Source organism: Maribacter chungangensis (assembly GCF_042676845.1).
Classification (GTDB): Bacteria; Bacteroidota; Bacteroidia; order Flavobacteriales; family Flavobacteriaceae; genus Maribacter; species Maribacter chungangensis.
This window is the reverse complement of the sequence record NZ_JBHTHY010000003.1, coordinates 519,043-1,441,788: the sequence shown is the minus strand read 5'-3', so window position 1 is coordinate 1,441,788 and position 922,746 is coordinate 519,043. Positions and strand designations below refer to the sequence as shown.

The following is a 922,746-nucleotide window of genomic DNA, read 5'->3' as shown; positions in this document are numbered from 1 at the left end:
CTATTGCAAAGGTATACGTAAGTATTTTCCCGAATGACAAGGCTGCCGAATTGTTGGAAGGCATCAAATCCAACCAACCCTTGATTAAGCATGAGCTTAGCCAACGTACCCGAAACCAACTGCGCCGTGTACCGGAATTACTGTTTTACCTGGACGATTCGCTTGACTATATAGAAAAGATTGAAAAGTCGCTGGAAGGGAAGGAAAACCCTATTGAGAACAGGGACTTGTTGGAAAAAAGAAAAAAATCCTAAGGGTTGAACTTTTCCCTCTACATAGCCAAACGCTACGTTCGCTCCAAGAGCAGCCAAAACGCTGTGAACATTATCAATTTTATTACATTTTTGGTTATTGTTATTGGTTCCGCCGCCCTGTTTATTGTATTATCCGGCTTTGCAGGGTTAAAAACCTTCAGTCTTTCCTTTACCAAATCCTTTGACCCTGAACTGAAGGCAATCCCAACGACCGGAAAATTTTTCTCCATAAGTCCTGAGCAGGAAGCCAAACTTGCATCCATAAAAGGCATCGCGTCCTACGCCAAAGAAATTGAAGAAAAAGTGTTACTGGAACACCGAGGTAAAAATCAAATCGCTTATCTAAAGGGAATAGATTCCAACTACACCAAAGTAACAGGGGTGGACAGCACCATTTATTATGGCGATTGGACCATAAACGAGGACCAGGCCGTTTCCGGTATCGGTATACTTAACAATCTGGGTGTCACTGTTAACCAGTTCAGGAGCCCTATGCGCATTTATGCCATTAAACCTGGAGAAGGTTCTCTTTCGTCCCAAAGCATGGGCAGTGCAAGTTCCATTTACAATCAACTCCCCATAGTTATCGGCGGTGTTTATGCCGTAGAGGCAGATCTGGACAATAAATATGTGTTTGCGCACTTACCCTTGGCTCAGGCACTTTTGGAGAAGGAACCCAATCAATACTCGGGCATCAATTTTAAATTGACGGAAGGAGCCAGCGAAACATCGGTTAGGGAGGCTATACTAACAAGTCTTGACGATATGGTCGTTCTCAAAAACAGACAGGAACTGAACGGTACCTTGTATAAAATGCTGAATACCGAAAATTTGGCTACCTACCTTGTGTTTACCTTAGTACTCATTATTGCCCTCTTCAACGTTGTGGGTGCTATAATTATGATGATTTTGGACAAACAGCAAAACTCAAAAACACTCTACAGCCTTGGCACCACAATAAAGGCGCTGCGCCGTATCTATTTTGTGCAAGGTATTTTGGTTACGGGTGTGGGCGGGGTCATAGGCGTACTGTTGGGTTCGTTATTGATCTGGTCCCAACTTGCCTTTGAATGGCTGAAAATTACTCCCACCTTGGCCTATCCGGTAGAATATCAGCTCATAAATGTGGCCATTGTTTTAGTGACTATTTTGGTTTTGGGCATTATAGCTTCCAAAATTGCGAGCAGCAGAATCAATAAAAAATTGGTGTCGCAGTAAGCTAACGGACTTCAACCTATTGAATTGGTGTATTCTAGTGGTGAATTTTAAATCCGATTCAACTTAGGTATAAAAAACATAACTTTGCAGCCAATCCAAATATAGCCTAATGGACATTGTTACTTCATCCTTATTGTCAGTCGTAGTACCTTTATACAACGAAGAAGACAATGCGGTGCTTTTGACCCAAAAAATCCATGAAAGCTTGGCCGGGTATAACTACCAGATCATATATATCGATGACTTTTCTACCGATCGCACTAAACAGGTGGTAAAGGAAATGCAGGACGACAAAGTACATCTTATCGAACTGAAAAAAAACTACGGACAAAGTTTGGCCTTAGCAGCGGGTATAGATTATGCGGAGGGCGAGTATATCATTACCATGGACGGTGACCTGCAAAACGATCCTAGCGATATTCCCGAAATGTTATCCTATGCCATGAGCGGGGAGTTTGACCTTATTACGGGCATACGCCAAAAACGAAAAGATTCGCTTGTAAAAAAAATACCTTCCAAAATCGCTAACTTTTTGGTACGAAGGGTCACCAAATTGGACATAAAAGATAACGGTTGTGCGCTAAAAGTATTTACGAAAGATATTGCAAAGGACCTGAACCTGTACGGAGAAATGCACCGTTTTATTACCCTGCTGGCACATTTGGAAGGTGCTCAGATCAAACAAGTACCGGTAAAGCACCATGCGAGGCATGCCGGTGTGTCCAAATACGGACTAGAAAGGGTCTTTAAGGTGGTGGCCGATATGATGCTGCTCCTTTTTATCCGTAAATATTTCCAGCGCCCCATACACCTTTTTGGAATTTTCGGTTTCTTGTTGATTCTCTTGGGTATCCTTATCAATGTTTACTTACTAGTAATAAAAATCGGTTTTGGAGAGGATATTGGAACCCGGCCTTTGCTAATGTTCGGAATGATGTTCATTTTGGCGGGAATACAATTGTTCACCATTGGCATTGTTATGGAGCTGTTGATCCGCACTTATTACGAGTCGCAGAACAAACGACCCTACAGAGTTAAAAAAGTTAGCATAGGTGGCACGGCCCAATAAAGCGATAGCTACCGCGATAAAGCTACTTGTAAGCGGAGTCCTCATCTATTTTATTTTCTCAAAGATAGATGTACGGGAGATAGGGAACACCCTTCGCAGCAGCAACCCTTATTATCTTGTTCTGGCATTGGCGCTATTTCTTTTCTCCAAAGTAATCGCTTCCTTTAGGCTTAATCTTTATTTTCATCAATTAGAGGTATTCCTTACCCAAAAAAGCAACCTAAAACTCTATGCCTTGGGCATGTTCTACAACCTCTTTTTACCCGGAGGTATTGGTGGTGATGCCTATAAAGGCTATGCGATAAAAAAGAAATTTGACGTACCTACCAAAAAAGTGGTGAGCATACTGGTACTTGATCGTTTGAGCGGTCTACTGCTCTTGTTCGTATACGCCTGCGGACTTTTGGCATACCTTGAAATCGAATCTATTGCCCCTTTAAAAACCTTGTTCATCTTGGCGGTTCCGCTGTCTGTTGGTGTCTTTTACCTGCTTAACCGGCAATTCTTCAGGTATGCCCTACCCGTCTTTTGGAAATCGGTAAGCTACTCTGCCATGGTACAGCTAACACAGCTTGTTGCCGTTTGGTTTATCATGAAATCGTTGGGAATTGCACTACATCAAGTTGCGTACTTGGTCATTTTTCTAATTTCTTCCATTGTATCGGTAATTCCATTGACCATTGGAGGTATTGGAAGCAGGGAAGCCACGTTCTTCTATGGCGCATCGTTTTTAGGACTAAATGAAAATATATCCGTAGGTATTAGCGTAATTTTTTTCTTGATTACCGCGCTGGTATCCCTTTTGGGCGTTTGGTATCACTTTAAAAAACTAGACTTAAAAACGACCCGGCCCTAATATCATAGTGGCCTGTGTCAAAAAACATGTTTAGGAGGACCTAGTAAACATGTATCAAGTACATCTTCTTTAATACCTTGTGCCGCGTATTCGGATTTAAAAACTTCGCTTGTAGGCGGGTGATACGAAAATGATCTACTGCATATTGCGTATCCCAATCCACACCGGAACTACGTAACTGCTCCAACTCTTTTTCATTGGCATAGACCCAGATATCGTGTTTCTTCTGAAGGTCTTTCAAGGTTGTGATCTTAACGGGTTGTTGATTATAAAAGTCCAGGGACCAAGTGTATTCTTGACCAATTTTGTAAATAGCATCTACCGGTATGTTCTGCTCCTCTACCACCTTGGCCATAGACGAACCGCCTTGATATTCCAATAAATTAGGATAAAAATGAAGATTGAGCACCGTATTCAACACCAAGGAAGCACATACCGAAACCGTAACCAACCTTGCAAACCTATCTTCGCCTTTGATACAGAAATACATGCCTATTCCAACCATCACGGCCAAGGCAACATATACGGAAATACTGTTCACTTGGAAAACGAAGAAGCAAATAAGTGCAGATGCAATGAATACGATACCTGCAATAAGATACTGACCCACCAAAAACCGTTTCATGGCTTTTTCTTTTTGATCTCGATATAAACCATGTATGTACGAAGCCGTAAGCACCGAGAACAAGGGGATGGTTACATTTAAGTAATGCGGCAACTTAAACTGGGCAAAACTGATGAGGATAAAAATTAGGACGATACCGCCCGTAGTCAGAAACTCGGTATTGGAGCGTTTTGCAAAATTTTGTTTGAAAAAATTACGAATCCTGGTACTTACCGCTGCGATGGCCAAGATAGTCCACGGTAAAAAGACCCAGAGGAAGGTATGGAAAAAGAAAAAATAATCGCTGCTGTTCTTGCCTATGCCCTCCCCGCTTAAACGTTCAAAGCTCTGTTCCCAAAAAATAAAGAAGATGCCGCTCCGGCCGGATTTTCCTCTGATTACCTTCTCCGGGTGCATATCAAACTGGTGGTAATAGGCATAAAGCATGGGCGATATGGTGATCCCGAAAATGAGGAGCGCGGCAAGCACTTTCCAGTTTAAAAATACCTTCCAATTTCTGGTGTAGGCCACGTGGCATAAAATAGGCAGACCTATGACCAATAAGGCTATCTGGCCTTTGGTAGAGAACGCGATACCTGCACCCAAAGCACCTAATAAAATTGCGCGTAGGCTCCCATTTTCTATATAGGTAACCAATTGCCATATCGCAAAAATGGTGAAACCAGTGAGCACGGCATCGGTTCGGACATCTATAGCGCCAAGCATAATGGTCTGGGCGGTCATAAAAATTAAGGCGGCTAGTTTTCCGGTTTGTTTGTTATACAAGATCTTTCCCAGTCCGTAACTGCTAAAAGCCCCCAACAGTGTAGCAAGTATACCGGGAATCCTGTACGCCCAATCGTGAATACCGAATATTTTATAGGAAAGCGCAGCCAGCCAATAATGCACATGGGGCTTGTCCAAATACTCATTTGGCCCCTTGAACAGATTTAAAAAATCGTTCTCCTGCACCATACGCATGGCCATAACGGCGAACTGTGCGGAATCGTTCTCCATTAGGGTTACGAACATTCCACCTATATACACTAGGATGACCAAGCCAATTAAAAACCAATATCTTAGGTTGGATATCATAGGGAGAATTTCCGGAGTGCAAATATAAATAACTTTGAAAACAACCAGCCAAAAAGGCTGCCGAGGAGTGCGCCCGTAAGGATATCCAAAGGAAAATGAACCCCGATATAGACCCTGCTATAGGCTACCAATGCGGCCCAAACCAGTAAGATATAGCTCACCTTCCTTAATTCGGTCCTTAGGGTATGCCAAAAGAAAACGGCTACGGCAAAAGAATTTGCCGCATGTGCGGAAAAGTATCCGTACTTACCGCCGCAACGGCTCTTGACCAAGCGCATGGCATCCATGAGCTCCGGGTCGTGGCAAGGTCTTAACCTAGCTACACCATACTTAAAAAAGTTACTGAGCTGATCGGTAACCGTTATTAACAAGGCAACGGAAACCACCAAAACGACCGTTCTTTTTAAACCGTATTTTATGTAGGATAACAGTAATAGGCAAAGGTAAATGGGAATTGCGCTGCGTTTATTGGACACAAACTGCCAAAAGAAATCCCAAGAAGGCGTTCCCAAACCGTTCAGATATAGGAAAAGTTCATGGTCCCATTGTATGAGTGAATCTAGCATGGCCGTTATTCTTCGTAACGGGAAACCTCTCGGTCATAAAATTCGGTAGCCATGGCGATCAGGTTTCCCATTTCCTCTTCCAAGTCCTTTTCGTCTTCCTTGGAGAACTCCTCAAACCAAACTACCTCATCGTTTTCCAAATTGATGATGAACCTGGGGTAGTCCGTGTGTACTACAAATATGGCATTGGGATGATCGGTATTATCGCCGAGAATAAATTTTGGTAGTTCCATAAAAGTGTAAATTATTTCATTCGATGCGTTGTTCTAAATTAAGAAGCTTTAGCCAATGCCTCTTGCACTATTAATTTTTTTGTGAGGTAATTGAATCGAATATACAACATAATGGCCGATGCCGTTAACCCCACAAAAAGTCCCAACCAAATACCAACACTGCCTAGATCTGTATGTAGTCCTGTATAATAGGAAACCGGAAAACCAATGAGCCAGTAGGCTATAAAGGTAATCAAGGTAGGAATCTTCACATCTTGTAAACCACGCAAAGCACCTAAGACCACCACTTGTACGCCATCTGTTATCTGAAAGAACGCCGCAACCAATAACAACTGTGCGGCCAGGGCTATTACTTCGGTATTGTCTACGAGGTTTAAGGCGTCATCCAAGTCCAAGTAAATGGTCGGAAACCAATTTCGACCTATAAGAAAAAGTATCGCGAATCCTGTAGCCACTAAAAAAGTAAGTAAAAATATAGATTGCGCTATTCTTCTGAGCTCGCTAAAGTTCTTAAGCCCTTTCTGGTTACCTACCCTGATCATGGCCGCTACACCCAGACCCATACTGAACATGAAGGTCATGCTACTAAGGTTCAAGGCAATTTGATTTGCCGCCTGGGGATTTTTACCAAGTACGCCGCTCAACCAGATCGCCGCCGTAAAAATGGCCACTTCAAAAAACATCTGTAAGGCAGATGGAAAACCCAGTGCTATGATTTTGTTCATCACCCGTTTTTCGATATGCTTAAAGTTAAAGCCAGTAACGAACGGGTGAAACTTTTCCTTGCTTCGTAGGAGCACCCAAATATAAATGACCATCACTGCCCTGGAAACCAAAGTACCGACGGCAGCACCTACGATGCCCATTTCGGGAAAACCAAAAGCCCCAAAAATCAGCAAATAATTAAGGACAATATTTACGATGTTGGCAATTATTGTGGCGTACATAGGGTACTTGGTCTGGGACAATCCTTCCGAAAACTGTTTAAAAGCCTGAAAAATAATCAAGGGCACCAAGGAAAACGCCACTAGATCCAAATACGGCAGGGCCAACTCTACCACCTCTAGGGGCTGCTTCATCATAAACATGAGGGGTTTGGCCAATAGAATTATACCGAATAATGATAATCCCAATAGCGTACAGAGTACCAATCCATGCTTTAAAGCACTTTTTGCATCCGCTGCCTTACCAGCTCCGTCCGCTTCTGCCACCAAGGGCGTAATTGCAGTTGAAAAACCGATACCCAGAGACATGGCTATAAAAACAAAACTGTTCCCCAAAGAGACCGCCGCGAGTTCAGCGGTTCCCAATTGGCCCACCATGATATTATCCGCAAACTGCACAAACGTATGCCCCAACATCCCCAAAATAACAGGGACGGACAGTTTTATGTTATATCTAAACTCTTTGGTGTAATTACTGAGCAACAGGTTGGATTTTTAACGGTGCAAATATACTTTTTTAATAGTTAGTTGAGCATATCACCACCTAGGAATGGAAATGAAATTTGGCGTGTAGACCAACAAGTAAAATTAGGCCTTAGCTCTTGGTTGATGGTTTTTGGCTTTTGGCACTTGGCCATTGGGTATTGTCTCTGGCTAAAATCGATAGTCACGGTCCCAACGGATTCTACCCCTGTTTTTTCGCCTCGTTCCAGTACACATCCATTTCATCCAAGCTCATTTCTTGGAGGGATTTTCCTTTATCACTGGCGGATTTTTCCAAGTATTGAAAACGTTTCGTGAATTTTTTATTGGTCCGTTCCAAAGCTGTTTCGGGATCAATCCCTAAAAACCGGGCATAATTGATCATGGAAAAGAGCACATCGCCAAACTCGGAGGCTATCTTATCTTTATCGCCCTCGCGCACTTCTTCCTGTAGTTCCCCAAGCTCCTCCTGTACTTTCTCAAAAACCTGCTGGGGCTGCTCCCAATCGAATCCCACTCCGGCTACTTTCTCCTGTATCCGACTCGCTTTTACCAAGGCAGGTAAACTTTTGGGAACGCCCTCAAGCACACTTTTCTTGCCTTCTTTCAGCTTTAAGAGCTCCCAGTTGCGTTTTACGTCTTCCTCATTGTTCACGGTAACATCGCCATATATATGTGGGTGCCTATGTATTAACTTTTCACAAATGGCATTGGCCACATCGGCGATATCAAAATCCCCGGTTTCCGAACCTATTTTTGAATAAAAAACAATGTGCAATAAAATATCGCCCAATTCATTTTTAACCTCCTCCAAATCATTATCCAAGATAGCATCGCCAAGCTCGTAGACTTCTTCTATGGTCAAATGGCGTAAGCTTGCTATGGTCTGCTTTTTATCCCAAGGACATTGCGCCCGAAGCTTGTCCATTACCGTTAATAACCTGTCCACCGCCTTTAATTGCTCCTGTCTTGAATGCATTACCTTATATTTTAAACAAAACTACGAATTGCACCAGTTATGGCTTCCAAAAACCAAGGATAAGATTTTAAATTAAGGAGCTAATCACGGCTTATGTGAAATTCTACTGTAAGTCACTTTCAACATCATTACTATATCCCGCAATGAAAAAAGTGCATCCTAACCATTCATAAGATGGTTAAAATACAATAAATAGTACTATAAATGGTTATTACAACTCCAACACAAAAAAACGTTAACATGAAACAGTACCTTTTAAGCATATCGCTCGTTCTCTTGGGATATGGCCTTCACGCACAATCCTATATTGGCTTCCTAACCGATAACTATAGTGGTGTGCATGGTGTAATAGACAACCCGGCCAATATTACAGATTCCAGGTTTAAAACGGATATTAACCTTTTAGGAGCCAGCGCGTTTTTTAGCAACGATTATTACGGTGTAAACATTAACGATGCTATTGGAAATTCGGATTTTGATTTTGACCTAGATGGAACCAAAACACCCACAGAAAACAACAACCTCTATGGGAATACAGATATTTTGGGACCGGCCGTTATGTTTAATCTTAGCCCAAAAAGTAGCATTGCTTTGTTCACGAGGGCCAGGATAGCCTTTAATGTAAACGAGATTAACGGAAATACTATTGATAATTTGGCCGATGGTTTTGATGAAAACCAAGATTTTTTGATCAATGAAGGAAATGCCTTTGCCACGGCAAATGGCTGGACGGAATATGGCTTTACCTATGCAAGAACCTTAGTAGTTAAGGACCAACATTTTTTAAAGGGAGGTATCTCCTTAAAATATTTGCAAGGTATTGGCAATACCTTTGCCAGTGGTACTGATGTAAACATTGCCTATGATGCTGATGGCACTTCTTTGCCCGGAGGCCAAACTACAGGGAGCTTAACCTCTACCGGGGAGGTTATGTATGGCAGCAGCGACAATATTAGCGATGATTTTGATGATTTTGACATTCAAAGTTTAAACAATGCCACCGGTTTTGGCGCAGATGTAGGTTTTGTGTATGAATGGAGACCGGACCATGCAGACTATAACGGAGTTGATCCCAACGGTAATTCCACGGCAAAGCACCTGAACAAATATAAATTAAAAATCGGGCTATCCATATCAGATATTGGTTCTATAAATTACAAGGACAGTACCCAAGAGACCTATGATATAAACGCAACCGTAAGTGAGGACGATATTGAAAACGAGGATAGCATAGAAGATATCCTAAACAATCTATACACACAAACAAGTACGGCTACCGCCTCCAAAGCCATACTGCCCACTGCTATGCGTTTATCTGCGGATTACAATTTGCACAAGAAATTCTACATAAACCTTAACACAAATCTACCACTGACCTCCGGCAATAAAATAAATGTAAACCGCATACCTGCCACACTTGGCCTAACACCACGCTTTGAAACCAAATGGTTTTCCTTTTACTTGCCGCTTAGCGTAATAAAAGATGCCGGCACACAACTTGGTGCAGGTTTACGCGCCGGGCCGTTATACATTGGTTCAGGTTCTATACTCTCAGCGCTTACAAGCAATACCAGTAGGGCGGCAGATGTCTACGCAGGAGTAAAAATACCCATTTACCAACCTACCCCCAAAGACAAGGATGGTGATGGCGTACTCAACAAGTTTGATGACTGCCCTAAAGAATTTGGTGATCCGGAAAACAACGGCTGCCCTTGGAAAGATACTGATGGCGATACCATACTAGATAAGGACGATGCATGCATAAACGAAGCAGGACCAACAGAAAATAATGGGTGCCCTTGGGGGGATGCAGATGGTGACGGTATCTTGGATAACGAAGACACCTGCCCTAACGAAAAAGGACCTTTGGAAAACAATGGCTGCCCATGGAAAGATACGGATGGTGACGGTATTTTGGACAAAGATGATGCCTGTATAAACGAAGCGGGTACGGTAGCGAACAAAGGATGCCCCGAACCCGAACCGATAGTCACCGAAGAAGTACAAAAAACGTTGAATGAATATGCAAAGACTATTTTGTTCACTACCGGAAAAAGTACCCTTAAAGAGGAGTCTACAGGTGTACTAACGGATATTATCATGATTCTGAATGAATACCCAACGGCCAATTTCACGGTTGAAGGCCATACGGATAGTATAGGCAGTAGGATAACGAACCAAAAATTATCCGAGGAACGGGCGAACGCAGTTAAAACATTTCTTATTGAAAACGGTATAGCCGCGACAAGACTTACATCGGTGGGCTATGGAGAAGACAAACCCATAGCAGATAATATGTACAAAGCCGGAAGAAGCCAAAATCGAAGGGTAGAAATTAATCTCGTAAAGTAACCATTTAGATTTCGCGACAGCGAAGAAACCAATGCATTAAAGGTATATTTAAAATAGTACAATACAAAAACTCCAAAACTCTAAAACGTTTTGGAGTTTTATGTTTATAGGCGTAATGGTAATAGTAGGTCTAGGTAAGGACTACAATTTAAGGCGTTAGAAAAAATCAAATATTTAGTGTACTTTTCTACTCACTTTAAAATGCTACGGTTATTATGAGATCTCCAATACCTTTCGCTTTCTTAATACTACTTTTTGTTTCTTGCAATTCACTCAAAAAACCTATTATTTCAAACAGTGCTACACCAATTTTAGTACAAGATGGCTATGCGTTTACGGAAGGCCCCGCATCGGACAAGGAAGGCAATGTTTATTTTACCGACCAACCCAACAACAGTATTTTAAAATGGGACGCAAAAACCAATACCGTTTCAACGTTTATGAAACCAGCTGGTCGTGCCAACGGACTGTATGTTGACAACCAAGGCAATCTTTTGGCTGCGGCCGATGAAAAAAATGAACTCTGGCAAATTGATATGGATAAAAAAGTGCGTATTTTGTTGCATCACTTCGAAAACAAAAAGCTCAACGGACCAAACGATATTTGGGTAGATAAAAAAGGAGGTATCTATTTTACCGATCCGTACTACCAAAGACCCTATTGGGAACGAAAAGAAGCGGAATTGGATGCGCAGCTGGTTTACTATATCGCCCCCAACAGTACAGAGGCAAAAGTAGTTGCGGACAATTTTGAGCGTCCCAACGGAATTATTGGAACAGCAGATGGCAAGACCCTGTATATTTCGGATATTGGCGATAAAAAAACCTATTCCTATACCATTGCAAATGACGGGAGCCTAACCAATCGAAAGCTTTTTACCAACATGGGATCGGACGGAATGACGATAGACAATAAAGGCAACGTATACCTAACCGGCGAGGGTGTCACCGTTTTTAATGCCCAAGGGAAACAGATAGAACACATCCCTATCGCAGCCGATTGGACTGCCAATGTCACTTTTGGAGGAGCAGAACAAAACATACTATTCATTACCGCTTCCAAAGCTATTTATACCTTAACAATGAGCGTAAATGGGGTTCGGTGGTAGGGAATATCGATTATTTAACGCCCCAAAAGAATCCTACAAATCAGATAAAAAGTAATGGAAATGGATAATCGGGAGCGGTTTAAGATCCAAAAGCTGGCCTATTTTTTTTATCTTCAACCACCTAAAACCAAACCAAATGACAGCTTTCATTTTTGAATTTATAGGAACGGCCATGCTTATCCTTATCGGTAATGGCGTAGTGGCCAATCTAGTGCTAAAGGGAACCAAGGGTGGAGATCTTGGGTGGGTAGGAATTGCACTTGCGTGGGGTATTGCCGTCTTTATCGGTGTTTTTGTTTCTGCAGACGCCAGTGGGGCGCACCTAAATCCTGCGGTGACCATAGGGTTGGCCACGGCAGGAAAATTCTCTTGGACATTGGTTCCGGGTTATATTGTTGCACAGGTTTTGGGTGCCATGATGGGTAATTTATTGGTATGGCTGAACCATAAAAAGCAATACGATGCAACCGAGGACCCAGCTGCCATCCTTGGCACTTTTTGCACCTCGCCCGCCATTAGAAATCCGTTTTGGAATTTGGTGACCGAAATTATTGGAACCTTTGCCTTGGTTTTCGGTATCTTTTTTATTGCAGGGGGCAGCGTTGGTTCCGAATCCATTTCCCTTGGGGCTTTGGATGCCCTGCCCGTGGCATTGTTGGTTATAGGTATCGGTTTTGGTCTGGGAGGGCCAACGGGATACGCCATTAATCCTGCGCGGGATTTAGGCCCACGCCTTCTGCATGCTATCCTGCCATTGAAAAACAAAGGAAACAGCGACTGGAACTATTCTTGGGTTCCTGTGATAGGACCTATTATCGGAGCAATGATCGCAGCATTCGTTTTCTCCTTGGTATCCTAAACCCAAAATAGGCATTAGAACTTCGTTACAAAGTTCCAATACATAATTTTTGAATTAAAAGAATATAATTATGAACTAATAAAGGGTGCTGTCCTCCCTTTGTGCGCCTAAACAGATCCTAGGTCGAAAATCATTTGACCTGACCAAAAATCGGTGGTTATTTGCAAACTGATATGCTTTTATAATGAAATTCCTCTTTTATATTCTTCTCCTATCAGGAATTTTGGCCTTTGGCCAAGATGCCGCACCATTTTCAGATGAAGTAAATGCGATATCAAAAAAGTACGATTCTATCTGGGACGCTAACAGCGAAAGCATCGTATTTACCGGCAGCTCCAGTATACGTATGTGGCATAGTCTTAAAGCCTTGTTTCCAGAGCATCAGATTATAAACACAGGATTCGGTGGCTCCCAGGCCGCGGATCTATTATATTACTTAGAGCCATTGGTGCTCCGTTACGCTCCTAAACAAGTATTTATTTACGAGGGCGATAATGATTTATCGGCCAAAAAAAGACCTAAGGAAATTATAGCCACTACCCACGAAATAATCCGAGAGATCCATAAGAACAAAGCCGACACCAAAATTGTACTAATGGCCGCAAAACCAAGTATAAGTCGTTGGAGTTTACGTAGTAAATACAAAAGACTCAATAGAAAATTCAAAAAAATGGGCGCTAAAAATCCGCTCTTAACCTATGCCGATGTTTGGTCTCCCATGCTTAATGGAAGAAAATTAAAAACAGACCTATTTCTAGAGGATGGCCTGCACATGAACGACAAGGGATACGCCCTTTGGCACGAAGCCATTAAATACCTAGTTACTAACCTATAATTAACAATAATGATAAAAAACACTCTTATCAGGACCACGTTCGTAGTTTTCCTTATTTGTGCGTTTTACGCGTGCACAGCGGAACGTAAACCAAGAATTAACATGCCTACCACAAATCTGGCCGCGGAAGGTTTAATTCCGAAACCCTTGAAAGTCATCTCTACCAATTCGGCCTTTGCGCTAGATAAGTTCACGGCCATTTACACGGCCAAAGGTGATACCGGTTTTCAGGAAGTAGCCGAGTTTCTGGCCAATAAACTGGCCCAAAAAACAAACCTCGAAATCCCGGTGAACGATGAATCGCTACAAACGTTAGAACGGGTTATTTACATCAACAAATCGGACAGTACGGATATTAACACACCGGAAGCCTATCAATTGTACATTAATCAAGATTCCATTATCATTAACGCAAACACTGCAGAAGGTGCCTTTAGGGGCATACAGACCCTAAGGCAACTCGTACCGCATACCAGTAACGATACCTTGGCACCACATACAATATGGCCGGTACCCACCGGAAAAATTACGGACAACCCCGCTTTTGAGTATAGAGGTTCCATGTTGGACGTGGCGCGTCATTTTTTTAGTGTAGAAGATGTGAAAAAGTACATCGATATCTTGGCTTACTACAAGATCAACGTACTGCACTTGCATTTATCCGATGATCAAGGTTGGCGAATTGAAATCAAATCCTGGCCCAAATTAACGGAAATCGGAGGCAGTACCGAAGTTGGTGGTGAAGCCGGTGGTTTTTACACCCAAGAAGATTACAAAGAAATTGTACGGTATGCCGCAGAACGCTATATGACCGTGGTTCCCGAAATAGATATGCCGGGACACACCAATGCTGCATCCGTTTCCTATCCTTTTTTAAACGGAAATGGCAAAACACCCGAACTATATGAGGGTATCGAGGTAGGTTTTAGCACCTTTGATACCAGAAAGGATACCGTTTATGCTTTTGTAGACGATGTAGTACGGGAAATTTCCGAAATTACCCCGGGGCCTTATTTCCATATTGGGGGAGACGAAAGCCATGTCACTAAAAAAGATGATTACATCTATTTTGTGAACCGGGTAGAAAAAATTGTCCAAAAATATGGCAAACGTATGATAGGCTGGGACGAAGTTGCCGTTGCCGATATTGATTCTACTTCTATCTCCCAATGGTGGGCCAGTGCGGAGAATGCCAAAAAAGCGGTTGAAAAAGGGATGCAAGTAATCGTATCTCCCGCAACAAGAACCTATTTGGACATGAAATACGATACACTTTCCAAATTTGGTCTGCATTGGGCAGCTTACATTCCGGTAGATTCCGCCTACATCTGGACACCTGAGGGCTACGGTGGTATTCCAAGGGAAAATATTCTTGGCATAGAAGCCCCATTATGGTCCGAGACCATAAGCAACATAGACGAACTGGAATACTTGGCCTTTCCTAGGGTCATAGGTCATTCCGAACTCAGCTGGAGCATTCCTGAAAACCGAAATTGGGAAGACTACAAAGTTCGTTTGGCCAACCAGGCTCCGTTTCTAGAACGCATGGACGTAAAATACTACCCATCTCCCCTCATAGATTGGAAAAAGAGCAAATACACCTATAAGACCATCGAAAAAGACTGATATTAGTCGGTAGTCGGTAGTTGGTAGTTGGTAGTTGGTAGTTGGTAGTTGGTAGTCGAAAAATAAAAAAGCCTCAATTGCAGCTGCAGTTGAGGCTTTTTTATACGATTAAACGAAACTATTCCTATTCCGTAGCGCTCTCTTTATCAGATTCTTTTTCAGACTCAGAATCTTTTTCAGGTTCCGAAAAGTCCGCTATGTCCTTATCGACCAAAATATTGTACCATTGAACTATTTTTTTAATGTCGCTGGCATATACCCTATCCTCGTCATAATTGGGGAGCACCTCAAAAAAGTACTCTTCCAACTTTATTTTATCCTCTTTATGGCCTACAGAAGTTTTACCTCCGTTTTCCTTTTCCTGTATTTTTAGAAACACCTCACGTAACGGCAATTCCGCTTCCAAGGTGTATATGGCTATTTCGGAAAGTACACTAACGTTACTTCTAAGTCCTACGCTAATTCTTTTTCCATCCAACAGAGACTCCGCTACAAATCCCGATCTGGTTTGTGTTATCAATTTGTACAATCCCGGTTTACCGGCAACCGATAGTATTTTCTCCAACCCCATAGGCTATTTTAAATTTTTTAAGGGCAAATATTATATTTTTAAACTGATTAAAAGAAGTATTTAACGACCTTTTTTCATATTTGGAAATCGCATGCGGTAATCTACGTTGATTTTTCCCTTGGATATATTGGAGAGCCTTCCCTTGATCATTCGTTTTTTTAATGACGACAATTTATCCGTAAACAGAATACCTTCTATGTGATCATACTCATGCTGTATTACCCGTGCTAAGAGTCCATCAAAAGTTTCTTGATGTTGTTTAAAGTTTTCATCAAGGTAAGTAATCTTAATGGTTCCCTTTCTACTGACATCCTCGCGCACATCCGGTATACTTAAACAACCTTCGTTAAAAGCCCATTCCTCACCGATTTCCTCTTCTATATAGGCATTTACAAATACCCGCTTAAAACCGTTCAACTGTTTTTGTTCACTCTCGGTAAGCTCCTCATCATCGGCAAAAGGACTAGTATCCACTAGGAACAAACGAATAGGCAGTCCTATTTGCGGGGCTGCAAGTCCAACTCCTTTAGCATTGTACATGGTCTCCCACATATTTTCCAAAAGCACTTTAAAGTCCGGGTAGTCGGGGCCAATATCGGCACCTACTTTTCTTAGCACGGTATCCCCGTAGGCTATAATTGGTAATATCATCGTAATTCTTTAAATCGTGTTCTTAAAATTTCTCCACTATTTAACCAGTGGACTATATCAAAGTATAAAAAAGTGAGTTTAAATCTCTTTTTTCCGTTAGGTATCCTATTTTTTTTATTGTGTTTACTAGTAAGAAAACGGATATGATTTGTTTTTTTTGTTGCCAAATCATAAAATGCAAAGGAAACCTTATTTTTAAAAGGAAGTTCATGAAATTTTGTTAAATCCTCGGTATTGATGCGCCTACGGTCACAAACCATAAAAAAATAGTTGTCCTTATTCCTGTTTTCGAGCATCCTATCCCTTCTGCGATTCCATTTTTCCAACGCCTCTGCTTCTGTTTCGTAATGCTGAAAATGGATTTCCACATCGTTTAAAAGTCCTATAGGGTAATTGTTCTTGGACTCCGGATATTTGGATACAGATAAAAAATCCATATCCATTTGCATATAGTCATCGAAATTGGCCAACAATTTCATATAACAAGGACCAAATAAAAATAATCCTACAAAAGGGGTATTGTAAGGCTTTTGCAAATATTGGTATACCTGGCCTCCCCAACAGTTCCTGCTAACGATTACAAAATCGGAATTTGTGAGTTTTTGAATATCCCTATGTGCAAAAAAAGATGTAAAATACTGCCGTATCTTTCTTTTGACCAATATTTCAAAATCGATTAAGGCGTCCATCTTAATTTCTTTCTAAATATGACTGCAATATTATTGTGGCACTTATCTCGTCTATCAAAGCTTTATCTCTACGTTGCTTCTTTTTCAAACCGCCATCCAGCATACTCTGAAAGGCCATCTTAGAAGTAAAGCGCTCGTCCTGTCTTTCGATAGAGATATCAGGAAAATGTTTGGAAAGTTCTACTAAAAATGGTTTTATATACTGCTCGGACTCCGAAGGATCATTGTTCATTTGCTTGGGTTCTCCAATGACAAAAACATCAACTTTTTCGTCATTTACATAGGTTTTTAAAAAAGCTATAAGCTCTTTGGTAGGAACCGTGGTGAGACCAGAAGCTATAAGACGTAACTCGTCCGTAACGGCAATACCCGTTCGTTTTTCTCCATAATCCAATGCCAATAATCTTCCCAAACTAAAATTTTATCAAAAGTAATGGATAATTTGTGATATGTGAACTTACCTACGGTGAATTACTTTACTTCGACCTATATTTGAAAAAATTTTGGAACAACATGACAGATTTAAGAAATATAATTGAACAGGCTTGGGAAAATAGGGCGCTCTTAACCGAAGACAAGACACAACAAACCATAAGGGAGGTGATCAACCTTATAGACTTGGGCAAACTTCGTTGTGCGGAACCTACTTCAACTGGCTGGCAAATAAACGAGTGGGTAAAAAAAGCCGTTGTCCTGTATTTCCCAATTCAAAAAATGGAAACCCTTGAAGCCGGAATTTTTGAATATCATGATAAGATGCCCTTAAAAACGGGCTATAAAGAAAAAGGAATACGTGTAGTACCGAACGCGGTAGCCAGACATGGTGCCTTCATTTCACCGGGTACCATTCTGATGCCAAGTTATGTGAACATAGGCGCCTACATAGACGAAGGTACCATGGTAGATACATGGGCCACCGTAGGAAGTTGCGCTCAAATAGGTAAAAACGTACATCTTAGCGGAGGTGTAGGCATAGGAGGCGTGTTAGAGCCGCTACAGGCTTCACCGGTTATAATAGAGGATAACGCCTTTATAGGTTCTAGATGTATTGTGGTCGAGGGTGTACATGTAGAAAAAGAAGCTGTACTTGGTGCGAATGTAGTGCTAACGGGCTCTACTAAAATAATTGATGTTACAGGGTCTTCCCCTGTAGAACTTAAAGGTAGGGTTCCTGCGCGTTCAGTTGTTATACCAGGGAGTTACACCAAAAAATTTCCGGCCGGAGAGTTTCAGGTTCCCTGCGCACTGATTATTGGGACAAGAAAAGAAAGTACGAATAAAAAAACCTCGCTTAACGATGCGCTAAGGGAACACAATGTAGCCGTATAATTTTGTATGGAAATATAGGTAAAAATATAATTTTTTCCCTTTTTTTCAGTTCTATACCCAGAACACTCCTTACTAACTTAACTATTAATCTTGGTTATGGAGCCTCAGCGTACTAAAATATCGGCACTTGTAATTACCTACAACGAACTAGGGTACATAGAAAAATGCTTGAAATCGGTGGAATTCGCAGATGAAATCATTGTGGTGGACTCCTACAGTACCGATGGTACGTATGAATACCTCCGTGCACACCCCAAAGTGAGAGTTATTCAACATCCGTTCAAAAATTACACGGCCCAAAAGGCGTTTACCTTATCACAAGCCTCCAACGACTGGGTACTGTTTGTAGATGCCGACGAAATTGTAACACCAGAATTGCGCCATGAAATTACAAACACCGTAAATTCCAACCAAGGACATGCAGCATATTGGTTTCGTAGAAAATTTATGTTCCAACAGAAACAGTTGCGCTTTAGCGGGTGGCAAACGGATAAAAATTACCGACTATTTAGAAAAAGCAAGGCACAGTTTTCGGATAAACGCATTGTACACGAAACATTGGAAATAAAAGGTAGTTCCGGGATTTTAAAAAACAAACTTACACACTATTGCTACCGTGATTACAGAAATTACAAAAATAAAATGTTGGTCTACGGAAGATTAAAGGCTAAAGAAGCCTTACAAAAAAACAAAGGCTTCAATCCCATTCTGTTAGTGGCAAAACCAACATTTACCTTCCTCTTTAATTATATTATTAGGCTTGGAATTCTTGACGGCTTCAAGGGAATTACCGTATGCTACCTAAATGCACTATGTGATTGGGAACGCTATCTAGAATTGAGAAGATTGGAGCATGAGCAAAAAGCGATCAGTCTTAAAACTATTTCCCAAAGAAGTAGCTGATTCAACCTAATTCTAGATGTATTACCTAAGATTTAAACTACGGAAATATTGCCGACCAATAACTAGTACCCGCTTTTAACTACCATAATTCTGCATTTTGACTTGTGACTTAATTTTAGTTATCCTTAAAATAATTTTACATTTGAAAAAATAAGGATTTCCTCCTTTTATTTGTGCGATTAGGCATAGAAGCAGTAAATGATTGGAATCACAGCTCTAATAAGCGATTAACACACTTACAAAGAGTACCTTAGACTAAAAAAAACACATAGTGAAAATTGTTATTCTTGCAGCAGGTATTGGTTCCCGTTTAGGCAACCCATTTCCCAAACCGCTAACACCCCTAAATAATGGTAAGACTATTATGGGAATGCAGGTAGACAACCTCGCCTCAAAATTTAATATTGACGATATTAACGTGGTAGTGGGTTTTAAAAAGGATTTGATTATGGAGCGATTCCCAAACCTGCTTTATATTTATAATCCATTTTTTGATTGTACCAATACCTCCAAAAGTCTATTGAAAGCACTTAAAAAAAGTAGAAACACCTCCGTTTTATGGTTAAATGGCGATGTTGTCTTCGATGGAGATTTACTCACCCTACTAGAAGGACATATAGATTCCGAAAATTCTTTTGTAGCTGTAAATACCAGCAAAGTAGCCGATGAAGAAGTTAAATACACGTTAAAGAACGGTTACATTGACGAACTCTCCAAAAATGTTAAAAATGGATTAGGAGAAGCCGTTGGTATTAACTTCATAGCGCAAAAAGACATCGACAGTTTTATAGCGAGATTAGAGGAATGTGATGATAACGACTATTTTGAGCGAGGCCTGGAAATGGCCATCGCGAAAGATGGAATAAAAATTTCTGCACTGGACATATCCAAATTTGATTGTATGGAGGTCGATTTTAGGGACGATTTAGAAAATGCAAACAAGATGTTTAAAAAATGAAATTTATCCTATTTTGCCAGAATGCATATGCTTTTGGCATTATGGCGTCCATTAGGGATGAAATCATTTCCCGCGGGGACGACTATTTGTGGTACGTGGCCCAAAAACTAATCCAAAAATTTCCTTTCCCGGAGGAGCCTCATACCGCCAGCATCCTGGACGCTCACTTATTTAAAAGTGATATCATATTTGTCCCGGGGAACGAAGTTCCGTATTACCTAAGAGGAGTTAAAGTTCAAATTTTCCACGGTCTCGCAGGTGAAAAAAAAGGACATTTTAGAATACGTCATTATTTTGACCTCTATCTTACCCAAGGCCCTTATTTTACGAACAGGTTTAATGAATTAAAAGCAAAATATAAAAACTTTGAAGTAGTGCAGACAGGTTGGCCTAAACTAGATGGCTATGGTTTGCAAAAAAACAAATACGATGCTCAAAAAAAATCGCTATTAAATCAATACCGTACCAAAAAAATAATACTGTATGCACCCACTTTTTCACCAAGTCTAACCTCGGCCCCGGATTTACTAAAAGAAATTAAGGAGCTAGCCATAGCTACCGGATATATCATAATGATCAAGTTCCATGATCTTATGGCAGCTGAATTAATAACTCCCTACAAAGAACTTTCTAAAAATCATGAGAACATTCTCTTTATAGAAGAAAAGAACATCGTAAAATTTTTAATTCTTGCGGACCTACTTATAAGTGACACCTCCTCTGTTATCTATGAATTTCTTTTATTGAACAAACCTGCCATTTCTTACAAGACCATAGCAACCAACATTCGGTGGGAGAATCTCACGAAAAAAGGCCATCTTAAAAAAAGCGTACTTAATAATTTGGAAACCGACTCTTTTGGACAACAGCGCTTGGAACTCAATGAACAGTACCATCCGTACCAAGATGGGAAGTCGGCCCAAAGAATGATTCAAGCTGCAGAAAAGTATATTGCCGAAAATGGGGTTCCCGAGAAAAGATTTTTGCCCTTAGATCGTAAAATTAAGATTGATGCACTTTTTAATAGACCCATCACGAATGTGTGGAACGGTAAGGTTAAAAACAAAATATCCGCAGTATTCATTACCTTAAACGAAGTAGTGAATATAGACGAAGTATTGACCAACGTCCAATTTGCAGATGAAATCATAGTAGTAGATTCCTTTAGCACCGATGGTACGGTAGAACGGATAAAGAAGAGACCTAAAGTCAGATTCATACAAAGGCCTTTTGTAAACTATACGGACCAAAAGGCCTTTGCAATGAACCAAGCCTCCAACGATTGGGTGTTGTTCATGGATGCGGATGAACGCCTTACGGACCGACTCAAAAATGAAATACTTACCACCATAAACGGAGAACCCAAGGCAGTAGCTTACTATTTTTACCGGACATTCATGTTCGGAAATAAAATTCTGAGATTTAGTGGCTGGCAAAGCGATAAGAACTTTAGGCTATTTAGAAAATCAAAGGTAGCCTTTACCAAGGAGCGTATTGTTCATGAGACATTAGTTGTGGACGGGGAAATTGACGTTCTAAAACATAAACTGATACACTACTCTTATAAGGATTATGAAGATTATAAGGGGAAAATGATCAAGTACGGACAGATGAAAGCCCAAGAAGAGCTAGCCAAAGACTATGCCCCAAACCTATATCATTTTATTTTTAGGCCTCTTTATAAATTTTTGAACCACTTTGTTTTTAGACTCGGTTTCCTAGATGGTAAAAAAGGCGTAATCATTAGTTATCTTAATGCTTTGGGTGTTTACAGCAGGTATAAGGAATTAAAAAGATTAAGAAGTCAAAAAGAAACTTAAAATCAGTTCTAATGGCATACGATATAACCTTGGAAGGAAATAACTTAAAAGAAGCAGAAAAACTTCTTCGGGAAATTACAGCCATTTTTGAGCAAAATAAGATAGCATATTGGTTGGAAGGCGGAACCCTATTAGGTATACGAAGAGAAAACAGGTTGCTACCATGGGATAACGATTTGGATATATCCATACATGCCACAGAAGCCAAAAAACTCACCACTTTAATAAAAGCATTAAAAAGTAAAGGTTATAGAGTAAGACTACGACACTTTAACACAACAAACGATACTTTTAAAAAAGGTAAGCTAAGAATGATAAAATTACGGAAGAAACGTTTTTTTGGTATTCTTAAAGGAAAGGTGTGTTTAGATGTTTTTATAAAATATACCAAAGATGAAAATACCTTTTGGGAAATAGACAATAAGACGAAAAGTGTTCCTAAAGAATTTTACTCGAGCTTTACAACTATCAATTTTCAAAACAAGGTATATTCTATTCCAGAAAATACAGATGGTTATTTGACCTATAGGTATGGTGATTGGCAAACCCCGGTCAAGGATTGGAACACTTCTGCGGATGACAAAGCACTTACCTAATCATTTATTACTTAAGCTGCAGGGTTTGTTTTAAAATAGTACTACTTACATTCGCGGTATATGGAAAGTACTCCATGGCGCAGCTAACCTTGGGATATCTTCCCTTCCAATCATCTCCTACAGAGATAGCGTCTATGCGATGTATATCTACAATACGCTGTTTATCTTTATCTATTTGGGGAATTACCTCGTCTACAAGTCCAATCGCTTGTACTACTTTCATTCGTTCTTCGAAGGGTATCACAGGTAGCTTCCCTTTCTCTTTAAGAATAAGTTCATCGGTAGAAACACCAACAATAAGATAATCGCAAAGCTCCTTTGATTTCGCCAATATATTAAGATGACCAAAATGGAATATATCAAAACAACCGGAAGTGTACATGCGGTTATATTTGGATTTTTCTTTAATCTGAGCTAATAATCTATCGTTCTCCAAATGGAAAATCCACTTTTTATTCGGCATCTGTTCGTACAAATAAGCAACTATTTTAGCACCATCTTCTTTACTTTTAACGGATACTGATTCTAATTCAAGACCGTGTTCACTTAATTCGACAAGTCTCCAACCAGGAAATTTATTTAATATTTCTTTATCATTTAGGGCTATCATAGGATACGTTCTCTAAGTTTTTTGGAAAATACAAAATCAGCTTTTAAATGATGGTATATCTTCTATTAATTTAAAAACAAGGTATGAACAAATAAATATAATGATCAACAAAAAAGTACTCAACAAACTGGAAGACTTACTTTTGCAGAGATTCTGATAAGAAGAAAAAATGACGGAAGAAATCAACAAAGCTATTGAAGTTTTACAAAAGGGAGGCCTCATCCTCTACCCCACGGACACCCTGTGGGCCATTGGCTGCGACGCCACAAAGGATAGTGCCGTACAAAAGCTCATCACCTTTTTACAGCGTAAACCAAATGACCCCATGGTTTGTTTGGTAGCTCATGAAGGTATGCTGGAAAAGTATGTAGAAAAGGTTCCCGATTTGGCATACGACATTTTAGATGTCGCCACAAGGCCCACTACCATTGTGTACGACAGTTCCAATGAGATTTCGCTAAAGGTCAAGGCACCGGACGGGTCACTGGCCGTTAGGGTCGCCTCAGACAAATTTTGCCAGTACCTCATCAACAAATTTAAAAAACCATTGGTAGCCACCATAGCAAAAATAGAAGGCAACAGTACCCCGAAAAGTTTTAAAGAAATAGATGCAGCCATTTTAAAAGGTGTAGACTATGTGGTAAATTTGCAACAGGAAAACGAAGGTTCCCGGGCATCTACTATTATAAAATTAAGTGGTGATCACATAGTAAAAGTGATACGGGAATAATGCAGGCGAAAGACCCATGAACTACAAACAGGCATTAACGCATAGTATTTTTAAAAGAATTCAAGAAAGTGCCGATGAAATGGGACTTGAAGCCTACGTCATAGGTGGTTTTGTGCGTGACTTTTTCCTAAAAAGAGGCACTCCAAAAGACATAGACATCGTGGCCGTAGGAAGTGGCATTGCCCTAGCCGAAAAAGTGGCATCGAAACTTAGCGGGGCACCCAAAGTATCCATATTTAAGAATTTCGGCACCGCCATGATCAAGCATGACGGAGTGGAACTAGAATTTGTAGGCGCCAGAAAGGAAAGCTACCACAGGGACAGCCGAAAACCGGTTGTTGAAGACGGCTCCTTGGAAGACGATCAAAAAAGACGGGATTTTACCATTAACGCCCTTGCGCTTTCCATTAACAAAGCTACTTTTGGAGATTTGCTAGACCCCTTTGAAGGCATAAAGGACTTGAAAAAACAGCTACTTAGAACCCCATTGGACCCCAACACCACCTACTCGGACGATCCACTTAGAATGATGCGAGCGGTCCGTTTTGCCACACAATTGGACTTTACCATAGAATTGCCTTCGTTACAAGCGATTACGGATAATAAGGAGCGACTAAAAATTATTTCTAACGAGCGTATCGTAGACGAGCTCCATAAGATAATGCAGACCGTAAAACCATCAAAAGGTTTCGCGCTTTTGCATAAAACCGGCCTATTGGAAATTATCCTGCCCGAACTTACCGCACTGCAAGGCGTGGAAGAAATAGAAGGGCAAAAACACAAGGATAATTTCTGGCATACCCTAGAGGTAGTAGACAATATCTGCGAAACAACCGATGACCTCTGGTTGCGCTGGGCAGCTTTATTGCACGATATCGGAAAGGCACCCACGAAACGGTTTCACAAGAAAATAGGATGGACATTTCATGGACACGAGTTTGTGGGTTCAAAAATGGTTTATAAAATTTTTAAACGTTTGCGAATGCCCCTGAACGACAAAATGAAATTCGTTCAAAAAATGGTACTCATGAGTTCTAGGCCTATTGTGCTATCGGAGGATTATGTGAGCGATTCTGCGGTAAGGCGACTGGTATTTGATGCCGGGGAGCATGTGGAGGACTTAATGACCTTATGCGAGGCGGACATCACCACAAAAAATCCAAAAAAACAGCGCAAGTACAAGAACAACTTCAAAATTGTACGCGAAAAAATTATCGAGGTAGAAGAACGGGATAGGGTAAGGGATTTTCAACCGCCTATTAGCGGAGAAGAAATCATGAAGGCATTTGATCTAAAACCTTCAAAGGAAATAGGTATTATAAAGGAGTACATTAAGGAAGCCATACTGGAAGGGGAAATACCCAACGAATTCGATGCCGCTAAAACCTTAATGCTAAAAAAGGGAAACGAACTGGGACTTAAAGCAAAACAGCTATGATATCATTTAGAAAATTAGCGAAAATTTCCTTGATATTGGTGTATTTGGTTATCGTCGCAGGAGCTGTAGTGCGCATGACAGGTAGCGGCATGGGCTGCCCCGATTGGCCAAAGTGTTTTGGTTATTATATTCCACCAACAGAGGCTTCAGAACTGGAATGGAAACCGAACAAAACATATAACAAAGGACAGGTTATCATCTTGAACGAGAGCTTACAGGTAGCTAAGGAAGACATCACCACCGGAACCGATTTTGATAGTGCCAATTGGGAGGCATATACCAAACATGACTACGCCATTTTTAACCCTTGGCATACCTGGATAGAATTCATCAATCGCTTATTCGGGGCGGTGGCGGGTCTGGCGACCTTGTTACTGGCGTTTGCATCTTTAAAATATTGGAAAAAACAAAAGGCGGTCACCCTTCTCTCTTGGATGGTGGTATTTGGTATGGGCTTTCAAGCCTGGTTAGGGGCTACGGTAGTATATTCGCTTCTACTACCGTTTAAAATTACCTTGCACATGCTCATGGCCTTGGTCATCGTTGCCTTTTTACTCTATATTATCTTTATTGTGAACAAGGAGAACAAGCGCATCACCTACGACAGAACCACCTTTGTTATCGCAGTCGTGGCATTGGGCCTCACCCTTATCCAAGTTGTTCTTGGAACACAGGTACGGGAATTTATAGACCATCAAATAGACCTCTTGGGGGCCGGTGCAAAACATCTTTGGCTACAAGACCCAACACTGGTGTTTTATGTTCACAGAAGCCTTTCCATAGCCATTATCCTGGTGAATGTACTTTTAGCCTATCGCATATTTAAGTTTGATCTTGGTCACCTTAAAATCTACTGGGTACTCTTTATCCTGGTCTTGGAAATATTTACGGGGGTTGCCATGAACTATATAGCATTTCCGTTCGGGAGCCAACCATTGCATTTAGTCCTAGCGGCCATTCTTTTTGGAGTTCAGTTCTATTTGGTTTTAGATGCATTAAAGCCGAAAACAAATCTTAAAACTTCGTAACTTTGCCTTCCCACAAAATATAGGTATGGTTTATAAAATTAGAATAATACTTGATGCCGAAGAGGATATCTTTCGCGACTTGGAAATTGAAGCAAACAATTCGTTGGAAGACTTTCACAATGCGATCACACAGGCGTTTGGCTTTTTAGGAAACGAGATGGCCTCTTTCTATACCTGCGACGAAGAATGGGTTCAAGATGAGGAAATCGCGCTTTTTGATATGAGCGAATCCGGTTCCGATGTTCGGTTGATGAACGAAACTTTTTTAGAGGATATCATAAGTGAAAAATCACCAAAACTTATTTACGTATACGATTTCCTTAGCATGTGGACCTTCTTTGTGGAATTGGCCGATGTGGTAGAAAAGGAAGATGGCCGTGCCTATCCCAATGTCCTTTTCAGTTTTGGAGAATTACCGGAGGCACCTCCGGAAAAGAAGTTTGAATCTGAAAACAGTGCCTTCGATTTCGATGATACTTTTGATAATTACGACGACCTTGATTTTGATGAAAATTGGAACTAAGTGACCACAGGTTTAGATGCTTACCACCAAAATCAAGCTAATTAAAAAATAACCGGAGTAGGATTTCCGCCTACGCGGAAATGAAAATAAAAACGATTCAATGATCAATCTATACGCCACACAAATAGAACATATCTCTATTCATAGAGTAGGAAACAAGAATAAAAACGAAGGTATTTTTTTATCTGAGGAACCCTTTTCGCTCAACGATGAAACTACAGGGCTATTAAAGGAGTATTTTTTTAAACCGTTCCGGGAGAAAGAGGAAAATTATTATAAATTGACCAATGAGGTCGATATAGAATTCAACGAACTCTTTAACATTGTAAGTGCTGTTTTTGATGATACCGCTACCAGCCATCAAAATTCCAAAAAAATTGCGATGCATTTGTTCGAGCAGTCCAACCACCCGCACATTAAAAGCGGAGAGGTCTATGTTTGTTACTTGACCGGTATCCTTTTGGATAACCAAAAAACGGATGCCATAGGTATTTTCAAAAGCGAGCTAAAACATGATTTTCTTCAGTTTCAAGAAAACAGTTCCAATTTGGATATCATCGTACAACAAGGTATAAATATCAACAAACTTGATAAAGGGTGCCTTATTTTCAATGTAGACAAGGAAGAAGGATATAAAGTACTTTCCGTTGATAGCAACAAGTATGACACCAAATATTGGCTAGAGCATTTCTTGGGTGTAGACGCATTAGCGGACGATAATTTTAAGACCAAGAACTACCTCAAGCTTTGTCAGAATTTTGCAAAAGATGTGGTATTACCGGCCGAGGACAAACAACAAGAAGTACTGTTCATGAACAGAGCGGTAAACCATTTTGCTAAAAATGACGCCTTTGAGGAAACCAATTTCCTTAACGATGTAATGGCAAACCCGGAACTTATCCCAGAGTTCAAACATTACAAAACCGAAAAAGGACCAAAATATAGCATTGAGGACGTCTCTAATTTTGACATCGCCAACAAAGCCGTTTCCGATGCCAGAAAAAAGATTAAGAACGTTATTAATCTCGATACCAACATTCAGATCAAAATGGATTTCATAAATCCGGAATCCGCTGAAAAATTTGTGGAGAAAGGCTGGGACGAAGAACGCCAAATGTACTATTACCTAGTCTATTTCAACAAAGAACAGAAAAGCTAACCAGTTAGCAAAAGAACATAAAGAAAGCCATACAAATAATTGATATGGCTTTTTTGCTATTCCTTCAGCGCTCTAGGCTTTTTGCAACGAAACAACATGAGCCTACAACTATAATTTATTTCCGGTCTGCCAGTAAGAAAATTGTCTTTTCAAAACTAGAAACCGTAATTACTTTTCTACTTTTCATTAACCCCTGTTTTGCAGAACAAGGGTTGTGGCATATATGACTTTAACTGCCACTGCCAACCGAATGCTTTTTACACAACCATCTAACGACTAAAGACTACCAACTACCAACTAAATTTTAATATTCTGTTCAATAATCTGCTTCATACTCACATCCTCATAATTTCTTCTAACGAAATTAAGAGCCAAATCCAGTATCTGCCCCATGGTTCTGCACTTTTTAAAGTCCATATCCAAGGTAAGTTCATAGATATGCTCCCTGAGCAGGGCTACGTTTTCTTTGGTAGAAATTTTGTCCGTCTTAATAACAGACCGTATTCTCTTTATACGCTTACTGGAACTTAAGATTCTTTTCGCTATTATGGAACGTTCCTCTAGTTTGTATTGATCTACGGAATCCGATAGCAGTTTTTTCTGAACCAGTTCTACCATTTTGAGGTTTTCTTTAAAAAATTGGGGTCTGTACACCTTTAACTTTCCTTCAAAACACTGTTGGTCAAAATCGATTGCACGTATTCTATAGACCACATGGTCAAAATCGTGTACCGGTACTATCACATAATTGTAGCTGCGCATATCGCCCAATAAACGAATCATACACCGTTCGTTAAATTTGACAAACTCCTTTGCCAACTGCGCCTTTTCGGATTCGGTACATGTTGGCAGCATATTCTTTATAAATTCATCCCCTGGTATTCCTGCAATATGCTCCTCTATCAATGTATCCTTATAGACCAAAAAATTTAAGTTATAAGGAGAGAGCATGTGCTCTAGTTCCAGCCCGTAAATACGGGAAGCGTCGGTCTTTTTAATATAGAAATACGTAAAATTATCGTTTAATATATTCCTGATCTTTATCCTAAACGGTTTGGAGTTTCCAAAGGTGCAAAAGTCAACTGCATCCACGTTCAAATATTGATTGATGTTATCGCTACCATCGGAATGCAGAATCGAATAGACTTTTTTTAAACTATCGTCTATTTCCTTTCGGTCATATTCGGAATAATATACCCGTATCCATAAGGTATCTTCATCATTCTTGTCATAAACAACAACGGAACCGGAAAATCGTAATAAATCTTCATAAAAGATAGGGATTTCGATTTTTCTATTGTAGGTAGACAAATAATCATCTAATCGTTTATTAACGGGATACGCAGGTTTTTTCTTGGACATTAATCGTTCTTCCATAGTCATTAATTTGCACCCTAAAGGTACGATTTAAGGAAGAACTAGGATTTAGAAGCCATATATCGATAAAGACCACGATAACGGGCAGTTCCAAATACGCTTCCCATAAAAAAAACCAAGTACACAACAGCTATACGTTGGTTGACAACAAATCGTTGCCTACAGGATTAAAATTTGGTTTTTTAGCGCCCAATAATCCTTATGAATAGCATTTAATGAAAAAATTACTTTTACTCTTGGCCGTTCTTTTTGCATTTGTTGGGCATGCACAGCTTAGTGACCTTCACTATTTACCGCCTCTGAAACAAGGACAAGATCGCCAAGGTATAGACCAGCAAACTATTCACCTTTCTACTCCTGAGCCCACTGCGTTCACGGTAAACGCCTATCGTGGCACCAACCCTACACCAATTGCAACGTTCAATATTTCCAATGTAGCACCAGCGGTGTATAACACTTTAGGGCGGGGAGATAATAATATAACCTTGGTAGACAATGCCAATACCGGAATTGTCCTAACCAATTCCGGACTACGTTTTGAATCACCTAGTGGTAATAGGTTTTATGTGAACTATAGAGGTAGTAGCGCGGCCCAATCTGCCTCACTTACCTCCAAAGGTAGGGTTGCCATGGGAACCCGTTTTAAATGGGGCGGTGTACCTAACTTGGGTAGGCACCCATCCAAATCGAATACCTTGGGAATTATGGCCACCGAGGATAACACTACAGTAACACTTTCCGGTTATGACCCGGATTGTAGCTTTAGACTGGGTAATAACGTAACGGGAATAACCGCTAACAGCTATACGATAACATTGGATGCGAACGAATCCTTTGTTTTTGAGAATTACGTAGGTAATAACGATACTGCGGCAAATAGTCAAGGTTGGATCGGGGCATCTGTAGTTTCGGACAAGGATATTGTGATCAGCAACGGTTCTATAAACTTTGGAAGGCAAGTGGGGGCCAGTAACCGTGATGCAGGCATTGACCAACCCGTGCCGGAAAACCGTTTAGGAAAGGATTATGTATTCGTAAGAGGTAATGGAAATGCCAACGGATGGACAGAATTTCCTTTAATTATCGCCACAGCGGACAACACCCAAATTACGGTAAACGGATCAGCTACGCCTATTGCAACCATAAACAATGGAGAGTACTTTCAAATTCCAAGTAACCTATATTCTTCAAACACGGTTGGAGCTAATATGTTCGTTCAAACGTCAAAAGACGCTTACGCCTACCAATGTATGGCAGGAGCGAGTACCGCATATACCCAAGGATTAAACTTCGTGGCACCGGTAAACTGTCTGTTACCGGATGTTATGGATAATATTCCGGACATTCGGAATATGGCAGGTACGGATGTTAGCGGTGGGCTGACCATTATTGCGGCGGTTAATACACCCGATGCCAACATTGTAGTTAGCAACGGTACAACAACGGTTCCTTTACCAGCCTCTAGACCGGTAGCTGGATCTAGCGACTGGAAAACCTTTTATCTGCCTAATCTTGATGGTAATATTAGTGTACAATCTACCGGACCAATGGCCATTGGTTTTTTTGGTTATAACGGAGCTAGAGGTGTGGCCGGTTATTTCTCAGGGTTTGATACCGTTCCAGAGGTAACCTTAGAAGTTAGGGGAGGCACCGGATGTTTTGTAGGTTCGGAAATCTATGAGGCTACCGGAAACTTTGACGCCTATCAATGGTACGAGGATGGCGTTGCCATACCGGGAGCAAACAGTCTTAGTTTTGCGGCCACAAGAGCCGGAGACTACTTTGTGAGGGGCACCAAAGGCCCATGTACTTATGATTCACAACCGATAACAGCCCTGTATTGCGATCCGGATATCATCGTAAACAAAACGGTAGACCAACCCGAAATAATGGAAGGGGAAACAGCAACCTTTACCATTCGCGTGCGAAACCTTGGTGTAGGCCCCGTAACCAACTTACAGATAACCGATAATATTCCCACAGGGCTTACGCTCGAATCCGCAACCACCATTACTGGAAACTGGAGCGGTAATACTTGGAATATTGGAACGTTGTTAGGTGGAGAAACTGCAACACTGGATCTGGAAGTTAGGGCAGATGAAATAGATACATTACCGCTATTAAGCCTCATAAATACGGTAACGAATTCCCAAGATCAAGTAGATAGTAACACTACTCCAGATAGCCCTACGGCCTATTTAACGGTTCATAACGATTATGACAATGATGGTATACGTGATGTTTCCGATGTAGATGATGACAATGATGGTATTTATGATACCGACGAATGTAATTCCTTAGGCGTGGATATCGCTAGTGGAAATGGTTTTAGCAGCACCCTATCAAGCACCCAAAACTATTTGGTTTATGACATTTATAGATTGGACAATTCCTTCAACCTTACTGTTAACGGAATTGATGTAGCCGGAGAACTACAGTTTAGTATTCCAAATAGCGGGAATGATGTAACCTTCTCGGACGGTTTTGGATATGGTCAAAATGGGATAGGCAACGTTTGGACTGTTTCGGGCGCGCCCGGAACTCCGCTTCTTCGTGTAGTCATAGATGAATCCGGACAGTTTAGCCTGTATGGTACACGTACAAGTAATGGCCCTCTAGAACCTATGACATTGAGCACCCCGGCCAATACAGTTAATTGGAACTCCACCGGAAACAATACGGTGGTAATTAACCAAATGGTAGTCGGACCTACCAACATGCGAGGTAACTTTTTGACCACCAATTGCGATACGGATGCCGATGGCATTCCAGACCATCTAGACTTGGATAGCGACGGTGACGGTTGTACGGACGCCAATGAATTTTATAAAGATGGAAATGCCGATGGAGGCGATGGCGGCGAGTTCGGTTCAGGAATACCTGTGGTAGATACCTCTGGAGCAGTAACCACTGCTTCTTACAACCAAGTTTTTGCTCCTGAAATCCTGCTCGGAAACACTACGGAAAACTTGGGCGGAACGGATATAAACGGTCAAGATGTAAGTCTTGGTCAAACCATACAATATGTACTGCGTTTCCAAAACACAGGAGATGATAATGCCCAAAACTTTACCATTAGAAATATACTTCCGGCAAATGTAAGCCTTGACAATGTTATCGTACCCGTTGGGAGTGGCATTACCAACTCGCACGATATAGCTACGAATACGATTAATTTTACCATACCAAATACCTTGGTTCAAGTAGGAAGACCTGAGTATATTATACGAATTACGGTTACCATAGCAGGTAACTGTACAGATTTTGTTGCTGCCTGTTCTTCCCTGTTGGAAAACAATGCATATGTAACATATACCGGTACCCAAAACACCAATACATTTTCAGATGAGCCCGGAAACGAACCTATCTCGGTATGTGCAACTGCACCTGAGGTAGCAAGTAACTCAATATTTAACGACCTATCGGATTGTAATGAATTTAGAATAGCACAATTGTGTAACAATAGTGTAATACTTACAGCAGGCTCAGGATTTACCACATATAACTGGGTATTGGACACCAACGGAAACGGACAAGTAGATGCCGGCGATACCGTCATGAACGACGGAGATCCGGATAACGACGCCAGCACATTATTTGTAACTGCAATCGGAGATTATATTGTTGAAAAATCATCTAATGGTAGCTGCCCAAATATGGTAGAGCGTATTCGGGTAGAACGTTTTGGTAGTACCCAGACCAATCCTATCATTGATTTCTTTAATCAGGTAAATTCCGACAATAATCCCGATAATGATTTACAGGGAGAACTGGTTACCTGTTCCGTTGACCAAGACGACTTACAGAAAATATTCTTATGTGGTGCAAACGATGAAACTACTATACAATTGGGTATAACGGATGCACAGAGTATTACTTGGGAAAAGCTTGTTGAAGGCAGCTGTACCTCTAGCGGTCCCGATTGCGCCAATAAAAACTTGAATTGTACCTGGAACCCTATAGCTACCAATAATAATTTTACCGTTACCGAAAGTGGTCAATACAGGGTAGTATTAAGATACCAAGGTGGTTGTCCAAGCACCTTTTATTTCAATGTATTCAAAAATGAATTGGTAATTGACACGCCAATTGTTGAAGATATCCTTTGCGATACCGATGGTTCTATACGGATTACGAACGTAGGTTCCGGATACGGATTCCAATTAGTGGACGCGGATAACAACGACACTGTTATCGTTCCTTTTTCGGCCAATAACGGACCCATATTCAGTATTGCCAACAGTGGCACTTATAAAGTACAAGTAACACAATTAGACCCATCAACAGGGACACCGATTCCTAATAGCTGTATTTTTGAGACTTCGGATATTGGCGTTCTTGAGCGTGATTTTAACGTTAATCTTACCAGTACACCGGCAGACTGTAATGACCTAGGGACAATCTCCATTCAAGCCTTAAACGTACTACCCAACTATAGTTATGAACTCAGATTGGATGATGGCTCTAACGGTGGTACTGGAACTTTTGTACGCGATCTATTAGCATCAAACGACAATACACACACCTTTACGGGAGTTGCGCCAGGAAATTATATCGTAGTTACAGGAACGGATAATGGCTGTGCCGATGCACAATCTATCGTTGTAGAACGTACGCCAAACCTCAGCCTATCAGCATCTTTACAGAGCAATATTACATGTACCGCAGGTGTCATTAACCTTACGCCGGGTGGTGGGATTCCAAATGCCAGTTACCAAATGGCAATATGGAGTAAAAATGGGGTGGATTTATATACGGATATAGCAGCGATACCAGCATCCGAAATACAAATAGGAAATGGTGCTAACTTCCTGTTTGGATATACTGGAAATCCAGCTACTTACGTGCCTGGTGAAGAAGGCACATACACCTTCATTGTTACCGATGGTAGCGGATGTTCCCAAATCTCCAATGCTGTTACTATCGAAGACTTGGGCAGCTTGTCCGTAACTGCAAGCCATACACAGATTACCTGTGCAGATACAGGTACTTCTTCTATGACCGTTGCGGTTACGGGAGGTACCGCTCCTTACAGATACAGTTTAGACGGTGGTATTACCTATCAAAGCACAGCCACCTTTGCTAATCTTTCAGCTGGTTTCTATGAAATTACCGTTGCCGATTCCAGCGGCGTAGGGACAGATGCATGTACGGAAACGATTACTTATGAAATAGACCAGCCCTTTCGCTTAACCGCCTCCCCTTCTATCATCGAAGATGCTTTTTGCGATCCTAACGGAGCGTTGGTTAAAATACTAAATCCAAACGGAGGCCAAGCACCTTATGAATTTAGCTTTGATGGCGGGAGTACTTTTGGACCCCAAGAATCCAGATTATTACCGGGATCACATCAGCTAGTGCTCAGAGATGCCATTGGATGTAGCATTACTATGGAAATTACGGTTCCCAACCCCATTGCCGATCCTAGTTTTGATCAGGCTGTAGCTTATGACTGTGATGGATCGGCTACGGTAACCATAAGCCCATCCAATACCACGGATTTTGAATATACCTACACCCTTAACGGAACCTTGAATACACCAGCGGAGAATAATATCTTCACAAATGTAGCTGCTGGCACCCAAACGGTCACCGTTGGATACACCGGCAGTATAACACCGGATCAAAGCACCTTGTTTTTCGAGAGCTTTGGAGCAGGACCAAACACCCAAATTGGGGAAATTGGCACTGGTTATTGCTACGAACCCCAAGACGGGAGTACAACAAATTGTAATCTTGGCCCGGCCGGAATATTGGTAGACGGGGAATATTCCGTAACCAACCGGGTAACAAACCCGATTCCGGCCTATAGAAACCCGAATGATCATACCGGATTAACGGACGGTCGCTTCTTGGCCATTAACCCTAGTAATAATTTAGTGGGCACCAATAGTATCATTTGGAGCAGAAACAACATAGAAGTATTGCCGAACAGAGATATAGATATATCGTTTTGGGCGTACAACTTAAGGCAGAACACATCCGCAGGTAATAATCCAGAAATTACCATAGAGTTGGTAGATGCAGGCGGTACTGTTATCAACAGTTTTTTAACGGCTGAAATTCCTAAAAATACGAACGCGGACGACTGGCATAATAGAACCTTTACGGTAAATCCAGGAGGCAATACGGTCGTAGGCATCGTTTTACGTAGCAGTCAGCCTAGCGAAGATGGCAATGAACTGATCTTGGATGACATTCAAGCCTCACAAACTCCTGAAATCTGCGAAAAAACTAACGATATTACGGTAGTTGTAGAAACAGGTCAAGCTTTTGAAGCTACTTTATTGAGTACCATTGACACCAGCTGTAGCACTAGTACAGATGGTGCTATCCGTTTTGAAGTATCAAATTTTGACTCGGCTACGGGCTTTGAGTATTCTACCGATGGCGGTACTACTTGGACAACTTCCTTAGTATCACCGGTAACCACCACGGCAAATTTAGCGGCAGGTGCGTATACCGTTGATGTACGAAAAGTAGCGGACAATTCATGTACTGGTTCGGTTTCAGCTTCAATTAGCGCTCCAGCGGTCATAGTGCCACAACTTACCCAAATTGCAGATTATACCTGCTTTAATACAGGTGGCACCTTAGAAGCATCTGCAACCGGCGGCAATCCCGCTTATGAATATAGAATCGAAGACCTTGGGGGGGCAGAAATAGCTGCATATCAATCCAGTCCTATATTCCCTAATATACCGGATGGCACCTATGTTGTGCGGGTTAGGGACGGCAATGGATGTGAAACGGTATCTACAACACAGGTACAGATCAACCCACCAACAACTATAGATTTTGATGTAACGCCAACCGCTTGTTATGATGGTCAAAACAACGCCTCACTAAATGTTTCCGTAAATACCGGCAATGGCGGGTATACCTTTAGAATCAATGGTGGTGCATGGATGACTCCTACGCCCGCTACGGCCTCAACTTATAGCTTTACCGGGTTATCAAATGGCTCCTACGATGTAGAAGTAACCGATAGTTTTGGATGTGTTTCTCCGGTGGAAACCCTAGTAATCTCACCTACGCTATTAGCACAAGTAGACGTCGTTGATGTAAGTGCCTGTGCAGATGGAAACATTACGGTAACGCCCACTGGCGGTCTAGGAGCATATTCCTATGCCTTTTTACCAACGGGAACAGCAGTACAGGACAGTGATTTTAGTGCTACCGACAACATTGTAATAACCAACGCAACTGTAGGGGATTATGACGTTTATGTAAGGGACAACGGTGCAACGGCACCCTATTGTCAGTTTTTGGAAACAGTAACGGTGGCAAGCTCACCCATACTTGCTTTTACTGCGGTACCTACAGATGCAATATGTTTTGGTGATACTGGTAGTATTGCCGTAAACATTACATCCGGTCTTGCTCCGTTCACCTACCAATTGGTAGATGTTGACAATGGAACATCAAATGCTACTCAAACCGGCGTCATGACCACTACAAGGACCTATTTTAATTTAACGCCAGGTGATTATAATGTGATCGTAACGGATGCAGCCGGTTGTTCGGTTGATGTAAACGGTATAACTGTTGCGGAACCAGATGAATTAACGGCAACAGTGGTAGGTGTAACCCCCGCTAGCTGTACCGGTAATATAAATGATTTTGGATTTGAATTCAGTGCATATCCTACAACACTTGGAACTATTGAATTTAGCGCCGATGGAGGAACTACTTGGACAGGCGATAATAGTAATCCCGGAGTTTCGGACCGGTTAACCGGCTACCTTTCAGGAGATACCGTATACCCGGCTATGAGAACGGTAGACGGTTTCGGAAATACAGTATGTGAAGTGGTATTGGACCCATTGATCGTTCCTTATCCTTTAGATGATTTAGATATTACTATATCCACAGTTGTAGTGAACTGTAATGAACTTCAGGTAACCGTTCAAGGTGATGAAGGAACAGCTCCTTACGAGTATGCTTTTTCAGAAAATCCAGGTAATTTTAATATTGCTACCGCAACATGGATATTTGGAAGTACTACGCGTATAGACGGTGCCACTGTACCAGTAGGAGAAGGATTACACCAATGGACAGGCTTAGTACCTGGAAGAACATACGTATTTTACGTACGGGACAATAACGGTTGTATTAGGCAGAGTAACGTAAATGTCAATGACATAACGGTCAACCCCATGGATATCACGGCAGATTTTGAACCATCATGTGCAGGAGCTAACAATGGTGAAATCACCTATACCATTACCGATACGGACGGGGTTACGGAACCCAGTATGGTATGGACCTTGTTCGATGTTGATGGTAATACCATACAATCAAGCGCAGGTACAGTGGGTTATTCAACTACCATTACCGTTAACGGTTTGGCACCGGATGAATACTATATACAAGTACAGCAAATTGATGGTGTAGGTACTCCGCAGTGTATCAGCGCGAGCGAAAATCTGCTCTTGGAAGAATTAGATCCTATAACGGCAAATGCACCTAATGCCATTCAACATATCAGTTGTGAAAATCCAGGTTTAATTTTGATAGAAAACATTCAAGGTGGTGGTGGCACCTATACCTATACCGTAAGTGGTCCTTCAGGATTTACGCTTACAGGAACGCCGGACAACCCTATAGAAATTCCGGCAAATTCCGATGCAGGCGCATACAATGTACAGGTTAGTGACCAGTTTGGCTGTTCTTACGACTTGGGCGATGTGAATATGACCTTGACCGCAAATCCGGCAATAACGAACATAGTGGTAGATAACTGTAGTGCCGCCGCATCTGTAACAATTACTGCAACGACCGGATCCGCATCTATGGTATACTCTTTGGATAACGGAACAACATACCTGAACAACGGAGGTGTTTTCAATAACGTGGCCCCAGGCCCCTATACCGTCTTTGTAAAAGATGCTAACGGCTGTACGGACTCACGTGCGATTACCGTAAACCCAAGCCTTCAGGCAACCGCTTCCCTGACTCAAAACCTGGGTTGTGGTGTTGGACAAGAAGCGGAATTGACCCTGAACGTTACCGCAGGCTCTACTAATTACGAGTATGAAATTACGAATACCGCAGGAACGGTAATTGCAAGACAAGCAATGGCCACCACTACCATATCGACGATGGTTTCCGTTGCGGATACCTATACTGTAAATGTTTATGATATAGGAACCAGCAGCCCTGAATGTAATCGTACATTTACCGTAGTGGTTCCACCTGCCGTACTACCTAGCTTCACTCCCAACCCAACAGATGTAAGCTGTAACGGTGGCAGTAATGGTACTATAGCAATTTCAGAGACCAATAATGGTAACAACCCGTTAACCTATGCCTTGGTTCCGAACCTTGCAACCTTTAACGCAACAACCAATGCTTTTGAAAACCTTCCTGCGGGAATCTATAGTGTAACGGCAACAGGACCTAACGGATGTACTACCGCCTTAAATAACATACAGGTAGATGAACCCGACCCGATTACCTTTGCAGCCCCAACAGTAAACTCTTTTACATGTAGCAGCGGCAATACCAAAGCCAATGCAACTATAGTATTGGATGTAAGCCCGGGCAATATCCTAGGTGGTTCGGGAACATATACGCGATTTGATTTCGTAAACAACGCTAATGGCAGCGTATTACAAAGCGGTACTTCGAACAGTTATACCTACACGGACAATAATGGCGGAGACGTTATAGTTCGCGTAATAGATGCAAATGGCTGTATAGGAGAACAATTGGTAAACGTGCCGGCGTACGATGCCTTAGGAACACCGACCATAGCAATTGACGACAACATTTCTTGTAGTAACTTGGGCGAGGATATTTCTATAGGTATTACTAGCACCGTAACGGATTTCGCAAGTAATCCTGGCAACTACCAATTTAGGATGTTGCCTACAGGTGCCTTCCAAGCATCTAATCAATTCACCGATTTACAACCTGGTAACTATACCTTTACCATTAGAAACGTTAGCACGGGCTGTGAGGTTACGGCAACACACTCCGTTGCGGATCCTAATACATTCGATGTAACCGTAAATAAACTTTCGGACGCGGTTTGTTTTGGTGATGATGGTAGTATTACACTTGCTATAACTGATGCAACCTATATGGGAGGATTTTCCTGGGAGATATTCAATAGCAATGGTACACCGGCAGACCGTTCTGACGATGGTGCCGCTATCCTTACCGGAAACTCTGCCAACATAGGGCCAACAGCGGCAATAAATATACCGGCCGGCAATTACATAGTAGAGGTTGTACAAGATGCCTTCCCGGATTGTACACAGATACGTTCCTTTAGCATTGCTACGCCAACTGCTCCTCTTACCTTGGATACCATTGCACGGACGGAAGTAGGTTGTAGTAATGACCAAGGAACTGCATTGATAAATCCTTTAGGGGGCATGGCACCGTACGATATTCAATTAACGAATACCGTAACAAGCGTGGTGGCCAACGCAACTAGAGTAAACTCTAACTTGTTCCAAGGCTTAACGGCAGGGCAGTATATGATATCCGTGACAGATGCTCTAGGGTGTACGCAAGTATTTGCAAATGCATTTGAGCTCCTGTTACCAGATCCAATTAACGGAACCCTAGCGGCGACGGATTTAGCGTGTCAGGATGATACCGATGCTACGATTAGCCTAACTTTAGGCGCAAGAAATGTAACCAGTACGTATCGATATATTTTGAATACCTATACAGATGCGACGGCAAGCAATCTTGTACGTAGCACGGCCAGTCAAGTAACAGGATCATTCAATAATCTTGGTTCCGGGTTCTATACGATTGAAGTGTTGGATACAATGGGATGTACTTTTGAATCCCCGATTACCGAAATTGTTAACCCAACAGAGGTAAGCGCCCAGTTATTGACCACGCAAGCTATAGGTTGCCAGCAAGGAGCTACCTTGTCGTTAACCGCCCAAGGCGGTACGGCACCTTACAGATGGAGTACAGATGGTGCAACATTTAACCCTATGAACGGTTTAAATGGAGCGGATTTACATGAATTCCAAAATGTTACACCGGGAAGCTATCAATATTTTGTAATCGATAGCGAAAACTGTGTTTCCGTAATTTCAAATGAAATTAATGTTAATGTCATTGAAGACTTAACCGTAGCCTTGGATACCTCAGCGGCATTGATCAACTGTAACGGTGAGAGCTCCGCTTTAATCGATGCAACCGCGGATGGCGGTCTTGGTAATTATCAATACGGATTGTTCTCCGATAGTGGTCTAACCAACGAAATTAGGCCTTACCAAGCTGATGGCCTATTCACGGATTTACCACAAGGCACATACTATGTTAGTGTATTAAGCGAAGATTGTCAGGTAACTTCCGAGGTCGTAACGATAACAGAACCGGATGTAATGGTGGCAACTCCAACTATTACAGATGTCCTTTGTAATGGCGATGATAATGGTAGTATTACGGTTGCCGTAGAAGGTGGCACAGCTCCTTATCAGTATGCCATATCCCCTAATCTAAATCAATTTGATGAGGCAAATACCTTCGAAGACCTTGCACCCGGTGACTATTCGGTTATCGTACAAGATAGTAAAGGTTGTTTTGAGCTTATAGAATTTTCGATTACAGAACCGGAAGTGCTGGAAATGGAAGTTATAGTAACTCCGGAATATTGTGTTGGTGAAGCCGATGGAACAATTACCATAAACCCAACGGGAGGCACGGCTCCGTACAGCACTAGTCTTAATTCGAACAGTGATGGTGACTTTACCGAGGATCAATTGACCTACGACAATCTTACCAGCGGTGATTATATTGTCTTTATCAAGGATGCCAACGGATGTGAAACCAATCAGACAGTGGTTGTTGAAGAAGGGGTGAACATAAATGCAACAGTAGAAGTCATCTATGATTGTCCTGATGGCACATTGGGCAATAGTATAGAAGTTACGCTCGAAGATAGGACGGAAAGATTGTATCTCCTATTTGCTTTGGACAGCACAGATCCAAGTGATCTGCAATTAGAACCGGATTTTACTAATATTGCGCCTGGTCCTCACACCTTAACTATAGCCCATGACAATGGCTGCACCAGAACTTTCGCTTTTGAAGTGGAGGCTTTTGAACCATTGGGAATAAGTCTAGAACAACGTAGTCTAAACGAGATAACCGTAGTTGCTACCGGAGGAAGGGAAGGATATACTTACTTATTTAACGGTATCGACAACGGAGATGACGAAACCTACTATATAAAGGAAACCGGAAACTACGAGGTAACCGTTTTAGATGAAAACGGCTGCGAAGCTACGGCGAGCATATTCATGGAATTCATAGATATCGAAATCCCTAATTTCTTTACCCCCGATGGTGACGGTCAGAACGACTTGTGGATACCAAGGAATATCGAACAATTCCCTAATTTCTTCATGAACATCTATGACCGTTACGGCCGTACTGTATTTAGGCTACAGGATAACCCCGAGGGTTGGGACGGTTTCTATCAGGAAAATACACTGCCAACAGGAGATTACTGGTACGTGATCAAACTAAATGGCGAAGATGACGATAGAGAATTTGTTGGAAACTTTACCTTGTACAGATAAAAGGACAATAACCAATACAACCACAGCTCCGATAGCTTCCATACGTGGAAATATCGGAGTTTTTTTTAAAACACTATGGTTAAACCATTCCTGTTTTCGAAGGATTAAGTACATACCACCGCTCAACAAATAAGTGCTTAACAGTAAAAAAACATCGATAAACAACGTATAGCTTACCTTTCACAACAATAAATTGCAATACCCTTTAAATCTCAGTTTCTTAGCAAAAAATACGGCACTAATGAGAAGACAGCATTGTCTTTTTTTATTATTGGTCATAGCCTGTTTTCAGGGCTATTCCCAATTGAGCGATCTACATTATTTGCCCCCTTTACGGCAAGGGGCCAATAATGCGGGTATTCGAGATCAAGCCATCTATCTATCAACTCCCGAAACCACCGCATTTACGGTTAATGCCTTTAGGGGAACCAATACAACGCCACTCGCCACTTTTTCAATATCCAATACGAGTCCGGCTACTTATACCCTTGCAGATGGCAATAATAATATCACCTTGGTGGATGATAACAATACCGGTGTTGTTCTGACCAATAGTGGACTTCGTTTTGAAGCTCCGGGAGGAGAACGATTTTATGTAAATTATCGTGGAAATTCCAATTCACAAGGCGCTTCCTTGACCTCAAAAGGACGAATAGCAATGGGAACGAGATTTAAATGGGGAGGTGTGCCCAACCTAGGTGCCGAAAATTCCAAATCGAATACCTTAGGTATAATGGCAACGGAGGACAATACCACAATTACCCTATCTGGATATGATCCTAATTGCGAATTTCGAGTAGGCACCAATAGAGCAGGGATTACGGCGAACAGTTATACCATAACCTTAGATGAAAACGAATCATTTGTTTTTGAAACCTATATCGGAACATCGCCCACCCTTGCACATGAACGGGGCTGGATCGGCGCCTCAATTGATGCGGACAAGGACATCGTAATAAGTAACGGCTCTATAAATTATGGCCGGCAGGTAGGAGCAAGTAATCGTGATGCTGGGATAGACCAACCCGTACCGGAAAATAGATTGGGAAAGGAGTATGTTTTCATTAGAGGAAACGGAAATGCAAACGGCTGGACAGAATTTCCGTTGATTATTGCTACCGAAAACAATACACAGGTTTTTATAAATGGCTCCGCAACAGCGGCGGCTACACTCAACGAAGGGGATTTCTTTGAAGTGCCAAGTAGTAATTTTTCATCGAATACGGTAGGAGCAAATATGTATGTGGAGACTTCAAAGGATGTTTATGCTTACCAATGTGTAGGTGGATCTACTAATCCCTATACGCAAGGATTAAACTTTGTTGCTCCCGTAAGTTGCCTTTTACCGGATACCATGGACAACATACCAAATATTACGGATGCTGCCGGCATTACTATTTCCGGAGGTGTTACCATTATAGCGGCAACCACTACGCCCGATGCCAATATAATAGTACGCGACGGTACCGGTATAAAAACCCTACCTCCTTCGTCAGCCGTAACAGGAACATCGGATTGGAAAACCTTTTATCTGCCCAGTTTAACAGGAAATGTCAGCGTACAATCCACAGGACCTGTAGCTGTAGGTTTCTTTGGTTTCAATGGTGCGAGAGGGGTTGCCGGGTATTTCTCTGGATTTGATACAGTTCCCAGTATAGATTTAGAGATTACAGGCAACAACTGCCTACCCGGAGGTGTTCTAGAAATTTCAAGTGGGGAGACCTTTGATGCCTATCAATGGTTTGGTGACGGTGTTTTAATACCAGGGGCAACCTCAGCAGCATATACCGCTACCATTGCAGGGGATTATTTCCTTAGGGTAACGCGCGGCCCGTGTACCTATGATTCAAATTCCATATCCGTTTACTACTGCAACCCGGATATTCAATTAATCAAAACAGTTGATAATAGTATTGTAAACGAAGGAAACACGGTAACATTTACCATTACAGTTCAAAACTTTGGCGTAGACTCAGCTACCAACTTGGTAGTTACGGATATACTACCTGCCGGACTATCACTGGTTTCTGCATCACCTTCTGTTGGTACATGGGCCTCGCCTAACTGGAACATAGGCACATTACCCAGTGGCACCTTGGAAAATATTGATATTGTTGCACTTGCAGATGCAAATAATATGACCGCCCCAGCGCAGTATCCGACCAATACGGCAAGCAACACCCAAGATCAAACCGACAGTAATATTACGGCTGACAGCCCGTCAGCGTCCGTAACCATCTTAAACGATTTTGATGGTGACGGTGTTATGGATATTACGGATCTGGACGATGATAACGATGGTATTTTAGACAGTGTAGAATGTGGATCAAGTATAGGCTCTGGAACAGTTTCCGACCCCTTCACCAATTTATATGGAGCCAATTTAGTAACAACTTCAGGAAGGTATTATTTTAATTTAGGGGCAGGGGTTTTTCAGGCAGATATAGATACATCTAACGGCGGCGGCTGGGTACTGATACTTCAATATGTGCATGCTGCGGGTACCAATCCTAGTCTTAATGTGCTGGCCGCAGGAGCGAACTTACCTGAATTCAGTACTGGAGTTTTAGGGGACGATGAATCAGGTTCCACAAGCACTTGGGGACATTTAGGTAATTCAGGGTTCTCGGATTTAGGCGCCGAGGAGTTACGATGGTACGGTGCAACAAGCGGCCATGAAAGGGAAATTCATTTCTTTTCGGATATTGGAATTAACTATGCAGGAACCGGATCCGGAAATTTCTCGGGAATCAATACCTCTAACACCAAACTTACTGGACATACGGCAAATGTACCCGATGTTGTAAACGGTCTTTATTCCAACCGAGGGGATTTTGCGCTAACGAATTTCCCATTTTACCGAGGCGCATCATATCACTGGGGTATAAGAGGCAACGGAAACCGTTGGGAAGTAGATGATTTTCCAAATAATGCTTCACGCTCTACCATTCACAAAGTTTGGGCTCGGGCCACAACCTCGCCATGTGATGACTCGGATTCCGATACTATTCCAGATAGTTATGAACTGGATTCCGACAATGACGGCTGTTCCGATGCCAACGAGGCCTACAACGATACCAATGCGGATGCAGGTGATGGTGCATCATACGGCACCGGAACGCCGCCACCAACAAATGGTAATGGAACCGTAACAGCGGCCTCCTACCCAACTCCTGCCGATATGAATACCAACGGCACATTCGACTTTCAAGAAATGGGCGTTGCACCTTCGATTTCAGTAGAACCCATAGATCAACGTGTCTTTATAGGAAATGATGGCACCGTGGAGGTGTCTTCATCAGATAGTGATACTTACCAATGGGAGGTAAGCACGGATGGGGGAACCACCTTCAATCCCATTAGTGATGGAAGCGAATATACTGGTACGCTAACCGATGAATTAAACATACTTTCCCCAGACTTGACCAAGAACGGATATATATACCGAGCACTACTTACAAGTAACACTTTTGTTTGCGGACAGACCTTAACCAATGAAATTGTACTATCCGTTGGACCACGAACTATTATTACCAATAGACGAATCACAATAAGGGTAAATAAAGATTGATTTAACGTTGTAACTGATCTATTAACCTTGTACTTAAATGCTAAAAAGATTAATAGAATCAAAGGTTCACAGATGTTAATTCACAACTAACAACTGCTATTTATCCTTTCACAACAATAAATTGCGATACCCCTTGGTTATTGGTTTATTTGATTGAAATTAATATGTTGATGGGAAAACAATTGTGGCTCTTTTTGATACTGCTTATAATGGCCTGCTTTCAGGGTTATTCCCAATTGAGCGATCTGCATTATTTGCCACCGTTAAAACAAGGAAGTAACGGTGGATCGGTAAGGGAACAGCGCATTTACCTATCCACACCCGAAACTACACCTTTTACCGTTAATGCCTATGTAGGAACAAGCACCACCCCTATCCCCTTTACCATCTCAAATACCAGTCCGGCAACTTATGATCCAGGAGACCGGAATAATGGTATTACCATGATAGGCGACTCGGATACGGGTGTGGTGATCAGTACGGCGGGCCTTCGTTTTGAAGCTCCTGGTGGACAAAGATTCTACGCCAACTATAGGGGAAGTAGTGGCGCGCAATCTACCTCTTTGACCGCAAAAGGAAGGCAAGCTTTGGGTACGGCCTTTAAATGGGGTGGCGTACCCAACTATGGAACCACAAATGAACAAGGAACATCTTTAGGTATCATGGCTTCCGAAAATAATACTACTGTAGATATTTTTGGATACGACCCCAACTGTGAATTTAGACTAGGAAACGATAGAGATGGTATTACCTCAAATACAATTCAAGTCGTTTTGGATGCTGGTGAAAGTTTTGTATTAGAAGCTCATATTGCAGAAAGTACGGCCAACGTAGAAGGGTGGTTAGGTGCCTCAATCGTGTCCGATAAACCTATCGCCATTAGTAACGGTGGTCTTAATTATGCCGTAGTAAACGGTTCCGGTGGTTCCAGAGATGCCGGTATTGACCAACCAGTTCCGGAAAACAACCTCGGAAAAGACTATATTTTTGTAAGGGGCGGAGGAATAACGGCAACCGAATTCCCTATTATCATTGCTACCCAGAACAATACACAAATATTTGTGAACGGATCAGCTACGCCTATTGCGACCATAAATAATGGAGACTATTTCATAGTCCCTGGAACCAATTATTCTAGTGGTTCGGCCGGTGCGAATATGTATGTAAGAACTTCAAAAGATGCGTACGCTTACCAAAATTTAGCAGGTACCAGTGGTAGACAAACCGTGGGGCTAAATTTTGTGGCCCCTTTAAACTGTTTGATTCCCGATACGGTAAACAACATACCCAATATTACGGACGCTGCCGGAACCACGTTAACAGGAGGCATCACCATTATTGCCGCTACCACTACCCCAGATGCCAATATCATTGTAACAGATGGCAGCGGAGTCGTTACAAAACCCTCGTCACAACCAGTGGCGGGAAACACGGATTGGAAAACATTCTACATTCCCAATCTTACGGGCAATGTGGATGTACAATCTACCGGTCCAATAGCGGTAGGTTTTTTTGGCGGAAATGGCAACCGAGGTATCGCTGGCTATTTTTCTGGGTTTGATGTTGCTCCTAATGTAGATTTACAAATTACAGGAACTCAATGTTTACCCGGTGCCAGCCTTGAAGTTATAGGTGAAGCATTTGATGCCTACCAATGGTTTTTCGATGGAAATCCAATTGCGGGTGAAACAGGTACTACGTATAACCCAACGGTAGCGGGAGACTATTTTGTAAGGGTTACAAAAGGTCCTTGTACCTACGACTCCAATAATTTGCAAGCCTATTACTGTAATCCGGATATTCAGCTTTTGAAGACTGCGGATGTTACGACCGTAAACGAGGGAGGCTTCATAACTTTTACCGTTACCGCTCAAAACTTTGGGGTTGATCCTGCTACTAATTTGGTAGTTACGGATGTACTGCCAGCTGGACTTTCATTGATCTCCGCAACTCCAAATATGGGGTCGTGGTCTTCTCCCAACTGGAGCATTGGTACCTTGACCAGCGGAACATTGGCAAGCATTGATATTGTAGCCTTGGCGGACCTAAATAATTTGACATGGCCAACACAATCATTAACAAATAACGTCACCAATGCACAAGATCAATCCGACAGTAATATTACGGCTGACTCTCCATCGGCAACCATTACCATTCTCAATGATTATGACAATGATGGGGTTCTGGACATTACGGACTTGGATGATGACAACGATGGTATACTGGATACAGTGGAATGTCCAGCAAGCACCGTAAATCTTGCACTATCCGGTACCGCTACCCTAAGTAGCACCTATCCCGCCGGGGATGCTTTTAAAGCAAACGACGGTAATACGGATGGTAACTGGGGAGGAGGTTCGGTAGTCCATACACAAGCCACCACCGGTACAGAGTGGTTAACCATTGATTTAGGAAATAGTGAAGTCATAGATGAAATACAGATTTGGAATCGTACGGACTGTTGTTCGGAACGACTTTCCAATGCCTATGTTATGGTTTCAAACACACCATTTCCAACCAACACCGATCTTAACCAATCCATAAACAATTCGGAGTTTACGACCCAACTTGGAAATACTTCGCTACAATCCCAAATTGTGATTCCCGTTGGGATCACCGGTAGGTATGTACGATTGCAACTATCTGGAAATAATGTAAGCGGTGGTTATATAAATGTCGGGGAGCTTCAAGTATTTGGACCTGAAAACTGTAATTCGGATACCGATTTTATTCCAAATAGCTACGACTTGGATTCTGACAATGACGGCTGTTCCGATGCCAACGAGGCCTACAACGATCCCAATGCGGATGCAGGTGATGGTGGATCATACGGCACCGGAACGCCGCCACCAACAAATGGTAATGGAACCGTAACAGCGGCCTCCTACCCAACTCCTGCCGATATGGATACCAACGGCACATTCGACTTTCAAGAAGTGGGCGTTGCACCTTCGATTTCAGTAGAACCTCTAAACCAAAAGGTATTTATAGGTAACGATGGCACCGTGGAAGTGTCTTCCTCAGATAGTGATACTTACCAATGGGAGGTAAGCACGGATGGGGGAACCACCTTCAATCCCATTAGTGATGGAAGCGAATATAGCGGTACTCAAACCGATGAATTAAACATAATTTCCCCAGACTTGACCAAGAACGGATATATCTACCGTGCACTACTTACAAGTAACACTTTTGTTTGCGGACAGACCTTAACCAATGAAATCGTACTATCCGTTGGACCACGAACCATTATTACCAATAGACGAATCACAATAAGGGTAAATAAAGATTAGAAACTTACGCTTTCATAATCTTTTGGGGAGAATTTGTAACAAATTCCCCTGTAGTTCGTCCTGTTAGTATATCAATCAAAACCAATCACATTTTGGAGCATATACTAACGGTAAATAATCTTACCAAAAAATTTGGTTACCTCACTGCTGTAAAAGATCTTTCTTTCACCATAGAAAAGGGAAACGTATATGGTATTCTAGGCCCTAACGGAAGCGGAAAATCTACCACCTTGGGTATTGTACTTAACGTTGTCAATAAAACACAAGGAGATTTTTCTTGGTTTGATGGGGACGTCTCTACACATAATGCGCTAAAAAAAGTAGGTGCTATTATAGAAAGGCCCAATTTCTACCCCTATATGACGGCAATACAAAACCTGAAACTGGTATGTAAAATCAAAGAGGTACCCTCGGATAAGATTGAAGAAAAGTTAGAACTGGTAGGGCTCCTAGAAAGAAAAGACAGTAAGTTCCGCACCTATTCTTTAGGAATGAAACAGCGTTTGGCCATCGCCTCTGCCCTGCTAAACGACCCGGAAATACTCATTTTAGACGAACCTACCAACGGTCTAGATCCGCAAGGTATTCATCAAATAAGGGAAATCATTAAAAAAATCGCCTCCCAAGGCACCACAATACTTTTGGCCTCACATTTATTGGACGAGGTAGAAAAAGTCTGCTCTCATGTGGTTATACTCAGAAAGGGAGAAAAACTATATTCCGGTCGTGTTTCGGACATGATGGCCACCCATGGTTTTTTTGAACTAAAGGCCACGAAAAATGATGCACTTATCGATCACTTAAAAGGTAATGTAAGTTTTGGCGAAATTAAATCCGAAAACGGACTCATTACCGCTTTCTTAAAAGAGGATATTAGTGCAGAAGATTTCAACAAGTCTTTGTTCGAAAAAGGAATTGTACTCTCCCATTTGGTAAAACGTAAGGAAAGTTTGGAAGAGCAATTCTTGGAACTCACCAAAAACCAATCCAACTAAGCCATGATACGATTACTACATATAGAATTTATAAAACTTTGGAACAACAGGGCTAGCAAGGTATTGATCATCTCCTATTTTGTTTTGCTCACCTCAATTGCATTGGTCGCAGCGATTAAATTTGACATTGGGCCTATAAAATTCCACTTGGCAGAAATCGGCATTTTCAATTTCCCGTACATCTGGCATTTCAATACTTTTATAACCGCCTTTTTTAAACTGTTCCTTGCTATCGTAATCGTTTCTATGATGGCCAACGAGTACAGTAACAAGACCATAAAACAGAACCTGATAGACGGTCTCTCCAAGAAAGAGTTCATCCTTTCGAAATTCCTCACGGTAGTGACCTTTTCATTGGTCTCTACCCTCTTTGTATTCGTTGTATCCTTAATCCTTGGCCTAGCCTATTCCGACTTTAACGAAGTTTCCATCATATTCTCCGATTTGGAGTTTATCGTAGCGTTTTTTGTAAAATTGATGGGGTTCTTTTCGTTTTGCTTATTCTTGGGCATTCTTGTAAAACGTTCTGCGTTTGCATTGGGGTTCTTAATTATTTGGCAAATTTTCGAAGGGATCGCAAGAGGACTGATGCGATGGAAATTGTTCGATGAGAACACTACGGATACCATTATGGGCTTCTTTCCATTACAATCCATGTTCAACCTAATAAAAGAACCTTTTACGCGTTTGGAAGCAGTGCAAACCGTAGCCGACCAAGTTGGCGAAACCTTCAATTTAAACTATCATGTGCAATGGTACGAAATACTGATCGTATTGGCTTGGACCTCAATTTTCGTTTACCTGTCGTATGCCTTATTGAAAAAGCGGGATCTATAACCTTTGTGAAATTAGAGGGTAGTCTTGAGAATATAGCAGATAGTCTAAATAAATTGCTGTAGCAGTTGACAGTTTTAAGTATGAAATAGTTAATTGAAAACGGTCAACGCTAATCAGGGAAGTTCATTTGGGGTTTTTTAATATGCCTTTTACGCTTTATTCATCTTTGTTTTTCTGAAGTATGTTCTTCTCGCTATTCTCCTGTCCAGCCTTTTTCCTCACGTTTTTTGACATTCACCCGTCGCTTTACTATGAAAAAGTCAATTACGGCACTTGTTATTGTGCGTTTATCTGCAGGTACTGGCACCATACGCCTATTTTAATTATATTGTAGGGCTTTGCACTGTGCTATGAAAAAATTAGGAACCTTAGTTTTGCTAATAGGTTTGTTGCTCCCTATGGCCCTATGGGCCCAAGGGGAAACCGCAAACTGGTATTTTGGGGAACAGGCCGGTTTAAAATTCAACAATGACGGCAGTGTAAACGCGCTTACCGATGGTCGGTTGAATACCTTTGAAGGCTGTGCCACCATTTCCAATGCCTTTGGGGATTTACTTTTCTATACCGATGGTATCATCGTCTACGACCGGAACCATAATATCATGGAAAATGGCAGTGGTTTGTTTGGTGATCCTTCCAGTACTCAATCGGCCATCATAGTTCCAAAACCGGAAGACCCCAATATCTACTTTATATTTACCGTAGACACCTCTATTGCCGAAAACGATCCGGATAGGGGACTTAACTATTCCACTGTTGATATTTCGCTGAACAATGGCAACGGAGCGGTCGTACAAAAAAATAGAAGGCTTCTACAAGATTGCTCCGAAAAAATAGCCGCAGTTCGCAAAAACTGTTTTGATCAATCGATCTGGGTGGTTACCCTTGCCTCTGAAAATGGTACACTACCCACATTCAATACCTACCACGCTTTTGAGGTAAACACCTTGGGCGTTGCGAACATATCGGTAAAAACAACATTTCCGGACTTGGCGATAGATGACCCAAGAGGTGCCTTAAAGTTCGCTCCAAGTGGTACTATGATGGCCAGTGCAAATATGTTCTTTGGTTTACAATTGTATGATTTTGATTCGGATACCGGTTTGTTTTCCAACCAAATACAATTGCCTATAAACGAGCCAGATCAGTTTCCTTACGGTATTGAGTTTTCATCGAAGGGGCAATACCTCTATACGCACTCCACACGCTACAATGAAAACGAAACCTACCTCTCCTTACTGTCACAATTCGATGTTTTGGCCCAGGACATCCCTAATTCGCAAGTCGTATTGGATCGCAGACCGATATTTAGAGGTGCGCTACAAATTGGTAGTAACGGCAAAATATACAGAACCTTAGCGGATGATTATTTTAATGGCATTCCCTTTTTGAGCGTCATTAACACACCGGATGCTAAAGGCGATGGCTCAAATTATGTACATAGGTCAATTTCCTTGGGAGGACGCATAGGAACACAGGGGCTACCGCCCTTTATACAATCCTTTTTTGACAAGACAGACCTTCTTGTAGACGAAAATGGAAACGCTAGTAATTTTTTGGAACTATGCGAGGGAGCACCTTTTACCTTGGAGACCGAAGCATTTCCGGGAGCGACCTACAATTGGTCAAAAGACGGTATCCCTTTCCATAATCCCGATGAAAATAGATTGGTGGTCGATAGTTCCGAACTGGTAGATGCCGGCAGGTACCAGTTAGAAATAGTATTTTCCGACCCTCAAGAATGTCCTATTCTTGGAGAAGCCTTAATAATGCTTCAACCACGACCCCAGGGTGGTGTTTTAAATCTTAAACAGTGCGATATAGACGCCAATAGTTCCGATGGGATAACTACGGTAAACTTAAATCAATTAACAACTGGCACAACAGATATTTATCGTTTTTATGAATCCGAAGAAAATCGGGAAAATAATCTTGCCATTGCGAATGTAGGGAACTATAGCAATAGGAATCCATTCGAACAAACACTTTATTATCAAGTTACTAACCCTTCGGGGTGTGTAAACATGGGTACCTTGGAACTAGAAATTTTACCGATACCCTTTAGGGATGATACCGTTATTAACTTATATGAATGCGATGTTGACCCCAACGATGGTGAGCTTTCGGCCATTTTTGACCTATCAGGTTTGGAAATGAATCAAATGCTAGGTTTTGAAGTTGCATTCTATGGCAACCTGACAGATGCCTCCTTGGAACAAAATCCACTTAACAAAAACATGGCATCCGCCACTACGCTCATTTATGCACGTTTAGAAAATAGTAATCAATGCGAAAACATAGTACGTATTAACTTAATCGTGAATCCTAGCCCAACGGTGCAGTTACAAGATAATTACCTGCTGTGCACCAATGACCCACAACTGGTGCTTGAAGCCCCAGCTGGGTTTGACCTCTACCGATGGACAAAAATTACTGGTGGCGCAGAAGAAACCATGGGAACAAACCTTACATTTAACGGTACTGAAATAGGTAGCTATACCCTAACTGTAGGTTTCAGCTATCCAGGACAAGGCACTAACCAAGTATGCGAGTACAGTTTTCCGTTTACGATCTCTCCTTCCAACCCGGCATCGATAAAAAAAATAATAGTAGAGGACTTGGCAGATAATAACACGATACAGGTATTCGCCGAGGGGGATGGAGATTACGAATATGCGATTGATGGTATGAGTTTTCAGAACGACAATCTGTTCGAGGATATGGCTCCAGGACGTTACGAAATTACCGTGCGCGATAAAAATGGTTGCGGCACTATTGTTCAAAAAACAGCGGTACTCGGCTATCCAAAATTCTTTACTCCGAATGGGGACGGCATAAACGATTATTGGCAACTCATTGGGCTAGAAGAGAATTTTAGTGCAAACGCGTCTATTTCTATTTTTGATAGGTATGGTAAACTAGTGGCTAATTTAACCAATAACAACCCAACATGGAACGGAACTTGGAACTCAAGTCCGTTACCAGCGGACGATTATTGGTTTATGATAGCTTTAGAGGGCGGCAGAGAGCTAAAAGGCCATTTTTCATTGAAACGATAGTACATGATCAGCTTTCGTAAAACATATCGGCTAATTATTGTGCTAGTTCTATTGGTATCCTCACAAGGTCTTAAAGCACAGGACTGCCCCCTACTAACCTTACCTTTAAACGGGAGCACGGACATTGCAATTACCTCGGCCATTAGTTGGAATGCGGTACCCGGAGTAACAGCCTATATAATATCCCTGGGTACCACTCCTGGCGGTACAGAAATTTTAAACGGCTTAAATGTTGGAAGCGCTAGTACGTATAACCCGTTGTTGGGTCTGCCTGACAATACCCAGATTTATGTAACCATTAGCCTTTTTATTTTTGGCAATGTAACCAACATTATCTGTGCTAGCGAGACCTTTAGGACCGTTAATGTGACAGTGCCCCCGGGTTGTACAACGTTTGATAATCCTTTAAACGGTGCAACGGACGTGAGTATTGAAACGGATATTAGTTGGAACTACGCGACCTTTGCCACGGGATATTTGGTGTCTATCGGAACAACGCCAAACGGCACCGATATTACAAATAACATAGATCTTGGAAACAATCTCAGCTATGATCCACCATCAGATTTACCGCCAAATACGACCATTTTTGTTCGTGTTACTCCTTACAACGAAAACAACCCTAGCCCAACATGCGCTGAAATATCGTTTACAACCGCAGAGTTGGCTCCAATACCCCTATGTACCTCGCTCATATCCCCGGCAAACGGAGCTATTAATGTTCCACTTACACCACGTATTGAATGGAATGCCGTACCGGACGCTACAGGGTACCGGGTATCTATTGGGAATTCAGCAGCGGAGCGAAACATACTGGACAACGCTCCATTTTCGACCAATGCTACTACGGTTATCGATTTTGAGCCTAACACAACCTTTTTTATCACCATAGTCCCTTTTAATGCTACCGGTGATGCGGTAGGGTGTATTCAAGAGTCATTCTCCACAATCCCTGGATGCGGCCCCTATATTGACGAAAGTACAGGGGCAGTAAGCTTCCTGAATCCAACAACGGTTGTACCCGATGTAATAGAAATCTGTCTGGATGCACCTTCTGCCTCCTATACCTCTCCAGATAGCGCAGAGGGATATCGTTGGACCAATATTAGAAGAGGAAGTATAATATCGACAACCGCTGAAGTTACTTTTTCGGAACCAGGACAATATAGATATGAGGTTTTTAATATATTTTCTGTAGCCGATATTTTCATAGAGTGCCCTACTGTAAAGACTGTTACGGTTTTAGCCTCGGAAGTACCTAAAATTAATGATATAAAAGTCTCGGAAACTTCATTAGGACTTACACTTGAAGCCTTCGTGGCCGGTTCTGGAAGCTATGAATATGCATTGGACGATATAAACGGCCCGTACCAAGATGATAACAGATTTACCGGAGTATCGCCAGGTGATCATACCATATACGCCAGAGATAAAAATGGATGCGGCATAGCCGAAAGAACCACAGAAAACGAACTGAACCCAAACAGCTTTCCAAAATTCTTTACGCCTAATGGCGATGGCGTCAACGATTTTTGGCAATACATACCGCTCTTGGATAAAGGCCAACTAAATGTTAGTACTATTTTTATATTCAATAGATTTGGTGTATTAATTGCACAAATAGACCCTACCTCTCAAGGGTGGAACGGTTTACATAACGGAAGACCAGCACCTGAATCTGATTATTGGTTTACGGCAATATCAACCGAGAATGAATATATCAACGGCCATTTTTCCTTAAAACGATAGTTAAGGAATATTATTAATTGAGTTTAACGGCATATCGTTTCAAATTAGAATTAAAAGCATTGGTATACGTTTCTGAAACGTCATTTTGTATTTTTACAATATGAAATTTAAAATTGTATCGGAATTCAAACCAACAGGTGACCAGCCCAATGCCATAAAAGAACTTACGAAAGGCTTGGACCAAGGGGAAAAGTACCAAACCCTACTTGGGGTAACCGGATCGGGAAAGACCTTTACGGTGGCCAACGTTATAGAGAAGGTACAAAAACCGACCTTACTTCTTGCACACAACAAAACGCTGGCAGCACAACTATATTCGGAGTTTAAACAGTTTTTTCCGAACAATGCCGTTGAATATTTCGTATCCTATTATGATTACTATCAGCCTGAAGCTTTTATTCCAACCAGTGGTGTCTATATAGAAAAAGATCTATCTATCAACGAGGATATAGAAAAACTTCGATTAAGTACTACCTCCTCCTTGTTATCCGGACGCCGCGATGTGCTTGTTGTCGCATCCGTATCTTGTCTTTATGGTATAGGAAACCCCGTTGAGTTTCAAAAAAATGTCATCACCATAGAAAAAGACCAAGTAGTTGCGCGCACTAAATTCTTGCATCAACTCGTCCAAAGCCTATATTCAAGAACTACGGCAGATTTCCGTAACGGTAACTTTAGGGTAAAGGGAGATGTAGTGGACGTTTTCCCCAGTTATGCAGACCATGCTTTTAGAATACATTTCTTTGGGGACGAAATAGAGGAAATAGAAGCTTTTGACCCGTTTAACAACAATGTGATAGAGGTTTACGAAACCCTTACCATTTATCCGGCGAACATGTTCGTGACTTCTCCGGATATACTGCAAGGGGCGATACATAATATTCAAGATGATCTTGTAAAGCAAATAGACTACTTTAAGGAAATAGGAAAACCCTTGGAAGCAAAACGTTTGGAAGAACGAACTAACTTTGATTTGGAAATGATCCGGGAACTTGGTTATTGTTCTGGAATCGAGAACTATTCTAGATACCTTGACGGCAGGGAACCGGGAACTAGACCCTTTTGCCTATTGGATTATTTTCCGGATGATTACTTAATGGTCATAGATGAAAGCCATGTAACTATTCCTCAAGTACATGCTATGTACGGTGGAGACCGATCACGAAAAGTAAATTTAGTGGATTATGGATTCCGTTTACCTGCAGCTATGGACAACAGACCTTTAAAATTTGAAGAGTTTGAAGCGCTACAAAACCAAGTACTATACGTAAGTGCAACACCGGCAGATTATGAGCTCCAATTAAGTCAGGGTGTTTTTGTAGAACAGGTTATAAGACCTACAGGACTTTTAGACCCTGTTATAGAGGTAAGGCCCAGTTTAAATCAAATCGATGATTTGGTAGAGGAAATACAAATTAGAGTTGAAAAAGACGAACGTACGTTGGTTACAACGTTGACCAAACGCATGGCGGAAGAGTTGGCAAAATACCTCGACAGGATCAGTGTGCGGTGCAGATACATTCATAGTGATGTAGATACCTTGGAACGCGTAGAAATTATGCAAGATTTGAGAAAAGGTATTTTTGACGTACTAATTGGTGTTAACCTTTTAAGAGAAGGATTAGATCTACCAGAGGTATCCTTGGTGGCAATTTTAGACGCCGATAAAGAAGGTTTTTTACGTAGCAATAGATCCCTGACACAAACTGTTGGGCGAGCCGCGAGAAACTTAAACGGTCTTGCCATCATGTACGCGGACAAGATTACGGCAAGTATGCAAAAGACCATAGATGAAACAACCTATAGAAGGGAAAAACAGATTGCCTACAATGTTAAAAACAATATTACGCCAACAGCGTTGAACAAAAGTTTGGACAGTGTACTATCTAAAAATTCGGTCTCTACCTACCACTTTGAAAAGGAAGAATTAAGAGCAGCAGAACCCGACTTGCAATACCTAACAAAAGATCAAATAGAAAAGATGATTCGCGAAAAAAGAAAGGCGATGGAAAAGGCGGCAAAAGAGTTGGATTTTATGCAAGCTGCAAAACTACGTGACGAAATAAAGGGACTTCAAGAGCAGGAAATATAGTGCCAAACCTACTTAAACCCCAAATTTACGAATACTTAATGTTTAGGATAAATCAAACCTATTTAAAAAATTGGAATACAGCATATTAAAATAATTTTTAGATAAGTCTAAAAATTATAAATCATTCAATAGTTGATATGAAAATAAGGATTTTTTAAAAAAATAGTGGATACTAAAAAACATTAAAAAAACACTTGTTCGATTTTAAGAAGAAGCTAACTACCAGAGAAAAACACTTCTACTTTATCGAATATACAACAATATTTTGGTTTAAAAATCAAATATTGACCGTCTTAAAAACGGCAGTTAATTCTGCTCCTAAAACTAACCTTTTTCAACCGGTACACACTTCAAATATCCAAATTAAAAAAAGTACCAAGCCCCTGCTCTATTTCTATAAAAAACCGCACACAACCCGCCTTAGGATTTTCAATTTAAAGAGCAACCAACCGTTCAAAAAAATAGTTCATCTTCGATGTACGAAATAGCGTATTCTATATTTTCTCTTTAAATCCAAACAAAAAAAGTGTCCTGATTTCTCAAGACACTTTCTCAACCAACCAACCAAACTAAAACTTAAAAACGATATTTCCCCGTTTCTAAATTTAATCACTTTTCAACCTAAGCCAACTCGATCATGCGTTTTGGTTTTGGCAAGGCTTCCTCTTTTTTAGGTAAGGTAAACTTCAAAATTCCGTTTACATAATCCGCCTTAATTTCATCTAGATTTATAGTTTCCGGAAGTGAAAAAACTCTTTTAAAGGATCTAAAAGCAAATTCCCTACGGGTAAATTTCACCCCTTCGGTTTCCTTTTCGGTATTCACCTCGGAAGAAACCGTAAGCTTATTATCATCAACTTCTATCTTAAATTGTTCTTTAGTCCTACCCGGAACCGAAAGTGCTAACTCAAAAGCCTTTTCATTTTCTATTATATTCACAGCTGGCACTACAGCCGTTGCATCGTTCATTCCTCCAAACCAATCCGGTTTGAATATTTCATTCATTAACGAAGGAAACAACATATCATTACTTTTAACTAAACTCATAATTATATTTTTTTAATACGGTTAAACATCTGTTACGCTCTTCATAGGTCAAATCCTATACCAGTTCAAAAATACTGCCTTTTTGTCGGTTACCTCTGCTAATAAACTGTCTTTATGTCATATACAACTACCATTAGAACGCCTTATCTAATTAATCGCAACAGAAATGGGTGTTTTGAGTTGGTTAAGGAGCATAAACGAGTCAATAGCAAAGACCGAATTAGGTAAGACAACTATATACGTGCAACCGATACAAGGGAAACGGACCAACCCTGTTTTAATTTAGGACAATAAAGAAATCACTAGGCTATGGAATAATTTGGACTGCTTCTCCAAAGAATTTGGGAGCGTATCATCTCTCTCGAAGTCCAGCTTAAACCTTAGCTACATATACCGGCGTTGGGTACTAAACAACTACAGCACTATGGGCATATATGGTAAATCTTAAGTAACAGGTGATATAGGATATACAAGCGCTAGTTGTAGTGCGCCTTAAATATGTTGATGATAGTCTCCGGAGGAACAACCTTATTGGGATACTTGTGCATTATGGACAATACTTGCTGAATAGCAGATGGCGGAAGCCCCATAGCGAGTCCAATATCATGTAAACGCCTTATTTCGTTCAGCTCCTGGCCATCATCCACGTTCATTAGTAAAATAAGACGATTAAACTGAACTAAACGCTCTGCCTGTGATTTGGGTATCACATGTTCCGCTTCGTTTTTAAAAAGATCATCGAACACGGTTTTACGTATCCCAAGTTGTTGGGAGACGTTAAAAAGAAAATCATACTCCGCTTGTTTAATGGTATTGTCCACCCTGGCAAAAGAAATCATTTCTGAAAGTATACTAAGTTTTTCCTTTTCCGTATTCATGGCTATCTTATCAACTAATCTACAGCTATTTAAATAACTCTTCAAAACCCATTATCGTATATAATAAGCGTAATTATTTATAGTGCTCTTCTTCTTTGTGTAATTTATAATACCTTGCAATAAACTAGATACTAATGACAAATAATGATGTTTTCAAAAAACTACGTGTCGCATTAAAATTCAGGGACGACGATATTATACACATTCTAACCCTTGTAGATTTCAAAATATCAAAGACCGAGCTGAGCGCCTTCTTTAGAAAGGAAGACCACCCTAATTATATGGAATGTGGCGACCAGGTCTTACGGAATTTCCTAAACGGCTTGGTCATTCATTTAAGAGGCACCAAGGAGAATCCAAAAAACCCGGGAGAGGTCCTTCTAAGCCAAGCGAGGGAAGAGAACAAACAACATATTGATAAGGATAAAAGTTTTAAAGCAAAACAATTAAAAAAGATAGATAGGGCCGTGCCGAGTGTAAGATATAAGAACAAAAAAAAATCCTAAGGTAATGTCCTTAGGATTTTTTAGCTAATTCAAATGCATTCAAGAGGTTACTCTTACGGGAACGGTATACAGTTTTCCTTCGACTACATTAGAAATTTTTACTTTTTTATAGTTCAACCTGTTTTTAACGAAACGCTCTAGATTTTCAGAGGCGGTCTCTACAGAGAGTACTACAATTTGCCCTTCTTCGTTTAGCGTAAACCGTACTTGTGCAGTTGAATCACATTCCCCCTCCGAAAAAGAATTATCGGATAATAGTTCGGTAATCTGTTCGGATAGACCTCTGGTAGGCTCGGGAAGTTCCGGGGTGTTTGCAAAAATTGCACTCGTGGACAATAGCATTGCAGCTACGATAACATAACTTAATTTTCTCATGACTTGTTTGTTTTTAGTTCCGTTCGATGATTGTCGAAGTTAATCGGAACTTGATTAATAATTGATTGATGATGAATTACTTAAAAGACGCTCCAAAATGAATACTGTTACAATAAAATCGTTTTTTAACATTTTTTTAAAACGAAGTTATTCTACTTCTCCCTGAATGAGAAGGCATACCAGTTGCTTTTACAAACGATTTTCAAGGGCGGAATAAAACCTATTACATAAACCGCAACGAGCACTAGGCATGAACAAGGCAGTGGGCAAAGAAAATTTTAAACTCAAAAAAGAAAACTGCCACAAACCAATTTGCGGTACAAAAAAAGGGCAGCGTTTAAAAACGCTGCCCTAATTCCATTAAAACTACTATAATTTACATTAGGCTAAAACTTCTTTAACCTTGTCCGCAGCCTCTTGAAACTGCACGGCCGAATGTACTGCGAGTCCCGAGTTATCTATGATTTCCTTTGCTATTTCCGCATTAGTACCTTGTAAACGAACTATAATTGGAACATTCATGGCGTCTCCCATATTTTTATAGGCCTCTACGATTCCGTTTGCCACCCTATCACAACGTACGATACCGCCAAAGATGTTTACCAAAATAGCCTTTACTCCAGGGTCTTTTAATATAATACGAAAAGCTTCTTCAACCCTCTTGGCATCTGCCGTACCACCTACATCCAAGAAGTTGGCAGGCTCTCCACCGGCCATCTTGATCAAGTCCATGGTCGCCATTGCAAGACCCGCCCCATTTACCATACAGCCAACATTACCGTCTAAATCAACATAATTAAGACCCAAAGCGCTTGCCTCTACTTCAATAGGATTCTCTTCACGTAAATCGCGCATTTCGGCATATTGCTTTCTGCGGTACAACGCATTATCATCAATGGAAACTTTGGCATCCACGGCCATAATTTTATCGTCCGAGGTCTTTAATACCGGATTGATCTCGAACATGCTGGAATCACTTTCAACGTAGGCCTTGTATAGCGAAGCAACAAACTTTGTCATTTCTTTAAAAGCCATTCCCGAAAGCCCTAGGTTAAAAGCAATTTTACGTGCCTGAAACCCCAATAATCCTGTTCCAGGATCTATTTCCTCGGTAAAGATCAGATGTGGCGTCTTTTCTGCAACCTCTTCTATATCCATCCCACCTTCGGTGGAGTACATGATCATATTTTTACCAGTTCCCCTATTCAAAAGCACCGACATGTAGAACTCACTGGTTTCACTATCCCCTGGATAGTAAACGTCCTCGCATACCAATACTTGGTGCACTCTTTTTCCTTGGGCAGACGTTTGAGGCGTAACCAAATCCATCCCAATAATAGTTCCGGCTATCTCTTCGACCTCCTTAACGTTTTTCGCAAGTTTTACCCCGCCACCCTTACCACGACCACCTGCATGCACCTGTGCTTTTATAACATGCCATCCGGTTCCAGTTTCTTCGGTTAACTTTTTTGCGGCATCTACAGCTTCTTTTGGGCTGTGGGCTACGATACCTCTTTGTATGCGTACGCCAAAACTGGCCAATATCTCTTTTCCTTGATATTCGTGAAGATCCATATATATTCGTGATTTTATTAGTTCTGCAAAAATAGGAAACGAGGGGTAATAATCGAAAAATTAAAATGAATAATTCACCGTTTGGGACCGATCTGCACACCATTTCGTTACTCTATTTCAATATCCTTAAAATCTAGAGGGTCAAAATTTTTAAAATGTCCATTTAATTCAATGGCCCGCCTAGTTCTTTCCACCTCGCTCAGTACCCCTATCGTTCTTATTAAATGCTCGTTTATAAAAATAAGACGATCCATTTCTTTTGGAATTTGCAACAATGCATATTCTTGTTCAAAAGAAAGTCCCATTTTATGTGCTAAGGTAAAACTATTGAACTTTTCTAAACTTGCGGAGGAAAAGGGCACTTCCATAATAGCGTACAAATCCCTAATATTGTTTAATACCTGGGTTTTGAAAGTTTCATCAGCTTCATAATCGTAGGCTAACAGCTCCACATCTCCGCCCGCATACAATTTACCGTTGAACTGCTGTTCAAAAGAGCGTAATTTAAATACCTGTCTGGCAACGCAAACCACATCCATCTCACCACTCTCGTAACGCGTGACCACCTCTACAAGCTGCACCTCAACACCATATTGCATACCATTATTAATGTATACCGGTATGCCAAAGGTTATGGCCTCGTCCTTACAATCATTTATCAATTGCTTGTAGCGCGGCTCAAAAATATGTAACGGTACGGTTTCGCCAGGAAAAAATATGGACTGTAATGGAAATAAAGGTAATCTCATCTTAAATATGTTTATCCAATTAATTAACAATAGTCTACACATGGTAGTATATGCCACGCTTCAGAAGAAACGTTGGCAAGTCTTTTCACTATTTAAAATTACGACCAGTAGACCGGTAAGACAAGCAATCTAAAATTTATATATTGTTTCAAATGTAACAAATTGTGATATTTAAACTTATTCTGTAATTTTTTTTGTGGAAACCAGTACAGTACTCTAGATTTGCCAAAAAGTTTTAGTTATGAGAAACACGGATTTATTAAAAATAGCAAAAACGTACGGTGATCCGGTTTACGTTTATGACTCCGCTAAAATAATTTCACAATTCAACAGACTTACCAATGCCTTTGGTTCTGTAAAACATCTGAAGTTGAACTATGCCGCAAAGGCCCTTTCAAACATCAGTATCCTTAAACTAATGAACAGTTTAGGAAGCGGTCTGGATACGGTATCCATACAAGAGGTACAGTTAGGACTTTTAGCAGGCTTTAAGCCAGAATCCATCATATTTACCCCTAACGGGGTTTCTCTTGAAGAGATAGAGGAGGCAGCTAAACTAGGTGTTCGCATCAATATAGACAACCTCTCCATTTTGGAGCAATTTGGGAGTAAGCATCCAAAAATTCCCGTTTGTATCCGTATCAATCCGCATGTCATGGCTGGTGGAAACTCTAATATTTCCGTGGGACATATCGATTCTAAATTCGGCATCAGCATACATCAAATTCCACACCTATTACGCATTGTGGAACTCACCCAAATGAATATTAACGGTATTCACATGCATACGGGGAGTGATATATTAGATATTGATGTGTTCTTGTACGCGTCGGAAATTTTATTTGAAACGGCCAAAAATTTCAAGAACCTGGATTTTATAGATTTTGGAAGTGGGTTTAAGGTACCTTATAAAGATGGGGATATAGAGACCAATATAGAGGAGCTGGGCAAAAAGTTGAGCACTCGGTTCAACGAATTCTGTGCCGAGTACGGCAAAGAACTAACACTAGCTTTTGAGCCGGGCAAGTTTTTGGTGAGCGAGGCAGGATTTTTCTTGGCCAAAGTAAACGTAGTAAAACAAACGACATCTACCGTATTCGCAAGTATAGATTCTGGTTTTAACCACCTTATACGCCCCATGCTTTATGGTTCTAGCCACGAAATTGAAAACATATCCAATCCTGAGGGCAGGGAACGGTATTACTCCGTGGTGGGTTATATATGTGAAACGGATACTTTTGCCAGTAACAGGAGGATCAACGAAATTACCGAAGGAGATATTCTTTCCTTTAAAAATGCAGGTGCGTACTGCTTTACCATGGCCAGTAATTATAATTCCAGATTTAGGCCACCGGAGGTATTGTGGCATGAAGGAAAAGCCATATTAATACGGGAACGTGAAACTTTTGATGATTTGGTCAAAAACCAAGTAGACACCAAAGACCTGTTCACCGTCAAGCAGATTGCATCGGTAAAATAAAAACAAAGAAAATTCGTTAGCTTTGGTATACTAATTGGACTAAGGCTCAAATGAATATCATGCAAACGAACTCTATAGATTATAAAAACATCGGGCTTACCGGGTTTCTACTACTTTTTACATCGTTTTTATTTGCTCAAGAAGTCAATTGGGTCTCCTTTTCGCAAGCGGTTGAACTGGCCGCCACCGAAGAAAATCCAAAAAAAGTTTTTATAGATGTCTACACCGACTGGTGCGGATGGTGCAAAAAAATGGATAAGGATACCTTTCAAAACCCGGAAGTTGCCAAATATATGGAAGCCAATTTCTATATGGTAAAGATGGACGGTGAAGGAAAAGACCCGATCGAGTTTAAAGGAAAGACCTATAAGTTCATCGCTTCTGGACGTAAGGGATATCATGAACTGGCCGCAGCGTTAATGCAGGGCAGACTAAGTTATCCCACTACTATCTTTCTAGACGAAGAATTGAATATGCTTTCACCGGTACCTGGATATCAAAAACCTGAACCTTTCCTAAATATCGCCAAATATTTTGGAGAAGATATTTATAAGGACAAGGATTGGAAAACATACGCTGGGGCAAAGTAGTACCACTGTTAAACTTTGCGACCGCAGGAACACAAAAATTAAAAAAGCCTAGCAGTCTTATAAGTGCTAGGCTCTTTTGATATATTTATTTGATACTCCTTACTATCTACTATAATTAGGACTCTCTTTGGTAATGGTCACATCATGTGGATGACTTTCATTTATACCACTAGCGGTTATTTTGACAAAGCGCCCTGTTTCCTTTAAGGTATCAACATCTTTTGCACCACAATACCCCATTCCTGCACGCAACCCTCCAACAAACTGGTGAATACTTTCATATAGATCGCCTTTGTAGGGAACACGGCCAACAATACCTTCTGGCACCAGCTTTTTGATATCGTCCTCGACATCTTGGAAGTAACGGTCTTTACTTCCCTGCTTCATTGCTTCCACGGAGCCCATACCGCGGTAAGACTTGAATTTTCTGCCCTCATATATAATGGTTTCTCCCGGCGATTCTTTTGTACCTGCCAAAAGCGAGCCCAACATTACGGTATCCGCTCCTGCCGCAATGGCTTTTGGAATATCACCTGTATATCGTATACCGCCGTCCGCAATTACCGGAACACCTGAACCTTTTATGGCCGCCGCTACTTCGAGCACTGCTGAAAACTGAGGAAAACCAACACCTGCAACTACCCTCGTCGTGCATATAGAACCCGGACCGATACCGACCTTTACCGCATCAGCACCAGCTTCCACTAAATACTTTGCCGCCTCGCCAGTTGCTATGTTACCAACAATAACGTCCAGGTCGGGGAATCTTTTTTTAACCGATTTCAAGACCGCGACCACTCCCTTGGTATGACCATGTGCCGTATCGATAACAACCGCATCTACGCCCGCTGCCACCAAGGCAGCTGCCCTGTCCGAAGCATCTGCAGTTACCCCTAAAGCTGCTGCAACACGTAACCTGCCGTACCGGTCTTTGTTTGCATTTGGTTTTTGGGTAAGCTTGGTAATATCCCTAAATGTAATTAAGCCGACCAACTTATTGTCACCATCGACTACGGGAAGTTTTTCTATTTTATGCTCTTGGAGAATATCCTCCGCTTCCGAAAGTGAAGTTCCTTCTGCGGCCGTAACCAAATTATCCGAGGTCATGACTTCGGCAATTGGTCTGTTATTATTTTTTTCAAAACGCAAGTCCCTATTGGTAACGATACCTATAAGCTTTCCGGCGTCGTCTACGATAGGAATACCTCCAATGCTGTGCTCCTTCATGTTGGCCTTAGCATCGCCTACTTTAGAATCCAAGGGCATGGTAACGGGGTCCAATATCATTCCGCTTTCCGCACGCTTTACCTTTCTCACCTTTATCGCTTGTTGCTCAATGGTCATATTCTTGTGAAGCACACCGATACCGCCTTCTTGCGCAATGGCTATTGCCATTCTACTTTCAGTCACTGTATCCATAGCCGCAGAAACTATAGGCACGTTTATGGTTATGTTACGGGTAAACTTGGATTTTATACTAACATCTCGAGGCAGTACCTCTGAATAAGCGGGCACTAAAAGTACGTCGTCGTACGTAAGGCCTTCTCCGAGAATTTTATTTAGGTGAGCTTCCATGCAATTAGGGATTTAATTGCGTGCAAATATAGTAATTAATATTGGTTTATTCGGAAATACCTAAAGAGCGCCGCGCTCCTAGTAACAAGAATCAAGACCATACGAAAACCAACAAGAGCAAAGGCCCAACTTACTTTGTAAGCGCCAACAGCAGATAAATTACCTTAAAATCCCTTACAACCTAAATTGCAAGGTAGTATAAAACGTTCTTGGTTCTGACGGAATTATACCAGGCCCGGGATATCCCGTTGCCCTACGGGTAAAATAACTATTGTCCAAGAGGTTGTTGATACCCGCTTCTAGCTTCCAATTTTTGTAGCTATAGGCCAAACTAAAATCTAAAATATCGTAGGCAGGTATCTGCCCTTCTATGCCTCTTTGATTGTCGTTTACGTCCTGTAAGGCATTCGTGGCATCGGTAAATTGATCGGCAAGATAGGTGTACTGTAAACTTCCCAACAAATTACCGTATCCAAAATTCACACCTGTTTTTAGATTCACGACCGGAATAAATTCCACTTGGTTCCCTTCTACTCCAACCTCCTCCGAAGATAGATATTCCGACTTGGTAAGTGCTAGGTTCATGAAATAATTCATCTTAAGTTTTTCGATATCGGGAAAAAACGTTTCCTTAACACTCCAATTACCAAAACTTTCCAAGCCGTACATAAAAGCTGTTCCTATATTACCGCGAAAACGAACGATACGGCCCGTTTCTACTAGTTCGCCAAGGGCATTTATACGGGTTTCGCTCTTTAAAACCTCGCCCAATCTATTGTCATATAGGAGACCAAACATACTAACATCGTAAGAAAACGCATTATCCAACCTACCCCTTACGCCAATATCCGCAGTAAAACCGTCTTCATCGGAGATATTCTCGTCTACCTGAAAAGAGGGGTTTACTACCCTGATATCGCTAAATGTAACCGACCTATAGTTTTGAGAAAAATTACCGTAGAGTTCTAAACCTGGCACAAATTTATAAGTAGCGCCCAAACCCATTAAAAGGAATGTACGGTCAAAAGTCCTGTTATCGGCAATCTCTTCATTTAAAAGGGGATTACCGGCCAAATCCAACACAATATTATTATAGCTGCCTATACTTTCAGTTTTTATGTGCTCCAGCCTAAAGCCAGGTGTTACTGTAAATTTAGTTGTAATATTGAAAATATTCTCTCCAAAAAATGCAAGATTGGCATTAGGAAAATCAAACTGTGATTGACGTTCGTAATTAGGAAAATCGGCATCGGCGAAATTAAAATCCGCATTACCGGTTACGGACCCTGGCCCTTGCCGCTGATCATTGGAAGTCCTGTAGATTTTTGAACCCAACAACAAGGCAGATTCCGATTCGCCAAGTTTATAGCGTGTCAACACCCGTGCTTCCGCACCCCAGTTTTGAAAATTATCAACGAGGAGTTCCCTGGGTTCTAAAACATCATCGGGTTGGGAAACGCGGTTTGTTCTAAAACCTACTGCGCTCCTGGAGGCATCCAGACCAAAAAGATGTAGACTAAAATCGGTTTTGTTTGAAAACTTATGATCTAAACGAAGGGAGTATAGTTTCCAGTCTACATCAAACCAGTTCCTTTCTCGGTTACTAAATGTTGGGTCCTCGATAAACTGGGCGTCCGTAAGTCCTCCTGCCTGTTTTGCCAAGTAGTTCAAAAAGGTAGTTTCCAAGGTCAGTTTAGTTTTGTCGGACATTTGATAGCCTACATGGGCAAAATAGTTCCGGCTATTAAAATTTGAATTTGGCCTAAACCCGTTCCCCTCTTTGTAATTCAAATAGGTATAATAGCTTAGTTTCCCCACCGTTCCGCTTAAGCTGTTAAAGCTAGTACGCAAATCAAAGGAGCCAAGAGTTTGTCTACTTAGCCATTCGACCTTTTTATCGGTAGCCGGTTTTTTAAATTTGAAGTTGACCAGGCCACCGAATTGCGTTCCGTACTGTAAGGACGCCGCTCCCCTTATGACCTGAATTTCTTCCAAAGCCTCGGCTGGTGGGGTATAATAACTTTCCGGATACCCAAGGACATCCGCACTAATGTCATAGCCATTTTGACGGGTATTAAAATTTGCCGTTCGGTTGGGATCCAGTCCCCTACCGCCAATGTTCAACTGCAATCCCGCATCGCCATTATCGTATATATTAAGCCCTACAACCTGACTGTATATTTGTCTGGGATTGTTGGCCGCCAAGTTTCCGGTAATGCCATCCAACAGCACTACCTCGGTCTTTTTTCCGGCGTATATGGCGGTACCTTCCACTTTTTTTAATTGTTTTAATGCAAAAACCTCTTGCCTTTTTTGGGTCATCACCACCTCCGATAGCTTTTCTGCCCGTAATTTTTGGAGCTGAAGGGTAAACTCAAAAGCAGTATCGAACAACAATTCCTTCTCCAAAACCTCATATTCATAAGCAAAAGCAACCACGGTGTATTTTCCGCCTGGCACGTTATCAAACTCAAAACGCCCATTATCATCGGTATTCTCCAACCGTTGTAATTGCTTCAAATAAACCTCTGCAAAAGCTATGGGAGTCCCTTGCGTATCGGTTACCGTGCCAGAAATGGTTACTTGGCCCCACAACGGGAACGCAAAAAGCAATAGTACAAAACCACTAAATTCCTTTAATCTCATCTTTAAATGGGGTTATCCAATTTTTATGCTCAAATGATTCCCTTTCCTGCGCTAAATCTATTTTAGGATCTATGAAGGTGGTACTTAACCTGCCATTGAGCGTAACTTGACAATCTACATACACCTGTACCGCTTTATGGCCGTCTTTTTCAAAATGCTCTTTTAAAATATGGGCATATTCCAAAATAAAATCGGGTTGAAATGCCATTTGTTTTTCTTGAAACGGTGTTAAAAAATCGGTATTATCTACATAGAACCACTTGCCCGTTTCCCCGTCTACGATCTTGAACTGGGCATAACCGGATTTCTCCATCAACATTACACGCCAGGAAAACCGATATCCTTCTTCTGTCCAAAACAGTTCTCCGGGGTACAGTAGATATCGAAAAGGAACCAAAAGCTGAAGGGCAAAAAACACGATGAGAACGTTATATTTTAGTTTTGTTACCGCATTATAATTAGACACCAACCTTTTTGCATTATCAAACCTAGTTTTGGCAATACCGAAGATACGGGCAAAAAAGCCTAAAATATTATGATGTAAGCCGGCATCAAAGAATATCAGTGTGGAAATAATCATGATATACGGAAACATACCGATAGGAAACAGCACACGTGTTAGCACATGAAATACGAGCACGAGCACAAAAGCATACGGTCTCGTTTTTTTGGACAATAAAAGAAACGGAATAGCCAAATCATAGAGAGCACCAGACCAACTAAAAAGGTACTGTGCCCACTCCTTACTTACCAAATCTCCCAATAAAGGAATATCGAACTTGGACGGGAGCCATATTTTCAGGGGCATGGCCTTAACCAACCAGTCGGAGTTAAGCTTGGCCAAACCTGCATAAAAATAAACGATCCCAAGTAACAGTTTTATGCAGTTGATCGTCCAAGCCGGTACGTATTGATGCGCTTTTTGCGGATTACGGGCCGCATCCATAGAAAAATAGGTGCTTGCAGGAAGAAAAATCATGACAAAACTCAACAGACTGATAAAATAGTAATGATTTAAATAGGTTGTTTTGTCCATGAGTTCTATGTACGTAAAACTCAAAAAGAAAATGATGATGGCCGCTTTATACTGATAACCGATGGCCACAAAAATGGCGGCAATAGCACAGATCAAAAAAACCACATAGGTGAATTCCCCAACAGGCTTGACCCACTCAAACCCGTAATATGAAAAAAAATATTCTGGTTGAATGTACAGCTTATCTATCCAACCGTAGCTCCAGAACCTTACAATACTCAAGAACATCATTACCCCAAATAAAATGCGAAAGACCGCCAAAGGGGCGGCCTCCACAGGAGCGTTTATATATCTTTTGATGAAGGATTTCATTTGTTCGGTACTAGATCAATGTATTTCTTGACGTTTAAATTCAGTTTATCGATTTCCAGATCTTTTTGCAACTTACTCTCACTTAACCTATAAGCTAAAATTCTAAAAATAGCTCTGGTGTAAATCTTTTATATAAAAGATAGAACAAACCTTCAAGGACAGACCTAATCACCATCGGCATCCACAAAATCTATACTAATACTCATAGCGGACACCATATCTACCTTTAACATAGGTACCGCTTTTTGAACGGCATCATAGGCCAACAACATATTTGTTGGCGTGGGATTATTCTCTATCTCAGATCTAAAAGATCCCAAACCGCTGACCGCGGTACGCGCGGCATTAAACTGATCATTTATGATCTTATTAAGGTCCTCCCCATCTTTTACCGTATTAAGGGCATCTAAATAAGATGCCAAACTTTCCCCAGTGGCATTACTGCCAAAATGGGTACCGTTAAAAAAATCCTGAACTGCATTTAGACCCTCAAGAAAAAGCTCGTTGGCAAGTTCTTGTTGGTAATAGGCCTCCACGTTCTCTGGTAATGTAGTACCGGAAAAAACACCTAAGGGTATTCCCATTTTACCAGCTCTTAAAAACTTTTCGTAATAAAAGATATAATCGTTGACAAAACGATCTACAGAAGCGGTTGCAGAAGCACCATCGTTTGCGACGAATGTATCGCGATACGATTGATCCCACTCCCCAACGACCTGGTTGGTTAACGCGGTCATATCGTCTATGACGGCACCGACATACATGAGGGTCGCTTCTTTATTTTCGCCGTTAAACTTGGCAACAATAGCAGTATCGTCTTCTGCAAAACCATTGATCAAATAATCCAAGGCCGGAAAACCTTTTGCATCCCTGTTGGAGGACAACGAGAGATCATACGCGCCAGAAGCTATAAAATCATTTATTTTTTCAATGTCTGTCGGATATATATTTATGTTTAGTCGCAAGCCAACGGTTTCCGCAGGCCCTATCTCGAACATGGAAACCCGTTGCCACATTTTATATGCCGATGTCCATGCCGTTCTAAAACTTTCTAGGTTTGAAACGCTTGCATCTGCCCTAAAGGTTTCAAAAGCGGTACTTAGATCATCCAACTCTGCCGAAAAGGCTCCATAAGATGGTAGTATGATATTGTCCGCCCAGTTTGTCAGCATTGTATTGCGCTCAAACTTTACCACCATACCAGGATTAATTACCGCATCGTCACTTTCATTATCGGATGAACATGCCCAAACTAGGGCAATTAAAACTAAACCTCCCAGTATCTTTTTCATCAATTTATTTTTATTTGTTCTAAATTAATTGCAAAAATAAAAAAAGCAACCCAAATCCTGAGGGAACGAGCTGCTTTTTTATCAACTTAACTCAACTTTAAATTATTCTGATGCCGCAGCAAGTGTAAAATCGAATCTTTCGGCAATATCCGTTGCCATACTTTCGAGTGTAGCAGGAGCAACATCCCACAAACCATTAACACCATCGTCCATAAGATCTTCCAATAAAGCATCTACCTCCGCTTTGCTAAAATAAGGGTCGTTGGAATTTGGCTTTCTTGTGAATTGAAGGCTATAAATAAATCCATATCCTTCGGATATATCGTGAAATGCACCTCCATAATCGGGTGTTTCCGTATCAATTAAGTTTTTAGCCTGCTGCAGGTAATACACCGCACGTATTCCAATAACCTCTGAAATCTTTTGTTTGATGATTTCGGCTTGGGCATCCCTAACAGCATAATCCTTTGCCACTATCGCTGCCCTTCCTAATTTAAATGCTTGGAAAATTTCATCTGCTATGCCTGCAAAATCATCATCACCTTCTACACGACCTATGTACTTGTTCAGGAAACTATCGGCTCCTAAATCCGCATTAGGATTGGCTGCATCTGCATTTAGGCCATAGACATAGCCAAAAGCTTCATCCCATTTGTGCTCCATTGTAGTGTAACTTTTACCCTCTGCAACCGTTCCGGCATCGTTATCGGCTTTGTTGGAACCGGCATCCAAAACCGCAGGACTAAGGTAATTGTTCAAGACTTGATCGGCTACCAAGGCTCCTATGAGGCCCTTTGTCCATAATTGGTCATATTCCAGACCTTTCGCATTAACATACCGGGTAGAAGATCCGTCGGCTATCTGTCCCGCTATACCTGGAGTTGCCGCAACCTGCCAGTTGGGAAACACCTCATCTACCTGTGCCGAAAGCCAAGCATCAAAATCAGCTCTAATCAAGGCCTGATCGGTAGCATTGGATGAAAAGAAATCTGCGGACGCGGCAGTTTTGCTTCGTATGTTCTTATCGGAACTGTTAAGATCTGCATCATCAAAATCCATATCGCCTTCTACATGTGCATACATAGCTGTCAGTTTTGCGGCCGTAGTGGTCGGGTCTTTTAATACCGATATGATTTCATCTCCCATTTCCAATCTAGTGGTCTGACCCGAAAAACTAACCGTATTGTCGCCATCCCGAGTGAAACTATATGTTGCAGGGTTTTCGATAGCTGTTTCACAAGGGGCGCAAGAACCTCCGCAATCTATACCAGTCTCATCTCCGTTCTGCACGTTATCATCACAGGTAGCGGCCTCAACTATTGGATCATTATTATCATCATCGGAATCGCAAGAGGTAAACAACAATCCTGAAAGCGCCATTACAGCAAAAATTGATTTTTTCATTTGTAAACTAAATTTATTTAGACTTGTTTTAAATAGAATGGCAAATCTAATGCAGTTCTTTTAGCTACACAAGATTATTCTTATCAATTCTAAATAAAATTAAAACTTTAACATTTGAATAAAATGGACGCGCCAAAAAACTTGAACCAAAAAAAACGGCTTCCGTTATCTGGAAGCCGTTTGCTCAATCTCGCTTTTGCCTTTTAAGCCATAGCCGCTTGTGGTGCCCAATGGTTACAGGACATTCCGGGCGCAGCCTTTTGTGGATTTGCGCAATCGCTAGTCTCAAACCGCACACAACTGACACAGTTCTGCTCGGATTTTAAGGCTGCTTTCATTTCAAAACTATCACAGGTATAGCTATTTCCAACTTTTACCCCATGAACCTTACACGTATTTCCTTCTACTAAATTTTCGCAATTCATGCAACTGTTTCCTAATCGTATCGACATAACTTTCTTTTTTTAAATTCAATACAAAGTTAAGCGGGCCTGTGCTTAGACACAATTTAAATAGCTGATTTACAGTTATATATATTTAGATTGTTTTAAAACAAAAAATCCTTTATCGGCACACAGTAATGTGCCGATAAAGGATTTTACCAGTTTCGAACCTGTTTTACGCCTCGCAGCTTGCGCAGTCTTTCTTCTGCTTAAACTTCTGGGCAGCGTTCATACTGTGCTGGTAGTACAGGGATTTTAAGCCCAACTTCCATGCCGTTACATGTATTTTGTTTATTTCCTTTACAGGCATATCCGGATGTACGATGATGTTTACGGATTGTCCTTGGTCAATATGATTTTGACGGTTTGCCGCTTGGTACACAATATCCAATTGGTCTATCTCCGAATAGGTCTTAAACACCTCTTTTTCTAAATCTGACAAGAACTCCAAGTGCTGCACGGAACCATCACGCTCACGGATACTTCTCCAAACCTCGGTTATGTTTTTTCCCTTTTCCTCCAATAATTCGACCAAGAAAGGATTCTTAATCGTTGTTTTTATCTTGGCAATATCCTTAACGTAAATATTTGACCAGATTGGCTCTATACCTTGCGATACCTGACCCAAAATAAAAGCGGACGACGTAGTTGGCGCAATAGCGTTCAAGGTTGTATTACGTCTACCATATCCTTTAAGTACTTCCGGTTCGCCAAATTTCTCTGCTAGCTCCTCAGATGCTTTATAGCTTCTTTCTTTAATCTCCCTAAAAATCTCAGAATTCAAGTCATACGCTTCCTTACTATTAAAAGGTAGCTTTTTGGACTGCAATAATGAGTGCCATCCTAAAACCCCAAGACCTAAGGCACGGTTTTCCTTCGCAAAGTTATAGGCACGTTCCATAAACAGGAACGTCTGGCGATCTTCTCTACTTTCAGAGTCCCTGTACGACTCTAACTTTTCCAAGAATTCTGTGATCACGGCGTCCAAGAAGCAAACCATCGTTTCTACGGCATCCGTATTTTTCCATTTATCATAATGCAATACGTTTACAGACGAAAGCACGCATACAAATGACCAGTTATCATTTGATGGCAACATAATTTCCGTACAAAGGTTACTCGCATAAATTGGCAAATTTTTATCTTGATACACGTTTGCCGCACCATTGTTTGCATTATCCTTAAAGAATATATACGGATAACCCATTTCCCCCCTACGTTGCAGAACCTTTGCCCAGACAGCTCTCTTTTTTGCATCGCCATCTACCATCTCCTGCATCCATTCATTGGTAACGGTTACGCCATGCGTTAGCTCTTGGATGGGATTTCCCTCGGTACCGATTTCCAGAAACTCCATAATATCCTCATGCTCTACGGGTAAATATGGGGAAAAACGTCCTCTTCTTACCGAACCTTGGCTAACTACATCTACCATAGATTCAAAAAGCTGCATGATATGTACCGCTCCGGAAGCTTGACCATTATTTTTTACCGCTGCGCCACGGTGCCTGATCTTACCAAAATATCCAGAGGTTCCACCACCTAATTTGGACATCATTCCAACTTCGGATTGGGTGTATAGAATATTTCCCATATCATCATCTATGTGCGAACCAAAACAGCTAATAGGCAAGCCTCTTTCCTTGCCGAAATTAGACCATACTGGTGAAGCTAACGAATAGAATCCTTCTGACATATAGCCATAGAATTTATCGGAAAATCCGGGCATTTTCAAAATATGCTCCGCTCTGTCGGCTATTTCCCGTATACGTTGTTCCGCAGACACGCCATCTGTTAGGTAACCTGAATCTAGGAAGTTTCGGCTATGCTCCGTTAACCATTCAAAGCCGCCTTCGGTTTTATGCTTTTGATTATCCAGCGCCTCTTTTCTTGCATTTATAAGCTGGGCAGCTTCGTTAATCGCTTCTGTTTTGTTCTCCTTGGTAGTGTTTATATCGTTCATCTAAAAAAGGTCGTCGCTAGTTATACTTTGTGTTCTTTTACTATAATTGATAGAGCGTTTTACGAAGAAATCGCCATGTTTGGTACCTATAATCTCATCATCGAACCATTCCGTCTCGGCCAATAAAGTTTCATTTATCTCAAAAATCTTGTCTATTCCTATGCTTTCCAACGAATTGTTGAATCGATTTTTAATAAACTCGTTCACTACCGCCTTTGGCAAAAAGTCGAGCTCTCCTTTTTCAAAAATCCAGTCAACTATAGTGCTTTCGGAAGCGAAAGCTTCTTCGCACATTAATTTGATATTGGCATGATGTTCCCCATCAAACCAATCTGGATTTTCATCCTTGATGATCTTGATCAAATCTATTCCAAAATCTCCATGAATCTGCTCTTCCTTAGATGTTGCCTCCACCACATTGGAAACACCCTTAAGCATATTCTTGTGCTTGTTAAAAGCCATGATTATCAAGAATTGCGAGAACAGGGAAACATGTTCGATAAAGAGTGAAAAAAGCAAAACAGATTCCGCATACTCTTTATTATCATCGCTCTTGGCATTCTTCAATGCAGTTTCTAAATACTGAACCCGCTTCATCATTACAGGTTTTTTCTTTAGTGTTTTAAACTCTTCGTTCAAACCCAATATTTCCAACAAATGGGAATAAGCATCTGCATGGCGCACTTCGCTTTCGGCAAATGTTGACCCGACCGATCCTATTTCCGGTTTTGGCATTTTTTGATAGATATCCCCCCAGAAACTTTTAACCGCTACCTCAATTTGGGAAATGGCCAACATCGTGTTTTTGATTGCACTACGTTCAGCGTCGTTCAGACGAGTTTTAAAATCCTGAATATCACTTGTGAAATTAAACTCGGTATGTATCCAATATGAATGCCTTATCGCGGGGACATACTCGTAGAGTTGTGGGTATTCGTAAGGCTTTAGATTGATGCGTTTCTCAAAGATATTTGGCTTACGTTTCGTAGCCTGTTCATTTCTATAAATGATGTAGGCCTTGGCTACATCAAAAAAGCCACCTTCCATCAATTTGGTTTCCACAAAATCCTGAACTTCCTCTACGGTAGGTACATAATTTTCATCTATTGCCTTGCGTTCCAACAACGATGCACTAACATTCTCGGATATACGTTCAGCATCTCCAAGATTTCCATGTTCTACGGCGGTCATTGCCTTTAAGATAGCGTTTGTAATTTTGTGTAACTGAAAGGGTTTTTTGGTAAAATCCCTTTTGATGAGATGGGTGATTTGCATGGTATATAAAACGGGTTTAAAAATGATGATTTAATGAGATATGTAAAGGTCAAAATTTAATCGCTTTACTTTCCAGCGAGGTGGTTTAGGTTTTCCACATTTTATCAACAATTAATCGGAACATCCCAAAACCCCTTATTTCAATGGCGTTAGCGAATTTTGTTAATTTACAACAAAAGCCGTAAAAAAATTTGTCCGTTTCAAAAACGCTTAACCGAAAGGCTTTCGCCACCTAGGACAAACAAAGGAAATAAGACCAAAATACCGACCATTAAAAGAGCAGTAAATCTGTTTTTTACAAGGGCCGGAACCAAGAATTAAGCAGCTATTTTTGTTCGGGTAAACCAACGAACGCATAAGAGATTAAGAACCAAATTATTAGTCCTAAAAAACGAACAATTATCCACATAAAACTATGAAAATGATCAAATATGAACATTCAATTATTACATAGATCACACAATTAAAATGTCTTACAATTAGCTTTTAATCAATTTAATTTTTCCTAAAATCGATATCCAAGGGATATTCCCGTCCTAGGCAAAAACTCTTCCGCTATATCTTCATTTCCCGTAATGATATTGCGTCCTACACCTCCATAAAATTCAAGAACAAAACCACCTTTACTCACCAACTTTCCACCCAGCGAAACCCCAAATGCAATGTTGTTACTCGTCTCGTCAGAATAGGTTACATTCTGAAAATTATTGTCCCATGTACCATCGAAATCACCTTGTACGTTGTACATTCCAAATACTTCAAAGAAGAAACCCCTTGCGTATTTATTGCTTATAAACCTTCTGTAATAGGGTGTAAACGCAAATTTCTCGTAATAGTAAGGCCCATCGATAAAGGAGCCATCCTCGGTATTTTCCAGATTAAACATCATGGACGCACCAATAGACGACTCTTCATTAATAAGATACTCATAGGAAAATTGAGGTGCCTTGAACACGACCAGATTAAAAACATCTGTCTTTATTTCGTGTTTATCACCGGCCCGCGCATCATCTTGCGAATAGGAATGCATGAAAAAGAACATTAAAAGTAGGAGGGGTAGATTTTTCATCGATTGTGAATTTATTAATTACATTGTTTTTTAAGCTGATATTAATGAATCTATTTATGGCTTTTAATACTGAATCAAAAGACCTAAGCACTTGCTTGAGGCATACCGGGCAGACCTAAAAGTACTAAAATGGTTCATACACACCATCCTGATTGTACTTTACTTTTCTACCGCACCCTTGCTCTTTTTTCTTTTAACACCTAGAACCATAACCCAAGGCCTACGTACAACGTTTCTGGACAACCCAGCCCCGTGCGAAAATCAAAAGGCCCAGTACTTCTGAGGTTTTGAATCCTATATCCGACGAAACCAGAGGGTTGTAGAAAGGTAGTAAATGGTTTGTTTTTCATAAAATCATTTACAATTCCAAGTCCGCATTCAAAATGATGTTTTCTACGACCAAAAACCAACCCAGCGTTCACCAAATATATCGCTACATCCTCGCCGTCCCCCAAATCAGCAACAAATTGTTTACCGTAACCCATCCCTAGGCATGGATTTAAAACTTTAGGATTCGTAAATAAAAAACGCAGATATGAAGTAGTAAGCGCACTGGTAAGTCCGATACAACCATAGACTACATCAATAATGTTTTTATGCTAATTGAAGGATTGTGTAGTGGGAGCTTTGTACCGACCAAAACAATTTTGAAAAGATGATACCAGGCCAAAGAGGACTAAGACTTTTGTAACTTGCATAAGGCAGGTCTTCAAGGGTAATTACGAGTTAAGAATCTTATAAAACACCCTAGTGGTTCTGCATAGGAGAACTTTTGTACGCTATAGGTGCCAATGCTCTAGAGATTAGGGCAGCGCTTACAATTTGTCTTTCCCTTTTTCTTATATTTTTTACAGCATTTTTTCTTTTTCCCTTCAGAAGAGCAACCACCGCAATCGGATGCCATAATGATGCAAGGACGTACAAGTAATGTTGAATTCATTATTTTTATTAAATCTAAATAATAACGAATTTAAACAAAAAAAAGATTCCGCAAAACGGAATCTATACTTTTTTAAGGAAATTATATGCTTTACTCCTCCATGTCTACCGATGTAGCTATGGCGTTGATGTCACGATCGAACATATAATGACCGGACTTATCATCACCAATTATATTTAATTTATCCAGCAAGGTTCTGGCAACAGCCTCTTCTTCTAACTGTTCCGTTACGTACCATTGCATAAAATTATGCACATTGTAGTCCTTTTTGTTCAAACATTCATATATAACGTGATTTATCTGCTCGGTCACGAACATTTCACTTTTTAGGAAATCTTCGAACAACTCGTTCAAGGAACTGTAACTATCTTTTGCCTTTTCAACAGCAGGTACAATTACCTTGCCTCCACGTTCGTTTACAAATTTAATTAATTTGGTCATGTGCTCCCGCTCTTCTTCCGACTGCGCATAGAAGAATTCAGCTATACCGTTATATCCCGCAGCATCTGCCCAACTGGCCATGCCCATGTAATGCATAGATGCGTTTGCTTCGTATTTTATCTGGTCGTTCAAAAGTGTTTCTATTGACTTGTTCATTGCTTTCATTTTATACAAAAATAGTTTAAAGTTATGTAGCTCCAAAAAAGCAAGGCAACTTAGTTCAAAGTTTAAATTCTTTCTAAACTAGGAGACTATACCAAACCACGGTTTTCGAAGAGACTAAGTTGACCTTGAAACCGCTAGTTTAGCCTATATTTAGCCAAGGTTGCATCCAGATCAAGTGTAAACTGCGTCCCCTTTATTACATCTTCCAATAATGCTAAAATTGTTTTATCGACCTTAAGACAGATATCTATCAAGGGATTAGAGCACCAAATTTTATTACAGGCATTACCGCCGCAATCCGCGCATGTACATGGTTCATCCGACCGCTGTACTATACCCATTAAATGCTCCAAATCTCCTCTAGAGACAAAAAGACCAACCGTATCTACCACCAATTGCATATCGCAGTCCTCGTGCGGACTATTCTGTACACGATAAACTGCGGCATAATCATTTCTATATATAAGTTCCATTATTTATGATTTTAAATTTAGCCCTTCGCTATACTTTTTTCAATTTTGTACACAAAAAGGTAATAACAGCCCATAATGAACAAAAGCCACCCGAAGGTAATAGTAGCGAAGGTGTTCATAGAAACGCTGTACCTATCATAGAGGATATAGTACATAAAGCCCATCATTATAGCATAAAACCCCCAATTGACAAAGCGCCATTTGCCCATCGTGGGCTTGTTGTCCTTCTTTCTTTTAATGGCCTTGCGCTTTACCGTTATCCAGATGCCCGTGAGCACCAGCCCAGAGATGCCCAGGCCAAAAATGAACCAGATGAACTTGGTGATCAAGCCGCCAAAGTTGCCAAAGTGCAGCGGATCGGCAATATCATTGAGATACAGCACCGCACCGATGTCCTTTGCATTCTGACTGGCGACCACCTGGTAGGTGGTTGGGTCTATGTACACCCTATTGGCACGTTGCCGCACCAAGGGCACATCACTTTTGCCCGTTAAGTAAATAAGTCCGGCCTCCCCTCTTTTGGGTGAAATATCGCCTACCACCAAGCCGGGAATTTCCTGCTTGGCCAAGGCCACGGCACGATCATAATCAATTTTAGCGGCATCACCCGTGGCTTGGACACCTTCTTCCAAAGACGCCACCACCGGTACAGGAGGGTTGCCCAAATCGCCCACCCCGGCCACATTGGCCCGCTCCATGAAATACCAGATACCGGTAATGGAGAACAGCAACGTAAAGGGAACGGACCAAACGCCCACCAATCGGTGCAGGCTCCTAAAGAACACCAAGGGGCCGTTGCCCATTTTCAGTTCAAACAGCTTTCGCCACCATTGTTTATAAAACACAAGGGCTGTAATGAGCGAAATGAGCAATAAAAAACCGAAAATGAGCACGGTAAAATGCCCTATTTGAAAGGGTACAAAAAGGAAGTAGTGCAAGTCCCTGAAAAAACGCTGAAAGGTGAGCTGTGCCTTACCTTGAATGGCACCGGTATAGGGGTTGGCGAATACGTAGGTACGTTGCCCGCCCTCTTCCTTGTAAATGATGTCGCAGAGGTAGGGCTCGTCCGTGCGCAACCAAAAAGTGACCTCGCCGCTGGGATGCGCCTTCCTGAAATTATCCATGATGAGGTTACGGGAAGCCAGTTCCGGTTGGGGCACGGCCCTTATGGCCGGGATGAACAACCAATCCATCTCATGGCTCAGGGTGGCCAGGGTACCGGAAAAGCATACTATAAAAAATAGTATGCTCAACCGGATGCCGATCCACCCATGAATCTTGAAAAAGATCTTTTTATTGACCTTCATCCCATTAGAAAATATAGGATACGGTGGTCATGATATTTCTTGGAGCCCCTGGAAAAGCACGGATAAAATCATACCCCCCCACCCAGTGTGTCTTGTTGAACACATTGTTGAAATTGAGCTGTATCTGCACCTTGTTCAAATTATAGTACAAGGCGGCATCGAAAAGACCGTAGGCGGGAAATTCGGTGGGGTTGGCGTTGCTGGCCACGATGGAGCCGAACCGCTCGGCCACATAATTGTAGCCCAGGCCAAAGCCCAGGCCTTTATAGCGTCCTTCACTCAAAATGTACTTGGTCCAGACATTGGCCATATGCCTCGGGGCGTTGGGCTTTTGCCTTCCGATCTCCGCTGGGTCATCGCTTTCCGTGAACTTTGCATCATTAAAGGCATAACCGGCCACCAGGCTCCAATTTTGGGTGATGCTCCCAGAGATATCCAATTCAAAGCCCTTGGCCTCCTCCTCGCCGATCTGCACCAGACGATCCGGGTTGGCGGCATCGTCCGCGTTATAAAGCTCTCCATTTTGGGTAAGCAGGTAAAAAGCCAGGGAGGCGTTGAGCCTGCCATTGAACCAATCGGATTTGGCTCCCGCTTCGAACAACTCGCTCACCAAGGGGTCAAAAGGACCCCCAGCATCGGGGTTGATGATATCCGCTGCGCTTTGGGGCTGATAGCCCTGTACCCAAGTTCCGTAGAGGTTCACGTTCTCGTTAAGGGTATAGACCAGGCCCAACCGGGGCAAGAAGGCCCGTTGTTCCAGGGTTTCCTCTGTTTCGCTGTTGTAGTTGATGAAATCCCTGAAAAATTCTTGGCGCAGCCCCACAAGGAATTTAAAGTCGCCAAACTCTGCCTGGTTCTGTAGATATACCCCATGGGAGCGTTGCAAAAACTGGCCAAAGGTTCGGGTGCGGTACACGTAGTCGCTCATATCCCTTAGGCCATTGGCGGTGGGAGACGTTAGGTTGAAATGCCCCACATTGGTGGCGGGGTTACCATTGGCATCCAAGACATAGTCATCTATATTGTCCGGGTTGAAGACATTGGTGGCACCACCGTTCTGCAACAGATAACTGCGCGCTTCCAATTGGGAGCCCCCAGGCTGTAACTCCTGTTGAAAATAATCATGGCCCACCAACAGTTTGTTGCTCACATCTCCCAAATCAAAATCAAAATTGAAATAATTATTGAAGCTGTTATTGTCCCAAGCCCTTTTACGGATGAACACCCGCATGGCCACGCTCTCCTCATCGATACCGCCATCCCCGAGAGCGGCAAAACGGTTGGAAGTTCGGTGCTCCAAAAGGTCTTCGTCATAGGAAGAGCGCATGTACACACTATTAAAGGTGATGTTGTCGGTAAAGTTATGCTGAAGGCTCACGGTGGCGGTCAAATTGATCTCGTCCAAGAAATCGTTTGCCGCGCTGAGCGATTTGGTAATGGGCGTAGAATTTAAATCGCCGTTGCCAAACACCGCCTGACCCCGATCCAGCCGCCCTTGTGAGTCCTGGTATACAATATCAAAATTAAGGCGGGTATCTTCGGTGGGCAAAAAGGAAAAGGATGGTGCCAGCACCAGATTACGACCAAATTGAAGGTCCCTAAAACCATCCGTGTTCTCGTAGCCTATGTTCAGGCGGTACAACAAGGTGTTGTCCTTGGTCATGGGCCCCGTAAAATCGGCCAGTGTCCGGAAGGTATTGAAACTGCCCACGGATGCGGTGATGGACTGCCGCTCTTCCCGCAAGGGCTTTTTGGTGACCCTATTGATCGTGCCCCCGGGGGATGCATTGCCAAACAGTGCCGAGGCGGGACCCTTTATCACCTCCACCCGCTCAATATGAGGAATTAATTGCGGACTCCAAAAACTGGTAAAAGCGCGCATACCGTTAACCAAATTACCCGAGTTACGCTGCCCGGCTACCCTGAATCCACGAATAGATATATCATTATAAAAACTGAACTGGTTTACACCGCTCACATTCTTTACAACATCGTTCAAGGTAAAGGCGGCCTGATCCAAGGCCAGTTCCTTGGTAACAAAATTGATGGTGGTGGGCACTTCCTTGACGGGAGCGGCCGACTTGGTGGCCGAGTAGGACACGGTGTTATTATATCCCGTTTCCCGCCTTCCAATAATCTCTACCGCTTGTAATTTTTCTGCATTTTGAGCCAAAACAAAGTCAATAGCCATGGTTTCCTGACCAGAAACCACTACATTTTTTGTTTGCGTTGCATACCCAATGAAAGACACTTTTAAAACATATTCACCATCGGCGACATAAGAAAAACTATACTTTCCATCAACATTTGTAGTGGTGCCTTTACCCTTGACCAACATAACGGTTGCACCGAGTAATGGTTCGTTACTTTCACTTAAAACAGTTCCGTTGATAGTAGTTTGTGCAATAGCTACTGCGCTAATGCACAGTGCAAAAATCAATAGGTAAAATCTTTTCATACTTCTTTGGTTTTTCGGTCTGGTTTCTTAAAAACCAGAAGTACCTTAGACCTCTGGTTTAAAACTAACACAAACTCAACTTTAGTTATTTTATTTATTAAGAATAGTTCTAAATAATTCTTAGGCAAATATATTAATTATTTTTAATCAATCTAAATAAGAATTAATTAAGATGTGTTAAAATTTCAACTCCAATAAAATGTACTGGATTCTATCATAACTCTATGGAAAGGCATACCTATATTTTAAATAACAGGCAGCCATCAAGAATCGGTAATTAGACTTTGTAAAAAGGATATGTCATATCTATTTATTTCCTTTAACAAGTACAAAACCGAACATATGCAATCCATGTTCGGTTTTGTATGTAGCTCAGTTTCTTTACCCTACTCCAATGAAGTCTCACCTTCATTTGGGTTATACACATAGTTAAAGGTGTAGAAACGTGATTCGTCTGCAAATCCGTCCGGATTTGCTGGTGCGTCTTTGTAGTAGCTCAATATCTCCACTTTGGCCACTTTGTCGTCATGCGTTCGGAATACCAAAATTTTTCCAGGAATCGGCACTACTAAATTGGTCATAAAATTGTAATTGTACCATCCATTATCGCTACCTGTAGGTATTGCAAAAGCTGTATCGGCATCCTGGGCGAACGTCATCCCTTCTACGGAAAGTACGTCTGCAAATATCCCGTCTACTATGGCAGCAGCTGCATTTCCGGTACGTGCAGGCTCCTCAGCTGTTCCAGTAACCGTTCCTCCGTTTACGGCAATAGTGGTACCCCTAAAAGCAATATCCCACTCGGTATCGCTGTCCGTTACGGCACCGGTCTCAAAACTAAATTTGGTAAATGGACCTCCTACAGGCTGACCTTGACCACCGGTTTGCGGAGCCGGAATATTCTCAGCTGTAGCGCTTATCAATTCCGATAGAACGGTAAAATTGGTAGCTGTCGTTTTTGCCGTACCGTCTACACTAACGCTTACCGCTCCACTAACCGCGCCTTGGGGAACCGTTGCCACAATCTGTGTACTGCTCAAGGAAGTGATGCTTGCCAAAGCTCCGCCAACCGTAAGTTCTACGCGAGAGGCATCCGTAGGAAAATCGGTTCCCGTAACGGTAATATCGCTACCCACTGTGGCCGATTCCGGAGAAATACTAACTACCGTAAAGTTTAGGGACGGGTCTTCATCATCGTCACTACAGCCAATAAAGGCGAAGAAAGCAAACAATAAGGCGAACATTTTAAGTGATGTTTTCATAATAATTGGGATTTAAAATTTAAAATTGAATGTTTAAACGTGTGAAAAATTGTATACCTGGGTTTACAAGTACCTCGGCATCTTGAGCGGCCAAGGGATTTTGCCCTCTAAAGTCCAACAGATTATTGGCACCAAACTGTACTTGATAGTTTTTGTAAAAGGTTTTCCCGAACGCGAGGTTTACCAATGCATAGCCATCCACAAAAGAATTGTCCAAGGTATCTAATAGATCGTTTCCATTACGATCGGTGAGACCAAACCTGCTGCGGTAAACCACGCGCAAGTTGGCATTCGCGGCCCATCTGGGAACCTCATAAAACAGTTTAAAATTGACAGTATGCCGTGAGCGATTTTCTAGTCCAAAATAATCTTTTCTGGTCAACCTTACCGTTTCCAAGGTTTCCGGATTACGACCAAAAACGGTACCGGCATCTATTGCTGCCTCCTTATCCTTATCAAAGGCATATAACAACTGATAACCACCGGAGATATTTAAATTTTCCAAAAGGCGGTACTTTAGGTCGAACTCCAGCCCTTGGGTATAGACGCTCTCCCTATTGATATAACCAAAGACATTTTGACCGTTGGTTCTAGACGCCAAAATCTGGGTATCAATAAGGTTATCAAAATCGTTCCTGAACAGGTTGATGTCCGAAGCAAGTTTTCCTTTTCTGTAAGCAAAGCCTACATTATAGCCTATGGAACTTTCCGCGTTGAGCCGTTGTCCCAGATTATTTTGATCTACGACCAGATTGGCTATTTCTCCATTATCCAAAAGCCGCTGTATTCCGGCCGCCTCTACTTCTTTTCCAAAAACGGAATAACCACCTCCGGCCGCATTGGTAAAATCCAGATATAACTGCCTAAAATCTGGTGCCTTAAAACCGCTACCCACGGATACCTTGACAGCAAAATTTTCATTAAAATCGTACCGCGCAGAAAGTTTGGGGCTCAATTGGGAATTGTATTCGCTGTGGTTATCGAACCTTGCGCCTGCAATAACATTCAGGTTTTCAAGCGGTTTAAAATCATACTGCGCAAATAGGTATTGCGAATCAAAGGCAACTGATTCTGCAAAAAGCGAGCGATCCAAAGACTCAAAATTGTAACCGACACCCAAGGTCATCGTATTATTGTCACTAAAGTTATGATTGTAGCGCACTTCTGGCCTCAACAACTGCTGATTGAAATCATTGGCGATCAAGAGCTCGTTATTTATGGGGTCCAAGATTTCCTCATCGGTTACATACCGGGTATAATACAACTCATATTGCCAATTGGTATTGTCGGAGGGATTGTGATCTATGCGGAGATGGGCATTGGCATCACTTTCCTCGCTAGTGCTGGGCGTGACATCAAATTCTTGGGTAAAATAACGTCCCGAGGCAAAAATTTTGAATTTTTCGAATGCATCATAAAACAGGCGACCGTTAAAGGTGTAGTTTAAAAACGGATTTACTGTTTGTCCGTCATCGCCGCTAGCAAGGTCATAGCCGTCCGTACCTAATCGATCTGCAAAAAAGGAATATCCAAATTTATCCTTACGCTGATTTAGACTAATATTGGAATTTTGGTTGTTGAAAGTAGCTGCCCGATGTCCTATTTGACCCGTTATAGTTTCAGAATTGGGTTTTTCGGTGATTATATTGATGACGCCACCCAGCGCCTCGGAACCGAAGAGACTTGAAGATGGACCCTTGACCACCTCTATTTGCCTAATATTGCCTATCGCAAACCGGCTTAGGTCCAAATTACCGGAACTACGGCCCACTACGGGCACACCATCTATAAGAACAAGGACATAATCCGAGGCGATACCTTGTATCTGAACCCCCTCACCGCCTCCGATGGTGGCATCGGGAGTCATGACGATACCGGTTTGTTCGTTTAAAATTTCGTTCAGGCGCGTTACGCCGGTGCGTTCTATCTGTTTTTTGGAAATTAAAGTAACAGGTAACGGCACGGAAGAAAGCTGACGAACGGTGCGTGTGGCCGTTACAATTACCTCATCCAAATCTTGGGTTAGGATAGAATCCGTTTTCATATTATTCTCCTGACCAAAAAAAGGCATCGCCAAACACACCATAAATACAAGGGGTACGACCCTATTTAGATTCATTACTAATAATTTTTTGACAAATATATATCTTATTTTTAATGAATCTAAATTAATTTTATATTTTTGGCCTGAAAATAAATAGAACCCTTTTAACATATCACACGATGAAAAAAACAATTTTATCCCTAATGATCTGTGCTGCATTAAGCACCCAGGCGTATGCTCAAAATGACAAAAAAGAACAAGATGCAAACGCCATCAAAGAAATGTGCGGCTGTTTTGAGGTCACCTTCAATTTTGCAGAAACCTTCAATTATAGTAACGACTCTTTGTACAAGCCATCAAAAGCCAAAGTGGACAAGGGTTTGGAATGGGCACAATTGGTTACAGACGATGAAAACAAGGTAGTGATCCAACACATTCTACAAGTAGGCAATCCTGCCAAGCCCATGATCGTAAAACACTGGCGACAAGATTGGATTTTTGAAAATACCGATCTGTACACCTACAATGGCGATAACCACTGGCGTTATGAAAAGAAAGACGCATCCGAAGTTGCAGGACAGTGGACACAAAAAGTGTTTCAGGTAGATGACAGCCCGCGTTACGAAGGCACCGCAACATGGGTACATGTTGATGGTAAAAGCTACTGGGAAAATACCACACCCGCACCATTACCGAGAAGGGAATATACCACCCGGGGCGATTATAACATTACCATGCGCGGGAATAGACAAGAAATTACCGAAAACGGTTGGATTCACGATCAGGACAACGCTAAAATCATTCGTAAAGAAGGCGATACCGATGTAGTTCTAGCCATGGAAAAGGGATACAATACCTATGTGAAAGTACCGGATGCACGTTGTAAAGCAGCAGCAGATTGGTGGACCAAGGAACAGGATAAGTGGGCGACCGTAAGGGGCACCTGGGACGAGGTTTTTGGACGGAACCAAGACCTAGTATTGGAAGAAAAAGTAGATAACAAAGTACTGTACAAGCATCTTTTAGCAGAAGAAATTCAAGAAGAAAAAGAGATTGCAGCTATTATCACATCCTTTGTAAAAAAGGAGAACCAACAAGAATCGAAAAGTAAATAATACTGGTATGAAAATTCTAAAATTCGCACTCAACCTTATACTGTTCTTGTCGTTATCAACAGGAATAGCCCAGGATAACATATTTCTTAAGCGGGACTTTTGGAAAGCAAACCCCACGATCGCAGAAGTAGAATCAGCAATTGAGGCGGGTAACGACGTTTCTGAATTGAACAGTAATATGTTCGATGCCGTTTGCTACGCACTCCTGGCAAAAACGGATAATGCCACCGTTAAGCATCTCTTGACCAAAAAGGGCAATGCCGTAGATAAACTTACCCACGATGGCAGAACCTATCTGTTCTGGGCAGCGTATCGCAATAACCTCGAGATCATGGAATATTTGGTAGCTAACGGTGCCAGAGCAGATATTAAGGACAGCCATGGGTACACTATTATCAACTTTGCCGCACGTGGCGGACAAACAAATACCGCTCTTTATGATTTTCTGTTGAAACATAATGCAGATATTAAGGATACGACCAACAGTGGAGCCAATGCCTTGTTACTTGTAGCGCCATCGGTAACCGACTTCAAGACCTTTGATTATTTTAAAAATAAAGGACTTGATCTGAACAGTACGGACCACAATGGTAATGGTTTGTTCCATTATACGGCAAAAGGTGGCGATATTAGGCTTCTTAAAAAGCTTAAGTCAAAAGGACTGGCTTACAACCAATTAAATAAGCTTAATGGGAACGCCATACTTATGGCAAGTGAAGGGGTTGACAAACACAAAGACGCATTGGCCACCTTTACCTATTTAGAAAGTTTGGGACTAGAACCGAACATCACGGACAAAGAAGGTCGTAATCCTTTACACGCCATTGCCTACAAAAGCGATGACCTATCTATTTTTAGGTTTTTTATTGAAAAAGGCGTTGCTATAAATCAAAAGGATAAAGGTGGCGATACTCCGTTTATGAACGCTGCAAATAGCAATGAACTTAGTGTTGTTCAATTTTTAATGCCGTATGTGAACAACATCAATTTAAAAGATGAAAACGGACGTTCAGCATTGGCAATGGCGGTAAACAAGAATACACCGGATGTAGTTGATTATTTACTACAAAACGGTGCAGACATCGCTACTATTGATGAGAAAGGAAATTCCTTGGCCTATTACCTTTTAAACACCTTTAATGAAAAATCCCCGGAAAAATTCGAATCCAAACTAAAGCTGCTACAAGCTCATGACCTTGACCTTACCGCAGCACAATACAACGGGAATTCACTCTTGCATTTGGCCGCCAGGGACAATAATATGGCCTTACTGAAACGTCTAGAGGAGTTTAAGTTTGATATCAACAAAAAAAACGAGGAAGGAAACACCGCCTTACATTTAGCTGCCATGACCTCCCGTAACGATGCTGTCCTTAAATATTTGATTTCCAAGGGTGCGGACAGAATGGTAAAAACGGATTTTAACGAAACTGTGTTCGATCTAGCAAATGAAAATGAACTATTGAAAGAACAGAAGATAGCGTTGGAATTTTTGAAATAAGGGCGTAGTGGGTAGTGGGTAGTAGATAGTGGATAGTGGATAGTGGATAGTGGATAGTGGATAGTGGATAGTGGATAGTGGATAGTGGATAGTGGATAGTGGATAGTAAAAAAACTGTAACTGATGATGAATTCACAAAATCAACCTTTACTTTTATCTTCTTCTCACTTTACACTTCTTACGAACTATTTTAGATACTGCCAACTACCGGCTATAGACTAAGCTCTGTAAACAACCTCTTAATCTGAGACTATAAAAAATAATACAATGAAAAAAAGATTTTTAGCCATTTTTACCACCGTCGGATTTTTGGTATTGGTCGGTTTTGTGAGACCGGTAGAAACCGTGAACTATAAATGCATGATCCAGCTGACCAACTATACTGGAGAAGGCGCCTACCTAGTAGTGTCTTTATTAAATAATGCAGGCGAATACGAAGAAACCTTATATGTGCAAGGCGATGATAACGAATGGTACAGGGACATTGAGGAATGGTGGAAAAATGTATATGGCATACGCAGACCGGAACTTGACGCCATTACCGGTGCAACAGTTTCCGGGGGTGAACGCAGTATGACGGTTTTAAAAATACCTGCCGCCAAAATAGATGCTGGATACACCATACGTTTTGAATCTGCGGTGGAAGACCAAGAATACCATAAGGACGATTTAGAATTTGAATTAACCACCGAAAACTTAAAGGCAAAAAAAGAAGGCAAAGGTTTCATTAGGTATATACGAATGATGCCGCAGTAGCTAGTTGGTAGCGAGTGTAGTCTCGTAGTGGGCAAAAAAATAAAAACGCCCTACCTATTTGGAAGACGGACTTGAGTTTAAACTTGTATCTTAACTCTAATGCTACCCGCAGGCTTGGCCCTTGAAGTTGACCATTGAACTTGAAATATGACCATCTCAATTTGGAGGTACAGTCACCTTGCGCTGGCGGTATGCTCTTCTTTATTTTTAATCGTTGCGTCCATCACCGGACTCATACTGTCATTTGAGCCTATTACAGATGCAACACGGGGGTATGCCGTAGAAGACCTTAGTGCCGTAAAAGTATCGCGGACCATGAGTGCCCTAGATGAACAATATGAAGAAACTTTGGAGCTAGAAGTAGATGTAAACGATTATGTGTTGGCATCCGTAATCACCAAAGAGGGGGAAAGCGAACGTATTTACATTCACCCTATCACCGGGGCAAAACTAGGGTACCCAAAAGAAAAATCCAGGCTATTTCAATGGACGACCAATTTGCATCGGTCGTTGTTCCTAAAGGGTATCGGTCGCTTTTTTGTTGGTTTGATTTCATTTTTACTTTGCTTGATTACTGTAACCGGAGTATTTCTTTTAGCAAAACGGCAAGGCGGTGTCAGCAAGCTTTTTACCAAAGTACAAAAAGACAGTTTTGAGCAACGCTATCATGTTGTTATCAGTCGATGGTTTATGCTACCTGTCCTAATCGTTGCGGCAACCGGGGTATTTCTATCCGCCGAAAAATTTTCCATCTTACCTTCGGGCAACGTAACACATTCCAAGCTTATTATTCAGGATGATGAAATTCCGGAGCGAGGACGCAGACAGCTGGCACTTTTTGAAACGTTTACCTTGGACAACGTCCGTAAACTGACCTTCCCTTTTTCAGAATTCCCTGAAGATTATTTTGAGCTGGCCCTAACCGATAAGGAACTCTATATTCACCAATACACCGGGGAGATTCTGAGCGAGGTACCCTACCCCTTTGTAACCTTGGCGGCACGTTTGAGTTTAACCCTGCATACAGGCCAAGGTAGTGTTTTATGGTCGGTTATACTTTTGGCTACCTGTGTATCGCTCTTATTTTTTATGTATACGGGTTTTGCAATGGCACTTAAACGCAGGAGAACAGTAAAAGCAACAACACCGGAACTAGACAAGGACAAATGCGAATTTATACTCCTGGTAGGTTCGGAAACCGGAACCACGAACTACTTTGCCACTTTATTTCAAAATGCACTACACAAGGCAGGAAAACGTGTTTACAAAGCAGAATTAAATCAATTCACGGACTATAAAAAAGCAGCACATATTATTGTATTTACAGCAACCTATGGTGAAGGGGAGGCTCCCACCAATGCACGTAAGTTCAGGGAAAAATTTACAACGACACAAAGCGATCAACTTATAAATTACAGTGTTGTTGGATTCGGTTCTTTAGTATACCCAGACTACTGTAAGTTCGCAACTGAGGTAGATACCGTTTTTAGAACAAGGTCTAATTTTACAGAGACTTTACCGCTGTACAAAATTAACAACCAATCTTTTGCCGCTTTTACCGATTGGAGTAGACAGTGGTGTAACACTACGGGTATACAACTCACTATCAAAGCACCAAAAGAGACTAAGAAAACTAGTAAAAAAAAGGCATTTAAAGTAGTCCACAGAACGCCTTTAAACGACGACAATACCTTCTTAGTGCGGCTACGCCCAGAAAAGAAAGTCAAATTTCAATCGGGAGATTTGTTATCGTATCAACCTAAAGAAGATGGAGTACCCAGGTTATATTCCATAGCAAAAATACAAGATGATATTCTTCTGAGCATTAAAAGACATGAATTTGGTCTTTGCTCCAATCACTTAAATAATTTAAAACATGATGATCTGGTGTATATGGGCATAAAACGAAACCCAAACTTTCATTTTCCTAAAAAGGCCAAGGAAATCATCTGTATTTCCAACGGTACAGGAATTGCGCCTTTTCTTGGTATTGTAGACGAAAACAAAGATTATATCCCTATATCTTTATTTTGGGGCGGCAGGAACAAAAGTGCTTTTACGGCGTATGAGGAAACCATCAATCAATACATCACCTCTGGAAAGTTAGCTGAAATAAGCATAGCCTACTCACAAGCAGATGACCAAAAACGCTATGTGCAGCATCTCATAGCTGAACAAAAAATAGCTCTTGCCCAAAAATTGAAATCCGGTGCTGCGATTATGATCTGCGGTTCCATAGCGATGCAAAATGAGGTGCTGACCATTCTAGAAGAAATAGCTACAATAGAATTACATAGTTCATTAAGTGATTTTGAACACAGGGAACAATTAAAAATGGATTGCTATTAAGTCAATATCGCACCAATCAAACCATAGATTGAAGATGGATAGTTTTAAACCAGCAATACAATGTCCGATAGATATTGGGTTATGCACTAGAAAACCCTTAATAGCACTATTATCAAGTATAAGATAAGCCTAATGGCTAAAACAAGTATAGAAACCAAGATAGATACACTAATATTTCAAGTTTTTACCCAGTAACCAAAAACTCAAAACAACCTACATACATCCCATAAACAGTAACGAATTTGGAATACCCTTTCAATGGTCCAATGAAAATACCAACAGGAAAAACAATTGGTGTTCTAGGGTACCGGTTTAACACTTTGTATTAGGAACTAGAGTAGTTCGCGACAAATAACAGCAGAACAAAACAACTCAGACCCCTTATTTGGGGATTGTAGTGAAAATGTAGCCTGCAAAGCCTTATTGGTCGATTTCCCTGAGCCACAAGTTTCTTTCGCCATTAATGTAAGGGAATCAAATACAATTGATGACTTAGTGAAGTGGACACTTTTTTAATGGAATCTGGAAAATTACTTGAACCTACTTTTAGGAAATCAATGATAGGTATTGAACAACTCCGAGGCCTTATTATAAGCTGCCTCAAAAACCAACCAATTCACCCCTGAATGCGCCTTTTGCTCGGTAAAAAAGGAAAGCATTTTTTCAGTAGGCATATTACCCGTGAGTTCGTCCTTTGCCATAGGGCAGCCGCCAAAACCTTGTACAGCTCCATCAAATCTTCGGCATCCCGCATTATAGGCGGCAGCCACCTTTTCGTGCCATTTTGTAGGCGTGGTATGTAAATGAGCTCCAAACTCTATTTGAGGATATTTGGGAATAAGATTGGAGAAAAGATAATCTATCGTTTCGGCATCGGACGTGCCCACCGTATCGGAAAGCGATAAAATCTTTGCGCCCATTCCTGCTAATTTTTCTGTCCACTCCCCTACAATTTCTACGTTCCACGGATCTCCGTAAGGATTACCGAATCCCATAGATATATAGGTTACCACCTCTTTACCTGCATTTTCCGCTACACTAAAAATCTCTTTCAAAGTAACCACGGATTCTGCAATGGTTTTGTGGGTATTCCGCATTTGAAAATTCTCGGATATCGAAAAAGGAAACCCTAAATAATCAATTTCTGGATGTGTAGCCGCTTCTTTGGCACCTCTTACATTGGCAACTATCGCCAGTAGTTTACTGTTGGTTTTGGATAAATCCAACTGGGCCAAAACCTTAGCGGTATCGACCATTTGAGGGATGGCCTTGGGCGAAACAAAGCTCCCAAAATCTATTGTATCAAAACCGCACCCCAGCAAAGATTGAATATAACGAACCTTGTCCTTGGTAGGAATAAAAGTTTTTATCCCCTGCATAGCATCGCGTGGGCATTCGATTATCTTTACTTGGTCGGACATGGCGTAAATGTACAAACTCAAGGTTCAAGTTTCAAGATAAATAGCCTATCCTGTAACCAGAAATATGGCGATACCGCTAAAAACCAGTATTTGTAACCATTTTAGCACTAAACCTGTATTTGTATTTTTTTTTGTGTAAACAGCTATCGTTCCGGCCAACAAAGCAAAGCCTCCAAAAACTAGGGATGACACACAGATAAATAGCAGACCCAAGACATAAAATTGAACTACGGTACTTAATTCATCAGAAAACAAAAAACCGGGAAAAAATGCTAAAAAGAAAATAGTAACCTTTGGATTAAGGACATTCATGATAAATCCTTGCCTAAAAAGGCGTAGTAGACTTTTCTTTTCAACACCTTCGGCATCCAACGCAATGCTATGATCGGCCCTAAAAACCGACCATGCCAAATAAAGAAGGTACAATGCACCGAAAATTTTAATCCCCGTAAAAATCATTGGATTATTCTTGATGACCGCCGAAACGCCAAAAGCCAATAAAGAGGTATGTATCAAACAGCCTGTCATGAGTCCGGCTATGGTGGAAAAACCATAACGTTTGCCATGAGTTACACTTTGTATCAAGACAAAAATATTATCTGGCCCCGGAGATAGCGCTAAAACTGCCGTTGCCAAAGAAAACGTAAAAAGGATTTCGTAGTTCAACTATTTGGATTTCTGCTCGAAAAATACAAATAATAGAGCGGTACAACTATTTTTAATATCTTTCCAAAAATCATTTTTATTCACAACTATGAAAAAAATTACATTTACGCTACTTATTCTAGCGTTAGCGATGACGAATCTTTCATTTAGTTCCTGTAAAACCGAAACATCAAAAAAATCCGAAAGCCTTAAAAATGAAACGGTAATGCAAAAAGATAGCGTTCTAAGACATGTAGTGCTTTTTAAATTCAAGGACGAAACTACCAAAGAGGATATACAAAAAGTAGCAGAAGCCTTTAGTGCACTTCCTAACAAAATACCACAGATCAAAGGATATGAATGGGGCACCAACAACAGTCCCGAAGGATTGGACAAGGGATTTACACACTGTTTTTTCTTAAGTTTTAAAAGTGAAGCAGATAGAGCTATTTATTTACCGCACCCGGACCATAAAGCCTTCGGAGATGTACTAGGCCCACATTTGGATGATGTATTGGTGCTGGATTATTGGACAAAGGGGTAGCATTTGGTTGTAAATATTTAGATGGTGGTAGCGGTATGCCGCCGCTGCGAGATTATAAAATACTACAAAACCTTCAATATTGGTAAGGATATAAAAATGGTAAGACAAGTGGTATAATCCTTTTATGGACCCTAGCGCAAGGCATCTTTTACCGCGAACTCATAATTTATTTAAAATTGCCTTGTTTATTTTTTTAACCAAGGCCGGACCTTCGTATACGAATCCCGTCCATAACTGAATTAAGTCCGCCCCCGCTTCTAATTTTTCTATGGCATCTTCGGCCGAGTGTATTCCGCCAACTCCTATGATAGGAAAGGCTTTATTGCTCTTTTCCGACAAGAAACGAATAACCTCGGTACTGCGATCTTTCAAGGGCATGCCACTGAGTCCGCCAGCTTCTTCCAATAGAATGGCATGTGATTTTAGGTTTTTTCGTTCTATAGTAGTGTTGGATGCGATAATACCATCGATTTTCGTATCGGCTACAATGGCAATGATATCCAGTAACTGACTATCGGTAAGGTCCGGCGCAATTTTAAGTAGAATAGGTTTGCGGTTTACCAGCTTCTTACGAGAAAACTTATCGTTCTCGCGTTGCAGCTCGTTGAGCAATGCGGTTAACGGCTCTTTATCCTGTAATTCGCGAAGTCCAGGGGTATTCGGGGAACTTACATTGACCACAAAATAATCAACATGGTCAAATAAAGCATCAAAACAGATGAGATAATCCTTAACGGCATCATCATTTGGTGTCACCTTGTTTTTACCAATATTACCACCTATAAGTACGCGGTGGTCTTTTTTAAGTTGCTCTACCGCATCAAAAACACCTAGATTATTAAAGCCCATACGGTTAACGATGGCCTTATCTTCCTTTAACCTAAAAAGTCTTGGTTTTGGGTTTCCGCTCTGTGGCTTTGGAGTCAAGGTACCTATTTCAACAAATCCAAATCCGAAATCGGACAATTCATTATACAGCAGGGCATTTTTATCAAAACCGGCGGCCAAGCCTACTGGATTTTTAAATTTTAGACCAAAAAGTTCTCTTTCCAACTTGGCATCGGCAACAACATATAGCGACCTAAAAAGACCTGAAAATCCTATCTTGGAAAAAAACTTGATCATCGAAAAAGAGAAGTAATGCACTTTTTCCGGATCAAATAGGAAAAGTATGGGTCTTATAAGTACTTTATACATTGCTTATACCGTATTTAAAACAAAAATACTAACTACAACGAATAGAACTTAATTCTTATCGTCTAAGTTATCAAGGAAAGAGGTGCGTTTCTTAACAACGGTGGTATCTCGGTAAACACTAGGCGTTACTAAAAATGGAGATCTAGACGCCTCCAAACATAAATTTCTGTAAAGGGTGTATTGTTTTTGATTAAAAAGGGTCAACAGTCTTTTTTCAATCATCGTTTGTACGGAGTGTATACTATCCATCATCACATTGTACTCTTTAGCCAGATCGGAAAGCTCTTGAACAGTGCTCTGAGGATGTCTCTTTCTAATATTGGCCAGTGTATTGTCCAATATTTCGTTCCTATATTTTAGCTCCGCGCTAAAGCTTGCCAACTTTTCACTTTGCTGTGGGTTTAGTTGAAATACAGCTGTTAATACCGAGTCATTTACCACTCCTACACCAAGTACACAATCTGCCTGAGCATTTGATTTATAAAGAAACAGCATTACAAAAAGTACTGTTAAAAAGGGATAAGTTTTTGTAAACATAGCGGGGGAAATTTTACAATAGGTTAAAATTACCATTTATAAGTTTAATTTTGGATAAAAACTAGTTTTCATGCAGCATATCATCGATAGATTTATCAGTTACATTACCATTGACACCCAAAGTGACCCTGAATCTCCTACCACACCTAGCACATTAAAGCAGTGGGACTTAGCCCATAAATTAGTTACGGAGCTAAAACAAATTGGCATGCACGAGGTAACTATTGACGAAAACGCATACATCATGGCGACCTTACCTAGCAATCTAGATTATGAGGTGCCCACCATAGGATTTATTGCTCATTTTGACACTACCCCCGATTTTACGGGAACCAATGTAAATCCGCAAATTATTAGAAATTATGACGGTAAGGACATTGTCTTGAACGCAAAAGAGAACATTGTACTTTCTCCCGATTATTTTGAGGATCTAAAACAGTATAAAGGACAGACCCTTATTACAACGGATGGTACTACACTCTTGGGTGCGGATGACAAAGCGGGCATTACAGAAATCATTACGGCAATGGAGTACTTAGTAAAACATCCAGAAATTAAACATGGTAAAATAAGGGTAGGCTTTACGCCCGATGAGGAAATAGGACGCGGGGCGCACAAGTTTAATGTTGCAAAATTTGGAGCCGAGTGGGCCTATACCATGGATGGTAGCCAAATAGGGGAACTGGAGTACGAAAACTTTAATGCAGCAGGGGCAAAAATTACCATAACCGGTAAAAGTGTGCATCCAGGCTATGCCAAAGGAAAAATGGTCAACTCCATTATCTTGGCAAATGAACTCATAAACCTACTTCCAAAAAATGAAATACCCGAAAAAACAGCGGACAGGGAAGGTTTTTATCATATCCATACGCTAAATGGTGGAATAGAGCACACCAGCATCGAATTGATCGTTCGTGATCACGATATGGAAAAATTTGAACAACGAAAACTGTTTTTAACAACCATAACGGATAAATTGAACGGTATTTATGGCGATTGTATCCAATTAGAACTAAGCGACCAGTACTTTAACATGAAAGAGAAAATAGCCCCCGTTATGCATATTGTGGATATTGCACGGCAAGCTATGGAAGAATTGGACATTGCACCTATCATAAAACCTATTCGTGGCGGTACGGACGGATCGCAGTTAAGTTTCATGGGCTTACCCTGCCCTAATATTTTTGCCGGGGGACATAATTTTCACGGCAAATACGAATATGTACCGGTAGAAAGTATGCAAAAGGCTACTGAATTGATTGTTAAGATTTGTGAACTTACGGCAACTAAATAATTATGGGAAAAAAGAAACCACATAAAAAAAAGGGTGAACTAAAACAGATGTTCGATGCTGTCCGAGAAAACAGCACTTTTATAAATAGCCACGGTCACGATTCCTACCAATTGATCAAAACAAAAAATGGTTTCACGGTAATAGTTAGCAGAGAACGAGCCGAGGACGAAACACATCATTTTGATGCGGAACAGAAAGTACGGGCATATATAAAAACTTTAAATTGAGCTGCCAGGACATACCAACCATTAACGTTTATTATATATATGGAACGAACTGAAAAAATTGAGGCCTACTTTTCAAAAGAGCATCTTTTTAAGGACGCTATAGCAGTTCTTAGACGGCTTTTAAAAGAAACAAAATTAGAGGAAACCTACAAATGGAACTTCCCTACGTATACGTTAAACAATAAAAATGTGATAGCCATTTGCAGGTTTAACCACCACTTTGGATTCTGGTTTTTTAACGGTGTTTTTTTAAAGGACCCACATAAGGTTTTGGTAAATGCGCAAGAAGGGAAAACCAAGGCCATGCGCCATTGGAAGTTTACCTCAAAAAAAGAAATAAACCCAGATCTTATCCTTACATATATCCAGGAGGCGATACAACTTGAAGAAAAGGGGTTGAAAACCCCTAGGCAATTAACAGATAATGATAATGTAAACATGCCAAAGATTTTATCCAGCGCTTTACAAACCAACAGCGAACTACATCAAGCGTATAATGCCCTTTCCCCCTATAAACAAAAAGAGTACAAGACTTATATTAATTCTGCCAAACAAGTGAAAACTAAAGCCTCTCGACTTAAAAAAATTATTCCTATGATTTTGCAGGGAAAAAGTCTAAACGATAGGTATCGATAGAAAAGAAAACTCAACATCTACAGCATAGGCAGTGTCCACCCATTATGGTAATTGGCCTTTATTATTTCATTTGCCTTTTCACTTTTAAACAGACCCGTTGTTTCATCCCAATATATACGATTTCCCGTTTTAAACGCTACATTTCCCATGTGGGACACCAATGCGGCATCATATCCTACTTGTATAGGTGCAGTAAGTTTGGAGGCGTCCCTATCCTTAACCGCTGTAATAAAGTTCTGCGTATGCAGGTCCAAACCGTTTTTAGTGCCTTTATCAAAAGTGGCAGCTTCCATTTTAGGTATACCGTCTTTATCCCAACCCTGAAACTCCTTCTCCGGTATGATTTCCCAACCTTGCCTATCCAACACCAGCGTGCCATTGTTACCAATAAAAGCAATCCCATGATTACGGCCATAATTACCACCATCTATTCCTGTAGCGTGCTCCCATAGTATAGAAAATCCATCGTATTCATATACGGTCTGCAAGGTATCCGGTGTTTCGGAAGCATCATTCGGGTAGGCGAATTTTCCTCCTAATGCCATAACTGATCTAGGCGTTCCTGCTTTCATTCCATAAAGCGCGTAATCAATTAAATGCACGCCCCAGTCTGTCATTAACCCACCTGCATAATCCCAAAACCACCTAAAGCTAAAATGGAACCTATTTTTATTAAAATCCCTTTTTGGTGCCGGGCCCAACCACATATTATAATCTACTCCTTTAGGTACCGCGGTATCAGGGGTAATGGGTACAGGTTTCATCCATCCTTGATACGCCCATGCTTTTGCCAAGCGTATCTCGCCCAACTTACCGGAATGCACGTAATCAATGGCGTCTACAAAATGTGGCTGACTCCTTTGCCATTGGCCAATCTGCACCATGCGATCGCTTGCCCCAACATAGTCCAACATAATTTTCGACTCTTGAATAGAATTCGCGATAGGTTTTTCACAATACACATCCTTACCTGCTTGCAGGGCATCTGTCAATTGCAGGCAATGCCAGTGATCTGGCGTGCCAATAACAACTACATCTATATCCTTGTTCTCTAAAAGACGTCTATAGTCGGTATACCATTTAGGTTTTTTGATGCCTGCCTTTTCCAAGTCCGCAGTTCTGGCTCGTAGGATATTTTCATCTACATCACATAAGGCGATTACATTGGTATCACTAATTTTTAAGATAGATGTAAGGTCGGAAAAACCCATTCCTTTGCAACCTATAAGACCTATATTAATTGTATCGTTAGGCCCAACCTTTTTACGTACTGCCGCCAAGAGTTCCATCGGAAACAAAAATGATGCTCCGGTAACGGCAAGTCCTGCGGTTCCTTTTCTCAAAAAACTTCTTCTATCTAAAGACATATTCAACTATTTTAAGCCATTAAGATACGTATTTTCAAACATAAAAAAAGCACCAATATTGCTATTGGTGCCTTTGCTATGCTATACTAAAGGTAGCCTATTTTTTTTCTAGTGCGGGAGCTGCTAATTTTTTGCTCATCTCCATAGAAATAGCTGAACGATCAAATTTAAGTTTGCCTGCCATGGTTTCCAAAACACATGAGGAGTCCTTATCATTAATATCTACCACTTTTCCGTGCAGACCACTTTTCGTTATAACGCGATCGCCACGTTTTAACTCAGCCGAAAACTTCTTCTCGTCTTTTTGCCTTTTCATTTGCGGTCGTATCATAAAAAAATACGCTACCACGAAAATCAATATCATCGGAAGAAATTGTCCTATATCGCCCATTTTTGGTGTTTATTTGAATTTAAAATTATTTTACCGGTCCAAGAGGCGCGGCACCTTTTGGGTTTACGAAGGCTTTTATCCTAAGTATTTCGGAACCTTTCTCCGTATTGGCCGTAACGGTAATCGTTTTTGTAACCTGATTTTGTCCGGCACCATTAAATTTTACCAGTAATTCACTGGATTCCCCAGGTGCTATAGGATCTTTTGGCGGGTTGGGTACAGTACAGCCACAGCTGCTTTTGGCATCGGTAATAATTAGCGGCGCATTACCTGTATTTGTAAATTTAAATCTAGTCTCTTGGGCAGCTCCCTGTTCAATAGTACCAAAATCATGTTCCGCTTTTTCAAAGGACATTACAGGAACTGCTTTTGCCGCCTCGTCCCTTACTGCCGCTTGCGCTACATTATCTGTCTTAATTTTTTCAGAAGCATTTTCCTTACAGGAAGTAAATGCCAACATCGATACCAAACCTACGGCTAAAACTATTTTTTTCATGATTAAAACTATTTGTTATTATATTAAAACGTAAAATTATAAAATTATTTTATAACAGTCCCCTACCCATTTTGTTAAGCTTTCCCTCGGCCTTGTATTCTTTTGTCAACTTATCCAAAATTCCATTGATAAAAATACTACTCTTGGGCGTTGAGTACTCTTTTGCGATTTCTAGATATTCGTTTATGGTTACACGTTCGGGAATAGATGAAAAGTGAAGCAGTTCGCAGATGGCCATCTTAAGCAAGATACTGTCTATATCTGCAATACGGTCTTTATCCCAGTTGGGCGTCTTGCCCTCTATCTCGTTTTCCAACGCCGTATTCTTTAACAGGGTCTTTGTTAAAAGATCATTCGCAAAAACCAAATCCTCCTGATCCTTAACCAACTTTGGCAGAAAGAACGACTCGTTATGCTGCTCCTTTGCTTTTTTAAATTGTTTAAGAATAAAGGTGTTTACGATCGGAATATCATCTATCCAAGTTAGTTTATCATCCTCAAAATATTCATAAATCTTTTCGTTAGGCGCTATAATTTCCTTAAACAAGTTCAAAATCAATTCCTTATCCATTGTAAAATCAGACTGAGGCTGCTTCATATAATCTTCGTACACCTTGCTTTCTATAATTTCCTTATAGATGAGTTTTACGTACTCTTCGTTCAAGTACCAATTATCCAATTTTCTATTGGATAAGGTTTCTTTTAAAAGCTGATTGTTTTTTAACTGCAGTAAAAGCGCATTATTTACAAACCTTGCCTTGTCCGCATAGCCGTTCTCGGCATCTGCTATGTATTTTTTTGAAGAAAGGGCAAGTTGTTCCGACGCCTTTTGCTGAATTTCTACAAAAAGACTTAACCATACCAGATATAGGGTATATGTATTCTCTATACTTACTTTTAAAAACTTTTCCTGTTTTGGCAGGGAATCATCCTTGGATTGAATCAGCGCGTAAATGCATTGCATCACCTTTACCCTGATATGCCTTCTTGTAAGCATTTTTAAGAACTTTTTTAAGATTTGTACTTTAATCGGCAAAAGTACGCATCTATTTATAGCGGCACAAAATCAATTGTATTTATTCTTAAGCAATATATAATTTATGGACTATAAAATAACGGTCCGCTGTCTCCCTTACCTACAAATGTAAGATCGAAGACCAACCAACGAACCAGATAAAACAAAGTAAATCGGTTTTACATGTAATGGTTTTTAAAATCGTAGGGCATCTTAACCCCCGTGCTCTAAAAACTATATAGAAACAACATCTTAAAAACCTGTAAACTCGACTAATATTAAGCCACTGGTATTTTAATATACCCTAGAATTTATGCCTACATACCCAAGGTCTAAGTTAGTTACCAGAATTAATTGGAGGCCAAAACACCTTAAATTAAAACCGTTCTCAAGATTAAACTCTAGGTCAAAAACCTATCTTTGAAAAATAAAAAAGTTACAATTTCCATTTAATTTAGTCGATGAAGGAACTTAAGCACCTCAACAAATACTTTAAAAAATACTGGCTTAAACTGTTAATAGGGATTGTAATCACCATTTTTGCCCGGCTTTTCCAATTGGTTATGCCCTCCTATGTGAACAAAATCATCACGGTGGTGGAACAGTATTTGAGTTCAGCGATAGCAAAGGAAGCTGCAAAGGAACAATTAAGCCTTTTCATACTAATTATTGTAGGAGCGGCATTACTTTCTGGTTTCTTAACTTTTCTTATGCGACAGACAATCATTTATGTCTCTCGTTATATAGAGTATGATCTTAAAAATGAGATTTTTGACCATTACCAAATCCTGAGCCTTAATTTCTATAAAAAAAATAGGACCGGGGATTTAATGAACCGTATCAGCGAAGACGTTAACCAAGTGCGCTTATATGCCGGACCTGCAATAATGTATGGAATTCAGACATTGACCCTGTTTGCCTGCCTTATTCCCTTAATGTTCATTAAGGCACCTACTTTGGCCGCTTACACCTTATTACCACTACCGATCCTATCTGTCCTTATCTACAAAATCAGTAAGATCATACATAAAAGGAGTACGGTCGTACAAGAATATCTTTCTTCTTTGTCCACATTTACACAAGAAGTATTCTCCGGTGTTTCCGTAATTAAGGCATACGCGCTAGAACCGCAGACCAACACCGAACTTGGCCAATTAGCCATAGAAGGAAAGGATAAAAGCATGAGTTTGGCAAAAGTAAATGCATGGTTTTTTCCGTTGATGGTGTTGCTTATCGGCATCAGTAACATCTTGGTAATCTACATTGGAGGTATGCAATACATAAATGGGGAAATTGGCGTTGGGCTAATAGCCGAATTTATTCTTTATGTAAATATGCTCACATGGCCGGTAGCCATTGTAGGCTGGTTAACTTCCATTGTTCAGCGTGCGGAGGCAAGTCAAAAAAGAATAAATGAATTTTTGAACGAGAAGCCCGAACTAGAGAACAGGGAATCCCGTTCGCTCCAAATCAAAGGCAAGATAACGTTCAAGAACGTTAATTTCACCTATGAGGACACCAATATACATGCAATAAAAGATTTATCCTTTACCATTAACCCCGGAGAAACGGTGGCCATCATAGGCAAAACCGGCTCCGGAAAATCTACGATATTAGATCTGGTAGCACGTTTGTACGATGTAAGCTCAGGAGAAATTACCATAGACGACGAACCCATTAAAAACATAAATCTAACAGACCTTAGAAAGTCTATTGGTGCGGTTCCCCAAGATGCGTTTCTATTTTCAGACACCATAAAGAACAATATCAAATTCGGAAAATTCGATGCAACCGATGCGGAAATCATTGCCATAGCCAAACAAGCGGTAGTCCATGATAATATTATGGGCTTTTCAAAACAATATGAAACCGTATTGGGAGAACGGGGCATTACGCTAAGCGGAGGACAAAAACAACGGATATCGATTGCGAGGGCATTGCTAAAAAGCCCAGAGATATATCTATTTGACGACTGCCTGTCCGCGGTAGACACGGAAACTGAAGAAGAAATACTGTCCAACCTTAAAAAAGCATCTACCCATAAGACAACGTTAATAGTTAGCCATAGAGTTTCCTCTGCCATAAACGCGGATAAAATTCTTGTACTGGAAAATGGTGAGCTATTGCAACAAGGTACCCACGAAGACCTAAATTCTATAGAAGGCTACTATAAGGCGCTTTACCAGAACCAACTTTCAAAGAAAGAAAACTAGTAAATTGTTGTCAGATAGCTTTTTTTTTTCCATTTTTGATAGTAAACAACACGTGATAACCATAAAGAAATGAGCGATAAAGATTTAATGGACCAAGAGGAAATTCACTCCAAGGTTTTAAGAGCCGGAAGAAGAACGTACTTTTTTGATGTACGAAGCACAAAGGCAGGTGATTACTATTTAACGATTACCGAAAGCAAAAAATTCACACATGACGATGGGTCTTTTCACTACAAAAAACATAAAATCTACCTTTATAAAGAGGATTTTGATGCCTTTAAGGAAAACGTAGCCGAGATGATGGACTTTATCGTTAACGAAAAAGGTACCGAGGTAATTTCCGAAAGACACCAAAAAGATTTTAAAAAGGAAGAGGACGAAATAACTGCAGATACCAAGGATACACCCCGAGGAAATTTTACCGATGTCAGCTTTGATGACATTTAACATTATTTCACTGAAATAAACCTATAACGACCCCAATTATTAAGGGTCGTTTTTTATTTTTATAGCCTAGCTAAATACATCAGACACATGAAAAATCTATTACTATCCGTTTTACTCGCTGTTTCCTTTACTTCCTTAGCGCAGGAAAAATTGGACCTCAATTATTACCTTCCACAAAACATTTCCTATGATGCATCCATTCCAACACCCAAGGACATTATTGGGCACGAAGTTGGAGAATGGCACGTAACCCATGACAAACTTATGTTCTACATGCAGGCCTTGGCCAAGGCAAGTAACCGCATCAGTATTGAAAATCGTGGCGAGACCTTTGAGGGTAGACCTATTTTATTATTAACGGTTACCACTCCTCAAAACCATCAAAACATAGAACAAATTAGAAAAGACCACGTAGCACTGACCGAAAGTGGCACAGATGCAAACACCTCATCTATGCCCATAATAGTCTACCAAGGCTTCTCCATACACGGCAATGAGCCCAGTGGCTCTAATGCAGCCCTGGCCTACGCCTATTATTTGGCCGCGGCACAAGGCCCTGAAATAGAAGCAATGCTAGACAAAATGGTCATTTTACTGGACCCTTCCTTTAATCCGGACGGACTGCAACGCTTTGCTTACTGGGCAAATACCAATAAAAGTATAACCCTAGTGGCCGATAACAACGAACGGGAATACCATGAAGTATGGCCCGGCGGCAGAACCAACCATTACTGGTTTGATATGAACCGTGATTGGCTACCCGTACAACTACCCGAAAGCAGGGCGCGTATCGAAAGTTTTCATAAATGGATGCCCAATATCTTAACCGACCATCATGAAATGGGTACGAACTCTACCTTTTTCTTTCAACCGGGAGAACCTATGAGAACACACCCGTTAACACCGGACATGAACCAAGAACTTACCCGTGAAATAGGAACATACCATGCCAAGGCCTTGGACAAAATTGGGTCCTTATATTATTCCGAAGAAGGCTATGACGACTACTACTATGGCAAAGGATCTACTTTTCCGGATGTGAACGGAAGCATAGGCATCCTATTTGAGCAAGGAAGCTCCAGAGGGCATATACAAGAAAGTGAAAACGGCCTATTGACTTTTCCGTTTACAGTTCGCAACCAGTTCACCACCGCACTTTCTACCATAGAAGCGGCAAAGAATATGCGGGAAAAAATCCTGAACTACCAGCAAAAGTATTACCAAGACATTAAGGCCGAAGCATCTAGGAGCAAAGTAAAAGGCATTGTTTTCGGCGACAGTAAGGACGGGGCCAAGGCGTGGCACCTGGCAGAGATTCTGCAACGACATAAAATCAAATTCCATGAATTGGCAAACGATGCTACCATAAACGGTAAATCGTATGCTAAAGGAAAAAGCTATGTAATTCCCATGAACCAGAAAAACCCTAGATTGATTAAGGGCATGTTCGAAAAGCGCACTACGTTCAAGGACAGCATTTTCTACGATGTTTCCGCTTGGACCTTCCCCTTAGCTTTTAATGTGGATTACACAGAAGTGAGCTCTTTAAACAACGCAGGGCCGGAAATCACCAGCTTGCCTCCCATGATCGGTTCCGTGAGCGCCAAGAGTAGCTATGCCTACCTTTTTGAATGGAACGAGTACTACACACCAAAAGCATTAAATACAATCACCCAAAAGGGAATTCGTGCCAAGGTGGCCACGTCGCCGTTTACCCTTGAGGGAAAAACCTATGGTTACGGAACCATTATGGTGCCTGTACAAAACCAAGATTTGAACGCTAACGAACTACATGAGTTTATGCAACAAGTAGCTACCGAAAGCAACTTGAGCATAACCTCTGTGGGCACGGGACTTACCAAAGGCATAGATTTAGGAAGTAACGACTTTGAACCTGTTAAAAAGCAGAAAGTGGCAATTATAGTAGGAAACGGCATTCGGTCCTATGATGCAGGGGAAATCTGGCATTTGTTCGATACGCGATACAACATAGAGTTAACAAAAATAGACCTTAGCTATCTGCGCTCCGTAGACCTTAGCAAGTACACGGACATTATTCTTCCAAGTGCTTACGGGAACGCCATCGATAAAGGTAATACGGATAAGATAAAGGAGTGGGTAAAAAGCGGGGGCACCTTGATAGGCTACCGGAACATAGCGGAATGGTTTAATAAAAATGAATTCATGAAGCTCGAATTTAAAAAAGACACCTTGGTAGGCAAGAATATCAATTTTGAGCAGAAAAGCGATTTTAGAGGTGCGCAAGTAACAGGAGGTGCTATTTTTGAAGCAGGGCTAGATCTCACCCACCCAATTAACTATGGTTACAAGAACACCAATATATCCCTTTTCCGTAATACCAATGTATACATAAAGCCAGATAAGAATAGTTATAACAACCCTATCGTGTATACCAACGACCCTCTATTGAGCGGTTATATTTCCGAAGAGAACTTAGAGATGCTTAAAAATTCCGTTCCTTTTCAAGTTCAAGGATTAGGAAAAGGAAAGGTAATAGCATTTACCGATAATACCAACTTCCGTGCTTTTTGGTACGGTACCAACAAGTTACTAATGAACGCTATCTTTTTTGGCGAGCTGATGTAGTCTACATAATAAATCAAGGTAGTTAACCAACTGGTTCTCGCCCGTAGAGCTACGGAATTTTACTGCCTATTGGTTGTACTATGATACAACCAATAGGCAGTCTTTAGTTCCAAATTAAAAGAAATGTTATTCAAAGACCCGCTTTATAACGTTGCGTAAGACATCTAGAAGCAAGTCCGCCATCTATTAAAAGCGAAGTTCACGTGCTTAAACAAACTTAGGCACAAATAAACCTCCATAAACAAGTAAAAGGGCAAACCCGTGCTGGGTAATCTTGGGTTTTCCAAAAGCGCCAAAACACCACAAGATCAAACCGTTACTGCCTCGGCTTCTTCATAAGCTATTTTTGTATTATGCTCAACCTCAGAATCGGATTCTGCGGATACAGGGATCCACTGCAAGCCTTTTCCGTACTTCTCTATCTTATTGTTGTTCATAGGATCCACAACCATCAAATAGATCCATTGATTATCTAAAAGCATGCGTAAATTCCCATTACGCTCCAATATGTCTACCAGCCGGGCCTTAGGTGCTTGTATCATCACGGATAATCTCAAAGGCTTATGGTACATTTCCGTATCCGAGGCACGTAAGGATTGTAAGGGAAGACCCATTTTAAGGTCGCCGCCATTACCTTGAACAACGCCGAACCTACCCGTAATATTATGGGTTATTTTAGAACCTCCTCCAAAGGTTTCATTAGCTACCATAGAGAAATAGTAATGGTTGTTGATCCATTGGGTAACCACCATAGGCCCTTGCATGATACCTTCTAAAGCAGCTCCAGTTTTATCCAATTTCCAATTGTAGGAATGTAAAAAACAGCGACCGTCCAAGTTTTCTGTCTTGGTAAGCGATCTAGGACCAACTATAAAACCTGCATTTTTCGCCAAGCCCCATTCCGGTCTTGTTTCGCTCCATTGGTTGGCCTTACCTTGCGCCACGGTTACACTATTTTTATCAACACCCAAGCGATCTTGTGTGGCAGTTTGTTGCGCCAATACCAAGTTTGATTTCAGAACTGCCAATTTTTCCTTGTGCGAAGTGGGAACTTCGGCATCGAAAATAACGATTTCGTCTGTAGTGGTATTATGTTCAGCTCCTATGAAGACAGTACTATCCGTGAGCCGTATACCATGTATTTCTGCCAATGCGGTTCTTACCTCCTTTTCATTGGCCAAACTCGCCAGCATACGGGCATTATGCCTTCCCGGACTGGCGGCACAGGCTCCGCAATCCAAACTTGATGCAAAGGCATTGTTGGCCGAATGACTGCCATGCCCTACGAAAAGAACCAAAGGAGCAAAGTGCTGCCAACCGGTAAGGTCAAAAGCAGATTTTACAATGCCCACTTTTTCATCTAAAGGAATATTGAGTTGTATAGCCTTGTCATCATTTGCACTCTGTATTTCCGGAGTACATAGGTTTTCATAAGCAGGTAAAGTTTTCTTTTTATATCGATAAAACCTGCCCGGGGCAAAGGTTCGGATTAATAGATAACAACCATAAAAGAATCCCGAACCCTCTACAAAGCCAAAAGCGGACGGTAACATATTCTTCATACGCTTAAAGAAATAGGCACCGAATTTTGATTTCTCGTTTTTCTTTTGGAACGTAATCAGTTCTTCTTCCTTATTAGGCCCTGCCTTTTCGGATACGAGATAAGCGGATGTAACGATGGGTGGGCAGGATTTTCGACTAAGTCCGTCCTGTAAATTGCTGTAATCCATGGCAATACCAAAGAAACCGGCATATCCAAAGGTTTCATAGTTGCCTTTGCTCTCCACGTGCCTTCGTATAAGTTCCGACCTGGTATCGATACAAAATGCCATTTGTGCATCCGGAATATTTTTTGACTCTTCCAAATCGGTTTCATCGGCTGTTTGTACTTCTAAGGAATTGACCAACTGCTGCTGCCACGTACTTTCCCAAGCTTTTAACCAAATATATGGGACTTCTGTCAAGGCCGCAGGAATAGTACCCACATGATCCTTGGGCAGTAGTTCCAAGTTCAAATGTTTAGCTATCCAAAGACGGACGGCCAAATAATCCTCCAATGTTATAGGATATGTTTGGTGCCAAAGCGAGTTGGATTCCACTCTATAATTTATATAACCCGTCCAACCTGGCAAGGCGGCCAAATGGTACGTAAAAATAGCAACATAATTATTTTCCGGCGTACCTTTCAATACCTCTTGTAAGGCCTCAGAACTGTTTTTTGGTATATCGTTTATATCATTTATTTTAAGCTCTTGGTCAAATTTGGCCAATTTACGCCAAGCTGCATAGAATCCGGCTTCCTTTCCGGGCATTTCCCATTCCGCAAGCCCTTCGTCCATAAAGGCAGAAAGCCACTTTGCCATAATATCATCTATCTTATGACTTTTGTTCTTTTCACTAGTTTCTTTCCGAGCTTCCATTTGTTCAAGGTAAAAATCCGGAGATTTATCATATCCCTTTTCCAACAACAGTTTCTCTACTTCCAGCTTGTTTATTTCCCCTTGTTCCCAAGCCTGTCTAAACAAGGACGCTTCGGGAAACATAGTGGTGTTTAAAATCGCTCCGGCATTATCAACTGCCGTTTTAAAGTCCGTTCCCTCATACCCAGATAAAGGATTGGAGGTAACAAATGAGTACAAAGGCCATGTCTTACCAATTACATTGGAAGCTTGGGTTATGCTTTTTAAAATATTCTGTGGCATCATTAGGATTTAGATTTATAAAATAAAATCGATTTTTTATACGGCTGTGAGATATTCATAAGTTTAACGTAGATCCAAGGAACGTTTCGATAAATTCCCAACTTCATCACAAAAAACCCGACAAGGAAAACCGCCCCAAAAATTACTTGAACCATAGTAAGCGGAAGTGAAACCTCAACCATGGGCATATCTGCCATTAACAGGGTTACACCATTATATATTAACGCGTAGACACCAACACCCGCGATGAACAAAATAGGTGGTAAAAATATTTTCTGTACTATGGATAAACTTTTTTCCTTTACAATGTTATAGGTTACCTGACCCACTGTTATGGCCACTATAAGCGTTAAAAAGATACTACTATCAATGGCAGTTCCTTTGCCCGTAAGCATTGTGAACAATAGCGCTCCCAATGCACCAAAGAACAAAACCGCCAAAGCCTGAAAAGGTTTTATAGTTATATGTGGTACTTTTTGGGGTTTACCATGTGCAATTTCCTCTCCCGAAGCCAAGAAGAGATAGGCCTTGTAAAAGCCATGGAGAATCAAATGCGCTACGGCGGCATTAAAAAAGCCTAGACCGCACTGCATGATCATAAAACCCATTTGGGCAATGGTGGAACAGGCTAACTTTTGTTTTACGTTTACCTGCAACAGTTTCGTAAACTGGGCTATGACAGCGGTTAGGCCACCAATTACAAACAACAGATCCAAAGTATTCGTCGCAAAGAGAAGTGTGGAGAACAGGGTCAACAAAATACCCGCGCCGTTCACAAAACCGGCATGCATAAGCGCCGAAGCCGGTGTAGGTGCGGTCATAGCGGAAAGCAACCAACGATGAAAAGGATATATGGCCGACTGTACGATAGCAGCTATAATGATGCAGGCAACTGCAGTAGATGTGATATAGACAGGAAGCCCGTCCAGTGAAGCAACTATCCCGCTCACCGTAAACTTACCGCTCTGAAAGGCTAAAAGTAAAACTCCCGTACCAAAAAAAATGGTGCCCGTTAAAAAGTACTTTTGGCTGAATTTAGATGCCTCCCGTGCCTCGCCCCATTGGGTATCCACACCAATCAGCCTAGACATAAAGACGCCCATTATCAACCAACTGAACAACAAGGGAGCTACATGATCGGACACTACAAAAAGCATAACCGACCCGGTAAAACCAAGACAAAGCATCATAAATTTTGAATGGTACCTAAACCCTTTAAGATAGTTGCCGGCATAGGTACTTACCAAAGCTCCGAAAAAGGTAACCGTAGTCCAGATTAAAACGGTAAATCCGTTTAGCCGAAAAATATTTTCATACTTCCATTCCGGAACATTGGGAAAAAAATAGATTAAACAAATGACATTGGCCACAAAAAGTGACCATAGCACCACAGTAGTTATTTTTGATACTGTAGCAGGTAAAATACTCTCCGGTTTTTCGGGTACGTACATGTTTTTGGTACCTTGTAAGGAATTTTCCACGTAATTATTTGATTTAATTGATTTGATTAACTAATAGTAATGATATTGTAGACAAATGACGTTTTTGGGTCGTAAGGCAGCGCTTGATCAAGGTCAAAAGATATGATTTCAAGCTGTTGATCTTGGTACAAGATTAATTTCAATGTTGCTATCAATTTTGAGCTCCATACCTTTCTTATGGGCAAGGACAACTAACTCTTCTACACGCTTTTTAGCCTGGCGCAAACGGGTGATTCGTACCGCCGAACCATTATCAGAATCATTATCGGCCTCTCGTAGGTTAAGCGATTTTACGGTATGAAATTTAATTTTGTCGTTGAGTAAGGAAAGAAGAACATCCGCTGCCTCGGCTGGACTAAAACGCCCTTCTATGAATGTGATATTTTCGTTCATTTATAAAATACCCTTTAGGTGTGATGCTTTTAAGATTTTCTGATACGCCGTAAAAATTTATAGTGCACTATCCGCATTTCTGTACTTCCTCTTAACGCATACTTCTAATTTGATGCGAAGATCGGACATTGAATCTATTAATTATTATCTATATTAATTATCTTTTGTATTAATAAAATTTATGAATTGTCTAAACACCCAATAAACTTTAAAGATTAGACACTCTCCCTTAGCTATCAAAAGTTGAAAAAAAATAGCACTATTATAAAGCAACACGTACATTGTTATGCTGCCAATTAAGGAAAAATGACCTGTATTGGAAGAAGAAAGGAGTATTTGACCATACTTTTAAGGAAGCAAGACTTTGGTAGATTATCAAGTCTAAACCACTTATGCCAAAGTGGGAAATCAAATATCGGGTCATGGGCTAAAAGGTTCTATACCAAGCCTAGAAATTTATAGGTAACGCTAAAACGCTTAGCGACCCTTTTTTTTCGCGACCTTGGCAACCTTCAATTTGATAAAAATTTAACATAGCCTACATTAAACATCCATAGAAAAAAGACTGTTCCAAGTGCCCACCAAAGATTCGCAGTGAACAAAAATAGTACGAACAAAAGACTAAAATAAAGCATAAAACCTACAAAGGACCAGGCAAACCTAAACGTTCCGATAAATTCCGTCTCGGGAACCCTAGGTCGTATCAGCAGCTTCCAAAATAAAATTACAGGAAAGTTTAAAAACAGGAACACACTCTTAAAAATATTGTTTTCATTAGTGTGGGCCCTAGTTTTTTCGACCTTAGGGGCAGTTAAAGGGAATCCTTCCCTTATTAAACGATTAGTTTTTTCTGGATCTAAAAAACTCACCTTTTGCGTTTCAAGGTAACTTGCAATTTCATTGTATTGTACTTCGGGTGAAATATGCGTGGTGAGCGTTTTTAAGCGAAATGCGACCGCTTCCTTAATATTGACCACGGAATTTGGCAGGTCTTCTTTATCGTATAGATCTTGGATCGCAATAGGTTTACCATAATAGACCGCGGCAGAACTGGGGAAATTCTCCGCGCACGTATAGTTCAAACCAACCGGAACGACCTGAATATCTAGCTCAGGAGACTGCTCCAAAGCACGAAATAGCACTCGCGTAAAGCCCTTGCTCAAAGGTCTAACCCTTCTTTTTAAATTGTGATTTCCTTCAGGAAACATAACTATGGCTTCCCCCTTGCTTAATACACGGGCACAACTATCGAAAACAGCATCGTTCTTGGACAGGGTATTCCTACCATCGCGCATGCGATAAATGGGAATCATTCTTACGTATTCGAAAAGTACATTTAATACACGTCCTCCAAAAATATCGGATCGAGCTAGAAAATAAGGTTTTCTGTTGCAATTAACGGCGACCAACAGTACATCGATCAAGGCGTTCTGATGGTTGGGCAAAAAAAGTACAGGTTTATTTTTAGGTATATTCTCAAGGCCATAAACGAGAATTCTGCTATGGTAGCAATAGAGGCCGATGTGAATGATATTTTTAAGCGCCCGGTACAACATTTACTTAAACCAGTTTTTGGGTTTTTACCGTTTTAGCATTCCATAAGCTAGCCAAGACCAGGCCTGAAACAATATGCCATATTCCCCAAAATGCGGCTAAAAGTGCCATTCCCCCAAGACCGTCGAAAAAAGTAAATATGAGCAGTAAACCCAGTCCGGAATTTTGGATTCCGGTCTCTATGGTTATAGACTTGGTGTCGGGCGTATGAAGTCCAAAAGCCTTGGCAAGTGAAAAGCCCGTAAAAAATGCCAAAATATTATGAACAAGTACAATCCAAAACACATAAAATATGTAGTCAAAAAACACCTCTCGATTGTTGTATAGCGCCAAAAACACCAAGGCAATAAAAAACAGTAAGGAAACTACCTTTAGAATTTTGGCCATTTTAAAAGCAAGCCTCGGTTTCCAGTAGTTTACGAACATCCCCAAAACCAACGGAAGCCCCAAAAGCAAACCAACCAATTTCACCATCTGCCATGGAGATATGGCCACTTCTTTTAAAATCACCGATGTTGGCCCATAAAAAGAACCCCAAAGCTGTAAATTTAAAGGTGTCATCACTACTGCCAATAAGGTAGCGATTGCAGTAAGACAAACAGAAAGTGCCGTATTACCGCCAGCCAAATGCGAAATAAAATTAGAGATATTACCACCGGGGCACGCGGCAACCATAAACATACCTAAGGCTATACTTGGATATGGATCTATACTCCAAACAAGCAAAAATGTGAAGGCAGGCAGCACCAAAAACTGACTCAATACCCCAACAAGGACCGGTTTGGGCTTGGACCACAATTGTTTAAAGTCTCCGACCGAAATTTCCAACGCTATCCCGAACATCACAAATGCCAGTACAACATTCATTGTCCACAGCGCTTCTCCATTATAGTTTATGTGTATGTTATCTAAAAGCGTATCGGTCAAAAAAACATATTTTTTTAAGGTGTATTCCTACTCATTTGTTATCCAAAAAACGCATTTATCTTTTCCGGAGCACCCAAGATACTACTTTAGCTGCTAAAATCGGTAATCCAACGCGCTACAAAACTTGGGCACAAACACTTTAGTACCCTCTTTTAAAACTATTGCATATACTATATTTATGCTTTCAAACATTAGGTCTTAGCATAGTACCAAGGAACAAGAAATACTATGTAACTTTATCGAATAACCTTAGAAAGCATGGCGAGAACAGAAAGTAAAATGTTGGCCTTGGGTACCAAGGCACCCAGTTTTAGCTTATGGGATACCGTAAGCGGCACCAAATTAGATTTACAACGTACAACCGGAACAAAAGGAACTGTAATCATGTTCATTTGCAATCATTGTCCGTTTGTAAAACACGTGAACCCTGAAATTTCTAAACTTGCAAAAGACTATCAAGCAAAGGGAATTGGTTTTATAGCCATTTCAAGCAACGACATTGTAAACTATCCGCAAGACAATCCAGAGCTCATGAAAATAACCGCAAGAGAGGCGGGCTATACTTTTCCTTATTTATATGATGATACTCAAGAAGTTGCCAGGGCCTACGACGCAGCTTGCACCCCGGATTTTTATCTTTTTGATGCAGCCTTGAAATTGGTATACCGTGGGCAATTGGACGATTCCAGACCTGAAAACGGCATACCGGTTACCGGAAAGGACCTAAGAGTAGCAATGGATGCACTATTAACCGGTAACCCTATTACTACCGATCAAAAACCAAGTATTGGCTGTAATATCAAATGGAAAACGAAATGAATTTTGACATCATGAAATCGATACCCGATTCAGAAGTTTTAGCTCAAAATTCCTTTGCTGGTCATAGCAAAACATACATGACCTTTGAACCAAGTTAAGGGCTAGGATGAACGACCTTATTTACATGGAACCGCTAAGCCCTAAAATGTTCGACAAATACATACAGGTGGGTACAAAGGCATATAATGAACATTATACCCATTTATGGGCCAATGCCGACACGTCTCCTTATGTACAGGAAAGTTTTACCCATACGGTACTAAAAGAAGAACATAGCGATGCAAACACGCAATTTTTCTTGATAAAAAAGCATGGGATATATGTAGGAATCGTAAAACTGATTATAGACTGTGCTATAGACGGATATTCCAAAAAAGAAGCATTGTATCTAGACAAAATATATATCATCAAGGAAGCCGTAGGCCAGGGGATCGGAACCAAAACACTCGAATTTATACTATTGAGGGCCAAGGAAGCAAATAAAAAATTGGTTTGGCTTGCCACCATGCAAAAAGGACCTGCCCTAAACTTCTATAAACAACACGGTTTTTACGTTCACAGCACTACGGAGGTAAAGTTTGAACACGTGTTGGATGAAGAAAAACCAATGTTCATAATGAAAAAGAAAATCCTATAAAAATTCTTTTACATCCAACCTTCACGTTGTTTTAGGTTTTGAATATGCGCTAGATGATGATTTCCGTGCCAAGCGTACTTGCCAATATTTTCCGCAAGGCTAACCTTACTGTTATCGGCTGGATGTATAAAGCATAACGTTAGCTGATCTTTGGAGAGTTTCTTTAAAACAAACACCAACTTTGTATGCAGTGCTTTAAGGTAGTTTACCGATATAGCTACAGGAGCAGTATGTGCATCAAGAAGATCGGCCCATGCCTTTTCCTTGTATGCCTTTATTACAGGATTATTTTCGGTTAGTGCCCATTTGAAACGTGTATAACTATGATGATGACTATCGGCAAGATGATGCACCAATTGTCTCACCGTCCAACCACCAGGCCTGTATGGCGTTTCTAACTGGTCTTGGGTCATGTTAGCGATCGTAGCTTCTAATCGGTCGGGAAAGGTTTCCAAAGAAAGAATCCACTCCTTAACTTTTGCTTCACTTATGTGTTCGGGACAGTTGAAACGTCCTATGGGGTAACGTAATTTTTCTAAATTTTCCATAGGTTAAATGTAACTAAAGATTCCAAAATTCAAAACACCGACACATCAGTTATTGGTCTCTCAACTTTTAGTTCTAATGATATAGAGTTAAAGCCTTATTTGATAAAGGGCAATTATTGTTCCTTGCTTAACTTGAATTTGGCTATTAAGGGCCGATATCTAATTTTAAAAGTTTTGCCCACGATTTGTATAGATAGTTAAGGAGAGTGGAAGGCACATGAAGGTTCCCAATCTAAATTACAATATTTTAAAACTATTTTAACCTTATAAAAACGATTCGCACCACATTAATCTACTAAATTTGTAGGATAATAATTTGTTAAAAACAAACAACAAAAATGGCAACATTAAGATTAGGCGATACAGCTCCAAATTTCACAGCGGAAAGCTCCATAGGTACGATTAACCTTTATGATTATCTAGGGAATAGCTGGGGTATCTTATTTTCGCACCCAGCAGACTTTACACCCGTATGCACGACCGAACTAGGTACGGCAGCAAAATTCAAAGACGAGTTCGATAAAAGGAACGTGAAAATGATAGCCTTGAGTGTAGACGGTGTAGCGTCCCATGCCGAATGGATCAAGGATATAAACGAAGTAGAGCACACCACGGTAAACTTCCCTATTATTGCAGACGAAGATAAGAAAGTGTCCGATTTATACGATATGATTCACCCAAACGCCGATAACAACTTAACCGTGCGTTCCGTATTCATAATAGCCCCGGACAAAAGTGTAAAACTAACGCTTACCTATCCTGCGTCAACAGGCCGTAATTTTTACGAATTGCTTCGTGTTATAGATTCCTTGCAACTTACTGCCAATCATAAGGTTGCTACTCCCGCAAACTGGGAACGGGGCCAAAAAGTTGTGGTTAGTCCGGCAATTAAAACAGCAGATGCCAAGGAAATTTTCACCAAAGGTATAGAGGAAATAAAGCCGTACTTAAGAATGACCCCTGACCCAACGAATTGATTTGGACCCATTACTATCCAAGACAATTGATTTCTAAACACTTACAGATACTATATTTATGTTAAATTATTATAATTTAAAAAAAATATGGTATCTTTGGTTTTTAATTAATATATAATTTTTTTTATTATGAGTAAAGGAACAGTAAAATTCTTCAATGATTCTAAAGGATATGGTTTCATCACTGAAGATGGTTCGAACGAAGATCACTTTGTACACATTTCTGGCTTAATCGACGAAGTTCGTGAAGGTGATGTTGTAGAATTTGAACTACAACAAGGTAAAAAAGGATTAAACGCCGTTAATGTAAAAGTAATTGACTAGGTAAAGATTTAACTTTTTTATAGTATAAACCCGATTCTGCTAGAATCGGGTTTTTTTATACCCTATTTTTTAAACCGGTAGTTTATAACTTTTTCCTAACCGTTTTGTTTAACCTTACGCAACCTTATTGATATAATTACATCTTAAAATTAAACAAAACTGTAGTTCTCCATATCAAATGGTTTGAACTGTTTGCGTTCAAACGAAAATTAGTGATTTTTTGAACCTTTGAAGACTTTTTTGAGTTGCATGGCATTGCTAGGGAAGTAAAAAAAACAGGGCCGAAACAAAAGCCGACAATTTGGCTTTTGAATGAGGAGCCAGCTGCAGCGCGCGGTGAAAAAAAGCAATTTTTTAGCGAACGTAGAAAGTTTAAACGACTTGTATAGTAAACATCTAATGAACACCTTTCTCCTAATCTTACTCTCCCTGATTATCATAAATTTGATTATGATCTTTGGGGACGTCATAAAAAATAAATAGTATTTTTTTGTGCTCCTGTTGGTAGGGGAATTTGCGCTTTAGTTGTTTAGTAACTATAATCGTTAAAACTTATGAAGGCATTTTTCACTATTATCCTTATACTCCTTCTGGTAAATCTTTTAATTTTTTTGTTTGGTTTACCTAAGGCTAAATAACAAAAAACACCTTGATCTAAGCGACCAAAGTGTTTTTAAGTATTAACTGCGCAGTAATTAGCTTACCCCCATCAACTCCACATCAAAAATAAGCGTTGCATCCGGAGGAATAACCCCACCGGCCCCTGCACTTCCATACGCCAAATCTGATGGAATTACAAAGCGTGCCTTATCACCTACCTTTAAAAGTGCGATACCTTCATCCCATCCTGGAATTACTTTACCTACCCCCAATTGAAAATCTATAGGCTCGCTTCGCTTGTAAGAAGAATCGAAAACCTGTCCGTTAAGCAAGGAACCTTCGTAGTGAACCGAAACTTGTTTTCCTTGTTCTGCTTGGGCTCCCTTTCCTTCTTGTATCATTTTATATCTAAGACCGGAGGGAGTTTCCTCAAAACCGGCCGCAACTTTATCAAGTTCTGCAGCTTGGGCGGCTTTTGCGGCGGCTATACGTTCCGCACCAGATCTAGAAAAAGCATCAAACGCTTCTAATGCGTCCCATGCCTGGGCATCGGAACCAACTCTAATAACTTCTACAGATTCTAGCGTATCGCCCTGAGCTATAGTATCAACAACTTCTTGCCCTGAAGCGACATGACCAAAAACGCTATGCTTATTGTCCAACCATGGGGTAGGAATGTGGGTGATAAAAAACTGGCTTCCATTGGTTCCAGGCCCTGCATTGGCCATGGAAAGAACTCCAGGTGCATCGTGCTTAAGCTCTGGATGAAACTCATCATCGAATTTATATCCGGCATCTCCCGTACCCGTCCCTAAAGGGCATCCTCCTTGAATCATAAAATCCGGGATTACACGGTGAAAGCTTAAACCATTGTAATAAGGTACTCCTTCGGCTTTTGCGGTATTCTGTTTTTTACCTTCGGCCAAGGCCACAAAATTACCCACCGTACCCGGGGTTTTGTCGTAGGTGAGCTTAACCAATATCTCTCCTTTTGTTGTATTGAATTTTGCGTAGATTCCGTCTTCCATTGTCCTATTTTTTAGTAAGGCGCAAAGGTATGGAAAATTGTTAGGATTTTTTGCAGGAAGCAACTACCTCATATAAGTTGGGCCGCAAACCCTACTCACCTGCCGTTTCTATGCCGTAGGTATCGAAAAGATAAACAAGGCTTGCCATAGCGGCAGCTCCTAATTCCAATTCTCGCTTATTCACATGTTCGAACCTATCGTTATCGGAATGATGGTGCTCAAAATACCGCTGTGAATCGGGCCTTAACCCTGCCAGTACTATCGTATCATTTTTTAGGGGACTTATATCGGCACCGCTAAATCCTTGAACTAACATCGTTACTTGGTAGGGCTCCAATAATGGTTTCCAACTTAGTGCACGTTTAAAGTTTGTGTCCGATGCATCAAAAGAAAAACCTCTTGGCGTAAATCCTCCGGCATCACTTTCCAAGGCAAAAATATGATTCTCATCGTTCTTTTTGGCAACTTCGGCATACTTTCTACCACCACGTAAGCCATTCTCCTCATTCATGAACAGCACCACCCTAAGCGTACGTTTAGGCTTATAATCCATCTCTTTAAAAATTCGTAACACCTCCATACTCTGTACACAGCCGGCACCGTCGTCATGGGAACCATCACCTAAATCCCAAGAATCCAAATGTGCGCCTACCACTATAATTTCATCGGGATGGGTGCTTCCCTTGATTTCACCAATGACGTTAAAGCTTTGTACATCATCCATCTGTTTGCAGTTTTGCTTGAAGTAAAAACTGATTTCCGGATTTAACTTTAAGGTTGCACTTAGCAACTCCGCAGCATTCGTACTTATAGCTGCCCCTGGAATTCTTTGATCTAGAGGGGTATCGCCATAATCCATGCCTCCCGTATGCGGAAAATCATCCAGTCTTAGGTTCATGGAACGCACAATAACACCCAAAGCTCCAAACTTAGCGGCTTCCCTGGCTCCCGAACTTCGTTGATCTACCGCACCGGAATAGGCATCGAACGTGTTAATTTGTCGTGGGTCCATCGGCCTATTGAAAAAAACGATCTTCCCAGCTATTTTATCGGCGCCCAAGGCATCAAGCTCCGCTATACTTTGTACCTCAATTAGTTTTGCCTTTATACCCTTTGGAGGTGTGGGCACAGAACCTCCTAAGGCTGTGATGGGTACATTGGTAGTGCTGCCTGGATCAGTTTCAAAATAAGCGAACTCAGGTGTACCCCTAACCCATTTGGGCACCATTACCGGCTGCAACCAGACTTGATCCAAACCAAGCGCATCCAATTCCGCCTTGGTATATTCGACCGCCTGTTGCGCCTGAATAGAGCCTGACAACCTACCACCAATTTGATTGGAAAGATAATTTAGCCAATCATAGGATTTTCCTTGGTCTAGTGCAACGTCGTAAATTTTGCGTAGCTGGACCTCATCATTCGTTTGGGAGAAGATAACCTGGGTAAAAATCAAAAATAAAGCCAGAAGGCCAATTTTACTCTTCGTTCTGTAGTTCCTTTTCATAGGTCTCTAAATTAGCCATTATTTTAGCATCCAAATGCGGCTCCTCTATATCTTTGTATTTTTTTAACCTTTCCAAAAGGATTGTAGCGACAATAACGCGTGCCGCTTTTTTGTTGTCCGCTGGAATAATGTCCCACGGAGCGTGTGCAGTAGATGTGTTATTGATGGCTTCCTCATAACATTCCTGATATCTTTCCCAGAGCTTGCGTTCCTTAAGATCGCTCGGAGAAAACTTCCAATGTTTTTCTTTTAGCGATAGCCTTCTTAGCAAGCGTTGGCGCTGCTCTTCTTTGGAAAGGTGCAAGAAGAACTTAAAGATAATAGTTCCGTTTTCTGCCAAATGCCGTTCAAAATTGTTGATCTGCTCAAAACGCCTGTCCCAAAACCGCTGGTCAATATCGGATACCGAATGGATACCTGGAACCCGTTCGTTCAAAATATACTCCGGATGAACCCTAGTAACGAGTACATTTTCATAATGCGTTCTGTTGAATACACCAAACTTGCCCTTTTCCGGCAGTACTATATAATGTCTCCAGAGGTAATTATGATCTAGTTCTAGCTCGGTTGGCACCTTAAAACTATGCACTTCTACCCCTCTCGCGTTAAAATCCTTGAACACCTCGCGCACAAGACTATCCTTGCCCGCTGTATCCATGCCCTGTAAACAAACCAGTACGCTGTATTTGTTGTGTGCATAAAGAGTATCTTGAAACTCTCCTAGTTTTCTACGTGTCTTTTTTAGGTCTTTTTTAAGCTGTTTGTCCGATAGACCAAAGTCCTGATGCGTGGCCACTTGGGCTATTTTAGTACTACTACCGGCCCGATATTGTTCTGTTTTTATATAATCCATACGGAAATATAAAAGTTTTAATCGATGAAATACACCCAAATGTTAAAAAAAATTGCGGTTCAACACACGATTTTAACTTTTTACCTAATTAAACGCGAACTAGGTGTTTTCCATCGAATAGTATATTTAAAATACACCATACCGAAGTAATTTTATACCTGTAAAAAGTCCCAAATTTTACAAGACCAAATTTTAAATAATGAACAAGACCTATATCTTCATCGGTGCTATGTCACTGGTACTGTTTTCTTCCTTTACCTCCAATATGGAATGCCAATATGCAGGTTCCAATATTGGCTTTGCCAAAACACAAACAGAGACCGCAATAGCTAAGGATGATATAAACCAAGCACGGTTTTATGCCTATAAAGCTCTAAACGCGATAGAAAAATCCAAGAAACAACTAGCTATTTGCGGTTGTGAATATGCCGAAACCGATTTGAAAGAAGGCTTGGAAAACCTTAAAATGGCAACCCAGGCTACCTCCCTAAGCGCCACACGCATATTTTTAGAACGTTCTTTAAAGTTTACCCTAAGCGGAATAGAAGCACTGGAATCGCACGATTTACATGAAAGTAAATATGGAAATGAACTACTCGCCGTTAATACGGTATCAGAAAACAAACCGGAACTTTTGAACAAAAAAGGGATGACTTCCTTGAACAAAAAAATTGATCTTTCCTTGGAGAAATATAAACTCTCCCTTGAAAAAATAGTGGAAACGGTAAGCTGTAAAGAGGCTCGTGCATTTGCCGAAAGAATCTTTGAGAATTGTGAAAAAGAACTTTTAAAGACCGATCTATCCGAAGGTAAGAAATATTACAATCTCAGAACCAAGGAGATTACAGCAGATGCACTACTAAGAATTCCCGATTGCCTTTGACCAAAAACAGTCAATTAAACCGACGATCGCCAGACAAAGCCATCGGGGAATTATTTGGAAAAAACACTACTTACTTGCGAACAACTTTACATCCGCCTCCGAAACCTCTGGTCCACCTAGTATAATAAGTCGCTCCACAACGTTTCGCAACTCCCTGATATTCCCGGTCCAATCATAAGCTTTTAACAGTTTAACAGCCTTATCACTAAAGGATTTAAGAGGAATACCTTGTTCACTGGTTACTTTTTTACAGAAATGTTCGATCAACAGTGGAATATCGTCCCTCCTGTCATTTAGAGAAGGTACCTGAATTAGTATTACGGCAAGCCTATGGTAGAGGTCTTCACGAAAATTTCCTTCTGCAATTTCATGCTTTAAGTCCTTGTTGGTGGCGGCCAAAACCCTTACATCTACTTTTATATCCTTGTCGGTTCCAACTCTAGAAATTTTACTTTCTTGCAAGGCCCTTAGAACTTTTGCCTGGGCGGACAAACTCATATCCCCGATTTCGTCCAAGAAAATGGTTCCTTTGTTCGCGGCTTCGAACTTGCCGGCACGGTCTTTAACAGCCGAGGTAAATGCTCCTTTTACATGACCGAACAACTCGCTTTCTATAAGCTCTGATGGTATAGCGGCACAGTTAACCTCAATAAAAGGTGCTGCACTTCTTTGACTTTTTTGATGAAGCCAGTGTGCAACCAATTCCTTTCCGGTTCCGTTAGCACCGGTAATAAGGACCCGGGCATCGGTAGGGGCTACTTTCTCTATCATATCCTTAATGTTGTGGATCGCTTTGCTATCGCCTATCATTTCATAGGTCTTGCTTACTTTCTTTTTGAGGATTTTGTTCTCCACAACTAGTTCCTTACGATCCAAAGCATTTCTGACCGTAGTTAACAATCTATTTAGATCCGGTGGCTTGGATATGTAGTCAAAAGCACCTAAGCGCATCGTATTTACGGCGGTATCCAAATCGCCATGCCCGGAAATCATAATAAAAGGAATTTCCGGTTTTATTTTTCTAGCAGCCTCCAACACCTCTACCCCATCCATTTTTGGCATTTTTATATCGCATAGCACAAGATCATAATCATTGTTCTTTATGGCCTCCAACCCCTTTAAACCATCCTCGGATTCCTCTACTGCATAGGCATCATTCTCCTCGGACAGTATTTTAACCAACACGCGCCTTATCGCCGCCTCGTCCTCGATCACTAAAATTTTTGACATATTATTTTTATTTATTTACAATCCTATTCTAAATCCTGTCCTTATATAAAAGCTAGGGTCGTCGTTCAGCGTAAAAATATCATTTCTATCGTCATCCCTCAAAACTCCGAGTTGAAAAATTGTATGCCCGAAAAACCCATAAAAAGACATTGCTTTGGTTATATTATAGGAATAGCCAAGGGTTACCACCGCAGCCGACGACGAAATTGACGATGCAAAGGTAGCATCCGGTAAGGCCGTGTTGTTCTGTAGGTTTACAAAATAACCATCTAAAATAAACTCTGTCTGCAACATCTGCTTTTCGTTAAAATGATGTTTAATACCCGTTTTTGGTACCCCAACGATATAAGACCAACTTGGATGGAACCGTTTTTCATAGTAGACAACGGGCAAGGGCACTCGTAAAGCAACGGCAGAATTATAAGCTATACCCAATACCAAACGTGTTGGTTTATCCAAATAGGGCCTATCCCTAAAAGCACCAATAGTTGCATTAATAGAAAAATCACCGTTTTCTAACGGGTTGGTCAACGTAGACGCTAGTCTTGGCGTAAGCACACCAATAAGCCTCCAATCTTTGGTATAACTATGAACATACCCTAAATTGATATCGACTACGTGAAAATAATTTAGGCCTTGCTGATTGATCGTAATATCATCCCTATCCAAGTCGTACGCCAATCGGTTATATTCGCCGCCCAATACAATAAGACTGGAATCTCCAACCTTAATAGGAACATTTGCGACCAACTTCATACGGGCCAAACGAGCCCCTGAATCGTTTCTAGGCAGTATCATATATTCTGCCCGGAACACATCTGGTGTTTGAGCCAACGTTATAAATAAAGGCATCAATAGCAATAGAATGCTCAATCCTCCCCTTTTCCCCATTCCTTTCCTGAGTTTTTAATAGTGCTTTGTTGAAAAGGTGTATGCTGAAAAATATGGACATCTCTTTGTGGGAAGGGTATGGCTATACTATTCTTTCTGAATTCGGCATCAATACGGTATCTTATCTCACTTTTTATTCGTGGGTCGGTAAAACTATCGTTGATAAAGAAATTAAGTGAAAAGAGCAAAGCAGAATCGCCAAAATCATCGAACAGGACAAAAGGTTTTGGGCTTTTTAACACCCCTTTTTGATCTTGCAAAACCTCCTCTAAAATCCTAGTCACCAACTGTATGTCGGTACCATAAGCAACTCCTATCTTCACGGTTTCCCTTGTTGTTTTATGATTCTGTGTGTAGTTATAAACAATATCGCTGATAAACTTATGGTTGGGTATAATTATGATCTTATCGTCCCTGGTGATGGCCCTTGTGGTTCTGAGCTTAATCTCAAAGACCTTTCCCACTTTTCCGTCTACTTCTACAATGTCACCTACACGGAGCGATTTGTCCAGAATAATAAAAATACCTCCTATAATATCTTGAAAAAGTTCCTGAAGTGCAAGACCCAAACCAACGAAAAGTGCTGCCGAGGCGGTAATGAGAATGGTGATATTTATGCCGGCCGCACTCATGGTAACCAAGATTACCACTATGTACACAAGATATTTAATAAACTGAAAAATACTGACAAACTTGAGCTTGTCCTCAGTTTCCATATTACGGGTAAAAAACCTTCGCACCCATTTCATAAAAAAACCGGTTACAATAAAAGCGAAAGTCAATAACAAGATGAGGCCAACAGTAATACTTATAGCTTTTTCACCGGTTCCGTAATGAATACCAAGTTCCAAGAATTCCTTTATGGAACCCCAGATATCATCCTCTATAATTTCCTTTAATTTTTCGGTCTTGTCCTGAACCATACTTAATATTTGAGCCATTTGAACAACTCTTTATAGCTTGGTTTTTTACCATACATGAGTATCCCTACCCTGTATATTTTAGCTGCCAACCAAACAATACCAATAAAGGTAACCATTAAAATTAGGATAGAGGTCACCAACTGCCATACAGGTACGCCACCCTCTCCAATACCACCGGGAAGACGCATCATCATAACAATGGGAGACGTTAACGGAAAAAGTGAAAAGCCTACGGCAATAGGTCCGTGAGGATTACTGAATACAGAGAAAAACCCAACATAAATAGCCAACATTAGAGGCAGGATAATTGGAAAAATAAATTGTTGTGTATCCGTTTCGTTATCTACCGCGGCGCCTATAGCCGCATAAATAGAACTATAGATCAAGTATCCTAGCACGAAATAAACAAGAAAAAACGAAATTAAAAGCCCCCAAGGGATATCAAAAAGCTCTTGGGCATACAGTTGCATGGTAAGATCGGCAGAAGGTATCCCAGGATTTGCACCTTGTCCCATAGCGGGCATGGCTCCCGAACCGGAAACAACAGAAGGATCAATATCAAAAATAGCCATCGCAATGATCAGTAAAACGGTACCCGAAAGTATCCAGATACCAAACTGGGTAATTCCGGCCAAGGAAGTGCCAATTATTTTGCCCAACATTAACTGAAATGGCTTTACGGATGAAATGATCACTTCTATTATACGACTGGTCTTCTCCTCTATAACGCTCCTCATAACAAAGCCACCATAAATAATTATAAACATCATAATCAGGTATCCGAATCCGCCGCCTATCAATGCTTTTATTTCATTAATGCCCTTTAAGTTTTGTTCGCCTTCGAACGTAGCTATGTTCATTTGATAGGAACGGTCCATTTCTGCATACTCCGAAGACGATATACCCAATTCCCTTAGTCTTTCCTGTCTTAATCGCTCCTTAAAAATACGCTCCAAACTTTCCAACACCGTTGTATTTGGCGCCTCTCCACTATAAAAGAAAGCACGTTGGGAAACCAACTCCAGCGTACTCTCGTTTGGCACATAGACCAAGCCATAATATCCCATATTTATGGTAGAATCCTTGGCTTCCTCTAGTGACACATCCCTATAATTTATGTAGGAGGTAGTTTCGTTGGAAAGAAATTCCGTAGCAAAAAAATCGCTTTCGTTCAACACTGCGATAACTCTTTTTTCGCTATCGTTCAACTTTGTAAGATAGGCGATAAGCAAAATCATGGCCACCATTAAAATAGGGCTTAAAAAGGTCATGATGACAAAGGATTTGTTCCTAACCTTGGCCAAATATTCCCTTTTTATGATCAACGGTAACTTATTCATGGGTATATCCTTTGTTTTGAATAGTCTGGATAAAAATGTCGTTGGCCGATGGAATGGACTCCACAAAACTATTTACGTTTGATTTTGAGCCGAGAAAGCCCAACAGGGCAGTAGAATCTTCGCTTGGTAGTTGCACGGAGAAATCCAATTGTTTTTCAGTAGCGCTATAATTGGAAGATAGTACTTGATACCGTGAACTTAACTCTGACAATATGGCTTCTGGAGTATGGGTCGTTACCCCTACCCCGAATATATTATTTTTGAACGCTTTTTTTATTTCGGATAGTTTACCGTCCAAAATCTTTTCTGACCGATGAATGAGTGCTATATATTCGCAGAGCTCTTCTACGGATTCCATCCTATGGGTAGAAAATATGATAGAGGTGCCATTCTCTTTTAGCTTCCAAATTTCCTCTTTAATAATATTTGCATTTATTGGGTCAAAACCGCTAAAAGGTTCGTCGAAAATAAGCAACTTAGGTTCGTGCAGGACGGTAACAATAAATTGTATTTTTTGCGCCATACCCTTAGAAAGCTCCTGAATTTTCTTTCCCCACCAATCTCCAATCTCCAACCGATCGAACCAAAATTTCAGTTTTTTCTTGGCATCGCTCTTGGAGAGCCCCTTTAATTGGGCCAAATACAAGGCTTGCTCCCCTACTTTCATGCTTTTGTACAATCCCCGTTCTTCTGGAAGGTATCCAATTTGAGAAATATGTTCGGCCTTTAGGGGGTCTCCGTCAAAAAATACGGTTCCCTCATCCGGATAAGTTATCTGGTTGATAATTCTGATCAAGGTAGTTTTCCCTGCCCCATTGGGGCCCAAAAGACCATAAATACTATTCTTAGGAATTTCAAGGGAAACACCCTTTAAAGCAGTGTAATCTCCAAACTGTTTGGTAACCTTGTCAACTACCAAAATATTGCTCATGTAATCGATTTGCTCAAAGATATTGAATTGTTTTAAACCATGATTTTTAAGGACACTTTAACTGGGTCTTTTTAACAGTGTTTTATTAATACCAATTTAAATTCTAGATGTCGCATAAAACAAGTTTCTTTTTTACTCATTTGTCGTCATAAAATAGAACCATAGCTAATGCTATGCTTAGATTTCATTCCTAAACTGAGAAAAAAATAATTCAAATTTTCAATACGACATTCAAAACTTAAATTGGTATAAGACCCTCATAAAGAAAGACAGCTTCATTTTTTTTTACAATACGATGTTTATTCTTTACAAAACCGCTATGGATTAAAAATCCATAGGTTTTATTGAAACAACGAAATTGTAAATGGTTATTGTGCTAATTAGGTTATTCAGTTATCTATTTCGAATTACAGCATAAGCCATTGATCAATAACTAAAATGGCTAAAGACACTTAAGTAGCTGCAATAAAATTGCAGGGTTATAACCTTTGACCAGAAAATAAACCCGTAGTCGTTTAAACCAAATATGTCTTAAAAACAAAACCCACCCTTAATTGCATTAAGGATGGGAAAAAAATTGCTATGAAAAAGAAAATTAATATTGGTTTCCCAATATCGACTCAAATATACGTTTTTTATTTAAAATCCAATACTTTTCCTCTAAGAGAACATATCTTTAACTTTTTCAAAGAAGGATTTGTCCGATTTTTGGGGCCTGGGCTCAAAATTTTCGGTGCCTTGCATACGCTCAAAAAAGTCTTTCTGCTCTTTGTTCAACTCTTTTGGTGTCCATACATTCACATGAACCAAAAGATCGCCACTACCATAGCCGTTTAAACTGGAAATACCTTTTCCGCGCAAACGCAAAATCTTACCGGACTGAATTCCAGATTCCAATTTTATTCGCACTTTACCGTTTACGGCATCAATTTCTTTTGATGTTCCCAATATCGCTTCTGAAATACTAATGTACAGATCGTAATGTAGGTTATCCCCTTCTCTCTTAAGTGTGCCGTGCTCATGGGTCTCTATGGCCACCAACAGGTCTCCAGGAACCCCGTTACCCGGTGCTTCGTTTCCTTTGTTCGGAAATTTCAGCTGCATTCCCTCTTCAACACCTGCAGGAATATTGATCGATACGGTCTCCTCTACAACTTTTAGACCTTGGGCATCCGCATCATTGGGCTTCCTATCCAACGTTTGCCCGGCACCGCCACAAGAACTACATGTAGCAGCCGTTTGCATCCTTCCTAAAATAGTATTCTGGATTTTGGTTACCTGCCCGCTACCGTTACAGGTAGCGCATGTTTTATAGGTAACACCGTCTGCTTGAACCTTTCTCCTGACCTTTACTTTTTTCTCGACCCCATTCGCTATTTCCTCTAAGGTAAGTTTTACCCGTATCCGTAGGTTACTTCCTTTGACCCTGCGTTGACCACCGCCGCCAAAACCACTAAAACCACCGAAACCGCCACCACCGAAACCGCCACCAAAGATATCACCGAACTGACTAAAGATATCATCCATATTCATTCCGCCGCCGCCAAAACCGCCGCCACCTTCAAAAGCTGCGTGTCCAAACTGGTCGTATCTGGCTTTTTTATCAGGATCGCTTAAAACCTCATAGGCCTCTGCCGCTTTTTTAAAGCTCTCTTCCGCACTTGCATCGCCAGGATTCTTGTCCGGATGAAATTCAATTGCTTTCTTTCTATATGCCTTTTTTACCTCTGCGGCAGAGGCGCCCTTGGTTATCCCCAGCACCTCATAATAATCTTGCTTCATAGCTTTGTTTTAATTCCCTACCACCACTTTTGGGTGACGTATAATTCTATCCCCTAGTTTAAATCCTTTTTCTATTACGTCTATAACCTTACCTTTCATTTTCTTGCTAGGGGCCGGTATCTGTGTTATGGCCTCATGGATATCCGCATCAAAAGCATCCCCGGCTTTTACCTGCAACTCTTCTAGACCTTTAGATTTCAACGTCTCCTTTAATTTGCCGTTAATTAGTTCCACGCCCTTGAACATCTCCTTATCTTCCGACTTGGAAAGCTCCTTTAAAGCACGGTCAAAATCATCCATTACCGGCAACAATGAGATAATCACCTCTTGCCCAGCCGTTTTAAAAAGATCCATTCTTTCCTTTGATGTTCTTTTCTTATAATTCTCGAACTCGGCAAAGAGTCTCAAAAACTTATCCTTCTCCTTCGCTACATCTTCCCGTAGGCGTTCTTCTTCAGACTGCTCAATTTCCTCGTTTAGCTGCTTCTCTTCCGCGGTGTCTATGTTTTCTTCCTGTGAAATAGCATCATCTATCTCATCCACTTTATCTTTATTGCTCATGTGATTTTTAGCTACGTTAATATGGTTTTACAAGGTGGCAAAAGTACTGCCAAATCTTTAAAAATGTCAAAATGTCACCAAACTTTACAAAAAAATCCGCCAAAAGCGGATTTCAAATTTAAACGGGGAAAATATCAAAAAAATTAGGGCGCAAACTCATTGCTTATATTATCCCCCGGAATGCTGCACATTCCGCTTTTTTCATAAATATTTTCCAAGGCGTTACATATATTCTGATGTTCAAAACCAAAGCCCTCCTTTTCAATTTTTTTACTACTTACCCGCTGACTGGCGAATAAAATATAGGACATTTCACCCAAAACGATCTCCATTACAAATTTTGGGATATTGGGAAGAAACAATGGTTTCTCCAAAATTTTAGCGATCTCCTTAACCAGCCTGTTGTTTGTAACAGGGTTTGGCGAAACGCCATTGAACACTCCTTTTAGGTCATTTTCCGCAATAAAAAGAAACATGCGTGCCAAATCCGAAATATGAATCCAGGATTGCCATTGCTCTCCGGAACCAAATGCCGCCCCTGCATAATACTTTATAGGTTTCGCTATTTCGGGCAAAGCGCCGCCCTTCGCAGACATTACCAATCCAATACGCACCTTGGCAACCTTTAGACCAAAGGATTTAAACTCATTTGCCTTATTCTCCCACGCCGCAACCACATCTCCTAGAAAACTATCATCTACACCAAGTTCATCTTCTTCGTAGTAATTGTCTAGGGAGTTTGGATAAATACCAATGGCCGAGGCCGAAACCAAGGAAGTGACCTTATGATCCGAAAACTCGCTTAACGCTGTATATAACGTATTTAAGGTATCTATGCGGCTATCTAAAACCTCTTTCTTGTAAGAGGCGGTCCATCTTTTGGAAATGCTGGCTCCTGCCAAATTTATGATGACGGTAACGTTTTTCAGGCAGTTTACGTCTATCTCCCCAATTTTTGGGTCCCAATAGAAACCTTGGTAGTTAGGGTCGGAAACCAACTTCTTCTTGCTAGTGGTAAGAAAATTTACCCCATACCCTTTAGCATGACATTGAGCCACCAACTCCTGACCAACCAGTCCTGTTGCACCTGTAATCAATACTTTCATATCCCAAAGGTATTGGTTTTAGTTAAAGCGAGGGCCAGCTTTAATTTGGATTTAACAGTGTTGTTCAAGGAAGTATGTTCAAAGATGGCAACAACCGGACAAAAAACTAGGTTCAAGATTTTGATCTCAAGGCTTTTGAGCGCGTAACATCTCTCTTTTTCCTGGAGGTCCCGGAAGGCGCTCTACTATAAAGCCAACTTCTTGCATAGCCCGTCTTACACTACCCTTCGCGGCATAGGTAACCAAATACCCTTTACTTCTTAAGGCTTCGTACATCTTTTTAAAGATGAAAACCGACCAAAGTTCCGGTTGTACCCTAGCCCCAAAAGCATCAAAATAAATAAGATCAAACAATTCTTGGTCTTCAACATCCTTAAAGTCCATTTTTCTTTTGGTAAGCTTGAAAAAAGGTGCTATTGCAATAGGAATTTCCCATGGAGCGCTGTGTAACTGCTTAAAATAAGGCTCCTTACCAAGGGCGTTTAGTTGCGTAACATAGTCTAACTGGTTAGCCTCCTCCCAAACGATAGGATAGGCCTCTACACCACAATAGTTAACCAAAAGACCTCCTTTTTTGGCTTCTAAAAAAGTTATGAACGCATTTAAAGCCGTACCGAAACCTATTTCGAGAATGTCCAGAGAAGTGTTCTTGAACAAATCTAGCCCGTTCCTTATAAATACGTGGTATGCCTCTTGTACGGCCCCGTGCTTGGAATGGTACTGCTCGTCCCAATCTTTGAGCTGAATGGTCTTTGACCCATCTCCGGTGATAATAATTTCCCGTTCCAAATTAGTCTTTTAACAAGACCCCGTTAGCCTCGAAACCATAAGTTTTTTTTGGAGCTGTAATCTTGGCCAATTCGTTGGCAGTAGCTCCGCCATCTTCGGCATAATGCTTCTGGTCTTCTATGCTCATGGACTCAACAAAGGCCAAACCATTGACTATAACCTCCTTACCTTCTATATCCATTGGCATAAAGAAGCCATAATCCTTAAAGCGCACCATAGCTTCTTGCCCCTCTGCCAATTCCAGCTTCATCCAACAGCCTTTTGACTTACAGACCTCTTTTACCTTGGCCACGAATTTTGTCCGAATGGTGTCATTTTTATCCATGTTGTTGTAATCGGCAAGCATACTTTTTACACTATTTGCATCTGCGGCTTCAATTTTATCCCCAAAAGAACGTAAGTTATCGGTTGCATCGACTTTATCCTCAGTATTATTTTGGCCTTTGCATGACAATACCATCGCAAAAACCACAAGTAAAATGTTAAAACTTTTCATAATCTCCAAAAATTAGATTTACCGCACAAAACTGGTCATTTTTAAACTAAAAAAGAAGTGACCATTGGGATATTTGATTAAATTTAATCTCTAAAATTAATGAATTAATGGGTATCGAAACAAAAAGCATCAGCATAGAAAAAGTTAAAACTTCTAGAATTGACCAAATAGATTTCAATAATTTAGCTTTTGGATCGGTATTTACCGACCACATGCTCGTCTGTGACTATAAGAACGGGGCATGGGAGCTACCTAAAATTGTACCTTACCAAAATATTAGCCTAGATCCTTCTTCAAAGATTTTCCACTATGGGCAATCCATTTTTGAAGGAATGAAAGCCTATAAGGACAAGAACGATGCTATTTTCCTTTTTAGACCACTGGACAATCACAAAAGGTTCAACATTTCTGCAAATAGAATGTGTATTCCGGAAATTCCTGAGGATTACTTCATGGACGGACTAACCACGCTCTTAAAACTTGACAGTGCCTTTATTCCAACAAATGCAGGGTCTTCCTTGTATATACGACCTTTTATGTTCGCTTCGGGAAAAGGATTTCATGCATCGCCTGCAGATGAGTACAAATTCATTATTGCATGCGCCCCGTCCGGAGCTTATTTTGCAGGTGAGGTAAAAGTACTGATCGAACAGACCTATTCGCGATCTGCGAACGGTGGTGTTGGTTTTGCCAAAGCGGGAGGTAACTATGCAGGGCAATTTTACCCTACACAGTTGGCCATTGCAAAAGGATATAACCAAGTAATCTGGACAGACGATACGGAACATGAATATATAGAGGAGGCGGGAGCAATGAATATTTTTGTTCGCATAAACGATACGCTTATTACCGGTCCTACGAGTGATAGAATCCTAGACGGCATTACCCGAAAAAGCATTATAGAAATTGCCAAAAAAGAAGGAATTCCGGTAGAAGTGAGAAAAATCACCGTAACCGAGGTAGTGAACGCCGCCAAAGCGGGCACGCTCAAGGAAATGTTCGGTGCCGGAACTGCGGCGGTCATTTCTCCTATATCGGCATTTGGGTTTAAGGATACCGATTACGCACTGCCCAAATTGGATACACCGTACGCGCAACGGATAAAGAAAATTATTACGGATATCCAATACAACAAGTCGGACGACCCATACGGCTGGAGGTATAAAGTAACCAACTAACCGAGACTTCTTGATACAAAACAAGCGGAATGGCATCACTGCCAATTCCGCTTGTTTAGCTTTACTACTTATTTTATGTATACATTAACTGTCCAAAATGAAGGCAATGTTGGGTTTAGAATAGTTTGGTCCTTTTAAAACCTTTCCGTCATCCCTATAAATAGGTTTGCCATCAATACCTAATTTACTCATATTACTGCGCTGTATCTCATAAAACACCTCCTCAATTTTATGTTGCATTCCGTGTTCTAAAATTGTACCACAGAGTATATAGAGCATATCTCCAAGTGCATCGGCCACCTCAACCATATCTTTATTGGTTGCCGCTTCTAGGTACTCCTTGTTTTCCTCGTCCATTAAATTAAATCGTAATAGATTTTTAGATGCCCCCAAATCGGGTTTCAATTCTTTGGAAACTCCGAGTCCAAAGGATTGGTGAAAAAGTTTGACACAATTGATTTTGTTTTTCATCCTTACTGTTATGGTTTTCTGTTAGCTTTGCGTAAAAATATAAAATATGTTCAGTAGCGGACAATTAATTTTTGGAGGTCTTTTTGCAGTGGTATTTTTTGTAATAATCATTATTTCCTATAAAAAAGACCTTAAGTTGCATCAAAAAAATTACAAGGGTGTTAAATGGGTAGGCGTATTCTTTATACTATTCTTAACAACGCTTTTCATTATTAAATTTTTCCTTAAAAATTAACTTATTTGTTATCTACACAACAAAAAACACCTCTTACACAACAAAAGATCCATTTTACTCGTATATGATAACAAATAGCGTAATTTTGCGTTATAGATATGTAAAGGGGCAAAAATATTATGATTACTTTTCTTACTATTTTTTTAATTTTAATTGGACTTAATGTCTTCATGCTTTTGGCAAGCTTGCCAATATGGAGCAAAAAAGCGGCAAAACAAACCTCAAATACCGCCAAAACATCCGGTTCCATTATTTATCCAATTAATTTACTTCCTTCCGAACTAAAAAAAGCGGTATAGTTTTTTACCTTTAACAGGTATGAAGCAGTTATTGCTAATTTTTATAGGAGGAGGCTTTGGGAGCCTATTACGATTTTTGATATCGAGATCCCTCAACGATCACTTTCCCAATTTTTATCTTGGAACATTTCTAGTAAATGGCATTGGGTGCCTACTTATCGGCTTTCTTTTAGGGTTATCCATGAAAACCAACATTCTTTCTCAAAATCAAACACTTTTGCTTACGACAGGCTTCTGCGGTGGCTTTACCACTTTTTCAACATTTGCCATGGAAGGTCACTACTTACTAAAAGATTCGAATCTACTCCATTTTTCTTTTTACACCATACTTAGTATTGCCGTTGGAATCATTGCCGTATCTCTAGGCCTATGGACATCTAAACTGTTGTAGACCGATCAAGTACCACCCATAGTTTAAGCATTACATTTTTTTCTTTCTTTTTACTAACATCTTGCGTATTTCTTACCCATAAACTCTTTTCTGAAACAAATTTTCATTTACTGGAGCACAACCACTTCACATCATAGTTATATTCATAAAAATATATTTATAATTGAGTTATACCCACAATATTATGGGGTTAAAAATCATATAAATATAAAAAAATAAGAATATACCCTAAAAATTATAGGGTCTACAAAATATTAACATACATTTGGCTATCACAAAACGAATATCAAAATGAAAAAAATCGAAGCTATTATCAGAAAATCAAAATTTGAGGATGTCAAAGAGGCGCTCCATCAAATTGAGGTTAATTTCTTTAGTTACTGGGATGTAACCGGAGTCGGGAACGAACAACAAGGCCATGTATATCGTGGTATTTCCTATAGCACCACGGACATTCAAAGAAGGTATCTATCCATAGTTATTTCCGATGAGTTTTTAGAAAAAACAGTACAAGCGATTTTGGAATCCGCGTATAGCGGCAATGTAGGTGACGGAAAAATATTTGTATCGGACGTCATTCAGGCATACCGCATTAGAACTAAAGAAAACGGCCAAGCAGGCATCAACTAAAACCAACCAATAAAACTTTAAAAATGGACGCAGGATTATTTACAGCGAATAATGTATGGATGATGGTAGCTACCGCTTTGGTATTCTTCATGCATACGGGTTTTGCCTTTTTAGAAATAGGCTTAACCAGACAAAAAAACACAATTAATATACTCTTCAAAAATATCTTTATTATAACAGGGGGGCTTCTTCTATACTATGCCTTCGGTTTTAACCTTATGTACCCTGGGTTTGAAGAAGGGGATTTAGGTATCTTAAAATTTTCAATGGAAAGCTTTGGCATTGGTGCGCCAGAAGGAGGCATGACCGCGGAATACGCAGATGGTGGATATACCTGGTGGACAGATTTTTTATTCCAAGGCATGTTTGCGGCAACAGCGGCGACCATAGTTTCGGGAGCAGTTGCAGAGCGCATTAAAATTGGCACATTCATGATATTCACGGTGTTATACGTAGGATTGGTTTATCCTATTGTAGGTGCCTGGAAATGGGGAGGTGGATTTTTGGAATCTTGGGGATTCTATGATTTTGCAGGTTCAACGCTAGTACATTCCGTTGGAGGCTGGGCGGCCTTGGTAGCCGTAACGTTATTAGGCTCCAGGCTAGGGAAGTTTGGAAAGGACGGGACATCAAAAGCAATACCGGGACATAACATTCCATTGGCAACAGCGGGTGTATTGGTGCTTTGGTTAGGATGGTTCGGTTTTAACGGGGGCTCGGTATTGTCGGCAGATCCAGAACTTACATCATTGGTCTTGGTCACTACAAGTTTAGCGGCAGCTTCTGGAGGATTTGGCGCTTTTATAACTTCAACTATTCTTTATAAAAATTTGGACCTGACTATGTTCCTAAATGGAATTCTTGGTGGTCTTGTTGGCATTACGGCAGGTGCAGACCTAATGTCCCCCAACGAGGCGGTCACAATAGGCTTTTTCGCAGGTATCATTATAGTGCTCGGAGTAGCTTTGGTGGATAAGCTTAAACTGGACGACCCAGTTGGGGCTATTGCGGTACATTTGATCTGCGGTATCTGGGGCACGCTTGCCGTTGGAATCTTTGGCGCCAAGGCCGGTGGGGCGCAGTTCCTGACCCAACTCTATGGCGTGCTAATTGTTGGAGCTTTTTGTATTATCACCTCCGGTATCATCCTAGGGGCATTAAAAGCAACATTAGGACTTAGGGTCTCCAGGGAAGAAGAGCTTGAAGGCTTGGACATTCATGAGCATGGAATGGATTCCTATGCCGACTTTAGAATGAACCAGCACTAATCACTACAAAGTTAAAACGGAGCGTTTTGCAGAACGCTCCGTTACATAACCTTTTCAAAAATTCAGTTTACGCAATTAAAACAATCCAATTAAGGATTCAACATAAGAACTTATGAACGAGATTACTTCAACAAAATTCGTAAAAAATTTATTTTCTACACTATTACTTGTCTTTTCTTTAACGTTAGGCATGGCTCAAGATAGGGATGAGAAAAATCCGCTCAGCTTTAGCGGCTCAATAGATACGTATTTTCAAACCAATTTAACCGCACCTGACGATACGCCACAATCCTTTGGAACTGCTTTTGCAGACCAGCTTGGTTTCGCACTAGGAATGGTCAATGTCATTGCAAATTACGATGGCCCAAAAACAGGAGCAGTTGCGGACCTTACCTTTGGACCTAGAGGAGAGGCCGCCACCAGTGGTTTTAATGTAAATCAATTATACGTATATTGGAACGTTACGGAAAAAACTAAACTTACATTAGGGAGATTCAACACCTACCTAGGCTATGAGGTAATTTCTCCTTTGGATAATTTCCACTACAGCACCTCTTATGAGTTCTCATTTGGCCCCTTTACGCATTTAGGGCTTCGGGCAGATTTTGAGTTATCGGAGGATTTTAGTCTCATGTTGGCATTAATGAACGTCACCGATGTCAACAACAACCTTACTGGAGCATACGCAGGTGGCGCCCAATTGGGATATAAGGGCCAATTTTTGAATTTTTATTACGACGGCGGCGAAGCTTTAGGCTTTGAAATAGATTATACCGGCGGATTTGAGGTCTCCGATTCCTTTTTTATGGGTATCAACGCATCTTACGATGAAAACAACGGAACCGGATTTTACGGAGGCTCTATTTACCCGGAATTAAAGGCATCTGATAATTTCAAGGTTGGTTTAAGGGCAGAGTATTTTGCACAAACTTCTGATATCCTAGCTACTGACCCTAATGTTTTCGCCACCACATTAACAGGCAGTTATACTATTGAAAACTTAATTATTAAGCCAGAAATAAGATTGGATTCTTGGTCCGATAATGAGCCATATCTAAATAGAGATGGCGCTGCCACGAAAAGCCTATCTTCTTTCTTAATTGCTGCCATCTATTCCTTTTAGGAGCAGATTTGAACTATTCATTGTTTAAAAAATACAACAGGGTACAAGAAAATAATCTAGGGGATACCATTGACATATTTTATGAAAATTTGAAAAACAACGGATCAACCATTCTTTCGGGATTAGTTAAAAGCACCTCCCTTTGTCAAAGAGAGGTGCCCAACTATGTTGGCATAAGAGATTACCAACAAACTAGTTCTTATACTATCCGGTCAAAAGTTCTGTTGGGCAAATGATTATGCGCTCAACCCCTTTGATTATTCTATCCGCCTTTGACGTAGAAAAACCTTCTTGAACTAAATTAAGGACATGCACTCCCCCAAGCCGAGGTAAGCACCTATCATTTAACATCTGTAAAAGTACCAGTGTGCGATAAGATCTTTCCTATCGCTTGGTTTTTTTTCTGGTCTCAAACTCGTGTTTTTCTTTAAATCGATATTTCCCGTACCAAAGAATGATTTATACGTACTAAAACTTAAGTTATTCATCAAACTATACCACAGCTACTTTTAGGAGTGGCCTTAAGTCTATTTTTTAAAATCCTTGACACCTGCCAAAATACTAGTTTCAAGTCTATTGACAGCGGGAACCAAAGGACAGGAGTATTTTGGATTGTAAGCGCAATATGGATTATACGCTTGATTAAAATCCAGGACAAGCGAATTACCCGGTGGGATCCTTAAGTCAAGATAACGCCCTCCACTGTAGGTTTCGTCCCCATTAGTATGGTCGGAAAAAGGAAGAAATAGGTAATCTTCATAGTCTTTGTCTTCAATTAATTCTGGATTTTGGTACACTTCCAACGAATACGCCTTACCCTTAAGATTAAATGTAACGACCCCATATACCACTTCTTCTGAAGTTCTACCTGTATTTGTAGGCATTAAAAAAGGAAGTGCCTCCGGGGTTCTCACCAACTTTGCAGTTACCACATAATTGGTGTCCGGTGCAAAAAACTCCAAACTTTCAAAATTAGAACGAAATCTATCCGGCAACGGCGATCGCTCCGGATGCTTAAATTCGGCATTAAGCGATTCTTGAAATTCCAATATCGCAGCGATTTTATCCGAGCTTGCCACTACTGAATTTTTAACCTTTTCATCATGGTATTTTTTACCTTCTTTACAACCAAAAGTCAAGATAACGAACAATATTAGAGTATTCCACTGAAAACGCATGGTATATTTATTTTTCACAAAAATACGATTTTAGCAGAAGTGCTTTTCATTTTCATTGTACTTTGCGAGCAGATCAACCACATTCAAATGAAACAACTAGCAACACTATTTCTATTATGTTCTATCCTAACAGGATGTATGGAAAAACACGATAAAAAAAGCACCGAAGCCCGCACGTTTCCGGAATTAAAAAGCGATAGATATAATGTGGCATTTTTAATAATGGACGGGGTGTACAATACCGAGTTCACAGCTCCTTATGATATATTTCAGCACACGGTGTACAGAAAGAACATAAAAGCAATGAATACATTTACTGTTGCCAACACACTAAAACCTGTAACCAGTTTTGAAGGGCTACGCTTCTTACCGGACTATGATTATTTAACAGACTCCATACCACCCATAGATATTTTGGTAGTACCTAGTGCCAAACATCATTTGGACAAAGACCTACAGGATGAAAATCTATTGAATTTTATAAAAAAAGTAGACAAGGAAGCCTTGTACGTAACCAGCCATTGCGATGGCGCTTTTATTCTTGCAAAGACCGGTATTTTAGATGGGGCAATCTCTACCACATTCCCCAGCGATATTGACGCTTACAGAAAAATGTTTCCCCAATTAATGGTTAAGGACAGTGTTTTATTTGTTCATGACGGAAAATACATAACCTCTGCCGGTGGGGCCAAAAGCTTTGAGGCAGCCTTGTATCTCTGCGAACTACTATATGGCAAAGAAGTGGCGGTTTCCCTCGCCAAAGGTTTGGTTATAGACTGGGATTTAGCATCCGTACCACATCTTAGTCTTCCATAATGCCATAACGTGCGGTGTTCAGATATTTTTCTACCAAAGCATTAAATTCCGGTGTAATTCTCAACAACGCAGTGTGCTCTACCGCATACAGCTCATCCTTGTTTTTATACCCGTTCTTTAACAATTCTTCTAGATAAAAAAGTGAGGTGCCATAATCCTCTACCTTAGCGCTATTGGAAATTACATTAAGATAATATGTGAAATTTTCCGGTTCGGAAATCGTCTTTAACATGTATAAAAATGTAAGTGCTTCCATATCCAACATCTTCTCACCGGCAACCATATCAATAGTATCCTCGATCAAAGCATTTAAATAGCCCCGTAGCCTATGCGACATTTGTTTTTCATATACATTAGAACTTTTGGCCAACTTATCCAACTCGTCCATCTGATAATTCCACCAACCTAAATTATTGTAGTTATAGGTCATAACATCCTCCTCTAAAAAATAGACATAGTCTTCTTTAGAAAAACTCTCTTTTACCATTACGTTATTCTGATTTCTTTTATTTGCCTTAAAAGACCCGCTCCTACGAAGCTGTTTCCTGATATCCCTTAACGAATCCATTTCTATCCAAGGTCCATAAACCCGTATCATTTCCGATAGCTTGTGTTCTGCCAACAACGGCTTTTTATCGGAAAAAAGTTTATTGGCCTCCGTAAGCGACTTTTTATAGGTAGCGGCCATCATTTCCTCATCTTTTGGCACTTCACCTTTGGCCATGGAGGACAAGGTCAATATTTCCAAAGCATTAGCGATTAAATCAGTGGTCGGCCAATCATGTCCCCCATCGAACAAAAGCAGCTGATTTGGAAATTTCAATCTATCCAAGACCTTACGGGTTGCCAACATATCAATGTAATTATAGTCTTCCCTACCTACGATCCCCACAAAATAAAAAGAATTCTTAGGGCTTAGTATATCCATGCTACCAACAGCAGCACCACAGGAAATTACACCCTTGATTCCCTTAATAAAATTTGGAATGATCGATGCAAACCTAGCCGCATCCGAAAATCCTGCAGTATAGGTGCGTTCTTTATGTAAAGGCAATAAGTCGTATGCCGCATTAAAAAATCTATTCGCAATAAGAATGTTCTTGGAAAGCGATAAGGAATCGCTTGTACTGTTGGAGGTGGCCAAAATGTAGCCTTGTTGCTCCGCGGCATCCCTAAACATCAATAGCGACTGTTTACTTTTCCCTTCCATATCCAGCACAAAAACTATAGGCCAATTCTTGGTCACATCAAAGTAGCTGGGAATATAAACGGAAAAGGATTCTTTTATGGAATCGTTTATAACGATGTTTTCGGTTATCCCGCCTTTAACAAGATTGACCTTTTGAGCCTGCAAGAAACAAGGCAACAAAAAAAGAAAGAGAATAATATTTTTTTTCATATCCTAAAAAGTAATCAAAAATCTAGCCAAATTTCACATTTAAAGTTAAGGAATTCATCCATCACATCGATTTAAGCAAAAAAAAAACAGCTGAAAATGATCATCTTAGTAAGGTTCGCTTCGAATGGGAGCATTGGCGACCACATGGGACAGGACGATACTGGTTTTGGTTTCACCGTACTGGATCAGTTTATCTATGAACCTTTCCAAATGAAACTGATCCTTAAGCACCACCTCCATAACAATATTCTCATTACCCGTAATCCTATAACAGTTTATCACCTCATCAAATGTTGGGACTAATACCAAAAAAGGTTTTAATTTCCCCATAAAAGCCCTCAAGGTAATGATGGCTTTTAATTGATGGCCTGTATGTGCATGGGACACCACGGCATTATAGCTTAAAAGGATTCCGGCATCCTCCATTTTCTTTACCCGTTCTCCCACCGCAGGTGCAGTTAGGCCAATATAACGGCCAATATTAGCAAAGGATTCCCTGGCATTCTCTTGCAAACGGTTCAATATTTTCCAATTAAGCGCATCTATTTTTACATTCGGCCCCATTTGACTTAATTTTATTATGATTGTAAAGTAAATTTACATAATTGCTTTGTAACAAAAAGCTCTCTATGTAATTTCCGTAGTAACTTTATGCTAATAAAGAACGTGTTCAAATCCTATGGCAAGGAAAAATCTACAACAAATACCAATCTACAGAAAAGCAATGGATCTCTGCATCATGAGCAGGGAAATAGCATCCTATGTGTCATTGAATAAAAACCTGTTAACCCTTTATGAATCAAATAGCCTAAGGGACAGCATTGCCAATTCATTATTAACGGATACCATCCTAATTCCCCAAAAAATTGTAGCAGCCGAATTTTCAACGTCGAGCAGCGAACGCATGCACAGCATTTCTTTTATAAACATCATGATTCGAAATATTAATTCGTACTGCCGTGGACTCGAAAAAGATGGCGTAAAAGAAATAGAATACCTTAATCTACTTCGCTCGGAATTACGAAGTTTTCGAAAACACTACAAGAAGTGGAAAATATCCATGAACTAGGACGGTTACTTTTTTGATATTGACAAAAAGCAGATAAACATCTGGTTATAGGTATTTCCCATTCCGCATAATACCTTACTTTTGATTACAAAAGAGGTTCAATTGAAAGTAATTATTCTCATCAACTGTCCGGACAAGTCCGGTATTATTAGTTCGGTTACACGGTTCATACATTCCCATTCCGGAAACGTTGTATACCTAGATCAACACGTAGATAAGTTTTCGAACGTATTTTTTATGCGCCTGGAGACGGATTTCAATTCCGAAAATTTTAATGCCGATAGTTTTAAAAACGCATTTGAAGCATCTATTGCGCTATCGTACCACATGCAGTGGCGTATGTATTCGGATACTGTAAGACCAAAAATGGCACTTTTCGTATCAAAGTACAATCATTGTTTATACGACCTCTTGGGCAGACATAATTCTGGAGAACTTAAAGTAGATATTCCTTTTATTTTAAGCAACCATCCGGACCTGAAATTTATTGCAGACCAATTTGGCATCCCCTTTTTTCATGTACCCTTCTCCAAGGAAAACCGGAAACAGGCCGAAGCCGAACAATTGACTCTATTGAAAGCGCACCATATAGATTTTATAGTTCTTGCTAGGTATATGCAAATTGTAAGCAATAGCTTAATCGATGTTTTTCCCAATCGTATCATTAACATACACCACTCCTTTTTGCCTGCTTTTGCAGGTGCCAAACCCTACCATGCGGCCTTTAAACGGGGTGTGAAGATTATTGGTGCTACCAGCCATTATGTTACGGAGGACCTGGATGAAGGACCTATAATAGAACAAGACGTTATTCCGGTATCGCACTCGCATAGCATTGCCGATTTTATAAGTAAGGGAAGGGATTTAGAGAAAATCGTGCTTGCGCGAGCCATTAAACTTCACGTGCTAAGAAAAACCATGGTCTATAACAATAAAACCGTTATTTTCTCGTAAAACCATAAACACTAAACATTATAGAAGAATATGAAAAAAATCGCACTACTTATCGGCATCACCTTGTTTTTATCCTGTACCGAGTTACAACAGGTCGTAAACCAACTTCCCGCGGGAACCACCGAACTTGGCAACGAAGAAATTGGTAGCGGATTACGAGCCGCCTTGGATAAAGGCATTACCAAACAAGTAAGCCAGCTTACTAAAACAGATGGGTTTTTTAAAAACGACCTCGTTAAAATTCTTATGCCGGAAGAACTTCAAAAAGTGGACAAGACCTTGCGGGACATTGGCTTGGGAAGTTTAGCGGACGAAGGATTAAAAGTTTTGAACAGGGCGGCCGAAGATGCAGTTTCCGAAGCCACTCCGATTTTCGTGAATGCGGTAAAGGAAATCTCATTCAACGATGCAAAAGGAATACTGCTTGGAAACGAAGATGCCGCTACCAATTATTTAAAGGAAAGGACAACAACGGAACTTTACGACAAATTTAATCCGGTGATAAAGTCTTCTTTCGAAAAAGTGGGAGCAGATAAGGTATGGGCGTCATTGATAAACAAATACAACTCCATTCCCTTAACGTCAAATGTAAATCCGGATTTAACGGATTACGTAACACAAGAAGCGTTAAAAGGAGTTTACACAATGATTGCCGTTGAGGAAAAGGAAATAAGAAGCAAAGCTTCGTCTAGAACAACCGACTTACTTAAGAAAGTATTTGCACTACAGGACTAAAAAAATAGACCAACAACAATATTTAACAGTTTACTGCGTTAAATTTATTGAGTTTCAAGTGTTAACATAAAAAATAAAATAGTTAAAGTTCATTTTTTTAGTTAATAGTTTTTGAGTTAGTTAGTTAGTTTAAAACCGGTGGGAGCACCGGTTTTTTTGTTTCTTCTTATTTTGTATTCATAGTTCAAACCTTTACCCTGTATGCAAAAAGGATAAGGCCTGCATGCTATGGCAACCAACTATTAAGCAAAAATTTGCGATTATTTGGGTAGTAACCGGCACTTTAAATTCACAAAACCTTGCGCAAATAATACCAAAGGAGAAAACCAAGAATGCATCAACGTAGCCGATAAAATCATTATAGGACAATATTTGGTTTCTTGTTTCCCATTCCTACCAGATAACCAATTACCATATTATTGAACAGCTGCGGCTGTTCTATATTTACTACGTGCCCGCAATCCTGAATTATAAACAGATTAGATGTGGTATGGGCCGTTGCTATCTTTTTTATTGTAGGCAAAAACAGGTAGTCTTCCTCGCCCATTACATATAAGGTAGGTATCTTGATATCGGCAGACCTAAAAAAACGCAACAACGGATTAATCTCAGAGGTAAGTTTAAACCAGCGGATAAATTCCTTTTGATATAGTTTTTTCGCCTCTCTAACGAAAAGCAACCTAGATTCCCTATGGTTCTTGTTTGGCATTATCACAAAGGCAAAAAATTTATAAAGCCATAGGTATGGCACAACCGATTTAAAGACTACGCCTAAACGCATTAAAATCTGGGACCGTAAATTCAATTTCATGATTGCCCCGCCCATAATCATACTTTCTACACGGTGCGGATGCTTCTCCGCCAAATTCCGAATTAAAATAGTACCCAAGGAAATACCTATAAAGTGCGACTTTTCAACTTTTTCAAAATCTATTACTTCCAGAATATCGTCGGTAATAGAATCAAAGGTATATTGATCGCTAAAAGCATTCTTTAAGTTGGGTTTGGAATCTCCATGACCACGTAAATCCAACAGCAGGATATTAAAGAATTTCCTAAATTCCCTCACCTGCTTGTACCAAATAGAAGAGCTTCCACCGGCACCATGAACAAAGGTTACCCAGGTAGAAGAATCTTTATGAATGTATTTCGTATAGTTTAACAATGTGTTTTAGGGCGTCTTTGAATAAAGCCAATCAGCAATGTAAATAATCTTTTTGAATTGAAGGACTTTTCGAAAGAAAATAACCTGAACAAGGTTGGATTTTATCGCATTCACATCTATTTCGTTAAATAAAAGACAAATTACCTGAATATTAGTTCTATAACACGTATGTCAACATCCAAAAGTAGATATCCTACGTATATTTGTAAGAACAAATACTAAACTATGGAAAAGCAATATTGTAAAGTAGGAACAGTTACGCCAATAGCCGCACAACCCAATGCTATTACCATGTTGGAATACCAATACCAGAATTTTATGGACAAGGCTTCCAACATACAGTATTCTAATACAAAACTTGGTGAATTTTTTGAGCTTAAAGCCATAAAAATACAAAAAGCCTTAAAAGAACTGATGTAAGGGATTATAGCTTAGCTAACTCTTGTTTCATTAAATCCTGTAATTCCTTTGCCTTTTGTTGGGCGGCGATGGCATAGTCCTCACCATTGGAAGCATACAGTATGCCCCGTGAAGAATTTATAAGCAAACCCACATCTGGGGTAATTCCATATTTACATACCTCCGAAAGACTTCCACCTTGCGCTCCAACTCCGGGTACCAATAAAAAACTGTTAGGCACAATCTTTCGAATGTCAGTAAGATAAGATGCTTTGGTGGCTCCCACAACATACATTAAATTTTCTGAACCATTATAGGTTTTAGACACTTCCAATACTTGCTTATAAAGTTCCAAACCCTCCAGTTCCTTGGTTTGAAAGTCATACGCACCAATATTCGAGGTCAAGGCCAATAAAATAGTATGTTTATCCTCAAATGCCAAGAATGGCTCTACAGAATCCTTTCCCATATAAGGTGCTATGGTGACGGAATCAAAATTTAAATCTTCGAAAAATGCCTTTGCGTATCTCGTGGATGTATTGCCGATATCTCCTCTTTTGGCATCTGCAATAGTAAAAATCTCTGGATATTCGGTATTTAAATATGTAATCGTTTTCTCCAAGGCCACCCAACCTTTTATCCCGTAGGCTTCATAAAACGCAGTATTGGGCTTGTAAGCAACGCAAAGGTGATGTGTAGCATCTATTATGGCCTTGTTAAAGGCAAAAACAGGGTCTTCTTCTTTTAACAAGTGCTCGGGAATTTTTTCTAGATCGGTATCCAAACCAATACATAAAAAGGATTCTTTTTTACGGATTTGTTGTATTAATGCTTTCGTGGTCATACGAGTACAGTTCTTTTGGTTGGCTTATATTTTGTCCAAAAAATAAGTCCAAAACGTTATTTCAATAAAATATGTAGTACTAATGAAGCGATTAGAATGTTTCGGAAGCCTCTTTTAGTTTCTCCGTGTTTTCCACAAGGCTCAATTCATCAATAATCCGTTGAATATCACCATCTATAATATTTGACAGATCATATAAAGTTAGGCCGATACGGTGATCGGTTACCCTTCCTTGTGGGTAGTTATACGTCCTGATCTTCGCAGAGCGATCACCACTACTTACTTGAGAATTTCGTTTTGCAGCATCTTCCTCCTGTTTTTTGGCAAGCTCTAGGTCGTATAGTCTAGAACGCAGTACACGGAAGGCCTTGTCCTTATTCTTGTGTTGTGATTTTTGATCTTGACATTGCGCTACAAGCCCCGTAGGAAGGTGGGTCAATCGCACGGCCGAATATGTCGTATTTACAGATTGACCCCCAGGACCGGAAGAACAAAAGAAATCTATGCGCACATCTTTAGGATCTATTTGCACATCAAAATCTTCTGCTTCGGGCAATACCATAACCGTGGCGGCACTGGTATGCACCCTGCCCTGTGTTTCTGTCTGGGGCACTCGCTGCACACGGTGTACGCCTGCTTCAAACTTCAAGGTTCCGTAAACGTCAGTTCCGGTAACCTCGAACTGAATTTCCTTGTAGCCCCCGCTCGTACCCTGGCTTAAATCTATAACATTGGTTTTCCAACCCTTACTTTCACAATATTTAGTGTACATACGAAACAGGTCGCCTGCAAAAATGCTTGCCTCGTCCCCACCCGTCCCGGCCCGGATTTCAACAACCACATCTTTGGCATCTTCAGGATCCTTAGGGATGAGCATCAACTTTATTTCCTCTTCCAGTTTTGGAAACTCTGATCTAGCGTCTTCCAACTGCATTTTTGCCATCTCTACCATTTCTTCATCACTGCCATCGGCTATAATTTCCTCTGCCTCCGCTATATTATTGGTCAGCTCCAAATAGTAGTCTCTTTTGGCCACTAACGCCTTAAGATCACTGTACTCCTTAGTAAGCTTCACATATCTTTTCTGATCCGTTATGACATCGGGCTGGATAATTAAATCGGAAACCTCATCAAAACGCTGTTTTACAATATTTAACTTGTCTATCATATTTATCCTTCACTAGTCCTGCGAATTTACGATAAATTTGTACATTTAAGGAAGTACTTGATACGATTGAACCCTTAATCCCTGGTTTGGAAAAATTGATTCTTGTTTGGAAATTTTACCGCCAATTTCTTTTTATATCCTTGCTCCTAACGATTTTTATTTTAGCCTTAAAAGCACCTTTTAGTGTGCTATTTGGCAGTAAAGCAGTACTGTTCTTATTATTGTTCGTTGTATATTTTGATTCGATACTCCAGAAAAGGATGATATTCTATCAAAATTTTGGACTTTCACATATTCAGCTATTTTTCGGTTGCTTTCTTGTGGATGCGCTATGGTCATCCGCTCTATACTATATCCTAAGCCTGTTTTGACGTTAGAATTAGACAACATAGAACTCAATTTTGACTCCAAGAAAATCCTTAGCGGCATTTACATGCATGCCGAAACCGGAACGGTTACGGGTGTCTTAGGTAGAAACGGTTGCGGAAAAACCTCTTTACTCCGCATTCTATTCGGAAACCTAGGGCCTAAATATGGCAATGTAAGGCTTAACGGATTACATCAAAAAAGGAAACTCTATAAAACAGGTAAAGCAGCATATCTCCCACAACACCGGTTGCTGCCGAGCTACATGACCGTTCAAGAAGCTTTTGAGACCTTTAAGACAGATCGAAAGGACTTCACAACGTTATTCCATTCTTTTGTGGCACCGCAAAAAGAAAAGATCAACAATCTTTCCACTGGTGAATTAAGACTACTGGAAACCTATTTGATATTGAACTCCAAGAAAGAGATTATTATACTGGACGAACCCTTTTCCTTTATTGCCCCTATATATATCGATATCCTGAAAAAAATCATCTGCCAAAAGAAAGAAAATAGTATTATTATTTTGACCGACCATTATTATGAAGATATTTTAGATATCAGCGATACCCTTTACCTGCTCAAGAACGGGTGCTCCAAAGCACTAAAATCCAAAGTGGAATTGAAACAAGAGGGATATTTAACCTAAGCATTAAATGCGAGCGAATGCGACACCATTAATATTACCACCCTATTGCTACTAAGACCAAGCATATAAGTGTTTTATAGGACTTAACCCATACCAACTTAGCAATCGATGATATACCGGCATAACCAAAAGACTCAAGGTGCTTTATCCAGAATTAGACCATTGCTCTTTACCAATGTATTGTCGGAATCTATAATTATCACTTCCGTACCCCCCAACTGATTTACCAGGGCCAGTCCCGCATCCCGACCCATAACCATTATGGCCGTAGCAAGGGCATCGCATAGTTCCGCACTTTTAGAAAACACGGAAACCCTGTTTATACCCGTGGCAGGATACCCGGTACGTGGATCTATAAGATCACCGAATCTCTGCCCGTTAATCGTCACAAATCGTTCGCTAGTACCAGCAGTAGCCACCGAAGATTCCAAAAGCGGAATCCATGAAAAAATGGTATCCTTGCTCAAGGGATTTGCGATACCTATGAGCCATTTCTCACCGCTTACCTTTTTGCCCCAAGCACTAATATCACCGGCAGCATTGATAACGCCCGCCACTACCTGTTTGGATACCAACAACTCTTTTGCCTTGTCCGCAGCGTACCCTTTGCCAATAGCGCCAAAAGAGATCTTCATTCCCTTTTGGGACAAAAAAACGGACTGCTCGGAAGCATCCAAAATAATCTTTTCGTAACCTACAGTTGTTTTAGCTTTTGCAATTTGAGATGCAGATGGCATACCGGTCATGGATCCATCGAACTTCCAAATGGTGTCCATTCCGGCAAAAGTGATATCAAAAGCACCATTGGTGATTTCCGAAATCTGTTTGGAACGCTCGATCAGTTTAAAAAGCTCTAGACTTACCTTTACCGGCTTAATACCGGCATTATCATTGATCAAGGAGGTTTCCGAATCGGCATCCCACGAGGATATAAGCTTTTCTATTCTTGTGATTTCGCCAACTGCTTCCTGTATGTTGATATATCCTAGTTCCTCATCTACAGAAACCACGGTAATATCAAAACGGGTTCCCATCAGTGTCGCGGCCTTCTTTACCGTTACATAATCCTTGTCCTGGGCAAAACCAACAAACAAGAAGAAAAAACACAAAATGGTCGTAATGTTACCCTTAGCACACTGTAGAAACACCCCATAACTAAATCCAACACCTAATAAGCATCGCCCAATGATGCCGATCATTATAGTGCGTAAACTATTCGTTACTAAAGGGGAACAAGTCATTAAAACAGATGAATTAGCTGTATGGAACGGACTTATTCAAAAACCCGCAAAAGGTTTCCATTAAGCTCGGTATTGTATACTTTTAAAGCTCTTGGCGTGCTGTTGGGAATGGTGTTTAAAGGGGTGCCGTCCTGCCCAAAACGTGATCCGTGCACATCGCAGAAAAAAGTTCCTCCGTTACGACTGTCAAATACCACTGCATCATACTGCTCATGGCTACAAACCTGGGAAGCAGCAACAAAGTTACCTTCCAAATTTCTAACAATAACTACTAAATTTTTACGAATAAAGCCACCATTATCTGATAGCTTAGCGGCTTCCGAAGCACTTAGATCTATGGTAAAATCTACATTTGTTGGTGGATCGACAATATTTCCATCGTTTTCATCATCCTTGGAACATCCTCCAAGACATGGAAAAGTAATAGCGAAAGCAGCACCGGCTCCCAATGTTCTTAAAAAATCCTTTCTTTCCATAGCAGTTATTTATAATAAAGAACGTAGGATTCCAAACAATCGTATACCTTAATACGTAAAGGTGCCGTATGTACTTTTGATTGTCAACCGCTTCGTTTCGGATGCCTCTACTTTCCCAATGACTTGGGCATCTACACCAAACGATTTTGAAATTTCGATTACATCATTGGCCAAAGCCGAATCCAGATAAATTTCCAATCTATGGCCACAGTTGAACACTTGGTACATTTCCTTCCAATCGGTTCCAGACTGCTGCTGTATCAACTTAAACAAAGGCGGAAGCTCAAAAAGAGTATCCTTTACAATGTGTAAGCTATCTACAAAATGAAGAATTTTTGTCTGGGCACCACCACTGCAATGTACCATCCCATGAATGTCCGTACTGTTGTATTTAGATAGTATTTTTTTTACGATCGGCGCGTATGTCCGTGTTGGCGATAAGACCAGTTTACCGGCATCCAAGGGAGAATTGGGAACAGCGTCCGTTAATTTGGTCTTACCTGAATAGACCAGATCTGCCGGAACTTCCGAATCAAAACTTTCCGGGTACTTCTCTGCCAAAGACTTGGAAAACACATCATGGCGCGCAGAGGTGAGTCCGTTACTGCCCATACCCCCATTGTACTCGGTTTCGTAGGTTGCTTGTCCAAAGGAAGCCAAACCAACTATTACATCTCCGGCCTTTATATTTGCGTTGTCGATTACATCGCTCCTTTTAAGCCTTGCCGTAACGGTAGAATCTACTATAATGGTACGAACCAAATCGCCCACATCTGCGGTCTCCCCACCTGTGGAGCGAATAGTTATACCATGCTCCGCCAAATCGGAAATTAACTCCTCGGTACCATTAATTATGGCCGAAAGCACTTCTCCCGGAATTTTATTTTTGTTTCTGCCAATGGTAGAGGATAACATGATATTATCCGTAGCACCCACACAGATCAAATCATCAATATTCATGATCAACGCATCTTGTGCAATACCCTTCCAAACGGACAGATCTCCCGTTTCTTTCCAATACATATAAGCAAGAGAGGATTTGGTTCCAGCGCCATCGGCATGCATCACTAAGCAATAGTCCTTGTCTCCGGTCAAATAATCGGGTACAATTTTGCAAAACGCCTTTGGAAACAAACCCTTATCTATATTTTTTATAGCATTATGAACGTCTTCTTTTGCCGCAGAAACCCCGCGTTGACTGTATCTTTCACTTGTAGATGATGACATATAACTGGTTTGAGGCAAAAATAAAGGATTTGCTTCAAACTCCAAGTTGAAAAACACCAGAGAAATGAAGCTAAACCCTTCCTTTATTTAACAAAAAGAAGCTCCCTATACTTTGTTAAGGGCCAAAGTTGGTCGTCAAGCAGCTTTTCCAGCTTGTCCGAATGCTTTCTTATCTCATCAAAGTAAGGCCTAACATTATGACAATAGGCTTCGGCCTTCCTTTTACCATCGCTAATAACGTTGGCTTTTCGCCTCGCATCGGTCATGGCATCCGTCATTTTTTTAATGGCATCCAAATGCTCTCCAATTTCTTCTATCATGGCCAATTGCCCTTCCGAAAACTTCTTATGGGCGGCACCATATATCTCCTTTAAGCCCGCAACATTGGAAATCAGTTTGTTTTGATAGGCAATACCAGCAGGAATAATATAGCCGTATACAAGTTCATTATACACACGCCCCTCTATCTGTATGTTCAAGATATAGGTATCAAGCTCTACCGCCAAACGGGCGCCGATCTCTACTTCGCTCATGACCTTGGTAGCTTTAAACAGCGCTAAACTTTCCTTGGATGTTAATACCTGTAGGGCATCGGGGGTGTTTTTATTATTACTTAACTTTCTCTTCTTTGCCTCGTTCTCCCATTCTTTGCTATATCCATCGCCATCGAACCGAATTCGCTTAGAAGTCTTGATATACTCCCGTAAAACATTAAAAACAGCTTCATCCTTTTTTAATCCTTTTTTATCTATGAGCGTGTCTACCTCCTTCTTAAATTCCTGCAACTGTTTTGCCACAATGGTATTTAATATGGTCATAGGTTTGGCAGAATTTGTCTTTGCCCCTACGCCGCGCATCTCGAATTTGTTACCGGTAAAGGCAAAGGGCGAGGTTCGGTTACGATCCGTGTTATCCAAGAGAATTTCCGGAATTTTACCGACAACGTTCAGTTTTAATTCAGTTTTTTCCTCTGGGGAGAGCTTTCCTTTGGATACCCCTTCGAGCTCATCCAATACATTACTAAGCTGCGAGCCTATAAAAATGGAAAAAATAGCCGGCGGTGCTTCGTTGGCACCCAGCCTATGGTCGTTACTTGCAGAAGCAATAGAGGAACGCAATAACTCCTCGTACGTATCTACCGCCTTAATGGTATTTATAAAAAAAGTAAGGAACTGAAGGTTTTTCATGGGTGTAGAACCTGGACTCAAAAGATTGACACCCGTATCCGTGGCCAAAGACCAATTGTTGTGTTTTCCAGAACCGTTGATACCCGCAAACGGTTTTTCATGGAACAACACCTTAAATTTATGCTTATCGGCAACTTTGTCCATTACGTCCATCAACAGTAGATTATGATCTACCGCAAGGTTAGCTTCCTCAAAAATAGCGGCCAACTCAAACTGGTTGGGCGCCACTTCGTTGTGTCTCGTTTTCAAAGGAATACCCAGTTTGGTACATTCCTTTTCCAGATCGCTCATAAAACTTAGAACCCTGTTGTGTATTACGCCAAAATAGTGATCATCCAATTGCTGGCCTTTTGCTGCGGAATTACCCACTAAGGTTCTGCCTGTTAGAACAATATCCGGTCTGGACTGGGCAAGTGCTTTATCGATCAAAAAATACTCTTGCTCCCAGCCTAGTGTGGCATGTACTTTTGTAACATTCTTATCAAAATACCTAGCTACGGCTGTAGCGGCATCATCTACGGCCGCCAAAGCCCTTAATAAAGGTGCCTTGTTATCCAAAGCTTCTCCCGTGTAGGATACGAATATGGTTGGGATACACAACGTGGTACCATAAACAAAGGCAGGAGATGTAGGGTCCCATGCCGTATAGCCCCTTGCCTCGAACGTATTTCTAATACCGCCACTGGGAAAACTTGATGCGTCCGGCTCCTGCTGTACCAATTGCCCACCACCAAATTTCTCCAAAGCCGTACCATCTGCTAGCAAATCAAAAAACGCATCGTGTTTCTCGGCGGTCGCACCCGTTAATGGTTGAAACCAATGGGTGTAATGGGTTGCTCCCATAGAAATAGCCCATCCCTTCATGGCCTCCGCTACTTGATCGGCTATTTTACGGTCTATTTTAGAGGCCGATGAAATAGCGTTTTTTACACTTTCCAAGGCATCCTTGGTAAGATACTGTAACATTTTTTTTTCGTTGAACACATTGTTGGCAAAGAAATCCGATCTTCTTCCATTCTCCGCAATGCCAATGGAAACCCTGTTACCGCTCTCTGTCAGTGCCTTAAATCTACTTAATGACATAGTTCTAAATTATTAATATGACAAAATTACGACCTTAAATTATAAATATCACAAAACACCCTATAAAAAATAGGGGTCTATCTATTTTTTTTACTTCTTATCGATTTACACCCCTTAAAAATTCATATTATTCAACAAAAAATCATATTTTTGCCTGTCTTTTATTTTTCATCAACTATAATTTAGTATACATTATGAGCAAAACAAAATTGGAGTACATCTGGCTAGACGGTCATGAACCGACCCAAAACATGAGAAGCAAGACTAAAGTAGAAAACGACTTTAGCGGCAAATTGGAAGACTGTCCCATTTGGTCTTTTGATGGCTCATCTACAGAGCAGGCATCCGGCGGGGCATCTGACTGCTTATTGAAACCTGTAGCTATTTTCCCAGATCCAGCAAGAAAAAATGGATTTTTGGTAATGTCAGAAGTATTAAGCGCCGATGGAACGCCACATCCTTCCAATGCAAGGGCTAAAATTGACGATGACGATGGTGACTTCTGGTTTGGTTTTGAGCAGGAGTATTTCTTGATGGATACAAAAACAGATCTGCCGTTAGGATTTCCGCGTGGTGGCTTTCCTGGACCACAGGGTAAATATTATTGTTCTGTAGGCGGTAGATATACATGGGGCAGGGATATAGTTGAAGAACATGCAGATTTATGCATAGCGGCCGGCTTGAATTTTGAAGGTATCAACCAAGAAGTTGCGCCAGGGCAGTGGGAATTCCAATTATTTGCTAAAGGTGCCAAAAAAGCAGGCGACGAAATTTGGGTTGCACGTTACTTATTGGATAGACTAACAGAGCAACATGGCTACTACATAGAATACCATCCTAAACCAGTAAAAGGTGACTGGAACGGATCGGGAATGCATGCCAACTTCTCAAATACCACCCTACGAACGTGCGGGTCAAAAGAGACTTACGAAAAAATATGCGAAGCCTTTAGACCGGTAACGGAAGAGCACATTGCCGTTTACGGTGAGTTTAACGATGAACGATTGACAGGAGAGCATGAAACGGCCCACGTATCCGATTTCTCTTATGGAGTTTCCGATAGAGGCGCCTCTATTAGAATTCCGATCATTACAGTTGAAAAAGGATGGAAAGGTTGGCTAGAGGATAGAAGACCTGCTTCTAACGGAGATCCTTACAAAATTGCGGGAAGAATAATTAAGACGGTGAAGAGCGCAAAGCTTTAACATTACGGATATTTAGTTTTAAACAAAACGCCTTGGAGATTCCAAGGCGTTTTTTGTTTTAACAATTAGCAACTACGAAATAGTAAAATACACAAACATGAGATAAACGCTTAGCAAAACAAGTCCATCTCGCCAGCCCAGTCTTAATCCTTTTGGTATAAATACCAGAGGTAGGATAAGAAAGGAAATCCCTAGCATCCACCAGATATCATTGGAAAGCAAGCCTTCGTCCATCACTTTAATGGGCGTAATAATAGCCGTAATACCAAGCACCGCAAGTAAATTGAAAATATTTGAACCAATAAGGTTACCTAAGGAAATTGCTTTTTCTTTATTAATGATGGCAATAATAGAAGCTGCCAGTTCGGGAATACTAGTACCTACGGATACTATCGTAATCGCAATGACACGTTCACTAACCCCAAAGCTCTGGGCAAGACCAACGGCACCAGTAATCAAAAGTTCTGAACCACCCCATAAAGCCACACCTCCCAAACCCAAAAATAGTGTGGTTTTCCATAGAGGCATCATAACCGCAGGCAGCTCCGGTTCCTCCTCCACTGCCTTTTTTTGAAATCGCAGCAAGTACACCAAAAAGGCGAACAAAAAGAGAACCATTATAACACCCTCATGGAATTCCAATACCCCATCAAAATAAATAAAAACAAAAAACAATAAAGAAGCTATCATCATAACGGGCCAATCCGTTGTATAAAAACTACGTTTAACATCTATACTACTTAACAAAATCGTAACGGCCAACACGAGTCCCAAATTCGCAATATTGGAGCCTACCACATTCCCCAAGGCCAAATCGGGAGAACCGTCCAAGGCAGCATTGACACTTACCATAAGTTCTGGTGCAGAGGTAGCAAAGGACACCACGGTCATACCGATAACTATTTTTGGAATATTCAATTTCAAAGACAGGTCTACAGCAGATTTCAATAGCCAATTACCTCCGGCAATCAACAGTACCAATCCAACCACCACGAACAAAAAATTCTGCATACACCTTTATTTTCAACAAATATAAAGTAAGAATCCGGGATTTGCCCAAGTACCCCAAGTAGCACAGACATTAAGATTCTAATTCATAATTCGATAGAACCAAAACAAAGGAATACTAAAGATAAACATAGCACAAATCCGGAAGAGTATTGCGTTCCCGAAAAACTCGGCATCATATTTTATCTTACCGGTCCCGAAATTCTGAGAGCCCAAAAAACAGTTCCGACCTGGGCATTCCGCTCCGCGCTATCTTTAAATTTAAAGAAGTGACTCATTGTCCTAAATAATATAACTTAAACCACGCATCCGATCTTACTGAAATTCCACGATACTAAAATCTTCTTCTACGGCTGTGATCAGTTTTATTATACCTTCTTAGAAAAAGCATTTGCGCAGCTTGCTAACATCATTATAAGATACAAACATCATCAACCATGGTAACAACAGAAACCGACCCAATTCGTCCTTTTCATAACGTAGTAAAATCACATTCACGACTCAAAGGTTCATCATATTTGACATTTAAATGGATTAACATACGTTTAGGGCAATAATCAACTAATGCGCGGTAATACCTAACGGAACTCCGTATTTTTAATTTTGTATTTTTGAACCACCAACAAACCCGCTTAAAACATGTATACCTTTTTGGCTAAATTGAACAAGGCATTACTTCCCTCCTACTCAAAACAGCGACTGGATCTCTCAAAAGCATCAAAACTGCAAATGGCCATAATAGGTTGGCGGTACTTTGTGACAACAAAAGCATTGGATCAATAGCGCAGTAAGGAATGCGTTGGGCAAGCAGCTATCTTGTCACGACCATTAAGGACGGTAAGTTCCAACAAAAAGTTAAACTGTACGATTTCGCCACCGGCACGTTCTACCAATTTTGCGACGGCACTAGCAGTACCTCCAGTTGCTAGTACATCATCATGTACCAATACCCTATCACCCTCGCTTATGGCGTCAGTATGCATTTCTAGAATATCAGTACCGTATTCCAAGGTAAATGGTTCGCTTAACTTGCTAAAGGGCAACTTTCCCGGCTTTCTAACGGGAACAAATCCTGCTTTTAGGCTATGGGCCAATAGCGGTCCAAAGATAAATCCCCTGCTTTCCATTCCTACTACCTTATCTATACGGGTATCCCCAATCATGGTCAATAGCCCAACTGTAGCAACTTGAAAGGCTTTTCGGTCTTGCAACAACGGCGTAATATCCTTGTAAAGAATACCCTTTTTAGGAAAATTTTCAATATCCCTTACATAGCGTTTTAAATCCATTCCTTTTGTACCTTGTTTATTTTGCGTTAAAAGTAAAAAGAAATATATTTGCAGCCCCTTAGGGGAAGCCTAAAAAGGCCCTGTGGCGCAACTGGATAGCGCATCTGACTACGAATCAGAAGGTTACAAGTTCGAATCTTGTCAGGGTCACTAAAACGGATATCATCCGAGACCAAAACCTTGCTAATCTTATGATTTACAGGCTTTTTTTATTTTAGGCCAATCATATAAAATGATGCTATATGGTTTTAAATGTTCACAAATCGTCAACATTTTTTTAAAACGTCAACATAAGTGTCAACAGTTTTATATATTGAGCTCAATTAAAGATAAGTATTGCTAAGTTGATTTGACTTTCGTCTCAATTATTGTTTAACACATTAAGACGAAAACTATGCGCACAGCAAAAACATTTTCAGTACTCTTTTGGGTTTACACCCAACGCTCCGACAAAAATAATTCTTCTAACATTTATGCTCGCATTACCCTAAATGGAAAAAAAGTTAACCTTAGTTTAAACCAAAAGGTCAATGTAGACTCTTGGGACCCAAAACGCCAAAAGTTAAAGGGCAATGGAAAAACATCGAGAGAGGTAAATTATTATTTAGATGAAGTAAAGGCAATTATTGTTCAAAGCTACAGAGATTTGGTCAACGAATCCAAGTTAGTAACTCCACAATTAATAAAAGCAAGGTATTTAGGAGAGGATACAAGAAACCACACTTTAAAAAACATATTTTCTTATCACAATGATAATTTAGGGGTGAACCTTGCACCAAAAACTTTATGCCACTATAAAACTAGCCAAAAATATCTGTTGAAATTTTTGGAAGCCGAGTATCGCAAGTCAGACATATTTCTTTGCGATCTGGACTATTCATTCATTTTAGGATTTGAACGTTTCTTGCGCTCATACTTCTTCAGCGAAATGCAGGGGAATGTGCTGAACGGGTTATGAAAACAGACTGTTCTCGTTAGGCAGAATGTTAAGCGGACTTGACTTTAAAGGTGGAGATTGGGAATGAAGCGCTACTGCCTTTTTTTTTGCAGGAGTAGCGGAATGGAAATCGCAAACTTTGAAGTTGTGTCCAAGACCTTGTTTAGTGAAGCGTGTTACTCGAAATGGAGCTTTTCGCAGAATTTAGAGGGATTGGCTAGAACGGTTAAAAAAATAGATTATTCCTTCCATGTAGTATGTTCAGTGAAGTTTATTTCTAAGTTGTAGAAGCAGATAATATCAATTAAGCATTTAGAAGACTTGCCACATCTTTATATTAAAAAGAATTTGTTTTATTTTTACGGAAATTAATATTTACTTACGATTGTGATGCTAATAGTCTTGAGCAATAATCAGTATAACCGTGCTCTCCGTGATTGTGAATAGAACCTTATCAATATACAATGTTAAGACTAATCCAAAAACAAATACCTTACTGTTCTAGTTTTGAAAAGCAATCGTTAATTGGTTTGATAATTGGAGGTATTATTGCCCTTATCATGATTTTATTACAACCTTTTGGCACTTATAGTTTTGAGTCCGATTACAAATATTTAATATTTTCGGGCTTTGGATTATTGGCAGGAACAATGTATTTATTCTGTGCAAGAATTGAAAATTTATGGTATCATTCTAAAAACAAACGATGGAAGGGCGGATATGAAATAGTTTCCTTTATCATTTTTATGCTTGTTTCTGGCATACCGATTCATTTCTACAATCAAGTCTTCTTGAATAATTTTTTTAGCCACACCTTTTATCCCTATGAATATCTAAAACACGGTATTTGGTTTTTCGGACACTCAGTGGTACCGGTTATGTTACTTCTACTTCCTTTCTATCTCTATTTACGAAATAAATTTGGCATCATAGTTACTAAAAAGTCTTTGAATGAAATCACTCTTTTAGGAGAAAACAATGGAGAAAAATTAGTGATTCAAAAAGAAACACTGCTTTTTGTCAAAGCATCTGAAAACTATGTCAAAATTTTTTACGTGAAAAATAACAGTATCCATCATAAGACATTTAGAAATACGTTAGCTGCCATAAAGGAACAAGTTCCCTTTTTACACAAATCCCATCGTTCCTATTTAGTGAATATTGCGACAATTAAAACTATCAGAGGAAATTCACAAAATGCAAAAATAGAGTTTCATCTTAAGGATGAAAATATACCGTTATCAAAGTCTTACTACAAAACCATAAAATTAGCACTAGGTATTAAGCCCACAAATTAGTAGTTCGTCATAAAAACTAACAACTAATCAATAAAAGTAGTAACGCGTCACAATTTCTTTTCATTTTTTAATCATTTAGTTTCCTTTGTTTCTTTCAAAAAACTAAACTAGAGAGATTCTAATGCTTAAAAATCAAAACGGTATATTCTTGCTCATCCTATTTCTTGGTCTATTCTCCTATAAGTCTTTTGGACAGAACACGATCCACCAAGAAATAGAAAAACACACAGCTAAAATTTTTGACAGCTTAGTCGAAATCAGAAGAGATTTACATGAACACCCTGAGCTGGCCGGAAATGAAAAAAGAACTTCTAAAGTTATTGCCAACTACCTCTCGAATTTAGGTTTGGAAGTTAAAACTGGAATTGCGGGAAACGGAGTTATCGGCATATTGAAAGGAAGTAAATTGGGAAAGGCCATAGGTTGGAGAGCCGATATGGATGCGATAAAGAGTGATTATACCGATGACGTACCTTATGCATCAACGGTCAAAGGAGTCCAGCACGGTTGTGGTCACGACGTACATATGGCAATTGGACTTGGGATAGCTGAGGTACTTTCTAAAAGCAAAGAATCTCTGAATGGTACAGTTTACTTTATTTTTCAACCGGAAGAAGAAACTTTTGTCGGAGCGAAAAAAATGATTTCCGACAATGTGTTTTCGCAATTGAATATGGACGAAATATATTCATTACACGTAACTGCATTGCCTATGGGGCAAGTAATGGTGAAACCAAACGAAATATATGCCTATCAAAAGCGAATACAGCTTACATTTGATAACGATCTTACAAAAGACGATGCCAAAATTCTATATAAAAGTATACGCAATGAGATTTTACGAACAAAAGATGAAGTCGATCACTGGAATTTTCCAAAAGTCTTTGATTCAATTAATACGTTAACCAACCCAAACACTATTTTCAATGACTATCTCTTTTTGGAAGAAAATTTCGTTGTGGAACAAGACAGTGATCAGGTTCGTATTAAATCATATTTATATGAAACCAACAAGTCTAATCTACCGAAAATATTACCAACAATTGAGCAAATTATAAACAATTCAGAAATAAATGACCATTTTGTTTCAACATCGTACATTCAGGAAAATCAAACGGTATTAAACGATGAAGGATTAACCGCCAAAGCCATAAATAGCATTAACAAAATCTACGGCCTGGGTGCAGTTTCAAAGAGTTATGGGCAATTACCATACTTCAATGACGACTTCTTTTACTTTCAACAAAAAATACCTGGCGTCTATTTTCTATTAGGAGGTTCAAATAGCGATAAAGGATTCGTCGCTATGAACCATGCCCCTAATTTTCGGGTAGATGAAGAATGCATGAAAATTGCTGTCCAAACGTTTTCATCATTAATTTTTGAAAGAACCAAGACGGAATAAAATACAATTCCGAATAATAACCATTACGAATACTTTTTATTAATTACTCATTAAACCATCAGTATTTGGTTTAAACATGAATAACACTATCAAGAATTTGAAATTATTACTTAATGTAAATAAAACATGAAAAGAATGAAATATGTCTTCCCAGATGTAAAAGAAGTAAATATGGCAAAAGGACTTTCAATTTTGCTTGTAACTCTTCTTTTATTCCTATCCAAAAATAAGGTAACTGCCCAGTCATTAGAAGAAGTAGAAACAAAAAATGTGACATTCGATAGTGAAGGAATTAAGTTGGCAGGTACAATCTATAGCCCCAAACAGCCTAATGCGGCACTTGTCATTGTGCATGGTTCCGACCCGGTTCCTAGAATGACCAAGTTTGCTGAAATACTAGCAAAAAATAATATTTTAGTGTTGACTTATGATAAACGTGGTGTAGGGGAATCAGGTGGCGTTTATGTTGGGCCCCAGGTAGGAACTAATAATATCAGTACGGATAATTTGAATCTATTAGCAAAAGATGCAAGTACCGCCGTTAATATTATGTTCAAAGAGAACATCAACATACCCATAGGTGTTATTGGTTTTAGCCAAGCAGGATGGATAATGCCAATAGCTGCAAATGAAAATCCATTAATAGAATTCATGGTCTTGTTTAGTTGTCCCACAATCACAACTCTTGAACAACTCAGGTTCCAGTTTTATACAAATGGGAGAGAAGATTTTTGGGACACACACACGGAAGAAGATGCACGAAAACACATCAAGAATGATCCTGATAGGTACCAATTTACCGGTACAGACCCAAAAACCACTCTAAGTAATCTTTCAACGCCAGGCCTATGGCTTTTTGGTGAAAAGGACATACAAATTCCTGCAAAAATGTGCATAGAGCATCTTAATACTTTAAAAGCACAGGGCAAACCATTTGAGTATACATTATTCCCAACATTAGGGCACAATACTGCTTTTGCCAATACCACGGAACCAATTGATATCTCTATACATTGGATTAAGCAAAAAGCCAAGGAACTCAGCAAGAAGAAAGTAACAAAGACGTATAAAAAACTATAATGGGTGACTACAATAATCAACTTAAAGCTTTACTTGGCTGCCACATTAAACCTGACTATGAATATAAAACAACAAACTCTTTTAGCAACAGTAATTCTCTTCATAGGAATTTCTGCTTTTAGCCAATCCAAAGATATCGCGATAAAGACATTTTTGGACCATTTAACTCCAGACGATTTTTCTGGAACAGTTCTGGTCGCACATAACGATAAAATAACTGAAAAACGAGCTTATGGACTTGCAAGTATAGAACACGAAATTAAGAACAGCGTAAACACAAAATTCAACATTGCGTCTATAGCTAAAATGTTTACTGCTGTTGCAATCTTGCAGCTGTACGAGCAAGGAATGTTGAAATTAAACATTCCAATTGGCGAATACCTCCCTGATTATCCTAATAAACTGGTAAGGGATTCGGTAACAATTCATCAATTATTATCACACACTTCTGGACTTAATAATTTCTATGTGGCAGACGAGGATAAAATGAGAAATTTGGAATACAAAAAAGTATCGGATTTTGTTCCTCTTTTCGTTCATGATACACTCTTATCACTACCAGGAACCAAATACAATTACAGTGCATCAGGTTTTGTTATTCTTGGTCTAATCATTGAAAAAATAAGCGGTAAAAATTATTATGAATATATCAAAGTCGCTATTTTAAAACCTACAGAAATGTTCAACACAAGCGAACTCGAAGTTGATTCTACCGTGAGTAATAAAGCAAGTGGATATACGTCAATGTTCGGGGAAAATAAAGTCCTTAAAAAAAATGACTATTACTTGACGAAAGCATCACCAGGAGGGTTTTATTATTCGACGATAACAGATTTATTTAATTTTTCAAAGGCTTTAGGAAACAATGAACTAATAAAAAAAGAAACAACCGAATTAATGTTCAAACCAAAAATCAAAGGCTACAATACGTATATAGGTTATGGTGGTAAAAAAGGAGCTTCTATAGTTACAGATTTTTTTAAAGAACTGATTGCAAACAAAAAATAGAAAATCAGAATAAATCTAAAGCGATGGATACGTTGTAGTAGAACCGTATTCTACCTAGTAACTAGCTAGATGAGTAATCAAAGGAAAAGTAGATTTAAAAAGGCGCCAATACCGAGAGCTATAATCGGTAGATTTAACCGTTTCCAATAAAAAAGACCTGTCTACCTGAAATCACACAGTAAATTAATGAAATTTTAAAATCTAGTTTGTGCTCAATCTCAAAATAATCACTTCATTTAAACGCCGGCTGCCAAATAAAATGCAGTTTCCACGCATGAGAGAGAAAACAACTACATATTTCCACTGTCTTTTTCTCTCTTTTCTCACAACTAGTCTTTCTGGCCAAGTAATATCACAAGAATTAGATAATGAAATTAAAAGACGAGTAAAACTTGAAATTAACCCAAGCTTTTCAATTGGTGTTCTCTTGCCTGATGGAACGGCCCAGTTTTATGGGTATGGCTTTTATAATAATAGAAAAAAAAAGCCTGATAGCTTAACCCTCTATGAAATTGGTTCTATTACAAAAACCTTTACAGCAAAGCTAGCTTCTATCTACCTAAAAGACTCTTTGAATAAACCTTTATCTGCTTTTTTTGGTGGAATTCAAAACCCTAAATTAGATAGTATAACGCCATACCAGTTGCAAAATCATATTGCTGGTGTTCCTCGATTGTCCAATCAATTTTCCCCTCAAAACTGGTCAGACCCTTTTAATGGTTACTCGAATAATATTTTAGGGAAAGAAATGCAAGAATTGAGTCTCGACAATTCTACCAGTTGGAGCTACTCTAACTTAGGATATGCAATGCTTGGACGAACAATTGAAATTGTTTCGGGTAAATCGTACGAAAGTTTAATGGGTAATTTAATAGAAGCCATAGGAATGAGAAATACAATCCATTCAGTTCCTAACCAAGAAAACCAAATTGTTGCTCAGCCTACCAACTTTGGTACTTCAAATAGCAATTGGAATTTCACCGGTCCAAGTAGATACGAAGGTGGTTTAATTAGTAATACTAGAGACCTTATAAAGTATTTAAAGTACCAAAAGCAAAACAATCTGTTATTTACTTCAGATTCTCTAAAAAATAAAATTCAGACAGGAGTTCCTAACCTTGGTAAGGATAAGCTTTTCTATAAAGATGGATGGTTTGTTTTAAAACCCGATAACACAACTAATATTCTCCTACATAATGGCGGCACCGGTGGCTTTATATCGTTTTTGGGTTACAATAGAAACACAGAGGTTGGAGTGGTGGTACTTTCTAATTCAGTAAATGTGGTTGATGATATTGGAATCAATATTCTTTATCCGTCTTTTACACTCAATCATCCTGAACGAACTATCGCATACGAATTAGCAAACCTTATAGATGCTGAAAATAGGGATAACTTAGTCAACAAGTTTTACATTTTAAAAAGCAAAGATTACCCTCATAACATAATAGATGTGTATTGGTTAGAGCGCTTTCATTTTGGAAAAGGCAACTATTCTGTAAGTGATCAGTTAAGTGAAATTATGGTTAAAGAATTACCTGAGGACTGGGAAGTACATGACATAAAAGGACAAAACCTGGAGCAGTTAAAAAACTATAAAAAAGCAATAACAGCTTATGAAAAAGCATTGAAGTTAAAGCCAGAAAACAAATTATTGAGAGATAAAATCAAAAGTTGCACAGCTTTACATAAGGGCACTACCAATCAAGGTTCTAAACCAGAGCAAGCTGATAATTAACAAACCTAAGCTTAATCAATGACCTTAGGCATTAGGACTTGGAACTACTGAAGACCATGCTAAAAAAAATGGACATTCATAACATCCAAATGATAAAAACAAATCAAATTATAATTTTCTTCCTTATCCTAAGCTTCACGTGTTGTATTTCCGAAAAGAAAAAGAATGAAAGCCTAAGCGAAGCTAAAACTATATCAACAGATTTACAAGTTGACCATTTCAATATTTGGGTTAAAAATCCAAAAACAGCAAAAAAACGATTAACAGATATTGGATTTACATCGCTCCAAGATTCACTATCACCAATTCACAAAAGGCAAGGAACGGCAGGACGCTATTTCTATTTTTTAAATAGCTACTTTGAATTGATTTTTGTGTATGACCAAACCGAGTTAGAGCAAAATAATACAATACATAAAGACTTAGATTTTATAGTAAGAGCAAACTTTCAAAAAAATGGTGCTTCCCCTTATAGCATAGCTTTAAAAATGAAAGAGTACGATGTCGACAAAATTCCATTCCAAAAGGTAAAATATCATCAAGAATGGATGAATCAAGATGAAAACATATATGCTGCTAAAAATTCAAAAACCCATCTAAAAGAACCATCAATTTTTGTGGTTCCCCCAAAAATGCAATCCGGAACATTTGATTCCACAACAGAATTGAAAAAATTCCAAACGGATGACCCAAGTTGGAAACTGCTTTTTAAGCATCCTAATGGTGCTGAAAAAATTACAAACATTGTTATAACATCAACCGACTTGGACCTTAATTCAGAAACAATAAAAGCACTTAATTTAATTGAAAATATTACCGTTAAAAACGGCTCAGAACATCTTATGGAACTCTATTTTGACGATACTATTCAAGGGAAATCTTTTGATTTAAGACCCGAACTACCCTTAATTATTCACTTATGATAACACTAAAAAACAAAACTCTAATACTCTTATTTGCTATTTGTACGCTAAGTTTTAGCTGCAAAAACTCCCCAGAGCAAACAGAAATTAAACCATCACAAATTGCTGTTGATAAATTTCAAACCATTATAAATTCAATGTACCAATCCAATCCAGAATCCATAGGAATTGCTGTACATATAGAATCACCAGAAAATGGCATATCATGGAGCGGAAGTGCTGGTTATTCAAATAGAGAGACAAAAGCAAAACTATTATCCTACCAACCAGCTTTAATAGCTAGTAATACAAAAACCTATATTTCTGCATCTATTTTAAGACTTCAGGAAGAAAACAAACTATCTATTGAAGATAACATCAGCAAGTATCTAACTCAAAAAACAACTGATTTATTTAAAAGTGATGGGTATGATGTTGATGCTATCGCCATAAAACACTTGCTTTCTCATACAAGCGGTATTGAAGAATATACTAATGATGACTATATTAACTTTATTGATAAAAACAAAGAATACAGATGGACAAGAGAGGAGCAACTACAACGCGCGGTAGCGGTTGGTAATCCTTTAGGTAAGCCACAAGAGCTGTTTAATTATGCCGATGGCAACTATTTACTTTGCACAGAAATTATTGAGGAAGTTACCAAAAAACCTTTTTACGAAGCCATAAGAAACTTGCTTAAATATGATGAACTTGTTTTGAACAATACGTGGTTCCCAACATTGGAGGCTCAACCAAAAGGAGCTAAAGAATTGGTTCATCAATATTGGACTGAAAAGGGATGGGATTCTAAAAACATGGACATATCTTTTGACCTCTATGGCGGTGGCGGCATTGCTACTACTACAAAAGAATTAGCCCAATTTTCTTATCATCTATTCAATCAAAATATAATTGAAGATAAGGATGTTTTAAAATTACTTTCATCAAAAGTGAAAACCGCTGATGGTAAAAATAATAGTTATGGGCTAGGGCTTTCTATAGGTAATACAAAAGGGTTTAAACGATATGGGCACGGCGGCTTTTGGGGTTCGCAAGTATTGTATTTTCCGAAATTGAGGACTTCAATTTCTGTTTTTGTGTTGGAAAAAGACATGAAAAGCACCATCATAAAAAACACCACACAAAAATTGGTAGCTGAGTTGACAAACCAACTCTACTTAGAAGACACCATAATGACTGAAAACTATCAGCTTTATAAGGCAAAAAACACTAAAGCGACTTTAGTATTATATCCTGGTGGTGGTACCACTTCCAAAGAAACAAAAAAAGAATTTGACATTATCAATCTTGCCAATGCCAACAACATTTCTGTTGCATTGATGAATTTTAATCGCCATTTATGGATTGATACACTTACAACCATACGGGTAGCAAATGAATTAGAACAATTATTTAAAGAAAATGAGCTAAATCCTGAGAATATATGCATTGGTGGGATGTCCATTGGTGGGAATGTAGCCTTAACACTTTCAAACTATTTACATCAAAGTCAAAGTATCATTAAGCCAGAAGGTACCTTTATTATTGATTCTCCAATTGATTTATATGCACTTTACAAGAGTTCGCTAAAAGATATTTTAAACCCTAATTTAGATGAAGAACGGCTTGCTGAACCTAAATTCATTATTGATTATTTTGAAGAAGCATTCAGTAAAGATTCGTTGCTGATGAATATTGCAAAAGTATCGCCTTTTACCCAAGAAAAGAACCATATAAATGTTTCAAATTTAAAAGATATTAAGCTTAGGTTTTATACTGAACCAGATAGCCTATGGCAAAAAATTAACAGACAAACAGACTTTGAAAGCACTAATGCTTATACTATTCAGCAAGTGGCTAAGGATTTAATAAAAGAAAATTGGAATCAATTTGAATTGATAGAAACTAAGAATAAGGGATATCGTTCTAATGGCGAACGTCATCCACATAGCTGGTCTATTGTAGACGCTAACGAGTTAATGAAATGGATAAAAAAATAACAAAAGACACTTATGATAAAAGGACTTTTTGAAACCCATTTGTTTGTTGAAAATCTGGAGCGCTCAATAGATTTCTACACCAATGTTTTAGGGCTTGAACAATTTCTTTACGAGGAAGAACGTAGAGCTGCCTTATTTTGGATAGGAGAAAAATCAAGACAGTCCTTCTTAGGTATTTGGGAAAAACCAAAAGATGAAATTGATTTGAGACATTTTGCTTTTGAGTGTGACTGGGAATGGATTTTGAATGAATCCCTTGATTTTCTTGAGTCACACAGCATTGGTTTTTGGAATTTCTTAGGTGATAATTCTAAAAAGCCGATGGTATTTGCCAATATTCCTGCTATAGCTATTTACTTTTCTGACCCTGATGGTCATTATTTAGAATTCATCGGAAAATTACCGGGAAAATACAGTCCTGAAAAAGGAAGTTTAGTTATGTCCTACGAAGAATGGTTAGAAACTAATAGCTAAACAACACTAGAATACAACACCGAAAACTTATAATAACAATTATAAATGAGATATTTAATCTTCATCCTGTCGACACTATTTTTCTCAGGCTGTACAACCGGTATGCAAAAACTCGTTACATTGAACGGACTGGCCTTTGGAACGACATATAGGATAGAATATTATGATTTTAAAGATACTATCAAAATTGAAGAAGGAATTGCCTCTGTTATTGACTCAATCAATAACTCTTTAAGCACATATCTACCAGAAAGTGAAATATCTAAGATTAATAGAGGTAATTCAAACATAGTCACAGATATATTATTCCAAGACGTATTTAAGCTATCTAAGGAAATACATAAAAAATCAAATGGATATTTTGATCCAACAGTTGGTATTTTAAGAAATGCTTATGGATTTGGGGATACTAAACCAATTAAATTAATAACAGACTTAAAATTGGATTCTATGATGAATTATGTAGGTTTCGATAAAGTACGTCTACTACCTAATGGAAAGGTTTACAAAACAAACAAAGCTATTTATCTTGACTTTAACTCAATAGCAAAAGGTTATGCAGTTGATAGGATTGTGTCATATATTAAAAGTAAAGGAATTAAAAACTTAAGAGTGGAAGTTGGTGGAGAAATTAGAACACATGGAAAACATTTGTTTTACGATATGAATTGGACAGTTGGAATTGAAGGCATTGAATCACAAATAAATAATAGAACTTCCGTGGCAAGAATAGAACTTATTAATAAATCCATCGCGGGTTCAGGTAACTATAGAAAGTATAGAGTGGATTCTTTAACAAATAAGAAATATGTGCATACCATTAATCCCTTAAACGGGAAAGCCGAACAAGGGGATGTTTTAAGTGCCTTCGTCATTGCGGAAACTTGTGCTATTGCAGATGGGTACGCTACCACATTTATGGCAATGGGAATTGATAACTCTAAAAAAATGATACCTAGTTTAGAGAATATAGAGGCTTACTTGGTCTATTTGGATTCTTTAGGGCAAACTAAAACATATATCACAGCTGGATTTAAAAAACTAATTATTGAATAAAACTGAGATAAATTACACTCCAAAACAAGTATATAAAAATTTGCTTAAAGGCAGTTAATCTAACACGCCACAAGGATTTGCAAAGGTTTTGGTTACAAATGAATTATTTAAGTTGCTGTTCAGCATAATGTATCCTGGATTTCTGTTCGAAAAAATAACTTTACTATTGAGTACTGCAAACCGCGTTGGTATTGTACACGATAATTATCAGCGTTCTATCCTGGAATTATGAATAAAGCGGATATAAGTTATCTGTAGCAAATTAATTGGGTTTCGTTTCAAATAAAATTGGTAAGCCAGAAAAAACATTTTCTTTGAGAAACATTTATAAAAGGTAAGATTGGGAAGAACCTTACTAAAAGACTTAAAAACAATCTGTCTAGTTTTGTTCTCATTGTGAAATTATTTGGATTAGCATCAATTTTTTCTCTCCCACTTACCTTTTTTACAATCGTTATGATTCAATGGTTCTTATACCAATTAAAATCATAGATTACTTGTAAGCTTCCTGAATACTATAAACCACTAATTATTGTAAAGCTTCCACTTTCTTAGTAAAAAAGTAGCTACAATAAGCAGAAAAACTGATGTAAAAAGCTTTAATGAATATATATCTGTTTGGAGATATCCACCAAAATAATCCAATAATGGAACCTTATTTAGGTTCGCATAAGTGAGTAAGAAAAACAGTATTTCAAAGAGTTTTTTACCCTTACTCAACAAACCTGAAATAGCGGCTAAAAGCACTATAAAAAAACCTCCTAAAACTACATTCATGAGTGCTTGAACATTCATAAATACTGCATATCGTATTAATAAAGGTAACGCAAGACACAGCATTAAGACAACAGCTGAGCTCAATTGAGCCATCAACAACCTACGCAGGGGCATATAAGACGAAAAGGCATAGTAGTGCATTCCATTCGTCGTCTCTTTAGTGGTAATATCAGAGAATCGATGTACTTGTAAAAACCACAATACAGGAAGTACTATTTGATGCGCAACATCAACTGAAAGTACTATTAACAAGACCATTCCTACTATATTAAACAGCCATAGCCAAAATTTTCCTTTTCGCATCAGCATCAAAAATTCTGTTTTAAACAATGGTAGAATGCTATAATTTTTACTCATAATAGCTAAATCACCTATACTTATATCTTGTACGATTGGCTGTTTTTCCAATAGGGTTTTCTTCTTTTTCATTACTTTTCTTTCTGATACATTAAAACGATGAAAGAAAGGAGACACTAAAAACAGAACTAAAAAACTCAATGCCACTAGCGCTAAACGACCTAAAACGTAATGCGTTGAAAAATCAACTCCATTAAATTGAAAATATTTTGTTTCTTGGTTACTACTTATTATGTATCCTATTCCTAACTCTTCGTTGTTGTCGGTATTTTTAATCTCCCTTACCGTTTGTTCCAATTGTTGAGTAACCAGCTTACTACCAAACACATCTAAGGTTTGCTGAACCTTCGTTTTTGGAGTATACAACATTATTGCGGAGAAAAGAAAAAAGAACAAAGCATTTTGAACTATAGTGTATTTTCCGAAAATCAGTTCAAAAATTAGTGCCAAAACCGAAATAAAAACCATAGTAGGAACTGCAATGATTAGGTAGGGCTGGACAAATTGCAATGGTTCAAACGAGAAGCTATCAGCATATAAAAAAAATAGGCCAATACTCATTAAAAAGATTATAGCCACAAGCGTAATTAGCAACAAGAAATTACTGCTGGTTTTCGCGAGTAGATAAATAAAATTTGTAATCGGTGTTGTAGAGATAATCTGCCCTACCCGTGTTTCATTGTCGGTTTTTATGCTCCCCGTTATCAAATAGAAGCCAAGTAGCGACAAAAAAACACTAGTTAAAATTGCGGTTATATACCCGACCCAAGAAGAATTATAATACCCAACATAATCTGAAATTCTAATGGTAGAATAACCGGCATCCGGTGCAGGCAAAAACGTGTAGGCGATTACCAAACTAGCACATAACGTAATCAAAAAGGAGTAGGTTCTTGTACGCTGGATATAATCATATTTTACAATAGCTAAAAAATGTTTCATCTTAATTGATTTTAGTTAGGTATAAATAGGCATCCTCTAAATTTGCTTCCTTAGGAACTGAATTGGCAATAGGTTCATCACTGAGATATCTGACGGCCAATTGCCCTTTTTTACGAGCTGTACTTACTACGGTATGTTCCAATTTAAACGCATTCAAATCTGGCTTTGGGATTATGGTTTCAAATACGTTTCCGCGTATCCGGTTTATTATATCTTCTTGATTCCCATGGGTAATTAAACTACCGTTTTTCATGATAGCCACTTTATCCGCAATGGTATCTATGTCCGATACGATATGGGAGGAAAGAATTACGATGCTATCATTTGCCAATTCTGAAATTAAATTCCGAAAACGAACCCGTTCTTCTGGATCTAGACCCACTGTGGGCTCGTCGAAAATTAACACTTTGGGATTGTTGAGAAGCGCCTGCACGATACCAACTCTTTGTTTCATACCTCCAGAATATGAACCAATTGGTTTCTTAGCAGCCTCCATAAGGTTTAACCCTTCTAAAAGTTTATTTATGCGCTCATTCATATTGACCCCTCCTACCCCTTTTATTGCCGCCATATATTTTAAAAATTCAATAGCGTTAAGGTTCGGATATACCCCAAAATCTTGAGGTAAAAATCCCAACTGCCGCCGCATATAATTGGGGTCTTTTATGATGTTATTTTTGTTCAAGCAGATAAGACCTTCGGTAGGGGTGCTCACGGTAGCTATCATCTTCAATAATGTCGATTTTCCTGCACCATTTGGACCCAGGAGTCCTAAGATTCCGCTTTGCATCGTTATAGAAAAATCTTTAAGCCCAATTGTTGAATTTCCGTATCGTTTTGACACATTGGTAATAGTAAGTTTCATAAGTAATGTATTTGGATGGTTACCTAAATTATTTCTGTTCCGAGTTAGTATTTTGAGAAGTTACTTTTACTATTTCTGTTGAAAATCCATTTTGCTCAAATTTTAAACGATCTTCAGCACCTTCGATAATGCTAAAAGTTGCACCGACCGATGTATCCATTAAGGTAGTTTTATTCTTTTGCGTTAGCTCACTTTTTGCATCTTGTGCAGGAACCAGTAAATACATTGTTTTGCCATCCAACTCGATTACGAATTCTAGATTCGCCTCCGCCAAAAGATAGGTGCCGGTGTAGTCTTTAAAGTTTTCAATATTTATTGCAGAAAATTGGACAATGGGCCTACCGTTTAAAAAAGTAATTAAGTCGAAGTTAATCACTTCACTTTTTGGAATTTTTCTCGAATTGGAGAAAATCATAAAAAGATTTTTCGTATCAGGATTATAACCGTTTCTAAAAGAATAGCCAATGTTGTTACCTCCATGCCCGTAGTAGTTTCCTTCATTAGGATTCGGTTTAAAAATTCCTAGACCATATACCTCATTACCGGATTCCATTAGCAGCGCCAACGTTTCCTTTTTTAGTAGTTTTTCTGTTTCAAAAAGGCTTGTATAAAACACTTCCATATCAAACAAGGTTGAAGCCACACTACCCGCAGCAAAAGCTATATTGGCAAAATATCTATAGTCCAAAAACTCTGTTACATCTTTATCATCGTGCATGGGTGTTGCCAAATTGGGCAAGTTTTTATGCACATAAGGGTAGGTGTGCTGCAATTGAAGTGGCTCAATAATACGCTCACGAACTGCATCAAAGTAATTTTGGTCGGTCAACTTTTCAATAATTCTACCCAATAAAAAATAATTGGTATTGCAATAGTCATATTTCCCGACCATATCAGGATTATTTTCTCCTACTTGCTGTAATAGTTCATCTTGATAAAGAACATCGTTTTTAGCATAAAAAATGTCTTCAATATTTCTACTTATAACTTCATCCAAACCAGTTTCATGTGCAAGTAACTGTTCTATGGAAAGGGTGCCATCTATATTGGGAATGGGGTCAAGATACGTACCTATAGTATCAGTAAGCTTAATGTTTCCCTTTTCAACTTCTTGTAAAATTAAAATAGCGGTAAACGTTTTTGTTGCACTACCAATATTGAAAACACTATGTTCAGTTAAATTATGGTTTCCAATACTAGCAGTATACACTTCGTTATCTCGTTTGACGAGTATTCCTACGCCCTGATTATTCTCTTTAAAGGAACTTTGGTATTTTGAGGCAATTGATTCTAGACTGGATTCTTGAGAAAAAAACACCGTTACATTAAGAAGTAGCGCTAAAAGGATGCTGATTGAATTTTTGGTTTTCATATCTATTGTTTTAAAGATTAGACTTCAAAAATGAGATGAAAGACCAGCTTTAAAAAATAAGAATGACCAACGTATGTACTAAAATGATAAGCGCAAAAATGTACGGATATCATGAAAACATGGCCATTGGTCATCTAATTTGAAGCACTTGCCATTTAAAAATGGGTAGTGTTTGGATAACAGCTACTTTTGAAACTTACAATACAGCCTAAAAATGTCTAAAATTGATACATTTATTGACCATAAAATAGCCCAGAACCTCTTTATTTGGCTTTTTCTGTTTCTCATCTTTATGACGGCGATACAGAATGATAATAGGGTGTTGGCTTCCTTATTCGCTATCGTTTTGTTGGCACCGCCAGTGTACGTCAATAACTTATATATCCTGCCCTTTTTTAAAAAATCACCGAGCATATTCGTTTCCTTATTTCTTTTTAACACCTTAGTATTTACCGGTATCTCTGTAGCAATACTAAACAATGTAAGCGAAGTTGCTTTTGCATGGAGCCGATACTTTAATTTTTTTGGCATTATGGTGTTGGCCCTTATTTTTGCATCGACGATAAAAATTGCACGAGACAGTTTTACAAGACGTCAACAAGAAAAAGAAGCAGAGCTGAAATTGTTGAAAGCACAATTGAATCCTCATTTTTTGTTCAATACCTTAAATAACCTCTATGGCCTTTCTGTAATAAAATCGGATAAATTACCTGGGCTAATGCTAAAATTATCGGATTTATTACGCTACAGCCTTTATGAAACAAAAGAAGTATTAGTGCCTTTTGAAAAGGAATTCACCTATCTGGAAAATTATATTGCATTAGAAAAAATACGTTTGGAAGATAAAACGGATATTAATTTGATTAAAAAAGGTGATTTTTCCGGAACCCAAATCGCGCCCATGTTGCTGATTGTGTTCGTAGAAAATGCTTTTAAACATTTAGGCGCTATCAGAGGAGAATATAGTAGCGTTGAAGTGAAGATAAAACAAGATAACGATGTATTGGAATTTAGCTGTTCCAATTCAATAGCTACAAATCCTAAATCAGAAGCTAATCTAGAAATGGTAAAAAGTGGTATTGGTCTTAAAAATGCAAAAAAAAGATTGGCGCTACTTTACCCTAATAAACATAACCTAAAAATAGAATCAACAAAAGGACATTATTCAGTTTCGTTAAGAATCTACAATACCAAAGAAAGATGAAAATCCTAATTAAATTTATAGTTCTATTATTAATTTCATCTTGTGCCAATTCTCAAAAAAAGGAAATTGAATGGCATCCTATTGTTCAGAAAGCAAAGGAAACATCACTATACACCAAACAGGTCGAGTGGAAAAAGGTAAATCAAGAATTCATTGCCTTAACAAAAGACAAAACCAATATAGAAAGTTTAAAAGAAGGACTGCAGTTTCTAATTAATAGCATAGGTGATAAACACGGTCAGTTTCGGTCAATAAAAAATCATGCTCTTGTTGTACGGTATACCGGAAGCGTTGAAAATGAACATCGTGAACGAGATGCTGAATTTATTAATACTGTTATTAATGATGTCTACGCTGAATTTTCATATCAGCTTTTAGAAAACAAGGTAGGTTGTTTGAGAATTGTTGGAATCGGACCGGGAGACGTAAAAGAACAGGCGAATTTCATTAGAAATGGACTCAGGACACTAAAAGATAAGGGGGTAAATAAATGGATTGTTGATTTACGATTTAATGGCGGGGGAAATATTGAACCTATGGTTTCAGGCATTGCACCCTTAATTGGGGAGGGTTTTGTTGGCGGAGCAATTAATGCACATAACGTAATTCGCGATTATACCATTAAACAAGGTCAGTTTTATAATTATGAAAGACTAGCTTGTGAAATGGATACGGAACCAAATATTCTTCCAAGTGAAAAAGTCGCTGTATTATTAAGTAGATATACCATTAGTTCTGGTGAGATGTTAGCCATTACTTTAAAAGGTAGGCCTAACACCAAATTTATAGGTGAAGAAACCGCAGGTTACACAACAGGTAATGGGTACGATATAGTAAGTGATGAATTAGCTTTGGTAATTTCGCAGGATATTTTCATTGACCGCAATAAAAATAGGTATGATAAAAATGTTGGGGTTGATGTTGCTATAGAATTCCAACATGATATTCCTACGGAGAATGACAATCAAATCAAATATGCAATAACTTGGCTTAACCAGTAATCTTTTCAACAAAACCATACTTAATGAAAACCCTAAATTGTATTATTGCGGACGATGAACCCATTGCCCGTCAAATATTGGAAAGCTATGTTGCCAATCTTCCATACTTGTCATTGGTGGCAAGCTGTGCCAATGCGTTTGAAGTTATGGAGGTTCTACAAAAAGACAGCATAGACGTTTTGTTCTTGGATATTAATATGCCCAAGCTTTCCGGGTTAAGTCTGTTAAAGACCATGCAGCAAAAACCATATGTAATTATCACCACGGCATATCCGGAATATGCTGTTGAGGGTTTTGAATTATCGGTGACCGATTACCTATTAAAGCCTTTTTCTTTGGAACGTTTTTTAAAGGCAATTTCAAAAGTACAGCAACTAGTTCAACCTAACCCTACACTACCTGAAACTACAAAAGAGGACACCACTAAGACGCTATTTGTAAAAAGCGACAAGAAAATCATTAAACTTAATTTAAAAGCGATTACCCATATAGAAGCGTATGGTAATTACATCAAAATTTTTACGGATGCTATGGTACTCACCCCACAAACGCTTACCGAGTTTTTGGAGAAACTACCAAGTAACTTTTTAAGAATTCATAAATCCTTTGCCATTAATTTTGACCAGCTTAAATTAATTGATGGCAATCAGGTGGTATTGCAAAACGAAACCAAATTACCTATTGGCAAGTCGTACCGAAAAATAATCCTAGATAGGATTTAAAACACAATTCCCCTTTTATTACATTAATTACGCAGTTAACTGGGTAATTAATCATATTTATTATACATTTAGGCTATGGAAGATGATTTAATTAGACAATTAGGCTATGCCAACCTTGATACACGTTTAAAACGCATCAGCGATAAAATGTCCCATAGCCTTCGCTCCATGTATCGTAATCTTGACATGGATACAGAACCTAATTGGTATTTGGTGTTATGGATTGTTAGGGAACAACCTAATATTTCTGTTATGGAAATAGCTAACAGATTAAAATTCACCCATCAATCTGTTATGACCATGACCGGTAAGATGATAGACAAAGGGTATCTGCAGAGTTTAAAAGACCCTTTTGATAAAAGGAAAACCATATTCAATCTAACAAAAAAAGCAGAGGACGCGATGCCTCTATTTGCGAAAATATGGGAAATAGGGAAAAAAGTGACCCTGGACCTTCTCAATGAAAATACGGAGATTATGCAGCATTTAGAACAGCTGGAGGCTAATCTAGAAAAAGCATCCTTTGGCGAGCGTATCGCCAACGAATTGATAAATGAAAAAAATGAAAAAACATCAGTATAAAACCGCGCTGGAATGGACAGGGAATAAAGGCCATGGTACAGCTAATTATCGTTCTTACGATAGAAACTATACAGTTCATGTAGACGGTAAAGCACACCCCATTATGGGTTTCTCTGACCCATCCTTTTTAGGCGATGCCTCCCGATACAATCCAGAGGAACTTTTTCTTTCATCTATAGCCTCGTGTCACATGTTATGGTATTTGCATCTATGTGCCATAAATCGGATTACGGTCACCGAATACTTAGATAAGGCGACAGGAGTCATGAGCGAAGATGAAAACGGAGGCGGTCGTTTTATTGCAGTTACACTAAACCCTCAAGTAAAAGTAAAGGATGCAAAAATGATCGCTAAAGCCACTGAACTTCATGAAGAGGCCAATACAATGTGCTTTATCGCGAATTCGTGTAATTTCAAAATAGGACATGTTCCAAAAACAACGGTTCATTAACAGCTTCAAATGATAGCAACATGGAGATTAAAAAAATAAACATTACACACAAATTCAGCAGCTTTGACGATTACTGGTCGCCAAAGATTGTAGGTGAATTGAACAATCAACTCGTGAAGCTGGCCAAGTTCAAAGGTGAGTTCGTAATGCACCATCATGAAAATGAAGATGAATTGTTCTATGTCATCGATGGAGAATTATATATCGAACTGAATAACAAAACGCTTTATCTACAAGCCGGGGAGTTTGTGGTTATCCCTAAGGGTGTATCACATAAGCCATACGCTCCTGAGGAAGTGCATGTACTACTTTTTGAACCCGCTGCTACCCTGAACACAGGAAATGTGAACAATAGTCTTACAGTTTCTGACCCAAACACCATTTAATAATACAGCGATGAGATTTGCCCATACCAATATTGTAAGTGTCAACTGGAAAAAGCTTGCAAATTTTTACATTTCAACTTTAGATTGTAAACTAGTCCCTCCTATCAGGAAACAATCAGGAGAATGGTTAGACAAGGGTACCGGTCTAAAAAACGCCAAGCTAGAGGGCGCTCACCTCTTGCTTCCCGGGTATTGTGAAAACGGGCCAACGCTTGAAATCTACGAATATCAAAACGGCATACCTCAGGAACCTATACTACCCAATAAAAGAGGTTTCGGGCATATAGCTTTCGAGGTTAAAGATGTGGCACAAATACTAGAGCGTATCATCCAAAATGGTGGCCAAACCCAAGGTATAATCACCAAAAAAGAAGTCAAAGGCGTTGGTGAAATTACTTTCGTTTATGCCAGAGACCCAGAAGGAAACTTAATTGAATTACAACAATGGAACTAACAAAAGAGATAAGGGCTTCAATTGACAAAAGCGTTCTATGCTGGCTGGCAACGATATCAACCAAAAACATTCCAAATGTCTCACCCAAAGAGATATTTACGTATTATCAGAAAGATAAAATCATCATTGCCAACATCGCATCCCCACAAACTGTTAAGAATATTAAAGCTCATAAAAGCGTATGTGTAAGTTTTATCGACATCCTAGTTCAAAAGGGATATCAGATAAAAGGACGTGCAGAAATTATAAATTCAAACGCTCCTGAATTCTTGGAGATAAAAAAAGTACTGACTAAAATGACAGCGGGCAGATATCCATTTAATACAGTTACAATAATTAATATAGAAAACGTAAAGCCCATAATTGCACCCAGATATCTGCTCTATCCAGAAACAACCGAGAATGAGCAAATTGAAAGCGCGAAAAAAGCATATCGTATATAAACGACCACAATATGAGCAACGGAATTAACCAAACATTTCATAAAAATGAAGTATGCCATAGAAACTTAAATAGTTGATTCTTTTACAGATAAGCCCTTCAAGGGTAATCCAGCTAGTGCTTGTTTATTAAATCAAACCCTGTCGGATGAACAAATGAAAACTATTGCCAAAGAATTAGGGCTTTTAGAAACAGCATTTATCACACAAATAAAAAATCAGGATAAATATTCTATCCGCTATTTTTCGCCAGTGATGGAAATTCCACTATGTGGGCACGCAACATTAGCTGCTTCAAAAGTTCTTTTTGAAATTAATCCAAAAATAAATACAGTACATTTTAAATATCCAAAATTTGGATTTAATGATTTGAAAGTGTGGAGTAAAAATTGAAATGGAATTCCCAATTTATGAAACTGCATCACAAAATGTACCTGATGAATTATTAAAAGCACTTGGTATTGAAACCATTATACATAGTGTGTTCAATAAAGAAACAAAAATCCTACTTCTTGAAATTGAAAGTGGTCAACAATTAGAAAATCTATCACCTGATTTTTAAAAACTAAAGCGCTCACATGATTCCATAAACGGAGTATTGATAACCGCGCCCTCTCAAAGAACAAATTTTGATTTTGAATCAAGACACTTTTGACCTTGGAGCGGCACAAATGAAGACCCTGTAACAGGAGGTACCCATACCTTCATAACAAAATATTGGAGTAATCGATTGAACAAAAAGAAAATGAATTCATTTCAATGCTCTAAAAGGACTGGATTTCTGGAAGTAGAGTTAATTAGTGCTTCTAAATTACTGATAAAAAGTGAGGCTCAAATAGTTTTAAAAGGAGAGCTAAGTATCTGAAGAAAAGTTAACGCTGATGAAAATAGAAATTCTAAACACAGAAGTACAATTAGAAAACGACTCGGTTCTACTGTTACCCTTTGAGTATCCAAGAAATGTGGAGCTTAAAGACATCATCTTTGAAAAAGAAATTTGGAGCTATATGGGCACGAACATGAATGCCGAGTCGGATTTCGAAATTATGTATTGAATACCATTTCCGATAAAAACAAGGGCATCTGCTATTCGTTTATCATTATCGATAAAGCAAATAGTAAAATCGCAGGCAGCACCAGATACGGTTATCTGAATGAATCCAGTCTAAAAAGCGAAATCGGCTGGACATGGTATGGAACGGATTTTCAAGGAACTGGATAAAAAAAGACTCGTAAATACGAGTTATTGAAATTCGGTTTTGAAACTATAGGGTTTCGGCGTATCCAATTTAGTGCTGACCAAGAAAATATAAGATCACAACGAGCGATTGAAAAGCTTGGCGCAACAAGGGAAGGTACTTTTAGAAACAATTATATAGTTGCAAACGGCCAGAGTAGAAATGATATTTACTTTAGCATCATTCGAGAAGAATGGGATAGTCTAAAAAATTGCATATTCACAGAGTTTCAATCCTACAATGTATGAACTACGATAAAAAAAGTATCAGGGCTATTCAAAATACAGAAAACGGTGAAACATCAGAAGAAACCATTTTCGAGTATCGGCAAAGCGGTGATATCCTAACTTCGGAGTACCGAGGTGGGCAAATAAGAAAAGGACATCTCGTTGGTTTAGTCAGCAAAGATGGAGCCATAGAAATGCGGTATCATCAAGTAAATACCAAAGGAGAACTAATGACGGGAATATGCTTTTCAAAACCTCTAATTATGGATAATGGTGCAATACAACTTCATGAAACTTGGCAATGGACCTCTGGGGGCAATTCAGGAGGAATATCTATTTTAGAAGAATTAATGCCAAATTAAATAAGAATAGGCATTGTACAAACATCCGCTAAAAAAGGAGCTATTTCCCTGAATATTAAGAACCATCTGAACTTAATTAAAAGTGCACTACCCTCAAAGCCCGATTTGATAGTGTTTCCTGAGCTATCCATTATAGGCTACGAACCGGAATTGGCCAAAAAACTGGCTTGTACTATAGACGATGAAAGATTCAATTCCTTTCAAGCAATAGCTAATACAAACAAACTCACAATCGGCATAGGAATGCCAACCCAATCTAAGGAGGGCATCAAGATAAGTATGCTATTATTTCCACCCCATAAAGCGCGATTGATCTACTCCAAACAGCTACTGCATGATGATGAATTACCCTATTTTGTTAGTAGTAACAATCAGGTTTTCTTAACTATAAAAGAAAAGAAAATCGCTTTTGGAATTTGTTATGAGGCACTACAATGGGAACACTTTATAAAAGCCGTAGAAAACAAGGTCATTATCTACATTGCTAGTGTAGCCAAGCCTGAAAGGGGAAACAAAAAGGCCTATGTACATTTACCATCAATAGCCAAAGAGTTTAAGATACCTATACTCATGTCAAACTGTGTAGGTTAATACGATAATTTTATGAGTAATGGAAAAAGTGCTGCATGGAATAAAGATGGAAAGTTAGTAGCCCAACTTGGGGAAAAAAATCAAGGTTTGCTGAATTACGAAACCGAAAATGAAGAGGCAACCATTTTACAAATCGATAATTAACAAACAGTGTTATGGAGATTAGATTAAACTGCGAGAATTGTGACCATCCACTACTGAATAATAGTAAGGAGGCTATGATCTGTACTTTTGATTGTACTTTTTGTAAGGATTGCGTTGACACTATTTTAAAAAATGTCTGTCCAAATTGTGGCGGTGGTTTTGAAAAAAGACCAACAAGACCAAAGGAACTTTTATACAAATACCCACCATCTAACAAGAAAATACTAAAACCGGTTAACATGAAGAAATTTCAACTTACGCTCAATAAGTTCAAAAAAATAAAGCCTTCCGATAGATAGAAAAACTAAATATTGACAATAAATCAAGCCATATGAGCATAGAAAACAGTAAACTGACAGATATAAATAACATATTTAACCTGTACAACTCCGCAACCCACTATATGAAATCAAAAAATCAAGTTCACTGGCCAGAATTTCCGAAAGATTTAATACTAAATAAAATAGAGGGAAATAGACAATGGAAGTTATTGATTGAAGATAAAATTCCATGCATATGAGCGACAACATTAAATGACGAATTAATTTGGGGAGACAAAAACAAAGATCCATCGATTTATATTCATCGAATTGCTACAAATCCAGATTTTAGAGGGCAAAACCTGGTTAAAAAATTAATTCATTGGGCGAACGAATATGGAAACAACAAAGGTCTAAAATATATCCGAATGGATACTGTTGGTCTAGATACTGGTTTAATTGGACATTATGAAAAACTTGGATTTGAATTTTTAGGAACCAAAAGGATTGAAGATGCAAATGGTTTGCCGGAACACAACCATTGGGGAGAGGTTTGTTATTTTCAAAAGGCAATTATATAACGAAGTCTTTGATTAGGTTTAATTAATAAAACTAAGAACAGAAAAATTTATGGATAAAATTCAAATTACCTCCAAATATCTAAATGAACTGGCCAATCATTTCATTTTAATAAGTGCTTTATTAACTGGTTTTTCTATAGCATATATTGCCAACATAGTAGTTTCAAAAAATAAAAACAGTATTTCGAATGCTTTATTAATCATAGCAACTTTAGCCGCTTGTTGTTTTCTTATTTCCGTATTTGGTTTGACAAAACTCTTACAGATGACGACGGAAGGTTATCCTTATGAAATTGAATAAAAGGACTTTGTACTACCAAGAAGGATTAGCGCAGCGGCATTTATGATTGGTATAACAGCTCTATCAGCACTTATCGGTCTTTCTGGATGGATGAAATCAAAAACTATTGGAATAATTACCACTATAATTGGCATTTTGACACTCATAATTGTATTAATGGTATCTTGACTTTACAGACAATTCAATGCAGAAGGAAATAGAAACGAATAAGCGGGTAATGGATGGTAAAGTGTCATGTATATGGATACATGAATTAACCTAGTGAGTAATTACAAGGAATCCTTATGCTATAATCTTGGAGTAGCTATTAATTTGGATTTTGGGAAAAATGCTAAGTAGATTTACTACTTCCAAAATGTAACGATTGTTATCTATTGTTCTATCGCTATTTTTTTTGCTGGCACGAAGGCGATTATGAGCCCTACCATTGTAATGATCAAATCCTTTTTCATGTCTTGTTAATTTATTAGGCTAAGCACCATAATTTTAGAAAAAAAAATTGAATATGAAAAGTAACCGACTAGGGTAAATATAGCATATACCCAAACAACTAAATATTGATTTTATAAAATGCTATTTGCTTCATTAATAGTTAAAAAAATAAAACGACTCTTTAAAAAAAGAGTCGTTTTTAAAAATTGAAATGAATAATGTTTACAAATTATCAGGACAAAAATCCAATACCTCACCTGCATCAGGCTCATCTCCTTCTGCTACCACATTGCCATTAGCAGATGTGATACTAAATTGTACCTCAGAATCAAAATCACCAGAAACAAACACTATAGAAATTGTTTGGGCTCCAGTAGGAACTTCAAACGTGAATTCTTGTGTGGATGCAGCAAAAGGCCGTGTACCATCGTCTACATTAGCAATAGAATTTACTGGTCCACCGTCAATACTCACGTCTAAGCTAGCTCCGTTCCAGCTGTCCCCAAATGTATCAGTAGTGCTTACCGTCCATGTACCAGCTGTAGGAACAGATGGGGCACAAACGATGTTTGCCGTATGCAAAAAACGCGCATTAAAGAAGGCTCCTGTTAATGTACCTGTATTCTGATCAAAGGAAAACCTTCTTCCGTCGGTCAATACCATTTCAAACCTCACGGTAAATTGATCCCCTCCAAATATTTCATCACCGGGTAAGCTCAACGCAGATTGTATGGCATCCGCAGTAGTAGTATACTCATATCTCGGCAAATTAAACGGTCCAGGAGTAAAAGCAGAAGCAGGAATGGTCTCTACCAACAACTCTTCACGGTCATTGTCCGCTCCCGCTTCGTCTGTATTGTCCCTAAATCCGAAGTAGACCTCAACTTCAGATAAGAGTGCACCATCTTCTTCGTCTTGCGCTTCAAGCAGGACCGTAAAATTACCTCCTACTAACTCACTCGTTGCTACATTAAATAAAATCTCATCTTCTAATATTTCTACCGTCCTAAGTGCTGCTCCACTTTGCACATCCTCAAAGATGCTATCTATGATTTCGTCTCCTTCTGAGCAGGAGGCAAATAATATAGCCAAACTTGCCAGAACAGTTTTCAAATGATTATCAACATTTTTTTTCATTTTTATTGTCTTTTATTATTAGTTAGCAGGTGGAAATGCAGGACTTGCAGGATTTGTATCCCAGAATACCTGAGTGTTAAGGTCTGTTCTTTGTGTCAAATTGGGATTGGTAATCACCTCGTTCTGTGGAAGCAATAAGGTTCTAGGGAACGGCCCAGGGTTAAGCTCCCAATTTGGTGTTAGTGTAGTGGGATATCCTGTTTTCCTGTAGTAATTGTAACTTTCCGTTGCACCACCGTAAAGTGTAACAAAGTATTGCTCCGCAAAGATGTTTTGTTTGTCGTCACCTGTTGCCGCATTGAATTCTGCCACGATACCATCAATGTAAGTTGTTACTTCAGCCTCCGTAGGAGCTAATGATAAATCTGCAGAGCCGTCCAAAACACCAAAACTCTGTACTTTTTCAATCGATTTTTCCAACCCGGACCGCAGGAACGTTGCCTTATCCTCATCGGATCCCATTTCCCCTCGCCAAAAATCTACATATGAAGATAGGATGATAGGCTCTATACCGGCTCCACCTCCGCCTTTTCCAAGCCCTACTCCATCTGTAAGCCCAGAATCTGCATCGAACGCACTGCTATCAAACAGCCCACCCGCAGGGTACACCCCTACAGCTGTTCTCTTAAAGCTATCCGGTGGGCCACCTTCATCGTTGCCATGAGATCTTCCCCAATATCCATTATTTACGCTACAATAGGTGAACCCTCCATCCAAATAATGTTGAGGTGGAACTTCTATAGAACAAGATAAATCTTCCTGATTTGGTGGAACAGGCACACCATCTATGTCCAAAGCACCTGGAGTACCGTTCGCTTGACGATAGAAATAGTATCGAATCCTTGGGTCATCATTTTCAAGCATGGTCTCCATTAACCAGTTGGATTGGTAAATATTAGCACCGGATGGTGTATAATCATCTGCGTAATCCGGATGTCTTGAATCCGGCTGCAGTTCACTAGTACCATAACGCAACTGGAAATCATCTTCCGAATCCGTGATAAAATTATCTGCTGCTATAACAGCATTAAAAGCCGAAACATTACCTGTGTTCTTGTACGATCGCAAACGAATAGTATTAATCAGCTTTACCCATTTGGTCGTATCCTCATTGTAAAAGATATCCACAGCACCTTGTGATTCCGGTGCAGCCTCCAACAAGACTTCCGCTTCATCCAACAGTTGGAAAGCTGCTGCGTAAACTGCTTCTCCACTATCCAGTCTAGGAGCTGGAAACTCTGTTGGCTGACCTGCTTCGCTAAAAGCGGCTAAGCCAATAAAATCGACCATTTGAAATAAGGAGTGCGCATATAAGGTTTTGGCAACCCCAATATGGAAAGAGTAGTCAACGTCAGTAGTTGCATCAATAGCCTCCAAAGCCTGTAAATTGGTAAGGATACCTATATCCACTAAATCGCCTACTCCATTGACATCAGAACTGTAGATTCTTCCCCAAGCACCATCAAGCGTTGAACTTGGTATTGCGTTAAAATAAACACGCCCATTAAAGTAATCTATCCTAGTATATTCTGCGGCCTCATCACTAAACGTATCTTGGTTTGTACCATACGCTAATTGAATGGCGTTCAGCAATAAATTAGGGTCGGCTTGATCGGTAGACAAGTCGTTTGGACTTACACGCTGATCTAAATCTGTTGTCTCACAAGAGGTAATAAATCCACCAACAAGGAGCGCTATTGTTATATTTTTAATTATTTTTTTCATTGTATTACTCATTAACAATTTTGTTAGAAACTTGCTTTTAGTGTGACACCGTATCTTCTTGCAGAAGGTCCGTTAGTCTGGTCGAAACCAAATCCGTTACCAATACCTACACCGGCTACATTGGGGTCAAAATTGGCACCGTCCGGGGTATTATATGCATCGTACCAAAGGTTAAACCCTTGAGCCGTTACAGTAAGGCTGCCGAATGGCGTACGGTCCAAATATTTGGCCGGGAAACTATAGCTTAAGGATACCTCCTGCAACCGAACAACCGAAGCATCGTAAATACGGGTTTCCGTGGGGCCGAACAACACATTGTTAAAGAAGTAGGTTGAGTTGTTTATCTGAAGGTCGTTGGGCTGTCCCGTACTTTGACGAATGCCAGGTAAAATATAGGTATTCAATCTATCCTCCGTTTCAGTAATCAAACCTCTTCCTAATAGTTGCGCGGTAGTATAAGAAAGAATATCGCCACCTTTGGTGTGGTTTATCTGAAAGTTAAGATTCCAATTCTTGTACTTGATGTTGTTAATAAAGTTCATGGTGTAATCCGCTACCGCGTCTCCAATAATAGGCACGTTACCGTCATTATCTTGATCTGCAACAACAAACCTACCAGCATCATTGATCAAAAAATTGCCATCATCATCCCTTGCTATTGCGGTACCTACGATAGTACGTAACGACTCCCCTTCGATCGCCGCATTAGATCCTCGAAAAAGCGCACCACCTTCTGCTAGGGAACCTGCATAGGCAATAAAATCCTGCTCTTGTTCCACAACGATTTCCTCATTGGTAAAAAAGTTTATGCTGGAATTCCAAGAGAAGTTCTCGCTTCTGATAACATCTACACCTAGTACGACCTCCCAACCTTTGTTACTTATCTCTCCAATATTACTTTGAGTGAAACTAAAACCTGTGGATGGTGCCAACGGCTCGGTCACGATAAGATCGTTCGTTCTACGATCGTAGTAGGTTAAATCAAGTGATACTCTGTTTTTCCATAATTTGGATTCGATACCTACTTCATATTCTTCCAATAACTCTGGACGAAGGTTTGGATTTGCTCTAAAGTTATCTACCTGGTTAGTAGTTAAAGCGCCACCATCAAACGGATCTACGAAAATTTGTGGATTCTGTTGTACCACGTTTACCGTCGGGTACGCAAACTCAGTGTCAAAGTTTGCAGATGTACCATAACTAGCTCTTACTTTCAAGAAGTTTAGTCCATTTTCGGATTTTAACCCATTCCATGCAGCTGTTGGTAAGAATGATAAACTGGCGCCTGGATAGGTCTGATTACGGTTTTCACGGGCAAAATTGGAAACCCAGTCAGATCTTGCCGAAACTGTTAAGAACAGCATATTATCATAATCTAAGGTGGCCTGGCCTAAAAGACCGGCTATATTTCTATTTCTAGAAAATTGAATCGGTAACTGGTTTTCAAAATTAAAGTGTCTTTTTACACCGAAAACAAGTTGTCCCGTGCTGGCAACACCGGAACGATCAAAATTATCTTGTCTGGAGTTTGCACCTACCGTAAAGGTCATGCCCATTTTTTCGGAAAGATCATAATTACCGTTTAATGACAAGAAGTGATCCCAAATTGTATTATTGTTATCAAAGGTATCATAGAAACCGAATATAGCATCTGGGAATTCTACCCCTCCTTTGTTAGATCCGTTGATGTTACGTTCGTTATAGAAGTCTAGCCCGGACCTCCAAGTAACGTTCAAGTTATCATTTATGGCATAGTCTAAGGAAAGATTCCAGTTGAATCTATTTGTTAATTGTCTGTACGTAACGTTTTTGGCTGTCCATCTAGGGTTGATGATGTCGTTACCATTACGGTAGTACACACTGGAGCCATCAATAGGATTTTCGAAAGGTAGACCCATCAAATCAACACTACGCGGCGTAAAGAATACATTTCCAAATACGGAAAGACCATCAGTACCGTTACCTCTACTGGACGCAACGGGCGGGCTTTTGAAATCCGTTCTTGCGAAGTTCATGGTTCCTCTAACTGTGAACTTGTTGGTCAGTTTAGAAACGCCACCTATAGATATGGTTGTTCTGTTAAGTCCATTGCCTGGGATAAAACCTTCTTCATCCAAATAACCTAGGTTGGCGTTGAAACTTGTATTACCATCCGCAGAACCGCCAGAAATATTTACCGAAGTGTTTGTTGAATATCCTGGTCTAAAGAATTCCTCCAAAGAATTGTAAGGCTTCCATTCATAACGAGCACCCTGAAGTTCAGGAAATGCATTTCGAGTAGATGCTACCGCAGTTGTTGAATAAGGATGTTCCAAAGTTCCGTTAGCATCTATTAGTGGTTGTCTTCCATAGCCAGCAATACCGCCTTCTTCAAAACTCGGTCCCCAGTTACTAAAGAACCATCCAAAATTTTGGTCAAAACCGTTACCAAAAGAATCTTGGTAATCAGGAATAGAGGCCATTTCAATTGCATTATAGGACTGACTAACAGAGATTTCCGTCTTCTTGGGACCTCCTACATTGGCGGCACCAGCCTTGGTAGTAATCAAGATAACACCGTTACGACCCTGGCTACCATACAGAGTGGCAGCAGCAAGTCCCTTAAGAACTTCGACGTTTTCGATGTTGTTCGGATCTAAATCCAAAAATCTTGAAGAACTAGGATTACCTTCTATAAAATCCCCAGGAGCGTTAGTATCATTAGAGAATGGAATCCCATCTACAATAAATAGCGCCTGGTTAGTACCGCTAAAAGAACTAAGCCCTCTTACAGTAATATTAGTAGCCGAACCGGATGAGCCCCCCGATGCTACTACTTGTACACCTGCGGCCTTACCTGATAACACCCTGGCAACATCACCTTCCGTTCTGCCTTCTAATTGATCTGCTCCAACGGATGTTGTTGCATAACCAAGCGCTTTTTTCTCTCGCTTGATACCTTGTGCAGTAACAACCACCTCTTCCAATGCTTGTGCATCTTCTTCCATTTGAACGTTTACCGTGTTGCCCGCTCCGACAGCTTGCCTTACAGCTTTCTGACCTATGTAGGTAAATAGAAGTGTTTGCCCCGCTGACGCGCTAATGGCATAATTACCATCAAAATCAGTTTGGGTACCATTGGTTGTTCCTTCAACAACTATGTTTACCCCGGGCAACGGCAACCCATCTTGGTCGGTAACCGTTCCGGATACCGTTTTCTCTTGTGCTAAGGTAATGTGCACAATTAACGCTAAAAATAGCGTTAGCATTCCATTTAGTTTTGTTCTCATTTTGTAAATAAAATTTAAAGAGTTAGTTATTACTCAACCTTTGAATCGACCTGCCAAAAAGGTTAATAAAAAGTTAAGAGACGCCGCAAGGAACTAAAAAATAGTAGACGTGAATTTTGTTTGAAACGAAATGCGAGAATTTTGCTATAAGATTCTATGAATTTCAAAGAAGAAAAAAGAAGAAAAAATAGGGTAACAACATTCAACCAATTGTACCGTTGTGGGAATAGTACTAAACTTTTGGGGGTAGATTATTAATATCAAAACGGAATACAAAGACCCTTTTATTGTTTATACATTTTCTCCTACCCTTTATCTTGTTATTTAACAGTAATATAATCTGTATACATTTTGCGTTTATTTCAACAAAGTATACTAGTATTCATTTTAATTGCTAATGAAAGCAAGCTCTCTGACTATTCCAAAGTTTCATTTATCGAAAAAGTGATTTCAAATGTTTTGAGAAATGGATAAGATAAAAATAGATATGATTTTCTAAATACCCACGCAATAAAAGTAAGTTGATTAGCTATTGTAAGAATTATACTATTATGATTATACCAATCTGTAAACTAACAATTTCTTCATATTTCAAGGAAGACAATCTAATTCATGAAATAATCTCCAATATTTGGGTTAGCCTTTTACTTAAGCAATATTCACTTGCAGTATTCCCTAAGTGTAGCTTAATTTAAATCAACATATGACACTATATACTAATTGCTAATACGAGTTTAATTACCTTTAACTATAAATTATATTAGAACTACGCAAACACATGCTTTAAAATAACTGGGATTATTTTTAATTTGTCAATTAAGAAAATGCGAGCAAGTGATGCTAACTAAAAATAAAAACTACTCAATTCTTTGTCCTGAACTCTTAACTCCGCTTCTCAATTCCACAATAAAGAAAGTGATTAAATGTTGTCACCATAAAAATTTGCTGCCAAAGGAATTAAATTTGCTACAAAATCGAATTTTTGTAATCTAAACAACATGATGAATGAAAATATGAACTGAAAATAATTCCCTAGAATAAATTAAAACTTGCTTACCCCATAACTAATAAAGCCATCAAGTAACGACACTAAATAAGCCCAAGTAAACGTATTAATCAACCTTACATAGTACTGAATCGATTTTACTCCATATGAATAAATCTTAAGTTGTGAATTGCCACCAGTAATTTACTACCCAAAAATTCTGATTCGCGGTAAAAAAAAATCATAACTATTCTGTTTAGTACAATGCTACAGCTAATAAGACCTAATTTCATACGAGCCCTTGTATTAGGATAAAAAAGCCTAAACCAATTTATAGTATTAATTACCAAATTATTTTTATTTATTCATTTAATGACATTAGTAAGCTTTTTAATCTTCAGTCAAGAATCAAACTATAACTTTAAAATAGGTGGCTTCATTACATTTGGCAATAATATAGTATCCTCTCGTATTGATACAGGTTTTGATGAAGATGATAATGTTGAATGTACTAAAACTAAGTACAGAATAGGTTTATAGCTGAGTATTTATTAAAAAAGGTAAGTCCTTGATTTTAGGAACAGTTTACAATAGTTGAATAGGAAAATATCATTCTGATGTAGGCTTCCCCTTTACGACTACGCCGACATAAAAATAGTTCTAACTTTTACGATATTTCGTAAATCACAGTTTTGTTGCAAATGATTCTCCATTAATTTTTGTTGCACCGATATGTCATTACGTTTCACATTTGTGATATTACATTTCAATTTTTATCAATGAAAGAAAATTATACTTCTTTTACACTAAAAGTGTATGAAAAGTATTACTTGACTATTAAGTTCCTCTTGGATAGCATGGATAATTTAAGAAAAACCAAATATAACTATTCAGCCAATTTTCCAACATAAAATCATATCAAATGTTATGGTAGTTTTATTAAAAATATATTAAAGTCACCCTATTAAAACTCAATATGAGCTACCTTAAAAGATATAAATTTATAAGAAATTCTCATTTGAAATATTTTAGAATCTTAAAAAACATCGTTTTCCTTTGTGTATTATTTCTAGTGCAGAACCTAGTTCAATCACAACAGGAAAAAAACGAACAATTATCTTACCCTGATTCAATTCGAAAATATTTTCCAACAGATAGCGCTAAAACAAAGATTTTGATTTCGGATTATATATCAAAATCTTTACAAGATAACAATCCAGAAGATCTTTTTGACAGCTACCATGCATTGGCATCTTTTTATCATAAACATAAAGATACTATCAGGTATATTGAATATACAGATAGCCTTTTCTCCGTTGCAAAAAATAACAACTTAAAAATAGAACTACTGAAAGGGTATCATTTGAAAAACCTTTACTTAAGACTTATATATGGACTTGATGACCCAAGAATATTCGATAATATCTATAACGCGTTACAAGTTTCCAAAGAAATTAATAGTAAAATATGGGAATGTAAGTTTAATAGAGATATTGCCGAATATTATCAACTAACAAGAGAGTATGATAAAGCACTATTATTCTATAAAAATAACCTCTCCATTTTAAAACAGATTACCAAATCACAGGATTACCACAAGTTTAAAATATGGGGTAGTAGCATAGAAACTACTAACTTGGAAATTTCTAAAATTTATATAGAGTTAAAGGAAATAGATTCTGCCAGATTATACAATAATATCGCCAAATCTGTTTTAGATACCACGGAGGGAAATTATCACGATGTATACCGATTTAGACAGAAAATACAAGAGCTTGAAATCAATTTACTTGAAAATGATGTCCAATTAGCTAAAGAACACTTTGATGAAGCGTATAAAATAGTACCTGATTTCTATCAAAAATCCGACATTGATTTTACGAAAGATTATTATTCCGGATTGATAAGTTACCAAGAAGGAAATTTTCAAGAAGCTATTGTTTTTTTCGAAGCCCTTGATACCGTTCGAATCAAGTCAAATGAACGTTTAGGTTTTTTTCATAACGACCTTTATAAGAAACTTTACAAGTCCTTTTTAAGAACTAATAATTTAACAAAAGCAGACTATTATTTTGAGAAGCATTTATCCTCTATAAGAGGCCAAATGGATGTCAACAATTCGGTAAACTCAAATTTCAAAAAAACTGAAATAGACCAATACAACATAGAGGTAGAAACGCTTAAAAAACAAAAAGCAAAACAATGGTATGTTTTACTGGCCAGCTTCATGGCGTCTACTTTAATAATTTGCTTGCTTATAGTACGTTTCAGAAAACAGCAAGCAAAAAGCAAAGAGAAATTAAGATTACTCTTGAATCAGATATCCAAAAATGAAACACAACTAAAACCCAAAGTAGCTCCTCTGAATATTAACGATGATGAAATGAAAAGGATTATTGAAAAAATAAACGAGTTGGAGGATAAAAAATACTATTTAAGAATGGATCTAACAGCTTCAAGCCTGGCCAAAAAACTTAAAACCAACACTACATATTTATCCAAGATTATCAATATCCACTATCAAAAAAAATTCACAACCTATATTAATGACTTAAGAATAGACTATGTCATTGATAGGTTGAAAAATGATAATCTTTACAGAAGATATACCATACATTCCCTTGCCAATGAGGTTGGTTTTAAAAGCAAAGAATCTTTTAATGCTGCGTTTAAAAAAAGAACAGGGGTACTGCCTTCTGCTTTAATTAAAGAACTTGCGAAAAAATCAAAACAATACCAGAGCTGATTATTTTGTCAGTTTGCTTGTTACTCTTCCCCTACACTAATTAAAATCCTCTTCTTTACTACAACCATTAGCACGTAATCTATTGAATTTCTATTATTTAAGCTACCATTTAATACCCTTTTTAAGGTATCTTAAGGTGCTTAATTTTATAAAATTAAGCACCTACCTTTTTTAAAACAGGGATATTTATTGGTTATTTATAAGAACAAACGGTAGCCACAATGAAAATAACAAAGTTAGATGGAGATGAATGGTTGTTCAGCCAACAGCTGAACCCATTGGAGGAAATAGAAAAAGGTAACCGCGGAGAGAAAATATTTATTTCCGATATTTTAGAAATGTACTCAGAAGACCATTTTTCTAGCAAACATACTTTTTAAAATTTTTGAGGTAATTGCGTAAAACACACCATTTAATATGTATTCAACAATTAACCTAGGCGAATAAATTTTAAAAAATGAATAATGGTTTTAATGTTTTATGAATCTCACGCTATTCATTTCTTAACTTAAGTGTATAAGCTTTTGTCCATACCCTTGCTAGTTTTGTGATGAACACCATTTTTGTTGGAAAGTGTAAGAAATAATAGAAATCTCAATATCAAAAAAAAATAATATGATAAATTTTCCTAACAAAATCATTGTACCTGAGGGAAACAAAAAACACCTATTTGAAATCAATGAAGTTAAATTTATTAAAGCGGACAGGTACTATGTGAACGTATGTTGTTTCAATAAAAAAGTATTGATAAGGATTACCATGAAAAAATTGGAAGAGCTTTTGCCTGATCTGTTTATACGTATTAGCAAATCAGTAATAATTAATGTTCGCCATGTTATTAGAATTGAAGAATCCAAATCTTCCTGCGGTGTTGTACTTTCTGGTGAGATAGAACAACAGGTATCTGAAAAATATAAACAAGCCTTTGACCACTATTTCTCTGAAAAAGTATAATCAGTTTTAGGTATCTCCCAAACCCAGATAAGGTAAGTCCAAAATGAACAAAAAGTGATTGATTAGCTTAAACTTCAAATAAAATATGTCCAGGTCCAAATGGTATTGCAACATTCAATCAACCATCAAGTGTAACTAGATAGCATCTTTAAATATAATTATACCCAGATACCAAAAGAATGACAAAAAGATTAAACGATAAAACTACTAAAGTGAGCATTACACAATCAAAACGTCATTTATTAATAGCCTTAATTCTATTTCATTTCAGCGGTCACATACTTGCTCAAAAGTTAGTGCCAAAAAAACGGACGATAGAGCCAGACCACATAGTCACTTCTAAAATAATGGGAAGGGATTATCAACTATACATGTCATTTCCCACAAGCTATTCAGCTACAGACACCATTTCATATCCTGTTCTATACGTTTTAGATGGTCAACTCTCCTATCACAAATTTAGTTCGTCGCATAAAAGTTTTGGCTTCGAAAATGAGCTGGAAGATGTCATAATCGTTGGTATTGGATCAGGCTTGGACATGGCATCTTGGTTTATCCATAGGAGTTTTGACTACACACCATCCGTTGACATTCGCTATCAAGATAAGATGGAGAAACAGTTTGGGATACCAAAAGGAACCATACAATCAGGGGGATCAGCCAAATACCTTAAAGTTTTAAAAACCGAAATTATTCCTTTTGTGGACAAACATTATAAAACTACAGAAGATAGAGGAATCAGCGGACATTCTTTGGGAGGTTTGTTTGCATCTTACTGTCTATTATACTCTGATGGATTTTTTACCCGATTTGGAATAAATAGTCCTTCGCTTATGTGGAACAATAATGAATTACTGACCCGTTTTATCGCTGAAATTGAAAATAAAACTAGATGGGGGTTACCACCGACCAGAATCTTTATTTCAGTCGGTGAATTAGAAGGCTCAAAAATGGTTCCTGCCATGATTACATTAAGTATGAATCTTGAAGATTTAAACGATGAGAATATAGATTTAGATTGGCAAATATTTGAAAAGGAAACGCATTTATCCGTGGATGCAGCTAGTATGAATCGTACGCTTTCAGTTCTATACGGAAACGAGTAGGGTTAATTTAAAATAGTTAAATAGATATTAAATGCCATAAAGATATATGCCGTCCTATTTTGACATAAAACAGTTAGAAATAATTAAATCAAAGCAATACTATCCACCCAATTGAAGGCTCAATTTATTTCAAAATTACACCAACAAATTATATGACAACATTATAAAAACCTGAAAAGAAAGCATACTAAGTTATCTTACTGGGTATATATTTTTAATTATGATAACAATGAGAACAACAACATTTATCTTCTTTTTACTAATGGTTTCAAATTCTTACACGCAGGCAAAAACCTTTACTGAGGAGGTAGCAACTGGATATACAGTTATTCAGTTACATTCTAAATTCTTCCAACAAAAGAGAACGATAAAAGTATCCTTACCCAAACAATATGATAGCTCAAAAAACTATCCAGTAATCTATACACTCGATGGAAATAGCTTATTTTATATCACATCAAACTATGTTGGTCAACTAAGTAAGTTAACCGTAGATGATGACGGTTTCGACTACGGTTCCGATGCCATACCCCAATCTATTGTGGTAGGAATATTTCATAATGACAGAGGATACGAAACACAGCCCAATTTTAGCCTAATAGAAAATATACACGAATCTGAATTTTTGGAAGGCCCTGAAAAATTGAAGAACTTTTTATTTGAAGAAGTTGTTCCTTACGTAGATTCAACTTACAACACCTCGGGGTATAATGCTATCATTGGACATTCCAATACTGCTCATTTTGTTATGTGCTTACCGTTTCAAAACAGAAATCCGTTCGAAGGGATAATTTCGATTTCACTAACTGGAGGAACAAAAAGGTTCAAGGAGCAAATACAAAGCTATCTAGAAAAAAATGAGAGCGCAACAATATTTTTAGGGTATGGCACCAAAGATATTGGTTTTAATGAATTGGCAAAAAGTCTAAAAGGAGCGGTCACCAACAAAAATTTGGAAATACGCGCCTATAATGGAAATCACAACGAAATGCCCGTATTGGCATTAGCAAACGGAATCAAGCATCTTTTTTATAAATATAGAAATGTAGACGACTTCACCGAAGCATCAGTTAAAAAAGACTTTGATATAGCACTTTACCTAAAACAATATCAAAGAAAAAACAAGGAAGCTTATGGTATTGAAACTGTAATGAAAGAGGATGACTTCTATACCTTACGTGATTTAAGTATTAAAACCAAGAATAAGCGGGTTATGAACCAAATCCTGGAATACGACTCAAAAGCCAATGGATTTGAACAACAGACCCATATGATGTTTATCTTCAATAAGCAAATTGCGGATTATGAAAAAGCCGAGCAGTATGCTAATCAAATGCTCAATAGCAGTGATGAGTTTGAAAATAGAATATTAAAGGCCAATCTTAACCACTATTATGAACTTTTTATTGATGACATGGGATATTTTGAGAAAGGTATGCGCTTTTTTGAAGAAGGAAAAAAAAGGTTTAAGGACAGACAATTGGAATTCAGTTATTTCGTAGCCAAAATATCCATTGAACATAATTTCAAAAAAACCAAGGGGTATTCTAATTTGAAATATTGCATGAAAAACTATCAAGAAAATAGGTACTTCAATGAACTTGATTTGGAGCGTTTAAGTGATTTTTAGGCTTTTTAACTCAAAACAATAATGAAATTACGCTGAATCTAAAATCAATTAACCTGATATTTTTTCCAACACCAATGTAGACTTTTCTAAAAAATAAAAAAAGTGATTAACAGTTACATTCGCTAAAACCTCTTTCTTTTCGACAATTCCAATTAAACCTTTCCAAATCATCTCTATACTATCTATCTGGGGTAGTATATTTTCTTCTCAAAATCTATGAGCATACTTACAAATTTGTGCTATAGCACATAAATAACAACTAACGAGAATGACTTTTTGAAATAAAATAAAAAAACTGTAACCTTCACGGATTGACAATAATCATATAGGCGTAACTTTTCTAAAACATTAAAGAATGAATGATTTTATTTTTGGACCTGGAATTGTATTAGTGGCATTATTTGTATCCGCGGGATACACAATTTACACTTTTATTAAAGCATCACATTTAGAGCGAATGGCTAAAATTGAAAAAGGCATTGATACCAGCCAGCCGTCAAATAGTCGATACTTGGAATTAAAACTAGGGATGTTAATGATAGGTATTTCTTTTGGTTTGCTTTTGGCCTACTTAATCGAAAAAATATCAAAAACTGACGAATTGGTTTTTTATCCCGCATTAATGCTCTTGTTTGGTGGAGGAAGTCTTATTGTATCATTTTTCTGGGCAAAACGATTACAGAAAAACAAATAACCCTTTATGGATACCCATTACATAAATGAGGTTTTAAAGGGAAACACCAATGCTTTTGGGTATTTCATAAGAACATATCAAAACAAAGCTTTTGGCTTGGCTATTTCTATAGTCAAACGTGAAGATGATGCAAAGGATGTTGTTCAGGATAGTTTTATTACCGCCTATTCTTCACTGACCAACTTTCGAAACGACTCAAAATTTTCCACTTGGTTTTACCGTATTGTGGTCAATACGGCCCTACAATTCATAAAACGGGAAAAGCGGAAACATGAGGTTACGGGAGAATATTCTATTACAAAAGATGAAAAAACCGCACTTAATAACGCCATTAGTCAATTAGAAAAACAAGATTTAAAGAAACTCATAAAAGGGATCTTTGAAATAATCTCAGCAAAAGAAGCTTTGGTTTTACAACTATATTATATCGATGAGCAGAATATTGCGGAGATTGAAGCTATCACTTCGCTTACCAAAGCTAATGTAAAAGTGCTACTATACCGCGGCAGAAAAAGTTTTTACAAAGTACTGAAGAATCAAAAACTTAAAGAACTCAATTAAAATGGACAAGGAAGATCGTTTAATGGAAATCTTGAGGGAAATAGATGCTGTTAATGGGCCTATTGACCTAGAAAATGCTGTTTTGAAGGCAATAATGGAACAGGAACACTCAAAGCAAAAAATAGCCAACTACAAAGCAAAAGGCATGAAGGCTTTGACAGTATCCGTTATTTTAATAATAGCCCTTGGAATCCTGTTCAGCATGTCGGGGTATGTTCGTACAGTCGAGCATTCCATTATAACATATACCTCGATAATAATAGTTCTCATTGTCCTTTTCATACAACTTGAAATGGGCGGAACAAACATTTTTAAAAACCACAAAAACATCACCTAATGAAAAATATATCAATATATATAATCTTAATATTCCTTTCCAGTTGCCAGGTAAGTCCAGAAAATCCATTTGACGAAAAAATTGTCAAAATTGACAATAACCTCGAAAAAATATCAAAAGAGGATGGTTATAGCGGTACAGTTTTAATAGCTAAAAACGAAGACGTACTTTTTGAAAAGGCCTATGGTTATGCGAATCTCGCACATCAAGTACCAAATAAAATAGATACAAAGTTTGGAATAGCATCAATGGGCAAAATGTTTACCGCCGTTGCAATAATGCAACTGATAGAGCAGGAAAAACTAAAACTTAACAGTAAAGTTGGTGAAACGCTACCCGATTATCCAAATACTGTTGTTAGAGACAGTGTTACCGTTGAACAGCTTTTAGTGCATACCTCTGGATTAACCGATTTTTTTAATGATAAATTCGAACATCGTGCCAAGCACAGCGTTAGAACAATTGCTGATTACTATAGCTTATTTGGAGATGATAACCTACTATTTTCTCCGGGTAGCCAATTTAGATACAGTAATGCTGGGTATATCGTTCTTGGAATGATAATAGAGCGTTTATCGGGAGATAATTACTATGACTATGTCAAAAAATACATTTTTAAAGCTGCAGGAATGGAGAATACGGACAATTACGAAACCGATAAGTCAATTGCGAATATTGCCGAGGGGTACATTATGAAGGATGAGCATGACATTTGGACAACAAGTACCTATATGAAAGGAGCCAGAGGTAGTTCAGCAGGGGGTGCTTACTCTACTGCGGAAGATTTATTAAAGTTTGCCCTTGCCTTAAAAAACAATACCCTAGTTTCGGAAGAAAGTCTGTCTTTGATGAATTCCAACAAGAATCAGAATGGCTACGGCTATGGTTTTAGTCTCAATAAATTCAATGATACTGAGGTGTATGGTCATAATGGTGGCGCACATGGAGTTTCTGCTGAAATTGATATTTATAAGAATCTTGATTATGTGGTAGTTACGTTATCCAATAGAGGAGCACTGGATGGATGGGTAGATGTTAGAAGTATGATACGTGAAGAACTTGCGGGCTCCACTAAGGAAACCAACAAATATTTAGGTACCAAAAAACTCATTGAAACCTATGAGACCGAGGGTTTCGATGCGGCAATTACCAAATTAAAAACTATGGAGGGGAATATTTCCGATAAATATTTAATGGATACTGCAAATAAATATCGCGAGGCAAAGGAGTTTGATAAAGCTATTGATTTGCTTGAGATACTCGCTACAGAAATACCAGACTCATGGTATATCTTTAGTATACTAGCCGATACCTATTTGGAAGCAGGAAATAAAGAGTTTGCCATCGAAAATTATCACAAGAGTTTAAAACTAGATGTAAAAAATGAGTGGGCGATTGAAAAATTAGAGACGCTGGAATAAGCGGAATACTCATATATAAGATTTGGGTGTCCTTAAAAATGCAACATTTGAGAATTTAATCAGTCTTTAGGGAAATATATAGTAGTCTATGAAAACAATGCTTTCTGTAATCATATCTTTAATGCTTACTTCTTACAGTTTTGGACAAAATAATTTTATACAAATAGAAACAAACAAAACGTTAGGTTTATTTAGTTTTTTGGAAACGAGTTCTGCTCAATTAGGAACATCTCGTTCATTTCGAGAACTTATACTTGACTTTTACAAACAAGACAAAAATTTCAATATATTAATAAATTCATACTCTAAGCTCAATCTAAATCATTCCATAACAAGAGAAGAGTTTCCTAAAAAAAGACCGGCTTCCACCACGGTAAAAGATTTGTTATGGATTGCGGCTTCAAACTCGACTAGTATTGAAGGTTTTAGCCAACGGATAATCGGACTTCTGCCACACCAAACACATACTCAATTAATAGAAATATTAAAAAATATTGAAAGGTATTATGACAATTTAATATGGAATAATGAGCAAGAAAACATTGATAGTATTGAAAACAAATTAGGTAAGTATAAAAGTAAAATAAGTGAGTTATACCAAAGTATAAGTCGTTTTTATAATACTTCTTGGAATATCAATATTCCTTTTAAAATAATGCTTTATCCCATTCCATTAAGAAATGGTGCTACAACCGCAATACCAAAAGGGAATGCACTTATCTGTGGATTTCTTTCACATAATGAGAACGAATATGAATATCTACTAGGTATAATAATTCACGAAATGTGTCATATTCTATACAAAGAACAAAGCCAAGAGTTTCAACTTGAAATTGACCAATGGTTCGCAAATTCAGATTCACCTCACGCCCCGCTTGCCTACTCATTCTTTAATGAATCTTTAGCCACTGTTTTAGGTAATGGATGGGCTTACAAGGAAATTCATAAAAGTTTAGATTCTAGGGATTGGTATAATAATCAACATATTAATGGTTTTGCACATTCTATATTTCCTGTTGTTGAGCAGTACTTAAATGAAGAAAAAAGCTTAGACCAACATTTCGTAAATAAATCAATTGAACTATTTGGACAAACTTTCCCTAAGGCTACAAAAGAAATAGCTATTTTGATGAATAGCTTACAATTATTTGCCAACACAGAAGAAGAAGCCCAAATAAGTAAAATAGCTAATGATATTCATAATTATTTCAATATTCGGTCAATGTGGGTTTCAACTCCTATGTTTTCATCAGAATTTAAAGAAACTATTGATCAAAAAGAGACAACTAAGCTATTTGTCATTCATTCGGACAACATAAATACTGTAAATAAATTACAGGAACATTTTCCTTCACTTAAAATTCAAACGCCAATTAATACCATTAACATATTTAAAGATGAGAAGTCTAAGAGTACTTTAGTGGTAATAAACATTGAAGGATTAGATAAATTGAATGAGGCTTACAAAGTATTGTCCAATACTGTATATTTTGTATATGAAATTAATTATGAAATAAAATAACACCACAGAACAAAAGTAAGCCTTGCATAGGTACTTAAGTTGGTCGTAGCTCATAGGGATATGGGCCTCACTATGGTTTTTTTTATTGACGGTGATTACTGCCAAGATAAATATAAATGCTTTGAATAAGCTGGGAACAGGTAATGAAAAATATCTTTAAGTTTTATTGGACACTCTCTCATCACCTCAATAAGTTAAAAGTAACAGGGGATTGACTTTAATTTTAATATACAGTTAAACCTTTTTTTCATAAATAATATAAATAGTCAGGAACTCTTTTAGGATTATGCTCTGGTACCTTGAGGGTATAAAACACTTTTTAATTGCTATTCAACAAACTGCACCGCAGTAGACTCCTATTTGTTAATTAACTGATTAAAGCAGGACGGGGAAATTATCTTTTCTTAAAAAAAAAGTCTAAAGAACATTAACCGTTTTATAGATTTTAGCGTCTTTAAATAAAACATAAGCAATTCGTAGTTTCAATCGGTGAAGATTAACCTTGGTCGTCTATATCACTCTTCTTAACTAGTTCCAATAGTTTTCATAAATAGGGTCGTTCTCAAAAGAATATTAATCCAAATTGTAACCTTCTTAGATTGAAAACAATCATAAGGACACATTTATTAAAATATACAACTATGACTGATTACATCTATGAATTTGGAATTATGACTCTAATACTGATTGTATTGGTTGTTTATAAGCAAGCTACTACTAAAAGAATTTTATCTACGAATCGGATGACCACATTTAAAAAAGTAATTAAAAATTATCGGGCTTTAATTTTGATTTGCACAGTGGCATTTATGCCTTCGGTATCGACATATGCCCAAATGAATGCAGAGCAAATTGACAGTATAGTTAAAAAGGCGATTACAACGATGGATAATACCGTAGGTTTTGCTATTGGTGTAGTCAAAGATGGCCAGATTGTACATGCGAAAGGTTATGGTATAAATTCAATTGATTCAAAAGAAGCGGTAACTACAAATACCCCATTTGGCATTGCCTCTAATTCTAAAGCTTTTACCACAGCTGCTTTAGCCATTTTAGTAGAACAAGGAAAAGTTAATTGGGAGGATAAGGTGATAGATTATATTCCTGAATTTAAAATGTATAACGATTATGTTACTGACAACTTTAACATTCAAGATCTTTTGACCCATCGCAGTGGTCTGGGCCTAGGAGCCGGCGACCTTATGATTTTTCCGGATGGTTCTAATTTTACAATAGATGATGTGCTATCCTCATTTCAATACTTTAAACCAACGACTCCTTTTAGGACAAAGTTCGATTATGACAATTTATTGTATTTGGTAGCAGGAGAACTTACGGCGAGAGTTGCTGGAAAATCCTGGGAAGCATTTATAAATGAAGAAATATTGAAGCCCTTGGGTATGGAGCATTCATATTCAAGTTATGATGAGGCCTTTAAAAATGATGAAATTGCCGTGGCACATTCATTTGATGGTAAATCGTTGAATGCAATACAAAATCCGAAACAAGATATAAATGCCAATACAAAACCTAAAATGAATGGAGCCGCAGGCGGAATTTGGGCTAGTGCCAACGATATGTGCAAATGGATGTTAGTTCAATTGAACAAAGGAAAATATGGTGAGGATTTGGACAAAACTTTATTTTCGGAACAACAGCAACGAGAAATGTGGCGTGTACATACTGCTATGAATAAACAATCAGACCCAAAGTCGCCTTTTAAATCCCACTTTTCTGGATATGGCTTAGGTTGGTTTCTGTCAGATTTTAACGGTTTTTACAAAGTGGAACACTCCGGGTTGATAGCGGGCATGTCTTCCGAGGTAACATTAATTCCCGAACTTGAGTTGGGAATCGTTGTTTTGAATAATTCGGAAGGTGCTGGTTTCTTAAACGGTTTGATAGGTTTTATTCTATTGGATGAATATTTAAAACTTGAAACGGGAATCAATTGGCTGCAAATGGCCAAAGGTATGCAACAGGGCGGGCCGCAAATGGAGGACCCTGACACCGAAAAAGTCTGGGGCCAAGTTAATGCGAACAAAGATTTTAAAATCAATAAGGAAAAGTATATTGGAATTTATGAAGATGACTGGTTTGGGAAGGTCGAAGTTTTTGATGAAAATGGGGATTTATGGTTCAAATCCTATAAGTCTCCAAGATTAAATGGTAAAATGTATTTCTACGAGGAACATACGTTTGCCATACAATGGGAGTATCAAGACATGAAAGCCGATGCCTTTGCCATGTTTTCGGTAGACGAAAACGGCGAAGGCCAAAATATTAAAATGAAAGGGATTTCTCGTTTCATTGATTTTAGTTTTGACTTTCAAGATTTAGATTTGAAGAGAGTTTTGAAAAATACTCCAGATACCGATAGAAAAAGATAAACGTTTATTTAAATTGAAAAGTCCCAAAAACACAGTTGTGTTATGGGACTTTTTTAAATTTAATAATATTTTTAGTTTTAATTACTGCTTCTATTTGTATCTTGACTCTTCATAATCCTTCCATTGGGGTGAATTGCGATATTGTTCATTTGCCTTACTCCAATAGATAAATTTTTCTTTTATAGTATCAGTTTCAAAATCTTTGAATCGCTCCACAAACTGTTCGCCATCAAATCCAAAATTGGGTGAAATGGCTGTCAAAATATCAAATATACTCGGGTTTTCAAGCAAACAATAGCTGAGGAAAGTACCTCCATTAGAATGCCCTAAACCAATTCGTTTCGGTAGTGTTCTATATTCATTTTCTATAAGTGGAAATACTTCGAGATTCAAAAATTTCATAAACTTTTCGGCTCCACCGACATATTTACCGTATTTTTTTTATTACTTCTGAAGTTTTAGGCTTAGGTAAAAGGTCTATGTTTCTATGTTGCAAAGGCTCTTCATTGAAGGGCGATTCAATACCTACTACGATAAATGCATATTCTTGACCGTCTAAGAATTGAATTGTGGAATGTACTACGTTAAACATTTCCCTGGCTTGCGCATCAAAAACGTATATGACATCGAATTTTTTCTGATTCGTAATCATATAGCTCAGGGGTATAAACCCAGATATTTCTTTCGGTACCAAAGATGGGAGAATTGATTTTCTTAGTTTCAACATTTTGACCAAAAGCCAGAAAAGAGAGAAGACAACATAAAACAACAGCGTTTTTCATACCACAATCTATTACATTATTTTATTTCAACTAATCCATAGCCTATAGGGAATACATTGGTTTTTACTTTCTTTTTGGCCGGTATAGATGGAATCATATTACTTTTAAAGAATCCCGTAATTTCTTCTTCTGAATAACTTTTTAGCTCTGCGAATTTCGGTAGCGTATACGCCACCCCTTCACCTCCAAAAAATGAACTACTCTTGGTTTCCAATTGAAAATGCAGATGGGGGCAATCAGAATTCCCACTATTACCTAATAAAGCCAATACTTGTCCTTTTTTTACTCTATCACCAATTTTAACTTTAAGACTATTTGGCATCAAATGCCCATAGGATGCGTAAGTGTTGTTCCCAATATCCAAAACAACATAATTTCCCCCAATTGTTTCTTTGTTCATTCTTACAGCCATTTTTTCAGAAAGTGGTTCATTTTCTTTTATATCATCTTTTAAATTCACTACCTCACCATCAGCCACGGCAATTATTTCTACTCCATAGGTTTTCCAATCGGCATTAGCCTTAATATTCCCTTTTGCAAAACTTCCATCGGTATTAATTAACATCCAATCTACTGCAAAGCGTTGAGGATACGTCACTTGGCCTTCGGTTATCTGTCTGGCACCTTGGTGGCTATCGGTTTCATACAGCCATTGACCTTTTTGTTTAAACGGAAGACCTAAGCTTAGTGTGGTTAATTCAGGAATTTCAACAATAGCCACCTCCATCGGGTGACTTGCAAACTCACCACTACTTTTTTGCCTTTCAAAATAGAGTTTATGAAATATTTTTTGGGGAATCATCGATTGTTCTGGAAAAATCAATTCAATATTTAGTACCCCGAAGTCATTTCCTTCTAGGAATTTTATGTCATCCAAGGTGGTACCGCCAGGTCTATCAAAATTCCGATTGATATAAGTACTATCAAGTTTAGAAATTGGAGTGTCCGTCTTTTCAAGATTGTAAATTTCTAGGCTCTTCAAAGTAAACGGCACTTTGAAATTATTCAGAATATTTAGCTCGTATCTAAACACTATTGATTTGTTCGTTATTACTGGGTTGCCAACAAATTTTACATCAACTTGAATAACTTCTGTTGGCAAATTAATCTTTTCTAACTTCTTTAAGGGTAGCGTCCCTATTTCATTAGAAGTTTGAGGAGCAGGTTTTTCTTTTTTACAGTTAAGCATTAGCATTATAAAGATTGAAGAAATAATTTGTTTCATTACGTTTATTTTGAAGTAGTCTATTTTTTTAGCTATTAGCTAACAGTTAACTTATTACATTAAGAATAGTGTATCTGAAAAATTTTGTTATTGAGTATTAGAACTCGATTACCATAATCACCAGCTATTCCGGTTTTGCTTCGCTCCCGGCTAGTATACCTCCATCGATGGTCAATTCAGTTCCGGTGATATATTTTGATTCATTGGAAGATAGATATAAGATGCCGTAGGCGACATCATCAGGCTCACCAAAGCATCCCATAGGTATGCCACGTTCCACGGATTTAATCATTTGCTCACGACTAGCTCCCTTTCCTAACATAATATCCCACATTGGAGTCATAATTGCTGCGGGATGAATACTATTACATCTGATATTGTATTTTTTTTCTGCGCAATACAGGGCTACACTTTTCGTATGGTTCCTTACCGAAGCCTTGCTAGAAGCATATGCCACTGCCATGGGTATACCGACCATTCCACTTCGAGAGGATATATTTACTATGGCACCTCCCTTTTCCTTCATAAGTTTTATGGCATATTTACAACCAAGCATCACTCCAGTTGAATTCACTTGGTGAACAAAATCCCAGGCTTCTATGTCAACATTCTCAGCATCAAAAGGTCCCTGGGTTTCAAGGAACCCAGATATTCCTGCATTATTGACCAAAATATCCAGCACACCATATTTTTGCTTTATGAATGTGGCGATTTTAACCCATTCCGCTTCATTTTTTACATCTAGATGATGGTATTCACTTTTATTCTTCAACAATAGTGAAAGTGCATTTCCTTCCTTGTCCAAAATATCCGTAATGATAACGGTAGCTCCTTCTGAGTGAAATAATTTCGCAGTGGCCTTACCAATACCTCTTGCCGCGCCCGTTATAAGTGCTACTTTGCCTTCTAATCTCCCTGCCATAAAACAACGATTTTAATATATTTATTCTATAGTTTTTAATTCCTATCACTCGGTATTACAGTGCCCTTCCATTTAAATGAAATTACAAGGATTATCAATAGTATACTTATCTCGACTACACTAAAAAAGAGATAGTGGAGATAGTTCTCATCGGTTAGGATACTTCCAACTTGAACGATTAATAAAAGTAGGCCTACGATTAAGTTAAGCCATTTATTAATTTTACGGTCAAGTACTTTTGATAAGATAATCATGAGCATCGGCATTTCCATAATAATTGAAAATACTAGTAAAAATTCTTGAGTGAATTTTATTCCTCCCATCCCACCTGCCATAAGTTTCTCTAGCGTCTCCGAAAGATACAAGGAGAACACATCGCAAAAAATATAGTTTACGGTAAGCACAATCCATAAGGTAGAGAGTAGCTCCCTGGTTTTTAAATTGGTCATTGATTGTTATTTTTTATTGATTTACAGACTAAAAAATATATCCGAAATGAAGGCCAGGCTCGCCAAAGAAAAATTTACTCCATTTATCATCTTGCCTATTAAAAGAATCTGGCATTTCGTTGTGAAATAGCCTAAGGGTTATAACGATAGAAGGCTCTATAAAAAAGAACCTTTGAATAATTTGAAATGATGGCCCAAACGATAGGTATTGAAGATTTGGAAGCCGTTATCGATTTTCACTTCCTCAGTACTTATGAAATCTTGTCAAGCGCTCATAACATGCACAGCGGTATATAGCCCTTGATACCAAAACCTTTGGTAAGCCAACGCAATTCCCTTTTCCCGAATAGATCCAGGAAAATTTTCTAGGGGACTTCCACGTGCCTCTCCATAAGGTATGCCCAGTGGTTCAAAATAGTGCCATGTTTTTAATTCCAAGGAAATCACATCTTTTTCAGTTAGGCGATACCCCAGATTAAGCTGAAGGAATTCAGGTTTTTCCTCCGGCAAAAGATTGCCAAGCATTGCTATTGTTGCACCTACAAAGCACCTCTTAGCTATAGGATTTACAAAATAAAACTGAGATTTAATATTTTGTGCAAATAAGATTGTAACGATCAGTAATATAATTTTCACTGTATATGAAATTAGCGATTGCGAATAATATGCAAAATTATATTACAGTTTTTACAATAACATTCACTTAAGTGAAGAAAGGTTTATTACATATTTTTTTCTTTATCAAGAATTCTCGATTTGATACGGCTTAAGGATTGCGGTTTGATACCTAAAAAACTTGCTAGTTGGTGCTGTGGTACACGCTGGGTAATACTTGGCCTTGTTGCCAACAAATGCAAGTAACGCTGTTCAGGTTTCATCGTCATGAACGAAGCCAATTCTTCTTGCTTTTCTCCCATCATTTTCTCCATTCCTGATATGCAGAACGCCTCGAACCTTGGATACTTTTTATAAAGAGCCAGTTCCTTTACTGAATTGCTAACGGTAACCGTAGTTTTTTCTAAACATACATAACTATAGTTGGAAGGCGTTTTATTTGAAAGGCTCTGAAAATTGGCAGCACATTGGCCTTCCGTAAGAAAGGCAATTGTTTTATCATTTCCGTCACTCAGCTCATAGGCCCTTATACAACCGCTGATGACGTAGTATGCATCTTTTGCGACATTACCTTGCTTTAGTAAATAAGTACCTTTTTCAAAAACCTTGATGGGAAAAGTTAGTCTAATATCCTCTTTCTCTTCTTCACTTAGTTCTGTTAATTCAGACATTATTTTGACAAAAATATGCTCCATATTATGTTATAACTATTTAGGTTATTTTTTAAAATTAAGACATTATTTTCAAAATTTTCTGGAAACGTTCACACATTGATATTATCCCAAGAGAAAGAGATTAGACAAATTGAACTGTATGATTTTTTTATCTCCTTTAACTGTTTGCCTAACCATTATTAATCTATTGCCAATTCATAAACATACTATTATTTTTGATTCGAACTGGGAACAATTTATACCCTTAGGGATTTCCATATTCATTTGGTAGTATATTATCCAAGGGTGAAATGAGATAATCCTGACATTAATCCTCATTTCGTTTTTTTAACACCTTTTTTTAAGGTAGTTGAACAAATATCAGTCGAACACGTCTTAACTGTAAAACCAGTTAACCTTACCATAAAACCACTTTGCATGAGCTTATAATGTTGAATTAAGTTTAAAACCACCTTTGCTTTATGAACCACTGTGGCAGTATCTTCATGCTTAACTTACAACCGTTCTGAATACTTATTTTTTATGGAGTATAGAGAGCCCTATTTCGTTAACCTGATATTCCAAGGTTCCTACAGTCTTTCTTTTAGCATGATTCACCCTACTCCCATGATTAATTCTTCCTGGCTGCCGTAGACCATGATGTTGAAGGTTCTAGCGTTTCATAGTTAGACCGGACATACATCGTAGTACATCTACTTTAACTCTAGCTTCTGATTATCCTTCTCAAGTTACTTCAACCTACTAATGTAAGCAAACTGCATACCCCGTATTTGTTGCACCAACAGTAACAAGATACCCTTGTGGTGTCCCGGTTAACTACAAACTTCACCGAGACTAAGGCTCAGTCAGTTCACTTACAATTCCTTCGGGATTTAGCACTCTGTAAGCTTCCAGTTTTTCATCTCACAATTAAATTTCAAGAATAGAAAAATCAAATTTAAAGTTGTTCGTTTTTATGAAAGGCTACAAACAGATCTTGTTCTAATCTTTAGAATCCATCCTTTGAAATTCAATAGGTTCTTTTTGTGAGTGCATTTCTAATCCGGAAATATTTCCATCTGTATCAAGTATGAATTGGATGGTATATTGAGGATTATAAACGTCCTTAAACGCCTTTGTAGCTTTAAAGAAGAACGAATTATAATTTAAGTGTTCTAATTGGAATTTATAAGTCGGCAAAATAGCGAATAGTGCATCTTTTTCTTTTACTATTATAATTTCTCCAAACCCTTTTGCAAAATAGGTCCCACAGAAAGAAACTATAGGATGGTTTGGCATTTTATTTTTGTTAAGCTCTTTGTGAGCTGCCCTAGGCTTAAAGATGTCTGATACTACAACGGGATATTCTTCTGGATATGGATTAAGTTTGAATAACCTCCTGGTAATATTATCGGTAATCATGTAGGGTAATTGAGAATTATCCTGATTTGTTAATACCACAACACCTATTTTTTCAAGAGGAAACATGACCAAATTCGAGCTAAAACCAAATGTATTTCCTCCATGATCTATTCTATAATGTCCGTATGAACTTCTTAAGCGCCATCCAAACCCATCTCCAAAAAGAAAAGCATCTTTCTCATAACGTCCTACTTTAACATTTTGAAGCCTTGTAGCTTCATTTACATAATTTGGTGGAATAACCTGTTTTTCATTGAAAACACCATTATTCAACCATGTTAACATCCAATTTGACAAATCATTAACCGTACTTTTGATTGCCCCAGCTGGGCTAATAGAATTGAATTCTTCAAATTTCACCTTTTCCGTCCTTCCCTCGAATAGACCATATGGCAAAGAATAATTATTTGATTTCTTCATTTCCTCAAGGGTGGTATATGAATTTTTCATTTCTAAAGGCTCGAATATTCTTTCTTCAAGGTTTGTGTCCCAGCTCTTGTTGGTTATTTGTTCAACTATGGCTCCAACAAGGGTATATCCCATATTGCTATACTCAAAGCTATTCTTAATTTCGCCCTCAGGTTTTAAATACCTAAGACGTTGTACAACTTTTAATTTGTCTTTTTCTGGAAAAAACACCTCTGAAGTTCCTTGATTTCCAATTCCGCTTCTATGACTTAATAAATCATCAATAGTAATTAAGTTATCCATTTTTTCATTATAAAACTGAAAATCGGGAAGATATGAAGCTGGTTTATCTTTTAGAGAAACTTGTTTTTTAGATTCTAAAATACCCAAAAGAGATCCAGTGAAAGCTTTTGTTGTTGAACCTATAGGAAAGACCGTATTGGTATTTACAGGTAACCTATTTTCTATATCCCGATAACCAAAACCATGGGAATAAATAACTTTATTCTCTTTCACTACGGCAAGGGCAAGACCCACTGCATTGTATTGTTTTACTAATTGGTTTATATCATTTTCAATCCCATTTAGTTCTGGAATATTCAGTTGCCCAAAACAGAGATGAATGTGTAATAAACATAAGAGTGTATAGGTAAATTTCATTTTTCAGTTTTTTAATACAAATTCCGGTAGTTAAAAGGTACCACCTAACTCATACGAGCACCATTTAATTTTGATGCAAATTTGAAGTTTTTTGATAGTTAAGAAGTCCGAGTAAAGAAAGTCGAACTAATTTTTTAAAGAGAGGGTCTCTTTCCGATACTGTGTTGGTGTTTTATTAGTAACTTTTTTAAAAGCAGTATAAAAAGAAGATTTTGAATTAAAACCAACTTGATATAGTATTTCTAAAACAGTTACGTCTTTTTTTGTTGGGTCTTTAAGAAGCATTTCGGCATCATTTATTCGGTACCCATTAATGAAGTCAAAAAAATGCTTCCCTAAATAATGGTTAATCAATAGTGATAATTCCTTTTCCGGGATATCAGTTTGTATAGCCAATTTCTGTAAAGTCAGGTCAAAATCTAAGTAGGGTCTTTCCTTTTTCATACAAAAGGTCAGTTTCTCCAGATGTTTACTGTTGAATCCATTTTTTTTAATATTTGTTTGCTTACCATTTTTTGAAACACTTGATCTTACCGGTTCCAAATTTTTGTTAACCCCTTTAAATAGCTCAGGTTGATATAAAGCCTTTAAAACAAAAAATACCGTTATCGAAAGAACACTAATACTGATTAAGATATTTATATTAATAATATATTCCTTATAACTAGTATTGGACAAATACCATCGAAATAGAACAAAGGAGTGAGCGACACATGAAAATAGACTAATTTGAAACAGCCATTTGTAGACAATATAATTGGCATTCGAATAATTCTCAAGGTAAACCGTTTTATATTTCTTAAGAACCAAAAACACCGCGATAATATAACCGAAGTATTGAAGCTCTCCAATAACCTCAAAGAACATAAGGCTTGTGCTGGATAAACTTGTTACTTTGAAAACAACAACAAATATCGCAAATAATAATACATGTAGAATGTGGGCTTTTTTAATTTTAAAATTAATATAACAAGCAGATAAGACGTAGAGATAAAACAAAGGAAGTTGCAAAAGACTAGAAGCAGTTTTTAAAATATGAATATTGGGATATGCTAAAGTCTTAACCGTAAAAAAGCCAATTAAATCAAAAGCTATTACCAAAAGATATGTGCCAAATAGCCTATTAGAGAGCTTATTTTTTGTTTTGACGGTAAAAAGAAAAACAGAAAGGAGTATCATTATAAAAACGATAATCTTACCGATACTCTGAATTAAGTCTAACTTGTTTTCCAATAGTCCTCAAAATTTAAGATTTGTCAACATCTTGTTAAAAGCACTAAAAAACAAATCTCATTTTGCAATAGTTGTTTTCTCAACAAACCAAACGATTCAAATAAAAATGATAAGACCAAGTCTTCTTGGTTGCAAAACTACGAAAGCATTAGGATTTTATGTTTATTTAATAATGTTCAGTCAGTAATTAAAATACAATTTTAATGAGACTGAGTTAAATTATTAAGCGTTTTTAGGATTCAAAAATATTCTCTTACTCATAATTTTAAATTTAGAAACATCTATATTCGTAAAACGAAAGTTTCTTTGACATATGTTTTCATAAGAGTTCACAAATCATCAACATCGATTGTAAAAAATAGCAAATATATTGGTATGGCAGGGTTTTGAACATTAGGTTCAATCCTTGTCAGGGTCACAACACATAACAAACCACGTTCTTTTTAAGAGCGTGGTTTTTTGTTTTTCCAAGGTGTTATAAACGCCAGGTTGGCATAAGCATGCGAAAATGCAAAACTTACATCCCCTTTATCGCATTACGTGGTTTGTAATTTGCACCTTTGGGCCTATATGACTGAACCGAAACCACCCTTGTTAGGGTCTTGACTATAATTAAAACCACCTTCTTCTACAGGAATGTGGTTTTCCTTTTTGAACAAAAGTTCAATAGGCGTACTATCGTCGTACTAAAATAAGATAGGCGTTTACCAAAGTTGTCCCCTACTTAGTTACCGAGCTTTTCGTTAACTTGCCGAACAGGTTTAACATTGATGCTTTTTTAATTTTTCGGAAAATGAAACACACCCTCCTTACCATCACCTTGTTCATCGCTTCCTTTCTACAGGGGCAAACACCTAAATTTCAAGGGCAGCCGCCCGTAGAACGCGTTGCTACGGAATCCAAACCAACCCAAATGCAATGGAAAGGAGATTTTACCTTTACCGACTCGGATGTTATTTTTTCCAACAACTTTGAAGGTGCCCGACTTAACGGTGTGCTAAAAAACAATGATAACACCTTTACTGCCTTGATTACCTCCGAAAACACCCCCGTAAACATGAGTCCTTGGTATTCCTTTAAAATATGGTCGGCCCAAGAACAATCCATAGAATTAATATTAACTTATCAAGAAACGGCGAAACATCGCTATTATCCAAAACTTAGTAAAGACGGTGTAAACTGGTCCTCGTTAGATTCTATTAATTATACCGAATATGAAAAAGGGGATGCCGACTTTGGACCGGGCTCACTCCCTGTTAAAATTAAGATGACATTGGACATTGGACCCGAGGTCCTCTGGGTATCCGGGCAAGAATTGGAGACCTCTACTCGGGTTTCCAGTTGGGCCGACACCCTATCGGCAAACACTTTTGTTCAAAAAACCAATATTGGAAAAAGCGAACAGGGCAGGGACCTCAACATGCTTACCATAGGCGACCCGGCATCCAAAAACATGCTCATAGTAATCTCAAGGCAGCATCCGCCTGAAGTTACTGGATACTTAGCAATGAAAGCTTTTGTAGAGAACCTTAGTTCCGACACCAAGCTCGCACGAAAATTTAGAAAAAAATTCACTGTTTACGTGGTACCCCTAATGAACCCCGACGGAGTGGACAATGGCCATTGGAGACACAATGCGGGAGGAATAGACCTAAACCGGGATTGGGCCAATTTTAACCAACCCGAAACAAGGGCCGTCAAATCCTTTATGGAAAGTAAAATCAAGGACACAAAAGGTAAATTTTATTTTGGCATAGACTTTCACTCTACCTGGGACGATATTTATTACACGGTAGATCCCAAGTTAAAAGGAAACATGCCTAACCTTGTTTACGATTGGCTGGATGAACTAAAAAAACAAATCGTTGGATACGACCCCAATATAAAACCAAATGACCAAATAGAACCTACAACAGTTTCTCGAAATTATTTTTTTGCAACCTACGGCGCTGAAGCCCTGGTCTTTGAAATTGGGGACAATACCCCTCGGGATTTCATTAAGGAAAAAGGTAAGATTAGCGCCAATGTATTAATGAAACAGATGTTAAAGAGGTTTAAATAACGTAACTTATTTATTTCTAAAACATACTGAAAAAACAATAAAATCCTTATTCCGGCATCACATTACCCTTAGGCATTTGAGCTCCCATCCCTTGTTGCAGATCATGTAGTTTTTTTTGAAGCTCCAAAACTTTCTCGGGGTATTTCAATGCAAGATCGTTTTGCTCGGACAGATCTTTGTTTAGATTATATAACGCTACCCTATCTTCCTCATAGAACTCGATGAGCTTCCAATCACCCTCCCTTATTGCGGCACCGGGTGTCCAACCACTGCCATGATAGTGCGGATAGTGCCAAAACAGCGCATCCCTATCCAATGTTGGTACACCTTTAAGCAAGGGAGACAAATCCTTCCCATCTATTTGATTGTTTGCAGGTAGCTCCACGCCCGCTTGCGCCAGAATTGTAGGGTAGAAATCATGGCCCACCACCGGTGTTTCAACAAGAACATCTTTTTTGTTGTAGTTTGCTGGTTTTATAAGTAATGGCACACGTATTCCCCCTTCGTACAGCCAACCCTTTCCTCCTCTTAAAGGAACTACAGCGGTAGGGGCTTCGAAACTATATATGGGTTCCAAGGTAGATAATCCACCGTTGTCGGAAGTGAAAATTATTGTGGTGTTTTCATACAGGTCCTCGGCTTTTAATTTATGTACTAGCTTACCTAAATTATCGTCCAATGCATAGACCATGGACGCATATTCTGGATTACGTTGTGCTAATTTCGTCATGGCTTTGCCTTCTTCACGCTCCATCAAGCCCAGGCTATCCAAGTTTTCCAGTTTGTCCTTGAACCTTTCAATATGCATGGTATTGGCCTGTATAGGGGTATGTACTGTGTAATAATTTAGATAAATAAAAAATGGATTCTCTCCAATACTATCCAAAAAGGTCATGGACTCCTGAGTCAATCTATCCGTTAGATATTCCCCTGCAGGGCCATCGGACAAATAAGGATTCTCATAGGGTGAATGGTATCCTCCCGGTGGCTGTCCTACATGATAGCCGCCAATGTTCTTATCGAACCCAAACTGTTCCGGTAAATGCCCCTCACCTCCTAAATGCCATTTCCCAACAAAAAGGGTACGATATCCGTTTTCCTTCAATACTTCTGCCAAGGTACCTTCTTGTACCGGTAGCGCATCCAAATCCGTTGGCCCTAATAAACTCCTATCCTTTGGGTCATCTCCAGGCAGCCAATCTGTAATATTCAAGCGCGCGGGATGTTTTCCGGTAACTATGGCCGCTCTGGAAGGAGAGCAGATCGAAGCGGACGCATAGGCATTGGTGAACTGAATACTGGCCCTACTGAACTCATCAATATTAGGAGTCTCATAAAAAGTACTGCCCGAGTATCCTAGGTCTGTCCACCCCAAATCATCGACCAGCACAAACACAAAATTTTGTTTTTTAGATTCGCTTAATTGTTTGCTAGACTTCTTACAAGAAAAGAAAAAAGGTATGATTAGCAAAACGGTATATTTCTTCAACATTTTAATCGTTCTTACTTGTTAAACACCTTCTAAACTAGTTAGAATTTTAAAAATGACCAGAATCTTCTTTGAAAAAGCTTTCATTTACTATCCAAAAACATAAACTACTTTCTTTCCCTAAACAATGGGCAAACGTATTACCTACATCAAAATGTTAGCTAAAACGGCCAAAAAACTCCAATTGGAACTTGCATAATGCGCCTCCGTAAGATTACCTAAATGATTTTGTTGCCCTATCACTAACGTTTAAACCACTTGTATTCCAATACCTTATCTATAATCTTCCCATCAAGATTATTTTATAACAACACACCTACCGTTCATCGATTAGCCAAGTCATACAAGGAGTTCAAGAATTTTATCACACTACGTATATTCCTACAAAATCTAAGTTGCCCATGTTATCAATAGACTATTTGAACCCTTTCATCGAATACTACCGGCATTCAAAAGAAAATGTTAACAAATGAACTCTCTTTACACTATAAAAGTAATAACCCGTTAACTAAATCTTATGAAAACAAACTACCTACATTACACATTTTTTAGTGCAATGCTATTATTTTCTTTTTGTATCCCCAATCAGCTTATGGGTAACGAAAAGTATGATACAAATAGTAGTAGCTTATCAACTAGTCAAACTACTTCTAGATTATCCTTCTTAACAAACAGTATTTCCTTTATGTCCAGTGCCGTGCATACGGACAAAGTAGGATTCATGGCAGAAGCAGATTCATTTAAATCCCTTGATGAGGATTTTGGCTGCTACGTAGAAATGCCAACCTTACATTTAGATGGTACTTGTGTGCAGGCCAACTCAACTCCCAATAGTTATGGGGACGAGGTGGAGTTTATGTGGTTGGAGCGCCGTAACGATCAGTTTATACCCTTAACGGATTGGTCTACCGATACGGCCCTGGATTATTGTCCGGACACACCTGGGTATTATAGAATGTGTGCGAGAACAGTAGGTTGTACCGATATTTATGAGTCAACGGAAATTCATGTTCCTAACGTGGCCTGCGGTTCTTTGGATGGCATCTATATATATGACCAGCAAAACGACCAAGCAGTTCTAGGTCCAATAACCAACGGACAGCATATTACCACAGATGAATTACCTGACAACTACTACCTAGTGGCCGAAACAAATGGGCATGTTGGAAGTGTTAGCATTGCGGTCAACAATCATCAAATTACCGAGAACGTTTCTCCTTTCACCTATCCAAGTGGCGGAGAAACAGGCAACAACTGGAATGCAGGAGTTGGCGAATATACTATTCATGCAGGAGCTTTTCGCAATAACAATGCTGCTGGCGCAAATTGTGATACCATCGACTTAAGTTTTGAGATTATTCAAAACTGCGAGATAACAGTACATGCTGGAGATGATATCGATACGTGTAGTTCTGATGACATTACCTTAACCGCTACGACTACAAATGAGAACACCTGCGAAGGAGGCTGCGTTTACCCTATTATTGAAAGTGATAGATGTAGTGGCGGCAACCCATCCGAAATATGGATGTCCAACAGCGGCAACAACTTTTTCAATACAACGATACATTCCAATTTTGAGATTTTGGCCGATGGTACCGCAGTCTACAACAGTAAAGTAGCCAACGGATCGGATACGTTAGACGTGCATATTACCTTTACCGGGAGAACAACGACACCTCCTACAGGTAGTCCAAAATTAGGTTGCGATACCAACGATACTTCCGATTACGTGTATTGGACCACTACAACGGGAACAATAGTGTCCCAAAACCATGGTACCTTTCAACTCTCAAGAATGGGTGAAGCATTCCAATTAGGTATTGGTGGTGATGTCACACGAACAGGTTTTGGTGCATCTGGCTGGTTTCATGTAACCGGCGGAGACGGGTTCTATACTCGTGGTGATGTAAACATTAAGTTAGGGGAATGTGTTCCTAATAGTGCAAGTAATCCCGTAGATTATGTATGGACAACTGTAGATGGTAATATCATTGGAGATGCGAACCAACAATCAATAACAGTTAATCAATCTGGAACATACCAAGTAAAGGCTAAAGATTGTGCTGATTGCGAGGCTATCGATGAAATCATAGTTACAATTACGGATGCACCAGAAGTACAAGCCAATAACCTCACAGAATCGGTAACTATTTCTCAAGGAGAAAGTTTCCCTGAAGTAACATTTACAAACGGAGAAGTGATTTCATATTCCGAAAACGACTCAGATTCACTTTGTGAAATTGAATTAAGCTCTCATGAGAATTTTAACACCAAGAATTTATGGTTCCACTCCTTCCCCGAACAGTACAACAAGAATTTCTTATGGAAAGATGGATATGTCCTAGTCAAAGAAGATGGAACAGCAGAAATATTCGGTACCATTACCAATGTGGATTTACCTGATTCCGGTTTTCATCTGCATTACTATTTTGAAGCACTAAAAGACTTTGATACATGGATAGCCGGTGGAGGTTACCAAAATACGGATAATGATGCGTCGGAACGATTGTACGCCAGAGTTGATTTCAACAAACCAAATTCCATAGTTGGATTTGGAGCATTCTCCGATTCTGATTTACGCTTAATTTCTAATGGAAACGTAGCCCACATGGATTACGGCCCAAGAGATGTTTATGGCGGATTTGGCGTTGGATTCTGGATCGATTATGAAGGAACCGTAAACGGTATGCCTGCTGGTAACTCCATGTCTACCAGTGGTGCAAACCATAACGATATGTATTCTGCTATTGGAGACTGTGTAGAATTACCCGATGCCACCTGTTCCGACCTTATTGTTAGACATTGGGTAGTAGAAGATGCTTGTGGTGTACGAACAACTTATGTACAAGCTGTAACCGTAAACAATGATGTAGAGGCAAATGCCGGAGACGATGTAACCATAAGCTCAGGAGCGTCCACAACATTAACAGCAACCGGAGGCGGAACCTATGTTTGGTCTACCGGGGAAACAACGCCATCCATTACGGTAACGCCGAACGAAACAACTACCTATTCGGTAATGGTCACCTCGGATAACGGAGAATGTACCGATGCAGATGCGGTAATAGTTAGCGTAGATTGTAGCCTAGAAGTAAACTTAGGAGAAGATGTATCCTTCTGTAGCGAAACCGAAACTATTTTAACGGCATCCATTAACAATACTACAAATACACCAAGAATCATATCGTCATACAACGTTACGGATGCGGACACCTCACAAGGTATCTGTGCAAATGTACATGGTAACGAGCAAGGTGTAATATTACAAAAAGGAAATCCAAATTTTCCTGTTACCGGCAATTACAATGCTTGGAAAGTCCATAACGAATTGATTTTGAACGAATACGACAACGATACTGCCAATATTACAGGAACCGTTATAGACGAACAAGGAAAGATCGGAACGGTAGATATGCTGTTGTTCGATAAACAAAATAATGGTAAAAGTTGGTCCGCCGACTGTTATTTGGACAATTTGGTAGGACCACAACTGTTTTATCAGTCCTTTTACGGTACCATTACAGTAGATGGTGTTTCATACACCGTGGAACCAAAAGTATCTAAACATCACTTTGTATTCGCCGAAGGCGCTAGTTTAGAATCAGGACAATTTGGTTTTGGAGCATGGACTTCCGGTACTTTTGGTAATGGTGGAGAATGGTTCGGTAATTTAGAGCCAAGGGAGTTCACCAACTGTGATGAAGTTACCTACCTGTGGTCAACCGGGGAAACTACGGAATCTATTACTGTTAGTCCGGAAAGTACTACTACGTACACGGTAACGGTACAAAACTGCGATAACTGTGAAGCAACCGACGAAGTAGTTATTGAGCTTGGTCCTGCATTGACAGTAAATGCCGGAGAAGATGTAGAAGTTTGTCAAGAAGAAACGGTTGAACTATCCGCGTTGGTCGAAAATGCCAAAGAGTGTGCAGGTGGTTGTGAATACCCTATTATCGAAGAAGATAGATGTGCAGGTGGGGATCCAGCGGAAATATGGATGATGAACGACGCACAGAACATGTTCAACACGACCATACATTCTTCATTTAAAGTATTTGACGATGGAACCGCCACCTATGTGAGCAGGGTTTCCAACGGAACGGATATCCTAGACATAAATATTCTATTTACTGGAAGAACAACGATAGCTCCAGTTGGCAGCCCAAAATTAGGTTGTGATACAGGAGACACCTCAGGATTTGTATATTATACCAATACTTCTGGTACAGTTATTTCTCAAAATCATGGAACGTTCGAAGTTTCAAGAATGGGTGAAGCTTTCCAGTTAGGTATTGGAGGTGATGTAGCTAGAACAGGTTTTGGCGCATCAGGATGGTTTTATCTGAACGGAGGCGATGGTTTCTACGACCATGGTGATGTAAATATAAAGCTAGGGGAATGTGTTACTTTCGCACCGAACAATGCCGTTGACTATGTTTGGACAACCGAAGATGGAAATATAGTAGGAGACGCCGATCAAGAGTCCATTACGGTAGATCAATCTGGCACCTATAAAATCGTTGCCAAAGATTGTAAAAACTGTGAAGCAGAAGATGAAGTAACGGTTACCATTACCAATCCACAAGCAGGGGAAATGACTGCTGATGCTGACATGGTTTGTCTAGAAAACAATACAGTAACAATTTCTGCAACCAGCAATGGAAACCAGAATATACCAGCAGATTACGTACAAGCATATGTTCTTACAGCTGGTGATGATTTAGTCATCCAAGATTTGAATACATCTCCACAATTTGAAGTTTCCCAGGCTGGAAAGTATACGATACATTCCTTTGTTTATCCTACTTCATTTGACCCGTTAAGTGTTGTTAACGTAGGGACTACCACCGGAGGCGACGTTAATGCCTTGTTGGTACAAGGCGGAGGAAGCTTATGTGCATCCTTGGATGTTGCAGGCGCCATGATACGAGTGAACGACAAATTAGTTCTTGGAGATTTTGTTTGGCTCGATGAAAACCAAAACGGACTTCAAGATACTGGTGAGATCGGTGTAAACGGAATAACCGCAACACTTTTTCAGAATGATGGTACCGAAATTGAAAGTACCACTACCACAAATAATGCGATTACCGGAGCACCTGGAGCCTACAAATTTGAAGTTTGTCCCAACTCAGGGGAATACTATATTGTATTCACCGGTATACCTAACGGATTTGAAATTACGTCCCAAAACGCAGGAAACGATGAATTGGACTCCGATAGCAATGAAAACGGACGTACAGATTCCTTTACCGTATTGGACGAATCTATTTTAACCATTGACGCCGGTATATTTTCACCATGCGTTATATCACCAGAAATTACAGCCATAGATAGTATTTGTGACGGTGAAGAGGTCCTATTAACGGCTTCTGGTGGAGATAGTTTCCAATGGAAAGAAAACGGAGTAGCTATTGAAGGAGCAACTACCGCTACCTTAAGTGTATCTCCAAGTTCAACAACAACATACAGTGTTGTGGTTACGGATACTGCACAATTCGATTGCAGCGGTGAGGTTAGTAAAGAAATCATCGTTTACGAACTTCCAACGGCAGATGCCGGTGAAGATGTGGCAATCTGTATTGGCGATGAAGTTACCTTGACGGCAACGGGCGGGGATTCCTACCTATGGTCTTCGGGTGAGACTTCCGCTACCATTACGGTTAGCCCACAGGCTACTCACGAGTACAGTGTAAGCGTTACCTCCGCACAAGGGTGTGAGGCTATAGATACCGTAATCGTTACGGTAAACGAACTTCCAACGGCAGATGCCGGTGAAGATGTGGCGATATGTATTGGTGATGAAGTTACCCTGATGGCAACGGGCGGGGATTCCTACCTATGGTCTACGGGGGAGACTTCCGCTACCATTACGGTTAGCCCACAGGCTACTCAAGAGTATAGCGTAACGGTTACCTCCGCACAAGGGTGTGAGGCTATAGATACCGTAATCGTTACGGTAAACGAACTTCCAACGGCAGATGCCGGTGAAGATGTGGCGATATGTATTGGCGATGAAGTTACCTTGACGGCAACGGGCGGGGATTCCTACCTATGGTCTACGGGTGAGACTTCCGCTACCATTACGGTTAGCCCACAGGCTACTCACGAGTACAGTGTAAGCGTTACCTCCGCACAAGGGTGTGAGGATACAGATACGGTAATCGTTACGGTAAACGAACTTCCAACGGCAGATGCCGGTGAAGATGTGGCGATATGTATTGGCGATGAAGTTACCTTGACGGCAACGGGCGGGGATTCCTACCTATGGTCTACGGGGGAGACTTCCGCTACCATTACGGTTAGCCCACAGGCTACTCAAGAGTATAGCGTAACGGTTACCTCCGCACAAGGGTGTGAGGATACAGATACGGTAATCGTTACGGTAAACGAACTTCCAACGGCAGATGCCGGTGAAGATGTGGCAATATGTATTGGCGATGAAGTTACCTTGACGGCAACGGGCGGGGATTCCTACCTATGGTCCACTGGGGAAACGACAGCAACTATCGAGGTTAGCCCAGAGATTACCACTGAATACGGCGTCATAGTTACTTCGGCAGCTGGTTGCGAGGCAACGGATGAAGTTATTGTTACAGTGAACCAAAAAGTAACCATAGGAGATTTTGTTTTTGAGGACAAGGACAACGATGGTATCCAAGATGGAGAAGATTTCGGTATCAATGGAATCACGGTTAAATTGTTCCAATGTGATCCATTTTACGGAAATGCCCATGGCGATCTAGTCGATACTTGTATAACTTCAAATAATCCTATTACAGGAGAAGCAGGATATTATAATTTCGATGTATGTATCGATAGTGGATCATATTATATGATATTCGAGGATATACCAACTGGATATAAGTTCACGACCCAAGAAATGGCCGCCGTAGATTTGGATTCAGATGTAAATAGGGACGGAGTAACGGCATGCTTTGATGTTACCGATACGGATAACACCACAATAGATGCCGGCTTGGTGGCCGAGACTTGTGGCATGGGAATTGGCAGCAAGGTGTTACCAAGAGATCCAGGCGGTGTATATACCGCTAGAAACTCGGATACGGCCTGTATAGGTGACGACTTCTATCTTTGGTTATTCTTGGATGAAGAAAACTTGGGCAACTTCTCCGGTTACCAAGGTGATGATCTACAAGGCTGGTCTTTCACTTATGAATTCCCTAACGGAAAAGTGTTTACGCAAGCTAACGCTGCCGACCAAAGCTATAGAACCCAAGAATACACCTTAACGGAGGAAGACTTTGGAACCTATAAAATATCTTGGACATCACCGGACGGTTGTCATGGTCTTACCTACTTTGACCTAACCAAAGCTCCGGAGTGTTTGCCAAGCGGACAAAGACCAACTTTTACACCTATGATCGCTATGGTATACCCTGTTCCAGCTTTAGCTAGTACAGACCTTAGCATTGTGATAAACACAGCGAACAAGTCCTTGGATTCAAATACCAACACCGATATAGTGGCTTACGGATTGCAGGCTTTCCTTCCTATTGAAAAGGAAACGGTTACAACGGTGCTGTTTGATACAAACGGTAAAAACGTAGGACCTACACGTACCTATGAGGTAGACAAGGGAAGAACCCTAGTGACCTATCCGTTAGGAAATCTGGCAACAGGAAGTTATATACTACTAGTTTCCGGTAAAGATTGGACCGATAGCAAACAGATTATTGTAGAATAGCTTATCGCTTTACTTATATAAGCGTCAATGGTACAACCCATTGACGCTTATTTTTTATGTTGTATATATTACTGGTAAAAAGCTAGGTCTATGTAAGGTGAACGTTAAAATATTCACAAATACGGTAATCTAATTAGGCTATAACAATATACAATTGACAAAGAATTGCGTAATTTAATTTTTATGTTAACTTTGAAAAAAAGATGTAAATGGATTTACTTGAGCACGCAGACGAGTTCGTAGGACGAAAAATGAGCAACATGTCAACTAGTGACAGAGTTGAGGCTTCTAGAGAGGCAAAAAAATTAATTTTAAGTATCAACGAAATTTATAAGGAAACTAAAGATTCTAATTTAATGGACGTAATGAAACGCGTTACGGAAAAGAAGAAGAAAATTGAAAAAAGGCTAAACGGTGTTCCGTTGGTGTAACCACACAATTGGCATACGTTGCTTAAATAGTTAGATAGCTATTTAATAATTAATTTATAATACATAAACCCTTCCTTGAGAGGGGTTTTATTTTTAGCCTCCCTTATTGCAAGGAAGGCATACCGCTGCGAATACAGTTGCACTTTCATAATACTTAAACATGTTTAAAAATTTCTGAATGGATGTTCTTTTAAAACCCTGGCCTTGGTATGTTTCCGGGCCACTAATTGCTATGGTACTTTTAGTACTATTATATTTTGGGAAAACCTTTGGCATGTCCTCCAACCTTAGAACACTTTGTACCATTTCCGGTGCCGGAAAATATTCTGATTTTTTTAAATTCGATTGGAAAGCCCAAAGATGGAATCTCACTATTGTTTTAGGTGCTGTCATAGGGGGTTTTATAGCAACACAATTTCTTTCGGACGGTACAGCGATTCAATTAAGTCCCGAAACGATCTCCGATCTTTCGGAAATGAACTTCACACAGGCAGGTGAAACCTTATTGCCCAATGAGTTATATGGGTGGGATGCAGTTTTCAGCTTTAAAGGCATGAGCATTTTGATTATAGCTGGGTTTTTGGTTGGTTTTGGAACTAGATACGCCGGCGGATGCACTTCTGGCCATGCCATCTCCGGCTTAAGCAACTTGCAGATCCCGTCTCTGATAGCTGTTATTGGATTTTTTATCGGTGGCCTAGTGATGACCAATTTTATTCTTCCCTTACTTTTTTAAATATGAAATTTTTAAAATTCCTTTTTGTAGGTATATTTTTCGGTATTGTTCTTGTAAAATCGGAAGCAGTATCTTGGTACCGGATTTATGAAATGTTCAAATTTCAATCTGTTCACATGTACGGGATTATCGGCTCTGCCGTACTCATTGGCATTTGCGGAATTTTTCTCATTAAAAAATACAGACTTAGAAGTATAAAAGGCACTCCTATTGTAGTGCAACCTAAAGAGAAAAGCTTTACAAGATATATACTGGGCGGCACTATTTTTGGATTAGGCTGGGCTCTTGCCGGGGCATGTCCAGGACCTATGTACATTTTACTTGGAGCTGGTATCTACCCTATCGCTATCGTTATTCTAGCAGCCATGGCAGGAACTTTTGTTTACGGCCTTTTAAAAAATAAGCTTCCACATTAAATGGGTATTACTATGTTGCGGGTAAGTCTTACGGGATATGACTCAGATAAAAAATTAAAACTAAGGTGCCCGTAAATTCAAAAATCGATAAACGAAATACTTAGATATTAAACGATCTCCGCACTTAACCCGGCATTTAAAAGACCTGTACAGCGTGGCTCCAAGTCTTTATATTCACCGGTCTTCACGGTACATTTTCCTTTGTAGTGGACTATAAGGCTGCATTGCTCTGCCTGTTCTGGCGTGTGATCACATATCGAAATCAACGTTTGAATAACATGGTCAAACGTATTTACATCGTCATTAAATACAACGATTTCATTTTGTCTAACCGTCTCCTCTTCTAATAGGAGCTCCTCCGAAATTTGTTCCTTAGTGCTCATCAGTACATTTTTACTATAAACTAAAATACATATTTTGCGGCAACCCAATTATTATTTTCAAGATTTTTTTCGAACCTTAAGCCCTCTTTTTCACATTTCTTAGTAATAATGTCCAAATCCTTATTGTAAAAACCACTTAACAGTAAAACGCCATTAGGTAGCAAACAGCTTACATATTTAGCAATATCCCCTAAAAGAATATTTCTATTGATATTTGCGATAATAACATCATACTGCTGTCCTTTTAAAAGACTTGCATCTCCTTCATATACAGATATACAATCAATTCCATTGCGCTCTACGTTCTCTTTTGCATTAAGATAGCACCAGTTATCTATATCTATGGCGTCAACCGCCGAGGCGCCGCGCATTGCTGCCAAAATAGCCAAAACCCCGGTTCCGGAACCCATATCCAAAACCGATTTGTCCTTTACATCCAAATCCAGAATATGTTGTAACATCATGTGGGTGGTCTCATGATGTCCGGTTCCAAAACTCATCTTTGGTTCTATTATAATGTCATAGACCACATTTTGCTTTTCGTGAAAAGGAGCACGGATCATACAAACACCGTCTACGATAATTGGCCTAAAGTTCTGTTCCCAAGTAGCGTTCCAATTCTCCTGCTCTATCTCTTTCCTATCAAAGGTGATTTTAAAATTAGGGTTTTCAAGAATAGCTATGGAATCCAGAATACTATCATTCCAATCCTTCTCTTGTATATAGGCCAAAACACCGCTTTCCTCCTCTACAAAACTCTCAAAACCGACTTCTCCAAGTTCGGCTATAAGAATATCCGAAGCAGGTTCCCGTGGGGTTACCGTGAAGTTGTACTCAATATAAATGGTATTGCTCATTGGTTTGGATAGATTCGTTCGGCAATGGACGTTATTCTTTAGAGAACAGCAAAGCAAAATCAATTTGTGATAATAAAACTTTAACCCGCTATGCTATTAAATTTAAAAATACTTTGAAAAACGTATTCCTTAAATAGCCTTGATGATAGCTACAAAATCGTCTGCAACCAAAGAAGCACCACCAATAAGACCGCCATCTACATCTGGTTTAGAGAAAATCTCTTTTGCATTTCCCGGTTTTACACTACCACCGTATAAAATAGATATGCCATTGGCTATAGCACTATTATAGGCATCACCTATGGTTTTTCTGATAAATGCATGCATTTCCTGTGCTTGTTCCGGAGAGGCGGTTTCCCCAGTTCCAATAGCCCAAACAGGCTCATAGGCCAATACTATTTTTGACCAAGCGGATGCCTCTAAAGAGAATAGGGCATTTTTAAGCTGACTTTCCACTACCTTAAAGTGGTTTCCAGATTTTCGGTCTTCCAATTCCTCGCCAAAACAAAATAGCACACGGATATTTTTATCCAGCGCGGTAACCACTTTCTTGGCCAATACTTCATCGGTCTCACCAAAATAGGCCCTTCTTTCCGAATGTCCTATGATCGCAGTATCTATACCTATATCCAAAAGCATATCGGCGGAGATTTCACCGGTATACGCGCCACTTTCCGCAAAATGCATATTCTGGGCTATAACCTCTATTTTAGAGTCTTCTAAACTATGTACGGCACCTACCAAATTAACATAAGCGGGAGCTACCATAACTTCCGCATCGGTGTCCGGGAGTTTTGCAGCAAGTTCGGACAACAGGGTTTCTGTTTGCGCTAAATTTTTATTCATTTTCCAATTTCCTGCTACTATTTTACTTCTCATAACCTTTATTTTTTATGCTATTTATGAAGTCGTTTAAACTTTTCCGTTCGCCAAAAAATTACTCTTTTTCGCCCATTTTTTGTCCTTATTTCCTTCCGTAGCGATGCTATGCTACTCAAAAAAGTCTTCAAATGTTCAAAAAATCACTAATTCTCGCTTTAACGCGAAAAAGCTTAGACCACTTCTATGTGAAATTTAAACCTACTGAAACGTTAATTCGTCCAAATCGTTATAATGAACTTTTTGTTGGACTGTCCCCTTTTCTAAAACAAGCACACCTGGATTAGACCTAACAATGGTCTTAAGGGTGGTCTCGTCCGTAAAGAAAAAATTAAAATCCAATCCAAATTTAGCCTCCAACGCATCTGTTTGCTCAGGGCCGGAAGCAGACATACCTATTACCTTATATCCGTTTACCATGGCCTCATCGGCGACTTTCTTTATTTCTGTGAACATCTGGGTATTGGATTTTCTTAAATCGTATGCAATTACCATAACCAGTTTGGGCTCCTGCAAAAGAGAAAGTGCAAAATCTTCTCCGTTCTGCTCTATTGTAAAATCATGAACCGGTGGTTCGTAGCCTTTTTGCACCTCCGTGGTCTCTACTCCAATGAATTCACCGTCTACCGTTGGATAATCCCCGTTAGTGACTATTACCTGTTTCTCTCCGTTCACCTTAAACTCCCAGGCATAATCATAAATCGCCTTTGGCGCGCCCTCAGGTACTCCCATCCCCTCCTCAATATTCTTTCCTATTTCATACGGTCTAAAATCGATAACGGGCAAATGATTCAATACATGATGTGCATAAACTGCGCATGTCACTAGCGACACGGCCATGACGATCTTTTTGACGTTAGGGGCAAACAATGGTGTAACATACCTTTTTCCAATGAACAGCAACAAGATTAACACTAAAAGCACAACATCTTTGGTAAACGATTCCCATGGGGTTAATTTAATGGCGTCCCCAAAACATCCACAATCCGTTACTTTATTAAAATAAGCGGAATAAAAGGTAAGGAACGTAAAGAAAATGATCATGCCCAATAGGCTCCATAACGTAAATTTGACTCTAAAGCCAATGAGGAGCATAACCCCAAGAATAACTTCTAAAATGACAACCAATATAGATATTGCCAACGCATAGGGCATAAAAAATCCTAAATCCAAAACACTGGGGCTAAAGTATTCCTCTAGTTTAAACGAAAATCCAACGGGATCATTTAACTTAATAAAGCCACTGATAATAAAAAGAACCCCAACAAAAATCCGAACCAACCCAATTATATACTTCATAGAATTACGCAATTTTAGTAGCTAAACCTAAATGTATCAAAGCGAATACGGCATAGTTGATCATATCTTGATAATTGGCCTCAATACCTTCACTGACCAAAGTTTTTCCCTTATTGTCCTCGATACTCTTTACCCTTAATAATTTCTGTAAAATTAAATCCGTTAAGGAACTCACACGCATATCGCGCCAAGCTTCTCCGTAATCATGATTTTTATTCAGCATTAGCTCTTTGGTTTCGGTACTGTGCTTTTGATAAAGAGCACTAGCTTTTTCGGGTTCCAAATCTGGCTGATCCACCACACCAAGCTCTAACTGGATCAATGCCATGATGGCATAATTTACGATGCCTATAAATTCGGACTTTTCATCCTCATCTATTTTACGCACTTCATTTTCCTGCAACCCTCTAATACGTTGTGCCTTTATGAAAATTTGATCCGTTAATGATGGTAAGCGCAGAATACGCCATGCACAGCCGTAATCCAATAGTTTTTTTTCGAATAAATCGCGACAAGTTTTGATGACCGCATCGTATTGTTCCGCTGTTGCTTGCATGTACTTCTTGTAATTTGTGTAAATTTCGCTTAAAATTTCGTAACCGTCAAGACCCTTGGTTTAAACTTCTGTTACATCTGCGGCTTAATACAACATATACATGACGATCAACTGTAAAGGAGTACTCATCGATTTAAAAACACCCAAGGTAATGGGTATTCTAAACGTTACCCCCGATTCGTTTTTCGACGGCGGAAAATTCAAGAATGAAAAAGACATATTAAACCAAGTTGAAAAAATGGTGTTGGAAGGTGCCAACTTCATAGACATTGGAGCCTACAGCTCAAAGCCTGGTGCCAATGATGTTTCCGAAACCCTTGAATTAAAACGCATAACACCCATTGTATCATTGGTGCTAAAGCATTTTCCAAATACCATTTTGTCTATAGATACCTTTAGGGGAAAAGTCGCCGAGGAATGTTTTGACCGGGGAGCGGCAATTATTAACGATATCTCCGCCGGTCTAAGGGACGACTCCCTATTGGACACTGTAGCCGCTTTAAAAGTTCCTTATATAATGATGCATAGCCGCGGTACTCCGAAAACCATGCAACAACAAACAGCATACCGACATCTAATCCAGGATATCCTGTTCTTCTTTTCACAAAGACTTGCATTGGCAAGAAAAAAAGGCATTACCGATATAATCGTAGATCCCGGTTTTGGATTTGCAAAAACATTGGAACAGAACTATGAACTCTTACACCAAATGGATAGCTTAAAGATTATGGAATTGCCCATTCTTGTTGGGATCAGTAGAAAGTCCATGATTTACAGACTTTTGGAGTCCGATGCCGCCCATGCCCTTAACGGCACCACCGCACTACATACAATCGCATTAACCAAAGGAGCTAACATTTTGCGCGTTCACGATGTAAAGGAAGCCGTAGAATGTGTAAAACTATACACGCAACTTACATCTTAAATGTTTACCCTGTGTGCTACTTCAAATTTTGTTAATTTTACAAAAAAGGCACTCCTTGGATTTTTTCAATTTTATCGATTTTAAAATTACCGACATCCTGGATATTGTCCTAGTGGCGGTGTTATTGTACTACGTTTACAAACTAGTCCGTGGTTCGGTGGCGATAAATATCTTTATCGGTATCGTTATTGTTTGGGCATTTTGGAAGCTCACAGAGCTTTTAGGGATGGAGATGATAAGTAGTATCGTTGGTGCCTTTATGCAAGTAGGCCTTATCGCCTTGATTATCGTATTTCAGCAAGAGATACGAAAATTCCTTCTAATGATAGGCTCTACCAACTTTGCGAACAAGCGAAATTTTATTAAACATTTTAAGTTCTTGAAACAGGAAGGGCTCACTACAACAGTAGATGTGGATGCCATCTTAAAAGCCTGTGATAAAATGGCAAGTACCAAAACAGGGGCTATTTTGGTGTTGGAGCGTAATAACTCACTCGATTTCATTAAAAGCTCGGGAGACCGAATGAACGTAGAAATAAACCAGCACATCATCGAAAGTATTTTTTATAAAAACAGTCCTTTACATGACGGTGCGGCCGTAATCGTTGACAACTATATTGTAGCAACTAGGGTTATTCTGCCCGTATCCAACGAACGTAATATTCCTTTACGATTTGGATTGCGACATCGCGCGGCCGTAGGAATTACCGAAAAAACCGATGCCCTTTGCCTTGTGGTAAGCGAAGAAACAGGTCTGATTTCCTATATAAAAAATGGAGAATTTGTTTTGTACGATTCGCTTATTGAGCTGGGTAAGCTAATGAAACAGGATTTAATATCTTAAATGAAAGTACATTAAGGACATACCAAAACTCATAATCATAATAGGTTATGGAATTTATTGGTAGCGTAATAAGGTTCTATAATTTCAACGGCTATATTGCTCCTATCAATTGTCAATTGGAACAAAATATATTTAACCGACTTTTTTCAGCGCAAAAAGTACCGCGCTAAGCCACCTCCTCCGCCAAGAACTGAGCTTCGTACAAATTGCTGTAGTACCCTCCCTTTTTAAGTAGTTCTTTATGGGTTCCTATTTCTACGATTTTACCTGCATCCATTACAATAATCTTGTCTGCCTTTTTAATGGTACCCAAACGATGCGCAATAACGATAGACGTTCTGCCTTGGGTAATTTTGTCGGTCGCCTTTTGAATGAGCTGTTCAGAATACGTATCCACGGAAGATGTAGCCTCGTCCAACACCAAAATACTGGGATTACTAACATAAGCCCGCAGAAAAGCAATTAATTGACGCTGACCACTGGAAAGCATGGTACCCCGTTCCTTTACGTTGTATTCATAGCCACCTGGGAGACTAGAAATAAATTCATCTACCCCAATAGCCTTAGCTGCTGTTTCTATTTCTGAAATCCCTATAGCGGAATCCTTCATAGAAATGTTGTTGGCAATCGTATCGGCAAACAGAAAAACATCTTGCAACACCACCGCGATATGGGACCGCAACGAAGCTAGTTTATAGTCCTTTACATCTACACCATCCACACTTATAAGGCCCGAGTTGATCTCATAAAACCGATTTAATAGGTTAATGATGGTAGACTTACCCGCTCCGGTAGCCCCAACTATAGCGATAGTTTCACCAGCGCTTACATCAAAGGAAATACCATGAAGCACTTCTTCGTCCTCCAAATATCCAAAGCGCACATCTTTAAATGTAATATCCCCTTTAATAGTGGATTTTTCTATGTGGCCCAAATCATCAATGGAACTGTCCGTATCCAAAATTTTAAACACCCTATTAGCGGCAACCATACCCATCTGTAGGGTATTGAACTTATCGGCAATCTGCCGTAACGGTCTAAAAAGAAGGTCTATCAACATAATAAAGGCAAAAACTGTGCCTGCAACATCATCCGTAATACCGGCAACATTCTGTAAACCTCCATACCACACAATAAGTCCTAAGGTAATAGAGGAAACTATTTCTGCTATTGGAAAGAAAATGGAGTTGTACCAAACGGTTTTCAACCAGGCATTTTTATGTTTTTCATTTATTTCCCTAAATTTTTCACTCTCTATCTTTTCCCTGGTGAATAGCTGAACAATCCGCATGCCCGTTATGCGCTCCTGCACAAAGGAATTAAGGTTGGAAACTTCTGCCCTTACCTCGGTAAAAGCAACCTTCATGGCTTTTTGGAATAAACGCGTGGCATATAAAATCAACGGTAATACAGCAAATACGATCAACGCCAATCGCCAATTTATATAGATCATGACCCCGGCCGCCACCAACATTTTCAACAAGTCTGCAACAATAACAAAAAAACCTTGACTGAATATTTCTCCTATACGTTGCATATCCGCCACCGCGCGGGTCACCAATACACCTAGGGACGAATTATCGAAATACTTCATTTTGAACCCTAGCATTTTCCGGAATAAATTGATGCGGACATCCCGAATAACGGATTCTCCCAACCAATTGGCATAATAGTTAAAGCTCAATTGGCTCAACACCTGTCCTAACAGCACCACTAACATCGTTATCGTTAGATGAAGCAATCGTTGCGCATCCGCACCCTTGACGGCATCGTCTATGATCTGTTTTAATATTATCGGGGTAAGTACGGCGAACAAGGACAGTAGGATCGCTGCCAAAGCAACTCCGTAAAACGTAATCCTATAAGGTTTGGTATGTGCTATCAACCGCTTAAAAAGACGCGTATCAAAGGCTTTTCCCGATTCTTTGCTCATTTTTTAAAAATAGTATTAGGATAGCTAACAGCCGTTAAATATAAGCCTTTTGCAGGTACGGAAACCCCAGCTTGTGTCCGATCTTTACTTTTTATTATGGTCTTAACAGTCTCCAAGTCAGTCTTACCAGTGCCAACATCCAAAAGTGTACCAACAATCGCCCTTACCATATTTCTAAGGAACCTGTCCGCAGAGATCCTAAAGGCAATGTACTCTCCCTCCCTACTCCATTTCGCGTTTTTTATAGAACAAAAATAATTGTTGACATCGGTCTTGGACTTAGAAAAACATTCAAAATCCTGTTTGCCCAAGAGCAACTCTGCCGCCTTGTTCATGAGCGAAATATCCAAGTGATGCTTTATATAATAGGCTGCGTCTTTCAAAAAAGGGTTCTTGGTATCGCAGATCCAATACTCATAGGAACGCTCCAAGGCATCAAAACGTGCATGGGCCTGATCGAGCATAACATATATGTTGTCTACCGCAATATCGCCGGGCAAAAAAGCATTCAGCCTATATATCAAATCTTCTTTATCCGTAAGACCGGTAAAATCAAAGTGGGCGTACATTTCACGGGCATGCACGCCTGCATCTGTTCTTCCCGCTCCCGTCAATAGTATTTCTTCTCGCAACAAAACCGAAAGTGCGTGTTCCAAAATTTCCTGTACCGTTATGGCATTGGGCTGTTTTTGCCAGCCATGATAGGCTTTTCCCAAGTATGAAAATTGAATGAAATATCTCAATAGGATGGCTTAGTTTTGCAAAGTGCAAAGATATGCATAGTTCCCCTGAATTCGGAAGGCTTTGTAGGTTTTGCAAACAAGAAATTAGAAAGCGTAATCAACATTATTACGTTTTAACAAGACAAGGGCGGTAACCCAAACATGTAATAAGACTAAAAAAACGGATATACGACCAAAGGAAATAGGCCGACCCTTAAACTTAAGATGAATATTACATAGAGCTAAAATGACCAAAATCCTACTCTTATCGGACACGCATTCCTACTTAGACAAAACGATACTTAAATATGCCAAACAAGCAGATGAAATTTGGCATGCCGGTGATATCGGTGATATTTCCGTTACCGATGAGTTGGCCAGAGTAAAACCCCTTAGGGCCGTTTTTGGAAATATAGATAACCACGTAATCCAAAAAGAGTTTCCGCTGAACAATCGGTTTATGTGCGAAGATGTGGATGTATTGATCACCCATATTGGCGGCTACCCACCCAAATATAACCCCAGAACACGATCAGAAATACTAAAAAACCCTCCCAAGCTTTTTATTTGTGGCCATTCCCATATCTTAAAAGTGATGATGGACCAAAAACTTAAAGTACTACACATGAACCCAGGTGCCTGCGGAAAACATGGTTTTCACCAGGTACGTACTATGCTTAGGTTCGTGGTCGATGGTGCTGATATTAAAGACTTAGAGGTAATCGAATTGGGAAAACGATAACTAAACCGCGATGGATTGAAAATCCATAGGTTTTATTGAAGCAAAGAAATTGCAAATGGTTATTGAGTTCTTTATTTGAAGTTACCGAATAACCCATGAATCAACAACACAAGAACTAAACTGGCTAAAATGTTTAAAGAAACTAAAGTAGCTGCAATAAAATTGCAGCATTTTAACCTTTTATTAGAAAACAAAGCACTTCACTATCTGTTAATACAAGCTTAAAGTCAGTAACAATTCCATTTATTTTTGTCATTTTGGAGGTTTGTTTCATCAAAACTAATCATAGACACAAAACATATCTTATTTCATTTTTTTTAATGGATATACAAAATCGCAGAAAAAAGCAGGCTAAAACCATTCGTATGTTCCGAAAAGCACATCGAATTACGGGTGCTACACTTTTTATCTTTTTCTTTATCATAGCGGGTACGGGACTTCTCCTAGGTTGGAAAAAGAATACCGGAGACCTTTTAGGTTCAAAAACGTACAACGGCACAACTACAGAACTTACGGAATGGCTGCCCTTATCTCAATTGCAGTTAAAGGCGGAAACCTATCTAAAAAATTCAGTTCCTGTAGGTTCGGAGTTACAACTGGACCGCATAGATATTAGGCAGAACAAAGGCGTAGCCAAATTCATTTATAATGATTACTACGGCATACAAATTGACGGTGCAACAGGAACTCTATTGCATGTAGACCGAAGACGCGCGGATTTTATAGAAAATATGCACGATGCATCCCTTTTGGATGATCATTTGAATACAGGCGGATATATAAAACTTGCCTATACGACGATTATGAGCCTTTCCTTGCTACTTTTTACCATCACAGGTTTTTGGTTGTGGTACGGTCCTAAACGCATGAGGAAAGGCGTACACCAGTAATAACTGGCATTATACCAGTTCTCTTTTGAAAACCTGGCAAAGAAATTGAATTGTTTTTTTGTCCTTCGAAAAAGAAAAACCGGGCATAGCAGGGTTATGGCTGATTTTAGTTTTTAAGTAGGGCGTAAAAAAAATTATCGGATGATTTTCAATTGGGAAATGGTATTATACCAATTTAACTTCTAGATGTCGCATAAAACAAGTTTCTTTTTTACTCATTTGTCGTCATAAAATAGAACCATAGCTAATGCTATGCTTAGATTTGATTCCTAAACTGAGAAAAAAATAATTCAAATTTTCAATACGACATTCAAAACTTAAATTGGTATTAGACCTACGAACAAGCATTAAACCCATTAAAAAGAACTTATTTTATAGTCCCGAAACCTGGTTACGAAAATTAAAGCACGCTCTCCGCTGGATAATGAAATAAACTAAGAAGGTATGCAGGTTTACGATCCATTATTGAATTTCACTACGCTATCTACTTACGTAATAAAAAACTACCGAATTTATGACCCACACAATAAAAAACCCGGGAACTACCCCGGGTTTAACGCACTAATACTACTAAGATGTTAGGTTCAACGTAAACGATCAACAGATTTTACAAGATCTTCATCCTTCTTAATAGCCCGGTTTGCAAGGACTAAAAAAACGATAGAAAATACAGGAATCAGCATCCCAATACCCTTCTCCGAGACCAAGGTCTCTCCGGATAGATTTAGCGATCGGTAAACGAAAAATCCCAGTAAAAAAAGATTCAATATCATATTCAGCCTGTTTGCCACAAACTGGTTCTTTCTATTTTTGAACAGGAAAACTGCCCACAAGGCCAAGGCACCAACAACATAAAAAACAATAGAAACGATTATTTCATTTTGGGCATAAACCTCCATCCCATTGGCATCTGACCAAAGGTTTACAAAAAATGGAAGTATCCCGGACACGAGTGCCACCAAAACCAAATAAAGGGTCTGTACTCTTTGAATCATAGTGCCAACTGTTCTTTAACGCTACAAAAATACAGGTCTTTTTAAAAAATATCAGGCTAATCATGAAAATAATTTGTATTATTGCTTCGTTATCAGTTCTAACACTTACCAAGGAAAAATCTTTTCCGCCACCATATCTAGCAGCTAATACACTTCTTACAATACAAATCACGTATAATTTATTCTACAATTAATGTTTGAGATTTCAGATTTAAAAACAAAAAAGCTACCTGAGCTTCAGGAAATAGCCAAAGGACTTAATGTCCCAAAATTCAAGACCCTAAAGAAATTGGACCTGGTCTATCAAATTCTAGACCTCCAAGCAGCAAACCCTAAAGCGGCTGCCGCTATACTTCCTACAAAAACGGAAGACACACCAAAACCAAAACCCAGGCCAAGGGTAAGAATAGCCAAAAAATCGACACCCAAGGAACCAATCGTTGTTAAATCGGAACCTCTTGCTGATGCTCCTACGGAAAAGGTGAAACAGAAGAAAGAACCAGAAACCAAAGAACCTACGGAAAATAGAAAGCCGAGGCCAAGGCCAAGACCTGCGGCAAATGAAAATAAACAAGAAAACCAAAAGAATACCCCGCACAATAAAGGTCAAAAAAGCAACCAGAACAAAAAACCAAACCCCAGGAGCAGCCACGACAAAAGCAATTTTGACAAGGACCTAAAAAATAGATACAAGGAACCGGAATTTGAATTCGATAGTATTATTGCCAGTGAAGGAGTTTTGGACATTATGCAAGACGGCTATGGCTTCCTAAGATCATCCGACTACAATTATCTATCATCACCTGATGATATTTACGTTTCGCAGTCGCAAATTCGCTTATTCGGACTCAAAACGGGAGATACGGTCTTAGGACAGGTAAGACCCCCAAAAGAAGGGGAGAAATATTTTCCTTTGATCAAGGTGAACAAGATAAACGGTATAGACCCACAAATCGTAAGGGACAGGGTTTCTTTTGAGCACCTTACTCCGCTTTTCCCACAAGAAAAATTCAATCTAGCAGAAAGACAAAGTACGATATCTACCCGTATTATTGATTTGTTCTCCCCAATTGGGAAAGGCCAAAGAGGTATGATCGTGTCGCAGCCCAAAACGGGTAAGACCATGCTACTAAAGGATATTGCAAATGGCATAGCCGCCAATCACCCGGAGGTGTACCAAATTATTCTTCTAATCGACGAACGCCCCGAGGAAGTAACGGATATGCAGCGCAATGTGAGAGGGGAAGTAGTTGCCTCTACTTTTGACAAGGAAGCAACGGAGCACGTAAGGGTAGCGAACATAGTTTTAGAAAAAGCCAAAAGACTGGTGGAGTGCGGACACGATGTGGTTATTCTATTGGACTCCATTACAAGGCTTGCAAGGGCATACAATACGGTACAACCGGCCTCGGGCAAGGTTCTAAGTGGTGGCGTAGATGCCAACGCGCTTCATAAACCAAAACGATTTTTCGGAGCGGCCCGTAACATCGAAAACGGAGGATCTTTGTCCATCATAGCTACCGCTCTTACAGAAACAGGTTCTAAAATGGACGAGGTTATCTTTGAGGAATTCAAAGGAACCGGTAACATGGAATTACAATTAGATCGTAAAATATCTAACCGTAGAATATTCCCGGCCATCGACCTCACTTCTTCAAGCACACGTAGAGATGATTTGTTATTGGACAAAGACACTATACAGCGTATGTGGATCATGCGTAAATACCTCGCGGACATGAACCCGGTTGAAGCTATGGAATTTATAGAACAGCGCTTTAAACAAACCAAAAATAACGAAGAATTCTTGCTGACCATGAATCAGTAAGGTTCACCTAAACCATATCTTAAATCCCGATTTCACCTTGAAATCGGGATTTTTTTTTACCGATCAAAAAAAACAATCTACAAACCTTATAATCAATCAAAATGAATATCTTTAGGCAGGTTTAAAGAATCTTCCCCCGATTACTAGCGTATTTTCCTATACCAAATAATTAAACTTAAAACTATCAACTATGAAAAATACAAAATACCTTTTGCGGCTGTTGCCCATTTTCGTAATCGCAATATGTATTGGATGCAAGGAAAACAACAAAACCAAGCACCAAACACCGGAACAAGAACAAAGTGAAGAAAAGCCGCAGCTTGTGGAAGCCCCAAAAAATATTATTACACTACAAGAAGCCGATGCCATTTACACCAATTACAGTAAGCATCGTATTCCTATGATTACGACCTATGAAACACAGGAACGGGCACCAGAAGAAGCGTTTGAACCAGCACGTTTCGTAGATTTCGATTACGACATGATAAAAAATTACATTGCTTATGTAGATCAAGAAGCCAAAAATGCCGGTGTAAAAAAAGTGACCAAATTACGGATGTATTTTGCAAATTATCCAAACGAAAAGACATTCAAGGATGGCAAAAAAGTGATTCACCCAAGACAGAATTCCCTTTTTATCCTCCCCACTTTAGAACAAAATGGAGAAAACTACAGTTTTTATATAGGAGATGACGGTAAGGCAAAATTGATTATAGATTGGAAAGACAGCGCGCTGGAAAAAGGTATGGGTACCGTGCTAGAACAATCACAAACAGCACGGGCAGGTATAGTTCCAAACTTCTTTTCGAATGCAACATCATACAATAGTAAAAGTCTTATCTTAAATCGAAGTGGATCAGGACCACCACCTAAAACTGAATTTTAGTCCTTATGTCACCAGAGCTTCTAGAGTTTATAAAAACCAATTTCATCATTGGTGTTTATTTCGTAACCCTATTGATTTCCATTGTTTCGTACATTAAGTATTTTGATACCGTTTTAAAATATTTTCCAATACTGATTGCCTACACACTTTTAAATGAGCTCTTAGGCCACTTAATTAGATATTCCGAAAATTTTGCTTTCCTTACGGATAAGTCATTTGCCAACGACATTATTTATAATATTTATGATATTTTCTACTACAGCTTTTTCTATCTTATTTTTTGGAAGTTAATTTCACGACAAACATTTAAAAAATGGATTAAAATACTATCTATCATCGTTTTAGGAAGTTACATAGTATCCTGTTTTTTTCAAAACCCGCTACAAATAAGTTTATATTACGCCACTTCCTTTGCCTCGGTAATTTTGGTCGTGATATGTATTTTATATCTAATTGATAAAGGCCCAAACTGGGAATGGCATAGGGAGAAATACAACCTAGTGTGGTGGGTTTCTGTTGGACTCATACTGTTCCACTCTATTTTTCCCATACTTTTTTTGTTAGGTTTTTTAGGGGGCGATGCATGGGAGCAATATGAGCTTCAGACCGTTTTAAGGTTTACGATTTTAATAATGTACATGCTATTCTGTATTGGGTTTATAAAGAGCAGAAAAAGAAATTTTAGTTAAAAGGTTTACGATATCAAGTATATTTAATCTTATAATATGACCGGCCAGGTAGGACTATTCATACTAGAAAACGCATTTATATTGGTGTATGTCCTGGTACTGGCACTATCCCTAATTAAATACAAATACTACTATGATACCAAATTAAAAGCATTGCCAATATTGCTCGCTTACATACTTCTGACCGAAATATTTGGTGGATTAATACGTAATATCGACGAAATTCAATTAATATTTGAAGAGGATTATCAAAATTACAATCACCTTATTTTTAATATTCTTGATATCGTCTTTTTTCTTTATTTTTTCCGGATTTACAGTGTAAGCACGACCAACCTAGAGCTAAAGAAATATGTGAAATGGGGTGCCGTACTATTTTGTCTGGCGAGTGCCGTTAATCCCTTTTTGAACAGTTTTATGTTGAAACCACAATTATTGGCCATACTTATTGGATCTATTGCTATGATAACATTTTCCTACATGTATCTAAAGGAAACCAAAAAAATGCGGGTAACGTTCTCAAATTACCACAAACTACTGCAATCGATAAGCAAAGGACTTTTAATTTTTTATCCGTTCTACCCGGTAATCCTTGGGATCGGGCAGACAAATGAAGCCTTATACTATAAGTTTTACCTACGAGAATTACTATTCCTATTGATTATAATACTCTACGGATATTTTATAATAGGGTTTGTTCGGCTTGGCAACATGAAGTCAAATACGGAAACAAAAAAAGCCTTCTAATTAGATTAGAAGACTTCTACATTGTTACCTAAATACTTTAAATTAAAGTGCTGCTACGTGTTTTGCCAGCTTTCCTTTAATATTTGCAGCTTTGTTAGCGTGTATGATGTTACGTTTGGCCAAACGGTCTATCATGCTAACAACACTCGGCAATAGAGCCTCAGCATCTTTCTTGCTTTCCTCGCTTCGCAATTTCTTGATTGCGTTACGCGTAGTTTTATGCTGATATCTGTTACGTAAACGTACAGCTTCGTTTCTTCTAATTCTCTTTAATGCCGACTTATGATTTGCCATTTTCTAACTAAATTATATTTTTATGGATTATTTATCCATTTTACCAAGTAGCCCGTAGGGGAATCGAACCCCTGTTACCAGGATGAAAACCTGGCGTCCTAACCCCTAGACGAACGGGCCAATAAACAATTAAGAACTTAATTTAAAGCGTTGCAAATGAATACAAAACTTACCTGTCCATTTTCAACTCTTCATTAAACCTTGTAGTCCGTAGGGGAATCGAACCCCTGTTACCAGGATGAAAACCTGGCGTCCTAACCCCTAGACGAACGGACCATATCTTTACGCAATTGCGGATGCAAAAATACAATTATTTTTTACTATCACAACACCAAGATATTATTTTTTTAATCTTTTAATATGCCTTGGCGAACAGCACCCTTTTTTCCGAAGGCTTACCACTTATCATACATACCCCTTTTTCCGTTTCAACATCGATAGGTATGCATCTGATGGTTGCTTTGGTCTCCTCTTTTATACGGTCCTCGGTTTCGATGGTACCATCCCAATGCGCTGAAATAAATCCACCCTTTTCTTCTAAGACCTCTTTGAACTCTGCGTAGGTATCGACCAAGGTTATATGCTCCTTTCTATAATCCGCCGCCTTCCGGTAGATATTATTTTGAATATCTACCATTAGAAACTCAATTTTGGCAACAACCTCATCCATAGGAATTGTCATTTTCTCCAAGGTATCCCTTCTTGCAAGCTCATAGGTTCCATTATCCATATCGCGTTGACCAATGGCCAACCGCACGGGAACCCCTTTAAGTTCATAAGCATTGAATTTAAAACCTGGTTTATGTGTATCCCTATCGTCATATTTTACGGATATCCCTTTGGACCTTAATTCCGCCACTAAAGGTTTTACACGTTCAGATATAACGTCCAATTGCTCTAGTCCTTTATAAATGGGAATAATTACTACTTGTATTGGTGCCAATTTTGGAGGAAGTACCAAACCGTTATCGTCACTATGAGTCATGACCAAAGCGCCCATAAGTCGTGTTGAAACACCCCATGAGGTAGCCCAAACATACTCTTTACCACCTTCTTTTGTTGCAAATTTCACATCAAAGGCCTTCGCAAAATTTTGACCCAAAAAATGTGAAGTTCCTGCCTGCAACGCTTTGCCATCTTGCATTAGTGCTTCTATACAATAGGTTTCCAATGCTCCCGCAAAACGCTCACTTTCTGTCTTTACCCCTTTTATAACGGGCATAGCCATGTGATTCTCGGCAAAATCGGCATACACGTTCATCATTTGTTCCGCTTCGTCCAAGGCTTCCTGTTCGGTTGCATGTGCCGTATGACCTTCTTGCCACAGAAACTCGGCCGTTCTTAAGAATAAACGTGTACGCATTTCCCAACGCACCACATTGGCCCATTGATTGATCAGTAAAGGCAAATCCCGGTACGACTGTATCCACTTTCTGTAGGTATCCCAAATAATGGTTTCGGATGTAGGTCTTACAATAAGCTCTTCCTCCAACTTGGCATCGGGGTCAACAATAATTCCACTACCGTCCTCTGCATTTTTGAGTCGGTAATGTGTAACCACGGCACATTCTTTTGCAAATCCCGCAACGTGGCTCGCTTCTTTACTTAAGTATGATTTTGGTATGAACAAAGGAAAATAAGCATTCTCGTGCCCCGTCTCCTTGAACATCCGATCCAATTCTGCCTGCATCTTCTCCCATATTGCAAAACCATAAGGCTTTATGACCATACAGCCACGTACACCGGAGTTCTCGGCCAAATCTGCTTTAACTACAAGCTCGTTGTACCATTTGGAATAATCCTCGCTTCTCTTGGTTAATTTTTTACTCATTATAGGTAGTTTGGCACAAAAGTTGTGATTTATTAACAAAATAATTCCGTAAAACTAGTTATTTTTAAGATGTTCAACAATAAAATTTAGAACGATGATATATTCACTACCCCTCAATAAACTGCGCAACATTACAATACTTTCCATTATAGCCCTAGTTGTTGCATCTTGCGGTTCTTACGAAGCTGCATCATACTATGATAATGATGGTATATATTCCGATGAAGCTCCACGGGTTGTAGAGCGCAGGCCGGAACAACGACTGCAGCAAAGACAACAACAGCAACAATATAGAACACAGCCGGAGTCCAACACCTATACCGATTACTTTGGCCAGAAAGCCGAACAATACGACCAAATGTTGGACGGCGAAATCTTTACGGATATAGATTCTTACGCAAGCAATCCAACAGATGCTGAACTCGATCAAGAACAGTTAACGGATTATTACAACAATCCGAACGACTATCAAGGTTTTGGAGGTTGGGGAGACAATGCAACGAACGTTAACATCAATTTTCACAACAATGGTTGGGGCATGGGCTTTTATGACCCTTGGCTATTTGGCGGAGGTTTTGGTTGGGGCGGTGGTTTCAACAATTTTGGCTGGGGCAACCCATGGGGCTGGGGCGGAGGTTTTGGCTGGAACAGATGGAACCGTTGGAACAATTGGGGCTGGGGCGGTGGTCTCGGCTGGGGCTGGGGCGGTGGCCTTGGATGGAACAACTGGGGTTGGGGCGGTGGTCTCGGCTGGGGTTGGGGCGGTGGCTTTGGATGGAACCGTTGGAACAACTGGGGTTGGGGCGGTGGCTTCAACCAATGGGGCCGCAACAACAGATACGCTGTAAACTCTTCAAGACGAGGTTATTACAATAGAAACAACGTAGCGAACAACACAAGAAGTACCGCTTTACGAGGAAGGTCCAATATAAATACGAGGGGGTCATCATCCAGGTATCGAAGCAACGCCACTCGGACCTCGAACGCAAGAAGCAATACAACGGCAAGAAATAGGGGCACCTCTAGGTCCTATAGAGACAATATGGCGAACAGAAGAACCGTAGGTGTTGACCAAAACCGTGCCTATAGGTCTAGTAGAAGCACCAGAACAGCACCAAGGAACTATAGTTCTTCAAGAAGTAACTCGGCCTATAACCGTGCAACTCCAAGATCGGGAACATACAGGTCTGGATCTTCTTCCAGGGCCACAACGCCCCGAACATCTACCTATCGCAATTCCAGAAGCGGATCCAGTAGCGGAAGAAGTTACAGCACAGGGCGTAGCAGCAGTTCTAGGAGCAGTGGAAGCTATAGGAGTTCGCGAAGTGGTAGCTCTAGAAGTAGTGGAACCATGAGAAGCTCCGGTGGAAGTTCTCGAAGCAGTGGAAGCATGAGAAGTTCCGGGGGCGGCTCCAGGTCTTCTGGCGGTAGGTCAGGTGGTGGCAGACGTAACTAATTACCAATGTGCAAAGATCCAAGATTTACCCTTACATTTAAAAATCAAGATAGCCGTTCTAAATATCATAATTATGGAGTGGCAATAGATGGCAATTATTTTTAGTTTACTTAAAATTTAAAAAAAAAGCAATGAAAAGGTATTTAACTTTCATTTTAGCATTCTTATGTGTTTTTGCGAGTGCACAAAATATAAATGACGTGTTGCGATACGGAACCGAAGAAATTCAAGGAACAGCACGTTTTCAGAGTATGGGAGGCGCCTTTGGGGCACTTGGAGGCGACTTGTCCGCATTGAATATCAACCCTGCAGGAGCTGCGGTATTCAACAATACCTTAGTTACCTTTTCCGGAACCTTCTTCGCCACGGACAACCAGGTAAATTATTTTGGCACCCAAACCAATAGCAACGTTAACGAAACCAATATCAACCAAGTAGGCGGGGTTTTTGTTTTCAACAATACAAATCAAAATTCTGATTGGAAGAAATTTTCCCTAGCATTGAACTATGATTTGGCACGTAATTTTGAAAACAGTTACTTGGTATCCGGTAGAAGTAATCAAGGAATCGATTCCTATTTCCTGAACTTTGCACAGGGGACTCCCCTTGGCGCTATTTTGCTTGACGATGGAGAACTAATTGAAAATGGATACTTGGATATAGGTGCTAATGGTGGATTTAGCGACCAACAGGCATTTCTAGGATATTACGGAGGGGTTCTTGATCCACTCGATGATGACCCGGAAACAGATCAGTACATCAGTAATGCTTCGTATGCCAACGTAGACCAGCAATTACAACGTAGTAGCATAGGATATAATTCCAAGTTTACGGCAAACATAGCCTCACAATATAAGGACAAATTATATTTGGGAGCATCCTTAAATTTTCATAGCATATTCAACGAGCGCTTAGACCGCCTAACGGAAACCGGTTATGACGCAAATTCCGAGATACAACGCACCACGTTTGACAACTTACTCCTTACCCAAGGAAACGGGTTTTCCTTTACGTTGGGCGCTATCGCAAAATTAAACGAGTCTGTTCGTATTGGCGGAAGCTACCAGTCCCCAACGTGGTATCGCTTGGATGATGAACTTTCTCAACGCATAAACTCCGACCTAGCGGATGAGGACATCAACTTTATAGATTTCAATATCATTAACCTGTTTGAAAGGTATACCATTCAAACGCCCAGTAAATTAACTGGGAGCCTGGCGGTTATCTTTGGTAAAAATGGACTGTTAAGTTTTGATTATGGATACCAAGATTTTTCGAATGCCCAATTACGTCCCCAAAGCGATCCAAGTTTCCAAACGGTTAATAGCGATATTACGAACCAATTAGGCGTCGTTTCTACCTACAGACTTGGAGGCGAGTACCGGATAGCCCAGGTTAGCCTTAGGGCTGGATACCGTTTTGAACAGAGTCCGTACGTAAATACGGATACTATCGGAGATTTAAACAGTATTTCTGGGGGTATTGGCTATAATTTTGGCGGAAGCAGATTGGACTTTTCCCTAAATAGGATAGATCAACAGGTAAATGAGCTATTATTGGATACCGGATTGATTACCCCCGCCACGATAGATCGCATACGCACCAATGCCACTCTTAGTTATACAATAAACTTTTAAGTATAATACCAATTTAAATTCCAGATGTCGCATAAAACAAGTTTCTTTTTTACTCATTTGGCGTCATAAAATAGAACCATAGCTAATGCTATGCTTAGATTTCATTCCTAAACTGAGAAAAAAATAATTCAAATTTTCAATACGACATTCAAAACTTAAATTGGTATAATCATTTGAAAACCAATTATTAAAAATTACATGATTCTCTTTGTAGTCGTAGCACATTAAAAAACTAATTCGCTATGATTAGATTAGAAATCCACAGGTTTTAATGAAGGAATGAAAATGTGAACGGTTATTGTGCAAATAGGTTATTCAGTTGTTTACTTCGAATTACGGAACAACACGTTAATCAATAACCAAAGTGCTAAAATGTTTATAGTAATTGAAGTAGCTGCACTAAATGCAGGGTTTAAACCTTTGACTAGAAAAGAAACCCTGAATCAATTAGAAATAACTTTAATTGGACTTAGTTCCTTCTGGATAGGTAATAAAATGACAAACCATAATACATACCTATCGCTACAATTTAAAATAGTTCCCGATAATAATAAGTAGCTGTAATTCTAGATACCATGGTATGTTTTATATCCCAAGAATACCTTAGCGCTTTAAGGTAAAGTGAGTCCTTCTTGTTTTAGCAACAATGGGGGCTATGTTGTCATTTTCGGAATACTCAAACCTGAACCAATAATCTGTTGATGGCATTTGGCTTCCGTTATACGTACCGTCCCAGGTATCGGCTACGCCCAGCTGCTTTAACAATTTGCCATAACGGTCAAAAATAAAGACAGCTACATCAGAAATACTAGTAGCGTCTATCCCTTGGATATTCCATTCATCGTTAATACCATCTCCATTGGGTGTGAAAAATTTTGGATAGGCAAATACCACAAAAGGTATAGGCTCGGTTATCCCGCATCCATTCTTATCGTTTATGATAACGGTATTCTCCCCAGGCGGAACATTCATAAAAATAGGATTATCCTGAAACTCTCCTCCATTTATGGCAAATTCATAAGAACTATCCCCGTCCATAATAAACGCCACATTATTTTGATCTGGGTCTATAGAAAGGTTGGTGTCCAAAATTTCTACCCGGTCTAAAATTGGGTCGCCATAAAATGTAATAAGAATACCACCAACGTCGGCGACAACAGGTGGTGTGCCTGAGTTTGTGGTTATTACCGCAAAATAGCGCCCCGAAGCTGGACTTGATACCACCAATTCTGCACCAAAGGGGCCTGAACCAGTCAGCGTAGCGTCCACCGTACCATCATCCTCATAATCTACAGTCCATTCTACGTTGGCAATGTCAGAGCCAGCGGGAGAACGTAATGCACTTAGTAAAATATCCGGGTCGCCCTCACATGCAACGATATCCAAGCCCAAAAACTCATCGCGCAGCGTACAATCCAAAGCGGTATCTTGGTCGGCCTGTACAGAGTTTCCCGTAAACGTTAGCATAAACGGCTCCGGGTCATCGTCAAAATTAGTGTTAAAATTATTTATCAATATATAATACAATTCACCCGGCTGTACGTCCAACCACTCGTCATACGTATTTTGGCTACCGATTAAAAATGGGGCACCTTCCTGACCGTTTTCAGGATTCACCCCTATTCCAGTAAATTCGGTATTGTTTACTTCATAGTTGCACCGAATAGGCTCGGAAGTACCGTCACCTATTATCGTACAATAATTCTGTCCATCGGCTTCGTCATAAGGACCGTAAACAGCAAAATCCCATTCCGCTGTTGGTGTTCCCGTTCCCCCATTGGTAGGCATCGCCTGGATATCAAAACCTACCTGGCCAGCTGTACCGGCACGAAACACATACCAAGATGTATTATTTTCAATATTGGCAGAACTAACACTACCCTTCTCCAGACAACCTGTTTGGGTAATTACGTCAGGATCAAAATCATCGATATCCCCGCCGCCATCGGCCAGACCAAAAATAGGCATGTCCGCACAAACAGGTATGGCGGTTCTACAATCGGGTGAATTTTGTGCCTGCAAGTTCCCAATACACAGGAACAAACTGCATAAAAATATAGGTAGTGTTCGCATAAAATAAATGGAGCTATTAGTATACTACAACATATATCATAACTGGTAGCTTTACCTTTTAGTATTTTACATCGATTTTTTACGCACTTAATCGATGAAATACAATCATAGGTGCAAGCGATTAGCAAAATCACTTTGATTGGACACGTTGGAAATGATGTGATACCACGTTCTACAAAACCAAGAACACGAAGCATAAACTACTTCTATAACCCAAGTACAAGTATTAGACCCTAAAAGCAGTTCGGCTTCACCTTTATTAATATGCAATACACCGCCTCCCGATATATAAAGTGGCATATAATGTATATCTTTGCGCCCTGTTAAAGCATTGTTTACATGAAAACCGAAGGTACATTGGAAGACCATTTTGAACAGCTAGGTGAAGACCATATTTCCTCATCGGAGGAAACGCCACTTCGCAAAGACGCCTTTGTCCTAAGTGATGAGGAAAAGATACAGCGAATAAACACGAACGTTAGGGACATAATGCTCACATTGGGACTGGACCTAGATGATGATAGTCTAAAGGGAACTCCCAACCGCGTCGCAAAAATGTTCGTCAAAGAGATTTTTGGTGGATTACATCCAGATAAAAAACCTAAATCCTCCACTTTTGACAATAAATACAAGTACGGGGAAATGTTGGTAGAGAAAAACATCACCCTTTACTCCACATGTGAACATCACCTGCTGCCCATTGTAGGTAGGGCACATGTTGCCTACATCTCAAAAGGAACGGTCGTAGGTCTTTCAAAGATGAACCGTATTGTTGATTATTTTGCAAAGAGGCCCCAAGTACAGGAAAGACTAAATATCCAAATTGTAAGAGAACTCCAAAAAGTGCTGGGCACCGATGATGTTGCATGTGTCATAGATGCAAAACACCTTTGTGTAAACTCTAGAGGCATTAGGGATATAGAAAGCAGTACCGTTACCGCGGAATATGGCGGAAAGTTCAAGGAAGAAGCCGTACGCAGAGAGTTTCTTAACTTTATTAACCTAGACACCACGTTCTAATTCTTTCCGAAAAGATGCAACTATACGAACAGCAGAAACTTAGGGTACACAATTCATTAACCGGCAAAAAAGAACTATTCGTTCCTTTAAATCCGGGTTATATTGGCATGTATGTCTGCGGACCTACCGTGTATAGTAATGTTCATCTTGGCAATTGCCGCACCTTTATGTCCTTTGATATGATATTCAGGTATTTTAAACATTTAGGATATAAGGTACGCTATGTGCGCAATATAACAGATGCAGGACACTTGGTAGACGATGCCGAAGATGGGGAAGATAAAATTGCCAAAAAGGCAAGACTGGAACAATTGGAACCCATGGAGGTCGTTCAGCGTTACACGGTTGATTTTCACAACATTCTTGAGAAATTCAATTTTCTGCCACCAAGCATAGAACCAACGGCCACGGGGCATATCATTGAGCAGATTGAAATTATAAAGGTTATTATTGAAAAAGGATACGCCTACGAAATTAATGGTTCTGTATATTTTGATGTCGTAAAATTCAACAAAACCAACGACTACGGAAAACTAAGCGGCCGAAAGTTGGAGGACATGATCGCGAACACTCGCGAGCTTGCCGCACAGGATGAGAAACGAAGCCCACAGGATTTTGCCCTTTGGAAAAAAGCAGAGCCAGCACATATTATGAGATGGCCCTCCCCGTGGGGCGATGGTTTTCCAGGGTGGCATTTGGAATGTACGGCAATGAGTACAAAATATTTGGGAGAAACATTTGATATACACGGTGGTGGAATGGATTTAAAATTCCCGCACCACGAATGCGAGATCGCCCAAGCAGAGGCCAGCAACGGCAAATCTCCCGTACAGTATTGGCTGCATACCAATATGCTTACCCTTAACGGCAAGAAAATGGCCAAATCTACAGGGAATAGCATTCTACCTGGTGAAATCTTTTCGGGGGACAATGAAATCCTAAGTAAGGCATTTTCTCCGTCCATGGTGCGCTTCTTTATGATGCAAGCACATTACACCAGTATTCTGGACATAAGTAATGATGCATTGCTTGCATCGGAAAAAGGATTCAACAAATTAATGGAGGCCATAAATACCGTGGACAGCCTAGCCGAAGGAAAGCAGACCCAATTTGACGTCCATGCATGGAAACAATCCTGTTATGATGCCATGAACGACGATTTTAACACCCCCATCTTAATCGCAAAACTGTTTGATGCCGTAAAGCACATAAATCTTATAAAAGAAGGTAAAGAATCAATAACCGCAGACGACAAAACGGTACTCAAAGAAACCATACAAGCTTTTGTTTTTGATGTATTGGGTCTGGAAAACAAAACAAACTCGGCAGCGGATACCGAAAAACTCAGTGGCACTGTAGAACTGTTGATTCAGCTTAGAAAAAACGCTAGGGAAAACAAGGACTTTGCAACATCGGATAGTATACGAGACCAGTTGGCAGCTTTGGGCATTCAACTTAAAGATGGGAAAGAGGGTACGACCTTTAGCCTCTGATCACCTTCGAAAGGCAGCATTTAGAATATTTGCCTTATAAGCACCGGGAGCTATTTTTTGTCTATTCTTAAAGACCCTATTGAAATAGGACCGACTCTCAAAACCACAATCCAGATACACGTCTTTGATGCTACGCTTTGTGTCCTGCAACAAACCCACCGCTAGTTTTATGCGCTCATTGTTTATAAATTCTACTGGCGAAATTCCTAATTCGGATTTGAACTTACGATAAAAATGTGACGGACTCATGCAGGCCATCCTACTCAAATCATCTACCTGCAAGCTACTGCTAAGGTTCTCACGAATATAGCGTATGACCCCTGCCAATCGGCTCTCATTTGTAAGGCTTAAGGTCTCGTTACTATAAATCCTACATTCGTTGGTCTGTAAAATCCGGATAATTAGTTCCCGCAACATATTATCCACAAAAAAATCCTTTGAAGGATGATTTTCGGAAAAAAGGAACAAAAGTCGTTTTAATATTTGAAAAATACCGGGATCATTTATAAAATGAAAATTGTAATTCATTAATTCCCACTCCCCTTTACCATCCTTTGGCATTTGTTCGTTCATAAACTGCATTACCCTTTTTATCTTATCCTCGGATATCGCCATTGCCAAACAACGTGTCGGATTTTTTGACATGGCTTCGGGGAAATCTATGCACATTTGTTCATGGGCAGGTAGCAACAAAGATTCTCCAGGTAAAAAATCAAAAGACTCAAAGTCCCGCAAGTGCATTACCTTTTTTCCCTCTATCATACTCGCCAATACGGGCTGCTCAAATTTTAAAAGCACTTGTTCTGCTTGCTCATGGGTTTCAAATACGTGCAAGGCAGCATTGTTCATGGTATAGGAAGTCTGGTTTTCAACCAAGGTTTCCAACCGTCTTTCGTTCAAAATTTTTTGAGATACCCGTAGCACAATAATTCTATTTTTAAGATTGTAAAAAGTACAAAAATTTAAGCTTAAAAAAATCATAAAATTAATAAATGATATTATTGTTCATATTATTCACAGAATACGTCAGATATATCAAGAATCTTATAATTACATTTAGATTCAATTTTTTGCAAATAATCGTCTCATCAAAATCGAATAGAAACCTTAACATATAAATACCATGAGTAATACAGCAACAGTAGAAAAGGATGTTTTAGAAAAACCGACGTTTAAAAATCAATATGAAAACTTTATCGGCGGCAAATGGGTAGCACCGACCAAGGGCGAATATTTTGAAAATACCAGCCCGGTAGATGGAAAATCCTTTACCAAAATTCCAAGATCAACGGCAGAGGATATCGAAAAAGCGATCGATGCCGCATGGGAGGCAGCTGCCACTTGGAATGTATCCTCCGCAACGGAACGCAGTAACATGCTGCTTAAAATTGCCGATAGAATGGAGCAGAACTTGGAAGTTTTGGCCAGGGCCGAAACTTGGGACAATGGAAAGGCCATACGGGAAACCAGGGCGGCAGACCTGCCATTGGCCATTGACCACTTTAGATATTTTGCAGGAGTGATAAGGGCAGAGGAAGGATCTGTAAGCGAACTTGATGCCAACACCGTAGCCCTTAACGTTACGGAGCCCTTAGGTGTTGTTGGACAGATTATACCATGGAATTTCCCCATATTAATGGCTACCTGGAAGTTGGCTCCTGCTTTGGCAGCGGGGAATTGCGTTATTCTTAAACCTGCGGAACAAACTCCTGTAGGCATTTTGGTGTTAATGGAAATGATTCAGGATATTTTACCTGCCGGAGTGCTAAACGTGGTAAACGGGTTTGGAGCGGAAGCAGGTAAACCTTTGGCTTCCAGTCCACGCATAAATAAAATAGCATTTACCGGGGAAACGACTACCGGGCAATTAATAATGCAGTATGCCTCTAAGAACATTACACCGGTGACGTTGGAGCTAGGTGGTAAATCACCCAATATCTTCTTTGAAAGTATAATGGATGCCGATGATGATTTTTTTGACAAGTGCATAGAAGGTGCCAATATGTTTGCCCTAAACCAAGGAGAGGTCTGTACGTGTCCGTCACGTATCCTTATTCAAGAAAATATCTACGATGCCTTTATTGCACGGGTGATCGAGCGAACCAAGGCAATTAAAATGGGCCATCCTTTAGACCCGAACACCATGATGGGAGCGCAGGCCTCCAATGACCAATTTGAAAAAATTCTAAGCTACATCAAAATAGGTAAAGAAGAAGGATGCGAAGTTTTAACAGGCGGCGAACAAGCATACAACGAAGGGCTAGAAGGTGGTTTTTACATACAGCCCACCCTTTTAAAGGGCAATAATAAAATGCGTGTTTTTCAAGAAGAGATTTTTGGCCCGGTAGCCTGCGTAACTACCTTTAAAGACGAAGCGGAGGCCATAGCCATAGCCAATGACACCTTATACGGACTAGGTGCCGGGGTATGGACCAGGGATACCCACCAAGCCTATACCATATCGCGGGCGATACAGGCCGGAAGGGTCTGGGTGAACTGCTATCACCTCTATCCCGCCCATGCCCCTTTTGGAGGATACAAAAAATCAGGTATTGGAAGGGAGAACCATAAAATGATGCTGGCACACTACCGCCAGACTAAGAATATGTTGATTTCTTATGACAAGAAAGCAATGGGGTTCTTCTAACACAAACAGTTTAGCACATGACAAAAACAGAAATGCCCCATTTTTATTTACATCTGTTTTTGTCATGTACTTGGCATAAACAAACAATATGACAATCAAAAGAGTATTGGTAACAGAAAAGGCAGCAGCCATTATCAACCAATTGAAGGACACCCACGGGGAGCTTATGTTCCACCAAAGTGGAGGCTGTTGCGATGGATCCGCACCTATGTGCTTTACAAAGGGAGACCTTCTGCTAGATGACAATGATGTTTGGCTAGGTACCATAGAAGGCTGCGATTTTCACATGTCAAAAGATCAGTTCGAGTATTGGAAGCATACCCAGCTCACTATTGATGTAACCCCTGGCAGGGGAGCCAGTTTCTCTTTGGAAATTCCCTTGGGGATTCGGTTTCTGATTCGCTCACGGCTTTATACCCCAGGGGAATCGGAACAACTGGAGCCCGTAAGGTTTGGAGCCTGACCGGATATAGTTGAAAAAGCCCGCATTGGTAATGCGGGCTTTTTAATTTTTGACCTACGTTTGCTTTACACTAACTTTGAATCCGTAATTAACTAAGTTTGAAGTTGTCCATTAAAAAAATCCTGATTGCCCCTTTCGTACTTCTTGTACGTTTCTACCAGTTGGCGATATCGCCCTACTTACCGGCAACCTGCCGCTACTCCCCTACATGCTCGCAGTATACGCTAGAAGCTTTAAAAAAGCATGGTCTGTTTAAGGGCGGTTGGCTCGCTATAAAACGAATAGGCAGCTGTAATCCTTGGGGCGGAAAAGGCTACGACCCGGTGCCTTAAAAAACATAAAATCAAATTTAAAAATTAGCTCAAATAACCGTTATAGACACCTCCAATCGATAGAAGCCTTTAAGGCCGTTATCTAATTGGCTATCTTAGCCAAAAACACATAAAATGTACTTTTTAGGTTTCAACTGGAATCCCGATGGAACGCTGTTCAACATCGGCTTCATTCAAATAAAATATTACAATTTATTTTGGATATTAACTTTTGTAGTAGGTTGGTACCTGATGAAAAAAATATTCAACAAGGAGCAGAAATCCATGGAAAAACTGGATTCTCTTTTTGTACATTGTGTGGTATCCATTATGCTTGGCGCACGGCTTGGACATGTGTTCTTTTATGATTGGGACTATTATAAAAATCATATCGTAGAAATACTATTGCCCGTTCGGGCAAACGAGAACGAAACTCTTTTTGGTTTTATTGAGGGTTATGAGTTTACAGGTTTTGCAGGTTTAGCTAGCCATGGTGCAATGATAGGAGCATTGATCGCCTTGTTTTTGTTTTCTAGAAAGCAGAGGGATATCAGTTTTTTATGGATACTGGACAGGGTGGCCGTTGTTTCGGCTATCGGCACCGCGTTTATACGTATCGGAAATTTTTTCAATTCAGAAATCAATGGGAATATTGTAGATAAATCGTTCGTATTCGCCACCCGCATGATTCGTGATTCCGATGATATGCCAGCATACAGGGCAATGCAATTGACAAAGGAACAAACGCCCAATGCCGCATATAAGGCAATCGAACATAAACCTGAATTCTTCCAAATACTCCAAGAAATACCCTATAGACATCCGGTGCAGTTATATGAAGCTTTTTTATATGTGTTGTTATTCGGATTATTGTGGCACACGTATTGGAAAACGAACAAAAGAGAAAAACAAGGGTTTTTATTCGGTTTGTTTATGGTAGGTCTTTGGTCGTCCAGGTTTGTGGCAGAATATTTCAAGAAAAGTCAAGGTGGCTTTGAGGATACATGGGGTACATTTTCAACCGGTCAATGGTTAAGCATCCCTATGATACTTATAGGGCTCTATTTTATATTGAGACCCATAACACCTATTGACAAAAAATAAAAGACCATTCTGCTTGGTTCCCGGTCTTTACGTATCGTTTTACATCAGCGGTACAAAAACACCAACTAAAACAAAAGCACTATACAATTTGGTCATTTTTATCTGTAACCTTAAGGGTTGTTTCTAAGTAAATACATAAATAATATAATGCCTTGCTTATATTATGATGATTTTAGAAGCCCAATTAGTTTTGAGTAGATGCAACTGTATTTACTCAAAAGGATTTTCTATTTTAGTATCTTAGCCGTTCCAAACAAACAACTATGCATTTTTTAGGTATTACGTGGAATCCGAACGAAACCTTGTTCAATATTGGTTTTGTTCAGATAAAATATTACAATCTTTTATGGATTATTTCCTTTGCTCTGGGTTGGTACCTAATGAAGCGAATTTTCGATAAAGAAAAAAAATCAGTAGAGCAATTGGATTCCCTGTTCATCCATACCGTTTTAGGTACCATGCTTGGTGCGCGATTGGGACATGTAATATTCTATGATTGGGACTATTATAAAGATCATCTGTTGGAAATTTTATTGCCGATCAGGGAAAGTAGTACGGGGAGCTTACTTTTTGGATTAATAGAGGGTTACGAGTTCACGGGCTTTACAGGTTTGGCAAGCCATGGCGCAACTATTGGCGTTATATTGGGTATGTATATTTACACCAGAAAATACCCTGAGTTTAAGCTGCTATGGATTTTGGACCGAATGGTGATTCCATTTTCCATTGGTGCTTTTTGCGTACGTTTGGGCAATTTTTTCAATTCGGAGATAAACGGAAAAATAGTGGACAAATCCTTTATTTTCGCCACGCGCTTTATACGTGATTCGGACGACCTACATCCTTCAAAAGCCTTGGCCGTCACAAAAGAAAAAACACTGAACGCAGCGTATGACGCTATTGAGAACAATCCCGAATTTGCTCAATACTTAGAAGAAATTCCATATCGTCATCCAGCGCAACTCTATGAAGGCATCTGCTATATCTTCATTTTTATACTATTATACTACTTGTATTGGAAAACCAATAAAAAAAATAAGCAAGGTTATCTGCTAGGGCTATTCCTAGTACTGTTATGGACGGTACGATTCTTTGTTGAGTTCGTTAAGAAAAGTCAAGGAGGTTTTGAAGAAACATGGGGATTGCTCTCCACCGGACAGTGGCTTAGCGTTCCGTTTATCATAGTTGGCCTCTATCTTATGTTTAGACCAGGCACTAAAAAGGCTTAGCTAATTTTAGCAGTATGCGTATAAAAAACAAGTTGTGGTTTATGTTGATTGTCCTCTTTATGTTCTCCTGTAAAGAAGAAAATAAGACCACCATTAAAACAGAAGAAGTTACGTTCACAAAGGAAGGCAATCTGGATATCTTCAAAAAAGAGTCGGATTCCTTAGCGATCAGGCTGGATATTGAAATTGCGGAGTCGGACTATGAGACCCAAACGGGACTAATGTACCGCAACGGTATGGAAAAAAACCAGGGTATGCTCTTTATCTTTCCAGATGTTGCCATGCATTCCTTTTATATGAAAAACACTGCATTTGCTTTGGATATTATTTTTATTGATGCGTCCTTGAAGATTGTAAGCTTCCAAGAAAATACAGAACCATTTAACCAAGACGGGCTTTCTTCCAAAGTCCCTGTAAAATATGTTTTGGAAGTAAACGCAGGGCTTGTGCAAGAATGGCAGTTGGAAATCGGCGACCGCATTGTATTCGAAAGAGACTGATCTTATGAAATATCTATTGGCAGGAGAAGAAAGCCAACGCCTTTTGTTTAGAACAATTCTTACTTCGGATTTCGATGCCTGGCTTCCTTTTCACCAAAACCCGTTAAGCTCCCAACATTGGACAGGACCGCCAAAGGACCCGGTTGAAGCTTGCCAACAACAATTCGATGCAATCTTCGAACGGTATATAAACAACAAAGGAGGCATGAATGCGCTCATCTGCAAAAAAACTACAGATCTTGTCGGTTTCTGTGGCCTTTTAATGCAAACAGTAAAAGGCAAGGACGAATTGGAAATTGGATATTCTATTCTACCCTCATATTGGGGTAATGGTTACGCCACGGAGGCCGCCATTAAATGCAAAGAAGTTGCCTTTGTAAATGCATGGGCCCCACATTTGATTTCCATTATTCATGTTGATAATTTACCATCCAAAAAAGTAGCACTTAAAATTGGTATGGAGTTACGTGAAACAACCAGCTACAAGCAAAACCCAGTAGAAATATTCGCTATAAATCATTGATATGACGACGCATTGGGCCATATATATTGATAACGATTCCCACAAATCCGGATTCATTGAAGAGGTGCTTAAACAAGGTCAAACAGTATTTAAGTTTCCTGTAAAAAAGAAAGGCGCGCTGTTTTCTCCTTTAGCGGTGACAAAGTTTATCAACAAAGAAGAGCAATATGGGCGTAGCGCACTAAAAAATTCACGACAGCCCTTAAAAACCATGTCAAGCGGTGAACAAAAGAAAGCACTGTTAAATTTCATAATCCAAGAACAACCAGACTATATCATTCTTGATAATCCGTTTGATAATCTGGACATTGATTCTCAAGCAGAACTAAAGCAATTGCTTATTCAAAAATCACAAGACATTAGTTTTATACAGCTTGCTAGCAGAAAATCTGATATACTGCCTTTTATCAACCGTTTCGGAACCCTTAAAGAAGGTGAATTCATACAGCTCGATGCTAAAAGCACTACCGATACGATTAACGCAACACCTGTATTCAATAAACAGCTTCCGAAACCGATACATACCCATGGTTCCGTAACGAACATTCTGATCGAGTTCCGTAATGTTTCTATTTTATACAAGGATAGGCCCATACTTAAAAATATCTCTTGGAAGGTGCAAAAAGGAGATTTCTGGCAGCTTATGGGCAAAAATGGATCGGGTAAAACCACCATGCTATCGATGATATTTGGGGACAACCCCAAGGCTTACGGACAAGACATCTACATCTTTGGAAAAAAGAAGGGAACTGGGGAAAGTGTTTGGGAAATCAAAGAACAGATAGGTTACTTTTCTTCCAACATGACAGATAAATACACCGGTAGACATTCGGTGGAACAAATGCTTATTTCAGGGTTTACGGACGCCGTAGGGCTCTATACACTGCCTACGGAAACACAAAAACAACGCAGCAAGGAATGGTTGGTACTGTTAGGTTTATGGGAAAAGCGAACCACCCTATTTAGATTCCTGTCCACCGGCCAGCAACGACTCCTAATGACCGCAAGGGCAATGGTCAAACACCCCCCGTTATTAATATTGGACGAACCTACCGCAGGTATGGATGATAACGCAGCTGCCCTTTTGGTAGCACTGGTGAACAAAATAGCGCAGGAGACCAACACCTCTATTATTTTTGTTTCCCACAGGATCGAGCCCGGACTACTACCTAAGTCTATCTACGAACTAGAGATGACCCCTAACGGCTCAACAGGAAGCACCGTACCAGCATAACCGAAGTACATTAGCTTGTGCGAAGTCTATAAGGCAATCAACAGCAGAATACTTTCAAGTTTCAAGGTAAGCGACTCGCTAGCCTTGGTTTGCATCGCTTGGTATACCGAGAAATACCAATTTAAGTTTTGAATGTCGTATTTAAAGCTTAAATTATTTTTCTCAGTTTAGGAATGAAATCTAAGCATAGCATTAGCTATGGTTCTATTTTATGACGACAAATGAGTAAAAAAGAAACTTGTTTTATGCGACATCTGGAATTTAAATTGGTATAAGAATCTCTAGCGACGAAAAACAACTAAAGGCTCATGGTACGGCACCAGTGGAAAACTGGCGATTACCAAGGGAAGTTGAAAAAAACTTAACGATTGTAAAAGCGTACCGTTCTGCGCGGCCAAAAAAAAAGCCGCTACTCCCTAAGGAATAGCGACTCTTTAGTTTGAGTTAGTCTACTTTATTCTTTAACCTCGGCACCGGAACGTATTTTATTACCCAGTGCATCGTACATTATCGGAGTTGCGATAAATACAGATGAATAGGTACCTACGATGACACCTACGATCATAGCGAACATAAACCCTCTTAGTGATTCCCCACCAAAAACAAATATGGTAAGTAATACGACCAATGTGGTTAATGAGGTATTCAATGTTCTACTTAATGTACTATTGATAGCGGTGTTTATATTTTGTCCACTTTTCCATCCGCGCTCTGCGATTATCTCACGAATACGGTCAAAAACAACCACGGTATCGTTCAAGGAATACCCAATAACCGTAAGTATGGCCGCTATGAAAGCTTGGTCTATTTCCATGTTAAACGGCATCAGTTTTCCGAAAATAGAGAACACACCGAGTACGATCAAAACATCATGGAAAACGGCAGCAACCGCTCCCAAAGAGAATTGCCATCTACGGAAACGCAACAAAATATAAAGGAACACCACGGCCAAAGACCCTAGAATTGCCAAGAAAGCATTATTCTTAATATCATCCGCAATGGTAGGCCCCACCTTAACGGACTGCATAATACCTATGGCCTTATCGGCACTACCGATCATAAAATCCTGCTTACCAATACCATCCGGTAAATATTTTTGCAAAGACGTATATAATTTGTCCTGTATCTCGTTATCAACGGCTATCCCCTCTACATCTACTTTATAAGGGGTGGTTATCTTAATCTGATTGGATTCTCCAAATGTTTTAACCTGTGTACCACTTCCAAAAACGTCATTAAGTTCAGATGCAATTTCAGAGGGGTTTACCTGCTGCTCAAAGCGAACTGTATAGGAACGCCCGCCAATAAAATCTACCCCTTGTTGTAAGCCAGGGCCTGCAAACAGTGAAAACAAGCCTACAGCCACCAATATTCCAGAAATCACATAAGCTATCTTTCTTTTGATCAAGAAATCGATATTCATGTTTTTAAACAATCCTTTGGTGATGGCCGTAGAGAAATCCAAGCTTCTGCCTTTACCGCCAAGATACCAATCCACCAAAAGTCTAGTGATAAAAATTGCCGTAAATAAAGAAGTTAGAATACCTATAAGTAAGGTAGTAGCAAATCCTTTTATGGGTCCGGAACCGAATACAAAGAGTATGATCGCCGTAAGACCAGTAGTAATGTTCGCGTCCAAAATAGAGGACAAGGCATTGCTAAAACCGTCGGATACGGCTTGTCCCCTACCTTTACCTTTAGCCAATTCTTCCTTAATACGCTCAAAGATAAGTACGTTCGCATCTACCGACATACCTATCGTAAGTACAATACCTGCGATACCGGGTAATGTTAGTACGGCATTTAAACTGGTGAGTACTCCGAATATCAACAGAATATTCAATAGGAGCGCCACATCTGCAAAAGAACCTGCCTTACCATAATAAAAAATCATCCACAACAATACGACCGCCATGGCAATCAAAAAAGACATAAAGCCACTATCGATCGCTTCTTGTCCCAATGAAGGACCTACAATTTCGGACTGAATGATTTCTGCCGAGGCAGGTAATTTACCCGCCCTTAAAACGTTAGCTATATCCTTGGTTTCATTTACCGTAAAATCTCCGGAAATTTCGGTTCTTCCTCCAGAAATACCACCAACAACGGAACAACCTGGCGCAGTATAGACCTTGTTATCCAATACCACCGCAATACCGGTTTGGTTTACGTTGGCATCACTAGTGAGTTTTTGCCATAATTTAGAACCTTTTGAGTTCATGCTCATGGTAACTACAGGCTTGCTGAATTGATCGAACTCTCCTCGCGCGTCACTTACCACATCTCCACTAATTCTAGGCTCTCCTTCACGATTGGATTTCAATGCATAAAGATTGATAATTTCAGTATCCTCCGTTGCCGGACGTTCCCAAACGAATTTTACGAACTGAATATCCGCAGGTAACAATCTTCTAATTTCCGGCATTCTTAAATACTCCCCTATCGTAGCGGTATCCTTAATAGCTGCTTGAAACATGGCATTACTTCCAGGGTTTGCCGGAATCAATAATTCGTAAAGCGGATTTACCTGGGTAGCCATATCCAAAGAATCGGATGCTACGTCCGATAATAAAGAATCCAATTCGGTTTCTTCTTTTATTTGCTGTGGCTCGTCAACCTTTACAAAATCCTTTAGTTTCTCGTTTGCCTGAATCAAAAAAGTACTAAAACTGGTATTGTTCTGCGGATAGGTTTCCCAGAATTCCAGTTGGGCCGTACTGGACAACAGATCCTGGGCACGTGCAATATCCCTAGCCCCTGGCAATTCTACTAGAATACGGCCAGAGTTTCCTTCTCTTTGAATATTGGGCTGTGTTACACCAAAACCATCGATACGTTCCCGTAGTACCTCGAATGCAGAAACGATAGATTCATCTATTTTTGTTCTTATAATTGGTCTAACCTGGTCATCCGACATCTGGAAATTAACCTCATCACTTAATCCTTTATTGGAAAATATTTCGGGCGAAGCTAATTTGGTCTCTCCCTTTATATTGTCAAAAGCATCAAAAAACAGGTCCAAATAAGTATCATCGCTACTTTTGGAAGCAACATCGGCATCGGCCAAGGCCTTATTAAAAACTGGATTTTTGGTATTATTCGCCAATCCTTTTAATATATCCTTAACGGATATCTGCAAGGTTACGTTAATACCTCCTTTTAAATCCAGACCCTTGTTCAGCTCCTTTTTCTTGGCTTCGGAATAAGTGGTATAGCCTAGAATAGGGTTCTCGCTTATAGAGTCCAAATAACGGGCTTCAACAGTTTCTCTTTTAGAGACATAATCGTCTTCCGATTCTGAAATACGGCTTATGGCGAATGCTTCTGCCTCGTTTTCTACTTTACTTGTGATAAAAGTATAGGATAGCTGGTAGATACTTACTAACCCGAATAATAAAGCGAAAAGCTTTATAAGTCCTTTATTTTGCATTTTAATAGTTATTTAATTTATGTTATTTAGGTGTAATAAAAACCAAGTCAAATAAACTTTTCGCAAAGTAATTGCGCTGCTTGGTATTCTATGTTATTGGAAGTTAACTGTTGCCATTCACATAAGGTCCTGCCCTTACCTCTGGTATTATTTGCGAAGTGTTATTAATTGATAATGCAATATTCCTATTAATCCTATAAGCTATCTCAACCGTAGGGTTTTGTTCAAAGCCTATTGTATTGCCAAATGTTATAAAGACAGGATTAGAAACTATTTTATCCGCTTGGTCGGGACTTAAAACAAGAGTCGCGTTTAAATTAACAATATCATCTGTTCGCTGGTGCAAATCAGATACGGTTAAACTATACTTTTCAGGAAGGTCTTCTTTTGGATACTCTGAAGGAAATTCTTCTTTGTTCGATATAGAAAATTGGTTTTCTTTGGAAAGAAACTCCTTAACACTAACGGCATCAATATCACTGTAATAACGAATACTTAACTGGGTGCCGTCATTTTCTATTATTTCAATATAAGCGATACCAAGTACCTCTAGTTTCTTGGCAATTACAGCCAAAATTTCATCATGAGCAGTTTCCGAGGCTAGTTCTACATCTGCAAATTTTAATAAAATTTGCTGGTTAGAAGTTCTCTTATGCTCTTGACTTAGCCCCAAAAAGGCTAGAATAATAAATAAAGTGCTAATGCACCATTTTGCATTCATGCGGCAAATATAAAAAGAAAGATTATTCTAGGTAGTATATTTTGTACATTATAAATTTTGAAAGCCCACGGTACACCAACCAACAATGCCTTTATAGTTAGACTATAAAGGCATTGTTTTAGCGCTAAAGGATTTAAACTACACGTCTAAAAGACCATTTGTTTTAGCAACTCCGGCCGCACTTTCCTGCATTTTGTTCTTTTCTGCATCGCTTAACGGAATATCAACGATTTCCTCTATACCATTTCTACCTAATATAACGGGCACCCCGATACAGATATCGTTCAATCCGTATTCCCCTTCCAAAAATGTAGAACATGGGAATAGTTTCTTTTGATCGCATGCAATTGCCTGTACCAAAGCAGAAACTGCCGCTCCCGGAGCGTACCATGCGCTTGTTCCCAACAACTTGGTCAACGTTGCCCCACCTACTTTCGTGTCATCGGCAACTTGCTGTAATCTATCTTCGGATAAAAATTCCGATACCCTAATACTATTTCTTGTAGCGTGCGAGGTCAATGGCACCATGCCCGTATCACTATGACCACCGATAACCATACCGTCTATATCGGAGATCGGAGCTTCCATCGCCTCGGCTAGTCTATATTTAAAACGTGCACTATCCAAAGCACCGCCCATACCTATAATCCTATGCTTTGGCAAGGCTGTGGTTTTATGTACTAAATACGTCATTGTATCCATAGGATTACTAACGACAATTAGAATAACATTTGGCGAATGCTCTATTAAACTGCTAGAAACCGCTTTAACGATACCTGCATTTATACCAATTAACTCCTCCCTGGTCATGCCTGGTTTTCTTGGAATTCCCGAGGTAATCACAGCAATATCGCTATTAGCTGTTTTAGAATAATCGCTGGTACTCCCGGTAATCTTAGTGTCAAAACCATTTAGGGAGGCGGTCTGCATCAGATCCATTGCCTTACCTTCTGCATATCCCTCTTTAATGTCCAAAAGAACAACTTCCGATGCAAAATCCTTTATTGCTATATATTCTGCACAACTTGCTCCTACCGCGCCTGCTCCTACTACTGTAACTTTCATTTTTAGATCAATTTATTTGGTTATCACTTAAGACGTATAGCGTCCTATTCTTGTTTCCATTTTAAGCTCAAAAATAGGTATAAATTGATAAAAAAATGGCTAGATGTCACCAATATTGTCCCACAATACGCCCAAATAAATATCGACGAACGGAGCAACACGTTAAAAAAAAGAGCGGTTCAACGAAGAAAACGGAATTTTGTTACCATACAACGAATTTTAGTAATAAGAGAATCTACATCCTCGTTATCATTTCTGGATACCCAAATCCAAAAACCTACTTTAATGATGAAAAAATTACTTTCATTAATGGCGATACTTGCCATTATATTTTCTAGTAATTGCTCTAGAATTGAACAAAACGACGATCCCATAATAGGGATTTGGATAGAGGCCACATCTTCTTCGGAAACTAGTACCGCAAAAAGTACTACACGAAAAGAATGGATCTTTAACGATGTTTTTCTAGGACGTTACCACGAAATTCAACAAGGACAAATTATTCTGCAAACAGACTTTAAATGGTCTCAGGTAGACGGGATCTACACCGTGGAATATAGAGGTCTTGAAAACAAACCCAACGACATCGTCACCATTAAAACTACTGAGGACGGCACATTGTTACAACAAACCGATGGTAGGATGTTCGCCGTTAGGGAATAAACAAAATTAACAGGGCCATGGGAAAGGGTCTGTCCGGAGCAATCTGGGCAGACTTTTTTAATTCTACATCCTTTCCATTCTGATGAAAACCAGTTAGACTACCATACACGTACAACCTGATGTTGCCATTAATACTGAAAAACTCGTCTTCGTATCAAAAATCCCGAAATAAACTGTAAAATGTTATCTAATTAGCTAACTTTGCACACAATTTAATTGTTAGCAGAATTAAGCGAATTTAATCGGAAAATCGAAATTTATAAAAATCACTTTTGGAATTTTTACAACAAACAAAATGTAAAAGTACAGGACAAAATCGACTGGACTGTAACTTTAATCCAAACAAATAAAATTGTACCTGAGAAGTTTTTTAAACATTTAACAAATACCGACGGATTTTGGGAAATTCGAGTTTCTGCCAACAATGGAATTTTTAGAATATTCTGCTTTTTTGACAAAGGAAACTTGGTTGTCTTGTTAAGCGGATTTAAAAAGAAAACGCAAAAGACACCAAAATCGGAAATTAAACGAGCTGAAAAACTTAAAAATGAGTATTATGAAAACAAAAAATAACGTTACGAATTGGGACGACCATTTAGACGCCAAATACGGAAAAAAAGGAACTGATACGAGAGAAAAGTTCCAAGAAGAATTTGAGGCGTTTAGAATTGGTGTTTTAATACAAGAGGCTAGAAAAAGTAAGAACTTAACTCAACAACAACTTGCAGACAGAGTTGGAACGACTAAAAGTTATATTTCTCGAATTGAAAATAACGCAAGTGATATTAGACTTTCAACTCTGATGCGAATTATCCGAGAAGGATTGGGCGGAAGTCTAAAATTATCGTTGAACGTCTAATTAGTGCGGAAAGTACTAATGGCAACAATGTATCCTATGAAAAATAGCGCGAGTCATTGCTAACACTAAGGTTTGTGCATTTTTGAAAAGTCGTCAAATTTTTATCCCGACACTTCGGGAGACGATTTCCAACAAAAAAGTTAAATAGTAAAATTTAAAAATTCGGCTTGTGTTTCATCCGAAAAGCAACCGCTTATTTTCAGCGCTACTTTTCATATACGGAGCCGATAATCAATACCGTAAAACCGTACCCCTATAATCGGCACTGGCTCCAGTATAGAAAAATACAGCATATCAAACCCTAAAACACCTAGATTAGAAATAACGAGAGATGCTACTCTTTTACTTCATATAAAGCCTGTTATCCCATAAAATAGTAAGGATATCCTTCAGCAATTATATAATGGACTATCGAAAACCAAAATTAACACCCAAAGTTGCGGTATTAAACACCCCTAAATTGTAATCGGCATTTATTCTAAAGAAACCAAGTTTTAGTTTGGCACCTACAGTTCCTGTTACAACGCTTACATTCTCAGCAATGGAAAAAGGATCTATGTATGTTTCAGATGCAAATGGCCCGGAAGTTACACGATATTCCCCTAAAAGATCAGTTTGTGACTTTCCGGTGATATAACCGACACCACCATAAAAATTAATTATCGGTAATTTGGTAGATAGCACGGCACTAAAGGCCCAAGAATTCATTTCTGCTTCAATTCTTTGGTTTGCGCCCTCTACTAAACCTATATCGGAGATGTCGTAGTCTCCGTTTAGTTTCGTATACCCTATTACCCCAGATATAGCGATGGGCAATAGCTTATCAGCAGGCAACCATTTGGTAAAATCGTGCTGTAACCCAAAGCCTATCAATCCAACGGATGCTCCATCATAGGCGATTTTCGGTAAAAATCTAGCTTTTATTTCTGTTCCTTTTAAAATACCAACACTAACTTGCAGATATCCAGAAGGTACAAAATCCAAACCTTCGGCAGAAATACCCGAGGGGAGTTCAAATTCCTGACGAACGTTTAAACCAGCCACCTGTCCTTCTACAAAAACACGGGTTCCCTCCAAACCTCCCAAAGCACTGGACACCGGTCTGGCCATACCAGGATTTTGCACGAAATTTAAATTCTGATATTCATTGGGGTCCAAGACAAAAGTTTGTTTATCCTCCTTGTTCTTATGACTCGTAACCGCTCCTACCAAAGAAATTTCAAATCCACCTAAAGGTTTGGCATCTGCGGTATTGTACCAACCACTAGAAAAACCATATACCGTACTTTCGGAAAAAGGCGCTAAATAGTCGGTCGTAAATCGTTCGGCGTCCTCTAGACCGGCCGCAAAAATTGAATTGATACTAGTTTGTGCGGTCAATAAAGAACAACTACAAATAAACAAACCTGAAATGATACGCTTCATACTGTACTATTTTAACTTTTGATCATTGAGCGATTTTCGCTTTTAAATCTTTCATATTCAACAATACCTGCTGACTATTAATTAGTTAAAACTAAAAAACCTGTACGATACGCACAGGTTTTTGTTGTGAAAGCGGTTATTTCTATGTGTCAATGTTAGCATAGACAGCATTCTTCTCTATAAATTCTCTGCGTGGTGGCACCTCATCTCCCATCAGCATAGAAAATACACGATCCGTTTCGGTCGCATTTTCAATTGTGATTTGACGCAAAGTCCTAAAATCAGGATTCATGGTAGTGTCCCACAGTTGCTCCGCGTTCATCTCCCCAAGACCTTTATACCTTTGAATACCAACACTGCCATTGTAACTATCGGCAATTTCGTCTCGCTCCTTATCACTCCAAGCGTATTGCTTCTTTTGGCCTTTCTTCACCAAATATAAAGGCGGTGTAGCTATATAAACATGACCACCTTCGATGAGCTCCCTCATGTAACGGAAGAAAAATGTTAGTATCAATGTTTCAATGTGGCTACCATCTACATCGGCATCACACATGATCACTACTTTATGGTAGCGCAGCTTATCCAAATTCAAGGCTTTGCTATCGTCCTCCGTTCCTATGGTAACCCCTAAGGCGGTATAAATATTCTTTATTTCCTCGTTTTCAAAAACACGGTGGGGCATTGCTTTCTCCACGTTCAAAATCTTACCACGAAGCGGTAAAATAGCTTGAAATTGTCTATCCCTACCCTGTTTGGCAGTACCCCCTGCCGAATCTCCCTCGACCAAGAATACTTCACAAAGCGCGGGATCCTGTTCGGAACAATCGGATAGTTTACCGGGCAAACCTCCTATGCTCATCACCGTTTTACGCTGTACCATTTCACGGGCCTTTGTAGCCGCGTGCCTTGCCGTAGCGGCCAACACAACCTTTTGGATAATTACCTTGGCATCATCGGGATGTTCTTCCAAATAATTAGTAAGCATCTCCGAAACCGCCTGACTAACGGCGGAGGAAACCTCCCTGTTACCCAATTTCGTTTTGGTCTGCCCTTCAAACTGAGGTTCCTGTACTTTTACGGAAACAATAGCTGTAAGCCCTTCACGGAAATCATCTCCCTGAATCTCGAACTTAAGTTTATCCAGCATTCCGGAAGCATCGGCATACTTCTTTAAGGTAGAGGTAAGCCCTCTTCTGAAACCGGACAGATGTGTTCCTCCTTCATGGGTATTTATATTGTTTACGTACGAATGAAGATTCTCCGTATAACTTGTATTATAGATCATGGCAACCTCAACGGGGATATCGTTTTTCTCCCCTTCCATTGAAATCACATTTTGTATGAGCGATTCTCGGTTGCCGTCCAAAAACTTAACAAACTCCTTTAAACCTTCGTCGGAATAGAATACTTCGGATACAAACTCGCCCTTATCATCCTTTTGACGCTTGTCCGTAATGGAAATCGTTACTCCTTTGTTCAAAAACGAAAGCTCGCGCATCCTATTGGACAAAGTCTCATAACTGTACTCTATGGTTTGGGTGAAAATGGTGGTATCCGGTAAAAAGGTCACTTCTGTACCTCTATCCTCGGGTTTACATTCTCCTATCGTTTTTACGGGATACATGGCTTTACCACGTTCGTATTCCTGCTCCCAAATCTTACCGTCCTTAAAAACGGTAGCCCTTAAATGACTGGACAATGCATTCACACAGGAGACACCAACACCATGAAGACCACCGGAAACCTTATAGGAATCCTTATCGAACTTGCCACCGGCACCAATTTTGGTCATGACAACCTGCAATGCGGAAACGCCTTCCTTTTTGTGCATCCCTACGGGAATACCCCTACCGTTATCCCTTGTAGTAACCGAATTGTCCTCGTTTATGGTAACGCTTATGGTATCGCAATGCCCCCCCATAGCCTCATCGATAGAGTTATCCACTACCTCGTAGACTAAATGGTGCAGTCCCCTAGTACCAACATCACCTATGTACATGGAAGGTCTCATACGCACATGCTCCATACCTTCCAAGGCCTGTATGCTATCTGCGGAATAATCCTTCATGGGTAATTCAGGTTTTTTCTTCAATGCGTCCCCCTTGTTTTCTTCGTCTTCGTTTTTTGCTGCTTCGCTCATAAATTTAAGGTTGTTTGTACTTCAAATTTTGCAATCCTACAAATATACGCAATACCCTATAAAATATGACATTCATCCCATTTCGGGATAGGTAAGTTATCAACAAAAATTGTGGAAAAACAGAACGGGTTTTATACGTTTAAAGCAGCTTTAAAAACTGATGAAAAAACCAGTTAAAGTAACTATATCGACACATCCAAGAAGCAACACTCACCCCAACTCATAATGGAAAGAAAGACAAAGTAAACTAGCTCGGGGCAAGCCCACGAGGCATTAAATTAGAAAACGATTTTTAATTTCGAGGCAAGCCTCTGAGTATCAAACCCTTTGGCGGTGCCAATGAAAAGAACCGGAAACTACTCCAAATCGGCCTGCGATAAAATGGTGCGCATTACGGGATAATCCTCATCCACATCCGCGTACTTTTTACGCTCCGCAACGAGCTGCTCCTTCATCTCTCCGATAATTGCGGCATAGGTATCGTCGTTTATCGCATTCCTCAACTCCTCGGGGTCTTCTTCGAGGTCATAAAACTCCCAGCTTGGAACAGTGGTTTCCCTGGAAGTTCCTTTTTTGCCTAAATCCTGACCATAAAAGAACGCCAATTTGTACCGCTCGTTACGGATACCAAAATGTGCCGGCCTATCTGGGTGGTGCAACCAATATCTGTAATACATTTGATTACGCCAATCCTTAACGGCCACTCCTTTAAGTTGATTTCTAAAACTTTCTCCTTGGATATAATCCGGTTTATCAATTCCTGCATAATCCGCTAATACAGCGGGGAAATCGATATTAAGGATGATATCGTCTATACGCTGTCCTCCTTTTATTTCTTTGGGATATCTGATTACAAAAGGCATCCGGAGCGACTCCTCATAAATTAGCCGCTTATCAAAAAAGCCATGTTCTCCCAGAAAATAACCCTGGTCGGCAGTGTAGATAACAATGGTATTGTCCGCAATTCCTTCTTCCTCCAAATAATCCAGCAACTTTCCAATGTTATCATCGATAGCCGCTCCGGAACGCATAAAATCCTTTACCAGTTTCTGATAAATCTTCTTGCGCTTACGAATACTGTCCAAACCGTCCAACGGATAAGGAAGACCGGGATAGGAGGTCCAAAAAGCATCTGACTCCGTAGCCTTTTGCCAACGTTTCCCTAAGTGCTCCAAAACTTGGCCTTTGAACGAACGTCCCGTTGTCTCTTTGCCAAAATCCAATAAGGACGCCGGCTCGGGAATGGTGTCGTTTTCGTAAAGCGACGCAAAGCGTTCGGGATAATCAAAAGGTTCGTGCGTTGCCTTAAAATTACAGAACATCATAAAAGGTTTGGTTATGTCCCGTTTTTTAAGGTGGTCTATAGTGAGGTCGGTAATAACGTCCGTGGAAAAACCTTCGTATTGTTTTCCTGCCGAACCATCATGCCCATCTCTCCAATTTTCTTTTGTTTTCAAAATAGGGTTCCAATACTTACCTTGGCCGGGCAACACATTAAAATAATCAAAACCTTCCGGCTGTTCCACCAAATGCCATTTTCCTATTACAGCGGTCTCGTAGCCATTATCCTGAAAAGTCTTGGCAATATTGGGATGCCCGCTAGGAATGGGTTCATTTAAGGTATACACCTGATTGATATGGCTATATTGCCCTGTTAAAATACTACCCCTGCTAGGGGTGCAAATACTATTGGTGCAAAACGCATTCATTAGCATTGCGCCTTCATCCGCAATCCGTCGAATATTTTTGTTCCGGACATAATTTTCCAAAACACCACCATAAAGCCCCCAAGCTTGGGACGTGTGATCATCCGATAGGATAAAAAGGATATTCGGTTTTTGAACCTCTTTCACCGTGCTTTCCGTACAGGACCCCAAAATCGTGGTTGTTAGGACAAACAGCAAAACAAAAAAATAATTCCAATTCATAACCTTCATGGTTGCTCGATTTTTCTGTTGGTCTAAATATATTCGATTAAGATAATAAGAAAAATTTTTACCCTGTTTCATTACCCCTGAAAACCCGGTATACTCTACAAATAAAAGAGGCGCCATCCAAAATGACACCTCTTTAAGACTAATTAAATAAAAAAACAAAACTGATCTGCTTCAAAGTCGCAGAAAACAGATTTATACAGACGATTATTTGCCGTAAGCATCGTCGTGGACGTTGGCAACGGCCCTTCCAGAGGGATCGTTCATATTTTTAAATGCCTCGTCCCATTCCAAAGCTATCTTTGTACTGCAGGCCACCGATGGCTCCTGCGGTACACAAAGCGCTGCTGCATCAGACGGAAAATGCTGTTCGAATATAGACCGGTAATAGAATTCCTCTTTGCTCGTTGGTGTCTGCAACGGAAACCTGAACTTTGCATTGGCCAACTGCTCATCCGTTACCTCTTCCGCTACAATTTTCTTAAGGGTATCTATCCAACTATAGCCCACACCATCGGAAAACTGTTCTTTTTGTCGCCAAGCAACGCTCTCGGGCAGCATATCCTCAAAAGCCTTTCTTAGCACCCATTTCTCCATGCGCTCGCCGTTGATCATTTTATCTTTTGGGTTGATGCGCATGGCCACATCCATAAACTCCTTATCCAAAAACGGCACACGACCTTCTATACCCCAAGCTGCCAATGATTTGTTGGCCCTAAGACAATCGTACATGTGCAACTTATCCAATTTTCTAACGGTTTCTTCATGAAAGTCTTTTGGACTTGGAGCTTTATGAAAGTAAAGATAGCCACCGAACAATTCATCTGCACCTTCGCCTGAAAGCACCATTTTAATTCCCATGGACTTTATGACCCTTGCCATCAAATACATAGGTGTAGAAGCCCTTATGGTAGTGATGTCATAGGTCTCCAAGTTGTAAACCACGTCCTTTATAGCATCCAATCCTTCTTGAATCGTAAATTTTATCTCGTGGTGTACGGTACCTATGTGGTCTGCGACTTTACGCGCCGCGGCCAGATCAGGAGAGCCTTCCAATCCCACCGAAAACGAGTGTAATTGTGGCCACCAGGCCTCTGTGGTATCATCCGACTCAATTCGTTTTTGGGCGTATTTTTTTGCAACGGCAGAGGTTATCGAAGAATCCAATCCGCCGGAAAGCAATACACCATAAGGCACATCGGACATTAACTGTCTATGAACGGCAGCTTCCAAGGCTTTTTTGATTTCTTGTATACTGGTCTCGTTTTCCTTAACGGCCTCGTAATCCATCCAATCACGGGAGTACCATCTTTTTAGTTCCCCATCGCTGCTATGCAAATAATGCCCTGGAGGGAATAGTTCTATTTTGGTACACGTACCTTCCAAGGCCTTTAGCTCCGACGCGACATAGAACGTTCCGTTCTGATCCCATCCCATGTATAAGGGAATAATGCCCGTGTGATCGCGAGCCACAAAGTATTCATCCTTTTCCGTGTCATAAATAGTGAACCCAAAAATACCGTTCATTTCATCCAAAAACGCTGCACCTTTTTCCTGATAAAGCGCCAAAATAACCTCACAATCGGATTCTGTCCTAAATTCATATTTACCTTCGAACTGCTTTCGCAACTCCCTATGGTTATAAATCTCACCATTTGCTGCCAAAACCAGCTTACCGTCCTTACTCAACAGCGGTTGTTTTCCGGATGCCGGATCTACGATAGCCAATCTTTCATGCGCTAAAACTGCTTTGTCATTACTGTAAATCCCACTCCAATCCGGACCCCTATGACGTATTTTTTTAGACATTTCCAACAATTGAGGCCTAAGTACTTCCGTACTTTCCTTAACATCAAATGCACATACTATTCCACACATAATTTTATCTTATTATATCAATTCGAATACAAATATTCATTTATTGTTTCATTTTAAAAACCATAATAGACAATATGATTTCATTTTTAAACTATATAACTTGTTATTAGCATGAATTGAAATGCGTTTATCAAAAAAGAATACAAATTGAATCTATCTGTAAGTATTCAAAAAATTAACGACATTTTAAGCAAATTTAATTCACGAACTAGTTAGCTTTGAAACACTTTAAAAACAAACACAGAAAATGAAAAAATTTAGTATCCTTACCCTATTTGTAGCGGCCTTGTTTTTTACGACGAACGCCAATGCCCAGAAGTTCTCAGGAATGGACAATAGCCCTTTAGACATGGCTTCTTTCCCTAGTGATTATAAAATTTCCGAAAAGGTCGTTCGAATAACTTATGGAAGACCGCAATTGAAAGGACGTTCCTTGTCCGAGCTAGCTCCAGCAGGCGAAGTGTGGAGAACCGGTGCCAATGAGGCGCCAGAAATCACCTTCTATAAAGATGTAACTTTTGGAGGAAAGGAAGTTAAAGCGGGAACTTATGCTTTATTGACCATACCGGGAGAAAAAGAGTGGACGGTTATCCTACACAACCAATTGAACCAATGGGGATCTTATTTTTATAAAGAAGCATCTGATGTGGTACGGGTTACTGGTGCAACAAGTACAGGAGAATCTTTGGAAGCGTTTTCTATCGCATTCAAAGACGTAGACGGCGGAGCACACATGGTCATGGGCTGGGACACCACCAGGGTGGCCGTACCGGTGATGTGGTAAACAAATAAAATTGATGCCCCCGCTTGGGAGTAGAGCTTATTAACCCGAAGAAAAAAGCTTCGGGTTTTTTATTTGAAGTAAAATCCCATACATCCAATAAACAGACTTGGGACAAGTCTGTTCAGCATTCACAAGGAAATGAATTGAGAAGCAGGAGGCAGGTATCTGACCATAAAAAGAAGGGAACTTTAGTCTATAGGGAGCACATGTTTTAGAAGAAAAACCACTAGTTTGAAATACCACACCACAGAAAACTCTTGGAGCTCATATCCACAATTAAAAACCCAGCCTTTATCCTGCTAATTTAGGACAATAGGGACTTTGTTTCGAAATTAATTTATTGCCAGAATACTTATGTTTAAAGCAAGAAAAAACTGTCAATTATAAAAAGAACTAATCACTACCATAGTTTTTAATGATAGTACTTTAACAGTCCCACATAACACGAATGGCTATCTTTAATTAAATCGATTGAAATAAATATATGACACTCCTCTCAGACTTTTTTGTTCGATTTACAGCATTTAAGAATAGTTTGGATGCTTACACTTCAAGGAGTTTAGGGAGTGGAATAGAGGACAATGTTCAAACTGCTTTTTTTGGTATTATAGGTGTATTGGGCCTTATACTTAGCGGTTATCTAATTCTAAGCTATCGAAGAAAAGAAACCTTCAATGTTTTTTTGGGAATTTTCACCTTAACCACTTCGCTTATACTAATAGAATTGACACTGGATTGGTGGGAAGCGATGCATTACGATCCCAAAGTACCATTTTACAAAAGTCTTGTTTTCTTATGGGGACCATCCCTTCATCTATATCTTAAAAGCAAAGCACGACCGGGTAATACGAACATTTCTTACACATCAACTTTACGGCATTATATAATCTTTACGGTATCCCTGCTACTACTTTCCATTATTGGGAATGTGGATATGGACTATGATTCCTCTAAGTACTCCCCCTCTTGGTTCATACTAACGTTTTTGACCAATAATTGGGTAAAAAGTATATACTCTTCGTTTTATCTTTTATTATTGATCCGGGAATACTATGGTTACGAGAAATCTGCCAATCAATTATCAAAAACATGGGCAAAACTATTGATAAGTTATTTTGCCTTTCTATTGGTAATCAAAATATTTAGAGCAGAGTTTGACACCGTGTTTGCTTATGATTTCCTTTCCAAATATTTGGCCGCTTATTGCTTTTCCTCGTTTATACTGATACTCGGCTCTTTAAACATTCTATTTCCCAAGAATGCTGCACCGCAGAGCACGACAGAAGAAAATAACGAAGAAAAATACAAGAATAGCGGTTTAACCAAGGACATGCTATTTTCCTTAAAGGAGCAGTTGGTTAAGGCTATGAAGGAGGACAAACTATTTTTAGACCACAAACTAACCCTTCAAACCCTTGCCGAAACCCTTAACACGGATAGGTACAGTCTATCGCAGGTCATAAACCAAGAATTTCATAAGAATTTTTATGAATTTATCAACGACTATCGAATAAATGAAAGTGTTAGGATAATAAAACGCAATCCAGATCGCGTACACCTTGTAGTGGACTTGATATATGAATCCGGTTTTAACAATAAGGTATCTTTCTACCGTGCGTTTAAAAAAAGAAAAGGTATGACGCCTGCGAAATACATAAAGGAGTTCTCTACCATTGCCTAATGCTAATCCAACACCTTAAACCTTCTTGGCTAGGCCAAAATCAGCATTACACATAGTATAATAGGCTTTTCCCATTATCTTACGAACCCTTAGTTATACATACCCAAGAACCTGTTTTAAACAAATAGACACAACGTACAATTAACGTTTCTATCCTAAAAACACCCGGAACAAGTCCAACCTCTGATCTAATTGTGATAGTATTCCCGATCAAAATCGCTTAAAATAGTTAATAAATTTAACTTATCTGAAGCCAAAAAAGGTCATTGATGCTAGATTATACATTCCTAAATAATCACGAAACCTTAATGACCTATACCACCTGCGACTATTTGTCTAAATTTTAACATCTGTGACTTTTTTGCCAAAATAGTCTTAATTCTATTTATTTATTACAAAGAACTATCATTCAAATAGATATAATCGAAGTAAACGTTACTTTAAATCGGTTTGAAATTAATCTAGGTCGGAAGTAATCATACAACGGCTCCTCTGAGATTACTTTTTCAGAATAAAGGTTTAGAGGAGTCGACATCATCAAAAACATTATCGGTTTTGGTGTTTCATTTTCGTTTTGGATTAGCTATCAAGAAATAAAAGGATGTCGGCTCTCACTAGACAGATTTCTAACTCAAATTAATACTAACACTCAAATGATTTACATGAGAACAAAAACAAGAGGGATTCTTACGCTATTATTAGCGTTTGTTGTTCACCTGTCCTTTGCGCAGGAAAAAACGGTCAACGGAACTGTGACGGATCAAAATAATATGCCACTACCTGGTGTTTCCGTTGTAATAGTAGGCACTACAAAAGGAACTCAGACAGACTTTGATGGCAACTATGCGATTAGTGTTGCAACGGGGCAGCAACTTCGGTATAGCTACATTGGTCAAAAATCTGTAACCCTTACCATTGGTGCCTCTAACACGGTCAACGTTCAAATGGAAGATGATGCAGAGACCCTAGCGGAAGTTGTCATCATGGGTTACAGAACCTCAACTAAAGAAAAATCAAGCATTGCATCACAGACAATTGCATCCGAAACCATTGAAAATAGACCCAATGCAAATGCATTACAAACATTAGCCGGACAGGTAGCTGGGGTCAATATTTTGGCATCAACAGGCCAACCAGGTGCCCCGCCATCAGTGAATATTCGTGGTCAGGCTTCCATTAACGGTAATACCGAGCCCTTATACGTTATTGACGACGTACCAACAGATGCCGGTGTTTTCAGAACTTTAAACCCTAACGATATTGCTTCTGTATCTGTATTGAAAGATGCCGGTGCAACCGCCATTTATGGTAATAGGGGTGCAAATGGGGTTATTTTGATTAAAACTCGTCAAGGAAACTTTAATGAAGGCCTTAAGATTTCCTATGCAGGTTTGCTTGGAGTTTCTACGCTTCAGGGCAATAACTATGATTTAATGAGCAGCCCTGAGCAGCTACGTTTAGAAAATTTAGTAGGTAGAGGCAGGGGTGCCGGTCTTACTGATGCGGAAATCGCAAACACCCCAACAACGGACTGGGCAGATTATTTCTTTAGCAGTAGTGTGGCCCAAAACCACACGGTAACACTTACAAGTGGCTCCGAGGATGTGAGTCAGTTTACTTCCTTTGGCTATTCTAATATAGATGGAATTCTCCTTAACAGTGATTTACAGCGATTTAATATTCGCAACAATACAAACGGTAAATCAAAAAATGAAAAATTCCGTTATGGAGTTAGTTTAGGTATTAATTTTGCCAAATCCAACGAACCAAATAACATTGGGGGGAGCGGTATAAACCGTAATCCTATATTAGGAGCCTTCCAAGCGGCACCCTACATATCTCCTGATGATTATGTGGATGGCGCTTCGTTACTTAGTCCTCTATCTTTCGTAAATACACCATTGTTTCTAATAGACGTACAAAAAAATAATTATAGAAGAGAGAACGAGTTACAGTTGTTGGGAAGTTTAAATCTTAGCTATGAACTGGCAAAAGGCCTAACCGCCAAAGTTGTAATGAGTGGTGACTACAGAGATGAAACCCGCACTCAATCCGAGCGACCAGAATCATTTAATGCACTTCTGTTCGCCCAAGGAAAAGATCCTTCGGGAACGCAGAACCAAGATGTCATTCGTCAGTTCACATACAACCAGACTACTTCGTTAAACTACAATACCGAATTTGGCAAGCATTCTTTGAACGTTGGTGCATTCATGGAATACTTTAAGGCACATTTCCAAACTTTTGGCTATACACAGCAAGGTTTAAATCCTTTGACATTTGCGCCTGGCGATGGTAGTGCATTTATTGGAGATAATCCAGACAACGATTTTTACGTAGATACGGTTAGAGCTAATATTTTGGATGCAGGCCTCTTTTCCTATTTTGGTGCTGCGGACTATGATTATGATGGAATTTATGGTGTTTCTGCCACTTTACGGCGTGATGCATCCTATCGCTTTTCGGATACCAATCGTTGGGGTACGTTCTACTCCGCATCAGGCCGCATCAACTTTCATAATATGGACTTTATGGAAGGTTCTGTGTTCAATCAGTTAAAATTAAGAGGGTCATACGGAACAACAGGAAACCAATATATCTCACAAGATTTTGGCACTCCAGGAATATATTTTGATTCTCCGGACTTAACCAAGGACCTATACGCTACTGGTTCTGGATATGGAGCTGCCAACTCATTGCTTTTAAATAGAATTGGCAACAATCAACTTACCTGGGAGACAACCGCCCAAGCCAATGTGGGTATAGATTTCGAAGTATTTGACCGCCGTTTGAGAGGTAGCGTAGATGCGTACGTAAGAACCACAACAGACTTATTTTTGGACACCCCTATTTCCGCAATCAATGCTCAGACCAACTTGAGCAGGAACACGGGAGAACTCGTTAATAGAGGATTCGAATTCAATGCCAATTATGATGTTGTGCGAGGCGGAAATGATGGTTTCAACCTAACCCTGAACGCCGTTGGAGCTTTCAACGAGCAAGAAATAATTGATTTACCAACAGAGGATGGTATAATCGATATTTCCGGAGCACCTCTTGGATATCGAGAAGGTGGTAGTATTTTCGAATACTATACATATAGGTACAATGGGGTTAATCCAGAAAACGGAAACCTCCAATTCTTGACCGCAGACGGAACAGTAACCGAACAGCCTAATGTAGATACAGACAGGGTATGGTTCTCTCAGAATATTTTTCCAGAGTTTCAAGGTAGTTTTGGTTTCAATGCAGATTACAAAGGTTTTTTCGTTGTAACTCAATTTAACTATGCAGTTGGTCTTGATCGCTTTGACTACGATTTGGCTGGATTTCAAAATCCTACGAATATTGGGCAATTTAGACACTCAAGGGATTTACAGAGAGCATGGACACCCGATAATACAAACACGGACATCCCATCCTTGGATGCTACCAATTTTGGTTTAAGTTTTGATTCATCCAGGTACTTAAGGAGTGCAGATTTCTTGAGATTGCGTTTTGCCCAATTTGGCTATAATTTTCCAACAAAACTTTTGAACGGTACCGGATTAACGAACCTTAAATTATTCTTTAACGGAGAAAATATCCTTACATTCTCCGATTGGAGAGGTTTTGACCCTGAGGTGAACAACCCAACAGATGTAACACAGTTTAGGTTATATCCAACACCTAAGACCTATAGTTTTGGTATTCAAGTTGGATTTTAATTCATAAAAGAACTAATAATAACAATATGAAAAATAGTAAATATTTACTGATAGGCTTGGCAATCGCCCTTTTTGGGTGCAACGATGCCATTGATATAGATCAACCCGGCAGATTAGACGCTGGTGCAGCTTTCACAACAGTCTCCGATTTAAATTTGGGGCTATTGGGTCTTTATAACGAATTTGATATAACCCCTGAAATTCAGTTCAATGCTGTTTTTACCGACGAGCTATCCATAGGTTTTGATAATGGCGGCCAAGGTATAGGAGACGGTACTTATGGATTTATACTTAATCCAAATAGCGCAATAGCGAGAGCCACTTGGTTTAATTATAATGACGCTATAAATGCAGCCAATCGTATTTTAGCTGCGGCGGAAACTATACCTGCCGAAGCTAATTATAATGATATTTTAGGGCAAACCTATGCGCTTCGTGCTTTTGCCTATTTTCAGCTGATTTCTTATTACAGCACGGATTATACAGATGATAGTGCATTAGCAACAATTTTGTACGATTTTGTTCCAACACCGGACCAACAACTACCAAGAAGCACCAATGCCGAAGTATTTGCATTTATAAACAGTGATTTGGAGCAAGCTCAAAATTTGTTGACAGAAGAAGCAAATGCAACCTTTGTTAGTCAAGATTTTGTAACAGCGCTTAGAGCTCGGATGGCCGCATACCGAGGCAACTACACACAAGCTTCCGAATTTGCATCGGAACTTTTGGAGAAATATCCTTTGGCAGATAAAGAAGCGTACAAAAACGTTTTTCAGGACGAAGACAATACCGGTGTAATCTTTAAACTAGAACGTACGATCAACGATGATTATGATGGACAGGGAACCACCGGCAGTGCTTTTGCAGGGGGTTGGGCTGGAGCTAATTTTGCATTTGTGAACTCAACTATTGAGGGTTCACCATATTTTGAAATTGGCCGCTCGTTATTCAACTTAATGGATGAAGATGATGTGCGCTATGAGGTTAATGTTGAACCCACTTCCGTTATAAGTGCAGATTACGTTAATGCCGAAGATTTTATTAACGATGATATTCTAATTGTTGGAAAATATCAGGGCAATGAAAAACCACTGCTTAACGATCTAAAAGTGTTTAGAATTGCGGAAATGCTTTTGATAAATGCCGAAGCCTTAGCGGATGCTGGTAATTTAACAGGTGCCGCCGAATTGATAAAGGAACTAAGGGATGCGAGATTTGGCACGGCACAGGCTTTACCCTCTTATGCAAACAGTCAAGAAGCTTTCAATGATATTCTAACCGAAAGACGCATAGAATTCGCCTTTGAAGGCCATAGATGGAAAGATATCAAAAGACTAGGGGAAAGAGCTGGTCAAGGCATTGTAAGAGATCCTTTAGACTGTGCGATTAACGATGCATGCTCGTTGTCACCACCGGATAGTAGGTTCACCCTACCAATTCCAATTGATGAAATTGCAGGAAACTCTAACATCCAACAAAATCCAGGGTATTAATAGCCGTTATTTTATGTAAAAAACCCTAACCTTCCTCGGTTAGGGTTTTTTAAAACCCAATATTCTGCATTTAAAATATAAAGAATAATCATCCCAACTTGAAAAGTAAATAATTACTTATAAAACCCTTCGCGTTTTATAATCGACTTAAGCACTTCGGGTTTTTATATTTTAATCGGACTAAAGTGCGAAAATGTATCACTAGTATTATCCCACTCCCCATATTCATAGAATCCATAACCTTGGTTTTGGATATTTTAAATTAGAAACATTCAACGGGAACCTCAATTAGCTCCGCCCCACCTCTAATTTTTGGCATCATGCTAAAATCAAAAACATCCGATGTGTAACCAACGGATGTTTTTAAAATGTATAAACTTGGGTAGTACCTTTATTCGGGCGGCATCTTTCTAGTTCCTTTAATCGTAAAACTACCTTGAGCAGAAGAGGCTTGGCCAAGTATGGTGTCGTCCTCTGCGTTCAAAACAACGGAAACCCGTTCTACACCATCAATATTTACAATAAACTTTAAGGTATCCCCTTTTAATTGTACATCCTGCCCATTAAGAACGCCATTGCCCAGATGCACCTCAACAATAGGCTTTCCGTCCTCCATCCGAACAAAAAGTACTCCTTTTCGATACGCGTCCTCCGTTCCTTCTACCTCATAATCCCAGACCCCTAAAGGTCCTTTATCATTGGTAATAGACTCCAAAACTACAACTTGATTGTCCGGTGCTGCAAATACACCTTGGTTCGTTCCAAAAAGAAAAACCAAAAATCCTAATAAAAATTGAAATCGTCCTATCATCTTGAAAATGTTTTACGTTTGTCCTTACAACGTGGAATTTATAAAATTATTCCGTGGTAATCGCGTTTACGAAAAAAAACTATTTAGGATTTTGAAGAGCGGCTATTCTTCTTCTCCTTTATACGAACGTAAATAAGTTTCTTGCGCCCTTTTGAATCTTCCCTGCGCTCAATTTCAAAATGTGGTATACTATTAATAAGCGGGGTCAGCTTTTGAAAACCATAGTTCCTAGCGTCAAAATTAGGTTGTTTCTTCTGGAGCAGGCTCCCTACATCGCCTAAAAATGCCCATCCGTCGTCATCGGCAACATCGTCAATGGTGTTGGCCATAAACCGTAAATCCTTTGCCGTAATTTTGTCTACCTTGCTCTTGGTCTTTGGTTTGGATTTATCGGTATCCGTAGCTTCTTCCTCTCCCTGATCTTTAAGAATTTCCAGATAAATAAATTTGTCACAGGCCACTATAAACGGATTTGGCGTCTTCCGCTCTCCAATGCCATATACCTGCATCCCCGCTTCTCTTAGCCTTGTTGCCAAACGTGTAAAGTCACTATCGCTGCTAACGATACAAAAACCATCTACCTTGCCCGAGTACAGCACGTCCATGGCATCAATGATCATTGCAGAATCCGTAGCGTTCTTACCCTGGGTATACCCGTATTGCTGTATGGGCGTTATCGCGTTCTCCAACAACACATTTTTCCATTTGCCCAAACGCGGGTTTGTCCAATCCCCATAAATACGTTTAATGGTGGGGTTGCCATACTTGGCAATTTCTTCCATCATTTCCTTTATATAGGCCGATGGGATGTTGTCCCCATCGATTAGTACGGCTAAATTCTTGTCCATTTTATCGCTTTTTGTAAAGGTAGGATGTTTTCCTACACAATACCGAAATGTACACTTCTGTTTTCGAATAATCAATTTATGTATACCTATTTAGTAACTTTGATTACTTACGTAAAACATATTGATTATCACTTATGAGATTTTTAAGTAGTACCGTCATATCAGCACTATTGTTTGCTTTCCTTTTTTCAACAAACCTAGTTGCGCAGGATAAAAGGGAATATTATCAACTAAAAACGTACACCCTAAAGAATGAAGCGCAAGAGCAACTGGTGGATTCTTACCTGGAGAAGGCCTTTTTACCTTCACTGAAGCGTTATGGAATCAATTCCGTTGGTGTGTTTAAACTGCACAACTCCAAGTATGTTAAAGCTGATAAGATCTATGTTCTTATTCCCTTCAATTCTTTGCTGCAGTTTGAAGCATTGGAAGATTTTTTACTTAGGGACAAAGCGCATTTAGCCGATGGCAAAACCTATTTGGAGGCAACGCACGATAATGCGCCTTATGAAAATATTACTTCTGTTTTAATGCGAGCGTTTACCGATATGCCTAAAATGATACCCTCTAATATCGAAGGGCCACGGGCAAGCAGAGTCTATGAACTCCGTAGCTATGAATCGCCCACGGAGGCGGCCTACAAAAACAAAGTACACATGTTCAACCAGGGTGGCGAAGTAGCACTTTTTGACAGCCTAGGCTTTAATGCGGTGTTCTATGCCGAAGTTATTTCCGGAGACCGTATGCCAAACCTGATGTATATGACCACATTTTCTTCTATGGATAAAAGAGATGAACTATGGAAGACGTTTTTTGAATCGGAGAAATGGACAGCCTTGAAAAATGATCCTTTTTACAAAAACAATATGAAAAAAGCGGATATCATGCTTCTTTACCCCACGCCCTATTCGGATTACTAAGCTCAGGTTGGCAAAGCTATTCCGTAATCCGGAATTCTACACGCCTGTTGCCCTGGCGACCTTTGGGTGTGCCATTTTGCATTACCGGTAGTTCACTTCCGTAGCCTTTATAAGATACCCGAGAACTATCAAGACCTTTTGCTATTAAATACGCTGCTACCGCCTTGGCCCTGTTTATAGATAGCAGCTTGTTATAACGGGCGGAGCCAATGGCATCGGTATGGCCGTTTATTTCTATTTTTAAATTGTTTCGCAGGGTCAAATAAGCTTCAATTTCATCGAGTTCCTTTTTGGAATCGGCCAAAAGCTCAAAGGTATCAAACCTGAACAGCAGATTTTTAAACCTATGGATGCTATCCAATTGAAAGGTTTTTTCACCTTTAATAACAGCTAAACGGCTATGCGCTTCAGGATTCTGCGGAAGAACGGCAACCATATCCACATAGTAGTAGGAACCCTTGGTAACATTTCGCTTTGTTCGAAACTTTTGGGTGCTCGCATTGTTCTTAAAATTGCCGAGAAGCAAATAATTTTCCGTACCGTTGGCAACAAACTCCTTTTCCACCTTTACCCAATCCTCTTTGTCAGAGTAGAAATCAGCATATATTATGTCAAAATAATTAGAGATATCTCCTTGTATTCTGGATAAATGCATTCTAGATAGGGTCTTTCTGGTATCCACATGAACTGGATTTTCTACAAATTGAACTCCAAACTCCCTGATAGCAAAATCCGACCGTTCTGCAAGGCTTACATAAAAGGATACGGTATAGGTCTCGCCCTTTACAAGGGTTTCGGTAAGTTGGGCTTGTATATATTCCCTGTAATCGTCGGGCGCATAAAAATAAAAGCCTAAATAGCCCACACCAAAATGCGCGGGTTGCTCCCCGTTGAAATTTTTGGGCGTACCCATGGCCTTGCTGCACCCATTAAAATAGTCCGTAGAGCCTGCGGTAGGGGTTGACCAATGTGCTACATCGCTATCTAAATTTCCCAATTTTTGAGGGCAATTTATAAATAGTTCAAAACTGGGGTTTTTAACCAGGTTTTGGGCCAGTCCATTTTGAACACCTCCGGTTAGAAGCATCGTACACAGGAAAAATAAATTAACGCTGGACTTCATTGGAGTACATTATACACCCCTAAAATAAGAAAATCCCCATTCCTTTACAGGTATGGGGATTTAAATCGTATTATTGAAATCGTTTAAAAATCAAACTTATAGGTTGCCCCACCCAACACCTGGAGTCCTTGCACTTGGAAATTGGCCCAACGCTGATAGTTGTTGTTGGCAATATTGGAAGCCTTTACAAATAGGGACAATTGGTCGTTTACGCGATAGCCAACATGCGCATTGGCATCAAAAAATCCTTCCAAGGTAATCCGTGTGGCAAGAAAATCCGATGGCAGTACATTTTCCGCAGCAATACTAGAAAAATCCTCACGCTCACCTACATAGAACAAATTGGCCCCGGCAAACCACTGCTCCCCGATATGATAATCCATAAACAGGGACGCTTGTATTTTAGGTAAGTTCCAAGCGGGGTTGTCCGTTTCGGTGGTATATTCGTTTAACTGTGCGTTCACGCCCAAGGTAAAGTTTCGGTTTACATCTACATTTAATTCGCCAAATATCCCAAAGGTCTTTATATCGTCGTAGAACACGTCAAACGAGTTGCCAAAATAATAGCCACGGTCATCGTTTCTAAACAAGTTTTGTGGATTTAAACGGAATAACGGACGATTATTTTCCGCACTATAGGATGCTTTTACGTTATAGCTTAAATTAGGCATCAACTGGCCTCTTGCACCTACATAGCCATTATACTGACTATCGGTGGGCGCAATGCTCAAGGTTGGCGATACAAAGGGATTCTCCGCTACAAAACCATGAAACGAATTCTGTCGCAGTTCTCCGGTAATACCGCCGTACGCAATCACGGTTTCCTCCAATAAACGGTACGAAGCGGTTACGGCCGGATAAATGTAAAAGTTAGCTTCGCTATTTTCCAAATCCATTCCATAAACCAAATTCACCCCTAGGTTCAAGGATAAATCGTCTCGCAACATCTGTAAACTGGGACGTATACCTACCTGTAATTGGCCGTAATCTATACCACCCTCGTTCACCGTACTGTTCAAACTCGTATTTGCAAAACTACCGCCAACGTAGTCCACATTTGCCCCAACTTCAAAAAGCTCATCATTTAGAGGAAACTCAAAGGCAGCATTTAGGATAGCGCGGTTCTCACCAGATTGCGCAGAATCCCAAAACCTGCGGTATTTTCCGTCTACCCCCTTAAAAAAAGAATCTTCCAGATTAAAATGCCCGGAAGCCTCTCCCATAAAATAATTTTGACCTTCATCTATGGTCGCAATGGTCGCATCGTCAAAAACGCCGTCGGGCAGACCGTACCAGTTGTAATATTTATGCTGCAATCCCACATCCGCACCCCAATCATAATCGCGATCACGCATTTTATAAGCGGCATCCAGTCTGGAACTGGCAAACCTATCGTTCAACTGCACCCCTTCTATACCGCCTTGGGTAGAATGGTGGTTAAGTCCTATGGTGAGGTCCTCGTCCCTACTTATGGTTCTATTGGTGTAAAAATCGGCATTTACATTCCCAAAATTCCCTGCTCCAACAGACGCGTACGAGTTAAAAAGTACAGGCGGTGGTGTTCGCTCCACTCTTGATGCGGTTCCTTTAGCCGGTGTAAAGGTCGATGCCACCGGCACAGAAAAGATGCTATACCTAATCGGCTTCTTTTGTAAAACGATAGAGTCGTTTAGATTAGGGACAGACTTTATTTTAAAAGCATCGGATACCGTTGGGGTGTATGCCTTGGTGACGGTAACCGTCTCCGTTCCTAGCCCCTCTTCCTCGTTCTTATCGTCCTGGGCACTTGCGGACAACAAACCTAAGAACAAGACACCTGTTGTTACGAGTATATTTTTGTACATACGTGTTCTATTACTTTGGTACATTAATCTTGATTTGGATTTACCGAGGAGTTGCGCTGGGCTTCCTTGGATTTTATAATGGCGAGCTCTCCCCTTGCATCGGCAACTATTTCCGGAAATTGTTCAAAATTAGTGATTACGCTCTCCAGGATATAGGTCGCTTGAAAGGCATCGTCCAAGGCATAAAAATTCTTGGCCATCAGTACCAGTCCCTTGCCGCCCCATTCCTTGTAGGAGGCGTAATCCTTGGCCAATCTCTGCACCGCAATATTGGAAGATTCCGCATCGCCCTCGGTATGCTTAAAGTAGGCATCGTAATAAAGTGCCTCCGCGGCCGTAGCTCCCGAAGCTATTTTTAAAACGTTCGCATAAGCGGATTTTGCCTTATCCATGTTGTTGGTGGCCATGGCAGATCTGGCGATCATAATTTGGGCATCGCTCTTAATACGGTCGTCTATACTTGGGGTTGCCAAAACTTTATCGGCATAGGCCAAGGTTTGATCGTAGTTTCCTTGCTCGTAATACCCTTTCATCAGGTTGCTTTGTGCAAAGGTCTTGTTCTGTTGTATGTTTGCCCTAGCCTCCAGTTTTAACAAATACGGCACCGCCGTCCTATAATCCTGTTGTCCAATATACACCTCGCATACCCGTGCCAAGGCCTGTTCCGCATATTCACCGGTATTTCTATCCGCAACATATTTGTAGTATGGAAGGGCCGCTTCCTTCTCGCCTTTTCCAAAGTACAATAGCGCCAGACTGAAATTAGCATCAATGGCATTAAGCCCGTTCGGGAACTGTTCGATATATTTTTTATACCCACGGATGGCGGCATCGGTGTTTCCGTCTCGCTGCTGTTTTTGGGCCGATTCAAAATTTGCATTGTCCAGTTCGGCATCCGTTACCTCAACAAAATCCAGATTTTCTACCCAAGCGGCATACTCGTTTACACGACCCAGGTCTACATACACCAGTTTGGCGGTGGCAACGGCCTGTATCGCTTCCTGACTTTTAGGATAGTCCCGAACCACGGTCTTAAACTTTGCAAGTGCCTCTTCGTTTCGGTTGCTGTTATAGTGCACCAAACCCTGTCTCATTAATGCCTGTGGCACCAAACTGCTCGCCCTAAATTCCTTTATCAATCGATCATAGGCCTGCAGTCCTTTGCTTTCCTCTCCTGCACTTACGTACGAATTACCGAGTTCATAAAGTGCATCGTCCCTAAGCCTGGAATTGGCATAGTCGGATACAAAGTTTTCAAGACCTTCTATCTTCGTTTCCCCCCTGCCCACAAAACCGTAGCTCATGGCCTTTTGGTAGGAAGCATAATCCTTTTCCGGGCCGCTGAGCGCCAAGGCCTTATTATAGGTTTCGATGGCCGGCCAATACTTACTTGTAGCAAAATAACTATCGCCTAGGCGAAGGTAGCCATCGTTCAATTTTTCTACGGCATCGCTCCCTTTTTCCGTAAATGCGGAAAAATAAGTAATTGCCTTGTCGTAATCCTTCTGTTTAAAATAAGCGTAGGCCAAACTATAATCTACGTCCGGCAATTCGGCCTGAAGCACTCCGGAAGCGTTCTGTCTAAAGGATGAAAATCCAGCGGCAGCGGCATCAAAACGATTTAATAAGTAATCTGCCTCCGCTTTCCAATACTGCGCTCGTGAACGAAATTTAGGATCTTCAGCACTTTTCAAGGACTTTTCCAAATTTTCCGATGCACCGGTATAATCGGTTTCCATAAAAAGCTCTATACCCCTGTAATAGGCCACTTTTTGATAGGTAGCCTTGCTGGCATAGCCCCTGTTCTTTTCCAAAAGTTCCATGGCCCCCGCAAAATTCTTGGAGGTTATATAGGAGTCTACCAAGAGGGTCTGCATTTCTTCTTGGTGCTCATCGTTGGGGTAGGTATCCAAATAAGTGGCAATCACCTGCGGTACCGGTTCGTAGGCATTTCCTACCTCGTAGCTTAAACGCGCATAGTTTAGAAAAGCATCTTTTTGAATTTCCGGACTAAAATCCATTTGGGATGCGTTTCTGAAGGCGTTTAGAGCTTCCTGCTTTTTATCCAGTTTCAAATAACATTCCGCCAAATGATAATAAGCGTTCTGGGATACACTATTGGTGCCATCAATAATTCTATTGAACTGCTGTACCGCATTGGCATAATCCTGTTGCATGTAATAGGCATAGCCCAATAAATAAAAATCGGTATTGTTCCATTTCCCCCCTTTACCTTTGTAGGCCTCCAAATAGGGAATGGCGTTGTTATACTGTTTTAGATTGAAATAGCTTTCGCCAATGATCTTGTTCAATTCCGATACCTCCTTACGATCAGATTTTGGCAATTGCTTTTTCGCTAGCGCGATGGCCTCCTCGAACTTACCTAGCTTAAAGTTCATATCTGCCTGATAATAACTTAGCTTCTCCTCTAAAAGGTCTTGATCGGTAATCTGGTCAAAACGTTCGTTGGCCTTTTCGTAATCATCTTGTTTATAAGAAATATAGCCTAAGTAATATTTGGCCTGAGAGCCATAAACGGGAGAATTTGCCACTTTGGAGAGATAGCGTTCCGCTTCTTTGGTTTTACGGGACGAAAACAGGGAGTACCCATAGTTGAAATTAAATTTCTCCATTTCGCCCCGGGAAAGGGCGCTCTGATCTACCTTATTGTACCATTTAAGCGCATAGGGATATTTACCGGTATCAAAATAATACTCCGCCACATCTGCAAAGGCGGAATTCCGTTTGGTAGACGTAGGATATTTTTCCACAAAATCCTCCATTAGACGGTCCGCACCCTGCTGATTTAAACGTACTGCGGCATTTGCGGCATAATAAGCACTGTTGGCGGCCACCTCCTCGTTCTCCGTACTGGATTTTACCTTTCGGAACAAGGTTTGCGCAGCTTGGTACTGTTCGTTGTTGTACAAGGCAAGGGCATCTTGGAATTCTTTTTGTTCGTGGGTATAGATTTTGGTTTCCTGTGCGCTGGAAGACCAAACAACCCCTACAAGTAAAGGAAAGTAAACTAGAATATTTTTAAGCATAGCGTTCTCTAACTATTTGGTGGCACTTTCGTATCACTAGGGATAACGGCAAATAATGTGCCTAAGTATGTGTGTTAAATAACAAAGGAAAAGAATTTGTAAAACAGTTCGTTACTATCATTAGGAACTTATTACTTTTATATCAACATTTGCACTATGGAAAACACTGTTCTAGAGTTAAAGGATGCCGCTATATTCCAAAAAGAAAGTCTTGTTCTGAACGAGGTAAACCTACATGTTGAAAAAGGCGAATTCGTATACCTTATTGGCAAGACCGGAAGCGGAAAAAGTAGTTTCATGAAAACCCTGTATGGTGACCTGCCCTTAAAACAAGGGGAAGGAAGCATCGTAGATTTCAACCTAAAAACTTTGAAAGAAAGCGATATTCCCTTTCTACGTAGAAAATTAGGCATCGTTTTTCAGGATTTTAAACTGTTGCCGGACCGGAACATCAATCAAAATATGTTATTTGTGTTGAAAGCCACCGGCTGGAAGGACAAAGCAAAAATGAATTCTCAAGTAGAAGCCGTATTGGAAAAGGTAGGTATGAAAACCAAAGGGTTTAAGTATCCGCATGAATTATCGGGAGGGGAACAACAACGGGTCGCCATAGCCAGGGCACTCCTAAACGACCCGGAACTTATTCTGGCGGACGAACCTACCGGAAACCTAGATCCCCAAACCAGTGTGGAAGTAATGAAAGTACTACAAGAAATAAACAAATCCGGACGCACCATATTAATGGCCACCCATGATTATGCGCTTATTTTAAAATACCCGTCCAAAACCATTAAATGCGATGCAAACCGTGTTTTTGAGGTAGTTCAGAAAGCGGTTTAAATCAGTTGGTAGTTTTTAGAGGGTAGACGGTAGAAAAACCGGAAACCGGAAAAAATATATAAATTGAACTAGATTTGAAAGCATAATCAAACTTTTACTTTTACTAATTACTTTTTACTCCTTTAAACTGCTCACTGAGACTACTAACTTAAAAATCCCTATTCCAATTTATGAGCATAAAAAACGAGGAAGCCAAACGACTTCAAGAGCAAGATACGGACAAAAAAGACTGGTTAAAATGGGGTCCCTACCTTAGCGAAAGACAATGGGGCACGGTTAGGGAAGACTATAGCGCACATGGAGACGCATGGAATTATTTCCCACACGAGCATGCCCGCAGCAGGGCGTATAGATGGGGAGAGGATGGTATCGCCGGCCTATCGGACCGGTATTCGAATATTTGTTTTGGCATAGGACTCTGGAACGGTAAGGACCCTATTTTAAAGGAACGCCTTTTTGGACTAACAGGCCCGCAAGGAAATCATGGCGAGGATGTAAAGGAACTCTACTACTATTTAGAAAGTACGCCCACCCATTCCTATATGAAACACTTGTACAAATACCCACAAGCGGCATTCCCCTACGAAAAGCTTGTTTCAGAAAACCAAAAAAGAAACCGGAACGAACTCGAATATGAATTATTGGATACGGGCGTATTTGAAGACAACGCCTATTTTGATGTTTTTACGGAATACGCCAAAGGCGATGAAAATGATATCCTGATAAAAATAACCGTACATAACAGAAACCAAGAAACAGCGGAAATCCATCTCCTTCCCACCGTAACGCTAAGAAATCATTGGACGTTCAAAGAAATGCCCAAAAAGCCCATTATAAAAAAAAGTGTACAAAACGGTTTGGTTTCAGCTATAATTGAGCATCCCTATGTGGGCGACTACCACTTGTATTTTCAGGAAGCGGACCAACTTTTATTTACCGAAAACGAAACCAACAGAGAGGCCATCTACCTACAAAAAAATAAACATCCGTTCAAAAAAGACCTGTTCCATAAAGCCGTCTGTAACAATGATTATACGCTAGCTACCAAAAATGACCAAGGCACCAAGTTTGCGCCTTTATACCAAAAAAATATAGCGGGCGGGGCATCGGTCTCCGTGCTGCTTCGTTTGAGCGACAAAGAATTGGAATCTCCTTTTGGAGCTGCGTTCGAGAACCTATTTTCTACCAGAAAAAAAGAATGTGATACATTTTACGAGCAATTTGGGCCGCATGCCAACGAGGATAAAAAACTGATCTTTAAACAGGCCATGGCCGGACTCTTATGGACAAAGCAATACTACAATTATGAAGTAGAACAATGGCTAAAGGGCGATTCTAAAAACTCCCAACCACCAAAAGAACGACTCACCGGACGTAACAGCTCTTGGAAAACGCTTAGGAACCACGATATCCTTTCCATGCCCGATGCTTGGGAATATCCGTGGTATGCGGCTTGGGACTCCGCCTTTCATTGTGCCTCTTTTGCCTTAATTGATCCCAGTTTTGCCAAAGAGCAATTGTTGCTTTTTACAAAAGAATGGTATATGGCACCCAACGGACAGATACCGGCATACGAATGGAATTTTAGCGATGTGAACCCTCCTGTACAAGCATGGGCCGCCTTGAGGATCTTTAAGACCGACAGAGAAAAAACAGGTGTCGGAGACATCAAGTTCCTTAAACGAATGTTCAACAAATTGGCCCTGAATTTTACCTGGTGGGTAAACCAATTGGACCGCAACCAAAAAAATGTATTCCAGGGAGGGTTTTTAGGATTGGACAATATTGGGGTCTTTGACCGTAGCCATGGCGTTCCTGGCAATGGTACTTTGGAACAGGTAGATGGTACCGCTTGGATGGCACTCTACTGTTTGAATATGCTAGAAATGAGCTTGGAAATCGCTAAAGTAGACGATGCCTACGAGGATATGGCTACCAAATATTTTGGCCATTTTGTATTCATTGCCGAAGCCCTTAACAAAATAGACACCGAGCACGAGGGAACATGGGACAACGAGGAAGGTTTCTTCTACGATAGATTAGTGCTGCCGGACGGACGCGCTACGCGTATTAAGATACGTTCCATTGCCGGCATGCTATCCCTTGCCGCTGTTCTTACCATAACCAAGGAAACCTTGGCCATGTTTCCAAAGTTTAAAGCGAGTATTCTTTGGTTTAAAAAGTACCGTATGGAAAATCTAAAATTCCCCATCATACAAGGGTTTGAAGACGGGGAAGACCTTCTTCTTTCCTTAGTTCCAAATGACCGCTTACAACTGTTGATATCAAGTTTACTGGACGAAAAAGAGTTTTTGAGTCCGTTTGGGATCCGTTCGCTATCCAAAATACATGAAGAACCCTATCGTGTAAATATAGAAGGTGTAGATTATTCCATTAACTATGAACCGGCGGAATCTACGGTATCCCTCTTTGGAGGTAATTCCAACTGGCGCGGCCCTGTATGGATGCCCATGAACTACTTGTTTATCCAATCGTTACGGGAATACTACACTTTTGGAGGAAAAGAGATGCTATTTGAATATCCAACGGGAAGCGGAATCAAAATGGACCTTCATCAGATAAGCAATGAAATCAGTAAACGGCTTATCAAAATGTTTGAAAAGGATGCCGCCGAAAAACGTCCGATAAACTTGTTGCACGAAAAGCAGTATACGGATCCTAATTTTAAAGATCTAGTTTTGTTCTACGAATATTTTCACGGTGAAAACGGACGTGGTTTGGGAGCTTCTCATCAAACGGGGTGGACAGCACTTGTTGCGAATTTAATTCAGGAGTTGGAAGATTAGCGCTGAGCGCATTTCGCTTTCCGTGATAAGCAGTAAGCTTTTGATAAATTAGCGAAGTTATTTGGATTCTCCCTTTTTTTTCCTAGCCTCCGACGAGCGAAGTATTAGAGAGAGAGAGAGAGAGAGAGAGGGAAAGAAAGGTATAGGTCCCGCTGAGCTATTTTTCCGAAGGTAAAATGAGCCAAAGTGACGGAGGGATGACCCCACGCTTCGGGGCTGCTTTGACGAACATTCAAATTCAAACACAAATACAAACACAAATTCAAAAATCAAATTGCAAGAGAAGTAAAACACTTGACCGCCTTAGCAATTAAAATCACAAAACACATTAGAAACATCCTAGCAAAAGCAACCAGCCCGCAGATCAAGAAATCTCCCCTTTCTTCCGCAAGCGGAATTCATTCCCCTCTTTGAAAAAGAGGGGAGCTTTTCCTGCGTTATATAATTCAAAATTATAGCAAACTAAAAAAAGCTCCTCCCTTTTTTTCAAAGGGAGGTGGTGGTGAGCAATTTAACGGGTCGAACCCCTCTTTCTTTCGCAAGCGAAATTCATTCTCCCCTTTATCAAAAGGGGAGAGCCGATAAAGTGAAAATTTACTGATCAACAACCATATAAATATCGCAACAATATTTATACTGAAGAAGTTATCCCCTTTCCTCCGCCATAGGCGGATTCATTCCCCTCTTTTTCAAAGAGGGGAGCTTTTCCTTAGTTCATAAATTCAAATTATAAAAAAAAGAAAACCCTAGCCATCATAGCCCAGACCGTATTTTTCAGTTGGAAATAAAATACCATTTTGTAAGGTGAAAATATCCTTGTACGGATCATTTACCAACTCTAAATGGCCATCTAAATCGGCATACATGATATTGGGTCTGGAAAGGGCAAAATGAAGACCGGCGGCGATGCCCAAACCGCATTCGTCTATGCAACCCACCATAGCTTGTAAATTTGCTGATTTTGCCACCGAATTAATATGCATACCCACCATGATTCCTCCTACTTTTTGAAGTTTTATGTTTACCATATTAATCCGTTTATGTTGTGCTAGCCTAAACGCATCTGCCAATGTTTTTAGGCTTTCGTCCGCCATTACGGGCGTAGTAACTTTGTTGGTCACCTGTCCTAAATGCTCCTCCGCTCCCACTATGGTAGGTTGCTCTAGCATTTCAAGATCAATAGCCTCTGTTTCCTTTATAAAACTAATAGAATCACTTACGGAATACCCCTGATTACCATCAAACCGCCAGGTAACGTTCGGATACATACTATGTAACGCGTTCATTTTGGCTACGTCCTCTTCCAAATCACTACCTCCCTTTATTTTCAAGATGGAAAAACCTTGATACACATATTCCTTTGCATGCTTCATAGTTTCCTCCAAGGACAAAATACCTATGGTGATGCTGGTAGGAATACTAGTTCTATATCCTCCTAGGAACTTATACAAAGGAACCTCTGCCTTTTTAGAGATTAAATCGAACAAGGCCAAATCTACCATCGCTAAAGAGGATGCCCTTTTGCCCAGTCGTTGTTTCAACTCCATTAACAAAAGCGCATAAGTAAATGGGTTTTTACCGATCAAATAATCCGTAATCTCATTTTCAATAGCACGCTCCACATCTTTTGGCGCTTCTCCCGTAACTACTGGGTCGGGTGCAGCACAACCATAACCTACCCATTTACCGTTGGTCTCTATTTTAAGGATAAAGTTCGTGGTCCTATCAATGGTTTCGTATGCAATGGTATAGGGAACGGCTAGTTTTAAATCTATTCTTTCGTAGGATATTTTGGTTATTCTCATTTTATTTTCTCCATTAGCAATGCCACCAATTCGGCCGCTCCGTATTCCAAAACATCGAAGGCAGGAAGATTCGTTTCCAAAGTAATCTGCCTACAGGCCTCGGGAATAGCATCCTTAGCCATTCCTTCATGGTTCACGGTAATGGCGATCACTTCCGTACCGGAAATCACCTGTATGGCGTTTATCTGTTCTTGTAGCGAATGCATTTTATAGCCCGGGAATCCGTCGTACTCAACACGAGTAGGAGCATGTTGTAAAATGACGTAGTCAGGTCTACCAGCAGCTAAAATTTCAAATCCGCCAGGATAGGCAGGGTTCATTAAACTACCTTGCCCTTCGATTACAATAACATCCGGGGTTTCATTTTCATAGGCACTTACCACGGCATGCTCTATTTCACCGGAAACAAAATCATTAATACAACTATCCATGACCATACTGTATTTAGCCCCTTGCATCCAAGCGGTCTGGCCAGTACCAACCATTTCGGCTTTTTTACCGGCCGCCCGGAACGCATGGACCAAGATCCAAGCAGTGGTACGTTTTCCGAGGGCGGAATCGGTTCCTAGAATCGCTAGTTTTAGACAGTCGACCTTCTCTATAGCTCCTGTAAAAAAATGTAACGTATCACGATCCGGTGTTTTTCTAATATCCCGTACCTGACAGTTATTTTTAGTTGCCACCTCCATTAAATCCGCGTCGTTGGTCAGAAAATCATGTAGGCCACTGTCTACGTTCCATCCGTACGCCAATGCCTTTTTGATCACATTTTTTGCAGTAGGCGGCAAGCGTCCGCCATCAGGGGCAAGCCCTACCACAAAATAGTTTGGCATAGTGCCTAAGGCCAACAATGCAGCTTCTGCGGTTTCGATATCCTTAAAAACAGGCATCCCGTTCGGTTTTCCGTCCAACACCTCGCCTGCATCTTGCCCTTGGTACTTGGAGTCCAAAACCCCGACCACCTCATACCGTTCCGTAAAACGAACAAGCCCGTGGGCCGTTTTTCCGTATGGTGTATTGAAAGCACCTTCACAATAGACCAATGCCCTACCATCTATAACTTTTTTGTTCATCATTTTATTTTTAGTGTTTTGCCGTAAGTACCGCAACAAAACGGTCCGGCTCCAAGTTTAATTTTTCGTCCAACTCCAATAATCCGATCAAGCCGGCGGTCGATGCCGGCAGTATCTTAAACCCTTCTTTTTTTGCCAAAAGAGCCGTCATTTCCCGTAGTTTTTTATCACTGATATTGTAGGCACTCCCATCGGATTCCTTTAAGGCGTACAACGCTTCTTCTCCATCAAAACTATGCCAATTGATAAGGGGTTCATTATAGACCGTCTCTTTTATTTTCTCCGGATTCAAATCCTTACAGTGTTCCAAACCTTGCAAAAAAGATTGTATGATCGGATTTTTATACGACGAGGAGGCCGCTATCATTTTTGGAACACGTGATGTTTTCCCCCGCTTGTACAAGCTAACAAAACCCCTGTAAATTCCTGCGAACAAAGTACCGTTGGACACGGGCACGGCACAATATTTAGGGGCATCTCCTAAATCCTCAAAAATTTCCTGTGCTATTTGGGCATAGGCCGAAATCTGTAATGGCGTGTTCGCACCACCGGGATTGGCATCGTACCAACCATTTTCGTTAGCATGTGCCGTACTGGCCCGGACAACATCTTCATAGCTGCCGGGCAGACGAATAATCTCGGCATTCAGGTTTTTCATTTCTTGAACCCTGTCCGTATGATAGGTTTCAGGAATATACACTTTACAGGCAATACCGGCCAAATCTGCCGCCAAGGCCATAGCAACACCATAGTTACCACAGGTGGCCAACGACACCACGGTATATTCCCGCCTAAGGGCATCATACAATTGGGCGAAGGCAATTCTATCCTTTTGTGTGCCCGTAGGGTTATCGCCCTCATATTTGATATAAAGTTGACGCAAATCAAATTCCCGCTCCAAAGCCTTGGCACGGTTTAATCCCGTATCCCCTACTTCCAAACTAATTATATCCTCGTAACACTCCAGTCTATCTACCAGTGTCTTACCAAGATCCTTTACCATCCCGCTAAGTCTTCTGGCCTCCGAGGATACTTTATTGTCCGAGGTCCTTACCCCGTCTTTAAGATTCATTGACCATAATTTTAAAAATGCAATGTAAATTCCCAAAACCGGTATTTGCAACCAGATATTGTAAACCAACGATCGTTAATTTGTCTTACAACCATACTTTCTGGTTAAATTCGCAGTGCCGTGGTATCTGTGGTCAGAATAGACAACCTTTTTTTAACTAATGCTCCCATTTATTTCGCATGTAGTAAAGGTAGCCTAGATACTTGTACGCTGCAACCTGTACCGCATAGTGATTTTTGTGTTTCCGCGAGCAATCACCTTTGTTTCCCATAACTTCATAATGCTAGGTTAAATGTAATCTGTTTTTTGAAACAAAAAGGATTTTATTTAAAAAATCTACCTAGGGACTAAATCTTTATAAACCACTTAAAAACAAACACTTAAACCTCATGGTTCAAGGTAAAAAAAATTCATGATAAAATAATTTTTGTATTCATTTATTTAGTTCATTTGCTCCGATAATTCCAAGCTAATCTAGAGGGCGGAATCCATTCAAAAAAATAAGTAAAACATAAAACAAACATCGTATGAAAACACTATTTATTTCTTTGTTGCTCGTAGTCTCCTCGCTGTCCAATAAGCTATCTCAAGAGACAGAAACCATTACCGCTACTTATGACGCTTATGAAGACGGTATTTTTTATTTTACGGATACGGATGGCTATACCAATGAATTTAGCCACTTTTCTAAAGATGCCAAGAAAATGTATGATCTTACCTCGGATGAATTTATTGGCAGCGACTTTCAAATTACCTACACCAGCGAAACTGAAATGGATGACCTGGATGAAGAAATTACCGTTAATACTATTATTGCCTTAAAGCTATTGAACTAGTTTTGGATCAAACAACGTTTCAAAGGGGCCATGGTGGCCCTTTTTTGTTCCTAGACCTTTTCTCCAAACCTCTTTGAATCTTAGACAAATTTCAAGTGCCAATTCTTTTTTGTTACTTTGCGCGTATTCAAAAAAAATAAAAATTACATGAAAGTTCTCGGTATTGATATAGGCGGCTCCGGTATTAAAGGAGCCTTGGTAGATTCTGAAACCGGAGAAATGTTGACCAAAAGGCACCGCATACCAACCCCTGAGGGAAGAAAACCCAAGGACATGGCCGCAGTGGTGGCAAAAATCGTAAAACACTTTGACTATAAAGGTCCTGTTGGAGTTGGTTTTCCTACCGTTATAAAGCATGGCATCTGTAAATCTCCTGGCAACCTGCACAAGAAATGGCTAGGGATGGATGTTAAATCGCTGTTCAGTAATGCTACTGGCTTACCGGTCACGGTTATTAACGATGCGGATGCGGCCGGATATGCCACTATGAACTACGGTATTGGAAAAGGAAAAACCGGACTAGTGGTGATGATTACCATTGGAACGGGATTGGGCAGTGGGGCATTTTGGAACGGCGAGTTGATCCCTAATTTTGAACTGGGACAGATTCCGTATAAAAAGTATAAAAAAATTGAACTATGGGCCGCGGATTCTGCCAAGGAGCGTGAGGGGCTAAGCTATGACCAGTGGGGCAAGCGCTTTAATAAATTCCTAAAATATGTTGAGCTCATCGTTGCACCGGAACTCATTATTTTAGGCGGTGGTTCTTCTAAAAACTTTAAGGAATTTAAACACCGTATTACTATTGAAACTCCTGTTGTTCCAGCAGAATTACGGAACTCTGCAGGAATAGTCGGTGCGGCGGCGGCGGCTTTGCACCAAGCACCCATAGACTAGTTGACCCGTATAGAAAAAGCATAAAAAACCCTGAACAAGTCAGGGTTTTTTTATACTTAAATACTTCGTAAAAATATGAACCTATGCAATCTTGTTACGTTTACGTTCATTTTCCGTCAAGAAAATTTTACGTAATCTTAAATGCTTAGGTGTTACCTCAACATACTCATCTTTCTGAATGTACTCCAGAGCCTCTTCTAAAGAGAATTTAATTGCCGGAACAATTTTGGCCTTGTCGTCCGCACCTGCAGAACGTACGTTGGACAACTTTTTGGTTTTGGTGATATTGATGGTCATATCATCTCCACGAGAATTTTCCCCAATCACCTGACCTTCGTAAATATCCTCTCCCGGATCCACAAAAAACTTACCCCTATCCTGTAATTTATCAATTGAATAAGGAATCGCTTTTCCCTTTTCCATAGATACCAAAGATCCGTTCTGGCGTTGTGGAATATCTCCTTTCATAGGTTGATATTCCAAGAAACGGTGCGCCATAATGGCCTCTCCGGCGGTGGCGGTCAACAACTGATTTCGTAACCCGATAATTCCTCTAGAAGGAATCAGGAATTCGCACACCATGCGATCGCCCTTTGCCTCCATACTGGTCATTTCTCCCTTACGGATAGAAACCATTTCAACCGCTTTACCAGAAACTGATTCGGGTAAATCGATAGTTAAGCTTTCGATAGGCTCACATTTAACGCCATCTATTTCTTTGATAATTACTTGTGGTTGTCCAATTTGCAATTCATACCCTTCGCGACGCATGGTTTCGATCAAAACGGAAAGGTGTAAAACCCCTCTACCAAAAACCAAAAACTTATCCGCACTATCCGTTTCGTTGACCCGTAAGGCCAAATTCTTTTCCAGCTCGCGTTTTAATCGATCATTAATGTGACGTGAAGTAACGAACTTACCGTCCTGTCCAAAAAACGGACTGTCATTAATGGTGAACAACATGCTCATGGTTGGCTCATCTATAGCAATAGTCTTTAATCCTTCCGGATTTTCAAGATCCGCTACCGTATCCCCAATTTCAAATCCTTCTACACCAACAAGCGCGCAAATATCTCCTGTTTCCACTTCTTGTACTTTCTTGCGCCCTAATCCTTCAAAAATAAAAAGTTCCTTGATTTTGGATTTCACGATACTACCATCCCTTTTCACCAAGGCAATCTGCTGCCCTTCTTTTAAAGAACCTCTTGTTAGCCTTCCAATGGCTATTCTACCCGTAAACGAGGAGAAATCCAAGGAGGTAATCAGCATTTGAGTATTTCCCTCGGTCGGTTTAAATGTTGGTATGTGTTCCACAACCATATCCAAAAGCGGTTCTATATTATCCGTTTCGTTTTTCCAATCCTCGCTCATCCAATTGTTCTTGGCAGAACCATAAACCGTGGGGAAATCCAGTTGCCACTCCTCTGCACCCAATTCGAACATCAAATCGAATACCTTTTCGTGTACCTCGTCCGGAGTACAGTTCTCTTTATCAACTTTATTGATAACCACACATGGCTTCAATCCAAGGTCAATTGCCTTTTGCAACACAAAACGTGTTTGTGGCATTGGGCCTTCAAAGGCATCTACCAGTAACAAAACACCATCCGCCATATTTAATACACGCTCTACTTCCCCACCAAAATCGGCGTGACCTGGCGTATCTATGATATTAATTTTGGTGTCCTTGTAAATTACGGAAACGTTCTTCGACGTTATCGTGATCCCGCGTTCGCGCTCCAAATCGTTGTTATCCAAGATAAGGTCGCCCGTATTTTCGTTTTCGCGAAAAAGGCTGCAGTGGTACATGATTTTATCGACCAAGGTGGTTTTACCGTGATCAACGTGGGCAATAATTGCGATGTTTTTTGTATTGGACATTAAGGTCTATTTTAGGCGTGCAAAGATACTTCATTTTTATACACGCACGCATAATCTTGTTGATTTTTTATCTTACTGATTTTGAGCGGGTTTAATGGCGAAATCCGTTACTTTTTCATCGGCCTATGACCCAGCCCAATCTCGCATCGACAAGTAAGCCCACATTTGTATCAAATTCATCTACAAAAATACCGGGCCCAAAAGCTAGGCCCCAATAGAATCCCTTAGGCCGTGTTCTTTGGATACCGTAGACCGCCGCAATATTGTAATAAAAATCGGAACTAAATTCCAAGTCTCCGACCAAAGGATCACCGAATTGGAACTGATTTAACAAACTCACATAATTTCCCGTGTTACCGGAAACGTTCTTTTTTTTACGAAGTCTCCTATCGAAGTTGATGTAGTTCCTGTACTCTGCCTGCACACTAGGGTAAACACCAAATTCAGTACTTCTACCCGAGCCGCCGTTTAGCGCAAACCCAATAACCGCATCAAAATTTAAGGTAGCCTTATCCGCTATACCCAGCTCGTAAGAGAGGCCCGGTAGCAGCGCATTGACTTTAAGTAGACCCTTCTCTACAGATTGGGCACGACCGTAAACTCCAGCGACAACTAAAACCAATAGTGTATATGTTCTTATCATTATCATCTTGTTTAAAAATGCGTGCAAATGTGATGAAAAAAGTAATCGATTTTACATTGGTATCCCGTAATTTTCTATCCTTTTAAATAGGCCATTAAATAATAGATTAGAGGTAAAGAAAAAGTCTTACCAAAACCCAATAAGCGGTAAGCAGAATTACCCTGATGCACCATAAATGAAACTTAATCAAAAACGGGGGTGCGCGCCTTCTTTTTCATGGGAACCCAACCTACCATAAAACTAAAAAGGCCTCCGTAACCACTTGGCAAAAACTCCGATCTATAATAGCCGACGCCTATTTCCGCATTAAAATTAAATCCACTTCTATACGTTCTTTGGATACCATAAACACCTCCAAAAAATTCCTTATCAAAACCATTGGGTGCATCAAAATTATTAGCCAATTGGAGTCCGCCAAAAAAGGCGCTCCTTGCCGGACCTATATAATTTGCCGAATTACCAACTACATTCTTATTGATATCCAGTCGCTCTTGAAAGTTATGATAGTACCGCATTCTAATGTTCCATGCCAAACCAAAAGTATAACCTTCGCTATACATCGCCAGAGCCGGTGCCAAACTTGTAGAAGCACTTACATTTCTAAACAAGCCTATCTCGTATCTAAACCCGGTCCCAAATGCGAATTGATGACGTTCTAAATTCACGATACCAACTCCTTTTTCAGAGATACGCTGCGATTGAAGCTGGGCAATAAAAAAACTTGAAATACAAAGGAATAGGAAGGCGGTTTTGGTCATTTTCAAAAATTTTATTCCCATTAAAAGTAAAGGATCAAGAAAAGACCAACTGCTGTTTTATAGAAATTTTATGAGTTCAAATTACAAGTTCAAGTGAAACAATACTATCGTGACATCGAGCATCTTGCATCGATTCAACAGATTACTTCGTCGTGCCTCTTCGTAAAGACGTTTTGGGAATCAACTGCGGTTACCGTAAGTATACGAAAATCCCATAGCATCCGCTTGAAAACAAATACAAATGTCAAATTCAAATATCCAACTCAAGTGCAAGCCTGCCCGACATAGGAGGTTTAAAATCAAGTGAAACAATACTATCGTTACATCGTGCATCGTGCATCGTGCATCAATTCCACAGATTACTTCGTCGTGCCTCCTCGTAATGACGTTTGGAAAAGTAGCTAAGGATATTGCAACTATGTGCCAATCCGTTAGTGCAGGTGTAAAGCCAAATACACCAACCAGAAACTCCTTCTACCCTCTATTTCTTTTTACTAGCAACTACCCACTACAAGCTACCCTCTACCAACTACCAACTAACTTATCTCCCCACACACCAGCGCTTCTCACTAAAAATCCACCCGATGCTTAGATTTACTACCGGATAAATGGATCCATCAAAATCACCTGTATAATAGGCCGCTCCTGCATCTACCGAAAAATTGAATCCGGAATCATAGCTTCGTTGCAGTCCGGTTACAACTCCGGCATACCCAAAGGCGCCTTTTACGATTTCATTGTTTATGGTACGGGTATCAGGGAAAAATGCCGCGACCGCCGGCGCGATGTAATTGGCGGAATTCCCGTAAATAGTTCTTCTGTTACGTTGGCGGGAATCAAAATTATAGTAGTATCGGTATTGTGCAGCTATGGCCGGAAAAATTGCCAATTCTTCATACACGTCCGGGAGCAATGGATCAAGAGCCACCTGCAGGCCTGCCTTTAGATCCAATGTCGTATTCACGCCTAGGGCCATTTCATATTCCAACCCCGGATTTATAAGGTTCACCTTAAACTGGCGAAGCTCACAGTTTTTGCCAAACTGGGCCATTGCATGGTTTACAATCAAGAGCAGCACCACCAGGCATAGGTTTCTTAGGGGTATCATTTGTAGTTTTGGGTTTCTTACAATAGTACCCCTATACAACAGAAAGAAGCTTAAAATAGTATCTTTGCTATCTTAAAATATAGCCAATATGAACCTTTCTCGAATCCCACAACTAAAATATACCGATTCCAACACCTTTTTTCTACTCTGTGGCCCTTGTGCCATAGAAGGGGAGGATATGGCCTTACGCATTGCGGAACATGTAGTTACCATTACAGACAAACTAAAAATTCCTTATGTTTTTAAAGGGAGTTTTAAAAAAGCGAATCGTAGCCGTTTGGATTCGTTTACGGGGATAGGCGATGAGAAAGCGCTTAAAATACTGCGTAAGGTATCGGAAACGTTTAAAGTCCCAACAGTAACAGATATTCATACAGAACAAGATGCGGCCATGGCAGCGGAATATGTTGATGTTCTACAAATTCCTGCGTTCTTGGCACGGCAGACCGATCTATTGGTAGCCGCAGCCAAAACTGGAAAAACCGTAAACATAAAAAAAGGACAATTTATGAGTCCGGAAAGTATGCAACATGCGGTGACGAAAATTACCGAAACAGGAAATGAACAGGCCATCATTACCGATCGCGGTACCATGTTCGGCTATCAAGATATGATCGTTGATTTTAGGGGAGTGCCTACCATGAAACAATTTGCGCCCGTTGTGTTGGACGTTACCCACTCCTTGCAACAACCGAACCAATCCTCCGGGGTTACGGGCGGCAGGCCGGCACTTATCGGCACCATGGCCAGGGCAGGGATTGCAGCGGGAGTTGACGGACTTTTCATAGAGACCCATTTTGACCCCGCGAACGCAAAAAGCGATGGCGCGAATATGCTAGATTTGAGCCTGCTTGAAAAATTATTGACCGATTTGGTAGCCATACAAACAACCATCAACAGTCTTTAAGCAAAGAAAAAATTCCAAAGAGGCCAACACGATGAAAAAATCACTCCCAATTCACGTAGCCATTATAGCTATCGTGCTCCTGTTTTCTTGTAGCGAACCTGCTCCCGAAAAAAAGGAAAAACGCCCCAATATCATCTTTATCATGTCGGACGACCATGCCTACCAGGCCATAAGCGCGTACGATACTACCTTGATCAGCACACCGAACATTGATCGCTTGGCACATGAAGGAATGTTGTTTACCAATGCATCGGTCACCAATTCTATCTGTGCGCCATCCAGAGCGGTCATCCTAACGGGAAAACATAGCCATGTCAATGGAAAGATTGACAATTTGAGTCCGTTCGACACCACCAATGTCACGTTCCCGATGCTGCTCCAAAAAGGAGGCTACCAGACCGCCATGTTCGGAAAACTGCATTTTGGCAACAATCCCAAAGGTTTTGATGAATTTAAGATCTTACCGGGGCAGGGCGATTATTACAATCCCAGATTCATTACCGCTACGGGAGATACTACGATCACAGGCTATGTAACCGATATTACAACCGACCTTACGCTGGATTGGATGGAAAAACGGCGCGATACCACAAAACCCTTTTTATTGATGTACCTGCACAAGGCTCCGCATCGCAGTTGGCTACCGGCAGCACGGCATTACCCTGAATTCACAAAGAACACCTATCCCCTACCTAAAACCCTGTTCGATAATTACGAGACACGAGGCGAGGCAGCGAAAACGGCCGAAATGGGCATCCTAAAAGATATGTTACTGCGGTACGACCTTAAAGTACCGAAAACAGTTTTGGACGCGATGGGCATTTCGGAACGCTTGGGCTCTGGCGGCGTGGACAGAATGAACCCTGAACAACGGGCGGCCTGGGATGCGGTCTATGACCCCATAGCCAGGGATTTTACGGAACAATTTCCGCAGATGAACGACAGTACCCTTACGGTTTGGAAGTTTCAACGCTACCTACAGGATTATTTGGGAACCATTGCCAGCGTTGACGAAAATGTAGGCCGATTATTGGATTACCTGGATGCCGAAAACCTTACGGAAAACACCCTGGTCGTTTATACTTCCGATCAAGGATTTTACCTTGGGGAACACGGCTGGTTCGATAAGCGGTTTATGTACAACGAATCCTTTAAAACCCCCTTGTTGATCCGCTGGCCCAATATCATTACCCCCAATACCACGGAAGACGAATTGGTCCAGAACTTGGATTTTGCACAGACATTTTTAGAAGCGGCAGGCATTGATGCACCAGATGATATGCAGGGCGAAAGCCTCCTATCCCTCTTTAAAGGGGAAAAGGATAGTTGGACCAGGGATGCCGTGTATTATCATTATTATGAATACCCTGCGGAACATACCGTAAAAAGACATTATGGCATTGCGACTAAAAAATACAAACTGATGCATTTTTATTATGACGTAGACCAGTGGGAATTGTACGACTTGGAAAAAGATGCTACCGAAACCAACAATGTCTATGAAGCTCCCGAGTATCAAGAAATCGTAAAAGAACTAAAAATGAAGCTCGCCGAGATACGGGAAAAGTACCGGGATTCGGATGCCCTTAGCAAGCAATATATCGACTTATACAAGGAAAAAGGATATATAGAATAACATCTATTTTCTGTAATGAAGAGCAACCTAAGATGTCGGTTCGATTGATTTTAAGGCACGAAAAATTAAATCCAGAACAGCGCTGTTGTTCAGAACCCTAATTACTCGTCACTTTCTTAACTCCAAAACTTTTTATCCCTTACAGCGTATGCATCTAGCAAAATTTCCTTCAACACCGTTTCATCTATTTCTTCCAAACAGGTGTACCGAAGGGATTTGATCATTTTTCTGCCTTTCGTCGTCATTTTATCAGCGTGCTTTGTTATGTGCGCAGAACGCCAGAAGCCCACATCTACATATCCCTTTTTAGCCGGAACGTTTAAATAACAAAACGGGCTATCCTTTAGATAATAACAAGGTATTTTCCATTTAAATTTTAATTGAGCATTGGGAACCGTGCGTTCTATGACAGCTTGTAAGTGCATCAACATATTCCTAAAAGGTTCAGGTTGATTTAGTATGTAATTTTCGGCAGGGTTCATTTGAAACGGTGCTAGCTTGCACTACAATGTACTATTTCTTAAAGCGTTAGACTACATTTGGAAAAAACAATACTTATACCTACCTTTAACGTTAGTAACGTAAAACAAGACTATGATTGTTTCATTTGGCTCAAAAGAAACCGAACAGATTTGGAACGGAATCCGAGTCAAAAAAATGCCGATTGAAATTCAGAACCTAGGACGTCGGAAATTAAGAATGTTGAATAACTCACAAAACATTGCCGATTTAAGAATTCCGCCCGCTAACCGACTTGAAAAACTGACTGGAAAATTGAACAATTTTTATAGTATTCGAATAAACAAACAATGGAGAATTATTTTTATTTGGGATACTGGAAATGCAAGTCAGGTAGAAATAATCGATTATCACTAAAAAAAGAAAAATGGAAAAGTTAGCAAATGTACACCCAGGAGAAATCTTGAATTACGAATTTCTTGAGCCATTGGAAATCACCGCATACCGACTTTCCAAAGACTTGAAAATTCCACAAACACGAATTTCGGAAATTGTAAAAGGAAATCGCAGAATTACTGCGGACACAGCTTTACGGTTGAGTAAATATTTTGGGAATTCGGCAAAGTTCTGGCTCGGACTTCAAGATGATTATGATATCGAAGAAGAAAAGAAATCGAAAGCATCCGAACTGAACAAAATAAAGCATTACGAAAATAAAAACGTTGCCTAACATTGCAACTTAATTATAACTAAGTCCTTGCTAAAACAAAAGTTTGGATGGTTGGCGGAAAGTCGCCTTTGCGAAGTTCGGGTGCGGCTTATATATAAACTGCAAGCAGGTCCGAGAAGCCATGGCTTATTTTCTGCTACGTTTTATTTACGGAGCCATTGCATGTACATTATAGCAGCTAATCGATTATATTTGAAGAAAAGCACAGCTCACGAACGGAGCCATAACGATTCTTGATGACATACGAATTGATTATTGGCGAATTACATCTGACCTATGAAAAACAATAAAACCGAACAGATGAAAACCTATCTTTTTGCCTTAGCCATTTTTACATCACTAACGCTACAAGCTCAAGACCATAGTCACGCTGGAGCACAGCCCTTTAATTATCCAAATATAGAAGGATATCAAACTTTAAAAACAGATTTGCACATTCATACTGTTTTTTCGGACGGGAAGGTATGGCCCAACATTCGGGTTCAAGAAGCGTTACGCGAAAATCTGGATGCCATTTCCCTTACGGAACACTTGGAATACCAACCGCATTTGGACGATATTCCACATCCAAACCGTAATCGCTCCTATGATATAGCCCTACAGGAGGCAAAAGACCATGACTTATTGATCATTCATGGCTCGGAAATTACGCGTTCCGAACCTGTAGGTCATAGCAATGCCGTATTTATAAAAGATGCAAATTCGCTACTGGTAGAAAAGGCCGAAAAAGCCTTTTCAGAAGCTAAGAAACAAAATGCCTTTGTATTCTGGAACCACCCTGCCTGGCATGCCCAAAATCCAAAGGGCAATCCCATATTGAGCGATTTCCAAAAGGAACGCATTAAAAAAGGGGAATTGCACGGTATCGAGGTCATCAACTCGGTGGATTATGCCGAAGAATCGCTCGCCTTGGCCTTGGAACAAAACTTGACCATTATGGGCACAAGTGATATTCACGGACTCATAGATTGGGACTATACCGAAAAAGGGAAGCAACGGCCCATTACCTTGGTTTTTGCCAAAGAAAGAAGTATCGAGAGTATGCAGGAAGCCTTATTTGCAGGAAGAACGGTTGCCGTTTACAATGACCTATTGGTAGGAAAGGCCGAGTTTTTAAATCCGTTGATCAGAGCCAGTATTGAGGTTAAATCTGCCAAATACATCAACAAAACACAAATTCTTGAAGTAGAACTGGAAAACGTATCGAGCAGTCCCCTGCTTTTTCAAAACGAAATGGACTTTAGTTTTTACAGCAGTTCCCCAGTTTTTGAAATTCCGGCAATGGGCTCCTATACCCTTCGTATTAAAACAATAGCGGTAAAACAGAGCATCGATCTAAAGTTAAAGGCCATAGGTACTTTTACCGCACCAAAGGTATCTCCGGTTATCCAGTGGAGTATTCCCGTTGAAAAGTAAGCCCTGAACTTTTTTACATCAAACGATACAAAATTGAAAAATTTAATTTAACTTTGAATTTCAAAGTACTTTTAAATGGATTCAAAAAAATATCTGGACGACCTTTCGAGCATTAAGGATTTAATGAGTCGTTCTTCCCGTTTTATTTCGCTAAGCGGACTATCCGGAATTATGGCCGGGCTTTATGCACTTGCCGGAGCCACGATTACTTACGTATTTCTACTCCCTAAAAACGGAGAATTCCTGACCTTGCACAGTTGGAATTTTAAAATCATCCTAGGTATTCTCATCGCCGTAGCTGCTCTGAGTGTGATTACCGCATTTCTATTGACCTCTAAAAAAGCAAAGAAAAACAAGGAAAAAATTTGGGATGCTACGACCAAACGATTGCTCGTAAGTTTTTTGGTGCCCTTGGTTGCCGGAGGCATTTATATTCTGATAAAACTGAGCAGTCAGCATTACGGACTCACAGGCTCCCTTATGCTTATTTTTTACGGACTGGCGTTGATCAATGCCTCTAAATATACCATAAGTAACATCCAATATTTGGGCTATGCAGAACTAATTTTAGGGTTGATATGTGCCGCGCTACCCGGTTACGGCTTTTGGTTTTGGATTCTAGGTTTTGGCGTATTTCATATTATCTACGGTAGCCTTATCTATTTTAAAGAGGAAAAAGCCTAGCATGGGGTTAATAGACAACATCAATAAGTTATTTGACCACCGCATCCGGTTGGGAATGATGTCGATTTTAATAGTGAACGACCAGGTAGATTTTACGCGATTAAAAGAGCTTTTGGACGTTACGGACGGCAACTTGGCCAGCCATACCAAAACCCTGGAAAAGGCCAATTATATACGTATCGAAAAATCCTTTATCGGCAAAAAACCGAATACAAAATATAGCATTACCAAAGAGGGGAAGTTAGCCTTTCAAAAACATATTGAAGCACTTGAAAACTTAATACGACAACAAACATAATTTTTTTATCATTTTACTTTGAATTTCAAAGTACTTTTAAATACGTAAATATGGAAACAATAAAAAAGAACAAAGGATTTGGACACTGGATCAGAACAAGTATCACCGCTAGAATGCTCATGGTAGGCTTTCTTATTTTGGTCTTGTTGATACCACTTGTGTACATTAAGGAACTCATCAAAGAACGCTCGGAGCGGCAAGAGGAAGTTGTTTCGGAGGTAGGGAATTTATGGGGAACGGAAGTGTTGCTCATGGGGCCAGTGTTAAAAGTTCCGTATAAGACCTACACGGAATCCACCACCTACGATACCGAAACAAAAAAAGGAATTACAAAACGGGTAGCGCATACCAACTACGCCTATTTTTTGCCCGATAACTTAAACATTGATGCCCATGTGGACGCTATTAAAAAGGAAAGAGGAATCTATGAAACATCTGTTTTTTCAAGTAAAATGGCTATTGAAGGTAGTTTTGGTATTCCCGATTTTAAACAGAAAGATGTACTACCTGAAGATGTGGTTTGGGAAAAAGCTACCATCCTCATAAGGAGTTCCAATCTTAAAGGCATAAAAAATCAGATAGAAATGCAATTGGGAACGGCCACCACCTCTTTTTTACCCAGATATAAGGACCAGCATGATCAGTCCTATCTGGCAGGTTTCGTACCTATGCACGAGTTGGAAAGTCCGTTTTTGGACAAAAGCGCACTTCCTATCTCACAGCCAATCGCCTTCAACACGGCCATTACGATAAACGGGAGTTCCAAAATCCGATTTGTTCCTGTGGGCAAACAGACCAAACTACACATGACCAGTAACTGGGCAGACCCTAGTTTTACCGGTAGTTTCCTCCCCGAAGAAGATGGTGAAAAAAGCGTTTCAGAAGATGGTTTTGTTGCCAATTGGAACATCTTACAAATAAACAGACAGTTTGAGCAATCCTTTTTTGGCACCCTACCCGATCTTAAGGAATTCTCCTTTGGAACGGAACTTTTTGTGCCTGTGGATGAATATCAAAAAAGCGAACGTTCCACAAAATATGGGTATTTGGTCATTGCCTTAACGTTTTTGGTTTTCTTCCTGATACAGACCATTAGTAAAATCAACATTCACGCATTTCAATATTTAATGATAGGTATAGCCCTGTTGATGTTCTACACCTTGCTCATCTCCATATCGGAACATCAGAATTTTCTAAAAGCGTACGCGATTGCCAGTACCGCGGTAATCGGTTTAATTACGCTGTATTCCAAAAGCATTTTAAAGATCAAAAAGTTTGTACTACTGATCTTTGGGTCGCTCACCACGCTATACGCGTTTATTTTTGTAATCATTCAGTTGGAAAGTTATTCGCTTTTAGTTGGTAGTATTGGCCTATTCTGTATTCTAGGACTCGTAATGTTCGCTTCGCGTAAAATTGATTGGGGTTCCGGTTGTTAGTGGGTACGGTAAAGGATTATAATGTCAGTCTGAGCGCACCTGCCTGCCAACGGGAAAGAAAACTTAAGGTTTTATTCGTTATTCCCCAAGAACGTCAGGAGCGCTCAATATAACATGCCCCTCTTATTTAATGCAAGTCGTGTACGAAAGCACCTTTATAAAATTAGAACAATGATACTATCCGAAAATACCTCACAACAACTGAGTAAAGGAGCCATTGCGATTACCTTGTTTTCCGCACTTATTGGCGGACACCTAACGGCAAGTTATTTTCTTTATACACCAAGTAACGACACCATGGTTTTCTTTATGAAAATAGTAGGAGGCATTGTGTCGCTAAACAGCTTTTATTTTCTAATCTGCAGTATTCTAATCATCGCGAACATCCCTAAACGTATGTTCCTGCTAAAAGCCATGTTGTTCATGCTTATTAATATACCGGTGGCAATTGGGTGTTTGTCACTAGTGATTGGTGCTACGTTTTAATTTCGTGTACACCGATGATAAAAATAAAAAAGAACAAACAAACCTTTACCATTTCTTGATTGTTGTCTCTTGCTATTATAAACCCCTTATTACTTGTAAACAAATTACTCCTTCCCATCTACATAATCTTGAAGATAGCTGTAGCGCTCTGTCAGTTTTCCGTTTTGGGTCATCCTTGCTCTGTGCAGGACTCCGTTTTTATCCCCATTAAAGAAGGCAGGAATTACATTCTTTAAAAAAGCATCCCCAAAACCAACACTGGCATCCCTTGGCAATTCACAAGGAAGATTATCCACCGCCATGACGGCGATGGCATTGGGATCGGCAAAATCGGTCTCGGATTCAGATACCGGGTCGTAACCGTAAATAGGGTCGGCAATGGTCGAAGGTTTTATGGTGGTTGCTACAGGGCCATCGATATCGCAACTGATATCGGCAACTACTTTTATTTTAAACTCGGGATGTTTGGCGTCTTCCCGAGTATACAGATAAGGTGCACCTTGGCCGTAAAAATGACCTGCGATGTAGAAATCGGTCACCTTGGCAAAACGGAAAAAGTTTGATTTGTACTCTTGAGGATTCGCAAAAAAGTCGGCCTTGTTTCCACGTACACCGTCTTTACGTTTGTTGTATTCCGAAGCGTCTATCTGGCAATAGACCGGCTCTTTAAAATCTTCTTCCAAATACTCGGTTACGTTTACACGGCGCATACCCATACCGTCCAGCATTTCCCTAGCGCCGTTGCCCACTCTTCCTCGTCCCGTCAATAAAACCTTGATATTGGGGAGTTTTAGTTGTTTTAACTCTGAAATTAGTTCCTGTTGGTCCGTTAGTTCCTCTGCTTTGGGCAATGCAAAACTGTTGTATTTTAATCCGTAGGCCCTAAAGCCATTATACGCCCCTACGATACCCGCATACCTACCAAAGGCTACCAAACGTTGTTCTTTCTCGTTGGTGATCACCTCATGATCGTACAACTCGATATTTTTAGCCAGTACGGCCTGCAACAAATCTCGATTATACGGTTGTTTTTTAATGGTATGTGAGAAGAAAAAGTACTTTTTATTAGCAATTAGATGCTTTACAGGCACTTCTTTTACCCCTAACAGAACATCACATTCTTCCATTTTTGGGGCTACGGTGAGCCCGGCTGTCTCATAATCGGCATCTGAAAATGTACGTATGGGCGAAGGTTCTACGATTATTTGGGCATCCTTATGGGTAGACAGGACTTTTTGACATGCCCCTGGCGATAGCACCACCCTGCGATCTGGGGGATTTTTGCGCTCTCTTATGATTCCGAACTTCATGTATGGTCTTTTGGTATAAATTTTGACCTAAATGTAGTGGGTTCTGCATAGGTTCGCAAGTTTTTGTTAGCTTTGCTGCCCGCGTTAGGGATAGAGGCAAATACCATGTATAGCCGAAAGCCCGACCCTTTTGTAAAAAAGGGGAACGCCCAACCTTAAAATACATCTTAAGGTTTAGTTCTTTTACATATTGGGGCCGACTGGTTTTGACAGCGAGACCAATGGCATTGTAAGCATGTCGAGCGCTGGGATACAGCTCGTTAATCTCATATTTCACACTTTTAATTGGCGAAAATAATTACGCTCTTGCCGCTTAATCTGAATTATAGTAGGATTTAGCCTCGTCCCTACCAGGTAGGGAAGCGAGATGTTCCTGGGTAGCCCTTGTTGATGGCGACCTATTTAGGAGCACCAGAAAAGTCAACATAAGGTTGTTGTTCGCTTTGGCAATAACACTAAAACTTCAAAAGCTAAGCGTTTGTTAGGCCGTTTCCGGCCGGGCCTGCGTCGAAAATTAAGCGGAAACTAAACATGTAGAAAGCACTGGCGTTGCTTGTTTGGACGAGGGTTCGAATCCCTCCGGCTCCACTTCTAAAACCACCTTCGGGTGGTTTTTCTCGTTACACCTGCGGGATTCGAAGGCCAGCGCATCAGCTCGCACCTTCGCTAAAAAGGTCTACTAGACATTTTCCTAACGCTGCGGTCGTCTCCGGCTCCACTTCTAAAACCACCTTCGGGTGGCTTTTTTTCGTTACACCTGCGGGATTAAAAGACCAACGCATCAAATTATTAAAAACAGAACCTAGAACATATCTTACCTAGAAGAAGCCCGTGATACTAACTAAATTCGTATGTGTTCCATTAAAACAACGATAGGCCTCATGCATCAAGGCTACCGATTTATGCAAAAAATACCTACTAGCAGGTATTTTTTGCACCATCTTATCGTATTACATTTATACCCAGTAAACAACCTCGGGGCAAGCCCGCGAGGCATTCGAAAGAAACGAACCTTTAATTTCTAGGCAAGCATCGGGGTATTATACCCTTTGGCGGTGCCAATAAAAAAGTTAAAACAACATACAAACAAAAGTAATTTGTGCAGAGCTACACGACAGACCCATCATTGTCTCTGAATGTGATAAACAAATAGTTCGGTTTTATTTTAATAGCGCTGGATGAAGGGAAATTTTAAATATCAGCGCTAAAAACTTAATAGCATAGTCTTGTAATCATCCCTTCTTGAAAATTATCATATTAGATTCGGGGGAACCCTAATAGGTGATGATAGAAGGGATTTTTTATGAGTCAACACTACTGGTAAAAAGTTATTAACAAACTGATTTGAAAACTTAAATGTGCATTTCATCGAAAAAATATAGCGTTTCGTCTGAAAATCAATTTTCTACTATATTTTTAGCAACCGCTAAGTAACGATATAGATATTTCAATAGTAATGCACGTATACAAACTACTCAAAACCAATTTTTCTTTTTTTTTAATCCTTATCGTAATCCTACTAAGTTCTTGTAGCAAAGAGCATGATCTTGTATCAGAGTTTGTAATAACAGAAAACGCGCTACTTCAAAAAGTTAAAGAAGATAGGCCTACTATTGAAAATTTACCTGCAGCGTCAATCCAAGCGACACAAATTGAAGAACGCGCTGACGTTCTTGGTAAATAAGAAGGCAAAGCATTTGTAATCCTACCGCTGGCAACCACGCCAAATTTGCTATATTTTATTTTTATCGTACGTTACCTTCGGTAACATTAACTAGCAAATAACCTACCACATATAGCGTAGTCAGACCAAAATATATTTCTTGGTAATATTCCAATTTCGTCACATTATTAATATCTTGGGTCAAAGACTTTCACGAATCCAAGCATGGCCAAAACAGTAAAACGAAATATATCCCTAACGGGCACCATAAACTTCACAGGTTTACAACTTACAGACCCAAAAACCTATGCGGCGGGACTACCGGGAATTAAGGTAGCACTAGAGCACAGCTTCAAGGAGATGGGTGGTTTGGAGGCATTAAAGACCCTTTCCAAAATGAACCAGAAAGAAGGATTTGATTGCCCAGGATGTGCCTGGCCAGACCCTGAAGAACCTTCCAAACTAGGGGAATATTGCGAGAATGGAGCAAAAGCATTGGCCGAGGAGGCCACCTACGAAAAAGCAGATGCCGATTTTTTCAAAAAATTCAGCGTAGAAGAAATCTCCACGTGGTCCGATTTTAAAATTGGAAAAAGCGGAAGACTTACGAGCCCTATGGTGTTAAGACCGGATAGCATTCATTATGAACCCATATCCTGGGATGCTGCTTTTGAACTCATCGCAGACGAGTTACACCTACTTGACCATCCTGATGAAGGTATATTTTACACCTCTGGCAGATCCAGTAACGAAGCAGCCTTTTTATATGGCCTCTTTGTACGCGCCTTTGGCACCAACAACATGCCGGACTGTTCCAATATGTGCCATGAAAGCAGTGGCGTTGGACTCTCGGAAACCCTAGGCATAGGTAAAGGTTCGGTTACCTTGGAAGACTTACACGAAGCTGAAGTAGTAATGGTGATGGGACAGAATCCAGGCACCAATCATCCTAGAATGCTATCGGCACTAGAGGCCTGTAAAAAGAACGGAGGGAAGATTATTAGTATAAATCCCTTGGCGGAAGCCGGCCTCATTCGGTTTAAAGACCCGCAATCTGTTAGCGGGATGCTAAAGGGCACGTCCCTGACCGACATTCATTTACAGGTTAAAATCAATCAAGATGTAGCACTGCTTAAACTGCTAATGAAAAAATTGGCGGTTCGTGACGCCAAGGGAGAAAAAGTTTTTGATCACGAGTTCATAAACACGTATACCGAAGGCTACGAATCTTTTTTAACCGATTTAAAGGAGCATAACGAAAGCCGATTACTGGAACTTTGTGGTATCAGAGAAGATTTGATCGACCAAACGGTGGACCTTTTGGCCGGTAAAGGCAAAATCATAATTTGCTGGGCCATGGGACTTACACAACATAAAAACGGAGTTGCCAATATTAAGGAATGTGTAAACCTGCTCCTTCTAAAGGGAAGCTTAGGAAAACCAGGGGCAGGAACTTGTCCCGTTCGTGGACACAGTAATGTACAAGGAGATCGTACGGTAGGTATTATGCACCATGTATCCACAGCATTGAACCAGAGCCTGGAAAAAGTATTCGGTTTTAACCCTCCAACGGAAGAAGGCTTGGATACCGTACATGCCATACAGGCCATGCACGAAGGAAAGGCCAAGGTTTTTGTTGCGCTTGGCGGGAATTTTGTCTCAGCAGTTGCGGACACGCAATATACCGCGGATGCCCTAAAAAACTGTACCCTAACGGTTCAGATCAGTACCAAATTGAACCGTAGTCACCTCGTAACCGGCAAAACAGCTTTGATACTGCCCACATTGGGTAGATCGGAAAAAGATGTTAAAAATGGAACCCAACGGTTTTTAACGGTTGAAAACAGTATGGGAAAAGTACATCGCACAAAAGGGGTGTTAACTCCAAAATCCGACCAGCTTAAGAGCGAACCGGAAATTGTTGCTGGCATAGCGGAGGGGTATTTTAAAGGAAACCATCCGGTAGATTGGGAATCCTTAGGATACGATTATAATGCTATCCGAGACAAAATCGCTGCCACCATAAGCGGATTTGAAGCCGTTACGGAAAAATCAAAAGGAAGCGGTTTTTACCTTCCCAATAACGTACGGAAACTGGATTTCAGCAAACTGTCCAATGGTAAAGCCCAGTTTAGTGTATGCAAGGTAGCAGAGCATAAAATGAAAGATAATGAATTGTTATTAATGACCATTCGCTCGCATGACCAATTCAACACTACCATATACGGACTAGACGATCGGTATCGCGGCGTGCATAACGAACGTAGGATTATCTTTATGAACGAAGCTGACATGAAAACTCAAAATTTAGAAAAACTGGAAGTGGTGGATTTAAGCAGCAATTATGACGAAACGAGAAGAGTGGCGGAACAATTCCTTATAGTCCCTTATGATATTCCAAAAGGGAATATTGCCGCCTATTTTCCAGAAACCAATATGATCATCCCCTACAACCACTTTGCGGATCATAGTAATACACCAATTAGCAAATCGGTTATTGTTCGGGTCGAAAAAAGAGCCTTATCCAGTTAGTCTAATACAGTTGTTAGAGCGCAGTACGTTCAATCTTTAAAAAGTAACTAAGTAAAAAAATTGTTGGACTTAAATGGAACATCTTTACGAGGGGGCACAAAGAAGTTATTCGATAGTTTGATGCGCCATGCATGGGGTTGGGCTATAGAAGTGGTTTAAACTTTTCGCGTTCAAGCGAAAATTAGAAATTTTATGACCATTTGAAGGCTTTTTTGAGTTGCATAGCATAGCTATGGAAAGAAAAAAAGACAAAAAATGGGCGAAAAAGAGCAATTTTTTAGGGAACGGAAAAAGTTTAAATGACTTCATAAACTTGTATTAGTGTTCGGGTTTGTGTTTGACGTTTGTATTTGAGCTTTAAACTTGAAAACCTATACTCAAAACCAAAGCGTAAATAATGTATTGTATCGTAGACATTGAAACCACAGGAAACGGAATTAAGGGAAACCGGATTACCGAAATCTCCATTTTCAAATATGATGGTCATGAGTTGGTAGACGAGTTTACGACCTTGGTAAATCCAGAATGTGAGATTCCCCATTTTATTACGGGCCTTACGGGTATAGATAATAATATGGTCCGTAACGCTCCTGTTTTGGAAGAAATAGCTTCCGAAATCCTAGAGATAACAAAGGATAGCATTTTCGTTGCGCACAGCGTAAATTTTGACTACAACGTCATCAAAAATGAGCTTAAAGGTATTGGTTTGGTATTTTCACGAAAGAAACTTTGTACCGTACGCCTTTCCAGAAAATTACTTCCTGGCTACAATTCCTACAGCCTTGGAAAGCTATGCTCGGCGATAGGTATACCGCTGACGGACAGGCACCGCGCCCGTGGAGACGCTCATGCCACTATGCTGCTTTTCCATAAATTATTACGTGCAAAAGGGGCGGACACGGTCTTTAAAAGCTTTTTAAACGCACGTTCGCAAGAATCTACACTACCACCGCACCTTCCTAAAGAAGAATTCGAAAAGCTACCACCAACCCCGGGCATCTATTATTTTAAAAATGCGAAGGGAGAAATCATATATGTAGGAAAGGCCATCAACATTAAAAAGAGGGTGCTAAGCCATTTCTACGACAAGGCCAACAAAGAATTGGCTTTGTGCAAGGATACCGGTTATTTGGATTTTGAAGAGACCGGCAATGAACTGGTAGCACTGCTACTTGAATCTGCTGAAATTAAAAAGCATTTCCCCAAGCACAACCGTGCCCAAAAAAAAACGATACAACAGTATGCCATTTTTAGCTATGAAGACCGCAACGGAATTATACATTTGGCTCATAATAAACTTAAGTTGGTCCCTAACCCAATGCGTATCTTCTATAGCCCAACCGATTGCCGGGCGTATATGGAAAGGTTGTGTGATGTATTCGGACTTTGCCCTAAGTATTGTCATTTGCAGGAAAACGTACTTCATTGCTCCCATTTCAGAATAAAAAAGTGTTGTGGTATCTGTACCGATATTTCTAAATTACAGTCGTACAACACTCAGGTACAGAAAGCAGTTACATTTTTGAAAAAACGTGCGAGCGATTATATGATTAAAGGTAACGGAAGAAACCATGGGGAGGAGACCATTGTATTGGTGAGAAATAATTTGTACGTAGGGTACGCTTTTATAGATAAACAAGAACAAATACGAACTTATAGTGATCTTGAACCCTTTCTAAATTTACACAAAAATACTGTGGAAAGTCAACGTATTCTAGCCTCTTATCTAGTTAAAAATCCTGCGGCCGTTATAGAAATCGAAAAAGAAGCATGGAACATAGATAGCTATTAATCGTTTAAATTACGGTACATGCGCATAACAAAAACAATCCATACCACAAATATGACACCTACAAATATGGAATACATGAGTACAAAATCCACTATTTTTTTTCCTTAAAATAATTCATAAACCCTAAAATGGTGGGAGCCCACAATGCTATAAAAATACCATCTAATCTTTTACCACTAAGAAAAAGCACCTCGGCCACAACTATAATGGACAATACCACCAGAAGAAGAATACAGTTCATTACTCCAACGCGTCTGACAAAATTTTTAATCATTACCGTAGTACAATCTCTATTTAAAGTTACAAATTATTTTAACACTTTAGCTAATTTTATTAGGTTTTCGTTAACAATTAATAAAACCATACCTAGTGAAGTCTAAATATAGCAAATTCTTAAAAAAATGAGATGTAAACTCATTTTTTAAAACCTGTTATTCTTATGCCAAACGATCACATTATGGCTTTAAACGGTTTTATACCAATTTAAATTCTAGATGTCGCATAAAACAAGTTTCTTTTTTACTCATTTGTCGTCATAAAATAGAACCATAGGTAATGCTATGCTTAGATTTCATTCCTAAACTGAGAAAAAAATAATTCAAATTATAAATACGATATTCAAAACTTTAATTGGTATTATTCCAACTGGAGGTACTCTCTTTTCTCAAAACTAGCTTCTTTTTGGCACCTAAAATTCATACCACCGGTGTGCAAGCCACACCTGACGACCTTTGGGAAACAATCTTACAATTTCGGAGATTCTAAGGAACAAAACCTATACAAACTTTGGGGTCGAGAACGTTCCTCTAGAGATTTAAGGTACGGTACTCTCGGTTTTTTTAAAAACCACTTTACCATAGCGCTCCCAGTAGCGCAAGCGGGTATTTAAATACCTTAGCCGGATTCCTATCAAATCCATGTATTTGGATAATCTTGTATCGCCCAATGCCTATAATTAAACGCCTAGTTTTCACCGCTGATATGATGCTATCGAACACGGGAAAGACCTCCTATATTGCAACCTTACATTACTACTTCTTCCTTTCGCTATTTATAAAACCAATCATGACCGCTACCAAAACAATACAGACCAAGGCAAAAACACCTATCATTATAATACCGTTATTCCAGTTGACCAAAGGATAAATTGTTTGCATAATAAAAAAATTAGATTAGTTATTCCAGATTATGGGTAGTTACACCAAAAATGCCATAAAGCGGACAGAAACCCACAATACTAGTAAGTACAAATATTCCAGCTACAGCTATAAGGACAAAGGAGGAAGAACCTTCAACCATTCCCAAATACACCATAAAACCACCAATTATCGCAATAATAGTTCGGATTGTTCTGTCTAAAACCCCCATGTTCTTTTTCATGCCCTATGTACTTTTGTGCTGCCAAGTCCCCAGTATTATCATTTTCTAAACAAATAATAGCACCGGTAATTCTAAATGATAGCTACTACCAACTACGGAGTAAATTTACATCGCCCTATACTTACAAAAAATGATAAATATCAGGTTTAAAGCGTTGTTGGGCACACATAATCGGTCATGGAAAGTCCTTCTTTTTTTAGCGCACCAAAACCTCCGGATACGTCTATAAGGTTATGGATCCCCCTACTCTTTAAGATAGATGCCGCAATAATGGAACGGTAACCGCCAGCACAGTGCAGAAAGAAATCTTCATCCTCCGGAAACTCGTCCAAATAGGTGTTTAAATCACTCAGCGGTGTGTGTTTGGCACCTACAAGATGTTCGGAAGCAAATTCACCTTCCTTGCGAACATCGAATACAGGCACCTTTTTTGTTTCCATTGTCGCTTTCACCACATCTGCGGTAACGGAGGTAATACTATCCGTTTCCTTACCGGCAGCTTGCCAAGCGGATAAGCCACCTTTTAAATAACCCACGGTACCATCGAAGCCCACCCTGGACAATCGTGTAATTGCTTCTTCTTCCTTGCCTTCGGGAATCACCAAAAGCAAAGGTTGTTCGATGTCTGCAACCAAGGCACCTACCCACGGTGCAAAATCACCATTAAGGCCTATAAAAACAGATCTTGGTATGTGCTGCTTTATAAACTCGTTTTGATGACGCACATCCAATACCAAGGCTTCTGTGGTGTTGGCCGCCAACTCAAATTCTTCCGGTGACATGGCCGTGGTCCCCCTATCCAATACCGTAGCGATATCCTCATAACCCTCCTTGTTCATTTTTACGTTAAGGGGAAAATATTTTGGCGGGGGCAAGAGTCCATCGGTCACTTCTTCAACAAATTCCTGCTTGGTCATATCTGCCCTCAGGGCATAATTCATTTTCTTTTGATTGCCCAAGGTATCCACCGTTTCCTTCATCATATTCTTACCACAGGCCGAACCTGCACCATGGGCGGGATATACGATGACATCGTCCGCAAGGGGCATAATTTTATTGCGCAGACTATCGAACAAGGTTTCCGCAAGTTGCTCCTGTGTTAAATCTGCGGCTTTTTGCGCCAGGTCCGGTCTCCCGACATCTCCTAAAAACAACGTGTCACCAGAAAAAATAGCATGGTCTTTTCCTGCGGCATCCTTTAAAAGGTAGGTGGTACTCTCCATGGTATGCCCAGGGGTATGTAATGCCTTTATCGTAAGGGCACCCAATTTAAATTCCTGACCGTCCGTAGCGATAATAGCCTCAAAGGACGGATTAGCGGTTGGACCAAATACAATTGGTGCACCGGTTTTTTGGGATAGGGTCACATGGCCACTCACAAAATCGGCATGAAAGTGGGTCTCAAAAATATACTTGATTCTAGCATTATCGGCCAACGCACGTTCCATATAAGGCCTTACCTCGCGCAACGGGTCTATGATCGCCACTTCCCCTTCACTTTCTATATAATAAGCACCTTGTGCCAAACAACCTGTGTATATCTGTTCTATTTTCATGCCTGTATTTTACTGGTTTAACGTATTGTGTATTCCTTTTTTTAAGATGTTGCGGTGTCCTTTTTACAACGATTTTCATAAGCTACCCGCGAACTGACCTCCGAAACTGCCCTTGGATCATCAAAAAAAGCAACTGCCTCATTTGTTTTCACGAACAAATACTCTTTATGCAGTTCCTTAATTATTCCGCTACTAAAGATAATATCCCTAGTGGGGCCAATGGCTCCGGCAATATAAAATTGCAAGTCCATCTCGTGTATCTCCCTAATGGTCTTCGTTAACATATCCGCGGCCGTAGAGTCTATATAGTTAATGGCCTCGGCGTTCAAGATAACCCCTTTTAGGGCTTCTCCCTTTTTGGCCACCTCTTTCATCAATTCCGTCTTAAAAAAAGTAGCGTTCCCAAAGTACAATTGCGCATCAAAACGCATAATCAGCAAATCCGGCCGATCGGTAACCTCATCGCCAAATCGTTTTAAATTTTTATAATATTCGGTATTCCTTACCTTTCCCAAAACCGCAAAATGAGGTTTTGAAGTCCTATATACCATCAACAATAAAGAACTGAGCATCCCCACAAAAATACCTTCTTTGATTCCTAAAAAAAGTGTGGACAAAAAAGTAATCAGCAAAACCACAAATTCGTCCCGTCTATATTGCCATAGCCTTTTGGCATAGCTAAAATCAATAAGTTTAAAAACGGACACCATTATAATACTGGCCAAAACGGCATTGGGCAAAAACTCGAAAACAGGAGTCAAGAACAACAAGGTCAACACCACCAACACCACGCTAAATAGTGCGGCCAGGTTTGTTTTTGCACCGGATTCATGATTGATGGCCGATCTGGAAAAACTTGCGGTAACCGGGTAGGCCTGAAAAAAAGAACCCAAAATATTTGATGAGCCCAAGGCCAATAATTCCTGGTTGGGGTCTATAGTTTCCTCCCCACTTTTTACCTCCAAGGACTTCCCAATAGAAATAGCTTCCAAATACCCCACCAAGGCCAGGGCCAGGGCAATAGGCCATAACTGCTCTATACTGTTCCATTTTAAATCCGGTATCACAAAACTGGGCAGGCCACTGGGAACCGTCCCTACCAGAGCAACTCCGTAATCGCCAAGTTTTAATAGATATGCGGCCACCGTGGCCAATACCGTAACGATCAAAATACCGGGAATGCGGGCGTTCCACTTTCTAAAAACTACAATCAAAAGAATCCCTATACCACCAACAAGTAAAGTATAGGTATTTATTTCGGACAGGTAGTTAAAAGTATCCATCACAAGGATATGAAAGGTACTGCTGTTGTTAGCGGAACCTGTGCCAAAAAGGTGTTTTAACTGACTCAACATAATAATAATGGCTGCACCTGAGGTAAAGCCGCTGATTACAGGTTTAGAGAGGAAATTCACCAAAAAACCCATCCGCATGAGCCCTAAAAGAAATTGAATGGCACCAACCAAAAAGGCCAACACCGCAACCATGGCGATATAGTGCTCGGGACCTGTAATGGAAAGTGTACCCAGACCTGCCGCAACCAGCAAGGAATCCATTGCAACAGGACCTACTCCTATCTTTCTTGAGGTACCTAGAAAAACATAAGTGAGTACCGGCAAAAAAGCGGCATACAGTCCATATACAGGAGGAAGACCGGCAATCATGGCATAGGCCATGGCCTGCGGTACCAAAACGATACCCACCGTAAGACCGGCCATCAAGTCTTTTGTAAAGTAGCTTTTTTTATAGGTAGCGACCCACTGTAAAAACGGAAAAAATTGGTTCACGCGACAAAGTTACATAATAATGCGCGACCACCTAAAAACCAAATTGAAAAGCGGTTGATGTGGCATAGCCCTATTAGTCATTGAGTTTTCCCAAAAACACATTTACTTTTGGGTTCATAGGATTACCGGAAGCCCTGCGCAGTACCACTACCTGCCCTGCATGCCAAACAGCATCTTCTATGGGGCCGTTTATCTGATTCCAAAAGGGAAATTCCGAGCTGCCGTTTTCTCGGATAAAGACAATGGTATGTTTTGATACATCCTTGGAACCTAAAAACAACGTACTTGCCTTTCTGAAATTTTCCAAGGTTGCAAAGCGTTTTTCGGCATCGCTCATCGGAACCTGCTCTTGGGTAAAATCCGTAGGTTGTTGTTGGGCGGAATTCAAAATGGTTCTGGATAATCCGTAAATATGACCTATAGTCTCCCTCAAGGTTCTCGCCTCCGGACTGGGTTTATAACTTAAATCCGTCTCGGTGAGTCCTTCCGTAGCCCAGTAATACCGAAACCCAAGACCATCTATCATTCTGGAAACAATAGCGCCAGGTAAATATTCGGTAGGCGCAGCAGGGATTTCGCTATAATAAGATGCTGTGGTGGGAGCCTTCTGGGCAGTGCCAAAGAAACCACACCACAACAATGAAAAAACAAGAATACGTTTCATACGCTGTTGGTATTAATTTTGCAAAGGATGTAAAAATACGCTGTACTCCTTTGCCTTTCCATTGAAGACCGTAAAACCTTGGTGTAGCTTCTCTTGTGCAACGGCATAAGGGTAAAAAGTGATTGGTTCTATGCAGACCATGTTGGGCACCTCGGTCCAGAGCATAAAATTCCCAAAGCCCTTGGTTCTTATTTCAAGGGATTTTTCATCCTTTAGCAGGATGCGCTCACAATTGGGCACATGAAGCGCACGGCTTCCAACGGACATCACCTTGGTAATCGTCCAGTTTTTGCTGCCTGTTTCTATTGATGCCTCCGTCGTCCTAAGTTTAAAAGCTGGGTGATAGCCCAACATGAAAGGCATTCCTTCTTCGCCATGAACCGTGAAGGATATTTGCAATCCTTGATCTGAAAGCAGAAAAGTTTTGGTAAACTCAAAATTGTAAGGCCAAGACAATTCCGCTTCACTGGATTTATGGGGGAACTTTGCGTTTTTAACTACCGAATTGGCCGTATACCGCTTCTTAAAAACAGCCTTTTTAGAGGTCTGCTCCAAACACTCATAGTCCAGTTCGCGTAACAGCCCGTGTTGGTCCTGCACGGCTTTTCCCTTTGGGGTGGTAACGCGAAAATTGGCTGCATCCGTTGGGCCGATAATCGGAAACATTTCGGTATCCGCATTACGCCATCCGGGACTGCCCTTTTGATGTATAAATTCATGACCGGCAATCGCATACCCTACCAGTTCCCCGGCATCGATTTGTACCTGTTGATTTCCTAGCGACAACACTATCTCTTTATCCATATAACTTCGTTTCTTTACCGCTATTCAGTTGATGAACCAAGCTCCAAAAATACTCCCTATCTACTACAAGCCCTCGATTTCAGCATCCATCCATAGCAATCTATCCTCTATCCAGTTGGTCAAATAATCCAGTTCTTCCGCGTAGGTATTACCCACAAAATTATTCGGCCAAATATAGGTTCCCAGAACCGGCCATTTGCGAAAGTTGTTTTCCGCCGCACCAGAGGTGTTCAACACCGTGGTATACGTATCCAGTTTTGATAAAATGGCACCGTTGGACAAACTACTGCCTCGCAATTGACCCCATCTCGCTTTTAACTTGCTTACGTAAGCCGGGTCCTGTAGCAAACGTTCCCACCAGAAAGGCACCTGCCAAAAATCCTCCGGACAGCGTTCATTAAATTTATAGGCCCACACATTCGTAGTTCCGCCCGAACAATAATCCGCATTGCCAAAGGCCAAATTAAAATCCCAAATAGGCCCCATTTTCAACTTTTCGTTTTTATCCTTGTGCATGTAGGTACTTAACCGATAGCCGTCCACGTTATTGGAAAGCTCGTTCAAAATAAAGAAATCGATAAAACTATCCACATCTATAAAAGCTGCGTATCCGGTTTCGGGGTCGGTAAAGCTGTCCGAGGCCAAAGCAGCTTCAAATTGTCCCACATAGTTGGTAATATAGGTTTTTTGTTCCGTGGTAATATCCTCGGCATCCGGATCTTCGTACATAAAATTTATTTCCTGTCCGTTCACGGCATTTGGCGGGGAAATAGTGGATGCGAAAGAATTTTGGTCGTTATAGCCTTCGCCCAAATTGCTGCCGGCGGTCTTGTCTATCTTTAAAATATATCCTCCGGTAAGGTCATCGCCGGAGTTTTCGTCCTCTTTTAGGTTATTGATATCAATACGACCGGAATCCCTTTTCAATTTTTCCATAAACACATACACCCCTTGGTAGGCTTCGTCTATGGTGACTTCCACAAATTTGGTCCTGCTAGCATATTGCCCAATGTCTCTGGATAGGTCATAAATCAGCATATTTCGCAGTAAAGATTTGTCGCTGTACGGGGCATATAAAATCCAGTCCTCTTCCTCCGGATACCCCAATAGCGATACGTCCAAATCCTCATTGGCAGCATCACGCGTCTCAAAACCAAAGGACTTTTTTGGAAAAAGCTGGGAGGAGGCACCACGAATCTCAATGCCCATTCTTCCCTCATGGCTTACCACATTGCCCTCGGTGACGGTAAATGTAGCATCGTTCTTTGGCTCGTCTACAATCTGATTGCCGTTAGTGGAAATAGCGAACATGGGCAGTTTGTCTTCTGGGGGAATTTCCGTGCTTTCCGTTTCCTCATCGTCTGGAGGAGGTATAGGCGGATCCTCCGAACTACAATTAATACATAATAGCACTAAAAATACAACCGTCAAATAACGGCCAACTAACACAATCAACGTTGATGCGATTTTCATAGTTCTAGTTTTTAACTAATATAGGCAAAGCAACAAACCCGAAGGGTGTACATATACGGCCTTGAAATTGTTCAAAAAAGACAATGGTTTATTTTTATTGATTTATCAACCTATAAATTAGCAGCGCCGTTCTTTTAGTAAGTGCCTCTATAGCGTTAAGGTTGACCGTTTCCTCCGGGGTATGCGCTCCTGTGCCCATAGTTCCGAGTCCGTCTAAACAAGCCACATAATCCGCCACAAAAGACGTGTCCGCTGCACCGCGTTTGCCCGGGTCGTAAGCCACGACCTCGCCCTGACCTAAATCTTGACTCACCTCATTCAACTCCTTCAACAAGTCCAAATTGGACGCTTTGGGCGCCATGGCCGGGTAGCTGTCCGTAAAGCTTATGGTAGCGGAAGTCTTTGGCAAATTGTCCGCCACAATGTTCCTCATTTTTTCCCTGGCACGTTCCTTTTGTTCCTCAGAGATAAAACGCAAGCCACCACGTACCTCAGCTGTTTGGGCCACAACGTTGGTTTTTCCAAAAACGCTGCCCTTACTGCTCAACTCATCATATTCCACAAAGGTGCCTCCCATCAAAGTTCCGGGATTAAAGGACAACAGATCCTCTCCCTTTACTTCGGTATAGAAACGATGCAGAATACGGGACATTTCAAAAATTGCTCCTGCCCCGACATTCTCGTTAAAAACTCCGGACGAGTGCGCCCGTTTACCGGTTACCTCAACCTTCCAACCAGAGGAGCCACGCCGCGCTACGGTAGCATAATTGAAGCCCGTAGAGGTTTCAAAGCCCAAGGCAATGTCGCTACGTTTTGCCGCATCTACCAAATCCTTTCTGCTAACGGACAAGGGTTTTCCAGCGCTTTCCTCATCTCCCGTAAAGGCCACTATAACCTGCGCATCCTTAAGTAGGCCGTGCTCTTGTAACGCCTTTAGGGCATACAAAATGATAACGTTTCCACCCTTCATGTCGTTTCCACCGGGAGCGTGGGCAATACTGTCATTGATTTTGGTAAAGGTCTGAAAGGGGCTGTCTTCCTCGAATACCGTATCCAAGTGCCCTATTAACAATAGTTTCTTTCCCTTTGTACCTTTTGTTTCCGCAAAGAGGTGGCCGGCACGGTTCATTTCCGCCGGCATGGGAGTCCATGTGGTTTCCATACCAATTTCCTCAAAAGCGTTTCCAAATACCTGACCTACCTTATCTACCCCGGGCAGATTTAACGTGCCACTATTTATATTAACGACCTCTTCTAAAAACCCTATGGCTTCGGCATTATTGGATTCTACGCTTTTACTAATTTTCTTCTCCGTTCTGGATAGTTTTTGCGCGGAAACCAATCCAACTATGAAAAAACCAAGAACCCCTAAAACAACTCTTACTACGGACATCATCTTTATTTTAAACATAATTAACTTCAATTTTCTACTCTAAAAACCCCTGTGCTTTCATCCAATCGTCATTGAACATCTTTCCTACGTACCTGCTGCCATGGTCATGAAACAAAACAACGACCACATCGTCCTTGTTAAAATGTTCCTTTAATTGCAGCAGTCCCTTGATAGCGGCCCCGGCAGAATTCCCCAGGAACATCGCTTCTTCTTTTGCCAACCGCTGTGTATATATGGCAGCATCCTTGTCCGTGACCTTGGTAAACCCATCGATGACACCAAAATTGACGTTCAAGGGCAGAATATCCTCTCCAATTCCCTCCGTGATGTACGGATAGATTTCCTTTTCGTCAAAAACTCCGGTTTCGTGGTACTTTTTAAAGACCGAACCATAGGTGTCCACACCCCAAATCTTCACCTTGGGATTCTTCATTTTTAAATAGGAACCTACGCCGGATATGGTACCACCCGTACCAACACCAACCACAAAATGGGTCACTTTCCCATCGGTCTGTTCCCAAATTTCGGGACCCGTACTCAAAAAATGTGCCTTGCAATTACTAGGATTATCATACTGGTTCACGTACCATGAATTAGGTATTTCGGTAGCCAAACGTTTTGCCGTACTATAGTAACTCCTGGGGTCTTCCGGAGCAACATCAGTGGGACATACATGCACTTCGCTACCGACCGCCCTTAGGATATCCATTTTCTCCTTGGATTGTTTGTCGCTTATCACACAGATCATCTTGTAACCTTTTATGGTGGCGGCAAGCGCTAGCCCCATCCCGGTATTCCCCGATGTTCCTTCGATAATGGTACCGCCCGGTTTTAACACTCCGGCTGCCTCAGCATCTTCTATCATTTGCAGCGCCATACGGTCCTTGACCGAATTTCCCGGATTAAAGGTCTCGTACTTTGCCAGCACCAAACACGGTAACTCCGCCGTTAGCTTGTTCATCTTTACCATAGGGGTGTTCCCGATGGTTCCCAATATATTTTCTACGTAATCCATATTCTTACTTCTTGTTTATGCTAGGGCAACACTAAGCCCGCATTTAAAATTTTAAATCCTATTTTCTAGGAAAATATCTAGGTGACCCTTAGTCCGCATCACTCAAAACGAATGGCCTTAACGGGCGTAATCTTCGTAATGGCATAGGATGGCACCAATAGCATTAAAAGGCAGAGTACCATTACACCCACGTTCAAGGCAAGCACCGTTAGAACATCCATGTACACGGGTATATACTCGATATAGTACTCCTTTGGGTTGGGGAATTTAAAAGGCTTAAAAACGGCTTGTATGTAAATGATGCCCAAACCTATTACATTTCCCCAAAATAGGCCCACACCGATCAGGTAGGCGGCGTTGTACAGAAATACTTTTCGTATGCTCCAGTTATTGGTCCCCAAAGCCTTTAAAATACCGATCATAGGTGTCCGTTCCAAAATCAAGACCAAGAGGGCGGTAATCATATTAAAGCCGCAGACTACGATCAAAATACCGATGATCAAAATGATATTAAAATCGAACAGCCCGATCCATTCAAAGATATTGCGGTATTTGTCCTTCAAGGTTTTTGTATCCAGATCGGACAAGGTTTTTCCGTAAATCTCCGCGCTTTTCTCGTCAATATCCTCAAAACTTTCTAAAAACACCTCAAAATTCCCCACTTCATCCTCGGCCCATTTGTTCATGCGCTGTATATGCCGTATATCTGTAAAAATAAAGAGTCCGTCTATTTCCTCAAATCCGCTATCGTAAATGCCCTTTATGGTAAATTTGCGTTGGTTGGGCAGGGCGTTGGTATCCTCATTTTTTAGAAAAAAAGCGAAAAATGAATCGCCTACGCCCATATTCAATCTGTTGGCCATGAGCTTGGACATGAGGATATCGCCGTTCAAGTCTTCATTATAATTTGGCAGCTCCCCGGCTACTAGATAGTCCCCCAATGCCTTCCAGTTGTAATCCTCCCCTACCCCTTTCGCAATAATGCCCTCAAAAGTTTCGGCAGTACGGATTATGCCTGCTTTCGTGGCTACGGCCTGTACGTGCACAACACCCTCGACACTGGTGAACTTGGGATAAAAGTCCTGATTTTTAGAAACGGGAACTACGGAAACCTCGGAGTTGTTGTTGTCGTAATTATAGATCTGTACATGCCCGTTAAAGGCCGTGACCTTTTCCCGTATCTTGTATTTAAGACCTACGCCGGTAGCAATGGCGATCAACATCATCACCAGACCTAAGGCAATAGCTGCAATAGCTATTTTTATTATCGGTGCAGAAATGCTAATTTTATGCTCCTTACCTGTAATAAGTCGTTTCGCAATAAAATACTCTAGGTTCAAATGATGCTATTTTTATCCAATATCAAAAATACAGTTTTATTATCGTTTTTAATATGTTGGGGCTGTGGAAACCAGGCGAAATCAACCAAAGAAAAAACCACTCTAGATTCTGAAACAGCAACACCTTTGGCCATAAAACCGATTACGGTCGCCGCCAACCGTACAGCTGCCTACTTACCGCTACTACAGGGTAAAAAAATAGCGATCGTAGCCAACCAAACGAGTGTTATCTTTACGGAAAACGGACACGCCCATTTGGTGGATTCCCTCTTAGCCCTAAACGTGAATATAAAAAAGGTGTTCGCCCCGGAACACGGATTTAGGGGCGATGTGGATGCCGGCGAAAAGGTATTGGATGGTACCGATCCCAAAACAGGCCTGCCACTTATCTCCCTTTATGGCAAAAACAGAAAACCTTCACAGGAGCATTTGGAAGATATAGATGCAGTGCTTTTTGATATACAGGATGTGGGCGTACGCTTTTACACCTATATCGCTACCCTGCAATTGGTGATGGAAGCCTGCGCAGAAAAAGGCATTCCCGTTATTGTTCTTGATAGGCCCAATCCAAACGCACATTATGTGGACGGCCCCAGCATGGACGCGGCACATACGGGATTTTTGGGGATGACGGAAATTCCGTTGGTCTACGGGATGACCATTGGGGAATACGCACAAATGATCAATGAAGAAGGATGGTTGGAAAACGGTTTAAAAGCCGACCTACAGGTAATTCCTTTGGAAAATTGGACACGCAACATGACTTACCACCTCCCTATACGGCCTTCCCCGAACCTGCCCAACGATACCGCCATTCATCTGTACCCAAGTTTGGGACTTTTTGAGGGCACCAATGTAAATGCAGGACGTGGAACGGAATTTCAATTTCAGCGCTACGGTGCCTCTTTTATGGATTCCGCCCAGTATGATTTCAGTTATGTTCCGCAACCTAATTTCGGCTCCAAAACGCCCAAGGAAAAAGGTAAAACATGTTATGGAAAAGATTTGTCGGCCATACCACGGATGAACGAGGTTTCCCTACAATGGCTCATGGACGCCTATGAAAACACAACGGACAAATCCAAATTTTTTCTTACCTCCGGCTTTACTAAACACGCCGGTACGGAAAAATTACAAAAACAGATTGAAGCCGGACTTTCCGAAGCCGAAATAAAAGCGACATGGCTGGCGGACTTGGAAGCATTTAAACTGATACGTGCCAAGTATTTGAGGTATGAATAAGATTAATATCAATTTATGGCAAGGACTGTTTTTTAGATTTTAAGTGCTAATGTCCTATAATCAAGATAGCCGCACTCACTACAATTCCTTATACACTTCAGGAACATTGATCAAAAAAAAGCAAAACTGAACCGGCAGTATTCCACGAGACTATTCTGTGCTGCATTTTTTGGTTTCCATACAGCGGCCACTTCCCAGTTTCCTTTCACAGCTCCGATCCAGTGGGCTTCCGATACTTATGAAAGGGCTGCTTCAACAACCCTTTGATACTGGAATTCTCTTTTTCATCTGGAAAGGTGTCCACTCCGTACACGATTTTGTCGCGATCAAGTTCCATATACGTACCGAACATACGGTCCCAGATAGAGAAAATATTGCCGTAATTGGAATCGGTATATGGGAGCTTGTAATGGTGATGTACTTTGTGCATGTCCGGTGAGATAATGAACCAACCGATCGCTTTATCCACTCTCAACGGCAATTTAATGTTCGCATGGTTAAATTGGGACAACACCACGGAGACACTTTGGTACAACATTATAATGCCTATTGGGGCTCCCACTAGAAAAACACCGACCACAGTGAAGATATATCGAACAACGCTCTCTAAAGGGTGATGCCTATTGGCCGTTGTGGTATCTACGTTATGGTCGGAATGATGCACCAAATGCACCATCCATAAGGGTTTTACTTTATGTTCTACCCAATGCGCGGTATAGGCACCGATCAAATCCAAAAGCATTACCCCAAGCAATACGTACAGCCAAAATGGCATTTCCGGTAACCAGTTGATGATGCCAAAATCGTTTGCCACCGTCCAATCAGACGTTTTTAGCAATAAAAAAGCCAAAGGAAGGTTGACCAAAATCGTGGTTAAGGTAAAAAACAGGTTGGGCAGTGCGTGTTTCCATTTTTTATAACCCGTGCCGAATAAGGGCATAATACCCTCTAAAATCCAAAAAAAAGTAATCCCGCCAATAAGTATGATTGTCCTATGCAAAGGCGGTATGGTTTCAAAATAAGCAACTACATGTTCCATGTTTTAAAGGTAAAAAAAATACAGGGAATAAAAACCTTCGGTCAAAGTTTAGGAAAGTTTCAGGTTTCTGTTAGTTGATGTAAAAGCTAAAAACTTGTGCGCCTTAAAATTATCGGCTGGTATGTAACTATTAAAACAATGAGGAGACCTGTCAGGTTTCAGAAACCCGGCAGGTCTTAATATTGGTTAAAAACATAGCCTACATTCCCCTATGAAATATATAAAAACCCAACTTAGAGCAGCCAATACTATTTGGGCATGAACAAACTTGAAACCTTGAACCTAAATCCCTATTCGCTTTTTCATTTCTTCTACAATATTGAAAGCCGCCGGACAGATTGCGACGTTTTTCATGGTAAGATGACTGATCTGCTGGAATTTTTTACGGTCTGTATGCGGAAACTCTTTGCACGCCTTGGGCCGCACATCATAAATGGAGCAAAAGTTATCCGTTCCCAAAAATGCGCAGGGTACCTGCTGTAATACGTAGTCGTTTTCCTCGTCCAGTCGTAAATACGTATCAATGAACTTCTGCGGTTTTAACCGAACGTGTTTTGCGATACGTTCAATATCGGCATTGGTAAAAAGTGGTCCCGTCGTTTTGCAGCAATTGGCACAGGTTAGGCAATCGGTGCGCTCAAATTCGTCTTCATGCAATTCCTGCATCAGGTAATCCAAGTTCTTGGGCGGCTTCTTTTTTAGTTTGGCAAAGAACTTCTTGTTTTCGGTGGCTTTCTCCTTGGCTTTTAAGGGTAATTCCGCTACTATTTTTTCCATTGGATAAAAGTTTCGGTCCAAAACTAGGGAAGTCGTTCTAAAAAAAGGGATTTTTGTAGCATAAAACCATCAACTTGGAAAAAGATATACTGGGTACCGCTTTATTGGATTTCCATAACGGAAACTACGCAGAGGATATCATCACGTATTCGTCCTTGGATGAAAAAGACACCCTACCCCTGCCCTACCTTTTTAGAGCGTACGCTCAAATGCCCGAACTTGAAAAAAAAGCGCTTGCACTTTGCAAAGGTACTGTTCTCGATATCGGTTGTGGTGCCGGTAGCCATGCTTTATACCTGCAAGAACAAGGATTTGATGTAACCTGTCTGGACCAATCCAAAGGAGCAATAGCGGTCTGTAAAGCCCGTGGCATCAAAAATTTACACGAAGGAAGCCTTTTAGAGGCAGACTTAGGCACTTTTGATACGCTTCTTTTACTTATGAACGGTATTGGTATTGCCGGACAGTTAAAGCATATCGACCTAGTTTTTAACCGATTAAAATCACTTTTAAACCAAAATGGACAAATTCTCTTAGACTCAAGCGATATTATGTATATGTTTGAACTGGACGATGATGGCGGTTATTGGATTCCTGAAGATACGCCCTACTACGGGGAAGTGCGCTTTACCATGGAATACAAAAAACAAAAAAGCAACGAATTTAGCTGGCTCTATTTGGATTTTAATACCTTACAGCGCGCGGCCGACTTTAACGGACTTTCTTGCGAACTGCTATTTGAAGGGAACCATTATGAGTATTTGGCCAGATTAAGCCTAAAAGGATAATACAGGGCATAGTTTTTGTGCCTTTCTGTTTTAAAAAAATGACTATGAAGAATTTCGAACGTTTGCTTCTTTTTGCTTTTTGCACCCTACTTCTGGCATGCTCTGCTACTGATACCAACGGAGAGGACGAGCCTAAAGTAGTTGACAGAACAGCAAACCTAAAAACCACAGGAGACTCTGCAAACGATATTCTTTCCAATGCCAATTTTGATAAAATGTTGATCGAGATCGGTTATGTTAGGGGTTTTAAACCTACCGAAACAGCTATTTCGCAGTTTACGGATTTCCTAAGGCAACACACCTTTAAACAAGATATAGAAATCAAGTACCTGGAACTAGATTCCCCTGAGGAAGAAGATTTGGAATTGCAGAAAATAGCAGATCTGGAAAAAGAGAACCGTACCGCCTACAACGATGGTAGGACTTTGGCCATTTACATCTATTTTGCCGATGCCCCATCGGAAGGGGACGACATGTCCGAAGGCCTGGTAACCGTAGGCGCCGTATACCGAAACACCTCCATGATCATCTACAAGGATACTATCATACGCCTGGCCGCACAAAGTTCCTTAATATCGGTTGCCGATGTAGAGTCGGCCACTTTGAACCACGAATTCGGCCATCTGTTCGGATTGGTAAATTTGGGTACGGAAATGGTAAATCCGCATGAATCGGAATCGGAAAACGAGGACGGAGAGTTGGTGGGCAACAGCCATTGCAGCATAGCCGGTTGCCTCATGCGTTCGGAGCTTCAATTGGGCAGAGCCACAGGAAAGAGCAAAGTGGTAAAAAACGGACCAAAAGCTATCTGTAATTTATCTGGCACTACAGTGGTTCGGATGTTACGATCCAAAAGCGGAAAAGGAAACACCGTTGCCCTGGGAGCAGAATGTGTTCGGGACCTTGGAGCCAACGGGGGTAGGTAGGGAAATAAAGAGATAAAGCTCACAGCTTTAAGAAATAAAGGCTCCTATACTTGGTGGATAACAAAGGGAATCCTGCGATTCGTATTCGAAAAGTGTACTAACGATACCCAAGGGTAACCAACCTCATCTTTTGCTATGGAACATCCATAAGGCTAGGGTCTTCCCGATTGGCAAAAGACAGCAACCCCGTTTCTAAGGAATATTCAAATATTTATGAGTCTGCAAGGACACCTTCCATTTTGGGTTTTTCATCACGTAGTCCACGATCATGGGCGTTACCTTATCTCGAACACTCCACTCCGGCTGTAGGTATAAAATACAATCCGCATTGGTTTGTGCGGCCTGTTCTTCGGCAAAAATGAAGTCGTGCTTGTTATAGACGATTACTTTAAGTTCGTGTGCCTCCTCATAAATTCTACCTTCGGGTAGTTTGTTCTTTTTTGGGGAAAGACATATCCAATCCCAAGTACCGCTTAATGTATACGCCCCCGAGGTCTCTATGTGCGTTTTTAGCTGCTTTGCTTTTAAGGCAGATGTCAAGGGCTCCATATCCCACATCAGGGGCTCTCCACCGGTTACTACAATAGTGTCCGAATACTTTGCCGCATTTTCTACAATCCTATCAATGTTAGTTGGCGGATGCGTATCGGCATTCCAACTTTCCTTTACATCACACCAATGGCATCCTACATCACATCCGCCAACACGTATAAAATAAGCAGCCGTTCCTTTATGAAAACCTTCGCCCTGTATGGTATAAAAATCTTCCATAAGCGGAAGCATTATCCCCTTATCCACTAGGGCAAGTACCTCTTGTTTTTCCATCGGGCAAAGATACGCATAACAATTTCTAAAACTCAAAATCTACCCATTGCTATTATATACGAAACAGTATTGAGCCCCAGGCATATAAAACCTACTGTTAATTACAATTTAATAACCCCTACAAAAATGTGAAGGCACATTGCCCAAAATCTTCTATTTTTATAGAAAATAAACCAAATGACTACCAAAGAGGATTTCTTTGCACATATTGAAAAAGGATACACTACAAAGGGTGATTATATAACTATGGGCGCCGCCATGTTGGATCAGGAAGCCGTTACCGATGCCCTGGTAAAAATACCTCTAAAAACCCTTAACCGCCATGGGCTTATTGCCGGAGCTACCGGAACAGGAAAGACAAAGACCTTACAAGTTTTGGCCGAAAACCTTTCCGACAAAGGGATTCCCGTACTCTTGATGGATTTGAAAGGAGATTTAAGCGGTTTGGCACAACCCAGTCCCGGTCATCCAAAGATTGATGAACGCCATGGGAAAATAGGGGTTCCTTTTGAAGCGAAAAGCTTTCCGGTAGAGATCCTTTCCCTTTCCGAACAGGACGGGGTAAAAATGCGTGCAACCGTTTCCGAGTTTGGCCCTACCCTACTATCCCGTATTTTGGACCTTACGGAAACCCAAGAAGGTATCGTTGCCGTTGTCTTTAAATATTGTGACGATAACAAGTTACCCTTATTGGATCTTAAGGATTTCAAAAAAGTGCTGCAGTACGCTACCGGTGCCGGAAAAGCGGAATTCACCAAGGATTACGGACGCATCTCTACCAGTTCTACCGGTACCATTCTCAGAAAAATAATTGAACTGGAACAACAAGGTGCCGACCTGTTCTTTGGAGAAAAGTCCTTTGACGTAGACGACCTTACCCGGATAGATGAAAATGGTAGAGGCTACATCAATATCTTGCGATTGACCGATATCCAAGATCGACCCAAATTGTTTTCGACCTTTATGCTAAGCCTATTGGCCGAAATCTATGATAGCTTTCCAGAACAAGGAGACAGCGACAGACCGGAACTTATTCTATTTATAGACGAGGCGCACCTCATTTTCAAAGAGGCGTCCAAAGCTTTGTTGGATCAAATAGAAAGCATTGTAAAACTGATACGTTCCAAAGGGATAGGGCTCTACTTTGTTACCCAAAACCCGACCGATGTGCCCAATGAAGTATTGGCCCAATTAGGTCTTAAAGTACAACACGCATTACGCGCATTTACCGCTAGGGATAGAAAGGCCATTAAACTAACCGCGGAAAACTACCCTATTTCGGAATTTTACAATACCAAAGAAGTGCTTACCTCTTTGGGTATAGGAGAGGCGCTAATTTCTGCCTTGGACGAAAAAGGGAGACCCACACCACTTGCGGCAACGCTATTACGAGCACCTATGAGCCGCATGGACGTTCTAACCGAAAAAGAACTCAACGAGGTCATCGGAAAATCGGTGCTCGTAAAAAAATACGGGGAGGTCATTGACCGTGAAAGTGCCTACGAAATCTTAAACGAAAAAATTGAAAAAGCGGAAGCCTTGGCCGAAAAGGAGAAAGCCAGACCTGCCAAACGAAGAACAAGCTCCCGTACCAGTACGCGAATGAATCCCGTTATAAAAGTACTTACCAGCGCCACGTTTATTAGAGGAGTATTAGGGGTACTTAAAAAAGTTATGCGCTAAGTAATAAACCAAAACATAGAATACGCTTAATGAAATCGATCAAAACAATCATCCTTGTTTTTTCTGCCCTAATTGCCACACAATGCCAAGAAGAAAAAGACCCTAATTTTTTAATAACCTCCAACAGTATCGGAAAACTTGAAAAGGAAAGCTTAGCCCGGGACCTTGAACTTATTTATGCCAATGACTCCTTGGTCATGGATACCGTAAAACTGAACTTTGGTGCCGGAGCAAGTAAAATAAAGGTATATGATAAAGGTGGCTCCCACTTATTAACCCTTACGCCCAACTCTGATAGTATTCCAACGGTTCAAAACGTACTAATAAACGATTCACGTTTTGCCACATCTAACGGAATCACCATCAATAGCACATTTAAAGACATCAAAGAAAAATTCAAGATCCGAAAAATAATTACATCAATAAACAACGTCGTTGTGCTTCTTAAGGACAGTGACATTTACTTTACCATAGATAAGGAGGAGCTACCTGCCAGCCTTCGGTATAGTGCCAATACCAGCGTAGAAGAGGTACAAATCCCCGATGCCGCTAAAATCAAGTACATGATGGTGGGCTGGGATTGATGTTGGATGTTGGATGTTAGCTTATTTAGTCTGGTGCAAACAGGGCTAAGCGCATCTTTAGGCGGAGGGGAACACATTTCAGATATTATGAATACAGCTTAACGAGACAAAGTATTCTTTTCCGTGTGAAAGCCATACGGAGTTAAATCCATATTTAACAAGTGGCGGAAAATTAGTTTTTACTGCGAAATATTGACCCATAGGCACACTATCATGTATTATTTTAACGCTTCTAAACCATGAGCAGAAACTACTACCTACAAAAATCCCCTTTTATCGTTCCAACCGATGACGACAAATATATTGCCGAACATGTGGGCAAGGCAACGGATGGCAACGACAAGCTTAGCATTGCACACATGGTGGCACCACCAGGATGGAGCGAACCCGCCCAAACTCCAGAATTTGACGAGTACACCTTGGTGGTCAAAGGAAGGAAAAAGGTGGTTGTAGATGGCGATACCATTATTCTAAATGCTGGCGAATCCATTAAAATCTGTAGGAGCACAACCGTACACTATTCTAATCCGTTCGGGGAACCTTGTGAGTATGTTTCCGTATGTACGCCCGCCTTTAGTTTGGAAAAGGCGCATAGGGAAGTTTAAGGGAATATGTACATTAGAAATACTACTGCCGCTCCAAGCTGAAAAAGAATACGATCTTTACACATCTTTTTTCTAGTTCACTGTAGCTATGCTGCTCAAAACTCAAGAAAAAGCCAGTACACCTTAGCCTTCAAATGACCTCTAAAAAAAAGTGAAAATTGCACTGTAGGGTCATTGCCACGGCTATATACAAGCCTTAAATTCACAAATACCAAGGGATTTTTAATTCGGTTCTTACGAATGAAAAGCTTTCAGTATTTTTGCGCCCATCGTACTATGAAAAAACAACTTACCAAAACCATCCCCAAACTTTATGGGCTCTACTTAAACGTATATGCCCTGTTCCTACCGCAGCAAGCGGCCAAAAAGGCCTTCCTTATTTTCTCCAAAGTAAGAAAAGGAAGGGTGTTGCCCCATCAAAAAGACTACTTGGATGCGGCAAAGGACAAACAGCTAAAGGTTGCGGGAAACACCATACAGACCTACCGTTGGCAAGGCAGCAAAGAAACGGTAGTCTTGGCACATGGCTGGGAAAGCAATGCTTGGCGTTGGCATAAACTTATAGACAAACTCCAAGCGCTAGACTTTAACGTCATCGCTTTTGATGCGCCCGCCCATGGCTATTCTACCGGAACACACATGAACGTTCCCGAATATGCACAAACGCTGCAAGCGGTACTAACCACCTACGGGCCCAAACATGTTGTAGGCCACTCCGTGGGCGGTATGACGGCCTTATACAATGAGTACCTTAATCCCTCACCAACATTACAAAAGATGGTAACCGTTGGTTCACCGTCCGAATATCATGAAATCATCACCCATTTTAAGGAATTACTTAGTTTCAACAACCGGGTTTCCCGTGCCCTAAGAAGTTATATTTTAAATCGCTTTGGTTTTACAGAAAAGGATTTTTCCTCCCCGAGATTTGTACGGACCAACACTAAAAAAGGCCTGCTGTTCCATGACCGTTTGGACACCATTACGCCCTATCATTCCTCTGAACAAGTGCATGCCGCTTGGCAGGGCAGTACTTTTATTACCACAGAGGGACTGGGGCACTCCATGCACCAAGATGAGGTAAACGATCAGATCGTTGCTTTTTTAGCATCTTAAAATGATGTAATTTTATAAAAAAGAAAAAACAATGTCTACCGTAACTCCGTTTCATATTGCCATACCCGTTCACAACCTTGCGGAATGTAGAACCTTTTACCGGGAAATCTTAAACTGCGAGGAAGGCCGTAGCAGCGACCATTGGGTCGATTTTAACTTGTTCGGCCATCAGTTGGTGATTCATTACAAACCAAAAGCCGAAGAAACAAACCTTCATAGCAATCCCGTAGACGGGAAGGATGTTCCCGTGCCCCATTACGGCGTTGTCCTCCCTTGGGACACCTTCGAAAATTTCTCGGCAGAACTTCGGGATAAGGGCGTCCAATTCGTTATTGAACCCTACGTTCGCTTTAAGGGTGAGGTTGGAGAGCAGGCTACGATGTTCTTTTTGGACCCTGCTGGAAATGCGCTCGAATTTAAGGCTTTTAGGGACATGGGACAGTTGTTTGCGAAGTAGCAACTTCCCTATAAGGTTCATAAGGCGATCTAGCAATCTTTATACCAAAACGCTGTAGCGCAGGGATGCGTCAGATGTGAAAGCCGCAGTCGTAATGACCAAACTCATCAACAAGGATTCATCGGATTGCCATGCTGCGTTCGCAATGACCAATTACTGCGACCATGAAGTTGGCACCCTATCCCAGCGGTGCTTTAACAGCTCCTCGTACAACTCCATTGACAAATGGTTACCATCGCTTGTTGCGGTATTGGCCAGTACATTACGTTGCTTTCGCATACCCGGTATGGTCGTACTCACATTATCGTTCATCAAAATAAATCGCAAGGCCATTTCTGCCATGGTCATCCCCTCTGGAATCAGTGGTCGTAAAGCGTCTGCATGTTCTACGGAGGAAATCAAGTTTTCCGGCACAAAATACGTGCCTCTCCAATCTCCTTCGGGAAAGGTAGTTTCTTTGGTTATCGTCCCTGTCAAGGTTCCTTCATCAAAAGGTACTCTGGCTATAGTGGCGATATCCATTTCTGCACATAAGGGGAAAAGCTTATCAATGGGCGCTTGGTCAAAGATGTTATAGATGACCTGTACGGCATCCAATACTCCCGTTTTTAGGGCTTTGATACCGTTTTCGGGCTCCCATCGGTTCATACTTATGCCCATGGCGGCAATTTTACCGGAGGTCTTTAGGTCTTCAACGGCGCGTTGCCACTCCTCCCTGTCGCTCCAGCCATCGTCCCAAGTATGAAACTGCATGAGGTCTAGTTGTTCGGCGCCTAAATTTTTTAAAGTCTTATGGGTAAATTCCATAATGTGTTCCGTTGGATAGGAATCTTCAAAGGCATACTCCGATTTTGCAGGCCACTGAAAATTTTTGGGCGGAATTTTACTGGCCGTGTAGAGTTTCTTTGACGGATGTCTTCGAACCAATTCGCCCAATAATTCTTCACTATGGCCTTCGCCATAACCCCAGGCGGTATCAAAAAAGTTGACACCATTTTCCACGGCCAAATCTAGGGATTTCGCGGATTGGACATCATCACTGGCGGTCCAACCGGCCATGCCCCACATGCCATATCCTATTTCACTTACCTGCCAATTCGTACGTCCAAATCTTCTGTATTTCATTTTACGATATTACGTATTAATTCTTCCTTTTAAACTTCAACCCAATTGCAAACCTTTTTTGCGAACCCAAAAATAGGCGAAAATCACGTTTGGTACCCAGCACAACCAAGCTACCACCCGGTAAGCGGAAACAAAATCACCGAACGCTATACTTAATAAGGGCAACCATATACGCAATGTTACCGCTGCAAAACACAGGGCATAGCTATAGACCATATACCCTTGATGCAACTCAATATCACCTTTTCGAACCGCTTGGTAGGCCATAATGGTAGTGAACAACCAGAATATGCCCAAAGCAATAAAACCAACGGACGAAACAAAACCCCCGGTAGCGTAGAATCCAATATAGACACCACAAATGCCACTTACGATTACAGACAACACATAAATTTTACCCACAAGCCGATGTGCATCCAAATAACGGGTTCTCAATTTCCTACTAAACTGTACCCAACCAACGAGCAAAGCGATACCCCCAAAAATAATATGACCGTAAAAACCTATATTCCAGAATACGTTGGACAGTAGGGATTCATCCTTTGACGCCAAAAGGCCAAATTCGCGGTCCACAAAAAGATACAGCAAAGGATACAGGCCAATGGCAATGGCCAAAGCGACAAAAACAAACCAAGCAACCTTATTCCTGTTGTTCATACGCTCCTATTTGTACCTCCAACTGGTTAAATCCGCTCCCTTTGGTGCACTTTCCGAGATGCGTTTCATAATCTTGGGTACATACATGCTGTTATACCTAAGTCGGGATATCGCATTAGGAAGTTCCGGGTCGCCGTTCCAACAATGTTCGGCCCTATCACCATATAAAACCTCGCCTCCATAATAGGGCTCGGTCGTATTTTCCAAAAAGTCCTCCATTAAGTACACGGCGTTGTTCAAATAAAAATTGTCCATATCACCGCAATAGATATGTATTTTACCTTCTAGGCTCTTCCCTAATTTCTCCCAATCCCGTTCCAAAATATGACGCAGATCGAAGTTTTCCTTCCAATACTCGGCCACGGAATGGTCTATGTCCCCGGTCATCTTGTCCCAAATCCGAACCGGATAGCCATCTTCACCTTGCGGTGAGTAGGTAGCCTCCCAAATATCCCATTGCTGACCAGAACGCGACTTATCTCCCAAAACCAATTCCAAATGATTGCCTTGGCGCAGGGTAGAACTTATGTTTCCCAAATAATCCCGGTGTGCAGGTACTTCTAATTTCTTGTGCGCACTATCGTAATAATAAGCATTGGCATCTTCATAAATATTGGTAAGTGTGTAAGCCCTAAAGTCTATAGGATCGGGACAAGCCGCAAAACAGCCATTGTATTCCTCCGGATATTTTACCTGTACCGCCAAGGCTTCCCAACCCCCGGTAGAGCCGCCGTACAAAAATCTCGCCCACCCTTCTCCAAGGCCTCTGAACTCTTTTTCTATATGTGGAATAAGTTCGTAGGTGATTGCATCGCCATAGGGCCCTTGATTCGCGGAATTTACCGCATACGAATCATCATAATACGGGGTTGGGTGCTGTATTTGAATAATGATCATCCTCGGAAAATCGGGTTCGTTCCACCGTTGATAAAAGTCATACGCCTCTTGCTGCTGAATGATATTATACCCTTCCAAATTGAAACGTTCGGAATATTCTGGCTCCATATTTGAATCTGGAGGCGTTGTTCTAAACCCACCAAAATCACTTGGGAAATGTCCGTGAAAGACCATTAACGGGTATTTCGCTACCGGATGTTCGTCAAATCCTTTAGGCAATAGCACATGTGCTCCTAAATACATATCCCTTCCCCAAAATTCGGATAGTTTTTCCGATTTTATCTTGATGTGTTTGACCCATTCCGTATCCTCAGGTTCTTCAATAGACGGAATTATTTGATCCATAACAACCTCAACATTGGCGATACCATTATCCGCCACCCTAATCTTAAATGGTTTGCTGTACAAATTTCCGGGAGACCGCTGCCATTGTTGTCCTTCGCCATTATCCATAGGCAATTTTACAGTGTGGCCGGTAGACAGGTTAAAGGTCTCGTATACATGTAAAAGGGCCTGTACATTATATTCGCCGGGCGGTACTTCTGCCAGACTGGCAAAGGGATAGCCAAACACGGAATCGTCAAAGGTAATAGCGGCCCCGGGTGCCATTGCATCTACATTCATTCCAAAAACCAATTGACCGTTTAGTCCGTCATTAATCTGAAAACGGGGCTCTTTTTCATCATTGTTGGAGAGCATCAGTAGGAGCCGGCCATCTTTGGGCACATTGCTAGCATCTACAGAAAAAGAAACATTGACGGAGCTAGCGGACTTCAATCTTTCTTTACAGGATTGCAATAGCCCTACAAAGAGGAACAATAAGAGGATTTTTTTCATGGTTGGTAATATTTCCAAAAAGATACACTATTGCCAAATAGAATCAAATACCAAAACAGCTCTTTTTTCGTTATGGTAAAAGTCTCAATCACAAAATAATAGCGCAATGAAAAGACTTATACTCTCCCTTCTTCTAACCATGGGTTTTATCGCCCTTAGCAGTTGTGACTACGATGATAGCAATGATATTGACTTCATAACACCAAACGACTCTACTGCAACAGGTATGGTTGAAACTGAATTACCAGAGTAATCAGGGGATTTCAGGATTTATTGGTTGACAACCTAGGGTTCATGACTAATGTATTGGCCTCATTATTAATACATGGCCCGAGCAGTTTCAGAGCTGTGCATTCGTACTAAACCCAGTTTTTGAAATCGAGGCTTGGGCTTTCAACCCCTCCGATTTTTCTACAATAAAGTAGAAAAACCACCTCCCCTCGTCTGAGGGGAGGAACCTTTGACTTTTTCAATATTTTCAGCTATCGTACCCCTTTTTTATTGTACGTTCGAGTATTATGTTCTCCGCCGCAGACGGATTAGGAGGTTTTTCTATTCGCGATTACGATGGCGCTCCCTTGCCAACAAGGTATTCTTTAACAACATGGCGATGGTCATAGGCCCTACCCCTCCAGGAACTGGTGTAATGAACGATGCTTTTTTACTTACATTTTCAAAGTCGACATCTCCCGTAATATAATACCCTTTAGGTTTGGAATCATCTGGAACCCTGGTAATACCTACATCGATGACCACGGCGTCATCCTTGACCATTTCTGCTTTTAGGAAATTAGGCACTCCTAGTGCGGAAATAACGATATCCGCTTGGGAAATAATCTGAGTTATATTTTTTGTGTGACTGTGGGTCAAGGTAACGGTGGAATTTCCGGGCCATCCTTTTCTACCCATCAAAATACTCATGGGCCGTCCTACGATATGGCTTCTACCGATAACCACGGTATGTTTTCCCTTGGTATCTACCTTATAACGCTCCAACAACTCCAAAATACCGAAGGGAGTAGCGGGAATAAATGTGCTCATATCCAAGGCCATTTTACCAAAGTTGGTAGGATGGAATCCGTCTACATCCTTATCCGGATGTACGGCCATGATCACTTTTTGGGTGTCTATTTGTTTAGGAAGCGGCAATTGAACAATAAAGCCATCTATGTTGCTGTCCTCGTTCAGCTCCTTTATTTTTTTTAACAGTTCTTGCTCGGATGTGGTGCTTGGCATTTGAACCAGGGTAGATTCGAACCCTACGCGTTCACAAGATCGGACCTTGCTGCCCACATAAGTTAAACTAGCACCATCGTTCCCAACGATAACCGCTGCCAAATGCGGTACCTTCTCCCCGTTCGCCTTCATCTTGGCCACCTCGGCGGCAATTTCTTCCTTTATTTGATTGGATACTTTTTTTCCGTCTAACAATTCCATGTTCAAGGTTTAAAGTTTAATGTTCAAGGTTTAAAGTTCAAAGGTTCAATGTTCAATAAAAACAGAAAAATGGGACGGACTCCTATAAAAAATGACGCTTGTTTACCATAAAAAATATAGCATGCCCTTTTCATTAATTCATCCATTTAATTTGGTAACCTCCCCCCTCTTTTTATGCTTTTCCGCATAAGGACTTTAACGGACATTAATCAAACTTTGACCCCTTATATTCTGATTTTTTAAGATAGTGCATGAATGAACTTATTTTTTTACTTTCTAATTGCAAGATTTTAATTTGAGCATTAAATGTGGACTTATCAATATAGCCTCTGTCGAGTGCCCTATAAAATTGAGACCTCAATTCACCGCAAGATCCTTTAGAGATACTTAAAAACTGTCTAAATTCCTTATTGCCACTTCTCTCAAAACCCTCAGCAATATTATCCATTATTGAGCCAGAAGATCTATCCATTTGATTTCTTAATGCATAATTACCGTTCAACTCCGTAGTCTCGATAATATGATAGACATTGACACAGATTTTGCGAGCTAATTGCCATATTTCCATGTCCTCAAATTTTTCGATTTTGGCCATTTTACTATATTCTCAATACGAACCTTGAACTTCCCTTCCTTCTTTCAGGAGAAAAACATTGAACCTTAAACTTGGAACCCGCACCTACTTCATATTCTGCATCATCTGCATCATTTTTTTACCGCCACCTCCTTGCATCATCTTCATCATTTTACTCATCTGGTCGAACTGTTTCAGCAATTGGTTTACATCCTTTACATCCCTTCCACTGCCTTTGGCGATACGCTTTTTCCTATTGGCGTTCAATTTTGAGGGATTGGAACGCTCGTCCGGCGTCATGCTGTAAATAATAGCCTCTATATGCTTAAAGGCATCATCATCTATATCCAAACCTTTTAATGCCTTTCCGGCACCGGGAATCATACCCATAAGGTCCTTCATGTTCCCCATTTTTTTGATCTGCTGTATCTGGCTCAGGAAATCGTCAAAACCGAATTTGTTCTTGGCGATCTTCTTTTGAATTTTACGGGCTTCCTCTTCATCGAACTGCTCTTGGGCACGCTCTACCAAGGAAATTACATCTCCCATGCCCAGAATACGGTCTGCCATACGGGATGGATAGAAGATATCTATGGCCTCCATCTTTTCGCCCGTACCAATGAACTTTATAGGCTTATCTACAACCGATTTTATGGAAATAGCGGCGCCACCACGGGTATCACCATCCAATTTGGTTAATATAACTCCATCAAAATTCAGAATATCGTTAAACGCTTTTGCGGTGTTTACCGCATCTTGTCCCGTCATGGCATCTACAACGAACAGGGTTTCCTGTGGGTCTATAGCCTTATGAATATCGGATATTTCCGTCATCATCCTTTCGTCTACGGCCAAACGACCGGCGGTATCTATGATCACCACATTATGACCATCCGATTTCGCCTTGGCAATACCTGCTTTTGCAATCGCGACCGGATCTGTATTTTCCCTATCGGAATACACGGGCACACCGATTTGTTCGCCCACTACATGTAATTGATCAATTGCCGCAGGGCGGTATACATCACAGGCGACCAACAAAGGATTCTTTGATTTTTTGGATTTTAAGAAATTTGCCAGTTTACCCGAAAACGTGGTCTTACCGGAACCCTGAAGTCCCGACATTAAAATGACCGAAGGATTGCCGGATAGATTTATTCCCTCGGATTCCCCACCCATAAGCTGGGTAAGCTCGTCCTTAACGATCTTGACCATTAACTGACCTGGCTGTAACGTCGTTAGTACATCCTGGCCCAATGCCTTTTCCTTTACCCTATTGGTAAACTCCTTGGCAATCTTAAAGTTGACATCGGCATCTAATAGTGCCCTACGAACCTCCTTCGTGGTCTCCGCTACATTGATTTCCGTGATTTGCCCGTGTCCTTTTAGGACATGAAGGGCTTTATCTAACTTTTCGCTTAAATTATCAAACATATATTTTGCAATTTTGAAGGGAATGCAAATTTAACAATATCAACGGTAAGTAGGTAAAATGAAGCTCAAAATCTAAAAAACAAAAGAGCACCCATAAAACATGAGCGCTCTTTCTACGGTTGTGGGGCAAAAAAGGTATTACAATTTCATAGCAATTTTTAGTTTTAAAACTCCATCACCACCGCCAACGAGGCCCAACTCTTTACTGTTGGCGGTGTATATTTGGATGTTTATCATCGTTCTAATATTAGTTTATCGTAGCCTCCACCATCGTTTTGATGTTTGAGTTCCAAGCGATTTTCAGCTATATCCAGTAGAACATAGTCATTGGCCAAGGGCAAGTAATTACTACCCGGAGAAAAGGCAATTATAAGTTCTAGCTTAAACTCAGCGTTTCTGTAGGCAAACCAGATTCCGGTACTGTATACTTCCCCGTTTAAACTTCTCACCTCCAAGCTGCCATTCCTATCCATATATAAAGCAACATCGTCGTACATCTGGGTGGTATCGTCACCATTTTCCTCTGCATAGGCAATTTTCCATTCGGTTTCGTTGAAAATAGTGGTCAAAAAACCTACGTCCTTGTCCTCCTCATCCTGGGCTTCACAATCCCTTACAAGTATTATCTCGTATCGCGTACCCTCTATGTTAAATTGCAACCGCCTATCTTCAAGATCACTGAGCAACCACTCGAAACTAACACTAGGCTCCTCTCCCATTACAATGGCCATGACCAAACGCCCTTCTTGGTTGGTGGTTATCTCCCAGGCCCCTTCGGAAACTGTTTCCCTATTGCTCAAAGTTACCACGCCATCTGGCTTGAATTGAAATTCGTACCCAAGCAACCTGTTGATCTGACTGCCATTGTTCTTTACCCGTTTTATAATCCAGCTACATTCTATTAACAATGCCCTAAGGTTATCCGGACTATTGGAATAAATATCACAAGCGCTATGCATTATGATTCGGTTTTCCGGACTTTCGTACAGTTTAATTTTTCCTTCACCTATGTCATAGATCAACCACTCTAGATTAAAATCAACCAAGGTATCAAAGTTAAGTTGTACCAAAATCCCTTTATCCGAAACGCTAGTTCCCCATGACCCGTTTAAGTCCGCATCGTCTCCGTTTCTGACCGTTACGGTTCCATCGGTAGCAAAATTCATCAGATACCCAACATACTGCTCGGTTTGCAACCGGCCATCTCTTTTCACTTCACGAACAAACCAAGGACATTCCGTTAAATAGTTGTTTAAACGTTCCTTATCAAAATCATCGTCGTTGTAATCGTCATCATCATCCTCGTCACAAGCATCCCTTGCGCCCTCTAGTGTTCTTGTTAGTTCTTCATTACTATTCACTTCAATAGAGGTACCATCGTACAGTTTTAAGGAAATGGGAAAGTCCACACTAGCCAAGTCACCTTCCTTTAAACCACTAAAAAATAGTCTTAAATCCTTATCGTTTTCCGCTACAATACTTCCTGTTTGTTCTAAGTCCACATCAAAAGTGAACAAGGTAATCGGATATATAAAGTCAATACATTCGATATCTTCATCGGCTCCGCCTTCGGTACATTCCGCCGCCAATTTTCTAAACTCTTCCAAGCCGTTTAACGCTATTTCCGTAAAATCGGCCTGGGTTATGGTAATGGGAAAAATGATTTCCAAAATATTCTCATCGTCTTGGGCAGCATCAAAAACCTGCTCGATCACTTGTAAATCCTCCAAACTATCTATAATAACATCCAAGCCGTTTACAGTTACCGTATAGGGGAATTTTATATCGATACAACTGGCGCCATCAACAATATTATCAAAAGAACCGTCTTTGGTGGCCGTATTTTTCATTAAGGTGGCCGTAACGGAACTTAAGGTGATGGCAGTGGTTTCCTCGCTAAGTGTAACTTCTTCAAACTCGTCTTGACAAGAAAGAAGTGTTATGGTTAAAAATAAAAACGGCAGATAGGTCGTAACACGTTGAAACTTTTTCATATCAATTTGGATATTTATCCGTTATTCGTTCTTAAAACAACGCATTTTAAAAATACCCTACTTTTTGTATTCCGTTTTTTTAAAATACCTTTAGTGGCAATCCAAGTTTTCTAAATGGCAGAACAAGAGCATGTGTGCGAGGAAAAGGTGTACGCAGGTATTTTCAAGACCAATTCCAAAACGATTTTCAACCATATTTTTTATAAGTATGGCAATGAGGAAAAGGCACACGATGCCGTACAGGAAGCTTTTATGAAGCTCTGGGAAAACTGTGCCAAGGTACCACCCACAAAAGCAAAGTCTTTTTTATATACCGTGGCAAACAACCTGTACTTGAATGTTTTAAAGGCCGAGAAAGTCCGCTTGAAGTATGCGGACAAAAGTTTAAAGACCACGAACGAGAATCCGGAGTTTCTAATGGAGGAGGGCCAGTTCAAGGAAAAACTGGATGCCGCTCTGAACAGCTTACCGGAAAACCAACGGGCTACATTTTTAATGAACAGAATAGACGGATTAAAGTATGCCGAAATTGCTCAACTAGAAGGTGTAAGCGTTAAAGCAATAGAAAAACGCATGCACTTGGCGCTAAAAAGTCTTAGGGAAAAAATTGATGGAATCTAAAAGTTGGTAGTTGAAAAAATGAAATTGGACAAAAGAAACAAGACACAGGACACAGGACACAGGACACAGGACCTTAGAAAAGGAAAAAACGATTGTTATTTTTGATTTTACGATTTAAAACAGGGAGCCTTTATCTGCGGGATACTTGTTTATCCTTTTCACAATGAAGTCATTTAAACTTTTTCCGTTAGCTAAAAAATTGCTCTTTTTCGCCCATTTTTTGTCTTTTTTTCTTTCCATAGCTATGCTATGCAACTCAAAAAAGCCTTCAAATGGTCATAAAATTTCTAATTTTCGCTTGAACGTGAAAAGTTTAAACCACTTCAATTACTGAATACTGAATACTGATTACTCAATACTCATTACTTTTTACTGATTACTGATTACTGATTACTGAACAAAGTAGGGTTTTTAGAAGAACAATTGTTATTAACGTATAAGACAAAAAGGAATGCAAGAAGATTACTTGGCAAAATGGCTCAATAATGAGCTAACGGAGGCAGAACTTTCGGAGTTTAAAAAGTCCGATACCTATGCTACGTATTTAAAAATAAAGGAAACTACGGCAACCATGGAGGCACCTGATTTTGATGCGGATGAGGCATGGAAACAACTAGAAACTAAGCGTACACAAGAGGAACCCAAACTACTTACGTTATCGCCGTTCAAATCCTTTCTTAGGGTTGCAGCCGCAGCGGTACTGGTTTTGGGAGCTGCTTTCATGTACTTGAACTCATTGGATACCACTGTTAGCACCCAGTACGCCGAAAATAAAGAAATTGTTTTACCCGATACGTCAGAAGTAAGATTAAATGCAGCATCTACCTTATCCTACGATGATAAAAACTGGGACGAAAACCGAACGCTTAGCCTACAGGGAGAAGCTTTTTTTAAAGTTGCCAAAGGAAAGACCTTTACCGTAACCACGGATCAGGGTACCGTTACCGTGCTAGGAACGCAGTTTAACGTAAAGAACAGGGAGAATTTTTTTGAAGTCACCTGCTACGAAGGCTTGGTCAGTGTCCTCTACCAGGGACAGGAAACCAAGGTACCTGCCGGAAACTCCATTATAGCGATCAACGGCAATCTATCAAAAAATAGCGCACCCATAAACGGAGAACCCTCATGGCTTCGAAACGAAAGTAGTTTTCAAAGTATTCCCCTAAAATATGTGTTGGCCGAGTTCGAAAGACAACATAATATCAATGTAGACAGTAAAGGTATAGACGCAAATATGCTGTTCACGGGAACATTTAGCAACACCGACACGGACCTTGCGCTTAAAAGCATTAGTATTCCGCTACAAATTAGCTTTACCTTAGAGGGGAATAATGTGCAATTCTATGAGGAAAACGCACCTGAATAAACTTTCTTTCTTTCTTTTATGCATAAGTCTTTTACTTCCGCTAGGAAAAGGCCTTGGTCAAGAACAGCCCAAGAAGACCATGGGCATTATTCAACTTATCAAAGAACTGGAAGAAAGCCATCGGATTAAATTTTCATATTTGGATACGGTGCTTTCAGGTATTGAACTGGAAAAACCTAATGAAGTTGATTTGGATGCCATATTGGCCCAGATTCAACAGCGTACCCCGCTTATTATTAAAAAAGTAAGCGATAGGTATTATAGTATATCCCAAAAGAACAGGATTACCATCTGTGCACGCGTCCTTGATAATTTCCAAAAGAATACGATACCCGGAGCTACGATACAGGTATTGGGGAGCTCCAAATCCATTATTACCGATTTGGAGGGTAATTTTTCCCTGTCGGATATACCAAGAACTGCCACCATACAGATCAACCATATCGGTTTTAAAACACGCTTTGTCCCTGCCGAAAAACTGATACAACAACCCTGTAGCGTGGTGGCAATGGTGCAAAGTTATCAGGAACTTGAGGAAGTCGTTGTTTATAAATTCCTTACCGAAGGACTAACCAAATTAACGGATGGCAGCATAGAACTTAACACGGGTGGTTTCGGAATCCTTCCCGGCCTTAGCGAACCGGATATCCTACAGACCATACAAGCCCTACCCGGTATAAAAAGCGTGGACGAAACGGTGTCCGATATCAACATAAGAGGAGGTACCAACGACCAAAACCTGATCTTATGGGACGGCATCAAAATGTACCAGTCCGGACATTTTTTTGGGTTGATATCGGCCTTCAACCCATACCTAACGGATAAGGTAACGGTCATAAAAAATGGATCCAGTGCGCGCTACGGAGACGGTGTTAGCGGTGTGCTGGATATGCGCACCAAAAACACCATAACGAACAATTTCTTTGGCGGTGCCGGATTTAACTTGATAAGTGGGGACGCCTACGGCCAGGTTGCACTAACCGATAATTTGGCCCTGCAGTTTTCCGGTAGGCGCTCCCACACGGATTTTATCGACACCCCTACGTATACTACCTTTTCCCAAAAAGCATTTCAGGATACCGATGTACAGGCAGATAGCGATTTTTACTTTTATGATTTTACCGGAAAGGTATTGTATGATTTCAACCCGTACCATCGCCTACGCATAAGCTTGATCCATATTAAAAACAATTTGGACTATGAGGAAAGTGATCTGGACGGCAGCCCAACCAACCTCAGCTATTTGGATCAAACCAACCTTTCTTTCGGTGGCATATTGGAAAGCGATTGGACTACAAATTTTTCTACCCGGCTAAGCGTGTACCACACCAAGTATCAATTAAACGCGTTGAGCATTTCCAATGAAGCCAGACAACGCCTTGTTCAAAACAATCTCGTTATTGAAAAAAGTGCCAAACTGAACACAACCCTACAACTAAGCGAGGACTTAAAATGGGATAATGGCTACCATCTTACAGAAACGGGAATAGCGAATAGAACCGAACTGAACGAACCGGAATTCCTGAGCAATAGTAAAGGGGTAATCTACAACCAGGCCCTCTATTCCGAACTAAGTTACCGATCTCCAAACCAAAAACTGGCGGCCAAGGCCGGTGGCCGATTGAACTACATACAAAACCCGGATACTTTTGATGAAGCGATTTTAGAGCCCAGACTAAATGTAAGCTACACCTTGGCGCCCTTTTTTAAAACCGAAATTTTGGGAGAGTTTAAAAGTCAGACCACGAACCAAATTATAGATCTGGAACAAAACTTTTTAGGTATAGAAAAACGGAGGTGGGTGCTGGCAGATGGCAACCGTTTGCCCATTACCAGAAGTAAGCAGGGCTCTTGGGGCGTAAACTATGATCAAAATAGTTTTTATGCCGGGATAGAGGCCTTTTACAAAGAGGTAGATGGCATTAATGTACGTACACAAGGCTTCCAGAACCAAAACCAATTTAACGGGGAAGTAGGAAGCTATGCCATAAAGGGCATCGAACTTCTTCTGAACAAAAAGACAGACACCTACAGTATCTGGCTCAGCTATACCTATAATCAGAACGACTATAGCTTCAACACACTGGTTCCAAGCTCTTTCCCCAACAATCTGGACGTGAGGCATACTGCTACCCTAGCAGGAAACTACACCTACAAACAGCTTAAATTGGGACTTGGTTTTAACTACCGTTCCGGACGACCGTTTACCCTACCAGATGCCATTAATCCTGTTGATAATACGGTCGTACCCAACCAAATCGTTTACCAGGCACCTAATACAGAAAGGCTAGCCGAATATTTTAGGGCAGATTTTTCGGCGATTTATGACTTTTCTATAACGGATAACATAAAAGCATCGGCAGGAGTATCGGTGCTTAACTTTACCAATAGAAGAAATAATCTGAATACCTTTTTTAGATTGAATGATGCCGATACACTAGAACGAGTGGAACGGCTTTCTTTAGGGGTAACCCCAAATGCGAGTTTTAGAATTCGCTTTTAACCTGTAGCCCCATATTCTCCAAAAAGCGAACCCTTGACCAACTGCGATTCCGTATATAGCCCTACCTAAAAAAGGTTAAAAAAAACCTTTTAGGGCAGTCTATAAAATCCCATATTAAGCATCGCTCTTACCATTTTGAACAGTTGTGGAAAATGATGTTCAAACGTCTTTGGGGTTTCAATGAAACTTTCTAACGCCACGGCAAAAAACTCGTGTACATTCGTTTTACCATAGGCCCTAAAATAGCCGCTTGCCTCCCATTTTGCCAGAAAATGGCCGTCGGACAATACCCGTTTCATTCTCTGCATTCCAAAAATAAAAAAGAAAGACCTCACATTTAATTTATTTACCACGTTAAAGCTTAGGGCATGGGCGAACTCGTGCACGGCTAAGTTGATATTATCATTAGGAATCCTGAATCCTTTTACCAACTGCTCGGCCGAAAAAATAATGGTCTTTAGTCCCCGGTTGTATTCACCGTAATGGTCCCGTTTGGTTATCGCAGAATAATATTTGGATGGATATACAATGATTTTTTCAATGGATAAAATTAAAAAATCTGCCATACCCAAAGTCAGCATAGCACCTGTGGCGGAAAGTAACAATCTAATTTTGGCTACTTCCTTTACATCGTTATGAAAGTGTATTTGCTTGCGATGCCTAAAACGAACTACCCTTTTCTCGAACTTTTTTTTAATTGGACCGTTAAGCGTATTATAAAACGGGGGGTACTCCTCAATTGTTCTTTTTTCTTTTTCCGTTAATGGTAGAATATGAACAAATGGATTAAGAAAGAATAAATCCAAGGTATAGTAAACGATGTACAAAAAGTATCCAAAAATGGAAACCAAGCAACCGATCGCAAAAATATCGACTAAAATTTCCATTTCTATCTTTCTATCCTACATCCGCTCAGGAACTGAAATTCCCAAGAGCCTAAGAGCGGTTTGGATGACCTCCCCAACCTTTTGGGACAATTGTACTCGAAGTACTTTCTTCTGTTCATCCGTTTCCCCCAAAATGGAAACCTGCTGGTACAGGGAGTTAAATTCGCGCACCAGGTCATAGGTATAGTTCGCGATTACGGCCGGACTATAATTCTCGGCCGCCAATTGAACGGTATCCGGAAAAATCTGTAATTGCTTGATCAGCTCCTTTTCCTTGGAATGTAATTCGCCTATGTTTACTTGGCTTTGCCATTGCACACCCGTGTCCTTGGCTTTTCTTAAAATGGATTGTATCCTTGCATAGGTATATTGAATAAATGGCCCGGTATTTCCCTGAAAATCTACCGATTCCTCTGGGTCAAATAAAATCCGCTTCTTCGGGTCTACTTTTAAGATATAGTATTTTAAGGCACCCAAACCTATCATCTTATAGAGCGATTGCTTCTCTTCATCGGAGTACCCCTCCAATTTTCCCAAATCCTCTGAAATAGCTTTAGCCGTCTGTGTCATTTCTTCCATAAGGTCATCGGCATCCACAACGGTTCCTTCCCTACTCTTCATTTTACCGCTAGGGAGGTCTACCATGCCATAGCTTAGGTGGTATAGCTTATCGGCCCATGAAAAACCTAGTTTCTTAAGAATCAGAAATAGCACTTTAAAATGGTAATCCTGTTCGTTGCCTACGGTATAGACCATCCCATTGATATCCGGATGATTTTTTACCCTTTGTATGGCCGTACCAATGTCTTGGGTCATGTAGACCGCGGTACCATCGGACCGTAAGACAATTTTTTCGTCCAGTCCATCCTCGGTCAAATCTATCCAAACACTACCATCTTCCTTTTTATAAAACACCCCCCGTTGCAATCCGTCCGCAACCACATCCTTTCCCAACAAATAGGTATCACTTTCGTAGAGATAGGAGTCAAAATCAACTCCCAGGTTCTTGTACGTAATATCAAAACCTTCGTACACCCAGCCGTTCATTTTTTTCCACAAGGTCACGACTTCTTCATCACCAGCCTCCCATTTTAAAAGCATTTGCTGGGCAGCTAACAGAATGGGGGCTTCTTTTTCGGCTATTTTTTTATCCACTCCTTCTTTGACCATGGCAGCAACCTCGTCCTTGTATGCCTTATCAAAAGCTACGTAGTAATTACCAACCAGTTTATCCCCTTTCAGCCCCGTACTTTCCGGGGTTTCCCCATTCCCAAAACGCTGCCACGCCAACATGCTTTTACAGATATGGATACCACGATCGTTAATGATCTGGGTTTTGTAGACCTTTTTCCCGGAGGCCTTTAAAATTTCGGCCACGGAATATCCTAACAAGTTATTCCGAATATGACCCAGATGTAAGGGCTTATTGGTATTAGGCGAGGAATACTCTACCAATACCGCATCATCGGAAGGTGGTACGAGTCCGTAAGAAGAGTTGCCTAGTATCGTATTAAAAAAATCGAGATAGTAAGCATCGGAAAAAACCAAGTTTAAAAACCCCTTGACCACGTTAAAATCCGTAATCATTTCCAGTTCCTTTTTTAAATAAGTGCCTACCTGTTCACCTATTTGCACCGGGTTACCCTTTACATGTCTAAGCATAGGAAAAACGACCACGGTAACATCGCCTTCAAAATCCTTTCTCGTAGGTTGAAACTCGACTGTAGGTAAGTTTACGTCATAGATATTGCCAATGGCCTCGATTACTTTTTTCTCTAGTACTTCCTGAATCTTCATACGTGGGTAATTAAGGGTGCAAAACTAATCATTTTTACACTTATCCCTCCACAACCCGCAGTTTCCATTTCCCTTTTATTAACTTTAAAGAAAAATGCCAAATGTTAGTAAACGTATCCTATAACAATAAAGCGATAACTGAAAAAGTCGATGAGGCGGTAGGGAAACCCTTCACTTTAAAAGAACGATGGAAAATGGGGGGTATTGGTTCGCCAAAGCTCATTATTACGGAAACCAGCGTAGAAATTAGAAACCTGCTTATTTTGGACAACAACAGGGATACCTGTAATATAGAAATTAGACCTAAAGGCATTATCGTTCGGTTCAGGTCTCTTTTAGAAACTTTTGCCCTTGTTATTCCCTATTACAAACTCACTATTTATAAAGGACAGGCATCGGTCTACTCCGTATACAGAGATAATTACTTTATAAAGGTGGAATCGGATACCAAAGCAGTACAAAAGTTCTTTTCTCGGATACTAGGATATAAGGCCGATAACGCCCCTACTTCTATTGATGATTTGTAAGAAGCTGGATGCTGGATGCTGGATGCTGGATGCTGGATGCTGGATGCTGGATGCTGGATGCTGGATGCTGGATGCTGGAAAAATAACTTTCATGTTTAGAAAACAACCCAAAATTGAGGTAAAACCTACTAAAACCGACCGTTTATTGATGCGGATCGGATGTATACTGGTTGGATTGCATTTTATCGTGATAGGTGTTTTTTACTTTGACTTACCGAACACCATACCTACCCACTTTAATTTAAAAGGTGAGGCCGATGGTTTTGGTAGTAAAATGAACCTCTGGGCGCTCCCAATTTTAAGCTTGGGAACGTTTTATGCGCTATGGTTGCTGACCATACGCATGAAACCATGGAATTATAACTACCCTACCCAAGTAACAGAAAAAAACGCAACGGCTCTTTATGCACTTTCTATCCGGATGCTGGTATGGCTAAATATGGGTACCGTACTGGTATTTCTAGTAATTAGCCTACATAGTATTTTAATAGCGCTAAGGGTACAATGGATCAACCTCAGCTGGTTTATTATATTCCTATTGATATTCCTAACACTTTACCCCTTTATCATAATAGTTAAAATGTTCCAAATCCCCAAAACATGAAGATTCTCCTTACCGGTGCCAATGGCTATATAGGAATGCGACTGCTGCCACAATTACTGGAGGCCGGACACGAAGTGGTGTGTGCGGTTAGGGATGCGGACCGACTCTCGGTAGATGCCGAAACACGAAAGCACATACAGGTTGTAGAAATAGACTTTTTAAAGGAAGTACAACCAAGCCTATTACCAAAAGATCTGGATGCCGCCTACTTCCTTATCCATTCCATGAGTACCTCCACCACGGATTTTGACGAACTAGAAGCCAAAACGGCTACCACTTTCAATGCTTATGTGGCAAAAACGAATATAAAACAGGTGATATACCTCAGCGGAATCGTCAACGATGCCAACCTATCCAAACACCTTTGGTCACGTAAAAACGTAGAAGAAATTCTATACAAGGGGGATTTTAGCTTGACCGTATTAAGAGCGGGGATTATCGTAGGTTCAGGAAGTTCCTCGTTTGAAATTATACGAGATCTGTGCGAAAAACTACCCTTTATGATTACCCCGAAATGGGTCCTCACCAAAACACAGCCCATCGCCATCCGAGATGTCATTCATTTTCTTACCGGTGTTCTAGGCAATGAAGCCACCTATAACGATTCGTTTGACATTGCGGGTCCGAATGTGCTTACCTACAAGGAAATGTTGCACCAATATGCTAGGGCGAGAGGTTTTAAAAACTGGATCTATACCGTTCCTGTAATGACTCCCAAACTATCCTCTTATTGGTTATACTTTGTTACGTCTACCTCCTATACCTTGGCGCTTAATCTTGTAGATAGCATGAGAATCGAGGTAGTTGCCAAAGACCAACGATTGGCTAAACTTTTAGGAATGACACCACATACCTACAGAGAAGCCTTGGACATGGCTTTTGTGAAAATAGAACAGAACCTTGTGGTAAGCAGTTGGAAGGACAGTATGATAAGCGGTCGTTTTAACAAAAATCTGGAAAAATACATACAGGTTCCAAAATTTGGCGTGCTACGGGACATACAGACCCTAAGCATAGAGGATCCCAAACAGGTTCTGGAAAATATTTGGAAAATTGGTGGGGAAAACGGCTGGTACTACGGGAATTGGTTGTGGAAAATACGTGGTTTTTTAGATAAATTGATCGGTGGTGTGGGGCTACGGCGCGGAAGAACCCATCCCAATAAAATATATGCCGGAGATGCCCTTGATTTTTGGCGCGTACTCTTAGCCGATAAAAAAGGAAGGCGATTGTTGCTTTTCGCCGAAATGAAACTTCCCGGAGAAGCTTGGCTGGAATTCCGTATCGATAATAACAACGTATTGCACCAAACCGCAACCTTTAGACCCAGAGGTTTACGAGGTAGGTTGTATTGGTACAGTATTGTACCTCTCCACTATTTTATTTTTGGCGGGATGATCCGGAATATTGCCAAGTCCAGAAACAAGGTCTAATAAGCCTTATACTCATGTCAATTGGAAGGGCATTTCCCTTAGTCGTTCTCCTGTAAGCCTAAACACGGCATTTGCAATAGCGGCACCTATAGGGCCAAGCGGCGGTTCACCAACGGCACCCGGTGTATCCGAACCTTGGAGCAATACCACATCGATCTCTTTGGGGGCATGTTTCATCAAGGCCATTTGGTACGGCCCGTAGTTCGTTGGCGTAAGTTCTCCATTTTCTACCTCCATCTTCTCGAACATGGCCGCACTCATTCCCATGATTATTGCTCCCTCACATTGGGCTCGTACCTGATCAGGGTTTACGGCAAGTCCAGGGTCCATCGCACAGGTAACCTTATGCACTTTTATCTCCTTGTTTTCTACGGAAACGGCCACAACTTGGGCACAAGGCGTATTGGCATCGGTTGAAACGGCAAGCCCCATAGCTCTTCCATTAATGATGGTATCGGTATAGCCTGCTTTTTCTACTACTGCTTTTATGACGGACTTTAAGCGTTTGCCCCTATCGTCATCCTGAATTTGGGACAATCTGAATTCAGCCGGATTTTTACCTGCGGTTACCGCGAGTTCATCCATAAAACTTTCGATCGCAAAGGTATTGGCCAAAAGACCTAAACTTCGCCACCAACTGGTAGCGAAAGGCAATTTCACCCGCCAGGAAACCGCTTGGTAATTAGGAATAGCCCCATACTGAATCATTCCCCCACGCCATGCACCTAAATCGGCACCCAAAACGGGTTCCAATATACCAGGTAGCATGGGAGAACCAAAGGCAACATCGCCGCTGGATACATTATGCTCCAAGGCTTCGATCATGCCGTCTGCATTCAATTTTCCTTTTAGCACATGGTGTGTGGGCGGGCGAAAGGTATCGTTCTGAAATTCTTCCTTTCTAGTAAAAAAGCATTTTACCGGCTTGCCTACTGCTTTTGACAACAGTGCCGCCTGAATGGCGTTGGGCGTATGCAATCTCCTTCCAAATCCGCCGCCTAAAAATGTAGGGATAATATTTACTTGTTCGGGTTCAAAACCTAGTCGCTCCGCAATTTCGTTACGAGTGAGGTTTATCACCTGTGTAGATAACATCACCAGAGCCTTATCCTCGGTTACATAGGCAAGGGAACCATTGGGCTCCAATTGGGCATGCGCGCCGATCGGACTCCAGTACTCGGATATAATAGTGGTATCATCTTCGCTCAAAACACCATCGGAATTCCCTTCTTTCTGTATTACAAAAGGCGTTCCCTTTCCTACGGTTACCATAGCTCTGATATCGGATGTCTGAATATCGCCTTGCGTTTCCCACTGAACCTCGATTGCCTCTTTGGCATTCTCGGCCTCTATTAACGACTTCGCCACAACACCTACAAAGTCGGTTTCTTTGACCACTTTGACCACACCAGGCATTCCTTCCGCTTTGGACGTATCCGCTCCCAGATAGGTCGACCCAATTCTTGAAGGTCGTACTACGGCACCATAAAGCATATCGGGCATGGTGGCATCCATGCCAAAAATAGGCGCCCCAAATACCTTATCTTCTAGATCTACCCTTGCAATGGGCTTTCCTATAAACTTGTAGTCGGCAATAGGTTTTAACTCCGGAGTATCCGGAATTACCCATTCCGAGACACCTTCCATTGCTTGGGCATACGTCATTCTTCTTTCCCCGTTCAAAATAACCCCATCCACTACGCTGAGGGTAGCGACATCGACCTGCAGTTTTTTAGCCGCTTCCAACTTTATCATTTCCCTCAATGTTGCTGCGAGTTCTCGTAACGGCATCCATAGTGCAGAGATCGAGGTACTGCCGCCTGTAGCAAAACCATCCATATTTCCAGAGGCAGAATTGGCATGCACCACACTGATTTGGCTCATGGAAACCTCCAATTCATCCGCGGCCATTTGTGCAAGACCTGTAAAAGTTCCTTGTCCCATTTCTACCTTGGGGCTGTGCAGAACCACGGTATTATCTTGGGTAATTTCAAACCAAACAATGGGCGTACCAGTATTGCCTTGATAGGGCGCATCCGCCGTATTTATGGCACCAGCTATTTTTCTGCGGATCGGATTTCTGAACAAGTAGGTGCCCACGGCAAGTACCCCTAGAGTTCCCAAACCACCTCTTACCAAAAATTTTCGCCTGGATACTTTTTTCCTTTCTGCCATACTTACGGATTTTCAGATTCGGTTACTTCTTTCGCAGTATTCAATGCGGCAGCTTTATGAATGGCTTTTCGCATACGGTAATAGGTGGCGCAACGGCATACATTGGTAATAGCGGAATCTATATCCTCATCGGTAGGTTGCGGAATCTTGTCCAATAGTGCAGCAGTTGCCATCATAAATCCGGGTTGGCAGTAACCACATTGGGGGACGATTTCTTCGATCCAAGCCTGCTGCACCGGATGCGGATTTTCCTTGGAACCCAGTCCCTCTATGGTCGTAATTTGTTTTCCTTGGGCCAATTTAACCGGGTACGAGCAGGAGCGCACCGCTTCCCCATCTACATGTAAGGTACAGGCGCCACAGGCCGCTTTTCCACAGCCGAACTTCGTCCCTTTTAACTCCAACATATCCCTAATAACCCAGAGCAAAGGCGTGTTTACGTCTTTAATGGTTAGCGTTCGGGGATTTCCGTTTACGTTAATGGTAATGTCCATATTTCCTATAGTTATTTGAATGGATAAAAAACCTTAAGCCTTGGGCAAAAACACCTCTGCCATCATACATCTTGCACTGCCACCACCGCAGGTCTCTATGGTCTCCAAAGAACTATGAATGATATCGCAGTGGCTTTCTATTGCTTTTATTTGAGCTGAATTTAAGGAATGGTAAGCAGCAGAACTCATGACCATAAAGCGTTTGTCGTCTGCTCCTATAACCTGTAACATATTGCCCGCAAAATGATGCATCTGTTGTTCCGATATGGCAATAATTTCCTTGCCGTCCTCTTTTAAATGTCGTACAACTTGCTTTCGCTCCTTTTTGTTGTCAATGGTATCAAGGCAAATTACCACAAAAGTTTCTGCCATGGCCATCATTACATTGGTATGATAAATGGGCAGCCGTTTGCCATCAACGGTCTGATTTGCCGTAAAAATGACCGGAAAGCATTCAAAATCCTCACAATATTCTATGAACAGTTCTTCATCGGCTCTTTCGGAAAGGGCACAATACGCCTTTTGGTTTACCCTATCCTTTAGAATACTACCTGTCCCTTCTAGATAAACACCGGCTTCCTCGGCCGATGTATAATCTACAATGTCCTTTATTACAAATCCTTTATCCTCTAAGATATCAAAAATATCGGCCCTTCTTTCCTTACGGCGGTTTTCGGCGAACATGGGATATACGACCACTGTACCCGATTTATGAAAAGAGACCCAATTATTTGGAAAAATAGAGTCCGGTGTGTCATTTTCCTTTTTATCGTCAACTACGATAACGTTAACCCCGTTCTGCCTTAGAATAGCTACAAAATCATCGAACTCTTTTTGTGCCCTCTCATTTATCGTTTGGCTCTTAATGGCCAAATCTTCCTGAAAATAGTTATTTACCGCAGTTTGTTCGTTCATGCGAAAGGCAACCGGGCGTATCATCAAAATTGTGTTGGTTATCTGCATAATATATGTTGATTATTCCCTGATCAAGGGCAATGTACTACATCTTAAAAGTCCTTCCTGTTTGGCTATTTCCGCATAGGGTATTTCCTCAACGGTAAACCCCTGATCTCTTAACCAGCTATTAAGTCGGGTAAAGTTCTTTTCGGAAACCACCACGTCCGGGGAAATGGAAAATACATTGCTGAACATGTGGTACATTTCATCTGCCGTGATTTCGAAAATGTTTTCAGGGCCAAAAAATTCTACTAACCATTCATATTCATCTTCTACCAAAAATCCGTTTTTATGAAGTATGGCTTTCCCTTTTCCTAAAGGTTGAAAACAACAATCCAAGTGCAGCGCATTTTCCCGGGCGTTTTTGGATTTTCTAAGCTCAAATGATTTAATGTTTTTGTTCGGAAATTGCCTGCTGATCCAATCTACTGCCTTTTTATTGGTTCTTGCAGTGATATGTTCCGCGTAATCCGCTGCCGAATAGGTGCCTATAAAAATATAGTCGTTCCAAGGCATTACATCTCCGCCCTCTACATGAACTTCTTCCGGTGGATGTAGTATATGCTTTTCATCGATCTTGTCCAAAACATGTAAAATTGCTTCCACCTCCTGTTCCCTATCCGGAAGAATATTCGCAATTATCAGTTTATTCTCTATTACAAAGGCAATGTCCCTAGAAAAAATCTGGTTACAATTCTCTAAAACTTCGGGCCTAAATACGGTAACACCGTATTTACGAAATACCGCTGCGAACGCTTCCATTTCTCTTATCATATCCGCTTCTAAGGGATAGGTACCGGCAAGAATATGTTCCAACGACTTTGGATCGTAGGCATCCTCTGGAGCAGGAGTTGGGCCACAGCTTTTGGCCGTGCCCAAAACAACTGCTTTCAAGGGAGCTATTTCATCTTTAATGTTCAGTTTAAGCATAACTATATCTAAGTTTACATCAGGTTTTTAACCAAAAAAAAGCTCCTTTACACTAAAAGAGCTTTTTTGTTTTTTTATAAGGTAGCAATCTACCTTTTGTCCAGTTTAACAAATGGTCTATGGGTTTCTCCAACATATATTTGTCTTGGTCTGCCAATAGGTTCTCCGTTCAAACGCATTTCTCTCCACTGGGCAATCCAGCCGGGCAATCTTCCTAAAGCGAACATCACCGTGAACATCTCCGTTGGAATACCTAAGGCTCTATAAATTATCCCGGAGTAGAAATCCACATTAGGATATAATTTACGATCTACAAAATAAGGATCTTCCAAGGCTTCTTTCGCCAGCCCTTTTGCTATTTCCAAAATAGGATCGTCTATTCCCAAATCTGCCAGCACTTCTTCCGCGGCTACTTTTATAATTTTCGCGCGTGGATCAAAATTCTTGTATACTCTATGTCCAAAGCCCATTAACCTAAAGGGATCGTTCTTATCCTTGGCCTTGGCCATATACTTTTTAGTATCGCCACCATCTTGCTGAATCGCTTCCAACATTTCTAGAACAGCCTGGTTTGCACCACCATGCAACGGACCCCACAAGGCGGAAATTCCTGCTGATAGTGAGGCGAAAAGTCCAGCATGGGAAGAACCAACGATACGTACGGTAGATGTAGAACAATTCTGCTCATGGTCCGCATGGAGAATCAACAGTTTATCCAGCGCATCGATAACAATCTTATTTCTTTTATATTCTTGAGAAGGTTTTTTGAACATCATTTTATGGATATTCTCCACATATCCAAGGGAATCATCACCATAATCCAATGGCAAGCCCTTTTTCTTTCTAAGTGTCCAAGCGACCAACACGGGAAACTTAGCTAAAATACGTACTATGGCCCCGTACATCTCATCTTTAGAGGTAACGTTTACAGAAATTGGGTTAAAAGCTATAAGTGCACTAGTTAAGGAAGACAGCACGCCCATTGGATGTGCCGATTTTGGAAAAGCGTCCAAAATCTTTTTCATTTCTTCGTCTACATGGGACTCGTTTTTTATATCAACATGAAAAGCCTCCAATTGTTCCTTATTCGGTAGCTCACCAAAAATCAATAAGTAGGCAACCTCTAGAAAATCTGCCTTCTCGGCCAATTCCTCTATAGAATAACCACGATATCTTAAAATACCTTTTTCCCCATCCAAAAAGGTGATTTCACTTTTACATGAACCGGTATTCTTATAACCCGGGTCTATCGTAATGATACCTTTTGTGGTGGATCGTAATGATTTAATATCTATAGCGAGCTCATCTTCCGTTCCTTTAATTACAGGAAACTCAAACCTCTTACCATTATACTCTAAAGTAGCTTTATCTGACATTCTTGTTTATATTATATGAAACAGTAAATTTACATAAAAGCACTCATTTTAACAATTAAGTAAATCGCTTTAGATCATAATTAACACGGCCTATAAAGCGGTTAAAAACTCCGGAAAAGACTTTACAGTAAATAAAGTGACCTGTAGTATTCATCCAAGGATTTTTCCCATGTAAACCTTGCCTTTTTAGCGTTTGCTTTTATCTTTTTCCATTTCGGTTGGTCGTGCTCCCAAATCGTTAAGGCTTCGTCAAAACTGCGAACCATGTTGTCTATTTTTTCATCATAGGTGTCCCCATCAAAAACAAATCCTGTTTTCATGTGATGCACGGTATCTTTTAAGCCTCCGGTGTGGTGCACCAGACATGGGTTCCCATTGCGCATGGCCAACATTTGACTTATGCCGCAAGGTTCAAATAAGCTAGGCATAAAATAAAGATCTGTTTCAAGATATATGGAATCAATCAAATCCTCGGACTGCCCGTTGGTAAAAATAAAATTTTTGTATTTGTAGCTCATCTTCCGAAAATGCTCTTCATAATCCGGATCACCTGTACCCAGTAACATAAAAATTCCGCCAATAGACTCCAACCTAGTAAGCATTAGTTCCAAAGCTTCTGGAGAACGTTTAAAAAAATAAAATTTTTGTTCGGTTAATCTAGCGACACTAGAAACAATAAACTTTGGTCTATTGCCAACATATTCCATTACTTTTTCACCTGTATGCGCCAAGAAATCGGCCTTGTACTTTTTAGATTCGTCTTGTAGCCATCTAAATAGAGCTTTGACTGTATTTCTGTATAGGAACCCTTTTTCCGCCTTTCTAATATTACCGTAATTAGAGGCGTTCAAAATTCCAAAAAGTCGGCCTTCATTATCCGCCTTTTGCAGATCTACTTCCAGACTTTCCCCTCCTATAAACTCGGGTTTTCTGCTGGGCAACAATACATCTTCCTTATAGGAAGGCGAAACGGTATGTACGGCATCCGCAAGTCGAATACCCACGGCCATAAGATTGATACAATCTTGGTAACGAGGATCCATTAGAGCCTTGTGGTCTAGATTTATTTCTGGAAACCAATTATGTACGGATGCATAATTATCATAAAATGGTCGAATACCCTGTATGGCCAGATTATGGATGCTGTACACATAGCGCATCTTTTTTAATTCGGTATAGTTTGGATGGTAGGTTTTCAAAAACAATATAGCACTGGAGTGCCAATCGTGCATGTGAACTATATCCAAGGGACCAAAAGCCTCTATTTTGATAGCCTGGGCCACGGCAGTATTAAAGATCATAAACTTTATGAAATCATTAAAAAAAGGCTCTGTTGGATCATCATGATAAATATGAGCTATACCTCCCTCCGTTATTTCCGGATGATGTATAGCGTAATGTGTAATATTGGGAAGTATCTTTTTTGGTACGACCTCATACAACTCGGCCTCATAGCTTTGTCCCCTAAGTTGAAATTCTAAACTAGCCTTAAAAACACCGTTCTTATGAAGTCTGGAATAGGACGGAACAACTACATGAACTTTATCACCTCGTTTCGATATTTCTCTTGGAACGTCTCTAACCACATCTCCCATACCTCCTGCTTTACAATTTGGAATAGCATCATTCTCGGCGGCAACAAAAAGAAAATTATTCATATCAAAGGAGTAGGTGATGATTCATTTTATATCTGAAAAAGATAGGTATCTTTTTTGGATTAAACCAAAAAAAAAGCCCTTCCGATAAAGAAAGGCTCTTAAATAACTACAAGTACGTAAATCAGTTGATCTTAAACGCTTTTTCCTGAGGGTAATAAGCCATACTTCCTAATTCTTCCTCAATTCTTAGCAACTGATTATATTTCGCCATACGATCCGATCTAGATGCCGAACCGGTTTTTATTTGTCCTGTATTCAATGCCACGGCCAGATCTGCAATGGTGTTATCTTCCGTTTCACCGGAACGATGGGACATTACCGAAGTATATCCTGCATTTTTTGCCATATTAACCGCCGCAATGGTTTCGGTAAGCGTTCCTATTTGGTTAACCTTGATCAATATAGAATTCGCAATTCCTTTTTCGATACCGGTAGACAATCTTTCTACATTGGTAACGAAGAGGTCATCTCCTACCAATTGTACTTTATCCCCAATTTTATCCGTCAAGGATTTCCAACCGTCCCAATCATTTTCATCCATGCCGTCCTCTATAGAGAGAATAGGGTATTTTGCGGAAAGATCGGCCAAATACTGCGCCTGCTCCTCCGATGTGCGAATAATTCCTTTGTCGCCTTCAAATTTCGTGTAATCATATTTACCATCAACAAAGAACTCTGCCGCGGCACAATCCAGAGCGATCATAACATCATCACCCAACTTATAACCTGCTTTTTCTACCGCTATAGCTATGGTATCCAAGGCATCTTCCGTACCACCAGCTAAATTTGGGGCAAAACCTCCCTCATCGCCTACCGCCGTGCTCAAACCCCTATCATGCAAGACCTTTTTTAGGTTGTGGAAAATCTCGGTTCCCATTTGCATGGCATGAGAAAAACTTTTCGCCTTCACCGGCATAACCATAAACTCCTGAAAAGCAATAGGTGCATCTGAATGCGAACCACCGTTTATAATGTTCATCATTGGGACCGGAAGCGTATTGGCGCTAACCCCTCCAACGTACCTAAACAAGGATAATCCCAGTTCGTTTGCGGCAGCTTTGGCAGCAGCCAATGAAACACCTAGGATAGCATTAGCCCCAAGTTTTGATTTGTTGGGCGTACCGTCCAAATCTATCATGGTTTGATCTAACAAATTCTGCTCAAAAACAGACATTCCCAAAATTTCTTCGGCGATTATGGTATTTACGTTAGAAACCGCCTTGGTAACGGCCTTGCCCATATAGGAACTACCGCCATCCCGAAGTTCAACAGCTTCGTGCTCACCGGTAGAAGCTCCAGAAGGAACAGCCGCTCTTCCCATTACACCATTTTCCGTAATTACATCTACCTCTACGGTAGGATTACCTCTAGAATCTAAAATCTGTCTCGCGTGAACACTTAATATAATACTCATTCTATGCTTTATTTTGTGATTATTATTGCGGGATAAAGGTACAAAACCCATGTTCCCATAGGAATGCTATCCCATCAAATATTTACTGTAATCCAATGATTTTTTAAACTTTTACCGTCTCTTTTGTGTTTTTCTGTATCAAACCAAAAAAATCGTCAAACAGATAATCCGCATCATGCGGCCCGGGACTTGCCTCCGGGTGATATTGTACAGAGAATACATCCCTATCCTTCATTTTAATACCGGCGACCGTATGATCGTTCAAATGCACATGCGTAATTTCCAAAAGGGCATTTGCCTCTGTTTCTTCCCTATTGATAGCAAAGCCATGATTTTGTGAGGTAATTTCGCCCTTACCGGTGACTTTATTCAATACAGGGTGATTAATTCCTCTGTGACCATTATGCATTTTATAGGTAGACACCCCGTTTGCAAGTGCAATTACCTGATGCCCTAAACATATACCGAATAACGGCTTGCCCGAAGCTATCATTCCCTTTGCCGCAGCAATAGCGTCCGTTAAAGGTTCTGGGTCACCGGGTCCGTTTGAGATAAAATAAGCATCAGGGTTCCAAGCGGACATTTCCTCAAAACTTGCATTGTACGGAAACACCTTAATATAGGCGTCTCTTTTAGCAAGATTTCTAAGTATATTTTTTTTGATTCCAATATCTAGTGCCGCTATTTTATACGTAGCATTTTCCTTTCCATAATAATAAGCTTCTTCTGTAGAGACCTTCGAGGCAAGTTCCAAACCTTCCATGCTTGGCACTTCTTTTAATTTTTTCTTCAGGCCTTCAATATTGTTGACATCAGTAGAAACAACAGCGTTCATTGCGCCGTTATCCCTTATATAACTGACCAACGCCCGGGTATCCACGTCAGAAATGGCAAACAACTTATTTTTCTCCAAAAATTCCTCTAAACTTAAATCGGCCAAAGGCCTTGAGTAATCATAACTAAAGTTCTTACATATTAACCCAGCTATCTTTACGGTTTCCGATTCGGATTCATGGATACTAGTGCCATAGTTTCCAATATGTGCATTGGTCGTGACCATTAATTGACCAAAATACGATGGGTCCGTGAAAATCTCTTGATACCCTGTCATACCGGTATTAAAACAAACCTCACCAAAGGCCGTACCCTCTTTATCCCCAACTGCCTTTCCATGAAAAATAGTTCCATCGGCTAACAATATCAGTGCTTTCTTCTTGGATTGATACTTCATACTGTATTTTACTAGATTAAAATTTAACAAAAAAACATAAAAAAAGGATAAGCATTGCTGCTTATCCTTTTAAAATTATCACTATTTATCGACATCCTATTTTTCAGAGTCATCGTTTTTAACTGTGTCATCCGTTTTGTCTTCTGTCTCTGCCTGCGCATCAACATTGGTAACAACTTCTGCTTCTTCGATTACCTCCGCAGGAGCGGTCTCGGTTTTAGACCCAGAACCTCTTCTACTTCTTCTTGTAGACTTCTTGGCAGGTTTACCAGCATTATAAATTTCATTGAAATCTACCAACTCTATCATTGCCATGTCTGCGTTATCCCCCAAACGTGAGCCTAACTTTATAATTCTTGTATACCCACCCGGTCTGTCCGCTACTTTTTCGGAAACCACACCGAACAATTCGGTTACAGCATGTTTGTCTCTTAAATTTTTGAAAACAACACGTCTATTATGTGTTCCTTTTTCAGCAGACTTATTATTATCAGCTTTAGATTTTGTAATCAAAGGCTCTATAAACTGTTTTAAGGCTTTGGCCTTGGCAACCGTGGTGTTTATTCTTTTATGTTCTATTAAGGAACAGGCCATGTTCGCTAACATTGCATGCCTATGCGCCTTTTTTCTGCCTAAATGATTTACTTTTTTACCGTGTCTCATGTTTTTATTTTATCATCTTGCTACCATATCCACCAACTGGCGGAGAGCAAAATATGATTATTTAATCCTTATCCAATTTATATTTTGACAAATCCATTCCAAAGCTAAGACCTTTGTTAATTACAAGCTCTTCCAACTCGGTCAAAGATTTCTTGCCAAAGTTTCTAAACTTCATCAAATCGTTTTTGTTAAAAGAAACCAAATCCCCAAGCGTATCGACCTCGGCCGCCTTTAAACAATTTAGTGCACGCACGGACAAGTCCATATCTACAAGTTTTGTTTTTAACAATTGTCGCATGTGCAGGGACTCCTCGTCATAGGTCTCCGTTTGTGCTATCTCATCGGCCTCTAAGGTTATACGTTCATCCGAAAACAACATAAAGTGATGTATCAAAACTTTGGCAGCTTCGGTAAGCGCATCTTTAGGGTGAATAGACCCATCTGACACAATTTCGAAAACTAGTTTCTCATAATCCGTCTTTTGTTCTACACGGAAATTCTCAATACTATACTTTACATTTTTTATTGGTGTAAAAATAGAATCGATAGCTATGGTACCAATCGGCGTGCCGGATTTTTTATTTTCCTCGGCTGGGACGTAGCCCCTTCCTTTCTCAATAGTAATCTCCATATTGATATTCACGTTGGAATCCATATTACAGATAACCAAATCGGAATTCAGTACTTGATAACCGGATATAAATTTCTGAAAATCACCTGCTGTTAACTGATCTTTACCGCTAACGGATATAGAAACTATCTCCGCTTCCGAATCCTCTATCTGCTTCTTAAAACGAACTTGTTTTAAATTTAAGATAATCTCGGTTACATCTTCAACAACTCCTGGGATTACGGAGAACTCGTGTTCTACCTTGTCGATCCTAACGGACGTAATGGCATGCCCCTCTAAGGAGGAAAGCAATACCCTTCTTAATGCATTCCCAACAGTTAATCCATAACCGGGTTCCAAAGGACGAAATTCAAACTTCCCTTCGAAATCCGAAGAATCGATCATTATTACTTTATCGGGCTTCTGAAAATTAAATAATGCCATAATTTGATCAGTGTTGTTTATTTAGAGTATAACTCGACGATTAGTTGTTCCTTGATATTTTCAGGAATCTGAATTCTTTCTGGAACGGCAACAAAATTACCCTGCATTGTGGCAGAGTTCCATGTCATCCATTCGTAGACCGAACTGTTCGCAGCTAAGGAATCCTGAATACTTTGTAAAGATTTTGACTTTTCACGAACACCGACTACATCACCGGGCTTTAGACTGTAGGAAGGTATATTGACCAACTCACCGTTTACGGTTATATGCCTGTGTGAAACTAACTGTCTTGCTCCGCTTCTCGTAGGTGATATACCCAAACGGTACACCACGTTATCTAACCGTGATTCACATAACTGAAGCAATACTTCACCGGTAACACCTTTGCTTCGGTTGGCTTTTGCAAAAAGATTTCTAAATTGTTTTTCCAATATGCCGTAGGAATACTTAGCTTTTTGCTTTTCCATTAGCTGAACGGAATACTCGGATTTCTTTCCTCTACGCCTTGCATTTCCATGCTGTCCTGGAGGGTAATTCTTTTTTTCAAAAGATTTATCGTCTCCGAATATCGCTTCTCCGAATTTACGGGCGATTTTTGATTTTGGTCCTGTATATCTTGCCATCTTCTTAAATTATGAAAGTGAGATTATGAATTAAGGCTTATCCTTCGATAATCGTAACTACACCTTCTATGAAATATATAAATTAATTAAACTCTTCTTCTTTTTGGTGGCCTACAACCATTGTGTGGCATAGGCGTAACATCGATGATTTCCGTTACCTCGATACCGGAATTGTGTAACGAACGAATGGCGGATTCCCTTCCATTCCCAGGTCCCTTAACATAAACCTTAACCTTTCTAAGCCCGGCCTCATGAGCAACCTTAGAACAATCTTCGGCCGCTACCTGGGCAGCATAAGGAGTATTCTTTTTAGAACCTCTAAATCCAAGCTTACCAGCAGAGGACCATGAAATAACATCTCCTTTTTTATTCGTCAACGAGATTATGATATTGTTAAATGAAGCGCTTATGTGAGCTTCACCAACAGAATCTACTATCACCTTACGTTTCTTGGTTGCCTTAGTATTTGACTTTGCCATACCTATCTATTATTTAGTAGCTTTCTTCTTGTTCGCCACTGTTTTACGCTTTCCTTTTCTGGTCCTAGAGTTATTTTTTGTACGCTGACCTCTTAACGGCAATCCTGATCTATGACGAATACCTCTATAACATCCAATATCCATTAATCGCTTAATGTTCAATTGCGTTTCCGAACGAAGCTCACCTTCAATTGTAAACGACGAAACAGCCTCCCTGATTCTACCAATTTCATCATCGTTCCAGTCGGAAACCTTAGTATCCTCACTTACCTGTGCTTTTTCTAAAATCTCTTTAGACCTACTTCTTCCGATTCCAAAAATATAAGTCAAGGCTATCACGCCTCTTTTTTGTTTTGGTATATCTATACCCGCGATTCTTGCCATAACTACCCTTGTCTTTGTTTAAATCTAGGATTCTTTTTGTTGATTACGTACAACCTCCCTTTTCTGCGAACAATCTTACAGTCCACACTTCTTTTCTTAACTGATGCTCTTACTTTCATCTTGTATCTTAATATCTATAAGTAATTCTTGCTTTTGTAAGGTCATAAGGGCTCATCTCCAACTTCACCTTATCCCCCGGTAACAACTTAATATAATGCATGCGCATCTTACCTGATATGTGCGCCGTTACCACATGACCATTTTCTAATTCTACCCGAAACATTGCATTTGACAATGCCTCAATAATAGCTCCATCTTGTTCTATTGCTGCCTGTTTAGCCATAAATTATGCTACTTTTCTATTTTTTCCAGATTTCATCAGCCCATCATAATGCCTGTTCAATAAATACGAATTCACTTGTTGAACCGTATCTATGGCCACACCCACCATAATTAACAATGATGTACCACCATAGAACAAAGCCCATCCGGCCTGAACATTTAGCAAAGATACAACCACTGCAGGAAGTATCGCTAATAATGCCAAGAATACTGAGCCTGGCAATGTTATCAACGACATAATCTTGTCGAGGAAATCACCTGTCTCTTTCCCTGGCCTAATTCCTGGTATAAAACCTCCGCTCCGTTTTAAATCATCGGCCATTTTATTGGTAGGAACGGTAATCGCCGTGTAGAAATAAGTGAAAATGATTATCAATACCGCGAACAAAATGTTATACGCCCATCCAAAGATATTGGAGAACTCAACTTGCATCCATTGTCCAAAAGCAGTGTCATCAAATGTACTTCCTATTAGACCGGGCACGAACATAATAGCTTGCGCGAATATAATAGGCATAACTCCTGAAGCGTTTAACTTTAACGGGATATACTGTCTAGATCCCATTACATTTTTCTCATATCCACCTGACGCTGTTCTTCTAGCGTACTGCACGGGAATCTGACGTGTTGCCATCACTAACAATACACATGCAAGTATAACCAAGAACCACAATATTACTTCAATAAGGATAAACATAAGACCCCCATTGTTATCGGTAGTCCTAGATATAAATTCCTGAACAAATGACTGTGGCATTGTTGCTATAATACCTATCATAATCAATAGGGATATACCATTACCAATACCTTTGTCCGTAATCTTTTCGCCCAACCACATGGCAAACACACAACCTGTAACCAAAATAATTACCGCCGGCACCATAAAATCAAGGCCTTTACCAAGCAAAAAAGCTGTATCTCTAACTCCGAACGCCTCTAAACCATATAAATAAGCAGGAGCTTGAACAATACAAATTGCGATAGTCAACCATCTTGTAATCTGATTGATTGTCTTACGACCACTTTCCCCTTCTTTCTGTAACTTTTGGAGATACGGTATTGCGATTCCCATAAGCTGAACAACGATAGAAGCCGATATGTAAGGCATAATACCCAAGGCAAAAATAGATGCGTTAGCAAAAGCTCCTCCTGTAAATGCATTCAACAAACCGAAAATACCCTGATCGGTGCTATCTGCCAATGCACCTAACTGGGTAGTATCAATTCCTGGAAGAACAATTTGGCAACCAAACCTATAGACCAACAAAAGACCTAAAGTAATAAGTATCCTATTTCTTAGCTCCTCTATCTTCCAAATATTGGATAATGTATCAATAAACTTCTTCATGTTCTCTTTGTATGCTTATAAAGATATTGCCTCACCACCAGCAGCCTCTATTGCAGCTTTTGCCGAAGCGCTAAACTTATGTGCCGAAACTTTAAGAGAAGCTTTCAATTCACCGCCACCTAAAATTTTAACCAACTCATTTTTACGCGCTAGCCTATTCTCGATCAAAGTATCCAAGGACACAACATCCTTAACACCCTTATCATCTACCAATTGCTGCAGAACGTCCAAGTTTATACCTTGATATTCCTTTCTGTTAATATTGGTAAAACCGAATTTTGGCACTCTACGCTGCAATGGCATTTGACCACCTTCGAAACCAATTTTCTTTGAATAACCGGACCTAGACTTCGCACCTTTATGACCCCTAGCGGCGGTACCTCCCTTGCCGGAACCTTGGCCTCTTCCTAAACGTTTTCCGTCCCTATTTACTGAACCTTCGGCAGGTTGTAGATTACTTAAATTCATTAGATCTTATATTTAAGCTTCTTCTGTAGAAACTAAATGTTCAACTTTATTTATCATTCCAAGGATGTTCGGTGTGTTATCATGTTCCACAACCTGTCCTATCCTTTTCAATCCTAGAGCTATTAAAGTCCTTTTCTGATTCTGGGGCTTTTTAATGCTACTCTTAACTAGCTTTACTTTAATCTTTGCCATAATTGCTTTCTTAGCCTTTAAAAACTTTCTCCAAAGAAACTCCTCTTTGTTTTGCTATTGTTCCTGCATCACGTAATTGTAACAGCGCATCAAAAGTCGCCTTTACAACGTTATGAGGATTGGATGAACCTTGTGATTTTGACAAAACATCATGCACCCCAACGGCCTCCAAGACCGCTCTCACGGCACCTCCTGCAATAACACCCGTACCCTGTGATGCAGGTTGGATGTACACACGCGCTCCACCAAACTTTCCCTTTTGCTCATGCGGCAGGGTTCCTTTGTTCAACGGAATACGAATTAAGTTCTTCTTTCCGTCCTCTATAGCCTTTGCAATTGCAGTAGCAACCTCTTTAGACTTACCAAGACCATGTCCTACAACGCCATTCTCATCACCAACCACAACAATAGCTGAAAAGCCAAAAGCCCTACCACCTTTGGTTACTTTGGTTACACGTTGTATTCCGACCAACCTATCTTTAAGATCTAAACCTCCTGGCTTAACGGTTTCTACGTTTTTGTATTTCTGAAACATACTGTTATATTAAAATTTAAGACCAGCCTCCCTTGCCCCTTCAGCCAAAGATTTAACCCTTCCGTGATATAAATTTCCGCCTCTATCGAAAGCAACCTTTTCCAATCCTGCCTTCAGTGCCTTTTCGGCAACAGACTTACCTACTATAGCCGCCATTTCACTTTTGCTACCCTTGGTACCCGCAATACCCTTATCTCGAGAAGATGCAGATGCCAAAGTAGTACCATTAACGTCGTCTATTAACTGCGCATAAATCTCGCTGTTACTTCTAAATACAGATAATCTAGGTCTAGCCGCAGTTCCAGAAGAGACCTTTCGGATCCTTCTTCGGATTCTATATTTCCTTTGTGTTTTTGATAATCTCATAATATTCTTATTAAGCTGACTTACCAGCCTTTCTTCTTAATATTTCACCAACAAACTTGATACCTTTTCCTTTATAAGGCTCAGGTCTTCTAAATGACCTGATTTTGGCAGCAATATGTCCCACAAGTTGCTTATCGTGAGAAGTTAATTTTACGATTGGATTTTTACCTTTCTCCGAGATTGTTTCCACTTTCACTTCTGGTGCAATATCAAAAACAATGTTATGGGAAAAACCTAACGCAAGATCCAGCTTTTGTCCTTGATTGCTGGCACGGTACCCAACACCTACCAATTCCAATTCCTTGGTCCATCCTTTAGATACACCTTCTATCATATTTAGCACCAACGAACGGTAAAGTCCGTGCATTGATTTATGTTCCTTTGAGTCCGACGGTCTTGTAACCCAAGCCTGCCCATCTTCTATTTTTACCGAAACACCTGAAAATTCTTGTGTCAACTCACCCAACTTACCTTTTACCGTAACTAAGTTCTCGCTAATTTCAACTGTAACTCCCTCAGGAATCGCTATCGGATTATTACCTATTCTAGACATCTTCTTAACTCTTTAATCGATTAATAAACGTAGCATAAGACCTCACCACCAACATTTTCAGCCTTTGCCTGCTTACTTGTCATTACGCCGTGCGAAGTAGATACAATCGCAATACCCAAACCATTTAATACCCTTGGCAGTTCTTGACTTGGAGCATACTTACGAAGACCAGGCTTACTGATACGCTGTATTTTTCTGATTACGGGCTCCTTGGTTATCTTGTCGTACTTCAAAGCAATTTTAATGCTCCCTTGTACCTTATCGGCCTCAAACTTATAACTTAAAATATATCCTTGATCGAATAGGATTTTAGTTATCTCCTTTTTTAGATTGGAAGCAGGGATTTCAACTACCCTGTGTCCCGCTCTACTTGCGTTTCTAACCCTAGTTAGATAATCTGCTATAGTATCTGTTACCATTTATATATAATTCGGTTATGGTTTTTAGCATTGCGCTAAACCTACAACCATTTAACTTTTTTCTACTTTTTTACCAGCTTGCTTTCCTAACTCCGGGAATCAAACCTTGATTGGCCATTTCCCTGAAGGTTACCCTAGAAATGCCAAAAGTTCTCATGTAACCTTTTGGTCTACCGGTTAACTTACATCTATTGTGCATTCTTACCGGTGAAGCATTTTTTGGCAATTTCTGTAACGCCTCATAATCTCCGGCCTCTTTCAAAGCCTTACGCTTTTCAGCATACTTAGCTACAGTTCTTGCCCTTTTTCTTTCACGGGCCTTCATTGATTCTTTAGCCATACTAGTTCTTTTTAAAAGGTAATCCCATTTCTGTTAATAATGATTTTGCTTCTTTATCCGTATTGGCGGATGTAACGAAAGTTATATCCATACCATTGATGCGATTGATTTTATCAATATTTATCTCAGGAAAAATAATCTGTTCGGTAATACCAAGATTGTAATTGCCACGACCATCAAAACCTGTGGCTCTAATTCCTTGAAAATCCCGTACCCTAGGCAAGGCCGAAGTAACCAACCTATCTAAAAATTCGTACATACGTTCCCCGCGCAAGGTAACTTTTGCACCGATGGGCATACCCTTTCTTAATTTGAAAGCGGCAACATCCTTTTTAGACATCGTAGCAATCGCCTTTTGCCCTGTTATCATCGTCATCTCATCAACGGCATGATCGATTAGCTTTTTATCGGCTACCGCTGCACCAACACCTCTGCTGACAACTATTTTTTCTAACTTAGGCACCTGCATTACATTTTTGTAACCAAATTCCTCAGTGAGCGCAGACACTATTCGCTCCTTATATTCTTTCTTTAATCTTGCAACGTAAGCCATAACTAAATTACTTCATTGGATTTCTTGGAAAATCTTACTTTTTTACCATCCCTTACATCATAACCAACTCTGGTAGTCTCACCAGTTTTAGAATCGATAAGTGCAAGATTTGATATATGTAATAACGCCTCTTTTTTAACAATACCACCTTGCGGGTTCTTTGCACTTGGCTTCTCATGTTTAGAGACCAAATTAACACCTTCAACAATGGCTTTGTTCTTTTCAAGATTTACTAATACAACTTTACCCTCGGAACCTTTATGGTCTCCAGCAGTAACCCTAACCGTATCTCCTGTTTTTATTTTTAACTTTCTCATCTTCTGAAATCTATTATAGTACCTCTGGGGCCAATGATACAATTTTCATAAACTGCTTATCCCTAAGCTCTCTGGCTACTGGTCCAAAAACCCTAGTACCCCGCATTTCCCCGGTAGGATTCAAAAGCACACACGCATTATCATCAAATCTGATATACGAACCATCTGGTCTTCTAACCTCCTTTTTGGTACGTACCACGACTGCGGTAGAAACCGCACCCTTTTTTATACCACCATTAGGAGTAGCTTCCTTTACAGTTACCACGATTTTGTCTCCAATAGAAGCATATCTTCTTTTGGTCCCACCTAGGACACGAATAGTTAAAACCTCTTTCGCTCCCGTATTATCCGCTACCTTTAATCTAGATTCTTGCTGTAACATAACTTATTTGGCTCTTTCTAGGATTTCTACTAACCTCCAACATTTGGTTTTACTCATAGGACGTGTCTCCATAATTTTTACCGTATCACCTTCTCTGCAGTCATTTTTCTCGTCGTGCGCAACGTATTTCTTCGTCTTTAAAACGAATTTACCGTACATAGGGTGCTTTACACGCTTTACCTCGGCAACAACTATGGACTTCTCCATTTTGTTGCTAGTTACAACCCCTACTCTTTCCTTTCTTAAATTTCTCTTTTCTTCCATAAAGCAGAACCAGTTATTGGTTTTCCCTATTTGTTAATTCCGTAGCCAATCTAGCAACAGTTCTTCTAACTTTCCTAATCTGAAGAGGATTCTCCAAAGGCGTTACAAAATGAGCCATTTTTAAATCCGCATGTTGTTTCTTATACTCGATAAGTTTTTCCGTAAGTCCTTCGACAGACAATTCTTTTACTTCTTGTTTTTTCATAATTTCTTACGATTAATTATCAAGTGAATAATCCCTTGCAACAATAAACTTTGTTTTAACGGGAAGTTTTTGAGCAGCCAACCGAAGTGCTTCCTTAGCAATATCCATAGACACCCCACCAACTTCAAACATTATTCTACCTGGCTTCACTACGGCTACAAAGTACTCCGGAGCTCCTTTACCTTTACCCATACGAACCTCCAAAGGCTTCTTGGTGATAGGCTTGTCCGGAAAAACCTTGATCCATAACTGACCTTCCCTTTTCATATATCTAGTAGCAGCGATACGTGCAGCTTCAATTTGTCGCGAGGTTAAAAAAGCTGCATCTCCAACAGACTTTATACCGAACATACCATTTGAAAGCTGATGGCCTCTTCCGGTGTTACCCTTCATACGGCCCTTCTGCATTTTACGAAACTTCGTTCTTTTCGGTTGTAACATTTCTTTACTTCTTTAAAAATTACTTTCTACGACGTGGCTTTCTTCCACCATCTTGATTACCTGACCCCTTAGACTGCCCTTTCTGCATTCCTACCAACGGAGACAATTCTCTTTTACCGTAGACCTCACCCTTCATGATCCATACTTTAATACCTAATTTTCCATAGGTAGTCTGAGCCTCATGCATTGCATAATCGATATCGGCCCTGAACGTAGACAAAGGAATTCTACCGTCCTTATAGGATTCCGAACGAGCCATTTCCGCGCCGTTCAACCTACCGGATATCTGCACCTTTATACCTTCGGCATTCATTCTCATGGCCGCGGTAATAGACATTTTGATCGCTCTTCTGAAAGAAATTCTACTTTCGATCTGACGCGCTATACTAGCAGCGACCAAGTTTGCATCTACTTCTGGACGCTTGATCTCATATATGTTGATCTGAACTTCCTTGCCGGTAATTTTCTTAAGCTCTTCTTTAAGCTTATCAACCTCTTGACCTCCCTTACCAATAATGATACCCGGCCTAGCGGTTGTAACCGTCACAGTGATCAACTTCAAGGTACGCTCAATGATTACCCTTGAAACACTAGCTTTAGAAAGTCTGGCATGAATATATTTTCTAATCTTACTATCCTCAGCAAGCTTGTCACCATAATCGTTGCCACCATACCAGTTGGATTCCCAACCTCTGATGATTCCAAGACGATTTCCTATTGGATTTGTTTTCTGTCCCATTCTAGCTTACTATATTATTGTTAGACCCCAAAACCAATGTTACATGGTTGGAACGTTTTCTAATTCTATGCGCTCTTCCTTGTGGTGCTGGTCTAAGCCTCTTCAACATCGTCCCACCATCCACTCTAATCTCTGCAACCACCAATTCCGCGTCTTCAACATTTGCGTCCTCATTCTTAGCTTGCCAATTAGCCAAAGCTGACAACAACAGCTTCTCCAACTTTCTTGAAGCCTCCTTACTATTGAAACGAAGTATGGCCAAGGCCTTTTCTACCTTCTCACCACGAATTAAATCCGCAACAAGTCTCATCTTTCTAGGGGAAGTTGGACAATTGTTCAACTTTGCAAAAGCAACTTTCTTCTTTTCTGCCTTTATTCTTTCGGCCATTTGTTTTTTACGAACTCCCATAGCTTACTTTTTTCCTTTGTTTTTTGCACCTGCATGACCTCTAAAAGATCTTGTTGGTGAAAATTCTCCCAATTTGTGACCAACCATATTTTCAGTAACGAAAACTGGTACAAATTGTCTTCCATTATGAACCGCTATCGTCATCCCTACAAAATCGGGTGTAATCATCGAAGCTCTTGACCATGTCTTGATAACCGACTTTTTACCCGAGGATGCGCTCTGTTGGATTTTCTTCTCCAAGCTGTAATGAACGTAAGGTCCTTTTTTTAGTGAACGTGCCATTTCTTTCTAGTTTTATTTCTTTCTACGTTCTATTATATACTTGTTTGTGCTCTTAGTCTTGGAACGCGTTCTAAAACCTTTCGCAGGAATACCGTTCCTAGATCTTGGATGACCACCCGATGCTCTTCCTTCTCCACCTCCCATTGGGTGATCCACAGGGTTCATAGCTACCGGCCTTGTTCTTGGCCTTCTTCCCAACCATCTGCTTCTACCGGCCTTACCGGAAACCAATAATTGATGGTCCGAGTTAGATATGGCTCCAATCGTCGCCATACAACCTGAAAGTATCAATCTTGTTTCACCCGAAGGCATCTTAACAGTAACAAACTTACCGTCCTTGGCCATCAACTGAGCAAAGGTTCCTGCACTACGCGCCATAACAGCACCCTGTCCAGGACGTAATTCTATACATGAAATTATAGTCCCTAAAGGAATATCGATCAAAGGCAACGCATTCCCGATTTCTGGAGTGGCATTGGAACCGGACATTACCTGCTGACCTACTTCTAGACCATTTTGAGCTATAATATATCGCTTTTCCCCATCAGCATACGACAATAAAGCGACAAACGCCGTTCTATTGGGATCATACTCGATAGAAGCGACCGTAGCAAGCACATCACGCCTGTCCCTTTTGAAATCGATAACACGATATCTTCTTTTATGACCACCACCTTTCTGGCGTATGGTCATCTTACCTTGACTGTTTCTACCTCCGGACTTTTTTAACGGAGCGAGCAAGCTCTTCTCCGGCTTATCAGTAGTAATGGCGTCAAATCCGTTAACTACTCTAAAACGCTGTCCAGGAGTGACTGGTTTTAATTTTCTAACTGACATTCTTTGTCTTTATAGATTACTGTAAAAATCGATGATATCACCCTCAACAACATCAACGACCGCTTTCTTAATAGCATTTGTCTTTCCATGCTGAACCCCGGTTTTGGTAAACCTGGATTTTCGGGAAGGCCCGTAATTCATTGTACGCACCTTTTTAACAGATACCCCATAAGTTGCCTCAACAGCATCCTTAATCTGAATTTTGTTAGCCCTAGGATCAACAATAAAACCGTAACGATTGTTTAGTTCGCTATCAGCTGTCATCTTCTCCGTTATGATGGGTTTTATTAACACACTCATGGTCCTACTTGTTTAAATTCAATTCAATTCCCTCCAAAGCGCTCTCCAACAACACAAGACTTTTTGCATTTAATATTTTGTAAGTGCTTAATTCTGAGCTTGTTATAACCTCTGAATGGGCTAAATTACGAGAAGACAAATATACACCTTTATTTGAATCGCCCAACACAAATAAAGACTTTTTACTTTCCAAGCCCAAAGACTTTAAAACCGCAACAAAATCTTTTGTTTTTGGAGCATCAAAATCGAAGTCCTCTACCACTAAAATCGACTTTTCCCGAGACTTTAAGGTCAAAGCTGATTTTCGTGCCAAACGCTTTAAGTTTTTGTTCAATTTTTGGGTGTAATCCTTTGGTCTAGGGCCAAAAATACGTCCACCACCTCTAAAAATTGGAGACTTTATACTACCCGCTCTAGCGGTACCCGTACCTTTTTGTTTCTTAATCTTTCTAGTACTACCAGCAATCTCTGCTCTTTCCTTAGCCTTGTGCGTTCCTTGCCTTTGATGAGCAAGGTACTGCTTAACATCTAAATAAACTGCATGATTATTGGGCTCTATACCGTACACCTGATCCGAAAGCTCTGCCTTCCTACCCGTGTCTTTTCCTTTAATATCTAAAACTGCTACCTTCATTACTTCTCAATAGTTACATAAGCGTTTTTATGACCAGGAACACAACCTTTAACAACTAAAAGATTTTTTTCCGGAACTACTTTCAACACCCTTAGGTTTTGAACCGTTACCCTATCGGTTCCCATTCTACCTGCCATTTTCATTCCTTTGAAAACTCTAGCAGGATACGAAGCCGCACCAATGGAACCTGGAGCCCTAAGCCTGTTATGTTGACCATGTGTCGCTTGTCCTACACCGGCAAAACCATGGCGCTTTACAACCCCTTGGAACCCCTTACCTTTTGAAGTACCTACGACATCAACAAATTCTCCTTCTACAAAAACATCGACACCCACGGTGTCCCCCAATTTGTAATCCCCATCAAAACCTGAAAACTCAACGACTTTTTTCTTTGGAGAAGCACCTGCTTTTTTAAAGTGACCGATCTCGGCCTTATTAGCACGTTTTTCTGCCTTGTCATCGAAACCAAGTTGAAGCGCATTATACCCATCAACTTCTTCGGTTCTGACTTGGGTAACAACACATGGCCCAGCTTGTATAACGGTACATGGAATATTTTTTCCATTCTCGTCAAAAAGACTGGTCATGCCTACTTTTTTTCCTATTAACCCAGACATACTATTTATATTAATTATTACTATTTAAATTCAATTCAAAAAAATAGGGCCAAAACAATTTAACCCTAAATTATTTTTATCCGTTTTTCCCTTGCACGCGGCTCGGGACATGTAAAACCTCTTTTTTACCAAAAGGTTTGCAAATTTACACTTTTATCTCCACTTCAACACCACTTGGCAGCTCTAATTTCATGAGCGCGTCAATAGTTTTTGAAGAAGAACTGTAAATATCCAGTAAACGCTTGTAAGAACTCAACTGAAACTGCTCCCTTGACTTCTTGTTTACGTGAGGAGACCTCAAAACAGTGAATATTTTCTTGTGTGTTGGCAAAGGAATTGGACCTGTAACAACAGCACCGGTAGTCTTTACCGTTTTTACGATCTTTTCCGCCGACTTGTCCACCAAGTTGTAATCGTAAGATTTTAATTTTATTCTAATTTTCTGACTCATTCCCTTAATTTATGCTGTTATACCTTTGGCCTTTTTAATCACTTCTTCAGATATATTTGAAGGTGTTTGGGCATAATGTGAAAATTCCATTGTTGACGTGGCTCTACCAGAAGATAATGTCCTTAGCGAGGTTACATAACCGAACATTTCGGACAAAGGAACTTCACCTCTTACGACCTTGGCACCTGCACGGTCACTCATATCGCTAATGGTTCCCCTTCTACGGTTTAAATCACCAACAATATCGCCCATGTTCTCTTCCGGCGTAATCACCTCAATCTTCATTATTGGCTCCATAATGACAGCACCTGCAGCTTTACCTGCGGCTTTGTACCCCATTTTTGCAGCCAACTCAAAGGAGAGTGCATCAGAATCCACGGCATGAAAAGAACCATCCTTTAATACCACTTTCATAGTATCCATTTCAAATCCGGCCAAAGGACCGTTCTGCATTGCAGCGGCGAAACCTTTTTCAACAGATGGTATAAATTCCTTAGGAATGCGACCACCTTTGATTTCATCGACGAACTGTAATCCTTCGCCTTCGAAATCTTCATCGGCAGGACTCATTTCAAAAACAATATCCCCGAACTTACCACGACCACCAGATTGTTTCTTGTACGTCTCTCGGTGCGCAGCCATTTTAGTAAGCGCTTCTTTATATTCAACCTGAGGCTCACCTTGGTTTACCTCAACCTTGAATTCTCTTCTTAAACGATCCACGATAATATCCAAGTGAAGCTCACCCATACCGGATATAATTGTTTGGCCAGAAGCTTCGTCCGTTTTCACTTGGAACGTCGGATCCTCTTCGGCCAACTTGGCCAAGGCCATTCCTAGTTTATCCACATCGACCTTGGTCTTGGGCTCCACTGCAATACCGATTACGGGATCAGGGAAATCCATACTTTCCAAAACAATAGGATGCTTTTCGGAGGACATAGTGTCCCCAGTCTTTATATCCTTAAAACCTACGGCAGCTCCAATATCACCTGCTTCAATAAAATCAATAGCATTTTGCTTGTTGGAATGCATCTGGTAGATACGTGAAATACGCTCTTTTTTTCCGGAACGGTTATTCAATATATAAGAACCGGCATCCAAACGCCCCGAGTATGCGCGGAAAAATGCCAAACGACCAACAAATGGATCTGTGGCAATTTTAAACGCCAAGGCCGCGAACGGCTCCTTTACACTAGGCTTACGCAACTCTTCTTTACCGGTATCCGGGTTTACACCAACAATATTATCCCTATCCAACGGAGAAGGCAAATACCTACAAACGGCGTCCAATAAGAACTGAACTCCTTTGTTTTTGAACGATGACCCACAGACCATAGGTATAATGGCCATATCCATAACCGCGGCCCTAAGAGCTGCATGGACCTCATCCTCTGTAATAGAGTCTTCGTCCTCCATGAATTTCTCTAGCAGATTCTCATCATAACTAGCAACTTCCTCAATCAACATAGCACGGTACTTGCGAACCTCAGCCTTCATGTCTTCTGGAATGTCGACGATATCAAAAGTAGACCCGTAATTATCCTCGTGCCATACAATCGCCCTATTCTTTACCAAATCCACAATTCCTTTGAAATCACCCTCATCACCAATATTCAATACAATTGGAACTGCATTTGACTTCAACATCTCCTTTACCTGGGTACAAACACCCAAGAAGTTAGATCCTTGACGGTCCATTTTATTAACAAAACCGATTCTAGGCACTTTGTAATTATCAGCCAGCCTCCAGTTAGTCTCGGATTGTGGCTCAACACCATCTACCGCACTAAAAAGAAAAACCAGCCCATCTAGAACCCGCAACGAACGATTTACCTCTACCGTAAAATCAACGTGTCCAGGGGTGTCTATAATATTGAAATGATAATCCTGCGCCTCTGCGGTCGGCTCTCCATTTTCTTTAGGAAATGTCCAATCACATGTAGTCGCCGCCGAAGTAATGGTAATACCACGCTCAGCTTCTTGCTCCATCCAGTCCATCGTTGAAGCGCCATCATGCACTTCACCTATCTTGTGCGAAACACCCGTGTAAAATAAAATACGCTCCGTTGTGGTCGTTTTACCTGCATCAATATGTGCAGCAATACCTATGTTTCTAGTAAGTTTTAAATCTCTTGCCATCTCTGTTTAAAATCTAAAATGAGAAAATGCTTTGTTAGCCTCGGCCATCTTGTGCGTATCTACTCGCTTTTTAACGGCAGCACCCTCTTCTTTTGAAGCGGCCAAAATCTCTCCCGCCAATTTTTGGGACATCCCTTTTTCATTTCGCTTTCGAGAATAGCTGATAAGCCATTTCATTGCGGTAGAAATTTTTCTATCCGGTCGTATTTGCATTGGTATTTGAAATGTAGCACCACCAACTCTCCTGCTTCTCACTTCAACGTGTGGCATTACATTGCTCAATGCGTCCTTCCACAGCTCTAAGGCTGTTTTTTCTTCGTCTGTCTTTTTGGCGTCCACGATATCGATAGCATCGTAAAATACACTAAATGCTACTGACTTTTTCCCATCCCACATCATCATATTAACGAATCTGGTAACTAACTGATCGTTAAATCTTGGGTCTGGTAAAAGTGGACGTTTTTTTGCCTGTCTTTTTCTCATTTCTTCTTTTTAAAAAGTGTTTATGACTTCTTAGGTCTTTTTGCACCGTACTTAGATCTACGCTGTGTTCTACCGGCCACACCTGCTGTGTCCAATGCCCCACGAACGATATGATATCTTACTCCCGGCAAATCTTTGACTCTCCCGCCCCTTACTAATACTATCGAGTGCTCTTGTAGATTATGCCCCTCTCCAGGTATGTATGCGTTTACTTCCTTACCATTTGTCAACCTAACCCTTGCAACTTTTCGCATTGCTGAATTTGGTTTTTTAGGTGTAGTTGTGTAAACACGGGTACATACCCCTCTTCTCTGAGGACACGAATCCAAAGCAGCCGATTTACTCTTCTTAGTAATTGTGGCTCTTCCTGTTCGTACTAATTGTGATATTGTTGGCATACTTTATAAATATGTAAAAATTTACCCCTTGTTTAAGGGTCGGCAAATGTAATAATAAATACCAAAACTTCAAACCCTGATCAATTTATTTTTGAAGTTTTTTTAAATCGCCAATTTGTAGCACCAATTCCAATCTAAGAGCACATAAACGAGCAGCAACACCTCCGATCAAATTTTGAGTTCCGAACAAACATTAAATATAGAAGCCATTGCAAAACAAAAAACTAAAGGCCAAGTGCCTTGCCACACCAAAACACTCAAGAAGAACGCAAGAAATCGGACCATTAACTACTAACAACCCGAACGCAATCTTTTTATTTTGGCCGTATACCATAATAATAAGTTGCCAACCAAGCGACTCTTTGTTCGCAAGACAACCAATAAGCGAAGGATACTAGGCCAATCTTTAATGACCTATTAAAAACTCAATACTTACTATAATCGTTTTTTTAAACCAATTTAAGCCTTCCCTATTTCAAACCAAGTCTTAGATACGATCACCAACACCAAACTTCGTGGACAATAAAAGCACTTAGGATCATTCATTACAAAAAACTAATGGGGATATACACACCAAGTTTTCAAATTAAAGTACATGATTACTCCAATACTCGAACCTTTAGAATCCTAACTATTGACAAAAAAGCAAGTGTTATATTATTAATCTTAAAATACAGGCCTTGTTTCACCTGTAACTTCTCATTATGATAGTTTAACTTAAACTTTTATTAAAATTAGTTTGGTTTATTAACACATTATTATGACTTTTGCGAATAGCTAATTCAAATAACTTAAAAATGAGAACAAAATTAAATGGATTGTTAACGCTATTTTTGGCGTTAGTTGTGCAGATTTCCTTTGCACAGGACAGGACGGTATCCGGGACGGTTACCGATCAGGACGGGCTCCCCTTGCCCGGGGTAAACATTGTCGTTGAAGGAACGACCACTGGTACCCAAACGGATTTTGATGGCAACTATGCGATCAGTGCATCCACAGGGCAAACACTTCTTTTTACCTATATTGGCCAAAAGGCCGTGCGACAAACCGTTGGTGCTGGCAGCACGGTGAACGTGCAAATGGAGGAGGATGCCCAGGCATTGGAAGAGGTTGTTGTAACAGCACAGGGTATTAAACGAGAGAAAAAGGCTCTTGGGTACGCTACAACATCTGTAGGCGCTGATCAACTTGAGGGTAGAACTGAAGGTGATGTTGCCAGAGTGCTTTCCGGTAAGGCAGCTGGGGTACAAGTAGTTGCCGCGGGTGGCTCTTCCGGTTCTGCAACGAATATTACCGTAAGGGGGCTTAGTTCCTTTAGCGGTTCTAACCAAGCCTTATTCATTGTGGATGGTATTCCGTTCTCTAACGACACAAACTCTCCAGGGGATTTTATTCAAGGTAACCCTACCTCTTCAAGATTTTTGGATTTAGATCCAAACAACATAGAAAATGTAGAAGTGTTAAAAGGTTTGGCAGCTGCCACGTTATATGGTAGCCAAGGACGAAACGGGGTTATCTTGATTACGACTAAAGCTGGCGCAGCCAATACCGGTCCTAAGAAAACGGAAATTACCGTAAGTCAATCGTACAACGCTATTGAAATGGCATCTGTTCCAGACTACCAAGACGAATTCGGTAACGGTTTTGACCAGAACTTTGGTTGGTTTTTTAGTAACTGGGGACCAAGCTTTGAAGAAGGCGGTGTAGCAGGATGGGGAAGACAGCCGTTGATCGATGCTAACGGAACATTGGAGCACCCCTATTCTTCTACAGCAGTAGCTTCTACACGTAACGCTTTTCCAGAACTTCAAGGAGCTCGCTACGACTGGAAGCCTTATGAGTCCCTAGAGGAATTATTCGCTCCCGGTAATGCATTGAACACCTCGGTAAACATATCAGGTGGTTCTGCCGATGGTAGCACTAGTTTTAACGCCAACCTTGGTTATCTCGATGAAACCGGATTTATTCCCGGTAACGGATTGAACCGTACAACAGTTTCCGTTGGTGGCGTATCTAAATTGACCAACAAGTTTACGGTTAGGGGTACGATGAATTTCGCTAGAACGGATTTTAAAAGCCCGCCAGTTGCATCGAGTAGAGGTAACGGTACAGACGGACTTTCCGTGTTTGGAAATGTGTTCTTTACACCACGTAGTGTTGATTTAATGGGGCTTCCTTTTGAGAATCCAATCGACGGATCAAGCGTCTATTATCGTAACGGTAACGACATTATCAACCCAAGGTGGACGGCTAAAAATGTTACTTACAGACAGCTTACAAATAGATTCAACTGGAATCTTTCTTTGGACTATGCCATTAACGATAATCTGAACGTTACTTGGAGGTCTGGTCTTGACTTCTATAACGAACGTAACATTAACGGATCCAACAAAGGAGGTGTTGAATTTCCTGATGCCATTTTCGGTTTCTATGATACTTTTGATAACAATAATACAATTTGGGATCACTTCTTGTCATTGAACGGTAATTATGACCTTTCAGAAAAAATGGGCATGACATTTACGGTAGGAGCCAACTCCAGGCAGGATAATTTTGATCGTTCCGGTGTTGCCAGTACAGGTCAACTTGTTTTTGGTGTAAAAAGACACTTTAATTTTGAAAACCAGTTGCCAATTCAATTTTCTAGAAATAGAAATATAGCAGGTCTTTTAGGACAAGCTACTTTGGATTATGACAACATGCTGTTCTTAACGGTATCCGCACGATCTGACTGGGTTTCGAACTTTGCACGTGAAAATCGCAATCAAACCTATCCAGGGGCTAGTTTGTCTTTCCTGCCAACAGCTACTTGGAGCGGACTAAAATCAGAAAACGGTTTAAACTTCTTAAAACTGAGAGCTAGTTACGGTACTTCTGCGAACTTTGATACTGATGCAGATTTCCCATATCCGACCGTAAATGTGGTGCAACAGGATCCCCAGCGATTTGTTGATCCATTTGATGGTGCTTCATTGACCACAAACCAAGTGGATAACTTTAGAGCAAACCCTAATTTACGCCCCGAGCTTTTAGAGGAGTATGAAGTAGGTCTTGAATCTAAGTTTTGGAAAAACCGAATCTCCCTTGATTTAACATATTATGATCGAAGAACAAACGACCTTATTGTCACGGAACCATTAGCTCCTTCTACAGGTTTTAGCTTTACACAAAGTAATATTGGACAAATTAGTAACAAAGGATGGGAAGCAGTTTTAGGTGTCGATGTGATTAGAAGCGATAATTTTTCTTGGAACTCCAGTGTTAACTTTTTTGCCAACGACGAGGTTGTTGTAGAACAAGAGCAGGATTTCATCGCTTATGCCGGATCTTTAGCTGAAGGTGGAGGTCTGTTTAGAGGATCTAACGCTGCGGTTGAAGGAGAATCCCTAAGATCCATTGTAGGGACGCAGATTGCACGAGATGCCGATGGAAATTTCCTAATCAATGACGCTGGTAACTATGTTATAGCTGAACAAGACGCTGATGGTAACGTTCCAATTATTGGTGACGCCGTAGCGGACTACTCCATGAACTTTATCAACAACATCCGATACAAGAACTGGAATTTAAATTTTCAAGTGAACCACACCAAAGGAGGTGATATTCTTTCGAGTACGACGGCTACCTTGTTAGGTAGGGGATTAATTACCGAAACGGCTGATAGATTGGATACTTTTATTTTACCTGGTGTTCGCCAGAGTACGGGGCAAGCAAATGATTTACAAATCAATAATTCCACGTACTATTTTACGAACGTACTTTTCGGCCCTACCGAAATGCGTATCTACGATGCATCGGTTATCAGATTACAAGAAGTATCCTTAAGCTACAGTTTCCCAGCTAAGTACTTAGACAGGACTCCTTTCGGAAGTCTTTCTATAACGGCACAGGGTTTCAACCTTTGGTATGACGCCTACAATATTCCAGATGGTGCTAATTTTGATCCTAACGTTGCGGGTGTCGGTATAGGTAACGGATTTGGTTTTGATTTCATCAACGGACCTTCCGCAAGAAGATACGGTATCACACTAAAAGCTAGTTTCTAATAAAATTGTTAATGAATCATACAATGAAAAAATTAATTAAAAACATAACGATAGCGCTCCTTGTAGGTGGATTTATTACCTCATGTGAGACCATAGACCTTGATCAGCGTGTAAGTCCCAACGACTTATCTACGGATCAAGCAGATCCAAATCTGTTATTGAACAGTGTACAATTGGCCTTTGCCAGTAACCAGGTATACTTAAGCGATCAATCGGCAAATTTGACCAGAATAGACGTATTCGGTAACCGTAATTATTTTAATGGGTTACCAGGAGACCAACTTAATGAAATTTGGGCCCGAACCTATAGTTCTGAATTTAACAGAGTAGGTGATCCTGTTGACATAGGGATTTTAACAAATCTACAAGCACTTGAGGAGATTGATGCTAACAGTGACATCGATTACTCCTTTCATGTAGGTGTAGCAAAGACCTTGTACGCTTACTCTCTGTTTCAATTGGTAGACTTCATAGGTGTTGCAGCATTTAGCCAAGCCGGACAGCCTTTAGAGTTTCCTGCTCCCACTCTAGACAGTGGTGAAGAAGTTTATGCAGGTGCATTTCAACTCTTAAATGAGGCAGAAGCTTTACTATCAACAGAACCTGAATCACAAGGCGCAGTAGATTTATTTTACAATGAAGATACAACTAAGTGGGTTAAACTAATTAACTCTATTCGTCTACGTTCTTACAAGAATACTGGAAACGTTTCTGCCTTTAATGCAGTAGTCGCAGCGGACAATTATATCTCCGATGCCGAAGATGATTTTGAATTACGCTATGGCACCAGTGAATTACAGCCAGATTCGAGACATCCAGATTATGCGACCGATTATACGCCCTCTGGAAACAACATTTACCATTCTAATTATTTAATGGAGTTGATGTTGAACAATAATGATCCAAGAATACGCTACTATTTCTACCGTCAATCCAATGGCACACCAGGTGCATTAGATGTAAACGGGGTAGCTGTACCACCAAATGAAGAAGATTTGGCATGCTCCTTAGTGGTACCGCCACAACACTATTTAGATGGAGGTTATACCTTTTGTAGCGTAAACAATGGGTATTGGGGTAGATCTCATGGTAACGACGAAGGTGCTCCGCCAGACAACTTTAAGAAAACAGCTGCGGGAGTGTATCCTGCAGGTGGACTGTTTGACAGTAGTGCCTTTGATCCGGAGACAGGACTTACAGAAGGTGTAGGTCTTGGCAAAGGTGGCGGAGGTGCAGGTATAGAACCAATTATCCTTTCCTCCTACGTAGAATTTTGGAAAGGTGAAATGGCTTCTGAAGCGGATAGAGCGGCTTTCCTACGTTCTGGCTTGGAAAAATCCATAGCAAAAGTACAAAGCTTTGGCGCCTTGGACGGATCGGCTGATTTATCCCTGGCACCAACAGCTGCGGAGGTGACCGCTTACATCGACGGAATTGTTGCAGAATATAATGCAGCTACCGGAGATGACAAGCAGAATGTATTCGCAGAACAGTATTTCACCACATTGTTCGGAGGAGCTACGGAGGCTTATAATTATTACAGAAAAACAGGTTTTCCAACTACGGTGTTCCCAAATTGGGAATTAGATCCTGGACCATTCCCAAGAACCTTCTTACTTCCTCAAAATGAAGTAATCACAAATCCTAACTTAACGCAAAGGACGGATTTGAACACGCAAGTATTTTGGGATACCAATCCTGCTGGGCCAGCTTTCCCACCTGCTAACTAAAATTTAAAATAAAAAAAGATGAAAAAATACTTATATAATTCTTTAAAACTAGCCTTGGCGGGTTCAGCGTTAATTCTCGGAGCCTGTGCAGAAGCTGATAAACCCATAGACGGTATCTTCTCGGATGTAGAACGTGGAGCCGTACTCCGCACGGTAGAAATCATTGACGATGAAGTATTGTTCGATGTAGCGACAAGCACATTGGTGGGAGGAAATTTCACCGTAGTGTTAGAGGCACAAGATGTTGAACAAGGTGCCCTCCTATCAGAGGTCGAAGTTTACTTTGGCTTTAGGGACAATACCGATGAAGCAGGTGCAGACAATGATAGGGATGAGGTTTTGGTAGAGACCATTCCTGCGTCCGCCTTCTCACCCGGGCCATTTGCTTTACCAAGATACCAGTACACTACTACGGCAGACGCAATACAAGCCGCATTGAACTTACCAGGTAGTGAGATTTTTGGTGGTGACCAATTCACGATTCGTTTTGAAATGGTACTTACTGATGGAAGAAGGTTTTCGTTTGCAAATAACACCGGAACATTGACCGGAGCATTTTATAACGCACGTTTCCTGCACACTGCCAATATCGTATGTGCACCATCCGTTCCTACAGCAGGAACTTGGACGGTAAGCACTACAGATACCTTTGGCGATGGATGGAACGGAGCTAGTCTGGACGTAAGTATAGACGGTGGCCCAGTAAATTCTATTGCAAATGTCGACGACGGTGTAAGACCGTTTGCTTCTTCCACACAGGGCTTCACATTTGAAGTGCCAACAGGAGCCCAAGCTATTTCAATAGTATTTGTATCCGGTGATTTTGATGAAGAAGTTCAATTCACTATCACCTCTGCTAACGGAAATGTTGTTGCTGAAGGCGATGAGCCCAATGCCGGCCAAGTATTGGATTTCTGCCCAGATAATCTCTAAGTAGAAAACCTTGATTTTTATAGAAAACGACCCTTCTTTGAGGGTCGTTTTTTGTTTCACCAAGTTGTTCTTATTTTTACAAAAACTAACTAGCTTCGATCTCTTAAAGACAAAAGATAATGCGCTTATCACCTATAACCATAAGTCTACTATGCTTACTGCACACAGGCTGCGGAACAGATTCTAGCCAGCAGCTAAAGGAAACATCGTCGGTTGAAGGCTCATCGACACAAGAAAAGAAAGCACCTATATTCGAAAAAATAGATGCCAATTATAGCGGTGTTTCATTTGCTAATCACGTTAAAGAAGATTTAAGCACGATCAGCAACCTGTTCGACTTTGATTATTTCTACAACGGTGCGGGTGTTGGATTGGAGGATATAAACAACGATGGTTTACTCGATATACTGTTTACAGGTAATCAAGTCGAAAATAGGCTTTACTTGAACAAAGGCAATTTCATTTTTGAAGATATAACCCTTACCTCCGGTATCAATAAAGGAAAAATATGGTCAAATGGTGTAACCTTCGTTGATATAAACAACGATGGCTGGATGGATGTTTACATTTCTCAAGGTGGTCCAAACACAAGATATTCTAGAAAAAATTTACTTTTCATCAATCAAAAAAACAACACGTTTGTTGAACAGGCCCAACTCTACGGCTTGGCCGATATGGGTGTAAGCACACAATCCGCATTTTTTGATTTTGACAAAGATGGTGACCTGGACTGTATTGTAATGAACGAGAATGAATACTATGGGGTAGACCCAAACTCACTTTACAACCTTGTTGCAAAGAACAAAGAAAGTCAGTTCTTCAACTCTTCCCATTTGTACGAGAATAAAGACGGAAGATTTATAGACATTACTAAACAAGCAGGCCTAGAACGTCCAATTTTTGGCTTAGGTCTAACAATTGGCGATATAAACAACGATAACTGGCCAGATATCTATATCGCTAGCGACTATTATATACCAGATGCGCTCTTTATCAATAAGGGAAACGGTACATTCGAAGACCAACTGAAACAAAGGACCAACCAAGTTTCTTTTTACGGTATGGGAATGGATATTGCAGATATAAATAATGATAACTTAGAGGATATTTTTGTTCTGGACATGTCCTCCAACGACCACAAACGATCGAAAACCTTAATGGCCTCTATGGATACCGATCGCTTCGATTATTTAACGAAGACTTTAGGTTTTCAACACCAGTACATGTACAACAGCCTACAACTTAATACCGGGGAAGGTTATTATAACAATGTTGCCCAGCTTACACAAACAGCAAGTACAGATTGGAGCTGGTCCGTTCTCATGTCCGATTTAGATTTAGATGGAGATACCGATATACACGTAACCAACGGGTACCGTCGCTACGCTCTGGACAACGACTCACAACAAAACGTGATCAAAGCGAAACAGCAATATGGCAGATCTGTTCCTTTAGAAATAAAAGAAGAGCTCTATTACAACCTACCTACAGAAAAGCTACCCAACTTACTCTTCGAACAAAAAGGCAATTTGACTTTTGAAAGTAATGCAGCTTCTTGGGGACTTGGAGATTACACCTTCAGCAACGGCGCTAGTTTAGGAGATTTGGACAACGACGGTGATCTGGACCTTGTTGTAAACAATATGGACGAAACAGCAATGCTATATAAAAATAATGCTGTTGAGCTGAAGAAAGGAAACTATCTAAAAGTTCAATTAAAAGGTACAAATTCCGAACAATCTGCCAAAGTAGAAATTAAATTTGACGGTAAAAGTCAGCTTCTAGTTCCGAGGCGTGTAAGAGGATACCGTTCTGCACAAGAAAACGCAGCCATATTTGGTCTTGGAAAACACAACAGAATAGATACACTGCGTGTTACTTGGGACAATGGCACCATAGAGGAAAGGTATGGTATAGCGGCCAATACCAAGCAACTTTTTACCATTTCAGATGCACCGCACCAATCAACACAACCCATAACGACCGCCTATTTTTCTCAAATCGTTAATCCACCAATTACATATAACCATATAGAAAATGACTACAATGATTTCGAAACAGAGATCCTACTGCCTTACAAACAATCCACTTTGGGTCCATTTATGAGCGTTGGAGATGTAAACGGTGATGGAAAAGATGATGTATTTATAGGATCTAGCAGCGGACATACCAGTCAATTGTTCCTTGCAAACGGGAACGGTTTTAACCTAAAAAAACAACCGGCATTTGAACTGGATAAACACCATGAGGACATGGAATCGGTCTTCTTTGACTTGGATGGGGATAAAGATCTAGACCTTTATGTTGTAAGCGGCGGAAACGAACATGATGAAAATGACCCCTATTATCTGGACCGGCTGTACATTAACGATGGAGCAGGAAATTTCTCCAAAAAAGACATAACGGCCTTACAGCCATCCCCAAAAAACGGCAAAACGGTGGCCGCGATAGATATAGACAATGATGGAGATAAAGATTTAATAGTAGGCAATAGAGTAATTCCTAAGAACTATCCCAAACATCAAGGTTCTACACTTTATGAAAACAGGAATGGTATTTTGATAGATGTTACTACGGAAAAAGCCCAGGAACTAGAGTCATTTGGTATAATCAATGCTGTAATAGTGACGGATTTTGATAACGACGGCTGGGAGGACTTCATTGCCGTAGGAGAATGGACCACCATTGGAATGTTCCGAAATGAAAAAGGACTGTTTAAAAATGATGCCACTAATATGCTAAACAAAGAGTCGAAAATCAAAGGATGGTGGTTTGAAATCGGTGAAACCGACATTAATAATGATGGATTAAAAGACTACATTATAGGTAACGTTGGACGTAATTTAAAATTCAATGCCAGCGAGGAAAAACCATTTAAAATATATGCTACGGATTTTGATGGTAACGGTAGCAACGATATCGTATTAAGTAAAAAATACGAGGGCCAATATGTTCCGGTTCGCGGAAAAGAGTGCTCTTCGCAACAAATGCCCTTTATAAACTCAAAATTTGGAACTTATGCAGCATTTGCAAACGCAAGCTTAGAAGATATTTATGGAGAAAACCTCAAAAACGCTTATTATGGTGAAGCAAATGAATTTGACTCCCTCCTATTATTAAATAATGGGAATGGTACTTTTACCATAGAAAGGCTACCCATTGAAGCGCAATCCTTACCTAATCTATCCTACGTATTTCTCGATGTAAACAAAGATGGTTTTGAAGATGTCATCATTGGCGGAAATATTTACAATACAGAAGTAGAAACACCACGACTCGATTCATTTTCTGGCATAGTGATGATGTCCAACCAAAAAGATGGGTACGAAATAGTTGCCAATAGCCAGACAGGGCTTAGGATTAATGGAAATATCAAGGACCTTGGCATACTTAAATCCGAAAAAAGCACTCTTCTGTTAGCTACTGAAAACAATGGAAAGCTTCAGTCCTATAAACTTATCAATTAAAAAACTAGTGTCGCGAAACAGTATCTTATCCTATACCGTTAAATTATTGTTAATGACTCACTCTTGTGCAAATGTTAACAATTTAAATTGGTGAATGGACTAGAGAATTTCCTATCTTTCGATTTAATAAACATTATAAAATGATGAAACATCTTATTTTAAGTATATTAATGCTATACAGTTTTAGTACTTATGCGCAAGCTACAGGACAAATAATGGCATACGGATCTGCTGGTGGTAGCGTAAACTCTTTAGGACAACTAGAAACGCTAATGGGCCCTATAGCCGAAAGAGCATCACGAACGGAGGATATGTTGGAAAACATGTCCGGATCCCCTTATACCTCCAATGCGTTTCAACTTGGCACCCTTTATTACAAAGAGGAAAACAGCGGCAAGATATACTACCGATACAACTCCTACAACGAAGAAATAGAAATAAAGAAAAATAATCTAGAAGGAGAACCTTTACAGTCTCTTTCTAGAGATAAGAATATTTCCTTGGTCGGTGCAACCGGGAAAGCATTACGTTTTAGTACTTTTATTGACCGCAAGGGTCTTACACAGAATGGATACTTAACGTTGTTGGTAGATGGGGATTACGCACTGTATTTGAGAAATACGGCTAAATTTACAGAGGGTCAAAAAGCACCTAATTCCTTTGTGAAGGCAACACCACCCAAGTTTTCGCAGTATGAGGAATATTATTTAGAGGTAAAAGGTCTTAAAAGGGTGGACGAAGTGCAGTTTAAGAACAAAAAGTTTTTGAAATTATTACCTGCTGATGTCCAAGAACGCACATCAATTTACTTAAAAGAAGAAGGTATCAAGATTAAAGATGTAGATGACGTAAAAAAAGTACTTGCATATCTCAACACAAATTAAAAAACTTTACTGAACTTAAAAAAACCCGCTAGCAATCCTAGCGGGTTTTTTATTTACTTTTGCCCTATGGAAAAAACGACCCAAATCTACGGTATTCGCGCAATTATAGAAGCTGTAAATTCTAATGAGGAAATAGACAAGGTCTTCATTCAAAAAGGACTAAAAGGTGATTTAATAAAGGAATTAGAGCGATTATTGCGTCAAAAGGATATTAGTGCCGTCTATGTGCCGGTAGAAAAGCTAAATAGACTTACCAAGAACAATCATCAAGGAGCAGTTGCGAACATCTCCCCCATTTCATTTGTTTCTTTAGATGATTTGATCGAAATAAGCAATACCAAGGACAAACCAGCTTTATTTCTGCTATTGGACCAACTATCCGATGTTCGAAATTTTGGTGCCATCATACGTACTGCGGAATGTACCGGCGTAGATGGTATCATCATCCAGAAAAAAGGCGCCGCTCCAGTAACCGCAGACACTATTAAAACATCGGCGGGTGCAGCTTTTAAAGTACCGATTGCGAAAGTAGACCATCTGAAGGATGCCGTTTTCTACCTTCAAGCCTCGGGAATCAAAATTGTATCGGCAACGGAAAAAACGAATACATCCGTTTACGACGTCTCCTATGCGGGTCCAATAGCTATTGTTATGGGTTCAGAAGATCGTGGCATTACGCCATCCATCATAAAGGTGTCAGACTACACCGCTAAAATACCATTACAGGGAGAAATCGCCTCTTTAAATGTTTCCGTGGCCTGCGCAGTTTTTCTATATGAGGCCGTAAGACAACGATTAGCCTTATAGGTTTTTACCTTTGTTGAAAAATACACGCTTTTTATTGGCAACAACCCTAAGGAAATGCCCACATCACTATGAGGGTATAGACCCGTCCAATGCTAGTTCAGGACAGCCTGGTTAGTACAGACAACGTAAAATTGAAAATTCAACCTTTGGAAAGAGAGGACTAAAGAATAGCATTACGTAGCCTACAATACCAATTTAAATTATAGATGTCGCATAAAATCAGTTTCTTTTTTACTCATTTGTTGTCATAAAATAGAACCATAGCTAATGCTATGCTTAGATTTCATTCCTAAACTGAGAAAAAAATAATTCAAACTTTCAATACGACATTCAAAACTTAAACTGGTATAACCCTTATCAGACACTGCCAACGTAAAGTTTTTTTTTAGTCTGTTCAACAGAACATCTACAATGTGATACCGACAAATTATCAGTCATTATCCGGATTCCTTTTATAGATATAGTTCACTTTAAAGGAGTCGTCTTCCTTCAGAGCTTCTTCTGGTTTGGTTTCTATAAAATTACCATTCGCATCAAAATGCTTTAGAAAAGGATCCCCGTCTTCATCATAATCTTCCTTTTCCCACTCAAACTTACTAGGTAAAGGAACATCTGCACGCACAACAGCAGCCAAAAATAATCCTGTAAGAAATCCACCCAAATGACCTTCCCAAGAAATTCCGTCCTTAACCGGAAAAATATACCATAACAAACTGCCATAAATGAAAACAACTACTAAGGACAATGCAATTAAACGATAGTGTTTTACGAAAACACCCTTAAAGAAGGTGAAACTGGCCAAGACATAAATTAAACCACTTGCGCCTATATGGTAAGACGGCCTTCCTATACACCAGGTTAAAAAGCCGGACAGCAAAATACCCCAAAAAACGACTTTTAAAGCAATCTTATTATAAAAGTAGAATAGCGCCGCTAATAGCACGGCCAGTGGAATGGTGTTATTATACAGATGTTCTAGGGACCCATGAATGAAAGGACTAAAAACAACACCACGTAACCCAGAAAAAGTTTGCGGATAAATTCCATAACTATTAAAATTGAGCTGTTGCGCCAATTCTATCCAATACACGCTCCAGATAGCCAGTACCGATACTATTGGCACTACCACTACGGAATGGGAAAACTTAAAATAAGGTGTACCGGACATGTAATCAATCTTTACTTAGAATAAGGCAAAATTTTAGCCAAAGAAGAAAATCGGACCTATTGTCATCTTTATTTTTAAACAGAAAATATAACCTCTTATTGCGCCTTTGGTTAAATTCACGTGAATAACTTTAGCTATTTTTATCCTATGAACGAACCTTTAGCCGAACGCGTACGACCAAAAACCCTAGAAGACTATATAAGTCAACATCACCTTGTAGGAGAAAAAGGGGCGTTGACGCATCAGATCAAAAAAGGGATTATTCCCTCCCTTATTTTGTGGGGGCCACCGGGAACCGGAAAAACAACCTTAGCAACTATTATTGCAGAAGAGAGCAAACGTCCCTTTTATGTGCTCAGTGCGATCAATAGTGGCGTAAAGGACATAAGAGAGGTCATAGACAAGGCCAAGCAAGCCGGTGGACTCTTTACAACGAAAAATCCTATTTTGTTTATCGATGAGATACATCGCTTTAGCAAATCGCAACAAGACAGTTTATTGGGTGCCGTTGAAAAAGGATGGGTAACACTAATCGGCGCTACCACCGAAAATCCTAGTTTTGAAGTAATACCAGCACTGTTATCTCGCTGCCAAGTATATATATTGAACGCTTTTGGCAAAGAGGATTTAATACATTTGTTGCAACGCGCCCTTGAAAAAGATACCTTTCTAAAATCAAAAAACATAACACTAACGGAGACCGAAGCCCTACTTAGATTATCAGGTGGGGACGGCAGAAAACTACTTAATATTTTTGAGCTCATCGTTAATTCCGAAGACTCGGATACTGTGGAGATTACAGATCAACTTGTGCTTCAAAAAATACAGAAGAATACCGTTTTATACGATAAGACCGGAGAACAGCATTATGATATTGTATCCGCTTTCATAAAATCTATCCGTGGTAGTGATCCAAATGGGGCCGTATACTGGCTGGCACGTATGATCGAAGGCGGGGAGGACGTAAAATTCATTGCCCGGAGGATGCTGATCGCCGCTTCGGAAGATATTGGCTTGGCGAACCCTACCGCACTGGTTATGGCCAATACCACCTTCCAAGCGGTAACTACGATCGGGTATCCGGAATCGAGGATAATCTTAAGTCAATGCGCGGTTTATTTGGCCACCTCGGCAAAAAGCAATGCCAGTTACATGGCCATAGGAAAAGCCCAGCAAACGGTAAAACAAACAGGCAACCTACCGGTTCCCTTAGCACTTAGAAATGCACCAACAAAATTAATGAAGGATTTAGGCTATGGTGAAGATTACAAATATGCGCACGATTTTGAAAACAATTTTGTGGCGGCCGAATTTCTACCTGAAGAGATTTCCGGTACTTCGTTCTATAAACCTGGCAAAAACCCAAGAGAAAGAGCCTTAAGTGATTTTCTGAAGAACAGATGGAAGGACAAATATGATTTCTAGAATTTGATCCTCAATTCTTCTTGAATCAATTCGGTTCCCGTATAATACTCAAAAACCCAAATCCCGTCTTTTTGAAAAACCATACCGCTTTTGTTATCGGCCTGTGCAATAAACACATTCTTTGTTGAACTGTTCAACAACTTCATAACTACTTTTGGAGCGCTATCTATCAACTGATAGCCGTTGGCAATAGGCTGGGCATACAACACTTCCCCGTCGTTTACCGCGCTTAATTTGGATTCAATTTTGCTCTTGGGAGCGGCTTGTCTGATGTCCGATGCAACGGGCTCCATACTTTTATAGCTTTGATCTTCCAAACTACTTGTTTGCTTTACTACTTTACTCCTGTTTTCTGTGTCCGTACTTAGTTTTGCGCTATCCGTCTCCAAGGTTTTTACGTCATTTTTAAAGCTTATGGTTATAGGCTTATCCGTTACCGCTTCTTCTTTATAACTATAATTTAAATCATTAAAAGAGGACATAGCATCTGTTATACCCTGTTTGTAAGACTCCTTATATTCCTTTATTTTGTTTGTTCCCTCAATAGAGCTAAATACCTTTTCGCCTTTACAGTTCTCGACCAAAATTTGAACTTTTGTCCTAAACATGGAAGAATTATCTATTAAACGAGCGGTAAGCCCTAGGCAACGGTCCAAATACAAATCTTCCGGAATCGCATCTTCATATACCGCCGTAAATCCCTTTTGAACAAAGAGGTGTTTGAGCAAGGTACTTGTCAAATACTGATTTTCTTCTTTAAAATCCCCCAGGGTTTTGGGAATTATGATGTACTTATATTCGTTTAAGTTTACCTGTCCAATACCGGAATAACCGATAAGCACAAAAACAATGGCAAAGATATTTTTCAAAATAGTTTAATTTAAGATTCAGTAAAGGATATGAAAAAAGCGTGCCAAACCCTAAGGTTTCCGGTTTATGGTTGAACTATCGCTTCCGGCCCCAAGATATGATATTTAATCCTAATTGAAAAGATGCGTAATTACTCGCAGCAATGTTTTGATAGGATAACAGATTATCGCCCATAAGATAAAAATTCAATGGGCCGGCTTGCAAGTTTATGCCCAGCCCCACATTGGTAGTGCTAAATTTATCTATAGTATAGGTGCCTTTTACTGCCATAAACCGTCCAAACCGCCTCAAATAAAACCCGGTTAACGCTACCTGTGGCCCTCTTGGCCTATTCATAGCAAATAGTTGTGCCCCAATAGCATTTCTGTAGCTAGAAAAACTGTTTGGTGTACCGGCGATACTACAGTCACAATCTTCTTGTGCACCTAGCGGCCTGCCAAAATTATGCCGTATAGAAGCATTCAATCTTGTGGGTCTAAAGGTTATATAGGCATTATTAGTTGTTTGGAACGGAATAAGCTCTTCTACCTCATCCACCAATTCTTGCCAAAAGTCCCTGTTAAGATCGGCAAGCTCCCGTAATACGTTAATTTCTATACCCTCTACAGTAGCATTTCCCCTTAGACTATACTTGTAAACGTTGCCACTATGATACATAAACCCTAAGTCCAAAACACTACCGGTTATAGCCGTACGCTCGTTCAAACGATATGTAAAGCCAAAATCCGTTCCTATGCCCAAATCTCCTCCGAAGACGGCCCTCTTTAAGAAGGTACTTGCAAGTGTGCCTTGGTTTTCTGCATTGTTCAAGGCTCCAAAACCTGAACTACGCAGTTGCAAATCGGTACTTAACGTTGTTGCAATACGATTGTTCCTGCCTTCGGTATTTACCAAATACCCCTTATTATTCGTAGCATTGTAATCGGCTATTCCAGAATATATTTTCCCCCTGACACCCGCAGTAAGCTTTTTGTTTATCTTTTTGTTGATGCCAAAATGATACACGGCGACCATACCTCCCCTTGTTTTTAAATCTCCAAGATCAAAACGCCTATCCAATTGGTTGGCATTCCCTTCAAAAGCAAGGAATGCGTAATCTTGGGGCCAGTAGAGAATATTATCCATTTCTAAATAAGCGCCAAAAGAATAAAAACGATCGGAATAGGGACTGCGGAAGCCTCCGCTAAATAATTCTATCTGAGACCCTAGGTTAAACTGATCTCTATTTGTTAGACCGGAGACCATACGATCACGGACCTTATCATTAATATCCAAACCGTCTTCGGCAAAAATATCGTTCACCGTAATCCCGTTTGTACCTGCATGACCAGAAACACCCGAAATCAACGGAACACCGGCAAACCACTGAAAGTCCGTTTCCATTCCTGGATTCAATAGTAAGGATTGTGGAATTTCGGTAAAGTCATACAACACCTGTTTGTTCTGTGCATACAAAAAGGCTGTCGCCAAGGCCATCAAAAAAGAAACGTTAAGGCGAATCGTCATTTTAACCTAAGCATAAATTGAGCACTGGACTTCAAAACTATAGATGCATCTGGAATACCGGAGGTACTCACATTATCGCCAAAATTTGCGGCATTAAGTCTTAAATTCGTTGTATTTCTTAGAATATCCAAGCTTTTTGCCGCGTTCCCATAGGCTACCTCGCGAATTAAGGTTGCAGTTGGGGCCGCCGGCATAACGAATAACTCCGTATCCAACAACAGCCCGTCCTCATCCAAAAATTCAATTTCGATTTGTATAGGCTTGTCCGTTGTATTCTCCAGCTCGTAGGTAATTACGCCCTCCAACACCCTCTCGGAAAAAAATGCTTCCTCAAAAGCGTCGAAATTAAAATCCTGGGTAAAAAAACTGACATCCACGACCCTGTTAATAAGACTCTCTTGGACCTTGACAAAAAATATACTGGTCTCTAAAGTTGGGGTAATGCTTAAATCTTGATACTGATTAAAATCCTGCTTTTCCGAACAAGAAAACAGTAGAAAGATAAATAGGGTACACAAAAGGCAATTTTGCAAACGTTTCATATTAGCTCTACTAATGCTACAACACAACCAGAAAAGTTACGCTATAGTAGTATTAACTCTATAAATAGGTTTTTATTTCCCGTAGCTCTCCAATCATTGGGCTATGCTCGTGCCTTGCCTCCCCATGGGCGTTGAAATGCAAGGCGTGCAGACCTGCCGCTTTGGCCCCAAGAATATCGGCCTCCAAGCTATCACCTATCATTAGGGACGTTTCCGGCCTTACGTTCGCTTTTTCCAATGCTAGGTTAAAAATAACGGGGTTAGGCTTTTTTACCCCTGCCATTTCCGAATCAATTACTTGTTTAAAATAAGTGTAGATTCCAGCGTTTCGTAGTTTCTTTTCCTGTATTTCCTGAAAACCATTGGTTATGATATGAAGTTGGTAATTTGGCTTTAAGTAATCAAGCACCTCCTGCGCATTAGGAAACAAATTAGTATGGGAGGACAGCTGATCAATATACGCTTCTGCGATACTATTTATGGTCCTATCCGACACCTGATACTCCAAACGGTCAAATACGGATTTGAGCCTTTGGTAGCGCAGTTCCGCTTTTGTTATCCGCTCTTCCCTGTACATTCTCCAAAACACCAAATTCGCCGGCACATAGACCTCGAGGAACTTTTTCAAGGGAACCGTGATATCGTGCTCCGGTAGAATACGCTCGAATGTGAGGGCCGAATTTTTTTCAAAATCCCACAAGGTATGGTCAAGGTCAAAAAAAACATCTGTGATTATTTCTTTAAACATTATAAGCAGTTATTACGTTCTTATATATTCTTTTCCAATCAAAATTCTCCTCACCTCCAAGGAGTTCATTTGAAAAAACCGTTACAAAAGCACCTTCTACATTCTTGATTTCCGTATAGATATCCTTTATTTTTTCTTCAATTTGTTTTTCGCTTTTAGCCGTTACCAAAGCATAATCATGAAGGGCAAAGGGATGCACCTTAACCGGCTGTTGCACTTCTAAAGGAATATCATAAAACTGAAACGGGGTACAGGTACCCGCCCTAAAGCCTATTTCGCTGGTATACCCCATTGTAAAATCATTCGTAAACTCTGCCGTTACCAGATTCCGATACGATTGTGGAACATCGACCCTATTATACCGCATCCTAGAATAAGTTACGGGCCTATTGATTACGTTTTCTAAATTATTCTTTTCTTTCTTTAATAGTTCTATATCACTAAATGAACTATAAGAAGCAGCTAGCGCCACCTTTGAATAATCCGCTATGTATTTAATGAGCGATTTAAAACGATTGCTATTTGTTGATACATTCTTATCGTATTTGGAATAATCGGCAAACTGAAAAAAGAAGATGCTTTTTACCCCATAGCTTTGATGCCATGCTATAAGTTGTTCGAAATTGTCATAAGGGTCTTTTCTCCGTTTAATCCCTACCATGATGCGCTCCCATACACGCTTTAATTTAAACGTACCCAAGTCCAATAAAAATCCTGCCAAGCCACGGAACAAGCCTCTGTTGGCGTAGGAATGCGATGTGGTAACATCCAAGACAGATAAAAAATTGTACTTTCTTTGTTTAGATAGGAGTTCGGGAAATTTTTCCTTTAGAAGTTCCAACAGCTTTAACGCCCAAATATCTATAACGGGACGATGTAAAAAATCGTTCTGATAGGCGATACTATCCTTTGGTGAAAACCTACCGTGGATATCCTTTACATGGGGCAAGTACTCTTCGTATCTACTTAACAAATAAAAACTTGCGGCAAAAACATCAAAAGGAACAGCACTGCGTTCCCCTGTAGGAAAAAAGCAAGGTGTACCTTCCCAATCATTAATCTGTATCTGAATGTCATTGATGCCCTGTTCAAAAAGAAGGTCGTTACTTCGTATAAAAAATTCGTTCTGTAACGGCTGTTTGGTGTAGGTTATCTTTTCATCGGTATGTTTTATAAAGTCTTCGATCGTTGTAGTAAAACCGATATCTATGCCCAAAATCTTCGTGAAGATTTGTTTCATAGTATAGGTAAACCTAGGGGTAATCTTATGGGTATATATGAGTAACATTTAGAGGAGTTGATTATCCGCAAAACTAAAATAGTCTTTCTGCGTTACTATGAGGTGGTCCAAAACCTTAATATCCAAAGATTCCGAAGCTGTCTTAATTTTCTGTGTAATCTGTTTATCGGCATTACTAGGTTTTAAGGTCCCACTTGGATGATTGTGTGCCAAAATAAGCCCTACCGCGCCCAACTCCAAACTTTGCTTCATAAGAATACGGACATCTACCAAGGTACCCGTAATGCCGCCCTTACTCAATTGCGCCTTATGCAGGATTTTGTTCGAATTATTTAGGTACATCACCCAGAACTCCTCATGTTCCAATTCTCCTATAATAGGTTGCAATACCTCAAAAGCATCCTTACTACTTCCAATTTTTGTTACCTGTAAAGCTTCTTCCCCTCTCCTTCGCCTACCAATTTCCAATGCTGCCGCTATGGTCACGGCCTTGGCCTCGCCAATACCTTTAAAAGTCATAAGCTGCTTGGTAGAAAGCTTTCCCAACTCGTTTAGGTTATTACCGGCGGATGCAAGAATGCGTTTGGATAGTTCCACGGCACTCTCGGACCTACTACCGGACCCAATAAGAATAGCGATCAGTTCTGCATCCGATAAGAAAGATCTTCCTTTAATTAGGAGTTTCTCCCTTGGTTTATCGTCGTCCGACCAGTGTTTTATGGAAAAAGAGGTAGGCTTTTCTTGCATTGGCTAAAGATAGCGAACTAATTATTTTATTGTAAATTTCATCATTAAATAAAAGTGTAAAAAAGATGAAATCCTTACTCACCACAGAAGGTCATAAAGAAATTACCGATCGTTTGTCAAAACTATCTGAAGACTCCGAACGTCAATGGGGCAAAATGACAGTAGGCCAAATGGCTTGGCACTGCCAATATCCCTTAAAATTGGCCATAGCGAACAAAGAGAATACCTCTAAAGGCAATTGGTTCATCAAGACCTTTTTTAAAAAGTCGCTCTATAATGATAAACCTTGGCGCAAAAATTTACCCACCGCGCCACAATTAAAAGCAACGGCACCGAAAGATTTTATTCATGAATCGACCATTCTTAAAAATCTAGTAGATGAATTTGCTGCGTTGCACAACAGGGATATATGGCATCCACATCCTGCTTTTGGTCCGTTTACCAAAGAGCAATGGGGACAGCTGCAGTACAAACATTTGGACCATCACCTAAAACAATTTGGAGTTTAAGTGCTATTCCATCAAGCTTTGAATACTTTTTAGGTCCAATCCGCCATAATTTCCAGAGCTCATCAACAGTAATGTTGCGTGCTTATAATCGGCTTTATTTACATAGGCATGGAAGGAAGCGGCGTCGGTAAAGACCTTTAAATCCTTTTTTTGGAACGCCTCCGCAATTTGATCAGGGGTAACTGCATCCAATTTCTTAATGGCCACGGATTCCGGTAAATAGAAGATTACGGCCTCATCGGCCGCATTCAGTGCTCCTTTGTATTCTTTTAAAAATTCCGGATTAAAACTACTGTAGGTATGCAGTTCCAAACAGGCGATAAACCTACGGTTTGGATATTGTTCCTTTACGGCCTTTGTAGTTGCGGCTACTTTACTGGGCGAGTGTGCAAAATCCTTATAAGCGACACTGGTTTTCCCTTCGGCTATTTTCTCCAATCGTTTGGATGCCCCTTTAAAGGTAGCAATGGCCTCATAAAAGTCATCTTCGTCTACGCCCATGTTCTGGCATATCCATTTGGCCCCTGCAAGGTTACTAAGATTATGTTCTCCAAAAACTTCAATAGGCATTGGACCTTCCGGTGTAGTTAACAGCGTCTGGCCATTTTCCACTTCGTAATCCGGTGTTTCGTAACCTAATTTTCGAATAGTATTCTCGGAAGTTTCAACAACCTTAACAACTTCGGCGTCCTCTAGGTTATAGGTAATGCTTCCGCCACTTACAATACTATCCACAAAAATCCGAAACTGTTCCACATAATTTTCAAAAGTGGGAAACACATTAATATGGTCCCAGGCAATACCGCTCAGCAAAGCAATATTGGGTTTATACAAGTGAAATTTTGGTCGGCGGTCTATTGGGGAGGACAAATATTCATCTCCCTCCAACACTATAAAATCGTTATCGTCCGTCAAATGCACCATACGATCAAAACCTTCTAACTGGGCACCCACCATATAATCTACCTCGCGATCATGAAAATCAAGTACATGAAGAATCATAGAGGTAATCGTTGTCTTACCGTGACTACCGCCTATAACCACGCGCGTTTTATTTTTGGATTGCTCATAAAGGAACTCGGGATAGGAATAAATAGTCAATCCCAATTCCTGAGCTTTCAACAATTCGGGATTATCGGCTTTTGCATGCATTCCCAAAACAATGGCATCTAATCCAGCGTGAATTTTCTCCGGAAACCATCCAAAAGCAGCCGGCAAAAGCCCTTTTTTTTCAAGTCTACTTTTTGAAGGTTCAAAAATAACATCGTCACTTCCTGTAATGGAATAACCTTTGTGTTCCAGGGCCAAGGCCAAATTATGCATGGCACTGCCGCCAATGGCGATAAAATGAATTTTCATGAAATCGGTTTAAGGAACAAAGATAGGGATTGAACTCAGCATCGAAAACCGAGACATTATAATTATCTTAGTCGATAAAAACAACTGATATGTCGTTGAACCTTTCTACCCTACCTTCCAAAGAGATAATGCCGGGTTATCATGGCAAACTGGTGCACTCGGAAACCATGTCCATAGCGTTCTGGACCGTAACCAAAAATGCGGAAGTCCCCGAACATTCACATGTAAACGAACAAATTATGCATGTGATGGAAGGGGAATTTGAATTTACCTTGGATGGCGTCACTAAAATTTACCGGCCTGGAGATATCGTGGTCATCTCCGCACATCAAAAACATAGTGGGAAAGCAATAACGGATTGTAAACTCATGGATGTATTTAGTCCCGCCAGGGAGGAGTATAAGTAAAAGCCCTAAAAAGCCCCCTAACCCCCGAAGGGGGAACTCTTACTCCATGTGTAAAAGTGTGCCTTATTGGCCTAAAATGCATGTTAGTTCGGAGAGCACATGACGATAATTTTAAAATGAAAAATGTAAGGAAATGAAAATATCTCTTTTAGGAAAAAAGGCTTTGGTTGGCGGTAGTAGTGGCGGAATCGGTAAAGCAATTGCAGAACAGTTAGCAGCGAGCGGAGCTAGTGTTACCCTAATGGCAAGAAATGAAAATAAACTAAAAACGGTCGTAGCTGGTTTAGCAACTTCAGAAGGGCAATTGCATCAATACCTCGTTGTAGATTTTTCTGATTTAGAGGGATACAAAAAACGTATCTCTACCTATTTTGAATCTAATTCCGTGGATATTCTGGTGAACAACACCCAAGGCCCGCCCGCAGGAAATGCACTGGAGAAAAAAGTGGAGGATTACCAAGATGCCTTTGACCTACTTTTTAAAACCGTTGTTCACACCACCGAATTGGCATTGGCAAATATGGTCAAAAATCAATGGGGCCGTATCATCAATGTTGCATCTGTTTCCGTAAAAGAACCTTTATCCTATTTGGCCTTATCCAATTCTATTCGGGCCAGTCTGGTCACTTGGGCAAAGTCCTTGGCCACCGATGTAGGAGCAGAACAAATTACCGTGAACAGTATTCTAACCGGGTATTTTGATACGGAGCGGATCGCGCAGCTGAACACAAAAAAAGCAGCGCAATTGGGTATCTCGCCAAACGACGTGTTGACCGATATGAAATCTAAAGTACCCTTAAAGCGTATTGGCGACCCAAAGGAATATGGCTATTTGGTTGCCTTTTTGGCGTCCGATAAGGCAGCCTACATTTCCGGCACACAAATCCCCATTGATGGAGGCCTGCTGAAAAGCCTTTAAGAGCCCTGTCCTTAACCACGTGTTTTTCTCGTTTTACCAATCTTTTGGAACGGAATTCACCGGTAACCATAATTACACACAGGAGTTTGATTATCCCTCAACGGAAGCACAGGAAGGCAAAACACTTAAAATTGGTGGTTCTCGTTAATGCTCATGCCATACTTGGTTTTGCCCCATGATATAAAGAAAACCATGCGTGGGCTTAAACCCAAACAATGTGTTGGAAAAAGGTTATAATACCATTTCTCAATTTAACCCAAATAATGTGTTGGAACTTCGTTATGAAGCATCGAGATACGCTTAATACAAAGATTACATCGACTTTTGGCATAACACCGCTATGGTTAAGCGGAGTATCGCTTAGGCCCGATCGAGAAAAGTAATACAACCACAACACTTAAATAAGCTTGGAGCTGCACCACAAATTCTACCATTTAATCTGGGTTAAAAGTACCGTTCATACACCCTTTTTATACATTCGTCCCTTAAATTAAACTCCGATGTAGAAATGCTCTAAGTTTGTTTACAGAATTAAGGATTTACAGCATGAAAATCGACCTTGTTATCGTAGATGATTCTACATTGTGGCTATCCATAGCAGAGAAATTGGCGAAAGCACACCCCCAAGTAGAAAGTGTGGCTACCTTCACAGATGCCATGGACGCTTGGATTTATTTACAGGTGAACAGTGCCAATGTCCTTATGACGGACATAGAAATGCCATGGATGAACGGACTTTCTTTTTTATCCATGTTCGGTCAAAAAATACATGTGATCTCCACATCTACCAAAATTGGGTTTAAACCGCTTACCGCCGAACGCGGGAGTATCGAATTCTTATCCAAACCATTCTCAAAAGTTGCCTTTAACCAAGCTCTGGAAAAGGTACACAAATTGATAGCGCATCCGCAATTGACCTAGACTGCAAGGACCAAAGCCTTCCACCCAACTTGGCCAATACTTCGTTTTAACACTTACCGGCAGCTTAGGCTTTTACTGTACTATTCCCTTACCCAAAAGTACCGTTCCCTCACTTTTCATTGTTTACAGGGAACTTTGGCTACATCTTTGTATGTAACTTTGTAACTGCATACGCAACTTGGCGGTACACCGTTCTCATTGAAGCGTATAGCCTAATCAATCCGTAATGAAACATATTGTAACACTTATAACGATACTCCTATTTTCTCAAATGGCACCATCGCAACAAAACAAAGAATCCTTTGAAACACTTTGGCAACAAGTCGAAAAGCTGGAGAGGGAGGCGCTAACAAAATCAGCTTTAAAGACTGTGAACTCCATTTCCGAAAAGGCCAAAAAAGAAAAGAATGCACCGCAGATCGTTAAGGCCTTACTGTATACGTCAAAGTATGCCATGATCCTGGAAGAAGATGCCCAATTGAACATCGTAAATGACTTTAAGAGGGAAATAGATCAAACCGAATTCCCTGCTAAAAATGTGCTGGAAAACTATTTGGCCAACTTATACTGGCAATTCTTTCAACAAAATAGATATCGATTTTACAACCGGTCCAAAACCGATGTAAAGGTTGATTCCGTGGATTTCAGGACCTGGGACTTAACGACCTTGTTCCAGGAAATCGACACCCATTTTGAGCGTTCTTTGGAAAATGAATCCCAATTAAAGACCGTTTCCGTATCCAGTTTTAATGCTATTTTACACCGGCAAAAAGGCTCGGAAGATTACCGCCCAACCCTCTTTGACCTCTTGGCACAAAATGCGCTTACCTTCTGTAGCACCAATGAAAATAGCATTACAAGACCTGCGGACAAGTTTGAAATTGACAATCCAGCGTTTTTAAGCCATGGAGATGCCTTCACACAATTGAATATTGAAACTGCCGACAACACCTCCTTACAGGCCAAAGCCTTGTGCATATTTCAGCAACTTTTGGCACTGCACCTACCATCAACACATCCATATCGCTTTGCGGAAGTCAATATCCAAAGGCTGAAGTTCGTATACCAACATGCTGTTTTTGAGAATAAGGACGAGCGGTATCTAGAGGAGCTTAAAAATGGGGCGTCGACTGTAAAGGGGAAACCTGCAGCCGGATTGTACCTATACGAGCAAGCCGTACTTCTAAATCAACAAGGAAATACCTACCAACCCAAGACTAACGAAGATAAGCGTTGGAAAACCAAAGCAGCACTAGAATTGTGTGAGCAGGTCATCAAAGAAATTCCCGAAAGTCGCGGCGCAGAAAAATGTAAAGCTTTAAAGACCCAGATACTTTCCCGTAGTGTACAATTGACTACGGAACGGCATATCCCCATTAATAAAACAGGGCGATTATTGGTGAACTACAAAAACTACAATGGCCTGCAATTAACCGCTCGCCGTATCACCGAAAAACAATGGAATATACTTGAAGATTTATATCCGAAGGAAAAGAAATTGGCCTTTATAAAAAAATTATCCATTGTAAAAACATGGGAGGGGACACTCAAAAATGAAAACGATTACCAATCCCACAGCACCGAGATATCCCTACCTCCTTTGGATAATGGGGAATACATCATCTTAGCGGAACCAAAGGACGAAACCGACAAGACCTTTGCCTACACCCAGGTGCAAGCCACTAATTTGGCATTGGTAGAAACACAGACCGAAACCCACCAGGAGTATCAAGTGGTGCATCGAAACAACGGAACACCAATCGCCGGGGCAACATTGACCTTTCGCTACCGTCTTAACTATGATGGCAAACGACTGAGAAAAACACTGGTTTCCGATAAAACGGGAATGGTCTCTATACAAAGAGCGGAGAAAGAATGGAGTGATGTTAGTATCACCGTCACACACGAAAAGGATACTGCTTTTTACAGCAATTATTACCTTTACAGAGGCTATGACCAAAACACGCCCAGCCCGTCCTACCCCTGTTTCCTGTTTACGGACAGGAGTGTTTACAGACCGGGACAAGCCTTATATTTTAAGGGAATTGCCCTAAAACGCGCCCAAGAAAGCTCCGCGATTTTAGCGAATACTACCGTTTCCGTTACCCTTAAGGACGTTAACGGACAAGCAGTGAATACCACCGATTTTAAAACTAACGAATACGGTTCCTTTTCCGGGGAATTTATCTTGCCCAGCAACGGACTTACAGGTCAGTTTTCGTTACAAGCGCGTTCCAAAGCATATAACCTAAACGGATATGCCAATTTTTCGGTTGAGGAATACAAACGGCCTAAATTCGAGACTTCTTTTGAACCAATTACCGAAAGTTATAAGGTTAACGACAGCGTTATCGTAACCGGAACCGCAACAGCGTATGCGGGAAGCAGTATTACCGATGCCAAGGTTTCCTATCGCGTAAAACGCTCGGTGTACTATCCCAGATGGTACTACTGGCGCTACTCCTACAGAAATACAACGCCCCAAGAAATCGCTTTTGGTGAAACAAAAACAGATGGTTCCGGCGCCTATTCCATAAACTTTAAGGCTTTACCGGACAATACCACCGACAAAAAGAACTTGCCCACGTTCAATTATGAGGTAACCGCAGATGTGACAGATATAAATGGGGAAACGCATAGTACCACTACCTTTGTTACTGTTGGCTATCATACTATGACCGCCAATATGATGCTTCCAAACCCATTGGACAAAGAAAATAAGGACCAGAAATTATTCATTGCAACGAACAACCTCAACGGTCAATTCACGCCCGCCAAAGGCACGGTTAAAATGTATAAACTAAAAGCGCCCGAGCAGGTATTACGACCGCGCAAGTGGGCGGCACCCGATTATGCCGGTTTTACAAAATCCGAGTTCGAGGAACTGTATCCCAATGACGCCTTTACCAATGAACATGACGCTTCAACCTGGGAAAAAGGAGCCCTTGTTTGGCAGTCAGACTTCGACACCGGAAAATCCAAAGAACTCACATTGGGGAATATCAGAAGATGGGTGTCCGGTAAATATATGCTGGAATTGGTAAGTAAGGATAAATTTGGTCAGGAAGTAAAGGATGTTTTGGAAACCACCCTATTTAGCCCTAACGATCAAAAACTAGCCGATAATCAGTTGTTCAAGATTACTACGGACAAAAACAGCTATACGCCCGGTGACAAAGCAAAAGTGACCCTGTTTTCCAATGCCGAAAACATAGCCGTAACCGTAGCCATTGAAAAGAACCATAAGATCTTGGACACAAAAATCATCAGGTTGAATAAAAATTCCGCCAGCTTTACCGTACCGGTACGAGCCGAGGATATGGGAGGGTTCGCCATTTCCTATAGCTATGCCGTTTACAACCATTTTGAATCTGGCACCTTGAACATTCAAGTGCCCTACCCCAGTACCGATCTACAGATCGAAACCCTAACATTTAGGGACAAACTACAGCCGGGTACGGATGAAACCTGGTCTTTTAAAATCAAAGGCCCAAAAGGAGATAAAGTTGCCGCCGAACTGTTGGCGAGCATGTACGATGCCTCTTTGGATGCCTTTAGAGGCCATTATTGGAGTTTTAACCCCTTGGTGAAACCTACCTATTATTCCTATAGACGCGTAAATGCGCGGCGTTGCTTTACGAACAGTTCCTTTACCGCCTATCAGGATAATGAATCCTTTGGTTACTCAAATCCAAGTTTTGATTCTTTTAATTGGTTTGGATTTTATTTTGGTAATACTGTACGAATTCGTGGTTATGCAAGTGGTGTTACTAGTAGAATGATGAAAAAAGGTGCTCCTGGAGCAACAACTGAGATGATGATGGATGATGTGGCACTTGAGGAGTCCGTTGCAGGCGCTCCCATAGAGGCCGACATATCTTTTAGACTCGAATCAAAAGCTAACCCACTCGGTCCAGAAAGACCAGAGGAACAAAATAAGAACAACAAAAAAGAAGAAATTCAAATTCGAAAGAACCTACAGGAAACCGCTTTCTTCTTCCCGCAATTACAGACCAATGCGGAAGGCAGCATCTCCTTTAGTTTTACAACACCGGAGGCCTTGACCAAATGGAATTTACAATTATTGGCGCATACCAAGAACCTAGAAAGTTCCTATCGCACCCTACAAACGGTAACACAAAAAGAGTTGATGGTAACCCCCAATGCACCTCGATTTTTGCGAGAGGGCGATGAAATTGTAATCAGCTCAAAAATTACAAATCTCACGGAAAAAACACTATCAGGAGTTGCGAGATTGCAATTGATAGATGCAATCACAGGAAAAGACATAAGCGGTGATCTCATGAGTTCTCCCCTTTCGGGGGAGTTAGAGGGGGCGTTCAAAGTCGACTCCATGGGCAACACCCAAGTATCATGGCGTTTGCAAATCCCGGAAAACATACAAGCCGTGCAATATACCGTAACGGCCAAAGCGGGTGGTTTTAGTGATGGGGAACAAAACCTGTTACCCGTATTGACCAATCGCATGTTGGTAACGGAGACCCTACCGATGTGGGTGCGAAGTAAGCAAACCAAAACCTTTACGCTGGATAAGTTAAAAACGACCCGGTCCACAACGCTAAAACATCACAAACTGACTTTAGAGGTAACCAGCAATCCTGCTTGGTATGCGGTACAGGCACTGCCCTATTTGATGGAATATCCCTACGAGTGCAACGAGCAGACCTTCTCCAAATACTATGCGAATGCCTTGGCCAGCCATATTGCCAATAGCAATCCTCGGATTCAGGCCGTATTTAAACAATGGGCAAATTCCGATGCACTGTTGAGCAATCTGGAGAAAAATGAAGAATTGAAATCCCTCTTGATACAGGAAACACTCTGGTTACGTGATGCGCAGTCCGAAACCGAGCAGAAAAAACGTATTGCTTTATTGTTCAACTTGGACAAAATGAAAAATGAGCAGACTACCGCTCTGAACAAGTTACGTCAGAACCAAAAAGGTTCGGGCGCTTGGGCGTGGTTCAATGGTGGTCCGGACAGCCGCTTTGTAACCCAACATATTATTGCCGGGATGGGACACTTAAAACAACTCAATGTCACGCTGAGCCCTTCTTCGGTGCTCAGGCCAGGCTCCGTTGAAGCGCTAAATGGCAATATGCTTCAAAAAGCCATTCAATATTTGGACGCCCAGTTTGTTGAAGAGTATCAGCAAATGAAAAAGTACGCTACGAATATCAATGACGACCATTTGAGCCAGACCCAGATTCATTATTTGTACATGCGTAGTTTTTTCAAGGACATTAAAACATCCAAAAAGGTTAACGACATCCAAGATTATTATAAAGGACAAGCGCGAAAATATTGGAAAAACAAAGGATTGTACGCTAAAGGGATGCTGGCCTTGATCATGCACCGCTCTGCCGACACTGAAACTTCCGAGAAAATACTTAGGGCTTTAGAGGAAAACAGCATTACTTCGGATGAGTTGGGCATGTACTGGAGAGAAAATACCAGCTCGTGGCATTGGTACCAAGCCCCGATAGAAACCCAAGCTTTATTGATAGAAGCCTTTGCCGAAATCCACCCTAACGACATAAAAACCATTGACAATCTGAAAATTTGGTTGTTGAAGAACAAACAGACCAACCAATGGAAAACAACCAAGGCCACCACCGAAGCGGTTTATGCCCTATTACTCCAAGGTAGTGATTGGTTATCCGTTACCGATGCCGTTGCTATTTTGGTAGGGGGCGAAAAAATAGAACCGGCCAAACTGGAAAACGTGAAAGTCGAGGCAGGAACGGGCTACTATAAAACCGCTTGGAACGGGTCGGAAGTACAGCCCAAAATGGCCGAGGTACAAATTTCCAAAAAAGGCGACGGCATTGCCTGGGGTGCGTTATACTGGCAATATTTTGAGGATTTGGACAAGATTACCTCCGCTGAAACCCCTTTGAAATTGAAAAAGAAACTGTTTTTAAAGAAAAATACGGCTACCGGAGAGGAAATCTCCGAAATCACCAATAATACAAGTTTAAACGTTGGCGATCTGGTCCGTGTCCGTATTGAGCTACGCGCCGACCGCCCCATGGAATTTGTTCACATGAAGGATATGCGAGCCGCCGGTTTTGAGCCCGTAAACGTCATTTCCAGATACAAATGGCAAGACGGCTTGGGTTATTACGAGGCCACAAAAGACGCCAGCACCAATTTCTTTTTTGATTACCTTCCCAAGGGCGTTTATGTCTTTGAATATGATGTTCGGGTAAACAATGCGGGGAATTTCAGCAATGGCATCACTACGATACAGAGTATGTATGCGCCGGAATTTAGTAGTCACTCCGAGGGGGTACGGGTACTAGTTGAGGAATAGTTTTGGGTTGCTATGGTTTTAGGTTGAAAAGAAATCCACGTTGATTTGCTTATGACCGAAAAAAGATAGACTGCGTACGCCAATAGAATCCCTTATTAACGGTAGGCTTTTATTTCTGTTAATATTATTTTCGCTTTTCTAATAGCAATCTTTTCAATGTCGGGAAATATTTTTGCTTTCAATATTTTATCTCTATTCAATTGTCTTATTTTACTTAAAACAATATTCCTAGCATCATAAAGCAATTCATCTGCATAATCCTTAAAGTCACATTTGCTCAATTCAACTAGTCCAGAAGTTGTTTTGGCTAAGTCTTCGTTTTTAATCCCATTTAAAAACTTTGGCTTATACAATTTTAAAAAATCTCTAATTTCCTTTTTGTATTTACTCTCTGTCAAATCTTCTATTCTTCGCAATGACTGAAATAGCGAAGAAATAGTCAAATTTTTGTTATTGGATACTTTTAGTTTTTTTAGAAAGTCATTTTCAAAATGTTTTAAAGCTATATCGAAGTCAATTTTTAAGGAAAAGTCAAAGGCTTTCAGAAAATCCCCAAAGTTTAATCTATTGTATTGGTAGGTATCTGCACGTTGGAACATTAAATACCTGTCTAATAAGTTAGCACAAAACTTTTTTGAGTTCAGGTCATTATCAATAATTGTATTGTTTTTTATGGTATATAAAGCATCAATAGATTGGCTGATATTAAGTTCCTTATGACACATTGAAGCACAAAATATATTTATATCTGAGTTATTTAGTGCTTGTATTGTTTTCTCTTTATCCACTCTGTTTAATACAAGAAACAAAGATTTGGTAACAGTAAATTTTGAACCACAAATAATCTTATTTAAAAGCTCAGTTGATATTTCATTTTTAATTCTGCTCTTAAGTTCAGGTAGGTTTAATGCTTTTGGATTAGATAGAATTGTAATATCGAAATCACAGTTTAAAACCTGCTGCTTAGTATTACTCAAAAGTTGATTAGATAAATCTTTAGTAATTTGAATTTGTCTCTTTTTTACTAATTCATAGAATATTAGAAGGCTATTGATATTGCTTTCATTTTTGATTAAAAGCTTGAATTTTTCAGAAGCTAAAAATTCATTAATAACCTTTAAAAAAGGCTCTTTGTTATCCTTAATTATGGTGTTTAACTCTAATATTCTTGCTGAGATATTACTTAAACTTTTTTCATTTTCAAGTAACTTATAGAAAGTTCCATTTTTATAACTCTTTTCAAGTTCCGTGTTAATCAAATCAGGTGCAATTGACGACAAGTCAGATAAGCTCTTTGCAAAATCAGAAAGAATCGATTGGGATAGGTTTAAACCATTCAATAATTTATTCAGAAGATTTTGAGCAATCATTGTTCCTAGCGATATATCAATTTTTTCAAGTTCTCTAATTGACTTTGCAATTTGAACGGCTTTTAAATTATTCCTTTTGTTAGCAAGTTGCTCAATGTTTAAATTGTTTATAATCCCTAAGAGCAATTTTTTAGATAATGGTGAGGTGTTTAACTCTGAAAGTGAATTTGTGATTCTGGATAGAGTGGGCAATTTTTCAATCATTAACAACCACTCAGTAAAATTAAATGAGTTTAGGATTCTACTAACTGTCTCAGGGTTGGCTTTCTTTTTACTAATCCGCATTGTTAATTCTGTAATGGAATTAGTATTTGCCTGCTCATTGATTCGGAGTGTTTTTACGATATCTGCAAGCTCCTTGTTTAATTGATTGGCAACCTGAAGTAAATTGCTATACACTGAATAGTCTTTATAGACATATAGCTCGAGTTTATGTATTGAATAGTATTTTGTAAATAAATTATAATACTGTAATTGATTGTTACTGTACAAAAAATCGAATGATTGAAAAAATATTTCCTGTAATTGGTAAACTTCGTATGTGCGAATATTGGTTTGGAATTTAATAAAAAGTAGCTCAATTACTTTCTCATAATTCATCAATTCTCTACCAATTTCAAATTGTTCATTAAAAAACAATTTTACTATTAGTTCTGTAATGTTTAATTCAGTTTCTGTTTTGTATTTATCAATGTAGTTTTTGAGTAGTACGATTAAAGGAGTTGTGCCTAAATCTTTCTCTCTTATTAAGGTTTTGTGAATTAAAGAGGCATAATCTTTATGAGGAAAATAATAGTAATCACTAGTTGAATAATTTAATATAATCCCCTTTTCCTTTAGCTTTTTAAATTCGTCAGATTTGTTTTTGATTCTTAAGAATGAAATATCAAGACTGAAAAGAAATGAATACAAAAACAGTAATTCTTCATCAAATTCATTTAATCTATGTTGTCTGTAGAAATACTCATAAATACGGTCATTATTAACTTGGTCAAATTTTAAAGCATTACCTTTTTTAGTAGACGAAATCCAAGTTTCAAGAGCAATATTTAGTTTTAATAAATTTCTATTCGTATTCTTTAATATTGTTTCAAAATCCCCTTTATACCAACTAAATTCGGAGAAGTCTCTTTTTAACTTATATATCCTGTTATCTATTATTCCTGATGCTTTTTCATTAAATTCTATATCAGTATTGTATCTGAATTGCTTAATGCCCTTAAAAACATTAAAAATCGAACTCATATCTTCTTCACGATATGAGTTGTGATACCTTGATAAATAAATGGCCTTTATCCATTCAAAAGGTTTAATCCTTTCTCGAATTCGGTTAAATAAGTTTACGTTTTCGTGAATATTATCAATAACTAGAGTGGAGCGATAAAAGGAAAGTTTACCTATCTCATCAAGTACATTATTGCTATTTATATTTGGGTCGGTTAGGTCTAAATAAAAAGTTCTATTTCTAAAATGTGGAATAAAGTTATTATATATAGCTTCTGCTAATGTAGTTTTTCCACTACACGGATTTCCAAGAATAGCGTATTCCTTCGTTTTGTTTTTATTGAAAAGTGAAGCTATTTCCCTAATCTTCTGTTTCTCAAAAGCTGAAAAATATATGGCTTCTTTTGGTGTTAAGTACTCTTGATTTGTATTTCTGTCACTAAACTTTTTGAAATGATAAACTGAGCCTAATCCGCTGAATTTAGGTGAGAGTTCTTGGCTTACAATCTCTTCAATTCTATATCTTTTTTCTGGAGAAGTTATTTTTTGGAAATCACCAATGATTTGCCTAGTTGTAGAGATTGTGATTTTATAGCCATACTGTTTTGATAGTTCTTTTTCGCTTATGTTTTTTAAACCTTTGTTATCTCTAATGAAGAAGCAAATAATCTCATTGATTGCTTTTGATTTATGGTATTCAACTGTCTTTTCAATCGTGTCTACGATTTTTCCTTTTTCTTTACTTTGAAGAGCAGTTATTTGAATAGCAATTCCCTTTCTAGTCTCAAACAAATCTATACCTGGGGAATTGGTTTTGCTATAGTTTAGGTTGATTAAGTTCTTCCAATCGTAAATCAGCTCAAATAGACGCATAAAGAAATCTTCCGCGTTTAGCTTTTCATCCTGCTTATTGAATACTCCTTCATCATCAATTTTTCTGACGTATTCACAAAGATTATGTTCAATTGAGGTGTTTATCATCCTAGGATACTGTTGATTTTTTCAGCTTTAAATTAACTGCGTCATAACGAACATAAGCAAAAAACACCAAACTCACCCAAGCCACTACTTTACCCATCAAAACAAGTACTTCACGCAAGACTCATTTTTTAGGAAGGCATAGCAACCTAGTTTAGCCCTATAATCCTAAAACCACAGCACTATGAAAAATGCAGTCAAGATTTCCATCAAAAAACCATGTTCGGAAAATTTTAGTAATTTTAGTACAACGGCAAGCGGAGGGTTCTGCGGTTCCTGTCAGGAAGAAGTCATCGATTTTACTTCGATGTCGCCCGAGGAAATCCTTGAACATTTCAAGAGTACCTCCACCAATTCCTGTGGGCGCTTTAAAGCCTCCCAGTTAACAACGTATGCACCGATGATGAAACATACTACACAGACCAACCTGGTATCCCGCGGAATGGCGATCTTGGGCTTTTCACTGTTATCCTTGTGCGCGGTTTCCCAAGTTCAGGCCCAAGATGTGGCCAACGACCAAAGCGTAAAAACGGAAGTGGGCAGCACCTACCAAAATACGGTTATGGGACGGATGGCCGTACAATCCTATACCGTAAAAGGCAGGGTGCTGGATGAGGACAACCTGCCCCTTGCAGGCGTGAACGTTATTCTAAAAGGAAGTACGGAAGGTGTGCAGACCGATTTTGACGGTAAATTTGAGTTCCCTAGGCCATTGAACGTAGATGACACCTTGGTATTTAGCTACATTGGATACGAGAAGAAAGAGTATACCATTACCTCAGCGGAATCCAATACCCTGGACATCACCATTAACTTTGACGCATCGGATATTTTTTTGATGGGGGAAGTAACGGTTGATGGAATTTACGAGTCCAAACCCAATATTTTCCAGAAGTTCATTTCCATATTCAACTAATGAAATGGATCGGGATTCTTCTATTTTGTACGAGTTCGCTTTCCCTTGCACAGCGTTCGGATTTTAGGCATATCGACTTTACAAAGGCGGATAGTATTGCCTACGAACATCAAAATGAAAGCTTAGAAAATTTACCTATACTGACCCATAACCTAACGGCACATTTAGCTACCGATGTAGAAAAATTCAGGGCAATTTACACATGGGTCGGTATAAGTATTGAAAACGATTATAGCTCCTACCTGACTACGAAGAAAAAGCGTAAAAAACTATCCGATAAACCAACAGCTTTACGGGAATGGAACAACAGTTTTACGCCCAAGGTATTTGAAAACCTGGTTAAACACAAAAAAACGGCCTGCACCGGCTATGCCTACCTAATTAGGGAACTAGCTGCTTTGGCAGGGATAAAAAGCAAAATTGTGGATGGCTACGGAAGAACCGCCACCTTGCTATTGGATGGGAACAGCATCCCCAACCACTCTTGGAATACGGTTCTACTAAACGGCAAATGGTACCTGTGCGATGCCACGTGGTCTGCCGGAAAAATCATTCTTGACGCGGACGGCCCACGTTTTGAGCAGGACTATTTTGATGGGTATTTCTTGGCATCACCGGAACTGTTTATCAAAAACCATTATCCTTTGGATATCAAATCGTCCTTACTGGACCAACCTCCAACTTTTGAGGCATTCTTAAAAGGACCAGTGGTTTACAAAGCCGCTTTTAGAGCGAACATTATACCTAAAGCTCCACAAGAAATGCAGCTTACTATCGTGAAGAATGAAGATATATCTTTCCGTTTCAGTTCGGAGGAGGCTATCGAAATCGCTGACCTATCCCTAGTTTTAAACAAAGGTGGCACAAGCAGAAACGTACTCCCAAAAATCATTGAAGACGGCAAAGAATATGTTTTAACCCACAATTTTAGCACACCCATTAGCTACGATGCGCATGTGAAACTTGGAGATGATTTTATTGCCAGTTATGTGGTGCGTGTAAAACGTAAGTAGCTACAGGCTCATCCTGTCTTTAAAAAGATAGGATTGGCGTCTGGACACCTCTACCTCGGCACCGTTACGCATGGTCAGCTTTAGTTTCCCATTGAACCAGGGCACCACATCGGCAATAAAATTGGTATTGATGATCTGTTGTCTATTGGCCCTAAAGAAATGCTGTTCGGGGAGTTTCTCCTCTACCTGGTTCAAGGATTTATAAAGCATTGGTTTTTCATCCTTAAAGAAAACCCGTGTGTAATTGCCAACGATTTCAAAGTGGGAGATATCCCCAATTTTAACAAGCCAGCACTTTTCCCCGTCCTTGATGAAAATTTGACTATTTCCTGTTAACTTTTCCTGTGGAGCCGAAGCCACTTCACTTTTTTCGGCCAATTTAACTTCTACCTTTTCTATAGCCAGGGCAAAACGTTTTTCGTTGATAGGCTTTAATAAATAGTCCAAGGCGTTGTACTCAAAAGACTTGATGGCGTACTCATCAAAGGCCGTAGTAAAAACGGTGATGGGCACCTCTTCCAACATTTCCAGTAATTCAAATCCGTCTTTTTCCGGCATATTAATGTCTAAAAAAAGTAAATCCGGTCTATGTTCTTGAATTAGTTTATATCCCTCATCAACGTTCTCCGCTTCTCCGGAAATAACAATTTGCGGGTATTTTTTTATTAGCTCCTTTAATTCGTTACGGGCCAAACGGGAGTCTTCGACTATGACGGCATTTATTATAACACTCATGGCAAGGGAATATTTATGGTAGCGACCACTTCTCCATCTACTTCCTCCAATAAGAAAGAAGCGTTGGCACCATATAACAAACGTAAACGCTGCCTTATGTTTTTAAGTCCCAAGTGAGTAGATGTATCGTTTATTATGAGTTTTCCGGTATTCATCACTTTTATACAAAGACTATTATCGGTTTTTTGTGTCATCAATTTTATAGTACCGCCAGACTTAAGATTGGATATACCGTGTTTTGCGGCATTTTCTACAAGTAGTTGTATAATCATGGGCGGAATTTGAAATGCAAGCGTTTCTTTATCCACTTCCTTTGTGAAAACGAGTCGGTCCTCAAACTGTATTTTGGATAGGGCTATATAATTATCTACCATCTCCAGTTCCTCTTCCAGTGCAATGGCGTTGACATTATTTTTGGTCAAGGAATACCTAAGCATTTCCGATAATTTAGTGAGCATGTCCCTAGATTTTTCGACATCCTCTAGCATTAGCCCTCTAATATTATTGAGACTATTGAACATAAAATGAGGGTTGACCTGTCCCTTTAATGTATTTAATTGTGCTTGTCTTAGCGTACTCGTAAGTTCTGCGCGCTCCAAACGATTGGCGTTTAATTTTACCGCAATTTTAACGGACAAATAGAAAACCGTCCAGCCAAGGATGATAATTAGAGAATTCACCAACATGAGGCCAATTCCCAAATCCCTGTACATCTCGGGAATCTTTACATCTTCGTCCGTATACTTGCCTACCAGGTATCCAAAGCCGTAGGATAGTCCAAAATAAACGAGAACTGCAATAGCAATACCCATTAAGATCTTAAAAAGCTGTTTGGAATCGAATTCGTCAAAATTTAAAATACGTTTCAAAAAATAACGCAACAACCCTGTAGCAGAAATCCCTATCACAAACGTAGCAATCAGTCCATAGTAGAATAGTTTACTTCCCTTATAACCTTCCATATCCGGAGTAAAGGCATAAGCGATAAACACCAGACCGCCCCACCCTAAAAGTTGAACCGACCAAAAATAAAAGTGCCATCTATGTCTTTTTATAAAAGAAGCCATATTATATTTTGCTGTTTTCCCTCAAATATAGGGGATACTAAAACATTAAGTGAATACACCGCACCCTAAAGAAAAAGTAATAGAAGGAGGGATAAAAGTAATTTTACAATTGTTACCATAATCTATATTTTTAAAAAATTAATAGTGCAGTGTAGTAACCTACACTAAATCCGATAGCCAAACCTGCTAGCACGAAGGCTAAAACCATCCATTTGTTTTTCTTCACCCTTTGCCCGGATATATTCAAAGGGAGTCCATTCCTGTGTAACTTAAATCCTATGCCCCAGATAGACGAAAAATCCAAACTAGGACGAATACTGTAATTATCCTCCCCTATGGTAAAGTAGTGCTCGGTTCCAAAAAAGGAGCGTTTTTCAGAAATTTTCTTACCATTCAGAACAACTGATTCCCTCCCGAGAATAGAATTATAAAATTCCAAAGTTTGATCTTCAATAGTGTACGTTATGTATTTCATATCAGTATGGTTATGTTATGGTTGTAAATATAAAAGTGGGACACTAGTATCTATAGACATTTATGAGGAGTGGTAAAATTCACTTTCTGTGCGGTTATTACTTACCTTATTACTTCCGTACTTGTCCCATTCGTTTTTGATTGTTCCTTGTGCAGTAACGATACGCCAACCAATGTTAGGCCCACATAAAGCGGAAAAACATAATTCAGTAAATTCAAACTTGATACGGCTCCAAATAGGGATACAATTACCGTTACCACGCCAATACTTAATACTACTGCTTTTGTTCTGTCCATTGTTTTCATGATGATTTATTTTTAATCGGTTATTAGATTCATATTTCAGACTACTACTATACTAATAAAGCCTTTAGTTGGTCCGATGATGTAAATCTAGTAGGGAAGCTGATGATATTAACATAAAATATGATGAACGGTAGAAAGAAACTACCGAACGGGTATTCTTCCTAACTAAAACGCAACATATTGAATATCAATTATTTATAAAGATAAAAAGTAAATAAAAACGCTCAAAACGCTAATAGAACGGAGGTTTTTACACGTTGTAGCGCATTAAAACCACACGAAGTTTTAAATGAAATTTTAGCCTTTAACCACGAGGTTTTGGAGGATATTTCTCAAATATTTTGACCACCAGTTCCTGTATTTTTTCCTCCTTTACCGCCGGTGGATCGTCCTCCCTAAATGGAGATTGACTTATCGCCTGCCAAATCAACACATCCTTTTTGGCATCAACAAGGTCAATTTTCAGTTCTCTGCGCAACTTTGGCCCGCCTACGGGTATCCCTACTGATATGCCGCCACCTACACCGCCCGTTCCACCTCCAAGGCCAACACCAACAGCATTGTTAGGCTTGCCCCTGAGGACTACACTTTGTATATTGATGAGTATATCGGGTTCTTCCGAAAACAACAAGCCTTTGGATTGCAGGGCAGCATCCATGGCGTTCATTAACCGTCTTTCGTCCAATTGACTTAGGCCTGTTTCAATATCCGTAAAGTAAGCATAAGTGGTATAGGCGGCAAAGTCCGTTTCTTTATCGTAATCGTAATTTACCCGAGTGGCACCACAGGAGACCATAAAAAGAAGCACAACTAAAAGACCAACATATTTCATAAACCTGATTTTGATACAAGTTACATAAAAATCAATCTTCCTCTTTCTTGTCCACGGACTTTGTAAGTGCAGAAGATATAATACCGGTAGGAATGGCTACGATTCCCAACCCTATCATTAAGATAAAAAAGGTAAATACCTTACCCCCTACCGTAATCGGATACACATCACCATAACCAACTGTAGTTAAGGTAATAATAGCCCACCAAAGACTATCGAAAATAGAAGAGAAATGCTCTGGTTGTGCTGCGTTCTCAAAATAATAAATACCTACCGCAGAAAAATAAATAAGTATCAAAGTGACGAACAGGAATAATAAAATTTCCTCTTTTGCCCTGTTAATGGCTCTGGAAAAATGAGCTAAGGCCCGGTTATACCGCATCAACTTAAAAATCCGGAACAGCCGCAAAAACCGCAAGGCCCGTAAGGATCTTAAGTCTATTCCCAATGCTAAATAAAAAGGCAGGATGGCCAAAAAGTCAATGATGCCATAAAAACTAAAAATAAAAGCACTTTTTTTATCCGAACAGTAGATTCTGAGGAGATACTCCAGGGTAAACACGATCACGCAAAAAACCTCAATGGCCCTCAATATTTTCCTAGTACCAGGCTCTAAATCTGGAACGGTCTCGTAAGAAAATGAGATGATGGAAACCAGGATCAGTACCTGTACGATATAGGCAAAAACCCTACTTTTAGGGTTGTCATTTAATTCAACAATACTTTTAATATACTGTCTCATACTACCCTTTTAATTTTTAAACACTGAGCATGGCCCAAAGTTTGTCCTTCAGTTCCGTAATGCCCAATTGGGCAACGGAGGAAATAAACATAAAAGGCACACCATTTAGATCCTTATCCAGTTCGGTTCGCATCTCGTTCATAAGTTCGTCATCTAGCATATCGCTTTTGGAAATGGCTATAAGTCGCTCTTTATCCAACAATTCGGGATTATACCTTCGGAGTTCGTCCAACAGAATCCGGTATTCCTTTCCTATATCTTTACTGTCTGCGGGAATAAGGAACAACAAGGTAGAATTACGCTCTATATGCCTTAGAAAATAGTGGCCAAGGCCTTTTCCTTCTGCAGCACCTTCTATAATACCCGGAATATCGGCCATGACAAAACTTTTGAAATCCCTGTATTCTACAATACCTAAATTAGGTTTCAGGGTTGTGAACTCATAATCCGCAATTTTAGGTTTTGCCGATGTGATTACGGACAACAAGGTAGATTTACCTGCGTTGGGAAAACCAACGAGACCTACATCTGCCAATACCTTAAGCTCTAAAATAAAATCCTTTTCCTGACCGTCTACACCTGGTTGCGCATATCTGGGCGTCTGGTTGGTAGATGACCTAAAGTGCCAATTCCCTCGACCGCCCATACCACCTTGCAACAGTATTTTCTCTTCTCCATGCTCGGTAATCTCTGCAACCACTTCTTGTGTCTCCCCGTCCTTTACGATAGTCCCCAAAGGCACCTCCAAATATACATCCTCACCATCCGCGCCCGAGCTTCTGTTCTTGCTGCCATGACCTCCATGACCGGCCTTAAAATGTTTTTTGAACTTAAAATTAATGAGTGTCCAAAGGTTTTGGTTTCCCCTAAGGATGATATGTCCGCCACGACCGCCGTCCCCACCATCGGGGCCACCTTTGGTTATGAATTTTTCCCTATGCAAATGTACAGAGCCTTTACCTCCCTTACCGGAGTTTAGAAACACTTTTACATAATCTACAAAATTACCTTCGGTCATGAAGTTTACTTTAGTTTATGGGCAGAATACCCTAATCGTGTTACAAAAATACAGAAAAGAGCAAGGGTGATAGCGAATCTAGGGTAAAATTAGCCCATTAGTAATTCTGCGGAAGGGAATCATCCAAGTAGAACACATAAATGAGGTAGCAAATAGAAACAATAATGAAAACCAGTAGCACAAAACCGCCCACGGTCAAACATCCTCTTAGGGCAACCTTTGGCCCTATTACTTCCTCGGCCATATTATTATATTTTTATACCTGTTTCGGAGTTATTACAGTCCGTCTACCACTTTGGTCAAGCGTTCTGTTATTTCCGTAATGGTTCCGATACCATTAACGCTATGAAACTTATGTTGTTCTTGGTAGTAATCCTGTAACGGGGCCGTTTTTTGATTGTATTCATCAAAGCGATTTCTAATCTTGTCTACGTCTTGGTCATCTGATCGGCCACTAACCTTTCCGCGCTCCAATAAACGCGCTATCAAGACCTCATCATTGGCATCAAGAGCTACCGTAGCATTAATTTTCATATCCTTGGATTCCAAAAAGTTATCCAAAGCTTCGGCCTGTGCAACGGTTCTTGGGAAACCATCAAAAATAAATCCGTCGGCTTCTGGGTTTTTATTCACCTCATCCTCCAACATCTTGATCGTTACTTCATCCGGCACCAAATCACCCTTATCGATATATGACTTGGCGAGCGTACCTAATTCCGTATTATTTTTGATATTATATCTAAAAACATCGCCCGTAGAAATATGCTTTAGGTTGTACTTTTCTTTCAAAAATTGCGCTTGTGTACCTTTTCCGGCACCTGGTTTCCCGAACAGAACAAGATTAATCATATATTTTTGGTTTAATTGGTATACTTCTTTAAGATTTCTACCAAGTTCATTATAATCCAAGCCATAACCCACGATAAAACGATCCGGAATATCCAGCCCAAAATAATCAATGGCATATTCCCCATTGTACACTTCAGATTTATAAAAAAGGCTGGCAATCTTAAATTCCTTTACGTTGGTATTCGCAAACAAATGCACAAGTTCCTTTAAGGTACGTCCCGTATCTATTATGTCCTCGAGGATAATTACACTTCGGCCCTCAATATTATCCGGTAAATCCAACAGTGTTTCCACGATACCGGTAGAGGTCAATCCTTGATAGGAACCTAATTTAACAAAGGATACCTCACATGGATGCTGATACGCCTTTAAAAAATCGGATACGAACATAAACGAACCATTAAGCACTCCTACAAAGATGGGAGTTTGGTCTTTATAATCCGCGGCTATTTTATCTGCAATGCCCTTAACGGCCTGCTGTATTTCCTTTTCATTAAGGAAAGGTTTAAAATATTTGTCGTGAAGCCGTATCAATTTTAAGCGATTATTTAAGATGGCAAATATAGCATTTTGACCCGTGTTTTTGGAGCTTAGGGAAACGGATTCTTAGATTTAACCGTATTTTTGTGCCAAACAAAGCATATTTCTATGCTAAAAAAGTCGATAATCAGATGGACTATTTTTCGTCACGTTTTAAATTAGGTATTTTAGGAGGCGGGCAATTGGGCAAAATGATGCTCTATGAAACCAGAAAATTCGACATCCATACCAAAGTATTGGAAGCTTCCAACGAAGCTCCATGCAAAATTTCCTGTAACGAATTTGTGTTGGGAAATCTTATGGATTTTGACGCTGTCTACAACTTTGGAAAACAGGTAGATGTACTCACCATTGAAATAGAAAACGTAAATCTAGATGCGCTGGAGAAGCTAGAAGATGAGGGATTAAAGGTATACCCACCTACTAAGGCGCTACGTATCATCCAGAACAAGGCAAAACAGAAATTATTCTATGTGGACCATGGTATCCCCACGGCGGAATTTTCAAGGTTTGCCTATGCCAGCGAAATCGAGGATAGTATAGAAAACGGCGGACTGGAATTCCCCTTTGTATGGAAAGCCGCCCAATTTGGGTATGACGGCCAAGGGGTAAAAGTGGTTAGAACCATGGAAGATGTAAAAAATCTACCTGCCGGAGAGTGCATTGCCGAAGACATGATACCGTTTAAAAACGAGCTGGCCGTTATCGTAGTCCGCAGTCCAAGCGGGGAGGTAGTTACCTACCCCGTTGTAGAGATGGAGTTTCATCCGGAAGCCAATCAGGTAGAATACGTAATTTGTCCGGCTAGAATAGACGACCAAGTAGCCAAAAAAGCACGGGAGGTGGCCTTAACCGTTTCCGAAAAGATACAGCATATTGGCATTCTGGCCGTAGAAATGTTCCAAACCAAGGACGATGAAATTCTGGTAAACGAAGTGGCGCCAAGACCCCATAATAGTGGACATTACAGTATAGAGGCCAGTTACACCAACCAGTTTGAGCAGCACATACGGGCTATTCTGGACTTACCCCTGGGAAAGACAGACAGTAAAGTTGCGGGTATCATGGTAAATCTTGTTGGCGCCGAAGGACATACAGGTGAGGTAGTCTATGAAAATATTGATAAAATTATGGCCATGGAAGGCGTTACACCACATATCTACGGCAAAAAGCAAACCCGACCGTTTCGTAAAATGGGGCATGTGACCATTGTGAATACGGATATTGATGAAGCACGAAGGGTTGCGCAACATGTTAAAGAAACAATACGGGTGGTTTCAAAATAACCAAGGTATACAAATTAGCCGCTTTTTAAATACTCGTTATGTATCGTTTTCGAGAGCAGTCTTCAACGTTGCGCCCAAAATAAACCGATTTATTTTTGAGGCAGGGCGAATAATACCAATTTATAGGCTGATTTTAAATCTGGAAAGGAACCTATTACTGAAGTGGTTTAAACTTTTCGCGTTCAAGCGAAAATTAGAAATTTTATGACCATTTGAAGGCTTTTTTGAGTTGCATAGCATAGCTATGGAAAGAAAAAAAGACAAAAAATGGGTTAAAAAGAGCAATTTTTTAGCTAACGGAAAAAGTTTTAATGACTTCACTTTAAACCTCCCGCATAACGATCCTTTCTGCGGTAATTATTATCTTTTTTATGATTTTAGGAGGGCAGCGCTAGGGGCAAATCGTGTGGACTGGCGCAATACAATAGTGTTTACCTTCATTTGCAATTATAACGGTACACTTAGTGCATGCTTTGGACAAAAACAAATCACGGTTTTCAGGGTGTACGCAGCTGGCCATTTAAAGTATTTTTGACAACATATAATTCGTTATGCAATACGCCTATCATCTAGAAGACCTCTTCCATGGTGCGGACATGGATATAAAAGAGGGAAAGCTTGAAGCTGCCGTAGAAAAGTTAGAACAGATCCTTAGTGAGGAACCTACCTTTGGGAAGGCTTACAACCATTTGGGTTGGTTAAACGAGACCAAGTTCAAAAATTTTGAGCAAGCCGAAAAATACTACAAATTAGCCCTGCAATATGCCCCTGAGTATGCGGCCGCTTACAAAAACTACGCTATATTGCTTTCTACCCTACAAAAATACGACACTTTAAAAGACCTATTGAAGCAGGCCTTACAGGTTCCCGGCATGGACAAGGCCACCATTTACAACGAGTACGGTATCCTTTACGAACAGCTAGAACAGTACGACACGGCCATAAAATACTACAAGGATGCGGCAAAGGCCACTATGAACGACAAAACGTTACAGACGGCATTGGACTCCATAAAGCGTTGCAACACTAAAATGTCCTTATAGCCCCTATTGCTATTTACGGCATTTGTAATAACTTGCAACTTTCCTAACATTTAGGTTCCATTTTTTTAGGAATCTCCCGTTCAATGGGAACCCAAAAGCATGGAATTTTTTAACCACAAAATGTCATTTTCATGAGTAAAGTAGCCGTAGTAATGGGAAGCACAAGCGACCTACCCGTAATGCAAGAAGCAATCGATATTTTAAAAGGTTTTGATATAGAAGTAGATGTGGACATTGTTTCTGCCCACCGCACACCCGAAAAACTATTTGATTTTAGTAAAAACGCACACAGCAATGGCTATAAGGTCATTATTGCCGGAGCAGGTGGCGCCGCACATTTACCGGGAATGGTAGCCTCCATGTCTCCCTTGCCCGTTATCGGTGTTCCGGTAAAAAGCAGCAACAGTATCGACGGTTGGGATTCCATACTTTCCATTCTTCAAATGCCCGGCGGTGTACCCGTAGCAACGGTAGCGCTGAACGGAGCTAAAAACGCAGGGATACTAGCGGCACAGATCATTGGTTCTTCGGATACATGCGTTTTGGATAAAATCATCCTTTACAAAGAAGGTTTGAAGCGGAAGGTTCTCGAGGGAGCAAAAAAAGTTAAGAGTTCGGAGTTATGAGTTAAGCACTCCATAACTCATAACTCTGCACTTATAACTTGTTAAAATATTCAATAACCCTATTTAAAGTTATTATTTCTAAATGATAAACCCACTTTTAAAACCTTTCGATACCGCCCCATTTTCAATCATAAAGAACGAACATTTTAAACCTGCTTTTTTACAGGCTATGGAAGATGCCCGTGCAGAAATAGATGCCATTACGATGAACAAGGATACGCCAAGCTTTGAAAATACCATAGAGGCCTTGGAGTTTTCCGGACAGCAACTGGATCGGGTATCCAGCGTGTTCTTTAACCTCAACTCAGCAGAAACAAACGAGGACATCCAGAAGATAGCCCAAGAGATCTCTCCCCTACTGTCAGAATTTGGTAACGACATCACCTTGAACCAAGAATTGTTTAAAAGGATAAAAGCGGTATACGAGCAAAGAGACACGCTACCGCTGTCCGTAGAGCAGCATACCCTCTTGGAAAAACGCTACAAAAGTTTTAGTCGCAATGGGGCCAACCTATCCGACGAGAAAAAGAAACGGTTACGGGAAATCGATGCCGAATCTTCCAAGCTCAAATTAAAATTCGGGGAAAACATTTTAGCCGAAACAAATAAGTACCAAAAGCATATTACCCATGTGAGCGACCTAGATGGCTTGCCAGAGGGCGCCAAAGAAGCTGCCGCCCAGTTGGCCAAGTCTAAAGGCAAGGAATCTGGCTGGATGCTCACCTTAGACTATCCTAGCTACATTCCATTTATGAAATATGCCAAAAATCGGGAACTCCGCAAGGAACTCTCCATGGCTTTTGGAAGTAAATCCTTTAAGGGCGATGAACTGGACAATCAAGAAAACGTTTTGAAAATAGCCAAGTTACGCCATGAACGGGCCAATTTGTTGGGATACAAGACACATGCACATTTTGTATTGGAGGAGCGTATGGCGGAAACGCCGGAGAAAGTACATTCTTTTTTGAATGAAATCTTGGAAAAAGCAAAACCGGCTGCAGAGCGCGAATTCAAACAACTGCAAGAATTTGCCAAAGCGTTGGACGGCATAGAACAATTACAAAAATGGGACGGTAGCTATTATTCCGAAAAACTGAAGCAAAAATTATTCAGTCTGGACGATGAGCAATTAAAACCCTATTTTAAACTGGAAAACGTAATCGAGGGGGTATTTAAAATCGCCGAGAAGCTATTTGGGCTCAAGTTTGAGGAAGTATTCGATATAGACAAATATCATGAGGAGGTGAAGACCTACCGTGTTTACGATCTGGACAAGAATTTCATTTCCATATTCTATGCAGATTTCCATCCTAGGGCCGGAAAACGAGGCGGTGCCTGGATGACCTCCTTTAAATCGCAATGGAAAAAAGATGGCGAGAACGTACGTCCGCACATATCCAACGTATGCAACTTTACCCCGTCTACACCTACAAAACCGTCTCTCTTGACCTTTAATGAAGTTACTACCCTATTTCACGAGTTTGGTCACGGGCTACACGGCATGTTGGCCAACACTACCTACCCTAGCCTATCGGGAACCTCGGTATACTGGGATTTTGTAGAACTACCGAGCCAGGTCATGGAAAATTGGTGTTACGAAAAAGAGGCACTGGAACTTTTCGCAAAACACTATGAAACAGGTGAAGTAATTCCCATGGAACTAGTTCAAAAAATAAGGGAATCCGCTACTTTTCAAGAAGGTATGCAAACCATGCGACAATTGAGTTTTGGTCTGTTGGATATGTCTTGGCACGGTGCGGACCCAACTGGGATTACAGATGTAAAAGCATTCGAAACCAAAGCCTTTGCAGGAACGAACCTGTATCCGGACACTCCGGAGACTTGCATGAGTACATCATTTGCCCATATTTTTCAAGGTGGATATTCCTCTGGCTATTACAGTTATAAATGGGCGGAAGTATTGGATGCCGATGCCTTTGCATACTTTAAGGAAGAAGGAATCTTCAACAATGAAGTGGCTTCAAAATTCAAGGAGCACGTACTTTCAAAAGGAGGAACCGAAAATCCAATGGTATTGTACAAACGTTTTAGAGGAGCGGAACCTAAGGTAGAGGCACTGTTGGAAAGAGCAGGGCTTTTGTAAGAAAGGTCTGTACACCACATATTTTGATTCCTTCACAACAACAAATTTTAGGTTTGGTATGTGTCCCCTATTTTGGCCATCTAAAAACATGTTCTATACTAGTTGGAACAACAATTAAGATAATTTAGATGAAAAAAATAACGCTACCCCTATTATCTGTTTTAATGTTCGCCTGCAGTACCGATTCCGATGGCTTGTCCGATGCGGCAAACGAAGAAACAACGAACAGTGCACCAAGCATTGCAAGTGAGTCCTTTCAGGTAGATGAACATTCTGCAACCGGAACTGTAATTGGTAACGTTCAGGCCTCCGACAGGGAAGATGACGTACTTACCTACACCATAGATTCTTCAGAAAATATTTTAATCAATGAAACAACGGGAGCCTTAAGCATCGGTGAAGGACTAAAACTGGATTTTGAGTCCACCAATAGCCTAAACTTTACCGTTTCCGTTTTTGACGGGACTGCGATATCAGATGCCGATATCACTTTAAATATAGAAGACATCAATGAATTCGACGCCCTGAATGCAAGTCAAAAGGAAGTTGTGAGCCATTTTAAACATTTGACACTGTTCCAAGACCCTACCTCACCTACCCAGACGATTATGCGCAAGTGGGACGAACCTATGAACTTGTACCTTGTGGGCAACTTCCCCGATGCAACACGCAGCATGGTCCAAGAAGTAATCGCCAACTATAATATGCTCACGGCATCCGGCAATTTCAGCATTTCACTGGTCGACACCGAATCTGAATCCAACGCACAAGTGTTCTACGGGACCAAAGAAGAAACAGAGAATGTTTTTCCTAACATGTACGAGCATATAAAGGACCTGACCTTAGATGGCTATGCCATTAGTTCGTTTGTAGGAAACTCGTACAGAAGCGCAGAGATATGGATTTCATCCCAAACCGCCGCACTGTTTACCCATGAGTTAGGCCACGCACTTGGACTAGGACACTCTAACCTATGTGATGGTGATAGCCCAAGTGCTATGTGTTCTACCATTGCACCTAACAACGAGCTTTTGGAAATCGAAAATAATGTAATATCCTTCTTTTATAACGAGAATATGCCCACCGGCCTAAATGCTCAGGAAATAGAGGATAACCTGTCCAACTTAATTTTGTTGGAAGACTAATTTATCGTTTTTCCCAAACCCTAAAAACGTCCAATTATGAGCTATAATTGGACGTTTTTAAGTTTACCTCTTTTTTAATACAAACGGTTTGGCCCTAAATAATCCATATAAATATCCAAACTTTGCATAAATACCGTTGCCGTACCAAAAGCTAGATCCTCTTCTGCGGTAAATAAGACCTTATCATTTTGTCCCATCAGTTTTACGTTAAGGGTATCGGGCTTTCTTGTTAAGATAATATACTCAGGGTTGCCCCTTACATTGCCACGGGTGAGCATTACGGCACCCTCTTTTAGTTTTCCACTTTCAAATAGGGCCTTGTACTGTTGTTTTCCATCCAAATCATACCTAATAACGGTACCGTCCAAGTTACTGCCCTTTACGCTATAAGTTAAACGTTTTTTATCGGTATCCCCATAATACGCGGTGGTCTCGGTTTCCATACCATCTACATAATTTGATATTCTTTTACCGTTATCGTCATAACTTATGCGTTTCACAAGCATTCCCGCAGCGTAAGTTTCGGTTATTGGTTCTTTACTGGAATATGTGGTCGTAATCCTGGTACCGCTAATGGGCGCCCCATCGGCATACATCATCTCCCCTAAGATAGCTTCGTTTTTATCATAATACCGTGCCATTCCATTAAGCTTCCCGTTAGTGTAATTTTCAGTCTTTACAAGTTCACCGTTATAACTGTAATAAGTAAAAAGACCCTCTTCTTTATCGCTTATAAAATTACCCTCTTCCATAATACTGCGGTCATAATCGTATTTTTTATAACTGCCATTTCGCTTCCCTTCTTTTATCGTATAGCTTGTGCTTTGCTTTACGTCATAGAACGAACCTTCCCAAGCTTGTCCGTCCTTAAAGATAACTTTACCAAGAAGCTCACCTTCACGAGAATAGAAGGAGGCACAACAACTGGTATCGACATCCTCAACTAAAACGGGATTAATTTGGCCAAAAGAAGTATCCGGACCATAGTCATAGCGTTTAAGCCTAAGTTGTTTCCCATTTTTTCGCGTTTCCATTTGTTTTACTTTATCCGAGTCGCCAAAAAACTCGTAAACTGTACCTTCTTTCGTTTCATAGTTATATTCGCCAATAACATTTTCACGGTCGTCATAAAATATACCTGCCGTCTCTTTGAAATCTTTAAATTCAATTTCACTTTGTTTGTTTCCATTACTGTAAAATCGAATCTCCTTGGTCCGTTTGTATCCATCGGGTTCAAAAAGCGCTACTTTCTTAAACGTTACCGTCTCATTCTGCCCTACCTGACGTTTTCTATAGCTAGTACGTTGGGTTATAAAACCATTTTCATAACGCTCAATAGCGTTTATGTCTCCTTCATAATCAATGGTGTAACGATCTCCGTTCATTGGTTTTGGGTACCCACGATCATCTATCATAGTTAAGGAACCTAATACCGAACCATCTTTGGCATAATACGTTTCCGTGGTCAACGTCTTTTTACTGAACATAACCTGGGTATTATAGTAATCATTGATTTCCACTATTAGTTTCCCATCTTTATACGTGGTTTTACGGTCTCCTATAATCTCCGTACCGTTCATTGGCATCCAATTTTCATAAACCATCCTGGCGATCTCCTCACCCTTTTCATTATAGCTAATTTGTAGTTCTTTAGCACCGGCCGAATAGCTAGTGCTACTCATTAAGTTTTGATTTTCGTAAAACTGTTCGTCTTTAACTAATTTTCCGCCGCTGTACTCACGTATGCTCTTAATAAGTTCTCCTTTGTACTCCTTGTGACTAGAATAAAATACGTATTCCTTACCATCTAATGGAATTAGATAATTATTGTCGTACGTATAGTTTATCTTTCCGATGATAGCTCCCTCGGGACTATAAAAAGTTTTGGAAAGTTCGTTTTCGGAACTGAATTCTTCGCGTACTTGATCTTTGCAATAGAAGAAAGTAGTGCCCATTCTTTTTCCGTTAGGATAGTATTGGATTTCCATGGGCCGCATGGGTGTTTTGTAATAAGAGACAACGAGTCCTTGAATTTCGCCATTGGGCAAGGATTCCCGCTGTCCTATAAATTCTCCGTCAACATCAAAATACTTTATCAATACATCATATTGCTTGCCAACACTATAGCGTTCGTAGCGCACCCCGTTTATATCTTTGTCATGGATAATGTTTACCGTGGTATCTCCCTTAATCTCGGTGTAATACTGCCTACCGTTATTGAACTTACCGTTTGTCTTGCCGGAAACCATTCTACCGTTCTCGAATTTGGCCTTTAACTTTTTCCCGGCCAGCGTTGAAATATATTCGCCATCCAATCTATTATTCTTGTACGTACCCTGTTGCAACATACTACCATCTTCGTTGTACCAAGTTACTTCACCCTCCCAGATATCATTATCTAAACTGGATGAGAGTCCACTCATTTGCAATGCACCGGACACATAAAAATCTTCGGTTTTATAAAATTCCCCTTGTTTTTTCGCTGGCGGTCGAAAAAAAGCGGCACTATCCTTTACCGTCGTTTTCCATTTGGCATCATAATATAATGTGTCTTTCTGAGCCATTAACTTGGTAGACGCAGTTACCAACAAAACCATAACCACGCAAACCTTTACTATACTTTTACACTTCTCCTGCGTCATACTTATTCTTCTATTTATCATAGCTTAAATATATACTTCTATTCTTTGACGAAATTACCATATCCATTGTACTACCGTATCCCTGTTTTCCGTTAAATTGATGCATAATTGCAATGCGGTTTATACATTGATATCTTGTTTTTACACTAACGGAAAATAAAGCTGTTCGTATTTGTTCCCTATCGGTTTACCCGACACAAAACTACCAAAGGTGCTTTCATGCTCCTCGGCCAACTTTATGATTTCCGTATTCTGGCCTATTCTATTGCCGATCAGTACTTTGACTTCCATTTCCGCAGAACCTATTCAAAAAAACAACAACAGCATAAAACCTGCAACTATCCGTATTAATTTCGACATCATAATTTTTTGCGTATTTGTCCCAAATAAGTTAGCAGCGTTGCGGCATCCAAAGGATTGGATTTTACAAAATATACCTTGTCATTTTCTAGATAGGGGTTTGTATTAGTAGTATGTTCATCAAATAGATAAAGGCTAAATTGCCGGTTACCCCAAATAACAAGTTCGTCATAATTTTCGCTAGGAAGAGATTTGGTATGATCTATTTGACGATGATCGGTAGATGCCAAATACACCCCAAAATCATCGAACCGATAATGCGGATTATTATTTTCAATGTTCCTAAAACTCTTACCGTCTCCTTTTTTTAGGATGAATTTCCGTAATTTCTTAAAGTCATTCACCGAGAAATCTTCCGTAACATCCACATATTTTGTGGCTTTTAGTGCTTTCCAATCGTCCAATAGGCCATATATCGTCTCTGGATAGGCTTGCTTAGCTTCCATTTTGAACTTTACGTCCTGTCCTTGGTCAAAACGCACATTTCTTCCGTTTATACGACCTGTTCGTAAATCATATTCAAAACTATCCATATATGGATAACTTAAATTTTCCTCCGGATCCGAATAAAAAGACATCTTGCGCAAATCTTTGACATCTTCGTATTGCAGGTACAGTACCGCATTTAATTTATCGTCCTCTTCATAGAAACTCGTATGGGTTAGGCGTAAAGGGGCCATATCTTCTCGAAGACTTTGCACCTGCATGAGCGAATCCAATCCCACTTTGGCCAGTTCACGGTACTGCTCCACACTGATCAAATCATATTGTTTTATGGTTACTTGCCTATTTGTTCTATCGATATGAATTTCTGCGGACTTTGCGGTAATGGGTATGTTTTCTTGTGATAAAAACGACACTAGGGCAACTATCAAAATTTTCACCTCTTCCATTACAGATATTTTTTAGCCTTTAAGAATTTTACCATTTTAGGATGTATTTCATATCTCGGGATCTTACGAATTGGTTTTATCCTCGCTCCGTTTTCGGCCAAAAATAAAACCATATTGGTATCCTTATTCTTTACTGCTGCACAAATGGGTGTTTTGTCAAGTTTAATGAGACCGGACTTTATTTCAATATCTCCTCCTGCCGCTAAAAGAGCTTCGACCACAGCAGTATTTTTGGTCAGTACGGCAACTTCTAAAACACTTTCACCGTTTCCGGCAACACGATTCACCTGAGCCCCCAAATCAATGAGGTAGTTTATCATCGTAATATCCTTGTTTTTGCAAGCCGCCATCAAGGGCAACGTGTCCGTCACGGTTTTAGGGTCGGAATAATTCAAGTCCGCACCATAATGCAATAAACAGTCTATCAGTTCTTTGCTACCAAGACTTACCGCAATAGTCAAGGGTGACCCACCAATGGTACTAAAGTTCGGAGATAGTCGTTTTTGGAGCAAAGCCTCCAACGTTTCAACATCAGCCTGGTAACACGCCACCTTAATTTCATGTTGCAATTGCGCTAACTCAAAAGAACTAAAGAGTGAACTTCCTTTATTTATTTCAATATGAGAATACTCCTTTTTTTGGTCGCTCGCTTTTTTCACTAACCAAAACTCTTGCTTTCCATCAAATTTTAAATACGCTAAACTTTGTTCAAAATACTTTCTTACCGAGCTATCGAGATATTCTTTATAATCGTGGTGGATTTCTTTTTTCTTTAGCGCTAAGGATGCCATCGCATAGGCACTAACTTGTTCAGGCAAATAACCTTGACTTTGCATTTTCCAACCAAATCCATTTCCTTTTCCCGAGCGGAACTGAAATTTTGTATTCGCAATAAAAATTCCGAAGCCGTAAGCAATTGCGGTTAAATCGGTGAGATATTCATGGTTTCGAACAATTCTATTCTCACCCAGTAATTTTTCGTGCGCCAGTTCATGGGCTATTGTAGCTACTAAACTATCCGGATGTTTCAACTGCCCTGTTTCAATTCGTATCGTAGCGTTTTCCCCATGTTTTTGATAGGTGCCGGCAGTACCCTTGGATTTTCCATAAATATCAGCAGTTGTGCTTAGCAATGTTCCATCGTCCAAATAGTTATTCTCCTCGGAATAGAATTCCAAAGTAATTTTATCTCTAGGAATATCCATTAAAGCCGTACAACGTTCTAAAATAAATTCTGCGTCCGTTTTGGAATTATCAAAATCACGATTAAAAAACTCTTTTGTTGGTGTTACGGTGGAAATGTCCAGTAATTTTTCCACACCCAAACTATCCTTCAAAAAAGATAAGGACTCCTCTACCCAGATTTGGTCATTGGGCGTTACGGGTAATTTTGGTTTTGTCTTCCAGAACATAACAATACTTGATCTATTATAAAACGTCTATATCTTAACGGCTTTGTATGCTTAATATTCTATCTATGCAATACACAACAAAAGAAATCACACTTATCCTTTGTAGGGCATCCATGCCTTGCAATTTAAGGGTTCAAACCAACATTAATCACCCCGTATTCAGTGATATCGACGCAATAGAAATTCCTATTTTTTTGTAGAACGATGTTAGTAAAACCTCATACCCATTGTAATAGGGACTGATAAATACTACCTTCTTCTCGGCACAAATCCCTATTTTCATCACCTATAAAAAAGGTGACGAATGGCTACTTCTTATGATAAAATAACCGCTTTCCACTACGCATCCTATCGCCCCTCGCTACACGAGCCTATTTTACGCGCTTGTCTTGACGAAAAAAAATTCAAACACGGTCTGGATATTGGCTGCGGTACCGGTGTATCTTCAATAGCGCTGAAAAAATTCTGTGATCGGGTAAGCGGTGTAGACCCTAACGAAAAAATGATAGCGCAAACGGTAACAAAGAACACTATCGATTACCAGTTAATGATGGATAAGAATTTACCTTTTCCGGACAGTACATTTGATATCTGCACCTATGCAGGATCTTGGTGGTACGGAAAAAGTCAGGCTTTGTTGGATGAAACGATACGGGTAAGCACCCCTGGTGCAACCATTTTACTTTATGATTTTGAACTGGACTTTAAGAATATACATGAGGTGCTAGGTCTTGTTACGCCAGATTTGGCAGGTTATGAACATGATTCAAACTTCAACAACCTGGACACAGCGGCAATCAACGCTATATCCCAGCAAAAAGGTAAACAATCCATGTTACTATCGCCAACCGAAATAGCCCACCTTTTATGTTCCGAAAAACCAATTTACGATCAATTAATCTTAACATATAATTACACTGATGTGTTTAGGAAATTGGTAGATGAGATTAAAACCCTCATAAGCCCTGTAGGTATAACCATTACAGCATTCAAATACTATAGCCTATATAGATTAGAACCTTAGGGATATATTGCTATCATTGCCCAAACCAATAATTAAGAACGTAATCAGGAGCGAGTTATCGTAGGGCTTCTTACCGAAAGTTAATGCTGTACAATTCGCTTAAAAAAAATACCCTCGTTTCTTTAAACTATCAGCTGAACATCATATCCCTCACGAATATAAATTTCTGGACCACCCTTCGCTATCCAACCTGTACTATTAGCATTAACGGGTTCCCTTACCCAGTTTGTATTGTATTCCAAACCTTTAACCAGAGTCGTACCCTTTAACCAGTTATCAACATCTTGGGTATCAATTTTAATTGCGAATGTATAGTCCCATGAAGAGGCACCGGGAAGAACAGTCCTACTATTTGAAAAACCGTTAACGTTAAAGAGTCGGAACTCCGCGTCCTGGATATCACTGTGGGATACGATTTCATTTTTTAAGGCCCGTATTCTTTAGGTTTTTATCGCATAGTCTTCACTTTTTAAATAGCTAGCGTTATTGGGTAGCCCGCATCCCACGGAAACTAGCAGCAAGATCATAAAACATAAGGATACATTTTTAATCGTTCTTGTGATTTTGGCGCTTTAAAGCCCCTTGTTCTTTTTAATCTTCCCAAAACCGATTCACTCGTGTTCAATTTCCTTCATCCACAAGGCATCATCAAAGAATACGGAACCCTTGGGAAAAATGGCCTCGTTTGCACCAAAACTAGATGTTACCTCGGACACTTCTAAAAGTGAGACTTTCCAGTTGTACCCGCTAATTTCCAACCCGTAAAAATGCTGATCATGGGTCAGATAGTTTTCAGAACTTCCTTATCCACTTGATAGTTGACAATATCCTAAAGTCTATTACACCTTTTATTCTGGGGATGTTCATATTAGTTCCCTTTTTGGTGTTCTGCCCTAATTGTCAATCGGACAAAACCCGGAATTTCCATAAGTCGTTAAAGTGAAAAACCATTACATAGCCCGCTACCAATACGCCCCCGACAAAAATGTCATCCGTATAAAACTGACCACACTTTTTTCAGTTAAGTTCAAAGGATGTTCCAAATCGGTGATTTCGTCATCATCTATAAAAACGAGATAAAGCCCCATATTTATGGGCCACCAAGGCGTTTTCTATGGCGGTTTCTTCCACGGCCAGGGTTTTGTTGGCCAAATCGCCAAAACCTATTTTACCGGTTTCACCTTGTTCCTGAATTTCGCCGGCGTTCAAAAAGGACAGCACGATCTCGCCCTCACGCTTTTCATTGTATTTTTTTACCTCGTAGCGCACGCAGGCCCCAATCAACTGTTTTAGAATCTTGGGCGTGGAATACAAATTAATTTCGAGGTTCTTTACTTTTTTTATTGCCTAGATGTTTCATGCACTGAGCGCGTTAAATTTGTTGTATTTTTTCACAAAACATTATTCTTTAAGGCAGTAGCTTATCCGAACACCGCCGTGGGTGGCATCCGTGATTTTTATATGGGCCTTATACTCTTGCCTGTTATAGAGCGATGGGAAACAGTCCTCTATTTCTTGATGATTTCCTCCTCCAAAAAACCTGTAAACTGATAGAAGTACCCCGCTACTTGAAAATCGTATTGCAGTGGCACGCTTTCTTCTTAGATGGTAAACGTCGTTGCCGTCACGGTATCCTGGCGCTACCTTTACATCGAAAACCAATTTTGAATTTGCCCTTAAACGAACCAAAACTTAGTTGAGATAAAACGGCAGGGGCTCCAAACCCTGGAAACCATACATTGGATGCTTTTAAAATCTGTTCCAAAAAATGGATACTCCTACAAAAAGGAGGACTGGTGAAAACATGGAAATTCCTGGGGCATTATAATCTTACCACTAATTGGGTCCAAATCGCTATGGACCATATCAAAATGAACAACGATCAGATTGCGTTCGTTATTTTCCAATTCATCACTACCAATAGATACCAGTCCTTGGTGAAACATGGTCTCTGTAGCTTCCAAAGGCATCACATAGGTCAAGGCTGTGGAAAGAGCAAGAAAACCATCACCGCTTTTATAGTCCAAGCTACGCCAATTTTCATCCAAAGTGCAGACACTGGTTACCGCACCAATGTTCAATGGTAAAGCGTAGGTTTTATGGTCAAGAATTAGGTTTAACATTATTTTTTTTGTTTACTCAAAATACGCATAAACACATCGCTGAAAGCCCAATTAAGGCACCTCAATAAAAAACTTTTTCTCAAGGGGTTTATCCAGCCAAAAGGTCTCGCCAAAAAACCAATAGGGCTGGTCTTGGGACAAAGAACGATATTCACCCCAGTTGTAAAATATATTGTAGCTTTTCTGCTTTTCTTCACTAAATACGGTGCCGAACAAATACGCCGAGGTAGTACCACTAACGCCCCCTGTAAGCAACGTTACCTTATCAAAGTTCACTTTTGTGCCTATGGGCAGTTCCGCCAAAACCTGTAAACTTTTATCCATTCCAAAACCACTACCATCTTCAAGATAATAGGCATAGTCTTCATCCGGTGGAACACTCGGGTATGTTATAATGATGGTCTCTTTAATAGTAGTTACGGGCTGGCTCATCAATTCAGCGAACGGAGCTATATTGGAAACATCACTTTGCTTTGGCGCTAAGACCATATAGACATACAGTATAAAAAGAGCTATACCAACAACAACCGCAATAACCAGACCTATAACCGCTTTTTTCATCATTAAACCATTTAATTTCAAGAATGTTCCAAGCCATAGCTGGCCTAACTGCTTTCCAAGGTCACAAACACATTACTAAAGTCCAGCTTGGCCAAATCGCTCTTATGGATCACATAAAAGATATCCCCGGCATCGCCCCATTGCATATCGCCGGCCGAGGTCACCACCAGCAGGGCCACCCAATCCTCGGGGTTTCCTTTTTTGGCCAGTGATGCCTGTAGTTCCGGGGCCTCGTGCTGGGTAAAGCCATGGGCATTTACGGCATAATCAAACGCAAACGAATCGTTCAGCGGTTTTTCAAAGCGATCGTAAAGCGTATCCAGCAGTTTGTCGTTTTCCAATAAAACCTCACTTTTTCCGGTAAAAAGATGTTTGTTCACGTAACTGGCGTACAAAGATGGAGCGCTGTTTATTTTTGTAGCATCGACCTTGAACCCTTCATAGCCGCTATCCATCATTTCAAAATAATCGTCCTCGGTAAACTGGAAACGTTGGCCGGATACCAGGGTGGTGTTATCCTCAACGTAAATGATCTTGCCAGGGTTTATGTCGCCTGCATAGATGTTGTGCATGGTTTCCAAAAAGAAGAACAAGGTGCCCGTTCTGGGCAAATAGTCTTGCAAATGGGCCACGGCCTCGCAATTGATCTGCCCTATGAATTCATAGATGTAATCTAACTTGCCCTTGCGCCAGTTCTCCCCAAATCTAGGGTAGGGAACGGTTTTGGGCAAATCTGGCATGCCGCCAAAACGATGGTTGCCCACCTGGGCATAATCTTCGGTGGCTTGGTGCTTAAAACCAATGGCCTTTTTCACCATGGGACGCAGGGCATCGGCAAATTCCTCCAGTTTGTTATTTTTAATTACTGCATCGACCTCAGCAACCAACTCTTCATCGTGTTGCGCCCAAAAGTGGGTATCGTCCCAATCCGTGAGCCCAGTGCCGTCCGCACCTTTATAACCAAAGTCCAACAGGCGCAGTTTGTCCTCTATGGACAAGTCGATTTCCTTGATGGCGTTGAAGGCATCTGGTAGGCTCGCCAAAGGATTCCCATTTAGTTTTATACGTTTTAATTGTGGCTGTTTGGCCAACGATTCGGGCAAGGTGGCCAAGTCATTCTTATCCAAGGAAATGTTCTGTAAACTAGGAAGATCGATGTTCTCCGGAATGCTCGTTAGTTTATTGGCGGACAACCAAAGGAATTTGAGCTTGGGCAGCTGCCAAATGGCATCCGGTATTTGCTCCACCAAGTTATTGTTGATGCTCAACTGCTCCAGTTGGGTAAGCTGTCCGATGCTTTCCGGCACTTGTTCCACGGAGGTGCCACTGATGTGGAGCTTTTTTAGCTTTGATAATTGCCCTAGTTCCGGTTGAAGCACTTTAAAAGGTAGTTTTTCTTCATCCCAGACATTGGCTTTTTGGTGCAGCGTAAGCTCCTCCAAATTGGTAAACCCGAACAGGGCCTCCGGCAATGCTGTGAAACTTGGATTTTGTAGCGTAAGAAAGCGCACGTCCGTTGGGTGGGCGGTGGCCGTTTCTTCCATGGATGAAAAGCGGTAGTCCGCCCAATTTAAGGCTGACATATCCAGCTTTTTGGCCACAAAAATCGGGAATGCCTTGTCGTGATAGCTCTTGGTCATTTCCCCCTTTAACAGCACCCAACCGTTATCAAAGGTCAGCGAACCACAGAAGGCCAAACGGTAATCGAACCCTTCGTTTCTGGCATTCAAAAACAAGGGGGCATTGGTCTTTTCCTCTTCAAAATACAATTGCCCTTGGGGCTGCCCATTCAGATGAAGGCCCTTTGCGGGAAAGGTCAAGGTGACCGTACCATCTCCCGGATAATCATCCAGCACTTTTGTTTTGATCGCTTGTTCAATTGCTTTGGTCTTGGCCTTGAGCGTTAACTGAATATCTCTAGACATTGCTCCGATACTGATTTTGGTTTCTTTAGGAACAAACTCAAAATCAAATATTCCCACCTTGAACACTTCTTTTTCGTCTTTGGGGATCTGCACCTGCCGGAAGCTGTTCTTTTTCTCCTCTGCCTGCTGCTCTTGCTTGGTTCGCTGGGCCTCCAATATTTTTTTGTAATCTACTTGCGTGTCCAGCACATGTTGTGAATATGCCTGCTTTCTGGTCGCTGTATCTCCCAAAATAACAAGGGATTCAAAAACCTGCATCACCCAGTTATCCAGTTCGTTGGAGGGGATTTTTTCATGAATGGTCTTGAACTCCAAAAAATAAGTGTCATCCAAAAACACCGCCGCTTGAAAATACTGCAATTTAAAATGCAGATCGTTCCAAGCGGCATCGGTATGGGAATGGACAATAAAACACGTATAACCTTTGAACTCCGTCTCCTCAAAACGGATAAGTTCGGATTTATAATTTAGGGAAATGCACCAATCTTCCCACTTCTCTGCCAATGTATCTCCTTTATAGGCGTCCGACTTTAAATCCGCACTCTCAAATAACCTTGCCTCTACATGTGGATGCTGAACCTTACAATCCGTTGTATCATCTTCTGCCCGCAACCCAATTTTACTTTCATAAGTAATTTTGAAGTCGTCCGGAAGCTGTAGTTCCAATATTGGGGTGGTCAATGTTTTCATCGCTAATTGTTTTCAATGTTAAGTGTGGCCGTAGCCGTAATCGCCGCAGCACTATTTTTATCCCATAACCTCACCGTCCAACGTAACGGACTGTTAAACCTACCATTATTTAGGGACAAGGTGGCCTTTAATACCTGATCGTTGGTGATGCCCTCTACATTAAAGTTGGGAAGTGCATCTTTATTTTCCGTTAAGACCCTACCACGGGAATCTACCAATTTTGTTGACATCCCAAGATGTATTCTTCCGTTCTTTTTTTGATACCCTTCCAAGAGTTGAAAATCCATGGAAATGTTACTGGCCTTTGGGGTATTGGAACCAAATAGTACGGAATTGGTATCCGAATTAAAGAGGTAGATTTCCTTGGCCATGAGACCATCGGGTGTTACAGTGATTTGACTATCGGGCAAGAGTTCAAAATCCATTTCTGTCTGTAGCTCATGGTCGCTTTTAGTGTCATAAAGGCGATACACCGCCTTATAACTCTGGCCAGAGAGGATGGGATTGGCCAAGGTTAGGGTCCCATACAAAACAGCATCTTCCGGTTGTGACAAACCGCCCAAGAGGCTTTCCTGCTTTAAAATAATTTCTCCAGAAGTGTTGAATACGGTAATATCCAAGTCCGGAAACATATCTCCCTGTTCCAAGGTGAACCCGGATACATTGGCAAATCTCACATCAAACCACTGGCCATACTGAAAGGTGTTAACGGCCAATGCCTTGGTATCTGAATGGACATTGACTTGTCCGGCGGACAAACCGTCCTCTAAGGTGATTAACTGGTGCTCCAGTTCCGGTTTGTGCTGCATCTTGCAAGACGCTAAAATCAGAAAACTTCCCAATAGTGCTATATAGGTTTTTTTCATGTTATCTATTTTAAACCGGGACCCCCGGTGGTAGTCTTCACAAAGTTGTGAAATTCCTTTACCACTGCTTTTTTGTTTAACCGATGCTGCACTGCGGTATACCCCAAATATCACATCATTTGGAAACTATAGAAGCCTTTGTCCGTACACTTTTAGCATACATCTGACCTTTGGAAGTCTTGGCGTTGTTCGCGATTTTCTTGAATGGGTTGGACATACTATGTTTTAATTACTGATGCAATCTAGAAATAGGCAAAAATCAACACTACCCCTTTTTCAGGGTTTTTAAGTACAACGCAAAAAAAAGGCGATTGCGTACTATTGAGATAAGTTTTATACCAATGCCTCACTTATTGACCGTACCTAAGCACCCCAACCTATATTAATTTGGTCTTTCAATCAACAATATGTTAAACTTTCAATAATTATTGAAAGTTTAAAAAATAAAGTGTATGTTTGTTTTATGGAATATCAAGAGGCAAAAAATAAATTCATTAGTACATGGGGAAGTTTGGGCACTTTATGGGGCATCAACAAGGCCATGGCGCAAATTCAAGCCCTGCTTTTTATATCCACCGAGGCGTTAACAACCGAAGAAATCATGGAAGAACTTCAAATTTCAAGAGGGAACACCAGTATGAACGTGAGGCAACTCATTGATTGGGGCATTGTGACCAAGGAACTAAGGCCGGGGGAACGAAAGGAATATTTTTCTACGGAGAAAGATGTGCAGGAGTTGGCGCGTATCATTGCCAAAGAACGCAGTAGAAGAGAAATTAAACCGGTCATTAAAACCTTGGAAGAAGTAAGTAGTATAAAAGACGATGGCAGTGCCGCAACCAAAGAGCTTATCAAACAGACCAAGGCATTACACGATTTGGCTCATACGGCAAACAGTATGTTAGAAAAAATAGTGAACCAAAAACAAAACTGGTTGACCAAATCTTTGCTAAAAATGATACAATAAAAAAATTTAAAATCAAATTTCAATACTTTCTGAAAATTCAAAAAACACAGATGAACTATAATTTAATAGGATATCTGTTATTTTTCCTGATCATGGGAACCATCATAGTCAAGGTAGGTTGGGGATGCTATAGAAACGGTACTACTTATGTATTACATATTATTCCCAACCAACAAGACTTTAGCCTGCGCATCAACAAAATGCTATTGTTGGGTTATTATTTGGTCAACATTGGTTACGTGGTGTATTCCATATCAACTTGGGAACCAATAGACGGTTTAATGCCAATGCTAGAGAACATAAGTTACAGAACGGCATGCATCGTACTCGTACTCTCCGGATTACATTACATGAACATTATAGCTCTAAATATTTTACTAAAACAAAATTCATATTCATCTTAAATTAAATCATTATGGAAACATCAAAAATTCTCATCGGTTATCTCATTTATTTACCCATTGTCATAGGGCTTACCTTTTTTGTGGCCAGAACCCTATTTAAGAACGGCAAAGTTTTTATGCTAGATATTTTTAAGGGACAGGAAGAAATTGCAAACGCAACCAATATGCTCTTTAAAGTTGGCTTTTACCTTCTTAACTTAGGCTACGCGCTACTTATTCTAAAAATTAGTAGTCATGGGTTTAACGAAAGCTATCAAAACTTAATTGAAGTACTTAGCTCAAAAATTGGCGGGTTTACCATCTATCTTGGCATTATGCTTTTCTTTAATTTATTTCTCTTTTTTAGAGGTCGAAAAAAATCCAGACAACAACATAACAGGAACCGGCAAACAGTAATCGTATGAAAAAGTTAATCATCGCAGGAGGCAGTGGATTCCTAGGAAATGCTATTGTTGACCACTTCAAAAACAAATTTGAGGACATCGTTATCCTTACACGCAACACGATTAAAAACACCGACACCGTGCGCTATGTGCTATGGGATGCCAAAACCTTGGGCGACTGGCAACAGGAATTAGATGGCTGCGAGGTACTGATAAATATGGCCGGGCGTTCGGTTGACTGTAGATATACCGAAAAAAACAAGCAAATAATAATGGATTCTCGTGTGGACAGCACCCATATCCTCAATGAGGCAGTCGCCAATGCTACTAACCCACCCAAAATATGGCTTAACTCATCCACCGCTACCATTTACAGACATGCTGTGGACAAAGAAATGGGCGAGGAAAACGGTGAAATTGGTACCGGGTTTTCGGTTTCGGTGGCGCAGGCTTGGGAAAAAACCTTTTTTGAAGGTGATACGCCAAATACAAGAAAGGTAGCCCTGAGAACAAGTATAGTTCTTGGTAAAAACGGTGGTGCGTTAACACCTATAAAAACCTTGGCAAAACTAGGTATGGGTGGAAAACAGGGCGATGGAAAACAAAAATTTAGCTGGATACATGTGGATGATTTTGTCAGGTCAATTGAGTATCTCATACGTAATACCGATTTACATGGGCCAATAAATATCGTAGCACCAAAACCGACCAATAATACCAAACTGATGCAAGAAGTCCGTAAAGCAGTAGGAATTGGATTCGGGTTACCATCACCAAAATGGTTATTGGAAATCGGGGCGGTACTCATACGCACGGAAACGGAACTAATTATAAAAAGTAGAAACGTAGTACCTAATAAACTTTTAAATGCTGGTTTTACGTTTCAATATCCGACACTAAAATCAGCACTCGCAGAGGCTATTGCTTAGTTCATTTTTTACTAGCCAATACGTCATCGTAACCACCTTCTAGGTTAATTACATTCTTATAGCCCATAGAAAGTAGTTTTTCTTGGGCTTTGGCACTTCTACCTCCTACCTTACAATAGACATATATGGTCTTGTCCTTATCGATAACTGAAAACTTATCAGCAAAGTCAGCATCGAACCAATTTATGTTCTGCGCATTTTCTAAATGACCTGAATGGTATTCTTGAGGTGTTCTGACATCAATCAAAATTACATCCTTTGGACTTTCCTTTAAAAATTCCGTGATATGCTGAGACTTGGTTTGGCCACAACTTAAGTTTATTATTAAAAGAAAAAAAATAAAACTATGTAACCGTTTCATACTGTTATTATTTTTTCAAAAGTAACAAATATACCTCAGGGCAGTTACTAATATTAGCATGAAAACATAAGGTTTTTTAAAACTAATTCCGCTATTTTTGAAACGTATAATCCTTATGACGCAACATACCTTACACCCAGACCTTTGGGTAGACAATTACGCAGATTACCTCTTTAACTTTGCCGTGGGCAGGGTGAGCGATGCCGAAGTGGCAAAAGATTTGGTATCCGAAACATTTTTGGCCGGACTAAAATCTGCCAAAAATTACAAGGGAGATGCTGCGGAACGCACTTGGTTGATCGCTATACTAAAACGAAAGGTCATTGACCATTATCGAAAAAGCAATTCCAAAAAAGGCAAAGCGGAAGTGCGAATGACCTATAGTAAAACAAGCGACGCAGAGGGCGATTGGTTAGAAGAACAAGTGGCGGACCCATTTAGCACGTTGGACAACACGGCGATGGAAAACGAAGAACTGGGGCTTGCCATACAGGAATGTATTGCCAAACTACCAAAAAAACAGGCACTCGTTTTTACCATGAAAACGATTCAAGGCATAAGTACGGAAGATATTTGTAATGAATTGGAAATTAATCCGTCTAATCTTTGGGTTATGATACACAGGGCGAGAACCGGCCTGATGGAGTGCCTGAACAAAAACTGGTTTTAACTATGATTTCTTGTGATAAAGCTGCAACAATTTGCAATAAAACCCAGTATAGGGAAGCTACTTTTTTCGAAATACTAAAATTGCGTTTTCATCTTTTTATGTGTAAAAACTGTTCCAAGGCCACCGAGCAGAACACGAAACTTACCACACTTTGTGAAAAGGCAAAATTGCAGAGCCTATCCGACCAAGAAAAACTGGCCATGAAGGAAAAACTCAACAAAAGCATCTAAAACCAATGCAACCCAACAAGCACCATATACCATGCTATTGGGATTAATTCTACCCAAAAAGAAGAAAAATACAGAGACTGATTTCTTTTTGTTGCGTACATTAATCCGCCAAGCAACAAAAAAAGCAAGCCTTTTGAGACCACATCAACAGTACTTAGGTCATCCTTTAAAAAGGTAGTAAAGAAAAACACAAGAACCATAAAAGAACCAAAAACCTTCGTATTCGCTACCCCATAGCGCTGTGGCAGCGTTTTCAGTTCCGGGTCGTCGTAGGTTAAATCCCTAATTTCAAACGGTATCAACAAAATCAGTACGAATACAAAACGCTGAAAAGCAATGACCTTCACATCCCAAGAAAATGGGTGACCCGCACTCAAAACAGGAAGTAACACGGTGGCTCCCATCCAAACAAGCGCCACGATAAAAATTTTAAATCCGCCCCAACTCCTTAAATTCTTTGCTTTTGGCAACACAGGAACCGCATATAATCCTGACACGAAAGCCAAAACTAGTATACCTATCCAAACAGACCGAGTTAAAAAATAGGCGTGATAGAACATAAAACCCACGGCAATAAAGCTAAAAAACTGTATGTTTTTATGGTAGCGATTCGCCACCAAAACGTACTTTTTCGCCTCTACACCGTATTTAACAAAATTATAGCATACCATAGTCCCAAAAAATAGAAACCAACTAAGGTGTTCATTCACGGAAATGTTTAAGGTAAGCACTGTAATGCCTACCAAAGCCAATACTCCAAAAGCAACGTGCACACTGGCATCTAGATAAAAATCAAAAACGCCTTTTAACGACTTCATTAAACAAAAGTAGCCAAACTGTTTATAACCCCGGTTTTTGGTTAAAAACTTTAGAGCTAGGCGCTATCCATAAGGGTGCCAGGCTGCAAATTAATTCTTAATTTCGCAACTCTAATACGAAGAAAACTATGAAGACCGACGTGTTCGCATCTCGCCATATCGGCATACGTGAAGAAGACCTTCAACGTATGCTAGAAACTGTAGCCGTAGAAAATTTGGAGCAACTCATTTATGAGACCATTCCATCCGAAATACGGTTAAAGAAACCATTGGAATTAGCAGCTCCTATGAGCGAACACGAGTTCCTTGGCCATATAGAGGAACTATCCAAAAAGAACAAAGTATTTAAGTCGTACATAGGCCTTGGGTACCACGAAAGTCTAACACCTTCGGTCATCAAAAGAAATATTCTGGAAAATCCGGGATGGTATACCGCCTACACGCCCTACCAAGCGGAAATTGCGCAGGGTAGACTTGAGGCACTTCTGAACTTTCAAACGGTGGTAACCGACCTTACAGGTATGGAACTTGCCAATGCTTCCTTGCTGGATGAAAGCACAGCGGCCGCAGAGGCCATGACCATGCTCTACGATGTACGCCCAAGAGATCAAAAGAAAAATGAGGTGCTCAAATTTTTCGTTTCCGAAGAAGTATTACCTCAAACCCTATCCTTACTTCAAACACGTTCTACCCCATTAGGTATTGAGCTGGTTATAGGAAATCACGAAGAATTCCAATTTGGGAACGACTTCTTTGGGGCCTTACTTCAATATCCGGGCAAACACGGACAGGTAAATGACTATAGGCAATTTGTAGCGCGTGCAAAAGAAAATAATATTACAGTGGCCGTTTCTGCGGATATATTAAGCCTTGTACTTCTTACACCTCCTGGTGAATTTGGCGTGGATGTGGTCGTTGGAACAACGCAACGCTTTGGAATTCCATTAGGTTATGGTGGGCCTCACGCTGCATTCTTTGCCACTAAAGAAGCATACAAACGAAATATTCCAGGACGTATCATTGGAGTCACCAAGGATACCGATGGTAAACCGGCCATGCGAATGGCACTGCAAACCCGCGAACAACACATCAAACGAGACAAAGCCACTTCCAATATATGTACGGCTCAAGTATTGTTGGCGGTTATGGCAGGTATGTATGCGGTATTTCACGGACCAAAAGGTTTAAAATATATTGCCGATAAAGTGCACTATTCCGCCACTACCTTGGCAGATGCGCTGGAGAAATTAGGTCTATACCAAACCAACTCGTCTTATTTTGATACCATTACCGTTAAGACGGATGCGAACAAGGTGAAGGCGATCGCAGAACAACACGAGATCAATTTCCTATATATTGACAAAGAAACCGTTTCCATTGCCGTAAACGAAGCGACCAGTATCGATAACTTAAATACCATTGTTTCCGTTTTCGCCAAGGCGTTGGAAAAAGAAAGCATCCAAATAAAAGAACTTGGCACAACATCTGCCATATTGGATTCCGTACAGCGTACGGCCACTTACATGGAAAACAAGGTGTTTAACTCCTATCATTCCGAAACGGAGCTCATGCGCTACATCAAAAAACTAGAACGTAAGGATTTGGCATTGAACCATAGTATGATTTCTTTGGGAAGCTGCACCATGAAGCTAAATGCCGCCAGTGAAATGCTACCGCTAAGTCATAGCAACTGGGGCAACATACACCCGTTCGTACCCATAGATCAAGCGGAGGGCTACCAAATTATGCTAAAGGAACTGGCAAAAGACCTTACTACCATAACCGGATTTGCGGATACTTCCTTACAACCCAATTCCGGGGCCCAAGGTGAATATGCCGGACTTATGGTAATACGAGCCTACCACGAGTCTCGTGGCGATATGAATAGAAACATTTGTATTATACCGGCATCCGCGCATGGAACCAATCCTGCATCCGCCGTCATGGCAGGGATGAAAGTTGTGGTCACCAAAACCGATGATAAAGGAAATATCGATGTTGCCGACCTAGAAGAAAAAGTACAACAACACTCGGAAAATTTAGCTGCGTTAATGGTTACCTATCCTTCCACCCATGGCGTCTTTGAATCTTCTATAAAACATATTACAAAACTTATCCACGATCATGGAGGTCAAGTCTATATGGACGGCGCCAATATGAACGCACAAGTTGGATTAACGCACCCGGGCAACATTGGTGCCGATGTATGCCACCTGAACTTGCACAAAACATTTGCCATCCCGCATGGAGGCGGCGGACCCGGTGTAGGTCCAATTTGCGTGGCATCTCAGTTAGTACCGTTCCTTCCAACCAATCCACTTGTAGAAACTGGTGGCAAAAAAGGAATTACGGCAATATCCGCGGCTCCTTGGGGTAGCGCATTGGCCTGTTTGATCTCCTATGGGTATATAAAAATGTTAGGTGAGTTTGGCCTTCGCCGTTCTACCGAAATTGCCATCTTAAACGCCAACTACATCAAACATAGATTAGACGGCAAGTACAATGTTCTGTATACCGGTGAAAAAGGAAGGGCAGCCCATGAAATGATTATAGATTGCAGGCCGTTTAAAGAGCACGGTATCGAAGTTACCGATATCGCAAAGCGATTGATGGATTACGGCTTTCACGCTCCTACGGTATCGTTTCCCGTAGCTGGCACCATGATGATAGAACCCACGGAAAGCGAATCTTTGGCTGAACTAGATCGTTTCTGCGACGCCATGATTTCCATTCGAGAAGAAATAGACAGCGCAAGGCAAGACGAACCCAACAATGTCTTAAAAAACGCCCCACACACTATGGATATGGTTACGAACGACTCTTGGGATTTTCCTTACAGCAGGGAAAAAGCAGCGTTTCCATTGTCATACGTTCGGGAGAACAAGTTCTGGCCTTCCGTAAGAAGGGTTGACGATGCCTATGGAGACCGTAATTTAATTTGTACCTGTGCTCCTATAGAAGCTTATGCAGAGGCGTAAGTATAACTAAAACGCAATAAAAAAGGGCTTTCAACTATATTGAAAGCCCTTTTTTCATCCCTAAGATTTCAAAAAAACCACATTGGACATCGTAATTTTTCTTATGCACGCATAGCAATCGGTATCTTTTCGGTTATCTTGGTTCATACTAACTAAATAGAACCAAAATGCATATCGGAATTACGGGAACAGGAAGCTATGTGCCGGCGAAAATCGTAACCAATAGAGATTTTGAAGAACACAAGTTCTTACATACGGACGGTACTCCATTAGCGTATGAAAATCCTGTTATCATTCAAAAATTCAAGGCGATTACAGGTATTTCGGAAAGACGATATGCCGAGCCCAATCTTAACACCTCCGATATCGCTTTCCTAGCTTCGGAAAAAGCTATTGCCGATGCCGATGTAGACAAGGAAGAACTGGATTACATCATATTTGCACATAATTTCGGAGATGTTTCGCACGGGCAATCCCAGAGCGATATGCTCCCTAGCTTAGCGTCTAGAGTAAAACATTTATTACGCATAAAAAATCCGAAGTGTGTTGCTTACGATATGCTTTTTGGTTGTCCCGGATGGATAGAAGGTGTCATACAGGCCAACGCATTCATTAAAAGCGGTATGGCCAAAAAATGTTTGGTTATCGGTGCCGAAACCCTTTCCCGCATCGTTGACCCCTACGACCGTGATTCTATGATATACTCCGATGGTGCAGGTGCAACTATTATTGAAAAAACCGAAGGCTCCGGTGAAATACTAGCACATGCAAGTGCTACTTATACTTATGAAGAAGCCTATTTTCTTTTTTACGGAAAATCATACGCTCCTAAGGCCCCTGATACAAAGTATATTAAAATGCATGGCCGTAAAATCTATGAATTTGCCGTAAGCCATGTACCTAGCGCCATGAAGAATTGTTTGGATGAAAGCGGTATTCCCATAACCGAAGTGAAAAAGATTCTTATTCACCAAGCAAACGAAAAAATGGACGAAGCCATTGTAAAACGTTTCTACAAAAGCTATGGCCTTTCAATGCCCAAAGACATCATGCCTATGAACATAGGCAAACTGGGCAACAGTTCGGTAGCTACGATCCCAACACTTTTAGATATGCTCCGTAAAGGAAAAATGCCAGGTCATCAACTAACAAAAGGTGATGTTGTTATCTTTGCAAGCGTTGGTGCCGGAATGAACATTAACGCCATTGTCTATAGGGTTTAATTAAGTTTCAAGTTTCTGTGGTTTCAGCCCCTATTAGGGTTAAATGTTCCTAGTATGTTTTACCCTATGAAATTAAGTTAAAAAGGAAAAGCGTTAAATTGCAGCTAGGTTCAAAGTAAAAGGTAAAGACAACGCAACAGCAACTCCGATCAACAGAAATTTGAAACCCAAAACATGTACGAAAAAACCTTTCCGAACAAACGTTTTGCCATTACCATGGCATTTCTCCAAAAGCATATAGCCAAGGAGGAATCTATTTTAGATTTAGGGGTACCCAATCCGCTCTCAAAACTAATGACAGATGCCGGTTACAAGGTGCAAAACACTAAAGGGGAGGATTTAGATAGGGATTTTAATTCCGTGCTGGGATTTAATGGTGAAGTGGTAACCGCTTTTGAAATATTCGAACATCTGTTAGCACCCTTGAATGTACTTTCAGAGATAAAGGCCAACAAGCTCGTCACAAGCATACCCTTAAGACTTTGGTTTTCTGAAGCGTACCAAAGTAAATTCGACCCTTGGGACCGACATTATCACGAGTTTGAAGACTGGCAGTTCGATTGGCTTTTGGAAAAATCCGGTTGGGAAATCAAAGACCGCTTAAAATGGACCCACCCTGTAAAAAAACTAGGTATCCGTCCAGTTTTAAGGTTGTTCACCCCAAGATATTATATCGTTTATGCCGAACGTAAAACCGGATTATCGCCTACAAAACAGTAACACTACGCATCATAATAGTAAAGGGTTTTTTAGGTTTTGTCGTAGCGTAACAGAAAGGGAAAGCAGCGCGCTACGGCCTTTCGTCTTTTAATGGCACACGGACACCCCCAACCTTAAGAGTAGTTACGATTTAAAGTACATTGAACCAACACATAAACAGTTTGTTTCTAAACTATAGTAGTACTAATTTGGCAGACCATGAATTACTATGTTATCATTCCCGCGCACAACGAAGCAGCATACATATCAAGTATGTTGGATTCACTAACAAGCCAAAGTCTAAGACCTAAAAAAATAGTGGTAGTGAATGATAATTCTACCGATGCCACAAAAGAAATCATAGAAAAATACAGTAGCAAAGACCCTATAATACAAGTCCTCAATATTAGCTCATCTGCAGAACATATACCCGGAAGTAAAGTTATCGAAGCCTTTAACAAAGGACTGGAGCTTGTAGACGACCATTACGATTTTATCGTAAAACTAGATGCGGATGTCATACTTCCAAAAGACTACTTTGAACATATAGCACTGGCATTTGAAAAAAATTCAAAAACAGGAATTGCAGGTGGCTTTATTTATGAGCAAAACGATGGGAAAGAGTGGCAGTTAAACCACCCTATGGATAAAGATCATGTAAGAGGTGCTTTCAAAGCCTACACCAAAGCCTGTTTTAAAGCTATTGGCGGACTTAAATGTGCCATGGGCTGGGACACGGTAGATGAACTGTTGGCAAGGTATCATGGGTTTAACACCCGAACGGATACTAGATTAAAAGTAAAACACCTGAGACCTACCGGGAAAGCGTACAACAAGAAGGCCAAAGGACTACAAGGACGTGCCATGTACACCATGCGCTATGGGTTTTGGATAAGTCTCATAGCATCTATTAAAATGGCATTGATGCAGGGTAAATGGGTCTCTTTACAGGACAATATGGATGGCTTTTTTAGCGCTAAAAAGAATAAGGCACCCTTTTTGGTATCCAAGCAAGAGGGTGCTTTTATAAGACGACTACGTTGGTCCAACATGAGAAAAAAAATGATTCCATAAAAAAACCGCCCAAGAGGCGGTTTTTGATTTATACAATTTTCAAGCTCAAGTATTAAAAGCCTAATTCTTTTTTAACATCGGCTAAAAGGTCTTTACCTCTTGCTACGATCAAGCCGGCACCCTGCTGGGCGTCTATCACATAGTCGAATCCTTGGGCAATGGCAACTTTTTCAATCGCTGCTTTCGCTTTATCTGAAATTGGAGCAAACAGCTCAGCCTGCTTTTTCTGGAATTCTTGCTGGGCAGCCTGGTTGGCCTCACCAATATTCTTTTCAAATCCCTGAAGCTCAAGCGCCCTCTTCTCGTTTTCCTCCTTTGTTTTGCTAGCTGCCTCGTTTTGGTACTGTGTAACTTTATTCCGAAGCTCCGTCATGGATGCTTGAATGTCCGCATTATACGTTTCCTGTAACTTCATTAACTCTGCCTCTGCCGCCTTCATTTCAGGCATGGCTCCCAATAATTGTGTTACGTCTATGTGCGCAACTTTACTTTGAGCATTTACAAAACTAGTGGTCGCTACAAACAACATTAATGCTACTGCTACTTTTTTTACGTGTTTCATGAGTTAAAATTTAATTCTTCTTTGAGTGTTAATTAATGGTTTCAAATTTAATAATATCCTACCGCTATCGTTTAATTTTCGGTATCTTTTACAGTTCCTTCTTCCTTTTCTTTTTTCTTTGCTTCCCTCTCTTCCAATAATTTCTTCCTGCGTTCCTCATAAGCCTTTTTTCGCTCCTCCCTTAGCCTTAATTGTTCCGCCCGTTTTTCATCTGCAGTTTTAGCCCTTGCCTCACTAGCTTCTTTCGCTTTATCCAATCGCTGCTGCAGTGCATCGCTCACTACTTCTTCCTCGCCTTGTTCTTCATCATCCTCAAAGTCGGCAATACTATTTCTATTACTGGCCTTTTTAGCCGGTTTACTGATCTTTCTGGTTCTTGCAATACCCCTTAAAACAAGATCACTTATATCGTGTCTTTTTTGGGAATACAACATTACAACATCCGCAGATCTATCAAAAATAAAATCATACTTTTTATTGACTCCCAGTTTTTGTACCTCGTTAAAAACTTGGTCTTGTATGGGCTGTATCAATCTTCGTTTCTGCAAAATCAAATCGCCCTGTGGCCCAAACCTGTCTTGCTGATACTCTATCATCTCCTTTTCAAGTATCTGAATATCCTCTTCGCGTTCCGCAATAAGTTCTGGTGTCAACAGCACCTTTTCCGCCATGAGGTCTTTCTTCATTTGAGCCACAACACTTTGCTTCTGCTCAATATCCACTTTCCATTTCTGCGCCTTGGTATTTAACTGCTCCGTGGCGTCCCTATACTCCTCTACATTCTCCAAAATATACTCCATATCTACATAGGCGATACGGATGCCTCTTTGGGCACTCATATAAAAGCTGACAACCAGTAACCCAAGAAATAAAAGAACCTTTGTTTTTGACTTCATTATTGATATCGTTTAATCCAATAGAAAATATCGTGCCAAATTTACTAAAACTTTTAAAATGAAGTTGTTAGCATGTAGCACAATGCTATAAAATTTAAAATTGCTGACCGATAATGAAGTGCGTTTGCCATCCGCTAGGACCGTTACCTATAGATTGCGGCCTTAAATCCTCATCGAACCCATAACCAAAGTCTATACCCAATAATCCAAATGCTGGCATAAAAATACGCAGCCCCACACCGGCCGACCGTCTTAATTGAAACGGATTAAAGTCCTGAAAATTGTTGAAGGAATTCCCTGCCTCTAAAAAGGCAAGCCCAAAAATAGATGCAGATGGCTTTAAGGTAAGTGGATATCTTAGTTCCATAGAAAATTTATTATAGATCAAAGCTCCTTCTTGTTGCCCCGTTAATGGATCTATTGCGGTTACAGATTGGTTTTCATAACCCCTTAACTGCACAATATCCCTACCGTCCAACGTAAAGTTATTTAGACCATCGCCCCCTACAAAGAAACGCTCAAAGGGCACATTGCCCACCGCACTGTTATAACCGCCCAAGAAACCAAATTCTGCATTTGTTCTTAACACCAATGACTTATCCGCACTTCCCAAAAGCGTGGTGTACCAATCTCCCTTAAACTTTACCTTGTAGTACTCCAATAAACGAAATCGCTCTTGATCGATCCGCTCCAACTCCTTGCTTTCCGGGGTAATTGCACCACCCTGTTGTTGCACTATAGGGGCAAGTTCCTCGCTACGTTCCTTTAAACCTCTAAAATCCTTATTGCTAAAAAGAGAATAAGGTGGGGTAAACTTTGCCGTAATCTCGAAGTTGGAACCACCCCTCGGAAAAATACGTCCACCTTGCATGGCGTTCCTGGACACCCCAAAGGTATAGGCTATAGAATTGGACTGCCCATTTCCGAAGTTGAAAAGGCCGGTATTATAATTCCTAAAATCATATAACTGATAGCTCAAGGAGTGGGATATCGTAAAGAAATCATCTGGCCATTGCACTCGCTTTGCCATACCTACAGTAACCCCAGTTATGGAAAACTGTCGATTCTTATCTACTTCTATCCCGTTCCTACCTCCAAAAGAAGCCAAAAACTGTTGAGTCCTTGAGAAACTCATATTAAATTGTACCGGCTTCTTGCCCCCAAGCCATGGCTCCACAAAGTTTAAACTATATACCCTAAATGTTCTACTCGCTTGTAGGCGCAGCGCAAAGGTCTGCCCATCACCCATGGGTACAGGTTTGTATTCCTCACCGTTGAACAAGTTCTTTACCGAGAAATTACTAAACGACAAACCCAATGTTCCTATGAAACCGCCACCACCATAACCACCTTGCAATTCTATTTGACTGGAACCGGACTCCACCAGACTCCAATCCAAATCTACGGTACCCGCATTGGGATCCGCGTTCAAAACATCAGGGGTAATCTGTTCCGCATCAAAAAAGCCAAGTTGGCCCAGTTCGCGAATACTTCTAATAATATCGGATTTATTATATTTCTGTCCCGGTCTTGTTCTTAGTTCCCTAAAGATAACATGGTCGTTTGTCCTATCGTTGCCATTCACGGTTACATGGTCCAAGAAGGTTTCCTTACCTTCTATGATACGTACTTCAAAATTAATGGTATCGTTAGCGGCAGAAACCTCTACGGGGTTTATACTAGAAAATAAATATCCATTATTCTGATAAAGGCTTGTTATGTCATTGGGATCCGGCTTACTATTGTCCGCAATGCGTTCCCTAAGCAATACACCATTGTAGGTAGCCCCTTTTTTTATGCCCAAAACCTGGGATAACTGGCGATCCGTATAGACGGTATTACCCACAAAATCAATGTCACCGAAATAATACTTATTACCCTCTTCGACCTTAATTTTCAATTGAATATTGTTTTCGTCGATCTTTGTTAAGGTATCGCTTATGACGCGGGCATCCCTAAAACCATTTTCGGCATACTTATCTACGAGAAGAACCAAATCTTCTTCATAATCCTTTTTAATGTATTTGGATTTTTTCCAAAACCGCCCTAACCTTTTTTTCTTGGTACTTTTTAAGGCTTTCCTCAGTTTTTTATCGGACAACTGCTCGTTCCCTTCAAAGATAATATCGCTTATTTTAACCTTATCGCCCTTGTTTATGCTCACCAACATACTACGGGCGTTCACCTGAGAGGTATCTACCTTGGTCGCTATCGCTACCTTAGCATTAAGGTATCCTTGTTTTTTATATTTATTAGCCAGGTAATTCTTGGTGTTGGCAATAAGGCTTTCGGTGATTTTCTTTCCTTTTTTCAAGTCGGTATCCTCTACCAATTCCTTTATCTTACGCTCTTTTACCCCGGTAAATTTAACAGTAGTTAGCGTAGGGCGTTCAATGATGTTGAGCTCCAAGAATACTTTTTCATCCTCTATGTTTACGATATAGAAGTCTATTGCGCTAAAAAGCTCCAAGCCCCATAGCTTATTGATAACAGCGCTAATTTGTTCGCCGGGCAAAACAATTGGTTGGCCAATTCGCAAACCGGTGTAGGTCTTTACCGTTTGCTCGTTATAACTTTGTAATCCCGTTACCTCTATACCTCCAAGGATATAGTTTTTCCCGTCCTCGTATGACACGTCTTGCGAGGCTACATTTAGTGTAATTAGAAGTAAAAGAGAGGTAATTAAGTAGTTAAAAGATATGAACTTTGTCATATCCTTAAGTGAGTTGTTCGCTAGTTTTTCCAAATCTTCGTTCTCTATTCTGGTAATTTTGTATGGCCTCAACTAAATGATGCTCACTAAAATCGGGCCAAAATACATTGATAAAATATAACTCGGCATAGGCAATTTGCCATAATAAAAAATTGCTGATCCGGTGTTCTCCACTAGTACGGATAAGCAAGTCTACATCTGGCAAATTGTGCGTGTAAAGATGGTTATTTATAATGGTTTCATCAATATTTTCAGGTGAAATTATATTATTTTTAACTTTGACGGCTATCGCTTTTACCGCAGATTGAAGCTCTTCCCTAGAGCCATAGCTCAAAGCTAAAGTAAGGGTCATCCCTGTATTAGCCTTGGTTTTGTCCATCACCTCTATCAGCTCTTTGTACGCCTTGGCAGGCAAGGCCGATATATTGCCAATAGTATTTAAGCGTATGTTATTCTTGTTAAAACTTTTAAGTTCTTTTCGCAGCGAAGAAACCAGTAGACGCATCAAGGTTTCTATTTCTAACTTGGGACGGTTCCAATTTTCGGTCGAGAAGGTGTATAAGGTAAGGTATTGGATTCCAACTTTTGCACAATGCTCAACTGTGGATTTTACGGTTTTTACTCCATTTTCATGTCCAAAAACCCTGTGTTTACCCTGTTCCTTTGCCCACCTACCATTACCGTCCATAATAATGGCCAGATGTTCAGGCAGGTTATTCCCTTCAATATCTTCTATTTTACTCATGTGGTGTTTTACTCAAAACTATCGCAGCACAGTTTTCTACCAAAGGTATAGGTTAAGGTAAGCCCGGAAAAAACATACCAATCATCACTGAAAATATTCCCAAAGCGGAATTCTTCAAAATTTGTCCCTACAGGATTACTGGCATCCAAATTATCCGTGAACGTATACCTTGCTCCGATTTCCGCCCCAAAAATAAGAAACTGATTGATACGATACTTCATACCTACGGTCATTGGTATGGCAAAAGCACCATCTTTTTGTGAAATATCCTGCAAAACACCACCGTTAAAATAGTTGAAATCATACCTAAAATAAGTAACCCCGGTGTATAGATAGGGTGTGAAAGCGGGACCCAACTCATGTAGGTTGTAATCTACAAAATTCACCTCCAAACCAACGGAGGCCTCTAAAACAGAGTTATCTACAACGTATCCCCTTTGTTGCCTTGCCGTGGTGTTGGATTTAGCATCATCTGCGGTAAACTCGCCATACAGCAAGGTACCTCGCCAAGCATATCGCTTACTCCTGTTCCACTTAAAAATACCTCCAAAAGCCGGGCCGGAAGGCAAAATATAATTGGTTCTACCTACGTCTCCAATGGTATTGGCACCTCCCGCAAAAACACCCACCTCATAGGTTTGGGCGCCAAGCATAAAAGATATCGAAAGAAAGCATACAAGAAGTATCTGTCTCATGCAATTCTACAAATTTATGTATCCAACACTATTTTACCACAAACACCGTGGTTTATCCATGTTGTTGTTCTCACAAGATAAACAGTATTTGAACGTATTTATTGTTCAACAAAAATGGTCAGTTACGTTTATCCTCTCCCCAGAGCAGTTTATTTCTGAGGGTTTTCAAAAAACTTTCGGAGGTGTATTCTATCATCTTTATGGTAAAGGGCGCTTTTTTGATGGTAATTTCCTGTCCGTTCTCCAAGGAAGCGATTCTAGAGTCTAATGAAACCAAGTGGTTCTCCTCCCTCCCCGATACTTTTAATCTAATTATGGTATCATCTGAAATAACCAATGGCCTGGCATTTAAGTTGTGTGGCGCAATTGGCGTCAAGACCAGGGATTTTGCGGTTGGAACGATTACAGGCCCACCACAACTAAGGGAGTACCCGGTTGATCCCGTCGGAGTAGAAATTATGAGTCCGTCTGCCCAATAAGAAGTTAGATATTCGTTATTAAGATAGGTTTCTACCGTAATCATGGATGTGGTATCCTTTCTGCTCACGGTAATTTCGTTCAATGCAAAATTTAAGTCCCCGAATTCAGCATCCAAGACCTTGTTGTTTAATTGCACAAGACTTCGTTCCACTATGGCGTAATCACCACTCACGAACTCACGTACCACCTTTCGCACATCCTCTTTTTTAAAGGTCGATAAAAATCCCAGTCTTCCTGTATTCACACCAACTATAGGTATGCCAAGGTTCTTTACAAAAGTGGTAGCCCTTAAAATAGTGCCATCACCTCCAAAACTAACGAACATATCAAACGATGCATCCAGACCGGTACTGGCAGTGAAGGTATCGTATTCCCATTCGCCCCCGGAATCTAAATAAAGTTTGTAGAAATCAGCCTCTATACATACCGTGGCAGCTTCTTTTTGAAGTTCCTCCAAGAGCTCGACCAAAAATTCAATAGCATTATCCTGGTAGGTTTGTCCGTAGATAGCAACCTTCATGTTATACGTTTAGGTAAGTATCCAAATAATCCGACCTTTCTTTTAACCCCTCCAAAAACTGATCATCACTTGTTCCTAGAAGAATATGATAATTGTAACGCCTAAACGTCTGCACCACTTCATTAAAATTAACGGTACTAATTTTTAGTGTCACCTGAACAATATCGTTTTGCACATCGGTTATAAAGGCACCGATCATTTTTGCGTTGTTACTCTCCACTATCTGGGCAATCTCACTAAACGAGTAGTCCTTTATACCGGTGGCTACGACTAAAATATTACCGGGATCGGTAAAAAATGGCGTATCGATAAACACGGCTACTATATCGGATAGGTCATAATACCCCAAGACCTCTTCTTCCGCTCCTAACACCGGCAACAGATTAGCTTCGTTGCGGGCAAAAGCTTCCAAAACATCTAGCCAGTTGGTTTCCTTTCGGGCAAAAAACGATCCCAGATCATATCTTACCGCGTCTATTTTTGACGTAGGCGCTAGTGTATCGATATCGTTCTCCGAAAAAACTCCCAGAAATCTTCCTTGTTCCGTAATGGCTACATGGGAATAGGTAGTATCCTTGAAAAAATCGAGCACGGCCCCAAAAGAATCTTCGACCGTAAAAACCGGAATAGCTGTAATGATATGTTCTTGTATCTGCATAAGCTTAATAATAACGCAAAATAGTAATTATTAATATCAAAAGGCATGCCTAATTTGTATTTTTGCAAGTACGTAAAAGAAATCCGACAATATGACAAAACTCAGTGTAAACGTTAATAAAATCGCTACGTTGCGCAACTCGCGAGGCGGAAACGTACCCAATTTGCTAACCGTAGCCCAAGACATAGAACGTTTTGGCGCGGAAGGAATTACCGTACACCCAAGACCGGACGAACGCCATATTCGATACCAGGACACCAGGGACCTTGCAAAAAGGGTTACGACAGAGTTCAATGTAGAGGGAAACCCAAACCCCAAATTCATTGCATTGGTATTGGAAACCAAGCCCACGCAAGTAACCTTGGTACCGGATGCCGTTGATGCCATTACCTCCAACGCAGGGTGGGACACGGTACAACATGCCGATTTTTTGACCAAGGTTATCGCTACATTTAAATCCGCAGGGATACGCACCTCTATCTTTGTAGACCCTGTGATTTCTATGGTAGAAGGAGCGAAAGCAACAGGCGCAGACCGCATAGAACTTTACACGGAAAGCTATGCAAAAGAATATACAATGAGCAAAGAAAAGGCTATAGCGCCATTTGTTTCTGCGGCACATCGCGCAAACGAACTTGGTATTGGCATAAATGCGGGCCACGATCTTAGCCTGGAAAACATCCAATACTTTAAAGCGAACATACCGGGACTTTTAGAAGTTTCCATTGGTCACGCATTGATCTGCGAATCGCTTTATCTTGGTTTGGAAAATGTGGTACAAATGTATTTAAACAAGTTAAAGTAGGGATGTATTGGGTTATTGGGTTATTGAGTTATTGGGTTATTGAGTTATTGGGTTATTGAGTTATTGAGTTACTGGGTTATTGAGTTATTGGGTTATTGGGTTATTGAGTTATGGGTTACTGGGTTGTTGGGTTACTGGGTTGTTGGGTTACTGGGGAATATAAGGGACAAAAGCAATTTTGCCCCAAACCATAACAATCGGGATTACCTGGAAGAGAACAGAGACTTTTAAGCATATACTTCAATAAAAAAACCGTGTTTTGAACACCTATTTATTCTAAATAAGTGATAAAATTGCAGATTGTGCTTAGGTTACCACCTTGTTTTAAAAAACGCATTATTAGCCGAATAATCTATAACTTAAAAAAAACTTGGCATCAATAACCACTAAATAAATTTAATTAGCTAGCATAGGCTGCAGGGTTTTGACCATTAACTAGAAAATAACAACATGAATTCAGTTTTACATTCCAAAATCGTAGGCAAAGGAAAACCACTATGTATTCTACACGGCTTTTTAGGCATGTCCGACAATTGGAAAACTTTAGGAACGGCTTATACCGAACAGGGATTTAACGTACATTTGATCGACCAAAGAAATCATGGTAGAAGTTTCCATAGCGAGGAATTTGATTATGACTTGCTGGCTAAGGACCTAAAAACATATCTCAATTTTCACAAAATTGCCAGTACCGCTATAATAGGGCATTCCATGGGCGGTAAAACGGCAATGCAATTTGCATGTAGTTATCCGGAAATGACAGAAAAATTATTGATAGCGGATATTGCCCCAAAATTCTATCCTCCCCACCATCATAATATCATCACCGCATTGCAAAGCGTGGATCTAGAGAGCAAAACCTCAAGAAATGAAGTTGATGCCGCGTTAAAAAAACACCTTAGCGATGTTGGCGTTCGGCAATTCCTGCTTAAAAATTTGCATAGAACCAAGGATAAAAAACTAGCATTTAGGTTCAATCTTGCCGTATTAAGCACCAAAATGGAAGAGGTCGGAGACACTATTAACAGTACGGACCACTTTTCCGGGCCTACCCTATTTCTAAGAGGCAGTAAATCGGAATACGTTACGGAGGGCGATGCCACTACGATACATAAACATTTTCCGTTAGCTACCTTGGACACCATATCCAATGCAGGCCACTGGCTACATGCAGAAAACCCAAAAGAATTTTTGGAGAAATCGCTTGCTTTTTTACTATAAGAGGCACCCGGAACAGATACAGTACGGACTTGAAAAATAGATCTTCCAAATACCAATATAAATAATTCATTACCTTTAAAACGAATCGATCTTTAACTCAATCCTTATAATCGCGAAAGCTTATGAAACTTATTCTTAGAACCCTTTTAAGCGCCCTAGCCGTAATTCTTTTGGCCAATATTCTACCCAGCGTATACGTAGATTCCTATATCACCGCTATCATTGTTGCCATTGTACTAAGTTTGTTGAACTTTTTGGTAAAACCCATTCTTGTTATCTTGACACTACCGGTTACGATTTTAACTTTAGGGCTTTTTCTGCTGATCATAAACGCTGTAATCATTCTTTTGGCAGACAACCTCATTGCCGGTTTTAGTGTTGACAACATCTGGTGGGCCCTACTTTTTAGCCTTTTACTTTCCTTTTTGCAATCCATTTTGTTTTCCTTCCTTAAAGAGGATAAGAAATAATGAAGTTAGCATCTGAAATTCAACAGTTTAAAAACTTGGCAAATAACCCAAAAAAGAGTAGTTTTGCACCCCATTTTATTTAAGAAAAAGATACGAAGGAATGAATATTACAAAAGAGCAGATAGACGATTTAAACGCTGTTGTTAAAGTAGCCATCACCAAAGAGGATTACCAAGACAAAGTGGACACTATTCTTAAGGACTACAAGAAGCAAGCGAATATCCCCGGTTTTAGAAAGGGACAAGTTCCTATGGGGCTTATTAAAAAACAATACGGCAAAGCAGTATTGGTAGACGAAGTTAATAAGTTGCTACAGGACAATCTTAACAAATACCTTACAGAGGAAAAACTAGACGTACTTGGCAATCCTTTACCAAAACAACAGGATAATTTTGATTGGGACAAAGAGGAATTAGCTTTTGAATTTGAACTTGGCCTTGCACCGGATTTTGAGGTCGCAGTTAAAACAAAAAAGGCAATCACCCATTACAAAATAGTTGCCGACAAGAAAATGATCTCCGAGCAGGTAACGCGTATCCAAAAACAATATGGGAAATTGATCAACAAAGATGTTGTTGGCAAAAACGACGAGGTTTCCGGTACGTTTACCAACGAAGCCGAAGAAATAGACCACCAGGCCCTATTAGAATTGGACAAAATCAAGAGCAAGAAAGCTATTGAAAGCCTAATAGGCAAAAAAGTAGGGGATGTTGTTACCTTAAAAACCAAAGGACTTTTAAAAGAAGACAACTTACTGGCAGGCACCTTAGGTATTCCTGCTGAAAAGGCCGACAAACTAAACATTGACGTAAGTTTTACCATTAGTGAAATAAATGAACGCGAACCTGCTCCTTTGGACCAAGATCTTTTTGATAAATTATTCGGAAAAGACGAGGTAAAAACAGAAAAAGAATTAAGAGCACGTATCGCAGAAGACTCTGAAAAGCAATTTGAACAGCAAGCAGATCAAAAACTATTAAACGATATCACCGAGTATTTTATTGAAAATACAAAATTTGAGCTTCCCGCAGGATTTCTTACCAAATGGATTCAGGTAACCGGAGAAAAGGAACTTTCGGAAGACGAGGCAACCGAGGAATATAAAAAATCGGAAAAGGGCTTACGCTACCAACTTATTGAAGGGAAAATCATTAATGAAAACAACCTTCAAGTCCAGTTTGACGAATTAAAGGAGTTCGCCAAAGGATTCATTAAATCTCAAATGGCGCAATTTGGACAACTAAATCCGCAAGAAGAAGAACTAGACAATATAGCGGCACGGGTTTTAGGCAACCAAGACGAGGTCAAGAGACTTTCCGAACAGTTGATGAGTCAAAAATTGTTGAACTTTTATAAGGAAAAAGCAAACCTTAAAACAAAGGAAGTCACCTATGAAAACTTTGTCAAAGAAGTTTACGGATAGTATTCGAATAATAAATTAAGTATCTTTACGGTGCCGGAAATTACTTTTTCGGCACCTTTTTTTGCCTCTGACAGTATTGAGAAAAGTGAGTATTAAACCTATTGGAGCACAAAATTGGAGTATGGAAACCGGCAGCGGTAATTATTCAGAAAAATCGAATTAAAAAATGGATTACGGAAAAGAGTTCAAAGATTACGCAATAAAACACCAAGGCATCAGCAGTACCTATTACGACCGTATCATGGGCAGTATGTACCCAACCAACATGACGCCCAATATTATAGAGGAAAGACAAATGAACGTAATCGCCATGGATGTGTATTCCAGGTTGATGATGGATCGAATTATATTTCTAGGTACAGGTATTAACGATCAGGTCGCGAATATTGTGCAAGCACAATTATTGTTCTTGGCCAGTGTCGATGCCAGCAAAGACATTCAAATATACATCAACTCCCCTGGAGGAAGCGTATATGCAGGTCTGGGCATATACGACACCATGCAATTTATAAATCCCGATGTAGCCACTATCTGCACAGGTATGGCAGCATCTATGGGAGCAGTGCTTCTTTGCGCCGGAGAAAAGGGGAAACGTAGCGGGCTCCAACATTCAAGAGTAATGATACACCAACCCATGGGCGGTGCCCAGGGACAAGCAAGCGATATTGAGATTACCGCAAAAGAGATCTTAACCCTAAAGGACGAACTGTACGAGATCATTGCAAATCACTCCGGACAAACCGTTGAAAAAGTTCATGATGATAGCGATAGGGATTATTGGATGAAAGCGGATGCAGCTTTAGAATACGGTATGATAGACGAGATTTTAGTAAGGGAAAAGAAATAATTTCGACCAACTACTAAAATATCTGTAGTTGTTATAAACCAAAACCGGATAACATCCGTTATAGTTTAGGTCTGAGGACAAATTATATGGCAAAAGAAAATTTAGAATGTTCGTTCTGCGGACGAAAAAAACCGGAAACCAATCTATTGATCGCGGGTCTAGACGCACACATCTGTGATAGGTGTATCGAACAGGCACATGGCATTGTTGCGGAAGAATCAAAGCAAACAAAGACCAATGACCTTTCTTCCGAGCTGGTCCTTAAAAAACCGCTTGAAATCAACAACTTTCTAGACACTTTTATTATCGGTCAGGAACGAACAAAAAAAGTAATGTCCGTTGCTGTGTACAATCACTACAAAAGGTTATTGCAACCATCTTCCAAAGAAGATGATATAGAGATACAAAAGAGCAACATAATTATGGTAGGGCAAACCGGAACAGGAAAAACCCTAATGGCCAAAACCATTGCAAAGATGCTGAACGTACCTTTGGCAATCGTTGACGCTACCGTTTTAACAGAAGCAGGATACGTTGGTGAAGATGTAGAGAGCATCTTAACAAGGCTATTACAGGCCGCGGACTATAATTTAGAGAAAGCGGAACGAGGCATCGTTTTTATAGATGAAATAGACAAAATAGCACGTAAAAGCGATAATCCTTCCATTACTCGAGATGTCTCCGGCGAGGGCGTGCAACAAGGTTTGCTTAAATTGTTGGAAGGTACCGTAGTAAACGTGCCACCTAAAGGAGGCCGTAAACACCCGGATCAAAAATTTATAGAAGTTAACACGGAGAATATACTTTTTATAGCCGGAGGTGCATTTGATGGAATAGAACGTGCCATTGCCAAAAGGTTGAATATGCAAGCCGTAGGCTACAATGCTTCAAAAGTAGACGACAAACTGGACGATGACAACATGCTACAGTACATTATACCAAAAGACCTAAAAGAATTTGGGCTTATTCCCGAAATTATTGGTCGCTTGCCGGTACTCACACACATGAACCCTTTGGACAAGAAAACGTTAAGAGCCATTTTAACGGAACCAAAAAATGCCATCATAAAGCAATATGAAAAGCTTTTCGCGATGGACGATATCACATTCACCATCACGGAACAGGCTTTGGACTATATAGTAGATAAAGCAATTGAATATAAATTAGGAGCAAGAGGGCTACGATCTTTATGTGAAGCCATTTTTACGGATGCCATGTTCGAAATGCCAAGTAATGAGGAAACAGAATTTAAAGTAACCAAACCCTATGCTGAGCAAAAATTATCGTACGAAACAGTTAAAAAACTAAAGGCAGTTTCTTAAACAAAATGAAATAACTCCGTTAGTTATCTGTACGAAAAGAGTCAAAAATAACCTCCACCACTGGAGGTTATTTTTGACTCTTTTTTCATTTATAACTTTTTCTTAAAACCCTGTTCAAATAGTTGACTTTAAGAAAAGTATGTAATCTTAAACCGCCTTTTTGGTCGAAGGGGCAATCTTGGTTACTTTATTCAACAAATCCAAACACACCTTTTTAATCACCATTTCGTCTGAATATAAGGTATGACCATAATTTGGCAGTACTTCCATTTCCAATCCTAACATATCGGCCCAGCTATCTTCTGGCTTAAAAGCATCGTTTTCACCATACAATAAACTTACCGGAACAGCGGGCTTATCATTTTCCATGCGTATCCTTGTAGAAGAAACATTATATAATGATTTTACCGGAAGCCCCTTTTTGGCTGCGTTCCATACAATAGTACCACCAGTACTAAATGCAAGATAATGACAAGGCTCTTGCTCCTTTTTTAACAAATGAGCTACAGCGGTGTCTATACCTCCATGTATGAAAGCATTATGTATGTTTTCTTCCGAATTAACGGCCAAATCTAAATTAGCCAACTGCTGACTATCATAAAATGTGATATCAAAATATTGTTGCAGGTACCCTAGATAAGAAGTTATCCAAAGACCCTTTCTTGAACCCCACATGTCTGAAACAATTACTAATTTTTCTGCCATAATGATTATTGTGTTTAGTTTTACGGTTAAGTATTGTTTGCCTAAAGTCTTTCATTAACGGCAAAAACCATTATTTATTTGTTCAGTAGGACAAAAACATCGGTATAAAACTTATTTTGAACAAATCACACTTAAAAAGCAGGTCTGTTATTAAGCGAATAACACTTAGAAGTCGACGGACAGCATCGCAAAAACCATTAACGGCTAAAATAATAAAATCTAAGCCATGTATCGCAACTGTAATAGCTTCTAAACAAAAGAACAGTTATCCCTGATCATTCTAGCTATAAATAAACTGCCCAGATGCAAGCATACGATGTATGAAGAGGAAGAAAGGTTTTTCAATGAAAACCTAAGCTTTTCAACCTTTGCTCTTCGTACGAGGCAAGCCTCGGGGAATTGAACCCTAAGAGATTAAAAAGCATACCCCCCTAGATGTTAACCATTCATTTTTAACAGTTCCTCTATATAATCCCTTTTATTGGAGAGTCGTGGTATTTTATGTTGCCCACCCAACTTATCCTTTACTTTTAACCAATCATAAAAAAGATTTTCTCGGGCCAGATGTACCGTTGGCATGTTTAATGTAGTGTTGTTATATCTCTTGGCCTCGTAATCAGAATTTAGGGATTTTAAGGCGTTATCCAGGAACTCGGTAAAATAATCCAGGTCTTTAGGAGGCTTTCTGAACTCTATCACCCATTCGTGCGCTCCTTTTTCTTTTCCGGCCATAAAAATAGGACCAGCGGTATAATCCTTAATTTCGGCCTCGGCCTTTATACAGACCGTTTTTAGGGCTTCCTCCGCATTTTCGATAATCAGTTCCTCCCCAAAAACATTAATATGGTGCTTGGTACGCCCTGTTACACGTATGCGATATGGGCTTTTAGAAGTGAAGCGCACCGTATCGCCAATTTTATAGCGCCATAGTCCTGCATTGGTCGTTATAATGATGGCATAGTTCTTCCCAATCTCCACCTCCCATAGGGGAATAGCTTTTGGGTCTAGCTCATCATAGGCATCCATGGGGATAAATTCATAGAAAATACCATAATCCAACATTAACAACAGGTCATCTGCATTGTTACGGTCCTGAATGGCAAAAAATCCTTCGGAGGCATTATAAATTTCGTAATACCTAAAACTTTTTCTTGGAAACAGGGCCTTGTATTGTTCCTTATAAGGACTAAAGCTTACCCCGCCATGAAAGTAGACCTCCAAATTTTCCCAAACTTGAAACAAATGCTCCTTGCCCGTTTCTTCCAACATGTTGTTCAACAGCACCAACATCCAAGAAGGCACGCCTGCTAAACTCGTAACGTTCTCCTGCACGCTTTCCTTAATAATGGCGTTTAGCTTGGTTTCCCATTCACTCATCAACGACACTTTATTACTGGGCGTGCTGCTATACTCTGCCCAAAGGGGCATATTGTCTATAAGAATTGCCGAAAGGTCTCCAAAAAAAGAACCATTGTCCTCGTAGAGTTCCTTACTACCACCTAGACGTAAACTTTTTCCCGTAAACAACTGCGAGTTCTCATTGTTATTCAAATAAAGACATAGCAAGTCCTTACCCGATTTAAAATGACAATCCTCCAAGGCTTCGGTACTTACGGGGATAAACTTACTTTTAGCATTTGTTGTTCCGCTGCTTTTGGCAAAAAGCTTTATCGTAGTGGGCCAAAAAAGATTCTGCTCACCTTTTCTGGTCCTTTCTATAATGGGTTCCATTTCCTCATAAGAAAGAATAGGCACACGCTCCCTAAATATCTCGTAGTTATGGATACTCTCAAAATCATAGGTACGGCCAATTTCGGTATCATCGGCTAATTCCAAAAGTTGCAATAGCACTTCTTCTTGCACCTCTTCGGGATATTTAAGAAACAGCTCTATTTGATGATAGCGTTTTTTTAGCAACCAAGATGCTATGGAATTGAACAGCGGAATGGGCATTTTTAGGTATCTTTATACGCCTAAAATAGGGTATATCCCTATCATTTTCAAATAGAAATAGCAATAAGATTTTAGATATGCAGTACGAAGGTGTTTTAAAAAAAATGCAGACCGAATTAGGAAGCCCAATACAATACTATCTTGTTTTTGAATCCGATTTCCTGAACATCAACCAGGTATTGGATAAGGAACTTTCAATTGACTTTCTAAAACACCAATGCCTAAATTGTGGCAACGATAGGCCCATATTTAGACAAGGCTTCTGTAAATCCTGTTTTTTTGAAATTCCGTCTGCAGGTGATTGGATCATGCGACCGGAACTAAGCACGGCGCATTTGGACCAAGAGGATCGCGACTTAGCTTATGAAAAGCGCGTGCAACTACAACCTCATATCGTATACTTAGCAAACTCCAGCAATGTAAAAGTTGGCGTTACCAGAAAGACCCAAGTGCCCACAAGATGGATAGACCAAGGTGCCCACGAAGCTATTGAAATCGTAGAAGTTCCCAACAGGTATCTCGCAGGAATAACAGAGGTTGCGCTAAAAGATCATGTGGGAGATAAAACCAATTGGCGTAAAATGCTCACAAACAACGTAGACGATGAAAACCTGGTAGCCTGGCGCAATAAACTAAAACAATATATCCCGGAGGAAGCCAGCCAATATTTTATAGAAAATAATGACGAAACACATTTACAGTTTCCGGTATTGCAGTATCCCGAAAAAGTAAAAAGCCTTAATTTGGACAAGACACCCAATTATAAAGGGATTCTAAAAGGGATAAAGGGGCAGTACCTCATCTTTGAGGACAATACCGTTTTTAATGTACGTAGTAATGAGGGGTATTATGTGGGGCTTACCGTTACTGGGTAAAAAGTTTAAAGTTCAAGGTTGAAAAAATATTACACCAACCTTATAAACCTTTAAACTTCCTTACTTTTTTTTGCGAATTGCAGGGCTGGTACTAGTAAATTATCCTAAATTGAGAATACCGATGGATACTTATATACTGGGCAAAAAGCTCAAAACCTTAATTAACAGAATCCTTTTTAGCTTCCGCCTTTTTCTTTTTTCCAAATAACCCACCTAGAATATCCTTTGCGGCATCCTTTACGGCATCGTCTTTTTTTGGAGGCATGCTGTCTGCAGCTGCTTTTGTGCTATCCGCTTTTTTAGTACCACCCAACAGGCCGCCCAATACTTCTTTTGCTCCCTTTTTAAGCGGGTCTTTGGTTTTTGTTGAATCTTCGGAACCATCCTGATTTCCGGATAGAATCCCACCAATTAGATCCTTGGCCTTGTCCTTGCCTTTCGCTAAAAGTTTTTGTTTCTCGATTTCAATCAACTGATTAGTTAGGTTTTTAACTCCGGAAGTTAAGTCGGTACTTACCTGCGGGCTGTTATACATTCCCGTAATATTGGCCGTAACCGGTATGGTAAGATTTTCCAAAGAAGCGTCATCTATTTTAGCGATCAAGGCATTGATTTCCTTTCCTAAGTATTTTGAAGGCACATCAATAGATGCCTTATAGTTCATTTTTTGGTCAAAGGTGTGATTACCATCCACATTAATGGCCATGTCCTTATACTTGATTGCAAACGGCTTTACCGTAACCAAACCATCTTTGAAGGACAGGTTGGTTTTCAGTTCCTTCAAGTCTAGATCCTTTAAATCAATAAAATTTAACTTGCTGTCCAAAGCGGAAAGTACGGGAGCATTTTCCGCACTGATTTCCTTAGCCATTAAATTGGCCAAAATATCCCCGCTAAGGGATAATAGATCTGGGGTAAAATCATCCGTTAAATTACCGGACAGTTGAATGTCCGAGCTAAACTTCCCCTGCAATACTTTGGCAACGGGCGCCAAGACCTTAAAAAGTTCCAAAGACTGAAAGGTTTCCGAAATCTGTAGTTGATCCATGTTCAATTCCATGGCAAACGTAGGTATCTCCTTTTTAGTGGAAACCTCCCCGTTGAAAGCTACTTTTCCGTCAAATAAGGAAGAAGTCATGTTGCTCAACACTGCCGTTTCGTCCTTGATCTTTAGATTTCCCTTTACGTCCTTTAATGTAATATTATCATAGATCACGGTATTTGCGGCGGCCGTAAAAGTGGCATCCAAAAACGATGGGATTTTAATTTTTTCGGTGGCCACCGTAGGAGCATCCTCCGTTTTAGTGTTAGGTACAGAGGCTCCTTCTGTTTCTGCCACCATAAAGTCGCCCAAATCAAAAGTGTTGGATTTTAGGTCAAAGTTTCCTTCTACTTTTTCATCGTTGAACAGATAGCCCAAAAAGTTGTTAATTGTACCGGCAACCCTAAAATCGGTCTTTCCTGTAGACCCGTTCAATTCATTTAAACCAACTGTCTTAGGATTAAAGGTCACCGCAGTAGATTTCAGCAGTACCGGGTTAGGGATTTCGTCCGATTTGTATTCAAAATCCGTCACTATCATTTTGCCTTCCGTGCGTGTTTTTTCATATTCCTTACGCTCTAGGGTTGCCATATCAAAAGCCGTAGAAATATCCACATCCATCATCCCTTTTAAACTAAGTCCGGCAGGAACGGGATAGGCTTTTTCCAAATTGGCCAAGTTCATCTTCCCTTGCATCTGGGCACTTACCTTGGTGTTACCCATCAATTCAGAAATTTTGGAGCTTAGGTTAAACCGATCTTGATCGATCATAAAGGAAGCCTTTTTTATATCTACAGAGGTATCTTCGGTGATTCCTGTTGTATTTGTTATGGCCATATCCAAATTGATGTTGGTAACCGATTTTGGCAGGTCCGGATATTTAAAGGAAGCGTTTTCAGAGTTGATATCAATATTGAATTTGGGAATATGCATATCATCTACAACACCCGTAAAATTTCCGGTCAACATAAAATTTCCGGTAGTCGTTACGCCTTCAATATTTTTAGAGTACTCTGCTGGCACAAGACCTAAAAAATTCTTAAAATCCGAGGAAGGTGTCTTAAAATTGATATCAACGTCTATATCATCCGCATTCAACTTTACAAATCCGTCAAAAACAAGCGGTAACTGATTTATCAGCGCCTCGTTCTGTAAAAAAGAGTACTTGTTTTCCTTAAGATCTATACCGATCAGGGCATCGAGTTTTACTTGGTTCTTATTCAGATAATTCGTGCTATCCATCTCAAAAGAGACCAAGGCACTTGTCTGCGTATCCAATTCGGATGTTGCCAAGGAGAGGTCACCGGAACCCTTATGGTTAAACTCCTTTAGGGCCAAGCGCATCCCCATTGCCATATCCGTATAAAAAATACGTGAATTGCTTATTTCGTAGGATTCCATGTTCAGTTTAAATCCGTTCGAATCCGTATTCGAGGAAGCAGTTTCTTCAGCACCGGTTTCCATAGCAATGTCATAATTGGCATTTTCAGCGGCATCGACCTTAACATTTACCAAGGCATTTTCCAAATTAAGGCTGGTTATTGCAATAGGTTCCTCCGGGCCATTGAACAACTGCATAATCCCCATGGTCAGGGAAACATTTTTGGCTGCAAATAAGGTATCGCCCTCAAAAGGTGCCTTGTTCAGCAAGTTTACATTCTCCAATTGTACTGCAGCATTGGGAAAACTACTGAACAGGCTTAAATCTGCCTTTGAAAAATCCAGAGTAGCATTTACGTTCTTATTTACGTTGTTCTTTATTATCTCTCCTATTTTGGCTTCTAGGAAGAAAGGTGCTGCCACCAGCACTCCTAAAATCAACAAAAACAAGATTGCGACTATTCGAATAATTTTCTTTTTCATCAGTACTTTTTTATCAAACTTGTTTGCTGGTCAGGGTCTGGGCATCCAAGTCTATTTCCTCACCTAGCACCAAATTAAATCGCTTGCGCATCGTATATACGGCCAGATACAGTAAAGGGGTGTCCAGAAATGCTATAATTATCTTAAAAATGAAGCCACTAATCACCAAACCCGTAAACTTGTCCCAAGGAATTTCCCCAAACGAACATAATAATGCCACAACGGTAAACGTGTCTATTAATTGTGATGAAAAGGTTGAAAAATTGTTCCGTAGCCATAAATATTTACCCTTGGTCAACCGTTTCCAAAAATGATAGATCTGTATATCTACGAATTGTGCCAATAGATAGGCCATCATTGAGGCAAAGACTGCAACTATGGTGTTGCCGAATACCGATGAAAACAAGTTGTCCTGCACCGGCGACCAAGCCGTTGCCGGCACTGCATTGGCGGTGTAAACGATCGCCAAGGAGAAAAACGATGCAAAGATACCCGCAACCACGATTTGGTTGGCTTTTTTTCTTCCAAAGATTTCGGAGATCAAATCCGTAATCAAAAACGTTACGGGGTAAGGCAGTATACCTGCGGATATCTCAAAAAGAGGTGCTCCGAAAACAGTCACCTTCCCAAACGGATTCCAATAAAAAAACTTTTGAAAAATAAGGTTGGAAACAACCAGGGAGGTAATGAACAGTGCACCAAGATATAGATAAATCCTGCGCGCCACCAAAGTATCCTTTTGCGTCATTCCCTATTTTATGTTCAGAATAAAAGGCATTCTGGCTTGCACTCCTTTTTGCTCCATACCCGATTTCATATCCTTTAAAATCCTATAGTTTTCCTCGCCTATTTCTTCGCTGATCCATTTCTGTTTCAGTTGTAGACCTGCACCGGCAAAGTCTTCCATAAAACGTTCAATACCCGATTTATACTTTGGATATTTTCGAATACGATAAGTGTCAATTTCAGCGAGTTCTGCCGCAGCGGCAATGGCATCGTCCAAGCTACCCAATTCATCTACCAGACCAATTCGTTTAGCATCTACACCGCTCCAAACCCTGCCCTGTGCCAAACTATCGGCTTGGGCCATAGAAATACCACGCCCTTGGGAAACCCTATCCAAAAATGTAGTGTATGTTTCTTCTATACTTTCCTGAACCTGATTCCGAAATGTGGCACTCATAGGCTCAAACAAGGAATAGTCTACGGAATTTGCGTTCGTGCCCACCTGATCCGCATTTATTCCTATATCCTTGGCCAGTTCACTTATGTTGGGAACTGTTCCAAACACGCCGATAGACCCTGTAATCGTAGTAGGTTCCGCAAAAATTTTGTTTGCACCGGCAGCAATATAATAGCCTCCGGAAGCCGCAACATTGCCCATGGACACAACCACAGGCTTTACCTTTTTGGCCAATACTACCTCCCGCCAAATAATATCTGATGTAAGGGCGCTGCCTCCCGGGGAGTTTACGCGCAGCACTATGGCCTTTACGCTCTTATCTTCCCTTGCCTTTATGAGCGCCTTGTTGATAATTCCCTGACCGATTATATCAGGACCACCTTCACCGTACAAAATTTCGCCCTGCGCAAAGATTACGGCAATTTTATCCGTTCCCGAGGTGTTAACTTTCTTATTGGAATAGGTGGCATAATCTTCCAAATCGATGTAATTGATGTCCTCACCTTCAGACAGCGATAGTGCGTTTGATAATTTCTTCTCGTACTGGTCATAAAAAATAACATCGTCCAACAATCCTGATTTCTTGGCATAGCCAGAAGATCTGCCGCCCAAGGTGTCCGCAATGCTATTTAAATCTTTTTCCGAAATACCTCTGCCCACGGCGATATCCGTTACCATAGCGTTCCACAAAGACTGGATCAGCTCTTTGATCTGAGTTCTGTTGGCAGCACTCATTTCGTTCTCCAAATAAGGTTCAACCGCACTTTTGTATTTTCCGTGACGGATAACCTCCATCTTTACACCCGTTTTTTCCTGCAAGTCCTTATAAAATAGAACTTCAGAGGACAAACCCTTAAAATCCAAAACCCCAACCGGATTCATAAAGATAGAGTCCGCAACAGAGGCTAGGTAATAATCCTTTTGGGTGTAGAAATCACCATAGGTATATATAAACTTTCCGGCAGACTTGAATTCTTCCAAGGTCTTTCTTATGGCTTGTGTCTGTGCGAGGCCTGCCATCAAAAAATTATTGTTTAGACTGATGCCCTTTATACGCTCATCATCTTTGGCGACCAAAATAGCTTGTATTATTTCGTCCAGACCTTGGGGACTCTCAAAAATTCCTGCAAACGGATTAAGTTCATCACTCCCTGTATAGTCCGCTATTGGGCGTTGTAACTGTAGTTCCAATACCGAATTTCCTTTGACCGTTACCGTATCCTCATCGCTACCCAACAAACTTACCAAAACAACGAACATGATAAAGACGACCCCAAAAGCGACCAAGCAGCCAATAATGGCCGCAAGAAGATTTCTTAGAAAATTCATGAAACAGCAATTTTTATTCGTGGGCAAAGATAACCAAAGTGAATTTGTTTTGTTTATTTTGCCATCACATTATGACTACAAAAGAATCAGTATACATCTCCATTGGCAGTAATTTGGGAAACCGAAATAACAACTTGCAACAGGCCGTTTTTTTAATGAACGAACAGCTTGGTCCCGTAACCGCTCTTTCATCTATTTACAACACACCCTCGTGGGGTTTTGACGGGGAGGATTTTCTAAACGCCTGTATTAGATTGGAAACATCATTAGCGGCGGAAGCCTGTTTGGCAATACTTTTACGGATAGAAAAAGAAATGGGCAGGGAACGGTCAAAAACATCCGGGTATGTGAGTAGGAGCATCGATTTGGATATCATTTATTACGGAAGCCAGGTTATACACCATGAAACACTGACCGTTCCACATCCGAGAATGGAAGACCGCAAATTTGTACTTAAACCCTTGGCGGATATTGCCCCTCAATTTTACCATCCTATCTTTAACAAGGACAGTAGAAACTTAGTACAACAATGCAAGGACAAAAGCAGACCAGAAAGAATAAAGGCTAAACTATACGCCAACAGAACGGCACTGTTCACGAGTCTACAGTTTATAACGATAGAAGGAAATATTGGTGCGGGAAAAACCAGCTTGGCCACTAAAATATCCGAGGATTTTAATGCCAAATTGATTTTGGAACGTTTTGCGGAAAATCCGTTTTTACCAAGTTTCTACGAAGACCAAGCGCGGTATGCCTTTCCATTGGAAATGTCATTTCTAGCGGATCGCTATCAACAATTTATGGACGACACCAACCAGTTTGACCTTTTCACAAACTTCATGATCAGTGATTATGATATTTTTAAATCGCTCATTTTCGCTAAAGTCACCTTGCAGAAACAAGAGTATGAACTGTATCGGAAGATCTTTAATTTTATGTACAAAGAGGTAAGGAAACCAAAAATATACGTTTACCTGTACCAGACCACGGAACGCTTATTGGAACAAATCAAAAAAAGAGGCCGGGAGTACGAGCAGGAAATCGAAACCGAATATCTAGAAAATATCAACAAGGGCTATATGGACTTCCTAAAGACCTATCCCAAAGAAAACCAGCTGATTATTGATGTATCACAATTGGATTTTGTAAGCAACAAGAACGACTATGAGTACATTTTAAAAACCATTGAAAACTTTGCTATATCACAACCGGATTAACAAAATTTTATGGAAATTCTTGCACAATAAAAATGTTATCACGTTATTGTACCCTCCTTAAAAGGAAAATTAACTAACTCAAACTATACGAAAAGCCCAACCTCGGTTGGGCTTTTTTATGCATTTAACTTGGCCCAAAAGTCCCAAACCACTACCCCAACGCTAACAGCTATGTTCAGCGAGTGCTTGGTTCCAAATTGTGGAATTTCCAATACCGTATCAGATGCAGCCACTACCTTTTCATCTACGCCTTTTACTTCGTTACCAAAAACCAGCACATACGAGTCTTTTGTTGTAGGCCCGAAATCCTGTAATTGTATAGACCCCTCCGCTTGCTCCACCGCAATAATAATAGCCCCTTGCTTTTTTAACTCATCCACCAAGGTCAACGTATCGGACGCATAGTTCCATTCCACACTTTCCGTAGCACCCAAAGCAGTTTTATGAATATCCTTGTGAGGCGGCTTGGCCGTAATGCCGCAGAGGTAAATCTTTTCAATAAGAAAGGCATCGGCGGTTCTAAATACCGACCCTATGTTATTAAGGCTTCTTATATTATCCAAAACAATACTTACTTTGGTTTTACTTGCCTTTTTGAACTGGGAAACATCCAATCTGTCCAATTCCTCGTTTTTTAGCTTTCTCATTGCAATACTTTTCAACTATACACCTTAAATATCAACAAAAATTAGAATCCCATGAAGAATGCTATATATTCGTTGGCAGGTAGCAAAAATAGGTAGAACTTAAGGAAGTGGCAGGAAAAGACAAGATAAAAAAGGTAACTCCTTTGATGAAGCAATACAATACCATCAAGACCAAATATCCTGATGCCATGTTGTTGTTTCGCGTTGGGGATTTCTATGAAACTTTCGGTGCAGATGCCGTAAAGGCCTCAAAAATATTAGGGATTATCCTTACCAATAGAAACAACGGTAGTGAACGGACCGAACTTGCAGGATTCCCCCACCATTCCTTGAACACTTACTTACCAAAACTTGTGAAAGCCGGGCAACGTGTTGCCATTTGCGATCAGTTAGAAGACCCAAAACTAACCAAATCTATCGTAAAAAGAGGTGTTACCGAATTGGTGACCCCGGGCGTTGCCATGAACGATGATATCCTTAACGCAAAGAGCAACAACTTTCTATGTGCGGTACATTTTGGTCGCAAGAAATTAGGAGTTTCCTTTGTTGATATCTCTACGGGCGAATTCCTAACCGCCGAAGGCAACGAAGAACAGATAGATAAACTCTTGCAGAATTTTGCCCCTAACGAGGTTCTTATATCAAAGGCGCATAAAAAAGAATTCAATGAAGTTTTTGGAGCACAGTTCCATACCTTCTTTCTAGAAGATTGGGTTTTTCAAGAAGATTATGCGCTAGAAAACCTAACCGGTCATTTTAAAACCAAAACCCTAAAAGGTTTTGGTGTTGACCATTTGTCCTACGGTATTGTAGCCGCCGGAGTAGTATTGCACTATTTGTCGGAAACACAGCACAGACAATTACAGCATATTAACACACTGCAACGTATTACCGAGGACGAATATATCTGGATGGACCGTTTCACCATAAGAAATCTAGAGCTGTACCATTCTACCAATGTTAACGCGGTAACACTTATCGATGTAATAGACAAGACAATTTCACCCATGGGCGGAAGAATGATCAAACGATGGTTGGCACTTCCGTTAAAGAACGTTCAGAAAATAAAGAGTAGGCACCAGGTGGTGAGCCATTTGATGGACAATGAGAACTTGCTGGAAAAATTTCAATCCAATATTTCCAAAATGGGCGATCTGGAACGGCTCATTTCCAAAATATCCACTGGAAAAGTGAACCCGAAAGAGGTCGTTCAGCTTAAAAACTCCATGGAAGCCATTGTGCCGGTAAAGCAGTTGGCCACAACCTCGGACAATGATGCTCTGGCTCTTATAGGAGACCAACTACAATCCTGCGATTTGCTGAGAGGAAAAATAAAAGAGATGCTTAACGAGGAGGCTCCTGTAAATATCCTAAAAGGAAATGCCATTGCAGCTGGCTATTCCGAGGAGCTGGACGAGCTAAGAGGTCTCGCATCTACCGGTAAGGGATACTTGGAGAATATGCTGCAAAGAGAGACGGAGGCCACAGGAATCACCTCCCTTAAAATAGCATCCAACAACGTTTTTGGCTACTATATAGAAGTGAGAAACACCCACAGGGACAAGGTGCCCGAGGACTGGATACGCAAACAAACCTTGGTAAACGCAGAGCGTTATATTACCGAGGAACTTAAAGAATATGAAGCCAAAATACTAGGAGCGGAAGAACGGATCATAAGTCTGGAGCAGCAATTATTTTCCCAACTCATACTTTGGATGCAAGAATACATTGCACCGGTGCAGAACAATGCACAACTCATTGCCCAACTGGACTGCCTTTGCGGTTTTGCCCAATTGGCAAAAGAAAACAAGTACGTAGTTCCGGAACTCAATGATTCTACCGACATAAATATTGTCAACGGAAGACATCCGGTCATAGAAAAACAACTGCCCCTGGGCGAGGTCTATATTGCGAACGATGTAGTTTTAAATAGGGACAACCAACAGATCATAATGATTACCGGACCCAATATGAGCGGTAAATCGGCCATACTAAGACAAACCGCTCTTATTGTCCTATTGGCACAGATGGGCAGTTTTGTTCCTGCCGAAGCGGCAACCATAGGGTATGTAGATAAAATTTTCACCCGTGTTGGCGCTAGCGATAATATCTCTATGGGAGAATCTACGTTTATGGTTGAAATGAACGAAACCGCTTCTATTTTGAACAACCTATCCGAAAGGAGCTTGGTACTGCTAGACGAAATAGGAAGAGGCACCAGCACCTACGATGGCATTTCCATTGCTTGGTCCATTTCCGAGTTTTTACATGAACATCCCGCAAGGGCCAAAACCCTTTTCGCCACCCATTACCACGAGCTCAATGAAATGTGTACCACCTTTGACCGTATTAAGAATTTCAACGTTTCCGTAAAGGAACTAAAGGACAATGTACTGTTCTTAAGAAAACTAACACCAGGAGGCAGTGAGCATAGTTTCGGTATCCATGTAGCCAAAATGGCCGGAATGCCGCAGCAAGTAATACAGAAGGCGAATAAAATCCTAAAGAAATTAGAAAGATCCCATTCTAATGAAGAACTCACCGAAAAACGTCATTCGGCCCAGAGTGCCCGCCTAACGGACGGGCAGGAAATGCAATTGAGCTTTTTTAATCTTGACGATCCACTTTTAGAAGAAATAAAAGAAGAAATTCTCCATTTGGACATCGATACGCTTACACCTGTTGAAGCGCTTATGAAATTGAACGAGATAAAACGGTTGCTCACAAAGAACAAGAAGGCAACGAGTTAGGTTTTATTTTTGATATCTTCTTTTATAAAACAAGATTTAGCATCAATTTTTAGAAGAAAATACTTTGGAATTTATAGAAATGTATTAAATTTGCTCCCGCATTCATAACGAATGATGTTCATTTAAATAGCTTACATACGCGAAAGTAGCTCAGGGGTAGAGCATCACCTTGCCAAGGTGGAGGTCGAGGGTTCGAATCCCTTTTTTCGCTCTAAAAACGCTGCTTGTCAGCGTTTTTTTTGTCCTTACCTTTTTTACAAGGTAATAGAAGACTCACCGATAGGTAGTCAGGCTCGAGTGGTGGAATTGGTAGACACGTTGGACTTAAAATCCAATGGACATTAGTCCGTATGGGTTCAAGTCCCATCTCGAGTACAAAGACCCTTGTTAATCGTTTGATTTTCAAGGGTTTTTACTTCTAACCAAAAGATTTTTATGACATAGTCTCCAAAATACTTCATCGATTATCTCTTTCTTTACCAGATGTATTGCATTAAATCGAGTCAAAATATCTAATCTTGGCTAATCACGAATTCCTATTCTAAATGGCAGAATATGCAGCCATAGTTCATTTATAAATCCATAAGTTTTAGGCCTTTCCGTAAGTTAAGCGTTATACTAGCATAGGCTTATTGTAACACATAGCGAATCGGAGAAACGTTTGAAGTAAACTGACTCAACCACAACTTTTTCAACTATTCTTAATTATTCGTATTTTTAATAGTTAAAGGCTGAAATTGCTATGCTTAAAACCACGTCTATTTTTCTCTTTATCTTTTTAGTATTTGCCCTTACCAATTGTGCTGAAAAACCAAAAGAAGAAAAAAAAGCTGCCGTAAAAACAAGTATTACAAAAAAAATAGCCGCACTCCCTAAAACTGTAAAAGCACCCCTGGACAATCCTGCTTCCAAGGCAAAAGAGACTTTAGGCAAACTACTTTTTTTTGACCCCGTTCTGTCGGGAAATAAAGATGTGGCCTGCGCTACCTGCCATCACCCACAAAATGGCTATACCGAATTTTTAGACCTTAGCATAGGCCCAAATGCCAGAGGCTTGGGCAGTAAACGTAAATTCAATGTTCCCAACGACATCCCTTTTGTAAAGCGAAATGCCCAAACCATAATCAACACTGCTTTTAACGGGATAGATGAGAACAACCGATACGAACCGGAAACAGCGACCATGTTTTGGGACGATAGAGCAAAAAGTTTAGAAGAGCAGGCCTTGGAACCCATTAAAGCATTTGAGGAAATGCGCGGGCATGGGATACCAGAAATTGAAATACTACAGAGCGTAATTGACCGATTGAACGCTATACCGGAATACCAACAACTCTTTGAGCAGGCCTTTGGTGGAAATGACGCGATAACGGTAGGGAATTTAGCAAAAGCTATCGCCGCGTTCGAACGTACTATCATTAGTAATAATTCGCGTTTTGACCAATACATGAGAGGGCAACGGAATGCCATTACCGCTTCCGAAAAGGAAGGAATGGAACTATTTAAAACAGTAGGCTGCATCAATTGCCATAGCGGTCCCATGTTCTCCGATTATAAATTACATGTGCTGGGAACGCCGGAAAACAGCAAGCTGCCCATTCCCGATGCCGGTGTAGTGGACACCTTCGCCTTCCGCACCCCAACCTTGCGTAACCTCAGGTTTACGGCGCCTTATATGCATAACGGCAGTTTACAAACGTTACGGCGTGTATTGGAGTTTTATGAGGACATCTCCAATGCAAAGGTTAGAAACAAAAACGTAGCACCGGAGCGATACGATCCGTTTGTTCGTGAGCTTGAACTTAGTGTAAAGGAAATGTCGCTCATCATTTCTTTTTTAAATACCTTAAACGATGACAGTTTCGACAAAGAAATTCCCGAAGCCGTTCCTAGCGGACTTCCCGTTGGCGGGAATATAGAATAGAAATTTCTATATAGCACATGCCTTATATAAAATTTTAGGATTAAAACGATAAATTTTCTTTTTGAAGTGGTTTAAACTTTTCGCGTTCAAACGAAAATTAGAAATTTTATGACCATTTGAAGGCTTTTTTGAGTTGCATAGCATAGCTATGGAAAGAAAAAAAGACAGGGCCGAAACAAAAGCCAACAATTTGGCTTTTGAATGAGGAGCCAGCTGCAGCCCGCGGCGAAAAAGAGCAATTTTTTAGCTAACGGAAAAAGTTTAAATGACTTCTTTAAGAACAACTCAAATAAAGGCAAGCATTTCACCTTTGTAGGCTAAAATACCCTCATGGTCTACCTGCAACCACTTACTTAGAATAGTAGCGTAAACAGAACGAAAGTCAACAGTGTATTTTAAATCCTTATTGGTATCCAAATTTGTTAGGTTTGGTGGCTCATTATAAAACCCAGGCGTTTTAAGATTTTTTCCGACAACGAAAACATTGTTTGCCGCGCCGTGATCGGTTCCGTTGGCGGCATTCTGTTCTACCCGCCTGCCAAATTCGGAAAAAGTCAATATTAAGGTATCCTCTAGTGTTCCTTGATCATCTAGATCGTTTACAAAGACCTCCATCGCCTTGGCGTAAACATCTAACAATCTTGCTTGGGCGTTATTCTGGTTGGCATGAGTATCAAACCCGCCCATAGCAACATAATAGACCTTGGTTTCCAAACCGGAATTAATAAACGATGCCGTTGTTTTCAACTGTTTACCAAATGGGTTTTGAGGATACTCTTTTTTGGTAGTAGCAGTTTTTGAAGTTTCGTAAATATATTTTGCTGATGATTTTGTTTCGATCATCGTTTTGTACAAATAACCAAGATTGTGTTCGCTTAAATGGGTATCCGTTTGTTGTTTTAAAAGGTTATTAAAGTAAGGCGTATTCATGTTGTTATGCAGCAGCTTTGGGTTTCTGGTCGCTATGCCGTTCATCTCTTTTCCCTTGAGCATAAGCGATAAACTATCGTCTATTTCAATGGCGGAAAAGGGTTTTTTAGCGTTCTGCTCTATAAACCGGCCCACCCATCCAGATGTTAAGTAATCATCACTGTCACTAGCGGTATGCCATATATCGGTTGATCTAAAATGAGAGCGGCTCGGATTTGGATAGCCCACATTATTGATAATGGAGAGATAACCTTTGTCATACAATCGTTGCATGGGCAATAGACCGGGATGAAATCCCAAGGTATCGTTTACCCGTAAAACATCGGCCGGACTAATGGCAATTTTAGACCTCTTGTTGTAATACACATCGTTCGTATAGGGCACTATGGTATTAAGCCCGTCATTACCCCCGGAAAGTTGTACGATCACCAACTTCCTAAAGCCGGTTTTTCCAAGAACCTTGCCCTCAAAAGCTTTGATAAAGTTAGGCACCATAAATAACCCACTGGCCAAACTACCCCGCTGAATAAAATCCCTTCTTTTCATAATGTTGGTTTTAACACAATTGATATTCCGGTAACGACATCAACTGCACCAGGTATTCTTTCTTATTTACTTTGGATAGGGTATTCATGAACCTTTTCGTGTCCTTATCCATCGCACTAACAATTAAAAACTCTCTTAACTGGGTGTCCGTAAGTCCTGCAAATTCCCTATCGAAAACACTCCAGTCCCTGCTTACTTTAATACGCCGGTTCGCTTTTTTTGTTTTCGCATAATACGCCTCGAACGAATCTTCAAACGCGCCCTTCTGGTCTATATTGATGACGGCATCGTTCAACAAAACCGACGGAAGTTTCATTCGAAACAAAAGCGTATTGCTATCTATCCAACTCTTATCCTGCAGCCAACCCGCCACATTGGGAGGGTTCAATAAAATTTGACCCATTACCTTTTGAAGGTAAAGCACCTGCTTTTTTTTCTCAAAATTCAAAGGTACGATGTGTAGCATACCTACTAAAAGCTCTATGGGAGATTTTATCTTGGCCCCAACATTTGATTCATCATAAAACCAATCGGAAAGGAATATATGACGCATAAGAGCGGTAATATCATAGTCTTTATAAAAGATATCGGCCAGTTCGGTAAGTCGGTTTTCATTTACCGTCGGATGCACAAAATAGGTGTATATTTTTGTACAGATGAAACGAGCACATTGCTTTTGCTCCAAAATAATATCGATAATATCATCGCCTCCAAAGTTTCCCGTTTTACCCAAAAAGGTTTTAAGACCGTAGTCATGTTTTTTCTTGCGCAAATAAAAATCCCCATTAGGTTTAAAAGACCATCCGGTAAAAGCACGGGCGGCCTCTTTGATATCTTTCTCGGTATAATTACCCACTCCCAAAGTAAAAAGCTCCAGTAATTCCCGGGCAAAGTTCTCGTTGGGCTTTTCTTTTACGTTTTGACGGTTATTAAGGTACTTACTCATGGCCGCCTCCTTGGCAATTGCTTTGACAAAATCCCTGAAGTTTCCCAAAGCATGATTTCTAAGGGTATTATTAAAGCGTTGAACGTGAAAAATATGGGTATCCCTACAAACAAATACATTGGCCCAAAAAAGGGTCATTTTTTCCCGTAGTACCTGGTTCGATGTTGCGAGCCTGTCTATCCATAAATAATTATAATCTTCCACCTTTTTACGACTGACTTTCTGTAGCTCCATCCGCATTTTCTTGTCCATGGATCGCATATTCTTATCGGCAATTATGAGTTCCAAATCGGACAGATCCATTTCTAGGGGCATCACTTCTTTGGATTGTTTAAATACGTCCGCTACCACCCTTTTCTTTTCAACATGTGAAAGCGAAGCAAGAACGCTGGGCAACATACCAAAACCTACTCTGCTGTATAAATGCTGTAGCTGTCTTGTTTTCATAACGGTTTGAAAATGAAGTAATAACTATAGGACAAGATAAGGGATAAATGGTTTAATCCAGAACCGGCATAAAATATTTGTTGAAATATCTTATAAGACATCAACAGTACAGTACAGGATGCTCTTCCTTAAAAACCCTGCTATACTTGTTACCTACGTTAGTGTTTTAAATGGATTATCTAGGATTTGATAGCATCAGGGTTTTACTGAAGAATTCAAAAGACAATAATCCATGAAAAACGCAATATCTAATTCACTCATATCCATGAAAAATAATAGCTTCACAATCCTGTCAGCGATAGCCTTACTTCTCATAGGTTCCTGCAAAGAGACACCTCCAGAACAAGCAAAAACACAAGAAACGATAAAACCGCCGAACATTGTCTTCATCTTATCGGATGATCAAGCGTGGACGGATTATGGTTTTATGGGACATGAACACATAGAGACCCCTAATCTAGACAAGCTGGCCAACGAAAGTTTGACATTTACCAGAGGATACGTTCCTACTTCGTTATGCGCTCCTTCCCTGGCCTCTATCATTACAGGGGTATATCCTAGAACTCACGGTGTACTGGCCAATGATAGGGTTTTACCCGGTGATGTAAAGGATAAGGGCGGAAAAAACCACTGGCGAACTTCTTGGAGACCCAAAAACTATGCTACTGTCATCGACAATTTCAACAAGCTGAAAACGACACTTCCCAAGCTATTAAAGGAAAAAGGATATCTCTCGTTCCAGACGGGCAAATGGTGGCTAGGAAACCACACCAATGGAGGTTTTGACGATGGTATGACCCATGGCGACCCGGAACGCGGCGGCAGGCATGGTGATTACGGTCTGGAAATCGGTAGGGAAGGTATGGACACCTTGTATCGTTACATAGACGTGGCCATGGAAAAAGAAAAACCCTTTTTTATGTGGTACGCTCCATTTTTACCTCATTCACCCCATAATCCCCCAGACAGCCTTTTACAAAAATACCTACCTAAGGCACCTACCGAGTATGTTGCAAAATATTGGGCCATGTGCGAATGGTTCGATATCACTTGTGGCCAGTTAATGGATTATATAGAGGACAAAGGCGAAACGGAAAATACCTTGTTCGTTTATGTCTGTGATAACGGCTGGGTACAAAACGAAACAAATTCCGCCTACAATGAAATATCCAAGCGATCTCCTTATGATTATGGTCTTAGAACACCTATTATGTATAAATGGAAAGGAAAAATTACCCCGTATCTGGACACCCTTTCCCTTACAAGTAGCCTGGACATGGTGCCAACTGTGTTAAGTTTATTGAACATGGAGTTACCCCAGGAATTAGACGGCATTAATATTCTAAATAAAAATGCATTAATGGAAAGAGATGCCCTTTTTGGAGAAATATATGCCCATGACTTTAATACCATAGAGGGCAGCCTGTATTACAGAATGGCAATGACCCATCCGTACAAACTGATCCTGCCGAATGAAACCAACAAACCTAATGAAAAAGTGCAACTGTTCAACATCTATGAAGATCCCTACGAACAAAAGGATATTTCTTTGGAACACCCCGAAATAGTGGAAAATTTGAAACAAAAAATAGAAAGTTCCTGGGTCGAAAGACCTCAAGACAATTGACAAAAATGAAATTTAGAATCCACTTCTACCTTATAATTTATGTACTGTTGGTTGTTGGCTGTAAGGATGAACATTCCAAAAAGGAACTAAGTAAACAACAGGCTCCCAATGTCCTTTTCATTGCCGTTGACGACCTCAATACCATGTTGGGCAATTTGGATGGCCCGGCAAAAACACCGAACATAGATAAATTGGCCGCCATGGGGGTTTCCTTTACGGATGCACATTGCCAAGCTCCATTATGCGGACCATCAAGAGCTTCTTTGATGACCGGATTACGACCATCCACAACGGGCATGTACGGCATGGTGCCAGATGACAAAATACGTTCCGAAAATACGGAGACCAAGGACATCATTATGCTCCCAGAGTACTTCAAACAACATGGATACCACACCATGGGTATCGGTAAATTATTCCACATCCATTCCCCGGAAGGGATGTTCGATGAATCGGGTGGACGCGTTAAAGGATTTGGCCCACTACCAGAGAAACGTTTCGTTTGGGACGGGTATGGCACATCCGACAGAAAAAAATACGGCAGAACCAGTACCGACTGGGGTGCTTTCCCGGAGGCAGATTCGCTAATGCCAGACCACCAATCCGTTAATTGGGCCATAGAACGGTTAAACCGAAAACAGGAAAAACCCTTTTTTATGGGCGTTGGTTTTCTAAGGGTTCATGTACCGCTATATGTACCTCAAAAATGGTTTGACCTCTACCCCTTGGACAGTATCAAAACCATGCCTTACCGACCTGACGATTTAGATGATGTTCCTCCAGTAGCCAAAATGATCAATGACCTGCCCATGATGCCCTCAACGGATTGGGCCATTGAAAGTGGGGAATGGCCAAAAATTATCCAGGCCTATTTGGCCTGTATTAGCTATGTGGATTATGAAATTGGCCGTCTTTTGGATGCTCTGGAAGAAAGTGCGCATGCAGATAATACCGTAATAGTCCTGTGGTCCGACCATGGTTACAGGTTGGGAGAAAAAAGCACCTTTGCCAAACATGCCCTTTGGAACGTAGCAACGAAGGTTCCGCTCATATTCGCCGCACCGCAACTACCTCAAGGAAAAGTCATAGACCAGCCGGCCGAGCTACTCTCCATTTACCCTACACTCTTAGAATTATCCGGTCTACCAGCTTATGAACGTAACGAGGGAATAAGTTTAGTCCCTACCATGATGGGAGGTGAAAACAAACCGTCAGTAGCGATAACCACTTTTGGAATGAACAATCACGCCATAAAGTCCGATCGTTACAGATACATAAGATACGAAGACGGTAAAGAGGAACTGTACGACCATAATCAAGACCCGCATGAGTTTAACAACATTGCAGCTAACAAAGAATACCTTCGTGTAATTGATCTATTAAAAACACATCTTCCACAAAAAAACGCTACTTGGGACAAACATTCCAAATATACATTTCAGCCTTACTTTGTAGAGCAGAAAGAACGGATGGCCAACCAAAAGACGCCGTAGAGGTAATCAAAGCGAACAGAGAGCAATAGGTTCATACCTGTTAGAAGCCTTGATTTCAGTGTAAAAAAATTAAGGTTTTACTTTAAACAACACCACAGCCCTAGGTTTTGTAATTCCTTTTCAATGCAACAATCAACACAACGGAAATGAATTGCAAATAACGTTTAATACCAATCAAATTACGCAATCCCTTACGCATACGATTTATCATATTCTTACTTCAATAACCAATAAAAAACGAACATGGCTATATAAAATCAAAAAAATAATTAAAATCTTAATTATTTAAGAAACCATTAAAAACAGGATTGTTTAACTGTTCCAAAACAAAAAATGCCATTCAGTACAGTACAGTACAGGATGACTTTCGACAACCTTAACAATAATTTAACCCCGTTGAAAAAAAAAATAGACAACTGATATGAAACAATAACCTTATGAAAAAAACTAAACTAAAATCTAAAAATCTAAAAACCGGAGCGCTAACATTGCTTTTCGCTCTTGGATCTCTGGTAGCATGGTCTCAACAAACCGTTACCGGGAATGTTTCTGACAATGAAGGTCCCTTACCGGGAGCCAGCATTGTAGTAAAAGGAACTACACAAGGAACTACGACTGATTTTGACGGAAACTATACCATATCCGTTGCTCCGGGAAGCACGTTAGTCTTTTCCTATATTGGCTATTCTGCAAAAGAAATAGCGGTAGGAAACCAAAGTACCGTCAACGCTATCCTCGAATCCGATAACAAGTTAGATGAGGTAGTTGTTATTGGTTATGGTACCACAACCAAAAAAGATCTTACCGGTTCTGTATCGTCCGTAAGTTCCGAAGATATTACACAGATACCTGCTTCAAGGGTTGACCAGGTATTACAAGGTAGGGCCGCGGGTGTTCAGGTAACCCAATCAAGTGGTGCACCTGGCGCAGGAACGGCCATTCGAGTAAGGGGTGGTAACTCTATTACCGGCAGTAACGAACCTCTTTTCGTTATTGATGGTATTGTGGTGGGAACCAATTTTAACTTGAACAATATCAACCCAAGCGATATCCAGTCCCTTGAAATTTTAAAGGATGCCTCTTCTATTGCCATATATGGTTCTAGGGGTGCAAATGGTGTGGTCTTGGTTACGACCAAAAGTGGACGTGGTACGGGAACCGGCAAACCTGAAGTGAGTGTTAATGTATTCACCAGTATGCAAATGATGCCCGAACTACCTGATGTACTTACACGAGAGGAACAAATCGCTTTTACCAATGAACATGCCGGCTTTAGAGGCGTGGCGTTACCATTCCCGGATGACCCATCTACTTACCCCAATAATGACTGGGTTGATTTAACAACAGGGCCCGCTCCAATTTATAATGCGGATGTATCCATTTCAGGAGCGTCAGAAAATGTGAACTACTATAACTCCATAAACTACTTTAACCAAGAGGGTATCGTGAAGAGCAGTGGTATCGAAAAATTCATTTTTCGATCAAATTTAGATATAAATCTAAGTGATAAATTGAAGGCAGGTTTCCGCATCAATTATTCCAGAATTAAAAATAACAATGGGCTTACCAATTTTGCCGGCAATTTGTTAGGTACATTGCGCACCCAACCTGCATTTAATGATGATGGCACCTTTAATGGATTTAATGATGTCGTTGGTTCGCCATTTAACAACCCACTTGCAAATTTTGAGCTGAATACCAATCAAACCTTTACCAATAACTTATTGGGTACGGTATACCTGGAATATAAGCCAGCACCGGCTTGGACCATTCGTTCTACTTTCAGCCCAGAGTTCAATAATATCAAACGAAATAGATTTAATTCCAGCCAGACACCTGGTAATCTTGCCGTAGGCGTAACCGATGGTGGAACTGCAAGTGTTAGAACCGTAGCAGCTGTAGGCTGGAACAATGAAAACACCATACAGTACAAAACGGATATTGGTGAAGATCATAGCTTAACCGTTCTTGGCGGTGCTTCTTTTCAAAAAGTAGAAACTGAAATTACGGAGGCAGAGGCATTAGGCATTACCAGTGACGCCACTGGTTTTAATAATTTAGGTAATTCAGACCCAATTAGATCTGTAGTAAGAAGTGACTATAACGGATTTCAAATCGCTTCGTTTTTTGGAAGGATAAACTATGATTACAAAGACAAGTACTTATTGACCTTGGTAGGAAGAACAGATGGTAGTTCTGTTTTCGCGCCGGGCAACAAGTATGAGTTCTACCCTTCCGTTGCAGGAGCCTGGAAAATCAGCGAAGAGGCATTTATGCAAGATCAAAATTTGTTCTCTGATTTGAAGTTAAGAGCTAGTTGGGGTAAATCTGGTAATCAAGCGATCGAACCTTACAGAACATTAGGTGTTCTAGCGGAGGCGAACACTACACTAAATGGTTCTGAAGTGCCCGGAAGAACATTGGGCAGACCATCAAATCCAAATTTGCAATGGGAAACTACCTCATCACTGGATATAGCTTTGGAAGCATCCCTGTTCGGTGGTAGAATCTTTACGGAATTCAACTATTACCAAAAAGAGACCAACGACCTGTTATTGGATGTTACTATACCTAGACAGACCGGTTTTACAAGTCAATTACAAAATGTTGGCGCACTTGCAAACAAAGGATGGGAATTATTGGTGAATTCAACCAATATAACGAATGACAATTTTAGCTGGAATACTACATTGACATTGGCGGCAAATAAGAATGAAATATTAGACCTTGGGGGTCAAGAATTTATTGATCTAGTCGTAGATCCCATCATAGGTTCTGGTAATACACGATTAATCGTGGGGGAATCGGTACCCGTTTTCACAGGAGTAAATTATTTAGGAACATGGAAAAGTCAAGAAGAAATAGATGCTTCGGGGCTTACCGCTCAAGTTGTCGGAGGATCAAGGTTTGAGGATTTAAATGGCGACGGTATTATTTCGACCGAAGACAATGTTGTTTTAGGGAGTCCGTTTCCTGACCTGATTTTCGGGTTCGAAAACTCATTTTCGTACAAGGATTTTGATTTTTCATTTTTCTTTCAAGGTACCACGGGTAATGAAGTATTTAATCTAAGCATGCGTAATCATTACTTTAATCGTGGCGAAACAGTGAAATTTGCCGATTTACGCGATCGTTGGACTCCAGAAAATCCAACTTCGAACGTTCCAAGGGCCGGTTCCGACTCTGTGACCAACACACCTATTAATTCAGAATATGTAGAGGATGGTTCGCACATACGTCTTAAAGCTGTACGTTTGGCCTATAATTTCCCTACCGATAAAATGGGCTTGGATGGAGTCAAAAATGCTACTATATACTTAAACGGTAGTAACTTATTGTTGTTCTCCAAGACTCGATTGATTGAACCAGAGGCCAATAATTTTAACGAAGGTAATAATCAATTTGGCAATATAGCGCTAGGGTTTTTAAGTGCACAATACCCCAATCCAAGAATTATCACCCTTGGTCTAAACGTAACTTTTTAAAAAAAAATAGATATGAAAACAAAGAACATATATTTATACGTCTTCCTGATTTTCTCATGTATCGGTTGTGAGAAGTTCTTGGAAGAAGATCCAAGAGCCATTGTTGCTCCAGAAACATTTTTTGCATCCGATAATGATGCTAGGCAGGCCATACAAGGAACATACGCCATATTAAAGAACAACTCTATTTACGGTCAGGTAGGCCTCGACCATTTTTATGACAATGGTGCCGATATTATAGAACCAAACCGTTCTGCTAATTTTGTACAGCCTATTGGTAATTACACATTGGATGAGGCGTTGGCCGATGTGTCCGTTCAAAAAATGAGTGTATCCGATACATGGAAAGACCTCTACAGGGTAGTCTTCAACTCAAATTTCATAATTGATAGGGTAACGGATAATGAATCTATAACTGAAGATGTGCGTACAGAGGTTATCGCAGAATCCAGGTTTTTACGCGCATTGGCCTATTGGCATATTACCAATCTTTGGGGTAATGCCCCTTATTATACAGAGGCCTTGACTCTTGATGAGGTAAGGGTTTTGGGCAGAACGGATGAAGCCATAATCTTAGATGGTGTAATAGCTGATCTGCAATCTGCACAATCGATTTTACCATCTTCATATCCGAACGACCAAAGGGGACGCGCTACCAAATGGGCAGCTGCTATTATTGAGGCCAAAATTTACATGAAACAACAAAACTGGCAAGCTGGTCTAACCAAGAGTCTTGAAATTATAAACCAGTCTCCCCATACCTTACTGCCCACCTACGAAGAGGTATTCGATCCAATGAACGAATATAATGCAGAAATCATTTGGTCATTGGATTTTGCCAGAGACATTACTGGTCAATTTGATCCCGCTTTTCCTGGTAGGTCATTTGCTGGTAATAGTAATTGGAGACCCAGTATGTTCAACCCTCGTTTACGAGATGAACCTGCCAATTCTGATGAAAGAAGTGCTCTAGGTGATGCACTAGCAGCAAGAGGCGAAGCTTTTAATGGTACAGGTTTACAGGTAGCCGCAAAAGACTTTGCAGAGAAATTTCCATTGAACGATTTAAGAAGACCACTTAACATAGTGGATAACTACCTAGGGTTCGAGCTTAATTTTCCCTATATGGCAAAATTCTGGAATTTAGACCTCGCCACATCACCACGTTTTAACCATGAAGACAATCGTATGGTATTTCGATTGGCTGACGTCTATTTGATGGCGGCTGAGTGCGAAAATGAACTAAACGGACCAGGAGGTGCTTTTCAATACCTAAACCCAATAAGACAACGTGCTTATGCTACACAAGCAGAATGGGATTTAACCGGTTTAGACCAACAAGGGTTCAGAGAGGCCATTTATGATGAACGCAAATGGGAACTGGCAGCCGAGGCGCACAGGAGATATGATTTGATTCGTTGGGGAATTCTATTGGATGTAGTTCAAAATTTGGAATATCGCTTCTGGGAACCAAACGTCAATATTCGTCCATGGCACGTTTTGTTACCAATTCCATTACAAGAATTGGAACAAAACCCAGCTTTATTGGAATCAGACCCAACCAATAACGGCTATCGTTAAAAGATAAAAACAGTTGTTTGAGTTAGTTTTAAAAATGGGGTAAGCGCTATGTTTACCTCATTTTTTTATTTTATGCTTTTCCAGAATGCAATACTTTTTATAGGGTTACCATTACAACACTTTTACCTAAAAAGCGTCACAACAAGAAATTATGAAAATCAACCTAATACTTTGTATAGTCTTACTGATCTCAATATCAGGACGGTCACAAATTAAACATGGCCTTAGGGATGCACAAGGACGCCATGTAGTGTCCAGAGGGTTTGTAGTAAACACCAATGACCACAAGGGAGAGGTATTCTTTAACTCGGACGATTATGCACGTATGGTTAGGCTGGGTGCCAATTCCCAAGTAATCAGATTAGAATTGGGAAAGCTAAGCAACTTTCCCGGGGGTAGCGTGGAGGAACGCTATCTTATGAAGTTGGACACCCTCGTGGCACACGGTAAAAACGCCGGCATGAAAACCGTTTTTAAAATGACCGTTTACGGTGTGGATAGTTTTGAATGGGAACCCTTTTGGCAGAACAAGAAGAACGAGTACAACACTTATATCGATGCCTGGAAAGTGATATGGAACCGATTTTCAGACGAAAGTTCCGTATTGGGCTATGATATAGTTAACGAACCACGGAAACTGACCATGGATATTTCGTATACCGACCTTACCACCAATTATCTGATTCCCTTGTACCAGAAAATCATAGACGAAAGCCATAAAATAAATCCAGATAAAAAGATTCTTCTTCAATCCATTTTTATGAATAAGGGAGAAGGAATAGACAACAATCAATATGCAGAGATTACCTCACCTGTAAATAGAAAGAACATCATTTTTGCGCCCCATATCTATCAAGATAAAATCGATTTCATCAAACCAGTGATGGATCGTTTTGACAAGGAATCCGAACTGTTACAAGCACCAATTTTTATAGGAGAATGGGGGGTTCCCCACATTTGCATCAACAGATACCCTAATCTCGGGCGACCTAGGACAGTTAAGGTATAGAGAACTTTATATCAGAACCGCAGAAGTCTTTGATAAAATGGGTGTGGGAAGTATTAAAGCTTGGTTCTTAGGGAATAGGACAATGCAGGACTTTCTACCAGGCGGACCTTCTACATGGGCAATATTTAGTGATGAAAAAGCGGCGGGCACCGTTGAACGAAAATACATCACCGACATTATTGCCAGACCGTATCCTCAGACCATTGCCGGGGATATTCACAGCTTTCTGTTCAACCACGCTACAAGGAGTTTGGATTTGAAGATTCGTCCAGACAACACAAAAGGAGCGTCTACCATTTTCATAGGTGCCAATAGGCATTATCCGGACGGGTTTTCTATTCTTATTGATGATGATGTGGTCATGTACCGTAACCCGCTTAAAAATGTAGGCCTAGAAATTTATAAACTTCCAAAAAATGTAAATCCAAAAGATTTTATCTGGGATGAGTACACACAGAGGCTAACCATTTTAAAATGGCCAGAGAACAGAACGGATCTACATATTCAAGTTGTGCCGGGAATTCGTGATTTCGACATCTCAGAAAACAATCCTGACTGAATTACTGATGTTCTACCAAGCTACTGGGCACAAATCCTATTCGGTGAGCTTTCGCGATTACCTTAGCTCCTTCTGGTAACTGAAATGGTTCATGATACACCGACCACGCCATTGGTGTTTTTTCATCTGCCAAGATAATCTTATACCCTATGGAGGCACCTACTGTTGCGCAAGCTAGAGAGACAGAAGTACCTTGTTTATTAATATTTGGAGTTGCCGTAATCGGTTGTTTTTCCGCGCCTTTCCATAATTGACTTAGCAGTTCCTTTTCAGGTAAATTGGGTTGGTCTCCTATTTCGGTAATCCAACGATCCATTTCATTTTGAAGTTCCTTAAGCTTCGTGGCATATTGTGGATCATTGGCCAAACTATGCAACTCGTGCGGGTCGTTCAGACAATCGAATAATTCCTCTGGATCCTTGGTCTTTCGAAACCACTGCATTTGAACACTATCCAGTTCGCCAGCATCGCGCAAACGCAATAACTCCTGCATGGTAGGTATTTTTTCCCGGTAATCAATAGGCAAATAATAGCCCTGCTCCGGCCTGTAATTTCGAATGTACTTAAAACGCTCATCACGAACGGCACGTATAGCATCGGTATACCCGTCAAAGCGGTCGGCAGCGGCATGAATATATTTTCGTTCATCAGTGGCTTTATACTTACCTAGAAAAGCTTGTCCTTGGATATGTGCCGGCGGATTGGTTCCTGTAAGGGATAATAATGTAGGTGCAAAATCAATAAAACTAAGCAGTTTCTCATCTTTTGTTCCTGCGTTAATTTTATGTGGAAATCTTACGATCATGGGCGTATTTAATCCAGAATCATAAATCAGCCGTTTCTGTCTTGGTAAAGGTCCGCCATGGTCTCCGTAAAAGAAAATGATGGTGTTTTCCAATAGTCCATCTTCTTCCAATTGCTTTAACACCGCTCCTATCTGGGCATCCATTTCGGCTATATTGTTGTACAACTTCCACATATCCCTGCGAACGACCTCGGTATCGGGCAAATAAGGAGGAATGGTAAACTTGCTATCCTTGGATAAATGTGTGGGCGTGTCTTCTTCAGGTAATCGACCTTCTTTCCATGTAAAATCGCGATTTCCGGATTGATGGTGCCGTTGCTCAATATATCGATGACCATAAGGCTCGAACAATCCCGACTCGTGGGTTTCCGTAAAATTCATCACCGAGAAAAAAGGTTGACCCTCTCCCCTATTACGCCAGTGCGCATACGGACTACTCTTGTCCCAGGCCGTCATGGGGGCTTTAAACTGATAATCCGTTTTGTAATTATTGGTACAATAGTATCCATCTGTTCGTAACAGTTCACTGATCATTCGCACTTCCGGTGGTGGTACTGCGCCATACTTGGGCAGTCCGGTCACCTCGGTATAGGAGGTAGTCCGCATGTGGTTGGCGCCTATACCGGACGGATACATTCCCGTGGCTATGGCCGCCCTACTAGGAGCGCAAACGCCAGAAGTAGAATAGAGGTTGGGATACACCACACCTTCCGCTGCCAAACGACTTAAATTGGGCGTAACGATGGTAGAATCACCAAATGAAGGCAAGTACGCTCCCATATCCTCGGTAACCAACCACAGAATATTGGGCCGTTCCGGGAGGGAACTTTCTAGAACATCCGTAGTATGTTCTTTATCAGGCACCTTATTCTTGCAGCCTCCTATAAACAGTAGAAAAACAAATGAAAAAACTGGATGTAACAACTTATAATTTAAAAAATTCATAACTGCAGAGGTATTGGAAAAGTCTTGTTTTTTTACAATAATACTGGTATCCGCACTAAAAACCATACGGTAGTATGGGCCAAGGCATAAAATAAATAATCCGACTTTTGCACTAGTGACTATATATATATATTCTGACCTGTTATTCGTATGTTAAGGCTCAGGACAGAACAGGATGGATAATATCCCCTCTAAACCTATGTTTGATTACACGAGAACAAGTATTGACATTGTCCTGAAAAGACGGGTCGATGCAATCCACTTTAAAATAGTTATTTTGATGAAAATGAGACTTTTAGCCATGCTTTTCCTCTGTTGCGCTACTTTGGTAACACGGGCACAGAAAACAACAAAAGAATCCAAAAAACCCAATATCATTTTTATACTTACCGATGATCAGCGTTTTGATGCCATAGGTTATGCCGGCAACAAACTGATTACCACTCCAGAAATGGACAAACTGGCCAAAGAGGGCACCTATTTTAAAAATGCCATGGTCACCACACCCATCTGTGCGGCGAGTAGGGCCAGCATATTAACGGGGCTTTACGAACGGACCCATAATTTCAACTTTCAAACGGGGAATATCCGGGAATCCTATATGGCGGATTCTTATCCCAGGATCTTAAAAGAAAATGGTTATAAAACCGGATTCTTTGGTAAATACGGGGTTCGTTATAATGATTTGGACAAACAGTTTGATGAATACGAATCTTATGACCGTAATAACGGATACAAGGACAGACGTGGATATTATTATAAAACCTTGGGTAAGGACACCGTACACCTTACCCGCTATACGGGTCAAAAAGCACTGGATTTTATAGCGAAGGCCGATGGTAACGAACCCTTTTGTCTCTCGCTTAGTTTTAGCGCCCCGCACGCGCATGACCCTGCAGAGGACCAATATTTCTGGCAGCAAGAGTCGGACGCATTATTACAGAACATGAGCATGCCCGGGCCCGCCCTAGGAGAGGACAAATATTTTGAGATGCAACCGAAAATTGTACGCGATGGCTTTAACCGCTTACGCTGGACATGGCGCTATGACACGCCCGAAAAATATCAGCATAGCGTAAAAGGATACTACAGAATGCTTTCAGGGATCGACCGTGAAATTGCAAAAATTAGGGCAGAACTAGAGAAAAAAGGATTAGCGGATAACACCGTCATCATCCTTATGGGAGATAACGGTTACTTTCTGGGAGAACGCCAACTGGCAGGTAAATGGTTATTATACGACAATTCCGTACGCGTACCACTAATCGTTTTTGACCCAAGACAAAAGAAACAAAAGGATAGCGATGTACTCGCTTTAAATATTGATGTACCATCAACAATTCTGGACCTAGCGAATATTGCCGCCCCTAAAACGTGGCAAGGAAAAAGTTTAATGCCCATAGCCAGTAACAAAACAAAAAACTTTGAGAGGGATACCGTTTTGATAGAGCATATCTGGGATTTTGAAAAGATTCCGCCAAGTGAAGGTGTGCGTACCAAAGACTGGAAATACTTCCGCTACGTAAACGACAAGACCATTGAGGAACTTTATGATTTAAGCAAAGACCCGCAGGAAATCAACAATCTTGCTAAAGACCCTGCATACGCAAACAAAATGGAATCTTTTAGAACCACTACGGATAAGTTGATTGCCATAAATAGCGATGCCTACAGAGCTGCTCCAACAGACCTTACCGTAGAATTGATCCGCTCGCCGGAAACCGAGGTGGAAATCTACGACCTACAGCCAGAGTTTGGATGGACGGTTCCCTTGGGGTCTAAGTTTCAATCGGGATATCAAATTTTACTAGCCTCCAGTAAAGCCAGTATCGATACCAATAACGGCGATATTTGGGACAGTCAACGTGTGGGCTCAAACGCGTCTACCAATGTGGAATATACCGGAACACCACTGGAAGTTGGAAAAACCTACTACTGGAAAGTCCGTATCTGGGACGAGGACAACCGCTTGGTGGACTATTCGGAAACCCAACAATTTACAACAGGCAAAAGTGATAGCTACATCGTATCCACAGAAAATAAATATGTAATTACAAAAGTAAAACCTGTTGCCCTTGAAAAAAGAGGCGATTTCTATTTTATCGATTTTGGAAAAGCCGCCTTTGCTACTATGGATTTCAACTACAGGGCAAAAACGCCGCATACATTAACCATAAGGGTTGGTGAAATGGTGGATGACAAGGGTAATGTAAATAGAACTCCGCCAGAAAAAAGCCATATCAGATATCAAGAAATTAAAGTGGACGTAAAACCGGGGCATACCAAATACCAAATTAAAGTCCAAGAAAACGAACGCAACACCAGAGCCAATAAGGCAGTTCCCTTACCGGACGGATTTCCACCATTGGTGCCTTTTAGATATGCCGAAGTAGAGGGAGCACAGGAACCTATTTCAGCTGAAGATTTTGAACAACTGGCCTTTCATACTTACTGGGATGAAGAGGCGAGTGATTTTGAAAGTAATAACGACATTCTGAACCAAGTTTGGGATTTGTGTAAATATTCCATTAAAGCAACTACATTCAACGGTTTGTATGTAGACGGGGACAGGGAACGTATTCCGTATGAAGCAGATGCCTACCTAAACCAGTTAAGCCACTATACCACCGATAGGGAATTTGCCATGGCAAGGCGCACGATAGAGTACTTTATGAAAAACCCGACTTGGCCTACAGAATGGCAGCAGCACGTTGCCTTACTTATACATGCAGATTATATGTATACGGGCAATACGGAACTTATTGAACGCTACTACGAGCCGTTAAAACACAAGACACTTTTTGAACTATCCAACGAAGATGGCTTAATAACCTCAACAAAGGTAGATGCAGAATTTATGCGTAAACTAGGTTTTGCTGACGGATATAAAAAACCGTTGACTGATATTGTAGATTGGCCGCCGGCCAATTTCAACCGCAGCACAACCCCTGGTGAACGAGATGGTTTTGTCTTTAAACCTTACAGCACCGTAATCAATTCTTTCTTTTATGAAAATATGAAGATTATGGCTCAATTTGCAGAAATACTGGGCAAAACTCAAGATGTATTAGATTTTGAACTGCGGGCCGCGAAAGCCAAAAAAGCGGTAAACGAACAAATGTTCGATGCCGAACGTGGTATCTATGTAGACGGTATAGGCACAGACCATGCCTCTTTACACGCTAATATGATGCCATTGGCTTTTGGTCTGGTTCCCGAGGAGCATTATGAATCCGTTGTAGAATTTGTAAAATCCAGGGGAATGGCCTGCAGTGTATACGGTTCTCAATTTCTAATGGACGGCCTGTACAATGCCGGGGAAGAAGATTATGCCTTGGATCTTTTAGTAGACACCAGTGATCGCAGTTGGTACAATATGATCCGTATCGGCTCTACCATTACCCTAGAGGCCTGGGATTTAAAATACAAGAACAATCTGGACTGGAACCATGCATGGGGCGCTGTGCCCGCCAATGTTATCCCAAGAGGATTATGGGGCATAAAACCTAAAACACCCGGATTTGGAATCGCTACCATCAAGCCGCAAATGAGTAAACTAAAATCTAGTAGTATTGAAGTGCCTACGGTAAGAGGTACCATCAAAGGAAGCTACACCTATAACGGACCTAGACTTCAGACCTATGAAATTGAGATACCGGGGAATATGGTGGCAGAATTTTCCTTGAACGATTTGGATGGAAAAGACTTCATCCATAACGGTAACAAAGTTCCCTCCGCTTTTGAGTACATTAGACTCTCTCCCGGAAAACACACCATTCAGCTGAAAATTAATTCCTTTTAGACACTAACCATTAACCATAATCTGCAGCACCTATGAAATCCATTAAAACTTTACTTCTAAACATTGTTTTCATCGGTGCTGCTTTGTCCATGGTAAATTGTGATAACAAGACCGCTCCGGTAATTGATGGGGAACTTAAAAAATGGCATCGCATCACCCTTAATTTTGAAGGTCCGGAAACCGATGAACTTTCGGAAGTGAATCCGTTTTTAGACTATAGGCTGGATGTTACCTTTACCAACGGTAATCAAACCTATGTTATCCCCGGCTTTTTTGCGGCAGATGGAAGGGCGGCGGAAAGTAGTGCTACCAAAGGAAATATTTGGCAGGTACGTTTTACACCTAATGCCGTAGGGCAATGGTCCTACAAATCATCCTTTAAAAAAGGTAACGAAGTTGCCGTTGCCGATGACATTGCGGATGCTGAATCCGCCGGATTTATGGACGGACAAACGGGAACTTTTACTATTGCAGCATCGGATAAGTCGGGGCGGGACAATAGGGCAAAAGGACGCCTACAATACATTGGGCAATCCTACTTGCAGTTTGAGGAAAGCAAAAATTATTTCATCAAACTTGGGGTAGATGCACCAGAGAATTTATTGGGCTATGCAGATTTTGATGCAGCCACCAACGCCCTCGATTTTTTAAAGGAATGGCAACCCCATGCCCAAGATTTTACAACGGATGCAGAACCCTTTGTATGGAAAGGAAATAAGGGAAAAAATCTTTTGGGTGCTATTAACTATCTAGCCGCTGAAGAACTGAACGTCTTTTCTTTTTTGACCTTTAACGTAGATGGTGATGACCGAAATATTTTTCCCTACCTCTTAAAAAAACCGATAGCCGAATACGAAACTTATGCCAGTAATAAAAAGAATTTGGAGGCCTGGGAAAACTTCTTCCATAAAACCCGGTTGGATGTTTCCAAGTTGGACCAATGGGAACGAATTTTTGAATATGCCGAGACCTTGGGCATGTTCCTTCATTTTAAGACCAATGAAACGGAAACCGACCATCTCATGGACAAAGGCGTTTTTGGAACCGAAGGAAAATTATACTACCGCGAATTAATAGCCCGTTTTGGCCACCATTTGTCCATGAACTGGAATTTAGGGGAAGAAAACGACCAACCGACCGAGGAGGTTTTAAAAGTGGCCAACTATATTAAAAAACTGGATGCCTACAGAAATCACTTGATCATGCACACCTTTCCCAACAAAGATGACCGATATAACGATTTTATAGGCGACCAATCTCCCTTGACAGGGGCGTCCTTACAGTTGAGCGACCCAGAATTTAAAGATGTAAACCCTAGGGTACTTAAATGGCGCGAGAAATCAAATGCATCAGGTAGAAAGTGGGCCTTATCCGTAGACGAGCCCGGCAAGGCCAATATTGCCCTGTTACCCGATGATGAAGATCCTGAGCATAATCTGGCACGCGGAAATGCCCTTTGGGGAACACTGTTAGCGGGTGGTTTTGGCGTTGAATGGTACTTCGGTTATGCTAGCCCAAATTCCGACCTTACTTGCGAAGATTTTAGAAGTAGGGACCTGTTCTGGGACCAAAATAAACATGCCCTACATTTCTTTGAAAACCATATTCCTTTTTGGGTAATGGAACCGGCCAACGAACTCATCGCCGCAGATAGCGGTTACTGTTTTGCCAAAAAAGGAGAAACCTACACCATCTATCTGTCTATGGAAAAAGAAACGACGACCCTGGACCTGGGCACCTCGGGTGATGAATTTTCCATCGCTTGGTACGACCCAAGAAATGGCGGCGATTTGCAAGAGGGTTCTGTACAACACATAAAAGCGGAAGGCTCGGTTGCTGTAGGATATCCGCCTTCGGATAAAAATAAGGACTGGGTAATCCTTGTAAAGAAAAAATACTAATGCCCCAACAATTACATTTTAACATGAAAACAGTACTCAGTTTAATCCTTATCCTAATTTTAAGCACCTGCCAGATACATGCCCAAGCATCAAAATTAAACCTGCCCATTATTGATGAGACCAATTTTTTTGAAGAGAAAAACGGTATCGTTGCGGTAGAGGCGGAATACTATTACAAACAGACCAAAACAGATGCCCGAACTTGGTATCGCGTAAACAAGCACGAAACTCCGGGTAATCTAGCGGATAAAGACCCAAACCACAGTACAGGTGCAAGCAATAACGGCTATCTTGAAATTCTCCCGGATACCAGGGTAACGCATGATGACAAACTCATTCACGGAGAAAATTTTTCAAACGAACCGGGCAACATTGCCATCTTGCATTACCGGGTAAAAATCAACACCCCAGGGCGCTACTACGTTTGGGTAAGGGCCTACAGCACGGGCAGTGAGGACAATGGGATTCATGTGGGGCTTAACGGAGCGTGGCCGGATAACGGTCAGCGGATGCAATGGTGCGACGGTAAAAACGAATGGACCTGGGCCAGTAAACAACGTACCAAGGAAATCCACTGTGGAGTGCCTCATCAAATTTATTTGGATATGGATACGAAAGGAGTGCACGACATTCAATTTAGCATGCGTGAAGATGGGTTTGAATTCGATAAGTTCCTATTGACCAACGACAAGAATTTCACCCCCAAGGATATGGGCGCCAGAGTAGCCATCACGTGGTCGGAACCATCCTATTACGAGACCATAAGTACCTCGGTAGTCGAAAATAAAACCTTGCCCGTAGCGGATTTTCCGGTAGAAGGAACTGGATATTACAAGGATGCGGGCGGGCGTTGGTTGGCCATCAATCCTAACCAAAGAAAAGAGGCCAGCACCACAACCGATTTCAATTTTAAAAGTGACAACTACGATGTGGTTTTTATTGGCGTGGGCGAAAATGACGGACAATCCACTTTTACCATACTTGTGAACGATACCGAGCTAGGTTCGTACCAGCCGGCACTCACCCAAAAGATGTTTGCCGAAGGCGAGCAATCGAACAAAGTATGGGAAAATATAGCTTTAAAAAAAGGGGATAAAATTACCGTACATGCTAAAATTGGTAGTGACGGTAAAGAATTTGCCAGGGCACGTTGGGCGGGACTTATTTTTGCCCCCGTAGGAAAGGGCAAATTGGTAAGCGCGGCATCAGGCATTCCCGCAGTAAAAAAAGCATCGGCGGCAGCGCCTAAAATAAACCCGCCAAAAGGGCGTATCGCCATAATTGCAGACGGCAATTCCCCCGATCCGGACGACCTGGGAGGAACAGCCGTGTCCATCTCGTTGCTAAGGGCCGCGGGATTAGCCGATAGATTGGTTCATTATTCCCACAGTTGTGATTTGGAACGGGTAGAACGCATATCGGAACGAGCCGAACGGGAACGTCATGCATTAATGCAAACCGCCTGCGATGTAACCGCAAGACGCTGGGGAGGATTTGACGACCTCACCTTCTTTGATGCCAAATGGCAACAGAAAGAAACCGTAGCAGATCTGGCCAAGGCCATCAACGCATCTAGTGGCAACGACCCCCTTTGGATTATTGAGGCCGGCGAACCGGATATCATTGGTCTCGCCTTAGATGCAAGCTCCAAAAGCAAACATCAATATGTAAAAGTGGTCACCCACCATTCCGCAAACGATGACGCCGGCGATTTCTACACCTGGCAGCAAATTTTGGATTTTGGAGTAGAAGAGGTTCGTATTCCGGACCAAAACGTGAACTTAAAAGTGAACCTCGAAAGATGGGATTGGGCCAAAAATCACCCGGACCCAAGAGTGCAATGGGTCTGGTTACAAGGGAAAATTGCAGAGGTAGATGATGTGGTGAAATTCCAAAAAGGAAAATGGGACTGCTCCGATGCCGGCATGGTCTTGTATTGGATAACGGGAGCTACAAACGGTGGACTCCGGGAGGGCGGTGTAGAAGATGTTAAAAAGTTGTTATTGGATTACATTGAAATGAAATGAGAATTTTAGAGATGGGTAGATAATGCATATATTTTGAACAGGTTAATATATTGAAAAGCAAAATATTAAATTAAAAAAAATGTTGTCAGTTCGAGCGCTCACGAATTGTCGGGAGAGAACGCTTGGCTAGCAAAATCGGACTTCGATTTTGATATATCTTGATCGAAGCCGATAGGTTCAGCCCGACATTTTTGCTGTTAATCCAGTTTAAAAAAAGTACCTAACAACAAGTCTGCAAAAAGAAAAATCCCCGAGCTAAAAACTCGGGGATTTGTTACTACATCATAAACTTAGATTCCCAAGACTTTTCGTAAGGCTTGCCCCAATGCTGCATCGCCTCCCTATTGTACATGATTCCCGTTTTGCTGTCAATCTCAAAGTTCTGGTTAATACGTGAAGATACATTCGCATAATGCACCATCGCCATAGAAATATTGGCATCGTCTATGGGTGCCATTGCTTTCTCCTTGCCTCTTATGGCTTCGAAAAAATTCATAACATGTGTGGTTGACATATTCCCACCGCCTCCCAGAGCAATACCGGCCTCTTGGCCATCACTTGATACCTCTTCTATCAGCTTACCTTTTCTATCGAATAATTTATAACCTTGTCGATTTACGAAAACGGTTCCTTCCGTTCCATAAACAAGAACTCCCCTCCCACTACCGTAGGTATTATAGCCGTTTCTACTTTTTCCGTCCCACTCAATTCGTTTATTCGTATCAAAAGTGAATTTCGCCATCATGGTATCGTACATTTCCCATCCATCGTTTACGAAATGTCTTTTTGAAGCATCTACTTCCACTTTATGGGGTAAATTTACATCGAGTGCCCAGCGTGCCACATCCAACTCATGGGTGGCGTTGTTCCCCATTTCCGCGGTACCATAATTCCATCCGTACCAATGCCAGTTGTAGTTCCAAGTTTCAGAGGTGTACTCCCTATGCACGGCAGGACCCTGCCACAAGTTCCAATCCAGACCTTCCGGTACCGCAGCCTTTTTTTGATTTGGTACTTCTCCACGCCTATTACTAAAAAAAGCAAGTGCTTTATAAGCATCGCCAATGGCACCTTCATGAATCTTATTAATTATCTGAATAGTGTGCGGGGAGGAACGCTGTTGGTTACCCATTTGAACCACCTTTCCGTATTGTTTGGCAGCATCTACGATCATCTCGTTTTCCTGCATCGTACAGCTACTTGGTTTCTCTACGTAAACATGCTTCCCCGCTTTCATGGCCATTATAGATCCGGGGGTGTGCCAATGGTCTGGCATAGCGTTAATAAGTACGTCTACCTTATCATCTGCCATCACCTTAAAAATGTCCTGCTCCAGTTTTGGTTTATAACTGATGTGTTTTTCAAAATTACTCGCCGCCTTGGTCATTTGACTCTGCTTGGCATCACATAAATACGCTAATCTAACATTGCTTTTCTTATGGGCGATAGGCGCATAGAACGCTCCCAGCCTACGTCCTAGTCCGGCAATGGCCACATGCAAACGGTCATTGGCTCCGATAATATTGCTATAACTCTTGGCGCTCATGGCCATGGAGGAAGATGCTGCTAAGCCAACGCCGCCCAAAGCTGTTTTCTTTATAAAATTTCTACGATTTGTCATTGCTCTTAGTTTTCTGTTTTTATTTTAATATTTCTGAAAGAGACGAGGTCGCCGTGGTCTTGGAGTAGTAAATTACCCTTTTCCAACAACCCAAAATTGGGCCAGTCCTTATACTTACTTTCACTGACCAAGGTTAGGAACTCCTCGCCACCACGCTCGTATTCCAAAATCTTAACACCGTTTAGCCAATGTTCCACTTGGTTGTTTTTGGATACGATATGTGCTGTATTCCATTCCCCTATCGGATGTATATGTTTACCGGTGTCCGCCTGAATTAAATCATAAAGGGACCCCACGGTTCTGCTTCCCACGTGACTTCCCAATTTCGCATCGGGGTGGCGTTCATCGTCCAGAATCTGAAATTCTAATCCTATGGATGAGCCTTCGCCCTTGTTCAGCTCCGTATCTACGTAGTATTTGATACCGCTATTGGCACCTTCGGTAATCTTAAAATCGACCTTCATCTCAAAATTATCGTACATTTTTTCGGTAACGATATCACCACCTGCGGTAGATTCGCCACCACCACTGGCAAGCACGCTTAGGACACCATCCTTAATTTCCCAGCCTTCTTCGGGGAAGGTCTCCAACTTGGCACCTCTCCAACCTTTGGTAGTCTCACCGTCCCAGAGCAGTTCCCAACCATCCTTCCTTTCTTGGTAGGTCAATTGATTTTTAGTGATAATCGGCGTTAGGGGGGATGCCATACTGTATTGGGCTACATTCTCGGTTATGAATTCAATGTTCCTCCATTTGATTTCCACGTCCGGCTTTCCGTTTTTCCCAATACTATGTACCTGCAGGGCTATAAAACCTTCTGCTGTCATATCGTCTATAACATAAGCTGCCGGCACCTCATTGATCCACGTTTTTAGGGTATCACCGATCGCCTCGATACGAAAATGATTCCAGTCATTGGGTTTGTAGGCTTTTTGCGCCGCAGGATTATCTGCAAGCGGATTTAACCACTTTCTTCTTTTCTCATCGTACAGACCACCACTCCATGATCTTTTGGAAGGGTCTATCTCTACCTGATAGCCGTGTACCATACCATCCCTGTACCAAGGCAAACTGTTACTGCGTATCTGCACGCCGGAATTGGACACGGAATCCGTCTTAAAATCGAGCTCCAATATAAAATCGGAATAATTTGAATCCGTTGCCAAAAAGGTATTGGGTGTATTGGCAACCGTAGTGCCAATAATTTCACCGTTTTCGACTTTGTAGGTAGCCTCCCCGCCGAGGGTATGCCAGCCGTCTAAGTTCTCTCCGTTGAATATGGGTGTAAGGTGGTCCTTACTGGTATAATCACAACTGGTTGACCCTAGTACTATTAAAAGTGCCGCGATAATCTTAAACCTTGCTAGTGAAGTAAAAAAGTGTCTTTTCATTTTATATCTAGTTAATGGATTAAAATTACAGTTTACATAGGTTAAACCGTCCTGTAGTGCCCCGTTACATTTTTAAGAATGCCGATTTAGATCAATTCTTGGCGATAATAAACTATAGCTGAACAAGAAGCTATAAGAATTGAACTTAAAACAGTAAACCATATAGTACAGGATGGCATATCTCCATGCTTGGTTTAGTTTTAGAGAGCAAATTTGGAATATCCAAATACAGATCACGAAAATGAAAAGACGCTCTTTCAATCAACTCGCGGCAATGGCCGGATTGGGTTTTATACTACCTCACTATGGGTGCAAGAATAGTGGTCGTAAATCACCTAGTCCTACGGAGCTCACTGCCTTTGGCGAATCCTCTTTACGCTTGTTGACCACTTGGTGCGATGCCATGATAAGGGATCAAGTAAACGACCCTGGCGATTCGGTTACGCATGGCTCCTTATACTGCCATGCCTGCGATTTAATTCACGGTAGATGTCCGGATGCGGTATATCCCTTTTTGTATATGGCCGACACAACCGGTGAACAGAAATATCTGGACGCCGCAATCCAGGTAATGGACTGGTCCGAAAATGTGGATAAGCCCGATGGTAGCTGGACAAACATGTTGGACCCAAAATCTTGGAACGGCACTACTGTTTTTGGCGCCATCGCTCTTGGAGAGGCACTACACCATCATGGTCATATTTTACCGAAGGACGTTAAGGAGAAATGGGAAAAACGTTTAAAACGTGCCATTGAATTCGTATACCAAAAATTTGATATGCACTTTAGCCATATCAATTACAGGTTCACCGCTATTTACGCCCTATACTTTTTAGGAAAGCACTTTAAGGAAGAGAAATACATTGCAAGAAGTAAAGAGTTTGCCGCAGAAATACCAAAATGGCTTACTGAACCCAATAAACTAATTTTTGGTGAGGACAAACCGGATAATGACAAAAGTGCAAAAGGTTTGTATCCGATTGATCTAGGCTATAATGTAGAGGAAAGTTTAAATGCAGTGGTACAATATGCGGTACTTGAAAAGGATGAGGAATTACTGGAATTATTGACCCAATCCATGAAAGGACATCTAGAATTTATGCTGCCGGATGGCGGTTGGGACAATAGCTTTGGAACGCGACAGAACAAATGGACCTATTGGGGCAGTAGAACCACGGATGGCTGCCAACCCGCCTATAGTTTAATGGCCGATAGGAATCCGGCTTTTGGAACGGCGGCCGTTATCAGCACGGAACTGTTGGAACGCTGCACCGTAAACGGACTTCTGGCAGGCGGGCTACATTATGCCTCACACGATGTAAAACCCTGTATGCACCACACCTTTGCACATGCTAAGAACTTGGCCTTTGTGCTGGATAATATGGAACAATTACAGCAGGTAGATAAAAAAACACCACTACCGAGGAGCACCCAAGATGGTGTAAAACATTTCCAGGAATTGGATGTTTGGTTGGGTGCCAGGGGCCCTTGGCGAAATACCGTTTCTTCTTACGATCAAATTTGGAAAAAACCCTACTCCGTAGCTGCAACAGGTGGTTCGCTTGCCGTTTTATGGCATGACAAAGTAGGCCCCTTATTTACGGCAAGTATGGTAGAATATATTGAAGTGGAACCCGCCAACCAACAACCGCAACCGGGTGAGGATTTTTGTCTTACGCCACGTGTGGAACGTTATGTAGACGGGGTACAGTTTACCAACGTACAGGATTTAAAAGCCAAGGTTTCGGTCACGGATACGGATGGTGTAATTGATTTCGCCATTTCTACCGCCCTTACTAACCGCGATAAGGAAACGATAAAAAAGGATGGCAATTTTCAGTTGAACTATAGGATAGATTCTGATACCACCACCATAAAGGCCTTGCGCTCGGGCACGGCCGAAAATGGGGACACCTTGGTATTACCTGTTATTTCCCCGACAGGGGAAAAAGTAGTCATAACCTCTGAAAACAAAGTTGAAATACATAAACCAGATGGCATTGCAGTGATCCGTTCAAATGTACCTCTTCAGATTAAAAAAATGGAGAAAGAACGCATTTTCAATCAAGTGCCCGGGATGGAGGTAGTACCTATAATGCTTAGTTTTCCTAAAGGGATAAAAGAAGTCGTTTGCACCATAACCATCATTTGATGGCGCAACCTAAAAGTTGCAATGTTTAAATTGATACACAACCGATACCGATAATAACTCATTATGAATTTTAAGTCGCTCATACGAAATAGCGTTCCCTTTCTAGCAATCTTATTCTTCACTTCTTGCGAACCGGAAGTCATTGAAAAACCAACAGCTTTGACCTTATCAGAAGGTTTTGAAAACCCGATGGGATTTTACGATGCTACGCCCACTTTTTCTTGGCAACTAACGGTTGCTAAGGACGTATCCAGTCAAACGGCCTATCGCATAGTAGCTGCTGGCAGTCCAGATTTGTTACCGGAAAATGCAGACCTATGGGATTCAAAAAAGCAAGAAACGAGTCGGTCTACGTGGATAAAATATGAAGGTGAGCCATTAAGCTCGCGTCAAAAAGTGTTTTGGCAAGTTCAATATTGGAATCAAGATGGCACACCTTCTGCATGGAGCGAAACGCAACATTTTGAATTGGGATTACTGAAAAATAGTGATTGGCAAGCCAAATGGGTAGGGCTAAATACCGCAAAGGACAGCATAAGGGGTCGCGAAAACGTATTGATTCACAAACCCCAATACCTAAGAAAAGGCTTTGAAGTATCCGATAAGGTTGCATCGGCCAGATTATACATCACTTCCAAAGGAGTTTTCGATGTTTCCTTGAACGGTAAAAATATTTCCGATGATGCCATGTCCCCTGGTTTTACCAGCTATGACAAACGCATTGAAACCTTAACCTATGACGTTACCGATCTGCTAACATCGGGACAAAATGTATTAGGTGTAGAATTGGCCTCCGGGTGGTATTCCGGGAGATTATTATGGGGTACTACGCCATGGGACAATACCATCTCGCCAAAGGTATTGGCCCAATTGGAAATCGTTAAGGGCGATGGCTCCAAGGAGCTTATCCTTTCGGACAGCAGCTGGAAGGGAATGACCAACGGCCCTTTGGAATTTGCAGAAATCTATGACGGCGAAATCTACAACGCTAACTTGGAGATGCCCAATTGGACTACTGCTGATTTTGATGATACCAACTGGACCACGGTCGAAATTTCAGAAATTAACGACTCTGTTGCCTTAGCACCCAAAAGACATACCGCGGTAAAGGACAAGATCAAATTAACGCCACAGGAAATCACCAAAAAAGATGGAGCGGTCATATTTGATTTAACACAAAATATGGTGGGCGTACCATTGGTAAACGTACCCATGAAAAAAGGGGATACACTCAAAATCAGGTTTGCGGAGATGCTTTCCCCGGACGGCACATTTTATACCGATAATTACAGAAGTGCACATTCCACTGATTATTATATTGCCGCTGAAGACGGAGACATTACCTATAAACCTAAGTTTACTTTTCACGGTTTTAGATATGTAGAATTGAGCGGTTTTGATTCCGCTAAAGAACCTTCAAAAGATTGGGTTACGGGAATTGTGCAGTATTCCGATTTTGAGGACAACGGAACCTTTAGCTCCTCGCACGATAAATTAAATCAGCTCCAAAGTAATATCGTTTGGGGCCTGCGCGGTAACTTTTTGGATATTCCTACGGACTGCCCCCAGCGTGACGAACGGTTGGGATGGACAGGTGATGCACAGGTATTTGGACCCACCTCCATGTTCAATGCGGATGTCTATAAGTTTTGGGCCAGTTGGCTACAAAGTGTCCGCGAGGCACAATTAGAAGATGGCGCCATCCCTTGGACGGTACCGGACTCTCGCGGCAATAAAATTGCCAGTTCGGGATGGGGAGATGTATGTACCATTATCCCTTGGAAAATATATAGGCGTACCGGGGATATTGGTTTCTTGGAAGATAATTTTGAAATGATGAAACAATGGGTGGCGCATCATGAACTAAAATCGGAAAACTATATTTCGGATATGATGTCCTTTTCGGATTGGTTACAACCCTATCCTGAAAATGACGATAATAAAGGCGATACCTCTAGAAATTTAATTGGTACTGCATTTTTTGCACACTCGGCCAAACTAACCGCCCAAACAGCTGCGGTATTAGGCAAAAATGAGGAGCAGGCTAGGTATGGGGCTTTATACCGGACCGTTGCCCAAGCCTTTGATGAAAAATACTTTGACGAGACCGGAAAAGTGAAGGAAGTACCAGAAACCCAAACCTCCTATTTGTTGGCATTGGCCTTTGATTTACTTCCCGAAAATAAACGAAAAAATGCCCAGGCCAATTTATTACGAAAACTAAACGATGCCGACAACCATTTACGCACCGGCTTTTTAGGAACACCGCTACTATCCGAAGTTTTAGATGAAATGGGCGAAATAGATCTGATGTACAAACTACTTTTTAATGAAAGTTATCCCTCGTGGTTTTATTCCATCAATCAAGGCGCTACCACTATTTGGGAGCGTTGGAACAGTTATAGCAAAGAAGAGGGATACAACCCTAAGAGCATGAATAGCCTAAACCATTATGCATACGGAGCCATTGGGGAGTGGATGTACGAGCGCATAGCGGGTATCGCCCCTTTGGAGGCAGGTTATAAAACCATTAGAATTGCCCCACAACCCAAGTCGCCCCTTACATCGGCATCTGCAACATATCAAACGCCTTATGGGGAGGTGGCATCCTCATGGAACTTGGAAAACAATGTATTTCAGTTAGAAACCAAAATACCGCCCAACACCACGGCAACCGTAGTTTTACCTGGAAATATAGAAAAAGAACTCCTTTTGGATGGCACCTCAATAAATGATAATAACAGCGTACAACTCACCAAAACAAGCATCGATTCCTTTGAACTATTAGTACAGCCCGGTACGTATAATTTTCAAACTATAATGAGGTAAGGTATGGAAGATATTTGGAAGAAAACCCGACGGTTTAAAATAGGTATAGCAGGTACGAAAAAGCTTGGAATGTGATATGAAGTACATCCAAATTGGCCCTATTTCACGGTTTACCGGATAGGTCAACAAAGAAATGGAACTGGAATACAGCAATCAATGAAAACTAGATAGGATTATGAACAAATGGAACAAAGCACTAATAGCGTTACTGCTACTGACCTTAACGGAACCGGTAGTTGCTCAGTCGTTACCCCATCCTATAATAGTTGCGACCGCTGATGAAAGACCCCAGCTATTACAAACTATAGCTACCTATGATTGGGCACGGTCCATGGTTGCCGAGTTGCACGGGCGAATAGACAGCATAGCAGATGTGCATAAAAAACGGCCCCAAGCCTTACTTACAACACTGCCCCCCTTTAGTTTTGACCATGGCGGTTATAGTGAGCAGGAGGCCGCGTTCTTGGCAAATGCCCATAATAGAATTCTAATGACAGCCTCTGAATCGGGCATGCTCTATTACCTCACAAAAAATGATAAGTACGCCCAACTATCCGCCGATATATTAACGGCATATATTGAGGAGCTCGCACCGAAAACCCCTCAGACGACCACCATTTGTGGCAATGAATTTTATGACCCTAGAACTACGTATCCCCATTTTGCCTTGGCCTATGATTTCGTGTACAACTTCTTAAAAAAAGAAAACACCAAGACCTTTAGCTCAAAACTGGAAAAACATATCCGTTTTGATAATGACTTGGCGCAAAAAGCATTAGGTAACATGATCGGCAATGTATTACAAGAATACGGTAAACCGGACAAGCACGGCCAAAGGGTCTCCAACCACCCCATACTTACGGCACCGGGAGCACTTTTTATGATACTGTGTGTGGAGGACGATACGGAGCGGGAACGTCTTTTTAAGATTTTCTGGGAAGAAGGTACTGCACATCAAAACTCCTTTAAAAATACGATTTTACCCCTATATTCCGATCAAGGACTATGGCCGGAATCCCTTAGTTATGGTTTTATGCCGATTGTTAGTATGGTACTGAACATCGTAGACCGCATTAAACCGGAAATGGAGGTTACCAAAACGGCAAAACATATTTTTAACGGCAATTTCCTATATGATTATTTACGGTATCCGGATAGGCGATTTGTACGCTATGGCGATTCTAAAAGAAACAATGACTTTACCGAAAATAATTATAGGTATGCCCTACATATTGCAGCACGCCATGGCTATACCGATATAGCGGAAAAGGCGCAATTGGCATTACATCGGGCGTATGAGGCAAAAGGCGGATACACCCCTAACCTAAAGAGCACATCACCATACGACCAATACCAACATTTACAATTGTTCTGGGGTATAGATGTTCCCCCACAACTGGATAGCAGCATCGATTTCAACAAAAAAACAGTAATTATAGAACATGCGGGTATTGCCTTACAACGAAATTACGCCAGAGAAAATAATACCCTTTACGGCCTATGCGGAATCATAGGAGGTGCCCATTATGTGCATTCCCATCTCACGGGAATTGGTATGGAACTCTACGGGGCAGGGTATGTAATGGCGCCCAATGCCGGACTTCCACCAACCGTTCCCGAGAGACGAATTCCCCTTCACGAACATTATTTTAGATTATATGCAGGCAACAATACGGTAGTGGTCAACGGTACCTCGCACGGTTTGGACGAAGGTTCTTGGAAAGGCAAGGCAAATGTATGGCAGAACACGGTGGTGAACATTGCCGCGGAGCCCAAACACTTGGAAGAAGGTATCGCGGAAGAATTCAGTTTTGCAACACAGTTTTTAAACGATACCGTGAACAATGCTACACAGGAACGCACATTAAGCACCATAAGAACCAGTGAGACCACAGGCTACTATTTAGATGTATTTCGTTCAAAATCCAATGGCGAAAACCTAATTCACGACTACATCTATCATAATATTGGGGATACCACCCATATCCTCGATGCAGATGGGCAACAATTAGCCTTGCAACCGACGCAGCGGTATCAGAATGATATCGGCGACACCGTCAAATCCCCGGGATGGCGCTTTTTTGAGGAAACCAAAACGACCGGCCCAACCAAGGAGGGCATAAAAGTCCGCTTTGATATTGAATATGACAGTACCTATATGCACCTATTTGTTCCCGCAGGCACCGAAAAAGAATATACCCAAGCCTTGGCGCCGCCCACACGGGAGGCCAAAAACGGATATGTGCACAAAAAGACCCAAGTGCTGGCGATAAGACAACAGGGCGAGGCATGGGATAATCCCTTCATCGCTATTTTTGAAACCTCAAAAAACCAAGGTGCAAGTGTACAAAAAGTAGCATCGTTAAAGGATGGAGCTAAAACCATAGGTGCCATAGTAAGCTCCAAAACGGATAACAGCCGCATAACCGATATCATTATTTCACAAGACAGCGACACCGCCTTATACAAGAATGACGAACTAGGATTGTCGTTCAAGGGTCGGTTTGGGGTAGTTCGTACGTTGGTTCGCGGAAATACCACAGAAATGGTGTTATATATTGGTAAGGGAGAGCAACTCATCTTTGAAAAAAAAGAGCTCAATGCAAATGCTGACCACACGGGGGTTTTACGCTACAACAAACAATACTAAATAGCCAAATGGGTACTACTACACATAGCTTTACGGTACTTTTAAGTATATGCCTAGGCCTATGGACTACCGGTTGCAGGTCACAAGAGGAGCAGCTTTCGGGAACTTTAGTGGAAGATTTCCACAATCCTCCAGCAGCCTATAAACCCATGCCCTTCTGGCACATTAATGGAGAACTGACAACTGAAGGCATACGCCAGCAAATGAAAGATGCCAAGGAATTGGGTGGTTTTAGCGGCATTAGCGTCTTACCCCTTGCGCCCAAAAAGAACGGACGGCCCGGTACAACACCTAAGTTTCTTTCCGAGGAGTACCTGGAACGATTCCAAGACGTTTTGGATACCGCCGAGGAATTGGAAATGGAAGTTATTTTGTACGACGATAACGATTTTCCCAGCGGCATGGCGGGTGGTAAACTTGGCGAGCTTTTCCCGGAACACACCATGAAACGGTTGGATAAAATTGAACATACGATTCAGGGGCCAAGGCAATTGAAGCAAAAACTTCCCGACGGACAGGTACTTTCCATAGTGGCCATGAATACCGAAACATTGGAAAGAATTGAACTTACTCCCTTTATAAAAAATAAGGTTTTGAGGTATGACCTGCCAGCAGGAAGTTGGAAGGTCATGAGCTTTGTTTTGGTGAAAGACAGCTACCACAAGGCCTACCCCGTAGTAGATTATTTAGATGCCACTGCGGTGCGTAAACTCATGGAACTAACCTATGGGGTACACCAAAAAAACTTTGGCGACTATTTTGGTAAGACCATTAAGAAAGTATTTTTTGACGATGTGGGTTTTTGGAAACACCCCCGTACTTGGACTGGAAGATTCAATGAAAAATTTGTAGAAATCAACGGTTATGACCCAAAACCATGGTATCCCGCCTTGTGGTATGATATTGGCCCAAAGACCGAATCGGTACGCCATGCTTTTTTTAAAACCAGAGCAGAATTATTAGCAGAAGGTTTTCCAAAATTGGTAGGGGAATGGGCCAAAGCAAACGGTTTAAAGGATACGGGACATCCGCCAGGAAATTATGACCCTACCCCAATTGATATGAATGCCGATATCTTTAAATTTTATCGGCATATGGCCATGCCCTTAACGGATGCCATTATCGGTTATCAGTTTGGTCAAAATGGGCATAAATTGATAAGTTCCGCAGCTGATTATTACGATAAACCAGTGGTATCCACAGAAATCTATGGGGCGTACAAAGAAAAATCCTTTGACTCTTTGATGTTATATCGCTCCGCAATGGACCTGTTTTCCCGTGGGGTAAATTTTGTGGTGCCGCATGGACTCTGGTACAATCCGGACCAAGTCTATATTTCCCCTTTGGTATCGCCTTACAGTGAAAAATTGGCCCCTGCATTACCTGAGTATTCAGAGTTTGTAGGCCGCGCTTGTATGTTGTTGCAAGGTGGTAAACGAGTTTCGGAAATAGGGGTTTTTTATCCGTTTGAAGAATTGGCGGGCTGGTACCGTTTTGAAGACCCAGCTAACCCGCGGCAGGGGTTCTTTATCTCTCCCGAGACCAATTATATGGAAATCAGTGGAATGTTGACCAACGACATCAGACAGGATTTTACGTTTATTCACCCCGAATTCTTTTTGGAGGACAAATATCAAATTAACAACGGTACCGTTACCTTAAACAATCTTGAAAACGAACAAAACTATAAAGCCCTTATCCTAACCGGTTGCAACGTGATATCGGTAAAGACACTGGAAAAGCTAAAAGCCTATTATGACCAAGGCGGCTTGGTGATTTCCACTGGACAACTGCCCTATAAATCCTCTGAAATGGGAGCTGACGAGCAGGTAAAAACCTTGATAAAGCAAATTTTCGGGGTGGATGCCAATGCCCCTTTGGACGGCAACCCGCATATACACCAGAACAACACTGGCGGAAAGGCCATTCACTTCGTTGATGCCAATCAGGACAATCTATCCGAGGCCTTGGCCATAGACCTCACGCCCGATGTGGCTTTTTCTCCCAATCCAACCCTGGCTTCGGATTTTGGCAAATTCAATTATATCCATAAAATAAAGGAAGGTAGGCATATCTACTTTTTCTCCAATTCCAGTGATGAAACCATCCAGACCGAAGTGACCCTCAAAGGTGATTTTAAGCTCTTTGAAGCGAATCCCCATACAGGGAATATCACACCAATTAAAAACTCAAAAAAGGTAAGTATAGAAAATCAATCCTATACAAAAGCCAGTCTGAACTTGCCTCCGGTGAGTGCTGTTTTTTGGATATCAAATGAAGACCTGAAATGAATATAATGAAGCGAACCCTTTTATTGACTACCCTGTTTATAAGCCTTTTTAGCTGCAAACCAGATGAAAAGAAAGAAACAAAAAAAGCGAACACAAAACCGAACATCGTTTACATCCTGACCGACCAATGGCGCGGTGATGCTTTGGGCTACGCGGGCGACCCCAATGTAAAAACACCAAATCTGGACCAGTTTGCCAAAGAGTCCGTCAACTTTACCAATGCCATATCCGTAGCACCCGTCTGTACACCGCACAGAGCGGCATTGTTGACCGGTAAATTCCCGACTACTACGGGCATGTTCGTCAATGACCTTTATCTACCCAAAGAAGAAGTGACCATGGCCGAAATTTTTAAGGGTGCAGGCTACAAAACAGGGTTTTGGGGAAAATGGCACTTAGATGGTCACGGCCGTTCTACCTATATCCCGGAAGAACGAAGACAAGGTTTTGAATATTGGAAGGGCTTGGAATGTTCTCATGCCTATAATAAAATGTCTTACTATGATAATAATGATACCATTTTAAGGTATTGGCCAGAATATTCGCCATTTGCCATCACGAAAGATGCCAACCAATATATGGCGGATAACGCCAATAGCGAACAGCCTTTTTTCATGCTGGTTTCCATAGCTACTCCGCACTACCCGCATAACAGTGCTCCCAAAAAATATAAGGAAATGTATCCGCAGGATAGCTTGGTGCTTCCTCCCAACATTCCAAAGTCACTGGAGCCAAGGGTTCGGAAAGAGCTACAGGGCTATTACGCTCATGCAACCGCGACCGATGAGGCTATTGGGGATATGCTCAATCAACTGAAAGAGTTGGATTTACTGGAAAATACCATCGTGGTCTTTTCTGCCGACCACGGAGAGATGATGGGAGCCCACGGGGTAAGACCTTTTGTAAAACAGCTGGCATGGGATGAAGCGCTTCGGGTACCATTTTTAATTCGATATTCTCAAATTGATGCCAACGCGGGAACGGTAGTAAATGCCCCATTGACCACACCCGATATCCTGCCCTCGCTCTTAGGTTTGACCGATATTCAGATTCCCAAAGACGTAGAAGGTGAAAATTTGGCCAATCTCATTAAAAATCCCAATCCAGATGTAGATAGAGCTGCACTGGCGATGGGCGTCGCTCCTTTTGGGGCCAATGTAAAAGACCCAGCCTACAGGGCCATAAAAACCAAGCAATACACCTACGTGAAAACCCCAGAAGGTGCCAGTCATTTATTCGATAATCTGGATGACCCGTTTCAAATGCAAAATTTGGTACATAAAAAGGAGTATGCTGAAGTCCAGCAAAAGTTGGATGATGAATTGGTCAATCAGCTCAATGAAATAGGTGACGAATTTGGTGATAGGGATTATTACCTTAAAAAATGGAATTACATTTTTGATGAAAAAAGGAAAGCCATTGATTGGTGGAGTTTTGATCAGGGAAAGGGTGTGGTGCAGTCGCCTAAACCTGGCCAATAGTTTTTAAGCCCCAACCTAAGGCACGAAGTAACTAATGAAAATAGTTAAAAACACATACAAACCCTTTATAAGTATTATTATGCTACTCTTGATGAGCAGCACAATCTTGTGGAGTCAAGAGGTGAAAAGGGCTGTTTCTGCGGATTTAGAAGTAGGTTTCCATAACCCACCCAATGAAGCCAAAGCCCGTACGTGGTGGCATTGGTTAAGCGGCCATGTGTCTAAAGAAGGCATTAGGGCCGATTTGGAAGCCATGAAGGCGGTGGGTATCCAAGAAGCACAATTATTCAATGTACACCTGGGCTTTCCGCAAGGGCCTGTGAAGTATCTTAGTGAAGAGTGGTTGGACTTATTTCATTTTTCGGCACAAGAAGCCAAGCGTTTGGGCTTAGAATTGGCCTTTCACAATGGTCCAGGCTGGTCGTCTTCGGGAGGGCCTTGGGTAACAGAAGAGCATGCCATGCAAACGGTGGTCTTTAGCGAACTTGAAGTTGCCGGTGGAAAAACAATAGCACAAGTATTACCCCGACCAGAAACCAAATCCCACTACTATAAAGACATAGCCGTTTTAGCCTTTCCAAAACCAAAGCAAGTTCGAAAAATAGATGGTTTGGATTATAAAAACCTTTCGGAACGCATCCGGAATCATTTATTGCCCGATACTAAAAGTATTCCTAAAGATGCCATAATTCCCAGAAAGTCTATTATCGATATAACTTCTAAACTGTCCGAAGACGGAATTTTGGAATGGAACGTTCCTGAGGGCGAATGGATTATTCTACGATTAGGGCACACCCCTATGGGTACAACCAACCGCCCGGCGCCGCCTGAGGCCAAGGGTTTGGAAGTGGATAAGATGAGTACCAAAGCCCTTGATGCGTATTGGGCAGCGGGGGTGCAACCCATACTCGATAAATTAGGAGATTTGGTAGGTACTACCGTAAACAATTGCCTAATTGATAGCTATGAGGTAGAAACTACCAACTGGACTTCAGGATTCGATACACAATTTGAAAGTTTAAGAGGATATAATTTAACCCCGTATTTGCCAACATTAGCAGGTTATTATGTGGAAAGTGGGGAAGTGTCCGAGCGTTTTCTTTGGGATTTTAGAAGAACCATTGGGGATTTAATTGCTAAAAACTACTACGCGCATTTTGCAAAATTATGTCATGAACACGGATTGAAATTCTCTGTTGAACCCTACTGGGGGCCATTTGACAATATGCAGGTAGGCGCCACCGGAGATATTGTCATGTGCGAGTTTTGGAGCGGTGGCTACCCGTTTTTTGATTCGCCCAAATTTGTATCCTCTATTGCCCATTTAAACGGTAGTGCTATAGTTGGAGCGGAGTCCTTTACCGGAATTGGCGGTTGGGACAAACACCCAGCAGATTTAAAAACCATTGGTGATAGGGCCTGGACAGAAGGCATCACCCGCTTTATCTTTCATACCTACGTGCATCAACCTTGGGATGTTGCTCCGGGCTTGGCCCTAAGTTACCACGGCTTCGATTTTAACCGACTAAATACCTGGTGGACGCAAAGCAAGGCGTATATGGACTACATAGCGCGTTCGCAACACCTATTGCAACAAGGTAAAAATGTAGCCGATGTGTTGGTGTTTACTGGGGAATCATCACCTAACACCGGGTTTATAAAACCTGAAATTAGGGAGTTGGGTTTTGATTACGATTTAATTGGTGCCAATAAATTAAAGGATTTGGTCGTAAAGAACGGAACCATCTATTCGTCCGTCGGAAACGCTTATGAACTTTTGGTGTTACCAGAATCCGATTTTATAAAACCGGAGACCTTGGAAAAAGTACAGGAGTTGGTAGATGGTGGTGCAAAAGTAATCGGTCGAAAGCCGCTACAATCGCCCAGCTTAACCAATTATCCTGCTTGCGACGATGAGGTTAAAACCTATGTTGATACCTTATGGGGAAGTGGGTCAGTAAAAGATGTGACTATTGAAAGTGTATTGCGAAAAAAAACGCCTGACTTTGAGGTGGAAAGTGCTGATGCCTCCGATATCAATTTTATCCATAGAAAAACAGACGAGGCCGATATCCATTTTATAGCAAACGCTAGAAAAGAAGCCAGGAAGATACTAGCACGCTTTCGAGTAACGGGAAAGCAGCCCGAATTCTGGAATGCCGAAACGGGTACAATCGAGGATGCTGTGGTTTTTAAGGATAATAAAGACGGCACAACCACCTTATCGTTACAGTTAGACGCGGAAGAATCGGTATTCGTTCTTTTTAAGAAGCCTGCAAAACCAACACATTTGTTGGAGGTTACCACAACCCTTGAACAACCCGAAGCATTACCACTTCCAGATTTAAAAATTGTAAAGGCAGAATATGGTACATTTTTGCAAGAAGGGCTTGTAGATATTACAGAAAAAGTAGCTGATGCCGTAAAGGACGGAGTGCTCGATTTTAAAATGACTCGTGCGTTTTGCGATTGCGACCCTGCCATGGGCTACAAGAAGGAGTTTAGAATGGCCTATGCCATAGGAACAACGGAAAAGCAATTGTATGCCGAAGAGCGTGAGCATATAAAAATAGATGCTGGGGATAAAAAGTTAAAGGTGTTAAAAGCCGTGTTCGGTAAATTTAAGGCAGAAACAAAAGGAGTGCCCCAAGCCTATAAAACCATAGATGTGACCAACTACATTCTAAGTCAAATAGAGAAAGGAAATTATAAAATACCGGTAACAGATAAATTAATCGACGATAAGGATATTGAAAGTCCAAAAACGGTTTTAAAAATAAGCTACATCACCGAGGGTGAAGAACGTACTTTGACCATTCCAAAAGGGCAAGTTTTAGATTTATCAAGAGATGTTCCAAAGCCAAAACTGGTGTATACAAATGATTCCATTTATTGGGTAACCCCCTATCCAGGAAATATCAAATACACCACCGCATCGGGAACGGTACAACGTAAACAGGTTATTTCAATACCTAAACCGATGGATTTATCAGGGGGTTGGGAGGTTACCTTCCCCATTAAAAATGAAACATCAAAAATCGTAAAATTCGATTCGCTTACCTCTTGGTCTAGCCATACCGAAAAAGACCTAAAATATTTCTCGGGAACAGCTACCTATAAAAAAACCTTTGGACTAACTGAGGATTTGCTTAAGAAGGACAAGCAGTTAGAACTGGATTTGGGAAGTGTGGCCGTAATAGCCGAAGTTTTGATAAATGGCAAAACAGTAAGAACCCTATGGAAAGCTCCATTTAGAACCGATATTACCACTTACCTGAAACTAGGTTGGAATACCCTTGAAATAAAAGTGACCAACCTTTGGCCAAACCGTTTAATAGGTGACGAACGCTTTGATTTGGATTATGAACTCAAGGGAAAACGACCGAAACAGTTACCTAATTGGTTACGAAATAACACACGGCGAGCCTCTGAACGAACAACTTTTGCATCGTGGAAGCATTGGGATGCAGATAGTCCGTTATTGCCTTCTGGTCTATTGGGTCCCATAGTCCTTAGAACGTATCAAAAAACGAGTTTGTAAATGATAAAGACCAAATATCTTTTAGGAGCCTTTGCCTTATTAACCATGGTTATATTCTGTAAAGGTCAGGGTAACAAAGCTAGAGCGGTTTTGGAGAAAAATGAAAAGGTCGATTTTTTTGCCGATAATGGCTATGGTAACGCTGTTGCCGTGGTGCAACATCCGGCGGGTATTTACCATGACGGCATCACCTACGTTTGTTATCAAGGCCCCCAAGAAGACCCATACGTGGCTTCCTATAATCACGAAACCAAAGAGTGGCAAGGCCCATTTAAAGTAGGTATTAGTGAAATGGGAAAAGACCCTACCCGTAAGAAAAAGATTGACAATCATGGCAAACCCTCCATACTGATTGATGACCAAGGCTATATTCACATTGCCTTTGGAGGTCATGGGGGAATGAGGAAACACGGAGAGAATCTTTTGGGAAACCATCACTACGGTAAAAATCTACATGCAGTCTCTAAAAGACCTTTGGACATTTCCAGCTGGGAGACCCTCAATACCATTTCTCCTTTTGGCACTTACAATCAATGGATAAAAATGGACAATGGGGATATTTATCTGTTTTACCGTCATGGTGCCCATCGCAGCAATTGGGTTTATCAACTGTCAACAGATAACGGCCGTAGCTTTTCTGAACCCATCTCATTTCTTAAGCATAAAAGGCGCAATGATATGGCGGCAGTAGATTCTTGGTATCCTTGGATAACCAAAGGCGACGGCAACGAATTGCATGTGGTATTTGACTATCATTTATGTCTAGATACCAAACCAAGCACCATTGGCCTTGGGCACATAGCCAAGAGATACAATGTGTACTATATGAAGTTCAATACCCAAACAGGGGAGTGGACCAATATCAACAATGATATACTTGAAACACCGGTTACGCGGGAGATTGCAGAAGCTAAAACTTTGGTAGCTGAAACTGATGATAATTGGACTTTTCAGGGAGTACTGGACCTAGACTCCAAGGGCTGGCCCCATATTGGTATGACGGTAGGTAAGGAGATACCCAATTCTAGACGTAGCGCACCCAAGAAAATGCACTATTTCTGGTGGGATGGTATACAATGGATACAAAATAGGAATACCAATATGCCTACTGGCAATGGTTTTATAAAGGTGACCGAAGCTGATGATGTTCAATTTTTTATTGATGAAGTTAATGAAAATGGCCAAGGAGCCATCGCCCGATACGATTCCAGAGTTAATGGAACCACTTTTAAAAAGGAAAAGACCTTCATCAAAAAAAGTAATGCTCGTTTTGCCATTTCAGCAAGTATTGAAAATGCCCATCCTGACGCCCTTTTGATTGTTGCCGAAATATCACCAAAATCAGACTACAGAAGAATGTATTTGTTGGGGGATAATGGCCCTATCCAAAGAAAGACTTCTGAGGCCAAGGTCCTTGCCGCCAAATCGGCTTTTGACCACCTCAAAAATGCCAAGGAATGGAACCTTGTCCTTAGTGACACCGGTACTCGGAATTGGAGAGAAAATTGGACTCTGGATGGCGAATTGGCGACAATCGAGAACACAGAAGCAGGTATGAATTTTTCTGCCGGGCCTGAGGCCAATAATGATGCCCATCACGCGGTTCTTTGGACGAAGGACACTTTTGCTGGCGATATAAGAATAGAATACGACTATGTACGGACGGATGAACAAAATAAATATGTAAACATTCTCTATATACAGGCCTCAGGTACTGCTACGGGCGAATATGCAACCGATATTGCACAATGGCAGCATTTACGAAAGGTTCCTGCTATGAGAAAATACTTTGAAAATATGAACGCCCTGCACATTAGCTATGCTGCTTTTGGCAATAAAGGCGATGGTCTGTTTTACACGCGTGCCCGAAGATATCCCAAGCCAGAAGTTAAAAGTTTTAAGATAACCCAAGTGGAACCTTCTTATGATTATAAGGGTTTTATTGAAACGGGCAAGAAGTACCATATAACTGCGATGAAATTGGGGGACTATCTCTATTTTGAGGTAAGCGGTGACAAGGATACGGAGTTATTTACGTGGGATTTGTCAAAAATTGACCCTATTCTGGAGGGCAGGATTGGCCTACGGCATATGTATACCCGTTCAGCACGCTACAGTAGTTTTAAGATTTATACGAAATAATTTCAGTAGAGATTTAGTTAGATGATTTTTTATAGATTCTTAATAATGAATTTTAGAACAACAATATTTAGGTTAAAAATCAAGTCTTTTGAGGCCCTTTCATCTCAAATTCACTGAGGTAACCCCTTGACTTTAGTATCGATTCTAAATTTACCTGGAGAAAATCCTGTTTTCTTTTTAAAAATTCGATTAAAATAAAAATCACTTTCAAAGCCAAGTTCAAAGGCAATTTCCTTTTGGGTTTTGTTGGTAGCCAAGAGGAGTTCCTTTGCCTTTTCAATTTTTAAGCTTAAAAAATACTGTAGTGGGGATACGTCGGTCTGTTTTTTAAAATCCAATCGAAATTTGGAATAACTTACCCCAAGCCTTTCGGCAATTTCTTTTAGTTCAATGGAGGAATCAATACGATTGTACATGATGGACTTTGTTCGGTTGACCATGGTATTCATATCTGCTACATTTGGACCCCCGGTCTTTAGATTATACAATTCGGCCATGAGCTGTAAACAGAGGGCGGAGGCTGTTCGTTGAAAACCAAAATCCTCCCTTTCAAATAGCAAAAAGAGCCTGTCAAATAGGGTTAAAATTTGAGCTTGGTTAGCGTTGGAAATTATTGGGTCTTCAGGGCTGAAAAACCCATTGGTTATGAACTGGGTTGCCAAGGTACCGGAAAAACCTATCCATCGTTCTGTCCAACCCTTATTTTCTCTGGGTCTATACCGGTGCCAAACCCCAGGAAATAGCAAGAACACATCCCCATCCATAAGTCTAATTTTTCCTGTAGGACTACTTTCAAACTCCCCCTCGCCCTGGGTGATCAATACCAGATGGAATTCATTCAAAACCCGACCGTTTTCCCAAGAAAATATATAAGAATCGGGGTGGTCTGTACTTGGATAATTGGAGTTTATTGGGATTTTGGTCCGTCCCAAATTGTTGATGTAGAATCCCCATGCCTTGTCCCGATCAAAGACCATCAAGTATTTTCTATAGCTATTTTTCATATCATTTTATGCAATAAAAATATCAAATTGTCAATTGGTATCCGTGCCATTATTCCAGAAATTGTATGAATTATGGAAGTAAATGATTTATTCATTGTCAAAAATCAAAACTAACTCTATTTTAAAGATTATTTTGTCAATAAATAAATTTATCGGAATCTTAAAACAGAGTAACAAAATATGCTATTTGTATCCGCTAAATACACTAAATTTCAACTATGGATGTCATGAAAATATTGAGACTTTCCTATCTTATCCTAATAGTACTCCTTGGCAGTTGTACGTCCGAATCTGACATTAACGTTACTGACTTAAGATGCGAGTACAGAAACAACCCTTTGGGCATAGACAACACCCAACCCAGATTGAGTTGGAAATTGGAAGCACCCCATTTTGAAAGAGGGCAACAACAAACGGCCTATCAGCTATTGGTGGCCAGTAGCCCTGCCCTTTTGGACGGGAACACGGGAGATGTCTGGGACTCGGGCAAGGTTTCCTCCAGCCAATCCGTCAATGCGGTGTATGCAGGGATTCCGTTGGAGTCCACCAAAACCTACTACTGGAAGGTGAAGGTATGGGATGCAGCGGGCCATCCTTCGGGTTGGAGCGCACCGGCCATATTCTCCATGGGGCTGCTGCAGCCAGAGGATTGGAAAGGCGAATGGATCTACAAAGAAGGTCAAAACAAAAAAGACCACAACTGGTACAGAAAGAACTTTACCTTGGATGCCGATCCAGAATCAGCCTACGTCCATGTGGCCTCCTTTGGGTATCATGAGGTGTACGTGAACGGTAAAAAAGTGAGCGATGCAGTAATGAATCCTGTGCTGTCCTATAAGAAAAAAAGGCTCCCGTACCTTACCTATGACATTAAGGAACACCTCACAAAAGGCAACAATGTCATTGGTATTTGGCATGCGGCTGGTTGGGCACGATGGGGCAGGATGAAAGAATACTATGACCCACCATTTGTGTTTAAGGCCCAAGCACATATTACAGGGGATACCACCAATGTGGTATTGGCAACCGACGCCAGCTGGAAATGTAAAAAAAGCTACAGCGCCTACATTGGCTCATGGGACATTTTGGATTTTGGCGGTGAAATCATAGATGAACGCTTACGTGAAGACGACTGGAACACCGCAGATTACGATGATGGCCATTGGGCCAATGCCGTGGTGTTCGATAATGAGAACGCCAAAGAAGTGGGCTTTGTAAACTTAAATTTAGGCCCTAAAGGAGCCATTCGGGGACCTAATACAGATGCCAATCCGCCCACTACCAAAATCACGGCCACGCTTAGCGCCCAAATGGTGGAGCCCCAGGTGAAGTTCAAAGAAATAAATCCCATTGGGGTAAAAGAGAAGGAAGACGGCAACTATATCATTGATATGGGTGAAAATTACACGGGCTTTTTTGAAATGAATCTGTTCCAGGGAAAAGAGGGCGATACCATCACCTTTGAAATTGCAGACCATAAAGAGGTCGTCTCCTCTTGGGAACAACGGAGCCAGTACGTTTTTGACAAAACCGGTGCGGGCCATTTCACCAATCGGTTTAATCTTGCCGGAGGGCGCTATGTTACCGTTTACGGCATTGATTACAAACCAGATCTAAAGGACATTAAAGGACATGTCATTACCAATGACAGAAAGCAGATCAGCAAATTTGAAAGCTCCAGTGAATTGATGAACAGGATCTATCAGATTAATCTAAACACCTATATTGCCAATACCATTGATGGCATTTTGGTAGATTGTCCCCATCGCGAACGTCGTGGTTGGGGCGAGGTGACCGTGGCGGCGATGTACGGTGATGCCCTGCCCAATTTTGAGAGCGGGGCCTATATGGCGCAATATGCCCAATTTATGCAAGACGCACAGGCCGATGATGGTAAAATGCGCGCCGTGATCAACGGAGACGATTTTGAGTTTTTAATGTGGATGGCCAACAGCCCCATTACCATTTGGGAAACCTACAGGATGTTGGGCGATGAACGTTTGCTAAACAACCATTATGACAGCATGAAAAAGTGGATGCACTGGCTGTACGAACATTCGGATTATGATAGTGGCGGTACCTTAAAAATTGGTGAGCGGGGCACTTTGGAATTTCCAGGATTGGGAGACTGGTGCACGCCAAGAGGTAATTTTTGGAGCTCAAGCAACTCTCCGGAATCGGCCCATTTCAATAATACGGTCTATGCCTTTATGTTGGAAAATGCCTTGAACATTGCCAAAACCCTGAACAAAACGGAAGATATTGCCCTCTTTTCAAAGCGATTGGAAGTACAGCGCAAGGCAACCCATGCCAATCTATACGACCCTGCCACGGGAAAATATGGCGAAGGACACCAAGTGAACCAGGCCTTTGCCCTGATTTCAGGGGTTACCCCGGAATCTGAAAGGCAAAAAGTGTACGACAACCTGGTAGATCAGGTGCTCTATAAATTTCCGTACTACGACACCGGCAGCTCGGGCCAGGCCCTCTACACCCGTTATTTTACGGAATACGGCGAACGGATGGATTTGATCTATGAACTCTTACAAGACAAACGGCACCCAAGCTACGGCTACTTTTTGGATCAAGACAAAACCGTATGGCCAGAGCGTTGGTCCGCTATTGGAAGTAGCCAGATACACACCTGTTACACGGGTATTGGGGGCTATTTCATTAAAGGGTTTGGCGGCATAAGGCCCCACCCAGAACATCCCGGCATGCAGAAAATGCTCATTAAGCCCGCGGTTGTGGGAGATTTGACCCATGCCAACACCGAATACCGATCCATGTACGGCAACGTAATCGTGAACTGGAAAAGGAAGGATGCGGGTGCCCATTTTCATATTGAGGTGCCCATAAACACCACGGCGCAGGTCTATCTGCCGGCAATGGGCAAAGATGGCATCAAAGAAAACGGTGTTTTGGCCGAAAAAGCGGAAGGTATCCAATATGTGGGCACCGAGAAAAATGATGCCGTTGGTACTTATGTGATATATGAGGTAACGTCTGGCAGCTACGATTTTCTGGTGGACCAACTACCGGAAACAACCTACCCCGACCCTTTGAACAAACCGGCCAATCTATCCAAGATAGGGCGTTTGAGCGCGTCGTCCATGGTCATAGAATCGGAAAAATTACCCGTTTATGAAGCCTTTAGGGCAAACGATGAAGATTCGGGAACCCGCTGGTGGGCCGCGGCGAGCAAGAACCAATATCTTGAAGTGGAATGGGTAAAACCGCAAACCTTCAACCAAATTATTGTAGATGAGCACGAGAACAATATCAGGGCGTATCAATTGCAATACTGGGAGAATGGGGCATGGCAAAACCTTGTGGAAGGCACCTCTTGTGGCCCGGATAAAGTCCATCAATTCAATGCCGTTAAAAGCACAAAGTGCAGACTGTACATTGTAGATGCAGAGCGGGCGGCCTCCATTACAGAACTGAAAATTTTACATAAGGAATGATAGCCCCGTTGGTATTCAAAAAGAGGCACTGGAAAATAACCTCTACTGGAAAAGGATCCCATTTGTGGTAAGGGCCGAAGCCTTAAAAAGTACTGAATATGCGCAAACTGATTTATTTTTTATGTATGGCCGTTTATGGCTGTGGCACAATGGCATCATTTGGCTTTCAAGCAAGGGACACCATTTACCCCATTTTTCAGTTCCCCCAACATAAGATGCCACAGATGGACGGCGATTTTTCCGATTGGAACCTGGTGCCGGATACCTACGCCATTGGCCTGGAGCAAATGAAGGAGAGCGTGAACGGCATTGGGTTTGATCTGGACCCGGCCGATCTGGATATAACCGTAAAGGTGGGATGGGTCAAAGACTTGAATAGGCTGTACTTCTATGTAGAGGTTTTTGATGATTTCTGGGAATTTGAGCGCTTGGACATCAAACAAGATATTTTTGAACTGGTGGTGGATGCAGATATGTCTGGCGGCAATTTCATTAAAAAGTGGAATGCCAATACCAGTAGGATGCCCATGGAGGAACTGCATTTTAGAGGACACGGGGCGCATGCGCAGAACTACCATGTCTTTATGCCCCCGAAAAATAAGGACTGGGCCATGGTTTGGGGAAATACCCCGTGGATCAAAGACTTTCCGTATGCCAATGCGGCCTACGACCACAACTTGGAACAGGGCAGACCCGGGTGGCTCAAAATGGAATTTTGGATCACCCCCTTTGATCATGCCGCCATTGAAGGCATCAATCGTTCCGCAGTTTCACAATTAAAGGAAAATGAACGTATTGCACTATCGTGGTGCGTACTGGATTATGACGATGATGATAAGGTACGAAAGGATTTTATCAATCTGGCGCATGACCTCAACATGATCCACGATGGCGATTATTTAAATGCATTCAGGTTGATGCCCCTATCGGAGGAGTTCACGGAGCTGCAAGCAAATTGGTCTTTTGTAGAGGTTGATCGGGACAGGCGCGTGTTTGCCTTTAAAGATGAGTCTTTGGGCACCGTTGAAAAGTGGTTGTGGGATTTTGGCGATGGAAGCACTTCCAAGGAACAACACCCTGTACATCAATATACCACCCCGGGCCATTGGACCGTTGTGCTCACGGTTGAAAACAAAGAGGGCAAATCCATAAGGTCCAAAGTGTGGGATGTGGTAACAAAGTAGGCTTTATGACCGGATACTGTTTAAAAAATATAATGATGGGAATTAAAAAAATGAGCCCCTTTTTTTATGCGATCTTATCCCTTTTGGTAACAACGAACTGTAAAAAAACAGAAGGTGCCAAAAAACCTAATGTGCTGCTCATCTGTGTGGATGACCTCCGTCCAGAGTTAAAGAGCTTTGGGGCAGGGCATATTAGCTCACCAAACATTGACGCTTTTGCGGAAACGGGAATTAGATTCCGGAAACATTTTGTGAATTCCCCAAGTTGTGGTCCATCGCGTTACACCCTATTGACAGGACAGTTTGGCCCCGCAGCAAACAGTGCTCTTTTCCAAAGAGCGGATAAAATGAACGAAGGCACACAAAAAGTGGATAAATCGATGCCAGAGTGGTTTAAATCACACGGCTATACCACGGTTTCCGTGGGGAAAGTGTCTCATCATCCAGGAGGTAGAGGCGGCAAGAATTGGAATGATAGCACAATAATTGAAATGCCAAATGCATGGGACAAACATCTTATGCCGGTAGGGCAATGGGAACATCCACGTGGAACGATGCACGGTTTGGCCAATGGAGAGATTAGGGTAAAGGCCGGTGAGATGGATGTGTTCCAGACAGTGGCAGGAGATGATGGTATCTATCCTGACGGCGCAATTACCAATGAAGCTGTCAGGGAACTGAACACACTGGCCCAGAATCCTAAAAACCCGTTTTTTATGGCAGTCGGAATCATTAAACCACATTTGCCATTTGGTGCACCAAAAAAGTATTATGACCGGTATGAAGGCGTTGCGTTTCCAGAGATAAAACATCCACAAAAACCAAAAGGAAAAACCACATGGCATGGCTCAGGTGAATTTATGAGATACAATCGCTGGGGCAAGAATCCCGATACCGATCCTGATTTCGCCGATGATATTCGCCGGCACTATGCGGCAAGCGTTAGCTATGCAGATGCCCAAGTGGGAAAAATACTTGCGGAACTGAAAAGGACAGGGGCAGATAAAAACACCATCGTGGTGCTTTGGGGAGATCATGGATGGCATTTAGGAGAACATGGCATTTGGGGAAAACACAGTTTGTTTGAGGAATCATTGCATGCACCTTTAATTATTCACCATCCAGAAATGAAAAACAAAGGAGCGAGTACAGATGCCATTGTTGAAACGGTCGATATCTTTCCTACCTTATGCGATCTGGCCGGAATTGAAATCCCTGGGTATGGCCTTGGGGTCTCATTAAAAAAAATAGTAGCGGACCCAAATACCACGGGTCATGATGCCATAGCGTATAACGGCAAGGCTTCAACCATTAGAACCCCGACCCATAGGATGATACTTCATAAAGATGGATTTGTGGAATTATATGACCATACGTCAACAGCAAAGGAAACAAAGAATGTGGCAGGGGAACAGGAAGAATTGGTGAAGAAGTTAACCTATAAACTAAAAACAAGGTTGGATTGATCTTGGAAAGTCACCTATGACCGTCTACCTATTGATAGTGCCAAATGCTTTTTGTAGACAAAGGTGTAAAGTTGTTCAATACAGTGTTTCACATAGATAAATGAAACGGTACAAGTTTTTTGATATAACACTAAAATAAATCAGACAATGATAAAAGTTGGATTGTTCGGTATTGGACTGGATACCTATTGGCCCCAGTTTAAAGGCCTGAAAGAACGCTTGGAGGGCTACCAAGACCATATTGCCAAAAAGATGGAATCCTTCAACGCCCAAGTGGTAAATGTGGGTTTGGTAGATTCGCCAGAAAAGGCCATCGTTACCGGCCAACAACTAAAAAAGGAAGATATAGACATGCTGTTCTTGTATGTGTCCACCTACGCCCTTTCGTCCACCGTGCTGCCCGTGGTGCAAAAGCTAAAATGCCCTGTGGTCATTTTGAACATACAGCCCGTGGCGGCCATAGATTACGAAAAATTCAATGCCCTTGGGGATCGGGGCAAAATGACGGGGGAATGGCTGGCCCATTGCCAAGCCTGCTCCGTGCCGGAACTGGCCAATGTGTTCAACCGAGCGGGAATAGGATATGACTTCGTCACCGGCTATTTGGATGAGGAAAGCGTTTGGACAGCACTACGGGATTGGATAGATGCCGCGCGCGTAAAACGGGTCATGAACAACAATCGCTTAGGGGTCTTGGGCCACTATTATGGGGGCATGCTGGATGTGTATTCCGATTTGACCAAGCAGGCCGCCGCTTTTGGAACGCACATAGAAATTGTTGAAATGTGCGAGCTCAAGAAATATCGTGATGCCGTTACGGACAACGAAGTGGAAACCAAATTGGAAGAGTTCAACAATACTTTTGAAGTCACAGAAAGCTGTGAAAAAAAAGAACTAGTTCGCGCTGCAAAAACTTCCCTGGCACTAGATGCGCTAGTCACGAATCATAAATTGGGTTCCTTGGCCTATTATTACGAAGGCGAATCGGGCAACGCCTACGAAAACATGGTTACCTCCGTCATTGCGGGAAATACCCTGTTAACCGGTAAAAATGTTCCCGTGGCGGGAGAATATGAAGTAAAAAACGCACAGGCCATGAAGATCATGGATGCCTTTGGTACAGGTGGGTCTTTTTCCGAATTCTATGCAATGGATTTCAATGATGATATAGTAATGCTCGGACATGATGGTCCCGCACATTTTGCCATTGCCGAGGGAAAGGTACAATTGGTTCCCTTGCCCGTATATCACGGTAAGCCCGGCAAAGGACTCTCCATACAAATGAGCGTAAAGCATGGCCCGGTTACCTTACTCTCCGTGGTAGAGGGCAAAGACGATGTGTTTTTGTTGGTGGCGGAAGGAGAATCTGTTGAAGGACCAGTTTTGCATATTGGCAATACCAACAGTAGGTATCGTTTTTCCATTGGGGCCAGGGCATTTATGAACCAATGGTCCAAACAGGGGCCCTCCCACCATTGCGCCATTGGCGTGGGGCATATTGCCAATAAAATTGAAAAACTGGGAAAATTGTTGAACTTGAGGGTCGTGCAAATATGTTAGGTTTTTTCTGTGGATACAACACTGGTCAATCAGTTAAGAATTAAGTTAGGATAAAATGAAACGAATACTACCACTACTCATAATTATACTTTCTTACGTATCATGCATTCACAAGCAAGAGGTTGGCGTTCCGAACATCGTAGTCATAAATGTTGATGATCTGGGATGGAAGGATGTGGGGTTTATGGGTAGTAAATACTATGAAACGCCCAACTTGGATTATCTTGCCAGTCAGGGCATGGTCTTTACCAATGGGTATGCGAGCGCATCCAACTGTGCTCCAAGTAGGGCAAGTTTAATGACGGGACAGTGGACACCGCGCCACGGCATATACACCGTATCGCCCTCCACCAGGGGAAGATCGGAGGATAGAAAACTGATTCCCACCAAGAACACCCACACCCTGGCCGCCCAACATAAGGTCCTACCAGAGGTGCTGCAGGAAAACGGCTATGCCACCTGCCATGCCGGCAAGTGGCATTTGAGCGACAACCCCTTGGAACATGGCTTTGATCTGAATATTGGAGGGGGGCACAATGGTCTTCCAAAAAGTTACCGTCCACCCTATAAAAATGTGACCATTGAAAAAGGGAAAGCCGAATACCTTACAGATTTAATTGTTGAAAAAGCCCTGATTTTTATTGACACTGTTCAAAAACCCTTTTATCTAAACTATGCCCCTTATGCGGTACATGTGCCCATCATGCCCGTGGACAGTATTGTTCCCAAATACGCAAAAAAGTCGCCCTGGGAAGGTCAGGGAAATGCGGAATACGCCTCTATGGTAGATAATCTGGATAGGAACATAGGATTGCTCATTGACAAATTGAAAGAAAGAGACCTACTGGACAATACGCTCATTGTATTTACCTCTGATAATGGAGGTCTGTATGGCATCACCAAACAAAAGCCTTTACGGGCAGGTAAGGGCAGTTATTATGAAGGTGGTATTCGTGAGCCTTTTTTCTTTGTGTACAAAAAGAGGATTCAGGCCCAAACAACAAGTGATGTTCCCATAACGAACATGGATATTTTTCCCACTGTTTTGGCCTACGCAGGTATTGAAAATGTTGTTTTGGAATTGGATGGTCAAAATCTGTCTTCCGTTTTAGAGAGAAAGACCAAAACCTTGGAACGTTCGCTATTTTGGCATTTTCCCATTTATTTACAGGCTTATAATGTAGATGACAATGAAAACAGGGACCCCTTGTTCAGAACCCGTCCGGGTTCAGTGATAAGAAAAGGGGATTGGAAACTACATTATTATTTTGAGGACAATGGGATGGAACTATATAACTTATCGGATGATATTGGTGAAACGAATAATCTTGTTGAAAAATATCCTGACAAAACCAACGAGCTATTCGGCCTATTAAAAGAATGGTGGAAAGCAACCGCTGCGCCGATTCCTGACCAGCTGAACCCTGAGTATATAGAAAAAATATAGTATTAACAGATTTTAGCCCAACAGATATGCAAGCAATTTTAGGAGTTTTGTTCCATTCGCTCGGGGGGATTGCCGCCGGTAGTTTTTATATGCCCTACAACAAGGTAAAGGGATGGGCATGGGAAAGTTATTGGATGGTAGGTGGCCTAGTATCATGGTTTATTGTGCCTCCAATTGCCGCTTGGTTGACCATACCCAATTCTATGGAAATTATTGGAACTGCTTCCAGTTCCATATTGTTTTTTACTTTTTTGATGGGCTTGCTTTGGGGTGTTGGCGGACTCTCCTATGGCTTGGGTATACGCTATTTGGGCATGTCTCTGGGCAATTCGGTAGTCCTTGGATTCTGCGCCGCTTTTGGGGCCTTGGTGCCTCCTATATATTACAATCTAGTTCCGACGGAGGGAAAGGTGACCTTTACCGAAATGTTGTCATCTACGGGTGGCCAAGTCGTGCTTTTGGGTGTAGCGGTTTGTATCCTAGGTATCGCTATTTGCGGCAAGGCGGGAATGCTAAAAGAAAAGCAACTTTCCGATGCAGAAAAAAAGAAAAGCGTGGCAGAGTTCAATCTTGTAAAGGGACTACTAGTGGCCATTCTTTCAGGTATTTTAAGTGCCTTTTTCAATTTCGGAATTGAATCGGGCAAGCCTTTGGCCGAGGCTGCGGTAGCATCGGGCCATGATGCCCTGTTTGCGAACAATGTCACTTTTGTGGTCATTCTTTGGGGCGGACTCACCACCAATCTGTTTTGGACGACTATGCTGAGCGTCAAAAATAAGTCCTACAACGATTTTAAAAACAAGCATACCCCTATCACCAAGAATATCCTATTTGCCTCTTTCGCTGGACTTATCTGGTTCTTACAATTTTTCTTTTACGGTATGGGCGAAAGCAAATTGGGCAACGGTGCCAGTTCATGGATTTTGCACATGTCCACCATTATTTTAACGGCCAACCTTTGGGGCATTTACAGAAAAGAATGGAAGGGAGTTGCAAGAAAAACCAAGATGACCATTATTGCTGGAATCGTCGTGATATTATTATCTGTTGTCTTGGTGGGGATTGGTAATTCGATTTAGACAAAGCCTTCGCTTTACTCATTTTCAAACTCCCGCTTAAAATCCATCAACATATTCTTGACAATTTCTTTTGGGTCACCATCGGATAGACTCTCAAAAGAAACATAGCCTTGAAATCCTTGTTTTTTAATCATACTAGCCATCTTGGCCATATCTGTTGTTTTCTGGACTTGGTTATGATATACATGCTCTTTGATGAACCAATAATCGGCATAAGGGGCCAATTTTTCCGCCTCGGCATAAGGGTCGTCCGTGGTACGCAGTCCGGAGATATCCAAGATAAGTCCAAACCACTCCGAGTCTACCTGTTTAAGAACATCGATAACTTCATCTGCCGTAAACAAAAACTCATTATGGTTTTGTAGCGCGGCAATAACGCCAACTTTTGCACCATACTGGGCACATAACTTATATTCTTCTACCAGCCACTCTTTTACTTGGTCTTTGGTGTAGCCTTCGGGAATATTCCTGCCCGTGAACATTCGTAAGATGGAGGAACCTATCTGAGAGGAAACGGCCAGCCAATCTTTGATCATTTGTCGGTCTTTTTCTCTTGCTGCTACGTCTGCGGTAACGAAATTATTTCGCACTCCGGTCCATGAGATGTTCAATCCCAATTCTAACGCACGTTTTTTTAAGGCAAAAATCTCAGCCGTATCGGGTAGGTTTGGATAGGATGAAAAATAGTAGGAAGTTAAATCCACCGCATGAAGCCCGATATCCGCAGCAAACTCCATCATATCGAACAGATCCATTTTCCCGCTTTTAAATTCATCATTGAACGAGTAGGCATTAGCGCTGTATTGCACACGTTGCTTCATGGAAACAGGTGCTACCCTTTTACTGCTTGAAGCCGCAAACAGGCCGGGAGCCACAGCAAGTGCGGGCACCATTGTTAATTTACGAAGGGCGTCTCTTCTGCTATTTTTCATGGTCTTGGTTCTTAGTTGTTCAAAAGGTGAATTACCCTATTCCAAATCTCTTCACTGACCTGCATCCCGTTTTTTTCGTTTTCAATTTTATTGGCTAGGGATTTTTCACCGGGATAGTAGGTTTTTCCACCCGGTTGGGTAGGTGTAATATCTTTGGTATATGAAATGATTTCTTCCAACAGTTGTTCCTGTAGCTCGCCATCTTGAAAAGTTACTGCATCCATACACAGAAAAATCTGTGAGACCCCATATTCGTGTTCTTCCAAGCCTAATTTATAGGTAGACCTTCCTGCGGAAAGCAATGTGGCGAGCATATCCAATACCATGGCCAGGGCCGACCCCTTCCAATAGCCAATGGGCAGTCCACTTTTAGTTTGCAAAATATCCTCCGGATTTTTGGTAAAATTTCCATCTGCATCAAATCCGCCATCGTATGGCAATGCATCGCCCCTTAACTTATATTCATTGATTTTGCCAAAGGAAAATTGGGTCATGGCCATATCCAAAACAATGTGTCCTTTCTCTCTTGGAATGGCAATAACCAAGGGGTTATTGCCAAGTCGCGCCTCCTTCCCGCCCCAAGCGGGCATATTGGGCTCCGTATTGGTGAAGAGGATACCGATACAATTGTGTTCCGCGGCCATCCAACCATAATAGCCAGCCCGCATCCAATGGTTGGTGTTGCGAAGTGCCACTAGTCCCATACCGTTCTCTTTGGCCATTGCGATAGCGCGATTCGTACATTGTATTGCATTTAGCACTCCAGAACCTAAACTGCCATCCCAGCGTTCTAGGCTACCAAAGCCTTCAAGCTTTTCAGCCTCAGCATCTTTTTTAACCAGACCACGTTGCAACTGTTCAATAAAAAAAGGCACCCGATTAATACCGTGCGAGTTTACCCCGTGAAGCGTATTTTCGATATGTACCTCTGCCAATAGTTTCGCTTTTTCCTCAGAAAATCCGTATTTGTTAAAGAGTGAAAACAGTACGGAATGCATTTCTTCGGAACGGATGGTTCTGGTCATTTTTTTCTTTTTAAAATATGGCTCAGCTTAAACCGGGTAGCATTTTTAGTGTAAAGAAGCCATACAAGGATTATAGAATTTAATCATTTTCCGCTTTTTCATAGGTAGTATTTGCCCATCTAATCTGAGCTCTACCACCTTTAACCCGGTACGCACCGTATCTAATGCCAGATTGGGTTCCCCTTTCCGGTTCGGGAATGTCCCAATTGAACGGGGTGCCGCCAATCACGGCATTGGCGTAGTGTATTTTTTTAGTGGCGTCATTGGGATCCTGGGCAAAACCAACTTCCAATGCTATTTCAGTAGGCACATTCTTTTCAATATTGGTCAGAAAAACGATGTCCCTTCCCTCTGCTCCAGAACCTCCCCTAAAGTTTATTTGTTCCCTAAAAATATCAAACGATTGTTGCACTTGATTTCCATTTCCATCATCACCATAAACCGGTTTAGCCAAATAGAGACAAATTGCAGGGTCGTTAGGGCCACCGCCACCCGTATGCTTTCCTTTTGCCTGCATGATATAGGTGCCATCCGAGCCTACATTATCGGTTTTACCAACTTCGAGTATGCGCACGGTACCGGTAAACTTGGCAAAACTACCCACACCTGTGGTCTGGGACCTTGACAGGGAACGTTCTATTCTGGGTTGTAGCGTATTTGGGTCGTCCATGTGGTTGGACTCGTGCGTGATGTTGTAAATGCCCCATACCGTGCCATCAATCGTTATTTCTTTATAGTCCGCGTAACAACTGCGGTCGTCAATGGCACCCACATTTACCGGATTCGGAATATCGGTCGCCCTATCGGGATTTGTTCCTGCCTCGGTACATCTGGTAATGGGTCCCGTTTCCTCATCCACAAGTTCTGATACTTCAATCTGGGGCTCCTTAACAATTTCTCCATCAACTTCTTTCGTTTCAACAATATCCTCTCCTGAATCGCAGGAAAAAAAAGCCATCGTTAGCATACAGAATATAACAAAAGTGCGTTTGTTCATCATCGTGATTTTTCCTGTTTTCAACGCTAGTATTCCTTATCCAAATAAAAGTCAAAAGAAAAAGAAACGTATCCTGTGCTTTCTTGCCTTTTTACTACCTCGGCTAACTTATCTTTTTTAATAACTACTTCTTTAGGATGAAATACTAAACCTTATAGTACAGGATACCCTCCCCCTTTCAAAACTGTATTTTAGTCCGTTAGGGACTATATACAATGAAAAAGATAATTTTAGGTGTTCTAACAGTGTTTACTGCGGTGCTCTTTTCCTGTGAGGAGAAAGGAGAAAATACCCGGAACCTTGCTCAAGAATTCATGGCCCCACCTGCTAGTGCCAAGCCCAAAACATGGTTCCATGCCATGAGCGGCAATATGACCAAAGAAGGGCTTACCAAGGATTTGGAATCTATGGCCGAGGTGGGTTTGGGTGGCTTATTATTGTTCAACGTCACCCAGGGCATTCCCAACGGACCCATAAAATACAACTCACCGCAACACCATGAAATGATTGCCCACGCCGCCAAAGAGGCAGAGCGCCTTGGCCTTTCTTTTGGGGTGCATAACTGCGATGGTTGGTCTGCCAGTGGCGGACCCTGGGTACTCCCGGAAGAATCCATGAAAATGGTGGTATGGAGCGAAACGGTTACCGAGGGTGGCGTCATCCACCTACCCTTAAAAGAGCCTACAAAACGTGAAGGATTTTATCAGGATATCGCGGTACTTGCCTACCCTGCGCTAGATTCAGAAATAGACGACACTACAAATACGCCAGTAATCACGGCATCGGATACATTGTTGGATACGGCCCTTATTTGTGATGGAAAAATAGATGCCGAATCTACTCTAACAGCACAGAAAAACGAATTCCCATGGATACAGTTTACCTACCAAAAGCCCAAAACCATACGCTCTGCCAACATCATTTTTAACGACCGCCATAGTACGGCCATATTACAAACGAGTAAGGACGGTAAAAAATTTACCGATGTTCGAGATTTGTACAAGGTGCGCACCGGAAAAGGAGAATGGGCCATAAACGACCATTTTGAGGGAGTAACATCAACATATTTTCGATTAAAATTCAATAGGTCCACCACCCTAAAGGAAGTACAGCTGACAGCAAATTATTATATAAACAACGCTTTGGGCAGAACGGCAATCGCCAGAACCGAGGACAAGAATTTAGCTGTTATAGGTTCTCCGGATAGTACTATGCTTATAGACCCTTGGCAAATAAGAAACCTTTCAGATCAGATGGATGCCCAAGGTGTACTAAAAACAAAACTGCCCAGTGGCAACTGGACCATCATACGCTTTGGTTACACCTCCACCGGTGCATTTAACAATCCCGCCTCCGACGAAGGTCGTGGCCTGGAAGTGGATAAACTGAGCAGGCCGCCTTTTAAGAAACATTACGATGCCTTTATCAAAAAGGTGGTGAACAAGGCAGGACCGGTTGCACCAAATGCTTTGCAGTACATTGAAATTGACAGTTATGAAATGGGCGGGCAAAACTGGACTGATGATTTTGCCAAAATCTTTGAGGACGAAAAAGGCTATGATTTTATTGAAATGCTACCCTTGGTGGCTGGACGGTTTATCGGAAATGCAGCATCTTCGGAGGCCGTACTCTCCGACTACAGAAAGGTGATTTCCGACCTCATGACCAAAAACTATTTTGAGTATTTTACGGAACTGTGCAATGCAGACGGACTCAAAAGTTACATAGAACCCTATGGTTTTGGGCCCTTGAACGATTTGGACATTGGTGGTGTCACCGATATTCCCATGGGGGAATTTTGGATGAACCGGCCCATTACCCAGACCGAATCGGCCGTTTCTGGGGCGCATATCTACGGTAAGCCCGTTATTTCCGCGGAATCGTTTACCTCCACACCACAAATTAATTGGAAAGGACATCCTGCCATGGCCAAGACCTCGGGCGATCTGGGGTGGACCTACGGCATCAACGAATTCATGTTCCACAGATTTGCGCACCAGGCCAATCCCAATGTTGCCCCGGGAATGACCATGAACCGCTGGGGCTTTCATTTGGACAGGACCCAAACCTGGTGGAAAAATGCCGGGAAAGCATGGTTCAAGTACATTGCCCGTGGTTCGCATATGCTTAGGCAAGGGGTTCCGGTATCGGATGTGTTGATCTTCGTGGGAGAAGGGGCACCAAATTCTGCCTACTACAGAGACGATATTTCTCCGGCCATACCAAAAAGCATCAATTTTGATAACGTAAACACCGATGTGCTTTTAAATAGAATCGCCATTGAAGACAAGGAATTAGTACTTCCAGAAGGCACATCGTATAAAATACTGCTACTCCAAAATAGCAAAACAATTTCCTTGGAAACCGCAAAACGTATACTGGCTATTGCCAAAAGCGGGGTTCCGGTTTATGGAGCAGTCCCCGAAAACTTAGCGGGCTATAAAAATCCGGAGGAAGAACTGAAGGCTTTTGACCTGATAGTTTCCGAATTAAAACCATTAATAAAGAAGCTATCCGATTGGGAAAAGGTGTTTACCGATTATAATCTTACCCCGGATATGCAGTTTCTGAACCAAGAAACCACCGATTACGCACACCGAAAAACCGCTACCGAGGACATTTATTTCTTCTTTAACCCAGATACGTTAGAAACAAAAACATTCCATGCCCGGTTCCGAGTAGGCAATAAAATTCCAGAACTGTGGAATCCCATGGATGGGAGCATCACCAAACAAGGGTTGTTTACAACAGAAAATGGCAACACTACTACACAGATTCGGTTAGATGCGGGAGCATCTATTTTTGTGGTGTTTCGGGAGGATGCCGATACCATCCATAGCGCAAAAGAACACAAGGAGCATCTCCACCTAAAACTATCCGAGAAAAATATGCTTAAAGCCACTGTTTTAGAAAACGGCAGTTATTCCGTACCGTTGACATCAAGGGAAAATTGGGACTTTACGGTGACCGATATCCCGGCATCCCAAGATATTTCCACCAATTGGCAAGTTACTTTTAAGAAAGAAGAAGGATATGGTGGTACTGTATCATTTGACTCCTTGGTAGATTGGAGCGCTCACCCTAAAGATTCCATTAACTATTACAGCGGAACCGCCAGCTATACCAAAACCATTGTCCTTAATGAAGAAGAAACAAAAAAAGACACTAGGATAGCGCTGGATTTAGGCCAGGTTTATATCGTAGGTGAAGTCCTTATTAACGGTAAACCAGTTACCGTTTCGTGGATGCCACCTTTTCAAGTAGACATTACGGATTATGTAAAAAACGGCGAGAACCAGTTAGCAGTTCTGCTCACCAACCAATGGAGCAATAGACTGATCGGTGATGAACGCTACCCTGCCAATGATGGAGGGTACAAATTAGGACCGCATCGCGCCACAGATTTAACCATGCCGGAATGGTATACCAACAATGAACCAAGGCCTAAAGGAAAAAGAACCACCTTTACTACGGCTCCTTTTTATAAAGCAAACGATGCCCTAATGCCTTCTGGATTATTAGGCCCGGTGCAACTCCATTTTTCTAAAACCATAACCCATAAATAATGACTTACAATCCTATAAAATCTAGTAAAAAGAACTTTTTGCGCTACATTGGAATACTGTTGTTAGCGATTACCGGTTCCTGTACTACTGAGAAACCGGAACCTAAGCTATCTTTTGAGCAACTCTTATGCAATCAAAAAGAATCTCCTAAGGCCATTGAAACCGAAAAGCCCGTTTTTTCGTGGATTGTTAATGCCGAAGGGTTCAATAAATCACAATCCGCCTATCATATTTTAGTGGCATCTTCTGAAGAAAAATTAAACGAGAACGATGCCGATATTTGGAATTCCAACAAAGTACAAAGCACAACATCTACATTTGTACCCTTTGCCGGCACTAACCTTAAAGCCATGCAGCGTTATTTTTGGAAAGTGAAAATTTGGGATGAAAACAACAAGGCATCCAACTGGTCCACTACCCAGCATTTTGAAATGGGCTTAATGAATCTTGACAATTGGGGTAACGCTAAATGGATTACCCTAACAGAAGATAAAAGGATCTCGCCACACCGTTACAGGGAATACAAAACCGGCAAAATGGCAAAACCACTTATGGTAGAGGGTTTTGCCGCCAGTTATTTTAGAAAGGAAGTAACCCTAGAAAAAGAAATAGAAAAGGTAAAGGCCTACATCTGCGGGTTAGGATACTACGAACTCTATTTGAACGGGAAAAAAGTAGGTGACCACGTGCTGGACCCTGCACCATCCAATTATGACAAGCAGGCCTACTATGTCACCTATGATATAACAGAGGCTATTAAAGAGGATAAAAATGCCTTTGGTATTCTTTTGGGCAATGGTTTTTACGGACAGAATATCTCATGGAAAAATGACCCAGAATCCGAAAAGGACTTGGCATACGGTGCGCCAACCGTAAAACTACTGGTAAAGACCATATATACCGATGGCACAACTTCTGATTTTTATACGGATAACACATGGAAAGAAAATACAGGCCCCATCGTATTCAACAACATTTATGGCGGCGACACCTATGATGCCCGCCATGAAATAAATGGATGGAACACCCTGGGCTACGAAGATGACGATTGGGGCACAGCTACGGAAACAACGCCGGAAATTACCAAAGTAAGTGCGCAGCAAATACCGCCTATTAAAAAACTAAAAACCTTGGAACCGCAAAAAGTGTTTAAAGGTTCGGATGGAGAATGGATCGTTGATTTTGGACAGAACATCGCAGGTTGGGTCAAACTAAATATCCAAGAAAAAGAGGGACAGCTTATAGAGATTACAAATACAGAGGCCTTATTGACGGACGGTAGTGATATTTTTCCGGGGTCTACGGGAGGCGGTGCCAACGGTATGCCCCAAATATACAAGTACATCGCTAAAAGCTCAGAGCCGGAATCTTGGGAACCAAAATTCAGCTATCATGGTTTTAGGTACGCCAAGATAAAAGGCATTTCCAAAAAGCCCGATGCCAACATGATCAAAGCGGTACTTGTTGCTACCGATATTGACAACACTGGAAGTTTTTCGTCCTCGGACGATATCTTGAACCAAATGCACAGCATTAGCAAATGGACCATAGAAGACAACCTTCACGGTATTCCAGAGGATTGCCCCGCAAGGGAAAAATGTGGTTGGTTGGGCGATGCCCATGCCTTTGCCGAGTATGCACTGTATAATTACGACATGTACGATTTCTATAAAAAATATATGGAAGACATCCGTACCCAAATGCGGCCTACCAAAGGACATAACGACCCGGATATTACATTTCAGGTGCCTACCATGATCGCACCGGGTAAGCGCACCTCTACCTACGCAAAAATAGATTGGGGCGTGGCCACCATGTACCTGCCCTGGTATAACTATTTATTTTATGGGGATGATGCCATCATCAAGGAGTACTACCCGGACATGAAAGAACTGACGCAATTTTACCTGAATTTTAAGGGAGAAAACGGTATTATGCAAGACGGCATGGGCGATTGGTGTCCGCCGAGTTGGGACAGACGAAAAAACCCGGGTGCTATGGAAACGGATCCCATCATTTCTGCCAATGCCTACTTCTATGATATTTTAGGGGTCATGGAAACTTTTGCAAAAATGACTAATGACAGTACGTTCGAATCTCAAATGAAAATGGAAAAAGAGGCCTTAAAAAAGGCTTTTAACCAGGAGTATTTAAAACCTATAGCTGGTACCGAACATAAATGGTACCTCAGTCAGACCGCAACGGTACAAGCTTTACAGTTTGGAATGGTACCAGAGGAGGATATTACAAGTGTGGTGAACGGCTTAGTTCATGATATTGTAGAAGTAAAAGGTGGACATCACGCTACAGGAATTCATGGAAATAGATATATCTACACTGTGTTGGCAAAGCACGGCAAAGCCGATCTGGCCCATGCCATATTAACAACGCCAGACTTCCCTAGTCAGGCCTACCAGATGAATTCCGGATTTACTACCTGGCCAGAACGTCAATTTGAATGGGAAAAGATGGAAGGGCCCACAAATTCCCTAAACCACCCCATGCACAGTGGTTTTGCGGCTTATTTTTATGAGACTTTAGGAGGTGTACGACCCATTGCGGAGCAACCTGGTTTTAAAGAATTTACCGTTGACCCCGTCTTTCCGAGTCATCTTAAGACCAATAACATCGATATCAGCACGCCTTACGGTACCATTAGTAACGCATGGAACGTAAACGGCACCGATTTTGAAATGAACCTTACCGTACCCTTTAATACAAAGGCACGGGTATACATGGATAAAAAACAAAAAGAGACCTTAAAAATTAATAATGAGGACTGGAAAACATTTGCTGTTAGTGATGCAACCAACGATACACTGACCTTAGGTTCCGGAACCTACACATTAACGTATACAAAATGATAAAAATCCATCGTATTAAAATATTCAGTTTCATCTGTTTTTTGACCTTAGGTTTCTCCTGCAGTTCAGATTCGGATACGGAAGAACCCATGGATGAAATGATGGAAGAAATGGAAGAGCCGGAAGAAGAAAGTATGGACAATCCCATGGAACCCGATACCAATTTAAATGTTATCAGCTACACGGAAAGTGACGGAATCGTAAGTGTGGAATTTGAAACTGTGGAAGGAGATTTGGAATGGGAAAGCGGTAACACCCTTGATGCTTTTGATGGCACCGGATATTTACGTTGGAACAAGGAAGACAATTTTAATATGCCTGGAGTAGGGATTTTAGTGTATAAATTAAACATATCCACTCCAGGAACCTACCAGTTTGTTTGGCGGTCCAGAATTTCAGAAGGCGATAGTCAATCCGAAGGAAATGACTCCTGGCTCCGCTTTTCCGATGCAAGTGATTTTTTTGGTCGGCGAGACGGCAGTACGGTATTCCCAAAGGGACTGGATAAAACCCCTAATCCGGAAGGCAGCAGCTCGGACGGTTGGTTTAAAATTTATATGAATCGAGTAGGAGAATGGTTTTGGCGTTCCAATACCAGCGATAACGACCCACACAATGTTTTTGTAAAATTTGACACCCCTGGAATCTACACCATGGAGGTATCCGGACGTTCTAAATTTCATGCACTGGACCGATTTGTTTTGTTTATAGAAGGAAAAACATTGACCGAGGCACAGAATGCAGAACGCAGTGTAATTGTACAACCCTAAAAAAGTATGGTACAAGCCTTAAAATAACATTTAGAATCAAACACTTATGACATCAATGAAATATACCATCATATTTTTCCTTTCACTCCTAACCATTGGCCTATCGGCACAAAAAAAGAACATGCTCTACAAAGACGCTTCACTTTCTATAGAAGAACGGGTAGAAGATTTACTACCCAGGCTATCGCTAGAAGAAAAAGTGGCGCAAATGCGAATTTTTCATGCCAATATCGGGGTAGAATCCGATAAAAAAGGCAGGTTAAAATTGTCTGATAGGGTCATCGAAAAATTAAAACTCGGTATCGCAGGCATCAAGAATCCAGGAGAGCATATTTCGCCCTTGGCAGCCGCCAAACTGAACAACGAACTACAGAAATATATCATAGAAAATAACCGTTGGGGAATACCTGCCTTATTTGTAACCGAGTCCTACAATGGCGTAGACGCGGAAGGCTGTACCAAGTTTGGTAGGCCCATTACCTCGGCCGCCTCCTTTAATCCTGAATTGGTGAACCGTATTTGGGACGTGGTAGGTATTGAGGCGAGATTAAGAGGAATGCACATGTGCCATTCGCCGGAGGCGGATATTGTGCGCGACCCTCGTTTTGGCCGTATGTCAGAAGCCTTTGGTGAAGATACCTATCTTACCACACAGATGGTGGTCAACGCCATAAAAGGCGTGCAGGGCGATTATACCGGACTTGGAGCAGGAACCCATATTGGAGCGGTTGCAAAACACTTTGCAGGCTACGGACAAGTCTTGGGAGGTTCTAATTTTGCGGCAGTTGAAATATCGCCCAGAACCTTGATAGACGATATATACCCTCCTTTTGAGGCGGCGGTAAAAGAAGCTAGAACTTTAGGCATTATGGCCTCCCATGGCGATTTAAACGGTGTAGCCAGTCACGGAAATCCTGAATTATTAACCGGGGTTCTGCGGGACCAATGGGGATTTGATGGGTATGTAGTTTCTGACTCCAATGATATTGCGCGTTTGTACTACTTTATGAAAGTTGCCGAAAGTCCGGAGGCTGCCGCCCTACTGGGGCTTGTTGCCGGTATCGATATCGATTTATATGCCGAGGATTCCTATGCCTACTTGCCGGAAATGGTGAAAAAAGACCCCTCCATAGAAAAAATGATAGACCGTTCCGTGCGACGTGTACTGCGGACTAAAATGATATTAGGCCTTTTTGACAACCCCTATGTTGACATAAAAAAGGTAGAGAAAACCGTCCGTTCGAAGGCCTCTTTGGCCTTGGCGCAAGAAGCCGATCTAGAATCCATTATACTATTGAAAAACGAGGCAAATACCCTACCCTTAAAAAAAGAGAAACAGCAAATTGCCCTATTGGGTCCTATCTTGAATGAAACCACCAAAGCTGCCTTTGAGTCGGTTGTGGGAGACCAAGTCACTTTTGTCGCAGCACAAGGTTTTGAACTAACGGACCAGAACAAAGGCGTACCGAAATTACTGCCAACAGGTCCCGAGCAGCTAAACAAACTTGTGGATATCGCCAAAGCCTCGGACGCCGTTGTCCTGTTTTTAGGCGGTGATGAGTTTACCTCAAAAGAAGCATATTTCAATAATGCGTTGGGAGACCGAGCTACCATTGAGCCCGTTGGTGCCCAAGACGAACTGCTCACTAAAATCAAAGCCCTTGGAAAACCGGTCATCGTTGTTTTAAAACACAGAAGAACCCTATCCATCAATACCATATCGGAACAAGCAGATGCCATTTTGGACGCTTGGGATTTAAGTGAACTTGGCGATACCTCCTTGGCTAAGATCATTTTTGGAGAGGTATCTCCGTCCGGGAAATCTCCCGTAACCGTTCCTAGGTCCATAGGCCAACTCCCTTTTCATTACAGCATGAAGGAAATCAATAACAAAAAAGGCTATTTGTTTTTGGAAGATGGTCCTTTATATCCCTTTGGCTACGGACTAAGCTATGGAACATTTGAATATAAAAACCTTAAAATATCGGACAGTACCATTACCCCTACTTCCGAGATTACCGTTAGCGTTGACGTTTCCAATACCGGAAAGATGAAAGCCAAGGAAGTGGTCCAACTCTACGTAAAAGATAATATTGGCTCCGTAACCAGGCCGGACAAGGAGCTAAAAGGCTTTGAAAAAATTGAATTGGCCCCAGGGGAATCCAAAACCGTTTCCTTCACCATCAACCCGAAAATGCTCGAATTTACCGGATTGACCATGGAGAAAATACTGGAAACAGGAGATTATACGGTTATGGTAGGCACTTCTTCCCAAGAAGGGGTGACGGGAAAATTTAGACTGGAAAAATAACAACGCACTAAAACGAAAACGATGAAAACGATGAAAAGATTACTGCTTATTCTACTAGTATTTGCGACAACCAAGAACATGGGGCAGCAGATGGACAACAAAGCTATAGAAACCGCCATGGTCAAAGCGATGGAGTGGCAGGAAGCGCATCCTATTTTTGCGCTTGCCCCGACGGACTGGACCAATGGTGCCTATTACGTGGGTGTATCCAAAGCCCATGAGACGACCAAAAACCCTATCTTCCTAGCGGCTCTTAAAACGCAGGGGTATAGAAACCATTGGAAACCATTATATAGAACCTATCACGCAGATGATGTAGCGATTTCTTATTCGTATTTATATGCGAACTCCACCAGAAAAAATTTAGTGGATTTAGGTCCAACAAAAGAATTTTTGGATACTCATCTGTATGAACCCAACAAATGGAAAGATGGTACCGACAAAAACAAGGAGAAAAAAATTCTTTGGTGGTGGTGCGATGCGCTGTTTATGGCTCCACCCGTAATCACCGTATATACCAAACAGACCGGTGAAGAAAAATATCTAGACGCCATGCACAAATACTATATGGAAACCTACGACCTTTTGTTCGATCAAGAAGAACATCTTTTTGCCCGTGATACGCGCTACCAATGGGGCGTAAACGAAAAGGACCTTAAGGAACCTAACGGCAAAAAAATATTTTGGGCCCGTGGAAACGGATGGGTTCTTGGCGGGTTGGCTTTGGTTTTAACAGATCTGCCAAAAGACTACGAGCACTACGATTTTTATCTAAACCTGTACAAGAAAATCGCAGCTAGAATTAAATCACTACAACATGAGGACGGACTTTGGAGAACAAGCCTGCTTTCACCGGAATCATGGAACCACGGCGAAGTCAGTGCAAGTGGCTTTTATACCTACGCGCTAGCTTGGGGCGTAAACAATGGTATACTTGACAAAGCGACCTATGTTCCCGCCGTAACCAAAGCGTGGAATGCCTTGGCAGCCTGCCAACATGAAAATGGTATGGTAGGATGGGTGCAGGATATTGGTGCCGACCCACAGCCTGCCACGGCAGATAGCTGGCAGAACTATGGTACGGGTGCTTTTTTATTGGCCGGCAGCGAGCTGCTAAAATTGGAACGATAAAATGCATACCGGCATCAAAAGCCTTTCGGTGTCATTTTTTTTCTTACTGATACTGTTCAGCTGTCCCTGTTATGGTCAAGAAAAGGAATCCTTCATAAGCGATACCTTTACCATGCTAGATTTTAATAAACTCCAGAAGGTAAAACTCGAAATCAACAGTAGATCTGACCGTTTTTTACCTGCGTATCAAAAACTGATGGCGGATGCAAAAAATGCTTTAGATGCAAAACCTACATCAGTCGTTGAAAAAAGCAGAACGGCAGCGAGTGGTGATAAGCATGATTATTTAAGTCTGGCCCCATATTGGTGGCCAGACCTGGATAAAGAGGACGGCCTACCGTGGATACGCAAGGACGGGGAAGTAAACCCGATGACCCGGGGTGAAAATGTAGATACCGATGCAAAAAATCACTTATTCTATCATGTTAAAACACTTTCCTTGGCATTCTTTTTTTCGGGCGAAAAACAATATGCCGACAAAACCAAAGAATTATTGCAGGTTTGGTTTATAGACGAAACCACCAAAATGAACCCCAACTTAGATTATGCACAGGGCATCCCGGGAAGAAACACCGGCAGGGGATTCGGTATCATCGATTTTCATGGCATCCTTAACATCGTAACCGCTCTGGAAATTTTGAAGTCGGGTAATGCATTGGAACCTAGCGTTGAAACCCCAATGAGAAAATGGTTGGAAGACTATCTGAATTGGTTGCAGACCAGCAAATTCGGAATCTTTGAAAAGACCCGTAAAAACAATCATGGGACGCTGTACGATGTGCAACTCGTCTGCCTGCTTTTGTTTTTAGATAAAACCGATGCCGCAAGAACTGTCCTAGAATCTGTAACTGAAAATAGAATTCGGCATCAAATTGAAGCTGATGGGCGACAGCCACACGAACTGGACAGAACCAAGGGCATGACCTATAGCATCCTAAATCTGTCCGGTCTCACCAAATTGGCCTTCCTAGGAAGAAAAGAACGAATACAAATCGATTTATGGAAAGATGAATCTGCGTCAGGAACCCTAAAAAAAGGGCATGACTTTCTATATCCCTATGTAGGTAACGACAAGACTTGGCCCTACCAACAATTGGGCAGTATGGACAAAGCGGTAGAAAGACTTCAAAAAATGTTCGCAGCCACGGGTAGTATGTTGAATATACCTTCCTACTGTGGTGAGGAAAAAGCTTTGATAAAAAAGGATGATGTACAACACTTACTTTATCCCTGCTTTCTCTAAAAATTCCTAACTTTAAGAACAAAAGTCAATTGCTGTAATAACATGAAAGAGGACGTATCACCCCATAGTAATTCCAGAAGAAAATTTATAAAGAACACGGCACTTGCTGCCGGACTCATAACTATTGTACCCCGTCATGTTTTGGGGAGAGGTTTTATGGCTCCCAGCGATAAAATTAATTTGGGTTATATCGGATTAGGGAAACAAGGCGGTATTTTGGCCAATAAATTTTTGACCCATACGGAAGCACAAATTGTTGCAGGTGCCGAGGTTTGGACTTCAAAACAAACTTGGTTCAAGCAACTGGTAGAAGGTTATTATGCCGAAAAAAGGAATATAACCAACTACAAGGGGATCACTACCTATTTAGAATACGGTGAACTTTTGGAACGAAAGGATATTGATGCCGTAGTCATTGCCACTCCGGACCATTGGCATGCCAAGCAAGCCATAGACGCTATGAGATCGGGTAAGGACGTGTATTGTGAAAAACCCATGACCAACACCATCAAAGATGGTCGGGATATGGTAAATGCCAAAGAAAAATATGGCCGCGTAGTTCAAATAGGCAGTATGCAACGGTCTTGGGAAAAATTCAAGACAGCACAGGAAATCGTAAGTTCCGGTAAGCTGGGTGAGATTAAAAAAGTACTGGTCAATGTTGGAGGTCCCTACCGTGCTTATGACCTGCCCGCCCAGCCTTTGCCAAAAGGTATAGACTGGAACCTTTGGTGCGGTCCCGCTCCCCTGCTTGGTTATCATGAAAGTATTGCTCCTGAAATCGTAAAATCCTATCCCGCGTGGCGCGACTTTAAGGAAACCGGTGGTGGGCGCATCGCCGATTGGGGAACGCACATGTTCGATATTGCGCAATGGTGCTTGGGTATGGACAAAACCGGACCAGTATCCTTTATTCCGCCAAAAGACCCGAATGCCGTTCGCGGCCTTCGAATGTTCTATGAAAACGGAATTGAAATGGTGCATGAGGACTTTGGCCGTGGATGGGCGGTACGTTTTATAGGTACCGAAGGGGAATTGGACGTAAGCCGTGGATTTTTGGAAACACGACCCGATACTATTCTTTTACCAAACGGAGGTGACTCAAAAGAACTGTTCAAAGACCAAGGCAACCATTATCAAAATTGGTTGGATGCCATTAGAACACGACAAGAACCTATTTGCAGCGTAGAAACCGGGCATCGTTCCGCGACTATCTGTAATGTTGCGAATATTGCCTATGAACTTCGTAGACCTTTGGAATGGAACCCTGAAAAGGAAAAATTCAAAGGAGATCCCGAGGCCAACAAAATGAGGAAGAGAAAAAAACGTAAGTATGAGTAAGAGTATGACATTAAAACGGCATAGAATGGTTAAGCCCAAAAATTGCTTTACAGGACTAATTTTATTCCTACTTGTGCTCTCCTGCTCTGGCGTGAATAACAACGCGGATGTCACAGAAAAAAGTTCTGGCATATCAAATGAAAATACAGATCCGCTTTTTGCAAATTCCATAGTATCAACGAATATTGATTTTATTACGGAAAATGATGAAGATTCCTTCGTTAATATAACCTACTTAGGGCAATATGATAAAGAAATGCCAGACAGTAGAAATGATATGCTTTTTGATACAAACACGTATGTCTTTCAAGCAAACTTCTCTTTAGGTACAAGTGTGGAAATTTGGGCGCATAGCGATTTTGAATCTGAAGCAACGGCAAAATCCTTTGTAGACAAACTGGCCGGTCCATTGGGCAAGCTCCCAACTTTAATGAGAAATAAACTTTCTCATGTAGTATTGCACAAAGGTGATGCGGGAGCTTTTGCCGAGGCAGAGGCGAATTTTTTTGTTGTCTATTCCGATAACATTGATTTACGTATCTCAAACAACGATTTTGAAGAGACCGTATTCCACGAAAGTGTCCACGCGTCTTTGGACAGCGATTATTTAAATAGCACGGAATGGCTTTCAGCGCAACAAAACGATAAGACATTTATTACGCAGTATGCCAAGGAAAATTCCGATAAAGAGGATTTAGCGGAATCTGCATTGTTCGTATACACGATATTAAAACACCCGGGGCGACTATCTTCAAATACAGAAAATTGGGTAAAGCAACATATTCCCAATAGACTCAAGTTTATTGTTGCACTATTTGAATGAAAACTGAACCTTATTTTAATAACCTTAGAATAATCAAGAATGTATATATCACGATTATTTTATTGTAATAGCTTAAATATCATTGCTTTGAACATATTAGATTAAGTATTACGATTCTGCCAAAAAAGTACCCTATGCAAAGATTAGCCTTTAAAATGAAATTGAATCCAGGTCAGAAAGAGGCGTATACCAAACGCCATAATGAAATCTGGCCGGAGCTTAAAAAACTATTAAAGGAAGCTGGTGTTAGTGACTATTCCATCTTCTTTGATAAGCATACCCAAACCCTTTTTGCTTTTCAAAAAGTATCGGGCAATGGCGGTTCCCAGGATTTGGCGAACAACCCCATTGTACAGAAATGGTGGGCCTTTATGGCAGATATTATGGAAACCAATCCGGATAATTCTCCGGTTTCAACAGTCTTGGAAGAAGTGTTCTACATGGAATAACGCTCTAGGTTTCTCCACAATCTAGAGGTATAATGCCGCAATTCTTACTTCGTAATTATTGTTGGCTTTACTTCTAGGACTACTTAGGCTTGCCCCTAGGTGATTTACGTTCAGGTATTTCTCGACTACAATCGTTTTAACTAAGGCAGCTAAGAACAATTTGCTAACCAGTATAGTACAGGATGTCCTATTCCTAAAATAAGGCTAGTATTATGCTCGCTTTAGATTGCGAAAAATAAATCACAAATATTTTAATATTTAACTAGGTAGTACGATGGGTAAACAATACAAAATCGCAGTAGTAAATGGAGACGGAATAGGAAACGAAATTGTTCCGGCAGGGGTATCGGTATTGAGAGCGGTTGCCAAAAAATACAATTTTGACATTACAACAGAAGATTTTTCTTGGGGTGCGGGACATTATGTGAAGCATGGCGAATTTATGCCGAAAGACGGTCTGGAGACCCTAAAAAAATTCGATGCTATTTACTTTGGTGCCGTAGGACTTCCCGAAGTGGACGATACGCTGCCCGCAAAAGACTATACCTTTAAAGTACGCACAGAACTGGAACAATATGTAAACTACAGACCGGTAAAACTGTTTTCGGGGGTGCAGAGTCCATTGCGGGACAAAACGGAAGAAGATATCGATTTCGTCATATTAAGGGAAAACAATGAAGGGGAGTTTGTACAAAACGGTAAAATATTCTATCCTGACACACCCAACGGTTGTGCGGTAGACACCAGTATGGTTACACGTTTAGGCGTAGAGCGCATTGCACACTATGCCTTTAAATTGGCACGGAAAAGAAGAAAAAAAGTAACCAACGTCACCAAATCCAACACCCTTATTTATACCCTAGGATTTTGGGACAAGGTGATCGCCGAAGTGGCTGCACAGTATCCTGATGTGGAATACGGCAAAATGTATATTGATAATGCCTCCGCTAGTTTTGTACTGAAACCCGAATTTTTTGATGTCATCGTAACTACGAATATGATGGGCGATATCCTATCGGACCTTGGTGGTGCCATCATGGGAAGCTTAGGTTTGGGCGGTAGTGGAAACATAAATCCAGAAGGGGATTACCCGTCCATGTTCGAGCCTATTCATGGTTCCGCGCCGGATATTGCCGGTCAGAACATTGCAAACCCCATTGGCCAAATTTGGTCGGCCGCCATAATGTTGGAACATTTGGGGGAACAGGAAGCTGCCGATGCCATAGTCGCAGGCATTGAACACGCCACCGCACAAGGTAATCTGACCAAAGACCTAAAAGGCAGCGCATCTACCTCCGAGATTGCGGAACGCATCGTTAGTTTCATTAATTCATAACTAGTGTTGCCAGCTAAAAACAAAAGAATAATAGACCTTACCCACTCCCTCTCCAATAGCATGGAGGGAGTGGATATTTTGCCCGCCAAAACCATAGCAAAAGATGGTTGGAACGCCACTACCTTGCAGTTGTATTCACATGTGGGCACGCACATGGACGCCCCATTACATTTTAATGTAACGGACCGGACCATTGATACCATTCCGCCAGAGCGTCTTATTACCAAAGCTTGGGTGGTTCAAGTAAAAGATGTGCACCCCAGTTGCTTGATTACCATTTCGGACATGGAACCGATAGCGGATAAAATTCAGAAAGGAGACAGCGTACTATTACATACCGGATGGAGTAAAAAACTGCACACTACCGCTTACAGAGATGAATTGCCCAGAATAAGTGAAGCCCTGGCCCATTGGTTGGGAGAAAAGCAGGTTGGATTATTGGGTGTGGAACCACCCTCCGTTGCAGATGTAAATAATCTAGAAGAGGTAACCAAAATCCACACCATACTGATGAAGAACGATATTATTATTGTAGAGGGACTTACCAATCTGGACCAGTTGACCAAGGATCAGGTTACCTTAATAAGCCTGCCCTTAAAGGTAGAAAACGGGGATGGCGCACCAGCACGAATTTTAGCCATAGAATAACAACCATGTCCGATCACGTCATTTTAAAATCGATAGCAAATGGAAACCAGCTGAAAGGATATCAAAAAGAAATACAAGAACTTTTAGCGCGTACCCAAAAAACCATTGTGATTCTGGATGATGATCCTACGGGTACACAGACCGTAAGGGATATTCCGGTAGTGACACAATGGACGGAAACCGTGCTAGAAAAAGAATTGGCACGTAGCCCTGTATTTTTTATTCTCACTAATTCTAGAAGCCTACAAGTAAAAGAAGCAGAAAATTTGGCATTCCGTTTAGGGAAACGGTTGCAAAAAATAGCCGCAAAACATCAAAAACAACTCTTGGTGATAAGCCGAGGAGATTCTACCCTTAGGGGACATTATCCTGGCGAGGTTCTTTCCTTGGCAGAAGGCTTAGGACAACCGGATGCAAAGCATGTACTGATTCCTGCTTTTTTTGAAGGAGGACGCTATACCTACCAAGACGTACATTATGTACAAGAGGGAGACCGTTTTGTTCCCGCTGGGGAAACCTCCTTCGCCAAGGACAGTACCTTTGGCTATACGGCATCAAACCTTAAAAAATATATTGTAGAAAAGTACGAAAACAACATTGAGGAATTACAGATACAAGCCATTTCGTTAGATGATGTAAGAAACGCTCCTGCAGCACAAATTACGGCTCAAGTTAAAGAAGGAACACATAGCCACATCCTTGTAAACGCAACCGCACAAGCCGACCTTGAAAAATTTGCTTTGGCCACTTTACGGTCCAAGAAACCTTTAATGTATAGAACTGCCGCATCTTTCGTAAACGCGATTATCGGTCAGCGACCTTCGCCCCTTTTAACAAAAAAAGACCTTGTAAAAGAAAACATAACACATGGGGCTCTGGTGATTGTTGGCTCCTATGTTCCTAAAACCACGGCACAACTTAACTATCTCAAAAAACAGTACAAGGCCCAATATGTGGAGCTAGATGTACAGCAATTATTTGAAGATGATACATTGGAAAATACGTTAAACGCACTAGCGACTAAATTGGACAACCAATTGAGAAATGGTATGAACGTGGTATTATACACCAGTCGCAAACTAAAAAAAGGGAACTCAAAAGAAGAAAGTCTAAAAATTGTAAATCTGGTGTCCAATGCGTTGACAACTATCGCGAGCCTAGTGCAAGTAAGGCCCAAATTCATCTTGGCCAAAGGCGGTATTACCTCAAGCGATATCGCGGTAAAATCCCTTGGGATTTCCAGGGCCATGGTCCTTGGTCAGGTACATAAAGGCGTACCCGTTTGGCAGGCCGACGAACACTCACGTTTTCCCAGCTTACCCTACATCGTTTTCCCAGGAAATGTAGGAGATGATAGTGCTTTACTTACCGTTTTAAAATTGATGGAATGAACAAAAAAACAATATTTCCAAAACGTTATTTTATGGTTGCCGGCACCTTTTTGCTAGCACTATTACTATACGTAGACCGTATCTGTATTTCCGTAGCCAAAGAACCCATATCGGAGGCGATGGGGCTAAGCGACAAACAAATGGGATGGGTACTGGCGGCCTTTTCTTTGGGCTATGCTTTTTTTCAAACCCCATCCGGAATTTTGGCCGACCGTTTTGGCCCAAGAAAAATACTTGCCGTAATCGTTTCTATTTGGTCGCTTTTCACCGCTTTGACGGGTCTTGCATTTAATTTCATATCCTTATTGATCGTACGATTTCTGTTCGGTGCCGGAGAGGCGGGTGCCTTCCCAGGAATGAGCAGGGCCATTTACAGCTGGATACCTCTGAAAGAAAGGGGTATTGTTACCGGAATCAATTTTTCGGGCTCTCGTTTGGGAGCCGCATTTGCCCTTCCAGCGGTAGCATGGATGATCGATAGTTTTGGTTGGCGCACCACCTTCTTTATCCTAGGTGCAATTGGCGTGCTTTGGGCAATAGCCTGGTTTGTATTTTTTAGGGACAACCCCGAGGACCATAAGGGAATTTCCGAAGTTGAGAAGGAATTTATTCTATCCACGCGCCAAGATAGAGAAACCGCTATATCCAAAGAAAAAATACATTTTGGCAGCTTGTTGAAATCCAAAAATATGTGGCTGGCTATGGGACAGTATTTCTGCAGCAATTTCACCTTCTTTTTTGCCCTTACCTGGTTATTCCCACACATTAAAAGTGAATATGGGCTCACCACGGTAGAAGCCGGATTTTATACCGCGTTACCGCTGGTATTCGGCGCTTTTGGCAACTGGTTTTCAGGTTGGCTCATAGATTCCATTTTCAAAAAAGGACATTGGAACAAATCCCGTATTTTTCCCGCATCGCTCGGATTTCTCTTCGCTGCTATTGGCTTGTTCGGAAGTATTTACATGGATAATGCCATAGGCGCCATACTATTTTTAAGTTTGGCCATTTTTGGAGCGGATATGACCCTACCACCTTCCTGGGCGTTTTGTGTAGATATTGGCAAAAAACATGCGGGTGCCGTATCCGGAACCATGAATATGGCGGGTAATATCGGTGCTTTTATAACTGCACTTTTATTTCCATATTTGTTGGCGTGGACAGGTACTACAACCCTATTCTTTATCATCGGTGCCGCGCTGAACCTTTTAGCCATTGTCCTTTGGTACAATATGAAACCTGAAAAACATTTCTCTGAATATTGATGTATTATCATTTTTATGAATAAAATAAAAGGAGTTTGTATTGGTCTTGGATATTTTAGCCGGTTTCACTTGGAGGCTTGGCTACGCATGGAAAAGGTAGAGATTACCGCATTATGCGATAGCAACATGGAACTTGCACAACAAACCGCCGAAGATTTGGGGATTGCATCAGCATATTCCGATTTTAACGAAATGTTGCAACAGGAAAAACCGGATTTTATAGATATCATTACCCCACCCAATAGCCACAAAAGACTTTGTGTTGCTGCTGCGGAAAAAGGAATTCATATTATTTGTCAAAAACCATTGGCTCCAAGCTTGGCGGAATCCGAAGAAATTGCTACCGCTATTTCAAAGTATGGGGTTCGTATGATGGTGCATGAAAATTTTCGGTTTCAGCCTTGGCATCGGGAAATCAAAAAACTGCTTGAACAACATACTATTGGAAACCAATTTCACGGCATCCACTGGCGTATGCGCATGGGAGACGGATGGCAGGAAGACGCCTATATGAACCGACAGCCCTATTTTAGGGAAATGAAACAATTACTGATGTACGAAACAGGGATTCATCTCATTGATGTACTTCGCTTTTTTGGAGGGGACATCAATCAGGTTTTTGCCAAGTTACAGCGATTCAATCCCAACATTAAAGGAGAGGATTCCGCTCTTGTTATCTGTGATTTTACAAATGGAGGCACGGCTATTTTAGATGCCAATCGATACAACGAAAGTAGGTCTCAAAATCCAAGATTGACTTTTGGAGAAGTACGGATAGAGTGTGACAAAGGAAGCATACATCTTCACGAGGATGGTCGTATTAGTATCAAAAAATTAGGCAGGCCGGAAGTCGAACATGAATATACTTTTGAGGATAACAATTTTGCAGGGGATTGTGTCTATTACACCCAACAACATTTTATCAGACAATTAGATTCTGGAGAGCCTTTTGAAACCGATGTACAGGACTACCTTGATAATATCAAGGTGCTGGAAAAAGTGTATGCATCTCACGAGAAGCGTATTCCTATCAAAATCCTATAAGCCATGATACAGAAACTATACTACTCGCTACTCATTATAGTGCTTTTTTCTCCTCCCATCGTATCACAATCAAATGCTGCCCCAAAATGGGAAAACATTCAAACAGCAACAGCTCCGATTGCACGACATGAAAACAGCTTTGTAGCCATCGGAAAGAATTTTTATCTGATAGGCGGTAGGGGAATAAAACCCATATCCATTTACAATATAGATAGCCATACATGGACGACGGGTGCCGCTCCAGAAACTGAAATCCATCATTTTCAAGGGGTTACTTATAATAACAAAGTATATGTCATAGGAGCCATGACGGGCAAATATCCGTATGAAACCCCGTTGGCAACGATGCTTATTTATAATCCTGAGACCAACATTTGGGAAACAGGCCCTGAAATTCCTAAAGAAAGAAGAAGAGGTTCTTGTGGGGTTGTGGTCGATGGAGATAGTGTATATATGGTAAGTGGCATTGTAGACGGACATAACAGCACCCATGTTCCGTGGGTAGACCGTTATGATTTTAAGACTGGGAAATGGACGGTTTTAGCCGATGCACCAAGAGCACGGGACCATTTTCAAGCAGCTATAGGCGATGGTAAAATCTACGCCGCAGGGGGAAGAAATTCATCCTTTGCCACCAAACAGACCTTTGAACTTACCGTCCCAGAAGTCGATATTTACGATATAGAAAATGACACGTGGGCAACCTTAGCAAAAAATAAGAACATCCCGACACAGCGAGCGGGTACTACCACTGTTTTGTTCCAAAACCAACTTATAGTTATTGGCGGGGAAAGCAGTGGCCAACAAAGCGCACACGACCAAGTAGAGGTGCTACATCTTAAAACTATGGAATGGACTCCATTACCATCCTTAAATAGAGGTAGGCATGGCACCCAAGGCGTTATATATGATGAGGCTATCTATATAGCGGCGGGTAGTGGCAATAGAGGTGGAAAACCGGAATTGGCCAGCTTGGAAAAATTACTCCTTAAAAAGTGACTTGTGCCTTTTGTAGGTATACATTTGAAGGCTGGACGGGTTATCAAATGGTAACTCCTTTGCCAATTTAGTGAGTTCGCCCGTTATCGAATCCCGTTTAAATACCACGATATTATCGAAAAACTGATTGGCCACCAATAAGAATTTCCCTGATGGGTCTAAACAAAAAATTCTGTGGTGTTTGCCATAGGTGGGTTTATGGCCCACTAAAGTTAATTCGCCGGTTTGTTCATTGATGGAAAAGATAGAAATAGAATCTTCCTTAGGCCCGCGATTAGCAGCGTAAAAGAATTTACCATCAGGAGAAATGTGGATATCCGCCGCCCTGTAGATTTCCTGTTTTGTGGCGTAGGATTGGTAGTCCTCCAAGAAAATCAATTCGCCATTAATATAGCTGTAGGCCGTAATTTTTCCGCTCAATTCCGAGATTCCGTAACCGAATTTACTGTTAGGGTGAAATGTAAAATGCCGTGGTCCGCTACCCGGCGCCACGGCAACAAAACCGAGGTTCGTTAATCGTAACGTATTCGTATTAAGCGTATTCACTTTTAAGGTTCTTATTTTATCCGCACCTAAATCTTGACCGAACAAAAAATCCCCATCTGGGGAAAAATTAGTGGAATACAGGTGCGCTGCATCCCGCCTTCCTTTTACGATACTACTATCCTTAAACTCTTCCAATTGATGATAGGGCGCTAAACTACCGTCAGGTTGAATTTGAAATACCGAAATACCGGCATCGGTATAATTGGAATTCACCACATCTTTTCCGCTGGGATGAATGGAAAGATGCGCAGGATTTCGTCAGCCAGCGTCTTGGATGTTCAGTAATTTTAACGAACCGCTAATAGAGTCTACGGCAAATGCAGCCACTTTTCCGTCTGTAGGTAACTGACTTTCCAATACGCAATATAAAAACTTACCGTCAGGACTAATTTTTAAAAAGGATGGATTGATCAATGAATCGACTTTAGAGAGCAAAAAAGTTCTCCAGATGTATCGGCAACCTCGTACACATAAATACCATCGCAAGGTTCCCCTTCGGTAAAGCTACCTACGAAAAGGAGTGTTTTTGTGGGGATTTCTAAACAACTATAGAAGAAACAACCAATAAATAAAAGCTTAATTCTCATAAGCTAAGCTAACTATTACTGTTCTACATTCATGCCGTAATTCCTTTTTTACACCTTACGACACCTAACATGATTATGAAAGGATTAGGCAAACTAAAGCAACTTATTACTTGGGATAATAATGTAGAGACAAGATACTACAGGACACATTTAAATAAGGTATAAACTAGTTTTAACACTACTAAAATGGACGTTTTTACCCCTTATTTGCACTATTGTTTGCGTGTGCCATTAGTTCTTTTAAATTAAAAGCTTGAAATTTGAAAAGAGAGGATAGTGTATTATCCCTATCCATAAGCGTAATAACAGAATCAAAGCATGAATAAAAAAGTAGTTGTGTTAACCGGTGCCGGTGGTGTTCTTTGCAGCACCTTAGCATTGGCCCTATCAAAGGAAGGGCATAAAATTGCAGTTTTAGATCTTAAAAAAGAAGCAGCGGATAAAGTAGCCAATGAAATAAACAACGCTGGGGGCACAGCCATAGGCGTTGTGGTCAATGTGTTGGAAAAAGAATCCCTTTTGGCCGCTAAAGAAGAAATCAATTCAAAATTAGGACCTTGTGATATTCTTGTAAACGGTGCAGGCGGAAATCACCCGCTAGGTACTACCAGCAATCCGCATTTAGAAAAGGAAGACCTCACGAACACGACCGAAGGTTTTAAAACATTCTTTGATCTGGATAGCTCCGGCATCCAATTCACATTTAACCTTAATTTCATAGGAACACTTTTACCAACGCAAGTGTTTGCCCAGGACATGATCGGTAGGGCGGGGTGTAGTATTTTAAACATATCTTCCATGAACGCCTTTACTCCCTTGACCAAAATTCCAGCGTATAGCGGTGCAAAAGCAGCGGTGTCCAATTTCACTCAATGGTTAGCGGTACATTTTTCAAAAGTGGGCATACGTGTTAATGCATTGGCACCAGGTTTTTTCCTAACCGACCAGAACAGGGCATTATTAACGGAAAATGATGGTTCGCTAACTCCAAGGGGTAATACCATTATAGGTCAAACGCCAATGGGCAGGTTTGGAACACCGGAGGATCTCATAGGCACAACGCTTTGGTTATGTGGTGACGGGGCAGCTTTTGTAACGGGAGTTGTAGTACCTGTAGATGGTGGATTTAGCGCTTTTAGCGGGGTTTAATCAGAAAAGAAAATATATACATGAGTTCAACTTTAGAACAAACTTGGAGATGGTACGGGCCTAACGACCCTGTTTCTCTAGCGGATATTAGACAAGCCGGTGCCACTGGCATCGTATCTGCCTTACATCATATTCCAAATGGAGAAGTTTGGCCGGTGTCAGAAATAAAAAAAAGAAAAGATACTATTGAAGCTGCAGGACTCACTTGGTCCGTTGTGGAGAGCGTACCCATTCACGAAGCTATCAAAACACAATCGGATGGCTACCCGAGCTATATTGAAAATTATAAACAAACCCTTTCTAATTTAGGGGAGTGTGGTATTGATATTGTCTGCTATAACTTTATGCCGGTGCTGGACTGGACACGGACCAATTTGGACTATGAAATGGAAGATGGATCTACCGCCCTAAGATTTGAGGCCGCTGCATTCGCCGCCTTTGAGCTGTTCTTATTGAAAAGACCGGGTGCAGAAGACTCTTATTCAAAAGCTCAAAAAGCAAAGGCAAAAACCTATTTTGATAGTTTGGACGATACTCAAAAACAACAACTTTCCAACAATATTATTGCTGGACTACCCGGAGCGGAGGAAGGTTATTCCTTGGAGGAATTCAATACCATTCTAGCTACCTACGACACCATTGATGCTTCAAAACTAAAAAAACATCTCTTTGAATTTTTAACACAAATTATCCCGGTTGCGGAAAAAGCGGGCGTACTTATGTGCATTCACCCAGATGATCCACCTTATCCTATTCTCGGCTTGCCGAGAGTGGTTAGCACCGAACAAGATATTCTTGACCTTTATAATGCGGTAGACAGTCCAAATAACGGACTTACTTTTTGTACGGGTTCTTTTGGAGTGCGTGATGATAATGATCTAGCGGGAATGGTGAGCCGATTGGGACATCGAATCCATTTTATCCATTTAAGAAGCACAAAGCGGGATGCAGACGGTAATTTTCATGAAGCCAACCATTTAGAAGGCGATGTGGATATGTACGCGGTAATGAAAGCCCTTGTGCAAGAACAGGAAAAAAGAAAGAAAGCGGGTCGTAAAGATATGCGAATGCCCATGCGACCGGATCACGGTCATAAAATGCTGGACGACCTTCGCAAAAAAACCAACCCGGGCTATTCCGGTATTGGCCGTTTAAGAGGTCTTGCCGAACTGCGTGGACTTGAACTTGGAATTAGAAAGTCGGCCAACTCGTGGTAAATTCAAGAACCATTAGAAAAGAAACAACTTTAAGGTTTCGATACAAGCCTCGAAACATACATCTCGATTATCGAGTCACTATTTAATTAATTATAAAATAAACTATACAATGTCCGTATCCTACGAAACACGATATGCCTCCAGTCCGGAAGCCGTTAAAAAATATGACACTACAGAACTGCGAAACGAATTCCTGATCGACAACCTCATGCAAAAAGGTAAAATCAATCTTACCTATACCCATTACGACCGCTATATAGCAGGCTCGGCAGTGCCGGACAGTCCTTTAAAACTAGAGGCTATCGATCCTCTAAAAGCAGGATTCTTTTTAGAGAGAAGAGAACTTGGGATTATAAATGTAGGTGATTATGGTACGGTAGATGTAGATGGCACCAGCTACAGCCTTGCCCATAAGGATGCCCTGTATATTGGCAGTGGTGCTAAAGAGGTTATCTTTAAAAGTGACGACCCAAAAAACCCGGCCAAGTTCTATTTAAACTCGGCACCGGCACATACCTCTTACCCTACTAAAAAAGTAAGTTTGGCAGAAGCCAATAAACTAGAACTAGGTTCTTTGGAAACCGCAAACCATCGTACGGTAAACCAAATGATCATTGGAGGCGTTGTTACCACCTGCCAACTACAGATGGGTATGACCGAATTAAAAACAGGTAGTGTTTGGAACACCATGCCTGCCCACGTTCACGACAGACGAATGGAAGTATATTTCTATTTAGATGTTCCCGAAGGACAATCGGTTTGTCATTTTATGGGACAACCCCAAGAAACCAGACATATTTGGATGCAAAACCATGAGGCGGTCATTTCCCCTCCATGGTCCATCCACTGTGGTTCCGGCACGTCAAATTATACCTTTATTTGGGGTATGGCCGGCGAGAATTTAGATTATGGCGATATGGATGTTGCCAAAATAACCGATTTAAGATAGTTTCATGAGTATAGAGCTTTTTAACCTCAGCGGAAAAATAGCCTTGGTAACCGGCAGCACCCATGGTCTGGGAATGGCCATGGCCAAAGGACTAGGTAAAGCGGGAGCGACCATCGTCGTCAACGGAAATTCATCGCAACAAAAGATTGATGATGCCATCAAATTGTATGAAAGTGAAGGTATCAAGGCAATAGGGTATAAATTTAACGTTACCGACGAAGCGCAAGTGATTGACGCCATCAATAAGATTCAAAGCGAAGTGGGACCTATTGATATTCTGGTAAACAATGCCGGGATTATCAAAAGAACACCTTTGGAAGAGATGGAGGTCGCAGATTTTAAACAGGTGATCGATGTAGATTTGGTGAGTCCGTTTATAGTTTCCAAGCATGTTGTCAAAGGCATGATTGCCAGAAAACAAGGAAAAATTATAAATATTTGCTCCATGATGAGCGAGTTGGGCAGAAATACAGTAGGTGCCTATGCCGCTGCCAAAGGCGGACTCAAAATGCTAACGCAAAATATGGCTACGGAATGGGCAAAGCATAATATACAGACCAATGGCATTGGCCCTGGTTATTTTGCTACCTCACAAACCGCACCTATCCGCGTAGACGGTCATCCGTTCAACGAATTCATCATCAATAGAACACCTGCGGCAAAATGGGGCGACCCGGACGATTTAGCGGGAGCGGCTATTTTTCTTGCCTCTAGAGCCAGTGATTTTGTCAACGGCCATGTGGTCTATGTAGATGGTGGCATATTGGCGACCATAGGAAAACCGTCCAACGAAAACTAAACATCATGAAAGCACTCCAATTTTTAGCGTCTTTATCCATTCTAATCGCATGCTCCTCTTGTGAAGAGGCAAAGGAACCGCTCCAACAAATTAATATAAAGAACACCTTGAACAGCGATCGTTCGTTTGAAACCGTTTCGGTGGATTTATTAGCGATACGCAAGGAAGGCAAAAAGGGGAGAATTGCCTTATTGGATGCCGAAACTAAAGCCGAAATCCTTTCCCAACAAATAGATACCAATGGTGACGGCACCATGGATGCTATTATATTTCAACCCGAAATTTCTGCGAATAGTGAAAGGGTATTCGAAGTCGGATTTTCCGAAAATTCAGCAAACACCGATAGTATTCCCGCGTGTTATTCCAGATTCGTTCCGGAACGCACAGATGATTACGCATGGGAAAACAATCGCGTTGCGTTTAGAACCTATGGCCCCGTAGCTCAAAAAATGGTTGAAGACGGCGTTAAAGGGGGAACACTATCAAGTGGAATAGATGCTTGGTTAAAGCGTGTGGACTATCCTATCATCAATAAATGGTACAATAAGGAGTTGAATACGGACGGAAGTTATCATAAGGATGATGGTGAAGGTCTGGACAATTTCCACGTAGGTATAAGCAGAGGGGTTGGCGGAATTGCTAAAAAAGTGGATACCAGTTACCATATATCCAAGAACTTTATTTCTTGGAAAACCCTGAATACGGGCCCTATAAGAACTAGTTTTATCTTAACCTATGCCGATTGGGATGCGGCAGGAAACAACATTTCAGAAGAAAAAATGATATCCTTGGATTATGGTCAAAATTTATCCCGGTTTGAAATTACCCTTAAAGGGACCGATACGATATCCGCCGGACTCACCCTTCATAAAAAAGAAGGCGAAATTGGCGTGGATGAACCCAACGGTTGGATCAGCTATTGGGAACCCCATTTTGACTCGGAACTTGGAATGGGAATCATAGTTCCAGGAAATGGATTGGTGGGCTATGACCACTATGAAACCAACAGAAAAGATGAAAGCAATCTTTTTGCCCATATCAAAACCAAAGACAACAAAGCGGTCTACTATGCCGGGTTTAGTTGGAAAAAAAGTGGACAATTTACAAGCAAAAGTGAATGGGAGGAGTATCTGAACTCCTTTTCGGAACAACTCAAAAATCCGTTGCAAGTCACCGTGAAATAAAAGCAAAATGAAACTAAAAAACAGTTTACTTCTTCTCCTTGGTACTGCATTGATCATTTCCTGTGCCAAAACCGATGATACCAAAACCCTACGTCTAGGTCATGGTTTGGATGTGAGCCATAGCGTGCATAAGGCCATGGTGAAAATGGGGGAGGATTTAAGCACGCTTTCCGATGGAAAATTAAAGCTGGAAATCTATCCGAGTCAACAACTGGGAACGGAACGGCAGTGTTTAGAGTTGCTACAAATTGGCAGCTTGGACATGACCAAAGTTTCCGTAGGGGTTTTAGAGAATTTTGCACCAAAAATGAAGGTATTGGGATTGCCTTTTTTGTTCCGTGATAGGGAACATTCTTTTACTGTTTTAGACGGCCCCATAGGGCAACAGCTCCTTAATGAAGGAGAACAATATTGGCTTAAAGGACTGGGCTACTACGATGCCGGGAGCCGTAGTTTTTACACCAAGGACAAACCCGTAAATACACCCGAAGATTTAGAGGGCCAAAAAATTAGGGTAATGGAAAGCGTAACCGCCATGGATATGGTTCGTGGCTTGGGCGGTTCCCCTACTCCAATTTCTTGGGGGGAACTTTACACAGCATTACAACAAGGTGTGGTAGACGGGGCGGAGAACAATCCACCGAGTTTTTACCTATCCAGACACTACGAAGTGGCAAAGTACTACACCCTTGACGAACACACAGTACTCCCAGATGTACTTCTGGCCGGAACCTATTTATGGGATAAATTGACCCCTGAAGAGCAAGGTTGGCTGAAACAAGCGGTAGAAACCTCGGTAGTATACCAACGTAAACTCTGGCTGGAGGCGGAAAACGAGGCATTGGAGGCGGTTGAAAAGGCAGGCGTACAAATTATCCGACCGGATAAAACCTTATTTTCCGATAAGATAAAAGACTCCTTTGACAAGTACAAAGAGGATAAGGAATTTTACCAACTGATAAAAGATATTCAAGCAACCAACTAAATTACCAGCGTATGCAATTGCGAAAAACCATTGATAAGATACTTGCCAATTTTCTGGTCATCATTATGGCCGTTATGGTACTGAATGTGCTTTGGCAGGTGGCCAGTCGTTTTATTCTGGGCTCACCCAGTTCCTTTACCGATGAGCTGGCGCGTTATCTAATGATTTGGGTAGGTATCCTTGGTGCCGCATATATATCTGGCAGGAACATGCATGTGGCCATCGATGTTTTACCAACTAGGCTAAGTCCGCCTGTACAAAAACGTTTGATGTTGATCGTACGCCTGTTGATTATTCTGTTCTGCCTACTGGCCATGGTCATCGGTGGTTCTAGACTGGTCTATATCACCTACGTTCTTGGCCAGAACTCACCTGCATTACAAGTGCCTTTGGCAGTAGTATATGGGGTAATTCCTATCAGCGGATTACTTATAATCTATTACAAGCTTTCGGACATACTTAAAAAACAATAAACCATGGAATACGCACCTATACTCGTATTAGTTATCAGTTTTATATGTCTTTTGGCCATTGGCACCCCGGTCGCCTGGAGCATCGCTATTTCGTCGCTATTGACCCTTTTGGTAAGCATACCGGTATTACCGGCGGCCACTACCGTATCGCAGCGTATAGGTACCGGACTGGATAGTTTTGCACTCTTGGCCATACCCCTATTTATTCTATCGGGAGAATTGATGAACAAGGGAGGTATAGCGCATCGACTTATTGCATTTGCAAAAACCTTGGTGGGCGCACTCCCAGGCGGACTTGCATTAATAAATATCATTTCGGCCATGCTTATGGGCGCTATCGCCGGTTCGGCCATGGCCGCTGCATCTGCCATGGGAAGTATTCTAGGGCCCGAAATGGAAAAGGAGGGCTACTCTAGGGAATTTGGTGCTGCCGTAAATATTACCGCTGCCACCACAGGGTTGATTATTCCACCTAGTAATGTATTAATTGTTTATTCCTTGGCAAGTGGCGGTGCGTCTATTGCAGCATTATTTTTGGCAGGCTATATTCCTGGTATATTAACAGGGCTCTTTTTAATGATCGTAGCCTCATTTTGGGCAAAGAAAAAAGGCTATAAAGTTGGCAAGCGAAGTACGTTAAAAGCCGTTCTTAAAACTTTTGTAGACGCCTTGCCAAGTCTGTTTATGCTCGTCGTAGTCATTGGTGGTATCGTTACGGGTATTTTCACGGCTACCGAGGCCTCTGCCATTGCCGTGCTCTATAGTTTTGTATTAGGAATGATCTATCGCGAAATCACCTTACCCATAATGCCCCGGATTCTTTTGGACTCTGCGGGAACTACTGCCATAGTCATGCTACTTATTGGAGCGTCCATGAGCATGTCGTGGGCCTTGAGTTATGAGAACATACCACAGGAGATAAGTACGGGACTTTTAGCGCTAAGCGATAATCCCATTGTTATTCTATTGATAATAAACCTATTATTACTCTTTGTTGGGATATTTATGGATATGACCCCCGCGGTACTTATTTTTACCCCTATTTTTTTACCTGTGGTCACGGCGCTTGGCTTGGACCCGGTTCATTTTGGAATCATCATGGTGTTAAATCTTTGTATAGGACTGTGTACACCACCCGTTGGCTCCGTACTCTTTGTTGGTGTCGGCATTGCCAAAACCTCTATTGAAAAAGTGGTTAAACCACTACTACCCTTGTTTATTGCGATGATTATTGCCTTGTTTCTGGTGACCTATTTTCCAGAGTTGAGCCTTTGGTTGCCAAGACAATTTGGATTCTAAGACTCTCTAGTGATAGCATTGAACACCTAACACTACAGGACACCTACAATAGTGATAATCCTTACTTTTAAATACTTTCAAAACTTAAAAAATGCCGTCAAAATCCTCAGAAACAGAATATGATGCTATCGTAGTAGGAACAGGGATAAGCGGGGGTTGGGCCGCAAAGGAACTCTGTGAAAAAGGGCTAAAAACCCTTGTTCTGGAACGCGGGAGAATGGTGAATCATGTCCTCGATTACCCCACCATGCACCAAGACCCGTGGGATATACCTAATGCTGGCGAATTAACTGCAGAACAAAAAAAAGACTATACCAAACAGCTACGATGGCGATTGGACAATACAACCAAGCATTTTTTCAATAAGGATTCCGATCATGACTATGACGAAGTAAAGCGCTTTGATTGGATCCGGGGCACACAAGTTGGTGGCCGTTCGTTGATATGGGGAAAACAGACCTATCGTTGGTCCGACCTGGATTTTGAGGCGAACGCAAAAGAAGGTATCGGGGTTGATTGGCCTATTCGTTACAAAGACATAGAACCGTGGTACTCCTACGTAGAAAAACATGTTGGCATTAGCGGAGAGGCTTTAGGTTTACCCCATCTACCCGACAGCGTATTTCTAAAACCTATGGAGCTCAACTGCGTAGAGGAGCATTTTAGAAAAGGGATAGCAAACCATTATGAAGATCGTGTCTTAACGATTGGCAGGGTGGCCCATATTACCGAAGGCACAAAACCCGGTTCGGGAAGAGGAACGTGTCAATACAGAAATAGATGTAAAAGGGGATGCCCCTACGGCGCTTATTTCAGTTCCAATTCCTCTACGATTCCTATGGCGGAGGCTACCGGTAATATGACGTTACGACCAGACTCCATTGTTTGTGAAGTGCGCTACGATAAAGACCAAAAGAAAGCCAAGGGCGTAAAAGTAATAGACGCGAATACAAAAGAAGTGCTTGAATTTAAAGCTAAGGTAATTTTCCTTTGCGCATCTTCCATGGCATCTACGGCTATTTTAATGCAATCCAAATCCGATGCATTTCCTAACGGAATGGGCAACGCCAGTGGGGAGTTGGGCCATAACATTATGGACCATCAACTAGGAGCTGGAGCCTCGGCTAAAATAGATGGTTACGACGATAAATACTATAAAGGAAAAAGACCAAACGGCTTTTATATCCCAAGGTTCAGAAACCTCAACGCCTCGTCCGAAAAAGTAGATTTTATCCGTGGATATGGCTATCAAGGAGGTGCCGGTAGAAGTGATTACAGTACCGTAATTCCGGAGTACGGGTATGGCAAAGAATATAAAGAGGCCATGCTGAAACCTGGCGGATGGAGAATAAACCTGGGCGGATTTGGAGAAGTATTGCCCTATCATGAAAATCAGATGTCCTTAAATTATGACAAGCTAGATCAGTACGGTTTGCCTACCATAGTCTTTGATGCGGAGTTTAAGGAGAACGAGAAAAAAATGAAGAAAGATTGGATTGTTCAAGCACAAGAGATGCTAGAGAATTCAGGTTTCAAAGACGTTAGAGCCACTAAGAGAGACTCCTATATGGGTGGCGGCATCCATGAAATGGGAACGGCTCGTATGGGGCATAACCCAAAAACATCAGTTTTGAACAAGTATAATCAAATCCACGAAGTTCCCAACGTCTATGTTACGGACGGCGCATGTATGACCTCTTCCGGAAATCAGAACCCTTCGTTGACCTATATGGCATTGACGGCAAGAGCGGCTAACCATGCGGTAAATGAACTAAAAAAGAGGAATATATAAATTGTAGCGTTCGTTTTTAAAACTATATACGAAATCAAGACTTAATTTCAAGACCAGCGTCCACAGAGTTGTTCCATGGTCTGCATAACTACTAGACCGTCTTCTACTGGACAAGGATTTTCTGCTTTGTCCAAAAAGTAATCGACCACAGCGGCTATCATAGGTTGCTGCACATGATCTGGGTTTTTAAAGGAAAAAACTTCGGTTCCGTTGTTATGCTGCAGTTGTACTTCTTCGCCATAAAATGAGAAACGGATACTCCCTTCCGCACCATAGATTACACACTCCTCTTTTTTGTTGACCCCGGAGGCCGTAAAATTCCAAATTCCCCTAAACTGTACACCACTCTCAAAATGGATGATTCCGTTGACTAGGTCATCGACCAATTCGATAGTATTATCGGAACTAGAAAAGCCCGCTACTCCTTTAATCACACCAAAATAATGATACATTAAATCGATTTGATGGGGTGCAATGTCATAAAAGTACCCACCTCCGGAAACTTCAGGTCGTAGGCGCCAGTTATCATCCGTATCCGCTATTAGTTCGGATTTTCTTGGTTGTAGGATTTGAATATCGGCGCATTGTACTTTTCCAATAGCCCCTTCGCCTAAAAGCTGTTTGACCTTCTCAAACGCGGGCAGTTTTCTTCTGTAATGTGCAACCGTGAGCTTGCCTGAGGTATTCTTTAAGGCCTCGGCGATTATCTTGCCCTCTATAAAATTTAAGGTCATCGGTTTTTCCAAATACACATCTTTACCGGCATCTAAAGCCATAAGGGTATACTTCAAATGCGTAGAAGGTGGTGTGGCTATATAAACTGCGTTGATACCCTTGTGACCTAATAAAGCCGCTGCGGTATCATAGTGAAAAGGAACCTTATGACGTTTTGCAAAATCCTCGGCTTTTGATTTGTTACGGCGCATGACCGCAATCAATTCCGACTGTTTTACTTTTTGAAAAGCAGGGCCACTTTTTACCTCGGCAACATCTCCACATCCGATGATACCCCATTTTACCGTTTTCATTGTCTTACAATTTTGTTATCGACTACAACATCGATCAGAGTCCGAAATAGTCCTTAGCGTTATGGTAACAGATATCGCCAACTATTTTACCCAGCCACTTTTCGTCTGCGGGCAACTCCCCGTTGGCCACATCCCTTCCAATTAGATTGCAAAGAATCCTCCTGAAATATTCGTGCCTTGGAAAAGAAAGGAAACTCCTGGAATCGGTAAGCATTCCTACAAAACAACTTAATAACCCCATATTTGAGAGGGTGTTGATTTGCTTTTCCATACCATCTTTCTGGTCCAAGAACCACCAAGCGGAACCAAATTGTACTTTTCCCTTTATAGTACCATCATTAAAATTACCCGCCATGGTGGCGAAAACTTCGTTATCGGACGGGTTCAGGTTATACAATATTGTCTTGGTCAACTGATCCGTGCGGTCCAAATCATTTAGAAAACCACTCAGGGTTTTGGCTTGGGAATAATCTCCCATGGAATCGAACCCGGTATCCGGCCCCAAACTCGTTAACAGTCGTTTGTTGTTATTTCTTATGGCTCCTAGGTGAAATTGCTGTATCCATCCGCGTTTGTGGTATTCCCGACTCAGAAACAAGAGTGTTTTTGCCTTGAAAAAATCCACCTCCTGCATCGTAAGGCTTTTCTGCGATATGGCTTTTTTAAAGAGTGTATCGCAATTAAAATTCTCGTGGTCCGCATAATACATTTGTCCTAAACCATGATCGGCAAGCCTACCCCCTACGTTATGGAAATAGTTGATTCTTTGGGCTAAAGCGGATAATAAATCGTCATAATTCTTTATTTCACTTCCTACAACTGCCCCTAACTTTTCAACATATTGAATGTATGAGACACTGTCCTCAATCGCAAAGGCCTTATCCGGTCTAAATGTAGGCAATACTTTAGGTAAGATTTGTTGATTTCCAATGCTTTTATGATGTTCCAAAGCATCAATGGGGTCATCTGTGGTGCATAAATATTCTACGTTCTTTCCCTGTAGTAATCCAACAGTATGATGCGATGGTTGCTGTAGCATGAACGCAGTACGATCATATATTTCCTCGGCATTTTCTGGAGACAGTAAAGTATCAATATCAAAATAACGCTGTAGCTCTAGATGGGTCCAATGATACAAAGGATTTCGCACCGTATACGGAACAGTTTCCGCCCATTTTAGAAATTTATCCCTGTCCGACGCAGCTCCCGTAATATACTTCTCATCGATACCTAAGGCACGCATGGCGCGCCACTTGTAATGGTCGCCCGCTAACCACACCTGCGAGATATTCTCAAAGACCCTGTTTTCAGCAATTTCATTTGGAGGCAAGTGGTTGTGGTAGTCGATAATCGGTAAATCCGCGGCAAAACCATGATACAGTTTTTTTGAAAATTCGTTCTGCAACAAAAAATCATCGGTAATAAATGTCTTCATAATTAGGAGTTACGCACGTAGTTTTTTAATTAGCTCCAAGGCATGGGATACTTTTTGCTCTAATCCATTATAATCTTTATTTGCCAATATATCCTTGCTAATTAATTGCGAACCCATTCCTACACAAGTGACACCCGCATCAAACCAACCTTTTAAATTAGCCTCCTCAGTAGTAACGCCACCTGTAGGCATAATGCTGGTCCATGGTTGTGGCCCGCGAATGGCCTTTACGAATCCGGGACCGTATGTAGATCCGGGAAACAGCTTTATTATTTCGCAGCCCATTTCCTCTGCCCTGTTAATTTCCGTCAAGGAGCCACAGCCCGGCGACCATAATACCTTACGACGGTTACATGCTATGGCAATATCCTCTCTCAAGGAAGGTGTTACTATGAAATTAGCTCCCATTTGCATGAACAGGCTAGCGGCGGCGGCATCCGTTATAGAACCGACCCCCATGATCATTCCCGGTAATGCTTTGATGGCGTATTTGTTCAATTCAGAAAAAACCTCAAAAGCAAAATCGCCGCGAGCAGTGAACTCCATTAACCTTGAACCACCGTCGTAACAAGCTTTTAAAACATTTTTTCCCAATTCAATATCAGGATGATAAAATAAAGGTACCATTCCGTTTTCCTTCATTACCGAAGCCACTTCGATTCTTGAATATTGTGCCATAAATTTGTGTTTAAAAATACAGGGGCAGTTTGCTGCCCCTGTAATTATGCTATTAAAATACTAATTCTTTCTCGTTTTATCTAGCTACGCGACCAGAGGCATCTCCGCCCATCAATTTTTCGACCTCGGCTACAGTTGCTAAGTTAGCATCTCCTTTGATCGTATGTTTTAAACATGAGGCCGCTACCGCAAAGTTAAGCGCGTTTTGGTCATCCTGCGGGTACTTTAGCAAACCGTAAATCAACCCTCCCATAAAACTATCGCCACCACCTACGCGATCAACGATGTCGGTAATTTGATATTCCGGGGATTTAAACATAGTATTGCCGTCATACAGGACACCGGCCCAACTATTGTGTGATGCAGAAATAGAACCTCTTAAAGTGGTAATTACTTTTTTAGCACGAGGAAATTTTTTCATCATTTGCTCACAAACGGACAAAAATGCCTCTGCTTTTACATGTTCGCCTTGGGTAGTGATATCCAAGCCCTCTGGTTTAATACCAAAATGTTTTTCGGCATCTTCTTCATTACCGAGAATAATATCGCAATACGAAGTCAGTTTGGTCATAATAGCCTCTCTATCCCCACCATAGTTCCAAAGTTTAGCGCGATAGTTCAAATCGGTAGAAATGGTAACACCCATATCACTGGCCACTTTTACCGCCTCTAAGCAGGCATCTGCAGCACCTTTGGATATGGCCGGGGTAATCCCCGTCCAATGAAACCATTCCACGCCTTTAAAGACGGTTTTCCAATCTATCATTCCCGCCTCTATCTCCGCGATAGCGGAATGGGCACGGTCATAGACCACCTTACTACCACGGCTTACCGCTCCGGTTTCCAAAAAATAGATACCCAAACGGTCGCCCCCATATATGATGTTATTTGTTCCTACATTGCGTTTACGCATTTCCATTAGGGCACACTCACCAATATCGTTTTTTGGTAAACGGGTCACGAATTCCACAGGCACCCCATAATTGGCCAAGGAAACTGCAACATTGGATTCCCCACCACCGTATACCACATCAAAACTGTTGGTCTGTGAAAACCTTAAAAATCCCGGAGGGGATAAACGGAGCATAATTTCTCCAAAAGTCACTACTTTTTTCATGTATCTATATGTATTAGAACCAGCGGTTCATTATAAAGGTCCAAAACTACTTATTCTATATTTTTATCGAATTCACAATAGGGTCTAAAAAAGTACATTCAACGAGCTTAGCCATAAACAGCTACGAAAAGCTCTTTTGAAATCGTTTGCTGAACACTAAAAATAGTATACCACATAAGAGCCAAGCGGGTAAGGTTACAAATGAAAGGAACACATTAAACTGGATGGATATAAAATAAAACAATCCAAAACTGATGGCCCAAGCAAAGAAAACGGAATTATTGAACTTGATACTAGCTACTTCTGCATAATTCTTAACGATACCTGCCTGTTTATGAAAGAAATGTTCAAAAACGATAATAGCACCAAAAGGCGCTAAAATAAAACCGTACAATGCAACAAAACCAAGAAGTTTCATAGCAAAAGCCGGGAACAGTCCCGCAATAGTGGCAACGGTTCCGGCAATTATCGTTACCCAAAAAGTGGACACTTTTGGAATAATGGCCTGGAAGGCCAAACCTGCCCTGTAAATGGTGGGATTGGCCGTTGTCCAACCTGCCAATACCACGGCAATGATTCCAAAAATTCCGATCGCGTTGTTCGCCAAAGGTCCGGGTGCAACCGGTGGTGCCTCGCCATTGGACAAAAATGCCTGTGCCTCTGGGGATTTTAGATAAACCGCATAAAGCAAGGCTGCGGCAATCCATGCCATATAATGGCCTACGTACATACCGGCAGCGGTGGTCCAACCAGAATCCGCTTTTTTTGCAAATCGGAATACGGATAGATCCGACATCCCGATATGCATGGCAGCATTAGCGAACCAAGACCAAATGACCACATGCCAAAAGGTATATTTCAACTGTCCTGGAAAAGGTTCCGAGCCTTCTCCCCATATATTCCAAAAATCCGAAAAACTCTTTACCCCCAATTGATTCAATGCCACGACACCACAGGCAACGAAGGCCAGAACAATAACGGGCGACATCCAGTTTGCGGCTTTGGACACCGTATCATAACCCTTAGAGGCAATCAACGAAATAACCGCCCCAATGACAATAACGATAATAACCCAAGTCATACCATTGGGCATGGTATCTGTAAGTTTGGGCATTTCCATATCAAAAGGAATTCCTACGGCCGTGGCCGATACCGTTATCATGGATCCTGCCAGAAAACAGAATAAAATACCATTGGCCAGGTTATACCCGGTAACCAATTTTTTTCCACATATTTTCTCCAATTGATAATAAAGCGTCAATCTATTTTCAACCGCAATCTTTGCCGTTAAAAACCGCCAGCTGAGTACGGCCAAAAGATTGCCTATCAAGAGTCCAACAATCAAATCAAAGGCACTTACCCCGGCCGTTAAGAACAAAGGACCGATCATAAATTCGGTTCCAGCTGCGTGTTCGCCGGCATACATGCCCAAAAAACTTTTCCAACTCTTTAATTTCGATCGGGGAACAGGTTCTCTCTCAAATTCACCTCCCGCGATTTCTTCGATTTCCTCTTCAATATTGTGTTGGCTCATTATTGGTTGGTTTTTAGTTGTTGATGAGATGTTTTGGCAAATCTTCTACCCGTTCGCAGCACAATTGGTCCATGACCTGTTTGAACTGGGTTTTTAGCATAGATATGGTATGATCACCTCCTTGGTTACCAAGAGCACCACAACCATAGAGAAAGGACCTTCCCATAAAGGTAAATTTGGCTCCTGAAGCCATTGTTCTAGCGATATCCGGACCGGAACGCAGACCACTGTCCATCATCACTTCTATTTGATCACCATACTTGGCGGCAATCCCCGAAAGTGAATTTATGGTCGATTCCGCTGCATCTAGCTGTCTACCACCATGATTGGAAACAATGATACCGTCAAAACCGAGTCGGATGGCATCTTGGGTATCCTGTTCGGAGGCAACACCTTTCAATACCAATTTTCCTTTCCATTTTTCCCGTATAGGCTTAATTCTTTCCTCGTTCAATCTGCCGGAAAAGGTTTTGTCCATAAACTGACCTAATTGTTTTAGGTTCAATCCTTCCGGAGTATAAGGTTTTAGTGTTTCAAACGTTGGTTGCCCATATTTTAGGGTATTAAATGCCCAAGTGGGCTTGCCCATTATCTGCATTATATTGGTGATAGACATTTTTGGCGGCAGGGCCAATCCGTTTCTAATGTCCCTTGGGCGATAGCCAAATGTAGGCACATCGCAAAGCAGTACCAGCACGGGGCATTCTGCCGCAGCCGCCCTGTTGATAATATCGTCCCGTAAAGCATCTTCTGCCGGGTTATATAATTGAAACCATGCATTCCCTTCTGTAAGTTCGCTCGCACGTTCAATGCTCATTGTAGTCACCGTACTTAAAATGAACGGAATGTTATTTTTAAAAGCCGATTTCGCCAAAATTTCTGGAGAATTGGGCCACATTAATCCTTGCAAACCAACTGGCGCAATACCAAAAGGAGCATCGAACTCCATCCCCAAAACTTTGGTTTTAGTAGAATTTATACCTTTGTTCCTCAGATATCTAGGTTGCAATTGAACCTCTCTTATTTCTGCCGTGTTCCTGGAAATACTTACATCTTCGTTACATCCGCCATCCAAGTATTCGAAGGCGAACCTAGGAATACGCCGCATGGCTTTGTTCCGTAAATCGTCCATAGACGGGTAATCTGGGTTAAATTCCTTGGCCATAGTATTAAACTTATTTTATGATGAAGGGCACATGTTTTTTTAGCGCGTAATTTTTTTTAAGAAATTTGGAATTAAGCTTTACATCGGAAATAGCGATGGCGGCACCCAATGCAGAACCTAGAGAAGAATCCGTAGTGCGCAATTCCATATTTCTCAAATAATGCGATACCAATTTTATATATACATCATTGTCACTAAAACCGCCATCTATATACAACTTTTCTATCTGGTCATCACCCGTGGCAGTTTTGATACTTTCAACTTGTAATAAAACCAACTCTACCATTAATTGATGGTAGGCGTGCTCGAAACGATCAAAACTAAAGGTGGTTTCAGATGGCATGTTTTCATCCATAATACTATGCCATTTAAAACAATAGGTAAAATCCTTGATGAGTTCGAAAAATATATCATAGTCAAAACTTACAGACTTGTGGAAATCCTTTGAGACCTTAAAATGTTCAGCGAGCTGTTTCACTTGGTAACTATATTCATTTCCTAAAAATATACGACTAGCCTTGGCCGGCTTACCGTTTATTCTCATGTAATTTATACAATCTTTTTTAATATCCTCTTGAGACAATAGTTTTTCGGAAAATGGATTTAATGCAATACTCCAAGTACCGGTGGAAACTAGAATAAATTTCTTTTTGATACTTCGTACATAGGGCAGTAGCGCAGCCGAACTGTCGTGTATACCTACCCCTAGTTTAATCCGTTTGCCATTATAATTCATGTTAATACTGGTCTCCGTAGAAACGATTGGGGGCAGAATACGATGAATACCTTCGGAATATACCCAAGAGTGATAATCTTTTTTCCCATAATCCCACAAACCGGTATGGCATCCAATACTCGTATATTCACTAAGCGGGATACCGGTAAAAATATAACTGATATATTGCGGCAAATGGAGCGAAAAAGCAATTTTTTTAAATAGCTCCGGCTTGCTATACTTTAACCAATACAACTGCATTCCGGAATTTAACATTCCTGCATCCGACGAACCTGTTTCCTTTGCAAATTTTTCTCTTGGCCCATAGGTTTCATAAAACTTATCTACCACTTTTTTATCCAAGGGCTTTGTATAATTATACAATGGCGTAAGCACCTCTCCGTGTTCATCTAAATGAACAAAACTAGCTCCGTAGGTAGAGAAGTTAATAGCTGTAATAGTATACTTTTTAGAATTTAGAATACGGTCAAAAACCTCCTTTAACCAAATTTGCAAGGATGCTAAGTCTTCGGTAGGGTAACCATCTTCGTCCTTTATGGTATCGAACCTAGTATATTCCCTATATACTTCTTGATAATCCCTATCAAAAAGAAAGAATTTCTTGTTCGTTTTTCCAATATCGAATATGGCGGTTACCTTGGTCTTCATTCTTTTGAGCTTATAGTCCGGTTGCTATGGAGTTTGCACCCCTCTCCTGTATTAATTTCTTCCTTATTTCCAGTTCCCTGTAAGCGGCGACAGGATTTATTGCCCCTCCGGCATTAAGCCTTGCTTTTTCCAGCAACGGCCTAACATCGGTGCGGTAGGCATTCTGTAAAATTTCTTGACACGTAACAACGTCATGATTCGCCTGTGCATCCCTTAGTTTGGTCTGATCCACCAAAAGGGCTTTTGCATAGGCTTCCTGTATGGCTTCCAAAGATTGCATCAAATCCTCTAAAGGATCTTTGATATTATGACTGGCATCAATCATCCAAGCCGGGTATGGGTTTTGTGGGTTGTTTTCCATTCCGTACACCAAGGCATTGAATATTAGAAATAGTGCATAAGGCTTTACACTGCCTACGGTAAGGTCGTCGTCCCCGTATTTACTATCGTTAAAATGAAACCCACCTAATTTCCCTTTTAGCATTAGGGTAGAAACAATCTGCTCGATATTCGTATTTGGTAAGTGATGTCCTAAATCTACCAGTGTATATGCTTTGTCCCCACAGGCATTGGCCAACATAAACGATGTTCCCCAATCCTGAATTACCGTACTGTAAAAATTAGGCTCATAGGGCTTGTACTCAATAAACAACTTCCAATCTTCCGGAAGCCCTTTGTAAATTTCCTTTAAACTGTCCTCTGTATGTTGTAACGCATCCTGGAAGTTGCTCTGACCGGGAAAATTAGAACCATCGGCCAACCATACGGTAAGACTTTTGGACCCTAACTTATCACCAATTTTAACAACATCAAGATTATGTGCTATTGCCTGGTCCCTAGACACCTTACTTATATTGGACAAGGACCCGAATTTATAGCTATGTTTCGCATTGGCTTGATCTTGAAACGTATTGGAGTTTACAGCATCAAAAAGAATATTGTGTGAAGATGCCAGCTCTTTTATTGCCATATAGTCCTCGGGCACGTCCCATGGAATATGCAATGAAACGGCCCCCGCGGTCCGGGTCAACTGATGCAACATTCCAATATCATCTATTTTTTGCCCTAAATTACTCGGTTCCCCTTGAAAACCAAAGCGGCCAAAACGTGTGCCTCCGGCACCTAACGCCCAACTAGGAATCGCAACCTGAAATTCTGCCAGGCTATTTACTATTGCGGTCACATCTTTATTTTGGGCGGTTAACGCCTCGGATAAAAAATTAAAGTTTTTATTGTGACCGGCCTCTTTGGCCTTGTTCAAATCGCCTAACTGTTCTACCTCTATTTTCATATCATGAATTTATGGACCTGTACCAGTTCACATACTATTGCAAATACTTAGTGTACCGATCCTGTTTTATTGAAATAAACCTACAAAGTATATAAAAGTTCACTTTTATCGAAAAAAGCAATCTTCATAATACTTGTAGGTTTTTCAAACCAACTCAACAACTATCGTACAAATGCATTGGCCATACCGCCGTCTACATTTATTATATTTCCTGTGGTCTTATCCAAAATCCCAACGCAAGCGAAAACCCCATTGGCAATGTCTTCCGGATAAATGATTTCGTTCAATAGATTTCTTTTGGCATAATGAGCCGGCAGTTCATCCACGGTAATTCCGTAGGCTTTGGCACGACCTTCTGCCCACTCACCTTCCCAAATTTTACTTCCTACGATTACACCATCCGGGTTTACGACATTTACCCTGATTTTATCACCCCCGAGTTCGGCAGCCAATAATCTGGCCATGTGCTGCTGTGCTGCCTTCGCCGTACCGTACCCAACATTGTTTGGGCCGGAGACCAGTCCGTTTTTACTGGCAATACTGATAAAATTACCGCCTAAACCTTGACTTCTCATTACGGCTACCGCTTGTTTTGCAAGCTCAAATTGACCTTTAACCAATACGTTCTGAAGAATATCCCAATCTTTCTGGGTGGTTTCTTCCAATGGTTTGGAAATAGCCAGTCCGGCACTGTGCACCACTATGTCCACGCCACCAAATTCCAAACAAGCTTTTTTATATGAATCGGCTATAGACGCACTACTGGTAACGTCGCATACCGCGTAGCTGGCCGTATCCCTTGGATAGGTATCCACAGCTTCTTTTAATCTATCTTCCGCAATATCCGTGAGTACCACGTTTGCACCTTCTGCCGCCAGTTTATCCGCAATGGCCTTACCAATACCGCCACCGGCACCAGTTACCAAAGCGATCTTTCTGGACAAGGGTTTCTCCTTTGGCATACGTTGCAGTTTCGCCTCTTCCAACAACCAATATTCAATATCAAAAGCTTCTTGTCTTGGTAATGACGTATATTCCGTAATTGCCTCGGCCCCACGCATTACATTAATAGCATTTACGTAAAATTCGTTGGCGACCCGCGTAGTTTGCTTGTTTTTCGCAAAGCTGAACATCCCCACACCCGGATAAATGATAATTACTGGATTCGCGTCCCTTACGGCAGGACTGTTCGACCGCTTATGATTATCGTAATATTCCTGATATTCCTTTCTATATTGCTCAAATGCGGGCTGCAACAAGCCTAAGACGGCTTTGGTGTCGCTTAAATCTTGGTGGGTACTTAATTGCAGCACCAATGGCTGTATCTTGGTACGTAAAAAGTGATCAGGACACGAGGTTCCCATGGGTGCCAAACGTTCCAGATCATTACTATTTATGTACCCCAGGACAACATCGCTATCGTTAAAATGACCTATCATTCCATTCTCAGAGGAGCAAAGTCCCCTTAATAACGGCATTAGTTGTGCCGCTTTTCCCAAACGTTCTTCCTTAGGTAAACTTTCTATTTTTTGTCCTCCGAAGACACTACCGTTTTCCTTTATTTTTTTCTCTATAAACTCCGATGCCATTTCTATGACCTCAAGACTATTTAGATAGCATTCATAGGAAGTATCCCCCCAGGTAAACAAACCATGGCTGCCGAGCACAATACCCCTGATTCCGGGGTTATCGTTCAAACACTTTTCCAGCTGTAATCCCAGGTCAAAACCAGGTCGTTGCCAAGGCACCCATCCCATAGTGTCTCCCCATATTTCCTTGGTCACTTTTTCGCTATCCTTTGCGGCAGCGACCGCTATAAGCGCATCCGGATGCAAGTGATCTATATGCTTAAATGGCAATAGTCCGTGTAAAGGGGTGTCTATGGAAGGAGCCTTACTGTCCAAATCATAAATACAATGATTAAAAAGGCCTACCATCCTATCCTCATCGGCCAAACCACCGTAGACATTTTTCAAATTTCGTAACCGATCCGTGTAGAGACCTGCAATCCCGGCTTTCGTTAACGTACCTATGTCACCACCTGATCCTTTGATCCACATGACCTCAACATCTTCGTTGGTCAATGGGTCTTTTTCAATGGTCTTACAACTGGTATTCCCGCCCCCATAATTAGTGATTCTTAGGTCTGCCCCTAAAATATTCGATCTATAAAGAAACAATGCTACTTGGTCGTCACCTAATTGTGCGGCTTTGGATGTTTCCCAGAGATAATCTACGTGTTTGTATGTCTTAACCTGCATTCATCTGTGTTTTAATATGCTTGTCAACGAAATTAGAATATGATAAAAAACAAAGCATCCTGTACTATGCTGTTAGGTTATTTTCAGAAAAAAAACAAAAAAGCTGAAAGAAATACATAAGTTTGAACGGTTATTTGTTATTTTGATAGATAAAAATAGAATGTTTAAAATTAAACGAGCTTGAATAGATTGGATTATATACATGTAGACACCGAATCCCGAATCCCAAAATACAAACAGGTAATGGACTCTGTCATAAGCAGTATCCACAAAGGAAAGTTAACCATGGGCCAAAAAATACCATCCATAAATGAGGTTAGCGAGGAATATCTATTATCTAGGGACACTGTTGAAAAAGCCTATGGGCTGCTAAAAGAACAAAACATTATAATCTCCGTGAAAGGTAAGGGGTATTATATTGCTAAAACGGATTTATCCGTAAAAATCAAAGTGCTTTTCTTAATCAATAAGTTAAGCACCTATAAGATGCGTATTTTTAATTCCTTTGTGAAGAGCCTTGGAACCAATGCACATGTGGATTTGGATATTTATCATTGCGAGCCCCTTGTTTTCAGTACCATTTTGGACAATAAAAAACATCTATACGACCACTACGTGATTATGCCTCATTTTAAAAATGAAAATTTACAGCATATGGGATGTACCGATGATATCCTTAAAGCCATACATTCCATTCCCAAGGGAAAGTTGATCATTATGGACCGTAACCTTAAAAGCCTGTCCAAAGAAGCGGGAAGAATATACCAAGACTTTACCCAAGATATTTACAACGCACTAACGGCCGGTCTTGAAAAATTGAACAAGTATAAAAAAATAATTTTGGTGTATCCCAACAAGGGCGTATATCCCTATCCGCAAGGTATTGTTACCGGTTTTAAAAGATTCTGTATACAGTACGACATGGATTACGAAATTCTTGATGAGATTTATGAAAGTATGGAGTTACAGCTGAAGGACCTGTACATTACCATTGAAGAGGCAGATTTGGTCAATCTCGTAAAACAAAGCAGGGACAGACATTACAAGCTGGGAGAGGATATTGGAATTATCTCGTATAATGACACCCCGTTAAAAGAATTATTGGGAATTACCGTAATCAGTACCGATTTTAAAAAGATGGGAGAGGAAGCGGCAAAAATGATCCTGAACAACAATCACGTAGAAATTAAAAACGATTTTAATTTTATAGATCGGTATTCCGTCTAAACGACCGATTCAGAATCAATGTTATATTTTTTTTGACGAATCGCGAACAATAAGCTCCGGTTGCAGGACGATAGTTTTATTTTCAGGTTTTTCCTTTTTGGACTGTATGCTATCCAATAAGAGTTCACAAGAGATAGTACCGATCTGAAAGCCGAATTGGTCCAAGGTCGTTAGCGAGGGTTCCATCATTTCGGAAATAGGTTCATTACTAAAACCTACCAATGCGATATCCTGAGGTATTCTTTTTCCAATTCCCTTTAAATACTTCATAGCCCCTATTGCCGCTAAATCGTTTGCAGCAAAAATGGCATCGATATCAGGATGTGCGTTCATAAGTTTTTGGGCCATTTGCATCCCATCGTTTTGGAGGAGATTAGAAACGAGAACTAATTCGTCATTAAAAGCAATCCTGTTATCTTTCAACGCTTTTTTGTATCCTGCAAGTCTATTTTTATATATTTCCAAGGTTTGTGGGCCAGAAAAATGTACTATTTTTTTACAGTTATTTTGTATAAGATGATGTACGGCTTTGTAAGCACCGGCAAAATCATCTACCAAAACCTTGTTACTGTTAACCAGGTCCGCACAATGACGATCAAAAAATACTAAAGGTAACCCAGCTTGTTCGAGGTGGTTTAAATGTAGGCCAATTTCAGTTTCCATGGATACTGAGATTAAAATACCATCTACCCTATTGGAAAAAAGTTTGTTCACAATTTCCCTTTCTCGTTTAAGCTGCTCTAAAGATTGTGAAATAAGCACATTAAACCCCCTGCTATAGGCCATTTCCTCTATGCCGGAAATAGTTGAGGAAAAGAAATGTCTGGAAATCCGAGGTACCACTACGGCAATGGTATTGCTCCTATTTTGCCTTAGGTTAGAAGCGAGAAGATTAGGCCTGTAACCAAGTTCCTTTGCTTTTTCCAAAACTCTTTTTTTGGTTTTTGGACTTACACGGTTACTATCCTGCAATGCCCTAGACACGGTAGAACTATCAATCTTTAAAATCTTGGCGATTTCATGAATAGTGATTTTTTTCATGCTTTAATTTCATTACCTTTTTTAAGGTTAATCGGGATTTGCCGGCATAGTTCTATGTTGGTTTAATAGTAGCGACAAATCATTAAATTATTTGGTAAACATAAAAGAAATTAGCGACATGCTGCACTATTGTAAAATAATGCGGACTTAAGATTAAACCAATTTTGTGTGCACCTTAAAGAAAAATTGTCAATAATTGAATAGTAATTTTAGCAAATCCTTAAGATAACAGGATGGAGCAGGATAGTTAAGCTTTTATATTCTATAATTTTGAGTGTCCTGAGCAATCCTGAAAATAAAAATCCAATCGATTGGATTTATAAAGGATTATCATCTTTATTCCAAAAAGTAGGGATTCAAACTAAACTATTTTCTAAAACTAAACTTGAAATGAAAAAAAAATGTAACAAAAGAACAAGGTTACCTTCGTTTACAATTTTCGCCGTGATCGTTTTTATGATGTTCTCCGTGCAAGCTGTTGTTGCACAGGTACAAACCGTATCCGGCACCGTAACGGATGTTAACGGGGAACCACTCCCTGGTGTAAACGTTTTACAAAAAAACACTACTAACGGTATTTCGACAGATTTCGATGGCAACTACACACTTGTACTGGTTCCCGGCTCTAGGGTCTTGGTCTTGTCCTATCTTGGGTTCGTAACAAAAGAAGTTACCGTAAACGCTACACGCATAGACGTTAGGTTGGATGAGGATACAGAAAATTTGGATGAGGTTGTGGTTATTGGTTATGCAACGGTTGCCAGGGAAAAGGTACTAGGGGCTTTATCTACGGTGAAAGCCGAAAAAATTGCCCAAGTAACACCCACCAATGCTTTTGAAGGTATTCAAGGCCGTTTGGCAGGTGTACAAATTGCTACTAATGGCGGTCCAGGCGCAGGATTTGACATTCAGGTACGTGGAACAACAACCTTTGGTGCCGGCGGAAACAGTCCACTTTATGTAGTTGATGGGCAACAATTGGACAACATAGACAACATTGACCCTAACGACATTGCATCTTTGGAGGTCCTTAAAGATGGTGCCACCACAGCGATATATGGAACCAGAGGAGCAAACGGGGTGGTATTGATTACCACCAAATCAGGGAAGTCTGGAGAGGTAAACCTAGATGTTAACATCGTAACTGGGATCAATACCTTAAATGGGGCAATTCCAGTAGCTAATACCAGACAACGTTTGTTTTATGAAGATGTAAGAAGGAATCCCAATCAAAGATTGAATCCAACAGGTAATGACCGGGACTCCTTAAATCTATTATTAAGAAATTCATTTGATTTACAGGATATAATTACACAGGCCGGTATCAGAAACCAAGTAAACGTCTCTCTTAGTGCGGGTAGCGAAAAAGTGAAGGCGTATTGGAACACTGGTTTTTTAAATGAAGACGGGATTGTAGTGAACAGCAATTTCAGAAGAATTAACACCCGTTTTAAGCTGGATTTTACGCCCAACAAAAAATTGGCAGTAAGTACTTCTTTCAATGCTTCCTTTGAAGAAGCCAACGGTTTGAACGAAAATCAGGTTTTTCAGCAATTGGTAGAACGTATTGCCTACTTTCCCGTGTTTGAACCAAACGGTACTTTAACCCCTGAAATTGCAGGAAGACAGAACCCTTTGGCCGAAGCAAAGTTTCGTACCCAAAGACAAAGAACATTCATCGGTCAAAGTTTCAGTTCCGTTCAATATAGGATAACACCTTCCTTCTCTATTAAATCTACCTTTGGTTTGAATTTTAGATTACGAAAAAATAATACGTTTGATCCTTTATTAGTTCTAAATCCAAGAAACACCAATCCATTATCTAGTCTAAGAGATCGCATAAATTATGACATACAGCAAGAAAACTTTATAAACTATAACAATGTCTTTGGCAAACACAGTGTATCTTCCTTCGCAGGTATGCAGATACAGCGCAGATTTGACGAAAATTTTGGAATAGGGAATGTACCTTTTGTATCCGAGGATATAAGCACTTTCAACAATGCGGTACCCGGACAAGTTGCTATAAACAGCGGCCAAACCTTTGATACCCGTAGCAGACTTTTTAGTTTATTCGGTGGTTTCAATTATGATTTTGACAACCGTTATTTGGTAAGTGCCACCCTTCGTCGAGACGGTTCCTCACGTTTTGGTGAGAACAACGAATTTGGATACTTCCCGGCCGCGTCATTAGGATGGAAAGTAAGCAACGAACCCTTTCTAAAAGAGAATACGGCAATAAGCAAACTATTACTCCGAGCTAGCTACGGTGTAACCGGTAATGATCGTGTTGGTGATTATGACTTTACCTCCTCTTTCTTACCAGGGGCAATTTATAACGGTATTAGTGGTGTAGCTCCAGATAGATTGGGAAATCCCGATTTAAGTTGGGAAAGTACGGCAGCAACAAATTTAGGCTTGGATCTAGGTTTGTTCAGAAACCGTTTAAATCTTAATCTAGAATTTTATAGGCAGGAAACCGAAGATCTTTTAGCAACTGTACCGTTGCCGGAAGAATCAGGGTTCGGTGGGGTACGTCAAAATGTGGGAGCCATACGCAATGAAGGTGTAGAAATCAATCTAAACGGTACGGTCCTACAAACCAAGGATTTTAGCTGGAACAGTAATTTCAACATTACTTTCCAAAGAAATGAAGTTACCCGATTAGCTGGAGGAACTTCTTTTCCCAGTGGGAATTACCTTATAGAGGAAGGACAGCCTCTTGGTAATATTTTCGGATTTGAAAATTTAGGAGTGTTTCAATATGATGAATCCAATGCTTTCACCAACGACGGCATACAATTAACACCAACTTTTGATGCAGGAGGCGAATTCGTAAATTACACACTAAACGGTGCTGAATTTACCGGAGATGTAAATCAGCTCAGGGCCAATAACCAAACTTTAGTGGGTGGCGATATTATATGGGAAGATTTGGATGGTGATTTTGTCATTACCAACGAGGACAGGCAGACGATCGGTAACGGTGTACCAACGGCATTTGGTGGATTTGCAAACGACTTTCAGTACAAGGATATCAGCCTTAGTTTTCTTTTTGATTTTACCCTAGGCAACGACACTTGGAGAAGGTGGGACGAAGCTCGAAACGATCTTAACTCCAGTAATGAAACTCCTGGCGCAGATCGTATAGAAGGTGCTTGGCTCAACCCTGGAGATGTGACAGTTTATCCAAGACTTAATAGGGTTCCACAAAACAGGAACAGACCTAATAGTTTCTTTGTTACCGATGGTAGTTTTATAAAACTACGTTTTGTACGTCTAGGCTACGAACTGCCAAAATCTGTTCTGGACAAAATGAATGTTTTCAAAAAATGTTCCTTTTTTCTGTCAGGAAACAACTTATTGACTTGGACAAACTATCCTGGTTTCAATCCAGAATTGGGAACAAGAGGCAACCCGCTACAACCTGGGGTAGATAACTTAAGGTTCCCTAATGACCGGGAAGTAATTTTAGGAATGAATCTGAAATTTTAAAATTTAACATCATGAAAATTATACGTACAACAAAATATTTGAGCAGCTTAGGTATCGCACTTATGCTAGTTCTTTTTAGCGTATCCTGTGAGGACTTGGTAGACGAGTCTCCCATAAGCGAAATAGACCCGGATAACTTTTTTAGAAACAATGCGGACGCACAAGCATCGGTTATTGGCATCTATGATGCCATGCAGGCCGCGTTCCGTCTAAAGCATTACTATTGGGGAGAATTTAGAGGAGATAGCTATGTCAATGGTAACGAAGGTGCAAATGCCAACAATATAGAATTGACCGTGAACAATGTAACATCGGGTAATGGCGGAGTCCTGAGATGGAACGACTTTTATGACATGGTAAACCGCGCCAATTTTGCAATTACAAACATTCCTAACATACCAGGTTTTGACGCCAACCTTCTAGGGGAGGCGCAAGCGTTAAGGGCATATGCATACTTTCAAGCCATAAGGGTATGGGGTAGCGTACCATTGTTTACAGAACCTGTTGAAGCTGCCGGTCCGGAATTGTTCAGGCCAAGAACCGATGCCAATACCATTATCAACGAAATCATCATTCCAGATATGTTGGCGGCGGAAGAGAACATGGGTCTAGTAAGAGATCCTTATAGATTTACGCTAACCAGTATTTGGGCTTTACAAGCAGACGTTTATGGTTTTTTAGGTGATGACGAAAATGCAAGAGAAGCACTGTTAAAGGTGGTCAATAGTGGTGAATTTAGCTTGGTGACCGATGCAGAAGCATGGCAAAATCTTTTTCTAAATGATGATGGTGAAGGAGGAGGTCCAATGAAAATGCAAACTGGACCAGAATTGATTATGTCCATAGGATATAGCTTGGATGATGTTCCCGGGTCGGGGAATAGAAATAGGGCGGGTATTTTTAATCTTTTCTTCGCCGGTATCCCTTCTTTTACGCTTTCCCCTACACTTGAAAATAAATGGCGGGAGAAATTCCCTTTAGATTCTCTTGGATGGGTTACCAAATATCCCGATACCGATCCAGTCTTGACCCAAGAGATAGTATTTTTGGATGAGAACGGTGTTGAACAGGATTCTATTGCACCTATTTACGGAGATTACCGTTTCTTTTTTAGTAGAGAAGGCGGCACCAATTTAGATGAGCGGTTAATTGGAGAAGCTCGTTTGGCCAAATACAACAAAAATAATTACAACCAAATTTTTGATGATAGCGATATGGTACTTTACCGTTATGCAGGTATATTGTTATACTTAGCCGAGGTAGAAAACAGATTGAACAATGCGCCTAGAGCCTTGGAGATACTTAACGAATTTAGGACCGCAAGACAATTACCATTGGTCACAGAAGCTGAATTTGGTGCTACCGAGGATGAGCGCGAAATCTTTATTCTTGACGAACGACAACTGGAACTGATAGGGGAAGGCCAAAGATGGTGGGATTTAAGAAGAACGAATAGGGCCATTGAAATATTAAATCCAATACTTAACGACCTAGATGGTGGAGTTCCTTTAACACAGGAACGTTTATTATTTCCGATTTTTGACGAGCATCTAATAGATAATCCCGAGTTAACCCAAACACCTGGTTATTAAATCTAAGAACTAAAAAATTACTTAAAATGAGAACAACAACAAAAATTAATATTTTACTCTTAGGTGCAACCATTCTTATGTTTGGCTGCGACCTACCAGTACAAGAGCGTTTCTTTTTTGAGCCAGATGTAGACCTAAGCGACCCTTATGCAGAAATAACCGCTTGGCAGTTCATTAACACACCACAGGCCAATGCCCTTAACGAGGATGGTGAGTTGATAGGAGATAACTTCAATTATCTGAAAGAGGCCATTCAAGCAGCCGGTATGGTAGATGCATATAATACCCCAAATAGCGGTAGAACTTTTCTAATGCTAAATAACAATGCTTTCACAGGCGGAGGTGATGTTATACAATTGGTTACCGGTTCCGCAGATGTTGAGGAAGGTGAAACCCCTGCAGAAGTAATGGCCAGAGCTGATGTTGACGTCCTACGTATAATTCTGAACTACCATATGGTGAGTACCTATATTACTCAATTAGATCCTTTATTGGAGTTTGATGTTAACTATGAATTCCAGACTATGATACCAGGTGAAGAGGGAAGGATTATTTTTAGACGGGATAATAGGTATCGTGTGGATATCAATAGAAGTCCTGCTCCTCTACCAAGCTCTGCTACCTCACAGTTTGAAAGAGTTAGAAATTATAACTACGTTTTTAATAATGGAATAGGACATAGCTTAAACGACCCGGTTAGAAATCAACCCTATCCTTCTCCAAACTAAAAAATAATTGTGTTAGTTTTAAGTCCTCTATTGTAACGTTGTACAATAGGGGATTTATTTGCTATACGGTGCTTACAGGACATCAGTGGTGCTTTTTAGACCTACTTGGCAAGTCTGTTCAATATCCCGAAAAGATACTTTGGAACCTACAAAGTATGACTATCTCATTTGTAAACACCATGGCCTAACTTTCTGCGTTTGCCCATAGTATGGAACCAACGATAGCCATGAGAAAAATACCGCATGAAAACTAGGGCGAGGGTATCAAGCTAAATTCGGTGCATTAAACATTCTAATCCTTAAATTACAACCATAGCTAAGGCTACTACCCGACTCAATTAAAATTCTTTTTTCCTTCTCTAAAACCAAAACATTGGTTTCCCGGCAAAACTTAGGTTTGTATATCTTTGATATCGTAAAGCAATAGCAATTAATTAGCAGAGAGCCGATGGATCCGGATGTTTTTAAGAACATTAGAAAAAAGGTGTTATCCTATACCCATGTAGACCAGCCGCAATTGGAGGATGCCTTGCGTTTTTACGATGTTATTACTTTATCGAAAGGAGAGCGATTAATTTCCGAGGGTGATATGGTCAACTTTTTCTATTACCTAGATAGCGGTTGTATCTCCTATTACAAGATGGAAGAAGGGGAACAAAAAGTATTGGAATTTTATACGCAGGATGTTTTCTTTACCGATTTAATAGCATACGTAAAAGGTGTTCCCTCACAGTGCTACTTAGAAGCTTTGGAGCCTAGCGTGATATTGGCCGTACGGAAAGATAGGGCAGAAAAATCCTTTGAGACATCGCACCAACTGGAACGCTTTGGCAGGTTATCCATGCAAGAAGCCTTCCTTAAACTATTTCACAGGGTAGACCGCACTAACAATAGAAGCAACGAAGAACGCTATCTAAGGATCCTGCACAAAAGGCCCGATCTATTGCAACGCGTACCGCAATATCTCATCGCCTCGTATTTAGGCATTACACCGGTTGGCCTTTCTAAATTACGGAAGCGTTTGGGAAAAGGCTAGGCAAATGTTTCAGGTTCAAAGCTCAAAGTTTCAGGTTCAAAGTTTCAGGCCTGAAAATCTTTGTAGGGTTCAAATTCTAAATTGCTACACGCTGTTCGCCTTGCGTACTGCGCCCTTAAATTCCTAAACCTGAAACCCCATCTCACTTGAGACCTTTTTTGCACCCTCTAAAACTATCTTCTACCCCCGTTTAAACAGATTACATCGGCGCGTCAAACCTATATAAAAAGTTCAAACTTCGTTTCACTTCTCGTAAAGACATGCTGGAAAACTGGGACAGACGGACAGGACAACGTTTATTCAATTTGACCAACACCCAAAAACTACCGACTGTTCACCTACTCCTTTACTACCCTCCACGCACTACCAACTACCCACTTATGTAACATGAGTTTAGAGTTTAGAGTTTAGAGTTTAGAGTTTAGAGTTTAGAGTTTAGAGTTTAGAGTTTAGAGTTTAGAAAAAATAATCGGTATGATGCCAAATTCCAAAAGAATTATCAGCACTTTTTACTAATTACTTTTTACTGCCAACTGCTACTGCCTACTTTCTTACCACACTCGACAACCAACTAGCGTCTACCGTCTACGCACTAAAAACTACCCTCTACAAACTACCGGATAAAGCCTACCCAATACCCTCCAAAAATCTACCCTCTTTTCAATCGTTGGTTACTCCAAAAAATAAATAGGCCGGCCGTCAAAAACATGATAATCCCATAAACGGCGGGAGCTATGGCGTAGGCGGTATTATTCAAGAGAATAGTAGCAATACTAATGCCCAACGTTCCATTTTGGATACCTCCTTCTATGGTAATCGAAATTCGTTGTTTTAAGGACAATTTAAAGAGGTAGCCCAAGCCAAAACCTATGGCCATGGTCAACAAGTTTAAGGCAAGGGAAACCAATCCGGCCTCATCCAAGCTTGTCAACAACAACTCCCTTTCTTTTATAATAACCGCTAAAAGCACTACCACAAAAAAGATACCCGATGCCCGCTTAACCGGTTTTTGCATCCGTAGGGAAAACTTGGGGCGTTTTGAATTCAAGAACATTCCGAAAGCAACTGGTATTATCACCACTACAAATACTTGCAAAATGGTCTGTAGCACGTTCAATTGAATCAAAGTCCCCTCACCTAATACGTTTTGCAATCCTAAGTTGATGATAAAAGGGATGGTTAGCAAGGTGATGAAACTACAGGCCGCCGTCAAGGAAACCGAAAGTGCGGTATCTCCGTTTGCCAGGTGGGTGATCAGATTAGACGTAGGCCCTCCCGGACAAGCGGCCAAAATGATGATGCCAATGGCTATATCGGGCTTTAGGGTAAAGAGCTCTATTAATGAAAAACCCACAATAGGCAACAAAATCAGCTGACAAATGAGGCCTAAAATAATAGCTTTCGGTTTTAAGAAAACAGTGGCAAAGTCCCTAAGGCTCAACGAAAGCCCCATACCAAACATGATAATGATCAACGAAAAGGCTAAAATAGCATTGGAAACAGCATCCATAGGCACTAAACTTCGGTTCTAGAGTTCTTGGCTAAATATAAGGGATTTTAAATAGTATCGGAGTTAATTTCGGGTGCTAAAGAAGATACCTCATTGTAGAACGAATGCTACTGTAAAAACATCTAAGCAGCATCCATTTTTGTTTATTAAACCAGTTTAATGGAATTGGCGGGAATTTAAATTACCTTGAGGTGGAATATTTTAAACGAACCCCATCATGGCGAATGAATATATAGACATAGAAACCCTTAAATTTTTGCTCTATCGCGTAAACCGACTTCAAGATGTCTTGGAAATGCCTAATTATGAGGAATATGACAAAGATTCCATTGACATGTTGCTCAATTCGGCAAAAGCGTTTTCGGACAAGGAACTTTACCCGTATTATAGAGAAATGGACGAAAACCCTGCCCATTTTAAGGATGGGGAAATCGTTGTACATCCGCAAGTAAACAACTACATGAAAGTGGCTGGCGAAATGGGCTTTATTGCAGGGGCTTTTCCTTATGATAATGGTGGACTTCAACTACCATCCATGGTAATGAACGCTTTGGGATATATTCAAGAAGCGGCAAATAATCACCTACCGGGCTATATAGGACTTACTATTGGTGCTGCCGAATTGATTACCCATTTTGGAAATCAACACCTAAACGATACCTATGTTCCTAAAATGCTGGAAGGTGCTTGGGGAGGAACGATGTGCCTAACGGAACCCCAGGCAGGTAGCTCCCTGTCGGACATCATTACCACGGCTACGCCGGACGGGAATTCCTATAAAATACACGGACAGAAAATATTTATCTCCGGGGGCGATTACCAAGGTGCCGAAAATATCGTTCACTTAGTTCTTGCGCGGATCAAAGGAGCTCCTGCCGGCACCAAGGGAATTTCACTTTTTGTCGTACCTAAAAACAGGCCTAATGAAGATGGCAGTTTAACACCAAATGATGTGCAGACCGTGGCCGATTTTGAAAAAATGGGTCAGAAAGGCTATTGCACGACACATCTATTTTTTGGCGACAAAGAGGATTGCCAAGGTTGGCTGGTGGGAGAAGCCCATAAAGGCCTTAAATATATGTTCTTGATGATGAACGGGGCACGTATTGCTGTTGGACGGGGTGCAGCGGCCATAGCTACAGCGGCCTACCATGCTTCTTTGAACTATGCCCATGAACGCGCCCAGGGTAGAAAATTGGCAAGTACAGGTAAAAAAGATGTCAACCAGGAACAGACCTTGATCATAAATCATCCGGATGTCCGTAGGATGCTGCTATTGCAAAAGGCGGTTACGGAGGGATCTTTAAGCTTGGTGTTTTTAACTGCCAAATACCACGATTATTCCGTTTCGCATACCGATGCGGAACAACGCGAAAAATACAAACTGCTTTTAGAAATTTTAACCCCCGTTGTAAAAACCTACCCTTCTGAAATGGGCAAGGTTGCAGTCGATAACGGCCTACAGGTTTTGGGCGGATACGGCTTCTGCTCAGACTATATCTTACAACAATACTTACGGGACATTCGTATTTTTTCCATTTATGAAGGCACTACCGGCATACAGTCACAAGATTTGTTAGGCCGAAAAATAACCATGGAAAATGGCAAGGCACTGCAACTCTTATCGGAAGAAATCACCAAAAGCATAAAGGCGGGCATGGCGCATGAAACCCTATCACCGTATGCTAAAAAATTGGGCGAAAAACTCGAATTGACCCAAAAAGTATTGCAGTCTGCAATAGGCTATGCCATGAAAGGGGATTATGAACGCTTTCTGGCCGATGCTACGCCGTTTATGGAATTTTTCTCCAATATACTCGTCGGATGGCTTTGGTTGGATATGGCTCGCGAAGCACAACAAGCGCTTGCAAACGGAGCTACCGAACACAGCACCGAATTTTACGAAAGTAAAACACATACCATGGAGTTTTACTACACATACGAATTACCCAAAACAACCGGACTAGCAGAAATTATAATGAATCGAAAAAGCTTGACCGTTGGTTCGGATAAAAAGGTGTTTGGGTGAGAAGTGAGAAGTGAGAAGTGAGAAGTGAGAAGTGAGAAGTGAGAAGTGAGAAAAAATTGGGAACGATGACAAATTCAAAAAAATCGACCGTTACTTTTTACTTATTACTAACTACTATTGAACTACCCTCTAACTTAACAAGCGAGAAGACGTTTAAAGTAGGAATATTGATTTAATATCATAAACACAAGAATTTTTCCTTCCGGAAAGGCATTCCCTCCCCTTGGGGGAGGGTTAGGGAGGGGTCAGTTTATAGGAAAGAAAAAAGCATAAATAAATGAGCATAAAACAAAGATTTGACCTTACTGGCAAAGTGGCAATCGTAACAGGTTCCAGTAAGGGTATAGGAAAATCCATCGCCCAAGGTTTAGCGGAGCATGGGGCAAAAGTGGTGATCAGCAGTAGAAAGCAGAATGCCGTAGCTGCCGTTGCAAAAGATTTCAAAGAAATGGGCTTGGAAGCCATAGGCATCGCCTGTCATATCGGGGACACATCGCAATGCGAAAACTTGATTTCGCAAACCATGGCTACCTATGGCCGTATTGATATCTTGGTGAATAACGCCGCTATCAATCCGTACTATGGCCCTTTGGAAGGCTCTGATGAAGCCGTATTTGACAAAATCATGAACGTGAACGTAAAGGCACCTTGGTTACTTTCCAATTTGGCACAGGCACACATGAAAGAAAAAGGGGGTAGTATCATCAATATTGCATCCGTGGAGGGCATTCATCCAGGTTTCCGATTGGGACTGTATAGCATGACCAAAGCTGCCCTCATTATGATGACCAAAAACCAAGCAAAGGAATGGGGCCGTTATGGCATCCGATCCAATGCGGTATGTCCGGGGCTCATTAAGACCAAGTTTAGCGAAAGCCTTTGGTCCAATGAAAAATTAGTCGCCGGGTATAATCAAATGGTACCCCTACAACGTATGGCGGAACCCGATGAAATGGCGGGACTAGTGATGTTGCTGGCCTCTGATGCAGGCTCTTACATGACCGGAGGCGTTTATGCGGCCGATGGGGGATATTTAATTTCGGGATAAATCAGAACTATGAATTTTGACTACAGTAAAAAATCAATAGCACTCCAAGAAAAACTAAAGGCTTTCATTGCCGAACATCTCCTTCCGGTAGAGCATGAGGTCGATGCCTATAACCTTGACCCAAAAAACGTATGGACCAAATGGCCCGGATTGGAAAATCTAAAAGCGAAGGCCAAAGCAGAAGGCCTGTGGAACCTTTTTCTTCCAACGAGTTATGGAGATTATAGCGCAGGACTCACCAATTTGGAATACGCACCATTGGCTGAACTAATGGGTCGCATCCTGTGGGCCTCGGAAGTCTTTAATTGTAGTCCACCGGATACCGGCAATATGGAAGTCTTGGCGAAGTACGGAACTCCAGAGCAGCAAAAAAAATGGCTACAGCCCTTACTGGATGGGAACATTCGTTCGGCTTTCTTAATGACCGAGCCAGATGTAGCCTCCTCCGACGCCACCAACATTGAAACAGCTATCGTTGCCGATGAAGACGCATATGTGATCAACGGAAAAAAGTGGTGGTCATCAGGAGCGATGGACCCAGAATGCAAAATAGCCATTGTCATGGGAAAGACGGATATTGACGCCCCACGGCATGTACAACAAAGTATGATTCTGGTTCCCATGGACACACCGGGATTAACCATCGTTAGACATCTACCTGTATTTGGCTACAGTGATTCTCCCGAAGGGCATGCCGAAATTCTTTTGGACAACGTACGGGTTCCAAAATCAAATATATTGGTAGGGGAAGGAAAAGGATTTGAAATTGCCCAAGGCCGACTAGGGCCTGGTCGGATACACCATTGCATGCGACTTATAGGTATGGCGCAGCGGTCCTTGGAATTAATGTCCGAAAGAACGGTAGCCCGCAAACCCTTTGGACGTACCCTGGATACCTACAGCAGCATCCGGCAGGACATTGCAAAATCGGTCTGTGAAATTCAGCAAGCACGCCTATTGACCCTCTCCGCAGCGGATAAAATGGATAAGCAAGGAAACAAGGAGGCGAAAGACCTCATAGCCATGATCAAAATTGTGGCACCCAATATGGCCCTTAAGGTCATTGACCGCGCCATGCAGATCATGGGCGGCAAAGGCGTAAGTGATGACACGCCCTTGGCACACTTTTATGCGGCGGCACGGACCCTCCGTTTGGCCGATGGCCCGGATGAGGTGCACATGAGTCAACTGGGCAAGAACACCATCAAAAAATACACAAAGGGGTAATCATGGCAATAATCCAAACCACAAAACCGGTAAGAAAAGGGGAAGAACTTCCAGAAGAAAAAATAAAACAGTTTCTTTTGGAACGGCAGCTATTGAATTCCGTACAGAGTGAATTAAAGGTAAGTCAGTTTGCCAATGGCTATTCCAATCTCACTTATTCGTTACAGATTGAAGACAAGGAGCTCGTACTCCGTAGACCCCCATTTTCGGCCCCAAAACGGGGTCATGATATGGGTCGCGAATACAAGGTACTAAAACACTTGAACCCCGTTTTTAACAAAGCGCCTAAAGCTTACGCCTTTTGCGAGGATACCAGCCGCATTGGTGCGCCATTTTACATCATGGAAAAGGTAAACGGTATCATTTTGACCGCCAAAAGTGCCCGCCAAAAAAAGGTAACACCAAAGGCGTTTAAAACGATTGCCAATACTTGGCTGGACACCTTTGTAGCGTTCCATCAAATTGATTACAAGGCAGCAGGCCTGGCCGATTTAGGAAGACCGGAAGGCTATGTGGAACGCCAAGTCCGTAATTGGGGCAAGCAATATCTGGCAGCTGCCACCGATGACGTACCCGTAGCAGCAAAAGTGATGGCCTGGATGCAAGAAGAGCAACCAAAGCACTATGATCATTCCCTCATTCACAACGATTTTAAATACGACAATGTCGTTTTTAAAGACGATAGCTGGTCAGAAATTGCCGCCATCTTGGATTGGGAGATGTGTACGCTAGGAGACCCGTTAATGGACTTGGGCACGTCTCTGGGGTATTGGACCACTGCAACCGACCCTGACATCATGAAACAAGGCCTGCCCTCCCCTACCGTTATGGAAGGCAATCCCAGTAGAACGGACATCGTGCAGGAGTATGCGCTAAAGAGTGGAAGACGTATGGACAAGCTTGTTTTTTATTATGTATACGGACTGTTTAAAATTGCCGTTATCGCCCAGCAGATCTATTACCGTTACAAACATGGCCATACACAAGACCCGAAATTTGCACATCTGAACAAAGCGTCGGAACTATGTTGCCATACGGCGTGGCAAGCCATTCAAAAAAATAAGATCGACGATTTATATTGAACTGGCGAATCCTAAGAAAGACAAAAAGATATTGGTATTCAAACTAAAACAAGCACGATAAACAGTCGAGAATAAATGTACTAAATCAGAGCTTTCCGCCAGAGCGAGAAAGAATAACACACACGATTCATGAATTTAAAAAATAAAATAGTCATTATCACCGGTGCCGGTAGCGGCATTGGAGCGGCAACGGCCAAACTCTTTGGGACACATGGCGCTACGATCATCGTTTCGGACATCCATCTGGAAAACGCCAAAAAGACGGTTAGCGAAATACGAACGGTGGGCGGAAAAGCAGAAGCGATGGAAACAGATGTGACACATTTTAAGGCCGTGGAAGATTTGATTGCAGAAACCGTAGCAAAACATGGTCACTTGGATGTTATGGTGAACAACGCCGGTATAGGTGGCAAGAAGCAGCTCAAAACCGCCGAGCACTCGCACGAGGATTGGCACAATGTTATTGCCGTAAACCAAACGGGTGTTTTTTACTGTATGCAGGTAGCGTTAAAACAGATGACCGATCAGGGCTTTGGCAATATCGTAAATGTGGCTTCTTTGGCAGGACTAAAAGCTTCCGGAAACAATCTTTCCTACAGTGCAAGCAAATACGCGGTTGTAGGGATGACGAAATCCGCCGCCTTGGAATACGGCAGAAAAAAGATTCGCATCAATGCGGTGTGTCCCGGTTTTACCCGATCGGCCTTACTTGATCAATTACTCACCTCTAGTCCCACTATAGAAGATAAATTAAAACGTATGATTCCCATGGGCCGTTTTGGCGAGGCAGGGGAAATTGCCGAAGCTATATGTTGGCTAGCTTCCGATAATTCTAAATTTATAACAGGACAAACCATAACCTTGGACGGGGGAACATCGCTTTAGATACGTTGATTTTAAGCTAAAACGATATATTCAAAAGAGAAACCTATACATGACATTTTAGAACGTTGGTAGTGCGCGGTAGCAGTGGTCAGTGATAGTGGTAGCTTTGAACATATAATCTAGCAAGGAGTTTAAAAAAAACCTCCTTTAGTAGGATAGAAAAGACGATACTTAAAATGGAGACAAGTAAAATGAAAAACCTTATACTAACGAAAAAAAAAGGCTTTACACTAGTTCAAATGAACCGTGGTAAAGTGAACGCCATCAACCATGAAATGGTCAACGAATTGCGCAAAACATTTGCCGATCTGGAAAAAGACCCAGAAGTAAAAGGTGTCATACTTACGGGACAGCCACACTATTTTTCTGCGGGACTGGATTTGATTGCGCTTATGGAATACGACAAAAGTCAGATTTCAGATTTTTTTGATGACTTTGGAAGTTTGTATGCGGAATTGGTACGATTCAAAAAACCGTTTATCTCCGCTATTACCGGTCATGCACCGGCCGGTGGGTCCGTACTTGCCGTTACCAGTGACAACCGCTATATGGCCGATGGAGACAACTATGTTATCGGGCTCAATGAAGTGGCGGTCAACATTCAAATTAGTCAAAACTTGACTGAAATCTATGCCTTTTGGATGGGAGATGGTCTGGCTAGTCGCTATCTTTTAGAGGGTAAATTATTATCCGGAAAAGAAGCGGTAGCAGCCGGCTTGGTAGATGAGCTCCTTCCCTTGGAACATGTATTGGACAGAGCTGAGCAACGGATGAAAAAATACTTAGAGGCAGATGAAGAGATTCTGCTTAATACCAAACAAAAAGTGAGGAAACACCTGTTGGCCAAAGTGGATGCCAAAGCCGGAAGCGCATTAAAAGAAGCCGCCAGACTTTGGTGGAAACCAGCCATTAGGGCAAAAATGGAAGCGTATGTGGCTAGCTTTTCCGGTAAAAAGAAGTGAAATCACAAGATGTACAAATACTAGAAATCATCTCATTTCGAGCACAGTGGAGAACTTGAACCACTAAACTTCTAACGTATTTCGACCGCGCTCAATATGATATAGTTTTCAAAAGAAAACGTCTTAAATAAAAAAACAGATTACTCATGAACAAACAACTATTATTCGTAAAAAGACCAGTTGGTGCAGCGGATGCTTCCACTTGGGAGTTGGTAAGCAATCCCATCCCAGAAATAGAGGAAGGGCAAATCTTGATCAAACAACATTATGTATCCTTAGATCCGGCCATGCGCGGATGGATGAACAATGTAAAATCCTATATCGCCCCAATGGAAATTGGCTCGGTGATGCGCGCGGGATCTGTTGGTGAAATTATCCAATCGAAAAATCCAAAATTCGAGGTCGGTCAATATGTGGCCGGCACGGGAGGCGTTCAGCAATATGCCGTTACGGACGGTGAAGGCTACTACCTTGTCGATCCCAAAATGGCACCTTTGCCCACCTACATAGGCACCTTGGGAATGACGGGGATGACCGCCTATTTTGGTATCACCGAAGTCGGGAAAATAAAAGAAGGAGACGTGGTATTGGTTTCCGGTGCTGCTGGTGCGGTAGGAAGCGTCGTGGGACAAGTGGCAAAAATAAAGGGCTGTACCGTAGTGGGTATTGCTGGCGGAGCTGATAAGTGCACCTATGTTGTAGAAGAATTGGGTTTTGATGCCTGTATCGATTACAAAAATGAAAACGTAGCTACAAAACTAAAGGAACATTGCCCCAAAGGCATCGATGTTTATTTTGACAATGTAGGGGGCGAGATTTTGGATATTGCCCTAACCCGCTTACGTCGTCATGCGCGCATCGTTATTTGTGGCGCCATTTCGCAGTACAATAACAAAACGGCAATTAAAGGCCCTAGTAATTACCTTTCACTTTTGGTCAACCGAGCCAGTATGCAAGGTATGGTAGTCTTTGATTACGCAGATCGCTACCGAGAAGGAGCGATGCAATTGGGCCAATGGATGGCGGAAGGCAAGCTTAAGAGCAGAGAAGCGATTTATGAAGGTATCGAAAATTTCCCTGAGACGTATAACCGACTATTTAGCGGGGATAAAAAAGGAAAGTTGGTCTTAAAGGTAATCGAGTGATTGCGGTTAGATGTTAGAAAACTATATTGTTTGACAGACTTAAAAAAAAATAGTTTGAAATACTATTTTCAGTTACCGAACAGCTCCTTACCCATGCAGGGGAAGGCGTATTGTATTCGGACTTTTTCGTCGGAATACAATACGAAAGGGGTAGAACCCAAACTCCGGCTCGAAACGCCTAGTGGTAGATTTTAGATGCAAATAATAAAAGTAAAAGGCGCAGCGCTTAAAACCAGATAGATACTGATCTAAATTCAGCATAAATGAAAGCAATACGATGTAAGACCTATGGACCTCCTTCCATGCTAGTGCTAGAGGATGTAGCAAACTTAAAACCGGGAAAGCGTGAAGTGCTTGTCAACGTAAAAGCATGTGGGGTAAATTTTCCGGATACCTTGATTATCCAGGGACTATATCAGTTTAAACCGCAGCTTCCATTCACACCTGGGAGTGATGTATCAGGGGTGGTAAAAGCCGTAGGTGAAGAGATAGAACAGCTACATGTAGGGGATGAAGTTTTTGGTTTTGTCGCCCATGGCGCCATGGCCGAAGAGGTTTTGATTCCCGCAAACGCGTGTTTCCCAAAACCACCACAAATGGACTTTCCCATAGCGGCATCTTTTATGATGGCCTATGGCACCTCCTTCCATGCACTTAAAGATCGGGCAAAACTTCAAAAAGGAGAAACCCTTTTGGTATTAGGCGCTTCAGGCGGTGTTGGGTTGGCCGCAGTGGAATTAGGTAAACGTATGGGTGCCCATGTAATTGCCGCAGCTTCTTCGGATGAAAAATTAGAACTATGCAGGCAGTATGGCGCGGACGAAACCATTAATTATAGCACGGAAGATCTTAAATCGACCATAAAAGCATTGACCCATAAGAAAGGGGTCGATGTTATTTATGATCCCGTAGGTGGAGATTATAGTGAATCCGCCTTTAGAGGTATGGCTTGGAATGGCAGGTATTTGGTCGTAGGATTTGCATCGGGCCATATTCCTAAACTTCCGCTAAACCTACCTTTGTTGAAAGGCGCTTCGGTGGTGGGTGTTTTTTGGGGTGGTTTTGCCATGGGACAACCCAAGGAAAATATGCGCAATACGAAAATCTTAATGCAATGGTATGCCGAGGGAAAATTAAGACCACATATAGACAAGTTATACGAACTTAAAGACGCCCCAAAAGCGCTTAAAGCTATGATGCAAAGAAAGGTGAAAGGGAAACTAGTAATAGATGTGAGACATGAGATTTGAGATTTGAGATAGCGTTACGCAAGAGACTTTTTCACCCATTAGGTTTTTAGGAGAAGCGAAACAAATTTCAAGTAGTTAAAAGGCTAAACGTGACGAAGTAATCGGGTTAAAAAGTGGGTAGTGGGTAGTTTTTAGAGGGTAGTAAAATTGATGTGTTAGGCCTTATAATTTAAAACGTCTTTACGAGAAGCGAAACAAATTTTCAAGTATCGAAAAGGTTTATCGCGACGAAGTAATCTGTTTGAAAAGCGGGTAGTTTTTGGTGTGGTTTAAAACTGTTTCATGTTTCATGGGTTTAAGGTTAATGACTTCTGATAGCTCATAGCGTAAGGCGCACAGCGAACAGCCATTTTCAAACTTGAACTTGAACCCTCCTGCTTCGGCGGACAGATCCTGCGGCGGGTAGGCTTGATACTTGTATTTGAACTTGTATTTGTAATTGTAATTGAACTTAATATAAAAACTATGAGATTAAAAGATAAAGTAGCCATCGTAACCGGCGGCGCCAGGGGCATTGGAGAAGCTATTGCAACACTGTTCGCCAAGGAAGGAGCCCGTGTTATACTAATTGATTTGTTGCCCGAAGGACAAGACGTTGCAGATCGTATCATCGCCGATGGCGGCATTGCCGAATATCATTGTGTTTCCGTAACGGATAAAAGCACCATTGCTACACTATTTGAAAATGTCCACAAAACTTATGGTAAAATTGATATCCTCATCAATAATGCCGGCATCACCCGTGACCGTACCTTAGAAAAAATGAGTTTGGAGGAGTGGGATGCGGTTATCGATGTAAACCTAAAAGGGGTATTTATTTGCACACAGGCGGTTGCACCTTATATGAAAGCAAACAACTATGGCCGTATTGTTAGTGCAGCTTCCAACGTGGGACTACGCGGTAATTTTGGCCAGACGAATTATGCAGCTACTAAAGCAGGCGTTATTGCCATGTCAAAAACGTGGACTATGGAACTGGGCAAATATGGCATTACCGCAAACGCAGTTGCACCTGGTTTTACGCTTACGGACATGGTCGCAGACATTCCAACCGCGCATTTAGATGCCATCAAGGCAAGTATTCCCCTGAAAACCGCCGCAGCACCCATTGATATCGCCTATGGCTATTTATACCTTGCCTCCGACGAAGCACGATTCGTTTCCGGTATTTGTTTGACTATTGATGGCGGAACCGCTAGGTAAAACAACGTTACTGGACGAACGTAGCTTCATTTGCAGAAGAAACAAAATTTTTTCGCATAACCATTTTTAGTTTCCAGTAGCGGTTCACAGTTCGTAAAGCATTTACGTCCTATTTTAAACTGCCGATTCAACCTAAGGGACTGGTTGTTTTCAGCTAACATGTAAAACTCATTCTAAGATAAATATAAACTATGGCACAAATACACATATCAGATTTCATAGAATTCAAAACAATAGTAGGCAAAGAACTTCCGGCTGGGGCATGGTTGACCATTACACAGGAGATGATCAACGATTTCGCCAAAGCCACTCAGGATTTTCAATGGGTACATGTCGATCTTGAAAAAATAAAGAAACACTCCCCGTTTAAAAAACCCATTGCCCATGGTTTTCTATCCGTCTCCCTTTTGTCCAAACTACTGACCGAGCTTATTACGGTTGATTCGGCCACTATGGGCGTAAATTATGGATTAAACAAAGTGCGCTTTCCTAGTCCGGTTCCGGTCAATAGCCAAATTCGCTTGCACACCATCATTTCGGCCGCAGAAGATTATGGTGACAATGGACTAAAAATCACCTGGAACTGTAGCGTTGAGATCAAAGACGTGGAAAAACCGGCTTGCGTGGCCGAATTCATCAGTTTACTATTCGCGTAAACCCTAAACTTAAAAATTTACATTTACATGTCGTTCTACCAACAACTAGCCGCAATAGGCTCTCGCTTCGTTAGTAAACATATCCTATTTAAACATGGTTTCAATTGGTCGCCCATGTATCGCAGAAGCTCTGCAAAAATCATCGATATTTCTAAAGATTTCTTACAAATTCGTATCAAACTGGCCTACAGTTATACGAACAAAAACTTTGTAGGCTCCATTTTTGGCGGCAGTATGTTCGCAGCCGTAGACCCCATACCCATGACCCAATTGATGCAAATCCTTGGTGAAGACTATGTGGTTTGGGACAAGTCTGCCGAAATCTATTTCAAACGCCCTGCCCGCGAGGTTTTGTTTGCCGATTTTCATTTTCGTACCGATGAACTGGAGGCCATAAGGAAGAAGGTATCCGCAGAAAAAGAAATTGATATCATAAAGACAACCCATCTAACCAATAAAGACAAGAACACCGTGTTCTGCGAAATCCGGAAAACCATTTATATCGCTGACAAAACCTTTTATAAACAAAAACGAAAACTAAAAAAACAGGCTGTTTAAACCAGTTAAATTATTTGTACATTATACTGTTTTACATTGACTTATACTCTATAACATACCGCGCCATGACCAGACTATTTGACCTTTTGCACCACCAAGTTGCCCAATTCCCTATGGATAATGCCTTAAATGCAAGGGCAGCCAATGGCGGGTGGACATCCTATAGCTCCAAAAAAGTATTGGAAATGTCAGAAAAAGCGGCTTCAGGATTATTAAATTTAGGTTTTAAGCCTGGTGATAAAATTGCCATATCTTCTTACAAGAACAGACCGGAATGGGTGATTATGGACTTTGCCATACAAATGGCCGGAATGATCAGTATTCCCTTGTACCCCACCATAAGTCCAAACGAATACGAATACATTTTGAACGAAGCTGAGGTCAAAGCAGCCTTTTGCGGTGGATTGGATCTGTTCGATAAACTAAGTCAAGCACAAAAGAACTGTACAACCCTTACCCATATTTACACCTTTGACCAAGATGCTACAGGTACGTTTTGGGAAACAATTTTAGATTCTTCAAAACAACATGAAGTAGAAAGGATAAAGGCAGATATAAAAGCGGAAGACTTGGCGACCATTATTTATACCTCGGGTACTACAGGTAACCCAAAAGGGGTGATGCTGTCACATAGTAACATCATGCATGTTATTTTAGAAACCTCAAAATTTCTTCCACTAAAACCAGGCGAAAAATCCATTAGCTTTTTGCCTTTATGCCATGTCTACGAGCGTGCAGTCTCCTTTGCCTATTGTTACAAAGGAGCCGCGGTGTACTTTTGTGGAACCGACAATCTTAGTGGACCCGAAGGCGATTTGGCAAGCGTACGTCCTGTAGTGTTCTCCACCGTACCCAGATTGTTGGAAAAGGTGTACGAAGCCATTTACAATAAGGGACTTGCTTTGGAAGGTGTAAAGAAAAAACTCTTTTTTTGGGCCTTGGGCCTAACGGAAGATTTTGAACTGGATCAAAAACTTTCGTTTACCAAAAAGTTAAAATGGAAGGTGGCGGATAAACTGATTTTTAGCAAATGGCGCGATGCCCTAGGAGGTAATATACGAATGATCGTTACAGGCGCGGCTCCTTGTCCGTCAAAAATACTTAGCGTTTTCTGTGCTGCAGGAATTCCCGTTCGAGAGGCCTATGGCCTTACGGAAACTTCTCCTACCCTTACGATAAACAGTTTGGAGGCCGATGGTACATTAATCGGTACCGTTGGCTATGCGATTCCAGGGGTTTCATTAAAGATAGATGCCTCGGACGGTAATTATGCCGAGAATGAAGGTGAAATATTGGCACACGGCCCCAATGTAATGCAAGGCTACTACAAGAAGTCGGAGATCAACGCCCAAGTCTTTAAAGAGATTGATGGCAAACGATATTTCTGTACCGGGGATATTGGTAAACTGGTGAAAGGAAAATCGGGACAGGAATTCCTGAAAATCACCGACCGTAAAAAAGAATTGTTAAAAACATCCGGAGGAAAATATGTGGCCCCTTCCCCTATCGAGAATAAAATGAAAGAAGACTTTTTAATAGAACAGATGATGGTGGTAGGCGACAAGCAAAAATTTGTAACGGCACTCATTGTTCCTGCCGAAGCCGCGCTGCAAAACTGGTGCGAACACAAAAAAATTGATTGGACCAGCTTGGAGGATATGATTACCATTGAAGCAGTTATCGCCAAATATGAGAAAGTAATCGGGCTTTACAACCCTCAATTCAGCCATATAGAACAAGTAAAAAAGTTCAAGCTTATCAGTTCGTCTTGGCTACCGGTGCACGAAGATGGTGCAGCAGCGGAACTAACACCCACCCTTAAACTAAAACGCAGAGTGATACGGGAGAAGTTTAAAAAGGAAATTGAGGAAATGTATGCGTAATTGCTTCGGCATCAACTAACCAAAACTATGCTTCTCGGCAAATGTAAATTGACGTAGCAACAGCGCTATCCATGGTCTAATTTGCAGTAGGATTATCGGTAACGCTAAAGGTTTTCGTCATGGTTATGGGCTTACCGTAAGATGTAAATCCGTTCAACATAATTTCATATTCACCGGTAATATCCGATGTAAAGAACTCAAATTCATAGGTATTTTTGTCAATGACAATATGGGGTTTCCAAAAAAGAATACTGCGATAGTCGGGAATGCGCGAATATCGATCATCCCCCTCATCGTACCGTTGGTTATAATAATTCTTTACCGGTTCCGGCTTTTTAAAATCGATTACCGAACTGTTCTCATACCCATGAGTTTCCAAATAATTACCATCAAAGGTCTCTACGGAAACAATACCTTGGTAATCGACCCCTCCTAACCTAAACTTATCACGGATCAAACTTATCTTTTCAATATTTCTGGCATCATACGTTCTGATCCTTTCATGGTTGGGTATAAAAACACCGTCGATAACTATAATGGATGAAAAATCATTGAACTCTTCATCATAAGTCTCATAGTCCTGTGCAACTTTGACAAAATCATTTGCCTTACCTCCATTTCTGTATCCGGCATTGGGAATAATCTCGACCATCGTCTCCTCAAAAGTTGGAAAACGAGTATAGTCGTCCAAAAACACGGTTTCCGGAGTTCCGCCATCAAACGGATCAATAGGATCGCCCTGTAAAACAGAGTCCGGTTTTACTTGAAAAAAATGATTTTCGATTTGATTTTGAACGCTGCGCGCCAGTATCGTTTCTTTATCCTTTTCGGATAAGGTGTAATTACTAAAACCTATAGTAGATATGTCCAAGTTCCCTGCGGCTCCCTTCTTAATGTTGTACCTGGCAGATTCGTCCTCTACCTGTACTACCGCTGTAGCGACTTTATAATCTTTCCTTAGATAGGAATAAAAATTACCATCGTCATCGGTTCTTGAAAATTTAAGTAAAAACTCCTTTCCCGGTATGGATATGACTACGGGTTTATCTACAACTGGGCTGCCATCCGCTGCGGTAACCGTACCAAAGAAAAGTTCTCCACGTTGCTCCGGCAGAAAGAGACTATCGCCTACCCGCTGTTTAATTTGTTTCTCCACATTAAAATAAGCATCGGCGTAACTTGTGGCATCCATGAACGAATCTCTGCCCAGTTGTTCCTTGCTCCTTACTTTGAGCGTGTACGCTCCATTTCCTAAATAACCTTTGTAATTTTTTAGGCTCAGTTTTACCTTTTCCCTTTTAGCATACCTTGTTTTATCAATGGAAAATGAAACCGTGGAAGAATCGATGACCCTACTTTCCCCACTTTTTGAATCTTTGTCAATGGCAACATTATCATCGGCCTTAGCCCATAATTTGGATTGATCGGCCAAGTAGGGGTTTATGATCACGATATCGTCCTTAAAGACTTGGGCAATGCCATTGTTCTTCATCCATTGGGTATAACCCAGAAGTTTGTAGTTCCCGGAGGGCACATCGGTTGAAATAAAGAAATCGCCTTGCCCCAGGCCGCCGTCCATTTTTAACTTGTGCTCAAAAACAAATTCCTTTTCATCGTTTACCAAAGCTACATAGGCTAGCCTACTTATATTCGTACGTTTGTTAGTTTGGGCATTGAAACAGTAGAGTGCATAGTAGAGATACTCACCAGCGAACAGCACCGGGCCCGTATGGTCTATATATACTTTTTCTTGGGGCAATTTTTTCAGACTTTCCAGTTCGGTAGGGCTTTTTACCACATATTGCGACCATACACCCAAGGAATACACTAGAAAAAGTAAACTAAAAATGACTTGTTTCTTCATAACTATTAGATTATTCTGTCCAAAAATCGGGGACTATATTACTTCCTAAAACGGTACAATCACCGCAAGCCCTACGGGCGGTCAAATAGGGGCCGGCAGGTGGAGCTACCTCTCCGTTATTATTTCTTACATAAACAAAAAAACCGCTATCGATCGCGTCCTTTAATGGTGATGTTCCTGCAGGTGTTAGCTCTGATGGTGCTCCCAAAAAACTACAACGTATGGCATAAGGCGGCAAATCTTCATCAGGAAAAAACGCTTCATAATTAAAGAACAATCGTTCTTGACTCACATTGGCCACTTCAAAATACCCCAATACTTTTTCGTTGGGATTGCCTGTATTTGACACATTGCCCTCAATAAAACCGGGTTGAATTTCCGTAAAAAGACTCTGGTTGCCCGATTGTTCGTTTAACGTACGATAAAAAGAATAGGCATCCGCAGACTGAACAAGTTGCCGCACCAATATGCTATACCGATGACTGATAATAAAATCATCGCTTGGAATAAAACGCACCAAATTTCGGTTGACTTGATTCCCCGTCCTACCAAGGTTGGAAATCTGTATGATCGTATTGCTCAACCGGGTGCCATAACAAACCCGTTCTTCTTGCTCCCTTGCCACCAAATCAAATCCATAGGGTGGATTGGGATCGGTGACCACCATGTCAAAAGGCGACCATAGCGGCGCTATGATTTTATAGGTTTCCTCATATTGATACCGTAAAAAAGGCGCTTCACCCGGCATAACCTCTGAATCTACGTAGATGGCGATACCTTCCACACCCAAGTCATTGATAATACGTTCCGCATAAACTGCCGCTATCGTGGCGGTCTCGGGCAAAGAAACCAATTTGGATGTATAGGAACTGCCCTGCGCGGTCTGTATGTTCAATTGATAAGTGGTATTGGGCAAAGCTTGGAACATTTGATCGGAAACGTAGCGCCCAGGTTCCGTTTCAGTAAATGAAAAGCGGTTGCCGTTACCATCAACAACGGACACGTTTGCGTTTTGGGTAACGGGCTGTAGGGAATCATTGGCAAAACTCCTACCCCTTCCCAATACCACCACCTGTTGCTTTAGTTCATTGGTGACCGTAGCTTCCACCACCAAAAAATTTTCAATGTTTTCACCTGTTTCGACTTCACCGGAAATGTCAAAAGGTTCCACACAGCTTGCTAAAACCGATACTATACCCAATATGTAAACTAATTTTCTCATTCTTCCGTCCAAAATTCAGGTACTATGTTACTGCCCACTATATTACAATCACCACATATCGTAGGGGTCACTTGATATGGCCCCTCGCAAACTCCAGGGTCATTACTACCTAGCCATTCAACGAGCCCAAGTTTGATTCTAGGCACCAAAGGTTGGGGACATTGTTCATTTGGTGGAGGAGGAGGGCCATCACGCTCCGGGTCTCCTAAAATTGGTGCTAAAAACCGATCACAGGTCACGGTGCCAAAATAAGGTGGTAAGGGTTCTCCGGGATAAAAATCTTCATAGTTAAAATAGAGGCGTTGCTTAGCAACACTACTTACATCAAAAAAACCAATTACTTTATTCTGTGAGGATTCGCTTGCGATATTCCCTTCTAATGGGCCTGGTTGTATTTGACTGAATACTAGCTCGCTTTGGGTAAAATTTCTGAGATTTTCATAGAATTGATAGGACTCAAAGGCTACGGCCATCTGCTTGACCATAATACTATATCGGTGCGATAAAATGGGGTTATTACTGTTAATAAAACGCAGTTGGTTCCTGATTACCGTATTATTATCCAGCCCGGAAACATCCGCAACCAAAATATCCTGAGAAGGGTCGGTCTTAAAACAAACCCGCTCTTCCCGCTTCTTCTCTATCAATCGTACTGCCGGAACTGTAAATCCAATTAAATCTCCGGTGTCCTCATCCAAAATGGGTTCCCCTCCCTCCTCGATGATTTCAAATTCAAAAGGTCTCCAATTCGGGGCAATAATTTTATAGGTTTCCTCAAAAGCATATCTAAAATAAGATGTTTCGTTTGTGGGGTCTGTCGTATCCACAAAAATGCCCATTCCGTCCACACCGGTATCGGAGGTGACACGTTCTGCATACAGGTCATTTATCCGGGAACTCCCTATTATACGCATTTCCGTAGAGGCATATCTTGCCCCGTCCGCTGTGGTAATGTTTAAGACATACCCAGTATCACGTTCCGCAAAAAAGGTATCCGGTGCTTTATAGATGCCCGGTTCACTTTCGGTAAATACGATAAGATTGCCAGCGCTGGTTTGTGCCTCTACCGTTGCGTTTTGCTCTGGGGCCACATCCAGTCCCCTTGGGGAAATAAAAGGTGTATTCGGGTTAAACAATACATCATCTTCAACGTTAACGGTGCTATCGCTTTCTATGCGTCTAGACCTGCTCAACAAAACTTGCTGCACGGTACCTTGCTCATCGGTGAGATTGGCCTCCACTACCAGAATGCCGGAACTATCGGCAGTGGAATTCACTGCCGGACTTACATCAATAGGTTCGATACAGCTTGATAAAGCCATAATGCTAAGTAGTAGTATGTAAGTTCGTTTTCTCATTCTTCTGTCCAAAATTCCGGTACGATGTTACTTCCTAGGGCCGTGCAATCTCCGCAAAGTTTAAAAACATACACATAGGGGCCTGGGCAAATACCAACCGCCAAGCCATCATTATTACGAACATAAGTGTACAAATCCAAGTTTACTCCTTCAATAATCGATAACGGGCAACCTCCTCCACTTAAACCGGTAGCGCAACGAGATACATGAGATTCGGGTGAGGACTGCTCAAAACAAGGAGAGGGATAATCCGGCAATTCTTCATTGGGATAAAAGTCGGTATAATTAAAAAACAGTCGCTTTTTAGATACCGAAACCACGTCAAAGAAACCAAGCACCGTTCCTTGGCTACCGTCATCGGCCACGATATTACCCTCTAGAAAACCCGGTTGTATTTGGGTGAAAATATTCCCTGTTTGGCTAAAATTATTCAGTAAGTCATAGAAACCATAAGACTCTTGACTCGTTACCATTTCCGTTACCTCGATACTGTACCGATGGGATAGAATGAAATCATTTCGGTCAATAAACCGGACCATAAAGCGATTTAAACCAGTACTCTCAGGATTTGTTTGCTGCGCCTGTATAATGGTATTGGAACTTTTACTTCCATAACAAACTCGTTGCTCTGTTTCTCGTGGTACTATTTCTAGATCATAGGTTACTACAGGAAGGGCACAGGGGTCGTAATTACTTAGTTTAAAAGCAAGTTCATCCCAAAAAGGAGCAATTATCTTATAGGTTTCGTCATACGTGTATCTTAAGTTTCTAACATCACCACTCTGAGCCGTATTATCTATAAAAATCCCAATACCTTCCTCGCCATTATCGTTCACTATTTTTTCAGCATATAATTCCTCTATTGCCGATATTCCTCCTATCTGCGTAGGAACAGAAGAAAAACTCCTATTGTCCGTGGTCATAACGTTTAGTTGGTATAAAACACCTACTTCTGCACTAAACGGTATTTCGGATCGGTAATTACCGGGACTTGTTTCTTCAAAATCAAACCTGTTGCCTATATCGTCCGTTACTAAAACGGTGGCATTTTCCTCATACCGCACTAAATCCCTATTGATATCAAATGTTGGTAAAAAAGGGTTTATGAGCGTATCTACTTCCAAATCTGTAATGGTATCCATCCTTGTAATCCGTATCCGTTGGTTTTTAAATTCATTGGTCAACGTCCCTTCAATAATCACGATATCCCTTGTCGTATCAATGGAACCAATAGCCAAATCTACCTCCTCTATACAGGAGATAACTGAAAACAAAAGCGCTATTGAAAGGATTATTTTTTTCATTCTTCTGTCCAAAATTCAGGTACGACCGTACTCCCAAACTCCCTGCAATCGACACAGCCCAAAGGCTTCACCAAAAAGGGCGCGGCACCCCCTACTCCTCCTTCCCTAGCTATATAATCCTCATAGTCCTCGTTATCTGCATGATAGGCATACAGGCCTGTTAATATACCATCGATCAAAGGGGATCCATTGGTGCCGTCTATTATAAATCCATCCCCATCCGGTGCCGGTGTAATATGGAAACCTTCTGGGTACAGCGGAGGGGCTCCTGTAAAACAGTTTGTTAAATACGGAGGCAAGGGTTCGTTTGGGAAAAAATCATCATAATCAAAAAATAGTCGTTTCTCACTGTAAGAGCTCAATTCAAAATAACCGAACACCAGGGATTTACCAGAATTCTGAACGGTTATGTTGCCTTCTAAGCCTCCGGTCTGAACGTTACTAAAAATACTTTCCGCACTTGAAAAATCCTTCAACAAACTAAAAAAGGAATTTGCATTGACATCATGATGGTACTGCTTTACCAAAATACTGTACCTGTGGGAAATCGCATACGTATCGCTGTGCAAAAATCGCACCTCAAAATCATCTACACTATTGGCGTTTAGTCCGGCAGTCGATGCTAAAATTATATCCTTAGAACTGTTGGTGCCGTAACAAATATTAACCAATTTATCACGTGCAGCAACAGTTACCTCCCAGCCATCGCCGTCGTTAATATCATAGTCAATCTCGTCCCAATCAAAAGGATTGGGGTCAGGGGCAAGAATTTTATAGGTCTCCTCATATTCGTAACGGTAGTAATTCTGGCCACTGAACCTATCTGTGTTATCAACCAAAATCGCAATGCCCTCTTTTTCGAAACCGTTGATTCTTTTTTCTGCACTAAGGTTTGTTATTTCAACTTTGTTAGGTAATGCGGCCTCGTCCGAAATATACCTTACCCCATCAACAGTTATAATTTCTAATGTATAGGACCTACCCTGCTCCAATGCAACAGCACTGTTTGTACTATAGGCTCCTGGAACCATTTCAGAAAAATCGATACGGGTACCGGTTTCGTTAATAATACTGACCTGTGCCCCGTTTTCGGGTAATGGCTCGGAATCTTGTAATGAAAAGGTTCGGGACAGAAAAATTGTTTGTCGAATGTTCTGATCGGAAATTCTAGCGTCTATAACAAGGGTACCCTCCAATACATCGGTAATATCCTCCGCCTCAAACTCTTCAATGCAACCGGCTAACCCACAGCATAAACCTAAGGTAAAAATCCACATCGCTATTTTAATCCGTTGACTTGCAGACACTTCTTAAAATTTAAAATTATAGGTAATCGATGGAATCGGTATCGCAAAAATGGAACTCTGCAATGCCTTTACCTCTCCGTTCTCTGTTACAAAAAACACCGAGTAGGGATTGTTCCTGCCCAACACATTATACACCGAAATCGTCACAAAACTATGGGCAAGCTTGTTCTTTTTGTGGTTGCCCTCGATATTGAAACCGAGGTCCAAACGGTAAAAATCCGGAATTCGAAATTCGTTACGGTTGCTAAAGGCAACAAAATCGGCATTATTGAACCGAAACGTACCGATCGGGTAGGTCACCGGCCTCCCTGTTTGGTATACAAAATTGGCCGATAGACTGTACCGTCTACTGAACTTGTAATTGGTAATAAGGCTTACATCATGGGGCTTATCGAAATTGGAGGCGAAAAAATCCCCGTTGTTGATCCGTTCCTCACTGAATTCACTATCAAATCGATATAAACTCCTGGAATACGTGTAACTCAACCAACCATTAAAATCGCCCCTGTTCTTTTTCAGCAACAGCTCTACCCCGTACGCCGTACCATCTCCCTGTAGCACCTCGGTCTCCACGTTTTCGTTCAAGAAGAGGTTGGCACCGGTCTTAAAATCGAGCACATTGTCCATTTTTTTGTAGTAGCCTTCCACGCTAAATTCGTATTCGTTTTCCTTGAAATTTTTATACAGCCCCAAGGAAGCCTGGTAGCCTTGTTGGGGCGCTATGTTCAGGTCCGATAATTTCCAAGTATCTATTGGCGATACCGTGGTGTTATTGGACAAGGTGTGCAGAAATTGGTAGGAATTGTTGAAACTTGCCTTAATGGACAGGTCCGGCTTCAGTAAATACCGTGCCGATACCCTGGCTTCGGGTCCGCCATAGGTCTTTACCACCTCCCCGTTGCCATAACTTATGGTATCCAGAACAGTGGACTCGTTTCGTGGTAATCCATCTTGGTACGTACGTTGTGTCCCGGAGCCCAGGGCCGCAAAAAAGGCGTACCTGAGTCCCAAATTCAACAACAGTTTTTCTCCTACATTAATTTCGTCCCCAACAAAAAGGGCGCCTTCCAAGGCTTGTTCTTGGTCTATAAAAACAGGGTTCACGTTGGATTCACCTCCCCTAGGCACGATACTGCCCGGATTTACCGAATACAGCTTTGCCGCCACGCCATAGTCCAAGGTATGCTTTTCGTTCAACAAGCTGCGGAGTTTGTACTTTACACCGGTTTCGGAAATGGTATAGTCCAGATCAAAATCTATGTTGGCCTCCCCGTCAAAATCAATCCCGAATCCGTAGCGGCTATTATCCACTACAAGGGCGCCATTGGTCTTTTCATTGTAACGATGGTCCCATCTCACCGAGAACAGTCTGTTGTCATAATTGTACAAAGAATCGGACGTGATGCTAAAGGCGTCTCGACTGTAATACGCAGTGGCCTTTACCTCATTATTGTCATCTATCCTATTATGATATTTAAGGATACCATCAAAGAAAGAAGCTTGACTATTTTTCAGGGCCTCGTCATCGAGGGAACGCAAAATCCAATCTGCATAAGCTCCTCTACCTCCCACCACCAATGAGGATTTATTTTTTTGCAAGGGAATCTCCAAAGCTAGGTTTCCGGTAACAGGACCAATGGACCCTTCACCGGAAATCTCCTCTACGTTTCCGTTTTTCGTACGGATATCAAAAACTGAGGATAAACGACCTCCGAACTCTACCGGCACAGCGCCTTTGTAAATATCCACGCCTTTTGTGGTAAAGGGATTCAGGGCCTGAAAAATACCGAAAAAATGCTGTGGGTTGTAGATGACGGCATCGTCCAAAAGCACCAAGTTCTGGTCTGTTTTTCCACCTCTTACATTGAGTCCGGTCGCCCCTTCGCCTGCCGATGAGATACCGGGCAGTGCCTTTGCCACTTGCAGAATATCGCGTTCCCCAAGTACTAAGGGTATATTCTTGGATTCTTCGGAATCTATCTGTTCGCTTCCCGTAATGGCATCTTCTACATTTTTCGCGGCATCGGCTTCAACGACTACCTCATCCAATTGTTGCAACCCTTCTTCCAATTGAAACGTAAGACTACCATCGCTGTACATGATTACTTCACGTTCCGTGGCAGCTATTCCCATGGCCCTTATACTGAGTACGTTGTACCCGGCGGGCAGTTCCATTTTAAAAGTACCATTGGCATCGGTTACACTCAATAGATTGGTTCCTTTCACTCGAATAGCCAGATCTTCTATGGCTTCTCCCGTGCGCGCATTGACCGCAGTACCGTTGAGCATGTAGGCCTGTTTTAGTTTGGTGGCATCGGCCTTACCAACCTTGGAAACCCCATATTTTTTTCGTGTTTGACGGATATCCTCGTTAAAAAATGTGGGTGGAGGCATATTTCTTGCTCCCCTTACCGTTCCGCTGTTAACATCGGAACTATCCCTGCCAAAAAAATAAAGAGGCAGTTCGTCATAGACTATCGTATTTTCCAATAGAAAAATCCGTTTTTCTTGCTCCAAAAGATAATGGTTCAGCGCAGTGCCTTCCAAGACTTGATCCAAAACCGAGGAAATGGGCTGCTCATTAAATGTTACCGTGATGGTATCTTTGGAAACCCAATCGGGCAAGAAAAAAAAGGCATAGCCACTTTGTTTCTCCAAATCCAAAATGATGTCCTTCAAAGGAGCCTTGGAATAAGATCCGGATACCACTTCTGATTCCTGACCAAAAGCTGTTGTGACAGCGAAAATCAAATAAAAGCCTAAAACAAGATTTTTTACATTAATACCGGTGTTGGGGAATCGTAAACTTAAACACGTAGTTTTTGAACTTTGAGTACGAGAAAAAAAAATCATTTGGCTTATTTCTAGTTGATTTACTAAAAATACAATAGCTAGCGTTATAAAACCGTTAAAGAAGGTATCTTTTTTTGGTTTTTCTTAACAGTATTCACTAGATTTTTCTCATTTATTTCAGGGATTAATTACCGATTTGACATGCATTCATAAAATTATATCGATTTTATGTCTTTTAACCACAATACATCTGACTAGTGACAGCAGTACACGATAGCCCCTAATACGTTCAACTTTATAAATGCATAATGAACGATTTTGTGTTTTTCCTTCTTAAAAGGGAGTCAATAGGTTTAGACAAGGTTGTGTATAGACCTTAAATATAAACTTGGACTCCATTTGTTTTCATTATATTCATCTAACAGAAATCATGAAAAAATTAAATAGACAGTGTATAGGGTCTCCTGAAAAACCCCCGATCAAAATAATCCAATTCGGGGAAGGCAACTTTCTGCGTGCCTTTGTGGGAAACGCCATCCAAGAACTCAACAAAGAAACAGGGTTCAACGCAGGTATTGCGGTAGTACAGCCGATACCCAAAGGGATGGTTCAGCAGTTAAAGGACCAAGACGGATGTTACACCCTATTTTGTAAGGGAATCAAAAACGGGGAAGTCATAGCCAAAAAAGAAATCATTGCGAACATAGTAACCACGGTAAACCCATATACGGCATTTGAGAACTACCTGGCACTTGCCAAGGAACCCGAGCTACAATTTATCATTTCCAATACCACGGAGGCAGGTATTGCGTTTGATGCTGCCGATACCGCAAACATGTGTCCGCCCAATTCCTTTCCTGCAAAGCTTACCTTACTACTATACCAGCGTTTTATATATTTTAAAGGGGCCATGGATAAAGGCCCTAACATTATCCCCTGTGAACTCATTAACCACAATGCAGATACCTTAAAAAAGTATGTATTAAAATACACGGCGCTCTGGAACCTAGGTGATGCCTTTGTAACTTGGCTACACGATGCCTGTTCGTTTCATAATAGTCTGGTAGACCGTATTGTCACAGGCTATCCTAAAGACGACCTTGAATCCTACACTTCTCAGCTAGATTATGTGGACAAACTTATCGTTTCCGCAGAAACCTTTTTTCTTTGGGTCATTGAAGGGAATGCAGCACTAAAGTCAAAACTGCCTTTTCATAAAACAAGCTTGGATGTTAACATCGTCGAGGACATGCAGCCCTACCGAACCCGAAAAGTACGCATCCTAAATGGCGCCCATACGGCTATGGTTCCTTTTAGCATCCTTCATGGGAACGAGACGGTAAAGGAAAGTGTTGACAACGTCTTTACAGGGTCTTTTATCCGAACTTTGGTTTTCGAAGAGATTATACCCACCTTATCCATGGACAAAACCGCATTAAAAACCTTCGCTAACGATGTTTTTGATCGTTTCAGGAATCCGTTTATTAAACATCGGTTGGCAAGTATCGCGCTCAACTCCGTTTCCAAATTTAAGGTACGTGTACTTCCCGGTATTTTGGAATACATCAATCTAAAAAAGGAATTACCCCTTCGCAGTGTTTTTGCATTTGCCTGCCTCCTCCTATTTTACAAAGGGACGTGGCGCGGAAAAAAATTACCGGTACAAGATGATGAAAAGGTAATTTTGGAACTTTCCAAGATTTGGCAGTCTTACAATTTTGAAGAAGTAGCCTCGCGGATTTTATCGAAAACCGATTTCTGGGGCCAAGATTTAAACGGTATTCCCGGTTTAGCACAAGCCCTAACAACAGCAATACAATATATTGAAGAAGAAGGCATTGAAACCGGGTGGGTGAATTTCCTTAACCTTTATAAAACCCAAAACCATGCGTCATAAGCTGATAAAAATACACCCAAAAGATAACGTAGCCATCGCCTTGGTACATTTAACCAAAGGAGAGCTTATTTCCTTTGAAGGAGAGAAGATCCTAATCCTTAGCGATACCAAAGCGAAACATAAAATAGCTCTAGATGCTGTGCAGGTCGACGGTGAAATTTTCATGTACGGTATTTTGGTAGGCAAGGCCGTTACGGAAATAAAAAAAGGGGAAGTGCTGACCATCGAAAATGTGAAACACCGGACCCAAGCCGTTACAAAGAAAACCGAAATTGCCCCATGGAGTCGGCCTAACCTATCCCACTGGAAAAATAGAACCTTCATGGGGTACCACCGACCGGACGGACAAGTAGGCACCCGGAATATTTGGTTGTTCTTTCCCCTGGTTTTTTGTGAAAACAGAAATATCGAAGTACTAAAAGAAGTTTTTGAAAAAGAGTTGAATGTTGGAGCTATTAGTTCACAACGTCTTTTGTTACGACAGTTGATAAACGGGGAAACTGCTGCGAAGATCGAAGAAAGTCCACCTAAAAATGCATCCACCTTTGATAATATACACGTAAAATTTATCACCCATCAAGGGGGTTGCGGCGGTATACGCCAAGATTCCGAAAGTCTTGCGCTACTCCTTTCCGGTTACGTAAACAACCCCAATGTGGCAGGTGCTACGGTGCTAAGCCTAGGTTGCCAGAACTTACAGATCGAGATTTTTAAAAATGCCTTGACCCAATTAAATCCAGAGTTACAAAAACCAGTGCTTACCTACGAGCAACAACAATTGGGGACGGTAGACACCATGCTCAACACCATCATTACGGACGCTTTTGAAGGGATTAAGAAAGCCAACGGAATTCCCAGAAAACCAGCACCCCTATCCAAACTGAAAATGGGCTTGGAATGTGGCGGTTCGGACGGATTTTCAGGTATTTCGGCAAATCCGGCTTTGGGCTATGCATCCGATGTATTAGCGGCATTGGGTGGCTCTCCCATTCTTTCGGAATTTCCAGAGCTGTGCGGGGTGGAGCAAGAACTCGTGAACCGATGTGTTAACGATGCGGATGCAGAACGCTTTATGCGCCTAATGAAAGCTTATGAAGCATCTGCCCAAGTAGCTGGATCTGGATTTGATATGAATCCGTCTCCGGGAAACATTAAAGACGGTCTCATTACCGATGCCATGAAATCTGCCGGTGCGGCAAAAAAAGGAGGTAACTCGCCTATCACTGCCGTCCTGGACTACGGCGAATATGTGACCAAACCGGGTCTGAACCTCTTATGCACTCCAGGAAACGACGTAGAAAGCACCACGGCCATGGTGGGTTCGGGAGCAAACATCGTCGTTTTTACAACGGGTCTGGGAACACCTACCGGAAATCCTATCGCACCGGTTATAAAAGTATCATCCAACCATAAGCTGGCCCAACACATGCCCGACATTATAGATGTGGATACGGGAGCCGTCATCACCGGCGAAAAAACCATAAAAGAAATGGGGGAACTACTCTTGGAGTACATTATCAAAGTGGCCAGCGGAGAAGTCATTGCCAAGGCCGATCTGTTGGGACAGGACGATTTTATTCCTTGGAAACGGGGGATTTCCTTATAACGTCCCCTAGTGCTATTTAATAGCTCTTAAAAAGCAACGATACGGTATTTTACGCACTACATTCCCTATTTTACACACATTTATAAGTTACTGAAACTAAGAATGTATTGCGCGGCAGAGCAGACTTTAGCACCCATACATAAATAAATCCTGATGAAAATTTCTATCTTTAGAACTATTAAAATTATAAAAATGAAAAAAACAATGAGTACCCTTGCCGGTTTAAAATTCCGTAGCATCATCCTTATTTTTATGCTTTCTATTGTGTTCTTTTCTTGCGAGGAGGAGAAAAGAGATAACACCCCCTGGATATCACTATTTGACAACGAAACTTTAAACGGGTGGACACAGAAAGGTGGTGAAGCTACGTATACCGTTCGAGAAGGTGCTATTGTAGGAACAACCGTATCCAACACGCCAAACTCCTTTTTAACCTCTGATAAAATGTATGGAGATTTCATTCTAGAGCTGGACTACAAAGTGGACCCTAGCATGAATTCTGGTATTCAGATTAGAAGCAATAGCTATCCCTATTACAGGGATGGACAGGTACATGGCTATCAAATTGAAATAGACCCGTCCGATCGGGCATGGAGTGCAGGCATCTATGACGAAGGCAGAAGGGGATGGCTGCATCCCATAGCCGATGAGAATACAGCGGCAAAAAAGGCGTTTAAGCAAAACGAATGGAACCACTATCGCATAGAAGCAATAGGAGATACGCTTAAAACATGGATCAATGGAATTCCTGCTTCTCATTTAATGGATGACCAAACTGCAAAGGGTTTCATTGGGCTACAGGTGCATAGTATTGGAAAAGATCAAAAGCCCGGTACCGAAATCATTTGGAAAAACATCCGTATCCTAACGGACAGCCTAGAAAATTATAGTCAAAAAAGCCCTTTACCATTGGTAAACAAAACCAATCAGCTCACCAAAAATGAAGCTGACCAAGGTTGGAAAATGCTTTGGGACGGTAAAACTACCAATGGCTGGAGAGGTGCCAAATCGGATAGTTTTCCGGATAAAGGCTGGGTAATAAAAGATGGTGTGCTTACCGTACTTTCCTCCGGAGGCGAGGAATCTGCCGAAGGTGGCGACATCGTGACGATAGAAAAATATGCGGATTTTGAATTGATGCTGGATTTTAAACTTACGGATGGCGCCAACAGTGGTATTAAGTATTATGTGGATACTGAACTGAACAAGGGCCCTGGTTCGTCAATTGGTCTGGAATATCAATTATTGGACGATGCAAAACATCCTGATGCGAAACTAGGAAACCATGAAGGAAGCAGAACGTTAGCTTCACTCTACGACCTTATACAAGCTGATGTCGATAAACCGGTTAATCCCATTGGCGAATGGAACCGCGCGCATATTGTTTCCAAGGACAATCAAGTAACACATTACCTTAACGGGGCCAAAGTATTGGAATACGAACGAAAAAGTGATTCGTACAGAAAACTGGTAGCCAACAGCAAATATGTTACCTGGCCCAATTTTGGCGAATTGGACAGTGGCCAAATCCTATTACAGGACCACGGAGACCATGTAAGTTTCAAGAACATAAAGATTAAGCCCATAACCAATAAGTAGAACATGATGAACAATAGACGAGATTTTATCAAAAAGACAACCGCAGGATCGGTAGCGTTAACGCTGGGCGGACTACCATTTACCGCTTTGGGCAATACAAGAATAGTTGGTGCCAATGACCATATTAATTGTGCCGTAATTGGGGTTCGCAGTAGAGCAAAAGCTCATGTTAGGGCCATACATGCCCTTGATAACGCAAAAATCCTGTACAACTGTGATGTGGACGACCTTATTATAAAAGAGCATAATATTTGGTGCCAAAAGACCATAGGTTATGTCCCTAAGGTTGAAAAAGACTTTAGAAAAATATTGGAGGACAAAGATGTAGACGCTGTATTCATAGCTACACCGGAACACTGGCATGCCCCCATGGCTATTATGGCCATGCAGGCGGGCAAACATGTATATATAGAAAAACCTTGTAGTCATAACCCGCACGAAAACGAGCTTCTGGTAGCCGCCCAGAACAAATACGGAAAAAAAGTCCAAATGGGGAACCAACAGCGTTCGGCTAAAACCTCGATACAAGCCATAAAGGATATCCGTGCCGGTGAAATTGGGGAAGTCTATAAAGGGGAGGCCTACTATTCCAACAACCGGGGCTCTATTGGCAAGGGTAAGGAAATTGCCGTTCCAAAAACATTGGATTGGGATTTATGGCAAGGCCCGGCACCACGCGAAAAATATAGGGACAATGTACATCCATACAACTGGCATTGGTTCAAAACATGGGGTACGGGAGAAATGCATAACAATGGAACCCACGAAGTAGATATCTGCCGCTGGGCATTGGGAGTGGATCTACCGGAAAGTGTGACTTCCTTTGGCGGAAAATACGCCTATGACGACGATTGGGAATTTGTAGATAATCAGCAGGTGACCTTCAAGTACCCAAATAATAAATTTATTACATGGACAGGACACAGCCGTGGCGTAATAATGCCAGAACAACCTGGTCGCGGAGTAACCATTTATGGCAGTACCGGCATCATACAACTAGATCGAAATTTTTACAAACAGTTCGATTTACAGGGAAATCCGGTAAAGATGGAGTTTGAAAAAGCCCAAAGCGCCACCACCAATACCCGTGGCGAAGGAAATTTAGATGTGGATCATGTTGGCAACTTTTTTGATGCCATCCGTAGTGATACTTCCTTACATGCCGAAATCAACGATGCCAGTATTTCTACGATGCTATGTCATCTTGGAAATATGGCACAAGACGCGGGAGAAACCTTGAAAGTTGACCAAAAGACAGGAAAGGTACTCAACAACGAAAATGCAATGAAAAGCTGGAAAAGGGAGTATGCCAAAGGTTGGGAGCCGAAACTGTAAATCTAGTTTGGAATTTTTTAGGAGCGTTGATATATGGCCAGCAGCATCTATTTATTTTGTGATTGGACAAGTGTTTGAGTTGATGATTACCAGGTATTAATTAGATTAAAAAAACTCGCCAAGTTCCCCCTTTGGGGGCTAGGGTCTTTTACATATTTCTACGATACTGCCCGCCTACCTCAAATAGTGCGCTTGTTATCTGACCTAAAGAGCAACGTTTACCTACTTCCATAAGGGTTTCAAAGATATTTCCGTTCGTCATAGCTGTTTTTCTAAGCTCATCTAGCAAAATATCTTGGTTTGCGTTTTGGTGCAGATGTTCCAAAGTTTTTATTTGATGTTCTTTCTCCTCCGTTGTGGCCCTAATCACCTCGTCCGGAAGAATCGTAGGAGAACCTTTTGAGCTTAAAAACGTATTTACGCCAATGATCGGAAAGCTACCGTTATGCTTTAAGGTTTCGTAATGCAGACTTTCTTCTTGAATCTTGTTCCGCTGGTACATGGTTTCCATAGCGCCTAGCACTCCCCCGCGTTCCGTAATCCTATCAAACTCTAGCAAAACAGCTTCTTCCACCAAATCCGTCAGCTCCTCAATGATAAAAGAACCTTGTAAAGGGTTTTCGTTTTGGGTAAGTCCCAATTCCTTGTTGATGATCAATTGAATGGCCATCGCCCTTCGTACCGAATCCTCCGTGGGCGTCGTAATGGCCTCGTCATAGGCATTCGTATGTAGGGAATTGCAGTTGTCGTATATAGCATATAAGGCCTGTAAGGTAGTACGGATGTCATTAAAATCTATTTCCTGGGCATGCAAACTCCTACCCGAGGTCTGGATATGATATTTAAGCATCTGTGCACGTTCGTTGGCCCCGTATTTAAGCTTCATAGCCTTTGCCCATATCTTTCTTGCTACACGGCCAATGACAGCGTATTCCGGATCTATGCCGTTGGAAAAGAAAAAAGATAAATTTGGTCCAAAAGCATTGATATCCATTCCTCTGGAAAGGTAGTACTCCACATAAGTGAATCCGTTGGACAGGGTCAATGCCAGTTGGGTTATAGGGTTGGCGCCCGCTTCCGCGATATGATATCCGGAAATGGATACGGAATAAAAGTTACGCACGGCATTCGCAATGAAGTACTCCTGTACATCGCCCATAAGACGCAATGCAAATTCGGTAGAAAAAATACAGGTATTCTGTGCTTGATCTTCCTTTAGGATATCCGCCTGCACCGTACCCCTGATTTCCGACAGGGTTTTTAGCTTTATTTGTTGATATACGGCCAAAGGCAATACCTCATCTCCCGTAACGCCCAACAAAAATAAACCCAAGCCATTGTTCCCTTCGGGGAGTTCGCCGTGGTATTTTGGTCGCTCTTTGTCCTTGTACATCCGATTTATTTTTTTCGTGACTTCCTCCTCTAAACCGTTTTCCTTGATGTACAACTCGCACTGCTGGTCTATGGCGGCGTTCATAAAAAAGGCCAAAAGCATGGGGGCGGGTCCGTTTATGGTCATACTTACGGAGGTCATTGGATCTGTTAGGTTAAATCCTGAATAGAGCTTTTTGGCATCGTCCAAACAGCAGACACTTACGCCGGCATTTCCTATTTTACCATAGATATCCGGTCTGTAATCCGGGTCGTTCCCGTACAGCGTAACACTATCGAATGCGGTGGACAATCGTTTTGCGGGAAGCCCCATACTTACATAGTGAAACCTCCGGTTAGTGCGCTCCGGCCCTCCTTCCCCGGCGAACATACGTGTAGGATCTTCCGCTGTTCTCTTAAAGGGATACAATCCTGCCGCGAACGGAAATTCCCCAGGTACATTTTCCTGTAAGATCCACCGCAGCAAATCTCCCCAAGCTTCGTATTTTGGCAATGCGATCTTTGGTATTTGGGAGTGGGAAAGCGATGTGGTGTGCGTGTCGATTTTTAATTCCCTGTTACGAACTTTAAAGGTGTATACCGGATTTTTATAGCGGGCAACTTTATCTTGCCACTCCAAAATCACCTTCCAATTGTAGGGGTCAAGATCTAGTTTCACCCTATCGAACTCGGCCAATAACAGCCTGCATAAATCCGCACTTTCTTTTGTGCGGGTGCTATCGCTTGCTACCTCCAGACCTTGTGTTTCAAGTTTTACCGTAGCGCCACTCACGGATTCCAGGGTCTTGTATATACCGAATAACTTTTGTGCCGTTTTGGATTGTTCCAGAACACTTGCATCATACCCTCTATTACTTTCGGCTATTTCAGAAAGGTAGCGTGTTCTTGCTGGGGGTATTACATAAATCTTCTCACTGGAGCCAGCTACAAAATCAAAGGAAGTTTTTAAAGGTGCCTTAGTTTTTTCAACCAACTCTTGCAGCACCGAACCGTACAAACGATTCATACCTGGGTCGTTGAACTGGGATGCTATGGTTCCAAAAACAGGTAAATCGGCTGGTTCGGCATCCCAAAGATTATGGTTGCGCATGTATTGCTTTTTCACATCGCGCAAGGCATCCAAAGCCCCTCTTTTATCAAACTTGTTTATGGCCACTAGATCTGCAAAATCGAGCATATCAATTTTCTCCAATTGGGTTGCGGCGCCAAACTCCGGAGTCATTACATAGAGGGATACATCGCTATGTTCGATTATTTCGGTATCCGATTGGCCAATGCCCGAAGTTTCCAGAATAATCAAATCAAACTGGGCCGCCTTTAAAATATCGACGGCTTTGTTCACATGCTTGGACAAGGCAAGGTTGGATTGCCGCGTGGCCAGACTCCGCATATACACTCTTGGGTTATTGATGGCGTTCATCCGTATTCTATCGCCCAACAAAGCTCCTCCGGTTTTTCGTTTTGAAGGATCTACAGAGATAATTCCCAGGGTTTTCTCCGGAAAATCCATTAAAAAACGCCGTACCAATTCATCTACAAGTGAAGATTTGCCCGATCCCCCTGTGCCGGTTATTCCTAAGACTGGTGTTTGTGATGCCGCCGCTAACTTGGTCGCTTTATCCAATGATTTTTTAGCGGGCTCCGGAAAATTCTCCGCTGCGGAGATAAGCCTGGCAATGGCCTTATGTTGTCTTTGGGAAAGTACATTCACTTCATCCTTGATGTTATCACCTGTAGCATAATCGGATTTCTTGACCAAATCGTTGATCATTCCTTGTAAGCCCATTTCCCTACCGTCGTCCGGGGAATACAGACGACAAATACCATAATCCATCAATTCCTTTATTTCCTGTGGAAGAATAACGCCTCCACCACCACCAAAAATTTTGATATGTTCACTGCCCCGTTCCTTGAGCAAATCGTACATGTACTTAAAATACTCGTTATGCCCTCCTTGGTAGGAGGTAATACATATTGCATTCACATCTTCTTGTATAGCGGTATTAACGACTTCCTCTACGCTACGGTCATGTCCTAAATGAATTACCTCAACCCCTGTAGCCTGAATAATTCTCCGCATGATATTGATGGAAGCGTCATGGCCATCGAACAAAGAAGCCGCCGTAACAATTCGTATTTTATTCAAAGGCTTATATGGAGGTACGTTTTTCATTATTAAGGGTTTAGAATTATCGGACACTCTCAAATTTAAGCCTTTTTCCGATGATTCATAAAGGCCATTCCTTATGAATAACAGCCTATTATTTTCCAAATCGATATACATTTTGAGCCGATTTCCCGATTTGGCAAAAAGAACCTTAAGATTTTAGTAAAAACAGTAGCGTTACTTCAATTTTATAAGGGCAATTATTTCTTAAAAAAACAAAACAATGGTATTATTGTATTCGGCTGTGGAAAGAGTCCATTTTCCTACCTTTAGATTTAGAACGAATGCTTTATGCGCAAAAAATTAGTTAGAATCGGGTTTGTTCTATTTTTGGTTCCACTTTTTGCCTTGTTAACCTGTAATTACCTCATCAACTCGTTTGCGGAGGGAAAAACCTACAGCAATACCGCCCATATCCCTAAAAACAAGGTTGGGCTAATACTAGGGACTTCAAAAAAGCTAATTGGCGGGCAACCAAATCCATATTATGAAAATAGAATTTCTGCTACCGTAAGGCTATATACTGCAGGTAAAATAGACTTTGTACTTGTAAGTGGAGATAACGGAAGTATTTATTATAACGAACCCACGACCATGAAAAAAGATCTGGTCGACAAAGGAATACCGGATAACCATATTTTTTTGGACTATGCCGGTTTTAGAACCTTAGACTCCATGGTGCGTGCCAAAGAAGTCTTTGGACTTACGGAAGTTACCGTAATATCCCAAAAATTTCACAACGAAAGAGCTATCTATATTGCAGAAAAAAACGGGTTAAAGGCCATTGGTTTCAATGCAGCCGACATTTCTTTGGAATCTGGCCTAAGCGTTCAATTAAGGGAATACTTTGCACGCGTTAAGGTGTTTTTAGATCTAGTAATGAAAGTTCAACCCCGTTTTTATGGTGACAAGATCAGTATTGAGTAACTATTTAAAGAACCAGCAAACAACTACCGATGTCAAAAATTAGAACACTTGTAAAAAACCTAGGGCCCGGTTTGCTCTTCGCCAGTATGGCTATTGGAACCTCACATTTGGTACTTTCTACAAAAGCGGGTGCGCAGTACGGGTGGCTTATGGTCATCCCTATTATACTTGCGAATGTCCTCAAATACCCTTTTTTTGAATTTGGAGTGCGTTATACCAGTGTTACCAACAAAACCCTAATAGAAGGGTATTTGAACCGAGGAAAAGGATATCTGTGGTTCTACGCAGCCATTACCCTACTTACTACCTTTACTATCCTGGCCGCATTATATACCGTCACCGCAGGCTTGTTCATTAATCTTTTTAAGATTACAGATTTATCTATCGGTTCCGTTGCCTTGGGACTTTTTGTCTTTATAAGTGGGCTATTGATTATAGGTAAATATAAATTTTTAGAGGTTAGCTTAAAGTTCGTGGTGAGTATTTTGTTCATTGCCCTGATCGTTACCACAGCTTTAGTGGTTTTTCAGGGACAAGTAGAACCTGTAGCCGATTTTAAACCCGCACCAATCTTTAACGAAGTAGGCATCCTATTTCTGATAGGCCTTATGGGTTGGATGCCTACAACGGTCGAAGCCTCCAGTTGGGTAAGCCTGTGGAGTATAGAAAAATGGAAGAGTCAGGAAAAGCCCTCGTTGCGGGAGTCGCTGCAAGAGTTCAATATAGGCTATATATTAACCGGTGTATTGGCCCTGTTTTTTATGACCATCGGGTGGTTTACACTCTATGGCACCAATACCGTACTTAGCGACAATGCCGTTAGTTTTGCGGATCAAGTGGTTCAATTGTTCACTACGCATATTGGCGCCTGGGCCTACCTTTTTATTGCTGTTGCGGCTTTCGCTACCATGTTCAGTACCTGTATGACCGCCCACGATGCGGTTACACGGGTAAGCTTGGATATCATTGGGCTATTGAGGTCTAGTAAAGAGTCTGCACATTCTAAAGTCAAATTCGCCATTGGCGTACTCCTTTTAGCCACTGTTAACTTTATCGTAATTGCGGCATTTGGAGCTAATATGGGAAATCTTGTAGCACTGGCTACCTTTGTTTCTTTTGTGGTAGCTCCTATTATAGGGTATATGAATCTAAAAAATGTGATGAGCAATGAAGTTCCGCTGGAACATCGGCCAAAAAAAAAGCTAAGGATATTAACCTATTTGGGCATTGTGGTATTATCCTGTTTTTCCCTGTATTATTTTTATGAAGTGATTTTTTAATTTCTTGCAGTCTTACCTCATCACTTTTATCAAGGTACGCTCATTTTGTTTGTGTAAAAATTCCAGGCAATAAGCTCCGTTAACACACTTGTTCGTCAGTTTTTCCTCGCCATAACCTAAAGCTTCGATAATATTGGTTTGGGAAACCCCCTGTTTAAGGAGGTAGGCCAGTATCGCATTGGACCTATCTTGGGAAAGTTTTAGATTCGTTGATGAGCCTCCCCTACTATCTGTATGGCTGGCTATTGCCAAACGTATTTCCGGAAACTTACGTACCGTTTCTACTACTTTGTCCAACTCGGCCGCTATAGCGGTATTCACTATACTTTTACCTTTATCAAAATAAAATTTATTTAATTTCAACACTGTTTGTTCCTCTCTTTCCTCCACAAGGTCATCTAACAACACAAAACCAATCTCGAAAGGCGATTCCTGAACGTTTTTCATTTCATCGGGCGTTAAGGCCATAAAAAACACAGAATGCTTTTCTTTGGAAGCGGTTATGGTCACACCTTCCTGCCAAGGAATTTCTAGAGAAAAAGAACCGTCTGCCTTGGAATATGATTCTATAATTACGGCCCCTGTTGTATCCTGAATCGTAATCTGAGCCTGACCAATTCCCGTACCAGAGGTAGAATTAAAGGCTTTTCCCCTTAACGCAAACGTTTTTAAACCAGGAATACCGTTAATAGTAAAACCGTAAATATCATCTCCTCCTTTACCCCCAGCTCTATTTGAGGCCAAATATCCCGAATACGTATCGTTTCCACGCTCCTTGATGATAAACCCAAAATCATCTTTCTCGGTATTAATACCTTCTCCTAAATTCACTGGAATACTGTGGCCACCATCTGCCATTACGGTGGATTTATATACATCCATACCTCCCAAACCATAAAAAACGTCCGACGAAAAATAAAAATCCCCATTGAACAGAAACGGTGAGATTTCATTTCCAGGAGAGTTTATTCTTGGCCCTAAATTTGTTGGGGCGGACATAACCTGACCGTTGTTGGTTGTTACATAATAAATATCCGTACCTCCATAGCTATCGTCAAAATTAGCTGCAAAATATAAACGTTCGGATTCCGCATCAAAAAAAGGATAATAAAAAGAGGTACTTAAATCTTTCAACAAAAATCTAAACTGTCCGCTAGAGCTTACGACACCAATTGCCAAGGCATTTTTCCAGTTGTCGTCAAATGCCATTTCCCCATCATTGGTATTGGAAAGAATGTAAAAAATATTATTCAACTTTTCCGAATAGAACGGGGTTGACTTATGGAAGTTAGAGGATGGAATCTTAGAAAAAGTAGTAGCGTTACTTACACCACCGTTCTCGTCTATTGGCGCAGTATAAATATCCAAATACGCTTCACCGGTAGGCACATAGGTGTTTTTGTTATCTTGATGGCGACTGCTACTAAACAGTAATTGATCCTTGTAGAATGCAGGAGATGTATCCGCTTGCGGACTATTAATAGATAGATTGAAAAGATCAAAACTTAGGTTAGCCTCTCCACCGGACATTAATTCGTAGTTGAACGTTGCATTCTCCAATAGCTCCGAGGTCAATGATGACGACTTTGTCTTTAAAAAAGTTACTACGCGCTCCCGATCCGATGTTTTGGAAAGGCTCTGTAACATTTTGTTAAATCTATGGACAGACATGATAGTGTCTTTTTTATTACTGTCCATATAAATTTTTGAAGCGTTCTCATAGGCACCCATCTTAAAATAGGCATCTGCTAGATTCAATCGCTGGGCGTCGCTCAAGGGTTTTTTCTTTGCCTCCTTTATATACGCCTCAATTGCCTTTTGGTACTCATATCCGTAAAAGTAATTATCCGCTTTGGACCTGTTCTCTTGAGCAAAACAAAAGTTTGCCACCGTTAAAAACATAATAAGGAATATATTCCATTTCATCGTATACTGTATATATTATTAAAGGTCAGATGTATATCGCCAATCAATACATTTATTTACCATTCTATTTGTTGTGGCTCATTTCATTTACCGGCAATTTAAAAGAACCTAGGAGAATCTATTTGTTTCGCTTTTCCTTTTGAATTTCCACTTTTGTCTTTTGAAGCGTTTGCGTTGTTCCCACCTCTACCCAAATAAAATTTAAGAATTACCTCATGTGAACCCTGATTAAATTCCCCTAGGGCATTTGTATTATAATCGTAGGAATATCCTATAAACGTACTGTTTGAAATTTGGAACCCTGCCAAACCGCTGAATGCATTCTCGACCCTATAGGAAACACCTGCGGTTACTATATCGGAAATTAAAAAGTTGGTGGAAAGATTGATATTAAGAGGTGCCCCACCTAGTGAATTAATCATGAACGCAGGTTTAAACTTTAATTGGTCCGATAGATTAAAAACGTAACCACCTATAAAATTAAATTGGATCCTATCCTCTACAACCGAGGCGACCTCGTCGTTATAAACACCTTCTGTTAAGAAATTAGGAATAGAAGCCCCGAGATACCATTGCTCCCCGTACATAAACAGGCCTGCCCCTACCGTAGGATAAAATTTGTTGATGCGTTCCAAACTTAACGGTTCTCCCGGATTTTCAAACGTACCCTTGCTAAAATCAACATTTAAAAAAGAACCGCCCAAGTCCATGCCAAAAGACAGTTTGGTATTGTCCGTAACCTTTACCTGATAGGAATAGGATACGTCTGCGTATGTTTGGGACAACGGCCCCAATTGATCATTTACTATATTGATTCCCAGCCCCATGGTTTCGTTGCTTAGTGGAAGATTTGCTCCAAACCTCAAGGTTCTGGGTGCTCCCGGTATATCTATCCATTGCGCCCTGTAGAGGGCCGCTAGTTCGGTGGTTTCCACGGTTCCTACGTAGGCAGGGTTAAAACTGCCAATATTATACATATACTGGGTATATTGTGGCTCCTTTTGCCCATGCACGGCAGATGTAGCCAAACAAAGAAACAAAAGCAAAAAAGGTATAAAAGTATATTTTAATTTACTGTATCTATTATGCATAACCACTTTTATCTGATCAATTGAATCCAACCTTTCTCGGTAACCTCTTCTCCATTATCTATTCGATACTTCATCACATAGAAATAAGTTCCCTTGGGTGCTTCCTTACCGTCCCAAGTACCATCCCAAACATCGCCACTACTCGCATTTTGCACCTCGAATATTTGGCTGCCGTATCGATCAAAAATAACGATACTGTAACGGATAGAAACATCGATTCCCGTTCGTGGATCCGTTAAATTGATGCGCAATATATCATTTTGCCCATTTCCGTTAGGAGAGAATTGATTGTATAAAAACCCTGGTGATGCTTCCGTTTTCTCAATAACCTCAACACGCACGGTCTCCGAATTGTTGGAAACCTCACCATCTCTGGGCGATGAAGAAATATAGGAAGCAGTATTCTCAAAACTACCGAGCACCGATGCCCTGGCTGTTATAAGTAGAACGGCCTCTTCGTTCAATTGTAGTTCCGGTATGCTCCATTCACCAGTTGCTTCGTCATACGCCCCATAATCGGTTTCAAAAGAAACAAAGGTAAAATTGGCATCGAGTACATCAGAGATTCTAATATTGCTCACAATGTTCGATAGCGATTGATTAGTAACCTTTATTTCAAAAATCACATTATCTCCAACAAGCACCGTATTGGGAATTGCCCGTTTTTCAATCAATAGGTCCACTCCTTCCACAATGGTCGTTTCTATTACCACAGGCTCGGAGACATCATTGCTGGCATTGTCATCAATGGGGGTAGACTCCAATAATTGCGCCGTATTGGTATAGTTGTCGCCATCGACGATAGTAACAACGATATTCAACGTTGCACTACCTAGGGCAGGAAAATTTTCTATACCCCATTCTCCGGTAACCTGATCATAGGTTCCGATGGAAGCGGTGTGGGAAACATATTCAAAACCAGTTTCCAATAAATCGCCGATTATTGCTGTGTCAACCATCTTATCGGTGAGGTTGTTAACCGTAACAGTAAAAGTTACCGTATCCCCAATAAGGGCCTCTAATATGTCGGCAGTTTTGGTTATTTCTAAATCAATTGGGCAATCTATGCTCGAATTGTCGGGGATACAGGGATTATCGTTGGCGGGATCCTGTTGGTCATTGACCCCGTCGTTATCCGTATCCAAAATGTTGGAATCCAAGGCGTCTATGATGCCGTCATTATCTTCATCTAGCGGCGTATTAAAATCCGGGCCCACTTCCAAACCATCGTCCAGACCGTCACCGTCCGTATCCGCATTGTTCGGATCCGTACCCAAAACCACCTCTTGACCGGTTACCAGTCCATCCAAATCATCATCCGTATTACAATCGCTTACCGAAATAATCACATCAACTGTTTCCGCTATACAAGGCGCAGTAAAGCCAGTAGTAGTAAAGGTAAATACATAATCACCGGAAATAAGCCCTGCAAAGTTTATTTCATTTTCACTTGTAATGGTTATGGAATTGGATATATCCGTTTTTACGCTCCAGACACCGGCACTAGCTCCAGTCAACCTATCGTCCAAATCAACCAGTGAGGGGCCGTTGGTAGAGATATTACAAGCAGCGCCATTTGTGGCTATGCCCGTAGTGGTAGCCTCGCCGACCAACGCAACGACGGCTTGTCTTGGAGAAGTACAATTATTTTCCAATGCCTCTACATAATACGTGGTCGTAGTCGTTAGTATCGGTGTATTAAAATTTTCACCTGTGAACAGGGGCGTATCAGAATCGGCCGAAGCATACCACACCAAAGAGGATGCGCCACTTCCCTGAGCGGAAAGGGCTACGGAACCCGAGCCACAACGCTCTCCATCCGTAAATCCTAATAACGTTGGACTCGTATTAAGTATCAGTTCTACCTCCATAACACCACTGGCACAGTCATCTGTAAAATCTGTGGGTGTACCATTGGTGTCCAAGAAAAAACCAAAATATGAACCATCGTTGGGTGGATTAGCTACCTGCCCGGGATCTAAGTAAGCATTTTCGTTCAAAGGGTCGGATAGCGTACTCCAGGTCAAAACCGTTCCCGGCGGTGCCGGAGTAGCCGTATAGTCGTTTAAATTCACATCTATAACATCGCAAAAATTCCTTGAAACGCTGGTATCCAAAATAGGTGCGGGTGCACAATTATCATCATCGTTTATACTACCTGTAGCGGTTCCTCCACCAGCTAATGTAACGGCCGGGATGCTTGGAATTCCCAATTGCACGGTAAAATCCTCGGTCTGTTCCAGTATTTGGTCATTAACAATAGGAACGGTTATGTTCTGTACCTCACCAGCATCACCTGTAAAGGTTAAAATACCCGGAGTACCTGTAAAGTCGGTTCCACCACCGGTTGCGGTACCATTGGCAAAGGTATAACCAACGGTAAAACCACCTACGACCTCAATATCCAAGGTTGCATCGAACACCAACTCGCCAGAGGCAACATCCTCGTTTTCGGCCTTATCGGAAAGGGTAAGAACAGCGACATTGTTATCTGCGTTGGTTACCGCTACGAGTTGATCCGCCAACGCTTGAAAATTAATATCACTAGTAGCATCAACAACACTTAAAGTAACATCATACGTAATATCCCCGTCTACAACAAGGTCCGTTACGGGTTCAACTGTAATTGTTTGAGGTACGTTGTAATTAGCGGGAGTAAAGGTTAGGTTTGCCGGAGAAACTATCCCCTCGGTGGCATCACCAGAGGTTGCTGAAATAACCACATTACTTAATGGTTCCGCGTCCAATACAACGGTAAATGTTTCATTTGGCCCGTTCTCGGTTGTTGCCAAGGTTGCCGGAACCACCGTAAAGCCGGCCGTATCGTTATCCACAATATTTACAGTAGCATTTATAGGTGTTCCCAAGGTATATCCGGCACCAGAAGCTAAGGTCAGTATTACGGTTTCTTGCCCCTCAACCACAGGGTCATCTACCGGATTTATCGTTATTGTATTTGCCTGTTGGTTATTTGGGATAGTTACGGAAGTGCCAATATTTGCATAATCCACTATGTGCGAAGCCGAACCGGACCTTGTGAAATTCACCACTATCGCCGAACCTGTTTGGTTTAAAGCTCCAAGGTCTACCGTAAATTGTCCGTTATTTCCAGATCCCGCTTCCGTAGCAGTGTCATCAGAAGCCGATATGGTAGCGGTAAACGCATCATTATCCACAATGTTTACCGTAGCACTGTTTGCAGCACCTATGGTATACAAAGGATCAGCAGCCAAACTCAAGGTAACAGTTTCTGGGCCCTCCACAGCAGCGTCATCTACCGGATTTATGGTTATTGTAGCTGTCTGAAGATTATTTGGCACTGAAACAGTTGTGCCTATACCAGCATAATCCGCTATATGGGTAGCCGAACCTGAACGCGTAAAAGATACGACCACTGGAGCACCGGTTGCATTCTGGGACCCAAGATCTACCGTAAAGGTGCCATTATTTCCGGTTCCGGCTTCCGTAGCTGTAACATCTGTAGCGGTAATGGTTGCAGTAAATGTATCATTGTCCTCATTGGTTACCTGAAAGTTGGGAATGGCACCACCTCCCAAACTATTATAGTTTACATCCGGTGAAGTTATGTTTCCGGTAATTATATTATAGTTAACGTCACCGTCTACAACCAAATCGTCTACCCCGATAACGGTTACAACAACCCCTGTGTTCCATGCCGCCGCCGGAACGGTTACACTGGCCGGTACTGTTCCCTCGTTTAAGTTGTTACTAGTTAACGCCATTGTTACCGGCGCCGTAGGTTCGCTATCCAAGGTAACCGTAAACGTTGCCGTTCCGCCAGCCTCTGTCGTATTGCCGCTTATGGCAGAAACATTGACTCCTGCCGCATCATTGTCATTGTTCGTAACAGAAACAAACTGATTTGCCAATGGGTCAAAAGCATCGTCACTCGTTGCATCTGCAACCCGTAAACGAACATTATATACCTGAGGCCCGTCTATAATTACATCGTCTTGACCTGTTACCGTTACGGTTTGAGGCGTGTTCCAATTTAGATTGGTGAAGGTTAAATTTGCAGGAGAAACCGCACCTTCGGCGGGGTTAAGCGATGTTACTTGAATCACTACGTTAGTAAGAGGCTGAGCGTCCAACACTACGGTAAACTGGTCTGTGGTACCAGATTCCGAGGTTATTGTATTGCCTCCGGATTCTGCAAAAGAGAACCCTGCGACGTCGTCATCTTGAATTTCAATATCGGCAAAGTTGTCCGTTGGGGATATGGAATAATTTAAGGTTGGACTTGGGGCTATCACCCAACGAACCACCTCATCGCCCTCTACCAATAAATCGGGTAAGACAGTTAAGGGAACGGTAGCATTTCCTACCCCCGCGATTACAGGTACGGTAACGGCCACCGGAAGGGTAACGTAATCCACTCCGGCATCAGCGGTGCTGCCAACAGCTACGTTCAAAAACACGTCCAACGGAAAAGAAAAAGGTCCGGGCCCTACAACCCTGATAGTAAATTCCCCAGCTACAGGCCCAGCTTCACTAGCCGATGCTTGCGTGGCTATTATAGATACCTGTTGCCCAAAGACCTTGGTTGAAGCCAAAGCGGATACAATGATCATAACGACCAAGTATTTCAATGTTGATACCAAAGGTACTTTTTTACTAAAATTTAATGAATTTTTGATTTTCATAGTAGTTCCTTGTACACAAATGACCCTGATAAGAAAAGACTCTCAAAAGGGTACCAATATTACTAAAAAAAAGCACCTAAACCATTACATATCAGGTTAAAAAACGGTAATTGGGTTGAAATGCAAGATTTAAGAAAAAGGTGTTATTCCAAGATGGGCATTTGTGTATGTACCGTAGGCTCTATTTTTTTCACCAAGCCCTGCAATACCTTTCCAGGACCAATTTCAGTGAACGAAGTAGCACCATCGGCTACCATATTGCGAACGCTCTGCATCCATTTAACGGGTGCGGTAAGTTGTAAAATGAGGTTTTCCTTTATCTCATCCGCATTGGTTACACCGGTTGTAGTCACATTCTGATAGATAGGACAGGTGGGAGCACCAAAGGTCGTAGCTTCTATTGCAGCGGCCAGCTCCTCTCGTGCAGGTTCCATTAACGGAGAGTGAAAAGCGCCACCAACAGGCAACAACAATGCTCTTTTCGCTCCTGCGTCCTTCATTTTTTCGCAAGCGAGGTTAACGGCCTTGACTTCTCCTGAAATAACCAATTGTCCTGGACAGTTGTAATTAGCTGCAACCACGACTCCCGGAGTATCCTTGCACAACTGCTCCACCACTTCATATCCTAATGCCAAAACGGCGGCCATAGCACCGGCCTGGCCTTCACAAGCCTTTTGCATTGCCAGAGCCCTTTGGGATACTAGCCTTAAGCCATCTTCAAAAGTCAAAACTCCATTTGCGACCAAGGCCGAAAATTCTCCCAGCGAATGTCCGGCAACCATATCTGGCTTAAAAGAAGCTCCCATGACCTTACTTAACACTACGGAATGTAAAAATACAGCCGGCTGGGTAACTTTGGTTTCTTTCAAACCTTCGGCAGTTCCGTTGAACATGATATCCGTGATAGCGAAGTCCAGAATACTATTGGCCCGATCAAACAACTCCTTGGCAGCTGGATAGTTGTCATAAAGATCTTTACCCATTCCTACAAACTGGGCTCCTTGCCCAGGAAATATATATGCATTCATATTTTTAAATTTTGTAGGGCAAAAATAAGCATATATTATTGACGGTCAACTTTGGATAAACACCTAGTTTTTCGTTAGAACAGCCGTTACGTTAGTAAGAACATTAGGGAGAATCGTCTTACTTAAACCAGCCCGAGTACATAATATAAGCTTCCGCTATTCGATTTATTTCGCCAGAACTTAATTCGGGACTTATATCTTTTATCTTTTTTGCCGGCATTCCGGCAAAAACACTCCCCGATGGTACATGGGTACCTTTTGTCAATACCGCTCCTGCGGCAATAATACTATTGCTTTCTACGATACAATCGTCCATGATTATACCTCCCATTCCAACCAGTACGTTATCCTTTATGGTGCATCCATGGACAATGGCGTTATGACCAATGGAAACGTTATTTCCTATGACCGTAGGTGCTTTCTTATAAGTACAATGGATTACCGCACCATCCTGTACGTTGACCTTGTTACCTATTTTTATGTAATGGACATCACCTCTAAGCACGGCATTAAACCAAATACTGCACTGATCGCCAATGCTTACCTCGCCAACAATGGTCGCATTTTCAGCAATAAAACAATCTTTACCCATAACCGGCGACTTACCTCGTACCGCTTTTATCATATTCTAAATTTTTATCTTCAATATCACCTAAAGGATCACCTACACTTTTGAGCCGAAACATCATATTATCAATCATAAAAAGACAAAAAAGCTTTCTTTTTAGATGCGGAAACCAGCAGTTCCTTGCCATTGGAAACTACCACACTGCCCCCTTTACCCTTTCTGTACTTTACTACTTCGTTCACGTTTACCAAATAGGATTTATGAATACGTGCGAAAGGAAAATCTACTAGGGCGTCCTCAAAATACTTTAAGGTTTTGCTTACGAGTATCTTTTTGTTTTCCAGGAATATTTCCGTGTAATTATCATCCGCCTTGCAATACAATATATCATTTACGTTCAATACCTGAAAACCATCTTGTTGCGGTAATGTTAACTTTCCTTCTATTCCCTTTGTCCTGGCATTCAAGACTCCTTCATGTAGGTTCATTTCTTTTTGCTTTACCTCAAACACATAATCTACCGCCTTGATCAACTCATCTATATTAATGGGTTTCATGAGGTAATAGGCGGCATGTTCGTTAACCGCGTCCTTGGCATAATGGTCGTAAGCGGTTACAAAAACAGTTTCAAAGGTTCTATTCGGCACTTGTTCCAATAGATCAAAAGCATTTCCAAAAGGCATTTCCACATCCAAAAAAATTAAGTCTAGCGTGTTGTTATGTATCAATTGCAAACCTTCCTGTATAGAGGAAGCCTCCCCTACCAAATTAACCTTGGGACAATATTTACCAATATAATTACGCAGGATTTCCCTACTATTGGCTTCATCCTCTACAAGTATCGCGTTTAGACTCATGTATCTTTTTTTAAGGTGAAAACTACTTTTGTTCCAGAGCCGTCCTTCTGCAAATCGCTTATCGTAACGGCTACTTTGTTATTATGCATATCATTTAATATCGCAACACGCTGCCTTATGTTGCCCATACCTTTGGATCGCTGTTTTTTCTGATGCTGGGTTTTTAACTCCGCAGAACGCTTTCTTCCAATACCATTGTCCAAAATACTTATTTCTAAGATGTTCTGTGCTTTTGAACGTACGTGAAGCTCCAGCGTCCCTTTTTCTTCTTTATACCGCAGTCCATGCCAAATTGCATTTTCGATATAAGGTTGAAGCAACATGGGCGGAATTTGAAAACTGGGAATGTCCACATCTTTATCTACGATAATCTGGTAATCGAACTTATCGGGAAAACGGGAATGTTCCAGTTTCATATATAATTCCAAAAGATTCAGTTCCTTTGAAAGTGGAATAAAATCCTCCTCCGAATTTTCTAGCACGGAACGCATTAGGGTCGAGAACTCGCTCAAATACCTATTGGCACTTCGTTCATCACTTTTAGCAATAAAATTATTGACGGAGTTGAGCGCGTTAAAGATAAAATGCGGGTTCATTTGGGAACGCAAAGACTTTAACGCCAACAGGTTATTTGCCAATTTTTGTTGTTGATTGCTCCGATAAAAAAAGAATGCTGCCAAAGCCGTAAGTACAAGTCCAAATACCAAAGAATAGATAATCCATCTCTGATTCTTGTAACTTTCCTCGGACAATTCCCTCTGCGTCAATGCCAGATCATATTTACTTTGGGAAAGCTCCCGCTCCTGCTCCAACCCTGTAATCCTGCTTTGGGTCGATGCAATTTCCCTGTTAAAGCGTGCGGCCCTGGAAATCTCCTGTTCCTTGCGCACATATAAGGTATCTACCAATGCTACATAATCTTGATAGGTCTCCAACGCTAAATTAAAGTCACCTTTATACTCATAGACTTCTGACAATTTTCGTGTGGCATCTTTTTGCACTACTAGGTCATCTTCCGAGCCCGCCTCTACAATACTTCTTTCCAAAAACGGAATTGCCTCGGTGTATTTGTCCTGCGAAATATAGGCGTTGGCAATTTTATAATTGATGCGTTGGGTCGTGATCGAATCTCCCAATACTGCCGCTGACGTCCTCTGCTTGGACTCCGGTGACGTATTTAATTTTTCCAGTGTCGCCAAACTATTTTTTCGCATGGCGATTTCTTCTGTAAACTGACTTTTCTTATTATAAAAATCGGCTACCTTTTCCTCTTCTTGTAAGGCGCGCTTAGGAGCTAATTTATTGGCCAACTGCAAAGAATTCCCATAATATGCTTCCGCTTCTATAAGTTGATTTCCCTGGGCGTAAGCGTCGGCTATTTTAGACGTAAGATCGGTCATTTTAGGCGTAATCTGATTTTTGGTCGCAATGACCAAACCTTCATTATAGAACACTACTGCTTTTTCAATTTCATTAAGTCCTTTTTTTGCGTCTCCCAACAGTTCGTACATCGTAACGCGCCGGTAGGGCAAAATACCCTTGATTTCCCTTAGTGGCGCAATAATTTTTTCGACTTCTTTATATTGCTTGGTAATCGCGTATGTTCTTCCCAACAACAAGGAAGTTGCTATTGTTTTGTTGGCGGCCAGGGCGTCCTGAAAATTATCGATGGCCAGGTCGTACTGTTTATGAAAAAGGTAAATTTCCCCTAAGGTGGTCAAGGATTTCGCCAGTTCTTTTTTATTCCCCAAGGTTCCTAGCTCCGCTATGGACCGTGCCACAAAATCGATACTTTTGGCAATATCCGTTTTTTTATAGGTAATTGCGGAATCCAAATACTTTTGATGCCTTGAAGTGGATGACTTTGACCTATTAAACTCAGACTCTTTTTCTTGGCTAGGGATATAATCTTCTACCTGCACCAAGATATCGTCCTTGCTTTTAATGCGAAGTCGTACCGTTTCAAAACCAAGGTCCTCTATCGTAAGAAGTTCACCAATAGTGGTATTTATCTCAAATTCCCCCAAGCCGTTCGTAAACGCCTGCATACCCGAAGATGTCGTAACCATGACACCGGAAATTGGAGAACGGTCGTCTTTCATCTGCACACTGCCCTTTACCTTAAATTGTGTACCTGAGGCCCTATTTTGGGAAAGACCCGAATACGTTCCTAAAAAGAAGACTATTGCAACGAGGTGTATATAATGTTTCATTCTAACAAAGTTCGCCTACCTATTAAAGTAGATACTAGCGCACAACTTAATCGTTTATCTAATAATTATTGTAAACATAGCGGATTTACACGGTACAAAAAAATACCGAAACCGCACTATTCGCATGTTAAAAGCATAAATAAAGCCTTTTACGAACCTATCTCGGCACTTTACTCATTCAAAGGAACCCTTAGCTCATTTCCAATATTTTACAAGCTAGTTTGCCACTAGCTTTACCCTTGTAATTTTAAAGCAAAAAAATGAAAAAGCACAGAAAAATACTAACTACCAGCTTCCTATGTCTATCCCTAACCATGGGCTATAGTTGTGAGTTGAAACCAAAAAACGGGAACGCAACTATTATTGCACAAGCCGTGGCACCGATAGCCGAAAATACGAAAAGCAATACCGTTAAAATAGCCTTGCTTTTGGATACCAGCAATAGCATGGACGGACTCATTAACCAAGCGAAGTCGCAGCTTTGGGACATCGTAAACGAATTCACTCATGCAAAATGTGGCAATGACGGGAGACCGGAATTGCAAATTGCCATTTATCAATATGGAAACGATGACCTATCCTCCAGGGAAGGATACATTCAACAAGTACTTAACTTCAGTAGTGATTTGGACGAAATATCGGAAAAACTGTTTTCGTTGCGCACCAATGGGGGCGAGGAGTACTGCGGAGAGGTAATCCAGACTTCCTTAAGGCAATTGGAATGGGGCAAAAACCCCGACAATCTCAAAATGATATTCATTGCCGGCAACGAACCCTTTACCCAAGGAAAGTTAAACTATAAAGACGCAGCAAGTAATGCCAAGGAAAAAGATATCATTATAAATACCATATACTGCGGTAATTATCAGCAAGGCGTGCAGAGCGATTGGAAGTCCGGTGCCTTGCTTACCGGTGGCGAATATATGGCGATAGACCACAACCGAGAAATTGTACATATAAAAACCCCGTATGACGACGTTATCCTAAAATTAAATACAAAACTGAACGGAACTTACATCTCCTATGGCGCACTCGGAATTTCTAAAATGGAAATGCAAACGTCACAAGATAACAATGCCATGGAATTGGAGGAAGCTGTGGCCGTGAAAAGAGCGGTTAGCAAAAGTTCTAGATTGTATAATAACAAAAACTGGGATTTGGTAGATGCTTATGAAGACAAAGATTTTGACGTAAACGGTATTAAAGAAAGTGAGCTGCCCGAAGTACTACAGGGGAAATCCAAAAAGGAAATAGCTAGCTACATTGAATCCAAAAAAATAGAAAGGAAAAAAATACAAAAAGAAATCCAAGATTTACATGCAAAAAGGGAAACCTATATCGTTACTAATGCAAAAGACAATAGTAGTGGGGAATTGGAAAACGCAATGCTTAGGGCTATTAAAAAACAGGCCAAAGTAAAAAATTATAACTGGGAATAACGGTCAACTTAAAAAATCACAAAGCCTTTTTCATTTTGAGAAGGGCTTTTTTATTGTGCCGCCGGGCAATAACAGTCATATCTACGTTCTTTTTGCCCAAAGTCGTACCCTAGGGTAATCTGATGAAAACCACCGTTAGCAAAACGGATATCGCCCATTTGATATGAGTAATTGTACGAAACCATAAAGTTCTTGATGTTCGCACCTACGATCGGTGTTATCAACTGTAACCTTTGTTCTCCAAAACCGGTTGCGGTTTGAAACTGGGCACCATCAAAACTTCTTCTGTAGGAGAGTCCGCCCCATACCCTGCCAAAATCTACATCCTTGTATACTTTCGCATTTATATCGATCGTTTTTTCTTTTGTAAAATCCGTCATCTGAAAAAGTATCGAAGGCTCCACTTGCCACTCGCTCCTGCCAAAAATATATCCCGCAGCAACTAAGTACCTTCTTATGTTATCTATAACCAATTGGTTTGGGTCATCGGCCCTGTCCCTGTAATACAGATTTCGCTTACTCCCCAAAGCATTAATTATAGCTATGTGGGAATAAAATTCCTGAAAACTGTAAGACATACCCAAATCTACATTGAAATAAGATGCACTTAATCTTATCCCCGCTATAGATGGATCAGGAATTACAGACCTAAACTCGGACTCGTCCAAACTACTTTGTAACAAAGTGCCGCTTAGCCCAAAAGAGAGTTGATTTAACATCCTAACATCGTCCCCACCCATTCTCAAGTGGTGGGCGTAGGTCAATTTCATACCCGTTTGGGAATGGTAGCCGTTGGCGTCATTGAACACTATGGCCCCCACTCCGCTTGGTCCGTCCCCCAATCTAAAGTGTGCGTTTATAGTCTGTAAGCTTGGGGCATCGTCAACATCGAACCATTGCTTTCTTGCGGTGGCACGTATTTTACCTCCTTGGCCAATACCGGCCATAGAAGGAAATACCAAATAATAATTATCCGATAGATAATCAAAATATACAGGAATTCCTTCTTGAGCCATGGACTTGAGCCCAAAAACCAAGAAAGAAACTATGACGATGATTTTATATCTCATTTAGAAAGATAAGGGGCTTTGCTATTAGATTTGGGTCGAATATAATGTATAACGATATAACCATAACAATATTATGTAGGCATTAACTTAGATTTCCTTTGTACTTTTGTGTAAAATTAATTTCATATTAAAACGGGTCGGCCAATTTCAGTAATTCACTAAAAAAACAAGACTTACCGCACCATTTCCGAATTAAAAAAGCAATACATGAAAGAGTACTCTATAACCGTATCGGGAACCAAGAACCCCAGCATCATAAAATTTGAGGCCAATCATATTTTAGCACAACGCAAAAACTATGAATTTAAGAATATAGACGATGCAAAAAACTCGCCCCTGGCACAACAATTATTTCATCTGCCCTTTGTAAAAACCGTGTATATCTCCGGTAATTTTATTGGTTTAGAACGATATGACATCGTGCAATGGGAAGATGTAAAAGATGAAGTGGCCCAACAATTGGTAGAGTACTTAAACGCCGGTGAACCCGTTGTGATCGAAGAGGATAACGGCAAGCCCATACCCGTTACCGTATATGCAGAGGTAACCCCTAACCCTTCTACCATGAAATTCGTGGCTAGCAAGAAAATCGTAGCTAGAGCCTTTGAATTCAAAAACATAGATGAAGCAAGGGATTCTCCTTTGGCAATGGACTTGTTCCAATTTCCGTTCGTTAAACAAGTATTTTTAGATGACAATTACGTATCCGTTTCTAAATATGAAGTAGCGGAATGGGAAGATATCACCATTGAACTAAGAGAGCTGATACGAAACTTTATTGCCGATGGAAAACAAATAGTTACCGACCGGGCAAAATCGGTTAATGCGGTCGAACCTCAAAACGCCGCAACCAATGAGCAAGCTGTAGACCTGGACGATACTTCATTGGAAATAATCGACATATTGGAAGAGTATGTAAAACCGGCCGTTGCCAGCGATGGCGGCAATATACTTTTTAAGTCCTATGAACCGGACACGAAAAAAGTAAACGTGGTGCTACAAGGTGCCTGTAGCGGTTGTCCTTCCTCTACGTTTACCTTGAAAAACGGAATAGAGACCATGCTAAAAAATATGATGGGCGACAAAGTAAACGAAGTCGTTGCGATAAACGGATAATAGCTTTCAAAACTTCGGTTTTACCCTATTTTTTTGTAAATTGTTAGAAACACTAAATAATACAGATTATGGCAGTTTTAAAAGTAATAGAAGTTTTGGCCAATTCCGATAAGAGCTGGGAAGACGCTACTAAAAAGGCGGTTGAACACGCATCAAAATCGGTAAAAAATATACGTTCCGTATATATCAACGAGCAAAGTGCATCGGTAGATGATGGTAAAATAACCGAATTTAGGGTAAACGTTAAAATTACCTTTGAGGTCAAATAATACCTTGTTTCAACGTATAAGATAGCGCCTAAATGGCGCTATCTTTTTTAGCAAAAAACAAACAGACATGAAGGATATTTTTTCGAGGTTAGGCTGCGCTAATAGCTAGTTTATACCATTTCCCAATTAAAAATAGGCCGCTAAATCGTTTCTTTTTACGCCCTACTTCAAAATAAAAACATGCCGTAGCTTGGCTATGCCCTATTTTTCTTTTTCGAAGGCAAAAAAAACAATTCAATTTCTTTGGCTGAATTTAAAAAGAGAACCGGTATTAATTAAATCAAACAAAGTAAACTTTCCTATAATTATACTTTACAGAACCAGGCTGTTAATGGAACCGTTATTATAGTTTTGGCAGAACACGACAACTCTTATAGGTTATTCTTTACCTTTAAGCAAGGTAAGGCCCTTGAAAAAAGACCATTGGAAGTATCGGACATAATAGCAAGCATTAAATTCTGCAACTACCATAAATCCAATTAACCGCTCGAAGATCTATTTGGGTTTCAACCATAGAACTAGCAGAAAAAATGTTTTGACGTATAGTCCCAAAAGTAAAAGAAGGTCCAGAAAATCAAAATAAGTAATCATCATGGCGACCGAAGTAAAGAGCCATTTTTAAAAAATCCTGTTACGTATCGATGTTCTTCTAAAATAGAGATTTCAAGCAACTACCTACTACTTCATAAATTTGTTCTTGGATATGGAGAATTCTTCCATTAATGCCAATCCGCTACCAAAAGAAAGTACTTAGGCAATAAGTGTCCACCAACTCCTTTTTAACCCAAAGCAAAGAAGAGTTAACGCTATAACTAAATCAACACAAGGATTAACATTAGTTTAAACTATATTTCTTGAAATAAACCCGTTAATTAAGTAATTTATAATAAACGACAAAAACAAGTACCACTATTTATGGAAAAATTCACAAGTTACGAAGAACATTTAGACAACTTTATCAATTGGTTCTGGAGTGCCCTGCCCAATCTTATAATGGCAATTGTGCTACTGGTCGTTGGGACCTACCTAATACGCTTTATCAATAGAATGGTTCGGAAGTTCTTTAAGGCCAAGGACTACGATGCTTCCTTAGAAACATTTACACAAAGCTTAATTTCCATAGGTCTTAAAATTGTACTTTTTGTACTTGTCATTACCCAACTAGGCGTACAATCTTCTTCTTTGGTAGCCATTATTGGTGCCGCAGGTTTAGCCATTGGCCTTGCACTCCAAGGTTCGTTGTCCAATTTTGCGGGAGGTGTACTTATTTTGCTGTTCAAGCCGTTTAAGATCGGAGATTTTATTTCAGCCCAAGGCGTTGACGGCACTGTTAAGGAAATTTCGATATTCACCACGAAACTTACCACCTTCGGCAATCAACTAGCGATTATTCCCAATGGGCAGCTTTCAAATAATAACATCATAAATTACAATGCAGAGGATACCAGACGCGATAAAATAGACGTTGGAATAGGTTATGGCTCCAATATTAAGAAAGCGAAGGATATTATGCTGGCTATTTGCACAGAAAACGAGAACATTCTTAAAGATCCAATCCCAGAGGTTTATGTTGGGGAATTAGGTGACAGCTCGGTAGACCTTACGCTACGCTTTTGGGCAAAAAATGACGTTTTCTGGGCGGCGCATTTTCATGTGATGGAAGAAATTAAACATAGATTCGATGCCGAAGGTATAGAAATTCCTTTCCCGCAACGTGTTATGCATCAAGTTAGAGAAGATTAAGAAATGATAGTAGCAGTAGGCGATTTACAGTAACTGTATCAAATAAAGCGTACGACATAGGGTTCAGTTGTACTTTTTACTGTTCACTGCCCACTTATTTTTTCTTCGTCTGCAGCATAAAATCCTTGAGGTAGTAGGGTTCAAAATAAGCTACATCTTCAAAGTCCCTTTCCAAATATTTTTGATGCGATAATAGTGCCATTTCTTTTGAAGATGGCACAGATGTAGTATCGAACGAAATTAGTTCACCGGAAAGGGTTTCCTTTATTTTTTGGGCACCGCTTCCCAAGATATGAACGGTTTTATCCTGTATATACGACTCAAACGAACGCTCATCTATAATTTCCGCTCGGGTATCCCTAATTTGGTTTAGACCACCATCAAAAACGGCCGAATAGACTTCCATTCTTCTAGCATCCAAAACAGGAATAATATAGTCGTACGGTTCAGTAACCTGACCGGCCATACTGGTTAAGGTAGCAATCGAAATTAAAGGTATATCCAAAGAAAAGCACAATCCTTTTGCGGCGGAAACACCTATGCGCAGGCCCGTGTAGGAACCCGGTCCTTTACTGACGGCAACAGCATCCAAACGGTTTAGGGAAACCTTGGCTTCTTCCATGCATTCCGCTATAAAGACATGTAGTTGCTCCGCATGGGAATAATTGGGTGTATTATTCTCCTTAAGCGCCAAAAGCTGACCGTCCTTTGCCAAACTTACGGAGCAGTTGGTGGTAGCGGTTTCTAAATTTAAGATGATTCCCATACGTGCTAATATAAGAAGACCTGTCAGGTTTCAAAAACCTGACAGGTCTGTATTAAATCAATTTTGTATTAATCCAATGTCATTGGTACTCCAAAATAGAATTCCAATATCTTTAATCTGAATATATAATCGTACTTGGTGCGCACTACGTCGGCCTCTGCATTATCTACCCTCGCCTGTGTCTGTGTAAAGTCGAAGGCATTCAACAGACCGGCATCAAAACGTTCTTTTGCATATTGATAGGCCAACCGCCTAGCTTCCAAGGTTTTTTCAGCGGCTTCGTAGGATTTAAAAAATGTATTCACATCTACATAAGCCTGATTTATGGTGTTTTCCAAATCCAATTTTTCCTGCTCAAACTGCAACTTCCGTTGTTCGACTGCTATTTCCGATCTTTGGATATTGTTTCGAACACTAAACCCGTTAAAAATTGGAATATTCATTTGTACTCCATACGATATACCATCAAAAATCCAGAGCTGATCTTTAAAAGTTGGTGTAAAAAAAACTGGAGGACCACCCTCGGAAACAGGTGGACCGGGTATTTGGGCAACATCGGAATATCTCGTATTGTAATTGAAGAAGGCTCCAATAGTTGGCATTAAAGCTCCTTTGCTAATGGCCAAATCCTTTTCAGCCAATTCAATATTGGATTTTGACAGTTTGATATCGTTCCTGAATTCCAGTGCCTTAGCAAAAATAGTACTAGGAGAATTGTTCAAAATATCCGAAATAGGAATTTCAAAAGTATCGTCGGACACATCAAAATTTTCATAATCCCTAATTTGAAGCAATTGCGCCAAACTAATTTTTGAGATAAGCACATTACCCTCGGTATTCACGATCTGTTGTTGTTGCGTGGCTGCCGTTGCCTGTATATCAAGAAGATCACCCTTTGGCACCACTCCCGCGTCTACCAGTTCCTTAATCCGGTTTAAATCCTGTTCTGTAGCGGCATATTGCGCCTTGGCCACTTTTAGCGCCTCCTTATTGGAAAGCACCTGTAAATAAGAGTTGGCAACCGTAAGACGTATATCGTCCTTCAAATCATCTAACCGGTACTGGTTTGCAATGGCATTTATTTTTGCCCTGTTCAACCGGTGCACGTTACGTAGACCATCGAATAGGGTTACCGCTGTAGTTGCTCCGGCACTAACATTGTTCTGCGTACTATTTGTTGGAAGGTTGTTCGTAGGGTTAATGGAAAAACCAGTATTACTAGAAAACGAAGTATTCGCATTCAACGAAGGTATAAAATCACCTATAGCATCCGACCGATCTATTTGCGCGTTTTCCAAGTCCAGTTCAAATTGTTCTACCGTTAAATTATTCTCCACCGCATATTCCACACACTCCTGTAAAGTCCATTTCTTAGCTTGTGCGGTTGTCACAGTTATCGCAAAAAGTAGCAATACAGTGCTTAAAAAATATTTCATTTTCTGATGTTTTGATTATTGATTTGATTGATGTTTATTCTTCTGTTTCCTCGCCGTCAGCTCCTTCTTCCTCTTCTCCTTTTTTTATCGGCTCGGTCTTGTTCCACTGCTTTACCTTGTCCTCCTCTGTAAGACCGGATAGGATTTCAACGTTTACCCCATCGGAAATACCTATTTCTATGTCCTTACGCTCAAATTTTTGGTCGGCCTCTGCCCCAACGGCCAACTCCACATAAGGTTTATTGGTAGATTTATCAAACTGCAATAAGGCTTCCGGTATTACTAAGACGTCCTCTTTTTTCTCCAACACTATGGAGGCGTTTGCACTGTATCCGGCACGTATAAAGACATCATCGGTGACCTCTACATCGCCCTCTATCTTAAACTGTACCGCTCCGGTTTCCTCTATCCCCTTTGGTGCTATGAACTTTAGTTTGGCATCTAACTCGGTACCCTCCAAAGCACCCAAGGTGATTTTTAACGGCGTTCCTACTTGCAATTTCCCTACCTCACCTTCATCTACCATGCCCTCAAAAATCATTTTACCCAAATCCGCTATCGTTGCAATGGTAGTACCATCGTTAAAGTTGTTCGCCTGTATCACCTGATCACCTTCCTTTACCGGTATCTCCAAAATAGTTCCGGATACGGTAGCACGGATATTGGTATTCGCTGCAGCCGACCCCCCTATGGATCCCCTGCGAATGATCTGGTAATCCGCATTCGCGTTCTTAAGCTCTTGTTCTGCTTGATTATAGCTTAACTGTAAATTGTTAAAATCCTGACTGGAAATCACCCCTTTATCGAACAAGGTCTTGTTTCTTTCGTATTCTATTTTGGTGTTGTTTACCGCAAGTTGTGCGTTTTTTACCCTTCCTTGTGCTTGGTACAGCGATTGCTCATTGGGAACCACCTTTATTACCGCAATAAGATCACCGGCTTTTACCTTTACACCTTCTTCCAAGAGTATTTCATCTATAATACCCGAAATCTGAGGTTTGATTTCTACTTCGTCCTGCGGAATCACCTTGCCCGTAGCCACGGTCTTTTTTTCAATATCCGCCATAAAGGGCTGCTGCGTTTCATAGGTTACAGCGGATTTGCTATTGCTTTTGATAAAAAACAAGGCTGCCCACAAAGCACCTATGACCAAAACTCCGATGAGTATGTATTTTACAATTTTGTTCATTTGATTATGTATATTAATATATTGGTTTAGTTTATTATTCTTCTCTTAGGGCATCTATGGGCTTTATACTTACCGCCCTTTGCGCAGGTATCAATCCTATAAGCACCCCTAAAATCACCATGAGCAACAAGGATCCGATTACATAAGGTATAGGTACGGTAGGATTGGTATACGGTAAATCTACATCTTGCGTAAAGGTATCGATGCCTTTTAAAGTCAATGCTCCCACAATTATCCCTATAATACCTGCCAATAAGGTCAAAAAGAGGGACTCTATTAGAATTTGATTGCGCACTTCAGCAGGAGTTGCCCCTAGGGCGCGCCTTACCCCTAACTCTTTCGTACGTTCCTTAACGGAAATCAACAGAATGTTTCCGATGCCGATAACACCGGCGAGAATTGTTGCAATGCCAACAATTAATGATAAAAAGGTAAGGCCATTGGAAAAGCCAAAAATCTTTTTGAAAACCTCTCCTAAATTAAAAGAACCTATAGCCTTTTCGTCTGTTGGGTCTACTTTATGTATTCGCCTTAAATTGGCCTTTATATCTTGTTCGACCTTTACCACATCCGCATCGTCATAAGCGGCCACGGTGAACCAGGCCACATTATCGCCCGTATTATATATTTTTCTATACGTGGTAAAAGGAATGAAAATATCGCTATCGTTATCAAAAGGACCACCACCCGCAAATTTATGTACCCCTACGACCTGAAAACTTACATCTTCAATTTCCAGGTACCCTCCAATAGGATTTTCGTCCAGATCAAAAAGCTCTTTTTGAGTGCGCTCTCCAATAACGCAAACTTTTCGTTCCTGCTTAATATCCTCATCGTTAATAAAGCGTCCGCCGTCATAAATATTTTTCGTGGCGATCTTGGTAAACTCAGGAAAATCCCCGAACACAGAATAGTTCCCCGATTTTATTCCCCTTGTTATAACCCCGGGGCTTGATCCAAAGACACCGCTTACATTTCTTGGAGCCAAGGTTTCGATTTCCGGTACCTGCCTACGAAGTTCCTCGGCATCCTGCAACTTTAGCTGTATCCTACGACCGGTCTTAAATCCGCCATAAGGTTTACTGGTACTTTGTGCCCAAATAAACATACTATTCCTGGCCACGGTCTCAAATTCTTTTTCAAATCCATTGTCCAATCCCTTGGCAGCTCCCGAAAGCGCTATATAAATGTAGATACCGATAAAAACACCGAGCATGGTAAGGAAGGTCCGCAATCGGTTCTTTCCAATAGATTGAAAAATTTCACGCCAGGTATCCGAATCAAATAATTGTCTCATATTACTCGTCTCTTAGTGCTACAATGGGTTTAATCTGCGCTGCTCTTTTGGCAGGGACATAGGCCGCTAAGGCTCCGGCAATAATCAATAGAATGGTCACAAAAATGGCCGTTCCCGAATTGATAGAGGGGTTGGTGATAAAATAATCGTCTTCCAATACTTTCCCTCCAATGGAATTAAGTGTAATAATACCGAGCACCATTCCAATAAAACCAAAAATGGCCGTAATGAATATAGATTCCAACAAAATAGTACTAATAATTATTTTAGGTGTTGCCCCCATGGCCTTACGAATACCAATTTCCTTGGTACGTTCCTTTACGACAAAAACCATGATATTACTTATGCCCAGTATGCCCGAAATAATCACAGCAAATGCTATTCCCGAAATTATAATCTTCAATACACTTGCAAACTGTTGATTCTGTTTTAGATTATCGGCAACGTTCTCTATGTAAATACCTCTTGGGTCATTGGGGCTTATCACTTTCTTTTTCCGAATAAACTCATCTAAATTCCTTTGAAACTTCATGGCACCCGAATAACCGATAGCTTCGTTAAAGGCCAAGGTAATTTGGCCAATTTTGTCGTTGTTACCTTCTATAAGTTGCCGTGTTGTAAATGGAATATAAATAAACCGCTCTTCGTTATCGCCACCATCGTCCTGAAAAACACCTATGACCTTAAAAGCACTACCACCAACATCAATGTATTCTCCAAGGGATTCCCTTCCTTGAAACAAATCTTTTTCCACCATTCTACCAATTACGGCATATTTGGTTCGATCTCTAATATCTTTGGAATTGATGTATCGCCCTTTCATCATAATGGTCTTTTCGGCAAACTGCATTCCGGGAGAAATGCCCCTGGTCGTATAATTATCCGACTTCTCTTTGAAGGTGACAAATACGCTCCTTTGTATCTGGGGCGTTATATAATCCATTAAAGGTTCAAATTCCTTTGCAATATCATCTAAATCGCTATTCCTGAACTCAATTTGTCGTTTGGCCTTGTACCCCCCAAAAGGTAGTGTGGTTTGCGATGGATAGATCCTAAAAATATTGGTGGCATCATCTCCAAAAAATTTCATAAAGGTATTGTTAAGTCCGTTACCCATGCCATAAAGCGTAACATAGATAAAAATACCCAAGGCTACCGTAAACCCTGTAAGAAACGTACGAAGCTTGTTCTTCTGTATGGTCTTTAATATTTCCTTCCAAGTATCAATGCTAAACATACTGGGACGCCCTTACCTGTTCTACTTTTTTATCCTCTACGATAACACCGTCCTTTAAATGAACGATGCGTTTGCACATCTGCGCAATATCCTCTTCATGTGTTACCACTAATATGGTATTCCCGGCATCGTTGATCTTCTGTATCAGATCCATAACCTCATAAGAGGTTTTACTGTCCAAGGCACCTGTTGGCTCATCGGCCAGGAGTACTTTTGGCTCCGCTGCCATGGCCCTTGCGATCGCCACACGTTGCTTTTGCCCACCGGAAAGCTCACTGGGCAAATGCGTGGCCCATTCCTTAAGTCCTACTTGCTCCAAATATTTTAAGGCCTTTTCTTGCCGTTCCTTTCTCCCTACACGCTGATAATACAAAGGTAAGGCTACGTTCTCGAGGGCACTTTTATAGTTTATAAGATTAAAGGATTGAAAAATAAACCCTAAAAATTTATTGCGGTATTGCGCCGCTTTGGTCTCGTTCAAATCCTTTATGGGCACATTGTCCAAGGTATAGGAGCCTTCGTCCAACTCGTCCAACATTCCTAAAATATTCAATAAGGTAGATTTCCCAGAACCGGAAGACCCCATTATAGCCACCAACTCTCCATCTTCTACGGAGAAATTTATTCCTTTCAGGACATGTAAGGAATTACTGCCCATTTTATAAGATTTATGAAGATCCTTAATTTCTATCATACTGGTTCTGTTTGTAGTTTGGAAGCTTTTAATACCGACATCCGCTCATAGGACATCAGACTTGAGAAAATGTTACAAGAAAAGCTTTATTTTTTTTGTTTTTTAATTCTGGGCAACTTCATCCGGCCGTTCTTCGTTCCACACCTTTATTTTTTCTCCTTCGGTAATACCTGATTTTATTTCTACATGGATGCCATCGCTAACACCTAGTTCAATATCCCTTCTTTCAAACTCTTGGTCTCCGGTCTCAATTTCAACAAAGGGCTTTTTAGTTTTATCATCAAACTGAACCAAGGCTTCCTTTACCGCCAAAACACTATCGGCCTTCGCCAAAATTATGGAAGCGTTAGCACTTAGTCCCGCACGGATAAAAATGGAATCCTGTTTCTTTAATGTTCCCTTAATTTCAAACTGTATGGCACCGTTTTCCTCTTTTCCTTTGGGAGCAATATAATCGAGCACTGCATCAAAAGTAACGTTTTCCAAGGCTCCTACCGTAATTTCCAAGGGCAGGTCCTCTTTTATTTTTCCCACCTCGGATTCGTCTACCTTGCCTTCAAAGATCATTTTCTCCACATCTGCAATAGCTGCAATAGTAGTACCCTCGTTAAAATTATTGGCCTCGATAACCTGATTTCCGACCTCTACCGGGACTTCTAGCACCATACCGCTTACCGTAGCCCTGATCTGCGTATTGGCAGCATTACCGTAACCTGCCGTGGTACCGGTATTGACGATTTCAAAACGTTTGTTAGCGGCCCTGTAAGACTGTTTTGCCTGATCATAGGCTACTTGTGCCCGATCTAAATCCGCCTGGGAGATTACACCCTTGTTAAAGATAGTCAATTGCCTGTCATAATTCCTCTTTTGATCATCAAGATCGATCTTGGCATTGTCTATTTGATTGCGCGCATCTATGAGCGCATTTAAATTGGGTACCACTTTTATTTTCACCAATAAATCACCAGACTTTACATAATCGCCGCCTTCCACGAATACTTCTTCTATAACACCGGAAATATTGGGTTTTATAAGCACTTCTTCCAAAGGTAGGATACTACCGGTAGCCACTGTTTTTTTAATGATGGTCTGTACCGATGGTTCCTGCGTCTCATACACCACCGGATTTTCTGCGTTTTTTTGATAGAGGTAATACATAGCACCTCCGAAGGACATTACTATGAGCAATAAAATAATTCTGGTTACCGACTTCTTCATTTTCTAGGTTGATTTTTTAATTATAAGATTGATGATTCTAGGAAGCTCCGACTGGTACGGAACAAGCGCCAAAAAGATTTTCAAAGTTCAATTTATAGCTTTCATAACACATAATATATTCAAATTATTCGGTTCGCAAGGCTTCGATGGGGCGTACCTTTATGGCGCTTTGTGCAGGTATAAATCCTGCCAAAAGACCGGACACGATCAAAATGAACAAAGCACCTAATACGACTCCTAAACTAACACTAGGGTTTAGGAACATATCTACAGGGCCAACAGCTTCCAACACCAAATTGATTGCATAAATAGCCAAAGCACCAAAGACAATCCCTACCATACCGGAGATGATGGTCAAAAAAACGGACTCCATCAAAATCTGCAGCTTAATGGACCACGGATCTTCTCCCAAGGCCCTACGAATTCCAATTTCCTTGGTACGTTCCTTGATTACGATCAGCATGATATTACTTACGCCAATGATACCGGAGATCAACACCAGAATACCGACAAAGTAGGCAATAAACCTAAGCGCCCCGAACAAACTCTCCACCCTATTAAACTGCTCGTACAAATCAAAATACCCTATGGCACGGTCATCTTCTGGGTGTACTTTTCGGCTTTGTTTTACCGTCTGTACTATTTTGTCGTTCAGTTCACTTACAGAACTGCCATCTTGTGCCGTAATGGCCATCCAACCTACATTATCGGATCGGTTATAGGCTTGGGAAAAGGTGGTGAAGGGCATAAATATTTCGCGTTCGCTATTCTGTCCTCCTCCATCGCTGGACTTCTCCTTATAGGTGCCAACGACCATAAAGTTGATACCGCTTATCTTAATATAGGTACCCAAAAACTCTTCATCATCTTCATACAGATCGTCTCGGATACCGTCACCTATAACCACTACCTTCCTTTTTTCCCGAATGTCCTTGTAGTTAAAAAATCTACCGTTTGCGACATAAATCGGGTTTTGTTGTATGATTTCCGGGTAATCCCCAAAGACACGATACCGGCCACTTTCCGTACCCCGTATAACGTTGTCGCCCTCGCTTGGCCTTAAGCTATTTCTCGGTGAAACAATGCGCAACTGGGGCACCTCCCGTTTTAGGAGCTCTACGTCTGTCAACTTAAAGTTAAAGTTTCTCCCTTCCGGCAGTCCCTGGAAGGCCATTGTTGTTGTTTGCGTCCACATGAACATAGTATTCGTTGCCACGCCGTTAAAATCCTGTCGTATGCCATTTTCCAATCCCTTACCGGCAGCCAACAATACGATAAGAATAAAGATACCCCACCCTACACCAAAAGCGGTAGCAACGGTACGTAGCATATTACTGGAAAGTACTTCCAATATTTCTTTCCAACGGTCTTTACTGAACATGCTTCATTTTTAAATATCCTATTTCCCAATACTTTGAACTACACTCTTTTGTACTATTCATCCCGAAGTGCTTCTATGACCTGAACCCGTACTGCTTTCCAAGCCGGAAAAAAACCGGCTATAGTTCCTGCTATTACCAATAGAACTACGGTTGAAAAGGCTACACTAAAATTTACAGAGGGGTTTAGCACATAATCGACCTCTACATGTGGCCCTACCAACTCTAACAGTCCCATACTAAAGATAAGGCCGGTAAAGCCAGAGATCGCGGTAACAAAAATAGCCTCGTGCATGATCATGCCAATAATGGACCAGGGCTTTGCACCCAGTGCTTTACGGATTCCTATTTCGCGGGTGCGCTCCTTAACTACGATAAGCATAATATTGCTCACGCTTACTACCCCGGCAATAATGGTAAAGAACCCCACTACCCAGAAAAACATTTTTATCCCGCCCATTAATGCGTAGTAGCGCTTTGCTTCCTGCAGGGGATTCCATATACGAATAGCTCTATCATCCTCCGGAGCTATGTTATGCTTTTTCTTTAAATAACGGGTAAGCTGATCCGTGAACAAGGTGTTTTTGGCCACCATCTCATCAAAAGAATTTAGTTCTGGCAGCATAAAGTTCATATTGTTGATCTTATCCCCTCCGTTGAAGCTCAACTGTGCCGTGGTTATAGGAATGAACATGCGCTCTTCCTCATCCTCGTTTTTACCATATTCCCCAAATACACCTACGATCTTAAACCCAGCGCCTGAAATTGTTAGGTATTCACCGATAGGGGTATCCAAATCCTTAAAAACCTCGTTCTTGATCTTGTTACTGATAACAACGACTTTGGCATTTTGTTCCACATCGGTTTGATTGATGTACCTGCCCTCGGACAAAAACTCGTTTTCTATGGTCTGCAGATCCCCGTTGGTCCCTACTACAGAGTACACTAAAAGATCATTTTTGTAGACCACCTGCACATCCACCGGAAAATACAATAGCGATGCCTTTTCATAGTCATTTTCCATAGCGGCGGTAATAGCTTCGAAATTCTCGTTCCTAAGTTGTATTTGCCTACCGGGATTAAGCCCATTATATTCTATAGTGGTGCGTCTGGGCCAGACCCAAAGACTGGTGGCCGCGTCTTCCTTAAACTCTGCAGCGACGCCGTTTTGCATGCCTTGGCCAAAACCTAATAAAATAACCAAGATAAATATGCCCGATGCTACGGACAAACCGGTAAGAAAGGTTCGCAATTTGTTTTTTCGAATGGTATCGAAAATTTCTTGCCATCGTTCTAAATCGAACATGTAGATTGGTTTTGATTGATGAGTGTACTATTGCTACTACACATGTATAAGACTACAAATGCACAACATTGTTACACAATCAAATAAAAAAAATTGTTAAAATAGATAAATTAAGCTATGACCTCATTTTACGGTAGACAAAGTAAAATAGTCCGGCCACAAGGATATACGGTATTGCCATCAAATAAACGATTCCGTTATTAATTCCCTCAGCCGTTCTACCAGACTCCTCACTTTCCAATACAGCCCTACACATGGCACATTGCGCATCAACGGTTTCGGGCAGGAAAAACGCTAAAACCAATACTGTTATAAGAAAACCCTTTCGCATCGTTAATAGTTATAGTAGGGAGAAATCATTAGATAGACTACAACCCCGGTTACCGCTACATAAAGCCAGATGGGAAATGTATATTTTGCCAAGGCCCTATGCCCTTCATAATCTTTCAAATATGCTTTGGCGTACGTTCTAAGCACTAACGGAACGATGGCAATGGACAGTATAATATGAGTGATCAATATAAAATAATAAACATAGCGTACTATGCCTTCCCCGCCGTAAGAGGTAGAATCCGAAGTCATGTGATATGCTATGTACATAATCAAAAACAACAAGGATAGGGCAATGTTCAGGGTCATTACATTTTGATGCAATTTCCGGTTTCCCTTTTTAATGGCCAATACCGCAACAACTAACAAAACCGCTGTTAATCCGTTAATACTAGCATAAATAGGTGGCAAAAACGATAATGGCTCCACATTTGGTAGCTTCACTCCAAAAAGCAATGCTACCACCACTGGTATCACAATGGACACGACGGCTATTAATCTATTAAAGCGTTTTTCTTTTGCACTTGTCCTCTCCATACTACTCATTTAACAACTTAGCAATGTCTTCCTGTAAAATACTTATCTGCTCTTTTTCGCCATGGTCGTTCTCTCCCATTTCCCTAGTAATAGCTCCGCGGTAATACACGATAGGATTACCGAATTTATCCAACCTAGACCTTATGTATCCCTGCCGATCTATAAGTGCGAACAAACCAGAATGCTCAAAACCTCCGGGGGCATCGGGCATTTCGGCGGCAAATATATTAAATCCACTGTTTGCAAGGTCGTAAACCGCCTCTTTGTTACCGGTTAACAAATGCCAGTCCATATCGGTAATACCATATTTCTCGGCATATCGTTTCAATACCTTTGGCGTGTCATAGTCCGGTGTAATGGTAAAGGAAGCCACACCAAAATCCGGTTCGTCCTTAAAATGATTTTGAAGTTCTACGAGGTTCTCTGTCATCAACGGACAAATACTGGGGCACGATGTAAAAAAAAACTCGGCGACATACACCTTACCAATGTAATCTTTATCCGAAATAAGTAAGCTATCTTGATTTATAAACTGAAATGAAGGCACTTTACGCTTCACATCGTTCAACAGCACATAGCTTAGTCCTTTTTCTTGTGGCACGGTATCCATCCTGTCCATATCAACGATAGTACCCGATTTTAGCCTATCTACAATAATAGGAACAACAATGATCCCAAAAATGAGTACAATCAAGGAGACCCAAACGTATGTATATTTCTTATTCACTATTTTGATCGGTTTGAGTTGTTTTTTTTAAGTGCAAGCCTATACTCTGCAAGGATGATCTTTACATCGTCCTCCATCTTATTATTTAAATCTGCTACAGAATTGGTATTAAAACCATATTTAGTCCCTTCCTCTTCATCGTCGGACCGTCCTCTTAAGTTCCTATCCTTATCGATTATAAAAACATACGGGGTACTTAAATCGTCGTCCAACCGGGTGTCGGTCCCAAGATTTGCGAACAAGGTTTTGATCGTCTGTGCATCTGTAAAAACGAACTTCCATTTAGAAACATCCGCCAGAATGGATAATTCCTCCTTTAACTCGTTTACTTTTTCCTCAGTACCATAAGGCAACACCATCACAAACTGAAAATCGTTGAACTCATGAAAACGTTTGTAAATTTTTTGATTGAGGTTAAAGGCGTTACCCTTTTTGTTTTCTACTTCATTGCCCAAAAACCCCAACACTGTAATCTTCTGACCAAACTTTATCGAATTATTATCAAAAGTAAGCTCCGGAATGTTCTCCGTAAGCACCGCTAACTTACCAAAGTTGTTTACGCCCGAAGCAAAAAAAAGGTAGGCAACTATGGGCAGTATGAACAATACAATAAGTACGAAGGTCTTTTTCATCTGCTACTTTCTAATTGATGCCATACACATGACATGGAAACATGTATTAATTATTATTTTTTTCCAAATTCCAAGCTTCTGCAGCTCCCTAACATCAAACTCTAAACCAACATGAAAAGCCATCGAACCTTCTGCCAAAGCAAACCAAAACGTGATGATACAAAAATAAAAAAGACGGTGCTTACACCGTCTTTTTATTCTGTTAATAATATCTTAGAAATTCCAAGTTACAAAACCGTCCCTGTAAATATTATGGATATAGTCTGCCTCTACCAATAAGATAAAAACCAAATAGATAACCAAGAAAATAGGTGTCCAAACGATTGCTCTTCTCAAAGAACTTTTCTCGTCCCTAAGGTGCATAAAGTCCCATGCGATATAATAGGCCTTCACCAAGGTAAGGATAATAAAAATCCAGTTCAGCAGTTTCATTCCAAGAAAGTAATTTCCTGTTAAGGAGGCCGGTTTAATAATACCTAAAACCACCTCTATTATGGTTACTACGGACAAAAATATAAGTACGCCCCAAATTTTTGCAACGTTGGACTTAAACTTTAGCAATCCCCTAAAAATCTCTAATTTATGCTCGTGTGCCATTTTCTATCGATAACTATTATACTTTAAAAACTTGTCTTTTTAACCAAAATCCTTTAAACCAAGTAGAAGAAGGTAAATACAAATACCCAAACCAAATCTACAAAGTGCCAATAAAGCCCTACTTTCTCTACCATTTCATAGTGACCCCTTCGCTCGTAGGTCCCGATAATTACATTAAAGAAAATAATGACGTTTATCAATACCCCTGTAAGTACGTGAAAACCGTGAAAACCTGTTATAAAGAAAAAGAAATCTCCAAATAATCTGGCACCATACTCATTATGCACCAGGTTAGCACCCTCAACCACCTGGGTGGCACTTTTAAGCTTTTCCAGAGATTCGTCCCTTGTCAAGACCGTTTTGTGCCCTTCATCATTAATCACCTCGGTTCTAATGAGAATGTTCGGGTTTGATTTAAATCCTGCTGTAACTTCAGCAAGTGAAAAACTAGGAAGTGCTTTTTCTTCGTAATACCAAACCCCGTTCTTTCTTTCATGTTCACGTCTTTCACCTGGAATAACCGTGGCAAAATCGGCCAAAGCAGCCCGTTCTCCGGTATCTGCCTTTACAAACTGTAAAATCCTACCACCTTTAGTCTCTAAAGCACCATAATCACCTTTTATAAAAGTTGCCCATTCCCAAGCCTGGGATCCAACAAAAACGGCACCTCCTATAATCGTAGCGAACATATACCAGATCACTGCATTTTTCTTCATATTATGACCCGCATCTACCGCCAAAACCATGGTAACGGAGGACATAATCAAAATAAAGGTCATGAATGCTACATAGTACATAGGATAGATACCATGAAAAAACGGAACGTGCGTAAATACTTCGTCCGCAATGGGCCAAGTTTCCATAAATTTAAACCTTGTAAAGCCGTAAGCGGCCAAAAACCCGGAAAAAGTAAGGGCATCCGATACTAGGAAAAACCACATCATTAATTTTCCGTAGCTTGCCCCTAAAGGCCTATTGCCACCACCCCAAACGTTTTGTTCTTCTCCCGTTGTAACCGTAGTATCCATAGATTAATTTATCGTTTTAATAAAACTTTAGCAAATTTACATTTTTTTCAACTATTTAAAAGCTGAATTCTATTCAAAACTATTTTTGTTTAAAAATATTATTTCATAAAGGTCATAAATAACACCAAATACACCCATAACAGGTCCAAGAAGTGCCAAAACGTTGCCCCAAGGGAAATTCCCAAATACTCCTGTGAAGAATACCTTCCCTTCATCTGTTTATAAAGTACGATCAACAAGGATATGATACCTGCCACAACATGAACAATGTGCACCATTGCTATTAAAAACATATAGGACATTTTTATACTGCTGGTAGGCCCTGTAAAATAATAGCCTTGCGCAACCATCTCCGAAAACCCCACAAACTGCAACGTGATAAACGAAATACCCAAACCAAGGGTTACCAACAACCAAACAGTAGCCCCTTTTTGATTGTCCTTTTTTACGGCCGTTTTTGCCAAAATATACGTAACACTACTAAGTACGAGTATAACCGTGCTTATATAAAAAGCATCTGGAAGACTTAGATCACTTGCCCAATCTTCACGGGCACTACTAACGATGTATGCACTGGTCCAACCCGCAAAACCCATGAGCAGACTTACTATACCGAACCACAACATCATCTGCTGTGCCCTATCCTTCTTCTCTTTTGAAGTACCTTGAGTTAAATCCATCCTACCCTATATATTTATCGATTACATAAACTATCTGCATCAACGTGATGTAGCTTACACTTGCCAGCATTAACCTTTTGGCAGAACCATTATCCCTTTTCGTATATAACCGAAGTGCAAAAAAGAGCATTACACCTCCCATAATAAATATTAAAATAGCCGCAGGAACAGATAGTTGCAGGTCACCTGTTATACCAAAAGCGGGAATAACGGATATCACCATCATCCAGATCGTATACATAATGATCTGCAAGGCCGTACTGGCATCTTTTTTTCCTGTAGGCAACATTTTAAAACCTCCTTTTTTATAATCCTCGTCCAACATCCAACCTAAGGCCCAAAAGTGTGGGAACTGCCAAAAAAACTGAATCATGAACAAGGTTCCGGGCTCAATTCCAAACTCATTAGTGGCCGCAACCCAACCCAACATAAAAGGTATGGCACCAGGAAAGGCCCCAACGAATACCGCAAGTGGCGTCTTTGTTTTCAAAGGTGTATACACACTAGTGTAAAGAAAGATCGAAATAGCGCCGAACATGGCCGTTTTGGCATTTAAAAAATAAAGGGAGGCCACGCCTATAAGGGTTAACACGATGGCAATGGCCATAGCCGCACCCACTGTCATTCTTCCTGCAGGAATAGGTCTATTGGCCGTTCGGTTCATTAACGCATCTAAATCGCGCTCTATAATCTGATTATAGGCATTACTTGCCCCAACCATACAATAGCCTCCAAAAGCCAACAAAAGAATAGCGGACAGGCTTAACTGGTCCGCCCCAAGAAAATAACCCGCGACCGAAGAAAAAACCACACTGACCGCGAGCCTTGCCTTGGTAATTTCCTTAAAATCGGCAAAAAGCAATGCAAATGACTTGCTTTTGGCTTGACCTACAACGGTTTTCATCTTCTTTTAAATAGGGCTACAAAGATAACCTCCAAGGAATATTCCTGCAACCAAATATTGCTATTTCTGTTTTATTTAAGAACTTATGGATTATGGACTACATTAACTTAAAACGATTGTTCCTATAAAGCAAGTCGTTTTGTGCAAGCTTAAAAATTGAGCATAAAAAAATCCCGAGACAATAACCTCGGGATTTTCTAGTCTGTAAACGTATTTTTATTGTAATTTGAAGGTAATCGGAATACTGAACGGTACGCGCACCGCTCTACCCCTTTGCTTACCTGGTGTCATTTTTGGCAACTTATCTATAATTCTCGCCGCTTCTTTTTCTAGGTTTTTATCCGGGCCACGCATTCTAACACCTCCGATACTACCGTCTTTTTGTATTACGAACATTACGTTCACCCTACCCTGAACACCCATCTCTTGGGCAATTTCCGGGTAACGGAAATTTTTGGCAATGTGCTTTTGTATCATTTTATTGAAACATGCTCTTTTATCACTTTCATTTTCACAACCGGGAAAAACAGGCACATCTTCAATTACCGAGAAAGGCACATCCAAATCTTCTTCTATCTCGTCTACAACAACGTCCTCCACTTCGATAATTTCCTCGTCTTGGCTTGTTTCCGTAGATTCTATGATGGTTTCCTCCACTTCTTCCTCATCCTCTACAACCTCAATAATTTCAGGAGCTTGTGGCGGTGGCGGTGGCGGTGGCGTTTTAATCTGCTCCGTCATTGGAACTTCTTCGTCCAACAGATCGTCCACGTTCATAGAGGTGTCGTATTCGTTGATCTTATCATACGTTTTCCACTCAAATGCTACATAAGTAAGTAGCATTACCGCAGCCAGACCCATAACAAAATAGAGACTACTATTTTTTGTCAAGTCGGCCTTTGGATTCTTTTTAGGTTCCATATCTATTCAATTTAGTGTTTGCTAATTTAACTAATTAATTACTAAAAATACAATTAAAATTTTCATTTTAACCCCCAATCCTTGGAAACTAGGCGCTTAACCAGAAAAACACCCACCAAAGCACCTGCAGAATTCGCGAAAACATCTAAAATATCCCCGTGTCGGTCTTGTGTAAATCCATATTGTAAAAGCTCAATAAGTATGCCATAAACAACTGCAAAAAGAAAAGAACACCAAAGAACTTTCTTAAGGGCAAATTCCGTTCTAGTTATTTCACTTACGGCTTTAACCCCTAGAACCACTAAAACAAAATAAAATGTAAAATGCACGATCTTATCTATATGCGGTATATTGATTCTTGGCGCCGCCATGGTTCCGGTAAAAGAAAATAAGCTGGCAAATGTTATAAACACCAACCAACTTACAAATAAAATTCTAAAAAGAAAGGTATTAGCCACCAATCAACTCTTTGTAATCGGCGTCGCTCAAAAGCTCGCTTACCTCATCTGGATTGTTTATTTTTATTTTAATCATCCATCCTTTTCCGTAAGGGTCCGAGTTCACTACTTCTGGCTCGTCTTCCAAATCTTCGTTGAACGCTATGACCTCTCCTGACAAAGGCAAAAACAAATCAGAAACTGTTTTCACTGCTTCAACCGTTCCAAAAACTGCATCTTTTTCCAATACTTCGTCAAGTGTATCCACCTCAACATAAACAATATCCCCTAACTCGCCCTGTGCAAAGTCGGTGATACCTACTATGGCAATATCTCCATCGATTTTAATCCATTCGTGATCCTTGGTGTACTTTAATTCTGCCGGTATATTCATTATTTTGCGTGTTTGATATGTAGCAAATGTAAATGATTCTATATAGGTTTTCAAAAAAATAAAGGCACTTACCCGACTATTTTGATTAAATGGTGCGACAAGAGGGTAAAAAAGCCACTGTGAAACAGAAACGTATCCTACGAATACTTTATCCTACAGCCTCTATTTTTATTAACGACGGCACTAACTTAATTTCCGAAATTATACCTAAGCGTAAAGCCAGCATTGATCGTGGTCTGCGGAAAAGCTGTAGATACAGCGAACTGCGAAAAGGAATGGTCATAGAAAAACAGTGCGTTCAATTGTTTGCTCAACGCATAGTCTGCCGTAAACTTAAAGGACAACAGATTCTGACCCGAAGTAATTTGATTATTATCGATATCCAGATTTCTTATAATGGTAATATTATCCCGCAAGGTAAGATCCGCTTTTAAATTCAAATCTCCTTTTAAACGCGTTTTGTTTCCGCCAATATTCGTAACCAATTTCACATCTTTGATACGATAGCCCAGACCAACCGTATAATCGGTTCCGTTGATCTCGGTCATTAGGTTATTATCAAAACTTAAGGACAAAGCCCTATCGGTACGTACCTCGGCCAACACACTTACCGAATTTTTCATCTCAAAATCCACCCGTACCAAAGGATTAAAACCATCTACCATAACCACATTATTTATAATATTGTCCGGTAAAACATCTAGGGTCTCAGGGTCAATGGCGCTATTCTGTTTTTCCAAATTCGTTTGAAAAGAGTTGATGCTATAGGAAGAACGATATCCATGTTGCAATGAGAACCGTTTGAACTTCTTTTTAAAGAACTTACTTTTCATTAATCCGGTATACTTTATATTCCAATTGGGAATGGGAATATCTCTAAAGGCGTCCAAGTTTACGCGGTCTGCATCTTGACCAGAATAAGCCGCAAAAAATGCTGGTAAAAGGACCTCTTGCTGCGTTTTTCCGTAACCTGCAGGAAATACACCGTCTTCGGAAGAAGCACCATCGGGGATACCTCTATCTGCCACCAAACGATTAGCAATAGTCAATCTATTTTCCTTAAACTGCTCAAAAGTGCTAGAGTCAAATTCATCGCTTTTACTAAATGCCGTACCAATCATCACGGTAGAAATACTGAAACTTCCAAAGTTATTGCCCAATTGCAAGTTGTAGGGGATTTCAGCACCCGGCTCCACGTTAAAGTTTTCCTGATAACTTTCGGAAAACTGCCGATCAGCAACTAAGTCTATCGTCAAATCCCTTGTAGGCTGTGCCGTTGCGGTAATATTCAACTGCGTGTTGGACCTTCTAATAAACTGTTCGTTAAACTCCGGAAAGGTAGTTAGCCAACCGTTTCTGGCCGCTTCAAAACGAATATCGGACTGGCTACCGAAAACAAAGCCTAAAGACGGTCTTGACGTTCCTATAAAACCAATAGACTGTGTATAACCGGGCAGTACGGTACCATTGCTCTCGTTATAGTTGATGTTAAGTCGTTTTACCATAGTCACTACATCTACGACAGTATTGAATAAAGCACTGGTTTTTTTCTTTTCTTTTTCTTCTTCACCTGCCGCCAAACCAAGATTCCCTTTACTAGGTTTGGATGAAACGCCTTCCCTTTTCTTAAGTCCAATAAGATCGTAGAACTTCTGCATGGTCAACGATGCGGTAAGATTATGGGTGTTAGCGTTCTGTATCGTATTCAATTGTGCGTTGGGATCATCTAGCGCTGTTTGCACCACTTCTGCAATGGCATCACCACCGCGTTGCCAGTCAAAATTTCCGATATAACTATATTGCGCACTTATAAAATCCAATGCCGGTATCTTGGCAAAAGGAATCTCGTAATTCAACTGTAATTCCTGGGCATGCCTATTTGGCTCGCCGATATCAAAAAAGCCGTCCCAGAGCCCCAATGTTTGACCTACCCTGTCCCTAGAATCTACAGGCTCGTTTTCGTTGAAATAATTTCGTACGATATTGTTATTGGAAGCCGTTAAGTTCAACCGAAGCGATTTGGTTAGATTATAATTTACGGCATACTGCCAATTAAACAAGTAGTTACGTTGTTGCAGTTCGGGAAGCTCCAAGCGGTCTACACCTTCTTCGCGTACATCCCTAAAACGTTGTGCATTGAACTGCCTGTTTATATTGGAATTCAAGGAAACGCTGGCGGGCAACAAGTTTAGGTTCAAATCCTTTAACCATTTCCAATAGGCCCCTGTAAACAGTGAGTCCTTTTTTGCAAAGGGCGCTACCTCTACCGGATCAAAGCTATGGGCATATACAAAACCGGTATTCACGCTCTGATCACGTAGTTTGGCAATCTCAAAATCCCTGTGATCGGTATCGTTATAGGAATAGTTAAATGTGAAGTTTTCTATATCGTAAAAATTGGCATCGGCTTCCTCTCCCCTATCCTTTCGAACACCGATTAAATTGATGCTCGTTCTTTTGGTGTAGTCTTCTGCCTGCTCCCTAATTTCATCCGCAGCTTCCTGATCTGGTGCCGCATTTATTAAGTCGTCCAATTTTAAATCGTCGTAAACCGGGTCAAATTCCGGAGTAATGATCTGCTCGGATATCCCATAGTTAAAAGGTAATTGTATGCCCCATTTTTTAGGCAGCAACTGCCCTACGTTTACATTGGTTACCAAGTCATAGGAAACTGCATCTTCCCGTGCGCGTTCATTTGGCATTTGATCAATAGTACCAAAACCGGAGGTACTGGTACTGCCCGTTGCGGTCATATTCGCAAAATCCGCAATATTGGCATCTACCGCAGCTACTGCCGCCCAACCACCATTATTATCCAAGCCTGCCAAACGTAATTCGTTAAACCAAACCTCGCCTCTTGCCGGTAGGTTATCCTGGTTCTTAATACCCACCATTATACTTCGGATACTTCCCAAAGACGGATTTCCCCGTATTCCTATACGCAGTCTCCCCGGGGTTCTAATATCAAATTCGTTTACGGGAAATACTTCGCCGTTCTCCACTTCAAAGAAACGTACCTGGCTCAAATCCCCACTTTGGATCCATAACGATTTTACCTTGTTCAAATCGCTTAGACTAATGTTCATCTCGTTCACCTCTGGCCAAATCTCGCTTTCCGAGGCAGACCCAAAAGGAGTAAACTGCAACGGAAGTTCTACCTGGTAAAAATTTTGTGAAAAATCCGTTCCAAAACGCAAGAAACCAACCAATGGCGTAGAGCTATCGGCATAATCACTGTCCACCACTTTTTCTGCGTGCATGAACATTTTAAGATTTTTATACTGACGGATATCAATATTCAAATTCTTGAACACTCCCCTCGAATCCCTTGGCTCCAAACCTTCGACCAATAAGGAAAGAGACTGCTCGTTCTGACGGATTATGGTATTATTGTTGTTCAATTGCTCTCTTGCAACACCTGGAGGTAACACATAAGGTATGGGAAGCCTACTGTTGTTCTCCTCTATATTTACCGTGTTCACATCTAAGGTAGTACCGTCATCTGCGGGGTTATCGTCTATAGTGATATCCTGTAAGGTCTTGGTATACGTACGCCAATCGCCACGCACTAAATCCAACGTTGCAAAACGCAACACCGTAGGATCGCTGAAACCAGTCATGTACATACGCATGAAACTAATAGATCTAAAATCCGTAATACCGCCTACGGCATCCGTAAAATCGCTTAACGGAATTTTGTACTGTATCCATCTTCTGTTAAGTTGATCTCCGTTTGGCAGTTCGGGTGTAGTACCCTCTTTAATATCGGTTACGTACTTATCGTTTATGGTTGTGTTCGGTTTAATTTCAATACGGTATTCGTAGTAACTATTTACCGTATTCATTGTCAGATCCCGATCTATATCCTCTACGTCGGGCAAGGTCGTAGAACCCCTATTTGTATTGGTAACCGCTACCGGCGAATTCCCATCAGGATTGTTAAAATCAAAATAACGTTCTAAAATACTACCCTCACGGTTCAAATAATATTGAAAATTGTCCAGTGCCGGATCGGGACCAGGGTTACTATCATAAATTGCCTGTTCCGCCTCGTCGTTAAGACCGTCCAGACCAATATCCTGCAAGGCACGGTTGGCTTCACTGGCATCAAAAGCATAGACCAAGGATTGTGTAGCAGGTACCTCCCCCCATGATGTAGGCGCCACAAAGTCATTGCTCTCCACACCTGGAAGTCCGTTCTCGTACTGTTTTTTTCCGTCCCGTAAAATATCCTCGGAAATATTACCCAGGTTCAACACTAATTCACCGGAGCTGGTAGCTTCCCCATCTACGTAGGGATCCAAGACCCAAAACTGAACAAACTCTACATTGGTCTGTTCAAAGTTCGTACTGCTCAAAGACCGCATAATACCGCCCCACTTTTCGTTAGGGGCCGCCGAATCAAAATTGGCGTTGTTATTGTACGGTCCTTTAGCGTTGGGGTAATAGGCCATATCCAAAGTACCTTGCACAGTGGTCTGCCCTTGGGCAATATCTACCTGTGGAAAGACCTCGTCTATAAAAACCCTTCTTGTAGCATTGGTAGAAATATCGTTATCACTAATTTCGGCCGGTCTTTGATTGGTGTAAAAAATAGGATCAATAGTATACCAAGCCATTTTGGCCCTACCGAAACCATTTTCCAAATTGGCATCGTCTTCTGGCGAACTTCCGGACAATTGGCCGCCCGGGGCAAATTCCAAAGGCGTACTGGCCAAGTTCCAGGCTAGGAAGCCCCTAATGTCCAGTAGGGTCTGCGCCCCTTCAAAATCATCTAGATACGTGGTAGTTTCCCCTCTAAAATCGGCATTCTTCGGAGAACTTGGTTTCAACCAAGCTACCTCTGCCCGTACCGATACATTGGAGGGTACATCCGTATCTATATTTGGAAGCTTGTTCACCATTCTGGTCAAAAAAGGCACCTCGGTCGAGAAGTTGGAGTTTAATCCAAAAATGGTATTGTTTACCGGCTCTATACCAAAATTGGATTTCTGGGTTAGCGGTCGCTCGTTCAAATTTAATAGGGTACCGCCCAATACAAAATTCTTGCTGAACTGATGTTCCACGTTGATTCCCGTAAAACGGCGTGTCTGTTGTCCAAAAACAGCATTGTTTTCTACGGAAATGTTTATTGGAGTATTACTGGCTTCCAGACTTGGGTCCAATAGTTGTACCGTACCCGCTTGATAGTTTACGGTGTAATCGATTCCTTCTTGCAATTGCCTACCACCGGCTGTTACGGTTACCGAACCTCTTGGCACGTTAAACGCCCCAATTGGAATACCGTTACTACCTTCTGCCTTAAACTGCCCTTTTAAAATAAACTTGTTTTTTTCCGGGTCTTGCAAAGCTGCCGCCTTGGTAAGCTCATACATATCCCTGAAAACATATTGATCCTGATTGGGGTTATAGGCAGATGGGGTGTTATATTGCCCAGCATTACCGTTTTCCAAGGTCTCGAACAAGTACTCCCCAAAAGGCTCTACTTTGGTAAAGATGATACGTCCGCCTTGGGTATCTACCGTAATACCGGGATAAAAATCAAAAAAACCATCACCTCCCGGCTGTAGATCGTTATAGATATTTAACCTATCCAGGTTGAATACATCCAACAAGATACGTTCCTCCAAACCATCTGGCCATCCGGAACTGGGTCCTTCATCTATTGGGGTAATGTAATTTCTTGGTGTGGGATCGGAATATAATATATTGAGCTTAAAATCATCCTGACTCAAACGAAATGCCCCGGTCGCATAGATATTCTTCATCATCAAATCCCAAATAGGATCACTGACGTTTGTAATATTACTTTTTAATAATTTAAGAATCAAGGTATTGTTCTCAATGATAGGATTTGCACCTTGGGAAACCGTAGTGGCATCCAAACCGCCGTTGGCAAATTCACCTACTTGAAACACTTCTCCACCAAAAGTATATTGAAAGGCCACGGCCAGCACCTCATCGTTACTTAAGCGTTGGTTCAAGGAAATATAACCCAATTGTGAATTAAACGTATAATCTCGTGTAAGCTCCAATTTGCGTGCATTTTCCAATATGGCGTAATCGAAACCTTGGTTAGGGCGGTATCCCGCTGCAAAACTGGCAGGATTAAACGCATTTTCTACCGTTGCAATATCCCTTATATTGCTGGTCAAGGCACCATTAGGGCCAATAAGCCCCGGATCATAGTCGTTAGCATTGTTTCTTGGCCTAACATCTGCTGGATTATTAAAAAAACCGTCAGCATCCGCACCATTTTGTCCTACCCTGGTTTTCTCTGGAAATACTTCCCCTAAATCCTGCAAAGCGACTACATTCCTCACATTTAAGGTCTGCTGGCTCCTGTTCGTAACCCAAACTTCCAATCTCGTAATCTGAACTTGACTTTGAATATACGGGTAGGTTTCCAAGGCCCTGTCGTAATTGTCCCTAAAATAATGTGCCAAGAAAAAGTGTTTGTCCTCATCATAATCCAAGGCCGTAATATTAAACTCGTTCAAAGTTCCACCGCCTTGCGCCACTACCGTATTGTTCTGGGAACGCTGTTCGGAAAAAACTGCGGTGACCGTGGTTTTCCCAAATTGTAACTGTGTTTTTACCCCAAATAGACTTTGTGCGCCCTTTATGAGTGAACTGTTCAAGGGCATATTTACGTTACCAACCTCAATTTTTTGAAGAATATCATCTTCGGTAGGGGTATAATCCAGTTTTACAATGTTCTGAAAATCAAAGGTAGCCTCGGTATCATAATTCGCGTTTACCTGCAAACGCTCCCCAATTTTACCCAGCATGCTTAAACTGATGCGTTGATCAAAATCAAAGGACAGGTTGGTTCTATTGCGAGGGGAAAGCGATGGGTTATCGTTCTTTTGCCAAATAACACCTAAATCCATGGCTACAGAACCTTGTGGGATGACCTCTATAGTGTTTCCTCCAAACACAGATTGAAAGAAATCGTTGTTGACATAAAAGTTAGGCAGTAAATTTTTTCTTGCTTCCTCACTCCCTTCCTTCTTACCAGAGTAGGCATCCGATTTTTCCTTGAAGTAGGATTTTATACCCTCCTTTTTTATGAGGTCGTAATATTGCTCAGGCGTTAGAATAATAGGATAGCCTATATCAAAATCCCCTATTTTTTCATTATAGACATAACGATCCAACTTGGGATCATACAAGTATCTAGAAACGATACTCTCCGGGTTTTCCAGAACAATACGCCCTAGGTCAAATCCGGTTTTGACAGAATCTATTTGTTGTTCGTCCGTTTCCTGCGCCGTTGCTACTGCCACGCTACCGAAAACAAATAAGAATAAAAATAGATACTTAAAAGATGTTTTAAGATTATTGATTGCCCCTAATTTCAAACTTGTTACAAATTTTTGAGCGCGAGTTTTATGATGTTCTCAACGCTTAGCGAAGTATCTTGGGAAATTACTTTGTCAACTACCTTTTCGGCCTGTCGCCTAGCGAATCCTAGAACCTCTAAAGCAGATAACGCTTCATCTTTATTTGTATTGTTTGAAGTTGTGGAAAGTTCGTCTATATCGTATACTTTCAATATTTTGTCCCTGAGGTCTAAAATGACCCTTTGGGCGGTCTTGGCCCCAATACCTTTTATGGACTGGATGGCAGGAACATCACCATTGGCGATAGCGTCCCTGATTTGAGCAGGAGACAATGAGGATAACATAGTCCTGGCGGTACTTGATCCAATACCAGACACCGACAACAGCAACCTGAATATCTCACGTTCAGATTTCTCTACAAAACCAAATAAGGTATGGGAGTCTTCCTTTACTTGTAAATGCGTAAAAAGATGTATCAACTCACCATCTAAAATCTTGGAGAAGGTATGTAGGGATATATTCACAAAATATCCTACACCACCACATTCTATAATAACATAGGTGGGGTTTTTCTCTACTAATTTTCCTTTAAGGTGATGTATCATTTTGTAAAATAAGGTTCAAGCGTCAAGTTCAAATTCAAGTGCAAATTCAAACACAAATTCAAATTGCGAAGGTGTTCCGAGTTTAAGCAAACTACTGTTTACGTTTCACTTTGCCTATTGCCCTATCCGGGCGGATATTAATTGTTTTTGATCAATTACCAGCCTTGGCCTTCTTTCTTTTTTCCCTTTCCTGAGCATCGATAACCGCTACGGCGCTCATATTCACGATTTCGTCTACACTGGCTCCAAGCTGCATGATATGAACCGATTTTCTTAATCCTACCATGATAGGGCCAATAGAATCCGACTTGTTAAGTTCCTTCAACAGTTTGTACGTTATGTTGGCCGATTCCAGATTAGGGAATATTAGTGTATTCACTTTTCTGCCGGCAAGTTTGGAGAACGGAAATTTACTTTCGAGCAACGCTCTATTTAAGGCAAAATCTGTTTGTATTTCACCATCGACTACCAAACTTGGGTTTTTTTCATGTAAAATTTTTACTGCCTCCCGTACTTTCTTAGCATTTGGATGTGAGGAAGAACCAAAGTTAGCATAGCTTAATAGTGCCATTACCGGTTCAAAACCAAAGGTACTGGCAACGTTTGCTGTCATCTGGGCAATTTCTGCAATTTCCTCGGCATTGGGATCTATATTAATAGAAGTATCCGCCAAGAACAATGGTCCCCTATCCGTAATCATAATATTGACCGTAGATACTTTTTTTACGTTTGCAGCTCTACCAATAACCTCTAAAATTGGCTTTACAACTGTTGGATACGCTCTTGAATAGCCGGAAATCATTCCATCTGCATCGCCCTCCAGCACCATCATGGCCCCAAAATAATTACGCTCCTTCATTCTTATTTTTGCGCTATACAGCGTAGTTCCACTGCGCCGTCTACTTTCCCAAAACTTAGTGGCGTATCTAATATGCTGCTCTTCAAACTCTTTGTCGAACGGGTCTACAATAAGTACATCCGCATCAAATTCCAATTCTTTTTTAAGCTCTAGAATAATATCCTTTCTACCCAAAAGAATAGGTTCTGCTATACCTTCCTCATGCACTATTTGCGCAGCTTTTAGGACATCTAAATGATCTGCCTCCGTAAATACAATACGTTTTGCATTGGATTTTGCACGGCTATGAAGCAAGCGCACCACTTTATTATCGTTCCCGGAACGTTGCAACAACTCTTCTTCATATTTTACCCAATCCTCTATTGGTGCTTTTGCAACGCCACTTTCCATAGCTGCCTTTGCTACCGCTGGTGGTATTTTTGCAATAAGCCGCTGATCAAAAGGTTTTGGGATAATGTACTCTTTCCCAAAGGTCAAACGTGTTTCTCCATAGGCAATGTTCACTTGTTCGGGAACCGGTTCCTTGGTCAATTCGGCCAAGGCCTTTACCGCGGCCATTTTCATTGCTTCGTTTATGGAGGTAGCCCTTACATCCAAAGCACCTCTAAAAATGAATGGAAAACCCAAAACATTATTAACTTGATTAGGATGATCGGACCGTCCTGTGGCCATGATTATATCCTTTCTGGTTGCTACAGCTAAATCATATTTTATTTCCGGATCTGGATTCGCCATGGCAAAAACGATGGGATTATCCGCCATGGACAATAACATTTCCGGGGAGACGATATCCGCAATGGACAGTCCCACAAAAACATCGGCATCAACCATGGCCTCTTCGAGTGTGTCTATTTTTCTATCAGAGGCAAATTCCAATTTTTCTTTGGACAAACCATCTCGGTCACTGCGTATAACACCTTTACTGTCCAACATCACTATATTTTCCGGACGTGCACCAAAGGCTTTATATAATCGTGTACAGGATACCGCTGCCGCACCCGCACCGCTGATTACAATTCTTACCTCCTCCATCTTCTTATCGGTAAGTTCCAACGCGTTCAACAAAGCGGCCGCCGAAATAATTGCCGTACCATGTTGATCGTCGTGCATTACCGGAATATCCAATTCCTCTTTTAATCGTCTTTCAATTTCAAAAGCTTCCGGTGCCTTAATATCTTCCAAATTAATTCCACCAAAAGTCGGTGCAATCATTTTTACGGTTTCTACAAATTTATCTACGTCCTCCGTATCTACTTCTATATCAATACCGTCTATATCCGCAAAGATTTTAAAAAGCAGGCTTTTGCCCTCCATTACCGGCTTGGAAGCTTCCGGGCCTATATTGCCTAGGCCTAAAACGGCCGTACCGTTGGAAATAACGGCAACAATATTACCTTTTGCAGTGTATTTATATACATTCTCTACATCCTTTGCAATTTCCAAACAAGGTTCCGCAACTCCTGGCGAATAGGCCAAGGCCAAATCCCGTTGTGTTGCATACGGTTTTGTAGGTACGATCTTTATTTTACCCGGTTGAGGCTTCGCGTGATAGATCAGCGCTTCCCTTCTTTGTTTTTGTTTGCTCATAGTGTAACTTTAAAACACAAATTTAGGTGTAATCTTTGGAAAAGAGCAAGCGCTTCCAATTTTATAAGAAAAAATAGAATTTTACTTTGAAGTTGAAAACAAAAGTTTCCTTACTCTTGGTTCTTTTGCACATTTAAACGCATCGCTAAAATAGCCGAAATTATAAAAAAGCCCCCGGCGAAGAGTATGGCATTGATAGCACTACCTCCCAATAGATATTTGTAAATAGGACCAAAGGTCAAAGTTTCTATGCCCATTGGAATCACGATCATCATATTCAAAATTCCCATATAAACACCACGTCTTTCCTGTGGTACCACTTTCGAGACCATGGTATATGGGATACCCATCATGGCTGCCCAACCAATACCGAACAGTACCATTGGCGCCAATACAAGAACAGGGTCGTCTATAAACGGAATAGCAAATAACGCTACTCCCGTTCCAACCAAACTTAAGGCGTATATTTTTTTACCACCATACTTTAGGGTCAACGGTACCAGGGCCAAGGCAACCACCATGGTAACAATATTATAGGTTAGACTCATTTGAGCAGATTGCGATGCCGCTTCTGATATCCCGTACCCCATGGTTTTCATAAATAAAGGGGTAATGTACTGCCAATAGACAAAGAGCGCATACCACTGAAATAGATAGACGGCACCCAACTTCCACATAAATATTGGCATATCTTTTATGGCAGCACCGATTTCGGTAAAGGGCTTTACCATCCTTTGACCTATTGAAAGTGCTTTGATTTTATTGATCTCTACCATTTCATCTTCCGAAGGCGGTATCTCGGGTGTCTTAAAAACAGACCACAAAACAGTTGTTATAGAAAGAACACACCCCAAATAAAAAGAGTAATACATCCACGTTGGCACAACATTACCACCTTCAACAGTTTCGGCACCAAAGAATTTTTGAAACAAGACTATAGAACCCATTGCCAATAAAATTCCGGCCCCTACAAACAAACTTTGCATCTGGTACCCCAAACTTAGTTGTGTGTCCGGAAGCTTATCCCCTATAAAAGCCCGGTAAGGTTCCATTGCCATGTTATTACCTACGTCTAAAATCCAAAGTAATCCTACTGCAAACCACAACAGGGGACTGTGGGGAAATGCAAACAGGCACAAACTACCGATGATGGCACCAATGAGAAAATAAGGTTTACGCCTACCCCATTTTGGAGACCAGGTTTTATCGGAGATGGCGCCAATTATAGGCTGAACAACAAAGCCCGTAACAGGCCCGGCAAGATTAAGAATAGGAAGCATTTCCTCCGATGCACCAAGATATAGAAATAAAGGATTGACAGCGGTTTGTTGCAGACCAAAACTATATTGAATTCCTAAAAACCCAACATTCATATTAAATATCTGCCAAAAACTTAAACTTGGTTTACCTATTTTCATGCTTTTCAATTTTGGTTTGGTTGCCAACCCAATTGCACGCGTTTAGAAATTAATTGAGTTGCTAACTACGTATCCAGCTGGTTTTATTAGCTTCCAAGATAGTATTTTTAATACTTGGATGATACCCGCTACGAAAAAAAAGAGCTCATTGAACTTACGAAAACGATAGCGTAACTGAATTACTACTTTAAAAAGTTGATGTTCCGTTGTAATCCAGAGAATTTTGTACGCTTCACTGCAGATTTTTGAAATACTTTTCTGAATACTTCTTCCGTAATCTCCTCCCAGTCCTTTTTGGACATGGAAAGTAACTCCGGGTGCGGATTGAACAGGGGTTCGTTATGCGGTTTGGAGAACCTGTTCCAAGGGCAAACGTCTTGGCATACATCACAGCCAAAGGCCCAATCGTCAAACTGCCCTTTAAATTCGTTCGGAATTTCGTTCCTCAACTCAATGGTGACATAGGATATGCATTTGCTGCCATCAACAACATAAGGTTCAACAATTGCCTGGGTAGGGCAGGCATCGATACATGCGGTGCAGGTGCCGCAATGGTCGGTTACCGGGGTATCGTACTCCAAATCCAGATCTACGATGAGCTCCGCAATAAAATAAAAAGAACCGACTTGCTGTGTGAGCAGATTGCTATGTTTTCCGATCCAGCCCAATCCCGCTTTGGCGGCCCAAGCTTTGTCCAAGACCGGAGCGGAATCTACAAAAGCCCGTCCGTTTACCTCGCCAATTTCTTCGGATATGAATTCTTGTAATTGCCGTAATTTCGATTTTATGACGTGATGATAATCGTGACCATAAGCGTACTTGGAAATTTTATAGGTATTCGGCACCTGCTTTTCTTCGGGATAATAGTTCAGCAACAGCGATATGACCGATTTTGAACCTTCTACCAGAAGTCTGGGATCCAAGCGTTTGTCGAAATGATTTTCCATATACGACATTTCGCCATGCCTATTGTTCTTTAGCCAACGCTCCAAGCGTGGTGCTTCCTCTTCCAAAAAATCCGCTTTAGAAATACCACAGGAAAGAAATCCCAGACGCTTGGCCTCGGCCTTTATCACTTTGGATGTCTTTGCTTTGTTCATCGAAGTTGAAAGTGAAGATTAACGGCCAATGGTTTTAAAGAAATAAGCGGGTCGATGGGGATTTTATTCACATCCGACGACAACTTGTACATACGTAATATCTCCGCAACGGTCAATATCATTTCCTGCATCGCAAAATTGTTTCCTACGCACATTCGTGGGCCGGCACCAAAAGGAAAGTAATAATCGGAGTAATCTTTTTTATTACTAGGGTCAAAACGTTCTGGAATAAAGTTTTCTGGGGCATCCCAAAAACGCTCATCCCTGTGCAGTTCGTAAATAGCGAGTAAAAGCATTGTATTCTTTGGAATCCGGTACCCTTCTATCTCGTCTTCTTCAATAGCCTCCCGGTCTATATAGTATGCCGGTGGGTACAAGCGCATGCCTTCCTCAATACTCTGTTTTACATACGGCAGTTTCCTTAGACTTTCCATCTCAAAATCCTGTTCCCAATCTATCTTTAATACTTCTTGATAGGCCTTCTCCTGCACTTCTGGGTGTGTAGCCAACAGATGTAAGGTAAAACCGAGGGCATTGGCCGTAGTCTCATGACCGGCAGCGAATAAAATCAATACTTCATCTATCAACTGTTTTTCGGACATGGAACCCCCGTCTTCATACCGAGCTTTTAGAAGCATATCCAATAAATCGTCCTTATCGGAACCGTCAGCAATTCTTTCACTAATAATTTGGCTCAGAATTGATCGAGCGTTTTTGGATATTTTCAAATGATGCGCAATTTTTCCAGAAAGCTTGTACCACCAATTTAAATAAGGCTGCCGCATTTCTTTAATCAGCATCCTTTGGTTGGCTTCCGTTATGTCCTTAAGGTCCGACATTTGTTTTTGAATGTCATCCCTGCTGAACAAGGAAGTAGCTACCACTTGAAAAGCAAGATCTCCCATTAAGGGGTATATATTCTGCCGTTCATTGGGACGTATTTTTGCCAATTCGCCTTTAATGGCCCTGTGCATTATAGTAATGAGGCCCTGTAATTTTTTCTTGTGAAATGCGGGCTGCACCATGCGCCGATGCGTACGCCAATGTTCTCCGTTGGAGGTCAATAAACCATGACCAATATATTTTGCCAAGTCAACGGTTTGTAAGGAAGATTTTTGATATTTTTTTTGCTGGGTCTGTAGTACTTGCTTTATGAATTTGGCATGTCTTGTAAATACGATACGTTTATGAAAACCTACCTCGACCTCAAAAATATCGCCCAACCTATTGAAATTATCGTGGTGAAAAGGGAGCGGATTACTTAGAATCTGTTTTCTGTTCTTAAAAACATGCGAGCGTGTAACACGGGGGAGTTTTTTCATTAAAATAGCCCTCCTTGAATATTGTTTTTAATCCTACCTAGATGGGAGTAGGCCAATTCTGTCACCTCGCGACCCCTTGGTGTTCGCATAATGAAACCTTGCTGTATCAAAAACGGTTCGTAAACTTCTTCTATGGTTTCCGAACTTTCCGATACCGCGGTGGCCAAGGTAGTGATACCTACCGGACCTCCCTTGAACTTATCTATAATGGTCGTGAGTATTTTATTGTCCATTTCGTCCAGGCCGTGCGCATCTACGTTCAATGCCTTCAGGCTAAACTTGGATATATCCATATCTATACTTCCGTTCCCTTTTATCTGGGCAAAATCCCGCACCCTGCGCAACAAGGCATTACAGATTCTTGGTGTTCCCCTACTACGACCCGCAATTTCTATAGCCGCCTCCTGGGTAATGGGTACTTTTAAAATCTCGGCACTGCGCTCCACGATTGTTGATAATAATTCGGTAGAGTAGTATTGTAACCGACTTTGGATGCCAAAACGAGCCCGCATGGGGGCTGTAAGCAATCCGGAACGCGTAGTGGCGCCTATAAGGGTAAAGGGACTCAAATTAATTTGCACCGATCGGGCATTTGGCCCACTTTCGATCATAATATCTATTCTGTAATCTTCCATGGCAGAATACAAATACTCCTCTACAATAGGGCTTAGCCGGTGTATCTCGTCAATGAACAAAACATCGCGCTCATCTAAATTGGTCAATAGCCCGGCCAAATCGCCCGGCTTGTCCAACACAGGACCAGAGGTAATCTTGATACCTACGCCCAGTTCGTTTGCCAAAATATTGGCCAAAGTGGTCTTTCCCAAACCCGGAGGGCCATGAAATAAAGTATGGTCCAAGGCTTCACCACGTTGGTTGGCCGCTTCTACAAAAACCTTCAGATTCTCCAAAACCTGATCCTGGCCTGTAAAATCATCAAAATTAACAGGTCTTAAGGCCTTTTCTATGTCCAGTTCCGCATCGGAAAAACCCTCCGAGGAGGGATCTAAATACTCGTTCATATCCCAACAAAGATACGTAAACCGTAAAGAAGTTTTTTCACGAAACCCCGCCTTTATTTAGGACACTTTAAGACAGAAATTTGTAATTTCAGGCCATGGAAAAGAAACTATACACCCCCGGAATCCTTCAATATATTCCTTTTTTTTATGTCATCTGGTCGGATGATCTGGTATCCGCATCGGAAATAAACGTTGTTGAGAACTCCATCAATAACGATGTAAGTTTGGACCAAATCGAAAAGCGCACCTTGCTTTCGTGGTTAATCAAGGATAAGCCGCCTACGGACCATACCTTCAAACAATGGAAACATACGATTTCTAGTTCGCAGGTTCTATTGATCGAAAGTGAGACCTATCCCTTGGCTACTTTTAGCCAGAAGGTCGTGTGCCATTACTATGACACCTGCCCTTTCAATATGAGTCTAAAGGATATTGAAATCAATTTAGGCATACAGCCCAACCATTACAACCATCTTTTTGATGTAAAAGTAGTTGAGGAGATTTCTTCCGATTTTTATGACGCCACTAAAATCGATGCAATCCTAAAAGGGCAAAATGCGGCCGTAGTAGATGATTTCAGAACTGCCTTAAACCATCCAATTTTCAAATGGGAGGTCCATAGGGACAAGGAAAAATTTAGGGCCAGAGTATTAGACCAGGTGGTTTACCTGGCCGAGCAAGGATATGGCGCCATGGCCTTTTCAGAAGCTTATGGCGGCACGGGAGACATGGAAGGCTATGCCACCATTTTTGAAAACATGATGTATGTAGATGGAAGCCTTACGATTAAATTCGGGGTTCAATTTGGACTTTTTGGAGGAAGCATCCAAAAACTAGGGACCAAAAAGCACCACGATGCCTATTTACAGCAAACCGGAAAAGCAGAATTACTGGGCTGTTTTGCAATGACCGAAACGGGTCATGGCTCCAACGTTAGGGGCATAAAAACAACCGCTACGTACGATAAAATAACGGATAGTATTATTATACATACGCCGGGAAAGAATGACAATAAGGAATATATTGGCAATGCCCTACATTCCACTATGGCCTCGGTTTTCGCACAATTGATCGTAAACGGCAAAAACGAAGGAGTACATGCTATTTTAGTTCCCATAAGAGGTGAAAACCACAACCTTTTACCAGGAGTCAGAATAGAGGACAACGGATATAAGCTGGGACTAAACGGCGTCGACAACGGAAAAATTTGGTTCCATCAAGTAAGCGTACCTAGAGAAAATCTTTTGAACAAATATGGGAATATAACACCGGAGGGAACTTACGAATCCGAAATCAAAAACCCGAACAAACGATTTTTCACCATGCTGGGAACACTTGTCGGAGGTCGGATATGTGTGGCCAGAGCCGGTCTCGGCGGTGCTAAAATGGCCTTGACCATAGCCATTAAGCACGCGTTAAAACGAAGGCAGTTCAATGATAGCGTAAAGATTCAAGAAGATTTACTGATGGACTACCCCAGCCACCAATTACGTCTTACACCATTAGTAGCAAGTGCATACATATACCATGTTACGCTTGACAAAATGATGGAAATCTATTGCGATGAAAGCCAACCGGACAAACGTAAGGTAGAAACCCAGGTTGCAGGATTAAAATCTATTATTACATGGTACGCCAACAGCGCCATACAAGAATGTAGGGAAGCCTGCGGCGGCAAAGGCTATCTCTTGGAGAACAGGATTGCGGACCTTAAGGGCGATGTGGATATTTTTACCACTTTTGAGGGCGACAACAATGTGTTGCTGCAATTGGCCGCAAAAGGCGTGTTATCGGATTTTAAGGCAGAATTCAATAGCGCAGGGTTCACAACGGTACTTAAACTGTTGAGCCAACAATTGAGCGATAAATTAGCCACGGTGAACCCTATGTACACCAACAAAACGGATAAGGAACATTTACTCAATCCTAAATTTCACCAACACGCCTTCAACCATAGAACCAGAAGGCTCACCTATACTGTGGCCATGCGAATAAGGGATTACATAAAAAAAGGAATCCCTTCGTACCAAGCGTTTCTAAAAGTACAGACCCATTTATTAGCCTTGGGAAAAGCATATAGCACTGAGTTGGCCTATGATACCTTTCATACTTTTACCGAAACTATCGCCGATGAAAAGAATAAGGAGCTATTTCAAAAATTAGGTAGTTTATATGCCCTTTCAGAACTTCGAAAGGATGCCTCATGGTATTTGGAACAAGGGTATATCGGAAGCACAAAATCAAAAGCGATTCGCCAACGCCAAGAACGGCTGTGTACGGAGCTTAGACCTCATTTAAACAGTTTGGTAGACGGTTTTGGCATTCCAGATCACTGTATTTCGGCACCAATAGCAAATTAAATCCGGACTATGCACTTGACTTTCCTAATGAGGATGTAAAGTTCAATAAAATCAAGACTTTTGCGATTGAAGCATAGCTAGCGTTACGGTGATTGAGCGCGAGACGGCGCAGCGATCGACATCACAGGGATTTACAGCCGTAATAGAATTTGTAATTCAATATCCGGGTAAACCCTTATGAACTAATAACACTCGGGTGTATTGCAACAATGAATGTGGAAATAAGTATTGAGCTCCTACGATATCTGTTGCAAGTATCGAACATTAGTTGTTTTCCTTATGTAACTGAGACGTATCCAAAAATTCTAGTATGGTGATTTTTGGATTACCGTAGAGACTGGTTTTAGAAGCGCCTTTAGCGCTAAGCTCAAAATCATCCATCGCAAATACCCTGGCGTTTGGCGAATCTTCCGAGAAAAGTCGTGTTGTTTTGGACCTAAACTCTTCCCCATTAAGCTTACTATTACCATATAATTTAGCGGTAAAGAAATCGGTGTTGCCCTCCATCTTTACAGAAGCATTTTTATACATAAACAACGAATTACTCTGCCCGGTCGCGTATACTTTTGCATCTATTCTATCTCTAAATATTAGATTTAAGGAATCACTTGCCACATTGAAATCTCCAGAACTGTTTCCCTCCATCTGTATAGTTATAACATCGGCAGATGCATTTAAAACTACCCTAGCGGCACCAGATGTCCTTAGATCAAAATTATCAGTAGTTATGACATCTTTCATAGTTATCAGGCCATTATTAACCGTCAAAGCATCAAGTTCGGTATAATACACCGTAATGTTCAATTTTTTCTTGGCTGTAATATTGTAAAAGGAAGAAATATTTAGAACTCCATCCGAAACGTTAAACTTTAAGACATCGATCAAATTGTCGTCTGCCTCCAAGGTGATACTTTCTAACGATGCCTTTTCGATCATTACCTCAATGTCATCACTTAGTGTTATCGCCCTAAAAGCAGGTAGATTCTCGGAAACTACAACTACATTCCTACTGCCCTTAATCTTAGGCTTTCTTTGAGCAAAGGCTTGAAAACCCATGCAAAAAACAAACACAATCAATACTATTCTTTTCATATCACTATTTTAAACATTCCGTTAAATTATGATTCTAAAGGTATTATAAATATTACAACTTTTATGCCAAGCCCTACAGAGCAAAAAAAATGCCCAACTTCATAAGTCGGGCATTTTAAAGTACTAATTACCATTATTAATGGTTCAATTCTTCCTCGTCTTGTTGGAGCGGTATGTGTTGTGGAACAAAATCCTGCCCTGGGATAATGTACTCTCCATCTGCATCTACCTTACTATAATCGTACGCCCAACGGTGTACTTCTGGGATAGCACCTGGCCAGTTTCCATGAATGTGTTTCTGAGAAGCGGTCCATTCCAAGGTGTTGGAATCCCATGGGTTCTGTGGTCCTTTTTTACCATAAAACATACTGTATACAAAGTTCGCTACAAAAATTAATTGAGCAGCCCCTGCAATTAATGCAAATACCGTCATGAGAACCTGAACGTCCGCCAATTCATCGAACATCGGAAAAGCAGTATTTTCGTAATACCGTCTTGGTACACCGGCCATACCTACAAAGTGCATTGGAAAGAAAACACCATAAGCACAAACCGCAGTAATCCAGAAATGAACATATCCCATATTCTTATTTAACATCCTTCCTTCGAACATTATAGGGAACCAGTGGTAAACACCGGCAAACAGCCCGTAAAGTGCGGATATACCCATTACCAAATGAAAGTGTGCCACTACAAAATAAGTATCATGAACATTGATATCCAATGTACTGTCACCCAAGATAATACCCGTAAGTCCACCAGTAATAAAGGTAGACACCAAACCAATGGAGAATAACATCGCAGGATTAAGCTGGAGGTTACCCTTCCATAAGGTGGTTATATAGTTAAAGGCCTTTACAGCTGATGGAATTGCGATCAGCAGTGTGGTAAAGGTAAACACGGAACCCAAGAACGGATTCATCCCTGAGATGAACATGTGATGGCCCCAAACAATCGTGGACAAAAAGGCTATCGCTAAAATTGATGCAACCATTGCCCGGTAACCAAAAATCGGTTTTCTAGCGTTAGTTGACATTACCTCGGAAGTAATACCCAATGCCGGCAATAATACGATATACACTTCAGGGTGTCCTAAGAACCAAAACAAGTGTTCATATAACACCGGTGATCCGCCTTGATAATGTAACACTTCCCCTTGAATAAAAATATCAGAAAGAAAGAACGAGGTTCCGAAGCTCCTGTCCATAATTAACATTAATGCCGCCGAAAGCAGAACCGGAAAGGACACCACACCAATAATGGCCGTAACAAAAAACGCCCATATCGTTAGCGGCAACCTTGTCATGGACATACCTTTTGTTCTTAAATTGATAACCGTAACGATATAATTTAAAGATCCTAATAACGAGGAAGCGATGAATATGGCCATAGATGACAACCACAAGGTCATCCCCATACCTGAACCAGGTTGGGCCATAGGTAGCGCACTTAATGGTGGATAAATTGTCCATCCCGCGGCAGCTGGACCGGCTTCGACAAAAAGTGATATAATCATTATCACACTCGCAAGAAAAAACAACCAGAAGGAAACCATGTTCAGAAAGCCTGAAGCCATATCTCGTGCTCCTATCTGAAGTGGTATCAACAGATTACTAAAGGTACCGCTTAATCCGGCAGTTAAAACGAAAAACACCATTATGGTACCATGCATCGTTACGAGTGCAAGATATACATCGGCATCCATTATCCCGTCTGGAGCCCATTTCCCCAAAAAGGTATCAAAGACTAAAAATGCTTCTCCTGGCCAAGCCAACTGCATCCTCATTAAGAGGGACATGGCAATACCGATAAAACCCATCACCAAAACACCTAAAATAAGGTATTGTTTGGCAATCATTTTGTGGTCCTGACTAAATATATACTTTGTTACGAACGTTTCCTTATGATGATGCCCATGGTCGTCATGAGCATGATCATCGGCATGTGCTGTTACTGCTGACATAATCGAATAAATTTTTATTTAACTTCCTTTTTATAGCCTAATCTTATTGTGTCACAGAAGCCATCGTCTCCTGAAATGTTTGCTGAGTCGCCAACCACGCATTATAATCCTCCTCCGACTCTACAACAATCTTCATTTGCATGTTATAGTGTGATTTACCACAAATCTTATTACATAGCAATACATAATCAAACTCCCAAGGGTCGATAATCTCCCCAGTTTCTGCGGACTTTTCCGCTCTAATAATATTTGTTCTTTTAACCTTATCCACTACATCGGGATCCTGTCTCATCTGCTCCGTAGTGTAAACGGGAGTGAAAGAAAACTCCGTTATCATACCTGGTACGCAATTCATTTGTGCCCTAAAATGCGGCATATAAGCAGAATGTAACACATCTTGTGAACGCATTTTAAAGTTTACCTTTCGCCCTACGGGCAAATGAAGTTCCTTAACGATAATATCGTCCGCAGCATACGAATCTGCCTCGTCGAGTCCTAAAATGTTAGCCCTATCGATATCGATCATTCTAACATTGGCACCACCTAGTACATTGTCGCTACCGGCATACCTTGCTGTCCAACCAAACTGCTGTGCATAAAGTTCAACTATCAAAGGATCATCGTCATCGTTAATATCCATAATGTTTGTCCAAGTATACAAACCCCATAGTATTAAACCGGCCAATACTATCACAGGAATAATAGTCCAAATAAACTCTAACCTATCGTTATCTGCATAGAACAGTGCTTTCTTTCCCTTTTCACCACGGTACTTATACCCAAAGTAATGCAACAACGCCTGAGTAATAGTTTGTACAATGAAAATAATGACCATGGAGACAAACATTAATTGATCTACCTCCGCACCATGTTCAGAAGCTGCGGTAGGCAACAAGAATTTTGCATACTTTGCGAAACTGAATATGGTTATGCCATAAATAAATATTAAAAAAGCAAACAGCATATAGCCGTTATACTTGTTGTCCTTATCCGTGGCTATTTCCGTGCTTGCTGTTTTGAGCTGAGACAGCTCAAAAATCTTGGTCATTTGCCAAACAGCAATTGCCACGAGTGCTAAAACAACTAAAATTAATAATGTCGTCATTGTATGATTTAATATTATACTTTAAACTTACTTACTAATAATGAAAGTGTTTACTTTCTTTTATAAACGGATTTCTTTTGGGCTGCAATGGTGCTTTTGTAAGCGCTCTAAAAACCCAAAATATAAAGAATCCGGCAAAAAACAATATGGAACTAATTTCAGGAATTCCAATATACCATTGATCTCCTACGGTACCAGGCATAATAGCAACAAAGATATCTAAATAATGTCCTGCCAATATTACAACACCTGCCATTACTACAAACCAATTAACACGTTTAAAATCGCTATTCATAAGCAGCAGTAGTGGAAATAAAAAGTTCATCGCCACCATGCCAAAGAATGGCAATTTATAATCCTCTATCCTTGTTACATAATACGTAACCTCCTCTGGTATGTTACTGTACCAGATAAGCATGAATTGGGAAAACCATAGATACGTCCAAAAAACACTAATACCGAACATAAACTTTGCCAAGTCATGAATATGACTATCGTTGACTTCCGATAGATGGCCTTTTGACTTCAAGTAAATCGTAATCAATGCAATCACCGTAATTCCGGAAACGAACATACTTGCGAAAACATACCATCCAAACAGGGTGCTGAACCAATGCGGATCAACGCTCATAATCCAATCCCATGACATGATAGACTCCGTAATCAAATAAAACACCAAGAAAGCGGCCGAAACTCTAAAATTCATTTTGAAGTTAGCATCGTCATCCGATTCATCCTGTCTTATGGATAGTTTTCTTGAATATTCTCGGTAGGCAATCCAACCAACCAGGAAAAATGCAGCCCTAATAAGAAAGAACGTGGGATTCAAATACCCGGACTTAGCCTGTATAATTTCATCATGTGCCACCACATCAGCGTCCATCCAAACAAATAAATGGTTCATGTGCAATGCGGAAAGCAGCAAAATAACAAAAACCACAATACCACCCGGAACCAAATAAGCCGTAATGCCCTCCATGACCCTAAACAACAGTGGAGACCAACCTGCCTGTGCGGCTCGTTGTATAGCATAGAACGCTAAAACCCCAAGTGAAATCATCATAAAGAAAAACGCTGCAACATATAGTGCCGCCCAAGGTTTGTTTTGAAGTTGGTGCAACAAGTGCTCATCATGCGATGCATCATGAGCCTCACCGTGTGTTCCAGAAGCGTGCGACGCAGCTTCAGAATGGCCCTCGTCGTGCATTGCAACCATCGCCTTTGCCTCTTCTACCGTGGCGGGTGCCATAACAAAGCCGCCAACTATTCCAAGTAAGCCTACAACCATTAGAATTACGGAACCTATTTTAAGTCTATTCGAAAACGTATACATAGTTTTGCTTACCTGTTATTTGGTTAAATCTTCTTTCAATTTCATTACATACTCCGAAACCTGCCACATTTCCGTTGTATTCATTTGTGAGGCGTACGAGCCCATAGAGTTGAGTCCGTAATAGATTACATGGTATGTAGAACCTACATTAATATTTCTACCTGCATCTGCATAACTTGGAACTCCTAGTATCTTCTCCCGTTTCACCAAGGTACCCTGACCTTTTCCTTTTGGCCCATGGCAAATTGCACAATACACATCGTACATTTCCTTACCTCGGGCTAAATTATCCACTGCGTTGGCAGAATCCAAGGGGCTTTCGTTCAATCTAGCCAATTCTCTGCCCTCCAGTGAATTTTCTATACCATACGGCAACCAACCCCTATTTATGGTATTTGCAGGTGGCAACATCGCTTGTGAACCGTTTGGAAGAAAGTCCACTTCCTGATATGTTTCATAACCCACGGGATATTGCATATTAGGCATGTATTGGTAGTTAGGCTTAGCATTGTCCTGACAGGCAATAAAAGCGAACATTAAACATGCTATAATTCCTATTTTCTTAAAACTGTTCATATTTAATGACTGTTTTTTTCTGATATATTTATTTCTACAGCTCCCGTATTCGCAAGTACATCCTTAAGCTCTTGCTCATTGTCATGGATTTCTATTTCCATTAGAAAATGATCATCTGTCGTCCTTACATCCGGATTTTCAGCTTTTTTAAACGGCCACAACCTACTTCTCAAATAAAAAGTAATTACCATTAAATGAGCTGCAAAAAAAATGGTAAGCTCAAACATAATAGGAACGAAGGCAGGCATATTCTCAATGTAACTAAAACTAGGTTTACCACCAATATCCTGCGGCCAATCTTCGATCATGATATAATTCATCATGACCGTTGCAACAGTGAGGCCAACACATCCGTAAAGGAAGGATGTTATTGCAAGCCTTGTTGGTGCCAGTCCCATTGCCTTATCAAGACCATGAACAGGAAATGGACAATACACTTCGTCTATATGTAGTTTAGCTGCTTTCACCTTCTTAACGGCAAGCATTAACACATCATCATCGTCGTAATAAGCGTGTATAACTTTAGATGCCATATTTATTTCTTGTTATTTAATAATAGTGTCGCCTGACCTGCCCAATCGTCACGTTGTGCCCTTCCTGGAAAGGAACCGGTAATCGAGTCCAATAAATTGTACTCCTTCTCCGTCATCCTTGCAACTTGGGCAAACGTATAAATACCGATTTGATTTAAGGTCGATTCCATTTGTGGACCAATACCCTTAACCTTTTTCAAGTCGTCTGCCGTGTCTTTCGCCGCATCAAATTTTCCGATGCTACTCAACAACTCCGATACCCCAGCAGTATCCTCCGCACTTGGTACCGCCTCACCCATCACCACATCATCTGTGATAGACTCCTTGACCACCACATTGTCCGCTGCTATTTGATATGTTGGCCTACCTGAATCCCTAAGTGTCTTATACTTTTCTCCAGAGGATTTTAATATTGATTTCACCTCGGCCTGTGCAATTACAGGGAAGGTTCTGGCGTACAATAAAAACAGTACAAAGAAAAATCCTATCGTACCAATAAAAATCCCGATATCCACGAATGTAGGAGAAAACATTGTCCAAGAAGACGGTAAGTAATCCCTATGCAATGAAGTAACGATAATTACAAAACGTTCGAACCACATTCCTATGTTCACCACAATGGAGATAAAGAAGGAGAACATTATACTGGTACGCAATTTTTTGAACCACATAAACTGTGGAGAGAACACATTACAGGTCATCATGGACCAATATGCCCACCAATAAGGACCGGTCGCCCTGTTCAAGAAGGCATACTGTTCGTATTCCACTCCAGAATACCAGGCCATAAACAGCTCGGTGATGTAAGCACAACCTACAATAGAACCCGTAAGCATGATTACAATATTCATCAACTCTATATGTTGCACCGTAATATAAGCCTCTAAATGACACACCTTACGCATGATGATCAATAAGGTATTTACCATGGCGAAACCAGAGAAAATAGCACCAGCGACAAAGTACGGCGGAAAGATAGTCGTGTGCCAACCTGGTATAACCGAGGTAGCAAAGTCAAAAGATACGATCGTATGCACAGAAAGTACCAAAGGCGTAGCCAAACCAGCCAATACCAATGACACCTCTTCAAATCGTTGCCAATCCTTGGCCCTGCCACTCCATCCAAAGCTCAATAAGCTATAGATTTTCTTTTGGAAAGGCAATACCGCCCTATCCCTTAACATGGCAAAATCAGGTAACAATCCCGTCCACCAGAATACCAATGAAACCGATAAATATGTGGAGATCGCAAACACATCCCAAAGGAGGGGCGAATTAAAGTTTACCCATAAAGAGCCAAATTGATTAGGAATGGGAAGTACCCAATACGCCAACCATGGTCTACCCATGTGAATAATCGGGAACAGTCCTGCTTGGATAACTGAAAATATGGTCATTGCTTCCGCTGAACGGTTGATCGCCATTCTCCATTTCTGACGGAACAATAACAGCACTGCAGAAATCAACGTACCGGCATGGCCGATACCTACCCACCATACAAAGTTGGTAATATCCCAGGCCCAATTCACTGTTTTGTTCAATCCCCAAGTACCTATACCTGTAGATATTGTATAAATAATACACCCTACTCCCCATAAAAACGCAACCAATGCAATGGAAAAGACAATCCACCAATGTTTGTTCGCCCTTCCCTCAACGGGAGCGGCAATATCCACGGTTACATCATGGTAGCCTTTGTTACCGAGTACAAGTGGTTTTCGTATAGGAGCTTCGTAATGCGACGCCATAGACTTCTGTTATAATTACTTTCTAGTATTGTTATGCTTCGTTGGTATTTCTAACTTTTACGTGATAGAATACGTTGGGCTGCGTTCCCACATACTCCAAAAGATGGTACATCCTATCACTCTCCTTAAGCTCGGCAACTTCACTTTGCTTGTCATTGATATCCCCAAAGACAATAGCACCATTGCTACATGCCATAGAACAAGCAGTTTGAAATTCACCGTCCTCAATAACGCGTCCGTCGCGCTTGGCATCCAAAATAGTCTTTTGTGTTTTTTGAATACACATAGAACATTTTTCTATAACACCTCTAGAACGTACGTTCACATCTGGATTCAAGACCATTTTGCCCAAATCGTTGTTCATGTGGAAATCGAACTCGTCGTTGTTATTATACAAGAACCAGTTAAAACGTCTTACTTTGTAGGGGCAGTTATTTGCACAATATCTGGTACCTACACATCTGTTGTAGGCCATTTGATTTTGTCCCTGCCTACCATGAGAAGTTGCCGCTACGGGACATACTGTTTCGCAAGGTGCGTGGTTACAATGCTGGCACATCACCGGCTGAAAGACCACCTGAGGATTATTGGAAGGATCTTCCAATTCTCCGAAGCCCCCTAAAGATCCGTTATCTCCAGAAAGGCCATCAAAGGCCTGCTTCTTGTCGATATCGTCTTTAAACGTTTCCTCGGAAGAATAATATCTATCGATACGCAACCAGTGCATATCGCGACTTTTTCTTACTTCTGCCTTACCTACAACAGGAACATTGTTTTCCGCGTGGCAGGCTATAACACAGGCACCACAACCGGTACAAGCGTTCAAATCAATAGACATATTAAAATGATGCCCTATAGACCTGTCGAAACTATCCCAAAGATCCACCGAGCTCGCCGGCACCTCTTGATGGTTTAATGACACTTGCGGGATGTGGTTCCATTCCGCACTGTCTTTTGTATTAAAAATTTCAAGCGTAGTTTCCTTTATAATATCCTCTCTACCCATTAGGGTTTTGTGCAATTGAATACAGGCAAATTCATGAACACCCGAGGCTTTCTCAATTTTCACGGATTGATTCGCCGTAAACCCATCATAAAGACGGTAAGCATTTACGCCCGTCATCATTTCATCCTTCAATCCTACCGATTTTCCGTAACCGAAAGAAAGACCAACAGAGCCTTTAGCCTGACCTGGCTGCACAATTACCGGTACATTTTCTAAGGTAGTGCCGTTCACCGTTAAGTTAACATAACTACCGTTCATACCGCCATCGGCAACATTTACATTTTCTAATCCCATGGCCTCCGCATCCGATTTAGAAACCGTAACGTAATTATCCCATGAAACCCTGGTAATAGGATCCGGAAACTCTTGAAGCCAAGGATTGCTTGCCTGTTGTCCATCACCCATACCTACCTTGGAGTACAAGGTAAGCTCCATCCCGTCACTCGTTGCATTTGCCAAACTCCGCAATGCACCAGTCATAGGCACCGTCTCAGCACCCTGAGCATTCTCCTCTTCGCTCACCAATGCGACCAGCTCATCCTCCAACGCAAGGGCAGATGTACTAAAAACACCATCCTGTAGGGTTTGACCCCAATCAGCGCCATTTAAAATGGAAGTTGTCCACGTCTCTTTTATATAATCGTAGTATGACTTATCACTTCCCATCCAGCCCAGTATGGCCGTTTGCAACTGTTTCGTATCGAAAAGTTCCTGTATGGTTGGCTGCATTAAGGTATAATGACCCTTTTTTATCTCAACATCACCCCAAGACTCGAGATAATGGTTAGAGGCCCCAACATACTGAACAGCCTCTGTAGTTTCGTTCCAATTCTTAGAAAATGCCAATGTAAGGTCTACCTTATCCAGACCCTCTTTAAATTCGGCTACATTAGGCAAGGAATACATGGGATTCACCCCATCCATGATAAGGGCTCCAACCCTTCCCGCTTTCATATCGGCAATAAGGGCATTTACGGCATTATTATTCCCCAATCTGACATATCTAGGGGCAGTAGCGTCAAAGGCCGTGCTACCCAACATTTTATTAATTGCCAGAACCACCATCTGAGCATTTACATCGTCCAGTCCGGTCACTACCACCGCATTGGAACCAGCTTTTTTAACCTCTGCTGCAAGCTGATCCACAATCGCTTCATACTCCGAGGTGTTCCCACCTACGGATACGCCACTTAGTTTTCCATACAGCTTAGCCAGAACAACTTTTTGGGCAGTTGGAGTTAACGGTACTCTCTTGTCCGCATTAGCACCTGTTAAGCTCATATTGGCCTCTAACTGCACGTGACGTGACATCTTTCCCTTTTTAGGCACCCGTCCTCTTGAATACCCACTATCAAAACCTCCACCTTGCCAATCGGAAAGGAAATCCGCTCCAAAAGACACAATAAGGTGTGCTTTTTCAAAATCATAATCGGCCAGCGCACGCTCCCCGTAAGCATTCTCAAATGCAGTTAAGGCAGCGTCTTCCGAAATTGCATCATACGTTACGTGACTAACATTTTCGTTAGCAGCCATCAACTCGGCCATTAACCTATTCGTAGATGGACTGGCATAGGTCTGTGTTAAAAAGACCAATCTTTTACCTGCACTAAGGCTACCCATTTTGTTTTTCACAGCAGCATCCAAAACCTCCCAGTCCACAGGCTCTCCATTGGCCATTGGCCCTTGCAATCTTGTACTGTCGTACAACGAAAGCACGGATGCCTGCACTCTTGCATTTGCCCCACCATTAACCTTGGCCAGTGTGTTGTTCTCTACCTTGATAGGACGGCCTTCCCTTGTTTTAATTAGAATACTAGCAAAGTCAAAACCGTTAGCTATGGACGTGGCATAATAATTTGACACCCCTGGTACAATATTTTCTGGCTGTACAACATAAGGTATAGATTTGACCACAGGTCCCTCACAAGCCGCCAAAGAAGCAGCAGCAGTACTGAAACCAACGTATTTCAGAAAATCCCTACGATTAGTATTGGTTGTAGACAAGGTCTCTTTGTCTCCCAAAAAATCTCCGACAGGAATTTCTTCAACAAACTCGTTTTGTCTTAGCGCCTCAACAATGGAATCGTTAGGATTTAACTCCGCTTCGCTTTTCCAGTACTTTTTGTTTGATGACATACGTATATAAGTAATTTAGCTTCTTAAATTTATTAATAGTGGCACTTTCCACATTCCAGACCACCCATTTGGGCCGCCGTTAAACTCTCAACACCATACTTTTTGGAAAGCTCCGCATGAATCTTTTCGTAATATTCATTACCCTCAACCTTTACATCGGTTTCTCGATGACAATCTATACACCACCCCATGGTCAAAGGAGAATACTGGTACATGATCTCCATCTCCTCTACAGGACCGTGACACGTTGTACAATCCACACCTGCAACCGAAACATGCTGCGAGTGATTAAAATATGCAAAATCGGGAAGGTTGTGGATACGAACCCATTCTACTGGTTGACTTTCACCAGTGTATCTTTGGTTCTCTTCGTCCCATCCTACGGCCTTATATAATTTCTTTATCTCATTGGTATAAAACTCGTTCGTATACCCATTCGCCAAATCCTCGGCAGTAGGACCCTCCGGGTTTCCTTTGTATTCGTAGATAGATTTATGACAATTCATACAAACGTTCAACGAAGGTATCCCCGAATGCTTGGAGACCCTTGCAGAGGAGTGGCAATATTGACACTCTATCTTGTTGTCACCAGCGTGAATTTTATGGGAATAATGTATGGGCTGTATCGGGGCATACCCTTGATCAACACCTACCTGCATCATCCATCCGTATGCAAAGTAAGCACTGCCCAATAGCAAAATTACCGTTGTAACCAACACCAAAAACTGATTTTGAGCAAACGCCTTCCAAATAGGAGTTCTTTTCTCAGCCTTCTCTTTCTCCAAAACCACACCATTCGCATCTGCGATTCTTCTGAGCGTCATGTTAACCAAAACCAACATTACCACCAACAGGGCAAAAACAAGAACCAAGGCACCAAGTATAACCTCATTCGTAATACCACCAGAAGATGCGCCGGAACTAACTGAAACAGCAGCATCAGCAGCAGGAACAACAGGCGCCGGGGGCGGAGCGGCCGTGTATGCCAAAATATTATCTATATCCGCATCGGAAAGCGTAGGAAAAGCGGTCATTGCAGCTTGGTTGTACTTCTCGTAGATCTTAACCGCATACGCATCACCGGATTTGATCAATCCTTGACTGTTGCGAATCCAAGCATACATCCATTCCTTATCCAAACCTTCCTCTCCGTACAGCCTTTCCTCTACATTTGCCAACGCCGGCCCCGTCATATTGCGATTTAGCGCATGACAAGCGGCACAATTCTGATTAAACAAAGCTTTCCCGGCTACAGGATCCCCAGAACCCTCAGCAACTTCTTCTTGCGCACTTAACGCAGTAGAAAAAAATAGGAAAAACACTATGCCCAAGGCAAAAGCCTTAGAAAACTGATTTAGGTATGTAACCTTTTTCATATATAAAATGTTTCAATCGGATACTTGGCACGGTTGTGGACATGAATTGATGTAACAACCGATCAAATGCCTGAACTGGATGCAAAAATACGACATAGACTTTATTTGAAAAAACGTTAATCTATTTATAATTTATAATTTATAATTGTTCTAAATAGGCGTGTAAACGCTTCACCTAAACTGCAAAAAATTTACCTTTGCAACTTGCACAAAACCAAAATATTACCCCTATGAATAAATTACTTTACGCTTTTTTTTGTTTGGCGATCAGTCAATTAACATACGCCCAAGAAGGCCAAATACGTATAGAGCAAGATCAGGATATTTCGGAGTTATTGACTTTGTATAAAGATGCACTTAAAACGTCACAATATTATAGAATACAAGTTGGATTTGGTACCCATGCCCAAGCAGAACGCATTAAGGCGGATGTTGAAGTGGATTTTCCAAATCTTCCGTCCAACATAGATTTTGACTCGCCCACTTACCGTGTAAGGGTCGGGAAATTCAAAACCAAAATGGAGGCAGAACGAAAATTTAATGAAGTACGGGAGAAATACCCGAACGCCATGTTGTTAAAACCAAAAAAATCGGCCTAATAGGCCGATTTTTTTATCCTTGTTTATTTCCGTCCGCTTACTTGGACTTAAGCTTTTTCTTTACCGCTACTTCTTGGAATCCTTCGATAACATCTCCTATTTGTATGTCATTATAATTCTTTATTTGGATTCCACAATCATATCCTTTCGCCACTTCCTTAACATCATCCTTAAATCGTTTTAAAGAAGCGAATTCACCGGTGTAAATAACCACTCCATCCCTAATTAGACGAATATTTGTATTCCTAAACAGCTTACCGGTTGTTACCATACAACCAGCAATAGTTCCTACCTTGGATATTTTAAAAGTTTCACGTATTTCAGCCGTTCCAGTAATCTCCTCCTTCATTTCAGGAGAAAGCATTCCTTCCATCGCGTCCTTAAGATCATTAATCGCATCGTAAATAATAGAATACATACGGATATCTATCTCTTCCTTCTCTGCAATAGATTTGGCGTTACCCATTGGCCTAACATTAAATCCGATGATAACAGCGTCTGAAGCCGATGCAAGTAAAACGTCCGATTCTGTGATCGGTCCTACCGCCTTGTAAATAATATTTACTTGAATCTCATCGGTAGACAACTTCTGGAACGAATCTGTCAATGCCTCCACGGAACCATCTACATCGCCTTTAAGTATAATATTCAATTCCTTGAACTCACCTAGCGCAATTCTTCTTCCAATTTCGTCCAAGGTTATATGCCGCTGTGTTCTAACAGATTGCTCGCGCTGCAACTGCGATCTCCTGGAAGCAATCTGCTTTGCTTCGCGTTCATCTGCCAAAACATAGAATTTATCCCCTGCCTGCGGTGCACTATCCAAACCTAAAATCGAAATAGGTCTCGAGGGCCCAACTGCGGATACATTCTTTCCGCGTTCATCCTGCATTGCCTTGACCTTACCACTCGTAGTACCGGCCAAAACATAATCTCCAATTTTCAAGGTTCCAGCCTGCACCAAGATAGTTGACACATACCCTTTACCCTTGTCCAAAAATGCCTCGACCACTGTACCTGTCGCAGCCTTGTTCGGATTCGCTTTCAATTCCAATAATTCAGCCTCCAAAAGCACTTTTTCCAATAACTCTTTAACGCCAGCGCCGGTCTTAGCAGAAATATCATGGGATTGAATTTTTCCGCCCCAATCCTCTACCAACAAGTTCATTTGCGCAAGACCTTCTTTAATTTTATCGGGATTGGCAGTTGGCCTGTCTATTTTATTTATAGCAAAAACAATAGGAACCCCGGCTGCCTGTGCGTGACTAATTGCTTCCTTGGTTTGAGGCATAATATCATCATCGGCCGCCACAACGATAATAGCTATATCCGTTACTTGGGCTCCCCTAGCACGCATTGCGGTAAACGCTTCGTGGCCAGGCGTATCCAAAAATGATATGCTTTCACCGTTTTCCAAGGTAACGCCGTAAGCACCTATATGCTGGGTAATACCTCCGCTTTCACCGGCAATAACATTCTCCTTTCTAATGTAATCCAACAAAGAGGTCTTACCGTGGTCAACATGACCCATAACGGTAACGATTGGAGCTCTTGGTTTTAAATCTTCTGGAGCATCTTCTTCTTCAACGATACTTTCTTCAATATCCGCGGTAACGAAATCTACCTCATAGCCAAACTCCTCTGCAACAATGGCCAAGGTCTCAGCATCCAAACGCTGGTTCATGGTCACCATAATACCCAAGGACATACAAGCAGAAATGATCTCCGTAGTAGAGACTTCCATCATCGTAGCTACCTCACTCGCCGTAACGAACTCGGTTACCTTAAGCACTTTGCTTTGTAATTCTTGCTGTTCTAAATCCTTTTCTGTCTGCTCTCTATGCTGATCCCTTTTGCTTCTTCTATACTTTGCACCTTTGCCTTTCTTGGATTTGCCCTGCAACTTCTCCAAAGTCTCCCGTACCTGCTTTTGCACATCCTCTTCCGTAGGCTCTACTTTACTTACCGGTACTAATCGCCTAACATCGCCTCTTCTTGTGCTGCCGCCTCCGGAAGATCTGGCCCCTGAACCGGAACCGGTATTTTTACTAATAATACGTTTTCTGCGTTTTTTACGATCCGTATTATCGCTTTTCTTTTCTTCCTTTTTCTTAGGTTTCTGAAATTTGGACAGGTCTATCTTATCACCGGTTATCTTTGGGCCGGATAATTTTTGATATTGTGTTTCAATTGTTTTGGGCTCCTCTGGCTTTTCTTCGGTGCTCGCCTCATTTTCATCCTTAGCCACCGAAGTGGAATCCTTATCCTCTGCAGCAACAGTGCTTTCTTTTGCAACGGACTCTGCGGTTTCAAGCTTATCCTCTGCTACGGGTACTGCTTTCTTTGCAGCCGATTCCTTTTCTGCGACTATCTCCTTTTTAGTTGAAAGTTCTTCCTTAACAACCGTTTTCTTTTCCGCGTCGGGAACGATTACTTCTTCGTTTAAAACCTCATGCTTTTGTTTTTTGGCTTCGATTTTGTCTTTGGGAGCAACATCGGCTTTTTTCTTTTTTGCATCCAGATCGATTTTTCCTACCATTTTAGGGCCGGCGAGCTCTACTTTGGTGTTGATTACCCGTTCGGACTCCGCATTTCGTTTTTCACGGACAAGCCTTCGGGCTTCCTGCTCCTGTTCTAGCTGAATCCTAATGGCCTCCTTCTCCTTACGCTTTTCTTCTCCGACTTCTTTTGACGCTACTTTCTTGCTCATATCGGTTTGAAACCCATCGAGCAACACCTGATATACCTCATCGGATATCTTGGTCGTAGGCCTAGCATCGACCTCGTGTCCTTTGCTGCTAAGAAAGTCCACGGCCCTATCCAAGGAAATATTAAGTTCGCGTAAAACTTTATTAAGTCTTATTGTTGCATTGTCTGCCATAAATACTGATTCCCGTTCTTTAATCTTGTGCTAATATATAGCTAATCTTCTAATTCTTCTTTGAGGATACGAACAACTTCTACTATCGTCTCCTCCTCTAAATCGGTACGTTTTACCAAATCGCTCACATCTTGCTCCAAGACACTTCTCGCCGTGTCCATCCCAATTTTTTTGAACTCTTCTATGATCCAAGCATCGATTTCATCTTTAAACTCGGTCAATTCCACATCTTCCTCTACGCCTTCCCTAAATACATCTATCTCGTATCCTGTAAGCTGCCCTGCCAATCTAATATTATGGCCTCCCCTTCCTATAGCCTTAGAAACCTCTTCTGGTTTAAGATATACCTGAGCTGTCATTTTCTCATCGTTCAACTTTACAGAGGAAACCCTTGCAGGGCTCAATGCCCTAGTTACCAACAGCTGTGGGTTGGCCGTCCAGTTGATTACATCTATATTTTCATTTCCCAATTCTCTAACGATACCGTGTATTCGTGAACCTTTCATTCCAACACAGGCACCTACGGGATCAATGCGATCATCATAGGAATCTACGGCCACCTTGGCTTTCTCACCGGGAATTCGTACTACTTTTTTAACCGTAATCAAACCGTCGAAAACCTCCGGTATTTCTTGAAAAAACAATTGCTCCAAAAACTTAGGGGCGCTCCTGGACATTATTATCGACGGTTTGGCACCTTTAAGCTCAACACTTTCTATAATTCCCCGAACATTATCTCCTTTACGGAAAAAGTCGGAGGGAATTTGCCTGTCTTTAGGCAAGATAATCTCATTTCCTTCATCGTCCAATAGAATAACTGCTTTATGCCTTATATGATGTACTTCCGCGGTATAAATCTCACCTTCCAGCTCTTTAAAGTGCTTGTAGATGGTAGTATTATCGTGCTCATGTATCTTAGAAATCAAATTTTGACGTAGCGCCAAGATTGCCCGTCTTCCTAAATCTATCAGCTTCACCTCTTCCGAAACATCCTCTCCAACTTCAAAATCAGGCTCTATTTTTCTTGCTTCCGTTAAAGAAATTTCTTCGTTCTCGTCTTCAACTTCACCGTCTTCAACTACGATCCGATTACGCCAAATTTCCAAATCCCCTTTATCCGGATTTATAATGATATCAAAATTATCGTCCGAACCAAACTTCTTTTTTAACGCATTTCTGAAAACATCTTCCAAAATCGCCATAAGCGTTACCCGATCTATAAACTTATCATCCTTAAATTCCGAGAAAGATTCTATTAACGCAATATTTTCCATTTCTACTATAAAATTAAAATTTTAATACAACTTTTGCTTTCCTAATGTCAGAAAAATCAATTTCCTGCCTTTTTTGAACGGTAACCTTGCCTTTACCTATGGGCTTAGGCTCCCTTGCCTTCCATTCCAGAACAATATGCTCTTCTTCTACGGCAGTTAAATTGCCTTCGTAAGAAGCGGTCAATGTTTCTACCTCTAATTTTCTGCCAATATTCTTTTTATATTGCCTTGGCAAAACAATAGGAGACGCGGCACCCGAAGAGGCCACTTCTAAGGAAAAATCTTCTTCTTCCCTATCTAAATTATGCTCAATAGCTCTACTTATTTTTATACAATCCGCCACGGTTACCCCATGATCGCCGTCTATGACGACTTTTATCTTATTGTCCGAACCGATAGAAAAATCGATTAAAAAAAGTGAATCATCGGCTTCCAATCCGGCATCCAATAACTCCTTGACCTTACTCTGCAACATAATAACAGTTTCAATACCAACCAATGGATATATCAATAAAGTAATTTCTTGCTAATAAAAGAGGGGACAAATTGTCCCCTCATGAATACTCAAATATCCTTTCAGTGATGCAAATATACAATAATTTTAATTTCTACAATACTGCAGACCCTTACAATTAAACGATTTACTTATATGATGTGCCCCTATCTTAATTTTTAAACGTAATGCTCACCATATTTTAATGTTTTGGACCTATTTTTAAGCACAACGACCAACAAGACCAAAACTAACCACATGGATATCCTTTCGTCTTAACAACCCTATCATTGAAGCTTCTGTAATTTTCATACTTTTGTTCCAATTCAACGGCATTTCAAAGAGAACTAATATTCCGTTGGTGCTAATGTTCATCGTTTTAGGTATCACTTTACAATAGGTACTGAAGTATTTTGTTCCGGAAGCACTGAATTTTTCAGGCGGATTAAATCTCTTAAGAATTATTGGATTAATAATGATTGTATTGGAGACAGCTTTAGAACTTGAACTCAAGCGCTAAAAGCTATTACACATACTAAAATCCATGGCCGTGGCACTTTCAGGGCTTTTGGGTTCTGCTTACGCATCGGCGCTCATTCTATACTAGTTCATACCGGACATGACCATGCAATCCGCGTGGCTGTATGCCGCGCCATTATCCATTCTTTCGAGCGCGATCATTATACCAAGCGTAAGTGGATTATCAAATAACAAAAAGGATTTTCATATTTACGAAAGCACCTTTTCCGATATTCTGGGAATTATGATGTTCTACTATCCTGATTGGCGGTTTAAATCCTGCAAAAGACGGCGGCATGGCAGGTTTTGCAGGCAACCTAGTCTTGACTATAGTTATAGGTCTTATTGCTAGCTACGCTATAATCTTAACATTCCAGCAAATAAAAAGCAAGGCAAAACTCTTCCTCTTAATTGCCGTATTGCTTCTGCCCTAAGCTATAGGGAAGAAATTCCACCTCTCCTCTTTAATCATCATATTACTATTTGGTTTGGTAATCGCAAATGTCAGATTATTTTTTCCTGGGAAAACAGCCGTACTCCTTGCGCATGAAAAAATAAATCAGATTTATCACGAACTACACATCATCACCTTGGAAACAGCGCTCGTAGTGCGTACTTTTTTCTTTGTCGTTTTTGGACCAAGTATTGTTATTACATCGCTCCTCAACCTTAAGGTATCTTTGATCAGCCTACGCATTATTAATTCTATCTATACCATTAGATTTGTGATATGGAAAGTGTTTGAAGTAAACGATATTTTACCCCGGTTATTCGTAGCGCCAAGGGGGTTACTTACCGTGTTATTGTTCTACGCCATCCGGGAAGAAGCACAAATCGTAAATTTTGAATCTGGATTTTTACTCTTTATTATTATTTCCACAAGCTTAATTATGACCTGGGCAATGTTAAAGGATAAAAAGAAAATAAATCCGCCAACAGAGGAAATTGCTAAGGAATATACTGGGCAAAACAGCCAGCAAGAAACGCTACCAACGCAACAGTAACTAGAAGATAATACCGACAAGCATGATTTGGACAATGAAGCATCCAATCTTACTACCGGACACTTAGGAACACTTCTGCTAATTTATTCTACAGATGCTGAAATGACACCAGCGTTTTGCGCCATACGTTCCTTGTTCGTTTGCAAACTATCAAACTCTTTTCTAAACCTAAGAATCATTAAGGTATCTAGCTCTGCTTCGATACTATCCCGCATAAATCTCCAATTTGTGGAATTCATGGATTCATTAAATTCAGTAATCTTATTGAACCGCTCCAAGTTATATCGGTTGGCCTTCCAAGCGTGCTGCGTACTTTTCTGATGTTCTTTGTCCTGTAGATAAATGCCAACACAAAAGCCCACAATAACCAATACAAGTACTATTTTAAGATGCTTTGCGGTTAAATTCATAATTAAGTGCGTTTAAAAGCTGGTTAAAATTAGCTCCTCTTTATATGAGAAGAATACAGCTATTGCAATACATTTTTTGTCATTTAGGGACCACAATATACAAAATATCTCATCCGGCCGACAAGGTTAGCGATAAGGCGACCTATTTTGTCGTTAAAAACCTACAGCAATTAGATAGACAAACCCTTGCCACAATTATAAACCATGTTCATAGCTGCCATACGTTTTGATCGGGGCAATACTTTTAGGGCAGCTTTGAGTGCTTCACTAGCTTTAAAAGAAAAATCCCGATATCATAACAATATCGGGATTAAGTGTGAACTATGGTTGGCCCACAAGGACTCGAACCTTGAATGACGGTACCAAAAACCGGAGTGTTGCCAATTACACCATGGGCCAATCTCTAGATACAAAACATAAGTTTTGCATTCGAGCGTGCAAATTTAAAACAAAGTTTGGTTTGCACAAACATTTTTTGACACATTAATCAAAAAAAACACATATACACGCCTGTTAAAGGTTTATGAAAATTGTAGTCCGTTATCTATTTTAATTAGTAAATTCGCCCTTAGCTTTAATAAAAGGTTACATGTTTTCAAAGAACTTCCAGAAATGGGACACCATACTTGGCTGGTCCGTATTTTTTATCGCTTTCATTACCTATTATATTACCGTTGAACCTACGAACAGTTTTTGGGATGCCGGTGAATATATTTCAACCGCCGCCAAATTACAAGTAGGTCACCCACCGGGCGCTCCTTTATTACAAATGATAGGTGCCTTTTTTGCCATGTTTGCGCTAGAACCCAACCAAGTTGCCATGATGGTGAATTTGGTATCTGGTATATCTAGCGCCTTCACCATCTTGTTCATGTTTTGGACCATTACCAACATCGCCCAAAAATTAATGGACAAGGGGGAAGAACTTACCAATAGCAAAGCTATAGCTATCTTGGGCAGCGGCGTTATTGGATGCCTGGCATTTACATATTCCGATAGTTTTTGGTTTAATGCCACGGAAACAGAGGTATATGCCATGGCAAGCTTCATTATGGCCTTGTTACTTTGGCTGGGACTAAAATGGACGGATAACTTAGAGGACCCAAGAGGCAATAGATGGCTTATTTTAATCTGTTTTGTTGTGGGATTGACATTTGGAGTTCAGTTCATGGGTTTTTTAGCGATCCCATCCGTTGGTCTGCTTTACTACTTCAAAAAATATAAAGAGACCACGGTACAGAATTTTTTACTGGCGAATGTAATCGTGATAGGGCTTTTGATGCTCGTCTACAAGTTTTCCTTGACATACGTATTAGTCCTGTTTGGATGGGGCGAGGTGTTTTTTGTCAACACATTTGGTCTTCCCTTTAACTCGGGCTCCGTTATAATAGGTATTTTGTTTATCGTAGCATTCTACTTTGGCCTACGCTACACTAGAAAGAACAACTTTAGAACTGGCAATACCATTGTATTATGCCTCATGTTTCTATTTCTCGGATTCTCCTCTTGGATCATGTTGCCCATACGCGCAAACGCCAAGGTTGTAATCAATGAAAACGACCCCTCGGATGCAAGAGCACTTTTGGCCTATTATAACCGGGAACAATACCCGGGCGTAGATAGTCCAATTTACGGCAGCTACTATTCGGAGATGTTTGCCTCCCAAGGCGAATCGCGGGATGCAAAACCCAAATACGAAAAAGATTACACACTTGGCAAATACATCATCGTAAACAAATATATCGATGCCGATGTAGGACCCAATCCGGAACACCAGGGTATTCTCCCAAGAATGTGGAGTTCGCAGCATGCCGAAAATTACATGCGACACTTTGGCCCTCTGGACTTTAGGATAACAAAACCAAATGAAGAATTACGCAAAGCGGTAGACCAAGTAAAAACAGGTTTTGCCAATGGAGAGATAGATGCCGATCAATACATTGGTTTCCTTAAGCGTTTTGATGAATATATTGAAGTTGAACCACCTTCTGTATGGGACAATGTAAAATACATGGTAGAGTTTCAGTTCAATTATATGTACCTACGTTATTTCATGTGGAATTTTGTTGGTAAGCAAAACGATGTTCAAGGAAGATATAATAATAACGGAAACTGGCTTAGCGGCATTAAGGTTATAGACAGCTGGCGCTTAGGCAGCCAACACAACCTCCCCAGCGACGTTGAAAACAACAAAGGAAGAAACACTTATTTCTTTTTACCGTTACTATTGGGCATCATCGGCTTGGTTTTCCAGATTTCCAAGAATCCAAAGCAGTTTTGGGTGTTGTTTGTTTTCTTTTTGTTTACGGGGCTTGCCATTCAGTTCTACACGAATCCCTATATTTTTCAACCTCGGGAGCGCGACTATTCTTTGGTAGGTTCTTTTTATGTGTTCGCCTTATGGATCGGCTTAGGCGTCTACGGACTTTTTGACGGATTCAAGGATTGGCTAAAACCTAAAGTTTTAGCTCCTGTCGTTGTTATCATTTGTCTGCTAGCGGTACCCACCGTAATGGCAGTGCAAAACTGGGACGACCATGACCGTTCCGGTCGCTACACGGCAAACGCCTCTGCAAAGGCCTATTTGGATTCTTGCCAAGAAGATGCAGGCGCTATTCTGTTTACGATTGGTGACAACGATACTTTTCCACTCTGGTATGCCCAAGAAATAGAGGGCTATCGGACCGATGTGCGTATTGTCTGTACCAGTTTATTTGAAACGGATTGGTACGTAGACCAAATGAAACACAAAGCCTATGAAAGCGATCCCATTCCTTCACAGATAACGCACGAGAAATACCGCCAAGGAAATAGAGATGTACTTTACTTTCAAAAAGCGACGGACAACAGATGGTCCGTTAAGGACTTTATCAATTGGATAGATAGCGATAAGCCAAGAACCAAGCTGAAATATCTATTTGAACAGAACGGACAAGACCCCAACAACTACGATGAAAACACACAGAACATGGTCTATTACCCAACGGACAAAATTCGGGTACCTGTGAACAAGCAAAACGTTCTGGAAAGCGGACTGGTAAAAGCTAAAGATTCTGCCCTGATCGTAGATTTTATAGATATTGAATTGCCAGGAGCCATTACCAAAAAAAATATGATGATGTTGGATATCCTTGCCAATAATGATTGGAAAAGGCCTCTTTATTTCTCCGGCGGAAGTTTCGATGATGCTGAATTTCTATGGATGAAGGACTATTTACAACTAGATGGCATGGCCTATAAACTCGTTCCCATTAGAACGGAACGTCCCAACTCCTTTGAAATGGGTAGGATAGATACCGAATTGATGTACGATATCGTTACCAAGTGGGACTGGGGCAATTCTGGTAGTCCAGACATCTATCATGACACACAAACACGAATCCAAAGTGTATCCTACAGAGCTAATCTTGCACGTTTAATGGAAGCCCTTATTGCAGAGAACAAGATGGATAAGGCCAAGGAAATTATAGAAATCTCTTTGAACAATATGCCTGTAGACCAATTCGGATATTATACGCTGGTAGAGCCTTTTGTAGACGGCTATTACAAGGTAGGCGAAACGGAAAAGGCAAGAGCCTTGTTCGATCAATTAAAGACCATATACCAAGAACGCTTGGAGTACTATGCAGGAACCAATTTGGACGAGCAATACAGCAACATCGATGAAATTATTGCCGATATGGAAGCCTATAGGCGTAATATAGACAATCTAATAAACAACAACGATCGGGAGATGGCCGAAAAAGAAACCCTCATATTCAATGAGTATATTGATAAGTTCCAGCACTTTTACACGGACGAGGACGACTTTGAAATTCCAGAAACAACACCGGGTACCGATCCAGATATGCAACAGGACACCATTCAATTGGACAATACTAAAACAGATGTGTTAGAAGATACGATTGCAACACCACCTACCGTAAACTAAAGTTCTGCGGCTATGCTTACCAAAGGTCATTTCTAAGGTATTACCTAAATTAAGGGAACTTGTGGTTTTGACCTGTTATGTTGCAGTGGTACATCTGTTAATGCTCAGGACAGCACCGTAAAAACTATTTGGCCTTTGTCTTGCATTATCTATCCTCCTTGAGTGCGCTATTCTAAGCTGTCAAAAACTAATAAGTAGGCTTAAAACCAAACTTATTGGAGAACCATTAAGAACCTAGTAGTCCAAAATATAAGATTGAACACCCGGTATCGTTAAGCGTATTCGCTTAAAATACCTACAAGTGTATTTGCATCCTGTTCCCCACTTTGGCGCCATACCATTTCACCCTTTTTGTAAATCATCAAGGTTGGGAGTCCTTTGACCCGTAAGGCTTGGGAAAGCTCCTTGTTTTTGTCAACATCTATCTTTATGACCTTGGCTTTATCACCCAAAGCTGCGGCAACATCCCTTAAAACCGGATGCATTGCGGTAGACTGCTCGTTCCATTCGGCATAAAAATCCAATAGAACCGGAATATTCAAATCTATAAGTTCACCAAATTTAGACATATAACAGGCTTTACTTTGAAAGTCAAATGTAGTAAAAAATGTTAAAATACAGGAGGTTGCGCCGTTTTTGTAGCGAAGCAAGGGGTTAAAATCATGTTAAGGACTTCTTTTTTAAGGTAATCACGGTAATTTCTGGCCAAATACCTACCCTGCCAGGGTATCCCAAAAAGCCAAAACCTCGGTTTACATTTATAAATTGTCCTTTCTCTTTATAAATACCAGCCCAGTGTTTGTAACGCCATTTTACCGGGCTCCATTTGATCCAACCGGGTATTTCTATACCAAACTGCATACCGTGGGTATGTCCGCTCAATGTTAAATGAAAATGTTTCTCGTCCGGGACTACTTCCAGTTCCCAATGGGATGGGTCATGGCTCATTAATATCTTAAAATCGGCATCCGTTATTCCAGACACGGCCTTTTGCAGGTCACCCGCTTTTTTAAAGCCGCCTTTACCCCAATTCTCTACCCCAACAAGTGCAATTTTGTCATCACCTTTGGTAAGGTATCGGTGCTCGTTCAGCAATAGGTCAAAACCCATTTCTTTTTGCAGGTCCTTTAAGTCCTGTAAATTTTGTCGTTTTAGAGCCTCCGTTTCCCATGGTATGTAATCCCCATAATCATGATTTCCCAAAACAGAAAATTTGCCGTCTTTCGCCTGCAAGGTTGCAAACAAGTCTGCCCAAGGTTCCATTTCCTCGGTCTTGTTGTTCACCATATCCCCCGTAAAAAGAATAGTATCGCTTTTCTGTTTATTAATTAGGGATATACCGTATTCTATCATCTTTCGATTATCAAAACTACCACTATGGATATCGGATATCTGTGTAATGCGATACCCATCAAATGCATCGGGCAGGTCATCAAACTCCAAAGTGTATTTTAAGACCTTAAAATTATATTTACCCCTATACATTCCGTACAACAGCGCTCCGAAAGGGATAGCGGCCAAACCAAGGGCAATAGAACTTAAAAAACGTCTACGCTGCGGCATTGAAAACTCACGGGAAGCACCAAATAGCTTTTCATATCCACCGGAAAAAAAACGGAACAAATCTTCCGAAAACAGAAAAAGAATCGTAATCAATTTAAACGTAAGCATTGTTAACAAAAAACCAAAGGCGTAACTTTTAGCAACACTGAGCACCCTTCCATCGGCCTCGCCAATCGTAAATTGATAAATGAAATTAACCGCTACTAGAGCAGCAAGGAACATGTATACGTAGTAGACCCATGGCTGCCTCGCAGCCGTTTTTAGAGCCTGCAGGACATAAATGCTCAAAACAACATAAACTATAACGAATAAAACCCAACGTAGCATAACCAATTTTTTACAAAGATATTTTTACCGACCCAAACCGATGCCTTTTTAGGTTTTATTTTACAGTTTTAACTACAGCTTTTAAGATATCCAAATTGGAAACCGCAATACCGTCATCATATAAAAACGAAGCGGAATTCATAGGCACCTTAGGATTTTCCTTTAAGGTTTTACAGAACCTGGCAGCGGATAAATGCACCGCTTTGAATCCTTTTTCTTTAAACTGATGTACGTTATGCTGGTTTACACCGGAACCGGGCATAATGACGCAATTTTTGGCTTGCTGATGCAAATTTTCCAACAAAGCTAACCCCATAGGTGCGGAGGTTTGTTGTCCGGAAGTTAAAATGGAATGTACGCCAAGTGACTCCAATACTTCAAGAACTCCATGAGGATCAGTGACCCAATCAAAGGCCCTATGAAAAGTGAAGTTCAAGTCGCCCGTAGCTGCTATCAACTCCTTGGTTCGTTCTACATCCAAGGAACAATCGGGATGTAGCGCGCCGGAAACGATACCGTTAAAACCCATTTCCCTGCACAAGGCAATATTAGTTTTCATAATATCAAACTCCTCATCGGAAAAGGTAAAATCCCCACTTCTGGGGCGTATCAATACGTTCACAGGAATTGATATTTTTTCACCAACGGCCTTGAGCAAGCCATAAGATGGTGTAATGCCACCAACGGCAAGTTCTGAACAGAGTTCAATTCTATCAGCTCCGGCCTCTTGGGCAATTAAAGCAGATTGTAAGGAATTGGCACAAACTTCTACAAGCATATTGTTATATTTAGACCCCTAAAAGTAAACAACCCTGACTATGGAAAGAAGAAAGTTTCTTAAAAATTCCAGTACCGCAACCGCAGCTTTGGTCGCTACGCCATTTTTAACATCCTGTAAAGAAGATGCAAAACCTGCTAAAACAGTAAAAAACACAAAAGCCCTATATCCTATTGTTATCTGTACCTGGAATTTTATGAACGCCTCTGCCAAAGCATGGGAGGTGTTAAATTCCGGCGGCACGGCTCTGGACGCCGTTGAACAAGGGGTTAAAGTAGAGGAAGACGATGTAAACAACCAGACCGTGGGTACTGGCGGGAGACCGGACAGGGACGGAAACGTAACTTTGGATGCCTGTATCATGGACAAGGACGGCAACTGCGGTGCGGTACTGGCCATGCAAAACATAGCCAATCCCATTTCTGTAGCGCGTAAGGTGATGGAAGATACTCCCCACGTAATGCTCGCCGGACAAGGAGCGGAACAGTTTGCATACGAAAAGGGTTTTGAAAAGGTAAACCTCCTGACGGAACAATCCAGATTGGAATGGTTGGAGTGGAAAAAAACATCGGAATACAAACCCATTATCAATATAGAGAACCATGATACCATTGGCATGCTTGCCATTGATAAAAACGGGGATATTGCAGGAGGGTGTACCACCAGCGGTATGGGCTATAAAATGGCCGGGCGCGTGGGAGATTCACCCATAATAGGGGCCGGACTTTTTGTTGATAACGAAGTGGGCGGTGCCACCGCTACAGGCGTTGGAGAAGAAGTGGTTCGCACAGTAGGCAGTTTTTTGATTGTTGAATTGATGCGACAGGGAAAGTCTCCCCAAGAGGCTTGCGAAGAAGGTGTAAAACGGATTATGGCAAAAAATGAGGGTCGGAACGATTTTCAGATCGGTTTTATCGCCATTAATAAACAAGGGGAAACCGGTGGGTATTGTATTCAAGCTGGGTTTTCCTATCGCACGTATTCCGAGGAGGGACACATAGATAATCCGTCGGAGAGTTATATTTCTTAAGCTAGATTTCAGATGTTTGATGTTTGATGTTTGATGTTTGATGTTTGATGTTTGATGTTTGATGTTTGATGTTTGATGTTTGATGTTTGATGTTTGATGTTTGAAAAATAAGAGAATTTTTTTCAATCAAAAGTTTTAGGCTCCTATTGCCTGTCTAAAGTGAAGCGGCTTCAAGTTCTTTTATGCCACCAAGTGAATCTGAATTTCTGTCAGCGGCATCTCCGGTAAATCAAGGGCAATCCATGACAGAAGATCATATTTCCTTGCCTAATTTAAACGAGCACCTACCCGAACTTTTAAAAAATCCCTATCTTTTGACCTTATTCTCATTACACCGACCATCTATATGAACGAAGTGAATTCCGAACTTTCCGAAAAGAAAACAAATTGGCTACAACGCCTAAAGGATGAAAGTTGGGAGGCGGAGCTGTTGGTGTCGGCTGTGGCGATTTATGCTATTTTACAGTCCTTTTCGATGTTGGATTGGCTCATCATACAATTCTTGGACTATTTAAACCCAAGTCAATATGAGATTGGCTATTTCGTGGACGTTTTTGGATTTTTGGCCGTAGGTGTTCTTGCCGCAATGTTCGCCATACATTTTGCATTCCGCGCCTATTGGATCGGACTTGTGGGATTAAACTCTGTATTTCCCGACTATAGTTTGGAAGATAGCGCCTATTCTCCTATTTACACAAAAAAACTCTTGGGGATATTACCAAAACTAACCACGAGCATCTCAAAGGTAGATGAATTGTGCAGTGTTATTTTCTCTGCTGCATTTGGGCTTATGCTGCTTTATGGCTACGTTACCATTATAACGATTCTTTACCTTATCCTGTTCAACGTCCTAGAAGGGCTTTTACCAGAAAATCTCACTTGGATTTTATGGATTCCATTACTGTTATTTGGCCTGATATTCATACTGGGTTTTTTGATTTCCATACCTGCCAACATAAAAAAGTTTCGGGAAAATGAAACCGTTCAAAATCTCTATTTTCTGTTCTCCAAGTGGACCTCGTATGTATTCTATGGCCCTCTCCACAAAAGCATATTACAGATCACCATGATCTTTGGCTCAAATTTTAAACGTAAAAAAGGCTTGGTGAAAATGATACTACTTATGCTTTCAATCGGTGTTGGTTTTGCGTCGATGAAATTAGTCAATTCCGATTATCGATATCTGTTAAATTATGACAGAAAGCAAGATACGACCACCATGCAATTGTCTTTCTACAGGGAGAACAACCTAAATAATCGCTTTTTACTGAATCCAGAAATCAATAACGCTGTGATCACCAAAAGCCCTCTATCCATTTTTATACCCATTTTAGAACATGAGGTAAGAATATTACGCGAAGAGTGTAAGCTCCAAAGCATGTTTACCATGGAAGATAAAGATGGAACCCTAAGAGCGAAAAAAAACAAAGCATATTTAGATTGTTACGCCCAATCTCATTTGTTGTTCTTAAACGGGGTGGCCGTAAAAACGGACTTTCTAAAAACAACACACCCGCATACCGGGCAATTTGGTATCGTAGCATATCTTGATGTCTCAGGACTACAAAAAGGCAACAACAGTGTAAAGGTCAGAAAAAACCTCACATCAGAAAATACAAAAGAATGGAAAATCCCTTTCTATTATTCCCCTAACCAATAATCCTTCATAAAAAACCTAGCAATTTCAATTTCGTACCGCTAAATTCGTATTTCTAATTTCCTATCATGGCAGAACAAAAAAGACTATTTCTACTAGACGCGTACGCACTCATTTTTAGAGGCTATTACGCGCTGATAAAAAATCCGAGAATTAACTCCAAGGGCATGGACACTAGTGCCATCATGGGCTTTATGAACTCCCTGTTCGATGTTATAAAACGAGAAAAACCGGACCACTTGGCGGTTTGTTTTGACAAAGGCGGAAGTACGGAACGTACCGAACTTTTCCCCGAGTACAAAGCAAATAGGGACGAAACACCGGACGCCATACGAATTGCCGTTCCTTACATACAGGACATTCTTAAAGCCATGCATATTCCGTGCGTGGTTTTAGAAGGCTGGGAAGCGGACGACATTATCGGCACGCTTGCCAAACAGGCCGAAAAGGAAGATTACAAAGTATTCATGGTAACGCCGGACAAGGATTTTGGACAACTGGTTTCCGAAAATATTTTCATGTACCGCCCGGCACGTATGGGCAATGGGATAGAAATTTGGGGAATACCAGAAATACAAAAACGGTTTGGCGTAGAACGTCCGGAACAAGTAATAGATTACTTAGGCATGATGGGCGATGCCAGCGACAATATTCCTGGTCTGCCAGGTGTAGGCGACAAAACAGCAAAAAAGTTCATTGAGCAGTTCAATTCTATGGAAGGACTTTTAGCTAACACAGACCAGTTAAAAGGAAAGATGAAAGAGAAAATTGAAGCCAATAAGGAACTAGGCCTGCTCTCCAAAAAACTGGCTACCATTTCCTTGGAGGTTGATGTGACCTTTAATGCCAAGGACTATGAAATGTCGGTTCCGGATAACGAAAAAGTACAGGAAATCTTTGAAGAGCTCGAATTTAGAAGGTTAAAAGACCAGTTCATCAAAATATTTTCGGGCGAGGAAGAAGGAACAACAGCTCACAATACGGGTACAGAAACAGGGAAAAAAGTAGCTTCCTCGGCAGGAAGTGGTCAATTCTCATTATTCGGCGGGGACGGCGCCTCACCTGCCACCATAAAAGACAGCTCCAGCAGAAAAACGATTGCAGATGTACCGCATTCCTACCAAAGCGTAGCACCGGGCATGGCCATGAAATTATTTTTACAGAATCTCATGAAGCAGACCTCGGTCTGTTTTGACACCGAAACTACGGGATTAAATCCGCTTACGGCAGAATTGGTAGGTATTGCCTTTAGCTGGGAGGCCACCAAGGGTTTTTACATTCCGTTTCCAGAAGAGAAAGAGGCGGCCCAAAAACTGATCGAGGAATTACGTCCGTTCTTCGAATCAGAAAACATTGAAAAAGTGGGGCAAAACCTTAAATACGACATTAAGGTCTTGGATAAGTACAACATAAAAGTAAAGGGCAGTTATTTTGATACCATGTTGGCACACTACCTTATTAATCCGGATATGCGCCATAGTATGGATGTACTAGCGGAAACCTACTTGAACTACACGCCGGTTTCCATAACGGAACTTATTGGCAAAAAAGGAAAGAACCAATTGTCCATGCGTGATGTTCCCTTGGAAAAAATAACGGAATACGCGGTTGAGGATGCGGACATCACCTTTCAATTGGCACAACAGTTTAGACCCGAATTAGCAGAGGCCAAAACGGACGGACTCTTTAAGGACATTGAAATTCCTTTGTTACGTGTACTGGCGGATATGGAGCTTGAAGGCATCAACCTAGATGAACGATTTCTTAATTCGCTTTCCGAAGATCTGAACAACGATATTGCCGACTTAGAAAAAAAGATATACGTGGCCGCTGGCACCGAATTCAACATCGGCTCGCCCAAACAACTGGGAGAGGTCCTTTTTGATAAGATGAAATTGGTAGACAAGCCCAAGAAGACCAAAACAGGTCAATATTCCACCGCGGAAGACGTGCTATCCTATCTGGCAAAAGACCATGAAATCGTACAACACGTATTGGATTACCGTGGCCTCGCCAAACTCAAAAGCACGTATGTAGACGCACTGCCATTGCAAGTAGAGGAAAGCACAAAAAGAGTACATACGGACTATATGCAAACCGTAGCCGCAACAGGCCGGCTAAGTAGCAATAATCCAAACCTACAGAACATTCCCATTAGAACAGAACGTGGGCGACAAGTACGCAAGGCCTTCGTTCCCCGTAACGAAGACTATATTTTATTGGCAGCGGATTACTCCCAGATAGAACTGCGCATTATTGCGGCCTTGAGCGAAGAAACTACCATGATCGAAGCCTTTAAAAACGGCGAGGACATTCACGCCTCCACGGCATCAAAAGTATTCAATGTCCCTCTAAATGAAGTCACTAGAGAACAACGAAGCAATGCCAAAACGGTCAACTTTGGAATCATCTATGGGGTATCGGCCTTTGGGCTTAGCAACCAGACAGATTTGTCCAGATCAGAAGCAAAAGAACTCATAGACACCTATTACAAAACCTACCCAAAACTTAGGAACTACATGAGCGAGCAGGTAGATTTTGCCCGTGACCATGGTTACGTGCAAACAGTGCTGGGCCGTCGCAGGTATTTGAAGGATATTAACGGGAGTAATGCCATAGTTCGCGGTGCAGCGGAACGTAACGCCGTTAATGCTCCCATACAAGGTTCCGCAGCGGACATCATTAAAATAGCAATGATCAACATCCATAAGAAACTGGAAGAAGGTAATTATAAATCGAAAATGCTCTTACAAGTGCATGATGAACTGGTTTTCGACGTCTACAAACCGGAATTGGAGGAACTAAAGACCATGATAAAGTCTGAAATGGAGCAGGCCTATACTTTGGCCGTTCCACTGGATGTTGAAGTCGGCTTGGGGCAGAACTGGTTGGAGGCCCATTAAGAGACACTAAACCACCTTTAGCTGCACTACTGATCGTACTTCAGTTTAACACAAAAACAGCAACAACATGGGTTGGAAACAATACGTCCATAGCAACGTAAACAACACTATATACGGTGCTTGCAGGCAAGAATACAAACGAAAGTTTTAAGCCTCCGGTCTTTATAAATCAGAAACTCGGATACAATACGATTTGGGCTAACGAATTGACTGTCAACTTGTACCACCCTATTCCCTCAGGGCTGTTTGCCTCCATGTTAAACATTTCAAAAAGACACAAGAGAACAACTAATCAAACGTTAGGTATAAGAGGCGTATCCTTAAGTAGCCTTAAAATCTATTAAAATGAAAAAGCACCTATGGTTTATTTTGATTGTATTTGGCTGTCTAGGTCATGGTTTGGCACAATCGGATCAAAACAGGAAAATCGTCCAAAAAGAAATCAAGGTTAAAATTTTCCCTAACCCAGCTACAAGCGTCATTACTATTTTAGACTTAGTCGATACTGAAAAAGCAGACATCGCAGTTACGGACATTTATGGAAATTTAATACTTAAACACGAGTGGACAATAAAAAACCGTGCGCTAAATATTCCGGTTGCCCATTTGGAGAAAGGAATGTACCTATTAACCATTCGATCGCCCGAACAAAGCGTGCATAGCAAATTTTATAAACAGTAGGCGAACGCAATTACATGGAAGAACAATCTTATGGCAAAAATTCTGCGAATGTACATAGCTTTTAAGCCATAATTATGACACTTACTTATCTCCTTATAAAAACAAGTTCCCCAGGCTCATCTACCTCTGGCAGCTGCAAACTTTGAGCATCAACGGTCATGGTATCCCCATTAATACTAACCGCTACATTTACCGTTTCACCATCATCATTTAAAAAACTTATGGTTCCGTTACTAAACGTGTAGGAATTCGATACTACCTCAAAATCCGTAGGACATGGAACATCCAACCCACCAGCTCCAAAAGTAGCAGTTGAAATTGCCTCGGTAATACTGTTTCTTGCTTCAGCGGTGAGGTCTTCATTAAACTTCAAGGTTATGATATAACAATCGTCATTGGACAACAGCTTAAGTATCTGACTACCAATAACCGCCTCGTCGCTGGCAGTATCTTCATTAATTATCAATTCGGTAGCATCCCAAGTCCCAACTATACTATTATTACCAGATGTACCTCCATTATCATCCGAACTACAAGACCAAATGGAAAAACAAACCATAACTATACAAACTGCCTTTACCTTCATTCTATAAATTTTAACTGGTTAAAGGGTTCAAACGTATTTTTGTCATAATTATTTTACCCTTACCTATCCTATGTTATCGAATATTAAACCGCTTGTAAAACAAAAGCAAAATAAATTCTATTTTTATCGAAGTCAATCAATAGACTTAACAAAAATGAATATAGGTTAACACCACAACCCAATAAAACCAATTATTTAGCCCTTGTTAAACCACTTTTCCCCAACATTATCAAAAGCACAAAATAAAAAGAAACAACTATTTGCAATTCAAGTTTATAATTGTACATTTGCACCCCATTTATCGGGAGTGATAAAGATTAATAGTTAAAAATATTTGTAGTGGATACATTAAGTTATAAGACCATATCTGCCAATAAAGCAACTGTGAACAAAGAGTGGTTGTTGGTTGATGCCGAGGGAGAAACGCTAGGTCGTTTATCCTCCAAAGTAGCTAATTTATTGAGAGGTAAGCACAAACCAAGCTTTACCCCACATGTAGATTGTGGTGACAACGTTGTCATTATCAATGCTGAAAAAGTTGCGCTTAGCGGAAACAAATGGGCAGAAAAAACGTACTTGCGCTATACTGGTTATCCAGGTGGCCAACGTTCGACCACTGCAATACAGTTATTGGAAAAAAATCCTGCAAGTATCGTTGAGAGAGCTGTGAAAGGAATGTTGCCTAAGAATCGTTTGGGCGCAGCGCTTTTCAGAAACTTAAAGGTATATGCCGGTTCGGAACACGGACAGGAAGCCCAAAAACCAAAAGTAGTAAACGTAAAAGACCTTAAGTAATGGAGACAGTTCACAAAATAGGTAGAAGAAAAACGGCGGTAGCACGTTTATATCTATCCTCAGGAGATGGCAAGGTAACGATAAACAACAAAGATTTGTCGGTTTATTTTCCTACAGCTACACTACAATATAAAGTTAATCAACCTTTTGCCTTAACAGGGACAGAAGGTACTTATGATGTTAAGGTAAACGTTTACGGTGGTGGAATTACCGGGCAAGCGGAAGCCATACGCTTGGCAATATCAAGAGCACTTTGTGAAATAGATGTGGAAAATAGAGGTACTTTAAAGCCCGAAGGCCTTCTTACCAGAGACCCAAGAATGGTGGAACGTAAGAAATTCGGTCAGAAGAAAGCACGTAAGAAATTCCAGTTCTCCAAACGTTAATATCCAGTACAGAATTTTCAAGGCGCTCATTATTAAATGGGCGCCTTAAATTATATTTTTTCTAACTAGTTCATTGAAAGTCCCTAAAGGGACAATTAAAAGTCTCTTAATCGCCCTCTAAAGCGACAAGAGCGTACATTTCGAACATTAGATTCGAAGTACATTAGTTTAGCATCTAAACAGTGGAGGCTTTTCGCATTGCGAAATACCACTTCATTGTTGCTAATTCATAAGAACGTAAACTAACATTAAACATGGCGAAAGTCGAAGTAAAACAATTATTAGAGGCAGGTGTGCATTTTGGACACCTTACCAGAAAGTGGAATCCGAACATGGCTCCTTACATCTACATGGAGCGTAATGGGATACACGTTATCAATCTTTACAAAACAGTTGCAAAAATGGATGAAGCCAATGAGGCTTTGAGCAAAATTGCAGCATCCGGAAGAAAAATTCTTTTCGTAGCTACCAAAAAACAAGCGAAGGACATTGTTGCCGAAAAAGCAGCGAATGTAAACATGCCGTACATTACAGAAAGATGGCCCGGTGGTATGCTTACCAATTTCGTAACGATCCGTAAGGCAGTTAAGAAAATGGCAATGATCGATAGGATGAAGAAAGACGGAACTTTTCTTACACTATCCAAAAAAGAACGTTTGCAAGTAGACCGTTTACGGTCAAAATTAGAAAAGAACCTAGGTTCTATTTCTGAAATGACCCGTTTACCAGGTGCTCTTTTCGTCGTAGACACCATGCGCGAGCACATCGCTGTTAAAGAGGCCCAAAAATTGAACATTCCTATTTTTGCGATGGTCGATACCAACTGCGACCCAAGGGATGTTGACTACCTTATACCATCCAACGATGATGCCTCTAAGTCCATTGACATTATCATGACACAAGTAACCAATGCCGTTGCGGAAGGTCTTGCAGAACGTAAATCGGAAAAAAGTGCCGGTGACGATGCAAAAAAGGCAAAAGAAACTAAAAAAGAGGCAGTAAAGGAAGCTCCTAAGGCAACATTGGAACCAGCTCCAGCGGAGACCGACACAACACCAGCTCCTGTAGTTGAAAATGCGCCAGAGCCAAAAGTAGCAGTTGAGGCCACTAAAGATGCCGTCAAAGAAGAAGCCCCTAAGAAAGCTAAAGCTGACGACCTTACTAAAATTGAGGGAATAGGGCCAAAAGCGGCAGAAGCGTTGACCAACGCAGGTATGGGAAGTTTTACGGACCTTGCCAAAGGAGATGCCGATAAAATCAAGGAAATCCTAACAGAAGCCAGCTCCAGAATGGCGCACTTAGACCCAACTTCCTGGCCAAAGCAAGCGCAAATGGCTGCCGATGGTAAATGGGACGAACTTAAGGAGTGGCAAGACAACGTTAAAGGCGGTGTTGAATAACCCCTTTTACAATTTAAAAGAATACTAAAAAACAAATTCCCGTCGCTAGGCGGGAACGACAACAAAAAAATTAATTATGGCAAAAATTACCGCCGCAGAAGTAAATAAATTAAGAAAAGCGACAGGTGCCGGAATGATGGATTGTAAAAATGCTTTGGTAGAAGCCGAAGGTGATTTTGACAAGGCGATCGAGGTACTGCGCAAAAAAGGTCAAAAAGTTGCAGCAAAAAGAGCTGACAGGGAATCTTCCGAAGGAGCTGCTATAGCAAAAGTAAACGCAGAAAAAACCGCAGGTGTAGCTATCGTGTTAGGATGTGAAACCGATTTCGTGGGCAAAAACGAAAAGTTCGTTGCCCTTGCTAATGAACTTGCAGAAATAGCTCTAAACCATGATACCAAGGATGCTTTTTTAGCAGCCGATTTTGGAGGCATGACGGTTTCCGACAAGCTTATTGAACAAACTGGGGTTATCGGAGAAAAATTAGAGATTACCGCTTTTGACAAATTGGAAGCACCTTACGTTGGCTCCTATGTACATATTAATAAAATAGCAGCTTTGGTGGGACTGTCCGCAAAAGTGGATAATGCCGAGGTCTTGGTTAAAGACTTGGCCATGCAAGTAGCTTCCATGGGGGCAACTACCCTTTCTTACAAGGATTTTGACGCTGCTTTTGTAGCCTCTGAAACCGAAGCAAGAATCGCGGTGATAGAAAAGGAAAACGAAGAGTTGGTACGTTTAGGGAAAACACTAAAAAATGTTCCCCAATATATTTCCATGGCTCAATTGACCCCTGCGGTTATGGCCAAGGCCGAAGAAGATGCCAAAGCACAATTAAAGGCCGAAGGTAAACCGGAACAGATATGGGACAAAATTCTTCCTGGAAAAATGGACAGATTCGTTTCTGACAACACTACTTTGGATCAAGAGCAATGTCTTTTGGACCAAAACTTTATCAAGGATGAGAAAATGAGCGTTGCAGCTTATGTTGAATCCTATGGTGATGTTTCCGTTACCGGATTTAAACGTGCGAGTGTAGGTTAATCCTTTTTTTACCGCATTAGATAAAAATCCCCCTTACGCTTTTCGCTTAAGGGGGATTTTCTTTGCAACCAATGGGATGATACCAATTTAACTTCTAGATGTCGCATAAAACAAGTTTCTTTTTTACTCATTTGTCGTCATAAAATAGAACCATAGCTAATGCTATGCTTAGATTTCATTCCTAAACTGAGAAAAAAATAATTCAAATTTTCAATATGACAGTCAAAACTTAAATCGGTATTTTATTGTTTTAGCCATGCGTTCCTTAATGCATAGAAATCATCCGAAACACCATCAACCGAAATAATCCTATCCACTTCCAATTCCGGTGTCCCCACTACACCACTTAAGCTGACTAGCTTACCATTTCGTAGTACATCCATTGAAATTTTAGTGTCTGGCGTCCAATTGAAACTTGCAGCTATAATAGGTCGTATAGACTCCAAGCTAATATCGGTACCGTTAATACGCTGTATTACATCTCCATTTTGAACCCCAAGTCCGGTAAAGAAGGTATTTAACCCAATATTCTCCCGAACAAAAATAGTGTTCCCATTTTCTTGGTCTACATCTATGAAAGGTATTTCTCCATCCAAGAAATAACCGGTCTGCTCTTTGACCTTTACGATTGCCAAACCTACTTTGGCCAGGTAAACGGAATAATCTATGGGTACTTTTCCAATTACATGGGTTTCAAAGAACAAACCGACTTCCGGATAGGTCATCGCCACAATTTCCGGAATAAGCATATCATCCTCAAATGGAATATCCTTGCCATATTTCTTAGAGAGTTCCTTCATAAGCCAAAGCACCCCTTTTTCTCCACCACTCTTTTCTCTTATCAAAATATCCAAGGACATATTGATCAAGGTTCCTTTCTCATAAACGTTCCCAAAATTATCATCGTAGGGAGGTTCTAGAATATTCTGGCTCATAACGGTAAAGGACATATCCTCTTCGTAAGTTCTTGCATTAGCCACCTTGTCCATAATACGCTCATAGAACGCTGCTTCATCGATAAGACCCTGCTGAATTTGAAAAAGATTGGCAAAGTATTCGGTAGTACCCTCGTACATCCATAAGTGTTTGGACATTTTAGGGTCGTTGAAATCGAAAAACTGTATCTCCTTGGAATGTATGCTCAAGGGTGTTACGATATGAAAAAATTCATGGGATACCACATCTACCATAGCTTGCTCCAAGCGTTCTTTGGACATGCTTTCTGGCAATACCACAACGGTAGATGTATGATGCTCCAAAGCTCCGAAACCTTGGGCATCGGCCTTGTCCAGCTCTGATAAATACAATAAAATAGCATACTCTTTGGTACTGTCCACCTCCCCAAGAAACGTTTTTTGCGCCATCATCATCTCCTGCATTCGTTCCTTTAGGTCCGATGCCCTATACACTCCGTTAGGCGAATAAACGCTCAGCGTAACCTCGATATCATTGATCTTGAATACTTCGATATTTTCCCTGGCGTATAAAATAGGGTTGTCGATAACCTCAAAATACCGATTGGCTACAAATCCGTCCCACCCAGCATCCGGCTTTCTATCGGGCTCTTGTGCCAATGTAGTGGCAGCAACCAGACCAACCGGTTTCTGCACCAAAATGGAATATGGAATCTCCTTATACCCATCAAAATACCCCACAAAACCGTGCAAATTCAGTAAAAAATTTTCACCTTCAAGAATGTTGGTTCCTGCCGGAGAAAAGACAGGATCTTCCATATCCTTTTCCGTATCGTAGGTATCATTTACCCAATACGTAATTTTATCCAAACTCTTGGCATTGGCAATACGCCAAGTATTTACATCCTCTTTTACCACTTCCATAAGTTTGCCGTTGTAGTCCAAAGCAACCAAATCCTGAATATAAGTACCATAGTCATCCGAACTATAGGTGCCGGGTACAGTTTTTGGAATTCTAAAAGAAACAACATCACTTGTAAAAGCTCCTGGATCTATAGATACGGCCACTTTGTCATTTTTGATATTGACCAAATCCAGAGAAGCAATTATGGGAACGGTATCTATAGTCACCAGAAACTTACCTGAACCACAACTGTACAGTACACCTACAACCGCCAACAAAACCCATACTTTTCTCATAAAAACTCCTTTTAAAACCCTGTTCTTTCCAGTTAATTGCCAATACTACAAAAGAATATCAAAACATAAACCCGTGTGTTTGAATATTAGGAAATAATTATGTTTTGAACGGCTGTGATCACCTAACGCTCCCATAGATTATTTTCATTATTTTTGTTTTGAAATTATTATAACCATGCAATACAAAAGAATACTTCTTAAATTAAGTGGCGAGGCGCTAATGGGCGAGAAGCAATACGGAATAGACTCCGATCGCCTTAATGAATATGCAACCGAAATAAAGGAAGTGGTAAATCAAGGAATACAGGTTGCCATTGTAATCGGTGGCGGTAACATTTTTAGGGGACTGGCCGGGGCAGCCACCGGTATGGACCGCGTGCAAGGAGACCACATGGGAATGTTAGCTACCGTCATTAACGGACTTGCACTACAAAGTGCCCTTGAAATGCAGGAAGTACAGACCAGACTGCAATCTGCCATACAAATAAACGAGGTAGCAGAACCTTTTATTAGAAGAAGGGCAATGCGCCATCTGGAAAAGGGACGCGTGGTTATTTTTGGCGGAGGCACCGGAAATCCATATTTCACTACAGATTCTGCCGCGGTATTGCGCGCCATCGAAATAGAGGCGGATGTGATTCTTAAGGGAACCCGTGTAGACGGAATTTACACCTCCGACCCGGAAAAAGACAAATCGGCTACAAAATTTGACACCATAACCTTCCAAGACGTACTTAACAAAGGCTTGAAGATAATGGATACGACCGCCTTTACCCTAAGTCAGGAAAATGAACTGCCAATTGTGGTTTTTGACATGAACAAAAAGGGAAACTTACTTAAAATCGTGAATGGAGAACATATTGGTACCACGGTGAATATGTAATTTTGGTATAATTTATGATCATACTTTAGAAATTTGTATTATGAACGAAGAGATAGATTTTATTTTAGATGCAGCCAAAGAAGGCATGGAGGCCGCAATTTCACACCTAGAACGCGAGTTTCTAAAAATACGCGCAGGAAAGGCAAGCCCCGCCATGCTGTCCTCTGTATTGGTAGACTATTATGGTTCTCAAACCCCATTATCGCAGGTAGCCAACGTAAATACTCCGGACGGTCGTACAATATCGGTTCAGCCTTGGGAGAAAAATATGCTACAGGAAATCGAAAAAGCGATCATGAACTCAAATCTTGGCTTTAATCCGATGAACAACGGAGATATGATCATCATAAATGTACCGCCCTTAACAGAGGAACGCCGTATACAACTGACCAAACAGGCAAAAGCGGAGGCCGAACATGCCAAAGTAGGTGTAAGAAGTGCACGACAAGATGCCAATAAGGACATTAAGGATGCAGACGTATCCGAAGACCTACAAAAAAACGCAACTGCCGATGTTCAAGAACTTACGGACAAATATGTTAAAAAAATCGATGACTTCCTAGGAATGAAAGAAGCCGAAATCATGAAGGTATAAACTACTAGGATTTCAAAAAATAAAAAACGGCCTAGGCCGTTTTTTATTTTTTACAAAGGAACTGATTATTTTAAATCCTTCAATCTAGGAACACTTGTACACATTAGTTACCTTTGCATCCTGCTAAAAAAGCTATGGTAGCAAAACTCACAAAAGGATTTTGGGCAAAGACCGCAAGGATTATTCTAAGGAATAGAATTCTCATTCTATTAGGTGTTGCCGCCGTCACGGTTTTTTTAGGGATGCAATGGAAGAACATGCAGTTTTCCAATTCTCCGGCAAACTTGTTACCGGACGACCATCCGGTAAACCAAGAGTACCGCTCTTTTCTAAGTCAGTTCGGAGAAGAGGGCAATGCGGTGGTTTTTGCCGTGCGAGACAGCGCCTTGTTCAGCCCTACAAATTTTAACCGATGGAACAAGTTCAGTAAGCAGTTAGGGGCATTCCCCGAAGTGGACTTTGTGCTCTCCGTAGACAATCTCCAGGAACTTATAAAGGATAGTGACAAACAGGAGTTTGTTATGCAACCTTTACTAAAGAAACAACCGGAAACACTACAAGAAGTAGACAGTATCGTACAATACCTGTTCAACAACCTTCCTTTTTACGATAACCTTATTTACAATAAAAAAAGCAGTACCATACGTACCGTAATGTATATGGACAAGGATATTATAAACACGAGCGTTCGAAAGGATTTTGTGCTTAAGGATATGATGCGTTTGGTGAATAGTTTTGAAAAAGAAACCGGTTTGGATGTCCGTATATCTGGAATGCCTTATGTGCGAACGATGAATTCCCAGAACATTATAGACGAAATCGGAAAATTTATTTTAGCAGCTTTAGGAGTTACATCGATTATATTCTTCTTCTTCTTTAGAAGCGTGCGTGCCACTTTTATATCAATGTTCGTTGTAATTATAGGAGTAATGTGGGCTTTTGGTGTTCTTGGTCTACTACAGTACGAAATTACCGTTCTTACCGCCCTAATTCCGCCATTGATTATTGTTATTGGGATTCCGAATTGTATTTTTCTCATAAACAAATACCAACAAGAGGTAAAGAAGCACGGTAATCAGGCACTTTCCTTACAACGTGTCATTTCCAAAATTGGAAATGCAACCCTCATGACCAATGTTACCACGGCTTCCGGCTTCGCTACTTTTATTATTACGGACAGTAAACTATTGAAGGAGTTTGGTATTGTCGCATCTATCAATATCATCGGTATTTTTATTCTATCCCTACTTATTATTCCTATCGTATATAGTTTTATGTCACTTCCCAAGACGAAGCACTTAAAACATTTAAACAAAAAATGGATCGACGCCTTTGTCAGCTGGATGGAAGGGATTGTTAGAAAACAAAGAATATCGGTTTATATTATCTCTATAGCCCTACTCGTGCTTAGCATCATCGGCATATATCAAATCGATATTTCCGGTAGTCCGATCGAGGACATGCCAAAAAATGCAGATTTTTTTAAGGACATCCGATTTTTTGAAGAGGAATTCGATGGTATTATGCCAGTCGAGATCGTCATAGATACCAAAAACCCAAAAGGCGTGCTTAAGCCCGCTACCCTCAAACGCATGGACCGCCTTGGCCAAGTGGTAGACGAAACACCGGAGCTTTCCAAACCGGTTTCCATAGTGAACCTGGTAAAATATTCAAAACAAGCCTTTTACAACGGTATTCCAAAATACTACCAACTCCCCACCAGTCAGGAAAATACTTTTATTATGGATGTTGCACGAAAGTCATCGGACAATGGCGACCTTCTTAAAAGTTTTGTAGACAGCACGGGGCAAACCGCAAGAATGACCACCTTTATGCGCGATGTAAAAACCGAGCGTATGGAAGAAATAGAGCGCAGCCTACTTGAAAACATTACGAAAATATTCCCAGAAGAACGCTATAACGTATACATGACGGGTAGTGCGCTTATATTTCTAAAGGGAACCAAGTATCTGGTAAAAAACCTGGTGATGTCCTTGGCGTTGGCCATTGGTCTTATAGCCTTGTTCATGGCCTATTTGTTTCGCTCCTTTAGAATGATCATCATATCCTTGATTCCCAATTTGCTTCCGCTTTTGGTAACGGCAGGAGTTATGGGTTTTGTAGGCGTTCCTATTAAACCGTCCACGATATTGGTATTCAGTATCGCTTTTGGAATTTCCGTAGACGACACCATACACTTTCTGGCCAAATACCGTCAAGAGCTGACGGCTAGTAAATGGCGCATAGAAAAATCTGTTTATGCAGCCCTAAGAGAAACGGGCGTAAGCATGTTCTATACTTCTATCGTGTTGTTTTTCGGCTTCTCGGTATTTGTTATCTCCAACTTTGGCGGTACGGTAGCTTTAGGTGCTCTGGTCTCCGCTACCCTACTATTTGCCATGTTGGCCAACCTTATCCTCTTACCTTCACTGTTGATTTCTTTGGAGCGGAGTATATCGAACAAAACGGTACTCAAAAAACCACAGATAGATATACTTCCCAAAGAAGAGGACCTAGACTAAAATAACTTATAAAACCCCAAACGGTTTTTAGGGGTGTATAGATTCATTCTTTTTTGTCAAAAAGCTATCTTTGGACTTTTAATTTTCAATTGATCGAACATGCACCCAATAACCATAAAAGAAGTACTCAAAGGAAAGCTACTGCTACAGGACATAACCATAAATGGATGGGTACGAACCTTTAGAAGCAATAGGTTTATTGCCTTGAACGACGGGTCTACCATAAATACCATACAATGTGTTGTAGACTTCGAAAAATTTGACGAAGAAGTTCTAAAACAAATTAGTACAGGAGCCGCGCTTAAAATTAGCGGAACTTTAGTTGAGAGCCAAGGCCGTGGACAATCTGTTGAAATTCAGGTTAATGACATTCATGTTCATGGTACCGCGGACCCAGAGACCTATCCGATACAGCCAAAAAAACACTCCCTGGAATTCTTAAGGGAAAAAGCACATTTGAGGATACGGACAAATACGTTTTCCGCGGTGATGCGCGTAAAATCCAGCTTAGCTTTTGCGATTCATAAATATTTTACGGAAAATGGTTTTTACTATTTTCATGCACCCATTATTACCGGTTCCGATGCTGAAGGTGCAGGGGAGATGTTTCGCGTAACTACACTAGATGACAAAAACCCACCATTGACAGAGGAAGGCACCGTTGACTACAAGCAAGATTTTTTTGGCAAAGAGACCAACTTAACAGTTTCCGGCCAACTAGAAGCTGAGGCTTACGCGATGGCCTTAGGCAAGGTATATACATTTGGCCCCACGTTCAGGGCCGAAAATTCAAATACCGCCAGACACTTGGCAGAATTCTGGATGATAGAGCCGGAAATGGCCTTCTATGACCTAAATGACAATATGGACCTGGCAGAGGATTTCATAAAAAACGTTATCCGTTATGTACTGGAACACTGTAAAGAAGATCTGGAGTTTTTGGAAAAACGTCTTTTGGACGAAGAAAAAAGCAAACCCCAAGCCGAAAGAAGCGAGATGCCCTTGTTAGAAAAATTAAAGTTCGTTACGGAAAACAACTTTAAAAGAGTAAGCTACACAGAAGCTATAGATATTTTAAAGAACAGTAAGCCCAACAAAAAGAAGAAATTCCAATATCCTATAGAAGAATGGGGTACCGATCTTCAAAGCGAACACGAGCGCTACCTTGTAGAAAAACACTTTAAATGTCCTGTGATACTGTTCGATTATCCTGCAAAGATAAAGGCCTTTTATATGCGTTTGAACGAAGACGGTAAAACGGTACGTGCCATGGATATCCTGTTTCCGGGCATTGGGGAAATCGTAGGTGGATCACAACGAGAAGAGCGCCTAGATATACTTAAACAAAAGATGGCGGCACTGGATATAGACGAAAAAGAACTGTGGTGGTACCTAGATCTACGAAAGTTCGGAACGGCAGAACATAGCGGTTTTGGTCTAGGTTTTGAAAGGCTTGTCCTTTTTACCACCGGTATGGGTAATATACGCGATGTTATTCCGTTTCCCAGAACACCGCAAAATGCCGAGTTTTAAATGCATTTCGTTACATTTATAGTCAGTAGAAAGAATCGATGCTAAAACAACACTTACAGTTTAAACTATCGCAAAAGCTATCGCCGCAGCAAATACAGTTGATGAAACTGATACAATTGCCTACGCAAGCCTTTGAACAGCGCCTAAAACAAGAGCTGGAAGAAAACCCTGCGTTAGAAAGTGGCAAGGAGGAATTGGAGAACATAGACGAGTTTGAAGATGATTATGAGGTAAACGACAATGAAACCATAGAGGCGGAGGATATAAACGTAGATGATTACCTGAGCGATGATGAAATACCGGACTATCGCACCCAAGCCAACAATTACAGTTCGGATGATGAAGAAAAAAGTGTTCCTTATGCCGCTGGCACGTCTTTTAATCAGTACCTATTAAACCAAATGAACACGGTTTATCTAAATGATGAAGAGTGGGCGATTGCGGAATTCTTGATCGGAAGTATTGATGAAAGCGGTTATATACGAAGGCCCATAAGCGATATTTTAGATGACCTTGCGTTTACCCAAAATATATATACCGAGGAAAAGACCATAGCTCGCGTGCTTTCTATTGTTCAAGAATTGGACCCACCTGGTGTAGGGGCGCGTTCCTTGGAAGAATCGCTTATGATACAATTAAAACGAAAGGAGCTGACCCCGTCTATTGAACTTGCCATTGAAATCTTAAAAAAATCTTTTGACCAGTTTTCTAAAAAACATTATCAAAAACTGATACAAAAACATAATATTGATGAAGAAGAGCTTAAAGCAGCTATTTCCGAAATAGAAAAACTAAACCCCAAACCGGGAGGTTCCTACTCCGGCAACAATAGGATTGTAGAACATGTGGTGCCAGACTTCTCGATACGCATTGTAGACGGGGAACTGGAACTGAGCCTTAATGGCAGAAACGCCCCCGAACTCCACGTGTCCAGAGAATACAATAACATGTTGAAAGGGTATAAGGAATCTCAGGAAAAATCAAAAGCACAGAAGGATACCGTAATGTTCATAAAACAGAAACTGGATGCCGCAAAATGGTTCATAGACGCCATTAGACAACGACAACAGACCTTGTTTGTAACCATGAACGCTATCATGCAATATCAAAAAGAATATTTTCTTTCCGGTGACGAACGCAATTTAAGACCCATGATCTTAAAGGATATTGCAGACGAAATAAAAATGGACGTTTCTACCGTATCTAGAGTAGCCAACAGTAAGTACGTAGACACACCTTATGGAACTAAACTCATAAAGGAATACTTCTCGGAATCGATGAAGAACGAACAAGGAGAGGATGTTTCTACAAAAGAAATAAAAAAAATACTGGAAACGGTCATAAAAAACGAAGTCAAACGAAAACCCCTGACCGACGACAAACTTGCAGCAATCCTAAAAGAGAAAGGCTATCCTATTGCCAGAAGAACAGTAGCAAAATACCGCGAACAACTCGGTATCCCCGTTGCTCGCTTGCGCAAAGAAATTTAATGAGAATATTCCTTACCATTGTTTCCTACCTTTTCCACCCTATATTTATTCCGGTCGGCGGTGCGGTTGCGTATTTTCTTATCACACCAAAACATACACCTATAGAATTGCAGGCCGGCAATATATTGCCCATATTTATCTTAACCGTTATCATTCCAATAATCACCTATCTTATATTGAAGAATATTGGCGTTGTAAACTCTATTTTTATGCCGACCACGAGCGAAAGGAAATACCCTATTGTGATTCACATAGTGCTCCTGTTAATGATACTTTACAAGGTAATACCCAATAACTACATTATTGAACTCTATTTTTATTTTGTCGGATTGATAGGAGCGTCCTTTACGTGTCTTCTATTACTCTTTTTCAACATAAAGGCAAGCTTGCACCTAGTAGGCGTTGGAGGGCTCCTAATGTACCTTATTGGCCTTAGTGTTCACTTTGAAATGAACATTATAATCGGCATCAGTATTTTTATATGCATTACCGGAGTCGTGGCCTCTTCTAGATTATATCTAAAAGCACATACCAAACCAGAGATAGCCATAGGACTCTTTATTGGTATTCTTTCCCAGCTAATGACCTTACATTACTGGCTATAAAATATAGAAAATTACACCGATCCGTAACGGACTAAATCCAATGATTTGATTATTTACCGTAACCCCTTCGCTGAACAAATCGTTTAGCGCATGATACACGTGTATATTAAAGGTGTTATAGCCCACATTTAACATAAGGCCATATTGAAACCTTTCAACATCGGTGTTATTAAACCCAGTTCTGGCACCGTCTATTATGGCAGTGGATCTGGCGCCAAAAAGATAAGCTGCTTTTATTCCGGCGTATAGTCTCCAAAATTTATACTCTTCCAACGTGGAATTTCGCCATCGAAATTCTAACGGAAACTCCACCGAATGTGTTTCCAGTTTACTACGTTTAAAGCCCGTAGTACTATCTCCCAACGAATAGGATATGCCATTTTGACCTTCTGCGGCTAGCAAATTGGAATAATACGTGTTTAGCCCTAAACCTAAACCAATACCCAAAGCTCTTGTTCCACGGCCGTTTAACGGGAGGTCTTTGATGAACCCAACTTGTAAACCATAGGACAAGTTTTGTTGTGCCACCCCATCTGGCCTATTACGAACAATATTATACGTGACCCCTAGATAAAACTGGTCTTCAAAATAACGACTATCCTCATTGATCGAATCTACCTGAACTTGCCCTACAACATGTAGAACACTGAACAGCACAAAAAATAGCAACCACTTTCCCATACCTTACAAAGTTAGTAAAATAAAAAACGCTCCAATTTTCATTGGAGCGTCCTAATAAGTTTGAAAACATAACCTACTTACTGAAGATTTCTAAAAGCATCTCCCTCGTATGTTGTATAGTTTACTTTTAAGGCATTTACCTTTCTTAGCTCTTGCTTAATGTCGGAAACGATACCCATATTGGCGTTCTTATCTACTTTAAGCGCGGTAGTTAAAACGTTTTGAAGCTCTTGTGACTTCTTTGCCCGCTCCATTAATATATAATCACCAACCTCGGAAGGATTGGAAAACTTATCGTTTAATTGAATTTTAGGTTCGGTACCAAAAGTCTTCTCATATTCTCTAGTAGGTTTACCAACATAGATATAAATAACCCTATCCTTTTTCTCCAATTTTTTTATCTCACTGGCGTTGGGAAGAATATTTTCCACCTTTAAAGAACTATCCTTCATTACCGTTACGGTCATAAAGAAAAACAAGAGCATAAATACAATGTCCGGAAGTGATGCGGTTGATACCGCGGGCACATCTCCATCTTTTTTCTTTGCAAATTTTGACATAGTGTTTAATTTATCTTTATTAATTTGAAGAAGTCTCCGCCTCTGATAACTTCTGTGGAAACAACTCTTGAATACGTTTCACCTTCTCCTTCAACTCTTCCTTTACTTCATCCGAGGTTTCAGGATTAAGGTACTCCGCTTCCATGTCCACAAAGTTCTTCTTGAACAATCGCATGGCCTCTCTGTTCCTTAACTCGTTATATGCCCCTACCAATTCATTTTGAACGGTTATGTAGGTGCTGTACTGTGTTTCTCGGTCGTTTTTCAAAGAAATAATCGCTTTTGTAGGATTATCGGATGAAGTTGCATCCCTGGAGCCTTGACAGTAGTTACAGTATTCCGGACTTCCCGACGGTGCTCCACCATTATCAAGAAAAGCTATTGCTTTTTCTCTCAAATCCTTTATTTCAATTATTTCGTCCTCCACCAAAAGCTGTCCATTCCTGTTGATATTAACAGTAAATATATTCTTCTGTTTGATAATTGGAGGATCCTCGGTTGGCGGCTCCCAAGGTGGCAACATACGATCTAAACCTGCATCAGTTTCTATGGTAGTCGTTACCAAGAAAAAGATTAACAGTAGAAACGCAATATCCGCCATGGAACCGGCACTTACTTCTGGTGCTCCTGCTCTTCTAGCCATAATTATCTATTTTTTTATTTACTGAACATGTTTTTGATGCCTGGCACAACCAGGGAGAGTATGGCTACAGCCGTAAGAATGAAAAAGACATTCAGTCCCATTCCAATATACTTTACCGTGCTTTCATCCGTCATTGCCGCGTATACCGGATCAACATCGGTACCACTGGCCATTACATAGGAAATTACGACGACCAATAAAAAACCACCAACAACGAACAGTGTTTTCTTAAGACCCTGTGGATTAGAGAACAGATTCTTTAAAGTAAAAACCAAACTGGCTACCACAGCTATGCCCAACAACGCATAGGTGATCATGAACATGGTATTCATGGCGCCACTTTGCGCTGCCTCTGCCACCGGCATATCAGAATCTGGCAACAAATACCATAGTACAGCACTTAGCACACCTACAGCAAATAATGCTATTTTTATAATTTTTTGCATAATATTTTAGGTATTAAAAGGTGCAACTTATTTTTTGTGGTCTACCAACATATCTATCAATGTGATAGAAGAATCTTCCATGTCGTTTACAATACTATCGATTTTGGCGATAATGTAGTTGTAAAAAATCTGCAGTATAATTGCCGTAATCAAACCAAATACCGTTGTTAAAAGCGCCACTTGGATATCTCCAGCAATAAGGGATGCACTTAAGTTACCGACGGCAGCAATCTTTTGGAAGGCCGCAATCATACCGATTACCGTACCCATGAAACCAAGCATTGGCGCAATAGCGATAAACAAGGACAACCAAGATACGTTTTTCTCCAACTGACCCATTTGAACACCACCGTAGGCTACAACAGCTTTTTCAGCGGACTCAACACTCTCACCTGCTCTATCCAAACCTTGATAGTAGATGGAAGCTACAGGTCCTTTTGTGTTTCTACAAACCTCCTTGGCCGCTTCTACTCCACCGGAGGCCAATGCATCCTCTACTTGTTGTTTTAATTTTGTACTATTTGTACTGGCCATGTTCAAGTAAATAATTCTTTCAATCGCTACGGCCAATCCTAAAATCAGACATAAAAGTACGATACCCATAAATCCAGCTCCACCGGTAATGAACATCTCTTTCAACAACTGAGTAAAACCTCTCTCCGCTTCTGCAGGAGCATCTTGAACTACTAGCGCTACCGTTGCTACTTTTGCACTTACCATATTTGTACCTGCTACAAATGCGCCAACGATTGCTAGGCTTGGGAATAATTTTTTCATTTTTTTCAAACTTAAATTAGTTAGTTAATAGGGTTAAAGATAAAAAAAAAACAATATAAAAAAAGTAAAACTTATAATTGCAGAGAGGAAGGGATTCGAACCCTCGATACCCTTTTGGGGTATACACACTTTCCAGGCGTGCGCCTTCGACCACTCGGCCACCTCTCTAGTTCCTTTTTTTTCAAAGGTTGGGCAAATAACAAAAAAAATGTTAGTTAATAAAATTAAACAGCGGTTAATTTTAATTCATTTCTCCGCGCAGGGAAGTCTCAAAAACCGTTTTGAATAATTTTGCGGACACCCCACTGCCCAGCATATACATCACCTTTGCAACGGCAGCTTCCGTTGTAATATCCTTACCATTAATCACTTGCATTTTCTTAAGTGCCGTACTCGTTTCATATTGCCCCATGATAACACTACCGCCAGAGCATTGCGTAACATTAATTATGTGTACACCCCTGCCGATCGCTTTTTTTAGTAAATCCAAGAACAATGTATCCGTTGGCGCGTTACCCGAGCCATAAGTTTCCAGAATCAAGGCTTTTAGACCTTTGGTATTTAATATACTTTCCAAAACCCTTAAGCTAATTCCCGGAAATAATTTTAAAATAGCTACATCTTCGACCATAACTTTATGGACAACTAGTTTTTTATTTCTTTTACAAGGCCATAAATATTCTTTAAAAATATTTAAATGCACCCCTGATTCTACTAGATGGGGATAATTTAAAGAAGCAAACGCCTGAAAATGTTCTGCATTGATCTTCGTTGTTCTGTTTCCCCGATATAACTTGTACTCAAAATACAGGCCAACCTCCTTCACCACAGGCTTACCGTGCTCCCTTAAAGAAGCAATCTGAATAGAAGTGATTAAATTCTCTTTGGCATCTGTTCTTAAGTCCCCTATTGGTAATTGCGAACCTGTTAATATCACAGGTTTATCTAGATTTTCCAATAAAAAACTCAATGCAGATGCCGTATAACTCATTGTATCACTGCCGTGAAGCAGCACAAAACCCTCATAGGAATGGTATCGTTCTTCGATTATAGATGCAATAGCAACCCAGTGGCGCGGATGCATATCCGAAGAATCTATAGGGGAGTCCAATGACAAAGTATCAATGGCACAATCTAGTTGATTTAGCTCTGGAATACGTTGCAGCAGCTCCTTAAAGTTAAAAGCCTTTAACGCACCGGAATCATAGTCCTTTACCATTCCTATAGTACCACCGGTATAAATCAATAATATTTTGGTCTTCATTACTGCCATACCCTTATATCTACTTTATTAAATACCAAATACCAATTTTGAATTTCTCGTAGTGATCGCCGCCACTTGCTCCGTTGTTTTACCATAAATCGAGGCCACTTTTTCCAAAACCCTTAAGATATAAACACTTTCGTTTCTTTTGCCCCGGTAAGGAACCGGTGCTAAATAGGGTGAATCTGTCTCTAGCACAATATGTTCCAAGTCAATTTTATCCAGAAAACTATCTATTTTACCGTTTTTAAAAGTAACTACACCGCCAATACCCAATTTCATATTATAAGAAATAGCTTTATGTGCCTGTTCCAAATTCCCTGTAAAACAATGAAAAATACCAAACAACCCCTCACCTTTTTCAGCTTCCAAAATTTCAAAAATCTCATCAAAAGCGTCCCTGCAATGAATAACTATTGGTAATTTATGAGTTTTTGCCAACCTGATTTGACTTCTAAAAGCATCTTGTTGCTGTTTTAAAAAAGTTGCATCCCAGTAAAGGTCTATCCCTATTTCCCCAATAGCCACAAAAGGGTGCTTTCCCAACATTTCCTTTACATGCTGCAACTCCTCCTTAAAATCACCCTTTACATGTGTAGGGTGCAATCCTGCCATTAGAAAGACATTATTAGGGTAGGAATTCTTCAAGGACAGCATTCGCCCTGTATAGCTAGAGTCTATGGCAGGAATAAAAAAACGTTCTACACCATTGGCTATAGCTTCCGCTATAACCACTTGTCTATCCTCATCAAATGCCTCACTGTACAAGTGGGTATGTGTATCCGTAACAATCATACGACAAAAATAGGCTTATCTTTGTAAACTAAAACCCATATCCATGTCTTGTTTCACAGTATAGACTGTTAGACAAGGAAAGAGGACTAACACTTAATTTTCTATATGTCGACCCTTAAAAAATTTATAAAAAAAAATAAGTACGTTACCGTTCCATTAAAACTTACCGCTACCAACCATTTAGAGGTAAAGGCAAAAATCAATGGCATAAAGGGTGTTTTTATCTTGGACACCGGCGCCTCTAACACTTGTATAGGATTTGATAAATTGGAACATTTCAACCTTACGTCCAAGGTGTCCGACATAAAAGCCGCCGGGGCGGGAGCCACAGATATGGAAACCCACATTTCTTCAAAAAACAAGATTGAAATAGGAAAATGGAAGCAAAAGAAGTTGAAAATAGTTTTGTTCGACCTTACCAATGTAAACCAGGCACTGGAAGCCCACAACGTTCCAAAAGTGGATGGAATCATAGGGGCAGATGTCCTGAACCAAACCAAAGCGATTATAGACTATAATGCGAAACGTGTTTATTTAAGTTCAAAAAAATAGAAGTGGTTTAAACTTTTCGCGTTCAAGCGAAAATTAGAAATTTTATGACCATTTGAAGGCTTTTTTGAGTTGCATAGCATAGCTATGGAAAGAGAAAAAGACAAAAAATGGGCAAAAAAGAGTAATTTTTTAGCTAACGGAAAAAGTTTAAATGACTTCATAGATAAAAAACTGCTGAAATTGTGGCCCAATAAGTAGTTTAAACGAATTTTACCTTTTTAACAACGAGTAAACTACAGTTGTAAAGAAAATAACCCGCTATTTGTAAAAAAATCATCCCCAATGAAATTTTTTACACTTAGACCTACACTTTCAATTTTCCTCATTTCATTATTTTTTTCCTGTGCCCCTGACACGGACCTATATCTGGAAATATCGCAGGAAGAACCATTGAAGGAACAAATAAAATCTGTTGTAGATATTACTACACTACTATTACCGGACAATACTATTTTAGATATTCCTATCGACCCAAAAAACCCTATCACTGCCGAAAAAGTAGCTTTGGGCAAGTTGTTATTTCATGAAACCGGCATAGGTCTGGCCCCAAAAAAAGAAAAAGGAAAAGAAACATATTCCTGTGCGAGCTGCCATCATGTAAAAGCTGGTTTCCAAAGTGGTATGAAACAAGGTATAGGCGAAGGTGGATTTGGATTTGGACTGTTCGGTGAAATGAGAAAAATAGATGCGGACTACGACCCTACAATAATAGACGTACAACCCATACGAACACCTACCATTCTTAACGTAGCCTACCAAGACGTGATGTTATGGAACGGACAGTTCGGGGCCACAAAAACGAATGCAGGCACTGAGTCCGAATGGACCGCAGGCACGCCAAAAGAAACGAATGCACTTGGGTTTGAAGGCGTAGAAATACAAGCTATCGCAGGACTTGGAGTGCATCGATTGGAAATTGACCCGGAAATGATTGCCAGCGGCCCCTACAAACGCTTGTTCGATAGTGCGTTCCCGCAGGTTCCCTTAGAGGAACGCTATTCCAAAATAAACGCAGGTTTGGCCATTGCCGCTTACGAAAGAACGGTAGTTGCCTCGGAAGCCCCTTTTCAAAAATGGTTAAAGGGTGATGAGCGTGCAATGGACGAAAGTCAAAAAAAGGGTGCCATGCTTTTCTTTGGCAAAGGTAAGTGCTACAGTTGCCATTCCGGACCGGGCATGAACGGTATGAGTTTCCATGCCCTGGGTATGGGTGATCTTAGCGGAGAAGACATTCACTTAAAACCAGGGATAAACGATAAGCTGGGAAGGGGCGCTTTTACAAAAAATCCGGAGGATAATTACGCATTTAAGACACCCACATTATACAACTTAAAAGGATTGAGGTTTTTAGGTCATGGGGGCAGCTTTAGTTCCGTGCGCGAGGTAATAGAATACAAAAACAAAGCGGAGGCGGAAAACAAAGATGTCCCTGAAGAAAACTTGGACCCAGCGTTCGTCCCACTTGGACTTACCGAAATAGAAATTGACCAGCTCACCGATTTTGTGGAACTCAGCCTCTTTGACGACAATCTAGAGCGCTATGTTCCAGATAGACTTCCTACAGGGGCATGTTTCCCAAATGCAGATCAACAATCCAAAGAGGACATGGACTGCATATAGATTGGCCTACATACCAAACAAAAAAAAATGCGGAAAGCTATGCTTTCCGCATTTTTTTGTTTCATGTATTTGCACTTTTTAAAGCTCCAAAGCTTTTTTAACATCTCCGTGCATCAATAACTCCTCCGGATTCTCCAAAGCTTCTTTCACGGCTACCAAAAACCCCACGGATTCCTTTCCATCGATAATACGGTGGTCATAAGAAAGCGCAACGTACATAATTGGTGCTATTGCTATGGCACCATCCCTTGCGATAGGTCGCTCTACAATATTGTGCATTCCTAAAATAGCGCTCTGCGGCGGATTGATTATCGGTGTAGACAACATAGAACCAAACACCCCACCATTGGTAATGGTAAAGGTTCCACCAGTCATTTCATCTACAGTAATTTCACCTTCCCTTGCTCTAATGGCCAAACGTTTCACCTCAGCTTCAACACCTCTAAAGCTTAGGTTCTCGGCATTTCGTATTACAGGCACCATTAATCCTTTAGGTCCTGATACGGCTATACTGATATCACAAAAATCATAAGACAACATTTCCTTACCGTCTATCATCGAATTTACCGAAGGGTACATCTCCAAAGCCCTAACCACAGCCAGTGTGAAGAACGACATAAAGCCAAGACCAACGCCGTGCTTTTCTTTAAAAGTTTCCTTGTACTCTTTTCTTAAGGCAAAAATAGGGGACATGTCCACTTCATTAAACGTTGTAAGCATCGCAGTTTCATTCTTGACCGTAACCAAACGTTCCGCCACTTTTCTGCGTAGCATAGAAAGTTTTGTTCTGCTCTCTCCACGACTTCCCCCTGTTATCGGCGAGCCCATGGAAGGATTCGCCTTTACGGCATCTTCCTTTGTAATACGGCCGTCCCTGCCCGTACCTTTTACAGTAGATGCAGACACTCCTTTTTCGTCCAGTATTTTCTTCGCTGCCGGAGAAGCACTTCCAGTAGCATAGGATGTTTTTACCTCTGGGGCTTTCTCTTCTTTTGCTTTGGCAGCTGCCTCGACCTCTTTCTTGGGAGCCTCGGCTTTAGCTTCGGAACCGCCCGCCGGCTTGGCAGCGCTTGTATCTATCAAACATACGACCGCACCTACGGCAACGGCATCACCGACCTCTGCTTTTAGGGTTACTGTCCCACTAGCTTCCGCCGGCAATTCTAAGGTTGCCTTATCGGAATCTACTTCGGCTATAGCCTGGTCCTTTTCTACATAATCACCATCTTCTACCAGCCATTCAGCAATCTCTACCTCCGTGATGGACTCTCCCGGTGACGGGACTTTCATTTCTAGAATCATTCTTTCTAAAGTTTGATATTTTACTTCTTCGTTTGTTTTCTGGTCATATTGTCCTTTGATTTATCAAAGACAAAATCTATTACCTGTTGGTGCCGTGCCTTAGACCGAACTGCACTACCAGCAGCTGGGGCCGCATAAAACCTTCTTGATGCTACCCTCAATTTCTGGGCATCGCTAAAATGCATCAACATGTGGCTCCAAGGCCCCATATTACGTGGTTCTTCTTGGGCCCAAACAAAATCATCGGCATGTTTATAGCGCTTCATTGCAGCGATCATTTGATTCTCCGGCAAGGGGAACAACTGTTCTACACGCACTAGTGCAACATCATCCCGTTCCAGATTTTCACGCTCCGCAAGTAAATCGTAATAGAATTTACCCGTACAGAGCACTACTGTTTTCACTTTCTTTACATCCGCTTCGGTATCGTCCAAGACTTCCTGGAAACTACCCTTGGTTAAATCGGCCACCTTTGAAACTGCCTTAGGATGTCTTAACAAACTCTTTGGTGTAAAGATGATCAGTGGTTTTCTAAAGTTGACCTTCATCTGCCTTCTCAGAATATGGAACATCTGGGCAGGCGTAGTAACATCGGCAATATACATGTTGTCCCTAGCACAAAGTTGTAGGTAACGCTCCATTCTGGCAGAGGAATGTTCCGCACCTTGGCCTTCGTAACCATGCGGCAGTAACATTACTAAACCGTTCTGTAATTTCCATTTATCCTCCGCAGAGGAAATATACTGGTCTATCATAATCTGGGCACCATTACTAAAATCCCCAAATTGTGCTTCCCATATCGTTAAGGTATTAGGACTTGCCATGGCATAGCCATAATCAAAACCTACTACCGCGTATTCCGATAAAAGGGAATTATAAATCTGAAATTTTCCTTGGTTTTCGGAAACATGGTTCAGCAATAACACCTCTTCCTCACTTTCCTCTACCTTCATCACAGCATGGCGATGGGAAAACGTACCTCTTTCCACATCTTGTCCGGACATGCGAACACCATACCCTTCTTGCAACAAAGAACCGTATGCCAAAAGTTCTCCCATGGCCCAGTCCAAGGTATCGGTCTCAAAGAACATTTTTCTCCTATCGTTGACCAACTTCTCTACTTTACGAAGGAATTTTTTCCCCTCTGGCAGCTTGGTAATTACGTTGGCAACGGATGTAAGTTTGTCTTTGTCGAACGTGGTATCAACCTTCTCCATCATTTCCCACTCACGAACGTTGGCAAATCCTTTCCACTCATCTGCCATAAATGGCGTAATCTCCGTTTTGTCCTCTTTACGGGAGGCATCCAACTTTTCTTCTAAAGCTTCCTTGTATTGACTTTCCAATTCCGCAACATAACTATCGTCGATAATGCCTTCTGCAATCAATCGTTCTGCATAAATATCCCTCGGATTCTTATGCTTGGCTATCGCTTTATATAGTTTTGGCTGGGTAAATCTTGGTTCGTCACCTTCATTATGCCCATACTTTCTATAACCCAACAAATCAATGAAGACGTCGCGCTCAAAACGCATACGATATTCCAACGCGAATAGTGAAGCGTGCACTACTGCCTCTGCATCATCCGAATTAACGTGTAATACCGGACTCAAGGTTACCTTTGCAACATCTGTACAGTAGGTAGAGGACCTAGCATCCAAATAATTTGTCGTAAACCCTATTTGATTGTTCACTACAATATGGATAGTACCTCCGGTCTTGTACCCATCCAACGTGGCCATTTGTATCACTTCATAGACCAAGCCTTGGCCAGCGATAGCCGCATCTCCGTGGAGTACGATAGGAAGCACCTTCGAAAAATCCTCTTGGTAGTGCGCATCTTGCTTTGCCCTTGCAATACCCTCAACAACGGCACCCACTGTTTCTAAGTGGGACGGGTTTGGGGCTATGTTCATTTTTATTTTATTGCCATTGTCGGACATACGGTCCGATGTCCAGCCTAGGTGATATTTTACATCACCGTCAAAAATCTCCTGCTCATAATCCTTACCATCGAACTCGCTGAAAATATCTTTGGCGGATTTACCGAAAATATTGGTCAGTACGTTTAACCTACCTCTGTGGGCCATACCCATGACAAATTGCTCTACCCCCATTTCGGCAGCGCGCTCTACTATGGCATCCAATCCAGGAATTAACGATTCGTTCCCTTCTAAAGAAAATCGCTTTTGTCCTACATACTTGGTATGTAAAAATCCTTCAAACGATACGGCCTGGTTTAGTTTTTTAAGAATATGTTTTTTTCTATCGGGACTAAAATTAGGATGGTTGTCATTAACATTGATCCAATCCTGAATCCATTTTACACGTTCGGGCTTTCTTATATACATATACTCCACCCCAATGGCATCACAATAGATACTGGTAAGATGGTTAATGATTTGCTGTAGCGTACTTTGACCTATCCCGATAATATCACCTGCATTGAAAACAGTTTCCAAATCTGACTGCGAAAGGCCAAAATTCTCTATCTCAAGGCTAGGTATATATTGTCTTCTCTCCCTAACAGGGTTGGTTTTGGTAAACAAATGGCCCCTACTCCGGTAACCATCTATTAAGCGTATGACCTGAAATTCTTTCTGGAGAGACTCCGGCATTTCTACCTGATTCCCGTTTACCATAGAGGTTACAAGCTCATCACTTATATCTAGACCATCGCCGGCGCTTTCCATACCAAAATCAAAGCCTTGAAAAAAGGCTCTCCAACTTGGCTCAACACTATCGGGACTGACTAAATACTTCTCATATAGCTCTGAAAAAAAAGAGGTATGCGCTGCATTTAAAAAGGAATATTTATCCATGAATTACTTTCTGTATCTTTAGAATAAATTTCATCAAAAATACAACATTTACAATATTTAAATGAAAGAACTTATCTAATATTAATAAAAATGAAGGTTTCTCTGAAAAACAATCGCAATCGACTTAAAAACATATTTTTTATCGCCTTAAGCCTATTTTTATTCCATTTTTCACAAGCACAGTACGCAACTGGCCAAGGCGATTTTTGGAGCCAAGTGCGTTATGGCGGTGGCATTGGTATTGGTTTCTTCAATGGCAACCTCAACGCCTCCATTGCCCCTAGTGCCATTTACCCGGTAAGTGATGATTTTGCGGCCGGCGTAAGCTTAAATCTGAATTATGCCAAATTTAACGATTCCAAGTTCTTGGCTTATGGCGGGAGTTTAGTATCGCTTTACAATCCTATACCTCAACTACAAGTATCGGCAGAGCTGGAACAATTGAGGGTAAACAGGACTTTTGGATCGGGCATTAATCGCTTGGAGGATAACTACTGGTCTCCTGCATTGTTCATGGGACTGGGATTCACTACCAGAAATGTCACCGTAGGCCTACGATACAATGTACTTTTTGATGAAAGCGATAGCATTTACGCCGATGCCCTGATGCCCTTCGTCCGATTCTTTTTTTAGTTGCCGGACCTATACTTTTCCTTTGTAACTACTTTTTGCAGTTCCCGTTTTAAGATTAAAAACGTTACCTGTTCCGCAACGGCTACCGTATTCGTTATTGATAGGAATTTGAATGCCCGTTCCGGTATGTCTACCGCATACATGAGGTTCAGATATTCTGGGAAACGCTCCATAAGCAATAGGTAAATTTTCTCACGAATGTAGGTTTCTAGCTGTTTTGGCCGTGGATTATCATCAAAGGCAACAGTAAGATTAGCCCGCGTAAAATCCCTTTTAACCTGCACGACCAAAGCTTCATATAGTCCTTGGGCAGCAGCATACTCCATTACACTTTTACTGTCCGAAAAAACCAAGCCGTTCATAGTACACCGTTTGTGTTTTCGCTTCTACTGCTTATAAACCTTACCGTCTTTCATCACAAAGCTTACAGATTCCAATGTTCTTACATTTTTTACCGGATTTTGGTCTACCGCAACAATGTCTGCCAAATAGCCCACTTTTAATATTCCCAGCTCCTTGTCCATACCCAATAGTTTTGCAGGCGTAGTCGTTGCGGATAACAGTGCTGCGACAACAGGCATACCCGCTTCGTGCATAAAGGTAAACTCTTTACCATTATCCCCATGAGCGGAAACTCCCGCATCGGTACCAAATGCAATAGGAACACCTTTCTCATAGGCCCTCTTAAAATTCTTTTCACTTATAGGCCCTATTTCTTTCGCTTTTTTAGCCACAACAGCCGGGAGAAAATTTGGGATTTCTGCCATAGCGGCGGCGGCCTTACCTGCAGATATAGTAGGCACCAGATAGGTATTATACTTTATCATCAACTCCATGGTAGGCTCTTCCATTAAGGTGCCATGCTCAATAGTCTTGATCCCTGCAATGATAGCTCTTCGCATACCCTCGTCCCCGTGTGCATGGGCAGCGGTAAGCATTCCATAATCATTGGCGGTTTCTACGATCGCCTTTAATTCTTCTGCAGTAAATTGTGGATTTTGACCGTTTTTGGCAACGCTCATTACCCCACCGGTGGCGGTTATTTTTATAACATCCGCTCCATTTTTATACCGTTGGCGAACTGCTTTTCTGGCATCTTCGGGAGAATTGACCACACCTTCTTTTGGTCCTGGATCATGCATTAATTCTTTTCTAACCCCATTGGTAGGGTCTGCATGGCCTCCTGTAGTGCCAATGGCCTTTCCTGCGGTAAAAATCCTTGGCCCCATAACAACTCCTTTATTTATTGCTTTTCCCAACGCAATATTCACACCCGAACCACCTAGATCCCTAACGGCGGTAAAGCCGGCCATAAGTGTACGTTTCGCATACACGGTAGACTGGAAGGCTACGTCTACATCGTTGTTGGTAAAGCGCTCCAAGTATCTCGTAGGACTGGATTCACTTTCTATATGCACATGCATATCTATAAAACCGGGAAGCACCGTTTTTGAGCGTAGGTCTACCACGGTATCGGCATCCGTACCCGACAAAAAACCTTTCTCGATACTTTTTATTTTATTTCCCGATACCACAATGGTACGTTCACTTAAAAATTTTCCGTTTTCGGAATCGAACAGCTCGCCACATTGCAAATAGGTGTCTTGAGCAAAGATTTGTATCGTACCTAGTACAAGCATCAAAAATGTAATCCTGTTTTTCATCTTAGTTTGTTTAGTTTTTATTGAAAATGGTTTGGTCTTTTTAGCTATCCTACCTCTTCTAATGTGAAGTTCGATCCCAAATACAAAATTTGATTTTCGTTTACATCAGAAGTTTTTGAACATGTTTTTATTAATACAAATAAAAAGAGGAAGAAATATACGCTATTTCTTCCTCTTTCTCAATTAAACTATACCTTGTTTCAACCTCTAATTTTCTGCTCCCAGACCCAGGCCGACTTCATGGCCTGATCCAAGCTGTATTCAGATTTCCATCCAAGCACTTTATTGGCCTTGGTCGTATCTGCATAAGCAGTGGTAATATCGCCTGCACGCCTCCCTACTATTTTATAGTTCAGTTTCTTTCCAGATACTCTTTCAAAACTCTGTATCGCTTCCAAAACAGTGCTTCCGGTTCCGGTACCTACATTAAACACTTCATAATTCTCCGTATTCTTACCGGCAAGTAATCTTTCCAATGCCACTACATGTGCTTTTGCCAAGTCTACAACATAAATATAATCGCGTATACACGTACCGTCCGAAGTTGGATAATCATCCCCAAAAACGGATAGCTGATCCCGAAGACCTATACCGGTCTGTGTAATAAACGGAATTAAATTTTGGGGTACGCCAACAGGAAGCTCTCCGATCTCTGCACTTGGATGTGCGCCCATGGGGTTAAAATACCGCAAAGCGATAGCATTCAACGAAGGCGTTACTTTGCAGGTATCCGCAATGATTTCCTCTCCCATTTGCTTGGTGTTACCATAAGGAGATTCCGCAACTTTCACAGGAGCATCTTCGGTAATCGGCATTTTATCGGCCTGACCGTAAACGGTACAAGACGAACTGAATATAAAACTCGCTTTGTTCTTTTTACATAACTCTTTTAATATGTAGACCAAGGTTCCAATGTTGTTTTCATAATACAACAACGGCTTCTCTACACTTTCACCAACTGCTTTGGAGGCGGCGAAATGTATGACTCCTTCTACATCCGTATTTCTATTAAAAAAATCCTCGACTTTATCCCGTTCCTTTAAATCCAGTTTTTCAAAAGCTGGCCGCTTACCGGTTATCGCCTCGATGCCATCGAGTACCTTTTCATCTGAATTTGAGCAGTCATCAATGATAACGACCTCAAAACCCTTCTCCTGTAATTCTACCACGGTATGCGAACCAATAAAGCCAATACCTCCGGTAACGAGAATTTTTTTCATGTATGTTTGTTTGGGTTGATATTTTTTAAAGCTACTAAAATCTATAGGCTATCCTTTCATAAACCCGATGACCATAGCCGTAATATGGTTGATCTGTTCATCATCCAACTCCGTATGCATAGGTAGTGAGATAACTTCGGCAACCAACCGATTCGTTACCGGAAAATCAACTTCCTTGTAGCGATCGTCCAAATATGCTTTCTGCCTATGCAGCGGAATAGGATAGTACACTCCGCACGGTATGTCATGTTCGTTCAGATATTTTACCAAGGCATCCCTTTTTCCGTTCGTTATCCTCAAGGTGTACTGATGAAAGACATGACAATCGCAGGTATCACAGATACCTTCGCAGCCATTTACCGTTTTTGGTATTAGAATGTTGGGATTGTTACCGAACGCAGCCGAATATTTTCTTGCTGCCGTTCTCCTTGCATCGCAATAACTATCCAATTTTGGCAACTTGGCGCGCAAGACCGCTGCTTGCATAGAATCCAATCTAGAATTGACCCCTACTACGTCATGATGGTACCGCTCGTACATCCCATGGTTTACGATACCCCTAAGGGTATTCGCCAAGGCATCATCATTCGTAAAAATGGCACCGCCATCTCCATAACAGCCCAAATTCTTAGACGGAAAAAAAGAAGTAGCCCCCACGTGGCCCATGGTGCCGGCCATTCGTTTTTCCCCGGATCTGGATAAATGCTTAGCTCCAATGGCCTGGGCATTGTCCTCTATTACATACAGATTATGTTTTTCCGCAAGTGCCAAAATAGCATCCATATCCGCGCACTGACCAAACAAATGAACTGGTACAATAGCTTTGGTTCTTGGTGTAATGGCCCGTTCTATAGCAGCTATATCTATATTAAAGGTTTCTATATCAACATCTACCAATACCGGAGTTAATTGTAGCAATGCGATTACCTCAACAGTAGCAGCGAATGTAAAGTCTGCGGTTATGACCTCATCTCCGGGCTTTAGACCTAGTCCCATCATCGCAATCTGTAAAGCATCGGTACCATTGGCGCACGGAATCACATGTTTTACATTTAAATACGCCTCCAACTCTTTTTGAAACGCATGAACCTCGGGGCCGTTTATATAGGCCGAAGTTTCCAAAATTTGCGCAATAGAGGTATTAACTTGCTCCTTAATTTCTTGGTATTGACCACCAAGGTCTACCATTTGTATTTTTTTCATTCTTTGATATTAGCTCCTTTCGCACAAAAATACGAAACACCCGACACTAAATTTATCCAAAGAAATGTAATTTAGCCACAAATAGATTCTTTTGTACGCTATATATAACCTTATTGTTTCCACTTCTTGGTTAGTCTTACGGTTACTCGCTAAGGTAAACACGAAGCTTTCACTGTTTGTAAAGGGCAGGGAACACACTTTAGGAATTATAAGAAAAAACATTTCCAAGAGCGACCCTGTTATTTGGGTACACGCTGCTTCCTTGGGAGAGTATGAACAGGGTCTGCCCCTTTTAGAACTGCTAAAACTTCGGTATCCCGAACACAAGCTACTCTTAACCTTCTTCTCCCCTTCTGGATATGAGGTAAAAAAAAACACCCCTGCCGCGGACGTGGTAACGTATCTGCCCATGGACACAAAAAAACACGTACGGGAGTTCCTGGATCTTGTAGACCCAAAATTGGTGTTGTTCATCAAATACGAAATTTGGCCCAACTATTTGTCCGCACTTAAAGAAAGAAATGTCCCCACACTTTTGGTTTCCGCCCTGTTCAAAAAAGAACAGATTTATTTTAAATGGTATGGCCGTTTTATGCGAAATGCCCTAAACACATTTAACACATTCTACGTGCAGGACAAGAATTCCAAATCGCTTTTAAAAACCATCGGATTTAACAATTGCACCGTAACCGGTGATACCAGATTGGACAGGGTTTCGAAAATTTTGGATGCGGATAATACCTTGGAATTTATGGATGAATTTATCACGGAATCCCATTGTTTGGTTGCCGGAAGCACTTGGCCCGAAGATGAAAAGCTCCTTGTGGCTTACATAAATTTAAGCACTAGTGACATGAAATTTGTTATAGCCCCGCACAATATTAAACATGAACATAGCAGGCGTTTAAAGGATTCCATTACCAAGCCTACACTTTTATATTCGGAAAAAAAAGGTAAAAACCTACAGGATAGTCAGGTACTTATTGTAGACACCATTGGCCTATTGACCAAAATTTATAGCTACGCAAGCATCGCCTATGTAGGTGGTGGTTTTGCTACCGGCTTGCACAATACCCTAGAACCGGCAGTTTTTGGCATACCTGTAATTACAGGCCCTAAATACAAAGGATTTAAAGAGGCGGAAGACCTAATAGCCTTGGGGGGCATTCTTTCGGTCAACTCCCAAACAGCGCTCAACCAAACGATAAACGAACTTCGGTCGGACAAGAATAGTAGAACGGTATCAGGCAAAACAAACTCGGACTATATTTCTAAAAACAAAGGGGCGAGCATTAGGATCATGGAGGACATCACAAATCTTCTAAATCCTTGAAGGTTAGTTTTTATGTATCCCGTATCTATCTCCATTGCTTTTAAGGTACCATATATTTAATTTCCCAATTACTTTGCATTCATTTATCCCGCTGCGTATTTTACCTTGTAGTATACATCACATAACATCCGTCCGTAAACCCTTAACCTTCAAACAATCCAAATTATTTAGGACAGGTGGGGTATCCCTATTTTTTTGATGAAATACTTGAAAAACATCGCCTAATTTACTACCTTAAAACCAAACCGTTGGTCTATGGAGTCTATCGACAAAGTGAAGAAAAAGTTTCATTAGGAGGTGGTTTTCGACTTTTTATCGATTTATAAATCCTTTTAACGCTGCTTTATACAATATTATATACATTGACAACCACAATACTATATGGATATGGAACATGAAATTACATTAGGGACAAAAATATTAAATGGTTTTTTGAAAATTATGGTTGCTGGCCTAGTCGTTATATTGATAGCGATACCCCTAGCGTTCATATTGGATTGGATGGGAATCATCTAAATCCGCTCATTATTATCAAAACTATATTTACGACTAACTTAGCGTGCGCATGCGTTATGTACCACCGATACACAAACGCAAATATCCATTAGCACCTATCCCGTACTAGAAAAATAACCAAATCATAAGGATTTTAGCCTTAGTAGGAACGTAATAAAACAACCTTAGTACGTTTCATCTTGCTCTCCACTTCAAATCTATGAGCAAAGTTGTAAAAAACCCGATGTAAAGTAGTATTTAAGCGACGAAATACACTTTTTTAAAAAATCAAACCACAAAATATGAAGTTTTAGCATCGGTCATGTAGGACTTTACAACATAAATAATGAATTAGCGAATAGATTGGATAAATTGGACTCATATAACTTTAAAGTAGGTAATGTTATGAACCATTTATCATTTAAGACTGGGGTAGATTCTTATCTATCTGTACTTGTAGTTGCAATGCATGCCTTTTTGGCTGTCGTTGCAGTTGGAACTTTATTGTCCCTTATAGGGGTAATTTAACCTTTAAAATATTTTTATAGGTAAAAATTTACATGATGGTCAAGCCCCTTTTAAAGGGGTTTGACTTTTTTTATGAATTTAGGCACGCTAGCCAGGGTTATTACAATTTAAAAGGATAATCGCACAAAATCAACACTTCTTTGGGCTCCTGCATTTTAATTCTCCCATTTCCCATGATACCCTTTTCAGGCGACATTATACCAGTTCGTGTTTAAAATTCAGCCAAAGAAATTGAATTGTTTTTTTGGCCTGCGAAAAAGAAAAATCGGGCATAGCCTAGCTACAGCTTATTTTTATTTTGAAGCAGGACGTAAAAAGACACGATTTATCGGCTTATACCAATTTAACTTCTAGATGTCGCATAAAATCAGTTTCTTTTTTACTCATTTGTCGTCATAAAATAGAACCATAGCTAATGCTATGCTTAGATTTCATTCCTAAACTGAGAAAAAAATAATTCAAATTTTCAATACGACATTCAAAACTTAAATTGGTATTATTTTCAATTGGGAAATGGTAGTACAACCCAATCGTATAAAAATTTTGAGTTGAGCTTTGCTCTGTTTTAGAACTATGAAGAATATGAAATTTCATAAAATAATGCCCATTGGCGGCAATAAACCGTATAGCAGAGGTACATAGCAAAAATCACCTTATTTTTTTAATTTCGCTTTTAACAGAATGTGATTAAGCATTCGCAACATCTATCATAAACACTAAATACCATTAAAATGCAAAAAAAGAACATGTTAAAATCAGTTATGGCAAGTGCCGTGGTCTGCTTATTTCTAAGCGCATGCAGTAACGATGAAGGCTCCATTTTTGAAACCCCTATACCCGATAGTGAAAATCCCGGGGAACCAGATCCCGGCCCGGAAGTGGCCACCATAATTTTTAATGCAGAAGACCCGAACCTAAATGAACCTAGCGCCGAAGCATCGGGAGAAGTTGGGGCAACCATACCCGGACGCGTAGTATTTACTAGTGCAGAAACGAAACAACGTCGTTTATATATTACACAGAATGTTGGTGGTGCGGGAGATATGCCGTTCAATGATTTTGACTTGGAAAGTGCGGACCTGCGCAAGGCATTAAAGGCAGATGGGTCCGTTGATCTGGACGGAGCCACAAGAAATGCAGTGGATTTTACTTTTGAACTGCCCGTACCCGCTTTGGACAATGGTGAGATTGTCTACAGCTTTTGGACCACAAGTGGCAAGGGTGATTTTAGAGATCCGGAAAAGAGACAACTTCTTGGGGTGGGCACCATAACAGTAACTGTAGGCAATGGAACTAATCCGGCTGCCCAGGTACGTTCTTTTGAAGGTATTCAACTTTTTGCACCTGCCGCCGATGGCACAACACGTAGTTTCTTTTCACTTTTGGACGAGACCGTTTACCGTATTAACGAGGGTCCGGAATTCAGGGCTTTTTGGGATTTTGGCTATTATTTTGGTGCTTCGGGCGTCTCGGCAGGCGAGGAGGCCTCTTTTGCTTCAACGGCCCAATTTAACGATTCGTTCGGATTCCCCGTAGCGGGCTTGGAACCAACTTCAGAAGAACCTGATGCTGAAAATGAAACCTTGAACGAAGGCTTTTTTATGGCTTCCGAACTAGACGAAGCTGCTTTTGAAGGGGTGACTTTAGCCGGCGATTTGGCCAATATACAAGCAAGTGATTCCCAAAAAATAAATAATCTTGCCGTTGGCGATGTAATAGAGTTCGTAGACAACTATGGCAAAAAAGGCCTGATACTGATAACCGATATCGAAGAAGGGTTCAACAACAACGATTTTATCGAGTTTGATGTGAAGATTCAACCTTAGAATACCACTCAATAATACTGCGGATTTAACGTAGTAATACGGCCGAGAACGTTCCTTTTTAAATGGATGTTCTTGGCCGTACTATTTTTGTTTTGTATCCTAATCCGTTTTGAAACCAACCTTAGCACCTTAATTAAAAGGCTATTGAAAGAACGGCCCGCTTTTAACCCAAAATATGTATTAGAAAAACTATTACAGTTCCGAGCTACTACGAATACTACCGCTGCGTTACTTTTTTACGATGTAACCATAGCGGTGCAATGCTAAAATCGATGCTACCCGAATATTCATTGCATTTCCAAGCTTCATAACGAAGTTCCGATACATAATTTGAGTTTAAACAACCGAACTTTGTTATGGACTTCTAAATCAGCACCTATTATGGTTTTTTCAATATGCTAAAAATCCTTCTTCTTGCTTTTTGCCAGAAGTCGCCATATTGGCAATACGGTCCAAAGTACAAGCATTAGCATGGAAATAATTAGGCCTTGATCGGTACCAAAGAATTGTTTGAATACAGCGCCCGTATACCCCAAGAGCGCAGAAATATCTAGCTTTAATAGAATTAAGGTCCTGGAAAGGTCAATAGGGTTAAAAATGGTTGCCAAAAGCGAAAAGTTATCCAGCGGATAGTCTTCAAAATACATGAGGGACATTAAAAAAAGACCGTCGTAAATTACAGCCAAAAACAGCCACAATAGCACAGCATAGCCAAATCCCTTGATTTTATTTTCATTGGACAACGCCAAATTAAAGGATAACGCGGTAAAGATGAGGGTAAGAAAGGCTCCTACGACCAAGAGCAATGAAAAATCGAATATGGCATCGCTTCGCAACAGTCCGTAAAGCAAGAATGGAATACCAAGGCCAAGCACCAAACTAAGTGCAAGGGAACCGGCCACCCCTAGGTATTGCCCCAAGAAAATGGAACTCCTTTTTATAGGCTGTGCCAAAAGCAGCTCCGTAAACTCCTTGGAATTGTAAAAGTACATAATGCCAAATATGGTACCGATCAAAGGTACCAGCACAATAATGATGTTCATGAGGGTTATAATTGCCTTGGAAACGTCGTTGTTCAAAAAGAGCAGTACAAAGCCCAATAAGAGATAGAACAGAAAATATACATAGCTCCATCGGCTACGGACAAGGTCGTAAAAACTGTATTTAAGTATCTTAAGCATCGGCTGGGGTTGTTGCAATGGCCGCTATGGCATGTTCTAAATTTGTCTGTTGGGTCTTTTTTTGCAGTTCGTCTATACTTCCCTTAAAGTAGATTTTTCCTTCGAGCAGATATATGATACTATCTGCCACCTCGGCCACGAACTGCATAATGTGGGAGGTAATTAAAACAGTCTTTCCCTTCGCTTTTTCCTTTTCTATAAGGTTTTTAAGGTTGATCAGGGACGCGGGGTCCAATCCTGTGGTAGGCTCATCCAAGATAAGTAAAGGACTGTCGAACATAAAGGCCAGCACAATGTTCACTTTTTGTTTGGTGCCACCGGAGAGGGTGGCCAATTTCTTATCTAGAAAAGGTTCCAGTTTAAAAAGTGCAATTAAATCATCCTCTTCACTGGGCCTTTGCCGTAGGTCTTTGATCATACGTATCAACTCCTTCACCCTTAAATTACCGGGAAAATTGGCTATTTGTGGCAGGTATTCTATTTCATGACGGTACTTCCATTTATTTTTTATGGATTCTCCGTTTATGGAAATACTGCCTTTGTTGGGCACTACCATTCCCAAAATACTTTTGATGAGTGTTGTTTTGCCTGAGCCATTAGGTCCCAGCACGGCAAAAATGCCCCCTTTCTCAATGGTGAGATCAAGACCAGAGAGTACTTGGTTCTTTCCAAATTTTTTATGTAGGTTTTCTATCTGTATCATGTTCTTGTCTTCCTGTCAATTCTTGCCCTTTCCCTCACACCATGCGCACCTCCGCTGGGGAAATCATTTTTTTTACTTATATCTAAATCCGTAAGAATCAAAACCACCTTCCTCATTTTTAGTATTGGTTTGCTGAAATCCAATAGTATTATACCCGATCCGATTATATACTATTCTCAACTTACAAGTTTTAATTATCATTTGTAACCGTATAATTTCCGTTCTACAAATTTTCCTACAGGTCGGTTCCGACCACAGCATTTCCCGTATCCACTTTTTTCATCAAGGGACTTTCGTCCAATAGGTTGTCCGGTGTAAAAATGGGCGATACTTTTTCGGAAAAATCTATAATATCCATGAACAAGCTTCGCAACAGGACAATGGTTTCCGGTGTACGGTTAACAATGTAGGAAAAGAGCTTTACCGGCCTGTAGGGCACATCGCCCACGCCGTCCTTGTCCAAATCATAACCCGTATAGGAACTCCAATAGTTGCTTGCTATTTTATTGTCGTTCAAATTACTATTGTAGGACACATCAAAACTGTTGTACATAAAATTATTATTTTCAAAAACATTGGTATAGCAGGCACCCAACACTTTTATGGCCCAACCGTTATGAACAAAGTTGTTTTGCCTGTACGTAATGCGGTTAGAGCCTTCGATTTTTATTCCTATCGTATTTTCCTCAAAAGTATTCCCAACGATTTCTGCATCTCCAATTTCCTTAAGTAACATGCCATACGCAGCAGCACCCCAATTTTTCCTGAACAAATTGTTCTCCATTCGTATATGTTTGGAGAACATAACGGCTACACCCGCACCATTGTCCTCGAAGGTGTTATTGGAATATACATCGTTGTTGCTGAACATAAAATGTAATCCGTATCTAAGGTTATTGCTACTTAGGTTATTATGGATGGTAATATCGTCCGAAAATTCAAGATATATACCATCTCTCGTACCCTGTACAATATTGCCTTCCACATGAACATTGTTACAGTACCACAATTGAATTCCGTTACCGGAGTTATATTCATCCTTGGCCTCTCCTACAATCTTGTTATGAAATACCCTTCCGTTATCCGATTTTTCTAAATAGATGCCAAAAAAGAGTTTTTCCAGCACCATATTCCTAATTAAATAATTTTGGCTTTTCACTACTCGTATAGCAGCGTAATCCGTTGTATAGCTGACACCAACATTGGTAAGGTGCAATCCGTCCAAGGTAACGTTATCCGACGCTACCCTAATAATTTCGCCTTGTTTGTCGCCATCGATTAGAGGATGCTCCTCCCCAATAATGACCAAAGGCTTGTTTACCAGAATATTAAACTCTTTATACGTCCCTTTTCTTATCCAAAGCGTATCAAAATCGGCAGCCAGGGCAATACCTTCTTTTATAGATTTAACTTCACAGTCCTGGCAGATAGTTATGGTATTTGCCCGTAGACTTTGGCAAACCAAGAACAAATAAACCATGAGCATTACTAAAGGTTGTTTCTTTTTCATAAAATCCTGCACTTCTTCAGCTAAAATCTGCGATTACCACTAAAATAGGTATAAAAAATAGGGTTCTGAACATGTTAACGGACAATCAAAAACTTGGAATCCTTAAAGGCTTCTACCCAGTGCTTTTCTTCCTTTGCAAAACTTAAATGTTCCATTGCTTCCATGGAATAATCCTCCCCGTTGATATGGAATACAATAGCACCTTCCAACATAATAAGATTAGCATCGGTAGGGGAGGTATGTTCGGGAAATATAGCTCCCTTTTCCAAACTAATACTTAGAATTTCAAGGGCATCGTTTTTTACCAGTTTCTGTATTTGAAGGGCATCGAAACCCTGCGACTTTATAGTGTTCTTTACGTGATACATTCTTTATATGTTTTTATTTGATACTATATTGATAAGAAAGGGGTAATCAATTACTAGACATACCATGCCTATTCTCACCAACCAACAGTATGAACAGTGTTATTCCGATTATAGATTATACTCCACAAGGCCATTAGTTCCATGATAATGGCTTCATTGAGTTTACCGCTAAATCTACTTAAACCAAAAATTAGAGATTAAATCTTTTTTTAAGTTTTTCCCAAGTAAACATATCGCCTAACTGTTCCGCTTGTACCGTTTTAGCCTCCTCCAATGTGGCAAATGCCGTTAAAAACTCACCCATGGGACTCGGAATATTTTTGCTGATCAAATAGGTGGCTTTTGTGGCATCTACAAACTCGCCAGGCGCATTGTAATCGTTTACAAGGAATACTTCAATCGTTTCCATGTCCACTTCCTTCAAATGGTTCAGCATACATTCCGTAGCATCAAAAGAAAAGGTTTTACCTTTTTTGGTCATAAATTGTGCTGCATGCTGCTTGCCCACAATGGTCATGCTACAATAATGACATCCGTCCGAACCATACACCACGGGTTTAGGCGTGTTGGTACATGAAATTACAAGTGCTACCAATAAAAGTAACATTATACTATATTTTTTCATTTTCATAATTGTTCAATTCATTTTTCAACTACAGAGACTATTCCATTTATAATTTGAGGGTTCACCTGTCCACCTTACATATCAGGTCTTTATAAAAAATACTTATCCGCATCGGATAATGTGTTGCCGCAAGTTCGTATTTCCAATTCTTTACGATTTCTTTAAGCGGCATCGGGTTTTTTAAAACCCAAATAACCTGCAACCAAAGTTAAGATCATTCCCAGAAATAACATATAGGCACCCAATCTTGGATAAGAGTATGCATCAAAATTCAACATTTTCTGATGGCCTAGAAGTGGTGGCTTATAACTCATGGGTGTACCGTCCGGGTTGGCCAATTTCATAATAGCCTTAGGGTCTAGGTTGGTTCCATAATCTATCATCCAAGCATTAAAATCGTACATACCCAGAATACCCAATACGGACATCAAAACAAACCATCCAAAGAACCATTTATAAGATACTTTATCCAAATAACCCAGCATGCCAAACAATACGCCTAAGGCCACCATACCACCAATGACCAAAGGAAAAACACTAAACTCCCACATATCCTCCGGTTTTGGCAGGGTTTTCATCCCAATGTAATGGTTAAGGCCATCTATATTCTGTATATCAAACTCATTTTGCCCCTGTATACCGTTTATATAAATATCCAAACCCAAAGGTTCCGGATACTGTGGGGCGCCCAATTCAATGTTCCACAAAGGGAAGACGAACAACCCCAACAACAACAAAGAACCCAACATCATTATTATACTTGCTTTTTTCATTATTTAGTTTTTTAAATTATGTACAAATCGATTTACATTTTGGATGGTCGTTTTTGTACTAATCTAAAAAAGCGGGCAGGTTTTAACGCGCTACCCGCTTTTCGTTTGAAAAAATGATTCTAAACCTAAGTTACTAGTCCCCTCCTAAGGACCAAGAAAGATCTATGTTGGAATCTGCAGGGGATACTCTAATATATCCTTGCATTTCTTGGTGCAATGCAGAACAGAAATCCGTACAGTAGAATGGCCATACGCCAACCTTTTTAGGTTCCCATACAGACGACTTTGTTTGTCCCGGCATAATCAACAATTCGGAGGTATTCTGACCCATCATGGCGAAACCATGCGGTACATCAAAATCCTGCTCGTGGTTGGTAATGTGGAAGTATACCTTGTCGCCCACTTTTACACCCTCTATATTGTCCGGGGTAAAGTGGCTGCGGATCATGGACATATAAATGTGCACCTCGTTACCTTTACGCTCTACCCTTGCTTGATCTGGTGTAATTACGGCGTCCGGGTGCTTGTTTTCATCCAAACGGTAGATTTTTTTGGAGTTTGAAGCTAACATATCGGCAGGGATACCTGCTGCATAATGAGGCTCTCCATGCGTTGGAAAATCGTAAAGCAGCTCCATTTTATCACCTGAAATATCATATATCTGCGCCGAGTGCTCCAACTCGGGGCCCGTTGGCAAATATCTATCCTTGGTAATCTTGTTCATGACCACGGCATACTTGCCATAAGGTTTTCTTGAGTTCCCTCCAGGAATCATTAAGTGACCAACAGAATAGTAGGTAGGTTTTCTATCCAATACCTCCCATGTACCCACTTTCCATTTCACCACTTCAGAGGAAATAAAATACGTAGTATACGCATTTCCATTATTGTCGAACTCGGTATGTAAGGGGCCTAAACCACCACTTTTAACCGTTCCGCCCAAGACGTCCTCGAACTTTAAAATTGGAATTCCGTACGCCTCCCCATCGAACTTTTCGGCTTCTATGGCAGCGATCATTTTACTAAAGGAGTGCACACTTAAATCTGCGGACAACTTCCCGTTACCTATAATATACTCTCCTGTAGGGTCTACGTCCACACCATGGGGCGATTTTGGGGTTGGTAAGAAATAAACAGCCCCTGGCACGTCCGATGGATCTACCGTTAGGACTTCCTTTTTCATGGTTGTAGTCGCTGTATGGGTTTCCTCATCGTAAATGTTATGTGCATAATTGGCAGGCATTTTAGTACCACCGCCGTTATTTACATATTCCTCGATTTTTTTCCAGTTGATAGCGGCAATAAAATCCTTATCGTTCTGAGAAGAATTAACTTCCAACAAGGAATTGGCCTCCTCTGTATTATAGGTAGTAAAAAAGAACCAGCCATGTGATTGGTTACGTCCAGGATGGGCAAGATCATAGTTAAAACCAGGCATCATTAACTGGAACTTGATATCCATGTGGCCGTGCTCGGGATCTACGCTAAGGAACGAAAGGGCACCTTTAAAATTACCCTTGTATTCATCTATAGGCATATCGCGCTGTGGAACTGGAACGGAAAAACGTGTTCCGGCAACTACATACTCCGTATTTTCGGTAATGAACGAAGAACTATGGTTACCCGCACTATTGGGTATTTCTATAATTTCCTCGGTCTCGAAAGTGGTTAAACTAATTCTGGCAATTCTGGGCGTGTTATTTCCGTTAAGAAATATCCATCTACCATCCAGTTCTCCATTGGTCTGGGATATATCCGGGTGATGGGAATCGTCCCAAGGAACAAAACCAAAAGAGGTTTCCAACATAGGTTTGGTCTCTTCGGAATACCCGTAACCAGAGGTAGGGAATTGAGAGAACACCGGAATCTCTTTGAACATACGCCCGGAAGGCAAGCCATAAACGGTAAGGTTACCGCTGTAACCACCGGACATAAAGGCATAATACTCATCTTGTTCACCGGGCGCTACGTAAACTTTCTCAGCGGCACTGGAAGACAGCGCTCCATTGGAGGAAGATTTTCCATTTTGGTTACCGCAACCGGTAAGCATCAAGGCCGACCCTAGCAGTGCAAATAAATGATATGTGTACTTTTTCATTCTGTGTATATTTATATATTTCTATTGGTTTAATTTATTCCGAAGGAGGCAAGATTACTTTATCTACCACATAGACAGTACCATTGCCGGCATCTACACTGCCTATTATTTTGGCACCGCCCACATAGATATCCTCTCCTTTTACTTCCACTGTGGTACTCAGGTCACTTGCCTGTCCCAGTTTCTTTATTTTCTTCATCAGGTCCATGGTATAATTACCAGCGGTTACATGGTGCTTTAGTATATGTGCCAAGGCATCCTTGTTCTCAGGTTTCAACAAATTCTCAACCGTACCGGCCGGTAAGGCATCAAAAGCGGCATTGGTAGGCGCAAATACCATCAAAGGACCTGCATTTACCAAGGAATTCTCAAGTCCTGCAGCCTGTACCGCAGCCACCAAGGTGGTGTGGTCAGGTGAGCCAATAGCGATTTGTAACACATTGGGTCTTGATCCATCGTCTTCAATAAAGGCCTGACCTTTATTTTGAGCGTCCACAGCTTCTGTTGCCGCAGGCTCACTTGTAGTGTCGGTTTTGGTCTCGCCTTTACAACTGCAAATGAACAGCAGCATTAAGAACGATCCTACTAAAAATTTTAAATTGGTTGTTTTCATAATATATAGTTTACGTTAATAGCATTAAAAAGAAAGAGTTATATCAGAAAAAGTAAAATACTATCTAATTTACTATCTCTTCCTATCTTTTTATAAGGTTCTATAGTATTCCAATATAGACCGCACCTCGTCTACCGTTAGATTTTGGTTGGCCATTGCTGCACCATTAAACTCTATCAAAAGATCTTTCGCACATCTATCTTCCGAGGTCATCAACTGAGGGTCTAAAATCATGTTCATGATCCACTCCGGACTTCTTCTTTTCATAATACCTACAGGGGAAGGCCCAATAAAACGCTTGTCCAACTTATGACAGGCCGTACAATTGCTCTTAAAAAGTTCGGCACCCGCTGCCGCCATCTCTTGATCGATTACGGGATCCAAGGTAATTTCCTTTATTTGGCCTACACCTTTTTCATCCAGGGTAATTTGTTGGGAGGGAGGTATATCACTGACTGCGGGCGGGGTCTCTACCTTTTCCTTTGTTTTTTGACGGTCCACGCTAAACCCATCCTTCTTTTTTTCTTCTTTTCCTCCACATGCTATCAGCAAAAAGGAAAATAATATTCCTGAAATTAAAACCTTTGTATTCATCTGTTTCGTTTTTTATTGTTCTTACTGCACCCTTAAAATTGATTATTTGTTTTTTTTAATATTGATTTTAAAAATTGATGTATTTAAGGCATCGTTTTTTAAATACAGTTCAAAAATAGACAGGACTTAAAACAAAAAACATGATAAAAATCATATAAAGGACAAAAAAGTCTTTTAATCTTTATATTCGTAAAAAAATTGTTTTTCCATGCTTTCAAATTCCTCCAAATACGCCCTAAATGCGGTGTTATATCTGGCCGTACACTCATCGAACGAAAAAAAATTATTGGCAAAAGAAATTAGTAAGTCGACCGAAATTCCGCAGGCATACCTTTCAAAATTGATGCAGGAACTTACCAGACACAATCTTATCTCCTCTGTTAGGGGTCCAAATGGCGGTTTTTTTCTTACCGATGAAAACCGAAACGTATCGCTATTGGAAATCGTTACCCTAATCGATGGCGACAATAGGCTTACCTCCTGTATGCTGGGTCTGCACAAATGTGACGCCGATAACCCTTGCCCCATCCATCATTTTGTGGGCGACACTAAGACCAGTTTTGTAAAAAACTTAAAAAAAAATACCGTACAAGATCTCGTGGCCGACATTAAAGAAGGAAAGAGCTTTTTACATCTTTGAAATCGTTTCCCGGTTTCTTGATGTTACGTCAGCAGTTAAAAAATCTGCAAACACAACCTAGATATATCGGCTTTAGAATACTTGGTTTCTTTACTTTTACATCAAATATCATATCCTATGAAACTTAAAGCCTCCATACTCCTAGTAGCATGCACCTTTTTGTTGGGTCTCAGCGCTTGCAAGGACAAGACCAAAGAAAAGACCGAGGAAACCAAGACCCAAACACTGGCGGCAAACCAGTACCGGTGCCCCATGGATTGCGAAGACGGCAAAACATATACGCACACAGGAAGTTGTACCGTGTGCAACATGGACCTGAAACCCGTGTCCGACACCGCCGGCACAACCTGCTCCGTTCACCAAGACGGCAATTGCAGTTGTAATGGGTACGATTGTGCCTGTGAAAACTGCCCAGAGCATGGCTAGCAGCTGTTCTTTAATTTTTATAGAACATAGGTAACGCAAAAACGTTTACGGCGTACACAACACCCATTTCCCTGAAAAAAACTAACATTCAAACATTTAAAAGGCCACCCTTAAAGAGGGCGGCCTTTCTATAGAATTAAAAAATTGCTTTTATACCAGTTCTATTTTGAAGTAGGGCCTAAAAAAGAAACAATTTATCAGATGATTTTAAATAGGGAAATGGTATTAGAACTCTAGCTCAAAATAAAGACTGCTGCCCTCATTTTCATCCGTAACGTCCTCTCCTTTTAAAACTTCATCTGCCGCGCTCATCAGTTTTAGGTTTATTTTCCAATAGCCGGTCATGGTCAGGGAGAGTTTTCCCGTGTACATTCCCGTTGCGGCATCAAAGTTCAGATGTTCGTTATTGGGAGAGCTATGGTTGCCCATACCGGGCATTCTGGGGTCTATTAATATAGTGTAGTTCTCCACAAGCGGAAATTGCATCATATTCTTCATCGTAAAGACCATGGCAGAAAAATCATTGACCTTTACCTCGGGTTCTATGGGCATCATCGCTATGATATACCGTTTGTCATCGGCGCCCATAAAACTGGAAACCCGCTTTTTACCATCTGTAGGGGCATCTACCGCAACCCGCTCGGAGGCCTCATAGGTTTGCCCATTTATGGTATACTCAAAATTGAATTCCCAATACTCATCTGCATTTCCGGGCATTTGAAAAATACTGTACCCTTTGTACACCGATGCATCCTCGGTTTTCACAATGGCCGATTTTGGACAGGAGTGCATCATGGAAACCATGTGCATAACAGGGGTAAGTTTAATTTCGGCATTGGACACATAACTTGCAGTACCCTGATCCTTAATGCGGTAAAACAGTTCGTTATAACCGATAGTATATTGATTTTGTTCTGAATACACTTCTATTATATGATTATTGGCATCTATGGAGGTTAGCAGATTAAATTCCTCCAATGGGTTTTCGGTGATCGTAATCGGGTCGTCATTTTCATCGGTACATGAGGTAAAAACCATGGCTAAAAAAGCGATTGCGAATAGGAGTTTTATTGTTTTCATAATTGATAATTTAATTTATTTTCCCACCCTTGTAGGTAATTCATTCTTGGCAAAAGCGGGAATTTTGTATGTAGTATTAGATTTAATTTGACTGTTTTCTGTGATGTATTTTTAGCTCAATTGATGGCATAAGAAACCGTCGCAAAGACGTTCCTACCCATTCTTGGGATATTGTTCCAATCCGTATAGGTAGAATAGAATTCATCAAAAATGTTTTCTACCCCTGCCTTTACAAAGATGTTATCGTTGTTCCAGGTAAATGTTTTTCCTAGGGATAAGGAAAATACCATATAGGCGTCCGTGCGATCCTCTCCAAACTCCGGGTTAAAGTTCACCTGATCCGAAGCCGCTCTCATATTAAAAGCCCCCGTAAACCGCTGCTGGGTATACTGCAAGGTTGCGCTATAGGCAAGCGGACTTATAAACGGCAGGTTGCGACCGTCTTGGTCCGTACCCCGGTGATAGGAGACCAAGCCACTAAGTTGTAACTGTGGCGTAATATCGTACTCCCCGTCCAAAGAAACATTGTAAAGGTTGGCATACGCCAAGTTGTTGTAGATTTTTACGCCGTCCGCACCTATGGTCATTGTGCTTAAGCTAGGGTCTATCTCTCCGATGATAAAATTGCGGGTATGGAAGAAATTGCCTTCTAGCCCTAGTTTCAACTGCTGCACCGGAATTGCTATCTTGGCGTTCGCTTCCAGCGCCTGCTCGTTCCTTAAGTTGGGATCCCCAATGTAATCATGGTTATCAAAACTATTGAAGAGGTAAAACCCGAAGCCTTCCGAAACCGATGGCGCGCGGTCGCCAAAGGATAGTCCACCCCTAAAATCCATTTTATCCGTCTTTTTTTGGTACTGGGCGCCCACACTCTTTAGAAATCGTGTTTGTTGCTGCGCCAGTTCCGGATAGAAAATCCGTAGACTGTTGAACCCAAACTCGTCCCTAAGGTTAAAACCTTGTACTGCCAAACGTGTGGAGATCTTTATGGTACTTTCCTTCAATTTCCATACATCTTCCGCATATACACCGGTATTTATTGTGCGTACATCTGGCCAGGTAAGCATAAACATGGCATTTTCGTTGGGATTGTTGGGATACATGGTCATCTCCGCCAAGGAGCGGTTATAAAATCCGTCCAGTTTAAACAAAAAAGAATGGTTATCCTTTAGTAATCTTGCCTGCGTATAATAACCGTAGGTGTCGCTCCAACCGGGCATATCCATACGAATGGGCACATCCGGGCGTTGGCTATCGTCCATAATATGGGTAATGGAATTTGCGTACAACTTGGTTTCCCATTGGGTAAGGCCACCTATAAAATCATCCTGCACCCAACTCACCGAACCTATAAAGGCACGTGCCAGGGAAACATCCATAGGTAGGGCAGGATAGCCTACATCTACCGCTTCGTCAAAAATAAAACTGGCCAAAAGTTTTTGTCCGTCCGCAATTTTATAACCGGAATTCACGGATAGGTTGTATTTGGTAAACTGGGAAAAACCCACTTCTTGACCCCCACCCGCAAGGTAATTTTCTGCCTTACGGTAAATGATATCGGTATCCGCGTAAAAACGTTCTCCGGAATAATTGAGCTCCCCACCAATAATCTGGGCACTATTATTACTCTCAAAACCTGTTTCTATAGCGGTAACCCAACCCAGTGGCCTAAAATTGCTTTTCTCCAAACGCATATCGAGTGCACCACCAATTGTACTGCCATGTTCCGAGCCTTGCTGCCCACTGGCAACATGTACATCCGATACATTGGAAACATCTACATAAGAAGTTACAGGATCCATACGGTCCGTACAAGCACCAAAAATGCGCATCCCGTCAATGGTTATGGAAAGGCGCTCGGTAGTCATGTCGTTAAGTACGGGTTCCCATGCGTAAGCCCCCCTTTTTACCATGTTTACTTTTTTGGAAGACTCCAAATATTCGTCCAGCGTAGACAAGGGTTTATGGTGTGCCGCATGCTCTAGCGCCTTCTGATATGAAGAAATTACGATGACCTCGTTTAAATGGATAGGTAAAATTGAATCTTTAAAAAGCACCACTTCCTGCTCCTGTGCTGTTAGCGAGAACGTCAAAAGCACAGCGCAAAAAACAAAGAAAAGGCGGCAACGATACTTGTTTGGGGCGGGCATCAACAGACACCCTGTACCCGATATGAAGGTTTTCATTCGATTAGAGTTAAAACTGATTTAAAATATGTTCGGGGTACGGACTGCCACCGGTAATTGATACTACCGCGGTGAGAAAACCGTACAATACATAAATCAGCTTACCTCTGGTGGGTGGGCAATATCGGAACCGCAAAGCCTGATAACAAACTTTGGGGCCGTGTTGAAATTATCTTGTCTTTGAAGTGAATTTATTGATAAGAAGTGATGGTTTAGTAATGCCTCCACAAACACGACGTGCTGTATTTCGCTTTTGGCCTGGCGTTCGCTAAAGGGGTTTTCATCATTTTGACCGGTTTCCTGGGCCAACATTTGAGTCAGGTAGCACTTACCGTCGCAATTAAGTTCCGGCTCATCCTTGTTTTCACAAAGCACGTTTACGATATAATCGTAATTAACGATGTAATCCACTATGGGCCACAGGGGCTTTAGGAGCATCGTTACCGCTACAAAAAGGATTACCGTACTTTTCATAGGAGCAAATTTAAGACCGTTTTAAAACGGATAATATGACAAAAGTCATAAAGTTAAAATAAAAGACTTTTTTGTCCTTTAATCAGCCTTCGAACCCATTATGTCCGGAACTCAGAACTTCTACAAATAGTTTTTTGCCGTTTGGGAGCTAAATAGGAATTAATCAAATCAAAATCCATTAGCCCGACCGACACAAGAAAATACAAGACCTATCGATAACCTATAATTATCAACTCTTTACATATTTAGTATGAACAACCATTGAACTAACTCGCTATATTTGAGAGGACTAGAAATCACCAATAGTAAATACACTGGCTTAGATGTTATATCTATTGGGTTTTCATGTACTTTAGAAACCATTAACAACAGCTAAGAATCCAAGATAGGAACACCGAGTTTTCGGGTTTGGAAACACTTGGTTTAAAACACACCTAACAACCTCCAATTAAAAACGAAATACTATGGCAAGCAAGAAAAACAAGAAGTTCGTACGACCAGGAAGCATTTGTCCTATATTACTATTGTTCTGCTTTTTACTAGGAACCCATCTGCAAGCGCAGGTCATTCCTACTCCGGAATCCGTTTTTGGTCATGAGGTTGGCGCTACCTATCACTTGATCAATTATGAACAATCCATTGATTATTTTAAAAAGTTGACCGCAGCAAGTGACCGTATGGAAATGATGCACGTGGGGCATACCAGTGAAGGACGACCTTGGCATATTAGTGTTATTTCCACTCCCGAGAATTTAAAAAATTTAGACGCAATTAGGGAAAATACCATGCGAATAGCCCATCCTGAAGGGCTGAGCGAAAAAGACTTGCAGACAATAATAAAAGACCAGCCTGTAATCGTAGATATCAATGGAGGTCTGCATGCCGCCGAAATAGCGGGTTCACAGCATACTAACCAATTTGCCTACGAACTGTTGCGTATGGATCAGGATGAGTTCAATAGCTATTTTGACAAAACTGTTTTGGTCTTATGGCCAACCTTGAACCCGGATGGTCAGAACATTGTGGTGGACTGGTACAAAGAGATCAAGGACACGGATCACCCCACTGCGCCCCTGAACAAAGTGTATCAAAAATATGTAGGGCATGATAATAATAGGGACGGCTATATGCTGAATATGCAAGAATCGCGGGTTTTGGCGCATACATGGCGTAATTGGGAACCGGAGATCCTGCATGTGCACCATCAGCAGGGGCACGGCTCCGAGCGAACTGATTTTCACAGAATGTGGCTCCCCCCATTTGCTACTCCTGTTGGGGTGCATACGCCTCCCCGAATTTTGAGGCAGATGAATACCTTAGGGATGCAAATGGCGCAAGAATTGGAAACTAGGGGACTTAGAGGGGCAACACATATAGGGGAGATGTACGACGCTTACTATACCGGTTATAACGATTATATAAATATGTACCACAATTCCATAGCCTATTGGACAGAGGTAGACGGGGGTCAAAACCAATGGGCAGAACCGTATAACGTTCCACAGGAAAAAGTGCTGGAAAAATTAGGGTCGTTCCGTGCTCAAAACCTATTGGTAAGCCCATGGAAAGGTGGACAGTGGAATTTAAGCGATCAGGTAGCATATATGGTGACCGTAAATTACGGCGTATTAAAATATGCAAAGCACAACCGGGAAGACATTCTCTACAACCGCTATAAATCAGGTACGGAAACCATTGAGAACTATCCTGAATCATCACCAACAGCCTATATAATACCACAAGATCAAGAAGACCCGAACAATGCCATAACCATGCTGCGCAGATTGGCTTTTAACGGTGTAAAAATTCATCAACTTACCAAGGAAATGGCCATAGCAGGCACTTCTTATCCGAAAGGAACATGGGTAATTCCTACGAATCAAGAATTTGGAAATCTTGTCCCCGAAGTTCTTGGAATCCAGAACTATCCGCATATTATGCGGGGCGATGAACTTAAACTCCCTTACGATGTAGCGGGCTGGACACTCCCCTATTCTATGGGCGTTGCCGTGCAACCGGTAGCGAAGCCCCTAGCGGACGAGGTACTAAAAGCCTTGGAAGCCGTAAAAGGCGAGCCAACAACGTGGGACGAGAACAAAAAGGCAAAATTAACCGCCAATCCTGTCGCTGCCGGTATCGTTTATCCTGCCAGAGCCATGGAGGGTTCAGGATCTTCCTTAGCACTGGATCCAACTGTGAACAACTCCTATATCCTTATGAATCGCGCGCTAAAGAACAGGGGAAAAGTAATATATGATCAGACCGGTTATAATTCACGTTCCAAGGGAACCTATGTTGTTTCGGGCATCAACAAAAACACCCTGATGGCTTGGGCAAAGGAGTTGAACATATCCGGTAAATGGACGAATATAAAAAACGGTAAAAAGTTAAATCGACTCAAAATAGGGCTATACCAACCTTGGCACGGTAATTATTATGATGTGGGTTGGACGCAGTGGCTTTTGGAAGACCATGAATACGAGGTGGACCTACTTTACAATACGGATATTAAAGATGGTAAAACCATAAAAAAATACGATGTCGTAATCTTTCCCTCTATTGGACCTGCCAGAGGTGCCGGCGAGGACGCAGACAGTTTTATCTTGCACGGCAACTCCAAGGATGTAACGCTTGACAAATATGCCGGAGGAATTGAACAAGAAGGCCTTAATACATTAAAAACCTTTTTATCGGACGGTGGAAAATTGGTGTTCCTGAATGCCAGTGTGGAATTTGCGATTAAACATTTAAACCTTCCGGTAGAAGATGTGGTAAAAGGCAAGGAACGTAGTGAGTTCTTTGGTAGTGGATCATTGTTCAGAGCGGAAATAAATCAAGATAACGCTATGATGAGCGGTGTTTCCAAAGAAGCGGACATCTATTTTAACAACAGTCCGGTTTTTAAGACCAAAGAAGGTTTTGAAGGCAATGTTCTCGTGAGCTATCCGGAAACAGGAACTATTCTTAGATCAGGCTATCTCATGGGAGAAGATCATTTACGTGGCAACGCTGCCGCTTTGGAGGTAAAACAGGGAAAGGGCACCGTTGTCCTCTTCGGTTTTAGTCCGCAATGGCGTGGTCAGACATTTGCTACGTTTAAAATGCTGTTTAACACGCTACATCATTAATCCAAAACGGTGGGTTGGATAGGTTTAACCAACAGCACATAACTTACCAAGTTTTACCCTATTCTAACTTGTGGCAAATAGATAAACATTACCATTTACCATAGCGGTAGAACAAATGCCAAGGCTTTGAAGTTCTAAAAAATAGTTATGTACAAGGTTGTAGAGAGCTACCATTAAAATAACGGACAAGCTTCTCGTCCCTCCGCAACATGGAAATGTTGAAAATAGTCGCAAAAAAAAAGCCTCTCGTTTAAGAGAAGCTTTTCGTCTGTACAGGCGGAGAGACTTCCTCCAAAAAATGGCGGACAAGCTTCTCGTCCCTCCGCAACATGGAAATGTTGAAAATAGTCGCAAAAAAAAGCCTCTCGTTTAAGAGAAGCTTTTAGTCTGTACAGGCGGAGAGACTTCCTCCAAAAAATAACGGACAAGCTTCTCGTCCCTCCGCAACATGGAAATGTTGAACATAGTCTCAAAAAAAAAGCCTCTCGTTTAAGAGAAGCTTTTCGTCTGTACAGGCGGAGAGACTTCCTCCAAAAAAAGGCGGACAAGCTACTCGTCCCTCCGCAACACGGAAATGTTGAACATAGTCTCAAAAAAAAAGCCTCTCGTTTAAGAGAAGCTTTTCGTCTGTACAGGCGGAGAGACTCGAACTCTCACACCTTGCGGCACTAGATCCTAAGTCTAGCGTGTCTACCAATTCCACCACGCCTGCATATCCGTTCTAAAACGGGATGCAAATATAAAGTAAAAATTGAATTCTCTAAATTTTACGGCTTTAATTTTCTTTGTTTTTGTACTTTTAAGGCTTATTCAGAAGCTACATTAATGCAAAATATACCCGATTACATTGCCCAACACAAACAACGTTTCCTAAACGAACTTATAGCACTTTTAAAAATACCTTCCATAAGTGCCGATCCCGCTTTTTCAAAAGACGTGCTCAACACGGCCAAGGCGGTAAAAACAGCTTTGGAAACAGCAGGTTGCGACCTCGTAGAGATTCACGAAACGGCAGGCTACCCCATAGTTTATGGAGAAAAGATCATTAACACAAAACTTCCTACGGTTTTGGTCTACGGACACTACGACGTACAACCGCCCGATCCACTAGACCTGTGGAACTCGCCCCCGTTTGAACCGGTCATACAAAAAACGGAACTGCATCCGGAAGGTGCTATTTTCGCCAGGGGCGCCTGTGACGACAAAGGCCAGATGTACATGCACGTAAAAGCCATGGAACTCATGGTCAATACCCACCAGCTGCCGTGCAACGTGAAATTTATGGTCGAGGGCGAAGAAGAGGTGGGCAGTAACAACCTAGCTATCTATGTAGCCGAAAATAAAGAAAAACTGGCCAACGATATCATCTTGATTTCCGATACGGGAATGATCGCCAACGATGTACCGAGCATTACCACAGGTTTAAGGGGACTGAGCTATGTTGAAGTTGAAGTTACAGGACCGAACAGGGACCTGCACTCCGGACTATATGGCGGGGCCGTGGCCAATCCCATCAACATTTTAACGAAAATGATAGCCTCCTTACATGACGAGGACAACCACATCACCGTTCCCGGTTTTTATGATAAAGTGGAAGAACTCTCCACTGAAGAACGGGCCGAAATGGCCAAGGCGCCTTTCTCCCTAGCCGCCTATCAAAAAGCCTTGGATATTGAAGCGGTTTACGGCGAAAAGGGCTATTCTACCAATGAACGCAATTCCATACGCCCTACATTGGATGTAAACGGTATATGGGGCGGCTATACCGGCGAAGGGGCAAAAACGGTCATCGCAAGTAAGGCCTACGCCAAAATTTCCATGCGACTGGTACCCAACCAAGATTGGGAAGAAATTACCGAACTTTTTAAGACACATTTTGAAAGCATCGCCCCGAAAGGTGTAACCGTAAGGGTAACTCCGCACCATGGTGGTCAGGGCTATGTAACCCCAATAGACACTATTGGCTATAAAGCGGCGTCAAAAGCTTTTGAGACCACTTTTGGAAAAAAACCGATTCCACAACGTAGTGGCGGTAGTATTCCCATTGTATCGCTTTTTGAGCAGGAATTGGGCAGCAAGACCATTTTAATGGGCTTTGGTTTGGACAGTGATGCCATTCACTCGCCAAACGAACATTTTGGGGTATGGAACTACCTAAAAGGGATAGAGACCATTCCGTATTTTTATCAGTATTTTACGGAAATGAACAAAGGATAGGTCAATCGTTTTTGCTGGATAACAAACAACGGGAAACCAAAAAACAAATGGGATACCACTAGGTTGACCCCAAGAAGTATGCGACGCTAACAAACCAGCTTAAGGCATTACACCCTTTGGCGGTGCCTATTAAATTGCAATCCGTGCACGCTCAAAAAGACTGGAAACTACGGTAACCAGCTTGTTCAAATCTACCGGTTTGGCCAAATAATCGGCAATACCCAGTTCAAACCCCTTTTCCTTTATGGTAATATCCGTACTACCGGACATGATCAAAACGGGAACCTTGGATTTTCGTTTTACCCTTATATACTCCACTACCTCCACCCCGTTCATTTTGGGCATTTGGTAATCTACAATAACCAAATCTGGCTGAAATTGTTCAAATACTTTTACCCCTTCCAAACCATCGGAAGCGGTTTGTACCTCGTAACCGCGGTTCGTTAATATACGCTGAACGGAAAACGTGACTAAAAGCTGATCGTCTATGGTTAATATTTTCATGCTCTTACCAATTAAAGTTACAAAACGGCGTTTTACTTTTTTTACCAGCCGTTAAAATACAAGGCTAATCAACACTTATATTTTGTAAGTTTATTCTTACTTATAACTTGCAGAGCTAACGCTTTATTGTATCCGTTTATCGAAAACACATCAAGTACCTATTATTCAATTAAATAGACAGCTCAGGTTATTTATTATCCTACAATTTACACCAATCATTTTTGAAGTCTTACCCCTTAGCATACGCTTTTAAACCAAGTAATTATTGCTTTTTAACCGGTATTACCATAGCACCAACTTTATATCTTCTTCACGTATTTGGTGATAATCACCGTTTGCGTAGGACCTACTTTACCTTCAATATATTCCGCATTCTCCCGATCCACGGAAATTCTGCGCACCGCCGTACCTTGCTTTGCCACCTGGCTAGAACCTTTTATTTTTAGGTCCTTGATCAAAACAACGGAATCCCCATTTTGTAAGATAACACCGTTTACGTCCCTATGGATGATTTTTTCGCTTTCCAACAATCCCTCTCCCGTGGCTTTTGCCCACTCCAAGGTACCGTCGTCCAAATACATCATGTCCAATAAATCCTTTGGCCATCCTTCTCCCTTTAACCGCGATAACAATCTCCACACCACGGCTTTTACTGCATCGTGCTCACTCCACATACTATCGTTCAAACAACGCCAGTGGTTGGCATCCATGGGTTCCGTATCCTCTATTTGTGATCTACATGTTTCGCAGATTAAAACACTCCCATCCACACCTCCGGTAGATTTTGGAGGCACCTCATATACCTCTAAATCTGTACTTGCCGCACATAATTCACAAATTCCGCCACTTCTATCCCGTAACTGTTCCGCTACATCCATGTCTTTTTATTTAATGTTCTGCAAACTTAGCCTTTTCAAAAGACTTTATAATCCTTGGGCCTTACCCCGAAAAAGGGGTCGGGCTATCCATTAAAAGTACGCTTCGCCAAAAGAGGCGAATGCGGGCTTTCCCCCGAAGTCTCGGGGCTATCCCTAACGCTAAAATCATAATTCAAAGTTCATAGTAACCAACTCTTTAATAACACTGATCAGACTAAATGACCATGTAAATCCGAAACAAAAACTACTCTACATTTGTAGAATTAAAAATATTGCTCTATGTTTGTAGAACAAATAATCGAACGTACATGATGCAGCTATCAAAATCCGAGGAGGAATTAATGAATATTATCTGGAAGCTAAAAAAAGGCTTTATGAAGGATCTGCTAGAGGCGCACCCGGAACCAAAGCCCGCCACAACCACCGTGGCTACGCTACTTAAACGTATGGCGGACAAAGGTTTCGTAGGGTATAAAACAGCCGGAAGAAGTAGGGAGTACTATCCCTTGGTAAAAAAGAAGGACTATTTCGCAAAGCATGTAAACGGACTCATAAAAAACTTTTTTAACGACAGCCCTGGTCAGTTTGCCTCTTTCTTTACCCAAGAAACGAACCTGAGCAAAACCGAACTGGAGGAATTGAAAAAACTGATCGACAACGAAATTCAAAAGAAATAATCATGGGTATCTACCTGCTAAAATTTACGGCCTGTTTAGCCATTCTATACGTCTTCTACAAAGTATGCTTGGAAAATGAAAATATGCACACCTTTAAACGCGTGTACCTTTTGGCATCTTTAGCCGCCGCTTTGATCATCCCAATAGTCGTATTTACCGAGTATGTAGAAGTAACACCGGTCTCCAATATCCCAGCGGAGGACTATACCACATCCCAAAGAACAGCTAGCCCTGTGGGCGTACATACTGTATCGGAACATACTATTATAGATGTAGCACCTATACTATGGAGTGTTTATTTTATAGGAGTACTGTTCTTTGGGGTAAAGTTCCTAAAAAACCTTTATCAAATTCTTGGACGAATCCGTAATAATCCAAGGCAAAAGTGGAATCGATTTATCTATGTACTCTTAAAAGATCCATTGCCTCCGCATACCTTTCTGAGCTATATTTTCCTAAATAGGCAAAAGTTCGAAGCAAATGAAATCCCAGAGGAAGTATTGGTTCACGAGGAAGCGCATGCATTTCAGAAACACAGTTACGACATTTTATTTGTTGAGTTTTTACAAGTCATATTCTGGATAAACCCTTTTATCTTCCTCATCAAAAAAGCGATAAAGCTCAACCATGAGTTTTTAGCCGACGAAGCGGTGCTTCACAAAAATATTTCAACAGTCGCCTATCAAAATACCTTGCTTTCCTTCCTTTCAAAGGATAGCGAAAACCAACATCCATCACCTTTAGTGAATCCCATCAATTACTCATCCTATTCATCAATCAAAAAACGATTTAACATCATGAAAACACGAACATCAAAACCTGCAATCTTACTGCGAAGTCTGTTACTACTACCTCTCGGAACCCTACTGCTGTTTGGCTTTAGCACAACCAAGAAAATAACCAAAACTTCCACCGAAAACCCACCCCAAATTAATCGATCGTTCCAAAATAGTAGTACCACGATCACCGATCTTAATTTTTTAATAACAGCCAACGGCACTCTAACCTTGAACGAAAAGGTAATATCCGTAGAAAATATTCAACTAAGTATAAATGAACTAAATCCTAACCTTACGAAAGAACAAAATACCAAATACGTAAACGCATCTATTTTAACTGAAACAGACAACCAACAAGAACTTGTTTCAAGAATTACAAACGAATTATTAAAGTCAAATATTTACAGTCTGTCTATTTCAAACATAAACACCTTAAAAGCACTAAATATTTATAAAAAATCTAATAGCAGCCGGTATCATGGTAAAACCCTAGAAGAAGCCAAATTGATTTATCAAGAACAAGAAACCAACCCAACCAAAATTGATACAATTAGTCTCCCGTCAGGATGGAAGATATCAATGAATGCTGTGCCATTAAAAGAGATGAAATCAAGCTTTAATTCAACACTTAAGGAAGCTATACTCACAACAAACACATTTCAAGATAAGACAACTATTAAAGAACTAATCCTGAATATTGATGAAAACGGACAATTATTTCTACAAAATGATAAGATACCAGTGGAGGACTTGCAGCAATCCCTGTCCAAAATCAACCCACATCTTACCAAACAAGAAAGACAACAAATGGTACGTGCCGTGGTGTTTGCCCCTTTAGGAACGCCACAAAAAGTAATAGACCGGATAGATGCCGCATTCATGGAATATGGCGTGGCAACGATAAACATAGTAGGTCCGGAAATGGAAATAAAAATAACGGGGCCACTAGCCACTCCTGAACAAGTAGCGGAATACAACAAACTGGCCAAGCACTATAACCGCATGCCACGTAACAAGATGAAAATCTATAAAAAAGACGTAGCGCGACTAGAATACTTATTCTCAAAAATGTCTGACGAGCAAAAGTCCAACGCCGAACCTTTTCCGGATTTTCCGGAACCGCCACCTGCACCAAAGGCACCAAACGGTTTAAGCGAAAGAGAGGAAGCTGCACATACGATTCAAAAAATCATTGAAGAGCAAGATCCGTATGATGTCGTAAACACGGGAATCAGAATAAATACCAAAGGTAAAAAAGTAGTTTTTCCAGAAAATACACATGTATACATCCGCAACAGTCGAAGTAGTCCTAAAACTCCTTCAGGACTTGTAGACCATTTAGCCAGTGATGACCTAAAAAATGCCCAATTCTATTTTGAAGGGGAAAAAATTTCATCAAAAAAAGGCTTGGAACTCATTAAAAACAAAAAAGACATCAAGATCGAAACCCTGCCTTATAAAAACAAACAACCTGAGGTACGTATTTATAAATCGGAAAGTAAAGGAACTATTCCACCACCGCCAAGCGCGCCAAAAGTTGTAAAAAGAAAGCTTAGCGATAGTCCACCGCCACCCTTACCACCAAAACCGATATCTCCCTTAGACCATGTCATTGCCATGGCCAAAAAAGATGCGCAATTTCTGTATGAAGGCAAAGAAATTAGTTCCGATAAAGCCATAAAACTTCTTAAAAACAATAAAGATTTGAATATAGACAGCAGGGCAAGCAAAGGAAAACGACCTGTGGTAAAAATATCTGCTTCACCTATTGAAATAGAATGAATGTCTTTCGAAGGCCCCGTTCGGGCACCGAAGGATTCCTAATAAAATATAAGCCCAAGGAAATAAATTGTTTCGGCAACTTAAAACAACAGGTGATTTCAAGATATGCCGCCTTCTAGCAAGGACAGGTAATCCTGAACCAATGCAACTCGCAAAAAACATCATTTTACGAGTTCAAGTGTAACAATATCCTAGAAATAGCGTTCTAACAGGTAAGTCAATCATCAATACTGGACTTAATAGGCATTAATACTGAAACAAGTTCAGCATCAATCAAAAAACGAATTACCATGTTACAACGCTTTTTTATTCTCTGTTCGGGAGCGGATTCCGAGCTCTTAGCAACCTGTTCCAAAGGGGAACGGAACAAATATGCCGGTATTGGTGCAACGGTATTCTTTACCGCCGTTATGGCCTTTATTGCCAGTAGTTATGCGCTTTTTACGGTTTTCGACAACGTATATACCGCTGTTTTCTTTGGTGTTATTTGGGGCCTTCTTATCTTTAACCTGGATCGTTTTATCGTCTCTACCATTAAAAAGAGGGACAGTTTTAAAAACGAACTCCTACAGGCGGCACCGCGTATAGTGTTAGCCATTATCATTGCCATAGTCATTTCCAAACCGCTGGAAATGAAAATATTTGAAAAGGAAATCAACCAAGTATTATTAGAACAAAAAAATGAGCTCACCCTTGCCAATAAAGAACAATTGGCCTTACAATACACACCAAAAGTTGATGCGCTAAATGAAAAAATAAGTGCGCTAAAAGATGAGGTAGATACCAAGGAAACGGAAACCAACGCGCTATATGACACCTACATTTCCGAGGCGGAAGGAACGGCTGGCACTAAACTCCTTGGAAAAGGTCCGGTGTACGCAGAAAAACGAGAAAAACACGATGCGGCATTGGCAGAGCTGCAAGCTTTAAAATTGGCCAACAAGGAGAAAATAGCTGACCTAGAGACACAAATTGCAACTTTAGATGCGGAATATGCCCGGGTCGTGGATACCTCCCAACCTATTATAGATGGTTATGACGGACTCATGGCACGCATCACCGCTTTGGATGCTCTGCCGTGGCTACCTTCCTTCTTCATTTTTCTGCTGTTCCTGGCCATTGAAACCTCGCCCATTATTGCCAAGCTTTTGGCTCCAAAAGGGGAATATGACATTAAATTGGAAGAAGCAGAAAGCATTTTGGCCTCTTGGGTCGCTCAAAAAATGGCGCAACGAGCGCTTATTACAACAACCGATAGGGAGATGAACCAGCAAATCTATGAAGATTTAAAGGGCGAGGAAGAGCTCTACGGGTACAAAAAGAAAAAGGCTGCCGAACTGTTACGCCTACAGGCAGATACATTCCATGACATTCAAGTAAAGGGATTAGAATAAGTTATTGGGTTATTAGGTTATAGGGTTACTGTGTTATTGGGCTATTGGGTTATTGGGTTATTGGGTTATTGGGTTATTGGGTTATTGGGTTATTGGCAAACTAAAAAAGCCGATACGAATACCGGCCTTTACAATAGATTCGGGGGAACTATCTTTACATCATGCAACTACCCTCACGGTGCTATTGGGGTAAGTGTGCTTAGTATTATTTCTTTTGAGGTGATGCTTACATCACATATCTGATATACTTTTTTAGAACCACTTGTTTGTAAATATCCTAAGTGCCTTTTGGTTTTTTTGAGTTTATTAGTCATCATCTTGCTTTGATTTTTAAGCAAAGTTACCCTGTTAACCATGGTAAAATGGACAAGATTCGATAAAGCTATAAAGTACCGTAGACGAAAGGTAATAAAGTATAGATGAGTCAATTGGTGTATGAATTGGTTTCGATAGACACAAATGAAGATAGCCTAAACTAATTCCCCCAAATTCTGTCCCACAAGAGGGACAACAGCCGTTGGGCATCTCTTCTGAACTTTGGTTTTTCGGTCACCGTTACATTCCCGTCCTTTTTCTGCAAGAGATAACTAAAGGCCCATTCTTCCTCGGTCGGGTCCAGGCTTATTAATCCAAAACGGAGATCGTTAAAATACAGTTCATCCTCCTTCTTGGTGATGGTGTACCAGCCCTCGGCAATATTTATGAGCCGTTTAATTTTATCCTCTTCCCTTAACTCCCCTAAATACGAATGATTTTTAGGGTAGGATCGAAAACTGATCTCTTGACTATCAAAAAAGGAATAATTCCCTATCAGATAGGCGTCCTTAGTGTCAATATTTGCCGTCCATAAAATCGTATTCATAGGGGATGGTCGTATGTTGATGTCGGTATAGACGATTCCTTGTGCATCCAAACTGTTGGTAAAAGCACGATAGGCCACCGCTTTCAATACCAAGGTCAATGCCAAATACGATGTACTAATGGTGAGCCCCAAGCGATTGAACCTACTCCGCTTTGCCAGTGTTCTCCTTTGAAATGCCGCTAAAATCAAGAAAAATAAAAAAGGAAGCGTGTACAAAGGGTCTATGACGAATATATTTTGAAATGCCAACCGCAGATCAAAAGGCCAAAACAACTGTGTGCCCCAGGTAGTAAAGGCATCCAAGATAGGATGCGTAAAAAGTCCCCAAAAGAAAAGCCAGGACCAATCGCGCCACGTGGCCTTTGCGCTATGATGAATTTTCCACACCAACCAACCGAACACCGGTGACATCAGTATCGCAAAAAAGACGGAATGGCTAAACCCACGGTGAATTTCCGTTGCCGTCACCGTATCGGTAAAATACCTGGCAATGATATCCAAATCAGGGATGGTACCCGCAATAGCGCCATAGACCATGGCCTTATTACCGACTTTCCTTCCCAAAACAGCCTCGCCTACCGCCGCGCCTAAAACTATTTGTGTTAATGAATCCATAAGCCCCCTAGCCCCTAAAAGGGGAATTAATTATTTAAGTTCAAGTTCAAAAACAAATGCAAAAATGAAGCTGCTGGTTATCAATTCAAACTAATCATGACAACAAAGTTTGTATGGGATAGTACTTTTTTACCTGAAACAACAGAAACTAGTAACATTATTTCTACATTCTAAAACTACCCTATACCAATTATTTTACCGTCGCAAAAACCTTTTTTCCTATACTTCAACTCAAGTTTTGCTCCTCGCAAAAACGTCTTTAGTAAGCGCACTTTGTACTTTTGCACTTCTTTACTTTTCACTTCTTACTTCTTACTATCTTTTTTTCCACCCCCTAAAAACTACCCTCCAACAACTACACGCTAACAACTAACCTCTACCCTCTATTCAACTATCTCCATCTTCTTCAACAGGAAGGATGCATTCATATTCTGACAAATACCTTCCTTGAATTTATAATCAAAATGCAGTTCATTAGCTATGATCTCTGCATCAAAATAGTGGTTTTGTACTTGGGGCAGTTCTTTTGCCACCTCACAAAGACTTAGATCGTGGGTAGCTATGATTCCTGTGGCTTTGGAGCCTACCAAACGTTCCACGAATTTACGGGAACCCTTGGCCTTATCGGTACTATTGGTTCCTTTTAATATCTCGTCCAACACAATAAAATAACGATCGTGCTGAATTTCGTCTACAATGAACTTTAAACGTTTTAATTCTGAAAAGAAGTAGGATTCATCGTCCGTCAAGGAATCGGTGGTACGCATACTGGTTATCAGCTTTATGGGGACATAGGTTACCGACGTAGCACAGACTGGCAAGCCTACATTTGCCATCACGATCTGCAGGGATACCGTTCGTAAAAAGGTACTCTTGCCGGCCATGTTGGCACCTGTGATAATAAAGAATTCCTGGTTTTTTATTTCAAAATCGTTCAATACGCTCTTTTTGGGGTCTAAAAGGGGGTGCCCTGCGTTTTTGGACTTCAAGGCAGTTCCTTCTTCAACTATAATTGGAAATGTGTACGTTGGATGATTAAAAACATAATTTCCCAAACTGTTCCGGGCATCGAAAAAAGCAATGATATCGAACCACTTTTCTACAGATGCACCATGGTTTGCAATCCACTTTTCAATTTTTAGACTTGTGGCCAAACTGGCTAGGAACAATCCGTTTCCGAAAATAAGATAGACTACATTATTGTTCTGATCCAATTTGGACAAGAGCTTGGAGAAATCGTGCAAGACCAAGGATGTTTTTCTTCCCTGACTCAAAATTTGTTCTTTTTTGGCCCGTAATACATCGCATGTAAACTCCTTTTCCTCTATAAGTTTTAACAACTGATTGTATTGCTGAAAGGTAGATTGAATTTGACCTGTGGCCGCCCCCAACCTACTCACTTTCTTGGCAAAAAATCCTGAAATCAAGAGCCCAAAAAAGAGCCAATACACAAGCATGGATTCCGAAACGATACCCATAAAGTACAGCACTACAAAAAGCACGGAAAATCCGCCAAAGACCCATGGAAGATACCGCATTGCCTTAGGCATAAAAGCGGTATACGATCGTAACCAAGATACGATGGCACTTGTAGCCGTCTCGGCTTTTGCCAAGGCAGCGGTTGCCGAAAAATCCTGTCGCCATTCCGGATACTTGGCCAATTCCGCGATACTATCCTGCTTTTGTACTATATTATTTATCTTGTTCTCCGTAAGTAGTGCCGCCAAGGCATCACTTCCCTGTGGTAAGGCCGTTCTATTGATATACTGATAAAAAGAGCCCTTACCGAAAAGGTCAATATCCTGACTATAAAAATGTAAGGGGTCTTTGTACGATTCACCGTCGGGCAAGTCGTGAAAATCACGTTCTAACACCCGCAATTCTATTTCGTTGATACGAATGAGCTCCTTGACCTTGTCCCGTTTCTTTTGCAGATCTGTATGACGGGACACCAAGTACAAGAAGGCCACCACAGCAGCCAATACGGTTGCCGCAACCCATTTGGTATTGCCGTACAAGAGGTAGACCCCGAAAACAGCCAACAAAAACACGGACAAACGCACCATGCTGGAGGCGAACAATTGCTTTTTTAACTTGGAAAGCTCGGTACTATATTTTTGTATTTGAGATTGATAAAAAGAAGCGGCATCCTGCATTATAGCGATACGGTTTTGCAATTAAAGCGCAAAGATATGGATAAGGGACTTAAGGGAGCGCATCCAGTTCCGCCTTCAGCTTTTTTGTGAATTTGGATACCACCAGATCATAGGAATGGTCTATGAGTTCTTTGGTCAGTTCAGGGTTTAAACGTTCTATATAAACGGTATTCCAATGCACTTTGCTCATGTGCCAGCCTTCAATTATGTCCTCATGTTCCTCACGAAGCTGCACGGCTCTCTCGGGATCACATTTTAAGTTTATTTGTGTTGGTGTCCGTTCCAGACCGCACAAGGCGAACATCTTACCCATCACCTTAAAAACCAAAGTGACGGCATCAAAAGGAAATTCTTCGGTGATCCCTTTTTTACCAAGGCAATAGTCCCTAAATTCTTCGACGTTCATATCGTTCCAATTTTGTAAGGATGCACTCTTCTAAAATTCGGAGACTATCCCAAACATATCTGATCTTCCAAAATTCGGCGTCCCCAATATCATCGTCCTTTATAGGCTCTTCTCTCCTACCTTTTAACGTATCATAAAAATTAATCGCCTCTTCGTTGGTATCCAACACCCATAAATAGAGTTTATCCGTCGCATTACGCTGCCTAATTTCCTGGATAAGCTTTTGTATTAATACCGTTCCCAATCCCCTTCTTTTTGCCTTTGTGCTTACATGCAGATTATCTAAATAGGTACCATAATACGTACTCTGATCTATATAGGCACAACAAAAACCAAGGAGCGTTCCCTCTTCCTCCGCTAAAACTATATATTGATGTTCTGACGGATGCAAAAAACGTTCTTTCCAAACCGCTAGACGCTCACGGTGCACTTTATTATCCAAAAAATCATCGCTGAAGGTGCCCCTGTAGTTTTCTTGCCAGCTGTTTGCGTGCAATTCCGCAATCTTCCTGTAATCGCCTTCAACAGGAGTTCTAAAGCAAATCATTTACATCAAATTGATGTAGAATCATAGACAATAACCTTTGTCCATAATCCGCTGGACTCCTCCACAAATTTTTTATGCGGGGCTTCATCTTGGTACAGCTGCTGTGCCTCGGCAGATTCAAACGTAACGATGAGGGAATAGGTAAACGAACCATCTACCACATCCCTGCTAGCCTTGGGCGGTCTGCCAATAAACTGTGTTTTTGCATAGGCCGAATTGTCCAAAAAGGTACGTAAGGAGGTTTCAAAGGCTTTTCTGTCTGCCGGACTATCGGGATTCTTTAACCAGAAATATACGGTATGTGCAAAATTGGAATCAAATTCGTTCATGGTTTCGTTTGTTTGGCCTATTGCCGTTCCTATCGTCATTAAAAATACTAAAGTTATAATTGCTTTCATTTATTGTTTTTTCATGATTACATCCCCTCCTTCGAGAAATTATGCTCAACATACGAATTTTCAGTAACTTTGAGTTAAAGAATAAAGATATGGATATCAAAGCATCAAAAATAGAACTTGTTAAAATGATATTGAATATCAATAACGATACAGTTATTAAGAAGGTCTTAGACTTCGTCACTAATGAGAAATCCGACTTTTGGAATGAATTGACTGAATCTGAACAGGTAGAAATCCAAAAAGGAATAGCGCAACTAGATCAAGGAAAACGAATGCTATATAAAGATGTGCTCAAAACTATATCTTAATGGACGTTTTTTATCCGAAAGTGCAGCATACAAACTAAAAAAACTTACCGAATATTTATTGGACGAATGGGGCTATAAAGTCAAAAAAGATTTTTTAACAAAATTCACCTCAAAAATAGAACATATCTCTGTACACCCTGTGAGTTGCCAAAAGTCAATACAATTTGGTGGTATATATAAATGTGTAGTTACAAAACAGACAACATTTTTCTACCGTGTGAATTTTGCACAGAAAGAAATTGAAATTATCACGCTCTTTGATACTCGGCAAGACCCTGATAAATTGTTGCAACAACTAGGATAAAAACTTGTAAATGGCCGAAATTTGAAGTTAGTTTACTTGAAGTGTTTAAAAAAAACACCGACCTGATACCATATTTCCTTTTACAAACTAACCTTCAATCTTTTTCTTTTGCTCTTCCGTAATATTCAAGGCCGTATAATCCAATTTCCAACCAATGGTCTCCACAATTTGTTCTATGAGCAAAACGGTCTGCAGGGCTTCTTTCCGTGCCGTATCCATAAGGCCGCTTTCCGGAATTTTCTCCAGAATATGCTTTTTCGCCTCTTGGTTCAATGTCGTTAGGTCATTTGGGGTAAAGGTGTTGAACATACCGTTCTTTATATCGTAAAAATCCAGTTCCGGTTGTATGGACAGCACTTCGGGCTGAGGAAAACTGGTGAGTACAATTTTCTTATTTCCATCATCGGCATGCATCAGTATTTTTTGAAGATCGTAACCGATCTGGGCCTTGGCCTTTATAACGATGAGCGCTTTTTTCTTACTACTGACCAAACTTAGAAAACGCTCTTTGGTATTCTCGTATTTATAAATTTCGGCAAAATCGCCCTCTACCGAAATCAATTTACAGACGGTCTTTATCTTTTCCAACAATACGGTAGACTGGTGGTTGGTAAGTTCCTTACTCTTTTTTTTCCTGAAAAAAGAAAACAGCCAATACATGATGATGCCCCCTAAGATGAGGCCAAGAAACAGTTCTAACATACTATCCATTTGGTAAAGTTACTAAGAAAGTACATTATTCATTTTTTATTTTATACAGCACGGGCCTACTGGGACTGGCATCGTTCTGAAAAGGTGCCACTTGTAGATTCAAAAAATAGCGGCCATCTTCAATGGCATTGGGCACATAAATGAATTCGGTTATCGTTGCTTCTTTCCTGACAGCGGCGTCCACCCCCCAAAATGCCTTATGGGCCAACAAGGCTCCACCGTCCTTTTCCTTATCTACCGAAGGCAAATCTATCAGCAAATGCTGCACGCCTAGGTCTACTAAAAATTGTGCTGCCTCTTCGAGCAAATATGGGGGATTCGTATGGGCGTACTGTCTCGATTTTTTTGACTCCGTATTGGGCAAGGTGCGAATGACCAAGGCCTCCATCGTATTGTCGCCAATAGCATTTTGCAATTGCTTTTTAGTAATCACAAAATCGTCTCCCAACTTGCCCGGCGCAATGGTAACCAATTGGGCAAAAAAGAAAAAACGGTGTAAACTATCGTTAACAGAGGCGAACTCCCGAGTAATATGACCTACACATTCCGTATGCGTGCCATGCGCATGCGGATTAAACCAGATATCGTTGAAATTGGTACTGGCGCCTTTTTCTATACTGCCCACAAAATCGCCATCCGTATGCGGTAAAATACGTGGATGTTCCACGTACCAGGCGTTTACATTTGTTGCATTGCCCCGCAAGGGCATGGAGATGTCCAAGGGTTTGGCCAGGTTGATTTGGTATTCGTTTTTCTTATGTTTTATGATTGCCTTCATAATACTTGGTCTAATTCAAATTTACTTTATTTTTCATCAAGCAAATACAAAAAGACCTTGATTTCATTTGATATAGAAATCATCGTCAATTTTAAATACCATAAATGTATAGCTTAGCAGGGCACCCCTCCGTCTTCCTGCCATCCCGATAGCTATCGGGAGGTCGGAATCCACCTCCCCTTGAAAAAGGGGAGATGCTATCGTCATAGGCACCGCCAAAGGGTTTGATACTCCGATGCTTGCCCCGAAATTCAAAATCAGTTTCTTATTGATGCCTCGTGGGCTTGCCCCTAGGTAGTTTACTTTCAAATACCATATCAATGAGTACTTATTCATCGTTCTTTCCATCAACTTAGAATACGCAACAACGCAACCTAGTAATTTTGGAGGTATTCACTTCATTTTTACAATGAACAGATCGGCCGCTATCCCATCGGCCAGAAACTTTCCTTTATTCGTTGCCAAAAGCAAGTCTCCATCCGTAAACAACAGGTGCTCGTTGATGTATTTATCGGCCTGTAGGATTAGGTACTCCTTGTATTTGATGCCAAACTCCCGCGCTACCCTATCCAACGAAACGCCCCAAACGGTGCGCAATCCGGTCATCACATACTCGTTGTATTTATCGGTCGTGGACAATACCTCTACCTCCATGGGCAGTTCCCCGTTGTTCAATGCCCTTATGTACTTTGGATTGTTATTGATGTTCCACCCACGTCTTTGTCCGTCAAAAGAATGTGCGGACGGACCAATACCAATGTACTTTTTCTGTTGCCAATAGGCTGAATTATTTTTGGAGAAGTAACCCGGTTTCCCAAAACTTGAAATCTCATAACACGCGTACCCGGCCCTAGTTAGCGTTTCATTTAAAATATCGAAATGCGCTTGTGCCACCTCATCCGGAGCAGGTTTAACCAAACCCTTTTTTACAAAATCGTAAAGCGCCGTTTTAGGCTCTACGGTAAGCACGTAGCTGGAAATATGCGGAATATTAAAGGACAATGCCTTTTCTATATTGGCCTTCCATCGCTCGGCACTCATGTTGGGCATACCGTAAATTAAGTCGATGGAAATGTTATCGAAGTGGCGTGTTGCCAGGGATAACGACGCAATGGCCTCATTCGCAGAATGCGCGCGGTTCATCAACTTTAGATCTTCATCAAAAAAAGATTGTATTCCAATGCTCAACCGATTGACCGGACTTTTGGCAAGCTCCAAAATCTTCTTTGGCGTAAGGTCATCCGGATTGGCCTCCAAGGTAATTTCTGGATGTTCCGCTATGTAGTAATTTGTATACACGGTAGCTATAAGTTGCGCTATCTCCTCCGTATCCAAAACCGAAGGCGTTCCGCCACCAAAATAAATGGTCTCTACCATAATACCGGCAAATTCATCTTTCCGAAGCTCCAGTTCTTTACATAAAGCCAATACCATCGCTTCCTTCTTTCCCATAGTGGTAGAAAAGTGAAAATCGCAATAGTGGCACGCCTGTTTGCAGAACGGTATGTGGATGTAGATGCCAGCCCCCTCCGCCCCCAAAGGGGGAACTTTTACTGCGGTGTTCAAACCTTTTAATTCTGTCAAAACAGTCTATTTTTTATTTTTCCGAAGGTTAACCTGTAAAGAGTTCTTAACTCCCCCTTTGGGGGTTGGGGGGCTGTTCTGCTTTACAAAAGAACCCCACCCAGAATAGCTCTTGCCTACCTCTACGCGTCCTTCGTTATAAAAGTGACACACCGCGGCTGCGAGTCCGTCCGTGGCATCCAGGTTTTTGGGCAGTGTTTTTAGGCCAAGTACGCTTTGCAGCATTTTAGCGACCTGTTCCTTACTGGCGTTTCCGTTTCCGGTGATCGCCATTTTTATTTTTTTGGGCAGGTATTCCGTTATGGGAATTTGTCGGGAGAGTCCGGCTGCCATCGCAACGCCTTGGGCACGACCCAGCTTGAGCATGGATTGTACATTCTTCCCAAAGAACGGTGCTTCTATAGCAATTTCATCCGGGTGATAGGTGTCTATGAGTTCTATGGTACGTTCAAAAATGAGCTTAAGTTTAGTGTAGGGGTCGCTATATTTTTGAAGCAAGAGTTCGTTCATTTGAATAAACTCCATCTTTTTACCCACTACCTTGATGAGCCCAAAGCCCATAATGGTAGTTCCCGGGTCTATGCCTAGTATTATTTTTTCGTTTGCCAACCTTTTCTACTTGGTGTTTAACTGAATGGGAATCCTAAATTTGGTACTCACCGGAATACCTCTTTTGAGTGCCGGTGTAATTTCCGGAACCGTTTTTAAACTTTGCGTTACAATACCATCAAATTCCGGCATTTGCTTTAGAATGTATCGGTCTTTTTCTATCTCCAAAATGTCTATTTCCCCATCTGCATCGATTACAAAGATAACGGCTACGGTAGGGTTATCCTCGGAATCTACAATAAATTCAAATTCGTTCAGGGTTTCCTCAAAATGTGCGGTTATCCGTTGCTCAAAACATTGCCGCTGTTGTTCTTTTGTGGCGGTTTCATCACAATCCAAAAAAAGGGGATAGGTGTCTATGGAGTTCCAGTCGATTTCCCGAAGTTCGGAGTCGATCAATTCCTGTGTTCTTTTTTCCTTTGATTCAAAGAAATGACAAGAAAACAGACTTAAAGAAACCAAAACGATACAAAGACGCTTCATTATGCCTAATCTATGGCGAAAATTACGAATTTTTAATCAGTCGGCTCCTTGGCGTAATGTATTTGTTCCTTGAGTTCGGAAATCCGTTTTTTGGCCGTCCCGGAAAAGAAAGGCACCTCGGCACCAAAGCGTTTCACATACCGCTCGTAGTACTCTAATTTTATAACGGGATCTTTGTAAAATCGGTCAATTAATGTACATAATCTAAAATACAGCATCCCGTCGTTGGGGTCTTCGGCTACCGCCAGTTGTAAATACTCCAAGGCCATTTTTAAATCCTCCTTTTCCCTTGCCAAGCCCGAGAGTGCCATAAAACCCTTGGCCAAGACAGGCCTTTGGATGTCCATTCCCTTTTTTACAAGTATGGTGGCCGAATCCAATTGTTTGTTCTTACGATAGGTTTCCGCCAAGGCATAATAATAGTCCGAATGGGTATCGTTAAATTTCAATAGCTCCCTATACGCCGACTTAGCCTTTTCAAATTCCCATTCCTTATAATAGCTATGGGCTAATTTTTCATACACATATTCCTTCTGTTCGCCCAAGGCCAACACCTTTTCCAACCACGGGATAGCATCTGCATACCGCCCATCATTATACAAGACCAAGGCCTTTAGGTTTACCATGGCCACATCGTTTTCGTAAAAACGCAGGCCTTGATCTATGTAATGAAGTGCCTGGTTCTTTTCTCTTTTGACGGTAAAATATTTACCCAATTGAAACAGACTTCTAAGATGGGTGCTGTCCTTTGCTACGGCATTTTTATAGGAAACCAGACTACTACCAGCTTGCTCTAAGTTGCGATACGCTTCGCCCAGATAGTAATGGTATTCGGGATTATCCCCGGCAGTGGATACCAAGAATTGAAAGCTTTTACGCGCTTCATCGTACGCCTTGGATTTTAAAAACAACTTCCCCAGTTCAAAATGTGCGAGTTGTTGCTTGGCATCTCCTTCCAACACCGCCTGATACTGTGCAATTGCCTTATCCATATTGCCAATGGCACTGTAAGCGCGTGCTATTTGTATGCCAGCACGTAACGTTCCAAGTGTTGCGTAGGCATTGATCGCCTTGGTATAATTTCCGGTGGCGTATAGGCTGTCTGCTTCGATGATTGATACCGACTGACCTCGGCCCAGCAAGGTGAAAAATAATAGTCCTAGGGCACTATACTTTATCAATCTTTCTTTTTTAAAGTGATTTCTACGACACCGTTCTTACCTTTTTCTCCATATTTATCTTCTGCGGCCTTGCCTTTGAGGACATTTACGGATGCTATGAAATCTGGATTGATGGTTTCAATGTATTTTTTAGTTGTTTCAACACCATCAAGGAAGTAGATTGGATTTTCATCTTTATCCTTAGTCAACCCTGTTTTATCCTTAGTTACTACTTCAACGACTCCATTTTTTGCTCTTTCACCATATTTTTCAATAGCGGCATCGCCTTTAATAACGTTTATAAATTTAATGTTATTTGGGTTAGACTTTTCGAAGTCTATAAAATCCTTTTTAGTGTATTCGTTTCCATCGACCATAAAAAGGGGGGTATCATCCCCTATACGCTCTTCTTTCTTATTTGTTGTATCCAATTTCCAATTAGCGGTTTCATCAGCATTATAGTCCAAACGAAAAGAAATTGGAATGGAATAAGGAACATTTACCTCTTTCCCATCTTTTTTACCGGGAACCATGTTTGGCAATAAATCCATGATTCGTTTGGCTTCATTTTCCAATAGCACATCTGGCCCTCGCATTCTCAAATTCTTGATTACGCCATCCTTACCAATAGTAAGCAATATGTTCACTCGCCCTTGTAGACCCTTTTCCTGTGCTTCTTTTGGATATCGGAAATTTTTGGCGATGTGTTTTTGCATCATTTCGTTAAAACATTTTCTTTTGTCCGTTGCTCCCTCGCAACCTGGAAAGATGGGGACTTCCTCTATCGCGGAAAAAGGAACGTCCATAGCTTCTTTCTCTATTTTGGCTTGTTGCGCAAGCTCCTCAGAAGCCCTTATAGAACGTTTCAATGACTGAATTTGATTATCCAAATTTTGTATGATCGGGTTTTCTGCATCGGCACTTTTAAGTAATCGCTTGCGTTCCATTAGCAAGGCATTGTACATAACAGTCATATTATTTGTTGTATCCGAGTCCATATCCAACTTAAACGTTATGGGAATAGAATAAGGAACATTTACCTCTTTCCCATCTTTTTTACCGGGAACCATGTTTGGCAATAAATCCATGATTCGTTTGGCTTCATTTTCCAATAGCACATCTGGCCCTCGCATTCTCAAATTTTTGATTACGCCATCCTTACCAATAGTAAGCAATACGTTCACTCGCCCTTGTAGACCCTTTTCCTGTGCTTCTTTTGGATATCGGAAATTTTTGGCGATGTGTTTTTGCATCATTTCGTTAAAACATTTTCTTTTGTCCGTTGCTCCCTCACAACCTGGGAAGATGGGGACTTCCTCTATCACGGAAAAAGGAACGTCCATAGCCTCATTATAGTTTTGAGGCACTACCTCTTTTGTAGGTGTATTTGAGTTGAGCTTAAAAGAGATAGGAATGGAAAAAGCCACTTGCACTTTCTCCCCTTTGTGTTCTCCGGGTTGCATTTTAGGCAAACGTGAGATGATGCGCTTTGCCTCATTTTTCAACAAGGAATCTGGCCCACGAAATCTTGCTTTTGTTACAGCACCGGTTTCATCGATAACAAACATCGTATTAACCTGGCCTTGGATACCCTTTTCCTGTGCTTCTTTTGGGTAATTGAAATGTTTACGTATGTGATTCCTCATACTTTCAAAAAAACACCCTCGTTTATCCGCATCGTTTTCGCAGCCGGGGAATACGGGAACTTTTTCTACTTCTGCGAAGGGGATTATCGCTACATCTGTATTATTTACTTTTTTATTCCCATCGCTTTGAATTATTCTTCGTGACAAAGAAATAATATCATCCTTAAAAAGTTCAAAGTCATCATCCAAGATTTTAGACTCTATTTGCATTTTAGCTTGTATTATCGCTCCGTCCGGCCCGGAAATACCAGATCCTTTATTTGCTCTTGAAAATGTAACTGTAGAATATGTATCCTTGACAACCATTGACCAATCTTGTGATTGTAAAGACAAGTCTATTAATTGAGTAAATAGCTGATTTGTTTTCTTTAAGCTAAGCTGTTCCAAATTTGAAACCGTAAAACTTTTATGGAGGTTTTCTTTGGCTTGAGAAACCATTCCGCAAGAATTATAAACCAACATTCCTACCAACAACGGTAATATCAACAAATACTTTAACTGAAAGACTTTCTTCGATTTTGATTTTTGTAACATGACGATTCGTTTTTTGATTAATGATTTTTTATAAAATTGATTGACGAAAGAGATATTCTGGGTCTGAAATATTTGCGATAACAACAAGTCATAATGCGCCTTGCGCTCCTTTTTAGGTACTTGGGCGTCGGCAATAAATTCGTGCAGTTCCGCGATCCTGTTTTGATACACATACACCAGCGGGTTGAACCAGCCCACAATGCGCATGAATTCAAAAATCAAAAGATCTAGCGTATGCCGCTGTTCTATATGTACGAGTTCGTGTTTGATAATACTACTATGTTCGCGTTCCAGTATTTTATCCCCCAAAAATATCGACCTGAAAAATGAAAACGCCATCTCGCTATTGGCAATGACAATACGGGTGAAGTTCGGAAAACGCTCCAAATTGCCGTTCCTGCTCAGTCTATATAATTGAACTAGTTTATACGCAAAATATACGGCCGCCACTAACATGCCACCATACAAAATTCCTTCCTGCCACGAGATTTGAAACCCGGGACTTGCTTGTCCCACAGCGGCAACCCCAACATTGTCCATGTTCCAAAGAAATTCCGGATAAACGGCATACTGTTCGGGAACCGTTGTTTTTAAGGCCTCTATTTTTATCCAGGGCAAGACCAAGGACAATAGGTATGTCCCTATCAAATACACCCGGTTCCATTGGAAAAAAGTTTCCTTTTTTAGAAAGAAGTCGTAGATGACCAAAAAGGCCAATTGAAAGGCGATGCATTCTAGGATATACTGTATCATAATTTAAATCTTAGATATGAGATGTTAGACTTGAGACCGTCTCGCCTTTGGCGGACTGCAAGAAAAAAGAAGCGAGACCAACAACACTATTTGTCATGTTTCTTGATTCTAATCTATTGGCCCTACTATTTATTTCGCTTCCTTATCTATTTCCTTTAAGATGGATTCCAGTTCCGTAAGGCTCATATCGTTCTTTTTCATGAAAAATGATACCATACTCTTAAAGGAGCCTTGAAAATAACCGTCCACTAATTTATTGATGCTTTGGTTGCTATAATCGGCCTTTTGCACCAAGGGGAAATACAAATATCCCCTTCCCGCTTTTTCATGGCTTACAAAGCCCTTGTCCTCCAAAATCCGGACGATGGTAGACACGGTATTATAGGCCGGTTTGGGTTCCGGAAGTTGGTCTATTACCGCTGCGACATTACATTTTTCCAGTTGCCACAATACCTGCATCACCTCTTCTTCTGCCTTTGTTAGTTGTTTCATTTAACTAAATTGTTAGTTTATCTCAACAACAAATATAACTAATTATTTAGTTTAAACTAATATTTTAGTTAAAAAATGAATATTCGGTCAGAAATAGCCCTTAAAGGTTACTATTCGCGATAGATGTAACCTTTTGAGAATTTAGAAATCATGTCTTTTTAAGGACGGTCTTACCTCAAAAAAACTTGGACGAGAGACTTTTCAGGTTTAAAAAACTGAAAGGTCCGTGGCGTCAAGGGTGTAACAAAATAGCATTATATTAGTCCAATAATAAAAGACTACATGGATATTGCTTTGTTGATTATTGGCTTCCTCTTTATGCTTATTGGCATTTTAGGTAGTTTTTTGCCCGTATTGCCCGGGCCGCCTATCAGCTGGATAGGACTTTTACTTCTTTACCTTACCAAAGCGGTACCAGACAATTGGTGGCTTTTAGGTATTACCCTCGTCATAGCCCTTGTTGTTTTTGCATTGGATTATGTGATACCTGCCATGGGAACCAAAAAATTCGGTGGTACCAAAGCGGGAATGATAGGTACCACCATAGGCCTGTTGGTCGCGCTATTCTTACCCATTCTTGGTCCTTTTGGCATCATCATCTGGCCGTTCGTGGGCGCACTTGTGGGGGAATTATTGAACAAGGCCGATAAAAAAACGGCCACAAAGGCCGCTTTCGGTTCTTTTCTTGGATTTTTAACCGGTACGTTTCTAAAATTTATGGTGACCATCGTTTTTCTTGGACTATATATTACAACGGCATGGGAATACAAAGCGGCTCTTTTCCCTTATTTTGATTAGTCCATCCATATTGTCTTTTCCGCTATTGGTTTTCGTACCTGCTCCGAGAGTTCGCCCTCGTAATAGCCCATATAAAAAAATCCTAAACACTTCTCCCCTTCGTTCATGGGTAAAAATTCGTCCATATAGGAAATAAGCGCGGGTGAACTCCAATAACAACCAATATCCATGGCCGTGCAGGCGAGCCACATATTCTGGACCGCCATGGCCGTAGCGGCTATCTCCTCCCACTCCGGAACCGATTCCATAGGGTCTCGCTGCATGCAGATGGCAATAATTGCTCCGGCCTTTTTGGGATTTTCAATTAACTTCTTGGCCTTTATCTGTTTTGGGTTTGGCGTAACATCGATATAGGTGTTGGACAAAAACTCGCCTAGTTCCGCTAATTTCTCACCTTGTAGCACCTTAAAACGCCAAGGTTCGGTCTTTCTATGGGTGGGCGCCCAATTGGCGGCTTCCAATACTTTTTCAATAACCGATTTTGCAATGGGCCTGTCTATATACTGTGCTGGAAAAACAGAACGACGGTTCTTTATTACATCAAAAATCATAACACATTCCTTTTTTTGTTTGAAGATCTTGTTAAAAGTAAATCCATACAATTTTTTAACACAGGATTAGCGTTTTCCTTCTTCCAGATAACAGATAGCAAGGCACGTTGTTTCACATCCTTTAGTTCAATAAACTTTACCCGCATTTGAAACCCTGCCTGTAAGGCCGTGGGTACGATAGCAATGCCGAGCTTGTTTTCTACCAACTTAAAAATGGTGTGCGCATGAACGGATTTATGAGACACCCTTGGCTTAAAACCGGCATCGGCACAAATTCCCATAATCGTATCGTAGTAATACGGACTGTAATCCTGACTGAACAATATAAAGTTGTCCTCGGCAAAACGGGCCATACCTGTGTACTCTCTTGTAAGCATCGGATAGGTTTCCGGTAACACTAACGAGAAAGTATCTTCAAATACCGTTTGCATATTCAAATCGGCCGGAACGCGATCTAACCGAACAAAACCTATATCCAGTTCGTTGTTCAAGATAGCATCTACCTGTTCTAAATTGGAACGCTCCTCCAGTGAAGTTTTTATTTTCGGATACTTATCCTTGACAGCTACCAACAAGTCCGGAATTATATTCTGCATGGCGGAACCCAAAAATCCGATACGCAATTCTCCGGTATCCCCATCTCCTATCAATTGCAACTCCCGTTGTGTTTCTTTCAATTGCTTAAAAATATCGGCCGCCCTTTGCTTTAAATAATGACCTGCCGGAGTCAATTCTACCTTTTTATTGTTCCTTAAAAAAAGCTTCGCCTGCAACAATTCCTCCATCTGTTTAATTTGCCTACTTAAACCAGGCTGGGAAATAAAGAGTTTTTCCGCGGCTTTCCTAAAATGTAGCTCTTCGGCCACTGCCAAGAAATATGTGAGATGTCGCAATTCTATTTGAGTACTCATAGTTATTGATTATACACCAAAATGGTATTGGTAGGTATCAAACTTAAATATTATCTTTCAGAAACTAAAATAAGTTCAAATGAAAGCCGTGTCAAAAACGTTCAATTTAGGAGAGGATTGGCTTACCGCAGGTACTGCCCTACAAATAGCAGAGGGCAGTACCACAATTTCATTGTCTAGACCTACGCGAGAAAACGTAATAAAGAGTTGGGACATTGTAAAGCGTATTGTGGAGAAGGGGCATCCCGTTTACGGGATCAATACGGGATTTGGCCCGCTTTGTACGACCAAAATTTCAAAATCGGAAACCAATATCCTTCAAACGAACATTCTAAAGAGCCATAGTGTAGGCGTAGGGAAACCCATATCAAAAACCATTGCCAAACTCATGCTGATATTAAAAGCACATTCCTTGGCAAAAGGCTGTTCCGGTATAGCCGAAGCTACCTTGGACCGCATTATTTGGCATATAGACAACGATGCCATTCCAGTGGTTCCCTCCCAAGGTTCGGTAGGTGCATCGGGAGATTTGGCGCCTCTTTCACATTTATTTCTACCGCTCATAGGACTGGGCAAAGTGCTATATAAGAACGAAACCATAACCACGGCCCAACTGTTTGAACGCACCGGACTTTCTGCCCTGGACCTTGGCCCTAAAGAAGGCTTGGCCCTTATAAACGGAACACAGTTCATAGCCGCACACGCGGTAAAAGTGGTAGAGAAACTACATTCCGTACTATCACAGGCAGATATCATTGGCGCTATGATGATCGAGGGATTACAAGGATCTATAAAACCATTTCATAAAAAACTACATGAATTAAGACCTTTTAAAGGAAACATCCATGTGGCCAAACGTGTAAAAAATTTGTTGAAAGGGTCGGAAATTATGGAAGACCATATTGATTGCGAACGGGTACAGGACCCTTACTCCTTGCGCTGTATTCCGCAAGTACATGGTGCATCGCGTAATGCCTGGCTTCATTTAAAGGAACTCTTGGAAGTGGAGCTGAACGCCGTAACGGACAATCCGGTAATCATAGATGAAGAACTCACCATTAGTGGGGGCAACTTTCACGGACAGCCCTTGGCCATGGCCTTGGACTATGCCTGCCTTGCAGCTTCGGAAATTGGTAATATTTCAGATCGCCGCATCTATTTGGCCCTGGAAGGCAATAGTCCCGGTGTACCTAAATTATTAATGAAGGATACGGGCATCAATTCCGGCTACATGATTCTCCAATATACAACAGCGGCCTTGGCCAGTGAGAACAAAGGACTTTGTTTTCCATCTAGTGCGGATAGCATACCTACCTCACTTGGACAAGAAGACCATGTTAGTATGGGTTCTATAGGTGGGCGTAAAGCGGTACAGGTAATCGGCAATGTTGAAAAAATATTGGCTATTGAACTATTGACCGCGGCTCAGGCCTTTGAATATAGAAAACCGATGAAATCCGGTGTGTTTTTAGAGGAGATTCACAAGGAAATCAGAAAAAAGGTATCCTTTGCCGATAAGGATCGGGTTTTTGCCGATGATATTGAAAAAGGAATCGAACTTATAAAGGACAAAACCATCATTAAACTGATCAAACGTATCAGCGAGAAAGAAGGCATATCCTTACGGACGAAGTTCTCAGAAGAATTTGAAACCTATTAACCCAATCCAAATACCTGCTAGATTTTAAAGGATAGCAAAACAAAATGATCATCATGTTTTGAACGATACGCACAACGAACCGCCAAGTTCAAACGCTACATGATTCAGAAAATAGCTTTGTATACCAAAAAAAAGTGCTTCGACTACGCTCGGCATCACATAAAGACAACTAAATAATGGAGAACGTAACACTCATTGGCCCATTTAAACAACTTGTCCCCCTCACCGGACTGCCATTAAAGGGCGCACTAAACGATGTTCAACTTGAAGTTTTGGAAGACGCAGGCATGCTCATTCAAGGCGAGCTCATCAAAGAAATCGGGGATTTCCAAGAACTGAAATTAAAATATAAGGATGCAGAAATTCAGGAACTTAAAGGGGACCATACCTGCCTCCCTGGTTTTATAGATGCCCATACCCATATTTGTTTTGGAGGTTCGCGCGCCAATGATTACGCCATGCGAAATGCAGGGAAAACCTATTTGGAAATTGCCATGGCCGGCGGTGGTATATGGGATACCGTAACACAAACCAGAAAAGCCAGTAAGGACTCGCTAATAAAGGGTACCGTAAAACGTGCCAACCGACATCTAAAAAACGGGGTTACCACCCTAGAAGTAAAAAGTGGTTATGGCCTATCTGTTGATGAAGAACTAAAGATGCTGTACGCCATCAAAGAAGCGGACGCCGTCTCTAATGCAGACCTCATCGCTACTTGCCTGGCGGCGCACATGCTCCCAAAAGATTATAGCGGAAGTGAAGAAGCCTATTTAGAGGAAATCGGCACTGCCCTTTTTCCAAAATTAAAGTCGGAAAACCTCACCAACCGTATCGATGCCTTTATAGAGGAAAGTGCCTTCTCCGCCACGCAGATAGCGCCCTATTTTAAAAAAGCGCAAGCCATGGGTTTTGATATTACCGTACATGCAGATCAGTTTTCCACCAGTGGCAGCAAGGTCGCGGTGGAATTTAATGCCCTTAGTGCGGACCATCTGGAGGTAAGTACCGATGTAGAAATAGCCCTATTGGCCAAAAGCGATGTCATTGCTACGGCCTTGCCTGGAGCCTCCATTGGTTTAGGTTGTGCCTTTACACCTGCCCGCAAGGTATTGGATGCCGGTGGTGCCCTGGCGATTGCAAGCGACCACAACCCCGGTTCCGCACCTATGGGAGATTTACTTACCCAAGCCGCCATTCTAGGTACGTTTGAAAAGCTATCGAATGCCGAAGTCTTGGCAGGCATCACCTTTAGGGCCGCCGCCGCATTAAAACTGACCGATAGGGGAACCTTAGCGGCAGGCATGCTGGCCGACTTTAGCCTTTTCCACACCAATAATTATCAAGAAATCCTTTACAACCAAGGGAATTTAAAGCCTTGCGTTGTTTTTAAACGCGGTGCAAAGGTGTTTGACAAACATAAATAGTCCGCTCCACTAAATAGACTCTTTTACCGATTACTTTTCACGATATACTAATTACTTTATCAGCATGAACTTCAGAGAACAAATACTACAAGGAATACCATCAGAATTACCCCTAAAAAAAGAGCGCTCTAAAACGCTAAGTCACGCCCCTAAACGAAAAGAAATTTTATCGCTGGAAGAAAAAAAACTGGCCATACGAAATGCCCTTCGGTATTTCCCAAAAACATGGCATTCGGAGCTGTCCAAAGAATTTGCACAAGAACTAAAGGACTTTGGCAGAATTTACATGTACCGTTTTATGCCGGAGTACGATATGTTGGCACGCCCCATACAGGACTATCCGGCGAATACGCCACAAGCAGCGGGCATTATGCTCATGATTCAAAATAATTTGGATCCCGCGGTAGCACAACATCCACAAGAACTCATTACCTACGGTGGTAATGGCGGTGTATTCCAAAACTGGGCGCAGTACTTGCTTACCATGCAGTATTTGGCAACGATGACAGAAGCGCAAACCCTTCATATCTATTCCGGTCATCCCATGGGACTGTTCCCTTCCTCCGAAGAAGCGCCAAGGGTAGTGGTGACCAACGGCATGATGATTCCCAACTATTCAAAACCGGACGATTGGGAAAAATTTAATGCGCTGGGCGTTACCCAATACGGACAAATGACGGCGGGTTCCTATATGTATATTGGTCCGCAAGGTATTGTTCATGGCACGGCGATAACGGTTATGAACGCGTTCAGAAAAGTATTGAAGGCCGATGAAACTCCTGCCGGCAAAATCTTTTTAACAGCCGGTCTTGGAGGCATGAGCGGTGCACAACCAAAGGCAGGAAACATTGCAGGTTGTATTACGATATGTGCAGAAGTGAATCCGGCCGCAGCTGTAAAGCGACATGAGCAAGGCTGGGTAGACGAACTTATATCCGATATGGATACGCTGGTGGAACGTACGAAGAAAGCAATTCAGGACAAAGAGGTCGTTTCCTTGGCATTTATAGGCAATGTAGTAGCCGTCTGGGAACGTTTTGATTCAGAGAACATTTTCATACATCTAGGCTCCGATCAAACCTCGCTGCACAATCCATGGGCAGGTGGTTACTATCCGGTTGGGCTATCTTTTGAAGAATCCAACGAAATGATGAGTGCAAATCCTGAAGGTTTTAAGAACAAGGTACAGGACAGCCTACGTAGACATGCGGCCAGTGTAAACGCCCACACGGCCAAAGGCACCTATTTCTTTGATTATGGTAATGCCTTTTTATTAGAAGCTTCTCGCGCCGGTGCGGAGGTCATGGCGGAGAACCAAATCGATTTTAAGTACCCTAGTTATGTTCAGGATATCCTGGGGCCTATGTGCTTCGATTATGGTTTTGGCCCTTTCCGTTGGGTCTGTTCGTCCGGCACTCCGGTAGACCTGCAAAAAACGGATGCCATTGCCCTAAAAGTAATGCAAGCCATAAAAGCAGAAGCCCCAATAGAAATTCAGCAGCAGATGCAGGACAACATCAAATGGATACAAGAAGCGGAAGAGAACAAATTGGTCGTAGGTTCCCAAGCACGGATTTTATATGCCGATGCAGAAGGCCGTGCCAAAATTGCGGAGGGCTTTAACCAAGCGATCGCCTCCGGTGAGCTTTCAGCTCCCGTGATTTTAGGTCGCGACCATCATGACGTAAGCGGCACGGATTCCCCGTTCAGGGAAACCAGCAATATTTATGACGGCAGTAAATTTACGGCAGACATGGCCATACACAACGTAATCGGCGATAGCTTCCGTGGAGCTACTTGGGTCTCTATACACAATGGCGGTGGCGTGGGCTGGGGCGAAGTAATGAACGGCGGATTTGGCATGCTATTGGATGGCTCGCTAGAAGCGAGCAGAAAACTGAAAAACATGCTATTTTACGATGTCAACAACGGTATCTCCAGACGGAGCTGGGCGCGCAATAAAGAGGCTATTTTTGCCATTGAAAGAGAAATGGAACGTACACCCGAGTTAAAGGTTACCGTACCTAATTTAGTGGAAAATGACCTACTGGATACCTTGTTTTAACCCAAATTATGTATTGAAACTTCGTTATGAATCTTCGAGATACAATGAATACTACTGGGGTTGCATCGATTTTTAGCATAGCACCGCTATGGCAAGCGCAACGGTAGTGTTCGCAGCAGCTCGGGGCTGTAATCGTTTTTCTAATGTGTATGTTAGGTTAAAGCGCATGGACAACATACGCAGTAGCTTGCTTGAACGGGTTGTTTTTTATTGCCTTGGAATGAAGGTTTCATGTTCTATTGGTTAGTAAATAGCCGCCTATCTAAAATCAAATTAACAACACAAATATCAGGCTGAGGGCAGTCGAAATCCAATTTTAGCCTTCCAAGGTTCACCCCAAAACTTCGGTAGCGCTCAAACTGACATGAATACAAACTTTACCATTTCATTGTCAATTAGATAATCCACCTATCCTTAGTTTTACCAAATCATTGAATACGACAAGCAAAACCAATTCAAATGGGCAAGCTTGTACATAGATGTATTCGCTTGGTAAAAGACTATACATAGGAACAAATTGATTTAAATCAAACATCAATTATAGCTGACTACTATTTTAATAGTGGTTTATTGGCAATTAACATATCATGATCAAAAACAGGAATTTCTTATTTACTTGATTTTTATTCTATTGTTTTTAAGTACTTTAGTCACTTGCAATTTGAACATGGACATACTACCAAGTTTTATTTCTTTGGTATGGAGATTTTACTATTTTTTATTGGGCAAGAAACATATATAGACCAATGATAGCGCAGTAGTGTCAAGGGTTCGATTTTGAAGACTATATATTGTTGAAGTATGCCACTGAACACTAAAGTAGGGGATTTTTTAAATAAAACAGGGTCTTCCTCCAATTATGGAGTAAAGTACTGGCATCATATTATATTTTGGGGAGTTTACTTTCTATTCAATACGCTAAGATGGAGTGGTATTCACGACGATTTTTTGTACTCCTTAAAGACCAACCTCATCGGTTTTCCCATTCATATCATCTTGGCCTATTTTAATGTCTACTTCTTAATGCCACGGTTTGTATTTACACAAAAATACCTGCTTTACACGGGTTACTTCATTGCGTCACTTATAACAATGCTTTTAGTGAAGTACAACCTTACCTATTATTTGGCAGGGACCGATGTTTGGCCGGAAGGCCCGGTAGAAACCACTAGTCTCACTTTAGGTTATGCCGTGCAAACGATGATCGGAGAAGTGTATGTTGTATCGTTTTTTACGGCCATAAAGCTAACAATCGACTGGCTCCGGGAGAGCAGTAGGATCAATGATCTGGAAAGACGACAGTTACAAACGGAACTTCGATTTCTAAGATCACAGGTATCACCACATTTTTTCTTCAACACCTTGAACAACATTTATTCCCTAACCCTTGAGAAGTCGGATAAGGCACCAGAGGTTATTATTAAACTATCGGAGCTAATGCGGTACCTGCTCTATGCTACAAAAAAGAGAAAACAGAACCTTACAAGTGAGATAGAGTGTATTCAAAACTATATTGACCTGGAGCGAATACGCTTTGACGACTCTTTACAGATTGATATGAATATCTCAGGGGAGCTAAATAAATGCAAAATTGCACCAATGCTTTTAATACCGTTGGTAGAAAACTGTTTTAAACATGGGGCGAGTAAAAATATTGGAAAAATGCACATTGACATGCACCTTGAAGTTTCCAACGGATTTATGACATTTAAGATAGCCAACACCATTCCCAACGCAACTAAATCTAGGGATTTACCCACTAGGGCTGGCGGCATAGGCTTATCCAATGTCAAAAAACGTTTAGAGCTTGGTTATAGGCCTAACGATTACGATCTTACTATTTTTGAAGAAGACAACATGTTTAATGTACTATTGAAACTTAAAGTAATATGATATTAAAAGTTATAGCTATAGATGATGAACCTTTGGCAATCAACGTATTAAAAAACTATATCTCAAAAGTTAAACAGCTACAACTTGTAGAAACTTTTTCTAATGCAGTCGATGCCTCCTCCTATTTAAGGGATCACCAGGTAGATATTATGTTTCTAGATATTAATATGCCCATGTTGGACGGTTTGGAATTTTTAGGCACCCTCCAAAAGAAGCCCTTTGTGATCATGACAACCGCCCATGAAGAGCATGCCTTAAAAAGTTTTGAATTGGAGGCCATAGATTATTTGGTTAAACCCATATCCCTACCTAGGTTCCTGAAATCGGTAGATCGGGTAATTGGCCTAAAACAAGGGGCGGTAAAAACCGTGGGCAATGATGTAAAGGAAAAGCCCAGTATTTTTGTTAAGGTAGATAAAAAGAAACTTCAAAAAATATTCCTGGACGAGATTATGGTCGTAGAGAGCCTTAAGGACTATATCCGTATTATTACCCCTACCTCTAAATACATTATACATAGTACACTAAGTAGTTTTACGGACGACCTACCTTCTAACCGTTTCCTAAGAATACATAGATCCTATACCATTGCCATTGATAAGGTTAGCGTGGTTGAAGGGAATAGTGTTGAAGTTGGCGGACTAAGATATACTATTGGCAGAAGCTATCTGAACGAAGCAAAAAGTAGAATATTACCCAATTTTAATTTATAAAAATGCACTTATCACCCTTTAATATCAAGTATAATTTACTTGGCCTTGTTATTTTGGCCTTAACGAGCAGTTGTCATGAAACCAAGAAAGAGGTCGTGGTACAGCCTCCAAATGTCATACTAATATTTACGGACGACCAAGGATATAATGATGTGGGCGTTTTTGGTGCGGGCGATATCGCCACCCCACATCTGGACCAAATGGCAAAGGAGGGGACAATGCTCACCAGTTATTATGCCGCCCAGGCGGTATGTTCGGCCTCAAGAGCTGGCATACTCACTGGTTGCTACCCCAACCGTATAGGCATCCACAATGCCTTGGGTCCCGGCAACACCCACGGTATAAACGCATCGGAAACCACTTTGGCAGAAATGCTTAAATCTCAAGGATATGCGACCGCGATATTTGGAAAATGGCACTTGGGACACCATGAAAAGTTTTTGCCCACACGCCATGGTTTTGATGAGTGGTTCGGTATTCCCTATTCCAATGACATGTGGCCCTACCATCCGCAGCAAGGGCCTGTTTTCAATTTTCCGGACCTTCCCTTATATGAGAACGAAACAGTGATAGATACTTTAGAGGAGCAATCGCAGCTTACCACCCAAATCACGGAACGCAGTGTAGACTTTATCAACAGGAACAAGGACAATCCGTTCTTTTTATACGTACCTCATCCACAGCCGCATGTTCCCCTGTTTGTATCGGACAAGTTTAAGGGGAAGTCCGAAAGAGGTTTGTACGGAGACGTTATTATGGAAATAGATTGGTCCGTTGGTCAAATCAACGAAGCCCTAAAGGCAAACGGATTGGAAGAAAACACCATCGTAATTTTCACCTCGGACAATGGTCCATGGCTATCCTACGGGAATCATGCCGGGAGTGCCTACCCTTTGCGAGAAGGCAAGGGAACCGCCTGGGAAGGGGGACAGCGGGAACCGTTCATTATTAAATACCCAAAAGGAATTCCCGCAGGGCAGGTCATAGAAGAACCCGTAATGGCCATAGATATATTGCCTACCATAGCGGAAGAAACCAATGCGATACTACCCCAAAACACAATAGACGGTAAAAGTGTGCTCCAATTGTTAAAAGGAGTCGAGGAAAAAGGACCTCAGGAAGCCTATTTCTTTTATTATCGTGTAAACGAATTGTTCGGCGTACGTTATGGAAAATGGAAACTTTACTTTCCCCATACCTACAGAACTATGGAGGGGCAAGAGCTTGGAAAGGATGGTTTACCCGGCGATTATCGTATGGTAAGTATAGAAGAAATAGAACTGTACGATGTAAAAAACGATATTGGCGAAACCACGAATATAGCATCCGAGCATCAGGAAATCGTCACTAAAATAAAATTATTGGCCAACGATATGCGTTATCGTTTGGGCGATTCACTTCTAGAATTAGAGGGTTCTGAAACAAGGGAAGCGGGAAAATTAAAATGAGCAATAGTTTCAAGTTTAAGGAGTTTAGCGTAAACCAAGATAAATGCGCCATGAAAATTGGCACCGATGGGGTATTACTGGGTGCCTGGGCATCTGTGGAAAATGAACCAAATTCCATTTTGGATATCGGAGCAGGGACGGGTGTAATTGCGCTTATGCTCGCACAACGGAGTAACGCAGAAAGTATAGAAGCAATAGAAATAGATGACGCGGCCTATGAACAATGTGTTGAGAATTTTGAGGGCTCGCCCTGGGGAGATCGTTTGTATTGCTTTCATGCGGGCCTGGATGAACTCGTAGACGAGATAGATGAAACCTACGATTTGATCGTATCCAATCCGCCATTTTATGCCGAAGACGTTTCTAGCGGCAATACTCCAAGAGATGTCGCCAGACAGAACAGTTCCTTACCTTTTGATGAACTCTTACAAGCCGTATCTCAACTATTGGCCCCCAAAGGTTTGTTTGCCGTAATCATTCCCAACAAAGAAGAAACTACGATCTTAACGTTAGCAGAAACTTTAGGGCTATATCCAAATAGAATTACCCATGTGAAAGGAAATGCTTCCGCTCCAATAAAGCGAAGTTTGTTGGAACTGTCTTTTAAAAAGGAAACTACGGTAACCGATACGTTAACGATCGAAACAGAGCGCCATCACTATACAACTGCTTATAAAACTCTTGTTAAAGCATTTTATTTAAAAATGTAACATTAGCTTTTGCTAATGTTACATACAAAACAAAAGATATTTGGTTAATTTTGCCAAAGATTAAGGATTATGACACGGTCAATTACAATTATCCGTTACTAGACAACGTTTCTTTAGTTATCTTTATTAAAAAATTTAAGCTATGCGTCCAGATTTATTCGAAGCTCCAGATTATTACCATATAGACGATTTACTTTCCGATGAACATAAATTGGTACGCGATGCCGCACGCCAATGGGTAAAGAGGGATGTATCTCCAATTATAGAGGAGTATGCACAAAAGGCCGAATTTCCAAAACAGATTATTGGGGGACTCGCAGAAATCGGTGCCTTTGGCCCTTATATTCCCGAGGCCTATGGCGGTGCCGGCTTGGACCAAATCAGTTACGGACTCATCATGCAAGAAATAGAACGAGGGGACAGTGGTGTCCGATCAACAGCATCGGTACAATCCTCTCTGGTGATGTATCCAATTTTTGCTTATGGCACAGAGGAACAAAGAAACAAGTACCTGCCTAAACTGGCCCGTGGCGAATGGATGGGTTGTTTTGGACTTACGGAGCCCAATCATGGGTCTAATCCAGGCGGTATGGAAACAAAATATAAGGATATGGGAGACCATTATCTATTGAACGGCGCCAAATTATGGATATCAAATTCACCTTTTGCAGATGTTGCCGTAGTTTGGGCAAAGAACGAGGAAGGTCGTATACACGGACTTATAGTCGAAAGGGGAATGGAAGGTTTTTCTACTCCTGAAACGCATAACAAATGGTCGCTTCGTGCTTCGGCCACGGGAGAACTCATTTTTGATAATGTAAAGGTCCCTAAAGAGAATTTATTGCCTAACAAAACAGGTCTAGGCGCACCCTTAGGTTGTTTGGATTCTGCACGTTACGGTATCGCATGGGGCGCTATTGGTGCCGCTATGGATTGCTACGATACCGCTTTGCGATACGCAAAAGAGAGAGTGCAATTTGGAAAACCCATTGCCGCTTTTCAGTTGCAACAAAAGAAACTGGCCGAGATGATCACCGAAATTACCAAGGCGCAACTTTTGGCCCTACGATTAGGACAACTAAAAAACGAAGGCAAAGCGACAACGGCACAAATTTCCATGGCAAAGCGCAACAATGTAGAGATGGCCATTACCATTGCCCGAGAAGCACGCCAGATACTTGGTGGTATGGGAATTACAGGAGAATATAGCATTATGCGCCACATGATGAATTTGGAGAGCGTGATTACCTATGAAGGAACGCACGATATACATCTTTTGATTACTGGTGCCGATATTACAGGACACACTGCTTTTAAATAACATCGAGCTCCATAATTGCCCCACCATTAGGTACAGCTTCATATACACAGCAGTATCGTAATTCCCGAAAATAACCGGAGATATTACGCTGATACTGTTTTTAGTTCTGAGTGACCTGAGGGTTTCATAGCAAACCGTTTTGTCAACAACCCAACTTCTACTATAAGCATCTTAAAAAGAATTAATCCGGTCGTTCCCAAGCATGGCTATCCCATATAGGATTGATCGTGTAGGAATTATTTTGGATAAGGACGTTTTGTTCATCGGTCTCCACTTCTTCCCTGAACGGGACCAGAATACCGTTAACCTCCCTAAAGTCGGACAAATAAGTAATCTCATTGCCCAAAGCGTTGAATTTTGCAGTTCCTACCAATCGGTTGTTTCCAGAATCCATTACCATACCGCTTATGTTCCCGTCCAAGTTGAGCTTTAGCACTTTAAACCCTTTTCCGTTATCCCGCACGTCCACAACCTTTATGCGGTCCAAAATTGGGGTTTGTAAAAGAAACAGTCCGGAGTAAAAAGTATTCCGGACCTCCGCAACCCGATTTTCCGGCATTTCCTGAATTTGTTCATCTTGATATATCCACCCCGACTCATCTTCCAATTGTTCAATATAACGGAAGGTAGGTGAAAGCGATTCTAATCGTAAAAACTTCCGCTTTAGGTCCAGCCGCACTTTAAACGCTATGCCAGAGGTTTCCATAATAGCTTCTACAGTAACGATACTATCTACTGCGCTACCACCGTGGGCCAACTTAATTTTCCTAAGAAGGTCTTTATCCTCAGCTTCAACATCTGGAAAAGTCAAGTTAGTTGTATTTTTATTTTCCTTTACCATGATTTGAGATGTGCCGTTTTCGGAACCTTCTGAAAAAAAGATAGCACCGTTCATTGCTACCGTAACCGTTCCGTCATCATCAGGTTCACTATAAAAAAAACTGTTCTTTGCCACCTCACCATCATTGCTCACCATTGTAAGGAGTCCCTTATCTATGGTATAGGTACCACTAGCAGCCTTGTCCGAACTAGTGCCGCCACCAATATCACTGCCACTTAAAACAACTCCACCGGAAGCATTCCTGTCAAAAGTACCGTCTGCATAAAAATGAATACCGTCATATTGTTGTGTGCCAACGTAAACCATGCCCGTACCCATACCACCGGAACTGGATGCACTTTTATGCTCATAATAACCCTCGGGTATCGTATTCGGCAAATGCATTTTTATCATTTGCGCCCCGCCATATCTTATATCTTCATAGCCATCCGAACTATCCTTTTCTATGAAAATGGTGTCGTTCTCCATGGTGTTGTCCATATAGTCCAAAAGAATCCCGTCTTTTACTTTCCTATATTTTCCCTCCACTTTATTTTGCCAGTCCGGTGCGTCCAGACTTTCGCAAAAGGTTCCGTTTTCCCGTAGCAAAATTGCCAAATCATAACTTCCCATATTCATGCCCCAAGTAAAATTCCTACCGGCAAAGACAACATCCTCCCTTGCTTCCTGCCCGTATACTTGAAAGACAAAGCTTAATACAAACATCAAAAAAACAGCACTTTTAAATTTCTTTTCCATGGTATCTGAACAAGAGGTACATTTCTATTTAAAAATTAGGTCGTAAATATAGACCAGCAAACTAAAGTTATAACATTATTTAACAGAGAGATACGTTTATCTTAACACAATTAATTTAAAAAAAAAGTAATTTTATCTTGTTATTTAAAATCAAAGTTTGAGTTAGTTAATTAGTCTAAGCCGATGGGAGCATCGGCTTTTTTTGTGCGACAAAGTTAATGTTCCGTTAGGCAACTGTGAAGCATTCCAAAAATGTACGCCAACCCCTTTAGCATATCAACATACTATATATATATTCTTAAAAAACAGGTAGAAAACAGTTTCCCCTTTGTTCACCACAGAATTCCCTAGGTTCACAACAATAAGTTTATGAACAGGTAGAAAGATGGTAGTTTTACAACGTAATAAAGACAAACAATTTTTCATTTTCATATAGTGTTCTCGTAAAAGAGTCCGGTTTATAATAGCCGGACTCTTTTTAGTTCTATACGTTTTGGACTGACATGCCTGATTAAAAAACGCTGCATGCCAGGGTTGGTCGCAACGTTGTAGTTAGTCGATTTCAGGAAACAAGCGTTGTAATTCCGTTTCCATAAAGGGAATTTTGTCCAATGCTTTTTTTGAAAAATCGAATAGACTTATGCAGCGATCCAAGTTCTGGTTTTCATAAGCAACCTTGTAGTACCTATTGTTCTCCAAATAATCCGTTAAGGCCCTTAAGCCATGAATAAAAGGCATAAAGACCGCCCCCATAGGCAGGGACTCAAGCTCTGCCCTGCTTAAAAAAGTAGGGTTACTGGCCAATCCTTCTGCGAAAGCGATGAACAAATATTCTTTAAAACAAATCTTATCCAATTGTTTCTCATCTTCCGGCGCCGTATTGACCACGGTTCTGATAGCATCGCCAAAATCATAGAAAAAATAGCCTTTCATAATGGTATCCAAATCGATCAGGCACAGGCCTTTTCCTGTTTGCTTGGAAAATAAAATATTGTTTAGCTTGGTATCGTTATGACATACACGCGGTTTTAAGGCATCTATGGCTATTCCTTTTAAAGTGTTCAATGTTTCTTTCGCAAATGCGATATGCTCCTTTGCTGTTTTTAGCTTTAAAGGATCCGCGTTGGCTATTGCCATTGCAAACTGCTGCTCCCTTAAGGTTAAATCGTGAAAACGTGGTATGGTATCCGTGTATTTCAAAAGGTCCTGGTCTTCTAGGAGCAAATGGAATTTTCCGACAACGCGTCCCGCCTCAAAGGCAGTTTCTTTCACCGTAGTAGTATTGTATGTGGTGCTATCTGCAATAAAACTCATCAAACGCCAATAACCCAAGGCCGCCTTAGTGAAATAGGAACCGTCAACTGTCTTTATTAATTGGATTTCGGAGTAGTCCGATGCCCTAAGTGCTTGTAAAGCACTGGAAACGTTGTTCATTAATCCGCCTACGTTCGAAAAAACAGTATGGTTGATGCGTTGTAGAATATACATAGGGGTATCACCATCACAAACCAAAAACGTATCGTTTATTAAACCGATATGCAGTGGTTTAAAGCTGAATTCTCGCTCCTCAACCACAAACTGCCCTAGAAGTTCTTGAAGCTGTTCCGGGGAGTATGCACTATCCTTTAGTTCCATAAGGGGGAAACGTACTGTCCTTTGTCTGTTTTGTTCCGTAAACTTTCCATCGCCTTTTCTTTATCACTGGCATAGGTTACCCCGAACCAATCGCCACCGGAAGGGATACATTTTACCGTAATCTCCTTAGCTTGCAACATCTCCTGTATCATAAAGGGCAGGTAGAGTTCGCTATTGGCAATACGATCGGCGTCGTTCAGGAAAATTTTGAATTCCGATTCTATTTTCGAAAAAATAGACGGTCTGCATATCCAGAAATTCATACTCGCTTGTTCGTCTCCCGTAAATTCCAGACCGGTATCTTCATCTAGCACGACATCTCCTTTTTGGACCAACTTCAACCGCTCTTCTACAGAAAGCAAATCATCCCCAGCAACCTTACAAACACCTCTGGATACCGATCCGTGTTCCGAAAGGGTATCTTTTAGGGTATAACCTAATAGCGCGTAAGCATTGTCATCGGATTTCATAAAATCGGCTGCCTTTTTGTAAGCTGCCTGTCCGTAAAAATCATCTGCATTGATCACTACAAATGCACCGTTGATCACATTTCTTGCCGTCCAAACGGCATGTGCGGTTCCCCAAGGTTTTTTACGTTCTCCCGTGAAACTTGCCCCATCCGGCAAATCTGTTAGTTCTTGTGCCAGCACATTCAGCTTTATATCTTTTGGCAATCGCGCACTCAAATAATCGTTCAAAAAGCTAACGTTTTCTTTCTTGGTAATAACGACGATCTGTTTAAAATCATTTTTTAAGGCATCATAAATAGCGAACTCCATTAAGAATTCCTCTTTTGGGCCAAGCTCATCGAACTGTTTTAGTTTTCCGTATCTGCTGCCGCTGCCGGCAGCCATTAAAAGTAATGTCATGGTTCTAGTATTTAGGGTGCAAAAGTAAGGAATGTGGTCAAAAAATAATATCAAATTGGATATATGGTCATTATATTGGGTCGATAAAGGTGTATACACGTAAAATAAAAAGTTTGTTCAAAACAAAAATTTTACGATTATATCAAAGGATAGGCACTTTGATGTCTTGGCAAAGATGAAGCTTCTCTAGACACGCTACCCATGTACCTGCTACCTACATGTATGACTTTTGTCATGTTTTCTCACCAACGCAGGGTTTACCTTTGTACCAAATCCTAAAGTACATGTGCAGCCTTATTCAAAAATACAATGTCCCAGGCCCTAGATATACGAGCTATCCTACGGTGCCCTACTGGGATATAGATTCTTTTTCAAGTAAAAAATGGGAGGCTTCCGTTCAAAAGAGTTTTTCAGAATCCAACAGCACGGAAGGCATAAGTCTTTATATACACCTGCCCTACTGTGAAAGCTTGTGTACGTTTTGTGGCTGCCACAAAAGGATAACAAAACGCCACGAAGTGGAAGAACCTTACATAAACACCGTATTAAAGGAATGGGATCTGTATGTAGCCCTTTTTTCGGAAAAACCGGTTATTAAGGAACTGCACTTAGGAGGTGGTACACCCACATTTTTTAGCCCAAAAAACCTAAAAATACTCATAGACGGTATTTTCGAAAAGGCAACAAAGGCTAAAAACCATGAGTTTAGTTTTGAAGGCCATCCCAACAATACCACTAAAGAACATTTACAGGTACTATACGATGTAGGTTTTAGAAGGGTAAGTTATGGGGTACAGGATTACAATGAAAAAGTACAAAAGGCCATACACAGGATACAACCTTTTGAGAATGTAAAAAAAGTAACCGAGTGGGCACGTAAAATCGGCTATACCTCCATTGGACACGATATTATCTTTGGCCTGCCCCACCAGACCATGGAACACGTAATAGAGACGATTACAAAAACAAAGTCCTTGTTCCCCGACAGGCTGGCTTTCTATAGCTATGCCCATGTACCCTGGATGAAAGGAAACGGACAGCGAGGCTACAAGGATTCCGACCTGCCATCGGCAGATTTAAAGAGACAACAGTATGAGAAAGGCAAAGCCTTACTTGGCCAGCTTGGCTACGCCGAAATAGGAATGGACCACTTTGCACTTGATACCGATGAACTGTACATCTCTGCACAAGAAGGGCGCTTACATCGTAATTTTATGGGGTACACCGCTTCCAAAACACAATTAATGGTAGGCCTGGGCGCTTCTAGCATTAGCGATAGTTGGTACGGTTTTGCCCAAAATGTAAAGAATATAGAGGAATACCGGCAATTGGTAAACAATAATGTGATACCCGTTTTTAAAGGACACATTCTTTCTTCCGAAGATGAAATTATACGAAAGCATATTCTTAACCTTATGTGCGACCTGGAAACTTCTTGGTTCAACGAACAGATGCTTTTTACAGATTTACCGCTTGTGCTTGCCAGATTGGATAAGATGAAACAAGATGGACTTATCGAATTGAATTTGCATCAATTAAAAGTTACGCCCAAAGGAAGACCTTTTGTACGTAATGTCTGTATGGCGTTCGATTTAAGATTGCACCAAAAAGTTCCCGATACGAGATTGTTCTCAATGACTATTTAAAAATCACCAGTAACCTTAAAAAATTATCGATATGAAAAATATAGTTGTACCCGTTGATTTTTCAAGTCAATCAGAATACGCCTTCAAGGTAGCAGCGTCCATTGCAAAAAAGCACGGTGCAACCTTATACGCCCTACACATGCTGGAACTCAGCGAAGCTCTGATTTCTTCAAACGAAGGTGTGCAAATGCAGCATACAGTTTTTTTGATTAGGCTTGCGGAGAAGCGTTTGAAGGAGTTCTTGGACAAACCCTTTCTCAAAGATGTGAAGGTAGTGCCCATTATAAAGCACTTTAAAGTATTTAGTGAGATAAACAACGTAGCCAAGGAACACAATGCCGACCTCATCGTAATGGGAAGCCATGGCAGCGAAGGGCTAAAGGAAATTTTTGTAGGCTCCAACACACAGAAAGTAGTACGCCATTCGGACATACCCGTATTGGTAATCAAGGAAGAAATAGATGATTTTAACCCAAGTCAAATGGTTTTTGCCTGTGATTTAAAGGATGAGAACATCCATGCCTTTCAACGTGCCAAATATATTGCGGAGATTTTTTCTGCAGAACTGCGATTGGTCTATGTAAACACTCCGGGCGATGCTTTTTTAAGTACCTCGGAAATTCAGGAAAAAATAGTGGCATTTTGCGATAAGGTTGGCTTTGAACTTCTTATTGCTATCTATAATGACTACTCCGTAGAAAATGGCGTGCTAAATTTTGGTGCCGATAGCGGTGCTGATATTATTGGAATACCCACCCACGGCAGAAAAGGCTTATCACATTTCTTTCTTGGTAGTATTGGCGAAGATGTTGCCAACCATTCCACATTACCAGTGGTCACGTTTAAAATTTAACTATTACAACATTTTCATGGCTGTAGGATCCCAATCTACAGGCTGTTTTTTATAATAACTTTCATTTGCCAATAGGGCTGCTCCTGCGGCCCTAAGGCCAAATATTGGATTTTGAACCACTTCCGTACCTTGTCGAATGGCCGTAAAGAAATTATTGAAATGGTCGTAATGACCACCCTTATAATCTCTTGGAGCTTCCCATGTCGTTACCCCGGTATTTAATGATTTTTCTCTAGAAGATGGTACAGTAGTAGCGTAACCTGCCTTTATCTTTTGCTGTGTTTCTTCCGTATAGGCAATCAATGAATACCCGCCTGGCACCATACCCAATTTGGAGCGCCTTAAGGTAACTTTGTTCTGACCTACTTCCATTTCGCCTTCGGTACCTATCAACTTAAACCCACCACCACCTCCGTTTCCTGCAATAAAATTAACGCGGAATGCAGCGTTAAAAGCTGCGTGGGTAGCTGTTTTCGGATAATCATATAGCGTAATACTAACATCCGGCACATCACGACCATCGTTCCAATATCTAAGTCCGCCAGTAGCTAAAGCCCTATTTGGGCCATGCGAGCTAATTACATGATTCAAGGTTGAAAATGCATGAACAAAAAGATCGCCTGCCACTCCGGTTCCATAATCTTGGTAGTTCCTCCATCTAAAAAAGCGTTTTAGTTCATAAGGCACTTTTGGTGCGGAACCAAGAAAACGGTCAAAATCTATCGTATCGGGATTTGCATCGGGAGGAATCGGGTATTGCCAAGCTCCTTCCGCAGAATAACGGTCGTTGTACATATCCAACATAACAATATCGCCAATTGCTCCTTCTTCGTACAACTGTTTGGCCTTTTCGTTTCCTAAAGAAGCCATACTTTGGCTACCTATCTGGCATATTTTACCACTTTCTCTTTGCGCATCGATAATTGCTTGTCCTTCCTCGTATTTCTGCACCATCGGCTTTTCACAATACACATGCTTGCCCGCTTTCAAGGCTGCTATCGTAATTTTTTGATGCCAGTGGTCCGGAGTAGCTATGATGACCGCATCTACATCTTTCCGCTCCAGTACTTTCCTATAGTCGCGTGTCACAAATATCGAGTCTCCCCATAATTCCTTGGCGCGGTCCAAACGCCCGTCATAAAGGTCGCAAACGGCAACCAGTTTTACTCCGCTAACACTCAAGGCGCTCTTGGTATCGTAGATTCCCTGAATACCGGAACCAATAAGCGCTATAGTAATATGATCGTTAGCGGTGTACGATGTGTTGGAATATGTTCTGGATAATGTTATCGTTTCTTCTTGGGCAGCAAATACATAGGGTGTCGTGGTTAGAGCCGCAGTAGTTAGCGAAGCTTTTTTTATAAAAGATCTTCTAGATTCGTTTTTTGACATTATTTACGGATTATGGTAAAGATTAGTGTACACCAGTGCCACTAAAGTAACTATTTTAATAGGTACAAGTAAACGTTCTTTTAATGTTTATTTATGATTTTGTACGCTATTTATCAAATTCAAGAATGTAATTTTGCAGCCGGATAAAATTGAAGATTTGATTATAGATTTAATAGTAGCAATGCTTTGGAGCCTTTCTCCCTTCGGAGAAGCGAAGGTCGGAATTCCTTATGGAATTTATCAAGGCGTGAATATTTATCTGGTTTTTGTGGCGTGTTTTTTTGCCAATGTATTGGTATACCCGATAATGTATGTTTTTCTTACAAAAGTCAATAAATACCTTTTAAAATGGCACTACTATAAAAAATCCGCCATTTACGTTGCCCGTAAAGCTAAAGTAGGGTCTGGTGATAAAATCAAAAAATATGGTTTTATTGGACTTATCTTTTTTGTAATGCTTCCTGTTCCCGGCACAGGGGTCTACGCGGGCAGTATAGCCAGTTACCTTTTTAAAATGGAGCGCAAGCGGGCTTTTGCCGCTAACACAGTTGGTATTTTCTTCTCCTCGGTAATTGTTTGGGTTACTACGGTACTTGCCATGAAGGGGGCGGCTTAGTTGGTATTTGAAATCCTACTATGACAGTCAGTCTCCAAAAAAAGTAACTATTGGTAATCTTAGCATATTTGTACTAAAACACAAAAAAATAATTAAGGCGATGCGTAAAAATGAATATAGAAAACCGCAGGAGAATACCCAAAAGATATTGAAAACCTTGAGGCCTCTCAACACTATTGTATTAAAGTCCTAACTTAAATTGTGCTGTTTTCTTATCATCTACCAAAATCAGTCGAACAGTACAAACGTTTTGTGGGGCTCATAAGCCACTATGCTTCCTATGGCTCCAAAGTACCCTTAGCTCATTTGTAGTATCCCGATAAAATATTTCCTTTTTTCCTATTTATACCACACCATTTAGGTCTTGACCGGCAAAACCGCAAGCCCAAAAGAACGTAGCAAATACCTGACAGACAAACTTCCAAGATTCATCGCAAACTTTTTCGGGTTCATCGCATTCTCAAAAAATGTCCGGTGACGGGGCGTAAGTTTGTCCTGCAAATCAGTAATAACCGTCTGTACTTAAGCAGACCTAAAATTAATACATCATGAAAAAATTAGTAAAAAGTACCGCAACACTGGCCATATTGTTAGCAACCGCTATAGGAATGGCAAACGACCCCAACATGAGTTTGACATCAGGTATCAATTCAAAGAGCCTAGTATTTGAAATGGATGCCCAATCATTGGAATCGAAAATAAAAATGACCGATAACAATGCGCGGATCATCTATTCGGAAAATATTCTGAACAAGAATTATACAAAAAAGTTTAACCTTGAAAAACTTGAAGTTGGCACGTATTATTTTTCTATTGAAAACGACTTATCAGCTGTAGTATACACCCTTGATGTGAACAGAAAAGAAGTGAAGATAGAGAAAAAGAAAGAGAACACAACCAAGCCGGTTTTCAGACAAACTGGCGATAGGATTTCAATAAACCTGTTCAATGACGATCGGCAAAAAGTTACCATAGAAATAGTGGATAACCATGACAATATTATTTTCATAGAATCGACAAAAGGCGAACTGATAATCGGCAAAGCGTTCAATTTTGAAAAAGCTAAAAAAGGGCACTATAGCATAACGGTAAAAGACGGCAAAAAAAGGTATTATCACTCTATCTTTGTTGGCTAGATTACAAACGGTTGTCTAATGAATTTGTTTGTTAGTAGAAAACGGTCTTCAACTTAAATGAAAGGCCGTTTTCGCATTACTTTATATTTTCTCTTGGATAGTCAGAAGATTGGGTATCTAAGTTTTAAGTATATTGTCAATAGAGAAGAATAATTTTTATGCAGCTTCAACTAAAATCATTTAAAAAGTACCAAGCGACAATCATACATCTGCTGGTATGGGGGTTTGTTTTCTCGCTACCGTATATTTTTTCATTACAGTGGGAAGGGGACAGCGTACCCACGGAATTTGCCCGTAAGATTCTCGTTCTGAACATCATAATGAACCTCTTTTGGGCAGCAACATTTTATTCGAATACCCAATTTTTAGTTCCTCGCTTATTATATCGCAGAAACATTTTGGTTTTTCTGGCGGTTAACCTAGGGCTATTGGCCGTTATATTATTGATCAACCGCTTTGTCTTTGAGACGCTGGTGTTCAAGTATCCCTACTCGATCAACAAGGCCCTTTTGCACAATGCGCTTCCTTTTCTGTTCTTTGTGTTGATGGCCGTTGCCTTTAAAACGGTAAGCGACCGTTTGCAACTGGAGCGCAAAGCAAAGGAACGGGAAAGCGAAAACCTCAAAACGGAGCTTGCTTTTCTACGCTCACAGATCAGTCCGCATTTTCTGTTCAACGTGCTCAACAACATGGTGGCCCTGGTACGGATGAAAAGTGACAAATTGGAACCCACCATTTTAAAACTATCCTCCTTAATGCAGTACATGCTCTATGAAACCGATGATGAGAAAGTACTTTTAAAGAGCGAGGTCGATTATTTGCGCACCTATATCGACCTGCAAAAACTGCGCTTCGGCGATCGGTTGGATATGGATGTCGATTTGAATCTGAAGGAAGACTGGCACGCCATAGAGCCTATGCTGTTGATTCCCTTCGTAGAAAATGCTTTTAAGCACGGTACAGGAATGGTGGAAGCCCCCACGATTGCCATTTCATTGAAAGCAGTCAACGATGAGCTCCTTTTTACGGTACGGAACAAATATGTCGACAATGACCAAGCCAAGGACAAGATCTCCGGTATAGGCCTGGCCAATGTAAAACGGAGGTTGGAACTTTTGTATGGTGCGAACCATGGCCTCGATATCGATAAGTCCGACGGATGGTATTCCGTAACCCTGAAACTAAAACTTGAATCCTGATGAACTGTATTGCCATAGATGACGAGCCTTTGGCGCTAGGGTTGTTGGAAGACAACATTGGTAAAGTACCTTTTCTGAATTTGACGGCCTCTTGCAACAATGCCTTCGAGGCTATGGAGGTTTTACAGAAGGAAAGCATCGACCTCTTGTTTATCGATATCCAGATGCCCGGTCTGACCGGACTGCAATTTATCGCCAGTCTTGAAAGGAAACCCTTGGTCATCTTTATCACGGCCTATAAACAATATGCGGTGGAAAGCTATGACCTTGATGTGGTGGATTACCTGATAAAGCCCGTGGCTTTGGAGCGTTTTATAAAAGCATGTAATCGTGCCAAGCAGCTTTTCGAACTGAAGTCCACCAAGGGTGCTCTATCCGCTGGCCCGGCCAAGGACCATTTTTTCGTAAATTCCGACTATAGCCAAGTGAAAATTAAGTTCAATGATATTATTTGGATGAAAGGCTACGGCGACTACATCAAATTCCATCTAAAAAGTGCCGAACATCCATTGGTGGTGCGCACCAGTTTTAAGGAGTTGGAACGGGAATTGCCGCCTAACAAATTCCTTCGCATCCATAAATCGTACGCCGTGGCGGTTAACGAAATCACGGCCATTCGGAAGAACAGTATCTTTTTGGGGGATAAGGAGTTGTCCGTTGGGGAGACTTTTCGTAGCGATGTCGAAAAATTGGTTCGGAAAAAAAACTAGCGATACTGAACTTATTTTCTAATCGAAGACCTTCTAACCTGAGCTACAAAAAGGGCATTAAAAGAAAGAGGGGGAAAAGTTGCAAGAGTTCCATAAAAAGTTGGTTTAATGAGACTTGAATAAGACAATTTCTTAAGGGTCAGTTTATGATTTATACAAATTTTTAATAGAAATTATCAGTATTTCTACGTTATGTTTTGCTATGTTGAGCATATTGAATACTCTTTATAAACCAGAACTAATACACATTAAAGTATCATCAACATTTACCGGCGGTGTTGAAATTTTATACAAAATGATGCCAGACGCATCAGCCTTGAACTCTTCGAGTTTCTCACCAAATTCGTCAGTGATATAACCTACGACATCACCTTTTTTCACAGCATCACCAGCCTTATAACTACTGTAAAAAATACCCTTTTCATTTGAGTTTATGTACGTTGGATTATTAAGCTGAATAAGGCTGGGGCTTGGTCCAGTTCCTTTGTTATACATTTTCATATTGCCAAGCATATTATACACCCCGTTTTTTATGAAGCTTACTGCATCTTGCTGTACATTGCCCAATTTACCGCTTTCAAAGCTAAGCGCCACTTTGCCATCTTGACTAGCCTGTTTAAAAACATATTTTGCTGGTTCATCATCCCTTAGAGTGAAAGGATATGAAACCACGTATTCAAATCCGCTAATCTCCGTAAGTTCTCTAGCCTTTTTTGTTTGTTGTGGATAATTCTGATTATCGTAGAAAAGTGCAAACGGTATCAAGTCTTCATTGACACCACCACCATGTATATCCAAAAAAACATCGCTCGCGGGTATTATCGTTGTAGTAATGAAATCTGCTATTTTTTGAGTAACACTACCGGTCGATTTACCGGGGAATGCACCGTTTAGATTCACTTGATCATTCGGATTGACAATGGAGGTCCGTGAATAAAACGAAGCTGTATTTGCGATAGGTATGATGATTATAGTCCCACTTAAGCTATCTATATCTATTTCTCTTAAGAGCTCTTGGACGCTCACAATAGGTGGATATTCAAACCCATGAACCCCAGCTATAATTGTAAAAACAGGCCCTTCGCTTTTTCCTTTCAATATGGATACCGGCAAGAAGGTTTGGTTGTTGCGAGAATCTTGGAATCCAATACGAATGTTTTCTTTAAGGGGTCTTGTGTCGCTTGAAACTATATCCTGAACGTTATCTTGTCCTAGTAATGTATGAAAGGAAAAAAGCATTAAAGCTGTTAAAATAAATTTTGGCATTATGAATGATTTTAGTCCTGGATTAATTGTTGTTGCATTACCAATGTATTAAAATTACCATGTTAATGAAAAAGTATTTCTCACTACAGCTTTTTCGCTACTACTGTACACAATATAAACATTAGAATGGAAGCTAGCACCAAGGGAGGTAGCGTTCCCAAACTGCTATGATTTACTTTCTGGTTGAAGTATTCTGGTTCAAATTGTTTCCAATCTATTTTGTCCCCGGATAGTTCCTCAAATATTGACGGGTAAAAGAACAAACGTAATTCTTCATGAAAATCACCAGTAGCATCTAAAAAGTTTAAATGTTGATGTAGGCTGGTTCCTGAAAGTTCATTGAATGCCAATTGCAAATGCATATTTGGTAAAAATGCGGATAATTGTTTGCTGGTATTTTCACGTTCATTTATTTTCTGGCGAAACGCCCTTGTATCTTTTAGTGATTCATCATCACCCATTTGCTGCATGGCGTAATACCATGTCCAGTTAAAGCCCTCTGTCGGGTATCCGAATTTTTGGAATTGTGGATAATGGTCGTAGAACTTTTTCAGGGTCTCTTTTTTATCGGTATCCCATTTAGTGTGGTAGCCGTCACGTTGACTTATCATGGTACTCAAAGCTTCCGGAACTGGATACTTGTTGGTTACATAAGCATTGATTCCTGCAGGAAACAATATGAGTAGTAGCAACCAAACTGATAATAGCAGCACGGCATTGAACCCAGAATTCTTTTTAAAGTTTATGACGAAAAAGCACAGCGTGAACCAAAATAAAACATACAAGGAAGATAGGAGGACGAACATCATAAAATTAGTATCCAACGGAATCGATAGTGCGATTTTCGCCGTGGTAAGCAATATCCCTAAAACAACATATATCAGTATCATCCGTACGGATAACTTTGTTAATAGATATTTTAGTTTTGATGGTGCCTGTACGGAAACCAAACGCCAAGTTCCGGTTTCAGTTTCTTCAGATAATAAGTTGAAGGTAAAAACGATGATTAAAAGTGGAAAAAGGTAAATCAACACGAAGGATAAATCGAGATTACCAGACTGTAAATTCATGGGGTTGACCAAATCGGTATCGTATCGTTGACCTTCCAGATTTTTAATGGTTATTCGCTGTACATTTGGGTTGATATCGCTTTGGCCGATCGAAAGTCCGGCAAGATGATTCGGAGGGTTCACAAAAGCGAATTTGAGGTAATACATTAGAAGTCCTAAATCGTCTTTATGTAATTCCACATTTCGTTCGATATGGCTTTTTTGATGGCTTTTGACCTGTTCGATAGCAGCTTTCTTTTGGGATAAAAATTGATGGCCTATGCCGATACTTATCGCGCCCAATATTAAGATGAGAACCACGCTTGCGATAACCGCCCGCGACCTTAAAAACTGTAAAAATAGAAGTCTGTACATGATTATATCGCTTTTGCTTTTTTAGAAAGATAGCCTAGTCCTAAAAAGGAGAACAATAGCCAGCCTAACAAAGAGAAAATACCTAACGAGGCTTCGTTTACTGAACTTTTCAAAGGCTGCATTTGATGCTCAAAATCTGCAAATTCCTCCCAATGTTCATGTCCGACAACATTGCTTTTTCCTTCGGAACTATTTACTGTAGCCCCTATATATTCCATTTGCAACTCGTTCATTTCCTGTGCCAATTGGTATCGATATGTTTCGGCCTGATTTTGAAAATCTACATAGCCTTTAAAATCAGTTCCTGTAAAGGCCATGGATATGGTCTTAATGGCAGCAAACGGATTTAATAATGCAGTAAACCGACTAATATTGTTTTGTTTTCTGTACACGTTTATCAAACTATCATGGTGCTTTTTGTAAAGCTTGGCACTTGTTTTCTCCCCTTCCCGCATTACAAAACCACCATAATTAAAGGGAAGTTGAGTTACAGAATCAACCTTATGAACAGCCAAAACCGAATCTTTCAAGTTTTTAAAATAAGGGTCGTTAGGGTCATGGCTATCTCCCTTTTTAATAACATCACGTTCTACCGCCGATTGAAAACTCAATTTTGAAGGGGTAGGATATACGGAACTTGCTATTGCCTGCGAAGTTTTTGGCACCAATACCACTAGCAACAACCAAATGCCCAACAAAGTAAGCAGTGCATTTTTTGATGACCTTGACGTGGTAGATACCGCAATAGTAATGAAACATAAAATGAGCAAAAAGAGTGCATACCCCAAGAACAGCAATAAAAAACGTAGCAATGAATCAGATGGGATAGCACTACTATCCCCAAAAAACAAAAAAAATAAAGTAGTCAAGACAATGGGTGCAAAGAATAAAAGTGCTAGAACAAACAATCCTAGGGATTTCCCGAGTAAAATTTCTTTCCATTGTGCACCTTGTGACAAGAGTATTTTCAAGGTGCCATTTTCGCGCTCGCCAGCCACCACAGAAAATCCTAGAAAAAACAAAATCAAGGGCAATACCAATTGTAACAGCATGGCCATACTCAACTCTCCGAAACGTAGGGTGCCTGTTGAAAATCCGGCATCAGAAAAATTGACGCTGTTCTGTCTATGAGCTTCCAAAAAAACGGCATTGCCCGTAAAACTTTCGATACCATAGTCGAACATGCTCAGCGGTTGTTTCATACGAAAAGCGAAAGAACCAAAATGTGCCATACGATGTGGATGTTTATCGGGATTGGCTTCCCAACTTTGTCGTGCTTTCTGCTGATGTTCCAACCGAATCGCATTTTGTTCCGAATAGTTATGAATACCACTAACCGACGCATAGGCAGTCAGCAGGATAAAAATCATCAACATCGCATAAATGACTTTCGCCTTAAAAGCATTTTTAAGGAAATATTTCGTAAATAGAAAGATGTTTGCCTTTTTCATTTTATATCAAATTTACTCGATAATCGAGATTTAAATGTTCCGAGGCTTGCCTCGAAACCCAAAGGTTGTTTTCCTGCGAATACCTCGTGGGCTTGCCCCGAGGTAGTTTGCCAAACTATCTGATGTTGCTATTCGTGGTTGTACTTTTCATAAAAGACCCACCTGCCTAGTTAGTAGACAGGTTGAGCTTTAATGATTCTTAGAATTTATAAGTTGCATTTAGCAAAAAGTTCCTTGGAGCTCCAGGGCCTAATCTCGAAGGATTAAGACCACCCAACCAATAGGTTTCATCAAATAGATTATTGATTTTAAGTGTCAATTGAATACCTGTATTATTCGGCTTATAAAAAACTGCCGCTTCACAAACGGTGTAGTTTGGTAATAATACCCTATTCGTATCGTAAGTAGGATTGTACCAGGTAAATCTTTCGGCCATATATTGAGCACCAAAACCTACACCAATGCCTTTTAAGGTGTTACCCATGAAATCATAACGGCCCCAGAAATTAGCATTATGTTTTGGAGCTCCTCCAATGGGTTGGTCAATAAACGCTACTATAGCATCTTCTACAATTACTGCATCTGAGAAACCATAAGATGCCGTAAGTTGAAAGTTTGGTGATATGTAACCCGATATATCCATTTCAAAACCGGTACTTCTTTGTTCACCTCGTGTGGTCAGGTTATCTAAATCATAGGTGTCACCCAGTAAAATATTCTTTTGAGTAATATTAAAAATGGCAAGGTTGGCAAATAATTTTCCGTTTAAGAACTCCCCTTTCGCACCAACTTCTGTTAAGCTACTTTCTAGAGGGTCAAACCTACTTGGTGAGGTAGACCAAAAGAAACCTTCAGCAGTTGGTGATAATGAAACTGTATTTGTGTGTGGTTGAAATCCTTCTAGATACGTTGCATATGCACTTATATCATTCGTAATCTCATAGGTTAAACCTATTCTCGGCACAAAAGCACTCGTTTTAAATTCCTCTTCATCTCCTTTATAATTGAAGACGTCATTGAACCACTCGTACCTTAAGTTCAGTAAAGCTGAAAATTTCCCCACCTTAAATTGGTTTTGAAGATAGATACCATCGGAGGTCGATAAATTTGCCGGAATTGATAATTGTGCAAGACCGTAATCATTAACATTTCTAGCACCGTTAAAAGGATTTTCTAAATCAAAAAAAGCTGCAGCAGGTTTCGGTATCGTGACACCGTCAACAACAATTTGTTGAAAATTATCAGCATTATCAGGGTCAAAATTAGACTGACCTCCCTCGACAGTTAAATATCTTCTGGCACGTAGAAATCCGGCTCCGATTTTTCGCTCCCAACGCGTACCATCATAGCCAACTAATATTTTATTGGTAATCTTATCACTTTTGATATCATAGGTAAAGAAGGTGCTGAAATTATTTGTTTCCCAAAATTGTTGTCTCTCATCATATCGCAATCGTGCTAGGGTAGGAATCACATTACCCTCAATATCGACCACGGTGCCCCCAACTCTATGTTCGGCCAGATCCTCATCCCAAGTTTGTTTCATGTACTGCGCATTGAAACCTAGGTTGTCCCCAAACTTTTTACTAAAGTTGGCCATGAAAATAAATTCTTTGTTTTTGTAATGGTCGCTTGATGCACCGACATTTCTTGTAATGGGAGTACTATTCAAATCAAATTCACCATTTATAGCTCCAAAAATGGGTTGGCCCCTATCTAAATTACCTTCCGCATCGCTGTAAATCATCTCTACGTTAAGTGATGTGCTTTCATTGGGGATATAACTTAAAGACGGTGCAAATAAAATCGCATTGTTGTTTACAACATCCCGAAATGAATCTGCCTCTTGAATAGCGGCATTAAAGCGATATAGCAAGGTTCTTGATGGGTTTAAAGGTCCGGTGAAATCTGCTGTAGCTCTTAAGGTTCCAAAACTTCCGGTTGTTAAGGAAACTTCACTACGCTTTTCAGTTAATGGTTTTTTAGTCACCATATTTACGGTACCTCCTGGGTCTGCACTTGAAAAAGTTACGGATGATGGTCCTTTTATGACTTCAACACGTTCAAGGTGTGAGGTAATGGGTTGTAGAAAATAATATTGGCGGGTGCGCATCCCGTTCAGGACTTGCCCATCATCTCCTTGAGTAATACCACGAATATTATAATGATTGTATAAGCCTGTAACCGCTACATTACTAACCGTTTTTACTGCATCTGGCAGTTGAAAAGCTAGGCGGTCTGTCATCAATTCTTTTGTTACGGAGGTTATCGCTTGCGGTAGTTCTTTATTTTTGATGGCGACCTTGGTTGCCGAAAATGAATAGTCGCTATTATAGTCGGTTCGAGCTCTTCCTATAACTTCAACATTTTGTAGGTTTTCCGCAGCCTCGATTAATACGATTGCTCCTAATTTGACTGTAGAAGGGGAATCTACATCAATGGATTGCTGATTGGATGCATAACCCAAATAACGAACTTCAAAATCGTAGGAGCCTTGCGGCACAATTAGTTCAAAGGCACCGTCTCCATCTGTAAGCACTCCGAAAGTATTGTCTGTATTGGTCAGGGACACGGTCGCTCCGAAAACCGGGTTGCCTTCTTGGTTAGTAACTGAACCCGATACTATGGTTTGGGCGTAGATGTTTCCTGTAAAACAAAAAAGGAATATTATGAATAGAATTCTTATGATTTTCATTTGTGTTTTATTTTGATTGTAACCTTGAAATCCATCCGATTAAAAAATAATACCCCCTTGAAGGGAAATGCTGTTTTCAATGGTTTCGATTCTTAGGTTTTTAAATTGTTTTTAAGTAGAGATCTTGTAGTTCGTTGGCATTAATGGCGTTCGTTTCAGATGTATACACCAAACGACCTTCTTTCATAATACCGATTTTTGTACCTACGTTTACAGCATTAAAGATGTCATGCGTCGCCATGAAGATGGATTTTCCCATTTGGCTCAACTCCTTACAGATTGCGCTAAATTCCACTGTAGCTTTCGGGTCAAGACCAGAGATGGGTTCATCCATGAATATGAAGTCCGCATTTTTGGAAAGTGCAATGGCGATACCGACCTTTTGCCGCATTCCTTTGGAATAGGAAGCTAACTTATTGCTATGTGCGGTTTCTTGAAGCCCCGCTTTCAATAAATACCCAGTCAACGCATCTTTAGAATATCGAAACCCAGCAATTCGACTGAAAAAATCAAGATTTTCTAATCCTGAAAGATTACCATACAATTGTACCACTTCAGGTATGTAGGCAATCATTTTTGAGGTAGCATTGCTATTCGGTTTTACCTCAACACCGTTGATTAGGGCCTTACCGCTGGTAGCGCCTATTAAACCGAGAAATAAATTTATTGTGGTGGTTTTACCGGCACCGTTTTGACCGAGTAAACAAAATATTTCACCTTGAGCAACAGAAAGGTTCAAATCGCTCAATGCTTCATGCCCACCATATCTTTTTGTAAGATTGATTGCTTCTAACATCTGAAACTATGTAAATTGTGAATAATAAATAGGGCACCCAACATTGCAATTGGACGCATACCTCAGAATTCTTGGCAACCATAGGAAACCAAAGATTCATTATACGAAGGAAAGATGTTAGACTACGGGAGGTCCTCGCTGATACTGCTGCTCTCGGGAAACAACAAAAAGTATTTCTACTATGCTTTGATCAAAATAGTAAGTGGGAAAGTCTAATTGAAACTCAAAAGAGCTTTGAACATACAGTTGTTGATCAAAGTAAAAACTACAGATTTGACATTCTGAATTGCCCTGAGTGGTTATATCGTCAAAATCGCTTTGAACGATATTTGTAATGTTCTGTGCATGCGTTTGAGAGTGAAAAAACAAAGCAATGGGTAATGACAACATGTATAGTGCCAAAATTCCTGCTACTATGTGCATTTTATTTTTCACGATTGCTAAAGTAAGATAATTTTTATTTTATCAACTTCTACTAATGTTATTTTTTAATGATTTTAATCGTTTACTCTTGTAATACGGAAGGATGAAATTGACTAAAAATAGCTCTTGCACGGACACACAATTCTTTTGGAACTACTTCGATTGATGTAGCGTTTTTAAGTACTGCTTGTTCTATAAAACGGCCGTTTTTAGGCAAAGTTTCGGCAAAGCGGTTTTTCTTTTCCTAAAGTGTCCCAATCTTGGTCTTTTTTAGTGGTTTCGATAATTGACCTTTTATGGGGCAATTTGCGCTAACGGTCTTAACAGAAGAAAATGGCGATCTTATGTTTATCGATAATCAGCCCCCAAATGCCAGGTAAGCATTTATCCTTTCCTCGTTCAGTTCCGGAAAATCCTCAATAATATCTTGCTTGCTCATTCCGTTCGAAAGCCTGTTCCATACATCATAGACCGAGATTCTAGTCCCGATTACAATCGGCTTTCCAAAACGGATTTCGGAATCTATTCTAATATGTTTCCTATAGTTCATCCTTTAAAATTGGCTTTTTTATTTGAAACTCAATACCAAAATTTCTTGAAGCTTTTTGGCATGGTTCCAGCGACCATGATTTTCATATCCACCTCAAAGGTTTTCAACTTGACAGGTTCAGATCTAAAGAGTTATCCCACCAATGGCGGCTTATCGACCGTAAATGGTTGTCGGTAATGGCGCCGTCCCGTAGCTTTAAATAGAGCGTTTGCCAAGGCTCCGAAAATAGGAGGGAAAGGCGGTTCGCCCAATCCCGTTGGGTCGATTTCGTTCTGTACAAAATGGACATCTATGGTTTTCGGTGCTTCGCTATATCGAATCATGCGGTAGGTATCAAAGTTTTTATGATCGGGAACTCCATTTGTGAACGACATTTCCCCGAACAGGGCATTTCCTATACCATCTACAATGCCCCCTTCTGCCATGTTGATGGCAAAATCAGGATTGATAACGATGCCACAGTCAATAGCCGCCGTTACCTTTTCCATTTTCGGGGTTTGCCCGTCCATGGACAGTTCGAGGACTTGCGCCACATAGCTATTATGACAGAAATAGGCCGAAACCCCTCGATGTATTCCTGGTTTTTCGCCGGTATCCCATCCTGATTTCTCCCGCACCAGTTTTAAAACACCGGCATAGCGTTCCGCTTCGTAATCATTATTTTCTCCAACTGGATTTTCAATGGCTCTTTCCAAGAGTTCCAGACGGAAATCGATGGGGTCTTTTCCCATCAGTTCGGCCAGCTCGTCCAAGAAGGATTGTTCGGCACCTGCGATAAAGTTGGAACGGGGCGCTCTGAATGCCCCAATGGTTATATTGGATTCCAATGCCCATCCCTCGGCCAAATAATTATCCACCGTTCCGGCAGGAAAACGATTGGCAGCGACCGGATGCTCCGGAATACCGCCCCCGCGAACATGAAAGCCGATCAGGTTGTTATCCTTATCCAAAGCAGCGCGGTAGGTTGCCGTGTAAGTAGGCCTGTATATTCCGCAGGTCATATCATCCTCACGGGTGTACATGAGTTTAACCGGAGCTTTTATCTTTTGGGAGATTACGGCCGCTTCCACCAAATGGTGGCCATAGGCGCGTTGACCGAAACCGCCTCCCATGCGGGTAAGGTTGATGTGTACATTTTCCTCTGGAAGTTCCAATCTTGAGGCCAAGGTGCCCGAAATCATTTCGGGAGCCTGAATGGGTGCATAAAGTACGGCCTCGGTTTCTGTAACATGGGCAAAACAATTGACCGGCTCCATACAGTTGTGGGCCAAATAGGGTGCCGTATAGGTGCGTTCCAAAATTTTATCGGCATTTTTAAAAGCCTTTTCCGGGTTTCCGTCCCTGCGCAATACATCCGCTTTTTTTTGGGACATTTCTTCCATTCTAAGATTGTGGGTTTCCGTACTTTCCAGACCTGCGGGCACCTTGACCGTGGTTTTGCCCCCCCTGAAACCCGCCATCACGAATTCGGAATCCGTTATCTCCTCCCATTCCGTTTTTAATGCTTTTTTTGCCTGTAATACCTCCCAAGTACTGTTTCCTACCACTACGGCCAGTTCGGTATGGGAAGCGGTATCAAAAAAGTTTCGTTCGTAATCCTCTTGTAATGTTTTTATGGTAAACACATCCTTAATGCCCGGCATGGACTTGGCTACGGAAGCGTTTACGGATTTAATTTTCATACCAAAGGGCGGAATTGCTACCATTGCCGTTAACATACCTTCCTCTTGTAAATCCATGGTAAACAAGGGCTTCCCCGTGATGATGTCCTTGGTATCGACATTCTTTTTTGAGGAGCCTACTATTTTAAAGTCGCTTACCTTTTTAAGCGGCACTTCTTCATCTTCGGGTAGCGTGATATTTTGGGCCAAAGCAGCCAAATCGCCATAACTTACTTGTTGTCCGCTGGCTTCATGAAATACGGTTCCCATATCCGTCGTTAATTCGGACAGCGGCACGTTCCATTTTTGGGCTGCTGCCAGCAACAACATTTGGCGTGCGGTTGCCCCTGCCACCCGAAGTCCGGGCCAGCCCCTACGTACGCCCTGACTTCCTCCCGTAAATTGGCGATCGAATTTTTCGGGATGGAAATTGGCCTGTTCCACGATGACCATTTTCCAATCAATATCCAGTTCCTCGGCCAAAATCATCGGCAATGAGGTTTTTACATTGGATCCAAATTCAGGATTTGGTGCCATCAGGGTCACGACCCCGTTTTCACCGATCTTAATATAACTGTTGAATTCGGACCATTCCTTGGGCATTTCCAAAGCCATATCCTCTTCGGGTATTGCTTTCGGCTTACAGGAGTTTAACCAACTGAAACCTATAATCAAACCGCCACTTGCCAAACCGGTATTTTTGATAAAGGCCCTTCTTCCTATGTTTGTTTTTACGCGTGTCATGATGCTGTATTTTTAGAATTAGGAATTGGTTTCGGTACCTGCAGCTAGTTGAACGGCCTTTTTAATTCTTATGTACGTTCCACAACGACAGATATTCCCGTTCATAGCGCTTTCTATTTCGGAATCCGAGGGATTCGGATTTTGTTTCAGCAACGCCGAGGCGGTCATGATCTGTCCCGCCTGGCAGTAGCCGCATTGGGGGACATCGATTTCCAACCAGGCCTTTTGTACGGGATGGTCGCCATTTTTGGATAGCCCCTCTATAGTAGTGATATTCTGTTCGGCCACCGAGGATACCGGTAATTGGCAGGAGCGTACCGCATTGTCTCCCAAATGGATGGTACAGGCCCCGCATTGCGCGATGCCGCAGCCGTATTTTGTGCCGACAAGTTTCAGGTGGTCACGCAGTACCCATAACATCGGTGTGTTGGGGTCTACATCCACCTCTTGTACGGTTCCGTTGATATTCAGCGTGAAGTTTGCCATAATATTTTTGTTTTAGAGACTGTCTTAAAGTTACTGATTTTATGTGATTTAGGAATTTAAATACTGTACCTTTTATGTTAATTTGTTTATAGTCAAATGTCTTTTTCCAATCCTCAGTCCCTATTCATCTTCTTGAAGATACTTGTCATGATTTCTTTGTCGATCGCCTCCATATCCACCAATTGCAATGATTTTACCATTGGGAGCGTGGACTCTTTATAATGTTTGAAATGCGGACTCTGCAGATGCGATTCATAGGCGGCCTTGTCCGAATAGATTTCCAACAAGCGGATCTGGGTCGGATGTTCTTTTTGGAACATAGGATAGATACAGATGACCCCTGGCTCCAATCTTACGGAGGCTTCCGCTTCGGCTTCCAAGATGGAAACATATTCATCAAGGTAATCCGCTTCCACTTCAATTTCGGCGATTCGGACCATCATGTTTTCCAATTCGAATGCTTGATTATCGGACTTCTCTTTTTGGCCGGAAACAGTAGCGGTCATCATACTACATAGTACTATTAAACAAAAATTATGTAAACCTAAATCTTTCATACCATTGTTATTATCGATTTTCATTTCTTTAAAATACAGTATTTAATCCTTTACCACTAGTATTCGTTTCAGCCATTTTTGAACTGCCTCCCTGACCTGGATTTCTCGTTTTCCCTTCATCACAAATAGAATACCGTCCCTTTCCACTCCGCCCTTTACCGAAAATTCATCCAAAATTGCGCTTTTGGGACTCAGTTTCCGTATTGTTTTTAAGCTACTGCCCAATCCGTAACCGGCATTGGTGTTAAAGGGAATGATTGTTTTACCCTTCAAATCGTTTTCGTTCAAAAAGCTTTTCATGGGCGGTGGTAGTTGCATGCCCCACGTAGGAAATCCAAAAAAGATGGTATCGTATTTCGCCATATCCACCTTCGTTTGCAAGGGAGGCAAAAATCCACTTTCATTTTCCTCGGCCACTTGTTTTATTATGGCATCGTAATCCTCCGGATAGGGATTCTGCAATTCCACGGCCACCAAATCGCCCCCGACTTCTTTTTGGATCATTTCGGCAACTGCCTTGGTATTGTTGGTGCGGGAAAGGTAGCGTATCAATGTCCTTTCGGGACTTTGGCAATTTGCAATTGCGCCAAACTTTTCCTCCTCTAGGTCGGCTAAGCCAATAGAAAGAAACAGGAAGCATATGGAGACGGTTAACTTCATGGTACTAAATTCATCTAATCCCGGGTAAGAAGTTTGCTAAAGGTAAGATCGGCCAATTGCCAGTTGTCATTTTCCTTTACATAGACTTCCGTAACCATAAAGGGATTGGTTACCTCGTTTCCGCCAACAACGGCCAGGAGCGTAATTCGGTTCCAAAGGATGGCCGTGTTTTCGTTCAACACTTCCACCATGACCTCATGCACATCCGCCTTTTTGTAGTGAATGCCGCCGCTCCTGATAATGTCCACCTCCCGATCCTTTCCCCAAGTACCGCCCATGTGCACGAACTTGGCCTTGTCATGGAAAAGTACGGACAAGCTATCGGCGTTTTTATCGGCCATCCATTGCCATTTTTGTTGAGAGCGTTCGGTTATTTCCTTTTCAATGTCCTTGGATTGGCCCATAGCCATTGGTGCGCTTAAAAAAGCAATCAGCACGCCTAAAATCAGTTTACTGTTCATCATCCTATTTTTTAGTGTTCAATTTTATGGGTATCCCGTACACTGCTAAAGGTCAGGTCCAACAATTTCCAATCGCCTGCTTCCTTTTTATAGAATTCCGTTACGGTAAACTCGTTTTTTACATCATTTCCCCTAACATGTGCAGTGAGGGTAATACGGTTCCAAAGTATGGCGGTATCGTCTCCGAACGTTTCTACAGCGACATCATGTACCTCGGCATTTTTGTACCAAATGCTTCCCGTTTTTATGATTTCCAGCTCTCGGTCCTTTTTCCACGAACCGCTCATGTGCACAAATTTCGATTTGTCGTGGAAAAGAGATGCCAGTTTATCCACATCTTTATTGGCCATCCATTGCCATTTTTGTTGGGATAGTACTTTTATTTGCTCTTCGATGCCTTGCGCAAAAGATGACGCACTTATTAGACTCAAAAAGATTGTGATTACTAAATATTTCATTTCTGTGTGTTTAAAAGTTATATGGTGTATTAAATTAATCGTTCTATAACCCAGTCGCAGTTTCTAGTGCGAGCGGTGAGATGAGTTGTAACGTGCTCACTGGTCCATTGCGTTCTATTTAAGGTAGTCTTCGTCCGAAACGGCCTCCAGCCATTCCGTTGGCCCATTTGCACTGCTTGAAATGGCCAATTGAATAAATGCGCTGTCGGTACTGGCCCCATGCCAATGCGGCAGGTTCGGCGGGCATTTTACGGCATCGCCTTTTTGCAAAACCCGTTTGGGGCTTCCTTTTTCTTGATAATACCCTTTGCCATCGACCACCAAAATAATCTGTCCCGAGGGATGGGAATGCCAGTGGGTACGTGCGCCCGGCTCAAAAGTGACGTTGCCCGCATACATTTGGTTTAAACTATCTGCACGCACGAGCATGCTTACATAGGCCGTGCCTGTAAAATTGTCGTTGGTTATTTTGTTCCCTTTGGAAAATAATAGGGGTGCTTTTGGTTCTACAACCTCAGCTTCTATTCCCATTGCTCTTTCTTTTGTAGTATTCTGCTCCTTGCAAGAAAGCAGCAACGCCATTATAAAAAATACAAGTAACCCATTTTCAAATCTCATATTGCTCATTTTTTAGTTTCCAATACTTCGTTCATGACTTCCTTGGCCGATTCCATTTTGGGCTTGTCCACATTTTTAGCCACTAACGACACCCACGCTTCCAATTGCTCCGGCGTAAACCCTTGGGATAAACAGATGTTCAAATGCGAGCGCAGCATGGGTTCCACGCCCCCGATGGTAGCTAACACGGAAACAGTGACCAGTTCCCGCTGCTTATAATCCAGCACATCGCGTTCAAAAACATCGGCGAACAGATGCTCCTTTAGAAAGACTTCGATAATGGGGGCGAACGCTGCATAATCCGCTGGCGGGCCATCCAATTTTCGTTGTATCAAGGTTTCCAAATTTTCTTTGCCCCGGTCGTATTTGGAGCGGGCGTCATCCATGACCGTGGCTTCCGCACCTGGCGTGTCCTGGATTCCTTTTTCCTTGCGCTGATCCAAAACCTTTATAAAAGTTCGCAGTCCCCGAAGGCTTCGCGGAAATCCGCAATAGGCATAGAGATGGACAAGCACTTCCTTGATTTCGTTGACGGTCAGACCCGCTTCCAGACCATCTTCCAAGGCCGTTTCAAGGTTCGCCAGATCACCTTTGGCGGTAAGTGACGCAATGGTTGTGATGCTTTTTTCGGACGCACTCAATTCTTGGGCCAAGGCATTGTCCTGGGCATGGCCACTATTATGGGAAATGCCCAGCATCAAAAACATTGGTAAAGCTACGTACCTACAAAGTTTTAAAATGGTCATTTCCATCCTGTTTTAAAGTTCATCAATTTTCTATGAGGCGCATCATTTTTCGCGATGCACATAAAATTTTATAGTTTAATAAAACCGTCCAAATAAAATCATCTTCGGGTGCTATTTCTGTGGCAAAGGCTTTGTTTACGATACCCGTGAGGGACAGGGGGAACTTTTTTTTCGAAAGCGTCAAAAAACCGGCCGTATAATAGCCTTTGTCATTATCCGAGGTCAAATAATAGACCTGTGGCGTAAAAGCAAGCTGTAATTTTTCCGATAGGCGCATTTCGCTAAACGTAGCGTTCAGCACCAAAAAATTCACTTGTTTTACCCCTTCATCAAATCCCCTTCCGTGAAGGTAGTACATTCCAACGTTCACCTTATCGGATATTTTGTAATTGGGCACCAGCTCCCCTGCCAGGTACCGGCGCGATTCCAGAATATGCTCCGTGGCTCCATTGCGAATTACTGGTACCGTCCTAAAATTAAGGGCGGGATGAATACCCGTTCGCAGACTGAACCGTTTTTTTTCAATGGCCCTGTAGCGAAACCAGAACAACATGGACCACGGTTTGCCTTCCAAGGCAAACCGCATATCGGGCTCAAAACTGAACTTTCCTTTTCTAAATTTCAAATCGACCAGCAAAGCAGGTTCGCCCAATGAAAAAGATGGTACCAGGGCAATGCCGTTATGGGTTACGCTCAGGGTGCCCTGAACCTCATCTAGAAAAGTTTCTTTTTCCTGGGCGCAAATCATCTTGGGGAATGTAAAGAACAAACCGATGACCACCCCTTTAAAAAGAAACCGGTTGGTTACTCGTATTATTTTGATTGCAAGAAATTTCATTAGTTCGCTTCGCAGATTTAAGATACCCAAAAGTATCTCATTGGGCCTGGCCATACACTACCCAGATTACGGATAAACCTACCAGAATTACGGATTTTGTAATTGCCATTTGATTTACTGGAAACCAATGCTCTATCTTTAGTTAAATTTATCGTTGAAATGAAGAACGTTTTAGAGATAAGGGCGGTATCGGATTATTGCAAACTGCGGCATTATGAAGTGTTGCATCCTTTGGTGAGCATTTTGGATTTTGATAAAATTGACTTGACCAAATATACCAACAAACCCTATGATGCCTTTCGCTATCATTGCTATGCCGTTTTCCTAAAGGATGCCAAGGGCTGCAAAATACATTATGGGGGCAAACCATACGATTATGACGAGGGTACCTTGGTCTTTATGGCGCCCGGACAGACGATAGAACTGGGTGGTTTTGACCCCGATTACGTGCCCAAGGGCTATGCCATGCTGTTTCATCCAGACTTGCTTTGGGGCACTGAATTGGGGAAAAAGATACATGGCTACAGTTTTTTCTCTTACTCCAGCAACGAAGCACTGCACCTTTCCACAAAAGAGCGCAAAGTGATTCTGAGCTTGATCGAAAAAATACAGTTTGAGCTGGAACAGAACCTGGACAAGCACAGCAAAAAATTGATCGTGGCCAACATAGAGCTATTTTTGGAGTATTGCACACGGTTCTATGACCGCCAATTCTTGACCCGTGAACTTGAGAATCAAGGTTCATTGGAGAAATTTGATACGCTGTTGAACGACTATTTTACATCCGATACCCCCAAAAAACACGGTACGCCATCGGTGAGCTTTTTTGCGGAACGGCTGCACTTGTCTTCCAATTATTTTGGGGACTTGGTTAAAAAAGAAACTGGCCTATCGGCGCAGGAATACATTCAAAACAAGTTGATCGAAGTGGCCAAGGAAAAGGTGTTCGATGCTTCGAAATCGGTCAGTGAAATAGCGTATGAACTGGGTTTTAAATATCCGCAGCATTTCAGTCGGTTGTTCAAACAAAAAACAGGGCATTCGCCGAACGAGTTTAGGATGTTGAATTGAAAACAGTACAATAGGCTTAAAATTACACGGCACAATTACTTCCTATTCTCAAACATTTTCATAAACAACATTGTACTCATTTTTTGTGCCCTGTTCTTGGCGATCCAGGCTACATCTCCCGTAAATAGCTCGTCTATGGTTTCAAACCATAGGTTCAGCCACAGCCCAAAGTGTTCGGAGGTTATGCTATGGTTCATTTTTTCGTCCACTTCCTGGTGGGCGGTAACGGGGTTGCCGTGATAAAGCCGTTTTAAAAAAAGTTGGGTTTCCCAGAAATCCGTCAACAGTTCTAGGTGGGCTTCCCAGTCCGTAATATTGCTGTTGAATATGGGGCCCAAAACCTTCTCTTGCCTTACTTTGGCATAAAAGGTCCTAACCAAGAGGGAAACATCTGTCCTATTTTTAATCAAAACCCTAACTTCATCCATTGGTAGTGGTATTTTATCTCGATTCAAACCCCACATTTTAAGAGCATACGGTACTAGAACACGTTGGGTGCCGTAGTCTGCCCATGGTGATTTGCGTCCTATTAGCTCACATATCCGTTGCTATTCATCTACAAGAACCTCCATCATAAAGGTGTGTAACACTTCCATCTGCGGCCTCCCTTTTCGTTTCCCCAACCGGCCAAAGATATATAGTCCTATCCATGTTAGCACTAACAGCACCATGAGTACTGTTTGAAAAAAATAAGGTTTGTCCAAGCTTGCACTAACATAAGCCCATATTGCCAGAACAATGAACAGGGTAGCCACTCCAAAATGCAAAAACATAAAAAATGTCCACAAGGTAGGATTGGGGCCAAAAAGCCCATACAATTTACAGTTCCTATCGTCTATGTCGTTAATTTCCAACTGTAATTGCGGTGTCCAGAAGTTGGTCTCCTTTTTATCGAATTTGATAAAAACATGATCTTCCATCCGTTTAACAACGATAGGTGGTTTTTGCGCTTGCTCAAAAGCCCCCAAAATTAGTTCCTTATCTCCAGAAAGCTCCAATTGGAACCTGGGTCTTAGAACGATATCATTAGGGATTATCTTCATAGCCTATTTCATGGATGACATTCTATTTGTGCCGAAACCGAGTCCAATACCGGACTGGGAGATACATAGGGAATACCCAATCCAAGCCCCCTAAGGATAAATAGGATTCCCATAAGCACAACAAATACCGGAATCAATTTTTGGATTTTCTGTTTCATACCGCCCTTTAAGAAACCGCTAAAATAAACGGCAGTAGTCATTAAAGGGACGGTTCCCAATCCAAACAAAACCATATACAGGCTCCCTTGGGCAACATCTCCCATGGCAATGGCGGCAAAAAGCGCCATATACACCAATCCGCAGGGAAGGAATCCGTTTAAAACTCCGATAGTCAAAAAAGTATCTGGAGTTTTCTTTTTGAGTTCTTGGCCCAAGCGGCTCTTGACCCTTGATATAATTTTATAGACAGGTTTGGAAAAATTGTATTTGGCAAAAGTTTTTGCAGGTATGAGTACCAATATAATCATTAAGGCTCCTATAACAATAGACAGTTTTTGTTGCATTCCAAAAACATAGAGCCCTTTGCCCAAAAGACCAAAAACCAATCCAATGATAGCATAAGAAAACAACCTGCCTAAATGGTACAGGGCTACCTGACCTGCTTTTTTTAACGGATTCTGCCTATCTACCGGAAGCATAAATGCAATGGGGCCACACATGCCAACGCAGTGCAGACTTCCCATAAATCCCAATAAAATGGCCGACAACAACATAGTTAGATTTTAGATATTAGATTTTAGACTCCAAACCTATCATAGGCAAGATTTACTAAGCGCTAAGATCACGACTTCAAATTTATTTTTTCAACAATTTAATACTTTCGTTAGAAGTTCCTTGCACATTATTCTAGCCCGCTATTTCAAGGGTTTAGCACATTTTACGAACTTTTGCTTCCTGACGAAACCCCTCCGTCTTCGGCATCTCCTCTTGAAAAAAAGGGGAGGACGTAATATTCAACATCTCACGTCTCACATCTAATACGTTATACTTTCCTTTTGTAAATAATCTTCGCCATCATGGCTCCAGGTTATTTTAATGTCCCAGCGACCATCTAACAAACGTTTGTCAGGTATGAGCAAATTTGCGTCGGATAAACTTACGGGTAAGTCAAAATCCAATTGCTTATTAGATGGTCTATATAGGGACACTGTTCCTTTTGCTTTTTTAAAATCGATGGTTGAAGGAAAATGTAAAATCAATCCTTCTCCTGTTTTTTCAAGGGTGACTTTTTCGTGCCTGTTGGCATTTACCTCGGCATTTATCTCGGTCTGATGATTCAAGGCATCCTTGTAATAGTCCTCCGTTACTAAATCATGATTGGCTTTATGGTCCACGTTCATCTGAATCACAAAGTATAGGATAAAGCTGATAAACGCGATAAAAGAAAGTACGATTGCGGTTCCCCAGTTAATTTTCATAATTAAAATTTTTATTTATTTCCCTCGCAGGAGGGATACTATTTTTTATTAGCGATGGTACTGAGAAAATTCCTTTTTTACATTTTACCTATTACTACCGCTTACGGACTAATCAAAACTTCGAGGTGCCAAGAACGCGGTCAAGGTAGTTTCTATTAATTTATCACCGCTATACACCCCGATCTTCACTTTTTCCTTATCACTTTTTACGGCGGCATTACTTATTTCTATAAACAAGGTTCCTTCTGCCCTACCTTGGGCAGGAACAAGGAATTCTTCCTTGCGTACCATTTTTATTTCTCCCTTATGTGACAGCAATTTAAAGCTAACGTCGGCAACCGTATCCGTGGTCTTGTTCAACAACTTAAAAGTATAAACGTTGCTTATAATATCGCCTTCTTTGTGTTCGTACAGTTGCCCGGGCAACCTTAGAATATTCGCTTCCAGATCGTTTCTCAAGAACAACATACCTATAAGAATTCCGGTAAGGATCAACAAGACTGCAGTATAGCCTTTAAGCCGAGGCGTAAACTTGAATTTTTCTTTCTTGGTTATTTCGTCCTCACTGGCATATCGTATCAAACCTTTGGGCAGGTTTACCTTTTCCATAATGGTATCGCACTCATCTATGCACGCCGTACAGTTTACACATTCCAACTGTGTTCCGTTTCTAATGTCTATTCCCGTTGGGCACACGTTTACACATTGGAAACAGTCTATACAATCGCCGTGGCCCAAGGCCTCCCTATCCTCGTTCTTGCGCCATTTTTTTCTCCCGTTTTCAGCTTCTCCCCTTTTGTGGTCATAAGCTACAATTATGGATTTATTATCCAATAGCACCCCTTGCATTCTGCCATAAGGGCAGGCAATAATACAAACTTGTTCCCTGAACCATGCAAAGACCCAAAAGAAAACCGCGGTGAAGATCAACAGCGATATAAAAGTACTTAAATGTGCAAGTGGGCCGTTGGTAACATAGGCCATAAGCTTGTCGCTGCCTATTAAATAGGCTAAAAATATGTTTGCAATAAGAAAAGAAATGATAAAAAATATTGTCCATTTTATCGTTCTCTTTCTAATTTTTTCGGCATTCCAAGGCTGCCTGTCCAGTTTTATTTGCGCACCTCTATCACCATCTATCCAATATTCGATCCTACGAAAGACCATTTCCATAAAGATAGTCTGTGGACACATCCACCCACAGAAAATACGACCAAACGCAACGGTAAAAAGTGCGATAAAAATAACCCCGATAATCATCGATATCACGAACAGATGAAAATCCTGTGGCCAAAATGGAAATCCAAATATATTGAAACGGCGTTCCAGCACGTTGAACATTAAAAATTGGTTTCCGTTAATTTTTATAAAAGGTGCCGTAAACAGAAACGCCAACAAAACGTAACTAACATATTTACGATAGTTGTACCATTTACCGCTTGGTTTTTTTGGAAATACCCAAGCTCGTTTTCCTTCTTCGTTTATGGTGCCTATAGTATCCCTGAAACTTTCTTGATCCTGTGCCATTGGTCCTTTATTTAAAACAAGTTATGAAGGGAAGGTTGTTTTTTGACTTGGTGGTGACCGGGTCGCTCTTTTCTATGTACGCAACCCTATTATCTATTATGTAAGACCTTGCCTTTGGTTGGGACAAGGTCTTTGATCTTTAGGTATTATTTTTCTAACTATCGGCCTATTCAATAACCGATTCCGTAGCATCGGTAGTTTCTTGGATTTCCAAGGTTTCTACTTCTACCTCTGGTTTAACCGAATCTACGGCAGGTGCTTCTGTTTTCATATTCGGGTCTATCCAAATATCCCCTTCCGCTTCTTTAGGGTTTGCCGCAGTTTTTCCTTGAAAGGTAAGGACGTAACTGGACACTTGTGCCATTTCCAAGGGCTTTAAACTTTGTTTCCAAGCTACCATTCCCTTACCGGCCCTACCGCCCTCGGAAACCGTATTGAATACATTTTTGATTCCGCCGCCCAAGATCCAATTTGCATCGGTCAGGTTCGGTCCAATTCCTCCTCCACCATCTGGCATGTGGCAGGCTACACAACTGGCTTCATATATGGCCTTACCTGCGCTTATATCGGATGCATCGGTCAATAATTCTACCGTATTCACGTCTACCAAGTCTTTGGCCGTTTTTTTGTATTCCTCTATTTCTGCTTGGGCTATTGCCACCTCCGTAAGGTATTCGGTATCTTGGTCATAGTCGCCCAACACGTGAAACCGCACCATATAGGCTATCCCAAAAATTATCGTAGCATAGAACATGTACACCCACCAAGGTGGAAGTTTATTGTCCAATTCTCGTATACCGTCATAGTTGTGATCCAGGATAATCTCTGTTTCCGCTTCCATGGGCTTGGATCCCAACAATTTGTTGTAGGTCTCTTTTCCCCAGGTCCATTCCCATTTTTTGGAGGCCGATGCCATATAACGTTCCTTTGCTTTTTCCGAAAGGGTTTGGAACATAACGTTTTCTATAGCGGCCAAAATAACCTCTATCCCTATTAATAACAGCAATACAAAAACGAGGAATAGGGACGCAATCGGATAAGCGATGAAGGCCGGTTGATCTCCGGAGTCAATGAAATACTCCATTAATCCAAAAACCGTAAAAAATAGAAGTGGAACTCTTATCCACCAAGGAGACATGTTTTTCATAAGTCTATGTTTTGTTGGTTGTTTTTATCTAGTGGAATTTCACTCATTTCTTTTATGTGTTCCTTGGATGCGGTAAACACCCAAGCAAAAAGCCCTACAAAGAAGATGAAGAAAATCAAGAGGGATATCATAGGATAGGTGGCGACCCCATCTATACTTTCCATATATCCTTTTACAAATTTTAACATGATATTTTAGATTTTAGAGGCAAGAATCAAGAGACAAGACTCTTTGTTTTGGTCTTGGCTCTTGGCTCTAGACTCTTGGTTCTTTATTTCTATTTGTTTTCCGAAATCAGTTCGTCCGTTTCTTTTATTTTAATATCGGTTCCAAGACGCTGTAAATAAGCGATCATGGATACAATTTCCCTATCACGCATTTCCACGAACTCGCTCCCGTTTTCCGCGGCACGTTTTTTGGATGCTTCGTAACTACTGGCAAAATCCGGATCGGAGTACAGGTTCTTTTCGATCTTGGTCGCCTGTTCGTCCATAAGCGCATCCGCGTTTGCTATATCCTCATCGCTGTAAGGTACGCCCAAGGTCACCATTGCTTTCATCTTGGTCTGAACGTTACTGCGATCGTGCTCGTTGTTTATCAACCAGGAATAGGATGGCATTATAGAACCGGACGACGTACTTTGTGGATCGTAAAAATGGTTAAAGTGCCAGTTGTCCGAATATTTTCCGCCTACCCGTAACAAATCCGGTCCGGTACGTTTGCTCCCCCATAGGAACGGGTGATCGTATACGAACTCCCCTGCTTTGGCATACTCGCCATACCGTTCCACCTCACTACGGAAGGGGCGTACCATCTGCGAATGACAGCCTACACATCCTTCACGAATATAAAGGTCCCTTCCTTCCAACTCTAACGGAGTATAGGGTTTTACACTGGTTATGGTGGGGATATTGGATTTTACCAAAATGGTAGGTACAATTTGGATGATACCTCCAATTAGTATGGCTACGGTAGCCAAAATTGTAAGTTGAATTGGCTTACGCTCCAACCAAGTATGGAAGGTTTCGCCAGCCGTCCTCTTGCTTGACACTCGTGTAAGTGCAGCTGCCTCTGCAAGTTCGTCTTCTACTTTTTGTCCGCTTCTAATGGTTACGACAACATTGTATACCATAACGAGCGCACCGATAATGTACATACTGCCACCAATGGCACGCATCCAGTACATAGGCATAATCTCGTTAACGGTCTCCAAGAAGTTCCCATAAACCAAAGTACCATCGGGGTTAAAATCTTTCCACATTAGGGCTTGTGTAAAGCCTGCAACGTACATTGGGAGCGCATAAAGGATAATACCCAAGGTACCGATCCAAAAGTGGAAGTTGGCCAGGCCGTTGGATGCCAATTTGGTTTTGAACATTTTTGGCACCAACCAGTAAATCATACCAAAGGTCAAAAACCCGTTCCAAGCCAAGGCGCCAACATGTACATGCGCAATGATCCAATCGCTAAAGTGGGCAATTGCGTTTACGTTTTTCAAGGACAGCATTGGCCCTTCAAAAGTGGCCATACCGTAACCGGTAATCGCTACTACCATAAATTTTAGGGTAGGGTCGGTACGTACTTTGTCCCAAGCACCACGCAAGGTCAATAAACCGTTTATCATACCACCCCAAGACGGAGCGATAAGCATTACGGAAAAAGCAACACCCAAGTTCTGGGCCCAATCCGGTAAGGCAGAGTACAACAGGTGGTGAGGTCCCGCCCAGATATAAATAAAGATCAAGGACCAGAAGTGAACAATGGATAGTTTATAGGAGTATACCGGTCTGTTGGCCGCTTTGGGTACAAAGTAATACATAAGACCCAGAAACGGTGTCGTTAAGAAAAAGGCTACCGCGTTGTGTCCGTACCACCATTGCACCAAGGCGTCCTGAACCCCGGCGTATACCGAGTAACTTTTTAAAGCAGCAACGGGAAGCTCCAAACTATTAAAGATGTGGAGTACCGCAACGGTTACAAAAGTGGCCAGGTAAAACCAAATGGCGACATATAAATGCCGCTGCCTTCTTTTGATCATGGTGCCGATAAGGTTTACACCAAACGCTACCCAAACCAAGGCAATAGCAATATCAATAGGCCATTCTAGCTCGGCGTATTCCTTAGAGGTCGTGTACCCCAAAGGCAGGGTAATGGCCGCTGCAACGATAATCAATTGCCAGCCCCAAAAATTAAAATTACTGAGGAAGTCGCTAAACATCCTTGCTTTTAGCAACCGCTGCGTAGAATAGTAGACCCCGGCAAAAATGGCATTACCTACAAATGCAAAAATAACGGCATTGGTATGTAAAGGCCGCAAACGGCCAAAACTTAACCATGATATACCGTCCGTTATGTTGGGAAACATAAACATAAATGCCAGCAAAAGGCCGACGGACATCCCCACGATTCCCCACAGCATAGTGGCGTAGATAAACTTTTTTACGATCTTGTTATCGTAATAGAACTGTTGTACTTCCATAGTTGATTAATTAGTATGTTCTTTTTTGCTGTCAAATGTAGGTAGGTGTTCACCCACTTGTGTTTTCACAATTTCGTCCTCAAAAAGCATGCGAACGGATGGCGTATACGAATCATCGTACTGTCCGCTTTTTACCGAAAAAATAAAGGCTATGAAAAAGAGTATAGCTACTGCTATACTTATTGCTAATAAAATATAAATTACGCTCATACCTACCTAAATTCTGGTGTAAAACTAATGGGATGCCAAAAGAATAAATATGACATTTGTCAGGTTTGCCGATTATTTTAATTTTCTACCGTTTTTCTTTGCCCAATTTGCGCCTCGCTTTCTTTTATAATGGATACAAGAGCGGCTATGATAATGAGGTTTTTAATTATATACTGGCCCACCAATGTTAAAAAAATAGGATACCCGTTAAAGGAAATGGCATTGAAAAAGAAAAGCGGGGCAAAGGTGCATACCAAATGCCCCAAGGCTATTATCGCAATTTTTTTCGGTTGAATATGTAATAAAAAACAGATTCCAATACCCACTTCGAGCAAGGCCAAGAGAACAATAGAAACATCGGCAGGGATAATACCTAAGGTCAGTTTTGTGATCGTATCCGTTGCCAAGCCTTCCGCAGGACTTAATTCGGGAAAAAACTTCAGCGCTCCGAACCAGAGGTAAATAATACCGATCGAAATTTTCAATAAACTGTTTTGCCTTAATCTTTCCATCATTTTAGTTTGGTTTAAAGGTTAATTCAGTTTTCTACCTAACATATTGGTCGTAAGGGTTGCGAAGCCAACCACGCTTATAGAGCTCAACGGCATTAGAATGGCAGCTATTACGGGCTCTAACTGCCCTGTAACCGCAAAATAGAGGCCAATAACATTATAGGCCAAAGACAGCATAAAGCTTAGTTTAATGATTTTCATCGCTTTTTTGGATGCCAATATATACGCATATAGCTGTGTGAATTTAGAGGCGTCCAGTATACCGTCACATGCGGGTGAAAACACATTGATGTTCTCCGATATGGCAATACCCACTTCCGCTTGTGCCAAGGCACCTGCATCATTTAGACCATCACCGACCATCATCACTTTCTTACCTTGTTCCTGGAGCGCATCTATAAACCGCAGTTTATCCTTAGGTTTTTGGTTAAAATATAAGGGCGTAAGTTTGGGGAGCAAGGCTTCCAATCGTACTTTTTCGCCCTCGTTGTCCCCTGATAGAATAGCCAAGCTCAAAGTGTCGCCCATGGCTTTAAAGACCTCTGCAACACCGGCCCTGTATTCGTTGTGAAATATATATTTTCCCTTGTAATCGTTATTATTTGCAATATGTACCGCTGTATCCAAGGAGTCTTTATACTCGGGATTTCCCACAAAATCTGCCGAACCTACCTTTAGATGATCCGCCCCCTTGCTAGCTTCCAGTCCTTTGCCCAAATGTTCGTTATATTGATCCAACGTAATTATGTTCTGTTCCGCTAAAATAGCGTACAAGGTTCTGCTCAACGGATGGTTAGAAGCGCGCAAGGTGTTCTTTAAGAGCGATTCCTCCTCTGCGGTAAGGGGCATGCCCTCATAGGTAGCCGTACTTTTTTGCACCGTAGTAATGGTTCCTGTTTTGTCAAAAATTGCCGTATCTATCTTTGCGAGTTGTTCTATGGTCTGCGTGTCCTTTAAATAAAACTGTTTTCGTCCAAAGATGCGAAGCATGTTCCCCAGTGTAAAGGGAGACGCCAAGGCAATGGCACAGGGGCAGGCAATAATCAAGACTGCGGTAAAAACGTTCATGACCTTAGTGGGGTCTTGGTAGAGCCAAAAGGCCGATGCCGTAAAGGCGATAGAAAGCACCCCAATGGTAAAACGCTTACCTATACTGTCCGTTATGGTCTGGAAACGGGTAGCTTTATCGGTCTGAAAAACGGCATTGCTCCACAGTTGTGTCAAATAACTTTGGGAAACCGATTTCAAAGCTTCCATCTCCATAGCGCCCTGTACCTGTTTTCCGCCAGCGAACAGCTTATCTCCCGAAGCTTTTTTTACAGGTTCCGATTCACCGGTAACAAAGCTATAATCCAGTCTTGCGTTCGCACTGATTAAAATACCGTCGACCGGAATTATTTCCTCGTTCCGGATCAGCAACCGGTCTCCTTTTTCAATTTCATGCACCTGCACGCTTTCTTCCTTTCCTAGTTTTGAAATTCGCGTTACCGCAATAGGGAAGTAGGACTTATAATCACGTTCAAAAGAAAGAAAAGAATACGTTTTCTGCTGAAAAAACTTACCCAGCAACAAAAAGAAAACCAAACCGGTAAGGGAATCGAAAAAACCTGGGCCCCAATCAAAAATAATTTCCAAGGTACTTCTAACAAAAAGCACAAAAATACCCAAGGCAATGGGCACATCTATATTCAATATTTTAGAACGAAGTCCTTTATATGCCGATATAAAATAACCCACTCCCGAATAAAACACTACTGGCAACGAAAAAATAAACATCAACCAACGAAACACGTTTTCATATTGATTGAGCCAAAATTCCCCACCCGATGCGGCACTGGAAGAAAGGTCAAAATAATCTGGAAACGATAGGAACATAACGTTCCCGAACGCAAATCCCGCAATACCTAGCTTGTAGATCAAGCTCCTATCCTTGCCCTTTTTATCATTGTCAAAATCGTCTAAGGAGATATAAGGTTCATAACCGATACGGGATAGAAGTATGGCCACTTCCTTTAAAGAGGTTTTACCGCTATTATAAGTGATACGCACCGTTTTTTCGGGAAAATCTACCTGCGAGCTATTTACAAACGGATTAAGTTTATTTAGGTTTTCCAGTATCCAAATACAGGAACTGCAATGAATATGGGGAATGTAGAGATTGGTAATTTGAAGATCACCATCGTTAAACTCCGTTAGTCTTTCAATAATAGCAGGAGTATCGAGAAAATCGTACTTTCCTTCAATCTCCGTTGGAGTGGCTCCCGCCCCTTGTTGTATATCATAATAATAGGACAGATCATTGGAACTAAAAATCTCGTAAACGGTTTTGCATCCATTACAACAGAAGTTTTTTTCATCAAATTCAATTACCGCGCTGCCACAGTCATCACCACAATGGTAACAGTTGTGTTTATCCATAACAATATGCTTATACCTTGTACAAAGTTGCTACTATTACACTGTTTAAAATATGACATATATCAGGTTTTAAAATTGGGCGTAGCTTTAAATTTGAAGATCTTAAAACAGAGGATATGGCAAGCTGTGACCTTAGTATTGCGAAACAACTTAATTTTTTGAACAATCTATCCAAAAAGGAGAAGCAACGCTTACATGCGAATAGTAGCTCAAAAAAAATAAAAAAGGGAACCGTGATATTTGCAGAGGACGATTTGCTCCAGTCCCTATTCTGCATTCGCGAGGGAGCCTGTAAATTCTCTATACTAGATGATAGAGGTAAAGAAGTGGTTACCGACTTTTTAGGCAAAGGCGACCTTATGGGACGCCGTTCCCTTATTACCAAAAAAGGGGCCATGGTCACGGCTACGGCAATTACCGATACCACACTATGCTGTGTAGACAGTGAATCCCTATTAAAAGGTTTGTCAAAAAACAATACCTTTTGTTTGGATATGATAAAGGGATTTGCTGAAGATGAAGAGGAAAAACACTTGAAAATGGGCCTATATGAAAATCAACGAAGTATTAAAAAAAGATTGGCAGGCCTACTAATCTATCTGAAGAAAAAGTTTGGCTCGGAGCAGGACGGCAGTCTTATCGTACCCTTAAAACGACAAGACATGGCAAACGTATTGGGTACCTCTAGCGAATACGTAATTACCTTATTGGCCAGTTTCAAAAAACAAGGCTTAATTGGGCTCGCCCCTAGTAAAATACTGATATTATCCGAAAAAGAACTTTTAAAAATTGTTTAATATAAAAATACAAAACCTTTAATTTTAAAGGTTGTATATTTTTGTTAACTTGTATTTTTGCTAGTAAATAGCCTCGGGGCAAGCCCACGAGAAGTTAAAAGGAGCATCAGCATTGATTTCGACACAAGCGTCGGGGCATTTTAAATCTCGATTATCGAGTAAAATTATTCAGGTATGGAGCAAGAAGAAATGCGTACGCGTTGCGAGAATTGTATCGTTCGTCAGTTCAACTCGTTACGGGCAATGACCAAAGAGGAACTCAAAAAGGTCTCGGATTCAAAGACCACGATGAAAATTAAAAAAGGGGAAACCATCTTTACGGAAGGCGAAAAACTGAACGGAGTGTACTGCGTTCGTGACGGAGTTTCTAAATTGGCCAAACTTAGTCCCAATGGAAAGGACCAAATTGTAAAACTAGCTACCAAAGGAGAGCTTATCGGGCAACGCTCCGTCATCGCAGAAGAGCAGGTAAACCTTAGTGCTACCGCCGTGAGCGATATGGAAGTATGTTTTGTTCCCAAAGAAGGCATCGTGAATACCCTGCACAATAATCCTAATTTCACATTAGAAGTATTGCGGCACATGGCGCACGACCTAAAAGAAGCAGACGATGTGGTAGTAAACATGAGTCAAAAAACCGTAAAGCAGCGTATTGCAGAAGCTTTCCTTTACCTAAAGAACAATTATGGGGAAGATAAAGACGGTTTTTTGGTCTTAACACTTTCAAGGGAGGACATTGCCAGTATTGTGGGAACGGCAACGGAGTCCTGTATCCGTTTAATTTCCGAGTTTAAGAAAAAAGGCTTGATCAAAACTTCCGGCAAAAAAATAGGCATTAGCAACGAAAAAAAACTACAGGATATGGTAGATGGTTTTTAACATAAACCACCATTAAAACCTGACAATTATCATAGTTTGCGATTAAGCTTAGGGCTAATTTTACCATGTAATTTACTAAGATTAGATGAAACCCATTTGCTAAAATGATATGCTACCGCAGGTAGTAATCAAGAATCGCAAACCTGTTCGCGGGCACACAAGGGTTGAATGTGACATTGGCAACTAATGAAACAAACACATGAAACGAGTTTTGATTCCCACAGACTTTTCGGACAATGCCTGGAATGCCGTACAGTACGCTTTAGCACTTTTTAAAGAGGAAGCATGTACATTTTACCTACTTAACACCTACACCCCGGCAATAGCCCATAGCAGGTTTATGGCCACTTCTTTTGAAGACGGGGTACTTACAAACGCTGCCCACGAATGTTCCAAAAACGGATTGGCCAAGGTATTGAAAAGAATAACGGATACCCACGTTAACAACAAACATAAATTTGAAACTATTTCTTCCTTTAGCCTGTTGATAGACGAGGTGCTGGAAACCGTATCGGAACATAATATTGATCTAGTGCTTTTGGGAACCAAAGGTGCCAGTGGTCTTGAAGAAGTGTTCATGGGAAGCAACACCGTTCGGATAATCAAAGCGGTCAAGGATTGTCCCGTTCTCGCTATTCCACAAAACTTTGACTACATTAAGCCTACAGAAATTGCTTTTGCAACTGACTTTAACCGGTTTTATACCATTTCCGAACTAAAACCTGTTATAGATCTCGCTAAATCGTTTGACGCGGTCGTACGCATTGTACATGTACAGTATGAACTTAAGGCATTGACCGAACTACAACAATTTAACCTGAGTATGCTCCGTAAATACTTGGGCGATGTTGAGCATTACGTACATACGGTATCCGAATTGAACTCCGTTTCCAAAACTTTGGAAAAATTTGCAGAGGAATTGGATATTCATCTTCTGGCCATGCTACAATACCAGCATAGTTATATGGAACGTTTAACTAGAGAACCGGTCGTAAAGAGGATAGCCTTCCATACCAATACCCCGCTATTGGTAATTCCGGAACTTAGCTTGCGAACATCGGTAAAGAAAAAGACCCAAGAAACATCCTTTTCTAACTAGACGGTTCCTGGCTCCAAAATTTAAAGGATTCGGGAACGTCGTTTTTTTTACCCAATTGTAAGGGATTAAAATAATTTTTTGCAAATAAATACCATACCGTAGACGACAGTGCCGGCGTAGTGTCTGCATGGTCCCATAACATGGCAGTCCCGTAAGAAGTACCGTGGTTACTGCTATAAGGTATACCCTTTGCATTTTCTAACATGGTACTTGAAATAATGGATTTTTCCAACTCTTTAATTAGTGTCTCCGCTTTTTCCCGGTCTCCCTGGGCTTGGAACGCAACGGCCATTTGTGCCGTACCTTCCAACCAGACCACATCCCTATCCTCGTCAAAACAATAGCCGGATATCATTTCTCCGTTTACCGTAAGTTCTTGTTGTGTTAAATACCTGTCTGCCTGTATAAGAACGTTGGTAGACAACCCATCCAACATAATACTACTTAAGGAATGTAAATCCATCGCATAGGCATAAGCAGGATTTTCCGGCCACGATAAAAAAATCTGGTTTTCCGGGTCCCAACGTTCATTTTTAAGATAATTTAAGATATTTACATGAAAATCATCAAAGCCCTGCACCGCGTTAAAAGCGGTTATAATCCCCTCTGTAACCAAAGGAATTTCCGACCCATCTTGATCTAGGCCGCCACGCAAGCCACCATTTTCCAGTTGCAAGGACCGCAGCCATTTGTCCAATCCACTGGCCATAGCATCGTACTTGGTACTACCATAAGTTTCCTTGTACTGATTGATCGCAATCAACAACCACGCATTATCTCCCATCCAAATGCGCTCACCCTCACCTCCGTTTATATTTCTAAACTGATAAAAGCCGCCGTTCCGCAACACTTCCTCTTGCATTTTTGATTGATAGAAATCCAACACTTTTTCCGCCTTTTCCTTTTTGTTTATACTTATAAAAAGAATGGTGGCCAAGGCATTATCGTAAAGCGATACAAAATTTGTATGGGCTGCACTTTCTAGTAATCCAGAATCATGTTGCATTCCTACTACCCAGTTTATAACGGGGGTATCCAAGCTACTGGAATTATTGGTTTTAGGCGGGTTAGGCAGTATTTCTTGGGTAACTTCAAATACATTAAGCTCCGTAACACTGTCTTTTTCACAGGATAAAAAGAGCATTGCCAAACAAACAAAAAGGGATAATCGAAAACTCATAACTAGGTAGGTCTCTACTATATGTTGGGACTACCAAGGTAGCAAGCAATACTATGCAACCGATTGAATATCGATTAGTTACAAAGAAAATAGGACAAGTCTCGCCACACTTCCCTTACGACCGGGTAAAAGGTATTTCAACTACCTACTAGCTTATCGCTTTTGTTGATTTTAGCTAGAAAAAATGCAGCTCGTCCGAATAAGAAAAAACAGGACTAGGTTAAAAATATTAAAAACCTTTAGTATCTTTACCCCGTTGTGTTGTGTTCCGAACAAGGTTCGGAGCAAATTGTGTGGACCGGTTTTTAATCGGTCGTATCCAATGAAAGGCTTTCCATAAAGGGAGGCTTTTTTTGTTTTACTTCACTTTTTAAGTGCTTCCCCTATATTTTGGTTTATTCACTCCGCGACTTTTAGGGTTACGTTTTGGTCGCCTCCCCTTAACGAAACAATGGCAGGCCTGCCTTTATGGTTAAACTTCAATTGGTCACGCTCTTTATAGATATCACCGGCGTCTCCAATAAAAAAACCAATAACGACAGAAATTGCGCTTATGAACCAATTGACCCTTTTTCCAACTTGAAGGGAATCAATTTCCTTTAACATGTAGGCACGTATTGCTTCCTCAGGTTCATGGATTTCAAAACGATTATCGAATAAAACAATCTTTAGTTGTGGGTCTGCTCTTATTATAAATTCTTCCATAACTATATGCTGTGCATGAGTGTATGCAACAGAGATGCGGCCAACCGTGCTGTTTGGTCGTCTATATCATAGACCGGGTTAAGTTCGGCAATATCCAAAGCACACAATTTACCGGAATTGATTATGGTCTTCAAGGATTCCAAAACAACATCTGGCGTAAATCCCATTGGAGACGGGGCACTAACACCTGGCGCATAAGCAGAGGAAAAACCATCCAAGTCTATGGTCACATAAACAACATCTACATTAGCAATGAAAGCATTGATCCACGCATTGATCTCGTTATGGAACTCGATACGAAAGGTATCACGTAAAATATATTTAACCTCCAATTCTTTGGCCGTTTGAAAAAGCACCCTATCATTGGCATCCTCTCTAACTCCAAGACACAAGTATTGAAAAGTATCATCCAACTTCTCACAATCTTTGGCAATTTGATAAAAAGGGGTGCCAGAAGTATTGCCATTTGTATTGGAACGTAAATCAAAATGAGCGTCGAAATTAATGATGCCTATAGATTTAGAAGATGAAAAGTGCTTTCTTATACCATGGTAGGTACCATAGGCGATATCGTGTCCACCACCAAGGATAATAGGGAATATCCCAGCTTCTAGCAGTAATCGGACCTTCTCACCAAGCACATTCTGACTCTCCTCCAATTCGCCGTTAATACATGTTACGGTTCCCACATCCAAAACTCGTGTTTCCGCTTCCAGTGAATTAGGTAATTTACCTAATTGTTTTCTAATTGCCTGGGGGGCCTCTTGAGCTCCCACACGGCCCTGATTACGCTTTACCCCTTCGTCACAAGCGTAGGCGAGCAGCCCAAAACATTTGCCCTTGGCCGGTCTTATACCGGAGATATCAACACAGGAAATCTTTTCGTGCAAATAAAGGTTTTGCCCTGAGGTTCTTCCAAAATAGGATTCTTGTGCCGTTAGACTATACCTTGCCATAATTTAGTTTTATATCAATTTGAAAATTAACTCTTTTTTTTCGGTCTGATAAATTTAGAAAGGCCCAACACAAAAAGTTTCGGAGTGCTGTAGAAGCACCTGGGCTGTAATCGCAAAAAAAAAGCCTCTCAATTACTTGAAAGGCTTATCCCTAAGTTGCGGTCTGGACGGGACTCGAACCCGCGACCCCCTGCGTGACAGGCAGATTTTAATTAAATTCATATGAATTAAAAACCCAATAAATACGGGGGTTTTCAGTGATTAGTTGTATATTTAGGTACATTTAAGACCATAAAAAACCACATTCTGCGTGCAAACTGCGTGCACATGTGCACGCAGATTTTAACATTTAAAGATGGCCACCTATATAAAACTCTCATTGGATACACGAAGGAAAGATAACAAAACCTTCCCTTTAATTTTTCGTTTGACCCACAATCGAAAATCTACAAGTATAGGAACAGGGCATAAATTAGCGACTTCCGAATGGGACGAAAAAAGGCAAAAAATAAGACCTTCATTTAAAGGCACAGAATCACCTTCACGTTTGAACAATCTTCTGCAAAAGAAAATGGCGCGCATGGTAGATATCCTTACGAAATTGGAAGATGGTGACAAATTGAAATATATGAGCGTGTCCGAAGTAAGGAGTCATATTACCCGTACTACCAAAAAAGTTACTTTTTATCAGTTTGCCGAGAAGCAGATAGCCGACCTGATCAAAGCGAACCGTATTGGAAATGCAAGGGCCTACAAACATGCTTTAAAAGCGGTCAAGAATTTCAGAAACGACAAGGATTTTATATTCGATGAACTGAACCTAGATTTTCTGAACCGATTTGAAAAACATCATTTGGCCAAGGGCAACAAATTGGGCGGTTTAAGTGTCTACCTTAGAACCATAAGAGCGATTAACCGAAAAGCAATAAAAGCAGGGGTCGCTGACAAGGAAGGGTATGCCTTTGATGATTATGTCATCCGAAGCGGAAAACCCGAAAAACGAGCCATTCCCCTCGATTCCGTTCGCAAGATCGCAGAGCTTGATTTGGAGAAAGATACCGCCCTGTTCAGGGACAGGAATATTTTTATGATGAGCTTCCTGCTCAACGGCATGTCCTACGTGGATATGGCCCATCTTAAACTGTCCAATATTGTCGATGGTCGCATCCGATATTCAAGAAAGAAGACAGATGAACCCTATAACATAAAAATCCATGACCAACTCAAACCTTTGTTGACCTATTTTACCAAAGGCAAGAAAAGAAGCGACTACTTGTTAAGTGTTGTCAAGAGTGAAAATCCTATTGAAAGCTACAACCAGATCGTTTGGGCAAGAAAGCGGTATAACGATAATTTGAAAAAACTGGCCGGGCTGGCCGGTATCGAGGAGAACATTACTAGCTACGCGGCCCGTCATTCCTTTGCCTCAAGTGCAAACGATATGGGAATTCCCTTAACGGCCATTTCCCAGATGTTGGGACATAAGCGTATCAGCACCACGCAGGCCTACTTGGCCGGACTTAAGAAAGCCAAGATTGACGAGTATCAAGACGAAATTATGGACAAGCTTTCGGGATAGCTCCTGTTCTTGGTCGGCGTGCTGAAAATCGGCCTTTCTCTTCCTTCTCCCTATCCACAAAAAAAGCGCCCGAAAGGGCGGTAAATTCAAAATTGCAACTCCTGTTTATTAGGTGAAGATTTCAATCCTATAAAACGCCTATTGAGACAAGAAATAGCACAATTAAATAAACTGTTCAACTTTTTTCGTGATGATTCCTTGAAACGGACGCGAATAAGACTACTATTTCCTTTACCCAATAATATCTTTTGAAACAAGTCCCGGTTATCAATGTACAACAAAAAGGTTTGGATGCTTGGAATGATATTTTACCCACAAAATAGTAGAAAACAAAAGTCTTTCATTCAATTTTGAAATGGCTCATAATATACTGGGCAGTGCTATAGTTAAAATTAAAAGACCTACTTCTAGATATTTTATTCCATGCAAGAATACAATATTACATCGTTTAGGTGGTCTCGTTTTTAATAGAAGTCACTTTATTGATTGAAGAAATGTTGGTATTTTAGATTTAGATTCCCGTTTTTTTAAAATCAATAAACTAATTGTGTATTCAGGCTTTAATTCAAAATCCATCGCCGTACTCCCTTTTCTAAATATTGGAAAAGATGAGAACGAATATTTTTCAGATGGAATAACGGAGGAAATCATAAACGCTTTGACCAAAATCGAGGGACTCAAAGTAACTGCCCGTACCTCTTCCTTTTTTTATAAGAATAAACCGCTAGATGCGAGAAAAATAGGAAATGAACTTGGGGTAGAGACCTTGTTGGAAGGTAGCGCACGTATCATCAAAGACCGCGTTCGCATTACGGCCCAGTTAATCCGTACCGATAACGGCTTTCATATCTGGTCTGAGAACTTTGATCGCGACCTCTCCGATATTTTCGAACTACAGGATGAAATCAGTTTGTTGATAGCGGATAAAATCAGGGAGAATTTTGGGCATTTTGAACTACAGGAACAGTTGGTCGCCGCGCCGACAAAGAATATTGAAGCCTATAAGCAGTTACTCAAAGGTCGTGAACTGCGCATGCGCTGGAATGCCCAAGATGTTTTTGCCGCCATCAAAAGTTTTGATAAGAGTATCGCTCTCGATGCCTCTTACGCCGATGCTCATTTCGAAAGAGGATGGTGTATCGGAATGTTGGCCAGTTGGGGCTATTGGGAAAATAGGGAGGCTGGACTCTTAGAGGCCAACCGCCATATCGATATCGGTCTGGAGCTGAATCCCGATTCCGCCATGGGACATTATGCCAAGGGTACTATCAGTTTTTGGGGCTACTGGAACTATAAGGACGCTTTTGAACATTTGCAAAAATCATTGGAAATCAATCCTAATTCCGCCGAAGTACGCGATGCTGTGGCGGATTGTTATTCAGGATTGGGCAAAATCGACGAAGCCCTTAGCAACAATGCAATTGCAGTTCGCATCGATCCCTTGGCGGCGAGTGTCCACTTTACGCAGGGCAATATGCGGTATTTTCAACAGGACTTTGAAGCGGCCATTCAACTATTTGACAAAGCCCTTGAACAGGCCCCTGATTTTCCCTTGGCGTTGGAAATGAAAGCCGCGGCCTTTATTTTCGATGAACAAAAAGAGGCGTTAAAGCGCCATATAGCAGAATCGCCAAAACTTCAGCGACCGAAAAGCTGTATGGCGATCTATGACTTGAAGCACGGGGAATCCTATTTTGAAGTTTCCGAAACAGAACTCGAATTGGAGCATTGTACCGCAAAAGAATATAGCTTAAGGGCTTGGGACCTTTATCTTGAAGTGTGTCGAGGTAACCACAAAAAGGCACTGGCTATTTTAAAAGAAAGGGTCAATGCGCGGTCGGGGCAATTGTTCGCCTTTAAAAACGACCTTTTTTTAGACCCATTGCGAGATTATGAAGAATATAAAAAAATAGAGGCATCGGTATTCCACGATGCCATGCTACCGGAAATCAAGTCCGTTGACAAAAAAGCGGTTTCCTCGGTGCCATTCGATAACGACGAACTTCAGGAATATGTATCCGCCACCAAATGGGCTATGAACTCCGACAAAAGATTTACGGATCCAGAACTTAGTTTGAAGCAACTGGCCGCCGATATCGATTTGCACCCCAATAAACTTTCATGGCTGCTGAACAATCATTTCGGAAAAAACTTCAATGATTTTGTCAATCAATATCGCATAAAAGAATTCCAGCGCCTAGCGATAACCCCCGAAAACAAAAACATTACTTTGCTCGGTCTGGCTTATGACAGCGGTTTTAATTCCAAAACTGTTTTCAATACTTTTTTTAAAAAGGAAACCGGCATGACCCCGAAGCAATGGGTCAAGGCGAATAATTGATTCCCTTAAATAAGCCCTTTTTCCTCAAGAGAGGTTTTAAGTTGAGCATGATTTTCCCAGAAGCTGTCTTTGATTTTTTGCATAATGGCATCAAAATCTGGGTGCGCTTTTAACGGTTGAATCAGCGGGTCATCCTCAATTAACAAAAACCAATAGATATAATTTTCTGCTTCGGAAAATATTCTGAGCTGTTCGATAGCTTCATCGATATTCCCTTCATAGGCATATTTCCAAACCAGATTAACACTTCTATAAGAAGATTTGTCCGCCGCACAATATTCGGAAAAATCACTAAAAATTTTCTCAGCCTTTGTATCTAACCCCATCTTTTTATAGACCGTTGCAATTTTGACGTTTTCCTGTAAATTAATGTTTAGATCGTTAGCTTCTCTTGCTTTGACAAATTTTTCAAAATAAAAATAGGCCGAATCATAGTCTTCTTCAATGTAATAAAACTGTCCTACGTTCTGTAAAATATCAAGCCTGGTGGTATCTTTATTCCATTCCTCTAACATCAGATTTCTAGTTCGCTCAACATTACCATCCTTAGCGAACAGGATAGATGCCTTTACATATGGTGAAAAATAGTTTTCAGCATTGTAATCTAGCGACATGTTGATGTATTTTAACGCTTCGTCGACAAATCCTGAAAACATAAGTGCATTACTTAGTTGTAAATACGTATAGCTCTGAGTAACTGAATCACTAGCAACGTTGAGCTGAACTCCTTTCAAGGCGTATTCAAGGTATTTATTGGTATTGGGCATCATGCGAAAATAGAAATCCGCAAGTATTTGAACCGCTAGGGACGAATTTGGATTATATTCCAGTGCCTTATTAAGATGGGGCAATGCCAGTTGGTACTCCTTTGTTTGTATGTAGTAAAAAGCCTTGGCAACCAAGCTTTCGGCGGATTTTGAATCGTAAAGCAAGGCTTTATCCGCATAGTTGTTAATCTTTTCGGTGTATTTTTTCTCTGTTTGAGGGATTTCGAGGAGATAGTATGAGATAGCGATGTTGGCATAGGCCAGGGCAAACTCCGAATCTTGTTCTATGGCTTTTTCAAATAATGAGATGGCCTTTTCCAAGCCTTCCGGAGTCTGAGAATAATAAGGGTCCAATGCCTGAAGATAAAAATCATAGGCCAGCAGATTTTCGGTTGGCTTTTTTTCGATTTGCTCCAATTCGTCAGGAGTTACCACTGCTGCTATGGCATCCGCGATTTTCTTGGCTACATCGTTCTGCAACGCAAAAATGTCCTCTACTTCTCGATTGTATTGTTCTACCCAAATAGGGGTATCCGTCGAAGCATCAATCAATTGAATATTGAGCAGGACTTGATTGCCGACACGCTGGCCACTACCTTCAACCAAATAGTTCACATTAAGTTCTTCTGCAATGGCTGGAATACCCTTGTCCGTTTTTCTGTATTTCTCTACCGAAGTCCTACTAATGACCCGCAAATCTTCAATCTTCTGCAGGTTGTTCAAAGCAGATTCCATAAGTCCGTTTACGAAATAAAGGTTGGTGGAATCCGCACTCTCATTTTTAAAAGGCAATACGGCTATGGATCTTTCAATTTCTGGTTTTTCTAAGGCATTTTCTACAGCATCCCCCTTATTGAAAAGCAAGTAGGAAACCAATAGCACTACTGCGCATGTCGCAGCAACGATAGGCCACCTATATCGTTTTAAAAAGTATGTTTGAGCCTTTTCCTCTTCAACAGCTACCGTGATTTTTCCGACCTCCCCGGGAGGATATCCATACTGTTCCCGAAAGCATTTAATAAAATAGGAGGTGCTTCCAAAACCTACTTGATATGAAATTTCGGAAACCGTCGAGGAGCCTTCCTTAAGTAAGTCCATAGCTTCTTTAAGGCGAACTTGACGAATGAACTGACTTGCGGAAAGTTTAGTACGCTTCTTGATTTTTCTGAGCAGGTTAGATCGGCTCATATGCATAGCCTCGGCCAATTCGGATACCCCAAATTGCTCGTTGCCCAAATTCTTCAGAATTATGGCTTCGGCTTGTTCAATAAAGGTCGATTTGTTGGACAATGAGCTTGACATTTTGTTTTATACAAGCTCTAAATTAGTGAAAATCTAAGGAATTACCCGTTATCCCGAAGGCTGGCCATTTAACGGAAATGACATCTTTTGCGTCATAATTTATATGCCTGCGCCATAGTTTTTATACCCTCCTGAAACTTTACACAGTTCGCTACATAGCTCATAGGGCTTGCTTCAAGTTCCATGGCATCTTTGTACCAACAAAAATCATAACGAACAATTTAAAACAATAATTATGAAAGCATCAATCACAAGAACAGTAACGGAATCAAGAACTGGACAGTACTTCTCTTCACTAAGCACTAGCAAAAGAGTACAATGGGCACAGTACAGGAACTTTAATCGCTAATCACGATTCAAAACAATTATTAATAACATAAAATATAAATCATGAAAGCATCAATTACAAGAACAGCAACGGAATCAAGAACAGGACAGTACTTCTCAACCTTTAGCAACAGCAAAAGAACCCAATGGGCGCAGTACAGAAACTTTAACCGCTAATTATAATCAGTAAGAAAACATCAAAAAACAATACAGTCATGAGAACAAGCATCAATCAACCGCCAACGGAATCTAGAAGGTTCACTTTCCTTACCCACTTAAAGGACAGTAAGCGAATCCGTTGGGCAACACCCAAAGAATACCTTCATTAAGAATTCTACTTCATAGGATTAAAAAAAGGGATAGACCCTCATCAACGTCTATCCCTTGTCATAACAAAAATTATAACGAACAATTAAAAATATAATTATGAAATCAAAGATTCACGAATACCTATTAAAATTAAATAACAAAGTCATGAGTAAAACAATCAAAAAACAAGTAATGCTAAAAATGGCGTGTACTGCCTTTACCTTAATTTCTGCAATGGCATTTGCTCAAAACAATTCCAATGCCCAAAACAATTTTATTCGAGATGGTTTTATGTTTGAATTTGGTCTAGGTGGTGGTATTATCAGTATAGAAGATAATGCTGGACCTCAAGGTTTTGATGATGTGCAGGGCGGTGGTACTTTCCCTGAATTAAAGCTCGGTTATATGTTAAATAACCGTTTAGCCATTACCGTTTCTGCACCTGGAATGATTTACACGTTTAATGATAATGACAGACACTTTGGAGGCATCATACCTTCTGTTCAGTACTGGGTAAAAGACCGATGGTGGATACATGGTGGTGCTGGTTTAGCCATAGATTCGCCTGCATTATATGATATTAAAGACAATGTAAATGATGATTGGAATACAGGGATAGCAGTTATGGCGAGTACAGGTTATGAAGTGTACAGAAAAAACAAATTTGCCTTGAACGTTCAATCTAAAGTACTCCTGGGCGGTGTAAAGCTAGATAATAACATTGACAGAGATGCAGTGCAATTTAGTTTAGGAATTGGCTTTAGCTGGTTCTAATTAGTAAAGAAAAATAATATCAATAATCAAAAAAAATGTAATCATGAAATCAAAGATAGACGAATACAAATCAAAAATTAATGACATGGTCATTAGTAAAACAGTTAGAACCAATTCAATGAGAGTACTAATAAACATGTCATTAGTTCTCCTTTTACTCACATCGGCTTGTGGTCAGTCCAGCAACAAAACAAAAGCTGAGGCTACCAATACTTCTGAAGTCAAGTCGGCAGTTGCAAAACCGGAAATCGATATTCAAGCCGCAATATTATCCGATAACATCGAAGCGGTAAAACAGCATATCGAAACGGGAACAGACTTGAACAAAAAATACCCCATGAGCGGCTCCACACCATTGATCACTGCCGCGAGTTTTGGAAAAAACAAGATTGCCCAAGTCCTTATTGATGCCGGGGCCGATTTAACGGCCAAAAATAACGATGGGGCGACAGCTTTGCACACGGCCGCATTCTTTTGTAGGGTCGAAGTCGTACAGTCCCTTATTGATGCCAATGCCGATAAGACCGCAAAGAACAACTTTGGAATGACACCAAGGGAAAGTGTTATGGGGCCTTTTCCCGAAATAAAGCCCATATATGAAATGCTTCAGCAACAATTAGGGCCGATAGGGTTACACATTGATTTGACGGAAATCGAAAAAACCCGTCCGGTCATTGCGATGATGTTACAGTAATACACTTAAAACTTATACTACAATGACAATGGAAAGAAGACACGATATTGATTGGTTGCGGGTCATAGCAATTGGCTTGCTACTCATCTATCATATAGCCATCATATTTCAACCATGGGCCATGTTCATTGGCTTTATCAAGAGTGATGAATTCCTAGAGGGTTTATGGAAACCGATGACCATGCTCAACGTCTGGCGAATTCCATTGTTATTTTACGTATCGGGAATGGGACTTTACTTTGCGATGCGCAAACGAAATTGGAAACAATTGCTTTTGGAGCGCACAAAGCGGATTCTCTTGCCTTTCCTATTTGGTATTGTTGCCATAACAACCTTACACATGTTTGTTTTTCAGATGTACTATAATATGCCTTTAGGTTATTTTCCCCATCAAGGCCATTTATGGTTCTTGGGAAATATCTTTCTGTACGTACTTATACTTTTACCGTTTTTTTACTACCTGAAAAAGGATGGAAACGGTAAAATCAAAAGGATGTTATCGTCTCTCATGGGCCATCCCGGTGGACCTTTGTTGATATCCCTATTTTTTGTCTTAGAAGTTGTGTTGGTAAAGCCCCAGATGTTTGCATTGTACGCCCAGACTTGGCATGGGTTTTTTAATGGATTTTTGGCCTTTCTATTCGGTTTCCTTTTTGTGTACAGTGGAAAAGCATTCTGGCAGACCGTTTTAAAATGGCGCTGGTTGTATATTGGATTGGCCGCTGTTTTGTTCGGTATCCGATACTTTATTTACGCTACGGAAGCGCCAGGTTATCTTACGGCCATCGAATCAAATTGCTGGATTTTTGGGGTTTTCGGCCTTGGGTATAAATACTTGAACAAACCCAGTAAAACACTTAGCTACCTAAGCAAAGCAGCGTATCCTGTCTATATCATCCACATGTTTGTCTTGTACGCAGGGGCTTTTTTTATATTACCCTTGGAAATTCCTATCTCATTGAAGTTCATAGGTATCGTAGCTTTTACAGGTGCAGGTTGCTTTCTTATTTATGAATTCTTGCTTAGAAGGATTGGTTTTCTACGGCCATTATTCGGATTGAAATGGTATTCCAAAAAAACTGAAAAGGTAAAAACTTCGACCTCGAACCTGAACTGAGAATACAAGGAATAAAAATTCTTCAATTTGGTTAAAACTAGAGTAAGAATTTATTAAATAACGGCCTGAACAAATGGGAAAAACATCACCAAAGATAAGTAAGCACATTTAAAATATAATCTAACATGAAAATTCAAATTGTAATATTTTTCTCAATAGTAATGCTTAGTGCTTGTAACAGCTCTAAGAAATCTGGTATCACCCAACAACCGACTTTAGACGATTATCAAGTTGGCGAAAAATGGGTATGGAAATATAAAGGTGTAACAACGGAAGGAGAAGTACGCTCGAATGGAAAAGATACAAGAGAAATAGTCAGTGTCGATGGAGTTTTAGGCATGACGATCGGAAATGATACCATTCCAATTACTGACATTGTGAAGCCGGAAGAAAGCGAAACACCCAAGTATGACTGGCCTCTGGTAGTGGGTAAAAAGTGGAAATATGAAAACAATTGGACAAGTCAGGATGGAACAACGGGAAACCAAAGTCATGACGCTGAGATTTTATCATATCAAGAAGAAACAGTAGAAGCTGGAACATTCATGGCTTACACCATAAAATACGCCGGTAAAACCACGAATTCAAGAGGATATAGCGCAAATGAAGAGGAGGTTTGGTTGTATGCACCTGCTGTAAAAAACTTTATAAAACTCACTCAGAATCAAGGTGATTTTCTGTACGTAGAGGAATTGATTGAATATTCAAAACCTAAATAAGTTTTTATAAAAGAGGTCAACCTTAATTCCCAATATGAAATGAGCCATAACAAATCTAGATACCAACCGAGATGTTGATTGGCGAATTACATCTGACCGATTAAAAACAATAAATATCAACAGATGAAAAAAAATAAATATGAAAGCAGTAGTCTACAAAAAGTATGGGCCGCCAAATGTCCTTGAAGTCACGGAAACGGAAAAACCGAAGCCGAGAGATAATGAGATGCTCGTAAAAATTCATGCAGCGACGGTCACTTCGGGCGATGTGCGGTTGCGGAGTTCTGATTTCCCGCCTTTGTTCTGGCTTCCGGCAAGACTAATATTCGGATTGTTTAAACCCAAGAAAAAAATTTTAGGGCATGAACTGGCCGGTACCATAGAAGCCATCGGAAAAAAAGTTGCAAAATTTAAAGTTGGAGATTCTGTATTCGGTACGACCACAATGCTAAAAACCGGGTCCTATGCGGAATATATCTGCTTACCACAGGAATGGAATAACGGTGTTGTAGCCCTAAAACCGGAAAATCTAAGTTTTAAGGAAGCCGCCGCTTTACCTGTAGGAGCAATGACTGCTATGTTCCTGCTTGAAAAGGCAAATCTTAAAAATGGACAAAGGGTTTTGGTCTATGGAGCTTCCGGAAGTGTGGGCAGTTATGCCGTTCAACTTGCAAAGCTAACTGGGGCGACAGTCACGGGCGTTTGCAGTAGTTCTAATGTTGAGATGGTAAAATCCCTTGGCGCGGAAAAGGTAATTGATTATAAGAAAGAAGACTTTTCGGAGGGCAGCGAGAAGTACGATATCGTTTTTGATGCCGTGGGCAACACCACCAAGGCAAAGGCGAAAAAAGTTTTGAATGCCAAGGGCAAATTCGTCACCATTAAAATGCTGACCAAGGAGAAAACCGAAAACCTCGAACACATAAAAGAACTTGCGGAACAAGGAAAACTAATCCCTTTTATCGATAGAACCTTTAGGCTTGATGAAATCAGAAACGCCCATAAATATGTTGATTCCGGACGAAAAAGGGGCAATGTGGTCATTGAAATCGTAATATAAATAGGGTCTCATGGCAAAAAAACACACAAAACAAATACTTAGAATCCTATTCATTATGGCAAGCATAGGCTCGTTATACTTTGTACCATGGATTTTGGTGAAGGCATGGATATTACCGTTACCCGATACCGTCCAAGAACAAGTAGACGAAGCCATCGGGCATGGGTTTGATGGCATGATAGTTTATAGGGACGAAGGGGGCAAACCACCCGCATTTTATACAGGTGGCTGGAAAGACCGAGAAAACAAAATACCTGCCGACCCGAACTCTTTATTCAAGATAGCCAGTATCAGCAAGTTGTATGTAGCTGTTGCCATTGCCAAACTAGCCAAGGACGACCGTTTGTCCTTAGATGAAACGCTCGCCGATTACTTTCCTGAACTTGTTGGAAGAATTGAAAATGCAGAAAAAATCACGTTGAGATCAATGGTGCAACACCGAAGTGGTATTCCCAATTTTACCGATAATCCTGCATATTGGGAAAACGAACAGGAAAATGGCAAAAAAGCGCTTGAGTTTGCTCTTGATTTGCCAGCCAACTTTGAGCCTGATAAGGATTATGGCTATTCAAACACGAACTATTTATTACTACGTCGGATAATCGAGAAAGTGATAGGGTATAGTCATGAACAGTATATCAAAGAAGAAATTATCACACCCCTTGGGCTAAAAAATACCTTCTTTTCACTTGAGGAAGTTAATTTGGACGATGTAATGAGCGGCTATTACGTTGGGTATGAGGAAGATTTTAAAGCTAGGGAATACGGGATGTTGGCTACGGCAGAAGATGTAGGCATCTTTCTTAGGGCATTGAACGATGGCTCTGTATTTAAGGAGGGCGAACAGGAAATCTATTCTGCCATTTATGAGTACGAACATGGCGGTCTAGTAGTAGGTTATCAGAGTCTAGCAGAATACCATGAAGATATCGATACCGTGGTCGTTCAATTAATAAATACAACCGATTTTGAGGGATACGAATGGAACCTATCGGAGATTGTAATCAACCGTATTGTAAAAATATTGAGACGTAAAGAAAACTCATGAAAAAGGTAAGATGTGTAGAAGTTCCATTTGAAGGCTTCCCTTGCTTTCGGGTTTTTCGAAGTATCGAAGTCCTAATGGAGTTTATGAGCAGACTCCCTTTGTATGCCCTTTGCGCAAAACGGTAACAAGGACCTTATTACATCGTCAGAATTAGTATAAATATTAAAATCAAATCATTATGATCGTAAATACAGAACAAAAACAATTGATTAAAACTGCAAGAATCACCGGAGTATGGTATTTAATGATGGCTATTTCAGGAATTTTAGGTTTTATGGTCTTTCATTCTCAAATATTTGTGTCCGGCAACCCTGAACAAACGCTAACGAATTTAGTAGAATTAGAATCTACTGCAAGAATTAGGTTGCTCTTAGAGTTTGCTATCGTATTATCCCAGGCCCTGACTGCAGTTTGGTTTTTCAAATTATTCAAAGGTAAGTATGAATGGGAAGCTTGGACTCTGGGTATATGGGGAATGGTAAATGCTTTGGCCATTATGATAAGTGCAATTTCAATCGCCTCCGCAATAGGTATTGCCAATTCTAATGTAAGTGCTATGGAAGACAAAGTTGTACTCATTCAGGTTCTTCAAAATATAATTTCAAATGCTTGGGGAGTTGGTGGTCTTTTCTTTGGGCTTTGGCTGTTTCCCATGGGATACATAGTCATCAAATCTAAAAGAATGCCTGTCTGGTTGGGAAGAGTTATTATTTTAGGAGGTATAGGCTATCTAATTTCCACCGTTATACGTTACGCAGGAATTGATCTTAGCTTCAATAGATTTCTTATTCTACCCGCAAGTATTGGAGAATTTTGGATGATCGGTTATTTATTGATTTTTGGGATAAGACCTAGTAATGAGTAAAATTAGATTAAAACGGCATACAACAAAAACGTATATAATCAATTGCTTGGCAGCTTGCGTATTACAACATTACTGTGAGAAATAACAGATGAAAAATAAAATATATAATTATTCAAACAACCCTATGCAGATTTTGGAATTTCTGAATGGACATTGAATCTAATAAATAAGTCAAAAACAACACACAATGTAAGCTTACAAATCAATGTAGCCCACTTCATGGCGCAACTAATCATAGATGACGAATTATGGAATATTTGGAAGGGGCAACCTTAAGCGGAAATCTTTTTTAAAAATAGTTGAAGTAAAATTCGATAGCACTGCCGAGAACAAGACTAGTTATGACCCAAAAAATAGTTATTCTTCCCAGATTAAATGCATTTGAAAAGGCTATCCATAAAGAGATTGTGGCACAAATGAAAAATATAACCATGGCATAAGGGGGCACTCCGCTTATAAACACGCCTGTTAGATTGAAAATAATATCCAGCAGGGCCGTAAAAGCGAACAACGCCAAGGCAAAATTCGATTTTTTATGTCCAATAAAAAGATAGTAAGCGCCAATCAGTAACTCAACACAGATTGCCAAAGGTCCAAATTGGCCGTAATATGATTTCTTGAAATACCCTACAAAGTTTTCCGGATAGTCGATTTTCAAATAGAAGACAACGCCAAGTATCACTGATAATACAATAAAGGCAACGGCGATAGTCTTTCTAGTTTTCATTTTATTCGGATTTAGCAATGTGACGTTATTTTTCAAATTCCTCTATTTCATTTAAAAATTCCAAGGCCTTCTTTGTTTTTGTACCGGTAAAAAAGCCAATGGTCTTTCGCACCCATTTGATATGCAGGTTTTTATAGGCCAATTTACTTAAAAACCAAAGAAGAGGGAAAACCAACAAAGCATTGACCACAACATAATTTAGCACAAAATCGGGATCCAAATGAGGATACAGGTCGATATTGAAAAAATAGTCAAGGGCCACTAAGGGATATGCCCACCAAACCGGTGCCGAAAGAAATACCAATTTCAAGAATAATAAGGCATGGGAATTGACCTTTTCGATTTTTTTTCTGATTTCTACGATCGGCTTTACGTAATCGATTTGTTGTAACAAGACCAACTGACCGATACTTCCTACAAGGGCGATCAACGCAAAAACGTGAATAATGATCCCGCTAACGGCCAAATGCGTAACGGCCCAGTTGTCGGCTATATAGCTGCAGAGCATAACGACCAATATTGAGAACGAGACTACCTCGATACTTCTAAGTACAGTTATCCAGCGGGTCTGTTTTTGGATTTTGTCCAACTTTATCTTTTTCAGCGACCTTTCGTTCAATTGTAATGCTCGATCTAGTTTGGCATCGTATGCCGCAAAAAGTTCTTTTAATTCGTTTGTTTCCATGATTCCCTATTTTATAAATTCCTTTTTCAGTTTTAATTTGATTCGGCCGATTTTGGTACCCACATTCGTTTTTGTGATTCCCAAGATCTCGCCGATTTCCTCATAGCTTTTGTCCTCTAGATATAATAACATCAAGGCTTTATCCAGTTCCTTCAAATTATGGATGAAATCCTGTAATAATTTGATATTCTGATTCAATTCTACTCCATCGTCATTGTCTTCATCCGCCAAGATAAAAATGGAATCATCGCTATAAAAGTCAGTTTTGGTATACCATTTTTTCTCTTTTCTGTAAAAGGAGATAGCCGTATTCAAAGCGATTCGATACATCCAAGTGGAATATTTATAATCTGGATCGTACTTGTCGAATGCCTTCCAGAGTTGAATAATGATTTCTTGCTCCAGATCTTTCCGATCCGCTCTGTTCGGGCAATAGGAATTCACAATTTTATAGATGATTTTTTTATGTTCATCTATCAGGGTTATGAATCTGTCTTTTTTGTTTGCCATCATCCTTTACTCTATTATTCGCAACACTTTAAAAAAAATCACACTTTTTGGGATATTTTTTTTGGAGAATATTTTCAAGCATTTGCAATTTGGGAAGTTGGGCCCTATCGAAAGTTCCGATTATTATATAGAAGTCCCAAATCTCATCATATCGCGCATTTTCGGAAAATTTGGGATTTTTAGGGCGGGTGTAGTCAGTCGTATCAATGTGGCCCATTTCATGGTACAACTGATTATGGATAATGTAGTATGAAATGCTTGGAAAGGACAAATTCCCGTAATCTATTCTAAATCAATCCTTAGATTGAAATGCAATGCATAATCGATGCAAAAAAACCTTTATACTATTTACTATAGGAAAAGTGTGAATTTTTTAAGGTTATGTGATATAACCCCCTTTCCCTTACAATACCTTTTGGTAACTTGTCGCTGCATAATGCAGCAGCCCATGTCCAAGAGAAATAGCCTTTCTGATTATGTGAAGTCCGTTAACGGAGTGCCGTTAGGCCATTCCAAATCGTTGCGAAACATGCTTAATAATTCCCTTGGAGCGAATTCATTCTCCTCTTTTTGGAGGTATTGGAATCCTATATGGAGCTATTATTTAAGATACTTTGTTTATAGACCCTTGCGTAATTTTTTCCCGGAGAAAGTTGCTATTATCGCGACTTTTCTTGTTTCGGGCGGTATCCACGATGTAGCAGTATTGCTTATAACCGGGCAAGGGTCTTTTATCATCACGATATGGTTTGGCATAATGGCTTTTGTAGTTGTACTGGAGGACTTTGCCAAAATTTCACTTAAGAAGTTTATATTTCCCTTCAAAGCACTAATACATGTGATGACGATTTCGACATGCTATGTATTGGCAAGGCTACTTTTAACTTTGTAATGGGATGAAATATGGCATTTATGGGTAAAATGAAATTCAAAGCGTTAGGCCGAGAGGAAATAACACGAATCTTTTTTCCATAAAACTTGTAACTTTAAGCTACTATGACCCGTGATTTTATCCATATCAATGACTTTGTGGTTTTGGTGGAGGAAGCAACTTCCGATACCGTAGAAGTGGATGCCTGTTTTTTTGAAGAACCGTTGATCGCAGTTGCTTTTTACGGATCGGGAAACGTTGACCTAGCTGTCAAATACGACCAGAAGACAAAGAACTTTAACCACACCAAAGGTTTGGCCCTTTCCTTTTATGCGGATGAAAAAGTGGAATTTGAACATACGGTATCCCCTAACAAAAACTTGGAGTGTATCGTGGTGGCGACCGCTCCTAGAAACTTGGCCCATTTGCCCAATGATGAGGGAGAGATTTTCGCCGAACTGCTTCAAGAACTGGTAGATCCGAGCGATCATTATGTAGAGGGACCAAGTTTTTTGATGACTCCGGAAATGGAACGCATCGTCGATGCCTTTTTCTCGAACAACTACACCGGCAAGACCAAAATGATGTTCTTCAGAAGCCAGATTACTGCTTTGTTATCTCATTTCTTTGGCCAACTGGCCCTTAAACAACAAGAAGCTTCGAAACCACTGCATAGAGAGCAATTGAATAAGGCAAAAGAGATTCTTCTGGAAAATTTAGATAATCCACCTTCACTTTCAGAGCTTTCAAAGGCCATTGGTTTTAACACGACTCGACTCAAAAAGGAATTCAAAGCCATTTTTGGAGTTCCTGTTTTCAAATACCTTCAAAACGAGCGGCTTTCTTCTGCACACAAGCTAATCAGCGAAAAAGAAGCCACCGTACAAGAGGCCGCATGGCAAGTAGGCTACGATAGCCTTAGTTCATTTTCAAATGCTTTTGCCAAAAAGTTCGGTTATCGCCCGAGCCAAATAAAATAGAGTGCCTCGCGTGTGGAATGTCATACCTTTAGTGTGACAGAAAAATAACTACCAGCCATACAACAATCAGTACAAGTGATAAAAAAGCATATTTTAAAAAACGTGTCATTTTTATTTTTTAGAAATAACTCCAAATACCAAACCTATGCCAGCTCCAAGTGCTAGCCCTATGGCAATACTACCAGTTAAGACGCCGGCGCAAAGCCCAATTCCTGCTCCAAAAATCAATCCTAACGTCAATTTCTTATTCATATAAGTTTTTTAATTGGCTGTGTTAAACTTATGTGTTGAACACAGCCTTGTTTTAGTTTATACTTTTTATGCTAAACTCTTTTGATTCCAAATATCTGTTGCCGCCACTTTAGCAGCATACTCGCTGAAATCGATGGGTTTTCTACCCAATATTTTTTCAACATCATTGGTCACTTCGGCCAATTCGGGATTGCCCAATACTTCGGTAAAGAGGTATTCGATGAGCCAGACAAAATCTTCAGGAATACTGGCTTTTCTCATTCCATCACCATATTCCTTAACTGAAATAGGTATGAAGGTAAGTTCACGTTTACTGGCTTTGGCAATTTCGGCTACAGCTTCCTTGAAAGTTAGGGTACGCGGACCAGTAAGTTGATAGATTTTTCCATTGTGTTCATTTTCAGTTAAGGCTTTGGTAACCACTGCCGCAATATCATCGGCATCGACCCAAGGGATTTGTGCTTCGGCCTGTGGCAATGCTACCACACCTTCCAGAACGGGTTCTAGCAAAAAGTTTTCATTAAAGTTTTGGTTGAACCAACTGGCACGAACAATGGTATAGTCCAATCCTGAATGGATGATAACCTGCTCGCAGAGTTGCGCTTCACGCTCTCCTTTTCCTGAAAGGATAACCAGTTTCTTTACCTTGGCGCGTTTTGATTCTTTTACAAGTTGTTCAATTGCTTCTAATGCTCCAGGAACTGCCAAATCAGGCTGATAGGTAATATACACTTTGTCCATTCCTTCCAATGCTTTGGCCCAACCTTCAGGCTGATGCCAATCAAATGCTGGCGAAGCACTACGTGAACCTATTCGCACGTTCTGACCCAATTCTTCCAAAAGGTGAACCACTCTCTTTCCTGTTTTTCCGGTTCCTCCGATTACTAAGATGTTTTCTGTTTTCATTTTTACTTGTTTTTAATTGATATTGATTATGCTTCTAATACTTGAAGTTTCTAATATTATTTTCTACTAATAAGTTGCGGTAATTCTTTTGCGATGTACTTTGAGATACCAATACAAAATTGTCGTTGCGATAAATTCTAGTCCAATGAACCAAAAGCCGAAATCGACGAAGAAATCATAATACGTTCCTCCATAGGGAAGTATGGTAAATGGTACGGTTATGAGGGCATCTAAAATTGCGGATATCATAAAGAAAGTAAGTCCCACCCAAAGCCCATGAGTACTAATATCCTTTCCGTAATATAATTTTGCCCCCAACCAGACCACAGGAATTATCACTATGGACAGCCATATATTGGCTTGCTGTTCCGCGTTTTCTAAAAGTTGTACATAATAGGACGACGCATATAGGCTCACGCCGATTATCCAAATAAGTATCCCAATGCTAATTGCTCTTACTAGTTTCATAACTGTTCGTTTTTTGATGAATGAATATTGTGTTTGCTGTATTATTTTAAATAGATCAAGCCTATTAACAGCAATGCGAATGATGTAAATGAGGATATAGTACGCCGGATGTGCCAGCGGTTCCAAGGCTGTTCAAATTTGGTTCGTAGTTCCTTAAGCTCTAGTGCTGAAAGATTTTCGAGAATGGTTTTATCGAGTATTTCGTTGAGCGGTACATTTTTGAAAACCGTTATCAACCCTATTCCAAAAAGGAATAGAATTGCCGCGAGCATAAATGACCAAAATGTCGTCGGATGTGCATTGCGATATAAAAAGGCATTGATAAATAAAAGCACCACGGGGCCAAAGAAAACAATAAGAAAACTACGGTTGATAATGCTTCGGTTCATTGCTTGAAACGATTGTAAAAACCCTAAGTCATCTAGTCTCCCAACGCCGGGTGTTATCGCGTTAGACCACGTAAAGCATAATCCTGCTGTAAGTCCTGTAAATAAGATACCTAGCATCAATACGATAATTTTAAAGTTGATTTCCATTTTGATTGTTTTTTAAGGATGATATCCAAGTGAGTAAATCTTGATATTCTTCGCTAGTGAGTTTAATTTTTTTGCCCTTTGGCATTCTTTTTTTAATGAACACTTGTTTGTACACGTCATTTGACCAGTTGTTCATATTGTTCTCGGTAAAGACACGTCTGCGATTGCGTTGCTCGTGGCATACATTACATTTATTGGTGAGAATCTCAAACGCTTTTGTTTTAACAGGATCTTCAGTTATAGATGCTGTGTACCCAAGAGGCTTGTAGTCATTAATCGTTTCCGGTTTGTTATATGCCTCCAATAGCGTTAAACAAATTCCGATTAGCAATTTTATAATAGTTATCATCATCGTATGGTTTTTTGATTATGACGACACAAAGTTGTGCAATTATGCCGCCCTTCATTTATTCGAGCGGAAGTATGATTTGTTCCAAAAGTGCGTTAGGCAACTTTCCAAATTTTATGTTGTGAAGCGAACTATTATAAAGCTTCCAAAGGTTTCTTTTGTAGCTCATTAGAAAATGCAGCTATTTTATCTTCTAGCTCTTTTCTGTATTGTTCTTCTATTACTTTACCTTCTTTAAAGTGGTCGTAAAATGAGGGTAGTGAATAGGTTTTGATGATTTTTGCCCCTAGAAATGGAAAACTAGCCTCAGCTGACTGTAAGACGGTAACGCCGCCTCTTCCTCCGGGTGAAGTAGCCATCAATAGCATTGGCTTTTCTCTCCAAATTTGCATTTGCATACGCGATAACCAGTCTATCACATTCTTAAACACCGCAGCGTACGAACCATTATGTTCTGCTAATGAGATGATAAAGGCATCTGCTGTATTAATTAGCTCATCCAATCTTTTTACTGCTGTAGGAATGCCATTTTCTGCCTCGAAGTCCTCGCCGTAGATAGGAAGTACATAATCATTTAAATCGATAGATACGATTTCTACATTTTTCAACAAGCTGGCGGTATGACCTAAAAGACTTTTGTTGATTGATTTTTGACTATTGCTGCCTGCAATTGTGATTACTTTTTTCATAATATGTAAGATTTAAAATGTGTTACGATAATAGATTCCGAAACTCGATTTTCGAATTGGTTCAGTTCCGTATTGGTCAAAGTCCACCCCAAGTCCAAGTTGATGGTCTTTATAGGCTGCGCCCAAACGTAATTGTTGGAAACTTCTAGAGTGTGATTTGAACTTATCCCAAACAGTTAAGAACTGCCCAACTAACCACAAGCAAACCTTTTCATTGAGTGGTACGTGGAATTGAAATTGGGAAAATATTTCGCCCAGGCCCGCATCTTTCTTTTCTGAATAGGCTACCGTAGGAACGACCACTACCAAAGCTCTCGAATTCTTCAGGGTGAACTTAGCCGAAAGCCTTTCCGAAAATCCTCCAAAGCTATTATAGTACAGGGAAGGTCCTAGAGCAATAGTCTTGTTGACGTTCCAGAATAATGTAGATTGTACGCCTACTTCATCAAAAATTTGATTTTCTTTTTCTCTAAATTTCTGGAAGAAAGCGAGGGTAGCAATGCTTAAGGTATTACTATCATTAATCGGATAATTAGAGAATAAGGTGAAGTCTGTTTTATCAAAACCTGAGAACAGTTCTAATTGTGTAAACTGTGCTTGCAGAGTACTTGCAAAACCTAGTATTACTGTTACCGATATGAGTCTTATTTCTTTCACACTTCAAAATTCCGATGAGGCGGTGTGAAAAAAAATGAACTAGTTTAAGACTTTTATTTGTGGTTAACCTTTGTGATAATTTTACTCATAAATTCTGGCGTAATCCCAATATATCCGGCCAAATCTTTTTGGGTAATCCTATTCACTATCTGAGGATATTTCTTTTTAAAATTGATATATCTTTCTTTCGCGGTTAGCGATATGCCATGGTTTGAGCGTCTGATGTAACTTATTAAAGATTTTTGATATAAGATGCGATAAAATCGTTCAAATTTTGGAATCTCTTGAAACAGCAAATCATAGTCTGCCCTTGAAATTCCCAATAGTTCAGAATGTTCAGTTGCTTTAATATAATATCTGGAAGGTTCTATGCTCATAAAGCTAGACAAATCACCAGTCCAGTAATCTTCAATAGCAAACATTGAAATATGAGGTGCCCCATCTTCATCTAAGGTATAGACTTTCAAGCATCCTTTTGTTATAAAGTACTCATACTTGGCAATCTCGCCCGCTTGCATAAGAAAATCTTTCTTCCGAACCTCAATTTCGGTCAATAAAGAAATGTACCTCTGTTTTTCCAGCTCGGTTAAATCGATAAACCGAGATACGTTATTGAGTATAAGATGATGCGATTCTTTAAAATTCAATTCTTACGGTATTTGAATGAATTCAATTTAAAGAATTAACCACAAATTAAAAAGGTGGATACCAATATAATTAGCTGCCCAGAATGAATTGGGCATATAAAATCTGAGGGGTAATTTTGATTTAAGAATGAGAATATATTTTGTCTTTCCTTTAACAATCACTTGCAATAAAGACTAAAAAATTGGTACGGTTAGGGCTTGTTTTTTGAAAACCGACCCTAAATATATTACATGAAATGATGATTCCGGCTTTAAGATAAGTCGTTACCAGTACCATTCTGACCTTACGAATAAATGCGCAAAAAGAATACTGCAAAGATTAGGCGCTACTACTTTTTAATTTTCTGAAACTTTTAATGCCAAGGGTAAGCAAGATAAAGATAAGAACTACAAAGCTTAATGTGGTGAAGGAACTCTTCAGCAGACAAAAACTATTGGTAATCATTATGGTATTTTTCGATATTTCCGGATAGTGGTTCAACAAAGTTATAATTCCAATATTCTCTGCATAGTCGGCCGTAGCTGCCAATATAGGCAGAAGACACAGATAAAGAAATGGTGTTTTAAGCTTTTTCAGTTTGTTTAAAAAATAAGCGAGCAATAGGCTAAAACTAATTCCGAAGAGCAACGGATATACCATGTCTATGGGAATTTGAAGGTACAGATAGGTATTGCGTCCCGTTTGGCCAAGGGTACTGAAAAGGGTATTGACATATTCCGAATCGTATCCCATCGGCATCATATCCAATAGCTTCATTCCTTCGGTATGCTCCATAACATTGGGAATCGTAACAGTGAGCATAAGTACATAAACGATATTGGCTACTATAAATAGTAGTAGTACTTTCCTTCCTTGAAGATGGTTTCTGATAATTTTTTCGAACGTTTTCATTTCCCTTGGATTTTATGTAACAAAGGAACAGTGTAAAATTCGACGCTACATTAACAAATGATAAAAAGCAAATCAGCCCTGTTTTCGCAATCGGCTGAGGGAAACGTTGGTAATACCCAAGTAAGAGGCTATCATAGGGTGAGGCACGCGATTTTCGAGCATGGAAAAATCGTTACGGAACTGTTCGAGACGTTGTTTAGCTGTCCATGAGGCCATTCTGATTTCTTTCTGAACCTTGTTTGCTAATTCTTGACGCAAAACGGAATTCCCGAATTCTCGAATTTCAAGATTAGTAATCATCAACGCCTCAAAAGCACTGGCATCCATCTTGGCGATAATACAATCGGTCAAAGCTTCACAGTACAAAAGTGATTTCCCTTTTTCGGTACGAGTTACGTGTGGGGGAATAATAGTATTCTCCTCGAAAAAATATAATGTTATTTTTTTCCCTTCTGTATTTATTAAAAAGGTTCGGACAGTACCGTTTAACAGAATGTAATCTGAGGTGTCGGTCTGATTGGGCTTCAATAAAATAGTTCCCTTTTTAAAAGTATGTTCATCACATAAATCGGCAATAGCATTCCGTGATTTTTTAGTCAAATGGTCACTGTAATTATCGATGCATTTCTGTATCCGTAGTACTTCCATAGCCTTAAATTTTAAACAAAAGGAATACTATTTTCACTTTTAGTTATTGTTTCTTATTAGGTTTTTCAGTCTAGTTTTTCCGAATTGTGTTCGAAAAAATATTCTCTGAAATCGTAAAAACGAACTTCAGTTCAAAGTTACCGTTGCCAAATCCAAAGCATCGATTTTTCCCTTGAGCTGAGGCTTTCCTTGAATTTGAACGGAATATCCATGCTCCAAATCAAGTTGGTCAACAAGGTCTTTGGAAACAAGTAGGTCAACTCCGTATTCATTGCACAACCCTTGTATTCTGGCCGTGGTATTCAGCACATCTCCCGTGAAGAAGATTTCTTTTTTCAACGCTCCGATTTCGCCGGTTGTAACCTCGCCAAAATGCAGCCCCGCTTTAAAATCGGGAAAGCGTCCGTATTTCTCCAAATAAACATCCTTTCGTTTTAACAAATCCGCTTTCATATCAAAGTAACAATGGATGCAGTTATTCTTAGCTATGCCGTTTTTCAGTTTCCAAGAAATCACGATTTCATCTCCGATATATTGATAAACTTCGCCGTAATTCTTGACAATAGCGTTCGATAGGTCAAAATAGTAGGACTTCAACATTTCAAAATAACGGATGTGCCCCAACTGTTCGGCAATAGAAGTCGAGTCCTTCATATCGGCGAACATGAAAATTCGGGTCTCGGCAACGGGCTTGTGGTACTTACCAGTAAAGAAATTGAGCAATACATTTTGTCCAAGGTTTTCGCTGATTTCCGCATAGAGCAATGAGACCAATAGCGAAAACGATAGCTGTATCATCGTGCTTACATTCGTGATGCTGAAAAAGAAGGCTACGTATTTTTTCCATACCCGTTCATCGAAGACCGAGGTTCCGAATTCCATACTGGCCGCAATCTGAAAAGTGATAAAAATCAGTATCAAGAAGAAAGCCGCATAGATCAGAAACTTGGAGGTTATTTTTACCGAGAAGCTTTTCTTTTCAAACAAGCGGTTCAAGAAAAGTAATTCTAGCAAACCCACTAACAGGCCGATAAGTGTGATGCCGGTCAAAGCAAACGTCAGTATATCGGCATCGAGACGAACCGCGGTTTCCGGGATATTCTCCTGATTGCCTATGGCGGCATATTCCACCCATAAAAACAAGGCCCCGAAGACCAGCCAGATGATCCCGAAAGGAATGATCCGAACGATATTTCTTTTTGTGATGGCGGATAGCTTCATTGATTAGCGCTTCAGTTTATCAATGTAATTTAATCATTGATTGTGTTACATTTAAAAATAAATATTCATTTAGCTTTTTGACAACCATTTGCGTAAAACGTTCTTAACTATTTTACCCGCTTTCTTTCCACTAATTCTTGAAATTAAGATTAGGAAGGAAATGAAAAAAGCCGCTTCCCACCAAGACCAGTTTATATGGATTTCCATTTTTCAGTATTTTGATTACAATCTACGTTACCCCTCTTCCATTTAAAAGGACAACTAGTGTCCGACTACTGCCAGCCAAGGTATTTATTGACTTTAGTTAAAAAAAGAACAAAAAAAACCACCTGATGATTCGCAATTAAGGGAATTGATTTCGGAATGGGTGTAACATGAACTTTTGAAATCCGTAGTCTCATTTTTCTTCTCAAATTCAATCCCAAAAAAGTTCCAAATCTCACTTAAAAAGTTCCGATTCATAAGTACGGGCGTCTGCCCCTACCATCCTTTTTCATCTTTGTCCCATCAATTCTTATAAATCAATAAATCAAAAAGATGAAAAAGCAATTTCTAACACTTATGACAATCGGGTTGATGGTCTTAAACTCTGTCGCCCAAGAAACCTATTTAGATGTAGTCATTAACTACACGCCCACAACAATGAATTTTGGTGACAACAACAATGCCCTAAAAGATTTCAAGAAGGGCTATTGGGGGCTTCAGGCCGGAGCCTCTTTTCAAATGGGGGTCAACGATTACTTTTCCGTAGTTCCCGAACTCTACTTTGTGATGAAAGGGACAAAGTTGGAAAACAACAATCCGCTTACGGGGCAAGAAACCCGTATCCGTTTCAACACTTTGGATCTGCCCGTACTGGCACGATTGCATCTGTGCAATCTATATGTAAATGCCGGACCCGTGGTCAGTTATAACCTTCACGGAAGAGTAAAAACGGAAGCGAACGAAACCTTACCCGGAGGCAAAACGAGAATGAAATTCGGTTCGGGAGCAGACTCGTACAGCCGTTGGGATGCCGGAGTACAATTCGGCCTGGGCTATGAATTTCAACTGAAGAAGTCCAGATTACTGCTTGACCTTCGGTATCACTATGGTATGGTCGATATGGGTAATGGCACGGACCTCTACAACCGCTATTTCAATATGAATTTGCTATTGGCTAAAAAGTGGAAGAACAATCCGCTGGCCAAGGCAAAAAAGAAGGATATGGCCCTCTGGGAAGAAATCGACAACCAACCTTTTCCTGTCGAATACCAATAAAAACAAAGGAGTTTATTCATCATGCAATCAATCAAAAAAACAGCAAGGGTAGCAGGCGTATTATATCTCATAGTAATTCTATGTGGCATTTTCGCGGAAAAGTACGTCCGTGCCACCTTGGTCGATTTGACCGATGGGGCGAAGACCGTAGCAACTATTTCCCGAAATGAATTGTTGTTCCGCTTAGGGTTTATAAGCGACCTGCTCATGCAACTGGCCTACTTCGTATTGCCCCTGGTACTCTTTCGAATATTAAAGGAAACCAATAAATGGTTGGCACAGATTATGGTCTTAAGTGTTTCGGTAGCCGTGGCAATCCTATGCATCAATATGTTGAACCATTATGCGCCATTACTTTTACTCAACGGCGAAGGATTCAATTCGGAACAAGTACAAAATCAGGTGTTGTTCCATCTGAATCTCCACAGTAACGGTTATCGTATCGCGCAACTCTTTTTTGGGCTATGGTTGCTGCCACTGGGCTATTTGGTCCTTACATCAAAGCTATTTCCAAAAGGTATCGGCGTCCTTTTGATACTGGGTTGCTTCGGATATTTGATGGATTTTGTCCTGTATTTCCTTTTTCCTTCGGAAAGCAAAGCCCTATCTGAATGGATTACCCTACCAGCTGATTTAGGGGAGTTCTCACTTTGTTTTTATCTATTAGCTAAAGGAGTGAAAAAAGTCCCAAATCATAAATGCGAACGACTGGCAGCTAATTCCAAATCATATTTGCAACGAAATAAACAATCATAAATCATTAAAAAATAACATCATGAAATTATCAGTAAAAGAAACACCCACAACATCAAGAAGATTTATTGTCTTCTCCAGTTTTAGGAATAGCAAACGTGTCCGCTGGGCCGAATACAGGAACTACGGCTATTAAGAGACAATTCATATCGAAAACAAACATCAATCAATTAACAACAGTCGCCCTCTCGACCACTAATCGAGAGGGTACAAAAACAAAACAATTATGACAACATTAGCTAGAATAATCGGATTATTATTATTGAGTTTATTCGTCACATTGACCTCTTGTTCAAGTGACGACAATGAGGTGGTAGTGCTTTCTGAACCATCGGATACGATGACCACCGCTGAATTGACCACTTATTTTCAAACGCTTATCGAAACTGAGAATGTCCCCGGTTTTGCGGTAACAATAATTGAAAATGACGCTATCGTTTTTCAAAGCGGCTTTGGATTTGCAGACATACAAAATCAGAAAGCGTATACCAATCAAACCCAAAATGGGATAGGATCCTTGAGCAAAACCTTTGTTGGAGCCGCGACCGCCAAGGCAATCGAACAAGGCCATTTTACGCTAGAGACTCCTATAAATGATATATTACCGGTCGAAATTGTAAACCTTCAAAAACCGGAGGCCGTCATTTTGGTCAAGCATTTAACGACACATAGCTCTGGTATTATTGATAACCCCAGCAATTATATTGTAGGAAACTATGTGGTGTTGCCCGATCAGGATTTAAACGGCGAGGCGGCAGGTATTCTGCTAAACGGTCTCGGATTGGAAGTTTCAAACCCCATTTCGCTGCCAGATTACCTTGGAGAATACTTTTTGGAGGATGGTGTCTTCTACGGAGCCGACACCTATAGCAATGTTGCACCGGGCAGTTCGTGGTCCTATTCTAACGTGGCCACTTCATTGATGGGATTTGTTATCGAGTCGGCAACTGGGCAATCGTTTGACGCCTACGTAAAAGAGAATATCCTATTACCATTACAGATGAATTCGTCCACTTTTAATATTTTAGAAGTAGACTTTAGCAAAATAGCGATTCCATATATCGACACGGCCAGACCGCTTCCATTTTATGGCAATCACGGTTATCCCGAAGGAAGTATGCATACGACCAATGAAGATTTGGGCAACTATTTATTGGATATGACCCGTGGCATCAAGGGGCAATCTTCAACATTATTTGCACCTTCAATTTACGAGCTTTTGTTCACGGAACAACTCCCCGATGGAACAGTGCCGAATGCATTCGCCGAAAACCACGGACTCTACTGGTACTCCAAAAACGGCAAATGGATGCACGGCGGTAACAGTTTGGGCGTCTCATCGCACATGGAAATTGCGGATAACGGCAGTTATGGTTTTGTGATAACTAGCAATATTGATGGCACCTTCACAGAGAACGAAGGAAAATGGGAAACGGTAAAACAAAAGATAGAGGAAGGAATACAAGCCTTTTTGAAAAGTAATTAATAGGATTAGGAGATAGGATACCAAAAGTGCAAATGATAAATGAATGACTGATTTGGCATCCTTTCTCCACTATAAATAGAAAAATTATGAATCTCAAAACAATACTACTCATGTGGCTCTTAACAAGTAGCTTGACCTATTCCCAAAAACTGGAAAAAGCGCATAAAAAAGTGGATTCCCTCTTTCAAAAGCAGTTGCGGCAAAAAAATGTCCACAACGCCTTCTTGACCGTGCATTCGAATAGACTGGGAATCGACTGGAACTACGCCCAAGGAAATTTTAAAGATGGAACGCCCGTTTCTGAGAACAATCCTTTTCTTTCCACAAGTATCGCCAAGACCTATACGGCTACTTTGGTAATGATATTGCAAGAAGAAGGAAAACTGGATGTTGACGACTCCTTGGCCGAATATTTGCCCTCAGACATTATAGAAGGATTACATATTTACAAAGACGTTGATTATTCTCAACAAATTCGAATTAAACAGCTATTGAATCACACATCCGGACTCCCGGATTATTTCGAGGACGCCCCAAACGAAGGCCCAGCCTTTATGGAACTATTGTTTTCAGACCCTGAAAAGATGTGGAATCCTTTGGAAACCATCGATTTTGCGAAGTCGAAACTGACCCCTCATTTTCTACCGGGCAAGGGGTATCATTATTCGGATACGGAATATGTTCTATTGGGATTGTTGATAGAGGAACTGACCGGAAAGCCTTTACATGAAGTCTTATCCGAGAAACTATTCCGTCCGTTGAACATGCAAAATACCTATATGCATTTGCGTTCACAACCTTTGGATGAATCCACGGGCAAACTGGCCGAGTTGTATGTTGACGATGCCGAAATCAGTTCGTTCAAAAGTTTGAGCGCCGATTGGGCAGGAGGGGGCTTGGCGACGACCGCACAAGACCTTTTGAAATTTCATAAGGCGTTGAACGAAGAAAAATTGGTTTCCAAAAAAAGCCTGCGCCAAATGCAAAAATGGGTCAAGGAATCCTTTGGATTGGAATATGGCTATGGCCTTCGGAAGTTCCAATTAAAAAAGTTGAATCCCCTTTTAGGAAGACTGACGTTGATCGGACATTCAGGTACCTCTGGTGCGTTTATGTACTACTGCCCTGAAATGGATGTGTATCTCACGGGCACCTTTAACCAGACCGCTTACCAAAAAAAGCACGTCGTCTTTATGATGCAGGTGCTCGCACAATTGAAAAGTTTAAAAAAAGGAAAGGACAATGAAGAAGGATAAAACTGTTCTATTGGCTGGTGCAACCGGTTATCTAGGCGGCCATATGGCCAAAGAGTTGGAAACACGACAAATACCGACCAAAATAGTGGTAAGAAATACCGAAAAAGCGGCACAACTTATTTCGGAAACCGCAACCATAGTAAAAGCTAAACTTACCCAGCCTGAAACCTTAAAAGGACTTTTCGAGGGTGTGGACACCGTGATTTCTACAGTCGGTATCACACGTCAAAAAGACGGACTTACGTATTGGGATGTCGATTATCAAGCAAACGTGAATCTGTTAAATGAGGCAATGAGGGCCGGAGTTCGAAAATTCATCTATGTGTCGGTGTTGAATGGCAACCTGCATCGGAACCTTAAAATCTGTGAAGCCAAAGAAGCTTTTGTAGATGACTTGGTTGCTTCTGGTTTGGACTATACCATCATTCGTCCTAATGGATTTTTCTCTGACATGAAGGATTTTTTGGATATGGCAAAAAAAGGTAGAGTCTATCTTTTTGGAAGTGGAGAGCAGAAATTCAATCCCATCCACGGAAGAGATCTCGCCATTGCCTGTGTCGATGCCATAGCATCCCCCAAAACCGAAATCAATATCGGTGGCCCCGATATTCTGACCCATAACGAGGTAGCCGAACTGGCACTTTTGGCCTGTGGGAAACCCATCAATGTCATACATTTTCCACATTGGTTGAGAAAGTCTATTATTTGGGCTTTACGGACCTTTACTTCTTCCAAGACCTACGGGCCAATCGAGTTTTTCCTGACCTTAATGGCCGAAGATGCCATTGCTCCGAGATACGGAAGCAATAGGCTTGGTACCTTTTTTCAGATAGAGGTAGACGTTTTAAAGAAAAAAATCTAAAGTTGAGATATTTTCAATTAGAGTCTTTGTAGTTCAAAATAGTTGACGTGACAAAAATTACTCCAGGAAAAGGAACCCGTTTCAGTAATGAAACAAACTACAGATTTTAGAATGAAACTCCTCTGCTTTTACCCTTATATTTCGACCAATCGGTCAACTCGTCCTTGAACCCGTTATACATCTCTTCAGTTTTTTTGCCGCTACCACCCAATAAGGAGCTAACGGCATAAACGCCTTTTCTGAGCATTCGGTTTTGTTGGATATTGGAATACCTTGCTGATGCTACGTTTACGCTTTCGCGAAGTCCGTTATCCATATGGTGCTGCACCATTTCCCGATGCAGGTTCGGATAGACTTTTTCAGCTGTTAACATGAATGCGAACTTGTCGTACATTCCCCTTTCCATCAGATGCCCTGCCCATAGATTCTTCAGATTGTTCCTGCCCTCTTCCAATAGTTCTTGGATGATGGGCTTTTGTTTCTGAAAGACTCTTGTCAAATCGGAAACCGAACTTAGATAAAGATTTGTTCTTTTGGAAAGGGCATGACTTGAGTCGTTGCCTGTATAAATTGACTTTATTTTTAGCCCTTCTTCCCCTTTTACAAAATAGAACCCCTTGGCATTAAAAAAGGCGATGTAGTCCTTTGCCGATTTTTCAAAGGGCGCATGCATCCGTTCTGCATCTTTTATATATGCGCTTAACGCCAAGCTATCGTATTGCTTTCTGTACTCGGGATTCAATCTTTTATAAAGCTTAGGGAATATCATCGGCAAGAACATAGCGGTGGCCGTCAGCTTCGGACCGCTTTCGGAAGACCGTTCCGATAGCATTTCCAGCATCAAATGGTTTTGACGGACAAAGCTCGAGGACACATAGTTCTCCATAGCTTCCGGAAAAGCTAGTTTGCCCAATTTTACCGGAATTGTATGCCTGTCCGAATTCGTATAGGACAATTGTTCGTTACGATATTTTACGCCCAAGACCTGAAACAAAAGACGAACGCTTCCCTGCTCTGTGCCGATATCGAAGATTTTATTTTTCAATACCTTGCCTATGAGATTGACTTTGTCTTGCAGAGCGACCTTCTCCTTCTTGGTCTCAACTATATATAACCTTTCCCTGACAATCGGAAATATCTTTTCTACGGCTTTCCTGAATTCCGTCCTTTTATCTTTTGGGATGTAGCGTTCCAGGAAACTATGCTTTTTTGAGGCCTTCAAGCTCGGAACTATATCGCTGAAGTTAATAGTCATGATATATTCCGATAACAGTCCTTGTTGTTTCTGGGATTTCAGATAGGATGTCGTCAATGCCTCTTTTATAACTTTTTGGACTTCCAATCTGAACTGTCTGCTTTCGGTATCGATTTGGGTGGGTTCCTCCCTATTGCCGAAAATATCCAAACGATTCTGCATCCGAACGTTCTTGCCGAGTTCCCTTGCCCTGAAGACATAGCGAGATTTATCAAAGATGGTGTATCCCTCTATAACATCTCCTTTTTTGTCCAGTTTGACGTCGATGTCCTGATACCCCTTGAACACATCTATTAGGTCGTGCGGACGGATGGTTTTGAAAAGGCCGTAGGTAGTTTCAATTTGTTTCAACAGACGTTTCCGTTGCATCGGCAACAGCTTCGATTTAGAATGGATGTCGAATACCCTTTGCAGTTTCGAACCGCTTAGGTTACGGTGTACCTCGGAGCCGTTGATGAAATTTGTCCGATATCCCTTTTGGTTGTCCAGTCCGTACTTTACCCCTATCCTTCCAGATTCGTTCTTGGTCCGTTTGATTTCGATATGATAGGGTTTGACCAATCTTTCCAGTTCCTCGAAACTCCGCACCTTGTATTTCTGGTTGATGCTGTTGAGTACATCCTGTAAGTAATATTTCGTCCCCTTTTCCGCATCCATTCCGAACTGTAGTTCCGGCAATCGGTATATCGGCAGCTGGCTTTTCTGTTTTGTTGTGGGTGCTAGGGATAGGCCATATTTCCTTTCGAGGTGTTGCCGCGTCGCCATGCTCCTTCTATGGCTGTTGAAGATGCCTAGTACCTGTCCGTCTTCCTTTACATTGGTGGTTACGATATGGACGTGTTCATGCTCGGTATCCGTATGTCTGACAACGACGTAGGGCTGCTCCCCGTAACCCATATTCTCCATGTACTCTTCGGATATTTTTAGGAAGGTCTTGTCGTCCAGGTGTTCCCCATGGGGAAGGTTCAGGCTGATGTGCACATAGCGGTTTTTTGTAGCGTTGCGCTGTCCCTGAAAATGGAGTACGTTTTCAAAGAACTTTGGCGCTATGTTCTGCGAAAATATATTGCCGTAACCGAGTATTCGCATGCCCTCTTTTCCAAGAACGTACTTCATTATTCCTTGACAGGTATCCCCATAAATCAGCTTTGCTATCATCCCGGTTTTTCTTCGTTCGTAATTTCCAAGAGTCGATAAAGCAATTCATTGGTTCTTTGTATCTCGTTTTGCAAACTACTGTTCGGACTTCTCAAATTTTTGTGGTGTGCCAGCTTGACCAATTGGTTGATATTGTTCCCAATTTTATTGAAATGATAGGCAAGGTTCGAAGTGTCGGGGAGCTTATCTTTTTCCTCTGCCCCTTGTTGCAAGATCAATCTTCTGAGCAACGGACTTATCGTTCCCCTTTTGGAAATATCTAGTTGGTACGATTCGCATAGTTGCCCCAATTTTTCATATTCCGTATCGTTGAAACGCAGCATGATATTATGGTACCGCTTCTTGTTTCCCAATCGTTTTCGACCTCTTTTTCGTTGTTCCATTTTTCTTGCTTTTCGGAGCAAAACACTTCGCCAGAAGTAGACAATTCTAAGTTACTTAGAATACACCTCGCTATCCGTTTCACGGATAAATATAATCAATGAAATATGATTATAACTATCTTATAGTCAATTATTTAACTTCCAAAATTAGATAAGACCATATAGGTTCAAATGGGTACAATTACGAAATTTATCTGGTTCGATATGACATTGAAAAAATGGAAAGAAATACGGAAGTGTCCAGGTTTTTTGTGGGTAGGGAGAAAAAAGGGCAAGCGGCATTTCCGCCGCTTGGGCTTTTGCGCGGCCGTGAGGGTGTCGTGCAAAATCGGAACGGAAAGACTTCACGGGCGGACCAGCGGAGCGTGTCCGAACGGGGAGGATTGGAGTGGAGTTTTTGTACGACTTCCGCAGCGGCTTTGGAATGCTTGGATGAATTAAAAAAGTTAAAAAACGTACGACCTCCTCCGTTAAAATGCGTACTCCGTATCTTTATCTTTGGGCAATATCAAAATCCTATCGTGTAAACAGGAAAAAAAATTAAAGCACTTTGATAAGTATCAGCGACAGAATGTTCATTACAAAAGAGGTCAATTCGACTACCGTAGCCTATTTCAAAAAATCGGTTCTTCGCGAACTTTTGATGGCTTTTTCCTTCGAACCGCTATCAAACAATAGCACGATTACCGACTTGTTCAGAAGCGTCAATCATTATGGGTTTGACTTGCCCTATGAAATCAGACTTGGCCTATTTGAGATGCTATGGCAGTTCAAAAATGGCCTTGGAAAGGACGAACTTACAGCGCTGTACTTTTGGGGCATAAACCAAAAATACATGTGCTATTTCGAGCATTATTTAGCTGATTGCGATACCTATTCGGAAAAGAAATTCGACGAGGAATTTGGCAGGTCTCTTGCCTACAAAATCTATGAACCTAAAGCCAGTGGATTGGAGGAGGATACTATTTTAGAACTCAAACTACTCTTATGCAATTTCGCTAGCGAGTTTGATTTGTCGTTGGTGGATGAATATACCTATGAGAATATTCTAGAGGTTATCGATATGTATTGTTCGGCAATGAATTGACAGCGCAAAACTTTTGAGGAACTATAGGCTCGGCCCTTTACCGCGTGATCTGCCTTTCTTCCTTTTAAGGGTATCGTTCATACTTTGATTCAAAGATTCGTTTTTCTTAATATTCATGGACTGTTTGGCTTCATCAATATACTGTTGCATACCCATATGTATCGGGCTATTTGGCATCAGTTTTTCTTGATCCTTGATTATTTGGGTTTTCAGATCTAACTCCTTTGCCACACGGTAGCCCATGTTAAAGGCACTTTTAAATTTTTCGTCGACTTTGATTTCTTCTTCCATGATCAAAAGGTTTCTCGGGCGTGTTTCTCGATATATTCCATAACGGAGTCCCTATCGTAAAGGATAATCTTTTTTTGGGGTTGGGAATACCTGATTTTTCCCTCGTCCCTTAATCTTTGTAATGTGGTCGTGGACTTTATCCTTAGTATGGACATTACCTCCGCCCCGTCGATCCATTTGTCCTCGGTATCCTTCCTATTGGCCTCAACATGTTCGACCACCTTTCTGAACAAGGCGAAAAAAGCTTCTTTTTCCAATAGGACGACCTCCATAAATACGATTTGAAAGCCAGAAGATATGTTTTCTATTAAACTAGGGTCTTGGATTTCGACAAATCACTCTTTAATTCGTTGTGGGGCCTGGATGATTGGATATTGGACACGAATCATTTTAAAAAAGGGTTTGTTTAATTAAGACTAGAAGGTTCAGTTTTGAAAATCGGCTTCTCGATTTTTCATAGAATAATTCTATGACTGTCGCACTTTTGCCGTCAGACCCCCCTAATATTTTCACGTTACACCGAAGTACTTATGGGAGAAAACTAATTGCTCTTTAAAATTGATAGAGATATTCTTCGTCGCTACCTAGATTTGGTTAGAATGAGTCAATGAGAAATGACATATTTTTTCGCAGGGTAATTATTCAGGATATGATTAAGTCCTTAATTTATGCAGTTTGTCTGCACAGGTTTTCATATTTTTAAGGCTTAACCGATACCTAACCGAATGGCCATTATTAAAAACGCAATAATCCGCTATCAAGCATTGGATAGGTGCTTCAGAAATCCGGGAAGGAGATTTTACATAGATGACCTTTTAGAAATTTGTAATGAAGCCATTTCCGAACTAGATCCCAATTCTTCCGGTATAAAAAGGCGGCAATTATACGACGATATTACTTTTATGGAATCTTCCCAAGGTTGGAACATTCCATTAGAAAGAATCAAAGATGGAAGAAAAAAGTACTTCCGCTATGAAGACTTGTCCTTTTCGATAAACAATCAACCGATAAACGACTTGGAGGCCGAACAATTGAAATCTGCGATGATGGTATTGAGACGCTTTAAGGGAATGCCACAATTTGAATGGATCAATGAATTACTTCCCAAACTTGATGATACTTTTAAATTATCGAATCATTCCGATAATATCATCAGTTTTGACCGTAATGAATTTTTAAAGGGCACCGAACATTTAACCCCTCTGTTCAATGCCATCCTCTATAAGCAAACATTACAAATAACTTATCAATCTTTTAAAAGTGATACCGAACAAAAAATCGTATTCCATCCGTACCACTTGAAAAACTATAATAACCGTTGGTTTTTATTTGGAAAGAGTGGCAGCTATGAAAACCTCACAAATCTTGCTTTAGATAGAATAAAGGACATTAAAAATTCGGAAACACAATATCTTGAAAGTAGTGCTATAGACTTTGATGAGTATTTCGAAGACATTATTGGCGTATCTAAACTTTTAGAAGAGAAACCGATAAAAATAGAATTGCAAGCCACCCAGAAACTTGCCCCATATATTAAAACAAAACCTCTACACGGTTCACAAAAGACAATTATAGACTCAGAAGATGGATATCGCTTTTCTATTGAGGTAATCCCCAACTTCGAATTAGAGCAACTATTGTTGTCTTATGGTGAAGCCATAAAGATTCTTGGCCCATCTAATTTTAAGGAAAAAATGAAACTAAGAGTTATAACTCAATTGGAAAATTTTGACTAGTGCAACTGTACTGCACAAGTTTAATTGATATTTGCAAAAAAGATAATTAATATGGCCACATCAAAATTTGGAATTTTTGACTTTGGATTCATCAACAATAGTGGAACCTTCGTCAATGAACTAAACTCAATATTAGAGGGCACCAGTCAATATGCAGAATTTGATAAATTCAACAAGCATTTTTACAGTCATGTCACATTAAACAAAAACATTATATACTTAAATAAATATGGTTATCAAAAAGATAGAGGTGATAATTTGATTGAAAAAGATGATGCCAACTATGCCTATTATGAAACGGGGTTTGTGGATAAAGAGGGTGAAAAAATTTACGGTTTTTTCCAAAGGAAAACACTCAATAGAAATTTTGAAGGAATTTACTTTCTCAACCTAAATGGTGTCCAGAATTTAGTCAAGGAAAATCTGCTCTTCAACATCGGGTTGATTTGCTTTGATAATCCTGAGACAAGTTGGGAAGACGGGTTTGATTTTATTGAAGAGTTGGCCACTACCGCAATTCCTGAGAAATGGACCTATGGAACTCATTCCTCGACGATACCGCATCCAATCTTAAAATCATATTTGGAATATATTTTTATCCGATTAACCAAAGAGGATGGAGGAAAGAAAATTTTAATTGACGACAATAAAAATTATGCCCTATTTAATTCAGGTCTCTTAAACATCTATTTCAAGCCTATTTATATTGTTGTCCAAATTAAGAAAGGAAGTAATGGAATATATTATGCTAATCCAATAATTCTGAAAAAGAGAACAACGTTAGCCGAAATTTCCTTTACCATAAACGGAAACCCCATATCTAATAAAATAATGCCCGAACCAGCTCAATTTTATAATAGTGTAAATGAAATAGTGTTCAAACCAGAACCCGAGTTCTATGACCCTGATGATGAAAAGCTTAGGCATATTGTCCAAGAACGCAAAAATAGATTTCCCGACAACTACCAAGAACGTTCAACTACTGAATTAGCCGTAATCCTAGATACAGCCATTAAATGTTCTTATGAGCTTTCAAAGCGAAATTATAAATTGGTAGTTCCTCAGTACCGTCCGCAAGAAGACAAAATTCAATACTTGATGCCCATTTATTTAGGAGCAACATTTAATAAATTACCTGATTTTGCCTTAGTACTTGACCATGATAGTGGTTACTACAAGCCTGAAACAATTCTTGAATTAGAAGATGCTTATCAGAATGCTAGGCTAATCGCAAAACCGGATAATTTCTGGTTAAACCCTGAACAAAAATAATTTGATAAATGATCACAGGAGACCTAAAATCACAAATAGACCAAATCTGGAATACCTTTTGGACAGGCGGTATTACGAACACCATTACCATCGTAGAGCAACTGACATACCTCATCTTTATTAAAAACCTCGATGAGACCGAGACGCGTAATGAGCTAAAGGCCAAACGTGGATTTAAGAACACCCCTATTTTTAGCGAAGACCAACAAGATTTTCGTTGGAAAAACCTTCGCCAGATGGATGTTAATCCACGTCACGCTATTTTTAGCAATACAGTAGATGGGGTATTCCCCTTTATTCGTTCGTTGGGAAAAGATAAAAGCCTTTTCAGCACTTATATGAAAGGGGCTACTTTCGGTATTTCAAAACCTGCCGTTCTTGATCAAGTCATCGAGAAACTCGAAAGGCTGCCCATGGAAAATCAAGATACCAAAGGCGATATTTACGAGTATCTGCTTTCCAAGCTTGAAGGCGGTGGAACTGCCGGCCAGTTTCGTACACCTCGTCATATCATCAAATTAATGGTAGAGCTAATGCAGCCTACTTTGGAAGATATAATTAGTGATCCTTCCGCAGGCACCGCAGGCTTTTTGGTTGCCGCCAAGGAATATATTGATACGCATCATAGCGTAACCGAATTAGACAAACATGTCGATTTTATCAATAAGAAAATGTTCAACGGTACGGAGTTCGATGCTACCATGTTGCGTATTGCCTCTATGAACCTTTATCTGCATGGTGTAGAAGAACCGAATATTATCGATGTGGATGCCGTCTCTAAAGACAATACAATTAGTGATGCCTATACCTTAGTACTCGCAAACCCACCTTTTAAGGGTACAATTGACAAAGAAAGCATAGCACCCGGACTCAAAAACGTAACCAATACCACCAAAACCGAGCTGTTGTTTTTAGCCCTGATGCTACGCCAATTGAAAACGGGTGGCCGTGCGGCCGTCATCGTACCTGATGGTGTACTCTTTGGTAGTGGCAAGGCGCATAAAAGTATTCGTGAAGAAATCGTGGCGAACCATAAATTAGAGGTCGTAATCTCGATGCCCAGCGGTGTGTTTAAACCGTATGCAGGGGTTAGTACGGCCATTATTATTTTTACCAAAACAGGTTCAGGCGGTACAGATTATGTATGGTTCTATGATATGTTGCAAGATGGCAAATCATTGGACGATAAACGAAATCTATTGGTAGACGAAGCCTTGTTCGACGACTTTGCTTTTGGCGACGGTTCAAAGGCACTTAGTGCAGCAGAAGCGCATAAAAAATTCAATCTGCCGCAGTTGTTGGATCATTACCGGTATCTGAAAAGCCCCTATTTTAATAAAATGCACGCTAAAGATGGAGAATTGTTGCATGTGCACGATTTACCAGAAAATTTGGGGCTTAACCAATTTTTAGAAAATACTTGTACCCACAATTATAAAGACCGTACCTCGCAATCTTTTTTAGTGCCGTTTAAAGAAATAAAGGGTAATGATTGGGACCTGTCTATCAACCGCTACAAAGAGATAGTATATAAGGAAGTGGAGTATGATGCACCTGAGATTATAATAAATCGAATAAAAAAACTGAACCGAGAACGAGATATACTTCTAAAAAGCTTGATTCAATAAATATGAGAAAATGGAACAAAATAAGGTTGAATCAGGTATTGGATTATGAACAACCAACGAAATATATTGTGGAAACTACAGATTATGATGATAGTTTCAAAACTCCGGTACTCACTGCCGGAAAATCTTTTCTTTTAGGTCATACAAACGAAACAACCGGAATATTCCGAGATGTACCGGCAATTATTTTTGATGATTTTACGACGGCTTTTCATTATGTGAACTTTCCTTTTAAAGTGAAGTCTTCCGCAATGAAAATCTTAAAGGCCAATGAAGACAAAGCTGATTTGCGTTTTCTTTACTATAGAATGGGGAGGGTAAGGATTGACACTGCCTTACATAAGCGATATTGGATTTCTAAATTTTCGAAAGTTGAAATCCCCCTACCACCCCTAAAAACTCAAAAACGCATTGCCCAAATCTTGGACGATGCCGCCGCCCTACGTGACAAGACCCAACAGCTTTTAACCGAATATGATCTGCTGGCACAGTCTATTTTTTTGGAGATGTTTGGTAGTGTTGTAACCAACCCTAAAAAATGGAACACACTAACAATAGAGGAACTAGTAGTTAAATCGAAGGGTTCAATAAAAAGAGGGCCTTTTGGCGGTGCTTTAAAAAAAGAAATCTTTGTTGATGAAGGATATTTGGTCTACGAGCAATACCACGCCTTGAACAATGATTTTACTTTTGCAAGATATTTCATCAATGAACGAGATTTCGAGAGACTGAAGGGATTTGAAGTCAAATCTGGTGACATAATTATAAGCTGCTCTGGTGTTTACTTAGGAAAGTTAGCTATTATTCCAGAGAATGCTAAAAAAGGAATTATCAATCAAGCATTACTTAAAGTTACTATTGACGAAACAATAATGCGCAAAGACTTTTTTACTTTTCATTTTACCCAAAAGAACTTCAGAAATAAATATTTTGGCGCAAATAGGGGTGCGGGTATTCCTAATTTTCCACCTATGAGTGCATTCAAAAAATTTCCATTTATTACTCCGCCAATAGAACTCCAAAACCAATTCGCAGAAAAAATCTTCTTAATCGAAAAACAAAAAGATTTGGTAAAACAAGAACTAAAAGAAAGTGAAGATTTGTTCAATTGTCTTTTGCAGAAAGCGTTTAAGGGGGAATTGGTAAATTAGCAACAGATGACCGCAGAAAGACTACAAACCATACTAGACCAAGGCGAAGGCGTGACTGTTGAGTTCAAGACGGCTAGTATTGCGCTCAATAAAGATGCCTTTGATTCTATTTGTGGTTTTTTAAACCGTAGCGGCGGGCATCTGATATTAGGGGTTCAGAATGATGGTACTATCAATGGGGTACAAGAAGATAAAGTACAAGGCATTATTGACGTTATTGTTACGAATGCCAATAATCCTCAAAAACTGAATCCTCCTTATTATGTTTCCCCAGAGGTCATAACCATGAATAACAAAAAAATCATTGTAGTCTATGTACCCGAAAGTTCACAGGTACATGCCACCAATGGGCGTATCTACGATCGCAATCAAGACGGCGATTTTAATATTACCAATCAGCCAGACCAAGTGTCGCAACTATATTTGCGCAAGCAGAATACCTATTCCGAGAATCAGGTTTATCCATTCGTTGAACTATCCGATTTTAAAGATTCGCTCTTTGAAAAGGTGCGAAATCTGGTCAGAAATATAGAGTCCAAGCATCCTTGGCTCGCGATGACTAATGAAGAACTGTTGCGTTCCGCAGGACTGTATAAAAAAGACATGAAAACAGGGCAATCAGGCTATACGCTCGCAGCCGTTCTACTCTTTGGAAAAGATGAGACCATACAAAGTGTAGTACCGCACTACAAAACGGACGCTATTGCCCGTAAGGAAAATATCGACCGCTATGACGATCGCGACGATATACGCACCAATCTTTTTGATAGTTATGACCGGCTAATGGCATTTACGGCAAAGCACCTGTCGAAGAAATTTCATTTGATAAATACACAGCGCATCAATGTAAGGGACAATCTTTTTCGGGAGGTCATCGCCAACATGTTGGTACATCGAGAATACACCAATGCCTTTCCGGCAAAATTTATCATCGAAGCTGATCAAGTACGTGCAGAAAATTGGAACAAACCCCATGGTCAGGGCAATATAGACCCGGCCAATTTTTCGCCCTATCCGAAAAACCCGATTATTGCGAAACTTTTCAAAGAAATCGGGTGGGTAGATGAACTGGGTTCAGGTGTACGTAACACCTATAAATACACAGAATTATATACCCCGGGAGCGAAACCTACTTTTACCGAAGGTGATGTTTTCGAGAGTATAATTCCGCTTAGCGAAAAAATAAGCGAGGAAACGTCGGAGAAAGTGTCGGGGAAAACGTCAGATAAAATTATAATCCTTTTAAAAGAAGATAAAGAGAGAACCGCCAAAGAATTATCTGAAATCATTGGGATATCTGATAGAGCTGTAGAAAAGCAAATAGCAAAATTACAGAAACAGGGTATGCTGGAAAGAGTAGGATCTGATAAAACGGGCTACTGGAAGGTAAATGAGACTAATGAATAGAACAGCAGTTTTACTTTGGATGAAATAAAGTAAGACTTAGGTTATTTTAAAAGTTCGGAGTAAAGTTCGGAGTAAAGTTCGGAGTAAAGTTCGGAGTAAAGTTCGGAGTAAAGTAAGTTTTAAAAAATACGAACAACAAACAAATGAGTACAAATTTCCAATTTTTGTCTGCTGAATGGAGCACTTTCTTTGAGAGGGCTACCAAGGCAGAGCAATTGGTTATTACAGACCCGCGTGCTTCTTTAGCCTATTCGCGAATGGCTTTAGAACTTGCTATAAATTGGATGTACGCAAACGACGAAGAGCTGAACTTGCCTTTCGACACCTCGCTCAACAGCCTAATCACAGACCAAACTTTTAAAGAACAGTTCAACCACAAGCTGTACAATGAAATCCACCTTATCCGAAAAGCGGGCAATCTGGCCTTGCACAACAAAAGGGTTTCCGATGTAGATTCGCATACCGTTATAGAGTACCTTTTCTATTTTGCCAAGTGGTTTGCAAAATCGTATGCCACAGAAGTTCCGTCAGCCATAGGTCTTTTTGATTGGGAATTGATTCCTAAAGAAGGACAGGATGCTCTTTCCAAAAAACAGTTGGCACAACTTCAGGAAAAACTGGATACCGAAAAAAACGCTTTTCGAAAGCAATTGGAAGAATCGGCGGAGAAAAATAGGCTGTTGGAAGAAAAGAACGAACTTTTCAGAAAACAACTGGAAGCTTTACAGCAGCAAATCGAAGCGAACAAGGTTGTTGCCAATACACAGGATGAAATACACCATCCGCGAAACGAATATGAAACGCGCAAATACTTCATAGACGTACTTTTGAGGGAAGCGGGTTGGGATTTAGCAGGAATCAAGGATAAAGAATTTAAGGTGCAGTACATGCCAAAATCTACAAACACTTCCGAAACCGGATATGTAGACTATGTGTTGTGGGACGATGATGGCCTCCCATTGGCCTTGGTAGAAGCAAAAAAAACCTTAGAAGGTGTCAGCAAGGGCGAAAACCAAGCCCAACTATATGCCGATAGTTTAGAGAAAATGTACGGTCGAAGGCCTGTAATGTATTATAGCAATGGATTCGAAACCTATCTCTGGGACGACCAATTTTATAAAAGGTCACGACCCGTACATGGTTTTTATACCAAACAGGAACTTCAGACCCTAATGTACCGCCGTAACCATCGCACAGATATTAGAACGGCGGAAGTAGATGTATTGATTGCAGGTAGAACGTATCAATTACGATCCATAAAAAGCATTGCCGAACACTTTGCAGGCACCGATAAAGCAACGGGAAACCTTATCGGAACAAACCGTGGAGCCTTATTGGTTTTGGCAACAGGTACGGGAAAGACAAGAACATCCATCGCCCTCTCAAAAATGATGTTGGAAGCCAATTGGGTAAAGCGTGTACTCTTTTTGGCAGACCGAAAAAGTTTGGTTCGACAAGCAAAGAGCAATTTTGTGAAATTTCTGCCTGAGCATTCCAGCGTAAATCTATTGAAGGAAAAAGATAATCCAGATGCTCGTTTTGCCTTTTCTACCTATCAGACCATGATGGGGCTGATCGATAGCTCAAAAGATGATGACAAACGTTTTTATGGGGTCGGGCATTTTGATTTGATCATTGTAGACGAAGCACATCGTTCCATCTATAAAAAGTACCAAGCGATATTCGAATATTTTGACGGCTTGTTCTTAGGACTTACCGCAACGCCCAAAAACAGTATCGATAAAAATACATACTCCATATTTGGTTTGGCGGACAAGTCTCCTACCGATGCCTATACTTTTCAAGAAGCAGTTGCCAATAAACATTTAGTCCCCTATAGAACCGTTTCCGCACCGACCAAATTTTTGAGGGAAGGCATTCGCTACGATGAGCTTTCCGACGAAGAAAAAGAAGAATTCGAAGAAGAAATATTAGATGGGGAAAAGGCAACGGGCAATGAATGGATATCATCCAATGAATTGTACCAATGGCTATTCAATAGAGATACCACGATAAAAACGTTACAGTTTATCCTAAAAAACGGCATTAAAAAACGTGGTGGAGAAGAACTCGGAAAAACCATCTTTTTTGCTCGAAATAAAAAGCACGCGAAGTTCTTAAAAGATATTTTCATGGAATTGGATAAGGAACGTTTCGGCAACGACTATGTAAAGGTTATTACACATGGTGAACCCAAAGCCGAAGAATTTATTCAGCGTTTCTGTGATGAAGAAAAAGACCGTCTGCCCCAGATAGCCATTTCTGTGGATATGATGGATACTGGAATCGATGCACCTAGCTGCGTAAACCTTGTATTCTATAAACCTGTAAAGTCGTTTGCCAAGTTCTGGCAGATGATCGGTAGAGGTTCGCGGCTGCGGCCTGATCTATTCGGTGTAGGAAAGGACAAAGAGCGATTCCTGATATTCGACCTCTGCGGCAACTTTGAGTTTTTTAAGGAAAATCCGGAAGGCATAGAAACCAGCTCCCAAAAAAGTTTGACCGAAATCGTTTTTGGTTTAAAGCTACGATTGGCAGAATACCTAAAAACCGATGCGTTTATCGAAGAAGCGGATTTACAACAATTTAGAACAGAACTATTGAATACGTTGCATTCGGAAATTTCCAACCTCAACAAGGATAGGTTTGACGTAAAAATGCGAATGCAGACTGTTTTGGAGTACGGTAGCGAAAATCGTAAACTTTGGAACCATCTCTCGAAAAAGGATATTAAGATTATCGGAGAAGCATTGGCCCCATTGGTCAGGCCAGCAAAAGGCGATGTTGATCTGGCTCGATTTTACGATAAACTATTGTACACGCTGATGATAAAAGGTTTGGAAACCCCCAATAGAGCCGAATTTGTTTCCTCTTTTACCGTACCCATTTCCAAAGTAGCCGTCATTTCCAAAAAACTCCTAAAGAAAACGACTATTCCAGAGGTAAAAGAAAAAGAAGGCCTTATAACAAAACCTTTGGAAGAAGTTTTTTGGAAAAAAGATGGAATCGCTCATCTGGAAGAAATACGAAAAGGTATCCGCAACCTCGTAAAGTACATTGACCCTTCCGATCAGAAGTATGTAACTACCGATTTTGAGGACAGCCTAGACGAAAGTCAGGTTACCACCAACGATTATGTCAATGAACCACAAATAACCTTAAGCACACCGTTTACCAATAATCTGCACCGACTAAAAGAGCTGATCCGGGCAAACAAAAACAACTTGACCATATCAAGAATACGCAAGGGCGAGACGATAACCGAAAAAGAATTGCAGTCTTTGGAAACTATCCTATTTACTGACGGAATCCAAAAAGATGCGATTGAAAAGGAAATAGGCGAGCGGTTTAACCTTGTTCAGTTTGTTATCTCGCTTATGGGTCTTTCGGCTGATCGGGTTGACGAAGCTTTCGCCAATTTCATCAATCTGTATCAACTCAATTCGGTACAAATTCAATTTTTAGATACCATCAAACTGTTCTTAACCAAGAATGGAAAAATAGACCCGACTAAACTTTACGACTCCCCTTTCAGAAACTATCATTCCATGGGTATCGACGGCGTATTCGACGAGACCCAAGCAGATACCATCTTCGAAATTATCGAAAACTTGAACGGTAGCCAGTCCGTTTAATTCTTATTACCCTACAAAAAACTACCTGATTTTACTTCTAATTCTTATGTGTGCAGATAGGTTGCATACATCCGCGTCATCTTTGCATCAGTTCAATAAAGGTCTAATTGCCAGCACCTTAAAAAGATGGCATAAATGAAATACTACTAAAGATGAAAAATTTTCATTTGGTTCAGGAAGACGGGGTTTATAAACTCAAAAAAGAGAATGCTCAACGAGCATCTAAAGTCATTGACGCAAACAAGACCGAAGCTATTAAAGAAGCACGGGATTTCATTACCGAACAAGGGGGTGGGTCATTAAAAATACACAAAAACAAGGGAGGGTTTCAAGAAGAAAGAACTTATCCTAGATCAAAAGACCCTAAAAAATCAAAAGGATAATTGTTATGAAAAAAAACTACGAACAGCTCATTCAAAGAGTAAAGCAAAGATCCAATCCTGGCGCAATCGATGAATCAGTTCTATTGGAAAAGTCCTTTAGTGCAGAGCTTAGGGGCCTATATGATAAAAAGGTTCTTGTCTATATAAAGCGGGCTATGCAGGGAGTAGAAGCTGTTTATACTAGCAACACGTTCGCGGCCGGGGACAAAGTAAAGGTTCAGTTGAAAAATGTGTATCCAAACTTAGACTATGAATATCAAGGTTCCGTACCGTCAAATACGCACATCAAAGGGTACAGCGATATAGATTTAGTGCAAATTAGCGGTGGCTTTTACGCGCACGATAATAAATCAAATTTTATCGCAAAAAGCCAAAAGTCAAATTTAAGCTACGACCAGAAGATTCGATTAAACGAAGTAATAAATGGAGCACCCTATTTGGGAAATGCAAATGAGGATTTAAAAAAGATTAGATTAAATGCTGAAGAGGTTCTAGCGAAGGTCTATAAAGAGGTCAATATAATAAAGGCCAAATCCATTGAAGTAAATCTAACCAACCCAAAAAGAATGGTAGATGTAGTTACGGCATCTTGGTATAAGTCCGTGGAGGCTGTTGTAAGTGCCAATGACTACGAAAAAGGCATTCAAATCTATAATAAGGCAAAAAATCAGCGTTTAAAGGCAGATTTTCCGTTCTTGAAAATACATCTGCTTAAAACTAAAGATTCGCAAGTTAACGGTCGATTGAAGAAAATGATTCGCTTTTTGAAAACCTTGAAAGCAGATTCGAATATTGAAATTGACTTCTCTAGTTTTGACATCTCTTCCGTCTGCTATAACATAGACAAAATCAAATATTTTGATAAGTCGTATGATGAGCTGGTTCACGTACTGTTTGAGGAATTATCGAAAATTGCCTTGGACTCGGTCTATAGGGATAGCATTCAATCTATTGACAAATCCGAACATATCTTCGGGTATAAACCAGAAAAGATTGCGCAATTAAAGCTATTACTCGATGAACTGGGTATAATAAGAGAAGATTTATTTAAAGATAACTTGGTTAAAAGGTTTTTATCATGAAAAGAATATTTATTGGAAGTTCAAGTGAAGAATTGGTTACTGCCAAGATTGTAAAGGCGATTTTAAAGCAAGATTTTGAGGTTATTATTTGGGATGAGGCATTATGGAATAAATCGATTTTTAAACTAAATCGCAATTTCTTATCAAATTTGTTGACCGCAACTCTAAAGTTTGATTACGGGATTTTAATCGGTTCCCCTGATGACAAGGTAGATTATAGGGGCAAGGAAATGCTTCAGGCCCGTGACAATGTTCTGTTCGAATTGGGCCTTTTCACCGGACGCTTAGGATTGGACAAGTGTGCTTTTCTTGTAGACGATACAGTAAAGATTCCTAGTGATTTGGGAGGTGTCAAGCTGGCAATGTTCAATAAAAACAACCTTGCGGATAAGGTTGAGGAGGTCAGACAGATGTTTCAAAATTCCAGTGAAATAGATATGAATTTTTTTCCTTCAAGCACGTTGGCCTATGCATATTATGAGAACTTTATCAAGTACGTTTGTGAACACTTCATTACCAATAAAGGATTCGATTTCAAAAATATACTGTATCACGATTGTAGGTTCAAAATAATGATACCGAAAACTCTTCCGAATGATTTGAACATGGCATTCCAAAAAATTCAAAATAAGATTGGAGTCGAAAAAATTTCATTCGGTGCCACGGGACGGGTTAGAAATGTACATGTGGATGTCAAAATTGAGAATGGGCAGCTTGTTTTATTGGATTTTCCAACCACACTAACCGGTATTGATCATGCGATTTCAAATTTACTCCCTAACGACTACAAAAATCAAACTGATGATTATAGATTGATTTTGGATAGGGAATTAAATAAATTCATTATAACCTTGAAGAAAACTATAGAAAAAAATGAATACGATGATTTTGTAACTATTGAACGGATATAACGGCCTTTTAGAGGTATTTCAAAGCTTTTAAAAAGTGATAAAAACCGCGTGCAATCTGCGTGCAACCGGAAAATAAAAAAGCTCCCGATTTCTCGAAAGCCCTTTATTTACTTGCGGTCTGGACGGGACTCGAACCCGCGACCCCCTGCGTGACAGGCAGGTATTCTAACCAACTGAACTACCAGACCGTGGCGTTTAGCGTGTGCAAATATATGGTGTTTATTCAATTGCACAAACATTTTCTTTTAAAATATTCGGATACCTAGAGAAATTTATTTCGCTCCGTTAAAAATGTATTTAAGATTGTGGAAAAATCACCTTTGATATCAACATCCAAATAGTTGATTCTATACTGGGCGCATTTGAGTTTTATAGCCGATATATAGTCGTTCAGACCTTTGGTGTAACCCTCTTTTATATTGTCGGCATATAAATCCAATTGCTCCCCGGTCTCTACGTCTATGAATCGTTTTGGCGTGTTGTCAAAGTTAAAGTTAACTTCGTGTTCCTTGTCCAGCAGATGAAAAACTACCACCTCGTGTTTGTTATATTTTAAATGGCGTAGGGCATCAAAAAGTTCTTCGTCCGTTTTCTGGGTTTGGAACATATCCGTGAAGAGAAAAATCAGACTGCGCCTTTTTATTTTTTCCGCAATCTGATGCAAGTAAGTATATGTGGCCGTTTCTTTAGCTGGTTGTGTTTCAAGGCTCACTTCGTTTAGTTTGGCCAATAACATCTGAAAATGCCGTTCACTCCCTTTTTCCGGCGCGTAAAAGTTATACGTATCGGAGTAGATGCTTAACCCTACAGCATCCCGTTGTTTTTTTAATACGTTCATTAGGGCGGCGATTGCCAGTACCCCAAAACCTATTTTGTTTAGATTTTCCAAGTCTAGTTCTTTTACTTTAGGGTAGTACATGGAGGCGGAATTGTCCAAGATCACATGGCACCTTAGATTGGTTTCCTCCTCATACCGCTTGGTGTAGAGCTTATCGGTTTTTGCATACAGTTTCCAATCTATGTGTTTGGTGCTTTCACCGTTGTTGTAAATTTTATGTTCGGCAAACTCCGATGAAAATCCATGAAAGGGACTTTTATGAATACCGCTAATAAATCCCTCTACAATTTGCTTGGCCAGGAGTTCCAGATTTTGGAACAGGGAAGCTTTGTTTAATTCGGACTGCAGGTTCATAGTTCTAAGATAGCTATTATATCGGTGGTTCGAACAAGTCGTTTACCATCAATTTGATGTTGCTTGTTACATTAACAAAAAAAATCCTATCTGGACGGATAGGATTTTTTGTATCTAACAGTGCGTTCATATAGCCCTTTGGGCTAAGGTGCTTTTACAACAAAGCGTCGATAGCGTCCGTATAGGTTTTCTTTGGAGAAACCCCTACTTGCCTACTAACGATTTCCCCTCCTTTGAAGACAAGAACGGTTGGGATATTACGCACACCATATTTAGCCGCGAATTCTTGATTGGCATCTACATCGACCTTGCCAACTACAGCTTTTCCTTCGTATTCCGTGCTTACTTCATCTATGATCGGGCCTACCATTCTGCAGGGACCACACCAAGCTGCCCAGAAATCTACTACTACGGGCTTGTCACTCTTTAAAACTACCTCGTCAAAAGTAGCGTCTGTTATCTCTAATGCCATTTTAATTTACTTTTATTGATTATACAAAGTTAGTCAAATATTTTAGTTGTTCCTTACGGTGGTTGTATATGTTTTGGTTATGAGCGTATTGGTTAAGCCTATAGCCTACAAAGGCTAGGCTTCTTTATGTTCGTATATATGCACAAGATTAAATTTAGGACGTTATCCAAACTAAAAAAGACCGTATGTACAGTTTACGGTCTTTGATCATTACACTACTTTTAAAGCGTTGTTCCAAAGCATTATTTCGCTCCGTTTATAAAGTTTACTTTTCCGGATTCCATGTCGTAGACCGCACCAACTATCTTTAATTTTCCGGCATCTTCCAAGCCTTTCATGGTTGGGGACTTCGCCCTAATGTCCTCTACCGTTTTCTTAACATTCGTCATAATGACCTTGTCCACGAACGCCTTATTTTTAGAACTCACTTCCTCCCCGTTTTCCGCAATTACCGCCGGCCTTATTTCATCCAACAAATTTTGAAGCGATGCCATACCCATAGAACCGGCATCCGTGGCATCTACCGCATGGTGTACCGCACCGCAAGAGGAATGACCCATTACTATGATCACTTTGGATCCAGCTACCGCACTGGCAAATTCCATAGACCCGATAATATCAGCGTTCTCAATATTGCCCGCAACCCTCGCTACAAATACATCACCTATGCCTAAGTCAAATACGTCTTCGACGGGAACCCTACTGTCCACACAGGAAAGTACCAAGGCAGACGGGTATTGGCCTATCATGGCAATCCTGCGCTGCTCCGAGTGATCCCTTCTTGTTAGATTGTTCGCTGCAAAATTTTCGTTCCCCTTTTTCATCCGACCTATGATTTCATCCGGAGACATGTTTTCCTGTTCCTCAGCGGTCATAATACTTTTAATGGGCGCTTCCGTCATGGCGACCTCTTTGGCCACTTCCTTGGCAATTTCCTTAACCATTTCACTGGATACACCTGTTGTTTTGGCGTCTTTACACGATATCCCAAACAAAGCTATCATGGCCACTACTGCTGCAAATTTTCTATTTTTCATAACTTCTGTTTTAAGATATTGTTTTTACTTTTTACTTGTTCATAAACTGTGATGCAAACTAAACTGAAGCTGTCCTTTGCCCCAATTCACCGTTTTTTGGTTCATCCAACCAAGTTGCACGCGCACTTTGGGCGACAAGACGTAACCAAGACCCAAATAGGTCCTGTTGCGATCAAAAAGTTCCGTTGTTCTTCCATTACCTAGGTCGGTTTGTCCGTTTATGAACAGTTCATTGTACAGAGCAAGATAAATAGCATCTTTTTCCAATGCTGTTTTATTGAAGGGCACGTTAAAAAAGAGCATATATCGATAGCGTGTTCTAAAATCCTGATCTTCTACAAATCGTTGTTCGTATCTAAACCGATGGGTTAAAAAGTAACGACTTCCCAGTTTCTGGGGAATCAATGCTTCTTGGTATATTCTGTTCTCACCGGATGTATCACTGATTTCTCCAGGAACACCTGAGGTGATGTTGGCATAACCGAGCGTAAAAAGAACGTTTGCCTCCTTAGGGCGAAATGTTAATCCACTACGCAGTAATAATTGTTCCATGTCGCCAAGACCTGCCCAGTCGCGATATTGAAAGTCTCCCTGAATTCCCCATTGGCTATTCTTGAACTGCAGGTTGTAAAAATACATGTACCATGCTCCTGTTTGGGATTCGTCTACCTGTGCGGATGAATTAGTGCTCAATTGCACAAAAATTAAAAGGATAAAAAACCGTTTGATCATACTGTTTTAATTTTAAACGAAATTATATAAATTGGTATTGCTGTGATAAAAGATTGTGATACTTTTAACTTATAGCAGTAATACTATTGATTTTAAGTTACGTCTAAGCATAAGAAGTATCAAAGTTGCGTATGGAAGTGCCTCTTAAACTAATCTGTTAAATGGATTTTAATTTAAAAAAGTCATAATTCTTTTTGATGAATATGGTAATCATATCGGTTCGAGTGATGCCCTACAAGCGTTTTGCCAAGAAGTAAAAGTCTAGAGAACCCTACTATTTTCCTCATTGTAAAGACTTTTCGAATAAATCAATCCCAAATTAGGTCTAACACTTTTCAAAAAACACAACCGGTTAGTTCAACTTAAAATGTACCTGCTGCTTTTCCAGCTCTTGTAATAATTCGCTGCTGATCTGTGCTTTTTGTTTTCTACTGGATAGGTTGACTTTGATTTCTTCCTGCATCTCGTACACCACAAAATTGATAGCATGATCTCCCTTATGCATTGTTAAGGTATCTTTTAACTCGTGAATACCTTCTTCTTGCAAATTATCAATGTTTAGCTTTATGGTCAGTTTTTTGGCATAGGTTTCCATCACTTCCTGAAGTAATAAAAAACCATTGAACTGCATTCTTGGATCTCCTTTTTTGCCCGTATCGCGGTTCACCCATCCCTCCCGGATAAATATTTTTGCATACACAAAGGAATTGACCATCAAGAAATGTCTGAATTTCAGATACTCTTCCCCAAAAATCCTAAACTCAAAAGAATCTGTATAATCTTCCATGGTAAATGCGGCCCAGCCCTTCCCGTTTTTGGAAATACGGTGTTGTACATCTGTAATTACCCCGGCCACCGTAAGTTCTCGGTTAACATAACTCTCCATATCGTTCAAATGGGAGATGCCAGCGTTACAAAAGGCCGTTATTTCAGTTTTGAAATCGTCCAATGGATGTCCGGAAATATAAATACCAACGACTTCCTTTTCCCTTTTTAGTTTTTCCATAGTACCCCATTCTTCGCAAGGCGGCACCACAGGTTCGGGGATTTGCGCCTCGCTGATGCCGCCGAACATATCCATCTGTGAAGAATTTTTGTTCTCTTGGTATTTAGCGGCAGACTTGATTACCTTTTCCAAAAAGGTAATGTTGTCACCTTCGGTATGGAAATATTGTGCTCTATGCGTGGTTCCAAAAGAATCGAAACCACCTGCAACCGCCAGATTCTCAAAGGCTTTTTTATTGGCCGAACGTAGATCGATGCGTTTTGCCAAATCAAATACGGAATGGTAGGGTCCGTCCTTTTTTCGATGTTCCACTATAGTCTCTACCGCGGCACGACCAACACCCTTTACCGCGCCCATACCAAAACGCACCGCCCCTTCTTGGTTTACGGCAAATTTGTAATAGGATTCGTTTACATCCGGGCCCAGTACATCCAAGCCCATCCGCTTACATTCTTCCATAAAGAAAGTTACCTGCTTTATGTCGTTCATATTATTGCTCAGTACAGCCGCCATATACTCGGCAGGGTAGTGGGCTTTTAAATATGCGGTTTGATAGGCAATATAGGCATAACAGGTAGAGTGACTTTTGTTAAAGGCATACGCTGCAAAGGCTTCCCAATCTTTCCATATTTTTTCCAACACTTCCGTAGGGTGTCCGTTCGCGGCGCCACCTTCCAGAAATCGGGGCTTCATTTTTTGCAGTACGGCAAATATCTTTTTACCCATCGCCTTACGCAGAACATCCGCATCACCTTTGGAGAAGCCTGCCAATTTTTGCGATAAGAGCATCACCTGCTCTTGGTACACGGTAATACCATAAGTTTCCTTTAGGTATTCTTCCATATCCGGAAGGTCATAGGCAATTTCCTCCCTCCCGTGCTTACGGGCAATAAAGCTGGGGATGTACTCCATAGGTCCGGGTCGGTAGAGGGCATTCATGGCAATAAGGTCATCGAACACGGTAGGTTTTAGGTCCTTCATGTGTTTTTGCATGCCTGGGGATTCGTACTGGAACACGCCTACGGTTTCCCCTTTTTGGAACAGCTCGTATGTTTTTTCATCGTCCAGCGGAAAATCGTCCGGCACCAAGTCTATGTTGTGCTTGGCCTTTACGATTTTAACCGTGTCCTTGATCAAGGTCAATGTCTTTAGCCCCAGGAAATCCATCTTTAGCAGACCGGCACTTTCCACAACGGAGTTATCGAACTGTGTTACGTACAAATCGGAATCCTTTGCCGTGGCTACGGGCACAAAATTGGTAATATCGCTGGGTGTAATGATGACCCCACAGGCATGGATACCCGTATTACGTACCGAACCTTCCAAGGTCCGGGCCATTTTAAGCGTTTGCCCTTCTAGGTCGTCCCCTTCATGTATGTTTAATAGCTCGTGTATTTTTTCCAGGTCCTCGGCACGAAATTTCTTTTTTAAATCGGCATCGGACTGACCAAAGATCTTGCCCAATTTGGACATGGTAGGAATGAGTTTGGCAATCCTGTCGGCATCCCCTAATGGCAAGTCCAAAACCCTAGCGGTATCTCGAATGGAGGATTTTGCCGCCATGGTACCGTAGGTAATAATTTGCGCCACTTGGTTGGCTCCGTATTTATTGATCACGTAGTCCATCACACGGCCACGGCCCTCATCATCAAAATCGATATCGATGTCGGGCATGGACACCCTATCCGGATTCAGGAACCGCTCAAAAAGCAGATCGTACTTTAGCGGGTCAATGTTGGTAATGGTCAAACAGTAGGCAACAACGGAACCGGCTGCCGAGCCCCTACCGGGACCCACGGAAACATCCATATTTCTCGCCTCGCGTATAAAATCTTCCGTAATCAAAAAATACCCGGGATAGCCAGAGTTTTTTATCGTATCCAGCTCAAAGTCGATTCGTTCCCTAATATCGTCCGTAATTTCCGGATAGCGTTTTTTGGCCCCTTCGTAGGTGATATGACGCAAATAGGCATTCTCTCCTCGGTTACCGCCATCCACCGCATCCTCCGGATCTTTAAATTCCTCGGGAATATCGAAAACGGGTAAGAGTACATCACGTGCCAGTTCATAAGGTTCGATCTTATCAACGATTTCTTGAACGTTCAATATAGCTTCCGGAACATCCTTAAAGAGTTCCTTCATCTCATCCTGAGACTTAAAATAGTACTCTTGGTTGGGTAGGCCATAACGGTAGCCACGTCCGCGTCCTATAGGCGTAGCCTGTTTTTCTCCGTCTTTTACACAGAGTAGGATATCATGTGCATCGGCATCCTCCTTGGCGGAATAATAGGTGTTGTTCGTGGCCACGAGTTTAACATCGTGTTTTTTTGAAAACTCAAGTAAGACCTGATTTACGCGGTCCTCATCCTCCTGACCGTGGCGCATCATTTCTATATATAAATCGTCCCCAAATTGGGCCTTCCACCACAATAAGGCTTCTTCGGCCTGGTTTTCACCAACGTTCAATACTTTTCCGGGCACCTCGCCATACAAATTTCCGGTAAGCACAATGATATCCTCTTTGTACTGTTGAATCACTTTTTTGTCGATTCTTGGTACATAGTAAAATCCGTCCGTATAGGCAATAGAGGACATTTTGGCCAGGTTGTGGTAGCCCTTTTTGTTCTTAGCCAAGAGAACGATTTGGTAGCCGTAATCCTTTATGTTCTTATTGGTATGGTCCTCACAGACGAAAAACTCGCAACCAATGATGGGCGTAATTTCTTTTCCAACGGCTTCATCCCCATTTTCCAGCGCCTCTTTGTTCTTTTCTTTTACCGCTTTGTTGTAGCTGCCAATTTCTTTTACAAAGTGAAAGGCACCCATCATATTGGCGTGATCGGTGAGCGCAACCGCTGGCATGTCATTCGCAGCCGCAACCTTTACCAAGGATTTTATGTTCATGGTAGATTGCAGTACCGAAAACTGGGAATGGTTATGAAGGTGCACAAACGTGGCATCTTCCAGTGTTTTTATGTTTTCCTTTATTTCTGCCTGACTAACACCGCCGGTATCCTTCTCCCAAAGGGCATCGGCAATTTTTTTGGAGGCTTTTTTAAGGTTGATGTGCTTTAGGCCTATGAGCTGGATCTCCTTGGGATTCGCCTCCGAGAACCGCTTAAAATAGTCGGGCTGTACATCCAACTGTTCCGCGGTGTACTGTCGTAAACGCACCAACTCCAAAAAACAACGGGTAGTTGCCTCGACATCTGCGGTGGCATTGTGCGCCTCTCCAAACGGTTTTCCGAATAAATGCTGATGGAGCTCCGTTAGCGTAGGCAATTTAAACTTTCCGCCACGTCCCCCGGGAATTTGACACAATTGCGCGGTATGCTCGGTACAGGTATCCAGCACAGGTAAATCGTGCAAGGGATTTGCGACCCCTAAACGGTGGAATTCCGCACCCATAATATTGAGGTCAAAACCTACATTTTGACCCACAATAAATTTGGTCTTTGCCATGGCGGCATTGAACTTTTCCAACACCGCGGTAAGGGCAATGCCTTCTTGCGCCGCCAACTCCGTAGAAATACCGTGAATCTGTTCCGCATCATAAGGGATATTAAATCCGTCCGGGCGCACCAAGTAATCCTCATGTGCTATCACCTGGCCCATCTCGCCATGTAGCTGCCATGCGATCTGTATACAACGCGGCCAGTTGTCGGTATCGGTGTAAGGTGCGTTCCAGCGTTTGGGAAGGCCGGTGGTTTCGGTATCGAAGATTAGGTACATAGGGTATGTTCTAACGGTTTTGGGCGCCCTAGGATTAAGAGTTGGACTCATAAAAAAAGGGAGGTTAAAATTACGTAAAAGGACTTGGCTTAAAAAGAGGAGTTACCAAGAGTTATTAACCTAGGGCGTTTTTATATTTAGTACCTTGTTAAAACTAAAATCCATTTAACCATGATTCAAACTACAATTTCCAGAGGCTTTTATTTGTTTTTCGTGTTGGGATGCATGTTCACTTGTAATTGTACGTATGGACAAGAAGAGGGCAATAGACCTCCCAACTTCATCATCATTTTTGCCGATGATCTAGGATATGGCGATTTAGGCGTGTTCGGACATCCATCTATAAAAACACCGCATTTGGACCGTATGGCCTTCGAAGGTCAGAAATGGACGAATTTTTATGCAGCTGCAAGCGTTTGCACACCAAGTAGGGCAGGTTTATTAACAGGAAGGTTGCCCGTAAGGAGCGGAATGGCCAGCAACGAACATCGCGTGCTTTTCCCAGATTCCAAAAATGGATTGCCAGCGTCCGAAATCACCTTGGCCGAGCAACTAAAGGAGGTAGGTTACGCCACGGCGGCGATAGGCAAGTGGCATTTGGGGCATAAAGAGGAATATCTGCCCACGAATCATGGATTTGACAGCTATTTTGGCATTCCCTATTCAAACGACATGGACCATATTAATAATAAGGGGCATCAAAACTATTGGGAGCAGCCCAACGATTCCATAAAGACCGAGCATTTTAACGTACCCTTGCTCCGTGGCACCAAGATTGTAGAACGGCCAGCAGACCAGAACAACATCACTAAACGCTATTCGGACGAGGCGGTCAGTTTTATAAATCGGCAAGGCAAAAAGCCATTCTTTTTGTATCTCGCCCATAATCTGCCGCATATTCCGTTGTTCGCATCCAAAGATTTTTTAGGAAAAAGTAAAAGGGGTTTATACGGTGATGTAATTGAAGAAATTGACGACGGGGTCGGTAAAATCATCAATGCCCTTAAAGAAAATGGTCTTGCGGAAAATACTATTGTTATTTTTACCTCGGATAACGGGCCGTGGTTACCGTTCAAAAATAATGGCGGTACTGCAGGCCTGTTAAGGGCGGGAAAGGGAACCACTTGGGATGGAGGCATGCGCGTACCCACGATTTTTTGGTGCCCCGGCAAGATCAAACCCAGCGTAGTTTCCGATTTGGGCTCCACCATGGATCTATTCACCACATTTAGCAGGATGGCAAACCAAGAAATTCCCAAGGACAGGCTTATGGATGGTCTTGACCTGACGGACGCCCTGTTGCAAGGTCTTCCCAGCCCCAGAAAAAGCGTGCTGTTTTATAGGGGAGTTGAATTGTTCGCCGCACGTCTAGGCGATTACAAGGCGCATTTTATAACCCAAGGTGCTTATGGGGAGTTCGGTGCGCGTATTGAACATAAAAAACCATTGCTATTTCATGTTGCGTTTGATCCAAGTGAACGTTTTGATATTGCCGACAGTCATCCAGAAGTACTCAGTAACATTAACGAACTTGTTTCCGGGCATAGGGCCAAGCTCATTCGAGGAAAAGATCAGTTGGCGGAACGGGAATAGTGGTTGTTTGTGTGGTTTGATGCTCATTGTAAGGTTGATTATAATAGTCGGCCGTAAAAGCATTCACAAGGTTAAACTAAGCCGAGAATTGAAATTTCCTAACGGATGCAAGGTTATTAAAAACATGCGGCACATTGATTTCAAATGATGAAAATAAATTTGTAATCAAATATGGAAGAGTTATAGCCGAAAGTTATATATTTGCATCCGCTTTACGATAAAGCAAAATATAGAATTAATAATCAAGGGTCGGGCACCCTACAAATTAATGTGATATGCCAGTAAAAATTAGATTACAGAGACACGGTAAAAAAGGAAAACCATTCTATTGGGTAGTTGCAGCAGATGCAAGAGCAAAAAGAGATGGTAAATTCTTGGAAAAATTAGGAATATACAATCCTAATACCAACCCAGCTACAATTGAAATAAACATTGATAATTCCGTAAAGTGGTTACAGAACGGTGCACAACCTACGGATACTGCACGTGCAATTCTTTCTTATAAAGGGGTGATGCTAAAGAATCACTTATTGGGCGGTTTACGCAAAGGTGCGCTAACGGAGGAGCAAGTAGCGGAAAAGTTCAATGCCTGGTTAGCAGAAAAAGAAGCTGCCGTTGCCGCCAAGGTCGGTGGTTTGGATAAGCAGAAGGCTGATGCCAAAGCAGCTGCCTTGAAGGCCGAGAAAGAAGTAAACGAAAAGCGTGCTGCCGAGGCTGCCGCTGCCCTAGCTCCAGAACCGGTTGCCGAAGAGGCGAAAGAAGTAGAGGAAACGGCAGCTGAAGAAGCTCCTGTTTCCGCTCTTGATGCCGCAGTTGAAGAAGCGAAAGGTGATGCTGCCACACCATCAGAAGAGAAATAAAATACAAACGATATGCGACAGGAAGATTGTTTCTACCTAGGCAAAATCGTTTCAAAATATAGTTTTAAGGGAGAGGTGCTTGTAAAGTTAGATACCGATGACCCTGAAATATATCAAAATTTGGAATCAGTGTTCGTTTCTTTAGGAAACAACCTGGTTCCATTTTTTATTGATAGATGTCGCCTTCATAAATCCGATTTGTTACGTATAGATTTCGAGGAGGTGAAGACGGAGTCCGATGCGGACCGCATCATGGGGTCCGAACTTTATTTACCCCTTACCATGCTGCCTAAATTGACAGGAAATAAATTTTATTTCCATGAGGTCATTGGTTTTACGGTAATGGATGCCGTACATGGCGACATTGGAACCATACAAGGTATAAACGATAGCACGTCTCAGGCATTATTTGAGGTTTTAAAAGGGGATAAACAACTCCTTATCCCTATTACCGATGCCATTATTACAAAGGTCGATAGGGAGAACAAGACTATTCAAGTAAGTACTCCAGAGGGTTTAGTGGGGCTTTATCTGGATTTGTAACCTGCTTACCGTAATATTATAATCATGTTCCGTTTACCCCACACTCTTTGATAGTAGCTGGTTTTACGTTGTAAATTAATGCTCAAATCCAAGACTCTGGTCATAATCATTTCGCATGGTTTATAAATTGAGGTTTTCACAAATAGCACTGTGAAACGGATATAGTATCGCGAAGAATTTCCGACATGGATGGAATCATAATAACACACCTAACTTTATGATCGAACCTATGGTCATACCCTACCATTAAACTGAAAAACTCAAACTTTTATTTACGAAAGAAGTACGGCAATTGTGTAATGGGCCGGATAGATCACTATATACTTTTTACTATCATCCCTAGTACCATAGCATTCACCCTGCGAGTTCCTTACAATAGGTATTGTACAAAAAGAAAAGCCTTAGGAAAATTCCCAAGGCTTTATCAAAATTAAACTAACTCAACAATCATTAAAAAACAGCTACTCTTGTTTTGCCCACCACAGTGGTGTGAATATTGCATCTTCACCTTCAAGTGCTCCAACTGCCTGCCCGTATTGGGTTGGCAGATTATTAGAGAATCCTGACGGAAACCTAAGTCGCTGAGGGAAAACCCCAACACTATTGGTCATTACATTACTAGGTGTAAGTTGTGGCATTACAGGAAGCGGCGCCTCTACGGCAGGATTTTCGAAGAAAGGAAGCCCTAATCTTCTGTGGTCGCTCCAAGTTTCCAATGGTAGCCATGGGGTTTGGGCAATGAACTTTTGTGTTATAATTTTATTTAACAAATCGTTTTTAACACTACCGCCCATGTAAATATTATTAGTTGGATATGCGAAGGTTGTTGTACCGGGCGTACCTGTATAACCGTCCACATAGTCCATAGTAACCGTCGCTGGTGGTTCTGCCGTATGGTTCCAACTTACAGATGTACCTGCCCTGTTGTAATCCTGAGAGCTTAAATAGGCCCCTAAGTGCTCAGAAACACCATTATACTCAAAGCTGTCCGCTATTCCTTGTTCGTAAGCAGCTTGTCCACTCATTGGTACATTCCATCCTCTTACGGCGGCTTCTGCAATTAAGAAATGTGTTTCCCATGAAGCAAAGAAGATTCGCTCGGCTGCACTGTTTCGGAATTTATTACCCAATCTTGGAAGGGTACCTGGATACCTTAATCTATTACGACTTCCTTTTTCTCCCCATTCTCCTATAACAGGGGCGTTCCATGAGAAGGCACCATCTATGACAATATCGTTAGTCTCCCCATTTTCATCATTGTCTTCTTCACCGATTATAAGACTTCTTTCCGTAGTAGTCGCTGCAGAGTTCCATGGCGGAAAAGAGTTAAAGTCTGTATTGTCCGTATCCCCAGGGATTGGAAAAAGACTATAAGCTCTTGGATCGATTTTAGCATGTAGACCATCAAACCAGAAACCGGCGGAGGGATCGTTAGTCAATTTAGTAAAGTGGTCTTCAAATTGTAGGCCTAAATAATTTTCTGGCTTTATACTGGCATGCTTATCCGCAGGCAAGGTAGTCGTAGATTCCACACCGCCTAAACCAACCATAAGGTTGTTGAGGGTAGGGGATAAATATTGATTGTTCCATGGTCTGGTCATAACTCCAGAGTAATCGTTCCAGCCACCGAGTTCCGCAACTTTAAAGTTATCGCCAGGTGTAGCCAAAATAGGACCACTGGCAGCATCTTCAAATTCTTGTTGTGCTTTTGCCGGATCCACTTCTGAAAGCCTCATAGCAAGTCTCATTCGTAATGAGTTCCCATACTTTTGCCATTGTGCATAATTATATCCGTAGGCCGGATCTAGGTCTGCCAGTCCGTTAGGGTTTACTACGTCAAGGTCTAGTGCCGCGGTGGCTTCTTTAAGCTCTTGCAGCATAAAATAATAAACATCCTCGACACTATCGTAATCCGGATTTATACCCTGAAAACCATTGATCGGAATAGGTCCAAAGTTGTCTGACATCTCGCTCATTAAATATACCCTCCATATACGTGCTACTTGTTTTAGGTTATTCGTATACTCACGGATATTGTCATTTGCAATCTTCTCATCGGCTACGGTTATGGCCGTGTTTATGTTTCGTAACCACCTAGAAATATAGTCATTGTAATAATCCGTTGTCCAGCTATCGCTGTCACCTCCCACGGGCAGGGTTCCTATTCGATCCATTCTACCGGCCGCCTTCCAGTATAATATAAATACCCGCTCTGCAATGTGCGGATTCTGTTGCGCTCCACCTATAGAGGCGTTGATAAAATACTCTACTTGCACCTGATCGGCGTTGGCCGCTTGTGGGTCAATATTGATTTCTTCGAAGTCTTCCGTACAGGAAACCATTAAAGCGAGACTACTGATGCACAGCCCCATTTTAGTTAATAATTTACTTTTTTTCATAATTTTCAATTTTTATTTTTTATAAAGATAAGGAAACATTAAAAAACAACGATCGTACTGTTGGAGGTGACAGGTTTTCAAATCCAGTGGCGTTAGATCGTGTAGCGAAAACCGATTCCGGGTCTACGCCGTTCAGGTTGCTATGTATCATCCAAACATTATTAGCGGAAAGGCCAAATTTAGCACTTTGAATACCCGTGTTTTTAAGCCATTTAGAATTAAGTACGTAATTAATGCTTACGTTTCTAAGACGTACGTGCGTGGCATCATAAATAAAGGCTTCCGCAATACCCAGGTTTCCTGACCTATTGGCGAGCGCGGTCCAATAATCCTGTGGTGTTACCGCGGTAGTATTCGCAACAAAGTTACCCGTACCATCATCTACTACAGCATCTACAACGATGTCCTCACGGCCACCATCTATTACAGTTACTGCTGCATTACCGGAGCGTTGCAGGAATCTATTGGTTCCAGAGAAAATATCACCACCCAAACTAGCATCAAGCAAGAAACCTATAGACCAATTCTTGTAAGCAAACGTATTGGACCAACCGATCAACGCATCTGGCTGTTGATTGCCCAGTTTAGAAGTTACATTACCCTCGGAAGGCAACGGCAGACCATCTCCATCTACAACTATTTTACCAAAATTAGGACTAGCTTCATCTTCTATCCGGCGGAAGGTAGTTCCCCAGATTTCACCATATAGTCCTCCTACAGGGGCAATTACAGCTAAGTTATCGAAACCGCCCAATTGAAATTGAGATACATCGTCTATAAGAGCCTCTACTGTGTTTCTATTTCTTGCGAAATTGACATTGGTGTTCCAAGAGAAACCATTTGGATTGCGGAAAACATCTGCGTTCAAGGTAATTTCAAAACCTTCGTTCTGTATGTCGCCTGCGTTTACTCTTTGGGAGTTAAAGCCACTTAGCGGGTCTAATGGAATGGCCAATAACTGGTTTGTAGAATTCGTACGGTACCAAGCGGCATCTATCGATAGGCGATTGTTAAAGAAACGCGCTTCCACACCAACTTCGGAAGATTTTATCAACTCGTTTACCAAATCCGGATTGTTCAATGTATTGTTTGTTCCTGCCGTTGTATTATTGTTGGGGTCATTACCAATAGAAAACACATTCAAAAGCTGAAAAGGAGCCAAATCGTTACCTACCGTAGCATAAGAAGCGCGGATTTTACCAAAATTGAACCATCCTTCTGCGGAGGTATTTAGCAGCTCGCTGAAAACAAAGGAGCCATTAACCGAAGGGTAGAAAAAAGAGCGATTCTCAGGACTTAATGTGGAAGTCCAATCGTTTCTTCCGGTTACATCCATAAAAAGTATACCATCGTAGTCAAAACCTATGGAGCCAAACATAGAATTTATCTTCTTTTGACTAAAACTTTGCCCCACCGATGCCTGGTTGATACCATTATTCAGCGAGAAAAGATTTGGAACCTCCAATTCCCCAGCGTTACCACTGATGCCGTCACGTCGTTGTTGCATTAACTGTGCCCCCGCCGTAAAGGAGAAACCTAGTTTACCAAGAATATCACTTTTGGAACCATTTACAATAGCCAGGTAGTTTTCTTCAATAAAAACGTCCTTACTTAAACTAAAACGGCCATTGGGAGAAAGTGGACTACCTGAAAATTGTTTTGTTTCTGCATTGTTTGTATACATGTCCGCACCACCTCTTAGTTCTGCGGTTATCCAGTCGTTGAGCTTATATTTTATTGCACCGTTTAATAAAAAGCGATCCCTGCTATCTTGGTTAAGATTGTTTTGCGCAGCCCAAAATGGGTTTACTGAGTTGCTTTCCAAAAACCAAACCATGTTACCGAATTCATCTACAGGGTTTCTGAAATCGTTTAGATTTAGGGTTCTTGGAAGACCTATTATCGAACGATGAACGTTGTTTATATTCTCACCTCCTAGCGGTCGGTTTTGAGCATTCGCTGCTGTATATTGAATTTTAACGTCCGTTGTCCATCTTTTATTCGGACCAAAATTTGAAACGGCTCTAGTGGTGAAGTTGAACCTTTTAAAAGAAGCATTTGGAATATTGCCCCTGTCGTCCAAATAGTTTAACGAAGAATAGAGTGAAGTCCCATCAGAAACCTGTTGTTGAAAGGAAAGGCCATAGTTCTTGGTCAAACCACCATTGTAAAAATTTCTAAGATTATCATGCGATCGTAACGTAACCAAGTCACCCTTCCAATCCTGCACGGTCTGACCATTGATCTGTGGCCCCCAACTTTGGGTCGCTAGTACATCATAGTTACCGCGATCACCTTGCCCAAAGGAATTTTGAAATTCCGGATTCATGAATACATTTTGAAAACCAGTTGATGTAGAAACGGTAATCCCTAGACCCTTTCTTGTTGTTCCGGTTTTGGTCGTAATCAAAATTACACCGTTACCTGCACGCGATCCATATAGTGCGGCTGCCGATGCACCTTTTAATACCGACATTGACTCAATATCATCTGGATTAATGTCTCCAAGACCGTTACCCAAATCCGCTGAGGGATTAAAAAAACTTTCGTTATTACCACCCGTAAAGTTATCCATGGGCACACCATCTACAACAATCAAGGGTTGGTTATCTCCGGTAAGTGAATTATTACCACGTAACACAATTTTAGAAGAACTAGCAGGACCGTTACTACCACGTATTACTTGAAGACCGGATACTTTACCGGACATGGCGTTAACCAGGTTGGTCTCTCTTGCTTCCAAAAGTTCACCACCTTTTATTTCCTGTACCGCGTAGCCTAGTGCTTTTCTTTCTTTTTTGATACCTAAGGCCGTTACAACAACTTCATCCAACATTTGTGAATCTTCTGTAAGACTTACGTTTATGGTAGCCCTGTTTTCGGTAGCCACTTCCTTGGAGGTGAAACCTAGGGAGGAGAATACCAGTATCGCGTTATTTGATACCGTTATGGAGTAGTTCCCATCAAAGTCAGAGGAAGTTCCATTTGTAGTGCCTTTTTCAATAACATTCACAGCCGGAAGCGGCATGCCCGATTCGTCAGTGATGGTTCCTGAAACCGTGGTTTCTTGCGCCAAAATCGTTTGTGAGAGTAGTAAGGCTACAAGTGTTAAAAACCCAAAGATTTTTCTGTTCATAGAGATGGAGTTTAGTTTTGCTGTTAGTTGTTCAAAATTTCATTGAACATCGAATTTGATGACAGACTAATAATATAAAGAAAATATTCGACGAATAACGCCAGATTACAGTCAAATAGCAAATTACGAAAACGTTTTAGTATATATGTCTTATGTGTAACATATTATTAAAATCTAGATACTTCTATTTACAAGTTTAAAGGAAACGTAGGGGCCGGTGGTCATAGAATGGGTTAAGACAGGTAAACCTATACGTTAAAATATTGAAATTCAGCACTTTTTACTTTCAGTACACTATCTCATCACCACTTGGTTTGTTTTGAACAAATATTTTAGCGGTAAAGATATTTTCACAAATTTATTTAAGCTGTTAGCCTTAATAAGCGAAATGTTTAGCAATAGTACCATTGCGCTTATACCCTAACCATATTTTACTTGAGGATTTCACAAATGGACTTAGCTTCTCCAAAATATTAGTGCTGTTGTCCATGTCAGTATTTTAATTCCTATCTACATCTTTGGACACAAAGGATTTAGCAGGTGGGGAAAATAATTTTAGTGACATCCTATACGGAAATCACCATTATTAAAATCAAAAACGCTTAATTGCATCATCCTTTACGCTCTTTAAAAGAAATGCCGTAACAATCACTTAATTAATTGGCTAAACTGAGCTATCTAAAATTTTTGAGCCATGGATCTTTCTTCAATTCAAGTGCATCTAAAAGTTTAGCATGAAGTTCCTGCTGTAACAAGATATTTCTTGCTGCCAAATTTTGCATTTGATAGGGGTCTGCCAAATTATCGAATACATATTTATGGATATTTCCAGAATTTTCAATAGCAACTACATAGGTGTATTGCTTTGTGCGTATGCCTCGATGCCCAGATTCCGGCCTACCCTCTTCGATATAATAATAGAGTTGATATGACGGACTTTCACCTTTTCCCGTAAGCAATTGATCTGATAAGTCCTGTCCGTCCAGATCGGAGGGTACACCCTTCGTTGCTCCCATGAGGTTTACTAATGTTGGCATAATATCCGGAGTACCTAACAAGATATCATTCTTTAATCCCATTCCTATGCGTTTAGGCCACTTTATGATGAAAGGTACATTGATAGCCTCTTCATACCAAATATTTTTAGACATTAATCCATGACTTCCCATCATTTCACCATGGTCCGAGGAGATGACCACAATGGTATTCTCATCCAAGCCTTCTTTCTTTAACGCTTGTAGCACGCGACCGATCTGTTCGTCTACCCCAGTAATCATAGCAAAATGATTGCGCACGTGTTCTTTTGCTAATTGCGCTCTGCCCCTTGTAGCTCCTTTATGAAAAGCTAAATGCTCAGCTTTTGTATCTAAATCGACATTTACTCTTATTAATAACTCCTCCAAAGACCTGTGTTTATACGGCTCTAAATATTTTTCAGGTACATGTTGATAGGGTGGATGTGGCGGATTCATGGACCAAAAAAGGGCAAAAGGTTTTTTCTTGTTCCTCATGGTATCCTTTTTGTTTTTTATATACTCTATAATGATATCCGCCTCGTGTTTAGGTGACCATTCGTTTATATACGTAAGTTCTTCTTCTTTTGCATCATTAATCCAATAATGAGGTGTAAAGTGTTGGTCATAAGTGCCATAGGAGTACCAAAAATTAAAACCATGACGATCCTCCTTAGGGGTATAGGCATCCCATATTATCGAATCTTTTCCGGCTATGGGCCGGGGAGAGGTAAGGTGTAATTTCCCAACATAACCAGCATCATACCCGTTCCTTATTAAAATATCCGAGAAGCTTACATCGTGCCGTTGCCAAGAATTATTGTATTTATAACGTTGGCTATTACTGTTGGTCAATACTTGATTGTTATACGGTAATTTACCGGTCATTAACATGGCTCGGTGAGGGCTGCATAAAGGAAAGTTGCTGATCGCATTTGTCAGAACTAGGCCCTCTGAGGCTAGCTTATCCATGTTAGGCGTATGAACTGGGTCGCGATGATGCAGCCCCAAAGAAGCATTCCTGAACTGGTCAGGAAAAATATACAGTAAATTAGGCTGTTCCGGAACTATTATTTTAGGTTCCTCTTCGCAGGAGAGCACCGAGACTAGTATTGTAAAAAATAGATAGGGAGCATAAAAAAAAGAACTCTTGCCCATAATCTATTTTTTCATTTTCCGTAGTCTACTCAAAGCCTCAAGGTAGTAATAATCGGCATAAATAAGAGCAACATCTATTTCGTGCCCCAATGATTTTGCTCCAGTTGAATGTAACAAGAAAGAATCGGCCTTGCCTACGGCGGAGTACGCTGGAGAATGTAATGACCTTAACATTTGAATAGCGGCATTATAATAACGTTTCTGGTCTTTTTTGCTGGAAACAAGTGTACTAAGTTCTAATAATCCAGATGCAACAATAGCAGCTGCGGATGCATCACGGTCATTGTCCTTTGTAGTATCAATATCAAAATCCCAGTACGGTATATAATCATCGGGCAGTAGTTTTAAATAAGCATCGGTTAATTTTTGGGCAAATTCTAAAAACTTTTTGTCGCCTGTCTCCCTATAAACCATAACAAATCCATATATGCCCCACGCCTGACCGCGAGACCATCGGCTATCGTCATGAAGCCCCTGCTTTGTGTGCCTGTTTAGTACGTTTCCGTTAATAGAATCATATTCCAGTACATGCCAAGATGTATAATCGTCCCTAAAATGGTTTTCCATTGTTGTTTCCGCATGACGTATAGCAATTTCTTTAAGTTTTGGCTCACCACCATTCTTTGCGGCCCAGAACAATAGTTCTAAATTTAACATATTGTCTATAATCGTGATATGTTGCTGCCATCGCGGATGCATTTTTGTATTCCAAGAATTAATAGTGCCTACATTAGGATTAAATCGTTTAGCAGCCGATGTCGCTGAGGTCAATAGAATATCTTTATAAGCCTGTATATCTGCCAAGTGGTAACCTAGTCCAAATGGTGGGTACATCATAAAACCAATATCATGATGCTCATCCACGGTTTTAAACTCCTCCATAACATTGGTCCTCTTAATTGCTTCTAGTTTCCATTTTTCATCTTTGGTAAGATCGTACATATACCAAAGTATGCCCGGATAAAAACCTGAAGTCCACATTAACCTCCCATTAGGAACTTCTTTCCACTCGGTTTCCCCAGTTTCAATTAGCCTAGGATGTACTGTTAAATCCGTCAGTTTTGGAACCGAAATTTCCAATTGTGCCTCACAATCAGCAATGGCCTTTTCCAAATTAAACTGCTGTTTGTTTATGGTTATTTCTGTGGATGATTCATTTGTGCGCTTTTTACTTGTTTCTTTACAGCTAATAAAGCAACATAAAAAAGCAGCTACCAAGATTCTTTTCATAATCAATTTATTCATTTGAACTCATGTTTATGGATTCTACTTTACCTACGCTAATGTATTTATATCCAGTAAGTTAAAACTCGTTTAGTTAAAAATAAAAAACTGTATTCCGTGTACTATGTTTAGGCAGTTTAAGCTTTGTGACAATAAAGGGTAAACGATGTCTTACTTTGATGCGAACAAAAAGGCTTTCCACATATCCTGGGTCAATAAATGCTTTTCCTTTAAGCGTTGCAGTTCCTTCTCCTCATTGTTAAACAAGGCCAATACCAGTCTATGTTTTAAATTATCCCTATCTGTTTCCTTCTCTAATTTTAACAGCTTGCTTTGTAATTCCTGTTGCTTATCCAACTTCTTCAGGGATAACAATCCAAATAGATTGTTTATATTCTCTTTCCACTCGTTTTCCTGGGTGTAACGTGCTATTTCTTCCAGTAAATCTTCTTCCTGTTTTCTGTTTTCCAGCGCTTGGTGACATAAGGCCAATAGGTATTGCTGCATACGTTCGTCAGGGGAAAATGGTTTGCCAACACCAAGGTTCTCCGGCCATTCTCTAGATCTATTTAAAATTTGAACAGCTTCTTTGAATTTTTTATTTTCCATCATATCGATTGCGATTCCAATATGGGCACGTTCATATATTTTCCTACTTTGGTTTGCGTGTTCAAAAGGGAGGATTTGAATATTCTCAAATATCCTCAGCACCTCTTTGTATTTCCTGGTAGAGACCAAAGACTGGGCGTTTAGCAACCCTATACTATAGTTTTCCGGAAATCGTTTGAATGCCTTGCTGCTTAGGTCCGCAGCCTTTTGATATGTCTCCGAATCCAATGCAAAGCGAATGTTCTCTTCCCAAATTTTCCAGTCCTTAGGGTTTAGTTTTAGAGCTACGGCATAGTCTTCTGCCGCCAGTAGTTTATTTTCTTCTTTTAATACCCCAGCCCTAAACCTATAAAAAATATCGGAATCGGGTTTGTTCCCAAGGTTTTGGAGCATGGATTTTGCTTTATTTGTTAGTCCTGTAGCCAAATAGTTTTGAGCTAGGTAATAGGTGAGCTTCCAACTATCGGGTTGCCGTGCTACCGCCCATTTTAATACTGGGACAGTTTCTCGACGAAAGGGAAACACAAAATCGATATCATTCTCTTCTACCTGGGCCAGCAAAGCCTTACTTTTAAGGGGATTTGAATCTTTAAGTAGATAGGACAGCCAAAGTTTGTTTTTGGCCTGTGATAAGTCCAGCGATACTATTCTAGCTGCCTCCACTGCCAATCCAAGGCTTTGGTATTGTATGGCTAAATCCAAAATAGACTCCGTGGAGAATTCATTTTTCATGCCAGCACGTACTTTTGGTAATTCCTGTTCTGAGTTCATGAAATTCGTTTCTGCAAGAGCAAAAAAGTTTAACGCGTCTATTTTTAAAATTGCGTCTATTTGGTTTTTAAAATCGATACTATTATTATTTTTTCTAGCTGCAACCGCCAGTACTTTTCTTGCGTTTAAGTTATAGGTGTTGAAATCCAAAGCTTTGTTGGCATAAAGTTTTGCCCTTTCGTAGTTTTCCGATGCTATATATAATTCTGCCATTTGCGCATAAGAGACCGATCTATATTTTATATCTCTAGCTGCCCAGCCAAAGGATTCCAAAGCATTTAATTTGTCGTTGGTCGCACGATAACTTAGTCCCATTATATAATTGGCACCGGCATCATACGTATCCATTTTTAATACGGCATTACCATGTTCTAGTGCTGTATCATAATTTGTTTTTCGATATTCCAATTCCGCCAGCTTCACAAGTCCAGCTCTATGGGACGAATCAAGCATCATTAGATTTGACAGTAAGTCATGGGCTTTTGTATATTCCCGAAATTCCATTGCCTCCAAGCCTTCTTGAAAGTAAGATTCCGATTCAGAAACCGTTAGGCCCGTATCTGGATAAAACGGTCTTTTCAAGAGATTTTTTTCGTGTTCGTTGGTGTAATACAATTCTGTTCCCTTAACGACAACTTCAATTTTATCGGTATTGCTTGCTGGCACAATTTTGGAGTAGATTTCCATGGGTTTCAAATCCAAGACTGTACTAAAGATTACTTCGTTGTTAACGAGCACCTCCATTTCCCTATCAAGGTTTTGAAAGGGGTTGAGTCCAACGTAAAGTCCGTTGGTTCTCATTTCTACGTTTAACGCACCATGTTTCGATGCATCTACCATGCCGCCTATATCCTTGAACGGGAACCAAATCTCGGACCACGTATCCATCATGTATGGATCAAAACCTACTTGGCTAATGGGATTGACAGCTCCGGGACTGTATTGATCCAATAGCCTTCCCGCCTGAAATTCTATATACTGACCATCTGAATCTGTCAACAGATCTTCCCAGATGCCCCCAGAACGTGCCAAGGACCACAGCCATAGCTTCTGACCCGGCATTTCTTCATAAGGAGACCATTGACCAAAACCGAAATTTCTATCATGATAGTATCCACCAAAAAAGTCATTATACTCACCAACGATGTGATAAGACTTTGCCGGTCCAAAATTATTATTCTTATAAAAGGACAAGTCCCTGCCCTTGTCGTCTATTGGCCATGTATGCGCAGTTCCATCATGTTCCAAATAAGCATTGCCCGGGATAAAAAACTGTAGGTCTTCCGAGACGACCGCTGCTGCTGTCATCCAATTATAATAGGATTCGGTTATGGGAGAAGCATTGTACCAAGATGCGTTGGTCTCAAAATAAGCTTTATCTTTTTCCAAACGTATTTCAACATTCCAGCGTGTATTGGACGGCAGGTCCGTATTGCTCACAAAACAACTGACACTGCCATCACTATTTTCTCTGGTGGTATAATCTACCGGCGTTGCCGTTCCGGGATGGTGTCCAATAATCCCAAAATTCATCTCAATACCGCCAGAGGTCCAGGGCCCACGTAAGGCAATATTCCTAAATTTAACTACTTTGTTCTTGTACAAAAATTCTTTCCCGGTACTTTTTTCAATAGCTCCCCAAACTTTCCCACCTATTTCAGGTAATATAAAGACCTGTATGTAATCGTTTTCAAGTGTAATTACCTTCCAATTTTTCTTTTGGGATCTATGTTCGTATTCTTCAAACTTAAAGTATGGGAATATTTTAGGGTTGTCCGCTAGCATCGGTACCGGGTTCGGCTTTCCAAAGCCGTAGGTATCTATAGATACTATCTCCTCTGCCAGCGTTGCTTTTTGCCCGTAGACGTTAAAACCCAATAATGATACAAGCAGAATAAAGGCTAGCTTTTTCATAATACTATGCTATTCATTTTTACTGATTTCATAAAGTTCCAGTGCATCATTATTTTTAGCAAAAACAATAAATTCACCTTGGCTTGCCAGTTTTATACTGGCAATATCCCTTACCTCACCTGCTATATCCAAACCGCTGATATCCGCAGTTACGGTCGTAAATTCTCCCTTACCGTTACCAAGCAGCAAACTACCTTTATTAGCATCATAACGACCGTATTTTACCCTACTACCGTAAAAATTACCGGCCATTACAATGTCTAGATATCCATCTTTATTCACATCTTTTACAAGTATACCGTATATGGGAGAAAACTGGACCGCATTAGGCAGGGCCGAGATATTGAACTGACCGTTCCCTAAATTCTCTATGTAGCTTGTCGCCAAAATTTTAGCTTTTAGAACACTTACATCCCTTAGTTCTTCAGCGGAGAAAATATCTTGGATTTGTGCATTGGCATAGTCCGAATAGTTTACATATTTACTTTTTAACCCATTAACTTGGGAGGATATATCATCCTTAGAAAATACAGGATAACTCTCACCTAGAATATAAGAACAAAGGATAGGGTCTATAGAACCATTTGCATCAAAGTCTTTATAATATAGGCTTATAGGTTCTTTGACCGAGGCCTTCAATTGAGAGTTAAGTCCCAAGTTGCCAACAATATAGTCTTGGTCGCCATCGTTGTCAAAATCTCCGGCAGTTATATTGTTCCACCAACCTTCCGAATCCTGTAAACCGTTGTTCAATTTCTGTTCCACTAAGATGTCTTCCGTATTTTCGAATACCCGAACCCCCATAAACTCTCCAACAACGATCAAATCTTCTTTTCCGTCACCATTATAGTCGCTCCAGATAGCATCGGTCACCATACCCCCATGTTTTAATGAAGACGCAATTTTTTCTGTCACATCCATAAAATTTCCGCCACCATCGTTTTCGAGAATATAGCTCATGGGTGATTCTGGATATTTACCTGGCACTAAACGACCACCAATGAACAAATCAACATCTCCGTCTTTGTCAAAATCAACGCCAGTTACACATGAGCCGCTAGTGTGCATCTGCGGTAATAAATTATTTTTCTTTCTGAAAGCGCCACTGCCATTATTGATATACAGTCTATCTTGCAACAGGTTGGAATCTTCTTCAAATTCATTTCCGCCACTTACAATATAAAGGTCACTGTCACCATCACTATCCGCATCAAAGAAAAG

770 protein-coding genes, 10 tRNA genes, 1 other RNA gene and 2 pseudogenes (2 of these 783 cut by a window edge) are annotated in these 922,746 nt (G+C 40.8%); 360 read left to right on the top strand and 423 right to left on the bottom strand.

The window, feature by feature from the left end; all coding sequences use genetic code 11:
* From rbfA to ACFQZJ_RS06070, 4 genes are all read left to right on the top strand, one after another.
* Nucleotides 1-254, top strand: the 3' portion of a protein-coding gene (gene rbfA / locus ACFQZJ_RS06085) for a 30S ribosome-binding factor RbfA (protein WP_379933040.1). It extends 139 nt beyond the left edge of the window; 254 of the gene's 393 nt are visible here — the last part of the coding sequence; its start codon lies beyond the left edge, outside the window; its stop codon occupies nucleotides 252-254.
* Between the two features lie 3 nt (nucleotides 255-257).
* Complete coding sequence (locus ACFQZJ_RS06080) at nucleotides 258-1,472, top strand: ABC transporter permease (RefSeq protein WP_379933038.1); 1,215 nt, start codon at nucleotides 258-260, stop codon at nucleotides 1,470-1,472.
* Nucleotides 1,473-1,581: 109 nt separating this feature from the next.
* Nucleotides 1,582-2,541 carry a glycosyltransferase family 2 protein gene (locus ACFQZJ_RS06075; RefSeq protein ID WP_379933036.1) on the top strand — a complete coding sequence of 320 codons (960 nt, stop codon included), beginning with the start codon at nucleotides 1,582-1,584 and terminating at the stop codon, nucleotides 2,539-2,541.
* The gene (locus ACFQZJ_RS06070; RefSeq protein ID WP_379933035.1) at nucleotides 2,525-3,397 is read left to right on the top strand and encodes a lysylphosphatidylglycerol synthase transmembrane domain-containing protein; all 873 of its coding nucleotides are present in this window, start codon (nucleotides 2,525-2,527) and stop codon (nucleotides 3,395-3,397) included. The genes ACFQZJ_RS06075 and ACFQZJ_RS06070 overlap by 17 nt, the downstream gene beginning before the upstream one ends.
* 40 nt (nucleotides 3,398-3,437) lie before the next feature.
* Here ACFQZJ_RS06070 and ACFQZJ_RS06065 read toward each other — a convergent pair whose 3' ends face one another.
* From ACFQZJ_RS06065 to mazG, 5 genes are all read right to left on the bottom strand, one after another.
* The gene (locus tag ACFQZJ_RS06065; RefSeq protein ID WP_379933034.1) at nucleotides 3,438-5,096 is read right to left on the bottom strand and encodes an ArnT family glycosyltransferase; all 1,659 of its coding nucleotides are present in this window, start codon (nucleotides 5,094-5,096) and stop codon (nucleotides 3,438-3,440) included.
* Nucleotides 5,093-5,662 (bottom strand): phosphatase PAP2 family protein, encoded by a 570-nt coding sequence (locus tag ACFQZJ_RS06060; RefSeq protein WP_379933032.1) that lies wholly within the window; start codon nucleotides 5,660-5,662, stop codon nucleotides 5,093-5,095. Before ACFQZJ_RS06060 ends, ACFQZJ_RS06065 begins: the two co-directional genes overlap by 4 nt.
* Before the next feature lie 5 nt (nucleotides 5,663-5,667).
* Nucleotides 5,668-5,895, bottom strand: a complete 228-nt coding sequence (locus tag ACFQZJ_RS06055; protein WP_379933031.1) for a hypothetical protein — start codon at nucleotides 5,893-5,895, stop codon at nucleotides 5,668-5,670.
* Nucleotides 5,896-5,933: 38 nt separating this feature from the next.
* Entirely contained in the window at nucleotides 5,934-7,322 is a 1,389-nt protein-coding gene (locus ACFQZJ_RS06050) for an MATE family efflux transporter (protein WP_379933030.1), read from the bottom strand.
* 202 nt (nucleotides 7,323-7,524) lie between these two features.
* Nucleotides 7,525-8,301, bottom strand: coding sequence for a nucleoside triphosphate pyrophosphohydrolase (gene mazG / locus ACFQZJ_RS06045; protein WP_379933029.1), 777 nt, complete (start codon nucleotides 8,299-8,301; stop codon nucleotides 7,525-7,527).
* A gap of 240 nt (nucleotides 8,302-8,541) precedes the next feature.
* Between mazG and ACFQZJ_RS06040 the strand changes: the two genes are divergently transcribed.
* From ACFQZJ_RS06040 to ACFQZJ_RS06020, 5 genes are all read left to right on the top strand, one after another.
* Nucleotides 8,542-10,653: a DUF5723 family protein gene (locus ACFQZJ_RS06040; protein ID WP_379933027.1), complete on the top strand. Its 2,112-nt coding sequence runs from the start codon at nucleotides 8,542-8,544 to the stop codon at nucleotides 10,651-10,653.
* Nucleotides 10,654-10,868: 215 nt separating this feature from the next.
* Nucleotides 10,869-11,762 carry an SMP-30/gluconolactonase/LRE family protein gene (locus tag ACFQZJ_RS06035; RefSeq protein ID WP_379933026.1) on the top strand — a complete coding sequence of 298 codons (894 nt, stop codon included), beginning with the start codon at nucleotides 10,869-10,871 and terminating at the stop codon, nucleotides 11,760-11,762.
* A gap of 136 nt (nucleotides 11,763-11,898) precedes the next feature.
* Nucleotides 11,899-12,621, top strand: coding sequence for an MIP/aquaporin family protein (locus ACFQZJ_RS06030; protein WP_379933024.1), 723 nt, complete (start codon nucleotides 11,899-11,901; stop codon nucleotides 12,619-12,621).
* Between the two features lie 184 nt (nucleotides 12,622-12,805).
* Nucleotides 12,806-13,456 carry an SGNH/GDSL hydrolase family protein gene (locus ACFQZJ_RS06025; protein WP_379933022.1) on the top strand — a complete coding sequence of 217 codons (651 nt, stop codon included), beginning with the start codon at nucleotides 12,806-12,808 and terminating at the stop codon, nucleotides 13,454-13,456.
* A gap of 9 nt (nucleotides 13,457-13,465) precedes the next feature.
* Nucleotides 13,466-15,082 carry a family 20 glycosylhydrolase gene (locus ACFQZJ_RS06020; protein WP_379933020.1) on the top strand — a complete coding sequence of 539 codons (1,617 nt, stop codon included), beginning with the start codon at nucleotides 13,466-13,468 and terminating at the stop codon, nucleotides 15,080-15,082.
* A 124-nt stretch (nucleotides 15,083-15,206) separates the two neighbouring features.
* On the opposite strand, the gene ACFQZJ_RS06015 is transcribed toward ACFQZJ_RS06020, so the two are convergent.
* Genes ACFQZJ_RS06015 through ruvX form a run of 4 tightly spaced genes read right to left on the bottom strand, consistent with a single transcriptional unit; the run spans nucleotide 15,207 to nucleotide 17,405 of the window.
* A complete protein-coding gene (locus ACFQZJ_RS06015) occupies nucleotides 15,207-15,653 on the bottom strand; it encodes a DUF5606 family protein (protein WP_379933018.1) in 447 nt (148 codons plus the stop codon).
* A 60-nt stretch (nucleotides 15,654-15,713) separates the two neighbouring features.
* On the bottom strand, nucleotides 15,714-16,304 hold the full coding sequence (def, locus tag ACFQZJ_RS06010; protein WP_379933017.1) for a peptide deformylase: 591 nt from the start codon (nucleotides 16,302-16,304) through the stop codon (nucleotides 15,714-15,716).
* A complete protein-coding gene (locus tag ACFQZJ_RS06005; RefSeq protein WP_379933015.1) occupies nucleotides 16,301-16,993 on the bottom strand; it encodes a DUF1919 domain-containing protein in 693 nt (230 codons plus the stop codon). Before ACFQZJ_RS06005 ends, def begins: the two co-directional genes overlap by 4 nt.
* Nucleotide 16,994: 1 nt before the next feature.
* Entirely contained in the window at nucleotides 16,995-17,405 is a 411-nt protein-coding gene (gene ruvX, locus ACFQZJ_RS06000; protein ID WP_379933014.1) for a Holliday junction resolvase RuvX, read from the bottom strand.
* A 101-nt stretch (nucleotides 17,406-17,506) separates the two neighbouring features.
* On the opposite strand from ruvX, the gene ACFQZJ_RS05995 reads away from it, so the two are divergent.
* The 5 genes from ACFQZJ_RS05995 (at nucleotide 17,507) to ACFQZJ_RS05975 (ending at nucleotide 22,599) form a co-directional block, all read left to right on the top strand.
* Nucleotides 17,507-18,322 (top strand): 2,3,4,5-tetrahydropyridine-2,6-dicarboxylate N-succinyltransferase, encoded by an 816-nt coding sequence (locus ACFQZJ_RS05995; protein ID WP_379933013.1) that lies wholly within the window; start codon nucleotides 17,507-17,509, stop codon nucleotides 18,320-18,322.
* A 96-nt stretch (nucleotides 18,323-18,418) separates the two neighbouring features.
* Nucleotides 18,419-19,225: a glycosyltransferase family 2 protein gene (locus ACFQZJ_RS05990; protein WP_379933012.1), complete on the top strand. Its 807-nt coding sequence runs from the start codon at nucleotides 18,419-18,421 to the stop codon at nucleotides 19,223-19,225.
* 271 nt (nucleotides 19,226-19,496) lie between these two features.
* Nucleotides 19,497-20,183 carry a phosphocholine cytidylyltransferase family protein gene (locus ACFQZJ_RS05985; RefSeq protein WP_379933010.1) on the top strand — a complete coding sequence of 229 codons (687 nt, stop codon included), beginning with the start codon at nucleotides 19,497-19,499 and terminating at the stop codon, nucleotides 20,181-20,183.
* Nucleotides 20,180-22,003 carry a CDP-glycerol glycerophosphotransferase family protein gene (locus tag ACFQZJ_RS05980; RefSeq protein WP_379933009.1) on the top strand — a complete coding sequence of 608 codons (1,824 nt, stop codon included), beginning with the start codon at nucleotides 20,180-20,182 and terminating at the stop codon, nucleotides 22,001-22,003. Before ACFQZJ_RS05985 ends, ACFQZJ_RS05980 begins: the two co-directional genes overlap by 4 nt.
* 11 nt (nucleotides 22,004-22,014) lie before the next feature.
* Nucleotides 22,015-22,599 carry a LicD family protein gene (locus ACFQZJ_RS05975; RefSeq protein WP_379933007.1) on the top strand — a complete coding sequence of 195 codons (585 nt, stop codon included), beginning with the start codon at nucleotides 22,015-22,017 and terminating at the stop codon, nucleotides 22,597-22,599.
* 7 nt (nucleotides 22,600-22,606) lie between these two features.
* On the opposite strand, the gene ACFQZJ_RS05970 is transcribed toward ACFQZJ_RS05975, so the two are convergent.
* Nucleotides 22,607-23,209, bottom strand: a complete 603-nt coding sequence (locus ACFQZJ_RS05970) for an adenylyltransferase/cytidyltransferase family protein (protein WP_379933005.1) — start codon at nucleotides 23,207-23,209, stop codon at nucleotides 22,607-22,609.
* Nucleotides 23,210-23,378: 169 nt separating this feature from the next.
* Between ACFQZJ_RS05970 and ACFQZJ_RS05965 the strand changes: the two genes are divergently transcribed.
* The 5 genes from ACFQZJ_RS05965 to ACFQZJ_RS05945 all read left to right on the top strand — a co-directional run bounded on the left by ACFQZJ_RS05965 (nucleotide 23,379) and on the right by ACFQZJ_RS05945 (nucleotide 28,087).
* Nucleotides 23,379-23,939: an L-threonylcarbamoyladenylate synthase gene (locus tag ACFQZJ_RS05965; RefSeq protein ID WP_379933004.1), complete on the top strand. Its 561-nt coding sequence runs from the start codon at nucleotides 23,379-23,381 to the stop codon at nucleotides 23,937-23,939.
* A gap of 16 nt (nucleotides 23,940-23,955) precedes the next feature.
* Nucleotides 23,956-25,377: a CCA tRNA nucleotidyltransferase gene (locus ACFQZJ_RS05960; protein ID WP_379933003.1), complete on the top strand. Its 1,422-nt coding sequence runs from the start codon at nucleotides 23,956-23,958 to the stop codon at nucleotides 25,375-25,377.
* A complete protein-coding gene (locus tag ACFQZJ_RS05955; RefSeq protein ID WP_379933002.1) occupies nucleotides 25,374-26,405 on the top strand; it encodes a COX15/CtaA family protein in 1,032 nt (343 codons plus the stop codon). Before ACFQZJ_RS05960 ends, ACFQZJ_RS05955 begins: the two co-directional genes overlap by 4 nt.
* A gap of 25 nt (nucleotides 26,406-26,430) precedes the next feature.
* Nucleotides 26,431-26,928: an IS1096 element passenger TnpR family protein gene (locus ACFQZJ_RS05950; protein ID WP_379933001.1), complete on the top strand. Its 498-nt coding sequence runs from the start codon at nucleotides 26,431-26,433 to the stop codon at nucleotides 26,926-26,928.
* Nucleotides 26,929-27,028: 100 nt separating this feature from the next.
* Nucleotides 27,029-28,087, top strand: a complete 1,059-nt coding sequence (locus tag ACFQZJ_RS05945) for a nucleoid-associated protein (RefSeq protein WP_379933000.1) — start codon at nucleotides 27,029-27,031, stop codon at nucleotides 28,085-28,087.
* 297 nt (nucleotides 28,088-28,384) lie between these two features.
* Here the strand turns inward: ACFQZJ_RS05945 and ACFQZJ_RS05940 are convergent, their stop codons facing one another.
* Nucleotides 28,385-29,464: a hypothetical protein gene (locus ACFQZJ_RS05940; RefSeq protein ID WP_379932999.1), complete on the bottom strand. Its 1,080-nt coding sequence runs from the start codon at nucleotides 29,462-29,464 to the stop codon at nucleotides 28,385-28,387.
* A gap of 215 nt (nucleotides 29,465-29,679) precedes the next feature.
* Between ACFQZJ_RS05940 and ACFQZJ_RS05935 the strand changes: the two genes are divergently transcribed.
* The 8 genes from ACFQZJ_RS05935 to uvrB all read left to right on the top strand — a co-directional run bounded on the left by ACFQZJ_RS05935 (nucleotide 29,680) and on the right by uvrB (nucleotide 57,620).
* Complete coding sequence (locus tag ACFQZJ_RS05935) at nucleotides 29,680-42,024, top strand: T9SS type B sorting domain-containing protein (protein ID WP_379932997.1); 12,345 nt, start codon at nucleotides 29,680-29,682, stop codon at nucleotides 42,022-42,024.
* A 241-nt stretch (nucleotides 42,025-42,265) separates the two neighbouring features.
* Nucleotides 42,266-45,595, top strand: a complete 3,330-nt coding sequence (locus tag ACFQZJ_RS05930; protein WP_379932996.1) for a DUF11 domain-containing protein — start codon at nucleotides 42,266-42,268, stop codon at nucleotides 45,593-45,595.
* A gap of 170 nt (nucleotides 45,596-45,765) precedes the next feature.
* Entirely contained in the window at nucleotides 45,766-48,888 is a 3,123-nt protein-coding gene (locus ACFQZJ_RS05925; protein WP_379932994.1) for a galactose-binding domain-containing protein, read from the top strand.
* A gap of 92 nt (nucleotides 48,889-48,980) precedes the next feature.
* Nucleotides 48,981-49,883: an ABC transporter ATP-binding protein gene (locus ACFQZJ_RS05920; protein WP_379932993.1), complete on the top strand. Its 903-nt coding sequence runs from the start codon at nucleotides 48,981-48,983 to the stop codon at nucleotides 49,881-49,883.
* 3 nt (nucleotides 49,884-49,886) lie between these two features.
* Nucleotides 49,887-50,720: an ABC transporter permease gene (locus ACFQZJ_RS05915; protein ID WP_379932992.1), complete on the top strand. Its 834-nt coding sequence runs from the start codon at nucleotides 49,887-49,889 to the stop codon at nucleotides 50,718-50,720.
* A 350-nt stretch (nucleotides 50,721-51,070) separates the two neighbouring features.
* Nucleotides 51,071-53,779, top strand: coding sequence for a T9SS type B sorting domain-containing protein (locus tag ACFQZJ_RS05910; RefSeq protein WP_379932991.1), 2,709 nt, complete (start codon nucleotides 51,071-51,073; stop codon nucleotides 53,777-53,779).
* A 3-nt stretch (nucleotides 53,780-53,782) separates the two neighbouring features.
* Nucleotides 53,783-55,528 carry a T9SS type B sorting domain-containing protein gene (locus ACFQZJ_RS05905; RefSeq protein WP_379932989.1) on the top strand — a complete coding sequence of 582 codons (1,746 nt, stop codon included), beginning with the start codon at nucleotides 53,783-53,785 and terminating at the stop codon, nucleotides 55,526-55,528.
* A gap of 100 nt (nucleotides 55,529-55,628) precedes the next feature.
* On the top strand, nucleotides 55,629-57,620 hold the full coding sequence (uvrB, locus tag ACFQZJ_RS05900; protein WP_379932988.1) for an excinuclease ABC subunit UvrB: 1,992 nt from the start codon (nucleotides 55,629-55,631) through the stop codon (nucleotides 57,618-57,620).
* 621 nt (nucleotides 57,621-58,241) lie between these two features.
* On the opposite strand, the gene ACFQZJ_RS05895 is transcribed toward uvrB, so the two are convergent.
* Both ACFQZJ_RS05895 and ACFQZJ_RS05890 read right to left on the bottom strand, forming a co-directional pair.
* On the bottom strand, nucleotides 58,242-58,667 hold the full coding sequence (locus tag ACFQZJ_RS05895) for an Hsp20/alpha crystallin family protein (protein WP_379932987.1): 426 nt from the start codon (nucleotides 58,665-58,667) through the stop codon (nucleotides 58,242-58,244).
* Nucleotides 58,668-59,143: 476 nt separating this feature from the next.
* Entirely contained in the window at nucleotides 59,144-59,545 is a 402-nt protein-coding gene (locus ACFQZJ_RS05890) for a TerB family tellurite resistance protein (RefSeq protein ID WP_379932986.1), read from the bottom strand.
* A gap of 134 nt (nucleotides 59,546-59,679) precedes the next feature.
* Between ACFQZJ_RS05890 and ACFQZJ_RS05885 the strand changes: the two genes are divergently transcribed.
* Nucleotides 59,680-60,051 (top strand): DUF1456 family protein, encoded by a 372-nt coding sequence (locus ACFQZJ_RS05885; RefSeq protein WP_379932985.1) that lies wholly within the window; start codon nucleotides 59,680-59,682, stop codon nucleotides 60,049-60,051.
* Nucleotides 60,052-60,090: 39 nt separating this feature from the next.
* Here the strand turns inward: ACFQZJ_RS05885 and ACFQZJ_RS05880 are convergent, their stop codons facing one another.
* The 3 genes from ACFQZJ_RS05880 to ACFQZJ_RS05870 form a co-directional block, all read right to left on the bottom strand.
* Complete coding sequence (locus ACFQZJ_RS05880) at nucleotides 60,091-60,426, bottom strand: hypothetical protein (protein ID WP_379932983.1); 336 nt, start codon at nucleotides 60,424-60,426, stop codon at nucleotides 60,091-60,093.
* Nucleotides 60,427-60,807: 381 nt separating this feature from the next.
* Complete coding sequence (gene sucC / locus ACFQZJ_RS05875; RefSeq protein WP_379932981.1) at nucleotides 60,808-62,001, bottom strand: ADP-forming succinate--CoA ligase subunit beta; 1,194 nt, start codon at nucleotides 61,999-62,001, stop codon at nucleotides 60,808-60,810.
* A 107-nt stretch (nucleotides 62,002-62,108) separates the two neighbouring features.
* Nucleotides 62,109-62,750 carry an LON peptidase substrate-binding domain-containing protein gene (locus tag ACFQZJ_RS05870; protein ID WP_379932979.1) on the bottom strand — a complete coding sequence of 214 codons (642 nt, stop codon included), beginning with the start codon at nucleotides 62,748-62,750 and terminating at the stop codon, nucleotides 62,109-62,111.
* A 241-nt stretch (nucleotides 62,751-62,991) separates the two neighbouring features.
* On the opposite strand from ACFQZJ_RS05870, the gene lysA reads away from it, so the two are divergent.
* Nucleotides 62,992-64,230: a diaminopimelate decarboxylase gene (gene lysA / locus ACFQZJ_RS05865; RefSeq protein ID WP_379932977.1), complete on the top strand. Its 1,239-nt coding sequence runs from the start codon at nucleotides 62,992-62,994 to the stop codon at nucleotides 64,228-64,230.
* 59 nt (nucleotides 64,231-64,289) lie between these two features.
* Nucleotides 64,290-64,820, top strand: coding sequence for a thioredoxin family protein (locus ACFQZJ_RS05860; protein WP_379932976.1), 531 nt, complete (start codon nucleotides 64,290-64,292; stop codon nucleotides 64,818-64,820).
* A gap of 102 nt (nucleotides 64,821-64,922) precedes the next feature.
* Here the strand turns inward: ACFQZJ_RS05860 and guaB are convergent, their stop codons facing one another.
* The 16 genes from guaB to ACFQZJ_RS05780 form a co-directional block, all read right to left on the bottom strand.
* Nucleotides 64,923-66,395, bottom strand: a complete 1,473-nt coding sequence (gene guaB, locus ACFQZJ_RS05855; RefSeq protein WP_379932974.1) for an IMP dehydrogenase — start codon at nucleotides 66,393-66,395, stop codon at nucleotides 64,923-64,925.
* A 174-nt stretch (nucleotides 66,396-66,569) separates the two neighbouring features.
* Nucleotides 66,570-69,041, bottom strand: coding sequence for a TonB-dependent receptor domain-containing protein (locus tag ACFQZJ_RS05850; RefSeq protein WP_379932973.1), 2,472 nt, complete (start codon nucleotides 69,039-69,041; stop codon nucleotides 66,570-66,572).
* Entirely contained in the window at nucleotides 69,022-70,389 is a 1,368-nt protein-coding gene (locus ACFQZJ_RS05845; RefSeq protein WP_379932971.1) for an HTTM domain-containing protein, read from the bottom strand. The genes ACFQZJ_RS05850 and ACFQZJ_RS05845 overlap by 20 nt, the downstream gene beginning before the upstream one ends.
* Nucleotides 70,390-70,553: 164 nt before the next feature.
* Nucleotides 70,554-71,681 (bottom strand): imelysin family protein, encoded by a 1,128-nt coding sequence (locus ACFQZJ_RS05840; protein ID WP_379932970.1) that lies wholly within the window; start codon nucleotides 71,679-71,681, stop codon nucleotides 70,554-70,556.
* A 102-nt stretch (nucleotides 71,682-71,783) separates the two neighbouring features.
* Entirely contained in the window at nucleotides 71,784-73,085 is a 1,302-nt protein-coding gene (locus tag ACFQZJ_RS05835) for a DUF4856 domain-containing protein (RefSeq protein WP_379932969.1), read from the bottom strand.
* Nucleotides 73,086-73,288: 203 nt separating this feature from the next.
* Complete coding sequence (locus tag ACFQZJ_RS05830) at nucleotides 73,289-73,537, bottom strand: hypothetical protein (protein WP_379932968.1); 249 nt, start codon at nucleotides 73,535-73,537, stop codon at nucleotides 73,289-73,291.
* Nucleotides 73,538-73,703: 166 nt separating this feature from the next.
* Complete coding sequence (locus tag ACFQZJ_RS05825; protein ID WP_379932967.1) at nucleotides 73,704-75,491, bottom strand: ribonucleoside-diphosphate reductase subunit alpha; 1,788 nt, start codon at nucleotides 75,489-75,491, stop codon at nucleotides 73,704-73,706.
* Complete coding sequence (locus ACFQZJ_RS05820) at nucleotides 75,492-76,766, bottom strand: ribonucleotide-diphosphate reductase subunit beta (RefSeq protein WP_379932965.1); 1,275 nt, start codon at nucleotides 76,764-76,766, stop codon at nucleotides 75,492-75,494.
* A 505-nt stretch (nucleotides 76,767-77,271) separates the two neighbouring features.
* On the bottom strand, nucleotides 77,272-77,835 hold the full coding sequence (locus ACFQZJ_RS05815) for a DUF3575 domain-containing protein (protein WP_379932963.1): 564 nt from the start codon (nucleotides 77,833-77,835) through the stop codon (nucleotides 77,272-77,274).
* 200 nt (nucleotides 77,836-78,035) lie between these two features.
* Nucleotides 78,036-78,320, bottom strand: a complete 285-nt coding sequence (locus ACFQZJ_RS05810) for a hypothetical protein (RefSeq protein WP_379932961.1) — start codon at nucleotides 78,318-78,320, stop codon at nucleotides 78,036-78,038.
* A 545-nt stretch (nucleotides 78,321-78,865) separates the two neighbouring features.
* Nucleotides 78,866-79,372 (bottom strand): ferritin, encoded by a 507-nt coding sequence (locus tag ACFQZJ_RS05805; RefSeq protein ID WP_379932960.1) that lies wholly within the window; start codon nucleotides 79,370-79,372, stop codon nucleotides 78,866-78,868.
* A gap of 143 nt (nucleotides 79,373-79,515) precedes the next feature.
* On the bottom strand, nucleotides 79,516-79,854 hold the full coding sequence (locus tag ACFQZJ_RS05800) for a hypothetical protein (protein WP_379932958.1): 339 nt from the start codon (nucleotides 79,852-79,854) through the stop codon (nucleotides 79,516-79,518).
* Between the two features lie 17 nt (nucleotides 79,855-79,871).
* On the bottom strand, nucleotides 79,872-81,161 hold the full coding sequence (locus ACFQZJ_RS05795; RefSeq protein WP_379932957.1) for a PepSY-associated TM helix domain-containing protein: 1,290 nt from the start codon (nucleotides 81,159-81,161) through the stop codon (nucleotides 79,872-79,874).
* A gap of 4 nt (nucleotides 81,162-81,165) precedes the next feature.
* On the bottom strand, nucleotides 81,166-83,619 hold the full coding sequence (locus tag ACFQZJ_RS05790; protein ID WP_379932955.1) for a TonB-dependent siderophore receptor: 2,454 nt from the start codon (nucleotides 83,617-83,619) through the stop codon (nucleotides 81,166-81,168).
* 386 nt (nucleotides 83,620-84,005) lie between these two features.
* On the bottom strand, nucleotides 84,006-84,881 hold the full coding sequence (locus ACFQZJ_RS05785) for an IPT/TIG domain-containing protein (RefSeq protein WP_379932953.1): 876 nt from the start codon (nucleotides 84,879-84,881) through the stop codon (nucleotides 84,006-84,008).
* 19 nt (nucleotides 84,882-84,900) lie between these two features.
* A complete protein-coding gene (locus ACFQZJ_RS05780) occupies nucleotides 84,901-87,000 on the bottom strand; it encodes a TonB-dependent receptor plug domain-containing protein (protein WP_379932951.1) in 2,100 nt (699 codons plus the stop codon).
* A gap of 104 nt (nucleotides 87,001-87,104) precedes the next feature.
* Between ACFQZJ_RS05780 and ACFQZJ_RS05775 the strand changes: the two genes are divergently transcribed.
* The 4 genes from ACFQZJ_RS05775 to ACFQZJ_RS05760 all read left to right on the top strand — a co-directional run bounded on the left by ACFQZJ_RS05775 (nucleotide 87,105) and on the right by ACFQZJ_RS05760 (nucleotide 92,646).
* The gene (locus ACFQZJ_RS05775) at nucleotides 87,105-88,040 is read left to right on the top strand and encodes a DUF6607 family protein (protein ID WP_379932949.1); all 936 of its coding nucleotides are present in this window, start codon (nucleotides 87,105-87,107) and stop codon (nucleotides 88,038-88,040) included.
* 7 nt (nucleotides 88,041-88,047) lie between these two features.
* On the top strand, nucleotides 88,048-89,541 hold the full coding sequence (locus ACFQZJ_RS05770; protein ID WP_379932947.1) for an ankyrin repeat domain-containing protein: 1,494 nt from the start codon (nucleotides 88,048-88,050) through the stop codon (nucleotides 89,539-89,541).
* Between the two features lie 267 nt (nucleotides 89,542-89,808).
* Nucleotides 89,809-90,297: a DUF2271 domain-containing protein gene (locus ACFQZJ_RS05765; RefSeq protein ID WP_379932945.1), complete on the top strand. Its 489-nt coding sequence runs from the start codon at nucleotides 89,809-89,811 to the stop codon at nucleotides 90,295-90,297.
* A 147-nt stretch (nucleotides 90,298-90,444) separates the two neighbouring features.
* Entirely contained in the window at nucleotides 90,445-92,646 is a 2,202-nt protein-coding gene (locus ACFQZJ_RS05760; protein WP_379932944.1) for a PepSY domain-containing protein, read from the top strand.
* Nucleotides 92,647-93,200: 554 nt separating this feature from the next.
* Here ACFQZJ_RS05760 and ACFQZJ_RS05755 read toward each other — a convergent pair.
* Together ACFQZJ_RS05755 and ACFQZJ_RS05750 are read right to left on the bottom strand one after the other, a co-directional pair.
* A complete protein-coding gene (locus tag ACFQZJ_RS05755; protein ID WP_379933139.1) occupies nucleotides 93,201-94,067 on the bottom strand; it encodes a hydroxymethylglutaryl-CoA lyase in 867 nt (288 codons plus the stop codon).
* A 45-nt stretch (nucleotides 94,068-94,112) separates the two neighbouring features.
* On the bottom strand, nucleotides 94,113-94,733 hold the full coding sequence (locus ACFQZJ_RS05750; protein ID WP_379932943.1) for a LysE family translocator: 621 nt from the start codon (nucleotides 94,731-94,733) through the stop codon (nucleotides 94,113-94,115).
* 88 nt (nucleotides 94,734-94,821) lie between these two features.
* Between ACFQZJ_RS05750 and ACFQZJ_RS05745 the strand changes: the two genes are divergently transcribed.
* Complete coding sequence (locus tag ACFQZJ_RS05745) at nucleotides 94,822-95,256, top strand: Dabb family protein (protein ID WP_379932942.1); 435 nt, start codon at nucleotides 94,822-94,824, stop codon at nucleotides 95,254-95,256.
* A 159-nt stretch (nucleotides 95,257-95,415) separates the two neighbouring features.
* Here the strand turns inward: ACFQZJ_RS05745 and ACFQZJ_RS05740 are convergent, their stop codons facing one another.
* Both ACFQZJ_RS05740 and ACFQZJ_RS05735 read right to left on the bottom strand, forming a co-directional pair.
* On the bottom strand, nucleotides 95,416-96,453 hold the full coding sequence (locus tag ACFQZJ_RS05740) for a quinone-dependent dihydroorotate dehydrogenase (protein ID WP_379932941.1): 1,038 nt from the start codon (nucleotides 96,451-96,453) through the stop codon (nucleotides 95,416-95,418).
* 48 nt (nucleotides 96,454-96,501) lie between these two features.
* Nucleotides 96,502-96,990, bottom strand: a complete 489-nt coding sequence (locus ACFQZJ_RS05735) for a hypothetical protein (protein ID WP_379932940.1) — start codon at nucleotides 96,988-96,990, stop codon at nucleotides 96,502-96,504.
* Nucleotides 96,991-97,060: 70 nt separating this feature from the next.
* Between ACFQZJ_RS05735 and pepT the strand changes: the two genes are divergently transcribed.
* The 3 genes from pepT to ACFQZJ_RS05720 are packed head-to-tail and all read left to right on the top strand — an operon-like array spanning nucleotide 97,061 to nucleotide 99,147.
* A complete protein-coding gene (gene pepT / locus ACFQZJ_RS05730; protein WP_379932939.1) occupies nucleotides 97,061-98,284 on the top strand; it encodes a peptidase T in 1,224 nt (407 codons plus the stop codon).
* Nucleotides 98,285-98,286: 2 nt separating this feature from the next.
* Complete coding sequence (locus tag ACFQZJ_RS05725) at nucleotides 98,287-98,511, top strand: hypothetical protein (RefSeq protein WP_379932938.1); 225 nt, start codon at nucleotides 98,287-98,289, stop codon at nucleotides 98,509-98,511.
* A gap of 39 nt (nucleotides 98,512-98,550) precedes the next feature.
* Nucleotides 98,551-99,147 carry a YdeI/OmpD-associated family protein gene (locus tag ACFQZJ_RS05720; RefSeq protein WP_379932937.1) on the top strand — a complete coding sequence of 199 codons (597 nt, stop codon included), beginning with the start codon at nucleotides 98,551-98,553 and terminating at the stop codon, nucleotides 99,145-99,147.
* Between the two features lie 17 nt (nucleotides 99,148-99,164).
* Here ACFQZJ_RS05720 and ACFQZJ_RS05715 read toward each other — a convergent pair whose 3' ends face one another.
* From ACFQZJ_RS05715 to nusB, 4 genes are all read right to left on the bottom strand, one after another.
* Nucleotides 99,165-100,514: a Gfo/Idh/MocA family protein gene (locus tag ACFQZJ_RS05715; RefSeq protein ID WP_379932936.1), complete on the bottom strand. Its 1,350-nt coding sequence runs from the start codon at nucleotides 100,512-100,514 to the stop codon at nucleotides 99,165-99,167.
* 97 nt (nucleotides 100,515-100,611) lie between these two features.
* On the bottom strand, nucleotides 100,612-100,905 hold the full coding sequence (gene yajC / locus ACFQZJ_RS05710) for a preprotein translocase subunit YajC (RefSeq protein WP_379932934.1): 294 nt from the start codon (nucleotides 100,903-100,905) through the stop codon (nucleotides 100,612-100,614).
* A gap of 25 nt (nucleotides 100,906-100,930) precedes the next feature.
* Nucleotides 100,931-101,401, bottom strand: coding sequence for a DUF1573 domain-containing protein (locus ACFQZJ_RS05705; RefSeq protein ID WP_379932933.1), 471 nt, complete (start codon nucleotides 101,399-101,401; stop codon nucleotides 100,931-100,933).
* A 49-nt stretch (nucleotides 101,402-101,450) separates the two neighbouring features.
* On the bottom strand, nucleotides 101,451-102,398 hold the full coding sequence (gene nusB / locus ACFQZJ_RS05700; protein WP_379932932.1) for a transcription antitermination factor NusB: 948 nt from the start codon (nucleotides 102,396-102,398) through the stop codon (nucleotides 101,451-101,453).
* 479 nt (nucleotides 102,399-102,877) lie between these two features.
* Between nusB and ACFQZJ_RS05695 the strand changes: the two genes are divergently transcribed.
* The 3 genes from ACFQZJ_RS05695 (at nucleotide 102,878) to ACFQZJ_RS05685 (ending at nucleotide 107,683) form a co-directional block, all read left to right on the top strand.
* Nucleotides 102,878-104,629, top strand: a complete 1,752-nt coding sequence (locus tag ACFQZJ_RS05695; RefSeq protein WP_379932931.1) for an ABC transporter ATP-binding protein — start codon at nucleotides 102,878-102,880, stop codon at nucleotides 104,627-104,629.
* A gap of 69 nt (nucleotides 104,630-104,698) precedes the next feature.
* Nucleotides 104,699-105,076, top strand: a complete 378-nt coding sequence (locus ACFQZJ_RS05690; RefSeq protein ID WP_379932930.1) for a PUR family DNA/RNA-binding protein — start codon at nucleotides 104,699-104,701, stop codon at nucleotides 105,074-105,076.
* Between the two features lie 87 nt (nucleotides 105,077-105,163).
* Complete coding sequence (locus ACFQZJ_RS05685; RefSeq protein ID WP_379932929.1) at nucleotides 105,164-107,683, top strand: M14 family metallopeptidase; 2,520 nt, start codon at nucleotides 105,164-105,166, stop codon at nucleotides 107,681-107,683.
* A gap of 308 nt (nucleotides 107,684-107,991) precedes the next feature.
* On the opposite strand, the gene ACFQZJ_RS05680 is transcribed toward ACFQZJ_RS05685, so the two are convergent.
* The 5 genes from ACFQZJ_RS05680 to ACFQZJ_RS05660 form a co-directional block, all read right to left on the bottom strand.
* Complete coding sequence (locus ACFQZJ_RS05680) at nucleotides 107,992-110,388, bottom strand: DUF2309 domain-containing protein (protein WP_379932928.1); 2,397 nt, start codon at nucleotides 110,386-110,388, stop codon at nucleotides 107,992-107,994.
* Nucleotides 110,388-111,866, bottom strand: coding sequence for a proton-conducting transporter transmembrane domain-containing protein (locus ACFQZJ_RS05675; protein WP_379932927.1), 1,479 nt, complete (start codon nucleotides 111,864-111,866; stop codon nucleotides 110,388-110,390). Before ACFQZJ_RS05675 ends, ACFQZJ_RS05680 begins: the two co-directional genes overlap by 1 nt.
* Nucleotides 111,867-111,974: 108 nt before the next feature.
* Nucleotides 111,975-112,259, bottom strand: a complete 285-nt coding sequence (locus ACFQZJ_RS05670; RefSeq protein ID WP_379932926.1) for a hypothetical protein — start codon at nucleotides 112,257-112,259, stop codon at nucleotides 111,975-111,977.
* Between the two features lie 512 nt (nucleotides 112,260-112,771).
* Nucleotides 112,772-113,815: a lysophospholipid acyltransferase family protein gene (locus tag ACFQZJ_RS05665; protein ID WP_379932925.1), complete on the bottom strand. Its 1,044-nt coding sequence runs from the start codon at nucleotides 113,813-113,815 to the stop codon at nucleotides 112,772-112,774.
* A 4-nt stretch (nucleotides 113,816-113,819) separates the two neighbouring features.
* Nucleotides 113,820-114,740: a bile acid:sodium symporter family protein gene (locus tag ACFQZJ_RS05660; RefSeq protein ID WP_379932923.1), complete on the bottom strand. Its 921-nt coding sequence runs from the start codon at nucleotides 114,738-114,740 to the stop codon at nucleotides 113,820-113,822.
* Between the two features lie 258 nt (nucleotides 114,741-114,998).
* On the opposite strand from ACFQZJ_RS05660, the gene ACFQZJ_RS05655 reads away from it, so the two are divergent.
* A complete protein-coding gene (locus ACFQZJ_RS05655) occupies nucleotides 114,999-115,559 on the top strand; it encodes a thioredoxin family protein (protein WP_379932922.1) in 561 nt (186 codons plus the stop codon).
* A gap of 106 nt (nucleotides 115,560-115,665) precedes the next feature.
* The gene (locus tag ACFQZJ_RS05650; RefSeq protein WP_379932921.1) at nucleotides 115,666-116,196 is read left to right on the top strand and encodes a GNAT family N-acetyltransferase; all 531 of its coding nucleotides are present in this window, start codon (nucleotides 115,666-115,668) and stop codon (nucleotides 116,194-116,196) included.
* Between the two features lie 8 nt (nucleotides 116,197-116,204).
* Here ACFQZJ_RS05650 and ACFQZJ_RS05645 read toward each other — a convergent pair whose 3' ends face one another.
* Nucleotides 116,205-116,744 carry a YfiT family bacillithiol transferase gene (locus ACFQZJ_RS05645; protein ID WP_379932920.1) on the bottom strand — a complete coding sequence of 180 codons (540 nt, stop codon included), beginning with the start codon at nucleotides 116,742-116,744 and terminating at the stop codon, nucleotides 116,205-116,207.
* A gap of 338 nt (nucleotides 116,745-117,082) precedes the next feature.
* Between ACFQZJ_RS05645 and ACFQZJ_RS05640 the strand changes: the two genes are divergently transcribed.
* Together ACFQZJ_RS05640 and ACFQZJ_RS05635 are read left to right on the top strand one after the other, a co-directional pair.
* A complete protein-coding gene (locus ACFQZJ_RS05640; RefSeq protein WP_379932919.1) occupies nucleotides 117,083-117,721 on the top strand; it encodes a peroxiredoxin in 639 nt (212 codons plus the stop codon).
* Nucleotides 117,722-117,850: 129 nt separating this feature from the next.
* Entirely contained in the window at nucleotides 117,851-118,045 is a 195-nt protein-coding gene (locus ACFQZJ_RS05635) for a cold-shock protein (protein WP_027064347.1), read from the top strand.
* Between the two features lie 695 nt (nucleotides 118,046-118,740).
* On the opposite strand, the gene ACFQZJ_RS05630 is transcribed toward ACFQZJ_RS05635, so the two are convergent.
* The 3 genes from ACFQZJ_RS05630 to ACFQZJ_RS05620 all read right to left on the bottom strand — a co-directional run bounded on the left by ACFQZJ_RS05630 (nucleotide 118,741) and on the right by ACFQZJ_RS05620 (nucleotide 122,030).
* Nucleotides 118,741-119,673 carry a peptidylprolyl isomerase gene (locus tag ACFQZJ_RS05630; protein WP_379932918.1) on the bottom strand — a complete coding sequence of 311 codons (933 nt, stop codon included), beginning with the start codon at nucleotides 119,671-119,673 and terminating at the stop codon, nucleotides 118,741-118,743.
* 91 nt (nucleotides 119,674-119,764) lie between these two features.
* The gene (locus ACFQZJ_RS05625; RefSeq protein WP_379932916.1) at nucleotides 119,765-121,177 is read right to left on the bottom strand and encodes a M20/M25/M40 family metallo-hydrolase; all 1,413 of its coding nucleotides are present in this window, start codon (nucleotides 121,175-121,177) and stop codon (nucleotides 119,765-119,767) included.
* Nucleotides 121,149-122,030 carry a PPK2 family polyphosphate kinase gene (locus ACFQZJ_RS05620; RefSeq protein ID WP_379932914.1) on the bottom strand — a complete coding sequence of 294 codons (882 nt, stop codon included), beginning with the start codon at nucleotides 122,028-122,030 and terminating at the stop codon, nucleotides 121,149-121,151. The genes ACFQZJ_RS05625 and ACFQZJ_RS05620 overlap by 29 nt, the downstream gene beginning before the upstream one ends.
* A 199-nt stretch (nucleotides 122,031-122,229) precedes the next feature.
* Here ACFQZJ_RS05620 and ACFQZJ_RS05615 point away from each other — a divergent pair, with 199 nt between their 5' ends.
* Nucleotides 122,230-122,913, top strand: coding sequence for a hypothetical protein (locus ACFQZJ_RS05615; protein WP_379932912.1), 684 nt, complete (start codon nucleotides 122,230-122,232; stop codon nucleotides 122,911-122,913).
* Between the two features lie 66 nt (nucleotides 122,914-122,979).
* Here ACFQZJ_RS05615 and ACFQZJ_RS05610 read toward each other — a convergent pair whose 3' ends face one another.
* The 10 genes from ACFQZJ_RS05610 to ACFQZJ_RS05565 form a co-directional block, all read right to left on the bottom strand.
* Nucleotides 122,980-124,143, bottom strand: coding sequence for a sigma-54-dependent transcriptional regulator (locus tag ACFQZJ_RS05610; protein WP_379932910.1), 1,164 nt, complete (start codon nucleotides 124,141-124,143; stop codon nucleotides 122,980-122,982).
* A 15-nt stretch (nucleotides 124,144-124,158) separates the two neighbouring features.
* Entirely contained in the window at nucleotides 124,159-125,034 is an 876-nt protein-coding gene (locus tag ACFQZJ_RS05605) for a DUF6268 family outer membrane beta-barrel protein (protein WP_379932908.1), read from the bottom strand.
* A complete protein-coding gene (locus ACFQZJ_RS05600) occupies nucleotides 125,013-125,975 on the bottom strand; it encodes a mechanosensitive ion channel family protein (protein WP_379932907.1) in 963 nt (320 codons plus the stop codon). The genes ACFQZJ_RS05605 and ACFQZJ_RS05600 overlap by 22 nt, the downstream gene beginning before the upstream one ends.
* Nucleotides 125,960-127,297: an ABC transporter permease gene (locus ACFQZJ_RS05595; protein ID WP_379932905.1), complete on the bottom strand. Its 1,338-nt coding sequence runs from the start codon at nucleotides 127,295-127,297 to the stop codon at nucleotides 125,960-125,962. Before ACFQZJ_RS05595 ends, ACFQZJ_RS05600 begins: the two co-directional genes overlap by 16 nt.
* A complete protein-coding gene (locus ACFQZJ_RS05590) occupies nucleotides 127,290-128,228 on the bottom strand; it encodes an ABC transporter ATP-binding protein (RefSeq protein ID WP_379932903.1) in 939 nt (312 codons plus the stop codon). The genes ACFQZJ_RS05595 and ACFQZJ_RS05590 overlap by 8 nt, the downstream gene beginning before the upstream one ends.
* 660 nt (nucleotides 128,229-128,888) lie before the next feature.
* A complete protein-coding gene (dnaJ, locus tag ACFQZJ_RS05585; RefSeq protein WP_379932902.1) occupies nucleotides 128,889-130,010 on the bottom strand; it encodes a molecular chaperone DnaJ in 1,122 nt (373 codons plus the stop codon).
* A 9-nt stretch (nucleotides 130,011-130,019) separates the two neighbouring features.
* Entirely contained in the window at nucleotides 130,020-130,571 is a 552-nt protein-coding gene (locus ACFQZJ_RS05580; protein WP_379932900.1) for a nucleotide exchange factor GrpE, read from the bottom strand.
* 143 nt (nucleotides 130,572-130,714) lie between these two features.
* Nucleotides 130,715-131,677, bottom strand: a complete 963-nt coding sequence (locus ACFQZJ_RS05575) for a TIGR01777 family oxidoreductase (protein ID WP_379932898.1) — start codon at nucleotides 131,675-131,677, stop codon at nucleotides 130,715-130,717.
* 126 nt (nucleotides 131,678-131,803) lie between these two features.
* Entirely contained in the window at nucleotides 131,804-132,466 is a 663-nt protein-coding gene (gene mnmD, locus ACFQZJ_RS05570) for a tRNA (5-methylaminomethyl-2-thiouridine)(34)-methyltransferase MnmD (RefSeq protein WP_379932897.1), read from the bottom strand.
* Nucleotide 132,467: 1 nt separating this feature from the next.
* Nucleotides 132,468-132,962 carry a DUF4920 domain-containing protein gene (locus tag ACFQZJ_RS05565; RefSeq protein WP_379932895.1) on the bottom strand — a complete coding sequence of 165 codons (495 nt, stop codon included), beginning with the start codon at nucleotides 132,960-132,962 and terminating at the stop codon, nucleotides 132,468-132,470.
* Nucleotides 132,963-133,069: 107 nt separating this feature from the next.
* On the opposite strand from ACFQZJ_RS05565, the gene ACFQZJ_RS05560 reads away from it, so the two are divergent.
* The gene (locus tag ACFQZJ_RS05560) at nucleotides 133,070-134,140 is read left to right on the top strand and encodes a branched-chain amino acid aminotransferase (RefSeq protein ID WP_379932894.1); all 1,071 of its coding nucleotides are present in this window, start codon (nucleotides 133,070-133,072) and stop codon (nucleotides 134,138-134,140) included.
* Between the two features lie 84 nt (nucleotides 134,141-134,224).
* On the opposite strand, the gene ACFQZJ_RS05555 is transcribed toward ACFQZJ_RS05560, so the two are convergent.
* Nucleotides 134,225-134,611, bottom strand: a complete 387-nt coding sequence (locus ACFQZJ_RS05555) for a pyrophosphohydrolase domain-containing protein (protein WP_379932892.1) — start codon at nucleotides 134,609-134,611, stop codon at nucleotides 134,225-134,227.
* A 553-nt stretch (nucleotides 134,612-135,164) separates the two neighbouring features.
* On the opposite strand from ACFQZJ_RS05555, the gene crcB reads away from it, so the two are divergent.
* The 4 genes from crcB (at nucleotide 135,165) to ACFQZJ_RS05535 (ending at nucleotide 138,557) form a co-directional block, all read left to right on the top strand.
* Nucleotides 135,165-135,536 carry a fluoride efflux transporter CrcB gene (gene crcB, locus ACFQZJ_RS05550; RefSeq protein ID WP_379932890.1) on the top strand — a complete coding sequence of 124 codons (372 nt, stop codon included), beginning with the start codon at nucleotides 135,165-135,167 and terminating at the stop codon, nucleotides 135,534-135,536.
* 291 nt (nucleotides 135,537-135,827) lie between these two features.
* The gene (locus tag ACFQZJ_RS05545; protein WP_379932889.1) at nucleotides 135,828-136,166 is read left to right on the top strand and encodes a P-II family nitrogen regulator; all 339 of its coding nucleotides are present in this window, start codon (nucleotides 135,828-135,830) and stop codon (nucleotides 136,164-136,166) included.
* Between the two features lie 23 nt (nucleotides 136,167-136,189).
* Nucleotides 136,190-137,434 (top strand): ammonium transporter, encoded by a 1,245-nt coding sequence (locus ACFQZJ_RS05540; protein WP_379932888.1) that lies wholly within the window; start codon nucleotides 136,190-136,192, stop codon nucleotides 137,432-137,434.
* 190 nt (nucleotides 137,435-137,624) lie between these two features.
* The gene (locus tag ACFQZJ_RS05535; RefSeq protein WP_379932887.1) at nucleotides 137,625-138,557 is read left to right on the top strand and encodes an outer membrane beta-barrel protein; all 933 of its coding nucleotides are present in this window, start codon (nucleotides 137,625-137,627) and stop codon (nucleotides 138,555-138,557) included.
* A 527-nt stretch (nucleotides 138,558-139,084) separates the two neighbouring features.
* Here ACFQZJ_RS05535 and ACFQZJ_RS05530 read toward each other — a convergent pair.
* Entirely contained in the window at nucleotides 139,085-139,753 is a 669-nt protein-coding gene (locus tag ACFQZJ_RS05530) for a DUF1684 domain-containing protein (RefSeq protein WP_379932886.1), read from the bottom strand.
* A 69-nt stretch (nucleotides 139,754-139,822) separates the two neighbouring features.
* Here ACFQZJ_RS05530 and ACFQZJ_RS05525 point away from each other — a divergent pair, with 69 nt between their 5' ends.
* On the top strand, nucleotides 139,823-140,551 hold the full coding sequence (locus ACFQZJ_RS05525) for a DJ-1/PfpI family protein (RefSeq protein ID WP_379932885.1): 729 nt from the start codon (nucleotides 139,823-139,825) through the stop codon (nucleotides 140,549-140,551).
* On the opposite strand, the gene ACFQZJ_RS05520 is transcribed toward ACFQZJ_RS05525, so the two are convergent.
* Both ACFQZJ_RS05520 and ACFQZJ_RS05515 read right to left on the bottom strand, forming a co-directional pair.
* Nucleotides 140,538-141,950: an alpha/beta hydrolase gene (locus ACFQZJ_RS05520; protein WP_379932883.1), complete on the bottom strand. Its 1,413-nt coding sequence runs from the start codon at nucleotides 141,948-141,950 to the stop codon at nucleotides 140,538-140,540. The two genes, ACFQZJ_RS05525 and ACFQZJ_RS05520, sit on opposite strands and share 14 nt — an antisense overlap.
* A gap of 105 nt (nucleotides 141,951-142,055) precedes the next feature.
* Nucleotides 142,056-142,514, bottom strand: coding sequence for an Lrp/AsnC family transcriptional regulator (locus tag ACFQZJ_RS05515; protein ID WP_379932881.1), 459 nt, complete (start codon nucleotides 142,512-142,514; stop codon nucleotides 142,056-142,058).
* A gap of 115 nt (nucleotides 142,515-142,629) precedes the next feature.
* Between ACFQZJ_RS05515 and ACFQZJ_RS05510 the strand changes: the two genes are divergently transcribed.
* From ACFQZJ_RS05510 to ACFQZJ_RS05500, 3 genes are all read left to right on the top strand, one after another.
* The gene (locus ACFQZJ_RS05510) at nucleotides 142,630-143,019 is read left to right on the top strand and encodes a hypothetical protein (protein ID WP_379932880.1); all 390 of its coding nucleotides are present in this window, start codon (nucleotides 142,630-142,632) and stop codon (nucleotides 143,017-143,019) included.
* Between the two features lie 102 nt (nucleotides 143,020-143,121).
* Nucleotides 143,122-143,973, top strand: coding sequence for a formyltetrahydrofolate deformylase (gene purU, locus ACFQZJ_RS05505; RefSeq protein ID WP_379932878.1), 852 nt, complete (start codon nucleotides 143,122-143,124; stop codon nucleotides 143,971-143,973).
* A gap of 30 nt (nucleotides 143,974-144,003) precedes the next feature.
* Nucleotides 144,004-144,708: a DUF4197 domain-containing protein gene (locus tag ACFQZJ_RS05500; RefSeq protein WP_379932876.1), complete on the top strand. Its 705-nt coding sequence runs from the start codon at nucleotides 144,004-144,006 to the stop codon at nucleotides 144,706-144,708.
* A 358-nt stretch (nucleotides 144,709-145,066) separates the two neighbouring features.
* Here the strand turns inward: ACFQZJ_RS05500 and ACFQZJ_RS05495 are convergent, their stop codons facing one another.
* Nucleotides 145,067-145,873, bottom strand: coding sequence for an alpha/beta fold hydrolase (locus ACFQZJ_RS05495; RefSeq protein ID WP_379932875.1), 807 nt, complete (start codon nucleotides 145,871-145,873; stop codon nucleotides 145,067-145,069).
* A 225-nt stretch (nucleotides 145,874-146,098) separates the two neighbouring features.
* Between ACFQZJ_RS05495 and ACFQZJ_RS05490 the strand changes: the two genes are divergently transcribed.
* Nucleotides 146,099-146,293 (top strand): hypothetical protein, encoded by a 195-nt coding sequence (locus tag ACFQZJ_RS05490; protein ID WP_379932873.1) that lies wholly within the window; start codon nucleotides 146,099-146,101, stop codon nucleotides 146,291-146,293.
* A gap of 4 nt (nucleotides 146,294-146,297) precedes the next feature.
* Here the strand turns inward: ACFQZJ_RS05490 and pyrF are convergent, their stop codons facing one another.
* Both pyrF and prfA read right to left on the bottom strand, forming a co-directional pair.
* On the bottom strand, nucleotides 146,298-147,116 hold the full coding sequence (gene pyrF / locus ACFQZJ_RS05485) for an orotidine-5'-phosphate decarboxylase (RefSeq protein ID WP_379932871.1): 819 nt from the start codon (nucleotides 147,114-147,116) through the stop codon (nucleotides 146,298-146,300).
* Between the two features lie 91 nt (nucleotides 147,117-147,207).
* A complete protein-coding gene (gene prfA / locus ACFQZJ_RS05480; RefSeq protein WP_379932869.1) occupies nucleotides 147,208-148,284 on the bottom strand; it encodes a peptide chain release factor 1 in 1,077 nt (358 codons plus the stop codon).
* Nucleotides 148,285-148,651: 367 nt separating this feature from the next.
* On the opposite strand from prfA, the gene ACFQZJ_RS05475 reads away from it, so the two are divergent.
* Nucleotides 148,652-149,299, top strand: coding sequence for an ATP-binding cassette domain-containing protein (locus tag ACFQZJ_RS05475; RefSeq protein ID WP_379932868.1), 648 nt, complete (start codon nucleotides 148,652-148,654; stop codon nucleotides 149,297-149,299).
* Nucleotides 149,300-149,433: 134 nt separating this feature from the next.
* On the opposite strand, the gene ACFQZJ_RS05470 is transcribed toward ACFQZJ_RS05475, so the two are convergent.
* The 4 genes from ACFQZJ_RS05470 to ACFQZJ_RS05455 form a co-directional block, all read right to left on the bottom strand.
* Nucleotides 149,434-150,498 (bottom strand): FAD:protein FMN transferase, encoded by a 1,065-nt coding sequence (locus ACFQZJ_RS05470; protein ID WP_379932867.1) that lies wholly within the window; start codon nucleotides 150,496-150,498, stop codon nucleotides 149,434-149,436.
* 74 nt (nucleotides 150,499-150,572) lie between these two features.
* On the bottom strand, nucleotides 150,573-151,016 hold the full coding sequence (locus tag ACFQZJ_RS05465) for a QcrA and Rieske domain-containing protein (RefSeq protein ID WP_379932866.1): 444 nt from the start codon (nucleotides 151,014-151,016) through the stop codon (nucleotides 150,573-150,575).
* Between the two features lie 48 nt (nucleotides 151,017-151,064).
* On the bottom strand, nucleotides 151,065-152,243 hold the full coding sequence (locus ACFQZJ_RS05460; protein WP_379932864.1) for an AIR synthase related protein: 1,179 nt from the start codon (nucleotides 152,241-152,243) through the stop codon (nucleotides 151,065-151,067).
* 83 nt (nucleotides 152,244-152,326) lie between these two features.
* Nucleotides 152,327-154,513, bottom strand: a complete 2,187-nt coding sequence (locus ACFQZJ_RS05455; RefSeq protein WP_379932863.1) for a glutamine synthetase III family protein — start codon at nucleotides 154,511-154,513, stop codon at nucleotides 152,327-152,329.
* Nucleotides 154,514-154,707: 194 nt separating this feature from the next.
* On the opposite strand from ACFQZJ_RS05455, the gene ACFQZJ_RS05450 reads away from it, so the two are divergent.
* Nucleotides 154,708-155,718, top strand: a complete 1,011-nt coding sequence (locus ACFQZJ_RS05450) for a glutamine synthetase beta-grasp domain-containing protein (RefSeq protein ID WP_379932861.1) — start codon at nucleotides 154,708-154,710, stop codon at nucleotides 155,716-155,718.
* A gap of 72 nt (nucleotides 155,719-155,790) precedes the next feature.
* Here the strand turns inward: ACFQZJ_RS05450 and ACFQZJ_RS05445 are convergent, their stop codons facing one another.
* The gene (locus ACFQZJ_RS05445) at nucleotides 155,791-156,729 is read right to left on the bottom strand and encodes a calcium/sodium antiporter (protein ID WP_379932859.1); all 939 of its coding nucleotides are present in this window, start codon (nucleotides 156,727-156,729) and stop codon (nucleotides 155,791-155,793) included.
* A gap of 636 nt (nucleotides 156,730-157,365) precedes the next feature.
* Here ACFQZJ_RS05445 and ACFQZJ_RS05440 point away from each other — a divergent pair.
* A complete protein-coding gene (locus ACFQZJ_RS05440) occupies nucleotides 157,366-157,509 on the top strand; it encodes an SsrA-binding protein (RefSeq protein WP_379932857.1) in 144 nt (47 codons plus the stop codon).
* On the opposite strand, the gene ACFQZJ_RS05435 is transcribed toward ACFQZJ_RS05440, so the two are convergent.
* On the bottom strand, nucleotides 157,503-158,015 hold the full coding sequence (locus tag ACFQZJ_RS05435; protein ID WP_379932856.1) for an adenine phosphoribosyltransferase: 513 nt from the start codon (nucleotides 158,013-158,015) through the stop codon (nucleotides 157,503-157,505). The two genes, ACFQZJ_RS05440 and ACFQZJ_RS05435, sit on opposite strands and share 7 nt — an antisense overlap.
* Nucleotides 158,016-158,091: 76 nt before the next feature.
* Between ACFQZJ_RS05435 and ACFQZJ_RS05430 the strand changes: the two genes are divergently transcribed.
* The 11 genes from ACFQZJ_RS05430 to ACFQZJ_RS05380 all read left to right on the top strand — a co-directional run bounded on the left by ACFQZJ_RS05430 (nucleotide 158,092) and on the right by ACFQZJ_RS05380 (nucleotide 169,916).
* Nucleotides 158,092-158,165, top strand: a tRNA-Arg gene (locus tag ACFQZJ_RS05430).
* 244 nt (nucleotides 158,166-158,409) lie between these two features.
* Entirely contained in the window at nucleotides 158,410-158,973 is a 564-nt protein-coding gene (locus tag ACFQZJ_RS05425) for a phage integrase SAM-like domain-containing protein (RefSeq protein ID WP_379932854.1), read from the top strand.
* A gap of 443 nt (nucleotides 158,974-159,416) precedes the next feature.
* Complete coding sequence (locus tag ACFQZJ_RS05420) at nucleotides 159,417-160,250, top strand: LytTR family transcriptional regulator DNA-binding domain-containing protein (RefSeq protein ID WP_379932853.1); 834 nt, start codon at nucleotides 159,417-159,419, stop codon at nucleotides 160,248-160,250.
* 121 nt (nucleotides 160,251-160,371) lie between these two features.
* Nucleotides 160,372-161,655 carry a M20 metallopeptidase family protein gene (locus tag ACFQZJ_RS05415; protein WP_379932852.1) on the top strand — a complete coding sequence of 428 codons (1,284 nt, stop codon included), beginning with the start codon at nucleotides 160,372-160,374 and terminating at the stop codon, nucleotides 161,653-161,655.
* A 126-nt stretch (nucleotides 161,656-161,781) separates the two neighbouring features.
* Nucleotides 161,782-162,735, top strand: a complete 954-nt coding sequence (locus ACFQZJ_RS05410) for an alpha/beta hydrolase family protein (protein ID WP_379932850.1) — start codon at nucleotides 161,782-161,784, stop codon at nucleotides 162,733-162,735.
* A gap of 57 nt (nucleotides 162,736-162,792) precedes the next feature.
* Nucleotides 162,793-163,743 (top strand): serine hydrolase domain-containing protein, encoded by a 951-nt coding sequence (locus ACFQZJ_RS05405; RefSeq protein WP_379932848.1) that lies wholly within the window; start codon nucleotides 162,793-162,795, stop codon nucleotides 163,741-163,743.
* Between the two features lie 274 nt (nucleotides 163,744-164,017).
* The gene (locus tag ACFQZJ_RS05400; protein ID WP_379932847.1) at nucleotides 164,018-165,481 is read left to right on the top strand and encodes a serine hydrolase; all 1,464 of its coding nucleotides are present in this window, start codon (nucleotides 164,018-164,020) and stop codon (nucleotides 165,479-165,481) included.
* Between the two features lie 68 nt (nucleotides 165,482-165,549).
* On the top strand, nucleotides 165,550-166,404 hold the full coding sequence (locus ACFQZJ_RS05395) for a VOC family protein (protein WP_379932846.1): 855 nt from the start codon (nucleotides 165,550-165,552) through the stop codon (nucleotides 166,402-166,404).
* The gene (locus ACFQZJ_RS05390; protein WP_379932845.1) at nucleotides 166,401-168,386 is read left to right on the top strand and encodes a serine hydrolase domain-containing protein; all 1,986 of its coding nucleotides are present in this window, start codon (nucleotides 166,401-166,403) and stop codon (nucleotides 168,384-168,386) included. Before ACFQZJ_RS05395 ends, ACFQZJ_RS05390 begins: the two co-directional genes overlap by 4 nt.
* A gap of 12 nt (nucleotides 168,387-168,398) precedes the next feature.
* Nucleotides 168,399-168,860 carry a VOC family protein gene (locus ACFQZJ_RS05385; protein WP_379932844.1) on the top strand — a complete coding sequence of 154 codons (462 nt, stop codon included), beginning with the start codon at nucleotides 168,399-168,401 and terminating at the stop codon, nucleotides 168,858-168,860.
* A 120-nt stretch (nucleotides 168,861-168,980) separates the two neighbouring features.
* Nucleotides 168,981-169,916, top strand: a complete 936-nt coding sequence (locus tag ACFQZJ_RS05380; protein WP_379932843.1) for an FAD:protein FMN transferase — start codon at nucleotides 168,981-168,983, stop codon at nucleotides 169,914-169,916.
* Between the two features lie 525 nt (nucleotides 169,917-170,441).
* Here the strand turns inward: ACFQZJ_RS05380 and ACFQZJ_RS05375 are convergent.
* From ACFQZJ_RS05375 to ACFQZJ_RS05365, 3 genes are read right to left on the bottom strand one after another with little or no spacing between them, the layout of a single operon-like run.
* A complete protein-coding gene (locus tag ACFQZJ_RS05375; RefSeq protein ID WP_379932841.1) occupies nucleotides 170,442-171,992 on the bottom strand; it encodes a hypothetical protein in 1,551 nt (516 codons plus the stop codon).
* Between the two features lies 1 nt (nucleotide 171,993).
* The gene (locus tag ACFQZJ_RS05370; protein WP_379932840.1) at nucleotides 171,994-172,857 is read right to left on the bottom strand and encodes an ABC transporter ATP-binding protein; all 864 of its coding nucleotides are present in this window, start codon (nucleotides 172,855-172,857) and stop codon (nucleotides 171,994-171,996) included.
* Between the two features lie 28 nt (nucleotides 172,858-172,885).
* On the bottom strand, nucleotides 172,886-174,229 hold the full coding sequence (locus ACFQZJ_RS05365) for a serine hydrolase domain-containing protein (protein ID WP_379932838.1): 1,344 nt from the start codon (nucleotides 174,227-174,229) through the stop codon (nucleotides 172,886-172,888).
* Nucleotides 174,230-174,443: 214 nt separating this feature from the next.
* Between ACFQZJ_RS05365 and ACFQZJ_RS05360 the strand changes: the two genes are divergently transcribed.
* The 19 genes from ACFQZJ_RS05360 to ACFQZJ_RS05270 all read left to right on the top strand — a co-directional run bounded on the left by ACFQZJ_RS05360 (nucleotide 174,444) and on the right by ACFQZJ_RS05270 (nucleotide 183,173).
* Nucleotides 174,444-175,433: a sensor histidine kinase gene (locus ACFQZJ_RS05360; protein ID WP_379932836.1), complete on the top strand. Its 990-nt coding sequence runs from the start codon at nucleotides 174,444-174,446 to the stop codon at nucleotides 175,431-175,433.
* Entirely contained in the window at nucleotides 175,430-176,434 is a 1,005-nt protein-coding gene (locus tag ACFQZJ_RS05355) for a S41 family peptidase (protein ID WP_379932834.1), read from the top strand. The genes ACFQZJ_RS05360 and ACFQZJ_RS05355 overlap by 4 nt, the downstream gene beginning before the upstream one ends.
* Nucleotides 176,435-176,457: 23 nt before the next feature.
* Nucleotides 176,458-177,156, top strand: coding sequence for a LytR/AlgR family response regulator transcription factor (locus ACFQZJ_RS05350; RefSeq protein WP_379932832.1), 699 nt, complete (start codon nucleotides 176,458-176,460; stop codon nucleotides 177,154-177,156).
* A 75-nt stretch (nucleotides 177,157-177,231) separates the two neighbouring features.
* Nucleotides 177,232-177,738: a MarR family winged helix-turn-helix transcriptional regulator gene (locus ACFQZJ_RS05345; protein WP_379932830.1), complete on the top strand. Its 507-nt coding sequence runs from the start codon at nucleotides 177,232-177,234 to the stop codon at nucleotides 177,736-177,738.
* The gene (locus tag ACFQZJ_RS05340) at nucleotides 177,719-178,189 is read left to right on the top strand and encodes an OsmC family protein (RefSeq protein WP_379932828.1); all 471 of its coding nucleotides are present in this window, start codon (nucleotides 177,719-177,721) and stop codon (nucleotides 178,187-178,189) included. Before ACFQZJ_RS05345 ends, ACFQZJ_RS05340 begins: the two co-directional genes overlap by 20 nt.
* 20 nt (nucleotides 178,190-178,209) lie before the next feature.
* Nucleotides 178,210-178,575 (top strand): cupin domain-containing protein, encoded by a 366-nt coding sequence (locus ACFQZJ_RS05335; RefSeq protein ID WP_379932827.1) that lies wholly within the window; start codon nucleotides 178,210-178,212, stop codon nucleotides 178,573-178,575.
* Between the two features lie 10 nt (nucleotides 178,576-178,585).
* Complete coding sequence (locus ACFQZJ_RS05330) at nucleotides 178,586-179,029, top strand: VOC family protein (RefSeq protein WP_379932825.1); 444 nt, start codon at nucleotides 178,586-178,588, stop codon at nucleotides 179,027-179,029.
* On the top strand, nucleotides 179,020-179,472 hold the full coding sequence (locus ACFQZJ_RS05325; RefSeq protein ID WP_379932823.1) for a pyridoxamine 5'-phosphate oxidase family protein: 453 nt from the start codon (nucleotides 179,020-179,022) through the stop codon (nucleotides 179,470-179,472). The genes ACFQZJ_RS05330 and ACFQZJ_RS05325 overlap by 10 nt, the downstream gene beginning before the upstream one ends.
* A 69-nt stretch (nucleotides 179,473-179,541) precedes the next feature.
* On the top strand, nucleotides 179,542-179,862 hold the full coding sequence (locus ACFQZJ_RS05320; RefSeq protein WP_379933137.1) for a PhzF family phenazine biosynthesis protein: 321 nt from the start codon (nucleotides 179,542-179,544) through the stop codon (nucleotides 179,860-179,862).
* Between the two features lies 1 nt (nucleotide 179,863).
* On the top strand, nucleotides 179,864-180,031 hold the full coding sequence (locus ACFQZJ_RS05315; RefSeq protein ID WP_379932821.1) for a hypothetical protein: 168 nt from the start codon (nucleotides 179,864-179,866) through the stop codon (nucleotides 180,029-180,031).
* Between the two features lie 144 nt (nucleotides 180,032-180,175).
* On the top strand, nucleotides 180,176-180,334 hold the full coding sequence (locus ACFQZJ_RS05310; protein WP_379933135.1) for a hypothetical protein: 159 nt from the start codon (nucleotides 180,176-180,178) through the stop codon (nucleotides 180,332-180,334).
* 16 nt (nucleotides 180,335-180,350) lie between these two features.
* Nucleotides 180,351-180,524, top strand: coding sequence for a hypothetical protein (locus ACFQZJ_RS05305; protein ID WP_379932820.1), 174 nt, complete (start codon nucleotides 180,351-180,353; stop codon nucleotides 180,522-180,524).
* Nucleotides 180,521-180,691: a hypothetical protein gene (locus ACFQZJ_RS05300; RefSeq protein ID WP_379932818.1), complete on the top strand. Its 171-nt coding sequence runs from the start codon at nucleotides 180,521-180,523 to the stop codon at nucleotides 180,689-180,691. Before ACFQZJ_RS05305 ends, ACFQZJ_RS05300 begins: the two co-directional genes overlap by 4 nt.
* A gap of 260 nt (nucleotides 180,692-180,951) precedes the next feature.
* Entirely contained in the window at nucleotides 180,952-181,296 is a 345-nt protein-coding gene (locus tag ACFQZJ_RS05295; RefSeq protein WP_379932816.1) for a n-acetylglutamate synthase, read from the top strand.
* Nucleotides 181,297-181,887, top strand: coding sequence for a carbon-nitrogen hydrolase family protein (locus tag ACFQZJ_RS05290; protein ID WP_379933133.1), 591 nt, complete (start codon nucleotides 181,297-181,299; stop codon nucleotides 181,885-181,887).
* A gap of 12 nt (nucleotides 181,888-181,899) precedes the next feature.
* The gene (locus ACFQZJ_RS05285; protein WP_379932815.1) at nucleotides 181,900-182,031 is read left to right on the top strand and encodes a hypothetical protein; all 132 of its coding nucleotides are present in this window, start codon (nucleotides 181,900-181,902) and stop codon (nucleotides 182,029-182,031) included.
* 11 nt (nucleotides 182,032-182,042) lie between these two features.
* The gene (locus ACFQZJ_RS05280; protein ID WP_379932814.1) at nucleotides 182,043-182,330 is read left to right on the top strand and encodes a DUF1272 domain-containing protein; all 288 of its coding nucleotides are present in this window, start codon (nucleotides 182,043-182,045) and stop codon (nucleotides 182,328-182,330) included.
* Nucleotides 182,331-182,575: 245 nt separating this feature from the next.
* Nucleotides 182,576-182,872, top strand: a complete 297-nt coding sequence (locus tag ACFQZJ_RS05275; RefSeq protein ID WP_379933131.1) for a GNAT family N-acetyltransferase — start codon at nucleotides 182,576-182,578, stop codon at nucleotides 182,870-182,872.
* Nucleotides 182,873-182,921: 49 nt separating this feature from the next.
* Entirely contained in the window at nucleotides 182,922-183,173 is a 252-nt protein-coding gene (locus tag ACFQZJ_RS05270) for a hypothetical protein (RefSeq protein ID WP_379932813.1), read from the top strand.
* A 654-nt stretch (nucleotides 183,174-183,827) separates the two neighbouring features.
* Here the strand turns inward: ACFQZJ_RS05270 and ACFQZJ_RS05265 are convergent.
* The 3 genes from ACFQZJ_RS05265 to ACFQZJ_RS05255 are packed head-to-tail and all read right to left on the bottom strand — an operon-like array spanning nucleotide 183,828 to nucleotide 189,736.
* Complete coding sequence (locus ACFQZJ_RS05265; RefSeq protein WP_379932812.1) at nucleotides 183,828-184,742, bottom strand: hypothetical protein; 915 nt, start codon at nucleotides 184,740-184,742, stop codon at nucleotides 183,828-183,830.
* Nucleotides 184,743-184,760: 18 nt separating this feature from the next.
* Nucleotides 184,761-186,467, bottom strand: coding sequence for a SusD/RagB family nutrient-binding outer membrane lipoprotein (locus ACFQZJ_RS05260; RefSeq protein ID WP_379932810.1), 1,707 nt, complete (start codon nucleotides 186,465-186,467; stop codon nucleotides 184,761-184,763).
* Between the two features lie 23 nt (nucleotides 186,468-186,490).
* The gene (locus tag ACFQZJ_RS05255; protein ID WP_379932808.1) at nucleotides 186,491-189,736 is read right to left on the bottom strand and encodes a SusC/RagA family TonB-linked outer membrane protein; all 3,246 of its coding nucleotides are present in this window, start codon (nucleotides 189,734-189,736) and stop codon (nucleotides 186,491-186,493) included.
* A 1,961-nt stretch (nucleotides 189,737-191,697) separates the two neighbouring features.
* Between ACFQZJ_RS05255 and ACFQZJ_RS05250 the strand changes: the two genes are divergently transcribed.
* From ACFQZJ_RS05250 to ACFQZJ_RS05200, 11 genes are all read left to right on the top strand, one after another.
* On the top strand, nucleotides 191,698-193,467 hold the full coding sequence (locus ACFQZJ_RS05250) for a helix-turn-helix domain-containing protein (RefSeq protein ID WP_379932806.1): 1,770 nt from the start codon (nucleotides 191,698-191,700) through the stop codon (nucleotides 193,465-193,467).
* A 221-nt stretch (nucleotides 193,468-193,688) separates the two neighbouring features.
* Entirely contained in the window at nucleotides 193,689-193,847 is a 159-nt protein-coding gene (locus tag ACFQZJ_RS05245; protein ID WP_379932805.1) for a hypothetical protein, read from the top strand.
* A gap of 235 nt (nucleotides 193,848-194,082) precedes the next feature.
* Nucleotides 194,083-194,421, top strand: coding sequence for a LytR/AlgR family response regulator transcription factor (locus ACFQZJ_RS05240; RefSeq protein ID WP_379932804.1), 339 nt, complete (start codon nucleotides 194,083-194,085; stop codon nucleotides 194,419-194,421).
* A gap of 179 nt (nucleotides 194,422-194,600) precedes the next feature.
* Complete coding sequence (locus ACFQZJ_RS05235; RefSeq protein ID WP_379932803.1) at nucleotides 194,601-195,527, top strand: alpha/beta hydrolase; 927 nt, start codon at nucleotides 194,601-194,603, stop codon at nucleotides 195,525-195,527.
* Nucleotides 195,528-195,756: 229 nt separating this feature from the next.
* On the top strand, nucleotides 195,757-197,157 hold the full coding sequence (locus tag ACFQZJ_RS05230) for an alpha/beta hydrolase (protein ID WP_379932800.1): 1,401 nt from the start codon (nucleotides 195,757-195,759) through the stop codon (nucleotides 197,155-197,157).
* A 355-nt stretch (nucleotides 197,158-197,512) separates the two neighbouring features.
* Entirely contained in the window at nucleotides 197,513-197,851 is a 339-nt protein-coding gene (locus ACFQZJ_RS05225; RefSeq protein ID WP_379932799.1) for a DUF6249 domain-containing protein, read from the top strand.
* Nucleotides 197,852-197,857: 6 nt separating this feature from the next.
* Complete coding sequence (locus ACFQZJ_RS05220; RefSeq protein WP_379932798.1) at nucleotides 197,858-198,412, top strand: RNA polymerase sigma factor; 555 nt, start codon at nucleotides 197,858-197,860, stop codon at nucleotides 198,410-198,412.
* A 1-nt stretch (nucleotide 198,413) separates the two neighbouring features.
* The gene (locus ACFQZJ_RS05215; protein WP_379932797.1) at nucleotides 198,414-198,749 is read left to right on the top strand and encodes a hypothetical protein; all 336 of its coding nucleotides are present in this window, start codon (nucleotides 198,414-198,416) and stop codon (nucleotides 198,747-198,749) included.
* The gene (locus tag ACFQZJ_RS05210) at nucleotides 198,749-200,170 is read left to right on the top strand and encodes a serine hydrolase (protein WP_379932795.1); all 1,422 of its coding nucleotides are present in this window, start codon (nucleotides 198,749-198,751) and stop codon (nucleotides 200,168-200,170) included. The genes ACFQZJ_RS05215 and ACFQZJ_RS05210 overlap by 1 nt, the downstream gene beginning before the upstream one ends.
* A gap of 88 nt (nucleotides 200,171-200,258) precedes the next feature.
* Complete coding sequence (locus ACFQZJ_RS05205) at nucleotides 200,259-201,692, top strand: hypothetical protein (protein WP_379932793.1); 1,434 nt, start codon at nucleotides 200,259-200,261, stop codon at nucleotides 201,690-201,692.
* Between the two features lie 836 nt (nucleotides 201,693-202,528).
* Nucleotides 202,529-204,082 (top strand): serine hydrolase, encoded by a 1,554-nt coding sequence (locus tag ACFQZJ_RS05200; protein WP_379932791.1) that lies wholly within the window; start codon nucleotides 202,529-202,531, stop codon nucleotides 204,080-204,082.
* Between the two features lie 90 nt (nucleotides 204,083-204,172).
* On the opposite strand, the pseudogene ACFQZJ_RS05195 reads toward ACFQZJ_RS05200, so the two are convergent.
* The 9 genes and pseudogenes from ACFQZJ_RS05195 to ACFQZJ_RS05155 all read right to left on the bottom strand — a co-directional run.
* A pseudogene (locus ACFQZJ_RS05195) lies at nucleotides 204,173-204,499 on the bottom strand (alpha/beta hydrolase-fold protein); the annotation flags it as partial.
* A 10-nt stretch (nucleotides 204,500-204,509) separates the two neighbouring features.
* The gene (locus ACFQZJ_RS05190) at nucleotides 204,510-204,734 is read right to left on the bottom strand and encodes a hypothetical protein (RefSeq protein ID WP_379932790.1); all 225 of its coding nucleotides are present in this window, start codon (nucleotides 204,732-204,734) and stop codon (nucleotides 204,510-204,512) included.
* Nucleotides 204,735-204,880: 146 nt separating this feature from the next.
* Entirely contained in the window at nucleotides 204,881-206,089 is a 1,209-nt protein-coding gene (locus ACFQZJ_RS05185; protein WP_379932788.1) for a M23 family metallopeptidase, read from the bottom strand.
* 124 nt (nucleotides 206,090-206,213) lie between these two features.
* A complete protein-coding gene (locus tag ACFQZJ_RS05180) occupies nucleotides 206,214-207,011 on the bottom strand; it encodes an SDR family oxidoreductase (RefSeq protein WP_379932786.1) in 798 nt (265 codons plus the stop codon).
* 35 nt (nucleotides 207,012-207,046) lie between these two features.
* Nucleotides 207,047-207,460, bottom strand: coding sequence for a DUF6326 family protein (locus ACFQZJ_RS05175; protein WP_379932785.1), 414 nt, complete (start codon nucleotides 207,458-207,460; stop codon nucleotides 207,047-207,049).
* 264 nt (nucleotides 207,461-207,724) lie between these two features.
* Nucleotides 207,725-208,096 carry a hypothetical protein gene (locus ACFQZJ_RS05170; protein ID WP_379932784.1) on the bottom strand — a complete coding sequence of 124 codons (372 nt, stop codon included), beginning with the start codon at nucleotides 208,094-208,096 and terminating at the stop codon, nucleotides 207,725-207,727.
* An 86-nt stretch (nucleotides 208,097-208,182) separates the two neighbouring features.
* Nucleotides 208,183-208,770, bottom strand: coding sequence for a Crp/Fnr family transcriptional regulator (locus ACFQZJ_RS05165; RefSeq protein WP_379932783.1), 588 nt, complete (start codon nucleotides 208,768-208,770; stop codon nucleotides 208,183-208,185).
* A gap of 960 nt (nucleotides 208,771-209,730) precedes the next feature.
* Nucleotides 209,731-211,218 carry a serine hydrolase gene (locus ACFQZJ_RS05160; RefSeq protein ID WP_379932781.1) on the bottom strand — a complete coding sequence of 496 codons (1,488 nt, stop codon included), beginning with the start codon at nucleotides 211,216-211,218 and terminating at the stop codon, nucleotides 209,731-209,733.
* Between the two features lie 126 nt (nucleotides 211,219-211,344).
* A complete protein-coding gene (locus tag ACFQZJ_RS05155; RefSeq protein ID WP_379932779.1) occupies nucleotides 211,345-212,451 on the bottom strand; it encodes a helix-turn-helix domain-containing protein in 1,107 nt (368 codons plus the stop codon).
* Between the two features lie 793 nt (nucleotides 212,452-213,244).
* Between ACFQZJ_RS05155 and ACFQZJ_RS05150 the strand changes: the two genes are divergently transcribed.
* A complete protein-coding gene (locus tag ACFQZJ_RS05150) occupies nucleotides 213,245-214,513 on the top strand; it encodes a M14 family metallopeptidase (RefSeq protein WP_379932777.1) in 1,269 nt (422 codons plus the stop codon).
* 46 nt (nucleotides 214,514-214,559) lie between these two features.
* On the opposite strand, the gene ACFQZJ_RS05145 is transcribed toward ACFQZJ_RS05150, so the two are convergent.
* Nucleotides 214,560-216,005 carry a sulfatase gene (locus ACFQZJ_RS05145; protein ID WP_379932775.1) on the bottom strand — a complete coding sequence of 482 codons (1,446 nt, stop codon included), beginning with the start codon at nucleotides 216,003-216,005 and terminating at the stop codon, nucleotides 214,560-214,562.
* 514 nt (nucleotides 216,006-216,519) lie between these two features.
* Here ACFQZJ_RS05145 and ACFQZJ_RS05140 point away from each other — a divergent pair.
* The 4 genes from ACFQZJ_RS05140 to ACFQZJ_RS05125 all read left to right on the top strand — a co-directional run bounded on the left by ACFQZJ_RS05140 (nucleotide 216,520) and on the right by ACFQZJ_RS05125 (nucleotide 225,299).
* Entirely contained in the window at nucleotides 216,520-223,716 is a 7,197-nt protein-coding gene (locus tag ACFQZJ_RS05140) for an SdrD B-like domain-containing protein (RefSeq protein WP_379932773.1), read from the top strand.
* Between the two features lie 209 nt (nucleotides 223,717-223,925).
* Entirely contained in the window at nucleotides 223,926-224,147 is a 222-nt protein-coding gene (locus ACFQZJ_RS05135) for a hypothetical protein (RefSeq protein ID WP_027078500.1), read from the top strand.
* A 178-nt stretch (nucleotides 224,148-224,325) separates the two neighbouring features.
* Nucleotides 224,326-224,883 carry a YeeE/YedE family protein gene (locus tag ACFQZJ_RS05130; protein WP_379932771.1) on the top strand — a complete coding sequence of 186 codons (558 nt, stop codon included), beginning with the start codon at nucleotides 224,326-224,328 and terminating at the stop codon, nucleotides 224,881-224,883.
* A gap of 2 nt (nucleotides 224,884-224,885) precedes the next feature.
* Complete coding sequence (locus tag ACFQZJ_RS05125; RefSeq protein ID WP_379932769.1) at nucleotides 224,886-225,299, top strand: DUF6691 family protein; 414 nt, start codon at nucleotides 224,886-224,888, stop codon at nucleotides 225,297-225,299.
* 107 nt (nucleotides 225,300-225,406) lie between these two features.
* Here ACFQZJ_RS05125 and ACFQZJ_RS05120 read toward each other — a convergent pair whose 3' ends face one another.
* The 5 genes from ACFQZJ_RS05120 to ACFQZJ_RS05100 all read right to left on the bottom strand — a co-directional run bounded on the left by ACFQZJ_RS05120 (nucleotide 225,407) and on the right by ACFQZJ_RS05100 (nucleotide 229,273).
* Nucleotides 225,407-225,682, bottom strand: coding sequence for an ATP-dependent Clp protease adaptor ClpS (locus tag ACFQZJ_RS05120; RefSeq protein ID WP_379932767.1), 276 nt, complete (start codon nucleotides 225,680-225,682; stop codon nucleotides 225,407-225,409).
* Nucleotides 225,683-225,702: 20 nt separating this feature from the next.
* Nucleotides 225,703-226,539, bottom strand: coding sequence for a 50S ribosomal protein L11 methyltransferase (prmA, locus tag ACFQZJ_RS05115; protein ID WP_379932765.1), 837 nt, complete (start codon nucleotides 226,537-226,539; stop codon nucleotides 225,703-225,705).
* Between the two features lie 129 nt (nucleotides 226,540-226,668).
* The gene (tpiA, locus tag ACFQZJ_RS05110) at nucleotides 226,669-227,418 is read right to left on the bottom strand and encodes a triose-phosphate isomerase (protein WP_379932764.1); all 750 of its coding nucleotides are present in this window, start codon (nucleotides 227,416-227,418) and stop codon (nucleotides 226,669-226,671) included.
* 201 nt (nucleotides 227,419-227,619) lie between these two features.
* On the bottom strand, nucleotides 227,620-228,717 hold the full coding sequence (locus ACFQZJ_RS05105) for a BT_3928 family protein (protein ID WP_379932763.1): 1,098 nt from the start codon (nucleotides 228,715-228,717) through the stop codon (nucleotides 227,620-227,622).
* A 4-nt stretch (nucleotides 228,718-228,721) separates the two neighbouring features.
* Nucleotides 228,722-229,273 carry a DUF1599 domain-containing protein gene (locus tag ACFQZJ_RS05100; RefSeq protein ID WP_379932761.1) on the bottom strand — a complete coding sequence of 184 codons (552 nt, stop codon included), beginning with the start codon at nucleotides 229,271-229,273 and terminating at the stop codon, nucleotides 228,722-228,724.
* Between the two features lie 100 nt (nucleotides 229,274-229,373).
* Between ACFQZJ_RS05100 and folP the strand changes: the two genes are divergently transcribed.
* Nucleotides 229,374-230,198, top strand: a complete 825-nt coding sequence (gene folP / locus ACFQZJ_RS05095; RefSeq protein WP_379932760.1) for a dihydropteroate synthase — start codon at nucleotides 229,374-229,376, stop codon at nucleotides 230,196-230,198.
* 55 nt (nucleotides 230,199-230,253) lie between these two features.
* Nucleotides 230,254-231,042 carry a diadenylate cyclase CdaA gene (gene cdaA, locus ACFQZJ_RS05090; protein ID WP_379932758.1) on the top strand — a complete coding sequence of 263 codons (789 nt, stop codon included), beginning with the start codon at nucleotides 230,254-230,256 and terminating at the stop codon, nucleotides 231,040-231,042.
* A 166-nt stretch (nucleotides 231,043-231,208) separates the two neighbouring features.
* On the opposite strand, the gene ACFQZJ_RS05085 is transcribed toward cdaA, so the two are convergent.
* Nucleotides 231,209-232,975 carry an ABC transporter ATP-binding protein gene (locus ACFQZJ_RS05085; protein ID WP_379932756.1) on the bottom strand — a complete coding sequence of 589 codons (1,767 nt, stop codon included), beginning with the start codon at nucleotides 232,973-232,975 and terminating at the stop codon, nucleotides 231,209-231,211.
* Complete coding sequence (gene truA, locus ACFQZJ_RS05080; protein ID WP_379932755.1) at nucleotides 232,972-233,718, bottom strand: tRNA pseudouridine(38-40) synthase TruA; 747 nt, start codon at nucleotides 233,716-233,718, stop codon at nucleotides 232,972-232,974. Before truA ends, ACFQZJ_RS05085 begins: the two co-directional genes overlap by 4 nt.
* A 226-nt stretch (nucleotides 233,719-233,944) precedes the next feature.
* Here truA and ACFQZJ_RS05075 point away from each other — a divergent pair, with 226 nt between their 5' ends.
* Complete coding sequence (locus ACFQZJ_RS05075) at nucleotides 233,945-234,439, top strand: metallophosphoesterase family protein (RefSeq protein WP_379932754.1); 495 nt, start codon at nucleotides 233,945-233,947, stop codon at nucleotides 234,437-234,439.
* 365 nt (nucleotides 234,440-234,804) lie between these two features.
* Nucleotides 234,805-235,329: a PepSY domain-containing protein gene (locus ACFQZJ_RS05070; protein ID WP_379932752.1), complete on the top strand. Its 525-nt coding sequence runs from the start codon at nucleotides 234,805-234,807 to the stop codon at nucleotides 235,327-235,329.
* Nucleotides 235,330-235,913: 584 nt separating this feature from the next.
* Here ACFQZJ_RS05070 and ACFQZJ_RS05065 read toward each other — a convergent pair.
* Complete coding sequence (locus ACFQZJ_RS05065) at nucleotides 235,914-236,324, bottom strand: DUF4293 domain-containing protein (RefSeq protein WP_379932751.1); 411 nt, start codon at nucleotides 236,322-236,324, stop codon at nucleotides 235,914-235,916.
* 193 nt (nucleotides 236,325-236,517) lie between these two features.
* Here ACFQZJ_RS05065 and rho point away from each other — a divergent pair, with 193 nt between their 5' ends.
* The 4 genes from rho (at nucleotide 236,518) to ACFQZJ_RS05045 (ending at nucleotide 240,471) form a co-directional block, all read left to right on the top strand.
* Nucleotides 236,518-238,149, top strand: a complete 1,632-nt coding sequence (gene rho / locus ACFQZJ_RS05060) for a transcription termination factor Rho (protein ID WP_379932750.1) — start codon at nucleotides 236,518-236,520, stop codon at nucleotides 238,147-238,149.
* A 190-nt stretch (nucleotides 238,150-238,339) separates the two neighbouring features.
* Nucleotides 238,340-239,035, top strand: coding sequence for a hypothetical protein (locus tag ACFQZJ_RS05055; RefSeq protein ID WP_379932748.1), 696 nt, complete (start codon nucleotides 238,340-238,342; stop codon nucleotides 239,033-239,035).
* 5 nt (nucleotides 239,036-239,040) lie between these two features.
* Nucleotides 239,041-239,724: a hypothetical protein gene (locus ACFQZJ_RS05050; RefSeq protein ID WP_379932747.1), complete on the top strand. Its 684-nt coding sequence runs from the start codon at nucleotides 239,041-239,043 to the stop codon at nucleotides 239,722-239,724.
* 36 nt (nucleotides 239,725-239,760) lie between these two features.
* Nucleotides 239,761-240,471: a hypothetical protein gene (locus ACFQZJ_RS05045; RefSeq protein WP_379932746.1), complete on the top strand. Its 711-nt coding sequence runs from the start codon at nucleotides 239,761-239,763 to the stop codon at nucleotides 240,469-240,471.
* Between the two features lie 42 nt (nucleotides 240,472-240,513).
* Here ACFQZJ_RS05045 and rpsT read toward each other — a convergent pair whose 3' ends face one another.
* From rpsT to proS, 4 genes are all read right to left on the bottom strand, one after another.
* Nucleotides 240,514-240,765 (bottom strand): 30S ribosomal protein S20, encoded by a 252-nt coding sequence (gene rpsT, locus ACFQZJ_RS05040; protein ID WP_379932745.1) that lies wholly within the window; start codon nucleotides 240,763-240,765, stop codon nucleotides 240,514-240,516.
* A 48-nt stretch (nucleotides 240,766-240,813) separates the two neighbouring features.
* A tRNA-Glu gene (locus ACFQZJ_RS05035) sits at nucleotides 240,814-240,885 on the bottom strand.
* Nucleotides 240,886-240,969: 84 nt separating this feature from the next.
* Nucleotides 240,970-241,041 (bottom strand) — tRNA-Glu (locus tag ACFQZJ_RS05030).
* Nucleotides 241,042-241,120: 79 nt separating this feature from the next.
* Nucleotides 241,121-242,596, bottom strand: a complete 1,476-nt coding sequence (gene proS / locus ACFQZJ_RS05025; protein WP_379932744.1) for a proline--tRNA ligase — start codon at nucleotides 242,594-242,596, stop codon at nucleotides 241,121-241,123.
* A 94-nt stretch (nucleotides 242,597-242,690) separates the two neighbouring features.
* On the opposite strand from proS, the gene ACFQZJ_RS05020 reads away from it, so the two are divergent.
* Nucleotides 242,691-244,052 (top strand): hypothetical protein, encoded by a 1,362-nt coding sequence (locus ACFQZJ_RS05020; RefSeq protein ID WP_379932742.1) that lies wholly within the window; start codon nucleotides 242,691-242,693, stop codon nucleotides 244,050-244,052.
* Between the two features lie 131 nt (nucleotides 244,053-244,183).
* Entirely contained in the window at nucleotides 244,184-245,689 is a 1,506-nt protein-coding gene (locus ACFQZJ_RS05015; protein ID WP_379932741.1) for an OmpP1/FadL family transporter, read from the top strand.
* 603 nt (nucleotides 245,690-246,292) lie between these two features.
* On the opposite strand, the gene ACFQZJ_RS05010 is transcribed toward ACFQZJ_RS05015, so the two are convergent.
* Nucleotides 246,293-247,762, bottom strand: a complete 1,470-nt coding sequence (locus ACFQZJ_RS05010; RefSeq protein ID WP_379932739.1) for a T9SS type B sorting domain-containing protein — start codon at nucleotides 247,760-247,762, stop codon at nucleotides 246,293-246,295.
* 339 nt (nucleotides 247,763-248,101) lie between these two features.
* Here ACFQZJ_RS05010 and folE point away from each other — a divergent pair, with 339 nt between their 5' ends.
* Both folE and cysS read left to right on the top strand, forming a co-directional pair.
* Complete coding sequence (gene folE, locus ACFQZJ_RS05005; RefSeq protein ID WP_379932738.1) at nucleotides 248,102-248,782, top strand: GTP cyclohydrolase I FolE; 681 nt, start codon at nucleotides 248,102-248,104, stop codon at nucleotides 248,780-248,782.
* Between the two features lie 14 nt (nucleotides 248,783-248,796).
* Complete coding sequence (gene cysS, locus ACFQZJ_RS05000) at nucleotides 248,797-250,275, top strand: cysteine--tRNA ligase (protein ID WP_379932737.1); 1,479 nt, start codon at nucleotides 248,797-248,799, stop codon at nucleotides 250,273-250,275.
* Here cysS and ACFQZJ_RS04995 read toward each other — a convergent pair whose 3' ends face one another.
* On the bottom strand, nucleotides 250,276-251,199 hold the full coding sequence (locus tag ACFQZJ_RS04995) for an AraC family transcriptional regulator (RefSeq protein ID WP_379932736.1): 924 nt from the start codon (nucleotides 251,197-251,199) through the stop codon (nucleotides 250,276-250,278).
* A gap of 199 nt (nucleotides 251,200-251,398) precedes the next feature.
* Between ACFQZJ_RS04995 and exaC the strand changes: the two genes are divergently transcribed.
* The 8 genes from exaC (at nucleotide 251,399) to ACFQZJ_RS04955 (ending at nucleotide 258,286) form a co-directional block, all read left to right on the top strand.
* Nucleotides 251,399-252,922, top strand: coding sequence for an acetaldehyde dehydrogenase ExaC (gene exaC, locus ACFQZJ_RS04990; RefSeq protein WP_379932735.1), 1,524 nt, complete (start codon nucleotides 251,399-251,401; stop codon nucleotides 252,920-252,922).
* Nucleotides 252,923-253,010: 88 nt separating this feature from the next.
* Nucleotides 253,011-253,385, top strand: coding sequence for a DUF779 domain-containing protein (locus ACFQZJ_RS04985; RefSeq protein ID WP_379932734.1), 375 nt, complete (start codon nucleotides 253,011-253,013; stop codon nucleotides 253,383-253,385).
* A gap of 110 nt (nucleotides 253,386-253,495) precedes the next feature.
* The gene (yidD, locus tag ACFQZJ_RS04980) at nucleotides 253,496-253,717 is read left to right on the top strand and encodes a membrane protein insertion efficiency factor YidD (RefSeq protein ID WP_379933129.1); all 222 of its coding nucleotides are present in this window, start codon (nucleotides 253,496-253,498) and stop codon (nucleotides 253,715-253,717) included.
* Nucleotides 253,718-253,831: 114 nt separating this feature from the next.
* The gene (gene lgt, locus ACFQZJ_RS04975; RefSeq protein WP_379932733.1) at nucleotides 253,832-254,800 is read left to right on the top strand and encodes a prolipoprotein diacylglyceryl transferase; all 969 of its coding nucleotides are present in this window, start codon (nucleotides 253,832-253,834) and stop codon (nucleotides 254,798-254,800) included.
* Nucleotides 254,801-255,063: 263 nt separating this feature from the next.
* Nucleotides 255,064-256,029, top strand: a complete 966-nt coding sequence (gene lgt / locus ACFQZJ_RS04970) for a prolipoprotein diacylglyceryl transferase (protein ID WP_379932731.1) — start codon at nucleotides 255,064-255,066, stop codon at nucleotides 256,027-256,029.
* A gap of 14 nt (nucleotides 256,030-256,043) precedes the next feature.
* The gene (locus ACFQZJ_RS04965) at nucleotides 256,044-256,529 is read left to right on the top strand and encodes a DUF192 domain-containing protein (protein WP_379932730.1); all 486 of its coding nucleotides are present in this window, start codon (nucleotides 256,044-256,046) and stop codon (nucleotides 256,527-256,529) included.
* 4 nt (nucleotides 256,530-256,533) lie between these two features.
* A complete protein-coding gene (locus tag ACFQZJ_RS04960; protein ID WP_379932728.1) occupies nucleotides 256,534-257,052 on the top strand; it encodes a GNAT family N-acetyltransferase in 519 nt (172 codons plus the stop codon).
* Nucleotide 257,053: 1 nt separating this feature from the next.
* Nucleotides 257,054-258,286 (top strand): ATP-binding cassette domain-containing protein, encoded by a 1,233-nt coding sequence (locus ACFQZJ_RS04955; protein ID WP_379932726.1) that lies wholly within the window; start codon nucleotides 257,054-257,056, stop codon nucleotides 258,284-258,286.
* Between the two features lie 454 nt (nucleotides 258,287-258,740).
* On the opposite strand, the gene secDF is transcribed toward ACFQZJ_RS04955, so the two are convergent.
* The 3 genes from secDF to ACFQZJ_RS04940 all read right to left on the bottom strand — a co-directional run bounded on the left by secDF (nucleotide 258,741) and on the right by ACFQZJ_RS04940 (nucleotide 263,502).
* Nucleotides 258,741-261,716: a protein translocase subunit SecDF gene (gene secDF / locus ACFQZJ_RS04950; RefSeq protein ID WP_379932724.1), complete on the bottom strand. Its 2,976-nt coding sequence runs from the start codon at nucleotides 261,714-261,716 to the stop codon at nucleotides 258,741-258,743.
* 103 nt (nucleotides 261,717-261,819) lie between these two features.
* A complete protein-coding gene (locus ACFQZJ_RS04945; protein ID WP_379932722.1) occupies nucleotides 261,820-262,437 on the bottom strand; it encodes a hypothetical protein in 618 nt (205 codons plus the stop codon).
* Between the two features lie 138 nt (nucleotides 262,438-262,575).
* Nucleotides 262,576-263,502, bottom strand: coding sequence for a malate dehydrogenase (locus ACFQZJ_RS04940; protein WP_379932720.1), 927 nt, complete (start codon nucleotides 263,500-263,502; stop codon nucleotides 262,576-262,578).
* An 84-nt stretch (nucleotides 263,503-263,586) separates the two neighbouring features.
* On the opposite strand from ACFQZJ_RS04940, the gene ACFQZJ_RS04935 reads away from it, so the two are divergent.
* The 3 genes from ACFQZJ_RS04935 (at nucleotide 263,587) to ACFQZJ_RS04925 (ending at nucleotide 265,024) form a co-directional block, all read left to right on the top strand.
* The gene (locus ACFQZJ_RS04935; protein ID WP_379932718.1) at nucleotides 263,587-264,165 is read left to right on the top strand and encodes a hypothetical protein; all 579 of its coding nucleotides are present in this window, start codon (nucleotides 263,587-263,589) and stop codon (nucleotides 264,163-264,165) included.
* A 216-nt stretch (nucleotides 264,166-264,381) separates the two neighbouring features.
* Nucleotides 264,382-264,738: a type II toxin-antitoxin system RelE/ParE family toxin gene (locus ACFQZJ_RS04930; protein ID WP_379932716.1), complete on the top strand. Its 357-nt coding sequence runs from the start codon at nucleotides 264,382-264,384 to the stop codon at nucleotides 264,736-264,738.
* A complete protein-coding gene (locus tag ACFQZJ_RS04925) occupies nucleotides 264,722-265,024 on the top strand; it encodes a helix-turn-helix domain-containing protein (RefSeq protein WP_379932715.1) in 303 nt (100 codons plus the stop codon). Before ACFQZJ_RS04930 ends, ACFQZJ_RS04925 begins: the two co-directional genes overlap by 17 nt.
* Before the next feature lie 408 nt (nucleotides 265,025-265,432).
* Here the strand turns inward: ACFQZJ_RS04925 and ACFQZJ_RS04920 are convergent, their stop codons facing one another.
* The 4 genes from ACFQZJ_RS04920 to asnB all read right to left on the bottom strand — a co-directional run bounded on the left by ACFQZJ_RS04920 (nucleotide 265,433) and on the right by asnB (nucleotide 272,404).
* On the bottom strand, nucleotides 265,433-266,449 hold the full coding sequence (locus ACFQZJ_RS04920; protein WP_379932713.1) for a DUF6588 family protein: 1,017 nt from the start codon (nucleotides 266,447-266,449) through the stop codon (nucleotides 265,433-265,435).
* A gap of 142 nt (nucleotides 266,450-266,591) precedes the next feature.
* On the bottom strand, nucleotides 266,592-268,520 hold the full coding sequence (gene gyrB, locus ACFQZJ_RS04915) for a DNA topoisomerase (ATP-hydrolyzing) subunit B (protein ID WP_379933127.1): 1,929 nt from the start codon (nucleotides 268,518-268,520) through the stop codon (nucleotides 266,592-266,594).
* Between the two features lie 428 nt (nucleotides 268,521-268,948).
* On the bottom strand, nucleotides 268,949-270,520 hold the full coding sequence (locus ACFQZJ_RS04910; RefSeq protein ID WP_379932712.1) for a sulfatase family protein: 1,572 nt from the start codon (nucleotides 270,518-270,520) through the stop codon (nucleotides 268,949-268,951).
* A 213-nt stretch (nucleotides 270,521-270,733) separates the two neighbouring features.
* Nucleotides 270,734-272,404 (bottom strand): asparagine synthase B, encoded by a 1,671-nt coding sequence (gene asnB, locus ACFQZJ_RS04905; protein WP_379932711.1) that lies wholly within the window; start codon nucleotides 272,402-272,404, stop codon nucleotides 270,734-270,736.
* Nucleotides 272,405-272,651: 247 nt separating this feature from the next.
* Here asnB and ACFQZJ_RS04900 point away from each other — a divergent pair, with 247 nt between their 5' ends.
* The 4 genes from ACFQZJ_RS04900 (at nucleotide 272,652) to ACFQZJ_RS04885 (ending at nucleotide 280,072) form a co-directional block, all read left to right on the top strand.
* Entirely contained in the window at nucleotides 272,652-273,188 is a 537-nt protein-coding gene (locus ACFQZJ_RS04900) for a DUF2911 domain-containing protein (RefSeq protein ID WP_379932710.1), read from the top strand.
* A gap of 484 nt (nucleotides 273,189-273,672) precedes the next feature.
* On the top strand, nucleotides 273,673-274,869 hold the full coding sequence (locus ACFQZJ_RS04895; RefSeq protein WP_379932709.1) for a helix-turn-helix domain-containing protein: 1,197 nt from the start codon (nucleotides 273,673-273,675) through the stop codon (nucleotides 274,867-274,869).
* Between the two features lie 662 nt (nucleotides 274,870-275,531).
* Nucleotides 275,532-278,576: a SusC/RagA family TonB-linked outer membrane protein gene (locus tag ACFQZJ_RS04890; RefSeq protein WP_379932708.1), complete on the top strand. Its 3,045-nt coding sequence runs from the start codon at nucleotides 275,532-275,534 to the stop codon at nucleotides 278,574-278,576.
* Between the two features lie 26 nt (nucleotides 278,577-278,602).
* Nucleotides 278,603-280,072, top strand: coding sequence for a RagB/SusD family nutrient uptake outer membrane protein (locus ACFQZJ_RS04885; RefSeq protein ID WP_379932707.1), 1,470 nt, complete (start codon nucleotides 278,603-278,605; stop codon nucleotides 280,070-280,072).
* Between the two features lie 391 nt (nucleotides 280,073-280,463).
* On the opposite strand, the gene ACFQZJ_RS04880 is transcribed toward ACFQZJ_RS04885, so the two are convergent.
* Entirely contained in the window at nucleotides 280,464-280,883 is a 420-nt protein-coding gene (locus ACFQZJ_RS04880; RefSeq protein WP_379932706.1) for a hypothetical protein, read from the bottom strand.
* Between the two features lie 83 nt (nucleotides 280,884-280,966).
* Nucleotides 280,967-281,731, bottom strand: a complete 765-nt coding sequence (locus ACFQZJ_RS04875; RefSeq protein ID WP_379932705.1) for an NYN domain-containing protein — start codon at nucleotides 281,729-281,731, stop codon at nucleotides 280,967-280,969.
* 134 nt (nucleotides 281,732-281,865) lie between these two features.
* On the opposite strand from ACFQZJ_RS04875, the gene ACFQZJ_RS04870 reads away from it, so the two are divergent.
* The gene (locus ACFQZJ_RS04870; protein WP_379932704.1) at nucleotides 281,866-282,651 is read left to right on the top strand and encodes an NIPSNAP family protein; all 786 of its coding nucleotides are present in this window, start codon (nucleotides 281,866-281,868) and stop codon (nucleotides 282,649-282,651) included.
* Between the two features lie 16 nt (nucleotides 282,652-282,667).
* On the opposite strand, the gene ACFQZJ_RS04865 is transcribed toward ACFQZJ_RS04870, so the two are convergent.
* The 3 genes from ACFQZJ_RS04865 to ACFQZJ_RS04855 form a co-directional block, all read right to left on the bottom strand.
* Nucleotides 282,668-283,774, bottom strand: coding sequence for an OmpA family protein (locus ACFQZJ_RS04865; protein ID WP_379932703.1), 1,107 nt, complete (start codon nucleotides 283,772-283,774; stop codon nucleotides 282,668-282,670).
* An 83-nt stretch (nucleotides 283,775-283,857) separates the two neighbouring features.
* Complete coding sequence (locus ACFQZJ_RS04860; RefSeq protein WP_379932701.1) at nucleotides 283,858-285,618, bottom strand: TonB-dependent receptor; 1,761 nt, start codon at nucleotides 285,616-285,618, stop codon at nucleotides 283,858-283,860.
* 23 nt (nucleotides 285,619-285,641) lie between these two features.
* The gene (locus tag ACFQZJ_RS04855) at nucleotides 285,642-288,665 is read right to left on the bottom strand and encodes a tetratricopeptide repeat protein (RefSeq protein WP_379932700.1); all 3,024 of its coding nucleotides are present in this window, start codon (nucleotides 288,663-288,665) and stop codon (nucleotides 285,642-285,644) included.
* Between the two features lie 156 nt (nucleotides 288,666-288,821).
* On the opposite strand from ACFQZJ_RS04855, the gene ACFQZJ_RS04850 reads away from it, so the two are divergent.
* Together ACFQZJ_RS04850 and ACFQZJ_RS04845 are read left to right on the top strand one after the other, a co-directional pair.
* Nucleotides 288,822-289,505 (top strand): cell division ATP-binding protein FtsE, encoded by a 684-nt coding sequence (locus tag ACFQZJ_RS04850; RefSeq protein ID WP_379932699.1) that lies wholly within the window; start codon nucleotides 288,822-288,824, stop codon nucleotides 289,503-289,505.
* 170 nt (nucleotides 289,506-289,675) lie between these two features.
* Nucleotides 289,676-292,312, top strand: a complete 2,637-nt coding sequence (locus ACFQZJ_RS04845) for an MGH1-like glycoside hydrolase domain-containing protein (RefSeq protein ID WP_379932698.1) — start codon at nucleotides 289,676-289,678, stop codon at nucleotides 292,310-292,312.
* Between the two features lie 746 nt (nucleotides 292,313-293,058).
* Here ACFQZJ_RS04845 and ACFQZJ_RS04840 read toward each other — a convergent pair.
* Genes ACFQZJ_RS04840 through ACFQZJ_RS04830 form a run of 3 tightly spaced genes read right to left on the bottom strand, consistent with a single transcriptional unit; the run spans nucleotide 293,059 to nucleotide 296,262 of the window.
* On the bottom strand, nucleotides 293,059-294,117 hold the full coding sequence (locus ACFQZJ_RS04840; protein WP_379932697.1) for a mandelate racemase/muconate lactonizing enzyme family protein: 1,059 nt from the start codon (nucleotides 294,115-294,117) through the stop codon (nucleotides 293,059-293,061).
* A complete protein-coding gene (locus ACFQZJ_RS04835) occupies nucleotides 294,114-295,193 on the bottom strand; it encodes a DUF1611 domain-containing protein (RefSeq protein WP_379932696.1) in 1,080 nt (359 codons plus the stop codon). The genes ACFQZJ_RS04840 and ACFQZJ_RS04835 overlap by 4 nt, the downstream gene beginning before the upstream one ends.
* Before the next feature lie 7 nt (nucleotides 295,194-295,200).
* Complete coding sequence (locus ACFQZJ_RS04830; RefSeq protein WP_379932695.1) at nucleotides 295,201-296,262, bottom strand: pyridoxal-phosphate dependent enzyme; 1,062 nt, start codon at nucleotides 296,260-296,262, stop codon at nucleotides 295,201-295,203.
* A 527-nt stretch (nucleotides 296,263-296,789) separates the two neighbouring features.
* On the opposite strand from ACFQZJ_RS04830, the gene ACFQZJ_RS04825 reads away from it, so the two are divergent.
* Together ACFQZJ_RS04825 and ppgK are read left to right on the top strand one after the other, a co-directional pair.
* Complete coding sequence (locus tag ACFQZJ_RS04825) at nucleotides 296,790-297,098, top strand: hypothetical protein (protein WP_379932694.1); 309 nt, start codon at nucleotides 296,790-296,792, stop codon at nucleotides 297,096-297,098.
* Between the two features lie 147 nt (nucleotides 297,099-297,245).
* Nucleotides 297,246-297,995, top strand: coding sequence for a polyphosphate--glucose phosphotransferase (gene ppgK, locus ACFQZJ_RS04820; RefSeq protein WP_379932693.1), 750 nt, complete (start codon nucleotides 297,246-297,248; stop codon nucleotides 297,993-297,995).
* An 81-nt stretch (nucleotides 297,996-298,076) separates the two neighbouring features.
* On the opposite strand, the gene typA is transcribed toward ppgK, so the two are convergent.
* The 4 genes from typA to ACFQZJ_RS04800 form a co-directional block, all read right to left on the bottom strand.
* Nucleotides 298,077-299,876, bottom strand: a complete 1,800-nt coding sequence (typA, locus tag ACFQZJ_RS04815) for a translational GTPase TypA (RefSeq protein ID WP_379932691.1) — start codon at nucleotides 299,874-299,876, stop codon at nucleotides 298,077-298,079.
* A gap of 115 nt (nucleotides 299,877-299,991) precedes the next feature.
* A complete protein-coding gene (locus ACFQZJ_RS04810) occupies nucleotides 299,992-300,519 on the bottom strand; it encodes a hypothetical protein (protein WP_379932689.1) in 528 nt (175 codons plus the stop codon).
* Nucleotides 300,520-300,701: 182 nt separating this feature from the next.
* Nucleotides 300,702-301,277 (bottom strand): hypothetical protein, encoded by a 576-nt coding sequence (locus ACFQZJ_RS04805; RefSeq protein WP_379932688.1) that lies wholly within the window; start codon nucleotides 301,275-301,277, stop codon nucleotides 300,702-300,704.
* 541 nt (nucleotides 301,278-301,818) lie between these two features.
* Complete coding sequence (locus ACFQZJ_RS04800) at nucleotides 301,819-302,385, bottom strand: hypothetical protein (protein ID WP_379932687.1); 567 nt, start codon at nucleotides 302,383-302,385, stop codon at nucleotides 301,819-301,821.
* 88 nt (nucleotides 302,386-302,473) lie between these two features.
* Between ACFQZJ_RS04800 and kdsA the strand changes: the two genes are divergently transcribed.
* Together kdsA and ACFQZJ_RS04790 are read left to right on the top strand one after the other, a co-directional pair.
* Nucleotides 302,474-303,292 carry a 3-deoxy-8-phosphooctulonate synthase gene (gene kdsA, locus ACFQZJ_RS04795; RefSeq protein WP_379932686.1) on the top strand — a complete coding sequence of 273 codons (819 nt, stop codon included), beginning with the start codon at nucleotides 302,474-302,476 and terminating at the stop codon, nucleotides 303,290-303,292.
* A gap of 31 nt (nucleotides 303,293-303,323) precedes the next feature.
* Entirely contained in the window at nucleotides 303,324-304,928 is a 1,605-nt protein-coding gene (locus ACFQZJ_RS04790) for a sulfatase family protein (protein ID WP_379932685.1), read from the top strand.
* 116 nt (nucleotides 304,929-305,044) lie between these two features.
* Here the strand turns inward: ACFQZJ_RS04790 and ACFQZJ_RS04785 are convergent, their stop codons facing one another.
* Nucleotides 305,045-305,410, bottom strand: coding sequence for a DUF1801 domain-containing protein (locus ACFQZJ_RS04785; protein WP_379932683.1), 366 nt, complete (start codon nucleotides 305,408-305,410; stop codon nucleotides 305,045-305,047).
* Nucleotides 305,411-305,522: 112 nt separating this feature from the next.
* Here ACFQZJ_RS04785 and ACFQZJ_RS04780 point away from each other — a divergent pair, with 112 nt between their 5' ends.
* The 7 genes from ACFQZJ_RS04780 to ACFQZJ_RS04750 all read left to right on the top strand — a co-directional run bounded on the left by ACFQZJ_RS04780 (nucleotide 305,523) and on the right by ACFQZJ_RS04750 (nucleotide 310,440).
* Nucleotides 305,523-305,804, top strand: a complete 282-nt coding sequence (locus ACFQZJ_RS04780; RefSeq protein ID WP_379932682.1) for a type II toxin-antitoxin system RelE/ParE family toxin — start codon at nucleotides 305,523-305,525, stop codon at nucleotides 305,802-305,804.
* 10 nt (nucleotides 305,805-305,814) lie between these two features.
* On the top strand, nucleotides 305,815-306,117 hold the full coding sequence (locus ACFQZJ_RS04775) for a HigA family addiction module antitoxin (protein WP_379932681.1): 303 nt from the start codon (nucleotides 305,815-305,817) through the stop codon (nucleotides 306,115-306,117).
* 276 nt (nucleotides 306,118-306,393) lie between these two features.
* The gene (locus ACFQZJ_RS04770) at nucleotides 306,394-307,533 is read left to right on the top strand and encodes an Sb-PDE family phosphodiesterase (protein ID WP_379932679.1); all 1,140 of its coding nucleotides are present in this window, start codon (nucleotides 306,394-306,396) and stop codon (nucleotides 307,531-307,533) included.
* A gap of 75 nt (nucleotides 307,534-307,608) precedes the next feature.
* The gene (locus ACFQZJ_RS04765) at nucleotides 307,609-308,217 is read left to right on the top strand and encodes a hypothetical protein (protein WP_379932678.1); all 609 of its coding nucleotides are present in this window, start codon (nucleotides 307,609-307,611) and stop codon (nucleotides 308,215-308,217) included.
* A gap of 1 nt (nucleotide 308,218) precedes the next feature.
* Nucleotides 308,219-308,515 carry a winged helix-turn-helix domain-containing protein gene (locus tag ACFQZJ_RS04760; protein WP_379932677.1) on the top strand — a complete coding sequence of 99 codons (297 nt, stop codon included), beginning with the start codon at nucleotides 308,219-308,221 and terminating at the stop codon, nucleotides 308,513-308,515.
* 50 nt (nucleotides 308,516-308,565) lie between these two features.
* Nucleotides 308,566-309,954, top strand: a complete 1,389-nt coding sequence (creD, locus tag ACFQZJ_RS04755; protein WP_379932675.1) for a cell envelope integrity protein CreD — start codon at nucleotides 308,566-308,568, stop codon at nucleotides 309,952-309,954.
* Between the two features lie 171 nt (nucleotides 309,955-310,125).
* Entirely contained in the window at nucleotides 310,126-310,440 is a 315-nt protein-coding gene (locus tag ACFQZJ_RS04750) for a hypothetical protein (protein ID WP_379932674.1), read from the top strand.
* A 104-nt stretch (nucleotides 310,441-310,544) separates the two neighbouring features.
* On the opposite strand, the gene ACFQZJ_RS04745 is transcribed toward ACFQZJ_RS04750, so the two are convergent.
* Nucleotides 310,545-311,750, bottom strand: a complete 1,206-nt coding sequence (locus ACFQZJ_RS04745) for an NAD(P)-dependent oxidoreductase (protein WP_379932672.1) — start codon at nucleotides 311,748-311,750, stop codon at nucleotides 310,545-310,547.
* Between the two features lie 192 nt (nucleotides 311,751-311,942).
* On the opposite strand from ACFQZJ_RS04745, the gene ssrA reads away from it, so the two are divergent.
* The 3 genes from ssrA (at nucleotide 311,943) to ACFQZJ_RS04730 (ending at nucleotide 317,737) form a co-directional block, all read left to right on the top strand.
* Nucleotides 311,943-312,341, top strand: a transfer-messenger RNA (tmRNA) gene (gene ssrA, locus ACFQZJ_RS04740).
* 1,297 nt (nucleotides 312,342-313,638) lie between these two features.
* Complete coding sequence (locus ACFQZJ_RS04735; RefSeq protein WP_379932670.1) at nucleotides 313,639-315,945, top strand: FdhF/YdeP family oxidoreductase; 2,307 nt, start codon at nucleotides 313,639-313,641, stop codon at nucleotides 315,943-315,945.
* A gap of 397 nt (nucleotides 315,946-316,342) precedes the next feature.
* Nucleotides 316,343-317,737, top strand: coding sequence for an exonuclease domain-containing protein (locus ACFQZJ_RS04730; protein ID WP_379932669.1), 1,395 nt, complete (start codon nucleotides 316,343-316,345; stop codon nucleotides 317,735-317,737).
* A 91-nt stretch (nucleotides 317,738-317,828) separates the two neighbouring features.
* Here ACFQZJ_RS04730 and ACFQZJ_RS04725 read toward each other — a convergent pair whose 3' ends face one another.
* From ACFQZJ_RS04725 to ACFQZJ_RS04675, 11 genes are all read right to left on the bottom strand, one after another.
* Nucleotides 317,829-317,978: a hypothetical protein gene (locus tag ACFQZJ_RS04725; RefSeq protein WP_379932667.1), complete on the bottom strand. Its 150-nt coding sequence runs from the start codon at nucleotides 317,976-317,978 to the stop codon at nucleotides 317,829-317,831.
* A gap of 790 nt (nucleotides 317,979-318,768) precedes the next feature.
* Nucleotides 318,769-318,894 carry a hypothetical protein gene (locus ACFQZJ_RS04720; RefSeq protein WP_379932665.1) on the bottom strand — a complete coding sequence of 42 codons (126 nt, stop codon included), beginning with the start codon at nucleotides 318,892-318,894 and terminating at the stop codon, nucleotides 318,769-318,771.
* 19 nt (nucleotides 318,895-318,913) lie between these two features.
* A complete protein-coding gene (locus ACFQZJ_RS04715) occupies nucleotides 318,914-319,117 on the bottom strand; it encodes a YgaP family membrane protein (protein WP_379932664.1) in 204 nt (67 codons plus the stop codon).
* Nucleotides 319,118-319,263: 146 nt separating this feature from the next.
* Nucleotides 319,264-320,673, bottom strand: a complete 1,410-nt coding sequence (locus ACFQZJ_RS04710; protein WP_379932663.1) for an MBL fold metallo-hydrolase — start codon at nucleotides 320,671-320,673, stop codon at nucleotides 319,264-319,266.
* 41 nt (nucleotides 320,674-320,714) lie between these two features.
* On the bottom strand, nucleotides 320,715-322,460 hold the full coding sequence (locus ACFQZJ_RS04705) for a SulP family inorganic anion transporter (RefSeq protein ID WP_379932662.1): 1,746 nt from the start codon (nucleotides 322,458-322,460) through the stop codon (nucleotides 320,715-320,717).
* A gap of 73 nt (nucleotides 322,461-322,533) precedes the next feature.
* Nucleotides 322,534-323,124, bottom strand: a complete 591-nt coding sequence (locus ACFQZJ_RS04700) for a DinB family protein (RefSeq protein ID WP_379932660.1) — start codon at nucleotides 323,122-323,124, stop codon at nucleotides 322,534-322,536.
* 12 nt (nucleotides 323,125-323,136) lie between these two features.
* Nucleotides 323,137-323,928 carry an aldose 1-epimerase gene (locus ACFQZJ_RS04695; RefSeq protein WP_379932658.1) on the bottom strand — a complete coding sequence of 264 codons (792 nt, stop codon included), beginning with the start codon at nucleotides 323,926-323,928 and terminating at the stop codon, nucleotides 323,137-323,139.
* Nucleotides 323,929-323,991: 63 nt separating this feature from the next.
* Nucleotides 323,992-325,401 carry a CotH kinase family protein gene (locus ACFQZJ_RS04690; protein ID WP_379932657.1) on the bottom strand — a complete coding sequence of 470 codons (1,410 nt, stop codon included), beginning with the start codon at nucleotides 325,399-325,401 and terminating at the stop codon, nucleotides 323,992-323,994.
* A gap of 94 nt (nucleotides 325,402-325,495) precedes the next feature.
* The gene (locus ACFQZJ_RS04685) at nucleotides 325,496-326,794 is read right to left on the bottom strand and encodes a M20/M25/M40 family metallo-hydrolase (protein WP_379933126.1); all 1,299 of its coding nucleotides are present in this window, start codon (nucleotides 326,792-326,794) and stop codon (nucleotides 325,496-325,498) included.
* A gap of 34 nt (nucleotides 326,795-326,828) precedes the next feature.
* Nucleotides 326,829-327,809 (bottom strand): PLP-dependent cysteine synthase family protein, encoded by a 981-nt coding sequence (locus ACFQZJ_RS04680; RefSeq protein WP_379932655.1) that lies wholly within the window; start codon nucleotides 327,807-327,809, stop codon nucleotides 326,829-326,831.
* 98 nt (nucleotides 327,810-327,907) lie between these two features.
* Complete coding sequence (locus tag ACFQZJ_RS04675) at nucleotides 327,908-329,149, bottom strand: ABC transporter permease (protein WP_379932653.1); 1,242 nt, start codon at nucleotides 329,147-329,149, stop codon at nucleotides 327,908-327,910.
* 3 nt (nucleotides 329,150-329,152) lie between these two features.
* Here ACFQZJ_RS04675 and ACFQZJ_RS04670 point away from each other — a divergent pair, with 3 nt between their 5' ends.
* On the top strand, nucleotides 329,153-330,391 hold the full coding sequence (locus ACFQZJ_RS04670; RefSeq protein ID WP_379933124.1) for an exo-beta-N-acetylmuramidase NamZ family protein: 1,239 nt from the start codon (nucleotides 329,153-329,155) through the stop codon (nucleotides 330,389-330,391).
* A gap of 205 nt (nucleotides 330,392-330,596) precedes the next feature.
* Here the strand turns inward: ACFQZJ_RS04670 and ACFQZJ_RS04665 are convergent, their stop codons facing one another.
* Nucleotides 330,597-331,430: a sterol desaturase family protein gene (locus tag ACFQZJ_RS04665; protein WP_379932652.1), complete on the bottom strand. Its 834-nt coding sequence runs from the start codon at nucleotides 331,428-331,430 to the stop codon at nucleotides 330,597-330,599.
* Between the two features lie 282 nt (nucleotides 331,431-331,712).
* A complete protein-coding gene (locus ACFQZJ_RS04660; protein WP_379932651.1) occupies nucleotides 331,713-332,207 on the bottom strand; it encodes a YkgJ family cysteine cluster protein in 495 nt (164 codons plus the stop codon).
* 74 nt (nucleotides 332,208-332,281) lie between these two features.
* Between ACFQZJ_RS04660 and ACFQZJ_RS04655 the strand changes: the two genes are divergently transcribed.
* The gene (locus tag ACFQZJ_RS04655) at nucleotides 332,282-332,995 is read left to right on the top strand and encodes a class I SAM-dependent methyltransferase (RefSeq protein ID WP_379932649.1); all 714 of its coding nucleotides are present in this window, start codon (nucleotides 332,282-332,284) and stop codon (nucleotides 332,993-332,995) included.
* Between the two features lie 44 nt (nucleotides 332,996-333,039).
* Nucleotides 333,040-333,921 carry a hypothetical protein gene (locus ACFQZJ_RS04650; RefSeq protein WP_379932647.1) on the top strand — a complete coding sequence of 294 codons (882 nt, stop codon included), beginning with the start codon at nucleotides 333,040-333,042 and terminating at the stop codon, nucleotides 333,919-333,921.
* Between the two features lie 192 nt (nucleotides 333,922-334,113).
* Here ACFQZJ_RS04650 and ACFQZJ_RS04645 read toward each other — a convergent pair whose 3' ends face one another.
* Nucleotides 334,114-334,746, bottom strand: a complete 633-nt coding sequence (locus ACFQZJ_RS04645) for a 7-carboxy-7-deazaguanine synthase QueE (protein ID WP_379932646.1) — start codon at nucleotides 334,744-334,746, stop codon at nucleotides 334,114-334,116.
* A gap of 177 nt (nucleotides 334,747-334,923) precedes the next feature.
* Between ACFQZJ_RS04645 and ACFQZJ_RS04640 the strand changes: the two genes are divergently transcribed.
* The 5 genes from ACFQZJ_RS04640 (at nucleotide 334,924) to ACFQZJ_RS04620 (ending at nucleotide 339,191) form a co-directional block, all read left to right on the top strand.
* Nucleotides 334,924-336,429 carry a helicase HerA-like domain-containing protein gene (locus ACFQZJ_RS04640; RefSeq protein WP_379932645.1) on the top strand — a complete coding sequence of 502 codons (1,506 nt, stop codon included), beginning with the start codon at nucleotides 334,924-334,926 and terminating at the stop codon, nucleotides 336,427-336,429.
* Nucleotides 336,430-336,458: 29 nt separating this feature from the next.
* Nucleotides 336,459-337,013, top strand: coding sequence for a hypothetical protein (locus tag ACFQZJ_RS04635; protein ID WP_379932644.1), 555 nt, complete (start codon nucleotides 336,459-336,461; stop codon nucleotides 337,011-337,013).
* A 239-nt stretch (nucleotides 337,014-337,252) separates the two neighbouring features.
* Nucleotides 337,253-337,618, top strand: a complete 366-nt coding sequence (locus ACFQZJ_RS04630) for a cupin domain-containing protein (protein WP_379932643.1) — start codon at nucleotides 337,253-337,255, stop codon at nucleotides 337,616-337,618.
* Between the two features lie 276 nt (nucleotides 337,619-337,894).
* Nucleotides 337,895-338,734 (top strand): alpha/beta fold hydrolase, encoded by an 840-nt coding sequence (locus ACFQZJ_RS04625; protein WP_379932642.1) that lies wholly within the window; start codon nucleotides 337,895-337,897, stop codon nucleotides 338,732-338,734.
* A gap of 31 nt (nucleotides 338,735-338,765) precedes the next feature.
* Entirely contained in the window at nucleotides 338,766-339,191 is a 426-nt protein-coding gene (locus tag ACFQZJ_RS04620; RefSeq protein ID WP_379932641.1) for a VOC family protein, read from the top strand.
* A 153-nt stretch (nucleotides 339,192-339,344) separates the two neighbouring features.
* On the opposite strand, the gene ACFQZJ_RS04615 is transcribed toward ACFQZJ_RS04620, so the two are convergent.
* The 3 genes from ACFQZJ_RS04615 to ACFQZJ_RS04605 are packed head-to-tail and all read right to left on the bottom strand — an operon-like array spanning nucleotide 339,345 to nucleotide 342,707.
* Nucleotides 339,345-340,316 carry an aldo/keto reductase gene (locus ACFQZJ_RS04615; RefSeq protein WP_379932640.1) on the bottom strand — a complete coding sequence of 324 codons (972 nt, stop codon included), beginning with the start codon at nucleotides 340,314-340,316 and terminating at the stop codon, nucleotides 339,345-339,347.
* 36 nt (nucleotides 340,317-340,352) lie between these two features.
* Entirely contained in the window at nucleotides 340,353-340,973 is a 621-nt protein-coding gene (locus ACFQZJ_RS04610) for a DUF2306 domain-containing protein (RefSeq protein ID WP_379932639.1), read from the bottom strand.
* A gap of 6 nt (nucleotides 340,974-340,979) precedes the next feature.
* A complete protein-coding gene (locus tag ACFQZJ_RS04605) occupies nucleotides 340,980-342,707 on the bottom strand; it encodes an alpha/beta hydrolase-fold protein (RefSeq protein WP_379932638.1) in 1,728 nt (575 codons plus the stop codon).
* A 106-nt stretch (nucleotides 342,708-342,813) separates the two neighbouring features.
* On the opposite strand from ACFQZJ_RS04605, the gene ACFQZJ_RS04600 reads away from it, so the two are divergent.
* Nucleotides 342,814-342,960, top strand: coding sequence for a hypothetical protein (locus tag ACFQZJ_RS04600; protein WP_379932637.1), 147 nt, complete (start codon nucleotides 342,814-342,816; stop codon nucleotides 342,958-342,960).
* A gap of 299 nt (nucleotides 342,961-343,259) precedes the next feature.
* On the opposite strand, the gene ACFQZJ_RS04595 is transcribed toward ACFQZJ_RS04600, so the two are convergent.
* The 4 genes from ACFQZJ_RS04595 to ACFQZJ_RS04580 form a co-directional block, all read right to left on the bottom strand.
* On the bottom strand, nucleotides 343,260-344,144 hold the full coding sequence (locus ACFQZJ_RS04595; RefSeq protein WP_379932636.1) for a bifunctional 5,10-methylenetetrahydrofolate dehydrogenase/5,10-methenyltetrahydrofolate cyclohydrolase: 885 nt from the start codon (nucleotides 344,142-344,144) through the stop codon (nucleotides 343,260-343,262).
* A gap of 205 nt (nucleotides 344,145-344,349) precedes the next feature.
* Nucleotides 344,350-344,739: a four helix bundle protein gene (locus tag ACFQZJ_RS04590; protein ID WP_379932635.1), complete on the bottom strand. Its 390-nt coding sequence runs from the start codon at nucleotides 344,737-344,739 to the stop codon at nucleotides 344,350-344,352.
* A gap of 84 nt (nucleotides 344,740-344,823) precedes the next feature.
* Nucleotides 344,824-346,152: a signal recognition particle protein gene (ffh, locus tag ACFQZJ_RS04585; RefSeq protein WP_379932634.1), complete on the bottom strand. Its 1,329-nt coding sequence runs from the start codon at nucleotides 346,150-346,152 to the stop codon at nucleotides 344,824-344,826.
* Nucleotides 346,153-346,385: 233 nt separating this feature from the next.
* On the bottom strand, nucleotides 346,386-348,146 hold the full coding sequence (locus tag ACFQZJ_RS04580; RefSeq protein WP_379932633.1) for a hypothetical protein: 1,761 nt from the start codon (nucleotides 348,144-348,146) through the stop codon (nucleotides 346,386-346,388).
* 114 nt (nucleotides 348,147-348,260) lie between these two features.
* On the opposite strand from ACFQZJ_RS04580, the gene ACFQZJ_RS04575 reads away from it, so the two are divergent.
* The 3 genes from ACFQZJ_RS04575 to ACFQZJ_RS04565 all read left to right on the top strand — a co-directional run bounded on the left by ACFQZJ_RS04575 (nucleotide 348,261) and on the right by ACFQZJ_RS04565 (nucleotide 352,636).
* Complete coding sequence (locus tag ACFQZJ_RS04575) at nucleotides 348,261-348,767, top strand: RNA polymerase sigma factor (RefSeq protein ID WP_379932632.1); 507 nt, start codon at nucleotides 348,261-348,263, stop codon at nucleotides 348,765-348,767.
* A gap of 451 nt (nucleotides 348,768-349,218) precedes the next feature.
* A complete protein-coding gene (locus ACFQZJ_RS04570) occupies nucleotides 349,219-350,133 on the top strand; it encodes a FecR family protein (protein ID WP_379932631.1) in 915 nt (304 codons plus the stop codon).
* Entirely contained in the window at nucleotides 350,111-352,636 is a 2,526-nt protein-coding gene (locus ACFQZJ_RS04565; RefSeq protein WP_379932630.1) for a TonB-dependent receptor, read from the top strand. The genes ACFQZJ_RS04570 and ACFQZJ_RS04565 overlap by 23 nt, the downstream gene beginning before the upstream one ends.
* An 89-nt stretch (nucleotides 352,637-352,725) precedes the next feature.
* Here ACFQZJ_RS04565 and ACFQZJ_RS04560 read toward each other — a convergent pair whose 3' ends face one another.
* The gene (locus tag ACFQZJ_RS04560) at nucleotides 352,726-353,523 is read right to left on the bottom strand and encodes a zinc-dependent peptidase (RefSeq protein ID WP_379932629.1); all 798 of its coding nucleotides are present in this window, start codon (nucleotides 353,521-353,523) and stop codon (nucleotides 352,726-352,728) included.
* A gap of 15 nt (nucleotides 353,524-353,538) precedes the next feature.
* A complete protein-coding gene (gene argS, locus ACFQZJ_RS04555; RefSeq protein ID WP_379932628.1) occupies nucleotides 353,539-355,320 on the bottom strand; it encodes an arginine--tRNA ligase in 1,782 nt (593 codons plus the stop codon).
* 101 nt (nucleotides 355,321-355,421) lie between these two features.
* Between argS and ACFQZJ_RS04550 the strand changes: the two genes are divergently transcribed.
* The 3 genes from ACFQZJ_RS04550 to ACFQZJ_RS04540 are packed head-to-tail and all read left to right on the top strand — an operon-like array spanning nucleotide 355,422 to nucleotide 357,884.
* Nucleotides 355,422-355,847 carry a hypothetical protein gene (locus ACFQZJ_RS04550; protein WP_379932627.1) on the top strand — a complete coding sequence of 142 codons (426 nt, stop codon included), beginning with the start codon at nucleotides 355,422-355,424 and terminating at the stop codon, nucleotides 355,845-355,847.
* Nucleotides 355,837-356,451, top strand: a complete 615-nt coding sequence (locus ACFQZJ_RS04545) for a DUF1648 domain-containing protein (RefSeq protein WP_379932625.1) — start codon at nucleotides 355,837-355,839, stop codon at nucleotides 356,449-356,451. The genes ACFQZJ_RS04550 and ACFQZJ_RS04545 overlap by 11 nt, the downstream gene beginning before the upstream one ends.
* The gene (locus tag ACFQZJ_RS04540; protein ID WP_379932624.1) at nucleotides 356,448-357,884 is read left to right on the top strand and encodes an SDR family oxidoreductase; all 1,437 of its coding nucleotides are present in this window, start codon (nucleotides 356,448-356,450) and stop codon (nucleotides 357,882-357,884) included. The genes ACFQZJ_RS04545 and ACFQZJ_RS04540 overlap by 4 nt, the downstream gene beginning before the upstream one ends.
* A 12-nt stretch (nucleotides 357,885-357,896) precedes the next feature.
* On the opposite strand, the gene ACFQZJ_RS04535 is transcribed toward ACFQZJ_RS04540, so the two are convergent.
* From ACFQZJ_RS04535 to rpsL, 40 genes are all read right to left on the bottom strand, one after another.
* Nucleotides 357,897-360,059: a xanthine dehydrogenase family protein molybdopterin-binding subunit gene (locus ACFQZJ_RS04535; RefSeq protein ID WP_379932622.1), complete on the bottom strand. Its 2,163-nt coding sequence runs from the start codon at nucleotides 360,057-360,059 to the stop codon at nucleotides 357,897-357,899.
* 2 nt (nucleotides 360,060-360,061) lie between these two features.
* Nucleotides 360,062-360,553 (bottom strand): (2Fe-2S)-binding protein, encoded by a 492-nt coding sequence (locus ACFQZJ_RS04530; RefSeq protein WP_379932621.1) that lies wholly within the window; start codon nucleotides 360,551-360,553, stop codon nucleotides 360,062-360,064.
* Nucleotides 360,554-360,586: 33 nt separating this feature from the next.
* Complete coding sequence (ctlX, locus tag ACFQZJ_RS04525; RefSeq protein WP_379932619.1) at nucleotides 360,587-361,516, bottom strand: citrulline utilization hydrolase CtlX; 930 nt, start codon at nucleotides 361,514-361,516, stop codon at nucleotides 360,587-360,589.
* 12 nt (nucleotides 361,517-361,528) lie between these two features.
* On the bottom strand, nucleotides 361,529-362,440 hold the full coding sequence (locus ACFQZJ_RS04520; RefSeq protein WP_379932618.1) for a dimethylarginine dimethylaminohydrolase family protein: 912 nt from the start codon (nucleotides 362,438-362,440) through the stop codon (nucleotides 361,529-361,531).
* Nucleotides 362,441-362,529: 89 nt separating this feature from the next.
* Complete coding sequence (locus tag ACFQZJ_RS04515; protein WP_379932616.1) at nucleotides 362,530-363,816, bottom strand: citrate synthase; 1,287 nt, start codon at nucleotides 363,814-363,816, stop codon at nucleotides 362,530-362,532.
* A 122-nt stretch (nucleotides 363,817-363,938) separates the two neighbouring features.
* Nucleotides 363,939-365,474 carry a glycogen synthase gene (locus tag ACFQZJ_RS04510; RefSeq protein ID WP_379932614.1) on the bottom strand — a complete coding sequence of 512 codons (1,536 nt, stop codon included), beginning with the start codon at nucleotides 365,472-365,474 and terminating at the stop codon, nucleotides 363,939-363,941.
* Between the two features lie 121 nt (nucleotides 365,475-365,595).
* Nucleotides 365,596-366,888 (bottom strand): phosphopyruvate hydratase, encoded by a 1,293-nt coding sequence (gene eno, locus ACFQZJ_RS04505; protein WP_379932612.1) that lies wholly within the window; start codon nucleotides 366,886-366,888, stop codon nucleotides 365,596-365,598.
* A gap of 103 nt (nucleotides 366,889-366,991) precedes the next feature.
* A complete protein-coding gene (gene carA / locus ACFQZJ_RS04500; protein ID WP_379932610.1) occupies nucleotides 366,992-368,119 on the bottom strand; it encodes a glutamine-hydrolyzing carbamoyl-phosphate synthase small subunit in 1,128 nt (375 codons plus the stop codon).
* A gap of 96 nt (nucleotides 368,120-368,215) precedes the next feature.
* A complete protein-coding gene (gene rplQ, locus ACFQZJ_RS04495; protein ID WP_379932608.1) occupies nucleotides 368,216-368,782 on the bottom strand; it encodes a 50S ribosomal protein L17 in 567 nt (188 codons plus the stop codon).
* 61 nt (nucleotides 368,783-368,843) lie between these two features.
* On the bottom strand, nucleotides 368,844-369,836 hold the full coding sequence (locus ACFQZJ_RS04490) for a DNA-directed RNA polymerase subunit alpha (protein ID WP_379932607.1): 993 nt from the start codon (nucleotides 369,834-369,836) through the stop codon (nucleotides 368,844-368,846).
* Nucleotides 369,837-369,853: 17 nt separating this feature from the next.
* The gene (rpsD, locus tag ACFQZJ_RS04485; RefSeq protein WP_379932605.1) at nucleotides 369,854-370,459 is read right to left on the bottom strand and encodes a 30S ribosomal protein S4; all 606 of its coding nucleotides are present in this window, start codon (nucleotides 370,457-370,459) and stop codon (nucleotides 369,854-369,856) included.
* Nucleotides 370,460-370,545: 86 nt separating this feature from the next.
* Nucleotides 370,546-370,938, bottom strand: a complete 393-nt coding sequence (rpsK, locus tag ACFQZJ_RS04480) for a 30S ribosomal protein S11 (RefSeq protein ID WP_379932604.1) — start codon at nucleotides 370,936-370,938, stop codon at nucleotides 370,546-370,548.
* 9 nt (nucleotides 370,939-370,947) lie between these two features.
* Nucleotides 370,948-371,322 carry a 30S ribosomal protein S13 gene (rpsM, locus tag ACFQZJ_RS04475; protein ID WP_379932603.1) on the bottom strand — a complete coding sequence of 125 codons (375 nt, stop codon included), beginning with the start codon at nucleotides 371,320-371,322 and terminating at the stop codon, nucleotides 370,948-370,950.
* 2 nt (nucleotides 371,323-371,324) lie between these two features.
* Complete coding sequence (gene ykgO, locus ACFQZJ_RS04470; RefSeq protein ID WP_076732133.1) at nucleotides 371,325-371,441, bottom strand: type B 50S ribosomal protein L36; 117 nt, start codon at nucleotides 371,439-371,441, stop codon at nucleotides 371,325-371,327.
* Nucleotides 371,442-371,449: 8 nt separating this feature from the next.
* Nucleotides 371,450-371,665 (bottom strand): translation initiation factor IF-1, encoded by a 216-nt coding sequence (gene infA, locus ACFQZJ_RS04465; RefSeq protein ID WP_027078368.1) that lies wholly within the window; start codon nucleotides 371,663-371,665, stop codon nucleotides 371,450-371,452.
* A gap of 3 nt (nucleotides 371,666-371,668) precedes the next feature.
* Nucleotides 371,669-373,012 (bottom strand): preprotein translocase subunit SecY, encoded by a 1,344-nt coding sequence (gene secY, locus ACFQZJ_RS04460; RefSeq protein ID WP_379932601.1) that lies wholly within the window; start codon nucleotides 373,010-373,012, stop codon nucleotides 371,669-371,671.
* A 15-nt stretch (nucleotides 373,013-373,027) separates the two neighbouring features.
* A complete protein-coding gene (rplO, locus tag ACFQZJ_RS04455; protein WP_379932600.1) occupies nucleotides 373,028-373,480 on the bottom strand; it encodes a 50S ribosomal protein L15 in 453 nt (150 codons plus the stop codon).
* A gap of 12 nt (nucleotides 373,481-373,492) precedes the next feature.
* Nucleotides 373,493-373,672: a 50S ribosomal protein L30 gene (gene rpmD, locus ACFQZJ_RS04450; protein WP_379932598.1), complete on the bottom strand. Its 180-nt coding sequence runs from the start codon at nucleotides 373,670-373,672 to the stop codon at nucleotides 373,493-373,495.
* 10 nt (nucleotides 373,673-373,682) lie between these two features.
* Nucleotides 373,683-374,207: a 30S ribosomal protein S5 gene (rpsE, locus tag ACFQZJ_RS04445; RefSeq protein WP_379932597.1), complete on the bottom strand. Its 525-nt coding sequence runs from the start codon at nucleotides 374,205-374,207 to the stop codon at nucleotides 373,683-373,685.
* 9 nt (nucleotides 374,208-374,216) lie between these two features.
* Complete coding sequence (rplR, locus tag ACFQZJ_RS04440; RefSeq protein ID WP_379932595.1) at nucleotides 374,217-374,573, bottom strand: 50S ribosomal protein L18; 357 nt, start codon at nucleotides 374,571-374,573, stop codon at nucleotides 374,217-374,219.
* Between the two features lie 10 nt (nucleotides 374,574-374,583).
* On the bottom strand, nucleotides 374,584-375,126 hold the full coding sequence (rplF, locus tag ACFQZJ_RS04435; RefSeq protein WP_379932594.1) for a 50S ribosomal protein L6: 543 nt from the start codon (nucleotides 375,124-375,126) through the stop codon (nucleotides 374,584-374,586).
* Between the two features lie 20 nt (nucleotides 375,127-375,146).
* Nucleotides 375,147-375,545, bottom strand: coding sequence for a 30S ribosomal protein S8 (gene rpsH / locus ACFQZJ_RS04430; RefSeq protein WP_379932593.1), 399 nt, complete (start codon nucleotides 375,543-375,545; stop codon nucleotides 375,147-375,149).
* Nucleotides 375,546-375,615: 70 nt separating this feature from the next.
* Nucleotides 375,616-375,885, bottom strand: a complete 270-nt coding sequence (gene rpsN, locus ACFQZJ_RS04425) for a 30S ribosomal protein S14 (RefSeq protein ID WP_379932592.1) — start codon at nucleotides 375,883-375,885, stop codon at nucleotides 375,616-375,618.
* 1 nt (nucleotide 375,886) lies between these two features.
* The gene (gene rplE, locus ACFQZJ_RS04420) at nucleotides 375,887-376,438 is read right to left on the bottom strand and encodes a 50S ribosomal protein L5 (RefSeq protein WP_379932590.1); all 552 of its coding nucleotides are present in this window, start codon (nucleotides 376,436-376,438) and stop codon (nucleotides 375,887-375,889) included.
* Between the two features lie 2 nt (nucleotides 376,439-376,440).
* A complete protein-coding gene (gene rplX / locus ACFQZJ_RS04415; protein ID WP_379932588.1) occupies nucleotides 376,441-376,755 on the bottom strand; it encodes a 50S ribosomal protein L24 in 315 nt (104 codons plus the stop codon).
* A 13-nt stretch (nucleotides 376,756-376,768) separates the two neighbouring features.
* Complete coding sequence (gene rplN / locus ACFQZJ_RS04410) at nucleotides 376,769-377,137, bottom strand: 50S ribosomal protein L14 (protein WP_013993867.1); 369 nt, start codon at nucleotides 377,135-377,137, stop codon at nucleotides 376,769-376,771.
* A 3-nt stretch (nucleotides 377,138-377,140) separates the two neighbouring features.
* On the bottom strand, nucleotides 377,141-377,401 hold the full coding sequence (rpsQ, locus tag ACFQZJ_RS04405) for a 30S ribosomal protein S17 (protein WP_027078357.1): 261 nt from the start codon (nucleotides 377,399-377,401) through the stop codon (nucleotides 377,141-377,143).
* A gap of 13 nt (nucleotides 377,402-377,414) precedes the next feature.
* Nucleotides 377,415-377,606, bottom strand: coding sequence for a 50S ribosomal protein L29 (gene rpmC / locus ACFQZJ_RS04400; protein WP_027078356.1), 192 nt, complete (start codon nucleotides 377,604-377,606; stop codon nucleotides 377,415-377,417).
* A 12-nt stretch (nucleotides 377,607-377,618) separates the two neighbouring features.
* Nucleotides 377,619-378,047 (bottom strand): 50S ribosomal protein L16, encoded by a 429-nt coding sequence (gene rplP / locus ACFQZJ_RS04395; protein WP_379932586.1) that lies wholly within the window; start codon nucleotides 378,045-378,047, stop codon nucleotides 377,619-377,621.
* 19 nt (nucleotides 378,048-378,066) lie between these two features.
* Nucleotides 378,067-378,786, bottom strand: coding sequence for a 30S ribosomal protein S3 (gene rpsC / locus ACFQZJ_RS04390; protein WP_379932584.1), 720 nt, complete (start codon nucleotides 378,784-378,786; stop codon nucleotides 378,067-378,069).
* 1 nt (nucleotide 378,787) lies between these two features.
* Nucleotides 378,788-379,195, bottom strand: coding sequence for a 50S ribosomal protein L22 (rplV, locus tag ACFQZJ_RS04385; protein ID WP_379932582.1), 408 nt, complete (start codon nucleotides 379,193-379,195; stop codon nucleotides 378,788-378,790).
* 3 nt (nucleotides 379,196-379,198) lie between these two features.
* Complete coding sequence (rpsS, locus tag ACFQZJ_RS04380; protein ID WP_027078352.1) at nucleotides 379,199-379,477, bottom strand: 30S ribosomal protein S19; 279 nt, start codon at nucleotides 379,475-379,477, stop codon at nucleotides 379,199-379,201.
* Nucleotides 379,478-379,489: 12 nt separating this feature from the next.
* Nucleotides 379,490-380,314: a 50S ribosomal protein L2 gene (gene rplB, locus ACFQZJ_RS04375; protein ID WP_379932581.1), complete on the bottom strand. Its 825-nt coding sequence runs from the start codon at nucleotides 380,312-380,314 to the stop codon at nucleotides 379,490-379,492.
* A 9-nt stretch (nucleotides 380,315-380,323) separates the two neighbouring features.
* Nucleotides 380,324-380,614, bottom strand: coding sequence for a 50S ribosomal protein L23 (rplW, locus tag ACFQZJ_RS04370; protein WP_379932579.1), 291 nt, complete (start codon nucleotides 380,612-380,614; stop codon nucleotides 380,324-380,326).
* Nucleotides 380,615-380,618: 4 nt separating this feature from the next.
* On the bottom strand, nucleotides 380,619-381,248 hold the full coding sequence (rplD, locus tag ACFQZJ_RS04365) for a 50S ribosomal protein L4 (RefSeq protein ID WP_379932577.1): 630 nt from the start codon (nucleotides 381,246-381,248) through the stop codon (nucleotides 380,619-380,621).
* A complete protein-coding gene (gene rplC, locus ACFQZJ_RS04360; protein WP_379932576.1) occupies nucleotides 381,248-381,865 on the bottom strand; it encodes a 50S ribosomal protein L3 in 618 nt (205 codons plus the stop codon). The genes rplD and rplC overlap by 1 nt, the downstream gene beginning before the upstream one ends.
* 145 nt (nucleotides 381,866-382,010) lie before the next feature.
* Nucleotides 382,011-382,316 (bottom strand): 30S ribosomal protein S10, encoded by a 306-nt coding sequence (rpsJ, locus tag ACFQZJ_RS04355; protein ID WP_008613600.1) that lies wholly within the window; start codon nucleotides 382,314-382,316, stop codon nucleotides 382,011-382,013.
* A gap of 9 nt (nucleotides 382,317-382,325) precedes the next feature.
* Nucleotides 382,326-384,458, bottom strand: coding sequence for an elongation factor G (fusA, locus tag ACFQZJ_RS04350; RefSeq protein WP_379932575.1), 2,133 nt, complete (start codon nucleotides 384,456-384,458; stop codon nucleotides 382,326-382,328).
* A 6-nt stretch (nucleotides 384,459-384,464) separates the two neighbouring features.
* Entirely contained in the window at nucleotides 384,465-384,941 is a 477-nt protein-coding gene (gene rpsG / locus ACFQZJ_RS04345) for a 30S ribosomal protein S7 (RefSeq protein ID WP_379932574.1), read from the bottom strand.
* A 20-nt stretch (nucleotides 384,942-384,961) separates the two neighbouring features.
* Entirely contained in the window at nucleotides 384,962-385,339 is a 378-nt protein-coding gene (gene rpsL / locus ACFQZJ_RS04340; RefSeq protein ID WP_379932573.1) for a 30S ribosomal protein S12, read from the bottom strand.
* A 797-nt stretch (nucleotides 385,340-386,136) separates the two neighbouring features.
* Between rpsL and ACFQZJ_RS04335 the strand changes: the two genes are divergently transcribed.
* The 6 genes from ACFQZJ_RS04335 to rlmB all read left to right on the top strand — a co-directional run bounded on the left by ACFQZJ_RS04335 (nucleotide 386,137) and on the right by rlmB (nucleotide 397,206).
* Nucleotides 386,137-389,385, top strand: coding sequence for a SusC/RagA family TonB-linked outer membrane protein (locus ACFQZJ_RS04335; RefSeq protein ID WP_379932571.1), 3,249 nt, complete (start codon nucleotides 386,137-386,139; stop codon nucleotides 389,383-389,385).
* 23 nt (nucleotides 389,386-389,408) lie between these two features.
* Nucleotides 389,409-391,115, top strand: coding sequence for a SusD/RagB family nutrient-binding outer membrane lipoprotein (locus ACFQZJ_RS04330; protein WP_379932570.1), 1,707 nt, complete (start codon nucleotides 389,409-389,411; stop codon nucleotides 391,113-391,115).
* An 18-nt stretch (nucleotides 391,116-391,133) separates the two neighbouring features.
* The gene (locus ACFQZJ_RS04325; protein ID WP_379932568.1) at nucleotides 391,134-392,048 is read left to right on the top strand and encodes a hypothetical protein; all 915 of its coding nucleotides are present in this window, start codon (nucleotides 391,134-391,136) and stop codon (nucleotides 392,046-392,048) included.
* A 119-nt stretch (nucleotides 392,049-392,167) separates the two neighbouring features.
* A complete protein-coding gene (locus ACFQZJ_RS04320) occupies nucleotides 392,168-395,515 on the top strand; it encodes a VCBS repeat-containing protein (protein ID WP_379932566.1) in 3,348 nt (1,115 codons plus the stop codon).
* A 140-nt stretch (nucleotides 395,516-395,655) separates the two neighbouring features.
* Entirely contained in the window at nucleotides 395,656-396,399 is a 744-nt protein-coding gene (locus ACFQZJ_RS04315; RefSeq protein ID WP_379932565.1) for a hypothetical protein, read from the top strand.
* Nucleotides 396,400-396,465: 66 nt separating this feature from the next.
* On the top strand, nucleotides 396,466-397,206 hold the full coding sequence (gene rlmB, locus ACFQZJ_RS04310; protein ID WP_379932564.1) for a 23S rRNA (guanosine(2251)-2'-O)-methyltransferase RlmB: 741 nt from the start codon (nucleotides 396,466-396,468) through the stop codon (nucleotides 397,204-397,206).
* Between the two features lie 430 nt (nucleotides 397,207-397,636).
* On the opposite strand, the gene ACFQZJ_RS04305 is transcribed toward rlmB, so the two are convergent.
* Nucleotides 397,637-398,374: a rhomboid family intramembrane serine protease gene (locus ACFQZJ_RS04305; RefSeq protein WP_379932562.1), complete on the bottom strand. Its 738-nt coding sequence runs from the start codon at nucleotides 398,372-398,374 to the stop codon at nucleotides 397,637-397,639.
* Between the two features lie 147 nt (nucleotides 398,375-398,521).
* Here ACFQZJ_RS04305 and ACFQZJ_RS04300 point away from each other — a divergent pair, with 147 nt between their 5' ends.
* Nucleotides 398,522-399,799, top strand: coding sequence for a replication-associated recombination protein A (locus ACFQZJ_RS04300; protein ID WP_379932561.1), 1,278 nt, complete (start codon nucleotides 398,522-398,524; stop codon nucleotides 399,797-399,799).
* Here ACFQZJ_RS04300 and ACFQZJ_RS04295 read toward each other — a convergent pair.
* The 6 genes from ACFQZJ_RS04295 to radC form a co-directional block, all read right to left on the bottom strand.
* A complete protein-coding gene (locus ACFQZJ_RS04295) occupies nucleotides 399,796-400,668 on the bottom strand; it encodes a hypothetical protein (protein ID WP_379932559.1) in 873 nt (290 codons plus the stop codon). The genes ACFQZJ_RS04300 and ACFQZJ_RS04295 overlap by 4 nt on opposite strands.
* A gap of 76 nt (nucleotides 400,669-400,744) precedes the next feature.
* Nucleotides 400,745-402,175, bottom strand: a complete 1,431-nt coding sequence (locus ACFQZJ_RS04290; protein ID WP_379932558.1) for a DUF5723 family protein — start codon at nucleotides 402,173-402,175, stop codon at nucleotides 400,745-400,747.
* A complete protein-coding gene (locus tag ACFQZJ_RS04285) occupies nucleotides 402,172-402,717 on the bottom strand; it encodes a hypothetical protein (protein ID WP_379932557.1) in 546 nt (181 codons plus the stop codon). Before ACFQZJ_RS04285 ends, ACFQZJ_RS04290 begins: the two co-directional genes overlap by 4 nt.
* A gap of 58 nt (nucleotides 402,718-402,775) precedes the next feature.
* A complete protein-coding gene (locus ACFQZJ_RS04280; protein WP_379932556.1) occupies nucleotides 402,776-403,465 on the bottom strand; it encodes a YjjG family noncanonical pyrimidine nucleotidase in 690 nt (229 codons plus the stop codon).
* Entirely contained in the window at nucleotides 403,458-404,705 is a 1,248-nt protein-coding gene (locus ACFQZJ_RS04275; RefSeq protein ID WP_379932555.1) for a polysaccharide deacetylase family protein, read from the bottom strand. The genes ACFQZJ_RS04280 and ACFQZJ_RS04275 overlap by 8 nt, the downstream gene beginning before the upstream one ends.
* Before the next feature lie 48 nt (nucleotides 404,706-404,753).
* Nucleotides 404,754-405,452, bottom strand: a complete 699-nt coding sequence (radC, locus tag ACFQZJ_RS04270; RefSeq protein WP_379932553.1) for a RadC family protein — start codon at nucleotides 405,450-405,452, stop codon at nucleotides 404,754-404,756.
* A 65-nt stretch (nucleotides 405,453-405,517) separates the two neighbouring features.
* Here radC and ACFQZJ_RS04265 point away from each other — a divergent pair, with 65 nt between their 5' ends.
* Nucleotides 405,518-405,961: a DUF1569 domain-containing protein gene (locus tag ACFQZJ_RS04265; RefSeq protein ID WP_379932552.1), complete on the top strand. Its 444-nt coding sequence runs from the start codon at nucleotides 405,518-405,520 to the stop codon at nucleotides 405,959-405,961.
* A gap of 3 nt (nucleotides 405,962-405,964) precedes the next feature.
* Here ACFQZJ_RS04265 and ACFQZJ_RS04260 read toward each other — a convergent pair whose 3' ends face one another.
* On the bottom strand, nucleotides 405,965-407,320 hold the full coding sequence (locus ACFQZJ_RS04260) for a UDP-N-acetylmuramate--L-alanine ligase (protein WP_379932551.1): 1,356 nt from the start codon (nucleotides 407,318-407,320) through the stop codon (nucleotides 405,965-405,967).
* Nucleotides 407,321-407,409: 89 nt separating this feature from the next.
* Between ACFQZJ_RS04260 and ACFQZJ_RS04255 the strand changes: the two genes are divergently transcribed.
* From ACFQZJ_RS04255 to ACFQZJ_RS04240, 4 genes are all read left to right on the top strand, one after another.
* Entirely contained in the window at nucleotides 407,410-407,727 is a 318-nt protein-coding gene (locus ACFQZJ_RS04255; protein WP_379932550.1) for a cupin domain-containing protein, read from the top strand.
* A gap of 133 nt (nucleotides 407,728-407,860) precedes the next feature.
* Entirely contained in the window at nucleotides 407,861-408,646 is a 786-nt protein-coding gene (locus tag ACFQZJ_RS04250) for an SDR family oxidoreductase (protein ID WP_379932549.1), read from the top strand.
* 546 nt (nucleotides 408,647-409,192) lie between these two features.
* Nucleotides 409,193-409,567 carry a LytR/AlgR family response regulator transcription factor gene (locus ACFQZJ_RS04245; RefSeq protein WP_379932547.1) on the top strand — a complete coding sequence of 125 codons (375 nt, stop codon included), beginning with the start codon at nucleotides 409,193-409,195 and terminating at the stop codon, nucleotides 409,565-409,567.
* 226 nt (nucleotides 409,568-409,793) lie between these two features.
* The gene (locus tag ACFQZJ_RS04240) at nucleotides 409,794-415,904 is read left to right on the top strand and encodes an alpha-2-macroglobulin family protein (protein ID WP_379932546.1); all 6,111 of its coding nucleotides are present in this window, start codon (nucleotides 409,794-409,796) and stop codon (nucleotides 415,902-415,904) included.
* Between the two features lie 95 nt (nucleotides 415,905-415,999).
* Here ACFQZJ_RS04240 and ACFQZJ_RS04235 read toward each other — a convergent pair whose 3' ends face one another.
* Nucleotides 416,000-419,479: an SMEK domain-containing protein gene (locus ACFQZJ_RS04235; protein WP_379932545.1), complete on the bottom strand. Its 3,480-nt coding sequence runs from the start codon at nucleotides 419,477-419,479 to the stop codon at nucleotides 416,000-416,002.
* Nucleotides 419,480-419,660: 181 nt separating this feature from the next.
* Here ACFQZJ_RS04235 and ACFQZJ_RS04230 point away from each other — a divergent pair, with 181 nt between their 5' ends.
* Entirely contained in the window at nucleotides 419,661-420,392 is a 732-nt protein-coding gene (locus tag ACFQZJ_RS04230; protein WP_379932543.1) for a carboxypeptidase-like regulatory domain-containing protein, read from the top strand.
* Nucleotides 420,392-421,405: a transglutaminase domain-containing protein gene (locus tag ACFQZJ_RS04225; RefSeq protein ID WP_379932542.1), complete on the top strand. Its 1,014-nt coding sequence runs from the start codon at nucleotides 420,392-420,394 to the stop codon at nucleotides 421,403-421,405. The genes ACFQZJ_RS04230 and ACFQZJ_RS04225 overlap by 1 nt, the downstream gene beginning before the upstream one ends.
* Here ACFQZJ_RS04225 and ACFQZJ_RS04220 read toward each other — a convergent pair whose 3' ends face one another.
* From ACFQZJ_RS04220 to ACFQZJ_RS04180, 9 genes are all read right to left on the bottom strand, one after another.
* Nucleotides 421,406-422,140, bottom strand: coding sequence for a LytR/AlgR family response regulator transcription factor (locus ACFQZJ_RS04220; RefSeq protein ID WP_379932541.1), 735 nt, complete (start codon nucleotides 422,138-422,140; stop codon nucleotides 421,406-421,408).
* The gene (locus tag ACFQZJ_RS04215) at nucleotides 422,137-423,207 is read right to left on the bottom strand and encodes a sensor histidine kinase (RefSeq protein WP_379932539.1); all 1,071 of its coding nucleotides are present in this window, start codon (nucleotides 423,205-423,207) and stop codon (nucleotides 422,137-422,139) included. Before ACFQZJ_RS04215 ends, ACFQZJ_RS04220 begins: the two co-directional genes overlap by 4 nt.
* A gap of 130 nt (nucleotides 423,208-423,337) precedes the next feature.
* On the bottom strand, nucleotides 423,338-423,682 hold the full coding sequence (locus ACFQZJ_RS04210) for a hypothetical protein (RefSeq protein WP_379932537.1): 345 nt from the start codon (nucleotides 423,680-423,682) through the stop codon (nucleotides 423,338-423,340).
* A gap of 101 nt (nucleotides 423,683-423,783) precedes the next feature.
* Nucleotides 423,784-423,987, bottom strand: coding sequence for a hypothetical protein (locus ACFQZJ_RS04205; RefSeq protein ID WP_379932535.1), 204 nt, complete (start codon nucleotides 423,985-423,987; stop codon nucleotides 423,784-423,786).
* 304 nt (nucleotides 423,988-424,291) lie between these two features.
* Complete coding sequence (locus ACFQZJ_RS04200; protein WP_379932533.1) at nucleotides 424,292-424,819, bottom strand: DUF4136 domain-containing protein; 528 nt, start codon at nucleotides 424,817-424,819, stop codon at nucleotides 424,292-424,294.
* Nucleotides 424,820-424,850: 31 nt separating this feature from the next.
* Nucleotides 424,851-425,561, bottom strand: coding sequence for an ion transporter (locus ACFQZJ_RS04195; protein WP_379932532.1), 711 nt, complete (start codon nucleotides 425,559-425,561; stop codon nucleotides 424,851-424,853).
* A gap of 16 nt (nucleotides 425,562-425,577) precedes the next feature.
* Entirely contained in the window at nucleotides 425,578-426,579 is a 1,002-nt protein-coding gene (gene obgE, locus ACFQZJ_RS04190) for a GTPase ObgE (RefSeq protein WP_379932531.1), read from the bottom strand.
* A gap of 97 nt (nucleotides 426,580-426,676) precedes the next feature.
* Nucleotides 426,677-426,823 carry a hypothetical protein gene (locus ACFQZJ_RS04185; RefSeq protein WP_379932530.1) on the bottom strand — a complete coding sequence of 49 codons (147 nt, stop codon included), beginning with the start codon at nucleotides 426,821-426,823 and terminating at the stop codon, nucleotides 426,677-426,679.
* Between the two features lie 32 nt (nucleotides 426,824-426,855).
* Nucleotides 426,856-427,962, bottom strand: coding sequence for an adenylate kinase (locus ACFQZJ_RS04180; RefSeq protein ID WP_379932528.1), 1,107 nt, complete (start codon nucleotides 427,960-427,962; stop codon nucleotides 426,856-426,858).
* Between the two features lie 137 nt (nucleotides 427,963-428,099).
* Between ACFQZJ_RS04180 and ACFQZJ_RS04175 the strand changes: the two genes are divergently transcribed.
* From ACFQZJ_RS04175 to ACFQZJ_RS04155, 5 genes are all read left to right on the top strand, one after another.
* Nucleotides 428,100-429,254 (top strand): 5-(carboxyamino)imidazole ribonucleotide synthase, encoded by a 1,155-nt coding sequence (locus ACFQZJ_RS04175; RefSeq protein WP_379933122.1) that lies wholly within the window; start codon nucleotides 428,100-428,102, stop codon nucleotides 429,252-429,254.
* A 551-nt stretch (nucleotides 429,255-429,805) separates the two neighbouring features.
* Nucleotides 429,806-430,297 carry a hypothetical protein gene (locus ACFQZJ_RS04170; protein ID WP_379932527.1) on the top strand — a complete coding sequence of 164 codons (492 nt, stop codon included), beginning with the start codon at nucleotides 429,806-429,808 and terminating at the stop codon, nucleotides 430,295-430,297.
* A gap of 131 nt (nucleotides 430,298-430,428) precedes the next feature.
* A complete protein-coding gene (gene purE, locus ACFQZJ_RS04165; RefSeq protein WP_379932526.1) occupies nucleotides 430,429-430,923 on the top strand; it encodes a 5-(carboxyamino)imidazole ribonucleotide mutase in 495 nt (164 codons plus the stop codon).
* A gap of 82 nt (nucleotides 430,924-431,005) precedes the next feature.
* On the top strand, nucleotides 431,006-433,027 hold the full coding sequence (locus tag ACFQZJ_RS04160; protein ID WP_379932525.1) for a M3 family metallopeptidase: 2,022 nt from the start codon (nucleotides 431,006-431,008) through the stop codon (nucleotides 433,025-433,027).
* A 128-nt stretch (nucleotides 433,028-433,155) separates the two neighbouring features.
* Nucleotides 433,156-434,172, top strand: a complete 1,017-nt coding sequence (locus tag ACFQZJ_RS04155) for a hypothetical protein (protein WP_379932524.1) — start codon at nucleotides 433,156-433,158, stop codon at nucleotides 434,170-434,172.
* Nucleotides 434,173-434,246: 74 nt separating this feature from the next.
* On the opposite strand, the gene ACFQZJ_RS04150 is transcribed toward ACFQZJ_RS04155, so the two are convergent.
* The 4 genes from ACFQZJ_RS04150 to ACFQZJ_RS04135 all read right to left on the bottom strand — a co-directional run bounded on the left by ACFQZJ_RS04150 (nucleotide 434,247) and on the right by ACFQZJ_RS04135 (nucleotide 439,479).
* On the bottom strand, nucleotides 434,247-436,835 hold the full coding sequence (locus tag ACFQZJ_RS04150; protein WP_379932523.1) for a toxin-antitoxin system YwqK family antitoxin: 2,589 nt from the start codon (nucleotides 436,833-436,835) through the stop codon (nucleotides 434,247-434,249).
* A 120-nt stretch (nucleotides 436,836-436,955) separates the two neighbouring features.
* A complete protein-coding gene (locus ACFQZJ_RS04145; RefSeq protein WP_379932522.1) occupies nucleotides 436,956-437,105 on the bottom strand; it encodes a hypothetical protein in 150 nt (49 codons plus the stop codon).
* Nucleotides 437,106-437,173: 68 nt separating this feature from the next.
* On the bottom strand, nucleotides 437,174-438,067 hold the full coding sequence (locus ACFQZJ_RS04140) for a hypothetical protein (protein WP_379932521.1): 894 nt from the start codon (nucleotides 438,065-438,067) through the stop codon (nucleotides 437,174-437,176).
* Nucleotides 438,067-439,479, bottom strand: coding sequence for an ankyrin repeat domain-containing protein (locus ACFQZJ_RS04135; RefSeq protein ID WP_379932520.1), 1,413 nt, complete (start codon nucleotides 439,477-439,479; stop codon nucleotides 438,067-438,069). Before ACFQZJ_RS04135 ends, ACFQZJ_RS04140 begins: the two co-directional genes overlap by 1 nt.
* A gap of 304 nt (nucleotides 439,480-439,783) precedes the next feature.
* Here ACFQZJ_RS04135 and ACFQZJ_RS04130 point away from each other — a divergent pair, with 304 nt between their 5' ends.
* Nucleotides 439,784-440,503 (top strand): class I SAM-dependent methyltransferase, encoded by a 720-nt coding sequence (locus tag ACFQZJ_RS04130; protein WP_379932519.1) that lies wholly within the window; start codon nucleotides 439,784-439,786, stop codon nucleotides 440,501-440,503.
* A gap of 611 nt (nucleotides 440,504-441,114) precedes the next feature.
* On the opposite strand, the gene ACFQZJ_RS04125 is transcribed toward ACFQZJ_RS04130, so the two are convergent.
* The 7 genes from ACFQZJ_RS04125 to ACFQZJ_RS04095 form a co-directional block, all read right to left on the bottom strand.
* Nucleotides 441,115-441,261, bottom strand: coding sequence for a hypothetical protein (locus tag ACFQZJ_RS04125; RefSeq protein WP_379932517.1), 147 nt, complete (start codon nucleotides 441,259-441,261; stop codon nucleotides 441,115-441,117).
* A gap of 301 nt (nucleotides 441,262-441,562) precedes the next feature.
* Nucleotides 441,563-441,787: a hypothetical protein gene (locus ACFQZJ_RS04120; RefSeq protein ID WP_379932516.1), complete on the bottom strand. Its 225-nt coding sequence runs from the start codon at nucleotides 441,785-441,787 to the stop codon at nucleotides 441,563-441,565.
* A gap of 117 nt (nucleotides 441,788-441,904) precedes the next feature.
* Nucleotides 441,905-442,192: a hypothetical protein gene (locus ACFQZJ_RS04115; protein ID WP_379932515.1), complete on the bottom strand. Its 288-nt coding sequence runs from the start codon at nucleotides 442,190-442,192 to the stop codon at nucleotides 441,905-441,907.
* Between the two features lie 89 nt (nucleotides 442,193-442,281).
* On the bottom strand, nucleotides 442,282-442,626 hold the full coding sequence (locus ACFQZJ_RS04110) for a hypothetical protein (RefSeq protein ID WP_379932514.1): 345 nt from the start codon (nucleotides 442,624-442,626) through the stop codon (nucleotides 442,282-442,284).
* Nucleotides 442,627-442,677: 51 nt separating this feature from the next.
* Nucleotides 442,678-443,190, bottom strand: coding sequence for a hypothetical protein (locus ACFQZJ_RS04105; RefSeq protein ID WP_379932512.1), 513 nt, complete (start codon nucleotides 443,188-443,190; stop codon nucleotides 442,678-442,680).
* A 41-nt stretch (nucleotides 443,191-443,231) separates the two neighbouring features.
* Nucleotides 443,232-445,802 carry a DUF1963 domain-containing protein gene (locus ACFQZJ_RS04100; RefSeq protein WP_379932511.1) on the bottom strand — a complete coding sequence of 857 codons (2,571 nt, stop codon included), beginning with the start codon at nucleotides 445,800-445,802 and terminating at the stop codon, nucleotides 443,232-443,234.
* Between the two features lie 2 nt (nucleotides 445,803-445,804).
* On the bottom strand, nucleotides 445,805-446,668 hold the full coding sequence (locus tag ACFQZJ_RS04095) for a hypothetical protein (RefSeq protein ID WP_379932509.1): 864 nt from the start codon (nucleotides 446,666-446,668) through the stop codon (nucleotides 445,805-445,807).
* Between the two features lie 463 nt (nucleotides 446,669-447,131).
* Between ACFQZJ_RS04095 and ACFQZJ_RS04090 the strand changes: the two genes are divergently transcribed.
* Genes ACFQZJ_RS04090 through ACFQZJ_RS04075 form a run of 4 tightly spaced genes read left to right on the top strand, consistent with a single transcriptional unit; the run spans nucleotide 447,132 to nucleotide 449,351 of the window.
* Entirely contained in the window at nucleotides 447,132-447,635 is a 504-nt protein-coding gene (locus ACFQZJ_RS04090; protein WP_379932507.1) for a GbsR/MarR family transcriptional regulator, read from the top strand.
* 50 nt (nucleotides 447,636-447,685) lie between these two features.
* Nucleotides 447,686-448,039, top strand: coding sequence for a hypothetical protein (locus ACFQZJ_RS04085; RefSeq protein ID WP_379932506.1), 354 nt, complete (start codon nucleotides 447,686-447,688; stop codon nucleotides 448,037-448,039).
* Nucleotides 448,040-448,050: 11 nt separating this feature from the next.
* Nucleotides 448,051-448,443: a hypothetical protein gene (locus ACFQZJ_RS04080; protein WP_379932505.1), complete on the top strand. Its 393-nt coding sequence runs from the start codon at nucleotides 448,051-448,053 to the stop codon at nucleotides 448,441-448,443.
* Nucleotides 448,440-449,351, top strand: a complete 912-nt coding sequence (locus ACFQZJ_RS04075) for a TIGR01777 family oxidoreductase (protein ID WP_379932504.1) — start codon at nucleotides 448,440-448,442, stop codon at nucleotides 449,349-449,351. Before ACFQZJ_RS04080 ends, ACFQZJ_RS04075 begins: the two co-directional genes overlap by 4 nt.
* A gap of 1 nt (nucleotide 449,352) precedes the next feature.
* On the opposite strand, the gene ACFQZJ_RS04070 is transcribed toward ACFQZJ_RS04075, so the two are convergent.
* A complete protein-coding gene (locus ACFQZJ_RS04070; RefSeq protein ID WP_379932503.1) occupies nucleotides 449,353-449,712 on the bottom strand; it encodes a rhodanese-like domain-containing protein in 360 nt (119 codons plus the stop codon).
* Between the two features lie 115 nt (nucleotides 449,713-449,827).
* On the opposite strand from ACFQZJ_RS04070, the gene ACFQZJ_RS04065 reads away from it, so the two are divergent.
* Complete coding sequence (locus ACFQZJ_RS04065) at nucleotides 449,828-450,382, top strand: sigma-70 family RNA polymerase sigma factor (RefSeq protein ID WP_379933120.1); 555 nt, start codon at nucleotides 449,828-449,830, stop codon at nucleotides 450,380-450,382.
* A 98-nt stretch (nucleotides 450,383-450,480) separates the two neighbouring features.
* Entirely contained in the window at nucleotides 450,481-450,612 is a 132-nt protein-coding gene (locus ACFQZJ_RS04060; RefSeq protein ID WP_379932501.1) for a hypothetical protein, read from the top strand.
* Here the strand turns inward: ACFQZJ_RS04060 and ACFQZJ_RS04055 are convergent.
* Nucleotides 450,609-451,430, bottom strand: a complete 822-nt coding sequence (locus tag ACFQZJ_RS04055; protein ID WP_379932500.1) for a hypothetical protein — start codon at nucleotides 451,428-451,430, stop codon at nucleotides 450,609-450,611. The genes ACFQZJ_RS04060 and ACFQZJ_RS04055 overlap by 4 nt on opposite strands.
* Before the next feature lie 128 nt (nucleotides 451,431-451,558).
* Here ACFQZJ_RS04055 and gcvP point away from each other — a divergent pair, with 128 nt between their 5' ends.
* The 4 genes from gcvP to ACFQZJ_RS04035 all read left to right on the top strand — a co-directional run bounded on the left by gcvP (nucleotide 451,559) and on the right by ACFQZJ_RS04035 (nucleotide 457,404).
* Nucleotides 451,559-454,408, top strand: a complete 2,850-nt coding sequence (gcvP, locus tag ACFQZJ_RS04050) for an aminomethyl-transferring glycine dehydrogenase (RefSeq protein WP_379932499.1) — start codon at nucleotides 451,559-451,561, stop codon at nucleotides 454,406-454,408.
* Nucleotides 454,409-454,575: 167 nt separating this feature from the next.
* On the top strand, nucleotides 454,576-455,631 hold the full coding sequence (locus ACFQZJ_RS04045) for a 3-oxoacyl-ACP synthase III family protein (protein ID WP_379932498.1): 1,056 nt from the start codon (nucleotides 454,576-454,578) through the stop codon (nucleotides 455,629-455,631).
* A 174-nt stretch (nucleotides 455,632-455,805) separates the two neighbouring features.
* The gene (locus tag ACFQZJ_RS04040; protein WP_379932497.1) at nucleotides 455,806-456,351 is read left to right on the top strand and encodes a methyltransferase; all 546 of its coding nucleotides are present in this window, start codon (nucleotides 455,806-455,808) and stop codon (nucleotides 456,349-456,351) included.
* A 198-nt stretch (nucleotides 456,352-456,549) separates the two neighbouring features.
* On the top strand, nucleotides 456,550-457,404 hold the full coding sequence (locus ACFQZJ_RS04035) for a glycosyltransferase family 2 protein (protein ID WP_379932496.1): 855 nt from the start codon (nucleotides 456,550-456,552) through the stop codon (nucleotides 457,402-457,404).
* Between the two features lie 52 nt (nucleotides 457,405-457,456).
* On the opposite strand, the gene ACFQZJ_RS04030 is transcribed toward ACFQZJ_RS04035, so the two are convergent.
* The 7 genes from ACFQZJ_RS04030 to ACFQZJ_RS04000 all read right to left on the bottom strand — a co-directional run bounded on the left by ACFQZJ_RS04030 (nucleotide 457,457) and on the right by ACFQZJ_RS04000 (nucleotide 464,673).
* A complete protein-coding gene (locus ACFQZJ_RS04030) occupies nucleotides 457,457-457,966 on the bottom strand; it encodes an OmpH family outer membrane protein (protein WP_379932495.1) in 510 nt (169 codons plus the stop codon).
* A 71-nt stretch (nucleotides 457,967-458,037) separates the two neighbouring features.
* Nucleotides 458,038-458,862 carry an OmpH family outer membrane protein gene (locus tag ACFQZJ_RS04025; RefSeq protein WP_379932494.1) on the bottom strand — a complete coding sequence of 275 codons (825 nt, stop codon included), beginning with the start codon at nucleotides 458,860-458,862 and terminating at the stop codon, nucleotides 458,038-458,040.
* 94 nt (nucleotides 458,863-458,956) lie between these two features.
* Nucleotides 458,957-461,575: an outer membrane protein assembly factor BamA gene (gene bamA / locus ACFQZJ_RS04020; protein ID WP_379933118.1), complete on the bottom strand. Its 2,619-nt coding sequence runs from the start codon at nucleotides 461,573-461,575 to the stop codon at nucleotides 458,957-458,959.
* 4 nt (nucleotides 461,576-461,579) lie between these two features.
* Nucleotides 461,580-462,320, bottom strand: coding sequence for an isoprenyl transferase (locus ACFQZJ_RS04015; RefSeq protein ID WP_379932493.1), 741 nt, complete (start codon nucleotides 462,318-462,320; stop codon nucleotides 461,580-461,582).
* Nucleotides 462,321-462,328: 8 nt separating this feature from the next.
* A complete protein-coding gene (gene porG / locus ACFQZJ_RS04010; RefSeq protein ID WP_379932492.1) occupies nucleotides 462,329-463,015 on the bottom strand; it encodes a type IX secretion system protein PorG in 687 nt (228 codons plus the stop codon).
* A gap of 118 nt (nucleotides 463,016-463,133) precedes the next feature.
* Nucleotides 463,134-464,015 carry an NAD kinase gene (locus ACFQZJ_RS04005; protein WP_379932491.1) on the bottom strand — a complete coding sequence of 294 codons (882 nt, stop codon included), beginning with the start codon at nucleotides 464,013-464,015 and terminating at the stop codon, nucleotides 463,134-463,136.
* A 1-nt stretch (nucleotide 464,016) separates the two neighbouring features.
* Nucleotides 464,017-464,673: a CBS domain-containing protein gene (locus ACFQZJ_RS04000; protein ID WP_379932490.1), complete on the bottom strand. Its 657-nt coding sequence runs from the start codon at nucleotides 464,671-464,673 to the stop codon at nucleotides 464,017-464,019.
* Between the two features lie 91 nt (nucleotides 464,674-464,764).
* On the opposite strand from ACFQZJ_RS04000, the gene ACFQZJ_RS03995 reads away from it, so the two are divergent.
* The 6 genes from ACFQZJ_RS03995 to clpX all read left to right on the top strand — a co-directional run bounded on the left by ACFQZJ_RS03995 (nucleotide 464,765) and on the right by clpX (nucleotide 470,761).
* Entirely contained in the window at nucleotides 464,765-465,478 is a 714-nt protein-coding gene (locus ACFQZJ_RS03995; RefSeq protein WP_379932489.1) for a pyridoxine 5'-phosphate synthase, read from the top strand.
* A gap of 450 nt (nucleotides 465,479-465,928) precedes the next feature.
* A complete protein-coding gene (locus tag ACFQZJ_RS03990) occupies nucleotides 465,929-466,699 on the top strand; it encodes an alpha/beta fold hydrolase (RefSeq protein WP_379932488.1) in 771 nt (256 codons plus the stop codon).
* Nucleotides 466,700-466,821: 122 nt separating this feature from the next.
* Entirely contained in the window at nucleotides 466,822-467,169 is a 348-nt protein-coding gene (locus tag ACFQZJ_RS03985) for a phage holin family protein (protein ID WP_379932487.1), read from the top strand.
* A gap of 100 nt (nucleotides 467,170-467,269) precedes the next feature.
* Nucleotides 467,270-468,592 (top strand): trigger factor, encoded by a 1,323-nt coding sequence (gene tig / locus ACFQZJ_RS03980; protein ID WP_379932486.1) that lies wholly within the window; start codon nucleotides 467,270-467,272, stop codon nucleotides 468,590-468,592.
* A 166-nt stretch (nucleotides 468,593-468,758) separates the two neighbouring features.
* Nucleotides 468,759-469,439 (top strand): ATP-dependent Clp endopeptidase proteolytic subunit ClpP, encoded by a 681-nt coding sequence (gene clpP, locus ACFQZJ_RS03975; protein ID WP_379932485.1) that lies wholly within the window; start codon nucleotides 468,759-468,761, stop codon nucleotides 469,437-469,439.
* Between the two features lie 86 nt (nucleotides 469,440-469,525).
* Nucleotides 469,526-470,761, top strand: coding sequence for an ATP-dependent Clp protease ATP-binding subunit ClpX (gene clpX, locus ACFQZJ_RS03970; RefSeq protein ID WP_379932484.1), 1,236 nt, complete (start codon nucleotides 469,526-469,528; stop codon nucleotides 470,759-470,761).
* A 147-nt stretch (nucleotides 470,762-470,908) separates the two neighbouring features.
* On the opposite strand, the gene ACFQZJ_RS03965 is transcribed toward clpX, so the two are convergent.
* Both ACFQZJ_RS03965 and ACFQZJ_RS03960 read right to left on the bottom strand, forming a co-directional pair.
* Nucleotides 470,909-471,466, bottom strand: coding sequence for a hypothetical protein (locus tag ACFQZJ_RS03965; RefSeq protein ID WP_379932482.1), 558 nt, complete (start codon nucleotides 471,464-471,466; stop codon nucleotides 470,909-470,911).
* A gap of 438 nt (nucleotides 471,467-471,904) precedes the next feature.
* Nucleotides 471,905-473,419, bottom strand: a complete 1,515-nt coding sequence (locus ACFQZJ_RS03960) for a GH3 auxin-responsive promoter family protein (protein ID WP_379932480.1) — start codon at nucleotides 473,417-473,419, stop codon at nucleotides 471,905-471,907.
* 77 nt (nucleotides 473,420-473,496) lie between these two features.
* Between ACFQZJ_RS03960 and ACFQZJ_RS03955 the strand changes: the two genes are divergently transcribed.
* Nucleotides 473,497-474,294 carry a DUF2797 domain-containing protein gene (locus ACFQZJ_RS03955; protein WP_379932478.1) on the top strand — a complete coding sequence of 266 codons (798 nt, stop codon included), beginning with the start codon at nucleotides 473,497-473,499 and terminating at the stop codon, nucleotides 474,292-474,294.
* A 157-nt stretch (nucleotides 474,295-474,451) separates the two neighbouring features.
* Here the strand turns inward: ACFQZJ_RS03955 and ACFQZJ_RS03950 are convergent, their stop codons facing one another.
* The 3 genes from ACFQZJ_RS03950 to sppA are packed head-to-tail and all read right to left on the bottom strand — an operon-like array spanning nucleotide 474,452 to nucleotide 479,711.
* Nucleotides 474,452-477,199, bottom strand: coding sequence for an AsmA-like C-terminal region-containing protein (locus ACFQZJ_RS03950; RefSeq protein WP_379932476.1), 2,748 nt, complete (start codon nucleotides 477,197-477,199; stop codon nucleotides 474,452-474,454).
* 13 nt (nucleotides 477,200-477,212) lie between these two features.
* Entirely contained in the window at nucleotides 477,213-477,947 is a 735-nt protein-coding gene (locus ACFQZJ_RS03945; protein ID WP_379932474.1) for a queuosine precursor transporter, read from the bottom strand.
* Between the two features lie 3 nt (nucleotides 477,948-477,950).
* Entirely contained in the window at nucleotides 477,951-479,711 is a 1,761-nt protein-coding gene (gene sppA, locus ACFQZJ_RS03940; RefSeq protein WP_379932472.1) for a signal peptide peptidase SppA, read from the bottom strand.
* A 71-nt stretch (nucleotides 479,712-479,782) separates the two neighbouring features.
* Here sppA and folK point away from each other — a divergent pair, with 71 nt between their 5' ends.
* The gene (gene folK / locus ACFQZJ_RS03935) at nucleotides 479,783-480,928 is read left to right on the top strand and encodes a 2-amino-4-hydroxy-6-hydroxymethyldihydropteridine diphosphokinase (RefSeq protein WP_379932470.1); all 1,146 of its coding nucleotides are present in this window, start codon (nucleotides 479,783-479,785) and stop codon (nucleotides 480,926-480,928) included.
* Between the two features lie 116 nt (nucleotides 480,929-481,044).
* Here the strand turns inward: folK and ACFQZJ_RS03930 are convergent, their stop codons facing one another.
* The gene (locus tag ACFQZJ_RS03930) at nucleotides 481,045-481,575 is read right to left on the bottom strand and encodes an RNA methyltransferase (RefSeq protein WP_379932468.1); all 531 of its coding nucleotides are present in this window, start codon (nucleotides 481,573-481,575) and stop codon (nucleotides 481,045-481,047) included.
* 146 nt (nucleotides 481,576-481,721) lie between these two features.
* Between ACFQZJ_RS03930 and mutS the strand changes: the two genes are divergently transcribed.
* The 4 genes from mutS (at nucleotide 481,722) to ACFQZJ_RS03910 (ending at nucleotide 486,249) form a co-directional block, all read left to right on the top strand.
* On the top strand, nucleotides 481,722-484,325 hold the full coding sequence (gene mutS / locus ACFQZJ_RS03925) for a DNA mismatch repair protein MutS (RefSeq protein ID WP_379932466.1): 2,604 nt from the start codon (nucleotides 481,722-481,724) through the stop codon (nucleotides 484,323-484,325).
* Nucleotides 484,326-484,464: 139 nt separating this feature from the next.
* Nucleotides 484,465-484,536, top strand: a tRNA-Gly gene (locus ACFQZJ_RS03920).
* 80 nt (nucleotides 484,537-484,616) lie between these two features.
* Nucleotides 484,617-484,700: transfer RNA gene (locus ACFQZJ_RS03915), tRNA-Leu, on the top strand.
* A 367-nt stretch (nucleotides 484,701-485,067) separates the two neighbouring features.
* Nucleotides 485,068-486,249 carry a cytochrome c peroxidase gene (locus ACFQZJ_RS03910; protein ID WP_379932464.1) on the top strand — a complete coding sequence of 394 codons (1,182 nt, stop codon included), beginning with the start codon at nucleotides 485,068-485,070 and terminating at the stop codon, nucleotides 486,247-486,249.
* A 285-nt stretch (nucleotides 486,250-486,534) separates the two neighbouring features.
* On the opposite strand, the gene ACFQZJ_RS03905 is transcribed toward ACFQZJ_RS03910, so the two are convergent.
* Both ACFQZJ_RS03905 and ACFQZJ_RS03900 read right to left on the bottom strand, forming a co-directional pair.
* Nucleotides 486,535-487,725 (bottom strand): DUF1501 domain-containing protein, encoded by a 1,191-nt coding sequence (locus ACFQZJ_RS03905; RefSeq protein WP_379932462.1) that lies wholly within the window; start codon nucleotides 487,723-487,725, stop codon nucleotides 486,535-486,537.
* A 10-nt stretch (nucleotides 487,726-487,735) separates the two neighbouring features.
* Nucleotides 487,736-489,118, bottom strand: coding sequence for a DUF1800 domain-containing protein (locus ACFQZJ_RS03900; protein ID WP_379932460.1), 1,383 nt, complete (start codon nucleotides 489,116-489,118; stop codon nucleotides 487,736-487,738).
* A 232-nt stretch (nucleotides 489,119-489,350) separates the two neighbouring features.
* Between ACFQZJ_RS03900 and ACFQZJ_RS03895 the strand changes: the two genes are divergently transcribed.
* From ACFQZJ_RS03895 to ACFQZJ_RS03870, 6 genes are all read left to right on the top strand, one after another.
* The gene (locus ACFQZJ_RS03895; RefSeq protein ID WP_379932458.1) at nucleotides 489,351-490,745 is read left to right on the top strand and encodes a sulfatase-like hydrolase/transferase; all 1,395 of its coding nucleotides are present in this window, start codon (nucleotides 489,351-489,353) and stop codon (nucleotides 490,743-490,745) included.
* Nucleotides 490,746-490,750: 5 nt separating this feature from the next.
* Nucleotides 490,751-492,238: a sulfatase gene (locus tag ACFQZJ_RS03890; RefSeq protein ID WP_379932456.1), complete on the top strand. Its 1,488-nt coding sequence runs from the start codon at nucleotides 490,751-490,753 to the stop codon at nucleotides 492,236-492,238.
* Between the two features lie 437 nt (nucleotides 492,239-492,675).
* Nucleotides 492,676-495,723 carry a SusC/RagA family TonB-linked outer membrane protein gene (locus tag ACFQZJ_RS03885; RefSeq protein WP_379932454.1) on the top strand — a complete coding sequence of 1,016 codons (3,048 nt, stop codon included), beginning with the start codon at nucleotides 492,676-492,678 and terminating at the stop codon, nucleotides 495,721-495,723.
* A gap of 12 nt (nucleotides 495,724-495,735) precedes the next feature.
* On the top strand, nucleotides 495,736-497,304 hold the full coding sequence (locus ACFQZJ_RS03880) for a RagB/SusD family nutrient uptake outer membrane protein (RefSeq protein ID WP_379932452.1): 1,569 nt from the start codon (nucleotides 495,736-495,738) through the stop codon (nucleotides 497,302-497,304).
* Nucleotides 497,305-497,455: 151 nt separating this feature from the next.
* The gene (locus ACFQZJ_RS03875) at nucleotides 497,456-498,313 is read left to right on the top strand and encodes a glycoside hydrolase family 5 protein (protein WP_379932450.1); all 858 of its coding nucleotides are present in this window, start codon (nucleotides 497,456-497,458) and stop codon (nucleotides 498,311-498,313) included.
* Nucleotides 498,314-498,356: 43 nt separating this feature from the next.
* On the top strand, nucleotides 498,357-498,872 hold the full coding sequence (locus ACFQZJ_RS03870) for a hypothetical protein (protein WP_379932448.1): 516 nt from the start codon (nucleotides 498,357-498,359) through the stop codon (nucleotides 498,870-498,872).
* Between the two features lies 1 nt (nucleotide 498,873).
* Here ACFQZJ_RS03870 and ACFQZJ_RS03865 read toward each other — a convergent pair whose 3' ends face one another.
* Nucleotides 498,874-500,622 carry a sulfatase family protein gene (locus ACFQZJ_RS03865; RefSeq protein WP_379932447.1) on the bottom strand — a complete coding sequence of 583 codons (1,749 nt, stop codon included), beginning with the start codon at nucleotides 500,620-500,622 and terminating at the stop codon, nucleotides 498,874-498,876.
* A gap of 280 nt (nucleotides 500,623-500,902) precedes the next feature.
* On the opposite strand from ACFQZJ_RS03865, the gene ACFQZJ_RS03860 reads away from it, so the two are divergent.
* Genes ACFQZJ_RS03860 through ACFQZJ_RS03850 form a run of 3 tightly spaced genes read left to right on the top strand, consistent with a single transcriptional unit; the run spans nucleotide 500,903 to nucleotide 508,352 of the window.
* Nucleotides 500,903-504,424, top strand: a complete 3,522-nt coding sequence (locus ACFQZJ_RS03860) for a sulfatase-like hydrolase/transferase (protein ID WP_379932445.1) — start codon at nucleotides 500,903-500,905, stop codon at nucleotides 504,422-504,424.
* Between the two features lie 32 nt (nucleotides 504,425-504,456).
* On the top strand, nucleotides 504,457-506,325 hold the full coding sequence (locus tag ACFQZJ_RS03855) for a DUF5060 domain-containing protein (RefSeq protein WP_379932443.1): 1,869 nt from the start codon (nucleotides 504,457-504,459) through the stop codon (nucleotides 506,323-506,325).
* A gap of 23 nt (nucleotides 506,326-506,348) precedes the next feature.
* Complete coding sequence (locus tag ACFQZJ_RS03850) at nucleotides 506,349-508,352, top strand: hypothetical protein (RefSeq protein WP_379932441.1); 2,004 nt, start codon at nucleotides 506,349-506,351, stop codon at nucleotides 508,350-508,352.
* A 277-nt stretch (nucleotides 508,353-508,629) separates the two neighbouring features.
* Here ACFQZJ_RS03850 and ACFQZJ_RS03845 read toward each other — a convergent pair whose 3' ends face one another.
* Nucleotides 508,630-509,973, bottom strand: a complete 1,344-nt coding sequence (locus tag ACFQZJ_RS03845; RefSeq protein WP_379932440.1) for a Gfo/Idh/MocA family protein — start codon at nucleotides 509,971-509,973, stop codon at nucleotides 508,630-508,632.
* A 5-nt stretch (nucleotides 509,974-509,978) separates the two neighbouring features.
* Nucleotides 509,979-511,364 (bottom strand): 3-keto-disaccharide hydrolase, encoded by a 1,386-nt coding sequence (locus tag ACFQZJ_RS03840; RefSeq protein WP_379932438.1) that lies wholly within the window; start codon nucleotides 511,362-511,364, stop codon nucleotides 509,979-509,981.
* Nucleotides 511,365-511,605: 241 nt separating this feature from the next.
* Here ACFQZJ_RS03840 and ACFQZJ_RS03835 point away from each other — a divergent pair, with 241 nt between their 5' ends.
* The 7 genes from ACFQZJ_RS03835 (at nucleotide 511,606) to ACFQZJ_RS03805 (ending at nucleotide 528,450) form a co-directional block, all read left to right on the top strand.
* Nucleotides 511,606-513,516 (top strand): hypothetical protein, encoded by a 1,911-nt coding sequence (locus ACFQZJ_RS03835; RefSeq protein ID WP_379932436.1) that lies wholly within the window; start codon nucleotides 511,606-511,608, stop codon nucleotides 513,514-513,516.
* Nucleotides 513,517-513,579: 63 nt separating this feature from the next.
* Nucleotides 513,580-516,345, top strand: a complete 2,766-nt coding sequence (locus ACFQZJ_RS03830; protein WP_379932435.1) for a family 78 glycoside hydrolase catalytic domain — start codon at nucleotides 513,580-513,582, stop codon at nucleotides 516,343-516,345.
* 175 nt (nucleotides 516,346-516,520) lie between these two features.
* The gene (locus tag ACFQZJ_RS03825) at nucleotides 516,521-518,995 is read left to right on the top strand and encodes a hypothetical protein (RefSeq protein WP_379932434.1); all 2,475 of its coding nucleotides are present in this window, start codon (nucleotides 516,521-516,523) and stop codon (nucleotides 518,993-518,995) included.
* Nucleotides 518,996-519,003: 8 nt separating this feature from the next.
* Nucleotides 519,004-521,286, top strand: coding sequence for a glycosyl hydrolase (locus ACFQZJ_RS03820; protein WP_379932432.1), 2,283 nt, complete (start codon nucleotides 519,004-519,006; stop codon nucleotides 521,284-521,286).
* A 5-nt stretch (nucleotides 521,287-521,291) separates the two neighbouring features.
* On the top strand, nucleotides 521,292-522,767 hold the full coding sequence (locus ACFQZJ_RS03815) for a sulfatase family protein (protein WP_379932430.1): 1,476 nt from the start codon (nucleotides 521,292-521,294) through the stop codon (nucleotides 522,765-522,767).
* Between the two features lie 91 nt (nucleotides 522,768-522,858).
* Entirely contained in the window at nucleotides 522,859-526,308 is a 3,450-nt protein-coding gene (locus ACFQZJ_RS03810) for a glycosyl hydrolase (protein WP_379932429.1), read from the top strand.
* On the top strand, nucleotides 526,309-528,450 hold the full coding sequence (locus tag ACFQZJ_RS03805; RefSeq protein ID WP_379932428.1) for a DUF1961 family protein: 2,142 nt from the start codon (nucleotides 526,309-526,311) through the stop codon (nucleotides 528,448-528,450).
* A 110-nt stretch (nucleotides 528,451-528,560) separates the two neighbouring features.
* Here ACFQZJ_RS03805 and ACFQZJ_RS03800 read toward each other — a convergent pair whose 3' ends face one another.
* Nucleotides 528,561-529,454 carry a helix-turn-helix domain-containing protein gene (locus tag ACFQZJ_RS03800; RefSeq protein ID WP_379932426.1) on the bottom strand — a complete coding sequence of 298 codons (894 nt, stop codon included), beginning with the start codon at nucleotides 529,452-529,454 and terminating at the stop codon, nucleotides 528,561-528,563.
* Between the two features lie 227 nt (nucleotides 529,455-529,681).
* Between ACFQZJ_RS03800 and ACFQZJ_RS03795 the strand changes: the two genes are divergently transcribed.
* From ACFQZJ_RS03795 to rhaT, 6 genes are all read left to right on the top strand, one after another.
* Nucleotides 529,682-532,921, top strand: coding sequence for a family 78 glycoside hydrolase catalytic domain (locus tag ACFQZJ_RS03795; RefSeq protein ID WP_379932425.1), 3,240 nt, complete (start codon nucleotides 529,682-529,684; stop codon nucleotides 532,919-532,921).
* 98 nt (nucleotides 532,922-533,019) lie between these two features.
* The gene (locus tag ACFQZJ_RS03790; protein WP_379932423.1) at nucleotides 533,020-534,105 is read left to right on the top strand and encodes a PKD domain-containing protein; all 1,086 of its coding nucleotides are present in this window, start codon (nucleotides 533,020-533,022) and stop codon (nucleotides 534,103-534,105) included.
* A 50-nt stretch (nucleotides 534,106-534,155) separates the two neighbouring features.
* On the top strand, nucleotides 534,156-535,571 hold the full coding sequence (locus tag ACFQZJ_RS03785; protein ID WP_379932422.1) for a sulfatase: 1,416 nt from the start codon (nucleotides 534,156-534,158) through the stop codon (nucleotides 535,569-535,571).
* A gap of 147 nt (nucleotides 535,572-535,718) precedes the next feature.
* Nucleotides 535,719-537,131, top strand: a complete 1,413-nt coding sequence (locus ACFQZJ_RS03780; RefSeq protein ID WP_379932421.1) for an L-arabinose isomerase family protein — start codon at nucleotides 535,719-535,721, stop codon at nucleotides 537,129-537,131.
* A 55-nt stretch (nucleotides 537,132-537,186) separates the two neighbouring features.
* Nucleotides 537,187-538,578 (top strand): sulfatase, encoded by a 1,392-nt coding sequence (locus tag ACFQZJ_RS03775; RefSeq protein WP_379932420.1) that lies wholly within the window; start codon nucleotides 537,187-537,189, stop codon nucleotides 538,576-538,578.
* A gap of 26 nt (nucleotides 538,579-538,604) precedes the next feature.
* Nucleotides 538,605-539,657, top strand: a complete 1,053-nt coding sequence (rhaT, locus tag ACFQZJ_RS03770) for an L-rhamnose/proton symporter RhaT (protein ID WP_379932419.1) — start codon at nucleotides 538,605-538,607, stop codon at nucleotides 539,655-539,657.
* A 14-nt stretch (nucleotides 539,658-539,671) separates the two neighbouring features.
* On the opposite strand, the gene ACFQZJ_RS03765 is transcribed toward rhaT, so the two are convergent.
* From ACFQZJ_RS03765 to ACFQZJ_RS03755, 3 genes are all read right to left on the bottom strand, one after another.
* A complete protein-coding gene (locus ACFQZJ_RS03765) occupies nucleotides 539,672-540,589 on the bottom strand; it encodes a sugar phosphate isomerase/epimerase family protein (RefSeq protein WP_379932418.1) in 918 nt (305 codons plus the stop codon).
* 11 nt (nucleotides 540,590-540,600) lie between these two features.
* The gene (yiaK, locus tag ACFQZJ_RS03760) at nucleotides 540,601-541,614 is read right to left on the bottom strand and encodes a 3-dehydro-L-gulonate 2-dehydrogenase (protein WP_379932417.1); all 1,014 of its coding nucleotides are present in this window, start codon (nucleotides 541,612-541,614) and stop codon (nucleotides 540,601-540,603) included.
* A 79-nt stretch (nucleotides 541,615-541,693) separates the two neighbouring features.
* Entirely contained in the window at nucleotides 541,694-542,614 is a 921-nt protein-coding gene (locus ACFQZJ_RS03755; protein WP_379932416.1) for a hypothetical protein, read from the bottom strand.
* Nucleotides 542,615-542,826: 212 nt separating this feature from the next.
* Here ACFQZJ_RS03755 and ACFQZJ_RS03750 point away from each other — a divergent pair, with 212 nt between their 5' ends.
* The 15 genes from ACFQZJ_RS03750 (at nucleotide 542,827) to ACFQZJ_RS03680 (ending at nucleotide 563,792) form a co-directional block, all read left to right on the top strand.
* Entirely contained in the window at nucleotides 542,827-546,177 is a 3,351-nt protein-coding gene (locus ACFQZJ_RS03750) for a glycosyl hydrolase (RefSeq protein WP_379932415.1), read from the top strand.
* Nucleotides 546,177-549,041: an alpha-L-rhamnosidase gene (locus ACFQZJ_RS03745; protein WP_379932414.1), complete on the top strand. Its 2,865-nt coding sequence runs from the start codon at nucleotides 546,177-546,179 to the stop codon at nucleotides 549,039-549,041. Before ACFQZJ_RS03750 ends, ACFQZJ_RS03745 begins: the two co-directional genes overlap by 1 nt.
* The gene (locus ACFQZJ_RS03740; RefSeq protein WP_379932413.1) at nucleotides 549,038-549,811 is read left to right on the top strand and encodes a hypothetical protein; all 774 of its coding nucleotides are present in this window, start codon (nucleotides 549,038-549,040) and stop codon (nucleotides 549,809-549,811) included. Before ACFQZJ_RS03745 ends, ACFQZJ_RS03740 begins: the two co-directional genes overlap by 4 nt.
* Before the next feature lie 55 nt (nucleotides 549,812-549,866).
* The gene (locus ACFQZJ_RS03735) at nucleotides 549,867-552,122 is read left to right on the top strand and encodes a glycoside hydrolase family 3 N-terminal domain-containing protein (protein WP_379932412.1); all 2,256 of its coding nucleotides are present in this window, start codon (nucleotides 549,867-549,869) and stop codon (nucleotides 552,120-552,122) included.
* A 30-nt stretch (nucleotides 552,123-552,152) separates the two neighbouring features.
* The gene (locus tag ACFQZJ_RS03730) at nucleotides 552,153-553,253 is read left to right on the top strand and encodes a glycoside hydrolase family 88/105 protein (RefSeq protein ID WP_379932411.1); all 1,101 of its coding nucleotides are present in this window, start codon (nucleotides 552,153-552,155) and stop codon (nucleotides 553,251-553,253) included.
* Between the two features lie 28 nt (nucleotides 553,254-553,281).
* Nucleotides 553,282-554,496, top strand: coding sequence for an alginate lyase family protein (locus ACFQZJ_RS03725; protein ID WP_379932410.1), 1,215 nt, complete (start codon nucleotides 553,282-553,284; stop codon nucleotides 554,494-554,496).
* A 42-nt stretch (nucleotides 554,497-554,538) separates the two neighbouring features.
* Nucleotides 554,539-555,837: a Gfo/Idh/MocA family protein gene (locus ACFQZJ_RS03720; protein WP_379932409.1), complete on the top strand. Its 1,299-nt coding sequence runs from the start codon at nucleotides 554,539-554,541 to the stop codon at nucleotides 555,835-555,837.
* On the top strand, nucleotides 555,830-556,660 hold the full coding sequence (locus ACFQZJ_RS03715) for a hypothetical protein (protein WP_379932408.1): 831 nt from the start codon (nucleotides 555,830-555,832) through the stop codon (nucleotides 556,658-556,660). The genes ACFQZJ_RS03720 and ACFQZJ_RS03715 overlap by 8 nt, the downstream gene beginning before the upstream one ends.
* Nucleotides 556,661-556,794: 134 nt before the next feature.
* Nucleotides 556,795-557,109 carry an L-rhamnose mutarotase gene (gene rhaM / locus ACFQZJ_RS03710; protein WP_379932407.1) on the top strand — a complete coding sequence of 105 codons (315 nt, stop codon included), beginning with the start codon at nucleotides 556,795-556,797 and terminating at the stop codon, nucleotides 557,107-557,109.
* A 274-nt stretch (nucleotides 557,110-557,383) separates the two neighbouring features.
* Nucleotides 557,384-558,445 (top strand): isocitrate/isopropylmalate dehydrogenase family protein, encoded by a 1,062-nt coding sequence (locus tag ACFQZJ_RS03705; protein ID WP_379932406.1) that lies wholly within the window; start codon nucleotides 557,384-557,386, stop codon nucleotides 558,443-558,445.
* A gap of 3 nt (nucleotides 558,446-558,448) precedes the next feature.
* A complete protein-coding gene (locus tag ACFQZJ_RS03700) occupies nucleotides 558,449-559,093 on the top strand; it encodes a cyclase family protein (RefSeq protein ID WP_379932405.1) in 645 nt (214 codons plus the stop codon).
* A gap of 5 nt (nucleotides 559,094-559,098) precedes the next feature.
* The gene (locus ACFQZJ_RS03695) at nucleotides 559,099-560,484 is read left to right on the top strand and encodes a four-carbon acid sugar kinase family protein (protein ID WP_379932404.1); all 1,386 of its coding nucleotides are present in this window, start codon (nucleotides 559,099-559,101) and stop codon (nucleotides 560,482-560,484) included.
* A complete protein-coding gene (locus tag ACFQZJ_RS03690) occupies nucleotides 560,481-561,749 on the top strand; it encodes an MFS transporter (RefSeq protein ID WP_379932403.1) in 1,269 nt (422 codons plus the stop codon). The genes ACFQZJ_RS03695 and ACFQZJ_RS03690 overlap by 4 nt, the downstream gene beginning before the upstream one ends.
* A 15-nt stretch (nucleotides 561,750-561,764) precedes the next feature.
* Nucleotides 561,765-562,793 carry a Gfo/Idh/MocA family protein gene (locus tag ACFQZJ_RS03685; protein ID WP_379932402.1) on the top strand — a complete coding sequence of 343 codons (1,029 nt, stop codon included), beginning with the start codon at nucleotides 561,765-561,767 and terminating at the stop codon, nucleotides 562,791-562,793.
* A gap of 3 nt (nucleotides 562,794-562,796) precedes the next feature.
* Nucleotides 562,797-563,792 (top strand): Kelch repeat-containing protein, encoded by a 996-nt coding sequence (locus tag ACFQZJ_RS03680; RefSeq protein WP_379932401.1) that lies wholly within the window; start codon nucleotides 562,797-562,799, stop codon nucleotides 563,790-563,792.
* Here the strand turns inward: ACFQZJ_RS03680 and ACFQZJ_RS03675 are convergent.
* Nucleotides 563,775-564,773 (bottom strand): annotated as a pseudogene (locus ACFQZJ_RS03675) (lactonase family protein). The gene ACFQZJ_RS03680 and the pseudogene ACFQZJ_RS03675 sit on opposite strands and share 18 nt — an antisense overlap.
* Before the next feature lie 470 nt (nucleotides 564,774-565,243).
* Between ACFQZJ_RS03675 and ACFQZJ_RS03670 the strand changes: the two are divergent.
* The 9 genes from ACFQZJ_RS03670 (at nucleotide 565,244) to ACFQZJ_RS03630 (ending at nucleotide 574,772) form a co-directional block, all read left to right on the top strand.
* The gene (locus ACFQZJ_RS03670) at nucleotides 565,244-566,074 is read left to right on the top strand and encodes an SDR family oxidoreductase (RefSeq protein WP_379932400.1); all 831 of its coding nucleotides are present in this window, start codon (nucleotides 565,244-565,246) and stop codon (nucleotides 566,072-566,074) included.
* A gap of 20 nt (nucleotides 566,075-566,094) precedes the next feature.
* On the top strand, nucleotides 566,095-567,291 hold the full coding sequence (gene uxuA / locus ACFQZJ_RS03665) for a mannonate dehydratase (RefSeq protein WP_379932399.1): 1,197 nt from the start codon (nucleotides 566,095-566,097) through the stop codon (nucleotides 567,289-567,291).
* Between the two features lie 109 nt (nucleotides 567,292-567,400).
* On the top strand, nucleotides 567,401-568,240 hold the full coding sequence (kduI, locus tag ACFQZJ_RS03660) for a 5-dehydro-4-deoxy-D-glucuronate isomerase (protein ID WP_379932398.1): 840 nt from the start codon (nucleotides 567,401-567,403) through the stop codon (nucleotides 568,238-568,240).
* Between the two features lie 4 nt (nucleotides 568,241-568,244).
* A complete protein-coding gene (locus ACFQZJ_RS03655) occupies nucleotides 568,245-569,039 on the top strand; it encodes a gluconate 5-dehydrogenase (protein WP_379932397.1) in 795 nt (264 codons plus the stop codon).
* Between the two features lie 5 nt (nucleotides 569,040-569,044).
* Entirely contained in the window at nucleotides 569,045-570,223 is a 1,179-nt protein-coding gene (locus ACFQZJ_RS03650) for a DUF4861 family protein (RefSeq protein ID WP_379932396.1), read from the top strand.
* Between the two features lie 7 nt (nucleotides 570,224-570,230).
* Nucleotides 570,231-571,208, top strand: a complete 978-nt coding sequence (locus ACFQZJ_RS03645; protein WP_379932395.1) for a TRAP transporter substrate-binding protein — start codon at nucleotides 570,231-570,233, stop codon at nucleotides 571,206-571,208.
* Between the two features lie 11 nt (nucleotides 571,209-571,219).
* The gene (locus ACFQZJ_RS03640; protein ID WP_379932394.1) at nucleotides 571,220-571,681 is read left to right on the top strand and encodes a TRAP transporter small permease; all 462 of its coding nucleotides are present in this window, start codon (nucleotides 571,220-571,222) and stop codon (nucleotides 571,679-571,681) included.
* A gap of 3 nt (nucleotides 571,682-571,684) precedes the next feature.
* The gene (locus ACFQZJ_RS03635) at nucleotides 571,685-572,980 is read left to right on the top strand and encodes a TRAP transporter large permease (RefSeq protein WP_379932392.1); all 1,296 of its coding nucleotides are present in this window, start codon (nucleotides 571,685-571,687) and stop codon (nucleotides 572,978-572,980) included.
* Between the two features lie 91 nt (nucleotides 572,981-573,071).
* Nucleotides 573,072-574,772, top strand: a complete 1,701-nt coding sequence (locus ACFQZJ_RS03630) for a GMC oxidoreductase (protein ID WP_379932391.1) — start codon at nucleotides 573,072-573,074, stop codon at nucleotides 574,770-574,772.
* 47 nt (nucleotides 574,773-574,819) lie between these two features.
* Here the strand turns inward: ACFQZJ_RS03630 and ACFQZJ_RS03625 are convergent, their stop codons facing one another.
* The 9 genes from ACFQZJ_RS03625 to ACFQZJ_RS03585 form a co-directional block, all read right to left on the bottom strand.
* Nucleotides 574,820-575,800, bottom strand: a complete 981-nt coding sequence (locus tag ACFQZJ_RS03625) for a Gfo/Idh/MocA family protein (RefSeq protein ID WP_379932390.1) — start codon at nucleotides 575,798-575,800, stop codon at nucleotides 574,820-574,822.
* A gap of 34 nt (nucleotides 575,801-575,834) precedes the next feature.
* Complete coding sequence (gene uxaC / locus ACFQZJ_RS03620; RefSeq protein WP_379932388.1) at nucleotides 575,835-577,235, bottom strand: glucuronate isomerase; 1,401 nt, start codon at nucleotides 577,233-577,235, stop codon at nucleotides 575,835-575,837.
* A 9-nt stretch (nucleotides 577,236-577,244) separates the two neighbouring features.
* On the bottom strand, nucleotides 577,245-577,913 hold the full coding sequence (locus tag ACFQZJ_RS03615) for a bifunctional 4-hydroxy-2-oxoglutarate aldolase/2-dehydro-3-deoxy-phosphogluconate aldolase (protein ID WP_379932387.1): 669 nt from the start codon (nucleotides 577,911-577,913) through the stop codon (nucleotides 577,245-577,247).
* Nucleotides 577,914-577,989: 76 nt separating this feature from the next.
* Nucleotides 577,990-579,030, bottom strand: coding sequence for a PfkB family carbohydrate kinase (locus tag ACFQZJ_RS03610; protein WP_379932385.1), 1,041 nt, complete (start codon nucleotides 579,028-579,030; stop codon nucleotides 577,990-577,992).
* Nucleotides 579,031-579,151: 121 nt separating this feature from the next.
* A complete protein-coding gene (locus ACFQZJ_RS03605; RefSeq protein WP_379932383.1) occupies nucleotides 579,152-580,564 on the bottom strand; it encodes a purine-cytosine permease family protein in 1,413 nt (470 codons plus the stop codon).
* A gap of 13 nt (nucleotides 580,565-580,577) precedes the next feature.
* Nucleotides 580,578-581,729 carry an alpha-hydroxy acid oxidase gene (locus ACFQZJ_RS03600; protein ID WP_379932381.1) on the bottom strand — a complete coding sequence of 384 codons (1,152 nt, stop codon included), beginning with the start codon at nucleotides 581,727-581,729 and terminating at the stop codon, nucleotides 580,578-580,580.
* Nucleotides 581,730-581,739: 10 nt separating this feature from the next.
* Complete coding sequence (locus tag ACFQZJ_RS03595; RefSeq protein ID WP_379932378.1) at nucleotides 581,740-583,113, bottom strand: FGGY-family carbohydrate kinase; 1,374 nt, start codon at nucleotides 583,111-583,113, stop codon at nucleotides 581,740-581,742.
* A gap of 10 nt (nucleotides 583,114-583,123) precedes the next feature.
* Complete coding sequence (locus ACFQZJ_RS03590) at nucleotides 583,124-584,404, bottom strand: sugar isomerase (RefSeq protein ID WP_379932377.1); 1,281 nt, start codon at nucleotides 584,402-584,404, stop codon at nucleotides 583,124-583,126.
* Between the two features lie 161 nt (nucleotides 584,405-584,565).
* Nucleotides 584,566-586,665 carry a bifunctional aldolase/short-chain dehydrogenase gene (locus ACFQZJ_RS03585; protein ID WP_379932375.1) on the bottom strand — a complete coding sequence of 700 codons (2,100 nt, stop codon included), beginning with the start codon at nucleotides 586,663-586,665 and terminating at the stop codon, nucleotides 584,566-584,568.
* Nucleotides 586,666-586,845: 180 nt separating this feature from the next.
* Here ACFQZJ_RS03585 and ACFQZJ_RS03580 point away from each other — a divergent pair, with 180 nt between their 5' ends.
* A complete protein-coding gene (locus tag ACFQZJ_RS03580; RefSeq protein ID WP_379932373.1) occupies nucleotides 586,846-587,892 on the top strand; it encodes a GntR family transcriptional regulator in 1,047 nt (348 codons plus the stop codon).
* A gap of 21 nt (nucleotides 587,893-587,913) precedes the next feature.
* Here ACFQZJ_RS03580 and ACFQZJ_RS03575 read toward each other — a convergent pair whose 3' ends face one another.
* Nucleotides 587,914-588,933 carry a LacI family DNA-binding transcriptional regulator gene (locus tag ACFQZJ_RS03575; protein WP_379932371.1) on the bottom strand — a complete coding sequence of 340 codons (1,020 nt, stop codon included), beginning with the start codon at nucleotides 588,931-588,933 and terminating at the stop codon, nucleotides 587,914-587,916.
* 390 nt (nucleotides 588,934-589,323) lie between these two features.
* Between ACFQZJ_RS03575 and ACFQZJ_RS03570 the strand changes: the two genes are divergently transcribed.
* The 4 genes from ACFQZJ_RS03570 to ACFQZJ_RS03555 all read left to right on the top strand — a co-directional run bounded on the left by ACFQZJ_RS03570 (nucleotide 589,324) and on the right by ACFQZJ_RS03555 (nucleotide 595,784).
* Nucleotides 589,324-592,428, top strand: coding sequence for a SusC/RagA family TonB-linked outer membrane protein (locus ACFQZJ_RS03570; protein ID WP_379932370.1), 3,105 nt, complete (start codon nucleotides 589,324-589,326; stop codon nucleotides 592,426-592,428).
* Between the two features lie 11 nt (nucleotides 592,429-592,439).
* The gene (locus ACFQZJ_RS03565; RefSeq protein WP_379932368.1) at nucleotides 592,440-594,020 is read left to right on the top strand and encodes a RagB/SusD family nutrient uptake outer membrane protein; all 1,581 of its coding nucleotides are present in this window, start codon (nucleotides 592,440-592,442) and stop codon (nucleotides 594,018-594,020) included.
* Between the two features lie 26 nt (nucleotides 594,021-594,046).
* Nucleotides 594,047-594,748, top strand: a complete 702-nt coding sequence (locus ACFQZJ_RS03560; RefSeq protein ID WP_379932367.1) for a hypothetical protein — start codon at nucleotides 594,047-594,049, stop codon at nucleotides 594,746-594,748.
* Nucleotides 594,749-595,196: 448 nt separating this feature from the next.
* Nucleotides 595,197-595,784 carry a Crp/Fnr family transcriptional regulator gene (locus tag ACFQZJ_RS03555; protein WP_379932365.1) on the top strand — a complete coding sequence of 196 codons (588 nt, stop codon included), beginning with the start codon at nucleotides 595,197-595,199 and terminating at the stop codon, nucleotides 595,782-595,784.
* A gap of 649 nt (nucleotides 595,785-596,433) precedes the next feature.
* Here the strand turns inward: ACFQZJ_RS03555 and ACFQZJ_RS03550 are convergent.
* Nucleotides 596,434-597,294 (bottom strand): bile acid:sodium symporter family protein, encoded by an 861-nt coding sequence (locus ACFQZJ_RS03550; protein WP_379932363.1) that lies wholly within the window; start codon nucleotides 597,292-597,294, stop codon nucleotides 596,434-596,436.
* A 217-nt stretch (nucleotides 597,295-597,511) separates the two neighbouring features.
* Here ACFQZJ_RS03550 and ACFQZJ_RS03545 point away from each other — a divergent pair, with 217 nt between their 5' ends.
* The 12 genes from ACFQZJ_RS03545 (at nucleotide 597,512) to ACFQZJ_RS03490 (ending at nucleotide 611,222) form a co-directional block, all read left to right on the top strand.
* Nucleotides 597,512-599,323: an acyl-CoA dehydrogenase gene (locus ACFQZJ_RS03545; protein ID WP_379932362.1), complete on the top strand. Its 1,812-nt coding sequence runs from the start codon at nucleotides 597,512-597,514 to the stop codon at nucleotides 599,321-599,323.
* Nucleotides 599,324-599,600: 277 nt separating this feature from the next.
* Nucleotides 599,601-600,371, top strand: a complete 771-nt coding sequence (locus tag ACFQZJ_RS03540) for a glucose 1-dehydrogenase (protein ID WP_379932360.1) — start codon at nucleotides 599,601-599,603, stop codon at nucleotides 600,369-600,371.
* 9 nt (nucleotides 600,372-600,380) lie between these two features.
* On the top strand, nucleotides 600,381-601,598 hold the full coding sequence (locus tag ACFQZJ_RS03535) for an acyl-CoA dehydrogenase family protein (RefSeq protein ID WP_379932359.1): 1,218 nt from the start codon (nucleotides 600,381-600,383) through the stop codon (nucleotides 601,596-601,598).
* A gap of 2 nt (nucleotides 601,599-601,600) precedes the next feature.
* Nucleotides 601,601-602,680: a phosphotransferase family protein gene (locus ACFQZJ_RS03530; protein ID WP_379932357.1), complete on the top strand. Its 1,080-nt coding sequence runs from the start codon at nucleotides 601,601-601,603 to the stop codon at nucleotides 602,678-602,680.
* Nucleotides 602,681-602,809: 129 nt separating this feature from the next.
* Entirely contained in the window at nucleotides 602,810-603,565 is a 756-nt protein-coding gene (locus tag ACFQZJ_RS03525) for an SDR family NAD(P)-dependent oxidoreductase (protein ID WP_379932356.1), read from the top strand.
* A 191-nt stretch (nucleotides 603,566-603,756) separates the two neighbouring features.
* Nucleotides 603,757-604,527, top strand: coding sequence for an enoyl-CoA hydratase/isomerase family protein (locus tag ACFQZJ_RS03520; protein WP_379932354.1), 771 nt, complete (start codon nucleotides 603,757-603,759; stop codon nucleotides 604,525-604,527).
* A gap of 146 nt (nucleotides 604,528-604,673) precedes the next feature.
* The gene (locus ACFQZJ_RS03515; RefSeq protein ID WP_379932352.1) at nucleotides 604,674-605,672 is read left to right on the top strand and encodes an NADP-dependent oxidoreductase; all 999 of its coding nucleotides are present in this window, start codon (nucleotides 604,674-604,676) and stop codon (nucleotides 605,670-605,672) included.
* Between the two features lie 263 nt (nucleotides 605,673-605,935).
* Nucleotides 605,936-606,922 (top strand): NADPH:quinone oxidoreductase family protein, encoded by a 987-nt coding sequence (locus ACFQZJ_RS03510; RefSeq protein ID WP_379932351.1) that lies wholly within the window; start codon nucleotides 605,936-605,938, stop codon nucleotides 606,920-606,922.
* A gap of 465 nt (nucleotides 606,923-607,387) precedes the next feature.
* Nucleotides 607,388-608,125, top strand: a complete 738-nt coding sequence (locus ACFQZJ_RS03505) for an SDR family NAD(P)-dependent oxidoreductase (protein ID WP_379932349.1) — start codon at nucleotides 607,388-607,390, stop codon at nucleotides 608,123-608,125.
* A 191-nt stretch (nucleotides 608,126-608,316) separates the two neighbouring features.
* Nucleotides 608,317-608,781: a MaoC family dehydratase gene (locus ACFQZJ_RS03500; protein WP_379932347.1), complete on the top strand. Its 465-nt coding sequence runs from the start codon at nucleotides 608,317-608,319 to the stop codon at nucleotides 608,779-608,781.
* Between the two features lie 27 nt (nucleotides 608,782-608,808).
* On the top strand, nucleotides 608,809-609,339 hold the full coding sequence (locus ACFQZJ_RS03495) for a PaaI family thioesterase (RefSeq protein ID WP_379932345.1): 531 nt from the start codon (nucleotides 608,809-608,811) through the stop codon (nucleotides 609,337-609,339).
* Between the two features lie 65 nt (nucleotides 609,340-609,404).
* A complete protein-coding gene (locus ACFQZJ_RS03490) occupies nucleotides 609,405-611,222 on the top strand; it encodes an AMP-dependent synthetase/ligase (RefSeq protein WP_379932343.1) in 1,818 nt (605 codons plus the stop codon).
* Nucleotides 611,223-611,298: 76 nt separating this feature from the next.
* On the opposite strand, the gene ACFQZJ_RS03485 is transcribed toward ACFQZJ_RS03490, so the two are convergent.
* The 6 genes from ACFQZJ_RS03485 to ACFQZJ_RS03460 are packed head-to-tail and all read right to left on the bottom strand — an operon-like array spanning nucleotide 611,299 to nucleotide 621,130.
* Entirely contained in the window at nucleotides 611,299-613,086 is a 1,788-nt protein-coding gene (locus ACFQZJ_RS03485) for a hypothetical protein (protein WP_379932341.1), read from the bottom strand.
* A 10-nt stretch (nucleotides 613,087-613,096) separates the two neighbouring features.
* Nucleotides 613,097-614,308, bottom strand: coding sequence for a DUF4249 domain-containing protein (locus ACFQZJ_RS03480; protein WP_379932339.1), 1,212 nt, complete (start codon nucleotides 614,306-614,308; stop codon nucleotides 613,097-613,099).
* Nucleotides 614,305-615,666 (bottom strand): DUF4249 domain-containing protein, encoded by a 1,362-nt coding sequence (locus tag ACFQZJ_RS03475; protein WP_379932337.1) that lies wholly within the window; start codon nucleotides 615,664-615,666, stop codon nucleotides 614,305-614,307. The genes ACFQZJ_RS03480 and ACFQZJ_RS03475 overlap by 4 nt, the downstream gene beginning before the upstream one ends.
* Nucleotides 615,663-616,970 (bottom strand): DUF4249 family protein, encoded by a 1,308-nt coding sequence (locus tag ACFQZJ_RS03470; RefSeq protein ID WP_379932335.1) that lies wholly within the window; start codon nucleotides 616,968-616,970, stop codon nucleotides 615,663-615,665. Before ACFQZJ_RS03470 ends, ACFQZJ_RS03475 begins: the two co-directional genes overlap by 4 nt.
* A complete protein-coding gene (locus tag ACFQZJ_RS03465) occupies nucleotides 616,967-618,277 on the bottom strand; it encodes a DUF4249 domain-containing protein (RefSeq protein ID WP_379932333.1) in 1,311 nt (436 codons plus the stop codon). The genes ACFQZJ_RS03470 and ACFQZJ_RS03465 overlap by 4 nt, the downstream gene beginning before the upstream one ends.
* A 3-nt stretch (nucleotides 618,278-618,280) precedes the next feature.
* Nucleotides 618,281-621,130 carry a TonB-dependent receptor gene (locus ACFQZJ_RS03460; RefSeq protein ID WP_379932331.1) on the bottom strand — a complete coding sequence of 950 codons (2,850 nt, stop codon included), beginning with the start codon at nucleotides 621,128-621,130 and terminating at the stop codon, nucleotides 618,281-618,283.
* A gap of 370 nt (nucleotides 621,131-621,500) precedes the next feature.
* On the opposite strand from ACFQZJ_RS03460, the gene ACFQZJ_RS03455 reads away from it, so the two are divergent.
* From ACFQZJ_RS03455 to ACFQZJ_RS03440, 4 genes are all read left to right on the top strand, one after another.
* Entirely contained in the window at nucleotides 621,501-622,967 is a 1,467-nt protein-coding gene (locus ACFQZJ_RS03455; RefSeq protein ID WP_379932329.1) for a tagaturonate reductase, read from the top strand.
* Nucleotides 622,957-624,573 carry a UxaA family hydrolase gene (locus ACFQZJ_RS03450; protein ID WP_379932327.1) on the top strand — a complete coding sequence of 539 codons (1,617 nt, stop codon included), beginning with the start codon at nucleotides 622,957-622,959 and terminating at the stop codon, nucleotides 624,571-624,573. The genes ACFQZJ_RS03455 and ACFQZJ_RS03450 overlap by 11 nt, the downstream gene beginning before the upstream one ends.
* Nucleotides 624,574-624,825: 252 nt before the next feature.
* Nucleotides 624,826-626,172 (top strand): 3-keto-disaccharide hydrolase, encoded by a 1,347-nt coding sequence (locus ACFQZJ_RS03445; protein ID WP_379933117.1) that lies wholly within the window; start codon nucleotides 624,826-624,828, stop codon nucleotides 626,170-626,172.
* Between the two features lie 3 nt (nucleotides 626,173-626,175).
* On the top strand, nucleotides 626,176-627,507 hold the full coding sequence (locus tag ACFQZJ_RS03440; protein ID WP_379932325.1) for a Gfo/Idh/MocA family protein: 1,332 nt from the start codon (nucleotides 626,176-626,178) through the stop codon (nucleotides 627,505-627,507).
* Between the two features lie 148 nt (nucleotides 627,508-627,655).
* Here ACFQZJ_RS03440 and ACFQZJ_RS03435 read toward each other — a convergent pair whose 3' ends face one another.
* Nucleotides 627,656-631,072 carry a methylmalonyl-CoA mutase family protein gene (locus tag ACFQZJ_RS03435; protein WP_379932323.1) on the bottom strand — a complete coding sequence of 1,139 codons (3,417 nt, stop codon included), beginning with the start codon at nucleotides 631,070-631,072 and terminating at the stop codon, nucleotides 627,656-627,658.
* A gap of 285 nt (nucleotides 631,073-631,357) precedes the next feature.
* Between ACFQZJ_RS03435 and ACFQZJ_RS03430 the strand changes: the two genes are divergently transcribed.
* Together ACFQZJ_RS03430 and ACFQZJ_RS03425 are read left to right on the top strand one after the other, a co-directional pair.
* Nucleotides 631,358-631,993 (top strand): SanA/YdcF family protein, encoded by a 636-nt coding sequence (locus ACFQZJ_RS03430; protein WP_379932321.1) that lies wholly within the window; start codon nucleotides 631,358-631,360, stop codon nucleotides 631,991-631,993.
* A gap of 29 nt (nucleotides 631,994-632,022) precedes the next feature.
* On the top strand, nucleotides 632,023-633,273 hold the full coding sequence (locus tag ACFQZJ_RS03425) for an NRAMP family divalent metal transporter (protein ID WP_379932319.1): 1,251 nt from the start codon (nucleotides 632,023-632,025) through the stop codon (nucleotides 633,271-633,273).
* A 12-nt stretch (nucleotides 633,274-633,285) separates the two neighbouring features.
* Here the strand turns inward: ACFQZJ_RS03425 and ACFQZJ_RS03420 are convergent, their stop codons facing one another.
* The 7 genes from ACFQZJ_RS03420 to ACFQZJ_RS03390 all read right to left on the bottom strand — a co-directional run bounded on the left by ACFQZJ_RS03420 (nucleotide 633,286) and on the right by ACFQZJ_RS03390 (nucleotide 645,620).
* Nucleotides 633,286-635,199 carry an OmpA family protein gene (locus ACFQZJ_RS03420; RefSeq protein ID WP_379932317.1) on the bottom strand — a complete coding sequence of 638 codons (1,914 nt, stop codon included), beginning with the start codon at nucleotides 635,197-635,199 and terminating at the stop codon, nucleotides 633,286-633,288.
* Nucleotides 635,200-635,297: 98 nt separating this feature from the next.
* Complete coding sequence (locus tag ACFQZJ_RS03415; RefSeq protein ID WP_379932315.1) at nucleotides 635,298-636,290, bottom strand: PorP/SprF family type IX secretion system membrane protein; 993 nt, start codon at nucleotides 636,288-636,290, stop codon at nucleotides 635,298-635,300.
* Between the two features lie 8 nt (nucleotides 636,291-636,298).
* A complete protein-coding gene (locus ACFQZJ_RS03410) occupies nucleotides 636,299-640,954 on the bottom strand; it encodes a Calx-beta domain-containing protein (protein WP_379932313.1) in 4,656 nt (1,551 codons plus the stop codon).
* A gap of 143 nt (nucleotides 640,955-641,097) precedes the next feature.
* The gene (gene fabD, locus ACFQZJ_RS03405; RefSeq protein ID WP_379932311.1) at nucleotides 641,098-641,982 is read right to left on the bottom strand and encodes an ACP S-malonyltransferase; all 885 of its coding nucleotides are present in this window, start codon (nucleotides 641,980-641,982) and stop codon (nucleotides 641,098-641,100) included.
* Between the two features lie 118 nt (nucleotides 641,983-642,100).
* Nucleotides 642,101-642,607: a gamma carbonic anhydrase family protein gene (locus ACFQZJ_RS03400; RefSeq protein WP_379932309.1), complete on the bottom strand. Its 507-nt coding sequence runs from the start codon at nucleotides 642,605-642,607 to the stop codon at nucleotides 642,101-642,103.
* Between the two features lie 68 nt (nucleotides 642,608-642,675).
* Nucleotides 642,676-643,407 carry a LytR/AlgR family response regulator transcription factor gene (locus ACFQZJ_RS03395; RefSeq protein WP_379932308.1) on the bottom strand — a complete coding sequence of 244 codons (732 nt, stop codon included), beginning with the start codon at nucleotides 643,405-643,407 and terminating at the stop codon, nucleotides 642,676-642,678.
* Nucleotides 643,404-645,620: a tetratricopeptide repeat-containing sensor histidine kinase gene (locus ACFQZJ_RS03390; RefSeq protein WP_379932306.1), complete on the bottom strand. Its 2,217-nt coding sequence runs from the start codon at nucleotides 645,618-645,620 to the stop codon at nucleotides 643,404-643,406. Before ACFQZJ_RS03390 ends, ACFQZJ_RS03395 begins: the two co-directional genes overlap by 4 nt.
* A gap of 260 nt (nucleotides 645,621-645,880) precedes the next feature.
* Between ACFQZJ_RS03390 and ACFQZJ_RS03385 the strand changes: the two genes are divergently transcribed.
* Nucleotides 645,881-647,059 (top strand): vWA domain-containing protein, encoded by a 1,179-nt coding sequence (locus ACFQZJ_RS03385; RefSeq protein WP_379932305.1) that lies wholly within the window; start codon nucleotides 645,881-645,883, stop codon nucleotides 647,057-647,059.
* Nucleotides 647,060-647,109: 50 nt separating this feature from the next.
* On the opposite strand, the gene ACFQZJ_RS03380 is transcribed toward ACFQZJ_RS03385, so the two are convergent.
* A complete protein-coding gene (locus tag ACFQZJ_RS03380; RefSeq protein ID WP_379932304.1) occupies nucleotides 647,110-648,129 on the bottom strand; it encodes a PorP/SprF family type IX secretion system membrane protein in 1,020 nt (339 codons plus the stop codon).
* A gap of 207 nt (nucleotides 648,130-648,336) precedes the next feature.
* On the opposite strand from ACFQZJ_RS03380, the gene ACFQZJ_RS03375 reads away from it, so the two are divergent.
* The 3 genes from ACFQZJ_RS03375 (at nucleotide 648,337) to ACFQZJ_RS03365 (ending at nucleotide 651,257) form a co-directional block, all read left to right on the top strand.
* Nucleotides 648,337-649,245, top strand: a complete 909-nt coding sequence (locus tag ACFQZJ_RS03375; RefSeq protein WP_379932303.1) for a NifU family protein — start codon at nucleotides 648,337-648,339, stop codon at nucleotides 649,243-649,245.
* Between the two features lie 68 nt (nucleotides 649,246-649,313).
* Nucleotides 649,314-649,514 (top strand): dodecin family protein, encoded by a 201-nt coding sequence (locus ACFQZJ_RS03370; protein WP_379932301.1) that lies wholly within the window; start codon nucleotides 649,314-649,316, stop codon nucleotides 649,512-649,514.
* Nucleotides 649,515-650,429: 915 nt separating this feature from the next.
* Nucleotides 650,430-651,257 (top strand): mechanosensitive ion channel family protein, encoded by an 828-nt coding sequence (locus ACFQZJ_RS03365; RefSeq protein ID WP_379932299.1) that lies wholly within the window; start codon nucleotides 650,430-650,432, stop codon nucleotides 651,255-651,257.
* 94 nt (nucleotides 651,258-651,351) lie between these two features.
* On the opposite strand, the gene tsaB is transcribed toward ACFQZJ_RS03365, so the two are convergent.
* The 27 genes from tsaB to ruvB form a co-directional block, all read right to left on the bottom strand.
* On the bottom strand, nucleotides 651,352-652,023 hold the full coding sequence (gene tsaB, locus ACFQZJ_RS03360; protein ID WP_379932298.1) for a tRNA (adenosine(37)-N6)-threonylcarbamoyltransferase complex dimerization subunit type 1 TsaB: 672 nt from the start codon (nucleotides 652,021-652,023) through the stop codon (nucleotides 651,352-651,354).
* A gap of 68 nt (nucleotides 652,024-652,091) precedes the next feature.
* A complete protein-coding gene (locus tag ACFQZJ_RS03355; protein ID WP_379932297.1) occupies nucleotides 652,092-653,459 on the bottom strand; it encodes a TolC family protein in 1,368 nt (455 codons plus the stop codon).
* Between the two features lie 34 nt (nucleotides 653,460-653,493).
* A complete protein-coding gene (locus ACFQZJ_RS03350) occupies nucleotides 653,494-654,648 on the bottom strand; it encodes an efflux RND transporter periplasmic adaptor subunit (RefSeq protein ID WP_379932296.1) in 1,155 nt (384 codons plus the stop codon).
* 34 nt (nucleotides 654,649-654,682) lie between these two features.
* On the bottom strand, nucleotides 654,683-655,945 hold the full coding sequence (locus tag ACFQZJ_RS03345; RefSeq protein ID WP_379932294.1) for an ABC transporter permease: 1,263 nt from the start codon (nucleotides 655,943-655,945) through the stop codon (nucleotides 654,683-654,685).
* 1 nt (nucleotide 655,946) lies between these two features.
* Nucleotides 655,947-657,182: an ABC transporter permease gene (locus tag ACFQZJ_RS03340; protein WP_379932293.1), complete on the bottom strand. Its 1,236-nt coding sequence runs from the start codon at nucleotides 657,180-657,182 to the stop codon at nucleotides 655,947-655,949.
* Nucleotides 657,175-657,876: an ABC transporter ATP-binding protein gene (locus ACFQZJ_RS03335; RefSeq protein ID WP_379932292.1), complete on the bottom strand. Its 702-nt coding sequence runs from the start codon at nucleotides 657,874-657,876 to the stop codon at nucleotides 657,175-657,177. Before ACFQZJ_RS03335 ends, ACFQZJ_RS03340 begins: the two co-directional genes overlap by 8 nt.
* A 102-nt stretch (nucleotides 657,877-657,978) precedes the next feature.
* Nucleotides 657,979-659,094, bottom strand: coding sequence for an efflux RND transporter periplasmic adaptor subunit (locus ACFQZJ_RS03330; protein WP_379932291.1), 1,116 nt, complete (start codon nucleotides 659,092-659,094; stop codon nucleotides 657,979-657,981).
* Nucleotides 659,095-659,218: 124 nt separating this feature from the next.
* A complete protein-coding gene (locus ACFQZJ_RS03325) occupies nucleotides 659,219-660,475 on the bottom strand; it encodes an ABC transporter permease (protein ID WP_379932289.1) in 1,257 nt (418 codons plus the stop codon).
* Nucleotides 660,476-660,528: 53 nt separating this feature from the next.
* Entirely contained in the window at nucleotides 660,529-661,779 is a 1,251-nt protein-coding gene (locus tag ACFQZJ_RS03320) for an ABC transporter permease (RefSeq protein WP_379932288.1), read from the bottom strand.
* Between the two features lie 115 nt (nucleotides 661,780-661,894).
* On the bottom strand, nucleotides 661,895-662,110 hold the full coding sequence (locus ACFQZJ_RS03315) for a hypothetical protein (protein ID WP_379932287.1): 216 nt from the start codon (nucleotides 662,108-662,110) through the stop codon (nucleotides 661,895-661,897).
* A gap of 2 nt (nucleotides 662,111-662,112) precedes the next feature.
* On the bottom strand, nucleotides 662,113-662,646 hold the full coding sequence (locus tag ACFQZJ_RS03310) for a DUF420 domain-containing protein (RefSeq protein WP_379932285.1): 534 nt from the start codon (nucleotides 662,644-662,646) through the stop codon (nucleotides 662,113-662,115).
* A 1-nt stretch (nucleotide 662,647) separates the two neighbouring features.
* Nucleotides 662,648-663,373 (bottom strand): SCO family protein, encoded by a 726-nt coding sequence (locus ACFQZJ_RS03305; RefSeq protein WP_379932284.1) that lies wholly within the window; start codon nucleotides 663,371-663,373, stop codon nucleotides 662,648-662,650.
* The gene (locus tag ACFQZJ_RS03300) at nucleotides 663,373-664,005 is read right to left on the bottom strand and encodes a hypothetical protein (RefSeq protein WP_379932282.1); all 633 of its coding nucleotides are present in this window, start codon (nucleotides 664,003-664,005) and stop codon (nucleotides 663,373-663,375) included. The genes ACFQZJ_RS03305 and ACFQZJ_RS03300 overlap by 1 nt, the downstream gene beginning before the upstream one ends.
* Nucleotides 664,006-664,218: 213 nt before the next feature.
* Entirely contained in the window at nucleotides 664,219-664,602 is a 384-nt protein-coding gene (locus ACFQZJ_RS03295) for a cytochrome C oxidase subunit IV family protein (protein WP_379932280.1), read from the bottom strand.
* Between the two features lie 53 nt (nucleotides 664,603-664,655).
* Nucleotides 664,656-665,630, bottom strand: a complete 975-nt coding sequence (locus ACFQZJ_RS03290) for a cytochrome c oxidase subunit 3 (RefSeq protein WP_379932278.1) — start codon at nucleotides 665,628-665,630, stop codon at nucleotides 664,656-664,658.
* A gap of 98 nt (nucleotides 665,631-665,728) precedes the next feature.
* On the bottom strand, nucleotides 665,729-666,310 hold the full coding sequence (locus tag ACFQZJ_RS03285) for a cytochrome c oxidase subunit 3 (protein WP_379932277.1): 582 nt from the start codon (nucleotides 666,308-666,310) through the stop codon (nucleotides 665,729-665,731).
* A gap of 1 nt (nucleotide 666,311) precedes the next feature.
* On the bottom strand, nucleotides 666,312-667,214 hold the full coding sequence (gene cyoE, locus ACFQZJ_RS03280) for a heme o synthase (RefSeq protein ID WP_379932275.1): 903 nt from the start codon (nucleotides 667,212-667,214) through the stop codon (nucleotides 666,312-666,314).
* A gap of 216 nt (nucleotides 667,215-667,430) precedes the next feature.
* On the bottom strand, nucleotides 667,431-668,135 hold the full coding sequence (locus tag ACFQZJ_RS03275; RefSeq protein ID WP_379932273.1) for an energy transducer TonB: 705 nt from the start codon (nucleotides 668,133-668,135) through the stop codon (nucleotides 667,431-667,433).
* 62 nt (nucleotides 668,136-668,197) lie between these two features.
* Complete coding sequence (locus ACFQZJ_RS03270) at nucleotides 668,198-668,593, bottom strand: VanZ family protein (RefSeq protein WP_379932272.1); 396 nt, start codon at nucleotides 668,591-668,593, stop codon at nucleotides 668,198-668,200.
* Nucleotides 668,586-668,966: a glycine cleavage system protein GcvH gene (gene gcvH / locus ACFQZJ_RS03265; protein WP_379932271.1), complete on the bottom strand. Its 381-nt coding sequence runs from the start codon at nucleotides 668,964-668,966 to the stop codon at nucleotides 668,586-668,588. Before gcvH ends, ACFQZJ_RS03270 begins: the two co-directional genes overlap by 8 nt.
* A gap of 188 nt (nucleotides 668,967-669,154) precedes the next feature.
* The gene (sov, locus tag ACFQZJ_RS03260) at nucleotides 669,155-676,330 is read right to left on the bottom strand and encodes a T9SS outer membrane translocon Sov/SprA (protein ID WP_379932269.1); all 7,176 of its coding nucleotides are present in this window, start codon (nucleotides 676,328-676,330) and stop codon (nucleotides 669,155-669,157) included.
* Nucleotides 676,331-676,335: 5 nt separating this feature from the next.
* A complete protein-coding gene (gene ruvA, locus ACFQZJ_RS03255) occupies nucleotides 676,336-676,917 on the bottom strand; it encodes a Holliday junction branch migration protein RuvA (RefSeq protein ID WP_379932268.1) in 582 nt (193 codons plus the stop codon).
* Between the two features lie 151 nt (nucleotides 676,918-677,068).
* Nucleotides 677,069-679,363, bottom strand: coding sequence for an NADP-dependent malic enzyme (locus ACFQZJ_RS03250; protein ID WP_379932267.1), 2,295 nt, complete (start codon nucleotides 679,361-679,363; stop codon nucleotides 677,069-677,071).
* A 110-nt stretch (nucleotides 679,364-679,473) separates the two neighbouring features.
* Nucleotides 679,474-680,781 (bottom strand): MFS transporter, encoded by a 1,308-nt coding sequence (locus tag ACFQZJ_RS03245; protein ID WP_379932265.1) that lies wholly within the window; start codon nucleotides 680,779-680,781, stop codon nucleotides 679,474-679,476.
* Nucleotides 680,782-680,963: 182 nt separating this feature from the next.
* Nucleotides 680,964-681,881, bottom strand: a complete 918-nt coding sequence (gene queG / locus ACFQZJ_RS03240; protein ID WP_379932263.1) for a tRNA epoxyqueuosine(34) reductase QueG — start codon at nucleotides 681,879-681,881, stop codon at nucleotides 680,964-680,966.
* On the bottom strand, nucleotides 681,878-683,203 hold the full coding sequence (locus ACFQZJ_RS03235; protein ID WP_379932262.1) for a cytochrome P450: 1,326 nt from the start codon (nucleotides 683,201-683,203) through the stop codon (nucleotides 681,878-681,880). Before ACFQZJ_RS03235 ends, queG begins: the two co-directional genes overlap by 4 nt.
* A complete protein-coding gene (gene ruvB, locus ACFQZJ_RS03230; RefSeq protein ID WP_379932261.1) occupies nucleotides 683,203-684,225 on the bottom strand; it encodes a Holliday junction branch migration DNA helicase RuvB in 1,023 nt (340 codons plus the stop codon). The genes ACFQZJ_RS03235 and ruvB overlap by 1 nt, the downstream gene beginning before the upstream one ends.
* A 95-nt stretch (nucleotides 684,226-684,320) precedes the next feature.
* On the opposite strand from ruvB, the gene ACFQZJ_RS03225 reads away from it, so the two are divergent.
* The gene (locus ACFQZJ_RS03225; RefSeq protein ID WP_379932260.1) at nucleotides 684,321-686,585 is read left to right on the top strand and encodes an acyl-CoA dehydrogenase family protein; all 2,265 of its coding nucleotides are present in this window, start codon (nucleotides 684,321-684,323) and stop codon (nucleotides 686,583-686,585) included.
* Between the two features lie 264 nt (nucleotides 686,586-686,849).
* On the opposite strand, the gene ACFQZJ_RS03220 is transcribed toward ACFQZJ_RS03225, so the two are convergent.
* The 9 genes from ACFQZJ_RS03220 to ACFQZJ_RS03180 form a co-directional block, all read right to left on the bottom strand.
* Nucleotides 686,850-687,677 carry a GIN domain-containing protein gene (locus ACFQZJ_RS03220; RefSeq protein WP_379932259.1) on the bottom strand — a complete coding sequence of 276 codons (828 nt, stop codon included), beginning with the start codon at nucleotides 687,675-687,677 and terminating at the stop codon, nucleotides 686,850-686,852.
* Nucleotides 687,678-687,813: 136 nt separating this feature from the next.
* Nucleotides 687,814-689,640, bottom strand: coding sequence for a cytochrome c oxidase subunit I (locus ACFQZJ_RS03215; RefSeq protein ID WP_379932257.1), 1,827 nt, complete (start codon nucleotides 689,638-689,640; stop codon nucleotides 687,814-687,816).
* Between the two features lie 43 nt (nucleotides 689,641-689,683).
* Nucleotides 689,684-690,745, bottom strand: coding sequence for a cytochrome c oxidase subunit II (locus ACFQZJ_RS03210; RefSeq protein ID WP_379932255.1), 1,062 nt, complete (start codon nucleotides 690,743-690,745; stop codon nucleotides 689,684-689,686).
* A 34-nt stretch (nucleotides 690,746-690,779) separates the two neighbouring features.
* Entirely contained in the window at nucleotides 690,780-692,078 is a 1,299-nt protein-coding gene (locus ACFQZJ_RS03205) for a quinol:cytochrome C oxidoreductase (protein WP_379932253.1), read from the bottom strand.
* 15 nt (nucleotides 692,079-692,093) lie between these two features.
* Nucleotides 692,094-692,654: a c-type cytochrome gene (locus tag ACFQZJ_RS03200; protein ID WP_379932252.1), complete on the bottom strand. Its 561-nt coding sequence runs from the start codon at nucleotides 692,652-692,654 to the stop codon at nucleotides 692,094-692,096.
* A gap of 2 nt (nucleotides 692,655-692,656) precedes the next feature.
* Complete coding sequence (locus tag ACFQZJ_RS03195) at nucleotides 692,657-693,187, bottom strand: DUF3341 domain-containing protein (protein WP_379932251.1); 531 nt, start codon at nucleotides 693,185-693,187, stop codon at nucleotides 692,657-692,659.
* A gap of 2 nt (nucleotides 693,188-693,189) precedes the next feature.
* Nucleotides 693,190-694,935, bottom strand: a complete 1,746-nt coding sequence (gene nrfD, locus ACFQZJ_RS03190; protein ID WP_379932250.1) for an NrfD/PsrC family molybdoenzyme membrane anchor subunit — start codon at nucleotides 694,933-694,935, stop codon at nucleotides 693,190-693,192.
* Nucleotides 694,936-694,966: 31 nt separating this feature from the next.
* The gene (locus ACFQZJ_RS03185; RefSeq protein ID WP_379932249.1) at nucleotides 694,967-698,077 is read right to left on the bottom strand and encodes a TAT-variant-translocated molybdopterin oxidoreductase; all 3,111 of its coding nucleotides are present in this window, start codon (nucleotides 698,075-698,077) and stop codon (nucleotides 694,967-694,969) included.
* Nucleotides 698,078-698,109: 32 nt separating this feature from the next.
* Complete coding sequence (locus ACFQZJ_RS03180) at nucleotides 698,110-699,453, bottom strand: cytochrome c3 family protein (RefSeq protein ID WP_379932247.1); 1,344 nt, start codon at nucleotides 699,451-699,453, stop codon at nucleotides 698,110-698,112.
* Nucleotides 699,454-699,683: 230 nt separating this feature from the next.
* Here ACFQZJ_RS03180 and ACFQZJ_RS03175 point away from each other — a divergent pair, with 230 nt between their 5' ends.
* Nucleotides 699,684-700,052, top strand: a complete 369-nt coding sequence (locus ACFQZJ_RS03175; RefSeq protein WP_379932245.1) for an SPOR domain-containing protein — start codon at nucleotides 699,684-699,686, stop codon at nucleotides 700,050-700,052.
* Nucleotides 700,053-700,089: 37 nt separating this feature from the next.
* Here ACFQZJ_RS03175 and infB read toward each other — a convergent pair whose 3' ends face one another.
* The 4 genes from infB to ACFQZJ_RS03155 form a co-directional block, all read right to left on the bottom strand.
* On the bottom strand, nucleotides 700,090-702,933 hold the full coding sequence (gene infB / locus ACFQZJ_RS03170) for a translation initiation factor IF-2 (protein ID WP_379932243.1): 2,844 nt from the start codon (nucleotides 702,931-702,933) through the stop codon (nucleotides 700,090-700,092).
* 41 nt (nucleotides 702,934-702,974) lie between these two features.
* Complete coding sequence (gene nusA / locus ACFQZJ_RS03165; RefSeq protein ID WP_379932242.1) at nucleotides 702,975-704,207, bottom strand: transcription termination factor NusA; 1,233 nt, start codon at nucleotides 704,205-704,207, stop codon at nucleotides 702,975-702,977.
* A gap of 13 nt (nucleotides 704,208-704,220) precedes the next feature.
* A complete protein-coding gene (gene rimP / locus ACFQZJ_RS03160; protein WP_379932240.1) occupies nucleotides 704,221-704,682 on the bottom strand; it encodes a ribosome assembly cofactor RimP in 462 nt (153 codons plus the stop codon).
* 240 nt (nucleotides 704,683-704,922) lie between these two features.
* Nucleotides 704,923-705,075 (bottom strand): hypothetical protein, encoded by a 153-nt coding sequence (locus ACFQZJ_RS03155; protein WP_379932239.1) that lies wholly within the window; start codon nucleotides 705,073-705,075, stop codon nucleotides 704,923-704,925.
* Between the two features lie 734 nt (nucleotides 705,076-705,809).
* Between ACFQZJ_RS03155 and ACFQZJ_RS03150 the strand changes: the two genes are divergently transcribed.
* Nucleotides 705,810-706,223 carry a hypothetical protein gene (locus ACFQZJ_RS03150; RefSeq protein ID WP_379932237.1) on the top strand — a complete coding sequence of 138 codons (414 nt, stop codon included), beginning with the start codon at nucleotides 705,810-705,812 and terminating at the stop codon, nucleotides 706,221-706,223.
* 83 nt (nucleotides 706,224-706,306) lie between these two features.
* Here ACFQZJ_RS03150 and ACFQZJ_RS03145 read toward each other — a convergent pair whose 3' ends face one another.
* The gene (locus ACFQZJ_RS03145) at nucleotides 706,307-706,633 is read right to left on the bottom strand and encodes a hypothetical protein (RefSeq protein WP_379932235.1); all 327 of its coding nucleotides are present in this window, start codon (nucleotides 706,631-706,633) and stop codon (nucleotides 706,307-706,309) included.
* Nucleotides 706,634-706,957: 324 nt separating this feature from the next.
* Nucleotides 706,958-707,032: transfer RNA gene (locus ACFQZJ_RS03140), tRNA-Gln, on the bottom strand.
* Nucleotides 707,033-707,222: 190 nt separating this feature from the next.
* Here ACFQZJ_RS03140 and ACFQZJ_RS03135 point away from each other — a divergent pair.
* Nucleotides 707,223-710,564 (top strand): glycosyltransferase family 117 protein, encoded by a 3,342-nt coding sequence (locus tag ACFQZJ_RS03135; RefSeq protein ID WP_379932233.1) that lies wholly within the window; start codon nucleotides 707,223-707,225, stop codon nucleotides 710,562-710,564.
* 272 nt (nucleotides 710,565-710,836) lie between these two features.
* On the opposite strand, the gene ACFQZJ_RS03130 is transcribed toward ACFQZJ_RS03135, so the two are convergent.
* The 3 genes from ACFQZJ_RS03130 to ACFQZJ_RS03120 all read right to left on the bottom strand — a co-directional run bounded on the left by ACFQZJ_RS03130 (nucleotide 710,837) and on the right by ACFQZJ_RS03120 (nucleotide 713,232).
* Nucleotides 710,837-711,133: a thioredoxin family protein gene (locus ACFQZJ_RS03130; protein ID WP_379932232.1), complete on the bottom strand. Its 297-nt coding sequence runs from the start codon at nucleotides 711,131-711,133 to the stop codon at nucleotides 710,837-710,839.
* Between the two features lie 91 nt (nucleotides 711,134-711,224).
* Nucleotides 711,225-712,454, bottom strand: a complete 1,230-nt coding sequence (locus tag ACFQZJ_RS03125; RefSeq protein WP_379932231.1) for a metallophosphoesterase — start codon at nucleotides 712,452-712,454, stop codon at nucleotides 711,225-711,227.
* Between the two features lie 55 nt (nucleotides 712,455-712,509).
* Nucleotides 712,510-713,232, bottom strand: a complete 723-nt coding sequence (locus ACFQZJ_RS03120; RefSeq protein WP_379932230.1) for a copper homeostasis protein CutC — start codon at nucleotides 713,230-713,232, stop codon at nucleotides 712,510-712,512.
* A 40-nt stretch (nucleotides 713,233-713,272) separates the two neighbouring features.
* On the opposite strand from ACFQZJ_RS03120, the gene ACFQZJ_RS03115 reads away from it, so the two are divergent.
* The 4 genes from ACFQZJ_RS03115 to ACFQZJ_RS03100 all read left to right on the top strand — a co-directional run bounded on the left by ACFQZJ_RS03115 (nucleotide 713,273) and on the right by ACFQZJ_RS03100 (nucleotide 719,503).
* Nucleotides 713,273-714,262, top strand: a complete 990-nt coding sequence (locus ACFQZJ_RS03115; protein WP_379932228.1) for an isoaspartyl peptidase/L-asparaginase family protein — start codon at nucleotides 713,273-713,275, stop codon at nucleotides 714,260-714,262.
* Between the two features lie 346 nt (nucleotides 714,263-714,608).
* Nucleotides 714,609-715,922, top strand: coding sequence for a hypothetical protein (locus ACFQZJ_RS03110; protein WP_379932227.1), 1,314 nt, complete (start codon nucleotides 714,609-714,611; stop codon nucleotides 715,920-715,922).
* A 65-nt stretch (nucleotides 715,923-715,987) separates the two neighbouring features.
* Entirely contained in the window at nucleotides 715,988-718,822 is a 2,835-nt protein-coding gene (polA, locus tag ACFQZJ_RS03105) for a DNA polymerase I (protein WP_379932224.1), read from the top strand.
* A 345-nt stretch (nucleotides 718,823-719,167) separates the two neighbouring features.
* Nucleotides 719,168-719,503, top strand: coding sequence for a T9SS type A sorting domain-containing protein (locus ACFQZJ_RS03100; RefSeq protein ID WP_379932222.1), 336 nt, complete (start codon nucleotides 719,168-719,170; stop codon nucleotides 719,501-719,503).
* A gap of 85 nt (nucleotides 719,504-719,588) precedes the next feature.
* On the opposite strand, the gene ACFQZJ_RS03095 is transcribed toward ACFQZJ_RS03100, so the two are convergent.
* Nucleotides 719,589-720,089, bottom strand: coding sequence for a hypothetical protein (locus ACFQZJ_RS03095; protein WP_379932221.1), 501 nt, complete (start codon nucleotides 720,087-720,089; stop codon nucleotides 719,589-719,591).
* Between the two features lie 339 nt (nucleotides 720,090-720,428).
* On the opposite strand from ACFQZJ_RS03095, the gene rplM reads away from it, so the two are divergent.
* The 4 genes from rplM (at nucleotide 720,429) to tsf (ending at nucleotide 723,712) form a co-directional block, all read left to right on the top strand.
* Nucleotides 720,429-720,884, top strand: coding sequence for a 50S ribosomal protein L13 (gene rplM / locus ACFQZJ_RS03090; RefSeq protein WP_379932219.1), 456 nt, complete (start codon nucleotides 720,429-720,431; stop codon nucleotides 720,882-720,884).
* A complete protein-coding gene (gene rpsI, locus ACFQZJ_RS03085) occupies nucleotides 720,884-721,270 on the top strand; it encodes a 30S ribosomal protein S9 (protein ID WP_379932217.1) in 387 nt (128 codons plus the stop codon). Before rplM ends, rpsI begins: the two co-directional genes overlap by 1 nt.
* A gap of 254 nt (nucleotides 721,271-721,524) precedes the next feature.
* Nucleotides 721,525-722,670: a 30S ribosomal protein S2 gene (gene rpsB, locus ACFQZJ_RS03080; RefSeq protein WP_379932216.1), complete on the top strand. Its 1,146-nt coding sequence runs from the start codon at nucleotides 721,525-721,527 to the stop codon at nucleotides 722,668-722,670.
* A gap of 76 nt (nucleotides 722,671-722,746) precedes the next feature.
* The gene (gene tsf, locus ACFQZJ_RS03075) at nucleotides 722,747-723,712 is read left to right on the top strand and encodes a translation elongation factor Ts (RefSeq protein WP_379932214.1); all 966 of its coding nucleotides are present in this window, start codon (nucleotides 722,747-722,749) and stop codon (nucleotides 723,710-723,712) included.
* A 242-nt stretch (nucleotides 723,713-723,954) separates the two neighbouring features.
* Here tsf and ACFQZJ_RS03070 read toward each other — a convergent pair whose 3' ends face one another.
* The gene (locus ACFQZJ_RS03070; protein ID WP_379932212.1) at nucleotides 723,955-725,826 is read right to left on the bottom strand and encodes a M61 family metallopeptidase; all 1,872 of its coding nucleotides are present in this window, start codon (nucleotides 725,824-725,826) and stop codon (nucleotides 723,955-723,957) included.
* Between the two features lie 175 nt (nucleotides 725,827-726,001).
* Here ACFQZJ_RS03070 and pyrH point away from each other — a divergent pair, with 175 nt between their 5' ends.
* The 6 genes from pyrH to ACFQZJ_RS03040 all read left to right on the top strand — a co-directional run bounded on the left by pyrH (nucleotide 726,002) and on the right by ACFQZJ_RS03040 (nucleotide 733,454).
* A complete protein-coding gene (gene pyrH / locus ACFQZJ_RS03065) occupies nucleotides 726,002-726,709 on the top strand; it encodes a UMP kinase (protein ID WP_379932211.1) in 708 nt (235 codons plus the stop codon).
* A gap of 40 nt (nucleotides 726,710-726,749) precedes the next feature.
* Nucleotides 726,750-727,304 (top strand): ribosome recycling factor, encoded by a 555-nt coding sequence (gene frr, locus ACFQZJ_RS03060; protein WP_379932209.1) that lies wholly within the window; start codon nucleotides 726,750-726,752, stop codon nucleotides 727,302-727,304.
* Between the two features lie 134 nt (nucleotides 727,305-727,438).
* The gene (locus tag ACFQZJ_RS03055; RefSeq protein ID WP_379932207.1) at nucleotides 727,439-729,826 is read left to right on the top strand and encodes an efflux RND transporter permease subunit; all 2,388 of its coding nucleotides are present in this window, start codon (nucleotides 727,439-727,441) and stop codon (nucleotides 729,824-729,826) included.
* A gap of 99 nt (nucleotides 729,827-729,925) precedes the next feature.
* Nucleotides 729,926-731,359 carry an asparagine--tRNA ligase gene (asnS, locus tag ACFQZJ_RS03050; protein WP_379932206.1) on the top strand — a complete coding sequence of 478 codons (1,434 nt, stop codon included), beginning with the start codon at nucleotides 729,926-729,928 and terminating at the stop codon, nucleotides 731,357-731,359.
* Nucleotides 731,360-731,397: 38 nt separating this feature from the next.
* The gene (rpoN, locus tag ACFQZJ_RS03045; RefSeq protein WP_379932205.1) at nucleotides 731,398-732,849 is read left to right on the top strand and encodes an RNA polymerase factor sigma-54; all 1,452 of its coding nucleotides are present in this window, start codon (nucleotides 731,398-731,400) and stop codon (nucleotides 732,847-732,849) included.
* A complete protein-coding gene (locus ACFQZJ_RS03040; protein WP_379932203.1) occupies nucleotides 732,849-733,454 on the top strand; it encodes a hypothetical protein in 606 nt (201 codons plus the stop codon). Before rpoN ends, ACFQZJ_RS03040 begins: the two co-directional genes overlap by 1 nt.
* Here the strand turns inward: ACFQZJ_RS03040 and ACFQZJ_RS03035 are convergent.
* From ACFQZJ_RS03035 to ACFQZJ_RS03000, 8 genes are all read right to left on the bottom strand, one after another.
* The gene (locus ACFQZJ_RS03035) at nucleotides 733,449-734,135 is read right to left on the bottom strand and encodes a porin family protein (protein ID WP_379932201.1); all 687 of its coding nucleotides are present in this window, start codon (nucleotides 734,133-734,135) and stop codon (nucleotides 733,449-733,451) included. The two genes, ACFQZJ_RS03040 and ACFQZJ_RS03035, sit on opposite strands and share 6 nt — an antisense overlap.
* 77 nt (nucleotides 734,136-734,212) lie before the next feature.
* Complete coding sequence (locus tag ACFQZJ_RS03030) at nucleotides 734,213-734,695, bottom strand: ExbD/TolR family protein (protein ID WP_379932199.1); 483 nt, start codon at nucleotides 734,693-734,695, stop codon at nucleotides 734,213-734,215.
* A 19-nt stretch (nucleotides 734,696-734,714) separates the two neighbouring features.
* Nucleotides 734,715-735,338, bottom strand: a complete 624-nt coding sequence (locus ACFQZJ_RS03025) for an ExbD/TolR family protein (protein ID WP_379932197.1) — start codon at nucleotides 735,336-735,338, stop codon at nucleotides 734,715-734,717.
* A gap of 14 nt (nucleotides 735,339-735,352) precedes the next feature.
* Nucleotides 735,353-735,784, bottom strand: a complete 432-nt coding sequence (locus ACFQZJ_RS03020; protein ID WP_379932195.1) for a hypothetical protein — start codon at nucleotides 735,782-735,784, stop codon at nucleotides 735,353-735,355.
* Between the two features lie 27 nt (nucleotides 735,785-735,811).
* The gene (locus ACFQZJ_RS03015) at nucleotides 735,812-736,561 is read right to left on the bottom strand and encodes a MotA/TolQ/ExbB proton channel family protein (RefSeq protein ID WP_379932193.1); all 750 of its coding nucleotides are present in this window, start codon (nucleotides 736,559-736,561) and stop codon (nucleotides 735,812-735,814) included.
* 80 nt (nucleotides 736,562-736,641) lie between these two features.
* Nucleotides 736,642-736,729, bottom strand: a tRNA-Ser gene (locus ACFQZJ_RS03010).
* Between the two features lie 73 nt (nucleotides 736,730-736,802).
* The gene (locus ACFQZJ_RS03005; RefSeq protein ID WP_379932191.1) at nucleotides 736,803-737,825 is read right to left on the bottom strand and encodes an asparaginase; all 1,023 of its coding nucleotides are present in this window, start codon (nucleotides 737,823-737,825) and stop codon (nucleotides 736,803-736,805) included.
* Nucleotides 737,826-737,852: 27 nt separating this feature from the next.
* On the bottom strand, nucleotides 737,853-738,620 hold the full coding sequence (locus tag ACFQZJ_RS03000) for a TatD family hydrolase (RefSeq protein ID WP_379932190.1): 768 nt from the start codon (nucleotides 738,618-738,620) through the stop codon (nucleotides 737,853-737,855).
* A gap of 105 nt (nucleotides 738,621-738,725) precedes the next feature.
* On the opposite strand from ACFQZJ_RS03000, the gene ACFQZJ_RS02995 reads away from it, so the two are divergent.
* Both ACFQZJ_RS02995 and ACFQZJ_RS02990 read left to right on the top strand, forming a co-directional pair.
* A complete protein-coding gene (locus tag ACFQZJ_RS02995) occupies nucleotides 738,726-739,172 on the top strand; it encodes a retropepsin-like aspartic protease family protein (protein ID WP_379932188.1) in 447 nt (148 codons plus the stop codon).
* A 282-nt stretch (nucleotides 739,173-739,454) separates the two neighbouring features.
* Nucleotides 739,455-740,792 carry a cytochrome-c peroxidase gene (locus ACFQZJ_RS02990; protein ID WP_379932186.1) on the top strand — a complete coding sequence of 446 codons (1,338 nt, stop codon included), beginning with the start codon at nucleotides 739,455-739,457 and terminating at the stop codon, nucleotides 740,790-740,792.
* Between the two features lie 78 nt (nucleotides 740,793-740,870).
* Here the strand turns inward: ACFQZJ_RS02990 and odhB are convergent, their stop codons facing one another.
* Both odhB and ACFQZJ_RS02980 read right to left on the bottom strand, forming a co-directional pair.
* Complete coding sequence (gene odhB, locus ACFQZJ_RS02985; RefSeq protein ID WP_379932185.1) at nucleotides 740,871-742,094, bottom strand: 2-oxoglutarate dehydrogenase complex dihydrolipoyllysine-residue succinyltransferase; 1,224 nt, start codon at nucleotides 742,092-742,094, stop codon at nucleotides 740,871-740,873.
* A 20-nt stretch (nucleotides 742,095-742,114) separates the two neighbouring features.
* Complete coding sequence (locus ACFQZJ_RS02980; protein ID WP_379932184.1) at nucleotides 742,115-744,916, bottom strand: 2-oxoglutarate dehydrogenase E1 component; 2,802 nt, start codon at nucleotides 744,914-744,916, stop codon at nucleotides 742,115-742,117.
* A gap of 90 nt (nucleotides 744,917-745,006) precedes the next feature.
* On the opposite strand from ACFQZJ_RS02980, the gene ACFQZJ_RS02975 reads away from it, so the two are divergent.
* Entirely contained in the window at nucleotides 745,007-745,549 is a 543-nt protein-coding gene (locus ACFQZJ_RS02975; protein ID WP_379932182.1) for an alpha-ketoglutarate decarboxylase, read from the top strand.
* On the opposite strand, the gene ACFQZJ_RS02970 is transcribed toward ACFQZJ_RS02975, so the two are convergent.
* The 4 genes from ACFQZJ_RS02970 to ACFQZJ_RS02955 all read right to left on the bottom strand — a co-directional run bounded on the left by ACFQZJ_RS02970 (nucleotide 745,546) and on the right by ACFQZJ_RS02955 (nucleotide 749,636).
* The gene (locus ACFQZJ_RS02970) at nucleotides 745,546-745,911 is read right to left on the bottom strand and encodes a hypothetical protein (protein WP_379932181.1); all 366 of its coding nucleotides are present in this window, start codon (nucleotides 745,909-745,911) and stop codon (nucleotides 745,546-745,548) included. The genes ACFQZJ_RS02975 and ACFQZJ_RS02970 overlap by 4 nt on opposite strands.
* A 24-nt stretch (nucleotides 745,912-745,935) precedes the next feature.
* Complete coding sequence (locus ACFQZJ_RS02965) at nucleotides 745,936-747,213, bottom strand: metal-dependent hydrolase family protein (RefSeq protein ID WP_379932180.1); 1,278 nt, start codon at nucleotides 747,211-747,213, stop codon at nucleotides 745,936-745,938.
* Nucleotides 747,214-747,413: 200 nt separating this feature from the next.
* On the bottom strand, nucleotides 747,414-748,433 hold the full coding sequence (gene galE / locus ACFQZJ_RS02960) for a UDP-glucose 4-epimerase GalE (protein WP_379932179.1): 1,020 nt from the start codon (nucleotides 748,431-748,433) through the stop codon (nucleotides 747,414-747,416).
* A gap of 48 nt (nucleotides 748,434-748,481) precedes the next feature.
* Entirely contained in the window at nucleotides 748,482-749,636 is a 1,155-nt protein-coding gene (locus ACFQZJ_RS02955; RefSeq protein ID WP_379932177.1) for a DegT/DnrJ/EryC1/StrS family aminotransferase, read from the bottom strand.
* 91 nt (nucleotides 749,637-749,727) lie between these two features.
* Between ACFQZJ_RS02955 and ACFQZJ_RS02950 the strand changes: the two genes are divergently transcribed.
* Nucleotides 749,728-750,969, top strand: a complete 1,242-nt coding sequence (locus ACFQZJ_RS02950) for a 3-deoxy-D-manno-octulosonic acid transferase (RefSeq protein WP_379932176.1) — start codon at nucleotides 749,728-749,730, stop codon at nucleotides 750,967-750,969.
* A gap of 1,754 nt (nucleotides 750,970-752,723) precedes the next feature.
* Entirely contained in the window at nucleotides 752,724-753,818 is a 1,095-nt protein-coding gene (locus ACFQZJ_RS02945; RefSeq protein ID WP_379932174.1) for a hypothetical protein, read from the top strand.
* A 398-nt stretch (nucleotides 753,819-754,216) separates the two neighbouring features.
* On the opposite strand, the gene ACFQZJ_RS02940 is transcribed toward ACFQZJ_RS02945, so the two are convergent.
* The 9 genes from ACFQZJ_RS02940 to ACFQZJ_RS02900 all read right to left on the bottom strand — a co-directional run bounded on the left by ACFQZJ_RS02940 (nucleotide 754,217) and on the right by ACFQZJ_RS02900 (nucleotide 762,283).
* The gene (locus ACFQZJ_RS02940) at nucleotides 754,217-754,999 is read right to left on the bottom strand and encodes an ABC transporter permease (RefSeq protein ID WP_379932173.1); all 783 of its coding nucleotides are present in this window, start codon (nucleotides 754,997-754,999) and stop codon (nucleotides 754,217-754,219) included.
* A complete protein-coding gene (locus ACFQZJ_RS02935; RefSeq protein WP_379932171.1) occupies nucleotides 754,992-755,702 on the bottom strand; it encodes an ABC transporter ATP-binding protein in 711 nt (236 codons plus the stop codon). Before ACFQZJ_RS02935 ends, ACFQZJ_RS02940 begins: the two co-directional genes overlap by 8 nt.
* 235 nt (nucleotides 755,703-755,937) lie before the next feature.
* Nucleotides 755,938-757,188 (bottom strand): nitrous oxide reductase family maturation protein NosD, encoded by a 1,251-nt coding sequence (locus ACFQZJ_RS02930; RefSeq protein ID WP_379933115.1) that lies wholly within the window; start codon nucleotides 757,186-757,188, stop codon nucleotides 755,938-755,940.
* Nucleotides 757,189-757,286: 98 nt separating this feature from the next.
* Nucleotides 757,287-757,580 (bottom strand): hypothetical protein, encoded by a 294-nt coding sequence (locus tag ACFQZJ_RS02925; protein ID WP_379932170.1) that lies wholly within the window; start codon nucleotides 757,578-757,580, stop codon nucleotides 757,287-757,289.
* 190 nt (nucleotides 757,581-757,770) lie between these two features.
* Nucleotides 757,771-758,205: a nitrous oxide reductase accessory protein NosL gene (locus ACFQZJ_RS02920; protein WP_379932169.1), complete on the bottom strand. Its 435-nt coding sequence runs from the start codon at nucleotides 758,203-758,205 to the stop codon at nucleotides 757,771-757,773.
* Nucleotides 758,206-758,366: 161 nt separating this feature from the next.
* Complete coding sequence (locus ACFQZJ_RS02915) at nucleotides 758,367-758,978, bottom strand: hypothetical protein (protein ID WP_379932168.1); 612 nt, start codon at nucleotides 758,976-758,978, stop codon at nucleotides 758,367-758,369.
* 133 nt (nucleotides 758,979-759,111) lie between these two features.
* Entirely contained in the window at nucleotides 759,112-761,076 is a 1,965-nt protein-coding gene (gene nosZ / locus ACFQZJ_RS02910) for a Sec-dependent nitrous-oxide reductase (protein WP_379932166.1), read from the bottom strand.
* A 34-nt stretch (nucleotides 761,077-761,110) separates the two neighbouring features.
* A complete protein-coding gene (locus ACFQZJ_RS02905) occupies nucleotides 761,111-761,689 on the bottom strand; it encodes a fasciclin domain-containing protein (RefSeq protein WP_379932165.1) in 579 nt (192 codons plus the stop codon).
* Between the two features lie 90 nt (nucleotides 761,690-761,779).
* Complete coding sequence (locus tag ACFQZJ_RS02900; RefSeq protein WP_379932164.1) at nucleotides 761,780-762,283, bottom strand: c-type cytochrome; 504 nt, start codon at nucleotides 762,281-762,283, stop codon at nucleotides 761,780-761,782.
* 208 nt (nucleotides 762,284-762,491) lie between these two features.
* Between ACFQZJ_RS02900 and ACFQZJ_RS02895 the strand changes: the two genes are divergently transcribed.
* A complete protein-coding gene (locus tag ACFQZJ_RS02895; RefSeq protein ID WP_379932163.1) occupies nucleotides 762,492-762,923 on the top strand; it encodes an RrF2 family transcriptional regulator in 432 nt (143 codons plus the stop codon).
* 117 nt (nucleotides 762,924-763,040) lie between these two features.
* Nucleotides 763,041-763,349, top strand: a complete 309-nt coding sequence (locus ACFQZJ_RS02890; RefSeq protein WP_379932162.1) for a heavy metal-binding domain-containing protein — start codon at nucleotides 763,041-763,043, stop codon at nucleotides 763,347-763,349.
* 225 nt (nucleotides 763,350-763,574) lie between these two features.
* Here the strand turns inward: ACFQZJ_RS02890 and ACFQZJ_RS02885 are convergent, their stop codons facing one another.
* The 3 genes from ACFQZJ_RS02885 to ACFQZJ_RS02875 all read right to left on the bottom strand — a co-directional run bounded on the left by ACFQZJ_RS02885 (nucleotide 763,575) and on the right by ACFQZJ_RS02875 (nucleotide 767,089).
* Nucleotides 763,575-764,429 (bottom strand): hypothetical protein, encoded by an 855-nt coding sequence (locus ACFQZJ_RS02885; protein ID WP_379932160.1) that lies wholly within the window; start codon nucleotides 764,427-764,429, stop codon nucleotides 763,575-763,577.
* 116 nt (nucleotides 764,430-764,545) lie between these two features.
* Nucleotides 764,546-766,615, bottom strand: a complete 2,070-nt coding sequence (locus ACFQZJ_RS02880; protein ID WP_379932159.1) for a TonB-dependent receptor — start codon at nucleotides 766,613-766,615, stop codon at nucleotides 764,546-764,548.
* A gap of 96 nt (nucleotides 766,616-766,711) precedes the next feature.
* Nucleotides 766,712-767,089 (bottom strand): hypothetical protein, encoded by a 378-nt coding sequence (locus tag ACFQZJ_RS02875; RefSeq protein WP_379932157.1) that lies wholly within the window; start codon nucleotides 767,087-767,089, stop codon nucleotides 766,712-766,714.
* A 464-nt stretch (nucleotides 767,090-767,553) separates the two neighbouring features.
* Between ACFQZJ_RS02875 and ACFQZJ_RS02870 the strand changes: the two genes are divergently transcribed.
* The gene (locus ACFQZJ_RS02870) at nucleotides 767,554-770,217 is read left to right on the top strand and encodes a M14 family zinc carboxypeptidase (RefSeq protein ID WP_379932155.1); all 2,664 of its coding nucleotides are present in this window, start codon (nucleotides 767,554-767,556) and stop codon (nucleotides 770,215-770,217) included.
* 630 nt (nucleotides 770,218-770,847) lie between these two features.
* On the opposite strand, the gene ACFQZJ_RS02865 is transcribed toward ACFQZJ_RS02870, so the two are convergent.
* Nucleotides 770,848-770,929, bottom strand: a tRNA-Leu gene (locus ACFQZJ_RS02865).
* Between the two features lie 113 nt (nucleotides 770,930-771,042).
* Between ACFQZJ_RS02865 and ACFQZJ_RS02860 the strand changes: the two genes are divergently transcribed.
* A complete protein-coding gene (locus tag ACFQZJ_RS02860) occupies nucleotides 771,043-772,434 on the top strand; it encodes a dipeptidase (RefSeq protein WP_379932154.1) in 1,392 nt (463 codons plus the stop codon).
* A 129-nt stretch (nucleotides 772,435-772,563) separates the two neighbouring features.
* On the opposite strand, the gene ACFQZJ_RS02855 is transcribed toward ACFQZJ_RS02860, so the two are convergent.
* Both ACFQZJ_RS02855 and ACFQZJ_RS02850 read right to left on the bottom strand, forming a co-directional pair.
* Nucleotides 772,564-772,938: a response regulator gene (locus ACFQZJ_RS02855; RefSeq protein WP_379932153.1), complete on the bottom strand. Its 375-nt coding sequence runs from the start codon at nucleotides 772,936-772,938 to the stop codon at nucleotides 772,564-772,566.
* Between the two features lie 299 nt (nucleotides 772,939-773,237).
* Entirely contained in the window at nucleotides 773,238-773,816 is a 579-nt protein-coding gene (locus ACFQZJ_RS02850) for a PhnA domain-containing protein (RefSeq protein ID WP_379932152.1), read from the bottom strand.
* Nucleotides 773,817-774,127: 311 nt separating this feature from the next.
* On the opposite strand from ACFQZJ_RS02850, the gene ACFQZJ_RS02845 reads away from it, so the two are divergent.
* The 3 genes from ACFQZJ_RS02845 (at nucleotide 774,128) to ACFQZJ_RS02835 (ending at nucleotide 778,448) form a co-directional block, all read left to right on the top strand.
* Nucleotides 774,128-774,493, top strand: coding sequence for a BlaI/MecI/CopY family transcriptional regulator (locus tag ACFQZJ_RS02845; RefSeq protein WP_379933113.1), 366 nt, complete (start codon nucleotides 774,128-774,130; stop codon nucleotides 774,491-774,493).
* Nucleotides 774,494-774,495: 2 nt separating this feature from the next.
* The gene (locus ACFQZJ_RS02840; RefSeq protein WP_379932150.1) at nucleotides 774,496-777,054 is read left to right on the top strand and encodes a M56 family metallopeptidase; all 2,559 of its coding nucleotides are present in this window, start codon (nucleotides 774,496-774,498) and stop codon (nucleotides 777,052-777,054) included.
* A 290-nt stretch (nucleotides 777,055-777,344) separates the two neighbouring features.
* Nucleotides 777,345-778,448 (top strand): DUF4407 domain-containing protein, encoded by a 1,104-nt coding sequence (locus ACFQZJ_RS02835; protein ID WP_379932149.1) that lies wholly within the window; start codon nucleotides 777,345-777,347, stop codon nucleotides 778,446-778,448.
* Between the two features lie 475 nt (nucleotides 778,449-778,923).
* Here ACFQZJ_RS02835 and ACFQZJ_RS02830 read toward each other — a convergent pair whose 3' ends face one another.
* The 5 genes from ACFQZJ_RS02830 to ACFQZJ_RS02810 all read right to left on the bottom strand — a co-directional run bounded on the left by ACFQZJ_RS02830 (nucleotide 778,924) and on the right by ACFQZJ_RS02810 (nucleotide 783,432).
* Nucleotides 778,924-779,925 (bottom strand): metal-dependent hydrolase, encoded by a 1,002-nt coding sequence (locus ACFQZJ_RS02830; RefSeq protein ID WP_379932147.1) that lies wholly within the window; start codon nucleotides 779,923-779,925, stop codon nucleotides 778,924-778,926.
* Between the two features lie 383 nt (nucleotides 779,926-780,308).
* Nucleotides 780,309-782,081 (bottom strand): MutS-related protein, encoded by a 1,773-nt coding sequence (locus ACFQZJ_RS02825; protein ID WP_379932145.1) that lies wholly within the window; start codon nucleotides 782,079-782,081, stop codon nucleotides 780,309-780,311.
* Nucleotides 782,082-782,130: 49 nt separating this feature from the next.
* Nucleotides 782,131-782,487: an MmcQ/YjbR family DNA-binding protein gene (locus tag ACFQZJ_RS02820; protein ID WP_379932143.1), complete on the bottom strand. Its 357-nt coding sequence runs from the start codon at nucleotides 782,485-782,487 to the stop codon at nucleotides 782,131-782,133.
* The gene (locus ACFQZJ_RS02815) at nucleotides 782,468-783,034 is read right to left on the bottom strand and encodes a GNAT family N-acetyltransferase (protein ID WP_379932142.1); all 567 of its coding nucleotides are present in this window, start codon (nucleotides 783,032-783,034) and stop codon (nucleotides 782,468-782,470) included. The genes ACFQZJ_RS02820 and ACFQZJ_RS02815 overlap by 20 nt, the downstream gene beginning before the upstream one ends.
* Nucleotides 783,035-783,039: 5 nt before the next feature.
* Nucleotides 783,040-783,432, bottom strand: coding sequence for a Dabb family protein (locus tag ACFQZJ_RS02810; RefSeq protein ID WP_379932140.1), 393 nt, complete (start codon nucleotides 783,430-783,432; stop codon nucleotides 783,040-783,042).
* A 41-nt stretch (nucleotides 783,433-783,473) separates the two neighbouring features.
* Between ACFQZJ_RS02810 and ACFQZJ_RS02805 the strand changes: the two genes are divergently transcribed.
* Both ACFQZJ_RS02805 and ACFQZJ_RS02800 read left to right on the top strand, forming a co-directional pair.
* Entirely contained in the window at nucleotides 783,474-783,740 is a 267-nt protein-coding gene (locus ACFQZJ_RS02805; protein ID WP_379932139.1) for a hypothetical protein, read from the top strand.
* Nucleotides 783,718-784,044 (top strand): type II toxin-antitoxin system RelE/ParE family toxin, encoded by a 327-nt coding sequence (locus ACFQZJ_RS02800; RefSeq protein ID WP_379932137.1) that lies wholly within the window; start codon nucleotides 783,718-783,720, stop codon nucleotides 784,042-784,044. Before ACFQZJ_RS02805 ends, ACFQZJ_RS02800 begins: the two co-directional genes overlap by 23 nt.
* 87 nt (nucleotides 784,045-784,131) lie before the next feature.
* Here the strand turns inward: ACFQZJ_RS02800 and ACFQZJ_RS02795 are convergent, their stop codons facing one another.
* The 9 genes from ACFQZJ_RS02795 to ACFQZJ_RS02755 form a co-directional block, all read right to left on the bottom strand.
* Nucleotides 784,132-784,755: a DUF4230 domain-containing protein gene (locus ACFQZJ_RS02795; protein WP_379932135.1), complete on the bottom strand. Its 624-nt coding sequence runs from the start codon at nucleotides 784,753-784,755 to the stop codon at nucleotides 784,132-784,134.
* 25 nt (nucleotides 784,756-784,780) lie between these two features.
* Nucleotides 784,781-785,533, bottom strand: coding sequence for a cyclase family protein (locus ACFQZJ_RS02790; protein ID WP_379932134.1), 753 nt, complete (start codon nucleotides 785,531-785,533; stop codon nucleotides 784,781-784,783).
* Nucleotides 785,534-785,596: 63 nt separating this feature from the next.
* Nucleotides 785,597-785,869 (bottom strand): hypothetical protein, encoded by a 273-nt coding sequence (locus ACFQZJ_RS02785; RefSeq protein WP_379932132.1) that lies wholly within the window; start codon nucleotides 785,867-785,869, stop codon nucleotides 785,597-785,599.
* Nucleotides 785,870-785,926: 57 nt separating this feature from the next.
* Nucleotides 785,927-787,117: a radical SAM family heme chaperone HemW gene (hemW, locus tag ACFQZJ_RS02780; RefSeq protein WP_379932130.1), complete on the bottom strand. Its 1,191-nt coding sequence runs from the start codon at nucleotides 787,115-787,117 to the stop codon at nucleotides 785,927-785,929.
* Nucleotides 787,118-787,123: 6 nt separating this feature from the next.
* Nucleotides 787,124-787,726, bottom strand: coding sequence for a crossover junction endodeoxyribonuclease RuvC (ruvC, locus tag ACFQZJ_RS02775; protein WP_379932129.1), 603 nt, complete (start codon nucleotides 787,724-787,726; stop codon nucleotides 787,124-787,126).
* 6 nt (nucleotides 787,727-787,732) lie between these two features.
* Nucleotides 787,733-788,209: a hypothetical protein gene (locus tag ACFQZJ_RS02770; protein ID WP_379932128.1), complete on the bottom strand. Its 477-nt coding sequence runs from the start codon at nucleotides 788,207-788,209 to the stop codon at nucleotides 787,733-787,735.
* 32 nt (nucleotides 788,210-788,241) lie between these two features.
* Entirely contained in the window at nucleotides 788,242-789,390 is a 1,149-nt protein-coding gene (locus ACFQZJ_RS02765) for a tetratricopeptide repeat protein (RefSeq protein WP_379932127.1), read from the bottom strand.
* A complete protein-coding gene (locus ACFQZJ_RS02760) occupies nucleotides 789,387-792,302 on the bottom strand; it encodes a TonB family protein (protein ID WP_379932125.1) in 2,916 nt (971 codons plus the stop codon). The genes ACFQZJ_RS02765 and ACFQZJ_RS02760 overlap by 4 nt, the downstream gene beginning before the upstream one ends.
* A gap of 129 nt (nucleotides 792,303-792,431) precedes the next feature.
* The gene (locus ACFQZJ_RS02755; RefSeq protein WP_379932124.1) at nucleotides 792,432-792,794 is read right to left on the bottom strand and encodes a BlaI/MecI/CopY family transcriptional regulator; all 363 of its coding nucleotides are present in this window, start codon (nucleotides 792,792-792,794) and stop codon (nucleotides 792,432-792,434) included.
* A 282-nt stretch (nucleotides 792,795-793,076) separates the two neighbouring features.
* Here ACFQZJ_RS02755 and ACFQZJ_RS02750 point away from each other — a divergent pair, with 282 nt between their 5' ends.
* Nucleotides 793,077-793,592, top strand: a complete 516-nt coding sequence (locus ACFQZJ_RS02750) for a DUF456 domain-containing protein (RefSeq protein ID WP_379932122.1) — start codon at nucleotides 793,077-793,079, stop codon at nucleotides 793,590-793,592.
* On the opposite strand, the gene ACFQZJ_RS02745 is transcribed toward ACFQZJ_RS02750, so the two are convergent.
* Entirely contained in the window at nucleotides 793,589-794,143 is a 555-nt protein-coding gene (locus ACFQZJ_RS02745) for a nitroreductase family protein (protein ID WP_379932121.1), read from the bottom strand. The genes ACFQZJ_RS02750 and ACFQZJ_RS02745 overlap by 4 nt on opposite strands.
* Nucleotides 794,140-795,054: a LysR family transcriptional regulator gene (locus tag ACFQZJ_RS02740; protein ID WP_379932119.1), complete on the bottom strand. Its 915-nt coding sequence runs from the start codon at nucleotides 795,052-795,054 to the stop codon at nucleotides 794,140-794,142. Before ACFQZJ_RS02740 ends, ACFQZJ_RS02745 begins: the two co-directional genes overlap by 4 nt.
* Before the next feature lie 79 nt (nucleotides 795,055-795,133).
* Here ACFQZJ_RS02740 and hutH point away from each other — a divergent pair, with 79 nt between their 5' ends.
* The 8 genes from hutH to ACFQZJ_RS02700 all read left to right on the top strand — a co-directional run bounded on the left by hutH (nucleotide 795,134) and on the right by ACFQZJ_RS02700 (nucleotide 806,288).
* Nucleotides 795,134-796,714: a histidine ammonia-lyase gene (gene hutH, locus ACFQZJ_RS02735; protein WP_379932118.1), complete on the top strand. Its 1,581-nt coding sequence runs from the start codon at nucleotides 795,134-795,136 to the stop codon at nucleotides 796,712-796,714.
* 176 nt (nucleotides 796,715-796,890) lie between these two features.
* Nucleotides 796,891-798,138, top strand: a complete 1,248-nt coding sequence (gene hutI, locus ACFQZJ_RS02730) for an imidazolonepropionase (RefSeq protein WP_379932116.1) — start codon at nucleotides 796,891-796,893, stop codon at nucleotides 798,136-798,138.
* Nucleotides 798,139-798,202: 64 nt separating this feature from the next.
* Complete coding sequence (locus ACFQZJ_RS02725) at nucleotides 798,203-800,203, top strand: urocanate hydratase (protein WP_379932114.1); 2,001 nt, start codon at nucleotides 798,203-798,205, stop codon at nucleotides 800,201-800,203.
* Nucleotides 800,204-801,004: 801 nt separating this feature from the next.
* Entirely contained in the window at nucleotides 801,005-802,096 is a 1,092-nt protein-coding gene (locus tag ACFQZJ_RS02720) for a sensor histidine kinase (protein ID WP_379932113.1), read from the top strand.
* Nucleotides 802,093-802,809: a LytR/AlgR family response regulator transcription factor gene (locus ACFQZJ_RS02715; RefSeq protein WP_379932111.1), complete on the top strand. Its 717-nt coding sequence runs from the start codon at nucleotides 802,093-802,095 to the stop codon at nucleotides 802,807-802,809. Before ACFQZJ_RS02720 ends, ACFQZJ_RS02715 begins: the two co-directional genes overlap by 4 nt.
* 2 nt (nucleotides 802,810-802,811) lie before the next feature.
* Nucleotides 802,812-804,257, top strand: a complete 1,446-nt coding sequence (locus ACFQZJ_RS02710) for a sulfatase family protein (protein WP_379932109.1) — start codon at nucleotides 802,812-802,814, stop codon at nucleotides 804,255-804,257.
* Complete coding sequence (locus ACFQZJ_RS02705) at nucleotides 804,254-804,967, top strand: tRNA1(Val) (adenine(37)-N6)-methyltransferase (protein WP_379932107.1); 714 nt, start codon at nucleotides 804,254-804,256, stop codon at nucleotides 804,965-804,967. Before ACFQZJ_RS02710 ends, ACFQZJ_RS02705 begins: the two co-directional genes overlap by 4 nt.
* A 142-nt stretch (nucleotides 804,968-805,109) precedes the next feature.
* Nucleotides 805,110-806,288, top strand: coding sequence for an acyl-CoA dehydrogenase family protein (locus tag ACFQZJ_RS02700; RefSeq protein WP_379932105.1), 1,179 nt, complete (start codon nucleotides 805,110-805,112; stop codon nucleotides 806,286-806,288).
* Nucleotides 806,289-806,469: 181 nt separating this feature from the next.
* Here the strand turns inward: ACFQZJ_RS02700 and ACFQZJ_RS02695 are convergent, their stop codons facing one another.
* From ACFQZJ_RS02695 to ACFQZJ_RS02685, 3 genes are all read right to left on the bottom strand, one after another.
* Entirely contained in the window at nucleotides 806,470-807,834 is a 1,365-nt protein-coding gene (locus tag ACFQZJ_RS02695; protein ID WP_379932104.1) for a hypothetical protein, read from the bottom strand.
* Nucleotides 807,835-808,419: 585 nt separating this feature from the next.
* Nucleotides 808,420-809,502, bottom strand: a complete 1,083-nt coding sequence (locus ACFQZJ_RS02690; protein ID WP_379932103.1) for a phosphotransferase enzyme family protein — start codon at nucleotides 809,500-809,502, stop codon at nucleotides 808,420-808,422.
* Nucleotides 809,493-810,371: a nucleotidyltransferase family protein gene (locus tag ACFQZJ_RS02685; protein WP_379932102.1), complete on the bottom strand. Its 879-nt coding sequence runs from the start codon at nucleotides 810,369-810,371 to the stop codon at nucleotides 809,493-809,495. The genes ACFQZJ_RS02690 and ACFQZJ_RS02685 overlap by 10 nt, the downstream gene beginning before the upstream one ends.
* 284 nt (nucleotides 810,372-810,655) lie before the next feature.
* Here ACFQZJ_RS02685 and hemN point away from each other — a divergent pair, with 284 nt between their 5' ends.
* Nucleotides 810,656-812,017, top strand: a complete 1,362-nt coding sequence (gene hemN, locus ACFQZJ_RS02680) for an oxygen-independent coproporphyrinogen III oxidase (protein ID WP_379932101.1) — start codon at nucleotides 810,656-810,658, stop codon at nucleotides 812,015-812,017.
* A gap of 31 nt (nucleotides 812,018-812,048) precedes the next feature.
* The gene (locus ACFQZJ_RS02675) at nucleotides 812,049-812,870 is read left to right on the top strand and encodes a universal stress protein (protein WP_379932099.1); all 822 of its coding nucleotides are present in this window, start codon (nucleotides 812,049-812,051) and stop codon (nucleotides 812,868-812,870) included.
* 3 nt (nucleotides 812,871-812,873) lie between these two features.
* Here ACFQZJ_RS02675 and ACFQZJ_RS02670 read toward each other — a convergent pair whose 3' ends face one another.
* Nucleotides 812,874-814,262, bottom strand: a complete 1,389-nt coding sequence (locus ACFQZJ_RS02670; RefSeq protein ID WP_379932097.1) for a Gfo/Idh/MocA family protein — start codon at nucleotides 814,260-814,262, stop codon at nucleotides 812,874-812,876.
* 181 nt (nucleotides 814,263-814,443) lie between these two features.
* On the opposite strand from ACFQZJ_RS02670, the gene ACFQZJ_RS02665 reads away from it, so the two are divergent.
* The 4 genes from ACFQZJ_RS02665 (at nucleotide 814,444) to ACFQZJ_RS02650 (ending at nucleotide 817,923) form a co-directional block, all read left to right on the top strand.
* Entirely contained in the window at nucleotides 814,444-814,878 is a 435-nt protein-coding gene (locus ACFQZJ_RS02665) for a COG2426 family protein (RefSeq protein ID WP_379933111.1), read from the top strand.
* A 548-nt stretch (nucleotides 814,879-815,426) separates the two neighbouring features.
* Complete coding sequence (locus ACFQZJ_RS02660) at nucleotides 815,427-816,014, top strand: hypothetical protein (protein WP_379932096.1); 588 nt, start codon at nucleotides 815,427-815,429, stop codon at nucleotides 816,012-816,014.
* A 158-nt stretch (nucleotides 816,015-816,172) separates the two neighbouring features.
* Nucleotides 816,173-817,213: a sensor histidine kinase gene (locus ACFQZJ_RS02655; RefSeq protein WP_379932094.1), complete on the top strand. Its 1,041-nt coding sequence runs from the start codon at nucleotides 816,173-816,175 to the stop codon at nucleotides 817,211-817,213.
* Nucleotides 817,213-817,923 (top strand): LytR/AlgR family response regulator transcription factor, encoded by a 711-nt coding sequence (locus ACFQZJ_RS02650; protein WP_379932092.1) that lies wholly within the window; start codon nucleotides 817,213-817,215, stop codon nucleotides 817,921-817,923. The genes ACFQZJ_RS02655 and ACFQZJ_RS02650 overlap by 1 nt, the downstream gene beginning before the upstream one ends.
* 225 nt (nucleotides 817,924-818,148) lie before the next feature.
* On the opposite strand, the gene ACFQZJ_RS02645 is transcribed toward ACFQZJ_RS02650, so the two are convergent.
* The 15 genes from ACFQZJ_RS02645 to ACFQZJ_RS02575 all read right to left on the bottom strand — a co-directional run bounded on the left by ACFQZJ_RS02645 (nucleotide 818,149) and on the right by ACFQZJ_RS02575 (nucleotide 833,757).
* On the bottom strand, nucleotides 818,149-819,189 hold the full coding sequence (locus ACFQZJ_RS02645) for a succinylglutamate desuccinylase/aspartoacylase family protein (protein ID WP_379932091.1): 1,041 nt from the start codon (nucleotides 819,187-819,189) through the stop codon (nucleotides 818,149-818,151).
* 83 nt (nucleotides 819,190-819,272) lie between these two features.
* Nucleotides 819,273-820,613, bottom strand: a complete 1,341-nt coding sequence (locus tag ACFQZJ_RS02640) for a DUF3526 domain-containing protein (protein ID WP_379932090.1) — start codon at nucleotides 820,611-820,613, stop codon at nucleotides 819,273-819,275.
* A gap of 2 nt (nucleotides 820,614-820,615) precedes the next feature.
* On the bottom strand, nucleotides 820,616-822,064 hold the full coding sequence (locus ACFQZJ_RS02635) for a DUF3526 domain-containing protein (protein WP_379932089.1): 1,449 nt from the start codon (nucleotides 822,062-822,064) through the stop codon (nucleotides 820,616-820,618).
* Nucleotides 822,065-822,263: 199 nt separating this feature from the next.
* Nucleotides 822,264-824,759, bottom strand: a complete 2,496-nt coding sequence (locus ACFQZJ_RS02630; protein ID WP_379932087.1) for a TonB-dependent receptor domain-containing protein — start codon at nucleotides 824,757-824,759, stop codon at nucleotides 822,264-822,266.
* Between the two features lie 100 nt (nucleotides 824,760-824,859).
* Nucleotides 824,860-825,555 (bottom strand): ABC transporter ATP-binding protein, encoded by a 696-nt coding sequence (locus ACFQZJ_RS02625; protein WP_379932085.1) that lies wholly within the window; start codon nucleotides 825,553-825,555, stop codon nucleotides 824,860-824,862.
* Nucleotides 825,556-826,336: 781 nt separating this feature from the next.
* Nucleotides 826,337-826,528, bottom strand: coding sequence for a DUF433 domain-containing protein (locus ACFQZJ_RS02620; RefSeq protein WP_379932084.1), 192 nt, complete (start codon nucleotides 826,526-826,528; stop codon nucleotides 826,337-826,339).
* 131 nt (nucleotides 826,529-826,659) lie between these two features.
* The gene (locus tag ACFQZJ_RS02615; protein WP_379932082.1) at nucleotides 826,660-828,933 is read right to left on the bottom strand and encodes a xanthine dehydrogenase family protein molybdopterin-binding subunit; all 2,274 of its coding nucleotides are present in this window, start codon (nucleotides 828,931-828,933) and stop codon (nucleotides 826,660-826,662) included.
* An 18-nt stretch (nucleotides 828,934-828,951) separates the two neighbouring features.
* Nucleotides 828,952-829,419 carry a (2Fe-2S)-binding protein gene (locus ACFQZJ_RS02610; RefSeq protein ID WP_379932080.1) on the bottom strand — a complete coding sequence of 156 codons (468 nt, stop codon included), beginning with the start codon at nucleotides 829,417-829,419 and terminating at the stop codon, nucleotides 828,952-828,954.
* A 113-nt stretch (nucleotides 829,420-829,532) separates the two neighbouring features.
* Nucleotides 829,533-830,000 (bottom strand): putative quinol monooxygenase, encoded by a 468-nt coding sequence (locus ACFQZJ_RS02605; RefSeq protein ID WP_379932079.1) that lies wholly within the window; start codon nucleotides 829,998-830,000, stop codon nucleotides 829,533-829,535.
* An 18-nt stretch (nucleotides 830,001-830,018) separates the two neighbouring features.
* Complete coding sequence (locus tag ACFQZJ_RS02600; RefSeq protein ID WP_379932078.1) at nucleotides 830,019-830,636, bottom strand: flavodoxin family protein; 618 nt, start codon at nucleotides 830,634-830,636, stop codon at nucleotides 830,019-830,021.
* 14 nt (nucleotides 830,637-830,650) lie between these two features.
* Complete coding sequence (locus ACFQZJ_RS02595; RefSeq protein ID WP_379932077.1) at nucleotides 830,651-831,100, bottom strand: nuclear transport factor 2 family protein; 450 nt, start codon at nucleotides 831,098-831,100, stop codon at nucleotides 830,651-830,653.
* 8 nt (nucleotides 831,101-831,108) lie between these two features.
* Nucleotides 831,109-831,555 carry a nuclear transport factor 2 family protein gene (locus ACFQZJ_RS02590; protein ID WP_379932076.1) on the bottom strand — a complete coding sequence of 149 codons (447 nt, stop codon included), beginning with the start codon at nucleotides 831,553-831,555 and terminating at the stop codon, nucleotides 831,109-831,111.
* A gap of 114 nt (nucleotides 831,556-831,669) precedes the next feature.
* Nucleotides 831,670-832,173 (bottom strand): cupin domain-containing protein, encoded by a 504-nt coding sequence (locus ACFQZJ_RS02585; RefSeq protein ID WP_379932075.1) that lies wholly within the window; start codon nucleotides 832,171-832,173, stop codon nucleotides 831,670-831,672.
* Nucleotides 832,174-832,178: 5 nt separating this feature from the next.
* The gene (locus tag ACFQZJ_RS02580) at nucleotides 832,179-832,919 is read right to left on the bottom strand and encodes a carboxymuconolactone decarboxylase family protein (RefSeq protein WP_379932074.1); all 741 of its coding nucleotides are present in this window, start codon (nucleotides 832,917-832,919) and stop codon (nucleotides 832,179-832,181) included.
* Nucleotides 832,920-832,941: 22 nt separating this feature from the next.
* A complete protein-coding gene (locus tag ACFQZJ_RS02575; protein ID WP_379932073.1) occupies nucleotides 832,942-833,757 on the bottom strand; it encodes a hypothetical protein in 816 nt (271 codons plus the stop codon).
* A 159-nt stretch (nucleotides 833,758-833,916) separates the two neighbouring features.
* Here ACFQZJ_RS02575 and ACFQZJ_RS02570 point away from each other — a divergent pair, with 159 nt between their 5' ends.
* Nucleotides 833,917-834,828, top strand: coding sequence for a helix-turn-helix domain-containing protein (locus tag ACFQZJ_RS02570; protein ID WP_379932072.1), 912 nt, complete (start codon nucleotides 833,917-833,919; stop codon nucleotides 834,826-834,828).
* 35 nt (nucleotides 834,829-834,863) lie between these two features.
* On the opposite strand, the gene ACFQZJ_RS02565 is transcribed toward ACFQZJ_RS02570, so the two are convergent.
* From ACFQZJ_RS02565 to ACFQZJ_RS02515, 11 genes are all read right to left on the bottom strand, one after another.
* The gene (locus tag ACFQZJ_RS02565) at nucleotides 834,864-835,256 is read right to left on the bottom strand and encodes a group III truncated hemoglobin (protein WP_379932071.1); all 393 of its coding nucleotides are present in this window, start codon (nucleotides 835,254-835,256) and stop codon (nucleotides 834,864-834,866) included.
* A 120-nt stretch (nucleotides 835,257-835,376) separates the two neighbouring features.
* Nucleotides 835,377-835,871 (bottom strand): GTP-binding protein, encoded by a 495-nt coding sequence (locus tag ACFQZJ_RS02560; RefSeq protein ID WP_379932070.1) that lies wholly within the window; start codon nucleotides 835,869-835,871, stop codon nucleotides 835,377-835,379.
* An 8-nt stretch (nucleotides 835,872-835,879) separates the two neighbouring features.
* Nucleotides 835,880-836,584, bottom strand: coding sequence for a sulfite exporter TauE/SafE family protein (locus ACFQZJ_RS02555; protein ID WP_379932069.1), 705 nt, complete (start codon nucleotides 836,582-836,584; stop codon nucleotides 835,880-835,882).
* Nucleotides 836,585-836,845: 261 nt separating this feature from the next.
* Entirely contained in the window at nucleotides 836,846-837,289 is a 444-nt protein-coding gene (locus ACFQZJ_RS02550; RefSeq protein WP_379932068.1) for a FixH family protein, read from the bottom strand.
* 108 nt (nucleotides 837,290-837,397) lie between these two features.
* Nucleotides 837,398-838,816: a cytochrome c oxidase accessory protein CcoG gene (gene ccoG, locus ACFQZJ_RS02545; protein WP_379932067.1), complete on the bottom strand. Its 1,419-nt coding sequence runs from the start codon at nucleotides 838,814-838,816 to the stop codon at nucleotides 837,398-837,400.
* Nucleotides 838,817-838,982: 166 nt separating this feature from the next.
* Nucleotides 838,983-839,963, bottom strand: coding sequence for a cbb3-type cytochrome c oxidase N-terminal domain-containing protein (locus ACFQZJ_RS02540; RefSeq protein WP_379932066.1), 981 nt, complete (start codon nucleotides 839,961-839,963; stop codon nucleotides 838,983-838,985).
* Nucleotides 839,960-840,151 carry a CcoQ/FixQ family Cbb3-type cytochrome c oxidase assembly chaperone gene (locus tag ACFQZJ_RS02535; RefSeq protein WP_379932065.1) on the bottom strand — a complete coding sequence of 64 codons (192 nt, stop codon included), beginning with the start codon at nucleotides 840,149-840,151 and terminating at the stop codon, nucleotides 839,960-839,962. Before ACFQZJ_RS02535 ends, ACFQZJ_RS02540 begins: the two co-directional genes overlap by 4 nt.
* 89 nt (nucleotides 840,152-840,240) lie before the next feature.
* Nucleotides 840,241-842,442: a cytochrome-c oxidase, cbb3-type subunit I gene (gene ccoN, locus ACFQZJ_RS02530; protein ID WP_379932064.1), complete on the bottom strand. Its 2,202-nt coding sequence runs from the start codon at nucleotides 842,440-842,442 to the stop codon at nucleotides 840,241-840,243.
* Between the two features lie 6 nt (nucleotides 842,443-842,448).
* A complete protein-coding gene (ccoS, locus tag ACFQZJ_RS02525; protein ID WP_379932063.1) occupies nucleotides 842,449-842,652 on the bottom strand; it encodes a cbb3-type cytochrome oxidase assembly protein CcoS in 204 nt (67 codons plus the stop codon).
* A gap of 77 nt (nucleotides 842,653-842,729) precedes the next feature.
* Nucleotides 842,730-843,167, bottom strand: a complete 438-nt coding sequence (locus ACFQZJ_RS02520) for a hypothetical protein (protein ID WP_379932062.1) — start codon at nucleotides 843,165-843,167, stop codon at nucleotides 842,730-842,732.
* A gap of 18 nt (nucleotides 843,168-843,185) precedes the next feature.
* Nucleotides 843,186-845,582 (bottom strand): heavy metal translocating P-type ATPase, encoded by a 2,397-nt coding sequence (locus ACFQZJ_RS02515; protein ID WP_379932061.1) that lies wholly within the window; start codon nucleotides 845,580-845,582, stop codon nucleotides 843,186-843,188.
* Nucleotides 845,583-845,698: 116 nt separating this feature from the next.
* Here ACFQZJ_RS02515 and ACFQZJ_RS02510 point away from each other — a divergent pair, with 116 nt between their 5' ends.
* From ACFQZJ_RS02510 to ACFQZJ_RS02500, 3 genes are all read left to right on the top strand, one after another.
* A complete protein-coding gene (locus ACFQZJ_RS02510; protein WP_379932060.1) occupies nucleotides 845,699-846,379 on the top strand; it encodes a Crp/Fnr family transcriptional regulator in 681 nt (226 codons plus the stop codon).
* Nucleotides 846,380-846,553: 174 nt separating this feature from the next.
* Nucleotides 846,554-847,258, top strand: a complete 705-nt coding sequence (locus ACFQZJ_RS02505) for a Crp/Fnr family transcriptional regulator (protein WP_379932059.1) — start codon at nucleotides 846,554-846,556, stop codon at nucleotides 847,256-847,258.
* 199 nt (nucleotides 847,259-847,457) lie between these two features.
* A complete protein-coding gene (locus ACFQZJ_RS02500) occupies nucleotides 847,458-848,357 on the top strand; it encodes a universal stress protein (RefSeq protein ID WP_379932058.1) in 900 nt (299 codons plus the stop codon).
* Here ACFQZJ_RS02500 and ACFQZJ_RS02495 read toward each other — a convergent pair.
* The 4 genes from ACFQZJ_RS02495 to ACFQZJ_RS02480 form a co-directional block, all read right to left on the bottom strand.
* Nucleotides 848,350-849,537: a hypothetical protein gene (locus tag ACFQZJ_RS02495; protein ID WP_379932057.1), complete on the bottom strand. Its 1,188-nt coding sequence runs from the start codon at nucleotides 849,535-849,537 to the stop codon at nucleotides 848,350-848,352. The two genes, ACFQZJ_RS02500 and ACFQZJ_RS02495, sit on opposite strands and share 8 nt — an antisense overlap.
* A gap of 399 nt (nucleotides 849,538-849,936) precedes the next feature.
* Complete coding sequence (locus ACFQZJ_RS02490; RefSeq protein ID WP_379932056.1) at nucleotides 849,937-850,242, bottom strand: hypothetical protein; 306 nt, start codon at nucleotides 850,240-850,242, stop codon at nucleotides 849,937-849,939.
* A 2-nt stretch (nucleotides 850,243-850,244) separates the two neighbouring features.
* Nucleotides 850,245-851,198, bottom strand: coding sequence for a formimidoylglutamase (gene hutG / locus ACFQZJ_RS02485; RefSeq protein ID WP_379932055.1), 954 nt, complete (start codon nucleotides 851,196-851,198; stop codon nucleotides 850,245-850,247).
* 162 nt (nucleotides 851,199-851,360) lie between these two features.
* Nucleotides 851,361-851,417: transfer RNA gene (locus ACFQZJ_RS02480), tRNA-Asp, on the bottom strand.
* A gap of 136 nt (nucleotides 851,418-851,553) precedes the next feature.
* Here ACFQZJ_RS02480 and ACFQZJ_RS02475 point away from each other — a divergent pair.
* Complete coding sequence (locus ACFQZJ_RS02475) at nucleotides 851,554-852,777, top strand: phage integrase SAM-like domain-containing protein (protein WP_379932054.1); 1,224 nt, start codon at nucleotides 851,554-851,556, stop codon at nucleotides 852,775-852,777.
* Between the two features lie 547 nt (nucleotides 852,778-853,324).
* On the top strand, nucleotides 853,325-855,118 hold the full coding sequence (locus ACFQZJ_RS02470) for a helix-turn-helix domain-containing protein (protein WP_379932053.1): 1,794 nt from the start codon (nucleotides 853,325-853,327) through the stop codon (nucleotides 855,116-855,118).
* A gap of 5 nt (nucleotides 855,119-855,123) precedes the next feature.
* Here ACFQZJ_RS02470 and ACFQZJ_RS02465 read toward each other — a convergent pair whose 3' ends face one another.
* Nucleotides 855,124-857,187, bottom strand: coding sequence for a helix-turn-helix domain-containing protein (locus ACFQZJ_RS02465; protein ID WP_379932052.1), 2,064 nt, complete (start codon nucleotides 857,185-857,187; stop codon nucleotides 855,124-855,126).
* Nucleotides 857,188-857,940: 753 nt separating this feature from the next.
* On the opposite strand from ACFQZJ_RS02465, the gene ACFQZJ_RS02460 reads away from it, so the two are divergent.
* The 7 genes from ACFQZJ_RS02460 to ACFQZJ_RS02430 all read left to right on the top strand — a co-directional run bounded on the left by ACFQZJ_RS02460 (nucleotide 857,941) and on the right by ACFQZJ_RS02430 (nucleotide 864,100).
* Nucleotides 857,941-858,597 carry a hypothetical protein gene (locus tag ACFQZJ_RS02460; protein ID WP_379932051.1) on the top strand — a complete coding sequence of 219 codons (657 nt, stop codon included), beginning with the start codon at nucleotides 857,941-857,943 and terminating at the stop codon, nucleotides 858,595-858,597.
* A 43-nt stretch (nucleotides 858,598-858,640) separates the two neighbouring features.
* On the top strand, nucleotides 858,641-859,291 hold the full coding sequence (locus ACFQZJ_RS02455) for an ankyrin repeat domain-containing protein (protein ID WP_379932050.1): 651 nt from the start codon (nucleotides 858,641-858,643) through the stop codon (nucleotides 859,289-859,291).
* A 22-nt stretch (nucleotides 859,292-859,313) separates the two neighbouring features.
* Complete coding sequence (locus ACFQZJ_RS02450; RefSeq protein WP_379932049.1) at nucleotides 859,314-860,408, top strand: acyltransferase family protein; 1,095 nt, start codon at nucleotides 859,314-859,316, stop codon at nucleotides 860,406-860,408.
* 125 nt (nucleotides 860,409-860,533) lie between these two features.
* Nucleotides 860,534-861,127 (top strand): hypothetical protein, encoded by a 594-nt coding sequence (locus tag ACFQZJ_RS02445; RefSeq protein ID WP_379932048.1) that lies wholly within the window; start codon nucleotides 860,534-860,536, stop codon nucleotides 861,125-861,127.
* A gap of 139 nt (nucleotides 861,128-861,266) precedes the next feature.
* Complete coding sequence (locus tag ACFQZJ_RS02440; RefSeq protein WP_379932047.1) at nucleotides 861,267-862,187, top strand: NAD(P)-dependent alcohol dehydrogenase; 921 nt, start codon at nucleotides 861,267-861,269, stop codon at nucleotides 862,185-862,187.
* A 10-nt stretch (nucleotides 862,188-862,197) separates the two neighbouring features.
* The gene (locus ACFQZJ_RS02435) at nucleotides 862,198-863,235 is read left to right on the top strand and encodes a serine hydrolase domain-containing protein (protein WP_379932045.1); all 1,038 of its coding nucleotides are present in this window, start codon (nucleotides 862,198-862,200) and stop codon (nucleotides 863,233-863,235) included.
* A gap of 178 nt (nucleotides 863,236-863,413) precedes the next feature.
* Nucleotides 863,414-864,100 (top strand): DUF4386 domain-containing protein, encoded by a 687-nt coding sequence (locus ACFQZJ_RS02430; RefSeq protein WP_379932044.1) that lies wholly within the window; start codon nucleotides 863,414-863,416, stop codon nucleotides 864,098-864,100.
* Nucleotides 864,101-864,389: 289 nt separating this feature from the next.
* Here ACFQZJ_RS02430 and ACFQZJ_RS02425 read toward each other — a convergent pair whose 3' ends face one another.
* Genes ACFQZJ_RS02425 through ACFQZJ_RS02415 form a run of 3 tightly spaced genes read right to left on the bottom strand, consistent with a single transcriptional unit; the run spans nucleotide 864,390 to nucleotide 866,025 of the window.
* Complete coding sequence (locus ACFQZJ_RS02425) at nucleotides 864,390-864,827, bottom strand: hypothetical protein (RefSeq protein WP_379932042.1); 438 nt, start codon at nucleotides 864,825-864,827, stop codon at nucleotides 864,390-864,392.
* A gap of 25 nt (nucleotides 864,828-864,852) precedes the next feature.
* Entirely contained in the window at nucleotides 864,853-865,512 is a 660-nt protein-coding gene (locus ACFQZJ_RS02420; protein ID WP_379932040.1) for a hypothetical protein, read from the bottom strand.
* A gap of 6 nt (nucleotides 865,513-865,518) precedes the next feature.
* Nucleotides 865,519-866,025, bottom strand: coding sequence for an RNA polymerase sigma factor (locus tag ACFQZJ_RS02415; protein ID WP_379932038.1), 507 nt, complete (start codon nucleotides 866,023-866,025; stop codon nucleotides 865,519-865,521).
* 445 nt (nucleotides 866,026-866,470) lie between these two features.
* On the opposite strand from ACFQZJ_RS02415, the gene ACFQZJ_RS02410 reads away from it, so the two are divergent.
* Together ACFQZJ_RS02410 and ACFQZJ_RS02405 are read left to right on the top strand one after the other, a co-directional pair.
* On the top strand, nucleotides 866,471-866,914 hold the full coding sequence (locus ACFQZJ_RS02410; RefSeq protein WP_379932036.1) for an MBOAT family O-acyltransferase: 444 nt from the start codon (nucleotides 866,471-866,473) through the stop codon (nucleotides 866,912-866,914).
* A gap of 104 nt (nucleotides 866,915-867,018) precedes the next feature.
* Nucleotides 867,019-867,873: a helix-turn-helix domain-containing protein gene (locus ACFQZJ_RS02405; RefSeq protein WP_379932034.1), complete on the top strand. Its 855-nt coding sequence runs from the start codon at nucleotides 867,019-867,021 to the stop codon at nucleotides 867,871-867,873.
* Nucleotides 867,874-867,984: 111 nt separating this feature from the next.
* On the opposite strand, the gene ACFQZJ_RS02400 is transcribed toward ACFQZJ_RS02405, so the two are convergent.
* The 11 genes from ACFQZJ_RS02400 to ACFQZJ_RS02350 form a co-directional block, all read right to left on the bottom strand.
* Nucleotides 867,985-868,125 (bottom strand): hypothetical protein, encoded by a 141-nt coding sequence (locus ACFQZJ_RS02400; RefSeq protein ID WP_379932032.1) that lies wholly within the window; start codon nucleotides 868,123-868,125, stop codon nucleotides 867,985-867,987.
* A gap of 66 nt (nucleotides 868,126-868,191) precedes the next feature.
* Nucleotides 868,192-869,031 (bottom strand): NAD(P)H-binding protein, encoded by an 840-nt coding sequence (locus ACFQZJ_RS02395; RefSeq protein WP_379932030.1) that lies wholly within the window; start codon nucleotides 869,029-869,031, stop codon nucleotides 868,192-868,194.
* Nucleotides 869,032-869,097: 66 nt separating this feature from the next.
* On the bottom strand, nucleotides 869,098-869,499 hold the full coding sequence (locus tag ACFQZJ_RS02390; protein ID WP_379932028.1) for a DUF5367 family protein: 402 nt from the start codon (nucleotides 869,497-869,499) through the stop codon (nucleotides 869,098-869,100).
* Between the two features lie 41 nt (nucleotides 869,500-869,540).
* Complete coding sequence (locus ACFQZJ_RS02385; protein ID WP_379932026.1) at nucleotides 869,541-870,035, bottom strand: anthrone oxygenase family protein; 495 nt, start codon at nucleotides 870,033-870,035, stop codon at nucleotides 869,541-869,543.
* A complete protein-coding gene (locus tag ACFQZJ_RS02380) occupies nucleotides 870,019-870,387 on the bottom strand; it encodes a hypothetical protein (protein ID WP_379932024.1) in 369 nt (122 codons plus the stop codon). Before ACFQZJ_RS02380 ends, ACFQZJ_RS02385 begins: the two co-directional genes overlap by 17 nt.
* A gap of 131 nt (nucleotides 870,388-870,518) precedes the next feature.
* Nucleotides 870,519-871,073: an NADPH-dependent FMN reductase gene (locus ACFQZJ_RS02375; RefSeq protein WP_379932022.1), complete on the bottom strand. Its 555-nt coding sequence runs from the start codon at nucleotides 871,071-871,073 to the stop codon at nucleotides 870,519-870,521.
* Nucleotides 871,074-871,085: 12 nt separating this feature from the next.
* Nucleotides 871,086-871,730 (bottom strand): hypothetical protein, encoded by a 645-nt coding sequence (locus ACFQZJ_RS02370; RefSeq protein ID WP_379932020.1) that lies wholly within the window; start codon nucleotides 871,728-871,730, stop codon nucleotides 871,086-871,088.
* Nucleotides 871,731-871,783: 53 nt separating this feature from the next.
* Nucleotides 871,784-872,377 (bottom strand): Crp/Fnr family transcriptional regulator, encoded by a 594-nt coding sequence (locus ACFQZJ_RS02365; protein WP_379932019.1) that lies wholly within the window; start codon nucleotides 872,375-872,377, stop codon nucleotides 871,784-871,786.
* Between the two features lie 319 nt (nucleotides 872,378-872,696).
* Nucleotides 872,697-873,269 carry a hypothetical protein gene (locus ACFQZJ_RS02360; RefSeq protein ID WP_379932018.1) on the bottom strand — a complete coding sequence of 191 codons (573 nt, stop codon included), beginning with the start codon at nucleotides 873,267-873,269 and terminating at the stop codon, nucleotides 872,697-872,699.
* 72 nt (nucleotides 873,270-873,341) lie between these two features.
* The gene (locus tag ACFQZJ_RS02355) at nucleotides 873,342-873,917 is read right to left on the bottom strand and encodes a Crp/Fnr family transcriptional regulator (protein WP_379932016.1); all 576 of its coding nucleotides are present in this window, start codon (nucleotides 873,915-873,917) and stop codon (nucleotides 873,342-873,344) included.
* Between the two features lie 126 nt (nucleotides 873,918-874,043).
* Complete coding sequence (locus ACFQZJ_RS02350) at nucleotides 874,044-875,138, bottom strand: adenylate/guanylate cyclase domain-containing protein (protein ID WP_379932014.1); 1,095 nt, start codon at nucleotides 875,136-875,138, stop codon at nucleotides 874,044-874,046.
* A gap of 537 nt (nucleotides 875,139-875,675) precedes the next feature.
* Between ACFQZJ_RS02350 and ACFQZJ_RS02345 the strand changes: the two genes are divergently transcribed.
* From ACFQZJ_RS02345 to ACFQZJ_RS02325, 5 genes are all read left to right on the top strand, one after another.
* On the top strand, nucleotides 875,676-876,398 hold the full coding sequence (locus tag ACFQZJ_RS02345) for a porin family protein (RefSeq protein ID WP_379932012.1): 723 nt from the start codon (nucleotides 875,676-875,678) through the stop codon (nucleotides 876,396-876,398).
* Nucleotides 876,399-876,419: 21 nt separating this feature from the next.
* Nucleotides 876,420-877,154 carry a DUF4386 domain-containing protein gene (locus ACFQZJ_RS02340; protein ID WP_379932010.1) on the top strand — a complete coding sequence of 245 codons (735 nt, stop codon included), beginning with the start codon at nucleotides 876,420-876,422 and terminating at the stop codon, nucleotides 877,152-877,154.
* A 223-nt stretch (nucleotides 877,155-877,377) separates the two neighbouring features.
* Nucleotides 877,378-878,637 (top strand): serine hydrolase domain-containing protein, encoded by a 1,260-nt coding sequence (locus ACFQZJ_RS02335; RefSeq protein ID WP_379932008.1) that lies wholly within the window; start codon nucleotides 877,378-877,380, stop codon nucleotides 878,635-878,637.
* An 86-nt stretch (nucleotides 878,638-878,723) separates the two neighbouring features.
* Nucleotides 878,724-879,893 (top strand): serine hydrolase domain-containing protein, encoded by a 1,170-nt coding sequence (locus tag ACFQZJ_RS02330; protein WP_379932006.1) that lies wholly within the window; start codon nucleotides 878,724-878,726, stop codon nucleotides 879,891-879,893.
* Entirely contained in the window at nucleotides 879,880-880,755 is an 876-nt protein-coding gene (locus ACFQZJ_RS02325; RefSeq protein ID WP_379932003.1) for an SDR family oxidoreductase, read from the top strand. Before ACFQZJ_RS02330 ends, ACFQZJ_RS02325 begins: the two co-directional genes overlap by 14 nt.
* Before the next feature lie 106 nt (nucleotides 880,756-880,861).
* Here the strand turns inward: ACFQZJ_RS02325 and ACFQZJ_RS02320 are convergent, their stop codons facing one another.
* Nucleotides 880,862-883,168, bottom strand: a complete 2,307-nt coding sequence (locus ACFQZJ_RS02320) for a relaxase/mobilization nuclease domain-containing protein (protein ID WP_379932001.1) — start codon at nucleotides 883,166-883,168, stop codon at nucleotides 880,862-880,864.
* Complete coding sequence (gene mobC, locus ACFQZJ_RS02315; RefSeq protein WP_379931999.1) at nucleotides 883,165-883,551, bottom strand: plasmid mobilization relaxosome protein MobC; 387 nt, start codon at nucleotides 883,549-883,551, stop codon at nucleotides 883,165-883,167. Before mobC ends, ACFQZJ_RS02320 begins: the two co-directional genes overlap by 4 nt.
* A gap of 218 nt (nucleotides 883,552-883,769) precedes the next feature.
* Between mobC and ACFQZJ_RS02310 the strand changes: the two genes are divergently transcribed.
* Together ACFQZJ_RS02310 and ACFQZJ_RS02305 are read left to right on the top strand one after the other, a co-directional pair.
* Nucleotides 883,770-884,078, top strand: coding sequence for a hypothetical protein (locus ACFQZJ_RS02310; RefSeq protein ID WP_379931997.1), 309 nt, complete (start codon nucleotides 883,770-883,772; stop codon nucleotides 884,076-884,078).
* A 23-nt stretch (nucleotides 884,079-884,101) separates the two neighbouring features.
* Nucleotides 884,102-884,638: a hypothetical protein gene (locus tag ACFQZJ_RS02305; protein WP_379931995.1), complete on the top strand. Its 537-nt coding sequence runs from the start codon at nucleotides 884,102-884,104 to the stop codon at nucleotides 884,636-884,638.
* A 21-nt stretch (nucleotides 884,639-884,659) separates the two neighbouring features.
* On the opposite strand, the gene ACFQZJ_RS02300 is transcribed toward ACFQZJ_RS02305, so the two are convergent.
* Together ACFQZJ_RS02300 and ACFQZJ_RS02295 are read right to left on the bottom strand one after the other, a co-directional pair.
* Nucleotides 884,660-884,929, bottom strand: coding sequence for a hypothetical protein (locus tag ACFQZJ_RS02300; protein WP_379931993.1), 270 nt, complete (start codon nucleotides 884,927-884,929; stop codon nucleotides 884,660-884,662).
* Between the two features lie 2 nt (nucleotides 884,930-884,931).
* Nucleotides 884,932-885,201, bottom strand: coding sequence for a helix-turn-helix domain-containing protein (locus ACFQZJ_RS02295; protein WP_379931991.1), 270 nt, complete (start codon nucleotides 885,199-885,201; stop codon nucleotides 884,932-884,934).
* 453 nt (nucleotides 885,202-885,654) lie between these two features.
* On the opposite strand from ACFQZJ_RS02295, the gene ACFQZJ_RS02290 reads away from it, so the two are divergent.
* The 9 genes from ACFQZJ_RS02290 to cap12 all read left to right on the top strand — a co-directional run bounded on the left by ACFQZJ_RS02290 (nucleotide 885,655) and on the right by cap12 (nucleotide 898,134).
* Entirely contained in the window at nucleotides 885,655-886,665 is a 1,011-nt protein-coding gene (locus tag ACFQZJ_RS02290) for a helix-turn-helix transcriptional regulator (protein ID WP_379931989.1), read from the top strand.
* A 51-nt stretch (nucleotides 886,666-886,716) separates the two neighbouring features.
* Complete coding sequence (locus tag ACFQZJ_RS02285; RefSeq protein WP_379931987.1) at nucleotides 886,717-887,937, top strand: DUF3825 domain-containing protein; 1,221 nt, start codon at nucleotides 886,717-886,719, stop codon at nucleotides 887,935-887,937.
* An 8-nt stretch (nucleotides 887,938-887,945) separates the two neighbouring features.
* Nucleotides 887,946-889,565, top strand: a complete 1,620-nt coding sequence (locus tag ACFQZJ_RS02280; RefSeq protein WP_379931985.1) for a type I restriction-modification system subunit M — start codon at nucleotides 887,946-887,948, stop codon at nucleotides 889,563-889,565.
* A gap of 2 nt (nucleotides 889,566-889,567) precedes the next feature.
* The gene (locus tag ACFQZJ_RS02275; protein ID WP_379931983.1) at nucleotides 889,568-890,716 is read left to right on the top strand and encodes a restriction endonuclease subunit S; all 1,149 of its coding nucleotides are present in this window, start codon (nucleotides 889,568-889,570) and stop codon (nucleotides 890,714-890,716) included.
* Between the two features lie 6 nt (nucleotides 890,717-890,722).
* Nucleotides 890,723-892,123, top strand: coding sequence for an RNA-binding domain-containing protein (locus ACFQZJ_RS02270; protein WP_379931981.1), 1,401 nt, complete (start codon nucleotides 890,723-890,725; stop codon nucleotides 892,121-892,123).
* A 143-nt stretch (nucleotides 892,124-892,266) separates the two neighbouring features.
* Nucleotides 892,267-895,758 carry a DEAD/DEAH box helicase family protein gene (locus ACFQZJ_RS02265; protein ID WP_379931979.1) on the top strand — a complete coding sequence of 1,164 codons (3,492 nt, stop codon included), beginning with the start codon at nucleotides 892,267-892,269 and terminating at the stop codon, nucleotides 895,756-895,758.
* A 152-nt stretch (nucleotides 895,759-895,910) separates the two neighbouring features.
* Nucleotides 895,911-896,141 carry a DUF2188 domain-containing protein gene (locus tag ACFQZJ_RS02260; RefSeq protein ID WP_379931977.1) on the top strand — a complete coding sequence of 77 codons (231 nt, stop codon included), beginning with the start codon at nucleotides 895,911-895,913 and terminating at the stop codon, nucleotides 896,139-896,141.
* A 5-nt stretch (nucleotides 896,142-896,146) separates the two neighbouring features.
* Nucleotides 896,147-897,223, top strand: a complete 1,077-nt coding sequence (locus tag ACFQZJ_RS02255) for a hypothetical protein (protein ID WP_379931975.1) — start codon at nucleotides 896,147-896,149, stop codon at nucleotides 897,221-897,223.
* Nucleotides 897,220-898,134, top strand: coding sequence for a CBASS system CD-NTase-associated NAD(+) hydrolase Cap12 (gene cap12, locus ACFQZJ_RS02250; protein WP_379931974.1), 915 nt, complete (start codon nucleotides 897,220-897,222; stop codon nucleotides 898,132-898,134). The genes ACFQZJ_RS02255 and cap12 overlap by 4 nt, the downstream gene beginning before the upstream one ends.
* A 114-nt stretch (nucleotides 898,135-898,248) precedes the next feature.
* Here cap12 and ACFQZJ_RS02245 read toward each other — a convergent pair.
* The 6 genes from ACFQZJ_RS02245 to dnaE all read right to left on the bottom strand — a co-directional run bounded on the left by ACFQZJ_RS02245 (nucleotide 898,249) and on the right by dnaE (nucleotide 906,305).
* Nucleotides 898,249-898,322 (bottom strand) — tRNA-Asp (locus tag ACFQZJ_RS02245).
* Between the two features lie 74 nt (nucleotides 898,323-898,396).
* Nucleotides 898,397-899,326 (bottom strand): DUF58 domain-containing protein, encoded by a 930-nt coding sequence (locus ACFQZJ_RS02240; protein WP_379931972.1) that lies wholly within the window; start codon nucleotides 899,324-899,326, stop codon nucleotides 898,397-898,399.
* A gap of 154 nt (nucleotides 899,327-899,480) precedes the next feature.
* Nucleotides 899,481-899,798, bottom strand: coding sequence for a thioredoxin (gene trxA, locus ACFQZJ_RS02235; protein WP_379931970.1), 318 nt, complete (start codon nucleotides 899,796-899,798; stop codon nucleotides 899,481-899,483).
* A gap of 242 nt (nucleotides 899,799-900,040) precedes the next feature.
* Nucleotides 900,041-900,835, bottom strand: coding sequence for a carbonic anhydrase family protein (locus ACFQZJ_RS02230; RefSeq protein WP_379931968.1), 795 nt, complete (start codon nucleotides 900,833-900,835; stop codon nucleotides 900,041-900,043).
* Between the two features lie 39 nt (nucleotides 900,836-900,874).
* A complete protein-coding gene (locus ACFQZJ_RS02225) occupies nucleotides 900,875-901,567 on the bottom strand; it encodes a DUF2490 domain-containing protein (protein WP_379931967.1) in 693 nt (230 codons plus the stop codon).
* Nucleotides 901,568-901,919: 352 nt separating this feature from the next.
* Nucleotides 901,920-906,305 (bottom strand): DNA polymerase III subunit alpha, encoded by a 4,386-nt coding sequence (dnaE, locus tag ACFQZJ_RS02220; RefSeq protein ID WP_379933109.1) that lies wholly within the window; start codon nucleotides 906,303-906,305, stop codon nucleotides 901,920-901,922.
* 171 nt (nucleotides 906,306-906,476) lie between these two features.
* On the opposite strand from dnaE, the gene ACFQZJ_RS02215 reads away from it, so the two are divergent.
* From ACFQZJ_RS02215 to rimM, 3 genes are all read left to right on the top strand, one after another.
* Complete coding sequence (locus tag ACFQZJ_RS02215) at nucleotides 906,477-907,898, top strand: sulfatase family protein (protein ID WP_379931965.1); 1,422 nt, start codon at nucleotides 906,477-906,479, stop codon at nucleotides 907,896-907,898.
* A 275-nt stretch (nucleotides 907,899-908,173) separates the two neighbouring features.
* Nucleotides 908,174-908,758, top strand: a complete 585-nt coding sequence (locus ACFQZJ_RS02210) for a 30S ribosomal protein S16 (RefSeq protein ID WP_379931963.1) — start codon at nucleotides 908,174-908,176, stop codon at nucleotides 908,756-908,758.
* Between the two features lie 12 nt (nucleotides 908,759-908,770).
* A complete protein-coding gene (gene rimM, locus ACFQZJ_RS02205) occupies nucleotides 908,771-909,301 on the top strand; it encodes a ribosome maturation factor RimM (protein ID WP_379931961.1) in 531 nt (176 codons plus the stop codon).
* Between the two features lie 461 nt (nucleotides 909,302-909,762).
* On the opposite strand, the gene ACFQZJ_RS02200 is transcribed toward rimM, so the two are convergent.
* The 6 genes from ACFQZJ_RS02200 to ACFQZJ_RS02175 all read right to left on the bottom strand — a co-directional run.
* The gene (locus ACFQZJ_RS02200; protein WP_379931960.1) at nucleotides 909,763-911,700 is read right to left on the bottom strand and encodes a SusD/RagB family nutrient-binding outer membrane lipoprotein; all 1,938 of its coding nucleotides are present in this window, start codon (nucleotides 911,698-911,700) and stop codon (nucleotides 909,763-909,765) included.
* A gap of 19 nt (nucleotides 911,701-911,719) precedes the next feature.
* On the bottom strand, nucleotides 911,720-914,836 hold the full coding sequence (locus tag ACFQZJ_RS02195; protein ID WP_379931958.1) for a SusC/RagA family TonB-linked outer membrane protein: 3,117 nt from the start codon (nucleotides 914,834-914,836) through the stop codon (nucleotides 911,720-911,722).
* A gap of 674 nt (nucleotides 914,837-915,510) precedes the next feature.
* Entirely contained in the window at nucleotides 915,511-917,007 is a 1,497-nt protein-coding gene (locus ACFQZJ_RS02190) for a sulfatase family protein (protein ID WP_379931956.1), read from the bottom strand.
* Nucleotides 917,008-917,010: 3 nt separating this feature from the next.
* Nucleotides 917,011-918,252 (bottom strand): glycoside hydrolase family 88 protein, encoded by a 1,242-nt coding sequence (locus tag ACFQZJ_RS02185; RefSeq protein ID WP_379931954.1) that lies wholly within the window; start codon nucleotides 918,250-918,252, stop codon nucleotides 917,011-917,013.
* 150 nt (nucleotides 918,253-918,402) lie between these two features.
* On the bottom strand, nucleotides 918,403-921,525 hold the full coding sequence (locus ACFQZJ_RS02180; protein ID WP_379931952.1) for a DUF5107 domain-containing protein: 3,123 nt from the start codon (nucleotides 921,523-921,525) through the stop codon (nucleotides 918,403-918,405).
* Nucleotides 921,526-921,534: 9 nt separating this feature from the next.
* A protein-coding gene (locus ACFQZJ_RS02175) for a VCBS repeat-containing protein (RefSeq protein WP_379931950.1) crosses the window boundary here: on the bottom strand, nucleotides 921,535-922,746 show its end. The gene runs 2,103 nt beyond the window's last position; 1,212 of the gene's 3,315 nt are visible here — the last part of the coding sequence; its start codon lies beyond the right edge, outside the window; its stop codon occupies nucleotides 921,535-921,537.

Coding starts and splice junctions, on each gene's coding strand:
- ACFQZJ_RS05280 (WP_379932814.1), top strand. CDS start 182,043: ATGGAGATTAGATTAAACTGCGAGAATTGTGACCATCCACTACTGAAT.
- ccoN (WP_379932064.1), bottom strand. CDS start 842,442: ATGGAAGTACAACAGTTCTATTACGATAACAAGATCGTAAAAAAGTTT.
- ACFQZJ_RS05600 (WP_379932907.1), bottom strand. CDS start 125,975: ATGGCTCAAATATTAAGTATGGTTCAGGACAAGACCGAAAAATTAAAG.
- ACFQZJ_RS04110 (WP_379932514.1), bottom strand. CDS start 442,626: ATGTTAAACCTAATTCTTGACCATAAAACCTACGCTTTACCATTGAAC.
- prfA (WP_379932869.1), bottom strand. CDS start 148,284: ATGATAGACAAGTTAAATATTGTAAAACAGCGTTTTGATGAGGTTTCC.
- ACFQZJ_RS03290 (WP_379932278.1), bottom strand. CDS start 665,630: ATGGATACTACGGTTACAACGGGAGAAGAACAAAACGTTTGGGGTGGT.
- ACFQZJ_RS04530 (WP_379932621.1), bottom strand. CDS start 360,553: ATGGACATTACCATTAACGTAAACGGAAATCCCCGAACGCTAACCATT.
- ACFQZJ_RS02975 (WP_379932182.1), top strand. CDS start 745,007: ATGAAGGTTTCTCTGAAAAACAATCGCAATCGACTTAAAAACATATTT.
- ACFQZJ_RS02435 (WP_379932045.1), top strand. CDS start 862,198: ATGGCAAAAAAACACACAAAACAAATACTTAGAATCCTATTCATTATG.
- ACFQZJ_RS03035 (WP_379932201.1), bottom strand. CDS start 734,135: ATGGGAAAGTGGTTGCTATTTTTTGTGCTGTTCAGTGTTCTACATGTT.
- ACFQZJ_RS05835 (WP_379932969.1), bottom strand. CDS start 73,085: ATGAAAAAATCAATTTTTGCTGTAATGGCGCTTTCAGGATTGTTGTTT.
- ACFQZJ_RS04335 (WP_379932571.1), top strand. CDS start 386,137: ATGAGAACAAAATTAAATGGATTGTTAACGCTATTTTTGGCGTTAGTT.
- ACFQZJ_RS04800 (WP_379932687.1), bottom strand. CDS start 302,385: ATGATACCCCTAAGAAACCTATGCCTGGTGGTGCTGCTCTTGATTGTA.
- ACFQZJ_RS03645 (WP_379932395.1), top strand. CDS start 570,231: ATGAAACTAAAAAACAGTTTACTTCTTCTCCTTGGTACTGCATTGATC.
- ACFQZJ_RS02325 (WP_379932003.1), top strand. CDS start 879,880: ATGAAGAAGGATAAAACTGTTCTATTGGCTGGTGCAACCGGTTATCTA.
- ACFQZJ_RS05215 (WP_379932797.1), top strand. CDS start 198,414: ATGGACAAGGAAGATCGTTTAATGGAAATCTTGAGGGAAATAGATGCT.
- ACFQZJ_RS05910 (WP_379932991.1), top strand. CDS start 51,071: ATGAAAAAATTAGGAACCTTAGTTTTGCTAATAGGTTTGTTGCTCCCT.
- ACFQZJ_RS05645 (WP_379932920.1), bottom strand. CDS start 116,744: ATGGAAAATTTAGAAAAATTACGTTACCCCATAGGACGTTTCAACTGT.
- ACFQZJ_RS02855 (WP_379932153.1), bottom strand. CDS start 772,938: ATGAAAATATTAACCATAGACGATCAGCTTTTAGTCACGTTTTCCGTT.
- ACFQZJ_RS03615 (WP_379932387.1), bottom strand. CDS start 577,913: ATGGCACAATATTCAAGAATCGAAGTGGCTTCGGTAATGAAGGAAAAC.
- ACFQZJ_RS03475 (WP_379932337.1), bottom strand. CDS start 615,666: ATGAGAAAACGAACTTACATACTACTACTTAGCATTATGGCTTTATCA.
- ACFQZJ_RS02190 (WP_379931956.1), bottom strand. CDS start 917,007: ATGGGCAAGAGTTCTTTTTTTTATGCTCCCTATCTATTTTTTACAATA.
- ACFQZJ_RS04635 (WP_379932644.1), top strand. CDS start 336,459: ATGAAATCGATCAAAACAATCATCCTTGTTTTTTCTGCCCTAATTGCC.
- ACFQZJ_RS04735 (WP_379932670.1), top strand. CDS start 313,639: ATGGCCAAAACAGTAAAACGAAATATATCCCTAACGGGCACCATAAAC.
- ACFQZJ_RS03455 (WP_379932329.1), top strand. CDS start 621,501: ATGAAAAAATTAAATAGACAGTGTATAGGGTCTCCTGAAAAACCCCCG.
- ACFQZJ_RS02805 (WP_379932139.1), top strand. CDS start 783,474: ATGCTCAACATACGAATTTTCAGTAACTTTGAGTTAAAGAATAAAGAT.
- ACFQZJ_RS04965 (WP_379932730.1), top strand. CDS start 256,044: ATGCGTATAAAAAACAAGTTGTGGTTTATGTTGATTGTCCTCTTTATG.
- ACFQZJ_RS02790 (WP_379932134.1), bottom strand. CDS start 785,533: ATGAAGGCAATCATAAAACATAAGAAAAACGAATACCAAATCAACCTG.
- purE (WP_379932526.1), top strand. CDS start 430,429: ATGAGTAAAGTAGCCGTAGTAATGGGAAGCACAAGCGACCTACCCGTA.
- ACFQZJ_RS05365 (WP_379932838.1), bottom strand. CDS start 174,229: ATGAAAACCAAAAATTCAATCAGCATCCTTTTAGCGCTACTTCTTAAT.
- rimP (WP_379932240.1), bottom strand. CDS start 704,682: ATGTTGCAGAGTAAGGTCAAGGAGTTATTGGATGCCGGATTGGAAGCC.
- rplD (WP_379932577.1), bottom strand. CDS start 381,248: ATGAAGGTAGCAGTTTTAGATATTAAAGGAAAAGACACGGGTAGGAAG.
- yiaK (WP_379932417.1), bottom strand. CDS start 541,614: ATGACCAGAACCATCCGTTCCGAAGAAATGCATTCCGTACTGTTTTCA.
- ACFQZJ_RS04730 (WP_379932669.1), top strand. CDS start 316,343: ATGTATTGTATCGTAGACATTGAAACCACAGGAAACGGAATTAAGGGA.
- ACFQZJ_RS05940 (WP_379932999.1), bottom strand. CDS start 29,464: ATGGAAGAACGATTAATGTCCAAGAAAAAACCTGCGTATCCCGTTAAT.
- ACFQZJ_RS03910 (WP_379932464.1), top strand. CDS start 485,068: ATGCTTAAAACCACGTCTATTTTTCTCTTTATCTTTTTAGTATTTGCC.
- ACFQZJ_RS05355 (WP_379932834.1), top strand. CDS start 175,430: ATGAAAATCCTAATTAAATTTATAGTTCTATTATTAATTTCATCTTGT.
- ACFQZJ_RS04670 (WP_379933124.1), top strand. CDS start 329,153: ATGCTATTTTTATCCAATATCAAAAATACAGTTTTATTATCGTTTTTA.
- ACFQZJ_RS05235 (WP_379932803.1), top strand. CDS start 194,601: ATGACAAAAAGATTAAACGATAAAACTACTAAAGTGAGCATTACACAA.
- ACFQZJ_RS02185 (WP_379931954.1), bottom strand. CDS start 918,252: ATGAATAAATTGATTATGAAAAGAATCTTGGTAGCTGCTTTTTTATGT.
- ACFQZJ_RS05995 (WP_379933013.1), top strand. CDS start 17,507: ATGACAGATTTAAGAAATATAATTGAACAGGCTTGGGAAAATAGGGCG.
- ACFQZJ_RS05055 (WP_379932748.1), top strand. CDS start 238,340: ATGAAAAATACAAAATACCTTTTGCGGCTGTTGCCCATTTTCGTAATC.
- ACFQZJ_RS02945 (WP_379932174.1), top strand. CDS start 752,724: ATGCAAAAAAAGAACATGTTAAAATCAGTTATGGCAAGTGCCGTGGTC.
- ACFQZJ_RS03755 (WP_379932416.1), bottom strand. CDS start 542,614: ATGATGAACAAACGCACTTTTGTTATATTCTGTATGCTAACGATGGCT.
- ACFQZJ_RS03385 (WP_379932305.1), top strand. CDS start 645,881: ATGAAAAAGCACAGAAAAATACTAACTACCAGCTTCCTATGTCTATCC.
- ACFQZJ_RS04570 (WP_379932631.1), top strand. CDS start 349,219: ATGCAAGAAGATTACTTGGCAAAATGGCTCAATAATGAGCTAACGGAG.
- ACFQZJ_RS02180 (WP_379931952.1), bottom strand. CDS start 921,525: ATGAAAAAGCTAGCCTTTATTCTGCTTGTATCATTATTGGGTTTTAAC.
- ACFQZJ_RS05735 (WP_379932940.1), bottom strand. CDS start 96,990: ATGTTTACAAAAACTTATCCCTTTTTAACAGTACTTTTTGTAATGCTG.
- ACFQZJ_RS05065 (WP_379932751.1), bottom strand. CDS start 236,324: ATGATTCAAAGAGTACAGACCCTTTATTTGGTTTTGGTGGCACTCGTG.
- ACFQZJ_RS04695 (WP_379932658.1), bottom strand. CDS start 323,928: ATGGATAAAGAGATAGTGTTGTCGCTAGGAAATCAACAGGTACAAATC.
- ACFQZJ_RS04890 (WP_379932708.1), top strand. CDS start 275,532: ATGAGAACAAAAACAAGAGGGATTCTTACGCTATTATTAGCGTTTGTT.
- rpsJ (WP_008613600.1), bottom strand. CDS start 382,316: ATGAGTCAGAAAATTAGAATAAAATTAAAATCTTACGATTACAACTTG.
- ACFQZJ_RS04925 (WP_379932715.1), top strand. CDS start 264,722: ATGAAAACAAAAAATAACGTTACGAATTGGGACGACCATTTAGACGCC.
- rpmC (WP_027078356.1), bottom strand. CDS start 377,606: ATGAAAAAACAAGAAGTAAAAGAATTGTCTGTCGAAGGACTTACGGAA.
- ACFQZJ_RS03220 (WP_379932259.1), bottom strand. CDS start 687,677: ATGAAAAGAATAGTATTGATTGTGTTTGTTTTTTGCATGGGTTTTCAA.
- ACFQZJ_RS05925 (WP_379932994.1), top strand. CDS start 45,766: ATGGGAAAACAATTGTGGCTCTTTTTGATACTGCTTATAATGGCCTGC.
- ACFQZJ_RS05560 (WP_379932894.1), top strand. CDS start 133,070: ATGGGTATCGAAACAAAAAGCATCAGCATAGAAAAAGTTAAAACTTCT.
- ACFQZJ_RS05595 (WP_379932905.1), bottom strand. CDS start 127,297: ATGAATAAGTTACCGTTGATCATAAAAAGGGAATATTTGGCCAAGGTT.
- ppgK (WP_379932693.1), top strand. CDS start 297,246: ATGAAAGTTCTCGGTATTGATATAGGCGGCTCCGGTATTAAAGGAGCC.
- ACFQZJ_RS05670 (WP_379932926.1), bottom strand. CDS start 112,259: ATGAACGAAAATATCACATTCATAGAAGGGCGTTTTAGTCCAGCCGAG.
- ACFQZJ_RS02230 (WP_379931968.1), bottom strand. CDS start 900,835: ATGAAAAATAGAAAATTTGCAGCAGTAGTGGCCATGATAGCTTTGTTT.
- ACFQZJ_RS03425 (WP_379932319.1), top strand. CDS start 632,023: ATGTCAAAAATTAGAACACTTGTAAAAAACCTAGGGCCCGGTTTGCTC.
- ACFQZJ_RS02225 (WP_379931967.1), bottom strand. CDS start 901,567: ATGATCAAACGGTTTTTTATCCTTTTAATTTTTGTGCAATTGAGCACT.
- ACFQZJ_RS04630 (WP_379932643.1), top strand. CDS start 337,253: ATGAGCAGAAACTACTACCTACAAAAATCCCCTTTTATCGTTCCAACC.
- ACFQZJ_RS06075 (WP_379933036.1), top strand. CDS start 1,582: ATGGACATTGTTACTTCATCCTTATTGTCAGTCGTAGTACCTTTATAC.
- ACFQZJ_RS03685 (WP_379932402.1), top strand. CDS start 561,765: ATGAATAAAATAAAAGGAGTTTGTATTGGTCTTGGATATTTTAGCCGG.
- ACFQZJ_RS05325 (WP_379932823.1), top strand. CDS start 179,020: ATGGAACTAACAAAAGAGATAAGGGCTTCAATTGACAAAAGCGTTCTA.
- ACFQZJ_RS02925 (WP_379932170.1), bottom strand. CDS start 757,580: ATGTATCACGTAAAGAACACTATAAAGTCGCAGGGTTTCGATGCCCTT.
- ACFQZJ_RS03375 (WP_379932303.1), top strand. CDS start 648,337: ATGAAAGAGTACTCTATAACCGTATCGGGAACCAAGAACCCCAGCATC.
- ACFQZJ_RS03960 (WP_379932480.1), bottom strand. CDS start 473,419: ATGCCCATTCCGCTGTTCAATTCCATAGCATCTTGGTTGCTAAAAAAA.
- ACFQZJ_RS02425 (WP_379932042.1), bottom strand. CDS start 864,827: ATGAAAACTAGAAAGACTATCGCCGTTGCCTTTATTGTATTATCAGTG.
- ACFQZJ_RS02800 (WP_379932137.1), top strand. CDS start 783,718: ATGTGCTCAAAACTATATCTTAATGGACGTTTTTTATCCGAAAGTGCA.
- ACFQZJ_RS04860 (WP_379932701.1), bottom strand. CDS start 285,618: ATGTACAAAAATATACTCGTAACAACAGGTGTCTTGTTCTTAGGTTTG.
- ACFQZJ_RS02410 (WP_379932036.1), top strand. CDS start 866,471: ATGTCCAAGAGAAATAGCCTTTCTGATTATGTGAAGTCCGTTAACGGA.
- ACFQZJ_RS03860 (WP_379932445.1), top strand. CDS start 500,903: ATGAAAATGAGACTTTTAGCCATGCTTTTCCTCTGTTGCGCTACTTTG.
- ACFQZJ_RS03595 (WP_379932378.1), bottom strand. CDS start 583,113: ATGAAGACCAAGGTAACCGCCATATTCGATATTGGAAAAACGAACAAG.
- ACFQZJ_RS03525 (WP_379932356.1), top strand. CDS start 602,810: ATGAATTTAAAAAATAAAATAGTCATTATCACCGGTGCCGGTAGCGGC.
- ACFQZJ_RS02670 (WP_379932097.1), bottom strand. CDS start 814,262: ATGTCAAAAAACGAATCTAGAAGATCTTTTATAAAAAAAGCTTCGCTA.
- ACFQZJ_RS05665 (WP_379932925.1), bottom strand. CDS start 113,815: ATGTTGTACCGGGCGCTTAAAAATATCATTCACATCGGCCTCTATTGC.
- ACFQZJ_RS04770 (WP_379932679.1), top strand. CDS start 306,394: ATGAAAAACAATAAAACCGAACAGATGAAAACCTATCTTTTTGCCTTA.
- ACFQZJ_RS03000 (WP_379932190.1), bottom strand. CDS start 738,620: ATGATTGTTACGGATACACATACCCACTTGTACAGTGAGGCATTTGAT.
- ACFQZJ_RS05240 (WP_379932804.1), top strand. CDS start 194,083: ATGATAAATTTTCCTAACAAAATCATTGTACCTGAGGGAAACAAAAAA.
- ACFQZJ_RS04260 (WP_379932551.1), bottom strand. CDS start 407,320: ATGAAAATTCATTTTATCGCCATTGGCGGCAGTGCCATGCATAATTTG.
- ACFQZJ_RS03705 (WP_379932406.1), top strand. CDS start 557,384: ATGGGTAAACAATACAAAATCGCAGTAGTAAATGGAGACGGAATAGGA.
- ACFQZJ_RS04140 (WP_379932521.1), bottom strand. CDS start 438,067: ATGGAAGAGGTGAAAATTTTGATAGTTGCCCTAGTGTCGTTTTTATCA.
- ACFQZJ_RS03110 (WP_379932227.1), top strand. CDS start 714,609: ATGAACGAAGTGAATTCCGAACTTTCCGAAAAGAAAACAAATTGGCTA.
- ACFQZJ_RS02645 (WP_379932091.1), bottom strand. CDS start 819,189: ATGCCAAAATTTATTTTAACAGCTTTAATGCTTTTTTCCTTTCATACA.
- ACFQZJ_RS03430 (WP_379932321.1), top strand. CDS start 631,358: ATGCGCAAAAAATTAGTTAGAATCGGGTTTGTTCTATTTTTGGTTCCA.
- ACFQZJ_RS03560 (WP_379932367.1), top strand. CDS start 594,047: ATGAGAACAACAACAAAAATTAATATTTTACTCTTAGGTGCAACCATT.
- ACFQZJ_RS05640 (WP_379932919.1), top strand. CDS start 117,083: ATGGCAACATTAAGATTAGGCGATACAGCTCCAAATTTCACAGCGGAA.
- ACFQZJ_RS04210 (WP_379932537.1), bottom strand. CDS start 423,682: ATGAAATACATAACGTACACTATTGAAGATCAAACTTTGGAATTTTAT.
- ACFQZJ_RS06040 (WP_379933027.1), top strand. CDS start 8,542: ATGAAACAGTACCTTTTAAGCATATCGCTCGTTCTCTTGGGATATGGC.
- cyoE (WP_379932275.1), bottom strand. CDS start 667,214: ATGAAAACCGTTGTAGGTCAAGCCAAAAGCAAGTCATTTGCATTGCTT.
- ACFQZJ_RS05785 (WP_379932953.1), bottom strand. CDS start 84,881: ATGAAAACATCACTTAAAATGTTCGCCTTATTGTTTGCTTTCTTCGCC.
- ACFQZJ_RS02870 (WP_379932155.1), top strand. CDS start 767,554: ATGGCAAGCAAGAAAAACAAGAAGTTCGTACGACCAGGAAGCATTTGT.
- nrfD (WP_379932250.1), bottom strand. CDS start 694,935: ATGGCGTCGCATTACGAAGCTCCTATACGAAAACCACTTGTACTCGGT.
- ffh (WP_379932634.1), bottom strand. CDS start 346,152: ATGTTTGATAATTTAAGCGAAAAGTTAGATAAAGCCCTTCATGTCCTA.
- ACFQZJ_RS04685 (WP_379933126.1), bottom strand. CDS start 326,794: ATGTCCGTAGTAAGAGTTGTTTTAGGGGTTCTTGGTTTTTTCATAGTT.
- uxuA (WP_379932399.1), top strand. CDS start 566,095: ATGAGTTCAACTTTAGAACAAACTTGGAGATGGTACGGGCCTAACGAC.
- ACFQZJ_RS05360 (WP_379932836.1), top strand. CDS start 174,444: ATGTCTAAAATTGATACATTTATTGACCATAAAATAGCCCAGAACCTC.
- ACFQZJ_RS03025 (WP_379932197.1), bottom strand. CDS start 735,338: ATGGCTAGAAGAGCAGGAGCACCAGAAGTAAGTGCCGGTTCCATGGCG.
- ACFQZJ_RS02630 (WP_379932087.1), bottom strand. CDS start 824,759: ATGAAAATCATAAGAATTCTATTCATAATATTCCTTTTTTGTTTTACA.
- ACFQZJ_RS05160 (WP_379932781.1), bottom strand. CDS start 211,218: ATGAAATTTACCTATACACTCTTATGTTTATTACACATTCATCTCTGT.
- ACFQZJ_RS02930 (WP_379933115.1), bottom strand. CDS start 757,188: ATGCTCATGGTTTATTTGTTCTTGGTTTGCCAAAGTCTACGGGCAAAT.
- ACFQZJ_RS04805 (WP_379932688.1), bottom strand. CDS start 301,277: ATGACCAAAACCGCCTTCCTATTCCTTTGTATTTCAAGTTTTTTTATT.
- ACFQZJ_RS05690 (WP_379932930.1), top strand. CDS start 104,699: ATGAGCGATAAAGATTTAATGGACCAAGAGGAAATTCACTCCAAGGTT.
- ACFQZJ_RS04620 (WP_379932641.1), top strand. CDS start 338,766: ATGTCTACCGTAACTCCGTTTCATATTGCCATACCCGTTCACAACCTT.
- ACFQZJ_RS03285 (WP_379932277.1), bottom strand. CDS start 666,310: ATGGATTTAACTCAAGGTACTTCAAAAGAGAAGAAGGATAGGGCACAG.
- ACFQZJ_RS03115 (WP_379932228.1), top strand. CDS start 713,273: ATGGAAAGAAGAAAGTTTCTTAAAAATTCCAGTACCGCAACCGCAGCT.
- ACFQZJ_RS05575 (WP_379932898.1), bottom strand. CDS start 131,677: ATGAAAGTATTGATTACAGGTGCAACAGGACTGGTTGGTCAGGAGTTG.
- ACFQZJ_RS03195 (WP_379932251.1), bottom strand. CDS start 693,187: ATGGCATCTAAAGTTATACACGCTTATTACGACGATGATGATGTGTTA.
- rplP (WP_379932586.1), bottom strand. CDS start 378,047: ATGTTACAACCGAAAAGAACGAAGTTTCGTAAAATGCAGAAGGGCCGT.
- ACFQZJ_RS02240 (WP_379931972.1), bottom strand. CDS start 899,326: ATGAACCTGCAGTCCGAATTAAACAAAGCTTCCCTGTTCCAAAATCTG.
- ACFQZJ_RS03225 (WP_379932260.1), top strand. CDS start 684,321: ATGGAAAAGAAACTATACACCCCCGGAATCCTTCAATATATTCCTTTT.
- ACFQZJ_RS03635 (WP_379932392.1), top strand. CDS start 571,685: ATGGAATACGCACCTATACTCGTATTAGTTATCAGTTTTATATGTCTT.
- ACFQZJ_RS03420 (WP_379932317.1), bottom strand. CDS start 635,199: ATGAAATGGAATATATTCCTTATTATGTTTTTAACGGTGGCAAACTTT.
- ACFQZJ_RS02555 (WP_379932069.1), bottom strand. CDS start 836,584: ATGTTGTTGTCGGCCATTTTATTGGGATTTATGGGAAGTCTGCACTGC.
- ACFQZJ_RS05180 (WP_379932786.1), bottom strand. CDS start 207,011: ATGGCAGGGAGATTAGAAGGCAAAGTAGCACTTATAACGGGCGCGGCA.
- ACFQZJ_RS03410 (WP_379932313.1), bottom strand. CDS start 640,954: ATGAAAATCAAAAATTCATTAAATTTTAGTAAAAAAGTACCTTTGGTA.
- ruvA (WP_379932268.1), bottom strand. CDS start 676,917: ATGATACATCACCTTAAAGGAAAATTAGTAGAGAAAAACCCCACCTAT.
- ACFQZJ_RS03790 (WP_379932423.1), top strand. CDS start 533,020: ATGCGCAAACTGATTTATTTTTTATGTATGGCCGTTTATGGCTGTGGC.
- ACFQZJ_RS04305 (WP_379932562.1), bottom strand. CDS start 398,374: ATGTCCGGTACACCTTATTTTAAGTTTTCCCATTCCGTAGTGGTAGTG.
- ACFQZJ_RS03415 (WP_379932315.1), bottom strand. CDS start 636,290: ATGCATAATAGATACAGTAAATTAAAATATACTTTTATACCTTTTTTG.
- ACFQZJ_RS04200 (WP_379932533.1), bottom strand. CDS start 424,819: ATGAAATATGTTGGTCTTTTAGTTGTGCTTCTTTTTATGGTCTCCTGT.
- ACFQZJ_RS02390 (WP_379932028.1), bottom strand. CDS start 869,499: ATGAAACTAGTAAGAGCAATTAGCATTGGGATACTTATTTGGATAATC.
- ACFQZJ_RS02380 (WP_379932024.1), bottom strand. CDS start 870,387: ATGATGATAACTATTATAAAATTGCTAATCGGAATTTGTTTAACGCTA.
- ACFQZJ_RS03125 (WP_379932231.1), bottom strand. CDS start 712,454: ATGCTACGTTGGGTTTTATTCGTTATAGTTTATGTTGTTTTGAGCATT.
- asnS (WP_379932206.1), top strand. CDS start 729,926: ATGCACCCAATAACCATAAAAGAAGTACTCAAAGGAAAGCTACTGCTA.
- ACFQZJ_RS03520 (WP_379932354.1), top strand. CDS start 603,757: ATGAAAAACCTTATACTAACGAAAAAAAAAGGCTTTACACTAGTTCAA.
- ACFQZJ_RS04265 (WP_379932552.1), top strand. CDS start 405,518: ATGAAATCCTTACTCACCACAGAAGGTCATAAAGAAATTACCGATCGT.
- ACFQZJ_RS04710 (WP_379932663.1), bottom strand. CDS start 320,673: ATGAAAATAGAACAGATATACACAGGTTGTTTGGCACAAGGTGCTTAT.
- ACFQZJ_RS05790 (WP_379932955.1), bottom strand. CDS start 83,619: ATGAAAAGATTTTACCTATTGATTTTTGCACTGTGCATTAGCGCAGTA.
- ACFQZJ_RS02755 (WP_379932124.1), bottom strand. CDS start 792,794: ATGAAACAACTAACAAAGGCAGAAGAAGAGGTGATGCAGGTATTGTGG.
- ACFQZJ_RS04875 (WP_379932705.1), bottom strand. CDS start 281,731: ATGGACAAGAATTTAGCCGTACTAATCGATGGGGACAACATCCCATCG.
- ACFQZJ_RS03625 (WP_379932390.1), bottom strand. CDS start 575,800: ATGAAAACGGTAAAATGGGGTATCATCGGATGTGGAGATGTTGCCGAG.
- ACFQZJ_RS02575 (WP_379932073.1), bottom strand. CDS start 833,757: ATGAAATTTCTTGCAATCAAAATAATACGAGTAACCAACCGGTTTCTT.
- ACFQZJ_RS03235 (WP_379932262.1), bottom strand. CDS start 683,203: ATGAAAAAACTCCCCCGTGTTACACGCTCGCATGTTTTTAAGAACAGA.
- rpsT (WP_379932745.1), bottom strand. CDS start 240,765: ATGGCAAATCATAAGTCGGCATTAAAGAGAATTAGAAGAAACGAAGCT.
- eno (WP_379932612.1), bottom strand. CDS start 366,888: ATGAGTATTATATTAAGTGTTCACGCGAGACAGATTTTAGATTCTAGA.
- ACFQZJ_RS04205 (WP_379932535.1), bottom strand. CDS start 423,987: ATGAAAACAATGGACAGAACAAAAGCAGTAGTATTAAGTATTGGCGTG.
- rplN (WP_013993867.1), bottom strand. CDS start 377,137: ATGTTACAGCAAGAATCTAGATTAAAGGTAGCGGATAATACGGGAGCG.
- ACFQZJ_RS04060 (WP_379932501.1), top strand. CDS start 450,481: ATGTGTAAAAACTGTTCCAAGGCCACCGAGCAGAACACGAAACTTACC.
- ACFQZJ_RS03835 (WP_379932436.1), top strand. CDS start 511,606: ATGAAAAGACGCTCTTTCAATCAACTCGCGGCAATGGCCGGATTGGGT.
- fabD (WP_379932311.1), bottom strand. CDS start 641,982: ATGAATGCATATATATTTCCTGGGCAAGGAGCCCAGTTTGTAGGAATG.
- ACFQZJ_RS05390 (WP_379932845.1), top strand. CDS start 166,401: ATGATAACACTAAAAAACAAAACTCTAATACTCTTATTTGCTATTTGT.
- ACFQZJ_RS03295 (WP_379932280.1), bottom strand. CDS start 664,602: ATGGCACACGAGCATAAATTAGAGATTTTTAGGGGATTGCTAAAGTTT.
- ACFQZJ_RS02835 (WP_379932149.1), top strand. CDS start 777,345: ATGTTACAACGCTTTTTTATTCTCTGTTCGGGAGCGGATTCCGAGCTC.
- rpsH (WP_379932593.1), bottom strand. CDS start 375,545: ATGGTAACAGATACTATAGCAGATTATCTAACTAGGGTTAGAAACGCA.
- ACFQZJ_RS06030 (WP_379933024.1), top strand. CDS start 11,899: ATGACAGCTTTCATTTTTGAATTTATAGGAACGGCCATGCTTATCCTT.
- ACFQZJ_RS02335 (WP_379932008.1), top strand. CDS start 877,378: ATGACAACATTAGCTAGAATAATCGGATTATTATTATTGAGTTTATTC.
- ACFQZJ_RS05870 (WP_379932979.1), bottom strand. CDS start 62,750: ATGAGATTACCTTTATTTCCATTACAGTCCATATTTTTTCCTGGCGAA.
- ACFQZJ_RS02905 (WP_379932165.1), bottom strand. CDS start 761,689: ATGAAAACAACCAATTTAAAATTTTTAGTAGGATCGTTCTTAATGCTG.
- ACFQZJ_RS02405 (WP_379932034.1), top strand. CDS start 867,019: ATGACCCGTGATTTTATCCATATCAATGACTTTGTGGTTTTGGTGGAG.
- rlmB (WP_379932564.1), top strand. CDS start 396,466: ATGGAAAAAACGACCCAAATCTACGGTATTCGCGCAATTATAGAAGCT.
- ACFQZJ_RS04945 (WP_379932722.1), bottom strand. CDS start 262,437: ATGAATGCAAAATGGTGCATTAGCACTTTATTTATTATTCTAGCCTTT.
- ACFQZJ_RS02815 (WP_379932142.1), bottom strand. CDS start 783,034: ATGATTTGCTTTAGAACTCCTGTTGAAGGCGATTACAGGAAGATTGCG.
- ACFQZJ_RS04565 (WP_379932630.1), top strand. CDS start 350,111: ATGAGGAAAACGCACCTGAATAAACTTTCTTTCTTTCTTTTATGCATA.
- ACFQZJ_RS03400 (WP_379932309.1), bottom strand. CDS start 642,607: ATGATAAAAGCGGTACGAGGTAAGTCGCCGGTTATGGGTAAAGATTGT.
- ACFQZJ_RS04545 (WP_379932625.1), top strand. CDS start 355,837: ATGATTTGTAAGAAGCTGGATGCTGGATGCTGGATGCTGGATGCTGGA.
- ACFQZJ_RS04610 (WP_379932639.1), bottom strand. CDS start 340,973: ATGAACAACAGGAATAAGGTTGCTTGGTTTGTTTTTGTCGCTTTGGCC.
- ACFQZJ_RS05540 (WP_379932888.1), top strand. CDS start 136,190: ATGGACGCAGGATTATTTACAGCGAATAATGTATGGATGATGGTAGCT.
- ACFQZJ_RS05625 (WP_379932916.1), bottom strand. CDS start 121,177: ATGAAAAGGAACTACAGAACGAAGAGTAAAATTGGCCTTCTGGCTTTA.
- ACFQZJ_RS05470 (WP_379932867.1), bottom strand. CDS start 150,498: ATGATCGGCATCATTGGGCGATGCTTATTAGGTGTTGGATTTAGTTAT.
- frr (WP_379932209.1), top strand. CDS start 726,750: ATGAACGAAGAGATAGATTTTATTTTAGATGCAGCCAAAGAAGGCATG.
- ACFQZJ_RS02430 (WP_379932044.1), top strand. CDS start 863,414: ATGATCGTAAATACAGAACAAAAACAATTGATTAAAACTGCAAGAATC.
- ACFQZJ_RS05460 (WP_379932864.1), bottom strand. CDS start 152,243: ATGTCATCATCTACAAGTGAAAGATACAGTCAACGCGGGGTTTCTGCG.
- ACFQZJ_RS05800 (WP_379932958.1), bottom strand. CDS start 79,854: ATGGAACTTATATATAGAAATGATTATGCCGCAGTTTATCGTGTACAG.
- ACFQZJ_RS04745 (WP_379932672.1), bottom strand. CDS start 311,750: ATGAAGTTCGGAATCATAAGAGAGCGCAAAAATCCCCCAGATCGCAGG.
- ACFQZJ_RS04230 (WP_379932543.1), top strand. CDS start 419,661: ATGAAAAATGCAGTCAAGATTTCCATCAAAAAACCATGTTCGGAAAAT.
- ACFQZJ_RS03805 (WP_379932428.1), top strand. CDS start 526,309: ATGATAAAGACCAAATATCTTTTAGGAGCCTTTGCCTTATTAACCATG.
- ACFQZJ_RS03730 (WP_379932411.1), top strand. CDS start 552,153: ATGAAAAGATTACTGCTTATTCTACTAGTATTTGCGACAACCAAGAAC.
- ACFQZJ_RS02345 (WP_379932012.1), top strand. CDS start 875,676: ATGAAAAAGCAATTTCTAACACTTATGACAATCGGGTTGATGGTCTTA.
- ACFQZJ_RS04880 (WP_379932706.1), bottom strand. CDS start 280,883: ATGATAGGACGATTTCAATTTTTATTAGGATTTTTGGTTTTTCTTTTT.
- rho (WP_379932750.1), top strand. CDS start 236,518: ATGTTTGAGATTTCAGATTTAAAAACAAAAAAGCTACCTGAGCTTCAG.
- ACFQZJ_RS02215 (WP_379931965.1), top strand. CDS start 906,477: ATGATTCAAACTACAATTTCCAGAGGCTTTTATTTGTTTTTCGTGTTG.
- ACFQZJ_RS03950 (WP_379932476.1), bottom strand. CDS start 477,199: ATGAAAAAGAAAATTATTCGAATAGTCGCAATCTTGTTTTTGTTGATT.
- ACFQZJ_RS02785 (WP_379932132.1), bottom strand. CDS start 785,869: ATGAATAAGTACTCATTGATATGGTATTTGAAAGTAAACTACCTAGGG.
- ACFQZJ_RS03070 (WP_379932212.1), bottom strand. CDS start 725,826: ATGAGAAAAGTATGGGTTTTGTTGGCGGTTGTAGGTGTACTGTACAGT.
- ACFQZJ_RS03965 (WP_379932482.1), bottom strand. CDS start 471,466: ATGGCAGAAAAATTAGTAATTGTTTCAGACATGTGGGGTTCAAGAAAG.
- ACFQZJ_RS04985 (WP_379932734.1), top strand. CDS start 253,011: ATGACAATCAAAAGAGTATTGGTAACAGAAAAGGCAGCAGCCATTATC.
- ACFQZJ_RS05565 (WP_379932895.1), bottom strand. CDS start 132,962: ATGAAAAGTTTTAACATTTTACTTGTGGTTTTTGCGATGGTATTGTCA.
- rplR (WP_379932595.1), bottom strand. CDS start 374,573: ATGAGATTATCAAAAACACAAAGGAAATATAGAATCCGAAGAAGGATC.
- ACFQZJ_RS05795 (WP_379932957.1), bottom strand. CDS start 81,161: ATGAAGGTCAATAAAAAGATCTTTTTCAAGATTCATGGGTGGATCGGC.
- ACFQZJ_RS05135 (WP_027078500.1), top strand. CDS start 223,926: ATGGATTTACTTGAGCACGCAGACGAGTTCGTAGGACGAAAAATGAGC.
- ACFQZJ_RS02395 (WP_379932030.1), bottom strand. CDS start 869,031: ATGAAAACAGAAAACATCTTAGTAATCGGAGGAACCGGAAAAACAGGA.
- ACFQZJ_RS05185 (WP_379932788.1), bottom strand. CDS start 206,089: ATGAAACAAATTATTTCTTCAATCTTTATAATGCTAATGCTTAACTGT.
- ACFQZJ_RS04550 (WP_379932627.1), top strand. CDS start 355,422: ATGTTAGTAAACGTATCCTATAACAATAAAGCGATAACTGAAAAAGTC.
- ACFQZJ_RS03005 (WP_379932191.1), bottom strand. CDS start 737,825: ATGAAGACCAAAATATTATTGATTTATACCGGTGGTACTATAGGAATG.
- lgt (WP_379932731.1), top strand. CDS start 255,064: ATGCATTTTTTAGGTATTACGTGGAATCCGAACGAAACCTTGTTCAAT.
- ACFQZJ_RS04850 (WP_379932699.1), top strand. CDS start 288,822: ATGGAAAACACTGTTCTAGAGTTAAAGGATGCCGCTATATTCCAAAAA.
- ACFQZJ_RS03365 (WP_379932299.1), top strand. CDS start 650,430: ATGGAAAAATTCACAAGTTACGAAGAACATTTAGACAACTTTATCAAT.
- ACFQZJ_RS02740 (WP_379932119.1), bottom strand. CDS start 795,054: ATGAGTACTCAAATAGAATTGCGACATCTCACATATTTCTTGGCAGTG.
- ACFQZJ_RS05340 (WP_379932828.1), top strand. CDS start 177,719: ATGAAAAAACATCAGTATAAAACCGCGCTGGAATGGACAGGGAATAAA.
- ACFQZJ_RS04750 (WP_379932674.1), top strand. CDS start 310,126: ATGATACTATCCGAAAATACCTCACAACAACTGAGTAAAGGAGCCATT.
- ACFQZJ_RS03015 (WP_379932193.1), bottom strand. CDS start 736,561: ATGAAAAAATTATTCCCAAGCCTAGCAATCGTTGGCGCATTTGTAGCA.
- ccoS (WP_379932063.1), bottom strand. CDS start 842,652: ATGAGCGTAATTTATATTTTATTAGCAATAAGTATAGCAGTAGCTATA.
- ACFQZJ_RS02635 (WP_379932089.1), bottom strand. CDS start 822,064: ATGAAAAAGGCAAACATCTTTCTATTTACGAAATATTTCCTTAAAAAT.
- ACFQZJ_RS02760 (WP_379932125.1), bottom strand. CDS start 792,302: ATGATACAGTATATCCTAGAATGCATCGCCTTTCAATTGGCCTTTTTG.
- ACFQZJ_RS05385 (WP_379932844.1), top strand. CDS start 168,399: ATGATAAAAGGACTTTTTGAAACCCATTTGTTTGTTGAAAATCTGGAG.
- ACFQZJ_RS05295 (WP_379932816.1), top strand. CDS start 180,952: ATGAACTACGATAAAAAAAGTATCAGGGCTATTCAAAATACAGAAAAC.
- ACFQZJ_RS03185 (WP_379932249.1), bottom strand. CDS start 698,077: ATGTCATCAAACAAAAAGTACTGGAAAAGCGAAGCGGAGTTAAATCCT.
- ACFQZJ_RS03470 (WP_379932335.1), bottom strand. CDS start 616,970: ATGAAAAAAATAATCCTTTCAATAGCGCTTTTGTTTTCAGTTATCTCC.
- prmA (WP_379932765.1), bottom strand. CDS start 226,539: ATGAGCAATACCATTTATATTGAGTACAACTTCACGGTAACCCCACGG.
- ACFQZJ_RS05725 (WP_379932938.1), top strand. CDS start 98,287: ATGGGAAAAAAGAAACCACATAAAAAAAAGGGTGAACTAAAACAGATG.
- rimM (WP_379931961.1), top strand. CDS start 908,771: ATGCGACAGGAAGATTGTTTCTACCTAGGCAAAATCGTTTCAAAATAT.
- hutG (WP_379932055.1), bottom strand. CDS start 851,198: ATGGCAAGGTATAGTCTAACGGCACAAGAATCCTATTTTGGAAGAACC.
- ACFQZJ_RS03485 (WP_379932341.1), bottom strand. CDS start 613,086: ATGAAGAAACAAGTCATTTTTAGTTTACTTTTTCTAGTGTATTCCTTG.
- ACFQZJ_RS04765 (WP_379932678.1), top strand. CDS start 307,609: ATGGATTCAAAAAAATATCTGGACGACCTTTCGAGCATTAAGGATTTA.
- ACFQZJ_RS05425 (WP_379932854.1), top strand. CDS start 158,410: ATGCGCACAGCAAAAACATTTTCAGTACTCTTTTGGGTTTACACCCAA.
- ACFQZJ_RS02625 (WP_379932085.1), bottom strand. CDS start 825,555: ATGTTAGAAGCAATCAATCTTACAAAAAGATATGGTGGGCATGAAGCA.
- nusA (WP_379932242.1), bottom strand. CDS start 704,207: ATGGAAAATATTGCGTTAATAGAATCTTTCTCGGAATTTAAGGATGAT.
- ACFQZJ_RS05880 (WP_379932983.1), bottom strand. CDS start 60,426: ATGAGAAAATTAAGTTATGTTATCGTAGCTGCAATGCTATTGTCCACG.
- tpiA (WP_379932764.1), bottom strand. CDS start 227,418: ATGAGAAGTAAAATAGTAGCAGGAAATTGGAAAATGAATAAAAATTTA.
- ACFQZJ_RS04005 (WP_379932491.1), bottom strand. CDS start 464,015: ATGAAGGTTGCTATCTACGGACAAACCTACCAGGATAATGCTATTGAA.
- ACFQZJ_RS04090 (WP_379932507.1), top strand. CDS start 447,132: ATGGAATATCAAGAGGCAAAAAATAAATTCATTAGTACATGGGGAAGT.
- rplV (WP_379932582.1), bottom strand. CDS start 379,195: ATGGGAGTTCGTAAAAAACAAATGGCCGAAAGAATAAAGGCAGAAAAG.
- ACFQZJ_RS05740 (WP_379932941.1), bottom strand. CDS start 96,453: ATGTATAAAGTACTTATAAGACCCATACTTTTCCTATTTGATCCGGAA.
- ACFQZJ_RS05210 (WP_379932795.1), top strand. CDS start 198,749: ATGAAAAATATATCAATATATATAATCTTAATATTCCTTTCCAGTTGC.
- ACFQZJ_RS02615 (WP_379932082.1), bottom strand. CDS start 828,933: ATGACACGCGTAAAAACAAACATAGGAAGAAGGGCCTTTATCAAAAAT.
- ACFQZJ_RS05130 (WP_379932771.1), top strand. CDS start 224,326: ATGGATGTTCTTTTAAAACCCTGGCCTTGGTATGTTTCCGGGCCACTA.
- ACFQZJ_RS04240 (WP_379932546.1), top strand. CDS start 409,794: ATGAAACATATTGTAACACTTATAACGATACTCCTATTTTCTCAAATG.
- ACFQZJ_RS04040 (WP_379932497.1), top strand. CDS start 455,806: ATGTACGAAAAAACCTTTCCGAACAAACGTTTTGCCATTACCATGGCA.
- rpmD (WP_379932598.1), bottom strand. CDS start 373,672: ATGGCAAAGATTAAAGTAAAGCTAGTTAAGAGTAGCATTAAAAAGCCC.
- tig (WP_379932486.1), top strand. CDS start 467,270: ATGAATATTACAAAAGAGCAGATAGACGATTTAAACGCTGTTGTTAAA.
- ACFQZJ_RS03490 (WP_379932343.1), top strand. CDS start 609,405: ATGACCAGACTATTTGACCTTTTGCACCACCAAGTTGCCCAATTCCCT.
- clpX (WP_379932484.1), top strand. CDS start 469,526: ATGGCAAAAGAAAATTTAGAATGTTCGTTCTGCGGACGAAAAAAACCG.
- ACFQZJ_RS04070 (WP_379932503.1), bottom strand. CDS start 449,712: ATGAAACGGTTACATAGTTTTATTTTTTTTCTTTTAATAATAAACTTA.
- def (WP_379933017.1), bottom strand. CDS start 16,304: ATGATATTACCAATTATAGCCTACGGGGATACCGTGCTAAGAAAAGTA.
- ACFQZJ_RS04625 (WP_379932642.1), top strand. CDS start 337,895: ATGAAAAAACAACTTACCAAAACCATCCCCAAACTTTATGGGCTCTAC.
- ACFQZJ_RS03205 (WP_379932253.1), bottom strand. CDS start 692,078: ATGTATACGTTTTCGAATAGACTTAAAATAGGTTCCGTAATTCTAATG.
- ACFQZJ_RS02990 (WP_379932186.1), top strand. CDS start 739,455: ATGAAATTTTTTACACTTAGACCTACACTTTCAATTTTCCTCATTTCA.
- ACFQZJ_RS05145 (WP_379932775.1), bottom strand. CDS start 216,005: ATGTTGAAGAAATATACCGTTTTGCTAATCATACCTTTTTTCTTTTCT.
- ACFQZJ_RS02280 (WP_379931985.1), top strand. CDS start 887,946: ATGATCACAGGAGACCTAAAATCACAAATAGACCAAATCTGGAATACC.
- ACFQZJ_RS03605 (WP_379932383.1), bottom strand. CDS start 580,564: ATGAGCCAACACAATATTGAAGAGGAAATCGAAGAAATCGCGGGAGGT.
- ACFQZJ_RS03795 (WP_379932425.1), top strand. CDS start 529,682: ATGAAAATATTGAGACTTTCCTATCTTATCCTAATAGTACTCCTTGGC.
- ACFQZJ_RS03275 (WP_379932273.1), bottom strand. CDS start 668,135: ATGGAACCTAAAAAGAATCCAAAGGCCGACTTGACAAAAAATAGTAGT.
- ACFQZJ_RS03100 (WP_379932222.1), top strand. CDS start 719,168: ATGAAAAAGCACCTATGGTTTATTTTGATTGTATTTGGCTGTCTAGGT.
- ACFQZJ_RS02275 (WP_379931983.1), top strand. CDS start 889,568: ATGAGAAAATGGAACAAAATAAGGTTGAATCAGGTATTGGATTATGAA.
- ACFQZJ_RS03890 (WP_379932456.1), top strand. CDS start 490,751: ATGAAATTTAGAATCCACTTCTACCTTATAATTTATGTACTGTTGGTT.
- ACFQZJ_RS03095 (WP_379932221.1), bottom strand. CDS start 720,089: ATGAAGGTAAAGGCAGTTTGTATAGTTATGGTTTGTTTTTCCATTTGG.
- ACFQZJ_RS02770 (WP_379932128.1), bottom strand. CDS start 788,209: ATGAAGCGTCTTTGTATCGTTTTGGTTTCTTTAAGTCTGTTTTCTTGT.
- ACFQZJ_RS02895 (WP_379932163.1), top strand. CDS start 762,492: ATGCTTTCAAATTCCTCCAAATACGCCCTAAATGCGGTGTTATATCTG.
- ACFQZJ_RS05315 (WP_379932821.1), top strand. CDS start 179,864: ATGGAATTCCCAATTTATGAAACTGCATCACAAAATGTACCTGATGAA.
- ACFQZJ_RS02750 (WP_379932122.1), top strand. CDS start 793,077: ATGGATATTGCTTTGTTGATTATTGGCTTCCTCTTTATGCTTATTGGC.
- ACFQZJ_RS05770 (WP_379932947.1), top strand. CDS start 88,048: ATGAAAATTCTAAAATTCGCACTCAACCTTATACTGTTCTTGTCGTTA.
- ACFQZJ_RS03830 (WP_379932435.1), top strand. CDS start 513,580: ATGAATTTTAAGTCGCTCATACGAAATAGCGTTCCCTTTCTAGCAATC.
- ACFQZJ_RS04865 (WP_379932703.1), bottom strand. CDS start 283,774: ATGAAGTCCAGCGTTAATTTATTTTTCCTGTGTACGATGCTTCTAACC.
- rplQ (WP_379932608.1), bottom strand. CDS start 368,782: ATGAGACACGGTAAAAAAGTAAATCATTTAGGCAGAAAAAAGGCGCAT.
- hutI (WP_379932116.1), top strand. CDS start 796,891: ATGGAGAACGTAACACTCATTGGCCCATTTAAACAACTTGTCCCCCTC.
- ACFQZJ_RS05190 (WP_379932790.1), bottom strand. CDS start 204,734: ATGATTACGAATCAGAAAAAATTCGATGTCATATACGTTTTTGATGCG.
- ACFQZJ_RS03030 (WP_379932199.1), bottom strand. CDS start 734,695: ATGTCAAAATTTGCAAAGAAAAAAGATGGAGATGTGCCCGCGGTATCA.
- ACFQZJ_RS03750 (WP_379932415.1), top strand. CDS start 542,827: ATGAAAAAGATAATTTTAGGTGTTCTAACAGTGTTTACTGCGGTGCTC.
- ACFQZJ_RS04595 (WP_379932636.1), bottom strand. CDS start 344,144: ATGGAATTGTTAGACGGAAAAAAAGTATCCAATCAAATAAAGGAAGAA.
- ctlX (WP_379932619.1), bottom strand. CDS start 361,516: ATGCAGATAACCAACACAATTTTGATGATACGCCCGGTTGCCTTTCGC.
- ACFQZJ_RS03515 (WP_379932352.1), top strand. CDS start 604,674: ATGAACAAACAACTATTATTCGTAAAAAGACCAGTTGGTGCAGCGGAT.
- ACFQZJ_RS05015 (WP_379932741.1), top strand. CDS start 244,184: ATGAAAAGGTATTTAACTTTCATTTTAGCATTCTTATGTGTTTTTGCG.
- ACFQZJ_RS04490 (WP_379932607.1), bottom strand. CDS start 369,836: ATGGCATTATTTAATTTTCAGAAGCCCGATAAAGTAATAATGATCGAT.
- ACFQZJ_RS05845 (WP_379932971.1), bottom strand. CDS start 70,389: ATGAAATCCTTCATCAAAAGATATATAAACGCTCCTGTGGAGGCCGCC.
- ACFQZJ_RS02900 (WP_379932164.1), bottom strand. CDS start 762,283: ATGAATACAAAGGTTTTAATTTCAGGAATATTATTTTCCTTTTTGCTG.
- ACFQZJ_RS05630 (WP_379932918.1), bottom strand. CDS start 119,673: ATGGAAGACGGAATCTACGCAAAATTCAATACAACAAAAGGAGAGATA.
- ACFQZJ_RS04665 (WP_379932652.1), bottom strand. CDS start 331,430: ATGGAACATGTAGTTGCTTATTTTGAAACCATACCGCCTTTGCATAGG.
- hemN (WP_379932101.1), top strand. CDS start 810,656: ATGTGCAGCCTTATTCAAAAATACAATGTCCCAGGCCCTAGATATACG.
- ACFQZJ_RS02605 (WP_379932079.1), bottom strand. CDS start 830,000: ATGAAAATCGATAATAACAATGGTATGAAAGATTTAGGTTTACATAAT.
- ACFQZJ_RS02455 (WP_379932050.1), top strand. CDS start 858,641: ATGAAATCAAAGATAGACGAATACAAATCAAAAATTAATGACATGGTC.
- ACFQZJ_RS04235 (WP_379932545.1), bottom strand. CDS start 419,479: ATGATAAACACCTCAATTGAACATAATCTTTGTGAATACGTCAGAAAA.
- rpoN (WP_379932205.1), top strand. CDS start 731,398: ATGCTAAAACAACACTTACAGTTTAAACTATCGCAAAAGCTATCGCCG.
- ACFQZJ_RS02585 (WP_379932075.1), bottom strand. CDS start 832,173: ATGAGATTTGAAAATGGGTTACTTGTATTTTTTATAATGGCGTTGCTG.
- ACFQZJ_RS03825 (WP_379932434.1), top strand. CDS start 516,521: ATGAACAAATGGAACAAAGCACTAATAGCGTTACTGCTACTGACCTTA.
- ACFQZJ_RS02265 (WP_379931979.1), top strand. CDS start 892,267: ATGAGTACAAATTTCCAATTTTTGTCTGCTGAATGGAGCACTTTCTTT.
- ACFQZJ_RS04855 (WP_379932700.1), bottom strand. CDS start 288,665: ATGCTTAAAAATATTCTAGTTTACTTTCCTTTACTTGTAGGGGTTGTT.
- ACFQZJ_RS04940 (WP_379932720.1), bottom strand. CDS start 263,502: ATGAAAGTTACAGTAGTAGGAGCAGGCGCGGTAGGAGCAAGTTGTGCA.
- pepT (WP_379932939.1), top strand. CDS start 97,061: ATGCAGCATATCATCGATAGATTTATCAGTTACATTACCATTGACACC.
- ACFQZJ_RS02535 (WP_379932065.1), bottom strand. CDS start 840,151: ATGTTAAAATTTGTAAAAGGATATATGGAAAGTATAGATGGGGTCGCC.
- ACFQZJ_RS03540 (WP_379932360.1), top strand. CDS start 599,601: ATGAGCATAAAACAAAGATTTGACCTTACTGGCAAAGTGGCAATCGTA.
- ACFQZJ_RS05780 (WP_379932951.1), bottom strand. CDS start 87,000: ATGAATCTAAATAGGGTCGTACCCCTTGTATTTATGGTGTGTTTGGCG.
- rpsS (WP_027078352.1), bottom strand. CDS start 379,477: ATGGCACGTTCACTAAAAAAAGGACCTTACGTTCATTACAGCTTGGAG.
- ACFQZJ_RS05330 (WP_379932825.1), top strand. CDS start 178,586: ATGAGATTTGCCCATACCAATATTGTAAGTGTCAACTGGAAAAAGCTT.
- ACFQZJ_RS05830 (WP_379932968.1), bottom strand. CDS start 73,537: ATGTCGATACGATTAGGAAACAGTTGCATGAATTGCGAAAATTTAGTA.
- ACFQZJ_RS05250 (WP_379932806.1), top strand. CDS start 191,698: ATGAGCTACCTTAAAAGATATAAATTTATAAGAAATTCTCATTTGAAA.
- ACFQZJ_RS04840 (WP_379932697.1), bottom strand. CDS start 294,117: ATGAGAATAACCAAAATATCCTACGAAAGAATAGATTTAAAACTAGCC.
- ACFQZJ_RS02810 (WP_379932140.1), bottom strand. CDS start 783,432: ATGAAAGCAATTATAACTTTAGTATTTTTAATGACGATAGGAACGGCA.
- ACFQZJ_RS02875 (WP_379932157.1), bottom strand. CDS start 767,089: ATGAAAAGTACGGTAATCCTTTTTGTAGCGGTAACGATGCTCCTAAAG.
- ACFQZJ_RS04825 (WP_379932694.1), top strand. CDS start 296,790: ATGAAAACACTATTTATTTCTTTGTTGCTCGTAGTCTCCTCGCTGTCC.
- ACFQZJ_RS03670 (WP_379932400.1), top strand. CDS start 565,244: ATGAATAAAAAAGTAGTTGTGTTAACCGGTGCCGGTGGTGTTCTTTGC.
- ACFQZJ_RS02415 (WP_379932038.1), bottom strand. CDS start 866,025: ATGATGGCAAACAAAAAAGACAGATTCATAACCCTGATAGATGAACAT.
- ACFQZJ_RS02710 (WP_379932109.1), top strand. CDS start 802,812: ATGCACTTATCACCCTTTAATATCAAGTATAATTTACTTGGCCTTGTT.
- ACFQZJ_RS04220 (WP_379932541.1), bottom strand. CDS start 422,140: ATGAGTGTTATAATAAATGCCGTCATAGTCGAAGACTCCCGTTTGGCC.
- ACFQZJ_RS05615 (WP_379932912.1), top strand. CDS start 122,230: ATGAACAAGACCTATATCTTCATCGGTGCTATGTCACTGGTACTGTTT.
- ACFQZJ_RS04775 (WP_379932681.1), top strand. CDS start 305,815: ATGGAAAAGTTAGCAAATGTACACCCAGGAGAAATCTTGAATTACGAA.
- mazG (WP_379933029.1), bottom strand. CDS start 8,301: ATGCATTCAAGACAGGAGCAATTAAAGGCGGTGGACAGGTTATTAACG.
- ACFQZJ_RS05245 (WP_379932805.1), top strand. CDS start 193,689: ATGAAAATAACAAAGTTAGATGGAGATGAATGGTTGTTCAGCCAACAG.
- ACFQZJ_RS02350 (WP_379932014.1), bottom strand. CDS start 875,138: ATGAAGCTATCCGCCATCACAAAAAGAAATATCGTTCGGATCATTCCT.
- ACFQZJ_RS04830 (WP_379932695.1), bottom strand. CDS start 296,262: ATGAATCTTAAAGACGGGGTAAGGACCTCGGACAATAAAGTATCCTCG.
- guaB (WP_379932974.1), bottom strand. CDS start 66,395: ATGGAAGCTCACCTAAATAAAATTCTCGGAGAAGGCCTTACGTACGAC.
- ACFQZJ_RS04245 (WP_379932547.1), top strand. CDS start 409,193: ATGAAAATCGACCTTGTTATCGTAGATGATTCTACATTGTGGCTATCC.
- ACFQZJ_RS04510 (WP_379932614.1), bottom strand. CDS start 365,474: ATGAATAATTTTCTTTTTGTTGCCGCCGAGAATGATGCTATTCCAAAT.
- ACFQZJ_RS04920 (WP_379932713.1), bottom strand. CDS start 266,449: ATGAAGCGTATCATTTCAGGTTTGTTTATTTGTAGTTGTTCTTTATTG.
- ACFQZJ_RS04170 (WP_379932527.1), top strand. CDS start 429,806: ATGCAATACGCCTATCATCTAGAAGACCTCTTCCATGGTGCGGACATG.
- ACFQZJ_RS05935 (WP_379932997.1), top strand. CDS start 29,680: ATGAAAAAATTACTTTTACTCTTGGCCGTTCTTTTTGCATTTGTTGGG.
- cysS (WP_379932737.1), top strand. CDS start 248,797: ATGCAACTATACGAACAGCAGAAACTTAGGGTACACAATTCATTAACC.
- ACFQZJ_RS05680 (WP_379932928.1), bottom strand. CDS start 110,388: ATGATGCCACAGAATATTTTAAAAAGCATAACCCAAGCTTCCAATGTA.
- ACFQZJ_RS02450 (WP_379932049.1), top strand. CDS start 859,314: ATGACAATGGAAAGAAGACACGATATTGATTGGTTGCGGGTCATAGCA.
- ACFQZJ_RS05150 (WP_379932777.1), top strand. CDS start 213,245: ATGAAACACACCCTCCTTACCATCACCTTGTTCATCGCTTCCTTTCTA.
- rplW (WP_379932579.1), bottom strand. CDS start 380,614: ATGAGTGTGTTAATAAAACCCATCATAACGGAGAAGATGACAGCTGAT.
- ACFQZJ_RS03945 (WP_379932474.1), bottom strand. CDS start 477,947: ATGACGCAAAAGGATACTTTGGTGGCGCGCAGGATTTATCTATATCTT.
- folE (WP_379932738.1), top strand. CDS start 248,102: ATGAAAACCGAAGGTACATTGGAAGACCATTTTGAACAGCTAGGTGAA.
- ACFQZJ_RS02880 (WP_379932159.1), bottom strand. CDS start 766,615: ATGAAAACCTTCATATCGGGTACAGGGTGTCTGTTGATGCCCGCCCCA.
- ACFQZJ_RS04650 (WP_379932647.1), top strand. CDS start 333,040: ATGAAGAATTTCGAACGTTTGCTTCTTTTTGCTTTTTGCACCCTACTT.
- ACFQZJ_RS03055 (WP_379932207.1), top strand. CDS start 727,439: ATGGTAGCAAAACTCACAAAAGGATTTTGGGCAAAGACCGCAAGGATT.
- rpsE (WP_379932597.1), bottom strand. CDS start 374,207: ATGTTTCAGAAATACAAAAACGTAGAAACCGTTAAGCCAGGAGGTTTA.
- ACFQZJ_RS03345 (WP_379932294.1), bottom strand. CDS start 655,945: ATGAGACAATTATTTGATTCGGATACCTGGCGTGAAATTTTTCAATCT.
- ACFQZJ_RS05825 (WP_379932967.1), bottom strand. CDS start 75,491: ATGAACGATATAAACACTACCAAGGAGAACAAAACAGAAGCGATTAAC.
- rhaT (WP_379932419.1), top strand. CDS start 538,605: ATGCAAGCAATTTTAGGAGTTTTGTTCCATTCGCTCGGGGGGATTGCC.
- ACFQZJ_RS05840 (WP_379932970.1), bottom strand. CDS start 71,681: ATGAAAAAGATACTGGGAGGTTTAGTTTTAATTGCCCTAGTTTGGGCA.
- ACFQZJ_RS05905 (WP_379932989.1), top strand. CDS start 53,783: ATGATCAGCTTTCGTAAAACATATCGGCTAATTATTGTGCTAGTTCTA.
- ACFQZJ_RS03930 (WP_379932468.1), bottom strand. CDS start 481,575: ATGAGAAAGCTAAAAAACGAGGAATTGGACAGATTGGATGTTTCCCAG.
- ACFQZJ_RS03680 (WP_379932401.1), top strand. CDS start 562,797: ATGATACAGAAACTATACTACTCGCTACTCATTATAGTGCTTTTTTCT.
- ACFQZJ_RS04195 (WP_379932532.1), bottom strand. CDS start 425,561: ATGAGACAGTATATTAAAAGTATTGTTGAATTAAATGACAACCCTAAA.
- ACFQZJ_RS02795 (WP_379932135.1), bottom strand. CDS start 784,755: ATGGATAGTATGTTAGAACTGTTTCTTGGCCTCATCTTAGGGGGCATC.
- ACFQZJ_RS02320 (WP_379932001.1), bottom strand. CDS start 883,168: ATGATAGCAAAGCTGATTTATGGGGATACCTGTCAAGGAATAATGAAG.
- ACFQZJ_RS03895 (WP_379932458.1), top strand. CDS start 489,351: ATGAAAAACGCAATATCTAATTCACTCATATCCATGAAAAATAATAGC.
- trxA (WP_379931970.1), bottom strand. CDS start 899,798: ATGGCATTAGAGATAACAGACGCTACTTTTGACGAGGTAGTTTTAAAG.
- gyrB (WP_379933127.1), bottom strand. CDS start 268,520: ATGAAGGATTATTCCGCAGATAGCATACAGGCCTTGGAAGGTATGGAG.
- ACFQZJ_RS04575 (WP_379932632.1), top strand. CDS start 348,261: ATGGCAGAACAAGAGCATGTGTGCGAGGAAAAGGTGTACGCAGGTATT.
- ACFQZJ_RS05140 (WP_379932773.1), top strand. CDS start 216,520: ATGAAAACAAACTACCTACATTACACATTTTTTAGTGCAATGCTATTA.
- ACFQZJ_RS02260 (WP_379931977.1), top strand. CDS start 895,911: ATGAAAAATTTTCATTTGGTTCAGGAAGACGGGGTTTATAAACTCAAA.
- ACFQZJ_RS04130 (WP_379932519.1), top strand. CDS start 439,784: ATGGCTACTTCTTATGATAAAATAACCGCTTTCCACTACGCATCCTAT.
- ACFQZJ_RS02620 (WP_379932084.1), bottom strand. CDS start 826,528: ATGAACTATAGGAAACATATTAGAATAGATTCCGAAATCCGTTTTGGA.
- ACFQZJ_RS02550 (WP_379932068.1), bottom strand. CDS start 837,289: ATGAAAATTAACTGGGGAACCGCAATCGTACTTTCTTTTATCGCGTTT.
- ACFQZJ_RS05590 (WP_379932903.1), bottom strand. CDS start 128,228: ATGAGCAATATTTTGGTAGTTGACAAGGTTACCAAACAGTTTGGAGAT.
- ACFQZJ_RS05510 (WP_379932880.1), top strand. CDS start 142,630: ATGGCAAGGAAAAATCTACAACAAATACCAATCTACAGAAAAGCAATG.
- ACFQZJ_RS03155 (WP_379932239.1), bottom strand. CDS start 705,075: ATGAACATTAGCACCAACGGAATATTAGTTCTCTTTGAAATGCCGTTG.
- ACFQZJ_RS05400 (WP_379932847.1), top strand. CDS start 164,018: ATGAGAGAGAAAACAACTACATATTTCCACTGTCTTTTTCTCTCTTTT.
- ACFQZJ_RS03690 (WP_379932403.1), top strand. CDS start 560,481: ATGAACAAAAAAACAATATTTCCAAAACGTTATTTTATGGTTGCCGGC.
- ACFQZJ_RS04065 (WP_379933120.1), top strand. CDS start 449,828: ATGACGCAACATACCTTACACCCAGACCTTTGGGTAGACAATTACGCA.
- ACFQZJ_RS02820 (WP_379932143.1), bottom strand. CDS start 782,487: ATGAACGTCGAAGAATTTAGGGACTATTGCCTTGGTAAAAAAGGGATC.
- ACFQZJ_RS02490 (WP_379932056.1), bottom strand. CDS start 850,242: ATGGAAGAATTTATAATAAGAGCAGACCCACAACTAAAGATTGTTTTA.
- ACFQZJ_RS04690 (WP_379932657.1), bottom strand. CDS start 325,401: ATGAAAATCGCATCAACGTTGATTGTGTTAGTTGGCCGTTATTTGACG.
- ACFQZJ_RS05450 (WP_379932861.1), top strand. CDS start 154,708: ATGAGCAAAACAAAATTGGAGTACATCTGGCTAGACGGTCATGAACCG.
- ACFQZJ_RS03330 (WP_379932291.1), bottom strand. CDS start 659,094: ATGAAGAAGTCGGTAACCAGAATTATTTTATTGCTCATAGTAATGTCC.
- ACFQZJ_RS04145 (WP_379932522.1), bottom strand. CDS start 437,105: ATGGAAGTCAAAGTACTGATCGGCAATAGAATAGGCCAGAATACGGAA.
- ACFQZJ_RS03320 (WP_379932288.1), bottom strand. CDS start 661,779: ATGTTCGATTTAGAACGATGGCAAGAAATTTTCGATACCATTCGAAAA.
- ACFQZJ_RS02540 (WP_379932066.1), bottom strand. CDS start 839,963: ATGAAAAACATGTCTCCTTGGTGGATAAGAGTTCCACTTCTATTTTTT.
- ACFQZJ_RS05405 (WP_379932848.1), top strand. CDS start 162,793: ATGAATATAAAACAACAAACTCTTTTAGCAACAGTAATTCTCTTCATA.
- ACFQZJ_RS04725 (WP_379932667.1), bottom strand. CDS start 317,978: ATGAACTGTATTCTTCTTCTGGTGGTATTGTCCATTATAGTTGTGGCC.
- ACFQZJ_RS04515 (WP_379932616.1), bottom strand. CDS start 363,816: ATGTCAGATAAAGCTACTTTAGAGTATAATGGTAAGAGGTTTGAGTTT.
- ACFQZJ_RS03505 (WP_379932349.1), top strand. CDS start 607,388: ATGAGATTAAAAGATAAAGTAGCCATCGTAACCGGCGGCGCCAGGGGC.
- ACFQZJ_RS05805 (WP_379932960.1), bottom strand. CDS start 79,372: ATGAACAAGTCAATAGAAACACTTTTGAACGACCAGATAAAATACGAA.
- ACFQZJ_RS05020 (WP_379932742.1), top strand. CDS start 242,691: ATGATATATTCACTACCCCTCAATAAACTGCGCAACATTACAATACTT.
- ACFQZJ_RS03815 (WP_379932430.1), top strand. CDS start 521,292: ATGAAGCGAACCCTTTTATTGACTACCCTGTTTATAAGCCTTTTTAGC.
- sucC (WP_379932981.1), bottom strand. CDS start 62,001: ATGGATCTTCACGAATATCAAGGAAAAGAGATATTGGCCAGTTTTGGC.
- ACFQZJ_RS05415 (WP_379932852.1), top strand. CDS start 160,372: ATGCTTAAAAATCAAAACGGTATATTCTTGCTCATCCTATTTCTTGGT.
- ACFQZJ_RS04185 (WP_379932530.1), bottom strand. CDS start 426,823: ATGGCCGAGGAAGTAATAGGGCCAAAGGTTGCCCTAAGAGGATGTTTG.
- ACFQZJ_RS03880 (WP_379932452.1), top strand. CDS start 495,736: ATGAAAACAAAGAACATATATTTATACGTCTTCCTGATTTTCTCATGT.
- ACFQZJ_RS02440 (WP_379932047.1), top strand. CDS start 861,267: ATGAAAGCAGTAGTCTACAAAAAGTATGGGCCGCCAAATGTCCTTGAA.
- ACFQZJ_RS04640 (WP_379932645.1), top strand. CDS start 334,924: ATGACTACCAAAGAGGATTTCTTTGCACATATTGAAAAAGGATACACT.
- ACFQZJ_RS05125 (WP_379932769.1), top strand. CDS start 224,886: ATGAAATTTTTAAAATTCCTTTTTGTAGGTATATTTTTCGGTATTGTT.
- ACFQZJ_RS05490 (WP_379932873.1), top strand. CDS start 146,099: ATGGAAAAGCAATATTGTAAAGTAGGAACAGTTACGCCAATAGCCGCA.
- rplF (WP_379932594.1), bottom strand. CDS start 375,126: ATGTCTAGAATAGGTAATAATCCGATAGCGATTCCTGAGGGAGTTACA.
- ACFQZJ_RS03875 (WP_379932450.1), top strand. CDS start 497,456: ATGAAAATCAACCTAATACTTTGTATAGTCTTACTGATCTCAATATCA.
- ACFQZJ_RS03245 (WP_379932265.1), bottom strand. CDS start 680,781: ATGAAAATAGGTAAACCAAGTTTAAGTTTTTGGCAGATATTTAATATG.
- rhaM (WP_379932407.1), top strand. CDS start 556,795: ATGCAAAGATTAGCCTTTAAAATGAAATTGAATCCAGGTCAGAAAGAG.
- ACFQZJ_RS05975 (WP_379933007.1), top strand. CDS start 22,015: ATGGCATACGATATAACCTTGGAAGGAAATAACTTAAAAGAAGCAGAA.
- ACFQZJ_RS04870 (WP_379932704.1), top strand. CDS start 281,866: ATGAGATTTTTAAGTAGTACCGTCATATCAGCACTATTGTTTGCTTTC.
- ACFQZJ_RS04105 (WP_379932512.1), bottom strand. CDS start 443,190: ATGATGAAAAAAGCGGTTATAGGTCTGGTTATTGCGGTTGTTGTTGGT.
- ACFQZJ_RS04910 (WP_379932712.1), bottom strand. CDS start 270,520: ATGAATTGGAATTATTTTTTTGTTTTGCTGTTTGTCCTAACAACCACG.
- ACFQZJ_RS02595 (WP_379932077.1), bottom strand. CDS start 831,100: ATGATGAACAGTAAACTGATTTTAGGCGTGCTGATTGCTTTTTTAAGC.
- sppA (WP_379932472.1), bottom strand. CDS start 479,711: ATGAATTTTCTAAGAAATCTTCTTGCGGCCATTATTGGCTGCTTGGTC.
- ACFQZJ_RS03555 (WP_379932365.1), top strand. CDS start 595,197: ATGGATCCGGATGTTTTTAAGAACATTAGAAAAAAGGTGTTATCCTAT.
- ACFQZJ_RS05610 (WP_379932910.1), bottom strand. CDS start 124,143: ATGTCAAAAATTTTAGTGATCGAGGACGAGGCGGCGATAAGGCGCGTG.
- ACFQZJ_RS04790 (WP_379932685.1), top strand. CDS start 303,324: ATGAAAAAATCACTCCCAATTCACGTAGCCATTATAGCTATCGTGCTC.
- rpsK (WP_379932604.1), bottom strand. CDS start 370,938: ATGGCAAAGTCAAATACTAAGGCAACCAAGAAACGTAAGGTGATAGTA.
- ACFQZJ_RS05070 (WP_379932752.1), top strand. CDS start 234,805: ATGTTCCGAAAAGCACATCGAATTACGGGTGCTACACTTTTTATCTTT.
- ACFQZJ_RS04025 (WP_379932494.1), bottom strand. CDS start 458,862: ATGAAGTCAAAAACAAAGGTTCTTTTATTTCTTGGGTTACTGGTTGTC.
- ACFQZJ_RS06065 (WP_379933034.1), bottom strand. CDS start 5,096: ATGATATCCAACCTAAGATATTGGTTTTTAATTGGCTTGGTCATCCTA.
- ACFQZJ_RS05895 (WP_379932987.1), bottom strand. CDS start 58,667: ATGAGTTTAGTTAAAAGTAATGATATGTTGTTTCCTTCGTTAATGAAT.
- ACFQZJ_RS05555 (WP_379932892.1), bottom strand. CDS start 134,611: ATGAAAAACAAAATCAATTGTGTCAAACTTTTTCACCAATCCTTTGGA.
- tsaB (WP_379932298.1), bottom strand. CDS start 652,023: ATGGGAATCATCTTAAATTTAGAAACCGCTACCACCAACTGCTCCGTA.
- crcB (WP_379932890.1), top strand. CDS start 135,165: ATGAAGCAGTTATTGCTAATTTTTATAGGAGGAGGCTTTGGGAGCCTA.
- ACFQZJ_RS03780 (WP_379932421.1), top strand. CDS start 535,719: ATGATAAAAGTTGGATTGTTCGGTATTGGACTGGATACCTATTGGCCC.
- ACFQZJ_RS03775 (WP_379932420.1), top strand. CDS start 537,187: ATGAAACGAATACTACCACTACTCATAATTATACTTTCTTACGTATCA.
- ACFQZJ_RS03545 (WP_379932362.1), top strand. CDS start 597,512: ATGGCGAATGAATATATAGACATAGAAACCCTTAAATTTTTGCTCTAT.
- ACFQZJ_RS02610 (WP_379932080.1), bottom strand. CDS start 829,419: ATGGCAAACTTCACGCTGAATATCAACGGAACCGTACAAGAGGTGGAT.
- lysA (WP_379932977.1), top strand. CDS start 62,992: ATGAGAAACACGGATTTATTAAAAATAGCAAAAACGTACGGTGATCCG.
- odhB (WP_379932185.1), bottom strand. CDS start 742,094: ATGATTCTAGAAATGAAAGTCCCGTCACCGGGAGAGTCCATCACGGAG.
- ACFQZJ_RS04325 (WP_379932568.1), top strand. CDS start 391,134: ATGAAAAAATACTTATATAATTCTTTAAAACTAGCCTTGGCGGGTTCA.
- rplE (WP_379932590.1), bottom strand. CDS start 376,438: ATGGCTTACGTTGCAAGATTAAAGAAAGAATATAAGGAGCGAATAGTG.
- cap12 (WP_379931974.1), top strand. CDS start 897,220: ATGAAAAGAATATTTATTGGAAGTTCAAGTGAAGAATTGGTTACTGCC.
- ACFQZJ_RS02590 (WP_379932076.1), bottom strand. CDS start 831,555: ATGAAATATTTAGTAATCACAATCTTTTTGAGTCTAATAAGTGCGTCA.
- ACFQZJ_RS03740 (WP_379932413.1), top strand. CDS start 549,038: ATGATAAAAATCCATCGTATTAAAATATTCAGTTTCATCTGTTTTTTG.
- nosZ (WP_379932166.1), bottom strand. CDS start 761,076: ATGAAAAAGTACACATATCATTTATTTGCACTGCTAGGGTCGGCCTTG.
- ACFQZJ_RS05655 (WP_379932922.1), top strand. CDS start 114,999: ATGGCGAGAACAGAAAGTAAAATGTTGGCCTTGGGTACCAAGGCACCC.
- ACFQZJ_RS05205 (WP_379932793.1), top strand. CDS start 200,259: ATGAAAACAATGCTTTCTGTAATCATATCTTTAATGCTTACTTCTTAC.
- ACFQZJ_RS04955 (WP_379932726.1), top strand. CDS start 257,054: ATGACGACGCATTGGGCCATATATATTGATAACGATTCCCACAAATCC.
- ACFQZJ_RS04320 (WP_379932566.1), top strand. CDS start 392,168: ATGCGCTTATCACCTATAACCATAAGTCTACTATGCTTACTGCACACA.
- ACFQZJ_RS03640 (WP_379932394.1), top strand. CDS start 571,220: ATGCAATTGCGAAAAACCATTGATAAGATACTTGCCAATTTTCTGGTC.
- clpP (WP_379932485.1), top strand. CDS start 468,759: ATGGATTACGGAAAAGAGTTCAAAGATTACGCAATAAAACACCAAGGC.
- ACFQZJ_RS05890 (WP_379932986.1), bottom strand. CDS start 59,545: ATGAATACGGAAAAGGAAAAACTTAGTATACTTTCAGAAATGATTTCT.
- ACFQZJ_RS02385 (WP_379932026.1), bottom strand. CDS start 870,035: ATGGAAATCAACTTTAAAATTATCGTATTGATGCTAGGTATCTTATTT.
- ACFQZJ_RS06060 (WP_379933032.1), bottom strand. CDS start 5,662: ATGCTAGATTCACTCATACAATGGGACCATGAACTTTTCCTATATCTG.
- ACFQZJ_RS05860 (WP_379932976.1), top strand. CDS start 64,290: ATGCAAACGAACTCTATAGATTATAAAAACATCGGGCTTACCGGGTTT.
- ACFQZJ_RS05810 (WP_379932961.1), bottom strand. CDS start 78,320: ATGGGTTACGGTAAACAATTTGTTGCTGATTTGGGGGACGGCGAGGAT.
- ACFQZJ_RS03600 (WP_379932381.1), bottom strand. CDS start 581,729: ATGGCCAAGGAATTTAACCCAGATTACCCGTCTATGGACGATTTACGG.
- ACFQZJ_RS05265 (WP_379932812.1), bottom strand. CDS start 184,742: ATGAAAAAAAATGTTGATAATCATTTGAAAACTGTTCTGGCAAGTTTG.
- ACFQZJ_RS05305 (WP_379932820.1), top strand. CDS start 180,351: ATGAAAATAGAAATTCTAAACACAGAAGTACAATTAGAAAACGACTCG.
- ACFQZJ_RS04055 (WP_379932500.1), bottom strand. CDS start 451,430: ATGAAGTCGTTAAAAGGCGTTTTTGATTTTTATCTAGATGCCAGTGTG.
- mobC (WP_379931999.1), bottom strand. CDS start 883,551: ATGGAACAACGAAAAAGAGGTCGAAAACGATTGGGAAACAAGAAGCGG.
- rpsQ (WP_027078357.1), bottom strand. CDS start 377,401: ATGGAAGAAAAGAGAAATTTAAGAAAGGAAAGAGTAGGGGTTGTAACT.
- ACFQZJ_RS05815 (WP_379932963.1), bottom strand. CDS start 77,835: ATGAAAAATCTACCCCTCCTACTTTTAATGTTCTTTTTCATGCATTCC.
- ACFQZJ_RS03250 (WP_379932267.1), bottom strand. CDS start 679,363: ATGAGCAAACAAAAACAAAGAAGGGAAGCGCTGATCTATCACGCGAAG.
- ACFQZJ_RS02840 (WP_379932150.1), top strand. CDS start 774,496: ATGGGTATCTACCTGCTAAAATTTACGGCCTGTTTAGCCATTCTATAC.
- ACFQZJ_RS05200 (WP_379932791.1), top strand. CDS start 202,529: ATGAATGCAGAGCAAATTGACAGTATAGTTAAAAAGGCGATTACAACG.
- ACFQZJ_RS03450 (WP_379932327.1), top strand. CDS start 622,957: ATGCGTCATAAGCTGATAAAAATACACCCAAAAGATAACGTAGCCATC.
- ACFQZJ_RS02725 (WP_379932114.1), top strand. CDS start 798,203: ATGAACTTCAGAGAACAAATACTACAAGGAATACCATCAGAATTACCC.
- ACFQZJ_RS02915 (WP_379932168.1), bottom strand. CDS start 758,978: ATGAAAAAAGCAAGTATAATAATGATGTTGGGTTCTTTGTTGTTGTTG.
- ACFQZJ_RS03390 (WP_379932306.1), bottom strand. CDS start 645,620: ATGAAACATTATATACACCTCGTTGCAATAGTCTTCTTTTTAGGAACG.
- ACFQZJ_RS05105 (WP_379932763.1), bottom strand. CDS start 228,717: ATGAAGTATATAATTGGGTTGGTTCGGATTTTTGTTGGGGTTCTTTTT.
- ACFQZJ_RS02600 (WP_379932078.1), bottom strand. CDS start 830,636: ATGAAGTTAACCGTCTCCATATGCTTCCTGTTTCTTTCTATTGGCTTA.
- ACFQZJ_RS04810 (WP_379932689.1), bottom strand. CDS start 300,519: ATGATAAGAACATATACACTATTGGTTTTAGTTGTCGCTGGAGTTTAC.
- ACFQZJ_RS03535 (WP_379932359.1), top strand. CDS start 600,381: ATGAATTTTGACTACAGTAAAAAATCAATAGCACTCCAAGAAAAACTA.
- ACFQZJ_RS03435 (WP_379932323.1), bottom strand. CDS start 631,072: ATGAAAAACGTACCTCCATATAAGCCTTTGAATAAAATACGAATTGTT.
- ACFQZJ_RS05165 (WP_379932783.1), bottom strand. CDS start 208,770: ATGGAGCATATTTTTGTCAAAATAATGTCTGAATTAACAGAACTAAGT.
- exaC (WP_379932735.1), top strand. CDS start 251,399: ATGAGTAATACAGCAACAGTAGAAAAGGATGTTTTAGAAAAACCGACG.
- ACFQZJ_RS02690 (WP_379932103.1), bottom strand. CDS start 809,502: ATGGAACTAAAGGATAGTGCATACTCCCCGGAACAGCTTCAAGAACTT.
- ACFQZJ_RS04215 (WP_379932539.1), bottom strand. CDS start 423,207: ATGGCTTCTTTTATAAAAAGACATAGATGGCACTTTTATTTTTGGTCG.
- ACFQZJ_RS03810 (WP_379932429.1), top strand. CDS start 522,859: ATGAGCAGCACAATCTTGTGGAGTCAAGAGGTGAAAAGGGCTGTTTCT.
- ACFQZJ_RS02445 (WP_379932048.1), top strand. CDS start 860,534: ATGAAAATTCAAATTGTAATATTTTTCTCAATAGTAATGCTTAGTGCT.
- pyrH (WP_379932211.1), top strand. CDS start 726,002: ATGCAATACAAAAGAATACTTCTTAAATTAAGTGGCGAGGCGCTAATG.
- ACFQZJ_RS02270 (WP_379931981.1), top strand. CDS start 890,723: ATGACCGCAGAAAGACTACAAACCATACTAGACCAAGGCGAAGGCGTG.
- ACFQZJ_RS03565 (WP_379932368.1), top strand. CDS start 592,440: ATGAAAATTATACGTACAACAAAATATTTGAGCAGCTTAGGTATCGCA.
- ACFQZJ_RS02580 (WP_379932074.1), bottom strand. CDS start 832,919: ATGACCATTTTAAAACTTTGTAGGTACGTAGCTTTACCAATGTTTTTG.
- ACFQZJ_RS05260 (WP_379932810.1), bottom strand. CDS start 186,467: ATGAAAAAAATAATTAAAAATATAACAATAGCGCTCCTTGTTGGTGGA.
- ACFQZJ_RS03350 (WP_379932296.1), bottom strand. CDS start 654,648: ATGAACAAAATTGTAAAATACATACTCATCGGAGTTTTGGTCATAGGT.
- ACFQZJ_RS04250 (WP_379932549.1), top strand. CDS start 407,861: ATGAAAATATCTCTTTTAGGAAAAAAGGCTTTGGTTGGCGGTAGTAGT.
- ACFQZJ_RS02970 (WP_379932181.1), bottom strand. CDS start 745,911: ATGAACGGCTTGGTTTTTTCGGACAGTAAAAGTGTAATGGAGTATGCT.
- ACFQZJ_RS03445 (WP_379933117.1), top strand. CDS start 624,826: ATGCTTTCTATTGTGTTCTTTTCTTGCGAGGAGGAGAAAAGAGATAAC.
- rpsM (WP_379932603.1), bottom strand. CDS start 371,322: ATGGCAAGAATCGCGGGTATAGATATACCAAAACAAAAAAGAGGCGTG.
- ACFQZJ_RS04280 (WP_379932556.1), bottom strand. CDS start 403,465: ATGTTTAAAGAAATAATCACAGATGTTTTTTTTGACCTTGACCATACC.
- ACFQZJ_RS05945 (WP_379933000.1), top strand. CDS start 27,029: ATGATCAATCTATACGCCACACAAATAGAACATATCTCTATTCATAGA.
- ACFQZJ_RS04315 (WP_379932565.1), top strand. CDS start 395,656: ATGATGAAACATCTTATTTTAAGTATATTAATGCTATACAGTTTTAGT.
- ACFQZJ_RS03735 (WP_379932412.1), top strand. CDS start 549,867: ATGAAATATACCATCATATTTTTCCTTTCACTCCTAACCATTGGCCTA.
- ACFQZJ_RS05695 (WP_379932931.1), top strand. CDS start 102,878: ATGAAGGAACTTAAGCACCTCAACAAATACTTTAAAAAATACTGGCTT.
- ACFQZJ_RS05765 (WP_379932945.1), top strand. CDS start 89,809: ATGAAAAAAAGATTTTTAGCCATTTTTACCACCGTCGGATTTTTGGTA.
- ACFQZJ_RS05620 (WP_379932914.1), bottom strand. CDS start 122,030: ATGGATTATATAAAAACAGAACAATATCGGGCCGGTAGTAGTACTAAA.
- obgE (WP_379932531.1), bottom strand. CDS start 426,579: ATGACCGAAGGTAATTTTGTAGATTATGTAAAAGTGTTTCTAAACTCC.
- ACFQZJ_RS02885 (WP_379932160.1), bottom strand. CDS start 764,429: ATGAAAACAATAAAACTCCTATTCGCAATCGCTTTTTTAGCCATGGTT.
- ACFQZJ_RS05410 (WP_379932850.1), top strand. CDS start 161,782: ATGAAAAGAATGAAATATGTCTTCCCAGATGTAAAAGAAGTAAATATG.
- ACFQZJ_RS02565 (WP_379932071.1), bottom strand. CDS start 835,256: ATGGATGAAGTTAGGGTTTTGATTAAAAATAGGACAGATGTTTCCCTC.
- ACFQZJ_RS04900 (WP_379932710.1), top strand. CDS start 272,652: ATGAAAAAATTTAGTATCCTTACCCTATTTGTAGCGGCCTTGTTTTTT.
- ACFQZJ_RS03325 (WP_379932289.1), bottom strand. CDS start 660,475: ATGTTCAGTAAAGACCGTTGGAAAGAAATATTGGAAGTACTTTCCAGT.
- ACFQZJ_RS05980 (WP_379933009.1), top strand. CDS start 20,180: ATGAAATTTATCCTATTTTGCCAGAATGCATATGCTTTTGGCATTATG.
- rpsN (WP_379932592.1), bottom strand. CDS start 375,885: ATGGCTAAAGAATCAATGAAGGCCCGTGAAAGAAAAAGGGCAAGAACT.
- ACFQZJ_RS02195 (WP_379931958.1), bottom strand. CDS start 914,836: ATGAACAGAAAAATCTTTGGGTTTTTAACACTTGTAGCCTTACTACTC.
- ACFQZJ_RS05520 (WP_379932883.1), bottom strand. CDS start 141,950: ATGAAAAAAAATATTATTCTCTTTCTTTTTTTGTTGCCTTGTTTCTTG.
- ACFQZJ_RS05915 (WP_379932992.1), top strand. CDS start 49,887: ATGATACGATTACTACATATAGAATTTATAAAACTTTGGAACAACAGG.
- ACFQZJ_RS05500 (WP_379932876.1), top strand. CDS start 144,004: ATGAAAAAAATCGCACTACTTATCGGCATCACCTTGTTTTTATCCTGT.
- ACFQZJ_RS03315 (WP_379932287.1), bottom strand. CDS start 662,110: ATGCGAAAGGGTTTTCTTATAACAGTATTGGTTTTAGCGTTTTTCCTG.
- ACFQZJ_RS04660 (WP_379932651.1), bottom strand. CDS start 332,207: ATGGAAAAAATAGTAGCGGAATTACCCTTAAAAGCCAAGGAGAAAGCC.
- ACFQZJ_RS05100 (WP_379932761.1), bottom strand. CDS start 229,273: ATGCAAGCAACAGCGGAACAATACGATGCGGTCATCAAAACTTGTCGC.
- ACFQZJ_RS02665 (WP_379933111.1), top strand. CDS start 814,444: ATGCTTTGGAGCCTTTCTCCCTTCGGAGAAGCGAAGGTCGGAATTCCT.
- ACFQZJ_RS03840 (WP_379932438.1), bottom strand. CDS start 511,364: ATGAAAAGACACTTTTTTACTTCACTAGCAAGGTTTAAGATTATCGCG.
- ACFQZJ_RS04720 (WP_379932665.1), bottom strand. CDS start 318,894: ATGCAAACAATTTATCCTTTGGTCAACTGGAATAACGGTATTATAATG.
- ACFQZJ_RS02845 (WP_379933113.1), top strand. CDS start 774,128: ATGCAGCTATCAAAATCCGAGGAGGAATTAATGAATATTATCTGGAAG.
- asnB (WP_379932711.1), bottom strand. CDS start 272,404: ATGTGTGGAATAGTATGTGCATTTGATGTTAAGGAAAGTACGGAAGTA.
- ACFQZJ_RS03800 (WP_379932426.1), bottom strand. CDS start 529,454: ATGAAAAATAGCTATAGAAAATACTTGATGGTCTTTGATCGGGACAAG.
- ACFQZJ_RS05605 (WP_379932908.1), bottom strand. CDS start 125,034: ATGGGGAAAAGGGGAGGATTGAGCATTCTATTGCTATTGATGCCTTTA.
- ACFQZJ_RS05435 (WP_379932856.1), bottom strand. CDS start 158,015: ATGGATTTAAAACGCTATGTAAGGGATATTGAAAATTTTCCTAAAAAG.
- ACFQZJ_RS03335 (WP_379932292.1), bottom strand. CDS start 657,876: ATGATAGAAATTAAGGATCTTCATAAATCTTATAAAATGGGCAGTAAT.
- ACFQZJ_RS02640 (WP_379932090.1), bottom strand. CDS start 820,613: ATGTACAGACTTCTATTTTTACAGTTTTTAAGGTCGCGGGCGGTTATC.
- ACFQZJ_RS03575 (WP_379932371.1), bottom strand. CDS start 588,933: ATGAAAAAAATCACTATTCATGAAATCGCCAAGATTTTAAAGATTGAT.
- ACFQZJ_RS04160 (WP_379932525.1), top strand. CDS start 431,006: ATGATAAACCCACTTTTAAAACCTTTCGATACCGCCCCATTTTCAATC.
- ACFQZJ_RS02330 (WP_379932006.1), top strand. CDS start 878,724: ATGAATCTCAAAACAATACTACTCATGTGGCTCTTAACAAGTAGCTTG.
- uvrB (WP_379932988.1), top strand. CDS start 55,629: ATGAAATTTAAAATTGTATCGGAATTCAAACCAACAGGTGACCAGCCC.
- ACFQZJ_RS05375 (WP_379932841.1), bottom strand. CDS start 171,992: ATGAAACATTTTTTAGCTATTGTAAAATATGATTATATCCAGCGTACA.
- dnaJ (WP_379932902.1), bottom strand. CDS start 130,010: ATGAAGCAAGATTATTATGAGGTGCTGGGGATAACCAAGGGCGCCTCT.
- ACFQZJ_RS03130 (WP_379932232.1), bottom strand. CDS start 711,133: ATGTCTAAATTTGGTGAACTTATAGATTTGAATATTCCGGTTCTATTG.
- gcvH (WP_379932271.1), bottom strand. CDS start 668,966: ATGAATATACCGGCAGAATTAAAGTACACCAAGGATCACGAATGGATT.
- ACFQZJ_RS03720 (WP_379932409.1), top strand. CDS start 554,539: ATGAAAGAGGACGTATCACCCCATAGTAATTCCAGAAGAAAATTTATA.
- ACFQZJ_RS04895 (WP_379932709.1), top strand. CDS start 273,673: ATGACACTCCTCTCAGACTTTTTTGTTCGATTTACAGCATTTAAGAAT.
- ACFQZJ_RS05440 (WP_379932857.1), top strand. CDS start 157,366: ATGTATACCTTTTTGGCTAAATTGAACAAGGCATTACTTCCCTCCTAC.
- ACFQZJ_RS05885 (WP_379932985.1), top strand. CDS start 59,680: ATGACAAATAATGATGTTTTCAAAAAACTACGTGTCGCATTAAAATTC.
- ACFQZJ_RS02715 (WP_379932111.1), top strand. CDS start 802,093: ATGATATTAAAAGTTATAGCTATAGATGATGAACCTTTGGCAATCAAC.
- ACFQZJ_RS05270 (WP_379932813.1), top strand. CDS start 182,922: ATGGATAAAATTCAAATTACCTCCAAATATCTAAATGAACTGGCCAAT.
- ACFQZJ_RS02355 (WP_379932016.1), bottom strand. CDS start 873,917: ATGGAAGTACTACGGATACAGAAATGCATCGATAATTACAGTGACCAT.
- ACFQZJ_RS05960 (WP_379933003.1), top strand. CDS start 23,956: ATGAACTACAAACAGGCATTAACGCATAGTATTTTTAAAAGAATTCAA.
- ACFQZJ_RS02475 (WP_379932054.1), top strand. CDS start 851,554: ATGGCCACCTATATAAAACTCTCATTGGATACACGAAGGAAAGATAAC.
- rplC (WP_379932576.1), bottom strand. CDS start 381,865: ATGTCTGGGTTAATAGGAAAAAAAGTAGGCATGACCAGTCTTTTTGAC.
- porG (WP_379932492.1), bottom strand. CDS start 463,015: ATGAGACAGATACTTCTTGTATGCTTTCTTTCGATATCTTTTATGCTT.
- ACFQZJ_RS02745 (WP_379932121.1), bottom strand. CDS start 794,143: ATGATTTTTGATGTAATAAAGAACCGTCGTTCTGTTTTTCCAGCACAG.
- ACFQZJ_RS05820 (WP_379932965.1), bottom strand. CDS start 76,766: ATGCAAATCACCCATCTCATCAAAAGGGATTTTACCAAAAAACCCTTT.
- ACFQZJ_RS04155 (WP_379932524.1), top strand. CDS start 433,156: ATGAAAAAAATAACGCTACCCCTATTATCTGTTTTAATGTTCGCCTGC.
- ACFQZJ_RS03865 (WP_379932447.1), bottom strand. CDS start 500,622: ATGAATTTTTTAAATTATAAGTTGTTACATCCAGTTTTTTCATTTGTT.
- ACFQZJ_RS03495 (WP_379932345.1), top strand. CDS start 608,809: ATGTCGTTCTACCAACAACTAGCCGCAATAGGCTCTCGCTTCGTTAGT.
- typA (WP_379932691.1), bottom strand. CDS start 299,876: ATGTCCAATACAAAAAACATCGCAATTATTGCCCACGTTGATCACGGT.
- ACFQZJ_RS05175 (WP_379932785.1), bottom strand. CDS start 207,460: ATGACCAATTTAAAAACCAGGGAGCTACTCTCTACCTTATGGATTGTG.
- ACFQZJ_RS03585 (WP_379932375.1), bottom strand. CDS start 586,665: ATGCAGGTTAAGACATACAAACACGTAGATTATCTCTGGGAAACATCC.
- ACFQZJ_RS03380 (WP_379932304.1), bottom strand. CDS start 648,129: ATGAGATATAAAATCATCGTCATAGTTTCTTTCTTGGTTTTTGGGCTC.
- argS (WP_379932628.1), bottom strand. CDS start 355,320: ATGAAGATTCAGGAAGTACTAGAGAAAAAAGTAATCGAGGCCATTGGC.
- ACFQZJ_RS02290 (WP_379931989.1), top strand. CDS start 885,655: ATGGCCATTATTAAAAACGCAATAATCCGCTATCAAGCATTGGATAGG.
- ACFQZJ_RS04035 (WP_379932496.1), top strand. CDS start 456,550: ATGAATTACTATGTTATCATTCCCGCGCACAACGAAGCAGCATACATA.
- ACFQZJ_RS04540 (WP_379932624.1), top strand. CDS start 356,448: ATGAAGATTCTCCTTACCGGTGCCAATGGCTATATAGGAATGCGACTG.
- ACFQZJ_RS04225 (WP_379932542.1), top strand. CDS start 420,392: ATGAAATGGATCGGGATTCTTCTATTTTGTACGAGTTCGCTTTCCCTT.
- ACFQZJ_RS03850 (WP_379932441.1), top strand. CDS start 506,349: ATGAAAACAGTACTCAGTTTAATCCTTATCCTAATTTTAAGCACCTGC.
- mutS (WP_379932466.1), top strand. CDS start 481,722: ATGAAGCAATACAATACCATCAAGACCAAATATCCTGATGCCATGTTG.
- ACFQZJ_RS04615 (WP_379932640.1), bottom strand. CDS start 340,316: ATGAAATACAGAAGATTTGGACGTACGAATTGGCAGGTAAGTGAAATA.
- ACFQZJ_RS02995 (WP_379932188.1), top strand. CDS start 738,726: ATGTCGACCCTTAAAAAATTTATAAAAAAAAATAAGTACGTTACCGTT.
- ACFQZJ_RS03590 (WP_379932377.1), bottom strand. CDS start 584,404: ATGAAAATAGAGGTAGAACAGTTAGGCGATTTGAACAAGGCCAAAGAG.
- ACFQZJ_RS03460 (WP_379932331.1), bottom strand. CDS start 621,130: ATGATTTTTTTTTCTCGTACTCAAAGTTCAAAAACTACGTGTTTAAGT.
- ACFQZJ_RS03570 (WP_379932370.1), top strand. CDS start 589,324: ATGAAAAAAAAATGTAACAAAAGAACAAGGTTACCTTCGTTTACAATT.
- ACFQZJ_RS05705 (WP_379932933.1), bottom strand. CDS start 101,401: ATGAAAAAAATAGTTTTAGCCGTAGGTTTGGTATCGATGTTGGCATTT.
- ACFQZJ_RS05685 (WP_379932929.1), top strand. CDS start 105,164: ATGAAAAATCTATTACTATCCGTTTTACTCGCTGTTTCCTTTACTTCC.
- ACFQZJ_RS04520 (WP_379932618.1), bottom strand. CDS start 362,440: ATGCTTAAACTGAACATTAAAGATGAAATAGCTCCCTTGAAAGCAGTT.
- ACFQZJ_RS05955 (WP_379933002.1), top strand. CDS start 25,374: ATGATATCATTTAGAAAATTAGCGAAAATTTCCTTGATATTGGTGTAT.
- ACFQZJ_RS03175 (WP_379932245.1), top strand. CDS start 699,684: ATGAATAAATTACTTTACGCTTTTTTTTGTTTGGCGATCAGTCAATTA.
- carA (WP_379932610.1), bottom strand. CDS start 368,119: ATGAAGTATCAATCCAAGAAGAAAGCACTGATATTGTTAGCCGATGGA.
- ACFQZJ_RS03845 (WP_379932440.1), bottom strand. CDS start 509,973: ATGACAAATCGTAGAAATTTTATAAAGAAAACAGCTTTGGGCGGCGTT.
- uxaC (WP_379932388.1), bottom strand. CDS start 577,235: ATGAAGACATTTATTACCGATGATTTTTTGTTGCAGAACGAATTTTCA.
- ACFQZJ_RS03905 (WP_379932462.1), bottom strand. CDS start 487,725: ATGAAAAGAAGGGATTTTATTCAGCGGGGTAGTTTGGCCAGTGGGTTA.
- proS (WP_379932744.1), bottom strand. CDS start 242,596: ATGAGTAAAAAATTAACCAAGAGAAGCGAGGATTATTCCAAATGGTAC.
- ACFQZJ_RS04075 (WP_379932504.1), top strand. CDS start 448,440: ATGAAAAAGTTAATCATCGCAGGAGGCAGTGGATTCCTAGGAAATGCT.
- ccoG (WP_379932067.1), bottom strand. CDS start 838,816: ATGGCACAGGATCAAGAAAGTTTCAGGGATACTATAGGCACCATAAAC.
- ACFQZJ_RS04560 (WP_379932629.1), bottom strand. CDS start 353,523: ATGGAAATTTTAGTCGATATTTTTGCGATCGGTTGCTTGGTTTCCATT.
- ACFQZJ_RS04000 (WP_379932490.1), bottom strand. CDS start 464,673: ATGCAGATACAAGAACATATCATTACAGCTATTCCGGTTTTTACGGTC.
- ACFQZJ_RS05535 (WP_379932887.1), top strand. CDS start 137,625: ATGGCTCAAGATAGGGATGAGAAAAATCCGCTCAGCTTTAGCGGCTCA.
- ACFQZJ_RS05650 (WP_379932921.1), top strand. CDS start 115,666: ATGAACGACCTTATTTACATGGAACCGCTAAGCCCTAAAATGTTCGAC.
- polA (WP_379932224.1), top strand. CDS start 715,988: ATGGCAGAACAAAAAAGACTATTTCTACTAGACGCGTACGCACTCATT.
- ACFQZJ_RS03300 (WP_379932282.1), bottom strand. CDS start 664,005: ATGAAAAAGACCTTCGTACTTATTGTATTGTTCATACTGCCCATAGTT.
- ACFQZJ_RS02420 (WP_379932040.1), bottom strand. CDS start 865,512: ATGGAAACAAACGAATTAAAAGAACTTTTTGCGGCATACGATGCCAAA.
- ACFQZJ_RS03765 (WP_379932418.1), bottom strand. CDS start 540,589: ATGAAAAATAGCAGAAGAGACGCCCTTCGTAAATTAACAATGGTGCCC.
- ACFQZJ_RS05350 (WP_379932832.1), top strand. CDS start 176,458: ATGAAAACCCTAAATTGTATTATTGCGGACGATGAACCCATTGCCCGT.
- ACFQZJ_RS03180 (WP_379932247.1), bottom strand. CDS start 699,453: ATGAAAAAGGTTACATACCTAAATCAGTTTTCTAAGGCTTTTGCCTTG.
- ACFQZJ_RS03745 (WP_379932414.1), top strand. CDS start 546,177: ATGACTTACAATCCTATAAAATCTAGTAAAAAGAACTTTTTGCGCTAC.
- ACFQZJ_RS06020 (WP_379933020.1), top strand. CDS start 13,466: ATGATAAAAAACACTCTTATCAGGACCACGTTCGTAGTTTTCCTTATT.
- ACFQZJ_RS02660 (WP_379932096.1), top strand. CDS start 815,427: ATGAAAAAATTAGTAAAAAGTACCGCAACACTGGCCATATTGTTAGCA.
- ACFQZJ_RS03985 (WP_379932487.1), top strand. CDS start 466,822: ATGAAACTTATTCTTAGAACCCTTTTAAGCGCCCTAGCCGTAATTCTT.
- ACFQZJ_RS05465 (WP_379932866.1), bottom strand. CDS start 151,016: ATGGAAAGAAAGGATTTTTTAAGAACATTGGGAGCCGGTGCTGCTTTC.
- ACFQZJ_RS02890 (WP_379932162.1), top strand. CDS start 763,041: ATGAAACTTAAAGCCTCCATACTCCTAGTAGCATGCACCTTTTTGTTG.
- ACFQZJ_RS03955 (WP_379932478.1), top strand. CDS start 473,497: ATGCAGTACGAAGGTGTTTTAAAAAAAATGCAGACCGAATTAGGAAGC.
- rpsI (WP_379932217.1), top strand. CDS start 720,884: ATGGAGACAGTTCACAAAATAGGTAGAAGAAAAACGGCGGTAGCACGT.
- ACFQZJ_RS05545 (WP_379932889.1), top strand. CDS start 135,828: ATGAAAAAAATCGAAGCTATTATCAGAAAATCAAAATTTGAGGATGTC.
- ACFQZJ_RS02460 (WP_379932051.1), top strand. CDS start 857,941: ATGAAATCAAAGATTCACGAATACCTATTAAAATTAAATAACAAAGTC.
- ACFQZJ_RS04715 (WP_379932664.1), bottom strand. CDS start 319,117: ATGAAAAAGAACATGGGGGTTTTAGACAGAACAATCCGAACTATTATT.
- ACFQZJ_RS02560 (WP_379932070.1), bottom strand. CDS start 835,871: ATGAAGATAATCCCTAATGATATCGTTCTAAGACCCAGGTTCCAATTG.
- yajC (WP_379932934.1), bottom strand. CDS start 100,905: ATGGGCGATATAGGACAATTTCTTCCGATGATATTGATTTTCGTGGTA.
- galE (WP_379932179.1), bottom strand. CDS start 748,433: ATGAAAAAAATTCTCGTTACCGGAGGTATTGGCTTTATTGGTTCGCAT.
- ACFQZJ_RS04590 (WP_379932635.1), bottom strand. CDS start 344,739: ATGGCCAAAATCGAAAAATTTGAGGACATGGAAATATGGCAATTAGCT.
- ACFQZJ_RS03040 (WP_379932203.1), top strand. CDS start 732,849: ATGAGAATATTCCTTACCATTGTTTCCTACCTTTTCCACCCTATATTT.
- ACFQZJ_RS04835 (WP_379932696.1), bottom strand. CDS start 295,193: ATGATGAACAAAAAAGTTATAGATGGTAGGGCATTGGTCTATTGTGAA.
- ACFQZJ_RS04885 (WP_379932707.1), top strand. CDS start 278,603: ATGAAAAATAGTAAATATTTACTGATAGGCTTGGCAATCGCCCTTTTT.
- ACFQZJ_RS03630 (WP_379932391.1), top strand. CDS start 573,072: ATGCCGTCAAAATCCTCAGAAACAGAATATGATGCTATCGTAGTAGGA.
- ACFQZJ_RS04845 (WP_379932698.1), top strand. CDS start 289,676: ATGAGCATAAAAAACGAGGAAGCCAAACGACTTCAAGAGCAAGATACG.
- rplB (WP_379932581.1), bottom strand. CDS start 380,314: ATGTCAGTTAGAAAATTAAAACCAGTCACTCCTGGACAGCGTTTTAGA.
- ACFQZJ_RS03480 (WP_379932339.1), bottom strand. CDS start 614,308: ATGAGAAAATTAGTTTACATATTGGGTATAGTATCGGTTTTAGCAAGC.
- ACFQZJ_RS02375 (WP_379932022.1), bottom strand. CDS start 871,073: ATGAAAAAAGTAATCACAATTGCAGGCAGCAATAGTCAAAAATCAATC.
- ACFQZJ_RS05965 (WP_379933004.1), top strand. CDS start 23,379: ATGACGGAAGAAATCAACAAAGCTATTGAAGTTTTACAAAAGGGAGGC.
- ACFQZJ_RS05990 (WP_379933012.1), top strand. CDS start 18,419: ATGGAGCCTCAGCGTACTAAAATATCGGCACTTGTAATTACCTACAAC.
- ACFQZJ_RS02200 (WP_379931960.1), bottom strand. CDS start 911,700: ATGAAAAAAAGTAAATTATTAACTAAAATGGGGCTGTGCATCAGTAGT.
- ACFQZJ_RS05515 (WP_379932881.1), bottom strand. CDS start 142,514: ATGGGGCCGAATGTAAAAATAGATGCGCTTAATTGGAAAATATTGAAC.
- ACFQZJ_RS03395 (WP_379932308.1), bottom strand. CDS start 643,407: ATGAGTCTAAACGCGATACTTGTAGAGGATGAAGCCAATAGTAGGGAA.
- ACFQZJ_RS04785 (WP_379932683.1), bottom strand. CDS start 305,410: ATGAACCCTGCCGAAAATTACATACTAAATCAACCTGAACCTTTTAGG.
- ACFQZJ_RS02300 (WP_379931993.1), bottom strand. CDS start 884,929: ATGGAAGAAGAAATCAAAGTCGACGAAAAATTTAAAAGTGCCTTTAAC.
- ACFQZJ_RS05970 (WP_379933005.1), bottom strand. CDS start 23,209: ATGATAGCCCTAAATGATAAAGAAATATTAAATAAATTTCCTGGTTGG.
- ACFQZJ_RS05225 (WP_379932799.1), top strand. CDS start 197,513: ATGAATGATTTTATTTTTGGACCTGGAATTGTATTAGTGGCATTATTT.
- ACFQZJ_RS05335 (WP_379932827.1), top strand. CDS start 178,210: ATGGAGATTAAAAAAATAAACATTACACACAAATTCAGCAGCTTTGAC.
- ACFQZJ_RS05010 (WP_379932739.1), bottom strand. CDS start 247,762: ATGCGAACACTACCTATATTTTTATGCAGTTTGTTCCTGTGTATTGGG.
- ACFQZJ_RS05285 (WP_379932815.1), top strand. CDS start 181,900: ATGAGTAATGGAAAAAGTGCTGCATGGAATAAAGATGGAAAGTTAGTA.
- ACFQZJ_RS05255 (WP_379932808.1), bottom strand. CDS start 189,736: ATGAGAACAAAACTAAATGGAATGCTAACGCTATTTTTAGCGTTAATT.
- secY (WP_379932601.1), bottom strand. CDS start 373,012: ATGAAGAAGTTTATTGATACATTATCCAATATTTGGAAGATAGAGGAG.
- ACFQZJ_RS02955 (WP_379932177.1), bottom strand. CDS start 749,636: ATGAAAAAAATACAAATGGTAGACCTTGGTGGTCAATACCAAGAAATT.
- ACFQZJ_RS04285 (WP_379932557.1), bottom strand. CDS start 402,717: ATGAAACGTTTGCAAAATTGCCTTTTGTGTACCCTATTTATCTTTCTA.
- ACFQZJ_RS05635 (WP_027064347.1), top strand. CDS start 117,851: ATGAGTAAAGGAACAGTAAAATTCTTCAATGATTCTAAAGGATATGGT.
- ACFQZJ_RS03550 (WP_379932363.1), bottom strand. CDS start 597,294: ATGGATGCTGTTTCCAATGCTATTTTAGCCTTTTCGTTGATCATTATC.
- ACFQZJ_RS02210 (WP_379931963.1), top strand. CDS start 908,174: ATGCCAGTAAAAATTAGATTACAGAGACACGGTAAAAAAGGAAAACCA.
- ACFQZJ_RS04045 (WP_379932498.1), top strand. CDS start 454,576: ATGCATATCGGAATTACGGGAACAGGAAGCTATGTGCCGGCGAAAATC.
- rpsD (WP_379932605.1), bottom strand. CDS start 370,459: ATGGCAAGATATACAGGACCAAAATCAAAAATCGCCCGTAAATTCGGA.
- ACFQZJ_RS03145 (WP_379932235.1), bottom strand. CDS start 706,633: ATGAATTTAACCGCAAAGCATCTTAAAATAGTACTTGTATTGGTTATT.
- ACFQZJ_RS02285 (WP_379931987.1), top strand. CDS start 886,717: ATGGCCACATCAAAATTTGGAATTTTTGACTTTGGATTCATCAACAAT.
- tsf (WP_379932214.1), top strand. CDS start 722,747: ATGGCAAAAATTACCGCCGCAGAAGTAAATAAATTAAGAAAAGCGACA.
- ACFQZJ_RS05395 (WP_379932846.1), top strand. CDS start 165,550: ATGGACATTCATAACATCCAAATGATAAAAACAAATCAAATTATAATT.
- ACFQZJ_RS02720 (WP_379932113.1), top strand. CDS start 801,005: ATGCCACTGAACACTAAAGTAGGGGATTTTTTAAATAAAACAGGGTCT.
- ykgO (WP_076732133.1), bottom strand. CDS start 371,441: ATGAAAGTAAGAGCATCAGTTAAGAAAAGAAGTGTGGACTGTAAGATT.
- ACFQZJ_RS03885 (WP_379932454.1), top strand. CDS start 492,676: ATGAAAAAAACTAAACTAAAATCTAAAAATCTAAAAACCGGAGCGCTA.
- ACFQZJ_RS05580 (WP_379932900.1), bottom strand. CDS start 130,571: ATGAGCAATAAAGATAAAGTGGATGAGATAGATGATGCTATTTCACAG.
- ACFQZJ_RS04330 (WP_379932570.1), top strand. CDS start 389,409: ATGAAAAAATTAATTAAAAACATAACGATAGCGCTCCTTGTAGGTGGA.
- ACFQZJ_RS02980 (WP_379932184.1), bottom strand. CDS start 744,916: ATGGATAAATATTCCTTTTTAAATGCAGCGCATACCTCTTTTTTTTCA.
- ACFQZJ_RS03310 (WP_379932285.1), bottom strand. CDS start 662,646: ATGGAGAGGACAAGTGCAAAAGAAAAACGCTTTAATAGATTAATAGCC.
- ACFQZJ_RS03215 (WP_379932257.1), bottom strand. CDS start 689,640: ATGTCAGCAGTAACAGCACATGCCGATGATCATGCTCATGACGACCAT.
- kduI (WP_379932398.1), top strand. CDS start 567,401: ATGTCCGTATCCTACGAAACACGATATGCCTCCAGTCCGGAAGCCGTT.
- ACFQZJ_RS03135 (WP_379932233.1), top strand. CDS start 707,223: ATGTTTTCAAAGAACTTCCAGAAATGGGACACCATACTTGGCTGGTCC.
- pyrF (WP_379932871.1), bottom strand. CDS start 147,116: ATGACCACGAAAGCATTAATACAACAAATCCGTAAAAAAGAATCCTTT.
- lgt (WP_379932733.1), top strand. CDS start 253,832: ATGTACTTTTTAGGTTTCAACTGGAATCCCGATGGAACGCTGTTCAAC.
- ACFQZJ_RS02520 (WP_379932062.1), bottom strand. CDS start 843,167: ATGATGGAAAGATTAAGGCAAAACAGTTTATTGAAAATTTCGATCGGT.
- hutH (WP_379932118.1), top strand. CDS start 795,134: ATGAAAGCCGTGTCAAAAACGTTCAATTTAGGAGAGGATTGGCTTACC.
- ACFQZJ_RS02860 (WP_379932154.1), top strand. CDS start 771,043: ATGCAAAATATACCCGATTACATTGCCCAACACAAACAACGTTTCCTA.
- ACFQZJ_RS02310 (WP_379931997.1), top strand. CDS start 883,770: ATGGAAAGAAATACGGAAGTGTCCAGGTTTTTTGTGGGTAGGGAGAAA.
- ACFQZJ_RS03370 (WP_379932301.1), top strand. CDS start 649,314: ATGGCAGTTTTAAAAGTAATAGAAGTTTTGGCCAATTCCGATAAGAGC.
- ACFQZJ_RS03120 (WP_379932230.1), bottom strand. CDS start 713,232: ATGCTTGTAGAAGTTTGTGCCAATTCCTTACAATCTGCTTTAATTGCC.
- rplO (WP_379932600.1), bottom strand. CDS start 373,480: ATGAATTTAAGTAATCTACAACCTGCCGAAGGTTCAGTAAATAGGGAC.
- ACFQZJ_RS02685 (WP_379932102.1), bottom strand. CDS start 810,371: ATGACATTACTTTTAATGGCTGCCGGCAGCGGCAGCAGATACGGAAAA.
- ACFQZJ_RS02695 (WP_379932104.1), bottom strand. CDS start 807,834: ATGTTTGTATTAAGCTTTGTCTTTCAAGTATACGGGCAGGAAGCAAGG.
- infA (WP_027078368.1), bottom strand. CDS start 371,665: ATGGCTAAACAGGCAGCAATAGAACAAGATGGAGCTATTATTGAGGCA.
- ACFQZJ_RS05755 (WP_379933139.1), bottom strand. CDS start 94,067: ATGTCCGACCAAGTAAAGATAATCGAATGCCCACGCGATGCTATGCAG.
- folP (WP_379932760.1), top strand. CDS start 229,374: ATGACGATCAACTGTAAAGGAGTACTCATCGATTTAAAAACACCCAAG.
- ACFQZJ_RS03610 (WP_379932385.1), bottom strand. CDS start 579,030: ATGAAAAAAGTAGTGACTTTTGGAGAAATTATGCTCCGTTTATCCCCT.
- ACFQZJ_RS03340 (WP_379932293.1), bottom strand. CDS start 657,182: ATGTTTAGCATTGATACTTGGAAGGAAATATTAAAGACCATACAGAAG.
- ACFQZJ_RS03785 (WP_379932422.1), top strand. CDS start 534,156: ATGAGCCCCTTTTTTTATGCGATCTTATCCCTTTTGGTAACAACGAAC.
- ACFQZJ_RS05745 (WP_379932942.1), top strand. CDS start 94,822: ATGAAAAAAATTACATTTACGCTACTTATTCTAGCGTTAGCGATGACG.
- ACFQZJ_RS03990 (WP_379932488.1), top strand. CDS start 465,929: ATGAATTCAGTTTTACATTCCAAAATCGTAGGCAAAGGAAAACCACTA.
- ACFQZJ_RS02495 (WP_379932057.1), bottom strand. CDS start 849,537: ATGAGTTTTCGATTATCCCTTTTTGTTTGTTTGGCAATGCTCTTTTTA.
- ACFQZJ_RS05050 (WP_379932747.1), top strand. CDS start 239,041: ATGTCACCAGAGCTTCTAGAGTTTATAAAAACCAATTTCATCATTGGT.
- ACFQZJ_RS04080 (WP_379932505.1), top strand. CDS start 448,051: ATGGAAACATCAAAAATTCTCATCGGTTATCTCATTTATTTACCCATT.
- bamA (WP_379933118.1), bottom strand. CDS start 461,575: ATGACAAAGTTCATATCTTTTAACTACTTAATTACCTCTCTTTTACTT.
- ACFQZJ_RS02825 (WP_379932145.1), bottom strand. CDS start 782,081: ATGCAGGATGCCGCTTCTTTTTATCAATCTCAAATACAAAAATATAGT.
- ACFQZJ_RS05525 (WP_379932885.1), top strand. CDS start 139,823: ATGAAACAACTAGCAACACTATTTCTATTATGTTCTATCCTAACAGGA.
- ACFQZJ_RS04030 (WP_379932495.1), bottom strand. CDS start 457,966: ATGAAACACGTAAAAAAAGTAGCAGTAGCATTAATGTTGTTTGTAGCG.
- secDF (WP_379932724.1), bottom strand. CDS start 261,716: ATGCAAAATAAAGGACTTATAAAGCTTTTCGCTTTATTATTCGGGTTA.
- ACFQZJ_RS02505 (WP_379932059.1), top strand. CDS start 846,554: ATGGAGCAAGAAGAAATGCGTACGCGTTGCGAGAATTGTATCGTTCGT.
- folK (WP_379932470.1), top strand. CDS start 479,783: ATGACTACAAAAGAATCAGTATACATCTCCATTGGCAGTAATTTGGGA.
- ACFQZJ_RS02570 (WP_379932072.1), top strand. CDS start 833,917: ATGAAGAACGTTTTAGAGATAAGGGCGGTATCGGATTATTGCAAACTG.
- ACFQZJ_RS05715 (WP_379932936.1), bottom strand. CDS start 100,514: ATGTCTTTAGATAGAAGAAGTTTTTTGAGAAAAGGAACCGCAGGACTT.
- ACFQZJ_RS04780 (WP_379932682.1), top strand. CDS start 305,523: ATGATTGTTTCATTTGGCTCAAAAGAAACCGAACAGATTTGGAACGGA.
- ACFQZJ_RS02830 (WP_379932147.1), bottom strand. CDS start 779,925: ATGGATTCATTAACACAAATAGTTTTAGGCGCGGCGGTAGGCGAGGCT.
- ACFQZJ_RS05950 (WP_379933001.1), top strand. CDS start 26,431: ATGGTTTATAAAATTAGAATAATACTTGATGCCGAAGAGGATATCTTT.
- ACFQZJ_RS03440 (WP_379932325.1), top strand. CDS start 626,176: ATGATGAACAATAGACGAGATTTTATCAAAAAGACAACCGCAGGATCG.
- ACFQZJ_RS04150 (WP_379932523.1), bottom strand. CDS start 436,835: ATGATAAATAGAAGAATAAGTATGACGCAGGAGAAGTGTAAAAGTATA.
- ACFQZJ_RS02500 (WP_379932058.1), top strand. CDS start 847,458: ATGAAACGAGTTTTGATTCCCACAGACTTTTCGGACAATGCCTGGAAT.
- rpsB (WP_379932216.1), top strand. CDS start 721,525: ATGGCGAAAGTCGAAGTAAAACAATTATTAGAGGCAGGTGTGCATTTT.
- ACFQZJ_RS05220 (WP_379932798.1), top strand. CDS start 197,858: ATGGATACCCATTACATAAATGAGGTTTTAAAGGGAAACACCAATGCT.
- ACFQZJ_RS04085 (WP_379932506.1), top strand. CDS start 447,686: ATGAACTATAATTTAATAGGATATCTGTTATTTTTCCTGATCATGGGA.
- ACFQZJ_RS04535 (WP_379932622.1), bottom strand. CDS start 360,059: ATGGCAGAAAGGAAAAAAGTATCCAGGCGAAAATTTTTGGTAAGAGGT.
- ACFQZJ_RS02705 (WP_379932107.1), top strand. CDS start 804,254: ATGAGCAATAGTTTCAAGTTTAAGGAGTTTAGCGTAAACCAAGATAAA.
- ACFQZJ_RS05455 (WP_379932863.1), bottom strand. CDS start 154,513: ATGTCATTAAGTAGATTTAAGGCACTGACAGAGAGCGGTAACAGGGTT.
- ACFQZJ_RS05085 (WP_379932756.1), bottom strand. CDS start 232,975: ATGAGCAAAGAATCGGGAAAAGCCTTTGATACGCGTCTTTTTAAGCGG.
- ACFQZJ_RS04135 (WP_379932520.1), bottom strand. CDS start 439,479: ATGTTCTGGAAGACAAAACCAAAATTACCCGTAACGCCCAATGACCAA.
- ACFQZJ_RS04255 (WP_379932550.1), top strand. CDS start 407,410: ATGTCGTTGAACCTTTCTACCCTACCTTCCAAAGAGATAATGCCGGGT.
- ACFQZJ_RS04100 (WP_379932511.1), bottom strand. CDS start 445,802: ATGAAAACATTGACCACCCCAATATTGGAACTACAGCTTCCGGACGAC.
- kdsA (WP_379932686.1), top strand. CDS start 302,474: ATGAACCTTTCTCGAATCCCACAACTAAAATATACCGATTCCAACACC.
- ACFQZJ_RS05420 (WP_379932853.1), top strand. CDS start 159,417: ATGTTAAGACTAATCCAAAAACAAATACCTTACTGTTCTAGTTTTGAA.
- ACFQZJ_RS03355 (WP_379932297.1), bottom strand. CDS start 653,459: ATGAAATATTTTTTAAGCACTGTATTGCTACTTTTTGCGATAACTGTG.
- ACFQZJ_RS03995 (WP_379932489.1), top strand. CDS start 464,765: ATGACAAAACTCAGTGTAAACGTTAATAAAATCGCTACGTTGCGCAAC.
- ACFQZJ_RS04175 (WP_379933122.1), top strand. CDS start 428,100: ATGGACTATTTTTCGTCACGTTTTAAATTAGGTATTTTAGGAGGCGGG.
- ACFQZJ_RS03655 (WP_379932397.1), top strand. CDS start 568,245: ATGAGTATAGAGCTTTTTAACCTCAGCGGAAAAATAGCCTTGGTAACC.
- ACFQZJ_RS03500 (WP_379932347.1), top strand. CDS start 608,317: ATGGCACAAATACACATATCAGATTTCATAGAATTCAAAACAATAGTA.
- ACFQZJ_RS02400 (WP_379932032.1), bottom strand. CDS start 868,125: ATGAATAAGAAATTGACGTTAGGATTGATTTTTGGAGCAGGAATTGGG.
- ACFQZJ_RS03510 (WP_379932351.1), top strand. CDS start 605,936: ATGAAAGCAATACGATGTAAGACCTATGGACCTCCTTCCATGCTAGTG.
- ACFQZJ_RS02675 (WP_379932099.1), top strand. CDS start 812,049: ATGAAAAATATAGTTGTACCCGTTGATTTTTCAAGTCAATCAGAATAC.
- ACFQZJ_RS03530 (WP_379932357.1), top strand. CDS start 601,601: ATGGCAATAATCCAAACCACAAAACCGGTAAGAAAAGGGGAAGAACTT.
- ACFQZJ_RS02935 (WP_379932171.1), bottom strand. CDS start 755,702: ATGATACAGATAGAAAACCTACATAAAAAATTTGGAAAGAACCAAGTA.
- ACFQZJ_RS03855 (WP_379932443.1), top strand. CDS start 504,457: ATGAAATCCATTAAAACTTTACTTCTAAACATTGTTTTCATCGGTGCT.
- ACFQZJ_RS04960 (WP_379932728.1), top strand. CDS start 256,534: ATGAAATATCTATTGGCAGGAGAAGAAAGCCAACGCCTTTTGTTTAGA.
- ACFQZJ_RS02340 (WP_379932010.1), top strand. CDS start 876,420: ATGCAATCAATCAAAAAAACAGCAAGGGTAGCAGGCGTATTATATCTC.
- ACFQZJ_RS04605 (WP_379932638.1), bottom strand. CDS start 342,707: ATGAAAAAAATCCTCTTATTGTTCCTCTTTGTAGGGCTATTGCAATCC.
- ACFQZJ_RS05075 (WP_379932754.1), top strand. CDS start 233,945: ATGACCAAAATCCTACTCTTATCGGACACGCATTCCTACTTAGACAAA.
- ACFQZJ_RS05930 (WP_379932996.1), top strand. CDS start 42,266: ATGAGAAGACAGCATTGTCTTTTTTTATTATTGGTCATAGCCTGTTTT.
- ACFQZJ_RS03900 (WP_379932460.1), bottom strand. CDS start 489,118: ATGAAAACAAGACAGCTACAGCATTTATACAGCAGAGTAGGTTTTGGT.
- ACFQZJ_RS05850 (WP_379932973.1), bottom strand. CDS start 69,041: ATGAGATTAAAGGAATTTAGTGGTTTTGTACTATTGCTTTTTGCGTTC.
- creD (WP_379932675.1), top strand. CDS start 308,566: ATGGAAACAATAAAAAAGAACAAAGGATTTGGACACTGGATCAGAACA.
- ACFQZJ_RS02255 (WP_379931975.1), top strand. CDS start 896,147: ATGAAAAAAAACTACGAACAGCTCATTCAAAGAGTAAAGCAAAGATCC.
- ACFQZJ_RS04300 (WP_379932561.1), top strand. CDS start 398,522: ATGAACGAACCTTTAGCCGAACGCGTACGACCAAAAACCCTAGAAGAC.
- ACFQZJ_RS03650 (WP_379932396.1), top strand. CDS start 569,045: ATGAAAGCACTCCAATTTTTAGCGTCTTTATCCATTCTAATCGCATGC.
- ACFQZJ_RS03210 (WP_379932255.1), bottom strand. CDS start 690,745: ATGACGACATTATTAATTTTAGTTGTTTTAGCACTCGTGGCAATTGCT.
- ACFQZJ_RS05760 (WP_379932944.1), top strand. CDS start 90,445: ATGACCATCTCAATTTGGAGGTACAGTCACCTTGCGCTGGCGGTATGC.
- ruvB (WP_379932261.1), bottom strand. CDS start 684,225: ATGAACGAGTATTTAGATCCCTCCTCGGAGGGTTTTTCCGATGCGGAA.
- ACFQZJ_RS05120 (WP_379932767.1), bottom strand. CDS start 225,682: ATGAGCACTAAGGAACAAATTTCGGAGGAGCTCCTATTAGAAGAGGAG.
- ACFQZJ_RS04760 (WP_379932677.1), top strand. CDS start 308,219: ATGGGGTTAATAGACAACATCAATAAGTTATTTGACCACCGCATCCGG.
- ACFQZJ_RS03695 (WP_379932404.1), top strand. CDS start 559,099: ATGTCCGATCACGTCATTTTAAAATCGATAGCAAATGGAAACCAGCTG.
- ACFQZJ_RS05775 (WP_379932949.1), top strand. CDS start 87,105: ATGAAAAAAACAATTTTATCCCTAATGATCTGTGCTGCATTAAGCACC.
- ACFQZJ_RS02465 (WP_379932052.1), bottom strand. CDS start 857,187: ATGTCAAGCTCATTGTCCAACAAATCGACCTTTATTGAACAAGCCGAA.
- ACFQZJ_RS06035 (WP_379933026.1), top strand. CDS start 10,869: ATGAGATCTCCAATACCTTTCGCTTTCTTAATACTACTTTTTGTTTCT.
- ACFQZJ_RS04600 (WP_379932637.1), top strand. CDS start 342,814: ATGAAAAGACTTATACTCTCCCTTCTTCTAACCATGGGTTTTATCGCC.
- ACFQZJ_RS02700 (WP_379932105.1), top strand. CDS start 805,110: ATGCGTCCAGATTTATTCGAAGCTCCAGATTATTACCATATAGACGAT.
- ACFQZJ_RS06005 (WP_379933015.1), bottom strand. CDS start 16,993: ATGGACGCCTTAATCGATTTTGAAATATTGGTCAAAAGAAAGATACGG.
- ACFQZJ_RS04095 (WP_379932509.1), bottom strand. CDS start 446,668: ATGAAAAAAACCTATATAGCACTATTGGGAAGTTTTCTGATTTTAGCG.
- infB (WP_379932243.1), bottom strand. CDS start 702,933: ATGGCAGACAATGCAACAATAAGACTTAATAAAGTTTTACGCGAACTT.
- ACFQZJ_RS02965 (WP_379932180.1), bottom strand. CDS start 747,213: ATGAAAAACAGGATTACATTTTTGATGCTTGTACTAGGTACGATACAA.
- rplX (WP_379932588.1), bottom strand. CDS start 376,755: ATGAGAAAGTTAAAAATAAAAACAGGAGATACGGTTAGGGTTACTGCT.
- ACFQZJ_RS04645 (WP_379932646.1), bottom strand. CDS start 334,746: ATGGAAAAACAAGAGGTACTTGCCCTAGTGGATAAGGGGATAATGCTT.
- ACFQZJ_RS04275 (WP_379932555.1), bottom strand. CDS start 404,705: ATGAAACAAATCTTCACGAAGATTTTGGGCATAGATATCGGTTTTACT.
- ACFQZJ_RS05045 (WP_379932746.1), top strand. CDS start 239,761: ATGACCGGCCAGGTAGGACTATTCATACTAGAAAACGCATTTATATTG.
- ACFQZJ_RS02650 (WP_379932092.1), top strand. CDS start 817,213: ATGAACTGTATTGCCATAGATGACGAGCCTTTGGCGCTAGGGTTGTTG.
- ACFQZJ_RS06055 (WP_379933031.1), bottom strand. CDS start 5,895: ATGGAACTACCAAAATTTATTCTCGGCGATAATACCGATCATCCCAAT.
- ACFQZJ_RS05445 (WP_379932859.1), bottom strand. CDS start 156,729: ATGCAGAATTTTTTGTTCGTGGTGGTTGGATTGGTACTGTTGATTGCC.
- fusA (WP_379932575.1), bottom strand. CDS start 384,458: ATGGCAAGAGATTTAAAACTTACTAGAAACATAGGTATTGCTGCACAT.
- rpsL (WP_379932573.1), bottom strand. CDS start 385,339: ATGCCAACAATATCACAATTAGTACGAACAGGAAGAGCCACAATTACT.
- ACFQZJ_RS04290 (WP_379932558.1), bottom strand. CDS start 402,175: ATGACGATTCGCCTTAACGTTTCTTTTTTGATGGCCTTGGCGACAGCC.
- ACFQZJ_RS03715 (WP_379932408.1), top strand. CDS start 555,830: ATGAGTAAGAGTATGACATTAAAACGGCATAGAATGGTTAAGCCCAAA.
- ACFQZJ_RS02360 (WP_379932018.1), bottom strand. CDS start 873,269: ATGAAAACGTTCGAAAAAATTATCAGAAACCATCTTCAAGGAAGGAAA.
- ACFQZJ_RS04700 (WP_379932660.1), bottom strand. CDS start 323,124: ATGAAACGTATTCTTGTTTTTTCATTGTTGTGGTGTGGTTTCTTTGGC.
- rpsC (WP_379932584.1), bottom strand. CDS start 378,786: ATGGGACAGAAAACAAATCCAATAGGAAATCGTCTTGGAATCATCAGA.
- ACFQZJ_RS05720 (WP_379932937.1), top strand. CDS start 98,551: ATGGAACGAACTGAAAAAATTGAGGCCTACTTTTCAAAAGAGCATCTT.
- dnaE (WP_379933109.1), bottom strand. CDS start 906,305: ATGTACCTAATCTTCGATACCGAAACCACCGGCCTTCCCAAACGCTGG.
- queG (WP_379932263.1), bottom strand. CDS start 681,881: ATGAACAAAGCAAAGACATCCAAAGTGATAAAGGCCGAGGCCAAGCGT.
- ACFQZJ_RS05345 (WP_379932830.1), top strand. CDS start 177,232: ATGGAAGATGATTTAATTAGACAATTAGGCTATGCCAACCTTGATACA.
- ACFQZJ_RS03020 (WP_379932195.1), bottom strand. CDS start 735,784: ATGCAAAAAATTATAAAAATAGCATTATTTGCTGTAGGTGTGCTAAGT.
- ACFQZJ_RS02655 (WP_379932094.1), top strand. CDS start 816,173: ATGCAGCTTCAACTAAAATCATTTAAAAAGTACCAAGCGACAATCATA.
- radC (WP_379932553.1), bottom strand. CDS start 405,452: ATGCAAGAAAAGCCTACCTCTTTTTCCATAAAACACTGGTCGGACGAC.
- ACFQZJ_RS03200 (WP_379932252.1), bottom strand. CDS start 692,654: ATGAACAGTTTTAAGAAAATAGGAATTATAGCATGTTTAATGTTCGCT.
- ACFQZJ_RS06025 (WP_379933022.1), top strand. CDS start 12,806: ATGAAATTCCTCTTTTATATTCTTCTCCTATCAGGAATTTTGGCCTTT.
- ACFQZJ_RS02295 (WP_379931991.1), bottom strand. CDS start 885,201: ATGGAGGTCGTCCTATTGGAAAAAGAAGCTTTTTTCGCCTTGTTCAGA.
- ACFQZJ_RS03820 (WP_379932432.1), top strand. CDS start 519,004: ATGGGTACTACTACACATAGCTTTACGGTACTTTTAAGTATATGCCTA.
- ACFQZJ_RS04680 (WP_379932655.1), bottom strand. CDS start 327,809: ATGGATTACGTAGAAAATATATTGGGAACCATCGGGAACACCCCTATG.
- ACFQZJ_RS02850 (WP_379932152.1), bottom strand. CDS start 773,816: ATGGATGTAGCGGAACAGTTACGGGATAGAAGTGGCGGAATTTGTGAA.
- ACFQZJ_RS02920 (WP_379932169.1), bottom strand. CDS start 758,205: ATGAAAAAATATAGTATAATGTTACTTTTATTGGTAGCACTTGTAATT.
- ACFQZJ_RS06015 (WP_379933018.1), bottom strand. CDS start 15,653: ATGGGGTTGGAGAAAATACTATCGGTTGCCGGTAAACCGGGATTGTAC.
- nusB (WP_379932932.1), bottom strand. CDS start 102,398: ATGCTTACAAGAAGGCATATCAGGGTAAAGGTGATGCAATGCATTTAC.
- ACFQZJ_RS02510 (WP_379932060.1), top strand. CDS start 845,699: ATGGCAAGCTGTGACCTTAGTATTGCGAAACAACTTAATTTTTTGAAC.
- ACFQZJ_RS04580 (WP_379932633.1), bottom strand. CDS start 348,146: ATGAAAAAGTTTCAACGTGTTACGACCTATCTGCCGTTTTTATTTTTA.
- gcvP (WP_379932499.1), top strand. CDS start 451,559: ATGAAGACCGACGTGTTCGCATCTCGCCATATCGGCATACGTGAAGAA.
- ACFQZJ_RS02515 (WP_379932061.1), bottom strand. CDS start 845,582: ATGGATAAACACAACTGTTACCATTGTGGTGATGACTGTGGCAGCGCG.
- ACFQZJ_RS05230 (WP_379932800.1), top strand. CDS start 195,757: ATGAGAACAACAACATTTATCTTCTTTTTACTAATGGTTTCAAATTCT.
- rpsG (WP_379932574.1), bottom strand. CDS start 384,941: ATGAGAAAAAGACAGGCAAAAAAACGTCCACTTTTACCAGACCCAAGA.
- ACFQZJ_RS05370 (WP_379932840.1), bottom strand. CDS start 172,857: ATGAAACTTACTATTACCAATGTGTCAAAACGATACGGAAATTCAACA.
- ACFQZJ_RS02940 (WP_379932173.1), bottom strand. CDS start 754,999: ATGCTTAAGATACTTAAATACAGTTTTTACGACCTTGTCCGTAGCCGA.
- ACFQZJ_RS04015 (WP_379932493.1), bottom strand. CDS start 462,320: ATGAGTAAAATAGAAGATATTGAAGGGAATAACCTGCCTGAACATCTG.